This window comes from Brevundimonas sp. KH_058 (assembly GCF_057838505.1).
The window spans coordinates 2,554,662-3,413,987 of the sequence record NZ_CM174469.1; the positions used below are offsets into that span (position 1 = coordinate 2,554,662).

Annotated in this window: 824 protein-coding genes, 20 tRNA genes, 1 other RNA gene, 7 pseudogenes and 2 riboswitches (1 of these 854 cut by a window edge); of the genes and pseudogenes, 447 read left to right on the forward strand and 405 right to left on the reverse strand. The window is 66.0% G+C overall.

All coding sequences use genetic code 11. The annotated features are described in order from the left end of the window. Positions 1-626 carry the 5' portion of a TonB-dependent siderophore receptor gene (locus AC3ISA_RS12595; RefSeq protein ID WP_489178146.1) on the reverse strand. Its footprint begins 1,456 nt before the window's first position, so the window shows 626 of its 2,082 coding nt (coding positions 1-626); its start codon is at positions 624-626; its stop codon lies beyond the left edge, outside the window. Positions 627-674: 48 nt separating this feature from the next. Here AC3ISA_RS12595 and AC3ISA_RS12600 point away from each other — a divergent pair, with 48 nt between their 5' ends. Next, positions 675-1,892: an acetyltransferase domain-containing protein gene (locus AC3ISA_RS12600; protein WP_489178147.1), complete on the forward strand. Its 1,218-nt coding sequence runs from the start codon at positions 675-677 to the stop codon at positions 1,890-1,892. Between the two features lie 83 nt (positions 1,893-1,975). Continuing rightward, positions 1,976-2,185 (forward strand): DUF3126 family protein, encoded by a 210-nt coding sequence (locus tag AC3ISA_RS12605; protein ID WP_135195287.1) that lies wholly within the window; start codon positions 1,976-1,978, stop codon positions 2,183-2,185. 75 nt (positions 2,186-2,260) lie between these two features. On the opposite strand, the gene AC3ISA_RS12610 is transcribed toward AC3ISA_RS12605, so the two are convergent. Further along, positions 2,261-3,034, reverse strand: a complete 774-nt coding sequence (locus AC3ISA_RS12610; protein WP_489178148.1) for a LytTR family DNA-binding domain-containing protein — start codon at positions 3,032-3,034, stop codon at positions 2,261-2,263. Positions 3,035-3,144: 110 nt separating this feature from the next. Between AC3ISA_RS12610 and AC3ISA_RS12615 the strand changes: the two genes are divergently transcribed. Beyond that, positions 3,145-4,518, forward strand: coding sequence for an alpha/beta hydrolase family protein (locus AC3ISA_RS12615; RefSeq protein ID WP_489178149.1), 1,374 nt, complete (start codon positions 3,145-3,147; stop codon positions 4,516-4,518). Here the strand turns inward: AC3ISA_RS12615 and AC3ISA_RS12620 are convergent. Next, entirely contained in the window at positions 4,499-5,299 is an 801-nt protein-coding gene (locus AC3ISA_RS12620) for a DUF4198 domain-containing protein (RefSeq protein ID WP_489178150.1), read from the reverse strand. The two genes, AC3ISA_RS12615 and AC3ISA_RS12620, sit on opposite strands and share 20 nt — an antisense overlap. A gap of 73 nt (positions 5,300-5,372) precedes the next feature. After that, the gene (locus tag AC3ISA_RS12625; RefSeq protein ID WP_489178151.1) at positions 5,373-6,722 is read right to left on the reverse strand and encodes a serine hydrolase; all 1,350 of its coding nucleotides are present in this window, start codon (positions 6,720-6,722) and stop codon (positions 5,373-5,375) included. A 212-nt stretch (positions 6,723-6,934) separates the two neighbouring features. Between AC3ISA_RS12625 and AC3ISA_RS12630 the strand changes: the two genes are divergently transcribed. Beyond that, positions 6,935-7,633, forward strand: a complete 699-nt coding sequence (locus tag AC3ISA_RS12630) for an AIM24 family protein (RefSeq protein WP_425984403.1) — start codon at positions 6,935-6,937, stop codon at positions 7,631-7,633. Positions 7,634-7,693: 60 nt separating this feature from the next. On the opposite strand, the gene AC3ISA_RS12635 is transcribed toward AC3ISA_RS12630, so the two are convergent. After that, the gene (locus AC3ISA_RS12635) at positions 7,694-7,936 is read right to left on the reverse strand and encodes a DUF2164 domain-containing protein (RefSeq protein WP_489178152.1); all 243 of its coding nucleotides are present in this window, start codon (positions 7,934-7,936) and stop codon (positions 7,694-7,696) included. Next, entirely contained in the window at positions 7,936-9,822 is a 1,887-nt protein-coding gene (locus AC3ISA_RS12640; RefSeq protein ID WP_372695060.1) for an ABC-F family ATP-binding cassette domain-containing protein, read from the reverse strand. Before AC3ISA_RS12640 ends, AC3ISA_RS12635 begins: the two co-directional genes overlap by 1 nt. Before the next feature lie 47 nt (positions 9,823-9,869). Between AC3ISA_RS12640 and AC3ISA_RS12645 the strand changes: the two genes are divergently transcribed. The 4 genes from AC3ISA_RS12645 (at position 9,870) to AC3ISA_RS12660 (ending at position 11,465) form a co-directional block, all read left to right on the forward strand. Further along, positions 9,870-10,160: a type II toxin-antitoxin system Phd/YefM family antitoxin gene (locus AC3ISA_RS12645; RefSeq protein ID WP_372695058.1), complete on the forward strand. Its 291-nt coding sequence runs from the start codon at positions 9,870-9,872 to the stop codon at positions 10,158-10,160. A gap of 77 nt (positions 10,161-10,237) precedes the next feature. Next, positions 10,238-10,645 (forward strand): type II toxin-antitoxin system VapC family toxin, encoded by a 408-nt coding sequence (locus AC3ISA_RS12650; RefSeq protein ID WP_489178153.1) that lies wholly within the window; start codon positions 10,238-10,240, stop codon positions 10,643-10,645. Between the two features lie 78 nt (positions 10,646-10,723). Further along, the gene (gene ndk, locus AC3ISA_RS12655; RefSeq protein ID WP_426016316.1) at positions 10,724-11,143 is read left to right on the forward strand and encodes a nucleoside-diphosphate kinase; all 420 of its coding nucleotides are present in this window, start codon (positions 10,724-10,726) and stop codon (positions 11,141-11,143) included. A gap of 121 nt (positions 11,144-11,264) precedes the next feature. Further along, entirely contained in the window at positions 11,265-11,465 is a 201-nt protein-coding gene (locus AC3ISA_RS12660; protein WP_159844934.1) for a YMGG-like glycine zipper-containing protein, read from the forward strand. A gap of 75 nt (positions 11,466-11,540) precedes the next feature. Here the strand turns inward: AC3ISA_RS12660 and AC3ISA_RS12665 are convergent, their stop codons facing one another. The 3 genes from AC3ISA_RS12665 to purM form a co-directional block, all read right to left on the reverse strand. After that, a complete protein-coding gene (locus tag AC3ISA_RS12665) occupies positions 11,541-13,598 on the reverse strand; it encodes a M13 family metallopeptidase (protein ID WP_489178154.1) in 2,058 nt (685 codons plus the stop codon). 87 nt (positions 13,599-13,685) lie between these two features. After that, on the reverse strand, positions 13,686-14,270 hold the full coding sequence (gene purN, locus AC3ISA_RS12670) for a phosphoribosylglycinamide formyltransferase (RefSeq protein ID WP_489178155.1): 585 nt from the start codon (positions 14,268-14,270) through the stop codon (positions 13,686-13,688). A gap of 4 nt (positions 14,271-14,274) precedes the next feature. Next, positions 14,275-15,312, reverse strand: coding sequence for a phosphoribosylformylglycinamidine cyclo-ligase (gene purM, locus AC3ISA_RS12675; protein WP_489178156.1), 1,038 nt, complete (start codon positions 15,310-15,312; stop codon positions 14,275-14,277). A gap of 79 nt (positions 15,313-15,391) precedes the next feature. On the opposite strand from purM, the gene rnd reads away from it, so the two are divergent. Then, positions 15,392-16,540, forward strand: a complete 1,149-nt coding sequence (gene rnd, locus AC3ISA_RS12680) for a ribonuclease D (RefSeq protein WP_489178157.1) — start codon at positions 15,392-15,394, stop codon at positions 16,538-16,540. Positions 16,541-16,700: 160 nt separating this feature from the next. Here rnd and AC3ISA_RS12685 read toward each other — a convergent pair. The 3 genes and pseudogenes from AC3ISA_RS12685 to AC3ISA_RS12695 form a co-directional block, all read right to left on the reverse strand. Continuing rightward, positions 16,701-18,616, reverse strand: a pseudogene (locus AC3ISA_RS12685) (M61 family metallopeptidase). 181 nt (positions 18,617-18,797) lie between these two features. Then, positions 18,798-19,343: a hypothetical protein gene (locus tag AC3ISA_RS12690; protein WP_372695108.1), complete on the reverse strand. Its 546-nt coding sequence runs from the start codon at positions 19,341-19,343 to the stop codon at positions 18,798-18,800. A gap of 71 nt (positions 19,344-19,414) precedes the next feature. Continuing rightward, positions 19,415-19,969 carry an FKBP-type peptidyl-prolyl cis-trans isomerase gene (locus AC3ISA_RS12695; RefSeq protein ID WP_372695110.1) on the reverse strand — a complete coding sequence of 185 codons (555 nt, stop codon included), beginning with the start codon at positions 19,967-19,969 and terminating at the stop codon, positions 19,415-19,417. Between the two features lie 344 nt (positions 19,970-20,313). On the opposite strand from AC3ISA_RS12695, the gene rpoB reads away from it, so the two are divergent. Together rpoB and rpoC are read left to right on the forward strand one after the other, a co-directional pair. Then, positions 20,314-24,429 carry a DNA-directed RNA polymerase subunit beta gene (rpoB, locus tag AC3ISA_RS12700; protein WP_346495969.1) on the forward strand — a complete coding sequence of 1,372 codons (4,116 nt, stop codon included), beginning with the start codon at positions 20,314-20,316 and terminating at the stop codon, positions 24,427-24,429. A gap of 124 nt (positions 24,430-24,553) precedes the next feature. Continuing rightward, positions 24,554-28,750, forward strand: a complete 4,197-nt coding sequence (gene rpoC, locus AC3ISA_RS12705; RefSeq protein WP_489178158.1) for a DNA-directed RNA polymerase subunit beta' — start codon at positions 24,554-24,556, stop codon at positions 28,748-28,750. A gap of 60 nt (positions 28,751-28,810) precedes the next feature. Here rpoC and AC3ISA_RS12710 read toward each other — a convergent pair whose 3' ends face one another. Continuing rightward, a complete protein-coding gene (locus tag AC3ISA_RS12710; RefSeq protein WP_489178159.1) occupies positions 28,811-29,590 on the reverse strand; it encodes a hypothetical protein in 780 nt (259 codons plus the stop codon). Between the two features lie 64 nt (positions 29,591-29,654). Next, positions 29,655-30,071: a hypothetical protein gene (locus AC3ISA_RS12715; protein WP_489178160.1), complete on the reverse strand. Its 417-nt coding sequence runs from the start codon at positions 30,069-30,071 to the stop codon at positions 29,655-29,657. A gap of 387 nt (positions 30,072-30,458) precedes the next feature. Here AC3ISA_RS12715 and rpsL point away from each other — a divergent pair, with 387 nt between their 5' ends. The 5 genes from rpsL (at position 30,459) to AC3ISA_RS12740 (ending at position 36,838) form a co-directional block, all read left to right on the forward strand. Further along, complete coding sequence (gene rpsL / locus AC3ISA_RS12720) at positions 30,459-30,833, forward strand: 30S ribosomal protein S12 (protein WP_008260482.1); 375 nt, start codon at positions 30,459-30,461, stop codon at positions 30,831-30,833. Positions 30,834-30,914: 81 nt separating this feature from the next. Next, entirely contained in the window at positions 30,915-31,388 is a 474-nt protein-coding gene (gene rpsG, locus AC3ISA_RS12725; RefSeq protein ID WP_135195309.1) for a 30S ribosomal protein S7, read from the forward strand. 179 nt (positions 31,389-31,567) lie between these two features. Next, entirely contained in the window at positions 31,568-33,646 is a 2,079-nt protein-coding gene (fusA, locus tag AC3ISA_RS12730; RefSeq protein WP_489178161.1) for an elongation factor G, read from the forward strand. A gap of 109 nt (positions 33,647-33,755) precedes the next feature. Further along, positions 33,756-34,946, forward strand: coding sequence for an elongation factor Tu (gene tuf / locus AC3ISA_RS12735; RefSeq protein ID WP_135195311.1), 1,191 nt, complete (start codon positions 33,756-33,758; stop codon positions 34,944-34,946). A gap of 326 nt (positions 34,947-35,272) precedes the next feature. Next, on the forward strand, positions 35,273-36,838 hold the full coding sequence (locus AC3ISA_RS12740) for a carboxylesterase/lipase family protein (protein ID WP_489178162.1): 1,566 nt from the start codon (positions 35,273-35,275) through the stop codon (positions 36,836-36,838). Between the two features lies 1 nt (position 36,839). Here AC3ISA_RS12740 and AC3ISA_RS12745 read toward each other — a convergent pair whose 3' ends face one another. Beyond that, entirely contained in the window at positions 36,840-37,898 is a 1,059-nt protein-coding gene (locus AC3ISA_RS12745) for a L,D-transpeptidase family protein (protein ID WP_489178163.1), read from the reverse strand. A gap of 40 nt (positions 37,899-37,938) precedes the next feature. Further along, the gene (locus tag AC3ISA_RS12750) at positions 37,939-38,100 is read right to left on the reverse strand and encodes a hypothetical protein (RefSeq protein ID WP_489178164.1); all 162 of its coding nucleotides are present in this window, start codon (positions 38,098-38,100) and stop codon (positions 37,939-37,941) included. Between the two features lie 151 nt (positions 38,101-38,251). On the opposite strand from AC3ISA_RS12750, the gene AC3ISA_RS12755 reads away from it, so the two are divergent. From AC3ISA_RS12755 to AC3ISA_RS12765, 3 genes are all read left to right on the forward strand, one after another. Next, entirely contained in the window at positions 38,252-39,412 is a 1,161-nt protein-coding gene (locus AC3ISA_RS12755; protein WP_489178165.1) for a GNAT family N-acetyltransferase, read from the forward strand. Between the two features lie 10 nt (positions 39,413-39,422). Then, positions 39,423-40,337, forward strand: coding sequence for a transcriptional regulator (locus AC3ISA_RS12760; protein WP_489178166.1), 915 nt, complete (start codon positions 39,423-39,425; stop codon positions 40,335-40,337). A gap of 84 nt (positions 40,338-40,421) precedes the next feature. Beyond that, complete coding sequence (locus AC3ISA_RS12765; protein ID WP_372695159.1) at positions 40,422-41,309, forward strand: GIN domain-containing protein; 888 nt, start codon at positions 40,422-40,424, stop codon at positions 41,307-41,309. 138 nt (positions 41,310-41,447) lie between these two features. On the opposite strand, the gene AC3ISA_RS12770 is transcribed toward AC3ISA_RS12765, so the two are convergent. Continuing rightward, positions 41,448-42,206 carry a hypothetical protein gene (locus AC3ISA_RS12770; protein WP_489178167.1) on the reverse strand — a complete coding sequence of 253 codons (759 nt, stop codon included), beginning with the start codon at positions 42,204-42,206 and terminating at the stop codon, positions 41,448-41,450. A 250-nt stretch (positions 42,207-42,456) separates the two neighbouring features. Next, positions 42,457-42,659, forward strand: a riboswitch (cobalamin riboswitch). A gap of 110 nt (positions 42,660-42,769) precedes the next feature. On the opposite strand from AC3ISA_RS12770, the gene metE reads away from it, so the two are divergent. From metE to AC3ISA_RS12930, 32 genes are all read left to right on the forward strand, one after another. Beyond that, positions 42,770-45,094, forward strand: coding sequence for a 5-methyltetrahydropteroyltriglutamate--homocysteine S-methyltransferase (metE, locus tag AC3ISA_RS12775; protein WP_489178168.1), 2,325 nt, complete (start codon positions 42,770-42,772; stop codon positions 45,092-45,094). Then, positions 45,091-45,855: an acyl-CoA thioesterase gene (locus AC3ISA_RS12780; protein WP_372695153.1), complete on the forward strand. Its 765-nt coding sequence runs from the start codon at positions 45,091-45,093 to the stop codon at positions 45,853-45,855. The genes metE and AC3ISA_RS12780 overlap by 4 nt, the downstream gene beginning before the upstream one ends. Positions 45,856-46,150: 295 nt before the next feature. Next, on the forward strand, positions 46,151-46,456 hold the full coding sequence (gene rpsJ, locus AC3ISA_RS12785; RefSeq protein ID WP_105563630.1) for a 30S ribosomal protein S10: 306 nt from the start codon (positions 46,151-46,153) through the stop codon (positions 46,454-46,456). A 21-nt stretch (positions 46,457-46,477) separates the two neighbouring features. Next, the gene (gene rplC, locus AC3ISA_RS12790; protein WP_055753390.1) at positions 46,478-47,227 is read left to right on the forward strand and encodes a 50S ribosomal protein L3; all 750 of its coding nucleotides are present in this window, start codon (positions 46,478-46,480) and stop codon (positions 47,225-47,227) included. Continuing rightward, a complete protein-coding gene (gene rplD, locus AC3ISA_RS12795; RefSeq protein ID WP_489178169.1) occupies positions 47,227-47,865 on the forward strand; it encodes a 50S ribosomal protein L4 in 639 nt (212 codons plus the stop codon). Before rplC ends, rplD begins: the two co-directional genes overlap by 1 nt. Further along, complete coding sequence (locus AC3ISA_RS12800) at positions 47,865-48,167, forward strand: 50S ribosomal protein L23 (RefSeq protein WP_159844796.1); 303 nt, start codon at positions 47,865-47,867, stop codon at positions 48,165-48,167. Before rplD ends, AC3ISA_RS12800 begins: the two co-directional genes overlap by 1 nt. Before the next feature lie 4 nt (positions 48,168-48,171). Beyond that, positions 48,172-49,008 (forward strand): 50S ribosomal protein L2, encoded by an 837-nt coding sequence (rplB, locus tag AC3ISA_RS12805; protein ID WP_008259904.1) that lies wholly within the window; start codon positions 48,172-48,174, stop codon positions 49,006-49,008. Between the two features lie 2 nt (positions 49,009-49,010). Then, the gene (rpsS, locus tag AC3ISA_RS12810) at positions 49,011-49,289 is read left to right on the forward strand and encodes a 30S ribosomal protein S19 (RefSeq protein WP_135195324.1); all 279 of its coding nucleotides are present in this window, start codon (positions 49,011-49,013) and stop codon (positions 49,287-49,289) included. Positions 49,290-49,292: 3 nt separating this feature from the next. Then, the gene (rplV, locus tag AC3ISA_RS12815) at positions 49,293-49,673 is read left to right on the forward strand and encodes a 50S ribosomal protein L22 (protein ID WP_159844793.1); all 381 of its coding nucleotides are present in this window, start codon (positions 49,293-49,295) and stop codon (positions 49,671-49,673) included. Then, positions 49,673-50,428 carry a 30S ribosomal protein S3 gene (gene rpsC, locus AC3ISA_RS12820; RefSeq protein ID WP_159844791.1) on the forward strand — a complete coding sequence of 252 codons (756 nt, stop codon included), beginning with the start codon at positions 49,673-49,675 and terminating at the stop codon, positions 50,426-50,428. Before rplV ends, rpsC begins: the two co-directional genes overlap by 1 nt. Positions 50,429-50,431: 3 nt before the next feature. Next, positions 50,432-50,872, forward strand: a complete 441-nt coding sequence (rplP, locus tag AC3ISA_RS12825) for a 50S ribosomal protein L16 (RefSeq protein ID WP_087119314.1) — start codon at positions 50,432-50,434, stop codon at positions 50,870-50,872. Further along, positions 50,872-51,069, forward strand: a complete 198-nt coding sequence (gene rpmC / locus AC3ISA_RS12830; protein ID WP_135195327.1) for a 50S ribosomal protein L29 — start codon at positions 50,872-50,874, stop codon at positions 51,067-51,069. Before rplP ends, rpmC begins: the two co-directional genes overlap by 1 nt. A gap of 10 nt (positions 51,070-51,079) precedes the next feature. Continuing rightward, positions 51,080-51,322 (forward strand): 30S ribosomal protein S17, encoded by a 243-nt coding sequence (gene rpsQ, locus AC3ISA_RS12835; RefSeq protein WP_008262472.1) that lies wholly within the window; start codon positions 51,080-51,082, stop codon positions 51,320-51,322. Between the two features lie 18 nt (positions 51,323-51,340). Further along, positions 51,341-51,709 carry a 50S ribosomal protein L14 gene (rplN, locus tag AC3ISA_RS12840; RefSeq protein ID WP_003164378.1) on the forward strand — a complete coding sequence of 123 codons (369 nt, stop codon included), beginning with the start codon at positions 51,341-51,343 and terminating at the stop codon, positions 51,707-51,709. A gap of 1 nt (position 51,710) precedes the next feature. Then, complete coding sequence (gene rplX / locus AC3ISA_RS12845; protein ID WP_372694836.1) at positions 51,711-52,019, forward strand: 50S ribosomal protein L24; 309 nt, start codon at positions 51,711-51,713, stop codon at positions 52,017-52,019. Continuing rightward, positions 52,019-52,579 carry a 50S ribosomal protein L5 gene (gene rplE / locus AC3ISA_RS12850; protein ID WP_135195329.1) on the forward strand — a complete coding sequence of 187 codons (561 nt, stop codon included), beginning with the start codon at positions 52,019-52,021 and terminating at the stop codon, positions 52,577-52,579. Before rplX ends, rplE begins: the two co-directional genes overlap by 1 nt. Before the next feature lie 19 nt (positions 52,580-52,598). After that, positions 52,599-52,904, forward strand: coding sequence for a 30S ribosomal protein S14 (rpsN, locus tag AC3ISA_RS12855; RefSeq protein WP_135195330.1), 306 nt, complete (start codon positions 52,599-52,601; stop codon positions 52,902-52,904). A 15-nt stretch (positions 52,905-52,919) separates the two neighbouring features. Next, the gene (gene rpsH / locus AC3ISA_RS12860; RefSeq protein WP_135195331.1) at positions 52,920-53,318 is read left to right on the forward strand and encodes a 30S ribosomal protein S8; all 399 of its coding nucleotides are present in this window, start codon (positions 52,920-52,922) and stop codon (positions 53,316-53,318) included. Between the two features lies 1 nt (position 53,319). Beyond that, positions 53,320-53,853: a 50S ribosomal protein L6 gene (gene rplF, locus AC3ISA_RS12865; RefSeq protein ID WP_372694833.1), complete on the forward strand. Its 534-nt coding sequence runs from the start codon at positions 53,320-53,322 to the stop codon at positions 53,851-53,853. A gap of 3 nt (positions 53,854-53,856) precedes the next feature. After that, entirely contained in the window at positions 53,857-54,213 is a 357-nt protein-coding gene (gene rplR, locus AC3ISA_RS12870) for a 50S ribosomal protein L18 (protein WP_135195333.1), read from the forward strand. Between the two features lie 12 nt (positions 54,214-54,225). Continuing rightward, a complete protein-coding gene (rpsE, locus tag AC3ISA_RS12875; protein ID WP_135195334.1) occupies positions 54,226-54,834 on the forward strand; it encodes a 30S ribosomal protein S5 in 609 nt (202 codons plus the stop codon). Between the two features lie 3 nt (positions 54,835-54,837). Beyond that, complete coding sequence (rpmD, locus tag AC3ISA_RS12880) at positions 54,838-55,026, forward strand: 50S ribosomal protein L30 (protein ID WP_183194946.1); 189 nt, start codon at positions 54,838-54,840, stop codon at positions 55,024-55,026. 142 nt (positions 55,027-55,168) lie between these two features. Beyond that, positions 55,169-55,762, forward strand: a complete 594-nt coding sequence (rplO, locus tag AC3ISA_RS12885) for a 50S ribosomal protein L15 (RefSeq protein WP_489178170.1) — start codon at positions 55,169-55,171, stop codon at positions 55,760-55,762. A gap of 128 nt (positions 55,763-55,890) precedes the next feature. Further along, entirely contained in the window at positions 55,891-57,270 is a 1,380-nt protein-coding gene (secY, locus tag AC3ISA_RS12890; RefSeq protein WP_489178171.1) for a preprotein translocase subunit SecY, read from the forward strand. A 37-nt stretch (positions 57,271-57,307) separates the two neighbouring features. Beyond that, complete coding sequence (locus AC3ISA_RS12895; RefSeq protein ID WP_489178172.1) at positions 57,308-57,868, forward strand: adenylate kinase; 561 nt, start codon at positions 57,308-57,310, stop codon at positions 57,866-57,868. Positions 57,869-57,895: 27 nt separating this feature from the next. Next, positions 57,896-58,627, forward strand: coding sequence for an energy transducer TonB (locus AC3ISA_RS12900; protein WP_489178173.1), 732 nt, complete (start codon positions 57,896-57,898; stop codon positions 58,625-58,627). Positions 58,628-58,755: 128 nt separating this feature from the next. Then, on the forward strand, positions 58,756-59,124 hold the full coding sequence (rpsM, locus tag AC3ISA_RS12905; protein WP_159844768.1) for a 30S ribosomal protein S13: 369 nt from the start codon (positions 58,756-58,758) through the stop codon (positions 59,122-59,124). Positions 59,125-59,133: 9 nt separating this feature from the next. After that, positions 59,134-59,523, forward strand: a complete 390-nt coding sequence (gene rpsK, locus AC3ISA_RS12910; protein ID WP_013268944.1) for a 30S ribosomal protein S11 — start codon at positions 59,134-59,136, stop codon at positions 59,521-59,523. A 93-nt stretch (positions 59,524-59,616) separates the two neighbouring features. After that, the gene (locus AC3ISA_RS12915; RefSeq protein ID WP_463433084.1) at positions 59,617-60,636 is read left to right on the forward strand and encodes a DNA-directed RNA polymerase subunit alpha; all 1,020 of its coding nucleotides are present in this window, start codon (positions 59,617-59,619) and stop codon (positions 60,634-60,636) included. Between the two features lie 104 nt (positions 60,637-60,740). Continuing rightward, positions 60,741-61,160: a 50S ribosomal protein L17 gene (gene rplQ, locus AC3ISA_RS12920; RefSeq protein ID WP_055753399.1), complete on the forward strand. Its 420-nt coding sequence runs from the start codon at positions 60,741-60,743 to the stop codon at positions 61,158-61,160. Positions 61,161-61,249: 89 nt separating this feature from the next. After that, positions 61,250-61,708, forward strand: coding sequence for a GNAT family N-acetyltransferase (locus tag AC3ISA_RS12925; RefSeq protein WP_489178174.1), 459 nt, complete (start codon positions 61,250-61,252; stop codon positions 61,706-61,708). 189 nt (positions 61,709-61,897) lie between these two features. Then, positions 61,898-62,815 (forward strand): LysR substrate-binding domain-containing protein, encoded by a 918-nt coding sequence (locus AC3ISA_RS12930; protein WP_489178175.1) that lies wholly within the window; start codon positions 61,898-61,900, stop codon positions 62,813-62,815. Here AC3ISA_RS12930 and AC3ISA_RS12935 read toward each other — a convergent pair. Further along, positions 62,787-63,644: an ABC-2 transporter permease gene (locus AC3ISA_RS12935; protein ID WP_489178176.1), complete on the reverse strand. Its 858-nt coding sequence runs from the start codon at positions 63,642-63,644 to the stop codon at positions 62,787-62,789. The two genes, AC3ISA_RS12930 and AC3ISA_RS12935, sit on opposite strands and share 29 nt — an antisense overlap. After that, complete coding sequence (locus AC3ISA_RS12940) at positions 63,634-64,545, reverse strand: ABC transporter ATP-binding protein (protein WP_489178177.1); 912 nt, start codon at positions 64,543-64,545, stop codon at positions 63,634-63,636. Before AC3ISA_RS12940 ends, AC3ISA_RS12935 begins: the two co-directional genes overlap by 11 nt. A gap of 99 nt (positions 64,546-64,644) precedes the next feature. Here AC3ISA_RS12940 and AC3ISA_RS12945 point away from each other — a divergent pair, with 99 nt between their 5' ends. Together AC3ISA_RS12945 and AC3ISA_RS12950 are read left to right on the forward strand one after the other, a co-directional pair. After that, the gene (locus AC3ISA_RS12945; protein ID WP_489178178.1) at positions 64,645-65,901 is read left to right on the forward strand and encodes an alkaline phosphatase family protein; all 1,257 of its coding nucleotides are present in this window, start codon (positions 64,645-64,647) and stop codon (positions 65,899-65,901) included. 61 nt (positions 65,902-65,962) lie between these two features. Continuing rightward, positions 65,963-67,684: a hypothetical protein gene (locus tag AC3ISA_RS12950; protein WP_489178179.1), complete on the forward strand. Its 1,722-nt coding sequence runs from the start codon at positions 65,963-65,965 to the stop codon at positions 67,682-67,684. Positions 67,685-67,842: 158 nt separating this feature from the next. Here the strand turns inward: AC3ISA_RS12950 and AC3ISA_RS12955 are convergent, their stop codons facing one another. From AC3ISA_RS12955 to AC3ISA_RS12965, 3 genes are read right to left on the reverse strand one after another with little or no spacing between them, the layout of a single operon-like run. Then, positions 67,843-68,625: a DsbA family protein gene (locus tag AC3ISA_RS12955; RefSeq protein WP_489178180.1), complete on the reverse strand. Its 783-nt coding sequence runs from the start codon at positions 68,623-68,625 to the stop codon at positions 67,843-67,845. A gap of 24 nt (positions 68,626-68,649) precedes the next feature. Continuing rightward, complete coding sequence (locus AC3ISA_RS12960) at positions 68,650-70,050, reverse strand: M48 family metalloprotease (protein ID WP_489178181.1); 1,401 nt, start codon at positions 70,048-70,050, stop codon at positions 68,650-68,652. Positions 70,051-70,109: 59 nt separating this feature from the next. Beyond that, positions 70,110-72,839 carry an Rne/Rng family ribonuclease gene (locus tag AC3ISA_RS12965; protein ID WP_489178182.1) on the reverse strand — a complete coding sequence of 910 codons (2,730 nt, stop codon included), beginning with the start codon at positions 72,837-72,839 and terminating at the stop codon, positions 70,110-70,112. 509 nt (positions 72,840-73,348) lie between these two features. Here AC3ISA_RS12965 and AC3ISA_RS12970 point away from each other — a divergent pair. Further along, complete coding sequence (locus AC3ISA_RS12970; protein ID WP_489178183.1) at positions 73,349-74,524, forward strand: N-acetylmuramoyl-L-alanine amidase family protein; 1,176 nt, start codon at positions 73,349-73,351, stop codon at positions 74,522-74,524. Between the two features lie 39 nt (positions 74,525-74,563). After that, on the forward strand, positions 74,564-75,244 hold the full coding sequence (locus tag AC3ISA_RS12975; RefSeq protein WP_489178184.1) for an SDR family oxidoreductase: 681 nt from the start codon (positions 74,564-74,566) through the stop codon (positions 75,242-75,244). 6 nt (positions 75,245-75,250) lie between these two features. Here AC3ISA_RS12975 and AC3ISA_RS12980 read toward each other — a convergent pair whose 3' ends face one another. Beyond that, on the reverse strand, positions 75,251-75,919 hold the full coding sequence (locus tag AC3ISA_RS12980; protein WP_372694790.1) for a J domain-containing protein: 669 nt from the start codon (positions 75,917-75,919) through the stop codon (positions 75,251-75,253). 45 nt (positions 75,920-75,964) lie between these two features. Between AC3ISA_RS12980 and AC3ISA_RS12985 the strand changes: the two genes are divergently transcribed. From AC3ISA_RS12985 to AC3ISA_RS13015, 7 genes are all read left to right on the forward strand, one after another. Continuing rightward, on the forward strand, positions 75,965-76,270 hold the full coding sequence (locus AC3ISA_RS12985; RefSeq protein WP_489180109.1) for a BolA family protein: 306 nt from the start codon (positions 75,965-75,967) through the stop codon (positions 76,268-76,270). A gap of 80 nt (positions 76,271-76,350) precedes the next feature. Further along, positions 76,351-78,171, forward strand: a complete 1,821-nt coding sequence (locus AC3ISA_RS12990) for a response regulator (protein ID WP_489178185.1) — start codon at positions 76,351-76,353, stop codon at positions 78,169-78,171. A 124-nt stretch (positions 78,172-78,295) separates the two neighbouring features. Next, positions 78,296-78,772: an RcnB family protein gene (locus tag AC3ISA_RS12995; protein ID WP_489178186.1), complete on the forward strand. Its 477-nt coding sequence runs from the start codon at positions 78,296-78,298 to the stop codon at positions 78,770-78,772. Positions 78,773-78,868: 96 nt separating this feature from the next. After that, the gene (locus AC3ISA_RS13000; RefSeq protein ID WP_489180110.1) at positions 78,869-80,557 is read left to right on the forward strand and encodes a cisplatin damage response ATP-dependent DNA ligase; all 1,689 of its coding nucleotides are present in this window, start codon (positions 78,869-78,871) and stop codon (positions 80,555-80,557) included. Between the two features lie 52 nt (positions 80,558-80,609). Continuing rightward, the gene (locus tag AC3ISA_RS13005) at positions 80,610-81,560 is read left to right on the forward strand and encodes a mechanosensitive ion channel family protein (RefSeq protein ID WP_489178187.1); all 951 of its coding nucleotides are present in this window, start codon (positions 80,610-80,612) and stop codon (positions 81,558-81,560) included. Further along, on the forward strand, positions 81,560-82,576 hold the full coding sequence (locus AC3ISA_RS13010; protein ID WP_489178188.1) for a threonine aldolase family protein: 1,017 nt from the start codon (positions 81,560-81,562) through the stop codon (positions 82,574-82,576). The genes AC3ISA_RS13005 and AC3ISA_RS13010 overlap by 1 nt, the downstream gene beginning before the upstream one ends. Before the next feature lie 68 nt (positions 82,577-82,644). Then, positions 82,645-84,537 carry an ABCB family ABC transporter ATP-binding protein/permease gene (locus AC3ISA_RS13015; RefSeq protein WP_489178189.1) on the forward strand — a complete coding sequence of 631 codons (1,893 nt, stop codon included), beginning with the start codon at positions 82,645-82,647 and terminating at the stop codon, positions 84,535-84,537. On the opposite strand, the gene AC3ISA_RS13020 is transcribed toward AC3ISA_RS13015, so the two are convergent. From AC3ISA_RS13020 to AC3ISA_RS13045, 6 genes are all read right to left on the reverse strand, one after another. Beyond that, a complete protein-coding gene (locus AC3ISA_RS13020) occupies positions 84,522-85,001 on the reverse strand; it encodes a chemotaxis protein CheE (RefSeq protein WP_489178190.1) in 480 nt (159 codons plus the stop codon). The two genes, AC3ISA_RS13015 and AC3ISA_RS13020, sit on opposite strands and share 16 nt — an antisense overlap. Next, positions 84,998-85,549 carry a response regulator gene (locus tag AC3ISA_RS13025; RefSeq protein ID WP_489178191.1) on the reverse strand — a complete coding sequence of 184 codons (552 nt, stop codon included), beginning with the start codon at positions 85,547-85,549 and terminating at the stop codon, positions 84,998-85,000. The genes AC3ISA_RS13020 and AC3ISA_RS13025 overlap by 4 nt, the downstream gene beginning before the upstream one ends. Positions 85,550-85,671: 122 nt before the next feature. Then, the gene (locus AC3ISA_RS13030; protein WP_159844693.1) at positions 85,672-86,619 is read right to left on the reverse strand and encodes an acetyl-CoA carboxylase carboxyltransferase subunit alpha; all 948 of its coding nucleotides are present in this window, start codon (positions 86,617-86,619) and stop codon (positions 85,672-85,674) included. Between the two features lie 90 nt (positions 86,620-86,709). After that, positions 86,710-86,901, reverse strand: coding sequence for a type II toxin-antitoxin system HicA family toxin (locus AC3ISA_RS13035; protein WP_372694772.1), 192 nt, complete (start codon positions 86,899-86,901; stop codon positions 86,710-86,712). A 65-nt stretch (positions 86,902-86,966) separates the two neighbouring features. Beyond that, positions 86,967-87,191, reverse strand: coding sequence for a DUF1902 domain-containing protein (locus AC3ISA_RS13040; RefSeq protein ID WP_159844687.1), 225 nt, complete (start codon positions 87,189-87,191; stop codon positions 86,967-86,969). A 17-nt stretch (positions 87,192-87,208) separates the two neighbouring features. Further along, entirely contained in the window at positions 87,209-88,129 is a 921-nt protein-coding gene (locus AC3ISA_RS13045) for a site-specific tyrosine recombinase XerD (protein WP_489178192.1), read from the reverse strand. A 125-nt stretch (positions 88,130-88,254) separates the two neighbouring features. Between AC3ISA_RS13045 and AC3ISA_RS13050 the strand changes: the two genes are divergently transcribed. Genes AC3ISA_RS13050 through AC3ISA_RS13060 form a run of 3 tightly spaced genes read left to right on the forward strand, consistent with a single transcriptional unit; the run spans position 88,255 to position 90,508 of the window. Beyond that, positions 88,255-88,821, forward strand: a complete 567-nt coding sequence (locus AC3ISA_RS13050) for a shikimate kinase (protein WP_489178193.1) — start codon at positions 88,255-88,257, stop codon at positions 88,819-88,821. Further along, a complete protein-coding gene (gene aroB, locus AC3ISA_RS13055; RefSeq protein WP_489178194.1) occupies positions 88,818-89,924 on the forward strand; it encodes a 3-dehydroquinate synthase in 1,107 nt (368 codons plus the stop codon). The genes AC3ISA_RS13050 and aroB overlap by 4 nt, the downstream gene beginning before the upstream one ends. Then, positions 89,924-90,508 carry a GNAT family N-acetyltransferase gene (locus AC3ISA_RS13060; protein ID WP_489178195.1) on the forward strand — a complete coding sequence of 195 codons (585 nt, stop codon included), beginning with the start codon at positions 89,924-89,926 and terminating at the stop codon, positions 90,506-90,508. The genes aroB and AC3ISA_RS13060 overlap by 1 nt, the downstream gene beginning before the upstream one ends. Here the strand turns inward: AC3ISA_RS13060 and AC3ISA_RS13065 are convergent. Both AC3ISA_RS13065 and tadA read right to left on the reverse strand, forming a co-directional pair. After that, a complete protein-coding gene (locus AC3ISA_RS13065) occupies positions 90,505-90,936 on the reverse strand; it encodes an MliC family protein (RefSeq protein WP_489178196.1) in 432 nt (143 codons plus the stop codon). The two genes, AC3ISA_RS13060 and AC3ISA_RS13065, sit on opposite strands and share 4 nt — an antisense overlap. Positions 90,937-90,979: 43 nt before the next feature. Further along, on the reverse strand, positions 90,980-91,438 hold the full coding sequence (gene tadA / locus AC3ISA_RS13070; protein WP_489180111.1) for a tRNA adenosine(34) deaminase TadA: 459 nt from the start codon (positions 91,436-91,438) through the stop codon (positions 90,980-90,982). Between the two features lie 12 nt (positions 91,439-91,450). Between tadA and AC3ISA_RS13075 the strand changes: the two genes are divergently transcribed. Together AC3ISA_RS13075 and rsmD are read left to right on the forward strand one after the other, a co-directional pair. Further along, the gene (locus AC3ISA_RS13075) at positions 91,451-92,998 is read left to right on the forward strand and encodes a pseudouridine synthase (RefSeq protein WP_489178197.1); all 1,548 of its coding nucleotides are present in this window, start codon (positions 91,451-91,453) and stop codon (positions 92,996-92,998) included. A 3-nt stretch (positions 92,999-93,001) separates the two neighbouring features. Then, on the forward strand, positions 93,002-93,577 hold the full coding sequence (gene rsmD / locus AC3ISA_RS13080; RefSeq protein ID WP_489178198.1) for a 16S rRNA (guanine(966)-N(2))-methyltransferase RsmD: 576 nt from the start codon (positions 93,002-93,004) through the stop codon (positions 93,575-93,577). A 72-nt stretch (positions 93,578-93,649) separates the two neighbouring features. Here rsmD and AC3ISA_RS13085 read toward each other — a convergent pair whose 3' ends face one another. The 6 genes from AC3ISA_RS13085 to topA form a co-directional block, all read right to left on the reverse strand. Further along, entirely contained in the window at positions 93,650-94,102 is a 453-nt protein-coding gene (locus AC3ISA_RS13085; RefSeq protein ID WP_489178199.1) for a hypothetical protein, read from the reverse strand. 218 nt (positions 94,103-94,320) lie between these two features. Beyond that, the gene (locus tag AC3ISA_RS13090) at positions 94,321-94,779 is read right to left on the reverse strand and encodes a low molecular weight protein-tyrosine-phosphatase (RefSeq protein ID WP_489178200.1); all 459 of its coding nucleotides are present in this window, start codon (positions 94,777-94,779) and stop codon (positions 94,321-94,323) included. Between the two features lie 3 nt (positions 94,780-94,782). After that, a complete protein-coding gene (locus AC3ISA_RS13095) occupies positions 94,783-95,529 on the reverse strand; it encodes an HIRAN domain-containing protein (protein ID WP_489178201.1) in 747 nt (248 codons plus the stop codon). Next, complete coding sequence (locus AC3ISA_RS13100; protein WP_489178202.1) at positions 95,526-96,476, reverse strand: HipA domain-containing protein; 951 nt, start codon at positions 96,474-96,476, stop codon at positions 95,526-95,528. Before AC3ISA_RS13100 ends, AC3ISA_RS13095 begins: the two co-directional genes overlap by 4 nt. 101 nt (positions 96,477-96,577) lie before the next feature. Continuing rightward, positions 96,578-98,464, reverse strand: a complete 1,887-nt coding sequence (mutL, locus tag AC3ISA_RS13105; protein ID WP_489180112.1) for a DNA mismatch repair endonuclease MutL — start codon at positions 98,462-98,464, stop codon at positions 96,578-96,580. Positions 98,465-98,665: 201 nt separating this feature from the next. Next, a complete protein-coding gene (gene topA, locus AC3ISA_RS13110; protein ID WP_489178203.1) occupies positions 98,666-101,299 on the reverse strand; it encodes a type I DNA topoisomerase in 2,634 nt (877 codons plus the stop codon). A gap of 138 nt (positions 101,300-101,437) precedes the next feature. Here topA and AC3ISA_RS13115 point away from each other — a divergent pair, with 138 nt between their 5' ends. Then, positions 101,438-101,632, forward strand: coding sequence for a hypothetical protein (locus AC3ISA_RS13115; RefSeq protein WP_159844650.1), 195 nt, complete (start codon positions 101,438-101,440; stop codon positions 101,630-101,632). Here the strand turns inward: AC3ISA_RS13115 and dprA are convergent. Together dprA and plsY are read right to left on the reverse strand one after the other, a co-directional pair. Further along, on the reverse strand, positions 101,629-102,702 hold the full coding sequence (gene dprA / locus AC3ISA_RS13120) for a DNA-processing protein DprA (RefSeq protein WP_489178204.1): 1,074 nt from the start codon (positions 102,700-102,702) through the stop codon (positions 101,629-101,631). The genes AC3ISA_RS13115 and dprA overlap by 4 nt on opposite strands. Then, entirely contained in the window at positions 102,699-103,337 is a 639-nt protein-coding gene (gene plsY, locus AC3ISA_RS13125; RefSeq protein WP_489178205.1) for a glycerol-3-phosphate 1-O-acyltransferase PlsY, read from the reverse strand. The genes dprA and plsY overlap by 4 nt, the downstream gene beginning before the upstream one ends. A gap of 127 nt (positions 103,338-103,464) precedes the next feature. Here plsY and AC3ISA_RS13130 point away from each other — a divergent pair, with 127 nt between their 5' ends. After that, complete coding sequence (locus tag AC3ISA_RS13130) at positions 103,465-104,397, forward strand: glycerophosphodiester phosphodiesterase family protein (RefSeq protein WP_489178206.1); 933 nt, start codon at positions 103,465-103,467, stop codon at positions 104,395-104,397. Here AC3ISA_RS13130 and AC3ISA_RS13135 read toward each other — a convergent pair whose 3' ends face one another. The 6 genes from AC3ISA_RS13135 to AC3ISA_RS13160 all read right to left on the reverse strand — a co-directional run bounded on the left by AC3ISA_RS13135 (position 104,398) and on the right by AC3ISA_RS13160 (position 109,715). Continuing rightward, a complete protein-coding gene (locus AC3ISA_RS13135; protein ID WP_489178207.1) occupies positions 104,398-105,321 on the reverse strand; it encodes an alpha/beta hydrolase in 924 nt (307 codons plus the stop codon). It lies immediately after the preceding gene. 67 nt (positions 105,322-105,388) lie between these two features. Next, positions 105,389-106,660, reverse strand: coding sequence for a dihydroorotase (pyrC, locus tag AC3ISA_RS13140; RefSeq protein ID WP_489178208.1), 1,272 nt, complete (start codon positions 106,658-106,660; stop codon positions 105,389-105,391). Then, positions 106,657-107,640, reverse strand: coding sequence for an aspartate carbamoyltransferase catalytic subunit (locus AC3ISA_RS13145; protein ID WP_489178209.1), 984 nt, complete (start codon positions 107,638-107,640; stop codon positions 106,657-106,659). Before AC3ISA_RS13145 ends, pyrC begins: the two co-directional genes overlap by 4 nt. Before the next feature lie 39 nt (positions 107,641-107,679). Then, entirely contained in the window at positions 107,680-108,603 is a 924-nt protein-coding gene (locus AC3ISA_RS13150) for an AEC family transporter (RefSeq protein WP_489178210.1), read from the reverse strand. Next, positions 108,600-109,079, reverse strand: a complete 480-nt coding sequence (gene ruvX, locus AC3ISA_RS13155; RefSeq protein ID WP_489178211.1) for a Holliday junction resolvase RuvX — start codon at positions 109,077-109,079, stop codon at positions 108,600-108,602. Before ruvX ends, AC3ISA_RS13150 begins: the two co-directional genes overlap by 4 nt. A 60-nt stretch (positions 109,080-109,139) precedes the next feature. Further along, positions 109,140-109,715, reverse strand: coding sequence for a hypothetical protein (locus tag AC3ISA_RS13160; RefSeq protein WP_489178212.1), 576 nt, complete (start codon positions 109,713-109,715; stop codon positions 109,140-109,142). A 136-nt stretch (positions 109,716-109,851) separates the two neighbouring features. Here AC3ISA_RS13160 and gatC point away from each other — a divergent pair, with 136 nt between their 5' ends. Beyond that, positions 109,852-110,139, forward strand: coding sequence for an Asp-tRNA(Asn)/Glu-tRNA(Gln) amidotransferase subunit GatC (gene gatC / locus AC3ISA_RS13165; RefSeq protein WP_489178213.1), 288 nt, complete (start codon positions 109,852-109,854; stop codon positions 110,137-110,139). Positions 110,140-110,141: 2 nt separating this feature from the next. Further along, complete coding sequence (gene gatA, locus AC3ISA_RS13170) at positions 110,142-111,620, forward strand: Asp-tRNA(Asn)/Glu-tRNA(Gln) amidotransferase subunit GatA (protein WP_489178214.1); 1,479 nt, start codon at positions 110,142-110,144, stop codon at positions 111,618-111,620. Between the two features lie 58 nt (positions 111,621-111,678). On the opposite strand, the gene AC3ISA_RS13175 is transcribed toward gatA, so the two are convergent. After that, the gene (locus AC3ISA_RS13175; RefSeq protein ID WP_489178215.1) at positions 111,679-112,011 is read right to left on the reverse strand and encodes a hypothetical protein; all 333 of its coding nucleotides are present in this window, start codon (positions 112,009-112,011) and stop codon (positions 111,679-111,681) included. 96 nt (positions 112,012-112,107) lie between these two features. On the opposite strand from AC3ISA_RS13175, the gene gatB reads away from it, so the two are divergent. Next, positions 112,108-113,610, forward strand: coding sequence for an Asp-tRNA(Asn)/Glu-tRNA(Gln) amidotransferase subunit GatB (gene gatB, locus AC3ISA_RS13180; RefSeq protein WP_372691761.1), 1,503 nt, complete (start codon positions 112,108-112,110; stop codon positions 113,608-113,610). Positions 113,611-113,742: 132 nt separating this feature from the next. Here the strand turns inward: gatB and AC3ISA_RS13185 are convergent, their stop codons facing one another. The 3 genes from AC3ISA_RS13185 to AC3ISA_RS13195 all read right to left on the reverse strand — a co-directional run bounded on the left by AC3ISA_RS13185 (position 113,743) and on the right by AC3ISA_RS13195 (position 116,167). Further along, positions 113,743-114,048 carry a hypothetical protein gene (locus tag AC3ISA_RS13185; protein ID WP_489178216.1) on the reverse strand — a complete coding sequence of 102 codons (306 nt, stop codon included), beginning with the start codon at positions 114,046-114,048 and terminating at the stop codon, positions 113,743-113,745. Positions 114,049-114,383: 335 nt separating this feature from the next. Continuing rightward, positions 114,384-115,259, reverse strand: coding sequence for an RcnB family protein (locus AC3ISA_RS13190; protein ID WP_489178217.1), 876 nt, complete (start codon positions 115,257-115,259; stop codon positions 114,384-114,386). A gap of 347 nt (positions 115,260-115,606) precedes the next feature. Then, positions 115,607-116,167: an RcnB family protein gene (locus tag AC3ISA_RS13195; protein WP_489178218.1), complete on the reverse strand. Its 561-nt coding sequence runs from the start codon at positions 116,165-116,167 to the stop codon at positions 115,607-115,609. A 326-nt stretch (positions 116,168-116,493) separates the two neighbouring features. On the opposite strand from AC3ISA_RS13195, the gene AC3ISA_RS13200 reads away from it, so the two are divergent. Continuing rightward, positions 116,494-116,799 (forward strand): sel1 repeat family protein, encoded by a 306-nt coding sequence (locus tag AC3ISA_RS13200; protein ID WP_372691765.1) that lies wholly within the window; start codon positions 116,494-116,496, stop codon positions 116,797-116,799. Positions 116,800-116,818: 19 nt separating this feature from the next. Here the strand turns inward: AC3ISA_RS13200 and AC3ISA_RS13205 are convergent, their stop codons facing one another. Further along, positions 116,819-117,583, reverse strand: coding sequence for a polysaccharide biosynthesis/export family protein (locus AC3ISA_RS13205; RefSeq protein ID WP_489178219.1), 765 nt, complete (start codon positions 117,581-117,583; stop codon positions 116,819-116,821). A 121-nt stretch (positions 117,584-117,704) separates the two neighbouring features. On the opposite strand from AC3ISA_RS13205, the gene AC3ISA_RS13210 reads away from it, so the two are divergent. From AC3ISA_RS13210 to AC3ISA_RS13225, 4 genes are all read left to right on the forward strand, one after another. Further along, positions 117,705-119,144 (forward strand): GumC family protein, encoded by a 1,440-nt coding sequence (locus AC3ISA_RS13210; RefSeq protein WP_489178220.1) that lies wholly within the window; start codon positions 117,705-117,707, stop codon positions 119,142-119,144. 47 nt (positions 119,145-119,191) lie between these two features. After that, positions 119,192-119,893: a P-loop NTPase family protein gene (locus AC3ISA_RS13215; protein WP_372691768.1), complete on the forward strand. Its 702-nt coding sequence runs from the start codon at positions 119,192-119,194 to the stop codon at positions 119,891-119,893. Between the two features lie 121 nt (positions 119,894-120,014). Beyond that, positions 120,015-121,679, forward strand: a complete 1,665-nt coding sequence (locus AC3ISA_RS13220) for an FAD/NAD(P)-binding protein (RefSeq protein WP_489178221.1) — start codon at positions 120,015-120,017, stop codon at positions 121,677-121,679. 11 nt (positions 121,680-121,690) lie between these two features. Then, a complete protein-coding gene (locus AC3ISA_RS13225; RefSeq protein WP_489178222.1) occupies positions 121,691-122,194 on the forward strand; it encodes a DUF1543 domain-containing protein in 504 nt (167 codons plus the stop codon). 5 nt (positions 122,195-122,199) lie between these two features. Here AC3ISA_RS13225 and AC3ISA_RS13230 read toward each other — a convergent pair whose 3' ends face one another. Genes AC3ISA_RS13230 through AC3ISA_RS13245 form a run of 4 tightly spaced genes read right to left on the reverse strand, consistent with a single transcriptional unit; the run spans position 122,200 to position 127,005 of the window. After that, on the reverse strand, positions 122,200-123,132 hold the full coding sequence (locus AC3ISA_RS13230; RefSeq protein WP_489178223.1) for a glycosyltransferase family 2 protein: 933 nt from the start codon (positions 123,130-123,132) through the stop codon (positions 122,200-122,202). A gap of 2 nt (positions 123,133-123,134) precedes the next feature. Next, on the reverse strand, positions 123,135-124,067 hold the full coding sequence (locus AC3ISA_RS13235) for a glycosyltransferase family 2 protein (RefSeq protein WP_489178225.1): 933 nt from the start codon (positions 124,065-124,067) through the stop codon (positions 123,135-123,137). Continuing rightward, on the reverse strand, positions 124,064-125,509 hold the full coding sequence (locus AC3ISA_RS13240) for an oligosaccharide flippase family protein (protein ID WP_489180113.1): 1,446 nt from the start codon (positions 125,507-125,509) through the stop codon (positions 124,064-124,066). The genes AC3ISA_RS13235 and AC3ISA_RS13240 overlap by 4 nt, the downstream gene beginning before the upstream one ends. Positions 125,510-125,520: 11 nt before the next feature. Further along, positions 125,521-127,005 (reverse strand): exopolysaccharide biosynthesis polyprenyl glycosylphosphotransferase, encoded by a 1,485-nt coding sequence (locus tag AC3ISA_RS13245; protein WP_489178226.1) that lies wholly within the window; start codon positions 127,003-127,005, stop codon positions 125,521-125,523. A 126-nt stretch (positions 127,006-127,131) separates the two neighbouring features. Between AC3ISA_RS13245 and AC3ISA_RS13250 the strand changes: the two genes are divergently transcribed. Continuing rightward, positions 127,132-127,223 (forward strand) — tRNA-Ser (locus AC3ISA_RS13250). Positions 127,224-127,426: 203 nt separating this feature from the next. Here AC3ISA_RS13250 and AC3ISA_RS13255 read toward each other — a convergent pair. Together AC3ISA_RS13255 and AC3ISA_RS13260 are read right to left on the reverse strand one after the other, a co-directional pair. Further along, positions 127,427-129,940 (reverse strand): ABC transporter permease, encoded by a 2,514-nt coding sequence (locus AC3ISA_RS13255; protein WP_489178227.1) that lies wholly within the window; start codon positions 129,938-129,940, stop codon positions 127,427-127,429. Then, on the reverse strand, positions 129,937-130,629 hold the full coding sequence (locus tag AC3ISA_RS13260) for an ABC transporter ATP-binding protein (protein WP_372691777.1): 693 nt from the start codon (positions 130,627-130,629) through the stop codon (positions 129,937-129,939). Before AC3ISA_RS13260 ends, AC3ISA_RS13255 begins: the two co-directional genes overlap by 4 nt. A 240-nt stretch (positions 130,630-130,869) precedes the next feature. Between AC3ISA_RS13260 and AC3ISA_RS13265 the strand changes: the two genes are divergently transcribed. Both AC3ISA_RS13265 and AC3ISA_RS13270 read left to right on the forward strand, forming a co-directional pair. Further along, the gene (locus tag AC3ISA_RS13265; RefSeq protein ID WP_489178228.1) at positions 130,870-131,409 is read left to right on the forward strand and encodes an arylesterase; all 540 of its coding nucleotides are present in this window, start codon (positions 130,870-130,872) and stop codon (positions 131,407-131,409) included. 177 nt (positions 131,410-131,586) lie between these two features. Next, positions 131,587-131,799 (forward strand): hypothetical protein, encoded by a 213-nt coding sequence (locus AC3ISA_RS13270; protein ID WP_372691779.1) that lies wholly within the window; start codon positions 131,587-131,589, stop codon positions 131,797-131,799. A gap of 126 nt (positions 131,800-131,925) precedes the next feature. Here AC3ISA_RS13270 and AC3ISA_RS13275 read toward each other — a convergent pair whose 3' ends face one another. From AC3ISA_RS13275 to AC3ISA_RS13285, 3 genes are all read right to left on the reverse strand, one after another. Further along, positions 131,926-133,272 carry a purple acid phosphatase family protein gene (locus tag AC3ISA_RS13275; protein WP_489178229.1) on the reverse strand — a complete coding sequence of 449 codons (1,347 nt, stop codon included), beginning with the start codon at positions 133,270-133,272 and terminating at the stop codon, positions 131,926-131,928. Positions 133,273-133,283: 11 nt separating this feature from the next. After that, the gene (locus tag AC3ISA_RS13280; RefSeq protein WP_489178230.1) at positions 133,284-136,433 is read right to left on the reverse strand and encodes a TonB-dependent receptor; all 3,150 of its coding nucleotides are present in this window, start codon (positions 136,431-136,433) and stop codon (positions 133,284-133,286) included. 98 nt (positions 136,434-136,531) lie between these two features. Continuing rightward, the gene (locus AC3ISA_RS13285; RefSeq protein WP_489178231.1) at positions 136,532-137,389 is read right to left on the reverse strand and encodes a FecR family protein; all 858 of its coding nucleotides are present in this window, start codon (positions 137,387-137,389) and stop codon (positions 136,532-136,534) included. Between the two features lie 164 nt (positions 137,390-137,553). Between AC3ISA_RS13285 and AC3ISA_RS13290 the strand changes: the two genes are divergently transcribed. Further along, positions 137,554-138,320 (forward strand): IS5 family transposase gene (locus AC3ISA_RS13290; protein WP_489180069.1). Its coding sequence is split into 2 segments (ribosomal slippage): positions 137,554-137,905 and positions 137,905-138,320, totalling 768 coding nucleotides; the frame shifts between segments, so codons are not numbered across the junction. Here the strand turns inward: AC3ISA_RS13290 and AC3ISA_RS13295 are convergent. Further along, positions 138,272-138,805 (reverse strand): RNA polymerase sigma factor, encoded by a 534-nt coding sequence (locus tag AC3ISA_RS13295; RefSeq protein WP_489180114.1) that lies wholly within the window; start codon positions 138,803-138,805, stop codon positions 138,272-138,274. The genes AC3ISA_RS13290 and AC3ISA_RS13295 overlap by 49 nt on opposite strands. Before the next feature lie 324 nt (positions 138,806-139,129). Here AC3ISA_RS13295 and AC3ISA_RS13300 point away from each other — a divergent pair, with 324 nt between their 5' ends. Both AC3ISA_RS13300 and AC3ISA_RS13305 read left to right on the forward strand, forming a co-directional pair. Then, positions 139,130-141,643, forward strand: a complete 2,514-nt coding sequence (locus AC3ISA_RS13300) for a TonB-dependent receptor (protein WP_489178232.1) — start codon at positions 139,130-139,132, stop codon at positions 141,641-141,643. A 10-nt stretch (positions 141,644-141,653) separates the two neighbouring features. After that, positions 141,654-143,324, forward strand: a complete 1,671-nt coding sequence (locus tag AC3ISA_RS13305) for an alkaline phosphatase D family protein (RefSeq protein ID WP_489178233.1) — start codon at positions 141,654-141,656, stop codon at positions 143,322-143,324. Between the two features lie 76 nt (positions 143,325-143,400). Here AC3ISA_RS13305 and AC3ISA_RS13310 read toward each other — a convergent pair whose 3' ends face one another. Continuing rightward, positions 143,401-144,753, reverse strand: coding sequence for an MFS transporter (locus AC3ISA_RS13310; protein WP_489178234.1), 1,353 nt, complete (start codon positions 144,751-144,753; stop codon positions 143,401-143,403). A gap of 209 nt (positions 144,754-144,962) precedes the next feature. Here AC3ISA_RS13310 and cyoA point away from each other — a divergent pair, with 209 nt between their 5' ends. From cyoA to AC3ISA_RS13345, 7 genes are all read left to right on the forward strand, one after another. Further along, on the forward strand, positions 144,963-146,192 hold the full coding sequence (cyoA, locus tag AC3ISA_RS13315) for a ubiquinol oxidase subunit II (RefSeq protein ID WP_489178235.1): 1,230 nt from the start codon (positions 144,963-144,965) through the stop codon (positions 146,190-146,192). A 13-nt stretch (positions 146,193-146,205) separates the two neighbouring features. After that, positions 146,206-148,209 (forward strand): cytochrome o ubiquinol oxidase subunit I, encoded by a 2,004-nt coding sequence (cyoB, locus tag AC3ISA_RS13320; protein WP_489178236.1) that lies wholly within the window; start codon positions 146,206-146,208, stop codon positions 148,207-148,209. Between the two features lie 3 nt (positions 148,210-148,212). Then, positions 148,213-148,842: a cytochrome o ubiquinol oxidase subunit III gene (gene cyoC, locus AC3ISA_RS13325; protein ID WP_372691790.1), complete on the forward strand. Its 630-nt coding sequence runs from the start codon at positions 148,213-148,215 to the stop codon at positions 148,840-148,842. Beyond that, positions 148,839-149,234, forward strand: a complete 396-nt coding sequence (gene cyoD, locus AC3ISA_RS13330; RefSeq protein WP_372691792.1) for a cytochrome o ubiquinol oxidase subunit IV — start codon at positions 148,839-148,841, stop codon at positions 149,232-149,234. The genes cyoC and cyoD overlap by 4 nt, the downstream gene beginning before the upstream one ends. A gap of 82 nt (positions 149,235-149,316) precedes the next feature. Next, positions 149,317-150,000, forward strand: coding sequence for an SURF1 family protein (locus AC3ISA_RS13335; RefSeq protein WP_489178237.1), 684 nt, complete (start codon positions 149,317-149,319; stop codon positions 149,998-150,000). Next, positions 149,997-151,322, forward strand: a complete 1,326-nt coding sequence (locus tag AC3ISA_RS13340; RefSeq protein ID WP_489178238.1) for an ATP-binding protein — start codon at positions 149,997-149,999, stop codon at positions 151,320-151,322. The genes AC3ISA_RS13335 and AC3ISA_RS13340 overlap by 4 nt, the downstream gene beginning before the upstream one ends. Continuing rightward, positions 151,319-151,855: a response regulator transcription factor gene (locus AC3ISA_RS13345; protein ID WP_372691795.1), complete on the forward strand. Its 537-nt coding sequence runs from the start codon at positions 151,319-151,321 to the stop codon at positions 151,853-151,855. The genes AC3ISA_RS13340 and AC3ISA_RS13345 overlap by 4 nt, the downstream gene beginning before the upstream one ends. On the opposite strand, the gene AC3ISA_RS13350 is transcribed toward AC3ISA_RS13345, so the two are convergent. Further along, positions 151,852-152,289, reverse strand: coding sequence for an HIT family protein (locus AC3ISA_RS13350; RefSeq protein WP_489178239.1), 438 nt, complete (start codon positions 152,287-152,289; stop codon positions 151,852-151,854). The genes AC3ISA_RS13345 and AC3ISA_RS13350 overlap by 4 nt on opposite strands. Positions 152,290-152,397: 108 nt before the next feature. On the opposite strand from AC3ISA_RS13350, the gene AC3ISA_RS13355 reads away from it, so the two are divergent. After that, positions 152,398-152,757 carry a phage holin family protein gene (locus AC3ISA_RS13355; protein ID WP_489178240.1) on the forward strand — a complete coding sequence of 120 codons (360 nt, stop codon included), beginning with the start codon at positions 152,398-152,400 and terminating at the stop codon, positions 152,755-152,757. A 3-nt stretch (positions 152,758-152,760) separates the two neighbouring features. Here AC3ISA_RS13355 and cobS read toward each other — a convergent pair whose 3' ends face one another. Next, positions 152,761-153,765 carry a cobaltochelatase subunit CobS gene (cobS, locus tag AC3ISA_RS13360; protein WP_489178241.1) on the reverse strand — a complete coding sequence of 335 codons (1,005 nt, stop codon included), beginning with the start codon at positions 153,763-153,765 and terminating at the stop codon, positions 152,761-152,763. Positions 153,766-153,824: 59 nt separating this feature from the next. Then, positions 153,825-154,253 carry an organic hydroperoxide resistance protein gene (locus AC3ISA_RS13365; protein WP_489178242.1) on the reverse strand — a complete coding sequence of 143 codons (429 nt, stop codon included), beginning with the start codon at positions 154,251-154,253 and terminating at the stop codon, positions 153,825-153,827. Positions 154,254-154,388: 135 nt separating this feature from the next. Here AC3ISA_RS13365 and AC3ISA_RS13370 point away from each other — a divergent pair, with 135 nt between their 5' ends. Together AC3ISA_RS13370 and prfB are read left to right on the forward strand one after the other, a co-directional pair. After that, positions 154,389-156,803 (forward strand): penicillin-binding protein 1A, encoded by a 2,415-nt coding sequence (locus AC3ISA_RS13370; protein WP_489178243.1) that lies wholly within the window; start codon positions 154,389-154,391, stop codon positions 156,801-156,803. Positions 156,804-156,897: 94 nt separating this feature from the next. Continuing rightward, a protein-coding gene (prfB, locus tag AC3ISA_RS13375; RefSeq protein WP_489178244.1) for a peptide chain release factor 2 occupies positions 156,898-158,020 on the forward strand; the annotation gives its coding sequence in 2 pieces (ribosomal slippage) (positions 156,898-156,966 and positions 156,968-158,020; 1,122 coding nt in all). A gap of 64 nt (positions 158,021-158,084) precedes the next feature. On the opposite strand, the gene AC3ISA_RS13380 is transcribed toward prfB, so the two are convergent. From AC3ISA_RS13380 to AC3ISA_RS13400, 5 genes are all read right to left on the reverse strand, one after another. Continuing rightward, entirely contained in the window at positions 158,085-158,627 is a 543-nt protein-coding gene (locus AC3ISA_RS13380; RefSeq protein WP_489178245.1) for a bactofilin family protein, read from the reverse strand. Positions 158,628-158,741: 114 nt separating this feature from the next. Then, complete coding sequence (locus AC3ISA_RS13385) at positions 158,742-159,209, reverse strand: peroxiredoxin (RefSeq protein ID WP_489178246.1); 468 nt, start codon at positions 159,207-159,209, stop codon at positions 158,742-158,744. A 138-nt stretch (positions 159,210-159,347) separates the two neighbouring features. Next, the gene (tyrS, locus tag AC3ISA_RS13390; RefSeq protein WP_489178247.1) at positions 159,348-160,601 is read right to left on the reverse strand and encodes a tyrosine--tRNA ligase; all 1,254 of its coding nucleotides are present in this window, start codon (positions 160,599-160,601) and stop codon (positions 159,348-159,350) included. Between the two features lie 334 nt (positions 160,602-160,935). Continuing rightward, a complete protein-coding gene (locus tag AC3ISA_RS13395; protein ID WP_489178248.1) occupies positions 160,936-161,151 on the reverse strand; it encodes a DUF4287 domain-containing protein in 216 nt (71 codons plus the stop codon). Between the two features lie 21 nt (positions 161,152-161,172). Further along, entirely contained in the window at positions 161,173-161,565 is a 393-nt protein-coding gene (locus tag AC3ISA_RS13400; RefSeq protein ID WP_489178249.1) for a VOC family protein, read from the reverse strand. Between the two features lie 106 nt (positions 161,566-161,671). Between AC3ISA_RS13400 and AC3ISA_RS13405 the strand changes: the two genes are divergently transcribed. From AC3ISA_RS13405 to ahpF, 4 genes are all read left to right on the forward strand, one after another. Continuing rightward, the gene (locus AC3ISA_RS13405) at positions 161,672-162,178 is read left to right on the forward strand and encodes a DOMON-like domain-containing protein (protein WP_489178250.1); all 507 of its coding nucleotides are present in this window, start codon (positions 161,672-161,674) and stop codon (positions 162,176-162,178) included. Next, positions 162,175-163,377 carry an exo-beta-N-acetylmuramidase NamZ family protein gene (locus AC3ISA_RS13410; RefSeq protein ID WP_489178251.1) on the forward strand — a complete coding sequence of 401 codons (1,203 nt, stop codon included), beginning with the start codon at positions 162,175-162,177 and terminating at the stop codon, positions 163,375-163,377. The genes AC3ISA_RS13405 and AC3ISA_RS13410 overlap by 4 nt, the downstream gene beginning before the upstream one ends. A 106-nt stretch (positions 163,378-163,483) precedes the next feature. Beyond that, a complete protein-coding gene (gene ahpC / locus AC3ISA_RS13415) occupies positions 163,484-164,047 on the forward strand; it encodes an alkyl hydroperoxide reductase subunit C (protein WP_135195428.1) in 564 nt (187 codons plus the stop codon). Between the two features lie 141 nt (positions 164,048-164,188). Next, the gene (gene ahpF / locus AC3ISA_RS13420; protein ID WP_489178252.1) at positions 164,189-165,775 is read left to right on the forward strand and encodes an alkyl hydroperoxide reductase subunit F; all 1,587 of its coding nucleotides are present in this window, start codon (positions 164,189-164,191) and stop codon (positions 165,773-165,775) included. Between the two features lies 1 nt (position 165,776). Here ahpF and AC3ISA_RS13425 read toward each other — a convergent pair whose 3' ends face one another. The 5 genes from AC3ISA_RS13425 to AC3ISA_RS13445 all read right to left on the reverse strand — a co-directional run bounded on the left by AC3ISA_RS13425 (position 165,777) and on the right by AC3ISA_RS13445 (position 169,402). Then, positions 165,777-166,055, reverse strand: coding sequence for a hypothetical protein (locus tag AC3ISA_RS13425; protein WP_489178253.1), 279 nt, complete (start codon positions 166,053-166,055; stop codon positions 165,777-165,779). A 9-nt stretch (positions 166,056-166,064) separates the two neighbouring features. Then, on the reverse strand, positions 166,065-166,502 hold the full coding sequence (locus AC3ISA_RS13430) for a hypothetical protein (protein WP_489178254.1): 438 nt from the start codon (positions 166,500-166,502) through the stop codon (positions 166,065-166,067). 61 nt (positions 166,503-166,563) lie between these two features. Continuing rightward, positions 166,564-167,385, reverse strand: coding sequence for a transporter (locus tag AC3ISA_RS13435; RefSeq protein ID WP_489178255.1), 822 nt, complete (start codon positions 167,383-167,385; stop codon positions 166,564-166,566). Positions 167,386-167,443: 58 nt separating this feature from the next. Next, complete coding sequence (locus AC3ISA_RS13440; RefSeq protein ID WP_489178256.1) at positions 167,444-168,718, reverse strand: NAD(P)/FAD-dependent oxidoreductase; 1,275 nt, start codon at positions 168,716-168,718, stop codon at positions 167,444-167,446. 33 nt (positions 168,719-168,751) lie between these two features. After that, complete coding sequence (locus AC3ISA_RS13445; RefSeq protein WP_135195434.1) at positions 168,752-169,402, reverse strand: alpha/beta hydrolase; 651 nt, start codon at positions 169,400-169,402, stop codon at positions 168,752-168,754. Between the two features lie 157 nt (positions 169,403-169,559). On the opposite strand from AC3ISA_RS13445, the gene AC3ISA_RS13450 reads away from it, so the two are divergent. From AC3ISA_RS13450 to AC3ISA_RS13510, 13 genes are read left to right on the forward strand one after another with little or no spacing between them, the layout of a single operon-like run. Beyond that, the gene (locus tag AC3ISA_RS13450; protein ID WP_372691820.1) at positions 169,560-170,042 is read left to right on the forward strand and encodes an Rrf2 family transcriptional regulator; all 483 of its coding nucleotides are present in this window, start codon (positions 169,560-169,562) and stop codon (positions 170,040-170,042) included. Next, positions 170,039-171,178: a cysteine desulfurase family protein gene (locus AC3ISA_RS13455; RefSeq protein ID WP_489178257.1), complete on the forward strand. Its 1,140-nt coding sequence runs from the start codon at positions 170,039-170,041 to the stop codon at positions 171,176-171,178. Before AC3ISA_RS13450 ends, AC3ISA_RS13455 begins: the two co-directional genes overlap by 4 nt. Further along, positions 171,178-172,644, forward strand: coding sequence for a Fe-S cluster assembly protein SufB (sufB, locus tag AC3ISA_RS13460; RefSeq protein ID WP_489178258.1), 1,467 nt, complete (start codon positions 171,178-171,180; stop codon positions 172,642-172,644). The genes AC3ISA_RS13455 and sufB overlap by 1 nt, the downstream gene beginning before the upstream one ends. After that, positions 172,644-173,024 carry a hypothetical protein gene (locus tag AC3ISA_RS13465; RefSeq protein WP_489178259.1) on the forward strand — a complete coding sequence of 127 codons (381 nt, stop codon included), beginning with the start codon at positions 172,644-172,646 and terminating at the stop codon, positions 173,022-173,024. Before sufB ends, AC3ISA_RS13465 begins: the two co-directional genes overlap by 1 nt. Next, positions 173,021-173,179, forward strand: coding sequence for a hypothetical protein (locus tag AC3ISA_RS13470; RefSeq protein ID WP_489178260.1), 159 nt, complete (start codon positions 173,021-173,023; stop codon positions 173,177-173,179). The genes AC3ISA_RS13465 and AC3ISA_RS13470 overlap by 4 nt, the downstream gene beginning before the upstream one ends. Continuing rightward, positions 173,176-173,424 carry a hypothetical protein gene (locus tag AC3ISA_RS13475; protein WP_372691824.1) on the forward strand — a complete coding sequence of 83 codons (249 nt, stop codon included), beginning with the start codon at positions 173,176-173,178 and terminating at the stop codon, positions 173,422-173,424. Before AC3ISA_RS13470 ends, AC3ISA_RS13475 begins: the two co-directional genes overlap by 4 nt. Beyond that, positions 173,421-173,726 (forward strand): type II toxin-antitoxin system RelE/ParE family toxin, encoded by a 306-nt coding sequence (locus AC3ISA_RS13480; protein WP_372691825.1) that lies wholly within the window; start codon positions 173,421-173,423, stop codon positions 173,724-173,726. Before AC3ISA_RS13475 ends, AC3ISA_RS13480 begins: the two co-directional genes overlap by 4 nt. A gap of 3 nt (positions 173,727-173,729) precedes the next feature. Beyond that, positions 173,730-174,479: a Fe-S cluster assembly ATPase SufC gene (gene sufC / locus AC3ISA_RS13485; protein ID WP_489178261.1), complete on the forward strand. Its 750-nt coding sequence runs from the start codon at positions 173,730-173,732 to the stop codon at positions 174,477-174,479. After that, positions 174,476-175,498, forward strand: a complete 1,023-nt coding sequence (gene sufD / locus AC3ISA_RS13490) for a Fe-S cluster assembly protein SufD (protein WP_489178262.1) — start codon at positions 174,476-174,478, stop codon at positions 175,496-175,498. The genes sufC and sufD overlap by 4 nt, the downstream gene beginning before the upstream one ends. Next, positions 175,477-176,715, forward strand: coding sequence for an aminotransferase class V-fold PLP-dependent enzyme (locus AC3ISA_RS13495; protein WP_489178263.1), 1,239 nt, complete (start codon positions 175,477-175,479; stop codon positions 176,713-176,715). Before sufD ends, AC3ISA_RS13495 begins: the two co-directional genes overlap by 22 nt. Before the next feature lie 4 nt (positions 176,716-176,719). Next, a complete protein-coding gene (locus AC3ISA_RS13500; protein ID WP_017504008.1) occupies positions 176,720-177,109 on the forward strand; it encodes an SUF system Fe-S cluster assembly protein in 390 nt (129 codons plus the stop codon). Then, positions 177,109-177,498 carry a HesB/IscA family protein gene (locus AC3ISA_RS13505; RefSeq protein ID WP_489178264.1) on the forward strand — a complete coding sequence of 130 codons (390 nt, stop codon included), beginning with the start codon at positions 177,109-177,111 and terminating at the stop codon, positions 177,496-177,498. The genes AC3ISA_RS13500 and AC3ISA_RS13505 overlap by 1 nt, the downstream gene beginning before the upstream one ends. Before the next feature lies 1 nt (position 177,499). Beyond that, the gene (locus AC3ISA_RS13510) at positions 177,500-177,856 is read left to right on the forward strand and encodes a TfoX/Sxy family protein (protein WP_489178265.1); all 357 of its coding nucleotides are present in this window, start codon (positions 177,500-177,502) and stop codon (positions 177,854-177,856) included. Between the two features lie 225 nt (positions 177,857-178,081). On the opposite strand, the gene AC3ISA_RS13515 is transcribed toward AC3ISA_RS13510, so the two are convergent. From AC3ISA_RS13515 to AC3ISA_RS13525, 3 genes are all read right to left on the reverse strand, one after another. Then, positions 178,082-178,831: a lysophospholipid acyltransferase family protein gene (locus tag AC3ISA_RS13515; protein WP_489178266.1), complete on the reverse strand. Its 750-nt coding sequence runs from the start codon at positions 178,829-178,831 to the stop codon at positions 178,082-178,084. Between the two features lie 39 nt (positions 178,832-178,870). Then, a complete protein-coding gene (locus AC3ISA_RS13520; protein ID WP_372691834.1) occupies positions 178,871-179,920 on the reverse strand; it encodes a GGDEF domain-containing protein in 1,050 nt (349 codons plus the stop codon). Between the two features lie 110 nt (positions 179,921-180,030). Next, positions 180,031-181,656, reverse strand: a complete 1,626-nt coding sequence (locus AC3ISA_RS13525; RefSeq protein WP_489178267.1) for a DEAD/DEAH box helicase — start codon at positions 181,654-181,656, stop codon at positions 180,031-180,033. Between the two features lie 252 nt (positions 181,657-181,908). Between AC3ISA_RS13525 and AC3ISA_RS13530 the strand changes: the two genes are divergently transcribed. From AC3ISA_RS13530 to AC3ISA_RS13545, 4 genes are read left to right on the forward strand one after another with little or no spacing between them, the layout of a single operon-like run. Then, entirely contained in the window at positions 181,909-182,727 is an 819-nt protein-coding gene (locus tag AC3ISA_RS13530; protein WP_489178268.1) for an ImuA family protein, read from the forward strand. After that, entirely contained in the window at positions 182,618-184,183 is a 1,566-nt protein-coding gene (locus AC3ISA_RS13535) for a Y-family DNA polymerase (protein ID WP_489178269.1), read from the forward strand. The genes AC3ISA_RS13530 and AC3ISA_RS13535 overlap by 110 nt, the downstream gene beginning before the upstream one ends. After that, positions 184,180-186,786 carry an error-prone DNA polymerase gene (locus AC3ISA_RS13540; RefSeq protein WP_489178270.1) on the forward strand — a complete coding sequence of 869 codons (2,607 nt, stop codon included), beginning with the start codon at positions 184,180-184,182 and terminating at the stop codon, positions 186,784-186,786. Before AC3ISA_RS13535 ends, AC3ISA_RS13540 begins: the two co-directional genes overlap by 4 nt. After that, positions 186,689-187,534, forward strand: a complete 846-nt coding sequence (locus AC3ISA_RS13545) for a helix-hairpin-helix domain-containing protein (RefSeq protein WP_489180115.1) — start codon at positions 186,689-186,691, stop codon at positions 187,532-187,534. Before AC3ISA_RS13540 ends, AC3ISA_RS13545 begins: the two co-directional genes overlap by 98 nt. A 7-nt stretch (positions 187,535-187,541) precedes the next feature. Here the strand turns inward: AC3ISA_RS13545 and AC3ISA_RS13550 are convergent, their stop codons facing one another. Together AC3ISA_RS13550 and AC3ISA_RS13555 are read right to left on the reverse strand one after the other, a co-directional pair. Further along, on the reverse strand, positions 187,542-188,711 hold the full coding sequence (locus AC3ISA_RS13550) for an MFS transporter (RefSeq protein ID WP_489178271.1): 1,170 nt from the start codon (positions 188,709-188,711) through the stop codon (positions 187,542-187,544). A gap of 23 nt (positions 188,712-188,734) precedes the next feature. Next, positions 188,735-189,769: an aldo/keto reductase gene (locus AC3ISA_RS13555; protein ID WP_489178272.1), complete on the reverse strand. Its 1,035-nt coding sequence runs from the start codon at positions 189,767-189,769 to the stop codon at positions 188,735-188,737. Between the two features lie 99 nt (positions 189,770-189,868). Between AC3ISA_RS13555 and AC3ISA_RS13560 the strand changes: the two genes are divergently transcribed. Further along, positions 189,869-190,765, forward strand: a complete 897-nt coding sequence (locus AC3ISA_RS13560) for a LysR family transcriptional regulator (protein WP_372691843.1) — start codon at positions 189,869-189,871, stop codon at positions 190,763-190,765. 71 nt (positions 190,766-190,836) lie between these two features. Here AC3ISA_RS13560 and AC3ISA_RS13565 read toward each other — a convergent pair whose 3' ends face one another. Next, complete coding sequence (locus AC3ISA_RS13565) at positions 190,837-191,382, reverse strand: hypothetical protein (RefSeq protein WP_489178273.1); 546 nt, start codon at positions 191,380-191,382, stop codon at positions 190,837-190,839. Between the two features lie 184 nt (positions 191,383-191,566). Here AC3ISA_RS13565 and AC3ISA_RS13570 point away from each other — a divergent pair, with 184 nt between their 5' ends. Then, the gene (locus tag AC3ISA_RS13570) at positions 191,567-192,430 is read left to right on the forward strand and encodes a 50S ribosomal protein L11 methyltransferase (RefSeq protein ID WP_489178274.1); all 864 of its coding nucleotides are present in this window, start codon (positions 191,567-191,569) and stop codon (positions 192,428-192,430) included. A gap of 9 nt (positions 192,431-192,439) precedes the next feature. Continuing rightward, positions 192,440-194,245 (forward strand): aminopeptidase P family protein, encoded by a 1,806-nt coding sequence (locus AC3ISA_RS13575; RefSeq protein ID WP_489178275.1) that lies wholly within the window; start codon positions 192,440-192,442, stop codon positions 194,243-194,245. On the opposite strand, the gene AC3ISA_RS13580 is transcribed toward AC3ISA_RS13575, so the two are convergent. Then, positions 194,242-195,999, reverse strand: a complete 1,758-nt coding sequence (locus tag AC3ISA_RS13580; RefSeq protein ID WP_489178276.1) for a patatin-like phospholipase family protein — start codon at positions 195,997-195,999, stop codon at positions 194,242-194,244. The two genes, AC3ISA_RS13575 and AC3ISA_RS13580, sit on opposite strands and share 4 nt — an antisense overlap. Positions 196,000-196,791: 792 nt before the next feature. Here AC3ISA_RS13580 and serS point away from each other — a divergent pair. From serS to AC3ISA_RS13620, 8 genes are all read left to right on the forward strand, one after another. After that, entirely contained in the window at positions 196,792-198,213 is a 1,422-nt protein-coding gene (gene serS, locus AC3ISA_RS13585; protein ID WP_489178277.1) for a serine--tRNA ligase, read from the forward strand. Between the two features lie 169 nt (positions 198,214-198,382). Continuing rightward, a complete protein-coding gene (gene surE / locus AC3ISA_RS13590; RefSeq protein ID WP_489178278.1) occupies positions 198,383-199,177 on the forward strand; it encodes a 5'/3'-nucleotidase SurE in 795 nt (264 codons plus the stop codon). Then, entirely contained in the window at positions 199,174-199,818 is a 645-nt protein-coding gene (locus tag AC3ISA_RS13595; RefSeq protein ID WP_463432755.1) for a protein-L-isoaspartate(D-aspartate) O-methyltransferase, read from the forward strand. The genes surE and AC3ISA_RS13595 overlap by 4 nt, the downstream gene beginning before the upstream one ends. Before the next feature lie 176 nt (positions 199,819-199,994). Beyond that, complete coding sequence (locus AC3ISA_RS13600) at positions 199,995-201,116, forward strand: peptidoglycan DD-metalloendopeptidase family protein (RefSeq protein ID WP_489178279.1); 1,122 nt, start codon at positions 199,995-199,997, stop codon at positions 201,114-201,116. 104 nt (positions 201,117-201,220) lie between these two features. Continuing rightward, positions 201,221-201,538 (forward strand): preprotein translocase subunit YajC, encoded by a 318-nt coding sequence (gene yajC / locus AC3ISA_RS13605; protein ID WP_372691854.1) that lies wholly within the window; start codon positions 201,221-201,223, stop codon positions 201,536-201,538. Between the two features lie 34 nt (positions 201,539-201,572). Next, on the forward strand, positions 201,573-203,165 hold the full coding sequence (gene secD, locus AC3ISA_RS13610) for a protein translocase subunit SecD (RefSeq protein WP_489178280.1): 1,593 nt from the start codon (positions 201,573-201,575) through the stop codon (positions 203,163-203,165). Then, positions 203,165-204,154 carry a protein translocase subunit SecF gene (gene secF / locus AC3ISA_RS13615; protein WP_489178281.1) on the forward strand — a complete coding sequence of 330 codons (990 nt, stop codon included), beginning with the start codon at positions 203,165-203,167 and terminating at the stop codon, positions 204,152-204,154. Before secD ends, secF begins: the two co-directional genes overlap by 1 nt. 88 nt (positions 204,155-204,242) lie before the next feature. Further along, complete coding sequence (locus tag AC3ISA_RS13620; RefSeq protein WP_489178282.1) at positions 204,243-204,518, forward strand: hypothetical protein; 276 nt, start codon at positions 204,243-204,245, stop codon at positions 204,516-204,518. A 51-nt stretch (positions 204,519-204,569) separates the two neighbouring features. Here the strand turns inward: AC3ISA_RS13620 and AC3ISA_RS13625 are convergent, their stop codons facing one another. Continuing rightward, entirely contained in the window at positions 204,570-205,775 is a 1,206-nt protein-coding gene (locus AC3ISA_RS13625) for a pyridoxal phosphate-dependent aminotransferase (RefSeq protein ID WP_489178283.1), read from the reverse strand. A gap of 125 nt (positions 205,776-205,900) precedes the next feature. On the opposite strand from AC3ISA_RS13625, the gene AC3ISA_RS13630 reads away from it, so the two are divergent. From AC3ISA_RS13630 to AC3ISA_RS13670, 9 genes are all read left to right on the forward strand, one after another. Then, positions 205,901-206,614, forward strand: coding sequence for a TVP38/TMEM64 family protein (locus AC3ISA_RS13630; protein WP_489178284.1), 714 nt, complete (start codon positions 205,901-205,903; stop codon positions 206,612-206,614). Between the two features lie 97 nt (positions 206,615-206,711). After that, on the forward strand, positions 206,712-207,167 hold the full coding sequence (locus tag AC3ISA_RS13635; protein ID WP_372691863.1) for a hemerythrin domain-containing protein: 456 nt from the start codon (positions 206,712-206,714) through the stop codon (positions 207,165-207,167). Between the two features lie 223 nt (positions 207,168-207,390). Then, positions 207,391-208,431, forward strand: coding sequence for a rod shape-determining protein (locus AC3ISA_RS13640; RefSeq protein ID WP_017504801.1), 1,041 nt, complete (start codon positions 207,391-207,393; stop codon positions 208,429-208,431). A gap of 150 nt (positions 208,432-208,581) precedes the next feature. Then, positions 208,582-209,724 carry a rod shape-determining protein MreC gene (gene mreC / locus AC3ISA_RS13645; protein WP_489178285.1) on the forward strand — a complete coding sequence of 381 codons (1,143 nt, stop codon included), beginning with the start codon at positions 208,582-208,584 and terminating at the stop codon, positions 209,722-209,724. Beyond that, positions 209,721-210,239 carry a hypothetical protein gene (locus AC3ISA_RS13650; RefSeq protein ID WP_489178286.1) on the forward strand — a complete coding sequence of 173 codons (519 nt, stop codon included), beginning with the start codon at positions 209,721-209,723 and terminating at the stop codon, positions 210,237-210,239. Before mreC ends, AC3ISA_RS13650 begins: the two co-directional genes overlap by 4 nt. Beyond that, positions 210,236-212,266 carry a penicillin-binding protein 2 gene (mrdA, locus tag AC3ISA_RS13655; RefSeq protein ID WP_489178287.1) on the forward strand — a complete coding sequence of 677 codons (2,031 nt, stop codon included), beginning with the start codon at positions 210,236-210,238 and terminating at the stop codon, positions 212,264-212,266. The genes AC3ISA_RS13650 and mrdA overlap by 4 nt, the downstream gene beginning before the upstream one ends. Further along, positions 212,263-213,417, forward strand: a complete 1,155-nt coding sequence (rodA, locus tag AC3ISA_RS13660) for a rod shape-determining protein RodA (RefSeq protein WP_489178288.1) — start codon at positions 212,263-212,265, stop codon at positions 213,415-213,417. The genes mrdA and rodA overlap by 4 nt, the downstream gene beginning before the upstream one ends. Positions 213,418-213,548: 131 nt before the next feature. Beyond that, a complete protein-coding gene (locus AC3ISA_RS13665; RefSeq protein WP_489178289.1) occupies positions 213,549-214,730 on the forward strand; it encodes an acyl-CoA dehydrogenase family protein in 1,182 nt (393 codons plus the stop codon). A gap of 4 nt (positions 214,731-214,734) precedes the next feature. After that, positions 214,735-215,853: an acyl-CoA dehydrogenase family protein gene (locus tag AC3ISA_RS13670; RefSeq protein ID WP_489178290.1), complete on the forward strand. Its 1,119-nt coding sequence runs from the start codon at positions 214,735-214,737 to the stop codon at positions 215,851-215,853. Positions 215,854-215,861: 8 nt separating this feature from the next. On the opposite strand, the gene AC3ISA_RS13675 is transcribed toward AC3ISA_RS13670, so the two are convergent. The 4 genes from AC3ISA_RS13675 to AC3ISA_RS13690 form a co-directional block, all read right to left on the reverse strand. Further along, positions 215,862-217,181, reverse strand: a complete 1,320-nt coding sequence (locus AC3ISA_RS13675) for an Hsp70 family protein (protein WP_489178291.1) — start codon at positions 217,179-217,181, stop codon at positions 215,862-215,864. Between the two features lie 120 nt (positions 217,182-217,301). After that, positions 217,302-217,949 carry an HNH endonuclease gene (locus AC3ISA_RS13680; protein WP_489178292.1) on the reverse strand — a complete coding sequence of 216 codons (648 nt, stop codon included), beginning with the start codon at positions 217,947-217,949 and terminating at the stop codon, positions 217,302-217,304. Positions 217,950-218,011: 62 nt separating this feature from the next. Then, entirely contained in the window at positions 218,012-218,251 is a 240-nt protein-coding gene (locus AC3ISA_RS13685) for a hypothetical protein (protein WP_489178293.1), read from the reverse strand. A 111-nt stretch (positions 218,252-218,362) separates the two neighbouring features. Continuing rightward, positions 218,363-218,452 (reverse strand) — tRNA-Ser (locus AC3ISA_RS13690). Between the two features lie 106 nt (positions 218,453-218,558). Between AC3ISA_RS13690 and AC3ISA_RS13695 the strand changes: the two genes are divergently transcribed. Genes AC3ISA_RS13695 through AC3ISA_RS13715 form a run of 5 tightly spaced genes read left to right on the forward strand, consistent with a single transcriptional unit; the run spans position 218,559 to position 222,651 of the window. Further along, positions 218,559-219,407 (forward strand): septal ring lytic transglycosylase RlpA family protein, encoded by an 849-nt coding sequence (locus AC3ISA_RS13695; protein WP_489178294.1) that lies wholly within the window; start codon positions 218,559-218,561, stop codon positions 219,405-219,407. Between the two features lie 49 nt (positions 219,408-219,456). Further along, positions 219,457-220,089 (forward strand): dTMP kinase, encoded by a 633-nt coding sequence (tmk, locus tag AC3ISA_RS13700; protein WP_489178295.1) that lies wholly within the window; start codon positions 219,457-219,459, stop codon positions 220,087-220,089. Continuing rightward, positions 220,086-221,078, forward strand: a complete 993-nt coding sequence (locus AC3ISA_RS13705) for a DNA polymerase III subunit delta' (protein WP_489178296.1) — start codon at positions 220,086-220,088, stop codon at positions 221,076-221,078. Before tmk ends, AC3ISA_RS13705 begins: the two co-directional genes overlap by 4 nt. Beyond that, complete coding sequence (locus AC3ISA_RS13710) at positions 221,078-221,860, forward strand: TatD family hydrolase (RefSeq protein WP_489178297.1); 783 nt, start codon at positions 221,078-221,080, stop codon at positions 221,858-221,860. Before AC3ISA_RS13705 ends, AC3ISA_RS13710 begins: the two co-directional genes overlap by 1 nt. Continuing rightward, positions 221,857-222,651, forward strand: a complete 795-nt coding sequence (locus tag AC3ISA_RS13715) for an MBL fold metallo-hydrolase (protein ID WP_489178298.1) — start codon at positions 221,857-221,859, stop codon at positions 222,649-222,651. Before AC3ISA_RS13710 ends, AC3ISA_RS13715 begins: the two co-directional genes overlap by 4 nt. 51 nt (positions 222,652-222,702) lie before the next feature. On the opposite strand, the gene AC3ISA_RS13720 is transcribed toward AC3ISA_RS13715, so the two are convergent. Further along, a complete protein-coding gene (locus tag AC3ISA_RS13720) occupies positions 222,703-224,316 on the reverse strand; it encodes an NAD(P)/FAD-dependent oxidoreductase (protein WP_489178299.1) in 1,614 nt (537 codons plus the stop codon). An 89-nt stretch (positions 224,317-224,405) separates the two neighbouring features. Further along, positions 224,406-226,493 (reverse strand): ATP-dependent DNA helicase RecG, encoded by a 2,088-nt coding sequence (gene recG, locus AC3ISA_RS13725; protein ID WP_489178300.1) that lies wholly within the window; start codon positions 226,491-226,493, stop codon positions 224,406-224,408. A 189-nt stretch (positions 226,494-226,682) separates the two neighbouring features. Between recG and AC3ISA_RS13730 the strand changes: the two genes are divergently transcribed. Both AC3ISA_RS13730 and mfd read left to right on the forward strand, forming a co-directional pair. Further along, a complete protein-coding gene (locus tag AC3ISA_RS13730; RefSeq protein ID WP_372691887.1) occupies positions 226,683-226,976 on the forward strand; it encodes an FAD assembly factor SdhE in 294 nt (97 codons plus the stop codon). Beyond that, on the forward strand, positions 226,976-230,425 hold the full coding sequence (mfd, locus tag AC3ISA_RS13735) for a transcription-repair coupling factor (protein WP_489178301.1): 3,450 nt from the start codon (positions 226,976-226,978) through the stop codon (positions 230,423-230,425). Before AC3ISA_RS13730 ends, mfd begins: the two co-directional genes overlap by 1 nt. A 4-nt stretch (positions 230,426-230,429) precedes the next feature. Here mfd and AC3ISA_RS13740 read toward each other — a convergent pair whose 3' ends face one another. Beyond that, the gene (locus AC3ISA_RS13740) at positions 230,430-231,737 is read right to left on the reverse strand and encodes a diguanylate cyclase domain-containing protein (RefSeq protein ID WP_489180116.1); all 1,308 of its coding nucleotides are present in this window, start codon (positions 231,735-231,737) and stop codon (positions 230,430-230,432) included. Positions 231,738-231,939: 202 nt separating this feature from the next. On the opposite strand from AC3ISA_RS13740, the gene AC3ISA_RS13745 reads away from it, so the two are divergent. Further along, a complete protein-coding gene (locus tag AC3ISA_RS13745; RefSeq protein WP_489178302.1) occupies positions 231,940-232,884 on the forward strand; it encodes a YihY/virulence factor BrkB family protein in 945 nt (314 codons plus the stop codon). Here AC3ISA_RS13745 and AC3ISA_RS13750 read toward each other — a convergent pair. Both AC3ISA_RS13750 and AC3ISA_RS13755 read right to left on the reverse strand, forming a co-directional pair. Continuing rightward, positions 232,838-233,092 (reverse strand): sulfurtransferase TusA family protein, encoded by a 255-nt coding sequence (locus AC3ISA_RS13750; RefSeq protein WP_489178303.1) that lies wholly within the window; start codon positions 233,090-233,092, stop codon positions 232,838-232,840. The two genes, AC3ISA_RS13745 and AC3ISA_RS13750, sit on opposite strands and share 47 nt — an antisense overlap. Continuing rightward, a complete protein-coding gene (locus AC3ISA_RS13755; protein ID WP_489178304.1) occupies positions 233,089-233,577 on the reverse strand; it encodes a CinA family protein in 489 nt (162 codons plus the stop codon). Before AC3ISA_RS13755 ends, AC3ISA_RS13750 begins: the two co-directional genes overlap by 4 nt. 40 nt (positions 233,578-233,617) lie before the next feature. Between AC3ISA_RS13755 and AC3ISA_RS13760 the strand changes: the two genes are divergently transcribed. Then, positions 233,618-235,906 (forward strand): spermidine synthase, encoded by a 2,289-nt coding sequence (locus AC3ISA_RS13760; protein ID WP_489178305.1) that lies wholly within the window; start codon positions 233,618-233,620, stop codon positions 235,904-235,906. Here AC3ISA_RS13760 and AC3ISA_RS13765 read toward each other — a convergent pair. Further along, positions 235,903-237,042, reverse strand: coding sequence for a bifunctional 2-C-methyl-D-erythritol 4-phosphate cytidylyltransferase/2-C-methyl-D-erythritol 2,4-cyclodiphosphate synthase (locus AC3ISA_RS13765; RefSeq protein WP_372691894.1), 1,140 nt, complete (start codon positions 237,040-237,042; stop codon positions 235,903-235,905). The genes AC3ISA_RS13760 and AC3ISA_RS13765 overlap by 4 nt on opposite strands. Before the next feature lie 95 nt (positions 237,043-237,137). On the opposite strand from AC3ISA_RS13765, the gene dusB reads away from it, so the two are divergent. From dusB to AC3ISA_RS13800, 7 genes are all read left to right on the forward strand, one after another. Continuing rightward, positions 237,138-238,193, forward strand: a complete 1,056-nt coding sequence (gene dusB / locus AC3ISA_RS13770; RefSeq protein ID WP_489178306.1) for a tRNA dihydrouridine synthase DusB — start codon at positions 237,138-237,140, stop codon at positions 238,191-238,193. Then, entirely contained in the window at positions 238,190-240,460 is a 2,271-nt protein-coding gene (locus tag AC3ISA_RS13775) for a sensor histidine kinase NtrY-like (protein ID WP_489178307.1), read from the forward strand. Before dusB ends, AC3ISA_RS13775 begins: the two co-directional genes overlap by 4 nt. A 9-nt stretch (positions 240,461-240,469) precedes the next feature. Beyond that, positions 240,470-241,876: a nitrogen assimilation response regulator NtrX gene (ntrX, locus tag AC3ISA_RS13780; RefSeq protein ID WP_372691898.1), complete on the forward strand. Its 1,407-nt coding sequence runs from the start codon at positions 240,470-240,472 to the stop codon at positions 241,874-241,876. After that, positions 241,876-242,736 (forward strand): D-amino-acid transaminase, encoded by an 861-nt coding sequence (locus AC3ISA_RS13785; RefSeq protein WP_489178308.1) that lies wholly within the window; start codon positions 241,876-241,878, stop codon positions 242,734-242,736. Before ntrX ends, AC3ISA_RS13785 begins: the two co-directional genes overlap by 1 nt. A gap of 103 nt (positions 242,737-242,839) precedes the next feature. Then, positions 242,840-243,085 carry an RNA chaperone Hfq gene (gene hfq, locus AC3ISA_RS13790; protein ID WP_003164861.1) on the forward strand — a complete coding sequence of 82 codons (246 nt, stop codon included), beginning with the start codon at positions 242,840-242,842 and terminating at the stop codon, positions 243,083-243,085. Further along, positions 243,086-244,399 carry a GTPase HflX gene (gene hflX / locus AC3ISA_RS13795; protein WP_489178309.1) on the forward strand — a complete coding sequence of 438 codons (1,314 nt, stop codon included), beginning with the start codon at positions 243,086-243,088 and terminating at the stop codon, positions 244,397-244,399. A 6-nt stretch (positions 244,400-244,405) separates the two neighbouring features. Further along, positions 244,406-246,043: a Na+/H+ antiporter gene (locus AC3ISA_RS13800; RefSeq protein ID WP_489178310.1), complete on the forward strand. Its 1,638-nt coding sequence runs from the start codon at positions 244,406-244,408 to the stop codon at positions 246,041-246,043. A 3-nt stretch (positions 246,044-246,046) separates the two neighbouring features. Here the strand turns inward: AC3ISA_RS13800 and AC3ISA_RS13805 are convergent, their stop codons facing one another. The 3 genes from AC3ISA_RS13805 to AC3ISA_RS13815 are packed head-to-tail and all read right to left on the reverse strand — an operon-like array spanning position 246,047 to position 248,879. Next, positions 246,047-246,703: an HAD family hydrolase gene (locus tag AC3ISA_RS13805; RefSeq protein ID WP_489178311.1), complete on the reverse strand. Its 657-nt coding sequence runs from the start codon at positions 246,701-246,703 to the stop codon at positions 246,047-246,049. An 8-nt stretch (positions 246,704-246,711) separates the two neighbouring features. After that, complete coding sequence (gene mazG / locus AC3ISA_RS13810) at positions 246,712-247,521, reverse strand: nucleoside triphosphate pyrophosphohydrolase (RefSeq protein WP_489178312.1); 810 nt, start codon at positions 247,519-247,521, stop codon at positions 246,712-246,714. Beyond that, positions 247,518-248,879 carry an MFS transporter gene (locus tag AC3ISA_RS13815; RefSeq protein WP_489178313.1) on the reverse strand — a complete coding sequence of 454 codons (1,362 nt, stop codon included), beginning with the start codon at positions 248,877-248,879 and terminating at the stop codon, positions 247,518-247,520. The genes mazG and AC3ISA_RS13815 overlap by 4 nt, the downstream gene beginning before the upstream one ends. Positions 248,880-248,984: 105 nt before the next feature. On the opposite strand from AC3ISA_RS13815, the gene AC3ISA_RS13820 reads away from it, so the two are divergent. The 5 genes from AC3ISA_RS13820 to AC3ISA_RS13840 all read left to right on the forward strand — a co-directional run bounded on the left by AC3ISA_RS13820 (position 248,985) and on the right by AC3ISA_RS13840 (position 252,221). Further along, the gene (locus AC3ISA_RS13820; protein WP_489178314.1) at positions 248,985-249,842 is read left to right on the forward strand and encodes a D-alanyl-D-alanine carboxypeptidase family protein; all 858 of its coding nucleotides are present in this window, start codon (positions 248,985-248,987) and stop codon (positions 249,840-249,842) included. Then, complete coding sequence (locus AC3ISA_RS13825) at positions 249,818-250,276, forward strand: hypothetical protein (protein WP_489178315.1); 459 nt, start codon at positions 249,818-249,820, stop codon at positions 250,274-250,276. The genes AC3ISA_RS13820 and AC3ISA_RS13825 overlap by 25 nt, the downstream gene beginning before the upstream one ends. A 95-nt stretch (positions 250,277-250,371) precedes the next feature. Next, complete coding sequence (gene wrbA / locus AC3ISA_RS13830) at positions 250,372-250,974, forward strand: NAD(P)H:quinone oxidoreductase (protein ID WP_489178316.1); 603 nt, start codon at positions 250,372-250,374, stop codon at positions 250,972-250,974. A gap of 4 nt (positions 250,975-250,978) precedes the next feature. Further along, positions 250,979-251,737 (forward strand): 4,5-DOPA-extradiol-dioxygenase, encoded by a 759-nt coding sequence (gene ygiD, locus AC3ISA_RS13835; RefSeq protein WP_489178317.1) that lies wholly within the window; start codon positions 250,979-250,981, stop codon positions 251,735-251,737. Between the two features lie 103 nt (positions 251,738-251,840). After that, complete coding sequence (locus AC3ISA_RS13840; protein WP_489178318.1) at positions 251,841-252,221, forward strand: endonuclease domain-containing protein; 381 nt, start codon at positions 251,841-251,843, stop codon at positions 252,219-252,221. A 51-nt stretch (positions 252,222-252,272) separates the two neighbouring features. Here the strand turns inward: AC3ISA_RS13840 and AC3ISA_RS13845 are convergent, their stop codons facing one another. Continuing rightward, the gene (locus tag AC3ISA_RS13845; protein WP_489178319.1) at positions 252,273-253,817 is read right to left on the reverse strand and encodes an AMP-binding protein; all 1,545 of its coding nucleotides are present in this window, start codon (positions 253,815-253,817) and stop codon (positions 252,273-252,275) included. Positions 253,818-254,000: 183 nt separating this feature from the next. Between AC3ISA_RS13845 and lipA the strand changes: the two genes are divergently transcribed. Genes lipA through AC3ISA_RS13865 form a run of 4 tightly spaced genes read left to right on the forward strand, consistent with a single transcriptional unit; the run spans position 254,001 to position 257,077 of the window. Then, positions 254,001-254,963: a lipoyl synthase gene (gene lipA, locus AC3ISA_RS13850; RefSeq protein WP_489178320.1), complete on the forward strand. Its 963-nt coding sequence runs from the start codon at positions 254,001-254,003 to the stop codon at positions 254,961-254,963. 7 nt (positions 254,964-254,970) lie between these two features. Beyond that, positions 254,971-255,423 carry a type II toxin-antitoxin system RatA family toxin gene (locus tag AC3ISA_RS13855; protein ID WP_489178321.1) on the forward strand — a complete coding sequence of 151 codons (453 nt, stop codon included), beginning with the start codon at positions 254,971-254,973 and terminating at the stop codon, positions 255,421-255,423. Next, positions 255,420-256,535, forward strand: a complete 1,116-nt coding sequence (locus AC3ISA_RS13860) for an NAD(P)/FAD-dependent oxidoreductase (RefSeq protein WP_489178322.1) — start codon at positions 255,420-255,422, stop codon at positions 256,533-256,535. The genes AC3ISA_RS13855 and AC3ISA_RS13860 overlap by 4 nt, the downstream gene beginning before the upstream one ends. Continuing rightward, positions 256,532-257,077, forward strand: coding sequence for a sugar O-acetyltransferase (locus AC3ISA_RS13865; protein WP_372691913.1), 546 nt, complete (start codon positions 256,532-256,534; stop codon positions 257,075-257,077). Before AC3ISA_RS13860 ends, AC3ISA_RS13865 begins: the two co-directional genes overlap by 4 nt. Here the strand turns inward: AC3ISA_RS13865 and AC3ISA_RS13870 are convergent. Then, positions 257,074-258,033 (reverse strand): NHL repeat-containing protein, encoded by a 960-nt coding sequence (locus AC3ISA_RS13870; RefSeq protein WP_489178323.1) that lies wholly within the window; start codon positions 258,031-258,033, stop codon positions 257,074-257,076. The two genes, AC3ISA_RS13865 and AC3ISA_RS13870, sit on opposite strands and share 4 nt — an antisense overlap. Before the next feature lie 251 nt (positions 258,034-258,284). On the opposite strand from AC3ISA_RS13870, the gene rpmF reads away from it, so the two are divergent. The 10 genes from rpmF to AC3ISA_RS13920 all read left to right on the forward strand — a co-directional run bounded on the left by rpmF (position 258,285) and on the right by AC3ISA_RS13920 (position 267,984). Next, positions 258,285-258,467 carry a 50S ribosomal protein L32 gene (gene rpmF / locus AC3ISA_RS13875; RefSeq protein ID WP_026108365.1) on the forward strand — a complete coding sequence of 61 codons (183 nt, stop codon included), beginning with the start codon at positions 258,285-258,287 and terminating at the stop codon, positions 258,465-258,467. 110 nt (positions 258,468-258,577) lie between these two features. Beyond that, positions 258,578-259,195 (forward strand): hypothetical protein, encoded by a 618-nt coding sequence (locus AC3ISA_RS13880; RefSeq protein WP_489178324.1) that lies wholly within the window; start codon positions 258,578-258,580, stop codon positions 259,193-259,195. 88 nt (positions 259,196-259,283) lie between these two features. Beyond that, positions 259,284-260,561, forward strand: coding sequence for a phosphopyruvate hydratase (eno, locus tag AC3ISA_RS13885; protein ID WP_372691918.1), 1,278 nt, complete (start codon positions 259,284-259,286; stop codon positions 260,559-260,561). Between the two features lie 138 nt (positions 260,562-260,699). Next, entirely contained in the window at positions 260,700-260,999 is a 300-nt protein-coding gene (locus AC3ISA_RS13890; RefSeq protein ID WP_135195658.1) for an FtsB family cell division protein, read from the forward strand. A 133-nt stretch (positions 261,000-261,132) separates the two neighbouring features. After that, positions 261,133-262,161: a pyruvate dehydrogenase (acetyl-transferring) E1 component subunit alpha gene (gene pdhA, locus AC3ISA_RS13895; protein WP_135195511.1), complete on the forward strand. Its 1,029-nt coding sequence runs from the start codon at positions 261,133-261,135 to the stop codon at positions 262,159-262,161. Between the two features lie 3 nt (positions 262,162-262,164). Beyond that, the gene (locus AC3ISA_RS13900) at positions 262,165-263,535 is read left to right on the forward strand and encodes a pyruvate dehydrogenase complex E1 component subunit beta (protein WP_489178325.1); all 1,371 of its coding nucleotides are present in this window, start codon (positions 262,165-262,167) and stop codon (positions 263,533-263,535) included. Continuing rightward, positions 263,532-264,830, forward strand: a complete 1,299-nt coding sequence (locus AC3ISA_RS13905) for a pyruvate dehydrogenase complex dihydrolipoamide acetyltransferase (protein WP_489178326.1) — start codon at positions 263,532-263,534, stop codon at positions 264,828-264,830. Before AC3ISA_RS13900 ends, AC3ISA_RS13905 begins: the two co-directional genes overlap by 4 nt. Positions 264,831-264,845: 15 nt before the next feature. Then, positions 264,846-265,325 carry a glutathione peroxidase gene (locus AC3ISA_RS13910; protein ID WP_489178327.1) on the forward strand — a complete coding sequence of 160 codons (480 nt, stop codon included), beginning with the start codon at positions 264,846-264,848 and terminating at the stop codon, positions 265,323-265,325. 2 nt (positions 265,326-265,327) lie between these two features. After that, positions 265,328-266,734 (forward strand): dihydrolipoyl dehydrogenase, encoded by a 1,407-nt coding sequence (gene lpdA / locus AC3ISA_RS13915; RefSeq protein WP_489178328.1) that lies wholly within the window; start codon positions 265,328-265,330, stop codon positions 266,732-266,734. 89 nt (positions 266,735-266,823) lie between these two features. After that, positions 266,824-267,984, forward strand: a complete 1,161-nt coding sequence (locus AC3ISA_RS13920; RefSeq protein ID WP_489178329.1) for a low temperature requirement protein A — start codon at positions 266,824-266,826, stop codon at positions 267,982-267,984. Between the two features lie 9 nt (positions 267,985-267,993). On the opposite strand, the gene AC3ISA_RS13925 is transcribed toward AC3ISA_RS13920, so the two are convergent. Together AC3ISA_RS13925 and AC3ISA_RS13930 are read right to left on the reverse strand one after the other, a co-directional pair. Beyond that, complete coding sequence (locus AC3ISA_RS13925) at positions 267,994-268,176, reverse strand: DUF3606 domain-containing protein (protein WP_008259491.1); 183 nt, start codon at positions 268,174-268,176, stop codon at positions 267,994-267,996. Positions 268,177-268,209: 33 nt separating this feature from the next. Beyond that, positions 268,210-270,564 (reverse strand): ATP-dependent helicase, encoded by a 2,355-nt coding sequence (locus tag AC3ISA_RS13930; RefSeq protein ID WP_489178330.1) that lies wholly within the window; start codon positions 270,562-270,564, stop codon positions 268,210-268,212. 167 nt (positions 270,565-270,731) lie between these two features. Here AC3ISA_RS13930 and AC3ISA_RS13935 point away from each other — a divergent pair, with 167 nt between their 5' ends. After that, entirely contained in the window at positions 270,732-270,917 is a 186-nt protein-coding gene (locus AC3ISA_RS13935) for a hypothetical protein (RefSeq protein ID WP_489178331.1), read from the forward strand. On the opposite strand, the gene AC3ISA_RS13940 is transcribed toward AC3ISA_RS13935, so the two are convergent. Genes AC3ISA_RS13940 through AC3ISA_RS13950 form a run of 3 tightly spaced genes read right to left on the reverse strand, consistent with a single transcriptional unit; the run spans position 270,898 to position 272,270 of the window. After that, entirely contained in the window at positions 270,898-271,617 is a 720-nt protein-coding gene (locus AC3ISA_RS13940) for an SIMPL domain-containing protein (protein WP_489178332.1), read from the reverse strand. The two genes, AC3ISA_RS13935 and AC3ISA_RS13940, sit on opposite strands and share 20 nt — an antisense overlap. A gap of 24 nt (positions 271,618-271,641) precedes the next feature. After that, positions 271,642-271,866: a ribbon-helix-helix domain-containing protein gene (locus AC3ISA_RS13945; protein WP_489178333.1), complete on the reverse strand. Its 225-nt coding sequence runs from the start codon at positions 271,864-271,866 to the stop codon at positions 271,642-271,644. After that, positions 271,863-272,270, reverse strand: a complete 408-nt coding sequence (locus AC3ISA_RS13950; RefSeq protein WP_489178334.1) for a YbaY family lipoprotein — start codon at positions 272,268-272,270, stop codon at positions 271,863-271,865. Before AC3ISA_RS13950 ends, AC3ISA_RS13945 begins: the two co-directional genes overlap by 4 nt. A gap of 105 nt (positions 272,271-272,375) precedes the next feature. Between AC3ISA_RS13950 and AC3ISA_RS13955 the strand changes: the two genes are divergently transcribed. Continuing rightward, positions 272,376-273,260, forward strand: a complete 885-nt coding sequence (locus tag AC3ISA_RS13955) for a DMT family transporter (protein WP_489178335.1) — start codon at positions 272,376-272,378, stop codon at positions 273,258-273,260. A 4-nt stretch (positions 273,261-273,264) separates the two neighbouring features. Here AC3ISA_RS13955 and AC3ISA_RS13960 read toward each other — a convergent pair whose 3' ends face one another. Continuing rightward, entirely contained in the window at positions 273,265-273,453 is a 189-nt protein-coding gene (locus AC3ISA_RS13960) for a DUF4169 family protein (RefSeq protein WP_489178336.1), read from the reverse strand. A 2-nt stretch (positions 273,454-273,455) separates the two neighbouring features. Beyond that, complete coding sequence (locus AC3ISA_RS13965; protein ID WP_489178337.1) at positions 273,456-274,697, reverse strand: patatin-like phospholipase family protein; 1,242 nt, start codon at positions 274,695-274,697, stop codon at positions 273,456-273,458. A gap of 151 nt (positions 274,698-274,848) precedes the next feature. On the opposite strand from AC3ISA_RS13965, the gene AC3ISA_RS13970 reads away from it, so the two are divergent. Both AC3ISA_RS13970 and AC3ISA_RS13975 read left to right on the forward strand, forming a co-directional pair. Beyond that, positions 274,849-275,088, forward strand: coding sequence for a DUF2171 domain-containing protein (locus AC3ISA_RS13970; RefSeq protein ID WP_425983728.1), 240 nt, complete (start codon positions 274,849-274,851; stop codon positions 275,086-275,088). A gap of 101 nt (positions 275,089-275,189) precedes the next feature. Continuing rightward, the gene (locus AC3ISA_RS13975; protein WP_489178338.1) at positions 275,190-275,576 is read left to right on the forward strand and encodes a YccF domain-containing protein; all 387 of its coding nucleotides are present in this window, start codon (positions 275,190-275,192) and stop codon (positions 275,574-275,576) included. Positions 275,577-275,579: 3 nt separating this feature from the next. Here the strand turns inward: AC3ISA_RS13975 and AC3ISA_RS13980 are convergent, their stop codons facing one another. Together AC3ISA_RS13980 and fumC are read right to left on the reverse strand one after the other, a co-directional pair. Next, on the reverse strand, positions 275,580-276,218 hold the full coding sequence (locus tag AC3ISA_RS13980) for an AAA family ATPase (RefSeq protein WP_489178339.1): 639 nt from the start codon (positions 276,216-276,218) through the stop codon (positions 275,580-275,582). Positions 276,219-276,314: 96 nt separating this feature from the next. After that, positions 276,315-277,706, reverse strand: a complete 1,392-nt coding sequence (fumC, locus tag AC3ISA_RS13985; RefSeq protein WP_489178340.1) for a class II fumarate hydratase — start codon at positions 277,704-277,706, stop codon at positions 276,315-276,317. Between the two features lie 107 nt (positions 277,707-277,813). Between fumC and AC3ISA_RS13990 the strand changes: the two genes are divergently transcribed. Further along, complete coding sequence (locus AC3ISA_RS13990; RefSeq protein ID WP_346496818.1) at positions 277,814-278,173, forward strand: RusA family crossover junction endodeoxyribonuclease; 360 nt, start codon at positions 277,814-277,816, stop codon at positions 278,171-278,173. 6 nt (positions 278,174-278,179) lie between these two features. On the opposite strand, the gene AC3ISA_RS13995 is transcribed toward AC3ISA_RS13990, so the two are convergent. Further along, positions 278,180-278,653, reverse strand: a complete 474-nt coding sequence (locus AC3ISA_RS13995; protein ID WP_372691937.1) for an SspB family protein — start codon at positions 278,651-278,653, stop codon at positions 278,180-278,182. A gap of 161 nt (positions 278,654-278,814) precedes the next feature. Between AC3ISA_RS13995 and AC3ISA_RS14000 the strand changes: the two genes are divergently transcribed. Then, positions 278,815-279,906, forward strand: a complete 1,092-nt coding sequence (locus AC3ISA_RS14000) for a sialidase family protein (protein ID WP_489178341.1) — start codon at positions 278,815-278,817, stop codon at positions 279,904-279,906. A gap of 7 nt (positions 279,907-279,913) precedes the next feature. Here AC3ISA_RS14000 and ssrA read toward each other — a convergent pair. Both ssrA and miaA read right to left on the reverse strand, forming a co-directional pair. Further along, positions 279,914-280,281: a transfer-messenger RNA gene (gene ssrA, locus AC3ISA_RS14005) on the reverse strand. A 380-nt stretch (positions 280,282-280,661) separates the two neighbouring features. Continuing rightward, a complete protein-coding gene (gene miaA / locus AC3ISA_RS14010) occupies positions 280,662-281,594 on the reverse strand; it encodes a tRNA (adenosine(37)-N6)-dimethylallyltransferase MiaA (protein ID WP_489178342.1) in 933 nt (310 codons plus the stop codon). A gap of 26 nt (positions 281,595-281,620) precedes the next feature. Here miaA and AC3ISA_RS14015 point away from each other — a divergent pair, with 26 nt between their 5' ends. Beyond that, positions 281,621-282,688, forward strand: a complete 1,068-nt coding sequence (locus tag AC3ISA_RS14015; RefSeq protein ID WP_489178343.1) for an Mrp/NBP35 family ATP-binding protein — start codon at positions 281,621-281,623, stop codon at positions 282,686-282,688. 78 nt (positions 282,689-282,766) lie between these two features. Further along, on the forward strand, positions 282,767-283,864 hold the full coding sequence (locus AC3ISA_RS14020; RefSeq protein ID WP_489178344.1) for an NADH:flavin oxidoreductase: 1,098 nt from the start codon (positions 282,767-282,769) through the stop codon (positions 283,862-283,864). Between the two features lie 19 nt (positions 283,865-283,883). Here AC3ISA_RS14020 and AC3ISA_RS14025 read toward each other — a convergent pair whose 3' ends face one another. Both AC3ISA_RS14025 and AC3ISA_RS14030 read right to left on the reverse strand, forming a co-directional pair. Beyond that, on the reverse strand, positions 283,884-284,204 hold the full coding sequence (locus AC3ISA_RS14025) for a YbjQ family protein (RefSeq protein ID WP_409716096.1): 321 nt from the start codon (positions 284,202-284,204) through the stop codon (positions 283,884-283,886). Positions 284,205-284,213: 9 nt separating this feature from the next. Further along, on the reverse strand, positions 284,214-284,741 hold the full coding sequence (locus tag AC3ISA_RS14030) for a dihydrofolate reductase (protein ID WP_489178345.1): 528 nt from the start codon (positions 284,739-284,741) through the stop codon (positions 284,214-284,216). Positions 284,742-284,798: 57 nt separating this feature from the next. On the opposite strand from AC3ISA_RS14030, the gene AC3ISA_RS14035 reads away from it, so the two are divergent. Then, complete coding sequence (locus AC3ISA_RS14035; RefSeq protein ID WP_489178346.1) at positions 284,799-285,383, forward strand: hypothetical protein; 585 nt, start codon at positions 284,799-284,801, stop codon at positions 285,381-285,383. Here the strand turns inward: AC3ISA_RS14035 and AC3ISA_RS14040 are convergent. The 4 genes from AC3ISA_RS14040 to AC3ISA_RS14055 form a co-directional block, all read right to left on the reverse strand. Further along, a complete protein-coding gene (locus AC3ISA_RS14040) occupies positions 285,380-285,697 on the reverse strand; it encodes a phosphoribosyl-ATP pyrophosphohydrolase (RefSeq protein WP_489178347.1) in 318 nt (105 codons plus the stop codon). The genes AC3ISA_RS14035 and AC3ISA_RS14040 overlap by 4 nt on opposite strands. Positions 285,698-285,701: 4 nt before the next feature. Then, positions 285,702-286,565, reverse strand: coding sequence for an alpha/beta hydrolase family protein (locus AC3ISA_RS14045; protein WP_489178348.1), 864 nt, complete (start codon positions 286,563-286,565; stop codon positions 285,702-285,704). Between the two features lie 25 nt (positions 286,566-286,590). After that, positions 286,591-287,448, reverse strand: a complete 858-nt coding sequence (locus AC3ISA_RS14050) for a thymidylate synthase (RefSeq protein WP_489178349.1) — start codon at positions 287,446-287,448, stop codon at positions 286,591-286,593. A 764-nt stretch (positions 287,449-288,212) separates the two neighbouring features. Then, the gene (locus AC3ISA_RS14055; RefSeq protein ID WP_489178350.1) at positions 288,213-288,755 is read right to left on the reverse strand and encodes a DUF924 family protein; all 543 of its coding nucleotides are present in this window, start codon (positions 288,753-288,755) and stop codon (positions 288,213-288,215) included. Between AC3ISA_RS14055 and ilvC the strand changes: the two genes are divergently transcribed. Beyond that, the gene (ilvC, locus tag AC3ISA_RS14060) at positions 288,754-289,788 is read left to right on the forward strand and encodes a ketol-acid reductoisomerase (protein WP_489178351.1); all 1,035 of its coding nucleotides are present in this window, start codon (positions 288,754-288,756) and stop codon (positions 289,786-289,788) included. The genes AC3ISA_RS14055 and ilvC overlap by 2 nt on opposite strands. A gap of 65 nt (positions 289,789-289,853) precedes the next feature. Here the strand turns inward: ilvC and AC3ISA_RS14065 are convergent. After that, positions 289,854-289,930: transfer RNA gene (locus tag AC3ISA_RS14065), tRNA-Pro, on the reverse strand. Positions 289,931-290,131: 201 nt separating this feature from the next. Between AC3ISA_RS14065 and AC3ISA_RS14070 the strand changes: the two genes are divergently transcribed. The 3 genes and pseudogenes from AC3ISA_RS14070 to AC3ISA_RS14080 all read left to right on the forward strand — a co-directional run bounded on the left by AC3ISA_RS14070 (position 290,132) and on the right by AC3ISA_RS14080 (position 292,006). After that, positions 290,132-290,205 (forward strand) — tRNA-Gln (locus tag AC3ISA_RS14070). Positions 290,206-290,290: 85 nt separating this feature from the next. Then, positions 290,291-290,500, forward strand: a pseudogene (locus AC3ISA_RS14075) (DUF6538 domain-containing protein); the annotation flags it as partial. 30 nt (positions 290,501-290,530) lie between these two features. Beyond that, positions 290,531-292,006: a site-specific integrase gene (locus AC3ISA_RS14080; protein WP_489180136.1), complete on the forward strand. Its 1,476-nt coding sequence runs from the start codon at positions 290,531-290,533 to the stop codon at positions 292,004-292,006. Positions 292,007-292,259: 253 nt separating this feature from the next. Here AC3ISA_RS14080 and AC3ISA_RS14085 read toward each other — a convergent pair whose 3' ends face one another. The 5 genes from AC3ISA_RS14085 to AC3ISA_RS14105 all read right to left on the reverse strand — a co-directional run bounded on the left by AC3ISA_RS14085 (position 292,260) and on the right by AC3ISA_RS14105 (position 295,507). Then, positions 292,260-293,150, reverse strand: a complete 891-nt coding sequence (locus tag AC3ISA_RS14085) for a tyrosine-type recombinase/integrase (RefSeq protein ID WP_489178352.1) — start codon at positions 293,148-293,150, stop codon at positions 292,260-292,262. After that, entirely contained in the window at positions 293,147-293,578 is a 432-nt protein-coding gene (locus tag AC3ISA_RS14090; RefSeq protein WP_489178353.1) for a hypothetical protein, read from the reverse strand. The genes AC3ISA_RS14085 and AC3ISA_RS14090 overlap by 4 nt, the downstream gene beginning before the upstream one ends. 68 nt (positions 293,579-293,646) lie before the next feature. Beyond that, positions 293,647-293,874, reverse strand: coding sequence for a hypothetical protein (locus AC3ISA_RS14095; RefSeq protein WP_489178354.1), 228 nt, complete (start codon positions 293,872-293,874; stop codon positions 293,647-293,649). A 79-nt stretch (positions 293,875-293,953) separates the two neighbouring features. Further along, complete coding sequence (locus AC3ISA_RS14100) at positions 293,954-294,796, reverse strand: energy transducer TonB (protein WP_489178355.1); 843 nt, start codon at positions 294,794-294,796, stop codon at positions 293,954-293,956. Positions 294,797-294,880: 84 nt separating this feature from the next. Next, positions 294,881-295,507, reverse strand: a complete 627-nt coding sequence (locus tag AC3ISA_RS14105) for a hypothetical protein (RefSeq protein WP_489178356.1) — start codon at positions 295,505-295,507, stop codon at positions 294,881-294,883. A 170-nt stretch (positions 295,508-295,677) separates the two neighbouring features. Here AC3ISA_RS14105 and AC3ISA_RS14110 point away from each other — a divergent pair. Continuing rightward, positions 295,678-296,867 (forward strand): IS3 family transposase gene (locus AC3ISA_RS14110; protein WP_489178357.1). Its coding sequence is split into 2 segments (ribosomal slippage): positions 295,678-295,936 and positions 295,936-296,867, totalling 1,191 coding nucleotides; the frame shifts between segments, so codons are not numbered across the junction. A gap of 169 nt (positions 296,868-297,036) precedes the next feature. Here AC3ISA_RS14110 and AC3ISA_RS14115 read toward each other — a convergent pair. From AC3ISA_RS14115 to AC3ISA_RS14145, 7 genes are all read right to left on the reverse strand, one after another. Continuing rightward, complete coding sequence (locus AC3ISA_RS14115; RefSeq protein WP_489178358.1) at positions 297,037-297,375, reverse strand: hypothetical protein; 339 nt, start codon at positions 297,373-297,375, stop codon at positions 297,037-297,039. Further along, positions 297,372-297,524, reverse strand: coding sequence for a hypothetical protein (locus AC3ISA_RS14120; protein ID WP_489178359.1), 153 nt, complete (start codon positions 297,522-297,524; stop codon positions 297,372-297,374). Before AC3ISA_RS14120 ends, AC3ISA_RS14115 begins: the two co-directional genes overlap by 4 nt. Positions 297,525-297,737: 213 nt before the next feature. After that, complete coding sequence (locus AC3ISA_RS14125; RefSeq protein ID WP_489178360.1) at positions 297,738-297,950, reverse strand: hypothetical protein; 213 nt, start codon at positions 297,948-297,950, stop codon at positions 297,738-297,740. Beyond that, positions 297,943-298,095 (reverse strand): hypothetical protein, encoded by a 153-nt coding sequence (locus AC3ISA_RS14130; RefSeq protein WP_489178361.1) that lies wholly within the window; start codon positions 298,093-298,095, stop codon positions 297,943-297,945. The genes AC3ISA_RS14125 and AC3ISA_RS14130 overlap by 8 nt, the downstream gene beginning before the upstream one ends. Positions 298,096-298,294: 199 nt before the next feature. Continuing rightward, complete coding sequence (locus AC3ISA_RS14135; RefSeq protein WP_489178362.1) at positions 298,295-298,753, reverse strand: hypothetical protein; 459 nt, start codon at positions 298,751-298,753, stop codon at positions 298,295-298,297. Between the two features lie 160 nt (positions 298,754-298,913). Then, entirely contained in the window at positions 298,914-299,252 is a 339-nt protein-coding gene (locus AC3ISA_RS14140; RefSeq protein ID WP_489178363.1) for a hypothetical protein, read from the reverse strand. Then, positions 299,252-300,529, reverse strand: a complete 1,278-nt coding sequence (locus AC3ISA_RS14145; protein WP_489178364.1) for a hypothetical protein — start codon at positions 300,527-300,529, stop codon at positions 299,252-299,254. The genes AC3ISA_RS14140 and AC3ISA_RS14145 overlap by 1 nt, the downstream gene beginning before the upstream one ends. 594 nt (positions 300,530-301,123) lie before the next feature. Here AC3ISA_RS14145 and AC3ISA_RS14150 point away from each other — a divergent pair. After that, entirely contained in the window at positions 301,124-301,720 is a 597-nt protein-coding gene (locus tag AC3ISA_RS14150) for an HNH endonuclease (RefSeq protein WP_489178365.1), read from the forward strand. Positions 301,721-301,918: 198 nt separating this feature from the next. Next, positions 301,919-302,647, forward strand: coding sequence for a hypothetical protein (locus tag AC3ISA_RS14155; protein WP_489178366.1), 729 nt, complete (start codon positions 301,919-301,921; stop codon positions 302,645-302,647). Positions 302,648-302,690: 43 nt separating this feature from the next. Here AC3ISA_RS14155 and AC3ISA_RS14160 read toward each other — a convergent pair whose 3' ends face one another. Then, positions 302,691-304,055 carry an ArdC family protein gene (locus AC3ISA_RS14160; protein WP_489178367.1) on the reverse strand — a complete coding sequence of 455 codons (1,365 nt, stop codon included), beginning with the start codon at positions 304,053-304,055 and terminating at the stop codon, positions 302,691-302,693. A gap of 88 nt (positions 304,056-304,143) precedes the next feature. Continuing rightward, positions 304,144-304,386, reverse strand: coding sequence for a hypothetical protein (locus tag AC3ISA_RS14165; protein ID WP_489178368.1), 243 nt, complete (start codon positions 304,384-304,386; stop codon positions 304,144-304,146). Positions 304,387-304,849: 463 nt separating this feature from the next. On the opposite strand from AC3ISA_RS14165, the gene AC3ISA_RS14170 reads away from it, so the two are divergent. Together AC3ISA_RS14170 and AC3ISA_RS14175 are read left to right on the forward strand one after the other, a co-directional pair. After that, positions 304,850-305,488 carry a hypothetical protein gene (locus tag AC3ISA_RS14170; protein ID WP_489178369.1) on the forward strand — a complete coding sequence of 213 codons (639 nt, stop codon included), beginning with the start codon at positions 304,850-304,852 and terminating at the stop codon, positions 305,486-305,488. Positions 305,489-305,613: 125 nt separating this feature from the next. Beyond that, positions 305,614-306,084 (forward strand): hypothetical protein, encoded by a 471-nt coding sequence (locus AC3ISA_RS14175; RefSeq protein WP_489178370.1) that lies wholly within the window; start codon positions 305,614-305,616, stop codon positions 306,082-306,084. A gap of 1,198 nt (positions 306,085-307,282) precedes the next feature. Here AC3ISA_RS14175 and AC3ISA_RS14180 read toward each other — a convergent pair. From AC3ISA_RS14180 to AC3ISA_RS14245, 14 genes are all read right to left on the reverse strand, one after another. Beyond that, positions 307,283-307,513, reverse strand: a complete 231-nt coding sequence (locus AC3ISA_RS14180) for a hypothetical protein (protein ID WP_489178371.1) — start codon at positions 307,511-307,513, stop codon at positions 307,283-307,285. A 49-nt stretch (positions 307,514-307,562) separates the two neighbouring features. After that, positions 307,563-307,778, reverse strand: a complete 216-nt coding sequence (locus tag AC3ISA_RS14185; RefSeq protein ID WP_489178372.1) for a hypothetical protein — start codon at positions 307,776-307,778, stop codon at positions 307,563-307,565. A gap of 52 nt (positions 307,779-307,830) precedes the next feature. Further along, entirely contained in the window at positions 307,831-308,169 is a 339-nt protein-coding gene (locus AC3ISA_RS14190; RefSeq protein ID WP_489178373.1) for a helix-turn-helix domain-containing protein, read from the reverse strand. A 45-nt stretch (positions 308,170-308,214) separates the two neighbouring features. Then, complete coding sequence (gene terL / locus AC3ISA_RS14195) at positions 308,215-309,960, reverse strand: phage terminase large subunit (RefSeq protein ID WP_489180117.1); 1,746 nt, start codon at positions 309,958-309,960, stop codon at positions 308,215-308,217. A 55-nt stretch (positions 309,961-310,015) separates the two neighbouring features. Then, the gene (locus AC3ISA_RS14200; RefSeq protein ID WP_489178374.1) at positions 310,016-310,291 is read right to left on the reverse strand and encodes a hypothetical protein; all 276 of its coding nucleotides are present in this window, start codon (positions 310,289-310,291) and stop codon (positions 310,016-310,018) included. Then, positions 310,288-310,512, reverse strand: a complete 225-nt coding sequence (locus AC3ISA_RS14205) for a hypothetical protein (protein WP_489178375.1) — start codon at positions 310,510-310,512, stop codon at positions 310,288-310,290. Before AC3ISA_RS14205 ends, AC3ISA_RS14200 begins: the two co-directional genes overlap by 4 nt. Positions 310,513-310,536: 24 nt before the next feature. Continuing rightward, a complete protein-coding gene (locus tag AC3ISA_RS14210; RefSeq protein ID WP_489178376.1) occupies positions 310,537-311,001 on the reverse strand; it encodes a hypothetical protein in 465 nt (154 codons plus the stop codon). Beyond that, the gene (locus tag AC3ISA_RS14215) at positions 310,998-313,496 is read right to left on the reverse strand and encodes a tail fiber domain-containing protein (protein ID WP_489178377.1); all 2,499 of its coding nucleotides are present in this window, start codon (positions 313,494-313,496) and stop codon (positions 310,998-311,000) included. Before AC3ISA_RS14215 ends, AC3ISA_RS14210 begins: the two co-directional genes overlap by 4 nt. A gap of 5 nt (positions 313,497-313,501) precedes the next feature. Continuing rightward, positions 313,502-313,708, reverse strand: coding sequence for a hypothetical protein (locus tag AC3ISA_RS14220; RefSeq protein WP_489178378.1), 207 nt, complete (start codon positions 313,706-313,708; stop codon positions 313,502-313,504). Positions 313,709-313,774: 66 nt separating this feature from the next. Beyond that, complete coding sequence (locus AC3ISA_RS14225; RefSeq protein WP_489178379.1) at positions 313,775-315,964, reverse strand: phage tail fiber domain-containing protein; 2,190 nt, start codon at positions 315,962-315,964, stop codon at positions 313,775-313,777. 69 nt (positions 315,965-316,033) lie between these two features. Next, positions 316,034-319,957 (reverse strand): hypothetical protein, encoded by a 3,924-nt coding sequence (locus AC3ISA_RS14230; protein ID WP_489178380.1) that lies wholly within the window; start codon positions 319,955-319,957, stop codon positions 316,034-316,036. A gap of 12 nt (positions 319,958-319,969) precedes the next feature. Next, positions 319,970-322,036, reverse strand: coding sequence for a M23 family metallopeptidase (locus AC3ISA_RS14235; RefSeq protein ID WP_489178381.1), 2,067 nt, complete (start codon positions 322,034-322,036; stop codon positions 319,970-319,972). 125 nt (positions 322,037-322,161) lie between these two features. Further along, positions 322,162-322,620, reverse strand: a complete 459-nt coding sequence (locus tag AC3ISA_RS14240) for a virion core protein, T7 gp14 family (RefSeq protein ID WP_489178382.1) — start codon at positions 322,618-322,620, stop codon at positions 322,162-322,164. 16 nt (positions 322,621-322,636) lie between these two features. Further along, positions 322,637-323,152 (reverse strand): hypothetical protein, encoded by a 516-nt coding sequence (locus AC3ISA_RS14245; protein WP_489178383.1) that lies wholly within the window; start codon positions 323,150-323,152, stop codon positions 322,637-322,639. 48 nt (positions 323,153-323,200) lie between these two features. Between AC3ISA_RS14245 and AC3ISA_RS14250 the strand changes: the two genes are divergently transcribed. Continuing rightward, the gene (locus AC3ISA_RS14250) at positions 323,201-323,647 is read left to right on the forward strand and encodes a surface-adhesin E family protein (RefSeq protein ID WP_489178384.1); all 447 of its coding nucleotides are present in this window, start codon (positions 323,201-323,203) and stop codon (positions 323,645-323,647) included. A 14-nt stretch (positions 323,648-323,661) separates the two neighbouring features. On the opposite strand, the gene AC3ISA_RS14255 is transcribed toward AC3ISA_RS14250, so the two are convergent. The 5 genes from AC3ISA_RS14255 to AC3ISA_RS14275 form a co-directional block, all read right to left on the reverse strand. Continuing rightward, positions 323,662-325,854: a phage nozzle protein gene (locus tag AC3ISA_RS14255; RefSeq protein ID WP_489178385.1), complete on the reverse strand. Its 2,193-nt coding sequence runs from the start codon at positions 325,852-325,854 to the stop codon at positions 323,662-323,664. Beyond that, on the reverse strand, positions 325,851-326,561 hold the full coding sequence (locus AC3ISA_RS14260; RefSeq protein ID WP_489178386.1) for a hypothetical protein: 711 nt from the start codon (positions 326,559-326,561) through the stop codon (positions 325,851-325,853). Before AC3ISA_RS14260 ends, AC3ISA_RS14255 begins: the two co-directional genes overlap by 4 nt. Beyond that, positions 326,527-327,477 (reverse strand): major capsid protein, encoded by a 951-nt coding sequence (locus tag AC3ISA_RS14265; RefSeq protein WP_489178387.1) that lies wholly within the window; start codon positions 327,475-327,477, stop codon positions 326,527-326,529. Before AC3ISA_RS14265 ends, AC3ISA_RS14260 begins: the two co-directional genes overlap by 35 nt. A 232-nt stretch (positions 327,478-327,709) precedes the next feature. Beyond that, on the reverse strand, positions 327,710-328,540 hold the full coding sequence (locus AC3ISA_RS14270; protein ID WP_489178388.1) for a capsid assembly protein: 831 nt from the start codon (positions 328,538-328,540) through the stop codon (positions 327,710-327,712). Between the two features lie 8 nt (positions 328,541-328,548). Beyond that, complete coding sequence (locus tag AC3ISA_RS14275; protein ID WP_489178389.1) at positions 328,549-330,057, reverse strand: portal protein; 1,509 nt, start codon at positions 330,055-330,057, stop codon at positions 328,549-328,551. Between the two features lie 529 nt (positions 330,058-330,586). Here AC3ISA_RS14275 and AC3ISA_RS14280 point away from each other — a divergent pair. Further along, a complete protein-coding gene (locus AC3ISA_RS14280) occupies positions 330,587-330,874 on the forward strand; it encodes a hypothetical protein (RefSeq protein WP_489178390.1) in 288 nt (95 codons plus the stop codon). A gap of 55 nt (positions 330,875-330,929) precedes the next feature. Here the strand turns inward: AC3ISA_RS14280 and AC3ISA_RS14285 are convergent, their stop codons facing one another. After that, positions 330,930-333,350: a DNA-directed RNA polymerase gene (locus AC3ISA_RS14285; RefSeq protein ID WP_489178391.1), complete on the reverse strand. Its 2,421-nt coding sequence runs from the start codon at positions 333,348-333,350 to the stop codon at positions 330,930-330,932. Positions 333,351-333,452: 102 nt separating this feature from the next. On the opposite strand from AC3ISA_RS14285, the gene AC3ISA_RS14290 reads away from it, so the two are divergent. The 4 genes from AC3ISA_RS14290 to AC3ISA_RS14305 all read left to right on the forward strand — a co-directional run bounded on the left by AC3ISA_RS14290 (position 333,453) and on the right by AC3ISA_RS14305 (position 335,629). After that, entirely contained in the window at positions 333,453-334,283 is an 831-nt protein-coding gene (locus AC3ISA_RS14290) for a hypothetical protein (RefSeq protein WP_489178392.1), read from the forward strand. Positions 334,284-334,547: 264 nt separating this feature from the next. Then, positions 334,548-335,063: a Dps family protein gene (locus AC3ISA_RS14295; protein WP_489178393.1), complete on the forward strand. Its 516-nt coding sequence runs from the start codon at positions 334,548-334,550 to the stop codon at positions 335,061-335,063. Between the two features lie 69 nt (positions 335,064-335,132). Further along, complete coding sequence (locus AC3ISA_RS14300) at positions 335,133-335,495, forward strand: hypothetical protein (protein WP_372691951.1); 363 nt, start codon at positions 335,133-335,135, stop codon at positions 335,493-335,495. 49 nt (positions 335,496-335,544) lie between these two features. Then, a tRNA-Leu gene (locus tag AC3ISA_RS14305) sits at positions 335,545-335,629 on the forward strand. Positions 335,630-335,752: 123 nt separating this feature from the next. Here the strand turns inward: AC3ISA_RS14305 and AC3ISA_RS14310 are convergent. Continuing rightward, positions 335,753-337,327, reverse strand: a complete 1,575-nt coding sequence (locus AC3ISA_RS14310; RefSeq protein ID WP_489178394.1) for an amino acid permease — start codon at positions 337,325-337,327, stop codon at positions 335,753-335,755. Positions 337,328-337,472: 145 nt separating this feature from the next. On the opposite strand from AC3ISA_RS14310, the gene hrpB reads away from it, so the two are divergent. After that, a complete protein-coding gene (gene hrpB / locus AC3ISA_RS14315) occupies positions 337,473-339,899 on the forward strand; it encodes an ATP-dependent helicase HrpB (RefSeq protein WP_489178395.1) in 2,427 nt (808 codons plus the stop codon). A gap of 57 nt (positions 339,900-339,956) precedes the next feature. Beyond that, positions 339,957-341,237, forward strand: coding sequence for an MFS transporter (locus AC3ISA_RS14320; protein ID WP_489178396.1), 1,281 nt, complete (start codon positions 339,957-339,959; stop codon positions 341,235-341,237). On the opposite strand, the gene AC3ISA_RS14325 is transcribed toward AC3ISA_RS14320, so the two are convergent. From AC3ISA_RS14325 to AC3ISA_RS14335, 3 genes are read right to left on the reverse strand one after another with little or no spacing between them, the layout of a single operon-like run. Continuing rightward, positions 341,234-342,031, reverse strand: coding sequence for a TrmH family RNA methyltransferase (locus tag AC3ISA_RS14325; RefSeq protein WP_489178397.1), 798 nt, complete (start codon positions 342,029-342,031; stop codon positions 341,234-341,236). The two genes, AC3ISA_RS14320 and AC3ISA_RS14325, sit on opposite strands and share 4 nt — an antisense overlap. After that, positions 342,028-342,939 (reverse strand): RsmD family RNA methyltransferase, encoded by a 912-nt coding sequence (locus tag AC3ISA_RS14330; protein ID WP_489178398.1) that lies wholly within the window; start codon positions 342,937-342,939, stop codon positions 342,028-342,030. The genes AC3ISA_RS14325 and AC3ISA_RS14330 overlap by 4 nt, the downstream gene beginning before the upstream one ends. A gap of 18 nt (positions 342,940-342,957) precedes the next feature. Then, on the reverse strand, positions 342,958-344,301 hold the full coding sequence (locus tag AC3ISA_RS14335) for a glycosyltransferase (protein WP_489178399.1): 1,344 nt from the start codon (positions 344,299-344,301) through the stop codon (positions 342,958-342,960). A gap of 177 nt (positions 344,302-344,478) precedes the next feature. On the opposite strand from AC3ISA_RS14335, the gene AC3ISA_RS14340 reads away from it, so the two are divergent. From AC3ISA_RS14340 to AC3ISA_RS14355, 4 genes are read left to right on the forward strand one after another with little or no spacing between them, the layout of a single operon-like run. Then, positions 344,479-345,108 carry a TetR/AcrR family transcriptional regulator gene (locus AC3ISA_RS14340; protein WP_489178400.1) on the forward strand — a complete coding sequence of 210 codons (630 nt, stop codon included), beginning with the start codon at positions 344,479-344,481 and terminating at the stop codon, positions 345,106-345,108. Beyond that, a complete protein-coding gene (locus tag AC3ISA_RS14345; RefSeq protein ID WP_489178401.1) occupies positions 345,105-345,911 on the forward strand; it encodes an ABC transporter substrate-binding protein in 807 nt (268 codons plus the stop codon). Before AC3ISA_RS14340 ends, AC3ISA_RS14345 begins: the two co-directional genes overlap by 4 nt. Then, positions 345,908-346,897, forward strand: coding sequence for a FecCD family ABC transporter permease (locus AC3ISA_RS14350; RefSeq protein WP_489178402.1), 990 nt, complete (start codon positions 345,908-345,910; stop codon positions 346,895-346,897). The genes AC3ISA_RS14345 and AC3ISA_RS14350 overlap by 4 nt, the downstream gene beginning before the upstream one ends. Further along, positions 346,894-347,649, forward strand: a complete 756-nt coding sequence (locus AC3ISA_RS14355) for an ABC transporter ATP-binding protein (protein ID WP_489178403.1) — start codon at positions 346,894-346,896, stop codon at positions 347,647-347,649. Before AC3ISA_RS14350 ends, AC3ISA_RS14355 begins: the two co-directional genes overlap by 4 nt. On the opposite strand, the gene AC3ISA_RS14360 is transcribed toward AC3ISA_RS14355, so the two are convergent. Next, on the reverse strand, positions 347,643-349,703 hold the full coding sequence (locus AC3ISA_RS14360) for a lytic transglycosylase domain-containing protein (protein WP_489178404.1): 2,061 nt from the start codon (positions 349,701-349,703) through the stop codon (positions 347,643-347,645). The genes AC3ISA_RS14355 and AC3ISA_RS14360 overlap by 7 nt on opposite strands. Positions 349,704-349,828: 125 nt before the next feature. Here AC3ISA_RS14360 and dapA point away from each other — a divergent pair, with 125 nt between their 5' ends. Together dapA and smpB are read left to right on the forward strand one after the other, a co-directional pair. Continuing rightward, entirely contained in the window at positions 349,829-350,713 is an 885-nt protein-coding gene (gene dapA / locus AC3ISA_RS14365; RefSeq protein WP_489178405.1) for a 4-hydroxy-tetrahydrodipicolinate synthase, read from the forward strand. Beyond that, positions 350,713-351,186 carry an SsrA-binding protein SmpB gene (smpB, locus tag AC3ISA_RS14370; protein WP_159851251.1) on the forward strand — a complete coding sequence of 158 codons (474 nt, stop codon included), beginning with the start codon at positions 350,713-350,715 and terminating at the stop codon, positions 351,184-351,186. The genes dapA and smpB overlap by 1 nt, the downstream gene beginning before the upstream one ends. A 3-nt stretch (positions 351,187-351,189) precedes the next feature. Here smpB and AC3ISA_RS14375 read toward each other — a convergent pair whose 3' ends face one another. Together AC3ISA_RS14375 and AC3ISA_RS14380 are read right to left on the reverse strand one after the other, a co-directional pair. Next, positions 351,190-351,825: a uracil-DNA glycosylase gene (locus AC3ISA_RS14375; protein WP_489178406.1), complete on the reverse strand. Its 636-nt coding sequence runs from the start codon at positions 351,823-351,825 to the stop codon at positions 351,190-351,192. After that, positions 351,825-352,361 carry a LabA-like NYN domain-containing protein gene (locus AC3ISA_RS14380; RefSeq protein ID WP_489178407.1) on the reverse strand — a complete coding sequence of 179 codons (537 nt, stop codon included), beginning with the start codon at positions 352,359-352,361 and terminating at the stop codon, positions 351,825-351,827. Before AC3ISA_RS14380 ends, AC3ISA_RS14375 begins: the two co-directional genes overlap by 1 nt. On the opposite strand from AC3ISA_RS14380, the gene folK reads away from it, so the two are divergent. The 14 genes from folK (at position 352,360) to recO (ending at position 363,823) form a co-directional block, all read left to right on the forward strand. Further along, the gene (folK, locus tag AC3ISA_RS14385; RefSeq protein ID WP_489178408.1) at positions 352,360-352,941 is read left to right on the forward strand and encodes a 2-amino-4-hydroxy-6-hydroxymethyldihydropteridine diphosphokinase; all 582 of its coding nucleotides are present in this window, start codon (positions 352,360-352,362) and stop codon (positions 352,939-352,941) included. The two genes, AC3ISA_RS14380 and folK, sit on opposite strands and share 2 nt — an antisense overlap. 47 nt (positions 352,942-352,988) lie before the next feature. Beyond that, the gene (locus tag AC3ISA_RS14390) at positions 352,989-353,426 is read left to right on the forward strand and encodes a cupin domain-containing protein (protein ID WP_489178409.1); all 438 of its coding nucleotides are present in this window, start codon (positions 352,989-352,991) and stop codon (positions 353,424-353,426) included. A gap of 84 nt (positions 353,427-353,510) precedes the next feature. Further along, the gene (gene rpoZ, locus AC3ISA_RS14395; protein WP_159851259.1) at positions 353,511-353,870 is read left to right on the forward strand and encodes a DNA-directed RNA polymerase subunit omega; all 360 of its coding nucleotides are present in this window, start codon (positions 353,511-353,513) and stop codon (positions 353,868-353,870) included. A gap of 134 nt (positions 353,871-354,004) precedes the next feature. Continuing rightward, positions 354,005-356,164 carry a RelA/SpoT family protein gene (locus AC3ISA_RS14400; protein WP_489180118.1) on the forward strand — a complete coding sequence of 720 codons (2,160 nt, stop codon included), beginning with the start codon at positions 354,005-354,007 and terminating at the stop codon, positions 356,162-356,164. Continuing rightward, positions 356,161-356,919 (forward strand): LOG family protein, encoded by a 759-nt coding sequence (locus AC3ISA_RS14405; RefSeq protein WP_489178410.1) that lies wholly within the window; start codon positions 356,161-356,163, stop codon positions 356,917-356,919. Before AC3ISA_RS14400 ends, AC3ISA_RS14405 begins: the two co-directional genes overlap by 4 nt. A 50-nt stretch (positions 356,920-356,969) precedes the next feature. Further along, positions 356,970-357,554 carry an orotate phosphoribosyltransferase gene (gene pyrE, locus AC3ISA_RS14410; RefSeq protein ID WP_489178411.1) on the forward strand — a complete coding sequence of 195 codons (585 nt, stop codon included), beginning with the start codon at positions 356,970-356,972 and terminating at the stop codon, positions 357,552-357,554. A gap of 4 nt (positions 357,555-357,558) precedes the next feature. Further along, positions 357,559-358,299 (forward strand): pyridoxine 5'-phosphate synthase, encoded by a 741-nt coding sequence (locus AC3ISA_RS14415; RefSeq protein ID WP_489178412.1) that lies wholly within the window; start codon positions 357,559-357,561, stop codon positions 358,297-358,299. Continuing rightward, positions 358,296-358,697, forward strand: coding sequence for a holo-ACP synthase (gene acpS, locus AC3ISA_RS14420; protein ID WP_372691980.1), 402 nt, complete (start codon positions 358,296-358,298; stop codon positions 358,695-358,697). Before AC3ISA_RS14415 ends, acpS begins: the two co-directional genes overlap by 4 nt. 56 nt (positions 358,698-358,753) lie before the next feature. Beyond that, positions 358,754-359,659: a signal peptidase I gene (lepB, locus tag AC3ISA_RS14425; protein ID WP_489178413.1), complete on the forward strand. Its 906-nt coding sequence runs from the start codon at positions 358,754-358,756 to the stop codon at positions 359,657-359,659. Beyond that, positions 359,659-360,369, forward strand: coding sequence for a ribonuclease III (gene rnc / locus AC3ISA_RS14430; protein WP_489178414.1), 711 nt, complete (start codon positions 359,659-359,661; stop codon positions 360,367-360,369). The genes lepB (AC3ISA_RS14425) and rnc overlap by 1 nt, the downstream gene beginning before the upstream one ends. Next, the gene (era, locus tag AC3ISA_RS14435; protein WP_135196008.1) at positions 360,366-361,313 is read left to right on the forward strand and encodes a GTPase Era; all 948 of its coding nucleotides are present in this window, start codon (positions 360,366-360,368) and stop codon (positions 361,311-361,313) included. The genes rnc and era overlap by 4 nt, the downstream gene beginning before the upstream one ends. Positions 361,314-361,319: 6 nt before the next feature. Further along, positions 361,320-362,567, forward strand: a complete 1,248-nt coding sequence (locus tag AC3ISA_RS14440; protein WP_489178415.1) for a serine hydrolase domain-containing protein — start codon at positions 361,320-361,322, stop codon at positions 362,565-362,567. 48 nt (positions 362,568-362,615) lie between these two features. Next, complete coding sequence (locus AC3ISA_RS14445) at positions 362,616-363,092, forward strand: nuclear transport factor 2 family protein (protein WP_489178416.1); 477 nt, start codon at positions 362,616-362,618, stop codon at positions 363,090-363,092. Beyond that, entirely contained in the window at positions 363,092-363,823 is a 732-nt protein-coding gene (gene recO, locus AC3ISA_RS14450; protein WP_489178417.1) for a DNA repair protein RecO, read from the forward strand. The genes AC3ISA_RS14445 and recO overlap by 1 nt, the downstream gene beginning before the upstream one ends. Here the strand turns inward: recO and AC3ISA_RS14455 are convergent. Then, the gene (locus AC3ISA_RS14455) at positions 363,820-365,550 is read right to left on the reverse strand and encodes a cytochrome c biogenesis protein DipZ (RefSeq protein ID WP_489178418.1); all 1,731 of its coding nucleotides are present in this window, start codon (positions 365,548-365,550) and stop codon (positions 363,820-363,822) included. The two genes, recO and AC3ISA_RS14455, sit on opposite strands and share 4 nt — an antisense overlap. Continuing rightward, positions 365,547-366,677: an NAD(P)H-dependent flavin oxidoreductase gene (locus tag AC3ISA_RS14460; RefSeq protein WP_489178419.1), complete on the reverse strand. Its 1,131-nt coding sequence runs from the start codon at positions 366,675-366,677 to the stop codon at positions 365,547-365,549. The genes AC3ISA_RS14455 and AC3ISA_RS14460 overlap by 4 nt, the downstream gene beginning before the upstream one ends. 141 nt (positions 366,678-366,818) lie before the next feature. Here AC3ISA_RS14460 and parC point away from each other — a divergent pair, with 141 nt between their 5' ends. Next, positions 366,819-369,020: a DNA topoisomerase IV subunit A gene (gene parC, locus AC3ISA_RS14465; protein ID WP_372691991.1), complete on the forward strand. Its 2,202-nt coding sequence runs from the start codon at positions 366,819-366,821 to the stop codon at positions 369,018-369,020. Positions 369,021-369,203: 183 nt separating this feature from the next. Here parC and AC3ISA_RS14470 read toward each other — a convergent pair whose 3' ends face one another. Then, on the reverse strand, positions 369,204-369,941 hold the full coding sequence (locus AC3ISA_RS14470) for an arginyltransferase (RefSeq protein WP_489178420.1): 738 nt from the start codon (positions 369,939-369,941) through the stop codon (positions 369,204-369,206). 114 nt (positions 369,942-370,055) lie between these two features. After that, complete coding sequence (locus AC3ISA_RS14475) at positions 370,056-370,952, reverse strand: flagellar motor protein MotB (RefSeq protein WP_489178421.1); 897 nt, start codon at positions 370,950-370,952, stop codon at positions 370,056-370,058. A gap of 116 nt (positions 370,953-371,068) precedes the next feature. Here AC3ISA_RS14475 and AC3ISA_RS14480 point away from each other — a divergent pair, with 116 nt between their 5' ends. Beyond that, on the forward strand, positions 371,069-371,929 hold the full coding sequence (locus tag AC3ISA_RS14480; RefSeq protein WP_489178422.1) for an NAD(P)-dependent oxidoreductase: 861 nt from the start codon (positions 371,069-371,071) through the stop codon (positions 371,927-371,929). Positions 371,930-371,932: 3 nt separating this feature from the next. Here AC3ISA_RS14480 and AC3ISA_RS14485 read toward each other — a convergent pair whose 3' ends face one another. Both AC3ISA_RS14485 and hemB read right to left on the reverse strand, forming a co-directional pair. Then, the gene (locus AC3ISA_RS14485) at positions 371,933-372,418 is read right to left on the reverse strand and encodes a GNAT family N-acetyltransferase (protein WP_372691995.1); all 486 of its coding nucleotides are present in this window, start codon (positions 372,416-372,418) and stop codon (positions 371,933-371,935) included. Positions 372,419-372,423: 5 nt separating this feature from the next. Beyond that, the gene (hemB, locus tag AC3ISA_RS14490) at positions 372,424-373,422 is read right to left on the reverse strand and encodes a porphobilinogen synthase (RefSeq protein ID WP_489178423.1); all 999 of its coding nucleotides are present in this window, start codon (positions 373,420-373,422) and stop codon (positions 372,424-372,426) included. 126 nt (positions 373,423-373,548) lie between these two features. Between hemB and AC3ISA_RS14495 the strand changes: the two genes are divergently transcribed. The 15 genes from AC3ISA_RS14495 to AC3ISA_RS14565 all read left to right on the forward strand — a co-directional run bounded on the left by AC3ISA_RS14495 (position 373,549) and on the right by AC3ISA_RS14565 (position 386,594). Further along, positions 373,549-374,352 carry a class I SAM-dependent methyltransferase gene (locus AC3ISA_RS14495; protein WP_489178424.1) on the forward strand — a complete coding sequence of 268 codons (804 nt, stop codon included), beginning with the start codon at positions 373,549-373,551 and terminating at the stop codon, positions 374,350-374,352. Continuing rightward, the gene (locus tag AC3ISA_RS14500; RefSeq protein ID WP_489178425.1) at positions 374,352-375,539 is read left to right on the forward strand and encodes a sialidase family protein; all 1,188 of its coding nucleotides are present in this window, start codon (positions 374,352-374,354) and stop codon (positions 375,537-375,539) included. Before AC3ISA_RS14495 ends, AC3ISA_RS14500 begins: the two co-directional genes overlap by 1 nt. A 115-nt stretch (positions 375,540-375,654) precedes the next feature. Continuing rightward, a complete protein-coding gene (gene hemA, locus AC3ISA_RS14505) occupies positions 375,655-376,881 on the forward strand; it encodes a 5-aminolevulinate synthase (RefSeq protein WP_489178426.1) in 1,227 nt (408 codons plus the stop codon). 9 nt (positions 376,882-376,890) lie between these two features. Continuing rightward, a complete protein-coding gene (locus AC3ISA_RS14510; protein WP_489178427.1) occupies positions 376,891-377,076 on the forward strand; it encodes a DUF6898 family protein in 186 nt (61 codons plus the stop codon). 64 nt (positions 377,077-377,140) lie between these two features. Continuing rightward, positions 377,141-377,536, forward strand: a complete 396-nt coding sequence (locus AC3ISA_RS14515) for a hypothetical protein (RefSeq protein WP_489178428.1) — start codon at positions 377,141-377,143, stop codon at positions 377,534-377,536. A gap of 88 nt (positions 377,537-377,624) precedes the next feature. Next, positions 377,625-378,920, forward strand: a complete 1,296-nt coding sequence (gene glyA, locus AC3ISA_RS14520; protein ID WP_489178429.1) for a serine hydroxymethyltransferase — start codon at positions 377,625-377,627, stop codon at positions 378,918-378,920. A gap of 10 nt (positions 378,921-378,930) precedes the next feature. Next, on the forward strand, positions 378,931-379,401 hold the full coding sequence (gene nrdR, locus AC3ISA_RS14525) for a transcriptional regulator NrdR (protein WP_135195991.1): 471 nt from the start codon (positions 378,931-378,933) through the stop codon (positions 379,399-379,401). Continuing rightward, the gene (locus AC3ISA_RS14530) at positions 379,401-380,021 is read left to right on the forward strand and encodes a RibD family protein (protein WP_489178430.1); all 621 of its coding nucleotides are present in this window, start codon (positions 379,401-379,403) and stop codon (positions 380,019-380,021) included. The genes nrdR and AC3ISA_RS14530 overlap by 1 nt, the downstream gene beginning before the upstream one ends. A gap of 69 nt (positions 380,022-380,090) precedes the next feature. Beyond that, positions 380,091-380,693 carry a riboflavin synthase gene (locus AC3ISA_RS14535; RefSeq protein ID WP_489178431.1) on the forward strand — a complete coding sequence of 201 codons (603 nt, stop codon included), beginning with the start codon at positions 380,091-380,093 and terminating at the stop codon, positions 380,691-380,693. After that, positions 380,690-381,826, forward strand: coding sequence for a 3,4-dihydroxy-2-butanone-4-phosphate synthase (gene ribB / locus AC3ISA_RS14540; protein WP_489178432.1), 1,137 nt, complete (start codon positions 380,690-380,692; stop codon positions 381,824-381,826). Before AC3ISA_RS14535 ends, ribB begins: the two co-directional genes overlap by 4 nt. Next, positions 381,823-382,284 (forward strand): 6,7-dimethyl-8-ribityllumazine synthase, encoded by a 462-nt coding sequence (gene ribH, locus AC3ISA_RS14545; protein WP_372692007.1) that lies wholly within the window; start codon positions 381,823-381,825, stop codon positions 382,282-382,284. Before ribB ends, ribH begins: the two co-directional genes overlap by 4 nt. Further along, positions 382,281-382,805, forward strand: coding sequence for a transcription antitermination factor NusB (gene nusB / locus AC3ISA_RS14550; RefSeq protein WP_159851412.1), 525 nt, complete (start codon positions 382,281-382,283; stop codon positions 382,803-382,805). The genes ribH and nusB overlap by 4 nt, the downstream gene beginning before the upstream one ends. After that, positions 382,805-383,794, forward strand: a complete 990-nt coding sequence (gene thiL, locus AC3ISA_RS14555; RefSeq protein WP_489178433.1) for a thiamine-phosphate kinase — start codon at positions 382,805-382,807, stop codon at positions 383,792-383,794. Before nusB ends, thiL begins: the two co-directional genes overlap by 1 nt. A 42-nt stretch (positions 383,795-383,836) precedes the next feature. Further along, the gene (locus AC3ISA_RS14560) at positions 383,837-384,271 is read left to right on the forward strand and encodes a hypothetical protein (protein WP_489178434.1); all 435 of its coding nucleotides are present in this window, start codon (positions 383,837-383,839) and stop codon (positions 384,269-384,271) included. A 175-nt stretch (positions 384,272-384,446) separates the two neighbouring features. Further along, positions 384,447-386,594 carry a sodium-translocating pyrophosphatase gene (locus AC3ISA_RS14565; RefSeq protein WP_489178435.1) on the forward strand — a complete coding sequence of 716 codons (2,148 nt, stop codon included), beginning with the start codon at positions 384,447-384,449 and terminating at the stop codon, positions 386,592-386,594. Positions 386,595-386,795: 201 nt separating this feature from the next. Here the strand turns inward: AC3ISA_RS14565 and AC3ISA_RS14570 are convergent, their stop codons facing one another. Beyond that, the gene (locus tag AC3ISA_RS14570; RefSeq protein ID WP_372692012.1) at positions 386,796-387,275 is read right to left on the reverse strand and encodes an outer membrane protein assembly factor BamE; all 480 of its coding nucleotides are present in this window, start codon (positions 387,273-387,275) and stop codon (positions 386,796-386,798) included. 91 nt (positions 387,276-387,366) lie between these two features. Between AC3ISA_RS14570 and AC3ISA_RS14575 the strand changes: the two genes are divergently transcribed. From AC3ISA_RS14575 to AC3ISA_RS14605, 7 genes are all read left to right on the forward strand, one after another. Next, positions 387,367-387,891, forward strand: coding sequence for a ubiquinol-cytochrome C chaperone family protein (locus AC3ISA_RS14575; RefSeq protein WP_489180119.1), 525 nt, complete (start codon positions 387,367-387,369; stop codon positions 387,889-387,891). A 5-nt stretch (positions 387,892-387,896) separates the two neighbouring features. Beyond that, entirely contained in the window at positions 387,897-388,415 is a 519-nt protein-coding gene (locus AC3ISA_RS14580) for a YceD family protein (RefSeq protein WP_489178436.1), read from the forward strand. A 106-nt stretch (positions 388,416-388,521) separates the two neighbouring features. Next, positions 388,522-389,598, forward strand: a complete 1,077-nt coding sequence (plsX, locus tag AC3ISA_RS14585; RefSeq protein ID WP_489178437.1) for a phosphate acyltransferase PlsX — start codon at positions 388,522-388,524, stop codon at positions 389,596-389,598. After that, positions 389,595-390,572 (forward strand): beta-ketoacyl-ACP synthase III, encoded by a 978-nt coding sequence (locus AC3ISA_RS14590; protein ID WP_489178438.1) that lies wholly within the window; start codon positions 389,595-389,597, stop codon positions 390,570-390,572. Before plsX ends, AC3ISA_RS14590 begins: the two co-directional genes overlap by 4 nt. Positions 390,573-390,661: 89 nt before the next feature. Beyond that, on the forward strand, positions 390,662-390,970 hold the full coding sequence (locus tag AC3ISA_RS14595; protein WP_135196090.1) for an integration host factor subunit alpha: 309 nt from the start codon (positions 390,662-390,664) through the stop codon (positions 390,968-390,970). A 5-nt stretch (positions 390,971-390,975) separates the two neighbouring features. Beyond that, positions 390,976-391,401: a MerR family transcriptional regulator gene (locus AC3ISA_RS14600; RefSeq protein WP_489178439.1), complete on the forward strand. Its 426-nt coding sequence runs from the start codon at positions 390,976-390,978 to the stop codon at positions 391,399-391,401. A 41-nt stretch (positions 391,402-391,442) separates the two neighbouring features. After that, positions 391,443-391,519: transfer RNA gene (locus AC3ISA_RS14605), tRNA-Pro, on the forward strand. 167 nt (positions 391,520-391,686) lie between these two features. Here AC3ISA_RS14605 and AC3ISA_RS14610 read toward each other — a convergent pair. Then, entirely contained in the window at positions 391,687-391,893 is a 207-nt protein-coding gene (locus AC3ISA_RS14610) for a hypothetical protein (protein ID WP_489178440.1), read from the reverse strand. Between the two features lie 309 nt (positions 391,894-392,202). Between AC3ISA_RS14610 and AC3ISA_RS14615 the strand changes: the two genes are divergently transcribed. After that, positions 392,203-392,601: a hypothetical protein gene (locus AC3ISA_RS14615; protein ID WP_489178441.1), complete on the forward strand. Its 399-nt coding sequence runs from the start codon at positions 392,203-392,205 to the stop codon at positions 392,599-392,601. Positions 392,602-392,661: 60 nt separating this feature from the next. Then, positions 392,662-393,276, forward strand: a pseudogene (locus AC3ISA_RS14620) (TolC family protein); the annotation flags it as partial. A 531-nt stretch (positions 393,277-393,807) separates the two neighbouring features. Here AC3ISA_RS14620 and AC3ISA_RS14625 read toward each other — a convergent pair. From AC3ISA_RS14625 to AC3ISA_RS14635, 3 genes and pseudogenes are all read right to left on the reverse strand, one after another. After that, positions 393,808-394,182: pseudogene (locus AC3ISA_RS14625) on the reverse strand (hypothetical protein); the annotation flags it as partial. A 187-nt stretch (positions 394,183-394,369) separates the two neighbouring features. Beyond that, a complete protein-coding gene (locus AC3ISA_RS14630) occupies positions 394,370-395,494 on the reverse strand; it encodes an acyltransferase family protein (protein ID WP_489178442.1) in 1,125 nt (374 codons plus the stop codon). A 179-nt stretch (positions 395,495-395,673) separates the two neighbouring features. Further along, positions 395,674-395,949: a metal-sensitive transcriptional regulator gene (locus AC3ISA_RS14635; protein WP_489178443.1), complete on the reverse strand. Its 276-nt coding sequence runs from the start codon at positions 395,947-395,949 to the stop codon at positions 395,674-395,676. Between the two features lie 101 nt (positions 395,950-396,050). On the opposite strand from AC3ISA_RS14635, the gene AC3ISA_RS14640 reads away from it, so the two are divergent. From AC3ISA_RS14640 to AC3ISA_RS14660, 5 genes are all read left to right on the forward strand, one after another. Next, positions 396,051-398,405, forward strand: coding sequence for a heavy metal translocating P-type ATPase (locus AC3ISA_RS14640; RefSeq protein ID WP_489178444.1), 2,355 nt, complete (start codon positions 396,051-396,053; stop codon positions 398,403-398,405). 280 nt (positions 398,406-398,685) lie between these two features. Further along, complete coding sequence (locus tag AC3ISA_RS14645; protein WP_489178445.1) at positions 398,686-399,366, forward strand: DUF305 domain-containing protein; 681 nt, start codon at positions 398,686-398,688, stop codon at positions 399,364-399,366. 48 nt (positions 399,367-399,414) lie between these two features. After that, a complete protein-coding gene (locus tag AC3ISA_RS14650) occupies positions 399,415-399,894 on the forward strand; it encodes a DUF305 domain-containing protein (protein WP_489178446.1) in 480 nt (159 codons plus the stop codon). A gap of 135 nt (positions 399,895-400,029) precedes the next feature. Continuing rightward, a complete protein-coding gene (locus AC3ISA_RS14655; RefSeq protein ID WP_489178447.1) occupies positions 400,030-401,895 on the forward strand; it encodes a copper resistance system multicopper oxidase in 1,866 nt (621 codons plus the stop codon). 251 nt (positions 401,896-402,146) lie between these two features. Next, entirely contained in the window at positions 402,147-403,292 is a 1,146-nt protein-coding gene (locus AC3ISA_RS14660) for a copper resistance protein B (RefSeq protein WP_489178448.1), read from the forward strand. Between the two features lie 199 nt (positions 403,293-403,491). Here AC3ISA_RS14660 and AC3ISA_RS14665 read toward each other — a convergent pair whose 3' ends face one another. From AC3ISA_RS14665 to AC3ISA_RS14685, 5 genes are all read right to left on the reverse strand, one after another. Then, entirely contained in the window at positions 403,492-403,899 is a 408-nt protein-coding gene (locus AC3ISA_RS14665; protein WP_489178449.1) for a copper resistance CopC family protein, read from the reverse strand. A 26-nt stretch (positions 403,900-403,925) separates the two neighbouring features. Beyond that, on the reverse strand, positions 403,926-404,243 hold the full coding sequence (locus AC3ISA_RS14670) for a hypothetical protein (protein WP_489178450.1): 318 nt from the start codon (positions 404,241-404,243) through the stop codon (positions 403,926-403,928). Between the two features lie 177 nt (positions 404,244-404,420). Continuing rightward, positions 404,421-404,933, reverse strand: a complete 513-nt coding sequence (locus tag AC3ISA_RS14675; RefSeq protein WP_489178451.1) for an RNA polymerase sigma factor — start codon at positions 404,931-404,933, stop codon at positions 404,421-404,423. A 74-nt stretch (positions 404,934-405,007) separates the two neighbouring features. Further along, the gene (locus AC3ISA_RS14680) at positions 405,008-405,448 is read right to left on the reverse strand and encodes a Spy/CpxP family protein refolding chaperone (RefSeq protein ID WP_489178452.1); all 441 of its coding nucleotides are present in this window, start codon (positions 405,446-405,448) and stop codon (positions 405,008-405,010) included. Next, complete coding sequence (locus tag AC3ISA_RS14685; protein WP_489178453.1) at positions 405,445-405,726, reverse strand: hypothetical protein; 282 nt, start codon at positions 405,724-405,726, stop codon at positions 405,445-405,447. Before AC3ISA_RS14685 ends, AC3ISA_RS14680 begins: the two co-directional genes overlap by 4 nt. 116 nt (positions 405,727-405,842) lie before the next feature. Here AC3ISA_RS14685 and AC3ISA_RS14690 point away from each other — a divergent pair, with 116 nt between their 5' ends. The 4 genes from AC3ISA_RS14690 (at position 405,843) to AC3ISA_RS14705 (ending at position 408,434) form a co-directional block, all read left to right on the forward strand. Continuing rightward, positions 405,843-406,496 carry a DUF2231 domain-containing protein gene (locus tag AC3ISA_RS14690; RefSeq protein WP_489178454.1) on the forward strand — a complete coding sequence of 218 codons (654 nt, stop codon included), beginning with the start codon at positions 405,843-405,845 and terminating at the stop codon, positions 406,494-406,496. Between the two features lie 135 nt (positions 406,497-406,631). After that, complete coding sequence (locus AC3ISA_RS14695; RefSeq protein ID WP_489178455.1) at positions 406,632-407,171, forward strand: YybH family protein; 540 nt, start codon at positions 406,632-406,634, stop codon at positions 407,169-407,171. A 62-nt stretch (positions 407,172-407,233) separates the two neighbouring features. Next, positions 407,234-407,698 carry a DUF411 domain-containing protein gene (locus tag AC3ISA_RS14700; RefSeq protein ID WP_489178456.1) on the forward strand — a complete coding sequence of 155 codons (465 nt, stop codon included), beginning with the start codon at positions 407,234-407,236 and terminating at the stop codon, positions 407,696-407,698. 13 nt (positions 407,699-407,711) lie between these two features. Then, positions 407,712-408,434, forward strand: a complete 723-nt coding sequence (locus tag AC3ISA_RS14705) for a PepSY domain-containing protein (protein ID WP_489178457.1) — start codon at positions 407,712-407,714, stop codon at positions 408,432-408,434. Between the two features lie 247 nt (positions 408,435-408,681). On the opposite strand, the gene copD is transcribed toward AC3ISA_RS14705, so the two are convergent. Then, on the reverse strand, positions 408,682-409,617 hold the full coding sequence (gene copD, locus AC3ISA_RS14710) for a copper homeostasis membrane protein CopD (RefSeq protein ID WP_489178458.1): 936 nt from the start codon (positions 409,615-409,617) through the stop codon (positions 408,682-408,684). Positions 409,618-409,623: 6 nt separating this feature from the next. After that, a complete protein-coding gene (copC, locus tag AC3ISA_RS14715) occupies positions 409,624-409,986 on the reverse strand; it encodes a copper homeostasis periplasmic binding protein CopC (protein WP_489178459.1) in 363 nt (120 codons plus the stop codon). Positions 409,987-410,161: 175 nt separating this feature from the next. On the opposite strand from copC, the gene AC3ISA_RS14720 reads away from it, so the two are divergent. The 5 genes from AC3ISA_RS14720 (at position 410,162) to AC3ISA_RS14740 (ending at position 416,853) form a co-directional block, all read left to right on the forward strand. Continuing rightward, the gene (locus tag AC3ISA_RS14720) at positions 410,162-410,524 is read left to right on the forward strand and encodes a hypothetical protein (protein WP_489178460.1); all 363 of its coding nucleotides are present in this window, start codon (positions 410,162-410,164) and stop codon (positions 410,522-410,524) included. A gap of 233 nt (positions 410,525-410,757) precedes the next feature. Next, entirely contained in the window at positions 410,758-412,002 is a 1,245-nt protein-coding gene (locus AC3ISA_RS14725; RefSeq protein ID WP_489178461.1) for a TolC family protein, read from the forward strand. Further along, positions 411,999-413,354 (forward strand): efflux RND transporter periplasmic adaptor subunit, encoded by a 1,356-nt coding sequence (locus AC3ISA_RS14730; protein WP_489178462.1) that lies wholly within the window; start codon positions 411,999-412,001, stop codon positions 413,352-413,354. The genes AC3ISA_RS14725 and AC3ISA_RS14730 overlap by 4 nt, the downstream gene beginning before the upstream one ends. Next, positions 413,351-416,500 carry an efflux RND transporter permease subunit gene (locus AC3ISA_RS14735; RefSeq protein WP_489178463.1) on the forward strand — a complete coding sequence of 1,050 codons (3,150 nt, stop codon included), beginning with the start codon at positions 413,351-413,353 and terminating at the stop codon, positions 416,498-416,500. The genes AC3ISA_RS14730 and AC3ISA_RS14735 overlap by 4 nt, the downstream gene beginning before the upstream one ends. Beyond that, positions 416,497-416,853 (forward strand): copper-binding protein, encoded by a 357-nt coding sequence (locus AC3ISA_RS14740; RefSeq protein ID WP_489178464.1) that lies wholly within the window; start codon positions 416,497-416,499, stop codon positions 416,851-416,853. The genes AC3ISA_RS14735 and AC3ISA_RS14740 overlap by 4 nt, the downstream gene beginning before the upstream one ends. Positions 416,854-416,934: 81 nt before the next feature. Here the strand turns inward: AC3ISA_RS14740 and AC3ISA_RS14745 are convergent, their stop codons facing one another. From AC3ISA_RS14745 to AC3ISA_RS14765, 5 genes are all read right to left on the reverse strand, one after another. Next, positions 416,935-417,423 carry a YybH family protein gene (locus AC3ISA_RS14745; RefSeq protein ID WP_489178465.1) on the reverse strand — a complete coding sequence of 163 codons (489 nt, stop codon included), beginning with the start codon at positions 417,421-417,423 and terminating at the stop codon, positions 416,935-416,937. Positions 417,424-417,674: 251 nt separating this feature from the next. Then, positions 417,675-419,270 (reverse strand): putative 2OG-Fe(II) oxygenase, encoded by a 1,596-nt coding sequence (locus tag AC3ISA_RS14750; protein ID WP_489178466.1) that lies wholly within the window; start codon positions 419,268-419,270, stop codon positions 417,675-417,677. Between the two features lie 148 nt (positions 419,271-419,418). Next, complete coding sequence (locus tag AC3ISA_RS14755; protein WP_489178467.1) at positions 419,419-420,204, reverse strand: DUF4198 domain-containing protein; 786 nt, start codon at positions 420,202-420,204, stop codon at positions 419,419-419,421. A 152-nt stretch (positions 420,205-420,356) separates the two neighbouring features. Then, positions 420,357-423,290: a TonB-dependent receptor domain-containing protein gene (locus AC3ISA_RS14760; protein WP_489178468.1), complete on the reverse strand. Its 2,934-nt coding sequence runs from the start codon at positions 423,288-423,290 to the stop codon at positions 420,357-420,359. Between the two features lie 241 nt (positions 423,291-423,531). Further along, on the reverse strand, positions 423,532-423,939 hold the full coding sequence (locus tag AC3ISA_RS14765; RefSeq protein WP_489178469.1) for a nuclease: 408 nt from the start codon (positions 423,937-423,939) through the stop codon (positions 423,532-423,534). A gap of 103 nt (positions 423,940-424,042) precedes the next feature. Between AC3ISA_RS14765 and radC the strand changes: the two genes are divergently transcribed. The 11 genes and pseudogenes from radC (at position 424,043) to AC3ISA_RS14820 (ending at position 438,249) form a co-directional block, all read left to right on the forward strand. Then, a complete protein-coding gene (gene radC / locus AC3ISA_RS14770) occupies positions 424,043-424,729 on the forward strand; it encodes a RadC family protein (protein WP_489178470.1) in 687 nt (228 codons plus the stop codon). 7 nt (positions 424,730-424,736) lie between these two features. Further along, a complete protein-coding gene (locus tag AC3ISA_RS14775; protein WP_489178471.1) occupies positions 424,737-425,429 on the forward strand; it encodes a DUF7146 domain-containing protein in 693 nt (230 codons plus the stop codon). A 31-nt stretch (positions 425,430-425,460) separates the two neighbouring features. Continuing rightward, positions 425,461-426,900 carry an IS1182 family transposase gene (locus tag AC3ISA_RS14780; protein WP_489178472.1) on the forward strand — a complete coding sequence of 480 codons (1,440 nt, stop codon included), beginning with the start codon at positions 425,461-425,463 and terminating at the stop codon, positions 426,898-426,900. Between the two features lie 84 nt (positions 426,901-426,984). Then, positions 426,985-427,221 (forward strand): annotated as a pseudogene (locus AC3ISA_RS14785) (toprim domain-containing protein); the annotation flags it as partial. Positions 427,222-427,272: 51 nt separating this feature from the next. Beyond that, a complete protein-coding gene (locus tag AC3ISA_RS14790) occupies positions 427,273-429,315 on the forward strand; it encodes a ParB/RepB/Spo0J family partition protein (protein ID WP_489178473.1) in 2,043 nt (680 codons plus the stop codon). Between the two features lie 157 nt (positions 429,316-429,472). Further along, on the forward strand, positions 429,473-433,735 hold the full coding sequence (locus AC3ISA_RS14795) for a strawberry notch-like NTP hydrolase domain-containing protein (RefSeq protein WP_489178474.1): 4,263 nt from the start codon (positions 429,473-429,475) through the stop codon (positions 433,733-433,735). Between the two features lie 122 nt (positions 433,736-433,857). After that, positions 433,858-434,223, forward strand: a complete 366-nt coding sequence (locus AC3ISA_RS14800) for a single-stranded DNA-binding protein (RefSeq protein ID WP_489178475.1) — start codon at positions 433,858-433,860, stop codon at positions 434,221-434,223. Positions 434,224-434,257: 34 nt separating this feature from the next. Continuing rightward, positions 434,258-434,677: a single-stranded DNA-binding protein gene (locus AC3ISA_RS14805; RefSeq protein WP_489178476.1), complete on the forward strand. Its 420-nt coding sequence runs from the start codon at positions 434,258-434,260 to the stop codon at positions 434,675-434,677. 124 nt (positions 434,678-434,801) lie between these two features. Next, complete coding sequence (locus AC3ISA_RS14810; RefSeq protein ID WP_489178477.1) at positions 434,802-435,278, forward strand: GcrA family cell cycle regulator; 477 nt, start codon at positions 434,802-434,804, stop codon at positions 435,276-435,278. A gap of 464 nt (positions 435,279-435,742) precedes the next feature. Continuing rightward, entirely contained in the window at positions 435,743-436,678 is a 936-nt protein-coding gene (locus AC3ISA_RS14815) for a DUF2493 domain-containing protein (RefSeq protein WP_489178478.1), read from the forward strand. Between the two features lie 332 nt (positions 436,679-437,010). After that, entirely contained in the window at positions 437,011-438,249 is a 1,239-nt protein-coding gene (locus AC3ISA_RS14820; RefSeq protein WP_489178479.1) for a DUF3363 domain-containing protein, read from the forward strand. 263 nt (positions 438,250-438,512) lie between these two features. Here AC3ISA_RS14820 and AC3ISA_RS14825 read toward each other — a convergent pair whose 3' ends face one another. The 6 genes from AC3ISA_RS14825 to AC3ISA_RS14850 form a co-directional block, all read right to left on the reverse strand. Then, positions 438,513-439,538 carry an ABC transporter ATP-binding protein gene (locus tag AC3ISA_RS14825; protein WP_489178480.1) on the reverse strand — a complete coding sequence of 342 codons (1,026 nt, stop codon included), beginning with the start codon at positions 439,536-439,538 and terminating at the stop codon, positions 438,513-438,515. Continuing rightward, on the reverse strand, positions 439,535-441,076 hold the full coding sequence (locus tag AC3ISA_RS14830) for an ABC transporter permease (protein WP_489180120.1): 1,542 nt from the start codon (positions 441,074-441,076) through the stop codon (positions 439,535-439,537). Before AC3ISA_RS14830 ends, AC3ISA_RS14825 begins: the two co-directional genes overlap by 4 nt. 71 nt (positions 441,077-441,147) lie before the next feature. After that, positions 441,148-442,203: an extracellular solute-binding protein gene (locus AC3ISA_RS14835; RefSeq protein ID WP_489178481.1), complete on the reverse strand. Its 1,056-nt coding sequence runs from the start codon at positions 442,201-442,203 to the stop codon at positions 441,148-441,150. Positions 442,204-442,421: 218 nt separating this feature from the next. Next, positions 442,422-442,631: a hypothetical protein gene (locus AC3ISA_RS14840; protein WP_489178482.1), complete on the reverse strand. Its 210-nt coding sequence runs from the start codon at positions 442,629-442,631 to the stop codon at positions 442,422-442,424. A 150-nt stretch (positions 442,632-442,781) separates the two neighbouring features. Next, on the reverse strand, positions 442,782-442,985 hold the full coding sequence (locus AC3ISA_RS14845) for a helix-turn-helix domain-containing protein (RefSeq protein ID WP_154726486.1): 204 nt from the start codon (positions 442,983-442,985) through the stop codon (positions 442,782-442,784). Positions 442,986-443,087: 102 nt separating this feature from the next. After that, positions 443,088-443,294, reverse strand: coding sequence for a helix-turn-helix domain-containing protein (locus AC3ISA_RS14850; protein WP_154726487.1), 207 nt, complete (start codon positions 443,292-443,294; stop codon positions 443,088-443,090). Positions 443,295-443,395: 101 nt separating this feature from the next. Between AC3ISA_RS14850 and AC3ISA_RS14855 the strand changes: the two are divergent. The 14 genes and pseudogenes from AC3ISA_RS14855 to AC3ISA_RS14920 all read left to right on the forward strand — a co-directional run. Continuing rightward, positions 443,396-443,629 (forward strand): annotated as a pseudogene (locus tag AC3ISA_RS14855) (sigma factor); the annotation flags it as partial. Positions 443,630-443,740: 111 nt separating this feature from the next. Beyond that, positions 443,741-444,058 (forward strand): ATPase, T2SS/T4P/T4SS family, encoded by a 318-nt coding sequence (locus AC3ISA_RS14860; protein WP_489180121.1) that lies wholly within the window; start codon positions 443,741-443,743, stop codon positions 444,056-444,058. Between the two features lie 269 nt (positions 444,059-444,327). Continuing rightward, a complete protein-coding gene (locus AC3ISA_RS14865; protein ID WP_154726497.1) occupies positions 444,328-444,648 on the forward strand; it encodes a TrbC/VirB2 family type IV secretion system protein in 321 nt (106 codons plus the stop codon). Then, the gene (locus AC3ISA_RS14870) at positions 444,648-444,914 is read left to right on the forward strand and encodes a VirB3 family type IV secretion system protein (protein ID WP_154726498.1); all 267 of its coding nucleotides are present in this window, start codon (positions 444,648-444,650) and stop codon (positions 444,912-444,914) included. Before AC3ISA_RS14865 ends, AC3ISA_RS14870 begins: the two co-directional genes overlap by 1 nt. 7 nt (positions 444,915-444,921) lie before the next feature. Further along, on the forward strand, positions 444,922-447,345 hold the full coding sequence (trbE, locus tag AC3ISA_RS14875) for a conjugal transfer protein TrbE (protein ID WP_489178483.1): 2,424 nt from the start codon (positions 444,922-444,924) through the stop codon (positions 447,343-447,345). After that, the gene (locus tag AC3ISA_RS14880; protein WP_489178484.1) at positions 447,332-448,033 is read left to right on the forward strand and encodes a TrbJ/VirB5 family protein; all 702 of its coding nucleotides are present in this window, start codon (positions 447,332-447,334) and stop codon (positions 448,031-448,033) included. Before trbE ends, AC3ISA_RS14880 begins: the two co-directional genes overlap by 14 nt. 5 nt (positions 448,034-448,038) lie before the next feature. Beyond that, positions 448,039-449,460, forward strand: coding sequence for a P-type conjugative transfer protein TrbL (gene trbL / locus AC3ISA_RS14885; RefSeq protein WP_489178485.1), 1,422 nt, complete (start codon positions 448,039-448,041; stop codon positions 449,458-449,460). Between the two features lies 1 nt (position 449,461). Then, the gene (gene trbF / locus AC3ISA_RS14890) at positions 449,462-450,145 is read left to right on the forward strand and encodes a conjugal transfer protein TrbF (RefSeq protein ID WP_489178486.1); all 684 of its coding nucleotides are present in this window, start codon (positions 449,462-449,464) and stop codon (positions 450,143-450,145) included. Then, entirely contained in the window at positions 450,124-451,143 is a 1,020-nt protein-coding gene (locus AC3ISA_RS14895) for a TrbG/VirB9 family P-type conjugative transfer protein (RefSeq protein WP_489178487.1), read from the forward strand. Before trbF ends, AC3ISA_RS14895 begins: the two co-directional genes overlap by 22 nt. Beyond that, entirely contained in the window at positions 451,140-452,330 is a 1,191-nt protein-coding gene (locus AC3ISA_RS14900) for a TraB/TrbI/VirB10 family type IV secretion system protein (protein ID WP_489178488.1), read from the forward strand. Before AC3ISA_RS14895 ends, AC3ISA_RS14900 begins: the two co-directional genes overlap by 4 nt. Next, positions 452,327-452,836, forward strand: a complete 510-nt coding sequence (locus tag AC3ISA_RS14905) for a S26 family signal peptidase (RefSeq protein WP_489178489.1) — start codon at positions 452,327-452,329, stop codon at positions 452,834-452,836. Before AC3ISA_RS14900 ends, AC3ISA_RS14905 begins: the two co-directional genes overlap by 4 nt. Further along, positions 452,830-453,432 carry a lytic transglycosylase domain-containing protein gene (locus AC3ISA_RS14910; RefSeq protein ID WP_489178490.1) on the forward strand — a complete coding sequence of 201 codons (603 nt, stop codon included), beginning with the start codon at positions 452,830-452,832 and terminating at the stop codon, positions 453,430-453,432. The genes AC3ISA_RS14905 and AC3ISA_RS14910 overlap by 7 nt, the downstream gene beginning before the upstream one ends. After that, a complete protein-coding gene (locus tag AC3ISA_RS14915; RefSeq protein WP_489178491.1) occupies positions 453,429-453,704 on the forward strand; it encodes a hypothetical protein in 276 nt (91 codons plus the stop codon). The genes AC3ISA_RS14910 and AC3ISA_RS14915 overlap by 4 nt, the downstream gene beginning before the upstream one ends. A gap of 174 nt (positions 453,705-453,878) precedes the next feature. Beyond that, the gene (locus tag AC3ISA_RS14920; RefSeq protein ID WP_489178492.1) at positions 453,879-454,307 is read left to right on the forward strand and encodes a helix-turn-helix transcriptional regulator; all 429 of its coding nucleotides are present in this window, start codon (positions 453,879-453,881) and stop codon (positions 454,305-454,307) included. An 81-nt stretch (positions 454,308-454,388) separates the two neighbouring features. Here the strand turns inward: AC3ISA_RS14920 and AC3ISA_RS14925 are convergent, their stop codons facing one another. Then, entirely contained in the window at positions 454,389-456,188 is a 1,800-nt protein-coding gene (locus AC3ISA_RS14925; RefSeq protein ID WP_489178493.1) for an SH3 domain-containing protein, read from the reverse strand. Here AC3ISA_RS14925 and AC3ISA_RS14930 point away from each other — a divergent pair. Together AC3ISA_RS14930 and AC3ISA_RS14935 are read left to right on the forward strand one after the other, a co-directional pair. Then, the gene (locus AC3ISA_RS14930) at positions 456,174-456,683 is read left to right on the forward strand and encodes a ParB N-terminal domain-containing protein (protein ID WP_489178494.1); all 510 of its coding nucleotides are present in this window, start codon (positions 456,174-456,176) and stop codon (positions 456,681-456,683) included. The two genes, AC3ISA_RS14925 and AC3ISA_RS14930, sit on opposite strands and share 15 nt — an antisense overlap. A gap of 119 nt (positions 456,684-456,802) precedes the next feature. After that, positions 456,803-457,351: a hypothetical protein gene (locus tag AC3ISA_RS14935; protein WP_489178495.1), complete on the forward strand. Its 549-nt coding sequence runs from the start codon at positions 456,803-456,805 to the stop codon at positions 457,349-457,351. A gap of 19 nt (positions 457,352-457,370) precedes the next feature. Here the strand turns inward: AC3ISA_RS14935 and AC3ISA_RS14940 are convergent, their stop codons facing one another. The 5 genes from AC3ISA_RS14940 to AC3ISA_RS14960 all read right to left on the reverse strand — a co-directional run bounded on the left by AC3ISA_RS14940 (position 457,371) and on the right by AC3ISA_RS14960 (position 461,980). Next, the gene (locus tag AC3ISA_RS14940) at positions 457,371-458,057 is read right to left on the reverse strand and encodes a Fic family protein (RefSeq protein WP_489178496.1); all 687 of its coding nucleotides are present in this window, start codon (positions 458,055-458,057) and stop codon (positions 457,371-457,373) included. A 127-nt stretch (positions 458,058-458,184) separates the two neighbouring features. Further along, a complete protein-coding gene (locus AC3ISA_RS14945) occupies positions 458,185-459,300 on the reverse strand; it encodes a PIN domain-containing protein (protein ID WP_489178497.1) in 1,116 nt (371 codons plus the stop codon). A 62-nt stretch (positions 459,301-459,362) separates the two neighbouring features. Further along, complete coding sequence (locus tag AC3ISA_RS14950; protein ID WP_489178498.1) at positions 459,363-460,451, reverse strand: hypothetical protein; 1,089 nt, start codon at positions 460,449-460,451, stop codon at positions 459,363-459,365. 6 nt (positions 460,452-460,457) lie between these two features. After that, positions 460,458-461,396, reverse strand: coding sequence for a nucleotidyl transferase AbiEii/AbiGii toxin family protein (locus tag AC3ISA_RS14955; protein ID WP_489178499.1), 939 nt, complete (start codon positions 461,394-461,396; stop codon positions 460,458-460,460). Between the two features lie 5 nt (positions 461,397-461,401). Beyond that, entirely contained in the window at positions 461,402-461,980 is a 579-nt protein-coding gene (locus tag AC3ISA_RS14960) for a hypothetical protein (protein ID WP_305635986.1), read from the reverse strand. 247 nt (positions 461,981-462,227) lie between these two features. Between AC3ISA_RS14960 and AC3ISA_RS14965 the strand changes: the two genes are divergently transcribed. The 5 genes from AC3ISA_RS14965 (at position 462,228) to AC3ISA_RS14985 (ending at position 470,828) form a co-directional block, all read left to right on the forward strand. After that, positions 462,228-464,192 (forward strand): hypothetical protein, encoded by a 1,965-nt coding sequence (locus tag AC3ISA_RS14965; RefSeq protein WP_489178500.1) that lies wholly within the window; start codon positions 462,228-462,230, stop codon positions 464,190-464,192. A gap of 186 nt (positions 464,193-464,378) precedes the next feature. Next, entirely contained in the window at positions 464,379-466,238 is a 1,860-nt protein-coding gene (locus AC3ISA_RS14970) for an ATP-dependent nuclease (RefSeq protein WP_489178501.1), read from the forward strand. Continuing rightward, positions 466,235-467,962, forward strand: a complete 1,728-nt coding sequence (locus AC3ISA_RS14975) for a UvrD-helicase domain-containing protein (RefSeq protein ID WP_489178502.1) — start codon at positions 466,235-466,237, stop codon at positions 467,960-467,962. Before AC3ISA_RS14970 ends, AC3ISA_RS14975 begins: the two co-directional genes overlap by 4 nt. A gap of 23 nt (positions 467,963-467,985) precedes the next feature. Continuing rightward, positions 467,986-469,281 (forward strand): hypothetical protein, encoded by a 1,296-nt coding sequence (locus AC3ISA_RS14980; RefSeq protein WP_489178503.1) that lies wholly within the window; start codon positions 467,986-467,988, stop codon positions 469,279-469,281. Positions 469,282-469,358: 77 nt separating this feature from the next. Further along, positions 469,359-470,828, forward strand: a complete 1,470-nt coding sequence (locus AC3ISA_RS14985; RefSeq protein WP_489178504.1) for a hypothetical protein — start codon at positions 469,359-469,361, stop codon at positions 470,826-470,828. Here AC3ISA_RS14985 and AC3ISA_RS14990 read toward each other — a convergent pair. The 7 genes from AC3ISA_RS14990 to AC3ISA_RS15020 all read right to left on the reverse strand — a co-directional run bounded on the left by AC3ISA_RS14990 (position 470,813) and on the right by AC3ISA_RS15020 (position 481,912). After that, the gene (locus AC3ISA_RS14990) at positions 470,813-471,466 is read right to left on the reverse strand and encodes a hypothetical protein (protein WP_489178505.1); all 654 of its coding nucleotides are present in this window, start codon (positions 471,464-471,466) and stop codon (positions 470,813-470,815) included. The genes AC3ISA_RS14985 and AC3ISA_RS14990 overlap by 16 nt on opposite strands. Positions 471,467-471,470: 4 nt before the next feature. Further along, the gene (locus AC3ISA_RS14995; RefSeq protein WP_489178506.1) at positions 471,471-477,668 is read right to left on the reverse strand and encodes a hypothetical protein; all 6,198 of its coding nucleotides are present in this window, start codon (positions 477,666-477,668) and stop codon (positions 471,471-471,473) included. Positions 477,669-477,951: 283 nt separating this feature from the next. After that, positions 477,952-479,034, reverse strand: a complete 1,083-nt coding sequence (locus tag AC3ISA_RS15000) for a hypothetical protein (protein ID WP_489178507.1) — start codon at positions 479,032-479,034, stop codon at positions 477,952-477,954. Between the two features lie 55 nt (positions 479,035-479,089). Continuing rightward, a complete protein-coding gene (locus tag AC3ISA_RS15005; protein WP_489178508.1) occupies positions 479,090-479,425 on the reverse strand; it encodes a hypothetical protein in 336 nt (111 codons plus the stop codon). 324 nt (positions 479,426-479,749) lie between these two features. Further along, the gene (locus tag AC3ISA_RS15010; protein ID WP_489178509.1) at positions 479,750-481,186 is read right to left on the reverse strand and encodes a tyrosine-type recombinase/integrase; all 1,437 of its coding nucleotides are present in this window, start codon (positions 481,184-481,186) and stop codon (positions 479,750-479,752) included. Positions 481,187-481,466: 280 nt separating this feature from the next. Further along, positions 481,467-481,661 (reverse strand): DUF2842 domain-containing protein, encoded by a 195-nt coding sequence (locus AC3ISA_RS15015; protein WP_372692019.1) that lies wholly within the window; start codon positions 481,659-481,661, stop codon positions 481,467-481,469. Further along, entirely contained in the window at positions 481,661-481,912 is a 252-nt protein-coding gene (locus AC3ISA_RS15020; RefSeq protein ID WP_489178510.1) for a transglycosylase, read from the reverse strand. The genes AC3ISA_RS15015 and AC3ISA_RS15020 overlap by 1 nt, the downstream gene beginning before the upstream one ends. Positions 481,913-482,047: 135 nt before the next feature. On the opposite strand from AC3ISA_RS15020, the gene AC3ISA_RS15025 reads away from it, so the two are divergent. Then, positions 482,048-483,148: a COX15/CtaA family protein gene (locus AC3ISA_RS15025; RefSeq protein WP_489178511.1), complete on the forward strand. Its 1,101-nt coding sequence runs from the start codon at positions 482,048-482,050 to the stop codon at positions 483,146-483,148. On the opposite strand, the gene AC3ISA_RS15030 is transcribed toward AC3ISA_RS15025, so the two are convergent. Then, positions 483,117-484,517 (reverse strand): alkaline phosphatase PhoX, encoded by a 1,401-nt coding sequence (locus AC3ISA_RS15030; protein ID WP_489178512.1) that lies wholly within the window; start codon positions 484,515-484,517, stop codon positions 483,117-483,119. The two genes, AC3ISA_RS15025 and AC3ISA_RS15030, sit on opposite strands and share 32 nt — an antisense overlap. A gap of 266 nt (positions 484,518-484,783) precedes the next feature. Between AC3ISA_RS15030 and rplM the strand changes: the two genes are divergently transcribed. The 4 genes from rplM (at position 484,784) to msrB (AC3ISA_RS15050) (ending at position 487,335) form a co-directional block, all read left to right on the forward strand. Further along, entirely contained in the window at positions 484,784-485,257 is a 474-nt protein-coding gene (gene rplM, locus AC3ISA_RS15035; protein WP_159851782.1) for a 50S ribosomal protein L13, read from the forward strand. A 2-nt stretch (positions 485,258-485,259) separates the two neighbouring features. Beyond that, entirely contained in the window at positions 485,260-485,754 is a 495-nt protein-coding gene (rpsI, locus tag AC3ISA_RS15040; RefSeq protein WP_135195973.1) for a 30S ribosomal protein S9, read from the forward strand. A 101-nt stretch (positions 485,755-485,855) separates the two neighbouring features. Beyond that, on the forward strand, positions 485,856-486,791 hold the full coding sequence (argC, locus tag AC3ISA_RS15045) for an N-acetyl-gamma-glutamyl-phosphate reductase (RefSeq protein WP_489178513.1): 936 nt from the start codon (positions 485,856-485,858) through the stop codon (positions 486,789-486,791). Between the two features lie 40 nt (positions 486,792-486,831). Continuing rightward, positions 486,832-487,335: a peptide-methionine (R)-S-oxide reductase MsrB gene (msrB, locus tag AC3ISA_RS15050; protein ID WP_489178514.1), complete on the forward strand. Its 504-nt coding sequence runs from the start codon at positions 486,832-486,834 to the stop codon at positions 487,333-487,335. On the opposite strand, the gene AC3ISA_RS15055 is transcribed toward msrB (AC3ISA_RS15050), so the two are convergent. Then, entirely contained in the window at positions 487,332-487,709 is a 378-nt protein-coding gene (locus tag AC3ISA_RS15055; RefSeq protein ID WP_489178515.1) for a hypothetical protein, read from the reverse strand. The two genes, msrB (AC3ISA_RS15050) and AC3ISA_RS15055, sit on opposite strands and share 4 nt — an antisense overlap. Then, on the reverse strand, positions 487,706-489,646 hold the full coding sequence (gene phaC / locus AC3ISA_RS15060) for a class I poly(R)-hydroxyalkanoic acid synthase (RefSeq protein WP_489178516.1): 1,941 nt from the start codon (positions 489,644-489,646) through the stop codon (positions 487,706-487,708). Before phaC ends, AC3ISA_RS15055 begins: the two co-directional genes overlap by 4 nt. Before the next feature lie 108 nt (positions 489,647-489,754). Here phaC and AC3ISA_RS15065 point away from each other — a divergent pair, with 108 nt between their 5' ends. The 9 genes from AC3ISA_RS15065 (at position 489,755) to trhO (ending at position 495,039) form a co-directional block, all read left to right on the forward strand. After that, complete coding sequence (locus AC3ISA_RS15065) at positions 489,755-490,180, forward strand: hypothetical protein (protein ID WP_489178517.1); 426 nt, start codon at positions 489,755-489,757, stop codon at positions 490,178-490,180. A 39-nt stretch (positions 490,181-490,219) separates the two neighbouring features. Then, positions 490,220-492,031 carry a single-stranded-DNA-specific exonuclease RecJ gene (gene recJ, locus AC3ISA_RS15070; protein ID WP_489178518.1) on the forward strand — a complete coding sequence of 604 codons (1,812 nt, stop codon included), beginning with the start codon at positions 490,220-490,222 and terminating at the stop codon, positions 492,029-492,031. Between the two features lie 76 nt (positions 492,032-492,107). Beyond that, positions 492,108-492,182, forward strand: a tRNA-Glu gene (locus AC3ISA_RS15075). Between the two features lie 223 nt (positions 492,183-492,405). Continuing rightward, positions 492,406-492,945 carry a cold-shock protein gene (locus AC3ISA_RS15080; protein WP_489178519.1) on the forward strand — a complete coding sequence of 180 codons (540 nt, stop codon included), beginning with the start codon at positions 492,406-492,408 and terminating at the stop codon, positions 492,943-492,945. Between the two features lie 21 nt (positions 492,946-492,966). Further along, entirely contained in the window at positions 492,967-493,446 is a 480-nt protein-coding gene (locus AC3ISA_RS15085) for a DUF192 domain-containing protein (RefSeq protein ID WP_372692030.1), read from the forward strand. A gap of 45 nt (positions 493,447-493,491) precedes the next feature. Further along, positions 493,492-493,568, forward strand: a tRNA-Pro gene (locus AC3ISA_RS15090). Positions 493,569-493,645: 77 nt separating this feature from the next. Beyond that, on the forward strand, positions 493,646-493,951 hold the full coding sequence (locus tag AC3ISA_RS15095) for an ETC complex I subunit (protein ID WP_489178520.1): 306 nt from the start codon (positions 493,646-493,648) through the stop codon (positions 493,949-493,951). A 26-nt stretch (positions 493,952-493,977) separates the two neighbouring features. Then, a tRNA-Arg gene (locus AC3ISA_RS15100) sits at positions 493,978-494,054 on the forward strand. Between the two features lie 28 nt (positions 494,055-494,082). After that, positions 494,083-495,039 (forward strand): oxygen-dependent tRNA uridine(34) hydroxylase TrhO, encoded by a 957-nt coding sequence (gene trhO, locus AC3ISA_RS15105; RefSeq protein WP_489178521.1) that lies wholly within the window; start codon positions 494,083-494,085, stop codon positions 495,037-495,039. A 7-nt stretch (positions 495,040-495,046) separates the two neighbouring features. Here trhO and AC3ISA_RS15110 read toward each other — a convergent pair whose 3' ends face one another. From AC3ISA_RS15110 to AC3ISA_RS15120, 3 genes are read right to left on the reverse strand one after another with little or no spacing between them, the layout of a single operon-like run. Continuing rightward, positions 495,047-495,850 carry a DUF1295 domain-containing protein gene (locus tag AC3ISA_RS15110; RefSeq protein WP_489178522.1) on the reverse strand — a complete coding sequence of 268 codons (804 nt, stop codon included), beginning with the start codon at positions 495,848-495,850 and terminating at the stop codon, positions 495,047-495,049. Further along, on the reverse strand, positions 495,847-496,485 hold the full coding sequence (chrR, locus tag AC3ISA_RS15115; RefSeq protein ID WP_489178523.1) for a cadmium/peroxide/UV radiation responsive anti-sigma factor ChrR: 639 nt from the start codon (positions 496,483-496,485) through the stop codon (positions 495,847-495,849). The genes AC3ISA_RS15110 and chrR overlap by 4 nt, the downstream gene beginning before the upstream one ends. After that, the gene (locus AC3ISA_RS15120; RefSeq protein WP_372692036.1) at positions 496,482-497,060 is read right to left on the reverse strand and encodes a sigma-70 family RNA polymerase sigma factor; all 579 of its coding nucleotides are present in this window, start codon (positions 497,058-497,060) and stop codon (positions 496,482-496,484) included. Before AC3ISA_RS15120 ends, chrR begins: the two co-directional genes overlap by 4 nt. 165 nt (positions 497,061-497,225) lie before the next feature. Here AC3ISA_RS15120 and AC3ISA_RS15125 point away from each other — a divergent pair, with 165 nt between their 5' ends. From AC3ISA_RS15125 to AC3ISA_RS15170, 10 genes are all read left to right on the forward strand, one after another. After that, entirely contained in the window at positions 497,226-498,563 is a 1,338-nt protein-coding gene (locus AC3ISA_RS15125) for an NAD(P)/FAD-dependent oxidoreductase (protein ID WP_489178524.1), read from the forward strand. Further along, positions 498,560-499,360 carry a DUF1365 domain-containing protein gene (locus AC3ISA_RS15130; RefSeq protein WP_489178525.1) on the forward strand — a complete coding sequence of 267 codons (801 nt, stop codon included), beginning with the start codon at positions 498,560-498,562 and terminating at the stop codon, positions 499,358-499,360. Before AC3ISA_RS15125 ends, AC3ISA_RS15130 begins: the two co-directional genes overlap by 4 nt. Before the next feature lie 424 nt (positions 499,361-499,784). Next, the gene (locus AC3ISA_RS15135) at positions 499,785-500,177 is read left to right on the forward strand and encodes a DUF2946 family protein (RefSeq protein ID WP_489180122.1); all 393 of its coding nucleotides are present in this window, start codon (positions 499,785-499,787) and stop codon (positions 500,175-500,177) included. A 359-nt stretch (positions 500,178-500,536) separates the two neighbouring features. Then, on the forward strand, positions 500,537-501,001 hold the full coding sequence (locus AC3ISA_RS15140) for a copper chaperone PCu(A)C (protein WP_489178526.1): 465 nt from the start codon (positions 500,537-500,539) through the stop codon (positions 500,999-501,001). 112 nt (positions 501,002-501,113) lie between these two features. Next, positions 501,114-501,419: a hypothetical protein gene (locus AC3ISA_RS15145; protein WP_489178527.1), complete on the forward strand. Its 306-nt coding sequence runs from the start codon at positions 501,114-501,116 to the stop codon at positions 501,417-501,419. A gap of 135 nt (positions 501,420-501,554) precedes the next feature. Beyond that, complete coding sequence (locus tag AC3ISA_RS15150; protein WP_489178528.1) at positions 501,555-502,112, forward strand: DUF2244 domain-containing protein; 558 nt, start codon at positions 501,555-501,557, stop codon at positions 502,110-502,112. A gap of 41 nt (positions 502,113-502,153) precedes the next feature. Then, positions 502,154-502,339, forward strand: coding sequence for a hypothetical protein (locus AC3ISA_RS15155; RefSeq protein ID WP_489178529.1), 186 nt, complete (start codon positions 502,154-502,156; stop codon positions 502,337-502,339). Between the two features lie 71 nt (positions 502,340-502,410). Continuing rightward, positions 502,411-503,262 (forward strand): DJ-1/PfpI family protein, encoded by an 852-nt coding sequence (locus AC3ISA_RS15160; protein ID WP_489178530.1) that lies wholly within the window; start codon positions 502,411-502,413, stop codon positions 503,260-503,262. A gap of 59 nt (positions 503,263-503,321) precedes the next feature. Next, positions 503,322-505,424: a TonB-dependent siderophore receptor gene (locus AC3ISA_RS15165; protein ID WP_489178531.1), complete on the forward strand. Its 2,103-nt coding sequence runs from the start codon at positions 503,322-503,324 to the stop codon at positions 505,422-505,424. 118 nt (positions 505,425-505,542) lie between these two features. After that, a complete protein-coding gene (locus AC3ISA_RS15170) occupies positions 505,543-506,268 on the forward strand; it encodes a superoxide dismutase (protein ID WP_372693683.1) in 726 nt (241 codons plus the stop codon). 121 nt (positions 506,269-506,389) lie between these two features. Here AC3ISA_RS15170 and AC3ISA_RS15175 read toward each other — a convergent pair whose 3' ends face one another. Continuing rightward, positions 506,390-506,884: a winged helix-turn-helix transcriptional regulator gene (locus tag AC3ISA_RS15175; protein ID WP_489178532.1), complete on the reverse strand. Its 495-nt coding sequence runs from the start codon at positions 506,882-506,884 to the stop codon at positions 506,390-506,392. Here AC3ISA_RS15175 and AC3ISA_RS15180 point away from each other — a divergent pair. The 5 genes from AC3ISA_RS15180 to AC3ISA_RS15200 all read left to right on the forward strand — a co-directional run bounded on the left by AC3ISA_RS15180 (position 506,849) and on the right by AC3ISA_RS15200 (position 512,031). Further along, positions 506,849-507,706 carry an SDR family oxidoreductase gene (locus AC3ISA_RS15180; protein ID WP_489178533.1) on the forward strand — a complete coding sequence of 286 codons (858 nt, stop codon included), beginning with the start codon at positions 506,849-506,851 and terminating at the stop codon, positions 507,704-507,706. The two genes, AC3ISA_RS15175 and AC3ISA_RS15180, sit on opposite strands and share 36 nt — an antisense overlap. 123 nt (positions 507,707-507,829) lie before the next feature. Further along, positions 507,830-508,450 (forward strand): SCO family protein, encoded by a 621-nt coding sequence (locus AC3ISA_RS15185; protein ID WP_489178534.1) that lies wholly within the window; start codon positions 507,830-507,832, stop codon positions 508,448-508,450. 363 nt (positions 508,451-508,813) lie between these two features. Beyond that, a complete protein-coding gene (locus AC3ISA_RS15190; RefSeq protein WP_489178535.1) occupies positions 508,814-510,211 on the forward strand; it encodes a cytochrome ubiquinol oxidase subunit I in 1,398 nt (465 codons plus the stop codon). Further along, complete coding sequence (cydB, locus tag AC3ISA_RS15195; RefSeq protein ID WP_489178536.1) at positions 510,201-511,202, forward strand: cytochrome d ubiquinol oxidase subunit II; 1,002 nt, start codon at positions 510,201-510,203, stop codon at positions 511,200-511,202. The genes AC3ISA_RS15190 and cydB overlap by 11 nt, the downstream gene beginning before the upstream one ends. A gap of 175 nt (positions 511,203-511,377) precedes the next feature. Next, a complete protein-coding gene (locus AC3ISA_RS15200; protein WP_489178537.1) occupies positions 511,378-512,031 on the forward strand; it encodes an STN domain-containing protein in 654 nt (217 codons plus the stop codon). Positions 512,032-512,104: 73 nt separating this feature from the next. On the opposite strand, the gene AC3ISA_RS15205 is transcribed toward AC3ISA_RS15200, so the two are convergent. Both AC3ISA_RS15205 and AC3ISA_RS15210 read right to left on the reverse strand, forming a co-directional pair. Further along, the gene (locus AC3ISA_RS15205) at positions 512,105-513,001 is read right to left on the reverse strand and encodes an MBL fold metallo-hydrolase (protein WP_489178538.1); all 897 of its coding nucleotides are present in this window, start codon (positions 512,999-513,001) and stop codon (positions 512,105-512,107) included. Continuing rightward, on the reverse strand, positions 512,998-513,558 hold the full coding sequence (locus AC3ISA_RS15210) for a cysteine hydrolase family protein (RefSeq protein WP_489178539.1): 561 nt from the start codon (positions 513,556-513,558) through the stop codon (positions 512,998-513,000). The genes AC3ISA_RS15205 and AC3ISA_RS15210 overlap by 4 nt, the downstream gene beginning before the upstream one ends. Between AC3ISA_RS15210 and AC3ISA_RS15215 the strand changes: the two genes are divergently transcribed. Beyond that, positions 513,511-514,614: a GlxA family transcriptional regulator gene (locus tag AC3ISA_RS15215; RefSeq protein WP_489178540.1), complete on the forward strand. Its 1,104-nt coding sequence runs from the start codon at positions 513,511-513,513 to the stop codon at positions 514,612-514,614. The two genes, AC3ISA_RS15210 and AC3ISA_RS15215, sit on opposite strands and share 48 nt — an antisense overlap. Positions 514,615-514,884: 270 nt before the next feature. After that, positions 514,885-515,175, forward strand: a complete 291-nt coding sequence (locus tag AC3ISA_RS15220) for a HEAT repeat domain-containing protein (protein WP_489178541.1) — start codon at positions 514,885-514,887, stop codon at positions 515,173-515,175. 753 nt (positions 515,176-515,928) lie between these two features. Here AC3ISA_RS15220 and AC3ISA_RS15225 read toward each other — a convergent pair. The 8 genes from AC3ISA_RS15225 to AC3ISA_RS15260 form a co-directional block, all read right to left on the reverse strand. Further along, a complete protein-coding gene (locus AC3ISA_RS15225; protein ID WP_489178542.1) occupies positions 515,929-517,791 on the reverse strand; it encodes a PAS domain-containing protein in 1,863 nt (620 codons plus the stop codon). Positions 517,792-517,943: 152 nt separating this feature from the next. Further along, positions 517,944-518,678, reverse strand: a complete 735-nt coding sequence (locus AC3ISA_RS15230) for a Crp/Fnr family transcriptional regulator (RefSeq protein ID WP_372693707.1) — start codon at positions 518,676-518,678, stop codon at positions 517,944-517,946. 250 nt (positions 518,679-518,928) lie between these two features. Next, a complete protein-coding gene (locus AC3ISA_RS15235; protein ID WP_489178543.1) occupies positions 518,929-519,225 on the reverse strand; it encodes a hypothetical protein in 297 nt (98 codons plus the stop codon). 114 nt (positions 519,226-519,339) lie between these two features. Continuing rightward, positions 519,340-520,530, reverse strand: coding sequence for a beta-barrel domain-containing protein (locus AC3ISA_RS15240; protein WP_372693709.1), 1,191 nt, complete (start codon positions 520,528-520,530; stop codon positions 519,340-519,342). Continuing rightward, the gene (locus tag AC3ISA_RS15245) at positions 520,523-522,649 is read right to left on the reverse strand and encodes a type I secretion system permease/ATPase (protein ID WP_489178544.1); all 2,127 of its coding nucleotides are present in this window, start codon (positions 522,647-522,649) and stop codon (positions 520,523-520,525) included. The genes AC3ISA_RS15240 and AC3ISA_RS15245 overlap by 8 nt, the downstream gene beginning before the upstream one ends. Next, complete coding sequence (locus AC3ISA_RS15250) at positions 522,649-523,926, reverse strand: TolC family protein (RefSeq protein WP_489178545.1); 1,278 nt, start codon at positions 523,924-523,926, stop codon at positions 522,649-522,651. Before AC3ISA_RS15250 ends, AC3ISA_RS15245 begins: the two co-directional genes overlap by 1 nt. Beyond that, complete coding sequence (locus AC3ISA_RS15255) at positions 523,923-532,127, reverse strand: Ig-like domain-containing protein (protein WP_489178546.1); 8,205 nt, start codon at positions 532,125-532,127, stop codon at positions 523,923-523,925. The genes AC3ISA_RS15250 and AC3ISA_RS15255 overlap by 4 nt, the downstream gene beginning before the upstream one ends. 213 nt (positions 532,128-532,340) lie before the next feature. Beyond that, positions 532,341-533,252: an NAD(P)H-hydrate dehydratase gene (locus tag AC3ISA_RS15260; RefSeq protein ID WP_489178547.1), complete on the reverse strand. Its 912-nt coding sequence runs from the start codon at positions 533,250-533,252 to the stop codon at positions 532,341-532,343. 24 nt (positions 533,253-533,276) lie between these two features. On the opposite strand from AC3ISA_RS15260, the gene AC3ISA_RS15265 reads away from it, so the two are divergent. Both AC3ISA_RS15265 and glnA read left to right on the forward strand, forming a co-directional pair. Next, the gene (locus AC3ISA_RS15265; protein WP_008261682.1) at positions 533,277-533,615 is read left to right on the forward strand and encodes a P-II family nitrogen regulator; all 339 of its coding nucleotides are present in this window, start codon (positions 533,277-533,279) and stop codon (positions 533,613-533,615) included. 83 nt (positions 533,616-533,698) lie between these two features. Continuing rightward, positions 533,699-535,105, forward strand: a complete 1,407-nt coding sequence (glnA, locus tag AC3ISA_RS15270; protein ID WP_372693719.1) for a type I glutamate--ammonia ligase — start codon at positions 533,699-533,701, stop codon at positions 535,103-535,105. 98 nt (positions 535,106-535,203) lie between these two features. Here the strand turns inward: glnA and tatC are convergent, their stop codons facing one another. From tatC to AC3ISA_RS15285, 3 genes are read right to left on the reverse strand one after another with little or no spacing between them, the layout of a single operon-like run. Next, positions 535,204-536,094 (reverse strand): twin-arginine translocase subunit TatC, encoded by an 891-nt coding sequence (gene tatC / locus AC3ISA_RS15275; RefSeq protein ID WP_489178548.1) that lies wholly within the window; start codon positions 536,092-536,094, stop codon positions 535,204-535,206. Continuing rightward, entirely contained in the window at positions 536,091-536,660 is a 570-nt protein-coding gene (gene tatB, locus AC3ISA_RS15280; protein ID WP_489178549.1) for a Sec-independent protein translocase protein TatB, read from the reverse strand. The genes tatC and tatB overlap by 4 nt, the downstream gene beginning before the upstream one ends. A 23-nt stretch (positions 536,661-536,683) precedes the next feature. Continuing rightward, a complete protein-coding gene (locus AC3ISA_RS15285) occupies positions 536,684-536,902 on the reverse strand; it encodes a twin-arginine translocase TatA/TatE family subunit (RefSeq protein ID WP_489178550.1) in 219 nt (72 codons plus the stop codon). A gap of 110 nt (positions 536,903-537,012) precedes the next feature. On the opposite strand from AC3ISA_RS15285, the gene rnhA reads away from it, so the two are divergent. Both rnhA and AC3ISA_RS15295 read left to right on the forward strand, forming a co-directional pair. Further along, positions 537,013-537,465, forward strand: coding sequence for a ribonuclease HI (gene rnhA, locus AC3ISA_RS15290; RefSeq protein WP_489178551.1), 453 nt, complete (start codon positions 537,013-537,015; stop codon positions 537,463-537,465). 81 nt (positions 537,466-537,546) lie between these two features. Beyond that, a protein-coding gene (locus AC3ISA_RS15295) for an IS5 family transposase (protein ID WP_489180069.1) occupies positions 537,547-538,313 on the forward strand; the annotation gives its coding sequence in 2 pieces (ribosomal slippage) (positions 537,547-537,898 and positions 537,898-538,313; 768 coding nt in all). A gap of 13 nt (positions 538,314-538,326) precedes the next feature. Here the strand turns inward: AC3ISA_RS15295 and AC3ISA_RS15300 are convergent. The 7 genes from AC3ISA_RS15300 to kdsA form a co-directional block, all read right to left on the reverse strand. After that, positions 538,327-539,724 carry an MFS transporter gene (locus AC3ISA_RS15300; RefSeq protein ID WP_489178552.1) on the reverse strand — a complete coding sequence of 466 codons (1,398 nt, stop codon included), beginning with the start codon at positions 539,722-539,724 and terminating at the stop codon, positions 538,327-538,329. Positions 539,725-539,755: 31 nt separating this feature from the next. Continuing rightward, entirely contained in the window at positions 539,756-540,214 is a 459-nt protein-coding gene (locus tag AC3ISA_RS15305) for an NfeD family protein (RefSeq protein ID WP_489178553.1), read from the reverse strand. Between the two features lie 17 nt (positions 540,215-540,231). After that, entirely contained in the window at positions 540,232-541,227 is a 996-nt protein-coding gene (locus tag AC3ISA_RS15310) for an SPFH domain-containing protein (protein ID WP_489178554.1), read from the reverse strand. Between the two features lie 76 nt (positions 541,228-541,303). Beyond that, on the reverse strand, positions 541,304-542,395 hold the full coding sequence (locus AC3ISA_RS15315; protein WP_489178555.1) for a DUF3089 domain-containing protein: 1,092 nt from the start codon (positions 542,393-542,395) through the stop codon (positions 541,304-541,306). After that, on the reverse strand, positions 542,395-543,396 hold the full coding sequence (gene rfaD / locus AC3ISA_RS15320; protein WP_489178556.1) for an ADP-glyceromanno-heptose 6-epimerase: 1,002 nt from the start codon (positions 543,394-543,396) through the stop codon (positions 542,395-542,397). The genes AC3ISA_RS15315 and rfaD overlap by 1 nt, the downstream gene beginning before the upstream one ends. Further along, complete coding sequence (rfaE2, locus tag AC3ISA_RS15325; RefSeq protein WP_489178557.1) at positions 543,393-544,850, reverse strand: D-glycero-beta-D-manno-heptose 1-phosphate adenylyltransferase; 1,458 nt, start codon at positions 544,848-544,850, stop codon at positions 543,393-543,395. The genes rfaD and rfaE2 overlap by 4 nt, the downstream gene beginning before the upstream one ends. Before the next feature lie 18 nt (positions 544,851-544,868). Then, a complete protein-coding gene (gene kdsA / locus AC3ISA_RS15330; protein ID WP_372693739.1) occupies positions 544,869-545,747 on the reverse strand; it encodes a 3-deoxy-8-phosphooctulonate synthase in 879 nt (292 codons plus the stop codon). Positions 545,748-545,859: 112 nt separating this feature from the next. Here kdsA and AC3ISA_RS15335 point away from each other — a divergent pair, with 112 nt between their 5' ends. From AC3ISA_RS15335 to sseA, 3 genes are read left to right on the forward strand one after another with little or no spacing between them, the layout of a single operon-like run. Beyond that, on the forward strand, positions 545,860-547,314 hold the full coding sequence (locus tag AC3ISA_RS15335) for a cryptochrome/photolyase family protein (protein ID WP_489178558.1): 1,455 nt from the start codon (positions 545,860-545,862) through the stop codon (positions 547,312-547,314). A gap of 18 nt (positions 547,315-547,332) precedes the next feature. Beyond that, positions 547,333-548,553, forward strand: coding sequence for a class I SAM-dependent methyltransferase (locus tag AC3ISA_RS15340; RefSeq protein WP_489178559.1), 1,221 nt, complete (start codon positions 547,333-547,335; stop codon positions 548,551-548,553). Then, positions 548,550-549,374, forward strand: coding sequence for a 3-mercaptopyruvate sulfurtransferase (gene sseA, locus AC3ISA_RS15345; RefSeq protein WP_489178560.1), 825 nt, complete (start codon positions 548,550-548,552; stop codon positions 549,372-549,374). Before AC3ISA_RS15340 ends, sseA begins: the two co-directional genes overlap by 4 nt. A 3-nt stretch (positions 549,375-549,377) precedes the next feature. On the opposite strand, the gene AC3ISA_RS15350 is transcribed toward sseA, so the two are convergent. After that, positions 549,378-550,700: a dicarboxylate/amino acid:cation symporter gene (locus AC3ISA_RS15350; protein WP_489178561.1), complete on the reverse strand. Its 1,323-nt coding sequence runs from the start codon at positions 550,698-550,700 to the stop codon at positions 549,378-549,380. A 34-nt stretch (positions 550,701-550,734) separates the two neighbouring features. Next, positions 550,735-551,814: an amino acid ABC transporter substrate-binding protein gene (locus tag AC3ISA_RS15355; protein ID WP_489178562.1), complete on the reverse strand. Its 1,080-nt coding sequence runs from the start codon at positions 551,812-551,814 to the stop codon at positions 550,735-550,737. A 103-nt stretch (positions 551,815-551,917) separates the two neighbouring features. Between AC3ISA_RS15355 and metC the strand changes: the two genes are divergently transcribed. Genes metC through AC3ISA_RS15375 form a run of 4 tightly spaced genes read left to right on the forward strand, consistent with a single transcriptional unit; the run spans position 551,918 to position 557,983 of the window. After that, complete coding sequence (gene metC / locus AC3ISA_RS15360) at positions 551,918-553,096, forward strand: cystathionine beta-lyase (RefSeq protein WP_489178563.1); 1,179 nt, start codon at positions 551,918-551,920, stop codon at positions 553,094-553,096. 23 nt (positions 553,097-553,119) lie between these two features. After that, positions 553,120-554,466: an O-antigen ligase family protein gene (locus AC3ISA_RS15365; RefSeq protein WP_489178564.1), complete on the forward strand. Its 1,347-nt coding sequence runs from the start codon at positions 553,120-553,122 to the stop codon at positions 554,464-554,466. Next, positions 554,441-556,522 (forward strand): DNA topoisomerase IV subunit B, encoded by a 2,082-nt coding sequence (locus AC3ISA_RS15370; RefSeq protein ID WP_489178565.1) that lies wholly within the window; start codon positions 554,441-554,443, stop codon positions 556,520-556,522. Before AC3ISA_RS15365 ends, AC3ISA_RS15370 begins: the two co-directional genes overlap by 26 nt. A 48-nt stretch (positions 556,523-556,570) precedes the next feature. Continuing rightward, positions 556,571-557,983 carry an FAD-binding oxidoreductase gene (locus AC3ISA_RS15375; protein ID WP_489178566.1) on the forward strand — a complete coding sequence of 471 codons (1,413 nt, stop codon included), beginning with the start codon at positions 556,571-556,573 and terminating at the stop codon, positions 557,981-557,983. A 1-nt stretch (position 557,984) separates the two neighbouring features. Here AC3ISA_RS15375 and AC3ISA_RS15380 read toward each other — a convergent pair whose 3' ends face one another. Next, positions 557,985-559,007 (reverse strand): cupin-like domain-containing protein, encoded by a 1,023-nt coding sequence (locus AC3ISA_RS15380; protein ID WP_372693759.1) that lies wholly within the window; start codon positions 559,005-559,007, stop codon positions 557,985-557,987. Positions 559,008-559,112: 105 nt separating this feature from the next. Between AC3ISA_RS15380 and yaaA the strand changes: the two genes are divergently transcribed. The 3 genes from yaaA to AC3ISA_RS15395 are packed head-to-tail and all read left to right on the forward strand — an operon-like array spanning position 559,113 to position 561,872. Continuing rightward, complete coding sequence (gene yaaA, locus AC3ISA_RS15385; protein ID WP_489178567.1) at positions 559,113-559,883, forward strand: peroxide stress protein YaaA; 771 nt, start codon at positions 559,113-559,115, stop codon at positions 559,881-559,883. A 53-nt stretch (positions 559,884-559,936) separates the two neighbouring features. After that, positions 559,937-560,785 (forward strand): 3-hydroxybutyrate dehydrogenase, encoded by an 849-nt coding sequence (locus tag AC3ISA_RS15390; RefSeq protein ID WP_489178568.1) that lies wholly within the window; start codon positions 559,937-559,939, stop codon positions 560,783-560,785. A gap of 19 nt (positions 560,786-560,804) precedes the next feature. Continuing rightward, complete coding sequence (locus AC3ISA_RS15395; protein ID WP_372693764.1) at positions 560,805-561,872, forward strand: patatin-like phospholipase family protein; 1,068 nt, start codon at positions 560,805-560,807, stop codon at positions 561,870-561,872. Here AC3ISA_RS15395 and AC3ISA_RS15400 read toward each other — a convergent pair. Further along, a complete protein-coding gene (locus AC3ISA_RS15400) occupies positions 561,869-562,786 on the reverse strand; it encodes an L-threonylcarbamoyladenylate synthase (protein WP_372693766.1) in 918 nt (305 codons plus the stop codon). The genes AC3ISA_RS15395 and AC3ISA_RS15400 overlap by 4 nt on opposite strands. Next, positions 562,783-563,334, reverse strand: a complete 552-nt coding sequence (locus AC3ISA_RS15405) for a cytochrome b (RefSeq protein ID WP_489178569.1) — start codon at positions 563,332-563,334, stop codon at positions 562,783-562,785. The genes AC3ISA_RS15400 and AC3ISA_RS15405 overlap by 4 nt, the downstream gene beginning before the upstream one ends. A 119-nt stretch (positions 563,335-563,453) precedes the next feature. Here AC3ISA_RS15405 and AC3ISA_RS15410 point away from each other — a divergent pair, with 119 nt between their 5' ends. The 5 genes from AC3ISA_RS15410 (at position 563,454) to AC3ISA_RS15430 (ending at position 569,869) form a co-directional block, all read left to right on the forward strand. Then, entirely contained in the window at positions 563,454-565,238 is a 1,785-nt protein-coding gene (locus tag AC3ISA_RS15410) for an acyl-CoA dehydrogenase (RefSeq protein WP_489178570.1), read from the forward strand. Between the two features lie 80 nt (positions 565,239-565,318). Continuing rightward, on the forward strand, positions 565,319-567,538 hold the full coding sequence (locus tag AC3ISA_RS15415; RefSeq protein WP_489178571.1) for a S9 family peptidase: 2,220 nt from the start codon (positions 565,319-565,321) through the stop codon (positions 567,536-567,538). Beyond that, positions 567,535-568,101 (forward strand): GNAT family N-acetyltransferase, encoded by a 567-nt coding sequence (locus AC3ISA_RS15420; protein WP_372693774.1) that lies wholly within the window; start codon positions 567,535-567,537, stop codon positions 568,099-568,101. Before AC3ISA_RS15415 ends, AC3ISA_RS15420 begins: the two co-directional genes overlap by 4 nt. Next, on the forward strand, positions 568,098-568,448 hold the full coding sequence (locus AC3ISA_RS15425; protein WP_489178572.1) for a hypothetical protein: 351 nt from the start codon (positions 568,098-568,100) through the stop codon (positions 568,446-568,448). The genes AC3ISA_RS15420 and AC3ISA_RS15425 overlap by 4 nt, the downstream gene beginning before the upstream one ends. A 56-nt stretch (positions 568,449-568,504) precedes the next feature. Further along, positions 568,505-569,869 carry a hypothetical protein gene (locus AC3ISA_RS15430; RefSeq protein WP_489178573.1) on the forward strand — a complete coding sequence of 455 codons (1,365 nt, stop codon included), beginning with the start codon at positions 568,505-568,507 and terminating at the stop codon, positions 569,867-569,869. 4 nt (positions 569,870-569,873) lie between these two features. Here the strand turns inward: AC3ISA_RS15430 and AC3ISA_RS15435 are convergent, their stop codons facing one another. From AC3ISA_RS15435 to tpiA, 4 genes are all read right to left on the reverse strand, one after another. After that, entirely contained in the window at positions 569,874-570,032 is a 159-nt protein-coding gene (locus tag AC3ISA_RS15435; RefSeq protein ID WP_372693780.1) for a hypothetical protein, read from the reverse strand. A 97-nt stretch (positions 570,033-570,129) separates the two neighbouring features. Next, positions 570,130-571,782, reverse strand: coding sequence for a CTP synthase (gene pyrG / locus AC3ISA_RS15440; protein ID WP_372693782.1), 1,653 nt, complete (start codon positions 571,780-571,782; stop codon positions 570,130-570,132). A gap of 124 nt (positions 571,783-571,906) precedes the next feature. Beyond that, positions 571,907-572,332: a preprotein translocase subunit SecG gene (gene secG / locus AC3ISA_RS15445; protein WP_489178574.1), complete on the reverse strand. Its 426-nt coding sequence runs from the start codon at positions 572,330-572,332 to the stop codon at positions 571,907-571,909. A 64-nt stretch (positions 572,333-572,396) separates the two neighbouring features. Continuing rightward, positions 572,397-573,149, reverse strand: coding sequence for a triose-phosphate isomerase (gene tpiA, locus AC3ISA_RS15450; RefSeq protein WP_489178575.1), 753 nt, complete (start codon positions 573,147-573,149; stop codon positions 572,397-572,399). A 153-nt stretch (positions 573,150-573,302) separates the two neighbouring features. Here tpiA and AC3ISA_RS15455 point away from each other — a divergent pair, with 153 nt between their 5' ends. After that, complete coding sequence (locus tag AC3ISA_RS15455; protein WP_489178576.1) at positions 573,303-575,210, forward strand: peptidylprolyl isomerase; 1,908 nt, start codon at positions 573,303-573,305, stop codon at positions 575,208-575,210. After that, positions 575,207-576,724 carry an anthranilate synthase component I gene (gene trpE / locus AC3ISA_RS15460; protein ID WP_489178577.1) on the forward strand — a complete coding sequence of 506 codons (1,518 nt, stop codon included), beginning with the start codon at positions 575,207-575,209 and terminating at the stop codon, positions 576,722-576,724. Before AC3ISA_RS15455 ends, trpE begins: the two co-directional genes overlap by 4 nt. On the opposite strand, the gene AC3ISA_RS15465 is transcribed toward trpE, so the two are convergent. Next, positions 576,721-576,924, reverse strand: coding sequence for a peptidoglycan-binding protein (locus tag AC3ISA_RS15465; RefSeq protein ID WP_425983967.1), 204 nt, complete (start codon positions 576,922-576,924; stop codon positions 576,721-576,723). The genes trpE and AC3ISA_RS15465 overlap by 4 nt on opposite strands. Before the next feature lie 88 nt (positions 576,925-577,012). On the opposite strand from AC3ISA_RS15465, the gene AC3ISA_RS15470 reads away from it, so the two are divergent. From AC3ISA_RS15470 to lexA, 4 genes are all read left to right on the forward strand, one after another. Beyond that, positions 577,013-577,603 carry an anthranilate synthase component II gene (locus tag AC3ISA_RS15470; RefSeq protein ID WP_489178578.1) on the forward strand — a complete coding sequence of 197 codons (591 nt, stop codon included), beginning with the start codon at positions 577,013-577,015 and terminating at the stop codon, positions 577,601-577,603. A gap of 2 nt (positions 577,604-577,605) precedes the next feature. Beyond that, a complete protein-coding gene (gene trpD, locus AC3ISA_RS15475) occupies positions 577,606-578,643 on the forward strand; it encodes an anthranilate phosphoribosyltransferase (RefSeq protein ID WP_489178579.1) in 1,038 nt (345 codons plus the stop codon). Beyond that, the gene (gene trpC / locus AC3ISA_RS15480) at positions 578,640-579,434 is read left to right on the forward strand and encodes an indole-3-glycerol phosphate synthase TrpC (protein ID WP_372693798.1); all 795 of its coding nucleotides are present in this window, start codon (positions 578,640-578,642) and stop codon (positions 579,432-579,434) included. The genes trpD and trpC overlap by 4 nt, the downstream gene beginning before the upstream one ends. Positions 579,435-579,563: 129 nt before the next feature. Next, positions 579,564-580,259: a transcriptional repressor LexA gene (gene lexA, locus AC3ISA_RS15485; protein ID WP_159851186.1), complete on the forward strand. Its 696-nt coding sequence runs from the start codon at positions 579,564-579,566 to the stop codon at positions 580,257-580,259. Here lexA and AC3ISA_RS15490 read toward each other — a convergent pair. Continuing rightward, a complete protein-coding gene (locus AC3ISA_RS15490) occupies positions 580,240-582,345 on the reverse strand; it encodes a ComEC/Rec2 family competence protein (RefSeq protein WP_489178580.1) in 2,106 nt (701 codons plus the stop codon). The genes lexA and AC3ISA_RS15490 overlap by 20 nt on opposite strands. A gap of 79 nt (positions 582,346-582,424) precedes the next feature. On the opposite strand from AC3ISA_RS15490, the gene gltX reads away from it, so the two are divergent. Both gltX and gltA read left to right on the forward strand, forming a co-directional pair. Further along, on the forward strand, positions 582,425-583,840 hold the full coding sequence (gene gltX / locus AC3ISA_RS15495; RefSeq protein ID WP_489178581.1) for a glutamate--tRNA ligase: 1,416 nt from the start codon (positions 582,425-582,427) through the stop codon (positions 583,838-583,840). A 66-nt stretch (positions 583,841-583,906) separates the two neighbouring features. Then, positions 583,907-585,208 carry a citrate synthase gene (gene gltA, locus AC3ISA_RS15500; RefSeq protein WP_489178582.1) on the forward strand — a complete coding sequence of 434 codons (1,302 nt, stop codon included), beginning with the start codon at positions 583,907-583,909 and terminating at the stop codon, positions 585,206-585,208. A gap of 63 nt (positions 585,209-585,271) precedes the next feature. On the opposite strand, the gene AC3ISA_RS15505 is transcribed toward gltA, so the two are convergent. From AC3ISA_RS15505 to dnaE, 18 genes are all read right to left on the reverse strand, one after another. After that, entirely contained in the window at positions 585,272-586,141 is an 870-nt protein-coding gene (locus tag AC3ISA_RS15505) for an FUSC family protein (protein ID WP_489178583.1), read from the reverse strand. A 125-nt stretch (positions 586,142-586,266) separates the two neighbouring features. Then, positions 586,267-587,436 (reverse strand): lipid-A-disaccharide synthase, encoded by a 1,170-nt coding sequence (gene lpxB, locus AC3ISA_RS15510; protein ID WP_489178584.1) that lies wholly within the window; start codon positions 587,434-587,436, stop codon positions 586,267-586,269. Then, the gene (gene lpxI / locus AC3ISA_RS15515; protein ID WP_489178585.1) at positions 587,433-588,272 is read right to left on the reverse strand and encodes a UDP-2,3-diacylglucosamine diphosphatase; all 840 of its coding nucleotides are present in this window, start codon (positions 588,270-588,272) and stop codon (positions 587,433-587,435) included. The genes lpxB and lpxI overlap by 4 nt, the downstream gene beginning before the upstream one ends. Further along, complete coding sequence (gene lpxA / locus AC3ISA_RS15520; RefSeq protein WP_489178586.1) at positions 588,269-589,057, reverse strand: acyl-ACP--UDP-N-acetylglucosamine O-acyltransferase; 789 nt, start codon at positions 589,055-589,057, stop codon at positions 588,269-588,271. Before lpxA ends, lpxI begins: the two co-directional genes overlap by 4 nt. After that, positions 589,057-589,527, reverse strand: a complete 471-nt coding sequence (fabZ, locus tag AC3ISA_RS15525) for a 3-hydroxyacyl-ACP dehydratase FabZ (RefSeq protein ID WP_489178587.1) — start codon at positions 589,525-589,527, stop codon at positions 589,057-589,059. The genes lpxA and fabZ overlap by 1 nt, the downstream gene beginning before the upstream one ends. A gap of 2 nt (positions 589,528-589,529) precedes the next feature. Further along, positions 589,530-590,543 (reverse strand): UDP-3-O-(3-hydroxymyristoyl)glucosamine N-acyltransferase, encoded by a 1,014-nt coding sequence (gene lpxD / locus AC3ISA_RS15530; RefSeq protein ID WP_489178588.1) that lies wholly within the window; start codon positions 590,541-590,543, stop codon positions 589,530-589,532. 7 nt (positions 590,544-590,550) lie between these two features. Next, positions 590,551-591,153, reverse strand: coding sequence for an OmpH/Skp family outer membrane protein (locus AC3ISA_RS15535; RefSeq protein ID WP_372693822.1), 603 nt, complete (start codon positions 591,151-591,153; stop codon positions 590,551-590,553). Positions 591,154-591,184: 31 nt separating this feature from the next. Then, on the reverse strand, positions 591,185-593,638 hold the full coding sequence (gene bamA, locus AC3ISA_RS15540; protein WP_372693824.1) for an outer membrane protein assembly factor BamA: 2,454 nt from the start codon (positions 593,636-593,638) through the stop codon (positions 591,185-591,187). Between the two features lie 29 nt (positions 593,639-593,667). Beyond that, positions 593,668-594,885, reverse strand: coding sequence for a M50 family metallopeptidase (locus tag AC3ISA_RS15545; protein ID WP_489178589.1), 1,218 nt, complete (start codon positions 594,883-594,885; stop codon positions 593,668-593,670). Positions 594,886-594,912: 27 nt separating this feature from the next. Then, positions 594,913-596,109 (reverse strand): 1-deoxy-D-xylulose-5-phosphate reductoisomerase, encoded by a 1,197-nt coding sequence (gene dxr, locus AC3ISA_RS15550; RefSeq protein ID WP_489178590.1) that lies wholly within the window; start codon positions 596,107-596,109, stop codon positions 594,913-594,915. Further along, a complete protein-coding gene (locus AC3ISA_RS15555) occupies positions 596,106-596,924 on the reverse strand; it encodes a phosphatidate cytidylyltransferase (RefSeq protein WP_489178591.1) in 819 nt (272 codons plus the stop codon). The genes dxr and AC3ISA_RS15555 overlap by 4 nt, the downstream gene beginning before the upstream one ends. Beyond that, positions 596,924-597,697 carry a polyprenyl diphosphate synthase gene (uppS, locus tag AC3ISA_RS15560; protein ID WP_489178592.1) on the reverse strand — a complete coding sequence of 258 codons (774 nt, stop codon included), beginning with the start codon at positions 597,695-597,697 and terminating at the stop codon, positions 596,924-596,926. The genes AC3ISA_RS15555 and uppS overlap by 1 nt, the downstream gene beginning before the upstream one ends. Positions 597,698-597,734: 37 nt before the next feature. Continuing rightward, complete coding sequence (gene frr, locus AC3ISA_RS15565; protein ID WP_135195906.1) at positions 597,735-598,292, reverse strand: ribosome recycling factor; 558 nt, start codon at positions 598,290-598,292, stop codon at positions 597,735-597,737. Positions 598,293-598,331: 39 nt separating this feature from the next. Beyond that, on the reverse strand, positions 598,332-599,066 hold the full coding sequence (pyrH, locus tag AC3ISA_RS15570; protein ID WP_372693834.1) for a UMP kinase: 735 nt from the start codon (positions 599,064-599,066) through the stop codon (positions 598,332-598,334). 127 nt (positions 599,067-599,193) lie between these two features. Beyond that, positions 599,194-600,135: a translation elongation factor Ts gene (gene tsf / locus AC3ISA_RS15575; RefSeq protein ID WP_489178593.1), complete on the reverse strand. Its 942-nt coding sequence runs from the start codon at positions 600,133-600,135 to the stop codon at positions 599,194-599,196. A 110-nt stretch (positions 600,136-600,245) separates the two neighbouring features. Beyond that, positions 600,246-601,169, reverse strand: coding sequence for a 30S ribosomal protein S2 (gene rpsB, locus AC3ISA_RS15580; RefSeq protein WP_489178594.1), 924 nt, complete (start codon positions 601,167-601,169; stop codon positions 600,246-600,248). 228 nt (positions 601,170-601,397) lie between these two features. Next, complete coding sequence (locus AC3ISA_RS15585; protein WP_489178595.1) at positions 601,398-601,994, reverse strand: DUF4142 domain-containing protein; 597 nt, start codon at positions 601,992-601,994, stop codon at positions 601,398-601,400. Positions 601,995-602,086: 92 nt separating this feature from the next. Next, a complete protein-coding gene (gene dnaE / locus AC3ISA_RS15590) occupies positions 602,087-605,548 on the reverse strand; it encodes a DNA polymerase III subunit alpha (RefSeq protein ID WP_489178596.1) in 3,462 nt (1,153 codons plus the stop codon). A 385-nt stretch (positions 605,549-605,933) separates the two neighbouring features. Here dnaE and msrA point away from each other — a divergent pair, with 385 nt between their 5' ends. Then, positions 605,934-606,569, forward strand: coding sequence for a peptide-methionine (S)-S-oxide reductase MsrA (gene msrA / locus AC3ISA_RS15595; protein ID WP_489178597.1), 636 nt, complete (start codon positions 605,934-605,936; stop codon positions 606,567-606,569). Between the two features lie 14 nt (positions 606,570-606,583). On the opposite strand, the gene AC3ISA_RS15600 is transcribed toward msrA, so the two are convergent. The 26 genes from AC3ISA_RS15600 to AC3ISA_RS15725 all read right to left on the reverse strand — a co-directional run bounded on the left by AC3ISA_RS15600 (position 606,584) and on the right by AC3ISA_RS15725 (position 630,155). Further along, positions 606,584-607,288 carry an ABC transporter ATP-binding protein gene (locus AC3ISA_RS15600; protein WP_489178598.1) on the reverse strand — a complete coding sequence of 235 codons (705 nt, stop codon included), beginning with the start codon at positions 607,286-607,288 and terminating at the stop codon, positions 606,584-606,586. Further along, positions 607,281-608,567: a lipoprotein-releasing ABC transporter permease subunit gene (locus tag AC3ISA_RS15605; RefSeq protein ID WP_489178599.1), complete on the reverse strand. Its 1,287-nt coding sequence runs from the start codon at positions 608,565-608,567 to the stop codon at positions 607,281-607,283. The genes AC3ISA_RS15600 and AC3ISA_RS15605 overlap by 8 nt, the downstream gene beginning before the upstream one ends. Beyond that, positions 608,564-609,880, reverse strand: a complete 1,317-nt coding sequence (gene proS, locus AC3ISA_RS15610; protein ID WP_489178600.1) for a proline--tRNA ligase — start codon at positions 609,878-609,880, stop codon at positions 608,564-608,566. The genes AC3ISA_RS15605 and proS overlap by 4 nt, the downstream gene beginning before the upstream one ends. A 77-nt stretch (positions 609,881-609,957) precedes the next feature. Beyond that, positions 609,958-610,224: a DUF1467 family protein gene (locus AC3ISA_RS15615; protein ID WP_372693852.1), complete on the reverse strand. Its 267-nt coding sequence runs from the start codon at positions 610,222-610,224 to the stop codon at positions 609,958-609,960. A 9-nt stretch (positions 610,225-610,233) separates the two neighbouring features. Continuing rightward, on the reverse strand, positions 610,234-610,572 hold the full coding sequence (locus tag AC3ISA_RS15620) for a DUF3088 family protein (protein WP_489178601.1): 339 nt from the start codon (positions 610,570-610,572) through the stop codon (positions 610,234-610,236). Positions 610,573-610,611: 39 nt separating this feature from the next. Next, on the reverse strand, positions 610,612-611,520 hold the full coding sequence (locus AC3ISA_RS15625; protein WP_489178602.1) for a hypothetical protein: 909 nt from the start codon (positions 611,518-611,520) through the stop codon (positions 610,612-610,614). Positions 611,521-611,576: 56 nt separating this feature from the next. After that, positions 611,577-613,250 (reverse strand): ribonuclease J, encoded by a 1,674-nt coding sequence (locus AC3ISA_RS15630; RefSeq protein WP_489178603.1) that lies wholly within the window; start codon positions 613,248-613,250, stop codon positions 611,577-611,579. Continuing rightward, complete coding sequence (locus AC3ISA_RS15635) at positions 613,251-614,027, reverse strand: type III pantothenate kinase (protein WP_489178604.1); 777 nt, start codon at positions 614,025-614,027, stop codon at positions 613,251-613,253. Next, on the reverse strand, positions 614,027-614,776 hold the full coding sequence (locus AC3ISA_RS15640; protein ID WP_489178605.1) for a biotin--[acetyl-CoA-carboxylase] ligase: 750 nt from the start codon (positions 614,774-614,776) through the stop codon (positions 614,027-614,029). The genes AC3ISA_RS15635 and AC3ISA_RS15640 overlap by 1 nt, the downstream gene beginning before the upstream one ends. A 4-nt stretch (positions 614,777-614,780) precedes the next feature. After that, positions 614,781-616,223 carry an NADH-quinone oxidoreductase subunit NuoN gene (nuoN, locus tag AC3ISA_RS15645; RefSeq protein ID WP_489178606.1) on the reverse strand — a complete coding sequence of 481 codons (1,443 nt, stop codon included), beginning with the start codon at positions 616,221-616,223 and terminating at the stop codon, positions 614,781-614,783. 9 nt (positions 616,224-616,232) lie between these two features. After that, a complete protein-coding gene (locus AC3ISA_RS15650; RefSeq protein WP_489178607.1) occupies positions 616,233-617,717 on the reverse strand; it encodes an NADH-quinone oxidoreductase subunit M in 1,485 nt (494 codons plus the stop codon). A gap of 4 nt (positions 617,718-617,721) precedes the next feature. Next, complete coding sequence (gene nuoL, locus AC3ISA_RS15655; RefSeq protein ID WP_489178608.1) at positions 617,722-619,821, reverse strand: NADH-quinone oxidoreductase subunit L; 2,100 nt, start codon at positions 619,819-619,821, stop codon at positions 617,722-617,724. Between the two features lie 2 nt (positions 619,822-619,823). Continuing rightward, positions 619,824-620,129, reverse strand: coding sequence for an NADH-quinone oxidoreductase subunit NuoK (gene nuoK, locus AC3ISA_RS15660; protein WP_017503985.1), 306 nt, complete (start codon positions 620,127-620,129; stop codon positions 619,824-619,826). Further along, the gene (locus tag AC3ISA_RS15665) at positions 620,129-620,755 is read right to left on the reverse strand and encodes an NADH-quinone oxidoreductase subunit J (RefSeq protein ID WP_489178609.1); all 627 of its coding nucleotides are present in this window, start codon (positions 620,753-620,755) and stop codon (positions 620,129-620,131) included. The genes nuoK and AC3ISA_RS15665 overlap by 1 nt, the downstream gene beginning before the upstream one ends. 74 nt (positions 620,756-620,829) lie before the next feature. Next, positions 620,830-621,321 carry an NADH-quinone oxidoreductase subunit NuoI gene (nuoI, locus tag AC3ISA_RS15670; protein ID WP_159851118.1) on the reverse strand — a complete coding sequence of 164 codons (492 nt, stop codon included), beginning with the start codon at positions 621,319-621,321 and terminating at the stop codon, positions 620,830-620,832. Next, entirely contained in the window at positions 621,321-621,512 is a 192-nt protein-coding gene (locus AC3ISA_RS15675; RefSeq protein WP_489178610.1) for a hypothetical protein, read from the reverse strand. The genes nuoI and AC3ISA_RS15675 overlap by 1 nt, the downstream gene beginning before the upstream one ends. Beyond that, positions 621,512-622,588 (reverse strand): NADH-quinone oxidoreductase subunit NuoH, encoded by a 1,077-nt coding sequence (nuoH, locus tag AC3ISA_RS15680; protein WP_489178611.1) that lies wholly within the window; start codon positions 622,586-622,588, stop codon positions 621,512-621,514. The genes AC3ISA_RS15675 and nuoH overlap by 1 nt, the downstream gene beginning before the upstream one ends. 3 nt (positions 622,589-622,591) lie before the next feature. After that, positions 622,592-624,637: an NADH-quinone oxidoreductase subunit NuoG gene (nuoG, locus tag AC3ISA_RS15685; RefSeq protein WP_489178612.1), complete on the reverse strand. Its 2,046-nt coding sequence runs from the start codon at positions 624,635-624,637 to the stop codon at positions 622,592-622,594. Continuing rightward, a complete protein-coding gene (locus AC3ISA_RS15690) occupies positions 624,637-625,035 on the reverse strand; it encodes a hypothetical protein (protein WP_489178613.1) in 399 nt (132 codons plus the stop codon). The genes nuoG and AC3ISA_RS15690 overlap by 1 nt, the downstream gene beginning before the upstream one ends. Next, a complete protein-coding gene (gene nuoF / locus AC3ISA_RS15695) occupies positions 625,035-626,348 on the reverse strand; it encodes an NADH-quinone oxidoreductase subunit NuoF (RefSeq protein ID WP_489178614.1) in 1,314 nt (437 codons plus the stop codon). The genes AC3ISA_RS15690 and nuoF overlap by 1 nt, the downstream gene beginning before the upstream one ends. A 5-nt stretch (positions 626,349-626,353) precedes the next feature. Further along, positions 626,354-626,617, reverse strand: a complete 264-nt coding sequence (locus AC3ISA_RS15700) for a hypothetical protein (protein ID WP_346495316.1) — start codon at positions 626,615-626,617, stop codon at positions 626,354-626,356. Continuing rightward, positions 626,617-627,294: an NADH-quinone oxidoreductase subunit NuoE gene (gene nuoE, locus AC3ISA_RS15705; protein ID WP_489178615.1), complete on the reverse strand. Its 678-nt coding sequence runs from the start codon at positions 627,292-627,294 to the stop codon at positions 626,617-626,619. Before nuoE ends, AC3ISA_RS15700 begins: the two co-directional genes overlap by 1 nt. After that, on the reverse strand, positions 627,291-628,469 hold the full coding sequence (locus AC3ISA_RS15710; RefSeq protein ID WP_159851760.1) for an NADH-quinone oxidoreductase subunit D: 1,179 nt from the start codon (positions 628,467-628,469) through the stop codon (positions 627,291-627,293). Before AC3ISA_RS15710 ends, nuoE begins: the two co-directional genes overlap by 4 nt. Before the next feature lie 83 nt (positions 628,470-628,552). Then, on the reverse strand, positions 628,553-629,182 hold the full coding sequence (locus AC3ISA_RS15715) for an NADH-quinone oxidoreductase subunit C (protein WP_489178616.1): 630 nt from the start codon (positions 629,180-629,182) through the stop codon (positions 628,553-628,555). Then, on the reverse strand, positions 629,179-629,808 hold the full coding sequence (locus AC3ISA_RS15720) for a NuoB/complex I 20 kDa subunit family protein (protein WP_372693886.1): 630 nt from the start codon (positions 629,806-629,808) through the stop codon (positions 629,179-629,181). The genes AC3ISA_RS15715 and AC3ISA_RS15720 overlap by 4 nt, the downstream gene beginning before the upstream one ends. After that, positions 629,778-630,155 (reverse strand): NADH-quinone oxidoreductase subunit A, encoded by a 378-nt coding sequence (locus tag AC3ISA_RS15725; protein WP_463432840.1) that lies wholly within the window; start codon positions 630,153-630,155, stop codon positions 629,778-629,780. The genes AC3ISA_RS15720 and AC3ISA_RS15725 overlap by 31 nt, the downstream gene beginning before the upstream one ends. Positions 630,156-630,360: 205 nt before the next feature. Here AC3ISA_RS15725 and AC3ISA_RS15730 point away from each other — a divergent pair, with 205 nt between their 5' ends. From AC3ISA_RS15730 to AC3ISA_RS15740, 3 genes are all read left to right on the forward strand, one after another. Next, on the forward strand, positions 630,361-631,992 hold the full coding sequence (locus AC3ISA_RS15730; RefSeq protein WP_489178617.1) for an AbgT family transporter: 1,632 nt from the start codon (positions 630,361-630,363) through the stop codon (positions 631,990-631,992). 96 nt (positions 631,993-632,088) lie between these two features. Beyond that, a tRNA-Asp gene (locus AC3ISA_RS15735) sits at positions 632,089-632,165 on the forward strand. 80 nt (positions 632,166-632,245) lie between these two features. Continuing rightward, positions 632,246-632,322: transfer RNA gene (locus AC3ISA_RS15740), tRNA-Asp, on the forward strand. Positions 632,323-632,419: 97 nt separating this feature from the next. On the opposite strand, the gene AC3ISA_RS15745 is transcribed toward AC3ISA_RS15740, so the two are convergent. Then, entirely contained in the window at positions 632,420-633,670 is a 1,251-nt protein-coding gene (locus AC3ISA_RS15745) for a glycosyltransferase (RefSeq protein ID WP_489178618.1), read from the reverse strand. Between the two features lie 311 nt (positions 633,671-633,981). On the opposite strand from AC3ISA_RS15745, the gene AC3ISA_RS15750 reads away from it, so the two are divergent. Then, complete coding sequence (locus AC3ISA_RS15750; protein WP_489178619.1) at positions 633,982-637,281, forward strand: autotransporter outer membrane beta-barrel domain-containing protein; 3,300 nt, start codon at positions 633,982-633,984, stop codon at positions 637,279-637,281. Positions 637,282-637,339: 58 nt separating this feature from the next. Here AC3ISA_RS15750 and AC3ISA_RS15755 read toward each other — a convergent pair. From AC3ISA_RS15755 to lon, 3 genes are all read right to left on the reverse strand, one after another. Then, a tRNA-Val gene (locus AC3ISA_RS15755) sits at positions 637,340-637,416 on the reverse strand. A 32-nt stretch (positions 637,417-637,448) separates the two neighbouring features. Beyond that, complete coding sequence (locus tag AC3ISA_RS15760; protein ID WP_489178620.1) at positions 637,449-637,724, reverse strand: HU family DNA-binding protein; 276 nt, start codon at positions 637,722-637,724, stop codon at positions 637,449-637,451. Between the two features lie 101 nt (positions 637,725-637,825). Continuing rightward, on the reverse strand, positions 637,826-640,222 hold the full coding sequence (gene lon, locus AC3ISA_RS15765; protein ID WP_489178621.1) for an endopeptidase La: 2,397 nt from the start codon (positions 640,220-640,222) through the stop codon (positions 637,826-637,828). Between the two features lie 281 nt (positions 640,223-640,503). Between lon and AC3ISA_RS15770 the strand changes: the two genes are divergently transcribed. The 3 genes from AC3ISA_RS15770 to AC3ISA_RS15780 are packed head-to-tail and all read left to right on the forward strand — an operon-like array spanning position 640,504 to position 641,041. Continuing rightward, positions 640,504-640,632: a hypothetical protein gene (locus AC3ISA_RS15770; protein WP_372694977.1), complete on the forward strand. Its 129-nt coding sequence runs from the start codon at positions 640,504-640,506 to the stop codon at positions 640,630-640,632. After that, entirely contained in the window at positions 640,629-640,838 is a 210-nt protein-coding gene (locus AC3ISA_RS15775; RefSeq protein ID WP_489178622.1) for a hypothetical protein, read from the forward strand. The genes AC3ISA_RS15770 and AC3ISA_RS15775 overlap by 4 nt, the downstream gene beginning before the upstream one ends. After that, positions 640,835-641,041 (forward strand): hypothetical protein, encoded by a 207-nt coding sequence (locus AC3ISA_RS15780; protein ID WP_489178623.1) that lies wholly within the window; start codon positions 640,835-640,837, stop codon positions 641,039-641,041. The genes AC3ISA_RS15775 and AC3ISA_RS15780 overlap by 4 nt, the downstream gene beginning before the upstream one ends. 77 nt (positions 641,042-641,118) lie before the next feature. On the opposite strand, the gene clpX is transcribed toward AC3ISA_RS15780, so the two are convergent. Beyond that, positions 641,119-642,387 carry an ATP-dependent Clp protease ATP-binding subunit ClpX gene (gene clpX / locus AC3ISA_RS15785; RefSeq protein ID WP_159851082.1) on the reverse strand — a complete coding sequence of 423 codons (1,269 nt, stop codon included), beginning with the start codon at positions 642,385-642,387 and terminating at the stop codon, positions 641,119-641,121. 194 nt (positions 642,388-642,581) lie between these two features. On the opposite strand from clpX, the gene AC3ISA_RS15790 reads away from it, so the two are divergent. Next, positions 642,582-643,229: an HAD-IB family hydrolase gene (locus AC3ISA_RS15790; RefSeq protein WP_489178624.1), complete on the forward strand. Its 648-nt coding sequence runs from the start codon at positions 642,582-642,584 to the stop codon at positions 643,227-643,229. A gap of 6 nt (positions 643,230-643,235) precedes the next feature. On the opposite strand, the gene AC3ISA_RS15795 is transcribed toward AC3ISA_RS15790, so the two are convergent. The 4 genes from AC3ISA_RS15795 to tig form a co-directional block, all read right to left on the reverse strand. Next, positions 643,236-643,556 carry a hypothetical protein gene (locus AC3ISA_RS15795; RefSeq protein ID WP_489178625.1) on the reverse strand — a complete coding sequence of 107 codons (321 nt, stop codon included), beginning with the start codon at positions 643,554-643,556 and terminating at the stop codon, positions 643,236-643,238. A 75-nt stretch (positions 643,557-643,631) separates the two neighbouring features. Next, the gene (locus tag AC3ISA_RS15800) at positions 643,632-644,279 is read right to left on the reverse strand and encodes an ATP-dependent Clp protease proteolytic subunit (RefSeq protein WP_135195868.1); all 648 of its coding nucleotides are present in this window, start codon (positions 644,277-644,279) and stop codon (positions 643,632-643,634) included. Positions 644,280-644,388: 109 nt separating this feature from the next. Beyond that, entirely contained in the window at positions 644,389-645,345 is a 957-nt protein-coding gene (locus AC3ISA_RS15805; protein ID WP_489178626.1) for a hypothetical protein, read from the reverse strand. A gap of 103 nt (positions 645,346-645,448) precedes the next feature. Further along, a complete protein-coding gene (tig, locus tag AC3ISA_RS15810) occupies positions 645,449-646,795 on the reverse strand; it encodes a trigger factor (RefSeq protein WP_489178627.1) in 1,347 nt (448 codons plus the stop codon). 191 nt (positions 646,796-646,986) lie between these two features. Here tig and AC3ISA_RS15815 point away from each other — a divergent pair, with 191 nt between their 5' ends. Further along, positions 646,987-647,688: an MBL fold metallo-hydrolase gene (locus AC3ISA_RS15815; RefSeq protein WP_489178628.1), complete on the forward strand. Its 702-nt coding sequence runs from the start codon at positions 646,987-646,989 to the stop codon at positions 647,686-647,688. Between the two features lie 18 nt (positions 647,689-647,706). Here AC3ISA_RS15815 and AC3ISA_RS15820 read toward each other — a convergent pair whose 3' ends face one another. Further along, the gene (locus AC3ISA_RS15820) at positions 647,707-648,000 is read right to left on the reverse strand and encodes a hypothetical protein (RefSeq protein ID WP_489178629.1); all 294 of its coding nucleotides are present in this window, start codon (positions 647,998-648,000) and stop codon (positions 647,707-647,709) included. 98 nt (positions 648,001-648,098) lie between these two features. On the opposite strand from AC3ISA_RS15820, the gene AC3ISA_RS15825 reads away from it, so the two are divergent. Beyond that, positions 648,099-648,260: a hypothetical protein gene (locus AC3ISA_RS15825; RefSeq protein ID WP_489178630.1), complete on the forward strand. Its 162-nt coding sequence runs from the start codon at positions 648,099-648,101 to the stop codon at positions 648,258-648,260. A 116-nt stretch (positions 648,261-648,376) separates the two neighbouring features. After that, positions 648,377-648,598 carry a con-10 family general stress protein gene (locus AC3ISA_RS15830; RefSeq protein WP_159851068.1) on the forward strand — a complete coding sequence of 74 codons (222 nt, stop codon included), beginning with the start codon at positions 648,377-648,379 and terminating at the stop codon, positions 648,596-648,598. Positions 648,599-648,698: 100 nt separating this feature from the next. Here AC3ISA_RS15830 and egtB read toward each other — a convergent pair whose 3' ends face one another. From egtB to AC3ISA_RS15860, 6 genes are all read right to left on the reverse strand, one after another. After that, positions 648,699-650,858, reverse strand: a complete 2,160-nt coding sequence (gene egtB / locus AC3ISA_RS15835; protein WP_489178631.1) for an ergothioneine biosynthesis protein EgtB — start codon at positions 650,856-650,858, stop codon at positions 648,699-648,701. Between the two features lie 113 nt (positions 650,859-650,971). Beyond that, the gene (locus AC3ISA_RS15840) at positions 650,972-652,183 is read right to left on the reverse strand and encodes an acyl-CoA dehydrogenase family protein (protein WP_489178632.1); all 1,212 of its coding nucleotides are present in this window, start codon (positions 652,181-652,183) and stop codon (positions 650,972-650,974) included. A 105-nt stretch (positions 652,184-652,288) separates the two neighbouring features. Continuing rightward, positions 652,289-652,594, reverse strand: coding sequence for an SCP2 sterol-binding domain-containing protein (locus tag AC3ISA_RS15845; protein ID WP_372695003.1), 306 nt, complete (start codon positions 652,592-652,594; stop codon positions 652,289-652,291). A gap of 85 nt (positions 652,595-652,679) precedes the next feature. Beyond that, positions 652,680-652,958: a SemiSWEET family sugar transporter gene (locus AC3ISA_RS15850; RefSeq protein WP_489178633.1), complete on the reverse strand. Its 279-nt coding sequence runs from the start codon at positions 652,956-652,958 to the stop codon at positions 652,680-652,682. 74 nt (positions 652,959-653,032) lie between these two features. Next, positions 653,033-654,346, reverse strand: coding sequence for an amidase (locus AC3ISA_RS15855; RefSeq protein ID WP_489180123.1), 1,314 nt, complete (start codon positions 654,344-654,346; stop codon positions 653,033-653,035). 182 nt (positions 654,347-654,528) lie between these two features. Beyond that, positions 654,529-656,790 carry a S9 family peptidase gene (locus AC3ISA_RS15860; protein WP_489178634.1) on the reverse strand — a complete coding sequence of 754 codons (2,262 nt, stop codon included), beginning with the start codon at positions 656,788-656,790 and terminating at the stop codon, positions 654,529-654,531. A gap of 109 nt (positions 656,791-656,899) precedes the next feature. On the opposite strand from AC3ISA_RS15860, the gene AC3ISA_RS15865 reads away from it, so the two are divergent. Further along, positions 656,900-657,715: a ferredoxin--NADP reductase gene (locus tag AC3ISA_RS15865; RefSeq protein WP_489178635.1), complete on the forward strand. Its 816-nt coding sequence runs from the start codon at positions 656,900-656,902 to the stop codon at positions 657,713-657,715. Between the two features lie 50 nt (positions 657,716-657,765). After that, positions 657,766-658,098, forward strand: coding sequence for a chorismate mutase (locus AC3ISA_RS15870; RefSeq protein WP_055755221.1), 333 nt, complete (start codon positions 657,766-657,768; stop codon positions 658,096-658,098). Between the two features lie 268 nt (positions 658,099-658,366). On the opposite strand, the gene AC3ISA_RS15875 is transcribed toward AC3ISA_RS15870, so the two are convergent. Both AC3ISA_RS15875 and AC3ISA_RS15880 read right to left on the reverse strand, forming a co-directional pair. Next, on the reverse strand, positions 658,367-658,720 hold the full coding sequence (locus AC3ISA_RS15875; protein ID WP_489178636.1) for an Hpt domain-containing protein: 354 nt from the start codon (positions 658,718-658,720) through the stop codon (positions 658,367-658,369). Beyond that, positions 658,720-660,132 (reverse strand): amino acid permease, encoded by a 1,413-nt coding sequence (locus AC3ISA_RS15880; RefSeq protein ID WP_489180125.1) that lies wholly within the window; start codon positions 660,130-660,132, stop codon positions 658,720-658,722. The genes AC3ISA_RS15875 and AC3ISA_RS15880 overlap by 1 nt, the downstream gene beginning before the upstream one ends. A 155-nt stretch (positions 660,133-660,287) precedes the next feature. On the opposite strand from AC3ISA_RS15880, the gene AC3ISA_RS15885 reads away from it, so the two are divergent. Together AC3ISA_RS15885 and gor are read left to right on the forward strand one after the other, a co-directional pair. Further along, positions 660,288-660,363 (forward strand) — tRNA-Lys (locus AC3ISA_RS15885). A 92-nt stretch (positions 660,364-660,455) separates the two neighbouring features. Next, positions 660,456-661,838 (forward strand): glutathione-disulfide reductase, encoded by a 1,383-nt coding sequence (gene gor / locus AC3ISA_RS15890; RefSeq protein WP_489178637.1) that lies wholly within the window; start codon positions 660,456-660,458, stop codon positions 661,836-661,838. Positions 661,839-661,843: 5 nt separating this feature from the next. Here the strand turns inward: gor and AC3ISA_RS15895 are convergent, their stop codons facing one another. After that, positions 661,844-663,364, reverse strand: coding sequence for a carboxylesterase/lipase family protein (locus AC3ISA_RS15895; RefSeq protein ID WP_489178638.1), 1,521 nt, complete (start codon positions 663,362-663,364; stop codon positions 661,844-661,846). Positions 663,365-663,483: 119 nt separating this feature from the next. On the opposite strand from AC3ISA_RS15895, the gene AC3ISA_RS15900 reads away from it, so the two are divergent. After that, complete coding sequence (locus AC3ISA_RS15900; RefSeq protein WP_489178639.1) at positions 663,484-664,992, forward strand: sensor histidine kinase; 1,509 nt, start codon at positions 663,484-663,486, stop codon at positions 664,990-664,992. Next, positions 664,989-665,366, forward strand: a complete 378-nt coding sequence (locus AC3ISA_RS15905; protein ID WP_489178640.1) for a response regulator — start codon at positions 664,989-664,991, stop codon at positions 665,364-665,366. Before AC3ISA_RS15900 ends, AC3ISA_RS15905 begins: the two co-directional genes overlap by 4 nt. A gap of 3 nt (positions 665,367-665,369) precedes the next feature. Here AC3ISA_RS15905 and AC3ISA_RS15910 read toward each other — a convergent pair whose 3' ends face one another. From AC3ISA_RS15910 to AC3ISA_RS15925, 4 genes are all read right to left on the reverse strand, one after another. Beyond that, positions 665,370-668,777, reverse strand: a complete 3,408-nt coding sequence (locus AC3ISA_RS15910; RefSeq protein ID WP_489178641.1) for a class I SAM-dependent DNA methyltransferase — start codon at positions 668,775-668,777, stop codon at positions 665,370-665,372. A gap of 66 nt (positions 668,778-668,843) precedes the next feature. Then, positions 668,844-670,037, reverse strand: coding sequence for an imidazolonepropionase (hutI, locus tag AC3ISA_RS15915; protein ID WP_489178642.1), 1,194 nt, complete (start codon positions 670,035-670,037; stop codon positions 668,844-668,846). After that, a complete protein-coding gene (hutC, locus tag AC3ISA_RS15920) occupies positions 670,034-670,759 on the reverse strand; it encodes a histidine utilization transcriptional repressor HutC (RefSeq protein WP_489178643.1) in 726 nt (241 codons plus the stop codon). The genes hutI and hutC overlap by 4 nt, the downstream gene beginning before the upstream one ends. Then, the gene (locus AC3ISA_RS15925; protein WP_489178644.1) at positions 670,756-672,132 is read right to left on the reverse strand and encodes a formimidoylglutamate deiminase; all 1,377 of its coding nucleotides are present in this window, start codon (positions 672,130-672,132) and stop codon (positions 670,756-670,758) included. Before AC3ISA_RS15925 ends, hutC begins: the two co-directional genes overlap by 4 nt. 77 nt (positions 672,133-672,209) lie before the next feature. On the opposite strand from AC3ISA_RS15925, the gene hutG reads away from it, so the two are divergent. Genes hutG through hutH form a run of 3 tightly spaced genes read left to right on the forward strand, consistent with a single transcriptional unit; the run spans position 672,210 to position 676,222 of the window. Beyond that, a complete protein-coding gene (hutG, locus tag AC3ISA_RS15930) occupies positions 672,210-673,028 on the forward strand; it encodes an N-formylglutamate deformylase (RefSeq protein WP_489178645.1) in 819 nt (272 codons plus the stop codon). After that, a complete protein-coding gene (hutU, locus tag AC3ISA_RS15935) occupies positions 673,025-674,689 on the forward strand; it encodes a urocanate hydratase (protein ID WP_489178646.1) in 1,665 nt (554 codons plus the stop codon). Before hutG ends, hutU begins: the two co-directional genes overlap by 4 nt. Positions 674,690-674,692: 3 nt before the next feature. After that, complete coding sequence (hutH, locus tag AC3ISA_RS15940; RefSeq protein ID WP_489178647.1) at positions 674,693-676,222, forward strand: histidine ammonia-lyase; 1,530 nt, start codon at positions 674,693-674,695, stop codon at positions 676,220-676,222. Between the two features lie 4 nt (positions 676,223-676,226). Here hutH and AC3ISA_RS15945 read toward each other — a convergent pair whose 3' ends face one another. The 3 genes from AC3ISA_RS15945 to AC3ISA_RS15955 all read right to left on the reverse strand — a co-directional run bounded on the left by AC3ISA_RS15945 (position 676,227) and on the right by AC3ISA_RS15955 (position 679,939). Then, positions 676,227-676,799, reverse strand: coding sequence for a manganese efflux pump MntP (locus AC3ISA_RS15945; protein WP_489178648.1), 573 nt, complete (start codon positions 676,797-676,799; stop codon positions 676,227-676,229). A 26-nt stretch (positions 676,800-676,825) separates the two neighbouring features. Further along, a riboswitch (yybP-ykoY riboswitch) is annotated at positions 676,826-676,969 on the reverse strand. A 43-nt stretch (positions 676,970-677,012) separates the two neighbouring features. After that, positions 677,013-678,044: a type 2 isopentenyl-diphosphate Delta-isomerase gene (fni, locus tag AC3ISA_RS15950; RefSeq protein WP_489178649.1), complete on the reverse strand. Its 1,032-nt coding sequence runs from the start codon at positions 678,042-678,044 to the stop codon at positions 677,013-677,015. A 5-nt stretch (positions 678,045-678,049) separates the two neighbouring features. Further along, the gene (locus AC3ISA_RS15955; RefSeq protein WP_489178650.1) at positions 678,050-679,939 is read right to left on the reverse strand and encodes a PPC domain-containing protein; all 1,890 of its coding nucleotides are present in this window, start codon (positions 679,937-679,939) and stop codon (positions 678,050-678,052) included. A 92-nt stretch (positions 679,940-680,031) separates the two neighbouring features. Here AC3ISA_RS15955 and folD point away from each other — a divergent pair, with 92 nt between their 5' ends. The 5 genes from folD (at position 680,032) to AC3ISA_RS15980 (ending at position 683,999) form a co-directional block, all read left to right on the forward strand. After that, positions 680,032-680,955: a bifunctional methylenetetrahydrofolate dehydrogenase/methenyltetrahydrofolate cyclohydrolase FolD gene (gene folD, locus AC3ISA_RS15960; RefSeq protein ID WP_489178651.1), complete on the forward strand. Its 924-nt coding sequence runs from the start codon at positions 680,032-680,034 to the stop codon at positions 680,953-680,955. Between the two features lie 61 nt (positions 680,956-681,016). Next, positions 681,017-681,700, forward strand: a complete 684-nt coding sequence (locus AC3ISA_RS15965; protein ID WP_489178652.1) for a LemA family protein — start codon at positions 681,017-681,019, stop codon at positions 681,698-681,700. Beyond that, on the forward strand, positions 681,697-682,512 hold the full coding sequence (locus AC3ISA_RS15970) for a TPM domain-containing protein (RefSeq protein WP_489178653.1): 816 nt from the start codon (positions 681,697-681,699) through the stop codon (positions 682,510-682,512). The genes AC3ISA_RS15965 and AC3ISA_RS15970 overlap by 4 nt, the downstream gene beginning before the upstream one ends. Next, entirely contained in the window at positions 682,512-683,189 is a 678-nt protein-coding gene (locus AC3ISA_RS15975; RefSeq protein ID WP_489178654.1) for a TPM domain-containing protein, read from the forward strand. The genes AC3ISA_RS15970 and AC3ISA_RS15975 overlap by 1 nt, the downstream gene beginning before the upstream one ends. A gap of 72 nt (positions 683,190-683,261) precedes the next feature. Further along, positions 683,262-683,999 carry an endonuclease/exonuclease/phosphatase family protein gene (locus AC3ISA_RS15980; RefSeq protein ID WP_489178655.1) on the forward strand — a complete coding sequence of 246 codons (738 nt, stop codon included), beginning with the start codon at positions 683,262-683,264 and terminating at the stop codon, positions 683,997-683,999. Here AC3ISA_RS15980 and AC3ISA_RS15985 read toward each other — a convergent pair. Next, positions 683,984-685,471 carry a phospholipase D-like domain-containing protein gene (locus tag AC3ISA_RS15985; RefSeq protein ID WP_489178656.1) on the reverse strand — a complete coding sequence of 496 codons (1,488 nt, stop codon included), beginning with the start codon at positions 685,469-685,471 and terminating at the stop codon, positions 683,984-683,986. The genes AC3ISA_RS15980 and AC3ISA_RS15985 overlap by 16 nt on opposite strands. Positions 685,472-685,634: 163 nt before the next feature. Between AC3ISA_RS15985 and AC3ISA_RS15990 the strand changes: the two genes are divergently transcribed. From AC3ISA_RS15990 to pip, 5 genes and pseudogenes are all read left to right on the forward strand, one after another. After that, positions 685,635-685,817 carry a hypothetical protein gene (locus tag AC3ISA_RS15990; protein ID WP_489178657.1) on the forward strand — a complete coding sequence of 61 codons (183 nt, stop codon included), beginning with the start codon at positions 685,635-685,637 and terminating at the stop codon, positions 685,815-685,817. A gap of 92 nt (positions 685,818-685,909) precedes the next feature. After that, the gene (locus AC3ISA_RS15995; RefSeq protein WP_489178658.1) at positions 685,910-688,516 is read left to right on the forward strand and encodes a coiled-coil domain-containing protein; all 2,607 of its coding nucleotides are present in this window, start codon (positions 685,910-685,912) and stop codon (positions 688,514-688,516) included. An 84-nt stretch (positions 688,517-688,600) separates the two neighbouring features. Further along, positions 688,601-689,194 (forward strand): hypothetical protein, encoded by a 594-nt coding sequence (locus AC3ISA_RS16000; protein ID WP_489178659.1) that lies wholly within the window; start codon positions 688,601-688,603, stop codon positions 689,192-689,194. Positions 689,195-689,244: 50 nt separating this feature from the next. Then, a pseudogene (locus tag AC3ISA_RS16005) lies at positions 689,245-689,487 on the forward strand (DUF423 domain-containing protein); the annotation flags it as partial. A 147-nt stretch (positions 689,488-689,634) separates the two neighbouring features. Next, a complete protein-coding gene (gene pip, locus AC3ISA_RS16010) occupies positions 689,635-690,609 on the forward strand; it encodes a prolyl aminopeptidase (protein WP_489180126.1) in 975 nt (324 codons plus the stop codon). Positions 690,610-690,661: 52 nt separating this feature from the next. Here the strand turns inward: pip and AC3ISA_RS16015 are convergent, their stop codons facing one another. Both AC3ISA_RS16015 and AC3ISA_RS16020 read right to left on the reverse strand, forming a co-directional pair. Beyond that, positions 690,662-691,060 (reverse strand): DoxX family protein, encoded by a 399-nt coding sequence (locus AC3ISA_RS16015; protein WP_489178660.1) that lies wholly within the window; start codon positions 691,058-691,060, stop codon positions 690,662-690,664. 71 nt (positions 691,061-691,131) lie between these two features. Next, positions 691,132-691,830, reverse strand: a complete 699-nt coding sequence (locus AC3ISA_RS16020; RefSeq protein ID WP_489178661.1) for a pirin family protein — start codon at positions 691,828-691,830, stop codon at positions 691,132-691,134. Between the two features lie 120 nt (positions 691,831-691,950). On the opposite strand from AC3ISA_RS16020, the gene AC3ISA_RS16025 reads away from it, so the two are divergent. Continuing rightward, positions 691,951-692,877 (forward strand): LysR family transcriptional regulator, encoded by a 927-nt coding sequence (locus AC3ISA_RS16025; protein WP_489178662.1) that lies wholly within the window; start codon positions 691,951-691,953, stop codon positions 692,875-692,877. Positions 692,878-692,880: 3 nt separating this feature from the next. On the opposite strand, the gene AC3ISA_RS16030 is transcribed toward AC3ISA_RS16025, so the two are convergent. From AC3ISA_RS16030 to AC3ISA_RS16045, 4 genes are all read right to left on the reverse strand, one after another. Next, positions 692,881-693,180 carry an I78 family peptidase inhibitor gene (locus tag AC3ISA_RS16030; RefSeq protein ID WP_372692247.1) on the reverse strand — a complete coding sequence of 100 codons (300 nt, stop codon included), beginning with the start codon at positions 693,178-693,180 and terminating at the stop codon, positions 692,881-692,883. Positions 693,181-693,207: 27 nt separating this feature from the next. Then, positions 693,208-693,420, reverse strand: coding sequence for a hypothetical protein (locus tag AC3ISA_RS16035; protein WP_489178663.1), 213 nt, complete (start codon positions 693,418-693,420; stop codon positions 693,208-693,210). A 101-nt stretch (positions 693,421-693,521) separates the two neighbouring features. Further along, on the reverse strand, positions 693,522-693,980 hold the full coding sequence (locus tag AC3ISA_RS16040) for a DNA polymerase III subunit chi (RefSeq protein ID WP_489178664.1): 459 nt from the start codon (positions 693,978-693,980) through the stop codon (positions 693,522-693,524). 19 nt (positions 693,981-693,999) lie between these two features. Then, positions 694,000-695,475 carry a leucyl aminopeptidase gene (locus AC3ISA_RS16045; protein ID WP_489178665.1) on the reverse strand — a complete coding sequence of 492 codons (1,476 nt, stop codon included), beginning with the start codon at positions 695,473-695,475 and terminating at the stop codon, positions 694,000-694,002. A gap of 142 nt (positions 695,476-695,617) precedes the next feature. Here AC3ISA_RS16045 and AC3ISA_RS16050 point away from each other — a divergent pair, with 142 nt between their 5' ends. The 7 genes from AC3ISA_RS16050 to AC3ISA_RS16080 all read left to right on the forward strand — a co-directional run bounded on the left by AC3ISA_RS16050 (position 695,618) and on the right by AC3ISA_RS16080 (position 704,748). After that, on the forward strand, positions 695,618-696,754 hold the full coding sequence (locus tag AC3ISA_RS16050) for an LptF/LptG family permease (protein ID WP_489178666.1): 1,137 nt from the start codon (positions 695,618-695,620) through the stop codon (positions 696,752-696,754). Further along, entirely contained in the window at positions 696,751-697,890 is a 1,140-nt protein-coding gene (gene lptG / locus AC3ISA_RS16055; protein ID WP_489178667.1) for an LPS export ABC transporter permease LptG, read from the forward strand. The genes AC3ISA_RS16050 and lptG overlap by 4 nt, the downstream gene beginning before the upstream one ends. Before the next feature lie 33 nt (positions 697,891-697,923). Beyond that, positions 697,924-700,374, forward strand: a complete 2,451-nt coding sequence (locus tag AC3ISA_RS16060) for an LPS-assembly protein LptD (RefSeq protein WP_489178668.1) — start codon at positions 697,924-697,926, stop codon at positions 700,372-700,374. Between the two features lie 72 nt (positions 700,375-700,446). Next, positions 700,447-701,808 (forward strand): peptidylprolyl isomerase, encoded by a 1,362-nt coding sequence (locus AC3ISA_RS16065; RefSeq protein WP_372692238.1) that lies wholly within the window; start codon positions 700,447-700,449, stop codon positions 701,806-701,808. Further along, a complete protein-coding gene (pdxA, locus tag AC3ISA_RS16070; protein WP_489178669.1) occupies positions 701,805-702,809 on the forward strand; it encodes a 4-hydroxythreonine-4-phosphate dehydrogenase PdxA in 1,005 nt (334 codons plus the stop codon). The genes AC3ISA_RS16065 and pdxA overlap by 4 nt, the downstream gene beginning before the upstream one ends. Positions 702,810-702,817: 8 nt before the next feature. Next, positions 702,818-703,627 carry a 16S rRNA (adenine(1518)-N(6)/adenine(1519)-N(6))-dimethyltransferase RsmA gene (gene rsmA / locus AC3ISA_RS16075; protein WP_372692235.1) on the forward strand — a complete coding sequence of 270 codons (810 nt, stop codon included), beginning with the start codon at positions 702,818-702,820 and terminating at the stop codon, positions 703,625-703,627. Then, the gene (locus tag AC3ISA_RS16080) at positions 703,624-704,748 is read left to right on the forward strand and encodes a pyridoxal phosphate-dependent aminotransferase (protein ID WP_489178670.1); all 1,125 of its coding nucleotides are present in this window, start codon (positions 703,624-703,626) and stop codon (positions 704,746-704,748) included. The genes rsmA and AC3ISA_RS16080 overlap by 4 nt, the downstream gene beginning before the upstream one ends. On the opposite strand, the gene AC3ISA_RS16085 is transcribed toward AC3ISA_RS16080, so the two are convergent. From AC3ISA_RS16085 to AC3ISA_RS16145, 13 genes are all read right to left on the reverse strand, one after another. Next, the gene (locus tag AC3ISA_RS16085; protein ID WP_489178671.1) at positions 704,745-706,466 is read right to left on the reverse strand and encodes an ATP-binding protein; all 1,722 of its coding nucleotides are present in this window, start codon (positions 706,464-706,466) and stop codon (positions 704,745-704,747) included. The genes AC3ISA_RS16080 and AC3ISA_RS16085 overlap by 4 nt on opposite strands. 230 nt (positions 706,467-706,696) lie before the next feature. Further along, positions 706,697-707,338: a guanylate kinase gene (gmk, locus tag AC3ISA_RS16090; protein WP_372692232.1), complete on the reverse strand. Its 642-nt coding sequence runs from the start codon at positions 707,336-707,338 to the stop codon at positions 706,697-706,699. Beyond that, the gene (locus tag AC3ISA_RS16095; protein ID WP_489178672.1) at positions 707,328-708,212 is read right to left on the reverse strand and encodes a YicC/YloC family endoribonuclease; all 885 of its coding nucleotides are present in this window, start codon (positions 708,210-708,212) and stop codon (positions 707,328-707,330) included. Before AC3ISA_RS16095 ends, gmk begins: the two co-directional genes overlap by 11 nt. Continuing rightward, positions 708,209-709,369: an endolytic transglycosylase MltG gene (gene mltG / locus AC3ISA_RS16100; RefSeq protein WP_489178673.1), complete on the reverse strand. Its 1,161-nt coding sequence runs from the start codon at positions 709,367-709,369 to the stop codon at positions 708,209-708,211. Before mltG ends, AC3ISA_RS16095 begins: the two co-directional genes overlap by 4 nt. A gap of 1 nt (position 709,370) precedes the next feature. After that, on the reverse strand, positions 709,371-710,642 hold the full coding sequence (gene fabF / locus AC3ISA_RS16105) for a beta-ketoacyl-ACP synthase II (protein ID WP_489178674.1): 1,272 nt from the start codon (positions 710,640-710,642) through the stop codon (positions 709,371-709,373). A gap of 151 nt (positions 710,643-710,793) precedes the next feature. Continuing rightward, complete coding sequence (locus AC3ISA_RS16110; RefSeq protein ID WP_463436453.1) at positions 710,794-711,033, reverse strand: acyl carrier protein; 240 nt, start codon at positions 711,031-711,033, stop codon at positions 710,794-710,796. 179 nt (positions 711,034-711,212) lie between these two features. Beyond that, positions 711,213-711,953 carry a 3-oxoacyl-[acyl-carrier-protein] reductase gene (fabG, locus tag AC3ISA_RS16115; protein ID WP_489178675.1) on the reverse strand — a complete coding sequence of 247 codons (741 nt, stop codon included), beginning with the start codon at positions 711,951-711,953 and terminating at the stop codon, positions 711,213-711,215. 142 nt (positions 711,954-712,095) lie between these two features. Beyond that, the gene (gene fabD, locus AC3ISA_RS16120) at positions 712,096-713,040 is read right to left on the reverse strand and encodes an ACP S-malonyltransferase (RefSeq protein WP_489178676.1); all 945 of its coding nucleotides are present in this window, start codon (positions 713,038-713,040) and stop codon (positions 712,096-712,098) included. A 71-nt stretch (positions 713,041-713,111) separates the two neighbouring features. Beyond that, a complete protein-coding gene (locus AC3ISA_RS16125; RefSeq protein ID WP_489178677.1) occupies positions 713,112-714,413 on the reverse strand; it encodes a cytochrome b/b6 domain-containing protein in 1,302 nt (433 codons plus the stop codon). Between the two features lie 65 nt (positions 714,414-714,478). Further along, on the reverse strand, positions 714,479-715,174 hold the full coding sequence (locus AC3ISA_RS16130; RefSeq protein WP_489178678.1) for a YceI family protein: 696 nt from the start codon (positions 715,172-715,174) through the stop codon (positions 714,479-714,481). A gap of 135 nt (positions 715,175-715,309) precedes the next feature. Beyond that, positions 715,310-715,738, reverse strand: a complete 429-nt coding sequence (locus AC3ISA_RS16135; RefSeq protein WP_489178679.1) for a J domain-containing protein — start codon at positions 715,736-715,738, stop codon at positions 715,310-715,312. A gap of 7 nt (positions 715,739-715,745) precedes the next feature. After that, complete coding sequence (locus tag AC3ISA_RS16140; protein ID WP_372692221.1) at positions 715,746-716,582, reverse strand: division plane positioning ATPase MipZ; 837 nt, start codon at positions 716,580-716,582, stop codon at positions 715,746-715,748. Positions 716,583-716,711: 129 nt separating this feature from the next. Continuing rightward, entirely contained in the window at positions 716,712-717,380 is a 669-nt protein-coding gene (locus tag AC3ISA_RS16145; RefSeq protein WP_489178680.1) for an SPOR domain-containing protein, read from the reverse strand. Between the two features lie 75 nt (positions 717,381-717,455). Here AC3ISA_RS16145 and panC point away from each other — a divergent pair, with 75 nt between their 5' ends. Continuing rightward, on the forward strand, positions 717,456-718,316 hold the full coding sequence (gene panC, locus AC3ISA_RS16150) for a pantoate--beta-alanine ligase (RefSeq protein ID WP_489178681.1): 861 nt from the start codon (positions 717,456-717,458) through the stop codon (positions 718,314-718,316). Positions 718,317-718,757: 441 nt separating this feature from the next. On the opposite strand, the gene AC3ISA_RS16155 is transcribed toward panC, so the two are convergent. From AC3ISA_RS16155 to AC3ISA_RS16170, 4 genes are all read right to left on the reverse strand, one after another. Further along, on the reverse strand, positions 718,758-719,516 hold the full coding sequence (locus AC3ISA_RS16155; protein ID WP_489178682.1) for a chorismate mutase: 759 nt from the start codon (positions 719,514-719,516) through the stop codon (positions 718,758-718,760). A 281-nt stretch (positions 719,517-719,797) separates the two neighbouring features. Next, positions 719,798-720,373: a prephenate dehydratase domain-containing protein gene (locus AC3ISA_RS16160; protein WP_489178683.1), complete on the reverse strand. Its 576-nt coding sequence runs from the start codon at positions 720,371-720,373 to the stop codon at positions 719,798-719,800. Positions 720,374-720,463: 90 nt separating this feature from the next. After that, complete coding sequence (locus AC3ISA_RS16165; protein WP_489178684.1) at positions 720,464-721,834, reverse strand: class II 3-deoxy-7-phosphoheptulonate synthase; 1,371 nt, start codon at positions 721,832-721,834, stop codon at positions 720,464-720,466. Between the two features lie 66 nt (positions 721,835-721,900). Next, the gene (locus AC3ISA_RS16170; RefSeq protein WP_201304447.1) at positions 721,901-722,041 is read right to left on the reverse strand and encodes a hypothetical protein; all 141 of its coding nucleotides are present in this window, start codon (positions 722,039-722,041) and stop codon (positions 721,901-721,903) included. A gap of 244 nt (positions 722,042-722,285) precedes the next feature. Here AC3ISA_RS16170 and AC3ISA_RS16175 point away from each other — a divergent pair, with 244 nt between their 5' ends. Beyond that, positions 722,286-723,215 (forward strand): ROK family protein, encoded by a 930-nt coding sequence (locus AC3ISA_RS16175; RefSeq protein ID WP_489178685.1) that lies wholly within the window; start codon positions 722,286-722,288, stop codon positions 723,213-723,215. 18 nt (positions 723,216-723,233) lie between these two features. Here AC3ISA_RS16175 and AC3ISA_RS16180 read toward each other — a convergent pair. The 3 genes from AC3ISA_RS16180 to AC3ISA_RS16190 form a co-directional block, all read right to left on the reverse strand. Next, positions 723,234-723,308: transfer RNA gene (locus AC3ISA_RS16180), tRNA-Val, on the reverse strand. 56 nt (positions 723,309-723,364) lie between these two features. Further along, positions 723,365-724,654 (reverse strand): dicarboxylate/amino acid:cation symporter, encoded by a 1,290-nt coding sequence (locus AC3ISA_RS16185; RefSeq protein WP_372692213.1) that lies wholly within the window; start codon positions 724,652-724,654, stop codon positions 723,365-723,367. 100 nt (positions 724,655-724,754) lie between these two features. After that, a complete protein-coding gene (locus AC3ISA_RS16190) occupies positions 724,755-725,474 on the reverse strand; it encodes an HAD-IA family hydrolase (RefSeq protein ID WP_372692212.1) in 720 nt (239 codons plus the stop codon). A 58-nt stretch (positions 725,475-725,532) separates the two neighbouring features. On the opposite strand from AC3ISA_RS16190, the gene glmU reads away from it, so the two are divergent. Further along, positions 725,533-726,879 carry a bifunctional UDP-N-acetylglucosamine diphosphorylase/glucosamine-1-phosphate N-acetyltransferase GlmU gene (gene glmU / locus AC3ISA_RS16195; RefSeq protein ID WP_489178686.1) on the forward strand — a complete coding sequence of 449 codons (1,347 nt, stop codon included), beginning with the start codon at positions 725,533-725,535 and terminating at the stop codon, positions 726,877-726,879. Between the two features lie 13 nt (positions 726,880-726,892). On the opposite strand, the gene AC3ISA_RS16200 is transcribed toward glmU, so the two are convergent. Further along, the gene (locus AC3ISA_RS16200; RefSeq protein WP_372692210.1) at positions 726,893-727,588 is read right to left on the reverse strand and encodes an SseB family protein; all 696 of its coding nucleotides are present in this window, start codon (positions 727,586-727,588) and stop codon (positions 726,893-726,895) included. A gap of 107 nt (positions 727,589-727,695) precedes the next feature. On the opposite strand from AC3ISA_RS16200, the gene rpiA reads away from it, so the two are divergent. Beyond that, entirely contained in the window at positions 727,696-728,382 is a 687-nt protein-coding gene (gene rpiA, locus AC3ISA_RS16205; RefSeq protein ID WP_372692209.1) for a ribose-5-phosphate isomerase RpiA, read from the forward strand. On the opposite strand, the gene AC3ISA_RS16210 is transcribed toward rpiA, so the two are convergent. The 3 genes from AC3ISA_RS16210 to AC3ISA_RS16220 form a co-directional block, all read right to left on the reverse strand. Then, entirely contained in the window at positions 728,379-729,041 is a 663-nt protein-coding gene (locus AC3ISA_RS16210; protein WP_489178687.1) for a sugar transferase, read from the reverse strand. The genes rpiA and AC3ISA_RS16210 overlap by 4 nt on opposite strands. 271 nt (positions 729,042-729,312) lie before the next feature. After that, complete coding sequence (locus AC3ISA_RS16215; RefSeq protein ID WP_489178688.1) at positions 729,313-729,804, reverse strand: hypothetical protein; 492 nt, start codon at positions 729,802-729,804, stop codon at positions 729,313-729,315. Continuing rightward, positions 729,801-730,760 (reverse strand): M28 family peptidase, encoded by a 960-nt coding sequence (locus tag AC3ISA_RS16220; RefSeq protein ID WP_489178689.1) that lies wholly within the window; start codon positions 730,758-730,760, stop codon positions 729,801-729,803. The genes AC3ISA_RS16215 and AC3ISA_RS16220 overlap by 4 nt, the downstream gene beginning before the upstream one ends. Before the next feature lie 120 nt (positions 730,761-730,880). On the opposite strand from AC3ISA_RS16220, the gene ligA reads away from it, so the two are divergent. After that, complete coding sequence (ligA, locus tag AC3ISA_RS16225; protein WP_489178690.1) at positions 730,881-733,220, forward strand: NAD-dependent DNA ligase LigA; 2,340 nt, start codon at positions 730,881-730,883, stop codon at positions 733,218-733,220. Between the two features lie 115 nt (positions 733,221-733,335). Next, the gene (locus AC3ISA_RS16230; RefSeq protein ID WP_489178691.1) at positions 733,336-733,758 is read left to right on the forward strand and encodes a DUF2147 domain-containing protein; all 423 of its coding nucleotides are present in this window, start codon (positions 733,336-733,338) and stop codon (positions 733,756-733,758) included. Between the two features lie 75 nt (positions 733,759-733,833). On the opposite strand, the gene AC3ISA_RS16235 is transcribed toward AC3ISA_RS16230, so the two are convergent. From AC3ISA_RS16235 to AC3ISA_RS16300, 14 genes are all read right to left on the reverse strand, one after another. After that, positions 733,834-734,817: an aldo/keto reductase gene (locus AC3ISA_RS16235; RefSeq protein WP_489178692.1), complete on the reverse strand. Its 984-nt coding sequence runs from the start codon at positions 734,815-734,817 to the stop codon at positions 733,834-733,836. Between the two features lie 96 nt (positions 734,818-734,913). Then, a tRNA-His gene (locus tag AC3ISA_RS16240) sits at positions 734,914-734,990 on the reverse strand. A 123-nt stretch (positions 734,991-735,113) separates the two neighbouring features. Then, on the reverse strand, positions 735,114-735,827 hold the full coding sequence (locus AC3ISA_RS16245) for an energy transducer TonB (RefSeq protein ID WP_428155018.1): 714 nt from the start codon (positions 735,825-735,827) through the stop codon (positions 735,114-735,116). Between the two features lie 14 nt (positions 735,828-735,841). After that, positions 735,842-736,279 (reverse strand): biopolymer transporter ExbD, encoded by a 438-nt coding sequence (locus AC3ISA_RS16250; protein ID WP_428155017.1) that lies wholly within the window; start codon positions 736,277-736,279, stop codon positions 735,842-735,844. A 5-nt stretch (positions 736,280-736,284) separates the two neighbouring features. After that, positions 736,285-737,166, reverse strand: a complete 882-nt coding sequence (locus AC3ISA_RS16255) for a MotA/TolQ/ExbB proton channel family protein (protein ID WP_428155016.1) — start codon at positions 737,164-737,166, stop codon at positions 736,285-736,287. 537 nt (positions 737,167-737,703) lie between these two features. Next, positions 737,704-737,779: transfer RNA gene (locus AC3ISA_RS16260), tRNA-Phe, on the reverse strand. 63 nt (positions 737,780-737,842) lie between these two features. Next, positions 737,843-738,007, reverse strand: coding sequence for a DNA gyrase inhibitor YacG (locus AC3ISA_RS16265; protein WP_135195741.1), 165 nt, complete (start codon positions 738,005-738,007; stop codon positions 737,843-737,845). 3 nt (positions 738,008-738,010) lie between these two features. After that, positions 738,011-739,045 carry a ribonuclease E/G gene (locus AC3ISA_RS16270; protein ID WP_489178693.1) on the reverse strand — a complete coding sequence of 345 codons (1,035 nt, stop codon included), beginning with the start codon at positions 739,043-739,045 and terminating at the stop codon, positions 738,011-738,013. Continuing rightward, positions 739,042-739,623 carry a Maf family protein gene (locus AC3ISA_RS16275; RefSeq protein WP_489178694.1) on the reverse strand — a complete coding sequence of 194 codons (582 nt, stop codon included), beginning with the start codon at positions 739,621-739,623 and terminating at the stop codon, positions 739,042-739,044. Before AC3ISA_RS16275 ends, AC3ISA_RS16270 begins: the two co-directional genes overlap by 4 nt. Then, complete coding sequence (gene infA / locus AC3ISA_RS16280) at positions 739,624-739,842, reverse strand: translation initiation factor IF-1 (RefSeq protein ID WP_008261544.1); 219 nt, start codon at positions 739,840-739,842, stop codon at positions 739,624-739,626. Between the two features lie 103 nt (positions 739,843-739,945). After that, positions 739,946-740,413: a UPF0262 family protein gene (locus AC3ISA_RS16285; protein ID WP_372692194.1), complete on the reverse strand. Its 468-nt coding sequence runs from the start codon at positions 740,411-740,413 to the stop codon at positions 739,946-739,948. Then, positions 740,410-740,910 (reverse strand): DUF2948 family protein, encoded by a 501-nt coding sequence (locus tag AC3ISA_RS16290; RefSeq protein ID WP_372692193.1) that lies wholly within the window; start codon positions 740,908-740,910, stop codon positions 740,410-740,412. The genes AC3ISA_RS16285 and AC3ISA_RS16290 overlap by 4 nt, the downstream gene beginning before the upstream one ends. Then, positions 740,900-742,189 carry a UDP-N-acetylglucosamine 1-carboxyvinyltransferase gene (murA, locus tag AC3ISA_RS16295; protein ID WP_372692192.1) on the reverse strand — a complete coding sequence of 430 codons (1,290 nt, stop codon included), beginning with the start codon at positions 742,187-742,189 and terminating at the stop codon, positions 740,900-740,902. Before murA ends, AC3ISA_RS16290 begins: the two co-directional genes overlap by 11 nt. Before the next feature lie 117 nt (positions 742,190-742,306). Further along, on the reverse strand, positions 742,307-742,504 hold the full coding sequence (locus tag AC3ISA_RS16300) for a hypothetical protein (protein WP_489178695.1): 198 nt from the start codon (positions 742,502-742,504) through the stop codon (positions 742,307-742,309). A gap of 110 nt (positions 742,505-742,614) precedes the next feature. Between AC3ISA_RS16300 and AC3ISA_RS16305 the strand changes: the two genes are divergently transcribed. Next, positions 742,615-742,689 (forward strand) — tRNA-Thr (locus AC3ISA_RS16305). Positions 742,690-742,757: 68 nt separating this feature from the next. Here AC3ISA_RS16305 and AC3ISA_RS16310 read toward each other — a convergent pair. The 4 genes from AC3ISA_RS16310 to lipB form a co-directional block, all read right to left on the reverse strand. Continuing rightward, the gene (locus AC3ISA_RS16310) at positions 742,758-743,342 is read right to left on the reverse strand and encodes a hypothetical protein (RefSeq protein ID WP_489178696.1); all 585 of its coding nucleotides are present in this window, start codon (positions 743,340-743,342) and stop codon (positions 742,758-742,760) included. Positions 743,343-743,390: 48 nt separating this feature from the next. Further along, positions 743,391-743,885, reverse strand: coding sequence for a peptide-methionine (R)-S-oxide reductase MsrB (gene msrB / locus AC3ISA_RS16315; protein WP_489178697.1), 495 nt, complete (start codon positions 743,883-743,885; stop codon positions 743,391-743,393). Between the two features lie 75 nt (positions 743,886-743,960). After that, positions 743,961-745,445 (reverse strand): hypothetical protein, encoded by a 1,485-nt coding sequence (locus tag AC3ISA_RS16320; RefSeq protein ID WP_489178698.1) that lies wholly within the window; start codon positions 745,443-745,445, stop codon positions 743,961-743,963. Positions 745,446-745,573: 128 nt separating this feature from the next. Next, complete coding sequence (gene lipB, locus AC3ISA_RS16325; RefSeq protein WP_489178699.1) at positions 745,574-746,290, reverse strand: lipoyl(octanoyl) transferase LipB; 717 nt, start codon at positions 746,288-746,290, stop codon at positions 745,574-745,576. Between the two features lie 9 nt (positions 746,291-746,299). Between lipB and AC3ISA_RS16330 the strand changes: the two genes are divergently transcribed. The 7 genes from AC3ISA_RS16330 (at position 746,300) to AC3ISA_RS16360 (ending at position 751,778) form a co-directional block, all read left to right on the forward strand. Further along, complete coding sequence (locus AC3ISA_RS16330) at positions 746,300-746,608, forward strand: FliM/FliN family flagellar motor switch protein (protein ID WP_346495501.1); 309 nt, start codon at positions 746,300-746,302, stop codon at positions 746,606-746,608. Between the two features lie 87 nt (positions 746,609-746,695). Beyond that, positions 746,696-746,780, forward strand: a tRNA-Leu gene (locus AC3ISA_RS16335). A 62-nt stretch (positions 746,781-746,842) separates the two neighbouring features. Beyond that, positions 746,843-748,261 (forward strand): magnesium transporter, encoded by a 1,419-nt coding sequence (gene mgtE / locus AC3ISA_RS16340; RefSeq protein ID WP_489178700.1) that lies wholly within the window; start codon positions 746,843-746,845, stop codon positions 748,259-748,261. Between the two features lie 79 nt (positions 748,262-748,340). Continuing rightward, the gene (locus tag AC3ISA_RS16345; protein WP_489178701.1) at positions 748,341-749,486 is read left to right on the forward strand and encodes a lysozyme; all 1,146 of its coding nucleotides are present in this window, start codon (positions 748,341-748,343) and stop codon (positions 749,484-749,486) included. A 43-nt stretch (positions 749,487-749,529) separates the two neighbouring features. Next, complete coding sequence (locus AC3ISA_RS16350; protein WP_489178703.1) at positions 749,530-750,699, forward strand: isovaleryl-CoA dehydrogenase; 1,170 nt, start codon at positions 749,530-749,532, stop codon at positions 750,697-750,699. Between the two features lie 29 nt (positions 750,700-750,728). Continuing rightward, positions 750,729-750,914, forward strand: coding sequence for a DUF3008 family protein (locus AC3ISA_RS16355; RefSeq protein WP_489178704.1), 186 nt, complete (start codon positions 750,729-750,731; stop codon positions 750,912-750,914). A gap of 99 nt (positions 750,915-751,013) precedes the next feature. Continuing rightward, positions 751,014-751,778, forward strand: a complete 765-nt coding sequence (locus AC3ISA_RS16360; protein ID WP_489178705.1) for an exopolysaccharide biosynthesis protein — start codon at positions 751,014-751,016, stop codon at positions 751,776-751,778. A gap of 249 nt (positions 751,779-752,027) precedes the next feature. Here AC3ISA_RS16360 and flaF read toward each other — a convergent pair whose 3' ends face one another. Further along, complete coding sequence (gene flaF, locus AC3ISA_RS16365) at positions 752,028-752,393, reverse strand: flagellar biosynthesis regulator FlaF (RefSeq protein WP_372692177.1); 366 nt, start codon at positions 752,391-752,393, stop codon at positions 752,028-752,030. Continuing rightward, positions 752,353-752,775: a flagellar biosynthesis repressor FlbT gene (gene flbT, locus AC3ISA_RS16370; RefSeq protein ID WP_489178706.1), complete on the reverse strand. Its 423-nt coding sequence runs from the start codon at positions 752,773-752,775 to the stop codon at positions 752,353-752,355. The genes flaF and flbT overlap by 41 nt, the downstream gene beginning before the upstream one ends. A 158-nt stretch (positions 752,776-752,933) precedes the next feature. Between flbT and AC3ISA_RS16375 the strand changes: the two genes are divergently transcribed. The 6 genes from AC3ISA_RS16375 (at position 752,934) to AC3ISA_RS16400 (ending at position 757,254) form a co-directional block, all read left to right on the forward strand. Then, positions 752,934-753,377, forward strand: a complete 444-nt coding sequence (locus AC3ISA_RS16375) for a hypothetical protein (RefSeq protein ID WP_372692175.1) — start codon at positions 752,934-752,936, stop codon at positions 753,375-753,377. Positions 753,378-753,646: 269 nt separating this feature from the next. Next, positions 753,647-754,507, forward strand: a complete 861-nt coding sequence (locus AC3ISA_RS16380; protein WP_428154991.1) for an AAA family ATPase — start codon at positions 753,647-753,649, stop codon at positions 754,505-754,507. Between the two features lie 72 nt (positions 754,508-754,579). Then, a complete protein-coding gene (locus tag AC3ISA_RS16385) occupies positions 754,580-755,383 on the forward strand; it encodes a methyltransferase type 11 (protein WP_489178707.1) in 804 nt (267 codons plus the stop codon). Positions 755,384-755,498: 115 nt separating this feature from the next. Beyond that, positions 755,499-756,140: a YfbR-like 5'-deoxynucleotidase gene (locus AC3ISA_RS16390; RefSeq protein WP_489178708.1), complete on the forward strand. Its 642-nt coding sequence runs from the start codon at positions 755,499-755,501 to the stop codon at positions 756,138-756,140. Positions 756,141-756,144: 4 nt separating this feature from the next. Further along, positions 756,145-757,077, forward strand: a complete 933-nt coding sequence (locus AC3ISA_RS16395; RefSeq protein ID WP_489178709.1) for an NUDIX hydrolase — start codon at positions 756,145-756,147, stop codon at positions 757,075-757,077. A gap of 87 nt (positions 757,078-757,164) precedes the next feature. Further along, a tRNA-Ser gene (locus AC3ISA_RS16400) sits at positions 757,165-757,254 on the forward strand. A gap of 186 nt (positions 757,255-757,440) precedes the next feature. On the opposite strand, the gene AC3ISA_RS16405 is transcribed toward AC3ISA_RS16400, so the two are convergent. Continuing rightward, positions 757,441-760,332: a TonB-dependent receptor gene (locus tag AC3ISA_RS16405; RefSeq protein ID WP_489178710.1), complete on the reverse strand. Its 2,892-nt coding sequence runs from the start codon at positions 760,330-760,332 to the stop codon at positions 757,441-757,443. A 337-nt stretch (positions 760,333-760,669) separates the two neighbouring features. On the opposite strand from AC3ISA_RS16405, the gene AC3ISA_RS16410 reads away from it, so the two are divergent. After that, the gene (locus AC3ISA_RS16410; protein WP_489178711.1) at positions 760,670-762,223 is read left to right on the forward strand and encodes a carboxylesterase/lipase family protein; all 1,554 of its coding nucleotides are present in this window, start codon (positions 760,670-760,672) and stop codon (positions 762,221-762,223) included. Between the two features lie 265 nt (positions 762,224-762,488). Here the strand turns inward: AC3ISA_RS16410 and AC3ISA_RS16415 are convergent, their stop codons facing one another. From AC3ISA_RS16415 to AC3ISA_RS16425, 3 genes are all read right to left on the reverse strand, one after another. Then, positions 762,489-763,487, reverse strand: a complete 999-nt coding sequence (locus AC3ISA_RS16415; RefSeq protein WP_489178712.1) for an alpha/beta hydrolase — start codon at positions 763,485-763,487, stop codon at positions 762,489-762,491. An 88-nt stretch (positions 763,488-763,575) separates the two neighbouring features. Further along, positions 763,576-764,862, reverse strand: coding sequence for an MFS transporter (locus tag AC3ISA_RS16420; protein ID WP_489178713.1), 1,287 nt, complete (start codon positions 764,860-764,862; stop codon positions 763,576-763,578). An 89-nt stretch (positions 764,863-764,951) separates the two neighbouring features. Then, complete coding sequence (locus AC3ISA_RS16425) at positions 764,952-765,653, reverse strand: 2-keto-4-pentenoate hydratase (protein WP_489178714.1); 702 nt, start codon at positions 765,651-765,653, stop codon at positions 764,952-764,954. A gap of 234 nt (positions 765,654-765,887) precedes the next feature. Between AC3ISA_RS16425 and AC3ISA_RS16430 the strand changes: the two genes are divergently transcribed. Continuing rightward, a complete protein-coding gene (locus AC3ISA_RS16430; protein WP_372692162.1) occupies positions 765,888-766,973 on the forward strand; it encodes a LacI family DNA-binding transcriptional regulator in 1,086 nt (361 codons plus the stop codon). 45 nt (positions 766,974-767,018) lie between these two features. On the opposite strand, the gene AC3ISA_RS16435 is transcribed toward AC3ISA_RS16430, so the two are convergent. Then, positions 767,019-767,681 (reverse strand): RpiB/LacA/LacB family sugar-phosphate isomerase, encoded by a 663-nt coding sequence (locus AC3ISA_RS16435; RefSeq protein ID WP_489178715.1) that lies wholly within the window; start codon positions 767,679-767,681, stop codon positions 767,019-767,021. 172 nt (positions 767,682-767,853) lie between these two features. Here AC3ISA_RS16435 and kduI point away from each other — a divergent pair, with 172 nt between their 5' ends. The 4 genes from kduI to AC3ISA_RS16455 all read left to right on the forward strand — a co-directional run bounded on the left by kduI (position 767,854) and on the right by AC3ISA_RS16455 (position 772,344). Then, positions 767,854-768,699 carry a 5-dehydro-4-deoxy-D-glucuronate isomerase gene (gene kduI, locus AC3ISA_RS16440; RefSeq protein WP_489180127.1) on the forward strand — a complete coding sequence of 282 codons (846 nt, stop codon included), beginning with the start codon at positions 767,854-767,856 and terminating at the stop codon, positions 768,697-768,699. A 22-nt stretch (positions 768,700-768,721) separates the two neighbouring features. Beyond that, positions 768,722-769,480: a 2-dehydro-3-deoxy-D-gluconate 5-dehydrogenase KduD gene (gene kduD / locus AC3ISA_RS16445; RefSeq protein ID WP_489178716.1), complete on the forward strand. Its 759-nt coding sequence runs from the start codon at positions 768,722-768,724 to the stop codon at positions 769,478-769,480. Between the two features lie 21 nt (positions 769,481-769,501). Beyond that, positions 769,502-770,545 (forward strand): PfkB family carbohydrate kinase, encoded by a 1,044-nt coding sequence (locus tag AC3ISA_RS16450; RefSeq protein WP_489178717.1) that lies wholly within the window; start codon positions 769,502-769,504, stop codon positions 770,543-770,545. A gap of 155 nt (positions 770,546-770,700) precedes the next feature. After that, the gene (locus tag AC3ISA_RS16455; RefSeq protein ID WP_489178718.1) at positions 770,701-772,344 is read left to right on the forward strand and encodes a pectate lyase; all 1,644 of its coding nucleotides are present in this window, start codon (positions 770,701-770,703) and stop codon (positions 772,342-772,344) included. Between the two features lie 68 nt (positions 772,345-772,412). Here AC3ISA_RS16455 and lldD read toward each other — a convergent pair whose 3' ends face one another. Genes lldD through AC3ISA_RS16470 form a run of 3 tightly spaced genes read right to left on the reverse strand, consistent with a single transcriptional unit; the run spans position 772,413 to position 775,139 of the window. Further along, positions 772,413-773,546, reverse strand: a complete 1,134-nt coding sequence (lldD, locus tag AC3ISA_RS16460; protein WP_489178719.1) for an FMN-dependent L-lactate dehydrogenase LldD — start codon at positions 773,544-773,546, stop codon at positions 772,413-772,415. 9 nt (positions 773,547-773,555) lie between these two features. After that, positions 773,556-774,317: an L-rhamnose 1-dehydrogenase Lra1 gene (gene lra1, locus AC3ISA_RS16465; protein WP_489178720.1), complete on the reverse strand. Its 762-nt coding sequence runs from the start codon at positions 774,315-774,317 to the stop codon at positions 773,556-773,558. Positions 774,318-774,341: 24 nt separating this feature from the next. Beyond that, positions 774,342-775,139: an IclR family transcriptional regulator gene (locus AC3ISA_RS16470; RefSeq protein WP_489178721.1), complete on the reverse strand. Its 798-nt coding sequence runs from the start codon at positions 775,137-775,139 to the stop codon at positions 774,342-774,344. 149 nt (positions 775,140-775,288) lie between these two features. Between AC3ISA_RS16470 and rhmD the strand changes: the two genes are divergently transcribed. The 8 genes from rhmD (at position 775,289) to AC3ISA_RS16510 (ending at position 787,068) form a co-directional block, all read left to right on the forward strand. Then, positions 775,289-776,482, forward strand: coding sequence for an L-rhamnonate dehydratase (gene rhmD / locus AC3ISA_RS16475; protein ID WP_489178722.1), 1,194 nt, complete (start codon positions 775,289-775,291; stop codon positions 776,480-776,482). A 19-nt stretch (positions 776,483-776,501) separates the two neighbouring features. Beyond that, the gene (locus tag AC3ISA_RS16480) at positions 776,502-777,350 is read left to right on the forward strand and encodes a 2,4-didehydro-3-deoxy-L-rhamnonate hydrolase (RefSeq protein ID WP_372692153.1); all 849 of its coding nucleotides are present in this window, start codon (positions 776,502-776,504) and stop codon (positions 777,348-777,350) included. Beyond that, on the forward strand, positions 777,347-778,096 hold the full coding sequence (locus tag AC3ISA_RS16485) for an SDR family NAD(P)-dependent oxidoreductase (RefSeq protein ID WP_489178723.1): 750 nt from the start codon (positions 777,347-777,349) through the stop codon (positions 778,094-778,096). Before AC3ISA_RS16480 ends, AC3ISA_RS16485 begins: the two co-directional genes overlap by 4 nt. Before the next feature lie 10 nt (positions 778,097-778,106). Further along, positions 778,107-779,009 (forward strand): amidohydrolase family protein, encoded by a 903-nt coding sequence (locus AC3ISA_RS16490; RefSeq protein WP_489178724.1) that lies wholly within the window; start codon positions 778,107-778,109, stop codon positions 779,007-779,009. A 63-nt stretch (positions 779,010-779,072) separates the two neighbouring features. Further along, entirely contained in the window at positions 779,073-780,338 is a 1,266-nt protein-coding gene (locus AC3ISA_RS16495; RefSeq protein WP_489178725.1) for an MFS transporter, read from the forward strand. Next, positions 780,338-782,620: a hypothetical protein gene (locus tag AC3ISA_RS16500; protein ID WP_489178726.1), complete on the forward strand. Its 2,283-nt coding sequence runs from the start codon at positions 780,338-780,340 to the stop codon at positions 782,618-782,620. Before AC3ISA_RS16495 ends, AC3ISA_RS16500 begins: the two co-directional genes overlap by 1 nt. A 28-nt stretch (positions 782,621-782,648) precedes the next feature. Then, positions 782,649-784,097 carry an oligogalacturonate lyase family protein gene (locus AC3ISA_RS16505; protein WP_489178727.1) on the forward strand — a complete coding sequence of 483 codons (1,449 nt, stop codon included), beginning with the start codon at positions 782,649-782,651 and terminating at the stop codon, positions 784,095-784,097. Positions 784,098-784,305: 208 nt separating this feature from the next. Continuing rightward, positions 784,306-787,068, forward strand: a complete 2,763-nt coding sequence (locus AC3ISA_RS16510; protein WP_489178728.1) for a TonB-dependent receptor — start codon at positions 784,306-784,308, stop codon at positions 787,066-787,068. 99 nt (positions 787,069-787,167) lie between these two features. On the opposite strand, the gene AC3ISA_RS16515 is transcribed toward AC3ISA_RS16510, so the two are convergent. The 4 genes from AC3ISA_RS16515 to uxaC all read right to left on the reverse strand — a co-directional run bounded on the left by AC3ISA_RS16515 (position 787,168) and on the right by uxaC (position 793,042). Further along, positions 787,168-788,556 carry a glycoside hydrolase family 28 protein gene (locus AC3ISA_RS16515; RefSeq protein ID WP_489178729.1) on the reverse strand — a complete coding sequence of 463 codons (1,389 nt, stop codon included), beginning with the start codon at positions 788,554-788,556 and terminating at the stop codon, positions 787,168-787,170. Between the two features lie 101 nt (positions 788,557-788,657). Next, positions 788,658-790,157: a UxaA family hydrolase gene (locus tag AC3ISA_RS16520; RefSeq protein WP_489178730.1), complete on the reverse strand. Its 1,500-nt coding sequence runs from the start codon at positions 790,155-790,157 to the stop codon at positions 788,658-788,660. Positions 790,158-790,160: 3 nt separating this feature from the next. Then, positions 790,161-791,630 (reverse strand): mannitol dehydrogenase family protein, encoded by a 1,470-nt coding sequence (locus AC3ISA_RS16525; protein WP_489178731.1) that lies wholly within the window; start codon positions 791,628-791,630, stop codon positions 790,161-790,163. Then, positions 791,627-793,042 (reverse strand): glucuronate isomerase, encoded by a 1,416-nt coding sequence (gene uxaC / locus AC3ISA_RS16530; RefSeq protein WP_489178732.1) that lies wholly within the window; start codon positions 793,040-793,042, stop codon positions 791,627-791,629. The genes AC3ISA_RS16525 and uxaC overlap by 4 nt, the downstream gene beginning before the upstream one ends. Before the next feature lie 178 nt (positions 793,043-793,220). Here uxaC and AC3ISA_RS16535 point away from each other — a divergent pair, with 178 nt between their 5' ends. The 3 genes from AC3ISA_RS16535 (at position 793,221) to AC3ISA_RS16545 (ending at position 796,282) form a co-directional block, all read left to right on the forward strand. After that, entirely contained in the window at positions 793,221-795,473 is a 2,253-nt protein-coding gene (locus AC3ISA_RS16535; RefSeq protein ID WP_489178733.1) for a glycoside hydrolase family 88 protein, read from the forward strand. 84 nt (positions 795,474-795,557) lie between these two features. Next, positions 795,558-795,633, forward strand: a tRNA-Thr gene (locus tag AC3ISA_RS16540). A 22-nt stretch (positions 795,634-795,655) separates the two neighbouring features. Next, positions 795,656-796,282, forward strand: a complete 627-nt coding sequence (locus tag AC3ISA_RS16545) for a TetR/AcrR family transcriptional regulator (RefSeq protein ID WP_346497511.1) — start codon at positions 795,656-795,658, stop codon at positions 796,280-796,282. Here AC3ISA_RS16545 and AC3ISA_RS16550 read toward each other — a convergent pair. The 3 genes from AC3ISA_RS16550 to AC3ISA_RS16560 are packed head-to-tail and all read right to left on the reverse strand — an operon-like array spanning position 796,279 to position 799,199. Then, the gene (locus tag AC3ISA_RS16550) at positions 796,279-797,031 is read right to left on the reverse strand and encodes a prepilin peptidase (protein WP_489178734.1); all 753 of its coding nucleotides are present in this window, start codon (positions 797,029-797,031) and stop codon (positions 796,279-796,281) included. The two genes, AC3ISA_RS16545 and AC3ISA_RS16550, sit on opposite strands and share 4 nt — an antisense overlap. A gap of 33 nt (positions 797,032-797,064) precedes the next feature. Then, positions 797,065-798,933, reverse strand: a complete 1,869-nt coding sequence (gene feoB / locus AC3ISA_RS16555) for a ferrous iron transporter B (RefSeq protein ID WP_489180128.1) — start codon at positions 798,931-798,933, stop codon at positions 797,065-797,067. Next, the gene (locus AC3ISA_RS16560; protein ID WP_372692138.1) at positions 798,933-799,199 is read right to left on the reverse strand and encodes a FeoA family protein; all 267 of its coding nucleotides are present in this window, start codon (positions 799,197-799,199) and stop codon (positions 798,933-798,935) included. The genes feoB and AC3ISA_RS16560 overlap by 1 nt, the downstream gene beginning before the upstream one ends. A 150-nt stretch (positions 799,200-799,349) precedes the next feature. Here AC3ISA_RS16560 and AC3ISA_RS16565 point away from each other — a divergent pair, with 150 nt between their 5' ends. Then, positions 799,350-799,853 carry a c-type cytochrome gene (locus tag AC3ISA_RS16565; RefSeq protein WP_489178735.1) on the forward strand — a complete coding sequence of 168 codons (504 nt, stop codon included), beginning with the start codon at positions 799,350-799,352 and terminating at the stop codon, positions 799,851-799,853. A 4-nt stretch (positions 799,854-799,857) separates the two neighbouring features. On the opposite strand, the gene AC3ISA_RS16570 is transcribed toward AC3ISA_RS16565, so the two are convergent. The 4 genes from AC3ISA_RS16570 to AC3ISA_RS16585 form a co-directional block, all read right to left on the reverse strand. Further along, complete coding sequence (locus tag AC3ISA_RS16570; RefSeq protein WP_489180129.1) at positions 799,858-803,064, reverse strand: efflux RND transporter permease subunit; 3,207 nt, start codon at positions 803,062-803,064, stop codon at positions 799,858-799,860. Continuing rightward, a complete protein-coding gene (locus tag AC3ISA_RS16575; RefSeq protein ID WP_489178736.1) occupies positions 803,064-804,170 on the reverse strand; it encodes an efflux RND transporter periplasmic adaptor subunit in 1,107 nt (368 codons plus the stop codon). Before AC3ISA_RS16575 ends, AC3ISA_RS16570 begins: the two co-directional genes overlap by 1 nt. Positions 804,171-804,282: 112 nt before the next feature. Further along, positions 804,283-805,035 carry a hypothetical protein gene (locus AC3ISA_RS16580; protein ID WP_489178737.1) on the reverse strand — a complete coding sequence of 251 codons (753 nt, stop codon included), beginning with the start codon at positions 805,033-805,035 and terminating at the stop codon, positions 804,283-804,285. 20 nt (positions 805,036-805,055) lie between these two features. Beyond that, the gene (locus AC3ISA_RS16585; protein WP_489178738.1) at positions 805,056-805,820 is read right to left on the reverse strand and encodes a class II aldolase/adducin family protein; all 765 of its coding nucleotides are present in this window, start codon (positions 805,818-805,820) and stop codon (positions 805,056-805,058) included. A gap of 175 nt (positions 805,821-805,995) precedes the next feature. Here AC3ISA_RS16585 and AC3ISA_RS16590 point away from each other — a divergent pair, with 175 nt between their 5' ends. From AC3ISA_RS16590 to AC3ISA_RS16600, 3 genes are all read left to right on the forward strand, one after another. Continuing rightward, positions 805,996-807,123: a DUF2336 domain-containing protein gene (locus AC3ISA_RS16590; RefSeq protein ID WP_489178739.1), complete on the forward strand. Its 1,128-nt coding sequence runs from the start codon at positions 805,996-805,998 to the stop codon at positions 807,121-807,123. A gap of 32 nt (positions 807,124-807,155) precedes the next feature. Then, positions 807,156-807,953, forward strand: a complete 798-nt coding sequence (locus AC3ISA_RS16595; RefSeq protein WP_489178740.1) for an NAD kinase — start codon at positions 807,156-807,158, stop codon at positions 807,951-807,953. 62 nt (positions 807,954-808,015) lie between these two features. Continuing rightward, a complete protein-coding gene (locus AC3ISA_RS16600; RefSeq protein WP_428154934.1) occupies positions 808,016-808,492 on the forward strand; it encodes an Hpt domain-containing protein in 477 nt (158 codons plus the stop codon). A 51-nt stretch (positions 808,493-808,543) separates the two neighbouring features. Here the strand turns inward: AC3ISA_RS16600 and spbR are convergent, their stop codons facing one another. Together spbR and AC3ISA_RS16610 are read right to left on the reverse strand one after the other, a co-directional pair. Then, positions 808,544-809,683: a SpbR family protein gene (gene spbR / locus AC3ISA_RS16605; RefSeq protein WP_489178741.1), complete on the reverse strand. Its 1,140-nt coding sequence runs from the start codon at positions 809,681-809,683 to the stop codon at positions 808,544-808,546. 88 nt (positions 809,684-809,771) lie between these two features. Beyond that, positions 809,772-810,569: a transglycosylase SLT domain-containing protein gene (locus AC3ISA_RS16610; RefSeq protein ID WP_489178742.1), complete on the reverse strand. Its 798-nt coding sequence runs from the start codon at positions 810,567-810,569 to the stop codon at positions 809,772-809,774. 167 nt (positions 810,570-810,736) lie between these two features. Between AC3ISA_RS16610 and AC3ISA_RS16615 the strand changes: the two genes are divergently transcribed. After that, the gene (locus AC3ISA_RS16615; protein ID WP_489178743.1) at positions 810,737-811,468 is read left to right on the forward strand and encodes a TonB family protein; all 732 of its coding nucleotides are present in this window, start codon (positions 810,737-810,739) and stop codon (positions 811,466-811,468) included. Here AC3ISA_RS16615 and AC3ISA_RS16620 read toward each other — a convergent pair. Further along, positions 811,465-812,475: an NAD(P)/FAD-dependent oxidoreductase gene (locus tag AC3ISA_RS16620; protein ID WP_489178744.1), complete on the reverse strand. Its 1,011-nt coding sequence runs from the start codon at positions 812,473-812,475 to the stop codon at positions 811,465-811,467. The genes AC3ISA_RS16615 and AC3ISA_RS16620 overlap by 4 nt on opposite strands. A gap of 50 nt (positions 812,476-812,525) precedes the next feature. After that, positions 812,526-814,373, reverse strand: coding sequence for a phosphoenolpyruvate carboxykinase (GTP) (locus AC3ISA_RS16625; RefSeq protein ID WP_489178745.1), 1,848 nt, complete (start codon positions 814,371-814,373; stop codon positions 812,526-812,528). Positions 814,374-814,569: 196 nt separating this feature from the next. Here AC3ISA_RS16625 and AC3ISA_RS16630 point away from each other — a divergent pair, with 196 nt between their 5' ends. Next, positions 814,570-815,205, forward strand: coding sequence for a DUF938 domain-containing protein (locus AC3ISA_RS16630; RefSeq protein ID WP_489178746.1), 636 nt, complete (start codon positions 814,570-814,572; stop codon positions 815,203-815,205). Here the strand turns inward: AC3ISA_RS16630 and AC3ISA_RS16635 are convergent, their stop codons facing one another. Beyond that, positions 815,206-815,697 carry a hypothetical protein gene (locus AC3ISA_RS16635; protein WP_489178747.1) on the reverse strand — a complete coding sequence of 164 codons (492 nt, stop codon included), beginning with the start codon at positions 815,695-815,697 and terminating at the stop codon, positions 815,206-815,208. A 279-nt stretch (positions 815,698-815,976) separates the two neighbouring features. Between AC3ISA_RS16635 and AC3ISA_RS16640 the strand changes: the two genes are divergently transcribed. Continuing rightward, on the forward strand, positions 815,977-816,744 hold the full coding sequence (locus AC3ISA_RS16640; RefSeq protein WP_489178748.1) for a pseudouridine synthase: 768 nt from the start codon (positions 815,977-815,979) through the stop codon (positions 816,742-816,744). Between the two features lie 9 nt (positions 816,745-816,753). Here the strand turns inward: AC3ISA_RS16640 and AC3ISA_RS16645 are convergent, their stop codons facing one another. The 8 genes from AC3ISA_RS16645 to AC3ISA_RS16680 form a co-directional block, all read right to left on the reverse strand. Next, a complete protein-coding gene (locus AC3ISA_RS16645; protein ID WP_489178749.1) occupies positions 816,754-817,506 on the reverse strand; it encodes an ATP12 family chaperone protein in 753 nt (250 codons plus the stop codon). Positions 817,507-817,522: 16 nt separating this feature from the next. Next, positions 817,523-819,007, reverse strand: coding sequence for a putative 2OG-Fe(II) oxygenase (locus AC3ISA_RS16650; RefSeq protein ID WP_489178750.1), 1,485 nt, complete (start codon positions 819,005-819,007; stop codon positions 817,523-817,525). After that, positions 819,004-819,984 carry an RluA family pseudouridine synthase gene (locus AC3ISA_RS16655; RefSeq protein WP_463436054.1) on the reverse strand — a complete coding sequence of 327 codons (981 nt, stop codon included), beginning with the start codon at positions 819,982-819,984 and terminating at the stop codon, positions 819,004-819,006. Before AC3ISA_RS16655 ends, AC3ISA_RS16650 begins: the two co-directional genes overlap by 4 nt. Positions 819,985-820,058: 74 nt before the next feature. Further along, entirely contained in the window at positions 820,059-820,454 is a 396-nt protein-coding gene (gene crcB, locus AC3ISA_RS16660; protein ID WP_489178751.1) for a fluoride efflux transporter CrcB, read from the reverse strand. Positions 820,455-820,494: 40 nt separating this feature from the next. Next, a complete protein-coding gene (locus AC3ISA_RS16665; RefSeq protein WP_489178752.1) occupies positions 820,495-820,983 on the reverse strand; it encodes a CC0125/CC1285 family lipoprotein in 489 nt (162 codons plus the stop codon). A gap of 49 nt (positions 820,984-821,032) precedes the next feature. Beyond that, positions 821,033-821,386 (reverse strand): DUF1304 domain-containing protein, encoded by a 354-nt coding sequence (locus AC3ISA_RS16670; RefSeq protein WP_489178753.1) that lies wholly within the window; start codon positions 821,384-821,386, stop codon positions 821,033-821,035. Positions 821,387-821,441: 55 nt separating this feature from the next. Continuing rightward, the gene (locus tag AC3ISA_RS16675; RefSeq protein ID WP_489178754.1) at positions 821,442-822,167 is read right to left on the reverse strand and encodes an RluA family pseudouridine synthase; all 726 of its coding nucleotides are present in this window, start codon (positions 822,165-822,167) and stop codon (positions 821,442-821,444) included. Positions 822,168-822,183: 16 nt separating this feature from the next. After that, positions 822,184-823,512 carry a replication-associated recombination protein A gene (locus AC3ISA_RS16680; RefSeq protein WP_489178755.1) on the reverse strand — a complete coding sequence of 443 codons (1,329 nt, stop codon included), beginning with the start codon at positions 823,510-823,512 and terminating at the stop codon, positions 822,184-822,186. A gap of 75 nt (positions 823,513-823,587) precedes the next feature. On the opposite strand from AC3ISA_RS16680, the gene AC3ISA_RS16685 reads away from it, so the two are divergent. Then, on the forward strand, positions 823,588-824,010 hold the full coding sequence (locus AC3ISA_RS16685) for a VOC family protein (RefSeq protein WP_489178756.1): 423 nt from the start codon (positions 823,588-823,590) through the stop codon (positions 824,008-824,010). Positions 824,011-824,014: 4 nt separating this feature from the next. Here AC3ISA_RS16685 and AC3ISA_RS16690 read toward each other — a convergent pair whose 3' ends face one another. Together AC3ISA_RS16690 and AC3ISA_RS16695 are read right to left on the reverse strand one after the other, a co-directional pair. Then, on the reverse strand, positions 824,015-824,302 hold the full coding sequence (locus tag AC3ISA_RS16690; RefSeq protein ID WP_489178757.1) for a hypothetical protein: 288 nt from the start codon (positions 824,300-824,302) through the stop codon (positions 824,015-824,017). Between the two features lie 105 nt (positions 824,303-824,407). Continuing rightward, positions 824,408-825,811, reverse strand: coding sequence for a Do family serine endopeptidase (locus AC3ISA_RS16695; protein ID WP_489178758.1), 1,404 nt, complete (start codon positions 825,809-825,811; stop codon positions 824,408-824,410). An 894-nt stretch (positions 825,812-826,705) separates the two neighbouring features. On the opposite strand from AC3ISA_RS16695, the gene ettA reads away from it, so the two are divergent. Continuing rightward, positions 826,706-828,373 carry an energy-dependent translational throttle protein EttA gene (gene ettA, locus AC3ISA_RS16700; RefSeq protein ID WP_372692109.1) on the forward strand — a complete coding sequence of 556 codons (1,668 nt, stop codon included), beginning with the start codon at positions 826,706-826,708 and terminating at the stop codon, positions 828,371-828,373. Between the two features lie 29 nt (positions 828,374-828,402). Continuing rightward, positions 828,403-829,329, forward strand: coding sequence for a 2-hydroxyacid dehydrogenase (locus AC3ISA_RS16705; RefSeq protein ID WP_489178759.1), 927 nt, complete (start codon positions 828,403-828,405; stop codon positions 829,327-829,329). Positions 829,330-829,331: 2 nt separating this feature from the next. On the opposite strand, the gene AC3ISA_RS16710 is transcribed toward AC3ISA_RS16705, so the two are convergent. Continuing rightward, positions 829,332-829,730: an EF-hand domain-containing protein gene (locus tag AC3ISA_RS16710; protein WP_489178760.1), complete on the reverse strand. Its 399-nt coding sequence runs from the start codon at positions 829,728-829,730 to the stop codon at positions 829,332-829,334. Positions 829,731-829,849: 119 nt separating this feature from the next. On the opposite strand from AC3ISA_RS16710, the gene AC3ISA_RS16715 reads away from it, so the two are divergent. The 4 genes from AC3ISA_RS16715 to metH all read left to right on the forward strand — a co-directional run bounded on the left by AC3ISA_RS16715 (position 829,850) and on the right by metH (position 835,647). Continuing rightward, positions 829,850-830,809 (forward strand): ArsR/SmtB family transcription factor, encoded by a 960-nt coding sequence (locus AC3ISA_RS16715; protein ID WP_489178761.1) that lies wholly within the window; start codon positions 829,850-829,852, stop codon positions 830,807-830,809. Beyond that, the gene (metF, locus tag AC3ISA_RS16720; protein WP_489178762.1) at positions 830,809-831,750 is read left to right on the forward strand and encodes a methylenetetrahydrofolate reductase [NAD(P)H]; all 942 of its coding nucleotides are present in this window, start codon (positions 830,809-830,811) and stop codon (positions 831,748-831,750) included. The genes AC3ISA_RS16715 and metF overlap by 1 nt, the downstream gene beginning before the upstream one ends. Further along, complete coding sequence (locus tag AC3ISA_RS16725; RefSeq protein ID WP_489178763.1) at positions 831,747-832,829, forward strand: homocysteine S-methyltransferase family protein; 1,083 nt, start codon at positions 831,747-831,749, stop codon at positions 832,827-832,829. Before metF ends, AC3ISA_RS16725 begins: the two co-directional genes overlap by 4 nt. A gap of 112 nt (positions 832,830-832,941) precedes the next feature. Beyond that, the gene (gene metH, locus AC3ISA_RS16730) at positions 832,942-835,647 is read left to right on the forward strand and encodes a methionine synthase (protein ID WP_489180130.1); all 2,706 of its coding nucleotides are present in this window, start codon (positions 832,942-832,944) and stop codon (positions 835,645-835,647) included. A 46-nt stretch (positions 835,648-835,693) separates the two neighbouring features. On the opposite strand, the gene AC3ISA_RS16735 is transcribed toward metH, so the two are convergent. Together AC3ISA_RS16735 and AC3ISA_RS16740 are read right to left on the reverse strand one after the other, a co-directional pair. Then, on the reverse strand, positions 835,694-836,248 hold the full coding sequence (locus tag AC3ISA_RS16735) for a hypothetical protein (protein WP_489178764.1): 555 nt from the start codon (positions 836,246-836,248) through the stop codon (positions 835,694-835,696). A gap of 137 nt (positions 836,249-836,385) precedes the next feature. Then, on the reverse strand, positions 836,386-839,199 hold the full coding sequence (locus tag AC3ISA_RS16740; RefSeq protein WP_489178765.1) for a TonB-dependent receptor plug domain-containing protein: 2,814 nt from the start codon (positions 839,197-839,199) through the stop codon (positions 836,386-836,388). Positions 839,200-839,267: 68 nt separating this feature from the next. Here AC3ISA_RS16740 and AC3ISA_RS16745 point away from each other — a divergent pair. Further along, a protein-coding gene (locus tag AC3ISA_RS16745) for an IS5 family transposase (RefSeq protein ID WP_489180069.1) occupies positions 839,268-840,034 on the forward strand; the annotation gives its coding sequence in 2 pieces (ribosomal slippage) (positions 839,268-839,619 and positions 839,619-840,034; 768 coding nt in all). Between the two features lie 349 nt (positions 840,035-840,383). Here AC3ISA_RS16745 and AC3ISA_RS16750 read toward each other — a convergent pair. Continuing rightward, the gene (locus AC3ISA_RS16750) at positions 840,384-840,530 is read right to left on the reverse strand and encodes a hypothetical protein (RefSeq protein WP_489178766.1); all 147 of its coding nucleotides are present in this window, start codon (positions 840,528-840,530) and stop codon (positions 840,384-840,386) included. A 66-nt stretch (positions 840,531-840,596) separates the two neighbouring features. Here AC3ISA_RS16750 and AC3ISA_RS16755 point away from each other — a divergent pair, with 66 nt between their 5' ends. Beyond that, positions 840,597-841,499, forward strand: a complete 903-nt coding sequence (locus tag AC3ISA_RS16755; protein ID WP_489180131.1) for an MBL fold metallo-hydrolase — start codon at positions 840,597-840,599, stop codon at positions 841,497-841,499. Here the strand turns inward: AC3ISA_RS16755 and AC3ISA_RS16760 are convergent. Together AC3ISA_RS16760 and AC3ISA_RS16765 are read right to left on the reverse strand one after the other, a co-directional pair. Next, entirely contained in the window at positions 841,496-842,167 is a 672-nt protein-coding gene (locus AC3ISA_RS16760; RefSeq protein ID WP_489178767.1) for a DUF1499 domain-containing protein, read from the reverse strand. The two genes, AC3ISA_RS16755 and AC3ISA_RS16760, sit on opposite strands and share 4 nt — an antisense overlap. 17 nt (positions 842,168-842,184) lie before the next feature. Then, positions 842,185-843,813 carry a long-chain-fatty-acid--CoA ligase gene (locus tag AC3ISA_RS16765; RefSeq protein WP_489178768.1) on the reverse strand — a complete coding sequence of 543 codons (1,629 nt, stop codon included), beginning with the start codon at positions 843,811-843,813 and terminating at the stop codon, positions 842,185-842,187. A gap of 290 nt (positions 843,814-844,103) precedes the next feature. On the opposite strand from AC3ISA_RS16765, the gene udk reads away from it, so the two are divergent. After that, positions 844,104-844,751 carry a uridine kinase gene (udk, locus tag AC3ISA_RS16770; RefSeq protein ID WP_489178769.1) on the forward strand — a complete coding sequence of 216 codons (648 nt, stop codon included), beginning with the start codon at positions 844,104-844,106 and terminating at the stop codon, positions 844,749-844,751. Here udk and AC3ISA_RS16775 read toward each other — a convergent pair. From AC3ISA_RS16775 to thiS, 3 genes are all read right to left on the reverse strand, one after another. Then, positions 844,748-845,050, reverse strand: a complete 303-nt coding sequence (locus AC3ISA_RS16775; RefSeq protein ID WP_372692091.1) for a hypothetical protein — start codon at positions 845,048-845,050, stop codon at positions 844,748-844,750. The genes udk and AC3ISA_RS16775 overlap by 4 nt on opposite strands. A 696-nt stretch (positions 845,051-845,746) precedes the next feature. After that, entirely contained in the window at positions 845,747-846,529 is a 783-nt protein-coding gene (locus AC3ISA_RS16780) for a thiazole synthase (protein WP_135193026.1), read from the reverse strand. Positions 846,530-846,590: 61 nt separating this feature from the next. Continuing rightward, on the reverse strand, positions 846,591-846,791 hold the full coding sequence (gene thiS, locus AC3ISA_RS16785) for a sulfur carrier protein ThiS (RefSeq protein WP_135193027.1): 201 nt from the start codon (positions 846,789-846,791) through the stop codon (positions 846,591-846,593). A 358-nt stretch (positions 846,792-847,149) separates the two neighbouring features. Here thiS and aroQ point away from each other — a divergent pair, with 358 nt between their 5' ends. The 5 genes from aroQ to lepB (AC3ISA_RS16810) all read left to right on the forward strand — a co-directional run bounded on the left by aroQ (position 847,150) and on the right by lepB (AC3ISA_RS16810) (position 851,135). Then, positions 847,150-847,596, forward strand: coding sequence for a type II 3-dehydroquinate dehydratase (gene aroQ / locus AC3ISA_RS16790; RefSeq protein WP_489178771.1), 447 nt, complete (start codon positions 847,150-847,152; stop codon positions 847,594-847,596). A gap of 46 nt (positions 847,597-847,642) precedes the next feature. Further along, complete coding sequence (gene accB, locus AC3ISA_RS16795) at positions 847,643-848,128, forward strand: acetyl-CoA carboxylase biotin carboxyl carrier protein (RefSeq protein ID WP_489178772.1); 486 nt, start codon at positions 847,643-847,645, stop codon at positions 848,126-848,128. A 3-nt stretch (positions 848,129-848,131) separates the two neighbouring features. Beyond that, on the forward strand, positions 848,132-849,484 hold the full coding sequence (gene accC / locus AC3ISA_RS16800; RefSeq protein ID WP_489178773.1) for an acetyl-CoA carboxylase biotin carboxylase subunit: 1,353 nt from the start codon (positions 848,132-848,134) through the stop codon (positions 849,482-849,484). A gap of 127 nt (positions 849,485-849,611) precedes the next feature. Continuing rightward, positions 849,612-850,292, forward strand: a complete 681-nt coding sequence (gene aat, locus AC3ISA_RS16805) for a leucyl/phenylalanyl-tRNA--protein transferase (protein WP_489178774.1) — start codon at positions 849,612-849,614, stop codon at positions 850,290-850,292. A gap of 78 nt (positions 850,293-850,370) precedes the next feature. Continuing rightward, positions 850,371-851,135, forward strand: a complete 765-nt coding sequence (gene lepB, locus AC3ISA_RS16810; RefSeq protein WP_489178775.1) for a signal peptidase I — start codon at positions 850,371-850,373, stop codon at positions 851,133-851,135. On the opposite strand, the gene AC3ISA_RS16815 is transcribed toward lepB (AC3ISA_RS16810), so the two are convergent. Genes AC3ISA_RS16815 through AC3ISA_RS16825 form a run of 3 tightly spaced genes read right to left on the reverse strand, consistent with a single transcriptional unit; the run spans position 851,132 to position 852,530 of the window. Then, the gene (locus AC3ISA_RS16815; protein WP_489178776.1) at positions 851,132-851,470 is read right to left on the reverse strand and encodes a hypothetical protein; all 339 of its coding nucleotides are present in this window, start codon (positions 851,468-851,470) and stop codon (positions 851,132-851,134) included. The genes lepB (AC3ISA_RS16810) and AC3ISA_RS16815 overlap by 4 nt on opposite strands. A 26-nt stretch (positions 851,471-851,496) precedes the next feature. After that, positions 851,497-852,141 (reverse strand): DUF2155 domain-containing protein, encoded by a 645-nt coding sequence (locus AC3ISA_RS16820; RefSeq protein WP_489178777.1) that lies wholly within the window; start codon positions 852,139-852,141, stop codon positions 851,497-851,499. After that, positions 852,138-852,530 (reverse strand): NADH:ubiquinone oxidoreductase subunit NDUFA12, encoded by a 393-nt coding sequence (locus tag AC3ISA_RS16825; RefSeq protein WP_428154832.1) that lies wholly within the window; start codon positions 852,528-852,530, stop codon positions 852,138-852,140. The genes AC3ISA_RS16820 and AC3ISA_RS16825 overlap by 4 nt, the downstream gene beginning before the upstream one ends. 207 nt (positions 852,531-852,737) lie before the next feature. On the opposite strand from AC3ISA_RS16825, the gene AC3ISA_RS16830 reads away from it, so the two are divergent. From AC3ISA_RS16830 to AC3ISA_RS16840, 3 genes are all read left to right on the forward strand, one after another. Further along, complete coding sequence (locus AC3ISA_RS16830; protein WP_489178778.1) at positions 852,738-855,365, forward strand: TSCPD domain-containing protein; 2,628 nt, start codon at positions 852,738-852,740, stop codon at positions 855,363-855,365. A 57-nt stretch (positions 855,366-855,422) separates the two neighbouring features. Continuing rightward, positions 855,423-855,914, forward strand: a complete 492-nt coding sequence (locus tag AC3ISA_RS16835) for a pentapeptide repeat-containing protein (RefSeq protein ID WP_489178779.1) — start codon at positions 855,423-855,425, stop codon at positions 855,912-855,914. Between the two features lie 81 nt (positions 855,915-855,995). Then, entirely contained in the window at positions 855,996-856,883 is an 888-nt protein-coding gene (locus AC3ISA_RS16840) for a pentapeptide repeat-containing protein (RefSeq protein WP_489178780.1), read from the forward strand. A 72-nt stretch (positions 856,884-856,955) separates the two neighbouring features. Here the strand turns inward: AC3ISA_RS16840 and aspS are convergent, their stop codons facing one another. Beyond that, complete coding sequence (gene aspS, locus AC3ISA_RS16845; RefSeq protein ID WP_489178781.1) at positions 856,956-858,788, reverse strand: aspartate--tRNA ligase; 1,833 nt, start codon at positions 858,786-858,788, stop codon at positions 856,956-856,958. A gap of 164 nt (positions 858,789-858,952) precedes the next feature. Here aspS and AC3ISA_RS16850 point away from each other — a divergent pair, with 164 nt between their 5' ends. Next, positions 858,953-859,240, forward strand: a complete 288-nt coding sequence (locus AC3ISA_RS16850; protein ID WP_489178782.1) for a YciI family protein — start codon at positions 858,953-858,955, stop codon at positions 859,238-859,240. The last annotated feature ends 86 nt before the right edge of the window (positions 859,241-859,326 follow it).

The window sequence follows — 859,326 nt, forward strand, 5'->3', positions numbered from 1 at the left end:
TCGCCCGCCACAACCAACCGCCCGGCCAGGGTCTCCGAGATCGGGCCGGTCAGATCCAGTTCGCCGCGCCTCAGGCCGAACGAGCCGACCGTGGCAGTGAAGACGGCGCCGGTCGCGAAGCGCGGCGTCTTGGACACGATGTTGATCCGTCCCGCCGGGTCGATGTCGCCGAACAGGGCGCCGGACGGCCCCTTCAGCACCTCGATCCGCTCGGCCGTCGCCGGGTCGCGCGGCGGGGCCATGCCGCGATTGGCCAGGAAGCCGTCGACGTAATATTCGGCGCCGCCGTCGGGCGTGCCCAGGAAGCCGCGAATGGCGAAATTGTCCATGACGCCGCCGCGATTGTTCTGCTGGCTGACGCCGCTGACCAGCTCCAGGGCGTCGGCCAAACGCGTGGCGCCCACGGCCTTGATCAGGTCGTTTTCGATGGAGCGGCTGGACGGCGACATGGCCTCCGTCACCGGCCCGGCGCCCAGGGTCAGGTCGCGCGGCGCCTGACGTCGGCCCAGGACCACGATCTCGCCCACCGTCTGGGGTTCGGCTGCCGTAACGGGCGCAGGGATGGCGACGGGGGCGTTGGCGGCGACCAGCAGGCACGCGCCGGCGCAGCTCATGAGGAGGGACAAATCAGACTCCGTTTGTAACGTTATACTATATCGGCTATCCGTTCCGACATGACGATGTCAACCATTGCAACGCTTGTTCCCGCCTCCGCCGCTCCGACAGCCGCCCCGATCCGGGCGGTGGGTCGGATCCGATCCATCGACGCCCTGCGCGGGCTGGTAATCCTGCTGATGCTGGTCGATCACGCGCGGGAGTTCTTCTTCATCCACGCCCAGGTCTCGGACCCCATGGATGTGGAGACGACCTCGCCGGCCCTGTTCTTCACGCGGTTGTCGGCCCACCTGTGCGCGCCGGTGTTCGTGGCCCTTACCGGGTTGGGGGCGTGGCTGTATGGGAACAAGCAGACGGGCGGGGCGAACGGGGCCCAAGTCAACGGCGCCAAGGCGGCGTCCGAGTTCCTGCTTAAACGGGGCCTGTTCCTGGTTGCGCTGGAGCTGACGGTGGTCAGCTTCGCCTGGACCTTCTCGTTCACGCCCGAGATCGTCTATCTGCAGGTGATCTGGGTCATCGGCCTGTCGATGATCGCGCTGGCGGCGCTGGTGCATCTGCCGCGTCAGGTCTTGATCGCTGTCGGGCTAGTCATCGTACTGGGGCACAATCTGCTGGATCCGATCACCATTGCGGCCGGTCAGCCCGGCCATGCGCTCTGGGCCGTGCTGCATGATCGCGGCTTCATCGACCTGCCTTGGGGCGCTCAGGCGAGGACTTCGTATCCCTTGCTGCCGTGGATCGGCGTGGCGGCGCTGGGTTACGCCATCGGGCCGTGGTTCGTGGGCGAGCAGAAGACGCGGCTGAAGCGGCTGGTGCTGACGGGCCTGGGCGCGCTTGCCCTGTTCGTCGTGCTGAGGGCGATCAATGTCTATGGCGATGCGCCCTGGGCCGTGCAGGCGACGCCGATCCAGACGGTGATGAGCGTGCTGAACCTGACCAAATATCCGCCGTCGGCCGACTTCCTGCTGCTGACGCTGGGCGTCGGGGCTCTGGTCCTGGCGGGGCTGGAGAAGGCGCCGAATCGGCTGATCGGTCTGCTGGCCGTATTCGGCGGGGCGCCGCTGTTCTTCTATCTGATCCACCTCTACGGGCTGCATCTGCTGAACCTGGCGGCCCTGGCCCTGTTCGGCGCCAACCAGGGCGACGGCTTCGGCGTGCCGGGCGTCGGGTGGCTGTGGTTGCTGGCGGCCGTCGTCGCCGTGCCGTGCTGGTTCGCCTGCCGCTGGTTCGCGGGCGTGAAGCGGCGCAGTTCGCAGTGGTGGATGCGTTATCTCTGAAACGGGAAAATGCGCGTGGCCGGTTTCCCTGAACGGCCGATGTCTCTAGGGTCCGCCGCCAACGTTCAGACCATGAGGCCCCCGTGAAAGACACCGACCTGAAGCGCATCGAGGCCCACCTCAAGCGCACCTTCAACACCGGCGGCATCATCCTGAAGGCCCGCCCCAAGCAGAACGACTCGGCCGAAGTCTATGTCGGCGACGAGTTCATCGGCATCGTCTTCGAGGATGAAGACGAGGAAGGCTCGTTCATGTTCGAAATGGCGATCCTGGCCGAAGACCTGCCGGAATAGGCTTTCGTCCCAAGACGTGATCGCCCGGCCTCGACCGACGCGGGGCGATCACGGCACGACCGGCGGGTGGCGCCTCTAGAGCCAGCCCGCTTCTTTCAGCACAGGGCCATGGGTCCGGCTGACCGGCGCCGTCAGGCCGCCGACGAGGCGTATCTCGCCCGTCCCGCGCCGCCAACGCACCTCTTCCACCGCATCGGCCGCCACCCACCACGAGCGATGGACCCGCCATCCGTGCGCCCGCGCCAGTTCGTCCAGCGCGTCGGCGAACCTCAGGGTGATCAGCTCGGCGCCCGCATCGGTATGGACCCTCAGATAATGGTCGTGCGCCTCGATGGCGATCAGGCGGGCGCCGCGCCGTTTAGCTGACAGCCGCTGCCTGAACGCCGCCTCGGTCTCGGGCAGGGGAGGGACGACGACGGTCCGCGTCTCGACCCGCGCCGGCATCCGGCGCCACACCAGGGCCCTGACCGCCATGGCCGCCAGCATGATGGGCCCGACCTGCCACAGCAGCGGCAGATAGATCGACCAGCGCTGCTCTGCGAACATCAGGTGCTGGGTCACGACGACGAACAGGGTCACCAGCGGCGTGGCGAGCGCCGAGGTCACGGCAACGCGTCTCCACAGGATTGGTAGGCGACGGCCCAGGCTTTCGTCCACGGCGACCGCGATCAGGCCCCCGCCCAGCATGCAGATCGTCCAATAGGTGTAGCGACTCGCGAGGGGCGCATTGTCAGAATCGAAGGGGCCGAGAAACCCGAGCAACAGGCCCATGACGGCGAGCATGACGGCGTCGACGGCCCAGCGCCGCGCGGTCGTCGCCCCGATGATGGTCTTCGTCTTGTGACCCATGCCGTCCCGTTCACGCCCCCACGGCGCCGTTCGCGAAGTCGGGCCTAGCGAGCCGCCGCGTGACCGGCAATGGCGTTTGGCGAGAACTCGCAATCCTGATCGGAAAACCCGTGTCCCAATCCTGCCTTGCCACCGCCCTGGCCCTCATCATGTCCATCGTCGCCTTGCCCGCAATGGCCCAGGCGCCGGGGGCCGACGTCGATGAGCGACCCGATCCGGCCGTGGTCTGTCATGTCGGCGTCTATCGGCTGGATGACGGCAGTTGGGTGGATGTCGCGCCGCTGGCGAACAAGGGCCTGCGGTGGCGTCGGCTGGACGGATCCACGGCCAGGATGATGTTGGACGCCCAGGGGCATTGGGTCAGCACTCTAGGATCCACTACGCGCGTCGAAGGTCCGCAGCCGCAACTGGGATCCTGCGACGAAGGCCGGATGGTCTTCGGGGAACAAAGCGGCCGCCGCCTGACCCAGGACGTGCGCGACACGACATTCGTCGGTCAGGGCGGGACGCATCTGAAGGGGCGGCTGATCCTGCCGCCGGGCGAGGGGCCGGTCCCCATCATGGTCGAGGTGCATGGGTCGGAAGGCGCCAATGCGCTGGACTTCAACGCCTTTCAGCGGTTCGCCCCGGCCTCGGGCGTCGGCGTCTTCGTCTATGCCAAGCGGGGTTCTGGCGGGTCGAAGGGGCGCTATACACAGGACTTCCACGTCCTGGCCGAGGACGCCGCCGCCGCCGTGGTGGAGGCCCGTCGGCTGGCGGGAGATCGGGCGGGCCGGGTGGGCCTGCATGGCGGCAGCCAGGGCGGCTGGGTCGCGCCGCTGGCCGCCAGCCGGACGCCTGTGGACTTCGTCATCGTCGGCTTTGGTTTGGCCTATGGGGCGCTGGCGGAGGACAGCGATCAGGTGATTCTGGACCTCAAGGGCAAGGGCTGGGGCGTCGACGTTCTGGTCCAGGCGCGCGAGATCACCGACGTGACCGGCGCCTTCATCGCCTCGCACGGCGAGGTCGGGTTTGCCGGTCTGGAGGCCGTGCGGGCCAAATATCGCGCCCAACCCTGGTTCGCGGATATCAAGGGCGAGTTCACCGGCTTTCTGCTGACCACGCCGAACGAACAGATCATCGCCATGGCGCCGGTGCTCGACGCGGGAACCTCGTGGGACTACGACCCGCTGCCGGTGCTGAGCGGTCTGGACACGCCGATGCTGTGGATCCAGGCCGAGGACGACCTGGGCGCGCCGCCCGACGCCACGCGCCAGCGGCTGATCGATCTGGCGGGACAGGGCCGGCCGGTCACCCTGCTGGAATACCCCGACACCGACCATGGCATCGTGCGGTTTGAGACGGCGGCGGACGGCAAGCGCACGTCGATCGGCTATGCGCCCGGCTATTATCAGGCCGTGCTGGACTGGGCGAAGACCGGGCGGCTGGATGGCGCCTATGGCGACGGGCGGCTGTTGGCGACGCCTAGCCCGCGTGGGCGATGAAGGTCAGGGTGTGGGTATAGCTGCGGTAGGGCGTCGGGGCGCCGGCGGGTGAGGCCACGCGGTGGCGGACCTGGGTCATGTAGGCCCCCGGTTGGGCGACCTTCAGCGTGACCAGGCCCGAGGCGTCGGTGGTCAGTTCCGCCTCGATCTTCCTGCCGTCATACTGGCCGGCTTCGCGGAAGACGGTGACGGCGGCGTTGGCGACCGGCTGGCCGTCGAACAGCAGGCGGAAGGGCGCATCCTCGCCCGCGACGATGTCGTTGGGCTGGATCAGGGGCTGAAGCTCAAGCCCCTGGCCCGAGGGTTTCAGGGCCGCATCGTCCGGATCGCCACGCACGACATAGACGTCGGCCGTGGTGATGCTCTGGACATCGACCAGTTCGGCGCCGGGCGGGGGCGCCTCGTCCTCCTCGCCGACCATCTTCCAGCCGGACGGAGTTTCGTACATCTTGGCCGCACGGCCCTCGCGCGCGCCGGATGATAGACGATAGAGGCCATCCACCGGCGTCGGCGCCTCGAACACCGCCAGGTCGCGCAGATAGGTCACGGCGGTGATCGGCGTGTCGCCGTTGGGGCCGACGATGTGGAAATGGTCGGAGCGCATGACCACCTCGGCGTTGAACACATCCTCGGTGAAGGCGGCCTCGACCGTCACATGGTCGCGGTTGGTGGCGTCGAAGACATTGGGCCGCAGATAGGGCGAGTGGGCCTGGGCCGCGCCGGCGCTCCAGACCGCGAGCAGGCTGGCCAGCAGGCCGGCGTGGATGGTGGTTCTGGTCATGGCCGCGCTCCGTTCGGTCGTCGCGGTTGTCTATAATATTGCGAAGCGTTTGCAAATAGACCTGTTCGGCGGGCTACTCCTTTTGAGCGATGCTGTCGCGACCGTCGCGGCTGAGGATCAGGCCCGTGACCGCACCGGAGGCGCTGCGCAGGAAGGTCGTCTCGGCCCCCGCTTCGGACGGGCGGAAGACGTCGGCGGATTGCGGGATCAACGCGATGGCGTCCCGGCCTGTCGCCTGGCTCGTCAGCTTGCCGTCCTCTACCGACACGGTGATCGAAGACATCGGCGTCAGGGCGTAGACGCCGGAATAGTCCTGCAGGGTGTCGGGCGCCGGGACGGTGATTCCGCTCGTGTCCGCTTCATCACGGGCGAAGGCCAGAAGGGATGCGCCCAGCAGGTCCGGGGCCGAACCGTTCAGATTGCCCAAGACGACCACCGTCATGCGGCGATCCGGGTCATAGGCCATATAGGTGTTGAAGCCGTCGAGCCCGCCCGAGTGGGCGATGGTCGTCTGACCTTGCGCCTTGGCCACGAAGACGCCGAAAGCATATTGATCGCGCACGGGCGTCGTCAGCAGCGCGAGCGAAGCGGGGCTCAGCAGCCGACCGCCGAACAGCCCCTGTTCCCATTTCAGCAGGTCGTGGGTGGTGGAATAGAGACCGCCGGCGCCCTGCGGAATGCTCATGTCCCAATAGTCGGCATTGACCACTGCCTTGGCCGACGGCGCATAGCCAGAGGCGCGGCGCGGCAAGACGGAGGCATTGCTGTCGTAGCCGCTGTCGCTCATGCCCAGCGGGGTGAAGAGAGCCTCGCTGAGGAATTCTGCGTAGGATTTGCCGCTGGCCTTCTCGATGACGGCGGTCAGCAGGACATAGCCCGAGTTCGAATACTTCCGCCCTTCGCCGGGCTGGAAATCCAGGGGGTGATCGCGGAAGCGCGCGATCAGGCCGTCCACCGTGACGGGCAGGGTCTTCTGTGATTGAAAATCATCGAAGCTGGTGAAGTTCGGGACGCCGGCGGTGTGGGCGAGCAGGCGTCGCACCGTCACCTGGTCCCAAGCAGGCGGCGCGTCCGGCACCCAGGTCTTCACCGGCGCGTCCAGATCGACCAGGCCGCGTTCGTTCAGAATCATGATGGCGACGGCCGTGAACTGCTTGGTGAGCGATCCCAGGCGGAATTTGGTGTCGCCGTCGTTGGGGATCCGCCACTCCCGATTGGCTAGGCCATAGCCCCGATCCAGCAGGATCTCGCCGTCGCGCGCGACCAGAACCGACCCCGAGAATGCGTCCGCGTCAGCGGATGTCTGCACGAGCCGATCCATGCGCGCGGCGTCTTGAGCCTGAACCGGGCCGGCGATGGCGACGAGGGCGATCAGGCTCGCAAGCGCGAAAGGCGCGCCAGAGCGGCTGAGGGGCTTGAACATTCTCGATCTCCACGGCGGGTCCGCCACGCCGTGACAGAAGGAGAGCGCTATCTGCCGCAACGGTCGCCAAGCGTCACCTTAAGGATCGGCAACCTCGGCTTGGCCGCGCCCCAGCCCATAAGATTGCGAGGCGTTTGCGATATTATGGACTTGCGCGACCGAGGGTTGATCGCCCAGGCTAAGCTTTCCAGAAATCACTGTTTGAGGTCTCCATGCCCGTAAAAACCGTCGCCGAGTTCGTCGCCGCCTACAAGGAGAAGGATGTCAGCACCGAAGCCTTCGAACTGGAGAACCAGTATCTGCTGGAAGTGCGTCTAAACGGGTCGGTCTGGGCCAAGTCCGGGGCCATGGTAGCGCGGACGGGGCAGGTGAAGTTCACCCGTCAGGGCCTGATGGAACAGGGCCTCGGCAACCTGCTGAAGAAGGCCGTCAGCGGCGAGGGCATGGTGCTGATGAAGGTGGAGGGTCAGGGGCGCGTCTATCTGGCCGACACCGGCAAGAAGATCACCCTGCTGCGGCTCGATAACGAGACCATCTTCGTCAACGGCAACGATGTTCTTGCGCTGGAAAACGGCGTCAGCAACCAGATCACCATGATGAAGCGCGTCGCGGGCATGATGTCCGGCGGCCTGTTCAATGTGAAGCTGAGCGGCAGCGGGATCGTCGCCATCACCTCCCACTATGATCCGCTGATCCTCAAGGTCAGCGCCGCGACCGGCCCGGTCTTCACCGATCCGAACGCCACCGTGGCCTGGTCGGGCAGCCTGTCGCCCGAGATCGCCACCGACATCTCGTTCAAGACCCTGGTGGGCCGTGGCTCGGGCGAGAGCATCCAGATGAAGTTCGCCGGCGAGGGGTGGGTCGTGGTCCAGCCCTATGAGGAAACCTACATGCAGGCCGCCAGCAACTGACGGCCGCGCGGGCGGGGCGCGTGTCGTCCCGCCTGCAACCATCGCCGACGGTGACGATCGCTACCGGGACCGCTCCAGCCCGTAGAGGGCCTCGACGATGTCTTCGGCCTTCTGCTGGACCAGTTGCTGAGCGTCGTTGACGCCGCGATTGTAGAAGGCGCCGCCGATCTCCTTGCCGATGAAGTCCAGCAGCATCTCGGCCGGAAGCTGGCCCAGCTCCTGATCCAGTTCGCGGACGAAATAGTCGCGCAGCTTGCCGGTCGCGGCGGCGCGTTCCTCCCTGGAGAATTCAATCGGCTTCATCAGGAAACCTCGGCCAGGGCTTCCTCCGCTGCGACCCAGGCGGCTTCGGCCGTCGCGAGGTCGGCTTCGGTCTTGGCGCGGGCGCGGGTCAGGCCTTCCAGGGCTTTCGGATTGTTGACCGAGGCGGTGGCCATGTCGTCGTCGATGCGGGAAATCTCGGCCGTCAGGCGGGTCATGTTTTCCTCGGCCTTCTTGACCGCGTGACGCAGGGTCGACGGGGAAGGGCCTGATTTTTTGTCGTTCTTCTTGCCCTTGTTGTTCTGGGCAGGGGCGGCGGCCGCCTCTTCCTTCTTGATCTGGCTGGGCTTGGATACGGCGGCCTTGGCGCGGTCGAGGACGAATTTGGCGTAGTCCTCCATGTCGCCGTCATAGGGCTTCACCGTGCCGTCGGCGGCCAGCCACAGCCGGTCCGCCACCATCTCCATCAGCGAGCGGTCGTGGGTGATCAGGATGACGGCGCCGGTGTAGTCGTTCAGCGCGTCGAGCAAGGCCCGGCGGCTGTCGATGTCCAGGTGGTTGGTCGGTTCGTCCAGGATCAGGACGTGGGGAGCATCCATCGCCACCATGTTCAGCAGCAGGCGCGCACGCTCGCCGCCCGACAGGCTGTCGACCGTGGTCTCCTGCTTCTCGTAACCCAGGCCGAACTGGGCCAGTTTGGAGCGCCGGGCGCTTTCGGGCGCGTCCGGCATGGCGCGGCGGATGATTTCCAGCGGCGTGTCGGTCGGGTCCATCGCCTCGATCTGGTGCTGGTGGAACCAGCCCACGCGCATCTTCTTGTCGCGGTGCAGTTCGCCCTCGGAGACGTTCAGGGCGCCGGCGATCATCTTGGCGAAGGTGGACTTGCCCGCGCCGTTGACGCCCAGCAGGCCGATCCGGTCGTCCAGGTCCATGCGCAGGTTCAGATTGCGCAGGATCGGCTTGCCGACATCATAGCCGACATTGGCTCGCTCCAGCCGGATCAGCGGCGGCGCCAGCGGGCGGGGCGGCGAGGGCAGGGTGAAGGGGGCGACCCGCTCCTCGATGGTGGTGGCCACGGGCTGCATCTTCTCCAGCCGCTTCATGCGCGACTGGGCCTGGGCGGCCTTGGAGGCCTTGGCCTTGAACCGGTCCACGAAGGACTGAAGGTGGGCGCGTTCGGCGTCCTGCTTGGCCTTGGCCGACAACTGCAGCCGGGCCTTTTCGGCGCGGGCCTTTTCGAAGGCGTCGTAATTGCCGGTGTAGAGTGTCAGGGTGTGGTTCGCGAGGTGCAGGATATGGGTGCAGACCTCGTTCAGCATCTCGCGGTCGTGGGAGATGATCAGGGCGGTGTGCGGGTATTTCTTCAGCCGCGCCTCAAGCCACAGAGCGCCTTCCAGGTCGAGGTAGTTGGTCGGTTCATCGAGCAGCAGCATGTCCGGCTCGGCGAACAGGGCCGCCGCAAGGGCGACGCGCATGCGCCAGCCGCCCGAGAACTCGGACATCGGCCGGGCCTGGTTCTCCTGGTCGAAGCCCAGGCCGACCAGGATTTCGGCGGCGCGCGCAGGGGCGGCGTCGGCGTCGATCTCGATCAGGCGGGCCCAGATCTCGCCCATCTCTTCGGGGGGCGCCGTCTCCAGCCGGCCCAGCAGGGTGTGGCGTTCGACATCGGCTTCCAGAATGGTGTCGATGACGCTGACCGGCGTCGCGGGGTGCTCCTGATCGACCGAGCCGATGCGGGCGGTCTTGGGCAGGCTGATCTCGTCGCCGGCGGCGTGAAGCTCGCCCAGGATCAGTTTGAACAGGGTGGACTTGCCGATGCCGTTGCGGCCGACTAGCCCGACCTTGGCGCCGGGCGGCAGGCTGACGGAGGCGTCCACGAGGAATTTGCGGCCCCAGGCGTTGAAGGTCAGGTCGGTGATCTGGAGCATGGGAGGCGCAATGGACTTTCTGACCGGTCATCTCTATATGACCAGTCATGACGTATGATCTTGTAAGCGGCGAGGTCGTCATAACGGCGACGGAGTTCAAGGCCAAGTGCCTGGACCTGCTTGACCGCGTGAACTCGGGCGAGATCCGCAGGGTTCACATCACTAAACGCGGCAAGGAGGTGGCGGTCATGGCCGGCGCCGCTGCTCATGAAGAGACGGGCGACTTCATCGGCTGGCAGGCCGGGAGCGTCATTCTACCGGACGATCTGGATATCGACGGCCCGATCTACGACCCCGAATTCGATGGGGTTTGTGACCCGATGAGCGGCCTCCGTTGAGCCTGAGGCCGAGAGGGGCCATCGGTCGAGGGCTGACGGCTCTGTCGAATGGCGGGCGGACAAAGGCGTCGGTCCTTTTGGACACCAACGCCATCATCCGGTCGCAACTGGATCGCGACCTTGGGGCTGAGGCTCGCGAGGCGATAAATGCCGCGCAGCGCGAGAATGGAATATTGGTGTCGGTCGTCTCCGCATGGGAGATTGGTTTGCTGGCTCGCAACCGGCAAAGTCCGACAGGGCGACTTTTTCAACCCGACGCCGAGACGTGGTTCGACAATGTCATGCGGGCGCCGGGGGTTCGGATGGCCCCGATGAGCCACCAGATCGCATTTGCGGCATGGAATCTGCCGGACCCGATACATGGCGATCCAGCGGATCGTTTGATGATCGCCATCGCTCGTGAACTGGATGTGCCGCTGATCACCCGCGACCGCGCCATCCTCGACTACGCCGCCGCTGGGCACGTCCGCGCCATCGCCTGCTGATAAGACGGGCTTGGCGCGGGGGCGGGGCGTCGCTATAAGCCCGCGACCTTCATTCCCCCTAACAAGAAGTCACTTTCCATGACCGAACGCACCTTCTCGATCATCAAGCCCGACGCCACGCGCCGCAACCTGACCGGCGCGATCAACGCCGTGATCGAAGGCGCCGGCCTGCGCATCGTCGCCCAGCGCCGCGTCAAGCTGTCGACCGAGCAAGCCCAGAAGTTCTATGAAGTCCACGCCGAGCGTCCCTTCTACGGCGAACTGGTCGAGCAGATGACCGCCGAGCCGGTCGTGGTTCAGGTGCTGGAAGGCGACAATGCCGTCGCCGCCTATCGTGAAGTCATGGGCGCCACCAACCCCAAGGACGCCGCCGACGGCACGATCCGCAAGCAGTTCGCCCTGTCGATCGGTGAAAACTCGGTCCACGGCTCGGACAGCCAGGACAACGCCAAGATCGAGATCGCCCAGTTCTTCACCGACGACCAGATCGTCGGCTAAGCGCTCAAGTCGCGAGGGACTTATCCTTCGCATAGCGTGGCTATATAGGCCCGCGTCCGGAACCGGACGCGGGCCCTGTCGTTTGATCTTCATCGATTCATCCCCCTCCCGGAGAAGACCCATGAAGACCATGATCAAACTGGCCCCCGTCATCGGCGTCGTCGCCCTGCTGGCCGCCTGCGGCAATACGATGGAGCAGCGCGCCGCTACCGGCGCCCTGGGCGGCGCTGTCGCCGGTCAGGTTCTGGGCGGCAACACGGGTTCGACCGTGGCCGGCGCCGCCATCGGCGCTGTCGGCGGCGCGGCGACCACGCCCCGCTAAATCCAGCTTAAACCTGGATAAGGAAAAGGCCCGGAGCGTCCGCTCCGGGCCTTTTCTGCGTCTGAGATCCGGCGCTTACCAGATGCGGGCGCGGGCCTCGGGGGCGATATATTCCTTCTGGTCCGGCGAGACGCCGAAGGCCGCATACCAGGCGTCGATGTTGCGCGGCGAGGTGGCGGCGCGCACCGAACCGGGCGAGTGCGGATCGGTGGTCAGCTGCTCCTTCAGCGCCGCCTCGCGCGACTTCTCGCGCCAGACCTGCGCCCAGCCCAGGAAGACGCGCTGATCGCCAGACAGGCCGTCGATCACCGGGGCCGGCTGGCCGTTCAGTGACTTGTGATAGGCATCCAGCGCCAGCAACAGCCCGCCCAGGTCGGCGATGTTCTCGCCCATGGTCAGGTCGCCGTTGACGTGAACGCCAGGCAGGGGCTCCAGGCCGTCATAGATGTCGCCCAGCACCTTGGCGCGCGCCTCGAAGCGGGCGGCGTCCTCGGCCGTCCACCAGTCGCGCAGCACGCCGTCGCCGTCGGACTTGCGCCCCTGGTCGTCGAAGCCGTGGGTGATCTCGTGGCCGATGACCGCGCCGATGCCGCCGTAGTTGACGGCCGGGTCCGCGTTCGGATCGAAGAAGGGCGCCTGCAGGATGGCGGCCGGGAAGACGATCTCGTTGCGCGGCGGGTTGTAGTAGGCGTTCACCGTCTGGGGCGTCATGCCCCATTCCAGCGGATCGACCGGCTGGCCGATCTTGCCGCGCTTGTAGGCCCACTCGAAGGCCGAGGAGCGTTCGACGTTGCCGTACAGGTCGTCCGCCGTCAGCTCCAGCCCGTCATAGGATCGCCACTTGTCGGGATAGCCGATCTTCACCCCGAACCTGGACATCTTGTAGAGGGCCTGCTCGCGCGTGGGCTCGCTCATCCAGTCCAGGGTTTTCAGGCGCTCGGTCATGGCGGCGCGGATGTTGCCGACCAGGGTTTCCATCTGGGCCTTGGACGAGGCGGGGAAGTGCAGGCGCACATATTCCTGGGCCAGGACCTCGCCCAGCTGGCCGTCGACCAGGGCCACGCCCCGGTTCCAGCGCGGCCGGTTCTCGGGCTGACCGCGCAGGGTCTTGCCACGGAAGTCGAAGCGGGCGTCGACGAAGGCCTTGGACAGATAGGGGCTGGCCTGATCGACCACGTTGAACGCCTGCCAGGCCTTCAGCGTCTCGATGGGCGTGTCGGCGAACACCTGGGCGATGCCCGGAATGGCGGTGTTTTCCATCAGCACCAGGGTGTCGACGTCCGACACCTGGGCCCCGGCCAGGAAGCCGGACCAGTCGAAGCCGGGTGCCAGGGTCGCCAGGTCCGCGACCTTGGTGGGGTTGTAGAGCTTATCGATCTGGCGACGCTCGACCGTTGTCCACTGCTTGTCCGCAACCTTGGTCTCGAAGGCCAGGATGTCGGCGGCCGTCTTGGCCGGATCAGCCCAGCCGATGGCGGTCAGGGTTGTGGTCAGATAGGCGAGGTAGGCCTCGCGCTGGGCGGCGAAGTCAGGCTTCAGATAATAGTCGCGATCCGGCAGGCCCAGCGATCCCTGACCCAGATAGGCCGAGTTCACGTCGGGCTTCTGCAGGTCCTCGAACACGTCGATGCCGAACAGAGAGGCGCCGAAGCCGGAGTGGCTTTCGCCCATCAGGCGGGCCATGCCGGCGTGGTCGCTGACGGCCTTGACGGCGGCGAGGTCGGCGGTCAGCGGTGTGGCGCCCAACTGCTCGATCTTCGCCTCGTCCATGAAGCTGGCGTAGAGGGCGCCGACCTTCTGGGCATTGGCGTTGGTCGGATTGGCGGCGCTGGCCTCGATGATCGCCTTCAGCTGGGCCTGGGCGGTTTCATACAGGACGTCGAACGGGCCGAAGCGGGCCTTGTCGGCCGGGATCTCGGTCGTGCGCAGATATGTGCCGTTGGCGTATTCGTTGAAGTCGTCGCCCGGCTTGACCGCCGTGTCGCGACCCGCGAGGTCGAAGCCCCAGGGCGTAACGCCCGGCGCGCCGTGTGAATGACCTTGAGACGAATGGTCCTGGGCCGAGGCCGCGCCGCCGGTCAGGGCGACGACGATACAGGCCGAGCAGGCGGCCATCAGACGAATGCGGTTCATGGAAGACTGGGTCCCGATTTTGATCGGCGGCACCATCGCGCCGGTGCGGCGGTCTGTCGCATGACGTTTTTGTAATCTTCGGGGCCGTCAGCCCTGTTCCAAGCCTCGGCAGAAGGCGCTCAGCATCTGCGGATAGAGCGTGTGCTCCGCCGTCTTTACCCGTTCGGCCAAGGCTTCCGGCGTGTCCCCCGTAACGATCGGCACGCGGGCCTGACCCAGGATCGGGCCTTCGTCCACGCCCTCGGTGACCAGATGCACGGTGCAGCCGGCCTCGGCGTCGCCGGCGGCGATGGCGCGGGCGTGAGTGTCCAGACCGGGATAGAGGGGCAGCAGGCTGGGGTGGATGTTCAGCATCCGCTCACTCCAGCCGCCGACCAGCCAGGGCGTCAACACGCGCATATAGCCGGCCAGGGCCACGACCTCGATCCCGGCGGCGCGCAGGGCCTCGTCCACGACCCGCTCGTGCGCCTCGCGATCCTTGCCGAAGGGCTTGTGCGGGATGGCGACGGTCGCGACGCCCTTGGCCGCCGCGATGGCCAGACCGCCCGCGCCCTCGACGTTCGACAGGACCAGCGCGACCTCATAGCCGCTGTCGGCGCCCTGACCGGCGTCGATCAGGGCCGCCATATTGGAGCCGGCCCCGGAGATCAGGACGGCGACGCGCGTCTTCACGAGGTCAGGCCGCTTCCAGCTGTCCGCAGACGAAGGCGACTTCGCCGGCGTTGAGCAGGGCGGCCAGCACCGGCTCCGCGTTCTCCGGCGAGACGATCAGCATGAAGCCGACGCCGCAGTTGAAGGTGCGGCGCATCTCGTGGTCGCTGATGCCGCCGGTTTCGGCCAGCCATTGGAAGACGGCGGGCATGGGCCAGGCGTTCCAGTCGAAGCTCGCTTGCAGACCCTCGGCGATGCAGCGGGGCGGGTTTTCGATCAGGCCGCCGCCGGTGATGTGGGCCGCGCCCTTGACCAGGCCCGCCTTCATCAGCGGCAGGACCGGCTTCACATAGATGCGGGTCGGCTCCATCAGGGCCTGGGCCAGCGAGCGGTCCTTGGCGAAGGGGGCGTCGTCGCCCCAGGCCAGGCCGGACTTCTCGACCACCTTGCGCACCAGCGAATAGCCGTTCGAGTGCGGGCCGGTGGAGGCCAGGCCGATGATGATGTCGCCGGCTGCCTGGCGATCCAGATAGGGCAGGGCGTGTCCGCGCTCGACGGCGCCCAGGCTGAAGCCGGCCAGGTCATAGTCGCCGTCGGTGTACATGCCCGGCATTTCGGCTGTCTCGCCGCCGACCAGGGCGCAGCCGGCCTGGCGACAGCCCTCGGCGATGCCGGCGACGACGCGGCGGGCGGCGTCGATCTCCAGACGGCCCGTGGCGTAATAGTCGAGGAACAGCAGGGGCTCGGCGCCTTGCGCCAGCAGGTCGTTGACGCACATGGCGACCAGATCGACGCCGACGCCGTCATGACGGCCGGTCTCGATGGCGATCTTCAGCTTGGTGCCCACGCCGTCGGTGGTGGTGACGATCAGCGGGTCCTCGAAACCGGCGGCCTTAAGGTCGAACAGGGCGCCGAAACCGCCCAGCGAGGGCTCCGATCCGGGGCGGGCCGTGGACCTGGCCAGGGGCTTGATATGTTCGACCAGCAGTTCGCCAGCGTCGATGTCCACGCCCGCATCGGCGTAGGTCAGGCCGTTTTCGAGAGGCTTTTGGGTGTCGCTCATGGGATCTCGGGCCTGAATCGGGGCGGAAATGCAGCGCGGCTCTTGCCACAGGTAGGATGCGGGGGGCTATAGCATCGGAATGACGCCGATCACCACCACCGAGGCGCTGGCCGAATTCTGCGCCCGCGTAGCTAATGCTCCCTTCATCACGGTCGATACCGAATTCATGCGGGAAACGACCTACTGGCCCAGGCTGTGCCTGATCCAGGCGGCCTCGGCCGAACACGCCGCCATCATCGATCCGATGGCGGAAGGCCTGGACCTGGAGCCTTTCCTGGACCTGTTGCGCGACGAGAAGATCGTCAAGGTCTTCCACGCCTGTCGCCAGGACGTGGAAATCTTCGTGCGGCTGGGGGCCATGCCCAAGCCGATGTTCGACACCCAGGTCGCCGCCATGGCCGCCGGCTTCGGCGAACAGGTCGCCTATGATTCGCTGGTGCGACAGACTCTGCGCATCGAGGTGGACAAGGGCAGCCGCTTCACCGACTGGGCGCGCCGGCCGTTGTCGGACAGCCAGCTGGTCTACGCCTTGGGCGACGTGACCCACCTGGCGGCCTTGTATCCCAAGCTGCGCGACCGGCTGGAGAAGGAAGGTCGTCTGGACTGGGTCATGTCGGAAATGGCGGCCCTGACCGATCCGGCCATCTATGACACCAATCCAGAGAACGCCTGGAAGCGGCTGAAGCCCAAGAAGTTCTCGGCCAAATATCTGGCCGCCTTCAAGGCCGTCGCCGTCTGGCGCGAACGGGCGGCGCAGGAGCGCGACCAGCCGCGCGGCCGTATCCTGAAGGACGAGGGCATCGACGAGATCGCCCAGCAGACGCCGACGGACGTGGAGGCCTTCAACCGCCTGCGTTCGGTGCCCAAGGGCTTTGGCGGCTCGCGACTGGGCCTGGAACTGGCTGACGAACTGAAGCGGGTTCTGGCCGATCCCGAGTCGCACGCGCCGGAGATGGAGCGCCCCGCCCACCGCCAGCCGGCCCCGCCGTCGGTGGTCGAACTGCTGAAGGTGCTGCTGAAGGCCAAGAGCGACAACGCCGGCGTGGCCTCAAAGCTGATCGCCACCGTCTCCGACCTGGAAAAAATCGCCATCAGCGACGACGCGGATATCGACGCGCTGAAGGGCTGGCGCCGCGAAATCTTCGGCGAGGACGCGCTGAAGCTGAAGCGCGGCGAGATCGCCCTGGTGCTGAACGGCTCGCGCGTCGAGGTCGTCGAGATCGAGTAGGGGTCAAAGTTTCCTCCCCACTTGTGGGAAGGGGGACCGCGCGTAGCGTGGTGGAGGGGCTGTTGAAGTCCCGCAGGCGTCTGAAGAACTCCTCCGTCACGGCGCTGAAGAAGCGCCGCGCCACCTACCCACGATGTGGGGAGGAGACGATGTTTCTGCGTCAGCGCCGACGTGGCGTCAGGATGTCGCCGAGACGGTCGGGGGTTCCCTCGATGCGTTCCAGGCGGGGGTAGCGCAGGCCGTCGTGGTAGTCGAAGACGACGGTGCGGTACTGGTCGTCGTCCTTGACGATCAGGGTGATGGCGGTGGCGGGGTCTTTTGCGGCCGTGACGGCTTCGGCCAGGCGGTCGGGGGTGGCGGCCTGGCCGTTGACGGCGACGATCTCCATGCCGGCGGCGAGGCCCGACTTGAAGGCCAGGCTGTTCCACTGGACGCTGCGGATCTTGTTGGCCTCGCCGGTCTGGAAGCCCAGGGAATAGGTGAAGTCGTTGCGCTTCAGCTCGGCGTAGAGGGTCTTCATGTAGTCGGTGGGCTTGTCCGTAAAGGCCAGGCGCCAGCCGCCGCGCGCCAGGCCGTCCAGCGGGGCGCGGGCGTCGGGGCCGTCGGCGTCCAGGCGGGTGCGCAGGAAGGTCGCCCAGTCGTTGGCGACGACGCCGTTCAGGGCCGCGACCACATCCTCGAACGTGTAGGGGGCGGGGCGTAATCGCCCTCGCGGACGCCGTAGAAGGCGCGGGCGAAGTCGTCGAGCGACTTGCGGCCGCCGGTCTTCTCGCGGATCGTGGTGTCCACGTCGAGCCAGATCAGCTGGCCCTCGGAATAGTAGTCCTCGTCGCGTTGCCACGACAGCCAGCCCTTGGGCTGGCGCTGGCTGATGATCGGGTCGTTGGTGGTGTCCTGAAGGGCGCGCCATTCGCGGCCGACGCGGGTGTCAAAGGTGGCGGCGGTCATGGCCAGGGAGTCCATCGCCTGCTGTTTGGTCAGCAGGCCCGAACGGGCGGCGACGACCTGGCCATAGTACTGCGTCTGGCCCTCATAGACCCACAGCAGGCTGTTCTGCAGGGGCGAGTTGAAGTTGGGCACATATTGGTCGGCGGGGCGACGCCATTTGCCGTCCCAGGAGTGGTGCATCTCGTGGCTGAGCAGGTCGCGGTCGGCCAGATGCGTGTCCCAGCCCGTGAAGAAGGCGGGATCGACCGAGTTCTCGGAGCTGCGATGATGTTCCAGCCCGATGCCGCCCAGCTTGTCGGTCATGGCGATCAGGAAGTCGTAGTGGTCGAAGTGGCGCGCGCCATACAGGCGGTCCATCTGATCGACCAGATTGCGCAGGATCTGAATCTGCTCGTCGGTGGCGTTCAGGCTGTCGGCCTTGTCCGCCACGAAGTTGGCGCGGACCGGCGAACGGCCGCCGGGGTTCAGGTCGATCTGGCGGTAGTGGACGCCGGCGAAGACGGGGCTGTCGATCAGGACTTCCAGATTGACGGGCTTGAAGGTCTGAAGGTCGCCGTTTCTGGTTTCGGGCTCCAGCGCCGTGCCGAACGACCAGCCGGTCGGGAACTTGACCGTGGGTAGCACCGTGATGTTCCGCGACCAGTGGCCGGCGGGATAGAGCAGCATCTTCTCCCACTGAATGTTCAGCATCTCGGGCGTCATGGTGATGCGGCCCTGGTTGGCCGTCGTCGGCGACAGGTGTTGCATGGTGATGTTCAGCGCGGTCGCACCGGCCGGGACGACGATGTGGTAGGCGAAGGGGTGCAGGGGATCGCGCACCCATTCGACGCGCTGGCCGTTGGCGGTGATCTCGATGCCCGCCAGCTGGGCGACGGGGCCGACGGGGCCGTGGTTGCCGGGCAGCCATTCGGGGAAGAACAGGGTCAGGGGACCGGCCTGGGCGACAGGGATGGTCTCGGTCACCGCGAAGATGTGCTGGGCCAGGTTGGCAGCGTCGATGTCGAGGGTGATGACGCCGGGATAGGCGACGTCCTGGGCGTCGGGGATCGCGGGCAGGGGCGCGGGCAGGGCCGGCGGATAGGTCGAGGCCTGCTGCGCCAGGGCGGCGGGGGCGGTCGAGGCCAGCAGGAGGGCGAGGCCAAGGGGGGGCGGCGCGCAGGCAGGGACGGATCGTCGGGGGACTCTTGCAGACTGGATCGGGGCGCTGCGACAGTCCGCCGCAGGGCATGGGGCGTCAAGCGTCGGCGGCGCCCCGAAGTTGCACTGCAACGCAAAAAACAGTGCAAGGTGCAAGAAAGTGCAACTTCGATCAGTCCTCCTCGACTGGTCGCAACGGCGTCGGCGTCGCTTTGAGGGCGGCGCCTTGATCTCTTTCCGCTTTCAGTCTGGCGAAGTGCAGGCGCTCCGCGTCTTGTCTCGCCATTTCGACAAGATCGGCGTGAAGTCGCGACCAGCCGCGCGCTTCGATCAGCTTGCCGTCGCGCATTGCGCGAGATGCGTTCGACCAAGCCAGCCGCGCCATGTCGGCGGCGTTGCAGGGCAGGCTGCTGTCGATCAGCTCCATCTCATAGCTGTCCAGCGGCTCGAAGACCGCGCCATGCGGTTGGTCAGAGCGCCGCCATCCCTCTGTGCGGGCGCGCCACCGAAAGGTCGATTGGCTGAGGCCATGACGCTCGCACACCTCGGCGGCGGAACCGCCGGCCAGGTAGTCGGCGCGCGCGGCGGCCCAGGTTTCGGCGGAACGTCGCGTCTGGGGCGGCGGGGAATCGGAGAGGTATTGGCTGTCATCGGTCATGCCGACCATGATGCGGGCGGCGCCACCTATGGCCGGAAGAATGCCGCTGCGGGCGGTCAAGGCCTTGAATGCGTTGGCGCTCGTTAGTGGAAATAGGATGGAGAGCGGGCGCTAGCCGTCCTATTCGAGCCTCAGCCCGCCGGCTTGACCTCAAGCAGTTCGACCGAGAAGCGCAGGGTCGAGTTGGGCGGCAGTTCGTCGCCGCCGACCCAGCGCGAGCCGTAGCCCAGCGAGGCAGGGATGACGAACTCATAGATCTCGCCCACCCGCATCAGGGCGACGCCCTCGGTCCAGCCCTTGATGACGCGGTTGAGGGGGAATTCGGCGGGTTCGTTGCGGGCGTATGAGCTGTCGAACTCGCGTCCGTCGATGAAGGTGCCGCGATAATGGACCTTGACCGTGTCGGAGCCGGAGGGCTGGGCGCCCTCGGGGTGGGCCTTGCCGACGCGGCGATATTGCAGGCCGCTCTCGGTGGTCGTCCAGCCGCGACGGGCGCCGTTCCAGGTCAGATAGGCGGTGTTGCCGGCGTCCCAGGCCTGCTGCGGGGTTTGACCGCCCTGGCCGGCGACAGCGGCGGCCGCATGGGCGGCGGCCGAGGCGGTCTCGGCGTAGGTGACGGGCTCGCCGCGCGTGGCGCAGGCGGACAGGGCGAGAAGGGCGAGCAGGGGCAGGGCGATGCGTGTCATATGGCGACGCTATCAGGCCTTGAGACCCTGCGGCAACGGGATTGGGCTGCGGGAATGAAAAGGTTCCGCGGGGGCCTTTATTTCGTCGCGAATGCGCGTATATGTGCGCGTTCCCGCAACACTCAATATGAGTCTGCGCGCAAGCGCCGAGGCCCGGTCCGTCGCCCTCCGACCGTGCGAAGGCGCGGCTCCTTCCCCAGGGAGCCGGTACATTTCAGGCGTCCTGGCCCGGCAGCGGGCCGAGGGTGGATGCCGAAACCCTGGCTGCGGACGCGGAAACGCGCGCCGTGGCTGCTGCATTTCACGCGCGGTTTTCCCGGATCGCGCGTCATGGGAAACACTGAATGACTGACGTCGCCCACGATCTCGCCATCAACGGTCAGATCGCTTCCGCCACCTCGTTCACCGGCAAGAAGCGCATCCGCAAATCCTTCGGGCGTATCCCCGAAGCGGTGGCGATGCCCAACCTGATCGAGGTCCAGCGCGCCTCCTACGAACAGTTCCTGCAGCGTGAGGTCCGTCCGGGCGTCCGCAAGGAGCAGGGCATCGAGGCGGTCTTCAAGTCGGTGTTCCCGATCAAGGACTTCAACGAACGCGCCATCCTGGAATACGTCTCGTACGAGTTCGAAGAGCCGAAGTACGACGTCGAGGAGTGCATCCAGCGCGACATGACCTATGCCGCGCCGCTGAAGGTCAAGCTGCGCCTGATCGTGTTCGAGACCGACGAGGAAACGGGAGCCCGTTCGGTCAAGGACATCAAGGAGCAGGACGTCTACATGGGCGACATCCCGCTCATGACGGACAAGGGCACCTTCATCGTCAACGGCACCGAGCGCGTGATCGTCTCGCAGATGCACCGTTCGCCGGGCGTCTTCTTCGACCACGACAAGGGCAAGACGCACAGCTCGGGCAAGCTGCTGTTCGCCGCCCGCGTGATCCCGTATCGTGGTTCGTGGCTCGACTTCGAGTTCGACGCCAAGGACGTGGTCTATGTCCGCATCGACCGCCGCCGCAAGCTGCCGGCCACGACCTTCCTGATGGGTCTGGGCATGGACGGCGAAGAAATCCTGAAGACCTTCTACGAGACCGTGCCTTATGAGAAGCGCGGCGAGGGCTGGGTCACGCCGTACAAGGCCGAGCGCTGGCGCGGTGTTAAGCCGGAGTTCGACCTGGTCGACGCCGACACCGGCGAAGTGATCGCCCAGGCCGGTCAGAAGATCAGCGCGCGCGCCGCCAAGAAGCTGGGCGACACCACGACGTCGCTGTCGCTGGCCGCCGACGCCCTGGTCACCAAATATCTGGCCAATGACGCCGTCAACTTCGAGACCGGCGAGATCTTCGCCGAGGCCGGCGACGAGCTGGACGCCCCGACCATCGAAGTGCTGGAGCAAAACGGCTTCACCACCATCGAGGTGCTGGACATCGACCACGTCACGGTCGGCGCCTACATGCGCAACACCCTGCGGGTGGACAAGAACGACAACCGCGAGGACGCCCTGTTCGACGTCTATCGCGTGATGCGTCCGGGCGAGCCGCCCACCCCCGAAGCCGCCGAGAACATGTTCAACTCGCTGTTCTTCGACAGCGAACGCTATGACCTGTCGGCCGTCGGCCGGGTCAAGATGAACATGCGCCTGGAGACCCCCGAGGTTTCCGACGAGATCCGCGTCCTGCGCAAGGACGACGTGCTGAAGGTGCTGCAGATCCTGGTCGGCCTGAAGGACGGCCGCGGCGAGATCGACGACATCGACAACCTGGGCAACCGCCGGGTCCGTTCGGTCGGCGAACTGCTGGAAAACCAGTACCGCGTCGGCCTGCTGCGGATGGAGCGCGCCATCAAGGAGCGCATGTCCTCGGTCGATATCGACACGGTTATGCCGCACGACCTGATCAACGCCAAGCCGGCCGCCGCTGCGGTTCGCGAGTTCTTCGGTTCATCGCAGCTGTCGCAGTTCATGGACCAGACGAACCCGCTGTCGGAAATCACCCACAAGCGTCGCCTTTCGGCGCTTGGCCCGGGCGGTCTGACGCGTGAGCGCGCGGGCTTCGAAGTCCGCGACGTCCACCCGACCCACTACGGCCGCATCTGCCCGATCGAAACGCCGGAAGGCCCGAACATCGGCCTGATCAACTCGCTGGCCACCCACGCGCGCGTCAACAAGTACGGCTTCATCGAGAGCCCGTACCGTCGCGTGAAGGACGGCGTGGCCCAGAACGAGGTGGTCTACATCTCGGCCATGGAAGAGTCGAAATACACGATCGCCCAGGCCAACATCGAACTGAAGAACGGCAGCATCGTCGAGGACCTGGTCCCCGGCCGTATCAACGGTGAATCCCAACTGCTGAACCGCGACGCCGTGGACATGATGGACGTGTCGCCGAAACAGGTCGTTTCGGTCGCCGCCGCCCTGATCCCGTTCCTGGAAAACGATGACGCCAACCGCGCACTGATGGGCGCGAACATGCAACGTCAGGCCGTGCCTCTGGTGCAGTCGGACGCGCCGCTGGTCGGCACCGGCATGGAAGCGGTCGTGGCCGTGGACTCCGGCGCCGTCGTGGTCGCCCGTCGTGAAGGCGTCGTCGAACAGATCGACGGCACCCGGATCGTCGTGCGCGCCACCGGCGACGTGGACGCCGCCCGTTCGGGCGTGGACATCTACCGCCTGTCGAAGTTCCAGCGTTCGAACCAGTCGACCTGCATCAACCAGCGCCCGATCGTGCGCGTGGGCGATCAGGTCAAGGCTGGCGACGTCATCGCCGACGGCCCGTCGACGGACCTGGGCGAACTGGCCCTGGGCCGCAACGCCCTCGTCGCCTTCATGCCCTGGAACGGCTACAACTTCGAAGACTCCATCCTGATCTCGGAGCGCATCGTGCGCGACGACGTCTTCACCTCTATCCACCTCGAAGAGTTCGAAGTGATGGCGCGTGATACGAAGTTGGGCCCGGAAGAAATCACCCGCGACATCCCCAACGTCGGCGAAGAAGCCCTGCGCAACCTCGACGAAGCGGGCATCGTGGCCATCGGCGCCGAAGTCCAGCCGGGCGACATCCTGGTCGGCAAGGTCACGCCGAAGGGCGAAAGCCCGATGACCCCGGAAGAGAAGCTGCTGCGCGCCATCTTCGGCGAGAAGGCATCGGACGTACGCGACACCAGCCTGCGCCTGCCGCCCGGCGTCGCCGGCACGATCGTGGACGTTCGCGTCTTTAACCGTCACGGCGTCGACAAGGACGAGCGCGCCATGGCGATCGAACGCGCCGAGATCGAACGCCTGGGCAAGGACCGCGACGACGAGCTCAAGATCCTTGAGCGCAACGTCTATGGCCGCCTGAAGCCGCTGATCGTGGGCAAGAACGCCGTGTCGGGGCCCAAGGGCATCGGCCGTGGCGAGCTGACCGACGAGAAGCTGGCCGAGGTCAGCCGTGGTCTGTGGTGGCAGATCGCCCTGGACGACGAGAAGGCCATGGGAGAGCTGGAGGCGATGAAGCGCCAGTTCGAAGACGCTCGCAAGCAACTGGACCGTCGTTTCGAAGACAAGGTCGAGAAGCTGCAACGCGGCGACGAACTGCCCCCCGGCGTGATGAAGATGGTCAAGGTCTTCGTGGCCGTGAAGCGCAAGCTTCAGCCCGGCGACAAGATGGCCGGCCGTCACGGAAACAAGGGCGTCATTTCCAAGATCCTGCCGATCGAGGACATGCCGCACCTGGAAGACGGCACCCACGTGGACGTCGTTCTGAACCCGCTGGGCGTGCCTTCGCGCATGAACATCGGCCAGATCTTCGAAACCCACCTGGGTTGGGCCGCAGCCGGCCTGGGCAAGCAGATCTCCGGTCTGCTGGAAGCCTGGCAGGGTGGTGGTCAGAAGCAGGCCCTGATCGATCGTCTGACGCATATCTACGGCCCGGAAACCCCGTTGCCGCAGGATGAGGAAGAGCTGATCGAACTGGCGAAGAACCTGTCCAAGGGCGTGCCTTTCGCGACCCCGGTCTTCGACGGTGCGCACATCGGCGACATCGAACGCCTGCTGGAAGAAGCGGGGCTGAACAAGTCGGCCCAGTCGATCCTGTACGACGGTCAAACGGGTGAGCAGTTCAAGCGTCCGGTCACGGTCGGCTACATCTACATGCTGAAGCTGCACCACCTGGTCGACGACAAGATCCACGCCCGCTCCATCGGCCCGTACTCGCTCGTCACCCAGCAACCGCTGGGCGGCAAGGCGCAGTTCGGCGGTCAGCGCTTCGGGGAAATGGAGGTCTGGGCTCTGGAAGCCTACGGCGCCGCCTACACCCTGCAGGAGATGCTGACGGTTAAGTCCGACGACGTGGCCGGACGGACCAAGGTCTACGAGGCCATCGTCCGCGGCGACGACAGCTTCGAGGCCGGCATTCCCGAGAGCTTCAACGTGCTCATCAAGGAAATGCGTTCGCTGGGTCTGAACGTGGAGCTGGGGAACAGCTGAGGCGTGATGGGTGAATCGTGAATCGTGACTGGGTTCAGCCCTCACGATTCACGGTTCACGATTCACGGTTCCGCTCTCCCCCTCTGAATAATTTTCGCGGCCCACGCCGCAGAAGGAAAACAAGATGAACCAGGAAGTCCTGAACATCTTCAACCCGGTCCCGGTCACCCCGACCTTCGACCAGATCAAGATCGCTCTGGCCTCGCCGGAGAAGATCCGCTCGTGGTCGTTCGGCGAGATCAAGAAGCCGGAAACCATCAACTACCGCACGTTCAAGCCTGAGCGTGACGGCCTGTTCTGCGCGCGTATCTTTGGCCCGACCAAGGACTACGAATGCCTGTGCGGCAAGTACAAGCGCATGAAGTACAAGGGCATCATCTGCGAGAAGTGCGGCGTTGAAGTCACGCTGGCCCGCGTTCGCCGCGAGCGCATGGGTCACATCGACCTGGCCGCCCCGGTCGCCCACATCTGGTTCCTGAAGTCGCTGCCGTCGCGCATCTCGCTGATGCTGGACATGGCGCTGAAGGATGTGGAACGCGTCCTGTATTTCGAGAACTACATCGTTACCGAGCCGGGCCTGACCCCGCTGAAGCAGAACCAACTGCTGACGGAAGACGAGTTCTATCGCTATCAGGAAGATTTCGGCGATGACGGCTTCACCGCCGAGATCGGCGCCGAGGCCGTCCGCAACCTGCTGATGGGCATCGACCTGCACGCCGAGGCTGAAAAGCACCGTGGCGAGCTGGCGGACAGCCCGTCGGAAATGAAGGCCAAGAAGGCGTCCAAGCGCCTGAAGCTGATCGAGGCCTTCCTGGAATCGGGCAACAAGCCCGAGTGGATGATCCTGACCATCGTGCCGGTCATCCCGCCGGAACTGCGTCCGCTGGTTCCGCTGGACGGCGGTCGTTTCGCGACCTCCGACCTGAACGACCTGTATCGCCGCGTGATCAACCGCAACAACCGCCTGAAGCGCCTGATGGAGCTCCGCGCGCCGGACATCATCATCCGCAACGAAAAGCGGATGCTGCAAGAGTCCGTCGATGCGCTGTTCGACAACGGCCGTCGCGGTCGCGTCATCACGGGCGCCAACAAGCGTCCGCTGAAGTCGCTGGCCGACATGCTGAAGGGCAAGCAAGGCCGCTTCCGTCAGAACCTTCTGGGCAAGCGCGTCGACTATTCGGGCCGTTCGGTCATCACCGTGGGACCGGAACTGAAGCTGCACGAGTGCGGCCTGCCCAAGAAGATGGCGCTGGAGCTGTTCAAGCCGTTCATCTATGCGCGCCTTGACGCCAAGGGCCTGTCGGGCACCGTCAAGCAATCCAAGCGCATGGTCGAGCGCGAGCAGCCCGCCGTCTGGGACATTCTGGACGAGGTCATCCGCGAGCACCCGGTCCTGCTGAACCGTGCGCCGACGCTTCACCGTCTGGGCATCCAGGCGTTCGAGCCGAAGCTGATCGAGGGCAAGGCCATCCGCCTGCACCCGCTGGTCTGTACGGCGTTCAACGCCGACTTCGACGGCGACCAGATGGCCGTTCACGTCCCGCTGAGCCTTGAGGCCCAGCTGGAAGCGCGCGTCCTGATGATGTCGACGAACAACATCCTGTCGCCCGCCAACGGCAAGCCGATCATCGTGCCGTCGCAGGACATCGTCCTGGGCCTGTACTATCTGTCGCTGGTCAAGGACGGCGAGCCGGGTGAAGGCAAGCTGTTCGCCAACATCGGCGAGATCGACGCTGCGCTGGACGCCAAGGTCGTCACCCTGCACACGCGCATCAAGGCGCGCTGGACGGAACAGGACGCCGAAGGCAAGGAGATCACCAAGGTGATCGACACCACGCCGGGCCGGATGAAGCTGGCGGCCCTGCTGCCGCGCAACCCGAACGTCGGCTATCGCCTGCTCGAAAAGAACCTGACCAAGAAGGAAATCGGCAATCTGATCGACGTGGTCTATCGCCACTGCGGTCAGAAGGCGACGGTGATCTTCGCCGACCAGATGATGGGCCTGGGCTTCCGCGAAGCCGCCAAGGCCGGCATTTCGTTCGGCAAGGACGACATCGTGATCCCGGCCAAGAAGGTCGAGCTGGTCGCCGAGACCCGCACCCAGGTCGAGGAGTACGAACAACAGTACGCCGACGGTCTGATCACGCGCGGCGAGAAGTACAACAAGGTGGTCGACGCCTGGTCCAAGGCTACGGACCGGATCGCCGACGCCATGATGGCCGAGATCGCGCAACCGCGCGTGCTGATCGAGGGTGAAAACCCCGACATCAACTCGGTCTTCATGATGGCCAACTCCGGCGCCCGTGGTTCGCAGGCGCAGATGAAGCAGCTGGGCGGCATGCGCGGCCTGATGGCCAAGCCGTCCGGCGAGATCATCGAGACGCCGATCACCTCAAACTTCAAGGAAGGCCTGACCGTCCTTGAATACTTCAACTCCACCCACGGCGCCCGTAAGGGTCTGGCCGACACCGCGCTGAAGACCGCCAACTCGGGTTACCTGACCCGCCGTCTGGTGGACGTGGCGCAGGACAGCATCGTCACCGAGATCGACTGTGGCTCGACGCGCGGCATCACGCTGCGGGCGGTCATGGAAGGCGGTGACGTGCTTGTCTCGCTGGGCGCGCGCATCCTGGGTCGCTATGCGGCCGAGGACATCAAGGAGCCGGGCACCGATAACGTCCTGTTCCCCGCCGACACCTATCTGGTGGAAGAAGTCGCCGAAGTCGTCGAGTCGGCGGGCGTCCAGTCGGTCAAGGTCCGTTCGGGCCTGACCTGCGAGGCGGAAGCCGGCATCTGCGCCCACTGCTACGGGCGTGACCTGGCGCGCGGCACCAACGTCAACATCGGCGAAGCGGTCGGCGTCATCGCCGCCCAGTCGATCGGCGAGCCGGGCACCCAGCTGACCATGCGTACCTTCCACATCGGCGGTACGGCGCAGGTTGCGGAAACCTCCTTCATGGAGGCGACCAACGCCGGCGTGGCCAAGATCACCGGTCCGACCGTCATCGCCGCCCACGGCGATCTGGTCTCCATGAGCCGCAACGTCATCGTGACCGTGGTCGTGGACGGCAAGGATCGCGAGACGCACAAGGCTCCTTACGGCGCCCGCATCCGCGTCAAGGAAGGCAGCGAGGTCAAGAAGAACCAACGTCTGGCGGAGTGGGACCCCTACACCACCCCGATCCTGACGGAAGTCGGCGGCATCATCCGCTTCGAGGATCTGGTCGAAGGCCTGTCGGTCAAGGAAGAAACCGACGAAGCGACGGGCATCGCCCAGCGCGTCGTCAGCGACTGGCGCGCCAGCCCGCGTGGTTCGGACCTGCGTCCGGCCATGGGCGTCACCCTGGGTGACGGCTACGCCAAGCTGGCCTCGGGCTCAGACGCCCGTTACCTGCTGCCCGTGGGCGCGGTTCTGTCCGTGTCGAACGGCGACGAGGTCAAGCCGGGCGAGATCATCGCCCGCGTCCCGACCGAAGGCGCGAAGACCCGTGACATCACCGGCGGTCTGCCGCGCGTCGCCGAACTGTTCGAAGCTCGCCGTCCCAAGGACTGCGCGGTCATCGCCGAGATGGATGGTCGCGTCGAATTCGGTCGCGACTACAAGAACAAGCGCCGCATCAAGATCACGCCGGAAGTCAACGCCGACGGCGTGCAGGGCGAGCCGGTCGAGTTCCTGATCCCGAAGGGCAAGTATATCTCCGTTCAGGACGGCGATCTGATCCAGAAGGGCGACTACATCATCGACGGCAACCCGGATCCGCACGACCTGCTGCGCATCCAGGGCGTCGAGGCGCTGGCCGAGTATCTGGTGAACGAAGTGCAGGAGGTCTATCGACTGCAAGGCGTGCCGATCAACGACAAGCACATCGAAGTCATCGTGCGTCAGATGCTGCAGAAGGTCGAAGTGCTGGATTCGGGTGAAACCACCCTGATCCGCGGCGACACCGTCGAAGTCGCCGAAGCCGTTCTGGAAAACCAGAAGGTCGAGAAGCGTGGCGGCCGTCTGGCCACCACCCAGCCCGTCCTGCTGGGCATCACCAAGGCGTCGCTGCAGACCCGCAGCTTCATCTCGGCGGCGTCGTTCCAGGAGACCACCCGCGTCCTCACCGACGCCTCGGTCCACGGCAAGAAGGACATGCTGGAAGGCCTGAAGGAAAACGTCATCGTCGGCCGTCTGATCCCGGCCGGTACGGGCGCTTACCTGCGCGCCCTGCAGAAGATCGCCAACGATCGCGACGCAGAGCTGACCTCGGCCCGCGAAGATGCGATCGAGCCGTTGCCGGCCGATCTGCAACTGGAGCTGGAGAGCAGCGAAAGCTGATCTCCGTTTCGGAAGCGAAGATATGAAGGGGGCGGCGCCGGCGACGGCGCCGCCCTTTTTCTATTGCTGACGGCGACGTTCGCCCCGGTTGATCGTCGTTTCTGCGCCCTGGCGCATGTCCACGCCGGGAACGTCAGGTAGTTGGGCGCCTGCGCAGCCCGTGCCGAAGTTCGAGCCGACGCAGTCCGCCGGGCCGACCACGCCTACGCCGCCGGACAGCGGACGGCGCTGCGCCTCCCACTGGGCCAGACGACGCGCACCCTCGCGGGCGAAGGCGGCGTCGCGCTCGGGATTGCCGGTGCCGGTGATCGGGGCGGCGTTCAGGCCGCGCCGCATGGCGTCCTCGCGACAGTTTGCGCGCTCGGCGGCGTTGAGCTGTTGGGGCGCGGAGCAGCCGATCAGGCCCTGACGTAGGGTGCGGGCCATGGCGTTCGAGCGATCGTTCGGATTGACCGTCCAGGCGTCGGGCGGGGCCGGGACGCCCTGGGGCGAGGGCGCAGCGATCCTGGGGCGAAGGGGGGCGGGGCGGACATCCTGAGGCGTCTCCGGGCGCGCAGAGGGGGCGGCGACGACCTCGCGGGCGTTGCGAGGCGTCGTCGTGGCGTCGCTGGCGAGCGGCGTCTGAACCGGGATGCGCGGCTGCTCGTCGGGCAGGAGAAGACGCGGGGTGATCTCGACATAGATCGGCGGTGGCTCCGCGACGACGGCGGGCCTCTTGATGCCGGGGGCCGTGAACGACAGGAAGGCGATCAGGGCCGTGTTGATGGCGACCGAGGCCGTCGCCAGTCCAGCCTTGCGCCAGTCGGGCCGTCCGGGGCGGGGCAGGGGCAGGGCGGTCATTCGCGACGCTTTCTGAGATTGGGCAGGAAGCCTTCCCGCGAAGAGAATAGCTCGACTTGCACATTCACGCCTTCACAACCGGCGACCGGATTGGGGCGTTCGCACGGCGGATCGCCACGGGTCGGCATGGCGCGCTGCGCCTCCCACGCGGCAAGACGGCGCGCGCCGTGCCGGGCGAAGGTCGCGGCCTGACCGAATCGTTTGGCGCCAAGGGTGTCGTTGCGCGATCTACGAAGGCGGACGGTTCTCGCTCGGCGTCGGCAATCGTTTGCGGCGGGCGCGCCAGCCGTGGCCAGGCCTCGTCGAGATAGACGATCATCGGTTCGCTTCGCAGCGGCCGATTGCGCGGACCGAGGTCGGTCAGGGACAGCAAGGCGATCGCGCCGGCGTTGAGGCCCACAGCGGTCGCCGCAAGCCCGGCTTTGCGCCAGTCCAGCCGTACCTGTCCCGTTCGACTGATCGCAGTCGCGGTCATCGCCACTCGCCCCTCCGTTCGGATCAAGCTGGACGCGAAGCGTGGCAGGTTTCAGGCAACTTGCGGTTCTATTGGCGATGGCCGAGCGCAAAGGGCGGACTTGCCAACGGCGAGGTGTTAACGCCGCCTTCTTGACCTTGGCCCCTATCGCGCGTAGAAGCCGCCCACTTTCGAGGCGTGGCCGGTTCGCCGGTTGCTGAGATCGTGACAACTTAACGGACGGCCTGTGCGCCGCCGGAACGCCCAAAGCGCGCGTTCCGGTTTTTCTGTTTGTCGTTACGGCATCAGTCTCGATGACACCCGGGCGAGGGGATGGTCCCCCGTTCACAAGAAGGCGAGAGGCGCTTCGGTCGAAAGACACACGCCTCCATCAGAAGTCGAGATAAGTTTCGAATGCCTACGATCAACCAACTGATCCGCAAGCCGCGCAAGCCCAAGCCCACCCGCAACAAGGTGCCGGCTCTGGAGGGTTCGCCCCAGCGTCGCGGCGTCTGCACCCGCGTCTACACCACGACCCCGAAGAAGCCGAACTCGGCTCTGCGTAAGGTCGCCAAGGTCCGTCTGGCCAAGAACGGCTATGAAGCCGTTTGCTACATCCCCGGTGAAGGCCACAACCTTCAGGAACACTCGGTTGTTCTGATCCGCGGCGGCCGCGTGAAGGACTTGCCCGGCGTTCGCTACCACATCCTGCGCGGCGTGCTCGACACGCAAGGCGTCAAGGACCGCAAGCAGCGTCGTTCGCACTACGGCGCCAAGCGTCCGAAGTAAGCCATTCCTCTCCGGGCCGTCGCGCCCGGAGACCTTTTCGAGATCTTCCCGGCGAGCGCCGGGCACTGCAAGGAATAACCTATGTCGCGTCGTCACCGCGCCCAGAAGCGTGAAGTTCTGCCGGATCCCAAGTTCGGGGATCTGATCGTCACCAAGTTCATGAACTACGTCATGTACGAAGGTAAGAAGGCCGTCGCCGAAAACATCGTCTACGGCGCCTTCGACATCCTGGCCGACAAGAAGAAAGACCAGGAGCCGGTCGCGACCTTCCACGCCGCCTTGGACAACGTCGCCCCGTCGGTCGAAGTTCGTTCGCGTCGTGTCGGCGGCGCCACCTATCAGGTGCCCGTCGAAGTTCGTCCCGAGCGCCGTCGCGCCCTGGCGATCCGCTGGCTGGTCAATGCTGCGCGCAAGCGTGGCGAGAACACCATGACGGAAAAGCTGGCCGCCGAGCTGCTGGACGCCTCGAACAACCGCGGCACCGCGGTCAAGAAGCGCGAAGACACCCACAAGATGGCCGAAGCCAACCGCGCCTTCAGCCACTATCGCTGGTAAGCGTCTTAAAAGCGCCAACTGCGGTCACTATCTAAGACTATCCGGCGCGGGCGGTTTGAGCTAAATCGCCCGCGCTCGCTTATCCGCACAGACAGACTTCCCGAGGGCGCCGTCCGCGTCCTGAAAACATTCCCAAAGGGCGCCGGCGGCGCCCGAAATTCTTGGCAAGGCACGCTTTCATGGCACGTACGCACGCGCTCAAGGACTACCGCAACTTCGGCATCATGGCCCACATCGACGCGGGCAAGACGACGACGACCGAGCGGATCCTGTATTACACCGGCAAGAACCATAAGATCGGCGAAGTCCACGACGGCGCCGCGACCATGGACTGGATGGACCAGGAGCAGGAGCGCGGCATCACGATCACGTCCGCCGCGACGACCGCTTTCTGGAAAGAAAAGCGCCTCAACATCATCGATACCCCCGGCCACGTGGACTTCACCATTGAAGTCGAACGTTCGCTGCGCGTGCTCGACGGCGCCGTGACGGTGCTGGACGGCAACGCCGGCGTCGAGCCGCAGACCGAAACCGTCTGGCGCCAGGCCGACAAATATTCGGTGCCGCGCATCGTCTTCGTCAACAAGATGGACAAGATCGGCGCCGATTTCGACGCCTCGGTCCAGTCGATCCGCGACCGCCTGGGCGCCAAGGCCGTGCCGATCCAGTTCCCGATCGGCGCCGAGTCCTCGCTGACCGGCCTGGTCGATATCGTCGAGATGCGTTCGGTCGTCTGGGACAACGACGCCCTGGGCGCCAACTTCACCGTCGGCGAAATCCCGGCTGACCTGGTCGACAAGGCCAACGAAGCCCGCCAGTACCTGATCGACAACGCCGTCGAGCTGGACGACGAGGCGATGGAAGCCTACCTCGAAGGCACCGAGCCTTCGGTCGAAGTGCTGAAGAAGTGCATCCGCAAGGCCGTGCTGACCGGCGCCTTCTATCCGATCCTGTGCGGCTCGGCCTTCAAGAACAAGGGCGTGCAGACGCTGCTGGACGCCGTCGTCGACTATCTGCCGTCGCCGCTGGACATCCCGCCGACGCCGGGCATCGACTTCAAGACGGAAGAGCCCGTCGTGCGTAAGGCGTCGGACGACGAGCCCCTGTCGGTCCTGGCCTTCAAGATCATGGACGACCCCTTCGTCGGCTCGCTGACCTTCTGCCGCCTGTACTCGGGCAAGATGGAAACGGGCATGAGCCTGCTGAACTCCAGCCGCGACAAGAAAGAGCGCGTCGGCCGGATGCTGCAGATGCACTCCAACAACCGTGAAGACGTCAAGGAAGCCTACGCCGGCGACATCGTCGCCCTGGCCGGCCTCAAGGACACCCGCACCGGGGACACCCTGTGCGATCCGCTGAAGTCGCCCGTCATCCTGGAGAAGATGGAGTTCCCGGCCCCGGTCATCGAGATCTCGGTCGAGCCCAAGACCAAGGCCGACCAGGAGAAACTGGGCGTCGCCCTGGCCAAGCTGGCTTCGGAAGATCCGTCCTTCACCGTCTCGACCGACCACGAGTCGGGCCAGACGATCCTGAAGGGCATGGGCGAGCTTCACCTGGACATCAAGATCGACATTCTGAAGCGCACCTACAAGGTCGAGGCCACCATCGGCGCGCCGCAAGTCGCCTATCGTGAATCGTTGGGCCGCAAGGTCGACATCGACTACACGCACAAGAAGCAAACCGGCGGTACGGGCCAGTTCGCCCGCGTCATGCTGACCTTCGAACCCGGCGAGCCGGGCTCGGGCTTCGTGTTCGAGAACTCGATCGTCGGCGGCGCCGTGCCGAAGGAATACATTCCCGGCGTCGAAAAGGGCCTGAACTCCATCAAGGACTCGGGTCTGCTGGCGGGCTTCCCGCTGATCGACTTCAAGGCGACCCTGACGGACGGCAAATACCACGACGTCGACTCCAGCGTGCTGGCGTTCGAAATCGCGGCCCGCGCCGCCTTCCGCGAACTGAAGGAAAAGGGCGCGCCGAAGCTGCTCGAGCCGATCATGGCGGTCGAGGTCGTGACCCCCGAGGAATACCTCGGCTCGGTCATCGGCGACCTGAACGGCCGTCGCGGCATGATCCAGGGTCAGGACATGCGCGGCAACGCCACCGTCGTGAACGCCTTCGTGCCGCTGGCCAACATGTTCGGCTATGTGAACACGCTGCGCGGCATGTCGCAGGGTCGCGCCCAGTTCACGATGCAATACGATCACTACGAGCCGGTGCCGCAACACGTCGCCGACGAAGTGATCAAGAAGTACGCCTAAGCTTTCCCTTTTCGGAAAGCGGACCTATATGCGCCCGGACCGTAAGGACCGGGCGTCCTTAACCCCCAAACTGCAGGAACCCCGGTTCGGGGACCTTAGGAGCTAGAAAATGGCCAAGGAAAAGTTCGAACGGAACAAGCCGCACTGCAACATCGGCACGATTGGTCACGTTGACCACGGCAAGACGACGTTGACGGCAGCGATCACGATGGCTCTGGCCAAGGCGAGCGGCGGCAAGGCGATGAACTACGCCGACATCGACGCAGCGCCGGAAGAAAAGGCTCGCGGCATCACGATCAACACCGCGCACGTGGAATATGAGACGGCCAACCGTCACTATGCGCACGTCGACTGCCCCGGCCACGCCGACTATGTGAAGAACATGATCACCGGCGCCGCCCAGATGGACGGCGCGATCCTGGTGGTTTCGGCCGCCGACGGCCCGATGCCGCAGACGCGCGAGCACATCCTGCTGGCCCGTCAGGTCGGCGTGCCGGCCCTGGTGGTCTTCATGAACAAGGTCGACCTGGTCGACGACGAAGAACTGCTGGAACTGGTCGAGATGGAAGTGCGCGAGCTGCTGAGCAGCTACCAGTTCCCCGGCGACGACATTCCGATCACCAAGGGTTCGGCCAAGGCCGCGACCGACGGCGTGAACCCGGAAATCGGCGAACAGCGCGTGCTGGAGCTGATGCAGACTGTGGACGACTACATCCCGCAGCCGGCGCGTCCGCTGGACCTGCCGTTCCTGATGCCGGTCGAAGACGTGTTCTCGATCTCGGGCCGCGGCACCGTGGTCACGGGCCGCGTCGAGAAGGGCATCGTCAAGGTCGGTGAAGAAGTCGAGATCGTCGGCATCCGTCCGGTCCAGAAGACGACCTGCACGGGCGTGGAAATGTTCCGCAAGCTGCTGGACCAGGGTCAAGCCGGCGACAACGTCGGCGTTCTGCTGCGCGGCACCAAGCGTGAAGACGTCGAGCGCGGCCAGGTGCTGTGCAAGCCGGGCTCCATCACCCCGCACACCAAGTTCCTGGCCGAAGCCTACATCCTGACCAAGGAAGAAGGCGGTCGTCACACGCCGTTCTTCACAAACTATCGCCCGCAGTTCTACTTCCGCACGACGGACGTGACCGGCATCGTTCACCTGAAGGAAGGCGTCGAGATGATCATGCCCGGCGACAACGCCGAGCTGAACGTCGAACTGATCACCCCGATCGCCATGGACCAGGGCCTGCGCTTCGCCATCCGTGAAGGCGGCCGCACCGTCGGCGCCGGCGTCGTCGCCAAGATCGTCGAGTAGCAAGACACATCCTTTTGGCCTGACGCGCTCACGCGCTGCTTGAGGCCAAGAGACACAGTAAGCGTAACAGAGCGGCTCTCGGAGAAATCCGGGGGCCGTTTTGGTGTGTCCTGTTCATCCACGTCATCCTCGGGCTTGACCCGAGGACCGAGCGGTCCGCCGTATTGCTTCAACGGTGGCGCACAGCCCGATCAACATCCGATCCTCGGGTCGAGCCCGAGGATGACGGAGGTGAGGCAGGAAACGTCGCCTGCGTTCAGGCGTTAGGGTCTTCTGCCGAACAGCCAAGGTTCACGATGCGTCTAATCTCGTTGCTTGCGTGCCTTGTGGCCTTGTCGGCCTGCGCGACCCATCCCGGCAAGGTCGATCATGTCCGGTTCGCTAGTGATGCGAAGACGGTGCTGGCGACGACGGAGGATGGGGCGGTGCGCGGCTTGGACGGGGCGGGGACGCGGGTGTTTCTGGGCGTGCCGTTCGCTGCGCCGCCGGTTGGGGATCGGCGCTGGCGGGCGCCGCAGCCGGTGGAGGCGTGGAGCGGAGTTCGGGATGCGACGCGGATCGCCAAGGACTGCACCCAGGCCATCGGGCGACGCTCGATCCTGGGCGGCGGCGGCGGGATCGTGGTGGGGTCCGAGGACTGTCTTTACCTGAACATCTATGCGCCCGGCGGGCAGGCGGCCAAGGCCCTGCCGGTGATGGTCTATATCCCTGGCGGAGCCTTCACCGTGGGGTCGGGGGCCAACTATGACCCGTCGAAACTGGCGCGCGACCAAGGGCGGGTGGTCGTGACGATGAACTATCGGCTGGGCGCGCTGGGGTGGCTGGCCCATCCGGGGTTTCAGGCTGAGGGCGAGGGTTTTGGCGGCAACTTTGGCTTGATGGATCAGCAAGCGGCGCTGCAGTGGGTCCGTCGCAACATCGCGGCCTTCGGCGGCGATCCAGGAAACGTGACCCTGTTCGCCGAGAGCGCGGGGGCGTGGACGGCCTGTTACCTGATGACCTCGCCGCAATCCGAGGGGCTGTATCAACGGGTGATCATGCAGAGCGGCGGGTGCCTGGAGCCGTCGTCGCTGGTCAGTGCGCAGGATGCGGCCCAGTCGGGGCCGATGTTCGCCGAGCGGCTGGGCTGCACGGGCGAGGACCAGGTCGCCTGCCTGAAGGCCTTGCCGGCGTGGCGGCTGTCGCGGGCGGCCTCGCTGAGGGCGGGCATCAATGGGCCGGGGTCGTGGGGGCCGGTGCATACGGATGCGACCGTGCCGGAAAACCCGGCGGCAGCGGTCCGCGAGGGACGGTTCACGCGCGTGCCGGTGATCGTAGGCACGAACCTGGACGAGGGGCGGCTGTTCGCCAATGAGGTGCAGGACATGGATCGCTATCGCAAGGAGACGATCTGGATGTATGGCGACCAAGGCGAGCGGGTGCTGGCACGCTATCCGGTCGGGGAGGACGGTCCGGCCTACGCCATCGCCACCAACTTCACCGACCAGAGGTTCGCCTGTCCATCACAGGCGCTGAGGCGGGTGTTGGCGCAGCATGTGCCGGTGTGGGGCTATGAGTTCGCGGATCGAGGGGCGCCGTTCGTCTTGCCGGACTGGATCGTGGGTCTGGACCTGGGAGCTTATCACGCAAGCGAACTGGCCTATGTGTTCGGGACCAGTTGGGTGTTTGCGGACGTGAAGAAGTTCACGCCGGAGCAGAAGGCGTTGTCGGAACGGATGCAGCGGCTGTGGGCCGGGTTCGGCGAGGCGGACTTCGCCGCCGAATGGCCCCGCGTCGAAGGTGCGGGGCCGGTGCGGGTGTTCAAGCCAGAGGGCGATACGATGGACGACGACTTCTTCGCGCGCCACCACTGCGATTTCTGGGACGGGACGCCGTTCGGCGCGGTTCACTGACTTAGATGAAGCGGACCGTGACGCCGGGCTTGACCTTGTCGGCCAACATCCAGGCGTCCCAGTTGGTCAGGCGGACACAGCCGTGAGAGGCCGTCTTGCCGACCAAGTGCGGGTCGGGCGTGCCGTGGATGCCGTAGCTGGGCTTGTTCAGATCGATCCAAACCACGCCGACGGGATTGTTCGGGCCGGGTTTGACGATGACCTTTTCCTTGCTGTCGCCATAGCTGAGCTTTGACGGATCGTAAGTGTAGTCGGGATTTCGGGCGACGCCGTTGACCTTGACCGTGCCGGTCGGGGTCGGGTTGTCGCCGCTGCCGATGGTGGCGGGGAAATAGGCGATCAGCTTGCCGTCGGCGTCGAAGGCCTTGACCGAGCCTTCGCTCTTGTCGACGTCGATATGATCCACCTCGGCGGGCAGGGGCGTGGTGTTGATAGCTGGGACCAGCAGCGCCTGGCCGACGCGGTTGAAGTCGGCGCCGGGGTTCATGGCGCGCAGCAGCGCCTCGGTGACGTGGAAGCGTTCGGCCAGGGCCTCGACGATATTGGCGTAACCCATGTGAGCGGCCTGGCCCTGGGCCTCCAGATCCGTGGGAACGACGCCGAGATAGGGACCGGCCATGTCCTGCTGGGTGATGGCGTAGGTGGTGGTGATTGCGCCCGGACCGGCGGCGGCGCGCAGTCGGCCCATCACCTCGGCGTCGAGTTCGCCGGTCACGGTCATGGCGTTCGCCTCCTGGAAGGCGGAAATGGCCTGACGCATGTTCGAGCCCGCCAGACCGTCGATGGCGCCGGGCGAGAAGCGGGCGCGTTCAAGCAGGACCTGGGCGCGGATCAAGGCGGGTTGAGCCTGGGCTTGAGCGGCGCCGGGCTGAGGCGACTGATCGGCCTGGGGCGTCGGCTGGACGGGCGGCGTATAGGCGGTGTTCTCGATGGCGTCGCGCGAGAGAGGACCGGTCGCGCCCGCCTCGACCGCCGGGGCCTTGGTATCCTGCTCCTCTCGGGGCGAACAGGCGGACAGGGACAGGACGGCTAGGGCGGCGAGGCAGGCGGATCGGTTCATTGCGGACTTCGAGCAGTCGGGGCAGGGCAGGCGGGTGAGATCAGTTCTGTTTGCCGGTGGCGGGATCGGTCTCGGTCTCGCCGGAGTTGGACGAGCCTTCCGAGCCCTTGGGTTCGGTAGCGGGGCGCGGCGGTTCGCCGTCTTCGTCCGGGCGCAGGTTTTCGTTTTCGACGCTTTTGCTGTCGGGGCGTGGATCGGTCATGGTTGTCTCCCTTTGGATCAAGGCAACGCGCAGGGGGCGGGGCGGCTCCGTCAACGCGCGTTCACCATGCCGGTGAACCCTGATGAAACGCGCATGGGGCAGGGTGGGGTTTGGAATGGACCTTGCTGCACGGGGTTCGATGAGGATGCGTATGGCCGGAATGCTGCAGGTCGAGATCATGGACGCGGGGGCGCTGGACGCCGCCGCCGTCGCCCTGTGGCGTGCGTGGACGGACGGCAATCCTGACCTGGCCAGCCCCTATTTCCGCTGGGACTATGCCGAGATCGCGTCGCGGGTCTGTCCCGGTGCGGCGATCGCGGTGTTCAAGCGAGACGGCGAGATCGTCGGCTTTTTCCCGCATCAGCGGCGGGGCGGGGCGGTGCAGCCGTTGGGCGCGCCGATGAACGACTATCATGGGGTCATCGCGCCTGCGGGCGAGACGATCACGCTGGAGGATGTGGCGCGGCTGTTGAAAGCCAAGCGGCTGAACGTGCCCGGCTGGATCGGCGCGGGCGAGACGGGACAGGCGCGCGAGACGGTGCAGGTCGTGATGCCCGAGCCGGGATACGACGCCTGGTACGCCGAGCGGCGCTCGACCTTCGGCAAATATTTCAAGGACAAGGAGCGGGCGCGCCGCAGCCTGGAGGCCGAACTGGGGCCGATCCGTGTGGAGCGCGGCCTGCGCGATCCGGCGCTGCTGGATCATCTGATTGCGTTGAAGGCGGCGCAGTATCGGCGGTCGGGCCTGCACGACATCTTCGCCTGCGGCTGGACGCGGGATTTGCTGCACGCGCTGATGGTCGAGCCGCGCGAGGGCTTCGGCGCCTCGATGGCGTCGATGCATGCGGGCGACAAGTTGGTGGCGGTGGAGTTCTCGCTGCACGCCGGGCGGCATTACCATTTCTGGTTCCCGGTCTATGAGCCGGCGCTGGCGCGCTGTTCGCCGGGCATCCTGCTGAGCATGGACACGATGCGGCTGGCGGCGGCCGAAGGATTCCGGGTGTTCGACTTCGGGTTCGAGGGCGAGACCTACAAGAAGTATTTCGTCAACGCCCGCCAGACGGTGCGCGAGGCCGTGGTGATGCGGCCCGGCGTGACCCAGGTGCTGGGCGACATGACGGTGGCGGCGCTGAATCGCGCGGGCGGACGGGGCGAAGCGGTCAGGGCCTCGCTGCGCCGGCGCTGGGCCACCATCGAAGCCTGCGAGGCGACCCCGGTCGGGCGGTTGAGGGGGGCGGCGGTCGCAGCCCGATCCGCTGTCCAGAAGGCCGCCGCGAGGAAGAAGACGCCCGCGCGCGTCGCCCACGCTTGAGGACATGAGCATGACCGAACGCCGCACCCGCTATCCCGGTCCCATCGCCGAGGCGAAGACCCACGCCCATACGCTGATCGATCAGGGATTCGCCGAGGATGCGGCGCTGGCCGCCGTGCTGGATCGCTATCCGGCCGAGCTGTTCGACATCAACCTGTATGACTACGACGACGAGGGGCAGGTCAGTCTGCGCACCGGCGCGCGCGGGCGGCTGTCGGGCGAGGAACTGCTTGAGGCGATCAAACAGGGTCGGCTGTGGGTCAATCTGCGCGAGGTCGAGACCGGCTGGCCCGAGCTGTGGGCTGCTGCCATGAAGGATTTCGCTGCGATCCAGGCGACCTATCCGGGGATGCGGGCGGTGAGGAATGCCGGGCAGTTGATCCTGTCGTCACCCAAGGCGCGAGTGCCCTATCATTTCGACGCGGCGGGGGTGGTGCTGTTCCACCTGCGCGGGCGAAAGCGGCTGTTCGTCTATCCGGGCGACGAAGGGCATCTGCCCGAGCGCAATATGGAACAGGTGGTGGCGCGCCAGACGACCGAGGAACTGCCCTATACGATGGCGTTCGAGAACGATGCGCAGGTCATGGATCTGGAGCCGGGGCGGGCGCTGACCTGGCCGCTGTATGCGCCGCACCGGGTGGAAAATTTGGATCGATTCTGCGTCAGCCTGTCGATGGATTTCCAGACCTGGCCGTCGCGGTTCAGGAATGGCGCGCTGTTCACCAATGCGGTGATCCGCAGCCGGGGCGGCCGTCCGCGCTTCACCGATGGCATGACGACGCCGGAGCTGGCCGCGCGCTGGGCCGCGTCGCTGGCGCTGAAGAAGGCGGGGGCGATGAAGAGCAAGATCGCAAACTTCGAACGCGATTTCGAACCCGAGGTCGGGGTGGCGGATGGGGCGGGCGTCATTGGCGCCGTGCGTTAATTCGAGTTCATGACCCCGAGTTAAAATGACTTGGGCGCGGGCGGCGCGCACCTTCCCCTCACATTCGGGAAAGGGAAGCCGCACATGAAGACCGCACTGATCGCTGCCGCCGCTGTCGCCACACTGGCGGGACTGGTCGCCGCGCCCGCCTCGGCCGCCGAGGTCGAAATCCGCAACGCCGTCGCGCGCGTCGTCGTCATCGTAGAGGACCGCCAGGACATCGGCGTGGAGGTCACGCAGGGCCAGACGCGTCTACCGGCGATCCAGGTGCGCCGCGAAGGCCGCGACGTGAAGATCGACGGCGGCCTTCGTCGCAATGGTATGTTCGGAAGCAGCGACGGCATCCGCAGCTGCAACTCGGGACGGTCCGACGCCGCTCAGCCGGGGCAGGGGGCGACGGTCGAGGTGCGCGACCTGGGACGGATCCGTCTGGAAGACGCGCCGCTGATCGTGGTGCGCACGCCCCGCACCGTCGATGTCAGCGCCAGCGGCGCCGTGTTCGGCTCGGTCGGACGTGGTGCGCGGTCGGTCGAACTGGACAACGGCGGATGCGGCAACTGGAACGTCGCCAATGTGGACGGCGATCTGGAACTGGGCCTTGGCGGGTCGGGGTCGATCCGCGCGGGCACGTCGCGTTCGCTGGATGCCAGCGTCGGCGGCTCAGGCTCCATCGCCGCTGGATCGACCGGCAGCCTGAAGGCGGCTGTGGGCGGATCGGGCAATGTGGACGTGGCCAGCGTCAACGGCCGGGGCGAGCTGTCGATCGGCGGCTCGGGCGGGGTGAACGTGCGTCAGGGCCGGATGGACAAGCTGTCGGTCGCCATCGGCGGCTCGGGCGATGTCCGCTACGGCGGCGCGACACGTGATCTGGATGTCGCCATCGCAGGATCGGGTAGCGTCCGCGTCGCCTCGGCCACAGGATCAGTGTCCCGTTCGGTCGTCGGATCGGGAACCCTGCAGATCGGGCGCTAAGACCCGTTTCTCCGCCGCGAGAGGAAAGGCCCCCGGTCGTGGAACCCCGGGGGTCTTTTTCGTGCGTGGCGTAAGCCAAGAAAAAGCCCCGGCGGATCGCTCCGCCGGGGCTCTTCGTCTTGGATCAGGCGTCGAGGATCAACGCAGGCCGAACAGCTTGGTGACGCTGCCCAGGTTGCGGCCCAGGGTGGCGCCGGCGCGGTCGCGCGATTGCAGATCGCCGCCGAAGTTGTAGCGAATGCCGACTTCGAAGGAGTCGATCGTCAGGTCTGCGTCTTCCAGCTCGGCGCGGTCATAGCCGGCGAAGACGCTGTAGGGCGTTGCAGCGAAGGCGTATTCGGCGCCGACGCCGGCCGACCAGCCGTCGGTGCTGACGCCAGCGAAGTCCACGTCCGAATAGGAGGCGCGAGCGGCCAGACGCAGGGCGGGCGTGGCGTAGAAGGCGGCTTCACCACCAACGGTCCACAGGTCCGCGTCATCGACGGTGCCGTACGACACGACGCCGGTCAGCGTGGCTTGCTGGAAGTACTTCTGGCCTTCGGCGCCGAAGGTCATCAGCGTGTCGCCACCGGCGATTTCTTCAGCGCCGACGAAACCGCCGAAACGCATGTCTTGGATGGCCTTGGTCAGGTGGACGGCGCCCGACAGGGTGGTCTCGTCGCCGAAGTCGTTGTCCGAATAGGTTCCGGCGGCGTTGAAGGTCGCGGTCCAGTCGCCAAAGGCGGGGGTGGCGACGGTGCCGGCGATTGTGGCGCCGTCCAGGTCGGCGTCAGCGCCGGGGACTTCGATCTTGGAATGGTTGTAGGCGACGCCGACCGAACCGATGGCGTCTTGAGCGAAGGCCGGAGCGGCGAACAGAGCGGCGGCGGCGGCCGAGGCGAGGAGGATCGTCTTCATTTTCTTTTGTCCTTAGCAGTCTGTGCCCGGATGGGGGTCCAGGGAGGGCGGCTGCTATCAGGATGTGTCGAAGCTGAGCAATAAACCGCCGTTACATAAATGTCTTGAAACTGTCGTGTGGCGGATCAGTCACGCCTTGTGGTTAGAATATGTCAGTTCGGGGTGTTTCCTGGGGCAAGCGGTTAACAGCGCCAATCCCATAAACATATAAGCATATCCTTATGTCTATTGACGGTCGCGCTTGGTTGATGCCATGTGACGGGGTCGTGGTCTGCACGCGCTCCTCGGGGTGCGTGGAGCTAAGAGGGAAGCCGGTGTGAAACCGGCGCTGCCCCCGCAACTGTAAGCGGCGAGTCGAGGGTCCATCTCGTGTCACTGGCGTTCGCGCCGGGAAGGCAGGGCCCGAGGCGTCGACCCGTGAGCCAGGAGACCTGCCCCGACAGATAACGTCCTCCGGCGGGGTGCCCGGTCAGGCCGCATGCGCGCCGCCGGACCCATTGCGTCCGCGTCGGCGTCCGCGCGACCCTGTCCGAAACCTGGCCACAACACAGGTTTCGAATGTCATGACCCGCCACACCGTACAGGTCGCCACCCTCGGCTTTCCCCGCATTGGCCCCAAGAGGGAGCTGAAGACTGCGCTTGAGGCGCATTGGGCGGGAAAGATCGATGCGGAGACGCTGCTCTCCACCGCCGCCGAGCTGCGCGGCCTGACCTGGGCGCGGCAACGCGACCTGGGGGCCGACATCGTGCCGTCCAACGACTTCTCTCTGTATGACCAGGTGCTGGATCTGACGGCCATGGTCGGGGCCGTGCCTGCGGCCTATGGCTGGAGCGGCGAAAGCGTCGACCTGGCGACCTATTTCGCCATGGCGCGCGGGTCGCGCGGCGACGCCCAAGTCTGCGAGCACGGTCACGTTCATGGCGGCGGCGAAGGCGTGCCCGCCATGGAGATGACCAAGTGGTTCGACACCAACTACCATTATCTGGCGCCCGAGTTCACGGCGGACCAGACATTCCGCCTGGGGTCGACCAAGGCGCTGGACGAATATCTGGAAGCCAGGGCGCAGGGGATCGAGACCCGGCCGGTGCTGCTGGGGCCAGTGTCCTATCTGTTGCTGGGCAAGACGCGGGGCGAGGCCTTCGATGTGCTGAGCCTGCTGCCGCGCCTGTTGCCGGTCTATGCCGAGGTGCTGCGCTCGCTGGCGCGGGCGGGGGCGACCTGGGTGCAGTTGGACGAGCCCTGCCTGGTCACCGACCTGAGTGACGAGGCCAAGGCGGCCTATGACCACGCCTATCGCGTGCTGACGGACGTGACGCCGCCGATCAAGGTGATGCTGACAACCTATTTCGGGGCGTTGGGCGACAATCTGGAGACGGCGTTGAAGCTGCCGGTGCAGGGACTGCACATCGATCTGGTGCGCGCGCCGGAACAGTTGTCGCAGGTGGCGTCGGCGGCGCGGGCCGATCAGGTGCTGTCGCTGGGCGTCATCGACGGGCGCAATGTGTGGAAGGCCGATCTGAACGCGGTGCTGGACCGGGTCGAGCCGTTGGTGGCCGCCGGGCGTCAGGTGGTGATCGCGCCGTCCTGCTCGCTGCTGCACACGCCCATCGATCTGGAGCGGGAAGCGGCGCTGGATGCGGAGATCAAGGACTGGCTGGCGTTCGCGGTGCAGAAGGTTGGCGAACTGGCGATCCTGGCGCGGGCGCTGAACGAAGGCCGGGCGGCGGTGAAGGCCGAGCTGGACGCCTCGACCGCGTCGGTCGCGTCGCGCCGCACCTCGCCGCGCATCAATGATCCCAGGGTTCAGGCGCGGGCGGCCGATGCCGATCCGGCGCTGGCGAACCGCAGCTCCAGCTTCGAGATCCGGCGCGGGGTGCAGCAGCGGCGGTTGAACCTGCCGGCCTATCCGACCACCACCATCGGCTCGTTCCCGCAGACCTCAGAGGTCCGCAAGGCGCGGGCCGACCACGGCAAGGGCGTCATCGACGACGCGGCCTATGCCCGGTTCCTGCGTGAAGAGACCGCGCGGACGGTGAAGTGGCAGGAGGACCTAGGGCTGGACGTGCTGGTCCACGGCGAGTTCGAGCGCAACGACATGGTCCAGTATTTCGGCGAGCAGCTGTCGGGCTTTGCTTTCACCAAGGCGGCCTGGGTGCAGTCGTATGGTTCGCGCTGCGTGCGGCCACCGATCGTCTATGGCGACGTGTCCCGGCCCAGGCCGATGACGGTGGAATGGTGGCGTTACGCCCAATCCCTGACCGATCGGCCGATGAAGGGAATGCTGACCGGGCCGGTGACGATCCTGAACTGGTCCTTCGTGCGCGACGACCAGCCGCGCAGCACCACCTGCCGCCAGATCGCCTTCGCCATCCGCGACGAGGTGACGGACTTGGAGACGGCGGGCGCTGCCGTGATCCAGATCGACGAGGCGGCCCTGCGCGAAGGCCTGCCGCTGCGTCGTGCGGACTGGGCGGGGTATCTGGAGTGGGCGGTGGAGAGCTTCCGCATCACGGCGTCAGGCGTGCGGGACGAGACCCAGATCCACACCCACATGTGCTATTCCGAGTTCAACGACATCATCCAGTCCATCGGGGCCATGGATGCGGACGTCATCTCCATCGAGACCTCGCGGTCGCGGATGGAGCTGCTCGACGCCTTCTCCGACTATCGCTATCCGGCCGAGATCGGGCCGGGCGTCTATGACATCCACTCGCCGCGCGTGCCGTCGGTGGAGGAGATGGCGGCCCTGCTGACCGCGGCGGCGGGCAAGTTGCCGGCGGATCGGCTGTGGGTGAACCCCGACTGCGGGCTGAAGACGCGGGGTTGGCCCGAGACCGAGGCGGCGCTGACGAACATGGTGTCGGCCGCGAAAGCTGCACGAGCTTGAGCGTCACGCTGATAGATATGGTGTTCCCTGGCGACGCCAATCACCACGGGACATTGTTCGGGGGCGTCGGTCTGGCGCACCTGGACAAGGTCGCCTTCCTGGCCGCTGCGCGTCACGCGCGGCGGCCGACCGTGACGGCCGGATGCGAGCGGATCGACTTCGCCGCGCCCGCCCGGATCGGCGAAATGGTCGAGGCGACGGGCAAGGTCGTGCGCGTCGGCCGCACGTCGATGGGCGTGGAGGTCGAGCTATGGGCCGAGGCGCTGGTCAGCGGCGAGCGACGGCTGTGCACTCGGGGCGTCTTCAACATGGTGGCGCCGCGAGAGGCGGGGCAGGGCGACCTGCCGCCTCTGCTGGAAGACATACCCCAGGACGACGGCTGGCTGAGGGCGGTGGAGATGGTCTTCCCGACCTGGACCAACCACTACGGCACGCTTTACGGCGGCGATGCCCTGAAGCTGATGGGCAAGGCGGCCTTCATCTGTGCGACGCGCAAGGCCAGGGCGGTCATGGTCATGGCCGCGTCGAACCGCATCGACTTCTCGTCCCCTATAAGAGAAGGCGACATGATCGAACTGGCGTCCCGCGCGACAAAGATCGGTCGAACCTCGGTGACCATAGAGGTCGAACTGTGGGCCGAGGGATTGCTTACGGGGAAGCGGCGGCGGTCTGCGGCGGCCGAGTTCGTCATGGTGGCGGTGGACGAAGCGGGTCGGCCGAGGACGATTTCCCGGCCGGTGTCGGTGCTGGAGGCGGACTGACGAAATCCTGTGTCAGCACGGGTTTGCGCGCTTGACGAAATCAGAATCGGTAGGCATAAGCCACCACTCTTGTTGGACCGGCTGTGCACTTCGGTGCAAACGCGGTCCGCAGGAACGACCTAAGTCACTGTTCTTTGCAGCTTCTTGGGACTTCAGCGGCCTTCGCGGGTAACTGCGTGGGCCGATCGTTTTTGCGGATTTGCGTTCCCTGAGGGCTTTTTGCCCGAAGGCCTTCGGTCTTTGAAATGGTTCACAGGGACGCGGTCCTCCGACCGCATTGGAAGTAAGCACCGATATGGATCAAAGCATCCGCATCAGGCTCAAGGCCTTTGATCACCGCGTCCTCGATTTCTCGACGCGCGAGATCGTTAATACCGCCAAGCGCACCGGCGCGACCGTTCGCGGTCCGATTCCGCTGCCGACCCTGATCGAGAAGTTCACCGTGAACCGCTCGCCGCACGTCGATAAGAAGTCGCGTGAGCAGTTTGAAATCCGCACGCACAAACGCGTGCTCGACATCATCGACCCCACCCCGCAGACCGTGGACGCGCTCATGAAGCTCGACCTGTCCGCCGGTGTGGACGTCGAGATCAAGATTTAAAGTAGAAAGAGGCGGGATCCGATGCGCACGGGCGTGATCGCCAAGAAGCTGGGCATGACCCGCGTGTTCGCCGATGACGGCGCGCACGTACCGGTCACTGTGCTTCAGCTCGACGGCTGCCAAGTCGTCGGCCAACGTACCCAGGAGCGTGACGGCTACGTCGCTCTCCAGCTGGGCGCTGGCACGAAGAAGGCCAAGAACACCAACAAGGCTCAACGCGAGACCTTCGCCAAGGCGGAAGTCGAACCGAAAGCCTATGTGACCGAGTTCCGCGTCGATGCGGACGGTCTGCTGGACGTGGGCGCCGAACTGTCGGCCGAACACTTCCTGGTGGGCCAGAAGGTCGACATCCAGGGCGAGACCATCGGTAAGGGTTTCGCCGGCGCCATGAAGCGCTGGAACTTCGGCGGCCTTCGCGCCACCCACGGCGTTTCGGTCTCGCACCGTTCGCACGGTTCGACGGGTAACCGTCAGGACCCGGGTCGCACGTTCCCCGGCAAGAAGATGGCCGGCCACTATGGTACGGAAACCGTCACCACCCAGAACCTGACCGTCGTCCGTGTGGACGCCGAGCGTGGCCTGATCCTGATCAAGGGCGCTGTCCCCGGTCACGACGGCAGCTACGTCAAGGTTCGCGACGCCATCAAGAAGGCTCGCCCGGCTGACGCTCCGTTCCCCGGTGCGCTGAAGTCGAGCAAGTCTGCTGCTCAACCCGCTTCGACGCCGGCTGAAGAAGCCCCCGTCGAAGCGACCGAAGGCGGTGAAGCGTAATGAAACTCTCTGTCATCCAACTCGACGGCAAGGCTGCTGGCGACGTGGAACTGTCGGACGCTGTCTTCGGCATCTCCGACATCCGCGGCGACATCCTGGCCCGCACCGTCAACTGGCAACTGGCCAAGCGCCGCGCCGGTACGCACAAGGTTCAAACCCGCAACGAGAACTCTCGTACGGGCAAGAAGATGTACAAGCAAAAGGGCACCGGCGGCGCTCGTCACGGTTCGCGCCGTGCACCGCAGTTCGTTGGTGGTTCGCGCGCCTTTGGTCCGATCGTTCGCGATCACGGCTTCTCGCTGCCGAAGAAAATCCGCGCCCTTGCTCTGCGTCACGCCCTGTCCTCCAAGGCCAAGTCGGGCGACCTGATCGTGGTCGACACCGTCTCGTTCAAGGAAGCCAAGACCGCCTCGCTGCGCGAGACGCTCGGCAAGCTGGGCTGGACCAAGGCTCTCATCATCGCGGGTCCCGAAGTCGACACGAACTTCGGCCTGGCCGCTCGCAACATCCCGCACATCGACGTGCTGCCGAACGCCGGCCTGAACGTCTATGACATCCTGCGGGCTGACAAGCTGGTCCTGACCAAGGCCGCCATCGAGGCGATCGAGGCCCGCTTCAGCGATAAGGAAGCTGCGTAATGGCTGCTCAACCTACCGCCAAACACTACGACACGATCCTCTCCCCGATCATCACCGAGAAGGCGACGATCCTGTCCGAGCAGAACAAGGTCGTCTTCCGCGTCTCCGATACGGCGACCAAGGACGAGATCGCAGCTGCGGTCGAAAGCCTGTTCAAAGTCAACGTCCTGAAGGTCAACACCCTGGTTCAAAAGGGCAAGACCAAGCGCTTCCGGGGTATCCTGGGTCGTCGGGTCGACATCAAAAAAGCGATCGTGACGCTGGCCGACGGCCAGTCGATCGACGTCACCACGGGGCTCTGATCAGATGGCCTTGAAACATTACAATCCGACCTCGCCGGGCCGTCGCGCCCTCGTGCTGGTCGACCGTTCGGAGCTCCACAAGGGCCGTCCGGAAAAGTCGCTGACCGAAGGCCTGACCAAGTCGGGCGGACGCGGGCAGGGCGGTCGCATCGCGGTCCGCTTCCGTGGCGGCGGCGCCAAGACCCTGTACCGCAAGATCGACTTCAAGCGTCGCAAGTGGGACATGGTCGGGACGGTCGAGCGTCTGGAATACGATCCGAACCGCACGGCCTTCATCGCCCTCGTGACCTACGAAGACGGCGAGAAGACCTACATCATCGCGCCGCAACGCCTTAAGGCCGGCGACACGGTGATCGCGGGCGAAAAGACCGACGTGAAGCCGGGCAACGCCATGCCGCTTCGTTCGATGCCGGTGGGTACGATCATCCACAACATCGAAATGAAGCCGGGCAAGGGCGCTCAGCTGGCCCGCTCGGCCGGCGCCTACGCCCAACTGGTGGGTCGCGATCAGGGCTACGCCCAGATCCGTCTCGGCTCGGGCGAATTGCGCATGGTCCTGGACGGCTGCATCGCCACGGTGGGCGCGGTTTCGAACCCCGACCACATGAACCAGAACCTGGGCAAGGCCGGTCGCAAGCGTCACATGGGCTTCCGCCCGCACGTTCGCGGCGTCGCCATGAACCCGATCGACCACCCGCATGGTGGTGGTGAAGGCCGGACCTCTGGTGGTCGTACCCCGGTTACCCCGTGGGGCAAGGACACCAAGGGCACCCGTACCCGCAAGAACAAGGCTACGGACAAGTACATCATCCGTACCCGCCACGTTAAGAAGGCTCGCTAAGAATGGCCCGCTCCTCCTGGAAAGGCCCGTTTGTCGACGGGTATCTGCTCAAGAAGGCCGACGCCGTTCAAACGTCGGGCCGCAAGGACGTGATCAAGACGTGGTCGCGCCGCTCCACCATCCTGCCGCAGTTCGTCGGTCTGACGTTCGGCGTCCATAACGGTCAGAAGCACGTGCCCGTGTCGGTCTCGGAAGAGATGGTCGGCATGAAGCTCGGCGAGTTCGCCCCGACCCGGAGTTTCCCGGGTCACGCGGCGGACAAGAAGGCCAAAAGGAAGTAACTGATGGCCCAGACAAAAAATGAACGTCGGGTCGCCCCGACAGAGGCCCGCGCAAAGCTGGTCAACGTACGCATCAGCCCGCAAAAGCTGGGCCTGGTCGCCGCATCGATCCGCGGCATGCCGGTCCAGAAGGCGCTGAACGAGCTGGAATTCAGCCGTAAGCGTATCGCGACCGACGTCCGCAAGGTCCTGTATTCGGCGATCTCGAACGCCGAGAACAACCACAACCTCGACATCGACAACCTGGTCGTCGCCGAGGCCTATGTGGGCAAGAACCTGGTGATGAAGCGTTTCGCGAGCCGTGCTCGTGGTCGTTCGTCGCGCATCCTGAAACCGTTCAGCGAGATCACCATCGTGGTCCGTGAAGCCGGCGAGGCCGCCTGATGGGTCAGAAAATCAATCCGATCGGTCTGCGCCTCGGCGTGAACCGTACGTGGGACAGCCGTTGGTTCGCCGCCGGCGCCGACTATTCTCGCCTGCTGCACCAGGACCTGAAGCTGCGCGAGTGGCTGCGGGAACGTCTAGGCGCCGCTGGTGTGTCGCGCATCATCATCGAGCGCCCACACAAGAAGTGCCGGATCACCATCTACGCCGCCCGTCCGGGTGTCGTGATCGGTAAGAAGGGCGCTGACATCGAGAAGCTCCGCAAGGACATCTCGGCGCGCACCGAAGGTGAAGTTCACTTGAACATCATCGAAGTCCGCAAGCCGGAAACCGATGCGCAGCTGATCGCTGAAAACATCGCGCAACAACTGGAACGCCGCGTGGCCTTCCGTCGCGCCATGAAGCGTTCGATGCAGTCGGCGATGCGTCTCGGCGCCAAGGGCATTCGTATGAATGTCTCGGGCCGTCTGGGCGGTGCGGAAATCGCACGTATGGAATGGTACCGCGAAGGTCGCGTGCCGCTTCACACGCTGCGCGCCGACATCGACTATGGCTTCTACGAAGCCAAGACGACCTACGGCATCATCGGCGTGAAGGTCTGGGTCTTTAAGGGTGAAGTGCTGGAGCACGATCCCATGGCGCAGGACAAGCGTTGGGCCCAGGAAGCTTCGGGTCCGTCCTCGAACGAAGGCCGCGAACGCGGCGGCCCCCGTGGCGACCGCGGTCCGCGTCGCGACCGGGGACGTGAGAACTAAGTCATGTTGCAACCGAAGAAGACCAAGTACCGCAAGGCCTTCAAAGGCCGGATCCATGGCTCGGCCAAGGGTGGCTTCTCGCTGAACTTCGGGTCGTATGGCCTGAAGACGCTGGAGCCGGAGCGCATCACTGCGCGTCAGATCGAAGCGGCTCGCCGCGCGATCACCCGCCAGATGAAGCGTCAGGGCCGCGTCTGGATCCGCGTCTTCCCCGACCTGCCCGTCACGGGCAAGCCGGCCGAAGTCCGGATGGGTAAGGGCAAGGGCGCCGTGGACCACTGGGCCGCGCGCTGCCACCCTGGCCGTATCCTGTTTGAAATCGACGGCGTTCCGGACGATGTCGCCCGCGAAGCGCTCCGTCTCGGCGCAGCCAAGCTGCCGGTCCGCACCAAGGTCGTGACCCGCATCGACGCCGGCGTCGCTCATGTCGAGGTAGCCGCCTGATGACCAAGATCGCCGACTTGCGGTCGCAAACGACCGACCAACTGTCCGACGAGCTGCTGAAGCTCAAGAAGGAACAGTTCAACCTGCGCTTCCAGGCGGCCACCGGCCAAATGGAAAAGACTCACCGCGTTGGTGAAGTCCGCAAAGACATCGCACGCATCTCGACGCTTCTGCGCGAGCAGCGTGCGGCCTCGTAAGGAAACGAATATGCCCAAGCGAATTCTTGAAGGCGTGGTCGTGTCCGACAAGGGCGAAAAGACCGTCGTCGTGAAGGTGGAGCGCACGCTGCTTCACCCTGTTCTGAAGAAGATCGTTCGTCTTTCGAAGAAGTATCACGCGCACGACGAAGCCAACGCGCTCAAAGTCGGCGACATCGCTCGCATCGTCGAGTGCGCCCCGAAATCCAAACTGAAGCGCTGGGAAGTCCTTTCCAACGCCTCGGCCTCGTAATCAGAAGGATCTGATCTTATGATCCAGATGCAAACTAACCTGGAAGTGGCCGATAATTCGGGCGCCCGCCGGGTCATGTGCATCAAGGTGTTGGGCGGCTCCAAGCGCCGCTACGCCTCGATCGGCGACACAATCGTCGCCTCCGTGAAGGAAGCCATCCCGCGCGGCCGTGTGAAGAAGGGCGACGTCGTTCGCGCCATCGTCGTGCGCACCGCCAAGGACATCCAACGCAAGGACGGCTCGGTCATTCGTTTTGACAAGTCGGCCGCCGTCATCGTCAACAAGCAGAACGAGCCTGTCGGCACGCGGATCTTCGGCCCTGTTCCTCGCGAACTGCGCGCCAAGAACCACATGAAGATCATCTCGCTGGCTCCGGAGGTCCTGTAACATGGCCGCCAAGATCAAGAAGGGCGACCGCGTCGTCGTCCTCACCGGCAAGGACAAGGGCCGCACGGGCAACGTGCTGAAGGTCCTGCCTACCGAAAACCGCGTCCTCGTCGAAGGCTGCAACATGGTTCAGCGCCACACGCGCCCGAGCCAGGCTGACCCGCAGGGCGGTATCAAGAACAAGGAAGCCTCGCTTCACCTGTCGAACGTCGCGATCGCCGACGTCAACGGCAAGGCGACCCGCGTCGGCTTCAAGATCGATGGGGACACCAAGGTCCGCATCGCCAAGACGACGGGAGACGTCATCTGATGGCTACCGAAAAGTACGCTCCGCGCCTCAAGGTCGAGTATCACGCTCGCATCCGCCAGGTGATGAAGGAAAAGTTCGGCTACACGAACGAAATGCAGGTGCCCAAGCTGGACAAGATCGTCCTGAACATGGGCATCGGTGAAGCTGTCGCGGACTCCAAGAAGGCGAACACCGCCCTCAAGGACCTGACGGCCATCGCCGGTCAGAAGGCCGTCGCCACCAAGGCCCGTAACTCCATCGCCGGCTTCAAGCTGCGCGAAGGCATGGTCATCGGCGGCAAGGTCACCCTGCGCGGCGAACAGATGTACGAGTTCCTGGACCGGTTCATCACGATCGCGCTGCCGCGCGTGAAGGATTTCCGTGGTCTGAAGGGCACGTCCTTCGATGGTCGCGGCAACTACGCCACGGGTCTGAAGGAACACATCGTGTTCCCGGAGATCAACTACGACCAGATCGATCAGATGTGGGGCATGGACATTGTCGTCTGCACCACGGCCAAGACCGATGAGGAAGCCAAGGCTCTCCTCACCGAGTTCAAGTTCCCGTTCGTGAAGAACTGAGCGGGAAGGGAAGAGCACAATGGCTAAGAAAAGCGCCGTAAACCGTAACGAAGCCGTCAAGGCCCTGGTTGCGAAGTATGCCGCGAAGCGGGCCGCCCTCAAGGCGACCGCCAACGACGAAAACCTGCCGCTGGAGGAGCGCTTCGACGCGCGCCTGAAGCTGGCTGAACTGCCGCGCAACTCCGCGCCGAGCCGCATTCGCAACCGTTGCGAAGTGACGGGTCGTCCGCGGGCGTTCTATCGCAAGCTCAAGATGAGCCGGATTGCGCTGCGTGAACTCGGCAACCAGGGCCAGATCCCTGGCCTGACGAAATCCAGCTGGTAAGGGGAGCGAACAGACATGATGATCAACGATCCCCTGAGCGACATGATCGCTCGCATCAAGAACGCGGCGACCCGCAAGCGTTCCAAGGTGCTGACCCCCGCTTCTCGTCTGCGTCAGCGCGTCCTCGACGTGCTGCAGGACGAAGGCTACATCCGCGGCTACAACCTGGTTCAGAACCCGGGTGAGTTTCCGCAGTTCGAGATCGAGCTGAAGTACTTCGACGGTCAGCCCGTCATCGCCGAGATCGCTCGCGTGTCCAAGCCGGGCCGCCGCGTCTATTCGGCGATCGGCGATCTGAAGCCGATCAAGAACGGCCTCGGCATCTCGATCCTCTCGACTTCGAAGGGCGTCATGTCCGACGCCTCCGCCCGCGACGCTAACGTCGGCGGCGAAGTCCTTTGCAGGGTCTACTGATATGTCCCGTATTGGCAAGAAAACCATTGCTGTGCCGAAGGGCGTGACTGTCACGCTCGACGGCCAGAACGTCACCGTGAAGGGCCCCAAGGGCGAGAGCTCCTGGACCGTCGCAGACGAAATCGAAGTCACCCAGGAAGGCGACGAACTGTCGCTGGGTCTGCGGTCGGACACGCAACGCGGTCGCGCGATGTGGGGCCTGTCGCGCACCCTGGTCGACAACATGGTCGTCGGCGTCACCACGGGCTTCGAGAAGTCTCTGGAACTGGTCGGCGTGGGTTACCGCGCCGCGATGAAGGGCGACGCCCTGTCGCTGCAACTCGGCTTCTCGCATGAAGTCGATATCGCTCCGCCGGCCGGCGTCAGCTTCGCAGTGCCGAAGCAGACCGAGATCAAGGTCTCGGGCGCTGACAAGCAAGCCGTCGGTCAGATCGCCGCGGTCATCCGCAAGCTGCGTCCGCCGGAGCCCTACAAGGGCAAGGGCGTCCGTTACGCGGGCGAGAAGGTCCGTCGCAAGGAAGGCAAGAAGAAGTAAGTCATGGCTCTTTCTCTTCGACAACAAGCCAAGCGCCGCTCGGAGCGCACTCGTCGCCGCCTGAAGGCTGTCGCCAACGGTCGCCTTCGTCTGTCGGTCAGCCGTTCGGACAAGAACATCTCGGCCCAGATCATCGACGACGCCCAGGGCGTGACCGTCGCGTCTGCCTCGTCGCTGGAAGGCGGCAAGGGCAAGCGTGGTTCGGACACGGCTGCGGCCGCCGCGATCGGCAAGCTGATCGCCGAACGCGCCATCGAGAAGGGCGTCAAGGACGTCGTCTTCGACCGTGGCGAGTACATCTATCATGGACGGGTCAAGGCGCTGGCGGAAGCCGCGCGTGAAGCCGGCCTGAACTTCTAAGGGACGCGACAGATGGCGCATCAACCCCAACGTGGCGGCGGCGGCAACGACCGCAACCGTCGTGACAACCGCAATGGCCCCCAAGCCGATGGTCCGGATTCGGACATCGTCGAGAAGCTGGTCCACATCAACCGCGTCGCCGCCACCGTCAAAGGCGGCCGTCGTTTCTCCTTCGCAGCCCTGATGGTCGTCGGTGACGGCAAGGGTCGCGTCGGCTTCGGTCACGGCAAGGCGCGCGAAGTGCCGGAAGCCATCCGCAAGGCGACTGAAGAAGCCAAGAAGACCATGATCCGCGTTCCGCTTCGCGAGAACCGCACCCTGCACCACGACGGCAACGGCCGTTGGGGCGCCGGCAAGATCATGATGCGCGCTGCCCCTCCCGGGACCGGCGTCATCGCAGGTGGTCCGATGCGCGCCGTGCTCGAAACCCTCGGCGTCCAGGACGTCGTGGGCAAGTCGACCGGTTCTTCGAACCCCTACAACATGATCCGCGCCACGTTCGAAGCGCTGAAGGTCCAGTCCTCGCCCCGTCAAGTCGCGTCCAAGCGCGGCAAGAAGGTCGCGGATCTGATGGGCCGTCGCAACGACGGCGCCTCGACGCCCGAAGCTGTGGAGTCCTAAATCATGGCCGAACAGAAAACTGTCACCGTCAAGCAGACCGGCTCGCCGATCCGCCGCAAGAACGACCAGCGCGCCACCCTGGTGGGCCTGGGTCTGAACCGCCTGGGTCGTGAATCGACCCTGGAAGACACGCCTTCGGTTCGTGGGATGATCGCCAAGGTCGCCCACCTTACCGAGATCGTCGAAAAGTAAGCCGTTTCGCCCTCTCCCGAACCCGGGGGAGGGCGTTTCTGCACTTGCGAATACCCAAAGGGTCGCCTATCAGCGGCCCTTCAATTTTTCCAAGCCGAGTTCGGACGATGTCCGGGCGCTAGCACCCGAAAGGATCAGGCATATGAAACTGAACGAAATCCGCGACAACGAAGGCGCGCACAAGAAGCGCATGCGTGTCGGCCGTGGCCCAGGTTCTGGCAAGGGCAAGACCGCTGGCCGTGGCGTCAAGGGTCAGAAGTCGCGTTCGGGCGTCGCCATCGGCGGCTTCGAAGGCGGCCAGATGCCGCTGTACATGCGTATGCCCAAGCGTGGCTTCAACAACGCCAACGCTCTGAAGCTGGCCGAAGTGAACCTGTGGCGCCTGCAAGACGCCATCGACGCCGGCAAGCTGGACGCCAAGTCGGAACTGAAGGGCGACGCCTTGGTCGCCGCCGGGGTGATCCGTCGCGTCAAGGACGGCGTGCGTCTTCTGGGCACCGGCGAGCTGAAGCAAGCGCTGAACCTGGTCGTCTGGTCGGCGACTTCGGGCGCCATCAAGGCTATCGAGGCCGCTGGCGGTTCGGTCGTGCAAGAGCGCATCGCCGCCGAAGCCAAGGCCGCTGCGCGCGTCGAGAAGCGCAACGCCGCCAAGGGCAAGGCCCCGGCTCCCAAGGCGCCGCGCGGCGACGAGAACAAGATCTCGGCCCGCACCAAGCGCGCCGCCGCCAAAGCCTAAGCAACGCGTCGTCGCGGTCATTTAGGCCGTGGCCTGAATACCCCTGCGACGACGAAAGAACGGAAGCGGCCTCGCAAGAGCGCCGCTTCTCGCCTATCTGACGACTCAATCAGTCGTGGGGACGCATAATGGCTTCGGCCGCAGAACAACTCGCCGCCAATATGAACATGGGCTCGTTCGCGAAAGCGACCGAGCTGCACAAGCGCCTGCTCTTCACGCTGGGCGCACTCCTGGTCTATCGGATCGGGACGTACGTGCCGATCCCGGGCATCAACTCGCAGGCCTTCCTGCAGTTCTTTCAGGACCCGTCGGGTCAGCGCGGCATCCTGGACATGTTCAACATGTTCTCGGGCGGCGCGGTCGAGCGTATGGCCATCTTCGCGCTGAACGTGATGCCGTACATCTCGGCCTCGATCATCGTGCAACTGATGGGCACCGTGTATCCGCCCTGGGAGAAGCTGAAGAAGGAAGGCGGCGAAAGCGGCCGCAAGCAGCTGAACCAGTACACCCGCTATCTCACGGTGTTCCTGGCGCTGGCGCAGTCCTTCGGCATTGCGGCGGGTCTGAACAGCACGGCCGGCCTGGTCGACAATCCCGGCATCTTCTTCATCGCCTCGACGGTCGTTACCCTGACCGGCGGCACCATGTTCCTGATGTGGCTGGGTGAGCAGGTAACGGCGCGCGGCGTCGGCAACGGCATCTCGCTGATCATCTTCGCCGGTATCGTGGCGGTCCTGCCGTCCACCATTGCGCGCCTGCTGGGCCTGGCCCAGCAAGGCCAGATGTCGGCCTTCGCCCTGCTGTTCATCGCCATCCTGGCCGTGGCCACCGTGGTGTTCATCGTCTTCATGGAACGCGCCCAGCGCCGTCTTCTGATCCAGTATCCGAAGCGCCAGGAAGGCAACCGCATGGCCGGGGGCGAGCGTTCGTTCCTGCCGCTGAAGGTCAACACCGCGGGCGTGATCCCGCCGATCTTCGCCTCGTCGCTGCTGATGCTGCCGACGACGGTTGCGACCATGACGGCCAACGCCGACCTGCCCAGCTGGGCGAGCTGGCTGCCGCTGGTGACGGCGCAGCTAACGCACGGCCAGCCACTATTCATGGCGCTGTACGCGGCCCTGATCGTGTTCTTCTGCTTCTTCTACACCTCGATCACCTTCAATCCCGAAGACACGGCCGAGAATCTGCGCAAATACGGCGGCTTCCTGCCGGGCATCCGTCCGGGCAAGCGCACGGCGGAATATCTGGACTACGTCCTGACCCGTCTGACCGTTATCGGCGCCGCCTACATCACGGCCGTCTGCCTGCTGCCCGAGTTCCTGGTCGCCCAGATGGGCAACAGCCTGTATTTTGGCGGAACGTCTATCTTGATCGTCGTCTCGGTCACGATGGACACTGTGGCCCAGATTCAGTCCCAACTGCTGGCGCACCAGTACGAAGGCCTGATCAAGAAGGCCAAGCTGCGTGGTCGTGGCGGTCGTGGCGCGCCCACACCCGTGCGCCGCTAAGTCTTAAGCTGACAGACGCCCAGGGGAGGGCTGAAGCATGAACTTGATCCTGTTCGGACCGCCGGCGGCGGGCAAGGGCACCCAGGCGAAGCGGTTGGTGGAAGAGAAGGGCATGGTCCAGCTCTCCACCGGCGACATGCTTCGCGCGGCGATCGCCTCTGGCTCGGAGCTGGGGCTCAAGGTCAAGGACGTGCTGGCGCGTGGCGACCTGGTCACGGACGAGATCGTCATCGCCCTGATCGAGGACCGCTTGACGGAGGCTGAGGCCGCCGGCGGCGCCATTTTCGACGGCTTCCCCCGCACCGTGGCCCAGGCCGAGGCGCTGGACGAGATGCTGGCCAAGCGCGGCGTCCAGATCGATGCCGTCGTGAGGCTGAAGGTCGATGACACCGCCCTGACCGAACGGATCGCCAAGCGGTTCGCCGAACAGGGCCGCCCCGACGACAATCCCGAATCGTTCAAGGTCCGGCTTGAGGCCTACAACCGCAACACCGCGCCGCTGCTTCCCTATTACGAAGCCCAGGGCAAGCTGACGCAGGCTGACGGCATGGGCACGATCGAGTCCGTGGCCAAGGCCATCGACGAGGCCCTGGCCTGATTTGCGATCTCGGGCGTTGATCGCCTGATGACCGAACACGCCGACCCCAAACCCGAGAAGACCCGCCTGCGTCGCTGGCGCATGACTGGGATCTTCGTCGCGGTCGCCGTCGCCGAGATCGGCCTGTTCCTGCTGCTGGGGCGGGTGAGGGGGCCGGCGCAGACGCCTGTGGTCGAGCCGCCGCCCTTCGAGGTCGTGCTCTACGATCCTCCACCGCCGATCTCGAACGAACCGCCGGCCCCGGAAACGGGCGGCGGCGCGCCCGCAGCCCCCTCGGTCATCCACACGCCTCCGCCTCCGCCCAAGGAACGCCCGCGCGAGGTTCCCGCTCCGCCCGTGAAAGCGCCCGAGCCCGCGCCTGTCGTCGGCATCGCACCCGTGCCGTCGCCCCAGCCCGGTTTCGGCCAGGGCGGGCAGAGGACCGGCAGCGGTTCTGGCGTCGGATTCGGCAATGGCCCCGGCAGCGGTTCGACTGGCCCGCGCCTGGTCACCGGCCCCACCATCGGTCAGATCCGCGCCAACCACCCCCAGGGCGCGCGGAGCCGTTACGGGCGGGTGGAGCTGTCTTGCGTCATCCGACTGGACAGCCGGCTTGACGCTTGTCGTGTGGTCGATGAGTCGCCGCCCGGCCTGGGCTTCGGTGCAGCGGGCCTCCAGGTCTCCGGTTTCTTCCGTTTCCAGCCCCCCACAGAGGACGGCCGACCCGTCGAGGGGCAGCGGGTCACTGTCGGCGTGGACTTCGGCCGTCCGCCGCGTTGACGCGCCTCCAGATGTTGACGCCTCGTGAATCACATGTATAAGGGCGCCTTCCCGCGAAGGGCGCCACGCTCCTGGTCTGTTGACCGGAGCGTTTGTTGCGTCTGACTAACGCGTATCTGGAGAATTTCGTGGCCCGTATTGCTGGCGTCAACATCCCGACCAACAAGCGCGTAGAGATCGCGCTTCAGTATATCCATGGCATCGGCCCTGCCGCCGCCAAGGACATCACCGAGAAGGTGGGCATCGAAGCCGCCCGCCGGGTGAACCAGCTGACGGACGCCGAAGTCCTGTCGATCCGCGAGACGATCGACAAGGATCACACCGTCGAGGGCGACCTGCGCCGCGAGACGTCGATGAACATCAAGCGTCTGATGGACCTGGCCTGCTACCGCGGCCTGCGTCACCGTAAGGGCCTGCCGGTCCGCGGTCAGCGCACCCATACGAACGCCCGCACCCGCAAGGGTCCCGCCAAGCCGATCGCCGGCAAGAAGAAGTAAGACAGACACATGGCCAAGGAACCGGGTCGCGTAAAGAAGCGCGAGCGCAAGAACATCACGTCGGGCGTCGCCCACGTGAATGCTTCGTTCAACAACACCATGATCACGATCACCGATGCCCAGGGCAACGCGATCTCGTGGTCTTCGGCCGGACACATGGGCTTCAAGGGTTCGCGTAAGTCGACCCCTTACGCTGCCCAGATGGCCGCTGAAGACGCCGGCAAGAAGGCTCAGGAACACGGCGTGAAGACGCTGGAAGTGAACGTCTCGGGTCCCGGTTCCGGCCGTGAGTCGGCCCTGCGCGCTCTGCAGTCGGTCGGCCTGACGATCACGACCATCCGCGACGTCACGCCGATGCCGCACAATGGTTGCCGTCCGCCCAAGCGTCGTCGCGTCTAAGCGATAGCGTTCTAAGGCACCCCCCATCTCCGTCCGCTCCATCATGGCCTCGTCGACAAGGCCGGAGCAGGCGAAACCCGTTCGAGGGACAAAATGATCGAAAGAAACTGGCAAGAGCTGATCCGTCCCGAGAAGCCGCAGATCGAGATCGGTTCCGACGCCCAGCGCAAGGCGCGCCTGGTGGCCGAACCTCTCGAGCGTGGCTTCGGCGTGACGCTTGGCAACGCGCTCCGTCGCGTTCTGCTGTCCTCGCTGCAAGGCGCGGCTGTCACGGCCATCCAGATCGACGGCGTCGTTCATGAATTCTCGTCGCTGGAAGGCGTGCGGGAAGACGTGGTCGACATCGTCCTGAACATCAAGCAACTGGCGCTGCGCATGCACGCTGAAGGCCCCAAGCGCATGACCTTGCGCGCCACAGGCCCCGGCGCTGTGACGGCCGGCCAGATCGACGTGCCGGCGGACATCGAGGTTCTGAACCCCGACCACGTCATCTGCACGCTGGACGACGGCGCGTCGGTCCGCATGGAACTGACCGTTCAGAACGGCAAGGGCTATGTCGCCGCCGAACTGAACCGTCCGGAAGATGCGCCGATCGGCCTGATCGCCGTCGACGCCCTGTATTCGCCGGTCAAGAAGGTGGCTTACCGCGTCGAGCCGACCCGTCAGGGCCAGTCGCTGGACTACGACAAGCTGCTGCTGGAAGTCGAAACCAACGGTGCGGTCACGCCGGTTGACGCCGTCGCTTATGCGGCGCGCATCCTGCAGGACCAACTCCAGATCTTCATCACCTTCGAAGAGCCCAAGAAGGCTGTCGAGCAGTCGGACGGCAAGCCCGACCTGCCCTTCAACCCGGCGCTGCTGAAGAAGGTGGACGAACTGGAACTGTCGGTTCGTTCGGCCAACTGCTTGAAGAACGACAACATCGTCTACATCGGCGACCTGATCCAGAAGACCGAGGGCGAAATGCTTCGCACCCCGAACTTCGGCCGCAAGTCGTTGAACGAGATCAAGGAAGTTCTCACGACGATGGGCCTCAGCCTCGGCATGGACGTGCCGAACTGGCCCCCCGAAAACATCGAAGACCTGGCCAAGAAGTTCGACGACCAGATCTAAGTTCAACCCTCCGCCCGTCTCCCTTGGGAGAATGTCGGGGCGGTTAGAAGATTACGGTTCCAGGTCCCTTTGAGGATACCGGTTCCGGAGTAGGAGAGACCCTGATGCGCCACGGCGCCGCCCATCGTAAACTCGGTCGCACGAGCAGCCACCGCACCGCCATGTTCGCGAACATGGCCGCCTCGCTGATCAAGCACGAGCAGATCACCACGACCCTGCCCAAGGCGAAGGAACTGCGTCCCTTCGTCGAGAAGCTGGTCACCCTCGCCAAGAAGGGCGACCTGCACGCTCGTCGTCAGGCCATCAGCCAGGTTCGCGACGTGCCGCAAGTCGGCAAGCTGTTCGAAACGCTCGGCCCGCGCTACAGCGAGCGTAACGGCGGCTATATCCGCATCATGAAGGCGGGCTTCCGTCACGGCGACAACGCCCCGATGGCCGTCATCGAGTTCGTCGATCGCGACGTCGAAGCCAAGGGCAAGGACTCCGGTCCGGTCCTGGCCTTCGAAGGCGGCGACGAAGACTAGAATTTGGTCGCATGACCAAACGCCGGAAGGGCGGTCGGAGCAATCCGACCGCCCTTTTGCGTTGCGCGGACACGGGGCATGAGGGGTGAATGAGCGTTTCGATCGTTGATTATCGTCCCGACCACGCCGCCGTCTGGGCGCAGCTGAATACGGCCTGGCTGGCCGAGGGCGGGTTCGCCGTCGAGGCCAAGGATCGGGTCGCCATCGACGATCCGCAGGGGATGTTCCTGGACAAGGGCGGGCGCATCTTCATCGCCGAGCGGGACGGAGAGGCCGTGGGATGCTGCGCCCTGGTCCCGACCGACGACGGGGTCGAGGTCTGCAAGATGACGGTCACGCCGGCCGCGCGCGGCCTGGGACTGGCCCGGCGCCTGCTGGAGGCCTGTGAGGCGGCGGCGCGGGTGGCCGGTGCGGGTCGGCTCTATCTGGAGACCAACAGCGCGCTGACGCCGGCCATCGCCCTCTATGAAAGCTTCGGCTTCGTCCATCTGCCGGCACGGCCGACGCCCTATGCCCGCGCCGATGTCTTCATGGAGAAGCGGCTCTAGCCGTCAAGGATGGCGGCGACCGCCATGACCCATATGAGCAGAATGCACAGGCCATAGGCGATCTGGTCCTGGCGTGAGGGGCGGGGCGATCTTGGCGGCGGGTTTGGGAGCGGCATCGCCAAGCTTGAACCCGATTTCCCAAGGCGCAGAAATCGATTAAGCGGGTCGATGTCTGTGAGGGGAGATCACATGTCGGGCCGGGCGCCGCCGCCGCTGAATGCATTGCGAACCTTCGAGGTCTTTGGCCGGCACAGGAGCATGACCCGTGCGGCGGCCGAGCTGTGCGTGACCCACGGCGCGGTCAGCCGCCAGATCGCGGCCCTGCAGGCCTCGCTGGGCGTGACCCTGGTGACGGGGCCGCGTCATGCGCTGACCCTGACCGAGGCGGGGGCGCAACTGGCCGAGCGGCTGACGCCGGCCTTTGGCGCGATCACCGATGCCGTCGACGGCGTGCGCCAGGGTGCGGCGCGCGAGATCGAGATTTCTTGCCTGGGCACGTTCGCGCTGAAATGGCTGATCCCACGCCTGCCGGGGTTTCTGGAGGCCCATCCGGACGTGCGGGTCAGGCTGTCGGAATCCTATGCCACGGTCGATTATCGGCGTGATCGGTTCGACGGCGCCATCCGCATCGTCGAGCCGGATCAGGGTCATGCCCGCACCGAATCCACGCGCTTTCTGGCGCAGTATCAGGGGCCGGTCGGGACGCCGACCTTGATGGCGGGGTTGCCGACGCTGGAGGCCGTGGCGCATGCGCCGCGCCTGCGCTCGGCCACCTTCCGTCGGGCCTGGCCGGCGTGGTCCGAACTGGTGGGCGTGGCCTTGCCTTCCGCGACGATGGAGCGGGAGTTCGCCCACAACCATTCGCTGGTCGAGGCGGCCATCTCGGGCCTTGGCGTGGCTATCGCGCCGTGGGCCTTCGTGGCGCCGGACGTCATCGCGGGGCGGCTGGCGGCGCCGTTCGGCTTCGTGGAGCGGCCGTCGTGGTTCGCTTTCCTGCGGCCGGAGGGACGCAGGGATGCGGCGGTCGACGCCTTCCGCGACTGGCTGGTCGCGGAAGGCGAGCGCAGTCCGCCGCCGCCTATTCCTTCGACAGATCCTGGCGATTGAACCAGGCGACTGCGGCGGCGAAGGGCACGACGATCCACAGGGCCAGGCCGATGACGCCCTTGGCGACGGCGTGATCGGGCAGTTCGGTCGCCGCCATGCCGCCCTGGATGACGGCTTTAAGCAGGTCCGTGGCCAAGCCGGGCGACAGCAAGGGCAGCAGCCAGCCGTCCGTCGTCACGCCCATGGGCATCAGAAGCTGCGGCAGGAAGAACTGGGCCACGCCGATCACCAGCGGCGCGAACAGGGCCGCCAGCAGCGAGCGGGTCACCACCGCGCCGAGCAGGCCCAGCATGGTAAACTGAAGGATCCGAGCCCAGGAGGTCAGAGTCAGCAGGCCGAAATCAGTCGCCGCTGCGCCGGTCATCGAGAAGGTGATGGGCCGGCCGAACACCGCCGCCTGGATCAGGCTGGCGATCACGTCCGAGATCAGGGCGGCGAAGGTCGCCAGCAAGATCACCAGCGCCACGACCGCCACCTTGCCGATCAGCAGGTTCGGGCGGGTGTTGCGCGCGCTGATCAACCGCCAGGTCTCCCAGCGATAGTCGCCGGCGTAGATGGTCGCCGCGCCGATCAGGACGAACATCAGGATGGCGGGGTTGGCGAAATCGCCGGCGCTCTTGACCAGAGTCAGGCCCAGGTCCAGCGGGCCTCCTTTCATCAGTTCAGGTGGCAGCTTGCCGGCCAGCTTGGCCTCGTTGGCCTTGGCGACCACGAAGCCCAGGGTGGCGAGGAGGACGCCCATGATCGGGATGAACAGCACGCTCCAGAACAGGGCGGTACGGTTCTTGGACAGGCGGTAGGTTTCGGATCGGATCGCGTCAGCCAGCACGGTTTTGCTCCTGCACGCCGGTCCAGCCGGTTTCGCTCATGAAGACGTCTTCCAGGTCGGCGCCGATCCAGCGGGCTTCTTCGATATCGACGCCGCCTTCGACCAGGGCCTTGATGGCGGCGGCGGCCTCGGCGCGGGGCACGGCGGCCACCACGGCGTCGCCGTCCAGCGTGGCGCGCTCGCCCAGCAACGACAGGGCCTTGGCCAGGGGGGTGACGGACAGGCGCAGACGCTCGCCCGAGGCGGTCAGGTCGGAGACCCGGCCCTCGGTGATCACCTTGCCCTTGTTGAAGATGGCGACGCGGTCGCAGACGCGCTGGACCTCCTGCAACTGGTGGCTGGCCAGGATGACGGTGACACCGTCGTGGTCGGCCAGGCTGCGGATCAGGGCGCGCATCTCCTGGATGCCGGGCGGATCCATGCCGCTGGTCGGCTCATCCAGGATGACGAGGTCCGGCTTGGTCATCAGGGCGGCGGCGACGCCGAGGCGTTGCAGCATGCCGACCGAAAAGCCCTTCACGCGCCGGTTCGAATCCTCGGTCAGGCCGACGCGTTGCAGCCAGTTGTCGATCTCGGCCGACGTCACGCCGCCGTGCGCGCGGGCCAGCCATTCCAGCACCTGGCGGGCGGTCATGAAGGGCGGAAAACGCGGCGTCTCGATCATCGAGCCCATACGGCGCATCGAGGTCGGATCGCCGATCCGTCCGCCCATCACCGTCGCCTCGCCCTCGGTCGGGCGAATCAGGCCCAGCAGGGTGCGAAACAGGGTGGACTTGCCCGCGCCATTGGGGCCCAGAACGCCATAGACCCCGCCACGCGGGATCGACAGGGTCAGGCCTTCCAGGGCCCTCACCGTCCCATAGGTCTTGGTCAGGCCGCGAATGTCGATGACGGTTTCCATGACGCAAGCTTGGCGCGAGAACGATGTTCCCACAAGCCGTCGCAAGCCTGTCGTCCATTAAGTTTAGGCAATGGTTCGATGTCGTCTGTGAGTAAGCTTATGTCCCGTCTTCCCGCCTCCTGCCTGGCCTTGGTCGCCGCCGTTGTGGTTGCGTCGTGCGCGAGCGCGCCAGTCTCGGTCCAACCCGTCTCGCAATCCCCGGTCGTTTCCGCCTCGTCGTCGCAGTCGGCACGCCCCGATCTGGTGATTCTGGTCTCGATCGACGGGTTCTCGCCGGATTATCTGGGCAAGGGTCAGACGCCGGTAATGGACGCGCTGGTTGCGGGCGGCGCATTCGGGCCGATGCGGCCGTCGTTCCCCAGCGTGACCTTCCCCAACCACTATACGCTGGTGACGGGCCTGCACCCCGACCATCACGGCGTGGTCGGCAACCGCTTCACCGACGCGCAGCTGGGCGTCTTCACCATGGCCAGCAAGGAGACCGGATTCTGGGATCAGGGCGAGCCGATCTGGGTCACGGCCGAAAAGGCGAACATCCGTACCGGCACGATGTTCTGGCCGGGATCGGAGGTCGAGATTCACGGCGTGCGGCCCAGCCAGTGGACGCCTTTCGATCAGGGAATGCCGGGCGATGCGCGGGTGGATCGGGTGCTGTCGTGGCTGGACCTGCCGATGGATCAGCGGCCGAAGCTGGAGACCCTGTATTTCGACATCGTGGACACCGCCGGCCACCGCAACGGCCCCGATGCGGCCGAGACGCGCGCCGCCGTGGCCTCGGTCGATGCCTCCATGGGACAGCTGGTCGAGGGGCTGAAGGCGAGGGGGCTTTATGATCGGACGATGCTGGTCGTGGTGTCCGATCACGGCATGGCCGCGACCTCGCCGGACCGGGTGGTCTGGATCGACGACATCATCGACCCGGCGGCGCTGAAGATCGGCTATGGCGGAGCGGTCCTGACCGCCGACCCGGCCCCGGGGCGCGAGGCCGAGGTGCAGCAGAAGCTGGTCGGTCGTCATGCCCATATGGAATGCTGGAACAAGGCCGATGTGCCGGCACGTCTGGTCTATGGCTCTAACCCGCGGGTGGCCCAGATCGTCTGCCTGGTCGAGACCGGCTGGTTGACGGCGACGCGCGACCGGCCGGTGACCCGCGCGGGCGGCGCCCACGGCTATGACAATCAGGCGCCGGAGATGGCGGCGGTCTTTATCGCCCACGGGCCGGGCGTCGTGGCGGGGCGGCGACTAACCGATCTGGACAGCGTGGACGTTCAGCCCTTCCTGGCGCGGATGCTGGGCCTCGATGCGCCTGCTGGCGACGGCCGAGCCGCCGACACCCTGCCCGTCACCACGCCCTGATCGGGTGATTGGCGAGGCGGCCAATTAGGCGCACAAAGGTCGCCAAGCGGGGGAGGCGGGAATGCGCAAGGGTCTGTGGGTGGCGACGGTTTCGGTCGCCTGTCTGATGGCGCCGATCGCCGTCGCCGACGCCACGGCGACGGCGGCGACCCTGGCCCTGATCGCCAATCCCCAGGTCTGCGGCCGCGTGGATGCGGTCGGCGATGTTCAGCCGACGGCGGACATGGTCATGGTCCCCGGCTTCGGCGACGAGGGTTTCGCCGTCGATACGAAGAACCCTCAGGCCCAGGCCTGGTTCGACCATGGCGTGCGGCTGCGCTGGGCGTTCGAACATTCGGAATCGGTGCGGGCCTTCCGCAAGGCGAGGCAGTTGGATCCGTCGTGCGGCATGTGCGCCTGGGGCGAGGCCTGGGCCATCGGGCCGAATCTGAACGGCGGCGGGAACGACCCTGATTCCATCGCCACGGGCCTGAGGGCTGCGCGCGAGGCGCGGGGGCTGGCGCGCGACGCCACGCCGATGCAGCGCCAGATGATCGACGCCCTGATCCAGCGCTACTCCGGCAAGGAAAACACGCGCGCCCTGCGCTTCGCTCGCGCCATGGACCGGATCGCCAAACGCCATCCCGACGATGTGTCGGTGGGGTCCATCACCGCCGACGCCTGGATGCTGCAGCCCGAGGGCGAATGGTGGGACGATAACGGCAAGGCGACCGATCCGGCAGTGACGCGCGCGATGGCGATCCTGGAGCACAGCCTGACGGTCAAGCCGAACGATCCGGCGTCCATCCACCTGTATATCCACCTGACGGAATGGTCTGACGATCCGCATCGGGCGCTGGCCTATGGCGAGCGGCTGGCGCTGCTGGCGCCGGGGGCCAGCCACCTGGTCCATATGCCGTCGCACACCTTCTATCGGGTGGGGCGGTACAAGGACGCGATGATGTCCAACGTCAATGCGGTGGCGCTGGACAAGACCTACGACCGGCTGGCCAGCCCGCCCGGCGGTATTCGCGGCATGAGACTGCACGCCCACAACATCCATTTCGGCATGGGCGGCGCCCTGATGGCGGGCGGCGCCGAGCGGGGGCTGGAGCTGGCCAACTGGTATCTAGCGACCTACCCGCAGCTGTCGGCCGCGCCGGAGCCCGGCGAGGACGCCTATGTGACCTATCGCCAGGTGATGGCGGCGGACGCCTATGCGCTCTACGGCCGGTTCGGATCGGCAGCTCAGGTCGCGGCCCTGCCTGAACCGGATGTCGGTCGGCCGCTGATGCGGGTCGGCTGGCGCTATGCGCGCGGCGAGGCGGCGGCGCGGCGCGGCGATGCGGAAGCCGTTCGGGTCGAGGCCCAGGCCATCGCGGCGCTGCTGACCGACAAGGTCTTCAAGGGCGCGATGGCGGATCGTCAGGTCGGATTCGCCGAACTGTTCCAGAAAGTGCTGGAAGGCCGCGCGGCCATGATCGATCAGGATTATCCGACCGCCATCGCCGCCTATGGCCGGGCGGTGGCGATCCAGGCCATGGCGCCTGAGGGCGGCGACCCGCCGATGATCTGGTATCCGACGCGCCGCAGTCTGGCCGCCGCGATGCTGGCGTCCGGCGATGCGGCGGGGGCCAAGGCCAAGATCGCCGAACTACTAAAGGACTGGCCCAGCGATCCCTACAGCTACTACGTCCTTTATCGCGCTGAGCAGGCGCTGGGCGACGAGGCGGCGGCGAACGACGCCCTGCGGCACGCCGGCGTCGAATGGATCGGCGGGCGGATGAGTCTGGGTGAGGCCTGACGACCTTTTCCTTCTCCCAGCGGGAGAAGGTGGCCCGAAGAGCAGGATGAGGGTCGGCCGGTGGGCCAGTTCGCACAGCGTAACCCCTCACCCTTTCGCCTTGCGGATCGCCGAAGGCTCTCCGAGGCTCAAGCCCTCTCCCGCTGGGAGAGGGTAGGCTAGCGCTTCGCCGCTTCGATCAGTTTGGCGATCTCGGCGGGGTCGATGCCGGGGCTGGCCTGGCCGTTGATGAAGAAGGTGGGCGTGCCGCGCAGGCGCAGGGCGGCGGCCGTGGTGTGGATGTCGGCGATGTGGCGGGTGGTGTCGGGCGCGGCGATGGCGGCCTTGGCGCGGGCCATGTCAACGCCGTTGGCGGCGAGGATGGCGTCGATGGACTCGATCGACAAGGCGCGCTCGGTCATCAGTGCGTCATAGACCTCCAGATACTTGCCCTGCTGATGCGCGGCTAAAGCGGCGCGGGCGGCGTATTGCGAGGTGATGTCGTCGCCGCGGTCCAGGATGGGCCAGTCCTTGAAGACAAAGCGGACCTCGGGGTGGGCGGCCATCAGGGCGCGATAGTCGTGGGCCACGGCCTTACAGCCGGGGCAGCGGAAGTCGAAGAATTCGATCACCGTGACCTTGGCGTTCGCGGGACCGAAGGCGGGGTCGCGGGCATCGGGCGCCAAGAGGCCGGCGTTGGCGGTGGCGGCCTGGTTTGTCTCTTCCACGCTGGCCTCGGCTTCCTTCGCCTGTAGCGCCAGCTGCGTCTCCTGCAGCACCTCGGGGTGCTCCAGCAGATAGGATCGAACGTCGGACTCACCGGCGTTGAAATAGGGCGCGACCGAGAAGCCCAGAGCGATGACCGACAGGCCCAGGGCCAGATAGCCGGCGCGTGCGCCGCTCAACCACGCAGGCTTGGCGGTCTTGGTTTCGGGCGCAGGCGTGGGGGCGTCGTCGGTCATAGAGGCTCGCAGTCGGGGAAGACGTCAGTTCAGGGTGGCCGGTCGGCGCGCGGCGTCGCGTCGGTCGAGGTCCAGTATGTCGTCGGGCGTGGCGCCCGAGGCCAGGACGATGTCCACCGCCCGGCGCCATTCGATGGAGCCGGGGTCCAGCATGGAGCGGGCGCGCAGGGCGAACTGGGTCGCCTCTTTTTCACTGCCGGCGGCGAAATAGTATTCGGCCGAGGCCAGGCGCGCCTCGCCCTCCTTGCCTTGCGAGGCATAGGCCTGGGCCAGCAGGCGCCAGGCCAGGGTGTTTTCCTTTTCGGCGACGACGGCGTGTTTCAGCTGATCGACGGCCTCGTCCAGATTGGCCTTGTCGTTGGTCTCGATCAGGGCGTGGGCCAGGTTGACGCGCAACAGGGGCGCGTCGGGCTTCAGGCGAACGGCCTCGCGGTGGGCGGCGACGGCGTCGGCGGGGCGGCCCTCCTCGAACAGGATCTGGCCCTTCAGTTCCTGAAAATAGGGGTTGTTCACGTCGCCGGCGATCAGGTCGCCCACCGCCGTCAGCGCCTTTTCCGTCTGGCCGTCGCGATACCAGGCGATGGCGCGCGCGTAGCGGCCGGGCAAGGCGGTGTTGGTCGACGGATAGTCTCGCAGGGTCGCGTTCGGCGGATCCATGAAGGCGTGGATCTTGGCCAGGATCAGGGCGTGCTGGGCCAGGCGTTCGGGGCTGTCGCGATGATCGTAGTGCGGCTGTTCCTGCACATAGCGGCGCAGGGTCTCGATCCGGTTCGACGACAGGGGGTGGCTGCGGAAATAGGGATAGCGGCGGGCGTCCGAGAAGACCTCCTGCGAGCGGAAGTTCTCGAAGAACGACACGAGGCCCGCGCCCGATTCGCCGGCGCCTTCCAGCGCCCGCGCGCCTGACAGGTCGGCCTCCCCCTCCTGGCTCTGCATATATTGCAAGGCGCCCAAGGCGCCGAAATACTGGCTGGAACCCAGCAGGGCCACGCCCGCGTCCGGCGCCCCCGCTATGATGGCCAGGGCGCCCAGTGCCATGGTCATGAACATCGGCTGTTTGCCGGCGTTCTGGGCTCCATCGCGCAGCGTGTGGCGGTTCTTGATGTGGCCCGCCTCGTGCGCCATCACGCCCAGCAGTTCGCCGGGCGTCTTGGTGCGCAGGATCAGGCCGGTGTTGACGCCCATGATCCGCCCGCGCGTAGCGAAGGCGTTCAGGTCGTTGTCATTGACCAGCAAGACCTGGATGTCGGTGGGGTTCAGCCCCATCGAGACGAAGACCGGGTCGGCCCATTCGCGCACGATGCCCTCGACCTCGGTGTCGCGGATCAGGCTCTGAGCCGAGGCCTGGCCGGCGACGACGAGAGCCATCAGGCCCGCCGTCGCCGCCGCCAGAACACGAGATGCAGATCGGGGAAGCCACCTCATGGCTCTACTCCAATAGCGACCGGCCCCCGCCTGCATCCTGACAGTCTAATCGTGACCGATCAGCGGCGCCACCACCCGCGCTTGGGCTTTTCAGGCGGTGCGACGATCTGGTTCGGATCTTCGGCGATGATCGCTTCGACATCGACTTCGGGCGTCGGCGCCACGAACGGCTCGGCCAGGACGGCCGGCTGTGGTTCGGCCACAACGGGGGGAGCGACCGGCGCGGCAGGCTGCTCGACCGGGGCGACGGCGACCGGCTCGGCGACCAGGGCCTCGTGCGGGGTCACGTCCAGTTCGACCGGTGCGCCTTCGACCGTGGCCTCGTTCGGTTCGATGGCCGTGTCGGGATGCGGTTCGGCCGCGATCTCGACATTGGCGCTGGCCGACTTGCGACGCACGCGACGACGCTGAGGCTCCGGCGCGATGGCCGGCGTATCAGCCTCGACCGCTTCGGTCGGCTCGACCATGACGGCCATCGGCGTCTCGGGCGAGCCATCGGGCGGCATGCCTTCGTTGGTGGCGCGGTTCTCGACCTTGATATCGTGGCCGACGGGCGCGTCGCCACGACCCCGGCCGCGACGACGGCGACGGCGCGAACGGCTGCCTTCCTCGCCGGAGCCTTCGCCGGCGACAGCGTCCAGGCCTTCGACCTCGGCTTGAGCCTCTGCCGGACGCTCGGCGCGTTCGTTACGCGGTTCAGGGCGGCCCGGGTTCAGCGGGTCGAACCATACATAGGGGTCGTCCAGCGACGGGGTGCGACCGCGGACCCAGGTATAGACGTCGCGCTCGCCATCCTCGCGGACGCGGCGACCGCCACGGCGGCCACGGCGACGGCGACGGCCGTTCTCGTCTTCTTCGTCATCGGAGGCGTCGTCGATGTTCAGCGTATCGACGGCTTCAGCCGTTTCGGTGACATCGGCGGTTTCCTCGTCGCGGCGACCGCCGCGACGGCGGCGATTGCGGCCCCGACCCCGATCGCGATCACGACCGCCGGACTCGGCGCGTTCAGAACGTTCGCGCGGCTCGTCGTCGTCGCTGTCCTCGCGGTCCAGCCCCTCGACATCGTCGTCATCGTCGTCGCCGACGATTTCCTCGTCGTCGTCCTCATCCTCGTCTTCGTAAAGCGAGGCGTCGAAATCGCCGTCGTCGAGATTGGGCATCTCGATCTCGGGCGCGACGAAGTCCTCGTTGGTCTCGGTGCGCTCGATATTGTGCTCGCCCTGGCCCAGGCTGTCTTCGATCTGGACGATGACGTTCAGGCCACGACGTTCCAGCAACGCCTGCAGATAAGCGCGCTTGTGGTTCAGGATGTACAGGCCGACGGCGGTGCAGACCTTCAGCACCACGACGCCCGCGCCGTTCTTTCCGGCCTCGATGTCGACCGCGCGCAGGGTCATCAGGGCGGCGGATTCGGCGGAGCGGATGCGGCCGGTGCCCTGGCAGTGAGGACAGGCCTCGGTCGCGCCCTCGATCACGCCCAGGCGGCGACGCTGGCGGCTGATTTCCATCAGGCCGAAGGGCGAGATGCGGCCCATCTGGATGCGGGCGCGGTCGGAGGACAGGGCTTCCTTCAACACACGCTCGACCGCGCGGTTGTTCTTGCTCTCATCCATGTCGATGAAGTCGATGACGACCAGGCCGGCGAGGTCGCGCAGGCGCAGCTGGCGGGCGGCTTCTTCGGCCGCTTCCATATTGGTCTTGAACGCCGTCTGCTCGACGTTGCGTTCCTTGGTGGCGCGACCCGAGTTGACGTCGATGGCCACCAGGGCCTCGGTCTGGTTGATGACCAGATAGCCGCCGGACTTCAGCGGCACCACCGGCTGGTGGATCTGCGTCAGCAGCTCCTCGATGCCGTTGGCCGCGAACAGGGGCCGCGAGCCGCGATACAGGTGAACCTTCTTGGCCTGGGCCGGCATCAGCACGCGCATGAAGTCGCGCGCTTCCTTGAAGCCCTCGACGCCCTCGACCTGGATGCCGTCGAAATCCTTGTCGAACATGTCGCGCACGGCGCGGCGGACCAGATTCTCTTCCTCGTAGATCACCGAGGGGGCGTGAGACGAGAGCGTGGTCTCGCGGATCGTTTCCCAAAGGCGCATCAGATACTGATAGTCGCGCTTGATCTCGGCCTTGGTGCGCTTTGCGCCGGCCGTGCGGATGATCAGGCCCATGCCCTTGGGCACTTCCAGGGCCGAGACGGCGCTTTTCAGGCGGCGACGGTCGGAGGTGTTGGTGATCTTGCGCGAAATGCCGCCGCCCTTGCCGGTGTTGGGCATCAGGACGCAGTAGCGGCCGGCCAGCGACAGCCAGGTGGTCAGGGCCGCGCCCTTGGCGCCGCGCTCGTCCTTGACGACCTGAACCAGCAGGATCTGGCGGCGCTTGATGACGTCCTGGATCTTGTAGCGACGCATCAGGCGACGCTTCAGGCGTTCCTCGTCGGCCAGGGCGCCTTCGGGATCGACGTCGTCGCCGGCGGACTCACGGTCCAGATCGTCCTCGTCCTCGTCGTCGTGCGCTTCGGCCATGATGGCTTCGCGGTCGGCGACAGGGATCTGGTAATAGTCCGGGTGGATTTCGTTGAAGGCCAGGAAGCCGTGGCGATTGCCGCCGTATTCGATGAACGCAGCCTGGAGGCTGGGCTCTACGCGGGTGACCTTGGCGAGGTAGATGTTGCCGCGAAGCTGGCGCTTCGCACGGGATTCGAAATCGAATTCCTCAATTTGCCGTCCGTCCACGATGGCGACCCGGGTCTCCTCGGGATGCGCCGCATCGATCAGCATTGTCTTTGACATGGATAGTCTCTCTCTGGCGCGCGCAGGCCGACCGTCCCGGAACACCGGACAGGGTCATGGCGGCTCGCCGAATGAAGGTGAGGGCCGGCGCGCGCGACATCCCCTCGCCGAGAACGGCGAAGCGGGCTTGATCAAGCCGTTGGGGAACGCAGGCGGAAAGGCCCATTGAAGTCGTCGGTCCTGAACCGGGCGCGCCAATCCCTTGGGAAGGCCGCGTCCCTGGTCCGCTCTTCGAACCATCGGCGATGCCGGGGCGGTTCTAGGATTGGTGAAAGTCAACGCCGCGAGGAGGGCGCGCCAAGATTCGCAGAGGCGAAATCGGCGCGATCGGTTCGCGAGCGGTCACAGCATAGTCACGCAACTGGAGAATTAAAAGGCGTTCGCCTTAACCCCCTGAATACGAGCGTCTGGCATCATGGCGCTCTAGTAGGCTTAAAGTGGGTTTGGCGTCGCAAATGAGCGGTCGCGTTTTGACAGGTTTGATGCGCTGGGGCGCGAAGGAATGGGCGATGACCGCCCTTGCCTTCGTGGTCATCTGCATGGTCGGCCTGTTCGCCACACGCGGTTTCGCCTGGGGCGCCCAGGGCGACGTGCTGGCCGTGCGTTTCGGCGCAGACGGCGACCGGACCCGCGTCGTCATCGATCTGGACAAGTCGGCGCAAGGCCGTGTCATCGACGCGGGCGGCGAGGGCCGCGTGGTCCTGGCCCTGAATGGCGTCGCGCCGGGACGGGGGCTGAGCGGCGGCGGATCGGGCCTGGTGCGGTCCTATGAAGTCACATGGTCCGGCGGGTCGTCGCGGGTTCAGCTGGAACTGGCGCGAGGCAGCGAGATCGAACGACGCTTCCTGCTGCCGCCCGGCGACGGCGTAAGCCACTATCGTTATGTCGTGGATTTGAAGGCGACCGGCGCGGCCGTACGCGCGTCCAACACGCCTGCGCCGCGACCCAGCGCGCCGCCGCGCCGGGCCGAACGGCCGTTGATCGTCATCGACGCCGGCCACGGCGGCAACGATCCCGGCGCCAGCGGCGCCAGCGCCAAGGAAAAGCAGGTCACTCTGGCCGCCGCCCTGGCGCTGAAGGCCGAACTGGAGCGCAACGGTCGTTATCGCGTGCGCCTTACCCGGTCCGATGATCGCTACGTTGACCTGTATCGCCGGGTGTCGATTGCACGTCAGTCGGACGCCGACCTGTTCATCTCTTTGCACGCCGACGCCGGGGCCGATCCCGCGCTGCGCGGGGCCAGCGTGTATACGCTATCGGAACAGGGCGCCGGCCGTGCCGTGCGCGAGTTCACGCGCGGCGACAACTGGCACCGCGAACTGCACCTGCCGGGCCGCGACCCGTCGGTGGATCGCATCCTGCTGGATATGACCCAGCGCGCGACCCAGAACCGCTCGGCCCAATTCGCCCGCGTTCTGCTGACCCATCTGGAGGCCTCGGACCAGCCGCTGCTGCGCCGCAGCCACCGCGATGCCGGTCTGGCCGTGCTGCTGGCGCCGGACGTGCCGGCCGTGCTGCTGGAGATGGGCTTCATCACCAATCCCGAGGACGAGCGGCTGCTGACCGACGAGCGCGCGCGCCGTCGCTTGATGAAGTCGGTTGCCGACGGCATCGACCGCTATTTCCGCGAGCCTTCGGCCCCGATGATGACCGCCTCGAACAGCCAGGCCGCCGGTCAGCCCTGAACCGGCGCAACCAAGCCGGTCGTCGCCGGTTTCGGGATCATGAAGAAAGCAATCGTGACGGGCGGCGCGGGTCTGATCGGCTCGGGCATCTGCAAGGCGTTGAGCGCATGCGGGTGGGAGGTGGCGTCCTTCGACCTGAAGGCCGGCATGAGCACCGACACCCGCCAGATTCTGTGTGACATCGGCGACGAGGCCTCGGTCGCCAAAGCCTATGAGGAACTCGGCTGGTCGGAACTGGACCTGCTAGTGAACAACGGCGGCGTCGCTGATCCCGTCAACGGGCCGCTGGCCGAACTGTCGCTGGAAGCCTGGCGCAAGACGGTCGACAGCCATCTGACGGGCGCCTTCCTGATGACCCGCACCGCCATTCCGCTGCTGGCGAAGGGCGGGAGCATCATCAACATGGCCTCGACCCGCGCCTTCATGTCGGAACCTGAGACCGAAGCCTATGCCGCGTCCAAGGGCGCCATCGTCGCCCTGACCCACGCCCTGGCCATCAGCCTGGGGCCGAAGACGCGGGTGAATGCGATCGCGCCGGGCTGGATTTCCGGCGACGACGACCTGCGACCCGTCGATCATGACCAGCATCCCGTCGGCCGGGTGGGCCGCGTCGAGGACATCGCCCAGGCCGTGCTCTATCTGGCCGACGCGGGCTTCGTCACGGGTCAGGTGTTGACGGTGGACGGCGGCATGACCCGCAAGATGATCTACGCCGAATAGGCGAGGTCAGGCCAGGCCGGCCTTCTTGAGCGTCTTCCAGGCCTTGATGACACGTTGCAGCTTGGCCTCCGCGCCCCGGTCGCCGTTGTTGGTGTCGGGGTGAAAGCGTTTCAGCAGGTCGTGGTACTGGGCCTTGATCTTGGCCTTGTCTGCGCCGGGATCCAGATCCAGGTCGGCCAGAGCGGTGCGTTCCAGCTTGCCGATGCGGCGATCCTCGGTCGGAGACTGGGGCGCCTGGTCGCCCTTGCGCCCGAACAGGCCGAAGCTGTCGCGCCATGAGCCTGCGCCGGTGGTGTTGGACGTGCCCATCTTGGCGGCGAAGGCGGCGGCCTCGCGCGTGAACTTGCCGGCTTGCATTTCCCAGGTCGGGCGGCCGCCGGTCATGGCCTCGTTCTCCTGAAGGTTGCGAATCTGGCCTTCGCTCATCCCGGCGTAGAAGTTCCAGCCCTTGTTGTACTCGCCGGCGTGGGGTTGGCAGAATTCATAGAAGTCGTTCAGCCGCTCGCGCGACTTGGGCGCCTTGGCGGCGGCGGCCTTGCGGCAGTCGGGCCACTGACACGGCTTTTCGCCCGGCTTGAGGTGAAGGACGTCGGCTTTCGCCGCCTCTTCATCGGGCTTGGGCGGCTTGACCCGAATGTCGGTGAAGCGCGGCTTGTATTGAAAGGAGGCGGACATCAGCCGAAGTGTAGGGCCGAATTGGACCGCATCAAGGAATCGATCATGTCTGAAGGCCCGGTCGCGACGATTATTCGTGCAAAACTGATGGATGGGCTCTCGCCGCAACGGCTTGAGGTCGAAGATGACAGCTGGCGACACGCTGGCCACCACCATGAAGGCGGGATGGATGCCAAACCTGGTGGGGAAAGCCACTTCAATCTGGTGATCGTTTCGGCCGCTTTCCAGGGGCAATCGCGCCTGGCCCGCCAGCGCGCGGTGAACGCCTTGCTGAAAGACGAGATGGCCGGACCCGTACACGCCCTGTCGATCAAGGCGCTGACGCCGGAGGAGGCGGGAAGCCCCGCATGACCAAAAAAACAGCGTTCACATCGTCTTAGAACCTTCGTCTTAACGTCACGCGACCAAACAGAACGTGGGGATCTGGGCTTATGGTGGAATCAGACGGCGTCGCGAAGGCGCTTCCGGGCGATCAACGCGCCGGGGATGCAGCCCAGGCGCTGACCGCCATTCTGCAGACGCAGTACCTGCGCTACATGATCATCGCGTCCTGGGCACTTGGTCTGCTGGGCACGGTGGGCTTGTGGCAGGCCGTGCTGTGGTTCGGGCTGACGGTCGCTGCGGGCTCCGTGCGCGGCATGGTCGAAAAGCGGCTGAGCCACCAGGTCGAGACGGGATGGGGCATGATCTTCCCCATCGTCGCCACGGTGACGACCGGCGCCTGGGCCATCGCGCCCCTGCTGGCCTGGTTCTCGCCTTCCGATTTCGGGCGGCCGCTGGCCCTGGCCCTGATCATCTCCGGCTATGTGCTGGTGTTCGCCCAGCTGCGCAGTTCGCCGCGCCAGGCCCTGATCATTTCGTCGCCCTATGGCGCTGCGGCGGCGGTCATTCTTTTCAGCCTGTGGGGCTCGAACGAATTCTGGTCGATGCTGGCCGTCCTGCCGTTCACGGCGGCGGGCCTGTTCGTCCTGGTGACCATGACCTTGCTGCGTGAAGAACGCATCCGCGCCTTCCAGTCGCATCAGGCCCATCTGATCGAGGAACTGGAGGCCGCGCGCGACAAGGCGAACGCCGCCAATGACGCCAAGTCGAACTTCCTGGGCGTCATCTCTCACGAGCTTCGCACGCCGATGAACGGGGTGCTGGGCGCCGCTCAGTTGCTCAGCGCCACGCGTCTGGAGGCGACGCAGCGAGAGTATCTGTCGATCATCCGCAACTCGGGCGACAATCTGCTCTCGCTGCTGAACGACATCCTCGACATGACCAAGATCGAGGCGGGCAAGATGAATTTCGAGGTCGTCGATATCGCCGTCGATGGTCTGCACAAGCGGATCACCGGACCGTTCGAAGCCCAAGCCGAATCCAAGGGGCTGGAGTTCGTCTCGACCCTGGAAGGCGAGATCCCGACGGTGGTGCGCGGCGATCCGCTGCGGGTCTGCCAGGTGGTTCAGAACCTGCTGTCGAACGCGGTCAAGTTCACCGAGGCTGGCCAGATCCATTACATCGTGCGCGGTCACCGCGTGTCGGACCAGCGCGTGCGGTTCGAGTTCATCGTCAAGGATAGCGGCACCGGCATCGCGGCGGCGGATCTGGAGCGCCTGTTCCTGCCCTTCACCCAGGTCGATACCTCCTCGACGCGCCGTTTCGGCGGCACGGGCCTGGGTTTGACCATCGCCCGTCGCATGGCCAACATCATGGGCGGCGATATCACCGTCAGCTCCAGACTGGCCGAGGGCTCGTGCTTCACCCTGGAGATCGAGGCCGAGGTGGTGGAGTGGGCCAAGCCGGTCGCGGCCGATGAAATCTTCGCCGAGATCGAAGGCGGCGAATCGCTGCGGGTGCTGGTGGTCGAGGACCATCCGGTGAACCGCATGATCCTGGAAGCCTGGATGAGTTCCGCCAGCCACGTCACCTCGACGGCCGAAAACGGTCAGGTGGCCGTGGATATCGCGAAGGACCAGCCGTTCGACCTGATCATCATGGACGTGAACATGCCGGTCATGGACGGCCTGACCGCGACCCGACTTATTCGCGACGGCGGGGGCCAGAATGCGGGCACGCCCATCGTCGTCCTGTCGGCATCGGCCCGGACCGAAGATCACGAGGCCGGCCTGGACGCCGGCGCCGACGCCTATCTGAACAAGCCCATCGACTTCAGCGCACTGGCCGCCTTGATGGGACGGGTCGGGGGCGGACGCGAGGCGGTCGGAGAGATGGCGCTGCCGCCGTCCGAGACCTCCGTCGCCGCTTGATTGAGGCCGAGACGTGTTCTCAAGGTGAATGTAGGCCGCTGACGGCGGTTCAGACGCGCCTCAGCCGCCGCGCTCCATAACTGCGATCAAGTCGAAGCCCTTCGACGCAGTTGGAGACACGATCATGAAGAAGATCCTCACCGCCACGATGGCCGCCCTGATGGCCACGACCGCCCTGGGCGCGGCCGGCGCCGCCTCGGCCCAGTCGCGCGGCGATCACCGATATGAGCAGCGCGAAGACCGTCGCGATCATCGCCAGGATCGTCGTGACGACCGCCGCGAGTTCCGTCAGGACCAGCGCCGGGATCGCCAGGAATATCGCCAGCAACAACGCGCCTATGATCGCTGGCAGCGGGCCGAGCGTCGCTACAACGCCCCCCGTTATGCGCCTCCGCGCGGCTATGCGGTGCGCACCTGGAGCTATGGTCAGCGGATGCCGTCCTACTACCGGACCAACGCCTATGTGGTGAACGACTACAACCGCTATGGCCTGCGCGCCCCGCCGCGTGGCTATCAATATGTCCGCAGCGGCAATGACGTGGTTCTGGCCGCCGTCGCCGGGGGTCTGATCACCGCCGTGATCGCCGGCCTGTTCAACTGATCGACTGAGATCGAAGACGCGCCCCGGAGGGAAACCTCCGGGGCGTTTTTCGTTCTGGACTGGCGGCGACGCTTCGAGCGCCCGAGATGAATGACGATGCGCGCCTTCGCCGAGCTTCTGGATCGCCTGTCCCTGACCGCTTCGCGCAATGCGAAGCTGGTGCTGGTCAGAGATTATCTGAGGGCGACGCCCGATCCGGATCGGGGCTGGGCGCTGGCGGCGCTGACGGGCGACCTGACGTTCGACGCCGCCAAACCGGCCATGATCAGGAAGGCGGTCGAGGGGCGGGTGGACAGCGTGCTGTTCGGCTGGTCCTACGACTATGTCGGGGATCTGGCCGAGACGGTGGCGTTGATCTGGCCCGTGACGCCCGATCATCGGCCCAATCGCGAGCCGGAACTGGCCGAGGTGGTCGAGGCCTTGCGCACCGCCAGCCGGGCCGAGGTGCGGGGCCTGCTTGAAGGCTGGCTCGACGCGCTGGAGCCGAAAGGGCGCTGGGCGCTGCTGAAGCTGATGACCGGGGCCCTGCGGGTCGGACTGTCCGCGCGGTTGGCCAAGACGGCGGCGGCGATGATGCGACCGGACGCGGTGATGGCGCCGCCGTCACCGGACGGGGACGAGGCGCAGACGACGCTGGAGGCCCTCGACGCCTCGGCGATCGAAGAGGTCTGGCACGCGGTTGAGCCGCCCTATCCCGACCTGTTCGCCTGGCTAGAGGGCAGGGCGGAACGGCCAAGCCCGGATGCGCCCGGACGGTTCCGGCCGGTCATGCTGGCGGTCGCCATCGACGAGGCGGTCGATCTGCCCAAACTGTCGCCTGCCGACTACGCCGCCGAATGGAAGTGGGACGGCATCCGCATCCAGGCGGTGCTGGAAGGCGATGTCCGCAAACTCTATTCTCGCACCGGCGACGAGATTTCGGCGGCCTTTCCCGATGTGATGGAGGCCCTGGCGTTTCAAGGCGCGATCGATGGCGAGCTGATCGTCTGGCGCGATGGGGCGGTGGCGCCATTCGGGGATCTGCAACAGCGGCTGAACCGCAAGACGGTGGACGCCAAGGCGATGCAGGCGTTCCCAGCGGCGGTGGTGGCCTATGACCTGCTGGCCGAGGACGGCGAGGATTTGCGGAGTTTGCCGCTTCGCCAGCGCCGGGCGCGGCTGGAAGACTTGGTCGCGGGCCATACCGGCGATCGGCTGCAACTTTCGCCGGTGGTCGATTACGCCGACTGGGATCAGTTGGCCCGGCTTCGAGCCGATCCACCGGTCGGGGCCGCTGCGGAAGGCCTGATGCTCAAACGCTGGGACAGTCCCTATCTGGCGGGGCGACCCAAGGGATTGTGGTTCAAGTGGAAGCGCGACCCCCACGTCATCGACGCCGTCCTGATGTACGCCCAGCGCGGGCATGGGAAACGCTCCAGCTTCTATTCCGACTACACCTTCGGCGTCTGGACGCCGGAGGGGGCGCTGACGCCGGTGGGCAAGGCCTATTTCGGCTTCACCGACGAGGAGCTGAAACAGCTCGACAAGTTCGTGCGTGACCACACCATCGACCGTTTCGGACCAGTGCGTTCAGTGCGGGCCGAGCGGGATTTCGGCCTGGTGCTTGAGATTGCCTTCGAGGGGCTGAACCGATCGACGCGGCACAAGTCGGGCGTGGCCATGCGCTTCCCGCGCGTCAGCCGCATCCGCTGGGACAAGCCGGCGCGAGAGGCCAACACCATCGACGACGTTATGGACCTGCTGGACGCCATCGAAAGCGGCGGCGGACGGATCGCCAAGGCCTGAAAACGGGCTTTCGGGGGTTCCAATCGGCGCGTCAGGCGTTAGACCCGGCCCTATGTCTTCGCCAATCCCAGCCGATATCACCCCTATCGCCGAAGCTGTCGCCGCAGGCCGCAAGGCCGTGTCCGTAGACGCCGCCGTGATCGCCAAACTGACCGACATGGCGGGTGATTTCGCGATCAACCTGACCATAGCCATCCTGATCTTCGTCGCGACGGTCTTTGCGGCGAAATGGGCGGCAAGGGCGGCCCGCAACGCCCTGTCGCGCGTTAAGGGCTTCCGCCACGATCCGACGGTTCTGAGCTTTGCGGTTCAGGTCGTGCGGGTGGTGGTGTTCATCATCGGCATGATCGCGGTGCTGCAACGGCTGGGGGTGCAGACGACCTCGATCATCGCGGTCCTGGGCGCGGCGTCACTGGCGGTGGGCCTGGCGTTGCAGGGCACGCTGTCGAACGTGGCGTCTGGGATCATGCTGCTGGTGTTGCGGCCTTACCGGGTCGGGGACATCGTCGATGTCGGCGGAATGAGCGGCACGGTCCAGCGGCTGGACCTGTTCACGACCCAGCTGTCGAACGCCAACAACCACAAGATCGTCATTCCGAATTCCAAGGTCTTGAGCGACGCCCTGACCAACCTGACCGGCCAGCAGACGCGCCGGATCGAGATCAACTTCACCGTCGGCTACGGCGACGACCTGAACGAGGCGCGCAAGGCGCTGGCCGACATGGCCGAGGCGCACGACAAGGTGCTGCACGATCCGCATCCCTGGACGGGAGTGACGGGCCTGCTGGACAGTTCGGTTCAGGTGACGCTGCACGCCTGGGTCAAGGTCGGTGACTGGTGGCAGACCCAGGCCGATCTGATGCAGGGCGGCAAGGAGGCGCTGGACGCCGCCGGTATCGAGATTCCGTTCCCGCACCAGGTCGCTGTGCCCTATGGCGACCATGACCCGTCGTCCGCCATTCCCGGCGCAACGGCCTCTGTCACCGCGTTCAAGGCCAGTTGATGCGTTACGATTTCGGCTCCGACAACACCGCAGGCATGGCGTTGAGCGCCATCGAGGGCCTGGTGCGCGCCAACAAGGGGTTCGCTAGAGCCTACGGCGCCGACGACGTCACCGCCCGCGCCGCCGATCAGATTCGCCAGCGGCTGGATGCCGACGCCGAGGTGCGTTTCGTCTTCAGCGGCACGGCGGCCAACGCCATTGCCCTGTCGATGCTGGCCCAGCCCTATGAGGCGGTGCTGGCGCACAACGCCGCCCACATCTGCACCGACGAGACGGGGGCGCCGGGCTTCTTCGGCCACGGCGTCGGCCTGATCGGCCTGCCGGGCTTTTCGGGCAAGATCGATCCGCTGGCCTTGCAGGCGCAACTGGCCGAACCCGAGGTCGGTCACCGCCAGCCGCCGGCCGCCCTGTCGCTGACCCAGGCGACGGAGTATGGCGCGGTCTATACCGAAGAAGAGCTGCGCCACCTGATCGAGCCGGCCAAGGCGCTGGGATACGGCGTCCATATGGACGGTGCGCGACTGACCAACGCCGTCGCCTGCGGGTTCGACCTGAAGGACATTCCGCGCCTGGGCGTGGACGTGCTGGTGTTCGGCGGCGCCAAGGCGGGTGCCAACTGCGCCGAGGCCATCGTGCTGTTCGACAAAAGCCTGGCGCGGCGACTGGACAATCGCCTGAAACAGGCCGGGCAGACGGCGTCCAAGACCCGCCTGCTGTCGGGACCGATGCTGGGGCTTCTGGAAAGCGGCGACTGGGAGAGCGGCGGCGCGCATGCCAATCTGATGGCGCAGAAGCTGGCGGCGGGGATCGCGAGGTGCTCGCCCTATACCCTGGCCCATCCGGTCGAGGCCAACGCCGTCTTCGTGCGTATGCCGACCGAGGCGCACGCACGCCTGAACGCCCTGGGCTGGGCCTGCTATCCGTTCGACGATGGATCGGTGCGGTTCGTCTGTTCGTGGGCGACGCAGGAAGCGGCGGTGGACGAGCTGATCGAGGCGGTTGTCAGTCTGGGTTGAGCCACTAATCCCCGGTCACGCGCCAGCGTGGCCTTTCCCCGGTCGCAATGGGTTTCCATATGCGGATCATGGCGATACGAGGCGAACGCTCCGGCGGCAGGCGTGACCCGATGGTCAAGGCGCAGCAGGCAGGGAGCCTACAGGACAAGACGGATGGACCCCCGACGCTGACGGCGCTGGCGGACCTCGCGCGGCTGGTGGCCCGTTCGGGCGCGCCACACCTGAAACTGAGGCTGATCTGCGCCATCCTGCTGACGCTCGCGGGCAAGGGACTGGGCGTGATGGCGCCGCTGGTGCTGGGCGCGGCGGTCAACCGTCTGGCGGCGGGGCAGGGCGCGGCGACAGCCGTCGGCCTGGGCTTTGCGGCCTTCGCCATCGGCTGGACGGTCGTGCGGTTCCTGTCGGCGGCCTCGCCCCTGATTTCGGACGTGGTGTTCGCGCCCGTGCGCGCCGCCGCCCAACGCACGACGGCGGCCGAGGCCTTCGCCCATGCGTTGAGCCTGTCGCTGGATTTCCACCAGACCAAACGCTCGGGCGCCCTGTCGCGGACGATGGATCGCGGGTCGCGGGCGGTGGACTTCCTGCTGCGCATCCTGGCCTTCAACCTGATCCCGACCGGGGTCGAACTGGTGCTGGCGGCGGGGGTGCTGGGCGCGAAATATGACTGGCGGTTCGCCGCCGTCGCGGTGGTCGTGGTCGTCATCTACACCGCCGCCACCTTCGCCATGTCAAACTGGCGGCTGGAGCATCGCCGGATCATGAATGCGGCGGATTCCGAGGCGGCCGGCGTCTCGGTGGACGCCCTGCTGAACTATGAGACGGTCAAGTCGTTCGGCGCCGAGACCCGTGCGGCCCAGACCTATGACCGGGCGCTGGGCGACTATGCCGAGGCCTCGCTGAAGGCCAACAGCTCGCTGGCCATGCTGAACGGCATGCAGGCCCTGGTGATGAACCTGGGGCTGGGCGTCATGGCTGTGATGGCCGGGTTCGAGGCGGCGGCCGGTCGGATGGGGCCGGGCGACGTGACGGCGGCTGTGCTGATCATGATCTCGCTGTATGCGCCGCTAAACATCCTGGGCTTCGCTTATCGGGAAATCCGCCAGTCCTTCATCGACATGGAGGAGATGCTGAAGGTGACGCGTCAGACACCACAGGTCGCCGATGCGCCCAATGCGCTGGCCCTGCCGCGCCCGGTCGATGCGCGTGGCGCCTCGGTGCGGTTCGAAAACGTCGGCTTCCGTCACGACGCGCGGGCCAACGGGCTGGAGGACGTCAGCTTCTTTGCCGCGCCCGGCACGACGACGGCGCTGGTCGGGCCGTCCGGCTCGGGCAAGTCCACCATCGTCAAACTGGCGCTGCGTCTGCTCGATCCGCAGGAAGGGCGCGTGCTGATCGACGGCCATGATGCGCGTCAGGTGACGCAGGCGTCGTTGCGCGCTGCGGTGGCCCTGGTGCCGCAGGACGTGGCTTTGTTCAACGAGACCCTGGGGGCAAACATCGCGTTCGCCCGACCCGATGCGGACGAGGCCCAGGTCTGGGCGGCGGCCGAGGCGGCGGAACTGGCCGACTTCATTCGCGGCCTGCCGGACGGGATGGAGACGCGGGTGGGAGAACGGGGGTTGAAACTGTCCGGCGGCGAGCGTCAGCGTGTCGGCATCGCGCGGGCTCTGCTGGCCGATCCCTGCATCCTGATCCTGGACGAGGCGACCAGCGCCCTGGACAGCCGAACCGAGGCCGCGATCCAGAAGACCCTGCAAAAGGCGCGTCATGGTCGCACGACCCTGGTGGTGGCGCACAGGCTGTCCACCGTGGCGGACGCCGATCAGATTCTGGTGCTGAAGACCGGGCGGATCGTCGAACGCGGCGGGCATCATGAGCTGGTCGCGCGGCAGGGCGGGGAATACGCCGCCCTGTGGCGCAAGCAGACGCGCGCCGGCAAGGCGTCTCAGGTCGCGGACTGATCGCTCGCGGGCAACTTCTTGCGCAGGACTTCGTGCAGATTGGTCAGGATGGCGCTGCGGGCGGCCTGCTCCTCGGGCGGCAGGGACAGCAGCACCTTCATCGCCTGGGCGTGGACGGTTGCGATGCGCCAGTCGAATCCGCCTTGGCGCGGGGCTGCGTCCAGCAGGTCGCATAGCCCTTTCGCCGCCGTGCACAGGTCGTCCATCGCGAACGGGCTGGCCGCGTCGATGATCTGGCTGGAGGCGGAATAGGCCAGATCCAGCCGCATCGGCTCGATCAGGCCGGGCTCGGGCTTGGCCAACAGCACGGCGATATTGTCGGCGATGATGGCGCGGGCCTGGTCCTGCAAGGCGTCCAGATTGGCCCTGGCCTGGGCCAGGGCGACACCGACGCTGACGCCGCCGGGGCGATCCAGCATCTCGGACAGGCGCGACTTGCGCTGATTGTGGGTGATGACGGTCATAGGGCCAGGCTCTCCATCCCTTTGGCCTTGCGTATCATGTCGACCCGGCGTTCGACGCCCTCATAGCCGCTGTGTCGGAACCGGCGATCGGGTCCCAGATAGTCGCCGACTTCGAGGAAGGGCCGGCTGTCGCGCGCGACCCACAGGATCCGCTCCAGCAGCATGGCGGGGCTGAACGGCTTGGTGACGACGAAGTTGGCGCCGCAGTCCCGTGCCTCGGCTACACGCCCGCGCCGGATGTGGCTGGCGGTCATGATGACGGGAGTGAAGGCGTTGGGGTTGGGCCCGGATCGGCGCAGCCAGCGCACCAGTTCGAACCCGTCGATGTCGGGCATGTCGGTATCCACGACCAGCAGATCGATGGGCTTGTCGGTCAGCAGCTTCTTGGCCTGGGTTCCTGTGCCGCAGGCGAAGGCGGGCCGGATGCCGAACCCGGTCAAGGCGTTGGACGTCAGCGTCAGCGAGAAGGGCGAATCGTCGACGATCATCGTGATCGCGCCACCCAGGTTGAAGACGGCGCTTTCGCGCAGGGATTCGCCGCCGCTCATGCCGCAAAGGGTCCGGTCTGTCCCGCCGTCGTCGTGATCATGGCCGGTCGCAAACCCCGATGCGCTCCAGTGAAGGTCGCAGCGTGGCAGACGATGGTGGATGCTGCGTTAACGCTGTTCGGCTAGAGGGCGCCGATGGCGTAGAAACGGTCGGCGCGCCGCTTCTTGATCTGTTGGGGCGACAGACCCTCGAAGCCTTTCAGCTCTTCCGCCAGAACGTCGCCGACATTGGCCATGGCGGCGTCGCGGTCGGTGTGGGCGCCGCCGACCGGCTCTTCGATCAGGCGATCCACGATCTTCAGGCCCATCAGGTCCGGGCCGGTGATCTTCATCGCCATGGCCGCGTCCCTGGCCCTCGCGCCGTCGCGCCACAGGATGCCGGCCGCGCCCTCGGGCGAGATGACCGAATAGATCGAATGCTCCAGCATCAGCACGCGGCTGGCCGCCGCGATGGCGATGGCGCCGCCGGATCCACCTTCGCCGGTGATGGTGGCGATGGAGGGCACGCCCAGCGTCAGGCAGCGCTCGGTCGAGCGGGCGATGGCCTCGGCCTGACCGCGCTCCTCGGCGCCCAGGCCCGGATAGGCGCCGGCCGTGTCGATGAAGCTGAGGACCGGCAGGCCGAACTGCTCGGCCATGTCCATCAGGCGCACGGCCTTGCGATAGCCCTCGGGCCGGGCCATGCCGAAATTGTGGGTGATGCGGGTGGCGGTGTCGTGGCCCTTTTCATGGCCCATGATCACGACCGGACGGCCGCGAAAGCGCGCCAGGCCGCCCAGGATGGCCTGGTCGTCGCCGAACTGACGGTCGCCGTGCAGTTCGTTCCAGTCGGTGAACAGGCTCTGGACATAGTCGATGAAGTGCGGACGCTGCGGGTGGCGCGCGACCTGGGTCTTCATCCAGGGGTCCAGACCGGCGTAGGTCTTCTTGCGCAGCTGCTCGGCCTTCTTGCGCAGGCCCTCGATCTCGTTGTCGAAATCGCCCGAGGCGTCGGACAGCAGCGACAGCTCCTCGATCTTGGCTTCCAGATCGGCGATCGGCTTTTCGAAGTCGAGATAGTGCGTGGCCATCAAGGCGTCCGGGAACTGCGAGCGGGCAAGAGCGCCCTTGGGGAAGGCGGGGGAACCTAGAGAGGTCAACGCCGCCGGGCAAGCGGCGGTTCAGAAGGCCTTTGGCAAACCGGCCTGTTTGAGGATTTCGTTGGCCATGATCCGCATGGGCTTGGATGGCACGGTGACTTGGCGACCCGCTGCGTTTCGCCACTTCTCGTGACTGCCCTTGCCGCCTGGAACGCGCTCGAAGCCGGCATCCTTAAGCCGTCGCGTCAGGTCTCTGTAGTAGTCCTGAACCATCAATCTTCCCCGGAATCGAATCTAGAAACGATTCTCGCGCGGGCCGCAAAGTCGCAACGCCATGGTCAGGCTGCGACCAGATCGAGTTGCCGTGACGCCTCGAAACGAATAGCGACGGGTTCGTGGATGTCCAGATTGGAGGCGAGGAGGTCGGGCGCGAAATGCCTGATCAGATCCTCGAATTCTTCCAGCGTGTCCGTCTGAAGGACGAGGCCCGGAATGTCGGACTCGCTGTACCAAACGCTGGCCTCAGCGTCCCAGATCGCCTTGACGTAGAATGAATGCGCCATGGCCCGAATATGCGCCGTCAGTCGTCGCGCGCCAAGGGGTGGTTTTGGTGGACGACCTGGGCCAGGCGGTCGGTGGCGACGTGGGTGTAGATCTGGGTGGTGGCGATGTCGGCGTGGCCCAGCAGGGTCTGGACGACGCGCAGGTCGGCGCCGCCTTCCAGCAGGTGGGTCGCGAAGGCGTGGCGCAGGACGTGGGGGCTGACGCGGGCCGGGTCGATACCGGCCGTGATCGCGGCCTCGTCCAGCAGTTGGGCGAAGCGGCGGGGGGTCAGGTGGCCGGTGCGGCCGGAGGAGGGGAAGAGCCAGGGGCTGTCGGGCGCCTCGGGCTGGCGCCCATCTTTGCCCTTGAGCTTGGCGTCTCGTGCGGTCAGCCAGGCCTTGATCGCTTCGCGCGCGGCGATGTTCAGGGGCGCGAGCCGTTCCTTGCCGCCCTTGCCGCGCACGATCAGATAGGCGGGATCGCGGCGGATGGCCTCGACCTTGAGCCCTAACAGTTCTGAGACCCGCAGGCCCGAGGCGTAGGCCATCTCGACCAGGGCGACCAGGCGCAGGCCCGCCGCTGCGTCGCGGGCGGCAGAGGCGGCAAGCAGCCGGTCGATCTCGTTGCGGGTCAGAACCTTGGGCAGGGACCGGCCCTGTTTCGGCGCGTCGAGGCGGCGCGACGGGTCGTCGGTGCGCCAGCCCTCGGCCAGAGCGAAACGATAGAACTGACGCGCGGAGGACCGGCGGCGCGCGGCGGTGGCGGCGGACAGGCCGCGCCGTGACAGGTCGGCGAACCAGCCCTCGACCGCCTCGGCGTCGGCCTTCATCAGACCGCCGGCGTCCGACAGCGCCGTCTCGGCGTCGGCCAGATCGCGGCCATAGGCGGACAGGGTGTGGGGCGAGGCGTCGCGTTCGACGGCCATCATCTCCAGAAAGGCCTCGATCTGGGGCGTCATCGCACAGACCGTCCTTCGAACGGATGGCGTGGGAGCGGGCTTGGTGTAGAGGTTTGATCGATCATGCCTGCCTGCGTCGCCGCCTTCGCCGTCCTTTCGACCGACCGTTCCGCCGGAGCCGCCGGATGAGGCGGCGCGCGAATCCGGGACCGACCCGCACCATAGCCCTGGTCGGGCTGATGGGGGTGGGCAAATCGTCGGTGGGACGCCGGCTGGCCAATCGGCTGCGGCTGCCGTTTGCGGATGGCGACGTGGAGATCGAATCAGCCGCCGGAATGACGGTTTCGGAAATCTTCGCCGCCCTGGGCGAGGCCGAGTTCCGGGCGGGCGAGGCGCGGGTGATCCGCCGCCTGCTGGAAGGGCCGCCCATCGTGCTGGCCACCGGCGGCGGGGCGATGATGAACCCCGAGACGCGCGCCCTGCTGAAGACGCGTTCCGACACCGTCTGGCTGAGGGCCGATCTGGCGGTGATCGCGGAACGAGTGGCGCGGCGCGACACGCGGCCGTTGCTGCGCGGCAAGGATCCGCTGGAGGTGCTGACCGGCTTGGCCGAGGAGCGCTACCCTATCTATGGCGAGGCGGACGTGACGGTGGACGTGGGCCAGGGCTCGCACGGCCAGGCGGTGGACGCCATTCACAAGAACCTGCGCCGGCACTGGCGCCACAGACGGCGTGCGGAGACGAAGACGTGACGATCATTCCGGTCAGCGGCGGGGCCTTTGCGGCCTATGACGTGGTGGTGGGACGCGGCCTGCTGGCGCAGGCGGGGGCGCATATCGCGCCGCTGGCTAAGGGGCGGACGGTCATCGTCACCGACGAGACGGTGGCGGGCATCCACGCCCAGGCCCTTATGGCGTCGCTGACGGCGGCGGGCGTCAAGAGCGAGATCGTGGCCGTGCCGGCAGGCGAGGGGTCCAAGTCCTTCTCCGAGCTGGAGCGCGTGCTGGACCGGTTGCTGGAGATCGGGCTGGACCGCAAGGATGTGGTGATCGCTCTGGGCGGCGGGGTGGTGGGGGATCTGGCCGGTCTGGCGGCGGCGCTGTTCATGCGCGGGATCGACTTCGTGCAGATCCCGACGACCCTGTTGGCCCAGGTCAACTCGTCGGTCGGCGGCAAGACGGCCATCGACACGCCGCGCGGCAAGAACCTGGTCGGGGCCTTCCATCAGCCGCGTCTGGTGCTGGCCGATATCGACGTGCTGGCGACGCTGCCGCCGCGTCAGGTGAAGTCCGGCTGGGCCGAGGTGCTGAAGCATGGGCTGATCTGCGACGCGGCCTTCTTCGACTGGTTGGCCGGCGAGGGTGCGGCAGGCGCGACCGGCGATCCGGCGGCGCTGGAGAGGGCGGTGATCCGCTCGGTCGAGATCAAGAGCGCGGTGGTCGGCGAGGACGAGAAGGAGGCGGGGCGGCGCGCCCTGCTGAACCTGGGCCACACCTTCGGTCATGCGGTCGAGACCGAGGTCGGGTTCGACGAGGGGGCGCTGGCGCATGGCGAGGCGGTGGCCCTGGGATGTTGCATGGCCTTCCGCTATTCGGCGCGCGAGGGGCTGTGTTCGGCCGCCGACGTGGCGCGGGTCGAGGCGGTGGTCGCGGCGGCGGGCCTGCCGACGCGGCTGGATCAGGCGGGATCGTTCGCGGCCGACCGGCTGCTGGCCCTGATGGCGGGGGACAAGAAAGCCGAGGGCGGGGCGCTGACCCTGATCCTGGCGCGCGGCATCGGCCAGGCCTTCGTCGCCAAGGGCGTCGATGCAGCCAAGGTGCGGGCCTTCCTGATCGAGGAAGGCGCGACCGCGTGATGCGGATCGCCACGGTGCCGCTGGAGGACCGGTTCGTGCGGCTGGAGCCGTTCGAGGACGGGCTGAAAACCGAGGTGATGGCGGCGCTGGACTGCGACGCGGCCGCTTGGGACATCATGGTCGCGCCGGCCTATGGCGCGCATTTCGAGGCCTGGTGGGACAGCGCATTGGTGGCGATGCGGGCCGGCACGCGGATCGCCTATGCGGTGCGGCGGCTGCCCGATGGGGCGTTGGTCGGCACGACCAGCCTGTACGAAATCAATCCCGCCTATCGCCGCTGCGAGATCGGGTCGACCTTCTATCGGCCGCAGGCGCGGGGCGGGGCGATCAATCCGGCTTGCAAGCGGCTGTTGCTGGGCCACGCCTTCGACTCTGGCGCGGTGCGGGTCGAGATCATCACAGACGCCGTTAACGCCCAGAGCCAGGCCGCCATCCTGAAGCTGGGCGCCAAGGCCGAAGGCGTGCTGCGCAAGCACAAGATCACCTGGACCGGCCGGGCGCGCGACACCGCCATGTTCGCCGTGATCGACGACGACTGGCCCGAGGTGCGCGACGGGCTGGATCGGCGGCTGGCGGCGTTTTAGTCCACCGCCCGGCATTGCGTCGGCTGGCGGCCTTCGACGGACCAGGTGGCGAGGACGCCCTTGCCGCGCAGTTCGACGTTGGAGGCGCGGTACCAGATGCCGTCGGCGGCGCGTTCCTGATACAGGTCGATGGCCTCGCCGGACGAGTTGCGGATAGTCGCCATCTGGCGCGGATTGTCGAAATCGACCGACAGGCGTTCGCCGTTGTCGCACAGATAGACGGTGTGGACGACGCGGTTCAGGGTGCGGTCCTGGATCTCGGCGCCGGTTCGCTGGCGGGCTGTCTGGGCGTCGATGGCGCGTTCCTTGACCTCGTCGCCGGTACGCGGCGCCTTGTCGGGATCGGGACCGCAGGCGGTCAAAAGGGCCAGGGCGGCGAGGCCGCTGAAGATGATCGACTGCGGCAGATCCGGCTTGAACAACGACATTCCCTCCACGGCGACGCCCAACAGCGCAGCTTTTCGCGGCGTTCTAACGTGCGCCGCCTGCAGCCGTTCCCCTCCGTTGACGGAAGAAGGACTTGAGCAGGTTGGACGCCTCTTGCCCCAGAAGACCTGAGTCCGTCGTCGGGCGCCAGTGGCAGGTGGGCTGTTCGAACAGGCGAGGGCCGTGGATGACCGCGCCGCCCTTGGGATCGTCGGCGGCCCAGACGACGCGGCCGATGCGGGCGTGGCTGATGGCGCCGGCGCACATGGCGCACGGCTCCAGCGTCACATAGAGGGTCAGGCCCGTGAGACGGTAGTTGTCCAGCGCCGTCGCCGCGCGTCGCATGGCGACGATCTCGGCATGGGCGGTGGGGTCATGTGACGCGATCGGACCATTGGCGCCGGTCGAAATTACCTCACCTGAGGCCGGATCGACAAGAATTGCACCCACGGGCACCTCTCCTGCGTCCGCCGCCGCTTGCGCTTGGTCCAGCGCCATGCGCATGAACCGCTCATCATGGTCCGCCATACAGACGACAACGACAAGAAGCCCCGCGCCCGTCAAGACGAACGGTCGCCCCGGCCCTTTAAATCCTCCGGTCCCCGCAAGAGCGGCGACGGGACGAAATCCTATGGCGACAAGCCACGCAGCCCTCGCGAAGACGGCCCCAAGCGGTTCGGCGACAAGCCGGCGCGTGCGGGGGCGAGCGATCGTCCACGCAGCGACAAGAGCGGCGGCAAGGACAACAAGGCGTCCGACACGCCCCTGCGCGCCGAGCGAATCGCCAAGACCATGGCCCGCGCGGGCATCGCCTCGCGTCGGGAGGTCGAGCGTCTGATCGGCCTGGGCAAGGTGGCGGTGAACGGCCGCATCCTGGACACGCCGGCGACCCTGGTGACGCGCGACGACGTGATCACCGTGGACGGCAAGCCCATGGGCGGGGCGCAGGCGACGCGCGTCTGGCGCTACCACAAGCCTGCCGGCCTGCTGACCAGCCATAAGGATCCGACGGGTCGCCCGACGGTGTTCGACGCCCTGCCGGCCGGCCTGCCGCGCGTGATCTCGATCGGACGGCTGGATCTGTCGACCGAAGGCCTGCTGCTGCTGACCAACGACGGCGAGCTGAGCCGGGCGATGGAGCTGCCCTCGGCCGGGCTGGTGCGTCAGTACCGGGCGCGGGCGCGGGGCAAAATAACCCAAGAGCAGTTGGACGAGCTGAAGAACGGCGCCGTCGTGGAGGGCATCTCCTACGGTCCAATGGTGGCGACGCTGGACAAGGCCAAGGAAAGCAAATCCGAGGACGGCCGCACGCCGAGCAATCTGTGGATTTCGGTCTCGATCACCGAGGGCAAGAACCGTGAGGTCCGCAAGGTGCTGGAGTCCGTCGGCCTGACGGTCAACCGGCTGATCCGCCTGGCCTATGGGCCGTTCCGCCTGGACGTCCTGCCGGTCGGATCGGTGGAGGAGATCGGGCCGCGCGTGATCCGCGAGCTGCTGGCCGACTACATCCGACCCGAGAACCTGCCGACCGGCAATACGGTCGAGACGCCGGCGCCCATCCCCGGTCGTCGCGTATCGACGCCGATCCTGAAGGGCAACTCGGGCTCGGCCATGTCCGATCCGTCGCGCAAGCCCAGCCGGGTCCGCGCCGCCGAGACGGCCCAGGCCGACGCAGTCGAGCGCCGCGAGCGTCCGCCCAAGAAGGAAGGCTGGGCCAAGGCGACGCCCCGCACCGTCCACCCCAAGAAGACCTACAAGCCTCGCGAGGACGGCGAACGCCCGGCGCGCGCCTACACGCCCCGCGAGGACGGGGATCGTCCGGCTCGCGCCTATACGCCACGCGACGGCGCTCCGGCGCGCAGCAGCGACGGCCCCAAGCGCGAGTACAAGCCGCGCACGGCGGGCGCAGACGCAGGCAAGCGCGACTTCAAGCCACGCGGCTTCGGCGCCAGCGGCAGCAGCCGCGAGACGCGGCCGCCCCGCACCGGCGGCGGCAAGCCGGCTGGCCCGTCGGGCACCAGCGGTCGCGCGCCGGGGGGCAAGCCCCGCACGCCGCGGAGCTAATCCGTGCGGATCGTCGCCGGCAGCCTGAAGGGCCGGGCCATCGTCGCGCCGGACGGGCAGGGCACGCGCCCGACCTCGGACCGGGCGCGGCAGGCCGTATTCAATGTGCTGGAGCACGCCGCCTGGAGCGAGAGCCTGCAGGGGGCGCGGGTCATCGACCTGTACGCCGGTTCCGGCGCCCTTGGGTTCGAGGCGGTCAGCCGGGGGGCGGGCTTCTGTCTGTTCGTCGAGACGGACGACGGGGCGCGGGGCGCGATCCGCGAGAACGCCGACGCCTATGGGCTGATGGGGCGAACGCGGGTGCATCGGAGAAGCGCGACGGACCTGGGCGTCAGGCCCGGCTCGGACGGCGAGGCCTTCGACATCGCCTTCCTGGACCCGCCCTATGGCAAGGGGCTGGGGGAACAGACGCTGCTGCGGCTGCTGGTGGGGAACTGGCTCAAGCCCGGCGCCCTGGTGGTATTCGAGCGCGGGTCGGACGAGCCGGAGATCGACACGCCCGGCTATCAGCGGCTGGACGCGCGCGACTATGGCGCGGCGCGGGTGCTGTTCCTGAAGGTTCTGGCCCTGACCGCATGAGCGGGAAAAAGTGCACTCCGAATTTTTTGAGTGCACTTTCGTGCAGATTTTTGCGAGTGGGTCGCAACGGGATCAGTCCTCGGGCGGCGGACCCAGCAGGGCCTCGTCCTCCTCTGCGATCTCGCGTCGTATCGTGACGCGACAAGCGTCGATGGCCTCGCGGCTCATGCCCTTGAAGAAGTCGGCGTCGAAATCTCGGGCCTCGCGGGCCAGGTCATCGGCCAGACGCCGCCAGCGCCGGGCGTCCGTGGCGCGCCCGCTCTCGACCGCCTCAGCGAAGCGCAGGCGCGCGGTGCGGGCCAGGTCGTCCATGTCCAGGTCGGAATAGAGACCGAGGTCGATCTCGCCGGGCGGGGGCTCGACCTGGTCGCTGCGCCGCCAGCCGTATTTGCGGGCGCGACGGCGAAAGGCGGAAAGGCCCAGGTCGTGGCGGCGACACACGGCCTCGGCGCTGAGGCCGGACAGATAGTCGGCGCGGGCCTGGGCCCAGGTTTGAGCGGCGCGGATGCGATAGACGTCGGTCATGACCGCAGCCGTAAACCAAGGCTACGTCAAATGCGGACGTGGGAAATCCCTGTCCTTCTCCCATTGGGAGAAGGTGGCCCGAAGGGCCGGATGAGGGTTGGGTCCATCCGTCGGCGTCAGCCGTCGCAGGGACACACGTCCAGCATCCGACCCTCACCCTTTCGGCTACCGCATCGCTACGCTCTGCGAGCCTCAAGCCCTCTCCCAACGGGAGAGGGTTACAGCTTTTCGACCAGACCACGCGCGGCGGCCGTCGCCTCGGCCCAGGTGATCTCGAACCCGGCGTCGTCGCCGAAATAGGGGTCGGCGACGGCCTGGCCCTCGCGGCCGGGGACGTGGTCGAGCAGCAGGCTGAGTTCGGCGGTCGCGTCGGCGGGCGCCAGGCAGCGCAGGTTCTCCAGATTGTCGTGGTCCAGGGCCACCACATGGGTGAAGCGGCGGAAATCGGCCTGCGTCACCTGCCGCGCCCGTAACCCCGAGATCTCGACCCCATGCCGCCGCGCCGTCGCCTGCGCCCTCGGGTCCGGCGGCTCGCCCGCATGCCAGTCCCCGGTCCCGGCGGAATCGACAATCAGGTCGAGACGGAGCCGCTCAGCCTCGGCGCGCAGGGCGGCCTCGGCGAGGGGAGAGCGACAAATGTTGCCGAGGCAGACGAAGAGGATGGAGGGTGCTGACAACTGTTAAGCTGCGAGCGTGTTCAAACGCGGTGACAATCGCAGCAAAGCGTAAGCCCGCGGGGCACCAGGACGCCCATTAAATCGCAGCACAACACACTCAACTTCGCGCGTGTTTAACCACTGCCCTACTACGGGAGCCTGAATGCGGTTTACGTAACCAATTCGATGATCGCCGAGAAAGACTTGCACCGCGTCCTTATCATGCACGTTGGTTGGCTCAGGAACTAAGCGCAGCGATTGTCCAACTTCGGGTATGCTGGTTCCGGCCTCATGGCGAAAGCCAGCGATTTCAAAAGACACCTCACCAGAAACTAGGTCAGGATCGAGCGGATCGACTAACGAGAATCCATCACCCGGAAGTCGAGCTTCAGTTAGCGCAAACAGCGCTAAACCGGTTGGAGCTTGGTCGGCAGGGATGGAAAAATATTCAAGGTATTTCGAAAAATCCGACCTCGTTGCTGGAGGTAGTCTTCTTCCAAACGTCGACATGACATTTTCAGTGAAGATCTTGCCTGGCGTATAGTCGAAAGCCGGAAATGAAACAAAACCCTGGCGGCGCATATCTTCAATAGACCGACCCGCATTCAAAGCCTCAAATTCGCTACCTTCGAAGTATCGAAACTGGGGACAAGCTGGCTGGTGGTCTAACATGCCAACTTGCCACCGACGGCGATCTTCCACCCCGTCAGGTGCTTGCCAAGCGAGGACAAGCTGGGCCGGCTTAGCTGGACTTTGGAACCAAACTTTCACGGCGCATCCCCTAAAGCCGCTTGTAAAGCGGCTCGCCTCGCTTTCAGTTGCGCAACCACAAACTCAGCCCGTGCGTCAGAGAAACTCTCTGGAAACCGGAACATCGTGCACCACTGAGCGATTGCCTCGATTCGATGATCTGACAAATCGCGCGCTGCGTCCATCGCATCTCCGACGCCGCCCCGGATGCGCCGTTTCATCTCAGCACAAAGAGCCGCATGTTGTGCTGAGAGTGCATCACCGGCCAACCAGCCATAATGGTGGTGCCCGCCTGCAACCAACTTCGCGATCTCGTTGGGCTGCGCTCTAAACTGCAAATCAGCTTCAGCAATTCCGTAGCCAAGGCTTGTGCCATTATCGAAGGTTGGTGCTAGCCGGTATTGAGGGGCGTCCGGACGAAGCGCGATCAACGTCCCCCAATTTCGCGAATGTCGGTCAGTATTGCCGATAATGGCATCGAACGCGATTGTCCGTGCCCACCACTCTTTCGCTTTGGGGCATGCCAACGAGCGAGATAAGCTAATATTGTCAAGGAGGCTGCCTCGCTTTTCGTTGGTTTTGATACGAGCCCCTTGCAGAAGTTCGATCGCATCGACGTAACGGCTCGGCTCATCGCCAGGATGGTCGTACATGAACTCGATGAGCACACCGGGCGAACCGTTGTCTGGACCCAAAGCAAGGAAAGCCGGAGGTACAGAAACTAACAAATCTCGTGAAAGCTCATAAGCAATTACCTCGCTCCATATCTGTTTGGAGCGCCACCCTGCTGGTTCCTTGAACAAGTATCGGTGGCCACCAATGAGAAAGTTATGAGGCGGTGGATTAGGACAAACGAAAATGCGTTTCGGCTGATTGCCCTGCAGGCCGAACGGATTGTCCTCCAGCTCCCAAGTTCGTAGATCGACTACGTTCTGAGGATGCTGCTCGATTCGCGGCTCGGTTGGCATTTAATCATTCTGCAGTAGGTTTGGCTCAGACACATCCATGTTTGTGAGAGCGGCGAGAGCCAAGGCGTGGCTTAGAAATTGGCGCGCTTCCCAACGTTTTCTCACCGCCGCCCGAACAGCTTCTCCAGATCGTGCAGCTTCAGCTCCACATAGGTCGGGCGGCCGTGGTTGCATTGGCCGGAGTGGGGGGTGGCTTCCATCTGGCGGAGGAGGGCGTTCATTTCGGGGGCCGAGAGGACGCGGCCGGAGCGGACGCTGCCGTGGCAGGCCATCGTGCCGCAGATGGCGGCGAGGCGTTCCTTGAGCGACAGGGCCTGGCCGTGTTCAGCCAGGTCGTCGGCGATGTCGCGGATCAGGCCCTGGACGTCCGTATCGCCCAGCATGGCCGGGGTTTCGCGCACCAGGACGGCGCCGGCGCCGAAGGCCTCGACGATCAGGCCCATCTCGGCCAGCTCCTCGGCCCGCCCGGCGACGCGTTCGGCCTCGGCGGGGTCCAGATCGACCACCTCGGGCGTCAGCAGGGCCTGGCGGGTCACGGACCCCTCGGCCATCTGGGCCTTCATCCGCTCATAGACCAGGCGCTCGTGAGCGGCGTGCTGATCGACGATGACCAGGCCGTCGCGGGTCTGGGCGACGATATAGTTGGCGTGGAGTTGACCCCGCGCGGCGCCCAGGGGGTAGTCGAGAGGGTCGGCGGGGGCATGAGGGGTGAAGGGTGAGTCGTGAGTGGCGGGGGCTGCGGCCGGCTGCTGGGGCCAGCCGGGGCTGTCCCAGCTGGGTTCGACGCGGGCGCTGCGTTCGTTGAGGCCGGGGATGATCTGGGCGGCGGCGGCGGGCTGGGACCAGCCGGTCCAGCCGCTGAAGCCCTGGGCCGAGGGGGCGCTGGGGCTGTAGGCGGGGCCTGAGCCTAGGCCGGTGTGGGGCTGGAAGCTGGACAGGGTTTCGGCGGCGACGGTGGTTGAGGCGCGGTGGCCCGCCGCGTGCAGGGCGTGCCTCAGGGCGCCGACGATCAGGCCGCGCACCAGGGCCGGATCGCGGAACCGGACCTCGGCCTTGGCGGGGTGGACGTTGACGTCGACATAGAGCGGATCGATGTCCAGGAAGAGGACGGCGGCCGGGTGCCGGTCACGCGCCAGGAAGTCGGCGTAGGCGCCGCGCAGGGCCCCTTGCAGCAGCCTGTCCTTCACCGGGCGGCCGTTGACGAACAGATACTGATGCGCCGCATTGCCGCGCGAATAGGTGGGCAGACCGGCGTAGCCCGACAGGCGCACGCCGTCGCGCTCCTGATCGATGAGCAGGGCGTTGGCCTCGAAGTCGCGGCCCAGAAGGGCGGACAGACGTTTCAGCCGGCCCTCGTCGCCGGGGTGTTCGGCGGGCAGGCGCAGGGTGACCTTGCCGTCCAGGGACAGGGTGAAGGCGACGGCCTCGTGCGCCATGGCCTGGCGCTTGATCTCCTCCGAGATGGCCATGGCCTCGGACCGCTCGGACTTCATGAACTTGAGCCGGGCGGGGGTGGCGTAGAAGAGATCGCGTACCTCGACCCGCGCGCCGTGCGGGCCGGGGAAGGGGGCGGGGGCCAGGGGACGGGTCTCGCCGCCCTCGACCGTGATGGCCCAGGCCTCGGTCTCCTCCTGTGAGCGGGTGGTGATCGACAGGCGGGCGACCGAGCCGATGGAGGGCAGGGCCTCGCCCCGGAAGCCCAGGGTGTGGATGCGCAGCAGGTCCACATCGCCGGCGTCGTCGGGCTCCAGCTTCGACGTGGCGTGGCGTTCGATGGCCAGGGGCAGTTCGGCCCTGGGGATGCCCTTGCCGTCGTCGGCGATCAGGATGCGCGACAGGCCGCCGCCGTCGGCCTGGATCTCGATATTGCGGCCCCCGGCGTCCAGGGCGTTCTCGACCAGTTCCTTGATGGCGCTGGCCGGGCGCTCGACCACCTCGCCGGCGGCGATGCGGTTGACGGTTTCGGGGGAGAGGCGACGGATGGGCATGAGGGCAGGAAGATAGGCGGCGGGGAGGATTCGCGCCATGAGGCTTCGTCTCCTCCCTGCGAAGCGGGGAGGTGGCGCGGCGCGCCTTCGCGCCGTGACGGAGGGGTTCTGCGCCGCATCACTGACGTCTGTGGGGCGGAAAGAGCCCCTCCACCGCTTCGCGGTCCCCCTCCCCACGTTGTGGGGAGGAGACGTTGGGCGTCAGTCTTCGGTCTTGGTCTTTTTAGCGGGCGCCTTCTTCGCCGGAGCCTTCTTCGCAGCCGGTTTCTTGACTGCGGCCTTTTTCGGGGCGGCGGCCTTCTTGGCGGCCGGGGCCTTCTTCTTGGGCGCGGCGCCGGCCTTGGCGGCGAGCAGGGGGAGGGCGTCTTCCAGGGTCAAGTCTTCGGGCGCCACGCCCTTGGGCAGGGTGGCGTTGATCTTGCCGGACTTGACGTAGGGACCGAAGCGGCCGGCCATGACGTGGATCGGCTCGCCCGTTTCCGGGTGGGCGCCCAGGTCTTTGAGCGGGGCCGTGGCGGCGCCGCGACCGGGACGACCGGCGCGCTTTTCGGCCAGCAGGGCGACGGCGCGGTTCAGACCGACCTCGAACACCTCGTCGATGTCCGAGACATTGGCATAGGTGCCGGCGTGCAGGACGAAGGGCCCGTAACGGCCCAGGCCCGCCGTGATCATCTTGCCGTCCTCGGGGTGGACCCCGACCTCGCGCGGCAGGGCCAGAAGGCGCAGGGCCTGGTCCAGCGACAGGGAGGCCGGCGACCACCCCTTGGGCAGGGACGAGCGTTTGGGCTTGTCGCCTTCGGGTGGCGTGATTTCGACATAGGGACCGAAACGACCGATCTTCAGCTGAACCGGCTGACCCGTTTCCGGGTCGATGCCCAGTTCGCGGTCGCCGCTCTCGGCCGAACCGTCCTCAGCCGAGGGGCTGGCGACGGGGCGGGTGTATTTGCACTCGGGATAGCGTTCGCAGCCGATGAAGGCGCCGAAGCGGCTGGTCTTCAGGCTGAGCTGGCCGATATGGCACAGGGGGCATTCGCGAGGGTCGGAGCCGTCTTCCTTGGCCGGGAAGATGTGGGCGCCCAGGCTTTCGTTCAGGGCGTCCAGGATGGCCGTGGTGCGCAGTTCGCCGGCGGCCTGCGTCGCGGCTTGGAAGTCCTGCCAGAACTCACGCAGCAGCAGCTTCCAGTCCAGTTGACCGGCGGACACTTCATCCAGGCGGGTCTCCAGCGCGGCGGTGAAATCGTATTCGACCCATTTGGCGAAGAACTGCTCCAGGAAGGCCGTGACCAGCCGCCCCTTGTCCTCGGGATAGAAGCGGTTCTTGTCGACGCGGACGTATTCGCGGTCGCGCAGGGTCGACAGGGTCGAGGCGTAGGTCGAGGGGCGGCCGATGCCCAGCTCTTCCAGCTTCTTGACCAGGGTGGCTTCGGAATAGCGCGGGGGCGGTTCGGTGAAATGCTGGTCGGTGCGGATGGCGTCGACCTTGGCCTTGGCGCCTTCCTTCAGCGCGGGCAGGCGGCTGGTGTCGTCGCTCTCGTCCTCTTCGGCGCCCTTCTGCTTTTCGTCGCGACCTTCCTCATAGACGGCCATGAAGCCGTCGAAGGTGACCACCTGGCCGGTGGCGCGCAGGCCGGTGAGGCCGTCGGGCGTCTCGATCTCGACCGTGGTGCGGTCCAGGCGGGCGGCCTCCATCTGGGAGGCGACCATCCGTTTCCAGATCAGCTCATAGAGCCGCTGCAGGTCGGATTCGAGGCGCACGGTATCGGGATGGCGGGCGATGTTGGTCGGCCGGATCGCTTCGTGCGCTTCCTGAGCATTCTTGGCCTTGGTCTTGTAATAGCGGGGTTCCTGCGGAACGAAGGCCGGGCCGAACTGCTGGCTGATGACCTCGCGCGCCTGGGCGATGCCCTCGGGCGTGGTCTGGACGCCATCGGTCCGCATATAGGTGATCAGGCCGCCGGTTTCGTCGACGCCCTCATACAGTTTCTGCGCCGCCTGCATGGTGCGCTGGGCGGAAAAGCCCAGCTTGCGCGAGGCTTCCTGCTGCAGGGTCGAGGTGGTGAAGGGCGGCGCCGGATTGCGGCGGATCGGCTTCTTCTCGACCGAGTTGATGGTGAAGTCGCCGGCGTCGATAGCCGCGCGGGCGGCGGTCGCGGTCGCCTCATCCTTGATATCCAGACGCTGGACGCGCTTGCCCTCATGCTTGACCAGGCGGGCGGTGAAGGGCGGGCTGTCGGCGTTCAGGTCGGCCTCGATGGACCAGTATTCCTGGGCCTTGAACTTCTCGATCTCCATCTCGCGATCGACGACGATGCGCAGCGCGACCGACTGGACGCGGCCGGCCGAACGGGCGCCCGGCAGCTTGCGCCACAGGACGGGCGAGAGGGTGAAGCCCACCAGATAGTCCAAGGCGCGGCGGGCCAGATAGGCGTTCACCAGCTCCATGTCGATCTGGCGCGGCGCGGCCATGGCGTCGAGGACGGCGGACTTGGTGATGGCGTTGAAGGTGACGCGTTCGACGTGCGTGTCCTTGAGCACCTTCTTCTTGCTCAGCACTTCCAGCACGTGCCAGCTGATCGCTTCCCCTTCGCGGTCGGGGTCGGTCGCGAGGATGACGCGGTCGGCGCGCTTGGCGGCCTCGGCGATTTCGGACAGGCGTTTGGCGCCCTTGGCGTCGGCCTCCCAGTGCATGGAAAAGTCGTCGTCGGGCAGGACCGAGCCGTCCTTGGACGGCAGGTCGCGGACGTGGCCGTAGGAGGCCAGGACTTCGTAGTCCGGGCCGAGATACTTATTGATGGTCTTGGCCTTTGCGGGGCTCTCGACGATGACGAGGTTCATATCTGTCCGGTCTCGGGAAGGGGCGCGAACGTGGTTGGAGCGGGGCCGTGAGTCAATCGCACCTGTCGTCTTACAGCCTAAGGTAGTTGTGTTTTAATGAAGCGCGGTTAGATTGTGGTTCTGGCAACGGAGACGATCATGGCGACGGCGCGAAGCGAAAACACATCCGCGACGGAGTTCCGATCGGACATCGAGGCGGCGGCCTTTCCCACGCGGGAATATATCGGCGCCATGGCGCTGGAAATGGCCCGGCTGGCGCGCGACGAGGGCGACGTGCGGCTGGCGGGGATGCTGGAGCAGGTTGCGGGCGTTGCGGGTCATCCGCCGGCCTAGGTGGACGCCAGCCCGCCGGGCAGCAGGTCGGCGCGGCCGGTCAGGCTGAGTTCCAGCAGGGCGGCGGCGACCTGGGAGACGGGCGCGGCCAACGCGCGGGCGATCTCGTCGCGGGGCGTCGGCGTTGGCGACAGCAGGGCGGCGACCCGGTCGAGGAAGGCGTCGTCGATGTCGTCGTCGAATCTCATTTGATCCGCCGCCGGCTCGCGCAGGGTGCGCAGGGTGTTGAAGGCGCGGTCGATGTCCTCGATCCCCTCGCACAGGATGGCGCCCTGACGCAGCAACTCGTTGGGGCCGCGGGCGCGGGGATCCAGCGGCGATCCGGGCACGGCGAAGACGTCGCGGCCCTGTTCGGCGGCGAGGCGGGCGGTGATCAGGGAGCCGGACCTGATCTCGGCCTCGACCACCACGACGCCGCGCGACAGGCCCGAGATGATGCGGTTGCGGCGGGGGAAGTCTCTAGCCTGGGCGCGGGCGCCGACGGGGCTTTCGGAGACGATGCAGCCCTGGTCCGTCAGGCGGGCGTAGAGGTCGGCGTGTTCGGGCGGATAGATGTCGTTCACCCCGCCGCCCAGGACGGCGACGGTCCCGGTCTGGATGCTTCCTTCGTGGGCGGCGGCGTCGATGCCGCGCGCCATGCCCGAGACGACGATATGGCCGGCCTGACCCAACTGTTGCGCCAGACCGCGCGCGATGCGCTGACCGCCCGCCGAGGCGATGCGGGCGCCGACGATGGCGACCGAGGGCTGGTTCAGCAGGTCGGCGCGGCCGCGGGTCCACAGGATGGGCGGGGGCGGATCTAGCGCAGCCAGCAGCTCGGGATAGTCGGCGTCGCCCAGCACCAGCAGGCGGGCGCCGATGGCGTCGCCGGCGGCCAGTTCACGCTCAACCGCCTCGACCGGCGGGGGCGTGGAAGCGGCGCCGGACTTGCGCACTAGATCGGGCAGGGCGTCCAGGGCGCTGGCGGCGGACCCATAGCGGTCGATGAGTTGGGCGAAAGTCACCGGACCGATGCGGTCGGTGCGGGCGAGCCGCAGCCGGGCGAAGCGTTCGGCCGGGCTCAGGCTCACGCCTTCTTGGCCCCGATGCGCGGTTCCTCGCCCTTCAGCAGCCGGGCGATGTTCTGGTGGTGACGCACCCAGATCAGGACGGCGGCGAAGACGGTCAGGGCGAGGATGGGCAGGCCCACCGGCAGGCCGACGACGGCGAGCGGCAGCAGGGCCAGCAGCGGTGTGGTCGCCGCCGAGATCAGGGCCGCCAGCGACGAATAGCGGAACAGGAAGGCGCAGATCAGCCAGACCGCGCCCGCCATCAGGCCCAGCGGCCAGGCGGCGGCGAGCAGCAGGCCATAGAAGGTGGCGACGCCCTTGCCGCCCTTGAAACCCAGCCAGACGGGGAAGAGGTGGCCCAGGAAGGCCGCGCCGCCCGCGATGGCGCCGGCCAGTTCACTGCCGAACAGGTGGCGCGCGATCAGCAGGGCGACCGCGCCCTTGCCGGCGTCCAGCAGCAGGGTGGCCAGGGCCAGATCCTTGCGGCCGGTGCGCAGGACGTTTGTCGCACCGATATTGCCCGAGCCGATATTGCGCACGTCGCCGGCGCCGGCCGCGCGCGTGATCACCACGCCGAACGGAATCGAGCCGAGCAGATAACCGCCCAGCGCCACGAGCGCCAAGGTCCCGATCGCGGGGCCTGCCAGATCCTGCACGTTGATTCGCTCCCCGCGTGTCGTTGCGGCAAAATGCGTCGGCGCGCGGCGCGGAGCAAGCGCGATCCGACCTCTTGACCCGATGATCGGCGCGGCGTCTGGTCCGCCCGCCTTGCCGGAGACTGTCATGACCCGAATCCCCGCCGCCGTCGCCGTGGTTTTGCTGTTGTCCACGGCAGGTTGCGTCGGCGCGCCGCCTGCTAGCCCGACGCCTGTCGGCGGGCCCGCGCTGGCCGCCTATTTCGACTGCGTGCGCGACGGCGGCGTGGCGGTCTCGGCGCACCGTGCGGTCTCGGCGCTGGATCAGCCCGAGAACTCCATCGCCGCCATCGAGGCGACCGGACGGGCGATTCCCAATGCGATCCTGGAGCTGGATGCCGTCCTGACCAAGGATCAGCATCTGGTGCTGATGCACGACGAGACGATGGAGCGGACGACCACCGGGCGCGGCCGGGTGGCGGACCTGACCCTGGCCCAGGTGAAACGGGCGCGGCTGAAGGCCTCGAACGGCGCCCTGACCCGCGCCGCTCCCCCGACCCTGGGCGAGGCGCTGGACGCCGCCGGGCGCGTGGGGGCCATCGCCAGCATCGACCTGAAGCCCGCCGACGGCGAGACGACCGTGGATCTGGCGCGGGCGGTGATCGATCAGGTGCGCCGGTCGCGGGCGGGAAATCGCGTGATCCTGATCACCTATAACGAGGCCGATGCGCGGGCGGTGGCGGCCATGGCGCCCGAGATGATGATTTCGGCCGGGTTGAGCCGCGTGGAGGACCTGCAGGGGTTGTACGCGCCACAGATCCTGGCCTGGACCGGGACACGCGAGGAACGGCCAGCCCTGTGGCGCGCCCTACGCGACGCCGGCGTGGAGGTTCAGTTCGGCACGCTGGGCCGGGAAGGCGTACGCCGCGACGACCGCTACGCCGGCGACGGCGACGTGTCGGAATACCGCGACCTGGTGCGCCAGGGCGTGACGGTGATCGCCACCGATACGCCGCTGGCGGTCAAGTCGGTGCTAGGCGCCGAGGTGGCCAAGGCTGCGACGTGCGAGCGGCCGCGCTGATCAGCGTTTTGCCGGCAGCACCGCCATCAGGGCGCGGGTGAAGCCGATGGGGGCGACGGTCAGGTGGTCTTCGTCGGTCAGGACTGTGGATCGGACCGTCAGGCCCGGATAGGCGCGCGATTTCAAGGTGCGCTCCATCGTGCGGACATCGGCGACCATGTCCGCGCCGGAGGTGTTGCGACGGTCGGGGCCGGGCACCTCCCAGCCGCCGATGTACATGAAGACGTCGGCGGGCAGGTCGCGATGGGTGCGGGCGTAGTCGGCCTCCATCCCCATGATGTGGCGCTTGTCATACCAGAAGGACGGGCTGCCCAGGACATAGGCGTGGAACAGGCCGGGGTCGGTGAAAAGGATCTGTGCGCCCAGCAGGCCGCCGTAGGAATGGCCCAGCAGGACGCGGCGCTCGGGATCGGCGCGGAAGCGGCTTTCGACGAAAGGCAGGGCCTGGGTCTTCAGATAGGTCTGATAGGCGGGGCCGCCGCCTTGGAGCATAGAGCTGGAACTGCGGGGGCCGTTCGGGGTCGGCGTGTAGTCGCGGTTTCGACTGATCGTGCCGCTGTCGCCGCGCGAATAGGACAGGCCGACGAGGATGAACTCCTCTATCACGGGGCCGTCCAGGTTCACGCGCCGGGCGATCTGACGGATGATCGGGAAGGCGTAGTCCGCGTCGGTGACATAGAGGACTGGATAGCGGCGCTGGGGGCTGGTCTCGTAACTGGCGGGCAGGCTGACGAAGACCTGATAATCGCGGCCGGAGGCGGGGTCCGGCACGGTCCAGACCTGGGTTCCCGTCAGCACATAGGGCGCGCCTTCGGCCGCGTCAGGCGCAGGCGAGGACTGCGCGTCGGCCCGTTCCGAACAGCCCACGACGGCGCCGGCCAGCAGAACCAGCCCCAGGCCAGCCGTGCGTTTCCAGATCTTCATGACCGATTCCCCCGATAAGCTTCACTTTGAGTGAGCCTAGGGCGGAATGTGGCGGAAAGCCGGAGGGTCAGTGAACCTTGCGACCGCCCACCCAGGTTCCGATCACCTTGCCCTGGAGCCTGCGGCCGTCGAACGGGGAGTTCTTGGATTTGGAGTGCAGGGCGTCGGCGTCGACGATGATGGGGGCGCCGAGGTCGAACAGGACCAGGTCGGCGGGGGCGCCCTCGGCCAGCACCCCGGCGTCGAGGCCTAGCAGGGCGGCGGGGCCTTGCGTCAGCGGGCGCAGCACGTCCAGCAGGTCCAGACCGGCCTCGTGGTGCAGGGTCAGGGCGGCGGGCAGCAGGGTCTCCAGCCCGATGGCGCCGGGCGCGGCCTCGGCGAAGGGGCGGCGCTTGTCCTCGGCCGGGGCCGGGGCGTGGGCGGAGGTGATGACGTCGATCAAGCCCTCGCGCACCCCCTCGATCAGGGCCTGACGATCCGCTTCGGAGCGCAGCGGCGGGTCCAGCCGGTAGAAGGTGCGATAGTCGCCGATGTCCACCTCGTTGAAGCACAGGTGGTTGATCGAGACGCTGACGGCGACCTCCAGCCCCTTGGCGCGGGCGCGGGCCAGGGTGTCCAGCGCGCCCTCGGTCGAGATCTGATCGACCAGGAAGCGGGCGCCGGTCTGTTCGACCAGGGCCAGGTCACGTTCCAGCCCGATGCGCTCGGCGATGGCCGGGCTGCCTGACAGGCCCAGGCGGGTGGCCAGTTCGCCCGAGGCGGCCACGGCGCCTTCGGTCAGCCAGGGATCGGCCGGACGGCAGGCGATCAGGGCGTTGAAGGCGGCGGCGTAGCTCATCACCCGTTGAAGGGTGCGGCTGTTGACGATGACCTTGTCGCCGTCGGTGAAATACAGGGCGCCGGCCTCGTCCATCAGGCCGATCTCGGCCATGCGCTGGCCGTCCAGGGCCTTGGTCGCGGCGCCGGCGGCGCGCACATTGACCAGGTTCAGGGCCGCGCCGCGCCGCTGGATGAAGTCGATCATCGCCGGGTCGTCGACGGCGGGATCGGTGTCGGGCTGGACGACGATGGTGGTCACGCCCCCGGCGGCGGCGGCCAGGCTGGCGGACTTCAGCGTCTCCTTGGGCTCTGCGCCCGGTTCGCCGGTCTTGACCCGGATGTCGATCAGGCCAGGGGCGAGGCACAGGCCGTCGGCGTCGATGATCTGGTCGGCGTCGATGGGCGCTGCGCCATGGACGACGCGGACGATGCGACCGTCCTCGATCAGAAGGCCGCCGGGACCGTCATAGTCGGTGGCGGGGTCCAGCAGGCGGGCGTTGATGATGGCGACGGTGGTCATCGGGCGTCCCCCCAACGGGCGGAGAGGGAGGCGAGGACGGCCATGCGGGCGGCGACGCCCATCTCGACCTGATCCTGGATCAGGGAGACGTCCAGGTCGTCGGCGACATCGGAATCGATCTCGACGCCGCGGTTCATCGGGCCGGGATGCATGACCCGGGCGCCCGGCTTGGCCCAGGCCAGCTTCTCGCGGTCCAGACCCCAGAAGCGGAAATACTCGCGGGTCGAGGGCACCAGGGCGCCGGCCATCCGCTCAAGCTGAAGGCGCAGCATCATGACCACGTCGCAGCCTTGCAACCCCTCGCGCATGTCGTGGAAGACCTCGCAACCCCAGCGGTCGGCGTCGCCGGGCACCAAGGTCGGCGGCCCGATCAGACGCACCCGCGCGCCCATCATCTGAAGCAGGGCGACGTTGGAGCGGGCCACGCGGCTGTGAGTGATGTCGCCGCAGATGGCGACGGTCAGGCTGGTCACATCGCCAAAGGCGCGGCGCATGGACAAGAGGTCCAGCAGGGCCTGGGTCGGGTGTTCGTGGCGGCCGTCCCCGGCGTTGACGACGGCGCAGCCGACCTTCTGGCTGAGCAGTTCGGCCGCGCCCGAGGCCGAGTGGCGGATGACCAGGATGTCGGGTTTCATGGCGTTCAGGGTGACCGCCGTGTCGATCAGGGTCTCGCCCTTCTTCACCGAGGAGGAGCCGACCGGCATGGTCACCACGTCGGCGCCCAGCCGCTTGGCGGCGATCTCGAACGAGGAGGAGGTGCGGGTCGAGTTCTCGAAAAACAGGTTCACCACCGTGCGCCCGTGCAGCAGGTCCAGAGCCTTGGACGACTGGCGATTGAAGTCGACGAAGGCGTCGCCGAGATCCAGCAACTGCGGGGTGACGAACGGATTGAGGTCCGACGCGGCGAGGAAGTGGGGTTTCGGGAACGGGACCAGCCGATCGCGGATGGTCTGGTCGGTGACGTCTGAGGGCTGGGTCATCGAGACGCGGCTATAGGCGTGACTCGGTCTGAACGCGAGTCAGACGAAGTGGAACAGCGCCAGAAGAATGGGGATGACCACGGCGCTGCCTACGGTGGTCAGGGCGATGACGCCGGCGATCAGGGGCGCGTCGCCGCCCATCTGACGCGCCAGGATATAGGAGGCGGCCGAGCCTGGCGCGGCCCCGCAGATCAGGGCGATGCCCTGGGCCAGGCTGTCGCCGCCTAGGGCCCAGGCGATGAACCACATCAGGGGCGGCATGACGCCCAGCTTGACCAGGGTGACGGCGGCGATGGTGGTGCGGCTGCGCCGGACCTCGGCAAAGGACAGACCTGCCCCGGCGACGATCAGGCCCAGCGGCAGGGCGGCGGCGCCCAGCAGGTTCAGGGCGTCGGACAGGCCGGGGATCAACGGCACGCGCAACAGGTTCAGCGCCAGGCCGATCAGGCACGCCAGCAGGATCGGATTGGCCAGCATCGACTTGATCAGACCCAGCACCGAAGGCTCGCGCCGCAATGACCCCCATTTGGCCAGCACGGCGACGCAGGCGATGTTGGTCACCGGAATGATGAAGGCGATGGCGACCGCCGCCATGGCCGTGCCTTCCGAGCCATAGACCGACTGGATCACCGGCACGAAGACGAAGCTGTTCCAGCGGATCACGCCCTGGAAGACGCTGGTGTAGGCCGGTCCGTCCAGGGTGATCAGGGGTTTGGCCGCCAGGGTCGCCGCCGCCACGATCAGGGTCGCCCCCACCGCCGCCGCGCCCGCGACCGTCGCCCCGCCGCCGGCCAGGTCCGCGTGCCAGATCGCGGGGATCAGGAAGCTGGGGTAGAAGATGTTGATCGACAGCTTCTCGATCGGCCGCCAGGCCTCGTCGGGCAGGAAGCCGGATTTTCGCAGCCCATAACCCAGGGCGATCATCAGAAAGACCGGCAGGACGCCGGCGATCAGGGCCGTCAAATCCAGGTCGCCTGATCCCGCACCCGATCCAGCGCCCCTTGCAGAATCCAGGCGGCGGCGGTGCGGTCCACGACCTGAGCGCGGCGCTTGCGGTTAAGGTCCAGGTCCTCGATCAGGAACCGCTCGACGGCGCTGGTGGACAGCCGCTCGTCCCAGAAGGCGATGTTGATCGGACGCAGCCGTTCCAGATTGCGGGCGAAGGCCCGGCACGACTGGGCGCGCGGGCCTTCGGTGCCGTCCATATTGGCCGGCAGGCCGATGATCAGGGCCGAAACCTTGCGATGGGCCATCAGCTTGAACAACTGTTCGGCCTCCAGCGTGAACTTGGACTTTCTGATCAGCTCCAGCGGCGAGGCGATCAGGCGCGTGACGTCCGACACGGCGACGCCGATGGTCTTCTCGCCCAGATCCAGGCCCATCCACGGCGTGTCGGGCGGGCAGGCGGCGGGCAGGTCGAGGAGGTCGAGAACGGGCACGGCCTGCGGTTAGGACTGGCGCGGCCTTAAGTCAAAGGCGATGGTGCACCGTAACCTTGATCAGGGGCGACAGTCGCGGCTGTAAGCCTCTTCATAAGGCTTTTCGAAACAGGCCAGGAAGCCGTCGAGCACATCGAGGTTGAGCGGCCAGGTCAGCTCACGGCCATACCTGGCCTTGAAGTTCGCCGAATCCTCCTCGAATCCCGGAGGAGGCGGGATGAGCGCGAGCCGGTCACGAGAGGCTTGCAGCATTGGACGGTCTCTTAGAAGAAACGCGACCGTGCCGATGGCGTAGTGTTCCTTGCCTCCGATAGAGCTGGGGCTGACGCCCGCCAGCAGCAGTCGAACAGCCTGATCATTCTGGCCCAGGGCGGCCCTGATCTGGCCTTCGTGCCAATAGTTGGTGTGAAGCTGATCGCTGGTGAAATCCCTCCAGCGGGCCTTGCGATAGGCGGACAGCAGTTCGGCCGCCGCCTCGCGGCATTCGCGTCTGTTGCCAAGCGGTCGCCAGCCACCCTGAAGATCTTGATCGAAGGCCTCGACCGAAAGCGCCAGCATGGCCTCGCGGTCGTAGGCGCAGACATCGGGAGCTGGCGTAGATTGCAGAACGGCGGCGAATAAGACGGCGAAAAGCATCGAAGCACCCCCGGATTGTGCGAACTAACTCCATGCTTGCAAATGCGGCATCAGTTGGACGCGCCGTGTCCTTGTTAATCCGCCCGGACGCCGCTAATCCGACCGCTTCGTTTCATTCTGTGTGTTGGAGGGCCGCATGGCCATCGACGCTGCGACGGTGCGCAAGGTTGCGCATCTCGCCCGCATCAAGACCCCCGAGGACCGGCTGGAGCCGCTGGCGCAGGAGCTGAACTGCATCCTGGCCTGGATCGAGCAGTTGGACCAGGTGGATGTCGAAGGCGTGGAGCCGATGACCTCGAACGTCGCCCAGCCCCTGCGCCTGCGCGAGGACGTGGTGACCGACGGCGACAAGATCGACGCCGTCCTGTCCAATGCGCCCAAGTCGGCGGACGGCTTCTTCGTCGTGCCCAAGGTGGTCGAATAGTCATGAGCGACCTGACCAAACTGACCCTGAAGGGCGCTGTCGACGGCCTGAAGGCTAAGGAGTTCTCCTCGGCCGAAATCACCCAGGCCTTCCTGACCAACATCGAGGCCGCCAACCCGACGCTCAACGCCTATGTCGAGGTGACGGCGGACAAGGCCATGGACATGGCGCGCGCGTCCGACGCCCGCATCGCCGCCGGCGAGGGTGGGGTGCTGGAAGGCGCGCCGCTGGGGATCAAGGATCTGTTCTGCACCGAAGGGGTGCAGACCACGGCCGGCTCCAACATGCTGCGTGGGTTCGTGCCGCCGTATGAATCGACCGTGACCGCCAATCTGTGGCGCGACGGGGCGGTGATGCTGGGCAAGCTGAACATGGACGAGTTCGCCATGGGCTCGTCCAACGAAACCTCGGCCTTTGGTCCGGTCGTGAACCCGTGGAAGTCGGCCAACTCCAACGCCGAGCTGACGCCGGGCGGGTCTTCGGGCGGTTCGGCCTCGGCCGTGGCGGCGGACCTGTGCCTGGCCGCGACTGCGTCGGACACCGGCGGTTCGATCCGCCAGCCTGCCGCCTTTACCGGCACGGTCGGGATCAAGCCCACCTATGGCCGCGCCAGCCGGTTCGGCATGGTGGCCTTCGCCAGTTCGCTGGACCAGGCCGGGCCGATCACCAAGACGGTCGAGGACGCGGCCCTGCTGCTGCAATCCATGTGCTCGTTCGACGCCAAGGACTCGACCAGCCTGGACATCCCGACGCCCGACTGGACCCAGTCGGTCGGCAAGTCGGTCAAGGGCCTGCGCATCGGCGTGCCGCGCGAATATGTCGTGGACGGGATGCCGGCCGAGATCCAGGCCCTTTGGGATCAGGGCGTGGCCTGGCTGAAGGACGCCGGCTGCGAGATCGTCGAGATCAGCCTGCCGCACACCAAATACGCCCTGCCGACCTATTATATCGTGGCGCCGGCCGAGGCCTCGTCGAACCTGGCCCGCTATGACGGGATGCGGTTCGGGCACCGGGCGGAGGAGTTCAAGTCGCTGGACGACCTGTATGCGACCTCGCGCGCGGAAGGGTTTGGCAAGGAGGTTCAGCGCCGCCTGACCATCGGCGCCTATGTGCTGTCGGCCGGCTTCTACGACGCCTACTACGTCAAGGCGCTGAAGGTGCGTCGCCGCATCGCCGAGGACTTCGACAACGTCTGGGGCCAGGTGGACGCCATCCTGACGCCGTCGACGCCGTCGGCTGCGTTCGCGATCGGCGACAAGCAGATCGACCCGCTGACCATGTATCTGAACGACGTCTTCACGGTGACGACCAATCTGGCCGGCCTGCCGGGGATTTCGGTCCCCGCCGGTGTCGATTCCGGCGGTCTGCCGCTAGGCCTCCAGGTCATCGGCAAGGCGCTGGACGAGGCGACCGTGTTCCAGGTCGGCGCTGTGCTTGAACAGGCGGCGGGCTTCACGGCTAAGCCGAGCAAGTGGTGGTGAGATAACTTCTCCTTGTCGGAGAAGCGAAGGGGCCGGCGGATCGCCGGCCCCTCTTTAATTATTCGGCCGAGAGCGCCTTCAGATCGGTGTCGATGGCGGCGATCTTGGCGTCGGTGATATTGCCCTGGGAGTAGGGGGCGACCTGGCGCAGGGTCATGCCTTTGAACTGGCCATAGGCGGGGTGTTTGTCGAGGCCGGGCAGGTGCTTGTCCAGGACCGCCTTGGTCGCGGGATCGGCGATCAGGGCCTCGATGGAGCTGTCGATGGTGGGATGGGCGGCGTGATTCTCGTGTTCCGGGGCGAGTGTCGGGACTGGCGCGGTCTGGGCCGAGGCGGCGCCGGCCAGCAGCAGGGAGGCCGCGGCGGCGGCGGCGAACAGGGTCTTGGTCATCGAAATCTCCGTTGGGAGGCGCAAGTTGATCGCCTTTCGCGACATCATCAAGACAGCCCCCTTTCTCGCCGCCGACGAGGGCGCTAGGACGGACGGATGACCGACACCGCTACGAACTCGAAAACCATCAAGGGCCGCACCGGCGATTGGGAAATCGTCATGGGGCTGGAAATCCACGCCCAGGTGGCGTCGAAGGCCAAGCTGTTCTCCGGGGCCGCCGTCGGCTTCGGCGCAGGGCCGAACGAGCAGGTGTCGCTGGTGGATGCGGGCTTCCCCGGCATGCTGCCCACGCTGAACAAACACTGTGTCGAACAGGCGGTGAAGACCGGCCTGGGCTTGCGCGCCCAGATCAACAGGCGCAGCCAGTTCGACCGAAAGAACTACTTCTATCCCGACCTGCCGACCGGCTATCAGATCAGCCAGCTCTATTATCCCATCGTGGGCGAGGGCGTGGTCGAGGTGGAGGCCGAGGACGGCAGCTTCTTCAACGTCGGCATCGAGCGGCTGCACCTGGAGCAGGATGCGGGCAAGCTGATCCACGACCTGTCGCCGACCGAAAGCTATGTCGATCTGAACCGGGCCGGCACGGCGCTGATGGAGATCGTCTCGCGCCCCGACCTGCGCACGCCGGACGAGGCAGTCGCCTATGTGAAGAAGATCAGGACCATCCTGATCTATCTGGGCACCTGCGACGGGGACATGGAGAAGGGCAATCTGCGGGCCGACGTGAACGTGTCGGTGTGCCGTGTCGGGAACTATGAAAAGTTCAAGGCGACGGGCGAATTCGGCTATCTGGGGACGCGCTGCGAGATCAAGAACGTCAATAGCTTCCGTTTCATTTCTCAAGCGATCCAGTATGAGGCGCGCCGCCAGATCGAGATCCTGGAGGACGGCGGTTCGATCACCCAGGAGACGCGGCTGTATGATGCGACGGCCGGCGAGACGCGCTCGATGCGGTCCAAGGAAGAGGCGCAAGACTATCGCTACTTCCCCGATCCCGACCTGTTGCCGCTGGACCTGGAAGAGGCCTGGATCGCCGAGATCAAGGCGTCGCTGCCGGAACTGCCGGACGACAAGCGCAAGCGTCTGATGGCCGACTATGGGCTGTCGCAATACGACGCCATCGTGTTGATCTCGGAACAGGCCAAGGCGGACTATTTCGAAGAGGCGGCCAAGGGCCGTGATGCCAAGCTGGTGTCCAACTGGGTCACCAACGAGGTCTCGGCGCGCCTGGCGGCAGACAACAAGGACTTCAGCGAGAACACGCTGCCGGCGGCGCATGTGGCGCAGCTGGTCGAACTGATCGAGACGAACGTCATCTCGTCCAAGATCGCCAAGGAGGTCTTCGATCACGTCTGGAACGGCGAGGGCTCGCCGGCCGAGGTGGTCGAGAAGCATGGCCTGAAACAGGTCACCGACACCGGCGCCATCGAGAAGGCCGTGGATGAGATCATCGCCGCCAACCCTGACAAGGCGGCGGCCGTGGCGGACAAGCCCCAGGCCATCGGCTGGTTCGTCGGTCAGGTGATGAAGGCCACGGGCGGCAAGGCCAATCCGGCAGCGGTCAACGACATCCTGAAGGCCAAGCTGGGCCTTTGATGCTTGGGGGCTGCGGCCCCCAAACCCCCAGCTGGTCGCTAACGCTCGCGACGCGGTCGCTCGCTGCTTGAGCGACGCGTTCAACTAAAAAGGCCCCGCGGATCGCTCCGCGGGGCCTTTTCAGTTCTGGGCTTAGGCCGAAGGCGGCGTGGGCGGGGTCGGCGGTTCGGGGGGAGCCGGCGGGACCGGCGCATCCGGATCGGTGGGCTCCGTAGGCTCGGGGGGCGCCGGCGGCGGGGCAGGTTCTTCGCCCGGCGGGGGAGCCGGCGGCGCAGGAGGTGTGGGCGCGTTCGGATCCCAGGACGGCGGGGGCGTCGGATGGTGCGGCGTCTGCTGATCGACCGGCGGCGGCGGGGGAGGCGCGGTCGGGGCTTGTTGGGCCGTCGCGGCGCCGGCCAGCAACAGCGAGGAGGTCAGGGCGGTCAAGGCGATCTTCATGGGGAAATTTCCTTTACGAGAAATGGCGTCTTGAAGGCGTTCGGGCGTCGTCGGGGATGGCGACGACGAGCAAGGTCGGAGCCTAACGAGGCCGTTTTTCGTCCCCTATTCGTGGAGTAGTTCTGGGGGCTGGATGCTTGGGTCGTCTGTCGATCACCTGGCGAAACGCGTTTTCGCCGGGGCGCGGATACATGCCGATGCAGTCGCGGAGAGGTCGCGAGGCCCCATTCGAAGGTCACGGCAGGGCCATGGTTGGGCGTTCGGCGATGCGCCAAAAGACGAAAAAGCCCGACGGCCGGGGGCCGTCGGGCTGAAGCTTCGAAATCGTCAGGCGGTCACCAGCGCCAAGCGTCACGGATGACATCGACAATATAGCCGTCGTATTCGTCGATCAGATAGATGGTGTTGTCGACGGAAACCCAGCGCGTGCCCTCGGGCGGATAGCCCAGGCCGTAGGTGCGCCAGTCGTTCAACTGATACCGCCAGAAGGTGTCCGGCAGATACTGGCCGACCGACCATGTGCGGTTCCAATACGAGCGTGGGACGCTGTAGTAGCCCCAGCCTGGCGCGAAATAGAAGCCGGCGCGGATACCGTTGTAGCCTCTGAAACGATTGTCGTTCCTCCACCAGTCGGAGCGGTGGTTGCGATAGAAGTCACGCCGCCACTGGTCGCCGTTGAAACGCTGGCGGAACTCGCGGTGCTGGCGGTCGCGGTCGCGGCCGTTGTTCCAGCCCGAGACCGGGACGGTCGGGGCGTTGACCGCCGGCGTTTGGACGGTCTGGGCGGTTCCAGCCATTGCCAGGCCGATCCGGGCGTTGGCCGCCGGTGCTGGGGCGGTCAGGACGATTCCATCCGCCGTCAGGCCGCTCCGGGCGTTGGCCGCCGGTGTTGGGACGGTCAGGCCGGTTCCAGCCGCCCTCGGGTCGTTCGGGACGTTGGCCCCCGGTGTTCGGACGGTCGGGTCGGTTCCAGCCGCCTTCGGGTCGGTCGGGGCGTTGGCCGCCAGCGTTAGGACGGTCAGGCCGGTTTGCGCCACCGTCGGGCCGGTCAGGACGTTGGCCGCCGGTGTTCGGACGGTCGGGCCGGTTCCAGCCGCCTTCGGGACGGTTGGGGCGTTGGCCGCCGTTGCTGGGTCGGTCGGGGCGCTCGCCGCCGGACGGCCGTTCGGGGCGCGGCGTGTTGTTTGCAGGTCGGCTGGGGCGTTCGGCACGCGGTTCGCGCGGTGCGTCCTCGCGGCCCATCTGGGAGCGTTCCGGGCGGTTCACGCCGCGGGCGCGGCCTTCGCGACGCGGTTGGTCCTGCTGAGCCTGGTCCTGGGCCAGGGCTTGGACCGGCGCTGCGAGCGGGCCGGAGACGGCGGCGATGGCGGTGAAAGCCATCAAGAGGCGTTTCATGGTCTTTGGTTCCTGCACGCCGGTTTTCCGGCGGCTTGAGGGGATGATCGACCTGTGGCGATGAACCCAGGCTGAACATTGTTCGCAATCAAGGGACTGGCCGAAAAAAGAGAACCCCGCAGACAGGGCCTGCGGGGTCCGAAAGGTCGATCTGTGGCGGGGCCTAGTAGACGCCCGACAGGACACTGGCGATCAGGCCGCTGGCGACGGCGATCATCAGGATGTCGTTACCGGCGTGGACGTAGCGATAGCCGTGCGGGGCTTCGCGAAGGCCGTAAACATAGGGATCGCGCACATAATAGTTGCGATACTGGTCAGGCAGATAGCCGCCCGTGCGCCAGCGATAGTTGCTGTAGCGCGGCTCTACCTGATGGTAGCCGTAGCTGGGCGCGTACCAGAAGCCCGCCCGCGGACCGTCGTAGCCGCTGAAGTCGGAGCGCCCGCGCCACCAATCGCGATTGTTGCGATCCGAGTGGTCGTTACGCCAATCTCGGCGATCGTTCCGGTATCCATGACGGTCTTCGCGGCGATCAGGACGATGGTCCTGGCGGCCGTCGTAACGGTCGCCGCCCCAATTGCTTCGGTCGTTGTGGCGGTAGTCGCGACGGTTCTGGCGATGCTCCTGACGATACGCGTGGCCGCGGTCCTGCGCCTGAACGAGCATCGGCGCGGCCGTGGTCGACAGGGCGATGGCGACGACGGCGACCTTGGTGAGGCGGTTCATCTTCATGCTCCATTCTGGGTCGACGACGGATATGCCGATCCGACCCGTTGATGACGGCGAGGTTCGGTTCGGTCGCCTGAACGCGTCCTGAACGACCCTGTCAGGTTCCGGGAGCGGTCGTGGTCTCGCATCGCGCGCAGGCGAGAGACGTAAACGAGAGATTTCGCAGAGATTTCCGAGGCATGAATCGCTTCGGCAGTATTCATTTCTGCTTTACTGAAAAGACTGGTCGATCCCGTTTCGCGTTAACTTTAACTTCAAACCGCGGGTATTTGATGGCGTCTCAGAGGCGGGCCCAGAATGGCGCCCGATCAGGAGATACGGTGATGAACGCGCAAGAAATGGCGCACGACCTGCAGACCCCGCAAGAGGGCCTGCCGCTGCCGACCCCGGACATGTCCGGCGACGACCTGTTCAAACTGGGCATGATGTATTCCGCAGGTTCGGGCGGTTGCCCGATGGACCGGGTGTCGGCCCACATGATCTTCAACCTGGCGGCCATGAAGGGCTCGATCGAGGCACGCGTCTATCGCCGCGAGATGAGCATGGAGATGGAACGCGAGGAGATCGCCGAGGCCCAGAAGGCCGCGCGGCGCTACATCGATCAGGGCGTGGTGCAGTTGGTCGCCTAAAAGGGATGTAGGCGACCTTTTAGAACTGGGCGAATCCTCTGCCGTTCGATCCGTTGATCGAGTAGGTAAAGCCGATGGGCAGGGCGGCGCGGACCTGGGTGAAGAAGGCCGCCAGTTCGCCCAGGGTCGAGCGGGGTACGAAGATGATGTCGCCCCGCCGCAGGGCAATGACCTCGCCGCGACGCGGACGCAGGTCCACCACCCGCATCATGCGCGATCCGCCGGGACCGCGACGGATCAGGGCGACGCGATCCTGACGCGAGGTGGGCGCGAAACCGCCGGCCTGGATCACCGCCTGATAGGCATCCAGATCGCCGATCATTTCGAAGACGCCCGGCGTGCGGACCTCGCCGTCGACCCAGACGCGGATCGGGCCGGCCTGACGCAAGGTCACCTCGACCGTCGGCCGCACCAGTTGCGGCGCATAGGCCGCCGACACCACCTGCTGCAACTCGGGCAGGGTGCGATCTCCCGCCATGACCGAACCGATCAGAGGCAGGGCGATGCGGCCGTCGGGGCCGATCTTCACCGTGCGGGTCAGTTCCGAAGCCGTCGGCGTGGCCACCTCGATCTCGTCGCCGGGATAGAGCAGATATTCCGGCTCCTGATCCGTCCAGTCGGCGAAGGGAATGCCGGGCAAGTCGCCGTTCGTCGGCTGTTCGACGCGATGGACGCCGCCCGGCCGGGGCATCCGCGAGGCGTTTCCACCGCCGCACGCCGCCAGCGAGGCCGCGATGGAGGCTGAACCCAGGGTCAGCAGGAACAGGCGGCGATCTGACAGCATGAGAATCGGTCGGCCTCGACGAGGAGATTTGAGCCAACTTCGCCGATCATGGGTAATCATCGGTTAACGCCGGTGGGCGAAGGGTGATCGGGACAAATCTTCAAGGGATTCGGCCCGCTCGATGCGTTCCACGGCACATATCACGACAAGACCGCGCTATGGCGTGCTGGACGTGATCGGCCTGCTGTTTCGCGAACTGCTGCTGATGATCATCGTCTTCGTGGTGATCCTGGCGCTGGGGTTCGCGGCGACGATGACGCTGAAGAAGAGCTACACCGCCACCGGATCGGTCTTCGCCGGCGTAGGTCAGGAATACGTCTATCAGCCGCGCGTCGGTACGGCCGAGCGAGGCCAGGCGCCGCAGGGGGACGAGGTCGCCAACTCCGAAGCCGCCATCCTGGGGTCGGGCGCCGTGCGCCAGAAGGTGGTCGAGGCCCTGGGCCCCGCCGCCATCCTGGGCGAACAGACCAGGGGCGGACCGGAAAAAGCCGAGGCGGCCGCGCGACGCGTGATCGGAACCAGCCTGGGCGTCGCCACGGCGCCGGGCAGCGCGGTGATCCACCTCAGCTACAAGGCCGACGATCCCGAACGGGCGGCGCGGGTTCTGAACGCCGTGATCGAACAGTATCTGGTCTATCGCCGAGAGGTCTTCCAGGACAAGACGCCGGCCATCGCCAGCCAGCGCGTGGCCTTCGAGGACGAGCTGGGCAATGCGGACCGGGCGTATGAAACCTTCCTGATGTCCAACGACATCGGCGATTTCGCCGCGGCCAAAACGACGCTGGCGGCGACCTATCAGACGGTCTTCACCGATCGGATGTCGACGCAGAGCCTGTTGAACCAGACCAGCCAGCGGCTGAACACCCTGATGGCGCAGCAGGCGGGGACGCCGGCGGAGGTGGCGCTGCAGCAGGATCTGAATATTTCGGCCCAGGATCAGGTGCTGCAACTGCGCACCGAGCGCGAGCAACTGCTGTCGCGGTATCAGCCCGACGCCCAGCCGGTGAAGGACATCGAGGCACGCATCGGCCAGCTTCAGGCCTATGTCGCGACCGGCACGGCCGTGGGCGCCAAGGAGGTCCGCACCGGGCCGAACCCCGTCTGGACCGAGCTGGAGACGACGCGGATCAATACGCGGGCCGAGCGGGATTCGCTGGCGGCGCGTCTGTCGGTCCTGGATCGGCAGCTGAACGATATTCGCGCCCGCCAGACGCGATTGACTGCGCTGGAATCCGAGAACACGACCCTGGCCGGCAATCGCGAGGTGCTGAGCGCGTCGATCCGCGAGTTCCAGCAGCGAGAGACGCAGAGCCGCGCCGACAACGCCCTGGTCGCCGCCGGCGCCGACAATGTCACCGTCATCGAGCGCGCCCAGCCTCCGTCGACGGGCAAGAGCCTGAAGATCCCGCTGCTGGCGGCGGTCTTCCTGTTCGCGGGCTTCACCGCCTTGTGCGTCGGCCTGTTGCGGGTGTTCACGCGGCGCGGGTTCACGACGCCGGCCTCGGTCAGCCGGACGCTGGACATGCCGGTTCTGGCCGTCGCGCCCGCCAAGGCGGCTTAGCGACAGTCGTGCTAGATTAGGGCGTAAGGGAGCGCCTTGGCGATTCGATGGTCGATCTGACTTCAGAAATGGCGGGCCTTTGGGCGGCGCTGGGACCGGCGCCGGCGCATCGCGCGCGCGTCATCCAGTTCGCCTCGGCCGCGACGGGCGAGGGCGTTTCCACCGTGGCGCGCGAGTTCGCCCGACTGGCGGCGGTGCGGGCGCGCAAACCCGTCTGGCTGATCGACGGCGACCTGGCCCAGCAGGGGCAGTTGGAGACCGTGTCGGCCGAGCCGGATCGGTTCGGTCAGGTCGGCAAGGCGGCGCAGGCCTCGCCCGACGGGTCCAGCTTCTACGCCGTGACGCCGCGCGTGACGGGGCGCGACGGCAAGCCAGTGCCGGATTCGCGGCTGCTGACGGCGCGGTCGTGCCTCGGCGGCCGGCTGTGGGTGACGCATTTCCACATGGAGGCGCTGCGCTCCGGCCATCGTGTCGAGGCGGTCGGAGAGCCTCGCTATTGGGAGGCCTTGAGGCGCCACGCCGACACCATCGTCATCGACGCCCCGGCCGCCGACCGCAACGACATGGCGATCATCCTGGCGCCCTTCGTGGACATGACGGTGCTGGTGGTCGCAGCCGAGAGCACGGCGGCCAGCGCCCCGGTCATCCTGCGCGACGAGATCGAGGCCGTGGGGGGGCGGATCGCCGGGGTGGTGATGAACCGCTCGACGTATAAGCCGCCCAGTTTTTTGCAGCGGCTGACGGGCTGACCCCCTTCCAAATGCGGTGATTTCGGTGTCCGATTTCGGACATTCGCATAGAAAATTAGGGGGTTGAGCCGGAAATGGGCTCAGCTGCGGCGCCTTTACGCACGTCGCGCATTGTGCGGCCATGACAAAGTCAGTCGCATTCGTCGGAGCGGGGCCGACAACCCTCTATGCGCTTCATGCCCTTCTCTCGCGAGGTGTGGTCTCGGCGCAAATTACGGTCTTCGAGGCCAGCCAGACCGCCGGATGCGGCAGCCCCTACAGTTCGGATTGGAACGACAGGGCGATGCTCTCGAACATCGCCAGCATAGAAATCCCTCCACTTCGGGACACTCTGGCGGATTGGCTCGCTAAACGGACGAACGCAGAGCTTGAGGCGCTGGATGTCGATCCTACGTCTCTCGACGAGCGAACCTTCGTTCCACGCATCGTCCTGGGCCGATATTTCGAGACCCAGTTCGCGATCATGGTGGACCAGGCCCGCGCCGCCGGTGTGAGCATTGAGGTCCGAACGGGATGCCGCGTTATCGACGCCGCAAACAGAAATGAAGGCGTGGAGCTGACCTTCATGTCGCCGCCGTCGCAACGCGTGACAAGGGCGGTGTTCGACCACGTTGTTCTGGCCACCGGTCACCAGTGGCCGTCGCGCCAGCAAACCCAGCCTGGCTATCTTCTCAGTCCGTGGCCGGCGTCGGTCCTAACGGATATTCCGGCGACGAGCGTCGGCATCCGCGGTTCGTCGCTGACGGCCATCGACGCAGCGGTCGCGCTCGCTACGTCGCATGGCGAGTTTAGTCACCGTCACGGGCAACTAATCTATAAGCCCGCGCCAGATACGGACAGCTTTCGCATCACCATGATGTCGCGAAAGGGCCTGCTCCCGGAGGCCGACTTCTATTTCCCGCTGCCGCATCCGCCGCTTGCGTATTGCACCCCACAGGCGGTCGCCGCCGCCATGGCCCGAAGCCCGGTCGGATTGCTGGATGCGGTGTTCGATTTGTTTCGACGGGAACTGATCGATCTGGATCCCGACTACGCCGCCGAAACGGGATTGCACGACGCAACGCTAGAGACCTTCGCCGAAGCGTATTTCGCCCGGCGCGCAAAGGTCGATCCCTTTGTCTGGGCTGTCGCCAACCTTGAAGAGGCGCGGACGAACCATGCTGCAAAGGTGACGGTGGCATGGCGCGACGGCATCCTTCGCATGCATGAGGTCGTCGCTGTCATCGTGCCCCATCTGGATGCCGAGCAGTTCAACCGTTTCAACCGCGCCTTCAAGCCGGTCTTCGTCGACATCTATGCCGGCGTGCCTCATGAATCGATCGAGCGAATGCTGGCCTTGCACGCAGCCGGCAAGCTGGAAGTCCTGGCCCTTGGCGACGATTATGAAGTCGACGCACATTGCCCCGAGGGCGGGGCACGCTTGACGGTCGAGGGCGAGACCCACCACTTCCCGATCCTCATCGAGGCCACGGGTCAGGCGGCGTTGAGCGGCATTCAGTTCCCGTTCCTGTCGCTGCTGGAACAGGGGATCGTTCGAGACGAAGTCGCCAATGACGCGCCCGATGTGGTCAGGGGGATCGCCGTCGATGAGCTGTTCCGGCCCGTCAATGCACCTCTACCCATGGACAGGCTGTTCTGTCTGAGCCTGCCGTTTCTCATGGGGCGGCATCCCTTCGCACAGGGGATCACCAGTTCACACGAGATGGGGGGGATCGTCGGTCGGCGGCTGGCGTTGATCCTGGATACCGCAAAGCCTGTGGTCGATCTCGCCGAAACGGCGGCCTGAAGTGAGGGTTGATGAAACTGTTTGCGATCTACATCGGCGGAGAACATCCGGCGGCGAACATTGAGGTGCACGATATGCGGTTCCTCGTCGCCCCGACGATCGAGGCGACGCACGAGGCCTTGCTCGCGCAGTGGTGGGGTCGCGAGGGGACTCTGCACATCGATTGCTGGTCGGAGATTTCGCAGGCGGACGGCTATAAGATCAGCCTTCTGCCCGAGCCATACGAGGGCAAGGAAAAACTCTATTACGTGAACCTTGGCGGCTATGACGGCGTGGCCTTCGCAGAGCAGCACCGGAATGTTTTCGTCGTCGCTGACAGCCTGCCTGCGGCCAAGGCGCGCGCCATCAAACAGGCGACGGGATGGACCGATGCGCATCGTGACGAGATGTATGAAGCCGAGCAGGCCTTCGCACTGGACGATGCCGCCCAGGCCGAACGCCTGCATATTCACTTGAAGCCGAGCCTGATGACCGGCGATCCGAGCTTCACCTGCCGTTATACTCCCATCCGCTGATCGGATCAGGACGTGTGTCGGCCCAGCATCGCCGCGCCGTAGAGTTTCGGCTCGAAGCCCTTGGTCCAGAAGATCTTGCCGAGGCCTCGGGCGCAGCGGTCGTAGGTGTGGGCGCGGTCGGGGCGGCGCAGGAGCGCGGACAGCAGCGACAGGGCGCCCCAGACGCCGGTCTGGGCCAGGCCGACCAGCATCCATTTGACGACGCCGGGCCAGTCGCGGCGATCGGCGGCCATCTGGGTCGGACTCTGGCCATAGGCGAAGGCGCGGGTGAGGGCGTATTTCAGGGTGGCGCGGTGGGGCGGGGCGAACTCGTCCGCCCAGGCCTCGGAGGCCCAGCCGTAACGGCCGCCACGCGCCGACAGGGCGGTAAACAACCGATCGTCCTCGCCGCCCGTCTCATTCATGGCGACATCGAAGGGGGCGTTACCGGGCAGGGCGGTCGCGCGCATCATCAGACTATTGCCGCAGCCGTGGATGGCGTCGGTCAGGCCGGTCTCGCGCGGGCCGTCGCGGCCGAAGAACCGTTCCAGATAGGCGGTGGTCCAGCCGGTGTTAGCCGACACACGCCCGCGAATGGGGCCGAAGACGACATCGGCGCCGGTGTGGTCTTGCGCATCCAGCAGGGCGGCGAGCCAGCCGGGGGAGGCGGCCTCGTCATCATCCAGGAAGGCGATCAGGGGCGCGTCGGTCGCGGCCAGACCGACGTTGCGCGCGGTCGCCACGCCGGGGACGGGGGCGTGGGCATAGGTCAGGGGGACGGGCGCCTCGGCAAGCAGGCGCTCGATCAGAGCGGCGGCGGAGCCTTGCGGGTCATTGTCGGCGATGACGATGGCGGCGACGCGGTGAAGCGATCCGGTCTGGGCGAAGACGGACCGCAGGGCGCGCTCCAGACTGTCGGGGCGGCGCAAGGTCGGGATGATGACGGCGACGTCGCGCATGGTCAGACGGCGTCCGCATAGACGGCGGCACGGTAGAGCCGTAGCGCAAAGGCGCGGGCCTTGACCGGCAGTGCCGTGGTCAGGGCGGCCTGTTTCATCAAGCGGCGCGCCAGGGGCAGGGCGGGCAGGCGCTTCAGAGCGCGCGCGGCCTTGTAGCTGGGATAGGTCTGGACGACGGCGGGGTGCAGGGCGACCACGCGGGCGAAGTTGCCGGCGCCCTGGTCGAACTTGCGCGCCAAGTCCTCGACCGTGTCCAGGCCCATGTGCGTGGCGGGATTGTCGATGTGGACGACGGGAAAGCGGCGGGAGACGCGCATGGCCCATTCCACATCCTCCCAGCCCCAGCCGCTGAAACCGGGATCGAAGGATTCGGCCGAGAAGACGTCGCGGCGGACCAGCAGGTTGGAGGTATAGACGTATTTCTCGGGCGTCAGGGCGCGCTGGGACGCCGGCAGACATTCCGAGGCGCCGGACAGGGCGCGGTGGACGGCGAACCGGGCGTCGGTCGGCGCCTGGTCCAGCGAGAAGCCTCCGAACGCAACGGCAGGCGCGTCCTGGGCCACCAGCCGCAGCCAGTTTTGCAGGAAGATCGGCGTGTCGGGCCGCATGTCGCTGTCGAGGAACAGATAGGCCTCGCCTCGGGCGGCGGTGGTCAGGCGGTTGCGGCCTCTCGCGCGGCCTTCGTTGGCTGCCAATGTGATCAGGCGCACGGGCAGATCGAGGGCGTCGATGGTGGCCTGAAGCCGGGCCGTCAGATCGGCGTCGCCCGTGCCGTCGTCCAGCAGGATCACCTCGACCGCGCCGGACAGGGCGGCGGCTTCGGTATCCAGTTGACGCAGCAGGGCCTGGGGATCGTCGCGCAGGAAGGGGATCAGGACCGAGATCGTCGGCCTCGCCACCGCCCAGGCGGCGTTGTCGTGGATATGGGCGCTCATGCCGGCACGCTGCGACGTGCGCGGATCAGGCGCAGCAGCACGTCACGCACCCCGGCGGCGTTCAGGGTCAGGGCGACGACCGCATAGACGAGGCCGCCCACGCCGGCGTCCAGCATCAGCTCCACGAACCCGCCGATGGGGGGCAACAGCCAGACGACCCCGGCCATGACGGCGGCCGCGATCCCGCAGCGGATCAACGCCTCCCACGGCATGGGCAGGGCGATGGCGCGGCGGCTGAGCAAAAGGCAGGCGAGCAGGCCGATGGCGAAACTGGCGGTGGTCGAGACGGCGGCGCCGGTTACGCCCATACGCGGGATCAGCACCAGGTTCAGCACCACATTACACAGGGCCGGAATGGCCATGGTGACCAGCAGCAGGCCGGTCTTCTTGCCCAAGGTGAAGCCGAAACCGAAATAATAGGCGATCATGCCCGACAGGAAGGATGAGGCCGCGATCCACGGCGTGACCAGGGCGGCGGCGGCGCGCAGATCCTGACCGATCATCAACTCCGCCAGCGGCCGCGCGACCAGCGACAGGCCGACGGCGGCGGGCAGGCCGATCAGGATCAGGGTCGAACCCTGTTCGATGGCTGTCTGGCGCAGGGCCTCGCGCCCGCCGCGCTCCAGCGCCATGACCATGGCCGGCGCCCCCGCCGCGCCCAGCCAGATGAAGATGATGTCCAGCGTCCGGTTCGCCAGGCTGTAGCTGGCATGATAGGCGCCGACCGCCGCCGCATCCATGAAGGCCGCCAGCAGGAACCGATCCGTCGAGGCCAGCACCAGGGCCAGCGTCAACGACGCCGCGATGGGATAGCCATAGAGGGCATAGGCCTTGAGCCGCGTGCGATCCACCGTTCCGCCGCTGGCCTGGCGCAGTTCGCCCGGCAGGATGAAGGGCAGGGCGAACAGGGGGGCGATGGCCAGACCCAGCAGGGGCGACGCGGCGCCCGCCCCGGCAAGGGCGAACCCGGCGCCCACCAGAAAGCCCAGGATGGCGACGCCGATGTCCACGGCGGCGGATTTCGACACCTCGCCCGCCGCGCGATACCGCTCCTGGGCCAGCTTGGCCAGGTTGCGCACCGGCGCGCCGGCCAGGCCGAAGGCGACGGCGATCTTGAACGCCGGCGCCAGCGGCGCCAGCCACACGACCAGGGCCGCAATGGGCGTGAAGACGGCGATGATGGTGAAGGAGGTACGGTACAGGCTGGCGAAATGCGTGGCCAGCCCCTGGGGCGTGCGTTCGGCCGCCCAGAAGCGCGCCATCGACGCCTCCAGCCAGGTGAAGGTGACGGTGTGGGCCAACGTCGTGACCGAAAAGGCCAGGGCGTAGTGGCCGAAGTCGTCGGGGCTGAGCAGGCGCGTGAAGACGAAGATGGTCAGGAACCCGACCACCCCCTGGACGATCTGGGCCGGCAGATAGCCCCAGACGCCCCGCCAGAACATGCGCTGTTCGCTCAACGCACGGCCGCCCGGTCGCCAAGCAGGACTGGGATGGTGACGGCGATGACCCACAGGTCCAACCAGAAGGACTGGCGTTCGATATATTCGATGTCCAGCTGGACGCGCTCGCGAACCTGGGCCTCGGTGTCCACCGGGCCGCGAGAGCCCTTGATGGCGGCCCAGCCGGTCATGCCGGGCTTCATGCGGTGGCGGTGGGCGTATTCGGCGACCAGCAGGGCGGATTCGGTCTCGCCGGTCTTCATGCCGATGGCGTGGGGGCGCGGTCCGACCAGGGACATCTCGCCCGACAGGACGTTGAAGATCTGGGGCAGTTCATCCAGGCTGGTGGCGCGGATGAAGCGGCCGACGCGGGTGACGCGGTCGTCGCCGGGGCAGACCTGGCGGCTGGCGGTGGCGTCGGCGGCCTCGTGGCGCATCGAGCGGAACTTCCACACCACGATGGTCTCGTGATTGAAGCCGTGGCGACGCTGGCGGAAGAAGATCGGGCCGGGGCTGTCCAGACGCACAGCGAGAGCGACCAGGGCCATGACGGGGGCGGCGACCACCAGGGCGACCGCGCCGACCAGCAGGTCCTGCATCCGCTTGTTGAACGCCCGCCTATCGGGATCGACCGGCCCGTCCAGCGACGCCAGCGGCGCATTGGCCAGGCGGTTCAGCACGCCGTCGCCGCCCAGCTCCGAATCGACCAGCACCGTCAGCGGATTGGGCAGGGCGTTCAGACGCTGGGTCAGGTCGCGCACCCGCTGGCCCGCATTGGGATCGATGGCCAGGACGATCCGGTCCACATAGGGGGTCATGCGGTGGGTCAGCAGGGCGTTGGCGTCGCCCAGAACCGGTACGCCGGCAACGCTGTCGGGCGAACGGGCCAGGCGGTCGTCGAACACGCCAAGCACATTCATGTCGCGCCGCTCCAGCGCCCGCTCGATCAGGATCCTGGCGTTCCGGGTGGCGCCGACGATGACGATATTGGGCGACAGGGCGCCGAGACGCCGCCAGCGGGCGATCACCGCCAGCCACAGCCCATGCAGCACGACCAAGGCCGACGTCGTCGTCAGGACCCAGGGCGCGACGATGTCCAGAGCCGGCCGATCCAGCAGCCACCCCAGGATCAGGGCGATGCTGGCCGAGACCATGCCGACGCCTGCGACGCCGAACAGATGCAGGACCCAGGGCGTGTCGCGACCGAATCGATAAAGCTGAAAAGCACGAAGCAGGGCCAGAACCGCGACGGCGCCGGCGGCCAGGGGCGCGGCGTCGCCTATGGTCATGGTGGCCAGATTCATCGGCTGGATCGCCAGCGCTGCGGCCAGCGCCAGCCCGACGACGACCAGCACGTCAATGAGCCTGAAATAGTGGGCCGACAGCCGCACCGACGACCGCTCACGCGCATTCAGCCACACCTCGGGCCTGAACGGACCACGCGCGGCGCGGCCCTTGGGCGGCGCGTCGGCGGCGAGACTGGCGGGGCGGTCGAGCAAAGGAGGATCCAGCGGCGAAGAACGGCCGCGATACTGCCGGGATCGCCTCTATGTCGCGTTAACGTGGATACTTTCGCCCGAACCGGATTGCGCGACGCATCAGCCTCCGCTATCGACGCCGTCGCAGGAGACGTGGCCGAGTGGCTGAAGGCAACGGTTTGCTAAATCGTCGTACCCCGTAAGGGGTACCGAGGGTTCGAATCCCTCCGTCTCCGCCACTTCCCTAGAAAACAAGCCAAAACAGTCAGTTATTCGCTATCTGGCGAAGGCTGAAGGACGCTGTTTGTGAGAGCGGATGTGGTGTGACTGGTGGTCATGCCGAAGAAGTCACGCTGAAGAATCGGGCCTAAATAGCCATTGCCAACCAGACTTTCGGTCTGTGGCGCGCTACAGGTTGTCTGTCTCTGCATCGGCGCCATTCTCAATCCGATCTGAGCACAGGCGCAGGCCGCCGCGATAGGGCGTGAAGTGCGGCCAAACCGCCGCCCAGGGCCGCAATCCCGGTGGCGCCGGTCAGCAGGAGGAGGACGCCGGTCCAGTCCATGCTCCAGGTGGCCTTGAAGGCGAGGGTCACGACCGGCCAGGCGCCGGCTGCTCCAAGCAACAGGCCGGCGAGGCCGGCGATGGCGCCGACCAGGCTGTATTCCACGAGGTAGGCGGTCAGGATCTGGGCGTGTGAGCCGCCCAGCACCTTGAGGACGGCTGCCTCGCGCGCCCGTTCGCGTACGCCTGCGGCGATGGCGCCGACCAGAACGAGCAGGCCGGCGAGACCGGCGACGGCCGCGGCCCCGCGGATAGCCAGGGCGAGACGGTCGAACAGGGTGGCGGCGGCCTCAAGCTGTTCGCGGACGCTGATGATGTTCACCTCACGGAAGTCTGCGCCAAGCGTCTGGGTCAGGGCCCTTTCCTCGGCGGGGCTGGCGCGGGCGATGGCGACGCTGCGGGGATTGGCGCCTTCGATGGCGGCGGCGTTGAGCACGAGCAGGAAGTTGGTCCCGAACCCGCCCGGCTCGGTCCGGCGAAGGGCGGCGATGCGGACGTCCATCTCTCGGCCGAGCAGTTGCAGGGTCAGGCTGTCGCCGACCTTGAGATCGGCGGCCTTGGCCAGATCCTGCGAAAGGGCGATCTGTGGCGGACCCGCGTAATCGGCGGCCCACCACCGGCCGGACACGAGGTTCGCATCGTCCGGCGCACCGGCCAGGGCGGTGAGGAGAATGTCCTGGTCGAAGGCCCAGCGTTCGCCCTGAGGCAGGGCCTCTGGATCGACCGGCGCGCCTTTCAACCGCACGATCCGCCCGGTGAGGAGCGGAAGACGTCGGTAGCGGTCCGGTCCGGGGTGGGACATCACCTTGGCCACCGCCGCATCGAACGCCGCGCCGCGATTGGCGGGGATTTCAGTGAAGACCACGGACGGGGCTGATCGCGGGGCGACCTCGGTGATCTGGCCGAGCAGGCTGGACTGGATGAGGACGACCATGGCCAGAAGCGCGACGCCCAGGCCGATGGCGGGAGAGGCCGTGCGCGCCGCCGAGCGGGGGCCGGCGAGGTTGGCCAGCCCCAGGCGCACCGCGCCGCCGACGTGTCGTCTCAGGCGTCCGGCCAGGGCGGCGGCCGTCCGGCCGAGCAGCCAGAGAAGTGCGAATGCGACGACCGTGCCGCCGATCAATGCGGCCGCTGCAAGCTTTGACGGCGCGCTCCACAGGGCCAGGCCCGCCAGTCCGATCGCGGCCAGAACAGCGAAGACCAGTTCGACGCCAAAGACGGGTCGGTCGGTGAGCTGGCGACGGAACAGGGCCGAGGGCGGCGTGGCGCGGGCGCGGGCCAGGGGCGCGAGGGCGAAGGCGGCGGCCGCCAGAAGGCCGAAAGCCCCGGCCTTGACGAGCGGCGCGGGATAGACGGCGAAGAGGGCGGGAATGGGCAGGCTGTCTTTCGCCAGTACGCCGATGACGAGCGGCACGACGGCGCCGATCACGAGACCAATGGCGACCCCGACGGCGGCCAGCACGCCGATCTGGATTAGATAGATATCGCGGATCAGCCCGCCCTGCGCGCCGAGAGCCTTCAGCGTCGCAATAGACGGCTTGCGGCCCTCCAGATAGGCTGAGACGGCGCCCCCGACGCCGAGGCCGCCGGCTACGAGAGACGCCAGGCCGATAAAGCCGAGGAAATATTCCAGCTGATCGATCAGTCTTCCGGCGCCGGCAGCCGCCTCGGACCGATCCCGGGCTTCGAGCCGGCTCTGCGGAAACCGTTTTTCTATGCCCGCGATGGCGGCCTTGGGATCGACGTCGGCAGGAAGGGCGATGCGCACCGCCTCGCCGAACAGGCCGCCCGGCGCCAGCAGGCCGGCCCGTTCGACGGCGGGGACTGTCGTCACCACGCGCGGACCAAGCGCAAAGCCCCGGCCCAGCCGGTCGGGTTCGGCCAGAAGGACGGCGCGCGCGACGAACGGCGTTCCGCCCACGGTGAAGGTGTCGCCGAGCCTGAGGTTGAGGCGATCCAGCAGGCCCTGTTCGACGACGGCGCCCGCGATGCCGTTCTCGATGCGCAAGGCCGTGGCCAGATCGGGCGCGCCGGACAGTTCGACAGAGCCGACCAGGGGATAGGCGGCGTCAACCCCGCGCATGTCGACCAGGCGGCGCTGGCCGGCGCCGGTCTCGGCCATGCCGTTGGCCCGCACCGAATAGGCGACCGGACCCAGGGTGGCGAAGGCGGCGCGTTGGTCGGGACTGAACCGGCCCTGGTCGAGGCTGAAGACGACGTCGCCGCCGAGGATCTCCCGCGCCTGACTGGCCAGCCCCTGGCGGAAGGCCTCGGCGGTCGAGCCCGAGGCGGCGATCGCCGCCACGCCCAGGGCCAGACAGGCCAGGAAGATGCGGAACCCCGCAATCCCGGAGCGGAGCTCGCGGCGCGCGAAGCGGAAGGCGAGCCTCATGCGGAGACCTGCGACGGGGCGACGACCTGGCCGTCGCGCATCGTCACGATCCGGTCCGCACGGGCGGCGAGACGGTCGTCATGAGTCACCAGGACCAAGGCCGCGCCGCTGTCGTGCACGAGGTCGAACAGCAGGTCGGCGACCAGGGCGCCGTTGGTCCCGTCCAGATTGCCGGTCGGCTCGTCGGCGAACAGGAGTTCCGGCCCGACGGCCAGGGCGCGGGCCAGGGCCACACGCTGCTGCTCGCCGCCCGACATCTGGTGGGGATAGTGTGACCGGCGGGCGCCGAGGCCGACCCGCTCCAGCCAGTTGTGCGCCTGTGCGACCGCATCAGGCCGGTGGGCCAGCTCCAGCGGCGCGGAGACATTCTCCTCGGCCGTCATATTGGGAAGCAGGTGAAAGCTCTGGAACACCAGGGCGGCGCGACCCCGACGCAGACGAGCGCGGCCGTCTTCGCCCAGAACGGCAAGATCCTGATCGAACAGCATCGCCCGGCCGCAGGTCGGCGTCTCCAGGCCGGCGGCGATGGAGATCAGCGACGACTTGCCCGACCCGGAGGGGCCGACGATGGCGACCGTCTCTCCCGGCGCCACGACCAGATCGACGCCCCGAAGGATTTCCACGGGTCCTGCGGCCGAGGGCAGGGTGAGGACGACGCCGTCGAGGACGAGCGGAGCGGCTGAAGCCATCGATATGTCGCTTGCTGCATTGGGAGGAGGAAGGTCGGTCCCTATATGGGTGCGCAGATCATGACTCCAAAGCCCTCATCGCCCACACCATTCATGCCTCGCCGCACGCTCCTGACCGGAGGGCTGGGGCTCGTGCTTGCCGGATGCAGTCCGTCGAAGGACGACGCGCCAAAGGCGCCGGCCACGCCCGCGACTTCGGCATCGAGCACGGGTGCGGCTTCGGCTGCGCCGGAGAAGATCGTGACCCTTCTGGGGGATTCCATCACGGCCGGTTTCGGCTTGCCTTCGGCCGAGGCTTTGCCTGTCCGGCTGGAAGAGGCGTTGCGTGCAAAGGGGCTCAGCGTCAGGGTTCGCGGGGCCGGGGTGTCGGGCGACACGACCGGCGGCGGGCTGGCCCGTGTCGGCTATAGCGTCCAGGACGACACCGATCTGTGCATCGTCGCCCTGGGGGGCAACGACATGCTGCAGGGCGTGGATCCGGCGACCGTCCGCGCCAATCTGGAGGCCATCATCGCATCGCTGAAGGTGCGCGACATTCCCGTCCTGCTAGCGGGGATGAAGGCGCCGCCCCAGTACGGCGCCTATGCCGCCGAGTTCGACCGCATCTTCGTGGATCTGGCCCGCAAGGACGATGTCGCGGCCTATCCCTTCCTGCTGGAAGGCGTGGCCCTGGATCGTCGTTATAACCAGCCGGACGGCATCCACCCCAATGCCCAGGGCGTGCGCATCATCGCCGAAGGGCTGGCGCCGGTCGTGGCGGTCGCCTTGGCGGACAACTAGGGGCAGGAACGACGGCAGATCATGGCGAAGGTCGTGGGATCGCCCTTGAACCGCCGCAGGCCATCGCCATCTTGGAACTGCCCTTCCTGGGCGTTTCCTCCCAATCGACTTCCGGCCTCGTCGCCTCGTGCGACGGGGCTGTTTTTTGTCCGGAACGACATCCTGTCCGAGCGCGCCATGCCCAAAGCCAACGACACCGTCCATCTGCGCTTCACCCTGAAGGGCGAGAGCGGCCCGTTCTGGCAGACGAATGCGACAGTCGCCTCGGTGGGCGGGGGGACCGCCCTGCTCGATGGCCTGGATCGCCAGATCGCGGCGCGCATCGCCGATTTTCGCCGGGCCGGGGAGGGCCGCTGGACTCTCGACTTCGAGGTCCGGTCGAGGCCCTGAGGCGAAAAGGGGCTTTATTTGCTCGAACCGCCTCGGCGAGGTCTTCGATCAGGCGTGGGCAAATACGCCTGCTCGATTCGTCGCCCGCCATTCTGCCGAATGGCGGGCGTTTGTCCGTGTGCGCCTTTATTGGTCGCCGATGGTAAATGGTTCCTGCCTCGGCACGCCGTCGGGTCCCTTTGTAAGCCGGAAGCCATCGACCAATCGGCCGGCGGCGGTAAACGCGCGATAGACGATGGCGTCGGTTGAGACGTCGAGAGTCTGGAAGGTCTGGGTCCGCTCGGCGGTCCTGTCGGCCCAGGTCAGGTTCGCAATCGGGTACATCTTCGGCCCGGCGACCGAGACCACATAGGTCGAGCCGTGGTCCGAGGTATGGCCCGGCCCCGCATTGCCCATGACGCCCTCGCCGATGGCGCCGCGCGCATAGCCATGGTCATGAGCCTGGAGCACCAGATCGACCCGGTATTTGTCGATCAAGGGCTTCAAAGCGTCGCGGACACGCGAATTGTCCCGGTCGGGATCGATCGAGAACAGCGGGAAGTGCAGGAACATCACCGTCCAGCGGTTGGGATTGTCGGCCAGTATCCCGTCAAGCCAACGCACCATCTCGCCGCGTATGGCCTCGTCGCCATGGAACAGGGGGGCGTCGATCGAGATCAGGCGCATGCCCTGATAATCGACGGCCCAGGCGGTTTCCTTCAGCCGCTCCACGCCCGCCGGTCCGGTCTCCGGCAGGGTGAATTGGCGTCGCCACTGTGGGTTCAGGATCGGACCGCGGCCGTATTCGTGATTGCCCGGTGTCGGCATCTGCGGCGTCTGGGCATAGAGGAAGCCGCCCGAAGCGAACCATTCGCCCCATTCGTTATCGCTGTCGTGCCGGTTGATCAGATCGCCGGCATGGATGACGAAAGCGGCGTCGCCGGCCTTGCGGAAGCCCATTCTCAGCGTGCGCGAAGCCTCGCTGAGGATATTGTTCTGCATGTCCCCCATATAGAGGAAGGTGAAGGGCTGGGCCGTGTCCGCCGCCGTGCGGAACTGCAGCCACTCCGACCAGTTCTGACCCGAACCGACGCGGTAGACATAGACCGTCGCCGGCTTCAGCCCCGTCATCACCGCCGAATGATAGGCGGCCCGGAAGTCGGTCGCCTCGCGCACGCTCAGGGTCGCGTCGTCGGTCGTCGCCGTCAGGCGCGTATCGGAGGCGATGAAGTCCGGACCGTCCTGGGCCTCGGCGAACTCCACCTGGCCCTCCATGCCCGATGCAGTGCGCCAGGTGACGGCCATGGCGTGAGCGGGATCGGCGGTCAGGTTCAGGATGATCCGTTCCGGCTGGGCCGTCGCCGGCGCGATTGGCCGGTCTGAGGCCTGGACTGGCGCGGGTTCGGGACGCTGGACCACCTGGGCCAAGGCGACGGTGGGACCGCCCAGGGCCGCAAAGGCGGCCCCGAGCATCAGGGTGCGGGTGAATATCATCTGCGTCACCCTCAGAAGACGTAGTTCAGGCCGAGCGAGATCGACCGGCCGTTCTTGATATAGGCGCGGCTGGAACCGGTGCTGGCGCCGGCCGTGTACCAGTAGGTGTGGTTGTCGAAGAGGTTCTGGACCTCTAGCGAGGCCGTGGCGCCGCCCCACAGCTTGCGCCGCACGTTCAGGTCCACGAACTCATAGTCCTGCTCGTACGGATTGTTGCCGAAGTCCTGGACGCCCTCTAGGAATTCCGACTGATAGCTGTAGGCCGCATAGGCTTCCCAGCCGGAGTATTCCCAGAACAACTGGACGTTCGCGATGGCTTCTGGCGTCTCCATCAACGGCAGGGTGTAGCCGTCCGGGTGCCAGGAAATGCCTGTTTCCGCTTCCGACCGCTGCACCGTCAGGTTCACGCTGGCGCCCAGGCCCGACAGGGCGCCGGGCAGCCAGTGAAAGATCTGCTGGCCGCTCAGTTCGACGCCGTAAACCTTGGCCCATTTGCCGTTGTTCGGCATTGAGATGGTCACGCCGTCCGGGCTGACGTTCACGCCCGCCGTCCCGTCGCGGATGTTGCTGGACGAGGAGCGGAACAGGAAGTTGCGGATGTCCTTGTAGAACAGGCCCATCGAATAGGCGCCGGTGTTGCCGTTGTAGCGCTCGATCGACAGGTCGTAGTTGATCGCCCGCATCGGCTTCAGATCCGGGTTGCCCTGTTCGATGCCGACCAGCAGCCAGTCCGAGGTCGGGTTCTCCGCGCCATCGCCATCGGGATCGGCGTCGTAGCTATACTCCCGCGACGAGGACATGCGGGCGATGTCGGGACGCGCGAAGCTGGTCCAGATCGCGGCGCGGATCTTGGTGCTGGGGTTCAGCGCATAGTTCAGGTGGATCGACGGCAGGACGTTGACGAAGTCGCTCTTGTCGTCGGCGAAGCCTTCGCCCTGCACCGGATCCAAGGCATAGGCCGAGATGTCGTTACGGGTGCTTTCAACCCGCAGCCCGCCGATGATCTGGGCATTGCCGAACCGGGCCGTGCCCATCAGATAGGCCGCCAGGATGTCTTCCTTGAAGGTGAAACTGTCCTCGCCGCTCAGTTCCGCCTGCGAGGGGTCGGTCGCGAAGCCTTCGAAGAAGGTGCTGTCGCCGTTCATGGCGCGCTGCAACTCGGCCAGCATGGCCTGGTTGTCGATCACCGTGCCCAGGCGATAGAGGCCGGAATATTCGCCGTCGAACAGATTGGTGACCTCCTTGCCGTAGAAGGAGGAGAAGTCCGCCAGGGTGCCGTCGGCGTCCAGATCCAGAAACTCGCCGTTATAGGTCGAGCGCTTGGACGAATAGAATTTGGCGCCGGTCTTCACCGATTCCAGCCAGGCCGAGGCGGGGCTCCATTCGATGTTGAACTGACCCTGCCACAGGTCCTCCCCGGCGCCGCCGACCTCGCCGGACAGGCCGGCATAGTCGTATTGGGCCGGATCGTGCACCGCCGCCATGCCGGCGTCGTTCAGCACCCATTTGGGAAAGCGGCTGTCGCCGAAGTTGGTGACGTTGACGCCCTTGTTGCCCAGCCAGCCGTATTTGTCGCTGCGGAACTCCATCTCGTAGCTGTCGTCGGTATTGTCCTCGGACTTGGCGTAGGACAGGTCGTAGTCGGTGGTGAAGTCGCCGAAGCGGCTGACGCCGCCCAGGTTCAGCGACATCACCGTGCCGGTTTCGCGCGAGCCTTCCCAGAAGCGACGCAGGCGGAAGCCCTGAGGATCCCACGTCCCCGAGGCGCCGTTCAGCGTATAATAGGAACGGGTCGAGCGGTCGGCGTCGGTAATGACGCCGTCACGGTCGCGGTCAACGATCTGGGCGATTGTATAGGCGTAGATTCGCCCCTTGGCGCCCGAGCCGATGATGGCGGAATCCGGGTTGGCCAGACCGGTCTGGCGAGGATCGACCTGCGAGAGGCGCGTCGAGTTTCGGCTGGTGTCGTTGCGGAAGTTCAGGCGGTTGCCGAATTCGTCCTGGGTGTATTCGTTGTACTGGCCGCGAAAGTGAAAATCGTGGTCGCCGCCCCGATAGTCCAGGCTGGCGTTCAGGCCCTTGCGCTCCACCTCTGTCTCGCCGAACGCCAGGTCCATGCCGCGCAGGACGAAAGTGTCGGTGTCCCAGCCCAGGCTTTCGCTGTCGTCGTACCAAACCGGCGGTTGGTTATCGCCATCGACGCCGTTCTGTTCGAACTGCGACTTGCGCCGCGACCAGCTGACGGTGGCGAAGACGCCCCAGTTGTCGCTGAACTGCTTGCCGAATGACCCGGAGATTTCGCCCGAGGTCCTGTCGTCGAACTTGTCCAGCATGCCGGCCGAGGCGGACAGCACCGCATAGGTCGGCTTGTGGTCGAACGCCGTCGGCGTGCGGATGTCGATGGAACCGCCCAGGGCGTCGCCGTCGCGATCCGGCGTCAGGCTCTTGATCACCGTGATCGAGTCGATGCCTTCCGGCGGCAGGAAGCTGAGGCGGACGCCGCGATAGAAGCTGTCGTCAGGCGAGCCGGCGCCGCCGATGCGGATGCCGTTCATCGTATAGTTGTTCAGTTCTGTCGACAGGCCGCGGATCGTGATCCGGTCGCCCTCGCCGGTCGTTTGGTTGCGCACGGCGTTGACGCCCGGCAGGCGCGACAGGGATTCTGCGACGTTGTTGGCCGGCAGATTTCCCATGTCGTCTGCGCTGATCACGTCCGAGATGAAGTCGGCGTCGCGCTTTGCGTCCAGCGATCGCAGCATGCCGGCGGCGTAACCGACCACGACGACGTCCTCCACCTCGACGGCGTTCGACGGGTCAGCCGACGCAACCACCGTCTCGCGAACCACGGTCAGAACCCCCCGAACTTCACGAACTTCGACGCCTGCTCCGACAATCAGGCGACGAAGCGCTTCGCGTGGCGTCATGGCGCCCGATATCGACTGGGACTGGCGGCCACGCGTCAGTGCAGGGTCGAACACGATCGGAAGGCCTGTCTGGCGCGACAGCGTTTGCAGAGCCCGTCCCAGATCCTGGGCGGGAATGGTCAGGGCTGTGCGCGCCTCGGCGGTGTTCGCGACCTGCCAGGCGTGGGCCGGCGCCGTTGCGGACGCGAGGACGGCGACGGCCGCCGCCGCGAGGAGGCCGGTCTTTTGAATAGGCATGTTGATGGATCCCCCGCGACCGAGCTTGGCCGCTAAAGAGGAAGACGGCGAAAATCGCGGTCCTGACACCCGTCTTGAAAACTTGCTTTCGTTGTCACCTAAGCTTCAGACAGGACGTACTGACCCGTGGCCTTCGACGTCAGTTTGAGACCATGAAGGCGCGCGATCGCAGCCAGGGCGTTCTCTGGATGCTCATAGGAAAACCGCCCGCTGACCAGGGCATCGCCCAGCCTGGGATCGGACAACGACACCCGTACGCCGGTGACGCGCTCCAGATCGTCGATGACGCTGAGAAGCGAGACTTCGTCGAGTTCGAGCCATCCTCTGGTCCACGAAGGAAACGCGGTCTCGGCCTCGTGCTGAGCCAGGACGACACGCTCGACGTCGCCCTTCTTCACGCGTGCGCGCTCACCGGCGTGAAGGCGCACGATCTGTTCGGCGGACGCGACATCGACGACGCCTTCGAACACCACCACCTCGACCATGGCGCCTTCAGGCGTTTCGAGACTGTCGACATTGAAACGTGTCCCGACGGCGGTGACGCGGACCCCGTGGGTTTCCACGATGAAGGGCCGCGCCTTGTCGTGAGCAACTTCGAAGAAGCCCTCGCCGTCCAGCCGCAAACGCCGTTGATCTCGATCGAGGCGGACGCGCAGTCTGCTGGCGCCGTTCAGTCGAACCGCCGAGCCGTCGGCGAGAGAGACCGCTTCTGACTGCCCGCGTTGTCCGACTATGACGTCTCCACTGGGCAAGAGCCCGACCAGCACAGCCGCCATCGCCACCGACGCTGCCAGTCCGACCGGCGCCCAAATGGACCAAGGCTTTTTCCGACGCGTCCCGAGCGCTGAACGCGATATACGCTGTGCGGCCCACAGGACGGCCGGGTCGGCGATCAGCGCCTCGTGCTGGCTCAGAAGTCTATGCCGATCGGGCCGATCTTTCAGCCAGCCGGCCAAGTCCTGCTGTCGCTGCGAAGACAACGGACCCGCTCGCTTTTCGTCGGCCCACAGCGCGGCGACTCTGTCGTCGTGACGGCTAGGCCCAATCGACATTCAGTGATTCCCGAGCGTCCTGATGCGTGATTCATAGGTCTCCGTGTTGGCGGAGGTCTTTGATGGGTGTGAAGCGTTACGAACTCGACGATGCGCAGTGGGATCGGATAGCGCCGTTGTTGCCGGGCAAGACTTCGGATCCCGGCCGGACCGGGGCGGACAACCGACTGTTCGTGAACGGTGTGCTGTGGGTCTTGAGGTCTGGCGCGCACTGGCAGAACCTGCCCGAGCGCTATGGCAAGTGGAAGACGGCGCACAAGCGCTTCAGCCGATGGGCAGCGGCCGGGGTGTGGGAGAAGGTCTTCGCCGATCTCGTCGAAGATCGGGACAACCAGTATCTGATGCTCGACTCGACCCTGGTGCGGGCTCACCAGCAGGCGACGACCGGCCGGGGCAGCGGCTCAAAAAAGGGGGCCTCGATCCGGCTGTGGGGCGTTCCCGAGGTGGACTGACGACCAAGATCCATATGGCCTGCGACACGCTGGGACGGCCGGTCCGCTTCCTGATCGCGCCGGGGCAGAGCCACGACATTCTCGCCGTCCCGGCGCTTCTGGAGGGGTATCGACCCGCCGCCGTCCTCGCCGACCGGGCCTACGACGCCAACAGCCTGCGCGCCTATCTGGCCAGCATCGGAGCCGAGGCGGTCATCCCCTCCACCCGCTCGCGCAAGACCCCGATCCCGCACGATCCCCTGATCTACAAACTACGGAACCGCGTCGAGCGCTGCTTTAACAAGCTCAAGCACTTCCGACGCTTCGCCACACGGTTCGACAGGCTGGCGCGTCACTACCTCTCCTTCGTCCACATCGCCGCCTCCATGCTCTGGATGCGGTGAATGTCGATTCGTCCTAGTCGCCATGACGCGCCTCCGCCGTCTTTCGAAGCGTCTGAGCGGCGCGGCAATAGTGCTTCTGAACGGCTTCGACCGACAGCTTCAGATCGCGCGCAATCACCTCGTAGGGCCTCATGGGCCCGGCGCCGGACGAAGATTTCGCGCCTTAGTGCCGGCATGACCTCAAGCGCCTGCTGACAAAGGCGCAGCCGCTCGTTCATGTCCAGCGCCTCGTGCGGCGTGGCGGCGCCGTCCACAACACCTTCGGCCTCGGCGACATCGTCCAGCCGAAGGCTCGCCATCCCACGCGCGCGATCGATCAGGATGTTGCGGGCGGCGCGCATCGCATAGGACAAGGGATCGGCGATCAGAGCAACGCGAGCGCGAGACAGAACGCGCAGGATCGCCTCCTGCGCCACGTCCTCGGCGTCAGCGGCAGAGGCCAGTCGGCGTCGCACATAGGACAGCAGCGCCCGATTATGCGTCACCAGCGCCCAGCCGACCTCATGTTCATGACTGACCAAGCTTCACCACCTCGGCGGCGGCTATAGAAGCATGGCGTTACGGAAGCTTGGCGGTTCCATGTCAGTTTGACAGCATCGCCTTCATATCGAACGCCCTGACCAACGGAACTGCGAACGATCCCACGCCGCGCGAGCGCGTAGACTGACGATCCATTTCCCTTGTCGGTGAACGGATCAACCGTCGCCGCATCGTCTTGCGAGCGTCGTCAAGACGATGCGTGAGCGTCTTCGGCCCGACATGGCGTCGTCGTAGGCAGCACCCCAGCTTAGCCGAATCTGGGGGATCAGATGTCCAAGACCACATTGAAGACGCGCCTGTTGGCGGCCGCGACCCTGACGGGCGCCATGACGGCCGGATCGGTCGCCTGGGCGCAAGAGCCGGCGCCGGTCAGCAGCGTCGAAGACGTCATCGTCACCGCGCAGCTGCGCGAGCAGAAGACCATCGACGTGCCGTTCGCCCTGACGGCCTATTCCGGCCAGTTCCTGGAAGACCTGGGCATCCAGGAGTTCGAACAGCTGTCGGCCTTCGTGCCGGGCTTCCTGGTGCAGAACCAGTCGCCGAACAATCCGGGCTTCGTGATGCGCGGCATCACCTCAGATTCCGGCGCCGCGACCTCCGAGGCCCGCGTGTCGGTGTTCCAGGACGGGGTGTCGATCTCCAAGTCGCGCGGCTCCTATGTCGAGCTGTTCGACCTGGAACGCGTCGAGGTCGCCAAGGGGCCGCAATCGACCCTGTACGGGCGCGGCGCCCTGATCGGCGCGGTCAATCTGGTGCAGAACCGCGCCCGTCCCGGCGCGACCGAAGCCTATGCCAATATCCAGGCCGGCAACGAAGGCTATCGCATGGTCGAGGGCGCGCTGAACCTGCCGGTGGGCGAGACGGCGGGCCTGCGCCTGGCGACGCGTCTGAAGACGCGCAACGGTTCGGTCGAAAACCTGCTGGGCGGCGACGATTTCAACTCCATCGAGACCCGCGCTTTCCGCCTGTCCGGGGCCTGGACGCCGTCGGACGAGATGCGGTTCGACGTAATCGCCAACTATCAGAAGGACAATGCCTCGGGCACCTCGTTCAAGTCCATCGCCTATGCCCCGGCCGATCCGAACACCGGCGCGGTGCTGGGCGGCAAGAAACCCTGGGAAGGCGCGGCCCTGACGCGCGGCGCAGCGTTTGACGGCGGCAAGTCGCTGGGTCTGGATCGCGAAGTCTGGGGTGTGACGGGTCTGGCCCGCATCGACCTGAACGCCGCCTGGACGCTGAACTCGACCACGGCCTATCGCGAGTTCACAAACTACGAGACCTTCGACGCCGACGGCGTGTCCCTGCCGCTGTTGACCGCCGCCGAGGATACGAACGGCGAACAGTGGAGCCAGGATCTTCGCCTGGGCTTCGACAACGGCGGGCGGCTGACCGGCTTCGTCGGCGCCGGCTGGTTCCACGAGAGAGGCTATCAGCGCACCCCGACCCAGTTCGACGAGCGCCTGATCCTGACCCAGCTGGCGGGGCTGCTGGATGGTTCTCCCACGACGGTCGGCGACCGGACGCTGCCGCTGGTCGCCTATCCAGCCATCGCGCAGGCTGCACTGGGCGGTCTTTTGACGCCGTTGGGAGCTGGCGCCTTCGCCGCGCCGATCGCCGCGAACCTGAAGCCGGCGCATATCGAGACGCCGACCAACAGCTCGGAACTGACCTCCTACGACGTCTTCGCCGACGCCACCTATGCCTTCACCGACCGGTTCGAGATGTCGGCGGGCGTGCGTTACACCCGCGACGACAAGACCACCGGATACGCCAACTCGGTCCAGAGCCGCTCGACGCTGGGCGCCTTGCTGGCGCTGCAGGCCGGCGCCATTCCAGCGGCGCAGGTTCCGAGCTTCCTCGGCGCCTTGGCCAACCCGGCCTATCTGGCCATTCCGGCCAGCGCCTTCCCGTTGTTCGGCCTGATCTCACAGCCGACCGCCAACAACGGCGACTTCGCCTATTTCGCCTCCGAGGACGACGGCGTGACCTGGCGTCTGACGGCGCGGTACGCCCTGACGGGCGACACCAACATCTACGCCAACTATGCGCGCGGTCGTCGCCCGGAGGTCATCAGCGCTTCGGCCCCGTCGGCGCCGCTGGGCACACCTCGGTTCGCCCCGGTCGAGGCCGAGACGGTCGACAGCTATGAGATCGGGGCCAAGTCGTCGATTCTGGACGGCCGCCTGCGCGTCGACGGCGCTGTGTTCCTCTATAACTACGAGAACTTCCAGACGACGGTGCAGCAGGGCACGACCTTCATCGTGACCAACGCCGGCGAGGCCAAGTCCTATGGCTTCGAGACCCAGGCCAATTTCGCCGTCGCGTCGAACTTCGACCTGTTCGCCACCTATGCCTACAACCACTCGCGGTTCGAGAACGGCATCTATGACGGCAACCAGTTCCGCCTGTCGCCGGACAACGCCGCCTCGATCGGCGCGACCTGGCGCCTGCCGGTCAGCGGCGGCGAGATCGCGGTTCAGCCGACCTACACCTGGCAGTCCAAGGTCTTCTTCAGCGACGACAACGACCTGCCTGCACTGCAGAGCCGCAACATCGTCCGTGACCTGGTTCAGGACGAGTATCAGGACGCCTATGGCCTGCTGAACCTGCGCGTCCGCTACACCCCGGAATCGGGCGGCTGGGGCGTCGAGGCCTTCGGCGAGAACGTGCTGGACGAGGAATACATCAAGGACGCCGGCAATACGGGCGATGGCCTGGGCATGCCGACCTTCATCGCCGGGCGGCCTGCGTCGTACGGCCTTGTGTTCAAGCTGAAGCTCTGAGGATCCGACGATGAAAATGGATCGCCGCAGCCTTCTGGGTCTCCTCGGTGCGGGGGCGGCTTCGCCCGCCGTGGCGCAGGGGACCAACACCGGATCGGTCGCCTTCCTGCACGGGGTGGCCAGCGGCGATCCCGACATGCGCTCAGCCGTCTTCTGGACCCGCGTCACCCCGGCCGATCCGTCGGTCGGGGAGGTCGCTGTGGTGCTGGAAGTCGCACATGACGCCGGGTTCGGCGACATCGTGCGCCGCTCGACGGGCCTGCGCGCGCGGGCCGAGCGGGATTTCACCATCAAGCATGATCTGGACGGCCAGGGGCTGGAGCCGGGGGCTGAGTATTTCTATCGCTTCGTCGCCAATGGCGTGACCTCGCCGGTCGGGCGGGTGCGGACCCTGCCTGAGGGCGCCACGGCCGATCTGGCCCTGGCCGTGGTGTCGTGCCAGCTTTATCCCGGTGGGCTGTTCAACGCCTATGACGCCCTGTCCAGGCTGGATCGGCTGGACGCCGTCGTGCACCTGGGCGACTACATCTATGAATACGGGGCCGAGGCGTCCGACTATGGCATGAGCGCGGGCGTGGCCCTGGGGCGCATTCCCCAGCCGCCGCACGAGATCGTCAGCCTGGCCGACTATCGGACGCGCCACGCCCAGTACAAGAGCGATCCCGACCTGCAGGCCGCCCATGCCCGCGCGCCGTTCATCTGCGTGTGGGACGATCACGAGGTGGCCAACGACGCCTGGATGATGGGCGCGGAGAACCACCAGCCCGAGACCGAGGGCGACTTCGCGACGCGCAAGGCGGCCGCCCTGCGCGCCTATTACGAATGGATGCCGATCCGCGAGCCCAAGGCCGGCGCGCTGAACGAGGCGATCAATCGCAGCTTCGACTTCGGCGACCTGGCGACCCTGACGATGGTCGAGACGCGGCTGCTGGCGCGCGGCGAGCAGATGACCTTCGCCGACATGCCCAAGACGGCGGAGGGCGCGCCCGATGTCGCGGCGTTCGAGGCCCAACGCCAAGCGCCGGATCGCGACCTGCTGGGCGAACGCCAGCGTCAGTGGATCGGCGAGACGTTGAGCCGATCCAAGGCGGCGGGCCGTCCGTGGCAGATCCTGGGCAATCAGGTGGTGATGGCCAAGGTCAAGGGACCGGACATCTCGCGCATGATGCCGCCGGAGCAGATCCAGCAGATGCTCGCGACCCTGCCGGCCGATGTCCGGCCCCAGGTCGAGGCGGCGATCCAGCTGTTCAAGCTGGGCCTGCCGTTCAATTTGGACAGCTGGGACGGCTATCCGGCCGGGCGCGAGCGTCTGTACGAGACCTTTGCGGCGGCGGACGTGGCGCCCATCGTCCTGGCGGGCGACAGCCACGCCTTCTGGGTCAACGAACTGCATGACAAGGCGGGCGCGCGCCGGGCGGTGGAGTTCGGCACGTCCTCGATCTCCAGCCCGTCGCCGGGCGACCATGTGGGCGGCCTGCCGCTGGGCGTGGCGCTGTCGGCGGCCAATCCCGAGGTCAAGTTCTGCGACCAGACGTCCAAGGGTTATGTCCTGCTGAACATCACCCGCGATCGGGTCGTCGGCGAGCTGTGGGCCGTGTCGACCATCGCCGCCAAACCCTATGAGCTGAAGAAGGTGAAGACCTTCGCCGTCTCGCCGCAAGGCGACCTGACGGAAGTCTGATCCCGCCATAGGCCCAAACGCAACACGGCCCGCAGGCGACTGCGGGCCATGTCTTTTTGTGTGCGGTAAACCCGAGTCAGGCCGGCTTGGCGCGGTCCTTGTCGGAGGAACTGCGGGCCAGTTCGCGGTTCAGCCACAGGGCCAGCAGAGTGCAGATGGACCCCGACAACAGATAGGCGCCGGCGGCGATCAGGCCGAATTGGCTGGAGATCCACAAGGCCGCCAGCGGGGCGAAGCCGGCGCCGAACAACCAGGCCAGGTCCGAGGTCAGGGCCGAGGAGGTGTAGCGGTGGGTCAGGCTGAAGCTGGACGCCACCGGGCCCGACGCCTGACCGAACGAAAGGCCCAGCAGGATGAAGCCGGAGATCATGAAGGTCAGCTCGCCTGCCGGGCCGCCGTTCAGCAGTTGCGGCGCAAAGCCCGAGAAGGCGGCGATGCCGGCGGCCGTGATCGCCAGCAGGGTGCGGCGGCCGTAGCGGTCAGCCAACACGCCCGAGGCCAGAATGGCCAACAGGCCGAAGACGGCGCCGACCATCTCGATCAGCAGGAAGCGGACAGGCGTCTCCTTGGTGAACAGGAAGACCCACGACAGGGGGAAGACGGTGACCATGTGGAACATGGCGAAGCTGGCCAGCGGGGCGAAAGCGCCGATGGCGATCTTGGGGCCTTCGGCGCGCAAGGCCTGCGACACCGGCGTCGGTTGAAGCTCGCGGGTCTCGAACAGCTTTTGGAAGGCGGGCGTAACCACGATGCGCAGGCGCGCGAACAGGGCCACCACATTGATGGCGAAGGCCACGAAGAACGGATAGCGCCAGCCCCAGTCCAGGAAGTCGGGGGCCGACAGGGTGTTCAGGAAGAAGGCGAACAGGGCCGAGGCGACCAGCAGGCCGATGGGCGCGCCGAGCTGCGGAATCATGGCGTACCAGCCGCGCTTGCCCTCGGGCGCATTCAGCGCCAGCAGCGAGGCCAGACCATCCCAGGTGCCGCCCAGAGCGACGCCCTGGCCGATGCGGGTGAGGGCCAGCAGCACCGGCGCCCACATGCCGATGCTTTCATAGCTGGGGATGAAGGCGACCGACACGGTCGAGGTGCCGAGCAGCAGCAGGGCGGTCGTCAGCTTGGCGCCACGCCCGAACTTGCGGTCGATGGCGATGAACAGGACCGTGCCCAACGGGCGGAACAGGAAGGCGAGGGCGAAGATCGCAAACGACAGCAGGGTGCCGCCCACTGCGCCCGCATAGGGAAAGATCAGCTGCGGGAAGACGACCACGGAGGCGATGGCGTAAACAAAGAAGTCGAAAAACTCGGAAGTTCGGCCGATAATGACGCCGATGGCGATTTCGCCCGCATCCACCTTGCCATGGTGCGAGTTTATCTTGGCGGCGTCGCGTTCCAGCGACTCTGACGAAGGGGTCGTCGAGGCGGACATGGGCTTGGTCGCTCCGTGTGAGACAGGTATTCAGGCGTACGGCGGATCGCCGCATTATGACCGGGCGCCCTTTGCGATGAAAGCGGCCTCAAGAGGATAGGACAGATTGTCCAATGTCGTTCCAGATCGAAGCTGACTATCGGGCGCAGTTCGAACGCCAACCGTCGCGACGCCTCCCCCTTGTCCGACGCTTTTCGATTGGATCCGCCTTGCGCCGTCTGCGCCTTCTCCTGCTCGCGCCCGTCGTGGCCCTGCTGTCGGCCTGCAATCTGGTCGTGCTGAACCCTGCCGGCGACGTCGCCGCCCAGCAGGGCGACCTGTTGATGATTTCGACGCTGCTGATGTTGATCATCATCCTGCCGGTTATGGCGCTGATCGTCTTCTTCGCCTGGAAGTACCGCGCGTCGAACAAGGAGGCCGAGGCCGAGTATCAGCCCGACTGGGATCACTCTACGTCGCTGGAGCTGGTCATCTGGGCCGCGCCGCTGATGATCATCATCTGCCTGGGCGCCCTGACCTGGGCCGGGACCCACCTGCTGGACCCCTATCGTCCGATCGACCGGATCAAGCCGGGGCAGGCCGTCGCCGAAGGCGTCGAACCGCTTCAGGTCAACGTCGTCGCGCTCGACTGGAAATGGATGTTCATCTACCCGCAGTACGGCATCGCCACGGTCAACGAACTGGCCGCGCCGATCGATCGTCCGATCCGCTTCCACATCACCTCGTCCTCGGTGATGAACAGCTTCTACATTCCTGCTCTGGCCGGTCAGATCTACGCCATGCCGGGCATGGAAACGAAGCTGCACGCCGTGATCAACCGTCCGGGCGAATACGAAGGCTTCTCGGCCAACTATTCCGGCGACGGCTTCTCCAACATGCGCTTCGCCTTCCACGGCCTGGATCAGGCCGGCTTCGATCAGTGGGTGTCGGGCGTGCGCCAGGGCGGTCGGGCGCTGGGTCGCGATGAATATCTGGAGCTGGAAAAGCCCAGCGAGAAGGTTCCCGTCATGCACTTCGGCGTCGTCGACGTCGCGCTGTGGGACGCCATCCTCAACATGTGTGTCGAGCCGGGCAAGATGTGCATGGCCGAGATGATGGAGATCGACGACAAGGGCGGCCTGAGCATGGCGTCGATACGCAACACCATGCCGCTGGTTTACGACAAATACGCCGGGCGCGGTAAATCGCAGGCCTATTTCGGGTCGAACGAAAGCTACGTCATGACCATCTGCACGCCGTTGCAGGCCGAGGCCGCCGCCGCAGAGCGCGTGCGTCAGGCCGAACTGGACACCGCCGTCGGTCCCGCAAGCCTGGAGCGTCTGACCGGGCAGGGGTTGTCGCCCAAGCGCACCCCCATGGCCTCGCTGACGACCCTCTTGCCCAATCCCTTCGCTACGGGGCCGGTTTCGACCGACGTCCGTTCCGCCCCCAACGCCTGAGCGAACATAGTCGATGAACGCTGACCAACTCATTCCGCTTATCTTCGGGCGCCTCACGTGGGAGGCCCTGCCTCTGCAAGAGCCGATCCTGGTCGTGACCATGTCCGTGGTCGTTCTGGGCGGCCTGACCCTGTTCGGCGCCCTGACCTATTTCAAGCTGTGGGGCTATCTCTGGAAAGAGTGGTTCACCACGGTGGACCACAAGAAGATCGGGATCATGTATATGATCCTGGGGCTGATCATGTTCGTGCGCGGCTTTGCCGACGCCATCATGATGCGCATCCAGCAGGCCATGGCCTTCGGCGGGTCCGAGGGCTATCTGAACGCCCACCACTATGACCAGATCTTCACCGCCCACGGCGTGATCATGATCTTCTTCGTGGCCATGCCGATGGTGACGGGCATCATGAACTATGTCGTGCCGCTGCAGATCGGCGCACGCGACGTGTCCTTCCCCTTCCTGAACAACTTCAGCTTCTGGATGACCACGGCCGGCGCCATCATCGTCATGGCCTCGCTGTTCGTGGGCGAATTCGCACGCACCGGCTGGCTGGCCTATCCGCCGCTGTCGGGCATCGGCTACAGCCCCGGCGTCGGGGTCGACTATTACATATGGGCGCTTCAGATCGCGGGGGTGGGGACGACCCTGTCCGGCATCAACCTGATCGCGACCATCGTGAAGATGCGCGCGCCCGGCATGGGCATGATGAAGATGCCGGTCTTCACCTGGACCTCGCTGTGCACCAACGTGCTGATCGTGGCGTCCTTCCCGGTCCTGACCGCCGTCCTGGCCCTGCTCACGCTGGACCGCTACGTCGGCACCAACTTCTTCACGAACGACTTCGGCGGCAACCCGATGATGTATGTGAACCTGATCTGGATCTGGGGTCACCCCGAGGTCTACATCCTGATCCTGCCACTGTTCGGCGTCTTCTCTGAGATCGCCTCGACCTTCTCGGGCAAGAAGCTGTTCGGCTATACGTCGATGGTCTACGCCACGGTCGTGATCACCGTGTTGTCGTATCTGGTGTGGCTGCACCACTTCTTCACCATGGGCTCTGGCGCATCGGTGAACAGCTTCTTCGGCATCACCACCATGATCATCTCGATCCCGACCGGGGCCAAGATCTTCAACTGGCTGTTCACGATGTACCGTGGGCGGATCCGTTTCGAACTGCCGATGATGTGGCTGATCGCCTTCATGCTGACCTTCGTGATCGGCGGGATGACGGGCGTGCTTCTGGCGGTGCCGCCGGCCGACTTCGTGCTGCACAACTCGCTGTTCCTGGTGGCCCACTTCCACAACGTCATCATCGGCGGCGTGCTGTTCGGTCTGTTCGCGGCCATCAACTTCTGGTGGCCCAAGGCCTTCGGCTACACGCTGGACAAGAAGTGGGGCCTGATCAGCTTCTGGTGCTGGGTGCCCGGCTTCTGGCTGGCCTTCCTGCCGCTATACGTCCTGGGCCTGATGGGCGTGACGCGCCGGATGCGGGTGTTCGACGATCCGTCGCTGCAGATCTGGTTCGTGATCGCCGCCATCGGCGCCGGTGTGATCGCTCTGGGCATTGCGGCCATGTTCGTCCAGTTCGCCGTGTCGATCATCAACCGCGACAAGCTGCGCGACGTCACGGGCGATCCGTGGGGCGGCCGCACGCTGGAGTGGGCGACGTCCTCGCCGCCGCCGGCCTACAACTTCGCCGCCACGCCGGTCATCCATGACGCCGACGCGTGGTGGGACATGAAGAAGAAGAACTATCAGCGCCCGCTGAGCGGCTATAAGGCGATCCACATGCCGTCGAACACGGGAACGGGCGTCATCATCTCGGGCCTGTGCCTGGTGATGGGTCTGGCGCTGATCTGGTACATCTGGTGGCTGGCGGCGATCAGCTTCATCGGGGTGCTGGCCGTCTCGATCGGGCACACCTTCAACTACAAGCGCGACTACTACATCCCCGCGGATGAGGTGCGTGCGACCGAAGAGGCGCGCACGCGCGCCCTGGCCGGAACGGAGGCCTGATCCATGAGCGCGACCGCGACTGCGACCGAGATCGACCCGACCGTCTTCCACCTGGAAGAGGAGCCGCATCACGAGGAAGGCTCCAGCACCATGCTGGGCTTCTGGCTCTATCTGATGAGCGACTGCCTCATCTTCGCGATGCTGTTCGCCGTGTTCGGCGTGCTGGGCGGCAACTACGCCGCCGGGCCCGGACCCAGGGAGCTGTTCGACCTGGAGCTGGTGGCGATCAACACCGCCATGCTGCTGTTCTCGTCGATCACGTACGGCTTCGCCATGCTGGCCATGGACAAGAACAACCAGCGTCAGACCCTGATCTGGCTGGCGGTCACCGGCCTGTTCGGACTGGCCTTCCTGGGGATCGAACTCTACGAGTTCGCGCACCTGATCCATGAGGGCGCGACGCCGCAACGCAGCGCCTTCCTGTCGGCCTTCTTCACCCTCGTGGGCACCCACGGCCTGCACGTCACCTTCGGCATCATCTGGTTGGTGACGCTGATGGTTCAGGTCAGCATGAAGGGCCTGATCCCCGCCAACAAACGCCGCCTGATGTGCCTGTCGATGTTCTGGCACTTCCTGGACGTCATCTGGATCGGCGTCTTCACCTTCGTCTATCTGCTGAGCATGCTGCGATGAGCGCCGACAAGAACGACCACTCGCCCGACACTCACGAGGCCGATCACCTGGGCCACGAGGCGCACAATCACGGCTCGTTCAAGAGCTATATGATCGGGTTCGTGCTGTCGGTGATCCTGACGGCGATCCCGTTCGCCCTGGTCATGACCGGCGTCCTGCCGACCCAGGCGACGGCCCTGATCGTCATGGGCTTCGCCGTGGTGCAAATCGTGGTCCACATGATCTACTTCCTGCACATGAACTCGAAGTCCGAGGGCGGCTGGATCATGCTGGCGCTGATCTTCACCATCATCGTCGTCGTCATCGCCCTGTCGGGTTCGCTATGGGTCATGTACCATCTGGACACCAATATGATGCCCACGATGCACGACATGACGAACATGGGCGGCTGAGGTCGAGATTACGGACCCGTCTTCAGTCCCGGCCCCAGACAAGGCCAAGCGCTCGCGACCGATACGCCTCGTCGTATCGGTCGTGGGGCTGGCGCTTTTCGTCGGCTTTCTGGCGCTGGGCGGCTGGCAGGTTCAGCGCCTGGCCTGGAAGACCGACCTGATCGCCCAGGTCGACGCCCGCGTCCATGCGCCGGCTTCACCTGCGCCGGGGCCGGGGCAATGGCCGACCGTCACGCGACAGGACGACCAGTATCGTCGCGTCGTCGTCCACGGCGCCTTCCTGCATGACAAGGAAACCCTGGTTCAGGCTGTGACCGATGCGGGCGGCGGCTTCTGGGTCATGACGCCGCTGGTCGATGCACGCGGCTTCACCGTTCTGGTCAACCGGGGCTTCGTGCCCGCCGGCCGACGTGATCCGGCCAACCGTGCGGACGGGCAGGCGAAGGGGCCGCAGTCCGTCGTCGGCCTGCTCAGGATCACCGAGCCCAAGGGCGGCTTCCTGCGCGCCAATGACGCCACCGGGGACCGCTGGCGGTCACGCGATGTGGCGGCGATCGCGGCGCGGCGCGGCCTGACGAACGCGGCTCCCTATTTCATCGATGCGGACGCGACGCTCAATCCGGGCGGCTGGCCGCTGGGCGGATTGACGGTGATCCGGTTCGCCAACAGCCATCTGGTCTATGCCCTGACCTGGTTCGGCATGGCCTTGCTGACGCTGGTTGGCCTTTGGCTCTTCCTGCGTGACGGCCGGCGCAAGCGGCCATGACCTCGGGCCTTCAAAGGCTGCTGGGGTTGGGCGGGCTCAGCGGCGGGGTCGCCTCGCACGGCGGGGCCAACCGGCGCAACATGCTGCTGTTGATCCAGCTGCGCTGGCTGGCGGTCGCCGGACAGGTGGCGACGATCCTGCTGGTCCAATATGTGATGCGGATCCCGCTGCCGGTGCTGTGGCTGCTGGCCGCGCCTGTGGGACTGGTGCTGGTCAATCTGATCAGCGCGCCCCTGACCGCGCGTCGCGAGGAGGTCGAGGATCAGGCCCTGATGATCGCCCTGCTGGCGGATGTGGCGGCCCTGACCTGGCTGCTGTTCCTGACCGGGGGCGCGGCCAATCCGTTCGTGGCGCTGTATCTGCTACAGGTCGTGCTGGGGGCCGTGCTGCTTGCGCCGGTCTATGCCTGGGTTCTGATCGCCATCACCAGCCTGTGTTTCGCCGGGCTTGGCCTGGATTCCCAGCCGCTGAACCTGCCGCCGGCGCGCGAGGATTCGCTGCTCAGCCTGTATCTCCAGGGCAGTTTGATCTGTTTCGTCCTGATGGCGGTGCTGCTGGTGCTGTTCGTCACCCGGATCAGCCAGAACCTGCGCGAGCGCGACGCCTCCGTCGCCGCCATGCGTCAGCAGACGGCCGAGCACGATCATATCGTCCGCATGGGCCTGCTAGCGTCCGGGGCCGCGCACGAGCTGGGCACGCCGCTGGCGTCCTTGTCGGTGATCCTGAGCGACTGGAAGCGGATGCCGGCCCTGACGCAGGATGCCGATCTGGTTCAGGACATGACGGTGATGCGGGCCGAGGTCGAGCGCTGCAAGGCCATCGTCACCGGCATCCTGATGTCGGCGGGCGAGGCGAGGGGACAGGCGCCCGAGCGCACCACCCTGCGCGCCTTCGTCGCCGGTGTCGTCGCCAGCTGGAACGGCGACAGCGTGGCCGTGCAGATCCACGACGAACTGGCTCAGAACCCGTCCATCATCGCCGACCCGGCCCTGCGTCAGGTCCTGGGCGTGCTGTTCGACAATGCCGTCGAGGCGGGGGCCAGGCGCATCGCCGTCACCACGACGCGGACGGACGACACGCTGGGCATCGCCGTGAGAGACGACGGGCCGGGGTTCCCGGACGTCATCCTTCAGGCCTGGGGCAAGCCCTACAACTCGACCAAGCCACGCGCGGGCGCCGGCCTGGGGCTGTTCCTGCTGATGAACGTGATCCGGTCCCTGGGGGGGCGGGTCGAGGCTTCCAATCCCCCGGCCGGCGGCGCAGAGGTGAGGCTGACGTTGCCGCTGTCGGCGTTGGCGCCCAAGGACGAAATCCTTCCATGACCGATGACGCCAGACTGCTGCTGATCGTCGAGGACGACGAATCCTTCTCGACCACCCTGCGACGCTCGTTCGAACGGCGTGGCTATGCCGTCGTCAGCGCCGCCAGTCCCGACCAGATGACCGAGGTGCTGAAGACGCATCGCCCCGGCTATGCGGTCGTGGATCTGAAGCTGGGCGGCCATTCCGGCCTGACCTGCGTGGAGGCCCTGCACGCTTTCGATCCCGAGATGAACATCGTCGTCCTGACCGGCTTCGCCAGCATCGCCACGGCTGTCGAGGCTATCAAACTGGGCGCCCGCCACTATCTGGCCAAGCCCGCTAGTTCCGACGACATCGAGACCGCGTTCGGGCGGGCGGACGGCGACGCCGAGACGCCGCTGGGCACGCGCCCGACCTCGATCAAGACCCTGGAATGGGAGCGGATACACGAGACGCTGGTCGAGACCGACTTCAACATTTCCGAGGCCGCGCGTCGCTTGGGCATGCACCGGCGCACCCTTGCGCGAAAGCTGGAAAAGCGCCGCGTGACCTAATCCAGCGCCGCCGCGATCCGGTCGGCCAGAGCCTGCAAGTTCGCCGTGTCAGCCATCGGTGCATGGCCGTGACCCTTCATCTCCCGGTCGGTCCAGCGCGGCACGATGTGGAAATGCAGGTGGAACACTGTCTGCCCGCCCGCGTCGCCGTTGAACTGCATGATCGCCAGACCCTCGGGCTGCAACGCCTTCTCCACCGCCTTGGCCGTGCGTTGCAGGGCGGCGGTCATATGGGCCAGAACCTCCTGCTCGACCTCCAGCAGATTACGGGCCTGGGACTGTTTGGCGATGATCAGAACGTGGCCTTCCGACTGCGGAAACACGTCCATGAAGGCCAGGACGTGCTCGTCCTCCCACACCTTCACCGAGGGGATTTCGCCGCGCAGGATCTTGGCGAAGATGTTGTTCGGGTCATAGGCGCCGTGCAGGCTCATGGGCGGTCTCCGTGCGGTTTAGGCGTTGGATAACAGCGGCGGCCATGAAGGGGGAGCCTTCGCCGACGCCGTGCATTATGGTCACGCTTGAACACAACGAGGCACGACATGATCCGTTTCATCATCCAGGCGCTGGTCACCATGGCGGGCCTGTGGCTGTCCGCCCGTTTCGTGCCGGGTGTGAACTTCACCAGCACGGGATCGCTGATCGCGGCGGCCATCATCCTGGGTCTGGTCAACGCCTTCGTGCGGCCGATCCTGGTGGTGCTGACCTTCCCGATCACCGTCGTGACCCTGGGCCTGTTTCTGCTGGTCGTGAACGCCGCCATGATCGGGCTGACGTCGGTCTTTCTGGACGGCTTCCGGGTCGACGGCCTGTGGGCGGGCATCGGCGCGGCCATCGTCACCGGCGTCGTCAGCTGGATCGCCGGCGCCTTCATCGGCGGCGGCGAAGAGGCGCGGCGCTGAGGGTTACCCTACCTTCACCCGCGTCGCCGCTTCCGGCAGGTCCTCGCCGAAGGCGCGCTGGTAGAACTCGGCGATGCTGGGGCGTTCCAGCTCGTCGCACTTGTTCAGGAAGGTCAGGCGGAAGCTGAGCGCCAAATCGCCGCCGAAGATGATGGCGTTCTGGGCCCAGGTGATGACCGTCCGGGGCGACATGACGGTGGAGATGTCGCCGTTCATGAAGGCGTTGCGGGTCATGTCGGCGACGCGGACCATGGCGGCGATGCGGCGGCGACCCTCGGCGTCCTTCCACTCGGGCACCTTGGCGGCGACGATCTCGGCCTCGACGTCGTGGTCGAGGTAGTTCAGCGTCGTGACAATGTTCCAGCGGTCAAGTTGGGCCTGATTGATCTGTTGCGCCCCGTGATACAGGCCCGTGGTGTCGCCCAGGCCGATGGTGTTGGTCGTGGCGAACAGGCGGAAATGCTTGTTGGGGCGGATGACGCGGTTCTGATCCAGCAGGGTTAGGCGGCCTTGCGCCTCCAGCACGCGCTGGATGACGAACATCACGTCGGGACGGCCGGCGTCGTATTCGTCGAACACCAGGGCGATGGGGCGTTGCAGCGACCAGGGCAGGATGCCCTCGCGGAACTCGGTGATCTGCTTGCCGTCCTTCAGGACGATGGCGTCCTTGCCGATCAGGTCGATACGGCTGACGTGGCTGTCCAGGTTCACGCGCACCAGGGGCCAGTTCAGGCGGGCGGCGACCTGTTCGATATGGGTCGACTTGCCGGTGCCGTGATAGCCCTGGACCATGACGCGACGGTCGAAGGCGAAGCCGGCGCAGATGGCGATCGTCGTCTGCGGATCGAAGCGATAGGCCTCGTCGATCTCGGGCACATGGCTGTCGCGCTCGGCGAAGCAGGGCACGGTCATGTCGCTGTCCACGCCGAACGCCTCGCGCAGGGCCACGCGGCGGTGCGGTTCGAGCGTCAGAAGGGGATCGGGGGAGGCGTCGAGCGGGGAGGTCATGGACTTCATCTAGAGGCGCCGCGCGCGCGGCTCAACACGCGCGCGGCCCTTCGTGTCGGTTATTTCGCGCTGAGGCGCACATCCACGTTGCCGCGCGTGGCGTTGGAGTAAGGACAGACTTGGTGCGCCTTCTCGATCAGGTCGTCGATGACGACCTGGTCCAGGCCGTGGTCGCTGACGGTCAGGTCCACGTCGAGGTTGAAGCCCTCGCCCTTGGTGTTCTTGCCGAAGCCGACGCCGGCCGTGACCTTGGTGTCGGGGCCGACGGGCGTGCCGGCCTTGCCGCTGACCAAACGCAGCGCGCCAAGGTAGCAGGCGGCGTATCCGGTGGCGAAGAGCTGCTCGGGGTTTGTGCCGTCGCCGCCTTTGCCGCCCATCTCCTTGGGCGTGGACAGCTTGACGTCGATCTTGCCGTCGTCGGTGGCCGAGCGGCCGTCTTCGCGGCCTCCGCCGGAGGCGGTGGACTGGGCGCGATACAGAACTTCCATGGTGGGCTCCTTGAGGGTGAGGGCTTGAGATGGGGTCTTAACGGAAGACGGGAAGGGGACGTTGCATCCACGCTCTAGCAATCGACGGGCGACGCGGGCTAAAGCACCTGTTGGGGCGCGTCGTCGGAGTACGCAGTGAAGATTGCCGAACGCTGGTTCGTGTGGGCGGGCATGGTTCTGCTGGGCGGCATCGCCCTGGCGGGGCTTGTGGTCGCCGTCTATGCGGCGTGGCTGTTCCACGACCTGCCCGATGCGTCGGAGCTGGCGGATTATCGCCCGCCGACCGCCACGCGCGTCTATGCCGGCGACGGCACACTGATCGGCGAGTTCTCGGACGAACGCCGAATCTATGTCTCCTATGACCAGATCCCAACGACGGTCGTGCAGGCCTTCCTGGCCGCCGAGGATCGCAACTTCTTCCAGCACGGCGGCATTGACGTGGGCGGCATCGGCCGGGCCTCGATCAAGAACGTCTTCAACCTGGCGTCGGGGCGCCGGTTGGAGGGCGGTTCGACCATCACCCAGCAGGTGGCCAAGAACGTCCTGCTGACCAACGAGTCCAGCCTGAATCGCAAGCTGAAGGAAGCCATCCTGGCCAATCGCCTGGAGGCGACCCTGTCCAAGGAGCAGATCCTCGAACTGTATCTGAACGAGATCTTCCTGGGCTATCGCTCGTTCGGCATCGCCTCGGCGGCCTACAACTATTTCGGCAAGTCGCTGGGTCAGCTGACGCCGGACGAGGCGGCCTTCCTGGCGTCCCTGCCCAAGGGGCCGAACAACTATCACCCCAAACGCCACCCCGGCGCGGCCAAGGGCCGTCGCGACTGGGTGCTGGGCGAGATGGAACAGAGCGGCTGGCTGACGCCTGAACAACTGATCGAGGCGCGCGCCAAGCCCCTTGTCACGCGCGATGCGCCCCAGCGTTCGGACTACAAGGACGCGGACTTCTTCGTGGAGGAGGCGCGTCGTCAGGCCGCCGCCAATCCCCAGTTCGGCGAGCAGTTGCGCGCCGGCGGCTTCTACATGCGCACGACGCTGGACCCGACGCTGCAGACGGCGGCGCGTCAGGCCCTGATGCAGGGGCTGGAGAACTATGACCGGCGTCACGGCTGGCGTGGCGGCTGGGGCACGACGGATTTCGCCGACGGCTGGCAGGCGGTCGCGCTGAAGGGACAGGTCCCGCCCGAACGCCGCAGCTGGCAGCCCGCCGCCATCGAAAGCGTCAGCGGCAATACCGTCCGTATCCGCACGGCCCGCGACGACAAGACCGGCACGCTGCTGGCGGCGGACGCGGCCTGGGCCAACGCCAATCGCCAACTGAAGCGCGGCGAGCTGATCTTCGTGGAGCCCAAGGGCGGGCAATACGCCCTGAAACAGGTGCCGCGCGTCAACGGCGCCCTTGTGGCCATCGAGCCGCAGTCGGGGCGCGTGCTGGCCATGGTCGGCGGCTATTCCTATGCGCTGTCCAGCTTCAACCGCGCCACCCAGGCGCGGCGTCAGCCCGGCTCGGCGTTCAAGCCGTTCGTCTATGCGACGGCGCTGGAAGGCGACTTCACCCCGGCCTCCATCGTGCTGGATGCGCCGATCAGCTTCGCCGGCGGGGCCAACGGCCAGCGCTGGACGCCCGAGAACTACAGCCGCCAATACTACGGCCCGCAGACGCTGCGGCGCGGGCTGGAACTGTCGCGCAACGTCATGACGGTGCGGCTGGCCCAGTCGGTCGGCATGAAGAAGATCGTGGATCAGTCGGCCAGGATGGGCATTCCCGGCCTGACGCCCAACCTGTCGGTGTCGCTGGGCGCGGGCGAGGTGACGCCGCTGGAGATCACGGCCGCCTATTCCGCCTTCGCCAACGGCGGGCGGCGGGTGACGCCCTATCTGATCGACTATGTCCAGGACCGTGACGGCGAGACGATTTTCCGGGCCGACAACCGCAGCTGCCGCGAATGCGGACGCGGCTTCTCGGGCCAGGAATCGCCCCGCTTGCAACAGCGCGGAACCCAGGTCATCGACCCGATCACCGCCTATCAGATGAGCTCGATGCTGGAAGGCGTCGTTCAGCGCGGCACCGCCGCCAGCGCGCGCGGCCTGGGCCCCTGGGTCGCCGGCAAGACGGGCACGACCAACGAGTATCGCTCGGCCTGGTTCGTGGGCTTCACCACCGACATCGTGGTCGGCGTCTTCATCGGTTTCGACGACAACCGTTCGCTGGGTTCCGGCGAGGCGGGAGCCTCGGCCGCCGTGCCGGTCTTCACGGAGTTCATGCAGACGGCGCTGAAGCAACGGCCCGCCCGGCCCTTCGTGCGGCCCAAGAACGCCATCTTCCGCACCGTCAACGGCATCGAGGAAGCCTTCCGCCCCGGCACCGAGCGTCAGGCCCCGCCGCCTGCGCCGACCGGGCCGGTTCAGCCCACTGGACCGCAGAACTACTACGAGGTCATCCGCCGCGAGCAGGAGGCCGCGACCGGCGCTCCGGCTACTGCACCGGCGCCCACCGCACCGCCGCCGCCCAAGAAGGCGCCGGCCGAGGACTTGAGCGGACTGTACTGAGGCTCTAGGTAGGCCTTTCGAACGGCGCGTCCTCGTGGCGCGCCGTTTTCCATTAATCCGCCCTGTTCGAGGGCGTTGTGTCGCGGAGAATGCGATGAGACCGGATGTCGAGGCCATGAAGGCCGACATCGAGCAGAGCGTCGCTCTGCTCAGGAGGCGTCTTTGACTGGGATGTCGCTCTAAGAAAGCTCGATGAGCTAAATGCGCGGGTCGAGGACCCGACGCTGTGGGACAAACCCGAACAGGCCCAGGCCGTCAGCCGCGAACGCTCGCAGCTGGAAGCCAAGATCAATACCGTCAAGGCGATGGAGCAGGACCTCGAAGACGGGGTGATGCTGGCTGAGATGGCGGACGAGGAAGGCGACGAGGGCGCGCTGGAAGACGCACGCGCGTCTCTGCGGGGCATCAAGGACCGGGCCGCGCGCGCCGAGCTGGAAGCCCTGCTGTCCGGCGAGGCCGACGGCAACGACGCCTATCTGGAAGTGAACTCCGGCGCCGGCGGCACCGAGTCGAACGACTGGGCCGGGATGCTGCTGCGGATGTATTCCCGCTGGTCCAAGGCGCACGGCTATGAGGTCACGATCGAGGCGCACGAAGAGGGCGAGCAGGCGGGCGTGAAGTCCGCGACGATCCTGATCTCTGGCCCCAACGCTTATGGCTGGTTGAAGTCGGAATCGGGCGTTCACCGCCTGGTTCGGATCAGCCCCTATGACGCGGCGGCCAAGCGCCACACCAGCTTCGCCTCCATCGGGGTGTCGCCGGTCGTCGACGACGCCATCGAGATCGACATCAATCCGTCGGACGTGCGCACCGACACCTACCGGGCCTCGGGCGCGGGCGGTCAGCACATCAACAAGACCGACTCGGCCGTGCGCCTGACCCACGTCCCGACCAACACCGTCGTCGCCTGCCAGGCCGGCCGGTCGCAGCACCAGAACCGCGAACAGGCGTGGAAGATGTTGCGGGCGCGTCTGTACGAACTGGAGCTGCAGAAGCGCGAGGCCGTGGCCCAGGCCCTGGCCGACGCCAAGACCGACATCGGCTGGGGTCACCAGATCCGATCCTATGTCCTGCAGCCGTATCAGATGGTGAAGGACCTGCGGACCGAGGTGGAAACCTCAGACACGCAGGGGGTTCTGGATGGCGATCTGGACGCCTTCATGGGGGCGGCCCTAGCCCAGCGTGTCGGCGAGACGCGCGGGTCCAGCACAGACTAAGAAAAAGGGGCGGCCCGCTGGGCCGCCCCTTTGTTTGTTGAGTATCGGCCTTCCGGCCTGGCTGTCAGGCCGGGGTCTTGGCTTCAGGCTTGTCCGTCTTGGCGGGCTTCTCGGCCGGGGCTTCCAGCATGGCGGCGCCGGGGGTGTCGCGCTTGGCCTGGTTGCAGCGGCCCTGGAACCAGGCGCCCTGGTCGATGGACAGCTGCTCCTGGGTGATGTCGCCCTCGACGCGGGCGGTGGCGTACAGCTTGACCTGTTTGGCGACGATGGCGCCCGTGATGCGACCGCGCACGTCCAGCACGTCGGCGTGAACGGTGCCTTCGACCGCGCCGCCTTCCCCGATGACGACGCGGGCCACGCGGACGTCACCCTTCAGATTGCCTTCGACCTGAAGCTCGCCGGCGCCGGAGATATTGCCTTCGTATTTCACCCCGGCCGCCAGGGTGGACAGGTTGCTGGACCGGGTCGCCGGGCGGGCCGGTTCAGGCGCGCGGGCCGCGGGCGTCGCCGCCGGCAGGTTGGGGGTCGGCGACGGGGCCGGTTCTGGCGCGGGCGGAATGCCCAGCCCCTGTGATCCGGTGTCGTAGGATTTGCTCTTGGTGAACATGGTGCGCTCCGCATCTGCCAGCCAAGGCCGGCCAAGCCCCTAGTAGCCCTGAAGGCCACTAGGCCGTGGGCGAGGCCATAAGGTCAAGCACCGCTTCCGAACCGTGGTCGTCGATCACAAAACCTTCACCGCCTCCAGAACGGCGGCGGCGTGGTCCGTGACCTTCACATTGCGCCAGGCGCGGGCGATGCGACCCTCGGCGTCGATCAGGAAGGTGGCGCGCTCGATGCCCATATATTCGCGGCCATACAACTTCTTCTGGACCCAGACGCCCCAGGCCTCGCAGGCGGCGCCGTCCTCGTCCGAGGCCAGGACGACGGCGAGGTCGTATTTGGCCTTGAACCGGTCGTGCTTCTTCACCGTGTCCCTGGACACGCCAATGACTGGCACGCCCAGGGCGGCGAAGTCGGGCGCGAGGGCGGTGAAGTCCTGGGCCTCGCGCGTGCAGCCGGTCGTGTCGTCCTTGGGATAGAAATAGACGACGGCGGGCTTGCCCTTGAGGGCGGCGAGGGTGATGCGGCCGCCGCCGTCCGTGGCCAGATCGAGGGCGGGGGCGGGGGCGGGGTCATTGACTTCGGGCATTTCGAAAACTCCGCTCATCCCGGCGAAAGCCGGGACCCAGTTCTGTAGTGAGGCAGTGCGTTGGACCGCCTTTGGTGAAACATGACGACGGCTGATCGCCCAAAGCACTGGGTCCCGGCTTTCGCCGGGATGAGCGGATTAGAGAGGTTTGATCAACACGATCTTCTTCTTGCCGGCGGCCAGCTTGATCACGCCGTCCTTGAGGTCGGCCTCGGTCAGCAGCTGGGCGCCGTCGGACACGGCGGCGTCGTTCAGGCGCAGGCCCCCGCCCTGGGCCAGGCGGCGGGCCTCGCCGTTGGAGGCGGTCAGGCCGGCCTTGGTCACGACGGCGGCGATCATGGCGCCGTAAACCTCGGTCGACGGTAGTTCGATGGTCGGCAGGTCGGCGGAGATCTGGCCCTTTTCGAAGGCGGTCTCGGCGGCGGCGCGGGCAGTCGCAGCGGCCTCGACGCCGTGAAGCATTGTGGTCGCGGCGTCGGCCAAGGCCTTCTTGGCGTCGTTGATGGCGGCGCCTTTTAAGGCTTCGAAACTGGCGATCTCGGCGTCCGACAGATCGGTGAACAGGCGCATGAAGCGGCCCACATCGCCGTCCTCGGTGTTGCGCCAGTACTGCCAGTAGTCATAGGGCGACAGGGCGTCGGCGTTCAGCCAGACGGCGCCGCCCACGGTCTTGCCCATCTTCTGGCCGGAGGCGGTGGACAGAAGCGGCGTGGTCAGGCCGAAGGCGGCCTTCTGGTCCACCTTGCGGGTCAGTTCGACGCCGTTGATGATGTTGCCCCACTGGTCCGACCCGCCCATCTGCAACTGGCAGCCATAGCGGCGGTTCAGCTCCAGGAAGTCGGTGGCCTGCATCAGCATGTAGTTGAATTCGAGGAAGGTCAGCGGCTGCTCGCGTTCCAGGCGCAGCTTGACGGAATCGAAGCTGAGCATCCGGTTGACGGTGAAATGCGTGCCGTAGTCGCGCAGGAACTCCAGATAGCCCAGCTTGGACAGCCATTCGTCGTTGTCGACCATGATGGCGTCGGACGGGCCGTCGCCGAAGGTCAGGAACTTTTCGAACACGCCCTTGATGCCGGCGATGTTCTCGGCGATCCGCTCTTCGGTCAGCAGGGGGCGCTGGGTGTCCTTGAAGGAGGGGTCGCCCACCTTGGTCGTGCCGCCACCCATCAGGACGATGGGCTTGTGCCCCGCCTGCTGAAGACGACGCAGCAGCATGATCTGGATCAGGTGGCCGACGTGCAGCGACGGCGCCGTGGCGTCGAAGCCGATATAGCCGGTGACCACGCCGGCGGTCGCCGCCGCATCCAGCTCGGCCGGATGGGTGATCTGATGAATATAGCCGCGCGCCTGCATGGTGCGGAGGAAGTCGGATTTATAAGCGTGTTCGGTCATGGCGAAGCTCCGTTAGCAAAGATGCCGACGGGCGTCTTCCCTTTGGTGGCGCAACGAGGGGCTGGGGCGGTTCAGACGGTCCGAGCGAAAAACACCGTTTAAAGAGTCTAATTCGTCTGAAGTCGGGCTGGGACGAAATTGCACTGCACCCTGAAAATGCGTGCAAAGTACAAGAAAGTGCAATTGAGGGACGGCGCGTTCAGGCATGGCGACGGCATTATACAGCGGTTTCGAGAGGCGGCAGGTTAGGCGTCGCTGCGTAGCCTCAAGGCCGTGTTTTGTCAGAACATGTCTGGTGAAAATGCGATGGCTGGCATGATTTCGACCGTGGCTGCTACTTCAATCCGTCCTGCGCCAATGTGTAGGCGACCACGGCGTTGGCGTGGCCGTGGCCCAGGCCATGCGTGTCCTTGAGCAGGGCGACCAGTTCCATATGCCGGGCGGGATAGGCGTCGCGCACGACCTTCTGCCAAAGCGAGATCGGCTGGCCGTATTTTTTCTCGATGGACGGGAAATAGGACGCCGGGCCTTTGACGGTGTCGTCGGTCATGAGGTTTTCCTGATCGCAGCCTTAGAAATAGGGTTCGTCGGTGAGGCGCTGCGAGATCCACCAGATCGTGCCGGCCGGATCGCGGACGCCGGACTGTCGGTCGCCATAGGGCATGTCGGATGGCTCCATGATCAGCTCTGCGCCCGCCTGGACCGCGCGGTCGGTGACGGCGTCGGCGTTGTCGACATAGAGGTAGAGGGCGGCTCGGCTGGGCGGAAAGGCGTCCGAGGCCTCGCTGATCATCAGGGTCGTGCCGGAGAGCTGGACCTGGGCGTTGGCGATGCGGCCGTCCGGGGTCAGGCTTCGGCCGATGTCCTGGGCGCCTAAGGCGTCCTGGAGGAAGCGGATGTAGTCGCTTGCGTCGGCGACGAACAGATAGGGGGCGACCCCCGCAAAGCCCTTCGGAATTCGCATCTCGACCTCCTTTGCCGGCGGCGATCCTATCGCGCGGGGACGCAAATGTCGCGGCAGGTGATCCGGCGGGCGTTGACCGGCGCCCGGCGTGCGATACGAAGGCGGGATGCGTCTGCCCCTGATCCCGCACCCGACCTCGCCCCACGCTGGGCTGACGCTGGAGGTCGAGGCGCGGCGGGCGGGGCGGGTGCTGAGCCTGGAATATGTGCTGGCCGGGCCGGTCGAGATGGTGCGTTGGCCGCAGGCGGCAGAGCGAGTGCGGACGGACGGCCTGTGGCAGGCGACCTGTTTCGAGGCGTTCGTGCTGACGGCGGGGGGCTATGTCGAATATAATCTGTCGCCATCAGGGGCGTGGGCGGCCTATCGATTCGACGGGTATCGCGAGGGGATGCGGGGGCTGGAGATGCCGGCGCCCTTCATCGTGACGCGGACGGCGCCGGGGCGGTTCGTGCTGACGGCCGATGTGACGTTGCCTGAGGATGCGGGCGAAGCCGTGGGGCTGACAGCGGTGATCGGGGGGTTCGATGGGGCGATCGCCTATTGGGCGCTGGCGCATTCGTCGGATAAGCCGGACTTTCATCATCCCGACTCGTTCGCGCTGGACCTGACATGAACTTCGGCCTCGACCGCCTTTTGTCCGACGACGCCCTGAGGGCGCAGTTGAAGGGGCGGCGCGTGGCGTTGCTGGCCCACCCGGCGTCGGTGACCAAGGACCTGACCCATGCGGTGGATGCGTTGGCCGCCTGTCCCGAGATCACGCTGAGCGCCGCTTTCGGGCCGCAGCACGGGATGAAGGGCGACCTTCAGGACAATATGATGGAGAGCTCGGATTATCGCGATCCGGTCCACGGCATCCCGGTGTTCAGCCTGTACGGCGAGGTGCGGCGGCCGACGGAGGCGTCGATGGAGACGTTCGACGTCATCCTGATCGACCTGCAGGACTTGGGGTGTCGCATCTACACCTATGTGACGACGCTGCTCTATGTGCTGGAGGCGGCGGCGAAACACGGCAAGGCGGTGTGGGTGCTGGATCGGCCCAATCCGGCGGGGCGGCCGGTCGAGGGGCAGACGCTGCTGGCCGGCTGGGAGAGCTTCGTCGGGGCAGGGCCGATGCCGATGCGGCACGGGATGACGCTGGGCGAACTGGGCCACTGGTTCATCGCCCACCATGGCCTGGACGTCGAATACAAGGTCGTGGAGATGCAGGGCTGGGCGCCGGAACAGGCGCCGGGTTACGGCTGGCCGCTGGGCGAACGGGCCTGGATCAACCCCAGCCCGAATGCGCCGAACCTGTCGATGGCGCGGGCATACGCCGGGACGGTGATGCTGGAGGGGGCGACTCTGTCGGAAGGGCGCGGCACGACCCGGCCGCTGGAGCTGTTCGGGGCGCCCGACATCGATGCGCGGGCGGTGATCGCCGAGATGCGTGCGCTGGCGCCGGAGTGGCTGGAGGGCTGCATCCTGCGCGACATGTGGTTCGAACCGACCTTCCATAAGCATGTCGGACAGCTGTGCAGCGGGGTGCAGATCCATGTGGACCAGCCGGGCTATGACCATGCGGCGTTCAAGCCGTGGCGGGTGCAGGCGCTGGGGTTCAAGGCGATCCGGCGGTTGTATCCCGACTACGACCTGTGGCGCGATTTTCCGTATGAGTATGCGTTCGGCAAACTACCCATCGACGTGATCAACGGAGGGCCGGGGTTGCGGCAATGGGTGGACGACGCGGGCGCGACGCCGGCCGATCTGGACGCGGCGACGATGCCGGACGAGGCGGCGTGGGAAGAGATGCGGCGGCCGTTCCTGCTGTATTGAAACTATAACCAAAATCTATTGTGCATCTGCAAATAAGTGATTGGGCTTATTTGTTGCGGTGCGGTAGGGAGAGGGCCTCCCAACCACGCTGCATTGGATTTTCCGCATGGCCCTGATCAACACGACCATCAAACCCTTCACGGCCGAGGCCTACAAGAACGGCAAGTTCCTGACGGTCACGGACGCCGATGTGGCGGGCAAGTGGGCGATCTTCTTCTTCTATCCGGCCGACTTCACCTTCGTGTGCCCGACCGAGCTGGAAGACCTGGCCGATCACTATGACGCGTTCCAGAAGCTGGGCGTCGAGATCTATTCGGTATCGACCGACACGCACTTCTCGCACAAGGCTTGGCACGACTCGTCGCCGGCCATCGGCAAGATCAACTACACCATGCTGGGCGACCCCTCGGGCCAGGTGACCAACAACTTCGACGCCATGCGTCCGGGCGTGGGCCTGGCTGATCGTTCGACCTTCCTGGTCGACCCGGACGGCGTGATCCAGTTCACCGAGACCACGTCGGAAGGCATCGGCCGCAACGCCGCCGAGCTGCTGCGCAAGGTCAAGGCCGCCCAGTATGTGCGTTCGCACCCGGGCGAAGTCTGCCCGGCCAAGTGGGAAGAAGGCGAAGCCACCCTGGCGCCGTCGCTCGACCTCGTCGGCAAGATCTAAGACTGACGCCTATCGGGTCCGGCTTTTCGGGTCGGACCCACCCGGCGCCTCCATATCTCGGGGGGCCGGACGCCATCGCGCAAGCCTCGCCGGGATCGGCTCGCAGGCGGCGCGCCACCCCTGAAATTCAAGGACTGCCCCATGCTGGACGCCAATCTGAAATCTCAGCTTGAGGGCTACCTCAAGAACATCGTCCATCCGGTCGAACTGGTCGCCTCGCTGGGCGCTGGTCCCAAATCCATCGAACTGAAGACCCTGCTGGAGGAGATCGTCTCGGTCTCGCACGGCAAGGTCGAGATGGGTCGAGACTATGACGACGAACGTCAGCCCAGCTTCCTGATCCGCCGCAAGGGCACCGACATCGGCGTGCGGTTCGCCGGCATTCCGCTGGGCCACGAGTTCACCTCGCTGGTGCTGGCCCTGCTGCATGTCGGCGGCCATCCGTCCAAGGCGGCGCAGGAGGTGATCCAGCAGGTCAAGGATCTGGACGGCGACTATGTGTTCGAGACCTATTTCTCGCTGTCGTGCCAGAACTGCCCCGACGTGGTGCAGGCCCTGAACCTGATGAGCGTGCTGAACCCCCGCATCAAACACGTCGCCATCGAGGGCGGCCTGTTCAAGGACGAGGTGGACGAACGCAAGATCATGGCCGTGCCGACGGTCTTCCTGAACGGCGAACTGTTCGGTCAGGGCCGGATGGAACTGGAGCAGATCGTCGCCAAGATCGATTCGGGCGCCGAGGCGCGCGCCGCCGAGCGGCTGAAGGCCAAGGACCCGTTCGACGTTCTGGTGATCGGCGGCGGCCCGGCCGGGGCGGCGGCCGCCATCTATACGGCGCGCAAGGGCATCCGCACCGGCATCGCAGCCGAGCGATTCGGCGGCCAGGTGCTGGACACCATGTCGATCGAGAACTTCATTTCTGTGCCGCACACTGAGGGGCCGAAACTGGCCGCCCATCTGGAACAGCATGTCCGCGAATACGAGGTGGACCTGATGAACCTGCAGAAGGCCGTCAAGCTGGCGCCGTCCAGGGTTCCGGGCGGGCTGCATGAGGTGGTGCTGGAGAACGGCGCGTCGCTGAAGTCTCGTACGGTCATCCTGTCGACCGGCGCGCGCTGGCGCCAGATGAACGTGCCGGGCGAGGAGCAATACAAGAACAAGGGCGTGGCCTATTGCCCGCACTGCGACGGGCCGCTGTTCAAGGGCAAGCGGGTCGCAGTGATCGGCGGCGGAAACTCGGGCGTCGAGGCGGCCATCGACCTGGCGGGCATCGTGGCTCATGTGACCCTGATCGAATACGACAGCGAACTGCGGGCTGATGCGGTGCTGCAGCGCAAGCTGGCGACCCTGCCGAACGTGCGGATCGTGACCTCGGCCCTGACGACCCAGGTGCATGGCGACGGCGAGAAGGTGACGGGCCTGTCCTACAAGGACCGCAACTCCGACGCCCATCACGACGTCGATCTGGAAGGCATCTTCGTCCAGATCGGCCTGGTGCCGAACACCGAATGGCTGCGTGGCGCGGTCGGCCTGACCCAGCGCGGCGAGATCGAGGTGGATCATCGCGGCGAGACCTCGCAGCCGGGCATTTTCGCCGCCGGCGACGTGACCACCGTGCCCTACAAGCAGATCGTGATCGCCATGGGCGAAGGCTCGAAGGCGGGCCTGTCGGCCTTCGACTACATGATCCGCACGGTGCCGGCCGAAGAGGCGGTCGAACTGGCCTGATTTAGTCGGGCCGTGCGAATCTGCTGCGCACGGCCCGCACGATCTCGACAAGGATCGCCCAAGTCAGGGTGACGACGAAATAGACCCAGCGCGCCGCCAGCACGATCAGCAGCGGAACCGCCCACAGCACGGCCCAGACGTAATAGGGCCAGTCGGAATGGGTGACGGCGCGCAGACCAAGTGCGATCCCGAACATCGGCAGGGTCAGCAGCAGATAGTTCCACAGCGTGATCCTGCGCTTGAGCCAGGGCAGGATGCGACCGGTCTTTCCCGTAGTCATGGATGGTCGTCAGCGGGCGCGGAGGGCCGCAGCGAACCGGTCGTCGATCGCCTGTTCGCCCTGCGACAGATTGGTGATCACACCGGGATGAGATTCTGCGAACTGGCGGCACAACTGTTTGGCGTCGGACGCTAGCCGCTTGGCATGAAATGGGAGTTCGTCGGCGGGCAAGTCTGAAATCGGCTCCGAGAACGGCAGGTTCGCCTGCTCCAGATCGACGCCGGCCTGAATGACGTGGATGATCTTGTCCTGACCCCAGCCCGCCCTAGCGGCCTGTCGGGCGAACCGGTTTGCGGCGTCCTCGGCGATCAGTTCATCGACGGGATAGCCAAGCCGTCTGCATACCGCCGTCCGCTCTCCGAGACGGCCCACGGTTTCGCCTCCGGCGATCAGGTCGGATTTGGAAAGGGTCTGAATGAGGAGTGCGGCGAGGATTGCTGAAACCATGGGATCGGGCCGCTCCTTCGAAGGATTATCCGTCGTGACAATGTTCGCCTGAGCGAACGGTTCAGAACCGCCGCGCGACGCCGACGCCGAACTCTACATCCGGGCTGTCATCGTTCAGGCCGAAGTTGAGGCCGAAGTCGAGCTGGGCGTCGGGCAGGGAGGGCGGCGACCAGACGGCGGTCAGGTCGAAGGTGGACTGGGTGGTCGCTTCGACGGGATCGTCGTCGCGGCTGACCCAAAGCTCGGCGCCCAGATCCCATTGGCCGAAACCGCGCCCGACGCCAGCGACCATCGTATAGGCGGCGTGGCGGCCGTCGCCGTCGGCGTTCGAGACCCAGTCGACCTCGGGCGACAGGCTGAGGCTCCAGTCGTCGTTCAGGGGGATGGAGACGGGCAGGATGATCCCGCCCTCGAACCCGTCGGCGCGGATGCCGCGTGCGCCGGTCGGAGCGGTGACGAAGCCCGAAATGGCGACCGACAGGCCGGAACCGTCGGGGTTCTTCAGCGAATGACGCAGGCCGATACTGAGGTCGCCGACACCTTCGGCCGTGTCGCGGTCGCCGGTCGCGCGGTCGGTGGTGCGTTCGCGGTTCCAGGTCGTGAGGCCCAGTTGAAGCTCGGTCAGGCCTGTGAGGCCGTAGCGGACGAACAGGTCGCCGGCGTCCCAGGTTTCGGTCTTGGTCGCGCCGTCGCTCTGACGCGCGGCGTCGAACAGGCCCAGTTCGACCTGCCAACGGCCCTGATCGAGGATGCAGGTCGGCGTGCCCTTGCCGGGGCGGTCGGCGCAGAAATCGCGCGGGGTCGAAGACGCGGCTTGGGCCAGGGCCGGCGCGGAGACGGCGAGGGTCGAGGCGAACAGGGCGGCGGACAGAAGCAGGCGCATGGAATGTCTCGGAACCGAATGTCGCCCGATCATGTCGCCCAGGCCTTAATCGCGGGTGTCAGTGTAGTTTGAGCCGCCCGGAGACGCGGCGGTGCAGCAGGCGCGACAAGGCCAGAAGCACGGTTCGGCGCACGCCCAGGATCGCGCGGTGGTGATCCAGGTGCAGCGCCATATAGGCCCATTTGGCGATCAGGCCCTCGATCAGGAAGTTGGGACCACCCAGCCCGCCCATCAGTGAGCCGACACCCTTGTCACCACCCAGGGACACCAGCGAGCCCTTGTCCTGATAGACATAGGGCCCGTGATCGCGCGACGGGTCCGACAGGGCCTTGGCCAGATAGGCCGCCTGTTGCGCCGCCGCCTGGGCGCGGGCGGGGACGGGGCGACCCTCGGGGCCGGGGGCCTCGGCGCAGTCGCCCATTGCGTAGATGTGGGGCGCCGAGGTGCGCAGATGGTCGTCGACCACGAACTGGTTGATGCGGCCGGTCGTCAGGCCCAGGTCGAGATTGGTCTCGGCCGCCCTCACGCCCGCCGCCCAGACGATCAGGTCGGCGGGAACTTCGCCCTTCGATGTGTCCAGGCGATCGGCGTGGACGGCGTTGACCTTGGCGTTCGTCAGCAGGCGCACGCCCTTGGCCTCCAGCGCCTTGGCCGCCTTGGCCGAGACGCGCTCGGGCAGGCCGCCCAAGATGCGCGGCGCGGCCTCGACGATGGTGACGGCGAGATCGAAACGCTGATCCGGCGACAGACCGGCGGACAGTTCGTCGTGACCCTCGATCAGTTCAGTGGACAGTTCGACCCCGGTCGCGCCCGCGCCGACGATGGCGATGTTCAAGGTGCGCTCGTCCGAATAGGCGGCGGCGAGGAAGGCCGAGGTCAGGCGTTTGTTGAAGGCTTCCGCATCGGCGACGTCTTCCAGCAGATGGGCATGTTCGGCGGCGCCCGGCGTGCCGAACAGGTTCGATCCGCTGCCGATGGCCAGAACGAGAGTATTGAACGACAGGGTACGCGGGGCGACCAGAACGGCGCCGTCCTGATCGCGGATTTCGCCGAGGGTCAGGGTCTTGTTCGCCGGGGCAAGACCCGTCAGGTCGCCAAAGGCGAAGCTGAAATGATTGCGCCGCGCCAGCACCGGATAGGACAGACCCTCCTGATGGCTGTCCAGCGACCCGGCCGCGACCTCGTGCAGGCTGGGTTTCCACAGGTGGAAGATCGACCGGTCGATCAGCAGCACGCGACGCCGGCCTTCTTGCGGCCCGAACCGACGCCCCAGGCGGGCGGCGAACTCAAGCCCGCCGGCGCCGCCGCCGATGATGACGATGTCGTGCTGCATTCGGGTCTCCTGAAGACGACCCGAATTCTAGGCTCAGGCCGGTTTTTCTTCCAGACGCTTGTCCAGATAGGCGCCGACGCGGCGGTCGACGGCGCTCATGTGGTCCTGCCAGAAGTGGCTCGCGCCTTCTTCCAGTTCGTAGTCGATGATGATGCCCTTTTGGGTGCGCAGTTTGTTGACCACGCGCTCGACCTCGACCGGCGGCACGACGGTGTCGGCGGTGCCGTGCAGGAACAGGCCGGACGCCGGGCAGGGGGCCAGGAAGCTGAAGTCGTACATGTTCGACGGCGGCGAGACCGAGATGAAGCCGTCAGTCTCGGGGCGGCGCATAAGAAGCTGCATGCCGATGTAGGCCCCGAACTGATAACCGCCGACCCAGGTCTGGCTGGCGCCGGGATTGTTCGTCTGAAGCCAGTCGAGGGCCGTGGCGGCGTCGGCCAGTTCGCCGATGCCCGAATCGAACTCGCCCTGCGACTTGCCGACGCCGCGCGAGTTGTAGCGCAGGGTGGCGAAGCCGCGCTGCTGGAACAACTGGTGCAGGGTGACCGTGACCGGGTTGTTCATGTGCCCGCCCGCCTTGGGGTGCGGGTGCAGGATCAGGGCGATCGGTGCGTTCGGGCGCTTGCCCGGGGAATAGCGGCCTTCGATGCGACCGGAGGCGCCGGGCAGGATGACTTCAGGCATAGGGGCTCTGGAATCCGTTCAACTGTCATTTCGCAAGTGCGTAATACTTGACCGCAGAGGTAGGACTTTCTAAGTCCCACGCAAGCGGGCCGCCTTCGCGAAGGCGCGGGTTCTAGCACAAGAGCCCCGAAAAGCCCGCAATTTTTGAAGGTGCGATATGCGTCTGTCGACCAAGGGACGATACGCCGTGATGGCGATGGCCGATCTGGCGAAAAACGGACGCGGCGAGAGCGGTGAAATCCGGGCGGTTTCGCTGGCCGAGATCGCTGCGCGCCAGGAGATTTCGCTCAGCTATCTGGAGCAGCTGTTCGCGCGGCTGCGCAAGAGCGAGCTGGTCAAGAGCGTGCGCGGACCCGGCGGTGGTTATCGTCTGGCCAAGGCGGCGCACGAGACGGTGGTGGCCGAGATCGTGCTGGCGGTGGACGAGCCGATTCGCGCGACGCGGTGTGTGGCGCACGGATCGCCCAAGGGCTGCATGCTGGCCGGCGAACGCTGCATCACCCACAATCTGTGGGAAGATCTGGGCGACGAGATCCATCGCTATCTGGCCGGCGTGTCGTTGGAGGATGTGGTGATGAACCGCACGGGTCAGCGTCGCCGCAACGTGGAGCCACAGCAGGCTGTCGGGGTGGCGGCATGAGCGGCATTTATCTGGATTATAATGCGTCGGGCCTGGTGCGGCCGGAAGTGCTGGACATCATGGCGCGCGCCCTGGCCGACAACGGCAATCCGTCGGCGGTCCATGCGGCCGGACGCCGGGCGCGGGCGCGGGTGGAGACGGCGCGGGCCCAGGTCGGCGATCTGGTCGGGGCCGATCCGACAGCTGTGGTGTTCAACAGCGGCGGGACCGAGGCCAACGCGCAGGGGATCGCCAGCGCCCTGGCGGCGGGATGTGAGCGGCTGATCGTCTCGGCGACCGAACATCCGTGCGTGGCCGAGACGGCGGCGAATGCGGGCGCGCCGGTCGAGGTGATCCCGGTCGATGCGAACGGCGTGGTCGATCTGGACTGGCTGGCGGGGGCGCTGAGCCGTCCGGGCCGGGCCGTGGTCGCCATCCATCATGCGAACAACGAAAGCGGCGTGATCCAGCCGGTGGTGGAGGCCGCCGCCCTGGTGCGCGCGGCCGGCGGCTGGTTGCACGTCGATGCGATCCAGTCGGCGGGCAAGATCCCGGTCGATATGCGTGTGCTGCACGCGGACAGCCTGACCCTGTCGGCGCACAAACTGGGCGGGCCGCAGGGCGTGGGGGCCTTGATCCTCAAGGAAGGCGCGTCGGGCGTGCGCATTCTGCATGGCGCCGGACAGGAGCGGGGTCTGCGCGCGGGCACAGAGAATGTGCCGGGCATCGCCGGTTTCGGCGTCGCGGCCGACAGCGCCGCGCGGGATCTGAAAACGATGCAATCGCACGTCGGCTGGCGTGACGCCGCGGAGGCCAAGGTGAAGGCCGCCGGGGCGACCGTGATCGGCGGTGACGTCGAACGCCTGCCCAACACCCTGTTCATGGCGGTCGAGGGCTGGGACAGCCCGCAGCAGCTGATCACCCTGGATCTGGCGGGCGTCATGGTGTCGGCGGGGTCGGCCTGTTCGTCGGGCAAGGTGAAGCCGTCCAAGACCATCAGCGCCATGGGGCTGAACAACCTGGCGACCGGGGGCGTGCGCGTCTCCGGGGGCTGGGGAACGATCGAAAGCGACTGGGTGCGGTTCGCCGACGCCTGGGTCGCCGCCTACAACAAGCATAAGACACGCGCCGCCGAGCGCGTGAGAGAGGTCGCCTGATGGCCGCCGTCAAGGAAACCATCGACGCCGTCGCCGCGCTGGAGAAGTACGAGCACGGCTTCACCTCGGACATCGAGACGGAATACGCCCCGCGAGGCCTGAGCGCCGAGATCGTGCGCTTCATCTCCGAGAAGAAGGGCGAGCCAGCATGGATGCTGGAATGGCGCCTCGCCGCCTATGAACGCTGGCTGGCGATGGAAGAGCCGACCTGGGCGGCGGTGAAGTATGAGCCGGTCGATTACCAGTCGCTGTTCTACTATGCGGCGCCCAAGCAGAAGGAGGGGCCGAAGTCTCTGGACGAGGTCGATCCCGAGATTCTGGAAATCTACAAGAAGCTGGGCATCCCGCTGAAGGAGCAGGAAGTGCTGGCGGGGGTGCAGGGCGCGCCACGCGTGGCCGTGGACGCCGTGTTCGACAGCGTGTCGGTGGTCACCACCTTCAAGGAGGAACTGGCCAAGGTTGGCGTGATTTTCATGCCGATTTCCGAGGCCTTGCGCGAATATCCTGAACTGGTGCGGCAATATCTGGGGTCGGTGGTGCCGGTCTCGGACAACTATTTCGCGGCGCTGAACAGCGCGGTCTTTTCGGACGGATCGTTCGTCTACATTCCGCCGGGCGTGCGCTGCCCGATGGAGCTGTCGACCTATTTCCGCATCAATGCGTCACAGACGGGCCAGTTCGAGCGGACGCTGATCATCGCCGACAAGGGCAGCTATTGCTCCTATCTGGAGGGTTGCACCGCGCCGATGCGCGACGAGAACCAGCTGCATGCGGCCGTGGTCGAGATCGTCGCTCTGGACGACGCCGAGGTGAAATATTCGACGGTCCAGAACTGGTATCCCGGCGACGCCGAGGGCAAGGGCGGCATCTACAACTTCGTCACCAAGCGGGCGGATTGCCGGGGTGATCGGTCCAAGGTCAGCTGGACGCAGGTCGAGACCGGTTCGGCCGTGACCTGGAAATATCCGTCCTGCATCCTGAAGGGCGACGACAGCTCAGGCGAGTTCTACTCCATCGCCATCACCAACGGGCATCAGCAGGCCGACACCGGCACCAAGATGATCCACCTGGGCAAGAACACCAAGTCGCGGATCATCGCCAAGGCGGTGTCGGCGGGCAAGTCGGACTCGACCTATCGCGGTCTGGTCTCGGTGCACCCCAAGGCGACGGGGGTGCGCAACTTCACCCAGTGCGACAGCCTGCTGATCGGCAAGGAGTGCGGCTCGCACACCATCCCCTATATCGAGGCCCGCAACGGCTCGGCCCAGCTGGAGCATGAGGCGACGACGACGCGCCTGTCGGACGACCAGCTATTCTACGCCCAGCAGCGCGGCCTGTCGCAGGAGGAGGCGGTGGCCCTGCTGGTCAACGGCTTCGTCCGCGACGTGATGCAGAAGCTGCCTATGGAGTTCGCCGTCGAGGCGCAGAAGCTGGTGGCGATCAGTCTTGAGGGGAGCGTGGGCTAATGCCAACGAAAGACGAACTTAAGGGCGAGATCTCCCGTCTTGTTAGATCGCGAGGTTGGTACCGTGGCCAGTTTGAACGCCTTTCCGAGGAAACGGCCATTCAAGCTGAGCAAATTTCGATTTTGAAAGCGCGGCAGAGAGCCAATGCCAAGCAGATTAAAGACGCAAAACTTGTGGTCTCAAGCGAAGAAATTCGCCGCGAGAAAGTCCGCGCTGAGAGAGAAAATGAGCTCCAAAGCCAAAGGGATGAAGCGCGGAATCGCGTGGAATCCGGTGAACCAGAAGATGAGGACGAGGCCCGCCTCTTCCGCTGCCAGCGAGAAAACGCGCGACTAAGAAAAATCATTGATAAGCTTGAAGATAAAATAAAAACAGAATGATCTTTTTCATCTCCAGCCTCCATGTCATCGTCGATGAAAAGCTGACACTCAAAGACTTCACGTTCGATGCTGATCCCAGCGAGCAAGAAGCCATCGTTGGACCGGCGACTGGAGTTGGATCATGCTATGCTGGCGTTAGAGGAGCGCAACGATGAAAGCCTTCACCGTTCTGATTGATGACGACGCGGCGGACGAGTATCTGGAAGAGGCAGTTGCCCGCCATACGACTGCCGAGGAGCTGATCGCTTCGGCTGCTGTCGATATGCTGCCCGAACTCCGACAGCCTTTAACGTCGCAACAAATTGCTCTTGTCGAGGCGGGGCTGGCAGCCGAGCGTGAAGGCCGGATTGTATCCAACGATGAGGTCGTGGCGCGCTGGAAGACGCTCCTTGGAGAGTGAGGGTTGCCCAATGGACCCAGCCTGCGCGCGAAAGCTATGACGCCTTTCTCCAGCATCTGCTTGAGCAAAATAAGCGCCGGGCTATCTTGGCGCGCAATGATCTGCAGGACGCTGTGGCTCTGCTCTGCAGACGCCCCCAGGTTGGGCGTCGTTCTGAGTGGCCAGGCCTGAAACGCTGGAGCGTTCCCGAATGGGACAAGATCATCATCTTTCGCGAAATCCCTGACGGGGTCCGTGTCGTCGCTTTCTATGACGCTCGCCAAGACCTTACCGTCGTCGATCCAACCTTGAACGATTTTTAGTCCATGCTTTCCATCAATAACCTCCACGTCTCCATCGGCGAAAAGCCGATCCTCAAGGGGCTGACGCTCGACGTTCCCGCCGGCGAGGTGCACGCCATCATGGGGCCGAACGGGGCCGGGAAGTCGACGCTGGGGTATGCCCTGTCGGGACGACCTGGCTATGAGGCGACGCAAGGCGCGGTCGAATGGGCGGGCGAGGACCTGCTGGCGCTGGACCCGGCCGAACGGGCGGCCAAGGGCGTCTTCCTGTCGTTCCAGTATCCGATCGAGATCCCCGGCGTACCGGCCCTGACCTTCGTGCGGACGGCGCTGAATGCGCAGAAGCGTGCGCGGGGCGAGGAGGAGGTGGCGGCGCCCGCCTTCCTGAAGCTGGTCCGCGAGGCATCCAAGGCGTTGAAGATGGACTTCGACATGCTGAAGCGGCCGCTGAACGTCGGCTTCTCCGGCGGCGAGAAGAAGCGGATGGAAATCCTGCAGATGGCGCTGTTCGAGCCGTCGCTGCTGATCCTGGACGAGACCGATTCCGGCCTGGACATCGACGCCCTGCGCATCGTGTCGGAGGGGGTGAATGCGTTGCGCCGTCCCGACCGGGCCATGCTGGTCATCACCCACTATCAGCGCCTGCTCGACTACATCAAACCGGACCGGGTCCATGTGCTGGCCGGCGGTCGGATCGTGGCCTCGGGTGGGCCGGAGTTGGCGCATCAGTTGGAGGCGGAAGGGTACGACAAGTATCTTCTGGAATCGGCATGAGCGCGGCTTTCGCCATCGACCTGACCGACGCCGAAACCTTTCCGTCGCGGCGGACGGAGGCGTGGAAATACAGCGACCTGAAGCGCTGGCTTCGCGCGGCGCCGGAGCCGTCGGGGACGGCTGAGGTCGGGCCGCCGGGGCCGTTCTACGATTTAGGCGGAGAGGCGATCGTCTTCGCCAATGGGCGCGCCGTGGGCGTGACCGACTTCATCGCCTCGGGCGAGCGAACCCTGCGGCTGCGCTATGTGTCGGATGCCGTCGGCACCGGGCATACTGCCAGCGCACGGGTGTCGGCGCGGGCCGGCGCCAAGCTGCTGCTGCTGGAGACACACGAAGGCGCGGGTTCGGCCTATGTGGCGCACAATACGCTGGAGCTGGACGTGGCGGCCGGGGCCGAGGTGACGCGCGTCGTCCTGGTCGAGGAGCCAGAGGACGCCATCTCCATCGCCGAGGCGCATGTGAAGGTCGAGGCGGGCGGCGTCTATCGTCAGACCATCATTACGACTGGCGCGAAGTTGCAGCGGATCGAGACCCGCATCGCGCACTACGCCCAGGGCGCGCACGTCCAGGCCGACGGCCTGTATCTGCTGAACGGATCGCGCCACACTGACCTGACCAGCGTGGTGCGCCACGTGGAGCATGACGGCGCGACCAGCCAGTTGATCAAGGGCGTGGCCCGCGACACGGCGCGCGGCGTCTTCCAGGGCAAGATCGTGGTCGAGCGTGGGGCCGACGGCACCGATGCGCGAATGGGCCATCACGCCCTGATCGCCAGCGAGCGGGCCGAGATCGACGCCAAGCCGGAACTGATCATCTATGCCGACGACGTGCAGTGCGCGCACGGCAATACGGTGGGGACGCTGGACGAGAGCGCCCTGTTCTACATGCAGCAGCGCGGCATTCCGGCCGACGAGGCCCGCGCCCTGCTGACCCAGGCCTTCCTGATCGAGGTCATCGACCGGATCGAGCATGAGGGCGCGAGAGAGGTGGCGCGGGAATGGCTGACGGCGCGGTTGTGAACTCCTTCGATCCCTATGCCGTGCGGGCGCAGTTCCCGATCCTGTCGCGGCAGGTGAACGGCAAGCCGCTGGTCTATCTGGACAATGCAGCCTCGGCGCAGAAGCCGCGCGCGGTGATCGACGCCCTGGTGGCGACGATGGAGGGCGGATACGCCAACGTCCATCGCGGCCTGCACACCCTGTCGAACGAGGCGACCGAGGCCTTCGAGAAGGCGCGCGAGATCGTGGCCCACTTCCTGAACGCCCAAAGCCCCGAACAGGTCGTCTGGACCAAGGGCGGGACCGAGGCGATCAATCTGGTGGCCAATGGGCTTGGGCTGTCCATCCAGCCGGGCGACGAGATCATCGTCTCGGAGATGGAGCATCACTCCAACATCGTGCCCTGGCATCTGCTGCGTGAACGACGCGGGGCGGTGATCAAGTGGATCCCGGTGCTGGACGACGGTTCGCTGGACATGGCGGCCTATGCCGACCTGCTGGGGCCGAAGACACGCATGGTCGCGGTCACCCATATGTCGAACGTGCTGGGGACCATCAATCCGGTGGCCGAGATCACGCGATTGGCCCACGCAGCGGGCGCCCAGGTGCTGATCGACGGGTGCCAGGGGGCGGTCCATGCGACGCCGGACGTGCAGGCCATTGGTTGCGATTTCTATATGCTGACAGGCCACAAGCTGTTTGCGCCCACCGGCATCGGCGCCCTGTATGGCACGGCCGAGGCGCTGGAGGCCCTGCCGCCCTATCAGGGCGGGGGCGAGATGATCGAGACGGTCGAGCGCGACCGCGTGACCTACGCCAGGCCGCCGCACCGGTTCGAGGCGGGGACGCCGCCGATCCTGGAGGCGATCGGCCTGGGCGTGGCGCTGGAATGGCTGACGCAATACGACCGGGCGGCCGTGCAGGCGCACGAACACGCGCTGTATCGGCGGGCCGTGGATCGGTTGGAAGGCGAGGGCTGGCTGCGGATCCTGGGCCAGGCGGAAGGGAAGGGCGCGATCCTGACCTTCGCCGTCGAGGGCGCGCATGCCCACGACGTGGCCCAGATCATGGACCGTTACGGCGTCGCCGTGCGGGCCGGTCTGCACTGCGCCGAACCGCTGGCGAAAAGATTGGGGGTGACGTCGAGCACCCGCGCCTCCTTCGCCCTATATAACACCGTGGAGGATGCCGACGCCTTCGTGGATGCGCTGATCAAGGCGCGGAACTTCTTCGTGTAAGCCGATGACAGATCAACCTATTCAAGACAGTGACGCCTTCAAGGACGCCTGGGATGAACCCCAGAAGAGCGCCCTGTCCCAGGCCGAGCTGGACACGCTGACCGATCAGCTGATTGAGGCGTTGAAGTCCGTCTATGACCCGGAAATCCCGGTCGACATCTATGAGCTGGGCCTGATCTATCGCGTCGACGTCAACGACGACCGCGATGTGGTGGTGGACATGACGCTGACGGCGCCGGGCTGTCCGGTCGCCGGCGAAATGCCGGGCTGGGTCGAGACGGCGGTGGAGAAGGTCGAGGGCGTGCGCAGCGCCAAGGCCAATCTGGTCTTCGACCCGCCGTGGGACGCCTCCAAGATGAGCGACGAGGCCAAGCTGGCCCTGAATATGTTCTGATGACCGAACTCCAGACCACATCCCGTCCGCGCCGCCCGCGACCCAAGGCCGTCACCCTGACCGACGCCGCCGCCGAGCGCGTGCGCGAGATCCTGGACAATGCCGAGAACGATCACATCGGTCTGAGGATCGGCGTCAAGAACGGCGGCTGTGCGGGGCAGGAATACACCTTCGCCTATGCCGACAGCGTCGGGCCGCTGGACGAGGTGGTCGAGGACAAGGGTGTCACCATCCTGATCGAGCCCAAGGCCGTGCTGTTCCTGATCGGCACAGAGATCGACTACGAGACGACGCGGCTGGCGTCCAAGTTCGTGTTCAACAATCCGAACCAGACCGACGCCTGTGGTTGCGGCGAGAGCGTCACCATCGTGCCGGTCGCCGCCGACTGAGATGGCCTATGACGCGGACTTTGGCGAATGGGTGCGCGAGCATTTCCACGCGCTTGGCCGGCTGGAGATCAAGCGGATGTTTGGTGGGGCGGGGGTCTATGCCTCCGGCGTCATGTTCGCCCTGCTGGACGACGGCATCGTTTGGCTGAAGGGCGACGAGGTGCTGGGAGAGGCATTCGTGGAGGCCGGCTCGCGTCAGTTCACCTATCCAAACAAGGATGGGCGGACGATGAGCATGGGCTATTGGACCCTGCCGGAAACGGCGCTGGACGATCCCGACGAGGCGGTCGCCTGGGCGCGTCGTTCGCTGGACGTGGCGGTGAAGAAGGCGTCGGGCAAGAAGCCGAAACGCGGCTAGCTCGTTTTTATCGGAGTAAGGCGGTACTTGCCTTCGGCGATAAACCATTCGATGGCCTCTAGCGGCAAATCTTCACATAGGTCGTGAAGGTCATGGAGCCGTCCACATCGCTGTAGAAGACCTCGGCGAGAGCATCGAAGTCGTCGTTCTCCAGCAGTTCCAGAAACATGCCGTCTCTCTCAATGTCAGACCCCATCTGATATCGAAAGTTGCGTTCGCCGATCTTCACTTCGGGGCATCCACCAGCACGGCCGGCGTAACCGGCTGACCCGTCGCCTGGGCGACCAGTTCGGCGGTGCGGGTTTCGATGACGGCTTCCAGGCGGGCCAGAAACTCGTCCTTGGGCAGGCCGACGGGGATGGGTTCGAGGAACTCCAGTGTCGCCGTGCCAGGATGTTTCTCGTATTTTTCCTCGGGCCAGAACAGGCCGAGGTTGGTGGCGAGCGGCACGACGGGGACGTCGAAGTCGCGGTACATGTGCCAGACGCCGGAACGGTATTTGAACTTCTGGCCGACGGGGGCCAGGTGGCCCTCGGGATAGATCAGGATCTTGCGGTTCTCGGCGCGGGCTTCGGCGGCGCGCATGGCCAGGGCCTTGCGGGCTTCATGGCCGCCGCAACTGTTGACGACGATGGCGCCCAGCTTTTTCAGCACCCCGCCCAGCAGGGGAAACTTCTCCAGATGGTCGCCGGTGACGAAGGCGATGTCGTCGAACTGGTCGTAGGTGGCGAAGCCGTCGCCCCAGCTCTGATGCTTCGAGGCGATGATGAAGGCGCCCTCGGGCAGCCGATCCTTGCCGAGCACGTTCAGCCGGATGCCGGCGAAGATCGCCATCGCCTGGACCATGCGCTTCACATAGCGGCGGATGACCCAGCTGGCGGGACCACGGCCGGGCGCGAGCGCCGCAAAGGCGGCCGTCAGCCCATAGCCGATCGACAGGATCCAGTAGGCGACGTTGAAGGCGAAGCTGCGCATCGGGCGACTATGGCAGAAAGCTTGGCCTTGTCAGGCCGCTTACGCCGCTTTTTCCAGCGCGGTCGCGGCGGTGACGCAGTTTCGACCCGCGCGCTTGGATTCGTAGAGCGCGGCGTCGGCGCGTTCCAGCAGGCTGGCGGCGGTTTCACCCTTCTGCCGCTGGGCGAAGCCGGCGGAGATGGTCACCGAGCCCAGGTCGTCATTGGTCGAGCGGCGGCGCAGGGCGCGCGAAGCCACGTCGGTGCGAATGCTTTCCAGGGCCGCCATGACAACGCCGGCCCCTTCGCCGGGGAAGATGATGGCGAACTCCTCGCCGCCGAACCGGGCGGCGAAACGCGTCTTGCCGCAGATGTTGGACAGGACGGTGGAGACATAGCGCAGCACCTGATCACCGGTCTGGTGTCCCCAGGTGTCGTTGAACCGCTTGAAGTGGTCGATGTCGAGGATGGCCAGGCTGAGCGGCGATCCGTCGTCTTCGGCGCAGGCGGCCTCAAGCCGTTCGTCGAAGGCCTTGCGGTTGGCCAGGTTGGTCAGGGCGTCCGTCATGGCGTCGCGGCGCACCTGTTCCAGGTTCTCGCGCAGGCGGATGACTTCCTTGTTGGATTTTTCCAGGCGTTTTTCCAGGATCGCGGTCTCGCGGCGCACGCGGTTTGTCGCGGTCGACAGGCCGCCGACCAGATCCTTCAGCGAAGATGGGTCCTCGACGGTTTCCATGGAATGGGAGGCGTCGGCGAGGGTCTCGCCATAGTCGGCCTGGGTCTTGTGGGCCATGGCTATGGCGCTGGCGACGCTGGCCAGTTCGCGGTCGAGCACGGCGCCGACGTCGCGGATCTGATCCGGCAGACGCCCGCGCGGCAGGAATTCGGCGGCCAGCATCTCTGACGTCTTGTCGGTGATGACCGTGGACTGGGAGAGGAGGCGTCGGATTTCCTGGGCCAGGGCGCCGTCAGGATCGCTGAGATAGTGCAGCCAGAGCTCGAAGTTCAGCGGCGTCGGCCAGACGCCCGCCTTTTCCATTTCGGCGATGACGTTGCGCGCCAAGGCATAGGCTTGTGGAGCCCTAAGCGCCGTCTCGACCTTTTTCGACATTCTTCTTCCCCTTGACCCCTGTTCTGGAGCCGTATCGGGGCGGACACTAAGGAGTGTTCCGTAATGCAGGGTAAACGGCGCGGGATTTCACCGCGCCGTTAGGTACGAATTCAGGCGCGGACGACGACCGGACGGCGCAGGAAGGCCGGGATGTCGTCGCCAAAGCCACGCACGCCCTGACGCTGGGGTTCGTCCTTGGCGGCCTTGCGATCGCCGCGACGGTCGGATTGCAGCAGGTGAGGTTCACGGTCGGCGCGATCGGGGCGCTCTGCGCGGTCGGGGCGATCCGCACGGTCGGGGCGCGGCGCGCGGGGCGTCTCGACCGCTTCGACCGTCTCCACGGCTTCGACCACGACCGGAGCGGGCGCAGCAGCGACTTCGACGGCGGCTTCAGGGCGGGCCTTGCGACGGCTGCGGCTGCGGGGGGCTTCTGTTTCCTGAACCTGAACCTGAGCCTGGGGTGCAGGCTCGACTGCGACGGTCTCGGTCGGCTCGGCGGCGGGGGCGCTGCTGCGCGACCGACTGCGGCTGCGGTCGCCCGAGCGTTCGCGTCCGCCGGAGCGTTTGTCGTCGCGGGCGGGGCCGTCCTTGATGGCGGCGAAGTCGATGCCGTCCAGAACCAGCTCCTGCGGGTCCATCTTGATCAGCTTCAGCACCTTATCCAGCGACTTGTCGTCGGCCGGGGTCACGATCATGAAGGCCTGGCCCAGCTTGCCCGCGCGGCCGGTGCGGCCGATGCGGTGGACGTAGTCGTCGGCGTGGTGCGAGACGTCGTAGTTGAAGACGTGGCTGACGTCCGGGATGTCCAGGCCGCGTGCGGCGACGTCGGAGGCCACCAGGATCTTCAGCGCGCCCGAGCGGAAGTCCGCCAGGGTCTTGGTGCGTTGCGACTGGTCCAGGTCGCCGTGGATCGGCGCGGCGTCGAAGCCGTGTTGCTTCAGCGACTTGGCCACGATGTCGACTTCGGACTTGCGATTGCAGAAGACGATGCCATTGCGCACGTCCTCACGACCGACCAGGGCGCGCAGAGCGGTGCGCTTGGCCTTGGGGTCCGAGGAGGGGATGCGGACGACATACTGGGTGATGGTGTCGGCGGTCATCGCCGGACGCGAGGCCTCGATCCGGGTCGGATCCTTGAGGAAGGCGGTCGTCAGGCGGGTGATCTCCGGCGGCATGGTGGCCGAGAAGAACAGGGTCTGGCGACGCGGCGGCGTCAGTTTGAAGATCTTCTCGATGTCGGGGATGAAGCCCATGTCGAGCATGCGGTCGGCCTCGTCCACGACCATGATCTCGACGCCGTTCAGCATCATCTTGCCGCGTTCGAACAAGTCCAGCAGGCGACCCGGCGTGGCGATCAGGACATCGACGCCCTTGTTCAGGGCCGCGACCTGGTCGCCCATGGAGACGCCGCCGATCAGCAGCACCCAGGTCAGTTTGGTGCCCTTGGCGTATTTGGCGAAGCTTTCGGCGACCTGGTCGGCCAGTTCGCGGGTCGGCGCCAGGACGATGGCGCGCGGCATCCGGGCGCGGGCGCGACCGGTGGACAGGCGGTCGACCAGGGGCAGGGTGAAGGCGGCGGTCTTGCCGGTGCCGGTCTGGGCGATGCCCAGCACGTCACGGCCGGCGAGGGCGACCGGGATCGCCTGTTCCTGGATCGGAGTAGCGGTCGTGTAGCCGGTGTCAGCAACGGCCTGAAGGGTCGTGGGCGAAAGGCCCAGTTGGGAAAATTCGGTCATGAATCCTTGGGAGAGAAAGCGTCTGCGTGCGTAACAGCAACGGAACCGCCCCTCTTTGGGCGAGCGGGCGGCGCGGATCGCAGACCTGTCCCGAGGCTGGGGGGCATATAGAAGCCCCTGCGCCAAAGTCAAGTATTCCCGGTATGTCGTCCGAACGGACGGTGCGGAATAAATTCCCATGGTCAAGCTGGGACTCTGCTTGACTCCTTGTCCCATGGAGGAGGCATATAAGAGAACAAAAGGAGAACTGTGGTGCGGCCCGACCGCGATATTGAAGCCCTGCGCGAGCGTCTGAAAGCCATGGAGGCCGATGGTCATCCGGTTGATGATGCACGCTTCGACCTGGGGCATGAAGCGGCGGATCGGCATATCGGGGGGCTGGCCACCCATGCCCTGCACGAAATCTACGCCTCCACCACGCCCGACGCGACGGCGGCGCTGGGGTTCGCCCTGGGTCTGGTTCAGCGCGCGGCGGGCGACCGGCCTGTGGTGTGGGGCATTCAGGCCATGGCGGGGCTGGAGACGGGACAGATCCACGGGCCGGGTCTGCGCGAACTGGGGCTGGACCCCGGCCGGGTGGTGCTGGTTCGGGTCAAGGAGATGAAGAACCTGCTGACGGCGGGCGAGGAGGCTCTGGCCTGCGGCGCCGTGGGCGCGGTGCTGCTGACGACCTGGGGCGAGAGCAAGATGTTGAGCCTGACGGCGACGCGGCGGCTGTCGATGGCGGCGGGGCAGGGGCGGGCGACAGCGATCTTGATCCGGTTGGCGGCCCAGCCCCAGCCAAGCGCGGCCGAGACCCGGTGGAGGGTCAGGGGTGCGTTGTCACGGGCGCTGGAGGCCGAGGCGCCGGGTCATCCGACCTATGGGGTCGAACTGTTGCGGCATCGACTGGGCGCGCAGCCGATGGCCTGGACCCTGGAGTGGGATCGTGAGCGCGGAGTCTTCGAGCAAGGCGGGCAGAATGCCGAACATCAACAGTTGCAACGACCGGCGCTACCTGGCGGTCTGGTTTCCCCTGCTGCCGACGGATCGGTTGCGGCGCGAGGAGGGGCGCTCCGACGCTTCGGCTGAGCCTGCCACCGTCCTGGTCGAGAAGGTGAAGGGGGCGCTGCGTCTGACGGCCGCAAATGGGCAGGCGCTGGCGCTCGGCCTGTCGCCCGGCATGACCCTGGCTGATGCGCGGGCGCGGGCGCCGGACATTCGGGTGGTCACCCACCGGCCCGAGGCGGATGCGGCCCTGTTGAAGCGGGTGCTGCTGGATTTCGGTCGGTTCACGCCGATGGCGGCGACCGACGGGCCGGACGGTTTGGCGCTGGACGTGACAGGCTGCGCGCATCTGTTCGGTGGCGAGGCGGGAATGATGGAGGCGGTCGCGGCCAGGGCGCGAGGCGTCGGGCTGGCGGTTCGTCTGGCCCTGGCCGGCACGCCTGAGGCGGCGCGCGCCCTGGCGCGGTTCGGGCGCGGTGGACTTTACGAGGGTGAGGGGCAGAGCCAGGCGCTGCGCCGCCTGCCGGTCGCGGCGCTGGAGCTGTCGGACAAGGAGACGCAGGCCCTGTCGCGCGCGGGGCTGAAGACCCTGGCGCATTTGGCCGACCGCCCGACGGCCCCGATCGCCGCCCGTTTCGGCGCGGCGGCGGCGACGAGGCTGAACCGGGTGCTGGGGCGCGAGGATGCAAGGATCCGGCCCGAACGGCCTGTGTCGATGATCGCCGTGGACCGCATCTTGGTAGAGCCGATCACCGAGACGGCCGACGTCGAGGCGGTGATCGGCGACCTGCTGGCCGAGGCCATGGACCGGCTGGACCTGCGTAGTCAAGGTGGGCGCGCTTTTCAGGCCAGCTTCTTTCGTCTGGACGGAGAGGTGCGCCACATCACCGTCCGCACAGGCCGGCCCAGTCGGGACGCCGTGGGGGTGGCGCGCCTGTTTCGCGAACGGTTGGCGGCGCTGGCGCGACCGCTGGATCCCGGTTTCGGCTTCGATCAGGTGCGGCTGTCCGTGCCGGTGGCGGATCGGCTGGCCTCGCGCCAGTGCGGCTTCGACCGCACCCCTCCGGGCGCCGAGGACCTGGGTCGGCTGGTGGATCGCCTGACCGCGCGACTGGGGCCAGAGGCGGTCAGCCGGTTCGAGCCGGTGGCGTCGCACTGGCCTGAGCGCGCGGTCCACCTGACGCCCGCCGCCCTTGCGCCCGGTGAAGACGGTGAATGGCTCGATCCCGATCCTGCCGACCCGCCATTGCGGCCGCTGCAGATGTTTGATCCGCCCCAACCGGTCCTGGCCACGGCGGAGGTTCCTGATCATCCGCCCAACCGTTTCATCTGGCGGCGGGTGGATCACCGCCTGGTCCGTGTCGAAGGCCCGGAACGCATCGCGCCCGAATGGTGGCGCAGCTTGAAACGTCCGCTGGAGCCTACGCGAGACTACTATCGCGTCGAGGATTTGGAGGGACGTCGCTTCTGGCTGTTTCGCTCGGGCTTTTACGGTGAGGAGCCGGCGCCGCGCTGGTTCGTGCACGGGGTCTTCGCGTGAGCGACTATGCCGAGCTGGCGACGCGCAGCAATTTTTCCTTCCTGGAGGGGGCGTCGCATCCGAAGCATCTGGTGTTGAGCGCCATCCTGCGCGGGCATACCGGCATGGGTCTGGCCGACCGCAACACCCTGGCCGGGGTGGTGCGGGCGTGGAGCGCGTTGAAGACCCTGCGTGAGGAGGGATGGTCGCCGCCGGATCGGGTGCGCCAAGGCGGCAGTCCTGGCGAGACGGTGCTGGTGGAGGATTCGTTTCCCGTCGACATCGACCCTGAGGAGATCAAGGCGCGGGCCAAAACCTTCAAGCTGATCCTGGGTGCGCGACTGCGGTTCAACGACGGGACGCCGGACATCCTGGCCTACCCCGAGGATCGGCAGGGCTGGGGCCGCCTGTGCCGCCTGCTGACTCTGGGCAACAGCCGGGCGAAGAAGGGCCAGTGCGAGATCGGCCTACGTGACCTGCTGCGCGCGCCCGAAGGCCTGCTGCTGATCGTCATGCCGCCCCGTCGGCTGGAGGGGCTGGAGGTCTTGCTGCGTCAGGTGAATGACGCAGCACCGGGCGCCGTCTGGCTGGGCGCCGCCATGTGCCGGATGGGGGACGACCGCCGCCGTCTGGCGCGGCTGAAGACGTTGAGCGCGACGACGGGCGCGCCGCTGCTGGCGGTCAACGACGTTCTCTATCACGACGCCGAACAGCGCGACCTGCAGGACGTCGTCACCTGTATCCGCGAGGGGGTGACGTTGGAGGGCGCGGGCCGTCGCCTGGACCAGAACGCAGAACGCTATCTGAAGCCGCCCGCTGAGATGAGCCGTCTGTTCGTGGATGCGCCGCAGGCTGTGGCGGAGACGCAGGACGTGCTGGCGCGGGTGGCGTTCGATCTGGGAGATTTGAAGTACAACTATCCCGAGGAGCCGGTGCCTCCCGGCATGACGGCGCAGGATCGTCTGGTCGAGCTGGTGGCGACCTATGAGGCGCCGAAATATCCGCAAGGCGTACCGACGAAGGTGCGGGATATCCTCGACAAGGAATTGACCTTCATCGCCACCAGCAAACTGGCCCACTATTTTCTGACCATCCACGATATCGTCCGCTATGCGAACAAGAAGCGCATCCTCTGCCAAGGTCGCGGCTCAGCGGCGAACTCGGCCGTCTGTTATGTTTTGGGGATCACCTCGGTCGATCCCGGTGTGCACGATGTGCTGTTCGAACGCTTCCTGTCGACGGATCGGAACGAACCGCCAGACATAGACGTCGATTTCGAGCACGAGCGGCGCGAGGAGGTCATTCAGCACATCTATGAAAGATACGGTCGCCACCGGGCCGGCATCGCCGCGACCGTAATCCGCTACCGCCCACGCAGCGCCATCCGAGAGGTCGGAAAGGTCATGGGGCTGACCGAAGATGTCACAGCGCGTCTAGCGGGAAGCCAGTGGGGCAGTTTTGGATCGGACATTCCCGACCGGCATCTTGAGCAGGCTGGGCTTGAGGTCGGCAATCTGACCGTAGCCCGCGCCGTCGCTATGACCCGGCGGCTGCTGGAGTTTCCACGGCATCTGTCCCAGCACGTCGGCGGGTTTGTCCTGACCCAGGATCGGCTGGACGAACTGGTTCCCATCGGCAATGCGGCCATGCCGGACCGAACCTTCATCGAATGGGACAAGGACGACATCGACGCGCTGCGGTTGATGAAGGTCGATGTGTTGGCGCTAGGAATGCTGACCTGCATCCGAAAGGCGTTCGATCTCATCCACGAGCAGGACGCCCGACGCTTGGAACTGGACTGCTTCGAAGAGGAAGATCCGGAGGTTTACCAAATGCTCCAAGAGGGTCGCTCTATCGGCGTCTTTCAGGTGGAGAGCCGAGCGCAGATCAACATGCTGCCGAGGCTGAAGCCTGCCGTATTCTATGATCTTGCAATCCAAGTCGCGATCGTCCGGCCTGGACCGATTCAAGGCAACATGGTCCATCCCTACCTTCGGAGACGCCAGGGCCTGGAGGAGCCCGACTACGCCGGACCCAAGCCCCCGCACGATCCCAACGAGTTGAAGGCTGTGCTTTGGAAGACGCTCGGTGTCCCCCTGTTTCAGGAACACGCGATGAAGGTGGCCATGGTCGCGGCCGAGTTCACATCCGGTGAGGCCAACGGCCTGCGCAAGGCGATGGGGACGTTCCGAGGCGATGGGACGCTTTGGAAATATGAGGAACGGATGGTCGGCCGCATGATCGAGCGTGGTTACGATCCGACGTTCGCGCGCAATTGTTTCGAACAGATCAAGGGCTTCGGCTCCTATGGCTTTCCCGAGAGCCATGCCGTGTCGTTCGCCAAGCTGGTCTACATCTCGTCCTGGATCAAATGCCATCATCCGGCGGTGTTCGCCTGTGCGTTGCTGAACAGTCAGCCGATGGGGATTCTATGCGCCGGCGCAGCTGGTGCGGGATGCGCAGGAGAGCCCGCAGAAGGTCGAGGTGCGGGCGATCGATGTGAACCACAGCGTCTGGGACAATACGCTGGAACCGGGCGAGCGCGGGCTGGCGCTGCGGCTGGGCCTGCGTCAGATCGACGGGTTCAAGGAAGGTTGGGCGACGAGGCTGGCCGAGGCGCGTGATGCGCCCTTCACCGATGTCGAGGAGATGGCGCGGCGGACGGGGCTGGAGGCGGCGGCGATGCGCAAGCTGGCGGATGCGGACGCGTTCCGGTCTATCGGGCTGGATCGGCGCGAGGGGTTGTGGGCGGTCAGGCGGTTGCCGGACGATGAACCCCTGCCGCTGTTCCAGGCCGCGCGGGCAAGGGAAATGGGCGTCGAGGCGGCGGCCAACCTGCCGCTGATGCCGCTGAAGGAGCATATCGCCACCGACTACCAGACCACGCGCCTGTCGCTGAAAGGGCATCCGATGCAGATCCTGCGGCCGGTGTTCCGGGCGGAGGGGGTGCTGAGTGCGGCCGAGGTCATGGGCCAGAAGCACGGGCGGCTGGTGCGCACGGCCGGGGTGGTGCTGGTGCGGCAAAGGCCGGGGACGGGCAACGCCATCTTCGTGACGATGGAGGACGAGACGGGGGTGGTGAACGCCCTGTTATGGGCGCGACTGTTCGAGACCTTCCGGCGCGAGGTGATGGCGGCGCGGCTGATGGAGGTGGAGGGCACAGTCGAAAAGAGCGTCGAGGGCGTGCTGCACATCATGGTGCGCAAGGTGGTGGACCGTTCGGCCGAACTGAGCCGGCTGTCCGAGGACTATGATCTGCAGGTCGAGCTGTCGCGGGCGGATGCGGTGAAATATCCGCAAGGTCCACGCAGCCCGACCGGCCGGCATCCGCGCGACGTCCGCATTCTGCCAGGGTCGCGCGACTTTCACTGAGGCGGGATCAGCCGATGGTGGGGACCGTCACGGGCGACCGCTTGCGGGTCAGGAACAGGACCAGCAGCAGGCCCAGGCCCGCAGCGATCGCTCCGGCGATGGAGACGGCCGGATAGCCCAGGCCGCCGGCGATCACCGCACCGCCCACGGCCGCGCCGATGGCGTTGCCCAGGTTGAAGGCGCCGATGTTCATGGCCGAGGCCAGGTTGGGCGCGTCGCCGGCGGCGGCCATGACCCGCACCTGCAACGGCGGCACCAGGGCGAAGCTGGCGATCCCCCAAAGGAAGACCAGGATCGTGGTCGGGACCGCGAAGGGCATGGCGAAGGCGAAGGCGACCAGGATGGCTGACAGCGAGGCCAGGGTGACGATCAGGGTGCAGTACACAGACTTGTCGGCGAACTTGCCGCCCAGCCAGTTACCAAGCGTCAGACCCAGGCCGTAGGTGACGAGCATGGCGGTGACGAAGCCGAGCGAAGCGTGGGTCTGCTCGCGCAGGATGGGCGCAATATAGGTGAAGACGGTGAACATGGCGCTAGACCCGATCACGGTCAGGGCCAGGGCCGCCAGTACAGGCCCTCGACCGAGGACGCGCAGTTCGGCGGCCATGTTTCCGCCGGTCGGGGCGGGCAGGTTGGGCAGGGTCAGGCGCAGGGCGGCCATGACCCCCACGCCGATGGCGGCGATACCCCAGAAGCTGGCGCGCCAGCCAAGGGCGTCGCCGGCCCAGGTCGCCAGGGGCACGCCGACGACATTGGCGATGGTCAGGCCCATGAACATGGCGGCGACAGCGCCCGCCTGACGGTTCGGCGCCACCAGGCTGGCGGCCACGATCGAGCCGACGCCGAAGAAGGCCCCGTGGTTCAGCGAGGTGATCACTCGCGCAATCAGCAGCATCGAATAGTCGGTCGAGATCGCCGACAGCAGGTTGCCGACGGTGAAGATGGCGGCGAGGCCGATCAGCAGGGTCCGACGCGGCACCCGTCCGGTGGTCAGGGTCATCAGGGGCGCGCCCAGCATTACGCCCAGGGCATAGGCGCTGATCAACAGGCCGGCAGTGGGAATGGAGACGCCCAGGTCTGTGGCGATGACGGGTAGCAGACCCATCGGCGCGAACTCGGTCACGCCGATGCCGAAGGCGCCGGCCGCGAGGGCCAGAAGGGGAGGATTGAGTTTCATTTTGGGGAGGAAACCTTCGAGGCTCAGACTAGTGGAGTGTTCAGGCGAGCGAACCCTTCCTGCTGGCGATAGGGGGTGTGGGGATAGGGCGGCAGGACATCGCTGGCGACGTCGAGGGCGGCGATCTGGCCGGGCGTCAGGCTCCAACCGACGGCGCCCAGGTTCTGGCGCAGCTGTTCTTCGTTGCGGGCGCCGATGATGACCGAGGAGACGGTCGGGCGTTGCAGCAGCCAGTTGATGGCGATCTGGGGCACGGTCTTGCCGGTCTCTGCCGCGACGGCGTCCAGGGCGTCGACGACGCGGTACAGGTGTTCGTCCTCGACCGGCGGGGCGAAGGCGGCGGTCTGATGCAGGCGGCTGCCCTCGGGGATCGGCGCGTCGCGGCGGATCTTGCCAGTCAAACGGCCCCAGCACAGCGGGCTCCACACCAGGGCGCCGACGCCCTGGTCGGCGGCAAGCGGCATCAGGTCGGCCTCATAGGCGCGGCCGATCAGGGAATAATAGACTTGGTGGGCGACGAAACGGGGGCGGGCGTCGCGCTCGGCGATCCCTTGCGCCTTCATCAGCGCCCAGCCGGGATAGTTTGAGACGCCGGTGTAGCGGACCTTGCCCGAGCTCACGAGCGTGTCGAGCGTCGCCAGCAGTTCATCCGCCGGTGTCGAGGCGTCGAAGGCGTGCAGTTGCAGCAGGTCGATATGGTCGGTGTCGAGGCGACGCAGGGCGCCCTCGACCGCGCCGATCAATCGGCCGCGCGACACGCCCCAATCACCGGGACCGTCGCCGGTGGGCAGGCCGATCTTGGTCGAGATCATCACCTGGTCGCGGCGGCCCTTTATGGCCTGGCCCAGCACCTGCTCCGAGGCGCCGTCGGAATAGACGTCTGCGGTGTCGAACAGATTGACCCCGGCTTCCAGGCAGATGTCGATCAGGCGGCGCGCCTCGTCCACATCGCTGTTGCCCCAGGCCCCGAACAGCGGGCCGGAGCCGCCGAAGGTGCCTGTGCCGAAGCTGAGGACCGGAACGCGGAGGCCCGATGCTCCAAGTTGACGATATTCCATGACTGTCCTTCGTGACCGTGTTCGGATGCACAGATGGACGCCGGCTTGCGGCGACAGTAGATAGGCGTCAGGCCAAACATTTTTGATCTGGACGCAAAGATGCAGATGATTGGAGTGGATCGAGCGCGCGAGATGGAAGTCTTTGTCGCCGTGATCCGGGGCGGCAACTTCTCGGCGGCGGGGCGGGCGCTGGGTCTGACGCCCTCAGCCATCAGTCGAACCATCGACCGGATCGAGGCGCGGCTGGGGGTTCGGCTGATGCTGCGCACGACGCGGGTGCTGACGGTGACGCCCGAGGGGCAGGCCTATCTGGGCGCGGCGCGACGGATTCTGACCGAGCTGGATGACGCGGAGCAGGCGATCGCCGACCAGGGGGCGCCGCGCGGTCGGTTGAGGGTCAGCGCCTCCCTTGCCCACGGTCGCCAGCAGGTCGTGCCGCTGCTGGGCGAGTTCGTGCGCCGCTATCCGCATATCCTGGTCGATATCAATCTGACTGATGTGGTGGTCGATGTTGCGGCGGGGCAGGCGGATGTGGCGATCCGGTTCGGGCCGTTGGCCGACAGTCCGCTAACCGCGAGGCGATTGGGCGATACGGGACGGACCATCGTGGCGTCGCCTGACTATCTGGCGCGACGGGGCGTGCCGCGCGTGCCTGAGGACCTGCACGATCACGACTGCCTGAACTTCAACTTTCGGCGTCAGGAGCCGGTCTGGCCGTTTCGTCAGGACGGGCGCGACTATGCTTTGACGGTGCGCGGATCGGTGGAGGCGAACAATGGCGAGACCCTGACGCAACTGGCGCTGGCCGGCGTGGGGGTGACGCGGGTGGGGCATTTCAGCGTGGGCGACGCCATCGCCGAGGGGCGGCTGGTCCCGCTGCTGGAAGATTTCAATCCGGGGGATCGCGAACCGATCCATGCTGTCTTCGTCGGCGGCGCAAACATGCCGGCGCGGGTGCGGGTGTTCGTCGACTATCTGGCCGAACGGCTGCGCTGAGGCGGCCTCAAACGAAAATCGCCGGACGGGTGAACCGTCCGGCGATCTGCAACGTCAGACGCGAGGTGCGATCAGCGCTTGCCGAAGATCATGTCGCCCAGCTTGGCGAAGAAGCCCTTTTCCTCGGGCTTGGCGGCGGCCGGAGCAACTGCGGGCTTGGGGGCCTCGACCGGCTTGGGCGCCGGAGCCGGAGCAGCGGCGACGGGCGTCGGAGCCGGCTTGGGCGCGGCGACCGGTTCTGCGGGCTTGGGTGCAGCGACAGCGGCGGCGGGTTTGGCGACCGGAGCGGCCTTGGGCGTTGCAGCCGGTTTTGCAGCGGCGGCTTTCGGAGCAGCAGCTTTCGGTGCGGCAACCTTGGGAGCAGCAGCCTTTGGTGCGGCGGGCTTCGCGGCGGCGCCCTTGGGCGCAGCTTTCGGAGCGGGGGCCTTGGCGGCGACCGGAGCCTTGGCGGCTGGGGCGGCCTTCTGCTTGGGGGCGGCCTTGGGAGCTACGGCCTTGGCAGCGGCTTTCGGTGCAGCGGCTTTCGGTACGACGGCCTTTGCGGCGGCAGGCTTGGGCGCCGCAGCGGGCTTGGCGACGGCCTTGGGCGCAGCGGTTTTCGCGGCAGCAGGCTTCACGGCGCTCGACTTCGGCGCGGCTTTAGGCTTGGAAGCGGCGGTCGCCGGCTTTGGCGACGCTGGTTTAGACGTAGACGGTGACTTGGCCATGTATTCCCCGACCCCTCGGTTTGATAAAAACGCGGCGGCGACGGGCAGACAGCGCCGGATCGCTACGATTCGCCATATTACCGGTGTTTGAGAAATGTCCGAGTCCGCTCTTCAGATAATCGCACGCGGCCCACGCGCCGCCGCAGAGACTGCCGCCGAGGCCATCGACGCCGATCCCCGCCTGGAAGGCGCGACCTATTCCATCCTGGAAGAGGACGAGGATAACGACGTCTGGCGCATCGACGCCTTCCCGACGACCGCTGACGAAGTCGAGGGACTGAAGGCCGTGCTGGCCGATCATCCGGTGACGGTGGTGGTCGACAAGCTGGCGGACGCCGACTGGCTGGCCATGTCGCTGTCGGGTCTGCCGCCGGTCGAGGCCGGACGGTTCTTCGTCTATGGCGCGCACGATCAGGGCAAGGTGCCCGAGGGTCGGGTGACGCTGAAGATCGATGCGGGCGCCGCCTTCGGCACGGGCCACCACGGCACGACGGTCGGTTGCCTGGAGGCGTTCGATAATCTGTTGAAGACCGAAACCTTCGAGAAGGTGCTGGACGTCGGCTGCGGCACGGGCGTGCTGGCCATCGCGGCGGCCAAGACGGGCACGCCCATCGCCGTCGGCACCGATATCGACGAACCCTCGGCGCGGATCGCCAACGAAAACGCCGAGATCAACGACGCCAACTGCGACTTCTATTTCGCCGACGGCCTGAGCGATCCGCGCATCGCCCAGCATCTTCCGTACGATCTGGTATTCGCCAATATCTTGGCGGCGCCCCTTGTCGAACTGGCGCCTGAGATTGGAGCCGCGCTGAAGACCGGCGGGGTCGCCATTCTGTCGGGCCTGCTGCGGACGCAGGAGGAGCGGGTGCTGGAGGCCTATCTGCCGCTGGGCTTTACGGTCGAACAGACCATCCATCATGACGCCTGGAGCGCGCTGCAACTGCGCAAGGGCTGAGGAACGATCATGCGCCAGACCTTCGATGAAACGACCGATCCTTCCTTTGGGACCAGGCACCTTCCGCTGTTGCGCGCCGAGATGGCCAAGCAGGGGCTGGACGGCTTTCTGATCCCGCACGAGGACGAGCATCAGAACGAGTATCTGCCGGACGCCAACGAGCGGCTGGCCTGGGCGACGGGCTTCACCGGCTCGGCCGGGGCGGCGGTGGTGTTTCAGGACCGGGCCAGCATGTTCACCGACGGACGCTATACGGTTCAGGTGAAGGCCCAGACGGATCCGGTCCTGTTGGAGCGGCACGATCTGACCGAGGTCGCCGCCTATCTGGAGACGGCGGCGAAGGGACAGGTTATCGGCTATGATCCCAAGCTGCACAGCCCGGATGCTCTGGTTGCGTTGAAGGCGGCGGCGGAGAAGGCGGGGGCGACGCTGAAGGCCGTGGACGCCAATCCGCTGGACCTGGCCTGGGGTGCGGACCGCCCGGCCCAGCCGACGGCGCCGGTCGTTCCGCACGAAGATGTCTATTCGGGCGAGAGCCATGCGGCGAAGCGGGCGCGGATCGGCAAGGCCGTGGCCGACGCGGGCGCAGACGCCGTCGTGCTGACGGCGCCGATGTCCATCGCCTGGCTGTTCAATGTGCGCGGCGGGGACGTGATCCGTTCGCCGTTGCCGATCGGCCAGGCCATATTGGCGGCGGACGGCAAGGCGCGGCTGTTTCTGGATCCGGCCAAGGTGACCAATGCGCTGCCCGGCTGGCTGGGCGACAATGTGCGGATCGAGGCGACCGAGCAGTTGGCGGACGCGCTGGACGGGCTGTCGGGTCAGAAGGTCATGATCGATCCGTCGCTGTCCTCGGCCTGGTATTTCGACCGGCTGGAAAGCGCCGGGGCGACGGTGGTGCGGGCGATGGACCCGTGCGCCATTCCCCGCGCAGCCAAGAATGCGGTCGAGATCGAAGGCAGCCGCCAGGCGCATATCCGCGACGGCGCGGCGCTGAGCCGGTTCCTGCACTGGGTCGATACGGTGGTTCAGGAGACCCTGCCGAACGAGCGCGAGGTGGTCGAGGCGCTGGAGCGGTTCCGCGAGGAGACCGGCGCGCTGAAAGACCTGAGTTTCGACACCATCGCCGGGGCCGGGCCGAATGGGGCGCTGCCACATTACAAGCCGGTCGGCGCCACGATCCGCAACGTCGAGAAAGGCTCGCTGCTGCTGGTGGACGGCGGCGGCCAGTATCTGGACGGCACGACCGATGTGACGCGTACCATGGCGGTAGGCGAACCGACGGCGGACCAGAGTCACAAGTTCACCCTGGTGCTGAAGGCGCACATCGCCATGGCGACCATACGCTTCCCGGCGGGGACCAGCGGCATGGCGCTGGACGCCATCGCCCGGGCGCCGATGTGGGCGGCGGGGCTGGATTACGATCACGGCACGGGCCACGGCGTCGGCTCCTATCTGGGCGTCCACGAGGGGCCGCAGCGGATCGCGAAGTGGGGCACGTCCCAGCCGCTGCTGGAGGGGATGATCCTGTCCAACGAGCCGGGCTATTACCGCGAGGGCCATTGGGGCATCCGCATCGAGACCCTGCAGGTGGTGACGCCGGCCGTGGTTCCCGAGGGCGGCGAGCGGCCGATGCACGGGTTCGAGCAGCTGACGTTCGCGCCTCTCGACCGCAAGCTGATTGACGTCGAGATGCTGACGCCGGACGAGCGGGCGTATGTCGACGCCTATCACGCCGAGACCCTGTCCAAGGTCGGGCCCTTGATGGACGGCGAGGCCAAGGCCTGGCTGGAACGGGCGTGCGCGCCGCTTTAGGGCTCAGGTTCGGCTGACGGCTTGGGCTTTTCGGTCGGACAGTGCCGCATGTGGGTGACGGGGCAGGGCAGGTCCGCCAGCGCGGCCCTGGTCGCCTCATAGCCCGTGGCGACGGGGCCGTCGTAGGTCTTCCAGTCGCGGATGTCGGTGCTTTCGATCCGGGGCAGGACCAGGACGTCGGCGTCGGCGCGCGACTGGGTCATCTCCGCATCGGTGGTGATGGTGGCCGAGCGCATCAGGATCGAGACGATGGGCGGCCCGGCCTTCCAGGCGCCTGAAGCGATCCATTTCCACCAGGACGGCGGGTTCTCCAGCGAGCGGGCGTCGACGCCGCGCGTCTGGGACATGTCCACGCCGACGATGGGGCCGCTGTTGAGCTGGCGCATGACGCTGGTGGGAAAATTCTTCAGCACGGCGCCGTCCACCAGCACCTGACCGTCGATCACGACGGGCGGCAGGACGCCGGGAATGGCGATGGAGGCGCGCATGGCCCGGCGCATCAGGCCGGTGCGATGCACCTCGATCCGGCCGGAGGTGAGATTGGACGAGACGGCGAAGAAGGGCAGGGCCAGATCCGCCAGGTCGATGTCGCCATAGGCCCGTTCCAGCAGGCCGGCGACCTTGCGGGCGCGCGACATGGCGATGATCGGCACCGCCAAGTCTGACAGCGGGTCGGAATCGACGAAGGCGCGGCGGATCTCAAAATCCAGACGTTCGTAACTCCAGCCCAGGGCGGGACCGGCGGCGACGACCGCGCCCATCGACGATCCGCCGGCGAAGTCGATGGGGACCTTGGCCTCTTCCAGCGCCTTGATCGCGCCGATGTGGCAGTAGGCGCGCGCGCCGCCGCCCGACAGGACCAGACCGATGGAGGCGCCGGTGACGACGCGGGCGATGCGTTCGGCGTCGCTGGCCACGCCCTCGACGCAGTGGAACCAGCGGTCGGGCTGTAGCGCGTCCAGCCAGACACGGGTGTTGGCCGGATGATGCATCCGGGGGTCGCGCAGCAGGATCAGGTCGGTCAGCCGGCGCCCGTCGCCGAAACCGTTGCGACGCGGCACGGCGGAAGGCGGGGCCAGCAGCCCGCTGCCGACGATGAACATCCGGTCCACCTGGCGCGCACACAGATTGGCCCAGGTCGGCTGATCCTGTTCGGCGACATAGAGGACATAGTCGTGGTCGCCCTCGACCCGGTTGAACCAGTCCAGGGCCGAACTGAGCGCCGACTGATCGATGACCTGGCAGGTGAACCCCATGGCCTGGATGGCGGCGGCGATGCGTTCAACGAAGGCGCGGATCGGGCGGGGGCGGGCCGAGACGAAGCCGAAGACGCTGGGCTCCGATGCGCCGGCGGTGCGCTCGCGGGCGCGGTGGATCATCAGGCGCGACAGTTCGACCATCAGGTCCGGCTCGGTGCGGGCGGCCTCGAAGAAGGCCTCGCGCGGCAGGGCCAGGATCTCGCTGTCGCGCAGGGCGACGACGGTGGCGGTGTGGGGTGTGCCGGCCAGCATGGCCATTTCGCCCACAGGCTCGCCCGTCTTGACCACGCCCAGCAGATGGGCGGGCTGGTCCGCCTCCATCCGAAAGACGCCCAGACGACCCGAGCGGACCAGATACAGAGTGTCGGCCGGGTCGCCCTCGGAAAACAGCGGCTCGCCCCCGGTCAGGGCGAACCAGCTGGCCCGGTCGATCATCCGACCTTCGAAAATGCGCGCGAGCGATGCCGCCAGCGTGTCGGGACGAAGCGTGGCCATGATAGGGTTGTAGGCGAGATTCCGGTGCGGGTGAAACGGGTGTTTGGACGTGCGAGCGCGGCCTCGCGCTTTCGCTGCGAAGTTTTGGAGGGCTGGGCGGAGCGCCGGGCCTTCGCCCGGGGTGTGAGTTTGTAAGTACCGTTTCGACGAAGGGTGTGACGCTCCGCGCGGAAGGTTGGCCTGCAAGCTCGGGGCGTCGAGCGGTGGCGGTCTTATCGCCTAACCCCATAAGCCTGCGACGGGTCGGCGGGGTCTGCGAAACCCCGTCCCGAGTGCGATCGAGTATCCCCCTCGACCCTCCGACAGCGCACCGTGTGTCGCCGCCGGCGCGAGCCGTTTCAGACCCGCTCCCGTTCCATCCGCTCCCGCCGCCGCAAGGTCGCAGGCCAAGCGAGCCCTCCGGTGCGACGGGACGGGTGTATTATGGGGCGGTTTGACCCCGTGGGCAGGAGATCGGGGACTTAAATCGGCAAGTGGCTGGATTCGCTACGAATGGACCAGCGTCATTGCGCGCGTTGAGGCGCGTTTCTCCCTCCCCTTCATGGGGAGGGGCGGCGTAGCGAAGCGCAGCCGGGGTGGGGGCGTGTGAAGCGCCGCGCCCGTTCTTACGGCCCCACCCGGATCGCTGCGCGATCGTCCCTCCCCATGAAGGGGAGGGAGAGGCGTCTGTGGGCTTTGAGAGTCTGCCCAATTGTATGGACGGGAGACGATGCATCCGCCTTCGCGCGTTGCCCGTGACCGCGTGGGCGGGTAGAGCGTTCGGCTTCTCCCGCCCAGCTGAAGTTTCAGACCATGCACGACATCAGAGCCATTCGCGAGAACCCCCAGGTTTACGTGGCGGGCTGGTCGTCGCGCGGGGTGGACGAGGCGGACGGACTGGTGGCGGACATCCTGCGGCTGGACGGCGAGCTGCGTCATGCCCAGACGACGGGGCAGGACGCCCTGGCCAAGCGCAATGCGGCGTCCAAGCTGATCGGCGCCGCCATGGGACGCAAGGACATGGCCGAGGCCGACCGGCTGAAGGCCGAGGTCGAGGCGCTGAAGGGCGACATCGCGGCGGCGGCCGGGAACGAGGCGCGCGTCGGCAAGGAGTTGCGCGACATTCTGGCGGCGCAGAAGAACCTTGCGGCCGAGGATGTGCCGGACGGCGAGGACGAGGCGGGCAATGTCGAGGTCTCAACCTGGGGCGATCCGCGCCGCACGGGTCTGGCCAAGGATCACGCCGACCTAGGCGAGGCCCTGGGGATGCTGGACTTCGAGGGGGCGGCCAGGATGTCGGGCGCGCGGTTCGCGGTGCTGAAGGGCCAGCTGGCGCGGCTGGAACGTGCCGTGGGCCAGTTCATGCTAGATTTGCAGACGGATCAGCATGGATATCTGGAAGTGAACCCGCCGCTGCTGGTTCGGGACGAGGCGATGTTCGGCACCGGGCAGTTGCCGAAGTTCGAGGAGGATTTGTTTAGCGCCGGAAGCGTGAAGCTTGATCGCTTGAGGATGCAGTTAGGCGAGGCGCTAGTTCTCGCTCAAGAAAATGGAAGTGATGCGTCCGCTTCCCTGGCGGCTGAATTCTTCGAATTCGAACATGATTTTAAAACCGACCGCCGTTTCCTTATCCCAACTGCCGAAGTCTCCCTGACAAACCTCGTCCGCGAAACCATCCTGTCTGAGGACGAACTGGCGACGCCGATGCGGATGACGGCGCTGACGCCGTGTTTCCGGGCCGAGGCGGGGTCGGCGGGGCGGGATACGCGCGGGCTGATCCGTCAGCACCAGTTCTCCAAGGTCGAGATGGTGTCGATCGCGCGGCCGGAAGACTCCGACGCCGAGCATGAGCGGATGACGGCCTGCGCCGAGGCCGTGCTGAAGGCGCTGGAGCTGCCGTTCCGGCGGATACTGCTGTGCAAGGGCGACATGGGGTTCTCGGCGCAGAAGACGTTCGACCTGGAGGTCTGGCTGCCCAGCCAGGGGACGTATCGGGAGATCAGCAGCTGCTCGAACTGTGGGGACTTCCAGGCGCGGCGCATGGATGCGCGGTTCAAGCGGGCCGGCGAGAAGAGGACCGAGTTCGTCCATACGCTGAACGGTTCGGGCCTGGCGGTCGGTCGCACGCTGGTGGCGATCATGGAGAACTATCAGCAGGACGACGGGCGGATCGCGGTGCCGGCGGTGTTGCAGCCGTATATGGGCGGTCTGACCCATGTTGGAGCTGCCAAGTGAGCCGTCCTTCACCTCTCCGCGCGCGGAGGCGCGTGGGGAGGACAGACCGCGTAGCGGTCAGGTGGGGGCGACCAGGTGTCGAACGTCGGGCGCCGGGTCGCCCCCTCCTGGTCGTCGCGATGCTCCGACCTGTCCTCCCCGTTCGCCTTCGCGAACAGGGAGGTGAGGCATGAGAATCCTGCTGACCAACGACGACGGCATCGAGGCGGAAGGCCTTGAATGTCTTGAGCGAATTGCGCGCACGCTAAGCGACGATGTCTGGGTGTGCGCGCCTGCGGTCGAGCAGTCGGGCAAGGGGCGGGGGATAACCCTGACCGAGCCGCTGCGGGTGATGAACCTGGGCGAGAAACGGTTTGCGGTGACGGGGACGCCGACCGACTGTGTCGTGCTGGCGGTCAACGACCTGATGCCGGACAAGCCGGACCTGGTGCTGTCGGGGGTGAACCGGGGACACAACATCGGCGAGGACGTCAGCTATTCCGGCACGGTGGCGGGCGCGCTTCAGGGGATGGCGTTCGGCATCCGCTCCATCGCTCTGAGCCAGAGCCTGGAGCGGTTCCACGACGAGGTCGTGGCGCATTGGGCGACGGCCGAGGCGTTCGCGCCGGCGATCATCAGCCGCCTGCTGGACCAGAAGTGGGCGAATGGGGTGGTGATGAACCTGAACTTCCCCAACCGTCCGCCGGAGGCGGTGGACCAGGTCGAGGTGACGACCCAGGGCTTCCGCAACGTGGGCGAGATGCATGCGGTGCGGCGCGTCGATCTGCGCGGGCGCGACTATTACTGGATGAGCTTCCGCGGCGAGAAGCAGGAGCATGCCGAGGGCACGGACCTGAGGGCCATTGAGGAAGGGCGGATCTCGGTCACGCCGCTGCATATCGACCTGACGCATATGACCAGCGTGCATGACCTGAAGAAGGTGTTGGGCGGGGCGCCGCCTAAAACTGTGGTGACGGCTGCATGAACCTGCACGACGACCGGGCCGGGCGGCTGATCCTGTCGCTGAGGCAGCAGGGGGTCACGGACCCGCGCGTGCTGAAGGCGATGGAAAGCATCGACCGGGCGGTCTTCGTCCACGAGAAGTTTCTGGATCAGGCGTGGGAGGATCAGGCCCTGCCGATCGACTGCGCCCAGACGATCAGCCAGCCCTATATCGTGGGCCTGATGACCCAGGCGCTGGAGGTGCAGGCGCGCCACCGGGTGCTGGAGATCGGCACCGGCAGCGGATACCAGTGCGCGGTGTTGAGCCGATTGGCGCGCTATGTCTATTCGGTGGAGCGGTATCGCAGCCTGCTGGTCGAGGCCGAGGCGAAACTGCGCACGCTTCAGATCGACAACGTCATCACCAAGCACGGCGACGGCGGCCTGGGCTGGGCCGAGCAGGCGCCGTTCGACCGGATCATGGTCACGGCCGCGTCCCCGACCGAGCCGACCGAACTGCTGAAACAGCTGAAGCCGAACGGGGTGCTGGTCGCGCCGGTGGGACGGACGTCGGTGCAGATGTTGCATCGGTATGTCGGGCAGGGCGACGGCTCGTTCCACCGTGAGAGCCTGACCGAGGTGCGGTTCGTGCCGTTGGTCGAGGGGACGGCGAAGGAGGGGTAAGTGGGCGTGAATGGTGATTCGTGAGTCGTGATTCCGAGTGTGCGAAAGCCAATCACGATTCACCAGTCACCCCTCACGACCTTCCCCGCCCCAATTCCGCGATGATTGCGGGGTTGGCTTATGAGGCGCGAGCGGGCACACCGGGCGGGCGAGTTTAACCATATGAGGAGCAGCCGGTGGCGGTGATTTCGGGCTGGATGAGAGCGGTTCTGGTGGCGGGGGCGTCGCTGAGCACGGCGGCCTGCATCAGCTATCCGTCCGAGCCGCGCTATTCGACGCATGCGAATCCGGCGCAGGCCCAGGGCCAAGGATCGGGGCAGGGCGCCTATCCGCAGCAGCCGGCCTATCCGAACGGGGCTCAGAATCCGAGCCAGAGCCAGCCATATCGTCCCTATGAATCGCCGCCGCCCGCGACGGCGCCAATCGGCCAGGTGGAGGGCGGGGCCTTGCCGCCGACTGTCAGCGTGGGGCCGAGCCAGCCGACCTATCAGCCGCCGACCGCTCAACAACCAGCCTATACGCCGACGCCCTATCCGTCGTCGTCGGCGCCTGTTCGTCCGGGGGCGGCCTATGTGATCCAGCCCGGCGATACGATCTCGGGCGTCGGGCGGCGGTTCCAGACGCCGGTGCAGACCTTGATCGACCTGAACGGTCTGGGGCCGCGCGGCGCCATCACGACCGGTCAGCGAGTCATCCTGCCGGAAGCGGCGGTGGATACCGGCAATGATCCCTATGCGACCGGCGCGTCGCCTGTCGGCGTGCTGGTGCCGAACAACGGCGTGATCCCGCCGCCGCCGCCGCCGCCCTCGGGTAATGCGGCCCTGCCGGTGCAGACGCGGCCTGTGACGCAACCCTTCACGTCGGGACCGGCCCAGGCGCCTGCCGCGCAAGGCCCCGTGGCGACCGGACAGCCGAACCTGCTGTGGCCCGTGCGCGGCGACATCGTGCGGCGGTTCGGGCCGGTCGGCATGGGCGAGCGCAACAACGGTGTTAACATCGGCGCCTCTGCGGGTGCGGCGGTCAGCGCCTCGGCCGCCGGGCGTGTGGCCTATGTCGGCGACGATCTGGTGGGGCAGGGGCTGACGGTTCTGGTGGTCCACGCCAACGGCTGGCGCACGGTCTATGGCCATCTGGGCTCGGCGACGGTGCGGGACGGCGAGGATGTGCGGGCCGGTCAGCAGATCGGCACCGTGGGTCTGACGGCCGGCGACGGACGCCCCTCGATCCACTTCGAGACCCGCCAGATGCGCGGCGACGACCCCGTCGCGGTCGATCCCCTGACCGTATTGCCGCGCTGATCGATTTAGCCGCGTTGCAATCCGCGAGGCGCGGCCCTAGGTTCCGCGCCTCGTTTTAATGGGGCGCCGACGAGGGCTGCCCCTTCTGTGTTCGGAGACTACCCATGGGCGGAGCGGCTGACGGCGGCTTGGTGGCGCAACTGATCGGCTTCGCGCCCATCATCGGCATCTTCATCCTGTTCTACTTCCTGCTGATCCGTCCGCAGCAGAAGCGCGCCAAGGAACATGCGACCGCCATCGCCGCCGTCAAGCGTGGCGACACGGTCGTCCTGGGCAGCGGCATGATCGGCAAGGTCACCCGCGTCGAAGAGGCCGAGGTCAACGTCGAGATCGCGCCCAGCGTCAACGTCCGCGTGGTCAAGTCGATGATCGCCGAGGTGCGCAACCGCACCGCCATCGCCGCCAACGATTCCAAGGCCTGATACGCTCGCGTATCGCTGAACCGAGACCGCCCTCATGATTCAGCTGTCGCGCTGGAAAGTCATTCTCGTCGTCGTCGCGGCCGTCTTCGGCTGTCTGCTGGCGTTTCCGAACCTGTTGTCGGATTCCCAGCGCGCGGCGCTTCCCGGCTTCGTGCCCAAGAACAAGCTGAACCTGGGGCTGGATCTTCAGGGCGGTTCGTATCTGCTGCTGGAAGTCGATGTGCCGGCGATGCGCGAGAAGCGCGTCACCAACCTGATCGAAGACGTTCGAGTCACGCTGAGCGGCGCGGGCATCGCCACCAACGGCTTCCAACGCGAAGCCGGCGGCGTGATCGCGACCCTGGCCAATCCGGCCCAAAGCGATGCGGCGTTCAAGGCGCTGCAACAACTGGGCGGTCAGGCGGGGCCTGGCGGTCAGGTCGAGCGCACCGCAAGCCGCATCGGCGATAACCGCGTCCGCTTCGCCTATACCGACGCCGCATTGAACGGCATGGGCGCGACGGCCGTGGATCAGTCGATCGAGGTGGTGCGCCGCCGGATCGACAGCCTGGGCACGCGCGAACCCTCCATCACCCGCCAGGGCGCCGACCGGATCGTGGTCCAGGCGCCGGGCGAGAGCGATCCGACCAAGCTGGAAGAAGTCATCGGCCAGACGGCCCAGTTGACGTTCCAGATGGTGGACGTCGAGAACTCGGTCACCGAGGCCCAGGCCGGCCGTGTGCCGCCGGATTCCGAACTGTTGGTCGGCGAGGACGGCACCCCCTATCTGGTCAAGAAGCGCGTGCTGGTGTCGGGCGAGAACCTGACCCGTGCAGGCGTCGGTTCGGACCAGAGCGGCCGTCCCGCCATCGACTTCCGCTTCGACGGCGCCGGCGCGCGCCGCTTCGGCGAAGCGACGGCCGCCAACCTGCAAAAGCCCTTCGCCATCATCCTGGACGGCAAGGTCATCTCGGCCCCGACGATCCAGAGCGCGATCACCAGCGGGTCGGGCCAGATCACCGGGCAGTTCTCCATTCAGGAAGCCTCGACCCTGGTGAACCTGCTCAACGGCGGCGCCTTGCCCGCGCCGCTGAACGTCGAGGAACGTCGGACGGTGACGGCCGAGCTGGGCGCCGATGCGGTGCAGGCGGGCGGCCTGTCCACGGCGGTGGGCTTCGGCATCATCGTGCTGTTCATGATCCTGGCCTACGGCTTCCTGTTCGGCGGCGTCTCCGTGGTCGGTCTGGTGCTGAACGGCGTGCTGATCGTGGCGGCCATGTCGCTGACGCAGGCGACGCTGACCCTGCCGGGCATCGCGGGTCTGATCCTGACATTCGCGGTCGCGGTGGACGCCAACGTTCTGATCTACGAGCGGATGCGTGACGAGGCCCGGTCGGGCCGCAGCGTGATCGCCTCGATGGACGCCGGCTTCAACAAGGCCATGGGCACCATCATCGACGCCAACCTGACGACCCTGGTCGCGGCGGGCATCATGTTCGTGTTCGGCGAAGGTCCGGTGCGCGGGTTCGCCTGGACCCTGACCATCGGCGTCTTCACCTCGGTCTTCTCTTCGGTCCTGGTCGCCCAGGTCCTGCTCGGCTACTGGCTCAAGACGGCCAAGCCCAAAAAACTGCCGATCGCGGAGTGATGGCGATGCGTGGATGGCCCCTCATCAAACTGCTGCCGCAGAAGACGAACTTCCATTTCGTCAAATATGCGCGCGGCGCAGGCGTTCTTTCGATTGTGCTGTGCATCGCGGCGATCGTGTCCTGCTTCTATCCCGGCCTGAACATGGGCATCGACTTCCGGGGCGGCGCCTCGATGGAGGTGTCCAAGCCGGCCGGTCAGGTGATCGAACTGGACCGCGTGCGCGAGTCCGTGAACGGCCTGAACCTGGGCGACGTCCAGGTGCAGGGCATCGCGCGACGCGACACCAATGCGGATGACGGCTCGACCGCCATCCTGCGCTTCCAGGTGCCGGAAGGCCGCGACCAGACCCAGGTTGTCAACCAGGTCGAGGGCGCCATCAGCGGTGCGGTCGGTCAGGTCACCTATTCCGGCGTCAGCGTCGTCGGCTCCAAGGTGTCGGGCGAGCTGTTCACCTCGGGCCTGCTGGCTCTGGGCGTCGCGATCGCGCTGATGTTCCTCTACATCTGGTTCCGGTTCGAGCCGCAGTTCGGCTTCGGCGCCGTGGTCGGCCTGCTGCACGACGTGATCCTGACGTTCGGGCTGATCGTGCTGTTCAAGCTGGAGTTCAGCCTGAACATGGTCGCCGCGATCCTGACCGTCATCGGCTATTCGATGAACGACACCGTCGTGGTGTTCGACCGTCTTCGCGAGAACCTGCGCAAGTACAAGACCATGCCGTTGCGCGACGTGATCGACCTGTCGCTGAATGAGACCCTGTCGCGGACCATCATCACCGGCGTCACCGCCGTCATGGTGCTGGCGGCCCTGGCCTTCTTCGGCGGCGAGGCCCTGTTCGGCTTCTCCATCGCCCTGATGTTCGGCATCGTGGTCGGCACCTATTCGTCGATCTATGTCGGCGCGCCCATCATCCTGCTGTGGGGCGTCAAGCGCGGCACGCTGGCCGACGACGCCAAGCCGGTGAAGCTGGGCATGGCCAGCCGGCCGTAGAGGCAGGCGCTGTCGTGGAAAATCAGGCCGCCCTTGCATTTGCGAGGGCGGCCTTTTTCTTCTGCCGTGTTCATGCAAGGCTAAGCTTATGAAAGCTCTCGTCATCACCGTAACCGCCATCGCCCTGATCAGTGGTCTGTCCGCCTGCACCGACAGCCGGCGCGCCCGCAACGGAGCCACCTGGGGCGATACGCCGGCGGACATCACCTGCTGGACCTATGGAGTCGAGAACTTCAAGGGGCGCTCGACGGGCAAGGTCGAATACAACGACGGCGGACGGATCGCCTTCGTGGATGCCGCGAACAACCGGTACACGACCGTCGATGGCGAGTGCCGGGTCGTGTATGCGCAGTCGGCTAAGTAGGCCTGAGATCGGCGATAACGGGCGAAGGCCGAAGCCCTCGCCCGTCTGTTCTTAGCGCAGCGACGCAGCGAAGCGCTGGATGCGGGTGCAGGCTTCTTCCAGCACGGCGTCAGACGTGGCGTAGCTGATGCGGAAATAGGGGCTGAGGCCGAAGGCCTCGCCCTGGACCACGGCGACGCCCTCGGCGTTCAGCAGTTCGGCGGCGAAGGTGGAATCGCCGTCGATGACCACGCCCGTCTCCGTCGTCTTTCCGATCAGGCCGGCGATGGACGGATAGACGTAGAAGGCGCCCTCGGGCGTGGCGCAGGTGACGCCGGTGGCCTGGTTCAGCATCGACACGACCAGATCGCGACGCTGCTCGAAGGCGGCCTTGCGTTCAGGGATGAAGTCCTGGGTTCCGTTCAGGGCCTCGACCGCCGCCCACTGGCTGATGCTGGCGGGGTTTGACGTGGTCTGGCTGGCGACCTTGCGCATCAGGTCGATCAGCGGCTTGGGGCCGCCCGCATAGCCGATGCGCCAGCCGGTCATGGCGTAGGCCTTCGAGACGCCGTTGACCGTCAGTGTACGGTCGATCAGGTCCGGGTCCACCTGGGCGATGGTGGTATATTCGAAGTCGCCATAGACGAGGTGCTCATACATGTCGTCGGTCAGCACCCAGACGTGCGGGTGGCGACGCAGCACCTCGGCGAGAGCCTCCAACTCGGCGCGGGTATAGGCGGCGCCGGTGGGGTTGGAGGGGCTGTTCAGGATCAGCCACTTTGTGCGTGGCGTGATCGCGGCCTCCAACACGGCGGGCAGCAGTTTGAAACCGTCCTTTTCCTCGCCGATCACCGTCACAGGCTCGCCGCCGGCCAGCAGCACCATGTCGGGATAGCTGACCCAGTAGGGGGCGGGCACGATGACCTCGTCGCCGGGGTTCAGGGTGGCGACCAGGGCGTTGAAGATGACGGGCTTTCCGCCCGGCGCGACGTGGATGTTCGCCGCCGTGTAGTCGAGGTCGTTCTCGCGCTTGAACTTGGCGACGATGGCGGCCTTCAGCTCGGGCATGCCGTCGGCGTCGGTGTATTTGGTCTCGCCGCGATGGATCGCGTCGATGGCGGCCTGTTTGATGTTTTCGGGGGTGTCGAAGTCCGGCTCGCCGGCGCCCAGGCCGATCACGTCGCGACCCTCGGCTTTAAGCTTTCGCGCTTGAGCGGTCACGGCGATGGTGGCCGAAGGCTTGACGCGGGCGAGGGCGGAAGATTGCAGGCTGGACATGACTATCCCATAGGTTTTGGAAGATTCTTGCCTGGGGAGGGCGGGGTTGTTTACGCGCGGTCGCGGCGCGGGACAATGCGCTGAAGCTCGCCAATACGTGGACGGGGTGATAAGCGGCGCCTGTGATGCGCTGGATCATCGATTTCCTGTCGAATATGGAGGCGCGTCGCTGGCGCGCCGTGCTGGCGACGGCCCTGTTGCTGGGCGCAATGATCGCCCTGTTCGCGGTGGGCAAGAGTCAGTTGGGGCTGGATGCCGAGGGCCGGTTGGAGGACTGGCTGGCCGGGTTCCGTCAGGGGCCGTGGGGCTTGGTGGCTGCCATCGTGGTGTTCACGGTCGCGGCCTTTTTCGGCGCGCCGCAGTTCATCCTGATCGCCGCCTGCGTCGTGGCGTTCGGGCCGTGGTTCGGGTTCCTCTACAGCTGGATCGCGACCGTTGTGTCGGCGGGCGTGACCTATTGGCTGGGGCGGGGACCGACGGCGCGGTTGTTGGAGCGGCATGGCGGCAAGACGATCGGACGGCTGACGCGGTTCGTCGGCAAGAACGCCTTCTACGCCAGCTTCATGATCCGCAACGTGCCGTCCGCCCCATTCATCGTCGTCAATATGGCGTTTGGCGCGGCGCGGGCGTCGTTTCCGGGGTTCCTGGCTGGATGCGCCCTGGGTGTGCTGCCCAAGACCGCGCTGGTGGCCTTCTTCGGCGGATCGTTCATGACGGCGGTCAGCGGCGACGGGATCTGGACCTCGGCCATTCTGGCGGGCGTGGCGTTGGCGTGGCTGGTGCTGATGTTGGTGGTGCGAGAACTGGTGAAGCGGCGCGAGATCGCCCGTGGCGAGTGAGGCGGGGAAGGTGCTGTTACTGAGGGATTTTCAGTAATTTTGCCTTTAGACGCCCTCTAGTCGTCAGAGGCATGTTGAGGCCCAAGGAGGTGTCACGATGGATGTCGAGATACTGAAGGCTCAGCATCGTCGGATCATCCGCCTGGCCAGCGCGCTGGGCGGGGTGGCCGAAAGCCTGAAGACGACTGAAGACGCCGGCCGCGCCCGCGAACTGATGGGAGCGCTGAACGCCGCCTTGATCGAACATCTCGTGATAGAGGATGGCGAACTGTACCCGGTGCTGATGACGTCGCACGACCCTGCGGTTCGTCAGTTAGCGCAGGACTATGTCGATGACATGGGCGCGGTCAGCGGGGCCTGGACGCATTATTTCAACGAGTGGACGCAGGCCAAGATCGTTTCGGACCGGAGCCGGTTCGCGACGGCGACCAAGGGCCTGATCGGCGCCCTGGCGCACCGTGTCGCGCGAGAGGACGACACGCTTTATCCGGCGATGGAGGCGGCCGACGCCGGTTCCGGCTCCGTGCGGGGCGAGGGCGTGGGGGAGGCGTGAGGTTTGCATCCACAGGCGGTCGGTCGCCCGATGCGAACCCTATATGACGAGACCGTCATCAGGGCTTGTAATCCCGGTTTCATACAGGCACACCCGCCGCTAGTAGGCGTGGCGAAGACGATCAGGAACTGTCCGGCGTGGGGATGTCGAGACAGTTGGGGCGTCGCCAGGTCGACTGTGAAATCAGAAGACGCCCTGCCAGCTAAGAACGGTATCGATTCCCATGAGTTTTTCCCTTTTCGGCGCGATCTCCAATGACATCGCGATGGACCTGGGCACCGCCAACACCCTGATCTACATGAAGGGCAAGGGCATCGTCCTGAACGAGCCGTCGGTCGTGGCGCTGCGCAATGTCGGGGGACGCAAGGTCGTTCACGCCGTGGGCATAGAGGCCAAGCAGATGCTGGGCCGCACCCCCGGTCACATGGAGGCCATCCGCCCCATGCGCGACGGCGTCATCGCCGACTTCGAAGTCGCCGAAGAGATGATCAAGCACTTCATCCGCAAGGTTCATAACCGCAAGGGTTTCGTGAATCCCAAGATCATCGTCTGCGTGCCGTCGGGCGCCACGGCGGTCGAGCGTCGCGCGATCAACGACAGCTGCCTGAACGCCTCGGCCCGCCGCGTGGGCCTGATCGACGAGCCGATGGCCGCCGCGATCGGCGCCGGCCTGCCGATCCACGAGCCGACAGGTTCGATGGTCGTCGACATCGGCGGCGGCACGACGGAAGTCGCCGTCCTGTCGCTGTCGGGCATCGTCTATTCGCGTTCGGTCCGCGTCGGCGGCGACAAGATGGACGACAGCATCATCAGCTATATGCGTCGCAACCATAACCTGCTGATCGGCGAAACGACCGCCGAGCGCATCAAGAAGGACATCGGCACCGCCCGTATCCCGGCCGACGGCGAAGGCCTGTCGATCGAGGTCAAGGGTCGCGACCTGATGCAGGGCGTGCCGCGCGAAGTCCGTATCTCGGAACGCCAGGCCGCCGAAGCCCTGGCCGAGCCGGTCACGCAGATCATCGAGGCCGTGAAGGTCGCGCTGGAAGCCACGCCGCCGGAACTGGCCGCCGACATCGCCGACAAGGGCATCATGCTGACGGGCGGCGGCGCTCTGCTGCGCGGCCTGGATGTCGAGATCCGCGACCACACCGGCCTGCCGGTCTCGGTGGCCGACGATCCGTTGTCATGCGTGGCCATCGGTTGCGGCCGCGTTCTTGAACACCCGCGCTGGATGAAGGGCGTGCTCGACTCCGCGCTCTGATCCGTTCGTTGCGGCCAGGCGAAAGCTTGGCCGCAAATCCTTGTCAGGCCTGCGTGATCACGGTTCCATTCCGGCCTTGATCCTGCGATAGGCAGGCTGAGCGGCAGGGGGCGTCCTGCCGATTCCAACCCTTTGAGTGGAAGGTCGCCCGTGGCGTTTCGCGACGGCCCTTTTGAAAACATCAAGGTGCCGCTGGCGTGGACCGCTGCGGTAGTCGTCGTCGTGGCTGTCATCGGGGCGATCATCCTGTTGCTGGGCGACCGGACGACGCCCGAGGGCGGCTCCAGCATGGGCGCCGCGCGTGGCGGATTCGAAGCGGCGGCCGGGCCGGTGGGTGGTGTCTTCGCCGCGCCGGTGCGCTGGGCCGGGGCCGCCAGGGACTATGTCGGCGGCTATTTCTTCGCGATCGGCGAGAACCGCCGGCTGAAGGCCGAGATCGTCGAACTGCGCGGCTGGCGCGACGAGGCGATCGCACAAAAGAACATCAATGGTCGGTATGAGGCCCTGCTGGGTCTGCGCACCGAGCCGGCTGTCGCCATGGCGACGGGGCGGGCGGTGTCCGACGCCCGCGGGCCGTTCAATCGCGCCAAGCTGCTGGACGTCGGCTCGGCCAAGGGCGTGCGCATCGGCAATCCGGTCATAAGCGAGCACGGCCTGGTCGGGCGCATCTCCGGCGTGACCAGCGGCGTCAGCCGGATGGTTCTGCTGACGGACGTGGCGTCGCGCACCCCGGTCATGATCGAACGCACCGATGCGCGGGCCATGCTGACAGGCGACGGCGGCGACAGCCCCCGTCTGGAGTTCATTCGCGGCGTCGGTTCGATCCAGGCGGGCGACCGCGTCCTGAGTTCGGGCGACGGCGGCGGTCTGCCGCGCGGTCTGCCGGTCGGGGTGGCGGCGAAGGGCATCGACGGCGCCTGGCGTGTCAAACTGTTCAGCGACCATGGTGCGGTGGATTATGTCCGTGTGCTGTTGTTCCAATCCTTCGGCCAACTGGTAAGCCCCGACGCGCTGAATGCGCCGCCGCTAGCGGGCCTGACGACGGCGCCCGAGCCGAACGCGGCCGAGGTCGGGGCCATCCGTGACGCCGCCGCGCGTCGCCTGACGGCCCAGCAGGCCCAGGCCGAACGGGCGCGCGCTGCGACCGCAGCGGCCGCGACGCCTGCCGCAACACCGCCGACCGCGACACGCCCGGCAGCGACCACGCCGAGACCGGCGGCCGTGACCCCCCCGCCTGCGCCGGTCGCGACGACCACCCCGGCCCCGACTGCGGCTCCGGGAGGCGCGGCGTGAGACGGCCGGTCGCGGTCCGCGTCGTCGGACCTCTGCAATGGATCGTCTATCCGGCGCTGATCACCCTGGCCGCCACGGTCGTGCTGGGGACGCCGTTTCATCTGTTCGGCCTGCATCTTCCCGAGCCGGTCATTCCCATGGTGCTGGCCTTCGCCTGGCCGCTGATCCGGCCGTCGATGACGGCGCCGGCGGTGCTGTTCCTGGTCGGGCTGTTTCTCGACCTGTTCTGGAACGGTCCGTTGGGTTTGTGGCCGCTGTGCCTGATGGCGGTCTATGGCGCGGTTCTGCTGTCGCGCAATCTGCTGGCGGGCCACGAAGGCCTGATCCGGTTTTTCGCCTACGCCGCCTGCACCCTGGGCGCCTTCGCCATGGCCTATTTGATCGTCATGGTTCGTGCGGGCAATGCGCCGGCGATCTTGCCCCTGATCGGCCAGATCGTGCCGACGCTTCTGCTGTTTCCGATCGCCAACTGGATGCTTGAGCGTTTCGACGACGGGGATATTCGGTTCAGATGAGCGGCGAACCCTCCATCTTCTTCGCGGACGTGAACGAGCGGCAGGGGTCGTTCCTGCGGCGCACTTTCGTGCTGGGCGGGGCGACGGCCCTGGGCATCACGGCGCTGATCGGGCGGTTGGGCCAGCTCCAAGTCGTGCAGGCTCAGGAATATGCGACCCTGTCGTCGCAGAACCAGTTCAACTTCCGCATGGTCCCGCCGCCGCGCGGCCTTATCAAGGATCGCAATGGCGTGGTGATCGCCGGCAACCGGCCCAGTTTCCGGGTGCTGGTCGTGCGCGACGAGACCAAGGATCTGGACCAGACGCTGGACCTGCTGGGGCGGGTGCTGCCCGACACGCTGGAGCGGCGACGGGCCATCATCCGCGACGTCAATGCGGCGTCCAAGTTTAACCCCGTGCCGGTCAAGAGCGACCTGACCTGGGAGGAGTTCGCCAAGGTCAATCAGTACGCCAACGAGCTGCCGGGCGTGATGGTCGATATGAACGAGGCGCGGTACTATCCGTTCGGCGGGTCGTTCGCTCACGTCATCGGCTATGTGGCCAAGGTGTCGGACCGGGACGTCAAGGCGATCCGCGACAAGGGCGAGCAGCCGCCGGCCCTGCTGTTCAACCCCAGCTTCCGCATCGGCCGGCAGGGCGTCGAAAAGGCGCTGGATCTGTCGCTGCGCGGCGAGCCGGGCGGCAACCGGGTCGAGGTCGATGCGCGCGGGCGCGTGGTCGCCGAGGACATTGGCGGGTCGCGACCGGCGGTCGCCGGCAAGGAAGTGATTCTGACGCTGGACGCCGACGTGCAGAACCGGGCGCTGGAGGTGTTCGACGACGAGTCGGGCGCCTGTGTCGTCATGGACGTGCGCAACGGCGACATCCTGTGCATGGTTTCGGCGCCGTCGTTCGATCCCAACCTGTTCGTCGGGGGCGTGCCGACCAAGACCTATCGCGCGCTGGCGGACTATGAGCGCAAGCCGCTGCTGGACAAGACGCTGAACGGCACCTTCCCGCCGGGATCGACCTTCAAGCCCACGACGGCGTTGGCCCTGCTAGAGGCGGGCGTCGATCCGAACCTGACGGTCTTCTGCTCGGGTTCGTATCGGACCGGCAACAGGACGCAGCGTTGTTGGGGGCGGCATGGCACCCAGAACATGCACAACGCGATCAAGAACTCCTGCGACGTCTATTTCTACGCCATGTGCAACCGCGCGGGCGTCGACAATATCCGCAAGGCTGGCCTGGCCCTGGGCTTCGAGCACGAGTTCGACATCGGCGTGGGCAACCAGCGCAAGGGCCTGTTGCCGTCCACGGAATGGAAGGCGCGGACCTTCCCGCGCGATCCCGTCTGGCATCCGGGCGAGACGACGTCGGTCGCCATCGGGCAGGGGGCGATCACGGTCAACGCCCTGCAGCTGGCGGTCATGACCTCGCGCCTGGCCAACGGCAAGAAGCAGTTGCAACCGCGCCTGATCAAGTCGATCGGCGGCGTCGAGCAGCCCAGCGGCGCCGAGGCGCCGGACCTGCCGTTCGATCCCGCGCACGTCGAATATGTGCGCCAGGGCATGATCGCCGTGGCCAACGACCGTTCCGGCACGGCCTATCGCCAGAGCCAACTGGGGCTGGGCGACATCCAGATGGCGGGCAAGACCGGCACGGCCCAGGTTCGCAACTATGGCACCGGGTCGCGAAAGAGCGAGATCTGGGCGCTGAAGGACCACAACCTGTTCGTCGCCTTTGCGCCTGTGGATTCGCCGCGATACGCCGTCGCCGTCATCGTCGAACACGGCGGCAAGGGCGGGGCAACCGCCGGCGCGCCCCGCGCCCGCGAGGTGATGCGCACGGTCCTGTTGAAGGATCCCGACATGCGTGCGCGGATCGAACGGCCGTTACCGCCCGAACCGACCGGCGCCGCCATTGTTGAGGACGGCGTGGTGGGCGCAGCGCCCGAGCCGGACGTGGTCGTGACGCCTCAGGCTGCGCGTCCTGCCCCCTCCGCGACCAGCGGGCCGCGTCCCTATCTGTCCGAGCCCGGCCGTTGACCGCCTCGGCGCTTTCACGGCCCGGCGAGCGCGAACGCGTCTCGACCAAGCTGGGCCAGATCGACTGGCGGCTGACGGCGTTGCTGTGCGTCGTGTCCGGCACCGGCGCCCTGATGCTGTATTCCGTGGCGGGCGGGTCGTGGTCGCCGTGGGCGGCGAAGCACCTGATCCGGTTCGGCATGTGTCTGGCGCTGATGCTGGCGCTGTCGATGATCAACATCCGCTACTGGTTCGCCCTAGCCTATCCCATCTACGGGATGGCGTTGTTCCTGCTGGCCTTGGTGGAGACGCCGCTGGGCTATCACGCCCTGGGGGCGACGCGCTGGCTGGACCTGGGGTTCACCCGCATCCAGCCGTCCGAGATCATGAAGATCGGCGTCGTTCTGGCCCTGGCGCGCTGGTATCACGGCGCATCGGCCAAGGAGGCGAGCCTTCACTGGAAGCTGATCTTCCCGGTGGGGATCATCGGCCTGCCGTTCCTGTTGGTGGCGCACCAGCCGGACCTGGGGTCGGCCATGCTGATCGGCATGACAGGCGCGGCGATCATGTTCGTCGCGGGGCTGAGCTGGCGGATCATCCTGCCGCTGATCATCGCCGCTGCTGTGCTGGTGCCGCCCTATGTGATGTTCGGCATGCACGACTATCAGCGCCACCGCGTCCTGACCTTCCTGAATCCCGAGGCCGACATGTCGGACAAGGGCTATCAGATCGTGCAGTCCAAGATCGCCATGGGATCGGGTGGGCCGCTGGGGCGCGGGTTCGGCCTGGGCAGCCAGAGCCAGCTGGAATTCCTGCCCGAGCGCCAGACCGACTTCATCTTCGCCGCCTTCGCCGAGGAATTCGGCTTCCTGGGCACCTTCACCCTGCTGGCCTGCTATGCGGCGATCATCCTGATCTCGCTGAGGATCGCCTCCCTGTCGCACAGTCACTTCGGGCGATTGGCGGCGTCGGGGGTGACGGCGACGTTCGCGCTCTATGTGCTGATCAACGGGGCGATGGTGATGGGGCTGGCGCCCGTGGTGGGCGTGCCGATGCCGTTGTTGTCCTATGGCGGCACCGTCATGCTGACCGTCATGATCGGGTTCGGCCTGGTCATGGCGACGCGGGTTCACCGCTACGCCGAACTGCCCAAGGGCCACGGGCTGATCTGACGTTACGTCAGCTAAGTAATCGGCATTCAGGTTTCGCTTTCTAAGGCGAGGATTTCCCGGATAAGGTCGTGTTCAACGATGTTTCGCATTGGCTTCGGCCGGTCAGCGACGCACGCCATGGGAGACGATGGATGACCGATCTGGAGCGATTCCGCGCCAAGACGCGCGCCTGGCTGGAGGCGAACTGCCCGGCCGAATGTCGCGGGCCGATGGCCGACGACGAGATGATCTGGGGCGGGCGGGACGCCACGTTCAAGACGCCGGCGCACAAACTGTGGCTGGAGCAGATGGGCGCACGCGGCTGGACCGCGCCGGAATGGCCCGCGGAATACGGCGGGGGCGGGCTGAGCCGCGAGGAGGCCAAGGTGCTGGCCTCCGAACTGCGGCGCATCAAGGCGCAGCCGGCCCTGGCCAGTTTCGGCGTCTGGATGCTGGGTCCGGCGCTTCTGGCCTTCGGGACCGAGGAGCAAAAGAAACGGTTCCTGCCCGAGATCGTGCGCGGCGAGATCCGCTGGTGCCAGGGCTATTCCGAACCGGGCGCGGGGTCGGATCTGGCCGCCATCCAGACGCGCGCCGAGGATCGGGGCGACCACTGGATCGTCAACGGTCAGAAGATCTGGACCTCCTATGCCGACAAGGCCGACTGGATCTTCTGCCTGGTGCGGACGGACCCCGATGCGCCCAAACATCTGGGGATCAGCTTCGTGCTGTTCGACATGAAGACGCCGGGCGTGACGACGCGGCCGATTACCTTGATCAGCGGCAAGTCGCCCTTCTGCGAGACCTTCTTCGACGATGTACGGGTGGAGAAGGAGAACCTGGTCGGGACGCTGAACCGGGGCTGGGACGTGGCCAAATATCTGTTGGCGCATGAGCGGACGATGATCGGCGCCATGGGCGAGGTCGGGGGCGGGCGGCCCGTGGGGCAGGTGGCGCTGGACGCCATCGGCGCGGACGAGGCCGGTCGGCTGGACGAACCGATGCTGCGCGCCCGGATCGCGGATCTGGAGATCGACGCCGCCGCCTTCCGCCTGGCGATGGAAAGGGTGGGCGATCAGGTGAAGGCCAAACAGGCGCATCCCGCCATCGCCTCCATGCTGAAATACTATGGGTCCGAGCTGAACAAGCGGCGCCATGAACTGCTGATGGCGGCGGGCGGGGCCGATGCGCTGGAATGGGAGGGCGAGCGGTCGAACGACGGCAAGACTGCGCGCGGCTGGCTGCGGACCAAGGCCAATTCCATCGAGGGCGGCACCAGTGAAGTTCAGCTGAACATCATCGCCAAACACCTGCTGCAACTGCCGGGAGCGTGAGACGATGCCGCTGATCCTGACCGAAGAACAGACGATGTTGCAGGACGCCGCCGACGGCTTCCTGAACGAACAGGCCCCGATCGCCCACATGCGCAAGCTGCGGGACGGACGCGACGCCGACGGCGTGTCGCGCGACCTGTGGCGCGCCTTTGGCGAGATGGGTTTCGCCGGCGTCATCATTCCCGAGGCGCTGGGCGGCATGGGGCTGGGCGCCGTGGAGGCTGGAGTGATCGCCGAGAGCCTGGGGCGCACCCTGACGCCGTCGCCGTATCTTGGGTCGTCGATCCTGTCGGCCAAGGTGCTGATCGAGGGCGGGTCGCAGGCGCAGCAGGCCTGGTTGCCCAAGATCGCGGCGGGCGATGCCATTCTGTCACTGGCGATGGACGAGGGCGCGAAACACGCGCCGTCGCGGATCACGACGCGGGCCGAGCGGGCGGGCAACGGTTTCAAGCTGAACGGAGCCAAGGCCTTCGTGCTGGACGGCCATGTGGCGGACGCCCTGATCGTGGTCGCCACGGCGGATGAGGGAACGACGCTGTTCCTGGTCGATCCGGCGACGGCGGGTGTTGCGGTCGAGCGTACGATGATGGTGGATGCGCACAATGCGGCTAGGATTACGCTGACCGACGTGGCGGTCGATGCAGACGCGGTGATTGGTGCGGTCGGGGGCGGGGAGGCGCTGCTGGACGGCGCGTTGAGCCTGGGGCGGGCCTGTGCCGCTTCCAGCCTGACGGGTGCGGGGGATCAGGCGTTCAAGACGACGCTGGACTACCTGCGGACCCGCAAACAGTTCGGCAAGCTGATCGGCGAGTTCCAGGCGCTGCAGCACCGGGCTGCGCACCTGTTTTCAGAACTGGAGTTGGCGCGGGCGGCGACGATCGGCGCCCAGATCGCCATCGACGAGGGACGCGAGGATGCGTCTGTGGCGGCCTCCATCGCCAAGGCCAAGGCGGGGCGCGTCGCCGAGCTGGCGGTGCAGGAGGCGGTCCAGATGCATGGCGGCGTCGGCATGACCGACGAGTTCGACGTCGGCCTGTTCATGAAGCGGGTGCGGGTGCTGAACGAACTGCTGGGCGACGCCGGTTTCCACGCCGAGCGGGTGGCGCGGGCGCAGGGGTTCTAGGTTCGGTTCTAACCCGCCTTTTCGCTCCACAGGTCCAGATCCGGCTCGCGGCCGATCAGGGCCAGGCCGGCGGCGATGGATTCGAACTCGCCGCCGGTCTCGATCCGCTCGAAGCCGAAACGGCTCTGGAAGATGGCGCGCACGGCCGGCACGAACGAAGTGCCGCCGGTCAGGAAGACGCGGTCGATAGCGTCGGGGCCCAGGCCGCTGCGGGCCATGGCCTCGTCCACCGCGCCCTCGATGGCCGCCAGTTCCGGCGCGATCCAGCGTTCGAAATCGGAGCGCGTGACCGGCTTTTCGATATGGACGCCGCCGGCCTGGAACAGGAAGGTGGCGGTTTCGTCGGCCGACAGGGCCATTTTCAGCGTGGACACGGCGCGGTAGAGGTCATGGCCGTGGTTGTCGTCCAGCACCTCGATCAGACGCTCGATCTTCTCCGGCTCCAGGGCCGTGCGGGCCAGGGATCGGATGTCGCGCATGTCGCGCGAGGCGCGCAGCAGGGCCAGTTGGTCCCAGCGGGCGAAGGCGGAATAATACCGTTGCGGGATCGGCAGTTGCTTGCCGACCGAGCTGTATAGACCACCCTTGCCCAGTTCAGGCGAGACCAGCTGGTCGATGATCCGATAGTCGAAGGCGTCGCCCGCCACGCCCACGCCCGAGCGGGCCAGAGGCGTCGAACGCAGGCGGTCCTCCGTCCGCTCGAACCGGATAATTGAAAAGTCGCTGGTGCCGCCGCCGAAGTCGGCGACCAGAACCGTGGCGTCCTCCTTCAGTTGGCGCGCGAAATAGAAGGCGGCGCCGACCGGCTCGTGCGCATAGCGGATGTCGGTGAAGCCCAGCCGCTCGAACGCCGTCTGATAGCGCGACAGGGCCAGGGTCTCGTCAGGATTGCCGCCCGCGAAAGTCACGGGGCGGCCGACGATGACGGCGGGCGGGGTGTTCGCCAGTTCGTCGCCCGCATGGTGGCGCAGGCGCAAGAGGAAGGCGGCCAGCAGATCCTCGAACGCATAGCGACGATTGTCGATGCGGGTCTCGGTGAAGGCGGCGCTGGCGGCGAAGGTCTTGAACGACTGGATGAAGCGGGTCTCCAGCGGGTCCTCGACATAGGCGGCGATGGCCCAGGGACCGGCCTCGACCACGCGCTCGGGCGGCTGGCCGTCCACGCCCTGATGGATCTGGAAGCTGAGCGCCGAGCGGAAGGTGGTCGTCTGGCCCTCGACCGCGTCGAAGGTCACCAGCCGGGCAAGGCCGTCCGCATCGGTCAGGGCGACGACCGTATTGGTCGTGCCGAAATCGATCCCGATCGTCATCGGTTTCGTCGCCGTCATGGCAGGGCTCCAGGCAGGGGAGCCGGGTTCCTAGCGGCAGATGGGGCAATAGCAAGGGCTAAGTAGTAACCACTCCATATCCTGCAGCCTGATTGAGGCGCTTCGGGAATGGCTCTTATCCTAGGTCGTTCGCCTAGCATCCTCGCGGGCCATGCTTTCTTGAATGGCGGCATCGCGTCGGCCTTTGCGTTCGACCGTGATCCGCTCGTGGCAGCCATGGCAAAGACCCGCCAGCTCAAAAAGCAGTTCGTCAAACAGATGCTCATACGTGTGGTGGTGAACTTCAGTCGCCGCCTTCGTGCCGCAACCTTCACAAGTTCCACCGCACCTCTTCATTACTAAAGCACGCTTCGCCGACCACTCGGATGAGGCGAGATATTCAGTATAGCCCTTAGTGAACTCGCCTCGTTCAGCTCGCTGTTGCCGAGCCAGATCGACAAGGAGCAGGCGCTTTTCGGTCTGTCGGTCCGACTCGTAGTTAAGCGACAAATCGTCAGCCAACCACGGGAGCGATTCGACCCACGCCTTGTCTTTCTGAGACAGGGCATGGCCGAACGCCTGGCCGCATTTCGCGCAGCAGAGTCGGACTTGAACTGAGCCGTTGGCGACCTTGTATCGAAAGGTCTGCTTTTCAGGATGCTGGCAGTAGCGTTCAGAAAATGCGTTGATGAGTTCCAAGTAAGCGTCATCACGCTCAACTATGAGACGCTCGCCGGTGTCAGGGTCGGTGACGAACGCCGCGACGGGATAGCTCGGTGCTTCAGACATGCCCTTGGATGGCACAAAGAGAGAACATCGGGAAGTGGTCGGCGCGAATTGACTTGTGGACGCTAGTCTGCGCTGCCCGCTGCGATGATCTCGGCGGCTTTCTCGATCTGCATGCCCAAGGCTTCAAGTGCGCCAAACGGGGTCGATGCGTCACCCAATCCGAGCTTGTTGAGCGCACGCGCTGTGGCGACTTGGGCATCAGCTAGGTCGAGCACGGCGTACGCTATGGCGAACGAGCCATCACCCGCTCGCGCTTTGTCCTCGAACAGGTCCTTGATATGTTTTTCAGGTGGCTTCTGCACGGCGTTCCCCGCTCAATATTGAGTTGAGCGGGCGAGCCTATGGCAGCCTGTGCGTGTTCGCCAGCCATGATCGAACAGATTGCGAGGCGCTGGATTAGTCGCAGGACCGGCTGGCGGAAGCGGTGGGATTCGAACCCACGGACGGCTCTCACCGTCGCTGGTTTTCAAGACCAGTGCCTTAAACCACTCGGCCACACTTCCTCGCCGCCGGAGCGGAGGCGGACGCCATAGCAGGCGAACGGGTCATTAACCAAAGCGGAAATGTCTTCGGTCATCCTGTTTTCGTATTTTTTGCGAAGGCGTTTCGATGACGTTTGGACAGTGGGTGCGAAGCGCCCTGATCCTGGGGCTGTTCTCGCTGCTGGCGGCGTGTTCGACGGCGGGCGGCGTCGATGTCGGCGGATCGCGCGGCGTCGAGCGCTTGCCCGTGGTCAAGGACCCGGCGCCGATCGTGTCGGGGACGATGCGGCCGTATCAGGTGCGCGGGCGCTGGTACACGCCCAAGGAACAGCCGGATTACGAGGAGGTCGGGATGGCGTCCTGGTACGGCGACGCCTTCAACGGGCGGCCGACCTCGACCGGCGAGCGGTTCGACATGCATGCCCTGACGGCGGCGCACAAGACCCTGCCTCTGCCCGGTCTGGTCGAGGTGACGAACCTGGAGAACGGGCGGCGGCTGGTGGTGCGGATCAACGACCGGGGGCCGTTCGTGGACAGCCGGATCATCGACCTGTCGCGCGAGGCGGCGACGGAACTGGGGATGCTGTCGCAGGGTGTGGGGAGGGTGCGGGTGCGCTATCTGGGCCGGGCGCCGCAGCAGGGCGGGGGCACGCTGCTTAGGGCGTCGACGCCCGCGCCGCGCGTCTCGGCGCCGGTGAGTGCGCCAGCGAGCCCCCCTGTGCAGGTGGCCGTCGCGCCGGCCGCGCCTGTGGCAGCCGAGGTCTCGACCTATTGGGTGCAGGCCGGGAGTTTCACGGATCAGGGCGAGGCCCGGCGAATCGCCGACAGCCTGAGCGGCTGGGTGCGCGCCGACCTGAACGGCGGACGGTTCAACGTCGTGGTGGGGCCGTGGGACAGCGCCAATGCGGCCGAAGCCGCCCGCCAGTCTGTCGTGGCGCGGGGTTACGCGGGCGCCCTGTTGATATCCGGCAACTGATCGCGCGCACGGGCTTGCGCCGGGTGGCGCCCGCGCGCCATGAAGGCGCGTGACCCGTGGACAATTCATAAGCTTCGAAGGCGGCGAGGGCGCCGGCAAGTCGACTCAGGTCGGGCGGCTGGTCGCGCGGCTGCAGCCCGTGCTGGGCGATCGCAAGGTGGTGCGCACCCGCGAGCCGGGCGGATCCAAGGGGGCGGAGGTGATCCGCAACCTGGTGGTGGCCACGGACGCCGAGCCGTGGTCGGCCATGACCGAGACCCTGCTGATGTACGCCTCGCGCTCGGACCATCTGGAGCGGACGATCCGCCCGGCGCTTGCGGCCGGCGACTGGGTGGTATGCGACCGGTTCGCCGACAGCAGTCGGGCCTATCAGGGCGCGGGCGGCGGCGTGGCCCAGAGCTTCATCGAACAGATCGACGCGGGCGTGGTCGGGGACGATCAACCGGACCTGACCCTGGTGTTCGACCTGCCGGTCGAGGTGGGGCTGGAGCGGGCCTTCGGGCGCGGCCTGTTCGAGACGCGGTTCGAATCGAAGGGCGTGGAGTTCCACCAGCGCCTGCGCGAGGGCTTCCTGCGCATCGTCGAGGCCAATCCGCAGCGGTGCGTGCTGATCGATGCTGTGGGATCGCTGGACGAGGTCGAGGCGCGGGTCTGGCAGGCGGTTCAGGATCGGCTGCTGTGAGCGAAGATCATCCCCGCGACCGGTTCGACCTGATCCCCGACGCGGCGGCGGAGACGGCGTTTCTGGACGCCTGGGAGCGGGGCCGTCTGCACCATGCCTGGCTGTTGTGCGGGGTCGAGGGGACGGGCAAGGCGACCTTCGCCTATCGCGCGGCGCGGCGGTTATTGGGGGCGGCGGCCGATCCGGCGCGCGGGCCGCTGGGCGCCGGGCGCGACGATTCGGTCAGCCGACTGATCTCGGCCCAGTCGCATCCCGACCTGCTGGTGCTGGAGCGGTTGGTTGAGGGGGGCAAGACCAAGAAGTCGATCTCGGTCGATCAATCCCGCGAACTTCCCGAGTTCTTTTCCAAGAGTCCGTCTCAGGCCCAGTATCGGGTGGCGATCATCGACGCCGCAGACGATCTGAACATCAACGCCGCCAATGCCTTGCTGAAGGTTCTTGAGGAGCCGCCCGAGCGCGGTGTGCTATTTTTGGTGACGCATGCGCCGGGTCGGCTTCTAGCCACGATCCGGTCCCGGTGCCGACGGCTGAGCTTTCCCATCTGGACGCCGGATCGGCTGGAGACCCTGGTGCGTAACCGCACGGGGGCCGAGCCGGAGGACGCCGAACATGCGGCGATCATGGCGGGAGGATCGCCGGGCGCGGCCCTGGCCCTGGCCTCGGGCGCGACCTTCGAGATGGATCAACTGGCGCGCCGCTGGGTCGAGGGGGACGTGGACCGGGCCGAAGCCCTGGCCATCGCCGACAAGTTCCGGGGCGCGGAGGGGCAGGAGCGGTTCGAGACCCTGATGGACCGGCTGATTGCGGCGGTGCGGATGCGGGCGTTACAGAGCGCGCCGGGCGCCGGAAATCGTTGGGCCGAGCTGTGGGAACGGCTGCAGCCGCTGCCGGAACGGACGATGGGGCTGAACCTGGACAAGGCCGATGTGCTGGCCGGGGCGCTGGCGGACCTGAAGCGGGTGCAGGCCCAGCAGGAACGGATGGGCTGATGCTGATCGACAGCCATGTGAACCTGCACGCGCCGCAGTTCGACGACGACCGTGATGCGGTCATCGCCCGGGCGCGCGAGGCCGGGGTCGGCCTGATGGTCGAGATCTCCGACAAGCTGACCACCTTCGAGGCCACTCATGGTCTGGCAATGGCGCACGACGACATCTGGTGCACGGTCGGGGTCCATCCGCACGAGGCCAAGGACGCGGCGGGCCTGACGGCGGCGACCCTGATCGAGCTGGCGCAACGGCCAAAGGTGGTCGGGATCGGCGAATGCGGCCTGGACTTTCACTACGACTTCAGCCCGCGCAAGGTTCAGGCGGCTGTGTTCCGTCAGCATGTGGCGGCGGCGCGCGAGACGGGCCTGCCGTTGGTGATCCACACCCGCGAGGCGGACGAGGTCATGGCCGACATCCTGCGCGAGGAATACGCCGCCGGGCCGTTCAAGATGTTGATGCACTGCTACACCAGCAGGGCGGAACTGGCTAAGATCGCTGCGGAAATGGGGGCATGGTTCTCGGTTTCGGGCATCGCCACCTTCAAGGCGGCCGAGGATGTGCGGGCGGTGATCCGCGACATGCCGGCGGACCGGATCATCGTCGAGACCGACTGCCCCTATCTGGCGCCCATCCCGCACCGTGGGCGACGCAACGAGCCAGCCTATGTCGGCCATGTGCTGGACAAGCTGGCCGAGATCCGGGGCTGGAGCGCCGAGGAGGCGGACCGGATCACGACAGAGGCCTTCTTCGGCCTTTTTGACCGGATACCCAGACCCGCATGAGCTTCGAGGTCGTCATCCTGGGCAGCGGATCGTCGGGCGGGGTGCCGCGGGGCGACGGCGACTGGGGCGCGTGCGATCCGGCCGAACCGAAGAACCGGCGGACGCGCTGTTCAATGTTGGCGCGCAAGGCCGGGCCGGAAGGTGTGACCAACGTCCTGATCGACACCTCGCCGGACCTGCGTGAACAGATGCTGGCCAGCGGCACGAAGCATGTGGATGCCGTCCTCTATACCCACGATCACGCCGATCAGACCCATGGGATCGACGATCTGAGGACATTCGCCGCGCGGTCGAGGAAGCGAATTTCGGCGTGGATGGATGAGGCGACGCATCGATCGCTGACGCATCGGTTCGACTATATCTTCGAGAGCAAGTTCAGCTATCCGCCGTTGCTGGACGGGCGGATCATTCCGGCCCACGGGACGGCCTGGTTGGTCGAGGGAGCGGGCGGTGCGATCCCGGTCACGACCTTCGATCAGGCGCATGGGCCGATCCGGTCGGTCGGGTATCGGCTGGGCGACATGGCCTATTCCAGCGACGTATCCGATCTGGACGAGGCGGCGCTGGCGGCTGTGGCCGGGTGCAAGATCTGGATCGTGGACGCCCTGCGTTACGCGCCGCACCCGACCCATGCGCATCTGGACCGGGCGCTGGAGTGGATCGCCGCCGCAGATGTGGAACGGGCGGTGCTGACGAACCTGCATATCGACATGGATTACAACGAACTGTCGGCGATTATTCCCGCCAACGTCGAGGTCGGGTTCGACGGCTGGAGCCGCATGATCGGCTGAGGCTGGCAGGTTTGGCGGGGCGGACAGCGCAGCCTATGCGCCACCTCTTGTCTACGCCGCCACCTTCGCGACCATCGACCGGGCGACGGCTTCGGCCACCTTGATGCCGTCAACGGCGGCCGACAGGATGCCGCCAGCATAGCCGGCGCCTTCGCCGGCAGGGAACAGGCCGCGTACGTTCAGGCTCTGAAAGTCGGCGCCGCGGGTCATTCGGATCGGGGATGAACTCCGGGTTTCGACGCCCGTCAGAACCGCCTGGGCGTCGTCGTAACGGGCGATCTTGCGGCCGAAGACGGGCAGGGCCTCGCGCATTGCGGCGATCACATAGTCGGGCATCAGCGGCGCGAGGTCGGTTGGGCGCACGCCCGGTTTGTAGCTGGGAACAACCTCCCCCAGCGCGGTCGAGGCGCGGTCCGCCAGGAAGTCGCCGACCAGCTGGCCCGGCGCGAAATAGTCCCCGCCGCCGGCCGCGTAGGCGCGGGTCTCCAGCTCCCGTTGCAGTTCGATGCCCGCCAGCGGGTGGTCGCTCCCGTAGTCTTCGGGCGAGATGCCGACCACGAAGCCGGAGTTGGCGTTCCGCTCGTTGCGCGAATATTGGCTCATGCCATTGGTCACGACGCGGCCGGGTTCGCTGGTGGCCGCGACCACGGTGCCGCCCGGGCACATGCAGAAGCTGTAGACGGCGCGACCGTTGCTGCAATGGTGCGAAAGCGTGTAGGCCGCCGCGCCCAGATCGGGGTGGCCGGCGCAAGGACCGAACATCGCCCGATCGATCCACGACTGCGGATGCTCGATGCGGAAGCCGATCGAGAACGGCTTGGCCTCGATATGGACGCCGCGCTCGTAGAGAGTCCGGAAGGTGTCGCGCGACGAATGGCCGATGGCGAAGACCACGTGATCGGCCTCCAGCGTCTCGCCGGTGTGCAGGCGCACGCCCCGGATGGCGCCCTTGTCGAGATCGATGTCCGTGACCCGGTGCTCGAACCGGTACTCGCCGCCCAGGGCCTCGATCTTCTCGCGGATGGCCTCGACCATGGTCACCAGGCGGAAGGTGCCGATGTGCGGGTGGGCGTCGGTAAGGATTTCCTCCGGCGCGCCGGCCGCGACGAACTCGGTCAGCACCTTGCGGGCCAGGAAGCGCGGATCCTTGATCTGGCTGTACAGCTTGCCGTCGGAGAAGGTGCCCGCACCGCCCTCGCCATACTGGACGTTGGACTCCGGGTGCAGCTTTCCCTTGCGCCACAGCTCCCAGGTGTCCTTGGTTCTCTCACGGACCACCTTGCCGCGGTCGAGGATGATCGGCTTGAAGCCCATCTCGGCCAGGATCAGCCCGGCGAACAAGCCGCACGGCCCGGCCCCGATTACGACCGGCCGAAGGCGCCCGGTCTTGGGCGCAACAGCGACCGGGCGATAGGCGACGTCTGGCGTCGGCGCCACGTGCACGTCGTCCGCAAGGCGGGCCAGCACCGCCGATTCATCCCTCACCTCGACGTCGAGGATGTAGACTTTCAGAATCGCAGATTTCCTGCGGGCATCGTGCGCCCGCTTCCATATCGACCAGGACACAAGATCTTGCGGCGGCACGCCCAAGCGGGCGGCGATCGCGGCGGGCAAGGCCTCCGGCGGGTGGTCGAGGGGCAGCTTAAGTTCTGACAGGCGCAACATCCGGGCCGTTCTAGCCGCTCGTGTGTTTTGATCCTAGGCACAAGGCTCAGGATGACGGCGCGGGCGTGGGAGTGGGCGAGGCCGCCCGCTCAGTCCGACCCCGACTTGTGCCCCTTCCAGTCGAACAGCTCCTCCAGCACCTGCAACGCCTGGCCGCGTTCGGAGGTCAGGTCGGGGTCGCGGTTCATGATCAGGCGGGCGTCGTCGGCGGCGACCAGCATCAAGGATCTGTGGCGGATCGGGTCGGCGAAACGATAGGCGGGGAAGCCGCTCTGTTTCAGGCCCAGGGGGTCGCCGCCGCCCCGCAGGCGGAAGTCTTCCTCGGCGATCTCGAAACCGTCCTCGGTGCGGCGCAGGGTTTCCAGCCGTTCTTTCGCGGTTTCACCGAGGGCGCCGTCCTGGCCGCCGTAAAGCAGGATGCAGGAACTGGCCTTCGAGCCCCGGCCGACGCGGCCGCGTAGCTGGTGCAACTGGGCGAGGCCGAAGCGGTCGGCGTGTTCGATGACCATGATCGAGGCGTTGGGCACATCGACACCGACCTCCACCACCGTGGTGGCGACCAGCAGGGGAATGCGGCCGTCGGCGAAGTCGGCCATGACGGTTTCGCGCTCGGCGCCGGGCATCTGGCCGTGGGCCAGGCCGATCTCGACGCCCAGCAGGCGGCGCAGATCATCGGCGCGGTCGACGGCGGCGGCCAGGTCGACGGCTTCGGACTCCTCCACCAGCGGGCAGATCCAGTAGGCCTGGGCGCCGGCGTCGATGGCGGTCTTGAGCCGGGCGGCGACCTCTCCGATGCGGACCAGGGGAACCACTGCGGTCGTGACGGGGGTGCGGCCGGGCGGTTTTTCCAAAAGGCGGCTGACCTCCAGTTCGCCGTACTGGGTCAGCTCCAGCGTGCGGGGGATGGGGGTGGCCGACATGGTCAGCAGGTGGACGGCGCCGATGCGAGGGTCGCCCTTGGCCTGAAGCCGCTGGCGTTCGTTGACGCCGAACCGGTGCTGTTCGTCGATGACGGCGAGGGCCAGGCGGTCGAAGCGGACGGCGTCCTGGAACAGGGCGTGGGTGCCGATGGCGACCTGGGCTTGGCCTGAAGCCAGCGCGGCCAGTTTCTCGCGGCGCTGGCCGTTGGTGTCGCGGCCGGTCAGCAGGACGGCGGTGACGCCGGCCGCCTCCAGCAGGGGGCCGAGCTTTTCGAAATGCTGACGGGCCAGGATCTCGGTCGGGGCCATCAGGGCGGACTGAAAACCGCTGGAGGCCGCGTCGGCCAGGGCCAGGGCGGCGACGGCGGTCTTGCCCGAGCCGACATCGCCTTGGAGCAATCGGCCCATCTGCTGGCCCGAAGCCAGGTCGCGACGGATTTCGGCGACGGCCTGGTCCTGGGCGTTGGTCAGGGTGAAGGGCAGGGTCTGGAGCAGGTGCTCGGAGGCGGCTCCAACCGCAATGACGGGCGCGGGCTTGATCTCACGGGCGCGGCGACGGCGGGCCAGGGCCAGTTGGTGGGCGAGGAACTCGTCATAGGCCAGGCGCTGGCGGGCGGGCGCATCGGACGACAGGTCGATCTCGCCTGTCGGCGCATGCAGGGCGTCGAGGGCGGCGCGCCAGGACAGCCAGTCCTGCTTCTTCAGCCAGGCGGCGTCCTGCCATTCCGGCAGGTCGGCGGCAGCGGGCAGGGCGGCCGAGACCAGTTTGCGCAGCTGGCGTGACGTCAAGCCCTGCGTCGCCGGATAGACGGGTTCGGAGGCGGGGATGTCGGCCGCCTTGTCCAGTGTGACGATGTCCGGGTGGACGATCTGGACCTCGCCGTTGAAGCGTTCGACCTTGCCCGAGACCAGCCGCGTCTCGCCGCGCGGCAGCAGGCGGTCGATATGCTGGGGCGAGCCGCCGAACCAGACTAGGTGAACAAAGCCGGTCGGGTCGCTGGCGCGGACCTTGAGCGGGGCGCCGGGGCGGCTGGGCGGGAACAGGCGGTCGATGGTCACGGTGAAGATGCCGACCTCGCCATCGAAGGCGGTGGCGGCCTCGGCGGCGCGGCGCACGATGACGCCGGACGGGCTGAGGAAGACCAGATCGCGCACCAAAGGACCCGCCACCTTCTGCACCAGAGGCAGGACACGGGGCCCCACGCCTTTCAGGGTGGAGACCTCGGCGAACAGGGGAAAGAGAATCTGCGGACGCATCGCCGGGAACATAGCGTGACCATGACGGCTGGCGAAGTGGCCTCAGGAACGCTATTTGCGCTTCTTCCATTCGAGGACGCTAACGCTCGCCACGCGGTGGCTCGCTGCTTGAGCGTCCTTCAACTTTGCCGGGCAAGGATTCTTGTGGCCGAAATCGACGCGCGTCCCCAAAACGAAAGTGGCGGCGAAATGACCCATGAACGCAAGCAGCGGCTGGGCCGCATCCAGTTCCGCGCCTGGCGGCGGGGCTTCCGCGAGGCCGATATGGTGCTGGGCCCGTTCTCGGATCAGGTGGCGCCGACGCTGACGGATGCGGAGCTGGACCAGTTCGAACTGCTGATCGATGAGGAGGATCAGTGGCTCTACGGCTGGATCATCGAACGTGATCCGACGCCGCCCGAGTTCGAGACCCCGGTGATGGCCAAGGTTCGCGCCTTCATGCGCGCCCATGTGGCGGCCGAAGTCGGCAAGGGCATCGGCTGATGGACGCGAAAGTAGTACATCGGACCGACGCCGATCTGGGCGGGGCGCCCGAGGGGTTGGACGCCCTGGTCGTCGCCGAACGCATCAAGGCCGGCGGCGGGGTCGGCGTTTTCGTGGCGCGAGATTATCAGCGGTCGGGCGGCTTCGTTCAGGCGTTCCGCTTCTTCTCGCAAGATATTGAAGTGCTGGAATATCCGGCCTGGGATTGTCTGCCCTATGACCGGCTGAGCCCCACGGCGGGGATCGCGGCGCAGCGGATGGCGACGCTGACAAGGCTTGCGCTGCGCAAGCCCGACGATGCGCCGGTTTTGGTGGTGACGACGGTGTCCGCGGCCATGCAGCGCACACCGCCGAAGTCGGTGACGACACAGGCGGGGTTCGAGACCAAGGTCGGGCGCGACCTCGATATCCAGGCGCTGGAGCGGTATTTCGCCGCCAACGGCTATGTCCGGGCCTCGACCGTTTCGGAGCGCGGCGAGTTCGCGGTGCGCGGCGGGGTGGTCGATGTCTATCCGCCGGGCTTCGAGGAACCGGTGCGACTGGACATGTTCGGCTCCGAACTGGAATCGATCCGCACCTTCGATCCCGAGACCCAGCGCTCGACCGGCCAGATGACGGCGGTGTCGCTGGCGCCCGTTTCCGAAGCCCTGCTGGATGCGGCGGCGATCTCGCGCTTCCGCACCGGCTATCTGAATCTGTTCGGGGCGCCTGGCGACGACCCGCTGTATGCGACGATCAGCGAGGGCGCGCGGCGTCAGGGCATGGAGCAGTGGCTGCCGCTGTTCTACGAGAGCCTGGATTCGCTGTTTGACTACCTGCCAGACCAGGCGCAGATCTTCCTGGATAATCAGGCGGAGAGCGCGCGGGCCGAGCGGTGGGACCTGATCGCCGACGCCTATGACGGACGTGTGGAAGCCGCCAAGACCAAGGGCGCCGCTAGTTCAAACCGCGCCTTGGCGCCCCGGTCGCTCTATCTGGACGCCGGCGACTGGAACCAGGCGCTGGCGGGTCGCGCCGTGCGTCGGTTCACGCCGTTTTCCAGCGGAGGCGAGGATGCGGGCGGCCGGCTGGGCCGGACCTTTGCCGCCGAGCGGGCGCAGGACAGCGTCAATCTGTTCGAGGCGGTGGCGGCCTATGCCCAGGCGCTGAAGGCCGACGGCAAACGGGTGCTGTTCGCCTCATGGACCGAAGGCTCGTCGGAACGTCTGGCGACCATGCTGGCGGATCACGGCCTGGATCACATCGTCGCCGTGCGCGACTGGGCCGACGTGCAGGCGGCGCCGAAGGACATTTATCTGCGCGGCGTCTTGCCGGTCGAGCATGGTTTTGCGACGGAAGAGGTCGCGGTCATCTCAGAGACCGACATCCTGGGCGATCGTCTGGCGCGGCCGAGAAAGAAGCGGCGGGCGTCGAACTTCCTGGCGGAGGCCTCGGCCCTGACGACTGGCGATCTGGTGGTGCACCTGGATCACGGCATCGGGCGTTATGAGGGGCTGAAGACGCTGGACATCCAGCAGGCGCCGCACGACTGCCTGGAGCTGTTGTACGCCGGTGAGAGCAAACTCTATCTGCCGGTTGAAAATATTGATCTTCTGACCCGTTACGGATCGGATTCCGAGGGGGCGCAGCTGGATCGGCTGGGCGGCGCCGGATGGCAGGCCCGCAAGTCCAAGGCCAAGGAACGTCTGCGGGCGATGGCCGAGGGGCTGATCGCCCTGGCGGCCAAGCGGGCGCTGCGCGAGACGGATGCGATCACGCCGCCATCGGGCCTGTTCGCCGAGTTCTGCGCCCGCTTCCCCTACGAGGAGACGGACGACCAGTTGAACGCCATCGGCGACGTGCTGGAGGACCTGGGCAAGGGCACGCCGATGGATCGCCTGATCTGCGGCGACGTCGGTTTCGGCAAGACCGAGGTCGCGCTTCGGGCCGCCTTCGTTGTGGCGATGACGGGGCAGCAGGTCGCCATCGTGGCGCCGACGACTCTGCTAGCGCGCCAGCACTACAAGACCTTCACCGAACGCTTCGCCGGCTGGCCGGTCAAGGTGCGGCAACTTTCGCGAATGGTGGGCGCCAAGGAGGCGGCGGAGACGCGGGCGGGCCTGAAGGACGGCTCGGTCGAGATCGTCGTCGGCACCCATGCGGTGCTGTCCGAACAGGTCGGCTTCCGCGACCTGGGTCTGGTCATCGTCGACGAGGAGCAGCACTTTGGCGTCAAGCACAAGGAGAAGCTCAAGTCGCTGCGCGCCGACGTGCATCTGCTGACCCTGACCGCCACGCCGATCCCGCGCACCCTGCAGATGGCGCTGTCGGGCATTCGCGAGATGTCGATCATCGCCACACCGCCGGTCGATCGTCTGGCGGTGCGGACCTATGTGACGCCGTGGGATCCAGTGCTGGTGCGCGAGGCCTTGTTGCGCGAGAAATATCGCGGGGGTCAGGCCTATTATGTCGCGCCGCGCCTGAAGGACCTGCCGGCCATCGAGAAGTTCCTGCGCGAGCAGGTTCCCGAGATTAAGTTCGTGGTCGGCCACGGCCAGATGGCACCCACCCAGTTGGAGGAGGTGATGAGCGCCTTCTACGACGGGGAATACGATGTGCTGGTCTCGACCACCATCGTCGAGAGCGGGCTGGACATCCCGACCGCCAACACCTTGGTCGTGCACCGCGCCGACATGTTCGGCCTGGCGCAGCTGTATCAGATCCGGGGTCGGGTCGGCCGGTCCAAGGCGCGGGCCTTCGCCTATCTGACGACCGATGCGGTCAAGCCGATGACCCTTTCGGCCGAGCGGCGGCTGCAGGTGCTGCAGTCACTGGACAATCTGGGCGCCGGCTTCCAGCTGGCCAGCCACGACCTGGACCAGCGTGGCGGAGGCAATCTGCTGGGCGACGAACAGTCGGGCCATATCCGTGAGGTGGGCGTCGAACTGTACCAGCAGATGCTGGAGGATGCGGTCGCCGAGCTGCGCGAGAAGGGCGAGGGGCTGACCGTGGATCGCGGCTGGTCGCCGTCGATCAATGTCGGCGCTTCCGTATTGATTCCAGAAGAATACGTACCGGACCTGAACGTTCGTCTCAGCCTGTATCGCCGTCTGTCCGACGCCGAACAGGCCGAGGATCGCGAAGCCCTGGCCGCCGAACTGATCGACCGGTTCGGGCCACTGCCGGACGAGGCGCAGCAACTTCTGAAGATCGTCGGCATCAAGTCCAACTGCCGCCGGGCCTGTATCGAGAAGATCGACATCGGGCCGCGCGGCGCGGTGCTGACCCTGCGCGACAACAGCTTCCCGAATCCGGCGGGTCTGATCGGACTGATCCAGAAGAACCAGGCGTTCTGGAAAATCCGGCCGGATCAGAAGATCGTGGTGTCGGGCGACTGGCCGACGGCGGAAGAGCGGCTGAAGGTGGCGGAACGGATCACGGCCGACCTGGCCCGGGTGGCGGGGGCGTAAGCCCTCAGCGCGTCTTTTCGAACAGGTCGGCGGAGGCGCGTTCCAGGAGGGCGGCGGCGCTTTCGTTCGGTTGCATCTCGGCGGCGCCGACATCAAATTCTGCGACGAAGGGCGAGCGGTCGGGGCCGGCGTCGAAGGCGGTGCAGCCGATGACGGCGGCGATCCGTTCGGCGGCCAGGCGCGCCGGCTCGGCGTGGGTCGCCGGCAAGGCCAGGGCAAAGACTTCCTTGGCCAGGCGGGCAGGGGTGTCCTCGACGCGGACCAGACGCGAGACCATGGCCCCGATCTGAGGCATGGCGCGATCCAGCCAGCCGCCCTGGCGCGCCCAGGTGACGGATTCGGTTTCGCGAACGCGCAGCACGCAGACGGACAGTGGGCGTTTGCGGGCGCGCGACGCCTCGGCGACGCGGCCCAGATGGCTGGCGAACAGTTCGGGGGTGAACAGGCCCGTCGCGGGGTCCATCAGCTCCAGGCTGCGCACCGAATCCAGCGTCTTGCGGATGCCCAGGTGGGTGCGGTGGGCGCCGGCCAGGGCCAGGATGCGTTCGGCTGTCTCGCCCTCCGGCGTGTCGGCAGAGGCGACATCGGCGAAGCCGCGGTTGAACAGCTCCGACAGGCTGATCTCGTTCTTGCCGCGCAGATAGAGCATCAGCGGGATGTGATAGAGACGGGTGTTGCGCTTCATGCCCGCCGCGATGGACAGGGCCGGCGCATGATCCTCGGCGCCCCACAGCACGGCGGCGTCGAACGGGCTTTCGTGCAGATAGTCGAAGGCCGTGTAGGGGGTGGGGGCGGCGACGACCTCGACGCCCGCAGCGGTCAGGGCGTTGGACAGGGCCAGGAAGCGGCGATCCGCAACGCCGGCGGCCAGCACCCGCAGCGGGCCGTCGTCGTCAGAACGGGCGTCCAGCTTCACGTCGCGCGTCGCGAAGGTGGTCACCCGCAGATGGAACTCTTCCTCGGCGATAGCGGCGCGACCCAGTTGCTCCAGCCGCAAGGCCGCCTGGGCCGGATGGGGCGGCGTGGACATGGTCAGGTCCGCGCCCTTGATCGAATCGGGGCGGGCGCCGATCACCATGATCGGCAGTCGGCGCGGCTCGGCGGCGGCGCGCAGGCGCATCGCGACGTCCAGGCCGAACGTATCGATGTCGATGACGGCGGCTTCCAGCGGGAAATCCTGAAGCGTCAGTTCGGCCGAGACCACGTCGCGCGCCGTCACCGTGCGCCAGCCCAACGCATCCAGACCCGCAGCGAGCGGCCCGATCCGGCCATCGTCAGCCGCCAGGATCAATACACGCGCGTCGAAAGCCAAAACCCATCGTCTCCGTAAGTCGCCGCGCCCATAGCCGGTCGGAGGCGTGCGGACCATAGCGATGAGGGTGTTAAGGATGCAATGTCATGGCGAATGGAACGAGGGCGTCTACGAGAAAGTCCGTCCTCACGCGGATGAGACTTTCACGGCCAATGGAATCCGCTAGGTTCCGCCGCTTGTTGCAACGGTTGTGGGGACCGGCTTGAGTGAACAGCTGACACGATCGGTCCTGAAGGCGCCTGGATTCTGGGGCGGACTGGCCGTGCGGGCCTTTACCCGCAGCTGGGGCCGCGACGTCATGCTCTATACGGGCGGCGTGTCGTTCTTCGCCCTGCTGGCGGTGTTTCCGGCCATCGCCATCCTGATCGGCTTCTACAAGCTGGGTCTGTCGATCAGCGAGGTCAGCGCCCAGGCGGCCGCGCTATCGGACCTGCTGCCAAACGCCGCACAGAATATTTTCCAGGGCGAGATCACGCGGTTGAGCAACGCCTCGGCGCGGACGGTGTCGGCCCAGAGCGCCTTTGCGCTGTTCGTCGGCGCCTATGCGGCGCATAGAGGATTCAAGGCCTTGTTAGCAGGACTAAACCTGATCCATGACGAGACCGAGCCACACGGGTTTTTCAAGTTCAACCTGTTGGCCTTCTTCGTCGCCATCTTCGCGTTTGCGCTGTTCACCGTAGTGTCCGGCGCCGTCGTGACGGTACGAATCCTGGCTCACGCGTCTGCGGCGGCGGGATCGCCGATGCGTAGCGGGATGGCGCCGCTGGACGCCTTCCTGCCTGCCATTGGATTGGTGATCGGGCTGACGCTGCTCTATCGCTACGCCATGAGCCACCGGACGCCGGTGGCCTGGCTGCCGGCGACGGCGGGCGGGCTGGTGGCGACGCTGATGTCGGTCGTGTCGTCATGGCTGTGCGCCATCTATGTCGAGCAGATCGCGCCGCTGGGGGCCACCTATGGGTCCGTCGGCGCCGTGGTGGTTCTGCTGATCTGGCTGTCGTGGAACGTCAACGCCATCTTTTACGGTGGGGCCTTTGCGACCGAGATGGAGCTGGCGGCCAAGACGCGGGCCGTAGCCGACCAAGAGCCAGCCAGCGTGGTCAATCTGTCGGAGCGTCGGGCGGCGAGCCGCCGGTCTCGACCGTAAAGCGCAGCAGACCGTCAGTCTCTTTGACTGCGATCATCCGTCCGTTCTTCTGAGACATCAGGAAGGGTACATCGATCCGCGCCATCGGGTCGGTGGCCAGCAGGATAAAGCGCGAGCCGGGCGCGGCGCCGTCCATCGCCTTCATCAGCCTGAGGCTGGGCGTGGGGCAGCGGTGGCCCCTGGCGTCGATGACGACCGGGTCGTTCACGCCAGCCGGTCCACCAGCATTTCCAGAGCGACGCGGACGCTGGCCAGGCGAACGGCGTCGCGGCCGATGTCGCCGAATCGCTCTTCGCGATGGATCTGGCCGCCAGGACCGGAGGCCGCGAAATGGACCAGACCCACCGGCTTCTCATCCGACCCGCCGCCGGGGCCGGCGATACCAGTGACCGAAACAGAAACGACTGCACGTGATCGGGCGACAGCCCCCAAGGCCATCGCGCGGGCAGTCGCTTCCGACACGGCGCCGTGGGCGGCCAGGGTCGCCTCGGGCACGCCCAACATCTGCATCTTCGCGTCATTGCTGTAGGTGACGAAGCCCCGATCCAGCGCGGAAGATGAGCCGGGAATGGCTGTCAGCGCCGCCGCGACCAGGCCGCCGGTGCAGCTTTCGGCCGTGGCCAGCATCAAGCCGCGTTCGGTCGCGGTTGCGACGATCTGTTGCGCCTGGCGCTGGATGTCTTGGTCAAACATGGTCTTTTCATAGGCTGCGAGTCCGGCTCTAACCAGAGCCATGACCGAGGCTGTCGATCCGTTGCGCCCTGCCGCCAAGACATGGGATCGCACCCAGCCGATCGTGTTCGCCGTCGCCATCTTCACCTCGGCCTGTCTGGTCTTCGTCGTTCAGCCGATGGTGACGAAGCTTGTGCTGCCGACGCTGGGCGGGTCGCCGTCGGTTTGGAACGCCTCGATGGTCTTCTTCCAGACCGCGCTTCTGGGCGGATACGCCTATGCCCATTTGTTGCAGCGCATCCCGACGATGGGGATCCAGGTGGGGGTGCATCTGGGGCTGCTGTTGTTGGCGGCGCTGTTCCTGCCGTTGCAGATCAGCGGCCTGCTCGGCGATCCCGATCCATCAAGGCCAGCGCTGTGGCTGCTGGCGACATTGGCTCTGTCAGTCGGGGCGCCGTTTGCGGTGCTGTCGGCGACTGCGCCGCTGTTGCAGGCCTGGTATGCGCGGGTTCGGGCGGGTCATGCCGACGGAAAGAATCCGTATGTCCTCTATGCCGCGTCCAACCTGGGCAGTTTCCTGGCGCTGCTGGCTTATCCGGTGCTGATCGAGCCGCTGGCCAGTCTGTCGGACCAGCGGATCGGCTGGAGCATAGGCTACGGGCTGTTCGTGCTGATGGTCTTGGGGCTGGGCATTCAGGTCTGGCGGCGGCGTGAGGTCGGGACCGCCGATCCGGCGCCGCTGACCATCAGCGCGCCTATCGCATGGCGCGAAAAGGGAATGCTGGTGCTGCTGGCCGCCGCGCCGTCCAGCCTGATGCTGGGCGTGACGGCGCATCTGACCACGGACGTGGCCTCGGCGCCCTTCCTGTGGGTCATTCCACTGGCGCTGTATCTGCTGACCTTCGTGATCGCCTTCCAGACGCGACCGGCCATTCCGCCGGTCCTCGGGCTGGCGCTGCACGCGGCGGCGGCGGCGGCGTGTGCGGCCCTGATCGCGTTCCGCACCGGCGAGTGGCTGCTGGTCTTCACGGTCAATTTGGCGGCCTTCTTCTTCACGGCCCTGATGTGTCACCAGCGGTTGGCGGCGCGGCGGCCGGCGCCGGATCGGCTGACGGAGTTCTATCTGCTGCTGTCGTTGGGCGGGGTCGTCGGCGGGGTCTTCAATGGCCTGATCGCACCGGCGGTGTTCGACATGGTGTGGGAGTACCCGCTGGTGCTGGTCGCGGCGGGGCTGCTGCGGCCCTGGAGCCGGCGCGAGATCCGGCCATGGGAGATCATCTGCTGCGTTGCTGGCGTGGTCATCGCCTTCCTGGGGCCGCTGTCGATGGAGGCGGTACGCTATGCGCCCGACGTGCGCGCGGCGATCCCCGACGTGCAGCTGATACGGATCGCGCAGGGCGTTCTCGGGATCGCGACACTGTTCGCGTTTCTGGTGCGGGGTCGGGCGGTGCTGTTCACTGTTGTTCTCGCCTCTATCGTCTGGTCCGGTTATCACCTCGCGCGCGGCTATGACTGGGCCCTGTCGGAGCGCAGCTTCTTTGGCGTAATGCGGGTGGCCAAGATCGACGATCCGCTGATGGGCGGGCCAGTCCATGTGCTGATGCACGGCACGACCCTGCATGGGGCGCAGGCGCGGGCGCCGTCGAAGATGTGTCAGCCCACCCTCTATTACGCAACCTCCACGCCGCTGGGGCAGGCGATGCTGCAGATGCAGGCGCGCCGTCTGGACGGGGCGCGGGTCGGGGTGGTGGGCCAGGGGTCCGGGGCCATGGCGGCCTATAAGCGGGCGCAGGATCAACTGACCTTCTTCGAGATCGATCCGATGGTGGACCGGCTGTCGCGCGATCCCAAATGGTTCAGCTTCATCAACGGGTGCGCGGATGGGCCGGTGCGGACGGTGATGGGGGATGCGCGTCTGACCATGGATCGCGAGCCGGCGGGATCCTACGACCTGCTGGTCATCGACGCCTTCTCGTCGGACGCTGTGCCGACGCACCTGCTGACGGTGGAAGCCATCCGGGGTTATCTGCGGCTATTGGCGCCGGATGGGGTGGTGGTGCTGCACCTGTCGAACCGGAACCTGGAGATCACGCTGCCGGCCGAGGCGGCGGCCCAGGCGCTGAAGGTCCCGCATCTGCATCAGGTCTATATCGAGCAATCAGGCCTGGGACAGATGGCCGAGGCCTCGACCGAGGCCTTGCTGATCGGCAAGAGCCAGGCCTCGCTGGAAGGCTTCAGCGAGGATGGGCGGTGGAGCAAGCTGTCGCCGACGACGGTTCGTCCGTGGACGGATGATTACGTCAATCTGTTCGGATCTCTGGTCCGACAAATGGAGATGGCGGCGCGTTAGGTCGCCGGCAGTTCGACGGTAGCGACCGCCTGAGCGGCCAGGCCTTCGCCGCGCCCGGTGAAGCCCAGGCCTTCGGTCGTGGTGGCCTTGACGCTGACGGCGTCGAGCGGAAGGCCCAGCAGTACGGCGATGCGGTCGCGCATGGCCTGGCGATGCGGCTTCACCTTGGGTCGTTCGCAAATCAGGGTGACGTCGACGTTGACGATGCGCCCGCCACGCTCTGCAACCAGTTCGGCGGCGTGGATCAGGAACTGATCCGACGAGGCGCCCCTCCATTTCGGATCGGTGGGGGGGAAGTGATCGCCGATGTCGCCCGCCGCGATGGCGCCCAGGATAGCGTCGGTCAGGGCGTGAAGGCCCGCGTCGGCGTCGGAATGGCCGATCAGAGTCTGATCGTGCGGCACCTCGATGCCACACAGCCAGACCGAACCGCCCGGTCCCCAGCGATGGACATCGTAGCCGGAGCCGATGCGGATTTGACGGGGCAGTAGGGCCTCGGCCATGGCGAAATCCTCTGGATAGGTCAGTTTCATCAGGCGCGGATCGCCTTGCACCAGAGCGACACGGCCGCCGTTGCGCTGGACGACCACGGCTTCGTCGGCCGGGGCGTCGGCATCGGTCCAGGCGGCGTAAGCCGCCTCGATCACGCGACGGCGGAAGGCCTGGGGCGTCTGGGCGCGCCACAGGGCGTCGCGTTCGACCACATCCGTCATCACCTCGGCCTCGCCGCGTCGCAGGCTGTCGGCGACGGGCAGGACGGGCAGGGCGCCGTCAGCGGTTTCGAGGGCGGACAGCAGGCGGTCGATGACGGCGCGGTCCAGCAGGGGGCGGGCGGCGTCGTGAATCAACACTGGCTGATCCGGCGCGCAGGTCAGGGCCGCCAGACCGGCGCGAACCGAATCGGCGCGGACGTCTCCGCCTGCAACGGCGCGCCAGCGTGGCAGGTCGGACAGCAGGTCCGCCACGCGATCCAAGGCGTCGGGGGCGACGACGACGATCAGTTTGTCGGCGCCGGCGTTCAGCAGGGCCTCGGCTGACCAGCGCAGGACGGGCTTGCCGCCAAGGGTCCGCCACTGTTTGTCGCCGCCGGCGCGCGAACCGGAACCGGCCGCGACGATGATGCCCGAGAATGTCATGGCGGCCTTACTAGAATGCGCCGCGACGGGACGAAACCATCAATCGGCCGCGGTCATGCTTGACGAAGGGGGCTGGGATGCTGCGAAAGACGCCTATGGCCAAGACCTTACAGATCGGCGACGTGACGGTGCACGGCCAGGTGCTGATGGCGCCGATGACCGGGATCACGGACCTGCCATTCCGCGTGCTCGCCTCGCGGCTGGGCGCCGCCTATGTCGCGACCGAGATGGTGGCGGCCAAGGAACTGGCGCGGGCGCGGCCCGACGTGGTGCGGCGCGCGGCGGTGGGGGCGGGGCTGCCGTTGACGGTGATCCAGCTGGTCGGGCGCGATCCCGAACAGATGGGTGAGGGCGCGCGCATGGCCGAAAAGGCCGGGGCGGACATCGTGGATCTGAACTTCGGCTGTCCGGCCAAGGAGGTCACGGGCTCGGCCGCCGGGTCGGCCCTGATGCGCACGCCCGATCTGGCCTGCCGGATCATGGAGGCGGCGGTTCAGGCGACCAGTCGGCCGGTGACGATCAAGATGCGGCTGGGCTGGGACGACGATAGTCGCAACGCCGCCGAACTGGCCAAGCGGGCTGAGGAGATCGGGGTCAAGGCGGTGACGGTTCACGGCCGCACGCGAAAACAGTTCTATACCGGCCAAGCGGATTGGGATGCGGTCGGCGCGGTCAAGGCGGCGGTGGGCATTCCCGTCATCGTCAACGGCGATATCGTCACGGCCGACGAGGCGCGCGAGGCCTTGGCGCGATCGGGCGCCGACGGGCTGATGCTGGGGCGCGGCGTCTATGGTCGTCCGTGGCTGGCGTCGCATCTGGAGCGGGCGCTGATCGACGGCGTGGCGCTGGACGAGCCGGGGCCGGAGGAACGTCTGGCCATCGTGATCGAGCACCTGCGGGCGTCGGTCGAATTCTATGGCCTGCCGCTGGGGCTGAAGATGTTCCGCAAGCATCTGGGCTGGTACATCGAACAGGCGCCTTGGCCGGCCGATCCGCAACACCGACGCGAGGCCAAGGCAAGAATTTGCCGGCTGGACGAGCCGCAGGCCGTGGAGGAGGCAATGAACGACCTCTGGCGACTGGATTTGCCGCAAATCCACAAGTCTGCTGTTGAAAATGCGCCACAGGTGTTGGAGACTGCTGTGGCATGACGGATACGCCTTCAGCGACGACCTCTCCGCCCGACCTCGTGTCGGACGACGAGTCGTTCTGGGGGTGGGTCGATACGGAGCGGGCGCGGACCGGGTTCGGCCTGGCCTATTTCCTGGCGGTGGCGATCACGGCGGCGGCTATCTGGCTGGTGGCGGTTGCGCCCGGCGCCACGTCAGGCGCCGCGCGCGGATCGAGCAGCCAGATTGCGCTGTTCGTGCTGATCGGCAATCTGATCCTGATCTTCGGTCTGGCCTTCATCGTCGGGCGGCGTGTCATTGCCTTGGCGCGCAGCAAGGAAGAGGCGGGGTCGCGCCTGCACCTGCGGTTCGTGACCTTGTTTTCGATGGTGGCTCTGATTCCGTCGGTGCTGATCGCCCTGGTGTTCGGGGTGCTGGTCAATCGAGGCGTGGATCAGTGGTTCAGCGAGAACGTCCAGGCCTCGGTCGAGAACGGCGCCATCGTGGGGCGCGCTTATATTCAGGACGTGTCCTCGGCGATGGACGCCGATCTTGTGACGATTTCGGATCAGTTGGGCAGCGCAAGAAGCCTGTTCGACGATCGCATTCAGTTTAACGACGCCCTGGGTCAGGTCGGCGACATCTTCGGCTATCCCTCCATCTATATTCTGGACAGCAAGGGCGAGGTGCTGGCCCGTGCCGAAAAACCGGGCGCGCCACCATATCTCGCGCCGCCCCATGACGAACTGGCCGCCGCCGCCGACGGTGGACAACCGCCGCAAACCGTCACCCAGCACCCGGACGCCGTCAGGTCGATCATCGCTTTGCCAGCTTACGGCGACGCCTATCTCTATCTGGTGCGTCCGTTGCAGGACGGGTTGGTGGCGCGGATGAATACCTCGATCCAGTCGATCCAGGCCTATCGCGAAGCCCAGGAAAGCCGGGCGCGAATCCAGTCGGCCTTTGTCCTCAGTTATCTGGAAACAGCGCTGCTGGTGCTGGTCGGGGCGGTGTGGCTGGGGATGTCGGCGGCGAGCAGCATCTCGGCTCCTATCGGTAGGCTGGTCCGGGCAGCGGGTCAGGTGGCGGGCGGCGACTTCACCGCGCGAGTGGACAGCGACGGCGCTCCTGCTGAGATCGCCACACTGTCGGACGCCTTCAACCGCATGACCGGAGATCTTCAGGCCCAGCAGACGGCGCTGAAGGCAGCCAGCGATGAGGCGCACGACCGAAGCCGATTCATCGAGACCGTCCTGTCGGGCGTCAGCGCCGGGGTCATCGGTCTGGACAAGCGCGGGCGGGTGTCGGCCATCAACGACAGCGCCCTGCAACTGTTGCATATCGAGGACGCCGAGGTGCTGGGGCACGAACTGGCGGCCCTTTCGCCCGAACTCAGCGATCTGGTGCGCCGCGCCGAGGCTCATATCGAGGAAGACATCGACGTCAGTCGCGGCGGGGATACGCGCCGTCTACGGGTCCGCATCGAGGGCGGGCTAGGCGGCGAGATGGTTTTGACCTTCGACGACATCACCCGACTGGTGACGGCGCAGAGGAATGCGGCTTGGCGCGACGTGGCCCGCCGCATTGCTCACGAGATCAAGAACCCGCTGACGCCGATCCAACTGTCGGCCGAGCGGCTGAAGCGCAAGTATCGTTCGCGGATCGGCGAAGACGTCGAGATTTTCGATCGCTGCACCGACACCATCATTCGACAGGTCGGGGATATTGGCCGGATGGTGGACGAGTTCTCGTCCTTCGCGCGGATGCCGGCCCCACGCTTCGCCCCCGAAGACCCGGCCGAAATGCTGCGCGAGGCGGTGTTCGCCCAGCGGGTGGCGGCGCCGGATATCGTGGTCGATATCACCGAGCCCCTGCCCAAGGCGACCTTGCAGGCCGACGGCCGCATGGTGGGGCAGGCATTGATCAACATCCTGAAGAACGCCGGCGAATCCGTTGCGGCACGTCGTCTGACGGCCGGGGAAGCTGCGGCGTCGGACAATGCCGGGGTGATCGCTACACTGACGGTCGAAGACGGCGTCGCCACCTTCGTGGTCGAGGACGACGGCGTCGGCTTGCCTGCGCGCGACCGCGACCGCCTGACCGAACCCTATGTCACCACGCGCGAAAAGGGCACGGGCCTGGGCCTGGCCATCGTCAAACGCATCTGCGAGGACCACGGCGGCGAGCTGAAGCTCGCGGATGCCCTGACGCTTCGCGGCGCGCGCGTGTGCATGATCTTCCCCCTGAAACCCCACGGCAAAAGCGGTGACGGTGCGGAGCGCAGGCTCCAGACCCTGGCCGCCGAATAGCGAGGCAAGATGCGACCAACCGGTTCCGACATTCTCGTCGTCGATGACGAGGCCGACATCCGCGACCTGGTGTCCGGTCTGCTGGAGGACGAGGGGCACGCCGTGCGGGTCGCCGCCAACTCCGACGAGGCCCTGGCTGCGATCCGGGCCAGGAAGCCGTCGCTGGCGATCCTGGATATCTGGATGCAGGGCGGCGGTCTGGACGGGCTGGAACTGCTGGAAGTCGTCAAGGAACTGGATCCCGACCTGCCGGTGGTGATGATCTCGGGTCACGGCAATATCGAGACGGCGGTCACTGCGCTGAAGCGCGGGGCCTATGACTTCATCGAAAAGCCGTTCAAGTCGGACCGGCTGGTGGTCGTGGTCGAGAGGGCCATCGAGGCGGCGACCCTGAGGCGCGAGAACCGCCGGCTGCGCGTGCAGACCATGACGCCGTCGGGCCTGATCGGGAGGTCCCAGGCGGCGCAGGCGCTGCGCAGCACCATCGCCAAGGTGGCCCAGGCCAATAGCCGCGTCCTGATCGCCGGCCCTGCTGGATCGGGCAAGGAATTGGTCGCGCGCCAGATCCACGAGGGCAGCCCGCGCGCCCGCGCTGAGTTCGTCGCCATCTCGGCCGCCGGCATGACGCCGGAACGGCTGGATGTGGAACTGTTCGGTGAAGAGGGCCAGGACGGCCGGCCCCGCAAGATCGGCGTGTTTGAACGCGCCCACAACGGCACCCTGTATCTGGATGAGATCAGTGACATGCCCCGCGAGAGTCAGAGTCGCATCCTGCGGGTTCTGGTCGATCAGCGGTTCCGCCGGGTCGGCGGCGAGCAGGACGTTCAGGTCGATGTCCGCGTCGTAACCTCGACCTCGCGCGACCTGAAGACCGAGATCGCGGAGGGCCGTTTCCGCGAGGACCTGTTCCACCGTCTAAATGTGGTGCCGATTCGAGTGCCGGCCCTGTCGGAGCGACGCGAGGACATCACCGAACTGGTCGAATATTTCGTCGAGACGATCAGCGCCTCGCAGGGGTTGCCCAGGCGGATCATCGGCGACGATGCGGTGGCGGTGCTGCAGGTTCATCCATGGCCGGGCAATATCCGGCAGCTGCGCAACAATATCGAACGGCTGCTGATCCTGGCGACCGGCGATCCGGCCGAGACGATCACCGCCGACATGCTGCCGCAGGAGGTGGCGACCTCGAACGGCGGGCCGTCTTCGCTGGGCGGCGAGCGCACGATCGCGCTGCCTTTGAGAGAGGCGCGCGAGGTGTTCGAGCGGGAGTATCTGGCCGCCCAGATCATGCGGTTCGGGGGCAATATCTCGCGCACCGCCGCCTTCATCGGCATGGAGCGGTCGGCTCTGCATAGAAAGCTTAAGTCGTTGGGGGTTTCGCCCGCGCGCGGCGGTGAAGAGGAAGAACCGGCCTGATGTCCCGCGTCGCCTATGTGAACGGCGCCTACAGCGCGCACGGCGAGGCTGTGGTGCATATCGAGGACCGCGGCTTCCAGTTTGCGGACGGCGTCTATGAGGTCTGGTCGGTCTTCGACGGCAGGCTGGCCGATTTCGAAGGCCATATGACCAGGCTGCACCGCAGTCTGAACGCGCTGAAGATCGACATCCCAATGAGTGCGGGATCTTTGGGCGTGGTGCTGCGCGAGACCATCCGGCGCAACCGGGTCCGCGACGGCCTGGTCTATCTGCAGGTCACGCGTGGGACGGCGTCGCGCGATCACGCCTTTCCGGCTGACATCGCGCCCAGCGTCATCGTGACGGCCAAAAGGCTCGACCTGGCCAAGGGCGAAGCGATGGCGGCCAAGGGGGCGGCCGGGGTGACTCGACCCGACATCCGCTGGGGCCGTTGCGACATCAAGACGGTGGGCCTGCTGCCGAACGTGCTGGCCAAACAGGCGGCGCGCGAACGCGGCGCCTATGAGTGCCTGATGTACGACGAGATGGGTCTGATCACCGAGGGATCGTCCACCAACGCCTGGATCGTGGACGAGGATGGCAGGCTGCGGACGCGCGATACGCAGGCCAACATCCTGCGCGGCGTCACGCGTGAGGCGATCCTGAAACTGGTCGAGGCCGAGGGCGTCGAACTGGACGAAAGACCCTTCTCGGTCGAGGAGGCCAAGCGGGCGCGCGAGGTGTTCGTCACCGCCGCCAGTTCCTTTGTCATGCCGCTGGTTTCGCTGGACGGCGTGAAGATCGGCGACGGCAAACCCGGGCCAATCGCGATACGCTTGCGCGAACTCTATCTTGAACAGGCGCGCCGAGAGGCCATTTAGGGCGTTGCCCGAGCGGCCGGGCGGCGGTTAAGGTCGAGACTGGCCGCATCGGCCCCGCGCCGCTTCCCCGGCGACGAACAACGAAGAACAGGAAAAACCTGCCATGTCGCAAGACAAACGTCAGAACCTTCAGGACACCTTTCTCAACTCGGTCCGCAAAACCAAGACGCCGCTTACCATCTTTCTGGTCAATGGCGTCAAGCTGCAGGGCATCGTGACCTGGTTCGACAACTTCTGTGTGCTGCTGCGCCGCGATGGCCAGTCCCAGCTGGTGTACAAGCACGCCATCTCCACCATCATGCCGTCCGCGCCCGTGCAACTGTACGAGCCCGACGCCGAAGAAGACTGATTGACCCAAAAACTGATCGACCATTCCGTCCCGCTGATCCGGGCGGTTGTCATCCATCCCGACCGACGCTCCGACAGCCCTCGGCTGGCAAGCGAGCGGCTTGAAGAAGCGGCGGGTCTCGCCCGCGCGCTGGATCTCGACGTGCGCGCCGAAGAGATCGTGCGACTGCGAGGGACCACGCCCGCGACCCTGTTCGGGACGGGCAAGGTCGAGGAGTTGGCCGCCCTGGTCCGCGCGGCCGACGCCGAGGCTGTCATCATCGACGACGCCCTGACGCCGGTGCAGCAGCGCAATCTGGAAAAGGCGTGGGAGGTGAAGGTCATCGACCGCACCGGTCTGATCCTGGAAATCTTTGGTCGCCGTGCGCGCACCAAGGAAGGCCGGCTGCAAGTCGAGCTGGCGCGGCTGGACTACGAACGGTCTCGGCTGGTGCGGACCTGGACCCACCTTGAGCGGCAACGCGGCGGCACCGGCTCGACCGGCGGTCCCGGCGAAACCCAGATCGAGCTGGATCGGCGTCTGATCGCCGACCGGATCGTGCGGCTGAAGGCCGAACTGGAAGACGTACGCCGAACGCGCGGCCTGCACCGCAAACAGCGCCAGAAGGCGCCGTTCCCGACCATCGCCCTGGTCGGTTACACCAATGCCGGCAAGTCGACGATGTTCAACCGGCTGACGGGATCGGAGGTCTTCGCCAAGGACTTGCTGTTCGCCACCCTGGACACGACCCAGCGCACCATTCGCCTGCCGCAGGGCCGGCCGGCCATCGTTGCGGACACCGTCGGCTTCATTTCCGACCTGCCGCACGAGCTGGTCGAAAGCTTCCGCGCCACGCTGGAGGAGGTGGGCGAAGCCGACCTGATCCTGCACGTCCGCGACATCGCCTCGGCCGACAGCGACGCCCAGGCCAAGGATGTCGAGACGGTGCTGAAACAGATCGAGACACCCGAGGGCAAGACCCGTCGGGTGCTGGAGGTCTGGAACAAGATCGACCTGCTGGACGATGAGGCGCGCGAAGCCGTGTTGGGCCAGGCAGAACGTCTGTCAAAGGAGGGCGAGGCCGTCGCTGTCTCCGCCTGGACAGGCGAGGGGATCGAACCCCTTCGGCAGATCATCGCGGGCCTGATCGACGACGACCCCGAGACTCGGTTGACCCTGGAGCCTGAACACGGCGAGGCCATGGCCTGGCTGTATGAGCATGGACGTGTGATTTCACGCGATATGGACGACCGTGGCCGTACTGAGGTCACTGTGCGGCTGCATCCTGCGGCGCTCGGGCGATTCGAACGCCTGTATCCCGACCTGGCCGACTGACATCTCATGCATCTGATCGAAACCGTCCTGCTTCTGCTTCTGGCCGTGGTGGTGTCGGGTTCGATCGCGCGGATCACGCGCATCGCCCTGCCTCTGGTGCAGATTGCACTGGGTGCGGCGATCGTGCTGATCACCGGGTCCACGGTGGACCTTGAGCCGGACATCTTCTTCCTGCTGTTCTTGCCGCCGCTGTTGTTCCTCGATGGATGGCGCATTCCCAAGGAAGCCCTGTTCCGTGACCGGGCGGTGATTCTGGAACTGGCCCTGGGGCTGGTGCTGTTCACCGTCGTCGGCCTGGGCTTCATGATCTGGTGGATGATCCCCGAGATGCCGCTGCCGGTGGCCTTCGCCCTGGCCGCCATCCTCTCGCCGACCGATCCCATCGCGGTCCAGGCCATCGCCTCGCGCGCGCCGATCCCGAAGCGGCTGATGCATATCCTGGAAGGCGAGTCGCTGCTGAACGACGCGACCGGCCTGACCTGTATGCGGATCGCGGTGATCGCGGCGACCACCGGCGCCTTCTCCATCGGCAGCGCCATCGGAACCTTCGCCTGGCTGGCTCTGGTCGGGGTGGCGGTCGGCGTGCTGATCACGATGGGGATCAGCTATGCGAAAGGCTTCGTCAGTCAGCGGTGGGGCGAGGATGTCGGCGCCCAGATATTGGTCAGCCTGCTGATCCCCTTCGCGGCCTATCTGGTGGCGGAAGAACTGAATGCCTCGGGCATTCTGGCGGCGGTGGCGGCCGGCGTGACCATGAGCTTCACCGAACGCAGTCTGTTCGCCGGTCAGTCGATGGCCGTGACGCGCATCCGGCGGGGCGTGGTCTGGGACACGGTTCAGTTCGTCGCAAACGGCATCATCTTCGTGATCCTGGGCGAGCAGATGCCGTCGATCATGTCGCGCGCAGCCGAGGTGGTGGCGGGCACCAGCCGGCCGGAGGTGTGGTGGCTGGCCGTCTATGTGTTCGGCATCGTCGCCGCCTTGGCGACGCTTCGGTTCGTCTGGGTCTGGACCTCGCTGAAGCTGACGCTGTTCCGTCGTCGTCATCGCGGGCCGCCGGCCAAGGTCGGCTTGCGCCTGACGATGGTGATGTCGCTGGCGGGGGTGCGGGGCGCGATCACCCTGGCCGGTATTCTGACCTTGCCGTTCGTCCTGGCGGATGGATCGCCGATGCCGTCACGCAGCCTGGCGATCTTCCTGGCGGCGGGGGTAATCATCGTGTCGCTGCTGGTCGCCACCTTCGCCCTGCCACGCCTGTTGAAAGGTGTGGAGTTGCCGCCTGAGCCCTCGCATGAGCGTGAGGAGGATCGCGGTCGCGTGGCTGCGGCCACTGCCGCCTTGCGCGCGATCGAAGATGTTTCGCACGCCATGGCCGAGGGCAAGCCGAACCCGGACCTCTATTCCGATATCGCCAGCCGGATCATGGAGACCTATCGCCAGCGGATCGAGACCCACACGCGCACGGACGAGGACGATGCGGCCCTGTCTCGCAAGGTGGATCATGTCGAGCGGCGGCTGTGGCTGGCTGGACTGGCGGCCGAGCGCGACGAACTCGTTCGTCTGGCGCGCGTCAGGCAACTGGACGAGGTGACGGCGAAGAAGATGATCCGAGAAGTGGATCTGCAGGAGTTGCGGTACCTGTAGGCGTCAGCGGTCCATGAAGGCTGCGACCGCCGCGTAGCTGTCGGCGATATGGTGGGCGCCGCGGGCCAGCAGGCGCTCGGCATGTCCGTCGCGGATATGGCCGCCAGCGGTCAGGCCGACGACCGTCATGCCGGCCGCGACGCCTGCGGTGACGCCCGCCTCGCTGTCCTCGATCACCAGAACGCAGGATGGATCGACGCCCATGGTCTTGGCGGCGTGAAGGAAAATGTCGGGATGGGGCTTGCCGCGTTCGACCACCAGACCGGTGAAGACGGCGCCGTCGAAATGTTCGGTCAGGCCGAACAGGTCCAGGCCGACGCCGATCCAGTCGGGGCCGCTGGACGAGGCGATGCACCGGGCCTCGGGACGGGCGCCGACGAAGTCGAGCATCCCCGGCACGGGCTGAAGCTGGTGCGGCGCGCGCTGGCGACAGGTCGCGAACCAGGTGGTGTGAAAGTCTTCGGGGCAGGCGCGGCCCAGGGCGGCTTCGACCGTCGGGCGATTGTCGCGCCAGCGTTTGCCCGTATAGGCGGCCAGCACGTCGTCCAGGCTGGTCGGCAGGCCGATGGCGGTCAACTGCTCGGCCATGACGGTGCTGTTCAGCACCTCGCTGTCGGCCACGACGCCGTCGTAGTCGAAGATGATCAGGTCGTAGGTCATGCGGCGGCTCAGGCTTTGGAGGCGGCCTTCTCGGCGACCTTTGCGGCGTCCCAGAGGCGGTCCATCTCTTCCAACGTGGACTGGTCGGGTGTGCGACCGTCTTTAGCCAGTTCCGCCTCGATGAAACCGAAACGACGCACAAACTTGGCGTTGGTGGCGCGCAGGGCGTCTTCGGGCTCGACGTCCAGCTTGCGGGCCAGATTGGCGACGACGAAAAGCAGGTCGCCCAGTTCCTCGCGCGCCTTGGCCTTGTCGCCGGCGGCGATCTCGACCCGCAGCTCCTCGACTTCTTCCGCCAGCTTGTCGAACACTTCGTCGGTCGATGGCCAGTCGAAGCCGACGCGGCCGGCACGTTTCGTCAGCTTGGCGGCGCGGGTCAGGGCGGGCAGACCGACGGGCACGTCATCCAGGACGCCCGGTTTCTTGCGGTCCTTGCGCTCGGCGGCCTTGATGACCTCCCAGGCGAGGGTCTGTTCCTTGGACGATCGCTGGGCCCCATCATCAAGAGAATTGGGGCCGAAGACGTGGGGGTGGCGGCGTTCCAGCTTTTCAGAGATGGCCGTGACCACGTCGTCGAAGGCGAACAGCCCCTGTTCCTCGGCCATGCGGGCGTGGAAGACGACCTGGAACAGCAGGTCGCCCAGCTCGCCCTTCAGCTCGTTCAGGTCGTTTCGCTCGATGGCGTCGGCGACCTCGTAGGCCTCCTCGATCGTATAGGGGGCGATGGTGGCGAAGGTCTGCTCCACGTCCCAGGGGCAGCCGCCGTCCGGGTTGCGCAGCCGCTCCATGACGCCGAGCAGGCGGTCGATGGGTCTCAAGTACGGGCTCCGTCGCGGGCTTCCAAGGCCAGGCGGATTTCATCGTGGCGTTTCGGCGTCAGGGGATAGCCCTTCAGCACCCAGGCGGCGGCCGCCAGCAGCAGGCCAGGGACCAGGATGAACAGAACCTGGAGCGTCAGCAGGGAGAACTCGCTGTTTCCGCCCGCCTCCGGGATCGCCTTGAAGCCCACCCATTGCAAAATCAGGTAGGGGATCAGGGCCACCACATGGCCGATCTTGGTCGTCGCCGACAGGATGGAGAACATCAGGCCGGTGCGGTCCACGCCCGTCTCCAGCCGCACCTCGTCGCCCGCATCCGCCATCATGGCCCGCAACAGGAACAGGCCGGCGGCATAGGGCAGGCCGGCGATGAACATGGCCGCCGCCGTCAGTGCGAAGTTGCCGCCGGGGACCAGGGTGGCGGCGATGTATAGGCCTGCGAAGATCAGGCTGGCGACCGCCAGGGCCTTGTCCTTGCCGATGCGTGTGGCCAGCCAGGCCCAGATCGGCGCGCCGCACAGGCCCGCGACGAAGTAGAACAGCATGAACAGGCCGGCCTGGCTGTGGTCGTAGCCCTTGATCTGGCCGAAGAAGAAGAACAGCAGCGAGCCGGTGATGCCGGGCGCCACGCCCAGCAGCAGGTCGGCGATCAGCAGCTTGCGCACCGTCGGCATTTTCAGCAGGGCCAGATAGGCGCTCAGCCCCCCGTGGGGCTGATCGCCCCTATTGACCGGCTCTGGCACGGCGACCATGGCCAGGCCGATGGTCAGGGGCAGGGCGATCAGGATGGCCCAACCCATGATCCGCACGCCGTCGGCATAGGTTCCCATCCCCGTCTGGACCACCACGGTCGGCAGGACCAGGATCAGGATCACGCCGATGATGTTGAAAACCTGCCACCAGCCATAGACGCGGCTGCGCTGGTCATACTGGGGTGCGAGAACGGCGGCCCAGCCGAGCTGGCCCAGGGTGCCGATCGAGAAGCCGAGATAGAGAACAAGCAGCCAGCCGAACAGATAGGCGGGCCCGGCGCCGGGCTGGACCACCACGAACATCATGAAGGCCGACAGCATGAGGATCGGCGTCGACAGCGCCATCCAGGGGCGATAACGGCCCAGGCGCGTCCGGGTCTTGTCCATGCCCCAGCCGATGAAGGGGTCGAAGACGATGTCGATCAGGCGCACGGCCATGAAGACGGCGGCGACGACGCCCAGCTCCAGCCCCACATGGGTGGCGTAGAACTCCGGCAGGGTGACGGGCAGGGCGACCCCGAAGGCCGCCAGCGGAAGGCAGGGGCCGGAAAAGGCGGCGAGCACCGCATTGGAGCGGCGGGGCGCGGTCGGCGCGGCGGTGGACATGCGTCGGTCCGAAAGGCGCGGCGCGAGTCGGCCGCGCGTCACCATGCCAGCGATCGGCGAAGCATGCACTTGTGAGATCGGCCGGCTTGGGGCTTCCTATGCGCCATGTGGCGAAGCCTTCTTGCGTTCCTGTCCCTTTGCTTTGCGTTGGTCTTCGCCGGCGGCGCGCATGCGGCCGGCCCCTGCCATACCAATGCCGACGGCTGGCAGGCGCAGGCACTGGCGAATGCGGCCTCGGCCTATGGGATGGAGTGGGCGCCGTTCGGTGCGGCGGAGTGGGGGTGGCAGGCCTATCTGCCGCTGATCCAGCACGAACTGCATACGCCCTGCGGCCCCGGCACGCCGATCTTCGCGTCGCAACTGGCGGGGTTCCAGCAGACGTACGGCCTGGCGCCCACAGGCCTGTTCGACATCGCGACGTTTCAGGTGTTCAGGGGGCTATGGCAGGAGCGGCGGCCGTTCGTGATGGCGCGGGTCGGCGGGGCCTGTCCCGAGCCGCCGCCGATCAACCAGTTGGGTTATCTGGTCGCATCCGAGGAACACGCGGACCGGCTGACGCGGTTGCTGCGTCGCGACGTGCTGGACGCCTATCGCCGGCTGGTCGCCGCCGCCCGCGCCGAGGTTCCTGAGGTGGCGAGCAACCCCGAGCTGCTGCAGATTTTCTCGGGCTTCCGCGATCCGGAGGCGGACGCGGCGCGCTGCGCCCAGCAGGGCAATTGCGACGGGCTGCGCCGCGCTGTCTGTTCGCCGCACAGGACCGGGACGGCGGTCGATCTCTATGTCGGCCAGGCGCCGGGGCAGGGCGTCGATTCCACCTCGCCAGCCAGCCGCGAACATATGGCGCGGACGGCGACCTATCGTTGGCTGGTTGCCAACGCCGGGCGGTTCGGGTTCACGCCCTACGTCTATGAGCCTTGGCATTGGGAGTATGTAGGGCCGTGGGATCCTTCGTTCGCGCCCTGACCGAGGGTGAGGCGGCCCTGGCGCGTGAGGCGTTCGGGGCCGCCTTGCACCTGGAGACCGTGCGTCTGATCGGCTGGCCGTTCCGGCGCGCCTTTGTCGCCGGGCGTTGGTTTGGCCGTGACTGGATCGTCTGGCCGCACAGGGCGATGGCCGGGGATTTCGCCTCGGCCTCGCTGCATCTACAGGGCGTGCTGGTGCATGAGCTGACCCATGTTTGGCAAGCGCAGCAGGGGGTGAACCTGCTGTTCGCCAAGCTGAAGGCGGGAGACGATGCGGCCGCCTACGCCTATTCGGCCGATCCCGACTGTCGTTGGGATGGGCTGAACATCGAGCAGCAGGCCATGGTGATGGAACATCGCTTCCATCGGATGCGAGGGGGCAGGGCGCCAGGCAGCGCGGCCTTCTATGATGCGGTCTGTCCTTTCGTGCGTTGAAATCCCACGGGGGTCTTGCAAGGGCCGAAGAGAGACGCCAAGTTAGCAACGGTCGTTGTTGCGAATGACGGCCAGTCATTCAACGGAGCCTCCCCATGCCCAAGATCCTCGTCCTCTATCACTCGACCTATGGCCACCTCGAAACCATGGCCGAAGCCGTCGCCGAGGGCGCGCGCGAGGTCGAAGGCGCGGTGGTGGACATCAAGCGCGTGCCGGAAACCGTGCCGGAAGAACTGGCCAAGGCGTCGCACTACAAGCTGGACCAGAAGGCGCCGATCGCCAAGATCGATGACCTGAAGGACTATGACGCCGTCATCATCGGCGCAGGCACCCGCTTCGGCTCGGCCGCGTCGCAGATGCGCGCCTTCCTGGACCAGGCCGGCGGCCTGTGGTTCAGCGGCGCCTTGATCGGCAAGGTGGGTGGCGCCTTCACGGCCACGGCAACCCAACACGGCGGTCAGGAAACCACCTTCCAGGGGCTGCACAACTTCTTCATGCACCACGGGATGCCGGTCGTGGGCCTGCCTTATTCGTATCAGGCCATGATGACGCTGGACTCGGTCGAGGGCGGCTCGCCTTATGGCGCGACGACGATCACTGGCGGCGACGGTTCGCGTCTGCCCAGCGAGATCGAACTGGGCGGCGCCAGGTTCCAGGGCAAACACATCGCCGAACTGGCCAAGAAGTTGCACGGCTGATCCGATGCGCCAGCCCGCCGTCTTTTTCGGTCACGGTTCGCCTATGAATGCGCTTGGCGGTCCCTATGGGGCTGCCTGGCGCGCGCTGGGCGAGGCCATCGGCAAGCCAAAAGGGGTGGTGATGATCTCCGCCCACTGGGAGACGCGCGGGCTGGGCGTCACCGCGCAGGACCGACCCGAAACCATCCATGATTTCGGCAACTTCCCGCGTGAACTTCACGAGATGCAGTATCCTGCGCCCGGGTCGCCCCAACTGGCTGCCCGTGTGTCGGAACTGACTGGGGCGATCCAGACCCAACAGTGGGGGCTGGATCACGGGACCTGGTCGGTGTTGGTTCACGTCTGGCCGGACGCCGATGTGCCGGTGGTGCAGCTGTCGCTGAACCGCGAGCTGACGGCACGCCAGCATTACGAACTGGCCAAGGCGCTGAAGCCTTTGCGGGACGAAGGGATCGTCATCGCCGGTTCGGGCGACTTCGTCCACAACCTGCGGACCTGGAAGCGCGAGGACGGCGCCGAACCCTATGCCTGGGCGACCGGGTTCAACGAGGCGGTGAAGGCGGCGTTCGAAAGGGGAGACCACGACGCCCTGATCGACTGGGTGGATCTGGCCGAAGACGCCCAGCTGAGCGTGCCGACCGACGAACACTATCTGCCGGTCCTCTATCTCGCCGCCCAGCAGGAGCCGGGCGAGGCTGTCAGCTTCTTCAACGACCGCATCGACGGCGGCTCGATCTCGATGACCGGCGTCAGGATCGGCTGATTTCACCTCCCTGTCGGCGAAGGCCGACGGGGAGGACAGGCGCGCGCTGCGCGCCAGGTGGGGGCGACTCGGCGCCAAACTTGAGTTGTGTTTTACTCGTGCCATGGCTGACGGCTTGAGTTTCATACGAGCAAAGGCGTTTCGGAAGGCGTTGACGCCGCCGGAGTTTCGGCTGTGGCAGGCGCTGCGTCGCAACTGCCTCGGCAAGTTTAAATTTCGCCGTCAGCATCCTATCGGCCCGTACATCCTCGACTTCTATTGCGCGGCGGCGAAGCTGGCCATCGAAGTCGATGGCGCTGTCCATAACGAGCTGGCGCAGATCGCGCATGATCGTCGGCGGACTGCTTGGCTCCGTGAGCGCGGCGTTCGCGTGGTGCGGTTAAGCGCCGTGAGCGTGATGCGAGATCATGCGGCGGTGGTCGATTTTATCTATGATTTGGTAAGCGCCCGTCTGGCGGCGGAGTCGCCCCCACCTGACCGCTGACGCGGTCTGTCCTCCCCATTCGCCTTCGCGAACGGGGAGGTGATGTTCATGTCAGGCGCTTTCGACCATCTTCTGGATCGAGACGTAGTCAGTCTTGCCGGTGCCCAGAACCGGCACTTCGGCGACCTTGACGATCTTCTTGGGCACGATCAGCTCGGGTGCGCCGTTGGTGCGAGCCCATTCGGCCAAGGGCGCGACCTCGGCCTCGGCGTGGTCGGTGACGAGCACCAGTTTCTCACCCTTGCGGCTGTCTGGGATCGACACGACGGCGTGGCGCTGGTCCGGCCAGACGGCGCCGGCAATGCCCTCCACGGCGGTCAGGGACACCATCTCGCCGCCGATCTTGGCGAAGCGCTTGGCGCGGCCTCGGATGGTGACATAGCCCTCGTCATCGACATCGACGATGTCGCCCGTGTCCAGCCAGTCGTCGCCGATCGGATCCCAGGCCAGGGGCTCGGCCGAGGTGACATAGCCGCTCATGACGTTGGGCCCGCGCAGCATCAGCCGCCCGCCCGCGTCAATGCCTTCGACCGGCTCCAGCTTCCAGTCGATGCCGGGCAGCACTTGGCCGACCGTGCCGGGCGCGTTGCGTTCAGGATGGTTGACGGCGATCACGGGCGAGGCCTCGGTCGCGCCGTAGCCTTCCAGCAGTTCGACGCCGCCGAACTTGGTGTTGAACAGGGTGCGGGTTTCCTCGCGCACCTTCTCGGCGCCGGCCACCACGAACTTCAGCGTCGAGAAGTCGTTTGGCTCGGCGACGCGGCCGTACTGGTTCAGGAATGTGTCGGTCGCGAACAGGATCGAGGCGTTCACCTGGGGCAACAGGTCGGTGATCTGTTTGGCGTGCAGCGGCGACGGATACTGGAACGCCTTCAACCCTTGCAGCAGTGGCAGGATGACGCCGCCGGTCAGGCCGAAACAGTGGAAGGTTGGCAGGGGATTGAACATCACCCACTCAGGCAACAGGTCGATATGGGCCGCGACCTGACGGGCGTTGGCGACCAGGTTACGCTGACTCAGCACCACGCCCTTGGGCGTGCCGAAGCTGCCAGAGGTGAACAGGACCACGCCCGGCGCATCCGGGTCCGTCTTGACGCGGAACCGCTTGGGCGCCGCGCCGGCGGCGAGACCGTACAGCTTGTCGGCCAGACCAATGGTCTTGCGAACGTCGTCCAGCCAGACGACCTCGGCGACGGTCTTCAACTCGACGATCAGGTCGTCCAGCTTGGCCTGATCGATGAAGCGTTTGGCGGTCAGCACCTTCCTGACGCCCGAGGCCTTGATCGCAGCCTTCAGATTGGCCTCGCCGGCGGTGAAGTTCAGCATCACAGGCACACGGCCGTGGGCGTGCAGGCCAAAGAAGGTAACGACGACGCCCATGGACGACGGCAGCAGGATGGCGACCCGCTCGCCCAGGCTGGTCATATGGGCGATCTTGCGGCCCAGCACGAAGGCGGCGCGGATCAGGCCGGTGTAGCTGAGCGGATGGCGATCCTGGTCCTCCAGGATTTCCTTGTCGCCGAACTGCGCCCGCGCATCGATCAGGGCGTCGATCAGGGACGAGTCGTAAAGCGAGGGATCCAGGGCCTGGCGCAAGCGCGTCTCCTATGGAGGGCGCGGACGGCCCTCTCTGTTGTTCGGGCGTCTGTCATTAATGACGCCGCGTCATCTTGAAAAGATGCGTAACGTCGCGTGAGTTCCGAGGCGCGATCACGCCTGCGACAAGTCTGTTACCCGGTGTGCCTTGCCTAAACGGCCTCAAAGTCCGAAATACCGGGAATGGTCACCCTGATCGACACACTTCAGCGCAAGCCTTCCGAGCTGCGTCACCCTGAAAAACAGAATCGGCCCGAGTCGGTCGTTCTGAAAAAGCCCGACTGGCTGCGCGTCAAGGCGCCCGGGTCGGGCCAGTATAATGCGACCAAGGAGATCGTGCGCTCCAAGGGGCTGGTGACGGTCTGCGAGGAAGCGGCCTGCCCGAACATCGGCGAGTGCTGGAGCCAGAAGCACGCCACCCTGATGATCATGGGCGACACCTGCACGCGGGCGTGCGCCTTCTGCAACGTCAAGACGGGCCTGCCCCAGCCGCTGGACCCGGAAGAGGCCGGCAAGGTGGGCCTGGCCGTCCAGCAGATGGGCCTGAACCATGTGGTGATCACCTCGGTCGATCGCGACGATGTGTCCGACGGCGGCGCGGCCCACTTCGCCGAGGTCGTGCGTCAGATCCGCATCCAGGCGCCGGGCGCCACCATCGAGATCCTGACGCCAGACTTCCTGCGCAAGGACGGGGCGGCGGCGGTGATGATCGACGCCAAGCCGGACGTCTTCAACCACAACCTTGAGACTGTTCCGCGTCTGTATCTGAAGATCCGGCCGGGCGCCCGCTACTTCCACAGCCTGCGCCTGCTGCAGATGGTCAAGGAGCGCGACCCGGAGCAATTCACCAAGTCCGGCATCATGGTCGGCCTGGGCGAGACCAAGGAAGAGGTCATGCAGGTAATGGACGACATGCGGTCCGCCTGCGTCGACTTCATCACCATCGGCCAATATCTACAGCCGACACGCAAGCACGCCGCCATCGACCGCTTCGTCACGCCGGAAGAGTTCAAGGCTTATGAAGCGATCGCCAGGGCCAAGGGCTTCCTGATGGTGTCGTCCAGCCCGCTGACGCGTTCGTCGCACCACGCCGGCGACGATTTCGCCCGGCTGAAGGCGGCGCGCGAGGCGCAGCTGCGTCGCTAAGTTCCGCATGGCCGTCCACCGCGTCACGCGCATCCTTCCGTATGCGCCCGAACAGCTTGCCGATCTGGTCGCCGACGTGCGCGCCTATACCGACTTCGTGCCGTGGGTCACGGCCATGCGTGTCTGGAACGAACGTGAGGAAGGCGAGGGCGTCACCGTGTTGGACGCCGAGGCGGGGGTCGGCTTCTCCTTCCTGAAGGAGCGGTTTTCGACCTGGGTCCGGCATGATCGAAACGCGCCCAAGGTCGAGGTCGGCCTGCTGCGCGGACCGTTCAAGCATCTGAAGAACCGGTGGGAGCTCTTTCCGCATCCCGAAGGGGCGCGGCTGGAGTTCATGATCGACTTCGCCTTCAAATCGAAGATGCTGGACCTGATGCTGTCGGCCAACTTTGACCGGGCGGTGGAAAAGCTGATCGGCTGTTTCGAGGCCGAGGCGAAGCGGAGATACCCCAGGCCATGAGTTTCGATTTCGACGCGACCGTCGTGGGCGCCGGGGCTGTGGGCCTGGCCTGCGGTCGGGCGTTGTCGAAACGCGGTCTGACGGTGCTGGTGCTTGAGAAGGAAGGCCACATCGGCCAGGGCGTCTCGTCGCGCAATTCCGAGGTCATCCACGGCGGGCTCTACTATCCGACAGGATCGCTGAAGGCCCGCTTCTGCGTCGAGGGACGGCGCGCCCTTTATGACTTCCTGGACAGTCGCAAGATCGATTACCGAAAGTGCGGCAAGCTGGTCGTCGCCACGCAAGAAGCCGAGGTCGAGCGGATCGAGGCCATCTTCGAACAGGCGACGGCGAACGGCGTCGAGGGACTGGAGCATTTAACCGGCGCCCAGGCGCGTGCGCTGGAGCCCGAACTGAACGCCCATGCCGCCATCTTGTCGCCCGAGAGCGGCCTGTTCGACAGTCACGGCTATATGCTGGCGCTGCAGGGCGAGATCGAGGACGCGGGCGGCTCGGTCGTGGTCTCGGCCCCGTTCGAGGGCGCCGAACCCCTGTCGTGCGGCGGCTTTTCCATTCGTGTGGGCGGGGAGGGGGCGATGCAGGTCACCAGCCGCCTGCTGGTCACGGCGCCCGGCCTGTCGGCGCAAACCGTGGCGGCGGCCATCGACGGCTATCCGGCCATCGACATTCCCGCCGGTCATTTCGGCAAGGGCGTCTATTTCCGGCTGGTCGGCAAGGCGCCGTTCGACCGGCTGATCTATCCGCCCCCCATCCCGGGCGCCTTGGGCACTCATTACCGCAAGGATCTGGGCGGGCAGGCCGTGTTCGGGCCCGACCTCGCTTATGTCGAGACCGAGGATTACTCGGTCGATCCGGCGAAGGCGGAGGATTTCGCCGCCTATATCCGCCGCTTCTGGCCGGGCCTGCCCGACGGCGCCCTGACGCCCGACTATGCCGGCATCCGGCCCAAGCTGCATGGGCCGGGCGAGCCGCAACCGGACTTTCAACTGCACGGACGCGAACATCACGGCATCGACGGCCTGATGGCGCTGTTCGGCATCGAGAGCCCCGGCCTGACCAGTTCGCTGGCCATAGGCGAAGCCGTGGCCGCCGCCCTGACGGAGATGCAATGACCGAGCGCGAGAAGATGCTGGCGGGCCTGCCGTATGATCCGGGCGATCCCGATCTGCGCGACGGTCGCGCCCGCGCGGTCGGCCTGACCGTCGCCATCAACGCCGAGCCGGATCGCGAGCGGCGCGGCGTCCTGGTCAACGAACTGGTGAACGCGGCCGATGGCAAGGCGGTGATCATGCCCGGCTTCTTCTGTGACTATGGCGTCAACATTCACCTGGGCGCGCGGGCCTTTGCGAACGCCAACTGCGTGTTTCTGGACTGCGCCGAAATTCGCATCGGCGACAACTTTCAGGCTGGGCCTGGGGTGCAGCTTCTGACGCCGGAGCATCCGCTGGACGCCGTTGCGCGTCGCGGCGAGGAGACGGCGCGGCCCATCGTCATCGGCGACGACGTCTGGATCGGCGGCGGCGCCATCGTTCTGGCCGGGGTCACCGTCGGCGACCGGTCGGTGATCGGGGCCGGCGCCGTGGTGACCAGGGATGTGCCGTCCGATGTCGTCGTGGTCGGCAATCCGGCGAAGATTGCGAAGCGATTGGCTTAATCGAATGCCGACAGCGGGATCGACACCAGGCTGAAGGGAAGAACCGGATCGCCGGTGGCGCGTCGGTTCAGTTGGCTGTTGGCGACGATCAATCGGTCGCCGCTGATGGCCGCTGTCGCGGGCCAGGCCAGTTCGGCGGGCTTGATTCGCTTTGTCTCGACCGCCGTCAGCAGGTCGGACGACAGGTTTAGCGCCACGACCTCGCCCGCCGACTGGCGCACGACAAACAGACGCTGACCGTCCAGGACCAGCCCGTCTCCGCTCGAAAGCTCCGAAGATCCCGCGTCGATGGCCGCGATTTCTCCGGTGTCGGTGGCGATTCGAAACAGGCGGCCGGTCTTGGCGTGGACGACGATCAGGAACCGACCGTCCGGCGTCGCCGCGATACCGTTCAGATTGGGCGCCTCGCCGAAGTCGAGCGCCGTGCCCTCGAAGCTGAGCCACGGCTCCAGCGCTGCGTCGGCGACGGCGCCTCGCGGCACACGCCACATCACCGGCCGCAGGGAATCGGTGAAATAGGCGTGGTCCTGAGTCAGGACGACATCGTTGATCAGCCAAGGGCCTTCAGGCGTCGTGAAGCGCGCCAGGCGGCGACCGGTGGCGCTGTCCACCACATGCATGGAGCCGTCGCGGGCCCCGGCGACCCATATCCGACCCTCACCGTCCGACTTTAGCCCTAGGGCGACCGATTTGGGCGTGGCGGGGCGCGTGTCGGCCATATTCAAAGGATCGCCAAGGATGGCGGCCGCGCCCGTCGTAGGATCCAGTCGCACGATCACGCCGGTGTTGGCGCTGTTGGTATAGAGGGCGCCGGTCGTCGGATCGACGGTCATGCCTTCCGGATAGGCGGCGGCTTCGGGCAGGGGAATGATCCGCACGCCTTCCTGAGCGACTGCAGGCTGCGCCAGTCCAAGGGCGGTGGTCATGGCCGCGCCGACGATCCATCTGGTCTTCATCGTTCGTCTCCCGTAATCGCTTTTGCGCATTGTGCCCGAGCCGTTCAGCCTAGGCCACCGGGGCGGCGATGCGGGTTCGGCATTGGTTTGAAGACCCGCCTTGAAATCCTCGCGAGGTTCATGCATAAGCCGCGCCTCGCGTGGCGGCTCTGCATCCTTTCCAAGGAAGGGTTGGGGGCCGCCGCTATCGTTTTCGCGCTTGATCAGGCTTCGGCTCTGGGCGGCGCCAGACTTAGAAGATTGATACGGACATGGCCGTTCCGAAGCGGAAAGTATCCCCCTCGCGTCGCAACATGCGCCGCGCCCACGACGCCCTGACCTCGAACGTCTATGTCGAGGACAAGGACACCGGCGAGCTGAAGCGCCCTCACCACATTGACCTGAAGACGGGCACCTATCGCGGTCGCCAGGTCATCACGCCGAAGGAAGACTAGTCTTTCGAGTGATCTCGGCTTCGGCCGGACGATGAATTCGACGGCGCGCGGTGACCCGCGCGCCGTTTTCGTGCGTTCAATGCGGTGAAGCTTCCATTTGGAGACGCCGCATGATGATTCGTTTCACCGCCGTCAGCGCCTGCGCGCTGCTGACGCTCGCCGCTTGTGACCGCAAGGAACAGCCCGCTGCTCCGGCTCCAGTGACCGCTGCGCCGGCTGTGGAGACGCCCGCGGCGCCCGCTGCAGACCCTAACGCCCTGACGGCCGAAGGGCTGGGCCCCGTGCGAATCGGCATGACGCGCGGCGAGCTGGTGAAGGTCTGGGGCGATGATTCCCAGCCGAACGCTGTGGGCGGCACCAATCCTGAGACCTGCGACCAGTTCCACCCCGCTAATGCACCGGCGGACGTGCAGGTGATGATCCAGAACGGCGTGCTGACGCGAATCACCCTGGCGCGCGGCGCGACGACCAAGACCGACCGCGGGTTCGGCGTCGGCGACACGGGCATGGCGATCAAACAGGCCTATGGCGGCGCGCTCTTCGCCCAGCCGCACAAGTATCAGGATGCGCCGGCCGAGGATCTGTTCGTCTGGTCGCGCGGCGGCTCGACCGCCTATGTCACCGATCCGGCGGCGCGCGGCGTGCGCTACGAGATCGGCAGCGATGGCAAGGTGATGATGATCCACGCCGGCGACCCGTCGATTCAACTGGTCGAGGGCTGTTCCTGATATCGAGGGCGACGGCGCCATTGGCGTTTGGCGGGGAGGCGGCTAAACCGTCGGACCTCCCTTGCCCCTTGAGCCAAAGAGCCGAGCCATGACCGACATCGCCGACATCGTCGCCCGCCAGATCCTCGACAGCCGGGGCAATCCGACGGTTGAAGTCGATGTCACGCTGGAAGACGGCTCCTTTGGCCGCGCGGCAGTGCCGTCGGGCGCCTCGACCGGCGCGCACGAAGCGGTCGAACTGCGCGACGGCGACAAGGACATGTGGGGCGGCAAGGGCGTGCAGAAGGCGGTCGACGCCGTCAATGGCGAGATCTTTGACGCCCTGTCAGGCATGGACGCCGAGCAGCAGCGCCGCATCGACGAGGCGATGATCGACCTGGACGGTACGCCCAATAAGGCCCGCCTGGGCGCCAACGCCATTCTGGGCGTGTCCCTGGCCGTCGCCAAGGCTAGCGCTCTGTCGTCCAATCAGGAGCTGTATCGCTATCTGGGCGGCGTCTCGGCACGCGTCCTGCCGACCCCGATGATGAACATCATCAACGGCGGCGCCCACGCCGACAATCCGATCGACATCCAGGAGTTCATGATCCTGCCGACCGGCGCCGAGACCTTCTCGGACGCCGTGCGCATGGGCGCCGAAATCTTCCACGCCCTGAAGAAGCAGCTGAAGGACGCTGGCCACAACACCAACGTTGGGGACGAGGGCGGCTTCGCCCCGAACCTGGCCTCGGCCGACGAAGCGCTGAGCTTCATCACCAAGGCCGGGCAGGCGGCCGGTTATCTGGCGGGCGAGGACTTCCACCTGGGCCTGGACGTCGCCTCGACCGAGTTCTTCAAGGACGGCAAATACATCATGACCGGCGAGGGCAAGACCGTCGACGCCGATGGCATGGCCGCCTACCTGGTCGATCTGTGCGAGCGTTTCCCGATCGTCTCGATCGAGGACGGCATGGCCGAGGACGATTTCGACGGCTGGCGCCTGCTGACCGAGCGTCTGGGCGATCGGGTGCAGCTGGTCGGCGACGACCTGTTCGTGACCAATCCGGCGCGTCTGGCTGCGGGCATTGGCGAAGGCCTGGCCAACTCCATCCTGATCAAGGTCAATCAGATCGGCACCCTGTCCGAGACGCTGGACGCCGTCGATATGGCCCACCGCGCCGGCTATACCGCCGTGATGAGCCACCGTTCGGGCGAGACCGAGGACTCGACCATCGCCGACCTGGCCGTGGCCACCAACTGCGGGCAGATCAAGACCGGCTCGCTGGCGCGTTCGGACCGGGTGGCGAAATACAACCAGTTGCTGCGCATCGAGGAGATGCTGGGCGATCAGGGCGTCTATTTCGGCGACGGCATGCTGCTGAAATAAGAAACTGAATTGTCGGCGGAGAATCAGCGTTCTCCGCCAATTATCTTACGGTCAAGCTACATTTCGTTAGGCATTTTCGGGCACGGTTCCTGAACTGTGTTTTCGCGCTCAGAAGGAGCGTTTTAAGTGCCCGAATGGATGAAACCTTACCGCCTGTCCTTCGCCCTGTTGTTGCTGCTTGCCTATCTTGGGGTGCAGGCGCTGACGGGCGAGCGCGGCTTGCTGAGCGGCTCTTCCCGCGATGCCCTGCTGGGGCAGCGCGAGGACCAATTGGCGCATCTGACCGAGCAGCGTCGCGATCTTGAGACGCGTGTGCGTTATCTGCGCACCGACAGTCTGTCCCGTGATTTGCTGGAAGAGCGCGCTCGCGCTGTGTTGGGCTTCTCGGACCCCCGCGACTATGTGATCCGCGTGCCGGGGCCTGCCGTTCAAGGGTGAAAACACTCGCCACTTGAACTATTGTTACAGGGCGGCTCCCACCCCTTTGCCTTCCGGGAAGGAAGGCTGCTAAAGCCCCTTTCCGTAACGATAAGAAGGCGTCGGTTCTCGACGCCTAGCCGGGAGATACCGGATGGCGAAAGCCCCAGCCAAATCCGCTCAGACGACTTCGCCTGACAAACTGCCCAATACGCCGACGGCGTCCAAGGAGGACCTGCTTCGCTTCTATCGCGAGATGGTCCTGATCCGCCGCTTCGAGGAGCGTGCAGGTCAGCTCTACGGGATGGGTCTGATCGGCGGCTTCTGCCACCTGTACATCGGCCAGGAAGCCGTGGCCGTCGGCGTTCAGGAGAGCGTCAAACAGGGCCACGACAAGATCATCACCGGCTATCGTGACCACGGCCATATGCTGGCCGCCGGCATGGATCCCAAGGAAGTCATGGCCGAGCTGACTGGCCGCAGCGGCGGTTCGTCCAAGGGCAAGGGCGGGTCGATGCACATGTTCGACGTGCCGACCGGCTTCTACGGCGGTCACGGCATCGTCGGCGCCCAGGTGGCGCTGGGCACCGGCCTGGCCTTCGCCGGCAAATATCGCGGCGACGATTCGGTGGCCTTCGTCTATTTCGGCGACGGCGCTTCGAACCAGGGTCAGGTGTACGAGAGCTTCAACATGGCGCAGCTGTGGAAGCTGCCGGCCATCTACATCATCGAGAACAACCAGTACGCCATGGGCACGAGCATCGAACGCTCGTCTTCGACGACCGAACTCTATCAGCGCGGCGCCAGCTTCGGCATTCCGGGCGAACAGGTCGACGGCATGGACGTGCTGGCCGTGCGCGACGCCACGGCTCGTGCGGTCAAGCGCGCCCGCGAAGGCGGCGGCCCCTTCATCCTGGAAGTGAAGACCTATCGCTATCGCGGCCACTCGATGTCCGACCCGGCGAAATACCGGACCAAGGAAGAGGTGGACGAGGTCAAGAAGACTCGCGACCCGATCGATCACCTGAAGATGCTGCTGTCGGCCGCCAATGCGACCGAGGACGAGCTCAAGGCCATCGACACCGAAATCAAGGCGATCGTCGCCGAAGCTGTTCAATTCGCCCAAGAGAGCCCGGAACCCGATCCGTCCGAGCTCTATACCGACGTCTACGTGGAGGCCTGATCCGTGACCGACATTCTGATGCCGGCGCTGTCCCCCACGATGGAAGAGGGCACGCTGACGAAATGGCACATCAAGGCGGGCGACACCGTGTCGGCCGGCCAAGTGATTGCTGAGATTGAAACCGACAAGGCCACGATGGAAGTCGAGGCCGTGGACGAAGGCGAAGTGCTGGAAATCCTGGTCGCCGAAGGTTCGGAGAACGTGAAGGTCAATACGCCGATCGCGCGGCTTGCCGGCGAAGACGGCGCAGCGGCGCCCGCGCCCAAGGCGGCCGAAGTTGCTGAGGCGCCCAAGGCCGCGGCCGAAGGCAAGACCGGCGATCCCGAGAAGGCCCCGGCACAGACCTCGACCCCCAAGGTCGAATTGCGCGACCCAGAAATCCCGGCCGACGCCAAACTGGTCAAGACGACCGTGCGCGACGCCCTGCGCGACGCGATGGCCGAAGAGATGCGTCGTGACGACCGAGTCTTCCTGATCGGCGAAGAAGTCGCCCAGTACCAAGGCGCCTACAAGGTCAGCCGCGACCTGCTGCAGGAGTTCGGCGACCAGCGCGTCGTCGATACCCCGATCACCGAGCATGGCTTCGCCGGCCTGGGCGTCGGCGCCGCCATGTCGGGCCTGAAGCCGATCGTCGAGTTCATGACGTTCAACTTCGCCATGCAGGCGATCGACCACATCATCAACTCGGCCGCCAAGACCCTGTATATGTCGGGCGGTCAGATCCGCGCGCCGATCGTGTTCCGCGGCCCGAACGGCGCCGCCTCGCGCGTCGGCGCCCAGCACAGCCAGGACTATTCGGCCTGGTATGCTCAGGTTCCGGGCCTGAAGGTCATTGCGCCCTACGACGCGGCCGACGCCAAGGGACTGCTCAAGGCCGCCATCCGCGACCCGAACCCCGTCGTCTTCCTCGAACACGAGATGATGTACGGCCTGGAGTTCGACGTGCCGGACGTCGAGGACTATGTCCTGCCGATCGGCAAGGCCAAGGTCCGTCGCGAAGGCAAGGATGTCACCATCACGGCCCACAGCCGCATGGTCGGCTTCGCCCTGCAGGCCGCCGAGAAACTGGCCGAGGAAGGCATTGAGTGCGAGGTCGTCGATCTGCGCACACTGCGTCCGCTGGACACCGAAACCATCGTCGAGAGCGTCAAGAAGACCAGCCGTCTGGTCTCGGCCGAAGAGGGCTGGGGGCCGATGGGCGTCGGCGCCGAGGTCGTGGCCCGCGTCATCGAACACGCCTTCGACTATCTGGACGCGCCGCCGCTGCGGGTGCATCAGGAAGACGTGCCGCTGCCTTACGCCGCCAACCTGGAAGTGCTGTCGCTACCGGGCGTGGACAAGATCATCGCGGCCGTGAAACAGGTGATGGCATGACCGACATCCTGATGCCCGCCCTGTCTCCGACGATGGAGGAGGGCGTTCTGGCCAAATGGCACGTCAAGGTCGGTGACATCGTCTCCGCCGGCGACGTGATCGCCGAGATCGAAACCGATAAGGCCACGATGGAAGTCGAGGCCGTGGACGAGGGCGAGATCACCGACATCCTGGTCGCCGAAGGCACAGAAGGCGTTAAGGTCAATACGCCCATCGCCCGCCTGAAGGACGAGGGCGCTGTCGCCGCGCCCAAGGCTGAGGAAAAGCCCGCCGCCAAGACCGAGGAAGCGCCGAAGGCCGAAGCCGCTCCCGCCGCTGAAGCGCCCAAGGCCGCCGCCGCTGCTCCGGCTCCGGCTGCACCGAAGTCGGACAATGGCGAGCGCATCTTCTCTTCGCCCCTGGCGCGTCGCATCGCCGCCCAGAACGGCGTCGATCTGAAGTCGATCAAGGGCACCGGACCGCACGGCCGGATCGTCAAGCGTGACGTCGAGGGCGCGCCGAAGGTCGCCGCTCAACCGGCCGCCTCGACGGCGACCGCCGCAGCTGCGACCTCGGGCATCGAGCCGCGCAAGGCTCAGTCGCTGGCCCAGATGGGTATTCCGGACGGCAGCTACGACCTGATCCCGCTGGACGGAATGAAGAAGGCCGTGGCGCGTCGCATGGTCGACAGCATCCAGAACGTCCCGCACTTCCCGCTCTTCATCGACGTCGAGATCGACCAGCTGATGGCCGTCCGCGCCAAGGTGAACAAGATGCTGGAGCCGCAGGGCATCAAGGTGTCGGTCAACGACTTCGTCATCAAGGCTGCGGCCCTGGCGCTGAAGGCCGTGCCGGAGGCGAACGCCTCCTACACGCCGGAAGGCATCGCCATGCACCACAACGCCGACGTCTCGATGGCGGTGGCGATCGACGGCGGCCTGATCACCCCGATCATCAAGAAGGCCGAGACCAAGGGCCTGGCGCAGATCGCGACCGAGTCCAAGGATCTGGCCAAGCGCGCCCGCGAACGCAAGCTGAAGCCCGACGAGTTCCAGGGCGGCACCTTCTCGGTGTCCAACCTGGGCATGTTCGGCATCAAGCAGTTCACCTCGATCATCAACGAGCCCCAAGGCTGCATCATGAGCGTGGGGGCGGGCGAACAACGGGCGGTCGTCAAGAACGGCCAGGTCGTGCCGGCCACCGTCATGACCGTCACACTGACCTGCGATCACCGTGTGGTGGACGGCGCGATCGGCGCACGCTTCCTGCAGGCGTTCAAGCCGCTGATCGAAGATCCCGTCGCGATGCTGGCGTAAGGGGAGGGTGAGGTCATGACCTCGGTCTATGACTTCTCCGCCCGGGCCATCGACGGCACGGACGTTTCGCTGGACCGGTTTCGCGGTCAGGCGCTGCTGATCGTGAACACAGCGTCCAAATGCGGCTTCACCGGCCAATATGATGGTCTGGAAAAGCTGCATCGGACGTTCGCTGACCGGCCGTTCGAGGTGCTGGGTTTTCCCTGCAACCAGTTCGGCGAGCAGGAACCGGGCCGGACGGCGGAAATCGCCGCCTTCTGCGCTGCGAGTTTCGACGTCAGCTTCCCCCTGTTCGACAAGGTGGAGGTCAACGGGCCGAACCGGCATCCGCTCTATGCCTGGCTGACCCAACAGAAGCGCGGCTTCCTGGGCTCCCAGGCCATCAAGTGGAACTTCACCAAGTTCCTGACCGACCGCGAGGGCAGGGTGGTCGCCCGTTACGCCCCGCAGACAGAACCCGAGGCCATCAAGGCCGACATCGAGAAGTTGATCTGACCATGGCTGCTGAATTCGATCTCGTCGTCATCGGCTCGGGCCCCGGCGGTTACGTCGCGGCGATCCGCGCCAGCCAACTGGGCCAGAAGGTCGCCATCGTGGAGCGCGAGAACCTGGGCGGCATCTGCCTGAACTGGGGCTGCATCCCGACCAAGGCCCTGCTGAAGTCGGGCGAGAAGTTCGAGAGCCTGAGCCACCTGAAGGAATACGGTCTCTCCGCCTCGGGCGCTTCGTTCGACTTCGACGCCATCATCCAGCGCTCGCGGGGCGTAGCGGCGACGATGAACAAGGGCGTCGCCTTCCTGATGAAGAAGAACAAGATCGAGGTGATCGAGGGCTCGGCCACGCTCGAAAAGGGTTCCGCGGCGCCCAAGGTCGTCGTCGCCCTGAAGGCCGGCGGCACGCGCGCCATCGAGGCCAAGTCGGTCATGCTGGCGGTCGGCGCCCGCGCTCGGGCCCTGCCGCAGATCGGACTGGAGGCCGACGGCGACAGGATCTGGGCCTATCGCGACGCCCTGGCGCCCAAGAGCCTGCCCAAGTCCTTCGTCGTCATCGGTTCGGGCGCCATCGGCATCGAATTCGCCAGCTTCTATCGCGCGCTGGGCGCCGAGGTGACGGTCGTCGAGGCGGTCGAACGCATCATGCCGGTCGAGGACGAGGAGGTCTCCAAGGCCGCCCAGAAGTCGTTCGAAAAGCGCGGCATCAAGTTCAAGCTCGGCGCCAAGGTGACCAAGGTCACCAAGTCGGCCAAGGGCGTGTCCGTCGCCGTCGAGATCGGCGGCAAGGCCGAGACCCTGGAGGCCGAGGTCTGCATCTCGGCCGTGGGCATCACCGCCAACACCGACGGCATCGGCCTGGAGGCGCTGGGCGTCGAGCTGGACCGCGGCCACATCAAGACCGACAGCCACTGCCAGACCAACATCAAGGGCCTGTACGCCATCGGCGACTGCGCCGGCGCGCCTTGGCTGGCCCACAAGGCCTCGCACGAAGGCATCCACGCCGCCGAATATATCGCCGGCTACAAGACGCCGAACGTCCATTCGCCCATCGCCGGCTGCACCTACGCCCAGCCGCAGGTCGCCTCGGTCGGCGTCACCGAACAGGCCGCTCGCGCCGAGAAGCGCGACGTCAAGATCGGCCGCTTCCCGTTCCGCGTGAACGGCAAGGCCGTGGCCGCCGGCGAGATCGACGGCTTCGTCAAGGTGATCTTCGACGCCAAGACCGGCGCCCTGATCGGCGCCCACATGATCGGCCACGAAGTCACCGAGATGATCCAGGGCTATGTCACCGCCATCACCATGGAGGCGACGGAAGAAGACATCCACGGCATCGTCTATGCGCACCCGACCATGTCGGAGGCCATGCACGAAGCGGCGCTGGACGCCTACGGCCGCACCATTCACCTCTGATCCAGCCGTAACGCTCATCCTCCGGCGCGATCCGGAGGATGACGGCGACCGCGCGCGAGACTAGGCTTTTTCCAAACGGGGAATGTCGAATGGTTTCACTGCTGCGCGAACGGGTGAAGGGCCAGCACGCCCACGTCGGCTTCGTCGAATTATTCTTCGACCTGGTCTTCGTCTTCGCCATTACCCAGATCAGTCATCTGCTGATCCAGCATCCGACCCCGCTCGGCGCCCTCCAGGCCCTGATGCTGATGGCCGCCGTCTGGTGGAGCTGGATCTACACGTCGTGGGTCACGAACTGGCTGGACGTGGAGCAGACACCGGTGCGGATCGCCCTGTTCGCGATCATGGCCATCGGGCTGGTCATGTCCATCGCCCTGCCGGAAGCATTCGATCAAAGAGGACTGGTCTTCGCCGGCGCCTTCGTCGCCATCCACGTCGGTCGCGCCCTGTTCATGCTGTGGGCCGCGCGGAGCGACCGGGGTCTAACGCGCAACTTCCAGCGGATATTGAGCTGGGCGTTGCTGTCCGGCGTCTTCTGGATCGCGGGCGGGTTCGCCGATCCCGAGCAGAGACTGTTCTGGTGGCTGGGTGCGCTGGCGGTGGAATACGCCGGTCCAGCGTCGGGCTATCGCACGCCGGGCCTCGGCCGCGCCGATAGCACGGACTGGACGGTCGAAGGCGCGCATCTGGCCGAGCGTGTCGGCCTGTTCGTCATCATCTGCCTGGGCGAAACCTTGCTGGTCACCGGCGCCACCTTCGCGGAATTGACTTGGGGCGCCGCGACCATCGCCGCGTTCGCCTCCAGCTTCCTGACCACCATTGCGATGTGGCAGCTTTATTTTGGCCGCAAGCACGAGGCCGCGTCGGAGTTCATCGCGCATGCCCGAGACGCCGGCGCCATCGCCCGTCGGGCCTATACCTATGCACCCATCGTCCTGATCGCGGGCATCGTCGTGTCCGCTGTGGGAGACGAGTTCGTGCTGGCCCATCCCTTGAGCCATTCGCAGGCGCACATGACCGTCGCCATCCTGGGCGGACCGGCCATCTTTCTATTCGGATCGTCGCTGGCGGCCTATTGCGTGTGGGGGCGCTGGGCGATTGATCGGCTGGCGGCTTGCGGATTTCTGCTGTTGCTGATGGCGGCGGCGCTGACGGGCCTGGCGCCTGTGTCTTCGCTTTGGCTCAGCCTGATTTCGACGGCGGTGCTGCTGGTTGTCGTCGCCTGGGAAGCTCGACGAAGTCGGGACTGAGGCGCGACCTCAGCGCTTCTTGCCCAGTTCGGCAGCGATGTCCTTGGTCATGCGGCCGACCTTGCGGTGGGCGGCGGTGATTTGGTCGCGGGTCACGCCCCAGCGTTTCATCCAGTATTCGACAGACTGCCGCTCGGACAGGTCGATGCGGTCCTTGTCTATGAAGCCGCGCTTGTCCTTGAGGCCCGCCATGGTCGGCTCCGTCTGTTGGGGTAGATCGCCGAATTAGGCCTTCTCGACGAAACTGTCGATCACGCGCTTCTCCCCGGCCTTCTCGAAATCGACCAGCAGTTTGTTGCCCTCGATGACGCGGACATTGCCGTAGCCGAACTTCTGGTGGAAGACGCGTTCGCCCTTGGCCCAGCCTGAGCTCGACTTGGGGTCGGCCGTGGCGACAAGGCGGCCGTCACCTTCGATAACGGTCTTGCGGGCTGGAATCTTCGCAGGCGTCTGGGCGGCGGTGAAGCTCTGGGCGCGTTTCCAGCCGGGCGAGGAATAGCCGCTGCCGAACGAGGGCGCGTCGTCCCAGCGGCTCTTGGCCTCCTTCATGCCGGCGGAGGCTCCGTAATAGCCGGTGTCGGATTGCGGATCGACGTGTGCGATGGGCAGTTCATCGACGAAGCGGCTGGGCAGTTGCGAGGTCCACCGGCCATAGACCAGACGGTTGGCGGCGAACGAAATCCGAGCGTCCTGCTTGGCGCGGGTGACGCCGACGTAGGCCAGGCGGCGTTCCTCCTCCAGGCCCTTCTCGCCTTTCTCGTCGATGCTGCGCTGGCTGGGGAAGACGCCTTCCTCCCAGCCGGGCAGGAAGACCAGCGGGAACTCTAGCCCCTTGGCGCCGTGCAGGGTCATGATCTGCACCGCCCCGTCACCGTTGGGGTCTTCGCTGTTCGCGCGCTCCAGATCCATGACCAGCGAGACATGCTCCAGATAGGCCTGAAGCGTCTCGAACTGCTGCATCGACTGGGTCAGTTCCTTCAGGTTGTCCAACCGGGTCTGGCCGCTGGTCCGGTCGGCCTTCTGCATGTCGGTGTAGCCGCTCTCCTCCAGCACCGTCTCCATGACCTGCCAGTGGGGCGTGGTCTCGGACAGGGCGCGCCAGCGATCCACATCGCGCAAGAAGTTGGACAGGGCGGTGCGGGTGCGGGCCTGAAGCTCGTCGGTGTTGATCAGGCCGCGCACGGCGGTCAGAGCGGACAGGCCGTGCTGGCGGGCGAGTTGCAGCACCTTCTGCACGCTGGTGTCGCCGATTCCGCGCTTGGGCACATTGACGATCCGCTCGAACGCCAGATCATCGTCCTCGGACTGGATCAGCCGCATATAGGCGTGGGCGTCGCGGATTTCGGCCCGTTCGAAGAAGCGGGGGCCGCCGATGACGGCATAGGGGATGGCCAGCATGACCAGCCGCTCTTCGAACGCCCGCATCTGGAACGAGGCGCGGACCAGGATGGCCATGTCCTTGTATTTCAGGCCGGGCTCACCGGCGTGGGGACGGCGCGCGGTCTCGATCTCGTCGGCGATCAGCCGGGCCTCGGCCTCGCCGTCCCAGACGCCGCGCACCCGCACCTTGTCGCCGCTGTCGTCCTCGGTCCACAGGGTCTTGCCCAGCCGGTCGCGATTGGCGGCGATCAGGCCAGAGGCCGCGCCCAGGATATGGCTGGTCGAGCGATAGTTCCGCTCCAGCTTGACGATCTTGGCGCCGGGGAAATCGCGCTCGAAGCGCAGGATGTTGTCCACCTCGGCCCCGCGCCAGCCATAGATCGACTGGTCGTCGTCGCCAACGCAACAGACATTGCTGGTCGAGGCCGTCAGCAGCCGCAGCCACAGATACTGGGCGACATTGGTGTCCTGATATTCGTCGACCAGGATGTAGCGGAAGCGGCGGCGGTATTCCTCGGCCAGGTCCGCGTGCTGCGACAGGATGGTGATGTTGTGTAGCAGCAGGTCGCCGAAGTCGCAGGCGTTCAGGCTGCGCAACCGCGCCTGATAGGCGGCGTAAAGACCCTGACCCTTGCCATTGGCGAAATCCTCGCCGGGCGGCAGCTTCTCGGGCGTCCAGCCGCGGTTCTTCCAGTGGTCGATCAGGCCGCTGAGCGACTTGGGCGTCCAGCGCTTGGTGTCGATGTTGGCGGCTTCCAGAAGTTGCTTCAGCACCCGTTCCTGGTCGTCGGTGTCCAGGATGGTGAAGCTGGACTTCAGCCCGACCAGTTCGGCGTGCCGGCGCAGAATTTGAGCGGCGACCGAGTGGAAGGTGCCCAGCCAACGCAGCCCCTCGGCCGACGGGCCGATAAGATGGCTGATCCGCTCGCGCATCTCGCGCGCGGCCTTGTTGGTGAAGGTGACGGTCAGCAGTTCCCAGGGCTTTGCTCGGCCCGTCGCCAGGATATGCGCCAACCGCGTGGTCAGGACCCGCGTCTTGCCTGTGCCCGCGCCGGCCAGGACCAGAACGGGCCCCTCGGTCGTCTCGACCGCCTCGCGCTGCTCCGGGTTCAGCCCCTTCAGATAGTCGCGCGACGCCTCGCCCTCGGGCGCGCGGGCTCGCGCCAGGTCGGAAATACGGGGGGCGGGGAGATCGGTCACAGGCGCAGAAACATCCGTCAATCAGATTCGAAACCGGAACATAAGGGGACCGCGCGGCAATGTCAGGGCCGCCGCCACAATGAAACCTCGGAACCCGGCGGATCGACGACAGGTTCCTAGGTGCGATGCAGCGAAACACTCACACGAGGAAGGCGGCTTCGGGCCGCATGCCGCAGGGCAAGAAGGCGGGTTGGCTGGCCTTCATCCTGGGCATGGTCGGGATGTTTCTGATCATGGCGGTATGGGTCGCGCTGGTCGAAGTGGGCGAAGACCCGCATGCCGACGTCGAATTCATCGGACGATCGCAATCCGACGATGCGGCATCTGGAGAGGCTACTTCAGACTATAGGTGATGGTCGTAACGACCCGGACCTTCTTGTCGATGGAGGCGGCCTCGTCGCCGCCTGAGCCGTCACGCGGCAGGATTTCGAACGAGCCCTGGGTGGCCTGACGGATCGGGCCCAGCGGCGTGCCGCTGTCGTTGGCGAACTGTTCCGCGCCGGTGCGAGCCGCCGCCGTGCCCTCTGCGATCATCTGCGGGCGCACGTCGTTCAGCTTGGTGAAAATGTATGACGGCCCCTGGAAATCCTGAAGCACCACGTCCTGACGAACCAAGTCGTTGAGCAGCCGCGTCGTGGCCTGAACCCGCGCCACATCATTGGTTCGTACGATCACCGTCTGCGCCAGAATGAATCGTGGCCCGCCATTCTGGGCGGCGTATTCCCGCGACCGCGTGTCGGCGACCTCCAGCCGACCCAGTTCGATGGCTTCGGCAGGGTAGCCTTGCGCCGCCAAGAATCGCCGGACCAGCGCCAGATCGCCGTCGATCTTGGTCTGGACTTCCGACAGGACATCCCCCGAGGCCGTGAAGCGTAGCGGCAGGACGGCAAGGTCGGCCTTCACATTGCGTTCGGACAGGCCGCGCACCGTCACCGTGCGGTCGCCCGCCCGAGCATGAATGACGCCCTGACCGATCAGGGCGCCGGCGCCGATGAAGCCTAGGGCCAGAAGGCCGCCCATGACAGCGGCGGGGATCAGACGATTGTCGGTCATGAGGCGCTCTCCATTCGGCGGACGCTACGCCTGTCGCCCATGATCCGCCACCCAGTCCAGGGCCAGCAGGCGACAGGCAGAGGCCAAGGGGCGGCGGCCGCGATTGGCGTCGATCTCGGCCAGAAGCTGGGCCTTGCTGAGGTCGCGCGTGGCGGCGATCCGGTCCAGCACGGCCCAGAATTCGGGTTCCAGCGCGACCGAGGTCGCATGGCCCGCCAAGGCGACCGAGCGTTTGCTCAGACTGCTCAACGCGCGGACTTCAACACGATCTCGGCCGAGGTCGGCGCGCCGTTGGTCAGGATCGCGTGGCGTGTGTCGGTGACGAAGACCAGGGCGCCGGCCGCGTCGCGGATTTCGGCGCGGGCGGCATAGGTATGGCGCGGATCGATCTGAGACGTCGGGAAGCCCAGGGTGACGCGATAGGGCGGTGCGCCGGTCAGCGGCTCACTGGCCTCGGCCAGCACCTGTGCCGGGGCGTCGGCCAAGCTGACATCCTCGACCTTGACCGTCAGGACATGGCCGGGCGGCAGCATGATGCGCTCGCGATAGCTGGCGGTCACGTTCACGACGGTCGTTCCCGTCGTCATTTCCGGCGCGGTCGCGCAGGCGGCCAGAACCAGGGCGGCGGGCAGGATCAGGGGGGCGTTTCGCATGACGATCTCCTTTGTCGCCGCAGTGTGTCACACTCCGGCGCAAGACGTGAGCGGCGCCGATTGTGTTGCGATGATAAGCGGGCAGTCCGCCGCCGGAGATCGACCTTGAGCCGCCCTTTCATGATCGCCGCCATCGCCATCTGCGCCCTGATCTGGGGCACGACCTGGTATGCGATCACCCTGCAACTGGGGCCGGTCGATTCCATCGTGTCCATCGTCTGGCGGTTCGGCCTGGCCTCGGCGGTCCTGTTCGCCTTCTGCGCTGTGACGCGACGGCCGTTGCGCCTGACCCGCGCCCAGCACCTGGCCGCCATCGGGCAAGGCGCCTTCGTCTTCGCGGTCAGCTATGGCTTCGTCTATGCGGCCGAGGGACAGGTTGCATCAGCAGTCGTGGCGGTGATCTTCGCCGCCCTGGCCTTCGTCAACCTGATCCTGTTCCGGTTGATGGGCGGGCAGAAGGCGGCGCCCGCCGCGTGGATCGGCGCGGTCCTGGGCGTCATGGGGGTGGGGGTGCTGTTGTACGGCCAGATCACGGCGGCGGGCGCAGGCCTCAATCCGGGGCTGGGCGTGATCTTCGCCCTGACCGCCGTCCTGGCGTCGGCGTTCGGCAATTGGTTCGCCTGGAAGGGACAGGAGGCGGGCGCGCCCGTGATGGCTGCGACCTCCTGGGCCATGGCCTATGGCACTGTAATGCTGGCCTTCTACGGCGTTGCGACCGGCGTGACCTGGCGGATCGAGCCGACGCCGCACTATGTGCTGTCGCTGCTCTATCTGTCGCTGTTCGGGTCGGTGATCGCGTTCGGCCTGTATTTCACCATCGCCCGTCAGCGTGGCTATGCCCTGGCCAGCTATATCTCGGCGCTGACGCCGCCCATCGCCATGCTGGTTTCGGTGATCTTCGAGGGCGCGCGTTTCGGCTGGAGCGCCTTGATCGGCTTGGCGCTGGTGCTGGCGGGGCAGGTGATGCTGATCCGCGCGCCCAAGACCTGAGCCGTCAGCCGTCCGATTTCGGATCGCGCTTCTGACCGTCCAGCAGCTTGTCTGCGCGATGACGTTCCAGAGCGGACAGGGACTTATCGGCCTTGGTTCGACCGTGGACGACGCGATTGGTGGCGGCCTGCGCCTTGTCTTCGGCCTTGGCGCGCGTCTTTCTCGCCCGGTTCAGATTGATGATTTCGCCCATGATCAGTTCTTCGGCGGCTCTGCCGGCGTTTCTGCGGGCGTGGGCGCCAGCACCGCCGGCACCTGCGAGTCCGCGATGGTGGTCTGGGGAATGAACGGCTGGTCCGCCGGCCGCTCGCCCAGCCGGGTCCAGGCGTCTGCGCCGCGTCCGCGCTGGCGACCCAGTTCGAACATGGCCGTCATGGTTTCCTGATCGAACTTGAGGCTGGAGGCGGCGACATTGTCGGGAATGGCCGACAGTGCCATGTCCAAACCGTTACGCCGCGCAAAGGCCGCCGTCACCGCCAGGTGGATGCGCAGCGACGACTTGCTCATGCTGTCATAGGTCCGCGCCAGAATGCCGGACAGGCGGCCGGGCGTGACGCCGTCGTTGCGACCGACCTGACCGTTGACGATGACATAGAGGGCGCCGACGCGACCCTCGTCCTTGGGCCGGGTCCACAGCATCAGATCCTCGGGTATTGCCAGAAAGGGCGTGTTGACCCCGCCGTCGACGTGCATTTCCAGCACGACCTTGTCGTCGTCCTGAAGACCCGCGATCAGCACGGGCGGGAAGACGCCGGGAATGCTGGCTGAGGCGACCAGCACCTCCTTGAACAGTTCGCGGGCGTTCTCGTCGCCCTGGGTCGCCAGCAGGCCCATGTCCCAGATGACGGTCTGTTCGCTGTCCAGATCTGTCGTGGCGACCAGCAGGCGACGGCCCTTGGCGTGCTCGCGCGCCACGGCCTGCATCAGTTCGGGTGTGACGTTCTCGTCCACCAGGTTTCGCAGCGCTTGCGACGAGAACAGGCTGGGGTTCAGGAAGGCGGCGAAACTGCGCCAGCTCAGCAGGTTGTCAGCACCGCCGCTGGTGTAGGCGTGCTGAAGCTCGTCATCCCATTCCGAGCCCAGGAAGGCGAAGGGAGCCGCAAGGGCGCCGGTGCTGACCCCCGTGACGACGTCGAACACCGGACGGTCGCCCTGTTGGGTCCAACCGACCAGCAGCCCGGCTCCATAGGCGCCGTTGGCCCCGCCGCCAGACAGGGCCAGGATCGAGGTCGGATGATCCGGCCGCAACCGTTCGCCGATTTCCTGGGTGAAGGCCTGCAGTCGCGCGGTGTCGTTGGCGCGGATGCGCGGGTCCTCGGCCTTGACCAGCGTGCCGTCGGTGATCCTGAGCGGGCCGGTTGGCCGATCCAGTGTGCCACACGCGCTCAACGCCAAGGCCATGACGATGCCGAACAGGCCCGATCCGATCCGCCGCATGCGCTTGTTTCCAACCCTTTCTGGAGACGTGCTCTCTACCGCGTCGGGGCGGCGCCTGTCACCACATCAGAGAACAAGCGTCGCCGTTTGAAACCCGGCCTGGCGCCGCGTGTTCTCACCGACAGGACAAACCGAACTGTTGGAGACAGACATGGTCGACGTTTCGCTCATCAAGGAACACCTCGAAGTCGTAGGGTCGGACGGCGGCCATGTGGGGCGTGTCGATCACGTCCTGGGCGACCAGATCGAACTGGCCAAGCTGGACTTCGCCGGCGGCTTCAAGCACCACCTGATCCCGGTCAGCTGGGTTGAGAAGGTCGATGACAAGCACGTCCACCTGAACCTGACCCAGGAAGACGCCAAGGCGCGATGGTCGGAAAAGCCGCACTGATCACGGCGACTTAACGCGAATTCACGAAAGGCCCCGCTGCATAAGCGGGGCCTTATCGCTATCTAGAAGACGCCGCGTGAGGCGGCGCTGGAGCTTCGACCTTGATCCGCCTGATCCTCAATGTCCTTTGGCTCATCTTCGGCGGCTGGATTTCCGGCCTGCTGTGGCTGGTCGGTGGAGCCATCCTGGCGCTCACCGTCGTCGGCCTGCCGTGGACGTTTGCGGCGTGGCGTATCGCCAGCTATTCGTTCTGGCCCTTTGGCCGCGAGGTCGTGTGGCAGGATGCCCATCCGGTGGCAGGTTGCCTGGGCGTCGTGCTGAACATCGTCTGGTTCGTCGTCGCCGGCTGGTACATCGCGCTGACGCACCTGATCATCGCGGTGGCGGAGTTCGTCTCCATCATCGGCATTCCCTTCGCCCTGAAGGACCTGGAGCTGGCCAAGCTGGCGCTGGCCCCGGTCGGCCGCACCATCCGCGACAAAGCCTGACGTTCAGTCGAGGTTCAGCAGGATATCCAGCATCATCTCGCGCCGCGTCAGGAAGTTGCGCGTGACCTGATAATGGTCGGTGTCTTCGTACTCGACCCGCTCAAGCCCGTGCTCCGACGCCTGGTAAATCCAGGCGTTGGGATAGCCGAGCAGGATGGGGGAGTGGGTGGCGATGATCAGCTGCGACCGGGCGTTCACCAGTTCGTGCAAACGGCTGACGAACGACAGCTGGCGGCTGGGCGACAGGGCCGCCTCAGGCTCGTCTAGAATATAGAGACCGTCGCCGATGAAACGGTTGTCGAACAGGGCGAAGAAGCTCTCGCCATGCGATTGCTCATGCAGCGGCTTGTCGCCGAAACGGTCTGCGCCGTGATCTTCCAGATAGCTGGCCGTGGTGAAGAAGCTCTCGGCCCTCAGGAAAAAGCCGTCCTGAACACGCTGCGGCGACCGCACCGGACGCACGAAACGGTGCAGCGGCGAATGCGAGGTGCGGGTCTGGAACTGATGCTCGCGGCCGCCGCCCTCGGCGTTGAAACCCCACGCTACCGCCAGGGCCTCGATCAGGGTGGACTTTCCAGACCCGTTTTCGCCGACCAGAAAGGTGACGTTGGGGTGGAAGGTCAGCCGATCCAGGCTGCGCACGGCAGGCAGATTGAAGGGTAGGCCTCGGCGTCCCAGCCGTCTCGGCGCTCGAAGATGGCTTCGATCCAGTAGGGACGCTCCAGCGCGGTCATGATGTCAGCCCGGCGAGATCATCTTCTCGGGCCGCACCGCCTCGTCGAACTCGGCGTCGGTCAGATAGCCGCCGCCCACAGCTTCCTCGCGCAGGGTAGTGCCGTTCTTGTGCGCGGTCTTGGCGATCTTGGCGCAGAGGTCGTAGCCCAGCTTGCCGTTCAGGGCCGTGACCAGCATCAGCGAATTGTTCAGGCCGCGCGCGATATTGTCTTCGCGCGCCTCGATGCCGACGACGCAGTTGTCGGTGAAGCTGATGACCGCGTCGGCGACCAGACGCACGGACTGCAGGAAGTTGTAGGCCATCACGGGGTTATAGACGTTCAGTTCGAAATGCCCCTGCGAGCCGGCGAAGGTGATTGCGGCGTTGTTGCCGAACACCTGGACACAGACCTGGGTCAGGGCCTCGCACTGGGTCGGGTTGACCTTGCCCGGCATGATCGACGAACCCGGCTCGTTCTCTGGCAGGGCCAGCTCGCCCAGACCCGAACGCGGACCGGAGCCCAGGAAGCGGATGTCGTTGGCGATCTTGAACAGCGACGCGGCGACCGTGTTGATCGCGCCGTGGCTAAAGACCATTGCGTCGTGAGCGGCCAGGGCCTCGAACTTGTTCGGCGCCGTGGTGAAGGGCAGGCCGGTGATCTCGGCGATCTGGGCAGCGACCTTCTCGGCGAAGCCGACTGGAGCGTTCAGACCGGTGCCGACGGCGGTGCCCCCCTGGGCCAATTCCATCAGCTTGGGCAGGGTCTGTTTGATCCGCTCGATGCCGTTGGCGACCTGTTGGGCATAGCCGCCGAACTCCTGGCCCAGTGTCAGGGGCGTGGCGTCCTGGGTATGGGTGCGGCCGATCTTGATGATGTGGGCCCAGGCCTTGGCCTTGGCGTCCAGGGCGGCGTGCAGATGCTTCAGGGCCGGGATCAGGTCGTTGACCACCTGTTCGGCGCAGGCGACGTGCATGGCCGTGGGATAGGTGTCGTTCGACGACTGGCTCATGTTGACGTGGTCGTTGGGGTGGACCGGCTTCTTGGAGCCCATCTCGCCGCCCAGAATCTCGATGGCGCGGTTCGAGATCACCTCGTTCGCGTTCATGTTCGACTGGGTGCCGGAACCCGTCTGCCAGACGACCAGGGGGAAGTGGTCGTTCAGCTTGCCCTCGATGACTTCGTTGGCCGCCTTGACGATGGCGTCGGTCAGAGCCGGGTCCAGCTTGCCAAGATCGCGATTGGTCTCGGCAGCGGCGCGCTTGACGATGCCCAAGGCGCGCACGATCGGCAGGGGCTGCTTCTCCCAGCCGATCTTGAAGTTGCCCAGCGACCGTTGCGCCTGGGCGCCCCAGTAGCGATCGGCGGCGACTTCGATGGGGCCGAAGGTGTCGGTCTCTGTGCGGACGTTGCTCATGCGCGGAATCTCGTCTCTCAGGCGTGGCGATGGGTTGCGCGGGGGTGTAGCACGGTCGTCATGCAGGGCAAGAAGAGCGCGGACATCCTCACACCGGCAGGCGTCGCATGACCGCCGGCTGGATCGGAACCGGCAAGGTCCGGGCGCGCGAGGATGGCGACGCCGTCGAGATCGTCATCGACGGCCTGACCACCCAGGCCAAATACTACAAGCCGCTGGTCTATGAGTTTATGCGCAAGGAATGGCGCGCCGCGCGGCCGTCCTGGGGCGACCATGTCGTGGAGATCCGCATGGAGCATGTCGGCGAGCCGCCGTGGATGGATCTCGACAACCTGGCCAAGGCCCTGCTTGATTCCATCAAGGGCTATCTGTTCCACGACGACGCCCAGGTCGCGCGGCTGCTGGTCGAACGGCGCGAGGGCGAGCGGGAGCGGATCACGATCCGCTCCTATCCTCGCCGCGACTGACGCCGGCTATTTCTTGCGGAACTGGTCCAGCGACACGACCTTGGGCCCGTCCGAGATTGGCGACGGATCCTGAGGCGGGGTCGGCTCTTCCTCGATCTCTTCCAGAAGCTGCGGGTCCTCGAACTGCAGCAGGAACTGCACGCTCGGATCATAGAACCGCGTGACCGCAGAATAAGGGATCACCAGGCTCTTGGGCATGCCGCCGAAACGCAGCTTGACCGAAAAACGTTCGGGCTCGACGCGGAGGTCGTCGTACTGATGCTGCAGCACGACCGTCATCTCTTCGGGGTATTTCGCCAGGATGTCGGGCGCGACGCTGACGCCCACGGCGCGGGTCTTGAAGGTGATGTAGAAGTGATGCGCGCCGGGCAGACCTTCGGCCAGCACCCGTTCCAGCGCAGCGCGCAGGACGCCGCGCAGCGCCTCGTGCGCCAGGCGCTCATATTGCATCTCATCGACCGGAGGGGCCTGGTCGCTCATCGTCACCTCGCAACAGAGCGCGACTGATAGCGGGCCAAGCGTCCCGGCGAAAGATGCGAGGACGCTAAACCGCATCCCATTATTCGACTATCGGCGCCATTGTGCCGTTCGGCGAGGCGGCATGCCCCGCTTCATGAGTTGAGAGGGGCGGACTTATGGATGTGACCCGACGATTCCTGGGCATAGGTGCGGGGGCGGTTCTGGCGTCGCCCGGCGTTGCGGCTGCGGCGGTTTGCGCCCCGCGCGATGCGATCCTGTCGTCCGGTTTCATCTATGACGACGCGCCCTATCCTCAGGCCCACGCCTCGACAGTTGTTCAGGTTGCCGACGGCGCCATTGCGGCGGCCTGGTTTGGCGGGACGCACGAGAAACATCCCGACGTCTGCATCTGGTTCGCGCGAATGGATGGCGGAATCTGGGGCCAGCCGATCCAGGTGGCCGATGGCGTGCAGGCCGACGGCATGCGCTATCCGACCTGGAACCCGGTGCTGTTCCAATCGCCGAGCGGGCCGCTGATCCTGTTCTACAAGGTGGGACCCGATCCGTTCTCGTGGTGGGGCGTGGTGGTCGAATCGCAGGATGGCGGCCGGACGTGGTCCATGCCGCAACGGCTTCCCGACGGGGTGTTGGGGCCGATCAAGAACAAGCCGGTCGTCATGGCTGACGGCGCCTGGTTTTCGCCGTCCAGCACGGAGGCGGGTGAGGGTATGGGCAGCCATGTCGGGGCGAACTGGCGGCTGCATTTCGAGATCAGCCGTGATGAAGGTCGAACCTGGAGCCTGACTGAGCCGGTCGAATCGCCGCTGAACATCGACGCCATTCAGCCCAGCGTCCTGTTGCATGAAAGCGGGGGACTTCAGGCCGTGGCGCGCACGCGGCAAGGCGCGCTGGCTTCGACCTGGTCGCGAGATGGCGGCCGAACCTGGAGCCCGCTCGGCGCCATCGACCTGCCCAATCCCAACTCTGGAACGGACGCGGTCACGCTGAAGGACGGGCGTCATCTGCTGATTTACAATCATGCCGCCCATGCGCCCGAGACGCCAGGAAAGGGACCGCGCTGGCCGCTGAACCTCGCTCTCTCCGATGACGGCGTCGCCTGGCGCAATGTTCTGACGCTGGAGACGGAGCCGGTTCAGGCTGGCTATGCCTATCCCGCGATCATCCAGGCGGCGGACGGCCGCGTTCACGCGACCTGGACGCATGACCGCCGATGCATAAGCCACGCGGTGATCGATCCGTCGAAACTGGAATAGGAAGGAAAGCGCCGGGATTCTGTTGCCAGGCTCCCGACAGGCCCCGCCCAAGGATCTGAACCCCTAGGACTTAAGATTCGAAATCACCCGAACCGCATTACGCGGCGAGAGCGACTTCTCCAGCGAAGTTATCGTTCGCAGTTAGAAAATGGCCCGATACGGTGGGCCAGGACGAGCGAAAGCAATCCTCTTTACACGTCCGTCGATGCTAGTCGGCCCCATGCTGCCTCCGCCGATAACGCGGGGAGAAAGTTGGTGGAGCCGCCGGGAATCGCACCCGGGTCCGGTCCGCTTATTACAAGCGCGTTTATCGCTATAGTCCGGCCGAAACCTGACAGGACTGATATAGGCCCTAACGCGACGTGTTCCAAGAGTGAGCTACATACAACGGGGGCTAAAAGCCGCGACCCGGCATACCGGCTCCATCCTGGCCGTTGCCGCCAGCGCCCGCGCTGACGGCACGATCCAAGCGGCCGCTTTCCGTTCTGCTGGCGGCGCGGCGCTCATCCCGCTCTGCGACAGTCATGCAGATTCGACGACGGCGATTGGTGCCCACGACAGGTTCGCTTTGGCAAACTAGGCGTGAAGAATCGTCCCGCTGGTCTCGCTGACGGTCTACATTAACTGGAGCGATCTCTGTTGCCGTTTGCGACTGAGAAGGCGATGGAGACGATGCTTGGAGAACTGCAGAAAGAACCAATGCGCTTACAAACATGCTTTTCCCTCTTTCAAAAATGGCACCGATTTAAAAACTCTTACACGGATTGAAAGGCAATATTCCAGCCTTGAGTCTGATTTCTGAACCAGGTCAGTTGTCGTTTTGCGTAGTTACGCGTCGATTGCTTCAATGCAGCCTTAGCGGCTTCTAACGAAGCAGATCCATTAAGGTAGGAGGCGATCTCCCGCACACCCACCGCCTTCATGACGGGCAGAGTTGGATCAATATTGCGCTTGATCAGCGCGTCGACCTCTTCAATCGCGCCTCCCAAGAGCATTTGTTCCACGCGAATATCGCATTGCTCATAAAGACGGCGGCGGTCGATCTCCACGACATGGCCTTTCCATTGTCGGTCGCCCAACACTGGACGGGTTTGAGATTTCCATTTTGACAGGGATTTTCCGGTCGCGGCAAAAACGCTCGCCGCTCGGATCAATCTTTGACGGTCTCCCCGTTCGATGTTTTGCGCAGCAAGCAAATCTATCTCGGCCAGACGTGCCCGAAACGCGCTTTCGCCTTGGCTAAGATACTCCGCCTCCGCACTATCACGAATGATCTTTGGGACGGAGGGGATGTCAGCGAGGCCTTTGGTCAGGGCCATGAAGTAGAGGCCTGTCCCTCCAACCAATATGAACTGTCTTTCCCGCATTTGTGGGGCGTCGAGCAGATCGATCACTGACCTCGACCATTTGCCGACCGACCAGGCTTCGGCGGCGTCGGCGACGCCATACAGCCGATGGTCGGCCAGGGCTTCGTCCTCGGCGGATGGCCGCGCAGTCAGTATCCGCAGATCGGCGTAGAGTTGCTGGCTGTCGGCGTTGATGATCACAGCGCCGGTTGCACGCGCCATCTTCAGCGCGAGCGCTGACTTTCCCGAGGCGGTCGGGCCGGCGATCAGGATGATTGAGGGCGGTTGGGACAAATCGTGGCTCGCGGGACGGGTTCGAGGGCGATAGAACGCGCGCATCATCGCCTGCAAGTCTTCTGGAGACCGCCTTGGTCGAACGCACCGCCGTCCTCGCCGCCCTGGACACCGTCATCGACCCGGTTTCCGGCCAGGGGTTGGTTGCCGCCGGTCTGGTCCAAGGACTGGTGGTGGCCGATGACCGTGCGGGTTTCGCGCTTGAGGTCGATCGCAGCCAGGCCGCGGCCTATGCGCCCGTTCGTGACGCGGCGGAGGCGGCGCTGAAGGCCATTCCCGGCATGGCGCGCGTCTCCGTCATCCTGACCGCCGAGACCAAGCCCGCTGCTGCGCCACGCACGGCGGGCCTGTCCAAGGCTGCGGTCGATCAGGGCCGCGCCAAGGCCCCGGTCCCGACCGATCGTCCGGCCCATGTGCGCCGTGTCCTGGCCGTCGCCAGCGGAAAGGGCGGGGTGGGCAAGTCCACCGTCGCCGTGAATCTGGCGGCTGCGCTTGCGGCGCGCGGCCTGTCTGTCGGCATTCTCGACGCCGATGTCTATGGGCCGTCGCTGCCGACCATGCTGGGGATCAGTGGCCAGCCGGCCTATGAGGACGGGGCCATCGTGCCGCACGTCGCCCACGGACTGAAGGCCATGTCTGTTGGCCTGCTGACCAAGATGGACGACGCCATGATCTGGCGTGGACCGATGGCGTCGCAGGCTATCACACAGATGCTGACCCAGACCCGCTGGGGCACGGCCGAGGCGCCGCTGGACGTGCTGGTTGTCGATCTACCGCCGGGGACCGGGGACGTGCAACTAACCCTGATCCAGAAGACGCCGCTGGACGGGGCCGTCATCGTCTCGACGCCGCAAGAGGTGGCGCTGGCGGACGCTCGCCGCGCCCATACGCTGTTCCAGCGCGTCAATGTGCCGACGCTGGGCCTGATCGAGAACATGAGCGGGCCTGTCTTCGGTCAGGGCGGGGCAAAGGCCGAGGCCGAGCGTCTGGCTATTCCGTTCCTGGGCGATCTGCCGCTGAACGCCGCTCTGCGCGAGGGCGGCGACGCAGGGCGTCCGCCCGTCGCCGTCGATCCGTCGGGAGATATCGCCGCACTATTCGACGTCATCGCTGGCCGTATCGCCGCTGCTCTCGACCTTTAGAAAATATCTACGAGGGCGGGGTTTTCAAACGCAACCCTATTCGCCACCTTGGGTCTTACCGATACCCAAGGAGATCCTATGAGCGTCGACGCCCTGTTCAGCCCTTTCACAATCAAGGGCCTGACCCTGCCCAACCGCATCGTCATGGCGCCAATGACGCGGTCCTTCTCGCCGAACGGCATCCCGACATCCGATGTCGCAGCGTACTATCGCCGTCGCGCAGAGGGCGGCGTCGGCCTGATCGTGACCGAGGGTACGGTTGTCGAACGGCCGGCGGCGCGTAACGACGCCGCAGTGCCGGTCTTTCATGGCGAAGCCCTGCCGGAGTGGAAATCCGTGGTGGATGAGGTTCATGCCGCCGGCGGCCTGATCGCGCCGCAAATCTGGCACGTGGGATCGGCGCGCGGACGCGGCGACGACTGGACCCCGCTGGGCAAGGTCGACAGCCCTTCCGGCATGACCGCGCCGGGCAAGGCCAAGTTCGAGCCGATGACCGAAGAGGACGTCGCCGACACCATCGCCGCCTTCGGCCGCTCGGCCCGCGCCGCCCGTGAACTGGGCTTCGACGCCGTCGAGATTCACGGCGCCCACGGCTATCTGATCGATCAGTTCTTCTGGGGCGGCCTGAACGCCCGCGGAGACCGCTGGGGCGGCCCGACCATCGCCGACCGCGCCCGTTTCGGCGCCGAGGTCGTCAAGGCGGTGCGCGAGGGTGTCGGCGACGACATCCCCGTCATCCTGCGCCTGTCGCAGTGGAAGCTGCAGGATTACACCGCCCGCATCGCCGAGACGCCTGACCAGATGGTCGAATGGCTGACGCCGCTGTCGGACGCCGGGGTCGATGTCTTCCACTGTTCGCAGCGCCGCTTCTGGGAACCGGAGTTCGAGGGATCGGACCTGAATGTCGCCGGCTGGACCAAGAAGCTGATGGGCAAGCCGACCATCACCGTAGGCTCGGTTGGTCTAGACGGCGAGTTCATCGCGGCCTTCGGCGGAGAAGGCTCCAAGCCCGCTTCGCTGGACGGCCTGATGCGTCGTCTGGAGAACGAGGAGTTCGACCTGGTCGCCGTGGGCCGCGCGCTTCTTGCCGACCCGCATTGGGTGGCCAAGGTCCGCGACGGCCGCTCAGACGAGTTGCAGAACTTCGAGCGTTCGGCCTTGATGACCCTGTCCTGAGCGAATGACGTCGAGCCGGTTACGCCGGCTCGACGATCACGCCCGTGCCGTAGCACAGCACCTCGGTCACGCCCGGCATGATTTCGGTGGCGTCGTAGCGGACGGCCAGGATGGCGTTGGCGCCGTGCTCCGTCGCGTGCTTGACCAGTTCGTCATAGGCTTCCTGGCGCCCGGCCTCGGCCAGTTTCACATAGGCCCCGACACGGCCGCCCAGCATGGACTGGACGCCGCCGATGGCGTCGGAGATGGCGTTGCGTGACCGCACCGTCACGCCGCGCACCAGGCCGATGTGGCGGGTGACGCGAAAACCGGGCAGGTCGTTGGTGGTCGTGACGTACATCTGTCGATCCTAACGGCGTTGCAGCACACGGAAAGTGAAGGCGTGATCGTCCTTCTCGCCCGCCGGGTGCGATTCCGACGATACCTCGACCCAGGCCGTTTCGTCGAACGCGGGGAAGACCGCGTCGCCTTCGGGCGAGGCATCGACCTCGGTGATGTAGAGGCGTCTGGCGCGGGGCAGGGCGGCCTCGAACAGGGCCGTGCCGCCGATGACGCAGATTTCGTCCACGCCGTCCTCTTCGGCGGTCTCGCGCCCGATCTCGATGGCTTCGTCCAAGGTGGCGCAGACCAGGGCGCCCTTGGACATGCCGTCGGTTTCGTAGGATTCGTCCCGCGTCAGCACCATGTTGAGCCGGCCGGGCAGGGGCTTGAGCGGCAGGCTCTCCCAAGTCTTGCGGCCCATCAGGCAGGGCTTGCCCACGGTGATGGCCTTGAACCGTTGCAGGTCCGAGCGCAGTCGCCAGGGCAGATCGCCGTCGCGGCCGATGACGCCGTTGCGACCACGCGCGACGACCAGAGAAATGATGGGCTGGGGCAAGAACCTTGACCGTATCGATGCGTTGAGGTGGCCCAACCCATGGACGCGAGCCCCCTCATGAGCAAGTACATCCCCGCCATCGTCGTCGGTTTCCTCGTCGCAGTCGTCGTCAGCGGCGGTCTGGCGTTCTTTTTCTCATCCGCAGGCGCGGACGCCGGCTATCTGCCGATGATGGTCGGGGCCTTCCTGGGTATATTCACGGCCTATATCATGGCCAATCTGGCGGGCACCAAGCTAGGCAAGGCGGCGACGCCGGAGCAGAAGCAGGCGGTTCTGGAGGCACGGCCCGAACCGGGACAGGCGCTGCTGATCGTTTATCGCGAAGGCTTCGTGGGCAAGGCGGCGGGCATGGACCTGTCGGTGGACGATCGGTTCGTGGCCCAGTTGAAGAGCCCGCGCTTCACAGCCATTTCGGTCTCGCCAGGCGGCCACCAGCTGTCAATGGCGTTCGGCGGCCTGGCCGGCAAGCAGAACAAGCCGACGCTTGAGGGCTTCATCGCCGCGCCCGGCGACGTGATCGCCTTCCGCGCCACCATGCAGATGGGCATGATGAAGAACCGGATCGTGGTCGAACGCATCGAGAGCGACGGCGCCCTGGTCCAGCGCCTGAAGCCGATGATCATGATCGCGCCGGAGGCCTAGGCCCCGGCCGCGATCTCGGTTTGGGGCTCCAACCACTTCAGCCATTTGCGCTGCATGGCCTGATCCAGATCGACGCCGGCCCGCGCGCAATAGATCAGCAGCATGCCCAGCACGTCCGCCGCCTCGTCGCCCAGCGCCTGGGCGTCGGGCGCACCCCGCGCGCGGCCGGTCAGGCGCAGATGCTCGGCCGTCAGTTCGCCCAGCTCCTCCTGAAGTTTCAGCAGCGCCCAATCCCGATCACGGTCGATGTCGTGTTCGGCGGCATAGATGTCGGAGATGCGCAGGACAGAGACGGTGAGGTCTTTCAGGTCCATGTCTTCAGCGCCGCTCCACCGTCACGCCGTCAGCGGCGAAGGTCTGGAGCCGCGCGCGAGCGGCGGCGTCGTTCAGGGCATAGGCGTCGAGAAAATCCTCGGTCGCGCGAACGATCTGGTCGAAACGCTCGCCATCCGCCGTTCCGGGCAGTTGATGATCCGCCTCGGCGAAGATCATCAGGGTCTTGTCTCCGGCGGGGCTGGCGTCGAAGGCGGTGCGATGATCGCGCCAGTCGTCGGCGAAACCAGGAACCAGATCCCTGTCACCGGTGATCATCAACAGTGGACCATCAAGGGTGCGATAGGTGTCTGGCGTCACGACGTTGGGGATGTTTCCGGCCGAGGAAAAGGCGATCACGCCCTTCACCGCCGGATCGCCCATGGGGCCGGCGACAGTCACGGCCCCGCCCTCGATCAGGGACATCAGCGAGCCGAAGGAGTGGCCTGCCACGATCAGGGGCTTGTTCGGGTGGGTGCTCTCAGCCTCGCTGCGGGCGACGGCGAGATCGACCAGACGTGTCACGAAAGCGACCTGGCCCGTCGCGTCGCGATGAGGGTGCTTTTGAGAATCGACGTGCAGCGGGGCGATGACGGTGAAGCCATGCTGCGCCCACGCCGACAACAAACGACTATAGGCCTCTGGCGCGCCGCCGAAACCGTGACTGAAGACGACGACGCCGCGTTCCTCGGGTGCGGTCCAGACATCCAGAAGGACGGCGCGGCCGTCCGGCGCGGGGATGGACAGCCGTGTCGGAACGATCGCCGCCGTTTGCTGGCTGGGGACGGCTTGAAGGGCCGCAGCGGGCGTGAACGGCGCGACCAGAAGGAAAAGGCTGGCCAAACCAGCCAGGGCGGGGCGCATCGGCATCGACGACTCCGAGATCAGAAAGGGGTCAGACCGCGACTGCGGCCTTGATGTGCGGCCAGGCTTCGTAGCCTTCCAGCGTGAAGTCCGACAGGTCGAAGGCGAACAGGTCGGTCCTGGGCGCGATCTGCATGACGGGCAGGGGCAGGGGTTCTCGGGTCAGCTGAAGCTCGGCCTGTTCAAGATGGTTCAGATACAGGTGGGCGTCGCCGAAGGTGTGGACGAAGTCGCCCGGCTCCAGCCCCACGACCTGGGCCAGCATCATCGTCAGCAGAGCGTAGGAGGCGATGTTGAACGGTACGCCCAGGAAGACGTCGGCGCTGCGCTGATACAGCTGACAGCTGAGCTTGCCATCGGCCACGAAGAACTGGAACAGGCAGTGGCAGGGCGGCAGGGCCATGTCATCGACATCGGCCGGGTTCCAGGCGGTGACGATGTGGCGACGGCTGTTGGGATTGGTCTTCAGCCCGTGGACCAGTTTCTCGATCTGGTCGATGACGCGGCCCTCAGGTGTGGCCCACGAACGCCATTGTTTGCCATAGACCGGACCCAGCTCGCCGTCGGCGTCGGCCCATTCGTCCCAGATGCGGACGCCGTTGTCCTTCAGATAGGCGATGTTCGTTTCGCCGCGCAGGAACCACAGCAACTCCACGATGATCGAGCGCAGGTGCAGCTTCTTGGTCGTCAGGACCGGGAAACCTTTGGACAGATCAAACCGCATCTGGCGACCAAAGACGCCCAGGGTGCCGGTGCCGGTGCGGTCGTCGCGACGCACGCCGTTGTCCAGAATATCGCGCAGCAGGTTCAGATACTGCCGCTCGGGATGATCGGCGGGCGCGGCGGCGATGCGGGCCTGAACGTCGGCCCGAAGCGTGGCATTGATCATCTGGACGGTCATGGATTCAAGGTGCCTCAGAAAAGGTGATTCGGGACCTGAGAAACGGGCGTCGCCCGGTGAGCATCCACAGGAATCGAATCGGTAGGGCAGGCGTCTTCGGCCTCGCGCTTTCGCTGCGAAGTTGGTGGAGGGCTGGGCGGAGCGCCGGGCCTTCGCCCGGAGTGTGATTAGAGATTACCGTTTCGACGAAGGGTTGACGCTCCGCGCGGTTGGTTGGCCTGCAAGCTCGGGGCGTCGAGCGGTGGCGGTCTTATCGCCTAACCCCATAAGCCTGCGACGGGTCGGCAGGGTCTGCGAAACCCCGTCCCGAGTGCGGCCGAGTATCCCCCTCGACCCTCCGACGGCGCACCGTGTGTCGCCGCCGGCGCGAGCCGTTTCAGACCCGCTCCCGTTCCATCCGCTCCCGCCGCCGCAAGGTCGCAGGCCAGGCGAGCCCTCCGGTGCGACGAGACGGGTGTAGAATACGCGTGTTTCGGAGGGGGGATGGAAGAACGGGGACATAAATCGGCAAGCGGTTGGATTCGCTAGGAATGAACCAGCGTCATTGTGATGGCTGGCGCGCATTTCTCCCTCCCCTTAATGGGGAGGGGCGGCGAAGCAGAGCGTAGCCGGGGTGGGGACGTGTGAAGCGGTTCGCCCGCTCTTACGGCCCCACCCGGATCGCTGCGCGATCGTCCCTCCCCATGAAGGGGAGGGAGAGGCGCCTGTGGGGCTTCAAGCTCCTCCACCGCTTGTAGGAGGAGACGGTGAGGTCAGCCGCCGAAACCGCCTTCGTCGAGGAAGGCCTGTTCCTCTGTCGTCGTCTTGCGGCCCAAGGCGGCGTTGCGGTGGGGGAAGCGGCCGAAGCGGACGATGATGTCGCGGTGGAGCTTGCCCCATTTCTCCAGCTCTTCGTCGCCGGCGATCAGGGTCATGTAGCGGTTCTGATCCTCGATCCGTTCGGAATGTTCGAAGGGCAGCAGGAGGAAGTTCTTCAGCTCGGGTTCGACCTGAAGATGGAGGTCGCGCGCCACGGCCTGATTGGCGAACATCAGGGCCAGGGGGTCGGTGGCGAACTGATGCGCCGTGCCGCGAAAGCTGTTGCGCGGATACTGGTCCAGCAAGATCAGCAGGGCCAGGGCGCCTTGCGGCGTCGCCATCCAGTCGTCCAGTTCGCGGCGCGCCGCCGCCCAGTGGACCGCGCGGCCATGGTCGCGGAAGTCGGTGTCGAACGCCTCATCCTTGGCGAACCACTTTTCGGGACCGGCTTCTTTCCAGAAGGCGACGACGGAGGAAGGGGTTATGAAGACGGCCATGAGCCAGACCTTACCCAATCCGCTGCCCGTCTTCCATGACCGTGACTGCGACCTTTCGATCATTCGCGGCAAGCGCGTGGCCGCGATCGGTTACGGGAGCCAGGGACGCACCCATGCGCTGAACCTGCGCGATTCGGGGGTGACTGACATCGTCGTGGGGCTGAAGGCGGGGTCGAAAACGCGTGAGGTTGCGCATGCGGACGGGTTCGCCGTGATGACGGCCGCCGAGGCCGCCGCCGGCGCCGACGTGATCGCCGTCATGACCTCGGACGAGGCGCATCGCGATCTGTGGCGCGACGAGCTGGAGCCGAACGTGCGGCCGGGGGCGGCCCTGGTGTTCGCGCACGGCCTGTCGGTGCGGTTCGGCCTGGTTCAGCCGCGCGCCGATCTGGACGTCATCCTGGCGTCGCCCAAGGGGATCGGGCCGCGCATCCGCGACCTGTATGAGGCGGGGGAGGGCGTGTTCTGCCTGTTCGGAGTGCATCAGGACGCGTCTGGCGGCGCACACGCCCTGGGCCTGTCCTATGCAGCGGCGCTGGGGTGCGGGCGCAAGGGCATCTTGGAAACAACGATGCGCGACGAGTGCGAGAGCGACCTGTTCGGGGAACAGGTGGTGCTGTGCGGGGGGATCGCCGAACTGATCGATTCGGCCTTCATGAAGCTGGTGGACGCCGGTTATCCGCCCGAAGTGGCCTGGTTCGAGTGTTTCTACGAGACCAAGCTGGTGACCGATCTGATGTATGAACGGGGCATCGCCGGGGCCTTCGCCAAGATTTCCAACACCGCAGAATACGGCGCCTACCTGACCGGGCCGCGCATCATCAACACTGCGTCGCGCGAGGCGATGGATCAGGTACTGGCCGAGGTTCAGTGCGGGGATTTCGTGAGACGGCTGATGGCCGATTACGACGCCGGCTCGCCGGACCTGTTGGCACGGCGCAAGGCGCTGGGGCTGCGGACGATCGAATCGGTGGGGGCGCATCTGAACGCCGTGGCGCGCCAGGCGATGGAGACTGCGGCGAACGACGATTGAAGCGATCAGCCGTCGCGGCGGGTGAAAACCCGCCGTCGCGTCGTCGATGTCTTGAAAAGAGAAGATGGTCGGAGTGAGAGGATTCGAACCTCCGACCCCTGCGTCCCGAACGCAGTGCTCTACCAGGCTGAGCCACACTCCGACCGTGGGGGCTGGCCTGGCGGCGTCGCCCCGAAGTGAGGACGCGGCTTATAGCCATGGGTTCGGGAGGTCGCAAGCGTCCATTTCACCCCATCTTCCTGGTGCACGAAAATAGTCCTGAAAGAGGGTGTTGCATCCCAAAACAGCTTGGCGTATCTGACCGCCTCCGCCGCACAGAGTGCTTCGGAAACGCCGGTCCTGCTGGGGAATGGTGTAATGGTAACACTACGGTTTTTGGTACCGTCATTCTAGGTTCGAGTCCTAGTTCCCCAGCCAACCGCTCCTAACCCCTTTAAAAGCTTCAGAAACCCCGCCATACAAGGGTTTCACGCCCGACCTCACTACAAAAGGTCGCTACAAAATGGGTCGGAAGCTGCGGTCTAATTCAACCAAGCTAAAAGGCATTCGTCGATCAGGGCCGCAGGGCAACTGGATCGCTCGAAAGGTCATTCCTGCGGACCTTCAGCCAGTCTTCGGTAAGAAGGAATTCTGGGCCAGTCTCGGGACCACGGACGAGAACACGGCCATCGCTAGAGGGGCTCCGCTCCTGTCGGATTGGTCCGGTCAGATCGACCGCGCGAGGGCGTCTCGGAACGTCCTGATGCCAGCGCCGGGGAGCCGCGCGATCATTCAGCGGGATGAAGCGCTGCGGGCTATCGAGCGGTGGCGCATCGCATCGATCCGGCAGGCTTACGACGATCACTTCAACGATCTCATCACGATACCCGCGCCTCTGTCGGTCGAGCGCGTGGCGCTATCCGATCTGCGGGAGCGCCTGACCTTCCATCGGTTCGACGAGATCGCTGACTTCTACGACCGCTTCGCCGCCGCGCTTCAGTGTGGTGGTGTCGGCGCCGACGCCGGGCACCCCGCCTTGCCAAAGATGCAGAGGGAGTTCGGCGCCGCATGGCTGAACGTGGAGGCGAACACCGAGCGGTTCCGCTCCGGCCTGTTCGATGTCGCCGTGCCGGAAGCGCCCACGCCTGCGCCAGTCGCTTCGACAGCACCGGTTAAGAACACTGGCATGAAGCTGCTCGCGCTGTTCGACCTGTGGGAGTCGAGCAAGGGCAAGAGCGAGAAACGCCATCGCGGGTACGTCCAACGCCTGACCGAATATTTGGGCGACCCCGACATCGGCACCATTACGCCGCTTCAGTTGGACGCTTTCCTTGTGGAGTTGCGCCGGTTCCCAAACACGAAGCGGCCGGTGGATGATGTGCCGTTCCTTACGCTGATTGAGCGGGCGCAGAAGTGGGACGACTATCGAACCCTTCACGTGAAGACGGTCTGGAACTGGACCGTCGTCTTCAAGGGGATGTTTGAGTTCGCTCTAGATCGTGACCTGATCCGGAAGAACCCAGCGGCGAAGACGATGCGGAAGCCTTCAGCGGAAGAATCAGAAGAGCGGTCGCCGTACGAGGCCGATGATATCGAGGCGATCTTCAAGGCGCCCCTGTTCACCGGCTTCACCGGTAATGGCTATCGCGAGAAGCCCGGCTCGACCGTGATCCGCGATCACAAGTACTGGCTTCCGATCCTCGCGCTATGGACTGGTGGCCGGGTGGACGAACTCGCCACGCTCGACGCCAGCGAAATCAAGACGCAGGACGGCGTCACCTTCATCGATCTGACGGAACGCCCACTGAAAGGGCCGCGACGGGTCAAGAATAGGTCTGCGAGGCGGATCATCCCGGTTCATGATCGGCTGATCGCGCTGGGCTTCCTGAAGCATGTCGCGACGGCCAAGGGAGGACCGATCTTCCCCGAACTCGACATGACTGACGATAAGGTCAGCGCGGCTTTCACGAAGTGGTGGGGCCGATGGTGCGAGGTCAACGCTGCGACCAAGGGACAGGGGATCGACGACCCTGCCAAGGTCTTCCACTCGTTCCGTCACGCGTGGAAGCGGACGGCTCGAATGTCCGACGCCAAAGAGGAAATCCACGATCTGATCAGCGGCCATACCGATGGCAATGCGGTGGCGCGCGGCTATGGTCGAGGCGTCGATCTGAAGACGCTGAAGGCGGCTATGGATCAGATCGACTTTCATAGTTTCAAGCTGGGGTTGGTGTTTTGATTTCCCCAAAGTAGTGTGGCGTTTCCACTGCAATGAGGGCGCCCAGAATGGCCGAAGGATACCACGTCAGAGTTTTCTCCGACGGAGACAAGTTTGAAATCCACATCGACAAACGGAGGGATGACTCTGTCGAGACGGTCGTGAACATTCCGCTTTCGTCGGCTGAAGAGACTGAGCGCGTGAAGCATGGGCTTCTCGCCGTCCTCTCGGACCTAACTGGGTCGGACCCGGAGACGTTGCTCTCCAAATAGGGTCAAGCAGCGACCGCATCCACCATATCGACCAGATCATCAGCCGTCAGATGTCCATACCTGTCGGCGGTGATCTGGATTGATGCGTGACCCGCTAGTTTACTTACCTTCGCCAACGGGAAACGCTTCATCGCCTTGGTGAGCGTGGTGTGGCGGGTGCTGTGATAGCGCACGAGGCTGAAGTCATGATCGCGCGCCGCCATATCTGCGCGGATCGCCTTCCACATCTGCCATAGCTGGCTCGGGGTGAAGGGGAACAGCGGCCCGCTCCCGGCCTGCATCCGTAGCTCGGGCAAGAGCGCGACGATCTCGGCCGTCAGCGGCACGATCCGGGGCTTCGTCGATTTGGTCGTGTAGCGCTCGAAGATCACGAAATGGCGGTCGCCTCGCCGGTCGATATGACCGGGATGGACGCGCAGCGCTTCACCCTTGCGGCAGGCCGTGGCGAGTAGGAAGCGGATCAACGCATCGAACCGGCGCCAGTCCCGATGGGGCTCTGCCTCACGCCGCTTCGCAATCACGTCGAACAGGGCGGCGGCCTCTTCGTCGCTGATGACGCGGTCCTGAATGTTTTGGATCGTGAATGCGGGGAAGGTCGGCTTCGCCAGCAGTAGGGGACAGCCTTTGTCGTCGGTCATCTTGGTGGCGAGGAGGAGAGCAGCGCTCAACGTCTCCATCCTCCGCTTCACAGTCGCTGGAGCGAGCGCCTTACCGCCACGGCCGGTCGCCATCGTGTCGGCGATGGCTTTCAGCCGCGTGTAGTGAAGCTGGCCGATCTCATCGTCGCCACACACCTGACGAAGGATGCGCAGGTTGCTCCGAAGGGTATGCAGGCTGCGATGTCCGCGCCATTCTTCCTTTTCGCAACGGGCAAGGAGATCGCTGACCTTCATTCTTTCTCGTTGAGAGCGGCGGCGAGCTTTCTCGCGACCGCTTCTCCCTTTGGCGTGAGGCGCAGCACCTTGCGGCGGGCGTCGGAGGGGTGGGGCTCCTGCACGATCCAATCCAAGCCATCGGGCTCTTTGTCGGTCGGTGCGAGGAGGGCTTGGTAGGAGCGGTTGATCGACTGGCCGAAGATCGGCTGACCGTTGGCGTCGTCACCCGCGAGCCCCGCCAGATCAGCCACGATCACCTCGTGTCCGAGGCTGTTCTTCTCGGCGATCAGGACGAACGCCAGCACCTGACGGAGGCTGGTCCGCAGGGGGATTTCACGGGCCAGCACGATCATGGCTTGGGCCATGCGGGTGTAGCTCCACGAGTCCCGCAGGAGGCTCGCCTTCGGCTTGATCGATGCTGATGCGGGCGCGACGCGACGGGCCATGATTCTTCTCCGGATTGGAGGAGAAGAATGCGCTGATGCATTCGGTGCATCAACAAAGAGATCGAGGTTCATGCGCCCCGGCCGATTTGGCTGCGAGCGATCAGGCGATTTCGCTCACCCTCAACCCTCTTCACCTCAGCCTCCCAAGCGCGGAAGCGGATGAGTTCGAACTGATCAACCTCGTGGAAGTCGAGACGGTTGAGCAGGCGGGTGAACACCCGGCTGGGCCAGTCCCAGCCCGCGAGCCAGAAGAAACAGAACACGAAGATCGCCCCGAGGACGTGACCGATTTCCACTCCAACCTCCATAGATGCATTAATGCAGTATTGGCGCCTATGCATACATTATGCAAGTGGCTAGTGCGGGCTGGTCTTATCAGAGCAAGCTGAACACGAGTTTGAATTTGAACGGAGATGTGTCGCTGCCCGTCGCGCGAGCTTTCGAGGCCGAACGAATAGCCGCCGCACCAAAGCCAAAGCCCTCCGGGTCTTCTCGGACGACCTCGCACTGGTTCAGCGAACCGTCTTCAAGCACCTCACAAGAAAGTTCGACTTGGGCGCGGTGGACGCCCGCTTGCAGGGCACGTTCGGGGAACTCGGGGCGCGGCCGGACAATCCAAGTTCTTTCCGGTGGTGGAGGAGCGTCGGAGGCGAAAGGATCGCGAGTGATATGGTTGACGGAGGCTTCTGCACGTGCGGCAGCGGCAATCTTTTGCCCGACGTTTTCGGTACAGTCTTTCAAGGCCCGGACAGCAGCGCTTGAACCGATCAATCGCATGTCGAGAATGATGTTCGCGCTGGTCGGGTCATCGCCTCGCGCCACCGTTAAACGCTGTGCTTCTGCGAACGCAGTTAGTGCCTGCGTAGGAAGCTCAACTTTAAAGCCACCGTCGCCCACGCCTACAACCGGCAAGCCTTGTACGAAGGTGTTAGGACTCGAAAACTGGAATACGAACCCATCGTAGCTCTGGCCTTCGACCGCCGACCAGTCATCCGACTCAAGCAGCAGGTGCGCTGAGATCGGCTCGTTCGCAAACGTCACCCAGTTAATTTTGATTGGCGCTCGCCCCGGAAGTTCTACGCGGGTTCCCGCCGTGCAGGACTCGCTGGCTTCGCTGATCGTGTAGGGGCCAACGTCTCGCGATTGCGCATTAGCGTTGAAAGGCAGAGAGGCGGCGATTGCCATTGCGCCTAAGCAAAGAAGTTTGAGCGCAGACACCGCGACGGCTCCTATTTGACAACTCCACGGTCTCCCCAATGAACAAACCTAAGTCAACGTCTCAAGCGAAAATCCGCTAATCCGTTACGGCACCACGTTCGTCACACCGGCGCGACGCACGCCCGCGTTGACCACGACCGTCTTCTCTTCACGCCACCATCCGCGCCGGTTCTTCGGCTGAATCCACCGCGCCGTAAGTTTCCGCTCGTGCTCGACGGGGCGGGCATGCGTCGTATGACCCCCAACGCTTTCAATGGGTCCGCTGCTGGCCTCTGCGTAGTGAATGACTTGTCGCGGCTTCGACAGACTAATGACGCGCGTCGGCTTGATGCGGCTCAGTCCCTTTTTCCAACGGTCGCGGTTCACACGGCTGAGGGTAGGCGAGGTCCGCTCGACGACCTCAACATTGGCTTCTGCTGCGAGGATAATGTCGATGGAAGCATCGATGTGGTGCTTGATGGCGTCGAGAGTGAAGGGCGTGTTCAACAAGCCATACCATCCCCGACCGTCGCCCTCGTTGTAGAAGCGGCTGATCGTTGGCTTGTTCGTGACGATGTAAAACTCGGTTGCTCCATTGCCTTCATGGACAGACATGAGCCCGAACTCGGCGGCACCGAGACGCGCCATCGAGTTAGTCAGATCGATCTTGTTGTCACTGTCAGGATCAAAGTTGTGAGCGGTGTCGATGTCGCCGACATCGTAGACGATCATCCGAGCAAGGTCGGCCAACTCGGATCGACTGAAGATCATTCGCTCGCCCGACTCTCCATCTCTAATGCGACCACTTTGCGCGGCGTCCAAAAAGGTGTAAAAGTCGTGACGTGACCCCCTGAAACTCCTCCAGGAATAGCTAGAGTCCGCTCCTCGAAAGGACGGACAGAATGAAGCGATCAAGGTTCACGGAAGAGCAGATCATCGGGATCCTGCGCGAGCAGGAGGCCGGTGTCCCGGTGGCGGACCTGTGCAGGAAGCACGGGCTGAGCTCGCCGACCTTCTACAAGTGGAAAGCCAAATATGGCGGCATGGACGTGTCGGAGGCCCGGCGCCTGAAGGTGCTGGAAGACGAGAACGCCAAGCTGAAGCGGATGCTGGCGGACTCGATGCTGGACAACGTCGCGCTGAAGGATCTGCTGGGAAAAAAGTGGTGACGCCCGCTGCGCATCGAGCGGCGGCGGCGCACCTGCAGTCGGCCTACGCGATGAGCGAGCGGCGGGCTTGTCGGGTGCTGGGCGTGGATCGGACGAGCGTGCGCTATCAGGCGACACGACCGGACGATGGCGCCCTGCGCGATCGGCTGAAGGCCTTGGCCCAGGAGCGTCGGCGGTTCGGCTATCGACGTCTGCACGTGATGCTCCGGCGCGAGGGGCATGCGGTCAACAAGAAGCGGGTCCAGCGGATCTACCGCGAAGAGAAGCTGACGGTGCGTCGGCGCGGCGGGCGCAAACGCGCCATGGGCACAAGGCGGCCGCTGGAGATTCCTCTGGTCGCAAACCAGCGCTGGTCGCTGGACTTCGTGTCCGATCAGATGACCGATGGGCGGCGCTTCCGCATCCTCACAGTGATCGACAACTGCACACGTGAGTGCCTCGGACTCGTCGCCGACACCTCGCTGTCGGGCCGGCGGGTGGCGCGCGAGCTGGACGCCATCATCCTGCGACGGGGGCGCCCGGACACGATCATCAGCGACAACGGCACGGAATATACGTCCAACGCCATTCTGGCCTGGGCGGACGAGGCCGGGGTCGGCTGGCACTACATCGCGCCAGGCAAGCCCCAGCAGAACGGCTTCAACGAAAGCTTCAACGGCCGCCTGCGTGACGAGCTGCTGAACGAGACGCTGTTCCGATCATTGCCGCACGCCCGTGTCGTGCTCGAAGCCTGGCGGCGCGACTACAATGAAACCCGGCCGCACTCAAAGCTGGGATGGCTGACGCCGCAGGCTTACGCAGATGCGCTCAGCGGAAAGATCGGCCGGTCCGCTGCGCTGGTTGAAGGCTGCGCTGACCGGCCTCTTGCCAACCCCACCAACCCCAGTTCAGATCACCAAAGGACTCTCGTTATGGCTGGATGAGAAACGGGGGTCACGTCAGTCGTGAGCGGAATTAGACACTGCTGATCCTATATTGAAACATGCCCTGAGCGGCAAATATAGGTTATCACGAATACATCGGTTTGTCAATAGGCTTGGCGCCGCCATCGCGCATGTCCGCCCAGTCGGAAAACTTTTTTGAAAAAAGATTTTAAAAATCTTTTGGCTGCGCAGCTTCCCACAGCCCCACCGCACGCTCAGCCAGATCGTCGAACGACCCACCAGTGGGGCAGGAATTTTTCTCCAAAAACTTTTTCAAAAAGTTTGGGCGGACGTGATCAGCGGGGAAGGCGGTTTGGAATACGGCCAGCGCTTCAGGCTCGATCCAGATGATGAGCGCGGGGATCGTAGGAGCGTCGGCATAAAGGTGGGCCTCCACTTTGGCGCCAAGGGCTCGCGCCAGTTCGATCAGATCCGATGTCGGGAAGAGGACGTGCAGTTTAACGGTCGAGGAGTGGAGCGGCTCGAACTCGATGACGTAAGGATTCAAGCCGGTTCCAACGACATCAGCACACTGCGGGCGGCGTTCGCCGGTTCAACATCAAGGATGTGGTCGGCATGGGTGAGCCGGAACTCCATCGCGGCGCTCTCGCTGTCGAACGTGAAGCGCAGGCCTGAGCCAAGGGTGAAGACGCCCATTCCGGTGGGGGAAGAACAGGGCGGTGTGATTGCCGGTCGGGATATCGATGGCGCACACCGTCTCATCTCGCTCCTCGTATGAGGTGATGTGCTGGCCGTTGCGGACGCGGAAGATCGGCTGAGCCGTGACTTCGATCACGTCGATCCATGTGCGTCGGTCCTCGTCGATCAGACGGGCTGCGATGTCGCGATCAGTGTGGATGTGGATGAGGGTCATTGGTCGCCCTCCCACCAAACCATGTCCTGAATGACCTGTTCGCAGCCCGCGAGGCCGCATCTGATCTGGCGCCGGTCTTCGTCGATGATCTCGACGACGAAATGAGCGGAGTGACAGTGCGAGCAGTGCAGAAAGGTGCGTTCGTCAGCCGGAACGGCTGGCGCGTCGGCGACCGGCGCGGTGTTGGGGAAATGGACTACGTTAGTCATCTCGCCTCCGCGCTTCGATCCGAGCGACTTGTGCGGTCAGGCTGATCAGAAAGCCGTGGGTGATTTGATCGGGTTCGCCGTGCAGGACGCCGAGGATCGCGAGTGCGATCCCGATAAACTGGATAATGAGGGTGAGGTGGGTCATTTGGCCGACCCTCCGCAAACAGGATCGTTCTCGCGGACCTCGTAGCGCGTGGACCAATCGCCATTGATCTCATAGATAGCGCGATGACCATCGCACGTTCGCGAGAGGCGAGGGCTTAGCTGAACTTCCTTTGACGGCGGCGGCGGCGCTGCACACGCGGCGAGGGTCGAAGCGACTATTGCCGGAAGGATGAAGCGGGTCATTCGCCCCCCTTCGACGCCTTCAGCGCCTCAAACATCTGACGGCGCGTGACCGGCTCATCCAGCAGCTTTATGCGGGTTTCATAGGCTATGGTCCGCGCGTCCTCCTTGGCGCGGAGCAGGGCGTCGGCAACGAAAATGCCAACCCGGTTCTCAACCGCGCCTTCGACCGACGCTTCGGTCTCGGACCACTGACCCCGCACCCCCGCCATAGCTTCACGGTATGACCGCGCCGATCCTACGGCGGTGTCGAACGCCTTAATCATCGCATCGCGGGCTTCCGAATTGGTCGGCTCCGTCGTCGGCGCGGCATCGTCGGCCGGGCGTGTGGCGTAGAAATCTTTCCGGTTGCGGATCGCGTCTCCGATCCGGGAGCGGTCGCAGTTGCGGTGCCAATCCGTGATCGCGTCCGCCGCATTGATATCGACGCGGAACTCTTCCGGCAGACCATGCAGCACGAAGCTGGGCTTCTGAATGTAGGTCGTGATTGCGTCGTGAAACGCGATGTAGGCGTCGTAAACTTCCTTCGCGGCCTCTTGGGTCGCAGCGTGATATTGGTCTCTCATCAGTCTCCTTTGTGACGCCCCAGATGGGCGGACAGTTCTTCTTCAGTGGTATTTATCTTCTGCGGCGAACGCCGTTGCGAATGGCTTCAAAGTTCTCGCGCATCAATGCGCTGACAATCGGGGTAAGCGCGTCTTCGTCATCAACACGATCTAATACCGGCTCGTCGTTGTTGAGGCTGAACTCCATCAGAGTGGCAGGATCAGGAAACGTCAGTTTCATGACGACGAACGTTATGACATCGTCTTGCTGATAGGTGCGCGTGAACCCCAGAACGGTGATCGGGTAGGGGCGTGAATACGTCACCTCGATCAGGTCTATGTCCACTCGTTCCATGAATGCTGCATTGATCAGCAGCACGGATTTCATGAAGTCGATGTAGCGAGTTTCCATCACGCCGCCTCCGCCTTCTTGCGCTCGCGGTAGGCCTTGGCGCGTTCAGCAGGCGTCAGTTTGGACTTGCCCGGCTGCGGCTTAGGCCCGCGTTTCTGCGTCGTCTTCTGCGCGCCGATGTCGTGGTGCGTCAGGGTGATCGAGAACGGAAAGCCTGCGGCGGTGAAATACCGGCACAGGAACTCCGCCTGCTCGATGTCATAGACATTCAAGGTCACAGCGGCGGTGCTGGCGGGGTCACGCAGGCTGCTGCGGAAGACGACCTGAATCAAATCCTCGAATTCGCGATCCCTGCGGATGTCGTCGAACGCAATCGCTCCACCGGCGAGGTCAGCAAACACGCGCGCCTCATTCGTCGAGGCCTTCGCCGCGTAGAGGACAGAGCATTCGTGGAAGGCCGCATAGGCGTTCGACCCTGCGATCTTCGGCGATATCCGGACGCCGGGAATCACTCCCACCGGGAAGCTGAGGTTGGCGCACCAATAATGCTGCGACGACGCCGACCGACTAACCCACGCCGACCACATCGCGACGATGTCATGACCCTCTGCGGTGTTGGCTAGATGGTTGACTGTGGCGGTGTGATCGGACGCCACATAGTTGATCTGGACGGAGCGAGGCGCCCAAGCCTGCGAACGGGTGATCGCGATAGGGCGTAGCTCGACGTTCGGAGCCGAAATCCGGATCAGCTTGGCGGTCAACAACTGGTCGAACGAGTTGGCGAGGATGATGACCCGGCGATAGATCGCGAGATCGGTCACATCCCAGATCGCGAACCACGTCAGGCGCTGGGTCAACTGACCCCAGTCCGTGAGTTTGACGGTCACGTTCGACCGGCGAATGCGGTCATGAAGAGCGGCGATTGGACGGGTGAGGGCGTCGCGGCCGACTTCATGAAAAGACGGGGCGTTCGCCTTCAAACGGATGGCTGAATAGCCTGCGAGATCAGCGATGGGTTCGAGGTTATAGGTGGCGTCCCAGAACGGGCGTGAGGCCCCCAGATCAAGGACATCTGAGGTCCAGAGCTTGGGGTCTTCGTCGATGATCAAGGTCCAATCGGCGCATACGCTATGGTCGATCAGCTTCAAGGCCGCGTGTGTGATGATCAGAACGGCGTGGCTGAACTGGCTGAGGGTTTCGATCCGACGCGGAAACTCCTGAACCACGCTCAATCCGGCCGCGCTCGATAGGGTGGTGATGAACGGCGTGGTCTGGGTTCTCTGGGCCGCCGCGTTGATGCGCTGGGTCCGAACCTCGAACTCTTCGATCCGGTCCACCGCATAGAGGTAGAGGGCGGGTTTGGCGGCCATCCATTCGACGGCCCATTGTGTCTTCCCAGCGCCGCACGCAGCAGCGCTGTATTCGATAATCTGTTTAGTCATAGTTCTCCCAACAAGAGCGGATAATCCCGCCGAACTTATTTATCATTGTGGAGAGAAGCCGCCCAAATAAATCGTGTGACGAACAGGCCGTCACGAACTAATGCCTATTGTGCGTCACTTAATTATCTTAATTAATAAGGAAACTATGTTCGTGACGGCAATCGGATTTCTCAAATGAGCCGAAGTCCGAGACGGGAGATGGCGGGCCATCGACTAGCGAGGACGAAAGGCGTCACGAATGCCGTCAGGCGTTCGGGACCATAATAGGCGACGACTTGCGGGTTGATTGCGCGGCTCACAGCAAGCTGCGATCCGGCGGACTGACCTCGTCTCGCGATCCACGGATCACTCGTCTCGTCGTCAGCCGCATTCGTTGAATATTTTGGAAGATATTTGCGGATCGGCAAACGTCTTCAATCCGTCAACTCACCCCCTTATCCCAGCATCCGCCGAAGGCCAGCATTAGTTCGTGACGGCCTAAATACCGGCATGGAAATCATCGAACTAGAAGAGTGGCGCGACATCGCCGGATCGCGCGGATGTCAGGTGAGCAGCCACGGTCGGGTCAAATCTGAACGGGGATTGCTCAGTCCGTTTGAGGGATCGAGCGGGCTTCCGACAGTCGGCATCCAAAAGCCAAAAAGCCGCACCAACTATTCCGTCGCCTCTTTGGTCTGCACGGCCTTCCACGGTCCGAGGCCGATTCATCACTGGGTCCATTTCAAGGACGGCAACCGGGTCAACGCTCGGGCGGACAATGTCGAATATCGCCCGGCCAAACCGAAGGGCGTCCCGATCAATGGGCCTTCCCTGCCTTATCATCCCGACTTTGATCAGCCGGGAAACACAAGGCCGACCGTCCAGCCCAAACGGTTCACCGGCCATCGCGACGACTTCCGGATATTTTGGGCCGCGACGCCAGACATCGTCGATCTGCGCATGGACGGCACGACGGCGATCCTACTGGACCACGAGGGCAATCGGTTTGAAGTCCGTCCGGGGGAATGGGTCGCAGCAGTCGGCGGCCGGATCATCGTCATCCCATGGAAAGAGCCCCGCCCGAAGAAATCAGACGGGGCTCCATGAAGGAAGAACCATCAAAAAGATGATCGCTTTGTGGGTTCGCCCACGCGTCTATTTAGCTGGATGATAAATACCGGTGAACGTCACCAAATGAGGTTCGCAGTCATAAGAAGAGCCGGGAGCGCCCAACACGCTTCCGGCTTTTTCCGTTGGACGAGCCCTCTACCCAGCGGCATAACCGGCGCAATCTGGGAGGGTTGAATGTTCATAGTCATCTTGATGGTCATCACTGCGTTGATCGCATGGGCCGTGTGGGCGGGTCTGAAGGCGGAGACAAATCGGCTGGCCAAGATCGAGGCGAGGCGCCTTGAGATCGTGGAGCAGTATGGAGCGGACGAGGCTTTCGCGTCTGATACAGACGGAAGCCTGATCGCCTTCTCGTTTGACCGTGGGGTTATCGTTCTCGGCGACCTGAACTTTGCCAAAGAATATATGTTCAGCGAGGTGTCGTCGGTCGAGATGCTGAAGAATGGTGCCTCCATCACTTCGACAAATCGCGGATCACAGTTGATCGGTGCAGCCGTCGGCGGCATCGCATTCGGCGGACTTGGAATGCTCGCAGGCGCGCTTTCCGGTTCGAGCAAAACGGTCGAGCGCGTGCGCGACATCACGATGAAAATCACCGTGGACGACAATGTGCGGCCGATCCACGTTTTGAAGATCTATCAATCGACTGATCCGAAGGGCGTCGATCCCAACAGCACGCTGATTAAGCCGCATGTCGAGAAAGCTGACCGGATCAACGCTCATATGGTCAATGGCATTCGCAAGGCGGACAGGGTTCGCGAGCTTCCGGCGCCTGCTCCGGTTCCGCTGCTGGCGTCATCCTATGGCGATCAGGTCAAACAGCTTTGGGAACTCCATCAGGTCGGCGCTCTGACCTTGGAAGAGTATCAGGACCAGAAGGCCCGCCTCTCGCAGTCCGCATAAAGAAAGGCCCGGCAGATGCCGGGCCTTTTGCTATCCGCAATGATCAGGCGAAGAATGCCTCTTCGTGGTCCACCCAAACGTGCGGATAGTCCGCGCGTAGTTCTTGCTCCATCGCCCGCAGCAGGACGGCTTCCGTCACAGGATGCATGTTCTCGCTGCTATCCATCGACGGCGATGGAACGTCCGGAAAATACCCGGCTTCCCATGCCGCCATTGCAGCCCTTTCAAGCGACACACCATCCGCCCGAACGAGACGCCGCCTAAATGGCGCCTCTAGATGCCAGCGGTTCAGATCGCGCGCGGATAGCTCGCCGCCATCGTCGCAAATCCCCCGGATCGACAGGAACTCGCACAGGCTAGGATCAGTGCGGCGATGGAATGGGCGCGGCCGGGTAGGAGAGGGCGGAGTTGGGTCTGTATCGTCGCCATCGTGCCCGGAATGCGGCTGCTGGACGGGCTTCGTCAGGTCGGGGAGGCAGATCACGCCATCGGCCCTGATAGAGGCCTCAGCGGGCTTCGTATAAACTGCGGCCTTATCAGCCAAATCAAACAGGTGATCGCAGGCCGCTTGGGCTTTGGACGCGGCGGTGAAGATCGCGCGCTTGTCCGCCTTCAGCACCTTCAGCCATGAAGCGAGATAGCTGGCGTGATCCTCGCGAGGTTCGGACGCGATACCCAGCCGGGCGGAGGCAAAGGCCGCGCCCATTTCCGCAACTAGCTCCTCGAACGCATAGGCATTGTCGCCGAACCGTTTGCCGAAGGTCCGCCCCAAACGGCTTTCATGGCCGGTCCAATGCGTCAGTTCATGGGCGAGGGTCGAGTAGTAGGCTTCGATGCCGGTGAAGGCGCCAGCCGGTGGCATTTGGACAAAGTCGTGAGCCGGGCTGAAGAAGGCGCGGTTCCCGCCGTGGCGGACTTCGGCACCCGTCCCTGCAACCCAAGCTTCCGCACGGGCGATCCGCTCGACTTCCGGGAGTGGCTCCGCAGCTTCGAACCACTTGGCGTCCAACCCGTCGATCTGCTCGACGTTGAAGACCGTGTATTGCTTGGCGAAGAGAACGCCGCGTTCCTCGCCGTCATCGCCTTTGGCTTCGTCTTTCTTCGGATCGAATCGACCCCAATAGACGACCGGCGTTCCCTTCGATCCTTTGCGGACCGATCCGCCTAGGTCTTTGGCCTGTTTGAAGGTCATCCAAGTTTGAGCCCGGAAGCCGTTCGCTTCAGCCGATCCCCACAGCAGCATGAGGTTGAGACCGCGATAGGCCTCGCCGTTGGATCGCAGCGGCAGGGCTAGCAGGCCATCGGCGGACTTGGACCATTGCGGCGCCCAAGGCTTCACGCCCCTTTCCAACATTTCCACGATGCTATTCGTGACCGTCTCATAGATGTCTTTGCGTTCCGTCTTCATCGTCAGTCCTTTGCGCTTATGCAGTGATTGGACGGCGGTTGCCTATCCATGTGGGTATCAAATCAAGCCATTTGCGTTGATGCAGCGATTAGGGCTGACCATCCGGACCGGCCAGAACGTCGTCGATCATCGCGCGCTGATGGCGCTCATAAGAGGCTTCCGCATCGGCCTCGCTGATTTCGAAGAGCCAACCGTTGATCGACAGGGTTTCGCCAGTCAGGTCGCAGACGGCTTCGAACGTGCCATCAAGGTCAGCATCGGGGCGGACCCAGACGGTGAGGTCATGGGCGGTAGAGGTGAGGTCGATCAGGCGGGTGAAGTCGGAGGTCATCGTCAATCCTTTGCGCTTATGCAGTGATCGCGCCGGGCGTCAAACCCTTTGCGTTGATGCATTGACTAGCTGGGTTGGGATTCCGGTGTCAAGCAAAATGTATGCATTAATGCATGCATTGAGGAAAACGGCAGGACCAAACGCTCACACACAGGCCCGCGCCCTCACGCCCTCTAGAGCGTCGTCCTCATGATCCGGCCGACGATCCATCCCGACCGTTGATTGCCGGTTGTAGTGGCAATGTAGTTGAGTGGTTTCAACGCGTTAGGCGAGATGATCGCAGGCACGGTCGCGGAATCGCATTCGGAGGCCCATGCGCATCGCCTATGGCGCCCAACGTGGCGGAGGGTCGAGGCAGACCGGCCGGGCAGGGCGCACCCCACGGGGGGTAGAGCCGCCGCAGTCACGTATATTCCCTATTTTAAATGCGCGACCCAAAATCAATTCGGATACTATTCCGAGCATGGATCAGACCGATGTAGCGAGCGCAGAACCGGACTTCGAAGCAGTTTGCCGACAGTCGTTGGAATGGGTCGAATCCATCTTCGGTGAGAAGGATGAGCGCGTCCTGATCGACAGTGTCGTTTCGTCTGCTGAAGACCGTTATCCCCACACGGTCTACCTCGATCCCGATGACCATTTCATCATCGGCATAGTAGTGCCGCTTGTCGAAGAGGAATGGCAGCTACACCAAGCGCTCACACATGAGTTCGTTCACGCCTTGCATCCGAACGGGCCACCGGGTGGTCAGGCGACCGTCTTGGAAGAAGGGCTGGCGGAGCATTCCTCCGTCTATTTCATGCGAGAGCGATACAGGTGTGTGGGTGCTGACGGTCAGGAAGACCCGGCCATCTGGGTGGACCGTCTTCCGAAGGATTACCGTGAGGCGTTCATGCTGGTCGAGAAGCTCGTCGCATCCGAAGGTCTTGATACAATGCGCAGCGGCATCCGTGCGCTGAGGCGTCAAACGGATCTACCTTTCGCACAGATCACTGCTGACGATCTCGCGACCGTTTTCGACAGCACGCCAAGAAGCTTGCTGGAAGCGTTGAGCCGCAGGTTCCACGAGGGCAAGTCGCAACAGGACCGGGCAATCACTTAGCCGGTCATCCAAACGATTTGAGAACCTTCGCCATATAGTGCATCGCCCAATCGTAGGTTGGAGAAGAAGCGATGTGGTTGGCCGCTAGCGCGTTGATGGTTGCCTTTCAGGCATCCCCAAGCCCCATGTCCGACGCCCAGATCGAAGCGCTGGCGGGCAGGCTGTCAGGGCCAGTGCAAGCGCCCAGCATTGTGGCTCCACACCTCGCTGATATGGCACCCGCGCCATCGACTGCCGCGCCTGCTGCATCCAGCGAAATGTTCGACCTGATCTGCACTGGACGGATGGAAACGACTGGTCGTCGGCCGACGCCGCTGGCTGATCTGCGGTTCCGCATCGACCTGACGACGAAGCGATACTGCGTCGGGCCGTGCCGGGAAATGAACGCGCTTACCGTCTATCCCGCCACCCTCGTATTCTTCCAAATGGATGAGGTCGTAAACGGAGTGCGGATGATCGCCCGCCAATCGGTAGATCGTCATACCGGCGTGTTCGATTTCACCGGAATGGGCGGCGCTAGAATTTCACGACAGGAAACCGGTCAGTGTACCGTTGCGCCATACACCGGACAGGTGAGGGGCGAGCGTCTGTTCTAATGTGAAGGCCGCATTCCGACTGGCTCGCTACCGCGATTTTTCAGAATGCTATGTTGAATGAAATTGAGCGAAGTTGGACATCGCAATCAATTCGCTCTACATAAAAAGTAAGGGCGGCCCCTAAGGACCGCCCCGGCTGATTCACAATGTTGTTGTTGTGTGCCAGCCCAGAGAATGCCTCGTCATTCTCACCTCCATCTCCTTAGGAACCCGCGCTAACGGGTTACTGCTTCACACGACGGCTCCTCGCCTTGGCGGGGGGCCGTTTCTGTGTCCGGCGGTTGCCGACCACAGGTTCGAGATACGCCCGATTTCCCGGACGTGGCAAGCTCTTTCGTGAAGAAAATGCGTTAACTCCGCTTTAACCTAAGTTTCTCTTAACCGAAGTGGCATCGGAGATGCGTCAAAAACGGTCGTATGTGCCAGCACATAGTTGGAGTAAATTACTATGGACTGTGTGTGAGTACGATATCTTTGGTTCGCACATCGTTCCTACTTAGTACGGCTTAACCCTATGGTTAGGACGACTAGCGGAGTTGGATAACGTTAACTTCGAACAGTGCGGTATTAAGCTTCGGGAGTTCGAACGTTGGTGCTGCGAAATATGCTGCGTTAAATGCGTTAAATGCGGCTTCGGAAATCGCTTCGGAAATAGCGTCGATAAATCGGTGGAGAAAACTTCGGCAATTTCGACGAAGTTATTTCGGCTCAGCGTGGTCGCGCCGGTGACGCCTTCGAGATTGCAACCAGTTGCAGCGCGCCGATCTCACGATCCACAGGATCGCATTTCACCCATCTTGAAACTAGAACGAAAACGGAACATTCATTCCGTCATGCACTCGCGGCCTGAATCCGAATGGAAAGACTACAACGTCACGGCCCGCGACCTCGTGTCCGACTCCTCGATCTACATTCTGTTCGATTGTGCGGGATGCAGAGCGATGCGCGAGGCCTGCGTTTGGAAGATCGGTGCACGGCTTGCCGACGATCCCATCCAACGTCTCCGCTTCCGATGCCGAGAATGCGGCGTCTATGCGCAGACCGTTCGAGTTGCGCGTCGGACCTCAGCCGCAAGTGACAAGGTGCTGACGATCAAACTGAACCCAGCGTGCTGGGATGACGGCCATGAGACGAGCCAGCGTCAGGCGCTAGCGCGGGCTGAGAAGCGGCGGACTGAGACGGGCGGGCGGTAGCAGCGTCAGATCGGGATTACGAACACGCGTTCATATCCGACGTTGCCGTCTGTGGTTGGCAGTACAACGCATTCATCTCCCGCGTTGTCGATTAGTTCGCGAGCCAACTGGGTGAACTCCTCCTCAAAGCCAGCCTTCGCAATCAGCGTGTAGCCGTCATCACTTGCCGACAGTTCGTAGGCGGGATGGTCGCGGGTAAGGCTGTCTAGATATCGGCCCATAGGAATAAAAAACATCGCCGTTAGGTGAGGTCAAGAGAGGGTATAGACGCACGGTTGCGTGCGACTAGTTCAACCGCATGACTTCCGCCGACGCATAGAACCCTTCCGGACCCATCTTCGGAAGGATGGCGTACTGGCGATCCTCGACCTCGTAGAGGTGCGCGACCAGCGTATCGAACTCTTCTTCGCAATCCGGCCGGGGCTGGATGAGGATCGCGCCCGTCAGGGGAACGGCGATGTGGATGTCGCTACCAGCGGCAAGATCGTCGAAAGAAACCATGGCGGTCGAATATAGCGTTGCGGTTGTGCTGTCACGAGCCTAGGCGTCGCAGCTAGCCTTTTACAAACGCTCTGATCATCGCCACCACTGCGTCTCGCTGTGGGTCGGCAAGCTGCTGCCACAACTTGAGGATCGCTCGTTCCGACGTTGAGATCGCCTTGGGGTCTGGATCACCATACAAATCGGTTACGTGGCAGTTCAGCGCATCAGCGATCCTCAGCAGCGCAGCGGCTGAAATGCGGTTCACACCACGCTCGTATTTCTGAATTTGTTGGAAGGTGACGCCGATGGCGGTGGCTAAACCGGCTTGGGTCATCCTAAGGGCTTCACGTCGCTCGCGGACGGTCGCGCCGATCTGAACGTCAACTTCTGTGGTGGTGCTTCTTGCCATAGCGCGCTCATACCACAGTTGAGCTTGCCACGTAGAGGGCCGCTGTCATCGACCCCACGGTCTGCCGGGCGCTCTTGTGCGACCCGTTTTATTCAATAGCTGACCCACGGGCGTCCCGGCGAAGAAGCGCTTCTCCCATTCTCTATCGAGTTTCTTGAGGTGTTCGGCTTCAGCCTTCTCTTCGTCCACCGCCATGTAGGATTTCCAGTGTTCCACGGCCTGCGCCAGAACATCGATGCGGTCGTCGTGCTTTAGGGCACCGCGCGCATTGGTGATGTGGGTGAGTTGGAACATGCCAGACCGGACGCGGTCTGATTTCAAGTCCTGACGCACGACCTCACGGTCAAAGACAAGCTTGTGGCGTTTCATGACAGGCTCAAGCGAGCCGATGATCCGCTTCTCTTTCTGACCAGTGACCTTCACTCCGTTCAATCCGCAGTGCCATTTCGAGGTGATACGGTTTTGCAGGATCGTGGAGAGGAGTTGGCGATACATTCCGTCGCCGAAGTTATCCTCCACCACCACGCTATTCACGCCGTGCTCTTTCGCCAAATCGGCCAGCGCGTTGAGCGTGGTTTCCGATGTGCCCTGCGTGAAGCCACCCCACGCCGTGACAAAGATGCGTCCATGCAGGAACTTGGTGATCGCGTAGCCGGTCTCATCCGCGCCCGTGCCTGACGGGTCGATGTGCATGACGGCGCCTGTGTAGGGTGCCCAATGTTCGCTGACGTTGAACGGATAATAGAAGCGGTCGCCGGTGAACCCGATGTTCGGGAAGGCTGCGTCTTTGATTTGTTTGTCGTCTGAGGACGAGTAGGCGAGCGCGACCGGCGCACGATCCCGGTCCACGTTCATGACGATTAGATCTGATGTCTTCAGCGGATAGCGCTCGGCGTCGCTAAGCGCCGTGTCGAGCATCATCTGAAGCATGAACTCGGAGGCGGTTCCGTCGAGTTCGGCCGCCAACAGCTTCAGGTCGGTGAAGCGCTCCGGGTCAGTCGGTGCTCCGCCAAGTTTGCTTAGGCCGGTTGGTTCGCAGAGGTTTGGATTGGCCTCAATATCGTCGGCCAGCATCGGGGCCAGCGTGTCGCCGTAGCTGGCGATCTTGGCTCGAAGTGGATAGCGCGAGGTCCAGACCCGAACGGTGTAGCCACGCTTGGGAAGGTCGTTGTAAATCGACTCTTCGCTTTGGGGCGTCCCAAGCCAGATGATCTCTGCCTCGTCTGTCGGCTTGATGATCTTGCCGAACTCGGAAGTGGCGTGACGCAGCTTGTCACGTTGATCCTCGGTCCCGGAGTTACGCTGGTTCTCAACGTCGTCTCCGATCAGGATGTCGGCCCGGTTCCCGGCCAGTTGCCCGGTGATCCCTAGGCATTTGACGCTGGGCTGCTTGTTCGAAAGCGCTGGGCCAACGTCGAAGGCGAGCGTGGAGGACCGCTGGTCACGGTTCGGCCGTAGGTGATCCCAAAGTCCGTCACCAGCTTCATGGAAGATGATCTGCTTTATAAGGGTGGCGTTGTCGGCCGCGCCGCTTTCGCCAGCGCTGACGATCAGAACCGTCTTCTGCGGGTCGCGCCATAGCGACCAGACGACGTAGGCGCACGTGATGAAGGACTTGCCGAGGCCACGGTAGCCTTGGATGACGCGGCGCTTGGGGCCGGTCGCCAGAAACCCTGCGATGTCGATCTGGACACGCGTTGGTTTCGGTAGGTGAAGGACGTGCTTCCACGCGTAGTGGAGGAAGACGTTGAAGTCCGACTTCAGAACGTCGGCGAATGTCGGGTTGCTCAGAGGCTCCTTTGGTCAGCAGTCGCCCGGTGATCGGGCGACTGCGACAGTGCGTGGGTTAGTTGGGTTGGATGCCCGTGACCGACTCTAGATCGAGGTCGAGGTCGGCCAGTTTGGAGGCCAAATTCTCTGCACGTTTCGCCGTCGCGGGCGCGGTGACGCCAGCGTTGGAGAGGAACTTCAGAGCTTGGGAGATGAGTTGCGGGCTGACGGCCTGTGCGGGGTCGGCTGGATTGAGAGTGGCGCGGTAGGCCGCCCGGTCCAATTCGTTCGCAAGCAGCACGGCGACTTGCGCATGCATCTTGTCGAGTTCGGCTTCGGTGGCGCGGCTCATCCCAACATCACCTTGGTCAGGAAGCTGACCACTCCGCCCAAAATAGCGGCGGCTCCTAAAAGCCATGACTTCGAGTTTTCGATGGTGCGAACACGGCCTTCAAGGCTGTCGTGCTTCTCCTGCATCGATTTCATGAGGTCGATGTAGCTGGATAGTTGGCCTTTGATTTCGCCGAGGATCATTACCAAGGCGGGGTCGGGATTTGATTTGTTTGGGTCCATAGGCCCTTTCAGTTGTTGGTGGGATTAGAGGTTGCCGTCTGTGGTGAGTGACGCGGGCGGGCCGGTGACATTGTATGTCTGGCCCGAGATCACGACGGTACAGAAGGGGCGAGCGTCGTCTGATCCGTTAGCGGCGACAGGGTTGTAGCCCTGACCGCTGAACCGGCATGTGACGCTGGTTTGGCCGTTGAGGATTGCGGTGAAGCCGCCCCATGACCACGAGTAACTCGATGGGGTGACGCTGCCGGTCCAGTTGACCGTAGCGACGAAGTAGTCACGACGACGCCCGGCGCCGACAGACTCGGTTCCAGACGTGGTGATGTTGATCGTGACGGTCGGCCCGGCGGATTTTCCGCGAAGCTGCTCACTCGTCCAAGGGGTGTTCAGGCTGGCCGCCGATGAAACCTGTGAGGACGTGAACGGGGCGGTGAAGCCCCATTCCGCCCGCACCTGTTCCGAGGTGAATGTGCCGGTCGAGGGAATGGTCATCTGACCTCCTCAAGCTGGGCGACGCGCTGGCGCAGCGCCCTGACCTCTGCGATCAGAACCGGGATGTAGCCGGTCTGGTCCAAGGATAGGATCGCGTCGCCATCTTCGTGGATTTCGGCGCCCTCGCTGACGAGGATCGGTGCGACCTCGCGGGCCTCCTGAGCAATCATGCCGAACATGCGGCGACCGCCCTTTGTGAACTCATAGACCAGCGTGTCGTCGATGATCTGCGAGGCTTGAGCGAGCGGGATCGGAACGATGTCGGTCTTCAGACGACGGTCGGATGTGACCGTGAACGATCCCATCTGGACCTGACCGCCCGTGACGATGTTCTTGTCGTTGTAGGCGCGGAGCCATGAGCCATCGACCATGTTCCAGCCGCCGCCCCAAGTTTCCCAATAAATGCCGCTGTTGCCCGTAACCCGGAACCAGTGGCCGCTACCGGCATAGACGCTGGCCGCGCTGACCAGAACGCCGCCGAAGCGCGCCTCGTTGTTTTCGAGGTTGATCTCCATGGGCCAGCCACCGGGAAGAGCCTCCCATCCTTCCGCGTCGTTGCCTGCACCGCGCAGGACGTAGAGCTTGTTTCCGTTGCAATGGATCATCGCCGAACGGCTGTCGGTGTCGCGGAAATAGAGCGTCGGCGACGTGCCGCGCAGGGACAGGCCATTGCCAATGGTGCCGTTGCCCCGGAGGAAGAAGTTGCCGCTGTTATCGAGCGAACCGATGTTCACATCCGTCGCATTTCGCCACTCGTGACCGTCCTTCGACTTATAGTAGGAGCGGCCATTGCTGGCGAAATAGAAGCGGTCGTTGGCGTCACGCGTCTGTATCCAGCCGTCGTTGAAACGCTCCATCCGCGACAGAGGGTCGAAGTTTTTCTCGGTCCAGAATTTGCGGATCGTGCCGCCAGCAGACCAGCCGCCGTAGCCGAACTCACCGTCAGCGAACATGCCGAAGTAGGTGCCGTATTGGCCGGGCCTATGGAACTTCATCCACGCGCCCGTGCCAGCCGCACCGTCTCCGCGAACTTCCAGCATTGCGTTCGCCCCATTGTCTTGGGGGTTCGCAACAGACGGGAAGGTGAGTTGCTTGGACAGGACTTGCTCAGCGCCGCCGACCGTGACCAGAGCGCCACTCTGGACGCCGGTCGAAGAGGTCGCTTCGACGTTGCTTCCGACGATGACGTTGCCGCCTGTGGCGTGGGTAATGAACAGGCGAGGATCGGCCACTGGGAGAGCGATCCGGCCGTAGAAGTCTTCAGTGCCGTTGCGCGAGAAGTCGATGTACGGGCCGTATCCAGTGTTCCGAAGTTCCATCCAGCCCTTTTGTAGCTCTGCTCGGGAAGCGTCGGACGAGGCGCCCGCCCGTAAGTAGGTCGCCGTCTGAATGTGCTGATCAGCGGAGAAGCCACCGTTCAACGCGTACAGGAAGCCGTTGCTGTCGAACCTCCAATACCTCTCGGAGCCAGCGACGCCGGTCTTGATCACGCTATGTGCGCCGTCTGGGTAGAGCAGGCCGGTGTTGAAGGCATAGCTATGCGCGCCGACCGCGCCATTCACGTTGATTGGCGTGGAGAAGGTGGCGTTCGCTTTTGGAGCCAGACCATCAAGGGCCGATTGCAGACCGGCGACATTCGGAATGTTCGACGGGAAATATGCGGGCTTGTCGGATACCGAGTCCCACGCGGGGGTGATGTCGGCGAGGACGGTGTAGCTCGACGCTAGCGTCTTTGAACCGGAGCCCGAATAGACATATCGGAAGCCGTCCGTCGTCGTGACGATGGAGCCCCGTCCGATGTCTGTCTGCTGTGCCGTCGTTAGGTTTGTCAGTCCGCCCGACGATACGAATTGAAGCTGACTGGGGAGAACCGGGATGCGCGCGATATCGATCACGCCTGTCAGCCGCGACGACGGGATCGTGTCGGACTTCTTGTCGTAGAGGGACGGGTCGAATGTCGCGGCCAAGGCGGCTGACGCTGCTGCATCGATGGCGTCCTGCGCCACCTCACCGGCATGCTCTGCGACTTCACCAGTTAGCTGTTCGACGACGGCGCGATCTTCCGACGTGCCTTCGCCGTTCGACTGGGCGAGTTCCGCCCAGTAGCGAGCGTTGGCCTCATGGGTGCCAGCATGGTTTCGGTGCTCTTGCGCGAGATTGCGAGCATCGACGGCGGCGCCGCGTGCAGCTTGCGCCAAGACCCGATTGTTTTCTGTCTGGGTTGCGGCGAGATCGACCGCGTTCTTAGCCGCGAGGGCTTGGTCTCTTGCCGCCTCAGCGGCGGCGGCCGGGCCAGTCACCATATCGGTGATCCCGGCCGGGGAGGGCAGAAGATGAGCCTGCCCGATGGCGTCGATCAAAGGATATCGACCGTCATTGTTTGGTCCGCCGTTGGCGGAGCCGCCAACCCAAGTCCGGAATTTTGCGTCACGGGCTTCGATTGACTGGATGAGGTCGGCGATCTGTTGAGCGAGCGCGGCGTTAGTTGCGCTCATTCAAATCATTCACCTTTCGTGCTGGCTTCGTTGTTCGCAGTCGCAGCCGCTTGGGCGACCTGTTGGGCCATCTGCACGCCATGTAGGGCGGCACGGACTTGGCCGAGCGCCTTGTCGTTCATGGCGAGTTGGTCGTGGAGATTGCCGCGTTCGGCCAGCAACTTCACTTCGTTGGATTGCAGTTGGGCGATGGGATTTTGGGTCTCAGACATCGTTCTTCCTTTCAGGATTTCATCCTTATTTATGCGAGGGTTGTGGAAGCGGCTGTCGCCGCCTCCTTAAGTGAAGATTGGCATCTCGGGGTTCTCTCCGCCGCCGCCCGGTGGGATTTCCCCACCTCCGCCGCCGCCTCCACCAGAACCGCCACCACTGCCGACACCTGCGCCGGAGCCGGTGCCGACACCGATGCTCGTGGTGTTATTCTTCATCTCGATCACCTTGCCGTACCGAGCGGTGACGGATTGGGTGCTCATGTTGCCGACGTTGAAGTAGATCTGGACGTAATAGTGCCAGTTCCCAATTTCGTTCGGCCGATCCAGATACATGACCGGGATAGCGCCCTGCCATGTGTCGTTCGCCATGCCCGAACCGTTAATCTGGAAAGACGAGACCACGGTGCCGCCGTCGCCACCGCGAGAGCGGACTAGCTGGACCGTCGCGACGAAGCTCCCTGACGCATTGTGCGTGAACGTCGCCCACGAGTTGAAGACGATGTCGATTGGGCTGTTGGCCTTCTCGACGTTGATCCAGACGCCGTGGATGCGGCATGGGGTCGAGTTCGTGAGCCCGATGGTCTGCGGGTTGTAGCCCGCTTCGACGCCGGTGACTGTTCCGGTCAGCAGTTTCGAGTTGTTGATCGTGCCGGTCACCAACAGGTCGCCGTAAATTTCGACATTCGAGTTGAAGCGCACCTTGTTCGAGACGACGCTCATCACCTTGATCGGGGAGCCGCCGTTCGGAGCGACAAAGCTCATTTCATCGGCGACAAACGCGAGCGTTCCATACTGGCCGTTGTTGTTCGCTGTGATGCCGGTGATGTGGCCGTTCGAGTTTAGGGCCAGCGTCCACCGCGCGTTAATCCCGTTCGTCACTTGTTGGAGCGAGGTGATCGAAGCGGTATTGCCGCCGACAGTATTCTGAACGGTCTGAAGAGTCTGCGAGAGGGCGTTGTCGCCGTTGACCCGAGCGGTCTGTTCGGTGACCACAGCCGCCGCCGCATTCCCGACAGCGACATCAATGCCGCTGAGGCGACTGCCAAGGCTGAACCCGGCGCCGACTTCGACCTTGTTCAAGTCGAGAACGAAGGCAGACTGCCCGTTTCGGAATGCACCGAGGACGGCGAACTGCTGGGCGATGGACCCTGCCAGTGTCGAGCGAGCGGTAGCCTCATTCTGGATAGCGGACGAGTTCTGGCCAACGGTCGTCGCCAGTGATTGGCGTGCTTGGCTTTCGGCGAGGTCCGCTGCGGCCCGTGCGTTCGTCTCCGTCAGGACCGCTGCTGCGATGTCCCCGGCGACCTTAGCCGAAAGGGCTTGGCGAGCCGCCGTCTCCGCAGAGATCGCGTTCGTCCTTGTCGTCGTTTCGGTAGCGATGGCCGCTTCGTTCGCACCGATCCGACTGCCTTGCGTCGCCAGCGTTTGGGTGAAGGCTTCGAGCGCCGTGACGCGAGCGTTTTGCTCCGTCTGGATCAGGCCAAGGGCATTGGTATTCGCCGCGTAGATCGCGTTGAACCGTTGGGCCATCGTCTCGGTCGGACTGGCTTTGACCTTGTTGAGATCGAGGATGAAGGCGGTGTTGTCGCTGCTCTTTGCTCCGATCAGTGCGAGAGTGGAGGCGAGGGCGGTGTCGCCGTCGATGCGCTGTTGCGCTTCGTTTTGAATGATGGTGGCGAGGCCGGTCCCATCTTCGAGGTTGGCCAGCGCGTCCACGACAGCCGTGAGGTTGTCCATGCGGAAGGCCTGATTGGTGAGGCCGAGCGTGGTGTCGATGATCTGTTTGGCGTTCAGGTCGATGTCGCTGAGGGCGCCCCGAAAGCGGTTCAGCAGATCGTCACCAAGTTCGCTGACCCAGAGGAGTTCGTTCACGATCTGGGTGGGATCGGTGCTGATCCCGAGGTTCTCGCCGACGCGGATGACGGCTTGATCTAGAGCGGCGGTGACGGTGTCGTCCTGCTCCTGCATCCGGAAGAGCAACTGCCAGACTGCCCGGTTCAGTTCCTCTTTCGTGAGGTTCGATCCGTTGTGGAATTCGACGAGGGCCTGATCGATCGGTGTCTGACGCCGAACGAGAACGACGGCACCATCGGGAGCGACGTTCTTCAGCCGGAACCGGCTATCGCTGATCCAATCGACATAGGCGCGAGCGCCGTTGACGGTGACTGTGATGTGGCTGCGATCCAAGTAGGGGACCGCTAGGTCGAACTCGCGTTGGCCGTTTTCGACGATGTATTGGTATTTCGTATTGTGCATCCGTCCTTTCGTTTGGGCATGGCAAAGCACCCGACCGCTTTCGCAGCCGGGTGCTCACTCTTTGATTTGTTATTGGGCGGTGAAGTCGAACATGGCGTCGAGCGCGTCATTGGTGACGCCGTAGCCTCGGGCCTTGTTCTGGACTTGCCAGTCTTCCCAGCCCTTGGCCTCACCCATCTCGACGGCTTCTGCGCCACCGGTGCGGTTCACCATTTCCGTCAGTTCGGGGTATTCGCCCCGCTTGATCGCGGCACGGGTCCACTTGCCGAACTGGCTCACCACCTTCTTGATTTCGGTCGCACGCTGCGGATCGCCCATGTCGGCGTACGCCGGTGACTCGATCAGTTCGGTGAGGGTCTCATGCATGTTCAAGCCCGACACCGGATGGCGCCAGACCTGACCCTGAATCTCAAGCACGCGGTTATGTTCGCGCGGCGTCATCTTCTGACCGTTGAACCGGGCCTGCGGTCGCGATGCGATCTTCAGTTCCGGGTCGAGATCGGCCAGCACCGACACCTCCAAACGGACCATGTCGGTCGTGCGTTCGGAGACCCGAAGCGGCTGGACGAGACCTTCGAGCAAGCCGCCGTCCTTGTCCGTCCGAATGATCGGAAGCCCCAGCCAATCGCGTTTTTCCGGTAGGGTTTCGGACAGCTTGGGGAGAACCGCCTTCAGATGTTCGAGGAAGCCTTGGGCCTCCCGCATGACGGGGTCTTGGGTGTAGGCGGTGTTGCGCACGATGGCCGGGACCAGTGATCCCGCAAGCTTCTTGGCGATGTTGGCGCCGATCTGCTCACCCTTGTTGGTGTCGTTCGACGCATATGCGGGATCGAGCAAGTCCCAGAAATCGCCAATCCCTTGCAACGCCGCCTTGTTGACGATGTTGTTCGTGATCGCGGACATCACGCCCCCGGCGATACCGGCTAGGCCGTCGTCGTCGAGTTCGTAGTCTTTGAAGATTTGGGACATGTCCGCGACCATGCCGAGCATTTCGGCGACCGGGGACAGGGTCGAGTATTGGAACCAGCGTCCACCTAGACGGATCGAGTAGGACTTGATTCCGTCCTGCTCTTCAGCGGCCGAGCGCTTACCCACCAGATCGCCATTCGCGAACAGCAAACCAGCGGTGGCCATGAAGCCGACGCCGCTCACCATCCGAGCCATGACCATGTCTGCCTCAGCGCCACCGCGTGAGAGCGAGCGGTCGAGGCCATCCATGGCGGCGAAGTAATTCGCGAAGCCCTTTCGGTTCTCACCGATGAAGCCAGCCAGCACAGGGTTACGGTCGAACATTCCGGCGCGAACCAGATTGACCGGCGTCCGGAGGAACGGGACGTAAAGAGCCTTGAACAGCTTGACCGAGCCGATGAAGCTTTCAAACTTCCTCAGCGTGGGTCCGCTGTTCTGGAAGGTCATCAGGCGGGCGTAGTCGTTGATCGCTTCGTGCAGATCGACCGATGCGAACATGTCGGCGGCATCCTGCAAGAGGGTGTCACCGGCGTAGCTCTTCGCGGGATCGTAGCTTTCACCAGCTTGTGCGAAGGAGGCCTTGGCTTGCTCGAACGCCTCAGCGGTCGGGCGATCCTTGATGGCGTGAAGGGTCCGTGTGAACTCCTTCTCCGCGTCCGCGCCTTTCAGTCGGGCAGAACGATAGCTCGCTTCACGAACCGCGAGGGCGTTCATCTGCATCCGGCGCGTCATCACCTTCGTGAACTCATCCATCCCGAGTGAGGGACGAATGCCGAGGGTGCGGAGGGTTCCGTAGACGCCGGTCCCCAACATGTCAGGGATGGAGCGGAGCAGGCCGTCGTTCTTCCACTTCGTCCGTCTGGCGGCGTTGTATTCGAACGGGATCGCCATGGCGTATTGCCCCACGGCGTTCTCCGGATCGGTGACTGTGCTGGCGGACTTGAAAGCTTTGAAGCCTGCCCGGCTTGCGTCCATGAAGGACTGGTGGATGCCGAACACGTACGCATTCGCTTCGCGCCACGTCACACCCTCCGCTGATCCACGACCCCCACTGAGGCCGCGACGAAGCGGGCTAGTGATCGCGGCGGCGATGTAGCGTTCGCCAATCGTCATGCTGGCGTGCAGCACTGAACCGATGGCGTTTCTGACGGCGGTGGCAGGCGTCGAGAGGTAACCCGAGACCATGTAGTAGGAGACGTAATCCTCCCAACCGAGCGCCCGCATCTGGCGGATCGCGTCCTTCATGCCTCTGGCTCCGCCCTGCTTGTGAGCCTTCTTCAAGGCATCCATCGCATCGGCCATTCCGCGCTGACCCTCGCCGCCACCGAGTGCGGAGTTGAGGGCGTCCATCTGCTCTTGGATGTCGTTCATCAGACGGGCGCGCTTCTTCTGCATCTTGAGGATGTTCAGGGCGCGGCCGACCTCGGATTTCGATCCCGCAGCCATGGCGTCGAACATCGTTGCGACATTCAGTTGAGCGGCGATGGCGGCGATCTCGTCAGCGGGGGCATTACCCGCGCTGAGCTTCGGTTGAATCTCGTCGATCAATCCGACCAGATGATCGGTGTGCTGGATCGCGATGGTTTCGATGGCGTGGATTTTGGAAGCTAGCCCGTTGTCGCCGGTGATGTCGGCGTGGGCCTTGATGGCGTCGGATACCGTGATCCCTAGCGTAGCCTGACGATCTCGAACCGATTGCCAAGTCTGTTTGGCGTCGCCTGCCGCGTCGTAGAGCGGCTTGAAGATATCGGCCATGACGTTGGTCAGAACCTCGAACTTGTCCGGGTCATTCGCCAGCTTGTCGAAGTCGAAGATGTCACGGTTCCAGTGACCGCCTTGGCCTGCGTCGTCGGTCACTTCGACCGTTTCACGGCTGAGGAATCTGACGAACTGCTGGATCTGATCCGGCTTCACGAATTCACGTAGGCGATCCAGATGCCCGAGGGCCGCTTTGACCCGTTCTGGTGATCCGACCACGCCCCAGTCGACTCCATTCCACGGGTCGTCTTTGGGTTCGGCGCCAGCACGTGCGCCAGCGGCGTCAGCTTCCGGCCCATCCATGCGGGGGCCGTTCATGCGTGGCTCTTCCACGCGCATGGGGATCGCGGACACCGGACCCTGCTGGGTCGGGCGGAAGGTCCACTCATCCATGGAGAGGGCCGGAAGATTGATCCGGTCGGCCGTGTCGAGTTCTTCGCGAAACGCCTGACTGACCGTAACTTCATCCGATTGCAGACGAGGTTCAGTCCGTCCGCCGATGACACGACGAGCAACCGATCCGGCGCCATCCATAGCGCCTTGGAAGGCGGCGCCAGCACCGGCCGAGAGAAGGGTTTGCTTCCAGTCATATGAATCCTGCGTCCCGCCGACTGCCGAGGCCTGCGCCATCAAGTCAGCCGCACCGGCGACAGCGCCTTGGATTGCGACACGAGCGCCGATGGAGGAGCCCCCGGTCACGTAAGATGTCGGATCGAGAGCAGCGCCGGTGAGGGTGCCACCCAAGGCGGCCAAACCATGAACAGCCTTGCCAGCGATGCCGCCTTCAGCCTGATACCAAGGGTCGGCGTCGGATGTGGCGGCGAATGTTTGACGGCGGCTGCGTTCGCTCTGAACCCATGCATTACCGCTACGACTTGTCGTCTCGCCATCGCTTACGGCGTGGTCGCCGATGGAGGCCAAAGCACCGACGATGCCGCCAATGGACTCGAACGGGTTTAGATTGAACGACCCGGATTTGCCCGCCTTGATCATCTCGTGGGCGTTGGTCCCATCCCTGTATCCACGGCGGAAACCCTCGACGACGAACGACGTGTTGACGGTGTGATTGAACACGTCGCCGAACCGCTGGAAGGCGTCACGCTTTGGAGGCGTTCCGAGTGCGCGGGCGGCCGAGGCTCGGGCCGATCCAGCTTCCGGGTTGGTCCCGTAATGGCGCTGGATGGTCTGTTGCCTGATGTGGTCCGGGGTTCCTTCTTCGAAAAAGAAGGTGTGTCCGTCCGGACCGGTCATTCTGATTTCGGCCATAGGCCTCCTTGGTTAGTTGATGATGTTGCCGTTTCTATCGACACGCGTGGTGCTTCCGCCGCTGGTCGTGGACGTGCCGGGCGCGCGGGTTGATCCGTTGCTCGCAGCCGCCGTCTGGCGAGGAGCGTTGAAGCGCGGTCCATATTCGACGACGATTTCGTCCGCAGCCGCCATTGGGGCTTTGCCAGCGGCGACCCTGCGTTCCCACTCGATCATAGCTTCGGCGCCGAGGCGACGACGTTCCGGTGTCGAGAGTTCGACCGGACCTACCAGTTGACCGATGGATTGCCCGACATAGCCGCGAGCCACGGTGGCGGTGCGGCGCTCTTCGGGAGGGACGCCACGATCTGCACGTGATCCGCTGGCCGCACGGTTCTTCAGTTCGAGATAGGTGCGGGTTGCGGATCGGCCGGTGCCGAAGCGTCCAGCGCTATAATCGCGGTCGAGATCGCTGGTGATCTTGCTGAAGTTGGGTTCGGCGACGGCGAAGCGGGCCATGTAGTTGAGCGACAGGTCTTCGTTCGCTTCGCCCTCTAACTGATCGTTCCGAAGGGCTCGGAAGGCGTTCGTCATCACCATGCCCTCGTTGGGTTCGAGGACGCCGGTTCTGACATTCTCGTTGATGATATCGCTGACATCGGCGCCGCCTTGTGCGCGGGTCCAGAGGTCGAGTGTGAGGTCTTCCTTGGCTTCGACGCGGGCCTTCTCCGTCTTGCGTTCGGTGTCGCCTTGGACTGCGTCGATGGCGTTGAGGACGCGAAGCTGCTGAGCCGGGGTCAAGACCGAGGCGCCGGGGGCGCGTTGACGGCGGACCTCTTCCTTGGCTTCGGCCACGGCCGGGGCGTCAGTTTCAGTCGCAGCCGTTTCACCGGCCGGAGCGGGTTGACCCACGATGGTTCTGGGGTCGATGCGTTGGCCGTTTCGGCGAGCAGACCAGTGAAGGTGAGGTCCGGTGCTGTTGCCGGTATTTCCGGAAGCGGCGAACTCCATGCCCTGTGTGACGGTGTCACCGGCTTTTACGTTGATACGGTCGAGGTGCGCGTAGCCCGTGGTCGTTCCATCCGCGTGTTTGATCAACACGGTGTTCCCACCGCGTCCACGCGGTCCAGCGAACTCGACAACACCAGCGGCCGGAGCCTTCACCGGCGTCCCAATCGGAACTGCGATGTCTAGCCCGCCGTGATTGGTCGAGGCACCAGCTAAGGGAGCGGCGCGCTGGCCCATCCCCGAGGTGATCCGGCCCATCGGCACAGGGGCGATGTAGGTGGTCGCTGCGGCCGGGGCAGGCTTCGGCGTCGGTTCAGCGACGGAGGGCAGGGGAGCCCCTTCAATCGCTGCGATAGGGGCGGTCGTGGCCGTTTCATTGGCACGGACATCTTCGATCTCTTGAGCCACGTCGGTGGCCCGGCGTGTGTCGTTCAAGGCGTGGAGGCCGGTGAGGTCGCCGGTCTCCGTCGCATAGGCGATGACGCCGTTGACGATCTCGTCCTGAACCGCGACGCCGTCCAGACCAGCGGCCTTCATGGTATCGACGACGCCGATCAGGTCGAGGTTTTCGCCACGAGCCAAACCGGCTTGGATTTCTCCGACCGTGTTACGGACCATCTCCTGATCGGTCTTTGTCTTGAGGATGCTATTTGCACGGGCGTTCGTCTCATTCGACCAACGCATCAGCCGTTCGCCCACACCACGTTTCACGTCGGGTAGGTCATACACATCCGAGGTCTCGGCGATGAACTCGCGAGCGCTCTCCGACATGTACGCCTCGATCTCTTCGACCGTGCTGCCTTCGTTGATCATGCGATCCAACTCTTGCGCGGTCTCGGTCTCATACTTCGTCTGACGGGCTGCGGCAGTGACGCTGAAGTAGGCGCGCTGATAGGCGACCGCCTGCTGTTGCGCGGGGTCCATTTCACGGCCTGCGCTGGCGTCGGTCATACCATCGGCATAGGCGACTTCCGCCGTCTGGCGGGTCTTCGCGATATCCGCTTCCTGATAGGCGGCGTTCGCCCCTTCAAGCTGTTTGAAGAAGCGGTTGATCTGTTCGACGCCACCGTCTCCACGATAGGCGGAACGCATATCCGAGCGGACTTGGGCGTCTGGTGTCCGCGTCTCACGACGGGTCGGAGCGATGGCGTCACGGTTCTCAGTGACCCGGTCTTGCGCACCACGGCGCGTGTTCGATCTCGATAGATCATCAGCCATTATTTCGGCCCTTTCGCTGCATCAGCCTTGGCGATCTGAAGCGACTTGCCGCCGTAGTAGGCCTGCGCTCCCGAGGTCGCGATCCGCAGACCGGCGCCCAGAATGGTGGGGCTGGTGTTGCGGGAGTGCATGGAGTTGGCTTCCGCGATGGCGGCGCGTTCCTGCGTCTCTGCGTTCAGATTGGTTCGTTCTGTTGCGAGGCTGTTTTGCATGAGGCTGTCGTTCAGCATCGCTTCCACGCTGCCACCGATATTTAGCCCTTGTTGCCCGGCCGCGACCTTGATGCGCGCGGCTTCCTGACGGGCGACACGCTGGCGGTCATTCAGTTCGGCGGTTTGCGCGGTTTTGATTTCGGACTGGGTCGTCGCAAGCTGCGCATCAATGGCGCGCTGCTGGTGTTTGGCTGACTGCATTTCGCCGATGACGCTCGTGGCGGTGCCGACAACGGCGAGAGTCACGCCGACAGTAATTGGATCACAGATTGGGTGGTCCCTCCCTCGTTATGCTGAAAAGGTAGAAGGGGCGCTGCTCGCGCCCGTGGTGAAGATCGACGGCTTCGATCTCAAAGCCCGACCACAGGAGCCATTGGAGGCTCTGACTGTTTCGGGCGTCGATGTGGTTGTAGAGGCGCGGCCATTGTTCGAGGAGATCGAGCACGTAGCTGCGGGTATGGCGAGCGACGGCTAGGCTAGCGCTGCGGGTCGCCATCCCGGACGTTCCCAGCATCCAGATGATGCCGTGGCCGTGGTCATCCGGCGCTGCACCGAAGATGCAGAACGGTACGCCGTCCTCACAGATCACCCATGCGAATTTGGACATCATCAGGGACGAGGTCAGCAGCACGAGCGGATCGGGATCGCCCAGAGTGAGGAGCGGATTGGTCGCTCGCATCTCGTCCCAATCGGACGGTCGGAGGTTGGCTGCGATGTGTTCGAGCCACGCCATAGTTTGCTCGTCCGACGTGTCGGCGAGGTTGTGAAAAAAGATCATGCTTTCTGGGGATCGCTGCTATAGGGCGACCAGTTTTGGGGGGCTGGAATGAAGCTTGTGGGTTGCGCCGTGATGGCGCTCACTATGATCGCTGGGGCTGCGAACGCGGGGGACTGGCGTCTCACGACGGCCAACGTCAAGGGAGCTATTGGCGTTGATCTTGAGACAGTGCGGGTAGGCAGTCCGCGCCGCGCGTGGACTGTCGTGCTTTTTCCTGAGACAAACTCAACGGGCGCGGATTACGCCCTCGTTCGAGTTGAGGTCGATTGCGTAGCTGAGACGATGGCGAAGACCAACTACGCCGTTTACAACGCGGCTGGCTCGTCGATTGAACGAAACGACCGGTTCGAGTCGTCCAAGCCCGTCATTCCAGACTCCGGCGAAGCATCCATCCTTGAGGCTGTTTGCTTCAACCGATTCACGGTCCCCGCCTCTAGTGGCTGGACCAACGTGAACGAAATGCTGATCGACTACCGCTCGACGCTCGAAGACTGACCGTCCGAAGACGGTCAGCTTGAGCGAGCGCGGTTGTGATACTGCGCCTCCCACTCCGCACTGACGAAAGTCGATGCGACGTGGGTATCGTTGACGATCCTGATGATCGCCGTCGTGTTCTGGCCCCACACCTGAAACCGATAGGTGCCGGTGTGATAGGCGGGCCGGTTCAGCTTCAGACTGTCCGCGCCCAACACCTTGCCGGTGAACTCCGCCAGCCGGGATGGCAGGATTTCTTCGACCGTCTCATCCAGACCGTGAGGGCTGACGATGGTCTTGAAATAGGCCGTGTCGGCGTAGGAGATCGAGAACGTGCGCAACTGGGTGCGGCCGGTCGTGATCGCTTCGCCGCGCTGATTGCGGACGAACTGGGCGGAGAACTGGAACTCAAACGAGTAGTTCGCTCCCGCCACGACCGCAGCGTGATGATGCTGCCCCGGCACTGTGACGACGTTCGTATCCGTCCACTGGTATTGGGTCGGATCGATCAGCGTCTCGCGCTGTCCGCCAAACCCATCTCCTCGCACGAGGCGGAAAGACGGGCGGTGGGGAACATAGGGGAGGGTGAACTCCGTGCGATCCGCGACGCTCGAATAGACGCCGGTGACCACGGTCTGACGATCCAAGTAGATCTGATTTGTCGTGGCCGTCGTGGTGGCTCCCGCTTTCAGATTGGCCCGCTCTAGGAACAGGCCGTCCGGACGCTGGATCACCAGATAAAGGATGCCCTTCAGGTACGCCGCTGAGACGACCTTCACCCCTTCGCCAAGAGCCCATTCGTGCCATGCCGCCTGAGCCTTTTCGTCTGCTGAAGTCCAATGGAACTGGTAGACGAACACCTTGTTCGGCGCCCCATCCGTCAGGACGAACAGAGCGCTGAGATCATCAGCCGGTACGATTTGGCTCACCCCGCTAGGAATGTAGTTATCGACATGGGCGGTGATGTCGGCGGCGGTCGTGGCGTCGCTGCCAGCCAGCCGGGTGTATTCCCGAATGGTGGCGGACTGGCTCCCATCGACGCTGAAGTAGATTTCAGAACCGAGGGGCGCGAGCCCAGCGCGGGTGTTCACGGTATAATTGGTGGTCGGCCGGATCGCGAGAGATGCGGCTGTGACGCCAAGTTCGCCGAAGCTAAGGCTGAACTGCGTCTGATCGCTCGTCAGCAGGATGCCGTCGTTGAATGTCACGGCGTCCATTAGGCGCGACACCCGTGTGGAGGTCGCGGACATGTCGATCACGTCGCTCTCAAGATAGTCGATCTGGCTCATGCGCCAGAAGTTTCCGAAATCACCAACCACGCTCATCGCGCAGTTTTCATCGAACAAGAACGACAGGCGGTTTTGGAAGAAGAAGACCTTCCGGATCGAGCGGCCGATGAAGCCGGGATTCGGGTTGATCGTCTCGTCACCTACCCGGCGCGGCGCCCATGAGAACGGCGCGAAGGTGAATGTCCCATCGGCTTCCGAGATCAGGGCGTGAGGCATGGTCAGCGGGTTGATCGCATTGATCAGGCCCGGCTTCAGACATTCGTCCCAGACCCCCTCATTGAAACGGACATAGTAGGAGGTGAAGCTAGAGCTTTCGTCGCCTTGGACGCGGTAGATCGCGCCCTGTGTTGGCGTTGCTGGAAGCTTGTCGAAACGCTGGACGGTGCCGCTGAGCGATCCCAAGACGGGGTTCGGATCGTACTGATACGCAGTGCCGGGTCCGTACTCGACGCCGTTCGCATCAATCCCATTTCGGCGGCTAAGCCAGATTTGGTATTCGACATCCGCCTCGGCGTCGCTCCCGATGGGAGCCATCGCACAGGTCTTCGTCCGGTTGGTGATGAAGGTGTAGTCGGCGACGGAGGATGCGGAGACCTCAGTCTGATAGTCGGCGATCCCGTTGAGGTAACCCCAGCCACCCGGCGCGTTCACGACCCGCTCGTTTCCAGTGACGGTATCGAAGACTTTGATCGTGCCGTTCGCGATTATGGCGACGTACTGTTCGTCCGTGTCGCGGTTGATGGCGTGGACGAAAGCGTTCGAGGGAGCGCCGTCCATCAGCTTCTTCACGTGCTCGGTCGGAGCGCGTTTCGAGAGGCCGTTGGCGATGCTGGACCAACCGTTGATCTGCGCTTCAAGCTGATCCGGTGAACGGACCTGAGCCGACTGCTGCGACACCCCGCCGTGAAGGCTGGGGATCGAGCGCACGAGGAGGCTCAATGAGACCTCCAAGCCCGGCGACGGCTTGTCTTCGCGGCGAGTTCAGGACTGGCGCGGAAGGCGTTGATGTCTGCGGCGGCGGTTTGGCTGCGCTGAAGCGCGATCCATGCACGCTGTTCGTCGCCTTCAAGGATGCGGTTCGTGGCAGGATCGCCAACCGTCTGGGCTTGGAACCGGCGACATGCGGCGGCGGTCGCGTAGCTGCGAGCGGCTTCCGGCAGGGCTTCGAATTCGAAGCTCCACTTCACCTTCACGCGCACCGGCTGGCCGATGTTGAATGTATGGTTGGCGGCGTCCCAAAGGGCGAACGCCGAATGATCGGGGTGCTGGCGCGGGGTCAGGTCTTTGCGCGGTTCGGACGGATCGACATCTTGGGCGCCCAGCGGGATGAAGACCACGCCATCCACGTCAGGATTGAGCAGATAGCCGTCGTCGGTGTTGAACTTGAAGCCCCACTGGCAAATTTCGCGGACCACCTTGCGAAGGGTGTCGAGGGCCACGTTCTGATCGTGAAGCTGAGGGGTGATCGCGTTGACGGGCGACTGACCGATTGCCAGCAGCATCGAGTTGACGGCGGCGAGTTCAGAAATAGGAGTGGCGTACATCGGCCTCCTTCGTTGGGGATGAAAAAAAGGCCCCGATCCGGGGATCGAGGCCTTCGTTTTGGTCGGCTTAGGCCGGTGCGCCGGTGCGCAGTTCCACCGCATCGGTGGCGCGCAGGACATTTGTGCCGCTCATGTAGCGACCAACAATCAGGTGGCCTTGCTTGTTGATCTGCTCGTCGTGCTGGATCGACACGTCTTGGACTTGCGCCGTGACGATTGCGTCCGGGGTCCAAACGACGCCAACAGTCTTGCTGAAGTCACCTTGGTAGCGCGGCAGAACGCCAACGGTCGCCGACTGGTTGACACCGAACGGGGCAAGGTTGGACTTGACGATCTTAATGCCGTCGATGGTCGTCAGAGCCATATTGCGAACGTCGGCGGTGCCGCCGTTGTAATCACGGTTCAGGTTCTTATCGGACTGCTTAAGAAGGTAGAACTGCTGGGTCGAAACCATGCCGTAGATGGGCTTCGTGTCCACATCGACATTCTTCAGGTCCATGACCTTCTTCGCTTCCGAGAAGGCGTCGAACAGCTTGGTGACATTGGTCAACAGGGCTGTGTCGGTGACGTTGCCGCCACTTTGGCCCAGCTTACCGGCGTCACGAGCGGCCTTGATCAGAGCGCGAACGGCGTTGGCATCGAAGTGACGAGCGAGGAAACCAGCAATTTCGTCGGCGTAGGCCGAGCGAACATCGTAGTGGTTCATCGCTTCGTCGATGTCGGCGATGAAGACACCGGACACCAGCTTGTCGTCTGGGGTCACGATGATCTCATCGTGCGGGATGTTGTCGCCCAGAATTTCAGTGCCGGGTTGGTGATAGCCACCAGTCGCCTGACCCATAACGGGGTAGCGGTAGGACTTGCCGCCATTCAGATTCACGATGCGATGGAGACCGCGCATGATCGTCTTGGTTTCGTACGTGGCCAGAACCTCTTTGCCGAAAAGTTCTAGGAATAGGGCGAGAGTATCGCCAGCACCGGCCTTCTGACCGGGGCGCGAGGGAGTTGAATTAGCCATTAGGCTCCTTTGATTAGGGTTAGATTCCCGATCATTCGGAGTCCGCTGGCGAGCAAGGTTGTCGGAGTTACCGGCCTCATCGCAGCCGGATCGATCCGTTGGATTGTGGGATAGGGTTTAAGCCGGGCTTTCACCGGCGCCGTCCGAGGACGGTCAGATCACGTCGCGCTGGATCAGGGCGGCCCGGCCGTCCGGTCACGATGACGCGGCGGGCTAGGTCTTGTGGATGCGATTACGCGACTGCGCCTACTTCTTTGGAACGCCACAGTTTCTCTGCAACGTCCTGACGATAGGCAGGGTCGGTCTTGTAGCGGGGGTCGCTAATAGCTGCTGTAATCTCGGTCTGCGAACGGAACACATCGCCATTAGCGGGACCGCTCTGGCCTTGCACGAAGCTGCCCTCGTTGGGCTGAGCGGCCTTGAACCGGCCGACCAACCACTCGACACCTTGGCGCTGAGTAGCAGGGGTATCGACCAGCTTGTTGTAGGCGGCCATATCCTCGTCAGAGAGGGCCTTCGACGCCCACGCCATCGCCGCATCAAGCGTCTTTTCGTCACCGGCAGCGGCGAAAATGCTCGCGGATTGTTCACGACCCAGCGCGGCAAGGCCGTCCATGTAGGTCTGAATGATGTTCTTAGGGACGCCCAGTTTCTCGATCTCGGCAATGGCCTCGTCAGTCGGCGCGCCGTTGGTTTCGGCATACGTTTGGGCGAAGGATTCGAATGCCTTCGTGATCGGACTGGCTTCCGCTTCAGCTTCAGCCTCGCCTTCAGACTTCTCGATCTTCAGATCGATGGGCTTCTCATCTTCCTTCTTCGTGTTGGAAAACTTTTGTTCCAACTCGCTGTAGGACTTCGCCAGATCGTCGATCCTTATCTCGCCCTTTTCCGCATCCCAGAACTTCTCCGCGATATGGGCGGGGCGTTCGGGCTTGTCGGCTTCGGTGATCGTATCAGTCTTCTCAAGGCTGGCGCGGTATTCGGTTTCGCTCATCCCTTCCGGGAAGGCGGTAGCCGGGAGATCGGTAGTAGTGGCCTCAGTGGCCGTGGTCTCTGTTGTCATTCAAATCCTTATGAGGGTTGGTCTGATGCGGCTTTCATTGCCGCGTCCATGAAGCCGGGAGCCGCCGCTTGGGTGGCCTGCGCCATCATGGCTTGCTGCTGTTCCTGCGCCTTTTGCTCATCCGTTTTCAGAAGAGCATCCAGACCAAGGACGCCGTGTTCGACGCCCAAGCGGGTCAGCAGATTGGTGATGTTGAATTCCTGCGCGACAGTCGGGTTCGACAGCATGGCAGTGGCGTCGGAGATGAAGTTCCGAAGACGGTTCACCTCAGCAGCGCGGCCTAGTGCAGCCAGACCCGTGAGTATCTTGGGCTTGATCGCGTCGGGTACGGGCGGGATGCGGTTCTGCTGGCCCGCGATGTAGAGGTATCGGGTTGCGATGGGCTTCTGAAGCTCGTTTGCCAGCACCGAGAAGGTGCCGCCCAGAGTGTTTTCCAACTCCTCCGACGAGGCTCTGATTTCTTCAGCCGTGACACGCTCTGCGTTCCGGAAGTTCTGGACGAGGAAGGCGCGGTTGACCCGGTCTTCGGTCTTGTCCGCGACCGTGACCACGAAGGCGAAGTCTTGGCTCTTGTTCAGGCCGATGGCGCCGACATCATCGGTACGGCCTAGAACGAAATCACCCGAGCTAGCACCGGCGAGTTCGGCGATGTCAGCGGTAGAGTTGGGGTCCACCATGAAGACGGTGCGGCTGGCGAGCGCCGCCATTTGCACGGTCGATTGGTAGAGGTCTTCGAGCGACATCAGGTCGCCCATGTATTCGGTGACGTGGCCGCGTCCGTAATCGCTACCGGGAACGGCGAGCCAACGCGGGGCCAACCATCCCGACTTGTCCTCGGGCGCGCGGCCTTCGGTGCCGGGGAGGCGTTTGCCGTCTATCTCCTGCCAATGGGTGACAGTGCCATCGCGCTTTTCAACGACGGTGTAGAGATCGACTTGTTGCTCCTGTTTGTCCGGATCTACCTTCACGGCAATCAGGGCGCGGATTTCGTCCGATAGGGTCGAGGGATAGACCTTCTCCTGAACGACGATATCGACCCACTGGCCGTAGGCGTCGCGTTTGAGCACGAACTGATCGAGCCGGTAGAGTCGGGGGATGCCGGTGAGGGGGAAGTGGACGACGACATTCCCAGCCACGATCAGTTGGCGAAGCACTTCCGCCATGATCGGTCTGACATTCCGCTCCTCCATGAGGGCGGCGGTCGACTCACTGACCTGCGACAGGAGGGCGTCGGTCGTGGCCTTGTCGGTCTGAAGACCGGCTGCGGCGAAGCCGTCCAACTCCAAACGGAAGAAGGGGACCGAGACAGGAAAGAGGGTCGAGTGCAGGCGGGCGGCCAGCGATCTCAAACCGTTGGCGCCGACGCTCTGATAGGGCTGTGTCGGGGTATAGTGTTCGTTCTGGCCCGCCTCTGGAACGAGGCCGGGGATGGTCAGTCGCGCAGCTTGGCGCGCCTTATCCAGAACGGACGTGCGGGCAGAAGACAGCGCGCTGAAACGCGCTGCTGCGGTCTTCATGCGTTATTTTTGTGCTTTCAAAGTGAGGGCTCTTCCGGCCAACCCAAGGGCTCCCGGAAGCTGGCTCAGCGTTTGCCCGAGTTGGGCGTCACGCGACGTGGACGATCCACCGGGCGCCAAGGGATTGCTCGGAGCGGCGGAGTTCGTCGGCGTGGTGTTGGCGGTCGATCCACCGCGACGGATCGTCAGCGACTTCACCCCGCCCTGTCGGGCGCGGATGATCGGGTCGAGGCCATCAAGCCACGGGTTGCGAAGGATCGCAGGGTCTTTGTCGGCCGTCGCCGATGGCGTGACGACCTTAGGTTTCTTGACGATGCAGATGGCGCGTCTCCTCAGATGGAGTCGGGGCGCTGGACTGACCGTTCAAACTCTCGGCGGAGTTGATGCACGAGGTCACGGCGTCCGGCCTCGAACATGATTTTTTCGATAGGTTGGTCGGCTTGGACCCGAGGCTCCGGACACAGGGTGTCGAGATGGCGCAGGAGGTCTGGAATGTTTGTGGGGAACTTGTCCCTCGCGCCGTGTGCGGTTGGCTGATGACGGCTCATACGCGCTGCAACTCGTTGACGGCGTAGTCGCGGATCGCCTTCACATGGACCGTATGAGGGGCCTCAGCGTCGGCCATCATTCGCTTCGAACGAGCGACTTCCTCGTAAGGGTCGAGGCCCACGGCTTCAGCCATGACGGTGGCGGCGAGAAAGGCCGCGCTGATCTGATCAGCCGGGTCTACGTCTTGAAGACGGGCGAGTTGCGCGAAGGCCGGTTCGCGAAGGACGCTGACCCGACTGCGCTGGCGGACGGAGCCGCGAATGAGTGAGAGAGGAAACATATTCAATAGGTGCTAGTCGGCAATATTTGGTTTGATGCAGTGATCAGGCGAAAAGATATTGGGAGGTGAGGACGCGGTTGATGTCGAAACTTCCCAGCGCTGGGACCGGGGGCAGGGTCGCCGCGATCTCCTCGGGTAGCTGTTCGGCGATCTCGTCCCTGAGCACCTCAAGCCAGTTCGTCTGGTAGAGTTCGACGAAGGTCTCACGCAGGATCGTACCGAGTTCGAAGGCGCGAGCGGCGTGGACACCGAAGCTGTCATGGACGACGGCGAGCGCCCGGATGCCCCGGTCGTAGCAGCGGTTCGCCACGCTCATCAGATGGCTGGCGTCCATGGCGTGAATGAAATTTGGACTGATGCCGTTGGCCTGACGGCGGCTGTCGAGGCGCTTGGTCTCGTTCTTCACTTGCAACCTGAATACCTTGCCCCGGTGGGTGACGTTCACGGCCCCGGACTTGCGGCTGTAATAGCTCTGAAGGACGGGCAGGCCAGTGGGTGTAGTCCATCGCAAGGGCAGGCCTGCGGAGGTCACGATACGGGCCACGCTGCGGAGCCAGTCCATCGCGCTCGACGCCGCCACGACGGTGCTTTGCAGGCCCTCCCACATCGCAGTGCTCAGATAGAGGGAGGCGGCATAATTATCGCCGGTGAGATAGGGTTGGCCCGCGCCGTCCAGTTCGCGAAGCGTCTGGAAGATCATGTCGTGCATGCCATAACGCGTGGCGCTGTAGACGTAGGTCATGACCGGACGCTTCGCCATTTTGCGGCTGACCTTGTCACGCCAGACCGCTGCGATGGGATCAGCGGATTGATCAACGGCGGCCTGCACGAGGGCGGCGACTTCCGCATAGATGTCCTGCGGCTTTTCGCTGGGTTCGAGATTGACCGCTGCGGCCCCGATGGGATCACGGAGCAGGGCAGAGAAGTGCTGAAGGCCTGAGTTGGAACCGTCGAGCGCCACCGGCAGATGGCTGATGAAATCGGCGCCTTCACGCACATATCCCGCCCATTCCACGCATGCGGCGAGCGCCATGAAGGGGCTATCGGCGGTGGCCCAGAAGCGCTGGCCGTCGAGCGGATCATTGGCGCTGTCGAGGATTGCGGCTTCATTGGCGAAGACCCAATCAACGCGCTCGTCGAAGCTAATCTTGTCGTGGCCGAACAGGTTGGCGAGGTGGACGGCGAGCCAGTGGGCGCCCGCGTCCGTGATCGGGTGACCTTCAGCGAATTCCAACAGGGACTTGGCGAGATCATCGCCTTGCGGATGTGGCCCGCCAGTCGCGAGGGGATAGACGCGGCCACGGAAATCCAGCGAGTGCGGGAAGTAGATCGCGTCTTCGTCAGCGAACTTCGCCGCTACCCATAGGCGCTGGCTCACAGCCAGCCGCTTGCTCACAAGCTTCGAGTTGCGGTCGTGGACATCGGCGGCCTCGCGTTTCCAACGGGCCTTGGCTGTTTCTTCGGTGTCGTAGTTGTGGGGTCGGCCGGGCAGGGGCTCGGGATTTCTTGCGGGCAGATCGCCCAGCACGCCGCCTCCATCCCAGACTTCACGAATGACATTGAGGATCGGGGTGTTAATCCGCCACGCCGTCTCTTGGATCGCGTTCACCGCGTCATAGACCGCAGGCATCATCTGATGGCGGAGGTCTTGGTGGTATGCGGCGTTCGCCTGTTTGACCAAGCGGGTGCCCGGCTGACGGGTGACGTAGCCGCCTTTGAACGGGCTGGACCAACGACGCGGCGGGATCACCATCGGAAGGTTGATCGGTTCGAGGAGTTCACAGCGGGCGTGCTGCTGCTCAAGCCATTGATGGACCGCCTCAGTCGGACGGACGTATTTGGTTTGCAAGCCCCGGCTCTCGATCACGAACAGGCCGGTGGCGTCGCAGAATAGCTCGATGGCTTTGACGCCAGTGCGGATGCGGGTCGCCAACGGGAACGTCCGATCCACGCCCAACCGTTCGAAGATATTCTGGATCGCGCGGCGCTTCTTGCTGCTGCGGACGCCGGTCTGCTGATTTCGCAGGACGCCTTTCGCGGCGTGACGGTTCGCCTTCGTGAGGTTCGCCATCTGGATATGTTCGATGATGGCGTCGGCGACCGCGATGGCGGTGGCGGTGAGTTTCTTCTGTTCGACGACGGCACTGAGGATCACGCGGCCGATCAGGTAGGCGGCCTCTTCGGCGCCGATCTCCGACAACAGGTACGCAGCCTCTGGCGTGCGGGCGCCGCCACCTTCGTTCACGCGGTCGGTGAACTCGCGGATCGCTTCTGCGGTAGGTTGGAGGGCGAGCCGGAGAAGCTGTCTGCCCGGTGGCAGATCGGCTTCCTCATCGGCGGCGCTGGGATCGTTGCGCCACGGCAATGGGCGTCGGCTACGGTAGCGGCTGGAACCCAGCGCGCGGCTCTCTTCCTCCAACGCGATCTGGCGTTGGAGGCGGTCTCGAAATGTCTCTTCCCTCATCCATTATTTAGCAGGATGGGGCTGATCTCAGGGGTTAGCTCAACTGAACACCGTTGGTTGAATCGCTAGCCCGTGCCATGAGGCGAGCAGGGGAGGGCAGCTATGCCACTTTATACGATCACGAATGTGCCTCCGGCTGAAGCAGTTGCACCGACCGCGCTCGCAGACTGGACCGCCCTAGTCGTGGCGATCACTGGATTTACCGCTGTGGCGGTTTGGCCAGTCGTGGTCGTGATTGGAATGATTTCATATCGCATGCCGCTCAGTCGGTTCATCGACCGGATCAGAGCTGCGAAAGCATTCGGGGTCGATGTCGATACGGATGTGGCAAAATTGGCCGTGATCACCGAAGCGGTGGAAGTCGAGGCTGCGGTGGAGAAGGCGGAGGAGGCCGCTGACGCTGCTGAAACTGCCGATGTTGTTGCTACAACGGATAACGCTCCAACTGCCCCGGCCGAGACCGCTCCATCCGACGCGTCGCCCGAAGGTGCTTCGCCGGTAGGGTGGAATGACCGGTCGAAATGGGTGTTGATGGAGCATGAAGCGCTGCGCCGCTTCCTAGAAGCGTCTCCTGACCCAGCGATCCCATACGGGCTTAACCCGAACGTCCACGTACGGGCAGTGTGGGACGAAGTCGGCGTCGCGCTTCGGCAGTTAGCTCAGGCTCATGGAGCGGGTTTCGGAAGCGTCCCTGTGAAAATCAGAACGCTAGAAAGGCGCGGAATTTTGTCGCCGACTCTAGGTACGCTGCTGATCGAGCTCTACCGCTATAGGTCGGAAGCCAGCAGTATGACGCGGGAGTTCACCGCAAAAGAAGCACGCCAGATCAGGGCGAGTGGGCGCACCGCCATTCGGGAGTTGAACGATTTGTTGGCCGCAGGGCCGAGCATCCCACCTCCGCCTTCACCCCCTCCGCCGCCCCACACCAACTAGATTAGATGGCTGGGGAACCGCTTGCGCACCCCATCAAATCCGCTACAAGGTCACTACAAACTTCGTCTCTCAACTTCGGTTCGAGCGTTGTTTTTAAAGGCGTTTTGGGCAAAATCTGGAAATCCTAGTTCCCCAGCCATCGGCCGACAAAGGTCGGCGCCGCCGAACCACTTCACAGCTTCAGCATTATGATCTGCACCAGGGCTTCCGTTCGGACGCCCGGCTGCCTAGCTTGACTGCAGACTGCTGCTGAGGAGAACGACGATGGTCACCGCCCGTGAAAAACGCCTGGCCCCGCTGAGGACGCCGACCAGCCTGTCGGAGGAGGCGACGCGCGATATTTCCGCCGCGTTGACCACGCTGCTGGCCGATACGTTCGCCCTCTACATCAAGACCAAGAACTTCCACTGGCACGTGTCGGGGCCGCATTTCCGAGACTATCATCTGCTGCTGGACGAGCAGTCGGCCGAAATCCTGGCCATGACCGATCCAATGGCCGAGCGCGCGCGCAAGATCGGGGGCACGACGCTGCGTTCCATCGGTCAGATCGCCAGGGAGTCGCGCGTGTTGGACAATGACGCCGACTATGTCGATCCGCTCGACATGCTGGCCGAGCTTCGCGATGACACCGGCGAACTGATCGGCCGAATGCGCGAGGTTCACGATCTGTGCGACGAACATAACGACATCGCCACCGCCAGCCTGCTGGAGAACTGGATCGACGAGAGCGAGAAGCGCGTCTGGTTCCTGTTCGAATCGGGACGGCGCGGCAACGGCTGAGGAACCGCAGCGCTCGCGCCGTCTTATGTATCATCGATAGTCCATTCGCAGACGGCGCAGGAGAGGCGTGTGAAGCAGGGAGCGGTGATCTGCGGATTGGCGATGGCCAGCGCCCTTGCGGCCTCGCCTGCGTCGGCGGACATGTCCAAAGCGTTTGGAAACACGATCGTCTCCCACTATCCGAACGGACAGTGGGTCAGGCATTATTTCGAGCCGGACGGGCGCTATACGTCGCAGTTCTCTGACGGGCGGCGGCTGAGCGCGCGCTGGTCGGCCGAGGGAGACAAGATCTGCCTGAGCGGCTTCAGCCCGCGTCAGATCCTGCCGCGCTTCTGCAGCCGGATGATCGTGGCCGATATCGGCGATACCTGGCTGGCGCGCGATCCGCTGGGGCGGTCCATTCGCAACGAACTGGTCGCCGGACGCCGCTGAGCCTCTTGCCCTGACCGCCGTCACCCTCTAGAGGCCACGGCCTGCCCATGCGGATGTGGCGGAACTGGTAGACGCACTAGATTTAGGTTCTAGCGCCGAGAGGCGTGGAGGTTCGAGTCCTCTCATCCGCACCAAAGCAAAAAGGCCCCGGAGCGATCCGGGGCCTTTTCTTTATTGTTGGGCCTACCGCCCTTCGGGCTGCTTGAGGCCGTGTTCCGGGGCTATCGCACCTGCGCAATAGGCCCCAGAACTTTCGCTTAGCGTATCGGCGGGACGGGCGGCGGCGGTGCGTCGCTGTCCGTTTCATGAACCTCGATCAGGCCACGACCCAGGTGGCTCTTGCGATAGCCATACAGGAAGTAGATCACCAGGCCGATGCCGCCCCAGATCGGCAGCACCATCTTGGCGTCGTGCGGCAGGTTCCAGAACAGGAAGGCGCAACCCAGGGCGGACAAGGGCGCGAACACCCAGATCAGCGGCGTGCGGAACGGACGTTTACGGTTCGGCTCCTTGACCCGAAGGATCAGCACGGCCAGCGACACCATGAAGAAGGCGAACAGCGTACCGGAGTTCGAGATGTCCGCCAGTTTGCCGACCGGGAATAGAGCGCCGGCGATAGCCACCGCGACGCCGGTGCAGGCCGTCACGATATAGGGCGTCTTCCACTTGGGGTGGATCTTGGTCAGGCCTTCCGGGAGCAGGCCGTCGCGCGCCATCACGAAGAAGATGCGGGTCTGACCATAGATCATCATGAGGATGACCGAGGGCAGGGCCAGCAGGGCGGCGGTGCCCAGGGCGTTGCCGATCTGCGGATGGCCGATCACGCGCAGGACGTGGGCGAGGGCCTCGTTGGAACAGACCAGCATCTCGCTGTTGGACGGCAAGGCGCAGGCGGCGACGAAGGCGGGCGAGCCGGGTTGGACGGCTTCGCCGGCCGCGCCGAGCACCGGCTGAGCGCCGATGGCGCCAGCTGCACCCAGGGCGACCAGCAGATAGAAGACGGTGCAGATGGCGAGAGAGCCGATCAGGCCGATCGGCACGTTGCGTTGCGGGTTCTTGGTCTCTTCGGCCGCCGTCGAGACCGCGTCAAAGCCGACATAGGCGAAGAAGATCGAAGCGGCGGCGCCGACGATTCCCATGCCCGAAGACGCGCCGAACATGCCGTTGGGCGAGAAGGGCGACAGGTTGGCCGTCTTGATCACCGGCAGGGTGATGACGATGAAGACGGTCAGGGCGGCGACCTTGATAAGCACCAGAACGGCGTTGACGCGCGCCGATTCCGTGGTCCCAAGCATCAGCAGGCCGGTGACCAGCAGGGCCACGACGATGGCCGGGATGTTGACGATCCCCGCCGAGAAGTCGGGCGTGGGGATGAAGCCGTTCATGGCCCAGGTCGGTCCGGCGGACAGAAGGTCAGGGAAGTTGAACCCCAGCCCCTGTTCTATCAGCCCCAGGACATAGCCAGACCAGCCAACCGACACGGCGGCGGCGGCGACGGCATATTCCAGGATCAGCGCCCAGCCGACCGTCCAGGCCAGCAGTTCGCCCATCACGGCGTAGGTATAGGTGTAGGCAGAGCCCGAGACCGGGGCCATGGCCGCCAGTTCGGAATAACAGAGCGCCGCGACGGCGCAGACGGCGCCGGCGATGACGAAGCTGACCATCATGCCCGGGCCGGCTTTTTGCGAAGCCGCAGCCGTCAGGACGAAGATCCCGGTGCCGATGATGGCCCCGATCCCCAGAAGCGTCAGTTGAATAGGACCAAGCGACCGATGAAGTGATTTCTTCTCGGCCGTGGCAAGGATCGCGTCGAGCGACTTAACGCGCCACATAAAATACCCCCACGGTTTGATGCAGCCCCTCGGCTGCTTGGCGCGGACGCTAGCGACGGATGAAGCGGCGCGCAACGCGCATGACGAGGGGGTTAAGACGTGACGACGCTTTCGTGATCGCCCCGCAGCAGGCTAGAGCCCAGGGATGCTGCCCATCCACGCCGTTCTGGAACCGCTGAAAGCCGCCCTTGCGAGCGGCAATACGGCGGTGTTGGCCGCGCCTCCGGGGGCCGGAAAGACGACGGTCGTGCCTCTGGCGCTGCTGGATCAGCCGTGGCTGGAGGGCAAGGTTCTGGTGCTGGAGCCGCGACGCCTGGCCGCACGGGCTGCAGCCGACCGGATGGCGAAAACGCTAGGCGAACAGGCGGGTGAGACCGTGGGGTATCGCACCCGGTTGCAGAGCCGCATCGGGCCGAGGACGCGGATCGAGGTGATCACCGAGGGCGTCTTCACGCGCATGATTCTGGACGATCCGGGTCTGGACGGCGTGGGCGCGGTCCTGTTCGACGAGTTTCACGAACGCAGCCTGGACGCGGATCTGGGGCTGGCCCTGGCGCGCGAGACGCAAGGCCTGCTGCGTGAGGATCTGCGTCTGCTGGTCATGTCGGCGACGCTGGACGTCGTGGGGGTGTCGCGACTGCTTGACGGTGCGCCGGTGATCGAGGCCGAGGGGCGGGCCTGGCCGGTCGAGACTCGGTATCTGGGCCGCAATCCGTCCGAACGGTTCGAAGAGGCCGTGGCGCGGGCCTGTCTGACGGCGCTGGGCGAGCAGACGGGGTCGATGCTGGTCTTCCTGCCGGGGCAGGGCGAGATCCACCGGGTCGCGCGGATCGTGAACGACCGGCTGCGACTGCCCAATGTCGATGTCGCGCCGCTGTATGGCGGGCTGGACCGGGCCGAGCAGGACCGGGCCATCGAACCGGCGACGCCGGGACGGCGCAAGCTGGTGCTGGCGACATCGGTCGCGGAGACCAGCCTGACCATCGAGGGCGTGCGGGTGGTGATCGACGGCGGCCTGTCGCGGGTTCCGCGCTTCGAGCCGTCCAGTGGCCTGACCCGGCTGGCGACGGTCAAAGTCAGTCGCTCCTCGGCCGAACAAAGACGCGGCCGCGCCGGACGCACCGAGCCGGGCGTCTGCTATCGCCTGTGGGACGAGGAACAGACGCGCGGTCTGGTCCCGCATCAGCGCCCGGAAATCCAGGAGGCGGACCTGACCGGCCTGGCGCTGGATCTGGCGCGATGGGGCGCGCGGTCGGTCGATGGGCTGGCCCTGCTGGACCCGCCGCCGGCCGGGGCCATGGCCGAAGCGCGCAAGGTGCTGATGCGACTGGGGGCGCTGGATGCGGACGGGGGGCTGTCGAAACATGGGCTGCGGCTGACGCGGATCCCGTTATCGCCGCGGCTGGCCCATATGGTGGCCGTGGCGTCGGACGGGGGCGATGCGATGATGGGCGCGCGGATCGCGGCGGTGCTGAGCGAGCCGGGCTTGGGCGGATCGGGCGTGGATCTGGCGGATCGGCTGATCGGGCTGGAGCGGGATCGGTCACAAAGAGCGCGCGACGCGATGAAGCTGGCGGATCGTTGGGCGCGCGCGGCAGGCGGCGGATCGGGTCGGACGATCGATCCGGGCCTGCTGCTGGCCGAAGCCTTCCCCGAGCGGATCGCCAAGGCGCGAGGCAAGGCGGGCGAGCTTTTGTTGGCCAGCGGGCGAGGGGCCGTGCTGGAGGCGACCGACCACTTGGTTCGCGAACCCTGGCTTGCGGTGGCGGACCTGGGCGGCGGCGATGCGCGCGACCGGGTGCGACTGGCGGCGGCGCTAGATGAAGATCGGATCGAGACCGACCTGGCGCGGCTGATCTCGGTCGAGGATCGGCTGGTGCGCGAGCCGTCGGGGCGTTCGGTCATCCGACGGTCGCGGCGCATCGGGGCTATCGTGCTGGACGAAAAGATCGTCGGCGCGCCGGATGCGAAGATGCTGGCCGCCGCCCTGCGGGCCGAAGTCGAGGCGGAGGGGCTAGGCGCGCTGAAATGGGGCGAGCAGGCGTCTGGCCTGCGCGCGCGGCTGGCCTTTCTGCATGATCGCGACCCAGCCTGGCCCGATGTTTCGGACGCCGCCTTGCTGGCGGCGCGCGAGGACTGGCTGTGGCCCTTGCTGGAAGGGGCCAAGTCGCTGGAGGCGATCGGAGATGTCCGGCTGGCCGAAGCCTTGCGCGGCTTGATCCCATGGGATTTGCAGCGACGGCTGGACGACCTGGCGCCCACGCGTCTGGTAACGCCGCTGGGGTCGGCGGCCATCGATTACGGCGCCGAGGGCGGGCCGCGCGTCGACATTCGCGTGCAGGAACTGTTCGGCGTGAAGACGCATCCGACCGTCGGTGGCGTGCCGTTGACCCTGGCCCTGCTGTCGCCGGCGCGACGGCCCGTGCAGGTGACGAAGGACTTGCCGCGCTTCTGGGCCGGTTCCTGGGCGGCGGTGCGGGCCGAGATGCGGGGGCGCTATCCACGTCACCCCTGGCCCGAGAACCCGGCCGAGGCGCAACCGACGAACCGGGTGAAGCCGCGCGGGACCTGATCGCCTTGACGCGGCGGCAGGGAAACGGGCATCGCTGAGGGCAACTGGGAGCCTACGATGTCCGACGCCGTCCTGCCGAAGAACTCCACCGGTCGCGTGCTGTTCGCCAGCCTGATCGGCACGACGATCGAGTTCTTCGACTTCTACATCTATGCCACCGCCGCCGTTCTGGTGTTTCCGGCCTTGTTCTTCCCCGGCGAAGATCCGGGCACGGCCCTGTTGTCGTCGTTCGCCACCTTCTCCATCGCCTTCTTCGCGCGGCCCATCGGCGCCCTGGCGTTCGGGCATTTCGGGGACCGGGTCGGGCGCAAGGCGACGTTGGTCGTGGCCCTGATGACCATGGGCCTGTCGACCGTGGCCATCGGCCTGTTGCCGACGCACCAGCAGGTCGGTCTGCTAGCGCCCCTGCTGCTCGCCTTGTGCCGGTTCGGCCAGGGTTTGGGCCTGGGCGGTGAATGGGGCGGGGCGGTTCTGCTGGCGACCGAGAATGCGCCGCCGGGAAAGAAGGCCTGGTTCGGCATGTTCCCGCAGCTTGGCGCGCCCATCGGCTTCATCCTGTCGACGACCTCCTTCATCATCCTGACCTCGACCATGAGCGAGAGCGCATTCGAGGCCTGGGGCTGGCGTATCCCGTTCCTGGCCAGCGCCATACTGGTGTTCGTCGGCCTGTGGGTGCGGCTGAAGATCTCCGAGACCCCCGAGTTCCAGAAGGCTGTGGATCGCGACGAGCGGGTCAAGGCGCCGGCCGTGACACTGTTCGCCCATCACAAGGCGGCGCTGGTGCTGGGGACATTCAGCGGGGTGACGACCTTCACCCTGTTCTATCTGATGACGGTCTTCGCCCTGGGGTGGGCGACGACGGGGATGGGGCTGGCGCGGGCCGACGTCCTGCCGATCCAGTTGATCGGCGTGCTGTTCTTCGCCGCCTGCATTCCGGTGACGGCGCTGCTGGCCGACCGATACGGTCAGGTTAAGGTGCTGATCTGGTCGTCGGTGGGGATCGGCCTGTTCGGCTTTTTGTTCGCGTCTCTGTTCGGAGGCGGGCTGACCGGCTTGCTGATCTTCTTTGCGCTGGGGTTCGCCCTGATGGGCTGCACCTATGGCCCCATCGGCGCGGCCATGGCGCGGCCGTTCCCGACAGCGGTACGCTATACCGGCGCGTCGATGGCCTTCAATCTGGCGGGCATTCTGGGGGCGTCGCTGGCGCCCTATATCGCGCTGAAGCTGGCGGAGCGGTTCGGGCCGGGGGCCGTGGGCGGCTATCTGGTTATTTCGGCCCTGGTCACCATCGTCGCCCTGTGGGGCATGGGGCGTGTGGCGCCCGAAGAGAAGCATTAGGCCTCGTCGGTCGCCGCATAGACCATGATGCCTGTGGCGATGGCCAGGTTCAGGCTGTCGGCGCGGCCGCGCATCGGGATTTTGACGTTGATGTCACAGGCGGCGGCCAAATCATCGGTCAGGCCGGCCTGTTCATTGCCCATCAGGATCAGCGACGGCTGTTTCATCACCGCCGAGCGGTGACTGACCTTGGCGTCCAGTCGGGTGCCGACCACGCTGCCGGGCCAGGTCTGACGCCAAGCCAGGAAGGCCTCGGGCGTGGTCTTTGTAATCGAGACGGCGAAGACCGACCCCATGGTGGCCCGAACCGCCTCGACCGAATAGGGATCGACGCAGTCGCCGATCAGGATCACGCCGCCGCAACCAGCCGCGTCCGCCGTGCGGATGATGGTGCCCAGGTTTCCGGGGTCACGCACCTGCTCCAGCGCGACCCAGCAGGGGGCGGAGGCGGGGTTCAGGCTGTCCAGAGGGGCATAGGCCTGTTCGAACACGCCCAGCACGGTCTGCGGATTGTCGCGCCGGCTGATCTTTTCGAGAATGGCGTGGGTGACGACGACGATGTCGCCGCCGGCCCTGGTCGTCTCGGCCTTGGCGCGGTCCAGCAGGGGGTGGGGGCGGGCGTCCTCGCCGACCAGCAGCATTCTGGGTGCGCGGCCTTGGTCCAGCGCCTCGCCGATGAACTTCAGACCCTCGGCCAGGAAGGTCCCGGTCAGATCGCGTTCCTTGCGCATATGCAGGGCGCGGACGCCCTTGACCGTGTCGTTGGTCAGGGAGGTGATGACGCGTTCGGTCATTTGCTCCACCGCGCAAAGAAGGACAGGCCGATGGCGCGGGCCTCCGGGCCGTCTTCGGACAGGGCCAGTTCGCCCCAATCGATGCGTCCGCCGCGATCCTGCGTGGCCTCGACCATCAAATGCGCCAGCGACAGGCCCGACACCCGCGCTGCATAGGCGTTCAGCAGCAGGAAGTCGGCGTCGTCGCCCAGAAGGGCGGCGCAGTCCTTCAACAGGGCGGGCATGTCCTCGAACAGGCGCCAGACTTCGCCGGTCGGGCCGCGGCCGTATTTGGGCGGGTCCAGAATGATGCCGTCGTATTTCGATCCGCGTCGTACCTCACGCGCGACGTATTTGCGGGCGTCCTCGACGATCCAGCGGATCGGATGCTGGGCCAGGCCCGACTGTTCGGCGTTCTCGCGGGCGTAGGCGACCGACTTCTTGGAGGCGTCGACGTGAGTGACCTCGGCGCCGGCTGCGGCGGCGGCCAGGCTGGCGACGCCGGTGTAGCCGAAGAGGTTCAGGATCTTCGGCGCCCGGCCGGCTGTGCGCTCGAAGTCGCGCACGCGATTGTCCAGCCATTCCCAGTTCGCGGCCTGTTCAGGGAAGAAGGCCAGGTGGCGGAAGGGGGTAAAGCGGCCGGTGAACTTCACGTCGCGCCATTTCAGAGGGAAGGCGTCGATGGGGCCGTGTTGGTCGAACTTCCAGCGGCCGCTATCTTCCTCTTCCTGCTGGGGGTCGAAAGTCGCTGTGGCGTTTTCGAAGGCCGCCGGATCGCGCGGCGACCAGAAACATTGCGGCTCGGGCCGGACCACGGTGTAGCGGCCGTAGCGTTCCAGCTTCTTGCCGTCGCCGGAGTCCAGCAGGGCGTAGTCGGACCAGCCGGAGGTCACGAGCGTTTCGGGAGTTCTTGAAAGGACGGGCGCCATCGTCGGGCTGATAGGCGCTCAGGCGGCCTCGCGTCCAGACTCCTGCGCCACGACGGTCAATTCCGGCGCATGGACTTCGCTGTCGTGCGGGGTCTTGTCCCAGACGTGAGGCTCGACGACCAGGCGCCAGGCGGCGTGGACGAAGGCCAGGCTGAGCAGAGACCAATAGGCGGGGGCGGCCAACATGTCGCCGAGACGATAGTCCAGTCCCGCGCGCTTGGCGCCGACGGCGCAACCCATCCAGGCGGCAATTACGCCCAGGGCCAGGACGCCCAGCGAACCCACAGGCGTCGCCGGCGCGATCCCCGCATGAAGCCCGACCATCAGCGCCGAAGCCAGCCAGGCAAGGGTGGGGGCATGGGCCGCGGCCGAAAGGATGCCCGCGCCCAGCGTCATGACCAGCGACAGCAGGCCGCGTCGACCCAGGCCGAGCGGTCGTCGGGTGTGGACGCCCCAGGTCTGCATATAGCCCTTCAGCCACCGGGTCCGCTGAGGTAGCCAACGGTCCAAAGCGCCGGGCGGGGTCTCCCAGGTCGGGCAGTCGATGACGTCCAGCTTCCAGCCCAGCGACCACAGCCGAAAGCCGAGGTCGGCGTCCTCGGTCACATTATGCGCGTCCCAGCCGCCGGCGGCGCGCAGGGCGGTCATTCGGATGTGGTTGCTGGTGCCGCCCAAAGGGAAGGGCAGGCCCAGCCGCGCCATGCCCGGCAGCGTCACGTCAAACAAGGCAGCGTATTCGAAGGCGAACTGTCGATCCAGGAAGGCGGAGCCGGGCCGACCCGAGGGGCGGATGCGCAGCGGCGCCTGGAGGCATCCCAGCCGAGGCTGGGCGACGAAACGCGCCGCCGCCTGGCGTAGCTGTTGCGGATGCGGTCGGTCTTCGGCGTCGTAGATGGTGACCAGATCGCCTGTGGCCTGCCTCAGCGCGTGGTTCAGCGCGCGGGGCTTGGTCAGGGGCGAGCCGGGCGGGACGACCACAATCTTGATCCAGAACGGGCGCGGCGTGGCCTGTGCAACGGCGAGTGTGGCGTGGTCGTGCGTCTCCAGGACGATGAAGGCTTCGATCCGATCGGGCGGATAGTCGATGCGGGCCAGGTTTGCGATCAGTTGCGGCGTCACCGCCGCCTCGTCATGCAGCGCCGCCAAGATGGTGTAGCGTGGCCATACGATAGGTCGAGCGCAGGGCTTTGGTCGGCGCAGGCTGGCGATCGCGACGACGGTCTTCCAGATCGCCGAGACGACGAAGGCGGCCTGGAACAGAACAAGCAGCGCCAGGAAGGCGGCTTGAGGCCAGCGGACCAGGGCGGCAGCGGAGCCCAAGGCCAGCAAGATCATCGCCGTGATCTGAAAACCGCTGGGCATGCGGCGCGCGGCGCCATTCCTGCGAGGCGTGATCCCCGGATGTGTCCAGACCTCCATGTCGCCGCACCCCGCATCTCCACAACCGTTAATCGCTATTTGAAACAACCGCGTTCGGCAAGCTGGTTGGCGTCTGGGACGGATTGTCGCTATTCAAGGCGCCTTACCCGGAGCAGCCGCTTGTCTGACGTTTCGAACTCTTCGCGCACGACCCGAAAGCCCAAGGGCGAAGGCCATTCGCGACGCGGCGAAATCCTGACGGCGGCGGAGCGCATCTTCGTCGAGCACGGCTATGAGGGCGCGACGATTCGCAAGATCGCGGACGAGGTTGGCCTGTCGTCCACGGCGCTCTACATGCATTTCCCCGACAAGGGCGCGATCCTGCAGGAGATCTGCCGCGACGCCTTTTCGCGCCTGATCGCGGCCAATGCGGCTGTGGCGGACGAGGATGCCCCGCCGATACGCCGGTTGCGTCGGATGATCGAAGGCTACGTCGATTTCGGTTTCGCCCATCCCAACGCCTATCGCCTGATCTATCTGACGCGGCCGGTCGAGGCGCGCGAGGGCGCCCAAGATATGGCGCGCGAACTGGGCGGCGGTCTGTTCACGACGCTGGAAGCGACGGTGGCTGACGCGGTGACGGCCGGCGACCTGAAAGGCGATCCCAGCGTCTTAGCCCAGGCCATATGGGCGACGGCGCACGGGGTGGTGTCGTTGATGATCACCAAGCCGTATTTTCCGTGGGCGGATCGTCAGACCTTGGTTGACACGATGCTGGACGCCCTGTTCGCCGGTTTGCCTCGACCATGAAGCGCAGTCTTGGGGCGTTCACGGCCCTGATCTTGATCGCCGGCGCAGGCGTGGCTCAGGCAAAACCGTTGCGGGTAATGGCGCTCGATCAGTGTGCGGATCAATATGTTCTGGCGCTTGCACCGGATGCGGAACTGGCGCTGTCGCCCCGCGCCGACGATCCCGACGCTTGGTTGCGGCACGAGGCGGCAGGACACAAGCGGTTGCGGCCCACGCTGGAGGCGGCGGTGGGTTTCAGGCCGGATGTGGTGGTCCGCTACTGGGGCGGTGAGCCCCGACTGCTGACGGCGCTGGAACAGCGCGGGGTCAAGGTGATCACCATCAATGACGCCGTCGATCTGGAGGGCATTCGCCAGAACATCCGCACGGCGGCGCGCGATCTGGGCGAGGTCGAGCGGGGACGCCGGCTGGAGCAGCGGATGGACGCCAAGCTGGCGCGGGCGGCGCCGGATGGCCAGACGACGGAGGCGCCGGGTGCGGTCTATCTGACCTCGGGGGGCTTCACCTCCGGGCCGGGCACGCTGATGGATGCGATGATGCGCGCGGCGGGATTTCGCAATCTGACCACGGCCCCCGGCTTCGGCGCCGTCAGCGTGGAGCAGATCGCCCTGAACCCGCCGGCGCGGTTCATTCTGGGCTTCTTCGATCAGTTGCGGGCCGATCTGCGCGGCCCCGGCCGTCATCCGGTCGTTCGCCGTGCGGCCGAGGGACGGACGGCGGCGCGGTTGCCGGCGGCCAGCCTGACCTGTCCGGCGTGGTTCGCGGCCGATGCGGTGGCGATGATGGCTGAGGGGCGGCCGTGACCGGGACGGTGCGACTGTGCCTGATCCTGGGCCTGCTGATCGTGGCGGCACTGGCGTTGGCGATCCTGGCGGGCGAGACGGCGTTCAGCGGGGCGCAGTATGCAGCTGCGTTTGGCGATCCGACGTCTGGGCCGGCTGAAGTGCTGTGGCAGGTGCGGGCGCCGCGCGCGGTCTGCGCCCTGGTCGTAGGCGCGGCCCTTGGACTCGCGGGCGCGGTCATGCAGGGACTGTTGCGCAATCCGCTGGCCGATCCGGGCGTGCTCGGGGTTTCGGCGACGGCGGCCCTGGGCGCGGCGTTGGCCATCGTGCTGGGCGCTGCGGCCGTGCCGGGCCTGGTCGAGGTTTCGGCGCTGGCGGGCGCGGCGCTGGCTGGGGGGCTGTTGATCGCGGCGTCCAAGGCCATGCGGGCGCCCGAGGCGCTGATCCTGTTCGGGGTGGCGCTGTCCAGTTTCGCGGGCGCGGCGACCGCCTTGATCTTCAACCTGTCGCCGTCGCCGATCGCCTCGGCGGAGGTTATGTCGTGGCTGCTAGGATCGGTGCAGAACCGAAGCTGGGTTGATGTGGCCTGGGTGACGCCTGCGGTGATCGTCGCGGCGGTGTTCGCCGGTCTGTCGGGATCGGGCCTGCGAATGCTGACCTTGGGCGACGAGGGGGCGGCGACGTCAGGACTGAACATGGGGCGAATTCGATTGTTCGCCCTGATCGCTGCGGCAGTGGCGACCGGGGCGGCGGTCGCGGTAGCGGGTGTCATCGGCTTCGTGGGGCTGGCCGCGCCGCATCTGGTGCGGACGGCGGTGCGGGGTGACGCGAAGCGGATATTGGCGCCCTCGGCGCTGGCGGGCGGGTTGATGTTGGTCGTCGCGGACCTGCTGGCGCGGCTGACGCCGACGGATCAGGAGCTGAAGCTGGGTGTGTTCACGGCCCTGATCGGAGCGCCGCTGTTTGCCCTGATCGCCTGGCGGGCGGCGCGGGAGTGGCGGCTGTGAGCCTTTTGTCGCTGGAGAAGGTTCAGGCGCGGCTCGGCAAGGCTGTGGTTCTGGATGGGGTCGATCTGTCGGTTTCGGCCGGCGAGATCGTCGCCCTGTGCGGGCCGAACGGGGCGGGCAAGAGCAGCGCCATTCGTGCGGCCGTCGGCCTGCTGGCGACCACCGGCGGTGAGGTCAGGCTGGGCGGGACGCAGATCACAGACCTGTCCCATCGTCAGCGGGCGGAACGAGCGGCCTATCTGCCGCAGGAACGGCGGATCGCCTGGAACCTGCCGGCGGTCGAGGTAGCGGCCCTGGGCGCGCCGTTTCTGTCAGGTGCGGAAGCCTTGGCGCGGGCTAAGGCGGCGCTGGACGAGGTCGGCGCTGGTCATCTGGCGGATCGCGGCGTGGCGGAGATGTCGGGGGGTGAGCGGGCGCGCGTTCTGCTGGCGCGAGCCCTGGTGGTCGATACGCCGCTGCTGCTGGCCGACGAGCCGATCGCTGGGCTGGACCCGGATGCTCAGCGGCTGGTGCTGGAACGGCTGAGGGCGCGCGCCGACGGCGGGGCAGGGGTTCTGGTCAGCCTTCACGACCTGACTTTGGCGGCCACGGTGGCGGACCGCGTCGTGGTGCTGGACCAGGGCCGAGTGGTCGCCGACGCCGTGCCCATGGAGGCGCTGGCGCCCACCGTCCTTCGTCAGGTATTCGGGTTGGACGGCGGCTGGATCGAGGGACCGAACGGACCGCTGCTGGCGGCCCACCGGGCTCAGTAGGCGATATAGGGTCGCGCACCGGCCGCCGAGCCGCGTGCGATGTCGGCCGACGGCGTCAGCGGCGCCGTGCCGCCGTTAAGGCGCGCCTTGTAGACGGCCATGTTTTCCATCACCCGCATCATATAGTTGCGCGTCTCCGTGAAGGGCGCGCACTCGATGAAGTCGATGGTCTTGACCGCATCGCCGCGCGGGTCGCCGCAGCGGGCGATCCACTGGCTCGGACGCACCGGGCCGGCGTTGTAGCCCACCGTCGCCAGCAGCATGGAGCCGTTGTTGGACGCCATCAGCTCACCCAGGTGATAGCTGCCCAGCGTCATGTTGTAGTCGGGATCCCAGAGCTGTTCGGCCGAATAGCTCATGCCCAGGCGACGAGCCACGCCCGAGGCGGTGGACGGCAGGAATTGCATCATGCCGCGTGCATCGGCGCCAGAACGAGCGCGCGGGTCGAAGCTGGATTCCTGGCGGGTGATGGCCTGGGTGAACTCCAGCGGCGCGGCGCCGGCGACCTGGGGCGGGACGCGGATGGGATACATGCGCTCGGGCATGACGAAGCCGCGCTGGCTGGCGGCGCGACCGACCATCATGGCGGTGAAGCCTTCGCCATAGCCGCGTGACAGGTCCATCAGCAGGGCCAGGTCGTTGATCGTCGGCAAATCGTTGTCGAGCTGATAGGCGAAGACGCGCAGCAGGCTGGTTTCGCCCGTCTCGCCCAGGATGCGCGTGGCGCGGACGATCTCATTGCTTTCGAAGCGGGCGATGTCCGACTGCGAAGGTACGGGTTCGCCCGGCAATTGCAGCGTGGTGATGCCCGCCTTCTCGGCCGCCAGCTGACCATAGAAGGTCTGCCAGTGCTGGGCGCCATTGCGATAATAGGCGAGAGCGGCGTCGCGCTCGCCGCGCGCCTCGGCGGCCCGACCCAGCCAGTAATAGGCGCGGCCCTGCGTGATCGGGGTGGAGGAGGCGGTGCGCAGGGCCTCAAAGTGGCGAGCGGCGACCTCGGGTTGGTTCAGCTTGGTCAGGGCGACCCAGCCGGCGAAGAACTCGGCATCCACCATCCGGTCGCCCGAGGTGAAGCCGTGGCCGTTCATGGCGTCATAGGCGGCGCGCCAGTTGCCTTGCTGCAGGGCGTCGAGGAAGTAGTTGCGACGCTCGCTCCACAGCGTGTTGTCGCCGGCCGTGTGGGCGGGTGCAGGCGGCAGATTGGCCAGCAGAGCGAAACCCTCGGACTGGCGGTTCTGCGACCGCAGGAGGCGGACGCGTTCAAGAACGACGGCGGGATCGGCCGCCTGGGCAGACGTCAGATTGGCGATGACGGCGTCGGGGCTGTAGGCCGAACGCAATGTCATGACCGTGTTGGCGATGGCGGCGCGGTCGGGCGACACCAGATTGACCATGCTGCGCGTCGCCGGACCGTGCGGGCCAAGCAGCAGCATGTTCAGCCGCGCCTCGTGATCGGCGGGCGTCAGCCAGGATCCCCACTGGCCGAGGATGCGCGACTGGGGCGCGTCGTCGAACGAGCGGGTGCGCCACCAGTCTCGGACCAGGGCGCGGGCCTCGTCCTGGCGACCGCGTTGCTCCAGAGCCGAGGCATAGGCGATGGCCCCTTCGACCGTCGTGGGCTTGCCGTCGGACATCAGGGACAGGGCCGCATCGGCGCCCATGCCGGAACGGTCCAGCACCTTTTCGGCGGCGGCGCGACGTGATTCGCCGCGCGGCCAGTTCGCCAGATCGTTCTGACCACGCGCCAGGTCAGCGTATGACAGCTGCTCGCCCGAGGTGTCGATCAGCGCCCATTCGACCAGTTTGCGCGCCGAGGCGTCCCTGATCTGGGACATGGCGGACTGGGCGCCGAAGACGTCGCGGGCGCGCGCCGCCGCCAGACCCTGGCGAAACAGAGCTGTGTCCTGATCGTTCAGCACCCGGCCCTGATAGGTGGCGGAATAGCCGGGCACGGACGACGACGCCGAGGCGTAGGGAACAGGCTGGGAGGGCAGGGCGTCCTGCGGGGTCGGCGCAAGAACGGCGAGGGCCGCCGCCAGACTGGTCGCTATCATGATCTGTCCTGTTCTCATTCAATCCGGTTGCGGCGAAGCCGCTGGCGACCTAACGTCCCGCGCTCATTGCAAAGGCGATGAACATCCGTCCATCGTCCCTCCCCACGCAGGCCAAGTTTAGTCTCATGACCGCCCCCTTGTTCAAGGGCGTGATCACCGCCCTGATCACACCACTTCGTGACGGAAACGTGGACGAAGCCGCATTCGCCAAATTGCTGGAGCGCCAGATCGCCGCAGGGGTCCATGGCGTCGTGCCGATGGGCACGACGGGCGAGGGCGCCAGCATGGACCTGGACGAGCAAAAGCACGTGATCGAACTGTGCGTGCGGCTGACGGCAGGGCGCGTCGCTGTCATCGCCGGCACGGGATCGCCCTATACGAAAGAAGCCATCGATCTGACCGGCCACGCCAAGACGGTGGGTGCGGACGGGGCATTGATCGTCACCCCCTATTATATCCGTCCGTCGCAGGCGGGCATGGCGGCTCATTTCGAGGCCATCGCGGACGCGGTCCAACTGCCGATCCTGCTTTACAACGTGCCGGGGCGCACCGGGGCCGACCTGTCTAATGAGACGGTGGCGCGGCTGGCGGCCCATCCGAACATCGTCGGCATCAAGGACGCCACCGGCGACATGAGCCGGGTCAGCTGGATGCGGACCAATATCGGCGGCCAGTTCGACCTGATCTCGGGCGATGACCCGAGCTATCTGGGTTATCACGCCACCGGCGGGGTCGGGCTGATCTCCGTGGCGTCCAATGTCGCGCCCGAAGCCATGGTCGCCCTGCACAATGCGGCCGCGGCGGGCGATTACGCCACCGCTCGCGACTGGCAGGACCGGCTGATCGGCCTGTGCAAGGCGCTGTTCCTCGACAACTCGCCGGCGCCGACCAAATATGCTTTGGCTCGGTTGGGCCTGTGCAGCGAGGAGGCGCGCCTGCCGCTGTCGCCGACGTCGGAAGCGGTCAAGCCGATCATCGACCGCGCCATGGCGGATGCGGGCGTCGGCTGATGGCGCCGCAACCCCAGTCCAAATCCAAGGTCATCGCCGAGAACCGCCGCGCCAGGTTCGACTATTTCCTTGAGGAGAATATCGAGGCGGGGATCCAGTTGCTGGGCACCGAGATCAAGGCTCTGCGCGACGGGCGGGCCAATATCGCTGAAAGCTATGCGGCGGTGGAGGGGCGTGAGATCGTCCTGATCAACGCCGACATCCCGCCGTACAAACAGGCCAATCGCTTCAACCACGAGCCGCGTCGGCCGCGGAAACTGCTGCTGCATCGCAAGCAGATCGACCGGCTGATCGGCGCCGTTCAGCGCGACGGCCAGACGATCATTCCGCTGAAGCTCTATCTGAATGACGCAGGCAAGGCGAAGCTGGAGATCGCCTTGGCCAAGGGCAAGAAGCTGCATGACAAGCGCGAGGCGTCGGCCGAACGCGACTGGCAGCGCGACAAGGCCCGGCTGATGCGCGACAAGGGCTGAGGCTCAGGCGTCGATCAGGGTGCGGACTCGGTCGAAAATATCCTCGAACATCTGAGGCGTCAGGCGGCCGGTGTTCGTGTTCAGCCGCGAGCAGTGATAGCTGTTCAGGATCACATAGCCGCCGGCCTCGCCCTGGGCGCCGTGACCGGCCGGCATCGCCGAAGCGGCACGACCGAACGCCTTGAGGATATTGCGGCGCGACACGTCGCCCAGGGTCACGATCACCTTCAGATTGGGCAGCAGAGCCAGCCGGTCGATAAGGAACGGCCTGCAGGTGGTCTCCTCGATCGGCAGAGGCTTGTTACCGGGCGGGGCGCAGCGGACGGCATTGGTGATCATGCAGTCCGTTAGCGTCAGGTCGTCCTCGCCGTTCGGGTCGTAATGGCCATGCGCGAAGCCCGTCTTCTTGAGGGTGTCGTACAGCAGCCAGCCGGCATGATCGCCCGTGAAGGGACGGCCGGTGCGGTTCGCGCCGGTGCGGCCGGGCGCGAGGCCCGCGATCAGCAGGCGCGCGTTCGGATCGCCGAACGAGGCGGCGGGACCGTTCCACCAGTCGGGGTTCTGGCGCGCATTCTCCTGGCGATAGGCGACCAGACGCGGGCATAACGGGCAGTCGCGGGGCGGCTCGGGCGTCAGCATCACTGGGGCCCCTTCGGACGGCCGAACTCGGCCATCAGATCGTTCAGATCGAGGAAGGCGTCGGCCTGACGGCGCAGTTCGTCGGCGATGTGCGGCGGCTGGGTCTTCTGGGTCGAGATGACGGTGACGCGTACGCCCTTCGCCTGAACCGCCTGCACCACCCGTCGGAAGTCGCCATCGCCGGAGAACAGCACCGCGTGGTCCAGGTGTGGAGCCATCTCCAGCATGTCCACCGCGATCTCGATGTCCATATTGCCTTTGATCCGGCTGTGGCCCTGGCCGTCGGTAAAACGCTTCACCGGCTTGGTAACGACCGAAAAGCCGTTGTAGTCCAGCCAGTCCACCAGGGGCTTCACCGGCGAGAATTCTTCGCCCTCGACCACGGCCGTGTAGTAATATGCCCGTGTCAGGATCGATTTCTCGCGGAACCAGTCCAGCATCCGCCGAAAGTCCATGTCGTGCTGCAAGGCGCGCGCGGCGGAATAAAGATTTGACCCGTCGATAAAGATCGCCAGCCGGTCGGTGGAATGAAACATGGTCGATGCCGTCGAAAGAGATGAAAAATCGGACTGCGCGGCCACGCTCGGCTTCGATGTCGGAATCGATGACGGGTTAGACCTGAATGATGCAGTCATCGTGGCGCTGGGCTGCAATGACAAGGGGGCATGGTCCTCATGCCGCGAAGCGCTGGAAGCGGCGCTGGCGCGATTTCGATGCGAGGGGATCGATGTCGTGGCGAGGTCGTCGTGGTGGTCGTCCCTGGCGTGGCCCGATCCGCAGGACCCGCCCTTTCTGAATGGTGTCGTGATGGTGCGCACCGACCATGATCCGCACGAACTGATGGCTGCGCTGGGACGGATCGAGGACGCCTTCGGTCGCGAGCGGTCAGTTCGCAATGCGCCGCGGACGCTGGATCTGGACCTGGTCGCCTATGGGCGGCTGAGCGGCGATCTGGACGGGCTGATCCTGCCCCATCCCCGCGCAGCCGAGCGACGGTTCGTCATGGGGCCTATCGTCGAGATCGCGCCGCTCTGGCGGCATCCGACGCAGGGCGGGACGGCGAGCGAACTGGTGGAGACCGCGTCGGTCGGTCGCGACGCCCATCCCTTGAAGTAGTCGATCGTTCGTGAGCTGATCTCGGCCCTGACACCGGGAGACATTTGATGCTCATTCTTTCGCTGACCGTCCTGCTCACTGCCGGAGCGATGCAGGAATCGCATCCTGCGCCCGCCTCACCGCCAGCCGGCGTCGGCCTGGTGATCCATGAGGCGGATACGATGGTTCGCCAGTCGCCGCCGCACAACGGCACGGGGATGAGTACTGCCTACCGAATCTCGGGCGTGGCCCCGAACCGGTCGATGGAGTTCAGGAAGCGCGTCATGCATCCGGGATCTTCCATCGGTCTGCATGTCATCGCCCACGACGAGGTCTATCATGTCGTCAGCGGAGAGGGGGACGTGACCACGGACGGTGTCACGACCCGGATGAAGGCCGGCGATACGGCCTATCTGTATGACGGCGGCAATGTCGGCATCCAACAGGTGGGTGAGGACGATCTGGTGCTGATCATCGCCTATCCTCTGGCGCGTCGAACCGACTGACGCCGCACTTTCGCCCCTGTGGCGTTGCAAAAGTCAGTCCCCATCTGTATTTGACGCGGTTCTCCCCCGCGTTCGAGGAATTTCATGGCCCGCGTCACCGTCGAAGACTGCATCGAGAAGGTTCCGAACCGCTTTGGTCTGGTGCTGATTGCCGGCCACCGCGCCCGCAGCATCGCCAACGGCTCCGCCCTGACGATCGACCGCGACAACGACAAGAACCCCGTCGTGGCTCTGCGTGAGATCGCCGACGACACCGTCGTGCCGGACGAACTGCGCGAGACCATCATCACCACGCTGCAACGCGTCGATGAGCGTACGGAAGCCGAGGACGAAGCGGAAACGGTCGCCCTGCTGGCCGCGCCGCAGCACATGAACATGGCCGAGGCGGAACTGATCCGCGCCCTGCAAAGCGACCGCGACGGCGGTCAGGAGGAGCGGTACTGACGCCCGAGGGAGCCCCTGGCGTCACTATCCTGCCGGCGCGGACCGAAACGGTTCCGCCGGCGCCCCAAGCTGCAAACAAAAACGACCCGAAATCGGCCGCCCCAGATTCCGCGGCGCCGGTCAAGCGCGCGCCGATCTTGCGCCAGTTCGAGCTGATCGAGGCCGTAAAGGCCTATGACCCGACCGCAGACGAAGCGCTTCTGAACCGCGCCTACGTCTATGCGATGAAGATGCACGGCTCGCAGCTGCGGGCCTCGGGCGATCCCTATTTCGCGCACCCGATCCAGGTCGCGGGGATCCTGACCGACTACAAGCTCGACACCGCCACCATCGTCACCGCCCTGCTGCACGACGTGGTCGAGGACACCTCGGCGACGCGCGACGACATCGCCGGCATGTTCGGCGAGGAGGTCGCGGTCCTGGTCGAGGGCGTGACCAAGCTGAGCCGGCTGGAGCTTCAGGCCGAGCACACGCGACAGGCCGAAAACCTGCGCAAGTTCATCCTGGCCATCAGTCGCGACGTGCGGGTGTTGCTGGTCAAGCTGGCCGACCGCCTGCACAACATGCGCACGCTTCAGTATGTGAAGCCGGAGAAGCGCGAGCGGATCAGCCGCGAAACGCTGGAAGTCTATGCGCCGCTGGGCCGTTCGATCGGCATCCATTCCATCGCCTCCGAGCTGGAAGAGCTGGCCTTCACCCACCTGAACCCGACCGCCAAGACCGCCATCGAGCGGCGGCTGGAGGCGCTGAAGCTGGAGCATGGCCGCGCCATTGAGGGCGTGGCGGACGAGGTCGAGCGGGTGCTGTCCGAGGCGGGCCTGAAGGCCAATGTCTATGGCCGGCAGAAAACGCCCTATTCGATCTGGCGCAAGCTGCAGCGCAAGTCGGTCGGCTTTTCGTCCCTGTCGGACATCTATGGCTTCCGCGTCATCGTCGAGGCGGAAGACGACTGTTATCGCGCGCTGGGCGTGATCCACCGCGAATGGCCGATGGTGCCCGAGCGGTTCAAGGACTTCATCTCGACGCCCAAGTCGAACAACTATCGCTCGCTGCACACGACCGTCGTCGGGCCGCGCGGCCTGCGCATCGAAATGCAGATCCGCACCGAGGACATGGATCGGATCGCCGAGGATGGTGTCGCCGCACACTGGCGTTACAAGAACCAGTCCTATGGCTTCGACCGCGAGGCGATGGAACAGGGCGGTGGGCGCGACCCGCTGCAGAACCTTCGCCATCTGGTGCAGGTGATCGAGCACGGCGAGGGTGGCGAGGACTGGGTCGAGCACGCCAAGCTCGAAATGTATCTGGATCAGGTGTTCGTCTTCACGCCCAAGGGTCAGCTGGTGACGCTGCCGCGCGGCGGCATGCCGCTGGACTTCGCCTATGCCGTCCACACCGAGGTCGGGGACACGGCCGTCGGGGTCAAGGTCAATGGCGAGCTGAAGCCGATGCGGACGCCGCTGCAGAACGGCGACGTGATCGAGATCATTCGCGGCTCCAAGCGGGAAGTGCCGGCCGACTGGCGCAGCCTGACGGTGACGGGCCGCGCGCGCTCGGCGATCCGCCGCCACATCCGCACGTCGGAACGGGAAGAGTTCATCAAGCTGGGCCGCGTGGCGCTGGATCAGACCCTGGGGCGGGTGGAAAAGACACTGACCGACGTGTCGCTGAAGCCGGTGCTGGAGATGCTGGCGGTCGCCAATGACGAGGATCTGTTCGAGGGGCTGGGCCGGGGGCGGCTGTCGCCCACGACCGCCGCCGAAATCCTGTTTCCCGCGCTGAAGGGGCGGCTGAAGGCCGGACCGGAGAAGCAACGGATCGAGGGTGACAAGGCGCGGCTGTTCGTGCGCGGCGGCGGGCTGACGCCCGGCGTGACGGTGCATTTCGGACAGTGCTGCACGCCGGTGCCGGGCGACCGGATCGTGGGCATCCTGGAGCCGGAATCCGGCCTGACCGTACACACCATCGACTGTCAGACCCTGGCGGCTTTCGCCGACGACGATTCGGTCTGGCACGATCTGCAATGGACGCCCCAGGCCGAGACGGATGCGGTGGCCGCCGCTCGCATTCGCGCGACGATCCGCAATGCGCCGGGCGTGCTGGGCCAGGTCACGACCCTGATCGGCGAGGCCGGCGGCAACATCATCAATCTGTCGATGGCGCACCGTCAGCAGGACTTCTTCGACGTGGACGTGGATGTCGAGGTCGAGGACGCCAAGCATGCGACCATGATCATGGCGGCGCTGCGCGCCAATCCCTCGGTCGATTCCGTCGAGCGCGCGCGGGGCGAATGAGCAATCCCACCAAGCCGAACGCGGCCCAGATGGCGTCGCCGTCCTATCGCATGGCGGCGATGGATCAGGACTTCCTGCTGGGCGATTCCATGCGCGGCGTTCGGTTCCTGATGGAATACGCCAAGCCCGAAGAGGCGCTCAGGGCCTGGGGCGTGCGCTCCACCATCGTCGTTTTCGGTAGTGCGCGCATCCGCGAGGGCCATCGCTGGTACGAGGAGGCGCGAGCATTCGGCCGGCTGGCGTCCGAGCGAGGCGGGGCGTTTCGGGGTTCGGTGGGCGAGCCGCGTGACAACGTCATCGCCACCGGCGGAGGGCCGGGCATCATGGAGGCCGCCAATCGTGGCGCGGTGGACGCCGGCGCGCCGTCCGTGGGGTTCAATATCGTCCTGCCGCACGAGCAGGAACCGAACGCCTATTCGACGCCGGAACTGACCTTCCTGTTCCACTATTTCGCGATGCGGAAGATGCATCTGGCGATGCGGGCCAATGCGCTGGTGGTCTTTCCCGGCGGGTTCGGCACCTTCGACGAGATGTTCGAGATGCTGACCCTGCGCCAGACGAAGAAGGCGCCGCCTGTACCGGTCGTTCTGGTGGACAAGGCCTACTGGACCTCGGTGATCGGTTTCGACGCCTTGGTCGAGCATGGGATGATCGCACCCTCGGATTTGGACCTGATCGGTTTCGCCGAGGACGCCGAGGGTGTCTGGGCCGAACTGCTGGCGCGCGGGCTGCGGCCGAACGAAAACATCGAATGAAGCGTCGCCGGAGGGTTCATCCGCGCGCAATCCGGGTCTAGAACCCCTTCATGAACACCCAAGACGTCCTCAACGAGTTCCGCGACGCCGGCGCCCTGCGCGAAGGCCATTTCGTCCTGTCGTCGGGCCTGCACAGCCCGGTTTTCCTGCAGAAGAACCTGGTCTTCATGGACGGCGCGCGCTGCGAGCGGCTGTGCAAGGCGCTGGCCGACAAGATCGTCGCCACGGTCGGCCCTGTCGATGTCGCCATCTCGCCTGCCGTGGGCGGCATCATCCCCGGCTATGAGACCGCCAAACACCTGAAGGTCCGTTCGATGTACGTCGAGCGCGAAGCCGGTCAGTTCAAGTTGCGTCGCGGCTTCTCCGTCGAGCCGGGCGAGAAGGTCGTCATGGTCGAGGACATCGTCACCACCGGCCTGTCCTCGCGTGAATGCATCGCCGCCATCCAGGCGGCGGGGGGCGAGGTGATCGCCGCCGCCTGTATCGTCGATCGCTCGGGCGGCAAGGTGGACGTGGGCGTGCCGCTGATCGCCCTGGCCTCGCTGGAGGTGCCGGCCTATGCGGCCGACGCCTTGCCGCCGGAACTGGCCGCGCTTCCGGTGGAAGATCCCGGCAGCCGCAGATTGTCGAAGTAGAGCCATGCGCGAACGGGTCAGGCTCGGCGTCAACATCGACCACGTCGCCACGGTGCGGAATGCGCGCGGCGGGACGCATCCCGATCCGGCCCGCGCGGCCGAGGCGGCCCTGGCGGCCGGGGCCGACGGCATCACGGCCCATTTGCGCGAAGACCGCCGCCACATCACCGACGCCGACATCGACGTGCTGAGCGCCCTGTGCGCGCGAGCTGGCAAGCCGTTGAACTTCGAGATGGCAGTGACGGAAGAGATGCTGGCCATCGCCCTGCGGCACAAGCCGCACGCCGCCTGCCTGGTGCCCGAGCGGCGCGAGGAGGTGACGACCGAGGGCGGTTTGGCGGTCGCGGGTCATGAGGCGCGGATCGCGCCTGTGGTCAAGACTTTGACGGACGCCGGCATCCGGGTCTCGCTGTTCATCGAACCGTCGGAAGAGCAGGTCGAGGCTGCGGCCGCCGTGGGCGCCCAGGTCGTCGAGTTCCACACCGGCCGATACTGCCACCTGACCGATCCCGGCGAGCGGGAGGTCGAGTTCGAACGTCTCGCCGCCGCCGCCGCCCAGGCCGACATCCTGGGGCTGGAGGTCCACGCCGGTCACGGGCTGGACTACGACACGGCGCCGCGCATGCTGGCGATCCCCGAGGTTCGCGAGCTGAACATCGGCCATTTCCTGATCGGCGATTCGATCTTCATCGGCCTGGACGGCGCGATCCGCCGCATGCGGGCTGCGATGGATGCGGCGAAATGATCATCGGCGTCGGCGCGGACCTGTCGGACATCCGGCGCATCCAGGCGTCGCTGGATCGGTTCGGAGATCGCTTCAAGACCCGCTGCTTCACCGAGCTTGAACGCACCCGCTCGGACCGCAAGCCTGATCCGGCCTGGAGCTACGCCAAGCGGTTCGCGGCCAAGGAGGCCTGCGCCAAGGCGCTCGGCACGGGCATGCGGGCCGATGTCTACTGGCGCGACATGGGGGTGGTGAACCTGCGTTCCGGTCAGCCGACCCTGGCGCTGACCGGCCATGCGGCCGAGCATCTAGCGCGCCTGACGCCCGCGGGGCATGAGACGAAAATCCACCTGACGCTGAGCGACGAACACCCCTATGCGCTCGCCTTCGTGGTGATCGAAGCCTTGCCGCAGTCGTAATCAGGTTATAGGCGTGCGCGACGACCGCGAACACGCGGCAAGGGATGCCTGATCGCATGAGCGAACACCAAAAGCCCCACGACGCCAAGCGTGACGCCACGCCCGAGGAAGTCTTCGCGGCGTCGGAGGCCGACGCGCCGGTCGAGGCGGTCAAGTCGCCGACTTCAAACGCGACCACGTCGAACCAGAAGGTCTATGCGCAAAAGCCGGGCGGTCGCGACAAGACGCCGTCGGCCGCCAGCGAGACCGGCGAGATCTTCAAGACCATCGTCTTCGCCCTGCTGATCGCGATGGTGCTGCGGATCTTTCTGTTCCAGCCCTTCACCATTCCGTCGGCGTCAATGGAGCCCAACCTCTATGAAGGCGACTATATCGTCGTGTCGAAGTGGTCTTACGGCTTCTCGAAACATTCGATCCCGTTCAGCCCGCCGCTGTTCGACGGCCGGATCATGGGCTCGGCGCCCAAGCGCGGCGACATCGTCGTGTTCAAACTGCCGCGCGACAACAAGACGGACTTCATCAAGCGCGTGATCGGCCTGCCCGGCGACCGCATCCAGATGATCGCCAATAAGTTGTATATCAACGACAAGCCGGTTCAGGACGTGGTGGTCAGCGAGCAGGAGATCAACGACATCTTCGGCCCGCGCCCGGTGACCGAGGTTCGCGAGACCCTGCCGGAAGGCAAGAGCTTCATGACCCAGGACTTCGGTCCTGGAAACGATCTGGACGACACCCCGGTCTATGAAGTCCCGGCCGGCCACTACTTCATGATGGGCGACAACCGCGACAACTCGATCGACAGCCGCGTCGAACAGTCCAGCGGCGTGGGCATGGTCCCGGCCGAGAACTTGGTCGGCAAGGCCCAGATCATCCTGTTCTCTTGGAAGCCCGGTTCGTCGCTGTGGAACCCTGTCAGCTGGTTCAACGTGCGGCTCGACCGGTTCTTCAACGTCTTGAAGTAATGGCGAATACGCGAGCCGAAGCCGTCACGGCGCTGGAAACGCGCCTGGGACACACGTTCAAGGACAAGGCCCTGCTGGAGCGCGCCCTGACCCACGCCAGCGTGGGCGAGGGGGCGCCGGTCGGGATTCACGGCCCGCGCGACAACGAGCGACTAGAGTTCTTGGGCGACCGGGTGCTGGGACTGCTGGTCGCCGAGCGGCTGTCGGCCGAGTTCCCGACGGCCGACGAAGGTCAGCTGTCTTCAAGCCTGCATGCTCTGGTCGACAAGACCGCCTGCGCTCGCGTCGGCGAGGCCCTGGGCGTCGGTCCGGCCATGCGTCTGTCGCCCGGCGAGACCAAGACGGGCGGCCGTCGCAAGGCGGGCGTCATCGCCGATGCGGTCGAGGCCATACTGGCGGCCGTCTACCTGGACGGCGGTCTGGATGCGGCGCGAAGCTTCTTCGAAGTCGCCTGGGCCGACGAACTGTCGGCGCCGCCGTCGCGGACCGTGACCAATCCCAAATCGGCGCTTCAGGAATGGGCGCAAGGCAAGGGCAGGCCGCTGCCGACCTATCGCGTGTCGGATCGGACGGGTTCGGATCATGCGCCGACATTCACCGTCGAAGTTTCCGTGCAGGACGTGCAGCCCTTGACCGCGCAAGGGCGTTCGCGTCAGGAGGCGGAGAAGGCGGCCGCAACGGCTCTCCTCAAACGTGAAGGCGTCATTTGACCGATTTCGAAAACCAGCGCGCGGGCTTCGCCGCCATCATTGGCGCGCCGAACGCCGGCAAGTCCACGCTGGTGAACCGGCTGACCGGATCCAAGGTCTCCATCGTCACGCAGAAGGTGCAGACTACGCGCTTTCCCGTGCGTGGTATCGCCATGGAAGGCGACGCCCAGATCGTGCTGGTGGACACGCCCGGCATCTTCACCCCGCGCCGTCGCCTGGACCGGGCCATGGTCGCCTCGGCCTGGGGCGGGGCGCAGGATGCGGATATCGTCGTCCACCTGATCGACGCCCAGTCGCATATCAATTCGGAAGGCCGTGAAGGCACGGCGGCGGATCGCCGCTCGGCCGAGGACACCGAGACCATCATCGCCAACCTGCAGTCCACGGGGACGAAGGTGGTGCTGGCGTTGAACAAGATTGACGGAATGCGCCGCGACACGCTGCTGGCCCTGTCGCAGAAGATGTTCGAGAGCGGCGTCTACTCCGAGGTTTATATGATTTCCGCCGCCAACGGCGACGGCGTGGAGGACCTTAAGCAGCGTCTGGCCCTGTCCATGCCCAAGGGGCCGTGGCTCTATCCCGAAGATCAGGCGGCGGATGTGCCGGTGCGGGTTCTGGCGGCGGAGATCACGCGCGAGAAGGTCTATCTCCGCGTCCACGAGGAGCTGCCCTATTCGGCGGCGGTCGAGACGACCAGTTTCGAGGAGCGCGCCGACGGCTCGGCCCGGATCGAACAGACTATCTATGTCGAGCGCGAGAGCCAGCGGCCCATCGTACTGGGCAAGGGCGGCCAGACCCTGAAATGGATCGGCCAGAAGTCGCGCGAGGAGCTGAATGAGCTCCTCGGTCGTCAGGTCCACCTGTTCCTGACGGTCAAGGTCGATCCGAAGTGGCAGGATTCGCGGGCGCTCTACGCCCAGTTTGGTCTGGATTTCGACGTCTGAGTTCCTGTGTTTGAAGTACCGCGTACTGCTGGGGGCCATCCCCGGCTTGTTCTGGGCGTCCTTGGGGCGCTGATCCTCGGCGGCGCGGTCTGGGGCGGCATCGCCACGGCTGTTCCACCCAAGACCGATGCAGCCTTGGTGACGGAGCGGGCCGATGCGCCGCCGCGTCCGCCCTTGGTCGTGGTTCAGGACCTGCCGCAACTGGCGGCGCGGATGGATCGCGAGGCGGCGGCAGGCCGGTTCATGGGCGCGGTTCTGGTGGCCAAGGGCGACCGGGTCTTGTTCCGCCAGGTCTATGGCAAGGCGAACCATGAGCGGGACCAGCCGCTGGCGCTGGACTCGCGCTTCCGCCTGGCCTCGATCTCGAAACAGTTCACGGCGACGGCGATCCTGAAGCTTCAGGACGAAGGCAAGCTGAACGTCTCCGACCCTGTCTGCAAATGGATCCAGCCCTGCCCGCAGGCCTGGGCGCCGGTACGGATCAGCCATCTGCTGTCGCACACCTCGGGCATTCCCGACCTGATGGCGCGGCCCGGTTGGGGCATGCGCCGCACGACGCCCGCGACGCTGGACGAACTGACCGAGGATTCGAAGCGGTTCGGCCTGCAGTTCGAACCGGGGACAGAGGTCCGATACGACAACGCCGCCTTCAACCTGGCCGCCGCCATCGTCGAAAGGGCCAGCGGCAAGCCGTATCAGACCTATATGCGCGAGACCTTTTTCAAACCTTTGGGCATGAAGGACAGCGGGCTGGATCTGGACGGCGGCGATCACGGCGTCATCATGGGCTACGCCAACTTCCCCGGCGGGCTGGCGGCCCAGCCGAACGCCAACACCTCCATCGTTGCAGGGGCGGGCGCGGTCTATTCGACGCTGGACGACCTGCTGGTGTGGCAAAGGGCGCTGCACCGGGGTGGGCTTCTGAAGCCCGAGAGCTATCAGCAGATGCTGGCCGACCACGCGCCGGCGGATACCAAACCGAACGAGCGCAGCCATCCGCGCCGGGACTGGGGCTTCGGCATCTTCGCCAATCGCCTGGGCGATCAGGTGCAGCCCAGTTTCCAGGATCGTCAGATCTATCACACCGGCAGTTGGGGCGGGTTCCGCAACCTGATGCTCTATCAGCCCGACGAGGACGTGACGGTGATCGTCCTGTCGAACAACTATCATCTGCGCGATCAGGTCTTCCTGATCAGCCAGCAGGCGATGGCCGAAGCCCTGGGTCGCGAGTTTCCGACGACGCTGGCGCGCTGAGGCGTCCACCTGGTTTCCCAACGGGGAGAACAGGACTAGAACAGGCGCATGATCGCCCTTTTCGCCGCTTTCGCCCTGTCCGCGTCTCTGATGCAGGCGTCGGATGACCCCAGTGTCACCGCAGGCGTCGTTCTGGACCGGATGCATGAGGCCGCATCACGCGCGGACGGCCCGGCCTATTTCGACCTGTTCACCCCCAACGCCCGGTTCATCGGCACGGACGCGACCGAGCGCTGGTCGCTGGCCGAGTTTCGCGCCTATGCGACGCCGTTCTTCTCGCGCGGAAAGGGCTGGACCTATCGGCCGCATGACCGGGTGGCGACCCTGGCGCCGGGCGATTGTCGCTGCATCGTCTGGTTCGACGAACTGCTGGACAACGACGCCTATGGGCTGACGCGGGGATCGGGCGTGCTGCGTCTGACCGACGACGGCTGGAAGATCGAGCAATATGTCCTCAGCTTCACCGTGCCGAACGACAAGGCCAAGGGCGTGGTCGGATTGATCGCCGAAGGGCCGGCCGACTGATGGACTTTCACGAAGAGGCGTTCGTCCTGTCGGCGCGCAGCCATGGCGACACCGGGTCCGTGGTGGACCTGTTGACCGAGAACCATGGTCGACGGTCCGCCTATGTCGCGGGCGGGGCGTCGCGCAAGATGAAGCCGTTCCTGCAAGCTGGAGCGCGGGTCGTGGCGGACTATCGCGCGCGAACCTCGGATCATCTGGGCGCTGCGCGGCTGGAGCCGGTAGGCGAGGGGCCCAGCGCCCTGTTCGACGACGCCCTGGCGCTGACCGGGTTGGCGGCGGCGGCCGGCGTGGCGCAAGGGGCCTTGCCCGAGCGCGAGCCGCACCCGGGCATCTTTCTGGCCTTCGAGGCGCTGATGGCGGCCTTCGCCCTGCCGGATGTCTGGCCCGCCATCTTCGTGCGGTTCGAGGCGGGGCTGCTGGAAGACCTGGGCTTTGGCCTCGATCTGTCGAAATGCGCGGCGACGGGCACGGCCGACGACCTGATTTACGTCAGCCCCCGCACCGGCCGGGCGGTCAGCCGCGAAGCCGGCGCGCCCTATGCCGACAAGATGCTGGCCTTGCCGCCCTTCATGCTGGGCGCCCAGGCGGGGCTGATCGAGGGCGACGTGAAGGCTGGGTTCGATCTGACCGGGCATTTCCTCGAACAGTTCGTATTCCACCCGCAGAACAAGCCCCTGCCGGCCGCGCGCGTGTGGATGCTGGACAAGCTGGGCGACGCAGGCCGGCTCTAGCCGAAGGTGAAGGCGAACACCTGAACGCCGGGATCCAGGAATTCGATCTGGAACGTCCGCTCGCGCACCGCACCCGTCTGGCGAACCAGTTGATAGAGCCGTTCACCATCGACCCGACCCAGGCCCTGGGCGTCGATGTCGCTGCCCGCGTTCGAGCCTGGCGCGGCGCCATCGACAAGGATACGGAAACGCGGCTGTTCGCTGGTCTTGCTCGGCCCCATCACCAGGTGCAGGTCGCGGGCCTTGAAGCGGAATGCGACACGCCCTCCAGCAGTCTGAAGGTCGGCGTGTTCGCGGGTGACCCTCCAGCGGCCGGACAGGTTCCAGCCGTTCAGTTGCAGCGGCGCGGCGACGTAGTCCTTGATGACATCATTGGCCAGGCCGCCGGGCGAACGGAAGTTCTCGGCGCGGGCATAGCCGACATAGGTTTCCGGCGATTGGACCTGGGCCATGTCGGCGGCCGCCTCAGCACCCTGAGCCTGAACGCTGACGACATTGCTGGCGACGTTTGCGGCCCCGGCTTCCTTGAGCAGTTGCTGGATCACCCGTTCGGAGCCCTCATAGTCGCCTTCGCCGAAGTGGTGGTGACGAATCTGGCCCTTGGCGTCGATGAAGTAGTGGGCGGGCCAGTACTGGTTCTTGAACGCGCGCCAGATGCCGAATTCGTTGTCCATGGCGACGGGATAGGTGATGCCCAACCGCTGAATGTTCTGGCGGACGTTGGCCTCGGATTTTTCGAAAGCGAACTCCGGCGTGTGGACGCCGATCACCACCAGGCCCTGATCCTTGTACTTCTCGGCCCAGGCGCGGACGTAGGGGATGGAGCGGATGCAGTTGATGCAGGAGTAGGTCCAGAAATCGACCACCACGACCTTGCCGCGCAGTTGCTCGGTCGTCAGGGGCGGGGAGTTGATCCAGGTCGTCGCGCCCGTCAGCGGCGGCATGACGCCCTCGACCGGCAGGTTCGCCAGATCGGTCGGGGCTTCGTTCGTCGGCATGCCGCGCCCGATCCCACCCAGCAGCGCCTGTTCGATCCGGCCTGTGCTGGCGGCGGAAATACGGGTCAGCAGGCCGGTATCGGCGCCCAGGCCGATGACGACCACGCCGATCAGGACCAGCACGCCCAGCCCGCGACGCACCCATTCGCCGACGCCCAATGCGCCCTTCATGGCCTTGAACACACGACCGCCGACCAGCAGGGCCAGACCCAGGGACGTCGCCGCGCCCGCCGCATAGGCCAGCAGCAACACCGTCGTGCCGACGCCCGCGCCCTGAAGCGCTGCGCCCGTCAGGATCACGCCCAGGATCGGCCCGGCGCACGGCGCCCACAGCAGACCCGTCGCAACGCCCAGCAGCAGAGAGGCTCGCACCTCGCCCTGATCACCACTGTGACGTTCCGCACGGTCCGTCAGCCAGGAACCGGCGGCGACGAACGGCCGCATCAGCCGGTCGCCCACTGCGGGGAACAGCAAGCTCAGGCCCAGGACCGCCATCACGCCCAGCGCGACCCAGCGCCCGACCTCATTGGCGCGCACCGCCCACCCGCCGCCCAGCGCCGCCAGCGTCGCCACGCCCGCGAAGGTGACCGCCATCCCAACCAGCAGCGGAAACCCATTGCGCAGGAACGGCCGGCCGGCACGCGCGAAAACGAACGGCAGGACAGGCAATATGCAGGGACTGACGATGGTCAGGACGCCAGCGAGATAGGAAAGCAGGAACAGGATCATGGCGCGGCCTGACGTAGGGGTTCGCTATTGGCTACGTTCGGGCCTGCCGTCCGGTTGGCTTCAGCGTGCATAAAGCTCTGCTGGGCCTGCTGAAGTTCGTCGGCCAGAAGACCGACCAGCGCGCCGGCGGGCATGGCGCGGGCCAGCGGCGCGCCCTGGCCGGCCCACTGCGCGGCATAGCCGTCTTCGCCTGCCGCCTTCGCAGCCGCGTTCAGCGCCTTGCCAATGTCATAGGCGCGGGGATAGGCGGCGACCCGGTCGGGATCGGCGGACCGCATGAAATCGTTCTCCAGACCGCGCGCCGGTCGTCCCGATATGACCGCCGAGACCCGCGTCCGGTATGCGTCAGGGCCCGCCATGGCCAGGCGATAGGCCTTGTCGGCCGCCGATTCGGGGCAGGGCACGAAGGCGGTGCCCAGTTGCGCGCCTGCCGCCCCCAGCATCATGGCCGCCGCCACGCCTTGCCCGTCCATGATGCCGCCGGCTGCGATCACCGGAATGGTCAACTGGCGGGCCATCATCCGCGTCAAAGGCAGAGTTGAGAGCCGCAGGTCGTCGGCGGGATCGAACACGCCCCGATGGCCGCCGGCCTCCCAGCCCTGGGCGACGACCATGTCGATCCCCGCCGCCTGGACCGCCTGACCCTCGGCGGGTGAGGTCGCGGTCGCCAAGAGGACAATGCCGGCGGCCTTCAGGGCAGCGATCTGGCTCGGCGTCGGCAGGCCGAAATGAAAGCTGACGGCGGCAGGTCGTTCCTCCAACAGCACCTGCAGCTTGGCCTCGTCCGTCAGGAAACTGCCGTAGATTTCGCGCAGGTGCTCAGGCGGTCTGGTGTCGAACCGGTCGAACAAGGTCCGCAAACTGTCGATCCAGCTCTGGTCGCCGTCGGGGTCGTGCGCGGCGGTCGCATGGCAGAAGACGTTGACGTTGAACGGCCGGTCGGTGAGCGCGCGGGTTGCCTGAATCTGGCGTCGGGCTTCTTCGGCGTCCGAGGCGCCGATCGCGATGGAGCCGAGCGCTCCGACGTTGGACACGGCTGCGGCGAGTGCAGGCGTCGAGGTTCCCGCCATCGGCGCCTGGATGATCGGATGTTGGAGGCGGAAGGCTTGCGTCAGGCCAGTGTTCACGGTGCGCTCCTTGCTGACATCCACTTAGGCGCCAACGACACGATCCAAAAGAGCGTCCATGCGTTCGCCGCGCTAACTATCCCCGACTTAGACGCTGCTTCGGGCTAGACTTCCGGCTTCCCATCCCCGATTCGCTGGCCCATGACGATCCACGCCCCGCCGCCGGAAGGCGGCCGTATCATCGACGAGCCGATGGAGACGGCGCTCAGCCGTCGCTATCTGGCCTACGCCCTGTCGACCATCACCAACCGCGCCCTGCCGGACGTGCGCGACGGGTTCAAGCCCGTGCACCGGCGCATCCTGTACGCCATGCACCAGATGCGGCTGAACCCGCAGGCGGCGGCGCGCAAATGCGCCAAGGTCGTCGGCGAAGTCATGGGCGGATACCACCCTCACGGCGACGCCTCGATCTATGAGGCCCTGGTGCGTCTGGCCCAGGATTTCGCCCAGCGCTATCCGCTGGTCGACGGTCAGGGGAATTTCGGCAATATCGACGGCGATAGCGCCGCAGCCATGCGCTATACCGAGTGCAAGCTGACGCCTGCCGCCGTGCTGTTGCTGGAGGGGATCGATCAGGATTCGGTGGATTTCCGCGCCACCTATGACGATCAGGACGAGGAGCCCATCGTCCTGCCGGCCGGCTTCCCCAATCTGCTTGCCAACGGCTCGTCCGGCATCGCCGTCGGCATGGCGACTTCGATCCCGCCGCACAATGTCGGTGAGCTGATCGACGCCTGCCAGATGCTGCTGGACAGGCCCGAGACGACGACGGCGGAACTGGTGCAACTGGTGCCGGGACCGGACTTCCCGACCGGCGGCGTGGCCGTCGAAGGTCATGCCTCGATCCTGGACGCCTATGAGACGGGCCGGGGCGGGGTGCGTCTGCGCGCGCGTTGGGAGACCGAGGACCTGGGGCGCGGCGTGTGGCGGATCATCGTCACCGAGATGCCGTACCAAGTTCAGAAGTCGCGCCTGATCGAGGCGCTGGCGGACCTGATCGAGCACAAGAAGGCGCCGCTGCTGGGCGACGTGCGCGACGAGTCCGCCGAGGATATCCGCCTGATCCTGGAGCCCAAGAACCGCACCATCGAGCCTGAAATGCTGATGGAAAGCCTGTTCAAACTGTCCGATCTGGAGGTCCGCTTCCCGATCAACATGAACGTGCTGGACGCCAGCGGCACGCCGCGCGTCATGGGGCTGAAGGACTGCCTGCGCGCCTTCCTGGATCACCGCCGCGTGGTCTTGAACCGACGTTCGCAATGGCGGATCGAGCGGGTCGAGAAGCGGCTTCACCTGCTGGAAGGCCTGCGCATCGTCTTCCTCAACCTGGACGAGGTGATCCGCATCGTTCGCGAGGAGGAGCAGCCCAAGGCGGTGCTGATCGCCCGCTTCGGTCTGACCGAAGCCCAGTCCGACTATATTCTCGACACCCGTCTACGTCAGTTGGCGCGGATCGAGGAAATGGCGATCGAGAAGGAATTCAATGCGTTGTCGGAAGAACTTGCACATCTGCAAGCGCTGACGTCGTCGGAAGGCAAGCAGTGGAAGGCCGTGTCCAAGGAGCTGGAGGTGGTGCGCAAGGCGCTGATCTCGCCGCGTCGGACCACCATCGCCGACGCCGTCGACAGCTCGGCCTTCGTCGCGCCCGAGGCCTTCATCCCGCGTGAAGCGATAACCGTCATCCTGTCGGAACGCGGCTGGATCCGCGCCGCCAAGGGCAAGGTCGAGGATCCGTCGGAACTGAAGTTCAAGGAAGGTGACCAGCTTGCCTATCTCGTGCCGGCCTATACGACCGATAAGCTGCTGGTGGCGGCGTCGGATGGGCGCATCTTCACCATCGGGGCCGACAAGCTTGCGTCGGGTCGAGGGCATGGCGAGCCGCTGCGCCTGATGATCGATCTGGACGAGAAGGCCGAAATCATCAACGTCCTGGCGCATCAGCCGGGCGGCAAACTGCTGATCGCGTCCAAGGCCGGTTACGGCTTCATCGCGCCGGAAGACGACACCCTGGCCCAGAAGCGGGGCGGCAAACAGGTGCTGAACGGCGACATGCTGGCTGTGTTGCGCGTGACCGGTGATCACGTCGCGACCATCGGCGAGAACATCAAGGCGCTGATCTTCCCGCTGGCCGAACTGCCCGAGATGGGACGCGGCAAGGGGGTGCGCCTGCAGAACTTCAAACAGGGCGGCCTGGCCGACGTGACTGTGTTCAACGCCGAACAGGGGCCGGAATGGGCCGATGGCGGCGGGCGTCGTCGCAACTGGCCCGACTGGAAGGACTGGCTGGGCAAACGCGCCGGCGCCGGCCGTCAGGGACCGCGGGGCTTAAGGAAGTTCAGGTAGAAAGTTACTTCTCCCTCCCCGTTTCGGGGAGGGTGGCTGAGGCGCAGCCGAAGCCGGGTGGGGAGGGCAGAGCGACGTCCCACAGACCTGTTTTGATGAAAAATATGCGTCCCTAACGGGCCGCCCCCACCCCGTCGCTGGCGCGACGACCCTCCCCGAAACGGGGAGGGAGAGGGGCGGGCTTTAGTCTTCCCGCCGCGACCAGCCCAGCTTCCCGAGGACTTCCATCGGGCGGAAGTCGGCCTTGTAGTCCATCTTGGCCGATCCCTGGACCCAGTAGCCCAGATAGACGAAGGGCAGACCGACGATCGCGGCTTGGCGCACATGGTCGAGAATGGCGAACCGCCCCAGGCTGCGGCGCTCCATCGTCGGCTCGTAGAAGCTGTAGACCATCGATAGCCCGTCCTTGAGCAGGTCGGTTAGGGTCACGGCGACCAGATCGCCGGGGCCGCCATCGATCGAGGGAAGGCGATATTCGATCAGATGGGTGCGGACCGCCGTGTCCTCGATCATGGCGACGTAGTCGAGCCAGCCCATGTCGCTCATGCCGCCGGTCGGGTGGCGGGTGGTCAGATAGCGGCGCAGAAGCTGGAACTGTTCTGTCGTGGCCTCGGCCTCGACCAGGCTGCGCGACAGGTCGTCGTTGCGAGCCAGCACCTTGCGCTGCGATCGGCTGAAGGCGAACTCGGGCACCGGCAGGCGCACGGAAACGCAGGCGTCGCAGGCCTCGCAGGCCGGGCGATAGGCGATGTTCTGGCTGCGGCGGAAGCCGGCGATGGTCAGTTCGTCGTTGACGTGGGCGCCGTCGGAGAAGGGCAGGTTGGCGAACACCTTCCGCTCGGTCTTGCCCGGCAGATAGGGGCAGGGCGCGACCGAAGTCATGAAGAACCGGAGCTGGCGTGTCGGTACGTGCTGGGTCACGGCCTCAGGTCCGCATCCGATCTTGCCAATATTGCGACAGTTGAACGCTCATGGCGCGATTTGGCGTCATTCGTGGCTGGGCTGCAAGCGTGTTCACGTCGCAGCCGAGCAGGGTCACAGGGAGGTGTCCATCGGCAGGACGGGCGCCTCGCGCAGCAGGACGATGGCGATGCGGCGGTTGCCGGCCAGGGTGGGATCGTCAGGATAGAGGGGGTCGGACCCCGCCTTGCCAGCCACCGAATAGACCCGGTCGGGATCGACGCCCGCACCCTGAAGCACCAGGCGCGAGCCGTTGGCGCGTTCGGACGACAGCGTCCAGTCAGCCGGGGCGCTGGCGCGGCTGGAGCCGGGCGTGGCGCTGGTGTGGCCGGTGATGGAGATGCGGTTCGGCAGTTGATTGATGACCTTGGATATGGCGCGCAGCAGCACCTGGGCGCGCGCGTTGGGTCGCGCCGAGTTGTTGTCGAACATCGACCGGCCTTCCTGATCGACCAGCTGGATGCGCAGGCCCTCGGGCGTCTGATCGACGATCAGCTGTTTAGACAGTTCGGCCAGTTCCGGCATCGACTGCATGGCCTGACGCAGGGATTCGGCGGCGCTGGCGAACTCGGCGGCTTCGCGTTTTTGGATTTCGGCCTGAAGGGCCGCGTCGCTGGCGGACGACAGGTTCGAACTGGGGCCGGTCTGGTCGGTCGCCGGCGCCTCGGGCGCCAGTTCCTGAAGCACGGATTGCGAGCCGGAACTCTTGGGGCCGTCGTCGCCCAGCGACGTGCCGCCCAGGATGCCGCCCGAGCCGGAGGTCGTCTCGGACACGCTGGCGGGTGCGAAATATTCGGCGATGCCGCGCTTTTGTTCCGGGTCGGTCGTATTGATCAGCCACATCAGCAGGAAGAAGGCCATCATGGCGGTCACGAAGTCCGCATAGGCCACCTTCCACGCACCGCCGTGGTGGCCTCCGCCGGAGACCTTCTTGACCTTCTTGATGAGGATCGGACGATCGCTCACGGACATGGACACGTATCCCGAGGAGTGTTGTCCCATAATGCCCTCGCCAAGGTTAACCGGGCGTTGACCTTGAACCCCGGCGCGACCCGGCCTAGTCCGACGGCGAGATCAAGGAGCCTGTCATGAAGATCGCATTCGCCGGCCTGGGCATCATGGGCGCCCCGATGGCGCGTCATCTGGTCGAGGCGGGCCACGACGTGACCGGCTTCAATCGCACGACGGCGAAGGCGCGGGCCTGGGCGGCGGCGACAGGCGGCAAGTCGGCCGCGACGGTGGCGGAGGCGGCGCAGGGCGTCGAACTGTTCATCCTGTGCGTCGGCAATGATGACGACGTGCGGGCCGTCGTGACCGAGGCCCTGCCGCATCTGGCCGAAGGCGCGGTTATCGTGGACCACACCACGACCTCGGCCAAGGTGGCGCGCGAGATGGCGGAACTGGCCCAGGGGCAAGGGCGCCAGTTCGTCGATGCACCAGTGTCAGGCGGTCAGACCGGCGCCGAGAACGGGCAGCTCAGCGTCATGGCTGGCGGGGAAGCCGCCGCCCTGGCGACGGCGGAACCGGCGCTGAAAGCCTATTCCAAGGCGATCAAGCACATGGGACCGGCCGGATCGGGCCAACTGACCAAGATGGTCAATCAGATCGCCATCGCCGGCGTGGTTCAGGGCCTGGCAGAGGCGGTGCATTTCGCCCAGGTCGCCGGCCTGGATACCGACGCCGCCTATGAAGCCGTGTCGAAGGGCGCGGCGCAAAGCTGGCAGATGGACAATCGCTGGAAGACGGCGGCCAAGGGCGAGTTCGAGTTCGGCTTCGCCGTCGACTGGATGCGCAAGGATTTGGGCCTGGTGCTGGACGAGGCGCGGTCGAACGGCGCGCGGCTGAGCCTGACGGCTCTCGTCGATCAATTTTACGCCGAGGTTCAGGCCATGGGCGGAAACCGCTGGGATACGTCCAGCCTGGCGGCGCGGCTACAACCCCGCGACTGAAGCCTAAAGTTTGCGGTGCATGAGGTGCAGGCCGACCAGGCCGTGGGCCGGATGATCGAAGGCCTCGGGGACTGTGCCGACGATCTCGAAGCCCAGCGCCTTCCACAGGCCGACGGCGACGGTGTTGGTCTCGACGACCGCATTGAACTGCATCGACTTGAAACCGGCGTCGCGAGCGAAGGTCAGAGCGGCCTCGCCCAGGCTGCGGGCCACGCCTCGACCGCGTGCGGCAGTGGCGACCATGAAGCTGCCGTTGGCGACGTGGGCGCCGTTTCCTTGCTGGTTCGGAATGATCTTGGCGGCGCCCAGCACCTGGCCGTCCTCGATCGCGACCAGAGTTCCGCCGGGCGCAGGCGGCGTCCACATTATGCGGGCCTGCGCCTCGGTCATGTCCAGCGGATAGGTATAGGTCTCGCCCGCGCGGGTGACGGCCTCGATGATCGGCCACAGGCCGGGCCAGTCGGCATCCGCGATCGGTCGGATTTCCAAGCCCATCAGCCCAGCAGCCGTGCGGCCTGAGGCGCGAAATAGGTCAGCACGCCTGCACAGCCGGCGCGCTTGAACCCGTGCAGGGTCTCAAGGATCGCGCGGTCCTGATCCAGCCAGCCGTTGGCGATGGAGGCCTGCATCATCGAATATTCGCCCGACACCTGATAGGCGAAGGTTGGAACGCTGAAGGTCTCGGACACACGCCGGACGATGTCCAGATAGGGCATGCCCGGCTTGACCATCACGGCGTCTGCGCCTTCCGACAGGTCCATCGCGACCTCCTTTAGGGCCTCGTCGGAGTTGGCGTAGTCCATCTGATAGGTCTTCTTGTCGCCCTTCAGCAGGGTCGAAGAGCCGACGGCGTCACGGTAGGGGCCGTAGAAGGCCGAGGCGAACTTGGCCGCATAGGACAGGATCAGGGTGTCGGAAAAGCCGTTGGCCTCCAGCGCCTCGCGCACCGCCTGGATGCGGCCGTCCATCATGTCGGACGGGGCGACGACATCGGCGCCGGCATGAGCGTGGATGAAGGCCTGTTCGGCCAGCCGGTCCAGCGAGGCGTCGTTGGCGATCCGGTCGCCCTCCATCACCCCGTCGTGGCCGTGGTCGGTGTAGCAGTCCAGCGCCACGTCGGTCATGACGCCGATCTCGGGCGCCGCGTCCTTGATGGCCTTGATGCAGTCAGGGATCAGCCCGTCGGGATCGGTCGCGCCCGTGCCGACCGCATCCTTGATCGCGCCGTCCACGTTCGGAAACAGGGCCACCATCGGAATGCCCAGGTCGCGCGCCTCGACGGCGGCCTTGGCGGCTGCCTTGGGCGACAGGCGGAAGACGCCGGGCATGGAGGCGACGTGCACGCGATCCTCGGCGCCGTCGTGGACGATCAGAGGCCAGATCAGATCGGCCGGCGTCAGCGTCGTTTCCGCTACCAGCCGCCGCACCCACGGGCTGGACCGCAGGCGGCGCGGACGGGCGAGCGGGAAGGGGGCGGGCGGATAGGGAAGCATGACGAAACCTTCGAAACCTGGCGTCGGACTAGCGCCGCAGCGGCCGGGGCGCAAATCGCGCGCGCAAGACGGCTTGCGCGGATCGGCGAAATGCGAGCCTATCGCCGCAAAGTTCAGGAGATGACGATGATCAAGCGATTGGCGACCGGCGCGGCGGTTCTGGCTCTGGCGGCGGGCCTTTCGGCCTGCATCATCGTGTCGTCCGACGGCGGATCGCGGACTGTGGTCGCGGGCGACAACGCCGCCATGGCGTCGCCGTCCTATGTCTCGCTCTATACCGATGCGGTCGCCGACACGAAGCGTCCGGCCGAAGAGGTGGCCCGCGATCCGCTGCGTCATCCGGCCGAGATCCTGGCCTTCGCCCAGCTCGCGCCGGGCGACAAGGTCGCCGACATTCGCCCCGGCGCCGGCTATTTCACCCGCCTGTTTTCTGACGTGGTCGGCCCGACCGGCCGGGTCTACGCCTTCGTGCCCGAGCGGACGATGGCGCGCGAGAACGCCGGAGCGGACGCCCTTGCCGCTGCCTATTCCAATGTCACGCGCGTCAACGGCCTGCTGGACTCGATGACCTACGCCGAGCCGCTGGACATGATCTTCATGAGCCAGGAATACCACGACTTCCACATCCCGGGCTTCAACACCGATGTGGCCAAGATGAATGCGGCCGTGTTCGCCGCGCTGAAGCCCGGCGGTCGCTACATCCTGATCGACCACGAGGCGGCGCCCGGCACGGGCATTTCGGCGGTCCAGACCCTGCACCGCATCGAAGGCGACTATCTGAAGCGCGAGGTCGAGGCGGCGGGCTTTGTCTATGAGGGCGAGAGCACGGCCGTCGCCAATCCGGCCGACGACCACAGCCTGAACGTCTTCGACGAGAAGATTCGCGGCAAGACCGACCAGTTCGTCTATCGCTTCCGCAAGCCGGGCTGATGCGGGCGACGGCCGCGCTGGCGACGGCGCTGGTCCTGATCTGCGGGCCGGTCGCGGCGGCTGACGGCGATTCACCTTATGCGGTGGCGCCGAATCTTTTTCGGCCGGGTGCGCCCGATCTGGGCCTGACGCCAGCGCCGGGGACCGAGACCTTCACCGTCTTCGCACCGACGCAGGACACGGATCGGTTCAGCAATGGCGTGGTCCTAATTCCCTTCAAGGGCCGCCTCTACGCCCAGTGGCAAAGTTCGGCGCGCGACGAGGACGCAGCCGACACCTGGGTCGCTTACAGCGTCAGCGACGATGGCGCGGCCTGGTCGGCGCCTCAAACCCTTGTTCCCGCGGGGCAGGGCGGGCGGATGCATTCAAGCGGCGGCTGGTGGACCGACGGCGAGACCCTGGTCGCCTACGTCAATGTCTGGCCCGAGGGTTTTCAGTCCGGTGCGGGCGGCTACACTGAATATAGAACCAGCACGGACGGCGTGACCTGGAGCGAGCCGCGTCGCGTGACCGGCGCGGACGGTCGTCCGGTCGAAGGCGTGATCGAACAGGATCCACACCTGATCGACGGTCGGGTGATGACGGGCTTTCACCTGCGACCCGGCATGATCGCGACGCCCTTCTTCACCGATGATTCGCTGGGCGTCACGGGATGGACGGCGGGGCGGATGGCGAACCTGCCGCGAGACGCCAGCGGCGCCCAGGCCGCGCACGAGCGTCGTCTCAGCCGCGAGATCGAACCCAGTCTGTTCCGGCGCGCCGATGGCTGCGTGGTCATGGTGTTCAGGGACGAGGAGCTCAGCTTCCGCCAACTGGCGTCCGAAAGCTGCGACCGGGGCGTGACCTGGACGACGCCGGTGTTGACCGACATGCCGGACGCTCGCGCCAAGCAGAGCGCCGGCAATCTGCCGGACGGAACGGCCTATCTGGTCAATGCGCCCAACAGCGACCGACCCCGCCTGCCGCTGGCGGTGACGCTTAGCCGCGACGGTCGCCTGTTCGATCGCAGCCATCTGTTGCGGGGGCAAGGCGACCTTCAGTCGTTGCGGTTCGAGGGGCAGTACAAGCGGCCGGGCTATCACTATCCAAAGAGCGTCGTGTGGGGCGACTACCTCTACGTCGTCTATGTCGCGAACAAGGAGGATGTGCAGGTCACGCGCGTCCCGCTGCGATCCCTGCAATACTGAGAACCGTTATCAATTAAGGGTTTGGGTCGTTTTGTCCATGTGGCGGACATGGACAAGCCCGCGCCGGGGGAGCAAATAACGCAAAGACATCGCCATAAGCGAAAGAACGCGTAGTTTGTTCGACTATAAGGCCGCCTTTAAAAGCTCGGTGGAGCAGGTTCGCAGCGAGGGACGCTATCGCGTCTTCGCCGATCTGAAACGCGTGCGCGGACAGTTTCCGCTGGCGGTGCGCCGCCGCGACGACGGTTCACAGCAGGACGTCGTGATCTGGTGCTCCAACGACTATCTGGGCATGGGCCAGCATCCCGTCGTTCTGGACGCCATGCACAATGAGATCGATGCGGTCGGCGCCGGCGCAGGCGGCACACGCAACATTTCGGGCACCACCCGTTCGGCCGTGGATCTGGAAGCAGAGCTGGCCGACTGGCACCAGAAGGAAGCGGCCCTGCTGTTTACCTCGGGCTACGTCGGCAATGAGGCGACCCTGTCGACGCTGCAGAAGATACTGCCCGGCCTGATCACCTTCTCCGATTCGCTGAACCACGCCTCGATGATCGCCGGCATTCGCCACGGCGGCGGCGAGCGTCACGTCTTCATGCACAACGACCTGGCGCATCTGGAGGCCCTGCTGGCGGCGGCCCCGGCCGAGGCGCCCAAGCTGATCGCCTTCGAGAGCGTCTATTCGATGGACGGCGACATCGCCGACCTGGCCGGCACCATCGCCCTGGCGAAGAAATACGGCGCCCTGACCTATCTGGACGAAGTCCATGCGGTCGGCCTGTATGGCGAGACCGGCGCGGGCGTGGCCGAGCGTGACGGCGTGCTGGATCAGATCGACATCATCGAATGCACGCTGGGCAAGGCTATCGGCGTGATGGGCGGCTATATCGCCGCCGACGCCATGATCATCGACGCGGTGCGCAGTTGGGCCTCGGGCTTCATCTTCACCACCTCGTTGCCGCCGGCGTTGACGGCGGGAGCGCTGGCCTCCGTGCGGCACCTGAAGGCCCACCCCGAACTTCGCGTCCAGCATCAGGAGCGGGCCGCGACGCTGAAGTCGCGCTTCGCGGCGGCTGGCATTCCGGTGATGGAAAGCGAGAGCCACATCGTGCCTGTGCACGTCGGCGATCCGATCCACTGCAAGATGATCTCGGACATGCTGCTGGACGAGTACGGCGTCTATGTTCAGCCGATCAACTATCCGACCGTGCCCAAGGGGACCGAGCGCCTGCGCTTCACGCCTTCGCCGAACCACACCGACGCCATGATGGATCATCTGGTCCAGGCGATGGACAAGCTGTTCGCCCACTGCAACGTGGCGCGCCAGCCCGTCGCGGCCTGAGGCTCGGCGATGGCGGACGAAGATCTCGGCGAGGTGATCGTCGAGTTCACCCGTAACGGCTCCTACCTGAAATGTTCGGCCATCCACGTCGCCACCGGCCGCGAGGTCAGCGCCATGGGGCCGGTCAACGAACCGAAGTCCGTCGAGCGGGTGGCGATCGCCAAGCTGCGGCGGGTTCTGTCGGCCGGGCTCTAAGATCCGCGCGGCTGTATCGACTCTGACGTTGAACGGTGGTTCCCTTCGCGCGTAGGGGGACGCTATGTTGCAACCGGACAGCCCGGCTATACTGGGATTAGGCGCGTTTTCGATTTTCGCTGTGCTCGGCGGCCTAGTGCTGCTGGTTGGCGCTGATCACTCCGCGCCAGGGTGCATTGGCCCAAAGGTTGAACGTTGTGACTATCTCGATACCGCGCAGGCCGCCGTATCGACCCGAAGCGCGCGTAAATTCCAGCCTGACTACGGCTATGAGATCGTTGATCTGGGATCGTCCGTGCGTGTGCAGCAATATCTGCCGGATGGATCGTTGGCTTTGTTCGAGGGGCCGGCTGTAGTGATCGACAAGGAAAGTTGCAGAGTCTGCTTCTTCCAAGTTCGAGAATCTACCGATTACGACAAAAATTTGAGGTTCTCGCGGTTCCCTGGCTCGACGCCCTAAACGGATGGTTGGCGCGCGACCACAAGATGTTGTGGTCGGGCGCGCTGGGGACTAGATAGGCGGCCTTCTGATTTTCGGGGATTCCAGCGTGACGGCCTTCACCCACGACGCCTATTTCACCAAGACGCTCGCTGACGCCGATCCGGACGTCTTCAAGGGCATTCAGGGCGAGCTGGGTCGCCAGAAGGAGCAGATCGAACTGATCGCTTCCGAGAACATCGTCTCCCAGGCGGTGCTGGATGCGCAAGGCTCGGTGCTCACGAACAAATACGCCGAGGGCTATCCCGGTCGTCGCTACTACGGCGGCTGCGAGTTCGTCGACATCACCGAGGACCTGGCGCGCGAGCGGGCCAAGAAACTGTTCGGCGCCGCCTTCGCCAACGTCCAGCCGCACTCGGGCGCCCAGGCCAACCAGGCGGTCTTCTTCACCCTGCTTCAGCCCGGCGACACCTTCCTGGGCATGGACCTGGCCTGCGGCGGTCACCTGACGCACGGTTCGCCGGCGAACCAGTCGGGCAAGTGGTTCCGGCCGGTGACCTACAAGGTGCGCGAAGACAATCACCTGATCGACTACGACCACGTCGCCGAAATGGCCGAGCGCGAGAAGCCCAAGCTGATCCTGGCCGGCGCCTCGGCCTACAGCCGCCACATCGACTTCAAGCGGTTCCGTGAGATCGCCGACAGCGTCGGCGCCTATCTGATGGTGGATATGGCTCACTACGCCGGCCTGATCGCGGGCGGAGCCTATCCGGACCCGATCCCGCACGCCCATGTCGTGACGACGACGACGCACAAGACCTTGCGCGGTCCGCGCGGCGGCATGATCCTGACCAACGACGGCGACATCGCCAAGAAGATCAACTCGGCTGTCTTCCCTGGCCTGCAGGGCGGGCCACTGGAACACGTCATCGCCGCCAAGGCCGTGGCCTTCGGCGAGGCGCTGAAGCCCGAGTTCAAGCTCTATGCCAAGCAGGTGGTCAAGAACGCCCAGGCCCTGTCGGGCGTGCTGATCGAGCGCGGCCTGGCCATCGTCTCGGGCGGCACCGACAGCCATCTGGCGCTGGTCGATCTGCGGCCCAAGGGCGTGACTGGCAAGGCCACAGAGCACGAGCTCGAAAAGGCGCTGATGACCTGCAACAAGAACGGCGTGCCGTTCGACACTGCGCCCTTCACCGTCACCTCGGGTGTCCGCCTGGGCACGCCGGCCGGCACCACGCGCGGCTTCGGCGAGGAAGAATTCAAGCAGATCGGTCACTGGATCGCCGATGTCGTCTCGTCGATGAACGGCGGCGACGAAGCCGATCCGGCCGTGGTCGCGGGCGTCGCGGCCCAGGTGCGTGAGTTGACGCAACGCTTCCCGATCTACAGCCAAAAAACGCAATAAGGCGCCTCTGATGAAGTGCCCTTTTTGTGGTCATCAGGACACTCAGGTTAAGGACAGCCGGCCGTCGGACGACGGCTCGGCCATCCGACGCCGTCGATCCTGCCCCAACTGCAATGGGCGCTTCACCACCTTCGAGCGGGTGCAACTGCGTGAACTCGTCATCCTGAAGCGCAACGGGCGGCGCACGCCGTTCGAACGCGACAAGCTTGAACGCTCGCTGGGCGTGGCCCTGCGCAAACGCCCGGTTCAGGCCGATCAGGTCGAGCAGATGGTCAACCGCATTGTGCGTCAGCTGGAAAGCCTGGGCGAGACGGAAATCCCGTCCAGCACGGTTGGCGATTTCATCATGAAGGCGCTGAAAGGCGTCGATGAAGTCGCCTATGTCCGCTACGCCTCGGTTTACAAGGATTTCCGCCACACGGGCGACTTCGCCAAATTCCTGGGCGACGAAGGGTTCGACGAACCGTCCGGCAAGGCCTGATGCGGGTCACTCTGAAACTGGCGACCTCGCTGGATGGGCGCATCGCCACGGCGTCGGGCGAAAGCCAGTGGATCACCGGCGAGGCGGCGCGGCTGGAGGGCCACCGCCTGCGCGCCGCGAATGACGCCATTCTGGTCGGCGTCGAGACGGTTCTGCACGATGATCCCGAGCTGACCGCCCGCCTGCCGGGCCGCAGCGTGGACCAGCCGCTGCGCGTGGTTCTGGACAGCCGCCTGCGGACGCCGGGGACGGCGAAACTGGCGGGGGAGAACACCCTGATCCTCACGGTCGCCGAGCCACACCCCGTTGGCGCGGCCAAAGTGAAACGGGTCGAGGCAGACCAGGGTCGGCCGGCCATCCCGGCTGTTCTGCAAGCTTTGAAAGCGGCGGGCGTCAAGTCGGTGTTGATCGAAGGCGGGGGGCAGGTCGCCGCATCATTTTTGCGCGCCGGCTTGGTGGATGCGCTGGAATGGTTCCGGGCCCCGATCCTGCTCGGCGGCGAGGGCAGGCCCTGCGTCGCTGCTTTGGCTCTTGCAAAGCTGTCCGACGCCCCCAAGTTCCGTCGCCTGGGCGTCGAGCCTGTCGGGGACGATCTGTGGGAACGCTACGCGCGTCTCTGACGCGGTAGATTCCAGACGATTGAGACTATTCAGACTGTGTTTTTCGGGGCCGAAAGGGGCCAGCGTCCAATGTTCACCGGCATCGTCACCGACATCGGCCGTGTCCGCGAGGTCCGCGAGACAGATCGCGACCGCCGCTACGAGATCGAAACCGTCTGGGACACCGACGGCATCGACCTTGGCGCCTCCATCAGCCATGCGGGCTGCTGTCTGACGGTGACGGAAAAGGGGCACGATATACGGGGGGGCTGGTTCGCCGTCGAAGTGTCGAACGAGACCCTGTCCAAGACCACCCTGGGCGCCTGGAAGGCCGGCGACGGCGTCAATCTGGAGCGGGCCGCCAGGCTGGGCGACGAGATGGGCGGCCATGTGGTGTCTGGCCATGTCGATGGTCTGGGCCGGATCGTGTCGATTACGCCCGAGGGCGGGTCGCACCGGGTCGAAGTCGAGGCGCCCGCGCCCCTGCACCGCTACATCGCCGCCAAGGGGTCGATCACAGTCGATGGCGTATCCCTGACGGTGAATGCCGTCGAAGGCCGGGGCTTCTCGCTGAACATCATCCCGCATACGTGGGAGGTGACGACCCTGGGGCGTCTGAAGGCCGGCGATCCGGTCAATCTGGAGATCGACATGCTGGCGCGTTATCTCGCGCGGTGGCAGGAGACCGCATGATGCAATTGGCCGCCAACATGAACGACAGCCCGATCAGTCCCATCGAGGACATCCTGGAAGACGCCCGCAACGGTCGTCCCTACATCCTGGTGGACGCCGAGGACCGCGAGAATGAGGGGGACATCATCATCCCCGCCCAGTTCGCGACCCCCGACCAGATCAACTTCATGATCCGCCAGGCGCGCGGCCTGGTCTGTCTGGCCATCACGGCCGAGCGAGCGAACCAACTGCGCCTGCCGCCGATGGCGGCCGACAATCGCGAGAGCATGAAGACCGCCTTCACCGTCTCGATCGAGGCCAAGGACGGCGTCACGACCGGCATCTCCGCCGCCGACCGCTCGCGCACCATTCACGTCGCTACCGATGCGTCGAAGGGCATGGACGACATCGTCTCGCCTGGCCACATCTTCCCCCTGGTGGCGCGCGACGGCGGCGTCCTGGTTCGCGCCGGCCACACCGAGGCGGCGGTGGACATCAGCCGCATGGCGGGCCTGACCCCGGCCGGGGTGATCTGCGAGATCATCAAGGACGACGGCGAGATGGCGCGGATGCCCGATCTGGTCGCCTTTGCGCAGCTGCACGGGCTGAAGATCGGCACCATCGCCGACCTTATCGCCTATCGCCGCCGCACCGAGCGGTTCGTCGAGCGGATCATGGATACGCCGTTCGAAAGCGTTCACGGCGGGCCTTTCCGCCTGATGCTGTACAAGAACACAATCGAGGGCGCCGAGCACGTCGCACTGGTCAAGGGCCGCATCGACCCGACCAAGCCGACCCTGGTGCGGATGCACCAGGTAGATTTCGCCTGCGATCTGCTGGGCCATGTCGAGGCGCGCCAGGACTATGTGCCCACCGCCCTGAAGCAGATCACCGATCACGACGGCCCCGGCGTCGTCGTCTTCCTGCGGGATCCATCGCTGAACTCGCTGGCTGAACGATTGGCGGGCGTGGACAAGCCGGCGGCGATGGATCGGTCGCTGCGCGCCTATGGCGTGGGGGCTCAGATCCTGCTGGACCTGGGCGTCAAGGACATGATCGTGATGAGTTCGACGCGACCCGAACCGACGGCGCTTGAGGGCTATGGCCTGCGCATCGTCGGCTGGCGCGACATGGATGGAGAAGACAAGGCGTGACTGACGCACCCCGTATTCTGATCGTCGAGGCGCGATTCTACGACGACCTGGCCGACGCCCTGCTGGAAGGCGCCAAGGAGACGCTGAAGGCGCGCGGCGTCGACTTCGACGTCATCACCGTGCCCGGCGCGCTGGAAGTGCCGCCGGCCATCGCCCTGGCCGAGGAAGCCGGGCGTTTCCCGACCGCGCCCCGCTATGACGGCTATGTGGCCCTGGGGACGATTATCCGCGGCGAGACCTATCATTTCGAGATCGTTTCGGATCAGTCGGCGGCCGGCATCATGGCCCTGGGCGTCAAGGGCGTGATCATCGGCAACGGCATCCTGACGACCGAAGACGAGGACCAGGCCTGGTATCGGGCCCGTCTTTCGGAAGGGGATAAGGGCGGCGGCGCGGCCAAGGCCTGCCTCGACCTCATTGCATTGAAGAAGCGGTTGCGTCATGGCGTCGGCGCATGACTGAACCGAACAGCGTCAAAGCCGTCCTCGAACAACTCGCCGAAGCCGAAAAGCAACGCGCCGAGCCCAATCTCAGCTCCAAGCAGCGCCGGGCACGCACCGTGTCGCGTCTCGCCGCCGTCCAGGCCCTGTACCAGATGGAGCTGGCAGGCGAAGGCGTGGAGACGGTGATCACCGAATTCTCGAACTTCCGCTTCGACACCGATATCGAGGGCGAAGCGCTCGCCGAGGCCGACGAGGCCTATTTCGCCGACATCGTACGGGGCGTGATCGAAAGCCAGCGCGACATTGATGCGGCCATCAAGGCGCGCCTGGCTTCCAACTGGAAGCTGGAGCGGATCGACGCCACGCTGCGGGCCCTGCTGCGCTCGGGCGCCTGGGAGTTGATCAAACATCCCGAGACGCCGCGCGAGGTCGTGATCGACGAATATGTCGAGCTGGCCAAGGCCTTCTTCGACGACTCCGAAGCGCGCTTCGTCAATGCGGCGCTGGACGGCGTGTCCAGAGACACGCGCAAATAATGCCGGCGCTCGACGTCGCGGGCGAGTTCGAGACGATCGAGAGGCTGTTGCGGCCCCTGGCCCATCCCGAATGGGGCAGGGGGCTTGCCGACGATGTGGCGGTGTTGCCGTCGAGGCCGGGGTATGATCTTGTCCTGACCAAGGACGCCATGGTCGAGGGCGTGCATTTCCTGCCCGACGATCCGCTGGATACGGTGGCCCAGAAGCTTCTGAGGGTGAACCTGTCGGACTTGGCGGCCAAGGGGGCCGAGTCGTTCGGTTATCTGCTCGCCTGTTTCTGGTCCGAGCGCTGCGGCTGGCCCGAGCGTGAGGCCTTTGCGGCGGGTCTTGCCGAGGATCAGGCCAGGTTCGGCGTCTTCCTGCTGGGCGGGGACACCGTGAAGACGCCCGGCCCCGCGACGTTCTCGCTGACGGCACTGGGCTGGGTTCCCACAGGGGCGACGGTATCGCGTGCGGGCGCACAGGTCGGGGATACGGTGTTCGTGACCGGCGCGATCGGCGACGGCCTGCTGGGTTTGAAGGCGGCCCGGGGCGAGCTGTCGCTTGAGCCTGAACGCCTCGCGGCCCTGGCGGACCACTATCGCACGCCGACGCCCAGGGTGGATTTCGCCGACGTCGTGCGGGACTTCGCGACGGCTTCCGTCGATGTGTCCGACGGACTGGCGGCCGATCTGGCCCATGTCGCGGAGGCGAGCGGGGTGGGCGTTTCGTTGAACCTGAACGTCCTGCCGCTGTCGGCGGCGGCCCAGGCCTGGTTTGCTGACCGGGTCGATCCGCAGCTGTCGTTGGAAGACCTGGCGAGCGGCGGCGACGACTATGAGATCGCCTTCACAGCCCATCCGCGCCACGAAGAAGCTCTGCGGCGTGAGGCCGAACGCCGCCTGCTGCGTCTGACGCGGATCGGCGAGGTGACCGCCGGATCGGGCCTGACCGTGACCTATGACGGCCTGCCCATCGCAATGGCGCGCGCCGGCTGGACCCACGGCTGAGGTCGCAAGGGAATCCTAACGGCCTTGCGTCATAAGCGACGGATGAACCGTCGCTCTCTGATCGCCTCCGGAACCGCCGCTCTCGCCGGGGCGGCCGCCACATCCGCAACCGCATCGAGCAGCAGCAACGCGCCCGCCGCGCCTGCCGCGCTGAGCATCGCCGGGCTTGGCCTGCCCGTGATCGAGGGCGGCCGATTGAGGAACTACGTCTTCGTGGCGCTGCGCCTTCAACTGGGGCGTGGCAAGACCGTCGAGCAGATGCGGCCCAAGGAGGCGTTTTTCCGTGACGCCTTGGTCAAGGCCGCGCATCGGACGCCGTTCACCGTCGCGGGCGATTGGACACGACTGAACGAACAGTCGCTGTCCGCCGCTGTCGTGTCGGCCGCAAACACGATCTCTGGACGAGGCTCGATCACCGGCGTCGAGGTCGTGTCGCAAAGCCCGAGACGTCGCACCGGCATGCCGACCACGCGTTGAGTGCTCGTCGATCACGGTTGCGCGACCTGTAAGGCCATGACACGCTCCCCTGGCAAATCCCAAAGAACGCACTGACGCGTTCGCCGCGTGCGGGGGGACCGGAAGGCGGACAGAGGCGATAATGCCCGACCGCGCCAAGGCCTGCGCGCCTGTTTGCAAGGGCATGGAAACGCCAATGACGAACTCACTTACGCTGGTCTTCGCGGCCGGTGTGCTGGCGGTGCTGTATGGCGCCTTACAGACCGCCGTGCTGATGAAGGCGAGCACCGGCAACGACAAGATGCGAGAGATCGCCGCCGCGATCCAGGAAGGCGCGTCCGCCTATCTGAAGCGGCAATATTTGACCATCGGCATCGTCGGGATCGTGATCCTGATCGCCGCCTATTTCCTGATCGGCATTTACGCCGCCATCGGCTTCCTGATCGGATCCGTCCTGTCGGGCGCGGCCGGTTATGCCGGAATGCTGATCTCGGTGCGAGCCAATGTACGGACGGCCCAGGCGGCGTCCGAAAGCCTGTCCAAGGGGCTGAACCTGGCGTTCCGCTCGGGCGCCATCACCGGGATGTTCGTGGCGGGCGGGGCCCTGATCGGGGTGTCGGGCTACTATATCGTGCTGACCCACCATCTGGGGCTGGCCTCGACCAGCCGCGAGGTGATCGATGGGCTGGTGGCGCTTGGCTTTGGCGCCTCGCTGATCTCGATCTTCGCGCGCCTGGGCGGCGGCATCTTCACCAAGGGCGCCGACGTGGGCGGCGACATGGTGGGCAAGGTCGAGGCCGGCATTCCCGAGGACGACCCTCGCAACGCCGCGACCATCGCGGACAATGTTGGCGACAATGTCGGCGACTGCGCCGGCATGGCGGCCGACCTGTTCGAGACCTATGCGGTGACGACCGTCGCGACCATGGTGCTGGCGGCGATCTTCTTCCGGGGGCAACCCTATGTGGACGTGATGATGGTCCTGCCGCTGGCGATCTGTGCGGTGTGCATCGTCACCTCCATCGTCGGCAGCTTCTTCGTGCGGCTGGGCAAGAGCCAGAACATCATGGGGGCGCTGTATCAGGGTCTGATCGTGACCGGCGTCCTGTCCATCTTCGCGGTCTGGTGGGTGATCGACCAGATGGTGACGGGACCGATCGTGACGGCAAGCGGTCTTGAAATCCAGCCGATGGCGCTGTTCTGGTCCGGCATGGTCGGTCTGGCGGTGACGGCGGCCATCGTGGTGGTGACCGAATACTACACCGGCTCGAACTTCCGGCCCGTGCGGTCGGTGGCCAACGCCTCTGTGTCCGGGCACGGCACCAACGTCATCCAGGGACTGGCGGTGTCGCTGGAATCCACGGCGCTCCCGGCGCTGACCATCATCGTCGGCATCGTGGCCAGCTTCCAGTTGGCGGGCCTGTTCGGCATCGCCATCGCCACCACGACCATGCTGGGCGTTGCGGGGATGATCGTGGCGCTGGACGCCTTTGGACCCGTGACGGACAACGCCGGCGGCATCGCCGAGATGGCGGGCCTGCCCAGCGACGTTCGGCATTCGACGGATGCGCTGGACGCCGTGGGCAATACGACCAAGGCCGTGACCAAAGGATACGCCATCGGTTCCGCGGGCCTCGGCGCGCTGGTGCTGTTCGCGGCCTATACGTCGGACCTGCAGTATTTCTCGGCCAATCCGGCGGACTATCCCTTCTTCGCCAACATGGGGCCGATCGCCTTCGACCTGACCAACCCCTACGTCGTCGTCGGCCTGCTGTTCGGAGGGCTGTTGCCCTTCCTGTTCGGAGGCATGTCGATGATGGCAGTCGGACGTGCGGCTGAGGCCGTGGTCGCCGAGGTGCGGCGCCAGTTCCGCGAGAACCCCGGCATCATGACCTATGAGGTCAAGCCGGAATACGGGCGGGCGGTCGACATCCTGACCAAGGCGGCGATTCGCGAGATGATCGTGCCGTCGCTGTTGCCGGTTCTGTCACCGATAGTCTTGTTCGTCGCCATCCTGACGATCTCGGACAAGGCCAACGCCTTCGCCTCTTTGGGCGCCATGCTCATGGGGGTAATCGTCACCGGCCTGTTCGTCGCCATCTCAATGACCTCGGGCGGCGGCGCCTGGGACAACGCCAAGAAGGTGATCGAGGAAGGCTTCACCGACAAGAACGGCGTCGTCCACGGCAAGGGGTCGGAAGCCCACAAGGCGGCCGTGACCGGCGATACGGTCGGCGATCCCTACAAGGACACGTCTGGTCCTGCGGTGAACCCGATGATCAAGATCACCAACATCGTCGCCCTGCTTCTGCTGGCGGTGCTGGCGAGCGGCAACATCGGCTAGAGCCTGATCGGTCGAGATGGAATCGCTTCGCGATTTCATCGATGCCGTGAATCAGGCTCCAGAATCATGCTGGACCGAAATCTGGGTTCAGATGGACAGCGTCCAACTGAACCGATTTCGGTCTAGGTCGAACGGCCGCCGATACGAAAACGCCCCGGAGAGCGATCTCCGGGGCGTCTTTGTTGAGATCGGTGAGCCGCCTTAGTCGGGGCGGCGTTGGCCAGGCGTGTTTTGTTCTGTCCGGGGCAATTGGCCACGACCGACGTTGCCGAGCAGTTGTTCCAGAACCGTCAGCTCACGACCGCGCGTCGGCGTCTGGTTGCGGTTTATGGCGATCTGCTCGCCGTCCGTCAGGCCCAGGGTGCGGACCGCCGCGACCTGATCGCCCTGAGGGACGAAAGTGATCTCGGTCACCGTTCGGGTCGAGACCTTGGGCAGGTTGTAGGTGTATTTTTCGGTCGTCTGGCTGATGTAGTACCAGACCTGATCAGGCTCGAAGGTCGAGGTGGTCGAGGGCGAGCCCAGCTTGGCCAGGACCGTTTCCTTGGTGTCCGTGCCGGCGACCACGTCCTGAGGCTTGGCGTCGATAGCCTGGAAGCCGTTGGAGCCGATGGTCGGAGCACAGGCGGCGGACAGGCCAGCCAGCGAAACAGCGACGAAAAGCGGGACGAAACGGGACATGGTCGGGCGCCTGCGAGAGAACAAGGTCTTTGACCTAGACGGACCTGCGTCCTAGTTCAACGGCACGGCGGAAAAGGGGCCGTTGAAACCCATGCTCAAAAACCTGTTCAAACCCCGGCCCGGCATCGGAATCGGCGACGATCTGTACGCCAAGGCCGTCAGCCAGGCGCGTAATCCGGCCTTCTACACGCGGCTGGGGGTCGCCGACCGTATCGACGCCCGATTCGAGCTTTATACGCTTCATGTGCTGTTGCTGGTGCTGCGGCTACGCGATGAGAATACGGCCCAGGGCCAGGATGCGGGCCAGGCAGTGTTCGACGTCTATGTCTCGGCGCTGGATCACGCCCTGCGCGAGGAAGGCGTCGGCGACGTCGCCGTGGGCAAGAAGATGCGCAAGCTGGGCGAGGCCCTGTATGGCCGGATGAACGCCTATGAGCAGCCTTTGCGTGCCGGCGATGCCGCCGCCTTGGCCGAAGCTATGGCGAAGAATGTCTATGCGGATCCGCAGGCGCCTCATGCCGACACACTGGCGCGCTATGCGCTGACCACACGCGCGGCTTTGGCGGCGCAGGATTTCAACAAGGTGCTGGCGACGCCGGCCTGGGCGGAAGTTTGAGACAGATGAGCGTGACGCTCCCCTACAGCGAGACGGTGCGGATCAATCAGATCGGGGCCGGACTGAACCGGAAGCTCGAACCGGATGCGGACACGTGCAAGCGAATCGCCCGTGCCCTGGACCTGCAAGGGCTCGACGACTTCGTGGTGGATTTCGACGTTAAGCCGACCCCGTCCACCAGCGAGTGGACGTTGAAAGGCCGTATCACGGCCCATGCCGTTCAGTCCTGCGGCCTGACGCTGGAGCCTCTGCCCGTCGATGTGGATCGGCGCTTTTCAATCCAGTTGGTCCAGGCAAAGCCTCAGGAAACTGAGGAGATCGAGGTCACCCTGGACGAGGAAGACGCGGATGTGATTGAGGACGGCAAGATCGACCTCGGTCAGTACGCCGTCGAACAGCTGCTGCTGTCGCTGGAACCTTTCCCGCGCAAGCCCGGCGCGGAATTCGTGCAACCGGAGGAGCCGGGCGAGATTTCACCCTTCGCCGCCTTGAAGGCGCTTAAATCCCAGGACGATAAAGGCTGAGGTTGACGCAGGGGCCGGGTGGTTGCATCCCCCGGCTTCGGCGCTATCGTTCAGCGCATACTGCCCAGCGTCGCGCGACAAGACGACGCGGCCAAACGAGGTCCATTTGCCAGCCCCAGTTACGATCTCGCTTGACGCCATGGGCGGCGATCACGGGCCAACCGTCGTCGTTCCCGGCATCCGCAGCTACATCCGCACCCACGACGGCGAGGGCGTTCGCTTTCTGCTGCATGGCGACGAGGCCAAGATCGCCCCCGAACTGGCGCGCTGCGGCCTGACGGCGGACACCTGCGAAATCCGTCACACCGACAAGGTCGTGGCCATGGACGAAAAGCCGGCCCAGGCCATGCGGCGCGGCAAGGGCTCCAGTCTGTGGAACGCCATCGAGGCGGTTAAGACGGGTCAGGCGGGCGGCGTCGTCTCGGCCGGCAACACCGGCGCCCTGATGGCGATCTCGAAACTGATTCTGCGCATGTCCGCGCCCGGGCTGGAGCGGCCGGCCATCGTCGCCAGCTGGCCGACCTTCAAAGGGCATACGGCGGTTCTGGACGTCGGCGCTAATATCGGCAGCGACGCCGAACAACTGGTTGAGTTCGCCATCATGGGCGAGGCATTTCAGTCCGCGGTGCGCGGGATCGCGCGCCCGACAATCGGCCTGCTGAACGTCGGTTCGGAAGACATGAAGGGCAATGAACAGGTCAAGGAGGCGCACGCCATCCTGCGCGACGGCCCGTTCGACCTGAACTATCACGGCTTCGTCGAGGGCGACGACATCGCCAAGGGCACGGTGGACGTGGTCGTCACCGACGGCTTCACCGGCAATATCGCGCTGAAGACCGCTGAAGGCACGGCGCGCTATATCTCTGCCTTGTTGAAAGAGGCCCTGACCTCGAACCTGCAATCCAAGCTGGGCGCCGTGATCGCCATGCCGGCGCTGAAGAAGATGCGTCAGAAGATCGACCCCAGCACCATCAACGGCGGGCCTCTGCTGGGCCTAAATGGCATCGTCGTGAAGAGTCACGGCGGCGCAGACGCCAAGGGGTTTGGCAATGCGATCCGCATCGCTGTCGATCTGGCGCGCAGCGACTATATGAGCAAGGTGGGGGACAATCTGGGCAAGCTGGACGCTGTATTCGATCATGCCGCCAAGCCTGCCGCATCCGTGGGAGAACCCCTTCAGTGAGCGTCACCCGCAGCGCCGTGACCGGCGTCGGTTCCTATCTGCCGGAACAGATCGTCACCAACGCTGACTTGGCCAAGTTCGTCGATACGTCCGACGAATGGATCCAGGAGCGCACCGGCATCAAACAACGCCACAAGGCACGCGACGACCAGCCGACCAGCGACCTGGCGGTCGAAGCCGCCAAGAAGGCGCTGGCCGACGCCGGCAAGACGGCGACCGATGTCGATCTGATCATCGTGGCCACGACCACGCCTGACATGACCTTCCCGGCTGTCGCGGCGATCGTTCAGGCCAAGTTGGGCGCCGGCGTCGGTATCGCCTTCGACATTCAGGCCGTCTGTTCGGGCTTCGTCTACGCTTTGAGCGTCGCCGACGGTTTCGTGGCGCGCGGTCTGTCGAAATGCGCCCTGGTGATCGGGGCCGAGGAAATGACGAAGCTGATGGACTGGACCGACCGGACCACCTGCGTCCTGTTCGGCGACGGCGCCGGCGCCGTGGTGCTGGAACCGCGCGAAGGGCAGGGGACGTCCGACGACCAGGGCATGCTGGGCTTTGCGTTGCGCGCTGACGGCTCCAAGACCGATCTGCTTTATGTTGACGGCGGCCCGGCGACGACCGGGACAGTCGGCCATCTGCGTATGGCGGGCAATCAGGTCTTCCGCCACGCTGTGGTGAACATCGCCGAGGGCATCACCGCCGCCTGCGCCGCCGCGAACATCGAGATCGCGGACGTGGACTGGTTCGTGCCCCATCAGGCCAATCAGCGCATCATCAAGGGCGTCGGCGACCGGCTGGGTCTGGACGAGAACAAGGTGATCTCGACCGTGGCGACCCATGCCAACACCTCGGCCGCCTCCATTCCCCTGGCGCTGGACGCCGCGATCCAGGACGGTCGGATCAAGAAGGGCGACATGGTCCTGCTGGAAGCCATGGGAGGCGGCCTGACCTGGGGCGCCTGCGCCCTGAGGCTTTGAGGCGGCGACTTTAAATCGGCCATAGGCATTGATTTTTCGGGGCCTTTGCGGCCCTATGAATGCGAGCGGATCGCATGAGCGGGGATACGATGGCAGGCCAACAGACCGTGACGCGCGCTGACCTGTGCGAGGCTGTGCACAACGAGGTCGGCCTGTCGCGTCAGGAGTGCTCCAGCCTGGTGGAGCGCACCCTCGAACTGATCGTCGAATCGCTGGAACGCGGCGAGACGGTGAAACTATCCGGCTTTGGTGTTTTCCAGGTCCGCGAGAAACGCGCCCGCATGGGCCGCAATCCCAAGACCGGCGAACCGGCGGCGATTAATCCGCGCCGGGTCATCAGCTTCCGCGCCTCGCAGATCATGAAGAGCCGGGTTCACGACGCCGTCGTCGAGGACTGAGGCGCGTGGCCAAGAGCGCCGACGCCTTTCGCACCATTTCCGAAGCGGCCGAAGAGGTCGGCGCGCCCCAGCATGTGCTGCGCTTCTGGGAGACCAAGTTCGTCTTCGTGACGCCGGTCAAACGCGCAGGCGGGCGACGCTTCTATCGCCCTCAGGACATCGCCGTCCTCAGGGCGGTCAAGCGGCTGTTGCACGATGACGGCCTGACGATTCGCGGCGTTCAACGCCTGCACAAGGAACAGGGGCTGAAAAAGCTGATCGGGGCCGAAGCCGCCGCCCTGATCGAGGACGGCGATGTGGAGATCAGCCCTGCGTCGTCCAACGACGTTCGCCTCGAAACCTCGGATTTGCAGCAGGTTCTGGCTGATCTGGAGCAGGCGAAGGCCCGTCTGGACGCCGTTCTTTCACGGCAGGTGGAAAAGTCGTTTTAGCGTTTGCGGACGACGATCCCCCCGTCTATAGGGAGCGCCTTCGGAGCGTGGCGCAGCCTGGTAGCGCACTTGACTGGGGGTCAAGGGGTCGCAGGTTCGAATCCTGTCGCTCCGACCATCTAACCTTTTGGTTTCATGGCGGATTTTAAGGGGTCGCTCTCGGGCGGCCCCTTAGCAATTGGCCATTGGGGCACATATGGGGAGCGGCCCCTATCCGTGGTGCTGGACGGGGGCGCGGGGCGTCCGACAGCGCGTTCATGGCCGCGCACCGCTGTGCAGGCTCGATCAAAATGATTCGGACGGCGAACGTCGCGCGGGCGTCGGCGACCTCAAGGCCGGGCTCCAAGGCACGAAGCCGATGCCCAGACCACGGCCGAGCTGGCGCACGAGGTCTTCGGCGACGAAGGCATCGCTGGCGATGGGGGCCTCGACGGTGCTGTGCCGCATGGGCGACCCGTCGGAAACGGCGGCGGTGCCTGCGTTCCTGGTCATGCGGCGGGTCATAACCCAATGACCAAATTCACACGAGTGGTCGATCCCGGCACTCCGCCGTCAGGTTCGATCACTGGGATCGCTCTCGGATTGAGGGCGCTGCTGACGCCCTGCGGCATCAAAGGCATCTCCCGTGACAACGGGTGAACAACCTTCTTGGAAACGACACCTAACCGCCCATCCGACCCCAACCCTCTCGTCATCAACCCGCAAGGGCACCACCGTAGCCGGAGAGCCAAGGCGCGCGACTTGTCCCCATGTCGCGTTGCAGTTTGCTGTCAAGCGCGATATCGGCGGGTGAGGCTCTCTTTGAACAAACTGATTCCGACCCTCTGCGCCCTCGTCTGTGTCGCCGTTTTCGGGGTGATGATGACGCATGGCCTGTCGGATCTGCGCCACGAGGCGTCACACGCGGCGGTCGAGCAGGCGGAGTCGATCGGACACGATCACGCTGCTTCACACGGCCCGGCCACTGACATTGAGGTTGCCTCGGGAAATGCAGCCGAGCCCCCCGGCTCACTCCCAGCCGGTCACCATCACCATGGCGGCGGCGACACTCAGGCTGCGCTCCCCAGCCAAGCCGGCGACCTGCCCCGCCTGACCGAGGCGCGTGGTGGATCTGCTTTCCTGCGCGTCAACCAGTTGCCTGAAGGGCTGATCGGCGACGGTCCGGAACACCCTCCCAAACAGCTGCGCACGATCGCCTGATCCGTCGCGACCCTCCGGTCGCGCGCGCACTGTTTTTCGGAGACTTCCTTGAAGAAGCACATGACCGGCCCCGCCGGATCGTGGGCGCGTCTGGCCGTCGTTTCGACGCTGGCGCTCTCACTGGCGGCCGCCCCGCTTACGCCCGTCCTCGCTCAGGAGGCCGTAGCCCCTGCACGACTGACCCTGGCTGACGCCCTAGCGCGATCGGCTGCCGCTGATCCCGCGGCGCCCGCGACCGAGGCCCGGTTGAGGGCAGGGGAGGCCGGCGTCCGCCAAGCGGAGGTTCGCCCCAATCCGACTTTGGGGCTGATGGTGGAGAACCTTCCGAGCTTCGGGGGCGGCGGGATCGCCGACCGAACGGAAGCCACGCTCACCTATGAGCAGCGGCTCGAGCGCGGCGGCGACCGGCCTGCCCGCGTCTCGCTCGCCCGCGCCGAAGCCGCGGTCGTCCAGGCCGAGGCGCTGGTCCGGCGCCTCGATCGTCTGGAGATGGTCCAACGCGCCTGGGCCGAAGCGCTCGCCGCCCAGGCCGAACTCGAGATCGCGGCTGAGCGCCTCGAACTGGCCGACCGTTTCCAGTCCGAGGTCCAGCGCCGCGTCGACATGGCGCGCGACCCTCTGTTCGCCGGCGCGCGCGCCGAGGCTGAACTCGCCCAGGCCCAGATCGATTTCGATCAAGCCGGGATCAATGCGCGGTTGACCCGCGCCACCCTGTCGCGGTTCTGGACCGGCGCCGCGGACTTCACGCTGGAGTCGACCGATTTCACCGACACGAGCGCATCGCGTGCAGTGGCGGGCGATGTCGCCGAGGCGGACCTGACGATCTTCGTGGCGCAACGTGAGATCGCGGGCGCCCGGGTGCGGGTCGAACAGGCGCGGGCGACGCCCGACGCCACCGTCAGCGTCGGGGTCCGCAGCCTCTGGGACGACGGCGCCGTCGGCTTGGTCGTCGGCGGCTCCATTCCGCTCGGTCGCTACGATCGAAACGAGGGGGCGATCGACCGCGCCCGCGCTGAGGGCCTGGCCGCCGAGGGCGATCTGGCCGCGGCTCGCCAAGAGCGGGAGCGGGACATCGCCCGCCATCAGGTCCTGCTGGCGTCGCGTGCGCTGGAGGCGCGTCGGATCCAGGACGAAACCCTGCCCCTGAATGGCGTTGGAGCCGAAGATGACCTCGACCCGGTCGATGAAGAAGGGGTCGATGGTGTAGCCGTCGCGGCTGTCGTCGCGCAGCGGCGTGGACTGCGGCACCCCGTCCACCAGATACAGCGGCGAGCGCCCGCGCAGGGTCTCGCCGAAGCCCGACAGCTTCTGCCGCGTCGGCGAGAAGGAGGGCACCAGGGCCGCCACCGTATCGACGGCCGAGGCGGCCAAGGCCGTCTGCTGGGTGATGGCCTCGGCGTCGATGATCTCGACCGTGGCGGCGATCGCCGAGCGCGGGGTCTCGATCCGCGAAGCGGTGACGACGACCTCGTCCAGGATCGTGGCGTCCCGGGCCGCGGCTTCCTGGGCCTTGCGGGAACGGCGGCCAGCAGCAGCGGCAGGAGGGCGGCGGTGGCGAGGAGACGAGGGGACATGGAGCACTTCAAGGGCAGGCGAATGACAGCGGCGGTCTGACCACAGGCTCTCTTGCGAGTCAATCTCACTATCATTCTCAAATAGATCGGTGATGCGGGTGTCTGCGGGGCGCCGCGGAGTGACCGGCGCGGCGTCTCCCGGCCGGGATCGAGGGACGCCACGGCCGCAGGAACGGACGTCTCGCGGCGCGGGGTCAGATTGGCGGAGCGGGCTCGGCCCGCCGGCTTTCGAACCGGCGTCGGATCCAGGTTCGGCCGGGTTTCTCGACGAACAGATGCAGGGCGGCCGCGATCAGCGCCGTGGCGACGAACAACCCCGTCAGTTCGACCGGCGTGATGCGGAAGGCGCTGTCGACGCCGCGCAGTTCAGCAACGACGCCCTTGAAGGCAACGATGACGGGCATGTGCACGAGATAGAGGGCGAAGGACGCCTCGCCGGCGAAGACCAGGGCCGGGGCGGCGAGAGGCCCCTCGCAGTTCGCGCGCGCGAGCAGGGACCAGGTCAGAATCACGGGAGCGCAGAGGGCGACGATGATGCGGTCGTCCAGCGCCAGCTGCATCGCGCCGAGCAGGAGGAGGGTGGTGAACAGGGCCGCCGCCGCGGCGACGGGCCGGCTCCAGCGCCAGTGATGGCCCAGGGTGTAGAGCGCCATGCCGATCAGGAATTCCGGGGCGATCCGGAGGATGCCGAGCGAATCCTCGGCCCGCGGCAGGACCTTGCCGAACGCCTGGACATAAAGGGCGTCGATCACGACGAAACTTGCGGCCCCGATCGCCAGCAGCATCCAGGGGCGGCCCCGGAATCGCAAGGCCAGCCATGCGTAGGCGGGGAACAGCAGATAGGCGAACCACTCCGCCGACAGGGACCAGCTCGGCCCGCTCCAGTTGAGGTCCGCGTCCGTCGGAAACCAGGCCTGGACGAGGAACAGGGTCTGGAAGAAGGCGAGCGGCGGATAGCTGTCGGTGTCGAACCGGACCCCCGCCGCGGTCGCGCCCAGGACCATGATCAGCACCCCGGCCAGCACAGTCAGATGGAGGGGGTAGAGTCGCGCCAGGCGGGCCACGATGAAGCGCCTGTAGCTGAAGGTCCCGGCGGCGAAGGCCGGGCCGTAGACGTGGGCCAGAATGAAACCCGACAGCATGAAGAAGGCGTCCACCGCCAGCCGGCTGCGCTCGATGATCGGACTGAACCCCAGGGCCGGATCCCACTGGAGCTGGTAGTGGAACAGCACCACCCCCACCGCCAAAAAGGCCCGCAGACTGGTCAGGGCCCTCAGCTCGGCGGGATAGCCGTCGCGGGTCGGCGGCACGGACGTCATGAGCGATGCCCCCCAAGGCAGGCGGGACAGGACGGTCCGCCTAATTGGGGTTACGCACCGGATGCGGACATCCCTCATGCGGACGGCTGCGGGGGTCGGCGCCGCCGGGCCGCCGGTGCCGATATCGTCGGCGACCCGCCGAACCGTTCCGACGGGGACGTCGGGGGAGCCGTCCCGTGTCAGCGCGAGGCGCGGCCGAGAAGCTCGATCAGTTCGCTCGCCTTGGCCTTGCGGTCGGCGAGGTCGTCGCCCGTCATCGCCCCCATGACGCAGTGGTCGAGGTGGTCCTTCAGGACCTCGCTCTCGACGCGCAGCAGGGCCGCCCGCACCGCCTGGAGCTGGGTCAGGACCTCGACGCAGTACCGATCCTCCTCGACCATCCGGGCGATGCCGCGCACCTGTCCTTCGATCCGGTTCAGGCGGTTCAACACCTTGGGCTTCGTGTCCGTCTGCATCCAATTCCTCGTTCTGACCGTTCGCCTATACCCCAAGACGGTATCTTGCGCGATACCCCCATAGGGTATATTTGGCGTCCAGCCGTTTCAAGGAGCCCGCCATGTCCACGCCCGCCCATTCGCATCCGGCCGGTCACAGCTGCTGTTCGACCAAGCCGGCCGACAGCGCGGCGACGGCTGTCGATCCGGTCTGCGGCATGACGGTGGATCCGGCGACCGCGACCCACCGTGCCGCCCACGAGGGACAGGATTATTTCTTCTGTTCGGCGGGCTGCCGGACGAAATTCGTCGCCGATCCGGACCGCTACCTGGGGGACAAGCCGCAACCCGCTCCCGTCGTCCCGGGCGCGATCTACACCTGCCCGATGCATCCGGAGGTGCGCCAGGAAGGGCCCGGCTCCTGTCCGATCTGCGGCATGGCGCTGGAGCCGGAGACGGTCACCGCCGAGGCGCCGGTCAACCACGAGCTGATCGACTTCACGCGCCGCTTCTGGGTCGGCCTGGTGCTGACCGTGCCGGTGTTCGCGCTGGAGATGGGCGGTCACCTGACCGGGCTGGCGATGCGGATACCGGGCCAGACCTCGAATTGGATCCAGTTCGCCCTGGCCACGCCGGTGGTGCTGTGGGCCGGCTGGCAGTTCTTCCAGCGGGGCTGGGCTTCCCTCCGCAACCGCAGCCTCAACATGTTCACCCTGATCGCCATCGGCGTCGGCGCGGCCTGGATCTACAGCGTGGTCGCGGTCTTGGCGCCGGCTCTGTTCCCGGCGGCGGTGCGGCGGATGGATGGCAGCGCGCCGGTCTATTTCGAAGCGGCGGCCGTCATCACCGTGTTGGTTCTGGTAGGCCAGATCCTGGAGCTGCGCGCGCGCGAACAGACCTCCGGGGCGATCCGGGCGCTGCTGGATCTGACGCCCAAGACCGCGCGGCGGGTGCGCGACGACGGCGGCGACGAGGACGTCACGCTCGACCTGGTCGCCGTCGGGGACCGGCTGCGCGTCCGGCCCGGCGAGAAGGTGGCGGTCGACGGCGAGATCCTGGACGGCCGGGTGACCATCGACGAGTCGCTCGTCACCGGGGAATCCATGCCGGTGACCAAGGACGTCGGCGACAGGGTCGTCGCCGGATCGCTCAACAAGACCGGATCGTTCGTGATGCGGGCCGACAAGGTGGGCGCCGACACCCTGCTGGCCCAGATCGTCCAGATGGTGGCCCAGGCCCAGCGCAGCCGCGCGCCGATCCAGAGGCTGGCCGACAAGGTGTCGGGCTGGTTCGTCCCGGCCGTCATCGGCATCGCCGTGGTCGCCGCCGTCGTCTGGGGCCTTGTCGGTCCCGAACCGCGCCTGTCCTACGCCCTTGTCGCCGCGGTCTCGGTGCTGATCATCGCCTGTCCCTGCGCGTTGGGCCTGGCCACGCCGATCTCGATCATGGTCGGGGTGGGGCGCGGCGCCCACGCCGGGGTGCTGATCAAGAACGCCGAGGCGCTGGAGCGTTTCGAAAAAGTCGACACCCTGGTGCTCGACAAGACCGGCACCTTGACAGAGGGGCGGCCGTCGGTGACGGCCATCCGGCCCGCCGCCGGATTCGACGAGGCCGAGCTTCTGAGACTGTCCGCCAGTCTTGAGCGGGGCAGCGAACATCCGCTGGCCGACGCCGTCGTCCGCGCGGCGACGGACCGGAAACTGGTCCTGTCGGAGGCGTCGGAGTTCGACAGCCCGGTCGGACGTGGCGTCACCGGGGTGGTCGACGGCCGCCGCGTGGCGCTCGGCAACGGCCGCTACCTCAAGGAAATCGGCGTCGATGTCGCGGCGCTCGAGGCCGAGGCCGAGGCGCTTCGTCAGGACGGGGCCACCGCCATCTTCGTGGCCGTGGACGGAGCCGTGGCCGGCGTTCTGGGCATCGCCGATCCGGTCAAGGCGACGACCGCGGCGGCCATCCGCGATCTGAAGGCGGCGGGGCTGCGCCTGGTGATGATGACGGGCGACAACCGCACGACGGCCGAGGCGGTCGCGCGCCGCCTGGGCATCGACGACGTCCAGGCCGAGGTCCTGCCGCAGGACAAGGCGTCCGTGGTCCAGCGTCTGCGCGCCGAGGGCCGGGTCGTGGCCATGGCCGGCGACGGGGTGAACGACGCCCCGGCCCTGGCCGCCGCCGATGTCGGGGTCGCCCTGGGCGCCGGGTCGGACGTGGCCATCGAGAGCGCCGGCGTCACCCTGCTGGGGGGCGACCTCCAGGGCATCGTGCGGGCGCGCAAGCTGTCGAAGGCGGTGATGAGCAACATCCGCCAGAATCTCGTCTTCGCCTTCGGCTACAACACCCTCGGCATTCCGATCGCGGCGGGGCTGCTGTATCCGATCTTCGGCCTTCTCTTGTCGCCCGCCCTGGCGGCCTTGGCGATGGCCCTGTCCTCGGTCAGCGTCATCGCCAACGCGCTTCGGCTTCGGGCCGTCCGGCTCTGACCGGCGTCTGGCGCGCCTGAAGCGCGGGAAAACCAGGACCGCCGTCGGCGCCGATACGCATCCCGGCGGTCAATCCCTCGCTTTGGCCGACGGCGTTCGGGTATATTTGATCAAGGCGGAACCGTGGCTGCGGGGCCGGATTACGCTGGCGTCGATGTCCGGCGTGGACAGGCGTCGGGGCGAGCGCAAACGCCCGCCCCCGTCGCAGCGTCGCCGGCGTCTTCTCACTCTCTGGCCGCCTGGCGATCTGGCTGGCGACCGTCCCAAGCGGAGATCCCCGATGTTCAACCCGATCGTCACGCGCTCGTCCCTCCTGCTCGCCGGCTGTTCCGCGCTCGTCCTGACGGCGTGCAGCCCCGCGGCCGAGCCTCCCGCAACGTCCAAGGCCGAAGAGTCCGCGCACGCTCCGGAGCCCATGGCGATGGCGCAGACGCCGTTCTCCGCGGCCGAAACCAAGATGCACGAGGCCATGATGGCGGCGACGGGAGCCGATGCGGGCGAAACCTGGGCGCGCAAGATGATCCCGCATCACCAAGGCGCGCTCGACATGTCCCAGATCGTGCTGCGGGACACCCAGGACGCCGACATTCGCCGGATGGCCCAGAAGACCGTCGAAATGCAGACCACGGACATCGCCGAGCTGCGGCGCTGGCTCGAGACGCGGGTCGGGGCCGCCGCCGGCGCGGCCGCGCCGGGCGGGGGCGGGGAACCGCCCTTCGCGCCGGCCGAAACGAAGATGAAGGACGCCATGATGTCGGCGACCGGGGCGAACACCGACCGGATGTGGGCCAGCAAAATGATCGCTCACCACCAGGGCGCGCTCGAGATGTCCCAGGTGGCGCTGCGCGAAAGCCAGGACGCCGGCATCCGGCGCATGGCGCAGAAAACGATCGAGATGCAGACCGCCGACATCGCCGAGATGCGCGCCTGGCTCGCGGCCCACCCGGTCGGCGGGTCCTGACGCGGATCTCACGGGCGGAGCGCGTTTGACTGAAATAGGGGCAGGGACATGGAAAAGATGACGGGCATGAATCACATGCAGGCCATGAAGGGCAGCTATCGATCATTCGCGATCGAGCTCGTCCTGGATTTCATCATCATGTACCTGGTGATGTACACGATGATCGCGTCCCTCGATCATTTCTACTTCAATCTCAACAACGTCTACATGACCCTGATGATGGTCTCGCCCATGGCGATCCTGATGCTGGTGTTCATGCGCTCGATGTATCCGTCGAAACGGACCAATCTGCTGATCGGCGGGGCCGCCGCCCTGGTGTTCGCGGTCAGCTTCTGGGGCATGCGGACCCAGGCGGCGGTCGGGGATGCGGAATTCCTGCGTTCGATGATACCGCACCACTCCGGCGCCATCCTGATGTGCAACGAAGCGGAGTTGAAGGATCCCGAGGTGCTCGGTCTGTGCGAGGAGATCGTCAGCTCCCAGGAGCGGGAGATCGCCCAGATGAAGGCCCTTCTGGCGCGGCGGTAGTCCGGCGGGCGGCCGCGAGGGCCGCCGGCGCGGTCGGCTCTGCGGCAGCGTGTCGCGAGGGCGGGCCGCGCCGCTTGCGTAAAACCCTATAGATCGCGCCTCGGGAGGCGCGATCATGACTTTCAGGAGTATCCCATGAATCTGGATCGTCGAGTGCTGCTGCGCGGCGCCGTCGCCGCAGGCGGTCTTGCGGCCTTGCAGGGCTTGATGCCCGCCTGGGCCCAGACGGGGTCTCCAGGGCTGCGGGCGGACCTGCCGACCCTCACCGGCCCGAACATCGATCTGACGGTCGGCCAGACGCCCTTCACCGTGAATGGGCGCACCGCCATGGCGACGACGATCAACGGCGTGCTTCCGGCTCCGGTCCTGCGGCTGCGCGAAGGCCAGAACGTCCGCCTCGCCGTGACGAACCAGCTCGACGAGGACACCTCGATCCACTGGCACGGGATTCTGCTGCCCTTCCAGATGGACGGCGTGCCCGGCATCAGCTTTCCGGGCATCCGCCCGCGCGAGACCTTCGTCTACGAGTTCCCGGTCCGGCAGTCGGGCACCTTCTGGTACCACAGCCACTCGGGGTTGCAGGAGGCGCTGGGCCACTACGGGCCCATCGTCATCGATCCGGCCGGAGCGGATCCGGTCGCCTATGACCGCGAGCATGTGTTGGTCCTGTCGGACTGGAGCTTCATGCACCCCCACGAAATCTTCGAGAAGCTCAAGAAGAGCCCGGGCTACTTCAACCGCCAGCGCACCACCCTGGCCGGCCTGCTCGACGGCAGCGACCGGATGAGCCTGGAGGAGCGCCGGATGTGGGGCGAGATGCGGATGGATCCGCGCGACATCCTCGACGTCAACGGCTCGACCTACACCTATCTGATCAACGGCCACGGGCCGCAAGAAAACTGGACCGGCCTGTTCCGGCCCGGCGAGCGGGTGCGGCTGCGCATCATCAACGCCTCGGCCATGTCGATCTTCAACGTCCGCATCCCCGGCCTGCCCATGACGGTGGTCCAGGCCGACGGCGAGAACGTGCGTCCGGTCGAGATCGACGAGTTCCAGATCGCCGCCGCCGAGACCTATGACGTCATCGTGCGGCCGACCGAGGACCGCGCCTACACCATCGTGTCCGAAGCCATCGACCGCTCGGGCATGGGCCGCGCCACCCTGGCGCCGCGTCTGGGCATGACCGCCGAGGTTCCGCCGCTGCGCGAGGTGCCCAACCTGACCATGAAGGACATGGGCATGGGGGACATGGGCGGCATGAGCGGAATGGATCACGGGGCCATGGGAGCCCAGTCGGGCGGAGCGATGGCCGGAATGGACCACGGGGCCATGACGGGCGCGCCCGGCGCGGCCATGGCGGGCATGGATCACGGAGCCATGGCCCCACAGGCCCCCGCCGGGACGATGTCCGGAATGGACCACGGCTCTATGTCCGGCATGAACATGCGCGATCCGGAGAACGCCCCGCCCGACATGGCGGTGGGAGTGGGCGTCGACGCCATCGCGATGGCGCCGGCCAATCGCATGGGCGAGCGGCCGATCGGCTTGCAGGACGTGCCGCATCGCGTCCTCGTCTACACGGACCTGGTGTCGCTCGCGCCCAACAAGGATCAGCGTCCCCCGTCCCGGACGATGGAGATTCACCTGACCGGCAACATGGAGCGGTTCATGTGGGGCTTCGACGGCCGCAAATTCAGCGAGCTGGTCGAGCCGATCCGGTTCGAGCGGGACGAGCGGGTGCGCGTGACCCTGGTCAACGATTCCATGATGGCGCACCCGATCCACCTGCACGGCCATTTCTTCGAGCTGGTCACCGGCGGCCCGGCCGGTCATCAGCCGCTCAAGCACACCGTCAACGTTCCGCCGGGCGGCAAGGTCAGCTTCGACCTGACCGCGGACAATCCGGGCGACTGGGCCTTCCACTGTCACCTGTTGCTGCACATGCATGCCGGGATGTTCAACGTCGTCACGGTCCGTCCGATGGAAGGAGCCGCATCGTGAAGACGTCGGTCTTTATCCTTCCCCTGATCCTCGCAGCGGCTTCCGCGGCGGCGGGGACACCGGCGCTGGCGCAGAGCCACGCCGGGCATGCCATGCCCGCGCCTGTTCGCCAGGCGCTTCCGGAGGGTTGCGTCGCGCGCGGCTCCCCCACCGCGGATGCATCCCGGATAGGCATGCCCGGAGCGCCAACTTGCCCGACGGGCGCGGTGCCCGTCCGTCTGCCGGCTCCGGCGATGCCGGCGGGACACGACATGTCGACCATGGGCCAGACGCCTGCTCCGGCCGCGGCGTCCCCTCATGCCGGCCATGACATGTCGACCATGGGCCAGACCCAACCTGCTCCGGCCGCTGCGTCCCCTCACGCCGGCCATGACATGTCCACGATGCGCCAGACGCAGCCGGCTCCGGCCGCCGCGTCCCCGCATGCCGGCCACGACATGTCGACCATGGGCCAAACCCAGCCCGCTCCGGCGATGCCGGCGGGGCACGACATGTCGACGATGGGCCAGACGCAGCCGGCTCCGGCCGCCGCGTCCCCTCATGCAGGCCATGACATGTCAACCATGGGTCAGGCGCCGGCGGGCCATGACATGTCCGGAATGGCCATGCCGCCCGACGTCCCGACCAGCGCGGACAATCCGGGACGACCGCCGGAAACGCCGGCTCCGGCGGGCGCGACAAGCGGGCCGACCAACGCCGCCGACCTGCTGTTCGACCCTGCCGAAATGGCGGCTGCCCGCGCCCAACTGCGGATCGAGCACGGAGACGCCCGCACGACGGCGGTCGTCATCGACCAGCTCGAAGCGACCTTTGGCGACGACGAGGAAGGCTACGCCTGGGAAGCTCAGGGCTGGACCGGCGGCGACATCAACCGCTTCTGGTGGAAGTCGGAAGGGGAAGGCGCCTTCGACGGCGAGGTCGAGGAGGCCGAGATCCAGGCCCTCTACAGCCGGGCGTTCCGACCCTTCTTCGACTTCCAGACCGGCCTGCGCCAAACCTACCGGCCCGAAGGCGACCGGACAGATCTGGTCGTCGGCGTCCAGGGCCTGGCGCCCTACTGGTTCGAGGTCGACGCGGCGGCCTTCCTGTCCAACAAGGGCGAACTCACGGCGAGGGCGGAGGCTGAATACGATCAGCGGATCACCAACCGGTGGATCGTCCAGCCCCGGGCCGAGGTGGTGCTGTCCGCGGAGGATATCCCGGAACTCCGGATCGGGTCCGGCCTGTCGTCGCTCCAGATCGGGGCGCGGCTGCGGTACGAGTTCCGCAAGGAGTTCGCGCCCTATGTCGGCGTGGAATGGACCAAGAGCTTCGGCAATACGGCGGACTTCCTGGAAGCCGACGGCCGAAGCACCGAGGACACCCGACTGGTCGTCGGCATTCGAGCCTGGTTCTAGCGACGGCCGGCGGCGGCCGGCCTCCGTCGTTTGTCGCGCTCAAGGGCTTTGGGCTGTTTCACGGTACGAGCCGGGGCCGGAGACGGTGTCGGACACCGGGGGAGACGACAGCTGACGACGACGAAAAACGCCGCGCAGCAAGCTGCGCGGCGTTTCCTCACGTTGGTTTCGGCCCCTCAGGAGGCGGGAGGCCGTCTCCTCAGTGAACCATGAAACGGACGACGCCGTTCATCTGGTGGCCGTCGGCGCCCTTGGCGGTCCAGGCGGCGGAATAGGACCCGGGGGCCAGGGCGGGAAGCGGCGCGCTGACCGTGGTGGCCGGCGGCGCGTCGGCGGATACAGCCACATCGACGGACTGCTCTCGGGGACCCGTCAGCCTGAGCGACGTCAGGACCATCGCGTGCGGAAAGGTCGCCGAGAAGGCCGTCGGGGCGGCGGCCAGCATGGCGTTATCCGCCGGCGTCGTGACGACGCCGGTGGCCGGCGCCTGCATGGCGGCGTGATCCTGCGCTGACATGCCCGCGTGCGAGTGGCTCTGGGCCTGGGCGAGCGAGACGGGAGCCAGCGCCGCCAGAGCGGCGAGGCCGACGAGGATTGAACGGTTCATGGAAATACTCCTGATGCTTACGCGCACTATTGCTTGGGCGGCATGGTCATGCCGTCCATCTTCGACATGTCATGGCCGGCCATGGGATCGGCGGGAGGCGGCGTCGGCGCGGGCGCCGGCGCAGGCCGGGTCGGTCGGGGCGCCGAGGCCCGGGGGGGCGTAGTCGGCGCGGGCGCGGCGGCCTGCGGCTGCGGAGTCGGCTCGGGCGCGGCGACCGGCGCGGCCTCCATCGGGGCCGCCGGGGGGGCGTCCGGCGCCGTCTGGGCATCGACGGGTTGAGGCTCGGCGGCCGGCTGACAGGCGCCGAGGGCGACAGCGGCGGCGGCGAGGATCAGGTATTTCATGGTGACAAGCTCCTGAAAGGAAGGGGCGACGCTCGGGTCGATGTCCAGCGACGCATTCATACTAGATTACGCGCGCGCGCGCCGCAGCCCTCGCCGCCGGGTGTCGATCGAGGGGCCCGGCTGTGGCGCGAGCGCAGGGGCGGCGCGCGATGACGGTTCCGCAGGCCCTCGAACCGTTCACTCCGGAGGAGCCCGGACGGCGATCGTGTCCCCCAGCGCGTCGTACAGCTTGCGACGGGCCCGCGCCACGCGGGTCTCCACCGTCTTGATGGAGACACCGAGCATCCCGGCCGTTTCCGCCTGACTGCGCCCCTCGATCGCCGTCAGCAGAAGCGGAGCCTTCAGGTGCGGCGGCAGACGGCTCATGGCCTCGTTCAAACGCGCGAGCCGGGCGCCGGCCTCCATCCGGTCATCCACCGCTTCGGTCCCGTCCGGCACGGACATGGCTTCCGGCGACGACAGGTCGACACCGCCCCGGATGAGCCGCCGAACGAAGCGGCGGCGGCTCCAGTCCCGGCATTTGTTGAGGGCGATCGTGCGGATCCAGGCCTCGAAGGGCCGTGTCGGATCGTAGCGGCGGATGTTGATCCAGGCCGCCGCATAGGTGTCCTGCAACAGATCCCAGGCGTCCTGCTCGTCGCCGACATAACGCCGGACGAACCGGAACAGGCCCGTCTTGGTCTGCCGCATCAACTCGCCGAAGGCCGCGCGGTCGCCGCCGGCGGCGCGGGCTGACAGGTCGTTGGGGCTCTCCACCCGGAAGGCTAGCTTTCGTCGGACGCGAGGGCCGCGACGATGCGGTCGTCGAATACCTCGGCCTGGGCCGGCGTCAGCACGGACCGCATCTCGAAGACGTGGGCGATCGTCTCCTTCTGCAGGGCGCCCATGGCGACGTGGAAATGGTCCACCGCCGCCTGCACCTGGGGACCGTCGCCGTCGCTCTGCTGGATCGCGCGCGCCAGTTCCCGGTTGGCCGCGCGGACGTCCGCTTCGAGCGCGGGGCGGCGTGCGGCGAATCGGGCTTCGACCGCGTCGATGCGGGTCAGCTGGTCGGGCGACAATTCGAGATCGTGGTGCACGATGTCGTGCAGGGACGGCGGTTCGCGCCGGCTCAGCACCCAGCTGGCGCTGATCCATGTGCCCGCGCCGCTGGCGACCGCGGCCAGGACGGCCGTCAGGGCGATGGCCCGCCAGCCGCGCATCATCGGCCGGTTTCCAGTCTCACCAGAGGCGACAGACCGGCATCGACCGTGAAGATGGCCATCTCCCCCGGCGGTCTTGGGGCGGCGACCGCGCCGACGCCGCCGGCGGTCAAGCCGGTGACCAGGGCCATGGCGACGGCCCCGAGACGCAACTGCGAGGCCAGCCGTTCGCCGCGAAGCGCATCGACCCGGCTCCAGACGAGCGGTTCGAGCCCGTCGAGCGACCGGCCGAAGGGCGTCGTCGCCGATCCGGTCAAAAGGTCATCCAGATTACGCGTCATCGAACACTCTCCTTGCGCCCCTAATCCCTATTACGCCGAAACGCGCCGAATCCCTCGGGCGAGGGGACGGGCCTTGCGGTGCGTAGATAGCAGAAGGGACAGGATTGGAGAGGGCCATGGCGCGGCGTAGATTTCTGCCGGGTCTCGCCCTCGCGGTGGCCCTGTCGGTCAGCGCGCCGGCGATCGCGCACGAAGACCATGACAAGCAGGCCGCGGCTCGCGCCCAGGCCGCCGCGCCGGCGGGCGCCGTTCCGGAAGGGGGCATGATGGCCATGCCCGGGATGGCCCAGGACATGGATCATGGCGCCATGACGGCGGACGAGGGTCCCAGGCCCATGCCGCAGCGCCTGTATCGCTGGCTCGGCGCCATGCATCCGGCCGCCGTCCATTTCCCCATCGCCCTGTTCCTCGTCGCGGCCCTCCTCGAGATCGCCGCCCTGACGCTGCGCCGGCCGGTCCTGACTCAAGGCACGCGCGTCATCATCGCCCTGGCGGCGATCTCCGCGGTCGCCGCGGTGGCGTTGGGGTGGTTCGCCATGGGGCTGCCCGGGAAGGACGACGTGACCCACGCCTACCATCGGTGGCTCGGCACCTCGATCGCCGCGCTGGGCCTGTTGAGCTGGTGGGCCAAGGAGCATTGGGTCCGCCGACCGGGGCGCGGGCGTGAGCTGATCTACATCGGCCTGTTGACCGTCACCGCCGCCGCCGTGGTCGTCAACGGCCTGCTGGGCGGGATGCTGACCCATGGCATGAGGCATCTGATGTTCTGACGCCCCACGGCCCGCGCCGCAGACAGGCGTCGAGCCTCGATCCCGCACTCACCGGGCGACTGTGATCCAGCCGCCCGATCCGGATGCAAACTCCCGCCGCGGCGCATGGCTTCGGCGGCCAACAGGAGACACCACATGACCATTCGACCGATGCTCGCCGGACTGGCGCTCGCCGCCGTGTTCGCCACCTCAGCCCAGGCCCAGGCCCAGGCCCAGGCGCCCGCCGCGCACGCCCATGCCCCCGCTCACGCCCACGCTTCCGGCCAGCCGCAGGCGGCTGACGAGGCGCAGGTCCGGACCGTGGTCTCCGCCTACAAGGACGCGATCGAGCGGATGGACGTGTCGCAGACGCCGGCCCTGTTCTGGGCCGACTCGGAGATCTTCGAGAACGGCGGCGTCGAGGGATCCTTCGCCTATTATCTGGAGCATCATCTCGGGCCCGAGTTCGCCGACCTGGCCGGCTTCGACTTCCGCGACCACGAAATGAAGGTCGAGGTCGACGGCGACACCGCCTTCGTGAGCGAGACCTATACCTATCACATCACCTTCAAGGACGCCGCCCGGGCCCCCATCGAGCGCCGCGGCGCCGCCACGAGCGTCCTGCGCAAGCGGGGTGACGAGTGGAGGTTCGACGTCTATCACTCCTCGGCCCGGCCCTTCCGTCCCGCCGCCTGATCGCGGCGACGACGTCAGCCGACGGCCTCCACATATCGCTCGCCCGAGGACCCATGAGACCGATGCTCATTCCGCTTTCACGCCGCGGGCTTCTGGCCGCGGGAGCCGGCGCCCTCGCCGTCGCGGCCTGCGCCCCGCGCGCGGGCGCGTCGATCGAACTCGCCGTGTACAAAACCCCGACCTGCGCGTGCTGCACGGCCTGGGTCGAGCACATGCGGGCCGCCGGTTTCGAGGCGCGGGTGCATGAGCTCCCCAGCCTCCGCTCGATACGTAGCACCCAGAGCGTGCCCGAAGCGCTCGCCTCCTGCCACACGGCCCTGATCGGCGGCTATGCCCTTGAGGGGCACGTGCCGGCGGAGGACGTGCGCAAGCTTCTGGCCGAACGGCCCGAAGCCGTGGGTCTGGCGGTGCCGGCGATGCCGCTGGGATCGCCCGGCATGGAGACGCCCGACGGGCAGCGGGAGCCTTATGAGACCCTGCTGATCCTCAAGGGCGGCGGCACGCGCGTCTTCGCGCGCCACGCCTAGAGGAGTCGCGGCCATGAAGGTTCTCAAGCTGTCGACCCAGCTGCACAAATGGATCGCGCTCGTCGTCGGGCTCCAGGTCCTGTTCTGGGTGGGCGGCGGTCTGGTCATGACGGCCATTCCAATCGAGACGGTGCGTGGCGAACACCGCGCGGTCGAGCTTAAACCGACACCGCTGGGGCTGGACGGCTTGCCGGCGCTCGGCGAGATCGCCCGGCGCGCGGGCGTCGCGCCCGTTCAGGCGGAGCTGCACGGGACTCCCCGCGGGCCGGCCTGGACTCTGAAGCCGGCGGCGGGGGAGCCCGTCATCGTATCGGCCTCGACCGGCCGGCCGTTCGGGCCGATGTCGGCCGCCGAGGCTTCGGCCTTCGCCAAGGGGGCCTATCGCGGCGAGGCAGGCGTTTCCAGCGCCGTGCTCCTGGCCAGGGCGCCCGAGGAGACGGGCCGGACCGGACCGCTGTGGCGCGTCGACTTCGCCGACCGCGAAAAAACGGCCTTCTACCTGTCGCCGGCGACCGGCGAGGTGGTGACGCGCCGCTCGGGCGTCTGGCGGATCTTCGACTTCTTCTGGCGTCTCCACGTCATGGACTGGAACGACGGCGAGGACTTTAATCACCCCCTGATCATCATCACCACCGCGTTGACGCTGAGCATCGTCGTGTCGGGCTTCATCCTGTTGTGGATACGGATTGCGCGGGACCTGAAGACGGCGCGCGCGGTCCGAAGACGGGTGGATTGACCCCGGCGGCGGGTTCGGGGCGGAGGGGTTCTCCTGGCGGGGGCGATCGCAAACGGTCCCCTGAGGTGCGTCTCGCCGGTCTCGCCCCCGCTTGGCCGCCGCACGGTCTGCGTCAGGAGGAGGTGGCCGCCAACGGCGCCGAGATGTTCGCCACCACCCATGGCGGCTTCGAACGGCTGGCCCCGATCTATCCTCGGCCCGTGCGCCAACGCCCCGGGGCTCCAGCGAGTTCCGCGCGCGCCAGCGGCTACATCGCCATGTCCATGGCCGAGACCGGAGCCAGGGTTCCCATGATCGACACCAGGGCCAGCAATCCCAGGGCGAGGAGCGTCTCCATCGCCAGGCTGCGTTTGAGCCGGGAAATCGCGGGGCCGAGATCCTCGGGATCGTCGAGGGCGCTGTAGAGATCGGGCGTCAGATGAAAGCGGTTCGCGGCCGCCAGAGCCAGCATGAGCGCGAAGAGAACGAGCTTGCCCGTCAACAGCAGGCCGTAGGGCGTGCTCAGCAGGCCGGCGATACGATCAGGGCCGACCATGAACCAGCTGTTCACCAGTCCGCTCAGAACCAGGACGGCGACCGATGCGGTGCCGACGCCGGCAAACCCGTGAAGCGCTCGATGAAGGATTCTATCGGCATCAACCGTTTCTGACCGTCGCCGCAACGTCAGGATCAGCAGCGCTGCGAGCGCGCCGAGCCACACCGCCGCCGCCCAGCTATGCAGAATAGCGGCGGTGAGATGGACATAGCGCCCCGCACCTTCGGTGGCCGCACCGTGTCCTGTCCAGGCGAAACTGGCGCCGACGATCAGACCGGCGACGGCGACGAAGCTCCACAGGCCGCAGGACGGCTTGTCCCCGATGAGCGCAAGAAGCGCGATAAACCCTGCCAGCGCCCGGGCGAGAAAGGCTGGTCCGAGGCTCGTGCCCGTGATCATGAAGCCGAGCGAAGCCGGCTTGAGGCCTTCAGTCAGCGAGCCAGCCATCACTGCGGTCTGGGCCACGAGCGCGGCGGCCGAGCTCATGGCGACCACGGCCGCCGCGCTGACCAGCAAGGATTTCATCCAGCCGAGGGACAACGCGTCCGACCCGCGCAAGCCGTAGAGGAGGAACAGCGGCGTCCCAAGCAGGACGACCGCGCCGCCGTACTGCGCGAGCCGGAGCAGGATGACCAGAACGTCGAGCACGATGGTTCAGCGTACCGTGAAGGCGATGGCGCCGGTCATACGGTGGCCGTCTGCGGAGGCGGCATGCCAGTTGAGGCTGTAGGCGCCGGCCGCGAGCGGGCGCGCCGTCCGTCCCGAAACGGTCATGCCGTCATTGGAGACGGTGGTCGCGACGGGGAATTTGACGCCCGCGGCGTTCACGACCTCGAGGCCCGAGAAAGCGGGAACGACGCGTTCGCTGAACGTGACCGTCAGCGCCCGCGGTGAGGCGATGCTCGCGCTCGCCGCCGGGTTGGAGGCGACGACGCGCGCGTGGGCGTCAGCCTGTGTCGCGACCAACAGCAGGGCGCTGACCGCGCCGACGACGGAAAGGATTTTGCGAGTGGTCATAGGGAGGCTCCGAAACCAGAGGGATTCAATGAGGTATACGGCCTCCAGGCTCAAACCCCTCGTTCGAGTTTCGGGCGTCGGCCGCAGGCCCATCCGGAGCATTGCGTTGCCCGCGCCCGCGCCAGCCCCGTCGGTCCCTTGACACGGCCGGCCCACGGGCGTGGGATGAACGCGCATGTGGAACTTCGTCCGCACCCTTCTGTTCGCCCTGGCGATGGCCGGCTTTATCGGCCAGTCGTCCGCGCACGCCACGCCGTTCCAGGTGTTCGAAGCGGCGGGCGGCAAGACGGACATGGACTGCGCCGAGATGCTGGTGATGGCGGAGGAGCCTTCCGGCGCGGCAACGAGCCCCTGCGAAGAGATGACGCCCTACTGCATCGCCAAGATGGGCTGCGCCGCCGTCGCGGCGCCCATGCCGCCGGCGCCGACCGTTCAACGACCGTCCGCGCCCCGGGGACTCCGGTTCGCGGCCGTCGATGTCGTGCGAGAGGGCGCAGGCCCGCTCCCACTCAAGAATCCGCCGAAACGGCTGGCGTAGACCGCTTCCGCTGATTGGAAGGCCGTGCGCGCCGTTGCGCGGGCGACCGCCGATCGATCCGAGCCCTTCGCCGATGTCCCGCCTGCAAGGCGAGGCCTATGGTTTCGAGGAATTTCATGACCATTCGTTTGAGGTCGGCGACACGCGCCTTCGCGTGTCCGCCGCCCCGTGTCCGCCTGCCGCGCGTCGCGACGCAGCGAGCCGAGGCTCCCTTGCCGTCCCGGGGCCGTGGGATGACCGCAGGCTGGGCGATCCTTTTTGCTTCCGTTCTGCTCCTGGGCATCTGGACCGCGCCTGCCAAGGCCGACCCCCAGACGTTGGACGAGGCCCTCGCGCGCGCCGCCGAAGGCGCGCCAGGGCTCAGAGCCAGTGCTCTCGGGGTGGACGCCGCGCGCGCCGCGGCTCCGGCGGCGGGGCTCCTCCCGGATCCTCGGCTCACGTTCGGCCTCGATGGGTTTCCCGTGACGGGACCCTTTGCGGGGCAGTTCGACGAAGACGATTTCACCGTCCTCAGGATCGGGGTCGAGCAGGACGTGCCGAGCCGCGCGCGTCGTCGCGCCGAGCGCGACATCGCCGAGGCGGAAATCGGCGTCGCCGGCGCCAAGCTGTCCGTCGCGCGGCGCGACGTCCAGGTCGCCACGGGGCTCGCTTGGATCGACCTTTTTTATGCCGAACGCCGCCTCGCGGCGCTGGAGGAGGTTCTGGCGACGCTTCAACCGTTGTGGGACACCGCTCCTGCTGGCGTCGCATCGGGCTCCTATCGCCCGGCGAACGCTCTTGGGCCGGTGCAGCTCAAGGCCGACCTGGACGACCGCCGCAGCCGGCTCGTCGCCGACGTGGAGAAGGCGCGGGCTGAACTGGCGCGCTGGACCGGCGATAGCGACCCCGAAACGACCGGCCCGCCGCCGCAGGCCGATCTCGATCCGGACGCCTTGCGGAGCGGCATCGCCCGGTTGCCGAGCGTGCGCGCCTATGGCGCCGCTGCGCGGCGCGCCGACGCCGAGGTCGATCTGGCGCGCGCAGGACGCCGACCGGACTGGTCGTTCGAAGCCAGCTACGCCCGCCGCGATGAGCGGTTCGGCGACCTGTTCTCCGTCGGCGCCAGCGTGCGGCTGCCGATCTTTCCGGGACAGAGGCAGGATCCCATCGTCGCGGCGCGGGGGGCCGACGCGCAGCGGGTCACCGCCGAACGGCAGGACGCCGAGCGCGTGTTGACCGCGTCGCTGCGGAACGCCCTGGCCGACCATGCGATGGCTCATGATCAATGGGTCCGGTCGCGCGACGTCGTTCTGCCCAACGTCCTTCACCGTTCCGATCTCGAAACCGCGAGCTACGCGGCGGGCCGGGCGGACATCGTTGAAGTGCTTGAAGCCTTCACCGCCGTCGCCAACGCCCGGCTCGACACCCTCGATCGCGAGGCCGCCGTGATGCGCCGTGTGGTCGAGATCACTCTCACCTACGGGACCGACGACCAATGAACGTCCTTCGCAACAAGCGCCTGGGCGTCGCCATGGGCGCGCTTCTTCTGGTCGGGATCGGCATCGGGGCCGGCGTCGTCATCGCCCAGCGCACGGACGGCGCCGCCGACGTGGCCGCCGACGGGGGAGGGGAGCGCGAGATCCTCTACTGGTATGACCCGATGGTCCCGAACGAACGATACCCGGGGCCGGGGAAATCCTCCATGAACATGGACACCATCCCCAAATATGCGGATGAGGCCGGCGGCGACGCGTCAGGCGGCGTCCGGATCGACCCCGCGTTGACGCAGAATCTCGGCGTCCGGTACGCGACGGCGCGCATTGGCGGCCTGGAGGGCGACCTCGGCGCCACGGCGGTGGTGAATTACAATGAACGGGACATCGCCGTGGTCCAGGCGCGCGCGGACGGCTTCGTCCAGCGGGTCTACAACCGCGCGCCCGGCGACGTCATCGCCGCCGGCGCGCCTCTGGTCGATCTGCTCATCCCGTCCTGGGGCGGAGCCCAGACGGAGTACCTCGCCGTGCGGCGCACCGGCGATACGCCCCTGATCCAGGCGGCGCGGCAGCGGCTGGTTCTGTTGGGCATGTCCGAACGCCTGATCGCCTCGGTGGAGCGCAGCGGGCGCCCTCGCAACACCATCACGGTCTCGACGCCGACCGGCGGCGCGATCAGGACGCTGAGCGTGCGCTCCGGCATGAGCGTGACCCAGGGCATGACCCTGGCCGAGATCAACGGCCTGTCCACCGTCTGGCTGAACGCCGCCATTCCCGAGGCCCTGACGAGCCGGTTGAGGGTCGGGCAATCCGTCGAGGTGGGCCTGGCCGCCTTTCCGGGCGAGCGGTTCACGGGGCGGTTGACCGCCCTCTTGCCGGAGCTCGTCGGCGACAGCCGCACCGTCACCGGGCGGATCGAGATGGCCAACCGCGGGGGGCGGCTGCGTCCCGGGATGTTCGGCCAGATCACCTTTGGCGGCGGCTCGACTCCGGCGTTGCTCGTGCCGACCGAGGCGGTGATCCGAACCGGCGAGCGGGACATCGTCATGCTGGCCCTGCCGGAAGGCCGTTTCCAACCCGCCGAGGTCCGGATCGGGCGCGAGGCGGGCGGTCAGACCGAAATCCTCGCCGGTCTGGGCGAAGGCGAACGGGTCGTCGCGTCGGGTCAGTTCCTGATCGATTCCGAAGCCAGCCTGTCGGGCGTCGCGGCCCGTCCGATCGGCGACGCGCCCCGGTCCGCGTCACCGAGAGCGGCCGCGGCGGGAGCGACGGCCCCGCCCCGCGCGAACGTTGCGGCTGCAGCGCCGAGGATGGGCGGGCCGACGGCGCCGACGAAGCGCAAAGAGCCCGGTCAATGATCGCCGCCGTCATCCGCGCCTCCGTCAAGGGTCGGTTCCTGATCCTGATGAGCGCCCTCGCCCTGCTGGCCGCCGGCCTGTGGGCGGTGCGCAGCACGCCCGTAGACGCCCTGCCGGACCTGTCGGACGTGCAGGTCATCATCCGCACCAGCTACCCGGGGCAGGCTCCCCAGATCGTCGAGAACCAGGTCACCTATCCGCTGGCGACCACCATGCTGTCCGTGCCCGGCGCGCGGGTGGTTCGGGGCTATTCCTTCTTCGGCGACAGCTTCGTCTATGTGCTGTTCGAGGACGGGACGGATCTCTACTGGGCGCGGTCCCGGGTCCTCGAGTATCTCAGCCAGGTCCAGGCGCGGCTCCCGGCGACGGCCCAGCCGGCGCTCGGCCCGGACGCCACCGGCGTGGGGTGGGTCTACGAATACGCCCTGGTCGACAGGACCGGGCGAAACGATTTGGCTCAGTTGCGCAGCCTGCAGGACTGGTACCTTCGCTATGAGCTGAAGACGGTGCCGGGCGTCGCCGAGGTCGCGTCTGTCGGCGGCATGGTGCGGCAGTACCAGGTCGTTCTCGATCCCACCAAACTGGCGTCCTATGGCCTCATGCATCAGGAGGTCGTGGAGGCGCTCCAGCGCGCCAACGGCGAGACGGGCGGCTCGGTACTCCATCTCGCCGAGGCCGAATACATGGTGCGCGCCAACGGCTATCTGACTGAGCTCGATGATTTCCGGGCCGTGCCGGTTCGGACGGCGGCGGCCGGCGTGCCGATCCGTCTCGGAGACGTCGCGACCGTCCAGATCGGCCCGGAGATGCGACGCGGCATCGCGGAGCTGAACGGCGAGGGGGAGGTCGCGGGCGGTGTCGTCATCCTGCGGTCCGGCGGCGACGCCCGCGCCACGATCGCCGCCGTCGCCGAGAAGCTCGAGACGCTCAAGGCCGGGCTGCCGCCGGGCGTCGAAGTGGTCACGGCCTACGATCGATCGCAGCTCATAGACCGGGCGATCGAGAATCTGAGCGGCAAGCTGATCGAGGAGTTCATCGTCGTCGCCCTGGTGTGCGGGCTGTTCCTCTGGCACGCGCGGTCGGCCCTGGTGGCCATCCTGACCCTGCCGCTGGGGGTGCTTGCGGCCTTCCTGATCATGAATCTGCAGGGCGTGAACGCCAACATCATGTCGCTGGGGGGCATCGCCATCGCCATTGGGGCCATGGTCGACGCGGCCGTCGTCATGATCGAGAACGCGCACAAGCACATCGAGCGATGGGAACACGATCATCCAGACCAAAAGCTCGTCGGCGACGACCGCTGGAAGGTCATCACCGAAGCGGCCGTGGAGGTCGGACCCGCCCTGTTCCTCAGCCTGCTGATCATCACCCTCTCGTTCATTCCGGTGTTCAGCCTCCAGGCCCAGGAAGGTCGCCTGTTCGCGCCGCTGGCCTTCACCAAGAGCTATGCGATGGCGGCCGCGGCGATCCTGTCGATCACCCTCGTGCCGGTTTTGATGGGCTATCTGATCCGGGGACGAATCCCGGCCGAACAGAGCAATCCGATCAACCGCTGGCTGACCCACGTCTATCGGGGGCCGCTGGACTGGGTGCTGCGTCATCCGAAGAAGACCCTTGTGGCCGCGTTACTGGTCTTCGCCACCACGGCCTGGCCTCTCAGCCAGCTGGGCGGCGAATTCATGCCGGCGATGGACGAGGGCGACCTGCTCTACATGCCCTCTGCCCAGCCGGGCCTGTCGGCCGCCAAGGCCGCGGAACTGCTGCAGCAGACCGACCGGATGATCCGGACGGTCCCCGAAGTGGCGACCGTATTCGGCAAGGCGGGCCGGGCGGAGACCGCCACGGACCCGGCTCCGCTCGAAATGTTCGAGACCACCATCCAGTTCAAGCCTCGCGATGAATGGCGGCCCGGCATGACCCCGGAGAAGCTGATCGAAGAGCTCGATCGCGCGGTTCAGGTTCCCGGATTGTCCAACGTCTGGGTCCCTCCCATCCGTAATCGCATCGACATGCTGGCGACGGGCATCAAGAGTCCCGTCGGCGTCAAGGTGTCCGGCGCCGACCTGGGCGAGATGGACCGTATCGCGGCCCAGGTGGCCGGCGTCGCCAAGACCGTGCCGGGCGTGACTTCGGCCCTGGCCGAGCGCCTGACCGGCGGGCGCTATGTCGACATCGACATCGACCGACAGGCGGCGGGCCGCTACGGACTGAACATCGCCGATGTCCAGTCGATCGTTTCGGGCGCGGTGGGCGGTGAAACCATCGGTCAGACGGTGGAGGGCCTCGCCCGCTATCCGATCAGCGTCCGCTATCCCAGAGAACTGCGCGACAGCCTGGAACAGCTTCGCGCCCTGCCGATCCTGACGCCGTCGGGTCAGCAGATCACCCTGGGCACGGTCGTCGATCTTCAGATCGCCGACGGCCCTCCGATGCTCAAATCCGAGAACGGCAGGCTGACCACCTGGGTCTATGTCGATGTGCGCGGCCGCGATCTGGCGTCCGTCGTCGCCGATCTGCGTCAGGCGGTCGCCAGCGAGGTGGATCTCGCGCCGGGCGTCAGCATCGCCTACTCGGGCCAGTTCGAATATCTCGAACGGGCGGCCGAGCGGCTCAAGATCGTGGTTCCGGCCACGCTCGTGATCATCTTCATCCTGCTCTATCTGACCTTCGGTCGCTTCGACGAAGCCCTGCTGATCATGGGCACCCTGCCGTTCGCCCTCACCGGCGGGTTCTGGCTGCTCTATCTGATGGGCTTCAACCAGTCGGTCGCGACCGGCGTGGGCTTCATCGCCCTGGCCGGCCTTTCGGCCGAGTTCGGGGTGGTGATGCTGATCTATCTCAAGCACGCCCTCAGAGATCGGGGGCCTGACCCGGACCGGGAACAGGTCGAAGAGGCCGTTCGCGAGGGCGCTCTGCTGCGGGTTCGGCCCAAGGCGATGACGGTCGCCGTGATCCTGGGCGGTCTGTTCCCCATACTGATCGGCCACGGCGCGGGGTCGGAAGTCATGACCCGGATCGCCGCCCCGGTCATTGGCGGCATGATCACGGCGCCTTTGCTGTCGATGCTCGTTATCCCTGCCGGCTACCTCCTGCTGAGGCGCCGGAAATCACGTTCGACCCCCTCAACCCAAGGAGCGACTTCATGACCCGAACCCTCATCAGTCTAGCCGGCGCCGCCCTGGTGCTGGCGTCTTGCGGCCAACAGGCGGACCCTGCGCCGGGCGAAGCGGCGCCCGCGGCTCCCGCGACCGCCCCGGCATCCTCCGCCGCGGCCGCCGGGACCGCCCACGGCGCCGGCGTCATCACCGCCGTCGATCCGGCGGCCGGCTCCATCACGATCAATCACGAGCCGATAGAGGCGGTGAACTGGCCCGCGATGACGATGAGCTTCAAGGCCGGTCCCGCCGTGATCCGGGAGGCCGCCGTCGGAGACCGCATCCAGTTCGATCTGACCGTTCGGGACGGATCGGGAGAGGTCACCGCGATCTATCCGCACTGACATCGCCGGGCGCGCCCGCCCGGCATGGGCCATGGCGCCCGGTCGCCGGCGCCGGCGATGTGGGGCACCGCCGCCCCCGGGTCAGCGGACCGCGCGGGAGGACCAGTGGATGTGCATGATCCGCCATCCGTCGGCCTGGCGACGGAGAATCATCGTCTCGACCGAGGCGCTGTCGATGGGGCGGCCGTTGAACTGACCCGTCGTTCGGCTCTCGCTCGCGACCCACGCGCTGTCGGCGACGGCGCGCGCGATGCGCCGGGACCTTGTGGTCGGCACGGCGGCCGAGAAAGCCGCGTCAGCGGCGAGGTGATGCTGGGCGTACTCGGCTTTGGACCGTTCGGCCGCGCCGCCTTCGAAGATCAGGACGTCCTCAGCCAGGAGGGCCAGCGCAGCTTCCGTGTCTCCGTTTTCGAGCGCGGCGTGAAAGGCGTCGACGACGCTCGCCGCCGCGACCGCTTCGGCCTGGACGTCGACGGCCGCGGGATTCGCCACAGGGTCATGCGCAAGCGCCGGTGAGCCGGAGACGATCGATACGGAAAGGGCGAGAGCGAGAAGCGTTCTGGCGGACATGGTCGTGACCCTTGGAGTTGCGGAGGCTCGATCCTGACAGTGTGCGACGGCTTCGCCGCGCGAAGCAATCCGCGCCCTCGGCGTCCGCCCGCCGCGGAAGGCTGCCGGATGGCGGAAAATCCGGGGCCCTGTTCCGGCCTTCGCGACCGCCGGCCCCACGCAGGAGATCGCCGACCCGACGCCCGCTCAACCGGCATGAGGCGATCACGTGGTCATAGACGATGATCCGCCGCTCGTGGTGGCTCGACTGACTAGGCCGGGAGCAGATCGAAGGCGACGGTCAGGCGTCTTTCGTCTGCGGTGAACGGGACCGTACCGTGCCACATGTAAGAGGGAAACAGGACCAGAGCGCCAGGCAGGGGTCTGACGTAATGATCTGCGTCAAGCGTGGGACGAGTGCGGAAAGGCGGCTGTCCAAATCTGAGCCATCCTTGGCGGCCCGGCTGACCCACCGTGCTTGGCACATCGACGTAGAAGGCCGAGGACAGCCAGCCTTCCGTATGCACATGGTCGACATGGCGGCCTCCCCGCCCCAGGAGCACCGACCAGGCGCCGGCGATGGCGTACTCGCCGGTGTTCCGCGCCTTAAGGGGCGCGTGTGTTTCCCCCAACGCGCTCAGGTAGCGCCGAATCGGGGCATCGACGGCAGCGAAGAAGGCGCGGACAGCGGGGTGCGGCGCCTCCTCAAGATGCTGCGTGGTCTGACTGCCGCCGCGAAGCGATTGTTCGAATGGGTGGGCCCTGAGCGAGCCGTGGAGATCGACAAGGGCCTCCTGCAGATCTGCGAGGTAGGCCGGGAGATCCGGCCAGCCAGGGGGGACCTCGATCCGGTAGGTCCGCACCAGCTCATTGAAGTTCCAGACCGTGCGCCAACGCGGATCCTCCAGCAGCCGCCACGCCGTCGCCTGAAGAGCCCACGCCATCTGATTGTGAGGGGCCCGCGCGAGCATCGAGGCCGCGACCTCGCTGGCTTCGGCAGCCTTGCCGAGACCGAGTAGAGCCGTGCACGCCGCCGCCAGAACGGCCAGATCGGAGGAGACGCTCGCAGCTGCGTCGGCGTGAATGCAGGCTTCCTCCGGCTCGTCCCGCATCATGGCCATGTGCGAGGCCGCCACGCGCAGAGCCGCGTGCGCTGGCGCCAAGCGCAGGCCGGCTTCGAGGACGGCGGCCGCGCTGAAAACGTCGCCCGACGCCTCCAGAAGCTTGGCCTTCACCACGCGGAGCTGAGCGGAGCCGGGCGTCTCAGACAGGGCGGCGTCGAGCTGAGCCCCCGCCGCCTTGATGCTGGCGCTCCGCATCCAGATGAGTTGCGCGAGATCGCGGTGCGCGTCGGGGTAGTCGGGACGACGCTGAAGCGCTTTGCGAAACGCCCGCTCCGCTTCGTCCAGTGCTCCCAGTCCGAGCAGGGCGCGCCCATGCACCAAATGGGCCTCGGGGGCCTGTAGTCCCATGGCCAGGGCCTGTTCCGCGACCTCCCGAGCCTGTTCGAACCTGCGCAGGTCCCCGAGCAGGGCGGCGACATTGTGTTGCGCTACGCCACTGCCTGGCGCCGCTAGCGCCGCCCGCTTGTAGAAGCGCAGGGCCTCTTCGCGATCGCCCTTGGCCTTAAGCGCGGCGGCATGGGCTGAGAGCACTGCGGCGGGGGCGCCGCTTTCGGTCGCGAAAGGCGCTGTGACGGCAAGCGCACCGTCCACACGGCCCAGCGCCAACAGGGCGCGGGCCCGGTGAGCAGCCTCCACGGTCACCGCGGCCATCCCGACCACGACTGCAGCCATGGACAGGCGTACCTGTGCTTGCGGCGATTTCGCGAGCGTCTTGGGGGGCGCCGCCGAACGGTCCTTGAACACGCCTGGAGCGAGACGATAAAATCTCGCTCCAGGGACGCACCTGCGACACGCTCAGCGTCGCGCATGCAACTTGGGCCAGGACCCTGGCGCCGGATGGGTTTCGTGATCGTCGTCGTTGACTCCCGCTCGCCCATTTAGACACGCAGCGTCAACGGCCGCTGCCGTCGCGATCCGCCGCAGCCTCGAACGTCAGCGACGCATTGTTGGTGATGAAACGCCCGCCGGTTTCGGTCGGCCGATCCAGGGTCGCAGCGACAAGCATCACCGGTCCGGTCAGACCCTCGGGAAGGCGCAACCGGCCCTCCTGATCGGTGAGAACCTCGCGCCGCTCCCCCTGTCCGAAACTCACGGTGACCGGGTGGGCTGTCAGCGGGCGGCCGTTTCTGACGAGTTGGAATCTCACGGGAGAGGTTTCCCCGGCGTCGAATTCGGGGAGCAACTCGACCTCAAGTCCCGTGGGAACCGTCGCGGTGGGGGTGCAGGTCTCGAAGCAGACGAGCGTCTTGGCCAGCCGGCGGGACCGGATATGGAGCGCTGCTCCCTCCGGCAGAAGGCGACGGACCGCCGCCACCTCCTCGGCCTTGAAGGGGTGTTCGTCTAGGTAAGTGTCGACCTGATCGGGCCGCCAGTTCGACTCGCCCCAGATCGTCTCTACCGAGACGACCGCCATCCCTGTCTTGTCGCTGGAGACCGCCAGACGCAGGGACTGGGCTGTCTGGGCCTCGACCGTGACGGCCGCCGGGCCGCCGTCGACCATCGCCCGAACCTCGGCGAGGCGACTGCGTGGGGAACCCACGTTGAGCGCGGGAAAGTCTGACGAGGACGTCGCATGGACGATGAGCGGTCGCCCGGCCGGTCCGACGAAGCGCTCCGGCGCAAGAAAGAAATCGTGGGCGGCGGCCGCGCCCGCGAACAGGCCGAACCCCGTCGCCATCATCAGCGCTATACGTCTTCTCATGGTCTTGGATCCTTCACTCGATCAATTGGTCCGCCGGCGTGCGCCAAGCGGCGTTGTGGTTTCTTCGCGACCGTCGCGCCCTGCAGGAGGCGCGCCGGCCGCTTCAACACGCACTCCTGCGGACGGACTCAGAAGCGAGCGGTCAGCCCGACATAGTACCGGCGACCGATGAGGTCGTAGCTCGACGGATCGGTGTTGGCGGCGATCGCCGGCGAGTAAACGGGCGGCTGCTCGTCCGTCAGATTGTTCACGCCGGCTCGGAAAGACACCGCCTCGTTCAGACGGAAAGCTGCATTCAGGTCGAAGTAGTTGATGGCGTCGATGACCTGGCTGCGATTGTTGAAATTCTCCACCGAACCCTGGTAGCGCCACCGGATGCCGACGTTCCAGGGATCCTGGATCCAGTTCAGGGTCGTCAGGGCCTTCCACTCCGGCAGGGTGAGGCCGAAACTGTTCGAGACAGTGCCCTTGCGGTCCGTGAAGGGGCCGCCGGGGATGTCCTGACGCTGCCATTCCTCAAGCTTCGTGCCCGTGACGTTGAAGGCCAGGGCGCCCCAGGCCGGCGCGCCGATGTCGCCGAGATCCAGAGTCCAGTCGACCTGGTAGTCGATCCCCTTGGTCAGCAGGGTTCCGAGATTGGCGTTGGTTTCGAAGGTGCTCGTGATCTGCCCCGAGTTGGGGTCGCGGCTGAACAACCGGCAGAAGACGTTGTTCGGGTCATAGGTGGGGTTGGAGGTGCCGTTCTGATTGTAGCAACGACGCAGTTGCTCGGTCGTCGACACGGTGCCGACCACCTGCTCGATCGTGATGTCATAGTAGTCGACCGATGCCGAGAGCCGGCTAAGCCACGGGTTCGCGAACTGCGACTGCCAGGTGACGCCCACGGTGAAGGATTCGGCGGTTTCCTCCTCGAGCAGAGGATTGCCGCCGGTGACCCCGGAGACCTGCGAGTTGGAGAATGTGTAGGAGTCGATGACCTGGCCCGGGACGTTCTGCGCCAGGCACAGGGCGCGCACGGCATTGGCGTCGGGCGCGCCCGGCGCGCGGTACGCCCCCCGGATGTCGCAGGGATCGCCCGAGAACTGGCGCACGCCGGTTGAAGAGACCGGCACTCCGATCGACGGGAAGCTCAGATTCTGGGCTGAGAACAGCTCGCCGATCGAGGGCGCGCGAACCGCCCGCTGGACGCCGCCGCGGAACCGCAGCCCGGTCACCACTTCCCAGCTGAGATCCGCCTTGTAGGAACTCACGCTCCCGATGGTTTCGTACTCCGAGGCGCGGTAGCCGAGGTTGGTCTCGAGGTTCCGCACGAAGGGCAGATCGCTCAGGAGCGGAATCAGGATCTCGCCATAGAGTTCCGTAACCTGGTCCGACCCCGAGAGCGGCTGGCCGGAGTTGCCGGCCAGCTCGGGCCCGACGACTCCGTTCAGGGTGAAGGTGCTCAGCAGCAGGTTGTCGGGAACGAAGTCGTAGTTCTGCTCTCGATAGGCGGCCCCGAGGGCGGCCCGGACCTCGCCGGCGGGCAGGGTGAAGACGCCGCCCTGCAGGTTGAGCTCCGCGACCCTCTGATCGTTCGTCGTCGTGTTCTTGGCTATCCGGCCGACGTAGGCGACGCATGCGTTGCTCAGCGGGTTCGCTCCGAACGGGTTGAAGCCGCCCGCGCAGATCGACGCGCCGCCGTCCGGGGCGTCCAGCAGGCGCTGCAGCGCCGACCGGGAAAGATAGCCGGTGTAGGTGGTCCCATTGTCCACCCGGCCGTAGGAGACGTAGGCGTCGTAGGTCCAGTCCCGGACGCCGACCAGATCGCCGCGCAACCCTGTGGTGATCTGGTAGACGTTGTAGGTCTCGGTCTGGCGTCGCGGCCCGAGTTCGTTGAAGCGTTTGTCGAGGCGGAAGTTTCCGGCCGGGTTCGGGCGGGAATTCAGCACGCCGCGCAACTCGGCTGGAATGAACGGGTTCGTCGAGGGGATTCGGAACCCGGTGGTGGGCCCCGTGGCGGGATTTGAAGCGAGCTGGTTGCCGCTCTCGTACTGGGAGAACATGAAGTCGGCATATAGCTCCACCGCCGGGGTGAGCTCGTAGTCCGCGGCCGCGTACACATTGTAGCGCGTCTGCGGGATGATCATGTAATTGCGGTCGCCGGTGGTGTAGGTGAAATCGGTCTGCTGCAGCGGACCCGGCGTCCGGAACCCTTCATAGTCGATGCCGCCCGGGCTGATGTAGTCTCGCGCTCCCTGATAGGTGAACAGCGTCCCGTTGTTGTTGAAGCCGAAGGTGTCGCCGCGCGCCGCGCCGGGAACGGCGGCGTTGACCGCCGCCGCGGTGGGAAGGTTGGTGGCGTCGAACACCGTCGAGCCCAGGGGCGACGTGCCCGCGAAACCCGAGATCAACGAGAATGAGCGGTCGGCGTTGAGGACCGAGGCGCGGTTCGAATAGGTCGCCGACACCACGGCGTTGCCACGGCCCTCGGCGATGTCGCCGCCGATCGTCAGGCTGACCGCCTCCGCTGCCGCGTCGCCACGGTCAGAGGCGCCGTACTGCAGGTCTAGCTGGACGCCTTCGAAATTCGGGTTCAGCAGGAAGTTCAGGACGCCGCCGACGGCGTCCGATCCATAGGTGGACGAGGCCCCGCCGGTGATCGTCTCGATGCTGGAGATCAGCGGCGTCGGCAGCAAGTTCAGGTCGACGACGGAAGAGGCGTTCGACGGCACGACGCGGCGGCCGTTCAGCAGCACCAGCGTCCGCGTCGCGCCCAGCCCACGCAGCTGGACGTTCGCCTGACCCGCCAGGTTCGGGCTGTTCGAAGCCGCGTTGCCCAGGGCGGTGAACTGAGGCAGGTCGTTGATGAGGCTCTCGATGTTCACGGACCCCGTCGCCTTGAAGTCTTCCTGGGTGACGGTGACGATCGGGCTGTTGGCGCTGTAGTCCTGCCGCGCGATGCGCGAGCCGGTGACGACGACCGTGTCGATTTCCACGGGGCCTTCAGGGGATTGGGTGGTCGCGGGATCTTGGTCCTGCGCCGCTACGGGCAGCGCCGTCAGCGTGGTGGCGGCGATCGCCAAGCCCGACAGGATTGAAGACGTGATGAGACGGCGGCGAAAAGAGACCTCGGACAAAGGCTGTTCCTCGTTAAATTTCCGGCCGAATTGTGGCCCCCTATTTTTGTCTACGCAGGGCCGCGAGACTCCCCCTTGCTCCGCCGCAAACTTTTTTCACGCTACGGCCGGTCCGCCACGCGCGATCCCGCTCCGATGCGGACTGTGGCAAGTTGGCGGAAAACCCCGCCGCACGGACGAAGGTGCCCTAGCGCCCGCCTTCACGGCCACCGGCCGCGCGGAGGAGGTCGCCGACGCGACGACCGTTCAGCCGACATGAGGCGATGACCCGGTCGTAGACGACGACGCGACCGCTCCGACCTCGAACCGACACGCAGTCGAGTCGACGTCCGTTCACGATCCGGACCAGCCGGTCACGGTCGGCCCGGCCGGTGGGGCTGTGCAGTTCGGCGGCGTCGAAATCCGAAAGCCGCACCTCAATCCAGGCGGCGGGGTCCGCGACGTTCCCCAGACACAGGCTGTCGCCGTCGCCGACGTAGCGCACCACCCCGGTGAAAGACTGGCCAGGGCTCTGGGGCAGTCGCCCCTCGCATGGATCGGCAAGGGCGACGGTGGGGGTCAGCAGGAGTCCGGCGCTGATTAGAAGCCATTTCATCGACGGAGGGTGACGCGCCGCCGACGGCGCGACAAGCCCGGCCGGGAGAGAAAGGAAGGCCGATCGGCGGGCGCTCCGTGGAGGAGCGGAGAAGGAGACCGCCATGCGACCGACCCCCATCCGAACCCAGCCTGCGGGACCGCACGGACGGAGCCTCGCGTCGCCGGCGTCCGTCCATGCGGCGCTGGATGATCAGGCTCTGCTGGCATTGGTGCTGGAACGAGCCGCGCCGGACGCCGATCCCGCCCCGCTCGCCGCCGTCTTGCTTGAACGGTTCGGGACCCTGGGCGCCGTCGCCGGCGCTCCGGCGGGCGAACTCAACCGGGTGTCCGGCGAGGGGCCGGCCCTCTCGGCCGCGCTGACGCTTTTTCGTGAAGTGGCCGTCCGGCTGGCACGCGACGAAGCCTGCCGGCGCCCGGTCATCACCTCATGGACGGCTCTGGTGGCCTATGTCCGGGCCGCGCTCGCCCATGAGCCGCGCGAGCAGTTCCGAACCCTCTTCCTGGACCGTCGCAACATCCTGCTCCGGGACGAACTGGCCGCGGACGGCACCGTGGATCACGCTCCGGTCTATCCGCGGGAGGTGATCCGCCGGGCCCTGGAGCTGTCGGCCTCGGCGATGATCCTGGTCCACAATCACCCTTCCGGCGACCCGGCCCCCTCCCGCGCGGACATCGACATGACCCGTCAGATCGTAGAGGCGGCGCGCGTGTTCAACATCCAGGTCCACGACCATCTCATCGTCGGACGCGAAGGCACGGCCAGCTTCAAGGCGTTGGGCCTGATCTGAGGCGGCCATGACCTTGCACCGCATCGTCGCCGCCCTGGGCGGCGATCTCTATTCCGGCGGCCGGCGCGCCAATGTCCCGGCGCCGGGCCACAGCGCAAGCGATCGATCGGTCTCCTTGCTGCTGACCGGCGACCGGGTCGTCATCCACGGGTTCGGCGCGTCGGATTGGCGGACCATCCGCGATCATCTGCGCGACCGGGGGTTTATCGATGACGCCGGTCGACTGACGGGGGCCGGACGGGCGGGCCCGTCAATCCCGAGGCCCGATCCGCGTCTCCGCCTCCAGGCCGCCTCGGATCTCTGGGCCGGCTGTCGGCGCCTGGACGGCGACGGTCCCGCCGATCGTTACCTGCGTCGTCGCGCCGTTCATGCCGTCGCCGCCGCTTCCAGCCTCGGCTTCCACCCGGAAGCGCCGGTCTCTGTTTACCGGCCGCGCGGCCGGGGCCGCCCCGCCCTGATCGCGCGCATCAGCGACGGAGAGGATCGGCTGACGGCGGTGGAGCTGACCTATCTGGACCGGAATGGGCGTCGCGCCCCGGGTCTCCGACTGGCGCGCAAGACGGTCGGCCTTGTTCCGGCCGGCGCCGCCGTTCGCCTGGCTCCGGCGGCCAGGGAGATGCTGGTCGGGGAAGGCGTCGTCACCACCCTGTCCGCCATGGATCGAGGCTGTGTAAAAACGCCTTCCGTTCGAGCAAATTAGCTTAGCCTCCTGATGTCAGCAGGAGGTAGCTATGGGCCGCTTCGTTCAGGGTGCAGATCGCCGGCAGCCAACGCTGCTTCCCGAATGTCTGGATGACTATGTGGCCGAGGATAATCCGGTCCGAGTGGTCGATGTCTTCGTCGACGAACTGGATCTGGTGGGCCTGGGCTTCGAGGGTATGACGCCGGCGACGACGGGACGACCGGCTTATCATCCGGCCACGCTGTTGAAGCTCTACGTCTACGGCTACCTGAACAAGGTGCAGTCCAGCCGCCGCTTGGAGCGAGAGGCGCAGCGCAATGTCGAGCTGATGTGGCTGACGGGAAGGTTGGCGCCGGATCACAAGACCATCGCCGAGTTCCGCCGCGAGAACGGTCCGGCGATCCAGGCGGCGTGTAGCCAGTTCGTGGTGCTGTGCCGCGAGCTTGGGCTGTTCGGGGCGGCCCTGGTGGCCATCGACGGCAGCAAGTTCAAAGCGGTGAACACCCGCGACAAGAACTTCACCGCCTACAAGGTGAAGCGGCGGATCGAACAGGTCGCCGAGCACATCGCCGGCTATCTTCAGGACCTCGACACCGCGGATCGCCACGAGGGTGAGGGAGCCGAAGCCAGATCCGGTCGGTTGGTGGAGAAGGTCGAGCGGCTGCGCGCCCAGATGGCCATGCTGAAGACCATGGAGGCCGAGGTCGAGGCCGCGCCTGATAGCCAGGTCTCCCTCACTGATCCCGACGCCCGCGCCATGGCGACGTCCGGCCGAGGCAGCGGCATCGTCGGCTACAACGTCCAGTCCGCCGTCGAAGGCGAGCATCATCTGATCGTCGCCCACGACGTGGTCATGACCGGCAGCGACCGGGGGCAGCTTGCTGCGATGGCGGCGAAAGCCAAGGAGGCCATGGGCGTCGAGGCGCTCGATGTGCTGGCGGACCGGGGCTACTTCTCCGGTGAGGAAATCCTGGCCTGCGAGGCTCTGGGCGTGACGCCCTTCGTGCCCAAGCCGCTGACATCAGGGGCCAAGGCTAACGGCCGCTTCGGCAAGCAGGACTTCGTCTATCTGCCTGAGCAGGACGTCTATCGCTGCCCGACCGGCTCCCTGCTGCCCCGTCACATGACGACCGTCGAAAAGGGCATGACGCTACATCGCTATTGGGATCGGGCCAGCTGCACCGGCTGTCAGCTCAAACCCCAATGCACGCCCAGCGTTGAGCGCAAGGTGACGCGCTGGGAGCATGAAGCGGTGATCGATGCCCTCCAGACGCGGATGGACCTGACGCCTCGCGCCATGCGGGCCCGCCGAAGCCTGGTTGAACACCCATTCGGCACGATCAAGGCCTGGATGGGCCACACCCACTTCCTGATGAAGCGGCTACCCAATGTGAAGACCGAGATCAGCCTCCACATCCTGGCCTACAACATGAAGCGGGTGATAGCGGTACTGGGAACCAAGCAGATGATGGAGGCGATCAGGGCCTGAAACGATGGCGCTGCTCGCCTCGATGCCTAAGACGATCCGAGCCAGCTCCGTGCGTTTTTACACGGCCTCGATCGTTTCCAGCTTCCCGGTTGGGCCCTGATGGCGGCGAACAACCTCGCCGCCTGGACGCCGCCGTCGATGGTGCGCCGCGTGCTGATCGCCGCCGACCGCGGGGCTGCGGGCGAGGGGGCCGCGGCGCGGCTTCGACGACGACTCGCGCCCGACGCTCTGGAGGTCCGCATTCTATTTCCAGACCCTCCGTTCGGCGACTGGAACGAGGTGGCCGTAGGCGCGGCGAAAGGGGAGGAGCGAGGGTCCTGAGGGGCGCCGGAACGGCGGGGATGGGCCCCGACGCCCGGCAGGAGAGTCCCCATGACCGACCTTGTTCCTGTCAGCATGCCCGCGGTCGTCGTCGCGCGAGACGAACGCACCGTCCGCCTCGGCGACATCGGCATCGCCCGCGAGAATCTGCGATTCAACGAGCCGCCGGACGACGACATCCCGACCCTGGCCGCCACGATGAAGGCCGCCGGCCAGCTGCAGCGCCTCACCGTCCGCCCCGGCCGCGGCAGAAAAGAAGAGCCCTGGATGGCGCTGGACGGCCGCCGCCGCCGTCTGGCCCTGGGCTTGCTGCTGGACGCGGGCGAAATCGACGAGAACTATCCCGTCGCGGTCTATGTCGAGACCGATCCCGCCCGCCAGGCCGCAGCCGTCCTGCTGACCAACACCGCCGTGCCGGTCCATGTGGCCGACATCATCGCCGCCATCGGCCGGATGCTGAAATCGAAGCTGACGGTGTCCGTAATCGCGCGGGCCCTCGGCTACGCCGAGATCGACGTCAAACGCCTGGCCGCCCTGGCCGGCCTGCCGCCGGTCGCCCTCGTGGCCCTGAAGGCCGGACGCATCACCCTCAAACAGGCCAGGCTGCTGGCCCGCCTGCCGGACAAGGCGGAGCAGGCCGAGCTCGCCGAGGCGGCGCTCGACGGGCACGGATTCCAGGACTGGCGCATCACGGAACGGCTCGACGACGGGCGCGTCACCACCCGGGATCGCCGATGCGCCCTGGTGGACCCGGTCCGCTATGGCGAAGCCGGCGGGCGCACCGAGGCGGACCTGTTCGGGGAGTTGGCCCCGGTGTTGCTCGATCCGGACATCCTGACCGATCTGTGGACCCGACGGGCGCGCGGCATCGCCGCCGTGTTCGAGGCCGAGGGGATCGCGGTGCATGTCACGGCCGGGCCCGAGCCGGACCTGCCCGACGACCTGGAAGCGCTGGGCTATGTCTATGGCGGCCAGCTGCCGGCCGAAGACATGGCCCGCTACCGGGCCCAGCGGGAGGTGTTCAACGAACGGGCGGCGGCGGCCCGGCAGGTTCTGTCGGAGGCCGGCGACCCTGACGCCGTGGACGCCGCCATCGTCGCCATGATCCGCGCCCGGGTCACGGCGGACCAGACGGGCTGCGGCGGGCGGGTGGTGACGACGATGGTGATGTGGCCCGCCGCCGGCACGGGCGTCGACGTTCGCTGCTACACGCCCGAGGAACCCGAGATCGAGGAGGACGGTTCGACCGAGAGCGATTCACCGGACCAGGCGTCCGCGTCGCCGGCTTATGTCCCTCCCGAAGCGGCGACTCCCGAGCCGGAGATCGACGGCGTCAACCATGCTCTGCACGCGGTGCGCACCGATGTGGCGACACGGGGTCTGATCCGCGCCCTGGCCGATGACCCGGGCGCCGCCCTGACCGCCCTGATCGCGAGGCTCTTCACCGTTCTGGTCCTGCGCACCCATGTCGCACGCTCGGACTCGGCTCTGTCCCTCCTCGCCACCGGCTTCAATCCAGCCGGCGGGCGGGTGATCGAGCCCCTGGACGGAGAGGTGCGCCAGCGGCTCGACGATCGCCGCGCGACCTGGCAGGCTTCGGGCGAGACCGTCATCGCCTGGGTTCATGTGCTGCCGCATGGCGAGAAGATGGGTCTGCTGGCCGAACTCACCGCGATCAGCCTCGACGTCCGCGAGGAGCGCACGACCCTGATCCGGCGCAGCGCCCGCGCGGAAGCGGCTGAACTGGCCGCGCTCTGCGCGGCGGACATCACCCTGCACTGGACGCCCGACGCGCCCTTCCTTCAGCCCCATTCCAAGGCGCTGCTGCTGGGGATGCTCGAGTCCATGGGGGCCGAGGACGACCGCGCCAAGTCGCTGAAGAAGGCCGAACTGGTCGACTGGGTCGCCGAACAGGCGGCGTCGCGGACCTGGGCACCGGCCGGCCTGTCCTGGGCGGGCTCGCCTCAGGACGGCGCCGGCGAGGCTGACGACCGGGCCATCGACGAGCAGGACCCCGCCTTCGACGATGACGGGGTTGGAGCGTTCGCCGTCACCCCGGCTGGTGAGGCCGCGCTCGATCCCGCCGCCGCCTGACCGCCAGTCTTCCTGACGGACGCCGCCCCGGCTCAGCCGGGGCGGCGTAGTCGTGCGAATCTCTGGCGCGGAAAAGGGCAAGGAAAGGGCGGGGCGAGGCGAGCCTGCAGGACCGAGAGGGAGGCGCCCTCCGCTCCAGGCCATCGGAACCTTCGCCATGTCCTCGACCCCCAACCTGTCCTTGTTCGCCGATCCGGCCGCGGGCGACGCCGCCGCCAATATCCTCGCCGCCGCCCGGGCTCTGGCGGCGCATCTGGCGCGATCCCGTCCGCTCGACCGCAAACTCGTCGCCGCCATCATGACGACCGCCTTCGGCGGATCCGACGCCGAGGGCGCCTGGGCCTGGCGCGACGCCTATGACGCGATAGAGGCGGCGACGGTCCTGCAGGTCCGGCGTCTGGCGCCCCAGGTCGGCCGTCTGGAAGATGCGCCGGCGGAGATCACCGCCCTGCTGGCGGCCGTCTCGGCGCTCGGGCTGACCCACTCTCGGCGCAGCGAGGCGCAGGTCGCGTTCGATCAGTTCTCGACGCCGCCGCATCTGGCCGCGCTCGCCGTCCTGGCCGCCCAGGTGCGTCCCGGCGACCGCGTCCTGGAGCCCTCGGCCGGAACGGGCCTCATGGCCGCGGTCGCGGAGGCCTGCGGCGGGTTGCTGAGCCTGAACGAGCTCGCGACCGGTCGGGCCGACCTCCTCGACGGGCTCTTTGCGGGCACGGACCGGACGCGCCACGACGGACGCCATATCCATGACCTGTCCGCGGGCTCGGGCGAATTCGACGTGGCGGTGTGCAATCCGCCGTTCTCGAATCTGGCCGCCCACCTGACGGCGGCCCTGAAGGCCTTGGCCGACCATGGCCGGTTGGCCGCGATCGTCCCGCTGAATGCCCTGACGGACGCCGCGCTGCTTCGCCGCCTCTGCGAGGTCGGTGCCGTCGTGAGCCGCATCGCCTTGCCGTCCGGCGGTTTCGCCAAGCATGGGACCTCCGTTGAGACCGGTCTGCTGGTGATCGACCGCGCCGAAGGCCCCGCGGGCGCCGCGCCGCTCCAGAGCGCTGATGACCTGCAGAGCGCGGCGCGGATGACCGGGGCGATTTCGCCGCGGATCGGCGCCAGGCCGCGACCGCGCCTGCCGGTGACGATACACGCCCTGCTGGGACCACGCGCGCGAGGCCTGGCCTTGCCCTCGGGCCGACTGGCCTTTCTGGCAGGGGCCGTCCCCCTGACCTATGAGGTTCGCGCCTGGACGGGGGAGGGCCGCGATGTCGGGCTTTACCAGGCCCACGCCCTGGCGCGGATCGTTCTGCCCGAGCCCCGCCCGCATCCGTCGCCTCTGGTCGAGTCCGGGCCCATGGCCTCGGTGGCGCCGCCGGCGCCGACCTATCGACCGGTCCTCCCGCCGGCGATGCGCGACCAGGGCTGGATCTCGGACGCCCAGACCGAGATGGTCATCTACGCCGGCGAGGCCCACGGCGCGCATCTGCCGGGACGGTGGCGGCTCGACGACGCGCCCCACCAGATGGTGCTCGCGCGCCAGGACCAGGAGGACGCCGTCCAGCTGCGACGCGGCTTCTTCCTCGGCGACGGCACCGGCTGCGGCAAAGGCCGCCAGATCGCCGCCGTCATCGCCGACAACATGAGCCAGGGCCGGGTGCGCGCGCTGTGGCTGTCACGGAACGACGCTTTGCTGGAGGACGCGCGGCGCGATTGGGCGGCGATTGGCGGCGGCGCTCATGACATCGTGCCGCTGTCGAGCTGGAAACAGGGCGACGCCATCCGGCTCGACCGGGGGATTCTGTTCACGACCTATGCGACGCTTCGCCAACCGGCGCGGGGCGACCGCCAGTCGCGGCTGGACCAGATCATCGCCTGGCTCGGCGCGGATTTCGACGGCGTCATCGCCTTCGACGAGGCCCATGCGATGGCCAACGCCGCGGGCGGCGGCAAGGGCGCGCGCGGGACCAGGAAGGCGTCGCTGCAGGGGATGGCCGGTCTGGCGTTGCAGAACCGACTGCCCGATGCGCGGGTCCTCTATGTCTCGGCGACCGGCGCCACCACCGCCGAGAACCTGGCCTATGCCGCCCGGCTGGGTCTGTGGGGCGGGCCGGAGGCCCCCTTCATGTCGCGGGCGGATTTCCTGGAGGCCATGGACCGGGGCGGGGTGGCGGCGATGGAGCTGGTGGCGCGCGAACTCAAGGCGCTCGGCCTCTATGTGGCGCGGAGCCTGTCGTTCGAAGGGGTCGAATACCAGCCGCTCGTCCATCCCCTGACGTCCGACGACATCGCGATCTGGGACGCCTGGGCCGACGCCTTCCAGCTGATTCACGCCAATCTCGCTGAGGCCTTGAAGGCCGTCGGCGTCAACGACGAGACCGGCAAGGCCAAGAGCGGCCAGGCGGCCTCGGCGGCCCATTCCGCGTTCGAGGGCGCCAAGCTGCGCTTCTTCGGTCATCTTCTGGCGGGGCTCAAGGCGCCGAGCCTGGTGGCCTCGATCCGGGAGGATCTGGGTCACGATCGCTCCGCCGTGGTCCAGATCGTCTCGACCAATGAGGCGGTGATGGAGCGGCGGCTGGCGTCCGTCCCGCCGGAGGAATGGAACAACCTTTCGATCGATATGACCCCGCGCGAATACGTCCTCGACTATCTGCGCGAGGCATTCCCGATCCACCTGATGGAGGCGGTCGAGGGGGAGAGCGGCGAGGTCACCCTGGTTCCGGTCATGGACGGCGGTCGCCCGGCCGTCAGCCAGGAGGCGCTGGCCCGGCGCGAGAGCCTGATCGAACGGATGGCCTGCCTGCCCGCCGTGCCGGGGGTGCTCGACGCCCTGCTGGAGGCCCTCGGCGCGGACGCCGTCGCCGAGATCACCGGGCGGTCCCGGCGGGTGGTCGTGCGCGACGGACGCAGGCTTGTGGAACGACGCGGCGCCTCGGCGGCGCGCGCCGAGACCGACGCCTTCATGAGCGGCCGCAAGCGGGTGCTGATCTTCTCCGACGCCGGAGGCACCGGACGCAGCTATCACGCGGACCTGTCCGCGGCGAACCAGCAGCGACGGGTCCACTATCTGGTCGAACCGGGCTGGCGCGCCGACGCCGCCATCCAGGGGCTGGGCCGCAGCCACCGCACCCACCAGGCCTCGGCCCCGCTGTTTCGGCCGGTCACGACGGACATCCAGGGCGAAAAGCGCTTCACCTCGACCATCGCCCGCCGTCTGGACACGCTCGGCGCGTTGACGCGCGGCGAGCGCCGGACGGCCGGGGCGGGCCTCTTCCGGGCCGAGGACAATCTGGAAAGCCCATGGGCGCGCCGGGCCCTGCTGGTCTTCTATGGGGCCCTGGCTTTCGGAGAACTCGCTGCGATGACGCTCGAGACCTTCATGACCAAGACGGGTCTCAAGCTGCTCGACGCCGACGGCGGGCTCAAGCCGTCCGACGACCTGCCGCCGATCCACACCTTCCTCAACCGCCTGCTGGCGCTGAGGATCGCCGACCAGAACGCGTTGTTCGAGGACTTCGACCGCATTCTCTCGGGCATCCTCGAGCGCGCCGCCGCGTCGGGGGATCTGGACCGTGGACTTGAAGACATCGAGGCGGAGGAACTGGCGGTTCTGCACCAGGAAACCATCCGGACCGATGTCTCGACGGGCGCTGAAACCGCCCTGGTGACCTTCTCGCTCAGGGTTCGTCGCGACATCCTGCTCTCGCATGACGCGCTGGACCGGGCCGCCGACATCGCCCATCAGCTGATCGTCAACGCCAAATCCGGCCGGGCGGCGGTCGCCGAGCTCGGCCTGACCACCGCCACGGACGAGGACCGGCTGGTCGCCGCCGTTCGCCTGGTCCGGCCGGATGGGCGTCAGACCCTGCCAGAGAGGACCTTCGAGGAATCCGCCTGGAAGCCCGCGGCGACCGACGAATGGCGCCGCGTCTGGGATGAGGAGGTCGCGGGAACCGACCCCTGGCGGACGCGCGAGCTCACGCTCGCGACCGGTCTGCTGCTGCCGATCTGGGGCCGGCTGCCCGCGCGCGGCTGTTCGGTGCGTCGGGTCAGGGCGCCGGACGGCCGGCGCTGGCTGGGGCGTGTGCTGGACGAGGTCCAGGCACAAAGCCTCAAGGCCAGCCTCGGCCTGACCGATGTCGGCGAGGCCTGGTCGGACGGGGCAAGGACCGTCGCCACCTTGCTGGATCGCAACGTCCAGCTCTCGCTGGAGGGCGGCCTGTGGCTCAAGCGGTCGCGGGTCATGGACCGCTGGCGGATCGAGGTGGTCGGCGGGCGGACAGACCGGGACGCCCTGGTCGCGCTCGGGTGCTTCGTCGAGATCATCGCCTTTACGCCCCGGGTGTTCGCGCCGACGGACCGGTCGGAGGTGGTGGAGGCGGTGCTGCGCCGCCATCCCGTCCAGACCGTCCTCGACGGAGCGGCCGCCTGAGACATGCGCCGGACGGGGCGGAGGCCCCGTCCGGGCAGGAGAGGACGGAGGAAGGGAGGTCCCGGGTGAAGCGGCATCGGGGAGATCGGCTCCCCGGCGCTTCGGATCAACAGGAGACTGACATGCAGACCATGGTGTTCACCGGCCGGTTGGCGGCCGACCCCCAGATCAGCCCGGACTTCGCCAAGGCGGTGTTCCGGCTGCTCGAAAAGCGCGGCGTCGATGGCGCCGGCAAGGACCGGCTCGTCGGGGTCAACTGCGTCAGCTGGTCGAAGGGGCTGAACGAGAAGGTCATCGCCCGCGGACTTGCCCAAGGCTGCGAAGCCGTCGTCGTCGGCGCCTTCATCGACACGGCCTACGCCGCCAAGGACGGGACCGAACGCACCGCCAAGGAACTGGTGGTGAACAGGCTCACCGTCCTCGACTGGGCCGAGGCCCGCGACCCCGACACCGTCGACGCCCGCGAAACCGATCGCGTCGCCGCGTGATCCTCAACCGAATTTCATCCTCAGGAGACTGACCATGCAAACCCTCACCCTCGAAGGCTATCTGGCCGCCGACCCGTCCATCCTCTCGGCCCAGGGCTCGGGCAAGAAGCGCGCGAGCTTCCGGGTGCTGGAGACCACCCGCTTCCGGCGCGCCGATGGCACGCCGGGCGAGCGCACCACCGGCTTCAACTGCATCTGCTTCAACGAGGCGACGGCCGAGAAATATATCGAGGCCTTCGCCCGCAAGGGCAGCCGGGTCGTGATCCAGGGCCATGTCGAGAACGACACCTGGACCGGCAAGGACGGGGTCGAACACTACGATCTGCGTCTGATCGTTGGCGACATTCGTCTGAAGAACCGGCGTGACCGGCCGTCGGCGGATGATGGCGCCGCCGACCGGCAGGTGCAGGAGCCGGCGAGCGGGGACGATCTGAACGACGACATCCCGTTCTGATCTGGCGGCGATAGGCGGAGCGGCCCGGCGCGCGAGCGCCGGGCCGTTTCCATGGGAGTCGGAGAGCGAAGCGAGGGCGGACGCGGGCGAGCCGATTGGGCTCGCTGGCTTTGGAGTTGCCGCCATGACCGTCTCTGCCTGGACGGACGACCGCGTCGGTCGTCTCAAGACTCTCTGGATCGAAGGGCGCAGCGCGGCCGAAATCGCGCGCGATCTGGATCACGGTCTCACGCGAAGCGCGGTGTTGGGCAAGGTCCATCGCCTGGGTCTGTCGGCCGGGCGCCCGCCCGCCTCCAGGTGCGCACGTGCCGCTCCGGGTCCGGCCGCGCGCCGGTCCCCGCCCGCCAGGGCCGTTCCTGCGCCCCGCCCGGAGCCGTTGGGCCGAAGCGCGATGGATGCGCCTTCGCATGGAACGGCGACCATCCTGTCGGTGCGTCGACAAGACTGCCGCTGGCCCTATGGCGATCCCGGCGACCCCGGCTTCGCCCTGTGCGGCCGGAGGGTCGAGAGAGGGGCCTTCTGCGCCGCGCATGCCGAGATCGGATACCGCCCCCTCCGCCAGACCGCCGACGGTCTGATGGCGCTCGCGGGTCTGGTCTGAGACGCCGTGTTTCTGAATCCCCCTGTGCGGCGCCATCACGGCGGTCTCGATCCGAGGCCGCCGTTGGTCTGTGTCCGGCGCCCGCGCCGGGAGGCGCGGAGGCGCGGAGGAGCGTGACGAGCCGGGGCGTTCGGTCCGTCGGCGGCGGCGTGGCCTTCCTCGAGCGAGCGTTGGATACCAGGGGGGCGACGGCGCACCGTCGCCGGCGACCGGTCGTGATGTCCTTTCGTCCGTATCGGCGCGACGGCGCCGAGTTGTGTCCTCGCCCGAAGGCGGGCGAGGACTTGCCCCCACACAACGCCCTCCGATTTTGTCACAGCACCCCGGAAGTCAACGGCTGCGCCGTTCCCCTGCGCGACCCGCAAGAGGCGGGCCGCTCCGGTGACTGCCGGGGACCCCGCTGTGGCCAAAACCGGGGTCGTTGCGCATGGGGCGCTTCGACATTTCAGAAACGGAATGACCCGATGCAAACCTTCAGCTCACCCTTCTCCGCCAAATCCGACTCCGCCTTCGACGACCTGTCCGCCTCGCTCGGCGATCCGCGTCCGCATCCGACAGAGGACGCCCTGGTTCAGCTCGGGCGCGCCCTCATGACCGAGTTGCTGGACGTGATCTCCGACACCGCGCTCGACGACTTCCAGACCATCCTCGGCGAAGCCCTGATCGGCGCCTTTCACTCGGCGGCGGGACGGATCGAACGGGACGCCGACAGGGCGCGCGATACGATGCGCCGCCTCGACCGCGATTTCGACGGATCGGAGGCGGTCGACACCGAACTGCAGGAGGCGACGGCCAGGGCCCGGGCCGGGGACACCGCGACCCAGGCGACGGAGCTGATCCGGGATGCGGCCGCGGAAACCTGGACGGTCGCGACCGGCGAGGTCTGGACGGCCTGGCGCGGCAGCCGGCGCGGTTCGTATCTGACGGCGGCGCAGCTGGAAGCCAAGCAGGCGATCCGGGCGATCCGCAGCCGGCGAGCGGGAGACGCCGATCCGGGCGGTCCGGTGATCGCCTTTCGGGGGGCGCCGACCGCCGACACCCTGGACGACGCGGGCCGGATCTTCGATGCCCTGAACTGGGCCTTGCAGGAGTGGCCGGACATGGCGCTCGCGACGACCGGGGCGAAGGGCTCCGAGAAGCTGGCCATCAAATGGTCGAAGCAGAAGGGGGTGAAGCTCATCCTCGCCCGGGCGGATTTCGACACGCACGGAAAGGCCGCCCCGTTCCGGGCCAACGACGAGCTGATCGCGCTTGAGCCTGCCTGCTGCCTCACCCTGGTCCACTCGCTGGATCGGGCGAGGGCGGAGGCCCAGCGGCCGTTCGGACCCGCGCTCAACTTCGGACAGAAGGCGATGGAATCCGGGTTGCGGCACGTCCCCATCAAGGCGCGCGCGGCCTGATCGACACCCTGCTCCTCAACGACCCGCTCGGCTTCGGCCGGGCGGGTTTTTGTTTGTCATCCGGGGGCGTCCGGCGATCGATGATGGCGCGATCGGTCTTCGGCCGGAGCGAACCAGGCGGGTGTTGATGCGGCTTGATCTGATGCGCGTGGGTATGACGGCGATGTCCGGGAATCTGGGAAAAGGACTGGAGGGCAAGATAAAAGGGTGTGTCGGGCGGGTCTCGTTTCTCTTATACTTTCAGCCTCTTGGGAGCCGTCGTTTTCGGTCGAGATGACTTGGAATGAGTTGTCGGCCGCCGGCGTCCGGGTGACGGGATTGGAGCCATCGTCATGCTCATTCGCGAGGCCATGGAGACCCGGTTGTCGGCGGGCGGCGCCGATGCGCGGCAGGACGTCAACATCCGGCTTCCCCTGCGCCTGAAGGTCGAGCGCGACCCCGTCCGCACCGGGATGATGAAGCGTCTGGCCAGCTCCCGGATGTTCGCCCTCGGAGATCGAACGGGGGTGCTCCGCGCGGCCCAGAACCGGTCGGGCCGCGCCTTTCGCCTGGATGTCCGCCAGCGGGTCATCGTCAAGGCCATGGTGTCTCGCCACATGGGCAAGGGCGCCGACCGGGCGGCGGCCCTGGCCTCGCATGTCGCCTACCTGGGCCGAGCCGGCGCCGGGATCGAGGGTGAGAGGCCGGAGTTCTTCGACCGCGAAGGGGAGGGGTCGGAGCTGACCGCCGTCACGAAGGCATGGAGCGGGGACCGGCACCATTTTCGCTTCATCGTCTCGCCCGAGCACGGGGACCGGATCGACGACATGAAAGCCTATGTGCGCGAGGTCATGGGGCGGGTGTCGGCCGATCTCGGCGAACCCGGACTGACCTGGATCGCGACCTGCCATTACGACACCGACCAGCCGCACGCCCATGTCCTGGTGCGCGGGCGGCGCGCCGACGGTCGCGACCTGGTCATTCCGCGCGACTACATGGGCTACGGCTTCCGGGCGCGGGCCCAGGAGGTCGCGCAGGAGCGGCTGGGCGACCTGTCGCGGGTGGACGCCGAGAAGCGGGTCTGGCGCGAGACCACGGCGGATCGGTTCACAGCCTTCGACCGCCGGCTGCTGGGGGCGATGGGCGCCGATAGTCTGGTCGATGACGGCGTCGGCGGGACGGACGCCTGGACGGCGCTCACGCGCGGTCGGCTGCGCCATCTCGAGGGGCTTGGGCTCGCCGTTCGGACGGGGCGGCGCTACCGGCTCGACGGGGAGATGGAGACGAAACTCCGGACGCTTCAGGTGCGGAGGGATGTCATCCGGACGCTGAACCAGCGGCGGCTCGAGGGGGGCAAGGACGTGCGGCCGTTAGGGGCGCGGCGGGTGCGAGGGGTCGTGGTGAAGACGGGGTTTCACGACGAGGCGGGGACGGCGTCCTTCGTGGTGGTGAGGGACGTGGGCGGGGTCGAACACTATGCGCGGGTACGGGCGGGGGAGGCCGTGAGGATGGGGAGCAGAGTTGCGCTGGAGCCGATGCCTAGCGGCTTGGCTCGGATCACGGCGGGGCGGGGCGGCGAACTTGGTCGGTGACCGCCTTTGACGGTGGGCTCACCCGGTGAACGCAACACGCTAACTTTTCTTCGGAGATGGAGCGTGGGCGATGAAGCAGCGGCGGAAATTTACTATTCGGCGGCCCAGCGGGCTGAAACATGGGACCGCTGGAAGGCCGGCGAGTCGATGAGTTCGATCGGGCGGCAGTCGGTCGAACTCCTGCCTATGAGTCTGCGGCGTGTCACGGAGTAGCTGAGCATCATCCACCGCGTTGGTGTCAGCGGCCATGGCCCGCATGTGGCTCAGGCGCGGGGGTAGAGGCGCACGCGATCGGCGTCGAGCGCCACGCGGATCGCCTCGCCGATGGAGGGAGGCGAACCCGTTGTCCGCAGCCTTAGGGTCTGGCCCGCAGCGTGGACTTTTACCTCGATGAAGGGGCCGCCGAACGCCACGTCGACCACGGTCGCGGCCGCGCCCTCCGTCGACACGAAGGCGTCGCCGGGGCGGATCATAACCCAAGCGGGGCCGTCGGGCGCGCCCGGCGCGGGCATGGGGCCGAAGGCCGTCGTCGCCATGCCCGCCCGGACCTCGGCCGCCAGCAGCTCGGCCTCGCCCAGCAGGCGGGCGGCGGCCGGCGAGACGGGTTGCAGATAGGCCTCTTCCGGCGCGCCGGTCTGCAGGATGCGGCCCTTGTCCATCAGCGCGAGGTCGTCGGCCATCAGCAGGGCCTCCTCGGCGTCGTGGGTGACCATCAGCACGGCCGCGCCTGCTGCGCGCAGGGCGCCCATCAGCGTCTGGCGCACCTCGGACTTCAGGTGACGGTCGAGCCCTGAGAAGGGCTCGTCCAACAGGACGGTGTGCGGCCGCCGCGCCAGGGCGCGCACCAGGGCCACGCGCTGCTGCTCGCCGCCCGACAGCATGTGCGGCCAGGCGTCGGCGCGGTCGGCCAAGTGCACGGTGTCCAGCCACTCCAGGGCGGTGCGGCGGCGCTCGGCGCGCGGCCGGTCCTTCAGCCCGAAGGCGACGTTGTCGGCGACGCTGAGGTGCGGGAACAGGGCGTAGTCCTGAAACACCAGCCCCACGCCGCGCGCCTCGGGCGGGGTCGAGCGCGCGGCGTCGGCGAGCAGCTGACCCTCGGCATGGATGCTCCCGCCGTCCATCGGCTCCAGCCCGGCGATCATCCGCAGCAGGGTGCTCTTGCCGCAGCCCGACGCGCCGAGCAGGGCGGTGATGCGGCCCCCGCGCAGGTCCAGGTCGACGCCATCGACGGCGAGGCGGGCGCCGAAGCGGCGGGTGGCGCCGCGGACAGTCAGGGCTGGCGCGGTCATGGGCGGGCTCCGGGGCGGGAGGCGGCGATCTTGCGGGTCAGCCAGATCACGCCGGGCAGGGCCAGCACGATGATCATCAGCGACGGCCAGCCCGCTTGCGGCAACCGCTCGTCGTTGGCGTAGTTGGAGGCCAGCACCGCCAGGGTGTCGAAATCGAAGGGCCGCAGGATCAGCGTGGCCGGCAACTCCTTCAGCACGTCAATGAAGACGATCAGGGCGGCGGTCAGCAGGGCGCCGCGCGCAATGGGCAATTGCACCGCCAGCGCCGCTCCCGTCTCGCTGCGGCCCAGGCTGCGGGCGGCGCCGATCATGGCGGGGGTGACCTTGGAGAAGCCGGCTTCGATCGGTTCGAGCGCCGCCGCCATCAGGCGCGCGGCATAGGCGTAGGTCAGCAGCGCCACCCCGAGACCGATACCCGAGGTCGCGCCGGGCGACAGCTGCCACAGCACGGCGGCGGGGGCCAGCAGGCCGATGGCCATCACGGCGCCCGGCGTGGCGTACCCCAGGCTGGCGATCCGGGCGGTGAGCGGAAGCCGTGCGGCCCCCAGCGCCAGCAGCGTCGCCAAAAACACGGTTGCGCCCGCGCCCAGCCCGCCCATGCCCAGCGTCCGAACGCCCGCCGCCAGCAGCCGCGCCCAGTCCGGCGTGATCTCCAGCGACCGCATCAGCAGGAAGCCGACCGGCAGGATCAGGGCGAGGGTCAGGATCGTCAGGCAGAAGCCCGCGGCCGCGACGGCGCGCCAGCCCGTCAGGGTCTCGGATTGCAACGGACGATAGCGCGCGTGGGCGCTCTCATAGCCCCGGCCCCTGCGGCCCCACCGCTCCAGCCACAGCAGAACCGCCGCCGTCGCCAGAAGGGGCAGGGCGAACCGCGCCGCCGAGGCGGGCGAGCCATAGACCGACCACGCCCGCACCACGCCCGTGGTCAGGGTCTGGACACTGAGGAACTGCACCGCGCCATAGTCGGCCAGCGTCTCCATCACGGCCAGGGCCATGCCGGCGGCCAGGGCGGGCCGGGCCAGGGGCAGAGCGATCTGGAGGAAGGCTTGCCGCGCCGAACAGCCCAGGGTGCGCGCCGCCTCCAGCGGATGCACCGACTGGTTCAGGAAGGCGGCGCGCATGGCCAGGAAGACATAAGGATAGAAGGCGCAGGTCAGGACAAAAATCGCCCCCGGAACCGATCGCATCTGGAACGGCAGGTCCCAGCCGAGGCTCGGCCGCATCCACATCCGCAAGGGGCCTGCCACGTCGAACAACTGGGCATAGGCGTAGGCCAGGGCGAAGGCAGGCGCGGCCAGCGGCAGGGCCAGGGCCCAGGCAAAGACGTCCCGCCCCGGAAAGCGGTGCATGGCCGTCAGCCAGGCCGCCAGGGTTCCGACGATCGCCGTCGCCGCCACCACCCCCAGGGCCAACACGCCCGAGGTCAGGGCGTAGCGCGCCACGTCGCGTCCGGCGATGTCGGCCAGGCCCGGCTGCATCGCCGCCCAGACCACGCCCGCCAGCGGCGCCAGGGCGACCACGGCCGCGCCGATGGCCATCAGGCGCAACGGCGAAGACCCGCCGCGTCGCGCGCGGCGGGTCTTCGGATTCTGGCTGGTCGGGACCGTGGTTATCGCCAGCCCGCAGCGCTGATCATCGACTGGGCCTGGGCCTGATGCACGCCATAGCGGGCAACGGACATCGGGTGGGCCTGGAAGTCGGCGTAGGGGGCGACCGTTGCGGCCGGAGCGGCGTCGGCGACGGCCGGATACTCGTAATTGTACTGGGACACGATGGCCTGGGCTTCCGGCGAGGCCAGGAATTCCAGGAATTTCACCGCGTTCTCGCGGTTCGGCGCATGGGCCGCGACGCCGCCGCCCGAGATGTTGACGTGCGAGCCCTGGCCGTCCAGCGACGGGAAGCCGAGTTTCAGCTTCTGGGCGATCTCGCGGTCGCCGGCGTCATCGCCCGCGGCCATGCGGATGAAGTAGTAGCTGTTGGTCAGGGCCACTTCGCAGACCCCGGCCGCCACGGCGCGGATCTGGTCGCGGTCGCCGCCTTCGGGCGGGCGAGCCATGTTGGCGGTGACGCCTTCGACCCACTGTTTGGCGCGCTCAGGCCCCCAGGACTCGATCAGGGCGCCGACCAGCGACAGGTTGTAAACGCTGTCGCCCGAGCGGACGCACATCTTGCCCTTGAAGCGGGGCGTGGCCAGCTTGGCGTAGTCGTCGATCTCTTCCGGCTTCACCTTGGCGGGGTCATAGGCGACCACGCGAGCGCGGCGCGAGAAGCCAAACCATTGGCCGTCCGGCGCGCGCAGGTTGGCGGGAATGACCTGGTTCAGCGTCTCCGAGTTCGTCGCCTGGAGCAGGCCCGCATCCTGGGCGCGCCACAGGGCGCCCGCGTCGGCGGCCACGAAGACGTCGGCCGGGCTGTTGGCGCCCTCGGCCTTCATGCGCGCGATTAGTTCGTCGGGCTTGCCCTCGATGCGCTTGATCTCGATGCCGGTCTTCTCGGCGAACAGATCATAGAGCTTCTGGTCCGCGTCATAGTGGCGGGCGGTGTAGAGGTTCAGCGTCCCGCCTTCGCCGCCATTCTCGGCGGCGCCTTCCTTCTTGCCGCAGCCGGCGAGCGCCAGGGCGCTCACGGCGACGACGACGGCGAGCGTGGCTATTCGACGGTCCATGGCGTCTCTCCAGGCAAAAACAGCTGGCGGTAGTTCTATTGAGAACGTTTCTCAATATCCAAGGCGTCGGTCGCGACGTCTGGCCGCAGCGTCTTTGGACGATGTCGTGGAGGGCGACCCTTGGCGGTGGGGTGGATGCAGCGACCGACTTGCGGAGACCGACAACGGGACGTGCCCACATCAGGCGGGCGCGCGTCGGCGGTCCGCGCGGAAAGGCCCTAGATTTCTGCGGTGGTGAACAAGGCCGTGAACCGGTCGCGGGCGCGGGCCTCGTCGTAGATCAGCTCGGCCTGGGTCGGCGGGTTGAGGAGGTAGAACATCGTCACCGGCATGGGATCGGCGCGATCCCGCCGCCACAAACTTAGGCCTTCGCGGCTCTCCAGCAGCGTCCACCGCCCCGGTTCGTTTGGATGCCCCTTTGCTCTCATGCCCGCTATCTATTCGATAGTGCGGGGCCCAGCCAGAGGCGCGGCTCACCTGGCTACGATCGCGCGTGGACGATCGGCGTCGCGGGCGCCGATCTCCTCGACGCCCCTCGGCACCTACGCCATCGACAACGGACGTTCGATTGCAGACAACTACTCGAGCAGCCGTGCCGGAGCCACATTGAGCGCAGTCGCCAATCGCCCCAAGGCGCGAACCGTAGGGTTCCGCGTGCCACGCTCCAAGTCACTCAAGTAGGTTCGCTTCATACCAGCACGAAATGCCAGCTCTTCTTGCGACAACCCCGCTTCGTCTCGCAACGCGCGCACGTTCTTCCCAAAGAGGATGACGACGTCCATCCTCGCTAATGGCCAGCACGCCGCGCCGAGCGCCGCCCACCAATCGTGTCATTTTTATCGACAGCAGTAAGTTTCTGCGCCCGCCAAGGGAGGGCGGAAGCCTTAGTCCTCTAAGAGTTGCCTCGGATGAACCTTCAGCGCTTGCGCCAGCCGGTCCATTGCCCGAACTGTTGGGTTGCGCGTTCCTCGCTCTAAGTCGCTGAGATAGCTGCGCTTCATTCCAGCGCGGAAGGCGAGCTCCTCCTGCGACAGTCCGGCTTCGGTCCGGAGATGTCGCACACGCTTCCCGAGCCGAATGACAACGTCCATCCCCGGATGGAAGGCTGTTGCTGCCCTTTTCGCTGTCCACCAATCGTGTCATTTTGGCTTGGCGGTTGATTTGTTTTCACACGTAGAAGGCTGGCATTGCGGTGTCTCAGACTGATGAGCTGCCTAGTCACAAGTGGGACCTCATAACGCTGCATGCCCGCTACGCTGAATGGTTCAAAAGTCGGCTCGTCAAACGATATGGTCCCCAAGACGCAGAAGACCTGATTCAGGAGACGTGGCTCCGTCTATCCAGCCATCGCCCAGAGGCAGAGATCCGGCATCCGCGTGCGTTTCTGCTCCGAGTTGCCGCCAACTTGGCTGCTGATCGATCAGCACGGCGAAGCAAGCGCTCGCAGTATCTGGAGCAGTCTGGCGTCTTTGGTGATCATTGGAGCGTCCTGCCCACTCAGACCGAGGGATTGCTGGTCAAGGAGCTCATACTCGGCTTGCCAGAACCCCTTCGTGACCGTATCGTGGTCGGCGAGATGCGCGACGGCGCCTCCGCCCTGGAGACGTTGAAGAGCTGGAACACCGGCCATCCGGGCGGGCTGTCGACCCTGCACGCCAACTCCGCGGAAGACGCGCTGCGCCGGATCGAGGACCTCGCTCTGGAGGTCGTCGCGGCTCCGCCGAGGCGAACTATAGGCCAGGCGGTCGATCTGATCGCCCATATCCGCCGGACGAAGGACGGGCGGCGGCTCGATGCGGTGATCGCCGTGAACGGCGTGTCGGGCGAGGGCTACGACGTCGTCGCCGTCGCCTGAGCCGCAATGGAATAAGTCGGCTTCGCGGCGAAGCGAATTTCGTAAAGCTTTTCAGAAGATTGTGATGCCGATGCTTGAGTTGTTCCGACTTGATTTTGGCTTCGATGGGAGACTTGCTTCAAGTCATCATCTGACTTGGTATGAGTTGTAATGTAGTCGCCGATAAGTCGTGTATTTATTGGATATTTTACTGTTGACAAGACTGGGTTGGGTTTGCTTGCAATGAGTCGCGGCGCGGTGAAACGCGCTGAACACAAAGGAAGCAAACCATGCGACGGAGACTTGGGCGCCGCCTGTTCGGCGCGATGACGACCTGCGGCCTGTTGTTGGCCGGACCCGCCCTGGCCGGCGGCTCGGGCATGCCCTGGGAAGGGCCGCTGCAGCAGGTCGTCCAATCCATCACCGGGCCCGTGGTCCAGGCCGCCGCGGTCGTGGCCGTGGTCATCTTCGGCGCCGGCATCGCCATGAGCGAGAACGGCTCGTCGATGCGCCGGGGCCTGGGCATCATGTTCGGCCTGTCGATCGCCTTCGCAGCCTCGACCTTCTTTCTGGACTTCTTCGGCTTCGCCGGCGGGGCGGAGATCGGGTGATGGCCGAGATGCGTCCCGACGGCTGGGATCTCCCGGTCGCCCAGGCCCTGGCCGAACCGGTCCTGATGGCCGGCATGCCCCGCGACTATGCGATCGCCATGGGCACCATCGCCGTGGTGCTGGGCCTGGCGCTCAGGATCTGGTGGCTCGGCCTGCTGTGGTGGGCGGTCGCCCACGCGATTGGTCTGTGGGCCGCCCGGTCGGACCGCCGGTTCTTCGATGTCCTGCGCCGCCATCTGGCGACGCCCGGACACCTGGACGGGTGAGGGCGCGATGCGGTTCCTCGACGAACATCGCCGACGCCCGGCCGCGCTCGCCGATCATCTCCCGTGGGCGGCCCTGGTCGCGCCGGGGGTCGTCCTCAACAAGGACGGCTCTTTCCTGACCGGATTCCGTTTCCGGGGACCGGACCTGGAGTCCTCGACCGAGGACGAGCTGATGGCGGTGCGGGCCCGGCTCAACAATGCGCTTCGCCGTTTGGGCTCCGGCTGGTGCCTGCATGTGGAGGCGCGCCGGCGCGCGGCGTCGCCCTATCCGGAAAGCGACTTCGATATCGACGTGGCATGGCTGCTGGATGAGGAGCGTCGCAGCCGCTTCGAGACGGCCGATCCGGCGTTCGAGACCGATTTCCGGCTGGCCCTGACCTGGCTGCCGCCGGCCGACGAGACGCGCCGGTTGGAGCGCTGGCTGTTCGACGGTCTGCAGAAAGGCGGGCAGGATTGGCGCCTCGCCCTGGGCGCCTTCGCCCGGGAGGCCGACACCACCCTGGACCTTCTCGCCGACGGCCTCCCGGAGATCGAACGCCTCGATGATGGCGAGCTCCTGACCTGGCTCCATGACTGCGTGTCGCCGCGGCCCTTCGCGGTCCGACCGCCGGAGACGCCCATGTTCCTCGACGGCTGGCTGGCCGACGCCGCGCTGACGGGCGGCGTCGCCCCGCGGCTGGGCGACCGGTGGCTCAAGGTCGTCTCCGTGAGGGGATTGCCGTCGGTCACCCGGCCGGGATTGCTGGACGCCCTTGGGGCGCTGCCGTTCGACTATCGCTGGACCGCCCGTTGGCTGGGGCTCGACAAGCCCGAGGCCGAGCGGGAGATCGTCAAGCTGCGCAAGCGCTGGTTCGCCAAGCGCAAGGGCGTCGGCGTCCTGCTGCGCGAAGCCATCACCAAGGAAGAGGTCCCGCTCCTCGACACCGACGCGGCCTCCAAGACCGAGGAGTGCGACGGAGCCCTGGCCGCGCTCGGCGCCGAGGCCTGCGCCTTCGGCTATCTGACCCTCACCGTCTCCGTCCTCGACGCGTCGGAGGACGGGGCGATGGCCAAGGCGCGGGCGATCGAGGCTGCTTTGAACGCCCAGGGGTTGATGGCCCGGATCGAGGATCTCAACGCGGTCGAGGCCTGGCTCGGCTCGATGCCGGGCGAGCCCTATGCGGACATCCGGCGGCCTCTGGTTTCGACCCTGAACCTGGCGGACCTGCTGCCCGTGTCGGCCGTCTGGGCCGGCCCCTCGGTGGACGCCTGCCTGGGGGGGCCGCCCCTAGCCACCGCCCGGACGACCGGATCGACGCCCTTCCGCCTGGCCCTGCACGTCGGCGACGTCGGCCACGCCATGGTCGTGGGACCGACCGGATCGGGCAAGTCCGCCCTGCTGGCCTTCCTGTCGCTGCAGTGGTTCCGCTACCCCGACGCCCGGGTCGTCTTCTTCGACAAGGGGCGCTCGGCCCGGGCGGCGACCTTGGCGGCCGGCGGACGCTGGCGCGCCATGGAGCCCGGTTCTGGCTTGTCGTTACAGCCGCTGGCGCGGATCGACCGAGACGACGAACGGGCCTGGGCCTCGGAATGGATCGCCGAAACGGTCCGGCTGGCGGGCCTTGAGCCCGTGCCGCGGGTTCGGGAGGAGATCTGGGCCGCTCTGACGGCCCTGGCGGAGGCGCCGACTGGCCAGCGCACGCTGACAGTCTTCTGCGCCCTGGTTCAGGACAAGGCGGTCGCCGCGGCGCTTGAGCCCCTGACGCTCAAGGGGCCGCACGGATCCCTGCTGGACGGGGAGGGGGCGACGCTCGCGACCAGCCGGTTCGACACCTTCGAGCTGGAGAGCCTGATGGCGACGCCGTCGGCGGTGGCGCCGGTGCTGTCGGCCCTCTTCCATGAACTGGAACAGAGCTTCGACGGACGGCCGACGCTGCTGGTGTTGGACGAGGCGTGGTTGTTCCTCGGGGAGACGGCCTTCGCGGCCAAGATCCGCGAATGGCTCAAGACCCTGCGCAAGAAGCGGGTGGCCGTGGTCTTCGCCACCCAGAGCCTCGACGACGTCGCCGCCTCCTCGATCGCCTCCAGCCTGATCGAGAGCTGCCCGACCCAGGTCTTCCTGCCCAATCCCCGGGCCATGGAGCCGTCGTCGGCGGAGCTTTATCGGGGCTTCGGCCTCAACCGACGCCAGCTGGAGCTGATCGCTTTCGCCACGCCCAAGCGCGCCTACTACTGGCGTCAGCCCCGGGGCCGGCGGCTGTTCGACCTGCGCCTGACGGGCGTGGCGCTGGCCCTTTGCGGCGCGGGCTCCCCCGAAGACCAGACCCTCATCGACGACGTCCTCGCCAGATCCGGCGAGGCCGGTTTCGCCCGCGAATTCCTCAAAGCCAAGGGAGTGCAGAATGTGGATTCCGTTTTCGACGCCTTCGCCCGTCCGCTTGCGGCGGCGTAGAGCCTTCATCCCCGCCGTCGTGGCGGCGGTCCTGCTCACGGCTGAGCCGGCCGGGGCCCAGCAGGTCGTGTTCGATCCGCGCAATCATCTGGAGAACGCCCTTCAGGCCGCGCGGCAGCTGGAAAGCCTCGCCAACGAGGCGCGCAGCCTGGCGGCCTCGCCCTACAACCACCTGACCGGCAGCAGCCAGTCCCTGCGCGACATGGCCGAGCTGGCGCGGACCGTTCGCGGCGTGGCCTCGTCCGTTAGCGGACTGGAACGCCAGTTTGAGGGCCTCTATCCCGACGACCTGACCGGGACCGATGCCTTGCGGCTGCTGGAGCAGAGCGAGGCGCGCACGGCCAACGCCCGGCGCACCGCCGAGGACCTGGCCCGGACCGCGGCGGAGCTCGAGCGTCTCGGGGGTGGTCGCGAGGGGCGCCTCGCGGGCGCGCTCGACGCCAGCCAGGCGGCCCAGGGCCAGACGGCGGCCGTACAGTCCACCAACCAGATGCTGGCCGTGCTCGCCGAGGATCTGGCGGCGCTGCGCACCATCATGCTCGCGCAAGCCCGTCTGATGGCCGAGGCGACAGCCCGGGATGCGGCGGACCGCGCCTCGGGCGAGGAATCGCGCCGTCGCCGCTGGGCCAGAACCGGGACGACGCCGAGCGCCCCGGCCTTCGATCCGTTCTCGCGCGCGCGGGACTGACGGCCATGGCCTCGGTCAGCATGGAGACGCCCAACGAGCTGATGGTGGTGTTCTCCAACACCATCTCGGCGGGCTTCGACGCCCTGCAGGGCGCGGTCAACGGCGTCTTCGGCCTGCTCATCGTTCTGGTGGTGGCGCTGACCGGCGTCCAGTGGGCGCTGTCGTCGAACCGGGAGGTTCTGGCGGCCGGCTTCGGCAAGGTGCTGTTGATCGGGGCCTTCGCCTATCTGATCAACGATTGGCAGCAACTCTCTGAAACCATTTACGCCGGTTTCCTTGAGTTGGGTCTGACGGCGGGCGGGGGTTCGCTGAGCCGGGAGGAATTCCTCAATCCCGGCGCCGTGCTCCAGCAGGGTTGGGAGATCGTCAAGGCCTTGGGCGAGACCCCGGCGCCGGTCGACAACCCGCTCGACGTCGTCGGCAACATGGCCGACGCCCTGATCCTCGGCCTGGCTATGATCGGCATCATGCTGGCCTTCGCCCTGCTGGCCCTGCAGATCATCGTCTCCCTGCTGGAATTCAAGATCGTCACCCTGGGCGGGTTCGTCCTGCTGCCCTTCGGCATCTGGTCAAAATCCGCCTTCCTGGCCGAGCGGCCGCTCGGCTACGTCGTCTCCTCGGGTCTCAAGGTCCTGGCCCTGGCGATCGTGGTCTCAGGCGCGCGGACGGTGTTCGACCAGCTTCAGCCCTCGGCCAACCCGGACATCTACGAAGCCCTGACCATCCTGGTCGCCGCCATCCTGCTGGCCATGCTGGCGATGTTCATTCCCAACCTCGCCTCGGCCTTGGTGACGGGCGGGCCAGCGCTGGGCGCGGGCGCCGCCCTGACCGGCGCCCTGGCCGTTGGTGGCGCGGGCGCCTTGGCCGGCGCCGGGATCGCAGGCGCCGGGGCGATGGGGGCCGGCGGGGCGGCCCGAGTGGCGGGACCGGCCCGGGCCGCCGCAGGCGCCGGCGGCGGCCGACCGCCTTCCGCACCGCCGCCATCCGGCGTCGGACCGCGCGGGGGTGGGGGGACGACGCCGCCCACGTCCTCGAACGACAATCCGTCGCCGCGACCGGCCGGGGCGGGCGAGAGGCCATCGACGGCGACGTCCGCGGGCCTGGCGGAGCCGGCGCGGGCGTGGACGCCTCAGCCGGTCGAGGCGAGTGCCGGGACGCCCACAATCGACGCGGCCGGCGCCGCGCCGCCCGCTGGAGGCGGACTCCAAGGCGGCGCGCGTCCGGCTTCGACCGTCGCCAGGGAGGCCGAGGCCGCGCGTCGCGATTTCCATCGGGCTGCGGGCGGGCAGGGCGGTGGATCGGGCCGGCCGCCGGCGCGGGCGGCTGCGCTCCAGGCCTTCTTCGTCGCCAACGCCGGGCGCGGCCTGATGCCGGCCGGCGAGACCAGCGGCGTCCTGTCCCCCAACCTGAAGAGCGAGGAGAACTGACATGCACCCCTTCTTTCGACCGAAGCGGGCGATGGCGGCCGCGCCCGAGTCCACCCCCTATCAGCGCGCCGGCCAGATCTGGGACGACCGGATGGGATTGTCCCTGGCACATGCCCGAAACTGGCGCCGCATCGCCTTGGCGAACCTGGTGTTGGCGGGCTTCCTCGGCGCCGGGTGGTGGGTCCAGGCCGACCGCGCCGTGGTCAAACCCTTCGTGGTCGAGGTCTCCGACTGGGGCGAGACCCAGAGGATCACCGCCATCGGCGGGCGTTACGAGCCCAACGAGGCCCAGATTGGCCACGCCCTCGCGGGCTGGATCCGGGACGTGCGCTCCAAGTCGATCGATCCGATCGTGATCCGGCAGAACTGGCTGCGCGCCTACGACCTGATGACGCCGAAGGCGGCGAGCTTCCTGAACGCCTGGGCCCAGACCCACGACCCCTTCGCCGAGGTTGGGCGCGAGGCGGTCAATGTCGAAATCCTCAATGTCGTCAGACGGACAGAGCGGACTTTTGATCTCCAGTGGCGAGAGACCCGCTTCGTCAACGGTCAGTCGGCCGGGACCGAACGCTGGCGCGCCCTGATCACCACCACGACCCAGCCGCCCCGCACGGAGGCCGAGCTGATGAAGAACCCCCTGGGCCTGAAAATCGAGGACGTATCATGGACCCCCGACGCTTCCTGACCGTGGCCGCAGCCGGCCTGCTGCTCTCCGGCTGCGCGGTGTTCCGGGGCGAGGCCGTCGCTCCGGTCGTTCTGGCCTCAGCGCCGTGGCCTGCCCCGGCGAGCGCCCTTGAGCCGCCGCCGCTGGCGGCTGGGACCGCGGACACAGAAATCGACGTCGCGGAGACTGGCGACAGCGCGCGGCCCTACCTTGCGGAGATTGAAGTGGCACGGCCCACCGCGCCGGCTCCCGCCACGGGACGCGCCGCCATAGCGGCCGCCAATGCGCAGGCCAGCGCCCCGTCGCGATCCGACGCCTTCGTCGGCGGGATGCAGGTCTTCGCCTGGTCGCCCGGGCGGGTGTTCGAGGTCTGGACCGCCCCGCTGCGTGTCACGACCCTGACCCTGGCCGAGGGCGAGACCCTCGTCGCCAAGGCCGCGGGCGACACCGTGCGGTGGCAGATCGGGGAAGCGTCGTCGGGCGAAGGCCCTTCGCGCCGGACCCATGTCCTGCTCAAGCCGCTCGAGCGCGGGCTTGAGACCAACCTCGTCTTGACGACGAACAGGCGTGTCTATCTCATTGATCTAAAGAGCGGAACCCCCGCTGAATTCAATGCGGCTGTCGCTTGGGATGCACTTGGGACTGATAGTCAGGCGGCGCGGCCTGAATTGATCTTGGTAGAGCGCGACGTCCGGGTTCCGGATCCGGTCGTCATGCCCGAGGGACCGCTCGACGCCCGGTATCGGCTCGAGTTCCGCGGACGAGCCCCGCGATGGACGCCGAGCGCCGTCTTCAACGACGGTCGCCGCACCTTCATCGCCTTCCACCCCGACCTCCAGGTCGATGAGGCGCCAGCCCTGTTCATCATCGCCCCCGACGGCGAGGCCCAGCTGACCAACTACCGTCAGGTCGGCGGCCTCTTCATCGTCGATCGCGTCGTCGACCGGGCGGAGCTGCGGCTCGGGGACCGGCGGCCCCAGGTCGTCCGCATCCGTCGTCTTGAAGGAGCCCGTCCATGACCGGGGATCTGAATGCCGGCCCCAGCACCCCGGACCCGACCGATGCCGGCCCCGGGGTCGGTTCGCTGAAGGAGCCGGCGCCGGGCCTGTCGATGCGGGCGCCACGGCCGACCGCCGTGCGCCTGAGGAAGTCCGTCGTCCAGGTTATCGTCATCGGCGGGGTGGTCCTGATCTCCGGATCGCTCGCCTGGGCGTTCGTGGTGCAGCCGGAGCTGCGAGACGGCGCCCGCGCCCGAGCGGCCGAGGCGCGCGAAGACGAGGCCCGGGGCGTGGTCCGCCCGGCCGAGGTCGTCACCGACCAGCCCGCCAGCTACGACCGTCTGCCGGAGCCTCGCGGGCATGAAGGTGAAGAGGCCGTCGAACCCGTGGCTGAACCCGTCGCGTCCCCGCGGTCGACGTCGGCGCCGGCTTACCGCTCGACACAGGCGGCTGCGGCCCGCGGACCGACGCCGCGGGAACTCGCGGCGCGCTCAGGGCTGTTCTTCGCCGAGTCAGCGGGCGCCCCGGCGGCGGCTTCGGCGGCTGCGGATCGTGACCCCGGCGCGGGGGGGCGCGGCCAGGCCGTCGGCGCCGACTATGGCGCGACCTACAATGGCCATGTGCTGACCGCGCCGCTGTCGCCCTATGAGCTGAAGGCCGGGGCGATGATCCCCGCCGCCCTTCTGACGGCGGTGGATACGGCGCGGGCCGGTCCGGTGATCGCGACCGTCACCCAGAACATCTACGACTCCGTCAGCGGCCGGCATCTGGTCATTCCCCAGGGGACCCGGCTGATCGGCCGGCACGAGGGCGAGAGCGCCTATGGCGATCGCCGCGCCTTCCTGACCTGGGACCGTCTGATCCTGCCGAACGGCAAGAGCCTGGTCCTGACCGGCGAGCCCGGCGTCGACGCCCAGGGCGCGGTGGGCGTGCGCGGATCGGTGGACCGACGCCTGTTTCCGCTTCTGGTCGGCACGCTGTTCGCCGGCGCGATCACCACCCTGGGCCAGGTCGCCCGGGACGGCGACGACCGGTCCGGCGGCCTGCTGGGCGACGCCGGCGACGCAGCGGCGATCGAGGGCGCTCGGGTGGGCGGTCGTCTGATCGACCGGGAGCTGGAGGTTCGGCCCTCCATCAGACTGCGGGCCGGCGCCCCCGTGCGCGTGATGATCACCCGCGACCTGATCCTGGAGCCCTATCGCCCATGACCCCGCTCGATACTGGAAACCGCTGGGCCGGCCTGGGCCTAGCCCTCTTCACCCTGGGCTGTCTGGCGCTCGTCGCCCGGCAAGGTCCGGCATGGGCCCTGGTCAATGAAAGCCCCAGCCTGCCCAAGGGGCTCTATGCCAGTCTTCCGGGCGGCGACATCGCGAGGGGCGCCACCGTCGCGATCCCGCAGCCGGAGCAAGCCCGGGCCTATCTGTCGTCGCTCGGCATGCCCTCAGACGTGGCTCTGATCAAGCGGGTCGCCGCGATCGGCGGCGACCGGGTCTGTTCACAGGGCGATTGGGTCTCGACGCCGGCCGGGGTCCGGATCGTCTCCGGACGGGACCGTCGCGGCGCGGCTCTGCCGCGCTGGTCGGGGTGCCGGCGGCTCGCCTCGCACGAACTCTTTCTGCTCGGCGACACGGCCGGGAGCTTTGACAGCCGGTATTTCGGACCGGTGAACCGGGCCGAGGTGATCGGCGTCTATCGGGAGGTGGTGACATGGTGAAAGCGATCCTGTTGGCGTCCGTCCTCATGGCTGTCGGCGCGCCCGCGGCGGCCCAGTCGGTTGATTGGCGGCGAGCCGGCGGAGACCTGTTCGGGCGGCCGGTCATCGAGGCCGAGCCGGTTGTCTTTGACACAGGCGCGGATATCCCCCGCCTGGCCGCGCTCAGCCAGCCGTTCCAGGAGGCCATCGCCCTGGCGGCGGCGGCCCACGGGCTCGACGAGAAGCTTCTCCACGCGGTCGTCCTCACGGAGTCGGCCTACCGGCCGGATGCGCGCTCGCCCGCGGGCGCGGGCGGCCTAACCCAGCTGATGCCCGGCACGGCGCTGGAGCTCGGGGTGGTGAACCGGTTCGATCCCGTCGAGAACCTGCGGGGCGGCGCCGACTATCTGGCCCGGCAGATCCTCAGGTTCGGAGATCTGCGCCTTGCCCTGGCCGCTTATAACGCGGGGCCGGCGCGGGTTGCGCGGCTCGGCCGCGTCCCGGACATCGCCGAGACCCAGGCGTACGTCGTCACGGTCATCGACTGTTACCTGGCGCTGACGGCGGGGCAGGGGCCGCTCAACAGCCGGCAATGCCGGCCTCGGGCAGCGCGATGATCGGGGAGAGCTTGCAGGGCTCGGACGGTCGCATCGACGATGACCTTCTGACCCGGGCCGAGGCCTCGGCCTTTCTGGCCCAGTGCGGCATCCGCCTGAAGCCGGCGACTTTGGCGCGGATGTGGTCGACCGGATCGAACGGACCGCCTTGTCGTCATATCCGATCGAAGCCCTACTATCCTCGAACCCTGCTCCGGGTCTGGGCCGACAGCCAGATGACCGAGGTGCGCACAGGCGCGCCGGCGGCGGCCCAGGGACGTCGTCGTGGATAGGGAAACGGGATCCCCCTCGGCCGCCGACGTCCTCGCGGATCCCACGGCGAGTTTCGCGCTCAAGGCAGTGCTTCGGGCCTGGACGGATCGCGACCGCGTGGACGCGGCCCATGACGCACGGATGCTGTGGAGGGTGCTCGACGGAGAGGCGGAGAGGGCCTTGGGAGGTCGAACGTGACTCCGGACCGCGTCGAGGACACGGTCCAGGTCGGCGGCAAGGATGACCGTCTGCTGTCGTGGGACCAGGTGGAGAATATCGCCAGCATCAGCCGGTCGACCGCCTGGCGGATGGAGCGTGACGGCCTTTTCCCGGGGCGGGTGCGGATTTCGGCCGGGCGGGTCGGCTGGTGGGAAAGCGAGCTCAATGCCTGGAAGCGTTCCCGGAACGATCCGCTCCCGTCGGCGCCGTCCCGAAAGCCGGCGAGGGCGCCGCGTCTGCCGGGGATGGCGCGGTCGATGCCTACGCCAAAGACAGTCGCAGCACCCGGCATCGGCGGGGAGAAGCCCGTATTCCAAAATCACTTGTCGGAGCAGGTTCACCCCGTGAAGCAACGCGGCCGTCGATCGCCCGCGTCAGTCGATCAAATCGATTTCGGCTTCTAGGCCGGCAATTCGCCGGCGGTTGGACGATGTTCCGCCACTCTGGAGCTCGATCCGGCAGACGACGGTTGATGAACAGCCGAGCTAGAGCGGAATCAAGAGGCGCCTTTCCACCCAGCCGATCGCGATGTCATCGCGGCCGTAGTGATAGACCTCGACCTTGACCCACTCGCCCCGCTCCTCGACGGCGCGTAAGCGTTGATCGGGGTAGATCTGAAGGATCCTCGTCTCGTCACGGTCCGGGCCCGTGCGTAGCGCCGTTGAGGATGACACCCGGCGCGCATCCAGGGAGGCCTCTTCCGAGGCTTGGAGTTCGGAAAGCTTCCTCCTGATGGCGTCCTGGCTAGACGCGATGATCTGTACGTTCTCGCTCTGCTTTCGCGATTCCCGCAACATGGCGTCGTCGTGAGAATGATCCAGGAGCGCAGCGCCGGCGAGAACCGCGCCGACAACGCCGGCCGCGACGCCGATCAGACTGACCACGCCGTGACGCCCCAGGACATCGGCCGTCGTGCCGAGTCTGGCGATGAGCGCTGCAGCGCCTCGATCGACAATTGCAGCCGCCTCTTCAGCCGAAAGGTCCTGGGCCGTGTCCAGGGCGTGAAGGTCGGCGATGACTCTGCCCAAGGGCGCGTCGTCATCGAGCGCGTCGTCGTCATAGGTTGTCAGCAGCGCCGACCCCGCGCTCGCGGATGCCCCTGAGAGCACCGCCAGCGATGTCAGCTCCCAACCGGGTCTGAGATAGGCGTCGAGGACCGCCGGCCGCGCCACGCCGCTCCCTGCTCCGATATCTCGCGCCATCGCTTCGTATCGATCGAAGGCATCGAGCGTGCTGGAGGGAAGATGCAGCCCTGCGCGCGCATTGATCGCGCTCAGCCAGCTGGGTTCCAGGGCCGTGCTTGAAATCGCGGCTGCCGCGGCGGCGATCAGGCCGGCATTGACGGTCGCCGAGAGCACCCCCGAGCTTCGCAGGATGTCCCAGTGATCGCGGCCGATGCCGGCTCCGATCGCATTGCGGAGGGCGCCGCTCGCCACGCCGGAAAGCTCAAGATCGCGGAGCGCTCGCGTCGTGCCCAACAGGGTGTCGGCATTCATCGCACTGAGCGACGCCGCAAGGACGCCGGGATAGACATCGCTGATCCGGCTTGCGTGGGTCAGCCGGTTGACCGCCTCAGCCGCCTGGAACGTCGCTCCGAGCCGGCTGCCGCGCGCGGCGTCCAGAATGGCCGACGCCGAGCCGGAAAGCGGGTCCGACAGCCGAGAAAGCGCACTGGCTCGCGCCGCGATCCCGTAGGGCTCGGCGCCGAGGCCGCCGGCGAGTTTCTGGGCCTTCAGGATCGGCTCCAGCCCGGCTGCGATCTCGATCGCCGACCGCACGCTGTCAGGCGGCAGATGCGCCTCTGCGTCCTGGCGGAGTTTGGTCTGCCTGAGGTCGCCGTCGTCCGCCTTCAGCGTCGTCAGGCGCAAGAGCCGAGCGACGGGCGGTTCGTCCACCAGCGGCTGCGTGAGCGACTCAAGCTCAGCCTTGCGTCGGTATTGGACTTTCTTTCCCTTTATCGCTTCGAACTGCGGTCGGAATATCCCCTTGGCCTTGACCAAAAGGCTCGCAGCGAGCGTATCGAGTTCGGCGTCGTTGAGAGCGTTAACCTGGCCGGCCGTCGGCGGCTCGCCGAGTTCCGGGTTTTCCGCCTGGGCATGGCCCGTCACGACCCGTCCCTGTTCCCGCAGAAGACCTCGCACCAGCGCTTCGCCGGTCGTCCAGCGGCCTTCCTTGATCCCTCTCGCCAGCCACGGTTCGAACGGTTCTCCCATGACGTCCATGGACACCTCGCCGATGCGGGGTACGTCGATGATGATCGGTTTTATGAGGTGGCTCAGGTCCATGAGGTTTTATGGGCCCGGTCGTCGCTCGCCGCCAGAGAGCGGCGGCGTCGCCCGGGCTTTGTGGATGCATGCTACGCTGTAGCGATGAGCGAACACGTCATTCTCTGGGAGTACAAACCTTTCGCCGACGGGTGGGAGGACGAGGCGCCGGACGCGGTCGTCTGGGTCGATGTCGCCGCCTTTGATCGGGCGTGGCGTCTGACGGAGCAATATGTCCTTCCCGGCGGGGCGAACGGACAGGATGATCGTTACGCCCGCGTGGGCCAGTGGTTTGCGGGCAATCGCCACTGCCGGATGATGGACGCTACGCTCGACGAGGGGCAGGTCTGTTTCATTGACGGACGGCACCGGTTTTCATGGCTCCGGGACCAGGGCGTGGAGTCCGTGCCGTTTCAGGTCGCTCCGGACCTGCGAGACGCCTTCAACGGCCGGTTCCAGGCGAAAAGCCTCGCCACTGTCCTGCGCGTGAGCGCAAATCTCCAATCCGAAACGTGACTCTCCGAGGGCGCGACCTTCTTCCGTCGCAGCCGGCGGCTTGCCGTCATCGGGAGGGCTGAGACTTGGCGCCGAGAACGCCCCGATCCGGCGCCGACCCGATCCGTCACACGGCCGTTGTGGGCGACGTCGCCGCGATGTGGTCAAAACTGGCATGGGACGTGGACGTCTTCCGCGACATTCAGGTCGGCTACCCCCACGAGCAGCAGCCCCTGGCCTATGCGGCCATCAATGTTTGCATCGCTGCGACCTCCCTTCGAAACTGGGCGGAGACGGCTGTCCGAAGCGACGCCCGCGCGTCCGGCCGGGCCTTCGACAGGCCAGGCTTCGACAGCGACCTGACAAGGGCCGTGCCCGCGCAGGCGATGTGCGAAGCAATCGCCAACACGGCGAAACACGCCCGGTTCGCGGACGGCGAGTGGCCGGGAGGACGTGTCAGCCTGGGGTGGGAGGAGGGCGATGAGGACAGTCCGCCGGGATGGATTTTGCGGTACGGCGCCGAAGGGGCCGTCATCCCGAGCCTTAGCGTCAACCGGTTCGGATCGCTTCCGGAGACGTGGTGGGCTCACTTGTGCGATCTTGGACTGGTCGAAGGCGACTTCCACCCCCCGGAATGGCAGCAGAACAAGCTACGCCGGATATTCGGGCATTCGCCGTCGATCGACTGAAACGGGTTTCTGTCGCCGATTAGAGGTCCTCCTCCTCCAAGGGCGCCATGCCCATGCCAGGCGCGTCGAACGGGCCATCGAGCCATTGGACGATGTACTCCGCGACGGCGCTCAGCCACTGCGGTCGCCGATCTGGGCGACGGCTGTAGTTTTCAAGCGCGTGAGCGAGCAGGAAGTCATAGGACCGCGGGTGGATCGCGAACCGGTTGGAGAGCGGCAAGTTCATCTCCAGGGCCGCGGCGGCGAATAGCGACCGCTGCACATGACCGTTTCCATCCAGGAAGGGGTGAATGAAGCCGAATTGGCTGAACAGATGGGAGAGCGTCACCAGCTGATCCCAAGGCTGGCGGAGGGTGTCTATCCGCTCGCGAACCGTCTCGATGAGCCCCTCCATGGCCGGGCGGACGGTTTCCGGCTCCATGAAGTTGAACGTCTGGCCTTCAAACATGACGCTGGGGCCGCCCATGATCCGAAGGGCGAGCGAGGTGCCCGGGGCGCCGCGATAGGTGCCGGCGTATTCCGGATGGGTCGGCGGGGCGAACGACGCATAGAGTTGGCGATGTAGAAGGCGCGGATCATCGAGGCAGGCGCGCCGGTAGACGGAGTCGGTTTGGAGCTGCTGCAGAAGCGCGGCGCTCTCGACAGCCATCCGCGCATCGAACTCAGGAAGGCGCTGCGGATGCCATTCGGGGTGTTTGATTGTCATGGCGTATCCTTGAAATGCGGTGTCACGCCTCTTGCTGGGGCGCCTTGTCGGTGCCCTTTGACGCCGGCTGGCGCGCTCGGCTGGCACCTGCAATCCGCTGGGTAAGCAGGAGCCGCTGTAAGTGGATTTATCCTTCGCCGCGGTCCATCTCGATTTCTCCGAAATCAACATCGGCCGAACCGTTGACGAGCTCGACATCCTCGATCTGAAGCGTGTCAGGCTCGTCGATGTCGCCGATCAGGGTGATCAGGGCGTCAAACGAAAACTCCGCCTCGTGCTCCTCGTGCTGATTGCCGAGTGAGATGTATTCGCGGTCGATGGAGTCCCAGTGCAGCAAGTGGAAACTGGCCTGTACTGTGGCCCGGATGAGAACCGGGGCGGTCACGACGATCAACCCGTCCTCGATCCTGACGATCGTAACGTCGAAATCATCCTCGGGCTCGCCGGCCAGGGCGTAGCCGTTGAACGCCAGGCCCGTGAGCTCGAAGTCGAGCTGGTGATAGGAATCCGCCGAAATATCCGGATCCAGTTCCTCGGTGCGTGTCTCGAGGCGCGCGGTGAGTTCGGCGGCGAGGTCCTGAAGCTCGCCGGCCCGGATCCGCCCTAGGACGGCGCCGATGGCCTTGGTGGCTTTCTCGGCGGCGGCCTGTTCCTGGAACACGGCCAGCGCGGCGCCCAGGCTCTCCACGACGTCGAGGTGAATGGTTTGCTCGGCGAATTCGCGCCAGCCTTTGTCCTTGGACACCGCCAACACCTTGCCGTTTCGCCGCGCCCAGGCGTCGAGGGAGAGCAAGGCGATGGCGTCGGGAAATTCCGCCTTCTTCGCGCCGCTGGCCTCGAACGGGGCGGTTGGATCGAAATACATCCGGACCAGATCGGCCATCGGCGCAAGGTCTACCGGGACCAGGGTGGCGCCTGTGGTCTGCAGGAAGTCGTCGAGATGGGCGCGGGCGGCGGCCCTGGGCTCGACGAGGGCGGCTGTTAGCGCGTCGGCCGCCTGTCTGAAGTCGTCGCCAAGCAGTCGACGGTCGAAGGCGTCCTGGGCCACGGAGACGAACTTGTCCCGGGTGGAGCTGGTCATCTCCCGCAGCCGCTTGAGGATTTCCGCCTCGACGATCGCGGACAGGATGAACCGGCCGTCTGACCCGTGGAACTGCTGCAACTGGCGCAACAGGCCGTGTTCGAAGTCGAAGCCGCCGCCGTAGGCGACATTGGTGTCGATGGTAAGCGCGCGGTAGGGCATCGGTCAGGTCTATCACGGATAGGGAATGCAAGGTCCCGTCAGCCCGTATGGGAGGGGTGATATCAGCCCTTGGGCGGGGGCCAGGCGAGGATGCGAGCCTCCAGCTCGGCGGTCATGGTTTCGATGCTTCCGGCGCCATGGGGCAGGGGGCGCGGTCCTTCCGCCTGGACCTTCCGGGCGCAGGCCATCAGACGGCCGGCGTTGCGTCTGGCGCCGGCTGCGGGCCACCACTGTTCCAGCGCCTGACCCAGACTGGGCCAATCCTCGTCGGGTTCGGGACCAAGCAGCACCAGGGGCGCGATGGCTGCGAGGGCGTCGTCGCGGGTCGCCAGGATGGTTCTGGTCTGTCGCGTCTCGCTGTCCTGGACGGCGTCGGTGAAGTAGCTGAGATAGGTGATGTCCCAGGCCGCATTACGAACACCGGCGACGGCCTTCGCCCTGTCGTTCCCGCGGAGCCCCTTCATCATCTTCGGCGGTCGCCGCCCCGAGAAATAGACGGCGGCGAAAACGGCGGCCGGACCACAGAGCTGGAAATCATCGTACATCCAGTCGATCAGGCGCTCGAACCGGGCTTCGGGCTTGAGGGGCTCGAGTTCGAGGGTGGCGATCCTGAGGGCGGCGACATAGTTCCGGCGCCAGCGACGCAGCGGCCTGGCGAGATCTGCCGTTTCTCGCGGCGCCGGTCCTGCGACTGTCAGCGATGACGTGCGACCGAACGAGAAGTCGATCCAGGCCTGCGCGTCTCCGCCCCGATCGGCGGCGCGGAACCAGGCGAGTTCATCGAGCGCGGCGGCCTCGTCCTGTTTATGCGCCAGCTCGTGGAAGGAGATCGACGGATCGATGTCGAGGTCCATCGCCTTGCAGAAGGCCATCAGGCGGACGGCCCACAGCTGAGCCTCGTCCGGCGGCGTGTCGGCGTCCAGACGACAGGCCTGGGCCATGCGTGAGATGAAGTTCCGGTCGGCCATGACCACGAGGTTCCAGCCCTCGAGGTCCTGGGCGTACCGAAGCGCTGCGATGTCGAGGTAGCCGACGGACGGCGGAATGAAGCCGGGGACCAGGTGGCCCGACGTTTGAAGCGTCTGGCCGAGAGCCGCCACGTCCTTGAACGGGAAGCGGGGGTCGAACGAGAAGGAGACGCTTCCGGACATGGACCTTCACATCGCTTCGAGGTGAGTGTCGATCCGCGCCAGGATCGCCTCGAGGCTCGGCTGGTCCCGATAGTAGAGCGCCCGGGTCAGGTCGAAGGCCTCGGCGTAGCGTCGGCGGGTCTCCGGGTCCGCAAGCGTGAAGGCCGGATTGTTGCGCAGGACCGGCTCGTCCCCGGCCGGGAAGCGTGCGCGCTTGTGCTTGAGGTAGGCATCGGTGCCGATGAAGCCGAGGACCTGCTCATCGGCGAGGAGGCAGTAGACATCGTAGTAGTGGCGCATGAAGTTGGTCGGCATCTCATCCGATGCCTGCTGTCGGCGATATTTGGTCGAGATGGTCTGGAGCTTCTCGACGAGCGTATAGCCCGGGTCGTAGCAGCGGACTTCGACGGCGCGGTTATCGATCAGGTCTTCGACGCCGGCGGCGCTCGCTCGATCCCAGGCCCACGACGAGATGAGGCGCGGCGCGTTCGGAGAGACCTGATCGAAGCCGGCTTCGAGAAGCACGCCCGCCTTCACGCCCTGCGGCAGGGGCGTCAGCTCCGGATAGATCAGACGAATGCCGGCGCTGAAGAACCTGTCATTGTCGAAGGCATGGTCCCTCAGGACCTCGACGATGCCGGGGATGGTCAGCTGAGGCACGAGGCCATCGAAGAAGGCGCGCCTCTGTTCAATATGGGCGGGCTTGGTGTGATTGCGCCCCGTCGGCACCGGCTGGGTTGGGTGGATGAGGATATCGATGTCCTCGGAGAACCGGTCGATCAGGCCGTAGCCCTTGGACAGGGAGGTGCCGCCCTTGAGCTCGAAGGCCATGCCGAGCTGCTGCAGGCCCCAGAGGACATGCATGATCCAGTAGTCCTTCTCGACCAGGGCGGGATCGACAGCCATTTCGCCCGCGACCACCTCGATGAGGGAGGTAAAGTCCTCGGTGTCGTGAAGAAGGGGCATCTCCGTCAGGCCGCCTGGAACGCCTGGGAGACGAGGCGGGCGGCGCGAACCGAGCCGAAGTCCCGGGCCGCCTTGGCCAGACGAACCGGATCCATGGATCGCGCCCGTTCCAGCGCCCGGGGCAGAAGCTCGGCCTTGTCCTCCGCCAGCCGGTCCATGGTCTGCAGCAGATCGACGAGCAGGACCTCCTGGGTCAGGCGCGCCGGGACGGACGACTTCTTGCGGAAGTCGTAGGTCCGGCCGCCGAGCTTGAACCGACCGTGACGCTTGAGATTGTAAACCACCGGTTCGTTGTACAGCTGCGTCGAACCGACCCCGAGTCCGTTGAACGCGCTGGGAGACACCATCAGGAAGCGGTCGTCCTTCAGGAACGCCTCAACCAGTTTCTCGGGCCTGGCGGGCGCCTTGCCGAAGCGGGTCTGGCGCGGCGCCATGTAGACGCCGCCGGAGACCTTTTCGAGCCGCCCCTCATCCAGCAGCTGCCGGACGTGGCGGTCCACCGCATTGGACCATTTCTCGAGGTCCTGGCGGCGATAGACCTGCCCGGGTCGCAGCCGCTTCTTCAGATCATTCAGGGCCGACATGGTCACCTCCGGCTTCGGATGTGGGAGCGTTACGCCAGGAATGCAATGCATTTGATTTAAATTCCATGCAAAGTGGCGAAGCTCCTAGGTCACTTCGCCCGTTACTCGTCACAGGCAGCGCCGCCGGTCTGGCGCGCGGTGCCCCGCGACACGTTGGCGGAACCTATCGACTCCGATTAACGTCCAAAGGCTCCAGAAGATGGCGCGGGCCTCCGACATTATCTTCAGGTCGCCAGGGGTCTGATCTGTGAAACAAGCCTTCGGCGTGCTGAACACGGATCGGGTCAACCGGCAGAACATGCGCATCGCCCCTTCGGGCTTGGCCGAAGCGATGGAGACCATGGTGATCGCCGCGGTAAAGCGCGGACTGCCGGCGGGGGCGCCAAGCCATATCAGTCATGATCGCCATAGGCTGTATGGCTGGATGACCAGCTCTGAACTTCACATCGCGTCGGACATGACGCGCCAGCTCGGCGGCGTTTACGAGGTGGAGACTGCGGACGAGAAGGCGAGTCTCGCCAGCCTGGCTGAAACCTATTGGGCGGCTTTTCATGCGGGACAGGTCGCACCTTATCGCGAGGCCCTCGAGGCTCGCGCGGGAGGCGCCGATCTCACAGACGTACGCCATATTTCAACGGAGGCGGCCTGCCTTTCGCGGATCGGTCTGGCCGAGCAGCTCTATCCTCACTTCTTCCGGCCTGGCCTGGCCTCAGTCGACAAGGACGGCCTGGTGGATGTCGGCGTTCTCCTCGAAACGACTACGCAGGTCCTGCCGGGCGTTTTCCATGACAAGGAGAGGGACCTCCTGCTCTTCGCGCACCGCTTCTTCAGGCGTAGTCAGTCCCATGCGAACAACCTGAACGCCTATTTCCTGAAAGATTTCGATCGAACGATACAATCGGTCGATGGTCTCCGGGCGCGACTACGGCTCGACCCTGACCTCGTTGGTCATCCGGACAGCGCGTGCATGCCCATCGAACTCGAGTACTGGCGTGGCCCTCGCTATGAAGATGACATCGCGGCCATTCCCAGCGGCGTCGCCGAACATAAGGCCGACGACCGCCAGCGGTTTTTCGAAGGCGTGGACAAGACACAGCTCTGGTGGAAGTCGCCCGAGAGCCGGACGGGGGAGGCTGGGCCGCCGGAACTCTATCGCACCTTTGAAGTCGAGGAACTGGTCGAGAATTCCAGTCCGGGAGTCGGCGCCGACCAGTTCGCCTGCCGCTACGCCCACGCGGAATACAGGGCGGAACTCAAGGCGGTCTCGCATTTCGACGGCGCCATTCGAGCCTATGGCGCAGAGCCCTATCTAGAGCGGATCGAGGCCGCGATCGACCGCGCGGGTAAACAGGCCGACTATACCAAACTGTTTCGCTTGGATGGCGTCCTCCCCGTTGAGCGCTGGAAGAGCCTGCTCACCACCTACTTCCGCGGCAACCGCTTGATCCCGGAGTATCTCGGGGACGCTGGGGAAGAGGCGATCGCCGCGAAAGATTCTCTCGAGACAGCTTCAGCGCCCGTGACCGCAGGCCAAGCGGCGAGAGTTCTGGAACCCCGCCTGGCGGCTCTGGTGAGCTTCAAGGCGCCGCCGGATGCCGATCGAGACGCTGGTCCGATCGCCGAGGAGGCCCAGGAGATCGGCGGCCTCGTCCTTCCCTTCGTGGAAATCGGGTTGAGCCGCACGGCCGCCTATCTGCGAGACCAGTACGGCCTGACCGGCGTCTGTACTGTTGGCTTCAAGGACGACGTCTACAATCTATCGCTAATCGGCCTGGGGGACGGCGTCTCGAATCCGGAGCGCTGGTCGACGGTCGTCGGGGGGCTCGCTGCGGCGCTCAAGGAGGATGTGGAGGGCGGCATCGTGAAACGGGCGTCCTGTTCCTTCACCTGGCGGGTTGCGGACGTCGAGGTTCGATTGTCGGTCGGCGGTGAGGCGGGGAGGGTGGACAATTTGCTGCAGGATGCGCGGGCGATCGTCATGACCGGGAGCCCTGCATCGGTTTGGATCGATTCCTTCGCGGAGGCGGTTGTGCGACGGGCCGAAGACCCGGCGGCGGAGATGAACTGGCGGGGCATGCGGACTTCTTCTGGTCGACTGTCTATCCGGCGTTCCGGAGAGCTGGAGTTCGTCATGACCCCTCCCGAAGGCATTCTGGAGCGGATGAAGACCGCTCTGGATGAACTGCCGCATTCTGCGCGGCAGGATGATTGAGCGGCAGGAGAACTCTTTGAGATTTGGACGAGCGGCGTGCTGGCGCGGTGCCATCATGACCAGTGATCAACCTCCCGCGACGTGATCGTGCATATTGCCCAAATACAACCCAGGCTTCACCATGAGGCGAACACTCGGATTTTGAGGCGCCTAGATTGGTCGCCCGGCTTGGAGCTTGAGGGGCCAATGTATTTAGAGAAACTCGGACTCAGGAATTTCCGCTCGTTCGAGGAGACAGAGATCCCCCTGTGCAAGGATTTGACGATCCTTGTCGGCGAGAACAACGGCGGCAAAAGCAACGCGATCGACGCAATCCGGCTCCTGACCCAGCCCTTGGGTGGTCGGCGGGATATCTACTGCGAAACGACCGACATTCGGTTCGGCAGCGCGACCAGAGCGTTCGATCTCAGCGCAACATTCACTGACCTGAACCCCGGTCAAAAGGGACGTATGATCACGGCCGCCACAGATCCAGCCATCACGGGCTGTGTCTTCGGCCTAAAATACGACGAGACCACGGGCCGCTTCCCCGTCCGGCCCCGACTCTGGGCCGGAAGCCAGCGGGGAAACCCAGAAGCCGGTTGCCATGAAAGCGTGCGTCACGTTTATCTTCCGCCGCTGCGCGACGCCAAGCGTGCCCTTGCCTCCGGGAATCCGACCCGCATCTACGCGCTGCTCAACCACTTCCTTGAAGGCGGAGCGCCTGAGGATGTCGCGAAAGCCCTGCGGCGCGGCGGGGATGCCGACATTCTCAGCAAGGTCGGCGGGGCAGTCGAGACGGGTCTGTCCGCGTTGACGGCTGGAGTCCGGCGCCAAGCGGCCTCTCTCGGCTTTGCCAACGAAGAGAAGCTCATCGATATTGCTCGCGATCTTCGATTCAAGCTTTCTGATCATGGGATCGAACCGGAAGATCTGCGCTACTCCGGCCACGGCTATGCCAACCTTCTCTACATGGCCACCATCGCGGTGGAGCTTGAGAAGGTGAACGACGCCGATCTCACGCTGTTTTTGGTCGAAGAGCCCGAGGCCCACCTTCATCCGCAGCTTCAAGCTGCGGTGTTGAGCTTTCTGGACGAGCAGGCGACCAAATCTCGGGCGCCCCGGGAGGGCCACCAGGGTCCTGCAGGCGAGCTCCAGATCATCGTGGCGACCCATTCGCCCAACTTGTCCGCCTGGGTCGAGAGCCGAAAGCTGGTGTTTTTCCGGTCCCACCTGCCCCCGGCGCCACAGGCTGTAGCGGAGCCGTCGCCGACCGAGCCAGTCCAGCCGCTGGCCGGCGTTCCTGCCGAGATCATGCCCGAGATCGAGCCGAACCCGGTCGTCGCGGCCGGTCGACCCCGACGCGTTACCCGGTGCATTCCCCTCGCGAAGCTTGAGCTCACGGATATCGAGCGTCGCAAGATCGATCGCTATCTGGACGTGACCAAGTCGGCTTTCCTGTTCGGGGGGCGGGTCCTGCTGGTGGAGGGCATCGCCGAGGCTCTTCTGCTCCCGGTCATCGCCAAGAAGCTGGTCCTCAAGGACGACGTCGAAAAGCTGCGACTATTCCGTTCCGCCGTGTTCGTCCCGATCGATGGCGTCGACTTCGACCCCTATGCGAAGCTGCTCCTGACCCCATACGAGGACGTGCGAATTGCCGACAAGCTCGTCGTCTTGACCGACGGCGATGCCGGCGCCGTGGCGGCCGGGCAAGAGACGCCAGGTGCCGCGCGCAAACGCAAATTGACCGCTCTTGCCCAAAGTTTGCAGGCTGGGGCGTTGCTTGACGTCATCGTCAATGACTATTCGCTGGAAAGTGAGCTTGTACGTGCCGGCAATGCCGCCATCATGAGGACGGCTTACCTAACCCTCCACCCGCTATCGGAAGCGAAATGGGACGCTGCAGCGGGCCAAGCTGGTGCCGCGCAAGCAACCGCAGTTCAAAGGCTGTTTGAAACGACCCGCAAGGGTGATTTCGCCCAAGTGCTTGCCGACGCGATCAACCAGGACGCCCCATTCACCGTTCCGGGCTACCTCACGCAGGCCATCGAGGCCTTGGTGGTGTGACCGCCAACCCCTTCAAGCCGACGCCCGAACAGGCGCGCGTCATTGAGCACGACGGTTCGGCGTTCGTGGCTGCCAGCCCCGGGGCGGGCAAGACGACAGTCATGGTTGAACGGGCGCGGCGATGCCTCTCGGTCCGAGGATCGGGCCGCGGGATCGCCTTCCTGTCCTTCACCACTGCTGCTGTCTCGGAGCTCGAGGAGAGACTTCGCCGGGAGGGGTTGATCGCCACGCCGGCCTTCCCGAACTTTATCGGCACATTCGACTCCTTCCTCTGGCAGCTCCTGATCTCTCCTTTCGGCGTCGAAGGCTGCGCTGAGCGGCCTAGGCTGATCCCCGACAAGGATGCTCGAGACATCCAACCCTATGAAGGAGCGCAGGTCCTGAAGTTGGATTGCTTCGATCGGGCGACGGGCGCAGCCATCGTCGAGAAGTTGAAGCGCGCCGGCTTCCGCGGAAACAGTACTGCCCACGAAACTGCGGCGAGGAACTTGCGCCAGCGGCTCCTCGGCCGCGGCGAGCTCGATTTCTCTGACGCCCGGGAGATCGCCCTAGCGCGGCTTCGAGACCCCGCAAACGGGCTGGCGCTCCGCGCGGCCCTAGCCGCCCGCTTTCAAGAGCTGATTGTCGATGAGGCCCAGGACTGCAACCCCGTCGACCTAGAGATCATCGATTGGTTCCGTCAGGCGGGCACGCCCGTAAAGGTGATCTGCGATCCCAACCAGGCGATTTATGGCTTCCGGGGCGGTGTGACCCGAGAACTGGTCCAGTTCGCACGGTCCTTCCCCGCTCCTGAACGTCTGCCCATGTCAGGCAATTTTCGATCCAGTCGACACATCGCGCGAGGAATCGTCGCACTGCGCCCGGCGACCGAACGTGCGCACGTTGATGAGGCGCTTGGGGCATACCGCGACGAGCCGACTGCGGTGCGAATCCTTTCCTATTCAGGCCGGGGCGTCCCTGCCGCCATAGGGGAGAGCTTCCGCGAGCAGACCGAGGATTTGGGGCTGGCCGCAAAAGATTGCCCTGTGGTGGCCGCCACGCGGAGGACCGGCGCCAATGCCCTTGGTCATCCACCCGATGATGGCGTGCGCGATCTTAGCTACCGGCTCGCCGTCGCCGTGAGTGACTTCCACTTCTCCTTCGAGCTGGGAGGACGCAAGGACGCGTTGGAGACCGTCCATCGGATCATGCTGCAGGTGGCCGGGCGACTCGGCGGGAAGACCTATCATCAGCATCTCAGCGAGGCTGACCTCGGTCCGTTCGATTGGCGGCCGGGCGCGTTGGCCGTCGCCGACGGCTTGAGGTTCACCACCGAGCGGTTCGCGACCGCACAGGCTTGGCTCGACGAAGCGCGTCGTCTTCTCGAGCCCCTGGTCCCCGCCGGGGGCGGAACCATCAAGCAGAAACTGAAATGGAACAGCGATCTCGCCCAGGCCCTCTCATCGGGCCCCTCCAATGGCCATCCCGCGCGCACTATTCACAGCGTGAAGGGGATGGAGTTTCCCGCCGTTTGCGTCGTGATGACGGCGGCGACGGCCAAGGGCGTCCTTGATTTTCTTGTCGCCGGCGGCGCAAACGATGACAATGAGGAGGCGCGGAAAATCTATGTCGGCGCCTCGCGGGCCGAGCGGCTGCTGACAATCGCCGTGCCCCGATCCCAAGCGGAGCGCCTCCGACTCCTGATCGCGGGCACGGGAGCTGGCGTGGTGGTAACGCAGATCTAGAATAGCGATGGGTTCTTGCCGCCATGCCAGCCAGCCGCTCCGAATCCTTCCTGCTTCAACTCGCCGAGCGGACGTTTCTCAAGCCTTGGGCGATCCCCGGCCCGGCCTATAAGGCGGGAAAAGAGATCTCGGATCTCGTCATTCCGTTCGGCGACGATGTGATCATCGTCTCGGACAAAGCCTGCGACTTCGATATCGCTGCCGGCCCCGATCTGGCCTGGTCACGCTGGGCGACTGCCGCGGTCCACGACAGCCTCAAACAACTCGGCGGCGCTATGCGTCGGCTTGAAATGCCAAACACCCGGGTGTTCGTCGATCCCGCAGGACGCGACCCGCTTCCCTTTCCTTTGGCCTCGCGTGAGCGACGGCGCTATCACTTGGTCGGCGTCGCTCGTCCGAACAAGGATCCGACGATGCGGCCGGCGGGCTGGTCCAGCCTAGGTTACGACGATGAGGCCGCAGGGACGCCGTTCGTGCTAGGTCGTCTTTCTGTGAGGGGCGAGTTCGTGCACCTTTTCGACGGCGAGACGATCGATCTCCTCCTCGAACGTTTGGACACGGCGCCCGACTTCATCGCCTATCTCACCGTCCGGGCCGCGGCGCTCAGCGCCGGCAACGCCTATCGGTTTCGGGAGACTGATCTGCTCGCTCACGCCACCCTCAATTGGATGCAGGGACGAGGCTATCAGATCGATGGCCCTGGCCCGATCTTGTCGCCAGAGATCGAAGGCCTGTGGTCGAGCTTCGCAGGATCAGAACGAGACCTTGCCACAGCCGAAAAGAACCGGCCGAGCCGGTTCATCGATGCCACCATCGGCGACTTTCATCGCGAATACCTCGCCGCGCAAGCGACGCCGCAGGGCCACCCCGACGCCAACAACCACGAGGCTGCGATGCGTATCCTCGCCCGGGAGTCGCGGTTCAACCGCCGGGTGATCGTCGGGGCCCTGATCGACCTTTTGGAAGAACCGAATCAGAAAACCTCGTGGGCGGCGGTTTTGGAATCGCCGTCCACTCCGGGTGTTCGATACGTGTTGATGACCTTCCCGCCGCCGACGTTGGGGACTGAATCCCCGGACCACGACCGCTGGTGCTTGAATGAGTTGAGCGACCACATCATCGCAGCGGCCGACCTCTTAGGCGGGAACACCATCGTCGGTCTCGGGGTAAACAATCGGGCCTGGGACGATCCGATCCGGCTCATCCGGGTTTTCGACGCCGCAGACTTGAGTCCGGAATACCGCCGCCATGCCGTCGGTCTCCGGGCTCAGGGCGTGCTCGCCAACGCGACGGCGAAGCAGACGACTTTCGTGCCCTGACCGGCCACGCTAAGGCCGCGCTGCATGAGCTGAACCCCACCGACCGCCGCGGCGGTCATACGGCGCACAGCTTGCGCATGAGAGGCCAGGCGCTGCCGAGCGTCGGCGCGATCTGCCTCGCTTCAAATCCGTCGGTCTCGGCGCGCGGCGCCGAAGTCTGGCTGAGCGACCGTGCATGCGCCTGTTGCGTCAGGCAAACTGGAGCGATGCAGCCCTTTCGGATTCGCCCGATCTCAGAGCAGGACCTTGACGCAGTCATCGTCCGAGCGAAGGGGCGGCGTGCCCATCTTGATGCTGATCGGAGGTCGGAGATTGGCGCGGACTATCGGCTGGGTGGCGCGGTCATAGAGTTGAAAGCGCTCGACGAGGACGGTCTCGACAAGCCCGAGCGCCGCGCAAAGCTGGCCCAGCTCTTCCGGGAGTACTGGCCGGATCGCCCCGTTATCGTTCTCGATCCCGCGCGCCTGCCGCTAGAGGGCCTTCGAAGATACAGGACGATCATGCGTGGTCCGTTGAAGTCCGGCATCACCCAAGCGAACAAACAACTGCAGCAGTCGCGCCTCGAACATCCGGACGCGAGCTGTTCGGTGCTGTTCCTTGTCAACAACAGTTATGCGGCTCTGACTCACGACGAACTGATGGCGCTCGCGCAAGAGCGGGTCATCAACGACACCACCCATATCGACGCCCTGGTGGTGGCGGGCTGCTATCTTCACGGTGACGGTTTTGAAGCGATGTCCATCTGGCCGATGGATCGGGTCGAGATCTTCCCCGAGCGCCCCTTCACCGGATACGAGGCCCTGAAGTCGGCCTGGTCCGGCCTTGCCGACAAGCTGATGACGGAGATGATCATCAGCGGAGAGGGGACCAAGACACCGGTCAAGGACACGGTGTTCGAGATCGACGGCGTGACCTTTGTCAAACCGGCGCCGCCTCTTGGGAGGCTTTCCGAGTTCTATGTTCACGGACGACCCAGAAACGAGCCGGCGGAGCTTGAGGCCGTCGCCACGACGTTCCCGGGGCTCTCTCCCGCCGAGTTTTCGCGACTTCAGAAGACCCCGCTTGGCCGGGATCCGGCGTTTGCAGACTATGAGGGGTGGAAGGCCCTGCAAGCCCGGGCGTCGTCGGCACGGCGTCCGGAACAACCGTTCGTCGTGATGCCCGTCACCCGTGGGAGCTATGAGGCCTGGCGTAAAAAGACGGGCGCGGCGGTCTCGTTCAAAACCCTCCTGGCCCACGCGAACGACCGGTTCGATTTCGCGGTCCGGCGTCTGATCGCCGGGGCGCGCGAACAGGCCGACGAGGCGGGGCTGCCTCGCCGATGCGTCATGGCTCTGACGGAGGTGATCGGCCAGGACGCCGCCAACGACGTATCCGAGGTGGTGTTGGTGACACGGACCGGCCGGGGCGGACCCCAGGCCACGCCCCTCGTTCGAAACGCCCGCATGTCTCATCGTCAGGCCCTGGCGCTGGCCGCGGCCCACGCCGTGGCGTCGGGACTCGATGCGATCGTCTGGTGGCGGGACGAGCGCTACGCTTGGCTTTGACCTTCGTTGCCCGAACGGTCGGGTGGAGGCGGAGCGAGCGCGTCGATGCGCGCCTGAATCGACCTGGCGAGGGCGGCCGCCTCTCGTTTCAAGGTCCGGGCCGCCGCCAGCTGACCCTGTAACTTGTCACGGCGACGCCTGTCGTCGGTCGAGCCCCCGGCCTCACCGAAGGCGAGGAACTCGATGTAGACGCCTTCGGGATCGGTCAGGCCCTGTCGGGCCGCGACGATCGAGAGGCGCCGGGCCTCCGGCAAGGCGTCGCCAAGGGCTTCATCCAGGCAGAAACCGATCACCTGCCGGGCGGCCTCGTCGACCTTGACCGACGTCTTGAGGATATCAGGCCCGCGCGACGGCGCCGGGGGTTGGTAGAAGGGATGGCGCGACGCCGGATCGAGCCGACGAAGCGTTTCGATAATCGGTTCGAGCTTTGAGAACGGCCGCAGACCCTCCGGCAGATCATTGCGATGGCTCCACAGCGTCAGGATCATCTCGGCGCAGCGCGACCGGGTTTCGTCGGTCGCGGTCGGAGCCTCTGCGGCCAGCATCAGCTCGGCGAGATAGTGCGCCATCCAGCGACTGATGAAATCTCCCCGTCCGTCGAGATCGAGAAGACGGACGATTTCGCGACCCAGGTCCAAGCGTTCAGCAGGCAGTTTCAACGGAGCCGTCCTGTCTGAGGAGAATGATGAGGAAGGAGTTGCGCGGACGATAATCGCCGGCGTCGTCGCCGTCGCCGTAGCTGCGGTCAAGGATGCGGCTCATCGCGACCTCGACCAGGAGATCGCGATCGAGACGACGAAGCATTCGCAGGAGCGCCGGGGTCTGGACCATCAGCCGTTGCCCGTGCGGGCCCCTATGTTCGCGGCCAGAGTCGCCGTGCGTCGTCCAGAGATCGGCGCGGAATGTCGCCGGCCCGATCCTGCGTGACCGCCAGACGTGTTCCAATGGATCCGCACGAAGCCGGAAGCGCCGCGTGATCCAGGGCGCGGGACGCGGCGGCGACGCCGACATGGCCGATACCCAGGGATCGGCGGCGTCTAGGCCTCGATCCCGCTGGAAGTCTGTGATCCACCCCCGAAGCTGGAAGGGGCTCTGATCGATCTCGTCCTGGTCCGCGCTGGGAATGTAGTAGTCCCAGGAGTCTCCGGCGCTCTGGCATGCCGCCATCAGGGCCGCGGCGGTCGCCGGATTCACCAGGGCCGATTGGATCCGAACGGTCTGTTCGAGGCCGCCCTCCGCCTGCACCCAGTCGCCGGCGACAATGCGTTCGATCGCGTTGGGCCGCCAGGCCCGCTCGAGGTCCGCACGACCCATCGACCAACGCCACAGATCGCGATCCGGACAAACCGGCGCCGGAAGGGCCGGCTCGGCGTCGAGCCGGTCGGAAAGCCAAAAGCCATCGTCTCGAGACATGGCGAAGCGCCGCATCCAGTCTTCAAACTCGTTCCGGGACGCAGACTGGTGGCGCAGGGGGGGCTTGGTGCGAGCCAGCTGTCCGGCGACGGTCAGGAGCCCATGGTAGCCGAGATAGTCACGGTAACTCTGAAACCGGGTTTCATTCCCCCGTCTCGACCAACCCGGATCGTCCCTGCGCGGGTCGTCGGCCTGATGATCGTAGGTGACGCGCCAAGTCTTCAGGATCACGTCCTCGGCCATCTTCTCAAGCCGATCCGCAGAGAGGCCGAAGGCGTTCGCCAGGCTCAACGCGTCGCCCCGTGCGAGCTCGTAGTCGAACCTGAACCGACCGGTCTTGCGGTGGGTCTGGCTGTACCAGTCGGAGCCGCCGAAATGATCGGTGACCTTGGCCGGGAGGCGCGGTTGATTGATCTGCTCGAGCGCCTGCCGGGCGCTGTGGGCCAGGGCGATCTCCCCGCTACCCGCGAGAGCGAGCAGGGCACCCGCGGCGGTCTGGCGGATCAGGACGTGATCGTTCGACGCGGTCGCCGCGTTCCGTAAATGGACGAGGAACGGGCCGGCGCGGGCGGGATGGTCATGCACTGCTCGCGCCACGGCGAGATAGCACCAGAGCTCGGCGTTGAGCCGATAGAAGGGCCGGTCCATGGCGGCGCAGGCGCCGGGATCGGTCGTCGCCAGATGGGCCGCGAGCCCGTCGAGGACCCTGGTCCGGTCAAGTGTGAACAGATGCCGGACGATATGAGCCGCTTCCCAGCGCGTGCGGTCCAAGGGAGATGACAGGGCGCCCCAGATCAGGCCCGCAACAGACGTCTCCATGTCGGACGGCGGCAAAAGCTGCGGCCTCCACGGACCGTCCCCGAAGGCTTGCGGCATGACCGTCTCCACGAGACCGACGCCGTGGATCAAAGCCTCGGCGGCTTCTTCGGGGGAGAGAAGATCGGCGATTTGGGGAATGAGCTCGAAGAGGCTTTGCGGATCGGCCAGCCCCCGCTCCCCGGCCACGCCCTCGAGAACAGCCTCGATGACCTCCCGCGGCGTAAGGCCTGTCAGGGCGCCGAACCGTTCGGGGGTGAGGCCGCGCGACTCGCTGGCCTTGAAAACACGCCAGCGGCTTCGGACGAGCGTCAGGCCGCCCTGGCGAAGAGCTTTCTGGACCGCCAGCCTGCGGCGGGAAGCTTCGGGAAGCGCCTCGAGGACGCTCTGGATCGAATGACTCTGGAGCTCGCTCGAGGCAAGGAGGTCGGTCATGAACGCGGCGATCGCATCGCCAGGAACTGCCGCCAGGATCTCGGCCCAGGCGACCTGCCTGTCGAAAAACCGTGTCGCTCCGGATTGTGCCGCCAGCAATGCGAAGGCGTCCGCCGCCGTGGTGACCGGCCGGACGGCGAGCCGCCGCCGAAATCCGGCGAGCCAGGTTGTCGATCGACGATAGCGGCGGCGTGGACCGAACCGGGCGTCGGGCTGCAGTCGGGCCAGGCCTGCCCGGAACGGCCGAGTATCGGCATGTTGGCTACGCGCAACCTCGAGCATGTCGCGCCATGTCTGTCTGGGCGCGCCTCGCAGATCGAGGCATCGCGCGAAAATCCCCACGATGGCCGGCGTGTCGGAAGGATCGGCTGCGGACAGCGCGGCGCGCATCATGTCCACGAACGGCCATGACTGTGACAGTCCCAGAAAGCTAGCGCCGACCAGCGGATCGAGACGTCCGCGCGCCCTCAGCGTGGCCTCAAGCGATTCCAGAAGCGCTTTAAAGTCGCTGACTCCCCGGTCCCGCCAGCGGCTGACGATGGCGACCGCGGACGTGGCGTCGAGACCGGCGATGATCGCGACGGCTTTTCCGAAGTCGAAATGGTCCTCCATGTAGGCGCTGGCGAACTCGCCGGCCCGCGCGAGCCGATAGGCCAGCTCCGGCCTGGCGGAACCGTCGTCGGCGGCGCGCCCCAGGGCGAGCAGGGCGGTCCATCTCAACGGCACCTCGTCGCCGAGCAGTCCCGCGACCTCGACGGCGCGATCGAGGTGGGCGAACGCTTCGGTCGGTTCGCGGCTCAATAAGGCGCGCGCAGCGGCGACATGGGTGGCCAGTTTGGAATCGGCACGCTCCGCGGCGTCGGCCCACTGGTTCGAGCAGCTCCGTTCCGCATAGAGCGCCGCTCGAACGCCGAGGCGGCCGGTCCTCGCCACCTTGCGCGCGAGCCGGGTCCAGGTGGGCGTAAACATCGGGCGGCTTCGCCCCTCGACCCAGGCGTCGAGACCAGCCAGCAATCCCGGCGTGTCCGTGTCCGCTTCGATGAGGACGTCATGGGCCAGTTCGAGGATCACGTCCTGAACATCGGTCGCGTCATCCTGATGATAGCTTAGAGCGCTCTGGCTTCTCTCCCGGGCTTCGGCCCAGTCAGCGGACAGGTCCGGCGTTGGAATTCCCGCGAGGGCCCGTGCCCGGAGATTGGCCCAAGGCAACATCCCGCCGACCCGCCGGCGCGCAGCGCCTCTTTCACTAGAGTCATGAGTTGAAGCGCCCCGACCGCTGACGGGCGGAAGAGGCAACAGGGTGTCGAGAGTGGTCGGACGGCCCTTGAGGGCGTCTCTCAGGGTGATCGCCCGGAGATACCATCCCCGATCACTGGCCCAACGCTCTCCCAGACTGTCGGGTGCAGTCTTCGGCAGGACACCGTTGAGCTTGCGGGACAAGGATAAAGGATCGAAGTCCCCGAGACGGGCGGCGGCTTCCACGAGGGCGAGGACGGCAGAGGGTGAACGGTCCCCCGACCGATCGTCGCCCTGGTCACCGGACACGGGACGCCGGCGCACGCGCAGCAAGGCTTCGACCACGGATCTCGACGGAGACCTGTTCACCTGCGCAAGAGCGCTGACGACGCCCGCCGTAATCGCGAAGGCCCGGTTCTCGCAGGCGAAGGCGGCTATCGCTTCGACATCTTCGAAGCGTCCGTGGTCGATCAGGCGTTCTGACAGGGCCTGCGCCGTCTCGAAGCCGATACGTGAGGGGCGCCAACGCCCGATTTCGCGCACGGCGGCGGCGGGACCGCTCAGATTCAAGTGAGCGAAGGCCAGATCGGTCTGATCTCTCAGGCCGAAAGGCTGGGACTTGCGCTCATCCGCTGGAGCGCGCGACCAGGCCATCAACAGGTCCTCGGCGGTTCGAAGCCTGGAAAGCGCCTCGCCCCCGAGCTCCGCCTTCTGCGAGCAGAGGGCGGCCTCGCGGGCGTAACGGGCCCCAAGCCAGCCCTGCAGCAGCCCGCGGGCCACGATCGCCTGGATGCGGCCGGCATCCAGATGGGCGCCGAACAGGTCGGCATGATCGCGAACCAGCTGGTCCTGGAGCCCGGAACCGGCGGCGACCTCGGCCGCCTTCATGGCCAACTTGGCGGCGTCGAGATGGCGGCTTTTACGGAGGCTGGCCTTCAGTGCGTGCTGAACGCGCATCGCCTCGACGTCGCGCCGTTCTAGGGGACTGTCGGCGGGAAGGCGTTCCGCCTCAAGTGCGATCGACACGAGCTGGTCAAGACGATTGGCCTCAAGGAGGAGGGCCGGCAGGCTGGCGGCGACATAGGCCGAGCTTTCGGCCAGCGGGGCGAGCCGGTCGGCGAACCGGCCGAGGTCCTCGGGACTGGCGGCGTAGGCTTTGCGGAACCAGTCCTCGACGGGTTCGTCGCGAAATTGGACTGCGTCTCCCGCCGTCATGAGCCAACGGCCGCGTCCGAAGTCGTTGGCGAAACTCCGGACGGCGGCGGGTTCGACGTCCGCCAGTTTCGCCAGAACGGAAATGGGGACGAGCGGATGCAGAGAGGCCAGCCCGCCGCAGAGGGCGTCGATGCCGGCGGGCTCCGGCGCATGCTTTCGAACGTCGGCCAAGGCGGAGCGAAGTTGGCCGGCGATGATGTCGTCTACGGACCGCGGTTTGGAGCCGAGGCCCCGGAGCATGCCGACGAGACTGTCGCTGGTCGCCAGCGCATTCGCCTGGACACGGGGGTTCTGCGAGGTCAGTCGATGAAACTCCGTCAGCTGGGTTTCCTTGGCTTCGGGATAGTGGCTGCGGAGAAGTGCGGCGGTTTCGGTCCGGCTGAAGTCCTTCAGAGGACTGACTGTGATTCCGGCCGGAGGCTGCAGCTTGTGAAGCCGCTCCGGTCGGCAGAGCATGACGAGACGGACGCCGTCGGGCAGGGCGGCTTCGAGCAGATGCGGAACGAACGCCGGATCTGACGACCCTTCGGCAGCCATCATGGCGTTGTCGGCGGCGTCGACCACGATGAGAACCAGAGCCTGCGGCGAGACGGTGCGCAGGGCCCGGCTCGCCTGCCCCAGCCGGTGTAGAAAGGCTTGCAGAAGGGCCGTGTCGCTCGCGCCCCGCGGGAGGATCGGATCGCACAGCCCCTCGAACGCCAGCTCGTTGGCCATCTGTGTCAGGGCGACGCGGCACGGATGACGTTGGCGATCGAGCCGCCGGTATTCGCCGCCGCCGAAGCAGTCATAGAGCACCGAGGCGGACCCATCCGGCAGGGCGTGATGCAGCCGCGTCGCCACAACCGACTTGCCGACACCGCCTTCGGCGGTGATGACGATGGGACCGCTCGTTTCGAGAAGCTGTGCATGAAGGTCGGCCTCCTGTTCGCGAGGGACGACGCTCGTCAGACGCTCAAGGTCGGGTTTGGCAGGCAACAGTTCGTCTTCGCCGACACGAAGCGAGAGCAGCACCTCGCCCCGCCGGATGCCGGGATCGGTGGCGAACTCTGACGTCGCCTTGCGACCGACCAACGCCGTGAGCCGCAACACAGCGTCCAGATCGTCACCGACAATCAGCCGGCGCGTGTCCAGCGCGAGAAAGTCCTCTACTCCCGAGAAGCTGGGCTGAGAGCCGTCAAGCTCCACGCGCGCGAAGAAGTCCTGGATGTCGGGCGGCGGCAGCGCCGACGCCTTCAGCATCTGGTCTGCGACGGCCGCGTGACGCGGCGGAGCGCCCGTCGCCAGGTCTTCCACGGTTTCGATAACCGAGGGCGCGATGCGGCGGTTGGAGACGAAGCGGAACCGCATCTTCGAGAACACAGCGCCGCGACCGTGCTGGGCTATGAGCTTTTGGAATCGGGCCGCGAAGCCTTCAACGGTCGGGGCGATGCCCGACGCAGTCCAGGGCGTGTGCGACCGAAGCGTCGTGTGCTTGAGCTGAACGTAGTCGATCCGCGAAGCGTCGGTGAAATTTTCAGACCCATAGTATTCGCTGACGTCGATGACCTCCTCGCCCTCGACGACCGGGGTGAGAGTGGCCTGTTCAGCGGGCGACGGCCCCTCAATGACGACGGCCTCGAGCCCGGACCGGGGAGACAGCAGATGGAGTGCGCGACGGGCCGCCCATGCGTAGTGGAACCGGTCGCCGTCACGACTGGGTCTCAGACTGGTGTTGCGGCGGATCACCGAGGCGACCTGGGAGGCCCTTCGACCACCGCGCTTGATCCTGCATAGTGACCGAGCGAGACCAAGCCGAAATGGCGTGCAGTCAGTTTCATTGAGAGCTCCCGAATCGCTGAACCATTTCAGGTTGCCCCTTTCTCAGCAATTCGTGGGGCTCAGTTTCACGGATGTTGGTCCGGCCCCTCTTCCTACACGACCAGCCGTCATCGCCGGTTTCGACACCGCGTGGGCGCTTGGATCTGGCTGACCGGAGGCTGCAGTTGCTGATTCCGAAAAACAGGGCGGCTCATTCGGCTTCGATACGCACCAGATCTTCGTCCAATCGACTGATCCAGACGCCTGATCGGTCAAGGCTCGGCGCCCGCTCGGCTGCGGCCGTGTTGTCGTCGACAGAAAGTCGGGCTTTCAGCCCAGCCAAGTCGCCCGCGATCGCCGCTTTCAGCGTGACCTGCTCGACCCCCACGAGCGCGGGCCGGAGCTGGAGCTTGGTCAGCACGCGATGATCGTCGATCGTCAAAGCCTCGGCGGGCGGCAGTAATCCGCCGCGGGTGAGATAGGCTCCGACGACCGCTTCAATCGGCGCGTCGCGTTGCTCCGCATCGACCCGCCTTCGTGGCGCATCGCCCAGCACGTCTGTTGCGCGGCGCTGAGCAGCCAACTGGTCGTCGGGCGACGCTTTTGCCAAGTCGGTGAGGGCCGCAGCGAGATCGAAAAGGCCAAGCCCGTGCATCAGGGAGCCGTAGTGTCGCCGCACCATGCCTAGGCCGAGTGCGATCTGCTCCTCCGGGGTCGTTGTGCCTTCGACCTCAGGGTCCTGAACCCAGAGTTTGGGGGCGCTGCCCAACGTATCGACTCCCCACCGGGTCGCTATGGCATAACGTTTGAAGGTCGCGTTGCGACGTCCGACGGTGATCGTCGCGCGCTTGGACTGGTCGTAGGCTTTCGCCAGCACGGTCCCAAGGCCGCTGGCCGCGTTGCAGCCCTTCGCCTCTATGATCGCCAGCTGCCCTGACGGCGCCCAGGCCGCCCAGTCCGGCAGGTCCCCGGTGGGATGCCCCCGGCTCCGTCGGATGTAACCGCCGGCCCCGGTCAGCTGCATCGGCGGAGAGTGAATGGTCTGGAAGTGGGAGAAGCCGAGATGGTGGGTCGCGTAGGCGCGCGCCACAAAGCGACCGAACAGGCCCGAGAGCGCCGTCTTGACCTCACGGGATTGGCCAAGCGGGGAATGAAAAACGAACCACTCATGGCCGGGAACCAGCAGGGCGTCGAAAACCGCCCACGTCCCCAAGGCCGCTCCCGGTGTCTGAAGAACTTCCAGGATCCCCGCGTCCTCGATCTGGCGGGTCGCGAGATCGACGCTGTTGCCCAAAGTGGACCCGCGAGCCGGGGTGAAACGATGATGGAATTTGGGCACCGGGCCGCCCTCAGTCTTCTGGACGTGAGACTGGCGCGATCGGATCGAGAGCTGTCCAGCCCCGATCCCAGCTCATCGGATTGCCTGATAGCGAGCGCGTCGCCGGGCGGAACCACCGCTCATATCGGACGCCCTCCAAGGACACCTGGTCCCTGCTGGCCGCTTCGGGAAAAGCGGCGTCCAGTCGCACTTCCAACGCTTCATGATCCGTGCGCGGCAGCAGTCCAGCCGCTTTAAGCGTCCGAGCCAGCCGTGCGACTTCTTCACGCGCCAATCGAACCGATGTGGCGTGCTTGTCGGGATTGTTGCCATCATAGGCATCCTGACGTGCGACGGCGGCCTTCAAGGCGGCCTCCGCGGAGTGCAGATCTTCAATCGTAGGAGGCGTCATTATCGAAGCTTAGGACGCGCCCGCCGGGGCGAGCAAGAACCGCGGTTCCGTGAGGGCGTGCGGCGTGTTGGATGGGACCAGCAGGTTTGACCATCGGAGGGTCTTGAACACCCACGGTGTCGTATCAGGACCGCGGTCAAACCGTTTGGCTTGACGAACCGCCGACCTGGGCTTTGACGCTGTTCGTCAGCCCGGTCCCGCCGCTCCCGCCAGAGCGCCACAGGTCGCGCGCCCCGTGCACCGCCCGGCGCCGCCTTGAACCCGGCCGAGGATGTTCTTTCAAAGCTGCGCGCCTGGCGTTTCAACGTCGGCGGCGGGATTGAAGAACCTGAGCGCGGAACGCGCTGCCGTGGCGTAGTCGGGCGCGTCCGGGGCGCTTTCGGCCGGCGGATTGATTACGGACAGCAGTAGCGTCTCCAGCTGGGCGATCGCGGCGCGCTTCTCAGCCATGTAGTTGTGCTGGACATAGACGGCCATGGTGATCGGCGATCCGCCTCCGAAGTCCCCGGCGTGATTGAGCAGCTTCGACAAGATGAAGGGGCTGACCCCGGCGATCGCGAGGCGGGTGGCCCCGCTACGTCTGAGATCGTGGGCGGTCAGGTCCGGCGACCCGATCCCTTCCCTGATGTCGCGCATCGCATGGCTGATGGCGGCCGGCGACAGATAGGGGACCGTCTTGCTGCGACCGACGAAGACATAGGACGACGGGTCGTCACCCGGCGCCGGCTCGGACCGAAGCGCGATCGCCTCACGGATGAGGTCGATCGCGGTGGCGCAGAGAGGGACGGCCGTCACCCGACCGGCTTTTGTCTTCTCCGCGGGTATCGTCCAGACGGCCGCGCCGAAGTCGATTTCCGGGATGCGCATGGCGGCGATCTCGCCCCGCCGCTGAAGCGTCAGCATGGCGAGCTGGATGGCGATGCGGACCGGTCGGCTGACCATCACCGGCTCTTCGCGACCGCGGGGGAGGGGACGGCGTAGCCCGGTAGGATCGATGAGCGCCTTCCATAGGGCGCGGGTCTCATCATCCGTCAGGATGCGGGTGCGGGGGATCTCTTCGGCCAGGTCCGCGAGTTCCCCGGCGGGATTGCGGGTCACGCGCCCCTCGAGCACGCCCCAGGCGTATATCTGGCGGAGCAGGCCGCGCACTCGGTTGCAGGTCGTGCCGCGCCCGGCGGTCAGAAGATCACGCAGCAGCTTTCGAACAGCATCGCGGGTGAGGGCTTCGACCCTGATGCGGCCGAGCGGGGTCAGGTATTTCTTGTAGAGATAGCGCTCGGCCTTGATGGTCTGAGGCCGTTTGCGACGGCGGCTCGGGCGATACTCGCCGGTTTCGCAGACGGTGAAATAGGCTTCGGCCAGATCCTCGACCGTGCGGATGGCCTCAGTCTTGGCCTCGGCCTTGACCAACTGGCGCGTCGTTGCCGGGTCCTTGCCGTCGTCGACCTCGGACTGGATCTTGCGGGCCTTCGCCCTGGCTCCGGCAACCGTCAGGGCCGAGGTGTCGCCTATGGCGTGCTCGGGCGGGACGTAGTGGCCGAGCCGGATGCGCGGTTGACTTCCGTCCGGCCGGCGATACCTATAACCCCAGATTTTGGTGTCCGAGGATACCCGGAGATAAAGGCCCTTGAGGCCCGAATCCCAGAGCTCAAGACGGCCGCCTTCGATGGCCTTCGCCGACGCAACCGTTCGGTCCGTGAGCTTCAAAGTCGGCATCCAGATCTCCGATGGCCCCGTTTGCTGGGGCACATATGGGGCACAGATTGCAGCAACTCAGAAAATAGCGGTGAACAGCGATGAGGTCAAAAATATACGCAGGAACAATGCGCTAGCACAGTCCTGCACAGCGGTGAAAAGTGCTGAAAACAACCTCAGGTTAGCCTGGGGGTCAAGGGGTCGCAGGTTCGAATCCTGTCGCTCCGACCATTCTTGCAAAAGAATGATTGATGGTGGGGTCGTCCTTACGGGCGGCCCCATCGCCGTTTCTAGGCCTGACTCAGCCGCGCTCGGCCCACTTCAGCAGCGGGATGAGAGGCAGGCCCCAGGCGGTGCCGCCAATGCCAAAAAAGAGGAAGTCGATCCACTGCGATGGCGGCAACATTCCGCGCAGCGCGATCAGGCCCCACACCCAGAAGACCAGGAAGGCCAGCACGCCGATCGCGGCGACGAAGCGACGCAGACGCGGGTGCATCAGCGTTTGTTCCGAAACAGGAAGAAGGCGAGCAGGCAGAAGCCCGATCCGACCAAGGCCCACGGCGCCCAGACCCAGCTGTCCATCGTGCTGATCGCGAACACGCGCACGGCCAGGAACCAGCCGCAGGCCAGGCCGACGCCGGACACCAGGCTGGTGCCGCCGAAGCCGCGACGGCCCGTCAAAAGGTCCGCGATCCAGGCCAGCAGCAGGCCGCCCACAACGGCGGCGGCGATATCGGCGTATTGCAACCCTGATCTCCTGCGGCGTCAGCGCCGTTAACTCAATCCGACTCGATCTTGTCGCTCCAGGGGGGCATACCGCACCGGTCGCGATTTGGTCATGGTCGAGCGCGACAGCATATCCGGGTCAGCGTCAGGCGTCGAATGAACCGTTTCGGAAATCCAGATCGCAATCGCATCGTCGCCGTGTGGCTGTTCGCCACGGCGGCCATCGTCTTCCTGATGGTCGTTATCGGCGGCATCACCCGTCTGACGGGATCGGGCCTGTCGATCACCGAATGGAAGCCCATCATGGGCGCCATCCCGCCCCTGAACGCCGCCCAGTGGGCCGAGGCGTTCGAGAAATACCAACAGATCCCCCAGTATGCCCAGGTCAACGCCGGCATGAGCCTGGGCGAGTTTCAGGGCATCTTCTGGTGGGAATGGCTGCACCGGCTGATCGGCCGGCTGGTCGGGATGGTGTTCGCCTTACCGTTGGTCTTCTTCCTGCTGTGCCGCATTGCGCCGCCGAGTTCGCTGTTCCGTCAGTGGGCCATGCCGGACCGGCTGATCTGGCGCTGCGTCTTGCTGTTGGCCCTTGGCGGCCTGCAGGGGCTGATCGGCTGGTGGATGGTGTCCAGCGGCCTGTCCGAGCGGGTCAGCGTCGCGCCAGAGCGGCTGGCGACGCACCTGGGCTTGGCCTTCGTTCTGTTCGCTGCACTGATCTGGACCGGGCTTGAGGCGTGGAACGGCGAGGACCACGGGCGTCCGCCTGCGGGTTGGGCGCGAGGCGCGGGCTTCCTGCTGGGCGCGGTGTTCGTGCAGTGCCTGCTGGGCGCCCTGGTCGCGGGCGGTCATGCCGGATTGGTCTATACCGACTGGCCGCTGATGAATGGCGCGGTGTTACCGCCCGCGGACTGGAGCCTGGGGGCGAGCGCCTTCCTGCACGATCAGGCCCTGACGCAGTTCAATCACCGGCTGGTGGCCTATGGGCTGCTGATCGCCGTCAGCATCTATGCCTTCCAGGCCTGGCGCTGGCGCGTGGCCGAGGGGATGGGCTTGGCCGCCTTCATCCTGGCGGGTGTGGTGTGGTTCCAGGCCCTGCTGGGGATCGTCACCCTGATACACGCCGTGCCGGTGTGGCTGGGTGTGCTGCATCAGGGTGGGGCCGCCGTCGTGCTGGCCGTGGCGACGGCGAACCTGTGGCTGGTGTTGCGGGCTCAGCCTCGCATCTTCATGTCCGGACCGCGCTCCATGGGCCGGTGATCGCGAAGGTCACGCCGGGATACTGGATGTTGACGAACAGCGTCCCGCCGTCGGGCGAGAAGACCGCGCCCGCGAACTCCGAGTTCCCCTGAAACACGTTGCGGCCCAGGGTGTAGATCCTGCCGTCGGGCGTGACGCCCTTCAGATGATTGCGGATGGCGCTGGAATAGTTGTCCTCGCACACAATCAGATGGCCCCACGGCGCGATGGTGATGTTGTCGCCCATGTTCAGCGTCTTCTCGTTCGTGCTTTCGACGAACAGCTGGAGGCGGCCGGGACGACGTGTCTCGCCGGGGCGGCCTTCGTCGGGCGAGGGAACATAACGCAGGATCTGGCCGCGCTGGATCGGGCCGCCCGAGGTGGCGGTCAGATACATTTCGCCGTCGCCCCACCAGATGCCTTCGCCCCGCGCGACCAGGGCGGCGCCTTCGGCATGGCCGCGCTGGCGCAGGTCGCCTTGCGGGCTCTCGACGTCGGCCATGTCGATCCAGTCGACGCTCAGCCAGTCGCCGACCGACCAGACTCGGGCGTCATGGTTCGAGGTGTCGACGCCCTTGTGATCGCGCAGCACCATGGCCTGAAGTCGGCCGCCCTTGATCAGTTCGCCGGGCGTGTCGGGAATGAAGCGGTAGAAGAGGCCGTCGGCCCGGTCCTCCGTCAGATAGACGATGCCGGTGCGCGGATCGACGCAGACCGCTTCGTGGTCGAACCGGCCCATAGCCTTCAGCGGGACTGGATCGACCAGGCCCTCGGCGCGCGCCGGCACCTCGAAGACATAGCCGTGTTCCTTGGTCACGTCGGCGTCGGCGGGGGTTTCCTCCGTCTCCTCGCAGGTCAGCCATGAACCCCAGGGCGTCTGGCCGCCGCAGCAGTTGGTGCTGGTGCCCGCTAGGCTGAGGTGCTGGCGCTCGGTCCTACCGGTCGCCATGTCATAGACCACTGTAGTCGTGCCGCCGGGCAGGGGCCGGCCGTCCTTGTAGGTGTCATAGGCGCGGCCCGCATCCAGCAGGTCGATGCGCTGCTGGTTGTAGCCGCCGGGGCCCCAGTTGCGGTGGGCGGCGGACGAACCCTTGAGTTCGTGGTTGCGGACCAGGGCGACACGGTTTCCATCGAGGGCGAAACAGCCCATGCCGTCGAACTGACCGGGGACCAGCAGGCCGTCGGCCATGGTCTCGCCGCCCTGTGACACGATGCGGTAGGAGAAGCCCTCGGGCAGGTCGAGCATGCCGTTGGGATCGCGCTTCAGCGGACCGTAGCCCTCGACTTCGTTGACGTAGGTTTCCTCGGCGGCGGCCTGGACGCTGTGGGCCAGACCCAAGAAGGCGAGGGCGGCGCTGGAGCCGATCAGGCCGCGACGGTGAAGGATCATGAGAGGGCTCCGAGAGAAGATCGGCCCCCGGATGGCCCGGAAAGGTCATGGTTTGATGACGAAAGGCGTTATTTCGTAACGCTGAAAGCCGGAATGTGTCGGGTATTTTAATACCGTATTTGTAATCACCAACAATAACAGCATCTTGTGGTCATTGTGACGCATTCGAACGCGTTGACGCGACCAATCGTCTCCTGTATCAGCGCGCCTTCATTCGGTTCCCTCGGGGGCCGGACCCGATTTTCGTCTCCAGGAACCCCCTCATGCTGAAGAGCACTACGGCTTCGTTGAAGCCGGCCGAGGTCGAGAAGAAATGGATCCACATCGACGCCGAAGGCGTCGTGGTGGGCCGTCTCGCGACCTTCATCGCCAACCGTCTGCGCGGCAAGCACCGCGGCGACTACACCCCGCACGTTGACTGCGGCGACTATGTCGTCGTGACCAACGTCGACAAGGTGGTGTTCACCGGCAAGAAGTCGACCGACAAGGTCTACTATCGCCACACCGGCCACCCGGGCGGCGTCAAGTCGACCACGCCTGAGAAGGTTCTGGGCGGTCGCTTCCCCGAGCGCGTGCTTGAGAAGGCCGTCGAACGCATGCTGCCGAAAGAAAGCCCCCTGGCCCGCAAGCAGATGACGCACCTGCGCCTGTTCGCCGGCGGCGCACATGAACACGAAGCCCAGCAACCGGAAACGATCGACTTCGCGTCGGCGTCGCCCAAGAACACCCGGAGCGCCTGAGCATGACTGACGCGACGCAAGACACCGCCGCCACCGGCTTCGACGCCCTGAAGGGCCTGAGCTCTTCGGTCGAGAACGACGCCCCGGTCTATGTCCAGAAGCTGGACGCCCAGGGCCGCGCCTATTCGACCGGCAAGCGCAAGAACGCCATCGCGCGCGTTTGGGTCAAGCCGGGCACCGGCAAGATCACCGTCAACGGCAAGGACCAGGAGCAGTATTTCGCTCGTCCCGTGCTGCGCATGATGATCGCCCAGCCGCTGACTGTTTCGGACCGCGCCACGCAATATGACGTGATCTGCACCGTCGAAGGTTCGGGCCTGTCGGGTCAAGCTGGCGCCATCCGCCACGGCCTGTCGCACGCCCTGACGCACTTCGAACCGGAACTGCGCAAGGTCCTGAAGCCGCACGGCTTCCTGACCCGCGACAGCCGCGTCGTCGAGCGCAAGAAGTACGGCCGCGCCAAGGCTCGCCGTTCCTTCCAGTTCTCGAAGCGCTAATCGCGTTCACGCGGTTTGGATTTGGGGCGCTTCGGGGACACCCGGAGCGCCCTTTTTCTTGTCTATCTTCTCCCGCAAGGGAGGACGGTCAGGAGCAGCCTATGACCCACACCATCTTCATCGACGGCGAGGCCGGCACCACGGGGCTGGAGATCCGCGAGCGGCTGGAGGCGCGTCCGGATCTGGAACTGGTCCTGCTGGGCGATCGTCGTCGCGACGTGGATGCGCGGCGCGAGGCGCTGAACGGCGCTGACGCGGTAATCCTGTGCCTGCCCGACGATGCGGCGCGGGAAGCTGTGGCCATGATCGAGAACCCGTCGGTCAAGGTGATCGACGCCTCGACCGCCTATCGGGTTGCGCCTGGCTGGGCCTATGGATTCCCCGAAATGGATGCGGGACAGCGCGCGCTGATCTCGCGGTCGTCGTTCGTGTCGAACCCTGGCTGCTATCCCACCGGCTTCATCGGGCTGATGCGGCCGCTGGTGAAGGCGGGGCTGGTTCCGGCGGCCTATCCGGTCACGGTCAATGCGGTGTCGGGCTATTCCGGGGGCGGCAAGGCGATGATCGCCGAGTTCGAGGCGCCTGAGGCGGCGACCGCCTATCGCGCCTATGGCCTGTCGCTGAAGCACAAACATGTGCCGGAAATGACGAAACACACGGGGTTGAGCCGCGACGTGCTGTTCGCCCCGGCGGTCGGAAACTATCGTCAGGGCATGCTGGTGGAGGTTCCGCTGCATCTGGCGGCCCTGCCGGAGACGCCATCCGTCGAACGCCTTCACGGCGCACTGGTCGAGGCCTATGAGGGGCGGCACTTCGTCGAGGTCGCCGATCTGGAAGAAACCGAGGCCATGTCGGGACTGGAGCCCGAGGGTCTGAACGGCACCAACCGCCTGCGTCTGCACGTCTTCGGCGATCGCAACGGCGAACAGGCGCGGCTGGTGGCCCTGCTCGACAACCTGGGCAAGGGCGCGTCAGGCGCGGCTGTGCAGAACCTGAACATCATGCTGGGGCTGGACGAGACGATCGGCCTGATCTGATCGGCTGAAACCATTTCACCGCGTCCGTCGTATGAAGGGCATGACCCAGTCCCTGATCGTGAATCGCCGGGGCCTTCTGATGGGCGCCGGCGCGCTCGCCCTGTCCGCCTGTTCGCCCGAAACCTCTGAGGCAGGCGAGGGGCAGTATGCGACCTCGCCCTATCGCCGCGTCACCGATGCCGACTGGCGACGCCGGCTGGGCGACGCCTCATGGCGCGTCATGCGGCACGAGGGGACGGAGCGACCCTATTCAAGCCCGTTGAACGACCAGCACGGGCGCGGAAACTTCATCTGCAAGGGCTGCGACCTGCCGCTGTTCCGGTCGCAGTGGAAGTTCGATTCCCACACCGGCTGGCCCAGCTTCTATGACGTGATCGCCGCCAACATCGGCCGAAAGGGCGATCTGGCCATCGGCATCCCACGCACGGAATATCACTGCGCCCGCTGTCTGGCGCACCAGGGCCATGTGTTCGACGACGGCCCGCGTCCCACAGGCCTGCGTTACTGCAACAACGGCGTAGCGCTGAAGTTCGTCGCCGCCTAGCTCCGGCGCGCCCTGACGGCGGAATCGACGGTCAGGCCGAAGATGACCGAGGCGATGATGACCAGCAGGCCATAGTCGTGACCCGCGAAGAAAACCGGCGCGCACGCCATGCCGATGACGATCAGCGGAAACAGTCCGGCCCAGACCGCCGTGCCGGGCGCGTTGGGATGGATCATCGGCTGGACCGCCGGCCGCTTCATCATCCGGGCCATGCGCCCGTTCAGCAGCACGAAGGCGGCCGAGCAGATGATGGCCGAGATGATGTATTTCACCGTATTGCCCGGCTCGCCGAAGACGCTGGCTGTCATGATCAGCAGGATCAGCGCCACCACCGTGCTGATCGCAAGCAGGGCGTTGGGTTCGATACGGTTCAAGACTTCACTTTCACATAGCTGCCGGGCGCCGGCTCGATGGGCTTGAGCGGCCCCTGTTCAGGATCACGGGCGGTGATCTGAGGCCCAGCGCGCTCGCCCAGCCAGGCCGCCCAATGTTCCCACCAGCTGCCGGGATGCTCTACTGCGTCGGCCTGCCATTCGGCCAGTGTCGCGGGCAGGGCGGCATTGGTCCAGTGCTGGTATTTCCTGGCCGCAGGGGCGTTGATGACGCCGGCGATATGGCCCGACCCCGCCAGGGTGAAGGTCACGTCCCTGCCGCCGAACAGTTTGGCCGAGCGATAGACCGAGTTCATCGGCGCAATGTGATCCTCGCGACTGGCCTGGAAATAGAGCGGAATAGACACCTTCGACAGGTCCGCCGTCAGGCCGCCGATCTGGAAGCCGCCCTGGGCCAGGGCGTTGGCCCCGTACATCTGGCGCAGATAGTCCAGATGCAGGGTCTTGGGCATCCGCGTCTGGTCTGCGTTCCAGAACAGCAGGTCGAACGCGGGCGGATCCTTGCCCAGCAGATAGTTGCTGATGAAGAAGGACCAGATCAGGTCGTTGGAGCGCAAGGCGTTGAAGGTCTCGGCCATGGCCGCGCCGGGCAGGACGCCGCCGGCCGCATCCATCTGACGCTCGATCTCGGCGATCCAGTGCTCGTCGGTGAACAGCAGCAGGTCGCCCGCCTCGGCGAAGTCATGCTGGGCGGCGAAGAAGGTCGCGGCGGCGACCCGCTTGTCGTTCTTGGTCGCCATGTGCGCCAGACCGGCGCCCAGCAGGGTGCCGCCGATGCAATAGCCGACGGCATTCAGCTGCTTCGTTCCGGCCTGATCCAGCGTCTTCTCGACCGCGCGGTAGATGCCGTTTTCCAGATACTGGTCGAAGCCGAACCCGGCCTTGTCCTTGTCCGGATTGACCCAGGAACAGACGAACACCGTAAAGCCCTGGGCCGACAGCCAGCGGATCAGCGAGTTCGCCGGCTGCAGGTCCATGATGTAGAATTTGTTGATCCAGGGCGGAAAGATCAGCAGCGGGATCTCGTGCTGGGTCTCGGTCGACGGCGCATACTGGATCAGTTCGAACAGCTCGTCGCGCCAGACGACCTGACCCGGCGCAGTGGCGACGTTCTCGCCGACGACGAACTTGCCGTAGTCGGCCTGGCTGATGCGGAGCGACCCACCGCCGCGTTCCAGATCGGCAGCGAAGTTCTGCATCCCCTTCACCAGCGATTCACCGCTGGTCTCGGCCAGGGCCTTCAGCGCGACGGGGTTGGACGCCAGGAAGTTCGACGGCGAGAAGGCGTCGGTCAGCAGGCGGGTGAAGAACTGGGCGCGGCGTTTCAGCGTCGGATCGACATCCTCCACCCCCGCGATCAGGCCGTTCATCCAGTCCGAGGTCAGCAGATAGGATCGACGCATCATGTCGAACATGGGATTTTCGGACCAGGCCGGGTCCTTGAACCGTTTGTCGGTCGGAGCAGGATCAGGCGCCTCGCCTGCCGCCTGACGCGCTGTGGACGACCACAGCTGCATATAGCGACCAAACAGGTCGGCCTGCGCCTGCATCATCTTGTCGGGCTGGGCCGCCAGGCTGGTCATCACCGAGGTCATGGCGGGCGCGACGTTGAACGGATCGGCCGACAGGGCGGCGGGGCGGTCGGCCTGTGTCAGGGCCGCTTCTGCAATGGCGCTCTGGGCCATCATGGCCGCCTTGGCCAGGTTCATCGACAGGGTTTCGATCAGTTCGGCCTGTGCGGCGCCGGGGAATGCCTGTTCGCGCGCACCCTCGGCGACGATTTCAGCCGGCGCCTCCTGCGGTTCGGCTGGCTTTGGCTTGAGCTGGCGCGGGGGGCGGGGCTTGGCGGACGTGGGGCGTCCGGCCTTGCGCGCCGGGCGTTCGGCGGCGTCTGTCGGGGTCTGCGGGAGCTTGGCCATGATCGTCCTTCGCGCTTCCTGCAGCAGAGGTCGGTTCATCCGCCCTTCCGCGCGCAGCGATGATGGCATAAGACCAGCCAGGAAATGAACGCGTCGCTCTCGAAAAAGATGATCCTGATCGCCGTAGTCGCGATCTCAGCACCCTTGGCCGGCTGCATCGGCGGGTCTGCGTCCAAGACCGAGCCCGTTTCGCCGCTTGCGCCGCGCGTTCAGGAATTGGTCGACGCCAATCGCCACTATCCTCGGTGGGAGGATTTCCCGGCAGCGCCCACCGACCTGCCGCCCGTCGCTCAGGTCGCGGCAAATGCTCAGCGCTTGCAGAATGACAGCACGACGCTGAAAAGCGAGATCGCGCGGATCGACTGGACACTGACCGATCCCGAGGCCCTCGCCGCCGAGACGGCGGCTGCGGTCCGATCCGTGCCGGTCTCGCCCGACGCCGCCCGCACCCAGGCGGACATCGAAGCCTTCGCCCAGAGCCTGCGCGACCGCGCCAAGGCGCCGCCGCCGCTCGACCGCCGCCCGACGCAATGACCGGTCGCCGGGGATGCAGAATCCCGCGATGATGCGCTGATGGCGGACGACGGCGGCGCAAAGACACTCAACGCATTCCTGGGCGTGACCCGGTCCCTCTCAGGTCGTGCCTGGCGTCAGCGGCCGGCAGATGCGGCGACGACCCGAGCCCACATGCAGGGCCTGGGGCTGGACGAACTCCTTGCCCGCGCCCTGGCGTCACGTGGCGTATCGGCGGATCAGGGGGCCGACTTCCTGACGCCGACCCTGCGCGCCCTGTTCCCCGACCCGTCCAGCTTCATGGACATGGATGCGGCGGCCGATGCGATCCTGAACGCTCTCCAGGCCAAGGCCAACATCCACGTCTTCGCCGACTATGACGTGGATGGGGCGTCCAGCGCGGCGCTTCTGGTGCGCTGGTTCCGGGCGATGGATCATGAGCTGTCGATCTACGTGCCCGATCGGCTGACCGAGGGATACGGCCCCAGCGCAAAGGCTTTCGACACGCTGAAGGCCTCGGGCGCGGACCTGGTCATCACCGTGGACTGCGGCGCTGCGGCGAACGAGGCGCTGGCCCATGCCGCCGCCATCGCCCTGAACGTCGTGGTCATCGACCACCACCTGATGCGCAGCGAGCCGCCGACGGCGCTTGCGGTCGTCAATCCTAACCGGCCGGGTTGCACCTCCGGTCAGGGCAATCTGGCGGCGGCGGGCGTAGTGTTCGTGCTGCTGGCGGCCCTGAACCGTGAGGGACGCCGGCGCGGCCTTTTCACCGATAGGCCGGAGCCGAACATTCGCCAGTGGCTGGATCTGGCGGCGCTGGGGGCCATTTGCGATGTCACCGGTCTGACCGGCTTCAACCGCGCTCTGACCGGATTAGGGCTCAAGGTCATGAGCGACTGGCGAAATCCCGGCTTGCGCGCCCTGCTGGCGGCGGCGGGGGCAGAGCTGGGGCCGGCCAAGAGCAACCATGCCGGCTTCATTCTGGGGCCTCGCATCAACGCCGGCGGTCGCATTGGACGGTCGGACCTGGGCGCGCGACTGCTGTCCACCGATGACCCGGCCGAGGCCGAGGCGCTGGCGATAGAACTGGACGCGCTGAATCTGTCGCGGCGCGACGTCGAACGGCAGGTGACGGATGCCGCCGTCCGACGCGTGGAGGCCACCGGCGTCCATGCCGACGACACCGCAGTCGTCGTGGTCGCGGGCGAGGACTGGCATCCCGGCGTCGTCGGCATCGTCGCGGGCCGCCTGCGCGAACGCTGGCGCAAGCCGGTCATCGTCATCGGCGTCGATCCGGTGACCGGACTGGGCAAGGGGTCGGGACGATCCCAGATCGGCATGAACCTGGGCCGCGCGATCCAGGCGGCGTGGGAGAGCGGCATCCTGATGGCGGGAGGCGGTCACGCCATGGCTGCCGGCTTGACGATGGACAGCGCGCGCGTGGCGGAACTGACCACATTCCTGAACGAACGGCTGGCCTCTGAACGTGTCGAGGCGGTCGCCCAGGACGTGCTGGAGATCGACGCCCTGATCGACCCCGGCGCGGCGACTCGCACCCTGTTCGAATCGTTCGAGCAGTTGGCGCCCTTCGGTCCCGCCAATCCCGAACCGAGCTTTGCCCTGACCGGCGTTCAGGCGCGCGAACCCGTGGCGATGAACGGCGGTCATGTCCGTTGTCGCCTGGTCGGCGCGGACGGCGCATCGGTGAAGGCCATCGCTTGGCGCTGCGCCGATCTGCCGTCGGGCCAGGCCCTGCTGTCGGGGCAGGGCGGGCTGAGCGTCGTCGGGCGGCTGAAGGCCGACGACTGGAACGGCCGCAAGGGCGTGCAGTTCGAGATCGAGGATGTCGCCGATCCCCGGATGATCTGACGACGTCCAAAAAACTCGAAATCCACGCTTGCACCGTCCCGAGGGCGCGGCTATATCGCCGGCTCTCCCGCGCAGCGGTCCCTTCGTCTATCGGTTAGGACGTCAGGTTTTCAACCTGAAAAGAGGGGTTCGACTCCCCTAGGGACTGCCACGCGGGCAGTTCGCCGGTCGAGCCAACAGGCTCCTGGCAACAGAAACGCCTTACATTTCAGACGATGCGGAAGCGCCTTCCATTATATGGCGTCGCACCTGCGTCTTCATTCCCCAAAGGCACATCCTTCGCCCCGAGCGTGCATTTTCCGCTTTTCAAACTTTCGCGGAACAGTGTTAAACATAAGGGTAAGTCCGTTAGAGGCACGGACGGGGGTTCTTAAGTGTCTGAATATAGCGAGACGGAGACGGCGCAGACCGTTCGCGTCACTGGGCGCGTGAAGTGGTTCGATGCGGTGAAGGGCTATGGCTTCATCGTCCCGGACGATCCCGCCCTTACGGAAATGCGAGACGTTCTGCTGCATATCAGCAGCCTGCGCGATCTTGGCCGCGACGCCGCCGACGAGGGCGCGCCCATCACCTGCGACTGCGTCAAACGCTCGAAAGGCTGGCAGACGCTCGAAATCCACGACTTGGGGGAGGGCGAAGCGCCTCAGGTCGTCCGGCGTCCCGCCGCCGCGACGGCCCCACGGCCGCCGGTCGAAACCGATGAAGAGCTGGAGACGGCGCTGGTCAAATGGTTCAATCGCACCAAGGGCTACGGATTCGTCGTGCGAGATCGCGAACCGGGCGATATCTTCGTCCATATCGAAACCCTGCGTCGCTGTGGCCTGGAAGATCTGATTCCCGGCGATGCGGTGCGGGTGCGATTCGCCAACGGCCCGAAAGGCCTGGTGGTCGCGGACATCAGACCGGGCGACTGATCCGTCGCCCAGGAGAGGCGTATGATCGAGACGACGAGACGTTTTCTGATGGCGGGCCTGCTGATGCTCGCTGTCGCCGGTTGCGCCGCCAAGGCGCCGCTTGGTCCTAATGGCGAGCCGCTGCAGAAACTGGCAATCGTCACCACATCCGGCGAACATCCGTTCTGGGTCGAGATCGCCGATGAGGAGCCTGAGCGGCAGCGCGGCCTGATGTTCCGTCCGCCGCTTGAGGACGACCGCGGAATGCTGTTCCAATGGCCGGGCGAGGCGCCGCGCGAGCAGAGTTTCTGGATGCGCAACACGCCCAGCTCCCTGGATATCCTTTACATCGACCCTCGGGGACGAATCGTCTCCATCGCTTCGCACGCCACGCCCTTCTCGGAATCACCCATTGCGTCGAACGGCGCCGCCAATGGCGTGCTGGAATTGCGCGCGGGGCGGGCTGCCGAGATCAACGCCAAGCCCGGTGACAAAGTTTTACATCCTTATTTCAAGCCTTGATTGCGGATCGCCGCGCGAAGTGCCAATAGAGCGCTCCGTTCGGTCCGGGGTGTAGCGCAGCCTGGTAGCGCATCTGGTTTGGGACCAGAGGGTCGGAGGTTCGAATCCTCTCGCCCCGACCAACGGAAGGCCGCTGGATCATATATCCAGCGCGCGTTATGGCAGGGCCAGAGGCCCCGCCGTCACTGAGGATTTCGCCATGCTGGCTCGCATTTACCGCCCTGCCAAAACCGCGATGCAGTCGGGCAAGGCCAAGAGCCGCGACTGGCGTCTGGAATTCGAACCGACCTCGGCGCGCACCATCGACCCGCTGATGGGCTGGACCAGCTCCAGCGACATGAACGGTCAGGTCCGCCTGACCTTCGAATCGAAGGAAGAGGCGGTCGAATACGCCGAGCGCCACGGCATCGCCTTCCGCCTGCACGAGCCGAACGATCCGCCGATGATCATCAAGGCCTATGCCGACAATTTCGCCACCAACCGCAAGCAGTCCTGGACGCACTGACGTCTGACGTCTGACGTCTTGCAAGAGCGCCCATAGCTCAACCGGATAGAGCACCCGCCTTCTAAGCGGGATGTTGCAGGTTCGAGTCCTGCTGGGCGCGCCATCCCCGGCGCCTTCGAGGGGCCTGATCCATGACCGACTTTCAGACCTCGCCCGATCACCCCGTCCGTGTCGCGGCGCTCTATCGTTTCGCACCCGTCGCCGATCGTGCCGCCGTGCGCGAAGCGCTTCAGGCCGTTTGCGACGCCGGAGAGGTGAGGGGGACGCTGCTGGTCGCGTCAGAGGGCCTGAACGGCACCATCGCCGGGTCGGCGGCGGCCGTCGAGGCGGTGTTGTCCACAATCCACGCCATGCCGGGGTTCGAGACGCTGGAGCTCAAATACGCCTGGACGAACGCCTTGCCGTTTCACCGAATGAAGGTGCGCGTCAAACGCGAGATCGTCACCATGGGCCAGCCGGATCTGGACCCGGCGCGACAGGCGGGCGTCTATGTGTCGCCGGCGGACTGGAACGCGCTGATCGCCGATCCGGAGACCTTGGTCATCGATACGCGCAACGACTACGAGGGCGAGATTGGCGCCTTCGAGGGGGCGGTCCAACCCAACACCCGCAGCTTCCGCGACTTTCCCGACTGGTTCCGCACCGAGGGCCGCGCCCTGCTGGAGCAGACGGGCGCCAAGCGCGTGGCCATGTACTGCACCGGCGGCATTCGCTGCGAAAAATCGACGGCCTTCCTGAAGGCGGAAGGGTTCGAGAACGTTCATCATCTGGAAGGCGGCATCCTGCGCTATCTTGAGACCGTAGATGAGGATAAGAGCCTATGGCGCGGCGAATGCTTCGTCTTCGACGAACGGGTCTCGGTCGGCCACGGGCTGAGCCAAGGGCCGCACACGCTTTGCAGAGGATGCCGTTTGCCGGTGGATGACGCCGGTCGGGCCTCAAGCCACTACGTCGAGGGCGTCTGCTGCCAGCGTTGCCATGAGACGCGCGACGACGCGCAGCGAGAACGCTATGCCGAGCGCCACAGGCAGATGGAGATCGCGCGTAAACGCGGCGACATTCACCTTGGGACCGCTCGCAAGGACTGACGTCGATTCAGCGACGGGGCGGGCGAGGGAAGAAGGCGCTGGTGCGGGCGGCATAGGCGTCGAATGCCTTGGGCCGCGAACGCCGCATATGCTCTTCCAGCAAGGGCACGCCTGACACCTGGGTCAGAAGCCAATACATATAGGCTGGCCCCGTCAGCGCCAGCCAGCCCCACGGCCATTCGCCGCTCAGATTGACGGCGAACAGAGGCCAGGCGCACCAGCCCAGCCATTCGAAGAAATAATTCGGATGACGTGACCAGGCCCACAGACCGACATCGCAGACCTCGCCCTTGTTGGCAGGATTGCGCTTGAAAGCCGCCAGCTGCCGATCCGAAATGGCCTCGCCCACGAGCGCACCGACGAAGACCAGCGTCGCGACACCGTCTTGCAGGGTCAATCCGGGCGTCGGATTGCGGGCGGCGGCCATGACGCTGAGCGCAAGGAAAGCGGCAGCTCCGGCTTGAAGCATCAGGAAGCCGAACATCTTGGCCTGAAACCCGTCGCCCCAGTCCTGGCGCAGCCGGGCATAGCGGGCATCTTCGCCCTCATGGGCGGCGCGGGCGGCGATGTGGGCGCCCAACCGCAGCCCCCACAGACCGATCAGCAGCGCCGCCAGATATTGCCGCAGAGACGACGCCGCGCAATCGATCGGAAACAGCGCGACGCCCACGCCCGCCGCGCCCAGGCCCAGCGACCAGAAAGCGTCGGCCCAGCCGCCTTGACCCGTGCGTTTCTGCACCAGCCAGGCCGCCGACATCACGATGACGAGAAACAGGGCTGCAACGCCCCACAGGGCCGCCAGGCTGGTCACAGGCGAACGAACGGCTGGATCAGCTTGCCCACCCAGCCGTCCAGCTGGATCTGGCCATCAAGCGCCACGACGCAAAGGCAGGCTTCGTCCGACACCACGCGGGGCTGATGCAGGACGTCGGGATCGGCTTCTTCGAAGTCGCCCACGTCGAACCGCTCGGTCTCCGTCGCATAGGCGCCGGAGATGACGCAGGTCAGTTCGACGCCGCCGTGCGTGTGCTTGGGCGTCTCTCGGCCGGATTCGATCTTCAGCAGGATCACGCGGCAGTCGCCATCACGAGGCGCATGGACATCGCGCACCCGCATGCCGGGGCCGACCCAGCGCCAGGGGCTGAGCGCATAGCGCCGCAGCGGCTCGGGCAGTTCGGGCATGTCGTTCAGCGGCGCGAGCGCCTTCACCTCACCTGCGTCGGTTTCGATCCGCGCCATCGCCAGGGCGAGCGCATCCTGAGACAGGGCCGACGGCGCCGCGTCGTCGAGGAATTCGCCGCCTACAGCCTGGAGATCACGCACCCAGGCATCGTTTGCCGGCCGCATCGCCAAGTGAGCGGCCATCACGACGGCTTCGGGCGGACTGAGGGTGCCGGCGGCATAGGCGAGCAGCCGTTCTTCGGAAGGATTGCGTTGCGGGTTCATCGCGCGGCTTCCTCTGACGGAGCGAGGATCAAGCGGAGTTTGGTCATGGCGTTACGAATACGGGATTTGACGGTGCCGAGCGGCAGGTCGAGGTGTTTGGCGATTTCGGAATGGGAGCTGTCCATGAAGAAGGCGAGGCGCAGGACCTCGACATGATCGGCGCTGAGCCGAGACAGGGCGTCTCGAACGCGGTCGGCGTCCTGGGACATCGACAGAAGTTCGTCGGGGCGGCGTACATCCTCGCCCGCCAACTCGATCTCCGGCGTCGGCAGAGGGCGCGCGTCGCGACGAAGCATGTCCAGGCGACGATTGCGGGCGATGGTGAAGATCCAGGTCGCGGCGCGGGCCTTGGAAGTGTCGAACAAGTCAGCCTTGCGCCATACGGTCAGCATCGCATCCTGGGCGAAGTCTTCGGCCGCGCCGGGCGTCGCCCCCGACTTGATCAGCCAGGCTTTCAGGCGCGGCGCGAAATAGGCGAACAGGGCTGCAAAGGCCTCCCGGTCGCGACGCAGCGCAATCGCTTCGATCAGCCGATCATGCAGGAGGGGGTCTGAAGGATTGTCGAGTGTCTTCATGCGCGGGGACCGGCATGGATTCGACGTGAAGGGCAGTGACTCGACATGCATGGACCCTAATACGCTCAGCCGAAATGTCTGGATCAATCGCGATCCGATCATGACGGCGGCCCGTAATCCGTTCATGCCTAGGCTTACGCCAGCGGGCGTGTATTTGGAGTTTCCATGTCCCTGTCGCCCGCGAATCCGTCTGCCGATCGCCTGAAGATCGCCGTCATCGGCTCCGGCGTCGCCGCCCTGTCGTCGGCTTGGCTTCTGTCCCAGCGGCATAAGGTGACGATCTATGAGAAAGCCGACCGGTTGGGCGGCCACTCCAACACCGTGAGGGCGGGCGTACCGTCAGGCGACATCGCCGTCGACACCGGCTTCATCTGCTTCAACGATGCGACCTATCCCAATCTGATCGCCCTGTTTGAACACCAGGGCATCGCGACCCGCGCCACCGACATGTCGTTCGCCGTCTCGCTGGATGACGGCAAGTTCGAATATGCAGCGCCGGGCCTGTTCGCCCAGCGTCGCAATGCGCTGCGGCCTCGATTCTGGTCAATGCTGAGCGAAATCCTGCGCTTCTATCGCGATGCGCCCAAGGATCTGGCCGGCATGTCCGATCCTTCGCTCACCCTTGGCGACTATCTCAAGCGGGAAGGATTCAGCGAGGCATTCCGTGACGACCATCTACTGCCGATGGCCGCCGCCATCTGGTCTTCTCCGGCCCATACGCTGATGGATTATCCGGCCGAGTCCTTCATTCGATTCTGCGGAAATCACGGCCTGCTGAAACTGGTTGGCCGTCCCATGTGGCGCACCGTCGAGGGCGGCAGCCGGGTCTATGTCGAACATCTGGCGCGCGCCATCGACGACGTGCGCCTGGATCGTGGCGTGACATCGGTGCGGCGCACGGAGGAGGGCGTCTTCGTCCATGACAGCCAGGGAGGCGTCGAGCGTTTCGACCAGGTGGTGATCGGCGCCCACGCCGATCAGGCCCTGGCCATGCTGGCGGAACCCACGGCCAAGGAGAAAGCCCTGCTGGGCGCCTTCCGCTACAGCCGCAACCTGACGGTCCTGCATACGGACGCCAGCCTGATGCCGCGCCGCCGTCGCGCCTGGGCCAGCTGGAACTATATCGGCGCGGACGATGGTCTTTGCGTCACCTATTGGATGAACAAACTTCAGGGCCTGCCGGGCGACGACCTGTTCGTCACGCTGAACCCGCCGCGCCCGCCGCGCGCAGACACCCTGTTGCGCAGCGAACTGTACGAACACCCCGTCTTCGATCCCGCCGCCGTCCAGGCCCAAAAGGCGTTGTGGAGCTTGCAGGGGCAGGGGGGCGTCTGGTTCTGCGGCGCGCACTTCGGCGCCGGCTTCCACGAGGATGGGCTGCAATCCGGCCTGGCCGTCGCAGAACAGCTGGGTGGCGTACGTCGCCCGTGGTCGGTGCAGAACGAAAGCGGCCGCATCCATTTGTCGCCGCTGCCGACCCCGGCATTCGAGCGGGCCGCGTGAACCAGGCCTCGGCCCTCTATCGAGGCCGGGTCATGCACCGACGCCTGCGTCCCAAGACGCACCAGCTGAACTACCGCGTCTTCTGGCTGCTGCTGGATCTGGCCGAGATCGATGATCTGGATAGAGGCTTGCGGCTATTCTCTCGCAATCGCTTCAACCTGCTGTCCTTTCACGACGGCGATTACGGCGACGGTTCCGGCGCCTTGAGGCCTCAGGTCGAGGCTTGGATGAACCGCGCAGGCATTGACCTGGACGGCGGCCCCATCCGTCTGCTGACCATGCCGCGCGTGCTGGGGTACGTCTTCAATCCGATCAGCCTCTATTATTGCCATCACGCCGACGGCCGACTGGCGGCGATGGTGTACGAGGTGACCAGCACCTTCGGCATCCGCCACGCCTATGTCATTCCCGTGCCAGCCGAGGATCAAACGTCCGGCCTGATCCGACAGGGCGCCGCCAAGGCGCTGTATGTTTCGCCTTTCATGGGCATGGACATGGATTATCGCTTCCGCGGCCATGCACCGGCTGAACGGGTCGACATGACGATCGACGGCCTGGACGACGATGGCGTGCTGATCACGGCGGCCATGTCCGCTGAACGCCAGATCCTAGACGACCGCCATATCGCGGCGGCTACAGCGGCGATCCCGCTGATGACTTTCAAGGTGGTTGCCGCCATCCATTACGAGGCGCTCAAGCTTTGGCTGAAGGGTGTCAGACTGACGAGCCAACCGCCATGCGCGAAGATGCCGGTGACGATCCAGGACCAGGCGCAGGATAGCCGATTAGGGCAATAGGCTACACATGTTAGATCAACGCCTAAGATATATTATGCGCAATTTTATCAGTCTCGCTTTTTGGTTTGAGTGTCAACGTTCCAGGTTTTCGAGACTCCGGCCATTTCCTGCGTCTTGGTTCGAGATTAGTTGGATTCCGGTTCCACATTCGTCAGACACACGCTGTAGGCCGCTTGGGCACTCGCGCTGTCCAGCACATGGCTGACGGCTGTGAATACCAGTTCGTTCGGCGTCACAAGCCGATCAAGCGGCGAACCGGACGGGAAGTTGACGCTTACATACAAAGCGTCATTAACAGATGAATATAGGCCGCCACATTCTCGAAGATGAATATATTGCTTCGTGCATAGCCATGTCAGACAATTCGCCACGCGGCATGGGTCTTCCTTTCATGCGGCCGCCCGAGTATGGCAGCCCAGTGTCTATGTCATCCTCCAAGCATTGGTCGCTGAACCGATCGCTGGCGTTCCTCGCCGCGACGTTCGCCATTATGTTCGGGACTCTGCTGCCTTCGGCAGTGGCGGCTTCTGCGGCGACGGGGTCTCCGGTGGTGCTATGTTCGGGCGACCAGATCATGGTTGTCTATGACGCCGACGGGAAGCCTCGAGCCCAAAAGCCCTCGCCAATGGATAGCCTGAAATGCGCCTCGTGCGTATTGGCAAGCTTCACCACCCTGCGGCCTCCACCGCCGCCGATCCATCCAGTGACGCCGCCGCGTATCGTCGCGGTACAGCCGATCGTCATCGCCTCGATCCCGCCGCCGCCTCTGGTGCGGACGGGGCTTCGCCCGCCGCCCACGGCTCCACCTCCCGCCTGAACAGATCGACGCCTGCGCGATGACGCCCCCGTCGGTGCGCGCCCTTCCCTGTTCAGGACAATCCACACATGTCTCTCAAGACTACTGCGGCGCCCTCTGCGCTGCTGATCGCGGCGTTCGCTATGCGTCCTGTCGATCATCTGCCCGGTGATCCGGTGAAAGCGTTGCCTTGAAGGCAGTGTCGGTCCGCGCGAACTTCATCCGTTGAGACTGCATGCCCCTTGCCCTGTTGACGATCAGCCGGGCGGCCGTCCTCCTCTCGGCTGCCTCAGCCTGATTGCCATCCTAGTCGGGGCCTATTGGCCGCCGACCTGAGCCCCCCTCCTCCTACTTTCATGACCGACAACCCGGAGATTCCGATGAAACACTTGATCCTTCCGACCCTCGTTCTGGCCCTCGCCGGCTGCGGCCAGGCTCCCGAGCCCGATGCGCAGGCGACGGTTTCGATCACCGACGCGACCTGTCGTCCCACACCCAACGGGCTTGATGTGACCGGCTGCTATGTGACGCTGACCGCCAGCCAGGACGACCGGCTGGTCTCGATCTCCGCCCCCCAGGCCGGCATGGCTCAGGTCCACGAGATGAAGATCGAGGACAATGTGATGAAGATGGCCGAACTGAAGGACGGTCTGGCGCTGCCGGCTGGCGAGGCCGTCTCCCTGTCGCCGGGCGGAAACCATATGATGCTGATGGGCCTCAAACAGCCCCTCGTCGCGGGCGAGCAGGTGTCGATCACGCTCAACTTCGAACACGCTCAACCCATGGGCATCCGCGCCCTCGTCGCCCAGCCTGCGGTCGACGGCGACCACGCCAGCCCGCACTGAAGTCGGCTTAGGGGTGCGGAACTTCAGACGACAGGACGGACCCGGCTTCGTATTCGCGTTGTGCGCCCTGCTGTTGGCTCTGACGTTCCGCGCCCTCCTGCCAGCAGGCTTCATGCTGGAGACCCGAACGGACGGTGTCGAGCTCGTCCTGTGCGGGTCCGGCGGGCTGCAGACGGTCGTGGTCGGCGCCGATGGACGGCCGGACAAGCCTGAACATCCTGAAGATCGCAAGGCGGAGGCGGTCTGCACCTTCGTCGGCGTCGCCGCGATCACGCCTGATCACGCCGGGCCCGTCGCACCTTCAAAAACGCCCTGGGTCGTCCGACCCGTCACGATCCCGGCCGTCGTGCAACGCGACGTCCGCAACCCGCGCGGTCCGCCCCCGCCGCTTCGAGGCCCGCCCGTCCTGATGATCTGAGCCGCCGGCCGCCTTGTGCGCCGGCTTGTCCGGTCATTCGAGGAGGCCTCCGTGCCCAATCCATCATCACGCGGTCCATGGGAGACCGCCGCGTCATCGGCCGCTGCCGAAGTGCAACCCGACCCCACACATCCCATGCTGCTTCGCGCCTTCATCCACCCCCCACACGCCGAAGGTCGGTGGCTGGGGATGATCCTGATCCTTGTCGCCATCATCAGCGGAGGTCTCACCCTGCCGTTTCTGCTGCGCGGCGAGCCGATGGTGGCGATCGTTTTCATGATTGAACTGACCGCCCTCGCACTGGCCGCCCGCGCCTGCCGCCGCTGGGCGCACGACCGGTCGGAGGAACTGATCCTGTTCGCGGACAGGCTGGAGGTCACCACCCGGATCGGCGGCCGGATCACCGTGGATCGGTTGCCGACCGCCTGGATGACGATCGAGCCGGTTCGCGTCGATCGCGGCGCCGCGCCGGGGTTTGTGGTCTACGCCGCACAACGCAGGCTTCGGATCGGCGGCTGGCTTGGATCGGCGCAGAGCCAGGATCTTCGCCGCACATTGGAGGCCGCTCTGGTGCTGGCTCGCCGGGGCGGGCTTGCGGCCTCGACCGCCCCGGCCAGGCTGTGGTCCAGCCGCAACGCTCTCGCCGCTCCGGTCGATCCTGCCCTCTGGGCCGGCGGCCACGGCCAATCCTGACTGGCGCGCCCTTTCTTTCCACCTTCAGACAAGAAACCCTCATGACCCTCACCACCCGCCTCGCCCTGGTCGGCGCCTCCAGCCTTCTGGCGGGCGTCATCGCCTTCGCCTTGCCGCTGCCGGCCAGCCTTCAGTCTCTCCTGGATGCTCGCCAGCAACTGACGACGGAGGCGACGCCAGCCGGGGCCTGCGGCTGCCTGTCGCACGGCCGAACACACCACGCCTGACCCCCGAATTCTCCGACCTTGCGCCGCACGCCTTCACCCGTGCGGCTCCACTTTTCAAGGAACCAGACCTCATGCCTGATCGCAGGCAACTGCTCACCCTCATGGGGCTTTCGGCGGGGCTCGCTCCCCTGATGCCCGGCTCGGCGTCCGCCCAGGACACCATGTCCATGACGTCTCCAGGCGCGATGCCCGCTTCAGGCGAACGCCCCGTCATGGACATGGACGCCATCCCGGCCGACTGGTTCGGAACCGAACAGATAGGCATCCTGATCTATGACCAGATGACCGCACTCGACATCGTCGGCCCGCAACATTTCCTGGCGGGGCTGATGGGCGCGACCATCCATCTGGTGGCCAAAACAGACGCCCCGGTCACCAGCGACAGCGGCATCGTCATGATCCCGACCGCGACCTTCGACAGCTGTCCGCGCGATCTCGACGTCCTGCTCGCAGGCGGCGGGATGGCGGGTACCCTGGCGGCGATGCGCGACGACGCGACGCTGGACTTCCTGGCTGATCGGGGCGCTCGTGCGGGTTGGGTCAGCAGCGTCTGCACCGGCTCCCTGCTGCTGGGCCAAGCAGGCCTGTTGCGCGGCTATCGCGCCACCTCGCACTGGATCGGCCGACCGATGCTCGACCGTTTCGGCGCCATAGAGGTAGATCAGCGCGTCGTCATCGACCGCAACCGAGCGACCGGCGCGGGCGTGTCCGCCGGCCTAGACCTGGGGCTGGAGTTGGTGAAACGCCTACGACCGCTCGATTGCGCCCAGACGGTCCAGCTGATGGCCGAATACGCACCCGAGCCTCCGCTCGACGCCGGCACGCTAGATCGTGCTCCGGCGGCCGTGGTTGCGAACGTCCGCGACTGGCATGTCGGGTTTACCGACGCCCTCATCGAGACCGCCCGCATGGCGCGGACCTGAACCACCAATGACCCCGTGACAATCCCCGTCACATCCCTCTCGCTCTCCACGGACATCTCATGACCTTCAAGACTTTCCTTCTCGCCGGCGCTTTCATTGTCTCGGCCTCGCCTGCATTGGCGCAAACCGCCCGCTCCGAACAGAGCGCCGCCAGCTGGATCGACGAAGTGGTCGTCACAGGCGTCCGCCAAGGCTATGCCGCCCCACGATCCGGCTCGGCCACACGCACCGACACGCCCCTGATCGAAGTGCCGCAATCGGTTCAGGTGATCACCCGCACCCTGATCCAGGAGCAGGACGCCCGCACCCTGGCCGACGCCCTGGTCAACGTCTCCGGCGTCAGGGCGACCCGGCAGGAGGAGGCGCTTCTGGTGACACCGATCATCCGCGGCTTCCCCTCCGAAATCTATCTGGATGGCCTTCCCGTCCACACAGGCCCTAACGCCGCCAACGAGCCGACCAGCCTGTTGGGGGTCGAACGGATCGAGGTGCTCAAGGGGCCGACCTCCACCCTTTACGGCGGAGGCCTTGGCACGCCGCTCGGCGGACTGATCAATGTGCAGTCCACGCGTCCCACGGCCGATGCGGGGGCGACGGTGGCCGTGCGCGGCGGCAACTTCTCCACATGGGGCGCCGCAATCGACTTGAACCAACCGTTCGGCGACCGCGTCGCCGGTCGGATCACCGCTGAATATCAGACCAACGAGAGCTGGATCGACTTGGTCGAAGGCAAGCGGATCGCCATCCAGCCCAGCCTTTCGGTCCAGCTGACCAACCGCACCGATCTGCTGCTCCAGGGCCAGTACAACAAAAGGGATATGCTGGAATATTCGGGCGTCCCCGCCGAGCAGGCGATGGCCGGAGAGATCGACCGCAACGCTTTCGCCGGCGCGCCGGTCGGCCAACCGCGCACCGAGATCGAGAACACGTCCGCGACGGCGACCCTTCGACACGCCTTCAGCGACGACCTGCGTCTGGCCGTGACGGGCCGATATTACAAAAGCGAGATCCCGCAGTACGGCAGCTTCATCATGCCGGCGTTCTCGCCCCCCGATCCGGCGACGCCGACGGTCTACCCGATCCTGACCATGAACATGATGAGCGGTTCGGAGGAGGCGACGCTCGACGCCAACCTCTGGCGTCGGCTCGACGCCCTGGGCGGTCGCCACGAACTGCTGATCGGGGCCAGCTATGACCACACCGACTTCTACTCCAACATGGGCTTCGGCGGCCTGTCGGTCGGCGATCAGGATCTTGCCAATCCAACCTATGATCTGGCTTTCGGCGATCTCCAGCCGCTGATCCTCACGCAAACAGACCGCTACCAGACCCTGGCCGTCTATGCGCAGGATCAGGCCACCTATGGCCGGCTACATCTGCTGGGGGCCGTGCGCTACACCCGTCTGAAGTTCCGGGAGTTGGAACAAGGCACGGACCAGACCTATGAACGCTGGTCGCCGCGCGTCGGCGCGACCTTCGATCTGGTTGACGGCGTCGCCCTTTACGCCGGCTACGCCGAGGGCTTTCGCGCCCCATTCGGCTTCATCGGCATGACGACGCCGGAGCCCGAGGAGTCCCGCAACGTCGAGGGCGGACTGAAGCTGGCGCTGAGCGACCTCGGCGTTTCCGGCGCCTTCGCCGTGTTCGAACAGACGCGCGAGAATGTCGCCACCCCTGATCCCGCCAATCCTTTCATGTCGGTCCAGACCGGCGAGCAACGGGCGCGCGGTTTCGAAACCGACCTGGTGTGGGAGCCGAGCCCTGCGGTGTCGGTTCTGTTCAACTACGCCTGGACCGACGCGGAGGTAACCCAGGACAACGCCACGCCGATCGGCGACACGCTGGCGCGCATCCCCGAGCACAGCGGTCGGATCGCGGCCCGCTACCGCTTCCTGAACGGTCCCGCCAAAGGACTGTCGCTCGGCGCCGGCGTCACCGCGTTCAGCGAGCGTCAGATCACCCTGCCCAACACCATCACGGTGCCGGGCTACGCGACCATCGACGCCCAGGCAGCCTATGACTTCGATCGGTTCTCGATCGCGGTCTCCGCCGTCAATCTGGGCGGTCGCGACGCTTTCGACCCCTATCAGTATTTCGGCTTCCCGGTCGTCATGCCGACCCAACCGCGCTCGGCCTTCGTCACGCTGAAGGCGCGGTTCTGACCCTGCCGCCCACATCCCTGCGGCGCGCCTGCCAGCCGGACGACCTCCGCAAAGCGTCGCAGGCCTGGGCGTTCGTCTCTGCCAAAACGTTCACGCGTGACCCTTCAGGAGATTGCTCATGATCAGACCCCTCATCCTTACCTCCGCCCTGGCGCTCGCGACGCTCGCCGCCAGCCCCGTTCTGGCGCAGACAGCGCCCGCGCCTTCGACGCAAGGCCAGGCGCCGGCCGCCGCCTTCACGCTTCCGGCCCTGCCCTACGCCTATGAGGCGCTGGAACCCGCCATCGACGCCGAGACGATGCGCATCCATCACGACCGGCACCACAAGGCCTATGTCGACAATCTGAACGCGGCCGTGACGGCCGACCCCGCACTGGCGGGCGACTCAATCGACGATCTGCTGGGTCGTGTCTCCACCCTGCCGCCGGCGATCCGCAACAACGGGGGCGGTCACTGGAACCACAGCCTGTTCTGGACGCTGCTGGCGCCCGTCGGTCAGGGCGGCGAACCTTCGACCGAACTGTCGGCCGCCATCACGCGAGACTTCGGCTCGATGGAGGCCTTCAAGACGGCCTTCAACCGGGCGGCTACGACCCGCTTCGGGTCCGGCTGGGCTTGGCTGATCGTCAAGGACGGCAAGCTGCAGATCACCTCGACGCCCAACCAGGACAATCCCTTGATGGACGTCGCCGAGGTTCGCGGCGCCCCGGTCCTGGCCGTCGACGTCTGGGAGCACGCCTATTATCTGAAATACCAGAACAAGCGCGCCGACTACCTGACCGCCTGGTGGACCGTCGTGAACTGGAACACGGTCAACGGCCTCTATGCGCAGGCAATGCAATAGCCGCAGTCGTCACTGGGGCGCCTCCCCCTGTCCGAGTAGATACAAGGATGACCCGCAGGTGCCTTCAAAACCAGGCTGTCGGTCATCTCGCGTTCAAGATCTGCTCTTCGTCGGACAGGGATCAGGCGTCGACGGGCTCGCGTCGAACCGAGCGATCGAGAACGTCTTTCGGCACGGCCATTCCCCAGTCGTTCATGGCGTAGAGAAGCGGCTTCAGAGACGCTCCAAACGGCGTCAGCTCATAGACGACGCGGGGCGGAATCTCCGCAAAGACCGTCCTCGTCACCAGCCCGTTGGTTTCGAACTTCCGCAGCCGATTGGTCAGCGTGTGGGCGCTGATCCCCTTCAGCTTCGACCGCAGCACCGAGAAGCGAAGGGGCCCCGCCAGCAGTTCGCGAACGATCAGCGTCGCCCAGGGACCGTCGAGCAACAGAAGGAAGCGCTCCACCCCGCATTCGGGCGATGAACACTGAGGCGAAGGGATTTCAGCCGGCATAGACAATTCGTCCATTGGTGCATTTGACGTAACCGGTGCACCTATAGCACCAGCGTGTTCTGTTTCACCACTCAGGAAGAACCGATGCCCTTCATCATCCATGGCGCGACCGGTGCGCAAGGCGGCCCCCTTTACGCAAGCCTGCGTCGCGCCGGCCTGGACGCCGTCGCCGCTGTTCGCGATGTCGCCAAGTTCCCGGACGACACGGCGGTCTCCATCGACAATGACTCTGTCGACTCGCTGATTTCGGCCTATCGCGGCGCGGACGGCGTCTTCATCCACCTGCCCCAGACCTCCGAGGCAGGCCGTCTTCAGCACGCCAGGAACATTGTTCAGGCCATCGAGACGGCCAAGCCCAAACGCATAATCATCTCCACCAACGGCGCGATCGTCGATCAGCCGGGATCGGCGCTGCAATCGTCGGACGACAGCGCCATCATGGTGTTGATCCGCGGCGTTCAGGACAGCGGCGTCTCGCATGCCGTGGTCGCCCCGCGTCTCTATCTGGAAAACCTGCTTCTTCCGATGGTCTTCGGCCCGGCCCAAAGCGAGGGCGTGCTGCGCTATCCCGTGGCCGCAGACTATGCGGTGTCGTGGAGCTCGCACCTCGACGTCGCCGAGGCGGCGCATCGGCTGCTGGTCGATCCGAGCATCTCAGGCGTCGTCGGGATCGGGCATCAGCCAGGATTGGTGGGCGCGGATCTCGCCGAGGGCTTCTCGCAGCAGTTCGGCCGCGACATCCGTTATGAGGCGCTGCTGCCAGAGGCGTTCGGCGACCTTATAGAACCCATGATCGGCCCGGCGACCGCCAGCGTCGTGGGCCTGTACAAGGCGCTCGCCTATGCGCCCGACAATGTGATCCGCCAGGAAACCAGCGCCCAGGAAGTGCTGGGGCTCCATCCCATGAGCGTTCAGCAATGGCTGAAAGCCATGCAGGCCTGACCCAACACTCTGCGGCATGCCTGTCGAAGACTGCCCGAGGCAGACCTCGACAGGCTGTCGATCCTCCAATCCGTGTCGCGCCCATGATCGCAGCGACGTCGCTTTAAAGCTGGAGCTGCATTCATGGCCCGCCCCTCTCTCGTTCTATTTGCAGGCGGCGTTATCGCCATCGCTCTTGTGATTGCGATCGCGACAGGGATCATTCTGGCTGGACGCTCCTCGTCGACCTCCGGTGAAACGAGCGCCGCAGGAACGCCTCTGATCGGCGGCGACTTCAACCTGGTGAACCAGGACGGTCAGCCGGTCGATCAGACGATGCTGAACAGCAAATGGAGCTTGGTCTTCTTCGGCTTCACCTTCTGCCCCGAGTTCTGCCCGACGTCCCTGGCCGAGCTGGCGGTCGTTCAGCAGCGCCTGGGTAAGGACGCCGACCGTTTCCAGATCATCTTCGTCAGCATCGATCCCGAACGCGACACGCCTCAGGCCCTGAAGGATTACCTGTCGTCCGACGGCTTCCCCAAGGGGACGATCGGTCTTTCGGGAACGGCGGAACAGACCGCCCAGGCGGCCAAGGCTTATCGCGCCTACTATGCCAAGGTGGGCAGCGGCGACAGCTACACCATGGACCACTCGCTGACTGTCTACCTGATGGGGCCGGACGGCAAGTTCAGGACGGCTCTCACCTACGGCCTGGGTCCGGACAAGTCGGTCCAGCTCATCCAGGACGCCCTCGCCAAGGGCTGATCCGCTTGTCGCAGGCCCACGGACGGTGGCTGTCGCGCCGTCCTTCGCCGCGGCTGTGCGTTGATGCGATCTGCGGCGGATTTTCTCGTCCGTAACGATGCACGCTTGCATGGTCCAGGCTTTAGCGCCCTATCCGGCGCTCCGAGCACCGCCCTGGGACATTCCGCCCAAGGACAGATCGTCCAAGGACCGATCGCCCAATTGAGATCCCAGCCCCGACCATACAAATGTCGTCAGCAGCACGATGCTGCCTTCATCCGTCCGATGAACTGATGACGACGCTTCGACACGACGCGCCCTGTTCATCAGCGCATTTCAGTCAGGACCTTTCTCTTGGACGTAGACGCTCTTCTTCTTGCGCGCATGCAGTTTGCGTTCACCATCGCCTTCCACATCGTCTTTCCCGCCTTCTCCATCGGCCTCGCCAGCTATCTGGCCGTACTTGAGGCGCTCTGGCTGAAGACCGGGCGGGATCTGTACCTCAACCTGTTCAACTACTGGCTCAAGATCTTCGCCATCGCCTTCGGCATGGGCGTCGTGTCGGGCCTGGTGATGTCCTATCAGTTCGGGACCAACTGGTCGGTGTTCTCGGACAAGGCTGGCCCGGTCATCGGGCCCTTGATGGCCTATGAGGTGCTGAGCGCCTTCTTCCTCGAAGCCGGATTTCTGGGCGTCATGCTGTTCGGCCTGAAGCGGGTCGGCAAGAAGCTGCACTTCATGGCGACCCTGATGGTGGCGATCGGCACCTTCGCCTCGGCCTTCTGGATCCTGTCAGTCAACAGCTGGATGCAGACGCCGCAGGGCCACGCCATCAACGACGTCGGACAGTTCATTCCGGTCGACTGGTTCAAGATCGTCTTCAACCCCTCCTTCCCCTACCGCCTCGCACACATGCTGATGGCCGCCTATCTGACGACCGGCCTGGTGGTCGGCGCGGTCGGGGCCTGGCACTTGCTGAAGGACCGGACCAACAAGGGCGCGCGCAAGATGTTCGCCATGGCCATGGGAATGATCCTGATCGCCGCGCCGGTGCAGATCGTCATCGGCGACATGCACGGCCTGAACACGCTGGAACATCAGCCCGTCAAGGTGATGGCCATGGAGGGCCATTTCGAAAGCCACCCGGACGGCGCGCCCCTGATCCTCTTCGGCATTCCTGACCGCGGGGCAGCGACCGTTCACGGCGCGGTCGAGATCCCCAAGCTGTCGTCCCTGATCCTGAAGCACGATCTCAACGCGCCGCTAGCGGGGCTGGACACCATCGATCGCGCCGACTGGCCGCCGGTCGAGATCGTCTTCTGGTCCTTCCGCATCATGGTCGGCCTGGGCATGGCCATGCTGCTGCTGGGTGTCTGGGGCCTGTACGCCCGTGTGCGCAAGCGGCTGTATGACGCCCCCTGGCTGTACCGTTTCGCCCTCGTCATGGGGCCGATGGGCTTCGTCGCCGTCCTGAGCGGCTGGGTCACCACCGAGGTCGGGCGTCAGCCCTGGACCGTCTATGGCCTGCTGCGAACGGCCGACAGTGCGGCGCCGCTCGCCGCCCCTGCGGTAGCCACATCGCTGGCCGCATTCGCCGTCGTCTATTTCGCGGTGTTCGGGGCCGGCGTCTTCTACATCCTGCGCCTGATGAGCCATGCGCCCCATCGCGGCGAGCCGGGCGTAGCCGAGACGCCCATCCGCACCGCCGGGATCACCCCCGCGCCGGGCATCGATATGGACCGGCCCATCCCGACGATCGAGGAGAGCGACCATGACCGTTGATCTGACCCTCGTCTGGGCCGTGCTTCTGGCCTTTGCGATCTTCGCCTATATCGTCATGGACGGGTTCGATCTCGGGGTCGGTATCCTGTTTCCGACCCTGAAGGCCGGCGAGCAGCGCGATCGGGCGATGAACTCGATCGCGCCGGTCTGGGACGGCAACGAGACCTGGTTGATCCTGGGCGGGGGCGGTCTGTTCGCGGCCTTTCCACTGGCTTATGCCGTCCTGATGCCGGCGGTCTATACGCCGATCATCGTCATGCTGCTGGGCCTGGTGTTTCGGGGCGTCGCCTTCGAGTATCGCTGGCGCACGGTGCGGGCCAAGCCGATCTGGGACATCGCCTTCTTCGGCGGGTCGCTGATGGCCGCCTTTTCCCAAGGTGTGATTCTGGGCGCGATCCTCCAGGGGGTCGAGGTCTCGGGCCGCGCCTATGGCGGCGGCTGGTGGGATTGGCTCAGTCCGTTCAGCCTTCTGACGGGCTGCGCCGTCGTGACGGGCTACGCCCTGCTCGGCGCCACCTGGCTGAACATGAAGACGGAAGGAAAGCTGCAGGACCACGCGCGCAGCCAGGCCTGGAAACTAGGCCCGGCTACGCTGATCATGATCGGAGCCGTCAGCCTGGCGACACCCTTCCTGGATGGAGAATACGCCAAACGCTGGTTCGACTGGCCCGGTGTGCTGCTGACCGCCCAGGTTCCGTTGATGGTGCTGGTGTTGGCGGCCGGCTTCTTCCTGGCCATGAGCAAACGACGCGAAGTTTGGCCCTTCCTGATCTCTCTGGGTCTGTTCGCCGTCACCTTTGCAGGTCTGGGCGTCAGCATCTATCCCTACGCCGTGCCGGACCAGATCACCCTTTGGGATGCGGCGGCCCCCGCCTCCAGTCAGTCGTTCATGCTGGTCGGCGCCCTGATCCTCATCCCCATCATTCTGGCCTACACCGCCTATGCCTACTGGGTGTTTCGCGGCAAGGTCGGCGACGAAGGCTATCACTGATGCGCGCCCCCTTTCGCCAGACGCTGTGGTTCCTGGGCCTGTGGATCTTCGGGGTCTGCGTCCTCGGGGTCGCGGCCTACATCCTTCGAAGCGTGCTCAAGCTCGCCACGGGCTAATTAAGGCCGCGACATACCGACGCGGTCACGGTGTTGATGCAGTTCGCCGCTAGACCTTGATGCGGCGGGGAAACTTCCCGCGCCTCATCATTTATCAGGGTATCAATATGCGCGTCTTGGCCGGTCTAGCGATCGTTGTCGGCATTACATCCGGAGCGGCGTGGCAAACGCCAGCGATGGCTCAATCCGCCCCCCGTCCGTGCGTCAACGAGTCCCTTCAGATCAATATTCGCGCCCAGCCCATGCCGGCCGCGCTTCGCGAGCTGTCGCGGCAGACACACTGCCCGATTTCCGGGACAGCCGACGCTCGGGGCCTCACCAGCAACGCCGTGCGCGGAACCTATACGCCGAGTGCGGCTCTGGCCGCGCTCGTCGATCGGCGGGGACTGAGAACGCGTTCCGTGCGACAAGGTCTGTCGGTAGAGCGTCTGGCGCGGACGAGACCGGCGCCGACGCCGGAACCGATCCAATTCGACTGCCAGAACGATTCCATCGCGCTCCGCATCCCGTCCATGCCGCTCGAAGCGGCGCTGAACGCCCTGTCGGAAGCGACCAAATGCCCGATCTCGCGGTCGTTCCAGGTGGATGGCCTGCGCTCGCGCGCGATCAACGACACCTACACCCCGTCTGAAGGGCTGCGGGCCATGTTGGCCGGGACAGGTCTTCAGTCCCAAGCGATCCGCCAGGGCCTCGAAGTTCTCCCGGCGCGTTGACCAAAAAACACCGGGCGGAGCCTCGCTCCGCCCGGTGGTGCGTCTGTAATTGGGCCTCAGATCGCCAGCGCGATTACAGCGCAACCCATTCGCCGTCGCTCGGAATATCCAGCTTCGAGGCGAAGCCCTCGCGTTCGGCGAATACCTTCAGATCGGCACGGCTGAGGATGCAGTGGTTCACGGCCTCCATATGTGTCGCGATCAATCGAGCCTGAGGCGCCGCCTTGCTGACCGTTAGAATTTCCTGCGGCCCCATCAGGATCGGCCCCAGATCGATGATCTGGGCATACCCGGCATTCAGGATGATGATGTCAGGTCGATGCTGGGTGATCGCCTCAGAGACCTCATCGTTCCAGACGGTGTCGCCGGCCAGATAGACGGTCTTGTGGCCCGGCTTGCTCAACACCACCCCACAGACAGGATCCAGCATCGGGATGGCCTTCAGGATCTCGTCTCGGCCGTGATGGCCGCCCGTTCGCGCAAGGGACACGCCCCTGAACTGGGTTGACGCGTCCAGGACGCGCACCTCCGTAAAGCCCTGGCCTCGGATCGTCTCGGCGTCGGTTTCGTTCTGCGCAAAGATCGGCATCGCCTTGGGCAGGGCGCGCTGAGCCGCCTCGTCCCAGTGATCCAGATGGGTGTGGGTCACGATCACCGCGTCCACATCCATCAAGGCCGACGCCGGCACCGGCAGGGGCACGAGCGGATTGCGCAGATGGCTCATCGCGGACCCCGGGAAACCCGGATAGGCGCCCTGATCCGCCAGCATCGGATCGATCAGGAACCGAACGCCCGCATAGTTGATCTGAACGGTCGCATTGCGGACCTGAAGCATGCGATCGCCGGCCGGTTGCGACTGGGCCACCGCGCTGGAAACGGCGCCGGGGGCGGCAAGAACCGCCGCGACACCCGCGCCCACGCCCAGCATCCCTCGGCGCGACAACCCCGTACCGAAGCCAGCCGAACTCATTTCGAAACCCCTTCCAGAACTTCCGACGTCGAGACGACGCGGCCATAGGCGAAGGCGAGCGCGGCCATGAAGGCGGCATGCACCTGTTCGGCCGGCACATCGCGACCGTCGAACGACAACCCCATGGTGGCGCAGGCATCATGCGCGACGGTCACCCCATAGCCGAAGTCGAACGCGGCGCGGGCCGTGGCGTCGATGCACATGTGGCTCATGGCGCCGACGATGACGACCTCGGTGATCCCGGCGTCGTCGAGGCGACGCTTCAGCTCGGTATCCCGGAACGCGTTGGGGTAATGTTTGATCAGCACCGCTTCTTCGCCCTGAGGCGCCACTTCGGCGATGATGTCGACCGCAGGCGTTCCCGGAGCGAACGGCACATCGGCAGAGCCGCCTGGCGTTTCGTGACGGATATGGATGATCAGGCCGCCATTGGCGCGCGCCGCGTCCAGAAGACGACGGGCGTTTGCGACGGCGTCTTCGAGACCCGACAGCGGCAACTTGCCTTGCGATTGATATTCCTGCTGCAGGTCGACGACGATGAGAGCACGGTTGGCCATGGGAATGTTCCTCTGAATGTGCGTGACTTATACACCCCTCGATCCGCCAGGTTCAGTGGCGGGATCGTCATAAGACGGGTCGAAAACGACATGACGCACATCGCCATTCTTACCTACCCGGAGGCACAGCTCGCGGCCGTCCTCGGCATGACCGACCTGCTCGCCGCCACCAATACCGCGACGATGCTGAACCTTGCCGAGCCGCCCCTGGTCGTCAGCCATTGGCGAAAGACGCCATCCGGGATGCAGGTGGCTCAGGTCTTTTCGACGGGGACTGCAAGCCCCATCCCGACCGTCTGCATCATGCCGCCCTCGCTCCAGGGACCACCCAAGCCGGACCCTGTCACCACACGATGGCTCCAGACGCTTCATCGTCAGGGCTGCGTGATGGCCTCCGTGTGCACCGGCGCCTTCGTCCTCGGCGCCGCCGGCCTGCTGGATGGCCATACCGTCACCACCCACTGGACTTACGAAGCGCGGTTCCAGAAGGCGTTTCCGCGCGCAAAGATCGATGCGGACCGGCTCATCATCGATGAAGGCGACGTGGTCACGGCCGGCGGCGTGATGTCCTGGACCGATCTCGCCCTGACCCTGATCGAGCGTTACCGCGGCCGCGCCGTCATGAGCGAGGTCGCTCGCAGCTTCCTGCTGGACCCGCCGGGACGGCGGCAGAGCTATTACAGCAGTTTTGCGCCCGCCCTCGATCACGGCGACGACGCCATACGCCAGGCGCAGGTCGTTCTGGCCGAACGCATGAAGGAGGAGATCAGCCTGGCCGAACTGGCGTCCGCTGCGGGCCTGGAACAACGTACCTTTCTGAGACGCTTCACAAAGGCGACCGGCCTCACCGCGACGGCCTATCGGCAACGCCTGAGAATCTCCCGCGCTCAGGATCTGCTTCGCAACACCAATCTGAAGACAGAACGCATCGGTTGGGACGTCGGCTACGCCGACCCCAGCGCCTTCCGAAAGGTCTTCCAGACCATCGTCGGCCTATCCGCCACGGAATACCGAAAACGCTTCGCAAGCGATATTCAGAAAGAGAATCGCAATTAGGGCGGCTTGAGTTGCACTTTTGCCAAGAAGCGCCGCGAATGACACTTGGGGACGTGGCAGCCCAAGTTCTTAGTCGACCATCATCCCTCCTATAGGGCCGAAACCGGCTCCAGACCGAAGCTCTAGCTTCGGAAGGCGTCCCTGCGCTCGCGCATCTTGCACAAAATTCGGCCCACGAAGGAACCGAGTGCAAGATTTTGACAAATCAAGGTATTTTATCATCGCTGAGGCGATTCGAGGAGCGTGACGGACGACTGACTGCCGGATGCCGTGGTCGCACGCGCCCTCGAAGTGATCGCCAGCCTACAATCCGCTGCTCTGATCAAGGCGAGCAGCGCCAATCTCGCGGCCGTCAGGGTCGCGGCGGCCCAGACGCTCCATATCCTTCCGCACGGCGCGCGCGACAATCTAATCATGCTTGTTGACGACGAGGCTCCCAAGGTCCGACTGGCCGCGATCCTTGCGCTAGAGGCACTGGGCGAGACCGTGTCGCTCGACGCGGTGGAATCCATTCTCGCGCGCAGGCCGCGTCACCCATCGTTCTTTGGGGCCCCGGCGTGAAGGGCCAGGAGGAATATGTGGCCTACAATGCAAGCACCTGCCTTACTGGTCGGCGGAGGCGCCCGGCGCTCTGGTCGACGATGACGAGACGGATGCCGACATCCTGGCGGCCTATTGCGAAGTGACATAGGGGCGGACCGTTCTGCGGCAAATCCTGGATCGCACGCCGTTCCGAAGCACCTTGTCGAGCGGCTCGGTAGTTGGCGGACGGCGGAAGTGAACCTATCGACGCTGCTTTCCTGCGCAACAGATCAACTGGCTGCGGCACGACATCCGATCGATCTGGAGCGGATCCGGTCCGTGATGACAGGATCGCCGATCCGGTTAAACGAACTACTCGGCTGATGCTCTCGGGCAGCTGTGCCGTGTTCGCTCTCCACTCCTACGGATCGTGCTGGATATTTCGTTCACAAGGAAATGCCGAGGAGACATGTGGATGGAAGATCGTTCGTCTTCCCTCTTCGCTTCTGGCGTTTATCCAAAACCGATATACGTCTCAGATTCTTGTATCTACACACCTCCCTGACCACCCGAGCGCCTTGCTGCTTTGCAACAGCGGCTTCGCCCAGAACGCAACAGCTATCTCTCTTAAATTGTGATATTGCTATATCTATTCAGGCCCCTACACCGGCAACAGCTCCCGGACCTGTTCAGTCTCCGAAGAGGGCGCATGTTCCAGACTGTGCAGCCGGATCACACAGCGCCGGGGCTTAGCGCGGGCTACCCCACCAATTTCAAGGGGCTTGGTGCAAATCAGCCCATCCCAGCTTCGGCAGCCAGTTTTAGTAGCTCGGCCAGGCTCTTTACGCTGAGCGTATCCATCAACTGGGCACGATAGGTTTCGACGGTGCGCGGGCTGAGATTCAGGTCTCTGGCGATCGACTTGTTCGAGCCGCCTGTCATGAGGCCCTTCAGCACATCGCGTTGGCGATGTCCCAAAGCGTCGAACCGTCGCCGCGCCTCCACGAGGGGCGCCTGTTTTGATGCGTAGGCAGGGTCTGGCGACGACGCCAAAGCCGCCGACATGATCGCTGTGGGCGAAGCTCCGAAATCCAGAACATTGGCCGCGCCGAGCCGCGTCAACTTCACGGCGTCGCCCAACTGCGTCGAAGGCCCGCCAATGACAAGCCACGGCAGGCGATCTTTTGTCAGCTTCAGAATGGCGGCGCTCTGCGTCGAATCCGCAATCATCGCTGCGTCCGCAATCACGACTACGCCTGGCATCAAGGCGTCCGCCGCCTCGGCGAACTGAGCCACGTCGGTGAAGCCTCGGACCTTCACCTGCCCCCGCGCCGCCTCCTGCATCAGGCCGGCACTGGCTTGGTACGCAAAGCCGACAAGATAGATGTGCGGGTCGAAACGATGCGTCACATCGACGATAAAGCCGCCCAGCCGGCGTATAACGCCATCGAATCCAACGATCGGAAACCCGGCGGCGTGGAACCACCGCAATGCGCCGTCGAGGGTTTGAACGCGGAAATTCCCATGCAGGGTTTCCCCTGACGCCAGCCGATCGAAAGCGCGCGACATCTGCAGTCGATCTTCGATGTAAAGCGTCGACACCCAGTCTTCCCAAGGCGTCGGTTCGGTCGATAACTCCAAAGCCCATGAAGACCGGAAATCGGGATTTAGGCTGACCACCTTCTTGGTGACTACATCGGCCGTCCAGATCAGGGTGGCTTCGGCGCTGGTGACCTCAAAAATCTCCTCATGGCCTCGACCGTCGGTATTGCGACGCCAGTCGTCGATATCGACGGCTGATCCGCACCACCCCGCCAGATCGCCATCATCCGCACGCCAGATGGGCTGAGAGCGCACAAGAGACCAGCGATATTCGCCATCTCCGCCAACCAGGCGGACCTGGGCCTCGAATGTGTGGCGTGCCGCGAGCGCGTCTTCTTTCAACTCTTTGGCTGTGGCCCGGTCGTCGGGATGAATCTGCTCCTGAAATCGAACACCCTCAATGTGGGTCAGACGCCAATGATCTCGCAGCTTCTGGTTCGCCCAAAGCAGCCGACCGTCGGGTTCGCAGCGCCACAACAGCGTGGGAGCCAGATCCGTGACTGCACGCAGGGCGTCTTCCCTGGCTTCTAGCGCTTCCTCCGCGAGACGGCTTCGCGTGGTTTCGTGGACTACGCCCAGGACGCCTCCAACCTCGCCCTCGCTATCCCTCAGCGGTGAATAGGAGAAGGACCACCATGTGTCGGCAAGGACGTTGTTGCGAAGAAGCGGTAGGTGAAAATCCTCGAAATAGGTCGCCTCCCCTCGCATCGCCTGGTGCAGCAGCGGTTCGAGCAGGGAAAGCGTTTCCGGAAACGCGTTTCGGAAAGGCCGCCCGATCAGGGGCCGCGCATCGGCAAGCGCATATTCGAAGGCGTCATTGTGGAAAATATGATGGTCGGTCCCCCACGTTAGAAACATCGGAAAACGAGAACTCAATATGGCGTCGATTGCCGCCGTCAAAGCGGGATCCCATGACCACAGCGCTCCCAGTGGCGTTTCTTGCCACGGCAGTTTTCGGATGATGTCAGCGCATGGGCCGGTCGATCGAATCTCGCGCGCAGGCCGTTCGGACGGCCAAGAACCGGGATCCATTGTATAACCGGCCTTCTGCATCTCGCCTCCGGGTGGATTGAGATTCATTCATCAGAGACGCGGTCGTTCCCTTCCGCCCCTGTCACGCCTAGCTGTCCACTATCAAAAATCACTGTTCCATAACATGCGTTGTAATAATGCACGTTATGCGCGAGCTTTCAGCACGCTAACGATCAGCTATCGAGAAAGTGAAGATATCTTGGGTTGAAATCGGCAATCTCACGGAGGTTTTCCCATGACTCGAACGTGATGTTGCGCTTGTTGCGAACCAGCAACCCCTCGCTCTCCAAAATTTTCAGCATCCGACTGACGTGGACAGAGGTGAGACCCAGGGCGTCGGCGAGTTGCTCCTGAGTGATCGGCAAGGCGTAACCGGGACCGGACGCCAGCCCTCGCATCCGCATTCTGAACGCGAATTCGCACAGAAGATGCGCCAGCCGACTTCGCGCATCGCGGCGCCCGACATTCAGCACCCACTCGCGAAACACCGAGGCCTCGACCAGGGTGGCGAGACTGACGGCGCGAGCGACACCGGAATGGTGACTGACGACATCCTGCAGCTCGCGCATCGGGATGAACACCACCTCGCCCCGCGTCATCATCTGCACGCTGTGATCCGCAATGCCCAGAAACAGATGCTGAAGGTCCAGCGCATCGCCTGGAATATTCAGGGACACGATCTGACGCTGACCGCCGGATGTCTGCTTCTGGCGATAGGCGAGCCCGGACTTCAAGACGCAACAGAAGTTCGGCGTATCGCCTTCCCTGACAATGTAGCTGGACGGTTCGAGCTTGCGCACCTTCGCCGGCAACGACAGGAGTGCATTAAGATCGTCTTCTGAAAGACTTCCCTGCTTTTGGAACGCCTGCACCATAAGCAAAAGGGGATTGTCTGGACGATGGTCCATTTTGGCCTCCGCAACAGGGCGGGAGCACAAAGAACTCTCTGTCGCCAAAGCCCGAATAGCCGGTCAGCGATCCGTCACAATAACATAGGCCAGATCATAAAACTTAACATGGATTGGGTTGAGTGCAGCAACGCTTGAAATCACAGGTTTAGCCGCGACGTGCCCGCGGTCAATCTTCCGTCTCAAAACTGTGGGTTGATGCCGAACTCGTCAGAACGAGCCGCTTCGGGCAGAAGCGTTCGCTCGAAAATCAATGTTCAAAACTGAATCTCTCGTCGCATGGGCCACGTTCGGCATATTGAGGCGAATAATGAGATTTCCGCGCCCGGATCACCGTGTGAAGCACGTCCGCGAGATCAAGCGTCTGCGCGCAGGACAGCAGCGCGGTCGCCCTTAGCAACTCTCCCCTGAGCGCAAGAAAGGCCTCTTCCGGCATCTCCGTTCTCGTCGTGTCGCGTCTGCCCATACTGCCTCCGAACAACGGCATGGCCGTCTTGAGGGAACCGGGGAGACGATGGCTCGCCTTCCCGAAGACGACGCTTTCCACGGGGGAGTGGATGGAGACGACGCCTCATCATGAGTTTCGTCCCTTCAGACGATGGCGTCATGCGGGCCGCTACTCAGTACCAATCCTTGCTCCACCCCAGGTTCTACGTGGGGCTCAGGTCAGACGCGCCTTGATCAGCGGCTTCAGCAGGTAGTTGAGGACCGTCCTCTGTCCCGACTGCACATCCACTTCCGCCACCATGCCGGGCCGGATGGGCAGCTTCTGGCCGTTGCGTTGCAGATAGGCGCGGTCGGTCCGCACCAGGATGCTGTAATAGGAGACCTTGCCGCGCGGGGTGTCCTCTTCCAGCGTATCCTCGCTGATCTGCTCGACCACGGCGGGAAGGTCACCATAGACGGTGTAGTCATAGGCCGTGATCTTCACCCGCGCCGGCATGCCCGGCCTGATGAAGGCGACATCGCGCGGCAGGACGCGCGCCTCGACAAGCAACTGATCGTCGATGGGCGTCAGCTTCATGATCGCCTCGCCGGGCTGAAGAACCCCGCCGCGCGTCGTCACCAGTATGTCGTTGACCCGTGCACGAACCGGCGCGACCAGCCGGGTCCGATCCAGCTGATCGCGTCGCTGATTGAAGATCTGCGATTGGGCGGCCAGCTCAGCTTTCTTCGCGGCCAGCTCGGCATAGGCTTCCTGCATATAGGTGTTTCGCACCTCGGTCTGGCGACCGGTCAGGCCCGCGATATCCTTGCCCAACCGCAGAGCCTCGACTTCGCTCACGACGCCTCGCGCCGCCAGCGGCTCAACCATTTCCAGCTGACGACGCGAATAGGCCGTCTCCTGCACCAGGGCCTGCAGCGTGGCGTTCAGGTTCTGCCTGCGCGCCCTGAACAACGCCTGCTCGGACGCGATCACCGGATCGTTGTGTGAAATGCTGGCGGGAAAGTCGATCGTCGATGCGCCCAGCACCTCGGCCTCCAGCCGTGCGATCGCTGCACTGAGGGCCGTAACCTGGGCGCCCGACTCCAGTGTCGAGGATTCGAATCGCTTGCTGTCCAGTTGCGCCAGCGGCTGGCCTGCCTCGACGATCTGCCCCTCCCTGACCAGCAGGTCCTGCAGGATCCCGCCTTCAAGGCTCTGGATCACCTGAACGCGGCTGCTGGGCACCACCCGCCCCTCGCCTCTCGCCACCTCATCGACAGTCGCCCAAGAAGCCCACAGGCCGAAGACCGCGACCAAGGCGACGCAGACCCATAGCACAGGCCGCGCGGCGGGATGGGCCTCACCGTCGCGCCCTTCCGCCAGGGCCCGCCTCAGCCGCCGTTCGACCCGAAGAGAATCAGCCATGGATCTTCCTCACGCTCGGATTTTCGGCCGAGATCGGCATCGGCGTATTGGGACCGTCGCCCGCCAGCCGTCCGCCGGACAGCGCCAGAACCCGGTTCGCCAGCGACAGAACGGCGCGCCGATGCGTCGCCACCACGACAGTGCGTCCCTTGGACCAGTCGTTCAGGAAATCGACCACCCGCCGCTCGTTAGTCTGGTCATAGGCCGCCGTGGGCTCGTCCATCAGCACGATCCGAGGATCCTGGAGCAGCAGCCGCGCCAGGGCGATGGCCTGTCTTTGTCCGCCGGATACCGTCTGAGGGCCGATGATCGGCAGATCCAATCCGCGCGGATGCGCTCGCACGAAGGCGCCCAGGCCAACGGCATCCAGCGCCTCCAGAAGTTCGGCGTCCGCATGCCGCGCTCCGTCCAGCGCCAGGTTGTCGCGAAGCGTGCCGTGAAACAGCGCCGAATCCTGGGGCAGATAGCCGATGGCCTTGCGCCGGTCCGACGGTTCGATCTGCGACAGGCTGACATCGTCCAGCAATATCTGTCCAGCAGTAGGGTCTCCGATGCCCGACAGGATGCGCAACAGGGTGGACTTGCCCGCCCCGTTGCCGCCGATGATGGCGATACGGTCCCCGGCGGCGATCGTCAGCGCAGGCAGGTTCAGGATCGGCGCCGCATCCGGCGCTGGCCGCACTTCGATCCCTTGCAGAACGAAGGCCCCGCGAATGTCTGGGCGACGGGTGAACTGTCGGTCCGTCGGCCGCTCGACCGGCGCGCTCATCAACTGATCCAGCCCTTCGAGCGCGATCTTGATATGCTGCCAGCGTGCGAGGATTCCGGTGAACTGCGCCGTCGGAGAAATGGCGCGCGACACCAACAGCGAACAGGCTACCAGCGCGCCCATGGTCATATGGCCGGCGGCGATCTGATAGACGCCGATCACCACGGCCCCGACATAGGCCAGTTGCTGGGCCGCCGCCGCCGAATAGCTGAGGGTGGTGGAGATCGACCGCGTCTTGGCCCCGGATTCAGCCAGTTGCGCCGACAGCATGTCCCATAGACGCAGGTTGCGCCCTTCCGCTCGCGTCGCCTTGACCGCCTCCAGATTGTCGACGGTTTCCAGCAACAGTCCCTGTTTCACCGCCCCTTCGCGGAGATTGGCGCGCGACAGCTCCCCCAGCTTCTTCTGCAACAGCCAGGCCGGGATCAGCATCAGCAGAACGGCTGCCGCCGGCGCCAGCGCGACCGGGCCGCCCAACAGGGCGATCACCCCGATGAAGGCCAGGATGAAGGGCGCATCGCTAATGGCGGCGACCGTCGAGGCGGTGAAGAACTCCCGGATTGATTCAAACTCTCGCACCTGACTGCTGAAGGCGCCGGTCGATCCCGGCTTGGCCGACAGCCGGATCGCCATCACCTGTTCGAACAGGCGCGACGACAGCTTCAGATCCAGCCGCTTGCCCGTAACGTCCAGCAGGTGCGCGCGCAGCAGCCGCAGTAACAGCTCCGCCACCACCGCCAGCGTCACGCCGCTGGCCAGCACCCAAAGGGTGTTGAAATTGGAGGTCGGGACCACACGGTCATAGACCTGCATCGCGAACAGCGAGGTCGCGATGGCCAGGAAGTTGGCGAAGGCCGCCGACACCGCCACCTCCACAAAAGCGGGCCAGCTTTCCGTCACCGCCCCACGCAGCCAATGACGCGGCGTCTGTTTGGCGTAGGCGCCCGCACGGTCGTCGCCCTCGTAGACCGGCCTTGCGAAGACGATCAGGCCGTTATGCGCCTGGCGCAATAGGTCCAGCCTGACCCGCTCCTGCCCGCCGCCTGTCTCCGGCAGCAACACCACCGCCTCGTCGCCCTCGCGCGAGATCAGGACGCGGGTTTCGCCGTCAACCATCAGTAGCAACGCGGGCAAAAGCCCTTGCGGCGCCTCGTCGACCGACACGGCGACTGCTCGCGCCGACAGGCCTGCGCGACGCATGGCCTTGCGGATATGCTCGATCGGCAGACGGCCGTCCTCCAGCGGCAGGCCGTCGCCGATCTGGGCCGCAGACGCCGGACGCCCCAGTTCGAAGGCCAGCAGACTTAGCCCCTCACGCAACGGATCGGATCGCTGCTCGGCCTGCATCATCAGAAGATCTCCGTCGGCTGCTGCATCTCGTCACCGGACAGGGCGGGCGTCAGCAGGCCCAGCTGGGCGGCGGCGCGGTACTGAAGCCGCAGTCTGTCGATGGTCAGTTCGATCACCTGGCGCTCGGCCTCGAAATGTTCGCCTTCCATGATGACGAGATCCTGGATGTCGCGGCGGCCGACCAGAAACTGCTCGCGATAGACCTCGCGCACCGCTTCCGACTGAGCGGCCTGATCCGACAGGGCTGTGATCCGTCCATCAAGCGCGCCATCCTGTGCCGCCAGGGATTCCACCGTGCGCTTCAGATCGCGTGCGACGCTTTCGGCTTCCAGGGCGATGGCGGCCCGGCGCTGTTCTTCCAATGCGGGCCGCTGCAGCGCGGACAGGCCCTGTTGGGTATTGAACCGCAGCCGCAGGCCCACTGCGCTGTCGTCCACCATTCGACCGCCGATCTCCCGACGCTGAAGCGATCCTTCCACCGCCAGCCGGGGAAACCGCGACGCCTTGGCCTCGCGCACTACTGCGTCCGCCGCCTGGACGGCCAGCCTGGCGCGGCGATAGATCGGCGCGGTCACGATGGCCGCATCCAGCCCGTCGTCCTTGCGCAGGGCCTCTAGAAACTCCGGTGGGTCTGGCAAACGCAGTCCGTCCGATGGTTCGCCAACCAGCAGGGCGTAGTGACTGGTCGCATCCGCCAGCTCGCCCATCAGCCGCGCCTTCATGCCCGTCGTGGTGGCGACGGCCAGGGCGACACGGCCGGTTTCGGCCTGGTCGGAGTAGCGTCCCTCGACCCGCGTCTGAGCCATCGAAGACAGGGCCTCCAGCCGTTGTAGATAGCTGTCCACGAGAGAAAGCTGCGCCCTGCGGCTGGCGACATCCAGATAGACCTCGACGATCTCCAGCGCGACATCGTCTCGAACGACCTGAAGGTTGGCCTGCTGTCGCGCCAACTGAGCCCGTTTCTGATCCACCTGACTGTTGGTCTGACCCCAGTCGAAGACCGTCTGCGACAGGTTGACGTCATAGCCCAGGCCGGGCGCCGCAGGTCCCGCCGACACGCCCACGGCGGGCAGATAGGCGTTGCGCGTCATCGCCACTTCGGTCGTCGCCATGGCGACCTCGGCCTCCGCCGCCCGCACTTGCGGATGTCGAAGCACCCCCTGCAAAACCGCCTGGTCCAGAGACGCGCCGGCCCAGGCCGATGTCGCGACCCAGCACAGTCCTGCGATCGCTCCGGCGACCAGGGGCCGCCGGAGCCGCTCCCCCCGTACCCTCATGCGTGGACCGTACCGGCCTCCTCGTCGAAGATCGGCGCCGGCGCGATGGCGCCGATGTCGATGTAGCTCGCGGTATCCGGCGCCCCCGAAAAGGCCGAGCCGGCGACATTCAGGGCGTCGGCCTGTCCACCGGGAATGTTGAGCTCGTGGTGATCTTCGACAAAGGCCGCGATCATGGCTTGAGTGATCGTCAGGTCGATCCCGTCGTCGATCAGTATGACCTCTGCCCTTTCGCCACCGCTGTCCCAATGCCCTTCCGGCCTGCCGAACGTCTGGATCTCCTGGGGCGCCGCCACCAGGTCGTCACTGGTCCATCCGGCTGTCGCGTGATGATCCAAGATCGAAACCTGATCCGCATCAGTCGCTTCCGCCGAAACGCTTGCGTTCAGCAGAGTGGCGCTGCCGTTTTCGTCCAGGCTGTTCAGCAGGTTCACGTCCACGACAGACCCGACCACCACCGAACTGCTCAGGCCTTGGGCGTCCTCGGCGGTGATGGTCAGCGCGTTCAGAAGTCCTGCGCTAAGCAACGTGCTGCTCAGCAAGGCCCCGGAGGTGTCGGTCAAATGGACGGTGGCCAGGAACTGGTTCACCTCGGCATTGTCCAGCACGCCGCCGTCCAGCGCTGTGACGCTGATCCGCGCCGTCGGGGCGACGATGCCGAGCAGACCGGCAGACTCCGTCACCTGAACCTGATAACCGAACGACGCCGCCAGCGCCGCCGAATAGCCGAAGCTCAACGGCGACAAGTTCAACGCGACCAGCGGCGAATATTCGACCTCGACCCGGCTCAGATTGCCATTGGCGTCCGCCGCCAACAGATCCTGCTGTCCCAGGTTCAGGCCCAGAACGCCCAGGCCGAGAACGCCCAGCAGGGCCTCGGCCTGCGCTTCCACCACAGGCGCGACATTGGCCGGATTGGCCGGCGCCGGCTGTACGCCCGAGCTATCGATGGTCAGCGAGGTCGCGCCGTTGTCACCATCGCCATCGACCGCCACCCCGCCGATCGTCAGGACATCGGATGTCGGGGCCGGCGCGGTCAGTTGATCGACCACCAGTTTACCCCGCTCCAGCAGATCGGTCAGGATCGCCTGATCCGAACCGAACCCAGCAGTCAGATCGACGCCCCTCAACAGGATCGTCTGGTTGGCCACGCCGGCCGTCGCAGACCCGAATCCACCCACGAAGCCGCCCGTCGTGCTGATCTGGATCAGGGTGTCGGCGCCGACCTTCTGGAAATGGATGAAGTTGGTCAGGTTGCCGGGATTGGTCCCGATCCGTCCTTCGCCCTGCAGCAGTCCTGCCAGATCCAGGACGTCGCCGCCGAGCGTGAGGCTAGACGCACCGAAGTCCGTGATGATGTCCGCCGCTATCCCGGCGCCCGTCACTTCGTCGCCGCGCTCCCACCGGAACAGGTCCTGACCTGTTCCGCCGCTCAAGGTATCGTTGCCTCGCCCTCCGATAAGAAGGTCGTTACCGGATCCGCCATTCAGCGTGTCGGCGCCCTGCCCGCCGCGCAACAGATCGTTGCCCAGCCCGCCATTCAGCGTATCGTCCCCGTCAAAGCCGTAGAGACGGTTGTCCAGCGCCGCCCCCGTCCCGACATCGGATGCCGTGATCGTATTGGCGCCGGCCGTACCGTTCAGTATCTGGCTTGGCGCAGCGCTGCCCAGCAATCCGGCCAGCACCCCTAGGTCGGCCAGATTGGTTTCCACCTCCTGCACCACCGTCTGATTGGCATCGGTCGCCGTAATGCTGAGCGATTGACCGATGCTCAGGCTCAGAAGGTTCGACAGCCCTCCATCGAACGTGATCGACCCAAGGAACTCGTTGAGTTTCAGATTGTCGATCTCACCGCCGCCGATCGCCTTGATGGTCAGCTGCGACGAGGATGAGATGAAGTTGGTATTCGCCGGCGTCACCTCCAGGCCCAGTTCCGTCGCCAGCGCAGTCGAGAAACCGAAGAACCGCGCGCCAATGCTCACAGCAGCGGAGTAGCGCACCACGACTTCGGTGATGTTGTTGTTGGCATCCGAAGCGGCGAAGAACTGCTGCTCTCCTAGCTGGATCAGACCCAAGGCATCCGCGCTGACCAGTCCCAACAATCCTTCCCCGCCCCCCAAGGCCACTTCTGGAGCGGCAGCAGTCGCTGGCCCGGACGACACGCCGGTCACCTCCACGCGATAGGCGCCGGTAGCGAAGTCCAGAGTGATGGCCTCGCCGCGCAGGGTGGTCGCCGACAAGACGCCGTCATTCACGGAATAGGCGCTGATCGTGGTCGACGAACCGCCCACCGAAATCGTGTCCGTGGCGGCATTGTAGGTGAAGACGCGCCCGTCGATGGTGACGGAAGCCAGGCTTCCACCGTCCGCGCCGAAGCTCTGGACCAGGCTGCCGACGATGATCCCCGGTTGGCCGGGCGTCAGCGACACCGGAGCCGCCATCTGCGGGGCGCCGTCGACGATGGTCAGGGCGATGGTTCCTGTCGCAGAGCCTGTGCTGTCTGTGACGACGACTCCGATAGGCAACTGGATCGTATTGGCGCCGCCGCCGGCCGGATGGTCCACACCGTCCAGAAGAGTGACGCTGTAACCGCCGGAGGCGTTCACGGTAGCGCGAACGACCTCGCGCCCTGCCGCCGAACCGACCAGCGCGCCCGAGGGTTCAGTTATCCAGGTGACCGCCACACCTCTTGATGTCAGGGGTTGGGTCGGCGCTTGAAGCGCGATGGTCGCGCTTCCCGTTTCACCATTGATGGCGATGACGCCCGTGGCGGCAAGACCTAGAGCCGTCTCAGCGACCGAGGCCGTAACGCCGCTGACGGACAGGGCGATCGCATCGACGTTGAAGACCACGGCAGACGACGGCGCCGACACATTGCCGGCGGCGTCGCGGATCACGGCAACAGCGCTGTATGCGCCGTCCGCCAGGCCCGAGCCCAGGGAAAGATCGACACGTCCGGCCGTCACCTGCGCGGCGCTCAAAACGGCGCTGAACGTCTGTGCGACCCCGCCGACAGTGAGGGTCAGGGTGACCGTGTCCCCGGCCTGGGCCGATGGCGTAAGAGCGACGTTGGCGACGACGCCGGCCGCCAGTTCGACCGGATTGATCAGACCATCCGCCGCCGCCGAGATCGTCAGCACAGGCGCATCCGTTCCCGTCGCGCCTCCGGGGCTGACAAGATCGGCGACATAGCCGCGCGTGGCCGTTATGGAGCCGATATTGCCGGCGGCGTCGCTGGCCTGGACCGTAGCCTGGACCGCGCCGCCCGTCAGCGCCGACCCCGGCAAGGCGGCCGTCCAGCGGCCATCCTCCCCTACCGTTGTGGACACTGAGGCTGCGCCCGCCGTCACCGTCACGACATCCCCGGCGCGGAACTCGCCGGAAACCTGACCGGTGACCGAGACCGGCGACTGCGACTCGGCGAGGTTGACGATGTCGTCACCCGCGATGACGCCGATCAAAACGCTGGTCGTCGTCGCGTCGGGCGGCGTCAGATCGATCGCAGGGATTTGGGTGCTGCCAGACACATTTCCAGCCGGATCCACAGCCCTGACCTGACCGGAGAATCCGCTGGAAACGGCGCCCCCGGGGAAGGCCGACGCCGGTATCGACCACTGTCCGTTCACACCAACCTGGGCGGTGATCGGCTGACCTGATGCGCCAACGACAGGATTACCCGCGCCGTCCAACAGCTGGATCGTCGCGCCGCCTTCGCCCGCGCCCGCCAGACCTGCGGCCCCAGCGGCCGAGATCGAGGGCGCCGACGGAGCCAGCGTATCCACACCGACGCCGTGTTGCTGGCTGACGGTCGCCGTATTGCCTGCGGCATCGGTGGTCGTCACGGCGACGGTCAGGCCGGCCGATGCCGCGAGATTGGCTCCCGGGAAGCTGACGCTCCAAGTCCCGCCAATACCGAGAACAGCGCTCTGCGTGGAGCCGTCCGCCAAGGTCACCAGAACCGCGTCGCCCACACGGTATTCGCCGGCCACCACACCCGTCACCGCCACTGCGCCTTGGGCCGATTCCGCGATATTGATGACGTTGTCCGCGGTCACGGCATTGACGGTGATGATTAGGTTGACGGCGCCATCGATTGGACCGATCGGTGTGGCGGCCGTATTGCCCGCCGCGTCGGTCGCTTGAACCGAACCCGTAAAGCCGTTCAGCGACGCATTGACCGACGAAGCGGGGATCGACCAGGCGCCGGACGCATCCGCCGTCGTCGTCGCGACTGGAATGCCGCCAGGTGACCGAACGACGATGGTCGCCCCACCCTCTGCGGTCCCCGAAAGGCCTTGGCCGTTCGCGATCAGGATCACCGGCGCCGGCGTCGTCAGATCGACGACATAGGCCTGAACATCTGTCACCGTAGTCGTATTGCCCGCCGTATCGCGAACGGTCGCCGAGGCGGTCACGCTGCTGGCGGCGGCCAACTCCGCGCCGGAGAACACCACGGACCAGACGCCGCCGGCGCCGATGGTCGCGGTCTGGAACACGCCGGTGGACAGTTGCACCCGAACCGTGTCGCCGGGCGCCAACTCACCCAGGGCCGCCCCGCGCACAGTCACGCCGCCTTGAGCCGCTTCGGCCCCGTTCAGAACATTGTCCGCCGTCACGGCGTCGATCGACAGGGTCAGGTTGACCGTCCCATCGATCGGTCCGACCGGCGTCGCCGCCGTATTGCCCGCCGGGTCGGTTGCGGAGACCGATCCGGTGAAACCGTTCAATCCGCCGGACACGGCGCTGCTGGGGATCGACCAGTTTCCGTCGGCCGAGACCACGACCGTCACCGCGACGCCGCCGCTCAGCACAGGGCTTCCGGCGGCATTCAACAAGGTCAGGGTCGCCCCACCTTCCGCAGTGCCTGTCAGGACCGATCCATTCGCGGCGACGATCACCGGCGGCGGCGTGACGCCGTCCACCGGTCCGACCGCGCCGGCCGCGCTGTTGCCCGCCTGGTCGGTGGCCTGAACGGAGCCAGTAAAGCCATTCAGCCCGCCCGGCACGCTGGCGGCCGGGATCGTCCACGCCCCCGAACCGTTCGCCACCACGGTGATCGGCGCGCCCGCCGTATCCAGCACAGGCGCGCCATTGGCGCCCAAGAGGACGATGGTCGCACCCGCCTCGGCCGTTCCTTCCAGGCCCACGCCATTTGCCTGGGTCAGGGTCGGTTGCTGCGTGATCCCGTCCACGGGTCCAACGGGTGAAGCCGCACTGTTTCCAGCCGGATCGGTCGCGCTGACGGAACCGATGAAGCCGTTCAACCCGCCCGGCACGCTCGCGCCCGGCAGGGTCCAGGCGCCGTTGGCGTCGGCAACCACCCTGATGACGACACCCGCGCTGTTGGTCACGGGAGCGCCGCCCGCATCCAGCAGGGTGATCGTTGCGCCCGCTTCCGCCGTGCCCCGGATGCCGGCTCCATTGGCTCCGACGATGATCGGAGCGGACGGCGGCGTGATATCCACGCCGTAAGGCTGGGCGTCCGTGACCGAGATCGGATTGCCCGATGTGTCGGCGGCGACGACCGACACGGTGACAGAGGTCGAGGCCGCCAGCTCTGCGCCTGTAAAGGCAGTCGTCCATATGCCATTGGCGTCCAGGGTCGCGATCCGGCTGGCGCCGTTCGACAGGGTAACCGTGACCACGGCGCCCGTCGTGAAGTCGCCGAAGACCGAGCCCGTCACCGCGACCGTCGCAGCATTCGCCTCGGCCAGGTTGATCAGATTGTCGCCGGTGACAGAATCGATATTGATCGAAAGGGTCACCGACCCATCGATCGGGCCGACGTCCGCCTGGGCGGTATTGCCCGCGGGATCCGTCGCTCGAACGGCCCCTTCGAATCCGTTCAACCCGCCGGGCACCGTAGACGCCGGAATGGTCCATACGCCATTGGCGGCCACGACCGCCGTCACGGGAAGCCCGCCGGGGCCTTGAACGGCTGTGCCGTCATCGTTCAGCAAGACGATCGTCGCGCCGGCCTCGCCCGTGCCTTGAATACCCAGTCCGTTTGCGCCCGTGATGACCGGGACGGGGGTCGATCCGTCGATCGGCCCGAGGGTGGTCGACGCCGTGTTTCCCGCCGGATCTGTCGCCCGAACCGAGCCCTGAAAGCCGTCTAGCCCGCCAGGAACCGCCGCCCCCGGAACGGTCCACGTCCCATCGGCCGCCACGACCACGGAAATCGGCGTTCCGCCCGTCGTCAGGATCGGCGCGCCATCTGCTCCCAGCAGGACGACCGTCGCGCCAGCCTCGGCGCTGCCGGACACTCCAGCGCCGTTCGCCGTCACGATGACAGGCGCGGGTGTCGTCGTATCCACCAGGAAACCCACGGCGACCGATGGTGCAGAGGCCTTGCCCGCGCCGTCGTCGATCACCGCCGTCACCGTATAGGCGCCGTCGGCAAGGGTTGCGGGTAGGACCAGAACGGCCGCCCCCCCTTCGATGTCCTGAACCGTGACGATGTGCTGCACGCTGACGCCGTCGGATCCCGTCACCGTCAAGACGATGCGGTCGCCCGTCTGGGTTCCCGGCGTCAGGATGACACGCACCTGAATGCCGTCGGACAGCTCCACGGCGTTGACGCCGTCCGCCGCCTCGCCGATCAGAACGGTCGGCGCATCGAGCCCCTGAGGACCTCCCGGCAAAACGAGGTCGGGCGCCGTCGCGGTCGCATTCGGCGAAACATTGCCCGCAGCGTCGGTCTGGGCGGCGACCACCGTTTCCTGGTTACCAAGCGGCGGCGTCAACGGCAGAGTGAAGCCCCCGCCCGCGCCCACCGTACCCGTCGCCACGACCTGACCACCGGGTCCGCGAACGGTGACGGTCGCCCCGGCCTCGCCCGAACCCGAGATCGACGTCCCGTCATCGCTGATGGTCAGACCTGACGGCGCCGCCGGTGCGGTCGTGTCGGGCGCATCCGCCGTCACGGCGGGAGAGGTGTTTCCTGCCGCATCCGCCAGGGTCACGCGAACCGTTTCGCCGTTGGTCAAAGCCGGCTGGATCGCGACCGTGAAGCTACCATCCGCCGCCACCACACCCGTGCCGATCGTGCCGCCGCCTGGCCCGGTGACCGTTACATTGGCGCCCGGCTCGCCCGTGCCGGTGACAGCCTCGCCATTGTCCGAGACATCCACCTGTCCCGGCGCCACGGGCGCGGTCAGATCCGGCGCGGCGACCGTCACCGGCGACGACGTATTTCCCGCTCCATCTGTAAGGGTCACCGAAACAGGCTCGCCATTGGTCAGAGCGGGCTGGATCGCGACCGTGAAAGTCCCGTCCGCCCCCACCACGCCCGCGCCGATGGTGTCGCCGCCCGGCCCCGTGACCGTCACCTTGGCGCCCGGCTCGCCGGTGCCGGTGACCGCACCGCCATTATCTGAGACATCCACCTGTCCCGGCGCCACGGGCGCGGTCAGATCCGGCGCGGTCGCTCCAACGTTGGGAGACACATTTCCCGCAGTATCGGTCAGGGCGACCGTCACAGGCTCGCCATTGGTCAAAGGCGTTTGCATGGTGACGGTGAAGGTCCCGTTCGCCGCAACGGTCCCTGTGCCGATCACCACGCCAGCCGCGTTGCGCACGGTTACGGTCGTCCCCGCCTCACCCGATCCGGACAATGTCGATCCGGACGCATTGAAAACCAGATTGGTGGCCGCGACCGGCGGGGTCGTGTCAGCGGGAGGCGCGGGCGGCGATACCGATCCGCCACCTCCGCCACCACCACCGCCTCCACCCGCAGCGGCGGCCAAGCCGGCCACGCCTGCCAGACCGCCCAGAAGGACGCCCGCCCCCATGCCTCCACCCGCCGCGCCTGCAGCGCTGGTATCCGTCAGACTGACGAAGGGCGACAGTTCGGGTTGAGGGGAGAACGCCAGCGTCAGCGGACCATCCGATACCGCGGTTCCCGTTTCCACAAGAACCTGCCGATCATCATCGCTTTCGAGGAAAAGCTTGCGCACCGACACGCCGTCGAAGAACCCCTCGAGACGCAGCATCTGTCCGTCGGCGGTCATCAGAACCAGATCACCGCCCTGGCGAATCAGGCTCGCAACGTCAGACGGGTGAAGATCGAGGTAGACATCCTTCGCCTGGCTAACATCCAGAACGCCCCTGGCCTCCATCACCGGCGCGGACCGAGCCTCACGAGGATCCTGCGTAAGTTTGGCGGCGATATCGAGCGGCTTGGCTGCGGCGTCTTGCATTGGCTTCCCTCTCCCATCAGGTCGAGAAACCTTCGCAATATCCGTCCGCTGGCGCGTCGGACCCATTACCGCGTGAACAGCAACGGGAAGGCTCCCAACCTCATTTGGTCAGGGCTTCTTCCAGCCGTCTTCGGTAGGAATACTGAGGATCGGTACGGCTGCCGTCGTTAATGTTCAGGAAACATTTTTTAGCGCCAAATTTGTCCAATGCAGCTATCGGAGCAATGACGATAGTACCTTTGGGAGGACATCACCGAGATCTTCAGAGGTTAATCCTGGCCCAAAACGCTCCGCCGCATCGGAATGGATCCAGACCGCCGCGCACGCCGCATCGAAACTGTCCATGCGCTGGGCCGCCAGTCCGCCGATCATCCCGGCCAGGACATCGCCGGTTCCTGCCGTCGCCAGCCAGGCCGAGCCGTTCTCGTTTCGACGGACGCGTCCGTCAGTTGACGCGATGATCGTCTGAGCGCCTTTCAGGACGATGGTTGCCTGGGTCAGGCGCGCGGCTTCGATGGCGGCGGCTTCGCGGCCTTGGGCCAGCAGGCCTGGGAACAGCCGCTCGAACTCGCCCTCGTGCGGCGTCAGGATGTCGTCGCAATCCAAGACGGCGAACAGTTCGGCGGTTCGGCCCTTGAACACCGACAGGCCGTCGGCGTCGATCACCATCACAGCGCCGCTCAATGCCAGTGCCTGGATGTTGGCGATCGTCGCGTCTTCCAGTCCTGCCGCCGGTCCGATCACGACGGCGTCGCTTCCGACGGCTTCACGACCTAAGACTTCAGGTGAAGAGAACGGCGTCAGCATGATCGCCTGGACCGCCGGCGCGATGACGGCGACGGCGTCAGGCGGGCACAGGATTCGCACAACGCCGGCGCCCATTCGCAGCCCGGCCCTTGCCGCAAGCCGCGCAGCGCCCGTCTGATGCGCCTTTCCCGACACGACGATCAAGCGGCCCCGCGTATGCTTGTGCGTTTCCGCGCCCGGCCAAGGCAGAAAATTGCGCCAGATCGCCGGGTCGTTGGTTTCTATCATCCGCGTTCCGATTATCCGTGGCTTTTCTGCGAAAATCGCTTGCTTTGAACGCCCTTGCTGTGTCCCATTTGGGCCCGAGCGCCGCTGCATTCCGTGCGCCGCTCAGGGGTCGCCATGAAGAAAATCGAAGCCATCATCAAGCCTTTCAAGCTGGATGACGTCAAAGAGGCGCTCCAGGACGTGGGCGTACAAGGCATGACTGTGCTGGAGGCCAAGGGATATGGTCGCCAGAAGGGTCATTCCGAACTGTATCGCGGCGCCGAATACGTCATCGACTTCCTGCCCAAGATCAAGATCGAGGTGGTCGTCGCCGACGACCTCGCGCCCGCCGTCGTCGAGGCCATTCAGACCTCGGCCCGCACAGGCAAGATCGGCGACGGCAAGATCTTCGTGTCCGATGTCGCCGAGGTGATCCGTATCCGCACCGGCGAGACCGGAGCCCAGGCCGTCTGAGTTCGACCACCCTCCCCGGCCCTCGGCCCCTCGGGTCGTTGACCGGTTTCCTCCCCAAACGCCAAGAAACAGGACTTCCGAGAATGAGCGCCAGCAAGATCCTCAAACAGATCAAGGATGAGGAGGTCCAGTATGTGGACGTCCGCTTCACCGACACGCGCGGCCGCCTGCAGCACGTCACCTTCGATATCGACCTGGTCGATGAGGACTTCCTGAACGAAGGCACGATGTTCGACGGCTCGTCCATTGCCGGCTGGAAGGCCATCAACGAGTCCGACATGCTGCTGAAGCCGGACCTGACCACGGCCTATATCGACCCCTTCTACCAGCAGAAGACGATGTTCCTGTTCTGCGACGTGCTGAACCCGGACACCAACGAGCCGTACAACCGCGACAGCCGCTCGATGGCCAAGAAGGCGCTGTCGTACGTGCAATCGTCGGGCGTGGGCGACGTGGTCTATTTCGGCCCGGAAGCCGAGTTCTTCATCTTCGACGACGTGCGCTGGTCGACCCAGCCGCACAACACGTCGTATTCGTATGACTCGACGGAACTGCCGGCCAACACCAACGCCGAATACACCGAAGGCAACATGGGCCACCGCCCCGGCGCCAAGGGCGGCTATTTCCCGGTCAACCCGGTCGATTCGGGCCAGGACCTGCGCGGCGAAATGCTGGGCGTCATGCGCGACCTGGGCCTTCAGCCCGAGAAGCACCACCACGAGGTGGCGCCGGCCCAGCACGAACTGGGTCTGAAGTTCTCGGACCTGCTGACCATGGCCGACCGGCTGCAGCTCTATAAGTACGTGATCCACAACGTCGCCGCCGCCTATGGCAAGTCGGCGACCTTCATGGCCAAGCCGATGTTCGCGGACAACGGCTCGGGCATGCACGTCCACATGTCGATCTGGAAGGACGGCAAGCCCCAGTTCGCCGGCGACCAGTACGCCGGCCTGTCGCAGGAATGCCTGTGGTACATTGGCGGCATCATCAAGCACGCCAAGGCCATCAACGCCTTCGCCAACTCGACCACCAACAGCTACAAGCGTCTGGTCCCCGGCTATGAAGCCCCGGTCAAGCTGGCCTATTCGGCCCGCAACCGCTCGGCCTCAATCCGTATCCCGCACGTCTCGTCGCCCAAGGCCAAGCGTCTGGAAGCCCGTTTCCCCGACCCGATGGGCAACCCCTATCTGACCTTCGTCGCCCTGCTGATGGCCGGTCTGGACGGGATCGAGAACCGCATCGATCCGGGCGCGCCCGCCGACAAGAACCTCTACGACCTGCCGCCGGAAGAGCGCGGCTCCATCCCCGAGGTCTGCGGCTCGCTGCGTGAAGCCCTCGAAAACCTCGACAAGGACCGCGCCTTCCTCAAGAAGGGCGGCGTCATGGATGACGATTTCATCGACAGCTACATCGAGCTGAAGATGGAAGAGGTCATGCGCCTGCAACTGCACCCGCACCCGGTCGAGTTCGACATGTACTATAGCTGCTGATCGTCAGATCGGCCGCGACGACAAAGGGCCGGGGAGCAATCCCCGGCCCTTTTCATGTCCGCACTATCGAAGCTGCCAAGCCGTAAGTAGTCGTCGTCTCAGGCGAGTTCAGCTTCCAGATCGTCGGCCTTCTTGCGGCGCAGCTCGATCAGCCGCACGCACCAGATCGAGACCTCGTAGAGGATGACCAGGGGCACGGCGAGCATCAGTTGGCTGATCGGATCCGGCGGCGTGACCACGGCGGCGACCACTACCACGGCGACGATGGCGTAGCGGCGGCCCGACGCCATGACCTTTGAGTTGATCAGCCCGGCCAGGCCCAACAGGGTCGTGACGACCGGCAACTGGAAGCACAGGCCAAAGGCCAGCAGCAGCGATGTCACCAGGCTGAGATAGTCGGAAATCTTGGTCGTCTGGGCCACGGAAATGCCGTCGCTGGCTACCTGCTGGCTCAACGAGAACAGCATGACGAAGGGCAGCATGACATAATAGACCAGCGCTCCGCCCAGGCAGAACATGACCGGCGCGGCGATCAGGAACGGCAGGAAGGCCCCGCGCTCGTTGCGATAAAGGCCCGGCGCGACGAAGCGATACATCTGCCAGGCCATGACCGGGAAGGTCAGGACGGCCGCGCCGAAGGCCGCGATCTTCATCTTTGTGAACAGCTGTTCCAGCGGCGCCGTGGCGATCAGTTGGACGACGGCGGCGCTGCCCGGCGGATAGGGTTTCAGCCCCGTCATCACCGCGATCAGTTCGAGAGGATTGGCGTGACCGCCCGACGCCATGGCCGCAGCGTGAACCGCCACCGCCGCCTGATAGGGTTTGATCAGGGCGATCTGGATCTGATTCGCGAAGGCGAAGCAGAGGATGAACGCCAGGAAGAAGGCCACGACACAGATCAGCAGCCGCCCACGCAGCTCGATCAGGTGATCCATCAAGGGCGCGCGCGACGCCTCGATCTCGGCCTCGTCACGATCGGGAGACGTCACAGGTCAGCGGCCTTCTTGCGCGGGGTCTTGGGTTTGGCGGCCGCAAGCATGGTCTTGGCGGCGGGTGTTGCCGCCTTGGGCTTGGCCGGTGCGCGCGGCTTGGTCGTCGAGGCCTTGGCGGTCGTCGCCGACTTCGCCTTCGCGGCCGCCCGTTTGGGTTTCGTTTCCGCGACGGGCTCAGCCGGCGTATCCGGCCATTCATCGGCGACCGGCGTCATGACCGGCGCATCCGGCTCAGGTGCAGGCAGAGCGGCCGTGGGCGTCGGCGCCTTCAGCCCGGCGTTGATGTCCTTGAAGGCGGCGTCCGCCTCGGCGCCCAGGGGATACATGGCCCCCTGCCCCGTCCGCAGCGCCTCGACCTCCTTACGCAGGTCGTCCAGCTCGGACTGACGCGCCATCTCGTCGAAGCTGGAGCGGAACTCGTTAGCCATGGCGCGCGCCTTGGCGACCATCTGACCGACGCGACGCATCAGAACAGGCAGATCCTTTGGCCCCACAACAAGCAGGGCCACCAGACCGATCACCACTAATTCGAAGCCCCCGATACCGGGGCCGAGCCCGCCCATGCGTCAGCCCTTACAGACGACGACTAGCGCTTCAGCTCTTCCTTCTCCGCCTCGGTGCGCGGCAGCGAGCTGACGCCCTCTTGCGGGCCGTCTTTCTTGTCTTCGTCCTTCAGGCCGTCCTTGAACGCGCGAATGCCCTTGGCCGCGTCGCCCATGATACCTGACAGCTTGCCCCGGCCGCCAAACAGCAGCGCGACGACGACAATGACGATGGCCCAATGCCAGATGCTCATGGAGCCCATGGCTAATCTCCTCGCGGGGACCGGTCATCCGATCCCATCCACTATTCTTCGATCCGCATATAGGCGCAGTGATGGCCCCACGCCAAGGGACGCTGTAGGTCTGCGCGACCATGAGTCTCTCCGATCACGTCATCATCCACACCGACGGCGCCTGCAAGGGCAATCCGGGCCCGGGCGGCTGGGGCGCATTGCTCCAAACCGGCGGCGGTCACGAAAAGGAATTGTGGGGCGGCGAAGCCAACACCACCAACAACCGTATGGAGCTGATGGCCGCCATCATGGCGCTTGAAGCCCTGAAACGACCCTGCAAGATCGAACTGCATACCGACAGCAAATACGTCATGCACGGAATCACGGAATGGATTCGGGGCTGGAAGGCCCGCGGCTGGCTGACGGCGGACAAGAAGCCGGTCAAGAACGCCGACCTGTGGCAGCGCCTGGACGCCGCCCGCCTGCGTCACGACGTCAAATGGCGCTGGGTAAAGGGGCATGCGGGCCACGAGTTGAACGAGCGCGCGGACCAGCTGGCGAATCGCGGCGTCGCTGACCTGCCTCGGCGCTAGGCCCAATCGACATTCAGTGATTCCCGAGCGTCCTGATGCGTGATTCATAGGTCTCCGTGTTGGCGGAGGTCTTTGATGGGTGTGAAGCGTTACGAACTCGACGATGCGCAGTGGGATCGGATAGCGCCGTTGTTGCCGGGCAAGACTTCGGATCCCGGCCGGACCGGGGCGGACAACCGACTGTTCGTGAACGGTGTGCTGTGGGTCTTGAGGTCTGGCGCGCACTGGCAGAACCTGCCCGAGCGCTATGGCAAGTGGAAGACGGCGCACAAGCGCTTCAGCCGATGGGCAGCGGCCGGGGTGTGGGAGAAGGTCTTCGCCGATCTCGTCGAAGATCGGGACAACCAGTATCTGATGCTCGACTCGACCCTGGTGCGGGCTCACCAGCAGGCGACGACCGGCCGGGGCAGCGGCTCAAAAAAGGGGGCCTCGATCCGGCTGTGGGGCGTTCCCGAGGTGGACTGACGACCAAGATCCATATGGCCTGCGACACGCTGGGACGGCCGGTCCGCTTCCTGATCGCGCCGGGGCAGAGCCACGACATTCTCGCCGTCCCGGCGCTTCTGGAGGGGTATCGACCCGCCGCCGTCCTCGCCGACCGGGCCTACGACGCCAACAGCCTGCGCGCCTATCTGGCCAGCATCGGAGCCGAGGCGGTCATCCCCTCCACCCGCTCGCGCAAGACCCCGATCCCGCACGATCCCCTGATCTACAAACTACGGAACCGCGTCGAGCGCTGCTTTAACAAGCTCAAGCACTTCCGACGCTTCGCCACACGGTTCGACAGGCTGGCGCGTCACTACCTCTCCTTCGTCCACATCGCCGCCTCCATGCTCTGGATGCGGTGAATGTCGATTCGTCCTAGACGGCTTCGACTTCTTTTTCCGGCTCGGCCGCACGACGCCGTACGCGCGATCCGCTCATGACCGCGCCGAACAGGGCCGTTACGGCCGCGATCTGAAATCCGTGGCCGACCCCGCCGATCGGCGCCGCCGACAGCAGGAAGGCGACTACGACCGCACCCAGTGACTGGCCCAACACGCGCGCCATGCCCAACGTGCCGCCCGCCGCTCCGGCCCTTTCTTTCGGCGCTTCCGAAAGCATGGCGCGGTTGTTGGGCGACTGGAAGAAGCCGAAGCCTGCGCCGCAGACCGCCATTCGCCACACGATATCGAAATGCGTCGAATCGGCATTCAGGAAACTGAGAGCCATCAGGCCGCAGGCGAAAACGCTCAGGCCAATCGCGCCCAGAACACCCGCCGAGTATCGATCCGACAGATAGCCGGCCAGAGGCGCCGCGATCATCGTCGCCAGCGGCCAGGGCGTCATCAACAGGCCCGTCTCGACCGCCGTCAGTCGCAGCGATCCCTGAAGGAAGAAAGGCAAGGCCACGAAGGCCATCATCTGCGCCGTGAAGGAAATGATGGAGGTCGCCACCGACAGGCTGAACATCGGCCGCGCCAACAGGTCCAGCGGGATCAAAGGCGACGCCCGCGACCGCTCGTGGCGAATCAGCAGCACACCCGCTGCCAATCCTGCCCCAGTCAGGCCAAACCCCAACACGGCCGCCTCGCCATGCGCCAAGGATTGCAACCCGGTGATGACCAGGCCGAACGCCGCCGCATTCAACGCCACCCCGGTCCAGTTCAGCTTGCGCTTGTGCAGCGGATTGTGCGGCAAGGTGAACCCGGCCAGCGACACGGCCAACAGCCCGATGGGTATGTTCAGCGCAAACAGCCAGCGCCAGTGCCCGACGGACAGGATGGCGCTTGCGATGGTCGGCCCGGCCGCCGCCGCCAAGGACACGATAACGGCGTTGATGCCGACAGCGCGACCCAGCAGGCTCTGTGGATAGGTGAACCGCACCAAGGCGCCGTTCACGCTCATGATGCCCGCCGCGCCAAAGCCCTGGATCACGCGAGCAAGGCTCAGCGCCTCGATGGAGTTGGCGAAGACGCAGGCGATGGACGCCAGGGTGAAGACGGCCAGCCCCGCCTGTGACACCCGTCGATAGCCGACGATCTCGCCCAGCGACGCGAGCGGCAGAAGGGCGACGACGATGGCGATCTGATAGGCGTTGACGATCCAGATCGAAGCCGCCGACGACGCCTGCAGATCCTGTGCGATGGACGGCAGGGCGACATTGGCGATGGCCCCGTCCAGGACTGCCAGGGTGATCCCCAGGCCGATGGACACGATGGCCCAATAGCGCCTAGGCGTGGGCAGACCGTCCGAAGCGGCGTTCTGGTTGGCTGTCATTCCTGACGAACGCCTCTCGGGCCGCGTCGTTTCAGACGGGGGACTGGACCGTCAATAAAGACCCGGTGATGCGCATCACCACGACGTCCTGCCCCTCCACCGGCGCCTCGCCCTCGACCTCGGCCGGCCATTCGGCGCCCGAGATGAAGACGCGGCCGCGCCCGGAAACGAATGCCTCGACCACCCGCGCCCGCTGGCCGATCAGTCGGCTGTCGCGGTCGTTGATGTCGGGACCGGCAGGGTTGGCCTTGGCGATCAGTTGACGAGACAAAAGCGTAGCGATCACCGTGAGAACGGCGAAGACGGCTACCTCACCGGGCAAACCCAGCCGCACGCCCGCAGCCGTCATCACCGCGACGACACCGGCCGAAACGGCGGGCCACAGCAGCCATTCGGTGGAGAACATCGCCTCGACCGCCAGCAGCAGAACCCCGATAGCCAGCCAGATCCAGAACGGCTGGCTGGTATAGAGATCAGCGAGCGACATCATAGGTCAGCGTCCTTCGATCAGGCCGAGGGTGGGACAGCGCCGCCCGCAGGGCGACGCGGCGGTGTGGGACGGATCGGCGGCGTCGGAGCGTCGCCGGAGTTCTGGTTCTTGGCCAGGCCGACCATCTCGCCGATGCCGGCGATGGTGCCGACCAGGGCGCCCATTTCCGCAGGAACGATGACGGTGCGCTGCTGCGGGCTGCGCGCCAGTTCGGCGAAGGCTTCGACATACTTCTGGGCGATGAAGTAGTTGATGGCGTTCACATCGCCGCGTGCAATGGCTTCGGACACCATGGCGGTGGCTTTCGCCTCCGCTTGAGCTTCGCGTTCGCGAGCCTCGGCGTCGCGGAAAGCGGCTTCCTTGCGGCCTTCGGCCTGAAGAATGGCGGCCTGTTTGGCGCCTTCGGCGCGCGCGATCGCGGCCTGCTTTTCGCCCTCTGCTTCCGTGATGATTGCGCGCTTTTCGCGCTCCGCCTTCATCTGGCGAGCCATGGCGTTCGTGATATCGACAGGTGGAGTAAGATCCTTGATCTCGATCCTGTTGACCTTGACGCCCCACGGTTCAGTCGCAGCGTCGATGACCGTCAGCAATCGCGTGTTGATCGAGTCCCGTTGGAAAAGGACCTCGTCCAGTTCCATCGAACCGACGACCGTTCGCAGGTTGGTCATGCAGAGCTGGGTGATTGCGTAAGGAAGATTCTCGACCCGGTAAGCGCCCGCCGAGGCGTTCATCACTTGAATGAACACGATCGCGTCGACCTTCACCATGGCGTTGTCCTTGGTGATGACCTCCTGCGTCGGGACATCCAGCACCTGCTCCATCATATTCATGCGACGGCCGACCCGCTCCACGAAAGGGGTCAGAAAGCCGATGCCGGGGCTCAGCGTCTTGGTGTATTTGCCGAAACGTTCGACCGTGAATTCACGCCCTTGCGGCACGATCTTGATCACGCTGATCAAGAGTACGATGGCGAGAAGCAACACTACGCCGGCGAATATGGTGGTAACGTCCATTCAGATCCTCCCTGAGGCGGTCAGCCTACGCGCTGGACGCGAGCGGCGCCATAGAAACCGGACGAGCTGATCGAGGCTAAGGTTCGCGCTTGGCCCGCCAGGCCGCCAGCCGGACGCTGACGTCGCGCTCGATGTCGCCGTAGAACAGGTTGTAGGGGACGATCTTGCGCCGATCCGCCCAGCTTCCGCCGGCGGTCAGAAAGTCCGCGTCGGGTGCGCTATGCCACAGCAGGCCGCCGCGACATTCGGTCGAAATCAGTCGCCCGGTCAGGGCTGGGCGCGCCCCCCACTCCAGCCCCGTCGCATTGGTCGCCCCGCTGTGCTGGCGAGCTTCGGCGCGCGGCTGTTGCGTCGCTCCGGTCACCGGGTTGACGCAGATCGGCGCGGTCGTCAGCCCGACCAGCTCGCCCCGGTCGTTCCATTCCAACGCCCGCCGCAGCTTGCGCCGCGCCGCCGGTTCGTCGCCGTCCTCGACCGAAGACCAGGCGACGATACAGCCTGTCTCGTCCGACGCGTCGCAGGGCGCGACCCTCTGCTGGAACATCTCGCGACTGACCAAGGTCTCGATCAGATAGGCCGCAACCAGCCGATCCTTGAGCTTCGGATCGGAGCGAAGCGCGTCGCGCACCAGTAGCGCGGACAATTCGCCGCCCTGCTCGACCCCGGCGATCACGATCGGACCGGTCTGGTGATTGCGTAGCCAAATCGCGAATGCCGCCTTCACATCCCCATAGGCGAAGGCCCGCGCCTCACGCGCATCGTCGCGCAGGGTCAGCCGCGTATAGAGGCTGGCCTGGCGATAAAGCGGCGCGCTGACCTTGCCTTCCCGAGCAAACGGCGAGGCATAGTTCGGCAGGACGACGCGACGAAGATAGGCGTTCGCCCGTGCATCATCGATGGGGCCGTTCCACTCCGCGCCGCCGTCGAAGGTGGTCGGCATGACGAAGAAGACCGACGCGCGGTCCGGCGCGCCTTCGTCCATCAACGCCCAGGACGACGCCGATCGATAATCCGGCGCGGGCGGCGGCTGATAGGTCTGGAACGGCACCTGGGGGTCTAACCCCGCCCGCAGGATATCTCCGCTCCAGACCGCCACGGCGGCGGTTAGGACGAAGACGGCGGCGAAGCCCGCATAGCCGACCCATTGCCTGAAGGTCAGCCGGCGCATCAGCGGTAGGGATCAAAGGTGGAGAGAAAGTCCTGCACGTAGCGTCGCACGCCCTCTTCCAGCGGCGTGGACTGGCCCTCGAACCCGGCGGCCCGAATCCGGTCCATCCGGGCTTCGGTGAAATACTGGTACCGGTCGCGAATGACCTCGGGCATGTCGATATATTCGATCGACGGCTCCTTGCCGGCGGCGGCGAAGGTGGCGCGCGCCAGATCGGCGAACGACCGCGCCTGACCGGAGCCGGCGTTGAAGATGCCGGACACTTCGGGCGATTGCAGCAGGAACTCGATGATATCGACCACGTCGTCGATATAGACGAAGTCGCGCAGCTGGCCGCCATCGGGATAGTTCGGATTGTGCGACCGGAACAGGCTGACCGCCTCGCCCGCCTCGACCTGGGGCCAGATCTGGGCCACGACCGACTTCATCCCGCCCTTGTGACCCTCGTTCGGCCCATAGACGTTGAAGAACTTCAGTCCGGCCCACTGGCGAGGCGCCTGGCCGCGATCCGCCTGGCGCACGGCATGCTGATCGAACAGCATTTTCGAATAGCCATAGGCGTTTAGCGGCCGAAGCTTCGACAGAGACTCCGCATCGTAGTCGTCGTTGAAGCCCGTCTCGCCGTCGCCGTAGGTCGCTGCTGACGAGGCATAGATCATCCGCGCGTCTCGGATCGTGCACCAGTCCCACAGGTCACGCGACAAGGTGAAGTTGGTGCGCAGGATCAGGTCGGCGTCCGGCTCGGTCGTCGAGGAGATAGCGCCCATATGCACCACGGCCTCGATCCGCTCGGCGTGACGCTCCAACTGTTCGAACAGTTCCTCGGGCGACCAGAAGTCGGCGATGGCATGTTTGGCTACGTTCTTCCACTTGGCCAGATCGGCCGTCTCCAGCCGGTCGCAGACCACGACGTCATAGGCCGTCTCGGCCGTCAGCCGCGCCACGATGTTCGAGCCGATGAAGCCGGCGCCGCCGGTGACGACGATCATGCGAGGCGTCATTGCTGGGGTCCTGTGGTCATCTTCTCGATCGTCCGAGTAGTCGAATATCCATCTTTGAAATCGGCCAGCCTGACCTCGCCGCCCCAGCTCTCGACCAGATCGCCGCCGACCACGCCCTCGCGGGTATAATCCGAGCCCTTGATCAGCACATCGGGTCTCAGCCGTTCGATCAAGGCGACCGGCGTGGGATCGTCGAAACTGGTCACGCGGTCAACGCTGGCCAGGCCACCGATGACGACCGCCCGGCTGTCCAGATCGTTGACCGGCCGGCCATCGCCTTTCAGCCGCTTGACCGAGGCGTCGGTGTTCAGCGCCACCACCAACCGGTCGCACCAGCTGCGCGCCTGGGCCAGATAGGCGACATGGCCCCGGTGCAGAATGTCGAAACATCCGTTGGTGAAGCCGACCTTCAGCCCCTGACGCCGCCAGGCCTCGACCTCGGCCGCCAGCTCGTCCAGCGGCGTCACCTTGGCGACGGCGGCCGTCGCATGTTGGCTCAGTTCGGCCTCGATCAGTTCGGCCGGCGTGACCACGGCCGTCCCGGCCTTCCCGACCACCACGCCCGAGGCCAGGATGGCGAACTCGACCGCGGTCTCCAGCGACGCCCCAGCGCCCAGGGCCAGGCCTATGGCGGCCAGACAGGTATCCCCGGCGCCCGAGACGTCGAACACCTCGCGGGCCCGTCCAGGGAAATGCTTCACAGATTCCCCGCGCCGAGCCAGGCTCATGCCCTTGCCCGCGCGCGTCACGATCACGGCCTTTGAGGTCGTGCCGGCCAGCAGCGCCTTCAGCGCCGTTTCGACCTCGGCGTCCGTCCCGACTGGGAGGCCCGTAGCGCCGGCCAGTTCCGAAGCGTTGGGCTTGATCACATCGACCGCCCCATAGCGGGCGAAGTCTCGTCCCTTGGGATCGACCACGACCGGCGCGCCTGACGCCTTCGCCGCAGCCAAGGCCGAACCGATCAGCGCGTCGCCGACCACGCCCTTGGCATAGTCAGACAAAAGATAGACGGAAGCACCCGTAAACGCGTTGGAATTATAGATAGAAACTGGTGCAGCTTCGTCGTCCAACCGCAACAACTGCTGCCCCGCCGAGACGAACCGCGTCTTGACGATGGTCGCAGCCCCTGCGGGACGGGCCAGGGCGTCCTCGATACGCGGCTCGGCGGCGATCAGAGCGGTCAGCTCAGCGCCCGCCGCATCATCCCCGACCACGGCGCCCAGACGGGCCACACCGCCCAAGGCCGCGATGTTGCGCGCCACATTGCCGACGCCGCCCGGCATGGCGACGGTGCGGGCGGCGCGCAGCACAGGGATCGGCGCCTCGGGCGAGATGCGGCTGACCTCGCCATAGACGTAGCGGTCCAGCATCAGATCGCCGACGCAGGCGATCTTCAGGCCGCGCACGCGCTCCAGCAGGCTTTGCAGGGCGCCCAGGTCCAGGGTGTCAGACATGGGTCCGACCTAGAGGATTCAGGCGGCCTGCGCCACCGGCGCCTTGGCCCCGATCTTGATGGCCAAGTCGTCGAAGGCGATCAGCTGCGCAGCCAGGGCCTCGAACTGGTCCAGCGGCACCATGTTGGGACCGTCTGACGGCGCATTGTCCGGGTCCGGGTGCGTCTCCACGAAGACGGCGTCCACCCCGACCGAGACGGCGGCGCGCGCCAGGACCGGCACGAACTCGCGCTGGCCGCCCGAGGACGTGCCCTGCCCGCCCGGCTGCTGGACGCTGTGGGTCGCGTCGAACACGACGGGGCAGCCTATCTCACGCAGAACCGGCAGCGCCCGCATGTCGCTGACCAGGGTATTGTAGCCGAAGCTGGCGCCCCGCTCGCAGGCCATGACGTTGGGATTGCCCGCCCCGACCACCTTGGCGATGACGTTCTTCATGTCCCAGGGGGCCAGGAACTGACCCTTCTTGATGTTGATCGCCTTGCCGGTCGCGGCAGCGGCCAGCAGCAGGTCGGTCTGGCGGCTGAGGAAGGCCGGAATCTGCAGCACATCGACAACCTCGCCCACCGGACCGCACTGGGCCTCAGAGTGGACGTCGGTCAGGGTAGGCAGGCCCGTCACCTCGCGAATCTCGGCGAAGATCGGCATGGCCTCCTTCAGGCCGATACCGCGCGCGGCGCTGGCGCTGGTTCGGTTCGCCTTGTCGAAACTGGTCTTGTAGATGATCCCGACGTTCAGCCGCTCGCCGATTTCCTTCAGCGCATGGGCCGTTTCCAGTGCGTGCTGACGGCTCTCCATCTGGCAGGGACCGGCGATGAAGGCGATTCTTGCACCGCCCCCGATGACGACAGGCGTCCGAAGACCTTCGGACAACGTAATGACAGCGTTGGGTCGGCTCACGGGGCGGCTCTTTCGAAGTTCGGGTGTTGTAGAGGCGGCGTTTGCCGCAGCTATTGGGCCATCAGGTGGCGCTCTGAACGGTTGAGCGCAAGTTATCACGGAGTTCGCCCGCGTGGCCACCAAGCCTGTCATCCTCTGGTTCCGCCGCGACCTGCGCCTGCACGACAACCCTGCCCTGAACCAGGCCGCCGAGACCGGACGGCCGATCCTTCCGGTCTTCATCCTGGATCAGAGCCCCGACCGACCCACTGGCGCGGCATCGCTGTGGTGGCTCGACAAGTCGCTGAGGGCGCTCGACGCGACGCTTCAGGCGCGGGGTTCGCGGTTGATTTTGCGCAGCGGCGATTCGCTGGTCCAGCTCCAGAGCCTGATCGACGAGACCGACGCCGACGTGGTCTTCATGAACCGGCTGTTCGAACCGCAGGCGTTCGAACGCGACGCCGAAATCGCCCATGCGCTGAAAGCCGACGCCATCGACTGCCGGGGCTTCAACGGTTCCCTGCTGTGCCGGCCTGGCGCCGTGCTGAACGGCACGGGCGGTCCCTACAAGGTCTTCACCCCATTCCTGAAGGCGCTTCTGGCCAAGTCGGAGCCGCCCGCTCACACGACCGGTCCGCGCGTAATCGACACGCCGTCCGCCGTCGAGAGCGAATCGATCGACGACTGGAAACTGCATCCCACAGGACCAGACTGGTCCAAAGGCTTCGACTGGACGGCGGGCGAAGACGGCGCCTCGGCCGCCCTGTCCGACTTCATCGCCCATGGGCTGAAGACCTACGCCGTCGGCCGCGACTATCCCGACCGTCCGGCCACTAGCCGCCTGTCGCCACACCTGCATTGGGGCGAGATCAGTCCGTGGCGCGCTGTCGAACGCGCGCGTGACGCGGCAGAGACCGGCAAGGTCTCAGCCACAGAGGCCGAGAAATTCGTCGCCGAGATCGGTTGGCGCGATTTCTCCGCCCACCTGCTCCACCATTTCCCGACCATGCCCGAGGGCGCCTTTCGGCCCGAGTATGACGCCATGCCCTGGCGTGACGATCCCGAGGGACTGGAAGCCTGGAAGCGCGGCCGCACCGGCTATCCCCTGGTCGATGCCGGGATGCGACAACTGTGGGCAACCGGCTGGATGCACAATCGCGTGCGGATGGTCGTCGCCTCTTTCCTGGTCAAACATCTGCTGGTCGACTGGCGCGAGGGAGAGGCCTGGTTCTGGGACACGCTGGTCGATGCCGATCTGGCCAGCAATGTGCAGAACTGGCAGTGGGTCGCCGGGTCCGGCGCCGACGCCTCGCCGTATTTCCGCATCTTCAATCCTATCGCCCAGGGCGAGAAGTTCGACGCCAAGGGCGGCTATGTCCGCCGCTGGGTTCCCGAACTGCGCGCCCTGCCCGACCGCTGGCTCCAGGCCCCCTGGACCGCTCCGGCCGAGGTGCTGCGCGACGCCGGCGTCAGGCTTGGCAAGGACTATCCCCACCCCATCTTGGATCATGGCCAAGCTCGCGCCCGCGCCCTCGACGCCCTCAAGACGGTGTCGGGACGCGGCGACGACACGACCGACCGTGATTGACGCGTAGAAAGGTTCATCATGAGTCTCGCCACGACCGACCTGGAGGCCGCCGCCGCCCGGACGCCCCGCGTCTTTGGGATGCTGCTCCGCCTGCTTGCCTCCAACTGGACCTTCGGGCGCCTGACGGTGCATCTGCCCAACGGCGAGGCCCATGTGCTGGAAGGCAGACAGCCCGGCCCCAGCGGCGTGATGCACGTCAAGGATTACGGCTTCGCGCGCCGCGTCCTGGCCGCCGGCGACATCGGGTTCGCCGAGGGCTATATGGCTGGCGAATGGGACAGCCCGCATCTGCCCGCCCTGCTGGAGACTCTGGTCGATAATTACGACCACATCCGCCGCCTGTTCGACGGCAACTGGCTGATGATGGCGGTCAACTGGTTGTCGCACCGCAGCAACCGCAACAGCCGCACAGGGTCGAAAAAGAACATCCACGCCCATTACGACCTGGGCAACGCCTTCTATCTGAACTGGCTGGACACCTCGATGACCTATTCGTCGGCGCGTTTCAGTCGCGAGGACGAGACGCTGGAAGCAGGCCAGCGCGAGAAATACGCCAGCCTGGCCCGTATGATGGACATTAAGCCCGGCATGTCGGTCTTGGAGATCGGCTGCGGGTGGGGCGGTTTCGCCGAGTTCGCCGCGCGCGAGATTGGCGCGAACGTCACCGGCATCACCATCTCCAAGGAGCAGCACGACTTCGCGCAACAACGGCTGTTCAATGCGGGTCTGGCGGACAAGGCGAGGATCGAGCTGGTCGATTATCGCGACGTCCAGGGCCAGTTCGACCGCGTCGCCTCCATCGAAATGTTCGAGGCGGTCGGCAAGGAATATTGGCCCGCCTATTTCGACAAGGTCCGCGATGTCCTCAAGCCGGGCGGTGTCGCGGGGCTGCAGATCATCACTATCCAGGATGTCCTGTTCGAGGAATACAACGCCCGCACCGACTTCATCCAAAAATATGTCTTCCCTGGCGGCATGCTGCCGTCGGAGGAGAGACTGGCGCCCGTAACTTCGGCGGCAGGCCTGTCATGGCAGGCCGTCGAGCGGTTCGGTCTCGACTATGCTTCCACTCTGAAACGCTGGGACGAGCGCTTTCAGGCAAGTTGGTCCGAAATCAGCAGGATTCCCGGTTTCGACGAGCGTTTCCGGCGGCTATGGCGCTTCTATCTCGCCTATTGCGAAGCCGGGTTCCGATCCGGCCGCACCGACGTCATCCAACTGGCCCTGTCCCGACCATGAGCTTTTTGATTTCCACCGAAGATCTCGCCATTCGTTTGGACGAGCCCGGCCTACGCATCGTGGATGGCAGTTGGCATCTGGACGGCCGGGACGCGCGTGCCGACTTTGAGCGGACCCACATTCCCGGCGCGGTTTTCTTTGATCTGGATGCCGTGTCCGACCGCGACAGCCCCCTGCCCCACATGATGCCGTCGCCGCAATCGTTCGCGGCCTCAGTCGGCGTTCTTGGAATCGGCAGCGACGACCGGATCGTCGTCTATGACACGGCCGGCCTGTTCTCGGCGGCCCGCGTCTGGTGGATGCTGAAGACGATGGGCGCCAAGCAGGTTCAAGTGCTGGACGGCGGCCTCCCGCGTTGGCTGGCGCAGGGCCGACCGGTGCAGACCGGCGGGTCGAAAGCCGTTACGACCAGCTTCGAGGCCGCAGATTCCGGTGAGGCAATCGCCTCGCTCGATGATGTCCGCGATGCCTTGGCCCAAGGGGTTCAGGTCGTCGATGCGCGTGGTGCCCCTCGGTTCAGCGGTCAGGCCGCCGAACCCCGCCCTGGCGTGCGCAGCGGTCATATGCCGGGCGCGCTCAACTTGCCCTACGGCCGCCTGCTGAACGAGAACGGCACGATGAAGCGCGGTGCGGCCTTGGCACAAGCCTTCGTCGAGGCTGGCGTGGACATAGACCGGCCCATCGTCACCACATGCGGCTCCGGCGTCACCGCCGCCATCCTGACCCTGGGCTTGGCAGAACTGGACCGACCGTCAAAACTATACGACGGTTCATGGTCCGAATGGGGCGCCCGCTCGGACACCCCGGTCGAAACCGGCTGAGGGTCAGACCGGCGACGCCACGGGAACGACATCGTCGGCTTCGAGGGCGTCGTCCTCTTCGCCACGCGAGACCACGGTCGCCAGCACCAGATCGCCGGTGACGTTCAGGGTCGTGCGGCACATGTCCAGGAAACGATCGACGCCCAGGATCAGGCCGATCCCCTCCGGCGGCACCTTCACCATCACCAGGATCATGGCCACCACCGGCAGCGATCCGGCCGGCACACCCGCCGTGCCGATCCCGCCCAGTATGCAGACCAGCATGACGATGACCTGCTGGGTGATGGTCAGATCGACGCCGAAGAATTGGGCCAGGAACAGAACCGTCACCCCCTCGAACAGGGCCGTGCCGTTCTGGTTGGCGGTGGCGCCGACCGTCAGCACGAAACGCGCGATCTTGCGCGGCAGCTTCAGCTCTTCCTCGGCTGCTTTCAGCGACACCGGCAGCGAGGCGTTGGACGAGGCGGTCGAGAAGGCCACCACCATCGGCTCACGCACGCCCTTGAAGAAGGCGATGGGCGAGCGCCCGCCCAGGATCCAGATCACCAGCGGATAGACCACGAACATATGGATCGCCATGGCGCCCACGGCGACACCCACATAGGCTGCCAGCCGCACCAGCAGATCCCATCCGAACAGAGCCGCCAGGTTGAACATCAGGCAGGCGATGGCGATGGGGGCCAGTTTGATGAAGAGGTTGATCAGCTTCATCGTGACTTCGAACATGCCCTCGATTACCTGCTGAAGTCGGTCGGTGGCGGGCGACTTGGCCATCACCAGGCCGATGCCGAAGAACAGGGCGAACACCATCACCGGCAGGATCTGGTTCTCGGCTGCGGCCGTGAAGACGTTCGACGGAATCAGCTCCAGGAAGAAGTCGCCAAGCTGGATGGTTTCGGGCGCCCCGCGCACGATGCCGGCCGCGCCATCGCGGCCCTGCTCCAGCAGCTGTTGCGCCAGCACGGGATCGACGCCCCGTCCGGGTTGGAACACGTTGACCATGACCAGGCCGATCACCACAGCGATGCTGGACACCAGTATGGTCAGCACCAGGGTCTTGATCCCCGCGCGTCCCAGCGAGCTGAGATCGCCCATCTCCGCCACCCCGACCACCAGGGCCGAGAACAGCAGGGGGATGACCATCATGAACAGCAGGCGCAGGAAGATCTGACCCAGCGGCCCTGTTACGTTGTCCGTCAACCAGACGACCCACCCCGTGTCGGCGCCCAGCGTCAGATTGACGAGGAGACCGCCGCCCAGACCCACGGCGAAACCGATCAGCATCAGCCAGTGCAGCGCGAGGCCGCCACGTTTCGTCTCGGTCATCTATCCCCCAAGGAAGCGATACAAGCGTCGGCGCTTATCGGATCGGCAGACCATAGATCAAGCCAGCCGGGCGCGCGTTCCATTGTGCGTTCAAACCGCGCGCCAGGTCGAGCGCCGATTGCGACCCCAGATTCCGCTCAAAAATCTCGCCGTAATTGCCGACCGCCCCGACGGCGTCCCTGGCCCAGGTCTTGGACAAGCCCAGCATGGGTCCGAACTCGCCCTCGACGCCCAGCAAACGGCGCACGCGCGGGTCAGTCGCAGTCTTCGCCTGCGACTCGACATTGACCTCCGTGACCCCCAGCTCCTCGGCCAACATCAGGGCATTCAGGGTCCATCGCACCGTCGAAGCCCATCGTTCGTCGCCCGCCTTGACGACCGGTCCCAGCGGCTCCTTGGACACCACATCCGACAGGATCACATGTTCGTTGGGGTTGGTTAGAATGGTCCGCGCGGCGGCCAGGGCGGAGATGTCGGCGCTGAAGGCGTCGCAGTCTTCGCGGCCATAGGCGTCGCGCGCCGCCTCTTCGGTTTCGAAGATGACAGGCCGATATTCCACGCCGCGCGAGCGGAAATAATCGGCGGCGTTGGCTTGCGAGGTGGAGCCGGACTGCACGCACACCCGCGCCCCGTTCAGCTCGGTCGCGCTGTTCAGGTTCAGCGCGCGCCGAACTAGGAAGCCCTGGCCGTCATAATAGTTGATCCCGGCGAAGACGAACCCCTCGCCGGCATCTCGGCTCATGGTCCAGGACGAGTTGCGCCACAGCACGTCAATCCGGCCGTCGTTCAGCGCCGCGAACCGATCCGACGCCGACAAGGGCACGAACCGCACGGCATTGGCATCGCCCAGCACGGCTGCCGCCGTGGCGCGACAGAAGTCCACGTCGAATCCCCGCCACTGACCGCGATTGTCCGTATAGGCGAACCCGACCAGTCCCTGATGGACGCCGCAGTTCAGGCGTCCCCGCCGCTTGATCGCCGCCAGGGTCTGGCTTTCGGGGACGGCGCTTGGCGTGGTCGTGGTCGACGCAACAACTGTCTTCTCAGGCGTCGGATCGGCGTCCTGCCGCCCGCACGCGGCCGTCAGCAGCACCGCCGCCATCGCTCCGATCATCCAGCACCGCATCGCGTTCCAATCCCTCGCCGCTTGCGCCCCGCTGGCTTTAGAGGCCTTTAGGCCCCGATCCGCAACCCTTCCGCAACCCATCGGAAAAGCCATGTCGACGCATTCGGACCGCACCCGCCTGATCGCCGCCGCCACACGTCGGGGGCAAGGGCGGCGCGGCGTGAACCCGCCCATCGAACGCGCCTCGACCATGCTCAGCGACACGGCCGGCGTGATGCGCGACGAGACGGACGGCCCGACCTATGGGCTCAGCGGAACCAGCACCGCCCGTGATCTTCGCCGCGCTCTGGCCGATCTGGAGGGCGCCAGGGACGCCTTTTTGGTCCCCTCCGGTCTGGCGGCCGTCACCGTGCCGCTGCTGGCCCTGCTACGGCCGGGTGACGAGGTGATCACCACGGACGCCGTCTATGGACCGACGCGCCGCTTTCTCAGCCGCTATCAGGCCGCGCGCGGCGTCACGACCCGGTTCCTGCCCGCCGACGCAGACGCGTCCACCATCGTCGCCGCCTTGGGCGACCGCACGCGACTGGTGCTGATGGAGTCGCCGTCGTCCCTGACGTTCGAAATGGTCGATGTCGCCGCCGTGGCCCAGGCCTGCCGCGCGCGCGGCGTCCTGACGGTGGTCGACAATACCTGGGCCGCTGGCCTGGCTTATCGCCCGCTGGCCAACGACGTGGATGTCAGCATCCAGGCCGTCACCAAATACGTCGGCGGACACTCGGACGTGCTGATGGGCAGTATCGCCTCGAACGACCCCGCCTGCCTGCGCGCCATCGGCGACACCATCGAGGATCTCGGCTGGCACGTCTCGCCCGACGACGCCTGGCTGGCCCTGCGCGGTTTGCGGACCCTGCCACTGCGCTACGCGGAACAGGCAAGGTCGGGCCTCATCGTCGCGGAATGGCTTCAAGCCCGGCCCGAGGTTTCTCGCGTCCTCTACCCACCCCTGCCCGGCTCGATGGGCCACGACCTGTGGCGGCGGGATTTCACCGGCGCGGCGTCCCTGATGGGCGTGGTCATGAAGGGCGGCGACAAGGCAGCGGGCGAAGCCTTCCTGAACGCCCTCGGCCTGTTCGGTCTCGGCTATTCCTGGGGCGGGTTCGAAAGCCTGATCACCCACGAGACCCATCAGATGCCCTATCGCGACCATCCGCCCGTGCTGGAGGGCGAACTGATCCGCATCCATGTCGGACTGGAAGACCCCGCCGACCTGATCGTCGATCTGGAACGGGGCCTCGCCGCCTTCACCGCCGCACTCACGGTTCCTTAAGCGACGCAAAGGACTGTGCGCCCGTGCGCGAACCGCCCGTTCAGATTCAGGATGATTCGCCGCCGCTGTGGGAACAGTGGGCGGCCGGTTTCGTCGTCTTCATGCTGACAGGCGCCCTGATCGCCCCCGTGATCGCGCCGACCCAGGTCGAGACGCCGATCCTGCGGTTCATCTGGTTGCCGGTCTATGCAGTCATCGCGGGCCTGATCGTCTTTCGGTTCGATAAGGTCATTCGCGCCTGGCCCGCCTGGCTGATGATGTTCGGCCTGGTCGCCCTGTGTTTCGTGTCGAAATACTGGTCGATCGACCCCGGCGTGACCGAGCGCCGCGTGATCGCCATGGCCATCAACAGCGCCTTCGCCATCTATCTGGGCGCCCGATTCCGCGACGACGCCCTGTCTCGCGTCCTGATGTACACCTGTCTGGTGATGGCTGTCGGCAGCCTTCTCATGGTGTTCGGCTATCCCAAGGTGGGCGTGCACCAGTTCGACAACGCCGGCCTTTGGCGCGGTCTCTGGTACGAGAAGAACCAGATGGGGCTGGTCATGGTGATCGGCGCCGTTTCGGCCGCCGCGACCCTGGCCGCTGATCATATCGCCGGACGCAGCAACCGTTTCTGGGTGTGCCTGCTGACGCTGGGCCTGACCACGCTCTTGGTGCTCGCCACCCAATCCAAGACATCGCTCCTTTGCTGGGGCCTGGGCCTTGGCATGGTCGGCGGCTGGTGGACGCTGAAACAGGGCGGCGCCGTGATCACGGTCGCCGGAATCTGGCTGGGCGTCATCACGGCGGCGGCGGCCACCTGGCTGTGGAACTCCGATTCCGCCGCCATCCTGGAAGCCCTCGGCAAGGATCCGTCCCTGACTGGGCGCACCCTGATCTGGGAAGCCTTGATGCGTAAGGTCGCCGAGCGTCCTTGGACCGGCTACGGCTTCAGCGCCTTCTGGGGCGTGGACTCCATTCCCGCTCGCGAAATCCGCATCGAGACCCAATGGCCCGTGCCGTCGGCCCACAACGGCTGGATCGACCTGCTGGTCCAGTTGGGCTGGCCCGGCGCCGTGGCGGTCGGCGCCGTCATGGCGATCTCGGCGATCCTGATCGTCGCGCGGCTGAACGGCCAAGGCGCGCGCGAAGGCTATTGGAGCATCGCCTATCTCACCGTCTTCACGGCGCTGAGCCTGTCGGAGAGCGTCCTGCTGACCCACGCCAACTTGCCTTGGATCCTGATGCTGGCGATCATGGCGCGCGCCGTGACCTTCGATCCGGCCCCTGTTCGCGCGCCGCTTGCTCGACCGGCCTCACGGGCCTACCAGACCCGCTCCCGAATCGCCTCAGACTATGTGAATGGCCGCCGACCTCTTCGCTTTTGATGACGAACCCGAAGCTCGCAAACCCGAGCCTCCCAAACCCGTGGCCGTGAAACCGCCCGAGGCGCCGCCCGCGCCTGCGCCATCCCCTGCCCCGACCGCAGCCGCTGCGCCGACGGCCGGCAGCGCCAACGCCTATTCGGCCTCCTCCATCGAGGTGCTGGAGGGGCTGGAGCCCGTCCGCAAACGCCCCGGCATGTATATCGGCGGCACCGACGAGCGCGCCCTGCACCACCTGTTCGCCGAAGTCCTGGACAACGCCATGGACGAGGCGGTGGCCAAACACGCCAAGCTGATCACCGTGGATCTGGACGCCGAGGGCTATCTGTCGGTGCGTGACGACGGCCGCGGCATCCCGGTCGATCCGCACCCCAAACACCCCGGCAAGTCGGCGCTGGAAGTTGTCATGACCGTCCTACACTCAGGCGGCAAGTTCTCGGGCAAAGCCTATGAAACTTCAGGTGGTTTGCACGGCGTCGGCGTCTCGGTCGTCAACGCCCTGAGCGAAAACGTCGAGGTCACCGTCTGGCGCGACGGCTTCGAATGGAAACAGGCCTTCAGCCGCGGCGCCGTCTTGGCCCCGATTCAGCAGATCGGCCCGTCCAAGAAGCGCGGCACCCTGATCCGCTTCAAACCCGACGACGAGATCTTTGGCATGGGCGCGGCCTTCAAGCCCGCCCGTCTGTTCCGCATGGCCCGCTCCAAGGCCTATCTGTTCCGCGGCGTGGAAATCCGGTGGACATGCGCGCCGGAGCGGATCACCGACGCCACCCCGACCCAGGCCAGCCTGCACTTCCCCGGCGGTCTCGCCGACGCCCTGGTGGACCGGATCGGCGAACTGGACACTGTCACCCCCACCTTCGCCGGCCGCGCCGAGCGCCAGGGCGAGGCGGGCGCCTTCGAATGGGCCGTCACCTGGTCGCCGATCGGCTTTGGCGAATCCGACGGTTTCATCCAATCCTACTGCAACACCGTCTCCACCCCCGACGGCGGCACCCACGAGGCCGGCTTCCGCGCCGCCCTGGTCAAGGGTCTGAAATCCTACGGCGAACTGACCAATGAGAAGCGCGCCGCCATCATCACGGCCGAAGACGTCATCGCCAACGCCGGCGCCCTGATCAGCGTCTTCATTCGCAATCCCGAGTTCCAGGGCCAGACCAAGGACCGCCTGTCCTCGCCGGAGGGCACACGCATCGTAGAGCAGCTGCTCCGCGACCCGCTGGATCACTGGCTGACCGAGAGCCCCAAACAGGCCAACGCCCTGCTCGGCTTCGTCGTGGATCGCGCCGAGGATCGTCTGCGCCGTCGCAAGGACAAGGAGGTCCAGCGCGCCGCCGCCACACGCAAGCTGCGCCTGCCGGGCAAGCTGTCCGACTGCAGCCGTCAGTCAGCTCAGGGCACCGAACTCTTCATCGTCGAAGGCGATTCGGCCGGCGGCTCGGCCAAACAGGCGCGCGACCGCACGACCCAGGCTATCCTGCCCCTGCGCGGCAAGATCCTGAACGTCGCCTCGGCCACAGCGGACAAGCTGCGCCAGAACGTCGAACTGTCCGATCTGGCGCTCGCCATGGGCGTCCAGCCGGGCAATCGTTTCAACATCGACGACCTGCGATACGAGCGGATCGTCATCATGACCGACGCCGACGTGGACGGCGCTCACATCGCGGCCCTGCTGATCACCTTCTTCTACCGCGTCATGCCCGAGACCATCCGCCAAGGCAGGGTCTTCATGGCCCTGCCGCCGCTGTACCGGATTTCGGCTGGCCCCTTGAGCGAATACGCTCGCGACGACGCCCACCGCGACGAACTGATGGCCACAATCTTCAAGGGCAAGAAGACCGAGATCGGCCGCTTCAAGGGCCTGGGCGAAATGATGGCCTCCCAGCTCAAGGAGACCACCATGGATCCCAGGAAGCGGACCCTGGCCCGGATCACCGTGCCGGACGCCGAGACCGACATCGAGGACCTGGTCGAACGCCTGATGGGCAAGCGCGCCGACGCCCGTTTCCAGTTCATTCAGGAAAACGCGCAGTTCGTGAAAGAAGAACTCGACGTCTGAGGCCCTCGCGGCCCTTCCACCGAACGACGCCGCCTGACAAAAGGGGGCATGCAGACGCCCGCCCCCTCCTCCGCCGTGCTCGACGAACTGAAGGCCGCGCTGGGGCCGGGCGGCTGGACCCAGGATCCCGACGTCATCGCGCCGTCGCTGACCGAATGGCGCAACCGCTGGACCGGCAATACGCCGATCCTGCTGACCCCGCGTTCGGTGGAGGAAACGGCGAAGGCCGTGACGATCTGCGCGCGCGAAGGCGTCGCCATCACGCCTCATGGCGGAGGCACGGGCCTGGTCGGCGGCCAGATTCCCTTCGGCGAAGTCCTGCTGTCCACCCGCAAGATGCGAGCCGTCCGCGACGTGACCCCGCTGGACGACGCCATGACGGTCGAGGCCGGCCTGACCCTGTTGGAAGCCCAGCAGGCGGCGACGGCGGCGGGCCGCTATTTTCCGCTCAGCCTTGCGGCCGAAGGATCGGCCACCATCGGCGGCGTCATATCGACCAACGCCGGCGGCACCCAGGTGCTCCGCTACGGCATGATGCGCGATCTGGTCCTGGGCCTTGAGGCTGTCCTGCCCAACGGCGAAATCTTCCGTGGCCTGAAGCGTCTGCGCAAGGACAACACCGGCTACGACCTGAAACAGCTGCTGATCGGCGCCGAGGGCACCTTGGGCGTCGTCACCGCCGCCACCCTGAAACTGTTTCCGATCATGCGTTCGCGCGCCGTCGCGATCGTGGGTCTGGAGACGGCCGCCGCCTCGGTCGAGCTTTTGGCCCGCGCCAAGGCCGAGACCGGCGGCGGGGTCGAGGCCTTCGAGCTGATGAAGCGTCTGGGCACGGAGTTGGTGCTCAAGAACATCCCCGACACACGCGAGCCGCTGGACTCGACGCCCGACTGGTATGTTCTCATCGAGATCGCTTCAGGCACGCCCGGCGGCGCCGAGGCCCAGATGGAGGCCCTGCTGGAAGTCGCCTTCGAGCAAGGCCTGATCACCGACGCGGCTATCGCCCAGAACGACACCCAGCGCGCCGCCTTCTGGCGCCTGCGTGAGGAGCATTCGGCGGCGCTGAAGCCCGAAGGCGGCGGCTGGAAACACGATGTTTCCGTCCCCATCAGCCGCATCGCCGAATTCATCGACGAGGCTTCCGCCGCCGTCGAACGCTTCCACCCCGGCGCCCGCATCTCGGTCTTCGGCCACGTCGGCGACGGCAACCTACATTACGACATCCTGCCGGGCGTCGGTCAGGACATCCCCGCCTTCATCGGTCGCTGGAAGGAAGGCTCGCAAGTCGTTCACGACGTTGTGGGATCCTACGACGGTTCGATCTCGGCCGAGCACGGCCTGGGCAGGCTCAAGACCGAAGAGGTCAAACGCTACAAATCCCCCGTTGAGATCGAAACCATGGCCGCGATCCGCCGCGCCATCGACCCCAAACGGATCATGAACCCGGCCGTTCTGTTCTGACCTAGATTCGTCTGGTCATGTTGGCCGCAAGGGCCGCCTTCAGGTGATCGGCGCGCGCTTGAGAGAGCTGCCCCTGCATGCCCCGCGCCGTCGGCGCGAGATGTGCGCCAGGCGTCTTTCCTGCGTCGAAGACGAAGGCGTCGAACATGCTGCGCCACGCCTCACGTTGTTCAGGCGGCAAATCCCGAACCCCCAGCATGGCGTGGATCAGCGCTTCCATCGGTCGAAGCTGAGCCGGAGCCGTGTTCCACCAATAGTTCACCAGCATGGCGAAACTGTCGAACGACTGGACGTGGTGCCACCACATATAGGGAATGTAGAGCGCGTCGCCGGGCTCAAGATCAGCAGTTTCGGCTTCAGCCCAGGCCTGATGGAAGTTTGGAAATCGCTCGTGATCCGGTGCGTCCAGCCTGACCATGCTGGTCAGCGGGCCGGCCAGTGTCCGCTCAAAAGGGCCAAGATACAGATTGGCGGTTTGGCTTGGCGGAAAGAAGGTGAAGCGCCGTCGTCCAGCCACTGCACAGGCGACATTGTCGTTCATGTCGTGATGCGTCTGGACGACGGCGGCGTTGCCGATCCACAGACGCGCCACGGCCGCATGTACCGGCACAGGCGGAGGATTGGCGGCGCTGAAACCGGGAGCCGCGGCCGATTCGGCCAAGGACTGGGCGGCCATAGACGGCGGTCGCTCCGTTCCTTCCAAATCCAGAAGCCGCTGAAACAGCGTCGTCAGCGGCATCGGCAGGGTTTCGAAATTCGTCCCCGTCAGCGTCTCGTCGTAGAAGAACAGCCCCGCCTGATCGTATGGCGTGCTGAGCACAGGCGCCGGCTGCGGGCCGGTAAACGGCGCAAGATAGTCAGCCAATGCCCTTCCGCCCGCCTTGCCCGCCTTTACTGCGGGCCAATGATCAACCACGCCTCGCATGATCGTAGGCCGGCCCGCAGGCCGTATCTCGCGTTCGAAGATGTCCGCGTCGACATCGTGGAACTCGCGGGTCCGTCGCTCGGGCAAGGGGATTGTCATCGGTCGAGGTTAATCCGTTTTCTGCATGGTCGCGAGACAAAGCAGCACGGTTCAAATCCATGCTGAAGCGGCCTATGTGAGCGGCGCTGCAACGGAGCCACCAAATTGCTGATCGTTCTCTCTCCCGCCAAACGGCTCGACTTCACCGAGGCCGATCCGGCGATTCCTGGCACGGAACGTCGCTTCATTGAGGATACCGCCAGCCTGGCGACGACGGCGCGGCGTCAGACAAAGGCCGATCTTCGCCGCCTGATGGGGATTTCTGACGACTTGGCGACGCTGAACGTCGCCCGCTTCAAGGCCTTCGATTCCGAATCGACCAATGGCGTCCAGGCCGCCTTCGCCTTCGCAGGCGATGTTTACGAGGGACTGAAAGCGCGCGAACTCGACGCCAAGGCGCTCGCCTATGCCCAGGATCATCTGCGCATCCTGTCGGGCTTCTACGGCCTGCTGCGTCCGCTGGACCGGATTCAACCCTATCGTCTGGAGATGGGCACGCGGCTGAAGACCCGGCGCGGGTCCAGCCTCTACGACTTCTGGGGCGAGCGGATTTCCAAACAACTGAACGCAGACGCTGAAGGTCAGACCGATCCGACCTTGGTGAACCTCGCCAGCCAGGAATATTTTGGCGCCGTGGACGCCAAGGCGCTGAAGCTGCCGATCGTCACGCCGCAGTTTCGCGAGGAGAAGAATGGCGAGAGCCGCATCATCTCCTTCTTCGCCAAGAAGGCGCGCGGCGCCATGGCGCGCTTCGCCATCGACGAACGTGTGGAACGTGTTGCCGACCTGAAGGCTTTCGACCGCGACGGCTACGCTTTCGATAAGGCCGCCTCGACCGACAATGAGTGGATATTCATCAGATCGGGAAATTCTTGATCCCGACCGCATCCTGCCGCTAATCTCTCGCTGACGAACCAAGGGGCAGACCCATGTCGCAACAGCCTAATGCATCCTCGGGAGTTGACGGCGAGACGCCGAAGCTCCGCAGTATCGGCGATCTGACGGGTCAGGTCTCGGTCATCACCGGATCGACCTCGGGCATCGGCCTTGCCTTGGCGCGGGCTGTAGCGGCGGGCGGTGGCGATGTGGTCCTGAACGGCTTGGGCGATCCCGCTGAGATAGAGCACACGCGCGCCGAGCTGGAAGCCTCGTCCGGGGCTCGGGTTCGCTACCATCACGCCGACATGACGCGCGGCGAAGAGATCGCAGACATGGTCGCCTTCGCCCACAGCGAGCTCGGCCGTCTGGATATTCTGGTCAACAACGCCGGCATCCAACACGTCGAATCGGTCGAGAAATTCCCCACCGACCAGTGGGAGAAGATCATCGCCATCAACCTGTCCTCGGCCTTCTACGCCACCCGCGCCGCGATCCCGATCATGAAGGCGCAAGGGCGTGGCCGGATTGTCAACATGGCCTCGGCCCACGGCCTGGTTGCCAGCCCGTTCAAGTCCGCCTATGTCGCGGCCAAGCACGGCGTCATCGGCTTCACCAAGACGGTGGCGCTGGAACTGGCGCGGGACAACATCACCTGCAACGCCATCTGCCCCGGCTTCGTCGAGACGCCGATCGTGACCAAACAGATCGCAGACCAGGCTCGCACCCGCAACATGACCGAGGAGCAGGTGCTGACCGACGTCATCCTGGCGGCCCAGCCGACCAAGCGATTCGTGACGACCGACGAACTGACCGGGATCTTCCTCTATCTGGTCAGCGATCTCGGCGCCTCGGCGAATGGCGCCAGCTTCTCCATCGACGGCGGCTGGACCGCTCAATAAATCTTGAATCGGGGCGGGCATGGCGATCTTCAAACGCAAGACCGCCCAACCGGCGGAAGGTCTTCCCGCTCCCACGGGCCGTCGCCCCGTCTGCCTCGCGCTTCAGGGCGGCGGCGCGCACGGCGCCTTTCAATGGGGCGTGCTGGATCGACTGCTGGAAGACGACCGACTGGATGTCCGTGCGGTGTCCGGCGTGTCGGCCGGCGCCATGAACGGCGCGGCGCTGGTCTCCGGCCTCGCGACTGGCGACGCCCGTGCGGCGCTGGACAAGCTGTGGCGCGAGGTGAACCAGTCCGGTGGCCGAAACGTCTTTGGCGACAGCGCGATGTGGAACGCCGCCCAACCGCCCGACTGGATCAAGGACAACCCCTTCTGGCGCGCCGGCGAGACGCTGGCGATGTCCATGAGCCCCTATGAATTCAACCCGCTGAACCACAATCCTCTGAAACGGGTGCTGAAGGCGGCGGTCGATTTCGGTGCGGTCCAGGCTTCGGACATCAAACTGTTTGTCGCCGCCACAGCCGTTCGTCAGGGCCGGACGCGCCTCTTCGAGACGGGCGAGATCAACGCTGATGTCCTGATGGCCTCCGCCTGCCTGCCCCACCTGTTCCAGGCGGTCGAGATCGACGGAGAGCCCTATTGGGACGGCGGCTATCTGACCAATCCGCCGCTCTGGCCCCTGACCGGCGAAGACACGCCAGACGATGTGCTGCTGGTGACGCTGAACCCGCTGGCCCGCAATGAGACGCCTCGCAGCGCCGGGGACATCGTGGATCGGCTGAACGAGATCGTCTTCAACGCACCCCTGGTCGCCGAACTTCGCGCCATCGCCCTGGCCGGCGAGATGATCGCGCACGGTCAGCTCAAGGGCGGGGGCTCGGGACCCTATCGGCATGTTCGACTACACGCCATCGAGGCGGACGGCTGGCTGTCGGACCTGTCGCTGCGGTCAAAGTTCAATACCGAATGGAGCTTCCTCAACGACCTGAAGGCGCGCGGCCGGGCCGCCGCTGACGACTGGCTTCAGACCTGTCTGCCGAGCGTCGGCCATCAGTCCAGCGTCGACCTCCAGGCCCGGTTCGGTTAGCCGACGAAGCCTGCGGCCCGTCTCAGCCGATCATTGATCGCCTCGCCCAATCCCGTCATCGGGATCGGCGAAACGGCGATCCCGACAGGATGCGTCCGATCAGCCTCACGCAACAGCCGAAACAGGTTTGCCGCCGCTTCTCGAAGGTCGCCAGACGGACTCAGGCTCCAGCGCGGATCGCCGACACCGGCGCCAAATCCCAGCAGGATTTCGCCGCTCTTCGCCTCATGCGCCTCTATCCTGACCGGGGCGTCCGGCGCGTAATGCAGAGCCAACCGGCCGGGCGAGCGATGCCCCTCCCCGCTGTCCGCCAACGGACCGACGAGAACCTCGATCTCTGACCGGGTGACAGCGCCCGGCCGCAGCAGGGCGACACGTCCGCCCAGAACCGACACGACCGTGCTCTCCAGCCCGACTTGGCAATGGCCGCCATCGACCGCGGCGGCGACCGCGAAGCCGGTTTCGTCCACCGCATCGGCGAACGTCGTCGGGCTGGGCCGTCCCGAGCGATTGGCCGACGGCGCCACGACGGGGCCGCCGAACGCCGCCAACACCGCTCTCGCCATCGGATGGGCCGGCACGCGGATCGCTACGCTGTCCAACCCGGCGCGGGCCAGATCGCAGACCCGTGTGGCGTCCCGAACAGGCGTGACGAGCGTCAATGGACCGGGCCAGAAAGCCTCGGCCAGGGCGCGAGCGGCCGGACCGAATTCTCCGATGGCCGCCGCTGCATCCGCATCGACAACGTGGGAAATCAGCGGATTGAACCTCGGCCGTCCTTTGGCCGCGAAGATGGCCGCAACCGCCTGGGCGTTGCCCGCATCGGCGCCCAGCCCATAGACGGTCTCGGTCGGTAGCAGGATCAGATCGCCGTTCGCCAGCGCCTGCGCCGTCTGAGCCGGGGTCTCGCTCACGGTCGACGGGGGATGATCGGGATCATCCGGTGCAGCACATTATCACGGTCTATGAACTGATGCTTCAGCGCCGCCAGAACATGCAGGGCGATCAGGACATAAAGGCCCTTCACCGCCAGCCCATGCAGCCCCATCAGACTGCGTGCCGCATCGCGTCCGCCACCGATGGGCAGAAGAGGCCAAGAGAACAGGCCGAACCATTCGATCGCACGCCCGCCGGCGGAAGACGCCAGCCAGCCGGTCAGCGGAATGACGATCAGCGCCAGATAAAACAGCACATGGCTGATCCGCGCGGCGATCCGCTGCCAGCGCGGCAAACCCGATGGCAAGGGAATGGCCGGATGGGCCATACGCCATCCGGTCCGCGCCAGGGTCAGCGTCAGGATCGTCAGGCCCAGCGACTTGTGCAGCATCACGAACTGGCCTGAGATCGGCCCGTCGGTATTTTCATGCGCCGTGATCAACAGCACCTGGACCAATACGGCCAGAGCGATGCCCCAGTGCAGCAGCAGGGAAACGGTCGAATATCGATTTCGGGGTTCGCCCATCTCTTCCCTTCCGTGACGGCACTAGGTCACCTTGCACTTAGATGGGGCGCGTCGCCAAGACGCTTGCAGCGACCGCCCCCGACGCGGCACTTAGGCCGCAAAGACGATTGAGGAAACCCATGACCTACCGCGCCCCCGTTCGAGACCTGGCCTTCACCCTGGAGGCCGTGGCCGGCATGGCCGATGTGGCGGCGACCGGCGCCTTTCCCGACTATGACGCCGATGTCGCCTCGGCGGTGTTGGAGGCGGCGGGCCAGTTCTCCGAAGAAGTGTTGGCGCCCCTGAACCGTATCGGCGACCAGAAGGGTTCGACCTACGCCAATGGCTCGGTCACCGCCGCGCCGGGCTTCGCAGAAGCCTATCGCCAGTTTGCGGCGGGCGGCTGGACCGGCCTGTCCGCCTCGACCGAGGCCGGCGGTCAGGCCCTGCCCAAGGCGCTTGAACTCGCGGCTTATGAGACCGTCCATGCCGCCAACATGGCGTTCGGCCTGTGTCCCATGCTGTCCTTGGCCTCCATCGAGGCGCTGGAGCAGGTCGGAACGGAAGAGCAGAAGACCAAATATCTGACCAAACTGGTCAGCGGCGAATGGACCGGGGCCATGGTGCTGACCGAGCCCGGCGCAGGCTCCGATCTGGGCTCTCTGATCACCACGGCGACGCCGAACGGCGATGGCACCTACGCCCTGAACGGCCAGAAAATCTACATCACCTGGGGCGATCACGACGCTACCGACAATATCGTGCATCTGGTGCTGGCCCGCCTGCCTGACGCCCCAAAGGGACCCAAGGGCATCAGCCTGTTCCTGACGCCCAAGTTCGCGGTCAACGACGACGGCACGCTGGGCGACCGCAACGCCTTCCGCCCGGTCGGGGTCGAGCACAAGCTGGGCATCCACGCCTCGCCCACCTGCGTCATGAGCTATGAGGGCGCCACCGCCGAACTGGTGGGGCAGCCGAACCAGGGTCTGGCCCATATGTTCGTGATGATGAACGCCGCGCGCCTGGCCGTCGGCGTCGAGGGTGTCGGCATCGCCGAACGGGCCTATCAGCACGCCCTCGCCTATGCGCTGGACCGTCGCCAGGGCCGTTCGGTCTGGACGAGCGAGGCCAATGCCCCGATCTTCGACCATCCCGACGTGCGCCGGATGTTGAGCGTGATGAAGGCCAAGATTTCGGCCGCGCGCGCCATCTGCCTGTCCACCGGCGTCGCCGCCGATCTAGCGAAACACGCCGCGACCGAAGAGGAGCGTCGTCGCTGGAAGGGCCGCGAGGACCTGTTCACGCCTATCGCCAAGGCCTGGTCCACCGATGTCGGCTGCGAGGTCGCCTCAATGGGGGTCCAGGTCCACGGCGGTATGGGCTTCATCGAGGAAACTGGCGCCGCCCAATACTATCGCGACGCGCGCATCGCCCCGATCTACGAAGGCACCAACGGCATCCAGGCGATGGACCTGGTCGGACGCAAGCTGTCGATGGACGGCGGCGAATCGGCCCGTGCGCTGATCGCAGACATGAAGACCACCTTGGTTGATCTGGACGGTCTCTACAGCGGCAAGCCAGTCGAACGGTTCGCAACGGCCATCGAGGCTGTCGAGGACGCGACCTTGTGGCTGCTGGATCAGAAGGCCGATCCGAACGCAGCGGCCGACGTGCTGGCGGCGGCGGACGCCTATCTGAAACTGCTGGGCGATGTCGTCGGCGGCTGGATGCTGGCCAAGGGCGCGCTGGCGGCGAAGACGAAACTGGACGCACAGGACGGCGATCCGGCCTGGCTGCAAGGCAAGCTGGACCTCTACGAAGTCTATGCAGCCAATGTGCTTGGGCACGTCTCCAGCCGTCTGGCGGCCGTGGGTCAGGGCGGCGAACTGTTGCAGCGGATGACGATCGAAGCTCTTGCCGGTTAAAGGCAGCGGCGTTTCTTCATTTGACGTTCGGCGCCCGCCGCGCCCAAACTTCTCGCCTCGGCTATCAAGGGGAGCGACCAATGAATCGTCGGCAACTGATCATGTCCACCGCTGCGACGGCGCTCGCCGTTTCGGCTTCCCCTACGCTCGCCCGCCAGTCCACCGGATCCCCCATGCCCCAGCCGCCCGTCGCCAAGAAAATCCCCGTCGTCACCGAACAGCTAGGCCGTACCCGTACCGACGACTATCAGTGGATGAAGGACGACAACTGGCAGGCTGTGCTGCGCGACCCGACCCTGATCAAGGCAGAGGTCAAGGAGCATCTGACGGCTGAGAACGCCTATCGCGAGGCCATGATGGCCTCCACCCTGCCTCTGCAGCAGACGATGTTTGCGGAGATGCGCGGTCGCATCAAGGAAGACGACCGCTCCGTCCCCGCGCCGGACGGCGTCTGGAACTACTATGTCGAATACCAGACGGGCGATCAGCATCCGCGCTACATGCGCGTCGAGCGCCAAGGCACATGGATGGTGGACGGTCAGCCGGTGACGAAGAACTTCGTCATGGCCCCCGCGCCGCAACTGCTGCTGGACGCCAACGAACTGGCCAAGGGCAAGGCCTATTCCGAAGTCTCGGCCGCGAGCCACAGCCCGGATCACAGCCTGTTCGCCTATTCCGAGGATGCGCAGGGTTCCGAGGTCCACAAGATCTACGTCAAGGATCTGGCGACCGGCGAAGTCCTGCCCGCCGTGATCGACAGCGCCACCGGCGACTTCGTCTTTTCGCCGGACAGCCAGTGGATTTTCTGGACCAATCGCGACGACAACGGCCGTCCTGACAAGATCTTCCGGCGCCCGGCGCGCGGCGGCGAAACCACCCTGGTCTATCAAGAGGCCGACGACGGCATGTTCATCGGCGTGGGACGCTCGGCCGACGACCAGTTCATCGTCATCGGCATCCAGAACCAGGAAACCTCGGAGGCGCGCTATATCCCCGCCGCGACGCCGACGGCCGAACCCGTGGTGCTTGAGCCGCGTGTGGTCGCCATCCGCTACGACGTCGATCACTGGGGCGACCGCTGGGTAATCCGCACCAACGCCGACGACGCCATCGACTTCAAGATTGTCCAGGCCCCGACGGCGACGCCGTCGAAGGCGAACTGGACCGATCTTGTCCCGCACACGCCCGGCCGCTTCATCGAAAGCCTGGACCTGACGAACGACCACCTGGCGCGCCAGGAACGCGCCGATGCTAACACCCGCATCATCATTCGCGACCGTGCCGGCGAGGAGCACGAGATCGCCGTCGACGAACCCGCCTTCGCCCTTTCGCTGGCAGGCGCGTCCGAGTTCGAGACGACGACCACCCGCTACGCCTACAACTCGCCGTCAACCCCGACCCAGACCTTCGACTACGACATGGCGACGCGCGAGCGGACCCTGCGCAAGACGCAGGAGATTCCGTCGGGCCACAATATCGCGGACTATGTGGTCGAGCGGTTGAACGCCCCCGCTTCGGACGGACAACTGGTGCCGGTCACGGTGCTGCGCCGCAAATCTACCCCGGTTGACGGCTCCGCTCCGCTGCTGCTCTACGGCTACGGCTCCTACGGCATCCCCATGCCCGCCAGCTTCTCGACCAACCGGCTTTCGCTGGTGGATCGCGGCTGGATCTACGCCATCGCCCATATCAGGGGCGGCTCCGACAAGGGCTGGGGCTGGTTCCTCGATGCGCGGAAGATGACGAAGAAGAACACCTTCACGGACTTCATCGCCGCAGCCGAACACCTGATCGATCGCAAATACGCCGCGACCGGAAACATTGTCGCCCAGGGCGGCTCGGCCGGCGGCCTGCTGATGGGGGCGGTCAACAATATGCGGCCAGACCTATGGGCCGGGATCATCGGTCAAGTGCCGTTCGTGGACGTGATCAACACCATGAGCGACACCTCCCTGCCGCTGACGCCGCCGGAATGGCCCGAGTGGGGCAACCCCATCGAGGACCCGGCCGCCTACGACTATATGCTCAGCTACAGCCCCTACGATCAGGTCGAGCCCAAGGCCTATCCGGCGGTGCTGGCCACAGGCGGCCTGTCCGATCCGCGCGTCACCTATTGGGAGCCGGAAAAATGGGTCGCCAAGCTGCGACCCGCGACCACCTCGGGCAAGCCTGTGCTGCTGAAGATCAATATGGAGGCCGGGCACGGCGGCGCCGCCGGCCGGTTCGACTATCTGAAGGAAGTCGCCCACGACTACGCCTTCGCTGTCTGGGCCATCGACAAGGGCTGGGAGAAGGCGTGAGCGCACCGACGGTTCGCGACGCCCGCCCAGACGACCTCGCCGCAATCACGGCCATCTATGCCGAGAGCGTCGCCAATGGTCGCGGCACCTTCGAGCTGGAGGCGCCTGACGAGATCGAAATGGCGTCCCGGCTTGCCGGGGTGGACGCTCTGGGCCTGCCGCGACTTGTGGTCGAGATCGACGGCGCAGTCGCCGGCTACGCCTATGCCGGACCGTTCCGCACCCGTCAGGCCTATCGCTACATGGTCGAGGATTCGATCTATGTCGCGCCCTGGGCCAGGGGACGCGGCGTCGCCGGCGCTCTGCTGGATGCGCTGATCGCGCGCTGCGAGGCGATGGGGCTTCGTCAGATGGTGGCGGTGATCGGCGATTCCGAAAACACGGGGTCCATCGCCCTGCATCTTACGCGCGGCTTCACCGACGCCGGCGTGTTCAAGGCGGCGGGATGGAAGCATGACGACTGGCGCGACGTGGTCTTCATGCAGCGGGCGCTGGGCGAAGGCGGTTCGGTCTCACCCGACGCCCCCGGCCTGCCGCTGGTGGACAAGAAGCCGACCCGTTGACACATCGCCCCGACGCCTATTCTGACGTGGTGAAGATCCTTCAATCCCTGTTGATGCTGATCGGCGCCCTGGCGGTGCTGGCGCTCGGCACAGTCGGCGCGTCCGCGTCGCCTGCCGCCGCTGCGCCATGTCATGAAACTGAAACGGGCGAGGCCCCCAGCCACGCTCCCAAGGCCATGAAGGCGATGATCTGCTGCGTCGCCTGCGTGGCGACGCCGACACTGGATCCCGCGCGCCTGTCCGGCTTGAAGGTCTCGCCCGCGCGTCTTGCCGCCGTGCTGATCGACATGCCCGCTGGTCGGCTGCTGTCGCCCGAACCCGCCCCCCCCCGCCTCCTGATCGTCTGACACCGCTCGCGCCTCTCGCAGGCGCAATCCGTCACGACCATCAGAGGAGGCCTTGAATGGCTATCCGTATTCTAGTCGGCGCCTGCGCCGGAGTTTCCCTGCTCGCCCTGGCTCAGGCTGCGGCGGCGCAGGATCACTCTCAACACGCTCAACCAACCACGACCGCACCATCGGCGGACCCGCATGCCGGCCATGACATGCCCATGCCGATGTCAGACGCGACGCCAGTTGATCACGCCAGCATGGGTCATGCGATGACCAGCCCCTATGGCCCATGGCCCATGAGCCGCGACGCCTCGGGCACCGGCTGGCAACCCGACGCCGGCGAACATGGCGGCATCCACACCGTCGGGGGCGACTGGATGGTGATGACCCATGCCATGCTGAACCTGGTCTATGACACCCAGTCCGGGCCACGCGGCGGCGACAAGACCTTCGTCGCCGGCATGTTGATGACCTCGGCGCGGCGCGACTTCGACGACGGTTCGACACTGAACCTGCGGGCCATGCTCAGCCCCGACCCCCTGATGGGCAAGTCCGGCTATCCGCTGCTGCTGGCGGCGGGCGAGACGGCGGACGGGGTCAATCCCTTGGTCGATCGCCAGCACCCGCATGACCTCTTCATGGAACTGTCGGCCAGCTATTCGAAGCGTCTGTCCGACAAAGACAGCGTCTATGGCTACATCGGCCTGCCGGGCGAGCCCGCCTTCGGTCCGCCGGCCTTCATGCACCGGATGAGCGCCATGGACAGTCCCGGGGCGCCGATCACCCACCACTGGCTGGACTCGACCCATATCGTCTTTGGCGTGACGACCCTGGGCTGGGCGCATGACCGGTTCAAGATCGAGACTTCGGCCTTCAAGGGACGCGAGCCGGACGAGGAACGTTGGGGCATCGATGCGCCACGGCTGGACAGCTGGTCCGTGCGAACCGCCTGGAACCCGACCGACGAATGGTCGCTGCAGGCTTCCTACGCCGATGTCTCCGCGCCCGAACAGCTGGAGCCGGACGAGGATGAGACCAAACGGTCGGCCAGCGCTATCCACACACGGCGACTGGGCGACGACGGCTGGTGGTCCTCGACCCTGGCCTGGGGCCGCAAGACCAACGATCACGGCGAGTCGAAAGACGGCTGGCTGCTGGAATCCGCCGTCCACCCCAACGACCGCTGGACCGTCTTCGCCCGCGCCGAACGGATCGAGACGGACGAGCTGGTTCCCGGCGTCGGCGGCGGACACGGCCCGCTCTACACGGTCGGCAAGGCGTCGGTCGGAGTCGTGCGGGACTGGCGGATCGCCGAACACGTCCGGTTCGGCCTCGGCGGTCTCTATGCAATGAACCGCGTGCCGACAGCGCTGGAGCCGATTTATGGCGGCGATCCCGACGGGGCGATGATCTTCATGCGGCTGAAGATCGACTGACGGTTCAGGCCCGTCCGGCTTCGGCCGGGCGGGCTGGCGGCTCGCCCATATGCCGCACGGCCTCATAGCCGAGCAGCGCCACACCCAGGGCGAGCATCAGCCCGCCGGCGATCAGCACCAGGCGAACATGCCGGTGCAGGTGATAAAGCAACTCGCCGATCATCGACGGTCCCGCCACATCTCGGATCGTGTCAAATCGATCCGTTCCGGGCATCATACTGCAAAACGCGGACCTGACCGAGTCCGGGAACAGCGTTCCCTCAGACGAGGCGGCTTTGGACCACGGCCGCGCCGATGAAGCTGGCGAACAGCGGGTGCGGTGCGAACGGACGGCTCTTCAGCTCGGGGTGATACTGGACGCCGATGAACCAGGGATGGTCTGGGCGTTCGACCGTCTCGGGCAGGATGCCGTCGGGCGACAGGCCGGCGAAGACCAGGCCGGCCTTCTGCTCGATCGCGTCGCGATAGTTGATGTTGACCTCATAGCGGTGACGGTGACGCTCGCTGATCGCGGTGGAGCCATAGATCTCGGCGATCTTGGACCCGGCCGTCAGGGTCGAGTCATAGGCGCCCAGGCGCATCGTGCCGCCCAGATCGCCGCCCTGCTGGCGCAGAACCCGCTGATTGCCTTGGGTCCATTCGGTCATCAGGCCGACGACAGGCTCGGCGGTCGGGCCGAACTCGGTTGACGAGGCCTTGGGATAGCCGGCCAGGTTTCGCGCCGCCTCGATCACCGCCATCTGCATGCCGAAGCAGATGCCGAAATAGGGGATGTTGCGCTCGCGGGCGAAACGAGCCGCCTCGATCTTGCCTTCCGAGCCACGCTCGCCGAAGCCGCCAGGCACCAGGACGGCATGGGCGCCCTGCAGCCGCTCTTCGCAGGCCTCAGGGTCACCCTCGAAGGTGTCGGCCTCGACCCAGTCGATGTTGACCTTGACGTTGTTGGCCACGCCGCCGTGATGCAGGGCCTCGATCAGGGACTTATAGGCGTCCTTCAGGACCGTATATTTGCCGACCACAGCAATGGTGACCTCGCCGTCGGGATGGAGGCGACGGCGCGCGATCTCCTGCCACAGCGACAGATCGGGCTCGGGCGCGTCATCGATGCCGAAATGGGCCAGGACTTCGCGATCTAGCCCCTCGCGGTGATAGTCCAGCGGCACGGCGTAGATGTCGGCCGAGTCCATCGCCTGGATGACGCCGCTTTCGCGCACGTTGCAGAACAGGCCGATCTTGCGTTTCTCCTCGGCCGGGATCGGGAATTCGCAGCGGCACAACAGGATGTCGGGTTGGATGCCGATGGACCGCAGTTCCTTGACCGAGTGCTGGGTCGGCTTGGTCTTCATCTCGCCGGCGGTCTTGATGAAGGGCAGCAGCGTCAGGTGGACGAAGCACGACTGGCCGCGCGGCAGATCCTGACCCAGCTGACGGATGGCTTCGAAGAACGGCAGGCCCTCAATGTCGCCGACGGTGCCGCCGATCTCGACCAGGACGAAATCGACCTCCTCGCCATCATCGGTAAGGGCCTTGGTCAGACAGAAGGATTTGATCTGGTCGGTGACGTGGGGAATGACCTGGACGGTCGCGCCCAGATAGTCGCCGCGACGCTCCTTCTCCAGGATGGTCGAATAGATCCGGCCGGTCGTGATGTTGTCGGACTTGGCCGCCGACACGCCGGTGAACCGCTCGTAGTGGCCCAGGTCCAGGTCGGTCTCGGCGCCGTCGTCGGTCACGAAGACCTCGCCGTGCTGGTACGGGCTCATCGTGCCCGGATCGACGTTCAGATAGGGGTCCAGCTTGCGCAGACGAACCTTATAACCCCGCGCCTGTAGAAGAGCGCCGAGAGCGGCGGAGGCGAGGCCTTTTCCTAGCGAGGAAACCACGCCGCCGGTGATGAACACATAGCGAGCCATGGGCGAACACCTTACTCCATGATTCGCGAACGGCGCATCGCCCGCTGCGAATCGAACTGTTGATCAAAAGAAGAAAGCGCGCCCTGCGGCGCGCTTTCGGGAAGTCGGATCGTTGGTCTGAACGTTACTGGGCGGGCTGCTGGGCCGGCGCCGTCGTCGCCGACGGCAGGCTGGCTTCCAGATCGTCCAGCGACGGAGCCGTAGGCTGGGCCGGAGCGGCGGGCTGTTGCTGGGCAGGCGTCTGCTGCTGCGTCTGTGGCGTCGTGGCCAGCGAACCGACGGCGTCGGCGTCGATCACCGAGACCGAAGCGCGATCCATGTTGCCGACGACGGTCAGGACGATCGTCAGACCGAACAGCAGGAAGGCCAGGATCCAGGTCACCTTCGTCAGCAGGTTGCCGGCGCCGCGCGCCGTCATGAAGCCCGACGGTCCGCCGCCCATGCCCAGGGCTCCACCCTCGGAACGTTGAAGCAGCACCACGCCCGTCAGGGACACGGCGATGATGATGATGGCGACGAGCAGGATGGTTTGGAGCATGATGTCATTCATGTGGGCGCGGATCTGCGCCGATCAAGCGGCGGCCTCTATCATCGAAGCTGGCCCGGAGCAAACGTCAGGCGGCCGCTTCGACGATGGGCATGAAATCTTCGGCCTTCAGCGAGGCGCCGCCGACCAGGGCGCCGCCGACTTCCGGCGTGGCCAGAATGTCCCGGGCGTTTTCGGGCTTAACCGAACCGCCGTACAGGATCGGCGCGGTTCGCACGCTCTCGCCCAGCCGCTTGATCATGGCCGCACGGATAGCGGCATGGACTTCGGCGATCTGTTCCAGCGTCGGCGTCAGACCGGTCCCGATGGCCCATACCGGCTCATAGGCTATGGCGAAGTCGCGCTCGGACAGGCCCGTCGGCAAGGAACCCTCGACCTGGGCGGACACCACGGCGATGGCGTCGCCCGCCTCGCGTTGCTCCAGCGTTTCACCAACGCACACGATAGGTTCCAGCCCCGCAGCGATGGCCGCCTCCACCTTGGCGGCGACGTCCGCATCGGTCTCGCCAAAAGCGGCCCGGCGCTCCGAATGTCCCAGAATCACGACGGTCGCCCCCGCATCGGCCAGCATTTCCGCCGACACCGAGCCGGTGAAGGCGCCGACCGGCTTCTCATGGCAATCCTGACCGCCTACAGCGACGCCACTGCCCGCCAGCGCCACACGCACCCGGTCGATCAGCGTGGCCGGTGGGCACAGCACGACCCTATGCCCCTGCCCCGCTGCGCTGACGGCGTCCCTTATCGATTCAGCCTGCGCCAGGGCGGCCGACAGGCCGTTCATCTTCCAATTGCCGACGATCAACTTCACGGATTGTTTCATGGTCGCCTGTCTAGAAGGCGAAAACCGCGAAGCCAAGGGGCCGCGCCGCAATCCGAACACGATGCCGTCCTTGCAGCAGCGTGCCCGGCCCGACTATACGCGTCGATTGACACCAACATCGGCCCCTAATCTCGGCCAGTCTCGGGTTTTCGAATGCTCACCGCCTTCCGCGCCTTCTCTCGATCCAAATGGGCGGCCGCCCTTCTTGTCCTGATCGCGATCAGCTTCGTGATCGTCGGCGCGCGCATGGACGTGTTCTCCAACCTGGGACCGAAGCACGTCATCGACGCAGGCGACCGCTCGATGAACGAGTTGGAATTCCGCACGGCCTTCGACCAGGTGCGCGAACGCCTGCAGCAGCAGGTCGGTCGTCCCCTGACCAACCAGGAACTGATCGCGGAAAACATCCACACCCGCTTCCTGACCGAGCAGACCCAGCAGCTGGGCTTCCTGAACTGGGCCTGGAACGCGGGCATCCGCCCCGGCAAGGAACTGATCGTCAAGCAGATCCGCCAGATCCCGGCCTTCTTCAACTCGGTCACCGGCCAGTTCGACCAGCAGGCCTATGAGGCCGCCCTGGCTCAGCAGAACCTGACCCCGGCCATGCTGGAACAGGATCTGCGCGACCAATACGTCACCGAACACTTCGGCGCCGCCGTCTTCGCCGGCGCCCGCGTGCCGCGCATCTATGGCGCGCTACTGGCCGGTTCGGCCTTCGAAAGCCGCGACGGTCGCTGGTTCGAGGTGACCTCTGCGATGGCCGGCCAGATTCCTGCCCCGACCGACGCTCAGCTGAACGCCTTCATTCAGGAAAACGCCGAGCGCCTGCGCGCGCCCGAATTCCGCATGGTCTCCGTCGTCCTGTTCACGCCCGAAGCCTCGGCCGCGACGCCGATCACGGACGAGCGCATCCGCGAGCGTTTCGAGTTCAAGAAGGACACCCTTGGCAAGCCCGAGACCCGCACCTTCGTCACCCTGACGGCGCCGAATCGCGAAGCGGCCCAGAAGATCGCCGCCGCCCTGCGCGCCGGCCAGTCGCCTGCCGACGCCGGCCGCGCCAACAACGTCACGCCCGCTACCTTCGACGCCACGCCCCGCTCGGCCATCGGCGACGCCGCGACTGCTGGCGCTGTCTTCGGCCTACAAGCCAACCAGGTCTCCGATCCGGTCCAGGCCGGCGTCGGCTTCGCCGTGGCCAAGGTCACCGCCATTCAGCCCGCCGCACCTGCGACTCTGGAAAGCGCCCGCGAAGAACTGATCCAGGAGCTGCGTGCCGAAGACGTGAAGACCCAGACCTACGCCAAGGTCGAGAAGTACGAAGCCGCCCGCACGGCCGGCAAGAACCTGGCCGACGCCGCACGCGAAGCCGGCGGCCGCGTGGTCGATCTGCCGCCCTTCACCCGCGACGGCAAGCTGCCGAACGGCCAGGCGCTGAACGCCCCGCCGCAGATCTTCGAGACGGCCTGGGGCCTGACCAAGGGCGGCGAAAGCGACGTGATCGACGCAGGCCAGGGCCAGTATTTCGCCGTGCGCGTCAACGACATCCGTCCTGCGGCCCTGCCGACCCTTGCCGAGGTTCGCGAGCCGCTGGCGGCTCAATGGATCCAGCGCGAGACGATGCGTCGCCTGTCCACCAAGGCTGAGGAACTGACCACCCGCGTTCGCAACGGCGAAGACATCGCCGCCGTGGCCCGGTCGGTCAACGCGCCCCTGACGGTCCGCACCGGCGTCGTGCGCAACCAGGCCACGCAGGACACGCTGGGTCAGGGCGTGTTGCAGGGCCTGTTCGGCCAATCCAAGGGCCAAGCCTTCTCGCAACCGGCGTCGCAGACCGCCTATGTCGTCGGCCGCGTCGATAACGTCCACGCCGCCAATCCGGCCGTCGCCGGCCCGCTGGCCGAACAAGTCCGACCGCGTCTGACCCAGGAACTGGTTCAGGCAATGGTCGAAACCTCGATCGCGGCCGGCGCCCAGCGCTCCAAGGCCAAGAACGACCCGGTTCAGGCCCGCTCGGCTCTGGGCCTGTCGTCCGACGCGACGCCCGCCGCCCCGGCGCAATGACCGAGGCTGCATCGGGGGAAGCCGACTTCGACGCCTTCGCCGCCGGCCTTTCGGCCGGTCGGCCGCAGGTGGTGGTGCGCCGGATCATCGACGACCTGGAAACACCCGTCTCGGCCTATCTGAAGCTTGGTCGCGACCGGCCCTACGCCTGCCTGCTGGAATCGGTCGAAGGCGGCGCGGTCAAGGGTCGCTATTCGATCCTGACGCTGGATCCGGATGTCGTCTGGCGCTGTCGTTCGAACGCGGCGGAACTGTCTCGTGGGCCGGACATCGCCGAGGGGCGGTTCACGCCCGAGGCCCTGCCGACGCTGCAATCGCTGCGCGCCCTGATCGCGGCGTCGAAGTTCGACCTGCCTGACGGCCTACCGCCCATGGCCGCGGGCCTGTTCGGCGTCTTCGGCTACGACATGGTTCGCCTGCTGGAGCCGCTGGGCGCGCCAAATCCCGATCCGCTGAATCTGCCGGACGCGGTTCTGACCCGACCGTCGCTGGTCGCCATCTTCGATTCCGTCCGCCACGAGATCGTTCTGGTCTCCGCCGCCTATCCCGACGCTGGCATCGCCCCCCGCGAGGCCTTCGACGCCGCCGTAGCGCGACTGGACGCCTTCGAGACCGCGCTGCGCGAGCCCCTGCCCATCCGCGCCGCGCCGCAGGAAACGCCGGCGCCGACCTTCAGCTCAGCCGTGGACGAAGCCGCGTTCGGCGAATTGGTCGCCAAGGCCAAGGACTACATCGGCGCAGGCGACATCTTCCAGGTCGTGCTCAGCCACCGGTTTTCGGCGCCCTGGACCGAGGATCCGTTCGCCTTCTATCGGTCCCTGCGTCGCCAGAACCCGTCGCCCTATCTGTTCTATCTGAACTTCGAGGGCTTCCAGCTGGCCGGCTCCAGCCCCGAGATTCTGGTCCGTCTGAAGGATGGCGAGGTCACCATTCGGCCTCTGGCCGGAACCCGCATGCGGGGCGCGACTCCGGAAGCCGACAAGGCGCTGGAAGTCGAACTGCTGGCCGATCCCAAGGAGCGGGCCGAGCATCTGATGCTGCTGGACCTGGGCCGCAACGATGTCGGTCGGGTCGCCGCACCCGGCACGGTCGAGGTGACCGAGAGCTTCGTCGTCGAACGCTACAGCCAGGTCATGCACATCGTCTCCAACGTGCGCGGCAAGGCCGATCCGAAGCTGGACGCCGTCGACACTCTGCTGGCGGCCCTTCCTGCCGGCACCCTGTCGGGCGCGCCCAAGGTGCGGGCGATGGGGGTCATCGACGAGCTGGAGAGCGAAAAACGCGGCGTCGGCTACGGCGGCGGCGTCGGCTACATCTCGGCCGGCGGCGAGGCGGACATCTGCATCACCCTGCGCACCGCCCTGTTCGCCGACGACCGGATTTTCGTCCAGGCCGGCGCGGGCGTGGTCGCAGACAGCGATCCTGCGGCCGAATACGCCGAAACCCAGCACAAGGCGCGCGCTCCGATGCGGGCGGCCGATGACGCCTGGCGCTTCCGCACCGGCAATCGTTAGCGCGTAACGGTCATCGTCGGATCGTCAAAGTGAACGCCAGGGCCGACGATGACGACGCCCGCCATCAGCACGGCCGCCGTCGCGGCGAATGCAGCGGCGCCGAGGGCGGCGACAGGGTTGGGCTTCGTCTCGACCACGACCAGCTTCGCCTTGGCGGCGGCGATCTTGGCGGCGATATCTTTTTCAGCGGCGAGTTTCACAGCCGCATTTATCTCCGGGTCGGGTTAAAATGCGCTTTACCGCCGCGCCCGCTTGGCGCGGACGCCCGTCGGGCCTAGAAGCCAAGCCATGATCCTCGTCGTCGATAACTACGACAGCTTCACCTACAACCTCGTCCACTACCTCGCGGAGTTGGGCGCGCCGACGCATGTGGTGCGCAACGACGACCTGACGGTGGACGAGGCGTGGGCGCTGAACCCCGCCGCCGTGCTGCTGTCGCCAGGCCCCTGTGCGCCGGACCAGGCCGGGATCTGCCTGCCGCTGATTACGACCGCGCCGGCCTCGATGCCGATCCTGGGCGTCTGCCTGGGCCACCAGGCTATCGGTCAAGCCTTTGGCGGCGACGTGATCCGCGCCAAGACCCTGATGCACGGCAAGACGTCGCCGATCCTGCATGAAGGCAAAAGCGTCTTCGCCGGCCTGCCGTCGCCCTTCACCGCCACCCGCTACCATTCGCTGGCCGTGAAGCGCGAGAGCCTGCCCGACTGTCTGGAGGTCACGTCCTTGACCGCCGACGGCGAGATCATGGGCCTGCAGCACCGCACCCGCCCGATCCACGGCGTGCAGTTCCACCCGGAATCCATCGCCACCGAACACGGTCACGACATGCTGGCCAACTTCCTCCAGATCGCCGGCGTGAAGCGCCTCGCGGCAGCCTGATCGTGGGCGATGGGTTCAAGCCGATCCTCGCCCGACTGGTCGAGGGCCATCCGCTGACGTCGCAACAGGCGCACGACTTCTTCGCCGCCTGCCTGCGCGGCGAGCCGACCCCGTCGCAAGTCGCCGTCGCCGTCACCGCCATGCGGATGCGCGGCGAGACGGTGGAAGAGATCACCGCCTTCGCCGGCGCCATGCGCGAGGCGGCGCTGACGCTGGATCATCCCTACGAGGTGATCGACACCTGCGGCACCGGCGGCGACGGGCAGCGCACCTATAACATCTCCACGGCCGCCGCCCTCGTTCTGGCCGGAGCGGGCCTGAAGGTCGCCAAGCACGGCAACCGAGCTATGTCATCTAAATCAGGGTCTTCCGACGTTCTGTCGATCCTGGGTGTGAACCTGATGGCGGATCAGGCTCAGCAGAGGAAGGCGCTGGACGAGGCCGGCATCTGCTTCCTGTTCGCCCCCGCCTATCACGGGGCCATGCGCCATGTCGGGCCCGTCCGGGCCGAGATCGGTTTCCGCACCGTTTTCAATCTTTTGGGGCCGCTTTCAAACCCGGCGTCTGCGAAGCGCCAGGTCATGGGCGTCTATGATCCCCGCCTGCTGGAGCCCCTGGCCGAGGTGCTGGGCCGCCTTGGCGCGACGCGAGCCTGGACCGTTCACGGCCAGGGCCTGGACGAACTGGCGACCTCTGGATCGACCGAAGTCGCGGAATGGAAGGACGGCGCGGTTCGCCGTTTCCAGGTCACGCCCGAGGACGCCGGCCTGCCACGCGCCTCCATCGAAGACATCCGTGGCGGCGACGCCGAGGAGAACGCCGTCGCCCTGCGCGCGCTGCTGGCTGGCGCGGCCGGTCCGTACCGCGACATCGTGCTGCTGAACGCCGCCGCCGCCCTCGTGGTATCGGACCGGGCGGCCGACCTTGCCGAAGGTGCTTTCCTCGCCGCCGACGCCATAGACGATGGCCGGGCCGCCGAGGCTCTGGAGCGTCTGGCCCGCATCACCTCCATGCCGCTGGAAAGCGAAGGCCCCGCATGACCGACGTTCTGGACCGCATCGCCACCTACAAGCGTGAAGACGTCGCCACCCGCAAGGCTACCACGTCGCAGGACGCGATCGAGACGCTGGCGCGAGCCGTTTCGGCTCCGCGCGGCTTTCGGGCGGCCCTGGAGCGCGTGGAAGAAGAAACCGGCCGCCCCGCCCTGATCGCCGAGATCAAGAAGGCCAGCCCATCCAAAGGGCTGATCCGTCCCGACTTCGACCCGCCGGCCTTGGCCCGTGCCTACGAAGCCGGCGGCGCGGCCTGTCTGTCGGTCCTGACCGACGGCCCCAGCTTCCAGGGCGACGACGCCTATCTGGGTCAGGCCCGCGACGCGGTCGCCCTGCCCTGCCTGCGCAAGGATTTTCTGGTCGATCCTTGGCAGGTGGCCGAGAGCCGCGCCCTGGGCGCCGACTGCATCCTGATCATCCTGGCCATGGTCGATAATCGGCTGGCTGCCGAACTGCTTTCCGAGGCCGAGCGCTTCGGCATGGACGCCCTGATCGAAACGCACGACGAGGAAGAAATGGCCCGCGCCTGTGCGCTGGGCGGCGATCTGGTCGGGGTCAATAATCGGTCGCTGCGCACCTTCGAGGTCGATCTGGAGGTGACTGAGCGTCTCTCGATGCTCAGCCCTGTCCGCGCCCTGTTGGTCGCCGAAAGCGGCATCTTCACGCCTGAGGATGTCGAGCGCGTCTCGGCCGCCCACGCCCAGGCAATTCTGGTCGGCGAGAGCCTGATGCGTCAGGCGGATGTCGAGGCGGCGACGCGGCAACTGCTGGCGGCCTGATCGCCTTCCTCGCGTCGTGCGGCGTCCCAAGGGCGCTGTTAAGTTGACATTAGGAAGGAACACTTACAGAACATCGACAAATGTTCACGGCCCGTTCCGATTCGTCGGCGGGCGGATGAGGGCCTGGCGATGCTCACGCGCAAGCAGCACGAACTGCTGATGTTCATTCACGAACGGATTCAGGAGACAGGCGTCTCCCCCTCCTTCGACGAGATGAAGGAGGCGCTGGACCTGGCGTCCAAGTCGGGCATTCACCGGCTGATAACGGCGCTGGAGGAGCGCGGCTTCATCCGCCGCCTCGCCCACCGCGCCCGCGCCCTGGAAGTCACCAAACTGCCCGAACAGGCCACGGCTGGCGCGCCGCGCGGCCGGGCCGGGTTCAAGCCTGACGTGATCGAAGGCGGCGGCGGACGCGCCCTGGCGCCGCTTGCGGCCAATGACACCCGAGAGTTGCCGTTGATGGGCAAGATCGCCGCCGGCACGCCGATCGACGCCATAGAGCACGAGACGGCGCGCTATCCCGTTCCCGAATCCATGCTGGGCTCGGGCGAACACTATCTGCTTGAGATCGAAGGCGATTCGATGATCGAGGCGGGCATTCTGAACGGCGACATGGTGGTCATCAAATCGACCGACAACGCCTCCTCGGGCGAGATCGTCGTGGCGCTGGTCGAAGGCGAACACGCGACGCTGAAGCGGCTTCGCAAGAAGGGCGCATCCATCGCGCTGGAGCCCGCCAACCGCAACTACGAAACCAAGATCTATGGGTCGGATCAGGTCGCCGTTCAGGGCAAGCTGGTCGGCCTCATGCGCCGCTATCATTGACGTCCGGGTTCGGTTGGCGTGTCCAGGGGCGGTCGCCCCGCACGTCGGCCGTCCAAACGGCGCGCCATCGAACTGGTTCGACCGCACTGTCACGCCATAACTCCACCGCGCCGCCTCGGGCGAAATCGACGCCGTCGAGTAGCAGGCGATCCTTGCAGACGCTCGGGATCGACGTGACGACCGCACGCACGCTAACGACTGGCGCCGCGCGGCATAACGTCTCCATCTGATCTAGACTCGGCGCTCTGCGACCCCACCAGATCGCAACGGGTCCAGCCTGTTTATCCTCAGGCCGACAAGAGAAGCGATCGCACGCCCAGCCCGCCTCAGATCGATCCGTCATGGTCAGGCCGCGCCGCCGCGACCACAGATCGACAGCGAACTCTCGGACGCCGGGCCTGACGATAACCGCCTGCTTCTCGCGGTGAAATGCGGCGTTTGTCCCCCCATCTCCGATCCACAGATCCGGCGTCGGCGCACGCGGCCACACCAGCACAGCCGCCGCCAGCGGCAGGCCCAGCCACCTCAGTCGTCCCTGCCACAGACAGACGAACAGCACCCCCAGGAAGGCGATCGGCAGGACATAATCGGGCGCACTGGCCACCGTCCGCACCGCCCCAGGCAGCCCCGCCGTCCAGGTTCCGATGGCCAGCATCAGACCGACGCCCCATCCCGCGACCGCCAGGAAAGGCCCACCCAGTCCCAGCGGCTCCAGGGCCGCGCCAATGGCCAGGGCCGGCATCAGGATGAAGTCCGCGACCGGAGAGGTGCCCAGGTTCGCCAACAGCCCATACATGGCCGTGCGATTGAAATGCTGCATGGCGAAAGGCCCGGTCGCCAGCCCCGCCACGACGCTGGCCGCGACGGCCGCCGTCAGCCAGCCACCGAACCGCTGGACCGCCAGGATCGGCCAAGGGACGGAGATTTCGCGCGTCCGCTTGGGCCAGGCCTCGACCAAGGCGACCAAGGCGGCGGTCGCGGCGAACGACATCTGGAAGCCTGGCGTGACGATGGCTTCCGGCTGGATCGCCAGAACGATGAAGGCCGCGACCGCCAACCCATGCATCGTCACCGCCTGCCGATCCAGCAGGATGGCCAAGAAGGCGATGGAGGCGGTGATGGCCGCTCGCTCGGCCGGCGGCGGCGCGCCCGACACCACCAGATAGACCCCGACCGCCGTCAAACCGGCCACCGCCGCGACCTTCTTGCCCGGAACCCGCAGCGCCAGCCAAGGCCAAGCCGCCACGCCCAACCTCACGGCGAAGAAGACGAAGCCGCCGACGATGGCCATGTGCAGCCCGGAGACCGACAGGATGTGCGCCAGGCCGGAATCCCGCATCACATCCATGTCTTCTTGGCTGATCCAGGTTTCGTGACTGGTGGTCATTGCGGCCGCGATTCCGCCCGTTCGCTCCCCCAGGCGCGCCACGATCCGTTCCGCCAGGGTATAGCGCGCGCCGTTCACGGCCATCGTCAGCCTTAATCGCCACGGCGGAGGCGCCAGATCGGCCGCGCGCGTTTCGCCCAAGGCGAAGGCCACCCCGCCCATGCCCTGGAAGAAGGCGTTGCGGCCGAAATCATAGGCGCCGGGACTGGCAGGCGCAGGCGGTGGATTGAGGATGCCGAACAGGCGGATCGCCTCACCGGGTCTGGGCGGCTCGCCCCGCACCGTCGCCCGCAAACGCACGGGCGTCTGTTCGGGCGTCAGTCCGCGTATCCAGACGGGCGCGACCACAATCCGTGCGCCCCTCTGGCCCGGACTGTCGACGTCCACGACCCAGGCTTCAATCACAGTCGGTTCGCTCAATGCCGGCGCGATCGGCGCAGCGACCATTTCGGTGCGGACCTTGGCGGCCGCCAACCCGCCGGCGACACAGGCCAGCATCAATAGCGGCCAAGTCAGACGCCGCGCCCATCCCCGCCGCCTCGCCGTGATCCAAACCGCAAAGACGACGACTGCGCCCAGCAACAGCGGCCACAATGCCGGCTCGGACCGCAGGGCGAAATAGACTGCGGCGCCGGCGCCGAACGCGACCGGCGCCCACAACCGCCATCGCAGCGTCTGCGCCGCGACCTCTTCTCTCAACCACGCGCGCAATCGCGCGGCGGGGGTAGGCTTTGCCGCGTCGGGGCGTATAAGGGCGTCGCTTACGGACCCCTCGCCTATGACCTCACCTTCCTCGACTGTCGTCACCCGCTTCGCTCCCTCGCCGACAGGCTATCTGCATATCGGCGGAGCGAGAACAGCATTATTCAACTGGCTGTACGCCAAGAGACACGCTGGGCGTTTTCTGATCCGTGTCGAGGACACAGACCGCGAGCGGTCTACCGAAGAGGCCGTCAAGGCCATCTTCGACGGCCTGAGCTGGCTGGAACTGTTCGCCGATGAAGAGCCGGTGTTCCAGTTCAGCCGCGCCGACCGCCACCGCGAGGTGGTCGATCAACTGCTCGAAACCGGCCACGCCTACCGCGACTTCACCTCTGCCGAGGACACCGGTCGTCTGCGCGACGAGGCCAAGGCCGAGAAGCGCACCTTCGAATCGTTGTGGCGTGACCGCGCACCCACGGTCGATGACCTGGCCCTGCCCCACGTCGTGCGCTTCCGCCGACCCAAGGCGACGACCGTCACCGTCGCCGACGAGGTCCAGGGTTCAGTCAGCTGGTCCACCGAAGACCTCGACGACCTGGTGCTGCTGCGCTCGGACGGCGCTCCGACCTATAATCTCGCCGTCGTCGTGGACGACCACGATATGGGCGTGACCCATGTCATTCGTGGCGACGATCACCTGAACAACGCCGCCCGTCAGAGCTTGATCTATGACGCCCTGGGCTGGACCCGTCCGACCTTCGCCCACATCCCGCTGATCCACGGTCCCGACGGCGCCAAGCTGTCGAAGCGCCACGGCGCCCAGGCGGTGCATGAATATGCCGAGATGGGCTATCTGGCCGAGGCCATGCGCAACTATCTGGCCCGCCTGGGCTGGGCGCATGGTGACGACGAACTGTTCAGCGACGCCCAGGCGGTGGAATGGTTTGACCTCGCCGGCATCGGCAAGGCGCCGGCGCGGCTGGATTTCGACAAGCTGGCCCACGTCAACTCCCACTGGCTGCGCCTTGCGGACGATGAGCGGTTGTCCAAGCTGACGCTGGACGCGCACCTGCAGCGCGGACACAGCCTCGCCGAAGCGGACGAGGCCCGGCTTCAACGCGCCATGCCCTTCGTCAAGGATCGCGCCAAGACTGTGCTGGACCTGGCCGAACAGACGGCCTTCGTGCTGAAATCCCGCCCTCTGACCATAGACGAAAAGGGCCAGGCCCTGCTGAGCGGTGAGACGCTGGAGCGCCTCTGCCGCCTGCGCGACCGGCTGGCCCTGTTCCAGTCGTGGGACGTGTTCGCGCTGGAAGCAGAACTCAAGGCTTTCGCCGAATCCGAGGGCGTTGGCTTCGGCAAGATCGGTCCGCCGATGCGTATGGCCCTTACCGCTGGGTCAACATCACCTGATATTGCTCGAACTTTGTCGGCTCTTGGGCGCGACGAAAGTCTCGGGCGCTTGGATGATGCGCTGCAACAGACTAAGTGATCACCCACAAACCAAAAAGCGGCCGACGCCTCCCCGCGCCTGGACGTATGATGCAAAGGGGCATTCATGACTGAACAAGCCAAAACCGCCAGCTCGGCGACCCTGTCCTTCGAGGACAAGACCATCGAGTTGCCGGTCCTTTCGGGCTCCACCGGCCCGGACGTCATCGACATCCGCAAGCTCTATGCGGGAACGGGCGCCTTCACCTTCGATCCCGGCTTCACCTCCACGGCCGCCTGCGAATCGGCCCTGACCTATATCGACGGCGACGCCGGCGTGCTGTTGCACCGCGGCTATCCGATCGACCAACTGGCGTCGAAGTCGAACTTCGTCGAGGTCTGCCACCTGCTGCTGCACGGCGAACTGCCGACCGCCGCGCAGTACGAGAAGTTCGAGAACAGCATCACCACCCACACGATGCTGCACAGCCAGTTCGATCGCTTCTTCGAGGGCTTCCGCCGCGACGCCCACCCGATGGCGATCATGGTCGGCACCGTCGGCGCGCTTTCGGCCTTCTATCACGACAGCCTGGACATCCATGATCCGGTGCAGCGCGACATCTCGGCCATTCGCCTGATCGCCAAGATGCCGACGATCGCGGCTCGCGCATACAAATACCATATCGGCCAGCCGTTCGTGTCGCCGCGCAACGACCTGTCCTATGCCGAGAACTTTCTGCGCATGTGCTTCGCCGTGCCGGCCGAGGACTATCACGTCGATCCGGCCCTGGTTCGGGCCATGGACCGCATCTTCACCCTGCACGCCGACCACGAGCAGAACGCCTCGACATCGACCGTGCGTCTGGCCGGTTCGTCGGGCGCCAATCCGTTCGCCTGTATCGCCGCCGGCATCGCCTGCCTGTGGGGCCCGTCGCACGGCGGCGCCAACGAAGAGGCGCTGACCATGCTCAAGCAAATCGGCACCCCGGAAAACATCCCTGAGTTCATCCAGGGCGTGAAGGACCGCAAATACAAGCTGATGGGCTTCGGCCACCGCGTGTACAAGAATTACGACCCGCGCGCCAAGGTCATGCAACAGTCGGCCTATGAAGTCCTGGCCGCCACCGGCCGCGAGAATGATCCGCTGTTCCTGGTCGCCAAGGAGCTGGAGAAGGTCGCGCTGAACGACGAATACTTTACGTCGCGCAAGCTGTTCCCGAACGTCGATTTCTATTCGGGAATCACCCTGTCGGCGATGGGCTTCCCCACCACCATGTTCACCGTCCTGTTCGCCCTGGCCCGCACCGTGGGCTGGATTTCGCAGTGGCAGGAAATGATGGCGGATCCCTCGCAGAAGATCGGCCGTCCGCGCCAGCTCTATACCGGCCCGACCGAGCGCGATTACGTGCCGATCGAACAGCGCGGCTGATCGACAGCCTCAAGTCTGAACTGAAGAACGCCGGGGAGCCATCCCCGGCGTTTTTCTTTGCCGTCAGACCAGCTTCAGATCGGCGAACCGCGCGGCCAGGTCATCTAGGTCGCGGTGCATGTGGGCGACGCCGATTGCGGCGGCGCCCAAGGCCATGTCGTCGCCTTCCATGGCCATGGACAGGGCCAGGCTCTGGTCGATGGCCCCCATCGGCGCGGCGGCCTTACCCTGCGAAAAGGCTTCCAGCCGCTCCACCGCGCGCGCCGCGTCCTGTGACCAGGGATCCAGCCGCGCGCCTGCGCCTTCGGCCTGAAAACCACGCCCCAGAATCACGATGTCGCTACGCACCCGCCAGAAGGCGCGTGCCAGGGCCGCGCGGTCCGCGGTCTCACGCTGGGGCCCCGGCAGATCGATCACATTCTTCGCCGCCTGACCCAGCGCATCCAGCCGTCGTTTCAGATCGGTATGGCGTCGGGTGATCTCGGACGCGTCCGACGCATCGCCGTTCGATATCAGAGACAGCAGCGCCGCCGCTTCCCCCGCCGCCTCACGCGCCTGCAGCTTGAACGACTGACGGGCGTGTCGGGGAAACAGCGCCAGGATGGCCATCACACCGACGCCGCTGCCGACCAGGATTTCCATCACCCGATCCAGAGCCAGCGACGCCGGCCCTTCCGCCCCGGTCCCGCCCGCGATGACGATGGTCGCCGTCACGGGCGCGATCTTCAGCCAGGGGCGGCCAGTTCCGAAAAACGCCAGCAAGGCCGTGGATGCGGCGATGCTCAGGGCCATGCTTTCCATGCCGGGCGGCCGCAGGAAGGCGAAGACCGCACCAGCCAACGCGCCCGTCACCGTGCCGATGGCCCGATCCCGCGCGACGGTCAGCACCCCGCCCCCGACGCTGGCCTGGATGACAACGATGGCGGAGATCACACTTCAGTAGGGGTGCGGCAGGTTCAGCCATGTGGCGAGATAGAGGGCGGCCATGGCGCCGACCGCCATCTGCAGCGCGGCCCGAACCTCGGCGGCGCGCCGAGGACTGAGGGCCCGCCCCATCGTCAGGCCTTCCGTTTGGCGGCGATGACCTTCAACACGGCGTCCGCCGCCAACTCCGACGGGTCCGCTCCGCCGCGCCCCATCAGATCCAGGGCCGCTGTCTGACGTTGCGCCTGTTCGACCGCCATTGCCGGATCGGACAGCAACCGACCAACCGCCGCCGCCAGGATGGCGGGTGTCGCCTCGTGCTGGATAAACTCGGGCGCGATCCGGTCGTCGGCGGCGATGTTGAACAGTGTGACGTGTTTCGCCGTCACCAACCGCTTCATCAACTGATAGCTCAGCCCGTCGATCTTGTATGCGATGACCATCGGCGCACCGGCCAGGGCCAGTTCGGTGGAGACCGTTCCGCTGGTGGCCAGGGCGACCGTCGCGGCGCGCATGGCGTCATATTTCTCGGCCTCGTCCACCAGATGCACCCGGAACGGCCAGGCCGCGACCCGTCCCGCGACATCCTTGGCCACCGTCCCGGCGGCGACGACGGCGATTTCCAGAGTCGGATCGATGGCCTTCAACTTGCCGATCGCCGCTTCATAGACAGGCGTCATTCGTGTGATCTCGCTGGGGCGGCTGCCCGGAAGCACCAGCAGCAGCTTGGCGTCGGCGGCGATGCCGCGTCGCGCACGGAAGGCTGCGCCGTCGGCGCCGGCCATATCGACATGCAAGGCGGACGAGCCGACTACGGTCGTCGGCAGACCTTCCCGCTCGAACCAGGGGGCGTCGAAGCTGTAGAGCGCCAGCAGATGATCCACCGCACCTGCCAACGTCCTGGCTCGGCCCGGCCGTGACGCCCACACCTGCGGCCCGACGTATTTGATCAGAGGCACGTCCGGGCGCGCCGCGCGAATGGCCTTGGCGACACGGATCGTGAAGCCCCAGCTGTCGATCAGGACCACGGCGTCGGGCTTTTCTCGCTCGGCCAGCGCCGCCGTCTCCTCGACGCGGCGCTTGACCTTGCCATAGGCGCGAAGGCCCTCGATCCAGCCCAGGATCGACAGTTCGGCGATGTCGAACGGGCTGACGACGCCCTCCGCCGCCATCCGGGGACCGCCGACGCCGACGAAAGTGACGTCCGCACCCAGCCGCGCTTTCAGCGCCTTGGCCAGACCCGCGCCGAGTGCGTCGCCCGAGGCCTCGGCCGCCACCAGCATGATCTTCAGCGGGCTGCTCATCGCGCTTCGCCCCACACGAACAGGCCCAGCCGGTCCGCCGCCGCAATGATGGCCGCGCGGTCGATCAAGATCAGCCGCCCTACCACCCCGCCGATGCCCGCCAGGCCCGCCGCCGCCGCCATCTCGACCGTGCGCGGTCCGATCACCGGCATATCCACCCGCAGGTCCTGGATCGGCTTGGGCGCCTTGCCCAGCGCGCCCTTGCGGTCACCGGTCGAGCCGCGCAGATCGGCCGGCAGTCCCGCGACCCGGCTCAGCATGGCGTCGGTCCCCTCTTGGGCCTCAACCGCCAGCACCAGGCCGTCACACACGACCGCGCCCTGACCGATGTCCAATTCGCCTGACTTTTCTGCGACGTGCAGCGCCTTCTTCAGATCTGCCAACTGCTCCGGCGTCGGTGAAACGGCGCCCAAGGCCCCAGCAGCCAGCGTGTCTCCACCCAGTATGTCGTCGGCGCCCTCGACGGCGAAGCCTTCGGCCTCGAACACCGACAGGATCTTGCGCAACAGGGCGTCATCGCCCTTGGTCGCCGACGCCACGATGCCCGGCAGCAGGGTCGCGCCTTTGAAATCTGGCTTCAGCGTTTTGAAATCAGGCCTGTTGACGATGCCCGCCAGGCAGACCGTCGTGCAGCCCTCGGTCTTCAGCGCCTTCAGGATGGCGCCGATCTGGGCCATGCCGAACTCGGCGCCCGGCCAGCGGATCAGGTGGGGATCGGCGAACCCAGCCAGACGGATCAGGAAGATAGGCCGCCCCTCTGCATCGCACCGCGTCGCCACTGCCGCCGGCAGGTCGCCGCCGCCGGCGATCAGGCCCAGCTTGCCGGAACCGGTCATTCCGCGTTCGGCAGGCACAGCGGACGCCGCCCGCCGTCGCGGATGAAGGCGATGATCTCCATGATCTCGGCCAGGTCGGCATAGGTATCGGCCACACCGTCGATCCGACCCGCGAACTCGCCCTGCCCCTCGAACAGGTCGCGATAGGCCGCCAGCAACCGCCGCACCTGGTCCTTGCCATAGCCCTTGCGCTTCAGCCCGATCAGGTTCAGCCCGCGCAGTCGCGCGTGATTGCCCCAGGCCGAGCCATAGGGGATGACGTCGCGGGTCACGGCCGCCAGACCGCCGATGATCGCCCCCTGCCCCACGCGCCCGTTCTGGTGCACGGCGCACAGGCCGCCCAGGAAAACCTTGTTCCCAACCTGGGCATGACCGCCCAGGGTGGCGTTGTTGGCCATGACGACATTGTTCCCGACCACGCAGTCATGGCCCACATGGGCGCCGGTCATGAACAGGTTGCTGGCGCCGACCACGGTCACGCCTGTCCCCTGCGGCGTTCCCCGGTTGAAGGTGCAGTGTTCGCGGATCAGGTTGTTCTCGCCGATCTCCAGCCGCACCGGCTCGCCCTTGTATCCGTTGTGCTGGGGGTCGCCACCGATGACCGCGAACGGATGGATCACCGTCCCGGCGCCGACCGTCGTGTCCTGCTGAACCACCACGTGACTGACCAGACGCGCGTTCTCGGCCAGGACCACATTCGGCCCGACGGTGCACCAGGGCCCGACCTCGACTCCGTCGGCCAGGGTCGCCGTGGTGTCGATCAGGGCGGTCGGGTGGATGGTCATCAGGCGGCGGGCGCTGGAACGGGAACGGTCACGACCATGGCCATGAACTCCGCCTCGGCCGCCAGCTTCCCGTCGATGAAGGTCTCTCCGCGGAACTTGTAGGCGTCGCCACGCGCCTTGATCACCTTGACCTCCATGCGCAGCTGGTCGCCCGGCCGCGCGGGCTTGCGAAAGCGCACGCCGTCGATGGACATGAACATGATGACCTTGTCGGCCACAGCCACATCTAAGGTCTTGGACATCAGCAGGGCGCCGGTCTGGGCCATGGCCTCGACGATCAGCACGCCCGGCATGACCGGATCGATCGGGAAGTGGCCCGGGAAGAAGGGCTCGTTGTGGGTGACGTTCTTGATGCCGACGATCGAGGTGCGCGGCACGAAAGCCTCGGCCTTGTCCACCAGCAGGAAGGGATAGCGGTGCGGCAGCCGCCGCATCACCTCGGCGTAATCGATCTTGCCGTCTTCGCTCATCCCTATGATTCCTTCGGGGCCTTCTTTGAAGAGGCCTGTTTGGCGAGCCAGATCGTCTCGCGCAAGAACTGTCGGATCGGACGGGCCGGATAGCCGGACCAGGTCTCACCCGCCGGAATGTCGGCCAGCACGCCTGCACCGGCCGCGACACGCGCGCCCTCGCCGATGGTGATGTGGTCGCCGACCCCCGCCTTGCCGCCGAAAATGACGTTGTCACCGCTGGTGACGGATCCTGAAATCCCCGTGTTTCCGGCCATCAGATTGTTGCGGCCGATGACGCAGTTGTGGCCCACCATGACCAGATTATCGATCTTGGTGTTCTCGCCGATGACCGTGTCGTCATAGGCGCCTCGGTCGATGCAGCTGTTGGCGCCGACCGTGACACCGTCCTGCAGTATGACGCGGCCCAGCTGTGGGATGTCCATGGCGCCGGCGGCCGTTCCGGTGGCGCCGAAGCCCGCCTCGCCGATACGCGCCCCGGCATACAGTTTCACCCGGTCGCCGATCAGGGCGAAGCCGACCGTGACGTTCGAGCCGATGACGCAATCGCGGCCAATCTGAACGCCGGGCGCGATGACGCTGTTGGCGCCGATGCGGGATCCGCGACCGATACGGACACCCTTGCCCAGGATCGCGCCCGGTTCGATCACGACGCTGTCGTCCTCGGCCGCCTCGTCACGCGTGATCGCCGCGTCGAGCGTGATGGGCCGATGCAGAAGAAGCGACGCCTTGGCCCAGGCGGCCTGAGGCGTTCGCGAGACGATCACTGCCGCGTCTTCAGGCGCCACTTCAGTGGCCTCGGCCGGCACGATCACGCAGCCGGCCTTTGTCGCCGTCAGGGCCGAGGCGAACTTGCGGTCGCCCAGAAACGCGATCGCGCCCCCGTCCGCAGAGGACAAGGGCGCGACGGAAGCGATCATGCGATCCCCGCCCCGCGCGACCTCGCCGCCAATCTGAGCCGCCAGTTCGGCGACGCTGAGGGGCGACAGGGTTTCGAAGAAGCGAGAATCCGGCATCGGCGGCTTAGTTGGCGGCCGCCGGTTGAGCTTGCGTCTGAGCCGGCACCGGCAGGCGGTTGAAGCTCAGGGTCGGCAGGGCGGTGTTCAGACGCTGGATGGCCAGATCGGTGACGTCCATGGCGGGGTTCATCATGAAGACGCTCTCACGGTCGAGCAGCAGACCGCAGCCCTTTTCTTGATACAGCGCGGTCAGGATCGGCGAGACGGCTTCGGTGATGGCCTGGCGCTGCATGCCCAGGGTGTAGCGCAGCTCGTTTTCGCGGGTGGATTCCAGTTGCTGGGCTTCCTGCGCGCGCTGTTGCAGAGCTTGACGACGCTGCTGAAGTTGGTCGGCCGGCAGGCTGGAGCCCGACGTCTGAAGCTGCTGGGCTTCGGTCTGGATTTGGGTGGCGTAGGGTTGCAGTTCGCCTTGAACTTCTTGGGCCAGTTGCTGCATGCGGGCTTCGACAGCCTGACCGGCTGACGACTGGGCCAGCAGACGTGCGTTGTAATAGACGCAGACGCCGGGGATGACCGGGCCGGGGTTGGCGGGAGCCGCCTGTTGCGCCGAAGCGGCGGTGGCGATGAGCGAAGCGGCGGCGGTCGCCGCGATGATCAGAGCTTTCATTGGGTTTCCTCGTGCGGTCGAAAAGCCGCGATTAGAACTGGGTGGATGTCGAGAAGCGGAAGGATTCCGTCTTGTCGTAGACTTCCTTGGACAGAACCCTGGAGATGTCGAAACGGATCGGCCCCATCGGCGATTTCCAGTGAACGCTGATGCCGGCCGACGCCCGCAGCGACAGCTCGTCGGCGATAGTGGTGTTCACAGTGCCCGTGGATGTCAGTTTGTAGCGGTCGTCAAGCGCGCCCAGCGTACCAAATTCGGCGAACAGCGAGGTCTTGATGCCGTACTGCTCAGGCAGGTAGTTTGGCAACGTCAGCTCGACCGTGCCGATAGCGTAAAAGTTGCCGCCCAACGCGTCGGTCCTGTTGAGATCGCGTGGCCCCATACCGGCCGTCTTGAAGCCGCGGAAGCTGTTTCCGCCCTTAAAGAAGCGGTCGTTGATGCGGATAGGGTCACCATTCCAGCCACTGATGTAGCCGGATGAACCCTGGACGCTGACGACCCACGCCGGCGTAAAGCCATAGTACCATTTGGCGTCGACCTCGGTCTTCACATAATTTACGTCTCCACCCAGACCCGCCAGATCCTGGCGCAACGACCCGGACCATCCGCGCGTGGGACGGATCGGGTCATTGGTGTAGTTCATCTGCAGCGTATAGCCCGCCGACGAGTTGATGTAGCTACCGATCTGGTCGCACAAAGCCGAGGTTCCCCGGCCTGCGCCGGCGCAGAATCCAGACGGAACGATGATCTCGTCAGACTTCAGGAAGTAGCGCGTGCTAAGCAGCATATTGCCGTTCAGCGGGTAGGACAGTCGCAGACCCGCGCCGGTCGAACGATAGTCGTAAGACGAAAATCTGCTCAGGTCGTAGCGGGAGTGGAACAGGTCAAAGCCGGCCCGCAGATCACGGCCCAGGAATTTCGGCTCGGTGAAGCGGAAGTCCACCTGCTGGCGCAGCGTACCCCATTCCAGACGCGACACCACATTCTGACCGCGCCCGCGGAAGTTCCGCTCCGAAATGCCCAGGTTGACGGTGAAGGAGTCGACCGAGCTGAAGCCGGCGCCGACGGACAGTTCGCCGGTCGGCTGCTCCTGAACGTTGACGTTGATGATCGAGCGGTCCGGCGCGCTGCCGCGCGTTTCCTCGACCGTCACATCCTTGAAGAAGCCCAGTGCACGCAGGTTGTTGCGCGACCGCTCCATCAGGGCGCGGTTGAAGGCGTCGCCTTCGGTCAGCAGCAGTTCGCGGCGGATGACCGGGTCGATGGTGCGGGTGTTGCCGACCACATTGATGCGGTCGATATAGACCCGCTGGCCTTCCGACACATTGAAAGTCACATCGACCGTGTCCGTCTCGGGATTGGCTTTATAGGTCGGGTTGATCTCGACGAAAGCATAGCCAGCCGACCCGGCGGCGAAGGTCAGGGCATCGACCGCCTGCTCGATCTTGTCGCTTTCATAAAGGTCGCCCGAACGGATCGGGATCAGCCGCTGCAGGAAGTCGGGATTGAGCCGGTCGTTCTGGGTGACGACCTTGACCTCGCCGAAGTTGTACTTTTCACCTTCGTTCAGCGTCAGCGACAGCTGGAACGCCTGATCGTCGGGCTGCAGCTCGGCGACCGACGAAACGACGCGGAAATCATAATAGCCGCGGTTCGTATAGAACTTCCGCAGTTGCTCCTGATCGTACTCAAGGCGGTTGGGATCATAATTATCGTTGTTCGAGAAGAACTTCCACCAGGTCGACTTCTCGGTGACCATCACGCCGCGCACGTCGCGATCCGAGAAGGCCTGGTTGCCCAGGATGTTGATGGCGCTGATCCCGGTCTGCGGACCTTCGTTGATCTCGAAGATGACATCGACGCGGTTCTGCTCCAGCTGCACCAGCTTGGGCGTCACGGTCGCGGAAATCCGGCCTTGCAGGCGGTACAGTTCGACGATGGCGCCGACGTCTTCCTGAACCTTGGCGCGGGTATAGATGCCGCGCGGGGCCAGGGTGACTTCCTTGGTCAGTTTGTCCTTCGAAAGCGCCTTGTTGCCCTCGAACACCACCTGGTTGATGATCGGGTTCTCGACGATCTGAACGATCAGGTCGCCATTCTGGATACCCAGTTGAACATCGGCGAACAGGCCGGTGCGCGACAGGGTGCGCACGGCGACGTCCAGCACTGAGGCGTCGACCGCGTCACCGGGGCGGATCGGCAGATAGGACAGGACCGTCGTCTGGTCGATCCGCTGGGCGCCTTGGACGATGATACGGTTGATCGTGATCGTCTGCGGCGCAGCGATCTCGACGCGTGGCTCGGCGCCAGCGGCGGCGGGCGCCGGCGTCGCAGTTTGGGCAGGAGCCGGGGCCGGCGTGGCGGGCGCCGTCGCGGGTGCGGTCTGGGCCAGCGCAGGCGCGCCGAGCCCTGCGGCGACCGCCAGAGCCAGCAGGCTGGAACGGGCGCTCAGTCGAACGGCGGCGCGAGAGGTCATGTCATTCATTCGGGAAACCATCGGGGGCTGGCGTCGGCTCACGAGACGAGCCCGCCGAGGAATTGGAAGAGGTTGAGCTTCTGTAGGTCGTTCCACGTCGCGAACAACATAAATCCCGCCAAAAGCGCAAGGCCTGCACGATAGCCCATCTCCTGGAACCGCGCCGACACAGGCTGCCTGGCTACGGCTTCGTAGCCGTAGAAAAGCAGATGCCCGCCGTCGAGGATCGGGATGGGAAGCAGGTTTAGAAAGCCGATTCCGATCGAAAGTATGGCGGCCAAGGTTGTCAGCGTCAGGATCAGGTTGATTGCAATGGCTCCGGGAGCCGGATTGGCCTCGACCGCAGCGGTCGTCAGCGATCCCGTCGCCTTGGCGATGCCCAACGGTCCGCTGAACTGATCGCCCGACTCGCGACCGGTCACTAAACGTCCGAGATAGGTCAGGGTCGAGCCGATCACGTCGCCGGTCTGGCGCACGCCCTCTATCACGGCGCCGACCGGCCCATAGCGGACATGGCGTACATCGCCGGCCGACGACCCCAGCCCCAGCCCGATGCGGCCGACCTTGACGCGTCCCGCGATGGGATCGTTCTCCTCGCGGCGCTCTGGTGTCGCAACCAACTCGACCGGCCGCCCAGCGCGTTCAACGGTGAAACGGACGGGATCGCCCGTGGACAGCATGACGGTGCGCGTCACCGCGCTGCCGTCCTTGATGGGCTTGCCGTTCACGTCGGTGATCAGGTCGCCGACCTGGAAGCCGGCGGCGGCTGCGGGCGATGCCGCCTGAACCTGAGCCACGCGGGCGGGGCGCAACGAAACGCCCACCGCCATGAAGACGACCGCAAAGATCGTGATGGCCAGGATGAAGTTGGCGACCGGACCGGCCGCGACGATCAGCGCGCGCTGCCACACCGGCTTGAAGTGGAAATAGTCGCGCTCGGCGCCAGGTCCGCGCTCGGCGACCACCCTCTGGCGCAGTTCGTTCAGCCCCGCCTGATCCGGCACGCTGGAGGCGTCCAGATCGCCAGAGAACTTCACATAGCCGCCTAGCGGCAGCCAACCCAGCCGCCATTCGATGCCGTGACGATCGGTGCGGCTGAACACGGCCTTGCCGAAGCCGACCGCGAAACGATCCACCTTCACGCCAAAGGCGCGCGCGACGAGGAAGTGACCCAGTTCATGGATGGTGACGATGAACGTCAGCACCAGCAGGAACGAGGCGATTGAGATCAGGATCTGACCCAGGACGCCCAGCATTCGAAAATCGTCTCCCCTGGCCTGCTATCAGGCCGCGTTCGCAAGACCGGCGATGACGGACCCGGCCATTCGACGCGTCTCGGCATCGACCGAAAGGGCCGCGCCGCAGGCGTCTCCAGAACCGAAAGCCATCCCCGCTTTCGTCGCACGCTCAAGGGTTTCGGCGACGACTGCGGCAATATTGAGAAAGGCCAGCTTGCGGTCAAGAAATGCGAAGGCCGCGACCTCATTCGCCGCATTGAACACGGCGGGCGTTGCGCCTCCCGCCTTCAACGCCTGACGGGCCAGATCCAGGGCAGGGAAGCGCGCCAGATCCGGCGCCTCGAACGTCAGCCGACCCAGAGCCGCCAAATCCAGCTTGGGCGCCGGCCAGGCGATGCGGTCAGGCCAGGCCAGGGCGCAGGCGATGGGCGTGCGCATGTCCGGCGGCCCCATCTGGGCCAGCGTCGAACCATCCACATATTCCACAAGGCTGTGGATGATCGATTCAGGGTGCACCACCACGTCGATTCGGTCCTGCGGCATGTCGAACAGATAGGCCGCCTCGATCATCTCCAGGCCCTTGTTGGCCATGGTGGCGCTGTCGACCGAAATCTTGGCGCCCATGCTCCAGTTCGGATGCGCCACGGCCTGTTCGGGCGTGATGCCGATCATCCGTTCGCGCGGGGTCTGGCGGAAAGGCCCGCCCGATGCGGTCAGGATCAGCCTGGAAACCCGTTCGGGCGCTTCGGCCGGAAAGACCTGAAAGATGGCGGAGTGCTCGGAATCGACCGGGATCAGCCGCCCCCCTGCCCGCTTGACCCGTTCGATCAGCGCCGGCCCGCAACAGACCAAGCTTTCCTTGTTGGCCAGCGCCAGGGTCGCGCCCGTGGCCGCCGCCGCCCACGCCGACTTCAGCCCCGCCGCACCCACGATGGCGGCCATGATCCAATCGACCGGCCGCGTCGCCGCTTCGACGATGGCAGCGTCGCCGGCGGCGACCGCGATGTCCGTTCCTGCCAAGGCGTCTCGCAGCGCGTCCAGTCGCGCCGGATCGGCCGTGACCGCCACCTTCGGACGCCAGCGTCGCGCCTGTTCGGCCAGTTTGGCGATATTCGCCCCGCCCGTCAGCGCCTCGACCTCGAAAGCGCACGTGCCCGTGGCCTCGGCCTGAGCCATCAGATCCAGCGTCGAGGCGCCGACCGATCCGGTCGAGCCCAGCACCGTGACGCGACGCCGGATCACGCGCCGCGCTCCAGCAACAGGACGATCAACCGCCCGGCGGCGACCACGACGACCGCGAACATCAAACCGTCGACACGATCCAGCAGCCCGCCGTGACCGGGAATGGTGTTGCCTGCGTCCTTGACCCCGAACCGCCGCTTCAACGCCGATTCCCACAGGTCGCCCGCCATGGTCGCCAAGGCGGCCGCAAAGCCCAGCACCGCGCCCCACACGACCGTTAACGCGCCCATGTCCAGCCAGGCGGTCATGATGACGCCCGCAATGCCACCAGCCACGATACCGCCGATGAAACCGGACCAGGTCTTGTTGGGCGAGAAACGCGGCCACAGCTTGGGACCGCCAAACGTCGATCCCGCCAGATAAGCCAGGATATCCGCCGACCAGGTCACGGCGAAGACCAGCACCGTCCAGTGTAAACCGACGACGCTGTCCACGTCGCGCAGCCAGATCAGCAGGACCGAAGGCCAGCCGAGATAGAGCACGCCATAGGCGGCATCCAATGCCTCCTGCCCCCGGCTGCGGGCATAGACACCGGCCGCGACAGCGCCGAACACCAGCATGACGAAGGCGACGGACATGGCGCCGAAATGGGCGCTGATCACCGCCGCCACGACGCCGAAACTGACGGCGCCGCCCATGACCCGGCGAGCGTGCGGCGCGCTCATCGACGCCCATTCGAACGCCAGGACAATGCTGGCGACCGTCATCAGCGCCAGGAACCAGATGCCCCCAGCCCAGGTCGCGGCCACGGCGGCGGGCGCCAGCACGACGGCGGAAGCGGCCCGAAGGGCGATGTCGCGTCCCTTGACCGCCATCAGGCCGTCGCGCGCACGGGGGCGACCTCTCGACCGCCATAGCGACGGTCGCGTTGCCCAAAGGCGGCGATCGCATCGGCAAGGGCCTTGGGCCCATAGTCGGGCCACAGGACGTCCTGGAACACCAGCTCGGCGTAGGCCGCTTCCCACAGCAGGAAGTTCGACAGGCGCTGCTCGCCGGACGTGCGCACGATCAGATCCAGCGGCGGCGCGCCTGCCGTGGCTAGACCGGACGCCAGGACGGCCTCGGTGATCGGTTCGGCCGTCTCTCCCGCCAGAACCCGGTCCATGTGCCGACGCGCGGCGTCCACCAGATCTGCCCGGCCGCCATAGTTGAAGGCGACCTGCAGCAAGAAGCGGTCGTTATGCGCCGTCTGGGCCTCGGCCCTTTCGATGATGGCGGCGATATCGGCAGGCAGACCTTCGCGACGGCCCAGGATTCTCAGACGCACACCCGCTTTCGCCAGACGCGCCAGATCGCTGGCCACATAGGTCCGCACCAGACCCATCAGGTCGGACACCTCGTCCTCGGGCCGGCTCCAGTTCTCGGTCGAGAAACCGAACACCGTCAGACACTCGATGCCCAGATCGGGCGCCGCCTGGATCGTCCGCTTCAGCGCCTGTACGCCCTCGCGATGACCCAGAGCGCGCGGCAAGCCCCGCGCCTTCGCCCAGCGGCCATTGCCGTCCATGATTATGGCGACATGACGCGGCCCATCGGGACCCTGTCCTTGTGGGCGTTGGCCAGAAGGCGCGGCGCTGTCTGCCGTCATCTGTGGTGTGATCCCTTCAGGGCCAAGCCGTTTCGCCTCAGACCTGCATGATCTCTTGCTCTTTGGTCTTCAAGGCCTCGTCGATGCGCTTGATGGCCGCGTCGGTTTCCTTCTGGACCTCGGTCTCCATCTTCTTCTGCTCGTCCTGGCTGATCTCGCCGGCCTTCTCGGCCTTCTTCAGGTCGTCGTTGGCGTCGCGGCGGACGTTGCGGACCGAAATCTTCTGCTGCTCGGTGTATTTGCCAGCCAGCTTGACCAGATCCTTGCGACGTTCCTCGGTCAGGGGCGGCACGGGGATACGCAGCGTCTGGCCGTCGACGATGGGGTTCAGGCCCAGGTTGGCGTTGCGAATGGCCTTCTCGACCGCGACGACCATGCCCTTGTCCCAGACGTTGACGCTGATCATGCGCGGCTCGGGCACGCTGATGGCGGCGACGGCGCTCAGCGGCGAGGCCGAGCCATAGGCTTCGACCCGCACGGGCTCCAGCAGGCCGGCGTTGGCGCGTCCGGTCCGCAGGCCGCTGAACTCTTCCTTCAGGGCGGTGACCGACCGCTCCATGCGGTCGCGGTATGTCTTAAGTTCAGGTTTTGCCATGGTCTTGGTCTCTCTTGTCTTTCCTGGTCACGCAGACGTTCAAGCGACGTCCTGAATGACCGTGAACGTGCCTTCGCCGGTCAGGGTCCGGCGCAGCGAGTTGTCTTCCCGAATGGAGAAGACCACGATCGGGATGCCCGTGTCGCGCATCATGGCGATGGCCGACGCATCCATGACCCGCAGATCCTTGGCCAGAACATCCTGGTAAGTCAGGGTCTCGTAGCGGGTGGCGGTCGGATCCTTCTTGGGATCGGCGGTATAGACGCCGTCCACGCTGGTGCCCTTCAGCAAGGCGTCACAGCCCATTTCGGCGGCGCGCAGCGCGGCGCCCGAATCCGTCGTGAAGAAGGGTGCGCCGACGCCGGCGGCGAAGATCACGACACGGCCCTTTTCCAGATGACGCAGGGCCCGGCGGCGGATGTAGGGTTCGGCAATGGCGGCCATCGGAATGGCGCTCTGCACCCGGGTCGAGACGCCGATCTTCTCCAGCGCCGACTGCATCGCCAGGGCGTTCATGATGGTGGCCAGCATGCCCATATAGTCGGCCTGGGCGCGCTCCATGCCTGCCGCCGCCTTGGACAGGCCGCGGAAGATGTTGCCGCCGCCGATGACCAGGCAGATCTCGACGCCTTCGGCCGCGACGTCCGCGACCGACTTGGCGACCGCATCGACGGTGTTCATGTCCACGCCGAACGACTGATCGCCCATCAGCACCTCGCCGGAAACCTTCAGCAGGACGCGTTTGTAGCGGAAGGTCGAGGTGGCGTCGGGCATGCGGGAAGGTCCGTTTGACTGCGGCGCCATTGAATCAGGCGACTTCTTATAGACGAAGGGCGCGCCGGCCATCAAAGCCGAACGCGCCCTTCTGATACAAAACCCTCACGAATGAGGGGAAGACTTGTTAGTTGCCGCCCATCATGGAGGCGACTTCCGACGCGAAGTCGGGGCCTTCGACCTTCTCGACGCCTTCACCCAGCGCCAGACGGACGAAGCCGGCCAGGTGCAGGTTGGAGGAGCCCAGTTCCTTGGCCGAATTGGCGACCAGTTGTTCGATGGTCACGTCCGGGTCCATGACGAACGGCTGCTTGGACAGCACCACGTCCTTCTGGAACTTGTTGATCTGGCCTTCCACGATCTTGGCGATCATGGCTTCCGGGCGACCTTCTTCCTTGGCCTTTTCGGTCAGAACGGTGCGTTCCTTCTCGATGGCGGCGGGGTCCAGGTCATCGGTGTTCAGCGACAGCGGAGCGGTTGCTGCAACGTGCATGGCGATCTTGCGACCCAGTTCGCGAAGAACGGTCTTGTCGCCCTCGCCTTCCAGAGCCACCAGCACGCCGATACGGCCCACGCCCGGCGAAACAGCGTTGTGGACGTAGGTCGAGACGACGCCTTCCGACACCGACAGGCGGGCGGCGCGGCGCAGTTGCATGTTCTCGCCGATGGTGGCGATCATGTTGGTCACTTCGTCCTGAACAGTCTTGCCGGCTTCCAGTTCGGCGCCGTGCAGGGCTTCGACCGTGTGGTGGTCCAGACCCAGTTGGGCGAACGACTTGGCGGCGTTCTGGAACAGTTCGTTGCGAGCGACGAAATCGGTCTCGGCGTTGAACTCGATGGCGGCGGCGACTTCGCCCTTGCCGTCTTCCTTGGACGCGACGGCGACCAGGCCTTCAGCGGCGACGCGGTCGGCCTTCTTGGCGGCCTTGGACAGGCCCTTGGCGCGCAGCCAGTCGATCGATGCTTCGATATTGCCGTCGTTTTCGACCAGCGCCTTCTTGCAGTCCATCATGCCGACGCCCGAACGCTCGCGAAGTTCCTTCACGAGGGCGGCAGTGATCTCGGCCATGTTCTTCTCCTTGGGGGATTTCGTATGTGGGAACGGCCGGACTGACTTAGCCCGGCCGTGTGTCAGTTCGTCAGGCGGCGCTCATAGCGCGAACACCGTCCTGCGGGCGATCAGCCCGCGGCCTTCTCGGTTTCGACGGCGTCGTTCGCTTCCGAAGTGGCGGCCTTGGCGGCTTCCTCGGCGACAGCCGGCTCAGCGGGGGCCGGTTCAGCAGCGGCTTCCAGTTCGGCGGCGACCGATTCCGTACCGGCCGGTGCGGCGTCGGCTTCGACCGGGGTCGAGGCTTCACGCAGCATGGGCTCTTCCGGATTGATCGCAGCGCCCAGGTCCACGCCCGAGGCCGAAGCGCCGGCGGCCAGACCGTCCAGGACGGCGTCGGCGATCAGGTCGCAGTAGGTCTGGATGGCGCGGGCGGCGTCATCGTTGCCGGGGACCGGATAGGTGATGCCGTCCGGGTCCGAGTTGGTGTCCAGGATGGCGATGATCGGGATGTTCAGCTTGCGGGCTTCCTGTATCGCGATCGCTTCCTTGTTGGTGTCGATCACGAACATGATGTCCGGGATCGAACCCATGTCCTTGATGCCGCCCAGCGACAGTTCCAGCTTGTCCTTCTCGCGCTCCAGGTTCAGCAGCTCCTTCTTGACGCGGCCTTCACCGCCGTTCTCGAGGATGCCTTCCAGTTCGCGCAGACGGGCGATCGAGCCCGAGACGGTGCGCCAGTTGGTCAGCGTACCGCCGAGCCAACGGTTGTTCATGTAGTACTGGGCGCAGCGCTTGGCGGCTTCGGCGACCGGCTCAGCGGCCTGGCGCTTGGTGCCGACGAACAGGACGCGACCGCCCTTGGCGGCGACTTCGCGCACGGCCACGAGAGCCTGGTGGAACAGCGGCATCGTTTGCGACAAGTCGATGATGTGGATGTTCGAGCGCGAGCCGAAGATGTAGCGATCCATCTTCGGGTTCCAGCGGTGCGTCTGGTGGCCGAAGTGAGCGCCTGCTTCAAGCAGGGTGCGCATCGAGAATTCTGGCAAAGCCATGATCGTTCAGTCCTTTTTCCGATCAAACGTGGCGCGGGGGATTAAAGGTCTGACGACCCTCGGAATGGAGCGTATCGGGATGTCTCCCCGAAGCGCGCCTCACCCGCGTTGCGAAATGCGGGGGCGATGTAGGCCGGATGGGCCGCAATAGCAAGCGCCGCCTCGCTAGACGCAAGAAAGGCGGCCCCTTTCGGGACCGCCTTTGTAAGATCGATAGAAGGCGCGTCCCTATTTCATCGCGTCAAGCAGCGCTTGAGCGCGGTCACGATGCGCCGTGACGGGCGCGATCAGTTCGCGGGCAAGCGTCGAAAGCGCGGGCGCGTCGGTGTTGCCGGCAAAGCCGTTCAGCAGGGTCAGGGTCTCGTTATGAGCGGCGACTTGCTGGTCCAGATAGACCTTGTCGAAATCGCCCGGCGTGGCGGCGCTCAGATTGTCGATCAGGCCCTTGCGGCGCTCGTCCAAAGTGGTCGGGATTGAGACATTGGGCGCAGCAGCAGCGGCAGCGGTTCCCAGCTTCTCACCCGCAGCGGTGTGATCCTTGGTGATCATGGCGGCCAGCGCCTTGACGTCGGCGTTGCTCGACTTGGCGGCGGCGACCTTCGCGGCCTCCAGCTCGTACATGTTGCCTGTGCCCAGGCCGGTAACGAAGCCGTCGACGGTGTTGGCGCCCATGGTCATGGCGGACGTCTGACCGACGACGCCGGATGTCGCGTCCTGCGTGGCGTTGACGGCCTCACTGGTGTTCTGGGCGGCGCTGTCGCCACCCTGATTGCAGGCGGCGAGAAGGGCCAGCGAGGCGACGCTGGCGATGGCGAGATATTTCATTGGAACAGTCTCCCTATGGACCACCCAAACCCATCACGCGCCCGTGAGGTTCCGAAATATCAATAGCTTGACCATACCCGAACACGTACCAGCTACGCGTCTTCCAGCATCACCACGCCGGGCGCCGACTTCAACGCACCGCGCAGGGCACCGTCCAGCCGATAGCGGCCCGGCAGCTTCAGTTCGACCTCCTGCCGCCCGTCCAGCGAGGCGATAAGGGAAATCTCCCCGCCCTTGCCGATCGCCCCGGAGCGGGCGCGTTCCAGTCGCGCCTTCAGGGCTTCCGCATCGGCGCTGCGGGCCGAGACGTGGATGCGTAGGCCGATGTTGGCGTCGTCCAGCAGGTTGTCCATACGCGAGGCGTCGTCCCCGAAGAAGCGCACCTCCCCTTCCGACGACTTGGCGCGCACCCGCACCATGACCGAGGCGCCGGGCTCCAGCACCTCGCGGCATTTGCGCAGTTGCTCAGGCGGGAAAAGACATTCGAACTCGCCCGTGGGGTCCGAGAAGGTGACGAAGGCGAACTTCTCGCCCGTCCGCGCGCTGGCCCGTTCCTGCTTGCGACGCACGACGCCCGCCATCTGGAAGGCCTCATGGCCGGACTCGGCCAGAGGAATGGCCTCGGCGACGAAGGTGACGCGCTTGCGCCTCAGGGCCGATGTCATCTCGTCCAGCGGGTGGCCGGACAGATAGAAGCCCACGGCCGACAGTTCGTGATCAAGCCGTTCCGGCCCGACCCAGGGTTCGACGGTCTTCAGCCGCGGACGGCCGACGTGGGCCTGGTCGCCGCCGAACAGGTTGACCTGAGACGAGGCGCGCTCGGCCGCCACGCTCTGGCAATAGGCCATCAGCACATCGGCCTGTTCCAGCAACTGACGCCGGTTGGGGTGGATGCTGTCGAAGGCGCCGGCCTTGGCCAGGCCTTCCAGCGCGCGCTTGTTGACGCTGCGGGGATCGACGCGTTCCAGGAAGTCGAAGATGTCGGCGAAACGGCCGCCCGTCTCGCGCACCTCGATGACGTGTTTCATCGCCTCCAGGCCCACGTTGCGGATCGCGCCCAGGGCGTAGAGCACCGCCCCCTTGTCGTCGTCGAAGGCCACGTCGAAGTCCGCTGACGACCGGTTGATGTCGGGCGAAAGCACCGGCACCTCGAACCGTCGCGCGTCCTGATAGAAGACCGCCAACTTGTCGGTGTTCGACAGGTCCAGACTCATCGACGCGGCGAAGAACTCCACCGGCTGGTTGGCCTTCAACCAACCCGTCTGGAACGAGATCAGCGCATAGGCGGCGGCGTGGGACTTGTTGAAGCCATAGCCCGCGAACTTGGCCACCAGATCGAAGATGGAGCCGGATTGAACCTCGGGCACCGTCTTTTCCAACGCTCCCGCGATGAAGCGCGCCCGCTGGAAGTCCATCTCCTCCTTCTTCTTCTTGCCCATGGCGCGACGCAGCAGGTCGGCCTCGCCCAGGCTGTAGCCCGCCAGGATCTGGGCGATCTTCATCACCTGTTCCTGGTAGATGATGACGCCGTAGGTCTCGGTCAGGACCTCCTTCAGGCTGGGGTGCAGATAATCGACCTCGGCCCGACCGAACTTGCGGTCGATATAGGTGTCGATCATCTCCATCGGTCCCGGCCGATACAGCGAGATCAGGGCGGTGATCTCTTCGATGGAGCCGCAACGCATCTTGCGCAGGGTGTCGCGCATGCCCTGGGATTCCAGCTGGAACACCCCGACCGTCTGGCCCGAGGCCATCAGCTCATAGGTGCGCGCATCGTCCAGCGGCAGCGTATTCCAGTCCTTGGCCGCGCCGCGCCGTTCCAGATAGGCGCGGGCGCGGTCCAGCACGGTCAGGGTCTTCAGGCCCAGGAAGTCGAACTTGACCAGACCCGCCGGCTCGACCCACTTCATGTTGAACTGGGACGCGGGAATGGTGGAGCGTGGATCCTGATACAGCGGCACCAGCTCCGTCAGCGGCCGGTCGCCGATGACGATGCCGGCGGCGTGGGTCGAGGCGTTGCGATACAGCCCCTCCAGCTCCAGCGCCGTTTCCAGCAGGGTGCGAACTGCCGGTTCGGCGTCCCTCGCTTCCTTCAGGCGCGGCTCCAGTTCGATGGCCTGGGCCAGGGTGACGGGCGCAGCCGGGTTGTTCGGCACCATCTTGCAGAGCCGGTCCACCTGGCCCAGCGGCATCTGCAGCACGCGGCCCACGTCACGCAGAACGGCCCGCGCCTGAAGCGTGCCGAAGGTGATGATCTGGGCCACCCGGTCCTTGCCGTAACGGTCCTGGACGTAGTCGATCACCTCTTCGCGCCGCTCCTGGCAGAAGTCGATGTCGAAGTCGGGCATGGAGACCCGTTCGGGGTTCAGGAACCGCTCGAACAGCAGGCCAAATCGCAGCGGATCCAGATCGGTAATGGTCAGGGACCAGGCGACCAGCGAGCCGGCGCCGGACCCCCGCCCCGGTCCCACGGGAATGCCGTGGGTCTTGGCCCATTTGATGAAGTCCGACACGATCAGGAAGTAGCCGGGGAAACCCATCTGCTGGATGATCCCGACCTCCCACTCCAGGCGGGTCCAGTATTCCGCTTCGGGCACGGCGGCCGTGACCTCGGTTAGGCGGACCTTCAGCCCCTCGCGCGCCTGGTGCGCCAGTTCGTCGGCCTCGGAGCGCCCTGCCCCGGTGTCGAACCGCGGCAGGATGGGCGCGTGGGTGTTGACCAGGAAGGCGCAACGGCGCGCGATGTCGATGGTGTTGTCGCAGGCCTCGGGCAGGTCGGCGAACAGTTCGCGCATGACGGCGGCCGGCTTGAACCAGTGCTCGCCGGTGATGCGGCGGCGATCCTCCTGGCCGGTGAAGGCGCCGTCGGCGATGCACAGCAGGGCGTCGTGCGACTTCGCCTGGGCGGCCTTGGCATAATAGACGTCGTTGGTGGCGACCAGAGGCGTGTCGTTGGCATAGGCCCATTCGACCAGACCCGGCTCCGCCCGCTTCTCTTCATCCAGGCCGTGGCGTTGAAGCTCGACATAAAAACGGTCGCCAAAGGCCGCCTTCATGGTCGCCAAGGTCGCGGCGCCTTCGGCCTTGTTGCCTTGGGAAAAGAGCGGATCGACCGGGCCGTCCGGGCCGCCGGATAGCAGGATCAATCCTTCGGAACGCGCGACGACCTGTTCCCAGGACACGCCCGGCTCGGCCATCTCGCCCGCATCCAGATAGGCTGACGACGACAGCGCACACAGATTCAACCACCCGGCGGTATTCTGAGCCAGCAGCACCACGGTCGGGACCTTGGCCCAGCGGGCCTTGATCTGGCCGCCGATACCGAAGACCGGCAGGGCGCAAGCCACCAAGGGCTGAACGCCCGCATCCTTGGCCGTCTGGCTGAACTCCAGTGCACCGAACAGATTGACCCGGTCTGCCACCCCGACCGCAGGCATGCCCGCATCGGCGGCCAGTTTGCCGACCTTGGCCGCCTTGATCGCGCCTTCCAGCAGCGAATAGGCCGAGCGGACCCGCAGATGGACGAAACCCTGACTGTTCACCGGCTCGCTCAACGCCTTCTCCGATCCCGAACCCTCAATGGGTCCATCATCCTGCACCGAGTCTCATATCGGGCGGCGATCAACCATCGCAAACCCACCCTCGGGCGGATGGGCTGTGGATCACTGACTTCAGACGGTCATCGGCAAAAACACCGTCTAGTCCGTCTAATTCGTCTGATCTCAGGCGCCGGTGACGTTGATCGCTACGGTCCAGACCATCAGCACGAAGCCGCCGCACGACGCCAGCGACAGCATATCTCTCATCAAACGCGGCATGACATCGTCTCCCAACAATCCGATATGTTCCGCTAATGTTCTATGTTGGCGTTTTGTTCCGGTCAACCCTTGTGAACCAGTCGTTCGACGACGACGTATCAAGCTGGAACGGAGATCGAACATGATCACTCGCCACACGACGCTTGCAGCCTTGGCGGCCCTGGTCGTCGGAGCCTCGACCCTAGGTGCGCCCCTGCCCCACGCCGCTCAGGCTCAGGCTCAGGCTACAACCACGCTTCAAACCGCCATCTTCGCCGGCGGGTGTTTCTGGTCCGAGGAAAAGGCGTTCGACGATGTACGGGGCGTGCGGTCCGCTGTGTCCGGCTTCGTCGGCGGCCACACCGCCAACCCGACCTATGAACAGGTGGTGCGTGGCGGCACGGGACATATGGAGGCCGTTCAGGTCACCTTCGATCCACGCGTGGTGTCCTATCGCGCCCTGGTCGATCGCTACTGGCGCACCATCGACCCGACCGATCCGAACGGACAGTTCTGCGATCAGGGTCCGTCCTATCGGTCGGCCGTGTTCGCGACCGGAAGCCAGCGTGACGCCGCCGTCGCCTCACGGGACGCCGCCATGCTTGTGTTGAAAAAGAGCTTCACGACGCCTGTCGTCGGCGTCCAGCGCTTCTGGCCGGCGGGCGAAGAGCATCAGGACTATGCCAGACGTCACGCCGCCAGCTATCAGGCCTATCGGATCGGGTGCCACCGCCCCGAACGCCTGCGAGCGATCTGGGGCGACGCCGCCGTCAGTTGATCAGTAGGCGTGGCTCAGTAGGCGTGGCTCTGTGCCGCGCGCTCTTCCAGATGACCGTCCTTCAGGGCGAAGACGCGGTCCATATGGCCGGCCAGTTCCATGTTGTGCGTAGCGATCAAGGCGGCGACACCCGTATTCTTGGCTAGGTCGCGCAGGGCCTCGAACACCGACTGGCTAGTGGTCGGATCAAGGTTCCCGGTCGGCTCGTCAGCGAGCAACAGCCGCGGGCCATTGGCGAGCGCACGGCCGATAGCGACCCGCTGCTGTTCCCCGCCTGACAACTGCGCCGGCTGATGCGTTAGCCTTTCGCCCAGGCCAAGCGCCGTCAGCGTGACCTCGGCGCGTTTGCGGGCCTCGTCCTGTGGCACCCCAGCGATCCGCATCGGCAGGGCGACGTTGTCGCGTGCGTCGAACTCGGGCAGCAGATGGTGGAACTGATACACGAAGCCGATCCGGCCCAGGCGCAGGCGCGTGCGGGCGCGCTCGTCCAGATCGCCGACCTGTTCGCCGTCGATGGCGACCGTGCCGCTGGTGGGCTTTTCCAACAGGCCGGCGGCGTGCAGCAGCGACGACTTGCCCGAACCCGACGGACCGATCAGTCCGACCAGTTCGCCCGGAAACACGTCAAGATCGACGCCCTTCAGCACGGTCAGGCCGCCCTGGGCGGTGTCATAGGTGCGGGTCAGGCCGCGCACCGAGAGGATGGGAGCCTTACTCATAACGGAGCGCCTCCACGGGATCGATGCGAGATGCGGTCCAGGACGGCGGCAGGCTGGCGATACAGCTCATCAGCAGCGACCAGAAGGTCACCCAGGCCACGTCCACCGGATCGACCAGGGCCGGAATGGCGTCCAGCATATAGACGTCGGAATCGAACAGCTTGGTCTGCAGCACGAACTCCAGGAAATGCTGGATCGGACCGATGTTCCAGCAGAACAGCAGGCCCAACACCAGACCGGCGATGGTGCCCGCCACCCCGATCATGGCGCCGGCCATGAAGAAGACGCGAAGGATGGACGACGGACTGGCGCCGATGGTGCGCAGGATGGCGATGTCGCGGCCCTTGTTCTTCACCAGCATGACGATGCCGGAGATGATGTTCATGGCGGCGATGGCGACGACCAGGCCCAGGATGATGCTCATGGCCACCCGCTCGACCTTCAACGCGCCGTAGAAGGCGGCCAGACGCTCGCGCCAGTCGCTGACGACCGCGCCGGGTCCGGCGGCGTCACGGATTGCGGCGGTCAGGGCGCCGACCTGATCGGGGTCGTCGACCTTGATCTCGATGGCGTCCCAGACGCCCTCCTTGCCGAAGAAGAGCTGCTGCTGTTCCAGCGGCATGAATATGAAGGCGCGGTCGTAGTCGGCGGCGCCCGAGCGGAACAGGCCGCCGACGAAATAGGTCTTCTCCAGTCCGCCCAGATTGCCGAAGGCGCTGTCGGCGCCGGTGGGCGAATACAGAGTGACCGGGTCGCCGACCCGCAGCCCCATCGACGTCGCCAAGGCGGCTCCGACCAGAATGCGGTCGCCGCCATAGGGGCCCTTGCCGAACCCGGCGCGCTCCTGCGGCGTCAGGCTGTCGAACACATATTGGGTCTTGGCCAGATCTTCGGGACGGATGCCCTTGGCGATGGCGCCCGTCGTATAGCTGCCGACGCGGATCAGGCTTTGCGCCTCGTTCAGCGGACTGGCGCTGGCGACGCCTGGCACGGCCTGGATCCGCTTCAGCGCGGCCTCACGGTCCGGCGAGGTCAGCACCGGCCCCTGCACATACATGTGTCCGTTGAAGGCCAGCATCCGGCCCAGCAGTTCGCTGCGGAAGCCGGACATGATGCTCATGACGCTGATCAGCACGGCGACGGCCAGCATGATGCCGATGAAGCTGATCACCGCGATGGTGGCGACGCCGCCCTCCTTGCGCTTGGCGCGCAGGTAGCGGAGGGCCAGGCCGATCTCCCACGAGGAGAAGGCGCCGGAAGGACGGGACGGCAGGCTCAAGCGGTCAGCCTTTCGATGGCTTCGGACAGCGGCACGGAGACCTTCTCGCCGGTGGCTCGACGTTTCAGCTCGACCACGCCGTCCGCCAGCCCCTTGGGACCGATGGTCAGCTGCCACGGCACGCCGATCAGGTCGGCGGTGGCGAACTTGCCGCCCGGACGCTCGTCGGTGTCGTCGTACAGCACGTCCTTGCCGAGTTTTTCCAGCTGAGCCACCGCGTCCTCGCAGGCCGCCGAGACGGCGGCGTCATTGGCGCGCAGGTTGATGACCACCACGTCGAACGGGGCCACGGAGTCAGGCCAGATGATGCCGCCCGCATCGTGGCTGGCCTCGATGATGGCGCCCAGCAGGCGCGATACGCCGACGCCATAGCTGCCCATGTGAACCTCGGAGTCCTGACCGTCCGGCCCGGCGACCTTGGCCTTCATCGGCACGGAGTATTTGGTGCCGAAATAGAAAATGTGGCCGACCTCGATGCCGCGCGCCGACAGACGGTCGCTCTCGGCGGTCTGGGCCTCGAACTGGGCTGCGTCGTGCATTTCCTCGGTTGCTGCGTACAGGGCCGTGCGCTCGTCGAACACGGCCTGCAGCGCCTCGGCGTCAAGGTCGTGACCGGGAGGGGCCATCTCGACCAGCTTGCGGTCGCAGAAGACCTCGCTCTCGCCGGTTTCGGCCAGAACGATGAACTCGTGGCTCAGGTCGCCGCCGATCGGCCCGGTGTCGGCGCGCATCGGCACGGCCTTCAGACCCATGCGGGCGAAGGTGTTCAGATAGGCCGTAAACATGCGGTTGTAGGCGACGCGTGCAGACGCCTCATCCACGTCGAAGGAATAGGCGTCCTTCATCAGGAACTCGCGGCCGCGCATGACGCCGAACCGGGGCCGGCGCTCGTCGCGGAACTTCCACTGGATGTGAAACAGGTTCAGCGGCAGCGACTTGTAGGACTTCACATAGGCGCGGAAGATGTCGGTGATCATCTCCTCATTGGTCGGCCCGTACAGCAGCTCCCGCTCGTGGCGGTCGGTGATGCGCAGCATTTCGGGACCGTAGGCGTCATAGCGGCCGCTCTCGCGCCACAGGTCGGCCAGTTGCAGGGTCGGCATCAGCAGTTCGACCGCCCCTGCCCGCTGCTGTTCCTCGCGCACGATCTGCTCGACCTTGCGCAGCACCTTCAGACCCAGCGGCAGCCAGGCGTAGATACCGGCGGCCTCCTGCTTGATCATGCCGGCACGCAGCATCAGCTGATGCGAGACGATCTGGGCGTCCGAAGGGGCTTCCTTCAGCGTGGGCAGGAAAAAGCGCGACAGGCGCATGATCGGAAATCCTAGGCGTAGAGACGGAACAAGGCTTTAGCCGCTGGACCGGGGCGAAAGCTAGGCCGGGTTGCGGTTTAGACGGCCGGTCCGTTGGCGAAGTTCGGCAAGGGCAGCCAGCCGGTGAAGATCAGCACCATGATGAAGACCCAGGCCAGGGCCGAGACCCAGGTCGTGGTCAGGAACTTCTTCTTCAGGTTCGGCGTCTTTGGCGCGCCCCACTGGGAGCCGTCGGTAGGCGGCTCGTGCGTCTCGCTCGCCGTGCCTAGCGGCAGCACGGCGAACAGCACCGTCCACCAGACGATGATGTAGATGCCGACCATGGTGAAGACGCCGATGGGCATGACGGACCTCTAGGGATGCGGCCGGCCGACGCCGTAGCGGGCGGCCAAATAGGGAGCGATGGCGTGATCCTGAAGGAAGCGCCTGCCGGTCGTTTCGCTGACCTGTGCATCTGGCCAGTCGAGCGTGTCGTCCAGGATCAGGATGGGGCAGCTTTGATGCGCCTCACCGACCTGGTCGATTACCGGCTGACGCGGACGGGGGTGGTCGAGATAGACGACCTCCAACGCATCGCGAAGCTGGGAATAGAAGGCCAGCACGCCCTCGATATAGGCGCCGGGTGGACAGAACCACGGTCCGCCTTGGTCGTCGTGCCAGTCGGGGTTCAACAGGAAGAGTAGCTCAGCCATCGGTGGGATATATCCGAGTTGAGGCGATTGTCGCGACCGCTATTCGCATTCCGCCCCGAACCCCGGCGCGCGCAGGGCCAAAAGGATCGACGAGCGGGCCTTCTGTGTGATCGCGTCCGATCCTTGCAGCACGCACCCGACCGCCGTGTTCGAGTTGGGCGCCAGCAGTCCATAGGTCAGGCCCTCGGCCGCCAATCGCGCCTGCGCGCCCTTCAGCATTTCGACGGCGGTGGCGACGCGGGCGGGGTCGTTGGTGATGCGGGTCATCTCGTGCAGGGCTTCGCCCGAACTGGGGAAGTCATAGGCGTTCGGGTCGAACGGCGCGATCTCGGCCGACAGGCGTTCGGGATGGGTGTCGATGCCGAACTTGGCGTTCTGGCTGGCTGAAAAGGCGATGGCCGGCCCGCTCTCGGGCACCACTAGAATATAGGCGTGGCGCGGAAACAGCAGATATTGCGCCAGGAACTTGGTCACAGGCACCAACGGCATGCCGTCCGGCCCCAGAGCGTGGGCGCCGACATAGACGCCTGATGGCACGCTGCGCGCATCGATCCGGCCGTTCAGCTTCAGGATCCGATCCACCATCACATGGTCGAGCAGGAAGACCCCGTCCTCGGCCTCGCGCTCCAGAAACGCATGGATGGCGACGGTATCGGGCGCCGGTCCCAGGTCGCGGCCATAGACGGTGGGAAAGGCGGTCGGCGACATTGGCGTGCCATCCGGCGGGCTGAACCACAGGACGCGCAATTCCTGCACCGTCCGCGCCAGTGGATCCTCGCCCCGGAACGTCGACAGGCTGAGCACCAGATTGACGGCGGCGAACATAGCGACGAAGCCGACCATCCCCTGCCCCACGATCACCGCCCAGCGCCGCCAGCCGTGCAACGGATGGCGGGCATGACGCACTCGCTTAAGCAGACGGCGCGCGCGCGTGGGTTTGTCAGACATGGGTTCCCCCGAGCATTCAGGCGCGCAGAAAATGCGCCCGAACGGTCAAGGTTGCATCAGACCCGCAGGACGACCGTTTCGACGATGGGACGACGATCCCAGATCTGCTGGCTGGCCTTTTTCAGCACCCGGGCGACGGCCTGTTCGATGACCATTTCGTCGTCCAGCGCATCGCCCTTCAGACCCTTGATCACCTGCTCGACCCGCTCGGCCAGCTTGTCCAGCGCATCGCCCAAGGGCGTGCCGGTGTCGCCGGGCAGGCCCACACTGCGGATGTCGATGTCGCTGGCGATACGGCCGCGCTTGTCCAGGGCGAAGCTGACGATCAGCACGCCGTTGGTCGAGGCGTGACGACGCTCTTTCAAAGCCTCGCCCTGTTCGGTCACCAGCATGCCGCCGTCGACATAGAGACGGCCGTTCGGCACCTCGTCGATGATCTTGGCCGGTCCGGGCGCCAGGCGCACCATGTCGCCGTTGCGGGGCGTCACGGTCTCCTTGATGCCGATGTCCTTGGCCAGGTTGGCGTGTTCCAGCAAGAAGCGGCGCACGCCGTGGGTCGGCACCGCGATCTGAGGCCGGACCCAGTCGTACATCTGCTTCAGCTCGTCACGGCACGGGTGACCCGAGACGTGAATACCGGGGTGATCCTTCTCGGTGTAAAGGCGCACGCCTCGGTCCGCGAGGCGATCTTGCAGATTGCCGATGGCCAGTTCGTTGCCGGGGATCTGGCGCGACGAGAAGATGCAGTGGTCGCCCAAGCCCAACTTCACGACCGGGTGGGTGCCGTCGGCGACGCGCGACAGGGCCGCGCGAGCTTCACCCTGGCTGCCGGTGCACAGGTACAGGATCTGGTCGGCGGGCCAGACGCGGGCCTCTTCGTCCGACAGGAAGGGCTTCACGTCCTGCAACATGCCGACGTGCTTCGCCGCCGCGGTGATCTTGTGCATCGAGCGGCCGGCCAGCGACACGCGACGCCCACAGGCCTCGGCGGCGCGGATGACGCTGTCCATCCGGGCGACGTTGGAGGCGAAACAGCCCACGGCGACGCGGCCCTTGAGGCTGGCGATCAGTTTGGAGATGGCGACGGCGACATCGCCCTCGGACCCGGCGACGCCCGGCACGAACACGTTGGTCGAATCGCAGACCATGGCCAGCACACCCTCGTCGCCCATGGCGCGGATGGCGGGGGCGTCGGTCTTCTCGCCGATGATCGGCTGGTCGTCGATCTTCCAGTCGCCGGTGTGGAACACCATGCCCAGCGGGGTGTCGATGGCTAGGCCGCTCGGCTCGGCGATCGAGTGGCTCATGTTGACGAAGGTCACGCCGAACGAGCCGACGTCCACGGTCCCGCCCAGCGGCACCTCGATCACCTGGACCTCGTCAAAGATACCGCGCTCGCGCAGCTTGTCCTTGATCAGATAGGCGGTGAAGGGCGTGGCGTAGACCGGCGCCTTGATGCGCGGCCACAGCCAGCCCAGGGCGCCGATGTGATCCTCGTGCGCGTGGGTCAGCATGATGCCCTTGATGTTCTCCCCTTCCAGGAAGGCGGGATCGGGCACGATCACGTCGACACCAGGCGTGGACAGGTCGCCGAAGGTGACGCCGACATCGACGATCAGCCATTCACGATTGTCCGCCGGGCCAAAGCCATAGGCGTTGAGGTTCATACCGACTTCGTCGGAGCCGCCCAGAGGCAGGAAAACGAGTTCGTCTTGGTTTTGCTTTTTCATTCAATCAGTCAGATGGGCGTTACGACGCCAGATTTCGAGGAGGCCGCGAATAGTTAAATCGGGATCGAAGTGATCGATGCTGTCGGTCGCGCCTTCGAACAGGCTGGCGACGCCGCCGGTGCCGATGACGGTCATGGGCCGCGCCCATTCCGCTTTGATGCGCTGGACCAGGCCTTCGATCAACGAAATATAGCCCCAGAAGACGCCGGATTGCATGGCCTCGACCGTGCCTTTGCCGATGACGTGTTCCGGTTTCTGGATGGCGATGCGCGGCAGTTTCGCCGCCGCCTCATGCAAGGCCTGAAGCGACAGATTGATGCCCGGCGCGATCAGGCCGCCTTCGAAAGCGCCGTCGCCGGACACGATGTCGAAGGTCGTCGCCGTGCCGCTGTCAATCAGCAACAGGTCGCCAGGATATATCAGCGACGCCCCGACCGCGTTGACAAGCCGGTCGGCGCCGGCCTCGCTGGGCTTTGCGATCCGCACCTCAATGCCCAGCTCGGCGTTCTCGCCGATGACCAAGGGTTCGATGTTCAGATAGCGCCGCGCCAGATTGCGCAGGTTGAAGATCGACTGCGGCACGACGCTGGAGATGATGCAGCCGCTGAGGGCGGCGAAATCCAGCCCCTTCATAACCATCAGCTGGTTCAGCCAAACGGCGTATTCGTCCGCCGTGCGGCTGGCCTCGGTCGCGGCGCGCCACTGGGCGATCCAGTCCGAGCCGTCGTGGACCGCGAACAGCGTGTTGGTGTTGCCCTGCTCGATCGCCAGCAGCATTAGGCGGCCTTACCGAAAAACACGTCGCCAGCGGAGATGAGGCGCACCGAGCCGTCAGCCAGACGCAGGCGCAGCGCGCCGTCCGGCTCTACGCCCTCGGCCAGGCCTTCCAGGGTTTCATTATCCAGTCGAGCCACGCACGGGCCGTTCAGCCCGGTCAGGCGGCTGGTCCAGGCGTCCAGCACCGGCTCGAACCCCATCGTCTGCCAACGGCCCCACCAGACGGCGAAGGTCTCGGCCAGTATTTCGGCGGCTGCCTCAATGGGCGGCGCGAAAGCGAGGTCGTCACGAAGTTTTTCCGCGATCGCCGCCGAGGCCTTTTCGGTGCCCTCCGGCGCGTGGGTCAGGTTCACGCCGATGCCGATGGCCAACCACAGCCCGCCTGACGCATGCGCGCCGCTTTCGACAAGAATGCCGCACGCCTTACGATTATCCAGCAGCACGTCATTCGGCCATTTGATCGAGACCAGAGCCGGCGACACGAAGACGTCCAACAAATCGGCGACGGCCAGGGCGGCGATGAAGGTCGCCTGAGCGGCCTCGCGCGGTGTCGCATGAACCCTGATCAGCAGGGTCGCAGCCAGGTTGCCGGGCTTGTCGATCCAGCCTCGTCCACGGCGCCCCCGACCCGCCGTCTGACGACGGGCGATGATCCACTTGGGGCCGACCTCGCCGGCCTCAGCCAGCCGTCGGGCTTCCGACAGCGTCGAGTCGATCTCGTCGAGGATGACCAGGGGGACGGCCGTCAACGCCCTACCCGTTCCCGAAGCCGGCGCTCGCAACCTTGGTCAGCGGCTCCAGCCAGGTCAGGCCCACGATCACCAGCGGGAAGGAGAAGGCGGCGCACGCCCACCCGATCCACTTGGCCTCGACCGGCGCGGCATCGGTGACGATCTCGTCCAGCGGCGGATCGAACCACATCAGCTTGAGGATGCGCAGATAGTAGAAGGCGGCCACGACCGAGGCGACCAGACCGGCGGCCGCGACAGGCCACAGGCCGGCGTCGGCGGCGGCGCCGAATACATAGTACTTGCCCCAGAAGCCCGAGAACGGCGGCATGCCCAGCACCGACAGCGACAGGATGGTCAACGCCACGGCCGTCAACGGACGATCTTTCTTCAGACCAGCGAGGTCGGCGATGCGACGGATCGGACGGCCCGACTTCGACAGGCTGAGCAGGATGGCGAAGAAGCCCAGCTGGTCGATGACATACAGGGTCATGAACATCAGCATGGCCTGCAACCCCTCGGCCGTGCCGGCCGCGATGCCCAGAAGCGCATAGCCGATGTTCGCGATCGACGAATAGGCCAGTAGGCGCTGGATGTCCTTCTGCGCCAGGCCGCCGAAGGCGCCGACGACGAAGCTGATCAGGGAAATGGCGATCAGGACCTGCGACCATTGGGCGTGGGCGTCGCCGAAGCCGTGTTCCAGCGTCCGGGCGATCAGGACCATGGCTGCGACCTTGGGCGCCGTGGCGAACAGGGCCACGACCGGGGTCGGCGCGCCCTCATAGACGTCGGGCGTCCACATGTGGAACGGCGCGGCGGAGACCTTGAACGCCAGGCCGCAGATCAGGAAGACCAGGCCGAACACCAGTCCCGGCCCTGGATTGTCCGAAGCGACAGCGGCGATGTCCTCGAACCGCATCGAACCGGCGAAACCGTAGATCAGGCTGGAGCCGTAGAGCAGCAGGCCCGACGACAGGGCGCCCAGGACGAAATACTTCAGGCCGGCTTCCGACGCCTTGACGTCGTTGCGGTGGAAGGCGGCCAGCACATAGAGGGCCAGCGAATGCAGCTCGATCCCGACATACATGGAGATCAGGTCGCCCGAGGACGCCATCATTCCCATGCCGACAGAGGCTAGCACGATCAGGACCGGATATTCGAACTTGGCGATGCGCGTGCGCTTCATCCAGCCGTCGCCCAGCACGACCGCCACCGCGGCCGACAGATAGATCAGGCTCTTGGCGTAGATGGCCAGCGGATCGGCGACATAGGCGCCGTTGAAGGCGACGCCCCAGGGCCCGACTATAGAGATGACGGCGGCGGCGATCAGCAGCAGGACCGACAGGATCGACACCAGACGGGCGCTCTTGTCGCCGATGAAGGCGCCGACCATCAGCAGGACCAGGGCGCCGACCGCGAGGGTGACTTCCGAGGCGGCGAGATGCAGGGCGGAGGATAGATCAGGCATCTTTAAGTCTCACCCGCCGATCGCGGCGCGATACGCGCTGGTCAGGGCCTCGACGGCAGGCCCGGTGTAATCGAGGACGGAGGTCGGATGGACCCCCAGCCAGATGGTGCCGACGATCAGCGGCACGAACAGCAGCAGTTCGCGCTTGTCGATGTCGGTGATGGTCTCAAGCTTCGGATTGGTGATCTCGCCGAACATGACCGCACGGTACAGGGTCAGGGCATAGACGGCCGAGAAGATCACGCCCGAGGCCGCGACCAGGGCCGCCCAGGTCGAGGCCTGATAGGCGCCCGTCATGGTCAGCACTTCACCTACGAAGCCCGAGGTGCCCGGCAGGCCGACGTTGGCCATGGTGAACATCAGGAAGATGGCCGCATACCAGGGCATCCGCGACGTCAGGCCGCCGTAGAAGGCGATTTCTCGGGTGTGCATCCGGTCGTAGACGACGCCGACGCACAGGAACAGCGCGCCAGAGATCAGGCCGTGGCTGATCATCTGGAAGATGGCGCCCTGCATGCCGACATCGTTGCCCGAGAAGATGCCCAAGGTGACGAAGCCCATGTGGGCCACGGACGAATAGGCGATCAGCTTCTTGATGTCCGTCTGACGCCAGGCGACCAGCGACGTATAGACGATGGCGATCACCGACAGGGTGAAGACCAGCGGGCGGAACATCTCCGACGCCATCGGGAACATCGGCACGTTGAACAGGATGAAGCCGTAGCCGCCCAGCTTCAACAGGATGCCGGCCAGGATGACCGAACCGGCCGTCGGCGCCTGAACGTGGGCGTCGGGCAGCCAGGTGTGGACCGGCCACATCGGCATCTTGACCGCGAACGAGGCGAAGAAGGCCAGCCACAGGATGGGCTGAACGGCCGGGTCGAAGGCGAAACGCTTCAGCTCGGGAATGCTGGTCGTGCCGGCCTCGTGCGCCATCCACAGCATGGCCAGCAACATCAACACCGACCCCAGCAGGGTATAGAGGAAGAACTTGTAGGCGGCGTAGATCCGGTTCGCCCCGCCCCAGATGCCGATGATCAGGAACATCGGCACCAGGGTGCCTTCGAAGAAGATGTAGAACAGGAACAGGTCCAGCGACGTGAACACGCCGATGACCAGCGTCTCCAGCACCAGGAAGGCGATCATATATTCGACGACGCGCGTCTCGATCGACTTCCAGCTGGCCAAGATGCAGATCGGCATCAGGAAGGCCGTCAGCAGGACGAACAGGACCGAGATCCCGTCGACGCCCAGATGATAGCTGGCGCCCGCGAACCACGGGACGAATTCGACAAACTGATAGCCGGTGTTTGCCGGATCAAAACCGGCGACCATCACGACCGAAACCGCCAGCGCGACCAGGGTCGTGATCAGGGCGATCCAGCGCGCGGTCGGAGCGGCTGCGTCGGCCGACTTGAAGGTCAGCCGGGCGACGAAGATCGCCAGGGCGCCGATCAGCGGCAGGAATGTAACGAGGCTCAGGATGTAGGGCACGAGATCAGGCTCCCCACGCGAGGATGGCGAAGGTGAGCAGACCGGCGACCCCCAGCAGCATCACGAAGGCATAGTGATAGACATAGCCTGACTGGATCTTGGCCAGTCGAGCGGCGGATTTCAGCGACACCCAGGCGGCGCCGTTCGGGCCGAGACCGTCGATGATCTTCACGTCGAATATCTTCCAGAAGAAATCGCCGATGGCCTTGAAGCCGCGCACGAAGACAATGTCGTACAGCTCGTCGAAGTACCACTTGTTGTAGAGGAAGCGGTAGATGACGCCGTCCCGCTCGGCCATGCGACGGCCCATGCCCTCACGAGCGACATAGATCCAGTAGGCGAAGGCCGTGCCGGTCAGGGTCAGGATCAGCGGCGACCACTTCACCCAGGTCGGCACCGAGTGGCTGTCGTGCAGGACGTGGTTGTTTTCACCGACGAAGATGGCTCCGCGCCAGAACTCGGCCTGGTGGTGGCCGATGAAGTGTGGCGCGAAGACGAAACCGGCGGCGACGGCGCCGACCGACAGCAGAATCAGTGGAACCAGCATCACCCACGGGCTCTCGTGCGGCTTAAGCGGGCCGTGATGACCGTGGTCGTCTTGCGCGTGATCGTCATGGTGATCGCTGACCGGCTCGGAGTGCGTCTCCAGCTGAGTGTGCGAGGCGTGATCATCCCCGTGATGGGCGGCGTGATGCGCATCGCCCTCTTCCTTCCACACAGGCTTGTTGTGGAAGGTCATGAAGACCAGGCGCCACGAATAGTAGGCCGTCAGACCGGCGGCGATGATGCCGACGAAGAAGGCGAACAGGCCGATCGCGCTGTGGCCGTTGGCGGCCGAGGCGTAGGCGCTCTCGATGATCGAGTCCTTGGAATAGAAGCCGGCGAAGCCGCCGACGCCGGGGATGCCCAGGCCGGTGATGGCGATGGTGCCGATGGTCATCACCGCGTAGGTGACCGGCAGCAGCTTCCACAAGCCGCCCATCTTCCGCATGTCCTGCTCGTGATGCATGCCGTGGATCACCGAACCGGCGCCCAGGAACAGCAGAGCCTTGAAGAAGGCGTGCGTGAACAGGTGGAACATGGCCGCCTGATAGGCGCCGACGCCGGCCGCGAAGAACATGTAGCCCAGCTGCGAACAGGTCGAATAGGCGATGACCCGCTTGATGTCGTTCTGGGTCAGACCGACCGTCGCGGCGAACAGGGCCGTGATCGCGCCGATGATGGCGATGATCTGCGACGCGCCCGGCGCATACTCATAGATCGGCGACAGCAGGCAGACCATATAGACGCCGGCCGTGACCATGGTCGCCGCGTGGATCAGGGCCGACACAGGCGTCGGGCCTTCCATCGCGTCCGGCAGCCAGGTGTGCAGGAAGAACTGGGCCGACTTGCCCATGGCGCCGATGAACAGCAGGAAGCCCGCCAGATCCAACGCGGACCATTGGACGCCCAGGAACTCCCACGTCGTGTTCGCCTTGGTGGCGACTATCGGGAACAGTTCCGAGAACTCGATCGTGCCGTACATCCAGAAGATCGTGATGATGCCCAGGACGAAGCCGAAGTCGCCGACGCGGTTGACGACGAAGGCCTTGATGGCGGCGGCGCTGGCCGTCGGTTTCTTGAACCAGAAGCCGATCAGCAGATAGGACGCCAGGCCCACGCCTTCCCAACCGAAGAAGATCTGCATGAAGTCGGCGGCCGTCACCAGCGCCAGCATCATGAAGGTGAACAGCGACAGATAGGCGAAGAAGCGCGGACGGCTGTCGTCCTCGGACATGTAGCCCCAGGAATACAGGTGGACCAGCGAGGACACGCTGGTGACCACGATCAGCATGGTCGCCGACAGGGCGTCGATGCGGATCGACCAGGCCGACTGGAAGTCGCCCACATTGATGAAGGGCGCCAGGCGGATGGTGAAGGGCTCCAGATGGCCCCAGGTCCATTGCCCGAACACCGTCCAGGCGACGGCGCACGAGAAGAACAGCAGACCGGTCGTGATGGCCTGCGACGGGATGTCGCCAAGCCGGCGACCGAAGAAGCCGACAATGGCCGCACCCAGCAGCGGGGCGAATATCCCGAGAATGACGAGGGTATGGAAAGTCACGCTCAGCCCTTCATCACGGAGGCGTCGTCCACGGCGATGTCGCCGCGGTTACGGAAGAAGGTCACCAGGATCGCCAGGCCGACTGCGGCCTCGGCCGCAGCGACGGTCAGGACGAACATCGCCATGATCTGCCCGCTGATCTCGTTCAGATAGGTCGAGAAGGCGACGAAGTTGATGTTCACCGCCAGCAGGATCAGTTCGATCGACATCAGGATGATGATGACGTTCTTGCGGTTCACGAAGATGCCGAACACCCCGATGGTGAACAGGATCGCGGCGACCGTCAGATAGTGGGTCAGACCGATCATCAGAGAAGCTCCTCGGCGCTGACGCCCTCGCCCGTTGCGGCGGGCTTGATCTCGACCGACTTGCGGCGGTCGCGGTTCACCTGATCGCCGGGGTTCTGGCGTTTGATGTGCGGCTTGTGGCGCAGCGTCAGGGTGATGGCGCCGATCATCGCGATCAGCAGCACGATCCCGGCCGCCTGGAAGAAGTAGACGTAGTCCGTGTAGAGCACGCGACCGATGGCCTCGACATTGGTGACGCTGGCATCCGGCGCGCCCGGCCCCGGCAGGCCCGCCGCCGCCCCGCCCTGAACCACGGCGACCGAGACGATGATCATCTCGACCAGCAGCACGGCGGCGACGATCGCCCCCAGCGGCAGATAGCGCGCGTAGCCTTCGCGCAGCTTCAGGAAGTCCACGTCCAGCATCATGACGACGAACAGGAACAGCACCGCGACCGCGCCGACATAGACGACGACCAGCAGCATCGCCAGGAATTCGGCGCCGAGCAGGACGAACAGACCGGCCGACGAGAAGAAGGCCAGGATCAACCACAGCACGCTGTGCACGGGATTGCGCGCGGTCACGACCAGAAGGCCGGAAACCGTGGCGACCGCCGCCAGCAGATAGAAGGCTATGCCTTGCAGCATGTCGGGACGAAGCCCCTTTCGTATCGGCCGCGACCCCATTTGGGAATCGTCGGCCCGTTCAAGCGAGAAGCGCCTTAGCGGTAAGGCGCGTCGAGTTCCAGATTCTTGGCGATCTGCCGTTCCCAGCGGTCGCCGTTATCGAGTAGGCGTTGCTTGTCGTAGAGCAGCTCCTCGCGCGTCTCGACGGCGAATTCGGAGTTGGGCCCCTCGACGATGGCGTCCACCGGGCAGGCCTCCTGGCACAGGCCGCAGTAGATGCATTTGACCATGTCGATGTCGTAGCGGGTCGTGCGGCGGCTGCCGTCGGCGCGCGGTTCGGCCTCGATGGTGATGGCCTGGGCCGGGCAGATGGCTTCGCACAGCTTGCAGGCGATGCAGCGTTCCTCGCCGTTGGCGTAGCGACGCAGCACGTGTTCGCCACGGAAGCGAGGCGACTGCGGGTTCCGCTCGAACGGATAGTTCACAGTCATCTTCGGCCGCGCCATGTATTTCAGCGACAGGCCGATGGCGCCGATGACGTCCAGCATCATCGCGCCCTTGGTCGCCTGGACGATACGGGTGAACATCAGGGCTTATCCTTGGGGGCGGGCGTCGTCTTGGGGGCGGTCTGGGGAGCGGGCTGGCTAGCGCGCCAGTCCTGTTCGATGCGGTCCTGGCGTTGCTGCCACTGATAGCTCGACTCGGGCATGCGCGAATTATCGGGCGCGCAGGCGCCCGTCACGGTCAGCAGGCCGAAAGCGATGACAAGACCCTTCATCACGATCCCACCACGAACACGCGCCACGCCGAGACGATCACGACCGCCACCAGCGAGGTCGGCAGGAAGATCTTCCAGCCCAGGCGCATCAGTTGGTCATAGCGATAGCGCGGAACGAAGGCCTTCACCATCGAGATGCAGACGAACCAGAAGACCGTCTTGGCCATGAAGGTCAGCAGATAGATCGTATAGGCGATCCAGGCCGGCAGGCTGTCGAGGAAGGACTGCGACAGGAAACCAGGGTTCCAGCCGCCGAAGAACAGCAGGCTGATCATCGCCGACATGAAGACGATGTTGACGTACTCGCCCATCATGAACAGCAGGTACGGGGTCGAGCTGTATTCGACCTGATAACCGGCGACCAGTTCGGACTCGGCCTCGGGGAGGTCGAACGGGGGGCGGTTGGTCTCGGCCAGGGCCGAGATGAAGAAGATGATCGACATCGGGAACAGGATCACGACCAGCGGCCAGGTGTCCTTGCCGCCTCCGAAGGCATACCAATTCCAAGCGTAACCGCTCTGGCTGGCGACGATCTCCGACAGGTTCATCGTCCCGGCCAGCAGGATCACATTGATGATGATCAGGCCCAGCGAGACTTCATAGGACACCATCTGTGCCGCCGAACGCAGCGAGCCCAGGAATGGATACTTCGAGTTCGAAGCCCAGCCGCCCATGATGATGCCGTAGACGCCCAGCGACGAGACCGCGAAGATGTACAGGATGCCGACGTTCAGGTCCGACACCACCCAGCCAGGCGCAAACGGAATGACCGCCCAGGCCATGAAGGCCAGGATGACGGTGATGATCGGGGCGATGATGAAGACCGCCTTGTCCGCGCCGGCCGGGATCACGACCTCCTTCAGCACGAACTTGATCATGTCCGCGAAGGATTGAAGCAGACCAAAGGGGCCGACGACGTTCGGACCCTTGCGCATCTGCACCCCGGCCCAGACCTTGCGGTCAGCCAGCAGCAGGAAGGCGACGGCGATCAGCACGCCGACCGTGATCAGCAGGACCTGACCGACGGTGATCAGCGTCCAGCCCAGAGGCGTGGCCCAGAAGGAAACGGGGTCCATGGCTTACTCCGCCGCCATTGCGACCGGGGCGATCCGCAGGGCGGACAGCTCGGCCATCGTCGCGCTGGCGCGCGCTATCGGATTGGAAAGATAGGGGTCGGTGATCGCCGAGGCGAACACCCGGTCACCCAAATCACCCTTGGCGCCCAGAGCCGCAACGTCGAAAGACGCCGGCGCCGGCAGATAGTCGATCCGGCCGAAGGTCGGATGATCGCCCATCAGCTTGGCGCGCAGTTGCTCCAGCGTGTCGTAAGGCAGGGTCTGATCGACGCGAGCCGACAGGGCGCGGATGATGGCCCAGTCTTCCTTGGCCTCGCCCTTGGGGAAGACGACGCGTTCGGCCATCTGCACCCGGCCCTCGGTGTTGACGTACAGGCCCGACTTCTCGGTGTAGGCGGCGCCCGGCAGGATGACGTCGGCGCCATGCGCCCCGCGATCGCCGTGGCTGCCCAGATAGACGCGGAAGGCGTTCGAGCCGGTCGGATCGACCTCGTCGGCGCCCAGCAGGAACAGCACGTCCAACGCGTCCGGCTTCAGCATCTCGGCGACCGTCAGGCCGCCTTCAGCGGGCACAAAGCCCATGTCCAGACCGGCGACGCGCGACGCGGCGTGGTGCAGGACGTTGAAGCCGTTCCAGCTGTCGGTCACGACGCCGACCTTTTTCGCCAAGGCGCCCAGGGCGTTCAGGACGGCCGGGCCGCCCTCCCCGTTCAGCGCGCCGGAACCGACGATGATCGCCGGACGCTCGGCCTTGGTCAGGAAGTCCAGCGCCGACTTGGGCAGCTTGCCCAGGGTCTGCGAACCGGCGCCCAGATAGGCGTAGTCGAAGGTCAGGTCGGCCTGTTCGCCGATGACGCCGATCTCGACGTCGCCCTTGATCCAGCTCTTGCGCAGACGCGCATTCAGCAGCGGCGCCTCGATGCGCGGGTTCACACCCACGATCAGGATGGCGTCAGCCTTTTCAATGCCTTCCAGGCCGGTGTTGAACAGCCAGCCTTCGCGCGGGCCATAACCCAGGGCGGCGCCGTCCTGGCGGCAGTCGGTGTTGTTCGAGCCCAGGGCGCGGAACAGGTCCAGCGTCGCCTTCATCGACTCGGCGTCCTGCAGATCGCCGGCGATCACGCCGATACGGTCGGCCGGGGCGGCCTTCAGCTTGGCGGCGACGGCGTCCAGCGCTTCGTTCCACGATGCGGCGCGCAGCTTGCCGTTCTCGCGAATCCACGGGCGGTCCAGACGACGCGCGGTCAGGCCGTCGACGACATAGCGGCTCTTGTCCGACAGCCACTCTTCGTTGATGCCCTCGTTGACGCGCGGCAGGACGCGCATCACCTCGGAGCCACGGAAGTCGGCGCGGATGTTCGAGCCCAGGGCGTCCATGACGTCGATGGTCTCGGTCTTCTTCAGTTCCCACGGACGATAGTGGTACTGCCACGGACGGTGCGTCAGGGCGCCGACCGGGCAAAGGTCGTTGACGTTGCCCGACAGTTCCGAGGCGACCGACTTCTCCAGATAGGTCGTGATCTCGGCGTCCTCACCGCGCGAGATCATGCCGATGTCCGGCACGCCGGCGACTTCGGTGATGAAGCGGACGCAACGCGTGCACTGGATGCAGCGCGTCATGAAGGTCTTGATCGTCGGACCCATGACCTTTTCTTCGACCGCGCGCTTGTTCTCGGCATAGCGAGACCCGTCGCGGCCATAGCCCATGGCCTGGTCCTGCAGGTCGCACTCGCCGCCCTGGTCGCAGATCGGGCAATCCAGCGGGTGGTTGATGAGCAGGAACTCCATCACCCCTTCGCGGGCCTTTTTGACCATCGGCGTGTCGGTGAAGATTTCCTGACCTTCGGCGGCCGGAAGCGCGCACGAAGCCTGCGGCTTGGGCGGTCCAGGCTTCACCTCGACCAGGCACATGCGACAGTTGCCGGCGATGGACAGGCGTTCGTGGTAGCAGAAACGCGGAATCTCCTGCCCCGCGCGTTCGGCGACCTGGAGCACGGTCATGCCGGGCTCGAACTCGGTTTCGACGCCGTTGACCTTGGCGATAGGCATCAGCGAGCCTCTTGCTTGGCGGCGGGAGCCGCCATTTGTACATCAACGGACATAGACTGGCCGTCGCGGAACAGGCCCGCGCCGTCAGCATCCGCCCGGCATTCGAATTCCAGCCTGCCACCATCCACCGGCGCGCGCCACGACACCTGGGCCGTGCGTTCGTTGGTGGCGGTGAAGGCGACGGCGTCGCCTTCCTGGCCATACATGCGGTTCACCACGTCGCGGCAAGCCGCTTCGAGGTTCGCCGGAGCCGCTGCGATCGCGACAGGCGCGACATCGGCCATCGACGCCGTGGCAGCGGCGGGAGCGGTCGGAGCCTCAGGCGCAGCCTTGTCCGCCTCGCCGCAGGCGGCGAGGGTCGGCAGGATCAGCAGAAAGGCGGCGACTTGGCGCATCATCACTCCGCAGCGATGGCGTGGCCGGCGAAATTCGCGCGGCGGCTGCGGTAGGTGGCGATCCGCTCTTCGATCTCGTGACGGAAGTGACGGATCAGGCCCTGCACAGGCCAGGCGGCGGCGTCGCCCAGGGCGCAGATGGTGTGGCCCTCGACCTGGCCGGCGACGTCCAGCAGCAGGTCGATTTCCGACGGATCGGCCTCGCCCAGAGCCATCCGCTCCAGCACGCGCCACATCCAGCCGGTGCCTTCGCGGCACGGCGTGCACTGGCCGCAGCTCTCGTGCTTGAAGAAGTAGCTGATGCGGGCGATCGCCTTCACGATGTCGGTGGACTCGTCCATGACGGTCACGCCGGCGGTGCCCAGCGACGAGCGAACCTCGCGCATGGAATCGAAGTCCATCAGGACCGTCTCGGCCTGTTCGCGCGTGATGACCGGGCAGGACGCGCCGCCAGGGATGATGGCCTTCAGATTGCCCCAGCCGCCGCGAACGCCGCCGCCGTGATCCTCGATCAGCTGACGCAGCGGGATCGACATGGCCTCTTCGACCACGCACGGCGTGTTCACATGGCCCGACAGGGACATCAGCTTGGTGCCGGTGTTGTTCGGACGACCGAAGCTGGCGAACCAGTCGGCGCCGCGACGCAGGATGGTGCCGACGACGGCGATCGACTCGACGTTGTTCACCGTGGTCGGGCAGCCGTACAGGCCCGCGCCGGCCGGGAACGGCGGCTTCAGGCGCGGCTGGCCCTTCTTGCCTTCCAGCGATTCCAGCAGGGCCGTCTCTTCGCCGCAGATATAGGCGCCGGCGCCGTGATGGATGTAGACGTCGAAATCCCAGCCGTGGACATTGTCCTTGCCGATCAGCTTGCCTTCGTAGGCCTGCTTGACGGCGGCTTCCATGCGCTCGCGCTCCAGCACGTATTCGCCGCGCAAGTAGATGTAGCAGGCATGGGCCTGCATCGCGAAGCTGGCGATCAGCGCGCCTTCGATCAGCAGGTGCGGATCATGACGCATGATCTCGCGGTCCTTGCAGGTCGCGGGCTCGGATTCGTCGGCGTTGATGACCAGGTAGTGAGGACGATCCTTCACTTCCTTGGGCATGAACGACCACTTCAGGCCGGTCGAGAAGCCCGCACCGCCACGGCCGCGCAGACCCGAGGCCTTGACGTTGTTGATGATCCAGTCGCGCCCAAGGTCCAGCATGTCCTTGGTGGCGTTCCAGGCGCCGCGGTTCTTCGCCCCGTCCAGCGTCCAGTCCTGGAAGCCGTACAGGTTGGTGAAGATGCGATCCTTGTCTTCGAGAATGCCGATCATGGCCCTCAGAGTCCTTCCGCCAGACGGCGCTTGTGGTGGCGGGTGCGCATCCAGATGGCCGCAATGACCATCACCCAGCCCGCCGCCAGCATGAAGTAGGAGAGATTGACCGCCCACGGTCCGACCGCGCCCTGACGCGACATCAGGATCAGCACGGCGGCGCCGACGACCATGGCCAGTCCGCCCGCGCGCAGCGGACGCCCGACATTGCGCAGTTCCTTGCGATAGGCCGCGCGGCCTTCGTCGGTGCTCAGATCAGGCGGCGACATCAGGCCGGCGCCTTCTCGACCGGAGCCGGGTCGCTGTTCGGCAACTTCTTGATCGGCTTGGCGGCCGAGCCGTCGTAAAGCGCGGCGTCCAGCAGCGTCTTGGCGCCACCCGCCGGTTCCGACGTAATGCGACCGGCATAGGAGCCAGGCTTCGGTGTCTTGCCGGCGGCGAAATCGTCGATGATCTGACCGATGGTCTCGGGCGTCAGGTCTTCGAAATAATAGTCATTGATCTGGGCCATCGGCGCGTTGGAACAGGCGCCCAAACATTCGACTTCCTGCCAGGTGAAGCGGCCGTCGACGGACAGATGATCCTTGGGACCGATCTTTTCCTTGCAGACCTTCATCAGCTCATTGGCGCCGCGCAGCATGCACGGCGTCGTGCCGCACACCTGGATCAGCGCGGTCTTGCCGACCGGCTCCAGCATGAACATCGTATAGAAGGTCGCGACCTCCAGCACCCGGATAAAGGGCATGCCCAGCAGTTCGCCGACGGCGCGGATGGCGGGCTCGGAGACCCAGCCTTCCTGCTTCTGCACCAGCCACAGGACCGGGATCACCGCCGACTGGCGACGGCTTTCCGGGTATTTCTTGATCCACCATTCGGCCTTGGCCGTCGTGTCGGCCGTAAAGGCGAACGAGGCGGGCTGTTCCTTGGCGAGACGACGAACGCTCATCGGTCCACTTCTCCGAAAACGATGTCGAGCGAGCCGAGGATGGCGGACACGTCGGCCAGCTGGTGGCCGCGGTTCATCCAGTCCATCGCCTGCAGCGAGCGGAAGCCCGGCGCCGAGATCTTCACGCGATAGGGTTTGTTGGTGCCGTCCGACACCAGATAGATGCCGAACTCACCCTTGGGCGCCTCGACCGAGGCATAGACCTCGCCCTCGGGCGTCTTGAAGCCCTCGGTGTACAACTTGAAGTGATGGATCAGGGATTCCATCGAACGCTTCATCTCGCCACGACGCGGCGGAACGATCTTGTTGTCCTCGATCATCACCGGCTCGCCGGGGCAGTTGCGCAGTTTATGGATGCACTGTTCCATGATCCGCACCGACTGCTTCATCTCTTCGATGCGCACCAGATAACGGTCCCAGCAGTCGCCGTTCTTGCCGACGACGATGTCGAACTCCAGCTCGGCATAGCACTCATAGGGCTGCGACTTGCGCAGGTCCCAGGCGATGTTCGATCCACGCAGCATCACGCCGGTGAAGCCCCACTCCAGGGCCTGTTCCTTGGACACCACGCCGATGTCGACGTTGCGCTGCTTGAAGATGCGGTTCTCGGTGACCAGGCTTTCGATGTCCTTCAGCGCCGGCGGGAACTCGTGGCACCAGCGGCCGATGTCGTCGATCAGATCCATAGGCAGGTCCTGGTGGACGCCGCCCGGACGGAAGTAGTTGGCGTGCAGACGGGCGCCGCAGGCGCGCTCGTAGAACACCATCAGCTTTTCGCGTTCCTCGAAGCCCCAGAGCGGCGGCGTCAGGGCGCCGACGTCCATGGCCTGGGTCGTCACGTTCAGCATGTGCGACAGGATACGGCCGATTTCCGAATACAGGACGCGGATCAGCTGCGCCCGGTACGGAACCTCGATGCCCAACAGCTTCTCGATGGCCAGGCAGAAGGCATGCTCCTGGTTCATCGGCGCGACGTAGTCGAGACGATCCAGATACGGCACGTTCTGGAGGTAGGTGCGCGCCTCCATCAGCTTCTCGGTGCCGCGGTGCAGCAGGCCGATGTGCGGATCGACGCGCTCGACGATCTCGCCGTCCAGCTCCAGCACCAGGCGCAGCACGCCGTGCGCGGCCGGGTGTTGCGGACCGAAGTTGATGGTGAACTTGCGGTCTTCCATGTCGCGCGCGTGGGCGGTGCGCGTGTCGAGTTCGTCGTCGAACACATCGACGCCCAGCGGCAGGGTGGGGTTTCCGTCAGCCATTACGCCTGGCCTCCCGCCTTCTCGTCGCCCGGCAGGACCGGCGCGGGGTATTCGGCGCCTTCCCACGGCGACAGGAAGTCGAACGTGCGGAACTCTTGCGTCAGCTTGACCGGCTCATAGACCACGCGGCGCTGTTCCTCGTCGTAGCGGACCTCGACATAGCCCGTCATCGGGAAGTCCTTGCGAAGCGGATGTCCCTCGAAACCATAGTCCGTCAGCAGGCGGCGCATGTCAGGATGGCCCGAAAAGACCACGCCGTACATGTCGTAGGCTTCGCGCTCGAACCAGTTGGCTGCCGGATAGGCCGAGATGGCCGTTGGCACGGGCTGGGTCTCATCGGTCGACACCTTGACGCGCAGACGCGCGTTCCGGGTCATCGACAGCAGGTGATAGACGACCTCGAACCGCTCCTTGCGATCCGGATAGTCCACACCGCACAGGTCCAGCAGTTGCTGGAAGCCGAACTGATCGCGCAGCGCCGTCAGCACCTCGACGATCCGCTCGCGCGGCGTGACCAGCGTCAGCTCGCCATAGGCGATCTGCGCCTCGACACCCAGCGCACCGACCATCTCGGCGCCCAGCGGCGTTAGGACGGCCTCGTGTTGGGCTTGAACAGCCAGAGAGGTCATCGGTCGATGGTCCCCGTGCGACGGATCTTCTTCTGCAGTTGCAGCAGACCGTAAAGCAGCGCCTCGGCCGTCGGCGGGCAGCCGGGCACATAGACGTCCACCGGCACGACGCGGTCGCAACCGCGCACGACGCTGTAACTGTAGTGGTAGTAGCCACCGCCGTTGGCGCAGCTGCCCATCGACACGACGTAGCGCGGGTCGGGCATCTGGTCGTAGACCTTGCGAATGGCCGGGGCCATCTTGTTTGTCAGGGTGCCGGCGACGATCATCAGGTCCGACTGACGCGGGCTGGCGCGCGGCGCCATGCCGAAACGTTCGACGTCGAAACGCGGCATCGACATCTGGATCATCTCGACGGCGCAGCAGGCCAGACCGAAGGTCATCCACATCAGCGAGCCGGTGCGCGCCCAGTTGATGACGTCGTCGGCGGCGGCGACCAGATAGCCGCGCTCACCGAGCTCCATGTTCACGGCCTCGAAAAACTTGTCGTGGACCTTGGGATCATAGCCCTCGACGGTCGAACGCGCGGCGGCGCCGGCCGGAACCAGCGGCGCGCCGGATGCCGTGACCAGGGTCGTCGGCGTGGAAGCGGCGACTACTCCCATTCCAGGGCTCCCTTCTTCCATTCGTATATGAAGCCGATGGTCAGCACGCCCAGGAAGACCATCATCGACCAGAAGGCGAAGATCATGCCGCCGTGCGACAGATCGAACATCGACACCGCCCACGGGAACAGGAAGGCCACTTCCAAGTCGAAGATGATGAACAGGATCGACACCAGATAGAAGCGGATGTCGAACTTCATGCGCGCGTCATCGAAGGCGTTGAACCCGCACTCATAAGCCGACAGCTTTTCCGAGTCGGGATTCTTCGGCGCCAGCACCAGCGGCAGCACGATGAAAAGAATACCGATCAGGGCAGCCACGCCGGCGAAGATGACGACGGGCAGATATTCGAGAAGGAATGCGTTCATTCGAAGAACCTCGTCCGCCGGGGAGAGGCGGGATTCGGCGCTTCTTAGACCCAAGAACGTCGCCGTTCAAACCCCTGCGGACATTGGCTTTTCATTGAGAATGGATCGCAAGTTGGCGCGCCATATGTCGCAGGCCCGACGCTTGCGCGCCACACGTCCGCAAAGCCCTATTGCGAGCCTGATCATGTAACCGAAAGTCATCCGAATGAGCGCAGCCAGCCGCGCCCTGAACGCCGTGGAGCGGATCGGGAATCGCCTGCCCGATCCCGTCTTCCTGTTCCTTTGGCTGATCGGCGGACTGATCGTCCTCAGCATGGTCGGCGCGGGCATGGGCTGGTCCGCCGTCAATCCCGTGACCGGCGATCAGTTGGTCGCCAAGAGCCTGCTGTCGCCCGAGAACCTGGCGCAGCTGATCATCGGCATGCCGCGCACCCTGGCCGACTTCCCGCCGCTAGGGATCGTCATCACCATCATCTACGGCGCATCGGTCGCCGAACGGACGGGCTTGTTCGCCACCGCCATTCGCGGGGCCCTGCTGAACGCGCCGCGCGCAATACTGACGCCGGTCGTGGTGATCACAGGCATGGTGTCCCACCATGCGTCGGACGCTTCTTATGTGGTCGTCATTCCCCTGGCGGCCGTGATCTTCGCCGCGGCGGGCCGCAATCCGCTGGCCGGCCTCGCCGCAGGCTTCGCCGCCGTCTCGGGCGGATACGCCGGCAATCTGTTCCCGGGCGCCAGCGATGCGCTGATCCTGGGCATCACCGAACCGGCCGCGCAACTGATCGATCCGTCCTATTCGGTGAACATCGCCGGCAACTGGTTCTTCATCGTCGGGGTGGTGTTCGTCTTTACCCCCATCGTCTGGTTCCTGACGGATCGCGTGATCGAGCCACGCCTGGGCGTCTGGAAGCCGGCCGAGGGCGTCGCCGCCCCCAACGCCTCGGAAAAACAGCCGCTGACCGCCGCCGAGAAGCGCGGCCTGCGGTTCGCCGGCCTGGCGGTTCTGGGCATGATCGGCCTGTGGGCCATGCTGACCTTCATACCGGGCTCGCCGTTCGTCGATCCCGAGGTCGACCCGGAGCAGAAGTTCAATCCGCTCTACAAGTCGCTGGTCGCCTTCTTCGCCATCACCTTCTTCGTCACCGGCGGGGCCTATGGCGCTGGATCTGGAACGATAAAATCGCACCGCGACATGGTGACGATGATGCGCGACGGCATCGCCCAGCTGGCGCCCTATATCGTGCTCGCCTTCTTCGCCGCCCACTTCGTAGCCATGTTCAACTGGTCGGGCCTCGGACCGATCCTGGCGGTGAACGCGGCGGCCGGACTGAAGACCCTGGCCTTGCCCGCCCCTCTGCTGCTGATCTGCGTCGTCTTCGTCTCCTGCTTCTTTGACCTGTTCATCGGCTCGGCCTCGGCCAAATGGTCGGCCTTGGCGCCCATCGTCGTGCCCATGTTCATGCTGCTGGGCATTTCGCCGGAGATGACGACGGCCGCCTATCGGATGGGCGATTCGGTCACCAACATCGCCACACCGCTGATGAGCTACTTCCCGCTGATCCTGACCTTCGCCCAGCGCTGGGATCCACGATTCGGCCTTGGCTCCCTGATGGCGACAATGCTGCCCTATGCCGGGGCCTTCCTGATCGCCGGTCTGGCCATGGTGGCGGCCTGGGTCGCCTTCGACCTGCCGCTGGGGCCGGGCGTCGGCGTCCACTATGAACCGCCCGCCCCGGCCGTGGCCGCTCAGGAGCCGACCAGCGGCGGCTTGGCAGGCCCGCACAGCCAACCCCAGGCGGCGATCGTCACGCCGTCCACAGCCCCGTCGCGTTGAGGGTCGCGTTTCTCTGAAAAGGTCGCTTGACGCGATGTGTCAGCCCGCCTAAACGACGCCCCTCGCCGGGGCGCACAGCCGCTTCGGCCGGGAAACGCGGGTGTAGCTCAGTTGGTTAGAGTGCCGGCCTGTCACGCCGGAGGTCGCGGGTTCGAGCCCCGTCACTCGCGCCACTCTCTCTAGAAATAGAAGAGTGGCGCACACCGCCTTCCCAAAAAGCTTTCGAAACAGCTCAAAAGTTTCGACCTGATACGCGGGTGTAGCTCAGTTGGTTAGAGTGCCGGCCTGTCACGCCGGAGGTCGCGGGTTCGAGCCCCGTCACTCGCGCCACTTCTTTTCCAGACATAGATAAAAGAAGTGGCGCGCCCCCGTTCTTCGGAAACGCGCCCCATTCAATCGCTGATCGCCGTGCATCTGCACGACCCCATCAATGCAGCGGCAACGCCGTATCCGGGTTCACGAAGGCCGCCTCGCCCGTCAGTTCGCCATAGACCATGCACAGGTCCTCGAACACGCGGTTCCAGGCGAACTGGCTGACCGCCTTCTCGCGCGCCGCCCGACCGATAGCCTCGATGTCGCGCGCGAACAAGGCCTCGACCGCCTGGGCATAGTCGTCGGCGTCGGCGCTGACGGACAACTGCCCCACGCTCTCGTCGACCGTCTCGGCGACACCGCCTGCGTTGACCCCCACCACGGGGCGACCGCAGGCCATGGCTTCCAGCACGATCAGACCAAACGGCTCCTTGTCGTTGGCGTGCACGAAGGCGTCGCAGCTGGCGATGATCTTGGCGACGGCCTTGGGGTCGCTCTCGTAAGGCATGGAGATGACGCGATCTTCCTCGGGCATCCCCGCGCCCGCGCCGACCAGCACCAGATGATAGGGTGCGCCCAGCTTCTGGACCGCCTCGATCAGCACATCGACGTTCTTCTCCTTCGCCGGCCGTCCGGCGAAACATAGCAACCGCGCGTCATCGCCCAGGCCCAGCTTGTTCAGCAGCCATTGGCGATCCCGTCGTTCCGGCCGGAAAGTGTCAATCTCAACGCCTAGCGGTCGGATGACGATATTATCGACGCCGGCCTCCTCAAGCCGCCGCGCGATGAACCGGCTCGGCGAAACCACCCGATCGAACTGGGAAAATAGTTTGGCCCAACGTTTCTCGACCGGCTTCTTGGCCCATTCGCCAAAATGCAGCGCGGCAAGCCCCGCAGGATCGGAGTGGCAGAAGCCGACGACCGGGCATCCGACCCGCTGGCCCGCCTCCAGCGCCCCCTGCCCCGGCGTGTAAGGATCGCCGGCCTCGATGATCGACGGCTTCATCGCCGCGACCCAGGCGCTCCATCGTTTCACCGAACTGGGCCAGCGATAGCCGTCGCCGAACGGTAGCTTGGTCGCCCGCAACTGCACGATCCCGTCGGCACGCGCCTTGTGCCGCGCGCCCGGCACGATCAGCGAATGGCTGACGCCCGGTCGGTTGGATTCGATCCAGGCCTTCTTGGACAGGATGTAACGTTTTACCCCGCCCGAGCGCGGCGCGTACAGCATGGTGGTGTCCACCAGACGCGGCCGCTCGTCCATCGCCGCCGCCTTCAAGGCCCGCAAGGTATCCGCGACTTCCACGTCCAGCCCAGGAATCAGTCGGAGTTCGCTTTCCTGAACGTCGAGGTCTGTCATGCTCATGGGGTGTTCTCGCCTGGTCTGGGCTGTCGAACGCCGAAGGGGTTCGTTGGATGCGTCGCCGGGACGCGGCCTTTAGACCTTGCGACGGCCGTAAACCCCGTCGCGGCAAAGCTCAAGAGCGACGCGCCGCAAAACCTTCCGTATCCACCGCAACGCTCGAAAACCACAGAACACGGGTCCGTTTACAGGCAGGGTCGCAAACTGCTGCGGCCTTGTATTCGCCTCAAATTCGATAAACTTGGAAGGCTGGCGCGGACCCTGCTAAGGGATCGGCTGTACCGTGATGCGTGACCACCAGGGGTTTCTACCGAATGCGTATTCTGCTCGCGACCGCCGTAGCGATCGCTCCCTTGCTGGCCGCCGCCGGGGCCCAGGCCGAGATCGTAATCTCGACCGCCCGCACGACGCCGATCCAGACCTCCAACGCAACGGGCACGGCCGCTGAAAACATCCGCATCGCCAGCGGCGGCAGCGTCGCCGTCGCCACGGGCGCCGCCGTCACGCTAGATTCGAACAACACTGTCGATCTGGACGGCGGCAGTTTGATCACCATGGACAAGTCGGCCGACGGCTCGACCGGCATTCTGGTCAACGGCGGCAACACCGGCTCTGTCATCCTCGGCGGATCGATCACAGTCAACGACACCCTCGAAACGGCTGACATCAAGGATACCGACGGCGACGGCAACCTTGACGGTCCCTTCGCCACCGGGACCAACCGCTATGGTGTGCGGGTCACGGGCGCCTCGCCCTTCACCGGCAATATCCTGGTCGAAGGCACAGGAGCGATCGCCGTCGAAGGCAATAACTCCTACGGCCTGTCGGTCGAATCGGCGGTGAATGGCAGGCTTCAAAGCTTGGGCACGGTGCGCGTGACCGGCGAAAACAGCACGGCGATCCGCACGACCGGCCCAATCTCCGGCAACATTGATCTCGCTGGATCCATCTCGGCGATCGGCGCCGGCGCTACTGGCGTATCCGTCGAAGGCAATGTCGGCGGCGCGCTGAAGATTCACTCCACTGTCGTCGCCACAGGTTACCGTTATACGACCCCGCCCCCTGTTCGGCCGGCGACGGGAACTTTCAACAACGCCACGACCCTTTTCCTGGACGAACTGGATTCGGACGATCTGCTGCAGGGCGGCCCGGCCGTGCGGGTGGGCGCAACCGTCGCCGGCGGCGTGCTGCTGGACAAGGCCCTGGCCTATTCCGCCGCTGGCATCGAAGGCGACGACGACGGCGACAGCATCAAGAACGGCGATGAGGACGACGACGGCGACGGCGTGAAGAACCGCGACGATACGGACCGTGACGGCGACGGCATCCCGGACGCCAGTGAAACGGCCGCGTCCATTACCTCTCTCGGCGGCGCGCCGGCCCTTCTGATCGGCTCCGCCACCAACACCGTGACCCTGGGCGCTGTAGGCACGGGCGACGCGGCCTATGGCCTGATCAACCGGGGTGCCATCATCGGCTCCGGCCTCTATTCCGGCGTCGAATCCCGCGCGGTTCAGCTGGGCGTCACAGGAGGGCAAGCCGTCAACGTGGTCGGCGGCGTTCGCAACGAAGGCGGCATCGCCTCGACCGCCGTCGACGCCAACGCCACCGGCCTATGGATCGGATCGGGCGTCACCGCCCCCACGATCAACAACTCGGGCAATATCCAGGCCGTCGCGTCGGGCGTCGGAACCCAGACCGCAACCGGCATTCTGATCGGCGCCGGCGCGAATGTCGGCTCCCTGACCAACACCGGCAACCTCGTGGCCTCGTTCGGCGGCAACCACGGTTCGGCCACAGTCATCCGCGACCAGTCGGGCTCGCTGACCCAGCTCAACAACGCCGGCTCGATCATCGGCTCGCTGACGCCCAGCACGACCGACACCACGCCGGTGAACGGAACCGTCACGGCGATCGATTTGTCGGCCAACACGACCGGCGTCACCCTGCGCCAGTACGGCATCCCCGCCGCTTCGGGCAGCACTGCGGTCGATACCGACAAGGACGGCGTGCCGGACGCGAGCGAACCAGCCATCATAGGCGCAATCAAGCTCGGCTCGGGCGCCGACACGCTCAACATCGAAAATGGCGTCGTCAACGGCGACATAGACTTCGGCGCGGGCGCCGACCGTTTGAACATCAGCGGCGGCGCTATCGTGTCCGGCGCGATCGGGAACGGCGACGGCCTTTTGGACATCAACGTCTCCAAGGGCACGTTGGCCGCCACCCAGACCGGCGCCACGGCGATCTCCAACCTGAATATCGGCGCCGAAGGCACGCTGCTGGTCAACATCGATCCGACCAACAACCGCGCCGGCGGCTTCAACGTCAGCGGCAATGCGACGCTGGCGACCGGTTCGACCCTGGGCGTCCGTTTCACGTCGCTCCTGACCGCGCCGCAACGGTTCAACATCATCACCGCGGGCACGCTGAGCACAGGCCAGATCAACCAGACCCTGCTGTCAGGCAACTCGCCCTACCTCTACGTCGTCGAAGGCGGCGTGAGCCAGGCGACGAACACCGTCTATGTGGACGCACGTCGTCGCACGGCGTCGGAAGCCAACCTGATCCCGGTCGAAGCGTCCGCCTTCGACGCCGTTTACACGGCCCTGGGTTCCAACGAGACCATCCGCAATCTGCTGCTGTCGCAGACGACGCGAGACGGCTTCATCGACGCTTATGAGCAGCTGCTGCCCGACCACTCCGGCGGCCCGCTGATGTCGCTGTCGGCCGGCGTCGATGCCGTGACGCGCGCCCTGACCGGCCGCAATGCGGCCGCCGCGCCCGGCGAAACCAGCGCCTGGGTGCAGGAGATCAACTTCTACGCCGACAAGAACAAGACCGATTCCTACGGCTTCCGCTCGGAAGGCTTCGGCATCGCGGGCGGCGTGGAAAAAGGCACCGGCCTGGGCGCGATCGGCATCTCGGCGGCCTTCACCTCCTCCGATATCAAGGATCCCGAGGCCGAGGCCGAAGAGGTGCTGTCCGCCAATCTGCTGGAACTGGGTCTCTACTGGCGTGCCCAAGGCCAATATTGGACGACCTGGGCCCGTGCGGCCGGCGGCTACGCCTCATTCACGGCCAAACGCTCTCTGGTCGCAAGCGGCGTCTATCTGAACAACAAGTCCGACTGGAACGGCTGGACGGCGGCGGTCGCCGGCGGCGCCTCCTATGAGCGCAACTTCGGCCACCTGAACATCCGTCCAGAAATCTATAGTGAATTCTTCAGGTTGTCCGAAGGCGCTCGCAGCGAGAGCGGCGGCGGCAACGGCTTCGATCTCGATATCGATTCACGCGACAGCCACATCTTCTCGGCTGTGGCGGCGATGAACATCGGCTACGGCTTCGGGCGTAACGGCTGGGTCCGTCCAGAACTGCGCATCGGCTATCGCCAGAACATCTCGGTGGACGCCGGCGACACCATCGCCCGCTTCGCCAACGGCGGCCCTGGCTTCACACTGTCGCCGGACGCCATCAAAGGCGGCGGGCCGATTCTGGGCTTCCGCCTGAACCTGGGCAACGAACTGGGCATGCTGTCGCTGACCGGCGACGCAGAACTGCTGGAAGACTATGTCCGCTACTCGCTGCTGCTGCGGGCCAGCTTCCGCTTCTGATCGAAGTGAAAGCAAGAAACACGAAAGGCCGCAGGATCGCTCCGGCGGCCTTTTTGTTTGGTAGGCGGCGACGGGTTCGAACCGCCGACCCTCTCGGTGTAAACGAGATGCTCTGACCAGCTGAGCTAGCCGCCCCCATGCAGAGACGGGCTTATGCCCGTCGCGCCTCAACCGTTCAAGGCGCTTTTCAAACCTTCCCCGGCGCGAAAGCGCGCGGTGCGGGATGCGGGCCGGGCCACAGCCGCGCCGGTCTGGGGATTGCGGGCGACGCCGGCTTTACGCTCCACCGCGACGAAACTGCCGAAGCCGATCAACTTGACGTCCCTGCCCTGCGTCAAAGCCTCGGCCACGCCGTCGGTGAAGGCTTCCAATGCCGATTTCGCCTGGTCGCGACTTATATTCGCCGCGCTGGCCATTCGGCCGATCAGTTCCGCTTTTGTCATCTGTCCCCCAAGCGAATCACTAAAGGGCAGATCGACGGTTGCGTCAAAAACGAAAACGCCGCCGGTATGCTCACCGGCGGCGTTCCCTACTCAACTTGACGTTAGTGGCTGACGGCGACCGCCGGCCCGTCGAGGGATGGAACCGGCGCCGGTAGCGGCTCCGACGCCTCATCCCATTCCACCGGCGTCAGGGCGCCGACCAACGCCCACTTCAAGGCTTCGTCCGCCGTGGAGATCGGCACGATCTCCAGCGCCGACTTCACATTGTCCGGCACCTCGGCGAGATCCTTCTCGTTCTCCTGCGGGATCAGCACGGTCTTGACGCCGGAGCGCAGGGCCGCGAGCAGCTTCTCCTTCAGGCCGCCGATGGCGGTAACCCGGCCGCGCAGGGTGATCTCGCCGGTCATGGCGATATCCTTGCGGATCGGCACGCCCGTCAGGACCGAGACCATGGCCACGGTCATGGCGACACCGGCGGACGGACCGTCCTTGGGCGTGGCGCCGTCAGGCACGTGGACGTGGATGTCGGTCTTCTCGAACACCGGCGGCTTAACGCCGAAATCGAGCGCCCGCGACCGAACGTAGGAGGCGGCGGCTGAGATCGATTCCTTCATCACCTCCTTCAGATTGCCGGTCACGGTCATGCGACCCCGGCCGGGCATCTTGATCGCCTCGATGGTCAGGATGTCGCCGCCGAACTCGGTCCAGGCCAGACCGGTGACGATGCCGACCTGATCTTCCTCGTCCGTCTCGCCGTAACGGAACTTCTTCACGCCCGCATATTCCGCCAGCTTGGCGTCATCAACGGTGATCGACTTGGCGCCCGTCTTGGCCATCTCGCGCACAGCCTTACGCGCCAGACCGCCCAGGGCGCGTTCCAGCGACCGCACGCCAGCTTCGCGGGTGTAGTAGCGGATCAGGTCGCGGATCGTGTTTTCCGGCACGATCAGCTCGTCGGCCTTCAGACCATGGTCCGTCAGCTGTTTGGGCAGGACGTGACGCTTTGCGATCTCGACCTTCTCGTCCTCGGTGTAGCCCGACACCCGGATGATCTCCATCCGGTCCATCAGCGGCTGCGGCATGTTCAGGCTGTTCGCGGTCGTCACGAACATCACCTGGGACAGGTCGTAATCCACCTCCAGATAGTGGTCGCCGAAGGTCGAGTTCTGGGCCGGGTCCAGCACCTCCAGCAGGGCCGAGGAGGGATCGCCGCGCCAGTCGGACCCCAGTTTGTCGATCTCGTCCAGCAGGACGAAGGCGTTGGTGGTCTTGGCCTTCTTCATCGACTGGATGATCTTGCCGGGCATGGAGCCGATATAGGTCCGGCGGTGACCGCGGATCTCGCTTTCGTCGCGCACGCCGCCCAGCGACATGCGGACGTATTCACGCCCGGTCGCCTTGGCGATGGACTTGGCCAACGAGGTCTTGCCGACGCCGGGAGGTCCGACAAGGCACAGGATCGGCCCTTTCAGGCTGCCGGTGCGGGCCTGGACAGCCAGATACTCGACGATCCGCTCCTTGACCTTCTCCAGGCCAAAGTGGTCCTCCTCAAGGATCTCCTCGGCCTTGGCCAAGTCGATCGGCTTCTGCTTGGCCTTGCCCCACGGCACGGACAGCAGCCAGTCGAGGTAGTTGCGCACCACGGTCGACTCGGCCGACATCGGGCTCATGTTGCGCAGTTTCTTGACCTCGGCCTCGGCCTTGGTCCGCGCCTCCTTGGACAGGCGCGTCTTACGGATGCGCTTCTCCAGATCCATGATCTCGTCGCGCGCGTCGTCGGTCTCGCCCAGTTCGCGCTGGATCGCCTTCATCTGCTCGTTCAGATAATACTCGCGCTGGGTCTTCTCCATCTGGCGCTTCACGCGCGAGCGGATCTTCTTCTCGACCTGCAGGACGCTGATTTCACCCTCCATCAGGCCATAGACCTTCTCCAGCCGCTTGGGCACGTCGAAGGTTTCCAGAAGGCCCTGCTTGTCGGCGATCTTCACCGACAGGTGTGCAGCGACCGAGTCCGCCAGCTTGGAGGCGTCGGTGATCTGGGGGATGGAACTGAGGGCCTCGGGCGGCACCTTCTTGTTCAGCTTCACATAGTTCTCGAACTGCTCGACCACGGCGCGCAGCATGGCTTCGGCCTGCGAGGCGTCGCCTGGCTCGTCCTCGATCTCGACGGCCTCGGCCTCGAAATATTCCTCGCGGTCGGTGAAGCGGGTCAGGCGCGCACGGCCCTTGCCCTCGACCAGCACCTTGACGGTGCCGTCGGGCAGTTTCAGCAGTTGCAGCACCGTGGCCAGCACGCCGATGGGATAGATGGCGTCAGGGGACGGATCGTCGTCGACGCTGTTCTTCTGGGTCGCCAGCAGGATCTGCTTTTCGCCCTTCATGATTTCGTCCAGCGCCTTCACGGACTTCTCGCGGCCCACGAAGAGCGGCACGACCATATGCGGGAAGACGACGATGTCTCTCAGCGGCAGGACGGGAAGGATCTTTGGTTCAGTCATGATGCGTACTCCTGGGCCATTGATCATCTCCGGCCCGCCGCCACGGTCCGCCGGGCAAGAGGCCCGACCGGCGCATGACGGCCCGTCGATTCCGACGGCGTTCGGATGAGTATGTGGTTTGAAAGACCCGCGGTTCAAGCGTCGCCGCGGAACCACCCACATCTGCGTGGGTCCGTGACACGCTCCACGCCCGCTTTACGCCCGCATTATGCGGCGCGGCGCTTTCGACATGGCGGCTTTACGGCCTTCGGGCGTCTTCTGCGGGTCCAAGGAGATGACCCATGAGCCGTTCACACCTGCTGGCGGAATCGCTGAACCGCCCAGCGCCAAAGCCGACCTCCGTGCAGATGGCGATGACCTTCATCGGCGCCCTGTTCGGCGCGCCGATTCACCGGGGGCCGTCGCGATGATGCAGGGCCATGTCGAGGGCGGGGCCGCAGCCCCCGTCCCTCCCCGACGATACAGGGTCGTGCCGCGCGCGAGCGGATGGGCCGTGGCGGTCAACAAGGCCACAACCCGCCCCCTGCCCGACCGCGCGTCTGCCGAACGCCTGGCCGCGCGGTTGCAGGCCGAGGCCGACCGCCTGAACCGCGACCAGCACAGGCGCACGCAATGATTGCGGCGGCTCCCCCATCGCCGCCGGCCATCGAGACCCTGACGATCCAGCCCGTCGGCGCCCGCTGGCGCGTCACGTCCAGCGATGGCCTGTTCGAGGGCGTATTCACCGACGCGAAAAGCGCCGTCCAATGCGCCAGGGCCGAGGCGGAGGCCCACCCCGGTCACATTCTGGTGCTGGGGGATGTCCACCCGACGACCTGACACCTCGAATCGGAAACGAAAAAGGCCAGAGCGATCTCTCGCTCCGGCCTTCGTCTGTATCGCCTTTGGCGGCCCGATCAGGCGGCGCCGTCGGCCTTTTTCTTCGACACTTCGGAATAGATCAGCAGGGGCTGCGCCTTGCCTTCGATGACCTCGGCGTTGACCACGACCTCTTCGACGCCTTCGAAGGTCGGCAGCTCGAACATGGTCTCCAGCAGGATGCCCTCCAGGATCGAACGCAGACCGCGTGCGCCGGTCTTGCGGGTGATGGCCTTCTTGGCGACGGCGATCAGGGCGTCGTCGGTGAAGCTTAGTTCGACATTCTCCATCTCGAACAGGCGCTTGTACTGTTTGACCAGAGCATTCTTCGGCTCGGTCAGGATGGTGACCAGGGCCGTTTCGTCCAGGTCTTCCAGCGTCGCCAGAACGGGCAGACGGCCGATGAACTCGGGGATCAGGCCGAAACGCATCAGGTCGTCGGGTTCGACACCCTTCAGGATGTCGCCGGTGCGACGCTCGTCGATCTCCTTGACCTTGGCGCCGAAACCGATCGAGGCGCCGGCTCCGCGCGCCGCGATCACCTTCTCCAGGCCCGCGAACGCGCCGCCGACGATGAAGAGGATGTTGGCGGTGTCGACCTGCAAGAACTCCTGCTGCGGATGCTTGCGACCGCCCTGCGGGGGCACGGAGGCGACGGTGCCTTCCATGATCTTCAGCAGGGCCTGCTGCACGCCTTCGCCCGACACGTCGCGGGTGATCGAGGGGTTGTCCGACTTGCGCGAAATCTTGTCGATTTCATCAATGTAGACGATGCCGCGCTGGGCGCGTTCGACGTTGTAGTCGGAGGCCTGGAGCAGCTTCAGGATGATGTTCTCGACATCCTCGCCCACATAACCGGCTTCGGTCAGGGTCGTGGCGTCGGCCATCGTGAACGGCACGTCGATGATGCGCGCCAGCGTCTGGGCCAGCAGCGTCTTGCCCGAGCCGGTCGGCCCGATCAGCATGATGTTGGACTTGGCCAGTTCGACGTCGTTGTTCTTCGTCGCGTGGTTCAGGCGCTTGTAATGGTTGTGGACGGCGACCGAGAGCACCTTCTTGGCGTGGCTCTGGCCGATGACATAGTCATCCAGCACGTCGCGAATTTCCTTGGGCGTGGGAACGCCGTCGGTCGTCTTCTTGAAGCCGATCTTGTGCTCTTCACGGATGATGTCCATGCAGAGTTCGACGCATTCATCGCAGATGAAGACGGTCGGGCCCGCAATGAGTTTGCGGACCTCGTGCTGGCTCTTTCCGCAGAACGAGCAGTACAGGGTGCTTTTGGCGTCTGAGCCGGCTGCTTTGGTCATAGACCCTTATCTCACTCCCGCGGGGCGGACCGAAATGACCCGAAACGCGCTTCCCTCACATTGATTCCAGTACTCTGGCTGCGAAGGTCTTCAAAAAATGACAATCACCCATCCCACGTGCGACGACAACCCCGAAGGCGGCAAGGGATTGTTGCAGTGCGTGGATGGATCAGTGTCGGCGGGGATCAAGGCGAATGTCTGACATGGGGATAGTGCAGGATTTGCGCCAGTCCAAGGCCATGGGGCGACCCATCGTCGCGTTCGATTTCGACGGCACGCTGACGATTCGCGACAGTTTCACCGAATTTCTGCGTTGGCGCGCCGGGCCGGGGGCCTGGGCGCTGGGTTTGGTCAAGCTGTCGCCCGCCGTGGCGGCCTATGCGCACGACCGTGATCGAGGACGGATCAAGGCGGCGTCGGTGAAAGAATTCCTGAAAGGCGTCAAGCGCCAGACCCTGGAATCCGAGGCCGAACGCTTCGCCCAGGAGATTTGGCCCCGCTTCATGCGCCCCGATGCGCTCAAGGTCTGGAACGACTGGGGCGAACGCGGCGCCCATCGCGTCATAGTGACCGCCTCTCCCACCACCACGGTGGCGCCGTTCGCCCGCAAGCTGGGCGCGGAGACCCTGTTGGGCACCGAATTCGTCTTCGATGCCGACGACCGAATCACCGGCGATTTCGTCGGCCCCAACTGCCGGGGTGAAGAAAAGGTGCGCCGATTGAAGACCGCCTATGGCGACGACATGACGCTGACCGCCGCCTATGGCGACACATCGGGCGACACGGAAATGCTGGCGATGGCCCAGGAGCCGGGCTTCAGGGTGTTTCGCCAGAAGCCGTGACCGCCGTCAGTTGCCGTCGGCGTCCACGTCGAACACCACGGCCTTGCCCCGCGACGCCGGATCCCAGCCCGCCGCGATTGCCGAGGTGATGGCGGTGCGCACCGCATCGACATTGACCCGCTGCTTCTCGACATCTGGCCGGCCATTGGGTCGCAGGGGCGGCGGGAACTGCACGATGGCTTCGCGCTTGAAATCGACATGGCGCAGGGACACGGCCATGCCTTCCCAGACATTGCCGCCCTTGGGCTGGGGCTGGCGACGAAGCTCCCACTCATAGGTTTCGCCGTCGACTTCGACCGTGCCGCTTGGATCTCGTGTGAACTGCATGGCCGCCTGATAGCACAAATGAAAAAAGGCGCACCGGCATCGGTGCGCCTTTTCCGTTCGATCTTGGATCAGAGTTTAGTTGCCGGGCGTCTTCACGCCGTCGGCGTCGGCCTGTTCGCGCCGGTCATAGACGTGATCCACGATGCCCCAGGCCTTGGCTTCCTCGGCCGACATGAAGTGGTCGCGGTCCAGTGTCTTCTCGACTTCCTCGTACGTCCGGCCGGTGTGGTGGACGTAGATCTCGTTCAGACGCTTCTTGGTGTAGCGGATGTCGGCAGCGTGCAGTTCGATGTCCGACGCCTGGCCACGGAACCCGCCCGAGGGCTGGTGCACCATGATACGTGCGTTCGGCAGGGCGATGCGCTGGCCCGCAGCGCCCGCCGTCAGGATCAGCGAGCCGGCCGAGGCGGCCATGCCCATCACCACGGTCGAGACCGGGCTCTTGATGTATTGCATGGTGTCGTAGATCGCGAGCGCCGAGGACACCTGTCCGCCGGGGCTGTTGATGTACATGCTGATTTCCTTCTTCGGGTTCTCCGATTCAAGGAACAACAGCTGGGCGCAGATCAGCGACGCCATGCCGTCCTCGAACGGCCCTGTCAGGAAGATGATCCGCTCGCGCAGCAGGCGCGAGAAGATGTCGAAGGAGCGCTCGCCACGGCTGGATTGCTCCACCACCATCGGCACCAGGTTCATGTTCATCAGTTCGATCGGATCACGCATATGGCCTTCTCGGATGCAATGGGCGCGATTCAGACCGCGCCCTTCGCTTTAGCATATCGCGTTCACCGGCCTTTGACGCAAGGCAGGTCCGACGATCTCGATCGAAATCCTATTCCCCTGTTTCAAGCTCGGCCGGAGCGGGATCCAAACCTTCTCGAACACGCCGCTGCTGAATGAGCGTGCGAGCGACCGCATTCTCCTGACGCCTGCCATCGGCACGATTGGACGGTGCAGCATACAGAGCGGAGAGATAGTCTCTGTCCCATTGGCTGAGACCATCCACCCCGGCGGGTTCCTTGAACAGGTTCATCACGGTCGATTGATCGCCAAGGTCTGCAGAGGCGTCAATCTGAGCAAGCGAGACCATCGAGGCATAGTCTGCCAGCGCGCCAAGAGGCACGCCGCCGGTCCGGCTCATATCGATTATGACGATGGTCCAGGCCATGTCGTAGCGAATATTGGCGCGCATACGTGATGCGTCGCGTACCCTTACGGCCTTCAACGTCTCGCCGTCCTCACCCAGGATTGTGTCGCCGCGAAGCGCGATCGCTACCGCGCCATTGTCGATGGAGACCGGCATGACGACGTTCCACCATCGAACAGGCGCGTCGGAATTTTGGAAATCGGCCAACGCGTCTCGATTGAGATTGGTGTGGTTGATCGCAGGACGGAATCCCAGCCCTGCCTCTGCGACGAGTTTCTTGGCCAGCGTAGGGCCATCGTTGGTAGCCAGGATAACGACGTTAGGCCTGCAACCTTGACCCCCGACATCTGCCCCGGCGGCGAAAGCGTTTGTAGCGATTCTATCGATTACGAATTGAGCAAATTGAGGCTGCATGTTCGTCATGCTGACGCATACAGGACGGTTCCAACGTGCAAGTGAGGTGCCCCGAGGCGGATCGCCAACCTCGCGGATATAGGCCCGAGCGGCCTCTTCAACTCTTCGCCCCTCGACGATGATCGACTCAAGATCTGTCGGGGCGACACCCCCCGTCGCAGGCTGCTGCGCCGTTTGAGGAGCTGCAGACAGCAGGGCAGCGGTAGCCAAGGCTATGACAAGGCTCATGACGCAGAAACTCCGGCAACCTCTAGATGCAAAAAGGGCCCGCAAGGCGGGCCCTTTCAACTATCAGCAATTGCCGAGCGTTAGCTAGTGTCCCCACCGTAGCTTAGCCCTCGTCTTCGTCTTCCTTCAGCAGCTCTTCCTTCGTGATCGGCGTGTCGGTCACGTCGGCGACGCCCACGATCAGGTCGACGACCTTCTCTTCGTAGATGGGGGCGCGCATCTGGGCGGCGGCGTTGGGGTTCTGGCGGTAGAAGTTCAGGACGGCCTGTTCCTGGCCCGGATAGTTGCGGGCTTCCTGCAGGATGGCGGCGTTCAGCTCCTGGTCGGTGACCTGGACGTTGTTGGCGCGACCGATCTCGGCCAGCACCAGGCCCAGACGCACGCGGCGCTCGGCGATCTTGCGGTATTCAGCCTTCAGATCCTCGTCGGACTTGGCGGCGTCTTCTTCAGGCAGGCGCCCGGCGGTCTTGTCGGCCTCGACCTGTTGCCAGATGCCGTCGAACTCGGCGTCCACCATCTTCGGCGGCAGCGGGAAGTCGTGGGCCTCGTCCAGTTGGTCCAGCAGGGCGCGCTTCAGCTTGAAGCGGGCGGCGCCGGCATACTGCTGGTTCAGGTTCTGGCTCAGCAGTTCCTTCAGCTTGTCCAGCGATTCCAGACCGATGCGGGTGGCGAACTCTTCGTCGATCTTGGCTTCGGCCTCGGCCTTGATGGCCTTCACCTTGACGTCGAACGTGGCCAGCTTGCCGGCCAGATGCGCGGCCTGATAGTCGGCGGGGAAGGTGACCTCGATGGTCTTCTCTTCGCCGACCTTGGCGCCCGTCAGCTGCTCTTCGAAGCCGGGGATGAAGCGGCCCGAGCCGATCACCAGGTCCGCGTCCTCGGCGGCGCCGCCTTCGAAGGGCTCGCCGTCCAGCTTGCCCAGGAAGTCGATCGTCAGTTGGTCGCCTTCGGCGGCCTTGACGGTCTTGCCCTTCTTGTCTTCGTAGGTCTTGGCCTGACCGGCCAGCTCCGTCAGGGCTTCGTCCAGATCGGCGTCCGACGCTTCATAGGTCGGGCGGTCCAGCTTCAGGGTCTTGGGATCGACCGGCGTGAAGTCCGGCATGATTTCCAGGGCCATTTCGTAGGACAGGTCTTCCTGACCGGCGATGACCTTGTCCATGTCGGACGTCAGCTTCATCTCGGCAGGCGCAGCCGGACGGACCTTGGCCTCGTCCAGAGCCTTCTGGCTGGATTCGTTCAGCTCGGCGTTGATGATCTCGCCCATGAACTCACGGCCGAAGGTCTTCTTGACGTGGGCGACCGGCACCTTGCCCGGACGGAAGCCCTTCAGCTTCACCTGCGGGGCGACTTCCTTGACGCGGGCTTCGAGCTTCTCGTTCAGCTCCGCGACGGGAATGGTGACCGCGATCACGCGGCTGAGGCCTTCGTTCGACTTTTCGACGACTTGCATGGCGGAGATTCTGACGCTCTGTGGCGCATGGGCCTTTAGGACGGCCGGCGCGGAATGGATAAAGCAAGAAGGCCGCCCCGTTTGGAGCGGCGCCTCGAAGCCCGCCCTTATGTCGAGAAGGGCCCCAAAGGTCAACGCGGGCGTGGTCGCGACCGGTGGTTTCGCGGCTCAGGCAGGGTTATGTTGGCGATATGAGCCAACCCGCCTCCCCCATCGGCGTCTTCGTCACGCCCGTCACCCCGCTTCAGCAGAACTGCACCACCGTCTGGTGCACCGCCACCAACAAGGCCGCCGTGATCGATCCGGGCGGATCGGTTGATGTCGTTCTGAGCGAGGTTCGGCGGCGCGGACTGACCCTGGACCAGATCTGGATCACCCACGGCCATCTGGACCATGCAGGCGGCGCGGCCGAGATGCAGGAGAAGACCGGGGTCCAGATCACCGGCCCGCAAAAGGCCGACCAGTTCTGGATCGACCGAATCGTCGAGAGCGGCCGGATGTATGGCCTGCCCGACGCGCGCCCATTCACGCCTGACCGTTGGCTGGAGGACGGCGACAAGGTGTCGCTGGGCGAAACGACCTGGGAGGTGCGCCACTGCCCCGGCCATACGCCGGGCCACGTGATCTTCTTCAATCGCGCGACGCGATTCGCTCAGGTGGGCGACGTGCTGTTCAAGGGATCAGTCGGCCGCACCGACTTCCCCATGAGCGACCCCCCAGCTCTGATCCGCTCGGTGATCGAGAAACTGTGGCCGCTGGGCGACGATGTGACTTTCGTGCCGGGGCACGGACCGATTTCGACTTTCGGCGAGGAGCGCCGCACCAATCCGTTCGTCTCGGACGCCGCTTTGCAACAGGCCCCGATCCAGCGTGAGCCGACGGGGCCTGCCTAAGCGATCTACGGCCTAAAATCAGCGGCGCAGGATCATGCCGATGATCACGCCGATGCCCAGCGCATAGAGGGTGGCCTTCATCGGGCTGTCCTGAATGTCTTCCTGAACGCGATGCACCCCACCCGAAATCTTTTCACGCAACAAGCCGGCGTCTTCGCGCACGGCCTGGCGAATGGAGGCGGTTTCGCCGAAGGTACGGCGTTCGCCGCCGGCAAGAATGGCGTCGGCTTCGCGGTCCAGACGCTGCGTCAGATCGTCATCGTCCAGAACGATGTCGTCTGGCGAAGGCGAAGTAATGGGGGTGTTGGTCATGTCGATCTCCGGGTTCGCACAACAAACCGACCGGGCGACCGGTGGTTCCTTTGAACGTCCAGGGCGGGGTCGCGTTGGTTTGGGGCAAGGAGATCATCATGACCTATATCGAACCCACGCCCACCACGCCCCAGCCGGAAATTCAGCCCGAGACCGCGCCTCAACCGGAAATCCAGCCGTCCGACACGCCCGACGAAGTTCCGCCCATGGAACCCGGCGGCGGCGATGAAGGTGATTCCCGTCCTTACGACGCGGCTTGAAGTCAAACCACGAAGACGTTCAGGGGTGTGACAGTAAAACAGGGTTCCGAACGGAACCGTCACCGAGTCACAGGGTTCACTTCAGCAAGCGCAACGGCAGCACTGAAAGGACCCCGATGGACAGCCAGCCCACACGACCCTCCGGCGTTTCCAAGCGAGGTTTCGCCTCCATGGACCCCGAACGTCAGCGCGAAATCGCGCGCAAAGGGGGCGCCAGCGTCCCCAGCGAGAAACGAAGCTTCTCTCAGGATCGCAGCCTCGCCGCACAGGCCGGCCGTAAGGGTGGAGAAGCCTCGCACGGCACCAAGAAAGACGCGGACACGCCTGACGGCGAATAATCCGCTGATGCGATACAAAATAAGGGCGGCGCGTCATCGACGCGCCGCCCTTTTTCTTTGCGTTGTCGGGGCGTCGCGCGATGCGACGCCCCGAGCTGGCTCAGGCTCGAAGCAGAGCCAGGGCGACGCTGGGTTCTGGCGACACGTCGATACGCATCAGCGACCAGCCGGACGCCTTCGCCATGGCCTCGACGGTATCGGGCGTGAACTTGCGCGAGCTCTCGGTGTGGATCGTCTCGCCGCTCATGAAGCGGAACGTCTGATCACCGATATGGGCCGTCGTCGGCGTAACGGCTTGCAGATGCATTTCCATCCGTGACGCCTCGGGATTCCATACCGCGCGGTGCGTGAAGGCGTCCAGATCGAAATCGGCGTCCAGCTCGGCATTGGCTCGAACCAGCAGATTGCGATTGAAGGCGGCGGTCACGCCCTGGCTGTCGTCATAGGCGGCGACTAGGATCGCTGGATCCTTGACCAGATCGACGCCAAGGATGAACAGCGCCCCCTCCTCCAGCATCCGTCGCGCCGCCGCCAGGAAGCGCTCGGCCTCGGCAGGATGCAGATTGCCGATGGTCGAACCGGGGAAGAACCCGATGCGCCGTCCGCGCGGCAAATCGTCCGGCAACGGCGCCAGGTGTTCGAAATCGCCCAAGACCGGCTGAACCTTCAGGCCCGTATAGTCAGCGCGGATACGGGTCGCGGCGTCCAGCAGCGCCGTCTCGCTGATATCCAGCGGCACATAGGCGCCCAGGTTAGGCACGGCATCCAGCAGGATACGCGTTTTCTCGCTGGCCCCAGACCCGAACTCCACCAGCACGGCGTCCGGTCCGAAATCGGCGGTCAGGGCGGCGGCGCTTTCACGCAACAGCGCCGTCTCCTGCCGTGTCGGATAGTATTCCGGCAGGGCCGTGATCTCTTCGAACAGGCGCGACCCCTCGGCGTCATAGAACCATTTGGGCGGTACGGCCTTTTGGTCGCGCGACAGGCCCTCGACCATGTCGCGACGGAATCCTGCGGTCTGCGCATCCTCCTTCGGCGCGACGGCCCTTTGCGGGGCGTCTTCGGCTAGTCTCAGACCCATGAAGGCCCACCTCTGTTGGGGATAGTAGAAGTTCCGATACGTCACGCGGGCATGATCGGACGGCGTCGCGAAGGCCCCGCCGCGCAGCACCATCTGATTGGCCATGAACTTGCCGTTGTATTCGGCGGCCGTGCCGGGCGTCGGCTGAAAGCCGGGGTAAGGCGCATAGGCGCTGGACGTCCACTGCCAGACCTCGCCCGACAGGTTCGAGAAACCCTCGGGCGCAGTCGTCGCCGCATGTTCCCATTCCGCCTCGGACGGCAACCGTTTGCCGGCCCAGCGCGCATAGGCGTCGGCCTCGTAGAAGCTGACATGACGCACGGGCGCTGCGATATCGACCGGAGTGCGGCCGGTCAGACCCATGACCGTCCAGTCGCCGCCGTCGCAACGCCAGTACAGCGGCGCGGTCCAGCCCTGGGCCTTCACCGTCGCCCAGCCGTCCGAAAGCCACAGGTCCGAGCGGGTGTAGCCCCCGTCCTCGATAAACCGTATCCATTCGCCGTTCGTCACCAGATCTGCTGCCAAGGCGAACGGCTCCAGCCAGACCCGGTGCGTCGGCCCTTCATTGTCGAAGGCGAAGCCTGCTCGGCCATGACCGATCGACACCAGGCCCGCGTCGAACGCGACCACGCCCCCGCGCGTCGGCTCGACCGGCCGCTCGCGCGGTTCGACCTCATAGGCGGCCGGGTCGAGCGGCGAGCGCGACATCAGGTTCAACATATCCATCAGGAACAGTTCCTGATGCTGCTGGTCGTGATGCAGACCCAGTTCGAACAGATACCGCTCAAGCCCGCTCGACGGCCCCTGCGCCAGCCAGGCGGCCATGCGTCGATCGATCTCACGGCGATAAGCCAGGACCTCATCGACCGAGGGGCGGGTCATCAGGCCGCGTTCGGCGCGCGGCACCCGCTCGCCCAACGCCTCATAGTAGGAGTTGAACAATTGTTGGAAGCGCGGATCGACAGGCCGATAATCAGGATCGGACGCCAGGATCAGAGCTTCGAAGAACCAGCTGGTGTGGGCCAGATGCCATTTGCCAGGGCTGCAGTCGGCCATGGACTGGGCCGAAAGGTCCTCGGGCGACAGTCCCTGGGCTAAGGCGGGCATCGTCGCCCGAACAGCCCTGAACCGCGCCACGTCCGACGCCGCCCGCGTATCGGGCTCGAAGCGAGCATTCATGTCAGCCGTTCCGTCGCCCCACGACCCTGACCGCGCGTCTCGTCGTTCATGAACATCGAACGTCGGCCGAAGGTCAGGGTTCCCAAGGGTTTGGGCTTATAAACCGGCCGTATTCAGCGCACCGGCCGCCCGCCGTGTCTTGCATATTCCAACCGTGCGATGGTGCGGTTGTGAACCTCGTCCGGACCGTCGGCAATGCGCAGCGTCCGCACCCCGGCATAGAGCTCGGCGAGGGGCGTATCGCCCGACACGCCTGCGCCACCGAACGCCTGGATGGCGTCGTCGATGATCTGCAAGGCCATCTTGGGCGCCGCGACCTTGATCTGGGCAATCTCGGAACGGGCGTTCTTGGCTCCCGCCTGATCCATCATCCAGGCGGCCTTCAGCACCAGCAGCCGGCACATCTCGATATTGGTGCGCGCCTCGGCGACCCGCTGCTCCCAGATCGAGTGTTCGGCCAACTGTTTCTTGAACGCCGTCCGGTTCAGCAGCCGCACGACCATCAGCTCCAGCGCCCGCTCCGCCGCCCCGATCACGCGCATGCAGTGGTGGATACGGCCCGGCCCCAGCCGCCCTTGCGCGATCTCGAAGCCCCGCCCCTCGCCGGCGATCAGGTTTTCAACCGGAACGCGGACGTTTTCCAGCACCACCTCGGCATGGCCGATGGGCTTCTCGTCATAGCCGAACACCGACAGCATCCGCTCGATGCGGAAGCCGGGCGTGTCGACGGGCACGATCACCTGCGACTGCTGGGCGTGGCTGGCGGCGTCGAAGTCGGTCTTGCCCATGACGATGGTCATGGCGACATTCGGATGGCCCATATTGGTCGACCACCATTTGCGGCCGTTGATGACATAGTGGTCGCCGTCGCGCTCGATCCGTGTCTGGATATTGGTCGCGTCGGACGAGGCGACCTCGGGCTCCGTCATCAGGAAGGCCGAGCGGATCTCGCCCGCCATCAGCGGCTTCAGCCAGCGGTCCTGCTGGGCCGCGTCGCCGTACATGTGCAGGACTTCCATATTCCCGGTGTCGGGGGCGTTGCAGTTGAACACCTCCGCCGACCACAGGTGGGCGCCCATCATCTCGGCCAGCGGCGCATAGTCGAGGTTGGTCAGGCCCGCGCCGTGCTCCCCCGGCAGGAACATGTTCCACAGCCCAGCCTCGCGTGCTGCGGCCTTCATCGCTTCCATGACCGGCGGTTGCCGCGTCGAATCCTCGCGCACCTGGGCGAAATACTCGGCCTCGCGCGGGATGACTTGTTCGTCCAGAAAGCGGCGCACGCGGGCGTGCCAGTCCAGGGCGCGGTCGGAATGTCTGAAGTCCATGGCGTTATCCTCTTCCCGTTCGCGCCTCTGCCGGGCGCTCGATACGAAAACGGCGCGGCCCCTGATCGGGAGCCGCGCCGCCATAACTGGTCGTTCAGACCGGCATCAGCGCTTCAGCAGCGGAGCCAGCTTCTGGGCGATCATCATGTCGCCGGCGATCTTCAGCTTGCCCTGCATGAAGGCCATCATCGGATCCAGCTTGCCTTCCGACAGGGCCATGAAGTCATCCCACTTCATGGAGACGGTGGCGTCGGCAGGCTTGTCTTCGTTCGTCACCGTGTTCGGCACCGAGGCGCCGTCGATGAAGATCTTGCCCTGGTCGCCCAGGTCGAGCTTGACGGTCTTGCCGAGGCCGGAGTTGTCGCCGACGGCGCCGCGGATGTGTTCGGTGACTTGTGCGAGATCGGGCATTGGGGCGTCTCCCTATAGGACGTTGTGAACTACGGGTTAGCCCGCATCGGCGGGGGCGCCAAGATCACGTCGGGTAAAGCTCGCGTCACTTCTCCGGATCGCCGTCCCGAAAGCGCCATTTCATCGCCAGCACGCCTGACGCCATCACCAGGGCGCAGGCGTTCGCCACCGTTACAGGCCAGGCCTGCGTCATGACGCCATAGATCACCCACAGGACGAAACAGGTCACCGTCAGGGAATAGGTCTTCAGGCTGACTGACGAGGCGTCCCGCTCCTTCCAGATCTTGATCGCCTGGGGCGCGAAACTGGTGATCGAGCACACGGCCGCCGCCGAGCCGACGACATTGGCGATCAGGTCGCTCACGCGATGATCCGCCACTGAATGTAGAGGTTGTCGCTGGTCATGCCGCAGTCCTTCGCGGCCGCCCCGAAACGATATCAGGGTCGAACGACAGGTGGCGGCCGGCGCGCCTGCGTCGCCTGTTCGAAGGCGTAACCCAGCGAAAGGATGCGTGCGTCGTCCCACTTCCCGCCCAGGAAGCTCAGGCCCACCGGCATTCCCCGATCAAAGCCCATCGGCACGGTCAGGTGTGGATAGCCCGCGACGGCGGCCAACTGGCTGGCCGAGCCCTCCATGTCGTCCTCGTCCTTGGGATCATTGGTCCAGGCGCGCGAAGTCGTCGGGGCGATCAGGGCGACCAGGGCATTATCGCGCATCAGCCGGTCGACACCCTCCGGTCCCGCCAGCCGGAGCGATGTCCCGCGCGCCTCCAGATAAGCAGCCGCCGTCAGATCGCCCATCGCCTGAGCGCGCTCGAAGGTATCCTGGCCGAACAAGACCGTCTCGCGCGGCTCGGCGGCGTTGAAGGCGATGACGTCGGCCAGATTGCGGGTGCGGACCTGTTCCGGATCGGTCGAGGCCAGATAGGCGTTCAGGTCGTGCTTCAGTTCGTACAGCAGCACCTTGAACTCGGCCGCTCCGATCACCCGACCGTCCGGTCCCTCCGGCAGATCGACCAGCACGGCGCCCGCATCGCGCAGGGCCTGCAGGTTCTGTTCGAACACCGCCTGGGTCTGCGGCGAATAGCCCTTCAGGAACCGCATCACCCCGATGCGCGCGCCGCGCAGAGAACCCGCATCCAGCCCGGCCGCGTAATCGACCTTTCGCAAGTCCGCCTCGATCGTGGCGGGATCGGCTGGATCGGACCCGGCAATGACCGTCAGCACTCTCGCGGCATCCCGGACCGTCGTCGCCATCGGCCCGGCCGTATCCTGGGAATGGCTGATCGGCACGATGTGGGTCCGGGACACCAGGCCGACGGTCGGCTTGAACCCGACCACGCCGTTCACCGACGCCGGACAGGTGATCGACCCGTCCGTCTCCGTGCCGATGGCGACCGGCGTCAGCCCAAGGGCTACCGCCGCCCCACTGCCCGACGACGATCCGCAGGGCGTGCGCGCGGGGTCATAGGGGTTCAGCGTCTGGCCGCCGACCGCGCTCCAACCGCTGATCGAATTCGACGCGCGGATATTGGCCCATTCCGACAGATTGGTCTTGCCGACGATCACCGCTCCAGCGGCCCTCAAACGGGCGACGAGAGGCGCGTCGCGACCCGGCGCGTTGTTGGCTAAAGCCAGCGATCCGGCCGTCGTCGGCATGTCCGCCGTCTCGATATTGTCCTTCAGCAGGATCGGCATTTCCGCGATGTCCGAAGACTCGGTGCTTGGCCACGGACCTTCGCTCCAACGGATGACAGATCGATAAGCCTCATCAACCCGCTTCCCGTTCGAAATGAACAAAAATGCGGGCGGATAAGCATACTGAGGATGCCGGTTCTCGACGACTGCGGGGCGGGCGGACGCAACCTTCTGCCCGACCACATCAGCCCCGGTCGCGCAGCCTGCAAGGGCCAGCGCGACCACAGCCGCCAGGATCAGTCCGCCTTGGGCTCGGCCCGCTTGCCGATGGTCCGGTCGAGGAAGTCGAGATAGGTGCGCCATTGCTGCAGTTGCCTCGGTTCGCCGCGGACGCCGTGCCGCTGGCCGGGATAGAGCATCATCTCGAACGGCACGCTCTTGGCCTGCAAGGCGTCGATGACGCGCGTCGCATTGCCGAAGATGACGTTATCGTCCGCCATCCCGTGCAGGATCAGCAGCCGCCCCGTCAGGTCGTCCAGACGCGGGAGCACGTCGGTGGCGGCATAGCCTTCCGGGTTGGCCTGCGGCGTGGACATATACCGCTCGGTATAGTGGGTGTCGTACAGGCTCCACTCCGTCGGCGCTGCGCCCGCCAGGGCCGAAGCCAGGCCGGCGTCTTTGTCCGTCAGGGTCAGCAGGCTGAGGAAGCCGCCGAAGCTCCAGCCCATCACCGCGATATGGTCGGCATCGACGTAAGGCAGGGTCTTCAGCCACTGCGCGGCCTGGGCCTGATCCTCGACTGCGGGAATGCCCAGACGGCGATAGATGCTGGTTTCGAACGCCTGGGACCGATCGCCCTCGCCGCGATTGTCCACGCGGAAGACGATATAGCCGGCCTCGGTCAGCAACTGGTTGGTCAGGGGCTGCCAGCTCTTTTGGACGCCCGCGCCGGTGCCGGGCCCGCCATAGACCTGCATCACCACCGGATATTTCTTGGCCGGATCGAAGTCGGGCGGCGTGGTCATGCGCCACACCAGCGTCTGGCCGTGGCTCTGCATCGTGCCGAACTCGGGCGCACGCAGTCGCGAGACGTAGGGCGCGAACGGGTGGGCGGCGTCCAGCCTGTTCTCCTCGATCCAGCGCACGCGCGTGCCGTCGATCCGGTACAGAGCCGATTGCGTCGGCGTCGCCGGATCGGAATAGTTGCCGACATAGGCCGTCGCCGGCCCGTTGACCGACACGGTCCACCAACCGCCGCCCGGCGTCACCGCCACCGGATCGACCGTGCGGTTCAGACTGGCCCGGAACATCTGCTGCTCGATGGGCAGTTCCTTGCCGTCGCGCATCGAGGCGGTGAAATAGACTTCGCCGGTCTGTTCGTTGACGCCGTCCAGATGCTTGACCGGATAATCGCCGCGCGTGATCGCCCGCAGGCGTCGCCCGTTGCGGTCGTACAGATACAGGTGCCGCCAGCCTGAATCCTCGTTAGACCAGATGAACCGCCCGTCCGACAGCACGCGGAAATCGTCGTTCAGGTCGACCCAGGCCGACGCCTTCTGGCTCAGGATCACGCGCGAAGCGCCGATGGTCGGATCGACGCTCAACAGATCCAGCGTCTTCTGATCGCGCGACTGACGCTGGACGTACAGGGTCTTGCCGTCGCCGGACCAATTCACCCGCGCCAGATAGATGTCGGTGTTGGAGCCCAGGTCCACCTTGACCCGTCCCCCGCCCTGCAGGTCGCGCACATACAGTTCGACCACCGCATTCGGGCGGCCCGCGCGGGGATAGCGCTGCTCGACCATGGTCGCGCCGGCGCCGGTGATCTCGAAGCGCGGGACGATGTCCACCGGGCTTTCGTCCACCCGCGTCATGGCGATGTAGCGTTCATCCGGGCTCCACCAGTATCCGGTGTCGCGATCCATCTCCTCCTGGGCGATGAACTCGGCCGTGGCCCAGGTGATCAGACCCGCGCCGTCATCGGTGATCGGCGTCTCCTTGCCGCTCGCCAGATCATAGACGACCAGATTCTGATCGCGGACATAGGAAACGTAGCTGCCCTTGGGCGACACCTTGGCGTCGATCTCGTCGGCGGGCGTTTCGGTCAGGCGGCGCACTTTGCCGTCCGCCCGGTTCGCCAGGAAGACGTCGCCCTCCAGCGGCGCCAGGATATAGCGCCCCTGCTGATCCCACGAATATTCCACGACGCCCCGCGCGCTGATCCGCATCCGCTCGCGCCGGGCCTTCTCGGCCTCCGACAGTTCGCCTGCGTCGGGAACCAGCGCCCGCGCGTCGATCAGCTTGTAGGGCTCGCCCTCGCCAGTCGGCGCAGCCCACAGGTCCTGGACGTCCACATTGTCCTCGCGCGCGCGCAGGTAGGCGACGAGTTGCCCGTCGGGCGACAAGCTGACGCCCTTCTCAAACCCCTTGCCCACCGGCCCATCCAGGCTGGGGCTCGAAAACACCCGTTCGGGCGTCAGGATGTTGGAGGGCGTCTCCTGGGCGAGTGCGGAACCGGCCGACAGAAGAATGGTCGAGGCGAGAAGGACTGTGCGCATGGGGCCGGACGCTAGCGGCGCTTCTGCAAGCCGTCACGAGGAAAAGTGGTCGCCGGACGAAAGGCTTTTCCTTCCCTGCGAGGGGTTCTCAGATTAGAGAGACCGCACGATGACAGACGCCGCCCTCTCCCCCGCTCCCGTCAAGGCCAGCCCGTTCAACGAACTTGAGGTTCTGTGGGTCCGCCACTGGACCGACAGCCTGTTCAGCTTCGGCGTGAAACGGCCCGACGATTTCCGCTTCCGCTCGGGCGAGTTCGTGATGATCGGCCTGCCGGGCGCGGATGGCGGCAAACCCGTCCTGCGCGCCTATTCCATCGCCAGCCCCAACTGGGCCGAGGAGCTGGAGTTCTTCTCCATCAAGGTCGCCGACGGCCCCCTGACCTCGCGCCTGCAGAAGATTGTCGCCGGCGACACCGTCCTGATGGGCAAGAAGCCGACCGGCACCCTGGTCCTGGACGCCCTGACCGGCGGCGAGCGTCTGTTCCTGATCGGCACCGGCACCGGCCTGGCGCCCTGGCTCAGCGTCGCGCGCGATCCCGAGACCTATTCCCGCTTCGGCCATGTCTATGTGATCCACACGGTCCGCAGCGTCGCCGACCTGGCCTATCGCGACTTCTTCACCCGCGAGATCCACGACGATCCCCTGATCGGCGAAGAGGCCCAGGCCCAACTGACCTACTATCCCACGGTCACGCGCGAGAATTTTGAAACCCCCGGCCGCATCACCGACCGCATCAAGTCGGGCGACTTCTTCCGCGACCTGGGCCTGCCCGACGGTTTCGACCCCGCCCGCGACCGCGCCATGCTGTGCGGCTCGATGGCCATGATCAAGGAAGCCGGCGAACTGCTGGAGACCTATGGCCTCAAGGAAGGCTCGAACGCCGAACCCGCCGACTACGTCCTGGAACGCGCCTTCGTCGGTTGAGACAGTCTGACGGCTTGGCTTGCGCGGCCTGACCCGCTAACCCCACCGCCATGTCGAAGCCCGCTCTTGTCGCCGTCGATCCCCGCATCGATCCCGCTGAATGCCAGTCGATGGCCGATGTCCGCCAGGGCGTCGACGCCCTGGACCGCGCCCTGGTCGCCCTGCTGGCCGAACGCCAGCGCTACATGGACGCCGCCGCGCGCATCAAGCCCGACCGCGACGCCGTCTTCGACCAGGCCCGCATCGACGACGTGGTCGCCAAGGTGCTGGTCTCAGCGGAAGCCCACCACCTGTCGCCCGACATCGCCGAACCCGTCTGGCGCCTGCTCATCGACCGCTGCATCGCCCACGAGTTCGCGACCTACGACCGGACGCGCAGCTAGGCTGGAATAACGCCAGCCATCCTATCGGCGAGAGAAGTTCGGCCTCATTTCAAGTGCTTGAGTAGCAGCAGCGTACATCGACCTGCCGCCTCTTCGAAAGGCCCTATAATGCGAGCCAGTCTTTGACATCGCAGCGCGCCTCGCCTGCCGAAATTGCACTTTCTTGCACTTTGCACGCGTTTCCGGAGTGCAGTGCAATTTCGGGCGACGGCTGAAGTTGGACTCACTTGGACTGTTTTTTCCAGATTCCAACTTCCGCCCGACAGCCTCAGGCCTTCAGGCCGCGCAGCATCAGTTCGTGGCGATAGGCCGCGACATCGGCCAGCGCCGCCTCCAGCGCATCGCGCACCCGCTCCACCGCCGGCGCGGCCAGCGTCTGGTCCGCCGCTTCCGCCTCGGCGCAGATCGCCGCCAGGTCTCGCGCGCCGATGCCCGCCGCCGCGCCCCGGATCGTATGGACCCCGTCGCGCCAGCCCTCGGCCTTGGGGTCCAGCATGACCGACCACAGGCCGGCCTGGTTCACGAACAGGCCGAGCACTTCCTCGTTAATGGCGTCGTCCCCGCCCGTCATGCCGTTCAGCACGGCGAAATCGACCGCGCCCGTCAGATCGCGCAACGCCATCAGGCCGCCGTCTCCTCGCCTTTGGCCAGGCGCGAGTTCTTGGACGACCACAGCAGATAGATCGCCACCCCGATCACGTTCCAGATCAGGAAGCCGACCTGCGTCACCGGCTTCAGGCTCAGGAAGAAGATGATGCAGCCGATCACGCTGACGGCTCCTACCAGCGGCCACAGCGGCGCCTTGAACACCCGCTTGCGGCCCGGCTCGCGGATGCGCAGCACGATCAGGCACACCCCGACCGAGCAGAACGCCGCCAGCGTCCCGGCGTTCGCCAGCGACGCCAGCTCGTCCAGCGGCAACAGCCCAGCAAGGATCGCCACCACCACGGCGGTGAACACCGTCACCACCGCCGGCACGCCCCGGCTCGACACCTTGGCAAGACGACGCGGCAACAGGCCGTCACGCGCCATGCCCAGGAAGATGCGGCTCTGGCCGAACAAGAAGGCCAGCAGCACGGTCGGAAGCGCGATCACCGCCGCCGCCGCGATCCACTGGGCCGCCGTCCCCTGCCCCATCTCACGCAGGATCAAGGCCAGGGGCTCGGGACTGTCGGCGAAGCTCGCCACCGGCCGCGCGCCGATCGCTGCGGCCGCCACGACCAGATACAGCGCCGTGCAGATCAGCATGGAGCCGACGATGCCGATAGCCAGGTCGCGCTCGGGCTTCTTGGTCTCTTCCGCCGCCGTCGAGATGGCGTCAAACCCATAGAAGGCGAAGAAGATGATCGCCGCCGCGGCCATTACCCCCGTCTGGACGAAGGGCGCGCCGAAACCATTGGGCATGAAGGGCGTGAAATGCTCGGGCTTGAACGCCGGCAGGGCGATGGCCACGAACACCACCAGCGCCGCGATCTTGATCAGCACCAGCACCGCATTCAGCGTCGCGCTCTCCTTGGTGCCCAGCAGCAACAGGCCCGTCACCACCCCGATGATGGCCACCGCCGGCAGGTTGATGATCCCGCCCGCATGCGGCCCGGCGACCAGAGCCAGCGGCAGGTCGATCCCCAGCCCGCTCAGAAAGCCGACCGCATAGCCGGACCAGCCCACGGCCACGGCCGAGACCACCAGCGAATATTCCAGGATCAGGCTCCATCCCACGACCCAGGCGATCATCTCGCCCAGCACGGCATAGGAATAGGTATAGGCGCTGCCTGCCGTCGGCATCATGGTCGACAGCTCGGCATAGGCTAGGGCCGCACAGGCGCACACAATACCCGCTAGACCGAAGCTGATCAGCACCGCCGGACCCGCCAGACCCGCCCCCACGCCGATCAGCGTCAGGATGCCGGTGCCGACGATGGCCCCGACACCCAGAGCCAGCAGATGCGGCCAGCTCAACGTCGGCTTCAGCCGCGGTCCGTCGTGCGGCGCCAGCATGGTGTCGATCGATCGACGCCGGTTCCAGAAGGCCATCATGCTCGCTCCCCCGCCGCTGCCGCGGCTGATTCCACGGGGACCATACTCCGTCGCAGAAAGTTTGCGAAAGCGCTTGCCAACCCCCGAACCGCTGGGTAGTAGGAGCGCCCTTCGGCAAGGCCACTGGCCCCCGAAGACGCAGACGATCGGTCGGGTGATTAGCTCAGTTGGTAGAGCAGCTGACTCTTAATCAGCGGGTCGTAGGTTCGAACCCTACATCACCCACCATCGTCTTTCCTCGTTTCCCAATAGCTTGAACCTCTTGGATTTCGCGCAGCGCGGCTTAAATGCCGATGCCCTCTGCTGAACGGAATCCACCCATGGCCGACTACGACTACGACCTCTTCGTCATCGGCGCCGGTTCGGGCGGGGTTCGGGCGGCGCGGCTGACGGCGCTCGACGGCAAGAAGGTCGCGGTCGCCGAGGAGTATCGGGTCGGCGGCACCTGCGTCATCCGAGGCTGCGTGCCCAAGAAGTTTATGGTGATGGCCTCCGAGGTCAGCCACGCGCTGGAGATCGCCGAGGGCTACGGCTGGTCCTTCGACAACGCCAAGTTCGACTGGCCCACCTTCCTTGAGGCCAAGGACGTCGAGATCGCGCGCCTGTCGGGCATCTACGCCGCCAACCTGGGCAAGGCCGGGGTCGAACTGGTCCACGGCCGCGCGGTCCTGAAGGACGCCCACACCGTCGAGATCGTCGGCAAGAACCGCACCATCACCGCCGAGAAAATCCTGATCACCACCGGTGGTCGCCCGTGGAAGCCGGAAGATATGCCCGGCATCGAACATACGATCACCTCGGAAGAAGCCTTCCACCTGCCCGAACTGCCCAAGCGCATCCTGATCGCGGGCGGCGGATACATCGCGGTGGAGTTTGCGGGCATCTTCGCCGGCCTGGGCGTCGAGACAACCCTCATTTATCGTGGCCCCAACATCCTGCGCGGCTTCGATGACGACGTGCGCGCGCACCTGGCGGGCGAGATCGAGAAGCGCGGCATCAAGGTCATCCTGGGCTGCCAGCACGAGAAGATCGAAAAGACCGTCACCGGCCTGGTCAACCACCTGGAGAACGGCATGAAGCTGGAAGCCGACGTGGTCATGTTCGCCACCGGCCGTATCCCTCACGTCAAGGACCTGGGTCTGCAAGCCGCCGGCGTCGAGCTGAACGACGAGGGTGCGATCAAGGTCGATCCGTACTCGAAGACCACCGCCGACAACATCTGGGCCATCGGCGACGTGACCGACCGGATGAACCTGACGCCCGTCGCCATCCGCGAGGCCGTCGCCTTCCACCAGACCGTCTATCGAGACAATCCCCAGCACTTCGACTACGAGGCCGTCGCCACCGCCGTCTTCAGCCAGCCGCCGGTCGGCGCCGTGGGCCTCAGCGAGGCCGAGGCCCGCCGGTCGTGCTCCAAGGGCGTGGACGTCTACGTCACCCGTTTCCGTCCGATGAAATACGCCTTCACCGGCTCTGACGAGCGGGTTTTGATGAAGCTGGTGGTCGACGCCGACAGCCAACGCGTGGTCGGCGTCCACATCGTCGGCCCCGAAAGCCCGGAGATGATCCAGCTCGCCGCCATCGCCGTGAAGGCCGGCCTGACAAAGGCCCAGTGGGACGCGACCTGCGCCGTCCATCCGACCATGGCAGAGGAACTGGTCACCCTGAAGGAGAAGCAGTCCGGCGCCACTTCGGCCGGCTGACGCCCTTACGGCCGGGGCCGGTCGCGGAACCGTTCCAGCAGGTCCAGCCGCGCGCTGAACGGCACCGGCGTCACCGTCGGCCCGACGTTGCCGAAGTTCATCAGCCGGGTATCCCCTGCCCTGGCGCGAGGCCATTCGATCCGGCCGACGCCATTGGGATCGCCCGAACGCGCAAAGGCGGTCCAGTAGCCGATCATCGCCTCCGACGCCTTGCGATCCCGATCCTCGACCGGGTACGGCAAGGTGTTCAGGGTTCCGAACACATAAGGCCGCTCGATCGCATGGGTGGCCCCGCCGTGCGGCTCGGGGTTCTGCGGCGACGAGATGTCGAACCGATACAGCCAGGCCGGATGACCGGCCTTGTTGTGCAGCCGCGCCAGCATCCGCGCCGGTTCGGAAAAAACCAGATCCGTGATGGCCAGTTTGTCGAACGCCTCCAGACCGCCATAGCCCTGGACCGCGTCGGCCCGCTCCAGCCAGGTCATGTCGTCGTCGATCTGGCCATAGCCGTTGCGGTCCGTTGGCCGCATCCACCAGAACTCGGCGCTGTTCGTGCCGATGATCATCGGCACGGGCGCCTGCCGCCCCGCCTTGAACGCCGCCTCGACCGTGGACGGCACGATCCGCCCATCGATCAGCGTCAGGTCGCCATTGGCGAACACCGGCGGCGGCGTCAGGAACATGTCGGCCGGCGCGGCGCGCAGATCGGCGGCGGTCCTCAGCCCCGCGCCGAATGACCAGACCTCGCCCCGCTCGCGCGCAGACGGGGCGCCGTGCGGCCCCTTCTTGTCCAGCGGCGTCTGCAACTCGCGTCCCAGGCCCGACTGCACCACCGCCCGGTCGAACAGGCCCCGCGCGGGCGGCGAGATCATCAGCCGCGTCACGATGGCGCCGCCCGCCGACTCGCCGAAGATGGTGACGTTCTCCGGATCGCCGCCGAAGTCCGCGATATTGGCGCGCACCCATTTCAGCGCCGCCGTCACATCCATCAGGCCATAGTTGCCCGCCGCCTCGCCCGCCGGCCGCTCGGCCGCCAGCGCCGGATGGTCGAAGAAGCCCAGTCGCCCCAGCCGATAGTTCAGCGTCACCACGACGACGCCCCGCTTGGCCAGGGTCGTGCCGTCATAGAGCGGCGCCGTGCCCGACCCGTTCACCAGACCGCCGCCGTGGATCCACACCATGACCGGCGCCGGCTGGCGCGTGCCCACCGGCCGCCAGACGTTCAGGTTCAGGCAGTCCTCGCTCATCGGCAGAGGCCCCACGCCCGGATCGCCGCTCGGCGGGGCCTGGATGCACAGGGGGCCATAGGCGCTGGCATCGCGCTGTCCCTGCCACGTCGGCGCGGCGCCCGGCGGACGCCAGCGTCGCTCGGCCGTCGGCGGCGCGGCATAGGGAATGTTCTTGAACGCGGCCACGTCGGCATCGGCGCGTCCGATCAGGACGCCTTGCTGAATGCGGACGGTGGGCTGGTCGGCTGCGGGCGCCATCATGAGCGTGAGGGTGGCGAAGACGCCGGCGATTGTCATCCTCGCTGATTAGCAAATCCTGAGATCGCGCCAATGACCTTGCGATCACAGTTCACGACATCTCGCGATAGAACCGATTTCGAGATCGTGCGTTATCGTCAAGCTGGACGGGGTAGGCGTTGAACGACACGACAAAATCAAGCGACCTGACCGTCGATCTGGGCGCGGCCTTCGAGGCCTCGCCCAATCCTTATCTGCTGCTCACGCCCGACCTCCGCATTGTGGAGGTCAATCAGGCCTACAGGGACGTCACGGGCGCCAAGCGTAGCGATGTGTTGGGCCAACCCCTGTTCGCGACCTTCGACTCCGGCCCGGGAACCGAGGCGCCGGAAAATGTACGCCAAGTCCGCGCCTCTCTGGAAAAGGCGCGCGATACCCGACAACGCGATCACCTCGCCGTCGTGCGCTACTCCATGCCCCAGACCTTGCCGGACGGCAGCGAGGTCTTCGTGGAACGGATCTGGAGCGCCACCCACACGCCGATCCTGAACGACGCCGGCGAGGTGGTGCTGCTGCTCCAGCACACCACCGACGTCACCGACCTGTCACCCACAATCCAGCCGGACGAGCCGACCACTGCCCTCGACGCCATCGTCGGCGGCTCGGTCCTGCGCCGCGCCCAGTCGGTTCAGGAGGACAATCGGCGGCTGGAGACCGAGCGCAATCGACTGGTCGAGATGTTCATGCAGGCGCCAGGTTTCGTCGCCATCCTGTCTGGCCCGGAACACCGGTTCCAGATGCACAACGACGCCTACAGCCAGTTGATCGGCCACCGTGACATCGCCGGCAAGCCGGTGCGCGAGGCCCTACCGGAATTGGTGGGCCAGGGCTTTTACGAGTTCTTGGACGGCGTCTTCGCGACGGGCGAGCCCTACGAAGGCCGAGAGAGCGTGGCCCAGCTTCAGCGCACGCCAGACGGCCCGCTGGAAACCGTCTATCTCAACTTCATCTATCAGCCGATCCGCGACGACGCCGGCGCGGTCGTCGGCATCTTCGTCCAGGGTCACGAGATCACCGAGAACGTCCTGGCCGCCCAGCGCCAGAAACTGATGATCGACGAACTGAACCACCGGGTGAAGAACACTCTGGCCACGGTCCAGTCGATCGCCATCCAGACCGCGCGTTCCAACACCGATCCCGCAGGCTTCGCCGAGACCTTCCAGTCCCGGATCATGGCCCTGTCGCACACGCACAACCTGCTGACGCAAAGCCATTGGGAAGGCGCCGACCTGCGCGCCATCCTGGAGCACGAGACCGAGGCCTACGGCCATACCCGCATCAGCCTGAACGGACCGCCGGTGTCGCTGGAGCCCGCCATCGTGCTGTCGCTCGGCATGATCTTCCACGAACTGGCCACGAACGCCGCAAAATACGGCGCGCTTCACACGCCTGAAGGCCGCATCCTGATCGACTGGTCTCTGGCCGATCAGAGGGCCCGCAAGCTCCAGCTCAGCTGGCGCGAAATGGGCGGCCCAAAAGTTACGGTACCGGACAGAAGAGGTTTCGGTAGCCGCTTGATTGAACGAAACATTCGCCATGATCTGGCGGGCGAGATCGATCTGGTCTACGCCCCCGATGGATTGATCGCGGAACTGACGGTTCCGCTCGACAGGACGGCCGCACAATGACCCAACCCCTGACCGGCCGCCGCGTCCTGATCGTCGAGGATGAATCCCTCGTCGCCATGCTGCTGGAGACGATCCTGGAAGACATGGAATGCATTCCGGTCGGTCCCGCGTCCAACATCGACGATGGTGAGACCCTGGCCCGCGACACCGACAACCTCGACGCCGCCCTGCTGGATGTCAATGTCGCGGGCCGTCAGGTCTTCCCCGTCGCCGAGGTATTGAAGGCGCGCGGCGTGCCCTTCGTCTTCTCCACCGGGTACGGCGAAGGCGGCCTGCCCGAAGAATGGCGCGGCCAACCCACCATCCAGAAGCCCTTCACCGAAGCCGCCATCCGCGACGCCCTGATGAAGGCCATTGGCGTCGCCCAGGCCTGAGCCCTAGCTCGGCATCCGCCTCGGCGCGAACCAGCCAACGTCGGTGCGGTAGATGCTTCCTGCGGCAGTCAGAATATCAAGGGTGTGCTGAAGACTTTTGGTTACGCTCTGTGCGCCCTTCGGAACTTCGAAAAGCGACTTGAGATCGTCAGCGTCCAAAGGGCGACCGACGCCGCGCAATACCTCCAGAACGCTCATTATCCGGCCAATCTCATCCGAGGGTAGCGGTGGACGAGAGACATTCTGTTCGACGTGCGCCGACGGAAGGAATTTTCGTAGCTTGGGTAGCCTGGTCTTTTGGAACTCGGGACGAAGGAAGAGTATTCGCCCCTCATCTTCCTCCAGAGCGCGCCTCTGATTGAGAGCCACCAGGTGTGAAACGATAGCCGCGTCACCGACATCGGACGCCCATCCGTAAGCTTGGAACACCAGTCGATCCAGACGCTGGCCGGCATCCAGCAGCAGGTCCACGCATCCGACTTGGCGGACGGTTCGTTCGGCCTCAGTCAGCGCAACACCCGCAGATGTCTTTTCCATCACGTTGTAGAGCGTCGTCATCGCCATGCCGGGGTTGCAGGCAAGGACATGGGCTCTCAGATCGTCCAGACCCTCGGCGACGGTGGAGATTTCCTGCCGCGCCAGACTGCTTATGTCAGGAAACGCAAACCGATCGAAACATAAGCCTTTTGAATAGACGGGACGATCCTCAAGCCTCCCCCCGACAGCGAGCGCCCACGCCCTGTGTACTCTGGACGAAAGGACGCCTAGGACGAACGGGTCGTCGGACGCAATGCAGACCAGACGATTGTCCGGCAATATCGAGGCATCGAGAAATCGGAACCATCGGTGTTTTGACGTCTCTACCGTAACGATGAAACGAGGCAGTCCCTTCACGGCGTCGCGGAGATCTCGTCTTGGTTCGCCGAAAATCCACCAGTTATCGCGATAGGAGGGCCGGTTGTTGACATCCCTATCCGGCTTCACCGTCTCCATCAAATGCTGAATGAAGCCGGGATGCTGTCGTTTGGCGTCCTCTTGCGACCAGCCGAACAGATCGATGACCTGAAGATCGCGCGACCGCTCTGTCAGATCCTTGCCGTTTCGATAAGGTCTGAGCGGGATGATATGACGATCCACGGATAAGCTCGCCAACGTCTCAGCCTTGTCCGAAGAGACCTGGAAGCCCTCCCCCATCAGTTGCACGCCGCGATGGGCCAGCAGGCGGTTGGCCTTGAGCACAACCGCGCGATCAATCCCTCGCCCGATCGTCAGATCGCTTCCTACATCGCCTCTGGTTTCGGCATAGACTACGCCGTCTACGCCTTCCTGAACGACCTGCAACAGGCGCCCGCGACCATCAGGCGCCCCGGCCTCTGCGACCGTCATCGCGACCCTGACGGCTGCAGCTGCCTCGCCCTTGATCCAGGGGTGGTCAGCGATAGCGAAGATCAGCCGCATCGGCGACGCGCCGCCAAGCCTTTCCTCGACAACACGACGCGAGAAGTTTTGCGTGATCGAATTGGTCGTTACATATCCAAAGCGCTGAAGAGCCGGCTCAGGTATCGAACGCTTCTTGGGCAGGGCGGAGATATTCTCGAACGGTCCCTGCTTTCCGATATCCGAGACAAGGATTTCAGCGGCCCGATCCCACCATACCGTCACGATATCCGCTGATCGAAAGCGATCACCACGAGAGGACCAGAGCGCTTCGACATAGGCTGAACCCAACTCGGCGCGAAGATCCTTGCCCGCGATGAACGGCGGGTTTCCGATGATGAAATGCGCCTTAGGCCACGTCGGGGAATAGGGCTCGACGTAGCAAATACCGTCTTTCGACATCGGCGCCGGAGACACGCCGCGCCATGCCAGAATGGCGTCACCCTGTTCGACGACGCAGTAGTCCTTCAAGATGGGATTGGATGGATGTACTTTTCCAGAAAGCCGATAATGCCACTGCAAATGGCCGATCCACATGACCACCGTCGCGATCCAGACGGCTTGGGTGCTTTTCTCTATCCCCATGAACTGGCGTGGGCCGACCGATGACCCATCGGTTTCAAGAACCCTCTGAGACTCACCAAGAGCCGCCAGCCGCTCGATCACCTCGCCTTCGAGGCCCTTCATTCTGTCCATGGCGATGTAAAGAAAATTGCCGGTGCCGCACGCGGGGTCGAGCACCTTGATGTGACATAGGGCCAGATGGAACGACTTCGCCAGATCCGTCGCCTTGCGCAGATCTCCGTACTTCTCGAACTTGTCGATTTGAACGGCGGCAGCTTCCCACTCTTTTTGAAGAACATCCATGATAGTGGCCTGGACGAGCGTCTCGACCATGGCTTTAGGGGTATAGTGAGCGCCGAGCTCACCGCGTTCCTCGGTTGAAAGCGCATTTTCCATCAGTGCGCCGAAGATCGCCGGCTCGACCCTCGCCCAATCACAGCCCGCAGCTTGGCAGAGGATATCGAGTTCACTCTCCGACACGGCGATCGCCGCGTCTTCGGCATACAGACCGCCGTTGAACCAGCGCATATCGCATCGAAGCACCGTGCAATGACCGCCGGTGTCCATCGTGCGGAAGACTTGGCTGATCGCTCTGTGCAGGTTCTTCGCGTCGCCCTTGTAGCTCTTCAAAAACTGCGCAAACGCCCTGTCCGGGATCAGTTGAACGCTGTCGGCGAACATGGCGAACACGCACTGCATGACGAAGACGGCCACCCGTTTTTCCCAGGCCGCACGATGCACCGGATCGCCGGCCCCATCGGCATCTCGTGAAAAGCGCGTGCGGAACGATTGGACTAACCGGCCTAGGATCGCTGCAATCTCGGTGGTCGCATCCTCGACCTTTTTCGCCGGGTCGAGCGACATTGGATCGGTCCAGACGGCCGCAAGCCGTTCTCGGATCTTGGGATCGCTTAGATCTGAGATCGATATCCTGTAGTTTTCGCGATCCGGGTAGTGGAGATAGGTCTTTCCCATCCGACTGAAATCGGACCAAAGCTCGATGGATCGCCCCACGTCCACGATGATGAGGAACGGCGGCCATTCGTCCAGTGCGCGCGCATAGCCTTTGGCTTGCGCCCTGGCGTTTTCCATTTTTCGCTCGACGACGTCTGGCCCGACGAATTTCATCTGGTTGGTGTCCGGCCCGCCAGCCAGCCGTTTCGCCGTCTGTTTTGCTTCCAGAACGAAGGATCCGCGACGGTAGCAGTCGATGAACCCCCAGTGGGAGCTGGAGTCATCATGACGAAACCGAACGATCCGCTCAAACCCGTAGTCCAGATCACCGACCTTCTTCTCGTTCGGAGCGGCGACACCAATTATCCTACAGAGATGGATGACAAACGACTGCGCTGCATCCCGCTCCGAAGCCGGAGTGTTCGTCCAGATCCTGATGAACTCGTCCACATCCATAAAGAGAATCCCCCAACTGAAGACCTCTTTAACGTGTATTTATCACGGCCACAACCATGGGGTGTTTTACGCTATGGCGTGGAGCAAGGGTTTGCCCAACCAGTAGCAAAGCTCCGCCGGGCGGGAGATGTCCCAGATCGCAAGGTCCGCCGCCTTCCCCGGTTCGATTGTGCCCATCTCGTCCAGCATCCCAAGCGCACGCGCCGCTTCTCGCGTCGCGCCGACCAGGGCCTCTTCCGGGGTCAGGCGGAACTGGACGCAGGCGAGGTTGAGGGCGGCGGTCATGGAGCCCAAGGGCGAGGTGCCGGGGTTGCAGTCGGTGGCGACGGCCATGTGCACGCCGTGGCGGCGCAGCAGATCGACGGGTGGCGCTTTCGTTTCACGCAGCATCAGGTAGGCGCCTGGTAACAGGACGGCGACGACGCCGGCGGCGGCCATGGCGGCGATGCCTTCCTCGGTCGCATGTTCGATGTGGTCGGCGGACAAGGCCTGATAGCGCGCCGCCAGGGCCGCGCCGCCGCCGTCTGATAACTGATCAGCATGCAGTTTGACCGGCAAGCCCAGGGCGCGGGCCTTGTCGAACAGGCGCGACACCTCGTCGGTCGAAAAGGCGATGGGCTCGCAATAGGCGTCGACAGCATCGACTAGGCCTTCGGCATGAGCCGCGGGCAGGATGTCGTCGATGGCCAGATCGACATAGGCGGCTCTGTCGTCGCGATATTCGGGCGGGACGGCGTGCAGGCCGAGATAGCTGGTGCGGACACGCACCCCGCCTTCGCGTCCGATCCGGCGGGCGACACGCAGCATCTTCAGCTCCGTCTCGCGATCCAGCCCATAGCCGGACTTGATCTCGACGGTCGTGACGCCGGTGGCCTTCAGCCCCGCCAGCCGCGTCAGTGCCGAGGCGAACAGTTCGTCTTCCGACGCCGCCCGCGTGGCCTTGACCGAGGAGACGATGCCGCCGCCGGCGCGTGCGATCTCCTCATATGTGGCGCCGCCCAGTCGCTGCTCGAACTCGGCCGAGCGGTCGCCACCGAACACCAGGTGCGTATGGCAGTCGATCAGGCCCGGCGTCACCCAGCGCCCGTGCAGCCGCTCGGTCTCAGTGGCGTCTACGGCGGGCAGATCGGCGCGCGGCCCTACCCAGGCGATGCGGCCGTCCGCGACGACCACGGCCGCGTCGTGGATTGCGCCATAGGGAACCGGTCCCTCGACCATGGTGGCGACGTGACAGTCGATCAGCAGACGGTCGGCCTTCATCGGCGGGGCTCCTTGGCCAGAACGGGTGAATGGGCTGACGAGAAACGCGCCACCAGATCATAGCGGTCGCCGGGGAAGGTCTGCCAGACCCGCGTCACCCCCTGCCCGTCCCGCCACGTCCGCCGCTCGACGCACAGGCAGGCGGCGCCGGGCTTGAGTTCCAACAGGCGCGCGGCGCGGGCGTCGGCCGCGACCGCCGAGATGCGGTTCTCCGCCTCGGTCCAGGGCGCGGAGTCCAGCAGCCAGCTTCCCGGCGGAAACGTCTGAAAATCAACGTCTATAGCTTGAGGTGCTGCGCCCAGGGCGATCAGCCGGTGCTCCAGTGCCAGAGGTGCGCCGTCGGCGCTGTGGAGACAGGTCAGGTCCAGCAGACGACCGCCCGAGGCCAATTCGATTTCGTCCGCGCCGTCCGGCTCCCGTTCGATCCGCTCCATCAGGACATAGCCGTAAGCCTGCCCCCGCTCGATCACCTCGGCCCGCAGGTCGGGAATGGCCAGGACGGCGGCATGGGCCTTGGGCTGGGCGACGAACGTGCCGGCTCGACGACGGCGCGTCACCAGCCCCCGCCCCGCCAGTTCGGAAATGGCCTTCGACACCGTCATGCGCGAACAGCCGTAGCGTTCGGTCAGTTCGTGCTCGAACGGAATCCGGTCGCCGGGCGACAGATCGCCGGACAGGATGCGCCCCTCCAGATCGGCGTAGATGCGGCGATGAAGGCTCACCCCAGCACCGTCGCCAGCGCCTTGCGATAGCGCGTCTCGATGGCGTCCCGCGCGACGTGGCGGCCGTTCTTCACGACCTCGCGCCCCGCGCGCCAAACCGACGAAATCGAGCCCGTCGGCGCGCCGAATATCCAGCTGTCGAGCAACGCATCGCCCGCCCGTCCGGCGAAGGCCAGGCCGCCCGTATCCAGCGAAACGATGTCCGCCGACGCCCCGATGCACAGACCCGATGACGCACCTGTCGCCTGAGCGCCGCCCGCCAGCGCATGGTCGAACAAGGCGCGGCCCGTCGAGCGCTTCGCATCCGCCATGACGGCGCGCCCGCGCAGCGCCAGCCGCTGACTGTATTCCAGCATCCGCAACTCTTCGGCGACGCCGATCTGAACATTGGAATCCGTGCCGATCCCGAACCGCCCGCCGGCGCGGGTGAAATCGGCCGCCGGAAAGACGCCGTCGCCCAGATTGGCCTCGGTGATCGGGCAAAGGCCGACGACGGCGCAGCGCTCAACCACGCCGCGCCATTCGGCCTCGTTCACATGGGTTGAGTGGATCAGGCACCAGCGCGGATCGACCGGCGCATTGGCCAGCAGCCACTCGACCGGCCGGGCGCCCGACCAGGCCAGGCAGTCCGCCACCTCCTTGGTCTGTTCGGCGACATGGATATGGATCGGCCCGTCGCCCGCCAGCGCCGGCATGGCCGCCAGTTCGTCAGGGCTGACGGCGCGCAGGCTGTGCGGCGCCACGCCGACCACGGCGTCCGGCAGATCGGCCGTCAAAGTCCTGCACCGCGAGACCAGATCCGCGAACCCGTCCAGATCGTTGATGAAGCGACGCTGTCCGTGCGACGGCGGCTGCCCCCCGAACCCGGCATGGGCGTAGAAGACCGGCAGCATGGTCAGGGCGATGCCCGTCCCTTCAGCCGCCGCCACGATCCGCGCGGCGATCTCGGCCCGATCCGCATAGGCGGCGCCCGATGGTTCGTTATGCAGATAATGGAACTCGGCGACGCGGGTGAAGCCGCCTTCCAGCATTTCCATGAAGGCCAGGGCGGTGATGGCCTCGATCTCTTCCGGCCCGCCCCGGTCGAGGAAGCGGTACATCAGTTCGCGCCAGGTCCAGAAGTCGTCGTCGGATGGCCCGCGCGCCTCGGTCAGACCGGCCATGGCCCGCTGGAAGGCATGGCTGTGGACGTTGGCCACGCCCGGCAAGGCGACTCCGCCGCCCTCATCCCCTCCAATGCGCGCTACGCCCGCTTCGAGACTGGCGATTCGCCCGTCCGCCATGCCGACGCGGATATCGTGCGCCCAGCCGTCCGGCAGCAGAGCCGCCTCGAACCAAAGGGTGCGATCCACAGGCTGCGGCTGAAGGGTCACTGGACAGGTCCGTTTGATTACGATCAATATGTCTAGACATACCACGATGGATCGATTTGGCGAGGGAGGCTGAACGGATGCAGGAATGGCTGACCGTCCATGAGGGTTCGGCGCCGCTGGTGATCGGCCTGCCGCACACGGGGACCGACATTCCGGCCGCCATCGAGGCGCGGATGAATTCAGGCTGGCTGGCGCGCAAGGACGCAGACTGGTGGGTTGATCGGCTGTACGACTTCGCCGTCGACATGGGCGCAACCCTGGTCCGCACCGGCGTGTCGCGCAGCGTCATCGACGTGAACCGCGATCCGTCGGGGGCCTCCCTCTACCCCGGCATGACGACCACCGGCCTGTGCCCCATCGAAACCTTCGACGGCGAGCCACTATATCCGGCGGGCCAAGAACCCGACGCGGCCGAGATCGCCGAGCGACGGGCGACCTGGTTCGATCCCTATCATGCCGCCCTTCAGAATCAGTTGGACCGCCTGCGTATCAAAGGCCCTGTCGTCCTCTACGACGCCCACTCGATCCGCTCGGTGGTGCCGCGCCTGTTCGAGGGCGAATTGCCCCAGTTCAACATCGGCGACAACGACGGCGCGACCTGCGCCGCTGAACTGACCCAGGCTGTCGAAGCCGCCTGCGCCGTCAGTGGGGCCAGCCTGATCGTCAACGGCCGGTTCAAGGGCGGCTGGACCACACGCCATTATGGCCGCCCCGAAACCGGCGTTCACGCCATCCAGATGGAACTGGCGGACCGGGGTTACACCCTCGATCCCGCCGGTCCTGTGTCGCCCGACAACTGGCCCAGCGCCTACGAACCGGAGCGCGCCGAGCCGATGCGTCGGCATCTGCACCGCGTCCTGACCGCCTGCATCGACTTCGCGGAAAGCCAAAGATGAACACGCCCAACGCCCGGATCGTTCGCAGCCCGCGCGGGCCGGACAAGTCCGCCAAGACGTGGGCGGCCGAAGCCGCCATGCGCATGCTGATGAACAACCTCGACCCAGAAGTGGCCGAGCGGCCTCAGGACCTGGTCGTCTATGGCGGCATCGGCAAGGCCGCGCGCGACTGGGCTGCCTTCGACAAGATCGTCGAGACGCTGAAGACGCTGGAGGCCGACGAGACCTTGCTGGTTCAGTCGGGCAAGCCGGTCGGGGTCTTCCGCACCCATGCCGACGCCCCGCGGGTGCTGATCGCCAACTCCAACCTGGTGCCCAAATGGGCGACCTGGGAGCATTTCAACGAACTCGATCGCAAAGGCCTGATGATGTACGGTCAGATGACGGCCGGGTCGTGGATCTACATCGGCACCCAAGGCATCGTCCAAGGCACCTATGAGACCTTCATGGAGGCCGGGCGCCAGCACTATGGCGGCGACTGGTCGGGCAAGTGGATCCTGACGGCTGGCCTGGGCGGCATGGGCGGCGCCCAGACCCTGGCCGCGACCATGGCGGGCGCCTCCTGCCTGGCCATCGAATGCCAGCGCAGCCGGATCGAGATGCGGCTGAAGACCCGCTACCTCGACGTCATGGCCGAGACGCTGGACGAGGCGTTGGCTCTGATCGAAGACGCCGGGCGAACGGGAAAACCCTCATCTGTCGGTCTGTTGGGCAATGCAGCGGATGTCCTGCCTGAAATGGTGAAACGCGGTGTTCGCCCCGATCTGGTCACCGACCAGACCAGCGCCCACGACCTGATCAACGGCTATCTGCCCTCCGGCTGGACCGTCGCCGAATGGGAAGACAAGCGCGTCAGCGATCCTGACAGCGTCGCCGTCGCCGCGCGCACCTCCATCGTCGAACACGTCAAGGCGATGCTGGCCTTCCAGGCGATGGGCGTGCCGACGACCGACTACGGCAATAACATCCGCCAGGTCGCCTTCGATGCCGGCGTCATAAACGCCTTCGACTTTCCCGGCTTCGTCCCGGCCTATATCCGCCCGCTGTTCTGCCGGGGGATCGGCCCTTTCCGCTGGGCCGCCCTCACCGGCGATCCAGACGATATCCGAAAGACCGACGCGGCGATGAAGGCGCTCTTCCCCGACAACGCCGGCCTGCATCGCTGGCTGGACATGGCGGGCGAGCGCATTGCATTTCAAGGCCTTCCGGCACGTATCTGCTGGATCGGATTGGGTGATCGACACCGCGCCGGCCTGATGTTCAACGAGATGGTGGCCTCGGGCGAACTGTCCGGCCCCATCGTCATTGGCCGCGATCATCTGGACAGCGGCTCGGTCGCCAGCCCGAACCGTGAGACCGAGGCCATGATGGACGGCTCCGACGCCGTCTCCGACTGGCCCCTGCTGAACGCCCTGCTGAACACAGCCTCGGGCGCCAGCTGGGTGTCGCTGCACCACGGCGGCGGGGTCGGCATGGGCTATTCCCAGCATTCAGGCGTCGTCATCGTCGCCGACGGCACGCCTGAGGCCGCCAGACGGCTGGAGCGGGTGCTGTGGAACGACCCCGCCACCGGCGTCATGCGTCATGCCGACGCCGGCTACGAGATCGCCCGCGCGGCCGCCCGCGAGCACGAACTGAACCTTCCGAGCCTGAAGGCCTGAGCCATGACCACCCTGACCATCGGCCAATCGCCCCTTACCCTCTGCCAGCTACGCGCCGTGCTGGACGGCCCCGTGACCGTCTCTGTCACCCCCGCCGCCTGGGCCGATGTCGAGAAGAGCGCGGCGACCATCGCCGACATCGTGGCGGAGGGCCGCACCGTCTATGGCGTCAACACGGGCTTCGGCCTGCTGGCCAACACCTCCATCGCGCCGGAGGATCTGGAAACGCTTCAGCGCAACCTGGTGCTCAGCCACGCCTGCGGCGTCGGACCGTTGCTGCCCGATGCGGTGACGCGCCTGTTGATGGTGCTGAAGATCGCCAGCCTGTCGCGGGGCGCCTCGGGCATTCGGCGCGAGACGCTGAAGGCGCTGATCGCGCTGGTCAACGCAGACGTCCTGCCCTGCATCCCGTCCAAGGGATCGGTCGGCGCCTCGGGCGACCTGGCCCCGCTGGCCCACATGTCCTGCGTCCTGATCGGCGTGGGCGAGGCGCGGCTGAACGGCGAGACGCTGGAGGCCGAAGCGGCCCTGGCCAAGATCGGTTTGACGCCCTTGACGCTCGGCCCCAAGGAGGGCCTGGCCCTGCTGAACGGCACCCAGTGTTCGACGGCGCTGGCCCTGGCGGGCCTGTTCGCGGCCGAGGCGGTCTTCGCCGCCGGGATCGCGGCCGGGGCCTTGTCGGTCGATGCGCTGAAGGGCTCCGACGCCCCCTTTGACGCCCGCATCCATACGCTGCGTGGCCAACCGGGCCAGATCGCCGTCGCGGCTCGCCTGCGTGAGCTGATGACCGGCTCGGCCATCCGCGACAGCCACCGCGACGACTGCGCCAAGGTGCAGGATCCGTACTCCCTGCGTTGCCAGCCCCAGGTCATGGGCGCGATCCTTGACGTGCTGAACACGGCCGCCGCCACTCTGGAACGCGAGGCCAACGCCGTGACCGACAATCCTCTGGTATTCATCGAGGACGGAGACGTGATCTCGGGCGGAAACTTCCACGCCGAACCCGTTGCTTTCGCAGCCGATCAGATCGCAATGGCCCTGTGCGAGATCGGCAATATCTCCGAGCGTCGCACCGCCATCCTGGTCGATCCGAAGATGAGCGAACTGCCGGCCTTCCTGGTCAAGGAAAGCGGCCTGAACTCAGGCTTCATGATCGCCCAAGTGACCGCCGCCGCCCTGATCGCCGAGAACCGGATGGTCGCCCACCCGTGCAGCGTCGATACCGTCCCCACCAGCGCCAATCAGGAAGACCACGTCTCCATGGCCACCCACGGCGCGCGCCGCCTGCTGGACATGGCCGAGAACACGGCGACGGTCGTCGGAATCGAACTGCTGGCGGCGGCGCAGGGGATTGAGTTCCATCGCCCCCTGACCAGTTCCCCCGCGCTGGAACAGGTCTTCGCCATCGTCCGCGAAGCCGCCGCCCCCTACACCAGTGACCACTATTTCGCGCCCGACATCGCCCGTGCGACGGACGGCGTCAGGGCGGGCAGGTACCGGAGGTTTGCCGGTGACTTGCTGCCATCGGCCTGACCGCTTAACCGGCCAGGATGCCCAGGTGCTCCAGCAGGATCGTCGTGCCCAGGCCGATCAGGGCCACGCCGCCGATGATCTCTGCGGTCTTGCCGAACCGGGTTCCCACGGCCTTGCCGATCAGCATGCCGATGGTGGTCAGGACGAAGGTGGTGAAGCCGATAGAGGCGGCGATCACCCAGATGTTCACGCCGATGAAGGCCAGGCCCACGCCGACGGCCGCCGCGTCGATGCTGGTGCCGACGGCGGTGGCGATCAGGGCCCAGGGGCCGGACCGGCGCGGCGCGGCGTCATCTTCCGCATCGCGCGACTTGGCGCCTTCCCAGATCATCTTGCCGCCGACGATCAGCAGCAGGGTGAAGGCGATCCAGTGATCCACCTTCTCGACCAGGCCGGCGGCGATGATGCCCAAGCCCCAGCCGATCAGGGGCGTAATTGCCTCAATGACGCCGAACACCAGCCCGGCCTTGATGGCGTCCCTTACGGCCGGTCGATGCGACGCCCCGCGTCCCACGGCGGCCGCAAAGGCGTCCGTGGACATGCTGAGGGACAGGATGGCGATGGTTCCTGGGGTCATGGACTGCACTCGACCGGACGCAAGACAGCGGTTCCACTCCGGCCGGTGCGGCGGTGGAACGCGCTGGTCTCGCTAGGCGGTGATTGTCCGCTGATCGCGCCACGCGTCGAAACGCGAGTATGTTGACACGATCCCGACGCTGACGCCGGAAGCTACTCCCCAACAGGAGGCGGTCCTCTACACGCGGCGCCGAGGGATTAGCAACCGCGCAGATCAATCGAAGGGGTGCAGCGGGGCCCGTCTCAGGGCCGCCAGATTGGCGGAGTTGGTGCAGAAACAGACGGTTCTCAGTTGTCGGATGACCAGTTGAAAATGATCGACGACGGCATCGGTCGAGATGGTCGCCGCCGCCAGCACCCCCGCCGCCTGCCCCGCCACGTCGGCACCGAGACGAATCGCCTTGGCGACGTCCAGCCCGTTGCGCACACCGCCCGATCCGATGATGACGGCCTCCGGGCAGGCGCGCCTGACGTCCACCAGCGCATGGGCCGTGGGCGTGCCCCAGTCAGAGAAGACGGCGGCGTGGGCCTTGTCTGCCGGATCGACGGCGCGTTCGCCCTCGACCAGTCCCCAGTTGGAGCCGCCGGCGCCTGCGACGTCCACCGCGGCCACGCCCATATCCACCAACCGCCGCGCCGTGCGTCCCGACAGGCCCGCGCCGGTCTCCTTGACGACGACCGGAACCTCCAGCTTGAGGACCAGAGCCTCCAGCGCCGCCCCGACGCCCCACCAGTCGCGGTCGCCCTCGGGCTGACACGCCTCCTGCAACGGGTTGAGGTGAACGACCAGGGCGTCGGCGTCGATCATCTCGACCGCCCGCCGGGCCTCGTCCAGCCCGAAGCCGCGCGTCAGCTGGGCGGCCCCGATGTTGGACAGGATGAAGGTGTCCGGCGCCCGACGACGCAGCGTCCGGTCCAGACCGCCCGCCGCCCCGCCCTCGACCGCCGCGCGCTGGGAGCCAACCGCCAGGGCGATGCCCAGATGCTGGGCCGCTTCGGCCAGGCGCGCATTGATCGCCTCGGCCCGCGTCGGGCCGCCGGTCATGGCGCTGATCAGCAACGGCGACTTCAGCCGTCGCCCCAGGAAGTCGGCGCCGAGGTCGATCTTGTCGTGATCCAGATCCGGCAGCGCCTCATGGACGAAATGCACCCGGTCGAAACCCGCGTCGCGCGCGTGTCGGCCGCGCCCGGCCAGCACCACGTCCAGGTGCTGGTCTTTGCGGTTTAGCGGAGCCGCGTCGGTCACAGGCCTTATTTCGGCATCACAATGACGGGGATCTCATCGTGGGCGACGGCCGAAGCCCCGGCCGGCTGGCGTTCGACCGTCAGGGCGTAGGCGCCTGTCTGGTTGGGGCCATAAGCGCGGGCGCGCACCAGATACCAGCCGTCGTCCGGCGCGGTCCAATCCAGCTTGGCGTGGGCGTCCGACAGGCCGTCGTCGTCTGTGGCCAGGCTGGAGAAGTCGCCGTTGTCATCGACCCGGCCCAGGTCGATAAAGGAATCGAAGGCGTTCGAGACCATGGTGATCCGCAGCTTTTCGTCCTTCTTGGCCTGGAACCGATAGGCGTCGAAATAGGCGCCTTCGTCGCTCAGAGCCGCACTGTTGGACAGGGTTCCGCGCACGGTCCCGCCAACTAGAAGACTGCCCGGCTTGGGTTCAGGCCCGCGATCCAGCAGTTCGAGCGAATACAGCCCCTTGCCGTCCGCGCTCAGCGGCGAGGCCCGCACCACATAATCGCCGGCCGACGGCAGGGTGAAGTTCAGGCGCGAATCCGTGCCTTCCGCCAAGCCGTCGTCGTCGCTGGCCAGAGCCTCGAACGTATCGCCCGCCTCGCCGATCTCCAGATAGGCGTCGAAATCGCCCGAACGCAGGATCGCCTGGACGCGCTGCCCCTCCGTCCCGGTAAAGACATAGGCGTCATAGCGTTTGCCGTCGTCGCCCTGGGGGTCCTCGTCCGTGATCTCACCCTCGACCTTCTCCCCAAAGGTCGCCGCCGTAGGCGGGGGCGGCGGCGCGGTTTCGGTCACCTTCAGCGTATAGTCTCCTTCGGCCTCGTCGCTGAAGCCGCGCGCCTCGATAATATAGTCGCCATCGGCGTCCAGGGTGCGGGCGATGCGGGAATCGGTGCCCGATCCGGCCCCGTCGTCATCCTCGGCCAGTACCGAATCGTCCGACGCGCGACGCAGGGTCAGATAGGTATCGAAATCGCTCGACTTCATCTCGATGGCGACGCGCTGGCCGTTCGTGCCGGTGAAGCGATAGGTCTCGGCGCGCTGGCCGTTGTCGTTGGTGGCGCTGTCGGAACCCAGTTCGCCCTTGATCTCGTCGCCCACGGCGATCGGCTTGGAGGGCGGGGCGGGCGGCGCCTCGGCCAGGCCAACCTCGTAGCGGCCCAAGCCGTCTTCCAGCGAGGTTGCGCGGATGATGTATTCGCCCGCCGTCGGCGCCGTGAAAGTCAGGCGCGAATTCAATCCGCCGCCGGGGGCGTCGTCGTTGGAGCTGATCTCGACGAAATCGGGACCGTTCATCCGCCCGACCCGCACCAGAGGATCGAAGGCGCTGGAGTCCAGGGTCACGACGAACCGGTCGCCGGCGTTGGCGCTGAAGGTGTAGGCGTCATAGCGGCCACCATCCTCTTGCTCAGGATCACGAGCGGTCAGTTCGCCGCTCTGGGTCGCGCCGAGGCGGATGCCGCTGGGTCGCGGCGCACGCGGCGGGGCCGGCCGTTCCTGCAGCGACAGTCGATAGTCGCCGCCATCCAGTCCGCTCAGCGTCCTGGCCCGCAGGACATAGGCGCCGGCCCGCTCGGGCGTAAAACGCAGGCGGGCATCGGTGCCCTCTTCCACCCCGTCGTCGTCGGTCGCCAGCGGCTCGCCCTCGGCGCCGTCCGCATAGACCGCCAGAAACGCATCGAAGGCGTCGGACCTCAGAATGGCTTCCAGACGCTGGCCTGCGCGCGCGTCGAACCGATAGTCGTCATAGCGATATTCGTCGTCCGCGGCCTTGCCGTCTGCGTCCGTCAGGGCGCCGTTGACCGTCGCGCCGATCCGCAAGGGCTGGGCGTCCTGGGCCATCGCCGGCGCGGCGGCCCACAGAAGGGCGACGGTGCTGACAGCGGCGGCAAGAGACGGACGGTTCATGAATTCCTCCAGTAGTGGACGCGGATCATAGACGCCGAACCGTGACGGCTGTAAATCGCCGCCATCCTGATTTCCCGCCAGACGGAGCTGCCATGTCGGCCCAATCCACGCCTGTGACCCTGATCGACGGCAAGGCCTTTTCGGTTGCCCTGGTGGAGCGTGTCGGCGCTGCCGTCGCCCGGCTGGAGAGCGCATACGGCGTCAAACCCGGCCTGGCCGTCGTCATCGTCGGTGAGGATCCCGCCAGCCAGATCTATGTGCGCAACAAGGGCGAGACGACCCTGCGCGCCGGCATGCGATCCGATACCCACCGCCTGTCTGATACGACCAGCCAAGAAGAGCTGCTGGCCCTGATCGCCCAGTTGAATGCGGATGCGGGCATCCACGGCATTCTGGTGCAACTACCCTTGCCCGCCCACATCGACGCCTCGGTCGTGCTGGACGCCATTTCTCCGGACAAGGATGTGGACGGCTTCCACGTCGTCAACGCGGGTCGGCTGGCCGTCGGCCTGCCGGGCCTGGTCCCCTGCACGCCGCTGGGCTGCCTGATGCTGCTCAAGGATCAGTTGGGCGACCTGTCGGGTCTGAACGCCGTGATCGTCGGCCGCTCCAATATCGTCGGCAAGCCGATGGCCCAGCTTCTGCTCGGCGAAAGCTGCACCGTCACCGTCGCCCATTCCCGCACGCGTGACCTGCCCGAGGTGTGCCGCCGCGCCGACATCCTGGTCGCCGCCGTCGGTCGTCCCGAGATGATCAAGGGCGACTGGATCAAGCCGGGCGCGACCGTCATCGACGTCGGCATCAACCGCGTCCCCTCGGCCGACCCGGTCAAGGCCGCCGAAGGCAAGACCCGCGTCGTCGGCGACGTGGCCTTCAAGGAGGCGGTCGAGGTCGCCGATCGCATCACCCCGGTGCCGGGCGGCGTCGGCCCCATGACCATCGCCTGTCTGCTGGCCAACACCTATTCGGCGGCCTGCCGCATCAACAATATCCAACCGGAGCCATTGGACGCTTGATGCATTTATTGGGCCGGTGAATAGTCCCGCTCTGCGGCGCTATCGCCGACTGGGAGATGTCATGGTCCGCTTCAACGTTCGCGCCGTCGCTCTGACCGGCGCTCTGATGATCGTCCCCGCAGTCGCGGGCTGCGGCTACAACACCATTCCGACCAAGCAGGAACGCGCCGAGGCGGCCTGGGCGGACGTGCAGAGCCAGTATCAGCGCCGCGCCGACCTGGTTCCCAATCTGGTCGCCACCGTTCAGGGCGCCGCGATCCAGGAACGCACCACCCTGACGGACGTGATCAACGCCCGCGCCCGCGCCACCTCGGTCAATGTCTCGGCCGACGACCTGAATAACCCGCAGGCCTTCCAGCAGTATCAGGAGGCCCAGGGACAACTGTCGGGCGCCCTGTCGCGCCTGCTGGTCACGGTCGAGGCCTATCCCCAGCTTCAGGCCAACCAGAACTTCCTGACCCTGCAGTCGCAGCTGGAAGGCACCGAGAACCGCATCGCCATCTCGCGCCGCGACTACAACGAGGCGGTCCGCGACTACAACACCACGCTGCGCACCTTCCCGCAGGTGATCTGGGCCAAGACCCTGCACGGCGGCTCGCAGCCGATGCAGCTGTTCACCGCCACGGTCGCGGCCCAGTCGGCGCCCCAAGTCAACTTCAACCTGAACGCCCCGCCCGCCAACGCCTCGGCGCCCGGCGGCGGTGCACCGGCTGTGGCGCCGGGCGCTACCCCGCCCGCCCAGTGACAGCCCTTCAAGCGGCGGCGCGGCGTCAAACGGGCCTCGCCGCCCTCCTTCTGTGTCTGGTCGCCGCCCTGCTGTTTGCTTTTCCGGCAGCGGCCCAAACCAAGCTCGACTTCCCGCCCCTGACCGGCCGCGTGGTCGATCAGGCCAATCTGCTCGATCACGCGACAGAACAGGATCTGACGGAAAAGCTGGCGGCGCTGGAGGCCAGCAGCACCGACCAGCTTGTCGTCGTGACCGTGAACAGTCTTCAGGATCAGGAGATCGAGGACTACGGCTATCAGTTGGGTCGCGCCTGGGGCATCGGCCAGAAGGAAAACGACAACGGCGCCCTGCTGATCGTCGCCCCCAACGAACGCAAGGTCCGCGTTGAGGTCGGCTATGGGCTTGAGCCGATCCTGACCGACGCCTTCTCGTCTCAAGTCATTCGTGACGACATCCTGCCGTCCTTCCGCGACGGCAATTACCAAGCCGGCGTGGTCAAGGGCGTGGACGCCCTGATCGCGCAACTGTCACTCGACCCCGCAGAGGCGCAGGCGCGCGCCCAGGCGGCTGCGGCGCAGCAGACTGACACCAAGGCCGAGTCCATCATCCCGGTTGTCATCATCGCGGCCATCTTCCTGTTCATGTTCCTGATCGCCATGCGGTCCGGACGCGGGCGGCGCAGCAACGTCGGATCCGTGCTGCTGTGGGCTGCGTCCGAAGCGCTGAGAAGCTCGGGACGCGGCGGGGGCGGAGGCGGCTTTGGCGGCGGTGGTGGGTTCGGCGGAGGCGGCGGCAGCTTCGGCGGCGGCGGCGCCTCGGGAGGATGGTGATGCAGATCACGGACAACGACCGCATCCGGATCGGCGAGGCCATCTCGGCGGCCGAGCGACAGACGTCTGGCGAAATCTTCTGCGTGATTTCGCGACGGGTCTCCACCTACCTGGACGTCAGCCTGGCTTGGGCGGCAGGCGCCGCCCTTCTGGCGCCCATCGTCTTCATTCCCTTCTTGCTGGATTTCCGCTGGCCAGGCGATGGGTGGGAAGCCGCGCATCAGGCCGCCCAAGCCGCAGCCACGGGTCAGGCCCTGGTCCTCTATGCCTTGTCTCAAGCCGTGGTCTTCGTCGGCGTCTTCCTGCTGACGCGCATTCCCGCCGTTAGTAGGCTGGTCACGCCTGCCGGGGTCCGGCGTAGCCGTGTCAGAGAAGCCGCCTTGCAGCAGTTCATGGCTCAGGGTGTCCATGTGACCACCGAACGCACCGGCGTCCTGCTGTTCGCCGCGCTGGACGAACATCAGGTCGAGCTGATCGCCGACGAAGGCATCCACACCAAGGTGGACGAAGACGCCTGGGCCCAGGCCGTCGCCGTCCTGACCCGCGAAATGCGGGCCGACCGTCCGGTCGAGGGTTTCGCGGCGGCAATCGACCTGTGCGGCCAAGTGCTGGCCCGGCACTTCCCGCCGCGCCCCGACAACCCCAACGAACTGCCCGATCACCTGATCCTGCTCTGATCGTCGTATCGGGGTCGCAATCGCGCGCCAGAAGGCCTAGCCCACGGTCAACGCCCATATAGCCGCAAACCCATGCCTCGCCTTCTCACCTATAATGTCCATCGCTGCGTCGGCACCGATCGCCGGCTAGATGTCGCGCGGATCGTCGCCGTCATCGGCGAGTTCGAGCCGGACATCGTCTGTCTGCAAGAGCTGGACGTCGGCCGGGTTCGCACCGGCGGGGTGGATCAGGCCCAAGCCATCGCCACCGGCCTGGCCATGACCTCGCGCTTTCACCCGGCGATGCAGGTCGAGGCTGAACTGTACGGCGACGCTATCCTGACGCCCCATCCCGAACGGCTGATCCGCGCCGGCGCCCTGCCCACCGTGTCCGGCATTCCGGGTCTGGAGCCGCGCGGCGCCATCTGGTCCGAGATCGAGATCGGCGGAACCGCCATCAACGTCCTGAACACCCACCTGGGCTTGGTCCCCCGCGAACAGCGGCTTCAGGCGGCGGCCTTGGCCGGTTCAGGCTGGGTCGGCGCCTGCACGGGTCCGACCCTGCTGGCGGGCGACTTCAATGCCACCTCGATCACCCGCCCCTACCAGACCCTGTGCCGAAGCCTTCAGGACTGTCAGCGTCAGTTGGGCCTGAAGCCCAGCGTGAAGACCTTCCCATCGGCCTTCCCCGCCATCCGCATCGACCACTGTTTCGTCAGCAAGGAAATCCGTATCCGCGCGGTGCGGTCGGCTTTCTCACCCTTGGCGCGGGTGGCGTCTGATCACTTGCCGCTGATCATCGACTTCGACGTGGTTCAGCCCGGCGCCTGACCGCCCTCGGACGCGGGACGGGTACGTTGGGACCGTTTCAGCCGCTTCCACGGCCGCCAGGCGTCGGTCGAAGAGGTCGGATCGCCCAGTTGCCATTCGGCGAACATCCTCTGGATGCGCGTCGGCGGGTCCGACCCAAGCGGCTTCAACCGATCCGTCTCGAAGCTGCAGATCGCAGCCCCGATCGATCCGAATACGCCCTCGACAGCCGCATAGTCCTGGGTCGCGACACCCAGCCAGTGGGCGATGGTGCGGTGACGATAGGCGGTGATCACGGCCCGCCCGGCCGCATCCGTCGGCTCGGCGGCGATGTCGCACTCGGTGTCCAACCCCATCGAGCGGTTGTTCAGGTTCGTGGATCCGATCCTCAGCAGCCGGTCGTCGATGATCGTCACCTTGGCGTGCACGATGATCCGGTCGCCATGTTCGGTCAGCGGGGCGAAGGCGAAGAAGCGGTTATAGGTGTCTGCCTGCTCCAGCCGGTACAGCACCTCGGCCCGCGCGGTGTCCATGGTCAGGCTGTCGAACCAGCTGGGGCTTTTCGCCGTCGATATGACGATCACCTGCGGTCCATCCACTTCGGCCAGCCGTTCGGCCAGGGCGGCGGCGATCACCGGTGAGGTGAAATACTGGTTCTCGAAATAGATCAGACGCTTGGCGCGGCGAATGGCCTCCAGGTGGAGGGCCTCGCTTTCGCGCACCTCGTGCCGGCCCGACCATTTGGGCTCGGTGCGGGCGATGCCGACGGGCACGTCGGTCATCTGCACCGGCACGCCATCCGGCCAAGGATCGCTTTCGACCTCATCCGGGGTGGTGCGTTCCCAGGTCGCCTTGAACCAGCGCTCCCGCGCCAGATCGCCCAGCGCGCGCGCCGCCGGGCCATCCATCACGCTCATCACCTCGTGGCGCGCCTTGCAGATCAGGCCGCTGGGCAGGGCGCGGCGCGGATCGCCGTCCAGATGCTCGTCGGAATCCCAGCGGTCCGTCGAGATGTCGCCCCCGCCGCAGAAGGCCACCTTGTCGTCGATCACCACCACCTTCTGGTGATGGCAGGCGCCGATCGGTCCCGGCGAATCCAGTCGGAACTCCACCATCCGCTTGCGGAACCAGCGTTGCGCTCGGTGCGGATAAAAGCCCTGCGACGCCGCGATCAGCAGCGGCGATTTCCAGATCAGCAGCCGCACATCAAGATCGGGCTTCTTCTTAACCAACATCCGCAACTGGCGACCAATCTCGGCCGACTTGTCGCCGGGCCGGGTTTCGGGGTCCAGATGGGTGCGCGGATCGAACTGCCAGCCCAGCAGCACGATGGAGCGTTCGGCCTTGTGGATCGCCGACGACAGGGCGTCGAAATAGGCCTCGTTCTCCATCAGCACGGAAAAGCGATTGGCGACCGCGACGGTCCACAGCCCCGGACCGGGGTCTAGCAAACTGCCTTCGTAACTGTCGCCGCTCTGCGTCATGCGACCCATCTGACTGATTCGCGTGACACGGTGTCGGAGCGCCTCCTGCCTCCGTTCCACGCAGTTCGCGCGCGGTCAATCTTTGAAGGGGCGGGCGTTGAAGGCGGGATTGTGACGTTCGTCGATTTGGCGCATAAGGAGCGTGGCCATTCGGGCCGCGAGGGAGGGTGGAATGCAGGCGCTGGTCGAACTGATCGCCGGCTTCATCGCGCTTCTGGCCCCCGCCGTCCTGTCCCAGTTCGGCGTGGACACCCACACCCCGTCGCATTCCGACCGCGAAGTCCGCCGTGTCGTCGAATGTCGCGACGCCGGATCGTCCTCGGCCGTCCTGTCGGAAACCAGGCGCGACTGCTGATCGCGTTCGAGTCGGTTCCGTCCGAACCAATCATGCTCTAGGGTTTCATCGGCGTTGTCGGGCGCCCGCGTAGAGATCGAGTTTTAGAGCTGATGAAGTCTCCCAAACGGCCGCCGCTGAAGCTGACCGACGACGAGGTCGAAATCCCCGTCGAACTGTCGACTGCCGACGAAACGCCGTCGGACGACGCGACGCCCGAGCTCGAACCAATCCCCGAGCCCGAGCTGGAGATCATTCAGCCGACGTTCGAAGCGCCGATGTCCGAGCGCCGTCGCCGTCGCCTGCTGGAAGAGCAACGTCTGGCCCAGGAACGCGCCGAGACCGCCGCGCGCGGCCCTATCGCCGAACCGGCCTCGGTCGCCCCGCCTGAACTGACCGCCGAGCCTATGCCGGAATCGACGGCATCCGTCGAAATGGCGGTCGCCGCCGGAAAGCCGCCCGCGACCTTCGAACTGTCCAAACCGCCTGTGGTGAAGACCGTCTCGACCAAGACCCAGGCCGAGCCGTCCGGTCGTCACGCCTATCTGATCGCCGGCATCGCGTCCGCCTTGTGGATCGGCGGCGTCGCTTCCTGGGCCGCCTATGAGTTCGGCGCGGGCGGAGCGGAGCTGGACCCGTTGCGGATCGCCATCTATGTCCTGATCGCCCTGGCCCCGGCCGGTCTGGCGATCATGCTGGCCCATGCCGTGCGTCAAGGCGCGGGTCTGGCCGCCGAGACTCGCCGCGCCCGACAACTGGCCGAGGCCCTGGTCGCCCCCACCGCCCTCGCCGCCCAGCAGACCGGCGAGGTCCTGCAATCTCTGCGCGCCGACATCGACCATGCCGCCCTGGCCGCCGAACGCGCCCGCAACGACATGTCCATGTTGCGCGAGGCCCTGGCCGAGGAAACCACTCGCCTGAATGAAGCCGCCGAGAACGCCGGCCGCACCGCCCGCCGCCTGACCGAAAACCTGGGTCGGGAGCGGGACCAGATGCAGACCCTGGGCCTTCACCTGGACACCCAGGCGTCCGGTGTCATCGACGCGGTCGAGCGCCAGTCGCGCATGGTCGCCGACGCGTCTGACCTGGCCCAGGCGCAACTGCGCGAGGCAGAGGCCGCGCTTGCCGCCCGCGCCGCCGATCTCGCCGCCGCCGCCGGCGAAGCCCAGGACGCCGCTCGCGTCGCCTCCGACGATCTGGCGCGCCAGACCATTCGTCTGGAGAACGCCGGTTCCGGCGTCGCCGAACAAATCCAGTCGGTCGAGGAAGGCCTGGGCCAGCAGCGCGCCGCCCTGGTCACCGCCGCCTACGCCCTGCGCACCGATCAGGAGGACTTCTCCGCCCAGGTCGAGAGCCAGCGCGCCCAGTTGATCGAACACCTGTCCGCCACCCGAACCGCCGCCGGCGACCTGGACCGAACGTCCCAGACCTCCGTCGAGTCGATGCGCGACCTGGTCGAGGCCGCCGCCGACCAATTCCGAGCCTTGGTGGACATGTCGCAACGCGAGGCCGACGGCTTCGATTCCGCCACCAAGGTCGCCCTGGACCGCTTCGAAGCCCTCGCCGCCGAGGCCCGCGACGCCCTGATGGAAGAGACCCGTCGTGCGCTGGAGCAGATGCGCGCCACGGCCGAGGATTCCCGCGCCGCCGCCGCCGACGCGGCCGAACAGGCCCGGCTGCGCACGGATCGACTGGGCGAATCCCTGTTCGACGCCGCCCAGAAGGCCGATCAGGCCGCCGACGCCCGCATCGCGGACGCACGGCGGATCGTCGGTGAAACCTCCGGCCTGGTAGACGAGGCCGGTGAGCGGATGGCCAACCGACTGGAGACCTTGGTCACGCGACTGAGTTCGGCTCTGTCGGAGATCGACACCGCCGTCGCGGACATCGACGAGCGCGCCTCGCGCCTGCCGCAGGAAGCCCGCGCCCGCGCCGATGCCGTACGTGCCACCGTAGAGGACGGCCTCGCCGCCCTGTCCGCCGCCTCGCGCAAGGCCGCAGAAGACACCGAAGCGCTGGATGTCGGCTTCCAGGAACGGGTGCGCCGCAACTACGACATGCTGACCGAGGCCGTACGTCTGATGGGCGTGGTGTCTGGCGATGCATCATCTCCGCCTCGCCGTCGCGAACCGACCCCTGAAGTTGAAGCGCGTCCCGAGCCGCGCGCGTCACGCTCGCCCCCTCCGCCGGCGCCGCCGGTAGAGGAGCGTCGGTTCGGTTTGCGCAGCCGTCTTCGCCTTGAGCCCGCCGAGACGCCGCGAGAGACCGCAAGCGAAGGACTGGACTGGAGCGATCTGGTGTCCGGCGATGACGACGATGAGGCCCCGCTAGAATTGGACACGCCCTCCCCCTCGCCCGCCGAGGCCGAGGCGCTGTCCGACCGCGTCGCCGCCGCCATCCGGCGTATGGGCGTGGATCCCAACGCCCTGCTGCCCCGCTCACGCGTCGAAGAGGCGGCCCGTGCGATAAGCAAGGGCGATCCTGACGCCGCGCGTCAGATTGTACGCCGCGTCGCCCCCGCCGCCGTTCGCAGCGTCTCGCGTCGCGTGCTCAGTGACGCCGAACTGCGCGCCGACGCCGAACGTTATGTCCGCAACTTCGCCGTGATGCTCTCGGCCTCGGCCCGCGCCGGCGACAGCGCGGCCGTGCAGAGCAGCCTGGCCTCCGACAGCGGTCGCGCCTTCATGTTGCTTGATGCGGCCGTGGGCGACCTGGGTTAAGGATCAACAGGGCTTGACGACGTTGGGAAGTTACAGCCTCCTGCGCGTCACCGAACTGTCATGGATGGGGCTATGGCTGGCACGATGAACGATATCGACGGCCCTGCGAGCGTTGACCGCCGCCCAGGCATCATCATCTGCACCTACGATAGCGAGGACGACGGCTGGGATCTGGTCGAGAATTTATCCGGCGAAATCTGGAGCCCCATTGGCGCGCGTTCCGTTCCCATCGCCGCCGCGGATCCCGATGTCCTCGCCTCGACGCTGGCCGCGCGCCTGGGCAGCGGCGAATGTCGCGCCGTGCTGCTGGTCGGACGCACGCACAAGGGCGATGGCTTCCGCATTCAGATGCGCGCCGAGAACCGGACCCTGGACTATAAGGACCGCCTGTCGCGCACCGGCCCCGGCATCGCCCGCACGACCGCCCCTGTCGCCGACATGGTTCGTGCCCTGACCGCCGCCGGGCTTTCGGCGGATGCTACGTCCGAGGTCGAGGAAGACGTCGGATCCTATCTTCTCTATCGCGTCCTGTCCGACCTGCCGGACGGGCCGCAGACGCCGTCCATCGGTCTGTTGCGCGCGCCTGCTCCCGCCAACGAAGCTGCGGTACGCAAGGGCATCAAGGCCGCCGCTTCCGCAATGGCCAGCCACCTGACGCCCCTGCCTCGCGTGGGCTGAACCCCTCATAGGTCGCAGACATTCGGGATTCGCCGGGCTAGGGTTCTCGGATGACAGCGAGTCGCAACCTGATCCTCTTCGCAGCCCTCAACGGCGTCCTAGCCATCGCCCTGGGCGCTTTTGCGGCTCACGGCGCAGGGCCTCAGGTGAAGTCCCTACTGACCACGGGCGGCCAGTATCAGTTGATCCACGCCGTCTTCGCCTTCGGCTGCGCCCAATGGGTCGCAGGCGGTCGGTTCGCCCGTCTGGCCGGCTGGCTGGGCGCGGTCGGGGGACTAGTCTTCTGCCTCTCCCTGGCCCTGATCGCCTTTCTCAGCGCTCCGGCCTTCGGCGCCGTCGCCCCGATTGGCGGCCTGCTGATGATCGCCGGTCTGGGTCTGCCTGGCCATCGCCGCGCTTCGTTCCTAATCGCTTCGTCCTCGCAGAAAGACCGTCCCTTCATGGCCTTCCCTACGCCCACCGAGCCGCGTCGAGTGCTCCACCCCGAGATCGAATCCTACACCTCGGGCTGGATGACGACCGAGGGCGTGCACGAGATCTATTACGAGGAATCCGGCAATCCCCAAGGCCTGCCTGTCCTGGTGCTGCACGGCGGGCCGGGCGGCGCGGTGAACCCCGGCATGCGGCGCTTCTTCGACCCGGCCGTCTATCGCATCATCATGTTCGACCAGCGCGGTTGCGGCCTGTCGCGGCCTCACGCTTCGCTGGAGGACAATACCACCTGGACCCTGATCGAGGACATCGAGCGTCTGCGGGCGCTGTGCAGCATCGAAAAATGGGTGGTGTTCGGCGGGTCCTGGGGTTCGACCCTGTCTATGGCCTACGCCATCACCCACCCGGACAGGGTTCTGGCCCTGCTGCTGCGCGGCATCTTCCTGCTGACTAAAAAGGAACTGCACTGGTTCTACCAGGACGGCGCCTCGATGATCTTCCCGGACGCCTGGGAACGGTTCGTCGCCCCCATCCCCGAGGCCGAGCGCGGCGACCTGATGGCCGCCTATTACAAACGTCTGATAGGCGACAACGCAGCCGAGCGCGAACGCTGCGCCGTCGCCTGGTCCAGTTGGGAGGGCGAAACCGTCAGCGTCGAGGGACCCAACGCCAAACCGGACAAGTTCGCCGAACCCGACTTCGCCGTCGCCTTCGCGCGGATTGAGAACTGGTTCTTCACCAATGCCGGCTTCTTCGAGGAAGACGGCTGGCTGCTGAAGAACGTAGACCGGATGCGCCACATTCCCTGCTGGATCGCCCAGGGCCGGTTCGACGTGGTGACGCCGATCTCGGGCGCCTGGGCCTTGCACAGCGCCTGGCCCGAGGCCCATCTGGACATCGTCGGCGACGCCGGTCACGCCTCGTCCGAGCCGGGCATCGTCGACAGTCTGGTCCGCGCCGCCGATTGGGCCGCGACCCTCTAGGCACGAAAAGACCACCGCGCCGGACAGCGCGGCGGCCTTTGTCATTCCGACGTCAGAAGCGTCTTTCGCTGCGGTCGTCGATGCTCCACGCGCCAGGACCGGCCGTGAAGATGTAGAGGAAGACGAAGCAGAACAGGATGGCAGCATCGCCGCCGTTAACCGCCGGATATGGATCGCGCGGGAAGTGGAACATCCAATAGGCTACCGCCATCTGGCCCGAGGCGATCAACGCGGCCGGACGCGTGAACAGGCCAAGGATCAGCAGCAGTCCAGTGACCAGCTCGATCAGGCCGCCGACGCCGAACAGCGACAGCAGCTCCTGCTGACCCGGCTCGGCCCCCGTCGGAAAGCCGAACACCTTGACGACGCCATGCGCCAGGAACAGCAGGCCGGCGACGATCCTCAGCGCTGCCAGCGCACGAGAAGACCAGCCATTCACTTGATTGAACATTCTCTTTCCTCGGGTTTCGAAAGCAGACTTCACGGTCGGATCAGGTCCGGCCGTGAAGCTTGATCCTAAAATCAGGCGGCGTCCACCAGCACGATCTCGGCGTCGGACAACGCCTTGACCGTCACGACATCCTCTTGGGCGATAGCCGCGCCGTCGCGGGCGTTCAGTCTGACTCCGTTGACCTCGACCTCGCCCTTGGCCGGAACCAGATAAGCCCGACGGTAGGCGCCCAGCGGATAGTCGGCGCTGTCGCCTGCCTTCAGCGTCGCCGCCACGATCCGCGCATCGGTGCGGATGGGCAGAGCGTCCTCATCCCCGTCGAAGCCAGAGGCCAGAACCACGAACTGACCCGACCGCTCGCCCTTGGGGAAGGGCTTGGAGCCCCAGCTGGGCGCCTCGCCGCGCTTGGTCGGCTCGATCCAGATCTGGAAGATCCGCGTCAGCTCCGGCTCGGCGTTGTATTCGGCGTGGCGGATGCCGGTGCCCGCGCTCATGACCTGCACATCGCCAGCGACGGTGCGGCCCTTGTTGCCCAGGCTGTCCTCATGGGTGATGGCCCCGTCGCGGACATAGGTGATGATCTCCATGTCGGCGTGCGGATGCGGCGGAAAGCCAGAGCCGGCGGCGATCTCGTCATCGTTCCAGACACGCAGATTGCCCCAGCTCATCCGCTTGGGATCATAGTAGTTGGCGAAGGAGAAATGGTGTTTGGCGTTCAGCCAGCCGTGGTTGGCGCCGCCAAGGGATTCAAACGGTCTGCGCTCGATCATCGAACTCGTCCTTTCGCGTCGGAACCGTCCGACGCCTTTGCTTGACGCCAAGATAGAGATCGGGGACCGATCAGAAATAGAAACAACCGAAACTCATCGTTTCAGGACGCAAGGCCGCCCATGTCCCGTCTGCCCGATTTGGAAGCCTTGGCCATCTTCGCCAAGGTCGCCGACAGCCAATCCTTTTCCGGCGCAGCCGAGACGCTGGGCCTATCCAAGGCTACCGTATCCAAGGCGGTGACGCGGTTGGAGCAGCAGCTGAAGACCACGCTGCTCCACCGCACCTCGCGCCGGTTCGCCCTGACCGATGCGGGCCGCACCCTGGCCGCCCGCGCCGCGCACATGCTGGCCGAGGCCGAGGGCGCGGTGTCCGAGGCGTTGGACATGTCCGTCACTCCGCGCGGCCTTGTGCGGTTGGCCGCGCCCATGTCGTTCGGCATGGCCTATGTCGCCCCCGCCCTGCCCGAATTCTTGGCCACCCACCCGGACGTGTCCATCGACCTGCATCTGTCGGACGAGGTGATCGATCTGGTCGGCGGCGGCTTCGACTGCGCGCTGCGGATCGCGGCCCTTGCGGATTCCTCGCTGACGGCGCGCAAACTGCGGCCAGTGGCGCGCGCCCTGGTAGCCTCGCCGTCGTATCTGGAGCAGCGCGGTCGTCCGACCCACCCCGACGACTTGGCCCGCCACGCCTGCCTCGGCTACGCCTACATGCCCAGTCCAGACACCTGGCGGTTCACCAATGACGCGGGCGACGAGGTCGTGGTGCATCCGCGCGGGCCGCTGAGAGCCAATAACTCAGACGCCTTGACGGCGTCGCTGTGCGCGGGGTTGGGTCTCTTTCCCCAGCCGGACTTCATCTACTGGAAGGACGTCGCCGACGGCCATCTGGAGACAGTGATGACCGACTGGCGCCTGCCGCCCATCGCGCTGCATCTGGTGGCGCCCAGCGGAGGACCGCGCCCCGCTCGGGTCACGGCATTCATGGATTATCTTGCGGCGAAGTTCAGCGGGCCGTTATGGACCGGCGATACGGTCGGACGCTAAACGTCAGCCGCACTTCACTTCGCGCACGATGCTCGTCGCCTCGTCATAAACGAAGTTCACCCGGTTCTCGCGATAGTCCATCGTCGCCGCGCAGGTGGTGCACAGAACCCGGAAGGTCTGGCCCGCAGGCGCGGTCGGGATGGTCGAGCGGTTGCGCCCAACGTAGCTCTGATAATCCTCGACCTTGCAGGGCTTGACCGCCGTCTCCAGCGGCTGCCGCACAGGTTCGGAGGTCTGGGTCGGCGCGCAAGCCGAGAGCGCCAGGGCGGCGACGGCCGCCAGTGTGCTGATAAGGGTCTTCATGATCGTCTCCCTGTGGGTCGCGGCCGACTAGCCGCAGCGAACCTGTTCGATGACGCCGGTCTGCTCATTGTAGAAGATGTTCAGCCGAAAGGCCGAGAAATCCTGCGTTACCGGACAGGTGGTGCAGGTCACGCGGCGGTTCACAACATCCACCGGAACCGGGATTTCGGTGCGAGACCTGCCGACGAGATACTGCATCTCGCCCGCCTTGCAGACATCGTCCGTCTGTCCGGTTGGCATGCGACTGCCGACAGGCGGGTTCATCTGCGCCTGCTCAACCGCGCGCGGCGCAGGCGCATCGGCGACAGGCGTCGAACAGCCCGCTAGCAGAACCAGCCCGATCAGGCCGCCTTTTCCCAGCGCCCTTCGTTGGTCTGACGCCAATAGGCCAGGTTCGCGCCCTTGTCCTTCAGCGTCTTCCAGCGTCCCCGTGCGTGCTGTAGCGCCGGCTCGTCCCGACCGTCGAAAATAATGAAGCATCGTTCGAACCCTTCCGTCGCGCCCAGTTCTGCGTCGTCAACGATGAACAGCGCCTGAGCGCCGTTCAGGTTCTCTCCCGATTCGCTCAGCAGCACAGGCTGGCGGTCGGCGTGAGGCTGATCCGCCCGGCCGTGCGGCAGGAAACTGTCGTCGCGAAAGGTCCACAGCGTCTCGTCGACCTCGTCCAGCCGATGCGAATGCGACGACTTTATCAGCGCCCGCCAACCCCGCTCGATCGTCCTTTCGAGCAGGGTCGGCAGCACCTGATCCAGCGTCGAGCGCTCCAGGTGGTAGAACCAGATTTCGGGCTTGTCGCTCACCCGGCTCTACCCCCGGCGATCAGGCTTCGTAAGCGTCAGCGACCATGCGATCCAGCGTGCGCACGGCGAAGCCGACGCCGCCTTCCGGCACGGTGGGGCTGGGGCTCTTGTTGGCCCAGGCGGTCGGAGCGATGTCCAGGTGCGCCCACGGCACGCCGTTGGTGAAGCGTTGCAGGAACAGGGCGGCGGTGATCGAGCCGCCGGCGCGACCGTTGCCGGTGTTCTTCACGTCGGCGATCTTGGAATCGATGTGCTGCTCGTAGATGGCCGGGATCGGCATGCGCCAGAAGTTCTCGCCCACCTTCTTCGCCGCCGCCAGGATCGGATCCGCCACCTCGTCGGAGTTCGAGAACACGCCTGCGTAGTCCAGGCCCAGGGCCACGATCATGGCGCCCGTCAGGGTGGCCAGGTCGATCATGAATTTCGGCTTGAAACGCTCCTGCGTGTACCAAAGGGCATCGGCCAGGACGAGGCGACCCTCGGCGTCGGTGTTGATCACCTCGACCGTCTGGCCCGACATCGACACGACCACGTCGCCCGGACGCTGGGCGTTGCCGTCAGGCATGTTCTCGACCAGGCCCAAAACGCCGATGACGTTCGCCTTGGCCTTGCGGCTGGCCAGGGCGATCATGGTTCCGGTCACGGCGGCCGCGCCGCCCATGTCCCACTTCATGTCTTCCATGCCGTCAGCCGGCTTGATCGAGATGCCGCCGGTGTCGAAGCAGACGCCCTTGCCGACGAAGGCCAGGGGCTGGGCCCCCGCTTCGCCGCCGTTCCATTTCATGATCGCCAGCTGGCTTTCGCGACGGCTGCCCTGGCCGACACCCAGAAGGGTGCGCATGCCCAGCTTCTCCATCTCGGCCTCGCCGAGGATCTCGACCTCCAGGCCCAGGCTCTCCAGCGCCTTGACGCGCTTGGCGAACTCGGCCGGATAAAGGACGTTGGCCGGCTCGGACACTAGGTCGCGAGCGAAGATAACGCCGTCGGCGACAGCCGACAGCGGCTCCAGCGCGGCCTCGGCGGCGCGCAGGTCCGAGGTCACGACGCGGATGGTCGTGATCGACGGAGTCTTGTCCGGCTTCTGCGTCGTGCGATATTTGTCGAAGCGATAGGCGGCCAGACGTGCAGCAAAGCCGACACGTGCAGCCTGTTCCGGCGCCAGGTCCGAGGCGTCGATGGTCAGAACCTCGGCGCCCGACAGTTTCACGGCCGCATAGGCGTTGCCGCCGAAGGCCTCGACCGCCAGGTCGTCCAGCTTGTCCTTGGCGCCTGCGCCGACCAGCAGCACGGCGTCGGCGTTAACCCCGGCCGGTGCGGCGACGCTCAGGCTCTGGCCGGCTTTGCCGGTGAAACGGCCCTTGCTGGCGGCCTTGGTCAGGGCGCCGCTGGTCTTGGCGTCCAGAGCCGTTCCAGCAGGCGTAAACGCACGGTCTTCAAAAACCGGAACCGCCAGAATCTCGGCGGCGTCCACGGCGGCGGCGAACTCGATCTTCATTCAAACAACTCCAGCCAGGCCCCACCCGGCGTCTGCAACAGCAAAAAGACAACGGCGCGTCTGCTTGTCGCGGACGCGCCCTGATGTGCTACTAGATGCGCCTCAATATCGCCGCCTGCAACCGGGCGAAGTCCAACCGCCCATGCCCCTGATTCAAAGATACCTTTTTCGCCAGATCCTGTTCCCCGTGGTCGCCGCCTGCGCAGCGCTGGCGGGAATCGGAATTCTGAGCCAGAGCCTCGACCAACTCCAGGTCATCGTGGAGCGGGGCCAGAGCGTGTGGGTCATGATCAAACTGACCCTGCTGGCCCTGCCGCAACTGCTTTCGGTGATTCTGCCCATCGGGCTTTTCGTCGGCGCCCTGATCGCCCTGACGCGGTTGCAACGCGAGCAGGAGCTGACGGCCGCCTTCGCAGGCGGCATGACGCGTTGGCAGGTGATCTCGCCCGCCGCTCGCATCGCCGTGCTGGTCGCCTTGGTCACCCTGCTGGTCAACGTCTTCCTGTTGCCCTGGGCGCAGCAGGAGGCCCGACGTCAGGCCTTCGACATTCGCACTGATCTCGCCGCGCTGCTGGTCGAAGAAGGCCAGTTCGTCCAGGGGCCTGACGGCCTCACGATCTACGTCCAGCAGATTGAGCAGAACGGCCTGCTGAAGAATCTGTTCGTCTATCTGGACGACAAGGAAAAGGTCACGACCTGGAATGCGTCAGAGGCGCGCTTCAGTCGCGACGCAGGCGGGACGCCGGTCCTGACCATGCTCGACGGCTCGGCCCAGCGTTACTCGTCGGGCGGCGTGCTGGAGACACTGTCGTTCGGACGATACGATTTCTCGCTCGCCCCCTTCGTCGGCGTCACCGACACGATCCGCTACAAGCCGACGGACCTTTATCTGCGCCAACTGTTGAACCCGACGGCCAAGATCGTAGAGGTCGCCGGATCGCGCGGCGAACTGCTGGCCGAGGCCCATTCGCGCCTGTCCTCGCCGCTCTACGCCCTGGTCGCCATGGCTCTGGCCCTGTCCGCCATCCTGGGCGGCGCCTTCAGCAGGACCGGCTATACGCTGCGGATCGCCAAGGCGGCGGGCCTGTTCCTGCTGCTGCGTGTCATCGGCTACGGCCTCGTTGCCGCCAGCGCCTGGAACGGCTGGATGAACATCCTCCAGTATGTCGTGCCCCTCATCGCCATCGCCGTCGCCTTGCGCGTTCTTTTCCGTGCGCTCAAGCCCCGACGCAGCCGCACCTCGGCCGCCCTGCGCGGTCTGAAAGCGAAGTTCGCATGACCGCCGCCTTCGCTTCAGCTCGTCGCTCACCGCATATTCCCCGTCTCGGCGGGATCGAACGCTATGTGCTGGTCCAGCAGCTCAAGTCGCTGGGCGTGGCCCTGGCCGTGATCTCGGCCCTGGTCATGCTGATCGACTTCGTCGAGGTCTCGCGCGGCGTCGGCTCGGCCCAGGACCTGTCGGCTGTGCGGATCTTCGGCCTGGTGCTGCTGAAGTCGCCGTCGGTGATCGTGCAGCTGATGCCGTTCGTCTTCCTGTTCGGCACCCTGTCGGCCTTCATAAGCCTGAACCGCCGCAGTGAACTGATCGCCATGCGCGCCGCAGGCGTGTCCGCTTGGCGCTTCGTCCTCCCGGCGGCCGGCATGGCCTTTGTTTTGGGCATTCTGACCGTCACCGTCCTGGGCCCGATGGCCTCGGCAGGCGACGGCCTGTGGCAGCGCGAACGCGCCCGCATCTCCGGCACAGCGCCGGGCGGCGACCCCAAGGAAGCGATCTGGCTGCGCGAAGGCGACGATCAGCGTCAGATGATCATCCGCGCCGGACAGCAGGACCGCGCCAACGCCCGCCTGCTGAACGTCAGCTTCTTCATCTACACGACCGCGCCCGGCGGCGGCCGCACCTTCTCCGAACGGATCGACGCCAAATCAGCCTCGCTGAACGCGGGCAGTTGGCGACTGACCGATGCGGTCGGCGCCCAGATCGGCCAGCGCGCCGTGACCTATTCCAGCCTGACCCTGGTCTCCAGCTTGGCCGATGAGGAAGCCTTCGACCGGTTCGCGCGTCCGCAATCCACACCCTTCTGGTCGCTGCCCAACCAGATCAGCCGCATCGAAAACGCCGGCTTCACCTCCACGGCCTACCGCCTGCGCTTCCAGCAGCTTTTGGCCACGCCCCTGGTGTTCGCCGCCATGTCGATTCTGGCCGCCGCCTTCTCGCTTCGGTTGATGCGTCTGGGCGACCTGGCCCGGATGAGCGTCTCGGCCGTGGTGTTGGGCTTCGCCTTCTTCTTCCTGAACCAGTTTTCGTCGGCGATGGGATCGGCCGAGGTCGTGTCGCCCTTCGTCGCCGCTTGGCTGCCGCCGGTTTTGACCGCGCTCTCAGCCTTTACCTTGCTGTTCTACACCGAAGACGGCTAATCGGGCGCTCGCTTCTCAGAATACGGATGGCCTATGCAGGGTGATCGCCGCGATCGGCGCTTCAACGCTTTCAGAGCAAGGCTTCTCGCCGGTGCGGCCCTGGTCGCCTGCGCGCCCTTCGCCACGCCTGCCCTGGCCCAGACGACCCAAGCGACGACCATGATGGCGCCCGCTGACGGACTGCCGCCCCAGGCCATCTATGTGGACGCCGACAACGCCCGTCGCGAGGGCGACAACATCATCGTCAGCGGCACACCAGAGAACCGCGCCTATGTCCGCACGCGCGGTCATGTGCTGCGCGGCGAAAATCTCTCCTATGACCTGAACGCCGGCTCGGCCACGGGCGAGGGCAATGTCGAGGCCGTCGCGCCCGGCGGCACTGTCGTCTACGCCAGCCGGCTGGAGCTGGACAAAGACCTGACAACCGGGGTCGCCGTCGATTTCGCCACGCGCCTGGGCAATGGCGCCAGCCTGATGGCCGCTACGGCCGTGCGACGCAGCGAAACGGTCAGCGAGTTGAACTACGCTCGTTTCACCCCCTGCCCCGTCTGCGACGAAGGCGGCCCCAAAAGGCCGAGCATCTCGATCCAGGCGGAACGTGTCGTTCAAGACGAGCAGCTTCGCGCTATCCTGTATCGCAACGCCGTCTTCTATATCGGCCCTGTGCCGGTCTTCTACACGCCCTTTTTCGCTCACCCCGACCCGTCGGTCGAGCGCGCCTCGGGCTTGCTTGTCCCCATCACCAACTTTGACGAAGGGCGCGGCGTCTCGGTCGAGGTTCCCTATCTTCACGTCGTATCGCCGTCCGAGGATTGGCTGATCAGCCCCCAGATCAACACCAAGGTCGCGCCGCTGCTGAACCTGCAATGGCGCCGCCGGTTCGCCGAAGGCATGATCGTGGCGCGTGGCGGCTATACCTACGAACGCGATTTCGGCGACTTCGATCTGGACCGCGACGGCGACTTCGAGAGCAACGTCAGATTCGGCGATCGCAAGAGCCGCAGCTATATCCTGTCTCACGGCGAGTATGATCCCGCCGGCCCGTGGCGCTTCGGGTTCACGGCCGAACGGACCTCGGACAAGACCCTGTTTGACCGTTACGACATCCGCTCGCCCTATCAGGACAACGGCCTCTACTACGGCGACCGCCGTCGCCTGATCAGCCAGATCTACGCCGAGCACCAGACCGACCGCTCCTATGTGTCGGTTGCGGCCTTCTCGATCCAGAGCCTGCGCCTCGACTCGGCCTTCGCCGCGAACGACTTCCGCGATGCGAACGGCTTCAAGGTGTTCGAGAACGACGACACCCTGCCTCTGGTCGCGCCCCTGATCGACGCGCGCTGGGAACCGCACGAACTCGTCTTTGGCGGGCGCCTACGCCTCAAGGGCTCGGCCGTGTCTCTCTATCGCGACAGATTCGTCGGCGCGCCGATCCTGAACCCTGAGATCGTGCCCCCCGACATTACGGGTCTCGGCGGCGTCGACAGCCGCCGCATCACAGGCCAGATGGAATGGCGGCGCGCCATCATCCTGCCGGTCGGCATACGCATCGAGCCGTTCATCGACACCCGCGTCGATCTTTATTCCATGTCCGACCTGCCCCCGATGTTGGGGATCGACAGCGACGCAACCGTCAGCCGTTCGCGCCTCAGCGCCGGCGTGGATGTCAGCTATCCTTTGGTCAAGCGCGTCAGCGACGCCGACATCATCCTTGAGCCGGTCGGACAACTGTCCGTCTCCAACAAGGTCAGCCTGGATCGCCGCATCCCCATCGAAGATTCCCAGGTTCTGGAACTGGACGAAGCCTCGCTGTTCCGAATGGACCGCTTCTCCGGCTACGACCTGCTGGAGGGCGGCGCTCGCCTGACCGCAGGCGGGCGCGCCACCATCCGCTGGGCCGAAGGCCGCAAGGCCAGCCTGTTCGTCGGTCGCAGTTATCGCTTCGACCAGCAGAACGACTTCCGCACCTCGATCCCCGACGCCCCCGCGCGTCTCTACGATCCGACAGGCCTGGCCTCAGAAAGCTCCGACTGGGTGGTTCAGGGCGACTATTCACCGTCCGACCGCATCCGCAGCTGGGTTCACGCCACCATCGATGGTTCGGGCGACGTGCGCCGCGCCGAGGCCGCCGTCGATGGCCGGTGGGGTCGTCGCAACCTGGCGACCGTCAGCTACATCCTGGATCAGTCGAACCCCGTCGATGGACCGCTGAACCGAAACTATGAGTTCGTCCAGCTTGCGGGCCAACAGTTCGTCTATGGCAACTGGGGCGTCGCTGTCGCCGGCATCGCCGATCTGGACCAGAACGAGATCACCCGATCAGAAGTCGGCGTGCTCTTCGACGACGATTGCCTGCGCTTCGAACTGGGCTACCGCCGCGACAACACACGTGCGCGGCCCGGCGGCCCGTCGCAAGGCATCTATGTGCGCCTAAACCTCGCCACTTTCGGAGGTTCAGGTTATGGACAGGGCGATATGCGTTGAGCATGACGCTTTACGGGGCGCGACCGCCTGCCGGCCTGGCTGGCGGACCGCTGTGAGGAATCAGGACGACCAATGGGTTTGATGCGTTATTCGACGGGGGCTGCGCTCGCGGCGTTCCTGCTCGCCGGTTCTGCCCATGGCCAGACGGCGCCCGCGCCCGTTCAGGCTCCCGCGCAAGGCCCTGCGGCCGGTGCGCCCAATCCTGCGGCGGAGGAGGCGCCGGCCGCCGCTCGCGCCGAACCTCAGTTCGAGATGGCCGACGGCATCGTCGCCACCGTCAACGACAAGATCATCACCGGCTATGACCTGCGCCAGCGCATGCTGATGCTGATCGCCTCGTCCCAGGTCCAGCCGACCGAGCAGAACCTGCCCGCTATCCAGCAGGCCGCGCTGAACGCCCTGATCGAAGATCGCCTGAAGACCCAGGAGATGGCCAAGTTCGAGAGCCTCAAGGTCTCGGACGAAGAGGTCGACGCCGAAATCGCGGAAATGGCCCGCGCCGCCGGCACGGCGCCCGCCGCCTATCTCCAGTTCCTGCAGCAAGGCGGCATCCAGCCCGCCGCCTTCCGCGAGAACCTGCGCACCCAGATCGGCTGGGGCCAGCTGATTCCCGGCCGTTTCAACAGCCGCGCTCGCCCCAGCACCCTGCAGGTCGATCAGGAAGTCCGTCGCCTGAACGAAGCGGCGTCCAAGCCCCAGTTCCTGATCGGTGAAATCTACATCGACGCCGCCCGCGTCGGGGGCGCCCAGCCGGCCCTGAACGGCGCTCGTCAACTGGTGCAGCAGATCATCGGCGGCGCGCCTTTCCAGGCCGTCGCGCAACAGTTTTCCTCGGCCCCGTCCGCCAACGCCCGCGTCCCCGGTGACGCCGGTTGGGTGGTGAAGGATTCGCTTCAACCCGCCGTCCAGACCGTCCTGGAACAGCTTCAACCGGGTCAGCTGTCCAATCCCATCGTCGTCGATGGCGGCGTCTACATCCTGTATCTGCGTGACAAGCGCGACGGCGCCGCGACCAGCCTGGTCTCGCTGCGTCAGGTCATGGTCGAACTGCCCGACACGGCCTCGGAAGCCGATGTCGCGGCCGCCGGCGCCAAGCTGGAAGCGATGCGGACCGGCCTGACCTGCGACAACATCATCTCCCAGGCGCGCGCGACCGAGGGCGTCCTAGGCGCTGATCTGGGCGAATCCGACGTCGCCAACCTCGCGCCCCAGTTCCAGCAGTTCGCCCGCACCGGCGAAATCGGCACGGTCTCCACGCCGATACGCACGCCGCTGGGCCTGCACCTCGTCGCCGTCTGCGGTCGCCGCGTGGGTGGGCCGGAGGCGCCGAACCGCCAGCAGGTCGAGAACCGCCTCCGCAGCCAGAACCTGGCCGTGCTGGAGCGTCGCTACCTGCGCGACCTGCGCAGCGACGCCCTGATCGAGTTCAAGTGACCCCAGCGGTCGCGCCCCTGGTCCTGACGCTCGGCGAACCCGCCGGCGTCGGACCAGAGATCGTGGCCGCCGCCTGGAAGGCCCTGAACACGGAGGCCCTCGCCTTCGCCTTGATAGGCGACGCCGCCTTGCTGCGCGCCCAGGGCGTGCCGGTGGTCGAAGTTAATCTGCCTGGCGACGGCCATGGCCGCTTCGCCTCGGCGCTTCCGGTCATCCACCGCCCCCTGCCCGCGCCGGTCGAGGTCGGACGGCCCGACCCCGAAAACGCCTCCGCCGTCGCGGACGGGATCGAAGAGGCCGTCAGCTTCGCCCTGTCCGGCGAGGCGTCCGGCGTCGTCACCGCCCCCATCGCCAAGGCGCCGATGTACGCCTCGGGCTTCCGTTTCCCCGGCCACACGGAGTTCATCGCCGAACTGACCGCCGATGCGCCCTACCCCGGCACGCGCGGCCCGGTGATGATGCTGACGGCGCAAGACCTGCGCGCCTGTCTCGTCACCATCCATGTCGCCCTGGATCAGGTGCCGGAACTGGTCACGGCCGAGCGCGTCGCTCGCACGGCCCGCGTCGTCCACGAAAGCCTGAAGCGCGACTTCGCCATCGCCCGCCCACGCCTGGCCATGGCCGCCCTGAACCCGCACGCCGGCGAAGGCGGCGCTCTAGGCCTTCAGGAGATCGACATCCTGATCCCGGTCGCCGAACAGCTCCGCGCTGAAGGCATCGACATCACCGACCCCAGGCCCGCCGACACGATGTTCCATGACGAGGCCCGCGCCACCTACGACGCCGCCATCTGCATGTACCACGATCAGGCCCTGATCCCGGTCAAGACGCTGGACTTCTGGGGCGGGGTCAACGTCTCCCTGGGCCTGCCCATCATCCGCACCTCCCCCGACCACGGCACGGGTTTCGACATCGCCGGCAAGGGGATCGCGCGTCCCGACAGCCTGATCGCCGCCATTCGTCTGGCATCGGAGATGGCGGCGGCCCGCGCCGCGCGCTAACAGGGCGTGTGACCGACCTTCCTTCCCTCCGCGAAACCCTCGACGCCCACGGCCTTTCGGCCAAGAAGAGCTTCGGCCAGCATTTCCTGCTGGACCTCAATGTGACGCGCAAGATCGTCCGCATGGCCGGCCCGTTCGAGGGCCGCGCGGTGATCGAGGTCGGCCCCGGCCCCGGCGGCCTGACCCGCGCCCTGCTGGAATCCGACGCGGGCCCCGTGGTCCTGATCGAGAAGGATCCGCGCTTCGTCCCCCTTCTAACCGAACTGGACGACGGCTCCGGCCGCCTGACCATCGTCGAGGCCGATGCGCTGAAGGTGAAGGAGGCTGATCTGGTCTCCGGCCCGACCCATCTGGTCTCCAACCTGCCCTACAACGTCGGCACGCCCCTGCTGATCAAATGGCTGACCGGCCCGTGGTTGCCGCACAGCCTGACCCTGATGTTCCAGAAGGAGGTCGCCGAACGCGTGGCCGCCGGGCCGGGCGAGGACGCCTATGGCCGTCTGGCCGTGATCTCCCAGGCGGTCTGCACCGCCCGCATCGTCATGCACCTGCCCGCCGCCGCCTTCACCCCGCCGCCCAAGGTGGCCTCGGCCGTGGTCCATCTGGTCCCGCTGGACGAACGCCCGTCGCCCGAACGCCTGAAAAAGCTGGAACGCGTCACCGCCGCCGCCTTCGGCCAGCGCCGCAAGATGCTCCGCTCCAGCCTGAAACAGCTCGGCGGCGCCGCCTTGTGCGAAGCAGCAGGCATAGAGCCCGACGCCCGCGCCGAGACCATCGATGTGACGGGCTTCTTGCGCCTAGCGGATGCACTGGCATGACGGTCGAACCCTTCCGCGCCATATCCGTCAGCCGCTTGGCGCACCAGCTGAAGGCCGAAGGTCGCTCGATCATCCACATGGAGTTCGGCCAGCCCTCGACCGGCGCCCCCGCCGCCGCCATCGCCCGTGCGCATCAGGTGCTGGACGCTGACGTCATGGGCTATTGGGAAAGCCCCAACCTGCGCGCCCGCATCGCGCGCCTGTATGACGACCGTTACGGCGTTACGGTCGATCCCGACCGCATCCTGCTGACCTGTGGCGCGTCTCCCGCTCTGGTCCTGGCGCTCAGCACCCTGTTCAAGCCCGGCGACCGCATCGCCCTGGCCCGTCCCGGTTATGTCGCCTATCGCAACACCCTGCGCGCCCTACACCTTGAACCGGTCGAGATCGCCTGCGGCCCCGACACCCGGTTCCAGCTGACCGCCGCCCAGCTCCAAGTCCTGGATCCCGCACCCGCCGGCGTCATCATCGCCAGCCCGGCCAATCCAACCGGCACCATCATCCCCGACGCCGAACTGGCCGCCATCGCCGAGGTCTGCCGCGCGCGCGACATCGCCATCGTCTCGGACGAGATCTATCACGGCCTCAGCTACGTCGGCCCGACCCCGTCGATGCTGCAGTTCGCGCCCGACGCCGTGGTGATCAACAGCTTTTCCAAATACTGGAGCATGGCCGGCTGGCGCCTGGGTTGGCTGCTGGTCCCGGAAACGCAGATCGACGCCGCCCGCGCCTATATCGGCAACATGTTCCTGACCCCGCCCAGCCTCAGCCAGCATGCCGGTCTGGTCGCGATGGACGCTGTCGATGAGTTGGAGGGCCACATCCAAAACTACGCCTGCAATCGCGAGCTGATGCTGGACGCCTTGCCTGCCCTCGGCCTGAAGAAGATCGCGCCACCGGACGGCGCCTTCTACATCTGGGCCGACATCGGCCATCTTACGAACGACAGCGTGGCCTTCTGCGAACAGTTGCTGCGCGACACCGGCGTCGCCACCGCGCCCGGCGTCGACTTCGACCCGGTGGATGGCCATCGTTTCATCCGCTTCAGTTTCGCCGTCTCGACGCCCGAGATTGAAGAGGCGCTTAACCGCATGCGCACCTGGTTCGCAGCCCTCTCCTAAGCCGCTTGGGCCTGCGCGCCCGACGACGTCGCCTTGTGCAAGGCGTCGTAAAGTTTCCGAGGCTCCAGCGGCTTGGCCAGCCAGTCCGTCATCCCGGCCGCATAACAGGCCTGAACCTGCTCGACCTCGGTCCCTGCACTGAACCCGATCACCGGAACCGCAGCATTCAAACCGCCCGAGGCGCGCAGCCGTCGCGTCGCCTCATTGCCGTCGATCCCCGGCATGTTCACGTCCATCAGCACCACGTCGAACGCCTGCTCAGCCAGCAGCGACAGCGCCAGATGGCCGTCCGAGGCTGTCGCCAGATCCACGTCCAGCGGCTGGAGCACCAGGGCGATGGTGCGCCGATTGATCTCGTGATCGTCAACGGCCAGCACCCGGATTCGGCGCGCCAGCACCGGCGCCGCGGCGTCCAGGCTGTCTTCAGCCTGCGTCGGCTCGCCCGCAGGCAGGTCGATGCACAGGGTGAAGGCGGCCCCCTGCCCCGGCACGCTCGTGACCGTCAGGTCGCCGCCCATCAACCGCGCCAGCTCGCGGCTGACGGTCAGGCCCAGACCCGTCCCGCCATAGGTGCGCGCCACCTCGGCTGATCCTTGCGCGAACGGCGTGAACAGCCGGCTCATGGCTTCGGGCGTGATGCCTGCCCCCTGATCGGTGACGGTCAGGGTCAGACGATGGCGGCCGTCGGCGCCCGGCGCTGCGGCCTGCAGCCGGATCGTGCCGGCCGGCGTGAACTTGATCGCGTTCGACACCAGATTGTTGATGATCTGGCGCAGACGATAGGGATCGCCCCGCAGCCAGATGGCGTCACCTTCGCCCCCCGACATCTCCAGCGTCAGTCCCTTCTCGGTCGCCGGCGCCGCCCAGAACCGCGCCGTGTCGCGCATCAGGTCCCCCAGTTCGAAGTCGCGGCTCTCCATTGACATCGCCCCGGCCTCCATCTTGGAGTGATCCAAAAGGTCGTTCAGCATCCCGGTCATCAGCTGCCCGGCGTCAATGATCAGGTCGGCGGTCTCCTCGCGCTGCTCGGGCAGCTTGCCGCCGCGAATGACGTGAGCACCGGCCAGGATGGCGCTGACGGGCGTGCGCAGTTCATGGCTGACGATGGCGGCCATCGCCGCGCGATCCGCCATGGCCGCCTGGGCCTGTTCCAACCGCTGCTCGGCCTCGGCGCGGGACTGGACCTCGGCCTGACGAGAAGCGTGCACGCGCCAATAGACGTTCAGGATCGCCCCTGCGAACAGCGCGGCCGACAGTGTCATCACCACGACGCCATGAGTGTCGCCCTGGATGATCTTGACCACAGGCATCAGCGCCAGCACCGCCAGATAAGGCCCGCCGCCGATGAAGAAGACCGTTCGCGACCCGATCCCCGACGCCACATTGGTCAACAGACCGCCCGCCAGCGTCAGGGCGGCCAAGGTCACCAGGGCCGGATGATTGGAGGACCAGATGATCAGCGCCATGCCGCCATAAGTCGCCGACATCAGCGTGGTGGACGCCAGGGCCAGCACGACCGGCAGTCGCGCATTGGACGGGTCGGCACGTCGATAAGGCGCCATCGCCCACAGTTCGAATGTTTGAACGAACAGCACCGCCGCCAGCCATGCCGGGATCCATTGACCCATACCGGCCGCATACATGGCCCAGGCGACGACGCTGGCCAGCAACAACCTGACTGGAACCTGCTTGACGCGTTCCTTGGCGCTGCTCGCCATAAGAGGACCGATTGAATCCAGAAAGCGCATGATACCCCCGTTCACCGCCTAACGTTAGGTCAAGAGGGCGAACAGGACGTAAACCACGCGCGTTCAGCCGCTACGGGGTGTTCCTTACTGCCGCGTTTACCGTCTGCAACCTTCTGTCCGGCAAAAGGGCTTCAGTAGCGTAGCGTTGAGTACCCCGCAGCGCCGCCGGCCACACCACGGCCTGCGGCGCTGTCTTTTATTCAGACGACTTCGCGCAGCAGAGCGGTGCGATAATCCTCAACCCAAAGGTTGCGGAACCGGCGCGACCGCTCCGCATGATAGATGTGGGCCAGTTCGGCATAGGACCGGTCGAAGTCCTCGTTCACCAGCACATAGTCGAAGGCGTCGCAGTGTTCGATCTCGCCCTTGGCGTTGGCGACGCGGCGCTCGATCACATCCTCGGCGTCCTGCGACCGCGTCACCAGGCGGCGACGCAACTCTTCCAGGCTGGGCGGCAGGATGAAGACGCGCACGGCGTCCTCAGGGCATTTCTCGGCGACGTCACGGGCGCCCTGCCAGTCGATGTCGAACAGCACGTCGCGGCCCTCGGCCAGCGCCCGATCTACCGGCGCGCGCGGGCTGCCGTAGCGATTGCCGTGAACGTCCGCCCATTCCAGGAAGGCGTCCTGGTCGATCAGCCGTTGAAACTCCTCATGCTCGACGAAATTATAGTCCCGTCCATGCACCTCGCCCGGGCGAATGCCGCGCGTCGTCATGGAGACGGACAGCTCCAGTCCGCCGTGATCCGCCATCAACCGGCGACACAGTGACGTCTTGCCGGCGCCCGAGGGACTGGCGACGATCAGGAGGACGCCCCGGCGGGGCGTGCGTTCATTCGACATTCTGGACCTGCTCACGCAACTGTTCGATGACGGCCTTGAGCTCCAGGCCGATTCCGGTGAGCGCGGTCGTAGCGGATTTCGAGCACAGCGTGTTGGCCTCACGCATGAATTCTTGCATCAAAAAGTCGAGTTTGCGCCCGGCGGGCGCCGAGGCCACAAGCTGGCGCGCCGAAGCGACGTGCGCCGCCAGCCGATCCAGCTCCTCGCGCACGTCCGCCTTGGTCGCCAGGGCGGCCGCCTCCAGGAAAATCCGATCCTCCAATCCTGGCGCATCCGGCGCCAGTTCGGAGATTCGACGCGTGAAACGGTCGCGAATGGCCTCGACCTGGGCCGTCGCCTCGACCTCGGCCTGGACGACCAGCGCCTCGATCCGGGCGATGAACTCCTCGATCACCGGCGTCAGCTGCGCGCCCTCGTTCTGGCGCGAGGCCTTCAGCGAATCGAGCGCCTCTTCGACGGTGCGGGCCATGGCCGCCTCCACCGCCGCCCGCGCCTCTGGATCGTCCACCTCTTCCGGCGCCTCGATCACGCCGCGCAGGGCCAACAGGCCGTCGGCGGACGGCGGCGTCGCCCCATCTTCGGCCAGTTCATTGGCCAGGGTCAGATAACGCGCGAGGACGGCGGCGTTGATCGTGACCGCCGCCTCTCCCGCCTCGGCTCGCTTGGCATGGACGCCGATGGTGACCTGGCCGCGCGCGAACCGCGCCTGGCCCGCGGCCTTGGCCGAGCGCTCCAGCGCATCGAAACCGTTAGGTCCCCGGAACCGGATCTCCAGATTGCGGCCGTTGACCGAGCGCGCCTCGACCGACCAGGCCCAGCCCTCGCCGGCCCCGTCCGCCCGGCCAAAGCCGGTCATGCCCGACAGGCTGCTCATCGTGGTCCCTGCGTCGCGCCGGCGGGAAGGGTGATCGTCGCCTGACCGCCTGCGACAGGCGCGGCGGCCGGCTCGGTCGTCATCGGCGCCGCGCTGGTCCCCGGCGCCACGGGTGCGGCCGCTTCCGGCGGCAGGCCCGCCTTCTGGCGCTCGATCTGGCGCCAGCGCGCCACGTTCTGAAGATGCTCGTCATAGGTCAGGGCGAAGGCATGTCCCCCAGATCCGTCCGCGACAAAGAACAGGGCCGGATCGGCCGGCGGATTCAGCACCGCCTTGACCGCCTCCTTGCCCGGATTGGCGATGGGCGTCGGGGGCAGGCCGTTGATCTGGTAGGTATTCCACGGCGTCGGCGCTAGGAGTTCGGAGCGTCGAATGCCGCGCCCCAGCGGCCGCCCCTTGGTCACGCCATAGACGATGGTGGGATCGCTTTCCAGCCGCATCCCGGCGCGCAGGCGGTTCGAGAACACCGCCGCCACGCGCGGACGCTCGGCCGCCAAAGCCGTCTCCTTCTCCACGATGGAGGCCAGGATCACCGCCTCCTCAAGACTGCGCGCGACCGTGGCCGGAGAGCGCTGGCTCCACAGCAGACGCAGGTTCTCGTTCGCGGCGCGCTGCATCCGGTCGATCACCGACTGGCGCGTATCACCGCGCGAAACCTCATAGGTGTCGGGCCACAGGCTGCCTTCTTCGGGCGTCTGCGCCACCGTTCCGGTCAGCGTCGGCTCCTTGTTCAGGATGTCCACGGCCTGCAGCGACGACCAGCCCTCGGGCAAGGTCACGAAATGGCGTACTACCCGTCCCTCGACCAGCAGGTTCAGCACCCCGGCCAGGGACGTGCCCGACGGCACCTCGTATTCGCCGGCCCTCAGTCGACGATCCGCGCCCGTGAGGGTCGCCGCCGCGCGGAACAGGTCGGTCGAACGGATCACGCCCGCCGCCTTCATCCGCGCCGCGATGGCCGAGACGCCCGATCCACTGGACAGGGTCACGACGGTCTTGTCGCCCTGCCGCGCCGACGGCCCCGGCGCATAATAGATGGCCCAGACCGCGATCAGCGCGGCGAGCAGGAACAGGCCGAACGTTGCGGACGCGGTCAGCAGCGAGACCGTGAATCCCGACCGCCCACTGGACTTTTCGACCCGTCCCCGCCCGAACATCTCAGTCGACCTTCTTGAAGATCACCGAGGCGTTGGTGCCTCCGAAGCCGAAGCTGTTGGACATGGCGACATCGATCTTCATCGGCTTGGCCTTGTTGGGCACCAGGTCGATGGGCGTTTCCATCTCCGGGTCGTCCAGATTGATCGTCGGCGGCGCAATCTGGTCGCGGATCGCCAGCACGCAGAAGGCCGCCTCGATGGCGCCGGCGGCGCCCAATAGGTGGCCGGTCATCGACTTGGTCGAGCTGACCGTCAGGTTCGTGGCATGATCGCCCGCCAGGCCCTCTATGCCCTTAAGCTCGATCCAGTCGGCCATGGTCGAGGTGCCGTGGGCGTTGATGTAATCCAGGTCCGACGGCTGCATCCCCGCCCGCTTCAGCGCCATCTTCATGGCTCGCACTCCGCCTTCGCCGTCCTCGGACGGAGCGGTGATGTGATAGGCGTCGCCGCTCATGCCGTAGCCGACGACCTCGGCGTAGATCTTGGCACCGCGCGCCTTGGCGTGTTCGTATTCTTCCAGCACCAGGATGCCGGCGCCCTCGCCCATGATGAAGCCCGCGTGGCCACGGTCATAGGGACGCGACGCCTTCTCCGGCGTGTCGTTGTAGGCGGTACACAGCGCCTTGCAGGCCAGGAAGCCCGCGATGCCGATCGGCACGACCGAGCTTTCCGCCCCGCCCGCCACCATCACATCGGCGTCGTCCAGAGCGATCATCCGGGCCGCATCACCGATGGCGTGGGCGCCGGTGGCGCAGGCGGTCACCGCCGCATGGTTCGGTCCCTTCAGACCGTGGCGGATAGAAATCTGCCCCCCAGCCAGATTGATCAGGGCGCTGGGGATGAAGAAGGGGCTGACGCGACGCACGCCCTGTTCCTTCAGGACGATGGCCGTCTCGGCGATGGGGCCCAGGCCGCCGATGCCGGAGCCCACCATCACGCCGGTGCGTTCCTTGTCCTCGTCCGTCTCGGGCTTCCAGTTCGCATCGGCCAGGGCCTCGTCCGCCGCCGCGATGGCGTACAGGATGAAGTCGTCGACGCGCTTGCGATCCTTGACCGACATGATCTTCTCGGGGTCGAAATCGCCTTCGCCGCCCCCGCCGCGTCCATCGACGCTCGGAATCTCACCGGCGATGGTGCAGCCATAGCCCGTGGTGTCGAACGACGTGATCGGACCAATGCCCGAACGTCCCTCGACGATACCCTTCCAGCTCTTCTCGACGCCCCAACCCAGGGGGGTCAGCAGACCGATGCCCGTAACGACGACGCGGCGCATGGTGCGTGCTCCCTTATCTCCAGCCCGACCTTTCAGAATCATCGCGGATTCCCAAGGGTCAGAAACAGTAAAGGCCGCCGGGCGTCTCCGCTAGGAGCGCCGGGCGGCCCTGTGAACCGTCAGCCTGTTCGGCCGATATCGGCGACTGAGATCAGCCGGCCGACTTTTCGTCGATGAACTTGACCGCATCGCCGACCGTCTGAATGTGCTCGGCGGCGTCATCCGGGATCTCGATGTCGAATTCTTCTTCGAAGGCCATCACCAGCTCGACGTTGTCGAGCGAGTTGGCGCCCAGGTCGTCGATGAAGCTGGCCTTTTCCGTAACCTTGTCCGGATCGGCGTCCAGGTGGTCGATGACGATCTTGCGAACGCGCTCTAGGGTGTCGGACATGAGTGTCTCTCTGCCTGTTTGAAATCGCCGCGGAGGCGGGGGTAGCTAAGAAATCGCCGTCTCACGGCAGCGAAGGCGACGCAAGCCCGAAAGCCCGAACCGCCGATGCATTCAACCCTTTAGCACAGGCTTTCGGGCTGGAAATAGTCTGTTGCGCGACGTGATAAGGGCCGCAGCCCTTAAATCATCGCCATGCCGCCGTTCACATGCAGGGTCTGACCCGTCACATAGGCGGCTTCGTCGGACGACAGATAGACGGCGGCGGCGGCGATCTCGTCGCCCGATCCCAGCCGGCCGGCCGGGATGCGGCCCAGGATGGTGTCGCGCTGCTGGTCGTTCAGCACGTCCGTCATCGGCGAGGCGATGAAGCCCGGCGCGATGCAGTTGACGGTGATGCCGCGCGATCCGACTTCCTGCGCCAGCGACTTGGAAAAGCCGATCATGCCGGCCTTGGACGCCGAATAGTTGGTCTGGCCCGGGTTGCCCGTCACACCGACAACCGATGTCACGCCGATGATTCGCCCCGAACGGCGCTTCATCATCCCCTTCACCGCCGCGCGGGTCAGGCGGAAATAGGATTCCAGATTGACGGTCAGGACGGACTGGAAGTCCTCGTCCTTCATCCGCATCAGCAGGCCGTCCTTGGTGATGCCCGCATTGGCCACCAGGATGTCCAGCGGCGCGCCCGCCGCCGTCTCGGCTGCGTTGACCAGATTGTCGACCGACTCTGCGTCAGACAGGTTCGCCGTGGCGAAATGCGCCCGCTCTCCCAGTTCTTTGGCCAGTTCGGCCAGCACGGCCTCACGCGTGCCCGACAGCACCACGGTCGCACCTTGGGCGTGCAGCGCCCGCGCCACCGCCCCGCCGATCCCGCCCGTGGCGCCGGTCACCAGCGCGGTCTTGCCTGCAAGATTGAACATTCGAATTTCTCCGCTCATCCCGGCGAAAGCCGGGACCCAGTGCTTTCATGCGCAGGATGGCCGGGATCACCGCTCCAGCGCAAACTCAAACGCTCATCGCCCAAAGATCTGGGTCCCGGCTTTCGCCGGGATGAGCGGTAAATTACAGGCTCTTGGCGAACGCTTCCAGCTCTTCCGGCGTGTTCAGTGGCAGGCTCTCGGCGTCCGGCGCGATCCGCTTGGCCATGCCGGTCAGCACCTTGCCCGAGCCGATCTCGACAAAGCGCGTCACGCCGCCTTCGGTCGCCATCCACTCCATGCTCTCGCGCCAGCGCACCCGGCCAGTCACCTGCTCCACCAGCAGCCGGCGGATCACCTCAGGGTCGCTCTCCGGCCGCGCCAACACATTGGCCACCACGGGCACGACCGGCGCCACGATGGTCGCCGAAGCCAGCGCCGCCGCCATTTCGTCGGCCGCGGGCTGCATCAGCGGACAGTGGAAGGGCGCCGAGACGTTCAGCGGGATCGCCCGCGCGCCCAGTTCCTTGGCCTTCTCGATGGCGCGATCCACGGCCGCCTTCTCGCCCGAGATGACGATGTTGCCGTTGTTGTTGTCGTTGGCGACCACGCAGACGCCGATTTCCGAACCGGCCGCCGCCGCCGCTTCCGCCAGCGCCAGATCGGTCTTGGGTCCGATCAGCGAGGCCATCGCGCCGCGCCCCACCGGCACGGCGCGCTGCATGGCCTGGCCGCGCAGCTTCAGCAGCCGTGCGGTGTCCGACAGCGAGATCGCGCCCGCCGCCGCCAGGGCCGAATATTCGCCCAACGAGTGACCGGCGACATAGGCGGCCGCCGACACGTCAAAACCGAACTCGACCTTCAGCGCCCGGATCGCCGCCATCGATACCGCCATCAGGGCGGGCTGGGCGTTCTCGGTCAAGGTCAGCTGATCCTCGGACCCTTCGCGCATCAGCACCGACAGCTTCTGGCCCAGAGCCTCGTCCACCTCGGCGAAGACGTCGCGCGCGGATGGGAAGGCGTCCGCAAGCTGCGCGCCCATGCCGACGGCCTGGCTGCCCTGGCCCGGAAACAGAAGTGCGAGGGTCATCGACCACTCCCTGAATCATTGATCAAGGCGCGGACCCGTAAGCCCAGACTTCCGTCAGGGCAAGCGGCGGGTCACGGAGCGCGACGCGCCGACACCTCAATCCGCACCCCGATCATCTTCGACACCCAGTCGGCCGTGGCGTCCGACGCCATGCCCAGGTCCAGCGCCGTTCGATCAAGTTCCAGCGCGCCTTGGACACGGGCGACGCCGTTGGTCTCGGTGAAGCGGAAAGGCAGGACCACGGGAATCGTCTTCGCCTTGATGCGCAGCGTTCCCGTCGCTTCATAACGATCACCGCCGAGCGATCGGAAAGTCCCCGCCTCGAAACGTGCGACGGGATACTGCTCGGGGTTCAGCCATTCCGGCCCTTGCAAAGACCCTTCTTGGGTCGGATCGCCCGTTCGCGCGGATGCCGTCTGAACGGTCACCACGGCCTTGGATCCCGCCAGGTCGGCCGGATCGAACCAGACCTGACCCTGCCAACGCTCGAAACGACCCTCGAAGCGCTTGCCGGCGTGTGTTCCGTTAAAGCCGATGCTCGACGCCTTTGGATCGATGGTCCACCCGATCGCCGAGCCTGGCGCAACCGGGGCATCGGCAGCGGGAACTGGAGCCGCGACGGGCGTCGTCGCGGCCACGACCTGGCTTTCAGGCAGGGCATAGGGCTGGGCGGCGATAGCGCCCGCGACAGCCACTGCCAACACCAGCGAGATGCCGACGGCCCGTTCGGCCCAGGGCGACTGCGGCGCGCGCCCGACCGCCGCATGGCCACCCTTCAGACCTGGCACCATGTGGCTCAGCACGCCGTCTCGATCGATGAACTGATGCTTCAACGCCGCACCGACGTGCAGCACGATAAGTACCACCGCCCCCCATGCCATCAGCGAATGGGCGCCCATGGCCTGGAACGCCAGCGCCCGCCGCATCTGGATCGACAGTTCGGCCACGCCCGGCAGATGAGGGATCGGGAAGAGACCGAACCAGCTGGTCGCCACCTCCAGCGCCCGATCCTGAGACACCGCCCATCCCGCCGACACATAAAGCCACCCCGTCAGTGGCAGAGCCAACAGCAGGGCGTAAAAGGCCACATGCGTCGCTCCGGCGGCGAACGCCTCCCACCGCTTCATCCCGCCCGGCAGAGCCGGTGGACGGTGCGTCAGCCGCCAGACGATCCTCACCACGGTCAGGGCCAAAATCAGGAAGCCGATCGACTTGTGGATCTGGAACACCCGATAGGCCAGGGCCTGGCTGTCTGGCCTTTCGATCGCCGCCGTCATCCACAACCCCATCAGGATCATCGACAGGATGAGCAGCGCGATGACCCAATGCAGGGCGATGGCGACGGGCGAATAGCGGGTGCTGGCGTTCGACATGAAGGCTTCTGATAGTTCGATTACAAAAAAAGGCGGCGGATCGATCCGCCGCCCTTTGGGTCTTGTCAGTTCGCCGGAGCAGCCGGCGCGGCCTTCTGGATGAACTCGCCGTCGAAACGGATCGTCACCTCGTTGCCCACGGGACCGACCGCCATGCCAAAGTCCGAACGCTTGAACTTGCCCTCGGCCGCGAAACCGACGGCAGGAACCTGGGCGAATGGATGACGCTCGATCTCCCCATTGAACGTGGCGTCCAACGTCACCGGATGAGTCTGGCCCAGGAAGGTCAGGTTGCCGGTCACCTTGGCCGTCCGCGCGCCCGTCTTCTCGACGGCCGTCGAGGCGAAGGTGATGGTCGGGAAACCCCTGGCGTTCAGGAAGTTGGGGCTGTTGGCCATGTCGTCGTCCCAACTGGTGAAGCCGGAACCGCCGTGCGACGCCTGATAGTCGGCCGGATAGGCGGCGCTGACCGAGGTCGGATCTATGGTCGCCGTGATCCTGGAGTTTTCCAGATTGGCCGGGTCCAGCGTCAGCTCGGCCTCGAACTTGTCGAAGCGCGCCGTGTAGTGAGAGATCGTGTTGTGCAGCAGCGACCACTGCAGCGTCGCGTGAGTCGGATCCAGGGTGTAGACGCCGGCCGGAGCTTTCAGCGTCACAGGCGTTTCTGCCTGGGCGGCTGGCGAAGCAGGCGCCTCGCCCGCCTTGTTGCAGGCCGCCAGCACGACCAAGGCCGATAATGCCGCGATGTGTGCGATCTTCATCCAGAAACTCCGTTCAACAAATGACGACCCGATCTAGATCGGCTGGATTTGTTTTGCAACAGTTTCGGTTTCTGATTTCGAGACTGTGCCGAATTACAGAACGACGGCAACGATCCGTTTGCGCGCAGGCCAAGCTTAAAGGCGTCCGGTTTTTCTCAGCAGTCGATCACGCGCCGCATTGACGCGAATGGCCAGGCCTTCGGTGCCGCCCTGATCGGGGTGGGCGCGCGCCATGGTCCGCTTCCACGCCTCGCGTATCTCGGCTTCACTTGCGCCCGATCCGACGCCCAGCACCGCGCGGGCGTCGGCCTCGCTGATCGGTTCGGATCGGATCACGGGCCGGATTCGCGAGGACCAGGCCAGATAGAGACCCACCGCCGCCAGAGCCGCCGCCGTCAGCCACGCCCCGCGAAACGCCGCCAAAGCGCCGCCCGCCAACATGACCGCACCCAGTAGGGTCGCCGTCACGCGCCAATGCGCCCGTCTGCGTCGCTCGGTCTGCCGGCCCAGTCGCACCAGCGCCCAGACGGCGATCGCCGCCAAGGCCAGCCAGATCAGGCCCATGGAGAAATCAGGCCGCTACGTCCAAAGGGCTGAGCGCCTGTTCCAGCCCCATCGCCTTCATCAGGTTGCGCATTTCCTGTCGTGCGGCGACGTGAGCCAGCGACACCGCTACGGGCCGTATGTCGTTCGACAGGTCCGCTACAGTCAGGCCGAACGGGAACAACTCGCGATAGATGACCCGGTCGCGCAGGCCGGGCCCAACGCGGAAGCCGACCCGTTTGGCTAGCTTGTTCATCCGCTCTTCCAGACGCTTGCGGTTGCGCGCCTCGGCGACAGCCAGGCGGTTGGTGACGACAAGCCAGTCGATGGTGGCGTGACGCCCCTGAGCGATGGCCCGCTGCTTGCGCGCCTCCCAGACGCTCTCGGAATAGATCGACGGCTTCAGCAGATCCAGCGTCACCGGATCGACCTCGCCCAACAGGTCGAAATCGACAAAACTGTCGTTCATCGGCGTCACGATCTGGTCGGCGCGGGCGTGGGCGGCGTTCGAAACGGCCGTGTCGCCTCCGGGCGTATCGATCAAGATGCAGTCCACCCCTTGCGCCGCCGCTTCGTCGAAAGCGCGGTCGAATACGGCGATCTGTTCGGCGGCACCCGCCTTGGCCAGAGCCTTGCCGTCGCCCATATCGGGGATGAAGGGCTGAGGCAGCGTTTGACCATTCCCCTCCAGCCAGGCCAGGCGATTGTGGAAGAAGCGCTGCATCGAGCGCTGGCGCAGGTCCAGGTCGATGATCGCCACCGTGCGGCCGGCGTGCAGCAGGCCCGTCACGATGTGGATGGCCAGGGTGGACTTGCCCGCCCCGCCCTTTTCGTTGCCGAGGACGATCACATGCGGCTGCGTCATTCGAGGGAATCCTCTGTGCTGACCACGCGACTCAAGCTGCGTGGTCCTAGGTCCGGCGAGACTCGGCCTCGTTGGGGCAAACGTCAACGGAACCTTAACGCAGACCTGTGGACGGCGAGCCGGCGGGCCTCAGCTGTTGCGGGCGCACCATGCATCCACGACGTCGGCCGACCGGCATATGGCGGCGGCGGTCTCGGTCGAGACCGGTCCCACCTTCAGCCGCGTCAGACTGCGGCCGTTGACCTGAACCTCTTCGAACACCGGCGACAGGCCCGACAGATCGGACTTGGCCTTCAGCCGCGCCCACGCCTGTTGCGCGCTGGCGGGACTGGAATAGGCGCCGAGTTGGATCGTGCGCCCCTGAGTCGGGGTGTTCAGACTGGCGGGACGCAATAGGGGTGCGTGGATCCGCGCGACCGCCTCGTCCGCCACGGCCTTCGCGACGGCGGGCGCCGCAGCCTGGACTACAGGTTCGGTGACTCGAATCACAGCGTCACGCAGACCCGCATCCTCGGCCTCGTGACGAATACCGGCCTGGGCGTCGCGGGCGTCCCACATGGCGTGCGGGTCCATGACAGCCACCTTGACCGGCGTGAACCGGGCGGGACGCAGACCGGCCTGTTCGGCGGCTCGGTGTCGGCCGTCGGGCTTCAACGGAATGTCGATCGCGGCGACGTTCTCGGCCATCGCGCTGAAGCGATGCGGATTGCTGTCCACCGCGCCGCAGCCGGCCAAGGCCAGGCCGCTGGCGCAGGCCAGGGCGATCAGAACTGGACGGGGCGCTTCTGCGGGCGTCATAAGCACGACCCTAGAGCCCAGACTTTGCAGTCTGGTGCATCAACAGGCTTAAGCGGAAAGGTTAATCGCTTCATAATGATAGACGCCGCCCCCCTCCCCGTCGTCCGAACCGTCGCCGAACTGCGTGCAATCGTCCGGGACTGGAAACGACAAGGCCTGAGCGTCGGCATGGTTCCGACCATGGGCGCCCTCCATGAAGGCCACCTGACGCTGGTGCGAGAGGCCGCGCGCCGCACCGACCGCGTCGTCGCCTCCAACTTCGTCAATCCGACCCAGTTCGCCGCCCATGAAGACCTGGGCAAATACCCCCGCCAACAGGAGGAGGACGCCCGTCTGCTGGCCGGCGCGGGCTGCCACCTGATGTTCGCCCCTTCGGCTAAGGAGATGTATCCCGACGGCTTCGCCACCAGCATCGCCATGACCGGCCCTGCCCTTGGCCTGGAGGGGGATTTCCGGCCGCAGATGTTCGGCGGCGTCGCCCTGATCGTCACCAAGCTGTTCAACCAGGTCCAGCCCGATGTCGCCGTCTTCGGCGAGAAGGACTATCAGCAACTGATGGTCATCCGCCGCTTCGTGCGGGACCTTGACCTGCCGGTCGAGATCGTCGGCGCGCCGACCGAGCGGGACGGCTGGGGCCTGGCCCTGTCCTCGCGCAACGGCTACCTGACCGAGACCGAGCTGGAGACCGCGAGGCGTCTGAACGGCATTCTGGCCGAGGCAGGGGTCCAGGCCGCCAGCGGCCGCCCCCTGCCCGGCGTCGAGCGCGAAGCCTATGCCGCCATCCTGAAAGCCGGGTTCGAGCGCGTCGACTATGTCGTCATTCGCCACGCCGAGGATCTGACGCCGTTCCGCAACGACATCGTCGACGCCCCCGCGCGCATCCTGGCCGCCGCTTGGCTGGGCAAGACGCGACTGATCGACAATATGGCCGTCTGAAAAAGAAGGGCCGCATCCGTTGCTGGACACGGCCCTCCTCTGCGATCCGATCTCCAAACCGCTTCGGCGACAGCCCCAGGTTGGGCGGCGAATTGCACGCGTGAAAAATGGTGCAATGAAGTGCAATTGACGCAGCGGATCATTGTTTTGTTTGAAGAAAACAACAGAGCCCGAATTGCACAGTGCAACGAAGTGCAATTCGGGCCTGAAAGTTGGACTCGGAAAAAACAGTCCAACGAGTCCAAGTCACGTCGAGGGATGGCGATGTCAAAGACCGAGCCGGCATCATAACCGCGTTTGAAATCGGACTCAGGAAAAAGCCGATCCCACCCTTCAAGCCACTGAAAAGATGCGGTTTCGCCTAGATGAAAAGGATGGATGGCGGCCGTGACACAGCAGCCGCCGGTCGAGAATCCGGAATTCCATCAAACGCGGACAGATCTAACCGATCGCGCCGACGCAGCCTTCCGCATCGCCCGGCGCCAGATCGGCTTCGGTCAGGGCTATGGTCCAGCCGTGATGGGTGTTCAGACCCCAGCGCCGCGCGCCGCCGCCGTCACCGGCGTCACCACCGGCCGTCACGACGACGCGACGGCCCTTGGGCAAGGCTGGCGGGTCGATCTTGCCCACGGCCAGAGACGTCGGCGTCTCGCCGCCGTAACCGTCGAACACGCTCAGCATCGACCATTCACGACGCAGGCCCATCCACCAGGCGTCCTCGGTGTTGATCGCCAGCACCGCGATCCCGTGGCCTTCGGCGGCGAAGGCCAGGGCCTTCTGCGGATCGCGCACCATCTTGATGTCGGCGGCGGCGCCGAAACGCAGGCGGGCGCCGTCATAGGCGCGGGTCGGTTCGATCGGCGCCCAGACCTGGACCTGAAGCCGGCCCTGGCGGGCCAGGCCCCAGCCGACGATCTCGCGCCACAGATGCTCGACCGCCTCGGCGTTCTCGGGCTGGGCCTTCGCCAGCATGCGCGAGAGCACGGTCTGCTCGCGGTCGGGACGAAGCTTGGTATGCGGGCCGCTGGGCGCATCCTTGGCGCGACCCACGGTGGCGGCGACGGCGAGGCGCTGCTCGAACAGGGTCAGGATCTGGTCGTCGATGCTGTCGATTTCGGCGCGCAGGGCGGCGAGCGCCTGCTGCTCGGGCGTCAGGTCGGCCATGTCAGGCCACACTTGCTGGACGGTAGAATTGGGCATGGGATTGGGCTTTCGGCATTCTGGATTTCGATATGTGCAGGGGCGAACAGCCGCTCTGGTACAGAGCGGTCGCCGGTGAGACTGTCAGGGACGAAGTGCGCCCGACGCCTCAGCCGGCGTATCGAAAGCCGTAAAAGCCGTAGCCAAAATAGAGGCCGGAAACCGCGCGCGAACGGTCGAAAGAAACAGAAAGAGCGCGCTGGCGGGACATGGTCCGGTTCCGGTTATGCGGATCGTTTTGCGATCCGTGCAGGTCTTAAGGACGCAAAGACCGTGCGTCGTCAACCCTCAGGAAAGCTCAACAGGACAAAACGCGTCTGATTATCGCTGGAATCCTGCAAGTCGTTGCGCAGGATCGACAGGCCATAGACCTCGGCCGCGCCGACCGGGGCGATGGCCGCCCGCGTCGGATCGCCCGCTTCGGCGACATCGCGCGCTGCGCCGGCGGTGTCGAAATGTTCGATCACCTCGACGTTCAGCCCCGCCAGCGTGCCCTTGCACTGCGCCAGGGCGATGGGGTGGCTTTCGACCGTCCTGATGTCCGACAGCCGCGCGCCCGGCGTCGCCATCAGCGCATGACGGATGGGCCGCCAGACCTCGGCGACCGGCTCCACGCCAAGCCCCCCCACCAGGGTGGCCGCCGGTTCGACGACGCCGATGGTCGAGTTCTCGACCGGAATCAGGGCGCAGCCGCAATCCCCGGCACGAAGCGCATCCAGAGCCTGGGCGAAGGTCTCGAACGCCACCGCCTCGTCCCACGGCCGCAGGGCCAGACAGGCCTCGTGGCTGAACGAGCCGGGCGCACCCTGATAGGCGACCCGACCGGGCTTGTCTTCAATCTGTGCCGCAACTTCCATCGATCACTACCTCGGAATCGTTCCGATCTGGCGCTGCAGAGATGGCGTCACCGTGACCGGATCGGCCCGCATTTGGGGCGCTGACGGCGGCTAGGCCGCCGCCGACTGCGCCACCCGCCCGGCCTTGAGCCGCTCGGCCACCAGGAAGGCCAGCTCCAGCGCCTGGTCGGCGTTCAGGCGCGGGTCGCAATGGGTGTGATAGCGGTTGGACAGATCGTCCTCGGTCACCGCCTGGGCGCCGCCGATGCATTCGGTGACGTTCTGGCCGGTCATCTCCAGATGGACGCCGCCGGGGTGGACGCCCTCGGCCTCGGCTACGTCGATGAAGGTGCGCACCTCGCCCAGAATCCGGTCGAACGGCCGGGTCTTGTAGCCGTTGCCGGCCTTCAGCGTGTTGCCGTGCATCGGGTCGATCGACCAGATCACCTTGCGGCCCGAGGCCTTCACTTCGCGCATCAGCTTGGGCAGGCGCTCACCGACCTTGTCGTGACCGAAGCGGCCGATCAGCGTCAGACGGCCCGAGACATTGTCCGGGTTCAGCGCGTCGATCAGCGGCAACAGATCGTCGGAGGTCATGGTCGGCCCGCACTTCACGCCGATGGGGTTCTTGATCCCCTTCATGAATTCGACGTGCGATCCGTCCAGCTGACGCGTGCGCTCGCCAATCCACAGCATATGCGCCGATGTGTCGAACCATTCACCCGAACCGCCGTCCAGGCGCGTCAGGGCGCTCTCGACATTCAGCAGCAGGGCCTCGTGGCTGGTGAAGACCTCGACCCGGCTCAGGTCTGGATGGGTTTCGGGCGTGACGCCAACCGCCTCCATGAAGGCCAGGGCCTCGGTGATCTTGTCGGCCAACTCGCGGTACTGGGCGCCGGCGGCGTTGTCGCCTGCGAAGCCCAGGGTCCAGCGGTGAATGTTGTAAAGGTCAGCATAGCCGCCGCCGGCGAAGGCCCGCAGCAGGTTCAGCGTCGAGGCCGATTGGTTATAGGCGCGGATCAGACGCTGCGGATCGGGCACGCGCTCTTCGGGCGTGAAGCCCATGCCGTTGATGATGTCGCCGCGATAGCTGGGCAGCTCGACCCCATCAATCTCCTCCAGCGGAGAAGAGCGCGGCTTGGCGAACTGGCCGGCGATCCGACCGACCTTCACCACCGGCTTGCGGCCGGCGAAGGTCAGGACCACCGCCATCTGCAGGATCAGGCGGAAGGTGTCGCGGATGTTGTCGGTCGAGAACTCCTTGAAGCTCTCGGCGCAATCGCCGCCCTGGAGCAGGAAGGCCTCGCCCCGCTCGACCTGGGCCAGTTTCGACGTCAGGCGGCGTGCCTCCCCGGCGAAGACGAGCGGCGGCAGGGCGCGCAACTCGTCCTCGACGAGCGCGAGAGCGTTGGGATCCGGATAGTCCGCCGGCATGTGCAGGGCGGTCTTGGTTCTCCAGCTTTCGGGGGTCCAGCGTGTCATCGTGCAAGAATAGAGCTTTGCGCCTGTCCAAACAACGAAAAGACGGATGGATTTTGCCGCAAAACGTCAGTCTTCGGCGGGCGGCGCCTTTTCAGTCGCGGTTTCGGCCTTGCGTTCGGCCTTGGCCGCCGCCTTCTCGGCCGCCTTGATGGCCGCCGCGCGCTCACGTTCCTGGCGTTCGAAGCTGTAGTTGGGTTTGCGGGCCATCGGCGTCCTCGTCTTGTGTCCTAGTCTGACGGCGAAGGTGGCGATGGATCGCGTTCAACGCAATCGCCAAATCCTGCCGCTCACGGATTGCTCGTCAGAGCAGCCGTTCCTTGCGGGTCAGAATCTTCGTCGTGGCGTCCAGCGTGATCAATATGCGAGCAAGAAGTGTCATGGCCGATAAACGCCTGACGGCATTCCGCGTTCAGTCCCGCGAACCTTCGTCGCACCCAACAGGGGATCAAAAATGACCCATCCCGTCCTGCTCGGCGGCGTCGAGGCCGGCGGCACCAAATTCATCTGCGGCGTCGCGGACGTCAGCGGCAGGATCATCGACCAGGTCCGGATCACTACGACCACTCCTGACGAGACATTGGACGCGGTCGCCGCCTTCTTCGTCGAAGCCCAGGCGCGCCACGGCAAACTGGCGGCGCTGGCGATCGGCAGCTTCGGTCCCCTCTCCCTGCGCCCCGATGCGGCGGACTATGGTGCGATCACGACAACGCCCAAGCCCGGGTGGAGCAACGTCAACCTGCTGGGCCATCTAAGGCGCACGCTGGATGTGCCGATGACACTGGACACCGACGTGAACGGCTCGGCCATCGGCGAACGCCTGTTTGGCAGCGGACAAGGGCTGGAAAGCTTCTGCTACGTCACGATCGGGACCGGCGTGGGTGTCGGCGTGATGATAGAGGGCGCGCCTCATGGCGGGGCGAACCATCCCGAAGCCGGTCATATTCGCCTGCCCCGCGCAAAGGGCGACGAGACGTTCGCGGGCGTCTGCCCCTTCCACGGCGACTGCTTGGAAGGCCTGACCAGCGGCCCTGCCCTCCACGTCCGCTGGGGCGCACCGGCCGAGACCTTTGCACCAGACCATCCCGCCTGGGCGATGGCGGCCGAATACATCGCCGGCCTCTGCACCAACCTGACCTACACGCTGCGACCGGAGCGAATCATCATCGGCGGCGGCGTGATGCAGCCGCATATGTATGACTTGGTTCGGCAGGCGCTGACACGGCAGTTGGGCGGCTATGACGCCAGCATCCGCAATCTCGACATGGAAGCCTATGTCGCGGCTCCGAGCGCCGGCGCATCAGCCGGCTTGATCGGCGCCTTCGCCCTGGCCTATCGCTCGGTCACAGGCCAATGGCCGCAAGACTGGGCGACGCAAGGCTAGGTTCAAAATGGGAGAAGATGGTGGACGCGACAGGGATTGAACCTGTGACCCCCTCGGTGTGAACGAGGTGCTCTCCCGCTGAGCTACGCGTCCTTGCCTTGCGGAGGCGGCGACATAGCCCGGTCGCTAGCCCTGCGCAAGGGTCCGTTTCAGATTCCGGCTGCCCGAACGCCTTCGGGCGTATCGGTTTCCGGGTCGCCCGGCAGCCAGGCGACGTGGCCGTTGTAGATATCCTCGTTCAGTATGCCCTCCTCCTTGGCCACCAGCACCGGCACGAGCATCTGGCCGGTGACGTTGGTCGCGGTGCGCATCATGTCGATGATCCGGTCGATGGCGACGATATAGCCGATGCCTTCCAGCGGCAGGCCGGCGGTGGACAGGGTTAGGGTCAGCATGACGATGCTGGTTCCTGGAACGCCTGCTGTGCCAAGCGAACCCAGCACCGCCGTCAGGCCGATCAGGACATACTGGGTCAGCGTCAGGTCGATCTTGAAATACTGGGCGATGAAGATTGAGGCGATGGCCGGATAGATGGCGCCGCAACCGTCCATCTTCACGTTCGCTCCTAGGGGCACGGCGAAGGCTGCATAGGCCTGAGGCACGCCCAGACGCTCGACTGTCTGGCGCAAAGTGATCGGCAGCGTTCCCAGCGACGATGATGTCGCAAAGGCCGTCTGCTGCGCCGCGAAGGCGCCGCGGAAGAAGCTGGTGACCTTCAACCCGTGAAGCTTCAGCAGGCCCGAATAGACGATCAGGATGTGGAACAGGCAGGCCGCGTAGATAGCGAGAATGAACTTCAGCAGCGGCAGCAGCGCCTCCCAGCCGTAACCGCCGACGACCGAGCCGATCAGGCCGAACACGCCGATGGGCGTCAGCTGGATCACCCAACGGGTGATGCGGAAGATGACGGCAGCGCCCTCGTCCACCAGCCGACGCACGCCTTGAGCCCGGTCGCCCAGCGCCACCAGCGCCATGCCGACAAGGGCCGAGAAGAAGATGATCTGTAGCACCTTGCCCTCGGCCAGGGCCGCGAACGGATTGGTCGGCACGACGCCGATCAAAACTTCCAGCGGTGTCGGGATCACCCGCTCACGCACTTCGCCCAGCGGGAGGTTGGCGAGGCCGACGCCCGGATTGATGATGTGTCCGAACGCGAATCCGACCAGCACGGCCAGCAGCGAGGTGATCGCGAACCAGACAATAGTCCGCACGCCCAGCCGCACGGCGCCCGTCCCCTCGCCCAGCTTTGCGATCGAACTGGCGATGGTGAACAGCACCAGAGGCGCCACCACCATGCGGATCAGGTTCAGATAGACGTCGCCGATCGGCTGCAGCCAGACCTCGGCCCGCTCACGCAAGATCAGCCCGGCGATGATGCCCAGAATGAAGCCGGCGGCGGTGCGCTGCCAAAGCGGGATCTTGAAAAATCGGGCGAGCATGGAGTTGCTTTCAACAGGGGTGCGCCAATCTGTCCATCGCCATGTCGATCCGCAACCGCGCCGGCGATTATTCAGCCGTCAGATTTCCTGTCGGCGCCCCTCAGAATTTCAGCGCCTTCATGACGTAGAAGTCTAACAGTATGCCGTCGATGGCCTCTTCGACGTCCTCGAAATCGTCGATCAGCACGTCGGCCCCCAGCTCCTCGACCGGCACGGGCGTGAAGCCGAAGGTGACGAGGATGCACGGCATGCCTGCATCCTTAGCCGCATCCGCGTCCGGCGCCGCATCCCCGACCATGATGGCGCGTTCGGGATCGCCACCACCCTTGACGACTGCCTCCTTCAGATGCGCCCCCGAAGGCTTGCGCGCGCTGACCCGATCCGGCCCGACGATGGCGGCGAAATGCCGGGTCAGGTCCAGCTTCTCCAGCAGAAGCTCCGACAGGTCCGACCGTTTGTTGGTCGCCACAACGAGTATGGCCCCGCGTTCTGTCAGCCGCTCCAGCGTCTCGACCACACCCTCGAACGGCTGCGACCCGTCGGCGATGTGGTCGGCGTAATCGACCAGGAACCGCTCGAACAGTTCGTCCGATTGCGCCCGCTCGACCGATGCCCCGGCGGCCTCGAAGCCGTGCGCCAGCAGCGCCCGCGCGCCAGACCCGATCAGGGTCGAGGCGGATTCCATCGGCACGGGCGGCAAACCCTCCTCGACCAGCAACCGGTTCAGGGTTCCGATCAGATCCGGCGCGGAATCGACCAGCGTCCCATCCAGATCGAAGGCGATGGTCCAGCCTTCCAGGTCGCGATCGGTCATCCACATCTCCCGCTGGCCCGCATGATGGGCTAGATCGCAGGACGACTAGACCGCGAGACGATTCATGACCAGCCAGACGCGCCCCCGCGCCGCCATCATTCTTGCCGCCGGCCAAGGCACGCGGATGAAGTCGCCCCTGCCCAAGGTGCTGCACCCGGTGGCCCATCGCGCCATGCTGGACCACGCCATCGACGCGGCCGAAGGCCTGGGCTGCGAACGGATCGTCGTTGTGGTCGGCACCCACTCGCCCGAGGTCCGTGCCCATGTGGTCAAACGCCTGGGCGAGGCCGCCATTGCCGTCCAGGACCCGCCGCTGGGCACCGGCCACGCCGTCCGCGCCGCCGAACAGGCGCTGGCCGGTTTCGACGGCGAGGTTGTCGTCACGTACGGCGACGTGCCCCTGCTGATGGCCGCCGACATCGAGCCGGTGTTCAATGCGGATGGCGTGACCGTGATCGGCTTCGAAGCCCGCGATCCCGGCGCCTATGGCCGTCTGATCCTCGACGGCGAGACCCTGATCGCCATCACCGAGGCCAAGGAAGCGTCGGCTGACGTGCTCGCCATCACTGCCTGCAACTCCGGCGTCATGGCGGCGCCTGCCGCCCTGCTGTTCTCGTTGCTTGCCGATGTGACCAATACAAACGCCAAGGGCGAGTATTATCTGACCGACGTGGTCGAACTGGCGCGCAAGGGCGGCCATCCGACCCGCGCCGTCTTCGCCGCCGAGAACGCCGTCATGGGCGTCAACTCCCAGGCCGAACTGGCCCAAGCCGAGGCCCTGTTCCAGAGCGTCCAGCGCGACGCCTTCCTCGCGGCCGGCGTCACGATGGCCGCACCGGACACCGTCCACTTCGCCTGGGACACCCAGGTCGGCGGCGGGACCGTGATCGAACCCTTCGTCGTCGTCGGCCCCGGCGCGGTGATCGAGGGCGGCGCCCGCATCCGCAGCTTCAGCCACATCGAGGGCGCCCATGTCGCCTCCGGCGCCGAGGTCGGCCCCTACGCCCGGCTGCGCCCCGGCGCGGACCTGGCGACAGGCGTCAAAGTCGGCAATTTCGTCGAGGTCAAGAACGTCAAGATGGCCGAGGGCGCCAAGGCCAACCATCTGGCCTATCTGGGCGACGGATCGGTCGGCGCGGGCGCCAACATCGGCGCCGGGACCATCTTCTGTAACTACGACGGCTTCAACAAGGCCCGGACAGAGGTGGGGGCCGGCGCCTTCGTCGGTTCAAACTCTAGCCTGGTCGCCCCCGTCGTCATCGGCGACGGCGCCCTGATCGCCTCAGGCTCCGTCATCACCGAAGACGTGCCCACCGACGCCATGGCCTTCGGCCGCGCCCGCCAGACCGTCAAACCCGAAGCGGCCGCTGCCTTCCGCGTAGAGGCCAAAGCCAAGAAGCAGAGATCCTGAATCTGTCCGGTAGTCAGATCACCTTCAAGCCGACGCCATCTGCACCGATTGGCGGCGCAACCAACAGATCCAGCGGTTCGCCTCCAAAATCGAGACCCTCGACCGCCGCCTGAACGCGTTCGCGAACTGTGGCTGCATCAATATCTGCACGAACCTCCAGTCGCCATCCCTGAACACCCGTTCCACGGTTAGCAGATCGAGCCAACCATGCAGCCTTGATCGCGTCATCATCCAGAGCGATCTTCAGCCTTGCGACCAAGAGATGAGGTTCAGGATCAGGATTGGTCAAAACGACATCGGCGGAATCGGTGAACGGTTGAGCATCGCCGGCCGCAACCAGGATTGCGCTCATGTCTTCGGGTGTAAGCACCAGGCCCTGAGTCTGACCTGGATTCAGCACCACATACCCGTCACTGAAGCCTTCCAGCAGGTGTCGGCCGCGCATGATCATGCTGGCAGGCTCTCCGAATACGGGAGTGGCGAATTCGGGACGACTGAATACCGCCGTCGCCTTCTGTCCGCTTTTGAGAACTACGCCGTCCAATCGCAACGGCACATCGAAGCCGGGAATGAGATGCGGCGCCGGGGCGCCTCCCGTTGGGCAGACATAAAGCTCTGCCGCCAGAAACGCCGTCTCAAATCCGCCTTGCCGAGCGGGATCCGCCAATGCTGTGGCGAGCGCGACTTCGAGCGCATTGTCCTGGCGCATGATCAAGAATCCTCAGTCTGGTCGAAAACAGCGAATAGCACGGACGCAGTCTGGGCCAAGTCCCAATGCCTCTTCACGCACCATAGCTGACAGCTTATGGACCACGCATGAGCGCAGAAGATCAGAAACGCCTCGCCGGCGAAGCCGCCGCCGCCCACGTCGAGGCCGGCATGGTGGTGGGGCTAGGGACCGGGTCCACGGCCGCCTGGTTCGTCAAGGCGCTGGCGGCGCGCGGCCTGTCTGGGCTGCGCTGCGTCCCGACCTCGGAAAAGACCGCCGATCTGGCGCGCGAGCTTGGCTTGACCCTGTCCACATTGGAAGACACGCCCCGCATCGACCTGACCGTGGACGGCGCCGACGAGGTCGGCCCCGGCCTGGCCCTGATCAAGGGCGGCGGCGCGGCCCTGCTGCGCGAGAAACTGGTGTGGGAGGCCTCGGCCCGCTGCATCGTCATCGCCGACGCGGCCAAGGTGGTGCCGGTGTTGGGAACCTTCCCCCTACCCATCGAAGTCGTCGCCTTCGGTCACAAGACCACGGCGAACCGCATCGCCGACGTGCTGATCGATCACGACATCAACCAGCCGGCCCGCGTGCGCCAGGCGGATCGCGGCCTGGTCCGCACCGACGGCGGCAACCTGATCTACGACGCAGGCTGCAAGGCCATCCATGATCCGGTCCGCCTTGCCGACGATCTGAAGCTGATCACCGGTGTGGTCGAACACGGCCTGTTCCTGGACCTTGCCGACCTGGCCATCATCGGCACGGATGACGGTTTCGAGGAACGCCTGCCCTAATAGACGCCCTTGCGGCTCAACACCGCAGGGATCGTGCGCGCCAGGATCGTCAGATAGACACGCACCGTCCGGTTCCTGACCAGCCAGACATCCATTGCCACCCGACGCGGGTAGGGTACGTTGTTGCGGCCGGACACCTGCCACAACCCCGTCAGGCCCGGCCGAACGGCGCAATAGTCGGCCAGCCGTCGCCCATACAGCGTCGCCTCGTCCATCACGATCGGGCGCGGTCCGACCAACGACATCTCGCCCCTCAGCACGTTCAACAGCTGCGGCAGTTCATCCAGGCTGGAAAGCCGCAAGACGCGGCCGAGGCGGGTGACCCGCGCATCACGTCGAAACTTGCGCGCCGTTTGCCATTCCGCGTTCACGAGTGCTGGCAGACTGGCCTCGGCGTCAATGCTCATGGACCGGAACTTCAGGCAGTCGAACACCTGCCCGCCGCGCCCGATCCTTTGCTGGCGGAACATCGCCGGTCCCCCATCCTGCGCCCTCACCGCCAGGGCGGTCAGCACCAACAGAGGCAGCAGGAACACCAAAGCGCAGAGCGACAAGACCACATCCAGCAGGCGGATCAACCAGGCGTCATCGACTCCACGCCGCACCGCGATGCGACGCGCAGGTTCAACCTGACGCTCGGCAGCCTCCACTGTCGACATTCATCCGCCCCCTCAGGATCACTATTCCTTAGGGTTGTGAAATTATCAACCTCAATGCGCCCACTGCCGCATGAACATTGACCATCTGCGAGCGTGCTACCATAAGTTGATTGTGACCAAGAAATCTCCTCGATCCAGCGAACCTCACCCCAATGACTCCGAACCGCGCTGGTCCGGCCTCCGGTCTGTCGGCTTTATCGCCGGCCTCAGCGTGCTTCTTTGGATCCTGATCGCGACCGGGGTCTATCTGGCCGTCCGCGCCATCCTCTGATCAGTCGCCGCCCCACCAACTCAGGGTGAAAGGCGTGCGCTGCCCGTCCACCGAAACCGTTCCGGTGATGACGGGCGTCTGGTCGCCGAGATTGCGCCGCGCCGTCGCCAGCGCCCCTTGGTCGATCCGCCCCTGCAGGCGCACGACGCCGCCGCCCGGCGCCGAGCCCGTCACCTGCACCGTGTCGTCGGTGATCGCATAGGTGTCTGGGCTCACCCGCATCGGCCCTTGCGGCCCGGTCAGCGACAGGATCAGCGGCGGCGCGCTGCTTTGTCCCACCTCCCAGGCCGTGAACGCCGCCGCCTGACCCACAAACAGCGACGCCACCTGGCTGCTTCCCTCGCCCACGGGGCGATAGTCGCCCGAGATGTCGGCGCTCAGTCGATGACTGAACCGTGCGACTTCGGGCGTCGGCGCCGCCGCCTCTCGACGCTCGCAGGCGCTGAGGGCCAGCACGCCCATGACGACGATCGCTCCAAGACGGCGGCTCATTGATCCAGTGCCTGATCCAAGGCGCGGAAGCCGGCGATGGCGATCTCGGTCGCGCTGGTGAAGACCGACGGCGTGATTCGCTCAAACGTGTCGCTGGGGCGGTGATAATCGGGGTGATAGTCCACGCCCATGTAGAGAAACGGCACGCCCGCCGCGTGGAAGGCGGCATGGTCGGACGCCTCGACCCAGTTGTTCTCGCCCGTATCCTGCGGCGTATCCTTGCCGAAGACGAACGATACCACCCCATTCGGCTGCACGCCCTCCAGAATGGGCCGCAGATTGGGATGCTGATATGTGCCTGTGACCCATAGATGGCCGTCGGTCTCCGCCCGCGCCGTCATGTCGAAGTTCAGATTCAGACTGATCGAGGACAGCGGCACCGGCGGCGCCTTGACGAACTCGCGTGCGCCCAACAGGCCACGCTCCTCCCCGTCCAGCGCCACGATCAGCACGCTGTGCTCCGGCGGCTGGGCCTTCAGCCGCGCGGCCAGTTCCAGCATGGTCGCCACGCCCGAAGCGTTGTCGTCCGCGCCATGGAAAATCTGGCCGTCATTGACCCCGACATGGTCGTAGTGCGCCGTCACGACGATGTAGCGGTCGGCGGCGCGCCGTCCGGGGATCAGGCCGACGATATTGACGCCGCTGAACGTCTTGACGCCTTCGCGCGTGCGGCCGGACGCCTCGAACGGTTGCAAGCGCCCGAACGGCGGCGCCTGCACGCCGATGGCCTCCAGCCGGGCCACGATATAGGCGCGGGCGCGCTCGCCGCCCGGCGATCCGGTGTCCCGCCCCTGCATGTCGTCCGCCGAGAGCATGCGAACATCCTCCAGCAGTTGGCTCGGCCCCGCCGCGATGGGCGCGGGCGCGACAGAAGTCGGGCCAACGGGAACAGCGGTGCAGCCGCCTATGACCAGGGCGGCGCCGGTCAGGACAAGGCAAAGGGTCGAACGATTCATACAGGCTCCAACACAGAACCCGGACCCTAGCGCCCACAGATCGGGCCGTCAGCCTACGGTTCTGTCATCATCGGCTTTGCGCGATGCACGGCCGCCGCGACAGATGATATGACGGCGGACATGGCCCCCGCGATTCCTCTCGAAATCCCCGTTGACGACCTGACGCCTGAAACGGCAGCCGAGGCCCTGGCCTGGCTGGCTGCCGAGATGGCGCGCCACGACGCCCTCTACAACGAGGCGACGCCCGAGATTTCCGACGCCGACTATGACGCCCTGCGCGCGCGGAACCTGGAGATCGAGACCGCCTTCCCCGACCTGATCCGCCCGGATTCGCCATCGCACAAGGTCGGCGCCGTCGCCTCCAGCCAGTTCGCCGAGGTCCGCCACGGCGTGCCCATGCTATCGCTGGACAACGCCTTCGACGAGGGCGAGGTGCGCGACTTCGTGGCCCGCATCGCGCGCTTCCTGAAACTGCCGGCCGACGAACCCATCGCCTTCGTCGCCGAGCCCAAGATCGACGGCCTGTCCGCTAATCTGCTCTATGTGGACGGCCGGCTGACCATCGGCGCCACGCGCGGCGACGGTCGCTCCGGTGAGAATGTCACCGACAATCTGAACACTATCGCCGATGTCCAACAGAGCCTGGCCGGCGACGTCTGGCCCGACCGGATCGAAGTCCGGGGCGAGGTCTACGCCCCCAACGACGCCTTCGCCGCCTTCAACGCCGCCGCCGAGGCGGAGGGCCGCCGCACCTACGCCAACCCCCGCAACTTCGCCGCCGGCTCCCTTCGCCAGAAGGACGCCCGAATCACGGGCAAACGCCCGCTGAAATTCTTCGCCTACGCCTGGGGCGAACACTCCACCGACTTCGCCGAGACCCAGTGGCAGGCCCTGCAAAAGCTCAAGGCCTGGGGCTTCCCGGTCAACGCCCGCTCGCGCCGGGTCGAGGGCGCCGAGGGGCTGATCGCGGTCTATCGCGAACTGGAACGCGACCGCGCGACCCTGGGCTATGACATCGACGGCGTGGTCTACAAGGTCGATCGCATCGACTGGCAACGCCGCCTGGGCTTCGTCGCCCGCAGCCCCCGCTGGGCCATCGCCCACAAGTTCCCGGCGCAACAGGCGACCACGGTGCTGGAAGGCATCGACATCCAGGTCGGCCGCACCGGCTCCCTGACCCCCGTCGCCCGGCTCCATCCCGTCACAGTCGGCGGCGTGGTGGTGCGTAACGCCACCCTGCACAATGAAGACGAGATCGAACGTCTGGACGTCCGCATCGGCGACACCGTCCGCCTGCAACGCGCCGGCGACGTCATCCCCCAGATTCTGGGCGTCGTCCCCGACCTGCGTCCCGCCGACGCCGCCCCCTATGTCTTCCCCGACAAATGCCCGGTCTGCGGCTCCGAGGCGGTGCGCGAGGGCGACGAGGTCAAGCGCCGCTGCACCGGCGGCCTGATCTGCGACGCGCAAATCGTGGAACGGCTCAAACATTTCGTCGGCCGCCGCGCCTTCGACATCGAAGGCCTGGGCGAGAAACAGCTGGTCGCCTTCAACGCGCGCGGCTGGATCAAGGAGCCCGCCGACATCTTCCGCCTGGCGCGGGACGAGGCACGGCTGAAGGAACTGGAGAAGGACGACGGCTATGGCGAGACCAGCATCCGAAACCTGGTCGCCGGCATCGACGCCCGCCGCGTCATCGCGCTGGACCGCTTCCTGTTCGGCCTGGGCATACGCGACATCGGCGAACAGACTTCGATTGTCCTGTCCCGCGCCTTCGAGAGCTGGGCTGCGCTGAAGGCCGCCTGTCTCCAGGCAGCGGCAGGCATCCCGTCGCCCGCCTGGCGCGCACTGGCCAGCGCCCACGCCATTTCGCCTCGCGTTCTCGGCTTGATGGCCGAGGCCACGCCGCCCGCCGCCGATCCCTGGCCCGAGGCCACGATGGACATGAAAATCAGCCAGGCCTTCCCCGGCATGGCCGCTCCTGCCCGACGTTCACTGGCCACGATGACCAACGACTGGTCCAGCCTGGTCGAACTGGCCCGCGTTGCACGCGAGGAAGGCCCGTCCGAAATGCTGAACCATATCGCCGGCGTCACCGGCGTGGGCCCGGTCGCCGCCGAGGCCCTGGCCCACTTCTTCCACGAGCCGCACAATCTTGAAGTCGTCGCCGCGCTGGAGGCCGAGATAACCGAGATCGTCGACGCAGAACGGCCCAAGTCCGACACCCCGGTCGCGGGCAAGACCGTCGTCTTCACCGGCGCCCTGGAACGTTTCACCCGCGACGAAGCCAAGGCCCGCGCCGAGAGCCTGGGCGCCAAGGTCTCTGGATCGGTGTCGAAGAAGACCGACTATCTGGTCGCAGGCCCCGGTGCGGGCTCCAAGCTGAAGGATGCCGAAAAGCATGGCGTCCAGGTTCTGACCGAGGACGAATGGCTGGCGCTGATCGATGGGAAAAGTTGACTTAAGGTCCGGTTTTCGTTGGCGATACCCGTTGTTTCAGCCTTGTTTTCAACTGAAACCGGGATCAACGTCGCCTTCAACGGGCGGTCAACCGACCCGACGAAAGGGAACGACTATGAAGATCAAGATCATGCTGGCCGCCGCCACGCTGGCGGCCGCCCTCGCCTCTCCGGCCCTGGCTGGCGATCCGACCGGCCTGTGGCAGACGCCGACCAACGGCGGCCAGGTGCGTATCGCGCGCTGCGGTCAGGCCCTGTGCGGCACGCTGGTGACCTCGGATCATATTCGCGCCGACGCCAACGCGCGCGACCAGCACAATCGCGACGCCGCCCAGCGCAGCCGCACCCTGCGCAATCTGCCCATGCTGACCGGCTTCACCGGCGGCCCGACGGAATGGCGCAACGGATCGGTCTACAATCCGGCTGACGGCCGCACCTATCGCGGCACCATCACCATGACCGGGGACAACAGCCTGAACCTGCGCGGCTGCGTCGTCGCCCCCCTGTGCAAGACCCAGACCTGGACCCGCATCCAGTAAGATCGAAGCGCCAGACAGACGAAAGGCCCGGCCGGAGCGATCCGACCGGGCCTTTTTCATGTCCGCCTATCGACTTTAGCGGTTCAGGGCCGCCCGCGCCGCCTCGGCATAGCGATGGCCGGTCGCTGCGCCCTTGGGGAAGACCGCTTCTATCCGCGCCAAATCTTCAGGCGTCAGCGCGATGTCAGCCGCAGCCGCATTCTGCTCCAGCGTCGCGATGCGGCGCGTGCCGGGGATCGGAACCAGATCCTCGCCCTGCGCCAGCACCCAGGCCAAGGCCAGTTGGGCGGCGGTGACGCCCTTGTCGGCGGCGATGGTCTTCACCGCCTCGACCAGATCCAGGTTTTTCTGGAAGTTGTCGCCCATGAAGCGCGGATTGGTGCGACGGAAATCATCGGCGTCCAAATCATCGATCGAGGTGATGTCGCCGGACAGGAAGCCCCGGCCCAGCGGGCTGTAGGGCACGAAGCCGATGCCCAGTTCGCGCACGACGCCAAACAGTTCGTCTTCTGGCTCGCGGCTCCACAGCGAATACTCGGTCTGGAGCGCCGTGATCGGATGCGTCGCATGGGCCTTGCGCAAAGTCTCAGGCGAGGCCTCTGACAGGCCCAGGAAGCGGACCTTGCCCTCCTGGACCAGTTCGGCCATCGCCCCGACCGTCTCCTCGATCGGCGTGTCCGGATCGACGCGGTGCAGATAGTAGAGATCGACGTGATCGACGCCGAGGCGTTGCAGACTGCCCTCGATGGCGCGGCGCGCATTGGCCGGGCTGCCGTCGGTCTCAATGGAACCATCCTGCGCCCGACCAATACCGAATTTCGTGGCGATGAAGCCTCGATCGCGCCGGTCGTTCAGCGCCTTGCCCACCAGGACCTCGTTGGTGTGGGGCCCGTACATCTCGGCGGTGTCGAACAGGGTGATCCCCAGATCGAGCGCGCGGTGGATGACGGAGATGGACTGGGCCTCGTCCGAGCCGCCGTAGAAGGCGCTCATGCCCATGCAGCCCAGGCCTATGGCTGAAACCTCGGGACCGTTTGGACCCAGCTTGCGCGTCTTCATGAGGCCTTCTCCTGTCGATGTGGGGGATCGGCTGTGGCCGACGATCAGGAGATGGTCGCTGCGACGGCGGGCTTCAAGCCCGGCCGCGCTTTGCGATGGTACCGCCTCTCAGGCTTGAACTGAGGACCTCCGGTTCCACAAACCGGCGCTCTAACCAACTGAGCTAAGGCGGCCCGCGCATCGCGAGGCGCGTTCTCTACCGAGGCCTCACCTACCAATCAAGCCTAGAGTGCGGTACGGCCAAACAAAAACGCCCCGGCGGATGCCGGGGCGTTCTGTAGAATAGAAGATCAGGCCTACTGGAGGCGGAAGCGAACCGTGAAGCGCGCTTGTCCGCCTTGAGCGACCCCATCCACGGTGCCTGGCGCAAAGCGCGCGGAACGCATGGACGCCACGGCTTCGCGACCGAATCCGGCTCCTGAAGGAGTTTCGGAAACGATGCTGCAGTTCGTAGCCGAACCATTGGCCTGAACCGAGCAAAGCAGGACGACCGTTCCCTCCTCGATACCACGCTCTTGAGCGCGGGCGGGAAATTCGGGACGCGGCTGGCGCGACCACGAGACGTTCGTGATGGTCGCCGGGCGAGCCGGGGCCGGAGGCGCGGGCGGAGGCGGCGGTCCAGGAATATTCACGGGCGGGCCCGTGTATTCGACGCGGTCTTCCTTCTTCGTCGGCGTGATGTTCACCGGCGGAGGCGGCATGACGTTGGGGACCGGGGCCGGCACGCGCACCTGAAGTTTGGGCGGCGGAGGCGTATCCGTCGGCGGAGGCGGCGGGGGCGGCGGGGGCGGAGGCGGCGGAACCGGCTCGACCAACTCGACCTCGACGGACTCGTCGACGTAGTTGAACTCCTTCAGCTTGAACTTCGACTGTTGCAAGAAGAAGATCAGCAGAGCGAACAGGATGGTGACGATCAGCAGGCACACGATCAGCACGGGGTAGGAAACCCCCATGAAGCCCTTGGCCTTCGGTACGTCGTAACGACTGCGATGATATTCGACGTCTGTCATTCTATCTCCGCACCCTAACTCGTCGCCTGGTCTTCGCCGACCAGTGCAACACTATAGAAGCCGTTATCCTGCAGCGCATTCATGACCTGCATGAAGTCGCCGTAACGGGTGTTCTGGTCGCCCCGAATGAAGATCCGCTCATCCGCCGGGTTCCGGGCGCCGATCTGTTCTTTCAGATCTTCACCCAGGGATCCGACGTCGGTCCTGAAGTCGCCCACATAGACGTCGCCGTCGTTCTGGATCGAAATATAGACCGGCTTGGGCGGGTTCGGGGCCGCCTTGGCGACGGCGATTGGCAACTCGACGGGCACCGACACGGAAGCAAGCGGAGCCGCGACCATGAAGATGATGAGCAAGACCAGCATGATATCAACGAAAGGCGTGACGTTGATATCGCTGTTGGCCTCGACCACGTTGTTGCCAGCGCCGCCCGATTTAATCTTGGCGGCCATCCGTCTTACGCTCCCTTGTCGAGCTGACGCGAGATGCCGTTCAGCAGCTCAGCAGCGAAGCCGTCGGCGCGAGTGCCGTAACCAGCGATGCGGGTGTTGAAGTAGTTGTAGAACACAACGGCCGGGATAGCGGCGAACAGGCCGATACCGGTGGCCAGCAGGGCCTCGGCGATACCCGGAGCAACGACGGCCAGGTTGGTCGTGTTGGATTCCGCGATGCCGATGAAGGAGTTCATGATGCCGTAAACGGTGCCGAACAGACCGACGAACGGACCGATCGAACCGACCGAAGCCAGGAACTGCTGGCCGCCCGACAGGCGCTTGGCCAGACCGGATTGAACGGCGGCGACGGCGGCTTGGGCGCGGCCCAGGGCCGAGTCCAGGTGATCGCCGGTGACCGACAGGCCGGACTGACGCGACAGTTCGATTTCCTCGGTGGCGGCGGCGGCCATGTCGGCCAGCGGATTGCCGTCGAACTCTTCCTGGGTCGAGACGGCGCGCATGTCAGCGATGGTGCGAGCGCCGCGGAAGTTTTCGAGGAAGGTGTCGGTCTTGCGGTTCAGAGCGCCGAACTCGAACAGCTTGATGAGCAGCAGGGTCCACGACAGGATCGAGGCCAGCAGCAGGCCGGCCATGACGACCTTAACGACGACCGTGGCTTCCATGAACATGGAGATCGGGGTGATGCCGCCGCCGTGCGCGCCGCCGGCGGTTTCGGCGACGGTCGCCGGGTCGGCTTCCGGGGTCGCCGGGGCCGCGGCGGGAGCCGCAGTCGAGGCAGCCGGGGTCGGCTCGGCCGGAGCCTGGGCCAGAACCGGCGAGCTCGCCATCAGCGCGGCGGCGCCGGCCATGGCGAGAAGGATGTTCGTCTTTTTGCTGTTCAGCATAATTCGCCAGTTCCTGCTTGGTCTGACTCGTGGAACCAAAGGTGCGGCCATAGTCAGCGACCGCCCCCCAACCTGAAATGTTTCCTTCAACGCGTTCCGTCCTTTCGAGGATCAGAACCCGCTGAAATCTTCGGTAGAGACTGTCCGGTCGCCCGCCCAGCCTCTGATGATCGAACCGTCGGAGAACGCGTCTCCTGTAATCCGTATTAACGCCTCCTTGGGAAGGCGTCTCAACCCTTTGACGAACCCTTACCGGAGCGTCAAGGGACAAGAGCGGCTTTTAACCCGCCGCGCGAGGTGGAGAAAAGTTCCACCTAACCTTGTCATTAAAACCTGCGGGCGCGACGTTTTCATGATGATTGCGCATCATTTGGAGCAAGCTTGTCGCAGATCGCTTCGATGTGGCGAAATCTTACCAGATCGTCCAAAACAACGACCAATCAAGCCTCACCCCTCACGTAAGATTAGGCCACATCCAGCCGCAGAAGCATCGGATGATGCCTCAAACGCATAACAATCAATATGAGGAGGAGAAGATGGTGCCTGGAGGCGGGTTCGAACCACCGACACGCGGATTTTCAATCCGCTGCTCTACCAGCTGAGCTATCCAGGCGCCGACGCGGCGTCGCGAGAGGCGGGTCTATAGGGGAGGCTTTTCCGCCTGTCCAGCGCCCAATCAGTCCTTTTCGCCATCATCTTCGGCGCCCTCGTCCAGGGCGGCCGGAATGGCATAGCCGCCTGTGAACCAGCGCTGCAGATCGACCTCGGAACAGCGGCGCGAGCAGAAGGGCTTGTACTTGGGATCGGCGTCGGCCTTGCGGCAGATGGGACAGGTCGCCATGGCTCAACTCTCTTCTATACGGCCGTGGCCGACGGGGATTGCGACATCGGCCTGCACATGGGCTCGCGGCCCCAGTCTCACTGCTAGCGGGCCCGCGATGGCGGCTTCCTCCGGCGCGCAGCGTGCGGTGATGCGCGCAGATCCAGTGTCGGACAAAAGTTGTCGCCGCAGCGCCCGCACCAACGACAGAGCGCGCGTCTGGGCCGAGGGGCGTCCATCGACACCGCGCAACACTTCCTCGATGGGCGTGCGCCGCCACGGCAGCGACAACTGCAGAAGACCGAATCGACTGACGGGTCCGAAGACGGCCTGAGGTTCGTGGGCGAAGGCGGCCCTGGCGCCCTTGAACTGCGCCTCGGCGTCCTGACCGTCGCCGACCAGGTCGATGACGACCAGACCGGCCCAGCTTCGCAGACCAATCAGGCGCGCCGCCTGTCTCAACCCCTCGCGATTCGCGACCGCCCTCGCCTGTTTCGGATCGCGTCCCGGCATGGAGGCGAAATCGATGTCGATAGCCACCAGCGCGCGGGTGCGTTCGATAGCCAGGTCGATTCCGTGCGACGCGAAGACGCACGACCGGGCCAGGGCCTCCTCCTCCGCCTCGATCACGGCGTCGATGGCGGCGATGCCGACGACTGATTCCTCGCCCGGCGCGAGGTCGCGCAACTGTTCGGCGACGCTGTGCGCGGACTGAATCAGGCGAGGCGTCCCCTTCCCCGACCCTAGACGACGGACGACAGCGCCTTTCCCGACCCGAGGTTCGGCGGTGACGACGACTTCCAATCGTTCGCCCTGGCTCAATTTGTCGTTGCGGGGAAAGGGCAGAAAGGCTGCGGCGTCCGCGCCGATGTCGACGAAGGCGCCGCGCAGGCCCTGATTCACTTCGGTCACCCGCCCGATCGACCGGGCGCCGAGCCGCGTCTGGGCCGGGTCGCCGTCGCGCTGGATCAGAAGATGGGTGTAGCGCCCGTCGCGCATGACCGCGCCGCGCGTCTCGCCCGGCGTCTCGTCGAGGAAGACCTCGACCACGCCGTTCATGCGCGCCAGCCGACGCCGTTCAACAGCTGGACGGCCTCATAGACCGGCAGGCCCATCACCGACGGATGGCTGCCGACGATCCGCTGGACGAAGGCCCCGGCCGGCCCCTGAATGCCATAGCCGCCGGCCTTGCCGCGCCAGTCGCCCGTGGCGACATAGGTCGCGATCTCGTGGTCCGACAGCGGCTTGAAGGTCACGCGCGTCTCGTTGACCCGCGACGACAGCTTGCCGTCACGCACCACGGCTACGCCGGTGAAGACGCGGTGATTGCGGCCGGACAGCAGTTTCAGGAAACGGATCGCCTCGGCCTCGTCCGCCGCCTTCTCCAGGAAGCGACGACCGACCGACACGACGGTATCGGCGGCGATGACCACGGCCTCGGGACGCCGTGCGGCGACCACCTGAGCCTTGGAGGTCGCCAGACGTTCGGCGAGACGCGGCGGCGTTTCGCCTTTCAACGGCGTCTCGTCGATATCGGCGGGATCGATATGGTCGGGCGTGATCCCGACCTGCGCCAGCAGTTCGATGCGGCGCGGGCTGGCCGAGGCCAGCACCAATTCAGGACGCGCCGTCGTCACTTACTTGAAGCGATAGGTGATGCGACCCTTGGTCAGGTCGTAGGGTGTCATTTCGACCAGCACCTTGTCGCCGGCCAGCACGCGGATGCGGTTCTTGCGCATCTTGCCCGCCGTGTGGGCGATGATCTCGTGGTCGTTCTCAAGCGTCACGCGGAAGGTGGCGTTCGGCAGCAGTTCGCTGACGGTGCCGGGAAACTCAAGTAGTTCTTCCTTAGCCATGCGGCCTCTCACGCCCGATTAAAATGCGTTCGACCCCACGCCGGGCGGGCGCGAGGGGCGGAATGGAGGGGCCTAATGCCCGAAAACGCAGAGATAGTCGAGGTCAGCCGCGACGGTAGAGGGCGCACAGCAGCGTAAACAGCCGTCGCGCCGTCTCGTGATCGACCACGATCTTGCCGTCCAGCCGCGTCTTCAGCTGATCCGCGCCTTCGTTGTGCAGGCCGCGCCGGCCCATATCGACCGACTCGATCTGGCTGGGCGACGAGCCGCGCAGGGCCTCGTAATAGCTGTCGCAGATCAGCAGATAGTCTTTGATCACGCCCTTCAGCGGCGTCAGGCTGATGGCGTAGGTGCGGCTGAAGTTGTCGCCGTCGATGTCGAACACCAGCCGGTTGTCCTGCAGAGATAGCTTGAGCTTATAGGGCCCGCCCTCGGCCCCGACCGGCTCGAAGCTGTTCTTCTCGACCAGATCGAAGATTGCGACCCGACGCTCGTGCTCGATCTCGGCCGTCGCGGCGGGCAAGGTCACCGCGTCCAGTTCGACAGAGGCCAGCTTGTGGGGACCGCTCATGCCGCATTCCCTTCATCGCGTTTGGGGGCATCCAGGTCCGGGCCGTCGAGGTGGGTCGGCGCCACACGCGCTGGCCACCGCTCTGAAATGTCGGTGACCACGGCGTCCAGGCATTCGACGTCGATACGCAGATCGCCGCCGCCAGCGAACATCAAGATGACCTTGCCGCCGGGCGTCTCCGTCGGGATGAAATCGAGCGCCAGCAATTCCAGCGAGGCGTCCGGGCTGCGCGACAGGCGGCGGCTCTTGACCGCCAGCACATCGCCGAACTGCATGGCGCACATCACCCGCGTACCGCCGCATTCCCAGCAGAAGCGGCTGAAGGCGATGGTCAGCGTCCGCGCACTCTTCTCCCACACGATATCGACCGGCCGCAGGATGGCGTCCTGCAGCGCGGCGGAGATGATCTGAAGATCGTCGGCGTCCTCGGCCAACAGGCGCAGCGGCTCGACCGGCGCCTTGGCTTCAGAGATGACGCCGTCGATCTCAGTGCTCATCACCTGTTCCCTTGATCCGTCGAATGTCCGCGCCGCACGCGCCGAGCTTTTCTTCCAAACGCTCGAAACCGCGATCCAGATGATAGACGCGTCCAACCGTCGTCTCACCTTCGGCGACCAGGCCTGCGATGACCAGGCACATCGAGGCCCGAAGATCCGTCGCCATCACCTGGGCGCCATGCAGCGCCTCGACGCCATTGACGTGCGCTTCGCCGGCATGGACCGATATGTCCGCCCCCAGCCGCGCCAGCTCGGGCACATGCATGAAGCGGTTCTCGAAAATGGTCTCGCGCACCGTACTTACGCCCTCGGCCGTGGTCATCAGGGCCATGAACTGGGCCTGTAGGTCGGTGGCGAAGCCCGGATAGATGGCCGTCTCCACGTCCACGGCCTTGAGCCGCTGCTTCGGATCGCGCTTGATCAGCACGCCGTCGGCGGTAGGCGACACCTTGACCCCGGCCTCGATCATCTTGTCGGTCAGCGAGCCGATCAGTTCGGCCCGCGCCTTGGTCAGGCGCACCTCGCCGCCCGCCATGGCGGCGGCGACGGCATAGGAGCCCATCTCGATCCGGTCGGGAATCACCGACCAGGTCGTCCCGTTCAGCGACGAGACGCCGGTGATGGTCAGGACGTCGGTATCGATGCCCTCGATCTTGGCGCCCATGGCCGTCAGACAGTGGGCCAGATCGCCGATCTCGGGCTCGCGCGCGGCGCGGCGCAGCACGGTCGTCCCTTGCGCCAGCACGGCGGCCAGAAGCGCGTGTTCGGTCGCTCCGACCGAAACGAACGGAAACTCGATCTCGGCCCCTCGCAGACCCTTGGGCGCACGGGCGGTGACATAGCCCTCGTCCAGCTCGATCTCGGCTCCCAGCGCCGTCAAGGCCTGGAGGTGCAGATCCACCGGACGCGCCCCGATGGTGCAGCCGCCGGGCAGCGAGACCTTGGCCTCGCCGGTGCGCGCCAGCAGCGGCCCCAGCACGTTGAACGACGCTCGCATCTGGCGAACCAGATCATAGGGGGCGAAGGTCGAGGTCAGGTCCTTGGCGTGGAACAGGCTCTCCTGCCCGTCCGCGCCGTCGCGCTCGGTCACTTCTATGCCGAATTGGCGCAGCAGTTGGCCCAGGAACCGGGTGTCCGCCAGGCGCGGCATATTGGTCAGCAGCAAGGGCTGATCCGTCAGGATCGAGGCGGCCATCAGCTTGATGGCGGAGTTCTTGGCGCCACTGACGGGAATGTCCCCGAAAAGCTGGGCGCCGCCCTGAATGGCGATGCTGTCCATGTCGTCCTTGAAGCGCGCCCGAAGGAAACGCCTCGGGGGGATTGGGTATCTAGCAAGCCGTCGTGCGCTTGCCAAAGGGCTGGACCGTCGCGGTCCGATGACTTTGCGTTGCGGCGATCAGTTGCTGTCGCGCGGCGCGGCCGGCGTCCGCGCGGGCGCCTTGCGACGCCGTAGGTTCGCGCGCAGGGCCGAGGCCAGCCGGATCGCCCTCTCAGCCTTTGCCCGCGCGATCTCGAACTCCGGCCCTGATTCGACGGGCGGCGTCGCCGCAGCAGCGGCGGCAGGCGTATCGGCGTCATGCGGAGGATGGGTCATGGCCGGATGATGCCGTGATAACGGGCCATGTCCAAACTTTCTTTCGGAGGATAAAAAAGGCGCTTCCCTCCCCGGAAGGGTTTGGCTATACGGCCGCTTCCTCAGTCGGGGCCGCCGTAGCTCAGTGGTAGAGCGCATCCTTGGTAAGGCTGAGGTCGTGGGTTCGATTCCCCCCGGCGGCACCATCTGAGAACTGAAAAGGCCCGGCTTTCGCCGGGCCTTTTTGAGTTTGCGGAACAGACTTAGCGGCCGCTCAGTCGTAGCCGTATGACCCACGACGATACGGATTGCGCTGATTTGCGTCGCCGTTCTTGTTCCAGGTGAAGCCCATGGACAGCGACTGGGTGGTGGTGTCCGCGCCATAGCTGTGACCGCGCCAGCCGCCGTACGGCGAATAGGAGCCCGGTCCACGCAGACCGTGGCCGCTGTAGCCATAACCCCAAGGCTCATTGCGGCCCTCACGATAGGCGAGGTTCAGGCGGCCATTCTCGCCGACAGGCAGGGAGACGGCCGCGCCATAGCTGCGATAGCCGCCGGTGCCGATTCCCACCTCGACCATGCTGTATGTCTTACGCTCGGCCGGAGGACCGGCCACAGCGCCCTCATCGAAGCTGACGCCAGGCGTGCGCGCGCTGATCCAGTTCTGGATTTGCTGTTCTGTGGTCAGGCCGTGGGGAGCGGCATCCTGGGCGGTGGGGGCGGTCACCGACGTCTGTGGCGCCGCCGTCATGGCCTGGGCCAGGGTCGGCGCGTTGAGCGGCGCTGTCGTGATGACGCCGTCGGGATCACCCCCCGCCGCGACCATGGCCGCACTCGCCAAAAGACTTGCGATCAGCATCGTCCACCTCCGTTCGATATCATCCTAGCACAGCGATTGAGGCCAAGGTCAGGCGACGCCGTCGCCACGGTGCAACGGGTCGGGTAGGGCCTCGCCCTCCGCCACGAAACTGAGGGCGACCGAGTTGATGCAGTAACGATGTCCGGTCGGCGGCGGGCCGTCTGGGAAGACGTGGCCCTGGTGGCTGCCGCAGCGGGCGCACTGGGTCTCGATGCGGATCATGCCGTAGCTGGTGTCGCGAATCTCGTGGACGTGGCTCTCGTCCACCGGCTTGGTGAAGCTGGGCCAGCCGGTGCCGCTCTCGAACTTGGTCCCGCTTTTGAACAGCGGCAGGCCGCACTCACGGCAGCAGAACACCCCTGCACGCTTCTCGCCCAGCAGCGTGCCGCAGAAGGGCGCCTCGGTGCCGTGCGACAGCAGAACGCGTTTCTCCTCGGGGCTCAGGTCGGCCTCCAGACGAGCGCGTTCGGCATAGTCGGGCGGGGTCAGGTCGAAGCCCGACGGCGAACGCAGGCTTTCGTGTGTTTGGGCGAGATCGGTCATGGTCTGCAAATGGGAAGGGGCGGGCCGGGGTTCCACCCCCTGCCCGCCCCTCGATCCATCAGACGCAGAAATTTACTATTGGAACAGCGTGCCGACCCAGGCGCGCACGGCGGCCTCGTCGGTGGCCGAGCCCGTGTAGGCCAGGCCCTGCGCCGGGGTGAAGGGCGCATCGTTGCCGCGCTGACGCGTCGTCCAGGCCTTGTGGCCATAGCTGAGCTCGGCGTAGTTCGACGGCAGGCGCAGCACGGTGGGCTCGATGAAAATCGAGTCTTCCGCCGTCACCGATCCGGCCAGACGCACGTTCGGCAGGCGGGTCAGCAGGTCCAGCGTATCCAGGCAGCCGCTGGTGCAGCCGCTATCGACCAGCACCACCACCTGTCCCGCGACGGGGTTGGCGGCGCCGGTGTCCGGCACGGACGCACGGCCCGGCATGGTGAAGGTCGGCTGGTTGGCCGCCAGCGCCGAATCGAAGGCGGTGACGATGGCCTGGGTCTGTTCAATCACCGGGCCGGATTCAGCGACGAAGCGCGGATCGGCCTGCATCCGGGCCAGGGTGTCGGCGAACCACTGACGGTTCGCCTGGGTGGCGCGATAGGTGATCGAGCCGGCTTCCGGCTGGCGGCTGACGGTGAACTCCGGCGTCCAGATGCGGTTGGCCAGGCCATAGCCCTTGCCCGTGGCGTTCAACGATGCGCCGTTGGCGCCGCGCAGATCGATGACGAGGCCTTGCGCGCCTCGAATGGCGGGCAACTGGCCCTCGACGGCGGCGAAGAAGGCGTCCCAACCCGCGTCGTCGGCCAGGGTGTGGACGTTGATCCAGGGACGGCCATCGACCGTCTCGACCGACAGCGGATTTGCGCCCGGCGCATAGACGGTGGCACGATAGGCGGCTTCCAGGCTGGCGGCGTCGGCCGGCTGTGGCTGCATCTGGAAGTCACGATCGCGGCGGCCGATTTTGAAGGTGCACAGCGACGGCACGCCGCCGGTGAAGGGGTTGTTGCGGTTCCACAGCAGATAGGGGGCGGTACGAACGCGACCGGCCTCGGTCGTCAGATCGCCTTCCCAACGGTCCAGCCGCTCTTCTGCCAGTTGAGCGGCGGTCTTGTCGCCGCACTTGACCAGTGTCGCGCCGACCGGCGGCACGTTGCGCAAGCCCGGCTTCACATAGGAAACGACATATTCGCCATTGCGCCATGCCGTGGCGACGCCCGGCCAGCTTGTCGCGAAGAAGGGGCCGAGGCCCTCGTAGGTCGGGCGGATCGCGATGTTCGAATCGCGGAAACCGTTGGCGTAGTAGCGCATCAGATAGGCGTGGCTGTCGCCGCTGTTGACGCGACCGACCTTGCCTTGCGCATCGGCCAGGCCAGCGTCGATCCAGGTGCGGAACGCTTCGCTGGGTGCGCCGGGGATCACAGCGGCGGGGTGGTTGGCCGCCAAGGCGTCATGCGCGGTCTGAAGGTCCTGTTGCGCCAGGGCGCGAAAATCCTGTGCGACTGCGGCGCCGGCGGCGACGGTCAGCGACAGGACGGCGGCCGATGCGGCGGCGATCATGCGGTTCATGGAGGTTTCCTGCGGCCTTTGATTTTCAAGCTCGTGATGAGGGTTAAACCTCATGCGTCACGCGCTTGCCAACCCCGGCGGACAGGATTTCGCCCGATTGTCACACGACCGGCGGCGATGCGGCGCGCTCAGAACGGCGCGTCACCCTCGGCCGCCGCGCCGAATATCCGACCAAAGCTGCGTCTCAAGGCCTCGTCCGCCTCATCCATCGTCGCCAGCACGCCCAGATCGACCAGGCTGGTCACGCCATGGTCCTGGATGCCGCACGGCACGATGCCGCCGAAATGGTCCAGGTCGGGCTCGACGTTCAGGCTGATGCCATGAAAGCTGACCCATTTGCGGACCTTGACGCCGATGGCGGCGATCTTGTCCTCGCGCGACCAGCCCGGTCCCTTGCGCTCGACCCACACCCCGACGCGGCCCGGCCGGATGTCCGCCTCGACGCCGAACTGATCCAGCGCGCCGATCAACCACAGCTCCAGCCCGCGCACGAAACACCGCACGTCCTTGCCGCGTCGGTTCATGTCCAGCATCACATAGGCCACCCGCTGGCCGGGCCCATGATAGGTGAACTGCCCGCCCCGTCCCGTCCGATGCACCGGGAACCGGCCAGCATCCAGCAGATCCTCGTCCCTGGCCGAGACACCGGCGGTGTAAAGCGGCGGATGCTCCAACAGCCAGACCATCTCCTGCGCCTCGCCGGCGGCAATGGCGGCGACCCGCGCCTCCATGAAGGCTTCGGCGGCCGCATAGTCGACATAGCCCTTCGACACGGCCCATTCGACGGGCCGCCCATCGTCGAGACGCAGTTTCTGAAGGGACGGGCTTAACGGCTCAGCAAGCATGACGCTTCAATGTGGTCGGCGAGGCGTTTGCGCAAGGGACGGCCTTTCAGTGATCGAGAGCTTTACGTGACCCAAATCAACGCCGTCGACGTCGAAATCTCCGTGGTTCTAGGTCGATCGGTGCTGCCGATGTCGCAACTGCTGCGCATGGGCCGGGGGGCGGTGATTCCCCTGGACGCCGCAGAGGGCGACGAGGTCTGGATTCTCGCCAACAACTACCCGGTAGCGCGGGGTGAGATCGAGATCCGCGACGACCGAATCGCCATCACCGTCACCCGCCAGGCCGACGTCTATGACTTCATGGCCGGGTCCGCCTGACGCCTGCACCCTAGGCTCTCCACGAACCGTTCAATTCCCGCTTTCCTTTTCCAGCGGCTTCGTCTATTCGCCGCCGCTCCGATGCGAGCGGTCGTGGCGGAATTGGTAGACGCGCAGCGTTGAGGTCGCTGTGGGGCAACCCGTGGAAGTTCGAGTCTTCTCGACCGCACCATCTGGCTAAACAGGGCGATTCATCGGCTAACTACGGCTGGACATACCAAGGGAGGCGACCACGTGAACACCACGGACTCCGCCTTCGCTCCAGCCGAAGCGCCTGATAACGAAGACCACGCCGCCCTGGACGAGGACTATGTCCTCACCCCTCAATTCGTCGAGAAAGTCGTGGACGCCGCCGACGACGGCGATGGGGTGCGACTGCGGTCGCTGCTGGAAGATCTGCACCCCGCCGACGTCGCCGACCTGATGGGCTTCCTGACGGCCGAGCACCGCGCCGTCGTCGTGCTGTGGCTGCCGCCGGAGCTTCTGGCCGAGACCCTGCCCGAGCTGGACGACAACATCCGCGAAGAGGTGCTGGAGCGGGTTCCGCACGGCACGCTGGCCGTGGCGCTTCAGGAACTGGATTCCGACGACGCCGCCGCCGTGGTCGAGGATCTTGAAGACGACCAGCGCGAACGCGTCCTGGCCGCCATGCCCGAGGTCGATCGCGCCGCCATCGAAAGCAGCCTGGGCTATGACGAGGAGTCCGCCGGCCGCCTGATGCAGCGCGAGGTGATGGCCGCGCCCCAGTTCTGGAGCGTGGGCGACACCATCGACCACATCCGCAAACAGGGCGACGACCTGCCCGAGCTGTTCTTCGACATCTATGTGGTCGATCCGGTCAACCGCCCCGTCGGCGGCGTGCCGATCAGCGGCCTGCTGCGCGCCGCCCGCAGCACCGCCCTGACCGATCTGATGGAGCCGATCAACGTCATCGACGTCGGCCAGGATCAGGAAGAGGTCGCCTACATCTTCGAGAAATACCACCTGATCTCGGCGCCCGTCGTGGACGCGGCCGGCCGTCTGGTGGGTCAGATCACCGTCGATGACATCGTCAACATCATTCAGGAAGAGAACCGCGAGGACATCCTGCGTCTGGCCGGTGTCGCCGACGAGGATCGCGGTTCGTCCGTGTCCGAGATCGTGCGCGGCCGCGTGCCGTGGCTGGCGATCAATCTGGCCACCGCAGCACTGGGCGCCAGCGTCATCGGCCTGTTCGAAGGCACGATCCAGCAGATCGTCGCCCTGGCTGTCCTGATGCCCATCGTCTCGGCCATCGGCGGCAACGCCGGCACCCAGGCCCTGACCGTGACCGTGCGCGCCCTGGCCACGCGCGAACTGAACAGCTCGAACGCCCCTCGCACCTTCTGGCGCGAGATGGCGGTGGGCCTCGCCAACGGTCTGATCCTGGCGCCCCTGATCGGCATCGCGGCCGGTTTCTGGTTCCGCGACGAGGACTGGAAGATCGGCCTGGTCATCGGCGCCGCCATGATCCTGAACTTGCTGATCGCCGCCTCCATCGGCGTCCTGACGCCCCTGACCCTATCCAAGCTGAAGTTCGACCCGGCCGTCTCGTCCGCCGTTTTCGTCACGGCGACCACCGACTTCTTCGGCTTCCTGATCTTCCTTGGTCTGGCCACACTGGTGCTGCTCTAGACATCATCCACGCCGATCCGGCGCGGGCCTTGCTGATGATCGTGCGAGCGCCGCGCGCCTGTTTCCAATTGGGTCAACTGTGTCTGACGTCCTCCCCAAACCGAGCAAGGTGTCCCGCGAGGGCGTCCTGCTGATCAAGAGCTTCGAAGGGTTCCGTCCGCGCGCCATGCAGCGCAGCGACGGACGCTGGGTCATCGGTTACGGCCACACCCATTCGGCCCGCGAGGGCGCCACGGTGTCCGAGGCGGACGCCGAACTGCTGATGCAATACGACCTGATCCCGGTCGTGAAGGCTGTGACCGACCATGTTCGCGTCCCCCTCAACCAACACCAGTTCGACGCCCTGGCCAGCTTCGCCTTCTCCATCGGCGCGGATCGGTTCGCCTCGTCCGACGTAGTCGAGCAGTTGAACGCCGGCGCCGCCCGCCAGGCCGCCTTCGCCCTGTCCGAATGGGCGGACGCCGCCGCCGCCGAAAAGCCGACGCGCAGACGCTCGGCCGAACATGCCCTGTTCAACGCCGCGCCCGGCGCGCCCGTGACCCTGGCGGACCTGCTCGCCGCCCCCCTGCCGTCTCCATTCGAGACGCCCCAATCGACCCTGCCCGCCGTCGAGGGGGCGCTGGACGAAGCCATCGCCCCCTTCCCTGCGCACGACGAGACCGGCGCCCCGGCCGCGCCCCAACCCCATTCCATCTATCCCGCCACGGCCGTAGGCCCCGTCGCCGACATCGCCCCTCTGATGGGGCAATCGGAAGCCGTCTCGACCACCGCGCCGATCGTCGTCGCCAATGATCTGCAGGCGCCGCTGGAAGCCCAGCCCACTGCCGCCACGACAGAGTTCGCGCCCGCCGAGAAAGCCAGCGTCGTCCTGACCGCCCCCGGCCTTTCGGAACCGGACGCCGTTGCGCCCGTCGATGCCGAGGCCGCACCTACCGCCGAGCAGGACACGCCCACCGTCGAACAGACGCTGAGCACGCGCGAAGTCGTCGCCCGCGCCAGGGCCGCCAAACGCCCCGGCTGGGGCGAGACGGCGACCTTCCTGATCATGGGCGGGCTGGGCATGCTGTCGCTGGGCGTCGCCATGGCGGCGTTTCGACGTGCGTCGGTGTCGAACAGCAGCGACACGGCGACCGTCGCCTGGGTGCTGGCCTTGATCGCCGTCGCCTGCGTCGGGGTGTCGAGCTATAATCTGTATCGTCGATGGGGACGGGCCGACCGCGTCTGACAACGCTTGGCGAACAGCCGTGCGCGATGCTACGCCCTAGCGCATGAGCATTCCCTTCGCGCCCCAATCCATGGAATTCGGCCTTGGCGAAAACGCCGACGCCATCCGCGACACCACCGCCCGCTGGGCCGCCGACCGCTTGGCCCCGTTGGCCGCCGAGATCGACGAAAAGAACGAGTTCCGCCGCGAGCTGTGGCCCGAGATGGGCGAACTGGGCCTGCATGGCATCACCGTCGAGGAAGAGTACGGCGGCCTGGGCCTCGGCTATCTCGAACACGTCGTCGCGATGGAAGAGGTGTCGCGCGCCTCGGCCTCCATCGGCCTGAGCTACGGCGCCCACTCCAATCTCTGCGTCAACCAGATCCGTCGCTGGGGCACGCCCGAGCAGAAGCAGAAATATCTGCCCAAGCTGATCAGCGGCGAACATGTCGGCTCTCTGGCCATGTCCGAGGTGGGTTCGGGGTCCGACGTCATGTCGATGCGCACCCGCGCCGACAAGAAGGGCGACCGCTACGTCCTGAACGGGACCAAGTTCTGGATCACCAACGCCCCCCACGCCGAGACCCTGGTCGTTTACGCCAAGACCGATCCCGAGGCTGGCTCGAAGGGTTGCACTGCCTTCCTGATCGAAAAAGGCATGAAGGGGTTCAGCGTCTCCAAGAAGCTGGACAAGATGGGCATGCGCGGCTCGGACACCGCCGAACTGGTGTTCGAGGACTGCGAAGTGCCGGAAGAAAACATCATGGGTCCTCTGGGGGGCGGCGCGGGCGTGCTGATGAGCGGCCTGGACTATGAGCGGGCGGTCCTGTCGGCCGGCCCCCTGGGCATCATGCAGGCCGCGCTGGATGTGGTCCTGCCCTATGTTCGGGACCGCAAGCAGTTCGGCAAGCCCATCGGCTCGTTCCAGCTGATGCAGGGCAAGGTGGCAGACATGTACGTCGCCCTGAACAGCGCCCGCGCCTACGTCTATGCCGTCGCCCGCGCCTGCGATCAGGGCAAGACCACCCGCTATGACGCGGCGGGCGCCATCCTGCTGGCCTCGGAAAACGCCGTGAAGGTCACGCTGGAAGCCGTCCAGGCCCTGGGCGGCGCCGGCTATACCAAGGAATGGCCGGTCGAACGCCTGGTCCGCGACGCCAAGCTGTATGACATCGGCGCCGGCACCAACGAAATCCGCCGCTTCCTGATCGGACGGGAACTGCTGGGAAGCTGACGGCTTGTCTCCGCAGAAGGAGACAACCGATGCCCGCCAAGTCCGCAGCACAGCAGAAGGCCGCCGGCGCCGCCCTGTCGGCCAAGCGCGGCGAGACGCCGAAGTCCAAGCTGAAGGGCGCGTCCAAATCCATGGCCGCGTCCATGACCCAGACCCAGCTCGAAGAGCTTGCCGCCACAGGGCGCAAGGGCAAGCCCGAACATGTGCAGGACTGAGACATAGGCGATTTATCTGACCGCCTTTCCGTTCTGTAAGTGGCGATCCGCACGCCGACCGCCTAGATGGGCGCAATCTCCAGCCGAGCGCCCCGCCTGATGCCCGCCCAACCGCCTCCGAACGACGACCTGCGGCGGTTCTCCGACGTCCTCGAAGATCTCGGCCACGCCCCCGAACCCAAACTAAGCATGGCCGAACTGGTCGCGTCCTTCGGCGAGCGCGGGTTCGGGGCCATGATCCTGATCCTGTCGCTGCTGGCGCTGCTTCCCTGGCCGCCGGGCGGCAAGGCGGTCTTCGCCGTGCCGATCATCCTGATGTCGTTGGAGCTGGCCTTCCAGAGACGAAGCGTCTGGTTGCCGCGGTGGATGCTGAAGGCCTCGGTGTCACGCGCCGCCTACAACGCCCTGATCGCTACACCCTTCGCGGCCCCGGCCTGGCTGCGTCGGTGGGTGTTGTCGGCAAAGGTCCGGATCGCGGGGCGTCGCTACATCTTCTCCGACCGTATGCGGCGCGCCGTGCGCAGAAGGCCCAACGGCGTCAGCGTCCTAAAGCTGGTCCGCGCCATCGAACGGCTGACCCGTCCGCGCCTGCCACTCCTGACCGGCGATGTCGCCGACACCTTCACCGGCCTTGTCTGCGTGGTGTTGGCGTTGATCATGGCCCTGCCCATCCCGTTCGGAGACGCCCTGCCCGGCATCGCTTTGGTCCTGTTTGCTCTGGGCATGATGCAGCGTGACGGTGTCGCGATCCTGTTGGGCGTCCTGGCGACGGCCGCCAGCGCCCTTTACCTGTTCCTGATCTGGGCGACGGTGGTCGAAGTGGGCCATCACGTCGCCGGCTGGTTCGCCCGCCTGCTCCACTGAACCCAACAAAAAGGGCCGCCGGGTTTCCCCGGCGACCCTTCATTGCCTGACCGCGAACGGCCCGGCCGCAACTCAGTCTGAAAGGATCAGACCAGGCCCTCTCCGAGGACCAGGGTCGCGGCTGCCGCTCGCGATTGATGACAATGAGACACTGGATCACCTCCTTTCGACTGTTGAACAGGGAGATGAAACATAAGACGCCTCAACGCCTTGCGCCAAGAGGCTTCGCGCTTTCGTGAACCGGGCGGCTTATTGCGTCGGCGATACCCCGCCCGACAGGCCCTGCATGATCATCCGATTGATGTCGATCAGGTCCTGGAACGTCTCCTCGCCCCGCATCACCGCCGAGGAATGGCGATTGATGAACAGGCTCAAGGAAATGATCTGCGCGCGCATCGGCCCTCCCAGGGCGTTTGCGGGATCGCTGCAGTCACCGGCCAGCGTCGACCAAAGACGCCGGTTCCAGTCCAGCGCGTCGATACGCGTGGCGATGTCGGATGGATCGACGGTCGAGGCGTGAACCAGAGCGCGCGTGACCTGACCGAACAGACGGTACTCCAGGTCGCGCGGGCTCTCAGCTCTCGCTGTCGCCGCTGTGTAGGCCTGAAGCGACATTCAGCACTCTCTCTTCATATTCGACAATCTTACGCGCCGACATCAGGGCCTTGTAGTATTCGCGCGCCAGCACGTGACGCGAAGCCGAGACGCACTCCGCCAGGATGTCGGGGTTCTGCGTCGCGCCCATGAACTCGGTGATCCGCAGCGCCAGCTCGTCATAGAATTTCGCCGCAGAACTCTCTTCCAGGTACATCATCATGATGGGGAAATAGATCCGGCGGCCGGGCGTGGTGACGTCCTCGGCCTGCATGATGTCCTTCTCGCGCAGCACGCTGGCGCGGTTCTGAAGGATCAGCACGCCGCGACGGTCGCCGTTCTGGACCACGGCGCCATTCAGGACGAACTTTTCGCCGGGTTTCAGCGACAGCTTCAGGGCCATTGAGCACCGAACTCCAGACAGGGGGCGAGCCGGTCACGGGTGGACCGGTCCAGTTGAGTCGAACCTTAGCCCGCCATCAGTTAACCATCCCTTGTCCGCCGCTTCCGCTGGAACGCGTATCGTCGCCGTTGCGTTGATTTCCCGAAGAGGAGATCCCCATGCCGGACAACGATTATCAGGACGACCAGGAACAGTCGGAAACCTTCGACGAAACCCACCTGGACGACGAAGGCGATGGCGAGTTCTTGTTGGATGAGGCCGACCAGGTTCTGGATGTGACCCAGGCCGATGGCGACGCCGACGAAGAGGAGTTCGACGAGGACGCTGAGGTCGATCTGGACGATCAACTGGCACTGGACGGGATCGAACGCGAAGCCGACGCCCTGCTGGGCGTGGACGGCGAAACCCGCAGCCAGTCCGACGCCGACGGCGAACCCCAGTCAAGCCCGGACGAGATCGAGCTGGTCTATTCCGGCCTGATGGAAAACGAACGCGGCGCCCAGGCCAGCGCAGCCCACTGGGAAGCCAAACGCCTCTCCGACGACGATATCTCCGAGCTGGGCTATGGCCCGGACGGCGATCAAGACAGCTCCGCGCGATAAGGGAGAGATCGACATGGATCACACCAAAGCCCGCAACGACTCCTCGTCAGATGCCCCGCACGCCAAGCGTTGCGCTTCAGAGGATGGAATGCCCGATCAACTGGACAAGATCGACAAGACCGAAAGCCGACAGGAGGCCCTGGTCGATGAAGGTCTGGAAGAAACCTTCCCCGCCAGCGACCCCGTCTCGGCCAAACGCATCACCTGATCGCTGTTCACGCGGATTGCGATCCGCTACCCACTTCGTGGAGACACGGAGTGGGTTTTTCATGAGCCGGTTCGAAGGCACAGACCGATACATCGCCACCAGCGACCTGAAGGTGGCGGTCAACGCCGCCGTCGCGCTGGAGCGCCCCTTGTTGATCAAGGGCGAGCCCGGCACGGGCAAGACGGTTCTGGCCTATGAGATCGCCAAGGCCTTCGACGCGCCGCTGATCACCTGGCACGTCAAGTCCACGACCAAGGCTCACAGCGGCCTCTATGAATATGACGCCGTCAGCCGGTTGCGCGACAGCCAGTTGGGTGAGGAGCGCGTCCACGATGTCCGCAACTATCTGAAGAAGGGCAAGCTGTGGGAGGCCTTCACCGCTCCTGCCCGCCCCGTCCTGCTGATCGACGAGATCGACAAGGCCGACATCGAGTTCCCCAACGACCTCCTGCAGGAGCTCGACCGGATGGAATTCTATGTCCAGGAAACCGACGAGACGATCCGCGCCGAGGTGCGCCCCATCGTCATCATCACCTCCAACAACGAGAAGGAACTGCCCGACGCCTTTCTGCGTCGCTGCTTCTTCCACTTCATCCGCTTCCCCGATGCCGAGACCCTGTCGGCGATCGTCGACGTCCACTTCCCCGGCATCAAGCCGCGCCTGGTCTCCGAGGCGCTGAAGACCTTCTACGAAATCCGCGACACGCCCGGCTTGAAGAAGAAGCCTTCCACCTCGGAACTGCTGGACTGGCTGAAGCTGCTGCTGGTCGAGGATATCGACGCCGAGACCCTGCGCGAGAAGACGCCGAACAAGCTGATCCCGCCGCTGCACGGCGCCCTGCTGAAGAACGAGCAGGACGTGCATCTGTTCGAACGCCTGGCCTTCCTGAACCGCCGCGAAGGCTCGCGCCCCGGCGGCTGATCCCGTGATTACCGCGATTTCACTGGATCGAGCGCCCCTAACGCGCAGAATGGAGCCAACAGAGGTTCGACCATGCGTCACATCCTGCTTTATCTAGCCCTGAGCGTCAGTCTGGCCGCCTGCGACGGCGACAACTCGGTCCGCATCACCACCACCTCGTCCAACGACGACCAGGATGCGGGTGTGCTGAAGGTGATCGACGCCCTGCAATGCCCCGACAGTCTGGGCGTGCTGACGCGCAAGGGTCTGATCGCGGCCGGCGGCACGAGCTGCGTTTATGGCGGACCCAAGGGCGCCGACGTGGTGCTGCATCTGGTCAAGCTGGACGGACGCTCCGTCGATGACGTGCTGCGCGACTTCGAAGATCGCGCCAGCACCGACCTGCCCCACACTGTGGCGCGTCTGGCTCCCGGCGGCGGCAACGCCCCGCCCGCGCCATCGACGACAGAGCCGACCGAGACTGCCTCGGTCCAGGCGCCCGGCGTCGATATCCGGGCGCGTGGCGACGATGCCTCGGTCAATCTTCCCGGGCTGAAAATCGAGACCCAGGGCGATAACGCCAGCGTCCGTATCGGCGGCATCAACATCCAGTCCAAGGACGGACAGAACACCCGCACCGAAACCTCCAGCGTCAGCATCGACACCAACGACAACTCCACACGCGTGCGCACCCGTGCGCCGGGCGCCGCCACGCGCATGACCTACATCCTGGCCGACGATCAGCCTAGCAACGCCGGATGGCGCCAGGTGGGGTTCGAGGCTAGAGGGCCCAGCGGCGGCCCTATCGTGGTCGCCGTGGTCCGGTCCAAGGATCGCGAGAATGGCCGCATCTTCGACGACGCCAAGGATCTGGTGGCGCTGAACGTCGGCCGCTGACGCCTGTCGAAAGGCCCGGTTTTCCTCGCCCATCGGCGCGGATAAGGCCGTGCGGCTTGATCCCGGCGCGTCTTTGCGTCACCTGACCCCCCGACAAGCGATCAGGACACGCCCTTTGGCCGAGCGCACACCCAAGAAGAACGCCCCCCGCGCGTGGCAGCGCATGCTGTCAGGCCGTCGTCTGGACCTGCTAGACCCCTCGCCCTTCGACATCGAGATCGAAGACATCGCCCACGGCCTGGCCCGCGTCGCCCGCTGGAACGGCCAGACCATTGGCGAGCACGCCTTTTCGGTCGCCCAGCACTCGTGCGTCGTCGAAGAGATCGCCGCCCACATCAAACCCGGCCTGGACCCCAAATGGCGCCTGGCCGCCCTGCTGCACGACGCCTCCGAATACGTCATCGGCGACATGATTTCGCCGTTCAAGGCGGCCCTGGGTTCCGGCTACAAGGACTTCGAGGCTCGGCTGGAGGCCGCCATTCACCTCCGCTATGGCCTGCCGCCCAAGACGCCGCAGACGATCAAGACCCTGATCAAGAAGGCCGACAAGGCCTGCGCCTTCTTCGAGGCGACGCAGTTGGCCGGCTTCACCGAAAAGGAATCGCTCGGCTTCTTCGGCAGTCCCCCCGCAGGCTACAACCTGACCATCGAGCCTCAACCCGCCCCGGTCGCCCAGGCCCGCTATCTGGAACGCTACCGCGTTCTGGCCGGCGCGGTCGGTCTGATTCCCGCCGACGACGCCTGGCACACGGAATAGAACCATGACGCAGGGGGCGGAGGGCGGCGTTCGCATCGGTCTGTCGGCGGTCGTCATGACGCTAAAGACCCGCCAGGCCGTCGTCCTGACCACCCCGGCCGAGGACTGCGCGCGCGCCCTGCCCTTCGGTCCCTTCGACCCTGTTCGCGATCGCACCTTTGAGCGCGCCCTGCGCGACTTCGTGACGGCACAGACGGGGTTCAGCCTCGGCTTCGTCGAACAACTCTACACCTTCGGCGACGCCGGCCGCGCCTCCCCCCGCGCCACGCCCGGCCCAGGGCGTCATCGCGAGGTCTCCGTCGGCTATCTGGCCCTGACGCCCGACGCCTCGGAAGGCCAGACCCACGACGCCCGCTGGGATGCCGTCTTCGACTTCTTCCCGTGGGAAGATCGCCGCAGCGAACATTCCGCCGCCCTGACCGACGGCCTGACTGCCTGGGCCGAAGGCGACGAGCACCGCCTCGCTCGCGCCCGCGCCCTGTTCGCCCTGACGCCTGAGTACCGCTGGAACGAGGAAAGGGTGCTTGAACGCTACGAACTGCTCTATGAGGCCCGTCTGGTCGCAGAGGCGTGGCGCGACGCCGATCAGACGCCTCCCCACCCCATGCCCGGCCGCATCATGACTTCGGACCACAGACGCATCCTGGCCACCGCCCTGGGCCGTCTGCGCAGCAAGCTGAAATACCGCCCGGTCCTGTTCGACTTGACCCCCGGCGTCTTCACCCTGTCCCAGCTTCAGGCGGGCGCCGAGGCCGTCTCGGGCCTCAGCCTGCACAAGCAAAACTTCCGGCGCGGGGTGGAGCGAACGGGCCTGGTCGAACCCACCGGACAGCTCTCCTCGACCACCGGCGGCCGTCCCGCCGAACTGTTTCGATTCAAGGGCGTGGACGCCCAAACCGGCGCCGCGCCGGGCCTGTCCCTGCCCGCTCAAAGATAGCGTCGGATTTCTTTCACAGACGGGTTGCGAAGCGCTGCGGCTCCGATTAGAGAAGCCCCTCGCTCGACCAAGCGATATCGGCGCCGCGGAGAGGTGGCAGAGTGGTCGAATGTACCGCACTCGAAATGCGGCGTGCCTGGAAGGGTACCGTGGGTTCGAATCCCACCCTCTCCGCCATCCGTCAGCCCGCCGCTGACAAACGCCAAGATTCCGAAATCGTTGAAGTTTGAAGCGTGCCGCGACAGCACGTCGCGCGCGCTGTCGCCTTTCCCCGCACAAGGAAAAGAGGCGGCCTTTCGACCGCCTCTTCCAGAATGATTCTTGATTCAAAAGACGAGCCGCAGCAGCGGCTCGTCTTTCCGATCAGAAGCGATATCGCGCGCCGACGTAAACCTGGCGACCGGTGTGGTGATAGACGTAGGTGCTGTCACGCGGCCCACCGATGTCGCCGTGGTTCTGACGGTTCTCCTCGTCCGTCAGGTTCAGCCCTTCGATGGAGACGCTGAGTTTTTCCGTCAGGTTGTAGGACGCCGAGGCGTCGATGGTCGTCGTTTCCGACTTGCCTTGATAAGGGATCAGGCCAAGAGCGCCGTTCGAGCCTGGCACGTTCTGGAAATAGGAGTCGCGATAAGCGGCCGAGACCCGCGCGTTGAGCTTGCCGTCGTCATAATAAAGCGTGGCGTTCCACGCCTTCGGCGACAGGTTGACCAGATCCGCAGTGACGAAGACGGTGCAGGCTGGCGTCGTGCAGTAGTCGATTTCCGATTCGACATGGGTGTAGTTCAGCTGTGTGCCGAAGTTCGAGAACAGGCCCGGCAAGAAGCTGAAGGTTTGTTGATAGCTGACCTCAAAGCCCTTCAGGGGGCCGCCGGGCGTGTTGGACGGCGTGCTGAACTGGAAGGTCGCGCCCGCCGGGCGCGCTCCAGCGGGGAAGGCGATGGGATTCAAAGCCGTCAGATCGCTGTAGAGCACCGGCTCCGCCGTGGTCTGCACATAGGTCGAGATGTCCTTGTAGAAATAGGCGAAGGACAGCAGGGCCTCGGGCGCGAAATAATACTCGATGGACAGGTCGTAGGTCTTGGCCCGGAACGGATCGAGCTCGACATTGCCCAGCGAGGCCGTGTTGGTCGCCGCATTGGCGGCGCTGAGCGCGAAGACAGGCGGCAGGCTGGTGACCGGCGGACGCGACATCACCTTGGCCGCGGCAAAGCGGACGATGAGGTTCTCGTAAGGCTCGATGGACAGGTTCAGCGACGGCAGGGTGTCTTTGTACTCGTTCACACCGATGACCGGTGTCGCGACACCGCCGACATTGGAGTAGCCAATAGCTTCGACCTCGGTCTTCACCTGACGAACACCGACGTTCCCGCGGAAGGGTACGCCCATGACCTCGGTATTCCAGTCGGCCTGGATGTATCCGCCGGTGTCCTTCTCTGTCACTTCGCGCCAGTTGCCGTAGGTGGTGGGGTTGCCGTTCAGTCCGATCAGGCGGAAATCACCACCCGCGACGCCGGTGTCGCAGTTGCAGTTATAGTTCCAGACGCCGGCAAGCGCAGCCAGATCCGGTCGAACCCAGGACGTGGCGGAGCCGGCGGGAAGGTCCAGGTTCTTGCCGAACCCTTGAAGCAGGTTCGTCACGGAAGCCATGGTCACACCAGTAGGCAAGGCCGGAGCGCCATTGGTCAATCGCGCGAAGTTGCGACTGTTGGATTCGAACTCCTTGCGGCTGATGCCAGCCTTCAGTGTCAGCCAGTCGGTCACCTCGAATTTGAAGCTGGCTTCGCCCGTCGTGTAGATATTTTCCTGGAAGTTTGAGCTGGAGCGCAGTTCCGAACGTGGTTGCGCACCCGTCGGTCCCACGATCGTCCATTGCGCCGGGTCGGCGACGTCGAAGCCCCAGTTGATGGCCGGCAGGTTCCGGTTCTCGCGGAAATCGTAGGAATAGCCATCGACGTTCTGGCGATCGATGATGGCGCTGACCTGCACCGGGTTGCCGAAGGTCGATTCCGCACGTCCGATCAGACCGCTGAAGCTCAAGCGATCCGAGAACTCGTGCTCGACCCCAAAGGTCATTTGCTTGAACTCGGTCTTCAGGACATCGAATCGCTGCTCACTGCGGATGTCCATGTCGTCCAGCTGAGCGTAGACCATCTCATTGGTGGCGGGATCGATCTGGAAGTCGATGATATCGACCTGAGGCTTGCCGCCCTGATCGGCGCCGCGGCTGAGCGACCAGGCCTGAAGGAAATTCTCGCTGCGGGTCGAGTCGAGCTTCGAATACAGCATGTCCATGGTGAACAGCGTGGGGCCGTTGCCTGGGCGCGCCTGCAGCGAGAGGGTCGCGCCCAGACGTTCCTGGCTGTGTTCAAGGCTGCCGTAACGAGGAATACGCGGGTGAAAAACAAGGTTCGCGTTTGGAAGCACGCCGACGTTCTGGAAGCCGCCGTCGTTGGACGTCGGGAATCCGGGATTGGGACCTGCCGGGCCCCAACGAACCGAGCTGAAGCCCTCTTCCAGGCTGTCGCGCTCGCTGTAGGCGATGGAGAACAGGGCGCCGAGCTGGTCGTCGGCCCAGGTGTTGGAGACCAGGGCGGCGAAGCGCGGGCTCCAGTCCTCGGACAGGTCGTTGTAGCCGTACTGGCCAGACACGGCGCCCTGGAAGCCGGGCTTGTCGAACGGGCGGCTGGTGGTCAGATCGACGGTTGCGCCCAGAGACCCTTCCTCGACCTCGGCCGAGGCAGTCTTGCGGACCGTGATGTTGTTGAACAGCTCGGAGGCGAAGACGTTGAAGTCGAAGCCGCGACCACGGTTCACGCCGCCCGAGGAATCGGTCGCGCCGGTCGAGGACTGGGCCTCGATGCCGTTGATGCGGGTGCGAGTGAACTCCGAGCTCAGGCCACGCACGGTGATCGAACGCCCCTCGCCCGCATCGCGGTCGATGGAGACGCCGGGGATGCGCTGGATGGATTCGGCCAGGTTGGTGTCGGGGAAATCGGCGATGTCTTCGGCCGAAATAGCGTCGACGACGCCGGCTTCGCGGCGCTTGATGTTCAGGGCGTTCTGCAGGCTGGCGCGGAAGCCGGTGACGACGATGTCGTCGACTTCGGCGGCGTCGGCGTCCTGAGGCGCGGCGGCCTCGGGGGTCTGTTCGGCCGTCTGGGCGGCGGCGTCATGCGCCATCATGGCTAAAGCGAGCGCGCCCAGCGAGGCGGTGGCGACCAGCGCATGGCGCGCAAATTTATGGCGTTGGGTCATTTTCGTGTCTCCTCCCAAGTGTGGCGTATCGAGGATCGGAATGTCCTCGTTCAAGCCGCCCGCTGCTGGCGGACGACACCGGTGTCAGCGCTCGTTTGCCAAGCTGCTGCTACCGGTGTCATAAATGTTTTAGGCACAGTTGCCGGCGTGTGGCAAGAACGTGGCCGCCTTGATCTCCAATTTGTAATCTACCGGCGACGACGGTGATCCACGGCGTCTGAACCAAGACCAAGCGCGCAAGACGCTGGCGACGGGAGGCAATAATGTCCATTAATATCCGCATCTTGAATGCCGGCTTGCTGATCTTGGATCATGCCGCGCTCCACGATTGCTCGCGATGATCACGCGACGTTCCGCCATCGTCGCGGGCCTTGCCGGCGCCGCCCTGCCCCTCGCCGCAAGGGCCGATTCTCGCGATCCCCAGGCCCAGACCACGACAGGTCCCGTCGTCGGGGTTCGACGCGAAGGAATCAGCGTCTTCAAGGGCGTGCGTTACGGCGCGCCGACGCGACGTTTCCAGCCGCCGGAGCGCCCGACGCCGTGGCGCGAGCCGATGCGCACGACGGCCTATGGCGCGGCCAGTCCCCAGCGAGGCGACGAGGCGAATCAAAGCGAGGACTGCCTGTTCCTGAACGTCTGGACGCCGGGGACCGACGCCGCCCGACGGCCGGTAATGGTCTATATCCACGGCGGCGCCTATTCGAGCGGATCGGGATCGGACCCGCTGTATGACGGCGCACGGCTGGCGGCGCGGGGCGACGTGGTGGTGGTCACGCTGAACCACCGGCTGAACGTCTTCGGCTATGCCTATCTGGCGCGGTTGGCGCCGGGGTTCGAGGACTCGGGCAATGTCGGTCAGCTGGACCTGATCCTGGCGCTGCAATGGGTGCGGGACAATATCGCGGCCTTTGGCGGCGACCCGTCACGGGTCATGCTGTTCGGCCAGTCGGGCGGAGGCGCAAAGATCGCGACCCTGATGGCGACGCCCGCAGCCCAAGGCCTGTTCCATCGCGCGGCGACCATGAGCGGTCAGCAGGTGACGGCGTCCGGCCCGATCAATGCGACGACGCGGGCGACGACCTGGCTGAAGGCGCTGGGTCTGACGCCGGATCGGGCGGCCGAGGCGGCGACGATGCCGGTCGAACGGCTGCTGGAGGCGCAAGGCGCCGAGGATCCGATCCTGGGGTTCGGCGGCCTGTATTTCGGGCCTGTGCTGGATTTCCGCACCCTGCCCCGCCACCCCTTCTATCCCGACGCCGCACCGCTGGGCCGGTCGATCCCGATGATCATCGGCAATACGCGCGAAGAGACGCTGGGCTTCATGGGCGACGATCCTCGGAACGTAGGCCTGACGTGGCAGACCCTGGCGGCACGACTGTCGCCCGGCGTGATGCGGATCGACATCACGCCCGAGGCGGTGATCGCCGGCTATCGCGCCATGCATCCCGACTGGTCGCCCGATCAGGTGCTGATCGCCGCCACGACTGCGGGCCGGTCATGGCGTGGGGCAGTGATCGAGGCCGAGGAGCGGGCCAAGGCCGGGGCGCCCGCCTGGGTCTATCAGCTCGACTTCCTCGGCGAGCTGGCGTCGGGCCGCAAGGGGGCGTTCCACACCGCCGACATCCCCCTGGTGTTCGACAATGTCGAGGCGGCCGGCTCGCGGACGCGGGGAGCTGGCGCGCAAGGCCTGTCGGACCGGATGAGCGACGCCTTCATCGCCCTGGCCCGTGACGGCGATCCCAATCATGCCGGCCTGCCGCGCTGGGAGCGATATGAGCTGCCCCGCCGCCAGACGATGCTGATGGACGTGCAGCCGCGCATGACCGACGACCCGCGCGGCGACGAACGGGCCTTCTTCTCAGCCATCCCCTACATCCAGCCGGGGACGTGAGCGGACTTGGACTCCAACTCGGAAAAAACAGTCCAACGAGTCCAACTTCCGATCCCTCTCGCGTCATCGGTTGACGACCGAAGATCATAACTCATCCCAGAGGCCTGTTAGGTCGATTGTCGTTCACGAAGAAAAACACCTGACAAATCAACATTGGTCAGCGTCGAAATAGGATGGCTAGTTCAGGGACGGCGGCAAGTGCGCCGGGCAGGTCGTTACCTCGGCGAACCGAAGACCCGCAGTCGAAGTTGGACTCCCCGATTTCCTAAAGCGCGAAATCGAGCCGGGCGGCCCATGCGCGGATCAGATCGGGCCAAACCTGGGCGGGCTTGCCCTGGATCAGGCGGACGCCAAAGCCGTGGCCGCCTTCCTGGAACAGATGCGCCTCGGTCGGGACGGCGGCGGCCTTGAGCGTGGTCAGCAGTTGCAGGCTGTTCTCGACCGGCACCGAGGCGTCGTCGATGGCGTGCAGCAGGAAGACGGGGGCGGCGCCGCGCCAGTCCATCTGCTCCAGCGAATAGGCCGCGATCCGCGCCGGCGACGGCGTCTCGCCCAGCAGATGGGTGCGCGATCCGGCGTGGACATGGGGGTCCGTCATGGTCGCCACCGGATACATCAGCACGGTCAGATCCGGCCGCAGGAACAGGGCGTCGGCGGCGTCCGTCGCCGGATAGGTCGCGTCCGTCCGTGCACTGACCAGACCCGCCAAATGCCCTCCTGCCGAAGCGCCAAGGACCGCGATCTTCTGCGGATCGACGCCATAGTCGGCGGCGCGGCTGCGGATCAGGCAAATGGCGCGTTGGGCGTCCTGAAGCGGCGCATCGGCCCCGGCCGCCCAGCCGTCGGCCGGCAGGCGATAGCGCAGGACGAAACAGGTCGTGCCACTGGCCGCGAAGACGCGCGCAACGTCGTAACCCTCCTTGTCCAGCACGGCCCAGCGATAGCCCCCGCCGGGGATCAGCAGCATTGCCGAACCGTTCGGACGCTCAGGCCGGAAGACGGTCAGGATCGGGTCGGTCGTATATTGGGCGTAACGGTCGTGGAAGGCGGGATCGGTCGAGCGTTCCGGCACGATCGGCGTGACCGTCACCCCCTGCCCGCCCGGCGCCCCGTCGGGCCACAGGTGGATGATCTCGGTCGGGTCGGCCGGGCCGGCCCGTCCGCCGTCGGCGATCGTCTGCGCCCGTGCGCCTGTAACGCCCAAGGCTATCCCGGCCCCTGCGGCCAGGCCCAGAAGCGTCCTGCGTTCCATATCCATCGTCATGCTCACATGCTGAAAAGACGACGGCCGGACGATCGCTCGCCCGGCCGCAATCCTCGATGCGTCGGGGCCTATACCCCAGCGCCGTTCGTCAGACCTTGGCCGGCTCGTACTTCGGCATGATCAGGTGGATGACCAGAAGCGCGATCAGATAGACCGAACCGGCCACGATGAAGATGGGCGTATAGGTGCCGATCTTCTCCAGGATCTGGCCGACGTATTTGGAGAACGCCATCCCCCCGATACCGCCCAGCATTCCGCCGATGCCGACCACCGACCCCACGGCTTTTCTCGGAAAGACATCGCCCGGCAGGGCATAGAGGTTGGCCGAGAAGCCCTGGTGCGCCGCTGTGGCCAGGCCGATGATCAGGACCGCAACCCACAGGTTCGACGCCTCTGCGGCGAACATGACCGGCACGGCCAGTACGGCGCACAACAGCATGGTCAGCTTGCGCGCCTTGTTCAGGCTGATGCCCATATGCATCATCCGAGACGACAGCCAGCCCCCGCCCACGGAACCCACGTCCGACAACAGATAGATGGCGACGATAGGCGGACCGAAGGTCTTCAGGTCCAGGCCGTAACGCTTGCCCAGGAAGTCCGGCAGCCAGAACAGGAACATCCACCAGATCGGATCGATCAGGAACTTGCCCGCCGCATAGGCCCAGGTTTCCTTGACGGTGAGTAGCTTGAGCCAGCCCACCTTCTCGTCCGTGTCGGCCGGATCCTGTTCGATATAGGCCAGTTCAGTCGCGGACAGGCGCTTTTGCTCGCGGGGCTTGCGATAGACCAGCAGCCAGATCGGCAGCCAGATCAGACCCAGGGCGCCGGTAATGACAAAGGCCATTTGCCAGCCGAACGACAGCACCAGGATCGGCACGATCAGGGGCGTGACGATGGCGCCGATGTTGGTGCCGGCGTTGAACAGGCCGGTCGCCAGGGCGCGTTCCTTCTTGGGGAACCACTCGGTGACAGCCTTGATACCCCCGGGGAAGCCCCCGGCCTCACCGGCGCCCAGCACCATCCGGGCCATGATGAAGTGGGACAGATCGCGCGCCCCGGCATGCAGGATGTGGCCGACCTGCCAGATGGCGAACGCGATCCCCAGGCCCCACCGGGCCCCGATCTTGTCCATCAGCCGGCCCCAGATCGCATAAAACAGCGCGTAGGTGGCCTGGAAGTAGAAGACGATGTCGGCATAGTCGGTCTCCGACCAGCCCATTTCGACGGACAGGGTCGGCTTGAGGAAGCCGATCATCTGCCGGTCGACGTAGTTGATGACCATGGCCGCGAACAGCAGCCACATGATCAGCCACCGGTACTTGCCGGGTGACGGCGCCTTGATCTGAATCGGCGGCGCGACGGAAGCGTCTGACATGGTTATGAAAACCCGTTCCTAAATATTCCTCGACGCGTCCCTGCTCTTTACCGTCCCTGAACGGCGGCGGGGTTGACGTCCGGTGATGTTTACTTGGCCTCGGCCCTGACGACCGAACAATGAAGTTCTGCGATACCCTTGAAGATGCACACGGCCTCGTCGCCCGCGTGGACACGGTGGACGCCGGTGACGGCGCCGGTCGAGACCAGCGTGCCCGCCTTCAGCGGACGGCCCCAGCGCGCGCAATGCTCCAGCAGGAAACGCACCGATTCCATCGCGCCGCCGGCCAGCGAGGGCGAACCGCCCGTGCCGACGCTGGCGCCGTTGATGACGGTCTCGACCTCGATGCCGTCCAGGCGCTCGCGCCAATTCTCGACCTCGGGGCCGATCATCAGCCCGCCGTTGTTGCCGAAATCGGAGGCGACGACGGCCGAACCCAGCTCATTGATCGCCGACAGGGGGCTGCCGGCCAGTTCGACGCCGATGAAGACCTTGTCCACGGCGGCCGTGGCTTCTTCGATGGTCCAGTCGGTCTTGGCGGGATCGGCGTCGGCGCCGATGCGGGCGATGAACTCCGATTCGACGGCGGCGAACCCGCCTTCGATCTCGGGCAGCGGCACGACCGTCTCGCCGGGTGCAGGCCAGACGTTGCGGGCGAAGATGGCGCCGGCCAGGCGGTGGATGCCCAACTTCGGCTGCTGCGCCGGCGGCACGCCGCCCACCTTCCATCCCACGACCTCATCGGGGAACAGGCCGATGGCGATGTCCTGAATGGCGTAGGATTCGGCCATGCTCTGAGGAATCACGCCTGGATAATCGGGTGTGTTGCGCGCAGCCAGGCGCGCTGCGACGAACTGCTGTGCGATCGCGGCGGGATCTGCCGACAGCGCATCGGCTTGGCTCGCGAGAGAAGGGGTCGAAGTCAAAAGGGTCGCCTCGTGAATAAGCTTCGATAAGAGCCACGAAGGAAACCGGTGTCAATGCGCTTTAGCATCGCCCCATGGCGCTGACGGCGAGTCGCGGCTATGCCTTTGCGTTGCACAGAGGGAAGGAGCCGAACCTTGGCTCAAGACGATCCGCGATCCGGCAAACCGGGCAAGCGGGCCACGATCAACGATGTCGCCAGAGAGGCGCAGGTCTCCAAGAAGACCGTCTCGCGGGTCATCAACCAATCGCCGTTCGTCAAGGAAGACACGCGCGAACGGGTCAACGCCGTCATCAAGACCCTGGGCTTCACCCCCGATCCCCAGGCGCGCGGCCTGGCGTTCCGGCGCTCGTTCCTCGTTGGCCTGATCTACGACAACCCCAGCCCGACCTATGTCGTGAACATGCAGCAGGGTGTGCTGGATGCGCTGAAGGGTTCGGGACTGGAGCTGGTCGTCCACCCCTGCAACCGCAACTCCCCTACCCTGCTCGAAGACATTCGAGGCTTCGTCGAGCGCCAGCGTCTGTATGGCGTCATCATGCCGCCGTCGGTGTCGGAGGACAAACAGGTCATCGACCTGCTGCGGGACCTGGACTGCCCCTATGTCCGCATCGCCTCGGTGGCGCTGGACGAGCCGCAGGCCATGGTAGTCACCAACGACTGGATCGGCGCGGCCGAGGCGGCGGCGCATCTGGCCGACCTGGGGCACAGGCGAATCGGCCTGGTGCGCGGCCCGGACCTGTTCCGGTCGTCGGCCGTGCGGGGCAAGGGCTTCCTGGACGCCCTGGCCGAGCGGGGCATACCGCTGGACCCGGCCTATGACTTCAAGGGCGCCTATACGTTCGAATCGGGCGTCGAGGCCGGGCACGCTTTGCTGGCGCTGGATACGCCGCCGACCGCCATCTTCACCCTGAACGACGACATGGCCATCGGCGTGATGCAGGCGGCGCGGGATCGTGGGCTGGAACTGCCGCGCGACCTGTCGCTCGTGGGCTTCGACGACCTGCCAATGGCGGCGCGGGTCTGGCCCAATCTGACGTCGGTGCGCTTGCCGATCCGCGACATGGGGCGGATGGCGGCCGAAAAGCTGCTGGCGCCGATGCGCGGCGTCGATCCGGCCAAGATGCAGCAGCCGGAAGTCCGACCGGCCCTGGTGGTGCGCAAGTCGGCGATTCCTGCGGCCTGAAAGAAGGTCGGTCGGCGCGCGTGATCGCGCGCCGACCTCTAGGCCTTAAGCCGTTTCGAGAACGGGCTTGGCGGCGAGAACACTCTTCAGATAGTCGCGGATGCCTTCGTCGGTGGCGTTGGCGAAGAAGTAGTCCTGGAAGCGCTCGCCGGCGATGGCGGCCTTCAGCAGGTCCTGGTCCATCGTCTTCAGCACCGTCAGCATGTCGTGGCAGGTCACGGCCTTCAGGTCGCTCAACACGCCGCGATTCTTGCGCATGATCTCGGCCCGCTCACGCGGATAGCCCAGACCGCGCTCGCCTTCGAACAGCTTGCGATAGACGTCCTGCAGGTTCAGTTCCGCCGCCCAGCCAAAGCCCTTGGCGTAAGGCATGGAGATGGCGTTGCCGTCATTGATCTGGCCGAACAGGAAGGCGTCGGTCGGGTCGATGATCAGGCCGCAGAAGACGCCCGGCATGCTGTTACAGGCCAGCATCGATCCCGTGCCCGTGCCGCAGCCGGTGACGACGAAATCGGCGGCGCCCGAGTTCAGCAGGATGGCGGTCAGGACGCCGTTCATCACATAGGTCAGCGAGGCCTTATCCTCGGCCGCATACATTCCATAGTGGAAGACTTCGTGGCCCAGGGGCTCCGCGACGGCGGTCAGCGCGGCATGCACCGTCTCGCTTTTGGCGGCCTGGCTGTTTTCGATGATGAGAGCGATCTTCATGGGGGAATCCTCAAGACGGTGGCGAAGCGATGCCGAACAGATGTCGGCGATTATGGTCTAATCCATTGCATCATAATATGACACCGGTTACCTAGTCCACAGAAGGACGGACGCAAGATCCGTCACTGTGGCTCGCGGTGCGAGTTCCTAGGGAGACGGCATGTACGACCCCATGTACGACAAAGTCTATCAGGCGACCCATCCCGACATGATGGACGGCGCCTCGAACCAGCAGCTGCGTGATCGCTATCTGATCGAGGGCCTGTTCGTTTCGGACAAGATCAGCCTGAACTATTCCCACCACGAACGCATGATCATCGGCGGCGCGACACCGGCCGAGACCGCCTTGAGTTTGCCCACCCATTCCGAGCCGCCGTCACTGGCCGGCGCGCCGTTCTTGCAAGCCCGCGAACTCGGCGTGGTCAATATCGGCGGCGCCGGTTCGATCACCGTGGATGGCGAGACGATCGAACTGGGCTTCCGCGACGGCCTGTATGTGCCGATGGGGTCGAGCGAGGTCAGCTTCGCCTCGAACAACCCGGCCGAGCCCGCGAAATTCTATCTGGTCGCCACCCCGGCCCACGCCCGCTACAACCTGACCAAGATCTCGATCGACGAGGCCGTGCCGCTGGAAATGGGCGCGCTGGAGACATCGAACGAACGGACCATCTACCAGTATGTCGTGCCGGCCAAGGTGAAGTCCTGCCAGCTGCTGCTGGGTGTGACGGTGCTCAAGCCTGGCTCGGTATGGAACACCATGCCGCCGCACATTCACGACCGCCGCTCGGAAGCCTACCTCTATTTCGGCCTGGGCGAGGATGACCGCGTTTTCCACTTCATGGGCGAGCCGGACAAGTCGCGACACATCGTCATCGCCGACGGCGAGGCCGTGATCTGCCCGCCGTGGTCGATCCACACGGGCGCAGGCACGTCGAACTACACCTTCATCTGGGGCATGGGCGGTGAAAATCTCGACTACACCGACATGTACAAGCTCGACATCTGCCAGTTGAAGTAATCAGGACAAGAGGAAGAAAAACATGAGCAATCCGTTCGACCTGACCGGCAAGGTCGCCCTGGTCACCGGCGGCAACGTGGGTCTGGGTCAAGGCATCGCCCTGGCCCTGGCCGAGGCTGGCGCCGACATCGTCTCGGTCGCCCTGTCGGAGTCCGACGACACGGTCGCCAAGGTCCAGGCCCTGGGCCGTCGCGCCGCCTCGATCAGCGCCGATCTGACCTCGATCGAGCCGGTCGAACGCGTGGTTCAGGAAGCCCTGGCCGCCATGGGCCGGATCGACATCCTGGTGAACAACGCCGGCCTGATCCGTCGCGCTGATGCGGTGGACTTCACCGAGGCCGACTGGGACCTCGTGATGAACATCAACCTCAAGACGGTCTTCTTCATGAGCCAGGCGGTCGCCCGCCTGTTCATCAAACAGGGCGACGGCGGCAAGATCATCAACATCGCCTCCATGCTGTCCTTCCAGGGCGGCATCCGCGTGCCTTCCTACACCGCCTCCAAGTCGGGCGTCGCCGGCCTGACCAAGCTGATGGCCAACGAGTGGGCGCCGCACCGCATCACCGCAAACGCCATCGCCCCCGGCTATTTCGCCACGGCCAACACCCAGGCCCTGCGCGAGGATCCGGTCCGTTCGGCCGAGATCCTGGGCCGCATCCCCGCCGGTCGCTGGGGCGAGCCTTCGGACTTGGGCGGCGCAGCCGTCTTCCTGGCCAGCCGGGCCTCGGACTATGTCCAGGGCGCCATCCTGCCGGTCGACGGCGGCTGGCAAGCACGCTGATCTAAGGCTAGCCTTCCGACCATGACAGACCACGCCTCGGGCGGCAGGATTCTTTGCTTCGGCGAGATGCTGCTGCGGTTCTCGCCCAACGACAACGAACTGCTGATGCAGTCCCCCGCCCTGACGATCCGTCCGGCGGGGGCCGAGGCGAACGTCGCCGTGTCCCTGGCCCGCTTTGGCGCGCCGACCGGCGTGGCGACGGTCCTGGCCGACAATGCGCTTGGCCGAGGCGTGCGCGACGAGGTGCGCAAGCACGGCGTCGACACCTCGCAGGTCGTATTCAAGTCGGGTCGCATGGGCCTGTATTTTCTGACGCCCGGCGCGGTGCGTCGTCCGTCGGAAGTGCTTTACGACCGCGCCGGTTCGGCCTTCGTTGAGCATGTCGATACGGCCTTCGACTGGGATCAGTTGCTGGACGGGGTCGAATGGTTGCACGCCTCGGGCGTGACGCCGGCGACGGGGCCGAACGGTTCGGCCGCCGCCGAGGCCATCATCGAGGCCGCCGTCCGCAAGGGCGTGAAGGTCAGCTATGACGGCAACTTCCGCGGCAAGCTGTGGGAACAGTGGGACGGCGATCCGCCGACCACCCTAGGCAGGATGCTTTCGGGCGCCACGGTCGCTTTCGCCGACGATCGTGACTTCGCCCTGGTTCTGAAGACGAAGTTCGACAGCGCCGATCCGGCCGTTCGCCGTCGCGAGGCCGCCAAGGCCGCCTTCGCCGCCTTCCCCCGCCTGCAACGAATCGCCTGCACCCTGCGCGTCCAGGAAAGCGTCGCCGACCAGGCCTTGTCGGCGGTTATGCTGACGCGCGACGGCGATGGGGTGATCGAGACAAACGCCGAGGCCATTCAAATGGCCGGCGTCGTGGACCGCGTCGGCGGCGGCGACGCCTTCGCCTCCGGCGTGCTGTTCGGACTGTGGAGCGGATGGTCGGATCAGGAGGCGCTGGACTTCGGCCTGGCCGCCGCCGGGCTGAAGCACTCCGTGCCCGGCGACTTCAATCTGTTCACGGCCGACGAGGTGCGCGCGGCCATGGGCGACGGCGGGTTCGATATCCGCCGCTGAGGCCGCAAACATCGTGATTTGGTGGAGGCTGCGTGGAGAAGTCCATGCGGCCTTTTTCATTGACGACGAAGCACTAGGAAACCGGTGTCAGTCATGCTTGAGTAACGCTTCGAAACGGTCGCCAAGAACCGTCCGAGGTCACACCAGGAGTTCCGATGTCCGTCATGTCCATGAACCGCCGCGCCCTGCTGGCCGCCGGCGCCGCCGCCACCTTCGTCGCCGCATCCGGCCCCGCCTTCGCCCAGACCTCTCCCGAGCGCCCCGCCGTCCTGGACGCCATGAAGCGCGCCGCCCGATTCATGAGCGAGGAGGCCGCCGTCGAGGGCGGCTATGTCTGGCAGTACCTTCCCGACTTCTCGCGCCGCTGGGGCGAGCTGGAAGCCAGCCCGACCATGATCTGGGTCCAGCCGCCCGGCACGGCGACCGTGGGCCACCTGTTCCTGGACGCCTATCACGCCACCGGCGACGACTTCTATTACGAAGCCGCCAAGAAGGCCGCCGACGCCCTGGTCAAGGGCCAGCACCCATTGGGCGGCTGGAACTATGTCATCGACACCGCCGGCGAGGAGTCGCTGAAGGAGTGGTATGGCACGGTCGCCGCCAACGCCTGGCGGCTGGAAGAATACCACCACTACTATGGCAATGCGACGTTCGACGACGCGGGCACGGCCGAGGCGTCTCAACTTTTGCTGCGGGTCTATCTGGAGAAGAAGGACCGCAAATATCTGGCGCCGCTGAACATGGCGATCAGCTTCGTGCTGGAGAGCCAGTACGAAAACGGCGGCTGGCCCCAGCGCTATCCATTCGTCCAGAACGGCGGCCTGCATGGGCACGCGGACTATACCCCCTACATCACCTTCAACGACGATGTGGCGGGCGAGAACCTGGAGTTCCTGATCTACGCCTATCACGGCCTGGCGCGGAACGGCCGGGGCGACGCCAAGGTGCTGGACGCCATCAACCGCGGCATGGACATCTTCGTGAAGACCCAGCAGCCGCAGCCGCAACCGGCCTGGGGCTTGCAGCACTTCCCCGACACACTGAAGCCCGCCGGCGCCCGGACCATCGAGCCCCAGGCCTTCGTCACCCATGCGACGGGGACCAACATCAAGTCGATGCTGGGCTTCTATCGCCTGACCGGTGACCGGAAATATCTGGCGCGCCTGCCCGAGGCGATGGACTGGCTTGATCAGGTGGCGACCAAGCCGCCGCTGAACACGCCGGGCCGCACGCACCCGACCTTCGTTCTGGAAGGCGCCAACACGCCGATCTACATCCACCGACGCGGGTCCAACATCGCCAACGGCCAGTATTATTCCGACGACAACCCCACCAATCTGATCGTCCACTACGGCTCGTTCCGCAACGTGGACACCCCTGCCCTGCGCGCCGAATATGCGCGCCTGTCCGCCCTGCCGGTCGATGAGGCCACGCAAGGCTCGCCGCTGAAGGCGCGTCCCGGCTCGCTGAATCTGCCGAAATATTTCACGCTTCAGGACGTGGATGTCTGGGACATGTCCAGCGACGCCCGTCGTCCGACCCGTCCGCACGCGAACCGCGCCGCCGAGGTGATGGCCGGGCTGAACACACGCGGCTACTGGCCCACGCCGCTGACCACGACGTCCAATCCGTACAAGGGGCCTTCGCCCACGGCGGTGACCGGCGGCGAGTATCAGATGACCCGTGTCGGCGACCTGTGGGACACCTCGCCTTATCAGACGGATTTCCCGGTCGAGGGCGTCTCGACCTCGGTCTTCATCCGCAACATGGGAGACCTGATCGAGGCGCTGGGGGCGTAGGCCACCCCACATTTCGTCATCCTCGCCACGAGGGCGAGAATGACGAGTTGAGGAGTGCGACCGCTTGGTTAGAGCGCCAGCATGTCCCGCGTGATCCCGCCAACCGACTTCGCCCCGGTCAACGTCATCGCCACCCGCATCTCTTTCTCGAACAGGTCGAGCAGATTGCCGACACCGGCCTCCCCATCCGCCGCCAGCGCATAGACGAAGGCCCGCCCCAGCAGGACGGCGTCAGCGCCCAAGGCGATGGCGCGCACCACGTCCAGGCCGTTGCGGATGCCGGAATCGACCAGGATTTTCAGATCGCCTTTCACCGCCTCGGCGATGGCCGGCAAGGCGCGGGCAGACGACAGCACCCCGTCCAACTGACGCCCGCCATGGTTCGACACCACGATGCCGTCGGCGCCGAAGCTGACCGCGTCACGGGCGTCCTGAGCGTCCAGAATGCCTTTGATGATCATCGGCCCGTCCCAGAAGTCGCGGATCCATTGCAGGTCCTTCCACGAGATCGACGGATCGAAGTTGTTGGCCAGCCAGCCGATATAGTCGGCCAGGCCTGTCGGCTTGCCCAGATAGGCGGACACATTGCCCAGATCGTGCGGTCGTCCGTTCAGCCCCACGTCCCACGCCCAGGCCGGATGGGTCATGGCCTGGGCCATGCGGCGGATTTCGGCGTTGGGGCCGCTCATGCCCGAATGGGCGTCGCGGTAGCGGGCGCCGGGTGTCGGCATGTCGACGGTGAAGACCAGGGTCTTGACCCCGGCGGCCCTGGCGCGCTCCAGCGCATTTCTCATGAAGCCCCGGTCGCGCAGCACATACAGCTGGAACCACATGGGCCGGTCGATGGCGGGCGCCACCTCCTCGATCGGACAGACCGAGACGGTGGACAGGGTGAAGGGCACGCCGCGCGACGCCGCCGCCTTGGCCGCCTGCACCTCGCCGCGCCGGGCGTACATGCCGGTCAGGCCGACGGGCGCCAGAATGATCGGCAGGCGCAGGGTCTCGTCGAACAGCCGGGTTTCCAGGCTGAGGCTGGTCATGTCCTGCAGGACGCGCTGGCGAAGCGCGATGGCCTGCCAATCCTCGACGTTGCGGCGCAGGGTTTGCTCGGCGTAGGCGCCGCCGTCGATATAGTGGAACAGGAAAGGCGGCAGCTTGCGCCGCGCGGCCTCGCGATAGTCACTGGGCGACGAGATGATCATCGGATCGCCTTACTGGAAGTTGGCGAAGGCGCCGCCGTCGACCAGCAGGGCCGCGCCGGACATGTAACCGGCCATGTCCGAAGCCAGGAAGGCGACGACCGAGGCGATGTCCTCGGGCCGGCCCAGGCGCCCCAGCGGGATGCGGCCCTCCATATACTCGCGCTTGGCCGGGTCGGCGAGATCGTCCTTGTTGATGTCGGTGGCGATGGTGCCGGGCAGGACCGAGTTGCAGCGGATGCCATGGCGACCCAGGGCGACGGCGCAGGATTGCATCAGGCTGTGCACCCCCGCCTTGGTCGGGGTGTAGTGGGTCTGCATCTCGCCGCCGACCAGGGCCGAGATCGAGCTGATGGCGACGATCGATCCACCCTCCCCTTGCTTCACCATCTGGTTCGCCGCCGCCTGGGTCATGAAATAGGCCCCGTGCAGATTGACCTCCATCGTGCGACGCAGGGTCTCGACCGGCATGTCGAGGAAGCCGTGGAAGGGGCAAATGCCGGCGTTGGACACGAAGACGTCCACGCGCCCGAACGCCGCGACGGCCGCATTCACGAAGGTTGTCGCGCTGTCCGGCAGGGCCACGTCGGCATCGACCACGATGGCCTTGCGGCCCAGGGCCTCGATCTCGGCCACGACCTCGTCGGCGGCCGCGTCGTCCTTGTAGGTGTTGATGGCGACATTGGCGCCCTGGCGTGCGGCCTCTATCGCCGTCGCCCGTCCGATACCCCGCGATGCGCCCGTGATCAGGACGACCTTGTTCTCAAGCAGCATGCGGGCTCCGGCGTTTCAATGTGTTCAGGGTTTCGGCAGCCAACCGAGGTCGGCGCTGATGGCGTTGGCGGCGTCGGTGACGGTCTTGGTCAGTTCCGTCATCCGGGCGTCGGACATGTATTGGGCGGCCGAGGAGACGCTGAGCGCCGCGACGATATGGCCGTCCACCGAACGGATCGGGGCGGCGACGCAGCGGATCTGGTCCTCGTTCTCTTCCAGGTCGAAGGCGTAGCCCTTCTGGGCATAGCCGTGCATCCGCTCCAGCCAGACGGCGCGGGCCGACGAATCATAGGGCGCGCCCTCCGGCGCATAGAAGTCGATCCAGTCCGGCTCGGACTTGTCGAGAATCAGGGCCTTGCCCAGGCCCGTCGAGGCGATGGGATGGCGTTCGCCCAGGCGCGAGCCGATGTTGATGCGGCGGCGACCGGCGACCTTGTCCAGATAAAGAGCGTGGCGACCATCGAGCACACCCAGGTGAACCGTGTCGTCGGTCTGGGCCGACAGCTGTTCCAGCCAAGGCCGGGCGACGCGCGGCAGGTGCATCTGCTGGCTGGCCGCATGGCCCAGTTCCAGCAATTTCGGGCCAAGAGAATATCCCTCACGCGGGCGGAACGACAGCAGACGACGATCCACCAGGGCCGAAGCCAAGCGGTGGGTCGTGCTGCGGGTCAGGTCCAGCTTCTCGGACAGCTCGGCCAGAGGCAGCGAGCCCTCCATCAGGGCGTCGATCACATCCAGGCCGCGCAGCAGGGTCTGACTGCCGGACGCCTTGGCGCCGACTTCTTCTTCCCCATCGACCTGTGCGGTCTTGATTGACGTCACTCGTCCCATTTCGTAATCCTCATTCTCAGAATGTAGCAAAACACGCAAGCTTGTCCGGGGAACTGGGTTGAGTTTGACGCGGCGCACGGAGGAAAGCCAGTGAAATCCCGCATGATGGGAGCAAATCACCAAATGCCGGTGATTTCTCAATGAGCCGCCTGCCGAAGATCAAACACGTCCGCGCCTTCGTCGTGAAGAACGATGGAACCGGGGGCGGCGCCGACTATCATGACCAGGGCGACGGCCACTGGATCGATGATCATATCGCCACGCCGATGGCCAAATATCCCGAGTATCGCCAGAGCCGCCGCAGCTTCGGCATCAATGTGCTGGGCACGCTGGTGGTCGAGATCGAGGCCGAGAACGGCGTCGTCGGTTTCGCGGTGACGACCGGCGGCGAACCCGCCGCCTATATCGTCGAGAAACACCTGGCCCGCTTCCTGGAAGGCCGCGATCCGTCCGAGGTCGAGAAGATCTGGGACCAGATGTATTTCTCCACCCAGTATTACGGCCGCAAGGGCTTGGTCGTGAACGCAATCTCCGGCGTCGATCTGGCCCTGTGGGATCTGCTCGGGCGTCTGCGCCAGGAGCCGGTTTTCGCCATGCTGGGCGGGGCGGTGCGCGACGAACTGACCTTCTACGCCACCGGCGCGCGGCCCGACAAAGCCAAGGAACTCGGCTTCATCGGCGGCAAGACGCCCCTGCACCACGGCCCCGCCGAGGGCGAGGAAGGCCTGCACAAGAACATCGCCGAGCTGGAGGCCATGAGGAACGCCTGCGGCGACGACTTCTGGCTGATGTTCGACTGCTGGATGGCGCTGGATCTGAACTACGCCACGCGTCTGGCGCACGAGGCGCACAAGCTGGGTCTGAAGTGGATCGAGGAGGCGCTGAGCCCCGACGACTACTGGGGCTATCAGGCGCTGAAGAAGAACGCGCCCAAGGGGATGCTGGTCACCACGGGCGAGCACGAGGCGACCCGCTGGGGCTTCCGCATGCTGCTGGAGATGGAATGCTGCGACATCATCCAGCCGGACGTGGGCTGGTGCGGCGGCGTCACCGAACTGATCAAGATCTCCGCCCTGGCCGACGCCAAGGGCGTGCTGATGATCCCGCACGGATCCAGCGTCTATTCCTACCACTTCGTCGTGACGCGCCATAACAGCCCGTTCGCGGAGTTCCTGATGATGGCCCCCGGCGCCGACGAAGTCGTGCCCATGTTCCATCCCCAGCTGATCGGCGAGCCGGTTCCGGTGAACGGCAAGCTCAAGGTGCCGGATGCGCCCGGTTTCGGCGTCGAGCTGAACCGCGACATCGCCCTGCATCGCCCCTACGCGCGCTAAGACGAAAGACACTTAAAGAATGAAACTGCTGCGTTACGGCCCTAGGGGCCAGGAAAAGCCGGGCACGCTGGACGCCGAGGGGCGCATTCGCGACCTGTCGGGCGTCGTCGCCGACATCACGCCGGACCAACTGCATGGTGCGGCGCTTGAGGCGCTGAAGGCCATCGACCCGGCTACGCTTCCCCTGGTCGAGGGCGAACCCCGATATGGCGTGCCGGTGAACGGCAGCCGCAAGTTCATCGCCATCGGCCTGAACTTCGCCGACCATGCCGCCGAATCCAACCTGCCCATCCCGGGCGAGCCGGTGGTCTTCACCAAGGCCATCACCTGCCTGAACGGGCCGAACGATGACGTGATCATTCCGCGCGGTTCGGAAAAGACCGACTGGGAAGTCGAGCTGGGCATCGTGATCGGCAAGCCCGCCACCTACGTCACCCAGGACGAGGCGCTGGATCACGTCGCCGGCTATGTGCTGATCAACGACGTGTCCGAGCGCGCCTATCAGACCGAGCGCGGCGGCACCTGGGACAAGGGCAAGGGTTGCGACACCTTCGGTCCCGTCGGTCCCTGGATCGTCACTAGCGACGAAGTGGGCGACGTCCAGAACCTGGACATGTGGCTGGACCTGAACGGCAAGCGCATGCAGACCGGCAACACCAAGACCATGATCTTCGGCGTCGCCGAAATCGTCTCCTATTTGTCGGAGTTCATGACGCTGGAGCCCGGCGACCTGATCACCACGGGCACCCCTCCGGGCGTGGGCCTGGGCCAGAAGCCGCCGCTCTATCTGAAGGCCGGAGACACGGTTCGCCTGGGCATCCAGAAGTTGGGCGAACAGGGCCAGACCTTCGTGGAGTGGACGCGATGAGCGCTTATCAAGGGCGCTTCGCGGGCCGCACCGCCGTCGTCACCGGCGGCGCCTCGGGCCTGGGCAAGGCCTCGGCCGCCCGCATCGTCGCCGAGGGTGGCAAGGTCGTACTGTGGGATCTGAACGCCGATGCGCTGAAGGCGGCGGCCGAGGAGGTCGGCGCGACCCACGTCGTGGCCCTGGACGTCTCGGACGCCGACGCCGTCGCTGCGGCGGCCGAGGAATCAAACAAGGCCTTGGGCAGGATCGACATCCTGATCGCCTCGGCCGGCATCACCGGCGCCACCGTGCCGGTGCACGAGTTTCCGATCGACAGTTGGAAGCGCGTCGTCGACATCAATCTGAACGGCGTCTTCTACTGCTCGCGCGCCATCGTGCCCTTCATGCTGACCAACGGCTATGGCCGCATCGTCAACGTGGCCTCGGTCGCGGGCAAGGAAGGCAACCCCAACGCCAGCGCCTATTCGGCGTCCAAGGCCGGCGTCATCGGCTTCACCAAGTCGCTGGGCAAGGAACTGGCGGGCAAGGGCGTCATCGCCAACAGCCTGACCCCCGCCACCTTCGAAAGTCCGATCCTGGCCCAGATGCCGCAAAGCCAGGTCGACTACATGCGATCCAAGATCCCGATGGGTCGCCTGGGTGAGGTCGATGAGAGCGCCGCCATGGTCTGTTTCATGGCATCGGAAGAATGCAGCTTCACCACCGCCTCGACGTTCGACACGTCGGGCGGACGTACGACTTACTAGGCGCACGCGGGTGGGTTCGGATCTGCGTATCGTCGACGGCCACGTCCACCTGTGGGACCTGTCGCGTGCGCGCTATGGCTGGCTTCAGGATGATCCCCTGCCGAACAATCCGGCGGGGGACATGTCGCCCGTCGCGCATAAGAACTATCTGCTGGACGACTATCTGGCCGATACGGCTGGATGGCGCGTGGACAAGATCGTCCACGTCGAGGCCGGCCAGCCGGTGGGCCAGCAGTTGTCCGAGACCGACTGGCTCCAGTCCATGGCCGATGACCGCGGCTACCCGCACGCCATCGTCGCGGGCGCCGACCTGCTCGATCCCGACCTCGATGCCATGCTGGAGGCCCATGCGGCGCGTCCGAACGTGCGCGGCGTGCGCCAGATCGTTTGCTGGCACGAGGATCCGCTGAAGACCTATACCGACCGCGACCTGCTGCGCGATCCGCAGTGGGTCAAAGGTTTCGCCAAGCTGGCGCGCCACGGCCTGTCGTTCGACCTTCAGCTTTATCCGTCGCAGATGGAGACCGCCGCCATCATCGCCGCGCGCCATCCCGACATTCCCATGATCGTCAACCATGCCGGCCTGCCGACCGACCGGGACGAGGCGGGCATGGAGCGCTGGCGCACGGGCCTGCGCCTGCTGGCCGCCCAGCCTCAGGTCTCGATCAAGATCTCGGGCCTGGGCATCACGGACCGCGCCTGGACACCTGACAGTATCCGCCCCGTCGTTCTGGAATGCATCGACGCCTTTGGGACCGAGCGAGCCATGTTCGCCTCCGACTTCCCCGTCGAAAGCGTCCACGGAACCTTCGACGCCTTCTATTCCGCCTTCGACGCGATCACGGCCGACTTCTCGGCCGACGAGCGCGACCGCCTGTTCGCCGCCAACGCCGAGGCGATCTACCGCATCTGACCCCCATTCCGCCGAAGCCGCGCAAAGACGGCTAGGCCCCGAGGACATCCAGGAGAGTATCCCATGGTCATCGAGACCGACGCCGCCCACACCCCCGGCGGCCTCGCCAAACCCGCCGGTTCGCTGAAAGGCCCGCTGGCCTTCGCCATCGCCTGCTTTCTGATCTGGGGCCTGGCCTATGGTCTGCTGGACGTGCTGAACAAGCATTTCCAGGAGACTCTGAGCATCAGCCAGGCCGACAGCGCCTGGCTGCAGATCGCCTATTTCGGCGCCTATCTGCTGCTGTCGGTTCCGGCGGGGATGTTGCTGCACGCGCGGGGCTACAAGTTCGGCATCGTCTCCGGCCTGGCCGTCACCGCCGTCGGCGCCCTGCTGTTCATCCCGGCGGCGGGCGCGGGCGCCTTCCTGCCCTTCGTCGGCTCGATGTTCGTTCTCGCCGCCGGCCTGTGCATCCTGGAGACCAGCGCCGACACCTACGTCAATGTCCTGGGCGATCCGGCCAAGGCCTCGCAGCGTTTGAACCTGGCCCAGTCGTTCAACGCCCTGGGCGTCTTCTTCGGTCCGCTGATCGGCGGCGCGGTCTTCTTCAGCCCGACCACGACCGAGGCTCTGGGCGGCGCGACCCGCTCGATCCAGATCGTCTATGGCCTGATCGCCGTCGGCGTGGTCCTGTTCGCCCTCGCCGTCTGGCGCGCCCGCCTGCCCGAGACCGGCCTGTCGGATCACGGCGGCGCGGTCGAAGGCGACGCCCCCGCCCTGCCCCTGTCCAAACAGCCGCACTTCATCGCCGGCGTGATCACCCAGGCCCTCTACATCGGCGCGCAGGTCGGCATCGGCGCCTATTTCATCAATCTGGTGACCCACAACTGGCAGGGCCTGACGTCACAGCAAGGCGCCTTCATGTTGTCGCTGGCGGCCATCGGCTATCTGGTCGGCCGCTTCTTCGCCACCGCCCTGCTGCTGAAGGTCAAGCCCCGCGTCCTGCTGACCACCTATGGCGTGATCAACGTCGTCCTGACCCTGGTCGTCGCCGCCGGCATCGACAAGGTCTCGCCCATCGCCTTGCTGGCCGTCTTCTTCTTCATGTCCACCATGTTCGCCACCATCTTCGCCCTGGGCACCACCGGCCTGGGCGCCGGCACCAAGAAGGCCTCGTCCCTGATGGTTATGGCCATCGGCGGCGGCGTTCTGCTGCCCTGGCCCATGGGCAAGATCGCCGACCTCTACGGCGCCAACGTCGCCTTCCTGCTGCCCGCCGTCTGCTTCGCCGTCGTCGCCTGGTACGGCTGGAAGGGCGCCGGCCTTGGACTGAAGAAGGAAGCCGCCTGATGCGTCTTCGCACCGCCCTCCTCGCCTTCACCCTGCTGGCCGGTCCCACGGCCGCCTGCGCCCAGACGGTGACGCCTACCGCCGCCGTCGCGCCCGCCGCGACGATCGACAGGCACGCCCTGGTCACGCGCCACAACGTCAGCCTGACCGCCATCGACCGCCATGCCCCGATCATGCTGGGCAACGGCGACCTGGGCTTCACCGCCGACATCACCGGGCTTCAGACCTTCCCGGAACAGTATTCGGAACTGTCGCCCCTGCTGACCATGGCCCAGTGGGCCTGGCACAGCTTTCCCAATCCCAACGGCTATACCGAACAGGACGGCCTGATCGACGTGCCCGTGCCGGGTCGGGGCGAGCAACCCTATGCCTGGATGAAGTCGTGGGCGGTCGCCGAGACCCAGCCCGCCTACACCTGGCTGCGGGCCAATCCGCATCGGTTCTCGCTCAGCCGCATCGGCCTGACGTTCGCCAACGGCAGGCCGCTGGACTTCGCCAGGGTCGCCGACACGCGCCAGACGCTGGACCTGTGGTCCGGCGCCCTGACCAGCCGTTTCACCTATGACGGCCAGCCAGTCGAGGTCGTGACCCGGGTCCACCCGGCGCTGGACATGGTCATGGTCGAGATCGCCTCGCCCCTGGTCGCCGCCCAGGGTCTGGGCGTCCAGGTCCGCTATCCGGGCGTGAACCCCGCCATCAATCCCGATCCGACAACGTTTGAGGCCTCTGGCGCGCAAAGCCTGAGCATCGTCGCCTCCGACACGGGCGACGTCCGCATTCGCCGCACCCTGGACGACACCACCTATTATTCCGGCATCACCGCCTCGGGTAAGATCGAACAGAGCGGCGCCGACGCCTTCCGCGTGGCCGCCGCTGGTCGCGAGCGTCTGACCATCATGGTCCGTTTCGACCAGCAAGCCCAGACGCCAGCCACCCCAGCCTACAGCGCCGGCGTCCAGGCGACGACTACGCACTGGAACGGCTTCTGGACCCAGGGCGGCGCCGTGGATTTCACGGGCTCCACCGATCCGCGCGCGGCCGAGCTGGAGCGCCGGGTGGTCCTGTCCCAATACCTGTCGGCCGTGAACGGCGCCGGCGAGCTGCCACCGCAGGAAGAGGGCCTGTTCTCCAACAGCTGGTACGGCAAGTTCCACCTGGAAATGCACCCCTGGCACGCCGGCTGGCAGGCCATGTGGGGCCATCCCGACATGCTGGAGCGCAGCCTGCCCTGGTATGTCGGCAATCTGGACAACGCCCGCGCCGAGGCCGCCCGCCATCACGTCAAGGGCGCCTGGTGGCCCAAGATGGTCGGACCCGAGGGCCGCAACAGCCCCAGCCTGGTCTCGCCCTTCATCATGTGGCAGCAGCCGCACCCGATCCTTCTGGCCGAACTGGTCTGGCGCGCCGAGAAGGACCCGGCCGTGCTGGATCGATACGGCGAGGTAGTTGAGGCCACCGCCGACCTGTTGGCCTCCTGGCCCATCGAACACGACGGCCGCCTGAACCTGGGCACGCCGATGATCCCGGCCCAGGAGAACTACGATCCCTTGACCACGGTGAACCCGACCTTCGAGGTCGAGTATTTCCGCTGGGCGCTGGAAACCGCCCAACAGTGGCGCGAACGCAAGGGCCAGGCCCGCCGCCCCGACTGGGATCAGGCCCTGGCGAAGATCGCCCCGCCACCGATGAAGGACGGCCTGTATCTGCCGATCGAGAACCTCCCCGACTTCTGGGAGACGGCCATGTCCGACGCCTGTCGCAAGCACGCGGCGGCGGCCCAGTGCAAGAACCGCGACCATCCCTCCTTCCTGATGGCCTATGGCTTCATACCCGGCGCGCGGATCGATCCGGCCGCCATGCGCCGCACCTTCGAGGCGGTGGAGCAGAACTGGGATGTACGCCAGACCTGGGGCTGGGACTTCCCGATGATGGCCATGACGGCGGCCCGCATCGGCGAACCGGAAAAGGCCGTGAACTGGCTGTTCGCGGACCTGAAGAACAATCAGTGGGGCGTCACCGGCATGACCCCGCGCGTCCATCTGGACGAGCACGCCGACGAACTGGTGCCGGTGTCCGCCGGCGCCGGCGGGGTCGAGATGGCGGTCAACCCAGATGGACCTGGTTATCGGCGCGCCGCCGAGACCTACTTCCCGTCCAATGGCTCTCTGCTGATGGCCATCGGCCTGATGGCGGCGGGCTGGGACGGGTCCAGCGGCCACGCGCCCGGCTTTCCCAAGGACGGCTGGACCGTCCGGGTCGAAGGCCTGACCCCCGCGCCGTAATCCAGAAAAAACCGAGAGGAACGCCCCAATGACGACCTCCAGACGCACCGCCCTGAAGGCCCTGTTCGCGGCCCCCGCCGTCGGCGCCTTGGCCACCACGACCGTTCAGGCCCGGCAGGCCGCAGCCACGCCTGCGCCGGGCCAGACCCCGGTCTGGCCCGCGCCCAACACCGCCCCGCCCTCGACCCAGGAGACGCCGGTCGAGCGGCCGCGCTGGGACGGCCCGGTCCCGACCGAGTGGGTCGATCCCAAGACCGGCCACCGCATCCGCCGCGTCTCGCCCGATGGCGGCGGCGGAAAGCCTTATTTCTACAAGAACATGTTCCTGCAGCCCAAGGCCGGCGCGCCCGACCTGATGGTCATTTCCACGCCCCAAGGCATCTCGACCGTTGACCTGGCGACCTGGACCGTCAGCGTCCTGGTCCCCGAGCACGACGCCGACCTGATGTTCACAGGCCGCAAGGGTCGCAACGTCTATTATTCGGTGACCGCGCCCGGCGAGGGCCAGTTGATGGACCGCGCCAAGACCCTTTTCGTTATCGACGCCGACACGAAACAGAAGCGCGAGATCGGCCGGATTCCGAACGGTCAGATCAACTCGGTCAACGCCGACGAGACCCTGCTGCTTGGCTTTGTCGCCTATGACAGCCAACCGCTTCAGCCCACCGTGCCCGACCCGCGCAACCGTCGCTTCGACCAGGCCGAATACGAAGCCAACGGGCCGGACGGCAAGCCGCTGAACTTCGCCCGCGCCAAGGGCGTGCGGATGCTTCAGCGCTGGGCCGCCGGGTATCCGATGGAGATCTTCGTCATCGACCTTGCGACGGGCGAGCGCCGCGTGATCCACAAGACCAACGAGTGGATCGGCCACACCCAGTTCTCGCCCACCGATCCCCAGCAGATCATCTTCTGCCACGAAGGCCCCTGGCACCGCGTGGACCGGATGTGGGCCATCCGCACCGACGGCACGGGCCTGAGGAAGACCCACCAGCGGACGATGAACTTCGAGATCTTCGGCCACGAATGGTTCAGTCCGGACGGTAAACAGGTGCTCTATGACCTGCAGACCCCGCGCGGTCAGGTCTTCTGGGTCGCCTCGGTCGATCTGGAGACGGGCCGCCGCGTCTATCGCCGGGTCGAGCAGAACGACTGGTCCGTCCACTACAACGTCTCGCCGGACGGAACCCTGTTCGCCGGCGACGGCGGCGATGGCGACATGGTCGCCCATGCGCCCGACGGCAAGTGGATCGTCCTGCTGCGTCCCGAACCGATCGTCGACGGCGATCCGTCCAGCGACAAGGAAGACCAGATCTTCGTCGAATATCTGCGCTCGGAACGGCTGGTGGACCTGTCGAACCACGACTACCGGCTGGAGCCGAATCTGACCTTCACGCCGGACGCCAAATGGATCGTCTTCGTGTCCAACATGCATGGCGCCAATCACGTCTATGCCGTCGAAGTCGCGCGTCGCGCCTAGAAACATCGACAATTTGTCGATGCAGCCCAGCTGAATTGTCGAGGTTTTGTCGAGAATTCGACCTCAATCGTATCAGTTCGGATTTGGGCTGGTTGCAAAATGCGGGAAGCTGTCGCAATAAACGGCACGTCGCCAATCCGACTATGCGCGACAGCATACCAAAAAATGACACCGGTGCCAGATGGCCGCCGGGATGGGGAGAGAACGAATGCGACGGACCAACACCCGGACTCTGTGCGCCGTTGGCGTGTCCCTGGCGGCCCTGATGGGCGCGTCGGCGGCTATGGCGCAGACCGCCCCTGCCGTTGAGCCCGTAGCCGAGGAAGCCGCCCAGGACGACGCGACCGTCGTGGACGAAATCGTCGTCACCGGCTTCCGCTCCAGCCTGCAACAGGCCCTGAACATCAAGCGCCAAGAGGCCGGCGCCGTGGACGCCATCTTCGCCGAAGACATGGCCGACTTCCCCGACCAGAACCTGGCCGAGGCCATTCAGCGCCTGCCCGGCGTGACCATCGAACGCGTCAACGGCCAGGGCACGACCATCTCGGTTCGCGGCCTGAACTCCGACTTTACCCGCACGCGCATCAACGGCCTGGAAGCCCAGGCCGCGTCGGGCGGCAACCGCAGCCGCAGCTTCGACTTCTCGATGTTCGCGTCCGAGCTGTTCAACAGCATCAAGGTGCGCAAGACCCAGTCGGCCGAGATCGAGGAAGGCTCGCTGGGCGCCACCGTCGATCTGCAGACCGGCCGCCCGCTGGATTTCAGCGGCAGCGGCTTCAACTCCGCCCTGTCCGCGCAGGCCTCGTACAACGACCTGTCGGAGAAGACGATTCCGCGTCTGGCGGGGCTGCTGAGTTGGTCGAACGAAGACCGCACCTTCGGCGCCCTGCTCTCGGTCGCCTACTCCGAGCGTTCGCCGATCCTGGGCAGCTTCAACACGACGCGTTGGCAGAAGGGCAACCCCCTCGACGTGAACCCGGTCACCGGTTCACCTTACGGACGTGGCCAGAATTTCGGCAACTGCATTCCCTGCACGACGACGGCGCAGCGCGATGCGGTTCTAAACGCCTTCTATCCGCGCATCCCGCGCTATACCCTTGGCAATACGCAAGAGGATCGCCTGGGCATGACGGGTTCGCTTCAGTGGCGGCCCAGCGAGCGCACCGAGGCAGTGCTGGACGTGCTGTGGTCGCGGGCCAACTCGGAACTCGAAAGCCCCAACATTGAGGCCTGGTCGTTCAGCCGCGCCAATGTGAACAGTGTCGTTGTGCGCGACTATGAGATCGACGCCGACAAGAACATCCTGTCGTACGGCGTCTTCGACAACATGCTGGTTCGGGCCGAAAACGGCTTCACGCGCAACGAAAGCAATTTCTACCAGGCGTCGCTGAACGTGCGCCACGACTTCACGGACCGTCTGCACGGCAATCTGAAGATCGGCGCCAACCGTTCGGAAGCGCGCACACCGATGAATGTCGCCTATGCCTTCGAGGCCGCTGGCGTGAACGGGTACAGCTTCGACTTCCGAGAGGACGATCGCAAGCCAACGATCAACTACGGCTTCGACGTCACTTCAGGTCAGCGTTTCACCCTGGTCAACGCCACGCGCAGCACCTCTGGCGGCAACTTCGACAACCAAGTCGGCGCCGGTTCGCTGGCCTACGACTGGTCCGACTCTCTGACCTTCAAGTTGGGCGGCGAATACCGAACCTACGGGTTCGAGACCTTCGGCCTGACGCGCACCAAGACCAACCCGACCGGCGCGGACCGCCTGACGGGCGTGGACAGCATCGGCCGCGTCGTCGACATCTCGGGCGGCGTGGACGCGGGGGCCGGCTCCGACCTGTCGTTCATCGTTCCCGACATCTCGAAGATCGCCGACTTCCTCAGCTTCTACGACGATCCGTTGGTCGCAAACCGAAGCGAACGCGAAGTGGACGAGACGGACAAGGGCATCTTCCTGCAGGCGGACTTCAACACGACCGTCGCCGGCATGGTCCTGCGCGGCAACGCCGGCATCCGCTACGCCCAGACCGAGGTCACGGCCAAGGGTTGGCAGACGATCGCCACCGGCACACCGCCGGTCACCACCTACGACTACGTCACAACCGAGAACGACTACGAAGACGTGCTTCCGTCCTTCAACCTGGCGCTGGAACCGCGTGAGGACCTGGTTATTCGCCTGGGCGCAGCCAAGGTGATGTCGCGTCCGACGCTGAGCGACCTGACGCCGGGCGGCAGCGTGTCGCCGACCACGCGCACGGTCTCCTACGGCAACCCGCTGCTCGATCCGTTCCGCGCCACAAACTACGATTTCTCGGTCGAATGGTATTTCCAGAACGAAGCCCTGCTCGCCGGCGCCCTCTTCTACAAGGACATAGACAGCTTCATCACGTCCGAGACGGTAGGTATCCCCTACAACCAACTGGGCTTGCCGAACGAACTGCTGCAAGGCGCGGCTCAGCCGACCGACATCTTCCAGGTCACACGTCGCCTGAACGGCGCAGGCGGCGCGCTGAAGGGTATCGAAATCCAGTACCAGCAGCCCTTCACCTTCTTGCCCGGTCTGTGGTCGAACTTCGGCTTCACCGGCAACGTCACCTGGGTCGATTCCGAGGTCAGCTACGGCACGGCCGGCAAGAACCGCCTGACGGGGCAGTCGAAAAACACCGCCAACGCGACCCTGTATTACGAGGACGGTCCCTTCCAGGCCCGTGTCTCCGTCGCGCACCGCAGCCAGTATCTGCTGTCCTTCCCCGGTGCGAACGGCAACTCGGAAGAAGGCGTCAACGACACCACCAACATCGACGCCTCCATGTCGTACGAGTTCACGCCGAACCTGACCTTCTCGCTCGAAGGCATCAACCTGACTGACGCTTATACCGATCGCTACGTCGATGTGACGGACCGCGTGTCCGACTACCGTCACACCGGCCGAGAGATCGCCGTGGGATTGCGCTGGAAGTACTGATCTTCCCTCCCTGACGCTTCTAGCGCGATAGACTTGAGGCCCGGAGCGAAACGCTCCGGGCCTTCTTTTTGTTCGGTGCTGAAGGTTTGCGGGCGGGTGTCAGGCCACGCGAGGGCGCAGGCCGGTGACGCCCGTCGAGTCCGTCACCTTGGGCCCCTTGCCGTCCAGGGTGTCGATATTGCAGTCGCGGAAGCGCCAGTTCTCGGCGTTGGCGATGGCCCCCGCGTCCTGCACGTCCCAGTCCAGCCGTTCGAAGGTGAAGTCCTTCAGCGGCGCCTCGGGATAGGCAGCGGCCGCAAAGCCGACCTTGCCGCCGACGGCCTTGATGTTCGACAGATGGACATCGTGGATGCGGGGAATGCCCTGTTCGCGCGGGACCGGCATGGCCAGGGCGCGCCAATAGTCGGGGACGTCGGCGATGCCTGCCGGGATCTGGGCATAGCTGTAGTTCGGATACCAGTTCAGATTGACCTGCATCAGCGTTCGCACGTCTTGCAGATGGATGTCGCGCAGGCGGATGTTGGAAATCACGCCGCCGCGCGTGTGGCCCGACTTGAAGAAGATGCCCAGCGGCACCGGATATTCGATCCGCAGGCCCGAAACCTCGATGTCGTCGAAACCGCCCGAGGTCTCCGAGCCGAACGTCATGCCGGCCAGGGCGTCGCGAACGATGCAGTCGCGGATCTTCACCTGGCGGCACGGGCGGGCGACACGCAGTCCGTCCCAGTCGCGGCCGGCCTTGATGCAGATGGCGTCGTCGTTGACCGACAGGTCGCACCGCTCGACCAACACCCGCTCGGACGAGTCGATGTCTATCCCGTCCGTCGAGGGACCTCGGCCGCCCAGGTTGTTGCGAATGATCAGATCGGCGACCTTCACGTCGCGCGAATAGCAGATGTGGACCGTCCAGAAGCCCGAGCGCGCCAGGTTCAGGCCTGAGACCTCGACCTGTTGGGAATCATAGACGTGGATCAGGCGTGGGCGGCGGCAATCGTAGTCGGCGGCCCAGCGCAGATCGCGCGGGTCATAGTCGCGTCGCATCGCCCAATAGCTGTCCCAGAAGACCTTGCCGTCGCCATCGACCAGGCCCTCGCCGGTGATCCTGGCGTTCTGCTGCTGATAGATGTTCAGCAGGCCGGCGGGCCAGTCCATCTCCACCCCGGCGACGCGGGTGCGGACCATCGGATAGGCGTCTAGGTTCTGAACCCCTCGCAGGGTCGCGCCTCGGCCGATCGACAGGGTCACGCCCGACTTCACGAACAGAGAGCCCGACAGATAGAGGCCGGGCTTCAGCACCACCACCCCCCCGCCCTGCCCCGCCGCCGCGTCGATCGCGGCCTGGATCGGCCGGGTGTTGAGCGTCAAGCCATCGCCGACCGCGCCATAGTCGGCGGCGTCGAAGGTCCGGCCTACCGACTGAGCTAAGGCCGGTGCGGCGGAGGCGAGCGCCCCGGTCAGGCCGAGTTGCAGCAGGGAGCGACGATGCATGGGCGTTTTCCTTCGCCGTCTGCGCGGCGTCTCACATTATGCTTATTCGTCCCACGATAATGGGCAAGCCGTGAGACGCAAGCGCCCGCGTGTCGCAGCCGTCAGAGATAGGCCCCCACCTGCCAGGGCACGAACTCGTTGTCGCCGACGCCCAGGGCCTCGGACTTTGACGGTTCGCCCGAGGCGACATCGAGCATCTTCTGGAAGATGACGGCGCCGACCTCGGCCAGGCTGGTCCCGGTCAGGACTGGCGAGGCGTCGATGTCCATGTCCTCGTCCATCCAGTTCGCCAGTTTGGCGTTGGAAGCGACCTTGATCGACGGTGCTGGCTTGGCGCCGAAGACCGAGCCCCGGCCCGTGGTGAAGACGATCAGGTTTGCGCCTGAGGCGATCTGACCCGTGGCCGAGCACGGGTCATAGCCAGGGCTGTCCATGAAGCTGAGCCCCGGCGTCGTCAGCGGTTCGGCATAGCCGATCACGTCGTTCAGCGGGGTCGAACCGGACTTGGCCACCGCCCCCAACGACTTCTCAAGGATGGTGGTCAGACCACCCTTCAGATTGCCGGGCGAGGGATTGTTGTTCAACTCCATCTGATGGCGATCGGCATAGTCGCGCCACCACTCCAGACGCGCGTTCAGCTTGTCCGCCACGTCCTGCGACGCCGCGCGCCGCAGAAGCAGGTGTTCGGCGCCCCATATCTCGGGGGTCTCGGACAGCATGGCCGATCCGCCGTGGGCGACCAGCAGATCCACCGCCGCACCCAGAGCGGGATTTGCGGTGACGCCGGACCAGCCGTCCGAACCGCCGCACTGAAGGCCGACCGTCAGGTGGGATGCGGACACCGGCTCGCGCTGGACGTTGGCGGCCTCGGCGACAAGGTCGCGAACGACCTCGATCCCGGCCTCGATAGCGCGTGCAGTTCCGCCGGCCTCCTGGATGGTCAGGGCGCGCAGATGCGGGCCGGATTGAAGGCCTTCGTTGGCCAGCCAGGCGGGGATTTGGTTGGCTTCACAGCCAAGGCCGACGATCAGGATGGAATGGAAGTTCGGATGTCGGGCATAGCCAGCCAAAGTCCGCTGCAGCAGGGTCACGTCGCTGCTGAGGGACGAGCCGCCGCAGCCGCCCTGGTGTGTAAAAGCGACGACGCCGTCCACGCCCTGGGGCAGGCTGGAATCCGGGAAGGCGTCGGCGATGCGGCGCGCCACGGTGGCCGAACAGTTCACGCTGGTCAGGACGCCGATGTAGTTCCGCGTGCCGATCCGCCCGTCCGAGCGGACGATGCCGTTGAAGGTCGCGCCCGACAGCGGCGCGGGCGGGCGCAGGTCGGCGCCGACCTCGGCCTCACGCCCGTCCTCGGCCATGGCCAGATTGTGGACGTGGACGTGATCCCCGGCGGCGATGGCGGTCCTGGCGCGGCCGATGACCTGGCCATAGCGGCGGACCAGACCGCCCTCCTCCACCGCATGACGGGCGATCTTGTGCCCGGTGGCGATGTCGGCGCGCGCTGGCACGTCCAGTCCGTCGGGCGCATCGCCGGTCGCGATATCATCCAGGGCGATGGCGACGTCGTCGGCGGGGTTCAGAATCAGGACGCGAGACATGGACTACTCCGCGACCAGACGCGCGGCCTCGACCGCGCCGTTCTGGCTGAGCGACAGATAGGCGCCCGTGACCGCGACCGTGAACCGGTCGTCGGCGGCGAGCGCGGGCGGAAAGACGGCGGACAGGCTCAGCAAGGCCGAAACCCGCGCCTGGTCGTTGTCGGCGCCGGCCAGCAATTCGGCGGTCTTGCCCGCCAGCGGATCGTCGACGACGAAGGTCTCGCCGCTCTCGGTCACGCCCGACTGCCATTTCATCCAGGCGGCGACGCCCAGGGCCATGGCCTCGATACCCTGCCCAGCCGCCAGGCGTTCGGCGGCCCCGGCCAGCAGGCGCTGGGGCAGTTTCTGCGAACCGTCCATGGCGATCTGGCGGGTTCTGTGCATCAGGGCTGCGTTGGAGAAACGGGCCATCAGCGCCTCGCGATAGGCGGGGATGTCCAGACCTGGCGGCGGGTTCAGCGTGGTCTCGGCCTCGTCCCACAAAGCCTCGACATAGGCGCGGAAGGCGGGGACGGCGACGGCCTCGTGGACATGCTCATGACCCGACAGGGCGCCCAGATAGGCGATGGCCGAGTGAGCGCCGTTCAGCAGGCGCAGCTTGGCGTCCTCCCACGGCTCCACCGCGTCGGTCAGTTGCACACCCAGCGATGCGAAGTCCGGGCGTTCGCCGGCGAACCGGTCCTCGATCACCCATTGGGTAAAGGGTTCGGCCTTGACCATGCCCTGGTCCTCGACGCCGAGACGGGCCGTCAGGCGAACGATGTCTTCGGGGATGGTCGCCGGGACGATCCTGTCGATCATGGTTTGGGGGAAGGCGCCCTCGGCTTCGATCCATTCGGCCAGCGGCGGATCGATCCGGCGGGCCATGGCGATGACCCCGGCGCGGATGCGCTTGCCGTTGTGCGGAAGATTGTCGCAACTGATGACGGTGAAGGGCTGAAGGCCTGCCGCCTTCCTCGCCCGCAGCGCCGCAACGATGAAACCGGGCGCCGTGCGAGGCGAAGCGATGTCGGCCAGGTCGGCGGCGACATCCGCGTCGTCCAGCAGCAGGTCGCCCGTCGCCGGGTCGAGGCGATAGCCCTTCTCGGTCACCGTCAGGGTGACGATGTGGACATCCGCGTCGGCCATGGCGGCGACCAGGGCGGCGGGGTCTTCCGGCCCGACCAGAACGCCGCGACCGGCGCCGATGATGCGCAGATGCTCGTCCGACCCGTCGCGCACGACCAGGGTGTAGAGGCCGTCCTGCGGGTTCAGCTGATCCCGCACACCGGGCGACCGCAGCGAGGCGCCCAGCACGCCCCATCGCAGGTCGCCGCTCGCCAGCGCATCGTCGAACACGACCGCCTGGTGGGCGCGGTGGAAGGCGCCGATGCCCAGATGGACCACGCCGGTCTTCACCTGGGCGCGGTCGTAAACGGGAATGGCGACCTCGGCGGGCAGGTCCTTCAGGACCGCATCGGAAAGGCGGGTCACAGCTTGTAGGCCGCCTTGACCAGACCATAGGTCAGGGCGTGGGCCAGTTCGTGGGCCTCATCCTCTTCCATCCGGTGTTCGACCACCAGCTTGGCCAGGAAGCCGCAGTCCATGCGCCGGGCCACGTCGTGACGGGCCGGAATGGAGAGGAAGGCGCGGGTGTCGTCGTTGAAGCCGACGGTGTTGTAGAAGCCGGCCGTCTCGGTGACCTGTTCACGGAACCGACGCATCCCCTCGGGGCTGTCGTGGAACCACCAGCTGGGCCCCAGCTTCAGCGCCGGATAGTGACCGGCCAGCGGCGCCAGTTCGCGGCTGTAGCTGGTCTCGTCCAGGGTGAAGAGGATCAGCGACAAACGGGTGTCCGACCCAAACCGGTCCAGCAGCGGCTTCAGCGCCCGGACGTAATCCGTCTGGGTCGGGATGTCGCAACCCTTGTCGCGTCCGAAACGGTTGAAGACGGTGGCCGAATGGTTGCGGAAACTGCCGGGGTGCAGTTGCATCACCAGGCCGTCTTCCACTGACATGGCGGCCATCTCGGTCAGCATCTGGCCGCGGAACAGTTCGGCGTCGGCAGGCGTCGCCGGGGCGGTCGAAACGCGGCGGAACAGGGCCTCCGCCTCACTCTTCGGCAGGTCTGCGGTGAAGGCGGTCGGGTGGCCGTGGTCGGTCGAGCTGGCGCCCATCTCGATGAAGACCGCGCGGCGGTCGCGCAGGGCCTGCAGATAGCCGTCCCACGACAGGGTGTCGCGGCCTGTCTGTTCGGCCAGGATCTTCAGATTGTCGCGGAACCCCTCATAGTCAGGATCCAGCACCGGGTCGGGGCGATAGGCGGTCAGCACCCTGCCCTTCCAGCCCGAGGCCGCGATGGTCTTGTGATGCTCCAGCGTGTCGAGCGGGCTCTCGGTCGTGGTCAGGACCTCGATATTGTAGCGGTCGAACAGGGCGCGGGGCCTGAAGGCGTCGGTCTTCAGCGCGGCATCAATGATGTCGTAGTAGTGGTCCGCCGTCTCGGCCGACAAGCGCACGTCGATGCCGAACGCCTCGGCATAGACCCAGTCGTGCCACAGGCGCGACGGCGTGCCCCGGAACAGGTGATAGTTCTCCGCGAACCGTCGCCAGATCTTGCGCGGATCGGTCTCGACCGGACCGCCGTCGGCGCGGGGAACGCCTAAGTCCTCCATCGCCATCCCCTGGGAATGCAGCATGCGAAAGACATAGTGGTCGGGCGTGATCAGCAGTTCGGCCGGATTGGCGAAGGGTTCGTTCAGCGCGAACCAGCTGGGGTCCGTATGGCCGTGCGGGCTGATGATCGGCAGGCCCTTGATCTCGGCATACAGACGACGCGCGACCGTGCGGGTATCGGCGTCGGCGGGAAAAAGGCGGTCGGGATTGAGCTTGAGCGGATGAGCCATGACGTCCTTCACTGGTCCTCAATACGGAGGCGTTGGATCGCCTCGCAAGTCTGATCCCACCAGATACTATGTCGCGGAGAAAAAGACACCGGTTACCTTGGCGTGCCATTTTGTCCACCTTATGGTACTCGACGGCAAATAATGAAAAGCGCAGATCTCGGCGCTTCGGAGGACACAGATGGCGTTTCGTTCGTTCCGCGTGGGCGCAGGCCTGACCGCCGCCCTGATGGCGACCACCCTGTTGACCAGCCCGGTCGCGGCCCAGACGGGCCGTAACGCGCCCCTGCCCCCCGGCGTCGAAACCGCCTGGCTGGAGCCGACCCCGAGACCGGCGCTGAATGTCGATCCGACCGTGCTGCCTTCGCGCGCCGAGGCCCTGGCCGCCGCCGAATATGTGACGGCGTCCCAGATCGCGGCCATGGCTGGGGAGCCCCTGGCCCTGTCGACCGGCAGCAATCTGACGCAGATGTCGTCCAACTGGGTGGCCGCGACCTTCTATGTCGGGGCGGCGCGGCTGGCGCGGGTGTCGGACGATCCCGAGACCCTGCGGTTCCTGACCGCCGTGGCCGAACACTATAACTACAGCGTGCGCGGCGCCCGGTCGGGGCCGACGATGCTGAACGCCGACGATATCGCCATCGGCGACCTGTACGAGGAACTCTACGCCCGGCGCCGCCAGGAAGGCCTGCTGATGCCGCTGCGCCAGCGGCTGGACTGGCAGGTCCCGCACCTGAATCGCTCGGTCGAGACCCCGGCCCTGGTCTGGTGGTGGGCCGACGCCCTGTTCATGGCCCCGCCGGTGCTGGCGCGGATGTCGGCCCTGACCGGCGATCCGAAATACCTGACGGCGGCGGACAGAGAGTGGCAGCGTACGGCCGAACATCTGTGGGTGCCCGAAGAGCGGCTGTTCCTGCGCGACGAACGGTTCAAGGACCGCACCGAGGCGAACGGCGCGCCCATCTACTGGTCGCGCGCCAACGCCTGGACCATGGCGGGTCTGGCGCGCTGGCTGGAGAGCCTGCCCGCCGACCATGCGAACCGGGCCTATTACGTCGATCTGTTCCAGAAGCTGTCGAGCCGCATCCTGGAACTGCAGCAGGACGACGGCCTGTGGCGCGCCAGCCTGTTGGCGCCCGAGATCTATCCCGAGGCCGAGACCTCGGGGTCCGGCTTCTATGTCTATGGCCTGGCGTGGGGCATCAACCACGGCCTGCTGGATCGCGAGACCTATCTGCCCGCGGTGACCAAGGGCTGGGCGGCGCTGAACCGCCACGTCCTGCCCAGCGGCCTGATCGGCGCGGCGCAGAAGACCGGCGACATGCCGGTGCACACCCGGCCGGAAGAGACCGGCCTCTACGCCACCGGCGCCTATGTGCTGGCGGGGCTGGAGATCGCGGACCTGAACGGCCCGGTCCAGTCCCTGCCCCAGGCCGAGCCTGAGCGCGACACGCCCGAGGTCATCACCGCCACGACCCCGACACCCCCCGCCCCCGTCACCGTCGTCGGCGAGGAGGAACTGCGTCGCCGCGCCGAGGAGATGCGCGCCACCGCCGCCCTGTCCTATGACCCCGCCGGGCTGAACCGGCCCTCGACCATCGAGCGCCTGACGCCGCCAACCGCCGGAGAACAGCGCCCACGCGCCGTCGCCCGTTTCGCGCCGGATCGGTTCGACGACCTGCTGTGGGAGAACGACCGCGTCGCCCACCGCATCTATGGCCCGGCGCTGGAAGGCCGCGAGCCGCCATCGGGATCGGGCATCGACGTCTGGGCCAAACGGGTCCGCTATCCCTTCATGGACCGCCAGCTGAAGTTCCCCAACTATCACACCGACCGGGGCGAGGGTCTGGACTACTACGACGTCGGGCGCGGTCGCGGCGCCGGCGGTCTGGGCGTCTGGCAGGACAACAAGCTGTGGACCAGCCGCAACTTCAAGACCTATCGCATTGAAGAAACGGGCGGCGACGAGGCGCGCTTCAGCGTCGACTACGCCCCCTGGCCCGTCGATGTGAATCGCCGGGTGTGGGAGACGCGCGACTTCTCCCTGCCGATGGGGTCCAACTTCACCCGCATGACCTCGACGCTGAACTCGGACAGCGCCGAGCCCCTGATCGTCGGTATCGGCATCACCCGGCGCACAAACGACAACGGCTCCGGCTTCGTCACCCGCGACGCCGCCAATGGTCGGCTGACCTTCTGGGAACCGGAAAACCCCGAGCACGGCGGCATCGGTATCGCCATCCTGGTCGATCCGGCCATGGTCGAGGGCTTCGCTCAGGACGCGGACAACTATCTGATCCTGCTGCGCGTCACGCCGGGCCAGCCCTTCACCTATTACATGGGATCGGCGTGGGACGGCGGTCTGGACTTCAAGACCCGCGAGGCCTGGGAAAGCTTCGTCGCCAGCTACACCCCGCCTGTTCCGTGGCGTTGACGGGCGATTTGTCCGTAAGGGGCGCAAGGCCGTCTTGCGTCCCGGCGCGAGGCTGGACATAAGGGCCGCACACCGCACACGCGGGCCGGCTTAGCTCAGTTGGTAGAGCGCCAGTTTTGTAAACTGGATGTCGCGGGTTCGATTCCTGCAGCCGGCACCATCTCTATGCGACCATCGGGGACATGGCCGACACAACCAACAAGCTGGGCCACAAGATCGGTGCGCGCGGTGGGAGAACCCGCCAGGCGATCCTCGACGCGACCCAGCGCCTGTTGAACGAGCGGCATTACGGCGAGATCCGCGTCGCCGACCTCGCCTCGGCCGCCGGCGTGTCCCCTTCGAATTTCTACACCTATTTCAAGACGGTCGAAGAGCCTGTTCTGGCGTTGTGCGAGGTCGCAGCGACCGATTTTCAGGGTCTGGCGGCGCATTTCCAGGCGGACTGGCCGGGCGACAAGGCCTTCGCCATCGCGCGCGCCTTCATCCTGGACGTGATGGCGATCTGGCGAAGCCACGGCCAGGTGCTGCGGGTCGAGCACATGCTGGCGGACAATGGCGACGTGGCCTTCGTCGAGAGCCGGGTGCGTCGTCTGCGCCGTCTTCACCTCGCCATCGAACGCCGCGTGGCCCAGGCCCACGCCAGCGGCCTGCATCCCAAGGACTACAATCCGCGCCTGGCCTCGTACCAGATCGCCTCGATTGCGGAATCGACGGCGGCCAGTTTCGACCTGCTGCGCCGCGCCGACACGCCCGAAGCCATTCTGGACACGGCCGCCATCATCATCGTCAAGCTGACGACGGGGCGTTAGAGCCCCAGCGGTCCGTAGAGCCAGGTCAACCAGATCCCCACAGCCAGGAAGACGCCGAACGGCAGCTTTTCCGTCGGGCTGACCGTCCGGCGCACCACCAGCATGCCGAACACCAGGCTGAGCCCCACGGCGCAGGCCCACAGCAGTACACTGGGCAGGCCCAGCCATCCCACCCAGGCCCCTGCCCCGGCGAACAGGAAGGGGTCGCCCCCGCCCAGGCCTTCACGCTTGCGAACGATCTTGTAAATCCAACCGACTAGCCACAGCCCACCGAATCCGACAGCCGCTCCGACCAAGTGTGACAAGGCTAGGTCCCAACCGATTATCGCCGCTGCCGCTAGCCCCGTGGCGACCAGCGGCCAGGTTAGGACGTCGGGCAGCCAGAAGTTCTCGCCGTCGATGATGGCGATCAGCAGCAACTGCCAACCCAGGACGGCGGTCACTGCGACCATCAGCCAGGACGCCCCGCTGAGACCTGCCCAGACGCCCACTACGACCCCGCCCAGCTCGATCAGCGGATAGCGCTGCGAGATGCGCGTCTGGCACCGCGCGCAACGGCCTCGTAGGGCCAGCCAGCTGAACAGCGGAACCAGCTCCCATGCGCGCAAAGGCCGATCGCAGCCCCGGCATCGCGAGCGGGCGACGACGATGTCCTCGTCACGCGGCAGGCGCACACTGACGGCGGCGATGAAACTGCCGAAAATCAGGCCCAGCCCGCCCATGACGGCGGCGGCGATCACAGGGTGCATCGAGACGTCCAGAAGGCGGCGAACGCCTGTGGCTTAGCCGCCTCCGAGCGCCACCGCCACATGATAGGTCACGAAGGACGCCAGATAGGCCAGACCGAACATGTAGCCGATCATGATCCAGGTCCATTTCAGCGAGTTGGTCTCGCGCCGAACCACGCCCAGCGTCGCCACGCATTGAGGCGCGAAGATGTACCAGGCCAGGAAGGACAACGCCGTCGCCAGCGACCAGTGCGAGGCCAGGGTCGACGTCAGAAGGCCTGTCGCATTCTCTGCATCCGCAATGGCGTAGGTGGTGCCCAGAGCCGCAACCGCGACCTCGCGCGCCACCATGCCGGGGATTAGGGCGATGACCATCTGCCAGTTGAAGCCGATGGGGGCGAAGATCGGCTCAAGCGCGCGACCCAGCATGCCTGCGAACGAATAGTCGATGGCCGGCAGGGTCGCGTTCTCGGGCGGATAGGGGAAGGTCGCCAGCACCCACAGGATGATGACCAGCGGCAGGATGATGCGGCCCGCACGGTTCAGGAAGATCTTGGCCCGGAGCCACAGATTGAAGCCGACGCTGCGCAGGTCAGGCGTCTTGTAGGCCGGAAGCTCCATCATGAAGGGCTCGACCGCGCCGCGCCAGAACACCTTGCGGATAACCAGCGACACGAGAAGCGCGCTGACGATGCCGGCGGCGTAGAGGCCGAACATCACCAGTCCCTGCAGATTGGCGAAGCCCCAGACCGTCTCGTTGGGAATGAAGGCAGAGATGATCAGCGTATAGACCGGGATTCGCGCCGAACAGGTCATCAACGGCGCGACCAGAATGGTGGTCAGGCGGTCGCGCTTGGAATCGATCACCCGTGCGGCCATGACGCCGGGAATGGCGCAGGCGAAACTGGACAGCAGAGGGATGAACGCCCGCCCGTGCAGCCCCGCCCCACCCATGATCTTGTCCATCAGGAAGGCCGCCCGGGCCATATAGCCGAAGTCTTCCAGGGCGATGATGAACAGGAACAGGATCAGGATCTGCGGCAGGAAGACCAGCACTTTGCCGACGCCGGAAATGATCCCGTCCACGATCAGGCTCTGCAACAGGCCATCGGGCAGGACCGTCGCGACCAGACCGCCCAGCCAGCCTATGCCGCCCTCGATGCCGTCCATCAGCGGCGTAGCCCAAGCAAACACGGCCTGGAACATGACAAACAGCAGGGCCATCAGGATCAGCAGCCCGCCGACCGGATGCAGCAGGACGGAATCGATCTTGCCGGTCAGGGTGTCGGGCCGCTCGGGCGGGCGGACGCAGGCCTTCATGATCCGCTCGGCCTCGCGCGCGGCGGTGCGCAGTTCGGCGGCGTCGGGGCTGTGCCATTGGCTTTCGGTCACGGCGGCGACGGTGGCCCGGTCTTCGATGGCGACGATCAGATCGTCGATGCCGCGCTTGCGCGTGGCGACCGTTGTGATGATCGGCACGCCCAGTTCGGCGCCCAGCCTCTCCAGATCGATCCTCAAGCCCTGGCGCTGGGCGATGTCGTACATGTTCAGCGCCAGAACCATCGGCCGGCCGACGGCCTTCAGCTCCAGGATCAGGCGCAGGACCAGACGCAGGTTGGTGGCGTCGGCGACGCAGACCACCACGTCGGGCGGCGCCTCTCCGGCCAGACGCCCCAGGACGGCGTCGCGCGTGACCTCCTCGTCCGGGCTGCGGGCGCGTAGAGAATAGGTGCCCGGCAGGTCCAGCACCGACATGGTCCGGCCCGAGGCGGCGCGGATCAGACCTTCCTTGCGCTCCACCGTGACGCCGGCGTAGTTGGCGACCTTCTGGTGGGCGCCGGTCAGGGCGTTGAACAGGGCCGTCTTGCCGCTGTTGGGATTGCCGACAAGCGCGACGCGGGCGGTCTTCAGGGCGATGTCCATCATACCGTATCCAGCTTGATCGTCAGGCTCTCGGCCTCATGCCGCCGCAGGGCCACCCGCATGTCGTCCACCTTCATGGCGATGGGGTCCTGGCCGAATAGGCCTTCGTGCAGCAACTCGATCTGTGCGCCCTCGACGAAGCCCAGTTCGAGCAGGCGGCGTTCTAGCTCCACGGCCTCACTTTGGTGATGACAATGGGCGCCCACCTGGACGATGACGCCGCGATCGCCGCGTCGGGCCTGGCTCAGCTTGATGGTATCGGTCAATTCTACGCTCGCACGGGCGAGGCCGCTCCCCGGCGGCTCCGCGTTTCTTTGACAGTGATTATCAGGTGCGAGCCCCCCGCGTCCAGCAGGACAGCTTGACCAATTGCCGCGCCGACGCATTGCGCTATCACAGGCTGAACAGGAGCCGTCATGACCCGTTTCGCCCTCGCCGCCCCGCTGCTTCTCGCACCCATCCTCGCCTTGGCCGCCTGTGGGCAAGGCGAGCCGTCATCGACGCCCCCCGCCAAGCCCGTTCATGTCCTGACGGAGACCGAGAAGGCGACCCTGCTGGCCTCCCTGCCCACCCCTTACAATTCAGGTGATCTGGAAAATGGCCGCCGCGCCTTTGCGCGCTGCCGCTCGTGCCACACCATCGGCGAGGGCGGTGCGGACATGACGGGGCCGAACCTGCATGGCGTATTCGGGCGTGAGGTCGGGGCAAGGCCGCGCTACAGCTATTCCAACGCCCTGCGGAATGCGAACTTCGTCTGGGACGCCGAAAAGCTGGATCACTGGCTGCAGAACCCGCGCGGCTTCCTGCCCGGCAACAAGATGACCTTCCCCGGCCTGCCCGACGCCACGGACCGCCGCGACGTCATCGCCTTCCTGAAGGTGGAGACGGGCTACAAGCCGGAGCCGGCGCCCGCCTCCTGATCATTCAACCTTCCGGCAGTTCCCTGGGTCCGCCTTCGCGCATTTCCTGGGCTTCCCACTCCTCGATCTTGCGGGCGGTCCATTCCGGCGACTTGGTGAAGCGCGCCAGGACGCCATAGATCACCGGCACCACAAACAGGGTCAGGACGGTGGCGAAGATGGCGCCGGTGAAGATCACCACGCCGATCGTCTGACGGCTGCCGGCGCCTGCGCCTTGCCACAGCACCAGCGGCAGGGCGCCGAAAGCCGTCGCGATCGAGGTCATGATGATCGGCCGCAGACGCAGCGACGACGACTCGATAATCGCCTCCCGAATCGACCGGCCCTGGTCGCGCAGTTGGTTGGCGAACTCGACGATCAGAATGCCGTTCTTGGCCGCCACCCCGATCAGGATGATCAGGCCGATCTGGCTGTAGATGTTCAGGCTGGAACCCGCCATCAACAGGCCGAACAGGCCGCCCGCCGCCGCCAGCGGCACCGTCAGCATGATGACCGCCGGCGTGATCCAGCTTTCGAACTGGGCCGCCAGCACCAGGAAGACCAGTAGCAGCGCCAGGCCGAAGGCCGCGAGGACCGCACCGCCAGCCTCCTGCTGGTCGCGCGCCGCCCCGCCCCACTGGGTCACGACGCCGCCTTGCGGCTGTTTGGCCGCCTCGGCCCCAAGGAATTGGATCGCGTCGTCGATGGTCGTACCGGGGTTGAGGTCGGCTTGCAGCGAGATCGACCGCTGGCGATCCAGACGGCGACGGTCCGGCGTGTCGCCGGTGGTCTTGGTCGTCACCACCGCCGACAGCGGCACCAGCTGCCCGCCGCCGGTCGCGACGTACAGGGCCTCCAGGTCCGAGACCTCGCGCCGGTTGTCGCGCTCGGTCTGCAGGATGACATCGTATTCCTGGCCGCCCTTGATGTAGGTCGTGGCGCGGCGGGATCCGAACATGGTCTCCAGCGTGCGGCCGATGGACTGGGACGACACGCCCAGCGCCGCCGCCTTCTGCGGATCGACATCGACCAGCAGGCGCGGCGAGTTCGGCTCATAGTTCAGGCGCGGGCGCGAGAAGCCCGGATTGGCCTGGGCCGCGGTCAGCAGCGGCTGAAGCCAGGCGTAAATCTGCTGATAGTCGCTGCCCGTGGCGATCAGTTCGATGGAGTTGGAGTTGCCGCCCCCGCGCTGGAAGGCGCCGGGAGTCGAGGCATTGACCTGGGCGTCCGTCTGGCCGCGCAACTTGCCGTTCAGCTCCTGCGCGATCTCGGCCGCCGTCCGGTCGCGCTTGGACCAATCGGCCAGGGTCAGGACGGCGTTGCCTGAGTTGAAGCTGCCGCCGCCGAAGCCGGGCGCCGAGACCAGATAGCTATCCGCCTCGCCGCTGGCCTTGTATTCGGCCAGCAGGGGCTCCAGCCCCAGCATGATCTTGCGGGTATAGTCGAAGCCGGCGCCCTCGGGGCCGGCGACGCGCACCGTGACCCGGCCGCGATCTTCGTCAGGAACCAGTTCGTTGGGCAGGGTCAGGAAGATGCCGCCAGCCCCAGCCGCAACCAGCAGGATCAGGGCGCCGACACCGATCACGGCGATGCGACGGCCCAGCATCATGTCCAGCGACCGCGCATAGGAGCGTTTCAGCCGATCCATGCCCCAGTCCACCCGCCGCGCGACCCAGCCGCCAGTGTGCGCCGGCTTCAGGATCTTGGACGCCAGCATCGGCGACAGGCTGAGCGCCAGGAAGGCCGAGAAGGCCACGGCCGCCGCGATGGCCGCCGCCAGTTCGACGAACAGACGCCCGACATATCCGGGCAGGAACAGCAGCGGCGCGAACACCGACAGCAGGACAATGGTCGTCGCCACGACGGCGAAGAAGACCTGACGAGCGCCGCGTTCCGCCGCGACCAGTGGCGGCTCGCCCAGGTCCAGACGACGCTGGATGTTCTCGACCACCACGATGGCGTCATCCACCACCAGGCCGATGGCCAAAACCAGGGCCAGCAAAGTCAGAAGGTTCAGCGAGAAACCCAATGGCGCCAGAACGATGAAGGTCGCCAGCAGGCAGATGGGCGCCACGATGGACGGGATCAGCGCCGCACGCAGGCTGCCCAGGAAGATGAAGTTGACCAGGGCTACCAGCGCCATCGAGATGCCGATGGTGATCCAGACCTCGTCGATGGCGTGCGAGGTGAAGACCGAGTTGTCCGACCCGATCTCGATCGTCACGCCCGGCGGCAGGCTGGGCCGGATATCGTCGATCATCGCATGGACGCCGTCCGAGATGGCGAGGTCGTTCGACTGGGCCTGACGGGTCACGGCCAGACCGATCTGATCCATGCCGTTGCCGCGGAACAGGCGGCGACCCTCTTCCGGCGCCTCCTCCACCCGGGCGATATCGCCCAGGCGCGTCACATAGGTGGGCTGGCCCTGGACGATCGCCGAAGACCCGCTGCCTGTGCCCGTGGCGACCGACACCGAGGTCGTGGCCGAACCGCGTGTGCCGATGGGCAGTTGGCGGAAGTCGTCGGGCCGGGCGTAGGTGCGGGCGACGCGGACGGTGTAGTCCTTGTCCGTCGATTCCAGCGAACCGGCTGGCAGTTCGACATTCTGGTTGGTCAGGGCCGTCTCGACGTCGTTGACCGTCAGGCCGCGCGCCGCCATGGCGGCGGAATCCAGCCAGACCCGCATCGAATAGCGCTGCTCGCCATAGATGTTGACCTGGGCCACGCCCGGAACCGTCGCCATCCGGTCGATCAGATAGCGGTCGGCATAGTCAGTCAGCTGCAGCCGGTTCATGCTGGTCGAGCGCAGGAAGACGATGATGATTGGCTGGCTGTCGGAATCGGCCTTGGCCACTTCGGGCGGATCGGCCTGATCCGGCAGGCGACCGACCACCCGACTGACGCGGTCGCGCACGTCGTTGGCGGCGTCGTCGATGTTGCGGTCCAGCGAGAACTCGATGTTCACGTTCGAGCGGCCGTCGCGGCTGGTCGAGTTGATGCGTTCGACGCCCTGGATGCCGGCGATCTGCTGCTCGACCGGCTCGGTGATCCGGCTCTCGATCACTTCGGCCGAGGCGCCGGCGTAGGTAGTGTTGACCGAGACGATGGGCGGATCGACGTCCGGCAGTTCACGCACCGGCAGGAAGAAGAAGGCCGCCGCGCCGATCACGCACAGCACGATGGCGGCGACGGCCGCGAAGACGGGCCGCCGGACCGAAACGTCGGACAGCATCATTGGGCGGCGCCCGACTTGCGGTCGGCGCCCGCGACGCTGACCGGCGCACCCGGCTGGATGCGGTTCAGGCCCGAGCCGACGATGCGGTCGCCCGCCTCGATGCCCGACAGGATTTCGACGAAGCCGTTCTCGACCGCGCCGGTCTCGACCTCGACCCGCTGGGCGGTCGAGCCGTTCTGACCCGGCGCGATGCGGTAGACGAAGGCGCCGGCGCCCTCATATTGCACGGCCGATTCCGGGGCCGCGGCCGCCTGGCGCTGGCCCTGCTGGACCACGACGCGCAGCAGCATGCCGGGGCGGATGCGACCGCCGGGATTGGCGAACTCGGCGCGGGCCGTGGCCGCGCGGGTCGTTTCGTTGACGCGGGTGTCGATCAGGGCGATCCGGCCCTGGAAGGGTTCGTCGCCATAGGCGTCCGCCGTCGCCGTCAACTGCGCGCCCGGCTGCAGCAGGTTCAGATAGCGTTCCGGCAGCGGGAAATCGACGCGGATGGTCGAGGTGTCGTCCAGCGTCGTGATGACGGCGCCCGGATTGATCAGCGTGCCCGGCGTCACCGTCGTCAGGCCCACGCGACCAGCGAAAGGCGCGCGGATGACGCGATCCCCGCGTCGCGCCTGAGCGGCCTCAAGCGACGCGCGGGCGGTTTCCAGCCCCGTCTCGGCCTGTTCCAGCAACACCTGAGGCGCAATGCCCCTATCGGCCAGCACCTTGTAGCGATCATATTCCCGCTGGGCCTGATTGACGTTCGCGCGGGCCTCGATGATGGCGGCGTCTTCCTCGCGCCCCTGAAGCTCGACCAGGGGCGCCCCGGCCGACACCAGCTGACCGTCCGTGAACAGGACGCGCGTGATAAGTTCGGTGGTCGAGGAGGTGATGTTGACCGACCTCTGTCCCCGCGCCACACCCAGCACCCGGATCTGGTCCGAGAATTGACGCTGGGCCACCACCGCCTGCGACACCTGCTGGCCGCCGCGTCGCGCGCCGCCCGCGCCCGGCGCCTGGGCGGACTTGTCGTCTCCCATGGAGATTTTCACGATGGCGGCGATGACCATCAGCCCCAGCAGAACGGCTGCGGCGATGAGGAAGAAGTGACGTTTGATCACGCGGGAGTCTCTCGGTCAGGGGGACGCCGCATGCATTACCGGGTAATGAAGTGCGCGCAATGTTACGTATCAGTAACGTGGCGGATCACATTTTCCGTCGCAGAAATCTTCCCTAAAAACGACGCCACAACGCCACGACCGGCCCACGAGCGATGGCGGCCTCGCGCCCTGCGACGGTTTGTCTCCATCCGGCCTGCACGCTCCAGCCGCCGAAATCGCGCACGATCGAGGTTTCCAGCGACAGCCAGCGCGACCCGCCGTCCGCCGCCCCGCCGAAGGCTTGACCCAGCACCATCCAGTCGCGACCGATGCGGGCGCCCGCAGTGGCGTCGATGCGGGTCTCATCCGGCAGGCCGTCACGCAGGCGACGCGCAGCCTGAAGCTCGACGAACGACCCGTCCATGCCCCAGCGCTTGCCCATGTCGCCCAGCGACCGGCCGACCGAAACCCGCGCCTCCCAGTCGTGTTCGCCGACGCCCGGCTGGGCATAGCCGGCGTTGCGCCCCTCCCCGGCCCAGGTGTAGCCGCCATATAGGCTGACGGCGTTACGGTCGTCGCGCCAGACCTGCCAGGTCGCGCCGATCTCTATCGGACCGCGCCCGTTGTATTCGACGAAGGCGTCCTCCCCGTCCTGCCAGTCGGCCTTCAACTGCAGGGTCAACCGGTCCGACGCGCCATATTCAGCGAAGAGGCCCAGCGCCGCGTCACGCCGCTCTCCCGGCAGGTCGCGCTCCTCGCCCGAGGCGTCGAAACCGGTATCGGCGCTCAGCCGCTCATATTTGACGATCGCCTGCCCCTTGCCCTTGGGCTGGGTCCAGGCGCCGGCGAAAGCCTGGGCGGGCGCCAGCGCACTTAGCGCCAGCACCGCCGCAGCCCAGGCGAGACCTAGGCGTCGTATCCCGGCGACTTGCGATCCAGCTGACGCAGGGCGCCCGGCCAGGCCAGGGCCGAGATGAAGCCGATGCTCCGTCCCTGCTCTTTCGTCTCCGCCTGCGCCTCGTCGGGCGCCAGCAGGATGTGCTGACGCCCGCCCGACAGGGCAGCGACCTGCTGTGCGCAGGCCCTCTCCAGGAAGAAGATGCCGATCCATGCCTGAGCCGCCGTTTCCCCGACCGCCAGCGTGCCGTGGTTTCGCAGCAGCATCAGCGGTTTGTCCCCCAGATCGGCCACCAGACGTTCGCGTTCGTCATGGTTCAAGGCCAACCCCTCGTACCCATGATACGCAACCTGATACTGTAGTAAACACGCGTTCTGGCTGATCGGCAGCAAACCTTCCGCCTGAGCCGCGACGCCGACGCCGTTCACCGTATGCAGGTGGATGACGAACCTGGCGTCGTCGCGTGCCGCGTGGACGGCCGAGTGGATGGTGAAGCCCGCCGGATTGATGAAGTTGGTCGTGTCCTGGACGATGTTCCCCTCCAGATCGACCTTCACCAGCGACGAGGCCGTGATCTCGTCGAAATAGAAGCCGTAGGGATTGATCAGGAAATGATGCTCGGGCCCCGGCACGCGCGCCGAGATATGGGTGAAGATCATGTCATCCCACCCATGCAGGGCGACCAGCCGATACAGGGCCGCCAGCTCAACGCGGACCTGCCATTCGGCCTCGGACACGCGGGATTTGATCGAAGGACTCGTTCCGTCCGCCATGGTTTCCTCCTGCCTCTGAACGGGCTTTGAGGAACCGTCCCCCTGCACGCCAGCGCCGTCAACCCGCCTTGACCGATGTTGACGCCACGTCACTGGCCGTTCGTCAGCTTTGCTTAACGCCGTCTTCACGACCCCGCCTTATGGTTAAGCATCGTCGTCGGTTCGGGGAGCCGCTGTGTCTGTCGTTCAATTGGAGACGCCCCGCGACGCCTGGGACGACCGGACTGTTTCCCAACTCCTGATCCTGGCGCAAAGTCGCTCGGCGGAGGATCGCCAGCGACTGCTGCTGAAGGTCACCTCCCTTTGCGAAGCGACGCACCCGCCGGCCGAGGTCGGCCCGCTGCTCAGCGACATCTTCCTGACCCTGGCGGCCCAGGCCGAGCGGGACATCCGACTGGCCCTGTCCGAACGCATCGCCGGCGTCGATTGGGCGCCGCCCGCCCTGATCAACATGCTGGCGCTGGACGAGATCGAGATCGCCCGCCCGGTCATCACCGCTAGCCCCCTGCTGAAGGACGCCGACCTGATCCGGCTGCTGATCGAGGCGACGCTGGAACATCAGATCGCGGTGGCGCGACGCCCCCAACTGTCCCGCCCTGTAGCGGACACGATCATCGACCGAGGCGAAGCGGTGACCATGACGGCCCTGGCGTCGAACCGGTCGGCGGACATCAGCGAAGAGGCCATGCGCAAGCTGGTTGACCATTCGCGCCGCATCGCCGGCCTGCGTGCGCCGTTGACGCGCCATCCCCGGCTGAACGAACAACTGGCCCAGCAGCTCTATCAGTGGGTCGGCCAGGCCTTGCGCCAGTCGATCGGCGAACGGTTCCGCATCGACGACGCCCAACTGAACGCCGCCGTCCAGCAGGCCGCCGCCAAGGCCGTGGGCAGCCCGGAATGGCGCACCGCACCCAACAGTCGGCTGGTCGAGGATCGCGAACGCTCTGACATGGAACGTCGCCTGGTGGACAAGCTGCAGGCCGCCAGCCAGTTGCGTCCCGGCCTGCTCGTCCGCGCGTTGCGGGAACAGCGGTTCGAACTGTTCGAACAGGCGCTCGCGGCCCTGGGCGGTTTCAGCGACGCCCAGGTGCATCACGCCGTACGCGCCCCGACCGCCGAACCCCTCTATCTGGCTTGTATCGCCGTGGGCGTGGACAAGGCCGTCTTCGCCTCCCTGCTGGTCGAGGTGCGCAAACTGTCAGGCGGAATGCCTGCCGACGGCGGCTGGACGGCGACGCCGATGAACGCCCATTCGGCCTCTCGCGCCTTCCGCCAGATGATGGAAAAGCCCGCGATCGTTTGACTTCGCCGTCAAGCTCGGCTCACGTCCCCGCCGTGACCCAGTCCAGTGCCTCCTCCCCCATTCCCACCTCGCCGTCGCTGGCCTTCGTCGCCAGTGACCGCCCGGAAGCTCAGGCGGCGCGCAAGGCGCTGATCGCCCGCTATGGGGCGGTGCCTGAAGACAAGGCCGACGTGATCGTGGCCCTGGGCGGCGACGGTCAGATGCTGGAGACGCTGCACGGCAACCTGCGCCAGCGCACGCCCGTCTATGGGATGAACCGCGGCTCGGTCGGCTTCCTGATGAACGACTACGAGGAAGAGGGCCTACTGGAGCGAATCACAGCCGCCGAACGCACCGTCATCCATCCCCTGCAGATGGACGCCTGGACCGAGAGCGGCGAGGTCCATACCGGCCTGGCCATCAACGAGGTCTCGCTGCTGCGCCAGACGCGCCAGACTGCAAAGCTGCGGATCACCGTCGACGAGCGGGTGCGGCTGGAAGAACTGTCCTGCGACGGCTGCCTGGTGGCGACGCCGGCGGGATCGACCGCCTATAATCTGTCGGCGCATGGCCCGATCATTCCGCTGGACGCCCGCATCCTGGCCCTGACGCCGATCAGCGCGTTTCGGCCCCGGCGCTGGCGCGGCGCCCTGTTGTCGCATGGCGCCAAGGTGCGGTTCGAGGTGCTGGAGGCCGACAAACGGCCCGTCTCGGCCACCGCCGACAACTTCGAGGTTCGACGCGTCGCCCGCGTCGAGGTGCGCGAACGTCGCGACCTCACCCTGACCATGCTGTTCGACGCCGGACGCTCGTTCGACGAACGCGTGATGGCCGAACAGTTCGCCAACTGATCCGGTCACGGGTTCTTAAGTCCGATCCCGTAAGTTTGCATCAAAGTCCTATGGAGCCCGCCATGAGCAATCCGGCGCAGATCACCCCCCCGACGAACGCCCTGCGCATGAAAGTCGGCGGCGGTTTCGGCATCAATGCAGACGCCATCGCCCGCGCCGAAGAGGCGCTGAAGGCCATGTCGGCCCAGTTCGGCCAGTGGCTGAACGACGAAATCGTCAAGCTGGACAAGGCCCAGGCCGACATCCGCGAACAGGGCTATAACTCGACCACCGCCGAAGCCCTGTATTTTCGCGCCCACGACCTGAAGGGTCTGGGCACGACCTACGAATATCCGCTGGTGACGCGCATCGCCGGTTCGCTGTGCAAGATGCTGGACGACGCCGACCGCCGCATGGCCGCGCCGGTCGCCGTGCTGGACGCCCACATCGACGCCATCCGCGCCGTGGTCCGCGACCAGATCAAGACGGACGAACACCCCACCGGTCGCGCCCTGGCCGAAACCCTGGAAGCCCGCGTCGCAGACTATCTCGCAGGCTGAACGTCCCTCCAGCCGTTTGCGAAAGGCCCGCCGACTTGGCGGGCCTTCTTCTTATGCAGCGTTGGCGGCGCTGAGAGACAATGACGGCGACTGGTCGAGACGCTCCATCAGATAGGCCAGGTCGTCGCGTTGGACGTTGGGCCGCTGGGTCAGGAACCGCTCCAGCATCTGTTCGCGGAAATAGGCGCTGGACGTGTCGATCCCCTCGGACGCCAGAGCACGCCAGGTATCGACCCCGGCGCGGAAAGCCTGGAACAGGCGCGGCGGCAGGCCCGCCCGATCATAGATGGCCTTCAGCCCCAGCGGCCCGGCGTCATGCACCATAAGCCAGGCCCGGTGGTGGGGCGTATTGGCCAGCTCGGCCAGGCCATGTTCGAACATTGCCATCTGACCGCGCGCCAATCCACGCAACAGAAGCGAGGCGTTCAGGACGCGACGCGCATTCAGATGGGTCATGAAGCCAGCCAGATCCGAACTGACGGCGGCCTGATCGACCAGATCGACAGTCGTGCGCTCGCGCGCATATTGGGCCAGACGGATGGCCGTCTCCGGTGCGACAGCATGGCGGCTGATCAGATGTTCGCGCACCGCGTCGCTGGCCAGTTGGATCAGGCGCTCGGTCACGCTCAGCGGCAGAACCTGGCGATAGGCCAAGGCCGTCAGCACCTCTGGCGTCTCGGCGAAACGATCGACCACGGCCGCCAGGGCGGCTTCCGACAGGTCAGCGTTGTCGTTCGCCGCCACGGTGCGAACAGCCTGTTCGCAGCCTTCCTCGGCCAGCACGGTCGCGACATCGCGCGAGACCCGCGACCGCCCCGCCACCGCGACCTGACGCACCGCCGACCCGGCGCGCACGATCTCGATCAGATCCTCGTCGCTGAAGGCCGGAGAAGAGGCGATGATCGGCAGGGCGATGCTGTCCAGATCGCCGGCCAGCTTGCGCGCCACATCATTGGGGATCAGGTCCGACGCCTTCAGCGTGACGGCCATGGCGCGTCGCACCAGTTCGGCCGCGTCGTTGGCCAGCAGCCGCAGGATCTTCTGCGCCGCCACCCGATCGTCCTCGTCCAGATCGGCGCGTTCCATGTTGCGGCACAGCTTGTGCGCCGCCTCGGCGCGCTCGTCGTCGTCCGTCGCCTTGATGAGGCGTCGAATGTCCACTTCTGTCAGGCGTGCGCGGAAGGCGGTCATGGACGGCTCGTCATGGAATCGGGCGTTGATCCCAGAATGAGACTGCCATGCTTAACGGGCAGTTTACCATCGGTTGCCAAGTGACGACTCAGGTCGATTGTTTGCCATTTGGCGAGAAAGCGCCGCCGAAGCCGTTGCTGGACGACCCATCCTGACCCAGCAGCAGGGCCAGCAGCCCCTGGTCCTGCTTCAACCGGTCCATCCGCGCCGCCAGCATCTGGTCCTTGTCGCTCAGATTCGGGATGGCGTATTTGGTTTCGCCCGTCCCGGCCGCCGGCGCGCCCTCGCCCGCCGTGCGTTGCAGATTGGCGTGAACCTCGGCGACCGTGGCGGGGCGGCCGCTCCGGTAGAAGATGCTGCGATTGGCCCGCGCGGCGTCGGGGAACAGGGCCACGGCGCTGGCGCCCGGATTGCGATCCATCGCCTGCATCAGGCCCGCCGCCCCTGCCGGCCCCAGGAAGTGGGCGGCATACAGATCGCCCGCCCCCGGCTCCTTGCCCGTCCGCCCACGAAGATAGGCCGCGTTGGACGCCGTCAGTTCGGCCGCCATGGTCGATGCGGCTTGGGGGTCGAACCTCAGATCCAACACGACATTGCGCGCCGAACCGTCCACTCGCCAACGACCGTCGCTGCCTCTTTGGATCAGGTCGGCATACTGGCCATAGCCGTGCTGGGCGCCGTGTTGCTTGACGGTGCCGAGCCAGGTCTGCTCGATGAACTGGAACAGGCCGGCCGCCGAAGACGTCGGGGCCTTGGCGGACGGGTTCATCGCGCTTTCGCGACGCGCCGTCTTGATCAGGAAGTCGTAGTCCACGCCCACGGCGTTCGACGCGCGCCGAATGGCCGCCTCTACCCCGCCTGCCGATGGAATCGCTCCGATGCCCATGTGCGGATGGTCGGCGAACGTAGTTAACCAACCCTTAATTCTTAACGCCACCGTTAACGGATCGACATTGGTCGAACCCCGAAACATCCGCCGTAAAGCCGCCACAACCTGCGCGCTCAACTTGCAGTTACGGGCGCTGCGGGGGCGGTGAACGAGGGAGTGAAGCCATGATGATCCGTGCCGCCGGTGGACCCGGCTTGATCAGCCCCATCGACTTCGGGGAACGCAAGAAACCCATCCCGCGCTGGATGCTGGGCGCCATCGGCGTCTCGGTCGTCCTGCACGTTGCGGCGGGGGTGGTGCTGTATAATCAGCGGTTCGAGCTGAAGGGCGCGCCTATCGAGGACATCTTCGACCCGCCTGTCTCAGTGACAATGACACCGCCCAAGCCCAAGCCGTTGCCAATCCCCGAAACAGCGGCGCCGCCGACGCCCATTCACAAATCGCCGATCCCTGTGCCGAATACTGTGCAAACGATCCCGCTGACCCCGCCTGAGCCCGGCGTCGCAACCGCTCAACCGGGCCTGCCAACCATCAGCGTCGCCCCAACCGGCGTCGAAGGCGGCGCCGCCACGGTCGAGACCCCGCCCCGCCCGCCCTCGGTGATCAACAATCCGACCTGGGCCAGCCGCCCGTCAGCGGCGCAGATGGCGCGTGCCTATCCCACCCGCGCGGCGGAAAACGGCACGCCGGGTTCCGCCAGCCTCAGTTGCATCGTGGGCGTGAGCGGCGGTCTAACCGGCTGCCGCGTCGTGGGCGAGACCCCCAGCGGCCAAGGCTTCGGCCGCGCCGCCCAGGGTCTGACGCGCGCCTTCCGCATGAACCCGCGCACCGTGGACGGCCGACCCGTCGACGGCGCCACGGTCAACTTCACCGTCCGCTTCGCAATGGCGGGCTAGAACCGACCAGGATCGAGGGCGCGGGCTTCCATCAAGGCCGCCCGCCCCTCGATCACATCGGCCACGATCGCGCCCACCAGCGGCCCCAGCAGCCAGCCGTTGCGACGCGGCGCCAAGGCCATGAACAGCCCCTGCCCGCCCGGCGCGGCGCCCGCCAGCGGCAGACCGTCCGCCGTAGCCCCGCGCACGCCCGCGCGCCATTGTATGTCCACCGGCTCGGGCGACCGGTCCAGCACGCGCCACGCCGCCTGCGTCAGGCGCTCGGACGTTTCGGCATCCCGCCCCGTGTCTCGCCGCCCCGGCTCCATCGTCGCCCCGATTACCGCACCCGAGGCCATCGGCGCGACATAGGCCCCCGGCCCACGCACGACATGATCCACCAGATTTCGGGCCGCGACGCCGATCTGCCCCCGGATCGGCTGGATGCCGTCGATCAGACCCTGAGCTGCTTCAGGCAAACCCGCGACGGCCTCGCCCGCGCCCGTCGCCAGCACCACCGCCTCGGCGTCCAAAGTCAGGTCGCCGACAGAGACCCGCCAGCCGTGGTCGGTTTGAAAGATACCCGTCACCCGCCCTATAACGACGGCCTCGCCAAGCGCCTGTTTCAGCGCCGACAGCGCCTGTTCGGGATCGACCTGATAATCCTCGTCGGTCGTGACACGGTCGCCCTCGCGCCGAGCTTTGAAGCCCAGCGCGCGCAGCCTAGCCTCCATCCCGTCCGCGTCGCCGCCCCGCCACTCGGCCGGTCGATGCGCCAGAACGATCCCCGCCGCCGCCGCGAACGCGGGCCACAGGTCGCGCCCTGCCCGAAACAGCAGGGCGTGATCGGGCGACACGTCGTCGATGGCCGATTCCATCGCGGGCGCGATCATCCCCGCCGCGACCAGGGAGGCGTTCACCTCCCCCGGATCGATCACCACCATCGCCCGGCCGCGCCGATGCAGTTCGAACGCGGTGCAAAGGCCAAGCACGCCGGCGCCGACGATCACGATGGGAGGGCAAGACATCACGGGGCGTCTGATCGACCCGCGACGCCCCTATTGCAAGATGCCTGCGCCTATTCCGCCGCCATTGACGCCGCGCCTGCGTCATCCAGCCGCGCGACCAGGGCCGTATGCTGGTCCCACAGGGCGGTCGGCAGACGGTCGCCGAACTGGCGATAGAAGTCCGGGATGAGCGCCGCCTCCTCGGCCCAGACGCCCGCATCGACATCCAGCAGGATCGACAGCTGCGCCGGCGTCAGATCCAGACCCGACAGGTCCAGGGCTGCCACGGACGGCACACGCCCCACCGCGGTCTCCACCGCCTCGGCCTCGCCGTCGATCCGCTCGCTGATCCACTTCAACACGCGCGCATTGTCGCCGAATCCGGGCCAGACAAACCGCCCGTCCTGATCCTTCCTGAACCAGTTGACGAAGAAGATGCGAGGCAGCTTCGACGCGTCGCGCCCCTGCCCCATCTTCAGCCAATGCGAGAAATAATCGCCCATGTTGTAGCCGCAGAAGGGCAGCATGGCGAAGGGATCACGGCGAAGCTCCCCCACCTTGTTCTCGGCCGCCGCCGTGCCTTCGGACGCCACGGTCGAGCCCATGAAGACGCCGTGCTCCCAATCGAACGCCTCGGTCACCAGAGGCACGGCGCTGGCCCGCCGGCCGCCGAACAGGATGGCGTCGATCGGCACGCCCCTGGGGTCTTCCCACTCCGGCGCGATGGCCGGGCACTGGCTGGCGGGCGCGGCGAAGCGGGCGTTTGGGTGCGCCGCCGGTTCGCCGGACGCGGGGTCGTGCGGCTGGCCCTTCCAGTTCGTCAGGCCTTCGGGCGCGGTCTTGGTCAGCCCCTCCCACCACACGTCGCCGTCCGCCGTCAGGGCGGTGTTGGTGAAGATGGTGTTGGTCGCCAGGGTCTCCAGCGCATTGTGGTTGGTGTTGCGGCTGGTGCCCGGCGCGACGCCGAAGAAGCCGGCCTCGGGGTTCACGGCATACAGCCGCCCGTCCTGGCCGAACCGCATCCAGGCGATGTCGTCGCCGATGGTCTCGGCCTTCCAGCCCGGCAGGCTGGGTTGCAGCATGGCCAGGTTCGTCTTGCCGCAGGCGCTCGGGAAGGCGGCGGCCACATATTTCGCGCGCCCCTTCGGATCGGTCAGCTTCAGGATCAGCATATGCTCGGCCAGCCACCCCTCGTCGCGGGCCATGATCGAGGCGATGCGGAGGGCGTAGCATTTCTTGCCCAGCAGGGCGTTGCCGCCATAGCCCGAGCCATAGGACCAGATTTCCCGCGTCTCGGGGAAATGCACGATCCATTTGTCGTCGTTGCAGGGCCAGGGCACGTCGGCCTGACCCACGGCCAGCGGCGCCCCCAGCGTGTGGACGGCGGGCACGAACACGCCGCTGTCGCCCAGCTGATCCAGCGCCAGATTGCCCATGCGGGTCATCACCCCCATCGACAGCGCGACATAGCCGCTGTCGGTGATCTCGACGCCCAGGGCGCTGATGGCCGATCCCAGCGGCCCCATGCAGAAGGGCACGACATACATCGTCCGCCCCGACATGCAGCCGTCGAACAGCCCGTCCAGACGCTCGCGCATTTCGATCGGATCGGCCCAGTTGTTTGTGGGACCGGCATCGGCCTCGTCGTCCGAGCAGATGAAGGTCCGGCTCTCGACCCGCGCCACGTCGCGGGGATCGGATGCGGCGTAATAGCAGCCCGGCCGTTTGGCCTGATCCAGCGCCTTCAACGTGCCCTTGGCCAGCAGGTCGGCGGTGATGGCCGCCTTCTCGTCCTGCGACCCATCGCACCAGTGAACCCGCGCGGGCTGGGTCAGGGCGGCGATCTGCTCGACCCAGGCGACGAGGCCAGGGTGGGCGGTCGGCGCCGGATGGAGTCCGGGCGTGGTGGAAATAGACAAGGGCGTCTCCTGAACGAACAGGCCCGACGATCTGACGCCGTCGTGACCTTCAGCACGCGACGATCACGCACTGTTACAGCCGAAATGCTCCGGTCTTTCCACCGCGTCAAACCGTGCAAGAAAGCGTCGCTGTCCACCGGTGTCTTGGGCAAAAGATCGCAGGTGTCAGGGGCGCGCGTGGACGCTAGAAGGGCGTGTGCAAACGCTGGACTCCATCTCCGCCCTGCCCGACGGCGCCCTCAGCTCGCCCGCGGCGCGTCGCAATACGGAGGCGATTCTGCAGGTCCTGCGCGCCCATCTGCCGGCGCGCGGATCGGTGCTGGAGATCGCCTCGGGATCGGGCGAACACGCCGCCGCCTTCGCCGCCGCGATGCCCAGCCTGAACTGGACGCCCAGCGACCCCAGCGAACAGGCGCGAGACAGCATCGCCGCCTGGACATGCCAACTCGCGCTGGCGAACCTGAACCCGCCGCTGGCGCTCGACGCCGCCGATCCGGCGACATGGCCAAAAGGACCGTTCGACGCCCTCTATTGTGCGAACATGACGCACATCAGCCCCTGGTCGGCGACCGAGGGGCTGATGGATTTGGCCGGTCGCGTCCTGCGACGCCCCGGCGGTCTTCTGGCGCTCTACGGCCCCTATCGCGAGGCCGGCGTTACGCTGGCGGCGTCGAACGCCGCCTTCGACGACAGTCTGAAGGCGCGAAACACGGAATGGGGTCTGCGCGACCGCGAGGCGGTCGAGGCCCTGGCCCGCTCGCATGGCCTTGCGGCCACGCTGCGGGTTCAGATGCCGGCGAACAACCTCATCCTGCTGTTCCGCGCCGTCTGATCAGGCGATCGCGCCGACGATCTTGGACAGTTCGTTCCGGTCGTTCAGCAGGGTCACGGCGCCGTCCTTGAACACCGCACCATCGGCCTCGGCCGACACGCCGAAGCTTTCCGCCGCCAGGGGCACGCCGTCGGCGAAGGCGAGGACCGTCAGGGCGTTCGCGCGCGCCAGGTCCAGAAGCGACTTGATCGCCGCCAGCGACGCCTCGTCCGTCGAACCGCCCGGCACGACCAGGCCCTTCAGCCGACCCTCGACGATGTCCTTGGCCGTGGCGGTGGCCAAAACGGTCACGCCGCCCGCCATAAGGCTGGCATCGCCCGTCGAGATCGGGGCCAGGCCCACGCCTTCGGCCCGCAACGCACCCTCCACGTCGCCCAGCTCGCCGAACACCATGTCACGCCGCATCACCAGCCCCATGCGCAGACGGGTGGGAACAGGACGGTTGTAGCCGGTGCGACGGGGGCCTGCGGAAGATTTGTTTTGAGCGAACAAGACGTCTCCTTGGTATGTTTCAATACTGATCCAGATCCGACAAGCGACGCTGTCGAACCGCCCACGCCAATGATCAGAAAAAAGAAAATCGACGGGTCCGACGCCTGTCGTCCCGCACTCTGGATCATTTGTGGAATGCCGTCGGATATAGTGGCGATCGCGTCAGGATCAACCTGCCAATTCCAACAGACTGGCCTTCCTGATCCTGGAAACCGCGTCCAGCTTGCTCGCGCCCTCGCCCGGCTCTAGACAGCGACATCGACTGGACGACGGAATCGCATGGCCTTCACCCGCACCTATGACGGCGACGAACCGGTTCGCGTGAACAAGTGGCTAGGCCAGACCGGCGTCTGTTCCCGGCGCGAGGCCGACACCCTGATCGCCAACGGCCTGGTCTCCATCGACGGCGAGACCATCAGCGATGCGGGCCGCAAGATTCAGCCGGGCGAGACCCTGACGCTGAACGACACCGCCCAGGCGGCCCTGGCGTCGGGCATGACCCTGGTGCTGCACAAACCGGTCGGTTACGTCTCGGGCCAGCCCGATCCCGGCAAGATCCCCGCCGTGCGCCTGCTGAACAAACCCAACCGCATCGGCGAGGGCGAGATTCCCGCCCGTGACGCCTCCCTGCCTCCCATCGGCCGACTGGACGAGGATTCACGCGGCCTCTTGCTGCTGTCGTCCGACGGTGTGGTCGCCAAGGCGGTGATCGGCCCGGCGTCAGAGCTGGACAAGGAATATCTGGTCGTCGTCGACGGCTTGATCACCGAGGGCAAGCTCAGCCGCCTTCGCCACGGCATGGAACTGAACGACAAGCCGCTCAAGCCCGCCCGCGTCACCCAGATCGGGCCGCAACGCCTGCGGTTCATCCTGGACGAGGGCAAATACCGCCAGATCCGCCGAATGTGCGACCTGGTCGGGCTGGAGGTCGTGGACCTGTATCGCATCCGCATCGGCCCGCTGGAGCTGGGCGATCTGCCCGAAGGCCGCTGGCGTCACCTGACGAACGAAGAGCGCGCGATGCTGATCGCCCACTCAGCATCCTGAGTTCAGCCCCTAATCCAAGGCTCTGAACCACTGATCCAGCAGCTGCGCCTCGGCGCGGCGCGCGTCGGTGCGTTCGGCGGCCTCGGCGTCCACGCCCCACTGTTCTTCCTGGAACAGCTCGTCGATCCGCGACAGATCGAACGCCGCGCCGCCGTCCAGCGCGCCCCGCTCCACCGCCAGCGCCAGCACCGCCGACCCCAGCAACGGCACGGCCGTCGCCAACCCCGTCAGGCGGAAGTCATCCAGCGACAGGGCGTGCGCCTTGACCCGCGCGATGGCGCCCGGCGACTGCGGCCGATGCACGATGCCGGCGACAGGCTCCAGCACCACGCCCATCTCGCGCGCGGCCCAGTCGCGCCACGGCCCCCATTCCCGTGCCTGGCGCTCGACCAGCGGCGTCGGATGTTCGGCCAGGTAGCAGACCACGTCCGACCCGGCGTAGGCGGCGATCTCGTCCGCCACAGGCTCGCGCGCCTGACCGATCCGGTCGATAGCGGTCGAGGCCAGGCGGGTCGCCGGCATGGTCGAGGGATCCAGAAACTTGCCCTGCGCCGCCCATTCGTCGGCGACCAGCTGGGCTGCGGCCTGCGTCGGCAGGACCAGCGCGGCCTTGTCCGGCGTCTTGGGCGTGCGCCCGTCCAGCAGCACAGCCCAGCCGCCATCAGCATGCGGCCCCACGACCGCCTCCTTCCAGAAGCGCGAAATCCGATCCGGCGACTGTTCGACGAAACGCGGACGATGCGGGGCGGGCTTGTCAGTCATCAGAGGTCCGTTGAGATCAGGCCGGCACGACGTCGAACGCCAGCGTCAGGCGCGACGCTTCGCCGCCGAACGGCTGGGTGCCGTGCCACATATAGGAAGGAAACAGCACCAGCGTGCCCGGATGGGGCTGCACATGGTGTTCGGCCGTCAGGCTGGGCAGGCTCGGCGGCGCGCCGAACCGCAACCAGCCCTCGCGCCCCTCGCCTGCAACCGCCGGCGGCAGTTCGATATGGCAGGCCGAAGACAGCCAGCCGTTCGAATGGATATGGTCGGCGTGAAACCCGTTCGGCCGCAATCGCACCGACCAGCTGCCCTGGATGCGATACTCGCCGGTATTACGCGCCCGCAAGGGATCATCGCCCTGGCCCACCGCCGCCATATAGTCGCGGATCGGCTTGTCGATGGCCTGGAAGAAGGCCCGGATTGCAGGATCGTCGCTTTGCGCCAGCGACGCCGCCGTCTGCGACCCCCCGCGCAACGACTGGCCCACCGGGTGGGTCTTCAGCGTGTGCAGATCGTGCAGGGCCTTCGCCAGGTCGACCAGATAGGCCTCCAGCGACGTCCACCCCTGCGGCGTCTCCAGCCGATAGGGGCGCACGAAGGCGTCGTAGTCGTAAAGCTGACGATACCGCGCATCGCCCAGCATCCGCCAAGCCGTCGCCTGAAACGCCAGCACATGCTGGTTCAGCGGCTCACGCACCCGCAGCGCCTTGATCGGAACCAGCGCCGCCTCGGCCTGACCCAGCGCCAGCAGACATTCGGCCTGCGTCACCATGATCGCCGCAACCTCGCCGCCCGCCAGCGCCGCCGCCCGGTTCGCATGATCCAGCGCCCGGCGCGGATCCAGCGGCAGACACGCCTGCGCCGCCGCCAGCTCTCCCGGCCCGTCCAGCGGCCCGGCGACCAGCGTGCGATAGGCCCGCTCCACCTCCCCGGCGTATTCCAGCAGCCGCGCCTTGATCTGACGCGGCGTAGGCACGTCGGGCGAAGCCGCGATAGCAACGTCCAGCGGCGCGCAGGCGGCCTCCAGATCGGCGTCGCGCATCCAGATCAGCTGGCTCAAATCCCTCAGCGCATCGCCATAGCCGGGCCGTCGCGCCAGCGCCTGACGATAGGCGTTCTCGGCCTCATCGAACCGGCTCTGGGCCTGCATCGCGCGCGCCAGCACCAGCCAGGTCTCCGGCGCATCCCCCCCGATGGCGATCGCCCCGCGACAGGCGGCCTCCGCCTCGGCCGCCCGGCCCAGATCGCCCAGGGTGGAGGCCAGATTATGCCGCGCAGGCACGCTGTGCGGCCGAACCGCGACCAGTCGCTGGGACATCGCCGCGCTGTCCGCCAGACGCCCCGCCCGCTTCAGCAGGTCGGCCTGAACCGACAACGCCTGCCACGGCGCATCGGCCTTCGCGACCACCCCGGCCAGAACCTGCAAGGCCTCGTCCAGCCGCCCGGCGGCGGCCATGGCCTTGGCCTGCTCGACCTGTGCCTGCCCGATAGCCGTCACCGGATTCGTTTCACGCCCAGGAAGGGATCGTCTTCCGCCTCGTCCTCCGAGAAGCCGAAGTGGGCGAAGCCGGCCTTCATCTCTGGGCTCAGCGGCGCCGTGACCTTCAGCACGCCGCCGCGCGGGTGGTCCAGTTCGATGCTGCGCGCGTGCAGTTGCAGCTTCAAAGGTCCGGACAGCTCCCTGGATTTCTCGTCGCCGTATTTCGGATCGCCCAGGATCGGGTGGCCGATCCCCGCCATATGGGCGCGCAGCTGGTGCGTCCGTCCGGTGAAGGGCCGCAGCGCCATCCACGACGCCCGGTGCGAGGCGCGACTGACGGTGCTGAACGCCGTCTCGGCCGGTTCGGCCTTGGGGTCCTTGCGCTCCGCCGGGCGCATCATCTCGAAGTCGTTGATTCCGGTCTTCTTCAACGGCATGTCGATCTGGCCCGAATAGGGTTTCGGATTGCCGATCACGATGGCCCAATAGGTCTTCTTGGCCTGACGCCGCGCGAATGCGCCCGCCAGCCGCTTGGCCGCCTCAGGCCCCTTGCCCAGCAGCAGAACGCCCGAGGTGTCGCGGTCCAGACGGTGAACCAGGCGCGGCCGGTTGATCCCCTCGCCCCAGGCCGACAGCAGACGGTCGACGTGGCGGCTGGTCTTGGTCCCGCCCTGCACCGCCAGACCGTGCGGCTTGTTGATCGCGATGACCATGTCGTCCTCATAGAGGACCAGCGACTTGACGAACCGAATGTCCTGTTCGGACAGGGTGTGCATGTCCCCGGCCTGGCGCGAGGTATCGTCGGGGATCGGCGGCACGCGCACGGCGGCCCCGGCCGTCAGGCGGCCTTCAGGCTTGATGCGGGCGCCGTCCACGCGGATCTGGCCGCTGCGCGCCATCTTCTGCACCTGAATGTTCGACAGGTGCGGCCAGCGTCGGCGGAACCAGCGGTCCAGGCGGATGCCGTCCTCGTCCTCGGCGACATAGATCGTCAGGACTTCGCGTTTCGGGGCGTCCCTGGCGGCGTCTTTCTCAGCGTCATGCGGCTCGTCGGCGGGAGAATAGTCGGTCAAAGCGGAGCTCCAAGGGCGCGGCGGGCGATCATCAGGCCGACGAAAAGGGCCAGGATAGCCAGGACGACCGAGCCGACCACATAGGCGCAGGCCAAACCGGTCTGGCGGCGCTCGATCATCTGCACCGCCTCCAGCGAATAGGACGAAAAGGTCGTGAACCCGCCCAGCACGCCGACGGCGGCGAACAGCCTCAGCGCCTCCTGCTGCGTCCCGCCCCGGAACGCCAGCCAACCGACCAGCAGGCCCATCAGCAGGCCGCCCAGAACGTTGGCCGCGAACGTGCCCAGCGGCCAGCCGGCGTTGGGCGCCAACCGCCCGGCGGCCAGCCCCAGGCCATAGCGTGCGACGGAGCCGATGGCCCCGCCCGCCGCGACGAGAAGAAAACGTGTCATCGTGCGGCCTTCTATACGCCGCACGCGCCGAAAGCGATGGTCAGCGCGGGATGGAACCCTGGACCGAGCGCGCATCATAGGCGTTGGGCCGATCCGGCTTCTGACCCCGGCCCAGGACGACTTCCAAGGTGGTCGATGTCGGTTGCGGACCGCTGAAGTTCAGACCCACGCCCACCCCGACACCGGACGCGGAATAGCCGCCATACCGGCTGCTGCCGCCGCCGATGGACACGCTGGGGCGAACCCCGCCCGCCCCGCCCGGCCGACCGTCGGTCCAGCTCTGGGTCACCTCGAACCAGTCATAGCCCTGTTCAGTCGTCAGGTCGGCGGCGCGCACCAGCGCCCAGTCGGCGACACGTCCGGCCGCACCGACGCCGTTGTAGCTGACGCGATAGCGGTTAGATTCGATCCGCTGCTCGGAATACCCCTGCCCGCTCGGTCCCTGCTGGGCGCCATAGGGGGCCAGGCTGGCGCAGGCGCTCAGCGCGAGGGCGGAAAGGCCGGTCAAGGCGATGGCGAGACGCTTCATCAGAGATATCCTTTCAACAACATAGCGCTAAAATCGGCACGGCGTTCCCTCAAAGGCCCAACAGCAACGCCCCGAGCGCCAAGGCCGCAGGCACAGCCTGGATCAGCAATATCTTTCGGCTGACCGTCGCCGCCCCATACAGGCCCGCCACGACGACGCAGCCCAGAAGGAAGACCTTGATCTGAAATCCAGGCGCGCCCAGCCACAGCCCCCAGGCCAGACCGGCGACCAGAAACCCGTTATAAAGGCCCTGATTGGCGGCCATGACCTTGGTCAGTTCGGCCTTCTCGACGCTCATGCCGAACGCCTTGCGACCGCGCGGCGTGGTCCACAGCACCATTTCCAGCACGACGATATAGGCGTGAATCAGGGCCACGAGGGCGATCAGGACGTTGGCGACCATAGGGCATCTCCAGGTTCGAAGATCACTCGACCACGACCCGATCAGGCCCGCAACCTCAGAGGCCCAGCGCGGCGCGCAGCTTGGCGAAATCCTCAGGCGGCGGCGCCTCGACCGTGGTCGTGCCGCCCTCGGGATGAGGGAAGCTCAGCTTGGCGGCGTGCAGCATCAGGCGCGGCGCCGGCCCGACCGGCGTGGTCAGGGCGCCGCCATACCGCACGTCCCCGATCAACGGCCGACCGATATGGGCCATATGCACCCGCAGCTGGTGCATCCGCCCGGTCAGCGGCTCCAGCTCGACCACCGCCCCCTCCGGTCCCGAAGCGAGAGTGCGGTATTTGCTCTGCGAGCCCTGCGCGCCCGGCGTATCGAAGGCGACGACCCGCATATAGCTCTCACGCCCGATTTCCTCGCGCCGCAGCGGCGCGTCGATGGTCGCAGACACCGGTTCGGGCGCGGCCGACAGCAGGGCCAGATACTGTTTTCGAAACCGCCGCATCTGCAGCGCCTTGCCCAGGAAACTCGCCGCCGGCTTGGTCTTGGCCGCCAGGATCACGCCCGAGGTATCGCGGTCCAGCCGATGCACCAGCTCCGGCCGCTTGCCGTTCGACCGCGCGAACGCCCAAAGCAGATCGTCCAGCGTATGCGCCTTGATCCGCCCGCCCTGGCTGGACAGGCCCGACGGCTTGGAAAAGGCGATGACATGCGCATCCTCGTGAATCACCCACGAACGGACGGCGGCGATCTCATCCTCGGACAGGACGACGGGTTGGCGGGTTGTCATCGGGTGCTTCTAGAGGTCAGTCGCCCGCCGCGTCCACAGCGCCGTCCACCGCCATCCGCGCCCGCATCTCGGCCCAGCGGTCCAGCCGCGCCTTGACCTTCTCCTCATGCCCCTCGCCCTTGGGCTTGTAGAAGGTGCGGCGCTCCATCTCGTCGGGGAAGAAGTTCGCGCCCGAGAAGCCCTCGGGCGTATCCGGGTCGTATTGATAGCCCTTGCCGTAGCCGAGCGACTTCATCAGCTTGGTTGGGGCGTTGCGGATATGGGCCGGCGGCATCAGCGAGCCGGTCTCATAGGCCGCCTTCTTGGCCGCCTTGAAGGCCTCGTAGACGCCCACCGACTTGGGCGCGGTCGCCAGGTGGACCACGGCCTGCGCCAGGGCCAGTTCGCCCTCGGGGCTGCCCAAAAAGTCGTAGGTGTCCTTTGCCGCATTGGCGACCAGGATCGACAGCGGGTCCGCCTCGCCGATATCCTCGACCGCCATCCGCACGATCCGCCGCGCCAGATACAGCGGATCCTCGCCCCCGTTCAGCATCCGCGCCAACCAATACAGCGCCGCGTCCGGGTCCGACCCCCTCACCGATTTATGCAGGGCGGATATAAGGTTATAGTGTTCTTCTCTCGACTTGTCGTAGGCCGGCGCCCGCCTTTGCAGCACCCCGGCCAGCCCCTGCACATCCAGCAGCTCGCCTTCAGGCAAGTCGAACAGCACCTCGGACATGGTCAGCAGATACCGCCCGTCGCCATCGGTCAAGGCCAGCATCGCGTGGCGGGCCTCGGGCGACAGCGGCAGGGCCTTGTCCATATGCGCCTCGGCCCGCGCCAGCAGCTGATCCAAAGCCGCATCGTCCAGCCGCTTCAGCACATAGACCTGGCTGCGCGACAGCAGCGCCCCGTTCAGCTCGAAACTGGGGTTCTCCGTCGTGGCCCCGACCAGGGTGACCACCCCCGCCTCGACGAAGGGCAGAAAGCCGTCCTGCTGGGCGCGATTGAAGCGGTGGATTTCGTCCACGAACAGCAAGGTGCTCTGCCCCGCCGCCCGCCGCATCCGCGCCGCCTCGAACGCCTTTTTCAGGTCCGCGACGCCGGAAAACACCGCGCTGATCGCCTGATATTCATAGCCCGCCGCTTGGGCCAGCAGCCGCGCGATGGTGGTCTTGCCCGTACCCGGCGGTCCCCACAGGATCATCGAGCCCAGCCGCCCGGCCTCGATCATGCGGCGGATCGGCCCGCCGGGACCCAGCAGATGGTCCTGCCCCACCACCTCGTCCAGCGTGCGTGGGCGCAGGCGGTCGGCCAGGGGGGCGTCGGGGGGCAGAATGCCGGAGGCTTCGAACAGGTCGCTCATGTGTGCGACCTATGTAGTCGTTCGCCAAAGGCTTTTCACGCGTTAGTATGCCGACCTGCCACGGAGACCGCCTTCATGACCGACGCCAATCCGCATCAAGGCCCGACCTCGGGCCTGACGCCCCACCTGACGATCCCGTCGCGCGGCGCCTCGGCGGCGGTGGATTTCTACATCATCGCCTTCGGGGCCGAGGTGCTGGCCCGCAATGTCGCCGACGACGGCGAGCGACTGATCCACGCCCATCTGAAGATCAACGGCGCCAGCATCATGCTGAACGACGAGTTCCCGGAATACAGCGGCGTCCAGGACGTGCGCCCCGCCGGCGTCACCCTTCACCTCCAGGTCGCCGACCCCGACGCCTGGTGGACCCGCGCCATGACCGTCGGCGGCGCAGAACCCGTCATGGACATGGCCGACCAGTTCTGGGGCGACCGCTACGGCCAACTCCGCGACCCCTTCGGCCACACCTGGTCCATCGGCGGACCGACGAAGGGCTGAGGCCTCAGGAGGCTTTCACTCGGGTCATGGCCCACGTAATCGGCAGGCCGATGATGACCATGATCGCCAGCAGGCCAATCGGCCCGCCCCATTCCGGCGGAAAACGATCCTTGGTCAGCAGGAAGATCATAACCATCCCGAAGCCCAGCGAGAACGCCTGAGACCGGGGAACGACAAGTTCCTTACCGCAGCCGGCGCACGAGAACGGCTTGCCCAACCCAAACTGTGTCTTGAGGAAGGGCACGCGAGCGCCGCACTCAGGACAGGCGGGGCCAAAAGCCATCAACTGCATACTTATATCTCCGCATGGCTCACTTCTTTGCAACGTCAGAACAACCTAAACGAAGTCCCCGATCAATCGGAAGCCATTGCCGCAAAAAATGGCAAGACCCCGCCATTACCTCAGCACGCCGCGGATCTGACGACCGCCACGGTTGACGACGACCTCCCACGGGCCGCGACCGGAACTGGCGGCCTCGACATCGCGGGCCGAACCGATGGCGCGGCCGTTGATGCTGACGATCAGGTCGTTCTGGCGGAAGCCCGCGCGGGCCGCATAGCCGCGCCCCGACACGCCGGTGACGATGACGCCCGTCGCGAACGGATCGCCGCCCAGACGGTCGGCCAGGGCCGGGTTCAGCGCCACGACCTCGGCGCCGGCGAAGGGACCGGCGGCGATGGTGACGCCCTGTTTCGGATCGGCGTCGCCTGGCAGGGGCTGAACGCGCGCCGTCAGGGTCTGCGCCCGCCCGTCGCGCAGGATGGCGACCTGGACCTGGTCGTTCGGATTGCGTGAGCCGACGCGGTAGTTCAGCCCGCCCTGGTCATTGATCTCCTGGCCATCGACAGCGGTGATCACATCGCCCTGGCGCACGCCCGCCCGTGCGGCCGGGCCGTTGGCGTAGACGTCGGTGACGACCAGGCCCTGCGGCCGGGTCAGGCCCAGGCTGCCGGCGATGTCGCCGGTGACCGTGTCGCCCTTGACCCCCAGCCAGGGCCGAACGACCGTCGTCGCCCCGCCCAGCGCCGAATCCACCACCCGTTTGACCATGGCGGCCGGCACGGCGAACCCGACCCCGGCCGAGGAGCCCGAGCGCGAGAAGATGGCGGTGTTGATGCCGATCAGGTCGCCGTCCATGTCCACCAGCGCCCCGCCCGAGTTGCCGGGATTGATGGCCGCGTCGGTCTGGATGAAGGAGCCGCTGTCGGAGATGCCCGTCTCGGTCCGGTTCAGGGCCGAGATGATGCCGTTGGTCACCGTCTGGCCCACGCCGAACGGATTGCCGATGGCCAGGACCAGATCGCCGACCTGCTGTTCTTCCTGATCGTCGATGGCCAGCACCGGCAGGCGGTCGCTGACATTCTCCAGCCTCAGCACCGCGATGTCGCTGCGCTCGTCGGCCAGGATGACGGTGGCGGGAAACTCGCGCCGGTCGTTCAGCACGACCTTGATCTGCTGGGCGCCGTCGATGACGTGGTTGTTGGTCACCACGATCCCGTCCGAGCGGACGATGACGCCAGACCCGACCGATTCCGCCACCCGCGCCTGGGGTATGCCGCCGCCGAAGAACTGGAAGAAGGGATCAGCCTGGACCCGCTGCACGCTGCGCGCCGAGATATTGACCACGGCGGGCGCCGCCGACCGCACGACCGGCGCAAAACTGGATTTCATCCCCGCCGCATCGGACGGCGCCGTGCGCGTCGGCTGGGCGAACTCGCCCTCCTGTGCCTTGGAGCTATTGGGATTGCCGCAAGCCGACAGGGCGAATGCGGCGGCGAGCACGATCGATCGGGTCTTCATGGGCATCCGAGACAAGACAGGCTTCAAGCGACGCCATACCGCACCCGGTTTCGGGCCGGATCAAGGCGTTTGAGCCTCATCAACGGACAAGCTTTCGCGCCGTTCCGCCGGTCCGCCCCACCGTCTCCTCCCCACATCGTGGGGAGGGGGACCGCGTAGCGGTGGAGGGGCTCTTGGAGCCGCGCGGGCGCTTCTCCCTCCCCTTCATGGGGAGGGACGATCGCGCAGCGATCCGGGTGGGGCCTTAAGAGCGGGCGAACTGCTTCACACGTCCCCACCCCGGCTGCGCTCCGCTTCGCCGCCCCTCCCCATGAAGGGGAGGGAAAAACGCTCGCCAACCCGCACAATGACGCTGGTTCATTCGGAGCGATTTCAATCGCTTGCCGATTTATGTCCCCCTTCTCCCATCCCCCCTCCGAAACGCGCGTATTCTACACCCGTCCCGTCGCATCGGAGGGCTCGCTTGGCCTGCGACCTTGCGGCGGCGGGAGCGGATGGAACGGGAGCGGGGGTGAAATCCCTCCGCGCTGACATCGACTCATGGAGCGGTGTCGGAGGGTCGAGGGGGATACTCGATCGCACTCGGGACGGGGTTTCGCAGACTCCGCCGACCCGTCGCAGGCTTATGGGGTTAGGCGATAAGACCGCCACCGCTCGACGCCCCGAGCTTGCAGGCCAACCAACCGCGCGGAGCGTCAACCCTTCGTCGAAACGGTAATCTCTAATCACACTCCGGGCGAAGGCCCGGCGCTCCGCCCAGCCCTCCATCAACTTCGCTGCGAAAGCGCGAAGACGATCACGCCTGCCCGTCGCCTTATTTGCTCTCGGGCCTCAGGATCGCTACATCCGCCCCAACTCCACAATCAGACGAACCCGAAGGGCGCACCGCACCTCATGGCGCAGCAATATATTTTCCAGATGCAGGGTCTGACCAAGACCTTCCCCGGCGGCCGCAAGATCTTCGAGAACATCTGGCTCAGCTTCTACAACGACGCCAAGATCGGCGTCGTCGGCGTCAACGGCTCGGGTAAATCCACCCTGCTGAAGATCATGGCCGGCCTGGACACCGAGTTCACCGGCGAGGCCCGCGCCGCCGACGGCATCAAGCGCGGCTATCTGGAGCAGGAGCCTCAGCTCGATCCCACCCTGAACGTTCGCCAGAACGTCGAATCCTGGTGCGAAGAGAAGCAGTGGGTCAACCGCTTCAACGAAGTCGCCGCCGAACTGGGCGAGAACTACACCGACGAACTGATGGAGGAGATGACCACCCTCCAGGAGAAGATCGACGCGGGCGACGTCTGGGACATCGACAGCCGCATCGAAATGGCCATGGGCGCCCTGCGCTGCCCCGACGACGACTGGGAAGTCACCAACCTGTCCGGCGGTGAAAAACGCCGCGTGGCCCTGGCCCGCCTGCTGCTGTCCAAGCCCGACATGCTGCTGCTCGACGAACCGACCAACCATCTGGACGCCGAATCCGTCGCCTGGCTGCAGCACCACCTGGAAAACTTCCCCGGCTGCGTCATCCTGGTGACCCACGACCGTTACTTCCTGGATCTCGTCACCAAGTGGACGCTGGAGCTGGACCGCGGCAAGGGCCACCCGCACGAGGGCAACTATTCCTCGTGGCTGGAAGCCAAGACCAAGCGCGTCATTCAGGAAAACTCGGAATCCGAAGCCCGCCAGCGCGCCCTCAGCCGCGAACTGGATTGGGTCCGTTCGGGCGCCAAGGCCCGTCAGGCCAAGTCCAAGGCCCGTCTGGCCGCCTATGAGCGGATGGTGGACGAACAGGAATCGATGCGCGGCGCCCAGACCCACGCCCACATCCAGATCCCGCCTGGCCCGCGCCTGGGCAATGTCGTGCTGGAAGTCGAGGGTCTGCAAAAGTCCTATGGCGACAAGACCCTGTTCGACAACCTGACCTTCAAGCTGCCGCCCAACGGCATCGTCGGCGTCATCGGCCCCAACGGCGCCGGCAAGTCGACAATGTTCAAGCTGATCACCGGCCAGGAAACCCCTGACGGCGGCGCCGTCAAGGTCGGCGAAACGGTCAAGCTGGCCTATGTCGACCAGTCGCGCGACGACCTGAAGCCTGACGAGACCATCTGGCAGGCCATCTCGGGCGGCACCGAAGTGATGATGGTCGGCAAGCGCGAGATCAACACCCGCGCCTATGTCGGCAGCTTCAACTTCAAGGGCGGCGACCAGCAGAAGAAGGTCGGCCAACTGTCCGGCGGTGAGCGCAACCGCGTCCACCTGGCCAAGACCCTGGCCTCGGGCGGCAATCTGATCCTGCTCGATGAACCGACCAACGACCTCGACATCGAAACCTTGCAGAACCTCGAAGAGGCTCTGGAAGGGTTCGCGGGCTGCGCCGTGGTCATCTCCCACGACCGCTGGTTCCTTGACCGTCTGGCCACCCACATCCTCGCCTTCGAAGGCGACGGTCACGTGGAATGGTTCGAGGGCAATTTCGAAGCCTACGAACAGGACAAGATGCGCCGCCTGGGCGCCGACAGCATCATCCCCAAACGCATCCAGCACCAGAAATTCGGGCGCTGATCGCCTGATCTAAAAAGAGGAGCCGCTGCATGACCCAACGCCCCGCCGTTCTCATCATGCAGCGGCATCTCGCCCCACTCTCGGGGTTTCTTGAGAGCGCCTACGATGTCTATCGCTTCTGGGAAGGTCCGCCGATCGAGGCGGCCCACGACATCCGCGTCATGGTCGTCGCCGGCGAGGCGACGTTGGACAAGACGCTGATCGAACGCCTGCCCAACCTCGACCTGATCGCCTGTTTCACCTCGGGCTATGACGGCATCGACATCGACTGGTGCCGCGCGCGTGGCCTGCCTGTCACCCATGCCCCCGGCGTCAATCACGAGGACGTCGCCGACCATGCCCTAGGGCTGATCCTGGCCGCTCGTCGCCAGATCGCCTCGGGCGACCGCCAGGTCCGCGCCGGCGGCTGGACCGCCGAGACCCGCACCATCACCGCCTCCCTCGGCGGCCAGAAACTGGGCATCGTCGGCCTGGGCCATATCGGCAAGGCCGTCGCCGACCGCGCCGAGGCCTTCCGCATGGCGGTCAGCTGGTGGGGGCCGCGTCGGCACGACGCCGAATGGCCCCGCGCCGAAAGCCTGGAAGCCCTGGCCAAGGCCAGCGACATCCTGGTCGTCGCCTGCAAGGCCGACGAGACCAATCGCGGCCTGATCTCGCGCGAGATCCTCGACGCGCTCGGCCCTGACGGTCTGCTGGTCAATGTCTCGCGCGGTCAGGTCGTGGACGAAGACGCCCTGATCGCCGCCCTGAAATCAGGCGCTCTGGGCCAGGCCGCGCTGGACGTCTTCGTCGAGGAACCGACCGATCCGAACCGTTGGGCCGACGTGCCCAACATCGTCCTGACGCCCCACACCGCCGGGGCCACGACCGCCGGGGTGCAGGGCATGCTGATGCTGCTGATGCAAAACCTTCAGGCGCATTTCGCGGGCGAGCCGCTGAAGACGCCCGTGGCCTGATCTCAGCGCGGACGCTGCGGCCGCTCGTCGGCCGTCACAACCCCGTCGCCGTTCTTGTCCATCGCCTTGAACTGGGCGTCCAGACCCACGGTGAACTCCTCGCGCGTCACTCGCCCGTCGCTGTCCGCATCCATGCGCGCCAGCATCCGCCCGCCGCGCGCATTGGCCAGTTCGGTCGCATCCACCACCTCGTCGTGATTGGCGTCCAGTCGGTCAAACATCTGGGTCATCCGCGCCTGCATCTGTGCGAACGTCTCCCGCTCCGGCGGCCGCATCCCTTCCATCTGACCGCCCATCGGAGGACCGGACATCTGCGGCATGGGCGGCTCGGGAAAATCGCTCTGGGCCAGCGCCGGACCGGCGGCGGCTAGAGCGAAGGCGGAGATCAACAGGTGACGCATGAGACTGCTCCAAAAGGGCTGTGAACTCTTGAACGCACGCACGAACTATTCCCGTCGCAGCCCCGTAAGGGAAGCGATTTCACTTGCCAAATCATATAAGGATATCTTTATATGAGCCTATGAGCCTGTCCGCCGATCAGACTGTCGAAGCCCTGCGCGCCGCTGGCGAACCTACCCGTCTGCGCGTCCTGTCGCTGCTGGCCGGTGAAGAGCTTTCGGTCATGGAGATGTCGCGCATTCTGGACCAGAGCCAGCCTCGCGTGTCGCGCCATCTGAAGCTGATGACCGACGCCGGCCTGATCGAACGCTTTCCTGACGGCGCCCGCGTCTACTACCGCCTGTCGCACGACGCCCAGGCGCGCCGGCTGATCGACACGGTGCTGGACATCCTGGCCGAAGACGCCGGCGAGGCCGATCACCGCCGTCTCGACGAAGTTCGCAAGGACCGCGAGGAAGCCGCCGTCAGCTATTTCGAGCAGGTCGCGCCCCAATGGGACCGCCTGCGCTCGCTCTACGTCAGCGAGAGCGCCGTCGAGGCTGCGCTGGAACGCGCCGTCGGCCCCGGCCCGTTCGAACGCGTCGTCGATCTGGGCACCGGCTCGGGCCGGATGCTGACCCTGTTCGGCAAGAAGGCCAAGATGTCGGTCGGGCTGGACCTCAGCCAGAACATGCTGAACATCGCCCGCACCAACGTCACAAAGGCCGGGCTGGACAAGGTCGAGCTACGTCACGGCGACATCTTCGCCACTCGTCTGCCCGCCGCCAGCGCAGATCTGGTGATCGTGCATCAGGTGCTGCACTACCTGTCCGACCCGTCCGCCGCCGTCGCCGAGGCCGCCCGCTTGGTCAGCCCGAACGGCCGCCTGGTCATCATCGACTTCGCCCCCCACGACTTCGAACACATGCGCGAAGCGCACCAGCATCGCCGCCTCGGTTTCGCCGACAGCGAGATCAACGGCTGGCTGCTGGACGGCGGCCTGACGCCGTCCGCCCCCATCGCCCTGCCGCACGACGCCGAGGGCCTGACCGTGACCATCTGGACGGCGGAACGCCGCGTCCAGGACAGAAAGACCGCCTGATGGCTTCCTTAGCTGACGCCCGCGCCCTGCTGCTGTCGCCACTGGGCCCTGTTGCTCGCGCCGGGTCCAACCGCGACGACGTGCGCGTCTCGTTCGAATTCTTCCCGCCCAAGACGGACGAGGCCGAGGCCAATCTGTGGAAGGCGATCCGCCGGCTGGAGCCGCTGAACCCCGCCTTCGTCTCCGTCACCTACGGCGCCGGAGGCTCAACCCGTGAGCGAACCCACCGCACGGTCCAGCGCATCATCGCCGAGACCAGCTTACGTCCCGCCGCCCACCTGACCTGCGTCGAGGCCAGCCGCGACGAGGTCGATGAAGTCATCGCCGGCTACAAGACCATCGGCGTCGATCACATCGTCGCCCTGCGCGGAGATCCGCCGGGCGGTTCCGGAATCGGCGGTGTCTATCAGCCGCGCGCGGACGGCTACGCCAACGCCACCGAACTGACCGCCGCCATCAGCCGCGCCGGCGGGTTCGACGTCACCGTCGGCGCCTACCCCGAGCGCCACCCCGAAAGCCCCTCCATCGACCACGACATCGAGGTGCTGAAGGCCAAGGTCGACGCCGGCGCAACCCGCGCGGTCAGCCAGTTCTTCTTCGACATCGACGCCTTCCTGCGCTTCCGCGATCAGGTGCGGGCGGCAGGCGTGACCATCCCGCTGATCCCCGGCGTCATGCCCGTGTCCAACTTCGCCGGTCTGACGCGCATGTGCGGCGCCTGCGGGACCAGCATCCCCGACTGGCTGAAGGCGCATTTCGACGGGCTGGACGACGATCCCGAGACCCGAAAACTGCTGGCCGCCTCGGTTGCCGCCGAGACCTGCGCACGTCTGCAGGAAGAGGGCTTCTCGGACTTCCACTTCTACACCCTCAACCGCGCCGATCTGGTCTATGCGATCTGTCGGGTGCTGGGCGTGCGTGAGACGGCGGTGGCGCAATGACCCGCGCCGAACGCATCGCCGCCCTGCATCAGGCGGCCAAGGAGCGCATCCTGATTCTCGACGGATCGTGGGGCGTGATGATCCAGCGTCGCGGTCTGGACGAGGCCGACTTCCGCGCCGACCGCTTCGTCACCGCCAACGGCTACAATGAGAAAGACCAGATGAAGGGGAACAACGACATCCTCTGCATCACCCGCCCCGATGTCATCGCCGACCTGCACGACCAGTATTTCGCCGCCGGCGCCGATATTTCGGAGACCAACACCTTCTCGGGCACGACCATCGCCCAGGAAGACTACGCCCTGGACGCCCAGGCGGTGTGGGACATCAATCTGGAAGGCGCCAAACTGGCCCGCGCCTCGGCCGACCGCTGGACCGCCAAGGAGCCGCAAAAGCCGCGCTTCGCCGCCGGCTCTATCGGCCCGCTGAACAAGATGCTGTCGATGTCGTCCGACGTGAATGACCCCGGCGCCCGCAGCGTGACCTTCGACCAGGTCTATGAGGCCTATCGCCACCAGATCCGCGCCCTGAACGAGGGCGGGGTGGACCTGTATCTGATCGAAACCATCACCGACACGCTGAACTGCAAGGCCTGCATCAAGGCCATCAAGGACCTGGAGGACGAGGGCATGGACGCCCTGCCCATCTGGATCTCGGGGACGATAACCGACCGCTCGGGCCGCACCCTGTCGGGCCAGACGGCGGAAGCCTTCTGGAACAGCGTGCGCCACGCCAAACCCTTCGCCGTCGGCTTCAACTGCGCCCTGGGCGCCGACCTGATGCGCCCCTTCATCGCCGAACTGAGCCGCGTCGCCGACACCCTGGTCGCCGCTTACCCCAACGCGGGCCTGCCCAATGCGATGGGCCAGTATGACGAGGAACCGCACGAAACCGCCCACTTCATCGAGGAATGGGCCGCCTCTGGACTGGTCAACATCGTCGGCGGCTGCTGCGGCACGACGCCGGATCACATCCGTCACGTCGCTGAAGAGGTCGCGCCGTTGAAGCCGCGCGCGATCCCGGAACGGCCGGTGGCCCTGCGGCTGTCGGGGCTCGAACCCTTCGAGATGGTGGCGTGACACGCTCCCCTCCCCGCTCATCCCCGCGAAAGCGGGGACCTAGTCCTTTGGGCGATAGCCATCACCATGATGTCTTCGCTCGCGATCCCATGCACCGTGCCTCCCAAAAGCACTGGGTCCCCGCTTACGCGGGGATGAGCGGAAGTCTGTAATGAGACCCACCTTCATCAACGTCGGCGAACGGACCAACGTCACCGGCTCGGCCAAATTCCGCAAGCTGGTGGTCGAGGGCGACTATTCGGCGGCGCTGGACGTCGCCCGACAACAGGTCGAGGCCGGCGCCCAGATCATCGACATCAACATGGATGAGGGCCTGCTGGACGGCGTCGTCGCCATGCGGACCTTCCTGAATTTGATCGCGGCCGAGCCCGACATCGCCCGCGTGCCGGTGATGATCGACAGCTCCAAATGGGAGGTGATCGAGGCGGGGCTGAAGTGCGTCCAGGGCAAGCCCATCGTCAATTCGATCAGCATGAAAGAGGGCGAGCAGGTCTTCCGTGACCATGCGATCAAATGCCTGCGCTACGGCGCCGCCGTGGTGGTCATGGCCTTCGACGAGGTAGGTCAGGCCGACACCGCCGCCCGCAAGATCGAGATCTGCACCCGCGCCTACGACATCCTGGTCAACGAGGTCGGATTCCCGCCCGAGGACATCATCTTCGATCCCAATATCTTCGCCGTGGCGACGGGGATCGAGGAGCACGACAACTACGCCGTCGACTTCATCGAGGGCACGCGCGAGATCAAGCGCACCCTGCCCTACGCCCGTATCTCGGGCGGGGTGTCGAACGTCTCGTTTTCGTTCCGCGGCAACGAGCCGGTGCGCCGGGCGATCCACAGCGTCTTCCTGTACCACGCCATCGCGGCGGGCATGGACATGGGCATTGTCAACGCCGGCGACCTGCCCGTCTATGACGACATCGACGCCGAACTGCGCGAGGCGGTCGAGGACGTGATCCTCAACCGGCCGCAACGGACCAATGTCTCGAATACCGAGCGGCTGGTCGACATGGCCCCCCGCTACAAGGGCGAAAAGGGCCAGGCCCGCGTCGTCGATCTGAAGTGGCGTGAACAGCCGGTCGGCAAGCGGATCGAACACGCCCTGGTCAACGGCATCACCGAGTTCATCGACGCCGATACCGAAGAGGCCCGCCTGTCGTTCGACCGGCCGCTGCACGTCATCGAAGGTCCGCTGATGGACGGGATGAACGTGGTCGGCGACCTGTTCGGCTCGGGCAAGATGTTCCTGCCCCAGGTGGTGAAATCCGCCCGCGTGATGAAACAGGCCGTCGCCTGGCTGAACCCCTTCATGGAGGCTGAAAAGGCCGGCAAGCCGCGCGAGCAGGCGGGCCGCATCCTGATGGCCACGGTCAAGGGCGACGTCCACGACATCGGCAAGAACATCGTCGGCGTCGTGCTTCAGTGCAATAATTACGAGGTCATCGACCTGGGCGTCATGGTCCCGGCCGACCGGATTCTGGACGAGGCCAAGGCCCACAACGTCGACATCATCGGCCTGTCCGGCCTGATCACCCCGTCGCTGGACGAGATGGTCTTCGTCGGCGCCGAGATGGAACGGCGCGGCTTCGACATCCCCCTGCTGATCGGCGGCGCCACCACCAGCCGGACCCACACGGCGGTCAAGATCGAACCGGCCTATCGACGCGGCTCGACCACCTATGTCGTCGACGCCAGCCGTGCCGTCAGCGTGGTCTCGGGCCTGCTGTCCAAGACCGAGCGGGCCAAAAATGAGGCCGCCACCCGCGACGAATATATCCGCATCCGCGAGCAGTATGCGCGCGGCCAGGAGGTGAAGGCCCGCGCCTCGATCAAACAGGCGCGCGAGAACCGTTTCCGCATCGACGCCACCCAGCCCATGCCCGGCAAGCCGTCCTTCATCGGCGTGAAGGCGTTCGACGCCTGGGATCTGCAGGATCTGGCCGACCACATCGACTGGACGCCCTTCTTCGCCAGTTGGGAGCTGATCGGCCGCTATCCGCTGATCCTTGAGGACGAGATCGTCGGCGAGGCCGCGCGCGACCTGTTCGAGGACGCCAAGGTCATGCTGAAGCGGATCATTGACGAGAAATGGTTCACGGCCAAGGGCGTCGTCGGCTTCTGGCCCGCCCGCGCCGACGGCGACGATGTCGTGGTCTATGCCGACGAGAGCCGGGACGCGGAAATCGCCCGCTTCCACACCCTGCGCCAGCAGATCAAGAAGTCGAACGGCAAGCCGAACCTGGCCCTGTCCGACTTCATCGCCGAAGAGGGCGACGACTATATCGGCGCCTTCGCCGTCACCGCCGGTCATGGTGAGCTGGAAGTCGCCAAACGGTTCAAGGACGCCGGCGACGACTATTCGTCCATCCTGGCGACGTCGCTCGCCGACCGCCTGGCCGAGGCTTTCGCCGAACGCCTGCACAGGGAAGTCCGCACCCAGCTGTGGGGCTATGCCGCCGATGAAACAGCCGACGTCGATGCACTGATCGCCGAACAATACCAGGGCATCCGCCCTGCTCCCGGTTATCCGGCTCAGCCCGACCACACGGAAAAGGCCACCCTGTTCCGCCTGCTCCAGGCCGAAGACAACGCCGGCATGGCCCTGACCGAAAGCTACGCCATGACGCCCCCGGCCTCGGTCTCGGGCCTCTATTTCGGCCATCCGGGCAGCCACTATTTCGGCGTCGGCAAGATCGATCTGGACCAGGTCGAGGACTATGCACGCCGCAAGGGCTGGGACGTGGCGACCGCCGAACGCTGGCTGGCGCCCATCCTCAACTACGACCCTTACGCCGCCAAACGCGAAACGGCGGCCTGAGCCGAAGCTCAAGCCGCCGTTCCAAAGACGCGAGCCAAAGACCCGATTAGTCGATGCCGACGCTTTCCAACGTCGCCGGCGGCGTCGTGATGTTGGCGCGGATGCGACGCGCGGCGTGCTCGCATCGGCCCGGCAGGCCGAAGAACAGACCGAACGACTGGCTGCGCGCCTCGGCGTCCGGGTTGCTGATCAGCGACGCCCACTGGGTCTTGACGGCGGCGACCGCCTGTTCAGCCTCGGCCTTCGAAGCCGCCGACTGACGCGGCGCAGCGGCAGTCAGGGCGCTGCGGAAATCCTGGGCTTCGAGTCGGCCAAGACGCACCAGTTCCATATCCTCGGGCGCACGGGTCGTCAGGGTGTCGCCCAGATCGGCATGACCCGTCACCAGCGCATCGCACCACGCCACTAGCGGATAATCGGCGCTGGGCGCCCCACGCGGCAGCGGCCGTGCATAGGCGATGGCCTCACGGGTCTTCAGCGCGTCGGCGGTCTCGCCCGAACGATTGCCCGTAACGATCGGACCGTCCTGGGTTTGGGCGACGACGGAGCCTGCGGCCAGCAGCGACAGAGCCGAGATACCGGGGACGAGGAGTTTGAGCATGGTCTTCCTTCAGGAGCGACGCGAACAGGCGGCGATCATTAACGCTCGCCCGTCCCGATGGTTTTTCTACGGCGGCGCTTAAACGAAAAAGGCGGCGGAGCGTTGCTCCGCCGCCTCAGTTCGACGATCCGTTAGGATCAATACTTCAGGCGAGCGCCGACGAAGAAGTACCGGCCGACCACGTCGAAGGTGTTCGGATCGGTGTTGCCGTCGTTGGCGTTGTCGAACACCGGCGGCTCCTTGTCGGCGAGATTGCGTACGCCGCCGAAGATTTCGACGCTGTCGTTGAAGTTATAGGACGCGCTGGCGTCGTGGTACCAGTAGGAGTCGGTGCCGGTGTAACCACCATCTTCAAAGGCAGGGATGTTGCCCTGGTTATCCATTGAGGCGATGTAGGTGCCGGAGTAGTTCACTCGAACCGGCCCGAAGTCATAACCCAGCGAGATGTTGCCCTTGTACTCAGGAAGGCTGGCGCTGATGTTGTAAGCGCCGGCGGTGCCCTTGTATTCGATGCCGTCCAGCTCGTAGCTGTCCAGGTAGGTCAGGTTCAGAGCGATATCCAGCTTTTCGCCCCAGAAGCCGCCGGCCCACGGCACGTTCCAACCGTAGCGGGTCGAGAAGTCGAGGCCCGAAGTCTTCAGTTCGGACACGTTGCCCAGCGGCGCGCGCGCCTTCAGGTTGCCAGCCGCATCACGGAAGACCAGCGGCAGGCCGATGCCCGCATTGTTGCATTCGGCGATCGACGAAACCGGAGCGCCTGCCGTGCCGGATGCCGCTGCACCTGCTGCGAAGCAGTTGCCGACGATGCCGGAAACGCCGCCGCTGATGGTGCCGATGTAGTCCTCGACCGAGATGTCATAGTAGTCGAGCGACATCGACAGGCCGGGAACGAAGGTCGGTTGCCAGACGACGCCCAAAGTGACGGTGTCGGACTTTTCTTCGCTCAGGTTCGGGTTGCCGAAGAAGAAGGATTCGGTTTGCGTGTTCTGAGCGACGAAGCCTGTCGCGACCGGATCGAAGCCGAGTTGAGCCGTGCAGAAGTTCCGAACGCCCGTGGACAGGGTGCGCGCTGCGCCCGTGCCGGGGTTGCGGGTCGTGCAGGGGTCGAGAACGGCCGGGAAGCCCTGGTCGTTCGCCTGGAACAGTTCGAACACGTTCGGGGCGCGAACGGCGCGTTGGTACAAGCCACGCACACGCAGGCTTTCGACCGGCTCCCAGGAACCGCCAGCCTTGTAGGCGTAAACCTTACCGACAGTATCGTAGTCGGCCATACGCGCGCCGAGCTCAAGTTCGAGCGACTTGATGAAAGGCAGGTCGCGAAGCAGCGGCACGGCGGCTTCGGCATAGAGTTCCTTGGACGCGCTGCGACCTGCGACCGGACGTTCTGCGTTGAAGCCGAAGATGTCGCCCGAGGCCTTGGCGGCGTCAGGGGTGAAGCTCAGCTTGTCTTCGCGGTACTCGGCGCCGAAGGCGACCGACAGCGGACCGGCCGGCAGTTCCATCACCGTGCCCGTGACGTTCAAGGTCAGGTTCTGACGCTCGAAGATGCTGGTGTCGGCGAAGTCCAGACGGACGAAGTTGGCGGCGGCAGGCGTGATCGTGCCGGCGCCGAACAGGTTGATCGGCACGCATCCGGGGAAGATCTGCAGCGACGAGGCGGCGCAGGTCGTCGCCGTTCCGCCGGCAGCCAGAGACGCGGCCAGACGCGAGCGAGACACGTCGTTCTGGATCGACGTACGCAGTTCGGAGCGACCGTAGGCGTAGACGCCTTCAGCCGTCCAGTCGCCGCCGAGCTTGGCGCGCAAGCCGGTGTTGAACTGTAGCACGTTGGTGTCGTGGCTTTCGACGCGCGCACCGACTTCCGACATGCGGCGATCGAAGTTCAGCGGCAGAGCCGGGTTGGGACGCGAGTTCGCATAGGCGAGCAGAGCCGGCGAGTTCTGGACGAAGAAGTTGCCGACCGGAATGTTGATGCCGGTCGCCGGGGTCGGAGCCAGTTGGATGTTGTTCTGGGTGTTGGTGTAGAACACCTCGGCAAAGCCGGTCAGAGACTCGTTGATGTCGTAGTGGCCGAGCAGAACTGCATTGTAGCGTTCCGAAGGCGACTGCAGCAGGTTGACGGTCGAGAAGTTGTAACGGTCGCTTGCGGCGCCCAGGCTGGTGTCGTTGTTGAACTGACCCGGAACGCCCGGCGTACGGAACGAACGGCGGCAGGGGGTCGGGGCCGTGGAACAGCCAACGGCGGTGTAAGGGTTGGTGCCGAGGTTGTTCAGACCGCCGTAGATGCCAGTGCCGGAACCGCCCGCGTTGCTGACCAGCGCCCAGGGACGATCTTTGTTCGGCAGGAAGCCGTCACGGTCGGCATAACCGACGTAACCCGTCACGTTGCCTCGGCCGTCGGCGATGTTGGCGCCGAAGGTGGCCGATGCGTTGAACTGCTCGCCGTCACCAAAACCGGAGATTCCGTATTGGGTGCTGACGTTCAGACCTTCGAAATCGTCCTTGAAGATGAAGTTGACGACGCCGGCCAGAGCGTCGGAGCCGTAGGTCGCCGAGGCGCCGCCGCTGACGACTTCGACGCGCTCGATCAGAGAAGCGGGAATGCTGTTCAGGTCGACGGCGTTGGACTTGTCATAGGGAACGAAGCGACGACCGTTCACCAGCACCAGCGTACGGCTGGCGCCGAGGCCGCGCAGATCGACCGTGGCCGAACCGTTGGCCGGGTTGTTCGAGTTGGCCGAGAAGCCGGGAACGACTTGCGGCAGTTGGTTCAGGATTTGCTCAACGTTCACATCGCCGCGCGCCTGGATCTGCTCTGCAGTAACCGTGGCGACGGGGCTGTTGGCGACGTAGTCCTGGCGCACGATACGCGAGCCAGTCACCACGATCTCGCCGACCTCGGCCGGTCCATCCTGCGACTGCGCAAATGAAGGGCTAGGCCCAATCGACATTCAGTGATTCCCGAGCGTCCTGATGCGTGATTCATAGGTCTCCGTGTTGGCGGAGGTCTTTGATGGGTGTGAAGCGTTACGAACTCGACGATGCGCAGTGGGATCGGATAGCGCCGTTGTTGCCGGGCAAGACTTCGGATCCCGGCCGGACCGGGGCGGACAACCGACTGTTCGTGAACGGTGTGCTGTGGGTCTTGAGGTCTGGCGCGCACTGGCAGAACCTGCCCGAGCGCTATGGCAAGTGGAAGACGGCGCACAAGCGCTTCAGCCGATGGGCAGCGGCCGGGGTGTGGGAGAAGGTCTTCGCCGATCTCGTCGAAGATCGGGACAACCAGTATCTGATGCTCGACTCGACCCTGGTGCGGGCTCACCAGCAGGCGACGACCGGCCGGGGCAGCGGCTCAAAAAAGGGGGCCTCGATCCGGCTGTGGGGCGTTCCCGAGGTGGACTGACGACCAAGATCCATATGGCCTGCGACACGCTGGGACGGCCGGTCCGCTTCCTGATCGCGCCGGGGCAGAGCCACGACATTCTCGCCGTCCCGGCGCTTCTGGAGGGGTATCGACCCGCCGCCGTCCTCGCCGACCGGGCCTACGACGCCAACAGCCTGCGCGCCTATCTGGCCAGCATCGGAGCCGAGGCGGTCATCCCCTCCACCCGCTCGCGCAAGACCCCGATCCCGCACGATCCCCTGATCTACAAACTACGGAACCGCGTCGAGCGCTGCTTTAACAAGCTCAAGCACTTCCGACGCTTCGCCACACGGTTCGACAGGCTGGCGCGTCACTACCTCTCCTTCGTCCACATCGCCGCCTCCATGCTCTGGATGCGGTGAATGTCGATTCGTCCTAGCCGCCATAGCCAATGCGGCGCCGCCAATAATGGTGGTGGCCAGCAAGCTGCGGCGATATTTGACGTTATTCAAGGATAGCTCTCCCATGATCGATGTAGAGCCGCGATCCGCAGCCCACCGAATCCATATCCGTGTGCCAGCCGATTAGCTGGTTGTGAGGGAGAGCATACCAACGCCTGCAGTAAGTCCAGCGCGAAGACGCATTCGCGCCACAACTGAGACGAACCTGTCACAGAGACGACACACCCATTCCAAGGGAGGGACTAGATGGGTACGGGGAGGGTCGAACGTCAGTCCACGGTGGAGACCGATCGCAAGTGTAGGAAAACGCTCAGCGCTGGATCGCGACCCGCGCAGCATAGGGCGCGGGTTCGGGGGTGCAGGAGGCGGCGATCAGTTGCACCGCGGCGAGACAGAGGAAGGCGGTCGCGACGAGCGGGAGCCGATTTGATACAGCGTAGGCGATCGAACGGGCCATGGCGGGCGCTCCAAGCATGATTACCGAGGCGTTAACGCAAGCTCTGCGCCAGATGGGGCCGTGGCGATGATCCCTTTCGTTCGGGCGTTCGACTTCGCCTATGGGCGGCGCGATCAAGTCTTGCCTTTGATCCAGCGTGTGATCGCCGACAATCCGGGGCCGTTCACCTTCACCGGGACGGGGACCTATGTCGTCGGGCGGCCTGACGCGGGGGCCGAGGTGGCGGTGATCGATCCGGGGCCGCTGGATCAGGCGCATCTGGCGGCATTGCTGAAAGCGGTCGAGGGGCGGCGGGTCAGCCATGTGCTGGTGACGCATACGCATCGGGATCATGCGCCGCTGGCGAGGCCGTTCGCTGAGGCGACGGGGGCGCGGGTTCTGGCGGCCCGGCCTCCGGTGCGGGAGACGCATGCGTCGGGTGCGCTGGACGAAGATGACGATGCAGAGTTTGCGCCCGATGTGGTGCTGACGGGAGGCGAAGCGATCGAAGGTGATGGCTGGACGATCGAGGCGATGTTCACGCCGGGCCATGCGTCGAACCACATGGCCTTCGCCCTATGTGAAGAAAACGCGCTGTTCTGCGGCGATCATGTGATGGGCTGGTCGACGACCGTCGTGGCGCCGCCCGATGGGAATATGCGTCAGTATATGGCCAGTCTGGATGCGGTCATGGCGCGGGACTTCGACATGCTGTGGCCGACGCACGGGGCGCCGGTGACGCAGGTGCGGCCGTTTCTGGAGGCGTATCGCGCCCACCGGCTGGAGCGGGAAGCGCAGATCGTCCAGAGGCTGGCGGCGGGGGATAGGACGGTCGCCGAGATGGCGCCGGTTCTGTACGCCGCCGTCGATCAGCGCCTGTGGCCGGCGGCGTCGCTGTCGGTGCTGGCCCATCTGATCAAGCTGGTCGAGGACGGGACGGCCCTAAGCGATGTCGAGCCGGGCCTGACGGCTCGTTTTCGTCTGGTCTAGCGTTCGGCCTCCAGGTTCCGGGCGATCTTGGTCGCCAGCCGGCAGGTCGCGCCGCCGTCGGGGCGGGTGTCGCGAGCGGCGACGCGAATGTCGGTGCGGCCTGGGCGGATACGCACGACGGCGTCGGTGACGAAGCCGAACCAGGCGCCTTCGTGCACGGCCTCGACCTGGAAGGTGGTGGCGCGGGTGACGACGAAGCCGGCGTCCACCAGGGCCGAGGTCGCCTGCTGGGCCAGGACCTGGGTCGGGACGGCGCTCAGGTCGGGACAGGTCTGGGGCGTCGATCCGGCATGCAGGGCGGCGACGCGGGAGAAGGCCGGCGGTTCGTCGACATTGGTCGTCACGTCACGTGGGTTCGGCGCGGCATCCTGCCCCTGACGCCAGACGAAGCCGCCCGCTGTCGCGCCGGCCAGGACCAGGGCCGCCAGCGCATAGAGCCCCCTGCCCTTCAGATCGCGCAACGCCAGCACCACCGCCGCCAGCGCGCCGGCCAGACCGATCCAGGCCAGGATGCGCGCCACCGTCCATGTCAGAAGGTCGTAGCTGACCGACAGATCGACGCCGCCGAATCGCGTCGCCGCAATCGCCGCCACGATCAACACCGCCGGCGCCGCCGCGAGCGCCGTCAGCCACGGCAGGACGACGGGGACAGGCTTTCTGATCGGCATTCAGGCTCCGGTTCGGTTCAGGCTGCGGTCGGCAGACGGTAGTCCTTCATCCGCTCACGCAGAAGCTTCTTGTCGATCTTGCCCGTCGCGCCCAGCGGGATGTCGTCCACGGCGACCACGTCGTCGGGCATCCACCATTTGGCGATCTTGCCGGACAGGAAGTCGAGATGCTCCTGCTTGTCCAGAGCCTGATCGGGCTTGAGCTTGAGGATCAGAACCGGCCGTTCGTCCCATTTGGCATGGGCGGCGCCGATGACGGCGGCGATCTCGACCTTGGGATGGCCGACGGCGATGTTTTCGATCTCGATGGAGCTGATCCACTCGCCGCCCGACTTGATCACGTCCTTGGCGCGGTCGGTGATCTGCATGAAGCCCATCTCGTCCACCGTCGCCACGTCGCCGGTGTCGAAGAAGCCTTCGTCGTCCAGGATCGAGCCCTCTTCCTTGAAATAGCCGTTGCTGATCGTAGGCCCCTTGACCATCAGGCGGCCGAAGGTGGCGCCGTCGTGCGGCAGTTCGGCCCCGGCTTCATCCTTCAGCTTCAGTTCGATGCCCAGCGGCGGCGTGCCCTGTTTCAAGCGGTATTTCATCTGCTCGTCGTAAGGCAGACGCAGGATTTCGGGCGGCAGGTTGGCGATGGTGCCGATGGGCGAGGTTTCGGTCATGCCCCAGGCATGGGTGACCTCGACGCCGAAATCGTCCTGGAAGCCACGGATCAGGCTTTCGGGACAGGCCGAGCCGCCGATCAGCACGCGCTTCAGGGTCGTAAAGCCCAGGCCGTTCTGCTTCATATGGGCGAACAGCCCCTGCCAGACCGTGGGCACGGCGGCCGAGAAGGTGACGCCTTCCTGTTCGATCAGCTCATAGATCGACTGGCCGTCCATCTTGGCGCCCGGCATGACCAGCTTGGTCCCCGCGGCCGGGCCGGCGAAGGCGATGCCCCAGGCGTTGGCGTGGAACATCGGCACGACCGGCAGGATCACCTCCTTGGGCGTGGCGCCCATGACTGTGGCCTGAAGCCCCATGAAGGTGTGCAGGAAGTTGGAGCGGTGCGAATACAGCACCCCCTTGGGATGGCCCGTCGTGCCCGAGGTGTAGCAGAGGCCGCAGGCGGTGTTTTCCTCGAAATCGCCCCAGACGACATCGATCGATTGACCGGCGATGGCGTCCTCGTAGGCCTCGGCCCTGGGCAGTTTGGTCTGCGGCATATGGGCGGCGTCGGTCATGATGACGACGCGCTCGACCTTGGGGATGTGCGGCAGGATGGCTTCCAGCAGCGGCACGAAGGTCAGGTCGACGAAGATGATCCGGTCTTCGGCGTGATTGATGATGTAGACGAGCTGTTCGGGGAACAGGCGCGGGTTCAGGGTATGGCACACCCCGCCGATGCCCATGATGCCGTACCAGGCCTCGATGTGGTTGGCGGTGTTCCAGGCCAGGGTGGCGACGCGGTCGCCCGGCTGGATCCCCCAGGCCTTCAGCGCGCTGGACACGCGTTTGGCCCGCTCGTGGATCTGGGCGTAGGTCGTGCGGACGATGGGGCCCTCGACCGAACGGGTCACGACCTCGCGGTCGCCGTGCCAGTGTTTGGCGTGGTCGATGATCTTGTCGACCGTCAGCGGCCAGTCCTGCATCAAGCCCAGCATGTCGTTTCCTTGTCCCTTGATGCGTCTGCTTGGATGCGACGCTTGAGCCGACGCTAACATCGGTGATCGGCGATAAGCAACGTGACGTAGCGTCAGCCGGGGCGCGGCGGATCGTCCCCCGTGGCGTCGGCCGGATCGGCGGTCAGACCTTGATCGGCTGAGGAGGAATTGCTTCGCAATTCCGCTGAAGCCGTGAATCAAGGTCTCTCTTGAATTTGGAGCCTGATTCACCGCTACGTCGAAGCGCGAAGCGCTTCAACTCAAGCGGATCAGGCTCTAGAAGGCGCGCCATGACCATATTGATCGCGATCACGGGGGGCTCCGGCTCCGGCAAGAGCACACTGGCGGAGGCGCTGGTCTCGGCCTTGCCGGAAGGGTCGGCTGTGCTGGTGCGCGAGGACAGCTATTACCGCGACGCCGCCTCCCTGCCCGGCTTCGACGCGGCGACCTTCGACTTCGACGATGTGGCGGCGCGCGATCACGACCTGATGATCGCGGACCTGAAGGAACTGAAGGCCGGGCGCGCGGTGACGGCGCCGGTCTATTCCTTCATCCATCACGGGCGCGAGCCGGGCGGCGAACCGATCGCGGCGGCCGAGGTGGTGATCGTCGAGGGCACCCACGTGCTCTGCACCCCCGACCTGACCGCCCTGTTCGACATCCGGGTGTTCGTGGACACCCCGTCCGACATCCGCTTCATCCGCCGCCTGTTGCGCGACCAAACCGAGCGGGGCCGGTCGGCGGATTCGGTCGTGGCGCAATATCTGGCCACCGTGCGTCCGGGCCACGAGCGCCTGACCGAACCTTCGCGCACCCACGCCGACTTCATCGTCGCCGACGCCACGGCCGCCGTGCGGCTGGAAGACCCCCAGGCGGTGGTGCGTCTCGCCGCGCCGGTGCTGGCCCATCCGCTGCTGCAGGCCCTGCTGGACGATTAGAGCCACAGGTCTCTGATGCTTGGCGACGCGGCGACCGAGACGATAGGTCGAGGCGGCTGGACATCGGGTTGATGGACCGGTTCGGCGGCCAGCGCCTCGACCTGACGTTTCAACGCCTTGATGCGCGCGCGCTCGTCGGCCTCGGCTTGTTTGATGATCATGATGGCGTCCAGGCGTTCGTATTCGACCAACAGCTCCGCGCGGATGCGGTCGTCCTCCGCCTCTTCCTCGGGCGTCTGTTTGTAGGGCGGCGGGAGGCCGCGACCGGGTTTGGGACGACGTGGTTTGGGGCGGGCCATGCGGGTCTCCGGACAGGGGTGATCGTCTCCGCGCTTTCGCTGCGAAGTTGGTGGAGGGCTGGGCGGAGCGCCGGGCCTTCGCCCGGAGTTTGGTTTTGGTGTTACCGTTTCGACGAAGGGTTGACGCTCCGCGCGGGTGGTTGGCCTGCAAGCTCGGGGCGTCGAGCGGTGGCGGTCTTATCGCCTAACCCCATAAGCCTGCGACGGGTCGGCAGCCCCTGCGAGGGCTGTCCCGAGTGCGGCCGAGTATCCCCCTCGACCCTCCGACGGCTTGTCGCCGCCGGCGCGAGCCGTTTCAGACCCGCTCCCGTTCCATCCGCTCCCGCCGCCGCAAGGTCGCAGGCCAAGCGAGCCCTCCATGCGACGGGACGGGTGTAGAATAAGCGCGTTTCCAAGGGGGGATGGGAAAAGAGGGACATAAATCGGCAAGCGGTTGGATTCGCTAGGAATGAACCAGCGTCATTGTGATGGCTGGCGCGCATTTCTCCCTCCCCTTCATGGGGAGGGGCGGCGAAGCAGAGCGTAGCCGGGGTGGGGACGTGTGAAGCGGTTCGCCCGCTCTTACGGCCCCACCCGGATCGCTGCGCGATCGTCCCTCCCCATGAAGGGGAGGGAGAGGCGCCTGTGGGGCTTCAAGAGCCCCTCCACCACGCTACGCGCGGTCCCCCTCCCCACAGGTGGGGAGGAGAAGTGTTGTCAGATCAGCCCCGCCAGCGGCGACGAGGGGTCCGCGTACATCCGCTTCGGCATACGCCCGGCCAGATAGGCGTCGCGGCCGGCGATGACGGCGTGTTTCATGGCGCGGGCCATGCGGATGGGGTCCTTGGCGCCGGCGATGGCTGTGTTCATCAGGACGGCGTCGCAGCCCAGTTCCATCGCCAGGGTCGCGTCCGAGGCCGTGCCGACGCCCGCATCGACCAGCACCGGCACCTTGGCCTGTTCGACGATCAGGCGGACGTTGATGGGGTTCTGGATGCCCAGGCCCGAACCGATGGGGGCGGCGGCGGGCATGATGGCGGCGGCGCCGGCGTCCTCCAGCCGCTTGGCCATGACGACGTCGTCGGTGCAATAGACCATGACGTCGAACCCGTCCTTGATCAGCAGGTCCAGCGCCCGCAGCGTCTCGATCATGTCGGGATAGAGGTGGGCGGTGTTGGACAGCACCTCCAGCTTCACCAGGCTCCAGCCGCCGGCCTCGCGCGCCAGGCGCAGGGTGCGAACCGCATCCTCGCCGGTGAAACAGCCGGCGGTGTTGGGCAGGAAGGTAAAGCGATCCGGCTTTACATAGTCCACCAGCATCGGCTGGTTCGGATCGGTCAGGTTCACCCGGCGCACGGCGACGGTGACGATCTCGGCGCCCGCCGCCTCGGCGGCGGCGGCGTTCTGGGCGTAGTCGGCGTATTTGCCGGTGCCCACGATCAGGCGCGAGTTGAAGGTGCGGCCGGCGACGGACCAGGTTTCGGAGGCTGTATCGGTCATGGGGCTGACCTAGTCCCCCCAAGGCGTCAGGGAAAGCCGTCGTAGCGGGATTTGATCGCGATCAGCCGCCGCCGACGAACTGGACCAGTTCGATGCGGTCGCCCTGGGCGACGGGGGTGGCGGCGTGCAGGGACTTCGGCACGATCTCCAGATTGCGTTCGACGGCGACCTTGCGCGGGTCCAGCGACAGTTCCTCGACCAAGGCCAGGATGGTGGCGGCCTGGACCTGGCGGGGTTCGCCGTTGAGATGGATCTGATGCACGCTTCTGGTCTCCGGGCGCTGGCGGCGTCGGGGCTGAGATAGACGCTGAAGGCCGGGTTCGCCAGATGGGCTTTGCCAGACCGGGCGCTCAGCCGGCCTCGAACAGGAAGGCGCCGACGGCGACAGCCACGGCCGCAAAGGCGGCCACGACCGTGCGAAGGATCAGTTTGCCATCCTGGCGCATCGTCTGCGCTCCTACAGGCTGTCCCGACCGGGGACGAATGGAGCTTTGGCTGCGAAATCCGCGCCATCGCGCGTGACCCAGGGTAAGGTTCGATGCGGGGACCGTTTGACCCAGGCCCTGCGTCGGCTAAAAGGCCCCTCTTGTGCTGCGAAGCAGCGCCCGATTCCGGAAACCATGGCCGACACACCCGTCATTCATGTGCTGAACGGCCCCAATCTGAACCTGCTCGGGGTTCGGGAGCCGGACATCTATGGCCGCGACACCCTGGCGGACATCGAACAACGGTGCGTCAAGGCGGCCGAGGGCGCGACTGTCGTGTTCCGCCAGACCAACCACGAGGGCGTGCTGGTGGACTGGATCCAGGAGGCGCGCGAAGGCGTGGACGCCCTGATCATCAATCCGGCCGCCTATGGGCATACGTCGGTCGCGCTGCACGATGCGCTGAAGACGTTGTCGATCCCGGTGATCGAACTGCATCTGTCCAATCCGGCGGCGCGCGAGGCGTTTCGCCATCACTCCTATGTGTCCTCCGCGGCGACCGGCGTCATCGCCGGCTTCGGCGCGGCGGGCTATGAACTGGCCGTCCAGGCGGCTCTCACCAAGGTTCGGGAACGCGGCTGAGGCCCGTCCCGTTTACTCAAGACCACGAAAGACAAGGCGCACTCCAATGGCCGATGACAAGAAACACGCCGAAATCGACGCCGCCCTGGTTCGCCAGCTGGCCGACATCCTGAACGAGACCGACCTGACGGAAGTCGAAGTCGAGCGCGGCGATCTGCGCATCCGGGTCGCCCGCGAGATCACCGTCAACGCCGCCCCGGTGCAGTACGCCGCCGCCCCGGCCGCTGTCGCAGCGCCCGCAGCCGCCGCGCCGGCCGCCATGCCGTCGGATCCGGCGACCATCGTCGCTCGCGCGGGCGAAGAGGTGAAGTCGCCGATGGTCGGCACCGCCTATCTGCAGGCCTCGCCGGAGGCCCCGGCCTTTGTCCAACCGGGCGACAAGGTCAAGAAGGGCCAGACCCTGCTGATCGTCGAGGCGATGAAGACCATGAACCCGATCCAGGCCCCGCGCGACGGCGTCGTGGCCGAAATCCTGGTCGGCGACGCCCAGCCGGTCGAGTTCGGCGAACCCCTCGTCCTGCTGGAAGCTTAAGCCGTGTTCACGAAAGTCCTGATCGCCAACCGGGGCGAGATCGCGCTGCGCATCCATCGGGCGTGCAAGGAGATGGGCATCTCCACCGTCGCCGTGCACTCCGAGGCCGACCGCGGCGCCATGTGGGTGCGGCTGGCGGACGAGAGCGTCTGCATCGGCCCCGCCTCGGCCGCCAAGTCGTATCTGAACATCCCGTCGATCATCGCGGCGGCGGAAATCACCGGCGCCCAGGCGATCCACCCCGGCTATGGCTTCCTGTCCGAGAACGCTCGTTTCGCCGAGATCGTCGAGGCCCACGGCATGACCTTCATCGGTCCGAAGCCCGAGCATATCCGGGTCATGGGCGACAAGATCAGCGCCAAACAGACCGTCATGGACGCCGGCATCCCCGTCGTTCCCGGCTCCAAGGGCGAGGTCGAGACCGTCGAGGCCGCCATTGAGGCGTCCAAGTCCATCGGCTTCCCCCTGATCGTCAAGGCGGCGGCGGGCGGCGGCGGACGCGGCATGAAGGTCGCCCTGACGCCCGACGACTTGGTCGAGGCGGTTCAGACCGCCCAGTCGGAGGCCAAGGCCGCCTTCGGCAACGGCGCCGTCTATATGGAGCGCTATCTCCAGAAGCCTCGCCACATCGAGATCCAGGTCATCGCCGACAGCCACGGCAATGTCGTGCATCTGGGCGAGCGCGACTGCTCGCTGCAACGTCGTCACCAGAAGGTGCTGGAAGAGGCCCCCTCGCCCGCCCTGTCGGCCGAGGGTCGCAAACAGATCGGCGAGACGGTCAACAAGGCCATCGCCGCCATCGGCTATCTGGGCGTCGGCACCATCGAGTTCCTGTGGGAGGACGGCGAGTTCTTCTTCATCGAGATGAACACCCGTCTGCAGGTCGAACACCCGGTCACCGAAATGATCACCGGCGTCGACCTGGTGCGCGAACAGGTGCGGATCGCCGCCGGCCTGCCGCTGTCGTTCACCCAGGACGACATCGAGTTCAAAGGCCACGCCATCGAGGTGCGGATCAACGCCGAGAACCCCGAGACCTTTACCCCCTCGCCGGGCAAGATCACCGACTTCCACGCGCCGGGCGGTCTGGGCGTGCGTCTGGATAGCGCCATCTACGCCGGCTATTCGATCCCGCCCTATTACGACAGCCTGATCGGCAAGCTGATCGTCCACGGTCGCGACCGCGAAGAGGCCATCGCGCGCCTGAAACGGTCGCTGAACGAGATCGTGATCGGCGGCGTCGACACCACCATCCCCCTGTTCCAGAAGCTGTTGCAGGAGCCCGACATCCTGTCCGGTGACTACGACATCCACTGGCTGGAGAAGTGGGCTGCGCGCCAAAAGGGCGAGAGCTGAAGCTCCTCCCCCATCGGGGGAGGAAAACCGCCCGAAGGGTGGTGGAGGGGGCCTGCCCCAGACACCGGCGCTCGCGGTCAGCCCCCTCCACCGCTTCGTGGTCCCCCTACCCCGATGGGGGAGGATTATGACCGAGCCCGATTTCAGCGCCAGCGGCCCGTTTGGCGGGTTTGGGCCGGAAGACCTGCTGGCCTGTTATGCGCGCGGCGTATTCCCGATGGCCGAGGCGCGCGACGATCCGCGCGTCTTCATCATAGAGCCGGAGCAGCGCGGCGTCGTGCCGCTGGACGCCTTTCACATTCCCTCGCGCCTGCGTCGCACCGTGCGGGGCGAGCCTTTCGAGGTGCGGGTCGACACCGCGTTCGAGGCGGTGCTGGACGGCTGTGCGACGGCGCAAGGGCCGGATCGCGAGGACACCTGGATCAACGGACCGATCCGGCGGCTGTATGCGGCCCTGTTCGCCATGGGGTTCGTCCACTCCATCGAATGCTGGCGGGACGAGCGGCTGGTGGGCGGCCTGTATGGTGTGTCACTTGGCGGCGCCTTCTTCGGCGAGAGCATGTTCAGCCGCGAGCGGGATGCGTCCAAGGTGGCGCTGGTGCATCTGGTCGCGCGGTTGCGCAAGGGCGGCTGGACCCTGTTGGACGCACAGTTCCTGACCCAGCATCTGAGCCAGTTCGGCGCGGTGGAGACACCGCAGGCGGCCTATCTGGAGCGGCTTCAGCCCGCCCTGTCGGTCAGGCCGGATCAGGGAGCGTTGCGCGCGCCCCTGACCGGCGCAGAGGCGGTCGCCCTCGCCGGCGCTTAGTCTGTCCGGACACGATTTCAGGCCTGTCCCGACAGGTTCGGATTGGCGTCTTCGCCCGGCCTGACGGTCAATGGAGGCATGACCCAGACCCCACCGAAAGCCCCGCCACGTTCATCCCTTCTTCGCGAGGGACGAGAGATCGCCGTGACGCTGGTCGTCGCCCTGATCCTGGCGACGACGCTCCGCATCCTGCTGTTTCAGCCCTTCACCATTCCGTCGTCGTCGATGGAGCCGGGGCTGGTGACCGGCGACTATATCGTCGTGTCGAAATATCCGTATGGCTGGAGCACGGCGTCGCTGCCGTTCAACCCGTCCATGGCGCCGGGGCGGGTGATGGGGCGCGAGCCCCGGCGCGGGGACGTGGTGGTGTTCCGCCTGCCGCGCGATCCGGAACAGACCTGGATCAAGCGGGTCGTGGGCCTGCCCGGCGACACGGTTCAGGTGCGCGGCGGCGTGGTCTTCGTCAACGGCGACGCGGTGCGTCAGACCCGGCTGGATGTCGTCGCCGACCATGACGCGCCCCAGCGCCGGGTGCAGCAGGTGCGCGAGACCCTGGCCGACGGACGGACCTATGTGACCTATGACAGCGGGCCGGACCTGCCGGGCGACGACACGCCCCTGCGCCGCGTGCCGCCAGGCCAGTATCTGATGATGGGCGACAACCGCTACAACTCGCTGGACAGCCGCTGGCCGCCCGAGGTCGGGGTCGGCCTGCTGCCCGTCGAGAACATCGTGGGTCGGGCGGAGATCGTGCTGGCGTCATGGAAGCCGGGCGCGGGCCTGTTCAAGCCGTGGACCTGGCTGAACCTTCAGTGGGACCGGTTTCTGGTCCGCATCCGCTAGCGCGCGCGATATTCGTCGAAGCTGACGACGCCGTTATGGTTGCGGTCCATGCGGTCGAAGGCGGCGCGGCTGGGCGGCGCCGATTGGGCCAACGAAGGCGCGGCGACGGCGCCAAGGGTCAGTCCGGCGACGGCGGCGGCGAGCAGTTGACGCCAGTTCAGGCCTGTCGAGCGGCGCGCCGACGTCTGGTTCAGCTCGGCGTCGATGAAGCGGCGGATGGCGTCGCTGGCGGTGCGGCCCTCGGCGCGGCAACGGGCCATGAAGGCGGTCTTGGTCGCGTGGGGCAGTCGGATCTCGACGGTCTCGCTCTTCTTGAGCGGTTTGTTGCGATCCATTTCCGGCCTCCTCGCGGTATTGGGGATCAGTTCTTACAGCCCACGACCCAGGCGTCGTAATAGGGGTTCTGGATGCCGCTTACGGACGGAGACGAGGCGAACATCCAGCCGCGGAACAACTGGCGACCCTCCTGCCGGCCGCGCGGCTGAAGGGACACGTCGATATAGGCGATGGCGTCCTCGGTCAGCTCGTCCGGGGTCGTCACCTCGCAGGCGCGGGCGGCGAAGATCAGGTTGCGGTTGAAGCGGACGGGCCGACCGCCGACCTCGACCTCGAACTTCATGGACTCGGCCGTGACCTTGTCGATGGCCTGGATGACCGCGAACTTGCGGCGCTGGCGACGGGCCGGGGTGTCGGGCTGTTCGATGGCCTTGGTCGCGACGGGCTTCTCGGCCGCGACCTCCTGTTCAGCCTTTTCCTCGACCGCAGCGTCCTCGGCGATGATGACGGTCGGGGGCGGCGTCACGGCGACGGGCGAGCGCGGCGCCGGAGCGCCTGCAGGCGGGGTCTCGGTCGGCACGGACGGCGTGGTGCGCAGGATGTCGCCGATCGGATCCTGGACCGGGCGTGCATCGCGCGGCGCGTCCTGAAGCACGCTGGCGGTCACCGCGCCCGCGCTCAGCACACCGACGACGGCCGCCGCGCCCAACAGGATGCGGCGCGCTCTCACTCGGGCGTCCAGGCCTGATAGTCGCCGGTCGCGGCCGGACGCTTGGCCTCGTTGGCCAGCGAGCCGGGCGGACGCCAGGCCAGGGGTGTGCCGGTCATGTTCGGCATATGATCCTTTTCCCAGACGCGCCGCGGCAGCGGCTGCTCGGTCGGCGGCAGGTCGAAGGTGTAGTGCAGCCAGCCGTGCCAGTCGGGCGTGACCTTGGACGCCTCGGCATAGCCGTCATAGATGACCCAGCGACGCTTGCGGCCGTCGTAGCTGACGTTGTCGCGGCTCTCGAAATAGCGATTGCCGTTCTCGTCCTGGCCGACGAAGCGACCGCGCTTGGCGATGGTGAAGCGGGTGCCGATCGTGGCGCCCTCCCACCAGCCGAAAATCTTGCTCAACACGTCGTGGAATCCAACCGTAAGGGTTCGCCGAAAAGGGAGGCGGCGTCTGATGCGGATCATAGAAACCCGCGCCCCCTTCGTCCAGCGTTCTGAAGGGTCGGGCCGAATCGATATCTTGTGGGCAACATGGCCTGAGCACACCAGATGTATTGGCGAAGGGACGCGCGACCGCCTAGGCTGGGCCGAACCTTTCGGAGAGACGCCGCCATGCGCTTTCAATCCGGCTTCGCCGTTCGCGCCGAACGAGTCGCAATGGAGACCCGCGCCGTCGAGCGCCCCGCCAGAGTGCAGCAGGTGCTGGCGCCAGCCGGCTGGTCCGACGCTCAGATCGAGGCCTGGCTGGACTGGGTCGAGGCGGCGGGTTTCACGACGCCGATGTCCGGCGACTGGCTGAACGGCGGGGTCGACTCCTGGGCCGAGCGACTGGCGGCGACGGGCGTGACAGAGGGCGTGTTCGACCGGGCCGAGGCCGCCGCCTTCGTAGGCGAGCTTTCGGGCGCCTTCAAACTGGGCCTGGCGGCGCCGGCGTCGTCTGGTCCCGCAGCCGTCGGCGTCGTCGATCTGAACGACCCCGGCGCGGCGGCGCAGTTGCAGGCGCACAACGGACGGCGCTCGGCCGCGCGCCTGGGCGCCCAGGCGGCCGACGCCCTGGCCGAGGCTTTGGCGGGCGTAGCCGACGCGGTGGACCGGTGCGAAGGGCCGCGCGGCGACTGCGGCGATCCCTCGCGCAATCCCGCGCTGGGACGGGCAGCGGCGCTGGCGCGACGGTGCGGGGCGAGCGACGCCGACATCCTGAGGGCCATCGACGGCGAACGGCCCGAGATGGCGCTGGAACCGCTGGTGGAAGGCGCACCGCTGGTCGCTCTGGCGGATCGGACGCAGATCGCGGCCGGCGCGCCGGAGGCCCTGCTCGCGGCGGAAGCGGCGCTGGACGGCGGGCTGATCGTCGCCTTCGATCCGCGCGATGCGCAGACCGCGACGGCGACGACGGGTCGGGGCGTGATCAACCTGGGCGCCGTGCTGTCGCTGGACGGCGACGCGGCGGCCAATCTGGCGGGGCTGACGCGGCTGTTGACGGTGGCTCTGGACCTTCAGGCGGCGGCGCCGGGCGTGATCGCCCTGGGGCTGGACGGGTTGCTGGAGGCCCTGGCGGCGGACGACGACCGCACGGCTCGGGCGCATGCGTTTGCGGGACTGGTCGCGGCGACGGCGGCGCAGACCTCGGCCGAGTTGGCGAGCGTGCGCGGTCTCTGCCCCGATTGGGACGACCTGAAGGGCGCCGCCGCCGAGACTCAAGGCGCGCGGTGCGATGCGCTGAAGGGGCTGGCTGATCCCCTCGCCGCAGTCGCGTCGAAAGCCCTGGCGGTCGCGCCCAAGGCGCGGCGGCACTCGGCCATCGGCCTGTTCGTCGAGGATGCAGAAGCGCGGCTGCGGCTGGGCCTGGGCCGGATCGCGGCGGTCGATGTGTTCCAGACGGCGGACGGCGAGATCGGTCGTCGGCTCAACCCCGCTCTGGCGGCGGCGATCTCGGCGGCGGGCGGCGACGTCGAGGCGGCGGAGCGGTGGTCGTTCGGGCGGCGCACCCTGGTCGAGGCGCCGGGCATCGATCATGCGTCCTTGCGCACCCTGGGCTTCACCGACATCGAACTGGCCGCCATCGAGAACGCCCTGGCCTGGGCAGAGGATTTCGACACGGTCTTCGCCGCGCCGGTCCTGGATCCCGGCTTCATCCGCGATGTGCTGGGCGTCGAGGACGGCGACGGCCTGTTGCTGACCCTGCTGGGCGTGTCCGAAGAGGCCGAGACGGCGGCGACGCGCTGGGTCTTCGGTCATGGCGATCTGAGCGATTGGCCCGAGGCGCCGGCGTCCGTCGCCGCCCTGCTGGCCGATCCGGCGGCGGCCGCAGCCGACCTGCGGCGCGCCATCGAGCCGTTCAGCGATTTGGCCGACGTTGCGGTCGAACCGATGGACTGGCGCACCACCGCAGCTCAGGCCGCGCGGCTGCTGAGCCAGGGCGCACTGGACGGCCGTCGCGCCATCCGCCTGGCCCGCGCCGCCCCGCCGGCGGGTCCGATGCTGTCGCTGCCGAACGTCGAGGCGGCGCGGGCCGAGCCTGTGCGCGAAGCCCCTCGCCCCGCCCCGACCGAACGGGTCGTCGAGCGCGTGGTCGAGCGGGAACGCGCGCGCCGCAAACTGCCCGATCGGCGCAAGGGCTATATCCAGAAGGCCGCCGTCGGGGGCCACAAGGTCTATATCCACACCGGCGAATACGAAGACGGCGAACTGGGCGAGATCTTCATCGACATGCACAAGGAAGGCGCCGCCTTCCGCAGCCTGATGAACAACTTCGCCATCGCCATCTCCATCGGCCTGCAATACGGCGTGCCGCTGGACGAGTTCGTGGACGCCTTCGTCTTCACCCGGTTCGAGCCGGCCGGGCGCGTCACCGGCAACGACTCCATCAAATCCGCGACCTCCATCCTGGACTACATCTTCCGCGAACTGGGCGTTTCCTATCTGGACCGCGACGAACTGGCCAACGCCGGGACGGACGACCTGAACGCGGATGGGTTAGGAGACGGCAAGCCCGACGCCAACGAGGCCGTGCCCGCCGCCCGGTTCATCTCCAAAGGGTTCGCGCGCGGATCGGCGCCCGACAATCTGGTCGTCCTGCCCTTCGGCAAGAAGGCCGAGCCCGAGCCGCGCCATGTGGCTGATAGCGAAGCCGTCGCCTGCCCCGCCTGCGGCGACTTCAGCCTGCAGCAACGCGGCACCGCCTGGGTCTGCGACACCTGCGGAGCCGCGCCGGCGCTGAAGGGCGGAGATCAGGGGTAGGTTAAGGGTTTTGGCCTAGGGTTTGCTGCAAGACGATCGAACGTCGGAGCCCGGTCCATGAAACGCACACTCTCTATCGGCCTGATCGCCGCCCTGCTGGCCGTCGCCGCGCCGGCGCTTGCCCAGAACGCCGGCCAAATCGCCAGCGTGAAGCGCGGCGCGTCCTGCGCCGGATGCAACCTGTTCCAGGGCGACTTCTCGGGGCTGGAGGCGCGGGGCCTGAACCTGACCGGCTCACGCCTGCGTCAAGCGGACCTGAGCCTCAGCGTCATGAACCGCACGCGGTTTTCCAACACCGACATGCGCGACGTGGAAGCCTATGGCGGCGTCTTCTCCGGGTCGAACTTCTCGCGCGCCAACCTGACCAACGCCAGCTTCGTCGGCGCCTATCTGGAGGGCGCAAGCTTCTCGGGCGCGACCTTGTCGGGAACCAATCTGTCAGGCGCCCAGCTGACGCGAGCCACCGGCCTGACCCAGGGTGAGTTGAACCAGGCGTGCGGCGACGGCTCCACCGTCCTGCCTCGCGGCCTGCGCATTCCCGCCTGCTGAGGGTCGCCGACCTTGCGCGGATTTAACGAAGTTACCTCGATTTAAGTAGGTGCAGCAGGGGTTTCGGGGCATTCAGGTCTCGTGAAACAGATCGCTGAACATATCCGGTTCCGACCCTCCCTGGCCCTGCTGGTCCTAGGCGCGGCGCTCGTCGCCTCTCCCGCCTTCGCCGGGGTCGAGATGTCGATGCAGGACCGCGACGTGGCCCGTTCGGTGTCGCTGGGCGGATCGTGCAACCGCTGCGAACTGTCGGGCCGCAATCTGACCGGCGCGACCTTCACCGGCGCCAGCTTCATGAACGCCACACTGGTCGGGGCCAATCTGCGCGGCGCCGAGATGATGGGCTCCAACTTTACCGGCAGTGATTTCAGCCGCGCCAATCTGTCGGGCGTCGAGATTGTCGGCGCCAACTTCACCTCCGCCAACTTCACCGGCGCCAGCCTGGTCGGGGCCGAAGCGCAGGGGTCGTCCTTCGTTCGCGCCAACCTGAGCCGCGCCGACCTGTCGGGCGGCGAGATGCACGGCGTGAACTTCAACGGCGCGACCCTGGCGGGGACCAACTTTTCGAACAGCGAACTGTTCGGGGCGACGATCACCAATGTCCGTGCGGCCGGCGCCAACTTCTCCAACGCCGAGGTCAACGCCTCCAACCTGTCGGGCGGCGACTTCTCGAACGCGGACTTCTCGAACACCAGCCTGGATGGCGCGCGGCTGAGCGGCGCCAGCTTCTCCCGCGCTGACTTCTCCAACGCCTCCCTTCGCCGCGCCGACATCCGGGGTGCGGACCTGTCCAGTGCGCGTGGCCTGACCCAGGATCAGATCAGCGAGGCCTGCGGCGACGGCTCGACCCGCTTGCCCGCCCGCCTGTCGCCCCAGGCCTGCCGCAGCAGCTCGATCCGCATCATCCGCTCGCCGCCCGCCCCTCCGGCGCCGCCGCGCGTGCGCAACTTCGTCAACGCCGGAAACTAACGGCGCAGTCCAATGCAAAAAGAGGACGCCTCGCGGCGTCCCCTTTGTCGTATCCGGCGATGCGTGCTCGATTCAGACCTTGATCGGCAAGGCCGTGCGGATGTGCACATCCTTCAACTGACGCTCTTCCGCCTCGGTCGGGGCGTTCATCAGCAGGTCCTCGCCCTGCTGGTTCAGCGGGAAGGCGATGACCTCGCGGATGGCCGTCTCGCCGGCCAGCAGCATGACGATGCGGTCGATGCCGGGGGCCAGGCCGCCGTGCGGCGGCGCGCCGTAGCGGAAGGCGTTCAGCATGCCGCCGAACTGCTCCTCGACCACCGAGGCGTCATAGCCGGCGATGGAAAAGGCCTTCAGCATGATCTCGGCCTTGTGGTTCCGGATCGCGCCCGAGCACAGCTCATAGCCGTTGCAGACGATATCATACTGATAGGCGCGGATGGTCAGCGGATCCTGGGTCTCCAGGGCCTCCAGCCCGCCCTGCGGCATCGAGAAGGGGTTGTGGCTGAAGTCGACCTTCTTCTCTTCTTCCGACCATTCGAACATGGGGAAGTCGACGATCCAGCAGAATTTGAACTGGTTCTCGTCGATCAACTTCAACTCAGTGCCCACGCGGGTGCGGGCAAGGCCGGCGAACTTGGCGAAGACCGACGGCAGGCCGGCGGTGAAGAAGGCGGCGTCACCCTTGCCCAGGCCCAGCGAGACCATCAGGGCCTCGGTCGGCTCCTGACCCAGGTTTTTGGCGATGGGACCGCCCCAGGCGCCCTGATCCTCGGACCAGAAGATATAGCCCAGGCCCGGCTGCCCCTCGCCCTGCGCCCACGAGTTCATACGGTCGCAGAAGGCGCGCGAGCCGCCGGTCGGCGCCGGGATGGCCCAGACGGCGTTCTTCTCGTCCGCGCCCAGGATCTTGGCGAACAGGCCGAAACCGCCGTCGCGGAAGTGGTCGGACACCACCTGCATCTTGATCGGGTTGCGCAGGTCCGGCTTGTCCGAACCATACCAGGCCATGGACTGGGCGTAGGTCAGGCGCTCGAAGCCCTTGTGCTCGAACGTCTCGCCGAAGTCGTTGGTGAAGACATGGGCGCCGTCGATGGGCGAGACCGGCTTGCCCTCGCCGAACTCCTCGAACACGCCGTGCATCAGCGGCTCGATAGCGGCGAAGACGTCTTCCTGCGTCACGAAGCTCATCTCGACGTCGAGCTGGTAGAATTCCAGCGAACGGTCGGCGCGCAGGTCTTCGTCACGGAAGCAGGGCGCGATCTGGAAATAACGGTCGAAGCCCGAGACCATCAGCAGCTGCTTGAACTGCTGCGGGGCCTGCGGCAGCGCATAGAACTTGCCCGGATGCAGGCGCGACGGCACCAGGAAGTCGCGCGCGCCTTCCGGCGACGAGGCCGTCAGGATCGGGGTCTGGTATTCCAGGAAACCCTGGCCGACCATGCGCTGGCGGATCGAGGAGATGACCCTGGAGCGCAGGACGATGTTCTTATGCAGGCGCTCACGACGCAGATCCAGGAAGCGATTGGCCAGGCGGATATCCTCGGGATACTCCTGATCGCCAAAGACCGGCATCGGCAGTTCGGCGGCTTCCGACAGGACCTCGACGCCCTGCACGCGCACCTCGACCTCGCCGGTCGGCAGGTTGGCGTTCACCACCGAGGCGTCGCGGGCCACGACCTCGCCATCGATCTTGATCACACTCTCGGCGCGCAGGCGTTCGACGGCGGCGAAGCCCGGCGTTTCGGGGTGCAGCACCAGTTGCGTCAGGCCGTAGTGGTCGCGCAGATCGATGAACAGCAGGCCGCCGTGATCGCGCTTCCTGTGCACCCAGCCGGACAGGCGAACGGCGGAACCGGCGTCGGAGGCGCGCAGGGCGCCGCAGGTATGGGAGCGGTAGGCGTGCATGGAACAGACCGTCTGGAGACTTTGGCGGTGGAATCCGACGCCGTCGGCGCCCGAAATCGAAGCGGCGTAGGGCGCATCATCGCCCCGGAAAGTCAAGGTTTCAGCCGTTGCAAAGCCAGCCGTCCCGCATGATATCTGGCGCTCCTGTCCCACCCGAGGCCGCCATGTTCATCGTCACCATCACCTACACCCAGCCGATCGAAGCCATCGAGGCCAAGACGGTCGAGCATCGCGAATGGCTGGATGTCCATGTCGCAAGCGGCCTGATCATCGCCGCCGGGCCGATGGTTCCGCGCACGGGCGGCATTCTGGTGGTGCGCAGCGGCGGCACGAAAGAAGAGCTGGAAGCCCTGTTGAAGGCCGATCCGTTCCAGGTCCACGGCCTGGCCGACTATCAGGTCACCGAGTTCAAGGCGGGCAAGTTGAACCCCGCCCTGGCCGAATTCGCCTGATTCCATCCACAGGGGCGAGGTTCGCTCCCCGGAACCAACAGAGCGGGCCTGACGCGGTTAACTGTGGCCTCTGCTAAGACGGGGTC

What these genes read in the sequence shown, in the direction of transcription:
- AC3ISA_RS12600 (WP_489178147.1), top strand. Translation starts at nt 675, where the DNA reads ATGACGATGTCAACCATTGCAACGCTTGTTCCCGCCTCCGCCGCTCCG.
- AC3ISA_RS12610 (WP_489178148.1), bottom strand. Translation starts at nt 3,034, where the DNA reads ATGGGTCACAAGACGAAGACCATCATCGGGGCGACGACCGCGCGGCGC.
- AC3ISA_RS12620 (WP_489178150.1), bottom strand. Translation starts at nt 5,299, where the DNA reads ATGACCAGAACCACCATCCACGCCGGCCTGCTGGCCAGCCTGCTCGCG.
- AC3ISA_RS12625 (WP_489178151.1), bottom strand. Translation starts at nt 6,722, where the DNA reads ATGTTCAAGCCCCTCAGCCGCTCTGGCGCGCCTTTCGCGCTTGCGAGC.
- AC3ISA_RS12630 (WP_425984403.1), top strand. Translation starts at nt 6,935, where the DNA reads ATGCCCGTAAAAACCGTCGCCGAGTTCGTCGCCGCCTACAAGGAGAAG.
- AC3ISA_RS12635 (WP_489178152.1), bottom strand. Translation starts at nt 7,936, where the DNA reads ATGAAGCCGATTGAATTCTCCAGGGAGGAACGCGCCGCCGCGACCGGC.
- AC3ISA_RS12640 (WP_372695060.1), bottom strand. Translation starts at nt 9,822, where the DNA reads ATGCTCCAGATCACCGACCTGACCTTCAACGCCTGGGGCCGCAAATTC.
- AC3ISA_RS12645 (WP_372695058.1), top strand. Translation starts at nt 9,870, where the DNA reads ATGACGTATGATCTTGTAAGCGGCGAGGTCGTCATAACGGCGACGGAG.
- ndk (WP_426016316.1), top strand. Translation starts at nt 10,724, where the DNA reads ATGACCGAACGCACCTTCTCGATCATCAAGCCCGACGCCACGCGCCGC.
- AC3ISA_RS12660 (WP_159844934.1), top strand. Translation starts at nt 11,265, where the DNA reads ATGAAGACCATGATCAAACTGGCCCCCGTCATCGGCGTCGTCGCCCTG.
- AC3ISA_RS12665 (WP_489178154.1), bottom strand. Translation starts at nt 13,598, where the DNA reads ATGAACCGCATTCGTCTGATGGCCGCCTGCTCGGCCTGTATCGTCGTC.
- purM (WP_489178156.1), bottom strand. Translation starts at nt 15,312, where the DNA reads ATGAGCGACACCCAAAAGCCTCTCGAAAACGGCCTGACCTACGCCGAT.
- rnd (WP_489178157.1), top strand. Translation starts at nt 15,392, where the DNA reads ATGACGCCGATCACCACCACCGAGGCGCTGGCCGAATTCTGCGCCCGC.
- AC3ISA_RS12695 (WP_372695110.1), bottom strand. Translation starts at nt 19,969, where the DNA reads ATGACACGCATCGCCCTGCCCCTGCTCGCCCTTCTCGCCCTGTCCGCC.
- rpoB (WP_346495969.1), top strand. Translation starts at nt 20,314, where the DNA reads ATGACTGACGTCGCCCACGATCTCGCCATCAACGGTCAGATCGCTTCC.
- rpoC (WP_489178158.1), top strand. Translation starts at nt 24,554, where the DNA reads ATGAACCAGGAAGTCCTGAACATCTTCAACCCGGTCCCGGTCACCCCG.
- AC3ISA_RS12710 (WP_489178159.1), bottom strand. Translation starts at nt 29,590, where the DNA reads ATGACCGCCCTGCCCCTGCCCCGCCCCGGACGGCCCGACTGGCGCAAG.
- rpsL (WP_008260482.1), top strand. Translation starts at nt 30,459, where the DNA reads ATGCCTACGATCAACCAACTGATCCGCAAGCCGCGCAAGCCCAAGCCC.
- rpsG (WP_135195309.1), top strand. Translation starts at nt 30,915, where the DNA reads ATGTCGCGTCGTCACCGCGCCCAGAAGCGTGAAGTTCTGCCGGATCCC.
- fusA (WP_489178161.1), top strand. Translation starts at nt 31,568, where the DNA reads ATGGCACGTACGCACGCGCTCAAGGACTACCGCAACTTCGGCATCATG.
- tuf (WP_135195311.1), top strand. Translation starts at nt 33,756, where the DNA reads ATGGCCAAGGAAAAGTTCGAACGGAACAAGCCGCACTGCAACATCGGC.
- AC3ISA_RS12745 (WP_489178163.1), bottom strand. Translation starts at nt 37,898, where the DNA reads ATGAACCGATCCGCCTGCCTCGCCGCCCTAGCCGTCCTGTCCCTGTCC.
- AC3ISA_RS12750 (WP_489178164.1), bottom strand. Translation starts at nt 38,100, where the DNA reads ATGACCGATCCACGCCCCGACAGCAAAAGCGTCGAAAACGAAAACCTG.
- AC3ISA_RS12755 (WP_489178165.1), top strand. Translation starts at nt 38,252, where the DNA reads ATGGCCGGAATGCTGCAGGTCGAGATCATGGACGCGGGGGCGCTGGAC.
- AC3ISA_RS12760 (WP_489178166.1), top strand. Translation starts at nt 39,423, where the DNA reads ATGACCGAACGCCGCACCCGCTATCCCGGTCCCATCGCCGAGGCGAAG.
- AC3ISA_RS12765 (WP_372695159.1), top strand. Translation starts at nt 40,422, where the DNA reads ATGAAGACCGCACTGATCGCTGCCGCCGCTGTCGCCACACTGGCGGGA.
- AC3ISA_RS12770 (WP_489178167.1), bottom strand. Translation starts at nt 42,206, where the DNA reads ATGAAGACGATCCTCCTCGCCTCGGCCGCCGCCGCCGCTCTGTTCGCC.
- metE (WP_489178168.1), top strand. Translation starts at nt 42,770, where the DNA reads ATGACCCGCCACACCGTACAGGTCGCCACCCTCGGCTTTCCCCGCATT.
- rpsJ (WP_105563630.1), top strand. Translation starts at nt 46,151, where the DNA reads ATGGATCAAAGCATCCGCATCAGGCTCAAGGCCTTTGATCACCGCGTC.
- rplC (WP_055753390.1), top strand. Translation starts at nt 46,478, where the DNA reads ATGCGCACGGGCGTGATCGCCAAGAAGCTGGGCATGACCCGCGTGTTC.
- rplD (WP_489178169.1), top strand. Translation starts at nt 47,227, where the DNA reads ATGAAACTCTCTGTCATCCAACTCGACGGCAAGGCTGCTGGCGACGTG.
- AC3ISA_RS12800 (WP_159844796.1), top strand. Translation starts at nt 47,865, where the DNA reads ATGGCTGCTCAACCTACCGCCAAACACTACGACACGATCCTCTCCCCG.
- rplB (WP_008259904.1), top strand. Translation starts at nt 48,172, where the DNA reads ATGGCCTTGAAACATTACAATCCGACCTCGCCGGGCCGTCGCGCCCTC.
- rpsS (WP_135195324.1), top strand. Translation starts at nt 49,011, where the DNA reads ATGGCCCGCTCCTCCTGGAAAGGCCCGTTTGTCGACGGGTATCTGCTC.
- rplV (WP_159844793.1), top strand. Translation starts at nt 49,293, where the DNA reads ATGGCCCAGACAAAAAATGAACGTCGGGTCGCCCCGACAGAGGCCCGC.
- rpsC (WP_159844791.1), top strand. Translation starts at nt 49,673, where the DNA reads ATGGGTCAGAAAATCAATCCGATCGGTCTGCGCCTCGGCGTGAACCGT.
- rplP (WP_087119314.1), top strand. Translation starts at nt 50,432, where the DNA reads ATGTTGCAACCGAAGAAGACCAAGTACCGCAAGGCCTTCAAAGGCCGG.
- rpmC (WP_135195327.1), top strand. Translation starts at nt 50,872, where the DNA reads ATGACCAAGATCGCCGACTTGCGGTCGCAAACGACCGACCAACTGTCC.
- rpsQ (WP_008262472.1), top strand. Translation starts at nt 51,080, where the DNA reads ATGCCCAAGCGAATTCTTGAAGGCGTGGTCGTGTCCGACAAGGGCGAA.
- rplN (WP_003164378.1), top strand. Translation starts at nt 51,341, where the DNA reads ATGATCCAGATGCAAACTAACCTGGAAGTGGCCGATAATTCGGGCGCC.
- rplX (WP_372694836.1), top strand. Translation starts at nt 51,711, where the DNA reads ATGGCCGCCAAGATCAAGAAGGGCGACCGCGTCGTCGTCCTCACCGGC.
- rplE (WP_135195329.1), top strand. Translation starts at nt 52,019, where the DNA reads ATGGCTACCGAAAAGTACGCTCCGCGCCTCAAGGTCGAGTATCACGCT.
- rpsN (WP_135195330.1), top strand. Translation starts at nt 52,599, where the DNA reads ATGGCTAAGAAAAGCGCCGTAAACCGTAACGAAGCCGTCAAGGCCCTG.
- rpsH (WP_135195331.1), top strand. Translation starts at nt 52,920, where the DNA reads ATGATGATCAACGATCCCCTGAGCGACATGATCGCTCGCATCAAGAAC.
- rplF (WP_372694833.1), top strand. Translation starts at nt 53,320, where the DNA reads ATGTCCCGTATTGGCAAGAAAACCATTGCTGTGCCGAAGGGCGTGACT.
- rplR (WP_135195333.1), top strand. Translation starts at nt 53,857, where the DNA reads ATGGCTCTTTCTCTTCGACAACAAGCCAAGCGCCGCTCGGAGCGCACT.
- rpsE (WP_135195334.1), top strand. Translation starts at nt 54,226, where the DNA reads ATGGCGCATCAACCCCAACGTGGCGGCGGCGGCAACGACCGCAACCGT.
- rpmD (WP_183194946.1), top strand. Translation starts at nt 54,838, where the DNA reads ATGGCCGAACAGAAAACTGTCACCGTCAAGCAGACCGGCTCGCCGATC.
- rplO (WP_489178170.1), top strand. Translation starts at nt 55,169, where the DNA reads ATGAAACTGAACGAAATCCGCGACAACGAAGGCGCGCACAAGAAGCGC.
- secY (WP_489178171.1), top strand. Translation starts at nt 55,891, where the DNA reads ATGGCTTCGGCCGCAGAACAACTCGCCGCCAATATGAACATGGGCTCG.
- AC3ISA_RS12895 (WP_489178172.1), top strand. Translation starts at nt 57,308, where the DNA reads ATGAACTTGATCCTGTTCGGACCGCCGGCGGCGGGCAAGGGCACCCAG.
- AC3ISA_RS12900 (WP_489178173.1), top strand. Translation starts at nt 57,896, where the DNA reads ATGACCGAACACGCCGACCCCAAACCCGAGAAGACCCGCCTGCGTCGC.
- rpsK (WP_013268944.1), top strand. Translation starts at nt 59,134, where the DNA reads ATGGCCAAGGAACCGGGTCGCGTAAAGAAGCGCGAGCGCAAGAACATC.
- AC3ISA_RS12915 (WP_463433084.1), top strand. Translation starts at nt 59,617, where the DNA reads ATGATCGAAAGAAACTGGCAAGAGCTGATCCGTCCCGAGAAGCCGCAG.
- rplQ (WP_055753399.1), top strand. Translation starts at nt 60,741, where the DNA reads ATGCGCCACGGCGCCGCCCATCGTAAACTCGGTCGCACGAGCAGCCAC.
- AC3ISA_RS12925 (WP_489178174.1), top strand. Translation starts at nt 61,250, where the DNA reads ATGAGCGTTTCGATCGTTGATTATCGTCCCGACCACGCCGCCGTCTGG.
- AC3ISA_RS12930 (WP_489178175.1), top strand. Translation starts at nt 61,898, where the DNA reads ATGTCGGGCCGGGCGCCGCCGCCGCTGAATGCATTGCGAACCTTCGAG.
- AC3ISA_RS12940 (WP_489178177.1), bottom strand. Translation starts at nt 64,545, where the DNA reads ATGGAAACCGTCATCGACATTCGCGGCCTGACCAAGACCTATGGGACG.
- AC3ISA_RS12945 (WP_489178178.1), top strand. Translation starts at nt 64,645, where the DNA reads ATGTCCCGTCTTCCCGCCTCCTGCCTGGCCTTGGTCGCCGCCGTTGTG.
- AC3ISA_RS12950 (WP_489178179.1), top strand. Translation starts at nt 65,963, where the DNA reads ATGCGCAAGGGTCTGTGGGTGGCGACGGTTTCGGTCGCCTGTCTGATG.
- AC3ISA_RS12955 (WP_489178180.1), bottom strand. Translation starts at nt 68,625, where the DNA reads ATGACCGACGACGCCCCCACGCCTGCGCCCGAAACCAAGACCGCCAAG.
- AC3ISA_RS12960 (WP_489178181.1), bottom strand. Translation starts at nt 70,050, where the DNA reads ATGAGGTGGCTTCCCCGATCTGCATCTCGTGTTCTGGCGGCGGCGACG.
- AC3ISA_RS12965 (WP_489178182.1), bottom strand. Translation starts at nt 72,839, where the DNA reads ATGTCAAAGACAATGCTGATCGATGCGGCGCATCCCGAGGAGACCCGG.
- AC3ISA_RS12970 (WP_489178183.1), top strand. Translation starts at nt 73,349, where the DNA reads ATGACCGCCCTTGCCTTCGTGGTCATCTGCATGGTCGGCCTGTTCGCC.
- AC3ISA_RS12975 (WP_489178184.1), top strand. Translation starts at nt 74,564, where the DNA reads ATGAAGAAAGCAATCGTGACGGGCGGCGCGGGTCTGATCGGCTCGGGC.
- AC3ISA_RS12980 (WP_372694790.1), bottom strand. Translation starts at nt 75,919, where the DNA reads ATGTCCGCCTCCTTTCAATACAAGCCGCGCTTCACCGACATTCGGGTC.
- AC3ISA_RS12985 (WP_489180109.1), top strand. Translation starts at nt 75,965, where the DNA reads ATGTCTGAAGGCCCGGTCGCGACGATTATTCGTGCAAAACTGATGGAT.
- AC3ISA_RS12990 (WP_489178185.1), top strand. Translation starts at nt 76,351, where the DNA reads ATGGTGGAATCAGACGGCGTCGCGAAGGCGCTTCCGGGCGATCAACGC.
- AC3ISA_RS12995 (WP_489178186.1), top strand. Translation starts at nt 78,296, where the DNA reads ATGAAGAAGATCCTCACCGCCACGATGGCCGCCCTGATGGCCACGACC.
- AC3ISA_RS13000 (WP_489180110.1), top strand. Translation starts at nt 78,869, where the DNA reads ATGCGCGCCTTCGCCGAGCTTCTGGATCGCCTGTCCCTGACCGCTTCG.
- AC3ISA_RS13005 (WP_489178187.1), top strand. Translation starts at nt 80,610, where the DNA reads ATGTCTTCGCCAATCCCAGCCGATATCACCCCTATCGCCGAAGCTGTC.
- AC3ISA_RS13010 (WP_489178188.1), top strand. Translation starts at nt 81,560, where the DNA reads ATGCGTTACGATTTCGGCTCCGACAACACCGCAGGCATGGCGTTGAGC.
- AC3ISA_RS13015 (WP_489178189.1), top strand. Translation starts at nt 82,645, where the DNA reads ATGGCGATACGAGGCGAACGCTCCGGCGGCAGGCGTGACCCGATGGTC.
- AC3ISA_RS13020 (WP_489178190.1), bottom strand. Translation starts at nt 85,001, where the DNA reads ATGACCGTCATCACCCACAATCAGCGCAAGTCGCGCCTGTCCGAGATG.
- AC3ISA_RS13025 (WP_489178191.1), bottom strand. Translation starts at nt 85,549, where the DNA reads ATGAGCGGCGGCGAATCCCTGCGCGAAAGCGCCGTCTTCAACCTGGGT.
- AC3ISA_RS13030 (WP_159844693.1), bottom strand. Translation starts at nt 86,619, where the DNA reads ATGGCCACGCACTATCTCGACTTCGAAAAGCCGATCGCCGATCTGGAA.
- AC3ISA_RS13035 (WP_372694772.1), bottom strand. Translation starts at nt 86,901, where the DNA reads ATGGTTCAGGACTACTACAGAGACCTGACGCGACGGCTTAAGGATGCC.
- AC3ISA_RS13040 (WP_159844687.1), bottom strand. Translation starts at nt 87,191, where the DNA reads ATGGCGCATTCATTCTACGTCAAGGCGATCTGGGACGCTGAGGCCAGC.
- AC3ISA_RS13045 (WP_489178192.1), bottom strand. Translation starts at nt 88,129, where the DNA reads ATGACGCCCCAGATCGAGGCCTTTCTGGAGATGATGGCCGTCGAACGC.
- AC3ISA_RS13050 (WP_489178193.1), top strand. Translation starts at nt 88,255, where the DNA reads ATGAGGCGGCGCGCGAATCCGGGACCGACCCGCACCATAGCCCTGGTC.
- AC3ISA_RS13060 (WP_489178195.1), top strand. Translation starts at nt 89,924, where the DNA reads ATGCGGATCGCCACGGTGCCGCTGGAGGACCGGTTCGTGCGGCTGGAG.
- AC3ISA_RS13065 (WP_489178196.1), bottom strand. Translation starts at nt 90,936, where the DNA reads ATGTCGTTGTTCAAGCCGGATCTGCCGCAGTCGATCATCTTCAGCGGC.
- tadA (WP_489180111.1), bottom strand. Translation starts at nt 91,438, where the DNA reads ATGCGCATGGCGCTGGACCAAGCGCAAGCGGCGGCGGACGCAGGAGAG.
- AC3ISA_RS13075 (WP_489178197.1), top strand. Translation starts at nt 91,451, where the DNA reads ATGGTCCGCCATACAGACGACAACGACAAGAAGCCCCGCGCCCGTCAA.
- AC3ISA_RS13085 (WP_489178199.1), bottom strand. Translation starts at nt 94,102, where the DNA reads ATGACCGACGTCTATCGCATCCGCGCCGCTCAAACCTGGGCCCAGGCC.
- AC3ISA_RS13100 (WP_489178202.1), bottom strand. Translation starts at nt 96,476, where the DNA reads ATGCCAACCGAGCCGCGAATCGAGCAGCATCCTCAGAACGTAGTCGAT.
- mutL (WP_489180112.1), bottom strand. Translation starts at nt 98,464, where the DNA reads ATGCCCATCCGTCGCCTCTCCCCCGAAACCGTCAACCGCATCGCCGCC.
- topA (WP_489178203.1), bottom strand. Translation starts at nt 101,299, where the DNA reads ATGAACCTCGTCATCGTCGAGAGCCCCGCAAAGGCCAAGACCATCAAT.
- AC3ISA_RS13115 (WP_159844650.1), top strand. Translation starts at nt 101,438, where the DNA reads ATGGCGACGGCGCGAAGCGAAAACACATCCGCGACGGAGTTCCGATCG.
- AC3ISA_RS13130 (WP_489178206.1), top strand. Translation starts at nt 103,465, where the DNA reads ATGACCCGAATCCCCGCCGCCGTCGCCGTGGTTTTGCTGTTGTCCACG.
- AC3ISA_RS13135 (WP_489178207.1), bottom strand. Translation starts at nt 105,321, where the DNA reads ATGAAGATCTGGAAACGCACGGCTGGCCTGGGGCTGGTTCTGCTGGCC.
- pyrC (WP_489178208.1), bottom strand. Translation starts at nt 106,660, where the DNA reads ATGACCACCGTCGCCATCATCAACGCCCGCCTGCTGGACCCCGCCACC.
- AC3ISA_RS13145 (WP_489178209.1), bottom strand. Translation starts at nt 107,640, where the DNA reads ATGACCCAGCCCTCAGACGTCACCGACCAGACCATCCGCGATCGGCTG.
- AC3ISA_RS13160 (WP_489178212.1), bottom strand. Translation starts at nt 109,715, where the DNA reads ATGCTTTTCGCCGTCTTATTCGCCGCCGTTCTGCAATCTACGCCAGCT.
- gatC (WP_489178213.1), top strand. Translation starts at nt 109,852, where the DNA reads ATGGCCATCGACGCTGCGACGGTGCGCAAGGTTGCGCATCTCGCCCGC.
- gatA (WP_489178214.1), top strand. Translation starts at nt 110,142, where the DNA reads ATGAGCGACCTGACCAAACTGACCCTGAAGGGCGCTGTCGACGGCCTG.
- AC3ISA_RS13175 (WP_489178215.1), bottom strand. Translation starts at nt 112,011, where the DNA reads ATGACCAAGACCCTGTTCGCCGCCGCCGCCGCGGCCTCCCTGCTGCTG.
- gatB (WP_372691761.1), top strand. Translation starts at nt 112,108, where the DNA reads ATGACCGACACCGCTACGAACTCGAAAACCATCAAGGGCCGCACCGGC.
- AC3ISA_RS13185 (WP_489178216.1), bottom strand. Translation starts at nt 114,048, where the DNA reads ATGAAGATCGCCTTGACCGCCCTGACCTCCTCGCTGTTGCTGGCCGGC.
- AC3ISA_RS13195 (WP_489178218.1), bottom strand. Translation starts at nt 116,167, where the DNA reads ATGAACCGCCTCACCAAGGTCGCCGTCGTCGCCATCGCCCTGTCGACC.
- AC3ISA_RS13200 (WP_372691765.1), top strand. Translation starts at nt 116,494, where the DNA reads ATGAACGCGCAAGAAATGGCGCACGACCTGCAGACCCCGCAAGAGGGC.
- AC3ISA_RS13205 (WP_489178219.1), bottom strand. Translation starts at nt 117,583, where the DNA reads ATGCTGTCAGATCGCCGCCTGTTCCTGCTGACCCTGGGTTCAGCCTCC.
- AC3ISA_RS13210 (WP_489178220.1), top strand. Translation starts at nt 117,705, where the DNA reads ATGCGTTCCACGGCACATATCACGACAAGACCGCGCTATGGCGTGCTG.
- AC3ISA_RS13215 (WP_372691768.1), top strand. Translation starts at nt 119,192, where the DNA reads ATGGTCGATCTGACTTCAGAAATGGCGGGCCTTTGGGCGGCGCTGGGA.
- AC3ISA_RS13220 (WP_489178221.1), top strand. Translation starts at nt 120,015, where the DNA reads ATGACAAAGTCAGTCGCATTCGTCGGAGCGGGGCCGACAACCCTCTAT.
- AC3ISA_RS13225 (WP_489178222.1), top strand. Translation starts at nt 121,691, where the DNA reads ATGAAACTGTTTGCGATCTACATCGGCGGAGAACATCCGGCGGCGAAC.
- AC3ISA_RS13230 (WP_489178223.1), bottom strand. Translation starts at nt 123,132, where the DNA reads ATGCGCGACGTCGCCGTCATCATCCCGACCTTGCGCCGCCCCGACAGT.
- AC3ISA_RS13235 (WP_489178225.1), bottom strand. Translation starts at nt 124,067, where the DNA reads ATGAGCGCCCATATCCACGACAACGCCGCCTGGGCGGTGGCGAGGCCG.
- AC3ISA_RS13240 (WP_489180113.1), bottom strand. Translation starts at nt 125,509, where the DNA reads ATGTTCTGGCGGGGCGTCTGGGGCTATCTGCCGGCCCAGATCGTCCAG.
- AC3ISA_RS13255 (WP_489178227.1), bottom strand. Translation starts at nt 129,940, where the DNA reads ATGAGGCTCGCCTTCCGCTTCGCGCGCCGCGAGCTCCGCTCCGGGATT.
- AC3ISA_RS13260 (WP_372691777.1), bottom strand. Translation starts at nt 130,629, where the DNA reads ATGGCTTCAGCCGCTCCGCTCGTCCTCGACGGCGTCGTCCTCACCCTG.
- AC3ISA_RS13270 (WP_372691779.1), top strand. Translation starts at nt 131,587, where the DNA reads ATGCCCAAAGCCAACGACACCGTCCATCTGCGCTTCACCCTGAAGGGC.
- AC3ISA_RS13275 (WP_489178229.1), bottom strand. Translation starts at nt 133,272, where the DNA reads ATGATATTCACCCGCACCCTGATGCTCGGGGCCGCCTTTGCGGCCCTG.
- AC3ISA_RS13280 (WP_489178230.1), bottom strand. Translation starts at nt 136,433, where the DNA reads ATGCCTATTCAAAAGACCGGCCTCCTCGCGGCGGCGGCCGTCGCCGTC.
- AC3ISA_RS13300 (WP_489178232.1), top strand. Translation starts at nt 139,130, where the DNA reads ATGTCCAAGACCACATTGAAGACGCGCCTGTTGGCGGCCGCGACCCTG.
- AC3ISA_RS13305 (WP_489178233.1), top strand. Translation starts at nt 141,654, where the DNA reads ATGAAAATGGATCGCCGCAGCCTTCTGGGTCTCCTCGGTGCGGGGGCG.
- AC3ISA_RS13310 (WP_489178234.1), bottom strand. Translation starts at nt 144,753, where the DNA reads ATGTCCGCCTCGACGACCCCTTCGTCAGAGTCGCTGGAACGCGACGCC.
- cyoB (WP_489178236.1), top strand. Translation starts at nt 146,206, where the DNA reads ATGAACGCTGACCAACTCATTCCGCTTATCTTCGGGCGCCTCACGTGG.
- cyoC (WP_372691790.1), top strand. Translation starts at nt 148,213, where the DNA reads ATGAGCGCGACCGCGACTGCGACCGAGATCGACCCGACCGTCTTCCAC.
- cyoD (WP_372691792.1), top strand. Translation starts at nt 148,839, where the DNA reads ATGAGCGCCGACAAGAACGACCACTCGCCCGACACTCACGAGGCCGAT.
- AC3ISA_RS13340 (WP_489178238.1), top strand. Translation starts at nt 149,997, where the DNA reads ATGACCTCGGGCCTTCAAAGGCTGCTGGGGTTGGGCGGGCTCAGCGGC.
- AC3ISA_RS13345 (WP_372691795.1), top strand. Translation starts at nt 151,319, where the DNA reads ATGACCGATGACGCCAGACTGCTGCTGATCGTCGAGGACGACGAATCC.
- AC3ISA_RS13350 (WP_489178239.1), bottom strand. Translation starts at nt 152,289, where the DNA reads ATGAGCCTGCACGGCGCCTATGACCCGAACAACATCTTCGCCAAGATC.
- AC3ISA_RS13355 (WP_489178240.1), top strand. Translation starts at nt 152,398, where the DNA reads ATGATCCGTTTCATCATCCAGGCGCTGGTCACCATGGCGGGCCTGTGG.
- cobS (WP_489178241.1), bottom strand. Translation starts at nt 153,765, where the DNA reads ATGACCTCCCCGCTCGACGCCTCCCCCGATCCCCTTCTGACGCTCGAA.
- AC3ISA_RS13365 (WP_489178242.1), bottom strand. Translation starts at nt 154,253, where the DNA reads ATGGAAGTTCTGTATCGCGCCCAGTCCACCGCCTCCGGCGGAGGCCGC.
- AC3ISA_RS13380 (WP_489178245.1), bottom strand. Translation starts at nt 158,627, where the DNA reads ATGTTCACCAAGAGCAAATCCTACGACACCGGATCACAGGGGCTGGGC.
- AC3ISA_RS13385 (WP_489178246.1), bottom strand. Translation starts at nt 159,209, where the DNA reads ATGCCCGAAGTCAATGACCCCGCCCCCGCCCCCGCCCTCGATCTGGCC.
- tyrS (WP_489178247.1), bottom strand. Translation starts at nt 160,601, where the DNA reads ATGACCGAACACGCTTATAAATCCGACTTCCTCCGCACCATGCAGGCG.
- AC3ISA_RS13395 (WP_489178248.1), bottom strand. Translation starts at nt 161,151, where the DNA reads ATGACCGACGACACCGTCAAAGGCCCGGCGTCCTATTTCCCGTCCATC.
- AC3ISA_RS13400 (WP_489178249.1), bottom strand. Translation starts at nt 161,565, where the DNA reads ATGCGAATTCCGAAGGGCTTTGCGGGGGTCGCCCCCTATCTGTTCGTC.
- AC3ISA_RS13405 (WP_489178250.1), top strand. Translation starts at nt 161,672, where the DNA reads ATGCGTCTGCCCCTGATCCCGCACCCGACCTCGCCCCACGCTGGGCTG.
- AC3ISA_RS13410 (WP_489178251.1), top strand. Translation starts at nt 162,175, where the DNA reads ATGAACTTCGGCCTCGACCGCCTTTTGTCCGACGACGCCCTGAGGGCG.
- ahpC (WP_135195428.1), top strand. Translation starts at nt 163,484, where the DNA reads ATGGCCCTGATCAACACGACCATCAAACCCTTCACGGCCGAGGCCTAC.
- ahpF (WP_489178252.1), top strand. Translation starts at nt 164,189, where the DNA reads ATGCTGGACGCCAATCTGAAATCTCAGCTTGAGGGCTACCTCAAGAAC.
- AC3ISA_RS13425 (WP_489178253.1), bottom strand. Translation starts at nt 166,055, where the DNA reads ATGACTACGGGAAAGACCGGTCGCATCCTGCCCTGGCTCAAGCGCAGG.
- AC3ISA_RS13430 (WP_489178254.1), bottom strand. Translation starts at nt 166,502, where the DNA reads ATGGTTTCAGCAATCCTCGCCGCACTCCTCATTCAGACCCTTTCCAAA.
- AC3ISA_RS13435 (WP_489178255.1), bottom strand. Translation starts at nt 167,385, where the DNA reads ATGCGCCTGCTTCTGTCCGCCGCCCTGTTCGCCTCGACCCTCGCCGTC.
- AC3ISA_RS13440 (WP_489178256.1), bottom strand. Translation starts at nt 168,718, where the DNA reads ATGCAGCACGACATCGTCATCATCGGCGGCGGCGCCGGCGGGCTTGAG.
- AC3ISA_RS13445 (WP_135195434.1), bottom strand. Translation starts at nt 169,402, where the DNA reads ATGCCTGAAGTCATCCTGCCCGGCGCCTCCGGTCGCATCGAAGGCCGC.
- AC3ISA_RS13450 (WP_372691820.1), top strand. Translation starts at nt 169,560, where the DNA reads ATGCGTCTGTCGACCAAGGGACGATACGCCGTGATGGCGATGGCCGAT.
- AC3ISA_RS13455 (WP_489178257.1), top strand. Translation starts at nt 170,039, where the DNA reads ATGAGCGGCATTTATCTGGATTATAATGCGTCGGGCCTGGTGCGGCCG.
- sufB (WP_489178258.1), top strand. Translation starts at nt 171,178, where the DNA reads ATGGCCGCCGTCAAGGAAACCATCGACGCCGTCGCCGCGCTGGAGAAG.
- AC3ISA_RS13465 (WP_489178259.1), top strand. Translation starts at nt 172,644, where the DNA reads ATGCCAACGAAAGACGAACTTAAGGGCGAGATCTCCCGTCTTGTTAGA.
- AC3ISA_RS13470 (WP_489178260.1), top strand. Translation starts at nt 173,021, where the DNA reads ATGATCTTTTTCATCTCCAGCCTCCATGTCATCGTCGATGAAAAGCTG.
- AC3ISA_RS13475 (WP_372691824.1), top strand. Translation starts at nt 173,176, where the DNA reads ATGAAAGCCTTCACCGTTCTGATTGATGACGACGCGGCGGACGAGTAT.
- sufC (WP_489178261.1), top strand. Translation starts at nt 173,730, where the DNA reads ATGCTTTCCATCAATAACCTCCACGTCTCCATCGGCGAAAAGCCGATC.
- sufD (WP_489178262.1), top strand. Translation starts at nt 174,476, where the DNA reads ATGAGCGCGGCTTTCGCCATCGACCTGACCGACGCCGAAACCTTTCCG.
- AC3ISA_RS13495 (WP_489178263.1), top strand. Translation starts at nt 175,477, where the DNA reads ATGGCTGACGGCGCGGTTGTGAACTCCTTCGATCCCTATGCCGTGCGG.
- AC3ISA_RS13500 (WP_017504008.1), top strand. Translation starts at nt 176,720, where the DNA reads ATGACAGATCAACCTATTCAAGACAGTGACGCCTTCAAGGACGCCTGG.
- AC3ISA_RS13505 (WP_489178264.1), top strand. Translation starts at nt 177,109, where the DNA reads ATGACCGAACTCCAGACCACATCCCGTCCGCGCCGCCCGCGACCCAAG.
- AC3ISA_RS13510 (WP_489178265.1), top strand. Translation starts at nt 177,500, where the DNA reads ATGGCCTATGACGCGGACTTTGGCGAATGGGTGCGCGAGCATTTCCAC.
- AC3ISA_RS13515 (WP_489178266.1), bottom strand. Translation starts at nt 178,831, where the DNA reads ATGCGCAGCTTCGCCTTCAACGTCGCCTACTGGATCCTGTCGATCGGC.
- AC3ISA_RS13520 (WP_372691834.1), bottom strand. Translation starts at nt 179,920, where the DNA reads ATGTCGAAAAAGGTCGAGACGGCGCTTAGGGCTCCACAAGCCTATGCC.
- AC3ISA_RS13525 (WP_489178267.1), bottom strand. Translation starts at nt 181,656, where the DNA reads ATGACCGAATTTTCCCAACTGGGCCTTTCGCCCACGACCCTTCAGGCC.
- AC3ISA_RS13535 (WP_489178269.1), top strand. Translation starts at nt 182,618, where the DNA reads ATGCCGAACATCAACAGTTGCAACGACCGGCGCTACCTGGCGGTCTGG.
- AC3ISA_RS13550 (WP_489178271.1), bottom strand. Translation starts at nt 188,711, where the DNA reads ATGAAACTCAATCCTCCCCTTCTGGCCCTCGCGGCCGGCGCCTTCGGC.
- AC3ISA_RS13555 (WP_489178272.1), bottom strand. Translation starts at nt 189,769, where the DNA reads ATGGAATATCGTCAACTTGGAGCATCGGGCCTCCGCGTTCCGGTCCTC.
- AC3ISA_RS13560 (WP_372691843.1), top strand. Translation starts at nt 189,869, where the DNA reads ATGCAGATGATTGGAGTGGATCGAGCGCGCGAGATGGAAGTCTTTGTC.
- AC3ISA_RS13570 (WP_489178274.1), top strand. Translation starts at nt 191,567, where the DNA reads ATGTCCGAGTCCGCTCTTCAGATAATCGCACGCGGCCCACGCGCCGCC.
- AC3ISA_RS13575 (WP_489178275.1), top strand. Translation starts at nt 192,440, where the DNA reads ATGCGCCAGACCTTCGATGAAACGACCGATCCTTCCTTTGGGACCAGG.
- AC3ISA_RS13580 (WP_489178276.1), bottom strand. Translation starts at nt 195,999, where the DNA reads ATGGCCACGCTTCGTCCCGACACGCTGGCGGCATCGCTCGCGCGCATT.
- serS (WP_489178277.1), top strand. Translation starts at nt 196,792, where the DNA reads ATGCACGACATCAGAGCCATTCGCGAGAACCCCCAGGTTTACGTGGCG.
- surE (WP_489178278.1), top strand. Translation starts at nt 198,383, where the DNA reads ATGAGAATCCTGCTGACCAACGACGACGGCATCGAGGCGGAAGGCCTT.
- AC3ISA_RS13595 (WP_463432755.1), top strand. Translation starts at nt 199,174, where the DNA reads ATGAACCTGCACGACGACCGGGCCGGGCGGCTGATCCTGTCGCTGAGG.
- yajC (WP_372691854.1), top strand. Translation starts at nt 201,221, where the DNA reads ATGGGCGGAGCGGCTGACGGCGGCTTGGTGGCGCAACTGATCGGCTTC.
- secD (WP_489178280.1), top strand. Translation starts at nt 201,573, where the DNA reads ATGATTCAGCTGTCGCGCTGGAAAGTCATTCTCGTCGTCGTCGCGGCC.
- secF (WP_489178281.1), top strand. Translation starts at nt 203,165, where the DNA reads ATGGCGATGCGTGGATGGCCCCTCATCAAACTGCTGCCGCAGAAGACG.
- AC3ISA_RS13620 (WP_489178282.1), top strand. Translation starts at nt 204,243, where the DNA reads ATGAAAGCTCTCGTCATCACCGTAACCGCCATCGCCCTGATCAGTGGT.
- AC3ISA_RS13625 (WP_489178283.1), bottom strand. Translation starts at nt 205,775, where the DNA reads ATGTCCAGCCTGCAATCTTCCGCCCTCGCCCGCGTCAAGCCTTCGGCC.
- AC3ISA_RS13630 (WP_489178284.1), top strand. Translation starts at nt 205,901, where the DNA reads ATGCGCTGGATCATCGATTTCCTGTCGAATATGGAGGCGCGTCGCTGG.
- AC3ISA_RS13635 (WP_372691863.1), top strand. Translation starts at nt 206,712, where the DNA reads ATGGATGTCGAGATACTGAAGGCTCAGCATCGTCGGATCATCCGCCTG.
- AC3ISA_RS13640 (WP_017504801.1), top strand. Translation starts at nt 207,391, where the DNA reads ATGAGTTTTTCCCTTTTCGGCGCGATCTCCAATGACATCGCGATGGAC.
- mrdA (WP_489178287.1), top strand. Translation starts at nt 210,236, where the DNA reads ATGAGCGGCGAACCCTCCATCTTCTTCGCGGACGTGAACGAGCGGCAG.
- AC3ISA_RS13665 (WP_489178289.1), top strand. Translation starts at nt 213,549, where the DNA reads ATGACCGATCTGGAGCGATTCCGCGCCAAGACGCGCGCCTGGCTGGAG.
- AC3ISA_RS13670 (WP_489178290.1), top strand. Translation starts at nt 214,735, where the DNA reads ATGCCGCTGATCCTGACCGAAGAACAGACGATGTTGCAGGACGCCGCC.
- AC3ISA_RS13675 (WP_489178291.1), bottom strand. Translation starts at nt 217,181, where the DNA reads ATGACGGCGACGAAACCGATGACGATCGGGATCGATTTCGGCACGACC.
- AC3ISA_RS13680 (WP_489178292.1), bottom strand. Translation starts at nt 217,949, where the DNA reads ATGTCTGAAGCACCGAGCTATCCCGTCGCGGCGTTCGTCACCGACCCT.
- AC3ISA_RS13695 (WP_489178294.1), top strand. Translation starts at nt 218,559, where the DNA reads ATGACGTTTGGACAGTGGGTGCGAAGCGCCCTGATCCTGGGGCTGTTC.
- AC3ISA_RS13710 (WP_489178297.1), top strand. Translation starts at nt 221,078, where the DNA reads ATGCTGATCGACAGCCATGTGAACCTGCACGCGCCGCAGTTCGACGAC.
- AC3ISA_RS13715 (WP_489178298.1), top strand. Translation starts at nt 221,857, where the DNA reads ATGAGCTTCGAGGTCGTCATCCTGGGCAGCGGATCGTCGGGCGGGGTG.
- AC3ISA_RS13720 (WP_489178299.1), bottom strand. Translation starts at nt 224,316, where the DNA reads ATGTTGCGCCTGTCAGAACTTAAGCTGCCCCTCGACCACCCGCCGGAG.
- recG (WP_489178300.1), bottom strand. Translation starts at nt 226,493, where the DNA reads ATGCGTCCGCAGATTCTCTTTCCCCTGTTCGCCGAGGTCTCCACCCTG.
- AC3ISA_RS13730 (WP_372691887.1), top strand. Translation starts at nt 226,683, where the DNA reads ATGACCCATGAACGCAAGCAGCGGCTGGGCCGCATCCAGTTCCGCGCC.
- mfd (WP_489178301.1), top strand. Translation starts at nt 226,976, where the DNA reads ATGGACGCGAAAGTAGTACATCGGACCGACGCCGATCTGGGCGGGGCG.
- AC3ISA_RS13755 (WP_489178304.1), bottom strand. Translation starts at nt 233,577, where the DNA reads ATGTTTGACCAAGACATCCAGCGCCAGGCGCAACAGATCGTCGCAACC.
- AC3ISA_RS13760 (WP_489178305.1), top strand. Translation starts at nt 233,618, where the DNA reads ATGACCGAGGCTGTCGATCCGTTGCGCCCTGCCGCCAAGACATGGGAT.
- AC3ISA_RS13765 (WP_372691894.1), bottom strand. Translation starts at nt 237,042, where the DNA reads ATGACATTCTCGGGCATCATCGTCGCGGCCGGTTCCGGTTCGCGCGCC.
- dusB (WP_489178306.1), top strand. Translation starts at nt 237,138, where the DNA reads ATGGCCAAGACCTTACAGATCGGCGACGTGACGGTGCACGGCCAGGTG.
- AC3ISA_RS13775 (WP_489178307.1), top strand. Translation starts at nt 238,190, where the DNA reads ATGACGGATACGCCTTCAGCGACGACCTCTCCGCCCGACCTCGTGTCG.
- ntrX (WP_372691898.1), top strand. Translation starts at nt 240,470, where the DNA reads ATGCGACCAACCGGTTCCGACATTCTCGTCGTCGATGACGAGGCCGAC.
- AC3ISA_RS13785 (WP_489178308.1), top strand. Translation starts at nt 241,876, where the DNA reads ATGTCCCGCGTCGCCTATGTGAACGGCGCCTACAGCGCGCACGGCGAG.
- hfq (WP_003164861.1), top strand. Translation starts at nt 242,840, where the DNA reads ATGTCGCAAGACAAACGTCAGAACCTTCAGGACACCTTTCTCAACTCG.
- AC3ISA_RS13800 (WP_489178310.1), top strand. Translation starts at nt 244,406, where the DNA reads ATGCATCTGATCGAAACCGTCCTGCTTCTGCTTCTGGCCGTGGTGGTG.
- AC3ISA_RS13805 (WP_489178311.1), bottom strand. Translation starts at nt 246,703, where the DNA reads ATGACCTACGACCTGATCATCTTCGACTACGACGGCGTCGTGGCCGAC.
- AC3ISA_RS13815 (WP_489178313.1), bottom strand. Translation starts at nt 248,879, where the DNA reads ATGTCCACCGCCGCGCCGACCGCGCCCCGCCGCTCCAATGCGGTGCTC.
- AC3ISA_RS13820 (WP_489178314.1), top strand. Translation starts at nt 248,985, where the DNA reads ATGTGGCGAAGCCTTCTTGCGTTCCTGTCCCTTTGCTTTGCGTTGGTC.
- wrbA (WP_489178316.1), top strand. Translation starts at nt 250,372, where the DNA reads ATGCCCAAGATCCTCGTCCTCTATCACTCGACCTATGGCCACCTCGAA.
- ygiD (WP_489178317.1), top strand. Translation starts at nt 250,979, where the DNA reads ATGCGCCAGCCCGCCGTCTTTTTCGGTCACGGTTCGCCTATGAATGCG.
- AC3ISA_RS13840 (WP_489178318.1), top strand. Translation starts at nt 251,841, where the DNA reads ATGGCTGACGGCTTGAGTTTCATACGAGCAAAGGCGTTTCGGAAGGCG.
- lipA (WP_489178320.1), top strand. Translation starts at nt 254,001, where the DNA reads ATGGTCACCCTGATCGACACACTTCAGCGCAAGCCTTCCGAGCTGCGT.
- AC3ISA_RS13855 (WP_489178321.1), top strand. Translation starts at nt 254,971, where the DNA reads ATGGCCGTCCACCGCGTCACGCGCATCCTTCCGTATGCGCCCGAACAG.
- AC3ISA_RS13860 (WP_489178322.1), top strand. Translation starts at nt 255,420, where the DNA reads ATGAGTTTCGATTTCGACGCGACCGTCGTGGGCGCCGGGGCTGTGGGC.
- AC3ISA_RS13865 (WP_372691913.1), top strand. Translation starts at nt 256,532, where the DNA reads ATGACCGAGCGCGAGAAGATGCTGGCGGGCCTGCCGTATGATCCGGGC.
- AC3ISA_RS13870 (WP_489178323.1), bottom strand. Translation starts at nt 258,033, where the DNA reads ATGAAGACCAGATGGATCGTCGGCGCGGCCATGACCACCGCCCTTGGA.
- rpmF (WP_026108365.1), top strand. Translation starts at nt 258,285, where the DNA reads ATGGCCGTTCCGAAGCGGAAAGTATCCCCCTCGCGTCGCAACATGCGC.
- AC3ISA_RS13880 (WP_489178324.1), top strand. Translation starts at nt 258,578, where the DNA reads ATGATGATTCGTTTCACCGCCGTCAGCGCCTGCGCGCTGCTGACGCTC.
- eno (WP_372691918.1), top strand. Translation starts at nt 259,284, where the DNA reads ATGACCGACATCGCCGACATCGTCGCCCGCCAGATCCTCGACAGCCGG.
- AC3ISA_RS13890 (WP_135195658.1), top strand. Translation starts at nt 260,700, where the DNA reads ATGAAACCTTACCGCCTGTCCTTCGCCCTGTTGTTGCTGCTTGCCTAT.
- pdhA (WP_135195511.1), top strand. Translation starts at nt 261,133, where the DNA reads ATGGCGAAAGCCCCAGCCAAATCCGCTCAGACGACTTCGCCTGACAAA.
- AC3ISA_RS13905 (WP_489178326.1), top strand. Translation starts at nt 263,532, where the DNA reads ATGACCGACATCCTGATGCCCGCCCTGTCTCCGACGATGGAGGAGGGC.
- AC3ISA_RS13910 (WP_489178327.1), top strand. Translation starts at nt 264,846, where the DNA reads ATGACCTCGGTCTATGACTTCTCCGCCCGGGCCATCGACGGCACGGAC.
- lpdA (WP_489178328.1), top strand. Translation starts at nt 265,328, where the DNA reads ATGGCTGCTGAATTCGATCTCGTCGTCATCGGCTCGGGCCCCGGCGGT.
- AC3ISA_RS13920 (WP_489178329.1), top strand. Translation starts at nt 266,824, where the DNA reads ATGGTTTCACTGCTGCGCGAACGGGTGAAGGGCCAGCACGCCCACGTC.
- AC3ISA_RS13925 (WP_008259491.1), bottom strand. Translation starts at nt 268,176, where the DNA reads ATGGCGGGCCTCAAGGACAAGCGCGGCTTCATAGACAAGGACCGCATC.
- AC3ISA_RS13935 (WP_489178331.1), top strand. Translation starts at nt 270,732, where the DNA reads ATGCCGCAGGGCAAGAAGGCGGGTTGGCTGGCCTTCATCCTGGGCATG.
- AC3ISA_RS13940 (WP_489178332.1), bottom strand. Translation starts at nt 271,617, where the DNA reads ATGACCGACAATCGTCTGATCCCCGCCGCTGTCATGGGCGGCCTTCTG.
- AC3ISA_RS13950 (WP_489178334.1), bottom strand. Translation starts at nt 272,270, where the DNA reads ATGCGAAACGCCCCCCTGATCCTGCCCGCCGCCCTGGTTCTGGCCGCC.
- AC3ISA_RS13960 (WP_489178336.1), bottom strand. Translation starts at nt 273,453, where the DNA reads ATGGGCGAAATCATCAATCTGAACCGGGCGAGAAAGACGCGCGCCAAG.
- AC3ISA_RS13965 (WP_489178337.1), bottom strand. Translation starts at nt 274,697, where the DNA reads ATGCGGCGGATCGGATCGGGCCTGTTCGGCATCGTCATGGCCTTGGCG.
- AC3ISA_RS13970 (WP_425983728.1), top strand. Translation starts at nt 274,849, where the DNA reads ATGGTCGACGTTTCGCTCATCAAGGAACACCTCGAAGTCGTAGGGTCG.
- fumC (WP_489178340.1), bottom strand. Translation starts at nt 277,706, where the DNA reads ATGAGCAACGTCCGCACAGAGACCGACACCTTCGGCCCCATCGAAGTC.
- AC3ISA_RS13990 (WP_346496818.1), top strand. Translation starts at nt 277,814, where the DNA reads ATGACCGCCGGCTGGATCGGAACCGGCAAGGTCCGGGCGCGCGAGGAT.
- AC3ISA_RS13995 (WP_372691937.1), bottom strand. Translation starts at nt 278,653, where the DNA reads ATGAGCGACCAGGCCCCTCCGGTCGATGAGATGCAATATGAGCGCCTG.
- miaA (WP_489178342.1), bottom strand. Translation starts at nt 281,594, where the DNA reads ATGATGCGCGCGTTCTATCGCCCTCGAACCCGTCCCGCGAGCCACGAT.
- AC3ISA_RS14020 (WP_489178344.1), top strand. Translation starts at nt 282,767, where the DNA reads ATGAGCGTCGACGCCCTGTTCAGCCCTTTCACAATCAAGGGCCTGACC.
- AC3ISA_RS14025 (WP_409716096.1), bottom strand. Translation starts at nt 284,204, where the DNA reads ATGTACGTCACGACCACCAACGACCTGCCCGGTTTTCGCGTCACCCGC.
- AC3ISA_RS14035 (WP_489178346.1), top strand. Translation starts at nt 284,799, where the DNA reads ATGAGCAAGTACATCCCCGCCATCGTCGTCGGTTTCCTCGTCGCAGTC.
- AC3ISA_RS14040 (WP_489178347.1), bottom strand. Translation starts at nt 285,697, where the DNA reads ATGGACCTGAAAGACCTCACCGTCTCTGTCCTGCGCATCTCCGACATC.
- AC3ISA_RS14045 (WP_489178348.1), bottom strand. Translation starts at nt 286,565, where the DNA reads ATGCCGATGCGCCCCGCCCTGGCTGGTTTGGCCAGCCTTTTCCTTCTG.
- AC3ISA_RS14050 (WP_489178349.1), bottom strand. Translation starts at nt 287,448, where the DNA reads ATGATCAATGCCACGCTTCGGGCCGACGTTCAGGCCCGCATCGCCGCC.
- ilvC (WP_489178351.1), top strand. Translation starts at nt 288,754, where the DNA reads ATGAGCCAGACCTTACCCAATCCGCTGCCCGTCTTCCATGACCGTGAC.
- AC3ISA_RS14055 (WP_489178350.1), bottom strand. Translation starts at nt 288,755, where the DNA reads ATGGCCGTCTTCATAACCCCTTCCTCCGTCGTCGCCTTCTGGAAAGAA.
- AC3ISA_RS14080 (WP_489180136.1), top strand. Translation starts at nt 290,531, where the DNA reads ATGCCAGCGCCGGGGAGCCGCGCGATCATTCAGCGGGATGAAGCGCTG.
- AC3ISA_RS14085 (WP_489178352.1), bottom strand. Translation starts at nt 293,150, where the DNA reads ATGAAGGTCAGCGATCTCCTTGCCCGTTGCGAAAAGGAAGAATGGCGC.
- AC3ISA_RS14090 (WP_489178353.1), bottom strand. Translation starts at nt 293,578, where the DNA reads ATGGCCCGTCGCGTCGCGCCCGCATCAGCATCGATCAAGCCGAAGGCG.
- AC3ISA_RS14105 (WP_489178356.1), bottom strand. Translation starts at nt 295,507, where the DNA reads ATGATCGTCTACGATGTCGGCGACATCGACACCGCTCACAACTTTGAT.
- AC3ISA_RS14120 (WP_489178359.1), bottom strand. Translation starts at nt 297,524, where the DNA reads ATGGGCGTCTTCACCCTTGGCTCAGGCCTGCGCTTCACGTTCGACAGC.
- AC3ISA_RS14125 (WP_489178360.1), bottom strand. Translation starts at nt 297,950, where the DNA reads ATGACTAACGTAGTCCATTTCCCCAACACCGCGCCGGTCGCCGACGCG.
- AC3ISA_RS14130 (WP_489178361.1), bottom strand. Translation starts at nt 298,095, where the DNA reads ATGACCCACCTCACCCTCATTATCCAGTTTATCGGGATCGCACTCGCG.
- AC3ISA_RS14140 (WP_489178363.1), bottom strand. Translation starts at nt 299,252, where the DNA reads ATGGAAACTCGCTACATCGACTTCATGAAATCCGTGCTGCTGATCAAT.
- AC3ISA_RS14150 (WP_489178365.1), top strand. Translation starts at nt 301,124, where the DNA reads ATGGAAATCATCGAACTAGAAGAGTGGCGCGACATCGCCGGATCGCGC.
- AC3ISA_RS14155 (WP_489178366.1), top strand. Translation starts at nt 301,919, where the DNA reads ATGTTCATAGTCATCTTGATGGTCATCACTGCGTTGATCGCATGGGCC.
- AC3ISA_RS14160 (WP_489178367.1), bottom strand. Translation starts at nt 304,055, where the DNA reads ATGAAGACGGAACGCAAAGACATCTATGAGACGGTCACGAATAGCATC.
- AC3ISA_RS14165 (WP_489178368.1), bottom strand. Translation starts at nt 304,386, where the DNA reads ATGACCTCCGACTTCACCCGCCTGATCGACCTCACCTCTACCGCCCAT.
- AC3ISA_RS14170 (WP_489178369.1), top strand. Translation starts at nt 304,850, where the DNA reads ATGGATCAGACCGATGTAGCGAGCGCAGAACCGGACTTCGAAGCAGTT.
- AC3ISA_RS14175 (WP_489178370.1), top strand. Translation starts at nt 305,614, where the DNA reads ATGTCCGACGCCCAGATCGAAGCGCTGGCGGGCAGGCTGTCAGGGCCA.
- AC3ISA_RS14180 (WP_489178371.1), bottom strand. Translation starts at nt 307,513, where the DNA reads ATGTTTTTTATTCCTATGGGCCGATATCTAGACAGCCTTACCCGCGAC.
- AC3ISA_RS14185 (WP_489178372.1), bottom strand. Translation starts at nt 307,778, where the DNA reads ATGGTTTCTTTCGACGATCTTGCCGCTGGTAGCGACATCCACATCGCC.
- AC3ISA_RS14190 (WP_489178373.1), bottom strand. Translation starts at nt 308,169, where the DNA reads ATGGCAAGAAGCACCACCACAGAAGTTGACGTTCAGATCGGCGCGACC.
- AC3ISA_RS14200 (WP_489178374.1), bottom strand. Translation starts at nt 310,291, where the DNA reads ATGAGCCGCGCCACCGAAGCCGAACTCGACAAGATGCATGCGCAAGTC.
- AC3ISA_RS14205 (WP_489178375.1), bottom strand. Translation starts at nt 310,512, where the DNA reads ATGGACCCAAACAAATCAAATCCCGACCCCGCCTTGGTAATGATCCTC.
- AC3ISA_RS14210 (WP_489178376.1), bottom strand. Translation starts at nt 311,001, where the DNA reads ATGACCATTCCCTCGACCGGCACATTCACCTCGGAACAGGTGCGGGCG.
- AC3ISA_RS14215 (WP_489178377.1), bottom strand. Translation starts at nt 313,496, where the DNA reads ATGAGCGCAACTAACGCCGCGCTCGCTCAACAGATCGCCGACCTCATC.
- AC3ISA_RS14220 (WP_489178378.1), bottom strand. Translation starts at nt 313,708, where the DNA reads ATGTCTGAGACCCAAAATCCCATCGCCCAACTGCAATCCAACGAAGTG.
- AC3ISA_RS14225 (WP_489178379.1), bottom strand. Translation starts at nt 315,964, where the DNA reads ATGCACAATACGAAATACCAATACATCGTCGAAAACGGCCAACGCGAG.
- AC3ISA_RS14230 (WP_489178380.1), bottom strand. Translation starts at nt 319,957, where the DNA reads ATGGCCGAAATCAGAATGACCGGTCCGGACGGACACACCTTCTTTTTC.
- AC3ISA_RS14235 (WP_489178381.1), bottom strand. Translation starts at nt 322,036, where the DNA reads ATGCGTTCCGCCTATCGTGGAGACGGTGGCGTCGAACAGATCAACCGC.
- AC3ISA_RS14245 (WP_489178383.1), bottom strand. Translation starts at nt 323,152, where the DNA reads ATGATCTTTTTTCACAACCTCGCCGACACGTCGGACGAGCAAACTATG.
- AC3ISA_RS14250 (WP_489178384.1), top strand. Translation starts at nt 323,201, where the DNA reads ATGAAGCTTGTGGGTTGCGCCGTGATGGCGCTCACTATGATCGCTGGG.
- AC3ISA_RS14260 (WP_489178386.1), bottom strand. Translation starts at nt 326,561, where the DNA reads ATGCGGTGGAACTGCGCACCGGCGCACCGGCCTAAGCCGACCAAAACG.
- AC3ISA_RS14265 (WP_489178387.1), bottom strand. Translation starts at nt 327,477, where the DNA reads ATGGCTAATTCAACTCCCTCGCGCCCCGGTCAGAAGGCCGGTGCTGGC.
- AC3ISA_RS14270 (WP_489178388.1), bottom strand. Translation starts at nt 328,540, where the DNA reads ATGACAACAGAGACCACGGCCACTGAGGCCACTACTACCGATCTCCCG.
- AC3ISA_RS14275 (WP_489178389.1), bottom strand. Translation starts at nt 330,057, where the DNA reads ATGAAGACCGCAGCAGCGCGTTTCAGCGCGCTGTCTTCTGCCCGCACG.
- AC3ISA_RS14285 (WP_489178391.1), bottom strand. Translation starts at nt 333,350, where the DNA reads ATGAGGGAAGAGACATTTCGAGACCGCCTCCAACGCCAGATCGCGTTG.
- AC3ISA_RS14290 (WP_489178392.1), top strand. Translation starts at nt 333,453, where the DNA reads ATGCCACTTTATACGATCACGAATGTGCCTCCGGCTGAAGCAGTTGCA.
- AC3ISA_RS14295 (WP_489178393.1), top strand. Translation starts at nt 334,548, where the DNA reads ATGGTCACCGCCCGTGAAAAACGCCTGGCCCCGCTGAGGACGCCGACC.
- AC3ISA_RS14310 (WP_489178394.1), bottom strand. Translation starts at nt 337,327, where the DNA reads ATGTGGCGCGTTAAGTCGCTCGACGCGATCCTTGCCACGGCCGAGAAG.
- hrpB (WP_489178395.1), top strand. Translation starts at nt 337,473, where the DNA reads ATGCTGCCCATCCACGCCGTTCTGGAACCGCTGAAAGCCGCCCTTGCG.
- AC3ISA_RS14320 (WP_489178396.1), top strand. Translation starts at nt 339,957, where the DNA reads ATGTCCGACGCCGTCCTGCCGAAGAACTCCACCGGTCGCGTGCTGTTC.
- AC3ISA_RS14325 (WP_489178397.1), bottom strand. Translation starts at nt 342,031, where the DNA reads ATGACCGAACGCGTCATCACCTCCCTGACCAACGACACGGTCAAGGGC.
- AC3ISA_RS14330 (WP_489178398.1), bottom strand. Translation starts at nt 342,939, where the DNA reads ATGGCGCCCGTCCTTTCAAGAACTCCCGAAACGCTCGTGACCTCCGGC.
- AC3ISA_RS14335 (WP_489178399.1), bottom strand. Translation starts at nt 344,301, where the DNA reads ATGCCCAGCGGTTTTCAGATCACGGCGATGATCTTGCTGGCCTTGGGC.
- AC3ISA_RS14345 (WP_489178401.1), top strand. Translation starts at nt 345,105, where the DNA reads ATGAAGCGCAGTCTTGGGGCGTTCACGGCCCTGATCTTGATCGCCGGC.
- AC3ISA_RS14360 (WP_489178404.1), bottom strand. Translation starts at nt 349,703, where the DNA reads ATGATAGCGACCAGTCTGGCGGCGGCCCTCGCCGTTCTTGCGCCGACC.
- dapA (WP_489178405.1), top strand. Translation starts at nt 349,829, where the DNA reads ATGACCGCCCCCTTGTTCAAGGGCGTGATCACCGCCCTGATCACACCA.
- smpB (WP_159851251.1), top strand. Translation starts at nt 350,713, where the DNA reads ATGGCGCCGCAACCCCAGTCCAAATCCAAGGTCATCGCCGAGAACCGC.
- AC3ISA_RS14375 (WP_489178406.1), bottom strand. Translation starts at nt 351,825, where the DNA reads ATGCTGACGCCCGAGCCGCCCCGCGACTGCCCGTTATGCCCGCGTCTG.
- folK (WP_489178408.1), top strand. Translation starts at nt 352,360, where the DNA reads ATGGTCGATGCCGTCGAAAGAGATGAAAAATCGGACTGCGCGGCCACG.
- AC3ISA_RS14380 (WP_489178407.1), bottom strand. Translation starts at nt 352,361, where the DNA reads ATGTTTCATTCCACCGACCGGCTGGCGATCTTTATCGACGGGTCAAAT.
- AC3ISA_RS14390 (WP_489178409.1), top strand. Translation starts at nt 352,989, where the DNA reads ATGCTCATTCTTTCGCTGACCGTCCTGCTCACTGCCGGAGCGATGCAG.
- rpoZ (WP_159851259.1), top strand. Translation starts at nt 353,511, where the DNA reads ATGGCCCGCGTCACCGTCGAAGACTGCATCGAGAAGGTTCCGAACCGC.
- AC3ISA_RS14405 (WP_489178410.1), top strand. Translation starts at nt 356,161, where the DNA reads ATGAGCAATCCCACCAAGCCGAACGCGGCCCAGATGGCGTCGCCGTCC.
- pyrE (WP_489178411.1), top strand. Translation starts at nt 356,970, where the DNA reads ATGAACACCCAAGACGTCCTCAACGAGTTCCGCGACGCCGGCGCCCTG.
- AC3ISA_RS14415 (WP_489178412.1), top strand. Translation starts at nt 357,559, where the DNA reads ATGCGCGAACGGGTCAGGCTCGGCGTCAACATCGACCACGTCGCCACG.
- acpS (WP_372691980.1), top strand. Translation starts at nt 358,296, where the DNA reads ATGATCATCGGCGTCGGCGCGGACCTGTCGGACATCCGGCGCATCCAG.
- lepB (WP_489178413.1), top strand. Translation starts at nt 358,754, where the DNA reads ATGAGCGAACACCAAAAGCCCCACGACGCCAAGCGTGACGCCACGCCC.
- rnc (WP_489178414.1), top strand. Translation starts at nt 359,659, where the DNA reads ATGGCGAATACGCGAGCCGAAGCCGTCACGGCGCTGGAAACGCGCCTG.
- AC3ISA_RS14445 (WP_489178416.1), top strand. Translation starts at nt 362,616, where the DNA reads ATGATCGCCCTTTTCGCCGCTTTCGCCCTGTCCGCGTCTCTGATGCAG.
- recO (WP_489178417.1), top strand. Translation starts at nt 363,092, where the DNA reads ATGGACTTTCACGAAGAGGCGTTCGTCCTGTCGGCGCGCAGCCATGGC.
- AC3ISA_RS14455 (WP_489178418.1), bottom strand. Translation starts at nt 365,550, where the DNA reads ATGATCCTGTTCCTGCTTTCCTATCTCGCTGGCGTCCTGACCATCGTC.
- parC (WP_372691991.1), top strand. Translation starts at nt 366,819, where the DNA reads ATGACGATCCACGCCCCGCCGCCGGAAGGCGGCCGTATCATCGACGAG.
- AC3ISA_RS14475 (WP_489178421.1), bottom strand. Translation starts at nt 370,952, where the DNA reads ATGTCCGTGAGCGATCGTCCGATCCTCATCAAGAAGGTCAAGAAGGTC.
- AC3ISA_RS14480 (WP_489178422.1), top strand. Translation starts at nt 371,069, where the DNA reads ATGAAGATCGCATTCGCCGGCCTGGGCATCATGGGCGCCCCGATGGCG.
- hemB (WP_489178423.1), bottom strand. Translation starts at nt 373,422, where the DNA reads ATGCTTCCCTATCCGCCCGCCCCCTTCCCGCTCGCCCGTCCGCGCCGC.
- AC3ISA_RS14495 (WP_489178424.1), top strand. Translation starts at nt 373,549, where the DNA reads ATGATCAAGCGATTGGCGACCGGCGCGGCGGTTCTGGCTCTGGCGGCG.
- AC3ISA_RS14500 (WP_489178425.1), top strand. Translation starts at nt 374,352, where the DNA reads ATGCGGGCGACGGCCGCGCTGGCGACGGCGCTGGTCCTGATCTGCGGG.
- AC3ISA_RS14510 (WP_489178427.1), top strand. Translation starts at nt 376,891, where the DNA reads ATGGCGGACGAAGATCTCGGCGAGGTGATCGTCGAGTTCACCCGTAAC.
- AC3ISA_RS14515 (WP_489178428.1), top strand. Translation starts at nt 377,141, where the DNA reads ATGTTGCAACCGGACAGCCCGGCTATACTGGGATTAGGCGCGTTTTCG.
- nrdR (WP_135195991.1), top strand. Translation starts at nt 378,931, where the DNA reads ATGAAGTGCCCTTTTTGTGGTCATCAGGACACTCAGGTTAAGGACAGC.
- AC3ISA_RS14530 (WP_489178430.1), top strand. Translation starts at nt 379,401, where the DNA reads ATGCGGGTCACTCTGAAACTGGCGACCTCGCTGGATGGGCGCATCGCC.
- AC3ISA_RS14535 (WP_489178431.1), top strand. Translation starts at nt 380,091, where the DNA reads ATGTTCACCGGCATCGTCACCGACATCGGCCGTGTCCGCGAGGTCCGC.
- ribB (WP_489178432.1), top strand. Translation starts at nt 380,690, where the DNA reads ATGATGCAATTGGCCGCCAACATGAACGACAGCCCGATCAGTCCCATC.
- nusB (WP_159851412.1), top strand. Translation starts at nt 382,281, where the DNA reads ATGACTGAACCGAACAGCGTCAAAGCCGTCCTCGAACAACTCGCCGAA.
- thiL (WP_489178433.1), top strand. Translation starts at nt 382,805, where the DNA reads ATGCCGGCGCTCGACGTCGCGGGCGAGTTCGAGACGATCGAGAGGCTG.
- AC3ISA_RS14560 (WP_489178434.1), top strand. Translation starts at nt 383,837, where the DNA reads ATGAACCGTCGCTCTCTGATCGCCTCCGGAACCGCCGCTCTCGCCGGG.
- AC3ISA_RS14565 (WP_489178435.1), top strand. Translation starts at nt 384,447, where the DNA reads ATGACGAACTCACTTACGCTGGTCTTCGCGGCCGGTGTGCTGGCGGTG.
- AC3ISA_RS14570 (WP_372692012.1), bottom strand. Translation starts at nt 387,275, where the DNA reads ATGTCCCGTTTCGTCCCGCTTTTCGTCGCTGTTTCGCTGGCTGGCCTG.
- AC3ISA_RS14575 (WP_489180119.1), top strand. Translation starts at nt 387,367, where the DNA reads ATGCTCAAAAACCTGTTCAAACCCCGGCCCGGCATCGGAATCGGCGAC.
- AC3ISA_RS14580 (WP_489178436.1), top strand. Translation starts at nt 387,897, where the DNA reads ATGAGCGTGACGCTCCCCTACAGCGAGACGGTGCGGATCAATCAGATC.
- AC3ISA_RS14595 (WP_135196090.1), top strand. Translation starts at nt 390,662, where the DNA reads ATGGCAGGCCAACAGACCGTGACGCGCGCTGACCTGTGCGAGGCTGTG.
- AC3ISA_RS14610 (WP_489178440.1), bottom strand. Translation starts at nt 391,893, where the DNA reads ATGACCAGGAACGCAGGCACCGCCGCCGTTTCCGACGGGTCGCCCATG.
- AC3ISA_RS14630 (WP_489178442.1), bottom strand. Translation starts at nt 395,494, where the DNA reads ATGACGTCCGTGCCGCCGACCCGCGACGGCTATCCCGCCGAGCTGAGG.
- AC3ISA_RS14635 (WP_489178443.1), bottom strand. Translation starts at nt 395,949, where the DNA reads ATGCAGACGGACACGAAGCCCAAGGTGTTGAACCGCCTGAACCGGATC.
- AC3ISA_RS14640 (WP_489178444.1), top strand. Translation starts at nt 396,051, where the DNA reads ATGTCCACGCCCGCCCATTCGCATCCGGCCGGTCACAGCTGCTGTTCG.
- AC3ISA_RS14645 (WP_489178445.1), top strand. Translation starts at nt 398,686, where the DNA reads ATGTTCAACCCGATCGTCACGCGCTCGTCCCTCCTGCTCGCCGGCTGT.
- AC3ISA_RS14650 (WP_489178446.1), top strand. Translation starts at nt 399,415, where the DNA reads ATGGAAAAGATGACGGGCATGAATCACATGCAGGCCATGAAGGGCAGC.
- AC3ISA_RS14655 (WP_489178447.1), top strand. Translation starts at nt 400,030, where the DNA reads ATGAATCTGGATCGTCGAGTGCTGCTGCGCGGCGCCGTCGCCGCAGGC.
- AC3ISA_RS14660 (WP_489178448.1), top strand. Translation starts at nt 402,147, where the DNA reads ATGTCGACCATGGGCCAGACGCCTGCTCCGGCCGCGGCGTCCCCTCAT.
- AC3ISA_RS14665 (WP_489178449.1), bottom strand. Translation starts at nt 403,899, where the DNA reads ATGAACCGTTCAATCCTCGTCGGCCTCGCCGCTCTGGCGGCGCTGGCT.
- AC3ISA_RS14670 (WP_489178450.1), bottom strand. Translation starts at nt 404,243, where the DNA reads ATGAAATACCTGATCCTCGCCGCCGCCGCTGTCGCCCTCGGCGCCTGT.
- AC3ISA_RS14675 (WP_489178451.1), bottom strand. Translation starts at nt 404,933, where the DNA reads ATGCGGCAGACCAAGACGGGCCTGTTCCGGTTCGTCCGGCGTTATGTC.
- AC3ISA_RS14680 (WP_489178452.1), bottom strand. Translation starts at nt 405,448, where the DNA reads ATGATGCGCGGCTGGCGGGCCATCGCCCTGACGGCCGTCCTGGCCGCG.
- AC3ISA_RS14685 (WP_489178453.1), bottom strand. Translation starts at nt 405,726, where the DNA reads ATGACGCGTAATCTGGATGACCTTTTGACCGGATCGGCGACGACGCCC.
- AC3ISA_RS14690 (WP_489178454.1), top strand. Translation starts at nt 405,843, where the DNA reads ATGGCGCGGCGTAGATTTCTGCCGGGTCTCGCCCTCGCGGTGGCCCTG.
- AC3ISA_RS14695 (WP_489178455.1), top strand. Translation starts at nt 406,632, where the DNA reads ATGACCATTCGACCGATGCTCGCCGGACTGGCGCTCGCCGCCGTGTTC.
- AC3ISA_RS14700 (WP_489178456.1), top strand. Translation starts at nt 407,234, where the DNA reads ATGCTCATTCCGCTTTCACGCCGCGGGCTTCTGGCCGCGGGAGCCGGC.
- AC3ISA_RS14705 (WP_489178457.1), top strand. Translation starts at nt 407,712, where the DNA reads ATGAAGGTTCTCAAGCTGTCGACCCAGCTGCACAAATGGATCGCGCTC.
- copC (WP_489178459.1), bottom strand. Translation starts at nt 409,986, where the DNA reads ATGACCACTCGCAAAATCCTTTCCGTCGTCGGCGCGGTCAGCGCCCTG.
- AC3ISA_RS14720 (WP_489178460.1), top strand. Translation starts at nt 410,162, where the DNA reads ATGTGGAACTTCGTCCGCACCCTTCTGTTCGCCCTGGCGATGGCCGGC.
- AC3ISA_RS14725 (WP_489178461.1), top strand. Translation starts at nt 410,758, where the DNA reads ATGACCGCAGGCTGGGCGATCCTTTTTGCTTCCGTTCTGCTCCTGGGC.
- AC3ISA_RS14730 (WP_489178462.1), top strand. Translation starts at nt 411,999, where the DNA reads ATGAACGTCCTTCGCAACAAGCGCCTGGGCGTCGCCATGGGCGCGCTT.
- AC3ISA_RS14735 (WP_489178463.1), top strand. Translation starts at nt 413,351, where the DNA reads ATGATCGCCGCCGTCATCCGCGCCTCCGTCAAGGGTCGGTTCCTGATC.
- AC3ISA_RS14740 (WP_489178464.1), top strand. Translation starts at nt 416,497, where the DNA reads ATGACCCGAACCCTCATCAGTCTAGCCGGCGCCGCCCTGGTGCTGGCG.
- AC3ISA_RS14745 (WP_489178465.1), bottom strand. Translation starts at nt 417,423, where the DNA reads ATGTCCGCCAGAACGCTTCTCGCTCTCGCCCTTTCCGTATCGATCGTC.
- AC3ISA_RS14755 (WP_489178467.1), bottom strand. Translation starts at nt 420,204, where the DNA reads ATGGCGACGGGGTTCGGCCTGTTCGCGGGCGCGGCCGCCGCCCACGAT.
- AC3ISA_RS14765 (WP_489178469.1), bottom strand. Translation starts at nt 423,939, where the DNA reads ATGAAATGGCTTCTAATCAGCGCCGGACTCCTGCTGACCCCCACCGTC.
- radC (WP_489178470.1), top strand. Translation starts at nt 424,043, where the DNA reads ATGCGACCGACCCCCATCCGAACCCAGCCTGCGGGACCGCACGGACGG.
- AC3ISA_RS14775 (WP_489178471.1), top strand. Translation starts at nt 424,737, where the DNA reads ATGACCTTGCACCGCATCGTCGCCGCCCTGGGCGGCGATCTCTATTCC.
- AC3ISA_RS14780 (WP_489178472.1), top strand. Translation starts at nt 425,461, where the DNA reads ATGGGCCGCTTCGTTCAGGGTGCAGATCGCCGGCAGCCAACGCTGCTT.
- AC3ISA_RS14790 (WP_489178473.1), top strand. Translation starts at nt 427,273, where the DNA reads ATGACCGACCTTGTTCCTGTCAGCATGCCCGCGGTCGTCGTCGCGCGA.
- AC3ISA_RS14795 (WP_489178474.1), top strand. Translation starts at nt 429,473, where the DNA reads ATGTCCTCGACCCCCAACCTGTCCTTGTTCGCCGATCCGGCCGCGGGC.
- AC3ISA_RS14800 (WP_489178475.1), top strand. Translation starts at nt 433,858, where the DNA reads ATGCAGACCATGGTGTTCACCGGCCGGTTGGCGGCCGACCCCCAGATC.
- AC3ISA_RS14805 (WP_489178476.1), top strand. Translation starts at nt 434,258, where the DNA reads ATGCAAACCCTCACCCTCGAAGGCTATCTGGCCGCCGACCCGTCCATC.
- AC3ISA_RS14810 (WP_489178477.1), top strand. Translation starts at nt 434,802, where the DNA reads ATGACCGTCTCTGCCTGGACGGACGACCGCGTCGGTCGTCTCAAGACT.
- AC3ISA_RS14815 (WP_489178478.1), top strand. Translation starts at nt 435,743, where the DNA reads ATGCAAACCTTCAGCTCACCCTTCTCCGCCAAATCCGACTCCGCCTTC.
- AC3ISA_RS14820 (WP_489178479.1), top strand. Translation starts at nt 437,011, where the DNA reads ATGCTCATTCGCGAGGCCATGGAGACCCGGTTGTCGGCGGGCGGCGCC.
- AC3ISA_RS14825 (WP_489178480.1), bottom strand. Translation starts at nt 439,538, where the DNA reads ATGACCGCGCCAGCCCTGACTGTCCGCGGCGCCACCCGCCGCTTCGGC.
- AC3ISA_RS14830 (WP_489180120.1), bottom strand. Translation starts at nt 441,076, where the DNA reads ATGGCCATCGGCGCGGCCGTGGTCGCCCTGGCGCCGCTGGCGGGCGTG.
- AC3ISA_RS14835 (WP_489178481.1), bottom strand. Translation starts at nt 442,203, where the DNA reads ATGGACCGTCGAATAGCCACGCTCGCCGTCGTCGTCGCCGTGAGCGCC.
- AC3ISA_RS14840 (WP_489178482.1), bottom strand. Translation starts at nt 442,631, where the DNA reads ATGAGAGCAAAGGGGCATCCAAACGAACCGGGGCGGTGGACGCTGCTG.
- AC3ISA_RS14845 (WP_154726486.1), bottom strand. Translation starts at nt 442,985, where the DNA reads ATGGACGTCGTCATCCTCTTTGGGAAGAACGTGCGCGCGTTGCGAGAC.
- AC3ISA_RS14850 (WP_154726487.1), bottom strand. Translation starts at nt 443,294, where the DNA reads ATGGACGTTGTCATTCGGCTCGGGAAGCGTGTGCGACATCTCCGGACC.
- AC3ISA_RS14865 (WP_154726497.1), top strand. Translation starts at nt 444,328, where the DNA reads ATGCGACGGAGACTTGGGCGCCGCCTGTTCGGCGCGATGACGACCTGC.
- AC3ISA_RS14870 (WP_154726498.1), top strand. Translation starts at nt 444,648, where the DNA reads ATGGCCGAGATGCGTCCCGACGGCTGGGATCTCCCGGTCGCCCAGGCC.
- trbE (WP_489178483.1), top strand. Translation starts at nt 444,922, where the DNA reads ATGCGGTTCCTCGACGAACATCGCCGACGCCCGGCCGCGCTCGCCGAT.
- trbL (WP_489178485.1), top strand. Translation starts at nt 448,039, where the DNA reads ATGGCCTCGGTCAGCATGGAGACGCCCAACGAGCTGATGGTGGTGTTC.
- trbF (WP_489178486.1), top strand. Translation starts at nt 449,462, where the DNA reads ATGCACCCCTTCTTTCGACCGAAGCGGGCGATGGCGGCCGCGCCCGAG.
- AC3ISA_RS14895 (WP_489178487.1), top strand. Translation starts at nt 450,124, where the DNA reads ATGGACCCCCGACGCTTCCTGACCGTGGCCGCAGCCGGCCTGCTGCTC.
- AC3ISA_RS14900 (WP_489178488.1), top strand. Translation starts at nt 451,140, where the DNA reads ATGACCGGGGATCTGAATGCCGGCCCCAGCACCCCGGACCCGACCGAT.
- AC3ISA_RS14905 (WP_489178489.1), top strand. Translation starts at nt 452,327, where the DNA reads ATGACCCCGCTCGATACTGGAAACCGCTGGGCCGGCCTGGGCCTAGCC.
- AC3ISA_RS14910 (WP_489178490.1), top strand. Translation starts at nt 452,830, where the DNA reads ATGGTGAAAGCGATCCTGTTGGCGTCCGTCCTCATGGCTGTCGGCGCG.
- AC3ISA_RS14915 (WP_489178491.1), top strand. Translation starts at nt 453,429, where the DNA reads ATGATCGGGGAGAGCTTGCAGGGCTCGGACGGTCGCATCGACGATGAC.
- AC3ISA_RS14925 (WP_489178493.1), bottom strand. Translation starts at nt 456,188, where the DNA reads ATGGACCTGAGCCACCTCATAAAACCGATCATCATCGACGTACCCCGC.
- AC3ISA_RS14940 (WP_489178496.1), bottom strand. Translation starts at nt 458,057, where the DNA reads ATGACAATCAAACACCCCGAATGGCATCCGCAGCGCCTTCCTGAGTTC.
- AC3ISA_RS14945 (WP_489178497.1), bottom strand. Translation starts at nt 459,300, where the DNA reads ATGCCCTACCGCGCGCTTACCATCGACACCAATGTCGCCTACGGCGGC.
- AC3ISA_RS14950 (WP_489178498.1), bottom strand. Translation starts at nt 460,451, where the DNA reads ATGTCCGGAAGCGTCTCCTTCTCGTTCGACCCCCGCTTCCCGTTCAAG.
- AC3ISA_RS14955 (WP_489178499.1), bottom strand. Translation starts at nt 461,396, where the DNA reads ATGCCCCTTCTTCACGACACCGAGGACTTTACCTCCCTCATCGAGGTG.
- AC3ISA_RS14960 (WP_305635986.1), bottom strand. Translation starts at nt 461,980, where the DNA reads ATGTCGGCCCTGAATGATCTGAAGAAGCGGCTGCGACCCGGGCAGGTC.
- AC3ISA_RS14970 (WP_489178501.1), top strand. Translation starts at nt 464,379, where the DNA reads ATGTATTTAGAGAAACTCGGACTCAGGAATTTCCGCTCGTTCGAGGAG.
- AC3ISA_RS14980 (WP_489178503.1), top strand. Translation starts at nt 467,986, where the DNA reads ATGCCAGCCAGCCGCTCCGAATCCTTCCTGCTTCAACTCGCCGAGCGG.
- AC3ISA_RS14985 (WP_489178504.1), top strand. Translation starts at nt 469,359, where the DNA reads ATGAGAGGCCAGGCGCTGCCGAGCGTCGGCGCGATCTGCCTCGCTTCA.
- AC3ISA_RS15010 (WP_489178509.1), bottom strand. Translation starts at nt 481,186, where the DNA reads ATGCCGACTTTGAAGCTCACGGACCGAACGGTTGCGTCGGCGAAGGCC.
- AC3ISA_RS15015 (WP_372692019.1), bottom strand. Translation starts at nt 481,661, where the DNA reads ATGCACCCGCGTCTGCGTCGCTTCGTCGCCGCGATCGGCGTGCTGGCC.
- AC3ISA_RS15025 (WP_489178511.1), top strand. Translation starts at nt 482,048, where the DNA reads ATGAACCGTTTCGGAAATCCAGATCGCAATCGCATCGTCGCCGTGTGG.
- AC3ISA_RS15030 (WP_489178512.1), bottom strand. Translation starts at nt 484,517, where the DNA reads ATGATCCTTCACCGTCGCGGCCTGATCGGCTCCAGCGCCGCCCTCGCC.
- rpsI (WP_135195973.1), top strand. Translation starts at nt 485,260, where the DNA reads ATGACTGACGCGACGCAAGACACCGCCGCCACCGGCTTCGACGCCCTG.
- argC (WP_489178513.1), top strand. Translation starts at nt 485,856, where the DNA reads ATGACCCACACCATCTTCATCGACGGCGAGGCCGGCACCACGGGGCTG.
- msrB (WP_489178514.1), top strand. Translation starts at nt 486,832, where the DNA reads ATGACCCAGTCCCTGATCGTGAATCGCCGGGGCCTTCTGATGGGCGCC.
- phaC (WP_489178516.1), bottom strand. Translation starts at nt 489,646, where the DNA reads ATGGCCAAGCTCCCGCAGACCCCGACAGACGCCGCCGAACGCCCGGCG.
- AC3ISA_RS15065 (WP_489178517.1), top strand. Translation starts at nt 489,755, where the DNA reads ATGATCCTGATCGCCGTAGTCGCGATCTCAGCACCCTTGGCCGGCTGC.
- recJ (WP_489178518.1), top strand. Translation starts at nt 490,220, where the DNA reads ATGGCGGACGACGGCGGCGCAAAGACACTCAACGCATTCCTGGGCGTG.
- AC3ISA_RS15085 (WP_372692030.1), top strand. Translation starts at nt 492,967, where the DNA reads ATGATCGAGACGACGAGACGTTTTCTGATGGCGGGCCTGCTGATGCTC.
- AC3ISA_RS15095 (WP_489178520.1), top strand. Translation starts at nt 493,646, where the DNA reads ATGCTGGCTCGCATTTACCGCCCTGCCAAAACCGCGATGCAGTCGGGC.
- trhO (WP_489178521.1), top strand. Translation starts at nt 494,083, where the DNA reads ATGACCGACTTTCAGACCTCGCCCGATCACCCCGTCCGTGTCGCGGCG.
- chrR (WP_489178523.1), bottom strand. Translation starts at nt 496,485, where the DNA reads ATGAACCCGCAACGCAATCCTTCCGAAGAACGGCTGCTCGCCTATGCC.
- AC3ISA_RS15120 (WP_372692036.1), bottom strand. Translation starts at nt 497,060, where the DNA reads ATGAAGACACTCGACAATCCTTCAGACCCCCTCCTGCATGATCGGCTG.
- AC3ISA_RS15125 (WP_489178524.1), top strand. Translation starts at nt 497,226, where the DNA reads ATGTCCCTGTCGCCCGCGAATCCGTCTGCCGATCGCCTGAAGATCGCC.
- AC3ISA_RS15135 (WP_489180122.1), top strand. Translation starts at nt 499,785, where the DNA reads ATGTCATCCTCCAAGCATTGGTCGCTGAACCGATCGCTGGCGTTCCTC.
- AC3ISA_RS15140 (WP_489178526.1), top strand. Translation starts at nt 500,537, where the DNA reads ATGAAACACTTGATCCTTCCGACCCTCGTTCTGGCCCTCGCCGGCTGC.
- AC3ISA_RS15145 (WP_489178527.1), top strand. Translation starts at nt 501,114, where the DNA reads ATGCTGGAGACCCGAACGGACGGTGTCGAGCTCGTCCTGTGCGGGTCC.
- AC3ISA_RS15150 (WP_489178528.1), top strand. Translation starts at nt 501,555, where the DNA reads ATGCTGCTTCGCGCCTTCATCCACCCCCCACACGCCGAAGGTCGGTGG.
- AC3ISA_RS15155 (WP_489178529.1), top strand. Translation starts at nt 502,154, where the DNA reads ATGACCCTCACCACCCGCCTCGCCCTGGTCGGCGCCTCCAGCCTTCTG.
- AC3ISA_RS15160 (WP_489178530.1), top strand. Translation starts at nt 502,411, where the DNA reads ATGCCTGATCGCAGGCAACTGCTCACCCTCATGGGGCTTTCGGCGGGG.
- AC3ISA_RS15165 (WP_489178531.1), top strand. Translation starts at nt 503,322, where the DNA reads ATGACCTTCAAGACTTTCCTTCTCGCCGGCGCTTTCATTGTCTCGGCC.
- AC3ISA_RS15170 (WP_372693683.1), top strand. Translation starts at nt 505,543, where the DNA reads ATGATCAGACCCCTCATCCTTACCTCCGCCCTGGCGCTCGCGACGCTC.
- AC3ISA_RS15180 (WP_489178533.1), top strand. Translation starts at nt 506,849, where the DNA reads ATGCCCTTCATCATCCATGGCGCGACCGGTGCGCAAGGCGGCCCCCTT.
- AC3ISA_RS15185 (WP_489178534.1), top strand. Translation starts at nt 507,830, where the DNA reads ATGGCCCGCCCCTCTCTCGTTCTATTTGCAGGCGGCGTTATCGCCATC.
- AC3ISA_RS15190 (WP_489178535.1), top strand. Translation starts at nt 508,814, where the DNA reads ATGCAGTTTGCGTTCACCATCGCCTTCCACATCGTCTTTCCCGCCTTC.
- cydB (WP_489178536.1), top strand. Translation starts at nt 510,201, where the DNA reads ATGACCGTTGATCTGACCCTCGTCTGGGCCGTGCTTCTGGCCTTTGCG.
- AC3ISA_RS15200 (WP_489178537.1), top strand. Translation starts at nt 511,378, where the DNA reads ATGCGGCGGGGAAACTTCCCGCGCCTCATCATTTATCAGGGTATCAAT.
- AC3ISA_RS15205 (WP_489178538.1), bottom strand. Translation starts at nt 513,001, where the DNA reads ATGAGTTCGGCTGGCTTCGGTACGGGGTTGTCGCGCCGAGGGATGCTG.
- AC3ISA_RS15210 (WP_489178539.1), bottom strand. Translation starts at nt 513,558, where the DNA reads ATGGCCAACCGTGCTCTCATCGTCGTCGACCTGCAGCAGGAATATCAA.
- AC3ISA_RS15225 (WP_489178542.1), bottom strand. Translation starts at nt 517,791, where the DNA reads ATGCAGAAGGCCGGTTATACAATGGATCCCGGTTCTTGGCCGTCCGAA.
- AC3ISA_RS15230 (WP_372693707.1), bottom strand. Translation starts at nt 518,678, where the DNA reads ATGGACCATCGTCCAGACAATCCCCTTTTGCTTATGGTGCAGGCGTTC.
- AC3ISA_RS15240 (WP_372693709.1), bottom strand. Translation starts at nt 520,530, where the DNA reads ATGGCTGATTCTCTTCGGGTCGAACGGCGGCTGAGGCGGGCCCTGGCG.
- AC3ISA_RS15245 (WP_489178544.1), bottom strand. Translation starts at nt 522,649, where the DNA reads ATGATGCAGGCCGAGCAGCGATCCGATCCGTTGCGTGAGGGGCTAAGT.
- AC3ISA_RS15250 (WP_489178545.1), bottom strand. Translation starts at nt 523,926, where the DNA reads ATGAGGGTACGGGGGGAGCGGCTCCGGCGGCCCCTGGTCGCCGGAGCG.
- AC3ISA_RS15255 (WP_489178546.1), bottom strand. Translation starts at nt 532,127, where the DNA reads ATGCAAGACGCCGCAGCCAAGCCGCTCGATATCGCCGCCAAACTTACG.
- AC3ISA_RS15260 (WP_489178547.1), bottom strand. Translation starts at nt 533,252, where the DNA reads ATGCAGCGGCGCTCGGGCCCAAATGGGACACAGCAAGGGCGTTCAAAG.
- AC3ISA_RS15265 (WP_008261682.1), top strand. Translation starts at nt 533,277, where the DNA reads ATGAAGAAAATCGAAGCCATCATCAAGCCTTTCAAGCTGGATGACGTC.
- glnA (WP_372693719.1), top strand. Translation starts at nt 533,699, where the DNA reads ATGAGCGCCAGCAAGATCCTCAAACAGATCAAGGATGAGGAGGTCCAG.
- tatB (WP_489178549.1), bottom strand. Translation starts at nt 536,660, where the DNA reads ATGGGCGGGCTCGGCCCCGGTATCGGGGGCTTCGAATTAGTGGTGATC.
- AC3ISA_RS15285 (WP_489178550.1), bottom strand. Translation starts at nt 536,902, where the DNA reads ATGGGCTCCATGAGCATCTGGCATTGGGCCATCGTCATTGTCGTCGTC.
- rnhA (WP_489178551.1), top strand. Translation starts at nt 537,013, where the DNA reads ATGAGTCTCTCCGATCACGTCATCATCCACACCGACGGCGCCTGCAAG.
- AC3ISA_RS15300 (WP_489178552.1), bottom strand. Translation starts at nt 539,724, where the DNA reads ATGACAGCCAACCAGAACGCCGCTTCGGACGGTCTGCCCACGCCTAGG.
- AC3ISA_RS15305 (WP_489178553.1), bottom strand. Translation starts at nt 540,214, where the DNA reads ATGATGTCGCTCGCTGATCTCTATACCAGCCAGCCGTTCTGGATCTGG.
- AC3ISA_RS15310 (WP_489178554.1), bottom strand. Translation starts at nt 541,227, where the DNA reads ATGGACGTTACCACCATATTCGCCGGCGTAGTGTTGCTTCTCGCCATC.
- AC3ISA_RS15315 (WP_489178555.1), bottom strand. Translation starts at nt 542,395, where the DNA reads ATGCGCCGGCTGACCTTCAGGCAATGGGTCGGCTATGCGGGCTTCGCC.
- rfaD (WP_489178556.1), bottom strand. Translation starts at nt 543,396, where the DNA reads ATGACGCCTCGCATGATCGTCGTCACCGGCGGCGCCGGCTTCATCGGC.
- rfaE2 (WP_489178557.1), bottom strand. Translation starts at nt 544,850, where the DNA reads ATGTCTGACACCCTGGACCTGGGCGCCCTGCAAAGCCTGCTGGAGCGC.
- AC3ISA_RS15340 (WP_489178559.1), top strand. Translation starts at nt 547,333, where the DNA reads ATGAGTCTCGCCACGACCGACCTGGAGGCCGCCGCCGCCCGGACGCCC.
- sseA (WP_489178560.1), top strand. Translation starts at nt 548,550, where the DNA reads ATGAGCTTTTTGATTTCCACCGAAGATCTCGCCATTCGTTTGGACGAG.
- AC3ISA_RS15350 (WP_489178561.1), bottom strand. Translation starts at nt 550,700, where the DNA reads ATGACCGAGACGAAACGTGGCGGCCTCGCGCTGCACTGGCTGATGCTG.
- AC3ISA_RS15355 (WP_489178562.1), bottom strand. Translation starts at nt 551,814, where the DNA reads ATGATCGGAGCGATGGCGGCGGTGCTGCTGACGGCCGCGTGCGGGCGG.
- metC (WP_489178563.1), top strand. Translation starts at nt 551,918, where the DNA reads ATGTCGACGCATTCGGACCGCACCCGCCTGATCGCCGCCGCCACACGT.
- AC3ISA_RS15370 (WP_489178565.1), top strand. Translation starts at nt 554,441, where the DNA reads ATGGCCGCCGACCTCTTCGCTTTTGATGACGAACCCGAAGCTCGCAAA.
- AC3ISA_RS15375 (WP_489178566.1), top strand. Translation starts at nt 556,571, where the DNA reads ATGCAGACGCCCGCCCCCTCCTCCGCCGTGCTCGACGAACTGAAGGCC.
- AC3ISA_RS15380 (WP_372693759.1), bottom strand. Translation starts at nt 559,007, where the DNA reads ATGACAATCCCCTTGCCCGAGCGACGGACCCGCGAGTTCCACGATGTC.
- AC3ISA_RS15390 (WP_489178568.1), top strand. Translation starts at nt 559,937, where the DNA reads ATGTCGCAACAGCCTAATGCATCCTCGGGAGTTGACGGCGAGACGCCG.
- AC3ISA_RS15395 (WP_372693764.1), top strand. Translation starts at nt 560,805, where the DNA reads ATGGCGATCTTCAAACGCAAGACCGCCCAACCGGCGGAAGGTCTTCCC.
- AC3ISA_RS15405 (WP_489178569.1), bottom strand. Translation starts at nt 563,334, where the DNA reads ATGGGCGAACCCCGAAATCGATATTCGACCGTTTCCCTGCTGCTGCAC.
- AC3ISA_RS15410 (WP_489178570.1), top strand. Translation starts at nt 563,454, where the DNA reads ATGACCTACCGCGCCCCCGTTCGAGACCTGGCCTTCACCCTGGAGGCC.
- AC3ISA_RS15415 (WP_489178571.1), top strand. Translation starts at nt 565,319, where the DNA reads ATGAATCGTCGGCAACTGATCATGTCCACCGCTGCGACGGCGCTCGCC.
- AC3ISA_RS15430 (WP_489178573.1), top strand. Translation starts at nt 568,505, where the DNA reads ATGGCTATCCGTATTCTAGTCGGCGCCTGCGCCGGAGTTTCCCTGCTC.
- AC3ISA_RS15435 (WP_372693780.1), bottom strand. Translation starts at nt 570,032, where the DNA reads ATGATCGGCGAGTTGCTTTATCACCTGCACCGGCATGTTCGCCTGGTG.
- pyrG (WP_372693782.1), bottom strand. Translation starts at nt 571,782, where the DNA reads ATGGCTCGCTATGTGTTCATCACCGGCGGCGTGGTTTCCTCGCTAGGA.
- secG (WP_489178574.1), bottom strand. Translation starts at nt 572,332, where the DNA reads ATGAATGACATCATGCTCCAAACCATCCTGCTCGTCGCCATCATCATC.
- tpiA (WP_489178575.1), bottom strand. Translation starts at nt 573,149, where the DNA reads ATGAAACAATCCGTGAAGTTGATCGTCGGCAATTGGAAGATGAACGGC.
- AC3ISA_RS15455 (WP_489178576.1), top strand. Translation starts at nt 573,303, where the DNA reads ATGCTCACCGCCTTCCGCGCCTTCTCTCGATCCAAATGGGCGGCCGCC.
- trpE (WP_489178577.1), top strand. Translation starts at nt 575,207, where the DNA reads ATGACCGAGGCTGCATCGGGGGAAGCCGACTTCGACGCCTTCGCCGCC.
- AC3ISA_RS15470 (WP_489178578.1), top strand. Translation starts at nt 577,013, where the DNA reads ATGATCCTCGTCGTCGATAACTACGACAGCTTCACCTACAACCTCGTC.
- trpC (WP_372693798.1), top strand. Translation starts at nt 578,640, where the DNA reads ATGACCGACGTTCTGGACCGCATCGCCACCTACAAGCGTGAAGACGTC.
- lexA (WP_159851186.1), top strand. Translation starts at nt 579,564, where the DNA reads ATGCTCACGCGCAAGCAGCACGAACTGCTGATGTTCATTCACGAACGG.
- gltX (WP_489178581.1), top strand. Translation starts at nt 582,425, where the DNA reads ATGACCTCACCTTCCTCGACTGTCGTCACCCGCTTCGCTCCCTCGCCG.
- gltA (WP_489178582.1), top strand. Translation starts at nt 583,907, where the DNA reads ATGACTGAACAAGCCAAAACCGCCAGCTCGGCGACCCTGTCCTTCGAG.
- lpxB (WP_489178584.1), bottom strand. Translation starts at nt 587,436, where the DNA reads ATGAGCAGCCCGCTGAAGATCATGCTGGTGGCGGCCGAGGCCTCGGGC.
- lpxI (WP_489178585.1), bottom strand. Translation starts at nt 588,272, where the DNA reads ATGACCGGTTCCGGCAAGCTGGGCCTGATCGCCGGCGGCGGCGACCTG.
- lpxA (WP_489178586.1), bottom strand. Translation starts at nt 589,057, where the DNA reads ATGACCATCCACCCGACCGCCCTGATCGACACCACGGCGACCCTGGCC.
- fabZ (WP_489178587.1), bottom strand. Translation starts at nt 589,527, where the DNA reads ATGAGCGAAGACGGCAAGATCGATTACGCCGAGGTGATGCGGCGGCTG.
- lpxD (WP_489178588.1), bottom strand. Translation starts at nt 590,543, where the DNA reads ATGCCGGATTCTCGCTTCTTCGAAACCCTGTCGCCCCTCAGCGTCGCC.
- AC3ISA_RS15535 (WP_372693822.1), bottom strand. Translation starts at nt 591,153, where the DNA reads ATGAAAGCTCTGATCATCGCGGCGACCGCCGCCGCTTCGCTCATCGCC.
- bamA (WP_372693824.1), bottom strand. Translation starts at nt 593,638, where the DNA reads ATGAATGACATGACCTCTCGCGCCGCCGTTCGACTGAGCGCCCGTTCC.
- AC3ISA_RS15545 (WP_489178589.1), bottom strand. Translation starts at nt 594,885, where the DNA reads ATGCTGGGCGTCCTGGGTCAGATCCTGATCTCAATCGCCTCGTTCCTG.
- AC3ISA_RS15555 (WP_489178591.1), bottom strand. Translation starts at nt 596,924, where the DNA reads ATGGCGGTCAAGGGACGCGACATCGCCCTTCGGGCCGCTTCCGCCGTC.
- uppS (WP_489178592.1), bottom strand. Translation starts at nt 597,697, where the DNA reads ATGACGGCAGACAGCGCCGCGCCTTCTGGCCAACGCCCACAAGGACAG.
- frr (WP_135195906.1), bottom strand. Translation starts at nt 598,292, where the DNA reads ATGGCAAAACCTGAACTTAAGACATACCGCGACCGCATGGAGCGGTCG.
- pyrH (WP_372693834.1), bottom strand. Translation starts at nt 599,066, where the DNA reads ATGCCCGACGCCACCTCGACCTTCCGCTACAAACGCGTCCTGCTGAAG.
- tsf (WP_489178593.1), bottom strand. Translation starts at nt 600,135, where the DNA reads ATGGCCGAGATCACTGCCGCCCTCGTGAAGGAACTTCGCGAGCGTTCG.
- rpsB (WP_489178594.1), bottom strand. Translation starts at nt 601,169, where the DNA reads ATGGCTTTGCCAGAATTCTCGATGCGCACCCTGCTTGAAGCAGGCGCT.
- AC3ISA_RS15585 (WP_489178595.1), bottom strand. Translation starts at nt 601,994, where the DNA reads ATGAAATATCTCGCCATCGCCAGCGTCGCCTCGCTGGCCCTTCTCGCC.
- msrA (WP_489178597.1), top strand. Translation starts at nt 605,934, where the DNA reads ATGATCACTCGCCACACGACGCTTGCAGCCTTGGCGGCCCTGGTCGTC.
- AC3ISA_RS15600 (WP_489178598.1), bottom strand. Translation starts at nt 607,288, where the DNA reads ATGAGTAAGGCTCCCATCCTCTCGGTGCGCGGCCTGACCCGCACCTAT.
- proS (WP_489178600.1), bottom strand. Translation starts at nt 609,880, where the DNA reads ATGCGCCTGTCGCGCTTTTTCCTGCCCACGCTGAAGGAAGCCCCTTCG.
- AC3ISA_RS15615 (WP_372693852.1), bottom strand. Translation starts at nt 610,224, where the DNA reads ATGCCCATCGGCGTCTTCACCATGGTCGGCATCTACATCATCGTCTGG.
- AC3ISA_RS15620 (WP_489178601.1), bottom strand. Translation starts at nt 610,572, where the DNA reads ATGGCTGAGCTACTCTTCCTGTTGAACCCCGACTGGCACGACGACCAA.
- AC3ISA_RS15625 (WP_489178602.1), bottom strand. Translation starts at nt 611,520, where the DNA reads ATGTCTGACAAACCCACGCGCGCGCGCCGTCTGCTTAAGCGAGTGCGT.
- AC3ISA_RS15630 (WP_489178603.1), bottom strand. Translation starts at nt 613,250, where the DNA reads ATGAAAAAGCAAAACCAAGACGAACTCGTTTTCCTGCCTCTGGGCGGC.
- AC3ISA_RS15635 (WP_489178604.1), bottom strand. Translation starts at nt 614,027, where the DNA reads ATGCTGCTGGCGATCGAGCAGGGCAACACCAACACGCTGTTCGCGGTC.
- nuoN (WP_489178606.1), bottom strand. Translation starts at nt 616,223, where the DNA reads ATGCCTGATCTATCCTCCGCCCTGCATCTCGCCGCCTCGGAAGTCACC.
- nuoK (WP_017503985.1), bottom strand. Translation starts at nt 620,129, where the DNA reads ATGATCGGTCTGACCCACTATCTGACGGTCGCCGCGATCCTGTTCACC.
- AC3ISA_RS15665 (WP_489178609.1), bottom strand. Translation starts at nt 620,755, where the DNA reads ATGCTGCAAGGCATAGCCTTCTATCTGCTGGCGGCGGTCGCCACGGTT.
- nuoI (WP_159851118.1), bottom strand. Translation starts at nt 621,321, where the DNA reads ATGTTCACCCGTATCGTCCAGGCGACCAAGGGCGCGATGATGCTGGAC.
- AC3ISA_RS15675 (WP_489178610.1), bottom strand. Translation starts at nt 621,512, where the DNA reads ATGAAGGGTCTTGTCATCGCTTTCGGCCTGCTGACCGTGACGGGCGCC.
- nuoH (WP_489178611.1), bottom strand. Translation starts at nt 622,588, where the DNA reads ATGGACCCCGTTTCCTTCTGGGCCACGCCTCTGGGCTGGACGCTGATC.
- nuoG (WP_489178612.1), bottom strand. Translation starts at nt 624,637, where the DNA reads ATGCCTATCGCCAAGGTCAACGGCGTCGAAACCGAGTTCGAGCCCGGC.
- AC3ISA_RS15690 (WP_489178613.1), bottom strand. Translation starts at nt 625,035, where the DNA reads ATGATGCGCCAAGTCGCCGCCTTTCTGCTGATCCTGCCGACCCTCGCC.
- nuoF (WP_489178614.1), bottom strand. Translation starts at nt 626,348, where the DNA reads ATGATCGGCATTCTCGAAGACAAGGATCGCATCTTCACCAACCTGTAC.
- AC3ISA_RS15700 (WP_346495316.1), bottom strand. Translation starts at nt 626,617, where the DNA reads ATGTCGCCGCCTGATCTGAGCACCGACGAAGGCCGCGCGGCCTATCGC.
- nuoE (WP_489178615.1), bottom strand. Translation starts at nt 627,294, where the DNA reads ATGAGCGTTCGTCGTCTCGCCAAGGAACAGCCCGCCTCGTTCGCCTTT.
- AC3ISA_RS15710 (WP_159851760.1), bottom strand. Translation starts at nt 628,469, where the DNA reads ATGGAAGACCGCAAGTTCACCATCAACTTCGGTCCGCAACACCCGGCC.
- AC3ISA_RS15715 (WP_489178616.1), bottom strand. Translation starts at nt 629,182, where the DNA reads ATGACCTCTCTGGCTGTTCAAGCCCAACACGAGGCCGTCCTAACGCCG.
- AC3ISA_RS15720 (WP_372693886.1), bottom strand. Translation starts at nt 629,808, where the DNA reads ATGGAAGAAGGGAGCCCTGGAATGGGAGTAGTCGCCGCTTCCACGCCG.
- AC3ISA_RS15725 (WP_463432840.1), bottom strand. Translation starts at nt 630,155, where the DNA reads ATGAACGCATTCCTTCTCGAATATCTGCCCGTCGTCATCTTCGCCGGC.
- AC3ISA_RS15730 (WP_489178617.1), top strand. Translation starts at nt 630,361, where the DNA reads ATGAGCGCAGCCAGCCGCGCCCTGAACGCCGTGGAGCGGATCGGGAAT.
- AC3ISA_RS15745 (WP_489178618.1), bottom strand. Translation starts at nt 633,670, where the DNA reads ATGAGCATGACAGACCTCGACGTTCAGGAAAGCGAACTCCGACTGATT.
- AC3ISA_RS15750 (WP_489178619.1), top strand. Translation starts at nt 633,982, where the DNA reads ATGCGTATTCTGCTCGCGACCGCCGTAGCGATCGCTCCCTTGCTGGCC.
- AC3ISA_RS15760 (WP_489178620.1), bottom strand. Translation starts at nt 637,724, where the DNA reads ATGACAAAAGCGGAACTGATCGGCCGAATGGCCAGCGCGGCGAATATA.
- lon (WP_489178621.1), bottom strand. Translation starts at nt 640,222, where the DNA reads ATGACTGAACCAAAGATCCTTCCCGTCCTGCCGCTGAGAGACATCGTC.
- AC3ISA_RS15770 (WP_372694977.1), top strand. Translation starts at nt 640,504, where the DNA reads ATGAGCCGTTCACACCTGCTGGCGGAATCGCTGAACCGCCCAGCGCCA.
- AC3ISA_RS15775 (WP_489178622.1), top strand. Translation starts at nt 640,629, where the DNA reads ATGATGCAGGGCCATGTCGAGGGCGGGGCCGCAGCCCCCGTCCCTCCC.
- AC3ISA_RS15780 (WP_489178623.1), top strand. Translation starts at nt 640,835, where the DNA reads ATGATTGCGGCGGCTCCCCCATCGCCGCCGGCCATCGAGACCCTGACG.
- clpX (WP_159851082.1), bottom strand. Translation starts at nt 642,387, where the DNA reads ATGACCAAAGCAGCCGGCTCAGACGCCAAAAGCACCCTGTACTGCTCG.
- AC3ISA_RS15790 (WP_489178624.1), top strand. Translation starts at nt 642,582, where the DNA reads ATGTCTGACATGGGGATAGTGCAGGATTTGCGCCAGTCCAAGGCCATG.
- AC3ISA_RS15795 (WP_489178625.1), bottom strand. Translation starts at nt 643,556, where the DNA reads ATGCAGTTCACACGAGATCCAAGCGGCACGGTCGAAGTCGACGGCGAA.
- AC3ISA_RS15800 (WP_135195868.1), bottom strand. Translation starts at nt 644,279, where the DNA reads ATGCGTGATCCGATCGAACTGATGAACATGAACCTGGTGCCGATGGTG.
- AC3ISA_RS15805 (WP_489178626.1), bottom strand. Translation starts at nt 645,345, where the DNA reads ATGAGCCTTGTCATAGCCTTGGCTACCGCTGCCCTGCTGTCTGCAGCT.
- tig (WP_489178627.1), bottom strand. Translation starts at nt 646,795, where the DNA reads ATGCAAGTCGTCGAAAAGTCGAACGAAGGCCTCAGCCGCGTGATCGCG.
- AC3ISA_RS15815 (WP_489178628.1), top strand. Translation starts at nt 646,987, where the DNA reads ATGAGCCAACCCGCCTCCCCCATCGGCGTCTTCGTCACGCCCGTCACC.
- AC3ISA_RS15820 (WP_489178629.1), bottom strand. Translation starts at nt 648,000, where the DNA reads ATGACCAACACCCCCATTACTTCGCCTTCGCCAGACGACATCGTTCTG.
- AC3ISA_RS15825 (WP_489178630.1), top strand. Translation starts at nt 648,099, where the DNA reads ATGACCTATATCGAACCCACGCCCACCACGCCCCAGCCGGAAATTCAG.
- AC3ISA_RS15830 (WP_159851068.1), top strand. Translation starts at nt 648,377, where the DNA reads ATGGACAGCCAGCCCACACGACCCTCCGGCGTTTCCAAGCGAGGTTTC.
- egtB (WP_489178631.1), bottom strand. Translation starts at nt 650,858, where the DNA reads ATGAATGCTCGCTTCGAGCCCGATACGCGGGCGGCGTCGGACGTGGCG.
- AC3ISA_RS15840 (WP_489178632.1), bottom strand. Translation starts at nt 652,183, where the DNA reads ATGGACTTCAGACATTCCGACCGCGCCCTGGACTGGCACGCCCGCGTG.
- AC3ISA_RS15845 (WP_372695003.1), bottom strand. Translation starts at nt 652,594, where the DNA reads ATGCCCGATCTCGCACAAGTCACCGAACACATCCGCGGCGCCGTCGGC.
- AC3ISA_RS15860 (WP_489178634.1), bottom strand. Translation starts at nt 656,790, where the DNA reads ATGCGCACAGTCCTTCTCGCCTCGACCATTCTTCTGTCGGCCGGTTCC.
- AC3ISA_RS15865 (WP_489178635.1), top strand. Translation starts at nt 656,900, where the DNA reads ATGACAGACGCCGCCCTCTCCCCCGCTCCCGTCAAGGCCAGCCCGTTC.
- AC3ISA_RS15870 (WP_055755221.1), top strand. Translation starts at nt 657,766, where the DNA reads ATGTCGAAGCCCGCTCTTGTCGCCGTCGATCCCCGCATCGATCCCGCT.
- AC3ISA_RS15875 (WP_489178636.1), bottom strand. Translation starts at nt 658,720, where the DNA reads ATGGCGTTGCGCGATCTGACGGGCGCGGTCGATTTCGCCGTGCTGAAC.
- AC3ISA_RS15880 (WP_489180125.1), bottom strand. Translation starts at nt 660,132, where the DNA reads ATGGCCTTCTGGAACCGGCGTCGATCGATCGACACCATGCTGGCGCCG.
- gor (WP_489178637.1), top strand. Translation starts at nt 660,456, where the DNA reads ATGGCCGACTACGACTACGACCTCTTCGTCATCGGCGCCGGTTCGGGC.
- AC3ISA_RS15895 (WP_489178638.1), bottom strand. Translation starts at nt 663,364, where the DNA reads ATGACAATCGCCGGCGTCTTCGCCACCCTCACGCTCATGATGGCGCCC.
- AC3ISA_RS15905 (WP_489178640.1), top strand. Translation starts at nt 664,989, where the DNA reads ATGACCCAACCCCTGACCGGCCGCCGCGTCCTGATCGTCGAGGATGAA.
- AC3ISA_RS15910 (WP_489178641.1), bottom strand. Translation starts at nt 668,777, where the DNA reads ATGGATGTGGACGAGTTCATCAGGATCTGGACGAACACTCCGGCTTCG.
- hutI (WP_489178642.1), bottom strand. Translation starts at nt 670,037, where the DNA reads ATGAAGGCCGACCGTCTGCTGATCGACTGTCACGTCGCCACCATGGTC.
- hutG (WP_489178645.1), top strand. Translation starts at nt 672,210, where the DNA reads ATGCAGGAATGGCTGACCGTCCATGAGGGTTCGGCGCCGCTGGTGATC.
- hutU (WP_489178646.1), top strand. Translation starts at nt 673,025, where the DNA reads ATGAACACGCCCAACGCCCGGATCGTTCGCAGCCCGCGCGGGCCGGAC.
- hutH (WP_489178647.1), top strand. Translation starts at nt 674,693, where the DNA reads ATGACCACCCTGACCATCGGCCAATCGCCCCTTACCCTCTGCCAGCTA.
- AC3ISA_RS15945 (WP_489178648.1), bottom strand. Translation starts at nt 676,799, where the DNA reads ATGACCCCAGGAACCATCGCCATCCTGTCCCTCAGCATGTCCACGGAC.
- AC3ISA_RS15955 (WP_489178650.1), bottom strand. Translation starts at nt 679,939, where the DNA reads ATGAACCGTCCGTCTCTTGCCGCCGCTGTCAGCACCGTCGCCCTTCTG.
- folD (WP_489178651.1), top strand. Translation starts at nt 680,032, where the DNA reads ATGTCGGCCCAATCCACGCCTGTGACCCTGATCGACGGCAAGGCCTTT.
- AC3ISA_RS15965 (WP_489178652.1), top strand. Translation starts at nt 681,017, where the DNA reads ATGGTCCGCTTCAACGTTCGCGCCGTCGCTCTGACCGGCGCTCTGATG.
- AC3ISA_RS15975 (WP_489178654.1), top strand. Translation starts at nt 682,512, where the DNA reads ATGCAGATCACGGACAACGACCGCATCCGGATCGGCGAGGCCATCTCG.
- AC3ISA_RS15980 (WP_489178655.1), top strand. Translation starts at nt 683,262, where the DNA reads ATGCCTCGCCTTCTCACCTATAATGTCCATCGCTGCGTCGGCACCGAT.
- AC3ISA_RS15985 (WP_489178656.1), bottom strand. Translation starts at nt 685,471, where the DNA reads ATGGGTCGCATGACGCAGAGCGGCGACAGTTACGAAGGCAGTTTGCTA.
- AC3ISA_RS15990 (WP_489178657.1), top strand. Translation starts at nt 685,635, where the DNA reads ATGCAGGCGCTGGTCGAACTGATCGCCGGCTTCATCGCGCTTCTGGCC.
- AC3ISA_RS15995 (WP_489178658.1), top strand. Translation starts at nt 685,910, where the DNA reads ATGAAGTCTCCCAAACGGCCGCCGCTGAAGCTGACCGACGACGAGGTC.
- AC3ISA_RS16000 (WP_489178659.1), top strand. Translation starts at nt 688,601, where the DNA reads ATGAACGATATCGACGGCCCTGCGAGCGTTGACCGCCGCCCAGGCATC.
- pip (WP_489180126.1), top strand. Translation starts at nt 689,635, where the DNA reads ATGGCCTTCCCTACGCCCACCGAGCCGCGTCGAGTGCTCCACCCCGAG.
- AC3ISA_RS16015 (WP_489178660.1), bottom strand. Translation starts at nt 691,060, where the DNA reads ATGTTCAATCAAGTGAATGGCTGGTCTTCTCGTGCGCTGGCAGCGCTG.
- AC3ISA_RS16020 (WP_489178661.1), bottom strand. Translation starts at nt 691,830, where the DNA reads ATGATCGAGCGCAGACCGTTTGAATCCCTTGGCGGCGCCAACCACGGC.
- AC3ISA_RS16025 (WP_489178662.1), top strand. Translation starts at nt 691,951, where the DNA reads ATGTCCCGTCTGCCCGATTTGGAAGCCTTGGCCATCTTCGCCAAGGTC.
- AC3ISA_RS16030 (WP_372692247.1), bottom strand. Translation starts at nt 693,180, where the DNA reads ATGAAGACCCTTATCAGCACACTGGCGGCCGTCGCCGCCCTGGCGCTC.
- AC3ISA_RS16035 (WP_489178663.1), bottom strand. Translation starts at nt 693,420, where the DNA reads ATGCCAACCGGACAGACGGACGATGTCTGCAAGGCGGGCGAGATGCAG.
- AC3ISA_RS16045 (WP_489178665.1), bottom strand. Translation starts at nt 695,475, where the DNA reads ATGAAGATCGAGTTCGCCGCCGCCGTGGACGCCGCCGAGATTCTGGCG.
- AC3ISA_RS16050 (WP_489178666.1), top strand. Translation starts at nt 695,618, where the DNA reads ATGCCCCTGATTCAAAGATACCTTTTTCGCCAGATCCTGTTCCCCGTG.
- lptG (WP_489178667.1), top strand. Translation starts at nt 696,751, where the DNA reads ATGACCGCCGCCTTCGCTTCAGCTCGTCGCTCACCGCATATTCCCCGT.
- AC3ISA_RS16060 (WP_489178668.1), top strand. Translation starts at nt 697,924, where the DNA reads ATGCAGGGTGATCGCCGCGATCGGCGCTTCAACGCTTTCAGAGCAAGG.
- AC3ISA_RS16065 (WP_372692238.1), top strand. Translation starts at nt 700,447, where the DNA reads ATGGGTTTGATGCGTTATTCGACGGGGGCTGCGCTCGCGGCGTTCCTG.
- AC3ISA_RS16080 (WP_489178670.1), top strand. Translation starts at nt 703,624, where the DNA reads ATGACGGTCGAACCCTTCCGCGCCATATCCGTCAGCCGCTTGGCGCAC.
- AC3ISA_RS16085 (WP_489178671.1), bottom strand. Translation starts at nt 706,466, where the DNA reads ATGGCGAGCAGCGCCAAGGAACGCGTCAAGCAGGTTCCAGTCAGGTTG.
- gmk (WP_372692232.1), bottom strand. Translation starts at nt 707,338, where the DNA reads ATGTCGAATGAACGCACGCCCCGCCGGGGCGTCCTCCTGATCGTCGCC.
- AC3ISA_RS16095 (WP_489178672.1), bottom strand. Translation starts at nt 708,212, where the DNA reads ATGAGCAGCCTGTCGGGCATGACCGGCTTTGGCCGGGCGGACGGGGCC.
- mltG (WP_489178673.1), bottom strand. Translation starts at nt 709,369, where the DNA reads ATGTTCGGGCGGGGACGGGTCGAAAAGTCCAGTGGGCGGTCGGGATTC.
- fabF (WP_489178674.1), bottom strand. Translation starts at nt 710,642, where the DNA reads ATGCGCCGCGTCGTCGTTACGGGCATCGGTCTGCTGACCCCCCTGGGT.
- AC3ISA_RS16110 (WP_463436453.1), bottom strand. Translation starts at nt 711,033, where the DNA reads ATGTCCGACACCCTAGAGCGCGTTCGCAAGATCGTCATCGACCACCTG.
- fabG (WP_489178675.1), bottom strand. Translation starts at nt 711,953, where the DNA reads ATGTTCAATCTTGCAGGCAAGACCGCGCTGGTGACCGGCGCCACGGGC.
- fabD (WP_489178676.1), bottom strand. Translation starts at nt 713,040, where the DNA reads ATGACCCTCGCACTTCTGTTTCCGGGCCAGGGCAGCCAGGCCGTCGGC.
- AC3ISA_RS16125 (WP_489178677.1), bottom strand. Translation starts at nt 714,413, where the DNA reads ATGTCGAACGCCAGCACCCGCTATTCGCCCGTCGCCATCGCCCTGCAT.
- AC3ISA_RS16130 (WP_489178678.1), bottom strand. Translation starts at nt 715,174, where the DNA reads ATGAAGATCGCACACATCGCGGCATTATCGGCCTTGGTCGTGCTGGCG.
- AC3ISA_RS16135 (WP_489178679.1), bottom strand. Translation starts at nt 715,738, where the DNA reads ATGGGCCTGATCTGGCTGGCCTTGGCGGCGATCGCCGTCTGGGCGCTG.
- AC3ISA_RS16140 (WP_372692221.1), bottom strand. Translation starts at nt 716,582, where the DNA reads ATGACGCAGCCGCATGTGATCGTCCTCGGCAACGAAAAGGGCGGGGCG.
- AC3ISA_RS16145 (WP_489178680.1), bottom strand. Translation starts at nt 717,380, where the DNA reads ATGACGCCCGCAGAAGCGCCCCGTCCAGTTCTGATCGCCCTGGCCTGC.
- panC (WP_489178681.1), top strand. Translation starts at nt 717,456, where the DNA reads ATGATAGACGCCGCCCCCCTCCCCGTCGTCCGAACCGTCGCCGAACTG.
- AC3ISA_RS16155 (WP_489178682.1), bottom strand. Translation starts at nt 719,516, where the DNA reads ATGCCCAATTCTACCGTCCAGCAAGTGTGGCCTGACATGGCCGACCTG.
- AC3ISA_RS16160 (WP_489178683.1), bottom strand. Translation starts at nt 720,373, where the DNA reads ATGGAAGTTGCGGCACAGATTGAAGACAAGCCCGGTCGGGTCGCCTAT.
- AC3ISA_RS16165 (WP_489178684.1), bottom strand. Translation starts at nt 721,834, where the DNA reads ATGACACGCTGGACCCCCGAAAGCTGGAGAACCAAGACCGCCCTGCAC.
- AC3ISA_RS16170 (WP_201304447.1), bottom strand. Translation starts at nt 722,041, where the DNA reads ATGGCCCGCAAACCCAACTACAGCTTCGAACGCCAGGAACGTGAGCGC.
- AC3ISA_RS16175 (WP_489178685.1), top strand. Translation starts at nt 722,286, where the DNA reads ATGACCCATCCCGTCCTGCTCGGCGGCGTCGAGGCCGGCGGCACCAAA.
- AC3ISA_RS16185 (WP_372692213.1), bottom strand. Translation starts at nt 724,654, where the DNA reads ATGCTCGCCCGATTTTTCAAGATCCCGCTTTGGCAGCGCACCGCCGCC.
- AC3ISA_RS16190 (WP_372692212.1), bottom strand. Translation starts at nt 725,474, where the DNA reads ATGTGGATGACCGATCGCGACCTGGAAGGCTGGACCATCGCCTTCGAT.
- glmU (WP_489178686.1), top strand. Translation starts at nt 725,533, where the DNA reads ATGACCAGCCAGACGCGCCCCCGCGCCGCCATCATTCTTGCCGCCGGC.
- AC3ISA_RS16200 (WP_372692210.1), bottom strand. Translation starts at nt 727,588, where the DNA reads ATGCGCCAGGACAATGCGCTCGAAGTCGCGCTCGCCACAGCATTGGCG.
- rpiA (WP_372692209.1), top strand. Translation starts at nt 727,696, where the DNA reads ATGAGCGCAGAAGATCAGAAACGCCTCGCCGGCGAAGCCGCCGCCGCC.
- AC3ISA_RS16210 (WP_489178687.1), bottom strand. Translation starts at nt 729,041, where the DNA reads ATGTCGACAGTGGAGGCTGCCGAGCGTCAGGTTGAACCTGCGCGTCGC.
- AC3ISA_RS16215 (WP_489178688.1), bottom strand. Translation starts at nt 729,804, where the DNA reads ATGAGCCGCCGTCTTGGAGCGATCGTCGTCATGGGCGTGCTGGCCCTC.
- AC3ISA_RS16220 (WP_489178689.1), bottom strand. Translation starts at nt 730,760, where the DNA reads ATGAATCGTTCGACCCTTTGCCTTGTCCTGACCGGCGCCGCCCTGGTC.
- ligA (WP_489178690.1), top strand. Translation starts at nt 730,881, where the DNA reads ATGGCCCCCGCGATTCCTCTCGAAATCCCCGTTGACGACCTGACGCCT.
- AC3ISA_RS16230 (WP_489178691.1), top strand. Translation starts at nt 733,336, where the DNA reads ATGAAGATCAAGATCATGCTGGCCGCCGCCACGCTGGCGGCCGCCCTC.
- AC3ISA_RS16235 (WP_489178692.1), bottom strand. Translation starts at nt 734,817, where the DNA reads ATGAAGACGCGCAAGCTGGGTCCAAACGGTCCCGAGGTTTCAGCCATA.
- AC3ISA_RS16245 (WP_428155018.1), bottom strand. Translation starts at nt 735,827, where the DNA reads ATGACAGACGTCGAATATCATCGCAGTCGTTACGACGTACCGAAGGCC.
- AC3ISA_RS16250 (WP_428155017.1), bottom strand. Translation starts at nt 736,279, where the DNA reads ATGGCCGCCAAGATTAAATCGGGCGGCGCTGGCAACAACGTGGTCGAG.
- AC3ISA_RS16255 (WP_428155016.1), bottom strand. Translation starts at nt 737,166, where the DNA reads ATGCTGAACAGCAAAAAGACGAACATCCTTCTCGCCATGGCCGGCGCC.
- AC3ISA_RS16265 (WP_135195741.1), bottom strand. Translation starts at nt 738,007, where the DNA reads ATGGCGACCTGTCCCATCTGCCGCAAGGCCGACGCCGATCCCAAGTAC.
- AC3ISA_RS16270 (WP_489178693.1), bottom strand. Translation starts at nt 739,045, where the DNA reads ATGAACGGCGTGGTCGAGGTCTTCCTCGACGAGACGCCGGGCGAGACG.
- infA (WP_008261544.1), bottom strand. Translation starts at nt 739,842, where the DNA reads ATGGCTAAGGAAGAACTACTTGAGTTTCCCGGCACCGTCAGCGAACTG.
- AC3ISA_RS16285 (WP_372692194.1), bottom strand. Translation starts at nt 740,413, where the DNA reads ATGAGCGGTCCCCACAAGCTGGCCTCTGTCGAACTGGACGCGGTGACC.
- AC3ISA_RS16290 (WP_372692193.1), bottom strand. Translation starts at nt 740,910, where the DNA reads ATGAGCACTGAGATCGACGGCGTCATCTCTGAAGCCAAGGCGCCGGTC.
- murA (WP_372692192.1), bottom strand. Translation starts at nt 742,189, where the DNA reads ATGGACAGCATCGCCATTCAGGGCGGCGCCCAGCTTTTCGGGGACATT.
- AC3ISA_RS16300 (WP_489178695.1), bottom strand. Translation starts at nt 742,504, where the DNA reads ATGACCCATCCTCCGCATGACGCCGATACGCCTGCCGCCGCTGCTGCG.
- AC3ISA_RS16310 (WP_489178696.1), bottom strand. Translation starts at nt 743,342, where the DNA reads ATGCTGATCGCAAGTCTTTTGGCGAGTGCGGCCATGGTCGCGGCGGGG.
- msrB (WP_489178697.1), bottom strand. Translation starts at nt 743,885, where the DNA reads ATGACCGATCTCGCCCAAACACACGAAAGCCTGCGTTCGCCGTCGGGC.
- AC3ISA_RS16320 (WP_489178698.1), bottom strand. Translation starts at nt 745,445, where the DNA reads ATGAACCGCATGATCGCCGCCGCATCGGCCGCCGTCCTGTCGCTGACC.
- lipB (WP_489178699.1), bottom strand. Translation starts at nt 746,290, where the DNA reads ATGCTTGCTGAGCCGTTAAGCCCGTCCCTTCAGAAACTGCGTCTCGAC.
- AC3ISA_RS16330 (WP_346495501.1), top strand. Translation starts at nt 746,300, where the DNA reads ATGTGGTCGGCGAGGCGTTTGCGCAAGGGACGGCCTTTCAGTGATCGA.
- AC3ISA_RS16350 (WP_489178703.1), top strand. Translation starts at nt 749,530, where the DNA reads ATGAGCATTCCCTTCGCGCCCCAATCCATGGAATTCGGCCTTGGCGAA.
- AC3ISA_RS16355 (WP_489178704.1), top strand. Translation starts at nt 750,729, where the DNA reads ATGCCCGCCAAGTCCGCAGCACAGCAGAAGGCCGCCGGCGCCGCCCTG.
- AC3ISA_RS16360 (WP_489178705.1), top strand. Translation starts at nt 751,014, where the DNA reads ATGCCCGCCCAACCGCCTCCGAACGACGACCTGCGGCGGTTCTCCGAC.
- flaF (WP_372692177.1), bottom strand. Translation starts at nt 752,393, where the DNA reads ATGTCGCTTCAGGCCTACACAGCGGCGACAGCGAGAGCTGAGAGCCCG.
- flbT (WP_489178706.1), bottom strand. Translation starts at nt 752,775, where the DNA reads ATGGCCCTGAAGCTGTCGCTGAAACCCGGCGAAAAGTTCGTCCTGAAT.
- AC3ISA_RS16375 (WP_372692175.1), top strand. Translation starts at nt 752,934, where the DNA reads ATGCCGGACAACGATTATCAGGACGACCAGGAACAGTCGGAAACCTTC.
- AC3ISA_RS16380 (WP_428154991.1), top strand. Translation starts at nt 753,647, where the DNA reads ATGAGCCGGTTCGAAGGCACAGACCGATACATCGCCACCAGCGACCTG.
- AC3ISA_RS16385 (WP_489178707.1), top strand. Translation starts at nt 754,580, where the DNA reads ATGCGTCACATCCTGCTTTATCTAGCCCTGAGCGTCAGTCTGGCCGCC.
- AC3ISA_RS16395 (WP_489178709.1), top strand. Translation starts at nt 756,145, where the DNA reads ATGACGCAGGGGGCGGAGGGCGGCGTTCGCATCGGTCTGTCGGCGGTC.
- AC3ISA_RS16405 (WP_489178710.1), bottom strand. Translation starts at nt 760,332, where the DNA reads ATGACCCAACGCCATAAATTTGCGCGCCATGCGCTGGTCGCCACCGCC.
- AC3ISA_RS16410 (WP_489178711.1), top strand. Translation starts at nt 760,670, where the DNA reads ATGATCACGCGACGTTCCGCCATCGTCGCGGGCCTTGCCGGCGCCGCC.
- AC3ISA_RS16415 (WP_489178712.1), bottom strand. Translation starts at nt 763,487, where the DNA reads ATGACGATGGATATGGAACGCAGGACGCTTCTGGGCCTGGCCGCAGGG.
- AC3ISA_RS16420 (WP_489178713.1), bottom strand. Translation starts at nt 764,862, where the DNA reads ATGTCAGACGCTTCCGTCGCGCCGCCGATTCAGATCAAGGCGCCGTCA.
- AC3ISA_RS16425 (WP_489178714.1), bottom strand. Translation starts at nt 765,653, where the DNA reads ATGGCCGAATCCTACGCCATTCAGGACATCGCCATCGGCCTGTTCCCC.
- AC3ISA_RS16430 (WP_372692162.1), top strand. Translation starts at nt 765,888, where the DNA reads ATGCCTTTGCGTTGCACAGAGGGAAGGAGCCGAACCTTGGCTCAAGAC.
- AC3ISA_RS16435 (WP_489178715.1), bottom strand. Translation starts at nt 767,681, where the DNA reads ATGAAGATCGCTCTCATCATCGAAAACAGCCAGGCCGCCAAAAGCGAG.
- kduI (WP_489180127.1), top strand. Translation starts at nt 767,854, where the DNA reads ATGTACGACAAAGTCTATCAGGCGACCCATCCCGACATGATGGACGGC.
- kduD (WP_489178716.1), top strand. Translation starts at nt 768,722, where the DNA reads ATGAGCAATCCGTTCGACCTGACCGGCAAGGTCGCCCTGGTCACCGGC.
- AC3ISA_RS16450 (WP_489178717.1), top strand. Translation starts at nt 769,502, where the DNA reads ATGACAGACCACGCCTCGGGCGGCAGGATTCTTTGCTTCGGCGAGATG.
- AC3ISA_RS16455 (WP_489178718.1), top strand. Translation starts at nt 770,701, where the DNA reads ATGTCCGTCATGTCCATGAACCGCCGCGCCCTGCTGGCCGCCGGCGCC.
- lldD (WP_489178719.1), bottom strand. Translation starts at nt 773,546, where the DNA reads ATGATCATCTCGTCGCCCAGTGACTATCGCGAGGCCGCGCGGCGCAAG.
- lra1 (WP_489178720.1), bottom strand. Translation starts at nt 774,317, where the DNA reads ATGCTGCTTGAGAACAAGGTCGTCCTGATCACGGGCGCATCGCGGGGT.
- rhmD (WP_489178722.1), top strand. Translation starts at nt 775,289, where the DNA reads ATGAGCCGCCTGCCGAAGATCAAACACGTCCGCGCCTTCGTCGTGAAG.
- AC3ISA_RS16480 (WP_372692153.1), top strand. Translation starts at nt 776,502, where the DNA reads ATGAAACTGCTGCGTTACGGCCCTAGGGGCCAGGAAAAGCCGGGCACG.
- AC3ISA_RS16485 (WP_489178723.1), top strand. Translation starts at nt 777,347, where the DNA reads ATGAGCGCTTATCAAGGGCGCTTCGCGGGCCGCACCGCCGTCGTCACC.
- AC3ISA_RS16495 (WP_489178725.1), top strand. Translation starts at nt 779,073, where the DNA reads ATGGTCATCGAGACCGACGCCGCCCACACCCCCGGCGGCCTCGCCAAA.
- AC3ISA_RS16500 (WP_489178726.1), top strand. Translation starts at nt 780,338, where the DNA reads ATGCGTCTTCGCACCGCCCTCCTCGCCTTCACCCTGCTGGCCGGTCCC.
- AC3ISA_RS16505 (WP_489178727.1), top strand. Translation starts at nt 782,649, where the DNA reads ATGACGACCTCCAGACGCACCGCCCTGAAGGCCCTGTTCGCGGCCCCC.
- AC3ISA_RS16510 (WP_489178728.1), top strand. Translation starts at nt 784,306, where the DNA reads ATGCGACGGACCAACACCCGGACTCTGTGCGCCGTTGGCGTGTCCCTG.
- AC3ISA_RS16515 (WP_489178729.1), bottom strand. Translation starts at nt 788,556, where the DNA reads ATGCATCGTCGCTCCCTGCTGCAACTCGGCCTGACCGGGGCGCTCGCC.
- AC3ISA_RS16520 (WP_489178730.1), bottom strand. Translation starts at nt 790,157, where the DNA reads ATGTCTCGCGTCCTGATTCTGAACCCCGCCGACGACGTCGCCATCGCC.
- uxaC (WP_489178732.1), bottom strand. Translation starts at nt 793,042, where the DNA reads ATGGCTCATCCGCTCAAGCTCAATCCCGACCGCCTTTTTCCCGCCGAC.
- AC3ISA_RS16535 (WP_489178733.1), top strand. Translation starts at nt 793,221, where the DNA reads ATGGCGTTTCGTTCGTTCCGCGTGGGCGCAGGCCTGACCGCCGCCCTG.
- AC3ISA_RS16545 (WP_346497511.1), top strand. Translation starts at nt 795,656, where the DNA reads ATGGCCGACACAACCAACAAGCTGGGCCACAAGATCGGTGCGCGCGGT.
- AC3ISA_RS16550 (WP_489178734.1), bottom strand. Translation starts at nt 797,031, where the DNA reads ATGCACCCTGTGATCGCCGCCGCCGTCATGGGCGGGCTGGGCCTGATT.
- feoB (WP_489180128.1), bottom strand. Translation starts at nt 798,933, where the DNA reads ATGGACATCGCCCTGAAGACCGCCCGCGTCGCGCTTGTCGGCAATCCC.
- AC3ISA_RS16565 (WP_489178735.1), top strand. Translation starts at nt 799,350, where the DNA reads ATGACCCGTTTCGCCCTCGCCGCCCCGCTGCTTCTCGCACCCATCCTC.
- AC3ISA_RS16570 (WP_489180129.1), bottom strand. Translation starts at nt 803,064, where the DNA reads ATGCTGTCCGACGTTTCGGTCCGGCGGCCCGTCTTCGCGGCCGTCGCC.
- AC3ISA_RS16585 (WP_489178738.1), bottom strand. Translation starts at nt 805,820, where the DNA reads ATGGCGGACGGAACGAGTCCTTCGATCAAATCCCGCGTGTCCGAGGCC.
- AC3ISA_RS16600 (WP_428154934.1), top strand. Translation starts at nt 808,016, where the DNA reads ATGAGCAATCCGGCGCAGATCACCCCCCCGACGAACGCCCTGCGCATG.
- spbR (WP_489178741.1), bottom strand. Translation starts at nt 809,683, where the DNA reads ATGACCGCCTTCCGCGCACGCCTGACAGAAGTGGACATTCGACGCCTC.
- AC3ISA_RS16610 (WP_489178742.1), bottom strand. Translation starts at nt 810,569, where the DNA reads ATGGGCATCGGAGCGATTCCATCGGCAGGCGGGGTAGAGGCGGCCATT.
- AC3ISA_RS16615 (WP_489178743.1), top strand. Translation starts at nt 810,737, where the DNA reads ATGATGATCCGTGCCGCCGGTGGACCCGGCTTGATCAGCCCCATCGAC.
- AC3ISA_RS16620 (WP_489178744.1), bottom strand. Translation starts at nt 812,475, where the DNA reads ATGTCTTGCCCTCCCATCGTGATCGTCGGCGCCGGCGTGCTTGGCCTT.
- AC3ISA_RS16640 (WP_489178748.1), top strand. Translation starts at nt 815,977, where the DNA reads ATGGCCTTCACCCGCACCTATGACGGCGACGAACCGGTTCGCGTGAAC.
- AC3ISA_RS16645 (WP_489178749.1), bottom strand. Translation starts at nt 817,506, where the DNA reads ATGACTGACAAGCCCGCCCCGCATCGTCCGCGTTTCGTCGAACAGTCG.
- crcB (WP_489178751.1), bottom strand. Translation starts at nt 820,454, where the DNA reads ATGACACGTTTTCTTCTCGTCGCGGCGGGCGGGGCCATCGGCTCCGTC.
- AC3ISA_RS16665 (WP_489178752.1), bottom strand. Translation starts at nt 820,983, where the DNA reads ATGAAGCGTCTCGCCATCGCCTTGACCGGCCTTTCCGCCCTCGCGCTG.
- AC3ISA_RS16670 (WP_489178753.1), bottom strand. Translation starts at nt 821,386, where the DNA reads ATGGTCGCCAACGTCCTGATCGCCCTCGTGGCCCTGATTCACGCCTAT.
- AC3ISA_RS16675 (WP_489178754.1), bottom strand. Translation starts at nt 822,167, where the DNA reads ATGACAACCCGCCAACCCGTCGTCCTGTCCGAGGATGAGATCGCCGCC.
- AC3ISA_RS16680 (WP_489178755.1), bottom strand. Translation starts at nt 823,512, where the DNA reads ATGAGCGACCTGTTCGAAGCCTCCGGCATTCTGCCCCCCGACGCCCCC.
- AC3ISA_RS16685 (WP_489178756.1), top strand. Translation starts at nt 823,588, where the DNA reads ATGACCGACGCCAATCCGCATCAAGGCCCGACCTCGGGCCTGACGCCC.
- AC3ISA_RS16690 (WP_489178757.1), bottom strand. Translation starts at nt 824,302, where the DNA reads ATGCAGTTGATGGCTTTTGGCCCCGCCTGTCCTGAGTGCGGCGCTCGC.
- AC3ISA_RS16695 (WP_489178758.1), bottom strand. Translation starts at nt 825,811, where the DNA reads ATGAAGACCCGATCGATCGTGCTCGCCGCCGCATTCGCCCTGTCGGCT.
- ettA (WP_372692109.1), top strand. Translation starts at nt 826,706, where the DNA reads ATGGCGCAGCAATATATTTTCCAGATGCAGGGTCTGACCAAGACCTTC.
- AC3ISA_RS16705 (WP_489178759.1), top strand. Translation starts at nt 828,403, where the DNA reads ATGACCCAACGCCCCGCCGTTCTCATCATGCAGCGGCATCTCGCCCCA.
- AC3ISA_RS16710 (WP_489178760.1), bottom strand. Translation starts at nt 829,730, where the DNA reads ATGCGTCACCTGTTGATCTCCGCCTTCGCTCTAGCCGCCGCCGGTCCG.
- AC3ISA_RS16715 (WP_489178761.1), top strand. Translation starts at nt 829,850, where the DNA reads ATGAGCCTGTCCGCCGATCAGACTGTCGAAGCCCTGCGCGCCGCTGGC.
- metF (WP_489178762.1), top strand. Translation starts at nt 830,809, where the DNA reads ATGGCTTCCTTAGCTGACGCCCGCGCCCTGCTGCTGTCGCCACTGGGC.
- AC3ISA_RS16725 (WP_489178763.1), top strand. Translation starts at nt 831,747, where the DNA reads ATGACCCGCGCCGAACGCATCGCCGCCCTGCATCAGGCGGCCAAGGAG.
- AC3ISA_RS16735 (WP_489178764.1), bottom strand. Translation starts at nt 836,248, where the DNA reads ATGCTCAAACTCCTCGTCCCCGGTATCTCGGCTCTGTCGCTGCTGGCC.
- AC3ISA_RS16740 (WP_489178765.1), bottom strand. Translation starts at nt 839,199, where the DNA reads ATGTCGATTGGGCCTAGCCCTTCATTTGCGCAGTCGCAGGATGGACCG.
- AC3ISA_RS16750 (WP_489178766.1), bottom strand. Translation starts at nt 840,530, where the DNA reads ATGGCCCGTTCGATCGCCTACGCTGTATCAAATCGGCTCCCGCTCGTC.
- AC3ISA_RS16755 (WP_489180131.1), top strand. Translation starts at nt 840,597, where the DNA reads ATGATCCCTTTCGTTCGGGCGTTCGACTTCGCCTATGGGCGGCGCGAT.
- AC3ISA_RS16760 (WP_489178767.1), bottom strand. Translation starts at nt 842,167, where the DNA reads ATGCCGATCAGAAAGCCTGTCCCCGTCGTCCTGCCGTGGCTGACGGCG.
- AC3ISA_RS16765 (WP_489178768.1), bottom strand. Translation starts at nt 843,813, where the DNA reads ATGCTGGGCTTGATGCAGGACTGGCCGCTGACGGTCGACAAGATCATC.
- udk (WP_489178769.1), top strand. Translation starts at nt 844,104, where the DNA reads ATGACCATATTGATCGCGATCACGGGGGGCTCCGGCTCCGGCAAGAGC.
- AC3ISA_RS16775 (WP_372692091.1), bottom strand. Translation starts at nt 845,050, where the DNA reads ATGGCCCGCCCCAAACCACGTCGTCCCAAACCCGGTCGCGGCCTCCCG.
- AC3ISA_RS16780 (WP_135193026.1), bottom strand. Translation starts at nt 846,529, where the DNA reads ATGACCGATACAGCCTCCGAAACCTGGTCCGTCGCCGGCCGCACCTTC.
- aroQ (WP_489178771.1), top strand. Translation starts at nt 847,150, where the DNA reads ATGGCCGACACACCCGTCATTCATGTGCTGAACGGCCCCAATCTGAAC.
- accB (WP_489178772.1), top strand. Translation starts at nt 847,643, where the DNA reads ATGGCCGATGACAAGAAACACGCCGAAATCGACGCCGCCCTGGTTCGC.
- aat (WP_489178774.1), top strand. Translation starts at nt 849,612, where the DNA reads ATGACCGAGCCCGATTTCAGCGCCAGCGGCCCGTTTGGCGGGTTTGGG.
- lepB (WP_489178775.1), top strand. Translation starts at nt 850,371, where the DNA reads ATGACCCAGACCCCACCGAAAGCCCCGCCACGTTCATCCCTTCTTCGC.
- AC3ISA_RS16815 (WP_489178776.1), bottom strand. Translation starts at nt 851,470, where the DNA reads ATGGATCGCAACAAACCGCTCAAGAAGAGCGAGACCGTCGAGATCCGA.
- AC3ISA_RS16830 (WP_489178778.1), top strand. Translation starts at nt 852,738, where the DNA reads ATGCGCTTTCAATCCGGCTTCGCCGTTCGCGCCGAACGAGTCGCAATG.
- AC3ISA_RS16835 (WP_489178779.1), top strand. Translation starts at nt 855,423, where the DNA reads ATGAAACGCACACTCTCTATCGGCCTGATCGCCGCCCTGCTGGCCGTC.
- aspS (WP_489178781.1), bottom strand. Translation starts at nt 858,788, where the DNA reads ATGCACGCCTACCGCTCCCATACCTGCGGCGCCCTGCGCGCCTCCGAC.
- AC3ISA_RS16850 (WP_489178782.1), top strand. Translation starts at nt 858,953, where the DNA reads ATGTTCATCGTCACCATCACCTACACCCAGCCGATCGAAGCCATCGAG.